Consider the following 913708-nt stretch of genomic DNA (forward strand, 5'->3'; position numbering starts at 1 on the left):
GCGGCGGCTCCGGTGACGGTGGTGGCGGCGATGGCGGCGGCTCCGGTGACGGTGGTGGCGGCGATGGCGGCGGCTCCGGTGACGGTGGTGGGTCCGGCGACGGCGGCACAACTGGTGGTCAAGGCGGCGCTGGCCTCGACTGATCAGGTTGCAGAACGATCAAAGGGCGCGATTATACGCGCCCTTTCCTATGTCGGTTTCTCGAAACCAGAATTCGATAAGCTGGTTGAACTCAGCTTCTTCCGTATACGCCAACCCATCTACGCGGCTGCTTGGGATCCTGCATACGCAGGAACAGATATTGTGTCGCAGACCAGGGTTTAATCTTATTGGTCAGGTTATCTAAGACAAGATCACCCTGGCCAGAACGATAAACCAAAACTGCATGAGCGTTCCGGCGCGTATCCAGTACGGTAGCGATAAGCAGTTTACTGGGATCTATACCTGCCCTGATCAAATCTCTCTTTTTAAGCAGTGCGAAGTCCTCGCAATCTCCGCCCAGAGATGTTGGCAGCGCCCAGCGTTCACGCGTTTTGTACTGCGATTGATCACTCACCGAACGTGTCGAAGCGTTGACCTGCCGGTTGATTTGTTTGACCAGACGCAATTCCTGATGACTGGGAAGCGAAATCGCCGCCTTTTTCGCACAAGCCCAAGTGTATTGTCGGCAAAGTTGCTGAGCTCCGGCCGGCGGCGGTGACGCTGCTACGCTTGGAATAAAGGCAGTTTCTGTCGCATTCGCGTTTGTTCCTGCGACGATCGATCCACAAACCAGCGCAACAAGCCCAATGGTCCGGGCTGAACCCGCAGCAGCGCGCGCAACTAAAGCGTCAAACTTGATGCCGAACGATTTCATGCCTGTTCCTCAATCCATGACCAACGATTGATTGCAGAAGGCCAAGACCATTATCAGTTTCGGGAGCTTATCCGTAAACAGCTAAGCCAGTGCAATCTTAGCTCAGGTTGGGAGGCAAAAGCGGCGGAAATTCGTCACTCAATATGGCCATTTCTGCTCAAGAAAGTGGCATCAAAGGACACAATCTGTGATAGAGCGACCGCTCAATCAGAGGTAATGCGCCCTACAAGCATTTGATTAAAAGTACATTTTTCAACTTAAGAACGACCCCGTGCATGGCAAGGGTGGCTCTATACGTCAATTAAGTGGCAGACGCCTCCACAATCTTGACGGCTTAGTGTTTTTACTCGGATTCGCCTGTTCGGGCCGAGGTGATTCTCACTCAGTGATCTCTACAACAACCAGTTCACGTTCACTTGCCCCGCGAGCGTGATCCAGCGCTTTCTGGTATTCAGGTGAGTGGTAGCAATCCACAGCAGCGTCAACCGACGGGAAACGAGCGACAACATTTCGAGGTCGCTCTTTTCCTTCCAACTGAACATAGCGGGCTGCGCGCGCGATGAATTCACCACCGTGTTTCGCGATCGCCGGACCAGCCAGCTCTGCGTATTTTCCATAAGCCTCGGTGTCAGTCACCGTGACATGTGCGATCCAGAGTGCTGCCAATTTATCCTCCCAATACCTGTTCTGCGGCTTTGATCGCTGCATCGGAATTGGATGCATCTTTGCCACCGCCCTGTGCCATGTCGGGTCGACCACCGCCGCCCTTGCCACCCAATTCAGCTACGGCAGCCTTGACCAGATCAACCGCGGAAACAGTGTCGGTCAGATCTGGGGTCACACCCGCAGCTACCGCTGCCTTGCCACCCGCGTCGGCGATCAGCAGGACTGCCCCCGAACCCAAACGCGCTTTGTGTTCGTCGATTAGTGCGGGCAGATCCTTGCCGGAAACACCGCTCAATGCCTGCGCAAGGAACTTTACACCATTCACATCCCGCGCTTCACTATTGCCACCGGAACCAGGCCCACCGGCCATGGCAAGGTCGCGGCGCAGCTGCGCAACTTCGTTTTGCAACGCTTTGCGCTCATCCAGAAGGGACTTCACGCGTCCGACAACATCATCGGGCTGTGCTTTAAGCTCCAGCGCAACCTGAGCAACCCGTTGATCCTGAGCGGACAGATATTTGAACGCTTCGTCACCGGTCAGAGCTTCGATCCGGCGTACGCCTGCACTGCTGGCACTGTCACCCAGCACAACGAAAGTGCCGATATCGCCCGTCTGGCGAACATGCGTTCCGCCACACAATTCGATCGACCAGGTCTCGCCATCGTGCCCTTTGCCCGTAGGCGCCTTGCCCATCGACACGACGCGAACTTCATCGCCGTACTTTTCGCCAAACAGGGCCTGAGCACCGAGTTCGCGTGCATCGTCCGGTGTCATAATACGTGTTTCAACAGTTGAGTTTTGGCGAATGAAGTCATTCACCTCCCGCTCAACCTTTTTGACTTCTTCAAGCGTCAATGCCTTGGAATGGCTGAAGTCAAATCGTAGACGATCCGCGGCATTCAGCGAACCACGCTGTGCTACATGATCTCCCAATGTCTCCCTCAACGCCTCATGCAGCAAGTGTGTGGCCGAGTGGTTTGCCCGAATGGCGGTCCGGCGTGCATGATCGACCTCAAGTTCCACTGCATCACCCTTACCGATGGTGCCGTGATCAACAGTGATTTTATGCGCGTAGACCTTGCCATCTGCAAATTTTCTGGTGTCATCGACGCGGGCGATATCATTGCGACCCTCCAGGCGACGAATTTCACCGGTGTCGCCGATCTGACCACCCGCTTCCCCATAGAATGGCGTCTGATTGACAATCAGCCAACCGCTGCCACCCTTTTCGATTTTGTCGACCAGCGCACCATCAACGACCAGCGCAGCCACCTGCCCTTCGGCTTTTTCGGTGTCGTAGCCAAGGAAGTCTGTTGCGCCTGCCGTATCCAGAACATCGAACCAGACGGCCTGATCTGCGGATTCACCCGAACCGGCCCATGCCGCACGAGCCTTGGCCTTTTGTTCGGCCATCGCAGCATCAAAACCATCTGTATCGACGGTGCGACCCTTTTCGCGCAAGGCATCCTGTGTCAGGTCCAGCGGAAATCCGTATGTGTCATATAGTTTGAATGCAGCATCCCCGGGCAGCGCCTCGCCTTCCGACAAACCGGAAACTTCATCGTCCAGCAGTTTCAGACCGCGATCAAGGGTCTGCTTAAAGCGGGTTTCTTCCAGCAGCAGTGTCTCTTCGATCAAAGCCTGCGCCTGGCCGAGTTCCGAGTATTGCGCACCCATCAACTGCACCAAGGTTGGCACCAACTGATACATCACCGGATCCTTAGCACCCAGAAGATGTGCGTGGCGCATGGCACGGCGCATGATCCGACGCAGAACATAGCCACGCCCGTCATTCGAAGGCATGACCCCATCAGCAATCAGGAAAGATGTCGACCGCAGGTGGTCTGCAATCACACGATGGTGCACGTTCTGATCCCCATAGGGATCGACATTAGTGACATCTGCCGAAGCCTCGATCAGTGTCTTGAACAGATCGGTGTCGTAGTTGTCGTGGCTACCCTGCAGCAAGGCACCGATCCGCTCGAGCCCCATACCGGTATCGATCGACTGCATGTCGAGTTCCACCATCGAGCCGTCTTCGAACTGCTCGTTCTGCATGAAAACGATGTTCCATATCTCGATGAAGCGGTCACCGTCTTCTTCGGCCGAACCCGGAGGGCCACCCCAGATGTGGTCGCCGTGGTCATAGAAAATCTCGGTGCATGGTCCGCAAGGCCCGGTTGGCCCCATCTGCCAGAAGTTGTCGCTGGTAGCGATACGAATGATCCGGTCCTCGGGGACGCCGACCTTTTTCCAGATTTCGAACGCTTCGTCGTCAGTATGATACACAGTGGTCAGCAGTCGGTTCTTGTCGATGCCAAATTCCTTGGTGATCAACTCCCAGGCAAATGGGATCGCCTCGGGCTTGAAGTAATCACCGAATGAGAAATTGCCGAGCATTTCAAAGAAGGTGTGGTGACGAGCCGTATAACCTACATTGTCCAGGTCATTGTGCTTGCCGCCTGCACGCACACATTTCTGCGCCGTCGTGGCACGCTGATAGTCGCGTGTTTCGACACCAGTGAACAGGTTCTTGAACTGCACCATGCCTGAGTTGACGAACATCAGGGTCGGGTCGTTGCGCGGCACAAGCGGGCTGGACGCGACCACTTCGTGCCCTTGCTTGGCAAAGTAGTTCAGAAAGGTTGAGCGGATATCGTTCAGCGTTGGCATAAGGCTCTCTCAGCGCGCATTCAAATTGTTCTGCGAAGGTTTATCCCCGTCCCCCCGGATAGTCCACAGCATTGGGACCACTAACGAAACAAGGCGGCCCGATTGGACCGCCTTGAGTAAATTGCAGTGGTTCTAATGTCCCCAAAAGGACAGTTAGGCCTCCAGGATATCATCTTCCTCAGCGCTCGGGGGCATGTCGAAATCAAGCCCGTGCGCAGCGCGAATCTTATCCTCGATCTCAAGTGCAGCGCGGCTGTTGTCGCGCAGGTATTGCTTGGCGTTCTCACGCCCCTGCCCGATCCGTTCATCGCCATAGCTGAACCACGAACCCGACTTTTCAACCACGCCTGCTTTTACACCAAGATCCAGCAGTTCGCCCATTTTCGAGATGCCTTCTCCATACATGATGTCGAATTCAACTTGTTTGAACGGCGGTGCAACCTTGTTTTTAACGACCTTCACTCGGGTCTGGTTGCCAACAACCTCATCGCGATCCTTGATCGCGCCAATCCGGCGAATGTCCAGACGAACCGAGCTGTAGAATTTCAGAGCATTACCACCGGTCGTCGTCTCCGGGCTGCCGAACATCACGCCGATCTTCATCCGAATTTGGTTGATGAAGATCACCATACAGTTTGAGCGACTGATCGAGCCGGTCAGCTTACGCATCGCCTGGCTCATCAGGCGGGCCTGAACGCCGACATTACTGTCACCCATGTCGCCTTCGAGTTCGGACTTGGGTGTCAGCGCCGCGACCGAGTCGACAACGACCATGTTGACCGCACCCGAACGTACCAGCGTATCGGTAATTTCAAGCGCCTGTTCGCCGGTATCAGGCTGAGAAATCAGAAGTTCATCCAGATCGACACCCAGCTTACGGGCATATTGAGGGTCTAGTGCATGTTCCGCATCCACGAAGGCACAGACCCCGCCGCGCTTTTGCTGCTCAGCAATACAATGCAGCGTCAGCGTCGTCTTGCCCGAGCTTTCCGGTCCGTAAATTTCAACGATCCGACCCATCGGCAGACCACCGATACCCAGGGCAATGTCCAGCCCCAGTGAACCTGTCGAGCTCGCGTCGATATCTTGCTTGGCATCTTCGCCAAGCTTCATGATCGAGCCTTTGCCAAACTGTCGTTCAATCTGTGCCAGCGCGCTGTCGAGCGCCTTTTGCTTGTCTGCGTTTTTCTTATCGCTCATCGTCAGAAGATCCGCCATTGTCCTGTCGCCTTCTCTTTTGTCACACCCTTGATCGGGCGGCAATCGCTGCTTTGTTCGCCTCTTGTTCCTTATGGGACCAAAAAGAGAACATTTCAATAAAAACTTTATGGACCCACTGTTCTTCAAAGGAGTTAAGGAGTCGTTTACAGCCACGCTTCTCTTGATTTCACGGCCAGCGCAAAGAGTAAGGCATAAGAATTAAGGGCTAATTTTCAGAACAATGCCCCCCGCCAGCAAACAGGTAGAGTGGCCACTTGGATTTACAGCGGGTTCTGCCAACACAAAGTCACAGGCACCCCATAAGCGACCCCATGCACTGGATATCGGACAACGTTTGAACGCCACTCATTGTTCACTCATGAGAAACATTACCTCAAAACACCCCCTATTTTCGATGCAGTCACCATGCAGATACGCATCCGAAAAATTTGGCCCTTGGCCATTCAAACCGAACAATAGTGATCAAATTCGCATACTTTCAGTCCTCGACACTTATGATGGAGGTATAAAACTGCGGCTTCATTGGGAAATAATCTACCGCGTTAAAGAAAGTGAGGATAAAACATCGTCACTATATTTTACTGGATTCTGATACCCATTTAGCGTCGTAATGATCGGGTTATTAAGGTTGGAGTACTATCGTGCATTCTTCGAATGGCGTTGTCGGCAGTCAGGATGAGACCGGCGACTTCATAAATATCTGGCTACTTCTGCGTCGTAACCTGAAGGCCATCGCAATATTGGTCGTTGTCACCGTTGCGCTTACAGCCATTTACATGTCGTCGATCCCGGATCGATATCAAACCAAAGCACAGATGGTGCTGGCCGTATCAGAGACACGTTTCAGTGAAGCGACCGGTCGTATGGAGACCTTTGAATTTGGCCGCGCAAGCGTCGAAACAGAACTGGCCAAGCTTCGTTCCAGAGACTTCGCGGAGCAGGTCGCCGAGCAACTAAGCCTATTTGACAACAGCAGCTTCGTTAACAACATCAGTAAAAGTACGGGCCTTCCGATCCCGGAAGAAATCCACCGCGAAGCCGTAATCGACAAAGTCCTTAGCTCCTACAGCGTGTCCCGTGCCGGAGAGAGCCACGCAGTTACCGTTGAAGGCCGTTCGACCGATCCGGTACTCGCCGCAAGCTTGGCGAACACTGTCATTTCCGTCTATATTGAGAACGAGTTGAGCGGACGCGTCGCTCGTTTGGAAAAGTTCATTTCTGACCTGAAGCGGCGCGTCGGACTACTTGGCGAAGAACTCACTCAAGCTGAAGCAGAACTCGCCGAGTTCATACGCAATGACAGTTTGGACGACGACCAGGTCATGGTGCGTCTCAGAAGCAACGTGGAGCGGGAGAAAGCGATTCTATCTGCCGGTATCGAACAGGGAATTTCGGTAGAAGAAGAGCAAGTTCTGCGGGCACGTGTCGCGGAAGCTGAAGAAAAACTCCAAGTGCGCACGCGCTCGGAACTTTCCCTCCTCCGCAAAGAGCGTGAGATCGAACTTCTGCGCTCGAGGTTTCAGACGGCAATAGACAACCTGAATCTGCTTGAGACACGCATCGGACAGGTTGAGGAAGGTACTGTGCAGGTCTCAGTCGCCCGTGTTCCCATTTCACCTTATGCGCCTAACCGGGTACTCGCATCGCTGCTGGCTGGCATGATGTCGATTATTCTGGGCTTTATTGTCGCCTTGGTTCGGGAAGGTTTGGATCGAACTATCAGAAATGAACAGCAGATACTCAAAGCTACCGGGCTGCGAAATCTCGGCTACTTCACTAAGCAAATTAGCTCAGATGCCAATTCTGAGCATGTAATCGAGGATCTGCTGAACAACCCGCGATCCCCTTTGGCCGAGGCCGCCCGCGGCGTGTTGACTAACTGTATCAAATTTCAGGATGCGAAGATCATCCTGATTACTTCCGGCCTCCCGAACGAGGGGAAATCCCTCGTCAGTTCGGTGCTTGCTGCGTCCGCTGCCGCAGATGGTATGGATACGCTGCTGATCGATCTCGACACACATCGACGAGGGTCTACCAAGCTGCTTTTTTCAAACCCTGATGACGTGCAACGATCAGACATCTACGGTGATAACCTGATTGTGCAACCGGTGCCGATCGCGGCTCAAGCAGCGGGTACTCTGGACCTGATTACTGTCGAGTCTCCAACCCGCGAACTCACAGATGCCGCCGACAACAAACTGAGAAAGCTTCGGGATGCGCTCACTGCGAGGTACGACCTGATTGTGATCGATACTCCTCCGGCGCTGATTTTGGATGAGGTTTATCGCAACGATGCTTTGGTAGATGCGGTATTGCTGGTCGCGCGTTGGGGAAAAACCAGACAAGACGCCTTTGGGACCGTCGCTCGACGCCTTTCTCTTGCCGGGTTCAACGTTTTGGGGACAATTCTAAATGATGTGGACCCCAAGAAATTCCGTTGGATCGGTTACGATGGATACTACGGGAGCTACGACGACTACTAATCCACCTTCAACGAGTGATCTTGTGGCTGTCCGGCCCAGGATCACTAGAACCCCAGCGGCTCGCGAGACCGCAAACCACAATTTCTCGCGCGATTTGTAAAAACATTGGTGATCAGTATCAGTATTCGGAGTGTCAATTGATGGAACGCAAAGCTGAACCACAGCTTCGACAAGGACTACTCATTGTTGTTATCGCTCTCGGCGCTGCGGTCATTCAGTCCGTTTTTCAGCTGTACGATGTGTTTTTGTCAAAAGACTCAATAGGCTACATAAATGCAGAAGCTTATCGAGGTGTCGTCTATCCAGCATTCCTCGACTTATTTGAGTCTCTGGCGCATCCGCTTCGTGCCGCGGTGATTGCCCAGACTTGGTTGTTTTCGATTGCTGCAGCTGTGCTTGCGGTCACATTTGCAAAGTTCTCAGGAAAGCCCAACCTGGGCTTGCTTCTGATCCTGTTGCTCATCGTCAACCCGATGACTTACTATTTTAACAACAGCATCTTAACGGAGTCCCTATTCCAAAGCTCACTCTGTCTGTTTTTAGCGGCCATCATACGCTTGTGCTATAAATTGGACTGGAAGTCTTGCGCGTTGCTGGGCCTGTCTGCTGGCCTGATGGTTATCAGCCGCCCCGTTGGATATGCTGCTTTGCCAGCACTGGTTGTGACACTGATTGCAAGCGGATTTCTGAACCACAAAAAAATCTGGAAAGCCGCTGTAGTTTCAATTGCCAGCGTGGTTCTCGTACTGGCAGCCGAAAAGTTCGCTTATGCTCTCTATCAGGATGCCGAGCGTGAAAGTGTTCTTGGAAACGTGCTGTTTTCCAAAAGTGGTGTCATTTCAGCGGGCGAAAGCCCCTATCCTGCCGAAGATCCGCGGACCGAGATCTGGAACTTTCTTGAATACGGCGAAGCACGGGCAGCGCGAGAGGCAATCGCCAAAGCTCCGCCTGGCCACATCTCGTTTTTCATCCTACATGGATACGAGGCTGACATGCTGTTCAGATACAAGAAAGACGAACTGGCTGCCTTGGCCGAACAAGCCGGTCGACCTCAGCGACAGTTGATGGGCGAAGTTGGGGCGGAAAGGCTTAAGCGGAACATTTCTGGCTTCTTGTCTCTACCGCTCAAGCACTACATCGCGCACTGGCAACCATTCTACTACGCGATTTCGCAAGAAGAGATCGACGACTACATTGCAGTCAACTCGCCGCTACCCATGGACAATGCCTCTGGCCGCTTTAACAGAGATGTCTATACGCCACCCTACGCAACAGCAATTCACATCGTACTGGCGATCGGCTGGGTGATTTCCGTAACAATACTTGTGCTGTCGGTGCTTTGTTTCGGAAAAAACTGGAATGGACGGCGAATGCTAACGTGTGCAGGCTTAGCTGTTCTTTTGCTGCACGGATTGCTGTTATTGTCTTCTATAGTATCGATCGCTGCGGTTCGCTATCTCGCGGTTCTTTGGCCTATCGTCGCTGTCGTCATGTGCGCTGGTATTGTTTTGATTTTAGAGCTGAAGGTGTCGGGGCGGCAGGCTGCGGAACCTGATCCTGAATTGAGCAGTTAGAACTAATTGTAAATTGCATGTGTCTGTCTCTGTCGAGAAGTCTGTTTCAGATGGCACCTGTGGTAAAAAGTGAAAGAGTTGAGGTATGAAAAAAGCTGGTTTTCGGGACTATGTCTCGCTTGCGCGAATAGACCATTGGTTCAAAAACATATTTATCCTCCCGGGCGCGATACTTGCATGGATCATGGGAGCGCAGGTCGACGCGGGTATTCTTGTAAATCTGCTGATCGGCATATTTTCGATATGCTTGATCGCGTCTGCCAACTACACGATCAATGAATGGCTGGACCGTGAGTTTGATCGCCATCATCCACTTAAGAAAGAAAGAGCCTCTGTTGTAACAGATGTGGACGGGCGCATTGTGTTTTTGCAATGGGCCGGTCTGAGCATCGTAGGGCTTGTTCTGGCTTTCTCGATCAATTTCCCCTTCTTTCTGACGGCCCTCGCCCTTTTGATCATGGGGGTCATTTACAACGTCAAACCTATTCGATCCAAAGACCGGGCATATCTTGATGTGCTGAGTGAGGCGATCAACAACCCAATCCGGTTCTTTGCCGGATGGTACATACTTGTCCCGCCAATCGTGGCGCCGTCCAGCGTCTTGATTTCATATTGGTTTGGCGGCGCATATCTTATGGCGATCAAGCGTTTTGCCGAGTATCGAACGATCGATGACCCCAGCCGCGCAGCGCTCTATCGTGCGTCCTTCAAGAACTATGATGAATCAAAGCTGCTAGTTTCCGCAGTAGTCTATGCGATCCTCTCGACTGCATTTCTCGGAGTGTTCCTGACGAAGTACAAGGTAGAATTGCTTCTATCGCTACCTTTCGTGGCTATGCTGTTCGGGCGTTACCTTTTTGTTGGGCTCGCGAAAGACTCCATCGCGCAAGCGCCCGAGAACCTGTATAAACAAAAGGGATTGGTTGCTCAGGTTCTGATACTGGTTGTCGTCATGTTCGTCCTTTTGCAGATAAAACTGCCCTTCCTTGAAGAGATGCTGGAAATCAAAGCTGTAGGCACTTGAATGACGCGTCAGAGGCCAACGTTCATTTTGCTTCCACTGAACTTTATCGGCGGGCTCATAGCTCTGGGTGTACATCTGGTCGTTATGTCCCTGCTGATCATGTTCACCGAGATAAATGCGGTGGTGGCCAGCGTGATTGGCTTCTTTTGCGCGATACCTGTGAATTATATATTTCAGCGAAAGATAGTGTTTCGATCGTCGGCCAGAGTCGGCCTTCAGTTTTTGACCTACACCAGCGTTACGATGATATCGGCTGTGTTGAATGCCATTTTATTTGCCGGGTTGTGGAAAATTCTGCAGCCGAACTATATCTTAACCCAGATAATCGTAACCGCGGTCATTTTCTTGCTGAATTTTTTTGTCAACAAGAACATCACATTCGCGCGGAGACGCTAACATGACTTCTGCGCATCTATCCTCTGTTCCAGCTACAGCGCCTGATCTGGTTGTTTTTGACCTCGACCAGACGATTACAACAAATGACACATACGTCTACTTTCTACTGAGCGTTCTGCGCAAAAGACCCTTGCGCCTGATCTATTGCATTCCCCTGCCCTTTGCCGTCGCGATGCATAAGATGGGTTTCCGGAACAACACGTGGCTCAAGAGAGTTTTTCTGCGTGCTATCTGTGGCGGATGTGAACGTGAGTTCGTTGAACAGCTTGGTAACGAGGTCGCCGGACGTGTGATCTCGAAAAAGCTCAGACCCGGCGCTATTCCGGTGTTGGAGAGACACAAAAATCGCGGTGATCGGATAGCCATCGCAACGGCGAGCATTGATATCTACGCCCTCGCAATTGCAGAGAAACTGGGCATTGATAAGGTAGACGTGCTTTGCACACAGGCACAGTGGAGCGGAAGTAAACTGACCGGTGATCTGGCCTCACAAAACCTTTATGGTTCGAACAAGACGCGAGCGGTACAGAATTGGGCAGAGTCTGCAGGTCGTTCCGACATTGATGTGGCTTACAGCGACCACCATTCGGATTTTTCATTACTTGAATCCGCCAGGCACGGTGTTGCTGTTAATCCGAATGATCGCCTGATGAAGCTGGCGTCCGAAGCCGATTTAGAAGTAGTTGATTGGAATGTGATTGGTTAAGAAATGGTTGATGTTGCTCAAAGTTTAGAACTCGGATCGTCTGCTACCTGTTGGTTATGCGGACAGCACACGTTGGTAACGGTGCGCGAAAGTAGTCTTCCCCAGGATATATCAAAGGATAATTTTAAGATCTCCAATTCAGACTATGGAGTTACAGCATCTATAGATCGCTGCTCCAATTGCGGGTTCCATCAGTGCACCGACATGATGGATGTTCTTCAGTTTTATGAAGACATGGACGATCCCGGATATGAAGAAACGCGCGAGCAACGCGCGTTGCAGGAACGTGCGCTTCTGAAATGCTTGCCGCAACCGACTGCAAGCAAACCACTGCGCTTGCTCGATGTGGGTGCCGGTTCAGGTATTCTTGTCGAAGAGGCTCTTGAAATGGGATTTGATGCGATTGGTGTTGAGCCATCGCAGAGCCTGCAGGAAACAGCAAATGACCTTGGTATTCCTGTTCTGAAGGGCGTACTTCCACATCCTGAAATCTCGGGGAAATTTGATCTTATTACCATCGTGGACGTGATCGAACACGTCCCCGATCCGGTAGGCCTCATAGCGACGGCCGCAGAGTTGTTGTCCGAGAATGGTACTTTGATCGTCGTTACGCCCGACCGCCTTTCATTGGTCGCAAGGCTGATGGGACGCCAGTGGTGGCATTACCGTGTCGCGCATATCGGCTATTTTGATCCTAAAACTCTTAACTTCGCACTCGAGAGAGCGAACTTAAGACAGACAGAATTCCGTCGACCGACCTGGTACTTTCCGATCAACTACTTGGTGGAAAGAACGCTTAGCTATTTTCCGAAATGGATGCGTTTCAAGTTCCCTGACTTTATCGGTCAGCTCGTTGTCCCGCTAAATCTTCGAGATTCAATGATCGTCGGAGCGCAGAAAATTTCAAAAGACTGAGCTTGCTCGCACAGGTGTTCAGTCACTAACATTTTCAGTCTGATGGGATGTCGCGCTCATGTATAGTTCATTGCGGTTCCTTAGAAACCCGCGCCCACGTTCGCAGGAACGGTCTGGGCTTCTCTTTCGTGGTTTGCTTCTCATTCTGCTTTACACCCCGGCCAACCTAGCTCTCGCCGAGGATAATGTCGGACAAAAAACCTTCCCTCCCCAGCTTCCGGATGGTCAACAACGGGCATTTCCTACTGCCGAAGGACACGGCGCAGCCGCCAAAGGGGGTCGTGGTGGCCGAGCTATCTATGTAACGAATACAGATGAGTTTGGCCCAGGATCTTTGCGGGACTGTATTCAAGATCGCGGACCAAGAACCTGTATCTTCAGGGTCAGCGGAACCATTGTTTTGGAAAGACAGTCACTGGTTGCTGTAAATCCATACCTGACGATAGCAGGTGAAACTGCTCCGGGCGGTGGCATCGCAATTCGCAACGGCCCCCTTCAATTGCGCCCGTCGTTGGAAATCCATACCCATGACGTAATCGTCCGGCACGTGCGTATCCGCCCCGGCCCCCATGAAGTAAAGTCATGCTGCTCGGGTGCAATCGGAGTATATACCCGAGCAAGCCGCGATATCATCTTCGACCATATCTCGGCCAGCTGGGGCAGCGACGAAACGATGGACTCCGAGTTTGCCGAACGGTTGACTGTACAATGGAGCATCTTCAGCGAACCGTTATTGAGTGGTGGTCCCGGCAAAAGCAATCGCGCTCGCAACATGCTCCTGACCAAAGGTGGCAACTTCAGCGTTCATCACAACCTGTTTTCTCATAGCATTTTCAGAAACCCACAGATTTCACCGCAGGAACCGGGAACGACCATCGAGATCGTGAACAACCTGATGTACTCGCCGCGATGGCAATACGTGGTCGCACTAGACAATCACTGGGTTGAAGTGGCGGCAAATATTATCGGAAACCTGAAGCTCACGGGCAAGAACATAGCTTCAGACCAGCTGGTGCATCTATTCGACGGTGGCGAACACGGCTATCGGCTGTTTCTGAAAGACAACATCGACGAAGACAATCGCGCGGACAGTAGCCTGCCCGAAGAGCTTGTTCTGGCTCCAGAACATCGAGAATACGTGGTCGATACACCAGTCGTAACACCGTTAGTCGAAGCTGATCCGGCGTCATCTGTGTACGAAACAGTCTTGCAAAACGCGGGAGCGACACGCCCTGAGAGAGACAGTGTTGACGAACGCGTTCTCGATGAAGTTCGGGCGCGTTCCGGTCGCATACTCAAAAGAAATCCTGAAAAAGTAGACGGATGGCCCGAGCTGATCAGCACCGTGCCATATGACGATCTAGATCAGGACGGCATCGCTGATGACTGGGAGCGGGACAAGGGACTGAACCCCGAAGATCAAAGTGATGGAGCACTCGATCGCGATGGTGACGGTTGGACAAATCTGGAAGAGTTTCTTCATGAATTGGCCGGCGACGGTGTAGGAATGTAAGTAACGGGTCAATCACGGTAAATTTGTTATGCTCCCGTGACCGAGACGCCGCCTGTATATGATTGAGAGTAGAAGAGATGATGAAAGGAGCACTTAGTCTAAACCGGCCCAAAACGTCGCTTGAACAAGCTGAGCTTTTTTGCGCCGTTCTGGGGGTTTTGTTTAGCACTTTCATCTCATTCCGCGCTCCATTCATACTCTTTACCGCCAGTGATTTCTTTTTGACCGTGTCCCTGATGCTGCGGTGTACGCGCAGCATTCCCAAATTCCCCATTCATTCGGCCACCTCAATGTGGATGCTGGGTGTTGGTATGGTCGTTGCGGGGTTGCTGATCGGAGGCATTGCCCACGGCAATCCTGAGAATGCCTTTGTTGTAATCGTGCAGTATTTCTTTTCACTGGTTTTGCTTCCGCTGGCGATTTTAGGCCGCCCCTATAAAGAGGCTGTATTGCTGGCAAAGGTCGGAGTCGTCTCAATTGGCCTCAATTGCCTGATCGGAATGATCGCCTATGCCGTCGGATATTCAACCAAGGAAGGTCGGCAGTTCATATTGGTAAGTGGAAACAGACGGGTTACGGGGCTTGTGGACAACCCCAACGGCTTGGCTGGCCTTATTGTGCTGTGGTTCCCAATTCTGTGGTATCTGGGCCTCGCACGAGCGTTCCGACCGGCTGTTTTTCTGGGCTTCTTCGCACTGACGTTCATAACATTGATCTTCACAAGCTCGAACTCCAGCCTTGCGGGCGCCTTCATCTGCGCCCTTATCTATTTGCTATTACTAGGTAAATTCAAAGTCTTCCTGATATGGACGACAGCTATCACTTGCATTGTTGCAATCGGTTTACGATGGGCTGAACTCATTCTTCCCCCTACTTTCAGGAGAAGAGTGCTGACACCGATCTTAGAAGGTGATCTGCAGGAAGCAGGTACATTCGACGACCGTGCAGACCTAATGGTCGAAGCATGGCGACTTCTCCCGGACTACATGCTAATCGGCATGGGCGGAGGTCGATATCGCGAGGTCAGCGCTGACAATATTTCCGTCCATAACCTGTACCTTCTGCTCGCAAACGAAGGTAGTTTGATGGCCTTGTTCGGCCTGGCGCTGATCTTTCTGGCCGCGATAGTCTCCGCTTTGCTGGTAAAGTCAGATACGCCACACAAAGCACTGGGCCGTGCCACCGTAATCACGATTACCCTGACATTTGCGGCATTGGCAATGAACTTCACCCATGTATATCAGAGAGGGATTCTGGTCCCTTGGATTGTGTCGATAGGTCTGCTTTCGGTCCATAGAATGGCGCATAGCCGACAATGACCTAACCCCTCACTGATGTTTCTGCACTTCTGAGTACAATACTGTCTGTAGTGGTCCACCTGACCCGCCCCTCATTCAGGTCCAACTAGCTGAGTTGCTGAAGCACCGCTTCGGTCAATTGGTTAAGGGAAAACGGTTTGGGCAGAAATGTCGAATTGGGAAGCTCGGGCCCTGAGTCACCAAATGCACCTTCAGTGTATCCAGACATGAACACCACTCGGACATCGGGTCGTGTTTCCATCGCCTTTTTGACCCAGGTCGGCCCGTCCATGCCCGGCATTACAACATCAGTAACAAACACATCCACGTTCAGCTCGGAATCTTCCAGCAACTTCAACGCATCTTCTGCGGATTCCGCCTCAAGCACAGTGAAACCCTTGAGGCGTAACGCCCGCGTGGCAAAGGCACGCACCGGTGCTTCGTCCTCGACCAAAAGAACCACCCCTTCGCCCTGACGCGATGAATGAACATCCGGAGTGTTTTGCTCGCTCGTTTCGGTGCTTTCTCTCGCTGCACAAACCGGCAGGAACACGGTAAATTCCGTTCCTTTGCCTGCGATACTGTCAACAAAAATGAAACCGCCGGTCTGTTTCACGATACCGTAGGCGGTCGACAAGCCCAGACCCGTGCCCTCTCCGGTCCTTTTTGTGGTGTAGAACGGTTCGAATACTTTTTGCAGCTTGTCGGCGGGAATACCGACGCCACTATCGATGACCTTAACGGTCACATATTCACCAACCGGTACTGTGGCACGATCCCTAGCAATGGCCTGATTGACGATCAAAACTTCGGTTTCAATTCGGATTTCCCCACCTTCCGGCATTGCGTCACGGGCATTGACGACGAGATTCATCAAAACCTGTTCCAGCTGTCGTTTATCAGCTCGGACTGGCTTGAGAACTGGATCGTGGCTGAGGGTCAGTCTGATCTTTTCCCCCACCAGACGGTTCAACAAATGGATTAGATCCGAAATCGTATCCCGTAGATCAAGCACTTCTGGCCGCAGCGTTTGCTTACGGGAAAACGCGAGCAGTTGGCTGACCAACGCAGCTGCTCGGTTGGCGTTTTGGTTGATCTGAACCAGATCACCATAATTCGGGTCACTCTGATCGTGTCGCAACAACAACAGATCACAATGCCCTGATATCGCGGTCAGTAAGTTGTTGAAATCATGGGCAACGCCGCCAGCAAGCTGCCCTACCGCCTGCATTTTCTGTCCTTGCACGAATTGCGCCTCGAGCGTTTTCAATTCAGTGGCATCATTTAGGACAGCTATGAGCCCTACTTGTCCGTCCACAATCGTACGAGCAAGCGTGACTTGTACGAAGACCTCTTTGTCCTTCCTGCTCAACCTCAGAAATTCCGATCTTGGTACAACGTCTTGCATTGCGGTCTGTGCCAACCATTCACGAACCGGATGGCCCAAACCGTGCATGATGCTTTCGATATTGGTCTCGCCGCAGCCTGTCTCTCCAACCAGCTTTGCGGCAAGCCGATTGGTCTCCAGTATCTCTCCGGTTGGTGACAGCCGCATCACCGGTACAGGTAGATCAGCGAACGGAGTGGAATACTGACCTTCCAGCGTCTCCTGAAACGGGATTAGGATTACATCCCTACCCGATCCATAGCGGCGCACCTCCGAAGCTATCACGCGTGTTTCTCCGCTTGGGGTCTGAATTCGAGTGACTTTTGCCTTGTCGGAAAGCGGTTCAGACAAGATCACATCCAATGCTGCAGGTGCAAACCCGATCAATTCCCGTGCTGCAATATTCATGTCCAGAATAACATCACTGCGCCCCAAAGTAAGCACGGGCAATGAGATCCTTGCCCATTGACCCTGTTCAGCGATCCTAAGGCGCCAGTAAATCAGTCCACCACCAAGAGAGTACGCGGACATCGGAACTGTGCGACCCTTGGTTACAATGTCTTCACGTGTTTGTCCCTGAACCTCCGCTAGAGATTGCAGTCGTGTCAGGATCGCGGATGGATTGGCGAAGAGGGATCTCAAACAGACATCCAGCCGTGTTCCAGCAACGGCGTTGAACCTGTTTTTTGCAGACCTGTTTGCCACAAGAATTTCACCCTGAGCATCAGCGATGAAACAAGGCTCATCCTCCTTTTCAACGAAGGTTGAGAGGAGTGCTTTGACCTGCTGCGATGAGCGAACTGCAATCCACTCTTTTAGGGTGACGGCCGCCGTTGCTACCAACACGGACACACCGATGATCAGAATTATCGGATTCCAATTGGCAGGAAGCACTTCAAAGACTGGAAGAGCGCACATCAGTACGGCGAGCACAGTTATCGGGACCAGGCGAGTAACATCGGGAAGATGACGGTCGGACAGATCGGGAAACGGTGCAGCGGTATCGGACATCAACAACCTAAATCAGAATTTGCACGCCGATAACGACCTGCAATTGGTTAACCGCCGCTTAACGGGATACCGGCGACGAAATCTTCTATAGGTTGTGTTGTAAAATCTACGCTCTCGTCAAGTGTGCTGAGAAGAAACCATCGGCCCCTTGTGTAACCAGCCACGTATTTTGAAACCCGACGCTCCAATCAGAGTTTTCCTTCAAAAACGTCGCTATGACAGCCTGGTTTTCAGCATTCAGCATTGAACACGTTGCATACGCCAATGTTCCATCCCGCTTTAGCAAGCCAGAAGCTGTCTCAAGGATCCTTGTTTGGATTGAGAACAACTCCTTCAGTTGCTCCGCAGTCAAAGACCACTTGCCCGCAGGTGCGCGACGCCACGACCCGCTTCCAGAACACGGCACGTCTGTAAGCACAAGATCAAAGGGGGCTTTCTTTTCAACGTCATCAGCGGTCAACACCGAGATATTTGCCCCTGCGCGCTGGGCGCGCGCAGGCAGATCGCGCATACGCCCTGGATTGGCATCATGCGCATAAACCTGAACGCCCTTATGTGCGGCCAGTGCCAGCGCTTTACCACCACCACCCGCGCAGTAGTCCAAGACACGCATGCCGGGTTGCAAGGGCAATGCGGCTACGACCGCCTGACTAGCCGCGTCCTGTAGTTCAACCAGCCCTTGTGTATAGGCACGGCATTGTGAGATTTTTCGTGCGCCCACTGTCACCTCAAGCGCGGTATCGCACGCTGGGTGTTCAACGGCGGTGATGCCATCGGCCTCAAGCAAACCTATTGCTTCCGCCACATCCGTTTTGGCAACATTTACACGCAAGTGAACAGGCGCTCTGTTCTGCAGTGCCATTGCGGCTGCCTCTACCTTTTCCCCTAGCGACTGCTTGAATTCCGGCCAGAGCCAGTCAGGGATGTCATAGCGCTCTGCATCGCTGATGAACTCACGCGCATTCTCGGTACCATCAACTGGCTCCGGCGCGTACCGTTCCCCCGAGAACAAGACACTCGGGTCGGTCCCTGCAGCACGTACCGAGCCAAGCATGAGCCCTCGGCCAGTCCCGGATCCACCCTGCGCGGCGAAGGATCGCTTGTGCCGTAGTGCATCGAAAACATGATCTCGGATGGCCGCCCGATCCTTGGACCCGGCAAACCGGCTGCGACGCGCCCAACCTGTCAACGCCTTCTCTACCGGCGCGCCGGCAAGAATATCGTCAAGAATTTCGATCGAGGCCTGAACACGCGCGGCAGGGGTCATTGCAATTCCCTAGTTTGATATAAACCGGAACCGGATGGATCCGACATTCATAACGCAAAACGGCGCCCCGGTAGGAGCGCCGCATTTACTTTCATATGGTTCACATTACCCGGTAGTTCGGGCTTTCACGCGTGATCTGAACGTCATGCACGTGGCTTTCTTTCAAGCCAGCACCAGTGATTTTGACAAAGTTACAGTTGCGGCGCATTTCATCCACTGTCGCGCATCCAGTGTATCCCATTGCAGCACGCAATCCACCGACGAGCTGATGAATAACTGCACTGGCTGAACCTTTGTAAGGCACCTGCCCCTCGATACCTTCAGGAACCAGTTTGTCGTTGGCCGCATCCTTTTGGAAATAACGGTCCGCAGATCCTCGGGCCATTGCCCCAAGGCTGCCCATACCGCGATAGGATTTGAACGAACGGCCTTGATAAAGGATCACCTCGCCCGGGCTTTCATCCGTTCCAGCAATCATCGAACCCACCATGGCACAGGACGCGCCCGCAGCGATGGCCTTGGCGAAATCGCCCGAGAACTTTATGCCGCCATCAGCGATGACCGGCACATCACCCGCGGCTGCCGCACAATCCATAATCGCGGTTAACTGAGGCACACCGACACCGGCAACCATTCGGGTTGTGCAGATCGAGCCAGGACCAATACCCACTTTGATCGCATCCGCACCTGCATCAATAAGCGCTTTCGCAGCATCTCCGGTTGCAACGTTGCCAGCAATGATCTGCACTTCGTTCGAAAGCGTTTTCACTCGTTTCACCGCATCCAGGACACCCTGCGAATGTCCATGAGCCGTATCGACGACAATGATGTCAGCGCCCGAGTCTACCAGCAGTTCCGAACGTTCAAATCCGGCATCACCTACCGAAGTTGCAGCTGCGACCCGCAGACGACCCAAACGGTCTTTGCAAGCGGTTGGGTTCAGAACAGCCTGTTCGGTGTCTTTCAAGGTCAGAAGACCGGTCAACTTGCCTTCGGCGTCGACCACCAGCAGCTTTTCAATACGGCGGGCCTTCATCAGGCTCTTGGCTTCTTCAAGATCCGCAGGTTCACGCAGCATCGCCAGATTATCAGTCGTCATCATGGCTTTGATCGGAGTGTCATCAGATGTCGCGAACCGCATGTCCCGGTTCGTGACGATGCCCAGAACCCGACCATCGTCTTCAACGACTGGGAAACCCGTGAAATTGTAGCGCTGAACCAACGCCTTGGCGTCAGCCAACGTCTGATCCGCCCGCAGTGTGACGGGGTTGTAAACGATGCCGGATTCAAAGCGTTTGACACGCCGTACTTCGCGCGATTGCTCTTCAGCGGACAGGTTCTTGTGGATGACCCCGATACCGCCAGCCTGCGCCATGGCAATCGCCATTCTCGCCTCGGTCACCGTATCCATTGCCGAGCTGAGCAAAGGGATATTCATGGTGATTTCACGCGTCACGCGCGTGGCGGTATCCGCCGTCGCCGGCAGCACCGACGAAGCCGCCGGAACCAATAGAACGTCGTCAAAGGTGAGTGCCTCACGAATCTGCATCTGATTACCCCATGCAAAAGCCCGTTTGGCGGTGACCCTATTACATGGATTCAGCCGAAGGAAAAGCCCCTGAACCCAAGTTGTTTCGGGCTGCGCGCCGATGCCATGCCGGAAAACGACGCAAGCTGCCTAAAACGTGCCGCTGAATGCCCTTTCCCTTTGCGCACAAACCCATATCTTGCGCGGCATACGCGCGAATACAAAAGGCAGGCCGATCATGACCACCGACCCCCTTGTCGTCTTTACTCCCTCGGGCAAACGCGGGCACTTTCCCGTCGGCACACCGATTCTGACTGCGGCCCGTCAATTGGGCGTTGATCTGGATTCGGTTTGTGGCGGGCGCGGCATTTGCTCGAAATGCCAGATCACGCCCAGCTTTGGTGAATTCCCCAAACACGGCGTCACCGTCGCCGAAGATGCCCTGAGTGAGTGGAACGCTGTCGAGCAGCGATATGATGACAAGCGTGGCCTGAAACCCGGGCGTCGGCTTGGCTGTCAGGCGACAGTTCAGGGTGATGTCGTCATCGACGTTCCGCCTGAAAGCCAGGTGCATCGTCAGGTCGTCCGCAAGGCAGCCGCAGCGCGCGCGATCACCATGGACCCGGCAACCCGTCTGTATTTTGTCGTGGTGGAAGAGCCCGACATGCACTCTCCCACTGGCGATCTGGAGCGTCTGGAGCGTGCCCTACGCGAGCAGTGGAAGATCGAGGCCGTAACCGCTGACCTTTCGCTGATGTCAAAGCTGCAGCCCGTTCTGCGTAAAGGCAAATGGGAAGTCACCGTCGCAGTCCATAAGGGCCACAAAGACGAAGTGGCCAAGGTCGTCGAAATCTGGCCCGGCCTGCATGAACATGGGCTCTACGGTCTGGCCATCGACCTCGGCTCGACCACCATCGCTGCTCACCTGACTGATCTGGAAACCGGAGAAGTTAAGGCATCCTCCGGTCTGATGAACCCGCAGATCCGCTTTGGCGAGGACCTCATGAGCCGCGTTTCGTACTCGATGATGAACCCCGGCGGCGACCAGGAGATGACGAAGGCCGTCCGCGAGGCCATCAACGACCTGACGTCTTCGATCGCTGACGAGGCGGGGATTGATGCGGAACTGATCGTCGAAACGGTTTTCGTCTGTAACCCGGTCATGCACCACCTCCTGCTGGGTCTGGACCCGGTAGAATTGGGTCAGGCGCCGTTTGCTCTGGCAACTTCGGAAAGCATGTCCCTGCCCGCGCGCGAGATGGACCTGACCAACATGAACCCGCGCGCGCAGGTCTACATCCTGCCCTGTATCGCGGGTCATGTAGGAGCTGACTGTGCCGCGGTTGCGTTGTCCGAGGAACCCGGCAAATCCGAAGATCTTGTCTTGATCGTAGATGTGGGCACAAACGCTGAAATTCTGCTTGGCAACACCAGCCGTGTTCTGGCCTGCTCTTCACCCACAGGCCCTGCGTTCGAAGGTGCCCAGATCAGTTCGGGTCAACGCGCCGCCCCCGGGTCGATTGAGCGGATCGAAATCGATCCGGTAACTAAAGAGCCGCGGTTCCGGATTATTGGCTCGGAAAGATGGTCGGACGAAGAAGGATTCGATCAGGATGTCGCGACAACTGGAATCACTGGCATTTGTGGCTCGGGCATCATCGAGGCCGTCGCCGAAATGCGTATCGCGGGCCTGTTGGACGAAAGCGGACTGATCGGATCGGCCGAGCAAACCGGTACGTCCCGCTCAGTTCCCGAAGGGCGCACCCATTCTTACCTGATCCACGACGCAAGCGCCGAAGGTGGTCCGCGCATTACCGTCACACAAGGTGACATTCGTGCAATTCAGCTCGCGAAATCAGCGCTTTATGCCGGTGCACGGCTTCTGATGGATGAGATGGAAGTGGACAAGGTGGACCGCGTGGTACTGGCGGGAGCCTTTGGCGCGCATATCTCGACCAAACATGCGATGGTGTTGGGAATGATCCCAGACGCCCCATTGGACAAGGTTTCCAGCGCAGGGAATGCGGCGGGAACGGGTGCGCGGATCGCGCTCTGCAACATCTCAGCTCGCGCTGAAATCGAGCGTGTCGTTCGGGAAATCACCAAAGTTGAAACCGCAATCGAGCCTAAGTTCCAGGATCATTTCGTGGCCGCCAACGCCATCCCGCACAAAACCGATCCGTTCCCGGAACTGGCACAGGTGGTTACCCTGCCAAATCCGAGCTTTAACACGGGCGGAGATCAGGAAAATTCTGGCCGTCGCCGTCGCAGAAGGTCATAGTCGGGCCAACCATAGGAGGCCCGTATGCAGACAGTGAACGAAGAACAAGCCGAGTACTGGGGCAAGTCGGCATCAGGCGCAAAATGGCTGACCTACGAAGATCAGCTTGATCACCTGATGTCCCCCGTACTTGAGCTGGTGCTTGATCGTGCCGGTCTGCAAACGGGCATGCGTATACTCGATATCGGCTGCGGTACCGGTGTAAGCTCTATTGCTGCAGCAAAGCAGGTCGGCGAAAGCGGACATGTGCTGGCCGCAGATATATCCGAGCCATTTCTTGATCGCGCCCGAACTCGTGCGTCAGATCAGGAATTGAACAATATCACTTTCCAGTATGCTGATGCGCAAACGCACGATTTTGCTGAAGACGATCGGGATGCCGCAATTTCACGCTTTGGTGTGATGTTCTTTGAAGACTCCGTAGCCGCCTTTTCAAATATGGCCCGCGCGCTGAAGCCCGGTGGCCAGATGACATTCGCGGCTTGGGGACCCTTGGCAGACAATCCGTGGTTTAAGATTCCACATATCGCGGCAACCTCTCGCCTCGGACACCCGCCTAAAGTTGACCGTTTTGCCCCCGGCCCTTTGGCGTTTCACGATATCGATCACGTGACGGGAATGATGACCGAAGCTGGACTTACTGACGTTCAGGCACAAGCCGTGCCACTTGGATTGCGGGGCATTGGCTCAGTTCGGGATTCGGCCATTCTTTGTACACGCGTTGGTCCCGCAGCGCGGGTTATCTCGCACTTTGATGGAACGTCAGCAGATGTGCATGCCATTCAGGAAGGCGTTGCAGACGCGTTCAGTTCCTTTGAAAATGGGCAAGATCTGAAAATACCTGCTGTGATCAACTTGTTTCAGGCGCGCAGATCAACCTGATCAAGTTGGAGCGGGTAGCGGGAATCGAACCCGCGCGTTCAGCTTGGGAAGCTGACAGGCTACCATTACATCATACCCGCTGCGCCGGACTGAATATCATCACTCTCAGAACGTGAGCAAGAGCTTTCAAACTTTGTGACCCACCCATGGAAACAAGAAAAAGGCCGGATCATTGATCCGGCCTTTTGTGTGATTTAGTTCAAAATTATCAGGCGCGACGACGACGTCCGCCACCACGGCGTCCACGTGCACCCTCACCTTCGGCACCAGCCGCTTCAGGCGCTTTGTTGAACCGGATCCACTCACCGCCATGCGGGTCGTTGTTGGTCAGCAGGTTGGCGGCGCGAATGGCCTCCATTTCCTTACCCGCACGCGGCTTGGTCGAACCCAGGCCAAACATCTGAACGAATGTTTCGTCGTCCATGCCTTCGGGCAGGATGATACCCGCTGCAGCAACGGCCTCTTTCTTCTCAGCGATCTTCTTCTGAGTGGTCGGCAATGCGACCGGGTTCATGATCGCAGACGTCATGCCAGCGCCCATTGCCATCGGCAGGAAGGCGTTGTTGATGCCATGACGGTTCGGCAGACCGAACGAGATGTTGGAGGCACCACAAGTGGTGTTTACACCCAGCTCTTCCCGCAGACGACGGACCAGCGCGAACACCTGCTGGCCAGCAGTTGCCATTGCGCCGATTGGCATGACCAGCGGGTCAACCACGATGTCATGGGCCGGAATACCGTAATCAGCGGCACGCTCAACGATAGTTTTCGCAACTGCAAAGCGCACATCCGGGTCTTCCGAGATGCCGGTGTCGTCGTTCGAGATCGCCACAACCGGTACGTTGTATTTCTTGACCAGTGGCAGAACCATCTCAAGGCGTTCTTCTTCACCGGTGACCGAGTTCAGCAGCGGACGGCCCTCTGCAGCGGCCAGACCGGCCTCCAGCGCACCCGGAACCGACGAGTCGATGCACAGCGGCACATCGACAAGACCCTGAACCAGCTCGACGATCTTGGTCATCAGCGGTGGCTCGGTCTCGTTCGGGTTGGGGTTCGAGTTGTAAACAACCCCTGCGTTGATATCCAGAACGGTCGCGCCTGCGGCTACTTGGGCCAACGCGTCTTTCTCAACGGTCGAGAAATCGCCCGCTTCCAGCTCTGCAGCCAGCTTTTTACGGCCGGTGGGGTTGATCCGCTCACCGATTACGCAAAACGGCTCATCAAAGCCCAGAACGGCGGTTTTTGTTTTTGATTCTACGACTGTACGGGTCATGTCCGTTCCTTAGGAGTTTACAGGCTTTGCCGAGGCGCCGCCGTTGTTGATTGCCCAGTTGGCGTTGGTCTTGATGCCGCCAAGCGGGAAGAAGTGTACATTGGTGATGTTAAAGTCCGGGTTGGCCGCTTTGTGGTTGGCCAGTTCGGTAATCACGTCGGTCGGCTCATACGGCAGCAACAGCTTGGAGACATCCATCGCGCGCTTCTGCAGAACCTTCAGCGACGGACCAACACCGCAAGCAATGGCGAACTTGATCAGGGTCTGCAGCTTGGCCGGACCCGCGATGCCGATATGCACCGGAATATCGATACCAGCCTCTTTCAGACTATCAGCCCATTCGATGATCGGTTTGGCGTCAAAGGCGAACTGAGTCGCCAGAGCCATCTCCGCATCGGTGGTCTCGTTGAATTTCTGCTTCCAGCGCAGCGCTTCGTCCACGTTCTTGGTCGAGCCATCTGGGTCAATGTCTTTGTTGCCCTCGGGGTGACCCGCAACGTGCAGGCGCTTGAATCCTGCTTTGTCGAACAGGCCACTTTCCAGCAACTGCATCGAGCTGTCGAAGTCACCATGCGGCTTGGCAACACCACCAGCCAGCAGCAGCGCCTGATCTACGCCCGCTTCGCCCTGATACATGGAAATCCAGTTTTCCAGGGTCGCAGCGTCCTTGATGATCCGCGCCGGGAAGTGCGGCATGACCGGATAACCTTCGTCCGCGATCCGCTTGGCAGTCTTAACCATGTCCTCGATGGGCGTGCCTTCGATATGGGCGATGTAGACGCGAGTTCCTTCAGGCAGCAGCGCGCGGAAGTCTTCGACCTTTTCGGCGGTGCGTGGCATCACCTCAATCGAGTAGCCCTGCAAAAAGGCTTCGACGGTCGGATTCACAGGGCCGTTTTCAACGGCATCACGTTTCTTGAAGTTCAGCAAAGCCATTGCGGCCTCCCATATAGATCTTGGGCTCATGCCCAACCGTCGTTGGCGATCAGGGTTTTGACACGTTCCTGATCATACTCCGTTTCCAAACGCACCGCTTCTGCCTCGGCAATCTCTGCCGGGTCGCCATCGACCACAAAGGGCTCGGCCTTGCGCCATTCGGCCAGGTAGGCATCACTGTCCTTGGCATTCACCTTCATGGCAGCCCGGTCGATCGCTTGCTCGAACCGTTCCTCCAATTGCCGCTTGGCCCCGCGCCGGCCTTTGCCGACGATGACCTGAGCGGGAATGTCGCGCCAATATACGATTGTGACGTCAGGCATCCTGTTTGATTCCTCCTAGCCAGATGAGCCGGTTCTAAACTTCTATGTGGGCTTCAGTCGGTCGAATTTCGACACCCGACATATTCACAGCGACGTTTTTAGCCCACGACGGGATACCGAGCTTTTACCTGACTGCTTTACAAAAGCGCACATCAAAATCCTCATGACTTTAATGAGCGTCTTGCGTGATCGAAATGCGCGACCTATGGTCAGGGTAACTCGAAAATCGGAGGGCGTTGAAGATGGCGCCCAAGCGTCCCAAAGGTGCGGGCGCGTTCCCGAAGGCGGTCGAAAGCCCCGCGCCGGCAAGACCCGATCCGGATGCATTATATGCGGCACTGGATCTGGGGACAAATAGCTGCCGCATGTTGATAGCCCAGCCCAAGGGCAGCGGGTTTCATGTGGTAGACAGTTTTTCCAAGTCCGTGCAATTGGGCGCTGGCTTGGAAAGGACCGGACGATTGTCACGGTCATCGATGTCGCGCACCATTCAGGCGCTTCGAATCTGCCAGCAAAAGCTCAAGCGGAATAAAGTCAGACGCATGCGACTGGTCGCAACCGAAGCCTGCCGCCGTGCCAAGAACTCGCGTGATTTCATTCGGCAGGTCAAACGCGAAACTGGTCTGACCTTAGAGATTATCCAACCCGAAGAAGAAGCCCGTCTGGCGGTGATTTCCTGCGCGCCGCTGGTTTCCACCAAAACCGAGCAGCTTCTGGTAGTCGATATCGGTGGTGGTTCAACCGAATTGGTCTGGATCGATATCTCTTCGGTACCCCGCCGGGATCGTCCAGCGGCGATCATGCGCCTGCATAACGGGTTTCATACTGCAGACAGCCCTTTCCCTGCGGCAAAGGTTGTCGATTGGATCAGCGTCCCCTTGGGCGTGGCAACACTGCGCGATCAGTTCAATGACGTCGAAGACGACTCAGCGCGTTTTGCCCTGATGAGCTGGTTCTTTGAGGAAAACCTCGCGGATTTTGCGCCTTACAAGGACGAACAGGCCCGCGAAGGGTTTCAGATTGTCGGAACCAGCGGCACCGTAACCACGGTTGCAGCCTCACATCTCGGCCTCAAACGCTACGACCGCACCAAAGTGGACGGTCTGCGCATGACCAGTGATCAGATCGACAAAGTCATACGAGGGTATCTGGAACTCGGCCCGCAGGGTCGGCGTCGTGATCCGCGTATCGGCGACGACAGGCAGGCCCTGATCATGTCTGGCTCTGCCATTCTACAGGCCTTGTTGCGCTGTTGGCCCACCGACCGTCTCTCTGTAGCGGACCGGGGCCTGCGCGAAGGTCTGCTCTATGCACAGATGAGCGCAGATGGTGTGCTGGAAGATGGACCGTTCTGATTGCCGAGAGCTGACTACACAATAGTAGCAATCGCCTATCGAACCAGCACAGCTGCCACCACGATCTGCTTCCTCGAAGCCGCAGGCTATGATGTTTTTTGCCCGGGATTTAACCTGGTCAATATGGTCCCGCACTGGGCATTGGCTATTGGTGGTATTCATATCGCTGTTCCGACTTCACAGGCTTCGGACGCACTTGAGTTGTTGCTCAGCTTCGAATCCACGTCTCAGGACCGGTCCACTTGTGTATCGCAGATCCTGAATGGTGCAGGCTGGTTGGCGTTCGGCGTTTCTTCTCCGTGGCCAGACCTGATAATAAGGGATTAAACCCTCCTTGTTACGCCTCCAATAAGGAGGTATGGACCGGTCAACTTTCAGGAGATCAATCGCATGGCAAAGACGCCGAGCGGAAAAAACACCTCAGGCCGTGGGCAGCGCGACCTGAAAGTAAAGGTCAAGACGGCGCGCGGGCGTAAGCTCAGCTCGACTCGCTGGCTCGAGAGGCAGCTGAATGACCCATATGTAAAGCGGGCACAGGTCGAAGGCTATCGCGGACGCGCAGCATTCAAGATACTGGAATTGGACGAAAAGTTTCGTTTCCTTGTTCCCGGCGCGCGGGTCGTTGATCTGGGCTGCGCCCCTGGTGGTTGGCTGCAAGTGGCCGTTAAGCGAGTCAATGCGCTGGGTGAAAAGAGCGGCAAGCGGATCGGAACGGTTCTGGGCGTCGATCTGCAAGAGGTTGAACCCGTCGCCGGTGCCGAAGTGCATCAGTTGGATTTCATGGAAGATGATGCCGACGTAAAGGTTAAAGACTGGCTTGGCGGTAAAGCTGATGTTGTGATGTCGGATATGGCCGCAGCCTCATCAGGTCACAAACAAACCGACCATTTGCGCATTATCGCACTGTGCGAAACAGCTGCCTATTTTGCATTTGATGTTCTTGAAGAAGGCGGAACCTTTGTTGCCAAGGTTCTGGCTGGTGGTGCCGAAGGCGATCTGCAAAAGCTGCTCAAACAGAAATTTGACAAGGTAGCCAACGTAAAACCCCCAGCCTCCCGCTCGGACAGTTCCGAGAAATTCGTGGTGGCAACAGGTTTTCGAGGCTAAATCAGTCCAGCTCTATCTGCTGATCCGTCAGGCGTTGCTCGCGCAGCGACGCAGATGCATTTCCGATCAGCAACAAAGCATCACCATGGCTGATGTAGACCGGAGCACGGTCTCGAAGCTCTGCAATCCGCCGGTCAAGCGGTGGTTTTCCAACCGGTTTCGCGTGTAAGGGCTGCTTTACCTTCGTATCCGATATATCTGACATGGATCACCTCTGGCATCACGGGGTTCTCCCCGTGATCTGATCCATAATCCTGAAGTTGGTCGGTAAAGTGGCGCAATCCGGCCAGTTCGGTGCCGTTTCAGGGGCTAAGCTGTAGCTCCAGCTGCAGTAACGCCGGATCGTCCGGCAGGATACTCAATCCTTCCTGCAGCACACGCCGCGCCTCTTGCGGGCCACGATTGATCTGCGCCAACTGAACCAGCATAGGCCAAGCTTCTGCCCGTTGCGGATCAAGCGTCACCACCTCGCGAAAAGCACGCTCTGCAGCAGGGGCATTGCGCAAGTTCAGCGCCATTCCACCCAGAACCAGATGCGTTTCGGGGAAATCTAGGCGGTTTGACATGGTCTGCTGCCACTCCGCCATTCCCTGCCCCGCAAGCGCACGCTGATCTTCCGTCAAAGCTTGTCCCGGAATGGTCAGGAACTCCTTGGCGGCTGAGATGCGGACATTCCGCAGCGGATCAGAGAGTAGCGGCTCAAGCCGGATGATCCTGTTGGGAAGTGTCGCGGTTCGCTGCAACGCGGCTGCGTTGGCCCGGACCAGAGGATCGGCATCAGACAAAAGTAGCGCGGTTTCATCAGCAATCGTAGGATTGGCAAAAGGCTGCAACAAATAAAGGGCTGTGGCACGAACGATACCTGCCTGCGACTTATTCAGGGCGATCTCAAGCAAGTCTGACGTGCTGTCAGGCTGACCGTTCAATGCAGCACTAAAGCTTGTTCCGTAGTGCGCACTGCGATGCGTCGAGTCAGGAAACCACTCTTCGATTTGCAATGCAGCCCAATCCTGATCCCGGTCCTCATGACAATCCGTGCAGGCATCAACGCCAAGCCCCAAATCTGGTCGCGGCACACGGAAGCTATGATCCCGCCGACCATCGACGCCCATGTAGACCCGCTCAATCATATGACAGCTCTTACACTGAGCCCCATCGCTACCAACCGGGTGATGGTGATGCTCAACGCTGTCATATTCGGCCTTTTTCAAGGTTGGAAACTCCGAGTTTCCGGCCAAAGAATGACATTGGGTGCAAATCCCGTTCCCTTCGGCAATCAGCTCACCACTGTGGGGATTGTGACAATTCATGCAACTGACGCCGCGATCATACATCTTGGACTGCAGGAATGAGCCGTAGACATAGACTTCGTCCAGTATCTGTCCGTCAGGATGATACAAACCCGGTCTCATCAGAGCTAAATTGTAGGCATCATGGTAAGGCGTTCCTGGCAGTGGATTACCATCCTGCAACGCTTCTCGCCGTGAGTGACAGCCGGCACATTGCTGTATCTCAGCTTCGACATTGCCCTTGCCCCAACTCATCGTGAAGCCGAACTCATCCAACCCATCTGCCGGTGCTTTTCCTGTAACCCAGTTCAGATGCTGAGACGCCGGGCCATGACAGGCCTCGCACCCCACCCCAATCTCGGACTGGCGTGATGCATATTGGCGTTCAACAGGATCATAGTTCTTTTCAAAACCAGTCGCATGGCATTCCGCACAGCGGGCGTTCCAGTTCTTATAGGGACCAGTCCAGTGCAGCCCATCGTCAGGAGGAAGATCCTGATCGGGATAGAGATGCAACCACCTCTGGTCTTCAGTATCCCAAACCACGTCAAAGCTCTGAAGGCGTCCCGGCTCGGTTTCAAACAAGTATTGCTGTAGCGGCTCAATCCCGACCACTGAATGCACAGTGTAATTTGTTGTATTGCCGTCTTTTTCGGTGACGTTGGCCACATACGCACCCTCAGGCCTTGTGAATGTGACCGTCATCCCATCATGGGTGAATGAAGTTCCGTTAAAGTTGGCACGAACAGAATCCTCTGATGTTTCGGTCCACGCCTTCGCATGGTGTGACCCTGACCAGGATTGGACCTGTTCATCATGACATTCGATGCAGGTGTCCGAGCCGACATATTCCTGCGCTGCGACCGGAAATGTGTACGCGGCGATTAAGAATACTGCCGGGCCGAAGATATCACCCAAACGGGGACATGCGACCTTGTTCAAAAAAGACCTCATTCAATGGCACCATCATTGCCACCTTTTTGCAGGTCCATCAGGGCGCCATTGTATTCGGCCCCCAAAATGAGCATGGCTGAGCAAAGATAGAGAAAAATCAAAGCTGCCATGGCGCCTGCAAGTCCGGCGTAGGTTGCACTGTAGGTTGCGAATTGAGCGATATAGATTGAAAAACCCCATCCCCCAGCAGTCCATAGGGCGAGCGTTAAGACTACACCGGGTAAAATCTGCAAAAGGCTGTGCCGTCGTGTAGGAAGGATCAAATGCGCCAGCAACACGGTTCCTGCCGGAACAGCCACGGTAAAGGTCCAACGCAACCGATCAACGGAAAACCACTCTGACACATCGACGGTTGTCTTTTCCGACACCAAACGTGTGTAAACCGGTAAGACAACTTCGATCGCGGCGATCGCCAAAATCGCTGCCCCGCCCAAGATGACTAAGACAAAACACAGCAAACGGGTTTTCCAGAACGGCCAACTATCCTTGTCGTGATAGGCTTGGTTCATGGCGAAGCGCACAGCTGCCACTCCGTTTGACGAGAAGTAGATCGCAAGCAGACCACCTAGAGTTATAACCCCTGACCCTGCTCCATCGAGAACGGCACGCAGCTCGGAAACGATCGGCTCCGCAACATCTTCCGGCCAGGCGCCGAAGATTAGTTCAATCAGTTCTTCGGTGACGTACCCTTGTGACAAAGCGCCTGCCAATGCCACCGTAAACAACACAAAGGGAAACAATGCCATCATCAGCGACATTGCGACATGACTGCTCATGACAAATCCGTTCTTGTCATTAAAGCGGCGAATTGCCAGCCATAGCGCTTTAACAAAGCGGCTTAATTTGGGAATCGTAGCGCGGGTCATAAACGGACCCTAGCCTGACTCGCCTGATGGTATAACCCGGCAAAGCGCGGCAACGGTCTAATTTTCGCTCATAACCACCTGAGCAGATTGCATAAACCAACCTGCCAGTGCAGGATTGAGGCGCAACAAGAACCGAGCTTACCACGTTTTTCGTGCGCAGCTCCGATGCCTAGGGCCACTTCATGACCTCTGATGCACAAGAAAACAAATCCCGGCCTCGTCTGAAACTGACAGTCGTCAGGGATGTCTCGATTGTTGCCACGTTGGTGGTTCTGGGTCTGTACGCCGGGGCCAGCTTTCTGATCCCGTTAACAATGGCTTTGCTGGTCAACGTCCTGATTATCGCCCTAAGCGACAGGGTAATTTCCCTGACCCATGCGCCTGTATGGTTGGCAAATATTGCCGCTGTCACAGTGGTTTTGGCCGGCTTGTTCATGATTATGTACGTGCTGGGAAGCCAGGCAACACAGTTCGCCCGTTCAATCGGAACCTATGAAAATCAGTTCGATGGTGCCGTTAACCGCATAACAGGTTTGGTCGGAAACGACGTGACCAGTTTCATTCGGGACAATCTGGTCAGTATCGACATGTCCTACGTCGCGCGGATCTTGCTGGGCAGCGCAACCTCGCTTTTGAACCAGTTCTTTCTGATCAGCCTTTACGTCGCCTTTCTAATGGCCGAACGCCTAGCATTTCGAAAAAAAATCCAACTGGCAGCTGGAAACCCACTTACAGGTGCTGAGCTGGCTACGGTGTTGGATGCGATCTCATACAGTCTGCAGCGTTATGTCGGCGTCAAAACATTCATCAGCCTGATCACTGCCGGGATCAGCTATTCTGTGTTTCGGGCTCTCGGTCTGGAATATGCCGAGACCTGGGCCGTCTTAACTTTTGCCCTGAACTTTATCCCCTCGATCGGCTCCATTATCGCGGTTGTCTTTCCTGCCATGATCGCTTTGGTTCAGTTCGACAGCGTTGGCCCCTTTCTGATCATCGTATTCGGATGCGGTACGATCCAGTTCCTGATCGGGAACTTTCTGGATCCTGCAATGCTGGGTCGTTCACTGAACATGTCGACTTTTCTTGTCATTCTGGCGCTGACATTCTGGACTACGGTCTGGGGGCTAATCGGAGCATTTCTTAGCGTCCCGCTCACAGTCTGTATCCTGATCATTTTCAGCCACATTCCGGCGCTGCGGCCAGTTGCCATCCTAATGTCTCTTGATGGCCGACTGGGCGAAGACGACAGTCGCAGCACAAAAACAACCTAAATCGATAAATGGCTTAGCAACCAGCAACGTTCAAGCATTCCAAGATCGTGTTTTGATGGTGGATCAAATACAACAACGCTGCTAACCTTCCATCATTACTGGAAAAACCCGGTTGCACTCATACCGAGGCCAAACCGGAAAATTTGAACCATTGACCTCGATTGGACCGAATAGATGGCGGCAATAGACCAGATAAGCGACCTGAAAAAACGTATGGGACAAGCCATTATCGGGCAGACCCAGGTCATTGATCGCTTGCTTATAGGCCTGTTGGCCAATGGCAATCTGCTAATCGAAGGCCTGCCCGGACTTGCAAAAACAAGGGCCGTCAAGGCAATGGCGCGCAACCTTGATGCGGACTTTAGCCGCATCCAGTTCACGCCTGATCTGTTACCTTCTGACGTGACAGGAACTGAGGTGTATCAGCAAACCGCAAAGGGGGGTGAGTTCCGCTTTGAACCTGGACCAATCTTTGCCAACATCGTTCTGGCCGACGAAATAAACCGAGCACCAGCGAAGGTCCAAGCTGCACTATTGGAGGCAATGGAAGAACGGCAGGTAACGATCTCGGGTACAACTCATAAGATGGAGCCGTTGTTCATAGTGATGGCGACGCAGAACCCGATCGAGCAGGAAGGCACCTATCCTTTGCCCGAAGCTCAGATGGACAGGTTTCTGATGCATGTCCAGATCACCTACCCGCCTGTCGAAGACGAAGTTGAAGTGATCCGTTTGGTGAGAGCGGAAGAGATTGCATCAGGTGAAAACACAGCCAAGGAAAGACCAGAACCCATCCCACAGGATGCGATATTCACAGCACGATCTGAAATCGGGCAGATACACGTTTCAGACGCCATGGACAGATATATGGCGGACTTGGTGCAAGCGACCCGCACACCCCGGGCGCTAAGTGAAGAACTGTCCAGTTGGGTAGAAATCGGCGCAAGCCCACGTGCCTCGCTCGCACTAGACAAATGCGGACGCGCACATGCCTGGATGAATGGTCGTGACTATGTTGATCCGGCTGACGTTCGGGCCATCGCTCATGATGTGTTTCGTCACCGCATCACGCTGAGCTTTGAGGCAGAAGGAAATGCAAAAACAGCAGACGACGTGGTAACTGAAATCCTAAAACTCGTCGCCCTGCCCTGATCGCAACAAAGGAAAGCCGCGTGTCAAAGACCGCCGCATATCCCAGCGACCCACGCATACACACCGACGCGAAACACCTGCTTGGCCTCGGTAGGCAGTCCCGTGCGCTCAGCCTGTTGCCGCGGCAGCCCGCCCGATCAATCCTGAACGGCCGCCACGCATCGCGTCTGCGTGGACGAGGACTGAATTTCGAAGAACTGCGCGATTACCTGCCGGGCGATGACATCCGGAGCATCGACTGGAAAGTTACGGCGCGTACTGGTGAACCACATGTCCGGGTCTATACCGAAGAGCGTGACCGTCCTGCACTATTGCTGGTTGATCAGCGCATTTCGATGTTTTTTGGCACTAAGGTCTACATGAAATCGGTCATTGCCGCCGAAGCAGCAGCTATTGCTGCCCATCGCGTTCTTGCACAAGGCGACAGGGTTGGTGGGATTGTGTTCGGTGATACTGATGTCGCCGAACATCGCCCTCAGCGTCGCGCTGCAGCTCTTACCCGGTTTTTGTCATCCGTCGGCGCCTTGAACTGCAGCCTTCACGCGGAATTGAGACCAGAACCCACCGTTGCCATAAACCAGATCCTGAAACAGGCAGCGCAGATAGCTCATACCAACGCACTGGTCTGCGTCTTTTCAGACTTTGATGGGTTAGATGAAGATTCAGAGACCATTCTGCGACGACTTTCACGTTCCAATGATCTGATTTTATTCAATATATCCGACCCAAGTTCTCATGGCATGCTGCCCAAAATCAAGTTTGCAGTTTCGGATGGCGAGAAGCAAATCGAGATCGACAGTACGAGCCCTAATCTATCTGATCGCATCAAAGATGCCCTAGACCGGCGACTTGAGCAGCTACAGATCTGGTCTCGTCGATATGGTTTTCCGGTCGTCCCGATGACCACTGAAAAACCTGCGCTTGACCAGTTACTTCGGTTATTCGGCCATCGCGGTGGCCATCGATGAGCGTGGATACCGAAGGCAAATCTCTGGTCGAACTGCTGGACATGCTAGAGCCCGCCCCGGAACCAGTTCCGATTTCAATGATGCCCCAAACATGGGGTTGGCTCGCCATTGCCATGTTGGTCACAGTTTTAATCGCGATCAGCCTTTACCTGTTCTGGCGACATCGGAAGGCGAACGCATACCGTCGTCTGGCCCTGGCCGAGCTTCGGCAATGCGACAATGATTGTGCCAAAGTGGCGGAGATCCTTAAACGCACCGCTCTGGTGGCATTCCCGCGTTCAGAAGTTGCCGGGCTGTGTGGCAAGGATTGGCTGAATTTCTTACAACAAACATCTGATAATAAACCAATTCCAGTCGAAACTAGCCACGCGCTTATTCAAGCTCCCTATCGCACAAATATCTCGGACCCAAGTGTCACGGAACTGGCCAGAAACTGGATTCTGACACACAAAGTCGGAAAGGATCGCTGATGTTCTCCTTTGCCGCGCCTTGGGTCTTTCTGATTTTGCCGCTGCCCTTGCCGGTCTACTTTTTCGCGCCGCCCCATCGCGAAAAGGCCAGTTCGATCCGCATTCCCTTTTTTCGGCACGTTGCAAAAGCGGTTGGTGCAGAACCAAGTTCGGGATCGGTAATTCCAGCGCGTGCACGTCTACAAACATTCATCGTCATCATCGTCTGGATACTGTTGGTATTCGCCATGGCCCGGCCCGAGCGACTGGGTGAACCCATTGTAACCGAGAAATCAGCGCGAGATGTGGTGTTGGCGTTGGATATATCAGGTTCCATGGATCAGCGCGATTTCAAGACTGCCGACGGCGCACCAAAGCAGAGGCTTGAAGCCGTGAAGGACGTCTTGCGCAGTTTCATTGCCGAGCGCGATGGAGACCGAATGGCGTTGATCATTTTCGGAACGCGCGCTTTCGTGCAGGCCCCTTTTACTGAAGACCTGCAGAGTCTCAATGGTTTCCTCGATCAGACTGCGGTGGGCATGGCTGGACCAAACACGGCTTTGGGGGACGCCATCGGACTGGGTATTCGCACCTTTGAATCCAGCCAGGTCGAACAGCGTTTGATGATCGTTCTCAGCGACGGTGCCGATACCTCCAGCCGAATGACACCCGTCAATGCATCAGCCATTGCGGCCGACAAAGGCGTTGTCATCTACACCATCGGTGTTGGCGATCCCAATGCGTCTGGCGAAGATCGGGTTGACCTGGACGCACTCCGGGACATTGCAGACCGAACTGGTGGAGAATACTTCTTTGCAGATGACGAAACGGCATTGACCGATGTCTATCAAAGCATCGATGAACAAAACCCCCGCGTAGTTGAGACACAAAGCTACCGACCCCGCGAAAGCCTAGCTCATTACCCGCTTGCTGCCGCACTCATACTGATCCTCTTGAGCTCTGCAGGTTTTCACATTCACCAACGGCGGAGGCTGGCCTGATGCTTGATGCTCTGTCGGAATTTCATTTTATCCGAGTAGCTTGGCTGGCTCTTCTCATTCCAATCGCCGCACTCTGGTGGATAATCCGACCAAAGCCGAAGGTTGATGGAAACCTCCCCTCGGGCATAGCGCCGCATCTCGCCAAAGCCTTGCAATTGGGTGACGAGGATAAACGCCGGTTCTACCCCATAGACATCCTGATGATCGCAGCGATGCTTGTGACTTTCGCGGTTGCCGGGCCAACGTGGTCAAGGGCACCCAATCCACTGATTTCGGATACAGCGCCACTTGTGATCGCGTTGAAGGTCACTGACAGTATGGAGGAGACGGACCTTGCCCCCTCACGCCTTGATCGGGCGAAGTTCAAGATTACAGACCTGATCAATGCGCGCGCAGGTGCTCCAACAGCCTTGGTTGCTTATGCGGGCACGTCACATCGCGTGGCTCCGCTCACCAAAGATGCTAATATTCTCCGCCCCTTGCTTGAAGGTCTGACGCCGGCAGTCATGCCGGAACAAGGTGATGCGGCAGGTGATGCATTGCAGCTGGCCGAGAGCATTCTGGATGGGTCGGAAACAAACGGAGCAATCCTCTTTGTACTGGATGATATCAATCCATCGCAGCTGCCCGCATTTGAAGATACAACATCGCCCATCTTCTTCCTGACTATGTTGCCTGCGGGTCAGAGTATTCCACAGCTGGATGGATTAAGAAGCGCCACCATCGTTCCTTTCACGGGCAGCGATCAGGATGTGTCACGTTTGGAGCGCCAGATCCAATCTGCATACAGCGAAGCGCTTGACGATAATGATCGACTGGACTGGCAGGATCGAGGCTGGTTGCTGGCTTGGCCTGCCGCGTTGCTGTGTCTCCTGTGGTTCAGGCAGGGTTGGGTTATCCGCTGGGCAGTTCTGGCGTTCCTCCTCTTTCCCGCTGCAGGGCCAGCACAGGCCGAAGGTTGGAAGGACTGGTTCCTTACGCCGGATCAGCAAGGTCAGATTGCCATGAACCAAAAGAACTTCGCCGAGGCTGGCGTGTTGTTCGAAGATCCGTATCACAAGGGATATGCAATGCTGAAGGCAGGCCAATACCCGGAAGCGGCAGAAATCTTCACCGCTCTGGACACACCCGAGGCTGCTTTTGCCGAAGGTATGGCCCGAATTCGCAATCGGGAATACCGCCCGGCAATTACCGCCTTTGAAACGGCGTTGGAACGTAGGCCTGACTGGCCCGAAGCTCAGCACAATCTGGAAGTATCGCGTGCCATCTTAGAAGAAGTTGAATCGACACGAGAACAATCTGACACGGGTGAAGAAGCGGGTATCGGGGCTGATGACGTGGTTTTCGATAACGAGTCTGGCCGAGGTGAGAATACAACCGTTCAGGACCAAACCGGTGAGGCGACACCACTATCCGCAGATCAATGGATTAGCGCGATAGATACCGATATGCAGGATTTCCTCCGCAGCCGGTTTGTTCTGGAAAATCAGGAGCGAAACCAATGAGGTACCTCTTGCTTCTTATCTTCATCATGCTGCCTGACTGGTCTTGGGCTCAAGAAGCACAAGTTGAAAACTCGATGGCACCGCAGGTCACAATCGAAGCCCCCGAAGATGATACCACTGTGGGGCAAGCCGCGATTGTCAGGATCAAGGTACTGGTCCCAACCTTTATGCCTTCACCACCTATTTTTCCTTCACTTGAGCAGGAAAACCTGCTGGTTCGTCTGCCTGAACGTGCCTCTGGTCCGATCAGTGAATCTGTGAATGGCGAAACGTGGTCAGGCGTCCAGCGCAGTTATCGACTGTACCCTTTGGCGTCGGGTGTATTCGACTTTGGTCCTCAGGAAGTGCTGGTCACATATGCAGACCCTGTAACGAATGAACCCAAGCAGGTATCAGTCCCTCTTCCTGCTACGACGCTGACTGCGACAGTTCCGGACGCAGCGCGAGGTCTTGATCCTCTGATCATTGCGAATGGGTTTGAACTGGCGCAAGAAATCGAGGGTGAGACCGATATGAATGCAGGTGGTGCGATCACGCGCCGTTTGACTGCAAAGATAACCGGAACGTCACCCATCATGATCCCCGCATTGTTGCCTGAGGCGTCGGACCCACTCCTCCAACCATATCCGAAAGAACCTCGTTTCACGGAAACCGAGGACCGGGGCATTCTGTCAGGCCAGCGTGTGGACGAAACTGTTTATGTAGCGCGTGAAGGTGGACAAACTCAGCTGCCCGCGATCTCGATCAACTGGTATAACCTGAAATCGGGTGAGATAGAGACCGCCGAGCTGGATGCTGTGCAGCTGACACTTGCAGCGCCGAAGTGGAAACCACCGACACCCGAAACACTTATATATGCGGTCTTTTTGCTTGGTGCATTTTCAGTCCTGTCTTGGGGGGCGGTTCATCTGACGCGGCCTCGCTATCAGGCTTGGAGAAACGATCGCCGGACAAGATACCTTGCATCATATGAATTTGCATTGAAGCAGCTACATGCATCGCTAAATAATCACGATTTGTCAGGATCTTACACAGCTCTTGAGATGTGTAAAACGCGAGGCCAGAAACCAAAAGACTTGGTTGGTCTGGAGGCTACACTGACGCAGATCGGGGCGAGCCGATATGCGCCTGAATATCACAAAACTCATGCGGATTGGACAAAAGCTCTGCTCGCATTCAAGGCGATCACGACGCGAAGGCCAGGAACTATGGCAATGTTACCTCCGCTTAACCCCTGACGTTAACTCACGCAGCTCTCGATCAGGGCGCGTCTGTCCTTAAGCCGCACACGACCGTAACCAAGCTCGATCAGATCCAAATCAGCCAGTCGGTGCAGGTTACGATGCAGCGTTGGTTGCGACACGGCGACCATCTCAGCCAGATCTTCCTGAGAAACGATGATCCAGCCGTCGGGCTCAGATGCACCTTCGTCGAGATGCAGCAACCTGAGCACCAGCCTCTTTTCTGTTCCGGTCACGGCTAAATTCGCCATGATACGCAGGGCAGTCTGCATGTTTTCATGCGTCAGGGCATAGAAATCACGGATGTACTCAGGGTTGCGGTAAACCAATCTTTCGACACGTGAACTGGGAAAGAACAAGGTTTGCGTTTCCTGTGTCGTCACCACGCTCACCAATCTGAGCGAACCGGAAAACAAGGCCAGATCACCGATCCAGTAACCTGCGCCTTCACGATGCACCACAAAATCCCGCCCATCATCAGATGGCGCAGTGATCTGAATGCCTCCTTTCAAAACGGCGTAGATGCCGTTGGCGGGATCACCATGATGGTAAAGTGTTTCTCCGACGCCGAAGATCTTCGATATTGCACACCCAAGCAGATCGCTCTGAAAAGACGTGCTGCGATCTGCGAACCAGCCGTCTTTCTGAAACAGATGCATGTAACTGAATTTATCAAACATTAGTATGTTTCAATCTCATCATATGATAGATTTCAAGAGCGTTTGCTCGATTAGAATAAGCGTGTCCGATTCCAAAGCCCATTCAATTAGTTAGGCAGGGAATTCGATGTAGCAGATGACCCTTAGACCACAACGTGTCGTCGCCAATACTCTATAACTTCCGGGTCGATTTGGCCCCCCATTGCAGGAGTAAATCATGTCACCACCCCGTTCTTTTGCAGATATTTGGCGCAGCAGGCTGCGCCGGTTCGCTGTGGCATCTATCGCTGTCGCACTGGCCGTTCCAGCCTGGGCACAGGATCAAAAGCCCAACATCTTGGTTATCTGGGGCGATGACATCGGACAGTCAAACATATCGGCTTATACGATGGGTTTGATGGGATACCGAACGCCAAACATCGACCGTGTTGCGAATGAAGGCATGATTTTTACCGATTATTATGGTGAGCAATCGTGCACTGCTGGCCGATCATCCTACATCATGGGCCAATCAGTTTTCCGTACCGGTTTGTCGAAAGTGGGACTGCCCGGTGCTGATCTCGGCATGCAGGTCGAAGACCCCACCATTGCGGGCCTGCTGAAAGACCACGGTTATGTCACGGGTCAGTTTGGCAAAAACCACCTGGGTGACAAAGATGAGCATCTGCCTACAAACCACGGATTTGATGAGTTTTTCGGAAACCTCTATCACCTGAACGCTGAGGAAGAACCGGAAAACGAAGATTATCCCGGTGACGCGGTGCTAGCAGATGGTCGCACATTCCGCGAGGCCTATGGTCCACGCGGTGTGATCAAGTCGAAAGCGGATGGCACAATCGAAGATACCGGCCCGCTGACCAAGAAGCGTATGGAAACTGTTGATGAGGAAACCGTTGCTGCGGCAATCGACTTCATCAAGCGCGCGCACGAGCAAGGTCAGCCCTTCTACGTCTGGTGGAACGGTACGCGCATGCACTTCCGGACGCACGTCAAAGACGACATGCGTGCACAAGCCAACGAAATCGTCGGTGGCGTGGCTGATGAGTACACTGCTGGCATGATCGAACACGACATGCACGTTGGCCAACTGCTTGATCTGCTGGATGAACTTGGCATCGCCGACAACACCATCGTGCATTATTCGACCGACAACGGTCCGCACTACAACACCTGGCCTGATGCTGCCGCTACTCCTTTCTGGGGTGAGAAAAACACCAATTGGGAAGGCGGATGGCGTGTGCCTTCGATGGTTCGCTGGCCGGGTCAAATCGAAGCGGGTTCTGTCACGAACGAGATCGTGCACCATATGGACTGGCTGCCGACATATCTGGCGGTTGCGGGGGATCCTGAAATCAAAGAAAAGCTGAAGGAAGGATACTCGTCATCAGGCATGGGCCGCGATTACAAAGTGCATCTGGATGGCTACAACATTCTGCCACTGCTGACAGGTGAAACTGCGGAAAGCCCACGCAGGGAGATCTTCTATTTCTCGGATGATGGCGATCTGACCGCCCTTCGCTTTGACGACTGGAAGCTGATCTTCCTCGAGCAGAAGGCATGGGCAACGCTGCGCGCGTGGATCGAACCTTGGACCGAGTTGCGGATTCCATTGATCATCAACCTGCGCCGCGACCCGTATGAGCGGGCTTATCGCACATCCAACACCTACTACGACTGGCTGCTGGATCGGGCGTACTTCCTTGTGCCCGCACAGCAGTACGTTGGTAATTTCCTCGCGACCTTCCAGGAATTCCCACCGCGTCAGAAAGCTGCCAGCTTCAATCTGGATCAGGTGATGGACAAGCTGACCACTCCGACGAACAACTAAGTCGAAGTTCATTAAGAATGGTCGAAGGGCTGCCGATAAACAGGCGGCCCTTCCCGATTGAATCAAAAGGGTATTCTCATGCGGCGTCTCATTGCTATCGTTGTTGCCACACTCATTCCATTCACACTGTCTGCCGACCCGCTACCAAGTTGGACCGATACCGAGGCCAGAAACCGGATCGTCGCTTTCGTTGATGGAGTCACGGATCCTGACAGCGATGATTACGTCACGCCCGCAGATCGTATTGCAGTGTTCGACAATGACGGCACGCTCTGGGCCGAGCAACCGGTCTATTTTCAACTGATCTTCGCCATGGACAAACTGGCTGAACTGGCTGAAAGCGATCCATCCATTCTGTCCAGCCCCACACTGGAAGCCGCAGCCAAAGGAGATGTCGAAGGAATTGCCGCAGGCGGCAAAGAAGCTCTGATCGAGGTCGTGAACGCCTCACATTCCGGCCTCAGTGTCGCTGACTTTCAGACATCGGTCGCTGAATGGCTGGATACGGCGCGGCATCCAAAGACGAATTTGCCATATGATCAAATGACTTACCAGCCGATGGTCGAGCTTCTCAGATATCTTCGCGACGAGGGGTTCACGACATATATCGTCTCAGGCGGCGGCATTCATTTCATGCGCGTTTTCGCTGAAAAAGCTTATGGGATTCCGCCCGAGCAAATCCTTGGAACCTACAACGACAGCACCTACGAAATCGTCGATGGCACACCGACCATCGTAAAAGCACCCGGCTTAGCCTTTATCGACGACAAGGAAGGCAAACCCATCAATATTGATCGCACGATCGGAAAGCGCCCGATCTTCGCAGCTGGCAACTCAGATGGCGACTTTGCGATGCTGGAATGGACGACTGCCGGAACTGGTCCGCGGATGGGTCTGTTAATCCATCATACAGATGGTGAACGGGAATGGGCGTATGACAGAGACAGTCATATCGGCCGTTTGGTTGATGGGTTGGACAAAGGCCCGGATTTGGGATGGGTGATTGTTGATATGGCGAATGATTGGTCACGCATCTACACTGGCAAAAACTGAATAGTCAGGACGCCAAAAATTCATGTGGACAGTGCTCGTTTCCCTGTTTCTATTTGCCCTCTTTTGCGTAGCCGTGGTTTTCTCGGTGCGCGCGGCCCAAACCGCGCGTACCCCTCAGGGCGCAGTGGGTTGGGTGGTATTCCTGCTTTCAGCCCCGATGCTGGCGGTTCCTCTTTATCTGTTTCTTGGTCACCACCGTTTTCGGGGATATCGCGTGGCACGCCGGGAAAGCGAAAGAGTCGTTGAGGGCATCAAGACCTTTGCGGACTATTCCAAACCCGATCCGGAAAAAATGAAGATCAACCCAAGACCATTCGAGGCTCTGGCACATCTGCCCGTCTCGCGTGGCAATGGCGCTCAGCTATTGATTGATGGCGACAGCACTTTCAAATCCATCTTTGAAGCAATTGATTCTGCGAAGAATTACGTCCTCGTGCAATTCTACATCGTGCGCCACGATGAACTGGGTATGGAGCTTCAGGACAAACTCATCTCAGCGGTTCAAAGGGGAGTACATGTCCGTTTCATGACCGACGCCGTTGGCAGTTACGGGTTAGCGTCGGATTACCTTGAGACGTTGCGCAAAGCCGGGGTCGACGTGGCGGACCCGCGCGAGCAACGCGGACCTAACTTTCGCTTCCAACTCAACTACCGCAATCATCGGAAAACAGTGATTATTGATGGTGAGGTCGGGTTTATTGGCGGTCACAATGTTGGTGTCGAGTATCTGGGCCAGGATCCGAAATTTGGTCACTGGCGTGACACCCATATCAAAATGCAGGGCCATATCGTCAGGCAGTTGCAGCTGATCTTTACCGAAGACTGGCATTGGGCCCGGAATGAGGATCTGATCGATGAACTCGACTGGGCCGGCAATGAATCCGATCAGGATATGAACGCCTTGCTCGTCGCGACCGGTCCCGGAGATGAAACCGAAACAGGCGCGATGATGTTCTTTTCCGCGATCGCAGAGGCCAAGGAACGGCTTTGGATTGCATCACCCTATTTTGTGCCTGACATCGACATTATGACTGCGTTGCAACATGCCGCTTTGCGCGGCGTTGATGTTCGTATCCTTCTTCCGGATGTCATTGATCACCGCCTTCCGTGGCTTGCCGCATTCGCGTTCTTTGATGAGATCCGAAAATGCGGGGTGCGTGTATTCCGCTACACTGATGGCTTCATGCATCAAAAGGTGTTCGTAGTGGATGATACTCTGGCTGCCGTGGGCACCACCAATCTTGACAACCGATCATTCCGTTTGAATTTTGAAGCAATGGCACTGTTTTTCGACAGTCGCGCAGCCGAGGCCGTAGACAACATGCTGCGCAAGGACTTTGAAACCAGCTATGAACTGACCCGCACTTTGTCGCAACAGCCCACTCATATCCGCTTTGGCGCACCGATCGCGAGGTTATTTGCCCCTATTCTTTAGTCAGTCGGGGAAACGTTCCTGAAAAACCTGGTTCATAAGAGCTACCATATATGCAGTCGACAATCCAAAGGCCAACAGGCCGGTGACAGATGCGAAAGCACCAAAAATTCTCAGGCCTTCTCCAAGCACAATGTCGCCGTAGCCCAGCGTGGTAAATGTAACCAACGAGAAATAGAGCGCAGAGTTCCAATCAGGCAGAACATCACCCAAAACCCAGATGATGGCCCATATCCAAACCTGAATTGTATGGGTGGCAATAATAAACGCCAACGCGATGGTGATTGGACCAGCGGTTGCCAATATCTTGCCCTGGCTTTCCCATTTTTCGACAATCCGGCGAATAACCAGGGTGCACCATGTCAGCAGCACGATTTCGACCAGGAAGCAAAGACCAAGATACATGCTGCCCCAAAGGATCTGTTGCGACAACGTCATGAAATGGTCCTGCTTTTTTTGTGATCGCGAATGCGACCTCAGAATGACCTCTCATTCGGGTATGAGCAACCCCGCCATCCTTTGTGCGTGGGTGCGGCGAATGGAACCCGAACAGTCTGCGCTATGGACAGTCGGGGATACGGTTGCACATTGTGGCTTACAGAAAGTGAGATGACATGCTGCTGACTATAGATCGCGTTCAAAAAACCTATCCCGGTGGACGCCCTGTGCTTCAAGACGTTTCTCTGTCGCTCGACATGGGTGAAACGCTTGCACTAACCGGAGAAAGCGGCAGCGGCAAAAGCACACTCCTGAATTTGGCAGCTGCGCTGGATGGGTTCGATGGTGGTGAGATTACGCTTGATGGTAAAGCCTTATCGTCACTGAATGATCCCGGACGCGCCGAACTGCGGCGCCAGAAAGTGTCCTTGGTTTTTCAGCAATTTAACCTGATCCCATCCCTAACCGTGGACCAGAACCTCTCATTTCATGCGCGGTTGGCAGGCAATTGCGACTCTGAGTGGATTTCACATCTGGCGCAAAGGTTGGGTCTTGGGGACCTGCTGGAGCGCTATCCAGAGAGCCTGTCTGGCGGTCAGCAGCAAAGGGTTGCGATTGGCCGAGCGATGGCAGCAAAGCCTAAGCTGTTATTGGCGGACGAACCCACCGGGAACTTGGATGAAACCGCCAGTTCAGTGGTACTGGACCTGATGTTGTCTCTGGTCGCCGATACGGGCGCCGCGTTGCTTTTGGTCACACATTCTCAGGATATCGCTGCCAGACTGGACCGCCGCGCGCATCTGGCAAACGGTCGTATCACATGACAGGTCCTGTGGTTCAGGCATTGCTGTCCCACTGGCGCAGGCACTGGCTGCAATTGGCCACATTGCTGATCGGCATTGCACTGGCGACCGGCCTTTGGTCAGCTGTTCAGGCCATCAATTCCGAGGCGCGTTCCAGCTATGCCCGGGCCAATGCCCAGCTTTCAGTTGGACAGTTGGATGAAATACGCGATCCAACAGGCTACATACCACTATCGCGCTACGTTGATCTGCGGCGCTCGGGCTGGCAGGTAGCGGCGGTGCTCGAGGGGCCGGTCCGCATCGGTGATCGCACGCTTCGCTTGATGGGGGTGGATATGGTTGCCTACCCCGCTCTGCCCGCCATGACAGAGTTGGAACAGAGCGATACGCCGCCAAACCCCTCTGAAATACTGACTGCTCCGGGACGGTTGTTGATTTCACCCGATCTCATTGATCTGTTCGATGGGCGCGATGATCTGCCACCTATCCTTGTCAGCAGCGCCCTGCCCCCGGATTTCATTCTGACTGATATCGGTGTCGCCGAAAGGCTCCTGAACCGGTCCGGACAAATTTCAAGACTGGTCGTGTTGCCTGACCAACCCGGGTCATTGCCACCGCTGTCGGAAATCGCCCCTGAACTGGAAAGACAAAGCCCGACCTCACAAATCGATACGGCACAACTGACCGACAGCTTTCATCTGAACCTGTCAGCATTCGGCCTTTTGTCATTTGCAGTTGGTCTTTTCATCGTGCATGGGACGGTCGGACTGGCATTTGCCCAGCGACGTGGAATGATCCGCACCTTGCGAGCGCTGGGTGTTTCGATGCGGCGGCTCGTATGGATCACGTTGGCCGAACTGATCATGTTCGCCCTGATCGGAGGCATTCTGGGCTTGGTGATTGGCCATCTGATTGCGGCGGCTTTGCTTCCTGATGTCGCCGTAACCTTGAGAGGGTTGTACGGCGCTCCAGTCGACGGGCAACTCTCTCTCAGACCACTTTGGATCGTATCGGGGCTGGCAATGGCAATCGGCGGCACGTTGCTCGCCAGCGGCCATGCGCTTTGGCGGCTGTCCCGGATGCCCTTGCTCGCGAGCCCCGGTCTGCAGGCATGGGGCGGCCAAACAAACGCTCGAAGACTTAGCGCGCTGTCGGGTCTGGCACTTATCATAGGCGGCATGATTGTATTCTTCAGTGCCAAAGGGCTGATCGCTGGTTTTGTGATGCTGGCGGGCATTCTAACCGGAACCGCCTTGTTGCTGCCTGCCATTCTATCCGTGCTATTGGCGAAGTTTGCGCGGCGTGCAAAAGGGCCAGTTACGCAGTGGGTTTGGGCCGATATGCGCGCGCAGCTTCCCGGACTGTCACTTGCACTGATGGCCCTGCTGTTGGCTCTTGCGGCCAATGTCGGTGTTGGAACGATGGTTTCCAGCTTCAGGCTGACGTTCATCGGCTGGCTTGATCAACGCCTGACATCCGAATTGTATGTCACCGCCTCAGATAACGAACAGGCGGAACAGATCATCGACTGGCTTGCACCCCAAGTTGACGCCGTGTTGCCAATTCGAAGTATTGAACTTGCTCATGAGACAGGCCCGCTGTTCCTGTATGGTATAATCGATGACGATACCTATCGTCAGAACTGGCCCCTGATCGCTTCAATTCCGAATGTTTGGGATAGTGTTCTGAAGGGCGGTGCTGTCCTCATTAATGAACAGTTGGCGCGCCGGGAAAACCTGTGGCCGGGTGACAGTCTGATGCTTGCCCCGCGTCACACCCTCGAAATCGCTGGCGTCTATTCTGATTATGGGAATCCGACCGGTCAGGCGATTGTTTCTATGGCAATGCTGGATCTCGTAGCGCCCGGCGCTGCTTCGCGTCGCTTTGGCATTCGCCTATCCCCTGATCGTGCAACTGAAATGGCCCAGACCTTACGGGATCGTTTTGATCTTCCAAATTCCAGCGTGGTGCATCAGGCCGCCATGAAAAAGCAGTCTCTGGCGATCTTTGAGAAGACATTCGTCGTCACTTCTGCCCTGAATGTGCTGACGCTTGGGGTCGCGGGCTTCGCAATCCTCACCAGTCTGCTGACCCTCTGGACCCAGCGACTGCCACAGATTGCGCCAGTATGGTCTCTCGGCATGACCAGATCGCGATTGGCTCAGTTGGAGCTGCTGCGGAGTATACTGCTGGCGGCACTCACTGCCTGTTTGGCCTTGCCATTGGGGTTAATCCTGGCGTGGATACTCTTGTCAGTGATCAATGTTCAGGCCTTTGGATGGCAATTGCCGATGCATCTGTTTCCAGCAGATTGGATTCGGCTGTTTTTGCTGACCCTGCTGGCTGCGGCAGTAGCAGCCGCCCTGCCCGCATGGCGCCTTCGGCGCATCCCACCCGCCGATCTTCTCAGGGTATTTGCCAATGAACGTTAGAGCGTTTTTGATGTTCCTGCTGTTCCCTCTGGCCGCAATGGCACAAGGTTACGCCGGTTTGGGGGGCAACGCCGATGGTTTCACCGCCCCAACGCCCGGAAATCAGTTCCAGTTTCCGCAGGACCACGGCCCGCATCCCGACTATCGGATTGAATGGTGGTACCTAACCGCAAATCTCAAAGGTGAGGATGGACGAGACTACGGCATCCAATGGACACTGTTTCGCTCGGCCTTGAAACCATCAGAAGAGGATGGTTGGCAAAGCCCGCAATTATGGCTGGGTCATGCAGCCGTCACTACGCCTGATGCTCACTACTTTGCCGAGAGGCTGTCGCGCGGAGGCATTGGTCAGGCAGGCGTGACTGCGCAACCTTTCGAAGCATGGATCGACGAATGGCAGATGAAAGCTGATCCCGACATCAATGCGCTGCGCCTGACGGCCAATGGGGCTGAGTTCAGCTATGACCTGTCTCTGGATGCCGCAGGACCATTGGTATTTCACGGCGAAGATGGGTATTCGGTCAAGTCTGCCGACGGTCAGGCAAGCTACTACTACTCGCAACCCGGCTACCGGGTCGAAGGTGTCCTACACCTGCCTCAGGGAGATGTCGCAGTCACAGGCCAGGGCTGGCTGGATCGGGAATGGTCATCTCAACCATTGGCGGCAGATCAAAGCGGTTGGGACTGGTTTTCGCTGAGCTTTGATGACGGACAAAAGCTGATGGCCTTCCGCCTGCGTGGCGATCGCGGAGACTACACCTCGGCCACATGGATTGATGCAAACGGTGTTGGAACTGCTTTGCCGGATGGCGCTGTCTCATTCACACCTCTGGAAACCCAAACCGTTGCTGACAGAAATGTCCCGGTACACTGGCGCGTGGTCCTGCCGGATCGCGAACTGGATGTGGAGGTGTCCGCCCTTACACCCAAATCATGGATGGGAACGCGCTTTGCCTATTGGGAAGGCCCGGTTTTCGTTTCAGGAAGTCACAGCGGTCAGGGCTATCTGGAAATGACCGGGTACTGACCCAAATGTCGCCAGACTGTCACAGCTGCCTTTTATGACGGTCCCAAATATAGAGGGACTGGAAATGACAAAACTCAAAGTGGGCGCTGCGCTGATGGTCGCCGATCTCAAGACCCATCGTGATTGGCTTGTAGATGGGCAGCGTGATCTGGAAATTCAGGATTTCTTTTATCCAAACAATTTGGGCGATGCAGCTGAAGACTTGATCGCCACCGCTAAGAACACTTTGCAAGGGTATTCGGGGCGATTGGGTATTCATGGCCCGTTCTATGATCTGCCGCTGGATTGCCATGATCCCGAAGTGCGCATCATTGTTCAGAAACGTATGCACCAGGCGCTGGATATCGCAGCTAAACTTGGTGCAACGCAAATGGTCCTGCACTCGCCTTATTCAACGTGGGACTACCACAACCTGGACAGCGACCTGACTTCCCGAGAAACGCAGATTTCGCGCGTTCACGAAACCCTTTCACCTGTTGTTGCAAGGGCTGAGGAATACGGTGTCGTACTGGTGATCGAGAACATCGAGGATAAGAACCCTCTTGATCGGGTGATCCTGGCCAATAGTTTCAATTCCGACTTCGTACGCGTGTCACTCGATACTGGCCATGCGCATTACGCGCATGGCGCTACGGGCGCACCGCCGATTGACTACTATGTCCGTGCTGCAGGAGACCGACTGGCGCATATCCACCTGCAAGATGCCGACGGTTATGCAGACCGACATTGGGCGCCGGGTCAAGGAAGCATAGACTGGCAGGCTGTCTTTGAGGCAATCGCCGAAGCCGCATCACAGGCCCGGCTGGTGCTGGAACTGCGACACAGCAACGACGTTATGTCGGGGTTTGAACATTTGGTTGCTCTGGGCCTGGCTGAATAGCAAGGCCCAGAACTGATTTATCTGACCACGTAGACAGAAACGGTCGAGTGCCGCACCACGCGCGCTGCATTCGGCCCAAGCAGATAGTCTTTGAAATCAGGCTTGTGTGCCCCGATCACAATCAGATCCGAGCCCGCACTCTCTGCCGTCTTCAGGATCTCCTGATAGGCTGTCCCCGTGGCGACCACATGGCGGATAGAAGCATTACGCTCTTCGCCCAAGGCCGAAACACAGAGATGGGTCAGTTTTTCATGGGCATCCGCAAGCGCCTGCTCGTGATGATGCGGCTCGAAAAAGCTGCTCACGAAGGACTCGCCATAGTCCGGCAGCACAGTCACGACATCAAGCTGCGCCCCTTCATGCCCCGCCAACTCGGCTGCTTGTTTCAGAACCTGAGCGTCAAGATCGCCGTTACTGATATCGACGGCACACAAAACAGAGTTTGTCATGCTGGCACCTCTTGTCTTGCGGCGCGACCGCGTTGAAGGAAAGCGATCAGACCCAGAAGGATCATCGCAGGGATATAGATCAGCTGCTTCGGAGGCTGGCTGGACGGCAGACTGACGGAGCTCAGGCGTACGGCCTCGTCACCGTAATAGTCAAAGTTCGCCAAATCATCGGCAACTGGTGATCCAAACATCGGTTCCTCAAGTTTGACAAGGCCATCTTCTTCGAACAGCAGCAGCCCCATCGCGTCTACGCGCGCTTCACCGCCCTCTTCAGAACCAACTGGCACGACAACCGTGGTGTCCACCATCTTGCCGGTGTCAAAATCAGGCCCACTGATAACCATCCGAACATCTGTTCCGGGTGGTGTCTGACCCATCGTCTCAACAAATGCAGCAGGCTCGACCGAAGTGAATGGAGGCGCGATGCGATCCATGAAGAAGTCTGGTCTGAACAGGGCAAACGCCACGAAGATCAGTGCGATGCTTTCATAGATGCGGCTATGGGTCAGGAAGTAACCCATGGTGCCCGCTGTGAAGACAAGGATCGCTATCGTCGCGAATATCGCCACGATAATCCCTTCAACCCATGTCACATCGATCAGCAGCAGATCCGTGTTAAAGATGAACACAAATGGCAGTGCAACGGTACGAAGCGAATAGAAGAAAGCCGTGAAGCCTGTCTTGATCGCGTCCCCGCCCGAAACGGCTGCTGCAGCAAAGCTTGCAAGACCTACCGGGGGTGTAACGTCCGCCATGATGCCAAAGTAGAAGACAAACAGGTGTACCGCGATCAACGGTACAATCAGTCCGCTCTGCGCCCCCAGTTCCACAACCACGCCAGCCATCAGTGAGCTAACAACAATGTAGTTCGCAGTGGTGGGCAGACCCATGCCAAGGATCAGGCTGAGAAGGCCGACCATCACGAGCATCAGGATCAGGTTACCGCCCGACAGGAACTCCACCAGATCAGCCATCACCTGTCCGACACCTGTCAGCGTCACGGTACCCACGATAACACCCGCTGTGGCCGTTGCCAGCGCGATACCGATCATGTTGCGCGCACCGTCGATCAGGCCCTGCCACAGGTCGGCAACACCATCGACAAAGAACGCCGGCAGGTTGCTTTCACCACGGAAGATCGCCTTGAGCGGCTTTTGCGTCAGCAGGATCACGAACAGCAATGCCGTCGCCCAGAAAGCTGACAAGCCAGGTGACTTCTGCTCGATCATCAGGAAGTACACCAGCACGATGATCGGCAGCAGATAGTGCAGACCCGCTTTGTAGATTTCACTGATCACCGGAAGCGTGACTTCTTTGGCGTTCGGATCATCAGGCTCCAGATCCGGAACCTGAGCCGCGAAGTACAGAAGGACCACATAGACGGCGCAGACAATAAGGCTAAGCACCAAGCCGGCCATGGTTGGCACCCATGCCGTTACCGCATCGACCGGGAATTGCGAGCCATAGCAAAGGCCTGCAAAGATCAGGAAGAACGACAACATGCCAACAACCGTCCGCGCCAGATGCACATCGCGATCACCAAGTGTCGGCATGTTCCGCTTAACCGCCTCGAGGTGAACGATATAGACCAGAGCGATGTACGAAATCGCCGCAGGCAAGAAGGCATGCGTAATTACCTCGACATAAGAGATGCCGACATATTCAACCATCAGGAAGGCTGCAGCCCCCATAACCGGCGGCATGATCTGACCGTTGACCGACGAGGCAACCTCGACCGATCCCGCCTGTTCGCTGGAAAAGCCAACGCGCTTCATCAGCGGAATGGTAAACGTACCAGTGGTCACAACGTTAGCGATCGACGAACCCGAGATCAGGCCAGTCGCAGCCGAACCAACAACGGCCGCTTTGGCCGGTCCACCGCGCAGGTGGCCTAGCGCACCAAACGCCATCTTGATGAAGTAATTCCCTGCCCCGGCTTTATCCAGCAAAGCTCCGAACAGGACGAACAGGAAGACGAACTTGGTGGAAACACCCAAGGCGATACCAAACACGCCCTCGGATGTGATCCACATGTGGCTCATAGCCTTTTTAAGGCTTGCACCTTTCCATCGGATAACCTCGGGGACCCATTCAGAAGACCCAAAGAATACGTAAGCCAGGAAGATCGTCGCGATGATCGCCATTGCCGGACCAAGCGCGCGACGCGCGGCCTCGAACAGCAATAGCAATCCAGCTAGAGCGACCCATTTGTCGGTATCATCCGCAAGACCGCCCGCATTCACGATTTTATCGTAGAAGAAATATCCATATAGCGCGATTGCCGCGCCCATGATTCCCATGATCCAATCCTGAATCGGGATATAGTTACGCGGGCTGGACTTCAGCGCAGGATAGGCCGCGAAAGCCAGGAACAATGCAAAAGCAAGGTGAAACTGACGGGCGTTGTTGACGACACTTCCGGGCAACAGGTAGTTGGATAAAGGCGACGCCAGAACCACCTGAAAAATAGACCAGATTGCGGCGACAATCGCCAGAAACAGCCCTACGTTTCCAGCAGGATCACGTGCACCCGCATCCGAGGATGCGACCAGTTCCTGCAGTTCTTCTTCGGATAACGGACGATTGCCCTGTTGATCAGCGCTCATCAAATCTCTCCCCGTCCTGCGGCCGGTTTCCGGCGCGGTTTTTTTGTTCCGGTGTTCTGCCGGTAAAAACGAGGCGCAAAACTGCGCCTCGTTCCAAAGTCACTGGTGGATTACTGAATCCAGCCTTTTTCTTTGTAGTACTTCTCAGCACCCGGATGCAGCGGAGCCGACAGGCCGTCTGCGATCATTTCTTCGGGCTTCAGGTTCGCAAACGCGGGGTGCAGCTTTTTGAAGTCATCAAAGTTTTCGAAGACCGAGCTTACAACTGCGTAAACCGCGTCATCCGACACGTCTGCCGAAGTTACGAAAGTCGCGCCAACACCAAAGGTCGAGGTGTCGCCGTCCGAACCACGATACATGCCACCGGGGATGGTTGCGGTACGGTAGAACGAGTTGTCGTTGACCAGCTTGTCGACAGCGTCACCGCTTACGTTCACCAGAACCGAGTCACACGCGGTGGTGGCTTCCTGGATCGAACCCGATGGGTGACCAACGGTGTAAACCATTGCGTCGATCTGGTTGTCGCACAGAGCCGCCGACTGTTCAGCCGCCTTCAGTTCCGTCGCCAGTTCGAAGTCGTCAGTGGTCCAGCCCATTTCGCCCAACAGGACTTCCATGGTGCCGCGCTGACCGGAGCCGGGGTTACCGATGTTGACGCGCTTGCCCTTCAGGTCTTCGAAGTTGGTGATGCCGGAATCGGCACGAGCAACAACTGTGAACGGCTCAGGGTGTACCGAGAATACGGCGCGCAGGTTTTCGAAGGGGCCAGCCTCTTCGAATTTCGAGCTGCCGTTATACGCATGGTACTGCCAGTCGGACTGAGCAACACCAAACTCCAGCTCGCCTTCGCGGATGGTGTTGATGTTGTAGACGGAACCACCGGTCGATTCGACCGAGCAGCGCACGCCATGCTCTTTACGTCCTTTGTTCACCAGACGGCAGATCGCGCCACCGGTCGGGTAGTAAACGCCTGTTACACCACCAGTACCAATGGTGATGAATTCTTCGGCATAAGCGGCCGGAGCCATGAAGGCAGCGGTGATGACCGCGCCGAGGCTGAGCTTGCTGCTGTTTTTCATTTATGAACTCCCAATTTTTATGTTTGGCAGACGGAAAAGGCGCATTGCCCCCGTCCGGGGACCGTGCCGATAAGTCAATCTTGCCCGTCTTGCAACGGGTACAACTCACTGAATTTTCCAAACTCTCCCAACATATTCGACGTTTCATTCAGACACATCGATTGTCAAGGCCAGCGCCCGGATCAAGGGCGCAAAGCCTCAGATATGACGATATTTGCGAGAGTTTCCCCGCCTGACGAACACATCCGCAAATCTCGTGACACCTATAGGTTGTTCATATCTAAGCGCATGTATGTGGTCGCAAGCAGCGCAAAGGAGAGACCTGCTGCTACGCTTACACAATTGGTTCTACATCGATGTAAGGGTTGTGGTGCCCAAGGAGAGACTCGAACTCTCACGCCCGTGAAGGCGGGGGATTTTGAATCCCCTGCGTCTACCATTCCGCCACTTGGGCCACGTGCAATGGATTAGCGTCCTCAAACGGGAAGGTCCAGAGGCAAAAACCATCCAATTTCCTGTTCGTTCAACCAAGAGCGGTTGACGCGTTGGCAGGTGCGTGGTTTGCCTAACCCCAACTGATCTTGGGACCATAGTATATAATGTTGCGATCGCTTTATGACTGGACAATTCGTCTGGCGGATCACCCTCATGCCCTCTGGGCGCTGGCAATCGTAGCATTTGTCGAAAGTTCGTTCTTTCCGATTCCACCTGACGTTCTGATGATTCCCATGATTCTTGCGCGCCCATCGCGTGCCTGGTTGATCGCCACCGTTGCATTGGTGGCTTCAGTACTTGGTGGCATGCTTGGATATGCGATCGGGGCATTCTTCTATGAAAGTCTGGGCCAGCCGATCCTTGAAGCGATGGGCAAAGGTCATGCCATGGAAGAATTCAACCAGCGATTCAATGATTTCGGGTTCTGGGCAGTGCTGACCGCGGGGATCACTCCGTTCCCCTACAAGGTCATCACTATCATGTCCGGCTGGACCGGAATGCCGCTTGGGACTTTCATCGCAACATCGATTCTGGCACGTGCGTTGCGATTCTATATCGTCGCCGGTCTGCTGTGGGGGTTCGGCGAACCTATCCGGGATTTCATTGAGAAACGTCTGGGTCTGGTCTTCACACTGTTCATCTTCCTCCTGATCGGAGGATTCCTGTTGGTGAAATACATATGACGAAACAACGCGCACTCATATTCCTCGCAGCCGGCGGATCAGCCGCTCTGCTGCTTGCAGCGTGGGGATTTCAACATCTTGGTGGCATGGCGCCATGCAAAATGTGCATCTGGCAACGCTATCCGCATGGCGCAGCCGTTCTGATTGGTGTTGTGGCGCTGGCCCTTCCCGGACAGCGCTTCCTGCCCCTGCTGGGTGCGCTCGCTGCATCGATCACTGCCGGGATCGGAGTATATCATGCAGGTGTCGAGCGAGGATTGTGGGAAGGTCCGACAAGCTGCACTTCGGGCGATATTGGAGGGTTGTCCGCGGAAGAGCTGATGGAACAGATCATGTCGGCACCGCTGGTTCGCTGTGACGACATCCCATGGGAGTTGTTTGGCCTGTCGATGGCCGGGTGGAACGCAGTACTATCAGCGTGCCTGGTACTGGTCTGGATTGCCGCGTGGCGTAGCCGGTAACTCTTAGATTTCGTCCAGTTCCGCATCCCAATACAGAAAGTCGATCCAACTGTCGTGCAGGTGGTTTGGCGGAAACTTACGGCCGATATTGCGTAAAGCCTCGGCATCCGGCTGCCGAGGCGGCTTGCGCAATGTCATACCCGCCTGCCGGAGCGATTTTGAGCCTTTGCGCAAATTGCAGGGGCTGCACGCAGCCACAACATTCTGCCAGCTTGTTACCCCGCCCGCGGCACGCGGTACGACGTGGTCAAAGGTCAGATCCCCACGGCTGCCACAGTACTGGCAACGGAACTCATCCCTCAAAAATAAATTAAAGCGCGTGAAGGCCACGCGCTTTCTGGGTTTTACATAATCTTTGAGGACAACCACCGAAGGTATTCGTATTTCGGTACTGGGACTGCGGACAACTTCGTCATATTCGGCGACGATATCGACCCTGTCCAACCAGGCCGCTTTGATCGCCTCCTGCCACGGCCACAACGAAAGCGGATAGTATGACAAGGGGCGGTAATCGGCGTTCAAAACCAATGCCGGATGATGCTTTAGTGCACCGGGTTCCCTGACAAATTCGGTCCTGAAGTCTCCGTCCATCACAGAATCGCTCCTCGCTCTCAGCTGCCCGTTTGTGACACCAGAGCGGGGAGCACCCGCCCCGGTCTTACTATGACTATATATCGTGTTAAAACTCTGACAAGCCCTGAGTTTCCACAATATGTCGAAGATTGGGTAAGCCGAATCCGTAACAGTGACATGACAGTTATCCACAGGTTGCGCACTGTGTGTCGCTCGGGCTATGGCGGGGCATGTCCTGGTTCATCCGATTCAACAAACCCTTTGATGTGCTGCCGCAGTTTACCGACCGTGCGAACGCGGAATCGCCGCGTAGCACGTTATCGGATTTTATCGACCTGCCTGGCGTCTACCCGGCTGGTCGGTTGGATCGGGACAGCGAAGGACTGATGCTGCTGACAGACCATGGCCGCCTGCAGGCCCAGATATCAGACCCAAAACACAAGATGGCCAAGACCTATTGGGTTCAGGTCGAAGGTGTGCCAGATGCTGCCGCCCTCAAGGCGTTGCGAGACGGTGTTGAACTCAAAGAAGGTCCAACACGCCCTGCCCGGGCCCGTGCGATAGATGAACCTGAAGATCTGTGGCCACGCACCCCGCCAATTCGTGAGCGAAAGACTGTTGCGGACAGCTGGATTGAACTGACGTTGCGCGAAGGTCGAAACCGTCAGGTTCGTCGAATGACGGCAGCGGTTGGACACCCTACCTTGCGTTTGATCCGTGCCCGCATCGGCGACTGGACTTTGGAGGGGTTGGAACCCGGCCAATGGGACAGCCTGCCCATGCCCACATTGAACTCGGCACCGCAGCGAAAAAGAGATCGCCGTCCCCGCCGGTGACAGAAGCCCTTATTTCCGCTAAACTAATTTTATGAAAGTGACGCCAGAGATACCTACCCCCTCCGCCATTCTGGAGGCTGCGTTGTATGTCGATGATCTGGATGCAGCTGAACGGTTTTATGGTGAGATACTGGGGCTGACACGCATTCAGCGTGTTGAGGATCGTCACGTATTTTACCGTGTCGGCGGCGCTGTCCTGTTATTGTTCAACCCGGAACAAACCGAGCAACCGCCAAACAACCCAGATCTGCCTGTTCCTCCGCATGGTGCTCGTGGAGCCGGACATGTTTGTCTGGTTCTGACTAGGGATGAAATTGATGCAATGCGTAAGCACCTGCTCAACTGGAACATCCCGGTCGATGCAGAGTTCGACTGGCCCGGCGGGGCGAAATCACTGTATATTCGTGACCCTGCAGGGAATTCAGTCGAGTTTGCCGAAGGCCATCTCTGGGATTAACGCAAGGTGAAACGCTTGGAAATCCGGTTTACCGGCGTTCCGTCGCGCAGCTGCACACCATACGCGACCGAGTAATCCTGAAATCCCATCTTATCGTAGTAGCTTAAGCCCGATACATTATCGGCCCGGATAGTGGCATTGATCGCGGAAAATCCTAGCGCTGAAGCCACTTTTGAGGTCTCGGAAAACAATGCACGACCCGCGCCTTTCAGAACCGGATCGCGTCGCGTGAAGGTTGCTATATCCGCGCAGTCATCAGGCAGCGCATCATGCGCCCCAAGCCATTGAAAACCAGCAACTTCACCCTGATCATCAAGGGCAACATGACAACAGATCTTATCTGTTCCATCAAGATAGCTCTGCGCGAACAATGGCTCAGAAAATGGGATTTCAATCGCGGTCGTACCGCCGATCGCGATGATCTGATTGAGAATGCGGCAGGTGTCCGCCACATCCTCTCGCATCATCGGGCGAACGGCGATCATCGTTACAGGCTCAATTTGTCGCGCATGAAGGCCAACGCCACGCTCAGACCGTCCGGTGCAATCCCATGGCCTGTGCCTTTCATGACGTGAGCGTAAACTTCCTGGAACCCTGCGCTTTGCAATGCCTCAGCGGCCTCAGGCAAAGACTGGGGCGGCACAACATCATCAGCGTCACCATGCACCAGCAGAACCGGCATCCTGCTGACAGTCTCGTCAGGCAGCAAGTCGGGCTCCAGCAGTCGGCCCGAGAAAGCGACGATACCTGCCACCGGGTCTTCCCGGCGCGGGGCAACATACAGGCTCATCATTGTGCCTTGCGAGAATCCGAACAGAACCACCTGCTCTGGCAAGACATCCTCGTCCACCATCAGGGCATCGAGGAAAGCGTTGAAATCCTCAACCGCCATTTCCATACCGCGGCGCGCTTCTTCCTCGGACGAACCATCGATCCAGGGGATCGGAAACCACTGGTACCCATTGGGCATACCGGGGATTTGTTCCGGAGCATCTGGTGCCACGAATAATGTGTCCGGCAGATGCTCGCCCAGCGGATCGGCCAGACCCAGCAAGTCGGCCCCGTTGGCACCATAGCCGTGTACGAACACCACGACCGAGCGTGTGTCGCCCGAAACCGGCTCTTTTCGGAGCGCATTCAAAACCCGTGTCATCTGATCCCTTCTCGTTCTTTAGCCACCCGGTAATAGGCCCACAAAACCCGCGCCGCAACCGAACGCCAGGGTGACCAGGCTTCGGCCATCAATCGTAATTCCTTGTCCGTCGGACGTTTCGATAGGTCATAGAGGATGCGTGCAGCCTCCTGCAGGGCCAAATCACCCGGCGCGATCACGTCCGCACGACCCAGAGAGAACATGGCGTAGATTTCGGCGGTCCATATACCGATGCCGGGCACTTCGGTCAGGACTGCAACGACTTCTTCATCGGACGCATCTCTCAGCGCTGTATAGTCAATACGGGCTTCGGCCAACGCACGGGCATACCGGATTTTCTGCCTGCTCAGACCCACGGCCCGCAAATCATCATCGGTTGACCACATGATCTTGCGCGGACCCGTCAGTTTCGCGTCCTTGAGGCGTTTCCAGATGGCATTGGCCGAGGCAACACTGACTTGCTGACTGACTATCGCACTCAGTAACTGAGAGAATCCGTCTGGTCGGCGCCGTAGAGGCAACGGCCCTGTTTTTTGCATCGCATAAGCCATACGCGGACAGGCCGTTGCCAGCCACTCAGCCCCCTCTTCCACGCATTCTGGCGTTTCGATAATGCGACCGACGGCCATGAGTTCTCCACCTTAGATACACGCTGCACGTTAGGCGGCTTTGCCGCATATGCAACCCGCTTGTAAGTAACGGCTTTCGCCGATACGCATATGCCCATGACAATGACCGCCACCACTCCGCCCAACAACCGACAGGCCAAACGCAACGTCGCCGTTTTGGTAGCTGCGCAATCTATCCTCGGCGCTCAGATGCCGATGATCTTTATCGTGGGTGGACTGGCAGGGCAGTCTCTGGCGTCAAATCCCTGCCTTGCAACCCTGCCAATCTCGCTCATCGTCCTGGGGTCGATGCTGGCAGCGACACCGATTTCGGCGATCATGCAACGATGGGGGCGGCGCGTCGGATTCCTAGTTGGTGCAACCGCTGGCGCATGTGGTGGTGTCGTAGGTGCTTATGGCCTGTACCTCGGATCATTTCCGATATTCCTGTTGGGAAGCCTGCTGACCGGCATCTACATGAGCGCCCATGGATTCTATCGTTTTGCAGCAGCCGACACCGCTTCGGACGAGTTCCGGCCCAAAGCGATTTCGTATGTCATGGCGGGTGGATTGGCAGCGGCAATCATCGGCCCGCAGATCGTCAAACTGACCGCTGAGTCCTACGTCATCCCGTTTCTCGGCACCTATATCGCCGTAATCGCCGTTAACGTCATAGGATCGGCGCTGTTCTTTTTCCTGGATATTCCAACGCCACCCCGCCCAACAGCGGATACGCCCAAAGGGCGAACACGGTTGGAACTGTTGAAAACACCACGCATCGCTGTTGCCATCACCTGCGCAATGGTCTCTTACGCTTTGATGAACCTTGTCATGACTTCGACGCCGCTGGCTGTTGTCGGTTGTGGCTATACAGCGAATGACGCCGCCGATGTTGTCACAAGTCATGTTCTGGCGATGTATGTGCCCAGCTTCTTCACCGGGCACTTAATCGCGCGTTTTGGTGTTGAAAAGATTGTAGCGCTTGGCCTCGCCATCCTGGCAGGCGCAGGTGTTGTGGCCTTGCAGGGTGTGGATCTCGGAAACTTCTTCGTCGCGCTGATCTTATTGGGCGTTGGATGGAACTTCGGTTTTATTGGCGCAACCAGCATGTTGGCGGCATCGCACGAAGTTCATGAACGTGGTCGGATGCAAGGCCTGAATGACCTTCTGGTGTTTGGCGGCGTGACACTTGCCTCACTCGCCTCGGGCGGATTGATGAACTGCTCTGGCGGTTCACCGATCGAAGGTTGGACGGCTGTAAATCTGGCAATGATTCCATTGCTCACCTTGGCAGGCGGCGCTCTTCTCTGGCTGACTATGCGCCCGCGAACAGTTTAATCACCAAGCTCGGTTATTGCTGTAAACGCATTGCTTTGTTCAGCTTCGGCAATGCCTTCGTCGATGTGTATCCGGTAGATTTCCCACATCTGTTGACGCAGCTCCCGGCCTTTCCCGGTTATCCGAAGAATGCGGCCACGACCGTCACCTGAGACAGCGTGGCGTGTCAGCAAGCCCTCTTCCGCCATACGCGCGACCTGTCTGGAAAAACTCGATTGATCAAATAGCAACTGCTCTTCCAGCTGTTTAGGTCTCAAACCTTCCGGCTCTCGCTCGAGCTCCCACAAGACGTCATACCAATGCAGGCGAGGATATCCCGCCGCCACCAGTGCCTGTTCTGCCCTTGCAAATATCCGCGTGCGTGTCCGGTTCAGTGCGATCCAGGCTGCTTCTCTCTTCTCAAATCCGCTCATCACGCCTCCGCGAGCTTTGTATTTTTGCTTTGCGCACCATTATAGATGCATTTACATCTTTATTTATCAACCACAGCAAATCTGAGAAACACCATGAACCTTTTGCGCGCAACCACTCTAACACTCGCAATGGCTTCACCCGCCGTTGCAGAAACCTACCACTTCGATCAAAGCCATACCGAAGTCCGCTTCTACTACAATCACGCCGGGCTGACCGAACAATCCGGCGAATGGACCGCCCTTTCTGGTACTGTAGAATTCGATCCAGAAAACGTTGCTGCAACCAGCGCCGACATCACCATTGATGCCTCAAGCCTCGAAACTGGCTGGGGGCCGCTTAACGATCACCTCAAAAGCAACGACTTCTTCGCGATCGAGGATTTTCCGGAGATTCGATTTGTCTCGACCTCAGCCGTGCAGACGGGTGCAGACACATTGCGCATGATCGGTGACCTGACGATCAAGGATCAGACCAAACCTGCAGCTTTGGATATCGAGCTCAAGTTCATGGGCACCCATCCGCTGGGCGGCTTTTTCGATTATTATCAAGGTGATTGGGTCGGTGTTGAAGCAACAGGGCTGTTGCTGCGCAGCGACTATGGTGTTGGTATGTTTGCCCCCGGCACTTCAGACTCGGTAAAGCTCAAGATCTCGGCCGAACTTCGTGAAGGTGGCTGGGAATAACTACCAGCGTCCCGTCGCCGCCTTTGTCATCAGAGACAAGCGGCGACGAATTTCTCCCTGCCCAAGCGCGCCTTGGGCAACCCGCTCCGGCTGTGCGATCACTTTTTTTAAAACCCATTCTGCCTGCCAGCCCGCGTAAAGTGCCGGGCATGCATCCCTTGAAACTGCCGCTCGGTTGGATTGAGCGTTCATCAATCGTTGCAATGCTTTTTGCGCCAACATGCGAACCCCATCCGGGGTGCCATCGAGCAAAGGTATACGACCTCGCGCCTCTAGATCGGGGATCGCTCGAAACCAGTTGGCGACACCAACACCGTATCCAAAGTCACGCAGAACCGTTTCATCGGCAGCACCAAGGGCTTGTGCCGAGACAACCATCAACGTTCCGGCACTGTGATCAATATAGCTTTCGAAATGCTCTTCGTCTTCGAACGGATCTCGATAAATATCCCAACGTCTTACGGCCACATATTCATCCAACTGCGCCGCCAAGTGGGGGGATAGCACACGTGACAGTGGTGTGACTACTTCGTGCCTGCGCACGGTCGGCCCCTCGGCAACTTCCTGCAGTGCATCGCGCCACCATTGCAGTCGCATTTCTGCAATCATGGGCTCCTGAGTGACCCAGGGCGCGCGCGCAACCTCGACATTCATCGCATACAAAGGAAACAAAACCGATCGCGTAGCAACCGGGGCAGCCATCGCAGCCAGAAAACGGTCGGGATCAGCGCGATGAACAAGCCCCGCGCAGGCCTTTACATCATCATCGAACTTCACAGTCACTCCGCAGCCGCCGACTGTGTTTTGCAGTCGCGCACCAACTTCCACTGAATCGCCTCAAGCAGTGCTTCAAACGAGGCATCCACTATGTTCGCACTGACGCCGACAGTCGACCAACGCCGGCCCTGCCCGTCTTCGCTGTCGATTATGACCCGCGTGACCGCCTCGGTCCCGCCCTGAGTTATGCGCACTTTGAAGTCGACCAGATGCATATCATCCAATATCGGAGAGTACTGCCCTAGGTCCTTGGCCAGCGCCTTAGACAGCGCGTTTACCGGACCACGGTCACCGCCGGAATCGTCAAGTGACTCGCTGACGGACAGTTTCTTTTCTCCGTCAACTTTGACCACAACAACAGCCTCGGACAGGCTGACCATCTTGTTGTACTTGTTCTTGCGCCGTTCGACGGTGACTTTGTAGCGTTTGACCTCGAAGAACTGCGGCAACTGCCCCAATTCATCGCGCGCCAGCAGCTCGAAACTGGCCTGAGCGGTATCGTAGGAATAGCCCTCAGCTTCGCGCTGCTTGATCCGTTCCAGAATACGACCCAACGCCGGATCACCCGCCTCGACAGTCAGGCCCGCTTCGCTCAGACGACGGCGCAGGTTGGACTGTCCCGCTTGATTGGACATCGGGATGATGCGCGAATTGCCGATAGTGGCCGGATCAACATGCTCATACGTCGTCGGATCCTTGAGGATCGCACTGGCATGCAGGCCCGCTTTGTGGGCAAATGCCGATGCTCCGACATAAGCAGATTGCTTACTGGGCACCCGGTTCAGAATATCATCCAGCATCCGGCTGGTCCGAGTCAGACCAACCAGCGCTTCACGGCTGACCCCGATGTCAAACTGTGATGCGTACGGTTCCTTGAGCAACAATGTCGGGATCAAAGCGGTCAGATTGGCATTACCGCAACGCTCGCCTAACCCGTTCAATGTTCCCTGAATCTGACGCGCCCCTGCATCAACGGCAGCCAAAGAGCAGGCGACCGCATTTTCGGTATCGTTGTGGGTGTGAATGCCCAACCGATCTCCTGGCAAACCTGCAGCGATCAGTTCAGAGACAATCTTGCCCACTTCTGCAGGTAGCGCACCGCCATTGGTATCGCACAGCACCACCCACCTTGCGCCAGCCTCCAATGCCGCCCGGCACACTTCGGTCGCATAGGTCGGATTGTCCTTGTAGCCATCAAAGAAATGCTCGGCATCGAACAGCGCCTCGCGCCCTTGCGCCACGATATGTGCGACCGATGCCCTAACGTTCTCCGTGTTTTCCTCAAGCGTAATGCCAAGCGCTTGGGTCACGTGGTAGTCGTGCGATTTGCCCACCAAACACACCGCCTGCGTTCCGGCATTCATCACCGCTGCCAGAACATCATCATTATCTGCAGACCGGCCTGATCGTTTGGTCATACCAAATGCGGTCAGCGTGGCCGAGGTTTTAGGGGCCGCATCGAAAAACGCACTATCCGTGGGGTTTGCGCCGGGCCAGCCGCCTTCGATGTAATCAACACCCAACTCATCCAAAGCCTGCGTAATCTGGACCTTTTCCGCAGTCGAGAACTGCACACCCTGCGTCTGTTGTCCGTCACGCAAGGTGGTGTCGTAGAGGTAGAGGCGTTCTTTTGTCATCGCTTGCTCCCGCTGGCCCTCAGTCATCGATTACGCCTGCTTGTCGCAACAGGAATGATTTGGATCAGCCATCAGACATTCTCCAACTTTGCCGCATCAAAGCCCGCTCCGGGCACCAATTCCACACCGTCTTTGCTCATGCGCACTTCCAGACCTGCAGCCAGATACGCGGCCTTTAGCCGGTCTACTTCCGAGAAGTCTTTGTTTTGCATAGCAACAGCGCGTGCGTCGGCAAGTTTGGTTGCGTGAGCAGACAAGTCCAATGACGCGGTATCCGCCCAGCTTCCGATTTCATCAGTCAGTAACCCCAACACCTGAGCGCTGGCCAACAAGCTCTCCGCATCTCCATCCGCTGCCAAACGGTGCAGTTCGGTCAAGGCGCCCGCAGTATTCAGGTCATCACTTAATGCGGCGACGACCGCGGGTGCCGCGTTGGCGGCGGGCTCGATGCCCGCTGTCAGCGCCCGCCACTTGCGCAGCGTCGCTTCGGCCTCGCGGGCCTTTTTCTCGGTCCAGTCCATCGGCTTGCGGTAATGGGTCTGCAGGAAAACAAAGCGGATCACCTCACCCGGCACGCCCTGTTCCAACAAGTCATGTACGGTGAAGAAGTTGCCCAGTGATTTGGACATCTTCTTGCCTTCTACCTGCAGCATCTCGTTATGTAGCCAGTACCGAGCGAACTCCCCTTCGGGGTGTGCGCAGCAGCTCTGAGCGATCTCGTTCTCATGATGTGGGAACATCAGGTCGTTGCCACCGCCATGGATGTCAAAGCTCGCCCCCAGCAGCTCATAACTCATGGCCGAGCATTCGATATGCCAACCCGGACGTCCACGACCCCACGGGCTGTCCCAACCCGGCAGATCGTCAGTCGAGGGCTTCCACAACACGAAGTCCATCGGGTTCTTCTTGTAAGGCGCTACCTCGACCCGAGCGCCTGCGATCATGTCATCAACAGAACGGCCTGACAGCTTGCCATAGTCTTTTTTCCATGTGTCTACGGCAAACAGGACATGGCCATCCGCAGCGTAAGCATGACCTTTCGCGATCAGATCTTCGATCATTGCAATCATCTGCGCGATGTATTCGGTCGCGCGTGGCATCTCATTGGGCTCCATCGCGCCCAGTGCACCCATATCATGCAGATACCAGCCGATGGTTTCATCCGAACGCTCCTGTACCAGCTGCTCCAGCGACCCTTCCGCACCGGCCTGTTTACGCGACAGCGCCGTGGCGTTGATTTTGTCGTCCACGTCCGTGAAATTGCGCACATAGGTCACGTGATCTGTGCCATATACGTGACGCAGCAGCCGATAGAGCACATCGAATACAACGACTGGTCGGGCATTTCCCAGATGTGCTCGGTCATAGACGGTAGGCCCACAGACATACATCCGCACATTTGCTGGATCGATCGGCACGAAATCCTCTTTCGTCCGCGTCCGTGTGTTGTGCAGTTTGATCGTCGTCATCGGTCGGCTCCTAAGAACAGCATAGCTTCTCGCGTTGGCGCGGGCTTAGCAACTTGTCTCAGGGATGAAAACGAAAGAAACCGGCCCGCTTGATTAATCAGCAGGTAATGCAGCAGTTAATGATGCAGGTCATCGGGTTCATGGTGTTCGGATATCACGTGATTTTGCCTGAGCCAAGCCTTGAGTTTCGTTGATTGCACCGGCAACCTGTCTTTCATGAGCCGAGAGTACGTGAATTCCATTTGCGAAGACCTGCCTGGGGCCGAACTGTCCGACCCCTGGGGTGGCGGGCATGATGCGTGGAAAGTGGGCGGCAAGATGTTTGCCTGCGTCGGATCAGTGGGGGATGGGGTTTCTGTAAAGACGCCGGATATCGAAACGGCTCAGATGCTGATCGACGCGGGCGTCGGCACCAAAGCCCCCTATTTTCATCGCAGCTGGATTCGGCTGCCATGGGATACCGAAGCCGAGGAGATGCGCCACCGGCTGACCGCGTCTTATGATATCGTACGCGCCTCGCTCACGAAAAAATTGCAGGCGACACTACCGGCGCGAAGTTGATTGACAAATCACCGGCGCTCTGTCCCATTCGGCCTGAATTGCTGCAAGGGAGACGCGCAATGAAACTGTCGCATCGTATCACGCATTTGACCGGCGGCGGATCTGACGGCTGGGATGTGTTTTATCGCGCGCGCCGGATGATCGCTGAAGGTCATGCCGTGACTGAATTGACGATTGGCGAACATGACATTCGCACCGATGCGACGATTCTGGCTGAAATGGACCGCTCTGCCCGCGACGGACACACCGGATATGCCATGGTTCCTGGCACCGATCTGCTGCGCGACACAGTCGCCGCTCGGATACAAAACCGTACCGGGGTAACCACGACGCGACACAACGTGCTGATCACGCCGGGTGGCCAGTCTGCACTGTTCGCAGCTCATACAGCAGTTTGTGATCCGGGTGATGTGGGCCTTTATCTTGACCCCTATTATGCGACCTACCCCGGCACCATTCGTGGAGCAGGCGCGATTGCAAAAGCGGTGCAAACCCGCGCTGAAGATGCATTTCAGCCACGTGCCGATTTGATTGAGCCACACGTTGAGGGCGCTGTTTCGCTGCTGATCAACACACCGAACAATCCAACAGGTGTTGTGTATTCCCGCGAAACGCTGAACGAAATCGCTGATCTCTGCCAGCGACGCGATCTCTGGCTTATCTCGGACGAGGTCTACGATACGCAGGTCTGGGAAGGTGAACATCTGTCCCCACGCGCCTTGCCCGGCATGGCCGAGCGTACGCTGGTTGTCGGATCCATGTCCAAATCCCATGCGATGACCGGCTCTCGTTGCGGCTGGATTGTGGGTCCGGAAGAAGTTGTTCAGCATCTGATCAACTTGGCCACACACACCACTTATGGGGTTCCGGGCTTTATCCAGGATGCCGCGAGCTATGCTTTGACAGCGGGTGATGGTCTGGAGGAAGAGGTCGCAGCGCCGTTCCGCCGCAGACGCTCTTTGGCCATGCAGGTTCTGAGTGGACAAAACATAGTAGGCCTCGTTCCTGCACAGGGTGCGATGTACCTGATGCTGGATATAAGAGCGACCGGAATGAGCGGCGAGGCGTTTGCAAATGCCCTACTCGATACCCACGCCATTGCTGTCATGCCAGGCGAGAGTTTTGGCACCGCCGCAGCGGGACATATTCGCGTTGCGATGACAATTGACGATGACAGGTTTGCTGCTGCGCTACAGACTGTGTGTGATTTTGCATCCGAGCTCGCAGGTCAGCACGCCGCCGAATAGACGTGGTCAGAACCGAAATGTCGTGCGCAAGTTAAAGGTGTTTGCGTCGAGATCACCATTTGAGCGGGTCACATCGCTGAAGTTCTGTCTCAGAGCTTCACCGCTGATCACAAAGTTCTCGCCAATGGGATATGCGACGCCGATACCATAGACAGCTGCGGTATCACTGTCATTCGATGTATCGGCACGAGCGGCACCAACCACGACATAACCGAGCGCAGGACCGAAATCATACCCGCCACGCAGCTTCAGGCGCGTGACGCCGTCCAAGCTGCCCTCAGAACCCAAGCTCAGGTTCAATGGATCATATTCAAGTTCGCCACCCAGAACGAAATCGCCAAAATCGTAATCGTAACCGATGTGAGGGCCAAAGGTGGTGTCGTTTCCGCTGGATCCATTCGGGCCATCGGCATCTGTGTAACCAAAGCTGAATCCCGCATAGGCGCCCGTCCAATCTTCGGCAAAAGCGGGTGCGGTGCCGGCAAGCAGCAACGCAGCAATCATGGCCGTCAATCGTTTCATACGCCTCTCCAAGTACTTCGCATCAGAACCGTCTGAGGCCCTAAGTGCGACTACCGCTTTGGCACGGATATGGGGGCTTAAACCCTCAATTCAATTCACAATTCACTTTCACTAAGTGAAGATAGTTTAACAGATTTCTCTCAAAACGGGAAAAAAACTTCAGGTATTCATTTTAGTTACGCAAGTTTGGTCGCTTTCGCTGATCCGATCTTAATTCAGGTTTCTCAAAAACAGGTCGTAAACAGGATAGATCGCGTCGGTATGCGGTGCCATACACAACCTGTGAATAACCGAGGGCCGGAATGCGCGGCGAGTATTGGAAAATCCGTCTGGTAAGCCGTACAATCGGCGCAGATCGCGGGCGTGCGGCGCGTGGTCGGCCGTAATCCTATTGAGATAGCCAATCCCAAACTAGCTCAATAACATTCGGAACACTCACATGAACGATCAATCCCGTAGCTCTTCTCGTAGCGGCGGACGCTCTGCCCGTCGTGCAGCGCGTGCCGCCGCCCTGCCCGACCACCTGCGCCCTGTGCGCCCAGGCATGGAAGGTGGCACATACAAACCTCTCAGCCAGCAGGATATGGAGCGTATACACAACGCCGCCCTGACAGCACTTGAGACGATCGGCCTTGCCGATGCACCGCAAAGCGGCATCGACTATCTGGTCGGCGCAGGCTGTATTCTCGGGGATGACGGACGTATCCGCTTCCCGCGCGCATTGGTCGAGGATATGCTGGCCAAAGCGAACCGTTCGGTCACGCTTTATAGCCGTGACGGCAAAACTGACCTCGAGCTTTCGGGCAACCGCGTCCACTATGGAACCGCTGGCGCTGCAGTACACATGGTCGATGTGCATGGTCGCGAGTATCGTGATTCAACGGTTCAGGACCTGCACGACGCATCCCGTATCTGCGATAGTCTGGACAATATCCATTTCGTTCAGCGTCCGATGGTTTGCCGTGACATTCTGGACAACCGCGAGATGGATCTGAACACCATCTATGCTTGCTGTTCGGGTACATTCAAACATATCGGTACATCGTTCACCGATCCCAGCTATGTCGCTCCGGCGGTGGAAATGCTGCACATGATCGCTGGCGGTGAAGACAAGTGGCGCGAACGTCCATTTGTGTCGAACTCCAACTGCTTTGTTGTTCCACCAATGAAATTCGCAACTGAAAGCTGCGAAGTTATGGAGGAATGCATCAAGGCCGGCATGCCTGTTCTGCTGCTTTCTGCAGGTATGGCAGGTGCTACCGCGCCGTCTACAATCGCCGGAGCAATCACTCAGGCAACCGCGGAATGCCTGGCCGGTTTGGTTTATGTAAATGCCGTAAAACCCGGTGCCCCCGCGATTTTTGGCACTTGGCCATTTGGTCTAGACCTGCGTACCGGGGCGATGTCGGTAGGTTCCGGTGAACAAGCGCTTTTGAGTGCAGGGTGTGCTCAGATGCATAAGTTCTACGGTCTTCCGGGCGGTGCAGCTGCAGGCGCATCCGATGCAAAACTCCCCGATATGCAGGCTGGCTGGGAACAGATGTGTTCGAACGTCATGGCCGGTCTGTCGGGGCTGAACATGGTGTATGAAGCGGCAGGTATGCATTCATCCCTGCTGGGATTCTGTTTCGAAAGCCTCATTCTCAGCGACGATCTGATTGGTCAGGCACTTCGTTGTGTTCGGGGGATCGAAGTAAACGACGACACTCTGGCGCTGGATCAAATCGCCGAAGTGTGCCTTGGCGGACCCGGTCACTATCTGGGCACTGATGCCACTCTTGGCCGTATGCAGGTGGATTATGTGTATCCGACACTCGGCGACCGGACATCGCCGAAAGAGTGGTCTGAACTGGGCAAACCGGATCTCATTGAAAAAGCAATTGCCCGCAAGGAAGAGATCCTTGCAACGCCGTCACAGGCGCGATTTGACCCGCTGCTGGATGCAGAACTTCGGAGCAAGTTCAACATTCACTTGCCGCAGTAACCCATTGAAAACAGGCGGCCCGAAAGAATCGGGCCGCCTTGCCTAAGCCTGTATTTAGCCGTTTGTTGCTGGCAGCAGACCTGCCTCCTGAGCGGCCGCTATCTCAGCCTGATCAAGCGCACCGTCGCCATTGGTATCCAATGTCGAGAAGCCATCAGCATCCATATCTGGCAGAACAGCTTGCACTTCTTCGATGGTCAGAACGCCGTCTCCGTTGGCGTCTGCACTCGACTGCGCCAGGGCAAGGGCCGGAAATCCAACTGCAACTGCGGCGAGTACGGCCAATTTCTGCGGTTTCATCGTGATATCTCCTCGTAGGGGTTTTGAGTGGTAGTCCATCCGGACAGGCACCAGAAACACCCTTTAAGAGACGGCTGTCATCGCTAGGTCGGTAAATCCTGTGATTCGCGCCAAAGCCCGCCCGTTTACTGCTGACTGCAGTGCGGCCTCTTGCTGGCCCAAATCGCAGAATCACGATTCGGCAAATCTCCCCCTACGACCAAAGCGCGATCTGGCAGGCCACCGCTCAATCAGGCGACTCACCGTGGCAAAAAGAAAGGGGGCCGAAGCCCCCTGTCAGTTTCGCCATCCAGGCTCATTTCGTTGACCGCCCGGTGTTTTTTTGCCTGCGGCCTGGACGTCGCCTGGGACGAGCGCACCCGTCCCGTGAGAGAGTGGGAAGGACTGATATTCCGCCCCACCCTGTTCCCGGCCAACACAGGCATGTCGGCCGAGTGGAACAAGGCGCCTTTGGTAAGTCTTAGGCTTTGCCTTGCTCCGTATTCGTCGGGACCGGTTACTGTGGCAGCTTCCGGCCCCTACACCCCGGTTTGCCGGGGTGCTTACTTTAGCCGAGATTATTGTTTTCTGACCCATCGGGGTTTGAAGCAATAATCCGACGACCATCAACGCGGCGAACGTGATACCCATCATGTTGTCCGGATTCGATCTGGTCAGCCAAGCGGCCGCGCGTGATCTCCCCCTGACCAGGCACATTAAAATGAGTGTTCAGTCCACTTTCGGTTTCGCGAGTTACTGTGATGTTTTTCTTTCTCACAGCTCTCTCCTCTTCAAGTTATTCACAGAGCAAGCAGAAATCTGTTGGTGACTCTGTGGGTAAGTAAGCGCGTAGTTGATCACCGGTTTCGACCGTGTTTTCCTCCTATGTTATCGACCCAGAGGGGCCGAAAAGGTTATTCCCCTGCCCACGCTATTCAAGCGGGGGAAAGCCGGGGATCAGTGTTGCCGCACTGGTCCCCAACCTCAATTTTTTAGCTACACCCGCTGGTTGCGCCGCAAGTGTTGCACTTCATGCAGGTTCCGTTGCGCACCAGTGTGTAGTTTCCGCATTCACCACATGGATCGCCCTCGTAACCCTGCATCTTGGCTTTGGTGCGGGCATCCATTCCTGTTGCGACCTCGGACACGACCGCAGTTTCGCTTTGAACTTCAAACTGCGCTGCAGTTTCAGCCATGCCATTCACTTCGGCCTGACCGCCGTTGAAGACCACCAAATCCTGAGGCAAGCGCTTGCGCAGATACCCAGTTGAGCTGATTTGTTTCAGTACTTCCAAAGACTTGGTCGCAGCACTATCGCTGATCTCCGAGACGTTCGAAACGCCCTCTTCCTCGCCTCGGCCCAGATCATCGAAGGTTGCGCCTTCAGGCTTCACATGCGCCAGATCGGTGCGGTCCAGATAAGACACGGCCAGCTCGCGGAAGATGTAGTCCAGAATCGACGTCGCATTCTTGATCGAGTCGTTGCCCTGCACCATCCCCGCCGGTTCGAACTTGGTGAAAGTGAAGGCGTCGACAAACTCTTCCAGCGGCACGCCATATTGCAGGCCAACCGACACGGCGATGGCAAAGTTGTTCATCATCGCCCGGAAGCCAGCGCCTTCCTTGTGCATGTCGATGAAGATCTCACCCAGCTTGCCGTCTTCGAACTCACCAGTCCGCAAGTAAACCTTGTGGCCGCCTACTATTGCCTTTTGGGTATAACCTTTGCGTCGATGGGGCAGTTTTTCGCGATGGCTGCGGATCATTTCCTTGACCACAACCTTTTCGATCACCTTCTCGGCCAGAACGACAGCTTTTTCCTGCGTCGATCCGCTTTCCAGCACTTCTGCCGCTTCGTCATCATCCTCGACCAGTGCCGCCGCTAGCGGCTGCGATAGTTTCGAGCCGTCGCGGTACAGCGCGTTCGCCTTCACACCCAGCGACCAGCTGAGTTCGTATGCTTTCTGGCAATCCTCGATGGTCGCGTCATTCGGCATGTTGATCGTTTTCGAGATCGCACCCGAGATGAAGCTTTGCGCCGCCGCCATCATGGTGATGTGGCTATCAACCCCAAGGAAACGCTTACCTTTTTTGCCACACGGGTTAGCGCAGTCGAAGATCGCGTAGTGTTCCTCCTTCAGGTGCGGCGCGCCTTCCAGCGTCATCGTCCCGCAGACATGGTCGTTGGCCGCGTCGATATCCGCCTTGGTAAAGCCCAGATGGCGCAGCAGGTCGAAGGTCGGATCGTTCAACTTGGTGGCGGGGATGCCCAGAACACCGGTGCAGAAATCCTCGCCCAGCGTCCACTGATTGAAGACGAAGCGGATGTCGAACGCGCTTTCCAGTGCGGCATCCACCTTGGCCAGTTCATTGGGGCCAAAGCCGTGACCGGTCAGCGAGGTATGGTTGATCCCCGGCGCGTTGCCGATGGTGCCGTGACCGACCGCGTAACCTACGATCTCTTCGATCTGAGACGAGGAATAGCCCAGCTTTTCCAGCGCCGAAGGCACCGAGCGATTGATGATCTTGAAGTAACCGCCACCGGCCAGTTTCTTGAACTTGACCAGAGCAAAGTCCGGCTCGATCCCGGTCGTGTCGCAATCCATGACCAGACCGATCGTACCGGTTGGTGCGATCACGGTGGCTTGCGCATTGCGGTAGCCGTTTTTCTCACCAAGGCTCAGCGCCTCATCCCAAGCGGACATGGCCAGATCGATCAGACGCTTGTCCGGGCAATTGTCGTGGTCCAGCGGCACCGGCTTAACAGCCAGTTTCTCATAACCCTCGGTCACTCCTTGTGACGCACGACGGTGGTTGCGGATGACGCGCAGCATGTGGTCTGCGTTGCGCTCATACCCTTTGAACGGGCCAAGTTCGCCTGCAATCTCCGCCGAGGTCGCATAGGCGACACCGGTCATAATCGCAGTCAGTGCGCCGCAGATCGAACGCCCTTCATCCGAGTCATAGCTGTAGCCCATGTTCATCAACAGGCCGCCAATATTGGCGTAGCCCAGACCCAATGTGCGGAAATCATAGGACAGCTGCGCGATTTCCTTCGACGGGAATTGCGCCATGGTCACCGAGATTTCCAATGTCAGAGTCCACAGACGCGAAGCGTGCATATAGTCCGCCGCCTGGAACTCACCATCCTTCAGGAAGGTCAGCAGGTTCATCGACGCCAGGTTACAGGCCGTATCATCGAGGAACATGTACTCCGAGCACGGGTTCGAGCCGCGAATCTCACCATCTTCAGGGCAAGTGTGCCATTCGTTGACAGTGTCATGGAACTGGATACCCGGATCGGCGCAAGCCCATGCGGCGTGGCCGACTTTTTCCCATAGATCACGCGCCTTAACTGTGCGAGCGACCTTGCCATCTGTCCGGTTGATCAGTTCCCAATCCGCGTCTTTTTCAACTGCGGTTAGGAACGCGTTGGTTACTCGGATCGAGTTGTTCGAGTTCTGCCCCGAAACCGAGCTATAGGCTTCCGAGTCCCAGTCCGTGTCATAGGTCGGGAATTCTATGCTGTCGTGACCCTGCCTGGCGTAATCCAGAACGCGCTTAATATAAGTCTCTGGGATCGCGACCTTTTTGGCTTCGCGAACTGCCTTCTTCAGGCTGTCATTCTTGTTGGGATCATACGCATTATCCTGCGCACCGTCCCAGCTGCGGATGGCCTCGAAAATGCCGTTCAGCATCTTCTCGTGCATCTTTGATCCGGCAACGATCGAGGCCACCTTCTGCTCTTCGATCACCTTCCATTCGATGAATTGCTCGATGTCCGGGTGATCTGCATCGACGATCACCATCTTTGCTGCTCGACGGGTTGTTCCGCCTGATTTGATCGCGCCAGCGGCGCGGTCGCCGATCTTGAGAAAGCCCATGAGGCCCGAGGACTTGCCGCCGCCTGACAGCGCCTCGCCTTCTGCACGCAGATGGCTGAAGTTGGTCCCGGTGCCAGAGCCGTATTTGAACAGGCGCGCCTCGCGCACCCACAGATCCATGATGCCGCCCTCGTTCACCAGATCATCATCAACGGACTGAATGAAGCACGCGTGCGGTTGCGGATGTTCGTAAGCGGATTTCGATTTGGTCAGTTTGCCGGTCTTATAGTCGACATAGTGGTGCCCCTGCGCCGGGCCATCGATTCCATATGCCCAATGCAGACCGGTATTGAACCATTGCGGCGAGTTCGGCGCGGCGCGCTGGGTCGCCAGCATATAGCGCATCTCGTCAAAATAGGCGCGCGCGTCATCTTCGGTCGAGAAATAACCACCCTTCCAGCCCCAGTAAGCCCAAGCGCCCGCCAAACGGTCGAACACTTGCTTGGAAGAGGTCTCACCATCGAACTCCGCGCCATCAGCCGGAACCGAACGCCACAGGAATTCGGGGACGTCTTTCTCTTTTACTTTTTTCAGCTTGGATGGAACGCCCGCTTTGCGGAAGTATTTCTGGGCGATGACGTCGCTGGCTACCTGACTCCAGCTGGAAGGTACCTCAATGTTGTCCAGCCGAAATACGATTGTCCCGTCGGGATTGCGGATTTCCGAGGTGGCTGACACAAAATCGAGCTCTGCATATGCATCCCGCCCCGGTTTGGTAAATTTTCTTTCAATCTTCATGTCCGCCGCCCTAGCTTCAATCAACCCAATTTCGGTTACTGGCACCAAATCACTTCAGGCAGGGTGCCGCCTGCCGCCAAAATTCTGGGCATAGGTGACCGGTCGCTGCTGCTCACAGCGCGGAACCGACCAAACGGTTGCACGTTAGTGTGGTGTGCTTTCCGACCCTCGCCCGCTGCCATCTCTGATTTTATACCAGATTTAGTGGCAATCTATTCGGCCTCCACAATTTGACGTATACACCCATAGTAGGTCAACGCCATTTTTTGGTCATTTTTGAAATCTTTTTAGTTGACCAAATCTGGCAGCCGCACACCCAAGGGTCTTCCACCGATTCCTCCACAGGCTGGCATCTGGCAAAAACCTGCCACTCACCGGAGGGCTCAGATTGATTTGCTGTTTTTCTCGGCACAGTTACCGGGAAATCATCATCCATCACCCTGTTAACGACCTTGTCAGAGAATCATCGTCGCGAAATGACTGAGTCTGGCATAAGGTGTTATGAGAGGCAGATTTTAGTGGAGTTCGTGTTGAGCATGTTGTCGTTGCGTCTACTTCCCATTCTAGCCATTTTCGTGGCCTGCTCACCACAGGAACAACCCTTTTCGTCGCGCAGCGCCCAGTTCGGAGAATATCCAAAACGATTGTTCGATACCTTCAAAGTCAGCTGCGATGGACCGGGAGAAAACTTCGCACAAGTCAGTGCTGGTGTATTCGAATGTCGGGAAACTTTGCCACCTGACGCCACAGCTTTTCTGATTCTCAATTACGATGGCTTCCCACAAAAATTGCCCCAGAGCGTTCGTCGCATGTCCTCAGAAAAGAACTCTCAGGGATATCGTGTCGACGCGGATTTGTACTTCCTGATCCCTCAGCAAAACGGATCGACAGTAAAGGTTCCGGTGGAAAGTGAGGCATTGGATCAGGAGCTGACCTCGCTGTTCCGATTCTTTGGTGGAACCCCTGTGGTGAAGGGCTGAATGGTAACGTTCGCGCTTGCGACTTATTATGACCCGCACTAAGACCCACACGCGCGGGTGATTAGCTCAGTGGTAGAGCGCTTCGTTCACATCGAAGATGTCAGGAGTTCAAATCTCTTATCACCCACCATACAACTTTTGAGTTCTACGATATCTGTCGCTCAATGCCGGAAAAGCTTGTCAGAAAGCAAATCGGCTGATTATCCTGATTCTAACAGACGTTAGCGAACCCGGATAGCAACAGAAGGTAGCGCATGGCCAAACTGAAAAGGGATATTGGCCTTGTTGGTCTGACCTTTATTTCCGTCGGCGGTATCATCGGTTCCGGTTGGCTGTTCGGGCCACTGCTGGCGGTTCAACACGCTGGTCCTGCTGCAATCCTGTCATGGATCATCGGCGCGGTAGCCATGTTTATACTGGCCATCACCTTTGCCGAAATCTCTGCCATGTTACCGATACCCGGCGGCATAGCCCGAGTGCCTCAGTTTTCGCACGGAAACATCGTTTCGATGGCAATGGGCTGGACCGCCTGGATCGGCTACAACACAACCGCGCCAATCGAAGTAGAGGCGATGCTCAAGTATCTCGCCCCCTATGCTCCTTGGCTGCACGCCGCAGATACAGGCGATCTGACAGGTGCAGGGATCGCCGTTGCATTATTCTTCATGCTCTTCTTCGTCGCAATCAACGCTCTGGGAGTTAAATTTTTTGCTCATGTTAATGCAGTGCTTACCTGGGCGAAGGTGGCCATTCCAATTCTTCTTTCAGCATTGCTAATCGCCAACCGTTTCAACGTTGAGAATTTTACAACACCCGGAGGGTTCGCCCCATACGGTGTAAAAGGGATCATGGCCGCGGTATCAACCGGGGGCGTGATCTTTTCATTCATCGGGTTTCGTCACGTAGTAGACATGGCTGGTGAAGTGAAGAACCCCAAATTCGCGATCCCTGCCGCCCTCATTCTGTCAATTATCCTATGTGCCGCAATCTATCTGGGTCTTCAGATCGCATTTATCGGGGCTCTCGACCCCTCGATGCTCAGCAATGGCTGGGCAAAGCTGGATTTTGGTGCTCAGGGACCCCTGGATGGAATAATAATGTCCGTCGGAATTCTCTGGTTTCTCAGCCTTCTCAACATTGGATCTGTGATAGGGCCGTTTGGCAACGGATTGGTTGCGACGGGTTCTAACGCACGCATTGCGTTGGCTTTGTCCCAGAATGGCTTCCTGCCAAAAAGGCTGCAGATGCTGTCATCCTTCGGCGTACCACTCTGGGCGTTGGCGCTGAATTTTTTGATCGGAATCCTCTTTCTGCTAACCGTACCCTTTACCACCGTCATTGCCCTAAACGGTGCAGCAATCGTTCTGTCCTTTGCGGTCGGGCCAATCGCTGTCGTTTGCCTGCGCGACCTGCTTCCCGATCACCCACGCTCGGTACGGGTGCCGGCGGTGAAACTGGTCGGTATGGCAGCTTTCGCAATCGCCACACTAATTGTCTACTGGAGCGGTTGGGACACGGTCTGGAGACTGGGAATTGCGCTGATCATCGGAATGGTGCTTCTGCTGATCAGGTTTCACGGTCGCCTTGATGAAATGGATGTAACCGAAGCGCTCTGGCTGGTGCCCTACTTCGCAGGCATCGGCCTGATTTCCTACTTAGGTCAGTTCGGTGAAGGCTCGCTGCAACAAATCCCATTTGGATGGGACATCGTGCTGTGCGTGATGTTCTCGATCGTTATCTTTACGCTGGCAGTTCGATCCGCGTTGTCTGCCCGTAAGTTCCAGAGATATATCGCAGAAGAAGAAGTACTGGATCCGACCAAACCTGTCATAGGGTTCTGATCACAACAAAAAAAGGCGGGGTCTATCCCCGCCTTTTCTGATTTGGCTTTCGCTATTAGTGCGCAGTCGCAGATGGCCCGGCGGATTCAGTGGCTTTGGCTGCAGCCGCAGCCGCTTCCTCAGCCGCTTCGTCCCATTCAACCGGCTCAGGCTTGCGGATCAACGCACGCTCCAGAACTTCTGAAACGTGTTTGACCGGAATAATCTCAAGCCCTTCTTTCACGTTGTCCGGAATATCCGCGAGGTCTTTCTCGTTCTCTTCCGGGATCAGAACAGTCTTGATGCCACCGCGCAGAGCCGCAAGCAGCTTTTCTTTCAAGCCACCGATCGGCATTGCATTACCACGCAGCGAAACCTCGCCCGTCATGGCGATATCCTTGCGCACCGGAATACCGGTCAGAACCGAAACGATCGATGTCACCATCGCAAGACCGGCCGAAGGCCCATCCTTGGGCGTCGCCCCATCCGGCACGTGAACGTGGATGTCCAGCGAGTCGAACTTCGGCGGCTTCACCCCGATCTGAGGCGAGATCGACCGCACATAGGACGAGGCCGCGTCGATGGATTCTTTCATCACATCGCCCAGCTTACCGGTGGTCTTCATCCGCCCTTTACCCGGCAGTTTCAGCGCCTCGATATGCAGCAGGTCACCACCCACCGAGGTCCACGCCAGACCCGTGACAACACCGACCTGATCGTCCTGCTCGGCAAGACCATAACGGAACTTCGGCACACCAAGGAAATCATCCAGATTGTCGGGCGTCACAGTGACCTCTTCCGCCTCTTTCTTGATAATCTTGGTCAGCGATTTCCGCGCCACCTTGGCGATTTCACGTTCGAGGTTCCGCACGCCCGCCTCGCGGGTATAGGTGCGGATGATCTTCTGCAGTGCCTCATCGGTCAGTTCAAATTCCTTGGCCTTCAGACCATGGTTTTTGACCTGCTTGTCGATCAGGTGCTGCTTGGCGATCTCGCTCTTTTCCTCTTCGGTGTAACCAGCCAGCGGGATGATCTCCATCCGGTCCAGCAGAGGCCCAGGCATGTTGTAGCTGTTCGACGTGGTCAGGAACATCACGTTGGACAAGTCATATTCGACCTCAAGATAGTGATCCATGAACGTGCTGTTCTGTTCCGGGTCCAACACCTCAAGCATTGCCGAGGCCGGATCACCACGGAAGTCCTGCCCCATCTTGTCGATCTCGTCGAGCAGGATGAGCGGGTTCGTGGTTTTCGCCTTTTTCAGCGCCTGAATGATCTTACCTGGCATCGAACCGATATAGGTCCGACGGTGACCGCGGATCTCGGATTCATCGCGTACACCACCCAGCGAGATGCGAATGAATTCGCGTCCCGTGGCCTTGGCAACGGATTTACCCAGCGAGGTCTTACCTACGCCCGGAGGGCCGACAAGGCACAGGATCGGGCCTTTCAGCTTTTTCGAACGCTGCTGTACCGCGAGGTACTCAACGATCCGCTCTTTGACCTTTTCAAGGCCATAGTGATCGGCGTCCAGAATGTCCTGCGCGCGACCCAGATCCTTTTTGACGCGGGATTTGGTGCCCCACGGCAGTGACAGTATCCAGTCCAGATAGTTGCGCACAACGGTCGCTTCGGCCGACATGGGTGACATGTTCTTGAGCTTCTTCAGCTCGCCTTCCGCTTTTTCGCGCGCTTCTTTCGACAGCTTGGTCTCGGCGATCTTGGCTTCGAGCTCGGCAACTTCATTGCTGCCATCCTCGCCATCGCCAAGTTCCTTCTGAATGGCCTTCATTTGCTCATTCAGATAGTACTCTCGCTGCGTCTTCTCCATCTGGGATTTGACGCGGGTCTTGATCTTTTTCTCAACTTGCAGAACCGACATTTCGCCCTGCATCAGGCCATAGACTTTCTCAAGCCGCTCACTGACGCTGAGGGTCTCCAACAGTTCCTGCTTTTGCTCGACCTCAATGCCCAAGTGACCCGACACCAAATCAGCCAGCTTGGCAGGCTCGGTGGTTTCGCCAACAGCGGTCAGCGCTTCTTCGGGGATGTTCTTACGCACTTTGGCATAGCGCTCGAACTCATCCGCGACAGTGCGCAACAGCGCCTGCGTCGTGGTTACGTCGCCGGGGATTTCTGTCAGGTACTCAGCGCGCGCTTCAAAGAAGTCGTCATTTTCGAGAAACTCGGTGATCTGCACACGAGCTTGCCCTTCGACCAGCACCTTTACGGTGCCATCGGGCAATTTCAGCAGTTGCAGTACATTGGCCAGTACGCCCGAACGATAGATGCCGTCGATTTCAGGGTCATCAACACCGGGGTCAATCTGACTGGACAACAGAATCTGCTTGTCATCCTGCATGACCTCTTCCAGCGCACGGACCGATTTATCGCGACCGACGAAAAGCGGCACGATCATATGCGGGAAAACCACGATATCGCGCAGCGGCAGTACTGGGTAAGAGGAATTCAGAGGCTCTTGCATGCTCAATCCTTATCATTGGCAAGACGGCACCGGTCCCTGATTCAGGCAACCTTTGGCCATCTCCTGTCTTGGACGATAAAGGTGGGGCACTTTGTGGCCCATTTCAACCTCACCGCCGTGTGTCGTGATTCAGAATGACCCGAGGTCTCAGGGACTGCAAGGCATGCAATGGATATATCCACCGAAATTAATGAAGCACCCGCCATATGCGCCTTAAATCGGCTCGATATCGCCCTGCTCTCGCTGCGCGTGGAAATCTGCCTGCCAGCTGTCAAATGTGCCCGCCGCAATCGCATCGCGCATTCCCTGCATTATCTCCTGGAAATAGTGCAGGTTGTGCCACGTCAGCAGCATGCCCGAAATCATCTCATTCGCCCGAAAGACGTGATGCAGATAGGCACGTGAGTAGTTTGAGCAGGCTGGGCAAGAACAAGCCTCATCCAAGGGGCGTGGGTCATCGGCGTGACGGGCGTTCTTGATATTGACCACTCCGCGGCGGGTAAAGACCTGTCCGGTACGGCCAGATCGGGACGGCAGCACACAATCCATCATATCGATACCGCGCGCGACAGCGCCCACGATGTCGTCGGGTTTACCGACCCCCATCAGATATCGTGGCTTATCTTCCGGCAGGAAACTGGGTGCATAATCGAGACACGAGAACATGGCTTCCTGCCCTTCGCCCACAGCCAAGCCGCCAACCGCGTATCCTTCAAAACCGATGCTTTTCAGGGCTTCAGCGCTTTCTTCGCGTAAATCGCTTTCAAGACCGCCCTGCATGATTCCAAACAGTGCATGACCCGGTCGATCACCAAATGCTTCGCGCGACCGCTCAGCCCACCGCATCGACAGACGCATGGATTCAGCGATGCGTTCGCGATCTGCGGGCAGCGCCGGACATTCGTCAAAACACATTACAATGTCCGAACCCAAAAGCCGCTGAATTTCCATTGAGCGTTCGGGCGTCAATTCATGCTTTGACCCATCGATATGAGATTTGAAGGTCACGCCCTTTTCGGTGAGTTTTCGCAAGCCGGCCAGCGACATGACCTGAAACCCGCCCGAGTCCGTCAGAATGGGACGTTCCCAATTCATGAACTTGTGCAGCCCGCCAAGACGGTCGATCCGTTCGGCCGTTGGGCGCAACATCAGGTGATAGGTGTTGCCCAGCAGGATGTCTGCCCCTGTGGCCCGCACGCTTTCAGGCATCATCGCCTTAACAGTGGCGGCAGTACCCACTGGCATAAAGGCCGGAGTGCGCACTTCGCCTCTTGGCGTTTGAATCACGCCTGTACGGGCCTTTCCGTCTGTGGCCTTCAGTTCGAATGAAAACTGCTGTGTCATATGCACGCCTCGGGTCGCTGAACCGGGCAGGCTTTGCCCGATCTATACAGCCATTGCAACCCGTCAGGGCAGCGAGGCCACTCTCTCGGTGAAAAGACGAACGACGCCTGCCCCATCCACGTCTTTACAGACTCGTACCGGCGGGCGTGATGGATGAGGTTGCGTTGCTCCAAACTCTTCCCCATCAAGAACGACCTGCAGGCCTGTTTCCACTGTATCGAACATGGGCTCGTGTGAGCAGGCGATGACGGCCGTTGAATCATGCAGGCCACAACCTTCGAGGCCACCGATATCCCTATAAAACTGAAGATAAAAACGCGATATATCTCGCAGAAAACTACCCATATCGGGCGAAGATTGAGCAAGCGCTTCAAAATCTGCGGTCTCGTAGAGGGTTTTGAGCGTTACATCCAAGCCTACCAGAACCGTTTCGGGTGGGTTGGAAAAGATCTCATCAGCCGCTTTCGCATCATGATAGATGTTCGCTTCGGCATGCGCCGTGATATTGCCAGGACAATAAACAGCACCCCCCATGATGACCAGTCGGCGGATGTTTCCGGCAAACCCGGGATCCAGCTGCATCGCATCAGCGATATTGGTCAGGGGGCCAACGGCGCAAACAACCAACTCGTCTTTGTGCCGCCGCGCCATCTCAACAAGGAATTCGGCGGCATTCAGGTGGTGGTTCTCACCTACTTGCGGAATATCGGTCAGATCGCCAAAGCCCTCGGGTCCGTGAACATGCTCGGACGGGCTATGGCTTTCGGCATGACGACCGGCGGACGCCCCTTCGGCCACGGGAATACTCAGCCCCAGTTTATCCGCCAGAAAACGGGCGTTTCTGCTGGATTGATGGACATGAGTGTTGCCGAACACAGTGGTCAGACCAATCAGGTCGATTTCTGGCGCTGCAGCAGCATAAGCAATGGCCATCGCATCGTCGATGCCGGGATCAGTGTCGATAATCAGTTTCATCCCGCCCCGATAGCGCAGCCAGATCGGGATGCAAAGCGGTCACAGACAACAAATTCCCCACTACTTTACCGATTTCACGCATATGATTCCGGTCGCATTCCATCCATACCAGAGTTGAAAATTCACGACTCAATCCCCAGATGTATACCGTCGTACACAATAAACGAGGACAGATATGACAGAAGACCAGATTATCGGACTGCTCACATCAAACATAATTTACCTTCTGGCGGCAGTGCTGATCATCATTGTCGTCCTGAAGGGCATCAAAATCGTTCCGCAATCCGAAAAATATGTGGTCGAACGGTTCGGGCGGCTGCATTCGGTGCTTGGCCCGGGCATTAACTTTATTGTTCCATTTCTGGATGTTGCGCGTCACAAGATATCCATTCTGGAACGCCAGTTGCCGAATGCTACACAGGACGCAATCACCAAGGACAACGTTCTGGTACAGATCGATACATCGGTCTTCTACCGCATTCTTGAGCCGGAAAAGACAGTTTACCGTATTCGCGACGTAGACGGCGCTATCGCGACCACCGTGGCAGGTATTGTACGTGCCGAAATTGGTAAGATGGACCTCGACGAAGTTCAGTCGAACCGTGCGCAGTTGATTACCCGCATTCAAGAAAGCGTCGAAACCGCCGTCGATGACTGGGGGATCGAAGTCACCCGTGCCGAGATTCTGGACGTGAACTTGGATCAGGCAACTCGTGACGCAATGCTACAGCAGCTGAATGCAGAACGTGCCCGTCGTGCGCAGGTTACCGAAGCCGAAGGTCAGAAACGCGCAGTCGAGCTTCATGCCGATGCCGAGCTTTATGCGGCCGAACAAACCGCCAAGGCCCGCCGTATTCAGGCCGAAGCCGAAGCCTACGCAACCGGTGTTGTGGCCAAGGCCATTCAGGATAATGGCATCGAGGCTGCGCAATATCAGGTAGCATTGAAACAGGTTGAATCGCTGAACGCATTGGGTAACGGCACCGGCAAACAAACCATTGTTGTTCCTGCGAACGCACTTGAAGCGTTTGGTGACGCCTTCAAAATGCTGAAAGGAGGCAAATGATGGCTGATCCCTTCTGGCTGACCTGGTGGCTCTGGCTGGCTGGAGCTCTTGCAGTCGGTATTCTTGAGGTCATTCTGCCCGGGTTCATCTTTTTGGGCTTTGCAATCGGGGCGGCCATCACAGGGATACTGCTGATCATCCCCGGGGTTACACCATCGCTCCCGATTTTGCTGTTGATCTTCGCAGTGCTTTCGCTGGTCGCGTGGTTGGTATTGCGCCGCATGTTCGCCTTACCGCATGGACAGGTGAGAACCTTCAACCACGACATAAACGACTAAATTGCTTTGGCGCCCGGTTTCGGGCGCCATTGCCCCTCTGGACGCTGCCTAAGGCTTTCCCTATATAAATTCTCAGGTAACAGACCCGAGGCTTCAATGACCCACCCAAGTGAACATCTTGAAGGTACGCCGCTGATTGCGCCTTCATCCGTGGAACACCCGCTGTATGATCCAGTGGTCGAGGCTTGCAGAACTGTGTTTGACCCGGAAATTCCGGTAAACATCTATGATCTGGGTTTGATCTATACGATTGATATTGCCGAAGATAATGCCGTCAAAGTCATCATGACGCTAACCGCTCCGGGTTGCCCGGTTGCGGGCGACATGCCCGGTTGGATCGTCGAGGCGATCGAGCCAGTGGCAGGTGTAAAGGAAGTCGACGTTGAACTGACCTGGGAACCACCCTGGGGAATGGAAATGATGTCTGACGAAGCCCGCCTCGAGCTTGGCTTCATGTAGGATACGCATTTATCCACAGAAAACAGGCCCTTGTCATAAAACGGTAATCTGTGCGTTACCGTTTCTTGGGATTTCTGTCACATAGAAATCGGACAACTTAACTGCACCGCCTGAGTAAGTATCTCGTCCGCGACGGGCAATCAGCCCTGACGCAGATGTCGTTGATACGTAAGCAGAGTTTATGTGGTGCGTGGGCTCAGTGACCGCTTGCTATCCCCCTGGAAGGCGAGCCCGGAATTCAGGACCGCTCTTGCCCGAGAGCGGTCCTTTTTTTGACCCTAACCAGCAGTCGCGCGAAATCACTTAATCCCGCAGGTCTCCTTGATTTCAGCAGAACGTTCGTCGAGCTTTTTGACGTAATCCCCTGATAACATTTCCAGTCTCTTGTTTTCAGTACCGGAAACCAGTCCCAGCAACGCCCCGGCTGGCGTAATCGCAAAAACGCTTTCAGCCTGCTGATCCTCAGCATGTTTCTTTTCCGCTGCGATCGCACGCAGGTCACCCTCTGCTGTGGCGCAGTTGACAGGATGGGTCTTCTCGGCACCTGCTGCCGATGCGGTGCTGGCCATTCCAATCAATGCCAGGCACGACAGTCCTGCCAATGCACTCGCCACCTGTGTCATTACTTTCTGTTCCATCTCTAAAACCGCCTCTTCTTCGACAAACAACCTTCAAAATATCGCCTCCAGGAAAGAGGCTAGAAGCAACGCTAATGTGATACATGACGTTGATGCAAGAAAAGGAATTCGATCACATACTAAGAAAGTTAAGCCAACTTGAATGCTCTCTCTTGAGCCCGACCGGTGTCAGACTTAGATTGGATATAACGCGCGACAACGGAGACCACTATGTTCGGCATTCCCGGCAAACAAGCCGTGACCATAACGCCAAAGGCTGCAGAGCAGATTGTTCGCCTGATGACATCAGGTGGGCATGCCGGGTTGCGCATTGGCGTCAAGAAGGGCGGATGCGCAGGCATGGAATACACCATGGACTACGTAGATGAGGCCGATCCGAACGACGAAGTGGTCGAACAGGATGGCGCAAAGGTCATGATTGCCCCGATGGCGCAAATGTTCCTGTTCGGAACCGAAATCGACTACGAGGTGTCCCTGTTGGAGTCCGGGTTCAAGTTCAAGAATCCGAATGTCGTCGACGCATGTGGCTGCGGTGAATCCATCAAATTCGACGAAAACCTGGCTGCTCAGCGCTAAGCGTTTTCCTGCAGATGGACATAGGTTTCATTGAACCGGCGGGTCAGATGTTCTCCGGCACCGATTACCTGATCGGATCCCGGTGGGGCGACGTTGGTGTCATATGACGGGTTAAAGAACAGCGGCACGGATATGCGTTCTTCTTGCCCTCCTCTGACCCGATGTAATGTCGCCTTGACCTGCCCAGCCGTCCAGAACTCAAGCATCTCACCAAAGTTGATCACAAAAGTTCCCGGCGCGGCATTCACACCTTCCCATGTGCCATTTGGCATTTGAACTTCGAGGCCTGAGTTTCCGTCGGTCGCCAACAAAGTCAGGCAGCCATAATCTGTATGTGCAGCAATCCCAAAGTCTTTTTCTCCTGCCCAATCAGGACGTTCCGGATAAAAGTTTCCACGCAATAGGGCCATCGGAGTGTCAAAAGCGGTATCAAAGCTTGCCGCGTCACGCCCAAGGGAAACAGCGATTGCCCTCAAAACACGCATCGCCACGCCACATGCATCGGCATAGTAGCTTTGAATAGTCTCCCGAAACTCTGGCAAGCTGTACGGCCAAAGGTTGGGTGCATAGACGCTCAATCCACTACCGGCATACCGATTGTTAGGGGGTACTTCGTATCCACAATCGAACACTTCTTTGTAGTCAGGGTTTGCATTTGGATCGACCTGTTCGGATTGTGGCGCACCCCACCCGCGGTTCGCGCCGGTGCGTGCCATATCAACGTTGCGTTTGAACGTTTCCGGCATGAGAAAAAAATTGTGATAGGCATCTATTACCTGACCGATCCTTTCGGCATCCAGCCCGGTATTTTCAATGGTCAGAAAACCAACTTCGCTTACCGCAGTTGCCAATCGGTTAAGTTCTACCGGATCGCGCAAATCCAGTTTGTTGAGGTCAAGATTGTCGATCATTCTGCTCTTACCTTTTGCGCGGGCAAACTGCCGTTTAGACATTCCTTTCGCAAGCGGAATTGTCAGCACCCGCGCACGATGTTAACTGGCTTAAAGACTTTAAAAAGATCAGGGAGATACCGACATGCGGCGCAAACTGGCGGCAGGCAACTGGAAGATGAACGGCACCGGACCTGCGCTGGCCGAGTTGGAATCACTGGCTCATACTTTTCCGGATCCGTCGGTAGACATCCTGATCTGCCCTCCGGCCACTTTGCTGCACCGGGCCTCTCAAACGGTTCACCATACCGGAATCGCTGTCGGCGGACAGGATTGTCACGCAGCCACCTCTGGCGCGCATACAGGCGATCTAAGTGCTGAAATGTTGAAAGATGCAGGTGCCAACTCGGTCATTCTGGGTCACTCGGAACGTCGTGAAGATCACGGTGAGCAAAACGAAGATGTTCGGGCCAAAGCACGCACGGCAATGGATGCAGGCCTGACTACAATTATTTGCGTTGGGGAAAGCCTTGAGCAACGTGAGGCGGCGAACACGCTGGATATTATCGGCGGTCAGATGTCCGGTTCAATTCCGGATCAGTCGACTGGCGAAAACCTCGTGGTGGCTTACGAGCCGATCTGGGCAATCGGCACCGGCAAAGTTCCTACGCTGGAAGAAATCGGTGAGGTTCACGATTTCATGCGTGCGCGATTGGAGCGCCGCTTTGGCGAGGGCGTGGGTCGTTCAGTCCGGCTCCTCTATGGTGGCTCGGTCAAACCCTCCAACGCAGCCGAAATCTTTGGTGTGTCAAATGTTGATGGCGCACTGGTCGGTGGCGCGAGCCTGAAGGCAGAGGATTTCTCGGGCATCATTCGCGCACTCGAAGGCGCTTAACCGCTTCAATGACCGAGCGGCCTTATTCAGCGATATCTTCTGCCCATAACTCGGGCTTCTCTTCGATGAAGCGCCGCATCAAGGCAATGCAATCAGGGTCTTCCGCCAGGATGACCTCGACCCCGCGCTGACGCAGAAACTCTTCATTGCCCCCGAAATTCACAGTGTCACCGATGACGACTCGCGGAATACCAAACTGAACGATGGTACCTGCGCACATCATGCAAGGTGACAGCGAAGTATAAAGCACGGTGTCGCGATAGCTTTTTTGCCGCCCGGCCTTGCGCAGGGCATCCATCTCACCATGTGCGATAGGATCGCCCTTCTGCACACGTTGATTGCGGCCCTGAGCAACCACCTGCCCTGCACGCGCAAGAACAGAACCGATCGGGCAACCACCTTCGTCAAAACCAGCTTTGGCTTCTTCATAGGCAATTCGCAGCATTTGTGCGTCAGTTTCGTTCAGCATAAGTGGTACGGCTCCAATGGCTTTCAGTGCAGCCTGCCGAATACCCGCTCAGCGGTCAACGGCAGGTTGCATCAGACATCAGGCCAGTTTCATCGTGATCAACCCCACTACGATCAAGACAGCCGCCAAAATGCGCATTGGCGTCAGCGCTTCGCCCAAAAGCATCACACCTACGAGGAATGCACCAACCGCGCCGATCCCGGTCCAGATCACATAGGCCGTTCCAAGCGGCAGTGTGCGCATCGACAGAGCCAATAGGCCGAATGATCCCACCATTGAAACACCCATGATAGCAGTGGGCCACAAACGAGCAAAACCCGCCGACTGCTTCATGGCTACAGCCCAGACGATTTCAAGCAGACCTGCAAAAAGAAGATAAATCCAAGGCATGAAGAGACCTCAATATCCGTTCGGGTCGTCCCGAATGATATCCCGTGATGGTGAGGTCGTCCTCTGCTCTTCAGTTATAAACAGAAACTGAAATTGCAAGGTCAACGAGCGACAAAGCTTTGTGAAAACCGAGACTATTACGTCCTGATACCAAAAGCCATTGGAGCTCCAAAGAAGTCGTCATCAATCAATCTTGGACGAACACAATATTTTGATGCTAGACACCCAAAAGTTTGAGTCTGAACTCCGCAAGGCGCGGAAAACAGGCCGTTTTGAAGAATGAGATTATAAGAGGCTCAGAGCATGTCGCGTCAGAAGTTCTGCGTTGTCTGCATGAAGTGGGGTACGATGTATGGCAACGAATATGTCAACATGCTCCATCGTGCGGTCAGCGATCATCTGCAGGTCGATCACGACTTCATTTGTATAACGGACAATTTCGAAGGTCTGGATTCGGGGATCAAATGCCGCCCCCTCGACTTCCCTCAGATGGCCCAGTCCAATTGGGAATATGGCAAGTTTCCAAAGGTCCTCATGTTCGACAGACGTATCGTCGAAGGATATGATGCAGCGCTGTTTCTGGATCTCGACATCATGGTGACAGGCGATCTAACACCATTGCTGAAAATAGTTCGGGATAAGGGCGGTCTGTACCTGATGCCCAAGTTCCGCGGTTTGCTCTGGCGCATGATCCCGGCTGCATTCTGGGATCTGGTTCCAGGGTTCATGAATCAGGTTACACGCGGGAATTCCTCGGTCGTTGGTTTCGTTCCAGCCGAGCAATTCCATTTGTACGATAATTTTGATGCAGCAAAACATCATGACGAATATGGGAATGATCAGAACTACGTGTCCAAACTGGCTTACAAGCGCAAGTGCTATCCCAAGAACTGGTGCATCGGGCTTGTCCATCTGGTGCCCTATTGGCCCTTCGGCCTGATTTTTAAGACCTATCGCAAACTTCCAGACCGGCCGAAGATCGTGATCTTTCATGGCCGGCCAAACCCCGATGAACTGGTGAACGATGATATCGGTTATTGGAGTATCGGGCGGCGGCACGCCTACGGTGGTATCGGCTGGGTCGCCGATTATCTGCAAAAATATGGCAGCTGATCTTTCGAACATTCAGGGCCAGTTTTTCAACCGGCCCTGAATGCGGAACATGATTTCCTAGTTTGTCACTATTTCCGGCCCCATGAACGTGTTCGGCAAGAATGTCGAAAGCCATGGGATGTAGGTGACCATGATCAGGAAGACGAACAGTACAGCCAGGAATGGCAGCGCGGCCTTGACGACGCGCATCATTGGCATCCCGGCAACGCCCGAGGTCACGAACAAGTTCAACCCGACCGGAGGCGTGATCATCCCGATCTCCATGTTCACCACCATGATGATGCCCAAATGGATCGGATCAATATTCAGTTCGATTGCTATCGGGAAAACCAACGGTGCGACGATGACCAACAGGCCTGAAGGCTCCATAAACTGACCACCGATCAACAGGATCACGTTGACCACGATCAGGAACGTGATCGGCCCAAGCCCGGCAGACAACATCGCCTCGGCGATATGTTGCGGCACCTGTTCATCCGTCAAAACGTGCTTGAGGATGAGCGCGTTGGCGATAACGAACAACAGCGTCACGGTCAGTTTTCCGGCTTCAAACAGCGTATGTTTGGTATCGGGATGGAAGAATGCGGTGATCAGCGCATAAGGTTTCTTCAGCAGCGAGAGGTTCTGTGTCCCTTCTGCCGTGCTGAGCGGCCCCATGTCCTTGTATACGAAGCTTGCAATGAAGAACGCATACACCGCTGCAACAGCAGCAGCCTCAGTTGGGGTAAAGATACCCCCATAGATCCCGCCAAGAATGATCACGATCAGGAATAGGCCCCAACCGGCCTCGCGTGCCGAAACAAAGATCTCACCCCAGCCCTTCCAATCTCCCTTTGGCAGGTCCTTGACCTTGGCCATGATGTAGATGGTGACCATCAACATAAGGCCAGCCAGCAATCCCGGAATGACACCAGCCAGGAACATCCGGCCAACCGAAACTTCGACAGCGGCGGCATAGACCACCATCACAATGGACGGAGGAATCAGAATCCCGAGTGTGCCCGCGTTACAGATCACGCCAGCAGCGAATTCCTTGGAATAACCTACCTGCCGCATCCCGGCGATCACGATGGATCCGATGGCAACAACTGTCGCCGGGGACGAACCGGACAGTGCAGCAAACAGCATACAGGCAAACACACCCGCAATTGCCAGACCGCCGGGCAAATGCCCCACGCAAGCAATCGAGAACCTGATGATCCGGCGAGCCACACCACCGGTCGTCATGAAAGACGACGCAAGGATAAAGAACGGGATAGCCAGCAGCGTAAAGTGTCCCTCAAACGCCTCAAACAGAGTACCGGCGACTGATGCCAGTGAACTGTCGGAATACATCAGCAAAAACAGGGTCGAGCTGAGACCAAGCGCAACCGCGATCGGAACACCGATCAGCAGCAGGCCGATGACCATGGAGAATAGAATTACAACGTCCATTAGTCATGCTCTCCTTGCTGAGCCCGGACCTCTTCGATCTCGTCTTCAACTTCGTGGCTTGCAACAAGGCGATCCGTCTCTCCGCGCCAGATCTGAACAGCGACCTGCGCAAAACGAATGACCAACAACAACATCGACAGGGGAAGAACGAGATAAGGCACCACTTTGGGCAGCTTCTCGTAGTATTCCCCATAATTAATGAGGTCTTCGAGAAAGCGCAGCGGAGCGATCATCGGAATGTCATCGACTTCATAAAAGCTCTGACTGCGCGCGCCGGTGTCGAACCCTGTCGGGAACCATCTGCCCGATGTGGGTGGCAGGTCGGCGAAAACCGCCCAATAATCATAAGTTCCTTTGAGCATCAGAAGCGAAAACGCCAAACAACATGCAACCGCCACCAGTGCCATAATCCGGCGAGGTGCAGGTGCCAGCATGTTCAGGATTGCGTCCACACCTAGATGGGCGTGCTTCTTGACCGCATAGGATGCCCCCAGCAGCACAAGCCACCCAAAGGTGAATACGGTCAGTTCCAGTGCCCAGAGAATGTTGGAATTAAAGACGAACCGCGCAATCACGTTGGCAAATGTGATGACCGTCATCAGGCCAAGTAGCAACGCGATCAGGGTTTCTTCGATTTGGTCGACCAGCCCCGATGGGCCGGATTTCGCACCAGACATCTCATTGTCCCCATATTTTTATGATGAGAGTGGAATGCGGCGGGCCTGTATCGGCCCGCCTGACCTGCGCGTCCACAACTCCCCAGTCCCTGGACGGCGCGGTCTTGAACCGGGATTAGAACCCGGCGTTGATTGCCTGTGCAGCGTCAATCTTGTCCTGACCTACATCATCGGCAAATTTGTCCCAGACAGGCTTCATCGCATCGACCCACGCCTGACGCTGTTCTGGGTTCAGCTCGCGGATGATGGCACCCGTGTCGGTGATCGATGCCTTGGCGGCTTCGTTCACGGCAAAGGCTTCTTTGTTCCGCTGTTCAGTGACTTCCGAAAGGATTGTCAGGAACTGATCACGCACTTCTGGATCCAGGCTGTCCAGCCAGTCCACAGACGTCACAACCAGATAATCGATGATGCCGTGGTTGGTTTCCGTGATGCCGTCCTGCACTTCGAAGAACTTTTTGCCGTAGATGTTCGACCAGGTGTTCTCCTGCCCGTCCACAACGCCCTGCTGCAGCGCGCCGTAAACTTCCGAGAACGCCATTTTCTGGGGGCTACCGCCGATGGCTTCCATCTGAGCAACCAGAACATCCGAAGACTGAACACGGAATTTCAGGCCATCCGCATCCGAAGGGTCAACCAGAGGCTTGTTGGCCGACATCTGCTTCATGCCGTTGTGCCAGAAAGCCAGACCTTGCAGGCCGCGGCGCTGCATGCTGTCTTTCATCGCCTGACCATCTGCCGATGCCTGGAACGCATCAACAGCTTCGATGTTCTTGAACATGAAGGGCAGATCGAACAGACGGAATTGCTTGGTGAATTTCTCGAACTTGGACAGCGAAGGCGCGGCCAGTTGTACGTCGCCCTGCAGCATCGCTTCGAGGACTTTGTCGTCGTTATAAAGTGTGGAGTTCGGATAGACCTCCATGCACATCACGCCGTTCATCTCATCGTTGACACGCTGTTCCAGCAGCGAAGCAGCGATACCTTTGGGGTGTTTGTCAGTGTTGGTAACATGCGCAAACTTGACGACAATCTCACCGTCATCGCAGGCAGCCATGCCCGCCGTTGCAGTTACGGACAGCGCAAGTGCGGTTGCAGCCGTTGTCAGGAACTTCATTCGTTTTTCCTCCCGGACTTCCTTGAAACTTCTTTTGGACACTGGATCAGCGTCGCATGACGCGAAGTGAAACGAATCGGGAGTTATCGCTCAACTTTTTGATTCATCTATGTCGAACTTGATTTAAGTTGTTATTTATCAATTCACTAGGAGATGCACCCGAACGGAAAAAACTGATAGCGCTGTAGGCATGTGCGAAATCCCGCACACCACAATCAAGATTTGTGCGGAATTTCGCACAACCTCGAATCACATCCGCGAATCGAACCGTGAATTTTTCATTGCTCCAAACGCAGGTCGGGTAGCTTACCCCACCTAACCTTATGAAAATATGTATTAAGGATATAGGAACAGCGGGGTCACCGGCGATAGTCCTCCGGCCGAATCTGGTAACGCGCCAATTTGTCGTAAAAAGTCTTACGAGGCAGTTTCAGCGCTTTGGCAGCCTCAGACGCCTTACCATTGTGACGCCCAAGCGCCGCAATCAGAAGAGAACGTTCAACCCGTGCCATCTGTTCGTTCAGCCCCAGATCAGCAGCTTGAGTAACCTCCTCAGGCATTCCTAGCACAAACCGCATTGCTGCCGACATCAGTGATCTTGCATTGCCCGGCCAATCACTCGCCATGAGGGATGCCATGTGTTCAGAACTGACTTCGGGTTCTGCGATGCCAGCTTGTTCGGCGGCCTGAGCTACGTAATGGCGAAAGATCACCGGTATGTCTTCGGGACGTTCCGCCAATGACGGGATGCGCACGCGCATGACATCAAGACGATAAAAGAGGTCGGCGAGGAACCCGCCCTGCGATGACAGTTCTGCCAGATCTGCGGTCGTACCGGCGACAATCCTTACGCCGGCATCCTGCTCTATCAATTCCAGCGCTGCATATTGCGTGGCTTCCGGCATTGCGGAAACTTCATCAAGAAACAAAGAGCCACCCGCTGCATCTTCGCAAACGCGCAGGAGGTCTTCGGCCAACAATCCTGCTGCTGGGCGTTTGACAAACGGGCCTTGTCCACGCGGAGACATCAGGTGCACCACTTCGGCAACCTTGGAAATGCCGCTGCCCGGTGGCCCTGTCACAAGAACCTCTGCGCCTGTTGGCGCGACGCTTCTAACTCGATCTCGAAGTGCTTCGGCCTGAGCAGACAGTCCAAATAGCAAACGCGCGGCAGGATCTCCGCGCTCCAGCTCACTTTTCAGCGCGCGCTGCTCCAGAACCGCGGTTCGGCTGGCAAACGCGCGTTCCAACACTGCCAAAAGATCTGCTGCGGCGCAGGGCTTTTCCAGAAAGTCAAAAGCACCCTGTCCCATTGCCTGAACTGCCATCGGGATATCCCCTTCACCCGTCAGAAGGATGACTGGCAGATCCGGATCTATTTCTCGGGTATAAGATAGCAGGTGAAACCCATCCCGCCCCGGCATCCTAATGTCCGAGACAACTACGCCGGCAAAATCCGGGCGGATGTGATCCTTGGCTGCTACGAATGAACCTGCTGCAACCGGGTGATAATCTGCAAGCTCCAGAGTTTGCGACAATGCTTCGCGAACTGCCGCATCATCGTCGACCAAAAGCACCTTTTTGATCATGCGGCTTTGTCCTCTTTGAAGTATTCAAGCTCGACCGTGAAAATCGCGCCCGATCTTGCATTCGTACCACGAATGTTTCCGCCAAAGCTTTGGACAAGGCCATAGGAAATCGACAAGCCAAGCCCCATTCCTTCGGAAGAACCCACCGCCTTGGTGGTATAGAATGGCTCAAAAAGCTTCTCTGGCTCTTCGATACCTGGACCAATATCCCGAACCGTGACCGCCAGCCGTTCTCCGTTGTCTATGGCGATACGAATAAGACGCTCTTCCTGATTACTCATCGCGTCAGCCGCATTGTTGATCAGGTTAACGAATACCTGCACCAGCCTCACCTCCCCGCCCCAGGCGTAGACGGGCTCGGTATTGGGGTGCCAGTCCAGTGTGACCCCATCAGCATGCAAACGGGGCTCGGTGAGCTCCACTGCCGTTCTGATAACCTGCACCAGATCCACCTTGCCCATTGGTTCGCTTTCATTGCGCGCAAATGCGCGAAGGTTTTTGATGATCCGCGCCATGCGGGCGGCCATTTCCGAAATTCGCCCCAGATTCTCGGTGGCCTTTTCACTCTTTCCTCGTGTTAGAAATGCAGCACCATTGTCAGCGAATTGCTGAATGGCCATAAGCGGTTGGTTTAGCTCGTGACTGATACCCGCCGACATCTGGCCCAGTGCATTTAGCTTACCTGCCTGCACAAGATCGGCCTGCGCCCGCTTCAGCGCGGCTTCCGCTTCCTGACGCTCAGCCACTTCGCGCCTGAGTGCGGCATTTGCTGCTGTCAAAGCTCGCGTTCTCTGCGCAACGCGGCTCTCCAAAACTGCATTGGCGTCCGCAAGAGTACGCCTCCGCTCGGTCGCAAGGAAAAGTAGCGCCCCGAATGCCAGAAAGATCGCTGCGACAGCAGCTGCCTGAAGTGCCGCCAATCGCCGTGCAGGCGCGATATCCATCAGCACTTCACCTGTCATCCCGATCACTGGCAGGTCACGGGTCAGGTGCAATGCGCGTACCGGCAGGTACGGTCCCCACCCAATGCTCCAAATCTCGTGCGGCCCAATCCTGCTCGAGGCGAAGCTCCCCGCTTCTGCATGTGGCGGCGTGATCCCTACTTGCCCATCAAATCTCTGCCAGAACAAAAGCTCGGATCGGTTGGAAATGAAAACCAGACCACTTCGGTCAATGAAGAACACAGCCTCGGTACTGCCGCGCCATGTACGTTCAACGTCCTCGATGTCTGCGATGATCATAACGGAACCGACGACCTGACCATCAGGACCAAAAGCAGGCGCAGCATATGAGAATATGCGGTTTCCAATACCCGAGAGTACACCATGCGAGCTTCCCAATGCCCCGTGCATTGCACGCTCGAATGCAGGTTGGCCCTTCACATTTCCCTGAACAACATCATGAGCGGCGGCCAGAACCTGCCCATCACGATCGGCGTAGATGACGTCGATGGCCGCGGTTTTGTCAGCCACCTCAAGCAACAACTCCCGTGCGGCGAATTTATCCGCTGGATTATCAAGCTGTTTAAGGGCCGGATGATCCGACATCAGGACCGCAAGTTCCTGATACACCTGCAGCTGCGAACTCAGCCCGTCCGATGCCAGCGCAAGATCCGCTTCAGCCTTTTCGCTGAGTTGAGTGAGCGCTTGACGGTAGCCATAAGACCAGACCATCGCTGATAACAGTGCGACGGCGAACAAGTACCCGACAATGATCCAAAACCTGTGCATGACATAGGGTCTTGCATTCGCTGCGCCCCATGGCAAGTCTGCGCAGCATGAAGACACTCTCCCAATCCCCGACTGATCCTGAATTTGTGCAGAACCCCTACCCGTTCTATGACCGGGCCCGCGGCTATGGCGATCTTGTCTATTGGGATGAATACAAAATGCCCGCGGCCATTTCTCACGTGGCGGTTCAGTCTCTGTTTCGGGATCGCAGGTTTGGACGTGAGATTCCAGAGGAACTGACGGTTGAAGGCCCCGCTCACCTCGCCCCTTGGTTACTGGTCGAAAAGCACTCCTTGCTGGAGGCTGAGCCGCCCCGCCATACAAGGTTGCGCTCATTGGTACTTCGGGCATTTACTTCACGGGCAATAGCGGCCCTTGCGCCCGGAATCGAAGATCTTTGCCACGAATTGATCGACACGTTCCCACAAGAACCATTCGACCTGCTGGACGCTTATTGCATACAAGTTCCGGTCATCACCATCTGTCGATTGCTGGGTGTGCCGGAAGAGATGTCTCCGCATCTGCTGCGGTGGTCGCATGACATGGTGGCAATGTATCAGGCCAGCAGAACGCGCCAGACCGAGGATGTAGCAGCGCAGTCCTCACAGGAATTCACGGATTTCCTTGATGAATACATCGGGAAACGTCGAACCGAACCGCGTGATGATCTGATTACTCGCCTGATTGCAGCCGAAGAAGATGGTGAGAAGCTCTCGCGTGATGAACTGATTGCAACCTGTATCCTGCTGCTCAATGCCGGACATGAGGCAACGGTCCACTCGTTGGGAAATGGTGTCAAAACGCTGCTGGAAACCGGGGCGGGTGCAGAGTCTTTGATGCCAGACACGATCGACAACACCATTGAGGAAATCCTGAGAATTGATCCACCGCTTCATATGTTCACGCGCTATGCATATGAGGATGTGGAACTTTATGGGCACCGGTTCTCTCGCGGTGATCAGGTCGCCTTGTTATTGGGCGCTGCAAATCGCGACCCCTCGATCTGGAACGATCCGGATAGATTTGATCCGACACGCTCGATAAAGACAAACACCAGTTTTGGCGGTGGTCTTCACTTTTGCGTCGGCGCACCACTCGCCCGTCTAGAGATGCGTATTGCGCTGCCAATCCTGTTTGAGCGTTGCCCTGGCCTTCGCTTGGCCGAGGCACCTGAGTATTCCAACAGCTATCACTTTCATGGGCTGACAAAACTGATGGTTCAGATCTGACTTCAGATATCCCCTGATGTTTTGATTGTCTGCGGATCGGGGTTCAGGATTCGGTCAACGCATTCAAGGGCAGCATCGTGGTGGATTTGATTTCCTCCATCGACAGCAATGCCGTCACATTGTGCACACGCACTTCTGAAATCAGTGTCTGGTAGAATGCGTCATAAGCACGGGCGTTCTTCACCCGTACTTTCAGGATGTAATCAATGTCCCCGGCAAGCCTGTGTGCCTCCTGAACTTCGGGTCGGTCACGCAGTGCTTTCAAGAAACGCCGTTGCCACTCCGCTTCGTGTTCAGAAGTTCTGATCAGGACAAAGAACGTCGCCTCAAAACCCAGCGCCTCTGCATCCAAAAGCACGGTTTGCTGACCAATGACACCGGCCCCCTTCAGCTTGCGAATTCGATTCCAGACCGGCGTCTTGGAACTGCCAACTCTGGCCGCAATCTCATCCAACGACTGACTGGCGTCGCGCTGCAACTCGGCCAGAATTTTCCGATCCGTGTCGTCTATTCGCACTGACATCCCAATTTTCCTTCCAATTCAAAACTCGCGTCCCGCTTTACACCGCAGACAGAACGTATGTCCTTATTTGCGCGGATATATGGCGTATGACCGGGAATATTTCCTATATTGCAGGTCAAGTCAAACAAACGCCAAGGCACTCTAATGCAGGTTACGCAGACACAAGGGCACGCAGGTCACGTCGATTTCGTCGGCGCAGGCCCCGGTGATCCCGAATTGCTGACCCTCAAAGCGCTGACCGCCTTCGAGGCGGCGGATGTTGTATTGCATGATCGCCTTATCAGCGATGAGATTCTGCTGTTGGCGGGCCAAACCGCTGAACTGATCGATGTAGGCAAAGCTGGTTTTGGCCCTTCCTGGAAACAGGAAGACATCGATGCGCTTCTGGTCGAATATGCACTTAAAGGTCTGCGTGTGGTTCGCCTGAAATCGGGTGACGCCACTATCTTTGGACGACTGGACGAAGAAATCGATGCGCTCGACGCAGCAGGCGTTTCGTGGAACATCGTGCCCGGCATTACTGCTGCATCAGCCGCAGTCGCCGGAATTGGTCAAAGCCTGACACGGCGCGGGCGCAACTCCTCGGTCCGGTTCCTGACTGGTCATGACATGAAGGGATTTGCAGATCACGACTGGACGGCGCTGGCGCGCCCCGGTTCTGTGGCCGCAATCTACATGGGTAAGAAATCCGCCCGTTTCATTCAGGGTCGCCTGATCATGCACGGCGCTGATCGTGCCACGCCTGTGACACTGGTCGAAAATGCCTCACGTCCGGACCAGCGCGTTGTGGCGACAACACTCGACCAATTGCCCACCGATCTGGCATCTGCCGAACTCGATGGCCCTGCCCTTACATTTTACGGCCTTGCCCCGCGCGACGCGGCCAAAGCCGCAACCAAATTCAACAAGGAACTTGCCTGATGGCCCGCGCTTTTACCCCCAAAGTCGTCACCGCAAATGACTTGCTGGAAGGCGACGTGATTTATCTGACCGAAGATGATCGCTGGTCTCGTGACCTGAGCGAAGCAGAGCTGATCACTGACGAGGCACATGCGCAGGTTCGCCTGCTGGATGCCGAGCGTCAGGTCAGCAAGATCGTGGGTGCCTATCTGGCTGACGCCGTAGCTGGTGAGAACGGCCCGGAACCCACCCATTTTCGGGAGGACTTCCGCCGAACTGGTCCGTCCAACTATGCCCACGGCAAACAGGAATCTTCCCAGCAGCCCCGGGTCTGACCTCAGGCCCCTCTCTCCCCTATATGGCCCCGGATCCGGGGCTGCAAAAAAGGACAGCTAGACATGTATCGCTACTCCGAGTTTGACAAAGATTTTCTGGCAGAGCGTAACGCCCAATTCCGTGCTCAGGTCGAGCGCCGCATTGACGGCTCGCTGACCGAAGACGAGTTCAAACCTCTGCGCCTGATGAATGGTCTGTACCTGCAGTTGCACGCCTACATGCTGCGCGTTGCGATCCCGTACGGCACCCTTTCCAGCGCACAGATGCGCCAATTGGCCCTGCTGGCCGAGAAGTGGGACAAAGGCTATGGCCACTTCACCACGCGCCAGAACATCCAGTACAACTGGCCGAAACTGAACGACGTGCCGGACATGCTCGACGCGCTGGCCGAGGTTGGCATGCACGCCATCCAGACCTCGGGCAACACAATCCGTAACGTGACCGCCGACCATTTTGCCGGTGCCGCCGCGGACGAAGTCGCTGACCCACGCCCATACGCTGAACTGCTGCGCCAGTGGTCCACCGACCACCCGGAATTCCAGTTCATGCCGCGCAAGTTCAAGATCGCCATCACCGGCTCGGAAAACGACCGTGCCGTGATCAAGGCACATGACATCGGCCTGCAACTGGTTGAGCGTGAGGGCGTGCTGGGCGCCCGCGTTATCGTGGGTGGTGGTCTTGGCCGTACCCCGATGATCGGTAAGGAACTGTCCGAATTCGTCGCCTTTGACGACCTGCTGGCTTATCTGGAAGCCACTGTTTCCGTATGGAACCAGATCGGCCGCCGCGACAACAAGTACAAGGCGCGCATCAAGATTACCGTGCACGAGCATGGCATCGACGCCATCCGCGCCAAAGTGAATGAGCGCTTCCTGCAGGTTCGCCCGCAGTTCAAGGGCGCCGATATGGCTCAGCTGGAAGAGATCAAGGGCCACTTTGCCCCGCCAACCTTCCGTGAAGCCTCGGTTGCGTCGTTCGAAAGTGCCTACACCAACGATCCGGTCTTCCGCTCTTGGGTCGATACCAACATCGCGCCGCACAAGAACGCGGACCACGCGATCGTCACGATCTCGATCAAGAAGCACGGCCAGACGCCGGGTGATGCGACTGCCGAACAGATGCGTGTAATGGCTGATCTGGCCGAAGAGTTCGCCTATGACGAACTGCGCATCAGCCATGAGCAGAACGTGATCCTGCCGCATGTCCACAAGTCAGACCTGCCTGCGATCCATGCCAAGCTGAAAGAGCACGAACTGGCCACCGCCAATATTGGCCTGATCAGCGACATCATCGCCTGCCCCGGCATGGATTACTGCGCGCTGGCAACTGCCCGTTCGATCCCGGTTGCGCAAGAGATTGCGACCCGCTTTGACGAGCTGAAGCTTGAGCATGACATCGGTCACCTGAAGATCAAGATTTCAGGCTGCATCAACGCATGTGGTCACCACCACGTGGGTCACATCGGCATCCTGGGCCTGGATCGCGCAGGCGTCGAGAACTACCAGATCACTCTGGGTGGTGACGCGACAGAGACCGCGGCTGTTGGTGATCGCACCGGTCCTGGCTTTGCTTACGACGAGATCGTGCCCGCCGTGGAACGTATCGTCGACGCCTATCTGAATCAGCGTGACAGCGCAGAGGAGACGTTCTTGCAGACCTACCGCCGCGTTGGCATGGCACCGTTCAAAGCGGCGCTTTACCCCGAGGCGCAGGCCAATGCCGCTTGACCTGATCCAAACGGAACTGGGTGCAGACCGCGCGGAACTGACCGAAAAGGTCGAAGCGCTGAACGCCCAGTTCCGCCACCACAGTGCCCATGACGTTATGCATGGCGCGTTGCAGGAAATCGAAGAGCTTGCTCTGGTCTCCAGCTTTGGTGCGGAATCGGTGGTGTTGCTGCATATGGCGGCAGTGGTCGACAAAGCTACGCCTGTCCTGTTCATCGACACGCAGATGCTGTTCACCGAAACATTGGAGTATCAGCAGGAAGTCAGTGAACGTTTGGGTCTAACCAATGTCAAAATTATCCGGGCGGATGACGAAGATGTTGAGCGTGACGATCCTTACGGTGCGCTGCACCTGCGCGATACAGACGCTTGCTGCAATTTGCGCAAGACGTTTCCTCTGCAACGGGCGCTGAGTGGATATTGCGGCTGGATCTCAGGACGCAAGCGATTTCAGTCCAGCACCCGTGCCGAGCTTGAGTTTTTTGAGGTCGAGGACGGCACCGGACGCATCAAGGTCAACCCGTTGGCCCATTGGGCGCCAGAAGATGTTCGCGCCTATATGGACGAAAACCGCCTGCCCCGGCACCCGCTGGTGGCCAAAGGATACCCTTCGATCGGCTGTGCCCCCTGCACTTCGCCAGTCAAAGAAGGTGAAGACCCCCGCGCCGGACGCTGGCGTGATCAGAACAAGGAAGAATGCGGCATCCATTTTGTCGACGGCAAGATGGTTCGCGCAGGAGAGATACAATGAACGTAATCGTAACTGATGAAGGCTTTTCGCCTGATGATTGGACCGATGGCTACGTCACGTTGGAAGACGCCGCAAACGACGTCGTTGCGCTGGACGTGGCATCGGACACCGACCCCGATGAGCTGATCGACCGACTGGGCAGCGCTAAGATGGTGCGTGTGGACTTTCCATCCTCGGCAGATGGACGAGGGTTCACAATCGCGCGCGTGTTGCGCCTGAAAGGCTACACAGGCCGTCTGCGCGCCAAAGGTCATGTCTTGGCTGACCAATATGCAATGGCGCGTCGCAGCGGATTCGATGAGGTAGAAATCGACAACGCACTGGCCACCCGCCAGCCCGAGGATCAGTGGCTTGCCCGTTCTGATTGGCAAAGCCATAACTATCAGGCCCGCCTGCGCGGATAATCCCGCCAATCGCCAGCTTGTGACGAAATGGGGGCAACTTGCCCCCTTTTCCTGACTTGGATCAAAGATTAAACGGAGATGTCGGTTAAGCAGACCGATAGTGAAACGATGACAGAGATGAAATCCGTGACCGAAGCAACCGCCGTAAAGGCCCCTGTCCTTCCGGACGCACAAACCGTACTTGATGTGAAGCACTGGACCGACAGCTTGTTCTCGTTCAAGGTCTCACGCCCTGCCTCGCTGCGGTTCCGCTCGGGCGAATTCGTGATGATCGGTCTGCTGGGCGACAACGGCAAGCCGTTGCTGCGAGCCTACTCCATAGCCTCGCCGTCCTGGGACGAAGAGCTGGAGTTCTACTCGATCAAGGTTCAGAATGGCCCGCTGACCTCGAAACTGCAGCACATCAAGCCGGGTGATCAGATCATCCTGCGGCCCAAGCCTGTTGGCACACTGGTGCACGACGCGCTTCTGCCAGGTAAGCGTCTGTGGTTCTTTGCGACCGGTACTGGATTTGCGCCGTTTGCTTCGCTTCTGCGCGAGCCGCAGACCTACGAGGACTACGACGAGATCATCATCACCCATACCTGCCGTGAGGTCGCTGAACTGGAATACGGTCGTCAGTTGATCGAAAACATCCGTCAGGACGAGATGCTGGCTGAACTGATGGGCGAAGGCTTTGCCGACAAGATCCGTTACTACCCGACCACAACACGGGAAGAGAGCCCCAAGATGGGCCGCATCACCAAATTGCTGAAAGACGGTACTGTCTTTGCAGATCTGGGCATCGAAGGTGGCATTCAAGCGGAAACGGATCGCGCAATGGTCTGTGGCAGCCTTGCGTTCAACCACGATATCAAGGCGATCCTTGAGGAATTCGGCCTGCGCGAAGGCGCAAATTCGGATCCCAAAGAGTTCGTTATCGAAAAAGCCTTTGTGGGTTAAATTGCTTACCGGTCAGAGAATTGATCTCTGACCGGTCTACTAACTATCGTGAAACCCGCGAAAATCAGCTATTTCCGCGTTTATGGCGCTTGAAACACCGCCCGGGGCAGTCTAAATTCCGGGCTCGAAATTCTGCAATCATCAAAGGAATGAACCCATAGCCCGCAGACCTCACAACGCGCCGCCGCAAAGAGACACCGGCCCTCGCGTCAATGACAAGATCCGTGCCCCCGAAATTCGACTGATTGGTGCCGAAGGCGAAAATGTCGGAGTGGTTCATCCCGCCAAAGCCATGCAGATGGCTGCAGATGCCGGACTTGATCTGGTCGAGATCTCGCCCAACGCGAACCCGCCGGTCTGCAAGATCATGGATTTCGGCAAGTTCAAGTATGAGCAGCAGAAGCGCGAAAGCGAAGCCCGTAAAAAGCAGAAAATCATCGAGGTGAAAGAGGTCAAGTTCCGGCCCAACACCGACACGCATGACTATGACGTCAAAATGCGCAACGTGGTTAAGTTTCTCGAAAACGGCGACAAGGTCAAAGTTACCCTGCGTTTCCGCGGACGAGAGATGGCACACCAGAATCTGGGCCGTGAGCTGCTGGAACGCGTAGCTGAAGATATCAAGGAAATCGGCAAGGTTGAAAACATGCCGAAGATGGAAGGCCGTCAAATGATTATGATGATTGGCCCTCTTCCGCAAAAGTAATTACTGCGGATATCCAATTTCGAACCCTGTCAGAGACACTCTGGCAGGGTTTTTTGTTCACTGGAAATTCAATTGGCGCGATTTGTAACGCCAGCAGCCAATCAACAAATTCAGAAGGTCTGAAACCGACGACGTGTCGATTTCAGGCACTCTGATTTCGACGATTGATTGGCGCAAAGTGAAAAGCTCAGAATCCTCTTTTGCCTCAATCTGGTGCGACCAGACAAAGGAGGCAGCTATGGGTGAGATGTCTTTTTCCGGCGGCGTGTACCAATCGCTTCCTGCCCGGGCGTATTGTGACGAAGGCATATTCACCCAAGAACGCGACCTGATCTTCAAGCGAGCGTGGCAATTGGTTGGGCACGCAACAGATATTCCGAACTTTGGAGACTATGTCGTCGAAGATATCAGCGGTGTTTCTGTGATTGTCATTCGCGGGCAGGATGGCAAAATCCGCGCCTTCTACAATGTCTGTGTGCATCGCGGCCATGAATTGCTGAACGGAAAGGGCTGCACCAAGAAGATGACTTGCCCCTATCACGCGTGGACCTACGACACGACGGGTCAACTGCGCGCCGCCCCAAACGCTACGGCCTTTCCGGGGTTCGACAAAAGCCAGTACAAGCTGCGACCGGTTCGGGTTGAAATGTTCTTTGGTTTGATTCTGGTAAACCTCGATCCCGAAGCGCGACCATTGGCAGATTTGGCCCATAGCGCCCTAAGCGAGATTTCGGACTATGCCCCCAATCTTGCCAGCTACAAACGCGCGGACCGGACGGAACGGCTTGCACAGGCCAACTGGAAGGTGGTCGCCGAGAATTTCAACGAATGCTACCACTGTGCGGTGGTTCATAAGACGCTGACTTCCGGCGTTGTCGACCCTGACCAATACCGAACCCGCGGTTTTGATTATGGGATTCGACACGCCAGCCCTGCCCGACCGGACTCGCAAAAATCCTACAGCTATGTCGCCGACCCCGAGGCGCGCACTGACAAGTTTCTAACCTGGTGGTTCTTTCCTCTATTCGCACTTCAGGTCTATCCCGGCGGCATCGTGAACACCTACCGCTGGAAACCGCTTGGCGTGAACAGGACAAAGATCGAGGTTGACTGGTGGCTGCCCGCCTCCAAACCAAACGACGTCGAGCGCGAGATCATTCTGCAGCATCGCACTACCACCTTTGCCGAAGACGGCCCTATCGTGGATTCGGTGCAGCGTGGGCTCGAAAGCGGTGCGTTAGGTTATGGTGCACTTGTGGTTGACGATGCATGCTCATCTCAGTCTGAGCATCCGATCATGGCATTCAATGAGCATTATCAGAGGGCCATGGGCGACATCGCCCTCTGACTTTGTCGTTTTTTTAAGCTGGCAGCGAAACGTCGATTGCCTTCGATAGCTTGCTGACAAGCTCGTCGATCTGCGCATCCTCGATGATGAATGGCGGCGCAAGCAAAACGTGGTCGCCGTTCTTACCGTCGCGCGTCCCGGACATCGGATAGCAAATCAAACCTTCTGCGAAGGCTGCCTTTTTGATCTTTCCGGCAATCCCTAGCGCGGGATCAAACGGAGCACGAGTTTCACGGTCGGATACTATCTCAACTCCACGGAACAACCCTCTGCCGCGAATATCGCCGATGTTGGGATGTTGGCCGAAAGCGACCTCCAGCGCGGATTGTAGCTTTTCGCCCATCACACCGGCGCGCGCAGGCAGTTCGCGCCCGGTCAGTTCGCGAACCACGGCCAGAGCGGCAGCTGTTGCAACCGGGTGACCGATATAGGTGTGCCCGTGCTGAAAAAAGCCCGAACCATCACGGATCGCATCATAGATCTTACCGGTGCACATCATCGCACCGATTGGCTGATAACCAGCCCCCAATCCCTTGGCAATACACAGGATATCCGGCGCCACCCCGTCGTGATCACAGGCAAACAGATGTCCTGTCCGACCCATACCACACATGACCTCATCAAGGATCAACAACACCCCGTACTGATCACAGATTTCGCGGATCCGCTTGAAATACCCATCCACCGCAGGGACAGCACCAAGAGTTGCTCCAACCACCGGCTCGGCCATAAAGGCCATCACGGTGTCCGGACCCAGATGCAGAATTTCAGCCTCCAGTTCATTGGCGATCCGCTGGCCATAGTCAAAGCTGCTCTCATCTTCAGGCTTCTCAGCATACTCGTAGCAAGCCGAGATATGGGTCATGTCGATCAGCATAGGCGCGAACTGTGCGCGGCGCCACGCATTGCCGCCAGCCGACAAAGCACCCAGTGTATTCCCGTGATAGCTCTGTCTCCGAGCGATAACATGACGGCGCTCAGGCTGACCGATCTCGAGATAGTACTGACGCGCCAGTTTGATCGCAGCTTCGGTTGCTTCTGACCCGCCCGAAACAAAATACACTCGGTCCAGATCACCCGGCGCATGTTCGATCAGCAAGTCCGCCAGCTCTTCGGCCGGTTCCGAGGTCATGAACCCGGTATGCGCAAAGGCAATTTGTTCAACCTGATCCTGAACCGCCTTGATCACCGCAGGGTTGGAGTGTCCAAGACAGGAAACTGCGGCATCACCACAATCCAGATACCGTTTGCCCTGATCGTCAATCAGGTAACATCCATCTCCATCCGCTGCGACAGGGAGCACCGATTTTGTATGGCGTGGAAATACGTGGCTCATTTCAAATTCCTTTCAAACGATTGACCAGCGCTGCGACCGATGCCGCGTTATCTGTCCAGGGCTTACCCTCTGGGTTGGTCAGGCTGTTCTCAAATCCAACTCTTACATCCGCACCGCGGAGCGCAGCCGCTTGCAAACAATCATGTTCCTGCGATCCAAACGCGCAGATCATCCATGGGTCTTGATGCGTCGGAAACCGATCGAGATCTTCAGGCGTTGATTCCTGATCTGTGGAATAACGTCCCAGCACCAACAGACGGTCGACCTGATCGGTACGAACAGTTCCGATGCGTTGCCACTCACTCAACAACTCTGCATCAGCAGCGTCATACAGAATATGCTGAACGCGCGTACCCTGATCCGCGCACAACGCGTAAACGCTTTCAGCCATTTCGGGCACTCGCGCAATCTCACGTATCGAGATTGAGGCCCAACTGGGTTGCACTCTCTTCAGGCATTCGAACTGAGCCGGAACATCAAAAACACCGGCAGCTTCGGTGGTGATCTGGATATCCATCGAGGGAACCGCCCGCTGCACTTCGGCGATTGTCTCGCGGTACCGCCCTGCATCCAGTGAATGTGCGCCCAGGTCATCGCGCACATGCAAATGCAATCCATTGGCCCCAACCTCGGAACACGCACGAGCTGTATCGACGATTTCATCCAGAGTTACCGGAAGACCAGCGTGATCATCATGGTCTCTTCGCGCTCCGTTCGGAGCAACCAGGATATACGGCAAAACCGCTCCGATGCTTGAATCTTGGTGTTGTTGCTTGGTGCCAGACATAGCTCCACCTCCATGGGTCAAAGCCGATGTATCCGTTGAGAGCACGTTTTCAACTTGCTTATTTCAAAACATATGTTTTTTTCATTTTATGACACAGACAACGACCCAACTGATCGACCGGCTACGCCGCGAAATCGACAAGATGCCTGCGCAACTTCAGGCGGCGACCAAGTACATCATAGATCACCCTGCTGATTTCGGGATCGATTCAATACGGGTTAGCGCAGACAAAATAGGCGTCAGCACAAATGTTATAGTGCGGCTGGCGCATTATCTGGGGTTTGAAGGATTCGAAGCCTTCCGCCACCCCTTTCGGCAGGATCTTGTAACCGACCGCGAGCTCCTGCTTGGACAAGACTGGCTATCCAGAATGCAGGGCGATGATTCATTTGCCGCATCTCAAGCAGTATTTGCCCGGAACGAACTGAATGTCGTCACGCGTTCACTTCGTCTGTCTGAACCCGACAGAGTAAAGCAGGCTGTGGAATTGATCACTTCCGCAGACCGATGCTTTGTAACCGCGACCCGTGCCAGCTATGCATTGGCCTATTACTTTCACTATGCCGGTCGCATGGCGCATCCAGGGCTTCAATTGATCCCGCGGCATATGGGGTCAGCGATCGACGATTTGCTTAAGGCAGATCAGAATGATTGCCTCTTTGCCATAACGGTCCATCCCTATTCCGCCGATACCATTCAATCGATGCGGTTCGCCCGTGATCGGAGTGCAAAGATTATAATGTTGTCCGATAGCGATGTAGTCGCACCTGGGCTTGAGCCTGACGTCGTTCTGAAAATCAGCACCCGCTCTCAACATCATTTCTCCAGCTTTTCCGGCGCTATGGCCGTTCTGGAGTGCCTGTTAGGGCATCTTTTCGAAGCCAACGGCGATGCGGCGCGTCAGCGTGTTGAAGAGTATCAGACGGCTCGGGAAGATACTGGTGCGTATTGGCGCGCAGCACCGCGCCCCAAGATCAGACGAAAATAAAAGCCCCGAAGAAAACTCCGGGGCTTTGGAACGATTTTTTCAACCGTTCAGATGCAGTCTTCAACAGCGCGTTTGGTCATGACGCCAACAAGATGCGCACGGTATTCCTTGCTGCCATGCAGATCACCGATCATGTTCATCGGATTGATTTTCAGATCCATCAGCGCATCAGGTCGAAACTCTTTGTTCAACGCCTCTTCTGCTTCTGACCAGCGGAACACACCATCTTCGCTGGCACCAGTCACCGCTACACGCACCCCATCAGCAAATCGAGCGAGGAAAACACCAACTAGTGCAAATCGGGACGCCGGTTGAAGGAACTTCTGATAGCTCGCTGCTTGCGGAATCGGGAAGTGGACGGTGGTGATGATCTCACCTTCATCCAGAGCAGTTGTGAACATGCCCTGAAAGAAATCATCTGCTGACACACTGCGGTTGTTGGTGATGATCGTTGCGCCCGACCCCAATGCCGCTGCCGGATAGCAGGCCGCCGGGTCGTTGTTGGCAAGTGAGCCGCCAATAGTGCCCCGATTACGTACAGCGGGATCACCGATGTGACCGGCAAGATCGGACAGCGCTGCATATTTGTCTGCTGTCTCTGCAGCGACCGTTGCATGTGTCGTTGCCCCGCCAATAGCAAGTGAGCCGTCATCTTCGACACAAACACCCTGCATCTCGGGGATACTGCTTAGGCTGACCAAAGTTGTTGGTGCGGCCAATCTTTGCTTCAGCGTTGGGATGAGTGTTTGTCCACCCCCCAATGCCTGAGCATCCTCGGATCCAAGCGCGGCCACGGCGTCCGAGATGGTCGAGGGTTTTTCGAACTCGAAACTATACATTTCGCTTTTCCTTTCCGAAGAACGCAGATCCGTTCTTCATCTGGCTATAGATATTTCGGAGGTCCGGGAGGCAATGCCCCCGGTCTACCCTCTCCATTCAACTGTTCATTGCTGCCCAGACACGCGACGGGCTGACAGGCATATCGATGTGATCGACAGCCTTTCCTCCCGAGTTCAACGCATCGATAACAGCATTGACCACTGCCGGCGGGGAACCGATGGCTCCTGCCTCACCACACCCTTTCACACCCAGCGGATTGTGGGTGCATGGGGTCTGGCTGGAATGATCAACCTCATAAAACGGCAGATCATCGGCACGCGGCATTGCATAGTCCATGAAGGATGCGCTCAGCAGCTGACCATTTTCATCATAGGCACAGTTTTCAAGCAGCGCCTGTCCAATGCCCTGACCGATACCGCCATGCACCTGACCGTCAACAATCATCGGGTTGATGATGTTGCCAAAGTCATCTGCGGCGGTGAAGGCCTCGATGGTCACCTGACCGGTCTCGGGGTCAACTTCGACCTCACAGGCATAAGCACCTGCCGGGAAGGTAAAGTTCGCCGGGTCGTAAAACGCGGTCTCCTCCAGCCCGGGTTCAACCTCCAGCGGATAGTTGTGCGGCACATAGGCTGTCAGGGTCACATCGCCCCAAGCCACCGATTTGTCGGTGCCTGCGACGCTGAACTGACCGTCCTTCAGTTCGATATCGGCCTCGGAGGCTTCCAACAGGTGGGCCGCGATCTTCTTGGCCTTCTCGATCACCTTTTCAGTCGCTTTGACCATTGCCGAGCCACAGACCGCCAGTGAACGCGAGCCATAGGTACCCATGCCAAACGGGATTTTCGAGGTATCGCCATGCACGATCTCGACCATCGACTCGTCGATGCCGATCATGTCAGCCACAACTTGCGGGAAGGCCGTCTCATGCCCCTGCCCGTGGCTGTGCGCACCGACCATGACGCTGATCGAACCGGTGGCATTTACCCGAACGGTTGCGGCATCATAGAGACCTGCGCGGGCCCCCAGCATACCGACGATGTTCGAAGGTGCGATGCCGCAGGCCTCGATATAGCAGTTGACGCCCAGACCGCGCAGCTTGCCGTTGGCTTCACTCGCTGCACGACGCGCAGCAAAGCCTGCCAGATCAGCAGCGGCCTCAAGCTTGTCCATCGTCCCGTTGTAATCCCCGGTGTCATAGGTCAGCGCCACCGGCGTGTCATAGGGGAACTGAGTGACAAAGTTCTGACGGCGTAGGGCAATCGGATCGACGCCCAACTCTCGTGCTGCTTTATCGACGACACGTTCCAGCTGATAAGTCGCTTCGGGACGGCCAGCGCCACGATAGGCGTCCACCGGTACCGTGTTGGTGAACATCGCCTTCACATTCACCTGAATGACCGGTGTTTTGTAGTTGCCCGCCATCAGCGTGCCATGCAGCCAAGTCGGAACCGAACTGGAGAAGGTCGACAGATACGCGCCCAAATTGGCATAGGTGTTAGTCCGCAGACCGATGAAATTGTTATCTGCATCCAGCGCCAGTTCGATCTTGCTGACATGGTCACGGCCATGGGCATCCGACATGAACGCCTCGGACCGGCTGGACGTCCATTTGACCGGGCGGCCACAGGCTTTGGCGGCAAAGGTACAAAACGCCTCTTCCGCATAGTGGAAGATCTTGGTGCCAAAGCCGCCGCCCACATCCGGGGCCACCACGCGGACCTTGTGCTCGGGCAGGCCTAGAACAAAGGCGCACATCAGCAGTCGGATCACATGCGGGTTTTGCGAGGTGGTATAGAGAGTATACTCATCCGTCCCGCGCTTGTACTCGCCCACCGCCACGCGCGGCTCCATCGGGTTGGCGACCAGGCGGTTGTTCACCAAATCCAGCGTCGTCACGTGCGCCGCGTTGGCAAAGACCTCATCGACCTTGGCGTCGTCGGTCTCGCCCAACTGCCAGTCATAGCAGATGTTGTTCTTTAGATCGTCGTGAACCAGCGTCGCGCCATCTTGCGCGGCTGCTTTCATGTTCATAACTGCCGGCAGTTCTTCGATATCAAGATCAATCGCCTCGGCCGCGTCACGGGCCTGTTCAAGACTGTCGGCCACAACGGCCGCAATCGGGTCGCCCACATGGCGCACCTTGCCCTGTGCCAAAATGGGGTGCGGCGGCTCCTGCATCGGCGCGCCGTGCTTGTCGGTCACTTCCCAACCGCAGGGCATCCCGCCCACACCTTCGAAATCCTTGCCAGTGAAAACCTTGACCACGCCCGGCATGCCTTCAGCTGCAGACGTGTCGATACTTTTGATCCGTCCATGCGCGATGTCGGACCGTAGGAAATGTACATAGGCCTGGCCATGTACGTTGATGTCGTCGGTATAATTGCCCGCTCCGGTCAGAAAGCGTACGTCTTCGCGCCGCTTGGAACTGGCTCCGATGCCACTGTCTTTGGGCATTGCTTGTTCTCCTCCCATAAACGGATGCTGGTGCACCCTATGTCATCCCACGGGCGTCCTCCTCACGCCCGCAGCGGCATCATTCCGCAGCGATGCTGCTGACGTCCTGACCGGATGCGGCCATGATCGCTTTGACGATGTTGTGGTATCCGGTACAGCGACACAGATTGCCCTCCAGATACTTACGTATTTCGGATTCTGTCGGGCGCGGATTCTCTTTCAGCAGGGCCGCTGCGCTCATCACCATTCCCGGTGTGCAAAAACCGCATTGCAAACCATGATGATCCTGAAACGCTTGTTGGATAACATTCAGCGAGCCATCCGCGTTGGCCTGCCCTTCAATCGTGCCCACATCCGCGCCGTCTGCTTCAAGCGCCAGCATGTTGCAGGATTTTACCGCCTCGCCATTCACATGCACCACGCATGCGCCGCATTGTGCAGTATCGCATCCGACATGCGTTCCGGTCAGCGACAGGTGTTCACGTAGAAAGCTGGACAGCAAAGTCCGGCCCTCGACATCACCGCTCACGGACTTTCCGTTCACGGTCATTGAGACCTGTGTCATAAGCTCCTCCCATTTGGTATTTTTTCCTCACGTCGAGTTAAACACGGGAAAATTTGTTTGAGAACAAAAATATTTGCCGTTTTTTGAGGCATTTCAGTCTCATGATCTCCACCAGCTATAGTGGCAGTCGCAGCGGTCAAATCTGCCGCTACGTCACTTTCCTTTGCCAGCCCTCGGCTGAGGTCTGGTGGGAATTTCCTTGAGCAGACCGCCGACGCCCATGCCAGCGATGTCTTCGCCTGTGGTCGCAATACCGCAGGCGACCCGGGACAGCACCCAGTCAGCACCATTCAGCGCAGGTGATCGCGCGCAGCCCGGCAGGCCGATGACTGGTTTGTCTTTCAGCGCCCCTATGAACAAAAGATTGCCGGGATCGACCGGCATCCCAAATCGGTCTACGAACCCTCCGGCTACCCTCACCGCGCTTGGTGCGACATCGTTCTCATCCGACGTTGCGGATCCAGTCAGGATCATTGCGACATCGCCCTGCAGGTCAGATACAGCAGCGGCCAATTCATCAACACGATGCGGAACGATCTTGATATCGCTGAGGTCCATACCCAGGGCCTCTATCCGCCCCCGTATCGCAGCGATGCCCTTTTCGTTCGGTGGTCCACCCGGAATGTCGGTGACGATCAGGCCTGCTGTTCTGTGAACGGGCGCTGCCAAACGGATCGAAGCCTGAGCCAAACGCGCGGCATGCATGACGTCCGAACCGGGTACCGCATAGGAAATAACCTTGATCGTCGCGACCATGCCGCCCGCACCCATCTGTTGATACTGCGGAACAGTAGCAACGGTGATCATCGGGTTAACCAGATTGAACCGTTGCAGTGCAGCGGTATCCAGTACAACAACCCCCGGTCCATCGGCCAAAAGGTTCACACGGCCGGTAAACGGCTCTGTCACGCGAAGGTTCACCTGCGCTGGTTCCGGTGCCAATGCAGCAGCAAGCATTCGGGCTGCTTCATCTTCGTGGCAATCACCTGGCTCCAGCCTCGCGACGATGACCTCAGAATGGCCTGCCTGCTCCAACATGCTGATATGCTGGTCTGTCAGTTCAAGCCCTTTGCGGAGCTTTTGGTCTCCGGCTTTGACGGAATGTGCAAGAATTGCGCCTGCAGCCTCAGAAACCGGTACCGGACCAAATTTCATGCTTTACCCCGAAGCACGGCTGTCATTTGTGCAAGAATAGCCACCGCGATTTCCGATGGTCCCGCTGCGCCAATATCCAAGCCAATCGGACCATGAATCTGGTCAATCTGTTCAGCTTTGAAGCCAGTTTCCTTCATACGCTCAACACGCTTGGCATGTGTGCGTGTCGAACCCAGCGCCCCAATGTAGAAAACGTTCGCCTCAAGAGCGGCCTCCAACGCAGGATCATCAAGCTTTGGATCGTGGGTCAGCAAAACCACTGCAGTGCGCGTGTCCAGACCCAGTTTGGCGACCGCTTCATCCGGCCAATCTGTCAGGATCGTCTCGCCCGGAAATCTCGAACTGGATGCAAATGTCTCGCGTGGATCCACGATCGCCGGATCATATCCGGCTATCCGGGCCATTGGTACAAGGGCCTGTGCGATGTGAACAGCACCCACTACGATCAGACGCAATGGCGGGTTGTGAACGGCCACAAATGTCTGACCATCCTCTTCAAAACCAGACCGGTCCATGCGCAGTCGGTCGGCATATGCATTTCGGCGCAATGCGCGTTGCCCGGTCTCCACGTTGACCTCGTACGCCAACGGCTCGCGCCGAGCGCGTGCTGCAACCAGTTCGGCCAACATCGGTTCAGGAAGGACCGACCCCACAGGTTCAACCAACACCCGGATCGTTCCACCACAGGCCAAACCGACCGCAAAGGCGTCTTCGTCACTGACCCCGAATTCGAGCAGACGCGCCTCGCCCTCTTCAATGGCCTCCAGTGCTTCGACAATAACTGCGCCTTCGACACAACCGCCAGAAACAGAACCTTCGATGCGGCCGTCGCCACCAATCACCAGCTGCGATCCCACACGTCGTGGCGCACTGCCCCAAGTCTGAACAACCGTGGCCAATGCGGCACCACTCCCATTGCGATACCAATCCAACGCTGTCTCGGGGCTGTTGTCGAATCGATCCATGAAAACCTCCGGGAATTTCATGGACCAACATAGGTAGGTTTGGCGCAATGAAAAGCGGCCCGGCAGTATCACGGGACGCCGGGCCGCGATGCGAGGGCGTGTCCATCTCACTGCGCCTCGCATGTTTCGTTGGGTTTAATCAGCAGGTTGCGCTTGTACCGTTTGTCCAATCAGCCTTTCTGGCAGAGCAAACGCGATCGCGACGAAGGCCAATCCCATCACGATGCCAACGATATCGCCGGGCAATGATGTCAGACCCTCGTATCCGGAACCCGGGACCGTCCCGAGGGTCACTTTGCCACCTGCGATCTTGTCGAGCAGGCCAGACGCTTTCCAGGCCGGGTAGGTCATCATGTACGCAGCAGCCCCCAGCAATCCTCCGGCAATAAAGAACAGTGCATCTTTGCGCCCTGACGCTGCAGCAACCACACCAGTCCCCGGACAATATCCGGAAACAGCCCAGCCTGCGCCCAGCAAGAGGCCACCGATAAACACGCCAATATAGGCTGTTTTCACAGACATGTGCCCCACATCGACCAGCCCGAGCATTTGTCCACCAAACATAAGTATGGAACCCGTGCCGATGGCCAGCAGGATAGACTTCGCAAGGTTGATGTTCGTTAGATTCAGCATCCGGTTGATGATTGTAGGGTTGGATGCCCCTACACGATCAAGCACTGCGCCGAAGGCTGTACCAATCACCAAAGCAAGAAAGATCGAGGTCATGGATCAGGCCTCCTTTTTGAACATGATCAGAGATACGGGGATCGCTGCGGCAAAGGCACCGGCAGCAAAGATGTAGCCGCTGACAGCTGTCTGCATCATTCCGGACATCATGTGGCCTGAGGTGCACCCGCCTGCCAACCGCGCACCATACAGGACGATAAAACCACCAAGAAACGCTGCTGCATATCTCTTCTTTGCACAGTCGCCGAAGTTAGCCCTCCAAAGCGCTGGAATGCTGCGATCGGAAGCTTCAATGCCGCCGCGAAACATTGCAGACAAAAACCCACCCAGCATCATGGCCACCACAAACACGAAGGAATAGTTCAACGGGTTTGAGACAGCCTTGGCATACTTGCCATCAGATTTGGCCAGATAGGCATTTGTCGAAGTGTATCCCTGGTCCGTTGCGGTCACGAGGCTCGGGTTGACGGCGTCAGCCACAATGCCATCGAGAATGACGAACTGCGTTGACACACCAATTGGCTTGACCAGCAGGACCGCCATAAAAAAGACAAGGCCCAGCAGAACGCCGCCTAGTTTCCAGTTGAGTGGCACGGTTTGATTCCTTCGCGCTATTACATTCTAAATACGGAATACATAATACATTCCACTTTGTGAATGATATAAATCAAGTCGCATTCAAATGTTCTGAGCATTGATTGTGACTTACGCAAACACTAGCTTGCGCTTGTACAGGGTGACTTTCGCCCTCGATACATCATCAAGAATTTTAAAATGGAGACAAAGAGTTGAAACGCATTCTTACACTGGGAACGGCAATTGGTCTTTTGGCATCGACTGCCGCTTGGGCTGATACATTTGTACGCTATGGTGAAGTCGAAGGCTGGAAGGTCTTCGTCGATAACGAAAAGAAATCCTGCCTGATTGAAGCCGTTGATGACGCTGAAAACGTGGTTCAGATGGGCTTGACCGAAGATCGCAGCGTTGGCTATGTCGGTGTCTTCACCAAGGCCAAAACCGATATCAAGCGCGGTGAAAAAGAGGCCGTGGCCATTCTGCTGGGCGACAATATCTATGTTGGCGAAGCTACTGGCATGAAAGGCAACATCACCAAGGGTTATTCAGGTGGATATGTCCTGTCAGACGATCCTCAATTCGCTGATGACATTGCAAAACAGAAAGTCATGGTCGTGTTCCCCGAAAAGGAATTCGCGTTTACCGTTGATCTGACCGGCACCTACAAAGCCATGGAAATGGCGCGTGAGTGCAACGAAAAGCAGCTTGGGTAATCCCTCAGGCAGAAAGCGCGGCCAGCAGTCGCGCTTTCTCTCCCTCATCATCAGGCTTTGAGATGACGTTCGCCAGATCCTCGAGTGAGGCGATGGAATGACCTGCACGGAAGCTGTCAACATGTGGCAGCATCGTCATGATCCCCTGAGCTTTGGGCGCAAATCCATCCCATCTGAGCAACGGATTGAGCCAGATCAGCCGGCGTGACGACAGATGTAGCCGCTCAATCTCTTTTTCCAGTTCCTCCGGTGCGCCGCGTTCCAAGCCATCGGTGATCAGCAGAACAACAGCACCCTGCCCCATGACACGGCGCGACCAGTCGCGATTGAATTGATGCAGGCAATCCCCAATACGTGTGCCCCCCTCCCAATCCTGTGCTTCTGCACCAGCGGCAGCAAGTGCAGCATCGACATCCCTTTGATGCAGATGACGGGTAATGTTGGTCAGACGCGTTCCAAAGGTAAAAGCGTGAACTTTGGCCCAACCCGCACCTTTGGCATTTGAAACCGTATGGAGGAAATGCAGGATGATCCTGCTGTACTGGCTCATTGACCCCGAGATATCGCACAAGGCAACCAGATTGGGCCAGCGGGGTTTGGGCTGCAGACGGGCTATACCCCGCAGCTCGCCCCCCTGACGCATTGCCGAACGGAGTGTTCGCGCACGATCAATTCGATGCCCCAGATGACTGGCCTGCCCGCGACGCGAGCTAATAGGTTTTACCGGCAGGTTGAGACGCGAAAGAATACGTTTGGCCTGAGCCACCTCTTCTGTACTCATTTGTTCGAAATCCAGATTGCGCAAGCGTTCTTCGCCAGACGCGGTTTGCGTCGCATCAATCTCGATTTCTGTTTCACCCTCTTGTTCAGCGATATCAGGAAGATCGCGATCCACCCCATCCAGCAAAGCCTCAGCCGCCCGTTTTTCTCCGGCATCCGCCGTGCGTTCTTCCTGAACACCCCGAATGGCCGGCAGCATCATCGACATCATATGCTCCAGATATCGAGGGTCACGCCAGTACAGACGAAACACCTGAGCAAAAACAGTTCGATGCTCGGGCCGGTTCACAAAACAGGCGTGAAGGGTCCAGTAAAAATCCTGCTTTTTTGTGAAACCTGCTGCCTCGACGGCGCGGATTGCATCGACAACCCTTCCTGTTCCGATCGGCAGTCCCGCCTTTCGCAATGCCCGCGCAAAATGAGTGATATTCTGCGCCAGCTTGGGATCGGAGGGGATATCCAGTGAGAGCTGTTCAGCCATCAGACCTTATGGAGGCTCCGCCGCCAACCCCATCAGCTTCTGAATAAAGAAGCATCATGCTGGTTCCAGCGAAGCTTTCGCCTGATCCAGAATACGCTTGGCTTCAGATCCTTGCAGCTTCTGAATGTCGTCCTGATATTTCAGGATTGCCCCCAGCGTGTCACCGATGACCTCGGGGCTAAGATTGATGACATCAAGCGCCAGGAGGCATTTCGCCCAATCGATAGTCTCAGCCACTCCGGGTTTTTTAAACAGGTCTTCTGTACGCAACCGCTGCACAAAGGCGACCACCTCTCGGCTGAGCGTCTCGGCAGATTCCGGTGCACGTGCATGCAGGATTTCGATCTCACGATCAAAATCTGGATAGTCGACCCAGTGATACAGACAACGACGTTTCAGGGCGTCGTGCACTTCGCGTGTACGGTTCGAGGTAACGATGACGATGGGCGGCTCGGGTGCCTGAACCGTTCCCAACTCGGGGATCGTCACCTGAAAATCACTCAAAGCTTCAAGCAAAAAGGCCTCGAACGGCTCGTCCGTGCGATCCAGTTCGTCAATCAGCAGGACAGGTGCACCATTTTCATCCGGCCGCATCGCCTGCAACAACGGACGTTCGATCAGGTATTCGTCCGAAAACAACTCTGACTGTAGCGATCCACGATCCGCACCACCTGACGCCTCGGCAGTGCGAATAGCCACCATTTGCGCCGGAAAGTTCCATTCGTAGACAGCCGAGGATGCATCCAGCCCTTCATAGCACTGCAACCGGATTAGTCGTCGGTTCAGCCGAGCAGCCAGCGCTTTGGCAATCTCGGTCTTCCCAACACCCGCTTCACCCTCAAGAAACAAGGGGCGCCCCAGTTTCAGAGACAAGAAAACCACCGTCGCCAGCGATCGCCCGCACACATAGCCCTGTTCGCCAAGCATGCTCTGAACCGCATCAATAGAATTCGCCTGCGTCATGACCTTGTCTCTCCTCCTCGCACAACAGGTCATGCCAGCGCCTGTGCGTCAAGACCGTGTTCCCCAATGGACTTACGGCGCGATGGTGCATTGGCAAGTATTTCAGTCGTATCAAGTTGCCAATCAATTGAGCCCCATGACATTGGTTTGCCTTTAATGCCCCCGGCGGCTGTGCTAGCGGAAGGGGCATGACCGATACCCTCACGATCCGCCGCCCCGACGACTGGCATCTGCATCTGCGCGATGGCGCCATGCTGCAGGCCGTCCTGCCCGAAACCGCTCGCCACTTTGGCCGCGCCATCATCATGCCAAACCTTGTGCCCCCGGTCGTAACCGGGGATCAGGCCTCTGCTTACCGCGACCGCATTATGGCTGTGCTACCCGATGATATGACGTTCGAACCGTTGATGACGCTGTATCTGACCGAGGATTCTGACGCTGAAGATGTCGCCGCAGCACATGCCACCGGATTGGTGAAGGCGGTCAAGCTCTACCCTGCGGGCGCCACGACCAACTCGGCCTCGGGTGTTCGCGATTTCGACAAGGTTCGTCCCGTACTCGAGAAGATGGCCGAAATCGGTCTGCCCCTTTGCGTTCATGGTGAGGTGACCGATCCAGAAATCGACATCTTCGATCGCGAAGCAGTGTTCATCGACCGAGTGCTTGATCCGATCCGAAAATCGACCCCCGGGTTGCGTGTGGTAATGGAACACATCACCACATCAAATGGCGTCGACTACGTTATGGCGAATGAGGCTGATCTGGGTGCCACAATCACCGCGCATCACCTGATCATCAACCGCAACCACATTCTGGTGGGCGGTATCAAACCGCACTACTACTGCCTGCCTGTTGCCAAACGGGAAGAGCACCGGCTGGCGTTGCTGGCTGCAGCAACCTCGGGCGATGCGAGGTTCTTCCTTGGCACTGACAGTGCACCGCACACCGATGCGAACAAGGAAATGGCGTGTGGCTGCGCCGGTTGCTTTACGGCAACAAACACGATGTCACTGGTGGCAGAAATGTTCGACCGGGCTGACGCGCTGGACAAGCTGGAAGGCTTCACCTCGCTGATCGGTCCCGCATTTTACCGTCTGCCCGTGAACGAGGGAAGCATCACTCTGACCAAAGGTGAACCCGTTGAGTATCCCTCAAAAATCGAAAGCGGTGATGGCCCGGTGACGGTATTCGATCCCGGCTTCCCTCTGCACTGGCGCGTGGTCTAACCCTCAAGCCTGTCAGACAGTTCTGCTGCGCGCCCTCCGGTGCGCAGCATTGACCAGATCGCGTCGGCCTCTTCGCCGCCAATCAGCTTCGACGCTTTTTCACGCACCCGATCCTCGCGATCTGACAGTGACATCGGCGCCAGCAAGTCATGCGTAGCCTCCCTACGAATACCGTCACGACGCAGCAATGACAGATGGGCCTGCGTTTCAGACAGCCCGTCATCAGCTTCGACCGTGATCCGATCTCGCAGGGAACGCAAACGTGGGTCGGCGCATGTTTTGTCAGAAAAGTTTTCTGGCAATGCGGTATCATACCCAATTGCGAGCATCGCGATCACCGTACGGTACGAGAACTTGGCCCCCAGACCTGTCGTTGGGGACAACTGGTTGCAAACACTCATCCAACGCGGATGGGTCTTGACCTTGATCTCGGCCACTTCGGGCTCAGCTATGTCGAGATCACGCGCTGCCTCCAGCGCTGCGTGAAGGCCGTGGCAACAAGCATGAAACTTATGGCTGACACTTTCAAACAACCACTCGTCCCCGATCCCTTCGAGAGCGGCTGAAAGGTCATCAGCACCCTTATGAGTCGCACCAAAGCCGTATTGCCCCTCCAGCGCGTTATCGTTCGGCTCGAAACCCCGGTGAATCAGCAATGCCGTTTCTACGCCTGCGGAAGAAGCAAGACCGGCATTGTATGGTTTGCCCATCGTTCCAAACTGCGCCTTCAGGCCGGCCGCACGTGTAGCGGTCAGCCCCAAAGCCTGTCGCATTTGCGAGGAATTGAAGCCCAAGACACGCCCTGCAGCTGCCGTTGCACCAAAAGCACCCGCCGTGGCGGTCTGGTGAAAACCGGCCTGATAATGATCCCGGCCCAGCCATAGCCCAAGGCGAATAGACAGCTCCATCCCCACAAGTGCTGCCTCGAGCAAATCTACGATTGGTTTATCTTCCCACGTGGCAACAGCCAGAGTAGCCGGAAACACCGCAACAGATGGATGACCGATATGTGCGAAATGGGTGTCGTCATAATCCAGCGCATGCGAGATGGTCCCGTTCGCCAAAGCCCCCGCACGCAATGGAGCCGCTCCGCCGCCGAAGATTCTGGCCTGTTCTGCACCGCCTTCAGCCAGAACCATTTCCCGGATGATCCGCGAAACCGGTTCTTCGGCCCCCGCCCTTCCCACGGCCAGCCAATCCAGCGCGGACAAAGAAGTGACAATGCGGGTCTGGAGCGTTGTCGAAACAGGCCCCGTCGCAAACTCGGCAAATGCAGTGGTCAGATCAGTCATGCGGCGCAGTCTAGCGCGCACGTAGCCGGGGTAAAGCCTCAGCCGTACAGGTCAGCAGCGCGTTGTTCAAACGCGCGGACAATCCGGTTCATGGCCTCGTTGAAAACGACCCCGATAATACCCTGCAAAACCGCATTCTTGAACTCGAAATCCACATGGAAGAACACATTGCAACCGCCATCCGGCGCGTCCTCAAAATGCCAGTCGGATTTCATGTATTTGAACGGGCCATCCAGATATTCCGTGTCGATTTTCTTTTGCTCCGGAAACAGCGTTACTCTGCTGCCAAAGCGCTCGCGAAACACTTTGAACGAGATGACCAGATCAGCCTCAAGCACCTTGGCCTCATCAACCGCATAGGTGCGTCGGATTCTGGCAGCTGCGCACCAGGGCAGAAATTCGGGATACTTGGCCACGTCCGCAACCAGATCATACATCTGCTGCGCGGTGTATTGCAGGTGGCGAGTTTCCGAATGTACTGGCATGGCGTATCAGGTATTTGCAGGTGACAATGGCGCGTCATGTCGTATGTTGCGCGCCAAAGATCAAGGGGGCAGCGATGAGCCAACGCGCATATGTGATAGATGAGATGATCTCGGCCAAGGCGATTGCCGCCCGAATAGAAGAGCTTTGCCGCAAAATCACCGAAGAGTTTGGCAACACAGACAAGCTGGTTGTTGTCGGTCTTCTACGAGGAAGCTTTGTATTCATCGCTGATCTGGTGCGCGAACTCGATCTGCCTATCGAGGTGGATTTCCTTGAGGCGTCGTCTTATGGCGACTCGATGGAAAGTAGCCGGGAAGTGCGCATTCTCAAAGACTTACGTGGTGCCATTGAAGGGCGAGACGTGCTGGTGGTCGAAGACATCGTAGATACCGGCCATACTCTGAATCACGTCACCAAGTTGCTAAAAAGCCGCAAGCCCACACGGTTGAAATCGATTGCCCTGCTGGACAAGCCAAGCCGCCGCGAGGTTGATTTCCGCTCTGACTGGATCGGGTTTGAAATTCCTGATGAATTTGTCGTGGGTTATGGGATCGACTATGCTCAAAGAAACCGAAACCTGCCGTTTATTGGCAAAGTCAGGTTCGTCGAGGACTGATTTTGCCACCCTTGCATCGGAGGCCGAATGAACCCGCGTCATCTACTGCGTATGTCAATGTTGGTGAGAAAACCACCCTCGGAACGGCGCGTACTGATGGTGTTCGGGATCATTGCCGTCTGCCTGATCGTCGGCGGAATTGAGTATCTGGGCTGGTGGCCTGAATGGGCGACCTCCCCTCCCCAAAAGCTCAGGCCCTGAGGTCTCCCCCCAACACCTGCTCAATTGCACTCAGAAAAATACCAGTTCCGATTGGGATCAGGGCATCCGGAAAATCGTAGTCTGGATTGTGCAGTTGAGGATGGTCCTTTCCAGAGCCTAACCAGAACATGGCTGACTTGGCACTTTTCCCGAATTGACCGAAATCTTCAGAGAACCTTTGAGGTTCTGAAACCAGTTGGCACGGAACACTCTGTGTGGCACAGGCTTGAGCTAAAACCTCGGTAGCATCGGCATTGTTGGTGCAGGCTTCGAAAATATCATCGTACGAGATGTCCACTGCCAATCCTTCAGATTTGGCAGCAGACTGCACCAGGTTTTCGGCATCCTGAATTAGCCGAGACATGCGGTTGTCAGTCACTGTTCTCAACGTCACCCAAAGCTCTGCTTGCCCCGGAGCAACGCCAAAGGTTGCTTCACCCAAACTGGCGTGAGTGACTGTCGTCAGCGCAAAATCCGCGTCAAGCGGCCCACCCTTACCGAGATCTGCCAAAACAGGAATGAGCTGGGACAATGCACCCGCAGGCGAAACACCATCCTGGGGTGCCGCAGCGTGAGAGGTCTTTCCCTTCAACACAATCCGCATCCCACGCGATGCACAGTTGGCTGGCCCCTGGCACAGCTCAACCTCACCTAGGTCGAGTCCTGGCAGGTTATGCAGTGAAAACATGTAATCAGGTGCGATCTCAGCGAACTTAGGATCAGCACGATAAGCAATCGCTCCCTGCCCGGTTTCCTCGGCTGGTTGGAAAATCAGCACCACTTTTCCGTTTGGTGGCCGTGATTTCCCCAAGGCCTCGGCAACACCCAGCACCATTGTCATGTGACCATCGTGACCACACAGATGCCCCTTCCCAGGAATGCGCGAGACATAGGGTGCATCAGAGATTTCCTGAATCGGCAAACCGTCAAGCTCGCAACGGATACCAACTGTTGGCCCCGCCTGTCCGCTGTCAAACACGGCAGCAATACCGTGACCACCGATATCCTTCAGGATCCGGTCGGGTGAATGTTGCTCCAACAACTCCGCAATCTGCGCAGCAGTATTTTTCTCTTCACCGGAGATTTCAGGTGATTGATGCAGCTTGTGGCGCAGCGATGTCAGCCGCGCCAGAGTTTCAGGGGTCACGCCTGACCCAGCTTCTTCTGCCGCGCCTCGCGCAAGCGCGCAAAGTCATCGCCCGCGTGATAGGAAGAGCGGGTTAGCGGTGTTGCCGAAACCATCAGGAAACCCTTGCCATAAGCAGCCTTTTCGTAGGACGCGAATTCCTCGGGCGTAACGAAACGATCCACTCCGTGGTGCTTGGGCGTCGGCTGCAAATACTGTCCGATGGTCAGAAAATCGATGTCCGCAGCCCGCATGTCATCCATGACCTGACGAACTTCCTGCTCTTGTTCGCCCAGTCCCACCATGATGCCGGACTTGGTAAAGATCGAAGGATCAAGCTCTTTGACGCGCTGCAACAGTCGCAAAGAATGGAAATAGCGCGCGCCTGGACGAACTTCGGGATACAACCCCGGAACCGTTTCAAGATTGTGGTTAAAGACATCTGGCTTTGCATCAACCACGATTTTCAGAACCGACGGGTCGCATTTCAGAAAATCTGGAGTGAGAATTTCAATCGTGGTTTTGGGCGAACGGTGCCGGACCGCGCGGATGGTCTGCGCAAAGTGTTCCGCCCCGCCATCCTTAAGGTCATCGCGGTCGACCGAAGTGATCACCACGTGATTCAGACCAAGCTTTTCAACCGCATGTGCAACGCGACCCGGCTCAAACGCATCCAGCGTATCCGGGCGACCGGTTGCGATATTGCAGAAAGTGCAGCCGCGCGTACAAATCTCGCCCATGATCATCATCGTGGCGTGGCCCTGGCTCCAGCACTCACCCACATTCGGGCAACCTGCCTCTTCGCAGACTGTCACCAGATTGTTTTCGCGCATGATTTTGCGCGTATCGGCATACCCTTTGCCACCCGGCGCCTTGACGCGAATCCAGTTTGGCTTTTTCGGCTGAGCATTGTCGGGCCGATGGGCTTTTTCCGGGTGCCTTTGCTCCGGGATTTTCAGATCACGCACTGAAGAACTTCCTGACTTTGGGTCAATTCGGTTTACCCATAACATAAACTGATCAGGCTGATTACGCTACCCGTGCATACCTGCTATGCACACCCACCTTGCAATCGCAGAAATCAAGTTAAAAACTATAGACATTTGCCCTGTAAACTCATTGCGTTCCAACGGTTATTGGGAAATTTGCACACGCGGCATATCAGTCATTGAAGCACTTTTAGAATCCTTTTAAATCGCAAATCAAACGCATGTGATTCACAGGAGTTTGAACATGAAGACTGGCGCGAAACTGCCCGAAGTGACCTTCCACACCCGCGTACGCGACGCATCGATCGAAGGTCCCAACCCATTCCGTTGGGAAGACAAAACCACAGCTGACTATTTTGCGGGCAAGCGGGTAGTCCTGTTCTCGCTGCCAGGCGCGTTTACACCGACCTGCTCGACCTATCAGCTTCCGGGTTTCGAGAAGGGTTTTGACGACTTCAAAGCTCAGGGCATCGATGAAATCTACTGCATGTCGGTCAATGACAGCTTTGTCATGAACAAATGGGCGCAAGATCAGGAACTGAGCAACGTCAAAGTCATCCCGGACGGTTCGGGCGAATTCACCCGTAAAATGGGCATGCTGGTCGACAAAGACAATCTGGGCTTTGGCATGCGTTCCTGGCGATATGCAGCCATCATTAAAGACGGTGTCGTCGAAGCCTGGTTTGAAGAGCCCGGCCTGATGGATAACTGCCCCGAAGATCCATATGGCGTTTCTTCGCCTGAAAACCTGAAGAAGTATCTGGACGAAGCCAAGGAACCGGCACTCGCCTGATCCAGTCGTTCAAATGTCACGAAGGCCCGCATGATTGCGGGCCTTTTCTATATCCGTGTGCCTCCGACAATATCCTCGCCAACCTGACGAATGACCTGAGCCAGCTTTTCAAACCAATCCTCATTCGCAGTCGATGCACGTCGCACAAGTCCAACCGTACGAGCGGGTTGCGGTGCGCCAAATCGCAACAAGCGCAAACCCGGAACTGCGTCGGATTCGGACTGCGCGGCAATCTCTGGCATGAGAGTCAGCCCAAACCCTTCAGCCACCAGACGCGACAGCGTGGCAAGCGACGATGCCCCCATGTTGATCTGCGCACTGGTGCGGTCCTGACCGCACACTTCCAGCGCCTGGTCGGTCAAACAATGGCCGTCTTCCAACAGCATTAACTGTGCAGAACCCAAGTCGATCGGTCGCAACGCTTCGGGGCTGACTGACAATCGGCTCAATCGAGCTTCGCTTCCGGCCAGCAAAAATCTGTCTTCGAACAAAGGGAGCTCTTCCAGCTCGTTTCCACCTACTGGCAACGCTAATACTGCGGCGTCAATCTCCCCCCTGCGTAGCATCGACAACAGACGTTCGGTGCGCGCTTCGCGTATCTGAACACGAAGCGAGACATCCGCGGCACGTAGACCAGCTAAAACTCCCGGCAACAAATATGGCGCGACGGTCGGAATGACACCAATAGAAAGAGATCGATGCCCACCCGAATGATCACGAGCGAACCGGTCCAGACGATCCGCTGCACCAAGAACACCCCGCGCGTGTTCAAGTACGTCACGCCCAAGTGGCGTGAGCAGAATATCTCGGGCCTGCCGCTCAAACAGCGGCCCGCCCATTGTTTGCTCTAACGCTTTGATCTGCACTGAAAGAGCGGGTTGTGAGACATGGCAAACTTGCGCAGCGCGCCCAAAGTTGCGCTGCTCGGCAACCGCTCTGAAGTACTGGAGTTGTCTGAGGGTAAAATTCATAACCCTTGATTATCACTCACCCACAAAACCGCAAGATCGGCAAATGATTGATTGGGCTAGATCAGCCGATCATTCGGTCTTTCTCAGCTTGATCCTCGTAATGCCGTTTTAGGCGTTGCAGTGCGATGCGCAGTACAATTTTCCCCGACCGGGCAGACCAACCCATTCGCTTTTCAGCTAGCTCCAGGCCTTCAAGGTAGCAGCAACAACGCAATGCCACATCGCTCAAACCCGGACCAAGATCCGAAAGTGCATTCGCGACCCGATCCCGAGCGTCGGAGGATCCGCGCCCCACATGCGCATCCGCCACGAAACTACCCCGACCGCCCCCGGTGAGAAACTTGTCCCAGTTTTGGGTAACCTGAGGCCCAATCTGCGCGAGTTCAAAATCTTCGCGCAACCGCTCACCCGCTGCGACTAGCGCCTCATCAAGGAATGGATTGCCATCTCGATCCCGGCGACGAGACAAAGCAATCAGAGGACTTTCTGCGGCACTGTAGCGGATACGCCTTTGCCGATTTGGTTGCGCGCTAGCCCCCACCTTTACCCTTTGATCTGACTGAAAGGGTGTCTGCGCTTCGGCCATGCCAAACTCATTGCGAGCCCGCGCCCGGTTTTCTGCCTCGGCAATCAGTCGACCCAGTGCAGATCGGCCCGCAGTCGAGATACGATAGCGAGAGATGCGCCCCGGGTTGTCGCAAGTAATCCAGTCTTGCAGCGCAAGCGCCTGCGCGATCTTGCAATCCACTACTGCTGTGCGAGTTGCGCCAGCATCCCCGCTATCGCGCACAACAACGGCTTTATCCATGTCCTCAGCAACGGCAAGTACCGAACCCGTTTCGCACAGCCTGCGCAGAACTCGTAAGGCTTCACGATCAAACTCATTGTCTTCGTTGCTCGGCTGCAGGGCAAAGTCTTTGGTGCCTTGCGATGCGAAAACCCTCCTCCCTTGGTGATCTTCGGAAGGAAAATGGGACTCGGCCAAGGATTGCAGCGCGGCATCAACCAGCGGGTCATCCCGACGCATTTCGATCCGCCTGATCTGTCTAAGAATTGTCGAAGCATGGCACCCGGCCGATCGCGCAAGGTCTCGGATCGACCTACCAGCCTCGGTGTGGGCCAGATACCTTTGCGCGCCCTCAGGAACCCATGCCGGAACGGTGAAAGCCAAGCTGTTTTCCATATTTATTTGCCCTCGTCGACAACAACAAACTGTCAAATTTCGCCGTCAGATTTTTCGTTAACCAAATCTAACTAGAGCCGCTTTCGTTACTTGTTCGTTAACCACAAACGGCGTGAACCAGAATTGATTCAAAAAGATAAACACTCGTGAAACCATCGTTCGGGGAGAACAGAAACAAGGCAACACCCGCAATGGTTGTGTGACAAATATCGTGTTCAATTCTGATAACAAGGAACGCTTTGATGCATGACCTGTCGACCATGATCGCCTCACTTCGTCGCCCTCGCTTGCTGACGCGAGCAGCCAGAATCGGGGCACAAGACTATGATCGGGAACGACATTTACAACGCATCCTTGGCTTTGGCGCTCTACCAAAACCAAGTGCGTCATTGATCCGCCTGATGGAGCTTGAGCGCGAGGTCAACGCCATGAGGAAAGACTCAGATGCCGCATACTCATTAGTGCGGCATCTGGATTTGTTAATCGCGGTGATCGGTGAGGCGCAGCTGTACCGGGCCAGCCGCGCTTCACAATATCAGTGATCAGGTGAAGGCGTCTGGAACGGACGCCTTCTTTTCCGCAACATATGCGTTCAGTGCTTCGTTGACAGCTGGGTCGAGCTGCGGCTGCTGGTAATTTGCCAACAGATGTTCGACCCGTGACGTGGCCAACTGACGCGTGTCGCGGCCGCCTTCGTCTTCCCAGGTCTCGAAGGGTTTGTAGTCGAGAACCTCAGATTTCCAGAATGCTTCCTTGAAATTCGCCTGGGTATGCGCGCAACCTAGGTAGTGACCACCCGGACCAACTTCGCGGATCGCATCCATCGCCTGCGCATTTTCGTCATACGCAACGCCTTTGGCCAGACCGTGCAGAACACCCAACTGATCGGCATCCATGACGAACTTCTCGAAGTCGGCAACCAGACCGCCCTCGAGCCAGCCACATGAGTGCAACATGAAGTTCACGCCTGACATCAGGCCCATATTCAGCGAGTTTGCGGTTTCATAGGCGGCTTGTGCGTCGGGCAGTTTCGAGCCGCAGAATGACCCGGCCGAACGGAACGGCAGGTTAAGGCGACGCGCCAGCTGACCCGCGCCATAGGTTACCATTGACGCTTCGGGCGTGCCAAAGGTCGGCGCTCCCGAGTTCATGTCGATCGAAGATACAAATGCACCAAAGATTGCAGGTGCACCCGGACGGATAATCTGGCTGTAGGCTACGCCTGCCAGAACCTCGGCCAGAACCTGAGTCAACGTCCCTGCCACCGAAACCGGTGCCATCGCGCCACCCACGATAAAGGGCGAGATGATGCATGCCTGATTGTTTGCAGCATATACTTCAAGCGAACCCATCATCACGTCGTCGAAAGTCATCGGCGAGTTGATGTTGGTCAGCGATGTCATGACAGTGTTTTCCTGCACGAACTCTTTGCCGAACAGGATCTCGCACATCTCAACCGAATCCTGCGCGCGGCTGGGATCGGTGACCGAGCCCATGAACGGCTTGTCCGACAGGGTCATGTGCGCCATCAGCATGTCCAGGTGACGCTTGTTCACCGGAATATCCGTCGGCTCACACACCGTACCGCCCGAGTGGTGCAGCCACTTGGACATATAGGCCAGTTTCACGAACTTGTTGAAATCATCCATAGTCGCATAGCGACGGCCGCCCTGCGCATCCCGCACGAACGGAGGGCCATAGACCGGTGCCAGCACCAGATTGCGACCACCGATGACAACAGATTTTTCGGGGTTGCGTGCATGCTGTGTGAACTGGCTGGGTGCTGTCTTGATCAGTTCGCGGGCCAAACCGCGAGGAATGCGCACACGCTCACCGTCGACATCGGCACCAGCATCTTTCCAGCGCTGCAACGCACCGGGATTGTCAACAAAGTTGACACCGACTTCTGCCAGCACGGTTTCTGCATTTGCCTCGATAATCTCCAACGCTTCTTCGTTGAGGATCTCGAAGTTAGGAATGTTGCGTTCGATGTATTTCGCCGTTTCGATGCGAACCGCGGTGCGCTCGGCCCGGCGGGCGGCGCCACCGCCACCTCGTGCTCTGCGCCGGGTGTTTGCCTCTGCCATGAGATAATCCCGTCTGGATGGTTAGATTTGCAAGTTTGTTACAGGAAGCTCGGACCTGACCAAATGTAGATTACGTCGCAATAGGGGTAAAAGCGACATGAATAGCCTGACGTGCGCCAGTTACCCCGCGTTCGGTCAGTTCAGCGATTTGAACATCCGAACTTTGTTGCCTTCAGCTTCTTCTTCGCACCACCCCAGATGACGATACACCGCCCGCGTATCCTGCATCTGTCTATGGGTCGCCAATCGAAGCACGTTGCACCCCTGCTCTCGCCCGGTTCGTTCTGCAATCTCCAATAGCTGCCGCGCCACACCCTGCCCTTGGGCCTCTGTAGACACAGCAATATTGAAGACCATGATCGCCTGGTCGATCCGGGCAAAGACTATGACACCAACAAGAGCGTCACCTATCTCTGCGACACTCACCCAATGATCTCGAATATCCTCTTCGATGCCCGCCGAAACATCGGGCAAATCCGGAATGTCACGCCGTGCCGCAGCATAAGCTTGATCGATACACTTCCTGATTGCTTGCGCATCACCCACACTTGCATTTCGGAAACGAATATCAGCCATTACGCCTCTTCCCTTCAATTCACAGGCCCACATCTCCACCAATTGGTGTCATTGCGCTTGCACATGCAAGGCTTGCAACCTAAGAGCCGGGTATGACCCAGACATCCCACGACCGCCTTCTGATCATCGACTTCGGCAGCCAGGTTACGCAGCTTATCGCCCGCCGCCTGCGCGAGCTGAATGTCTACTGTGAAATCCACCCTTACCAGAATGTCACGATGGACTTCGTGCGAGACATGGCACCCCGTGCCGTGATCTTTTCTGGCGGGCCCGATAGCGTGACGCGTGACGGATCCCCCCGCGCCCCGCAGGAGATCTTTGACTACGGTGTGCCCATACTGGGCATCTGCTACGGTCAACAGGTGATGATGCACCAGCTGGGCGGCAAGGTTGAAAGCGGCCACGGTACCGCCGAGTTCGGACGCGCTTTTGTCACGCCGAAAGGGCAACTGGATATTCTGAGCGGCTGGTTCACGGATGGCGACGAACAGGTCTGGATGAGTCACGGCGACCACGTCAGTGAGATTGCACCGGGTTTTGAGGTTTTCGGAACCTCCCCGAATGCACCTTTTGCTATCACTGCGGACACTGAGCGGCATTTCTACGCGGTCCAGTTCCACCCGGAAGTGCACCATACTCCCAAAGGCGCCAAGCTCTATGAGAACTTCGTCAGACTGGCGGGTTTCAAGGGCGACTGGACCATGGGTGCCTACCGTGAGCAGATGATCGAGAAAATCCGCGAACAGGTTGGCGACAAGAAAGTCATCTGTGGCCTGTCCGGAGGTGTCGACAGCTCAGTAGCGGCTATCCTGATTCACGAAGCCATCGGTGATCAGCTAACTTGTGTGTTTGTGGACCATGGCCTTCTTCGAAAGAACGAAGCGCAGGAAGTCGTCTCGATGTTCCGCGACAACTACAACATCCAGCTGATCCACGCAGATGAGAGCGAGTTGTTCCTCGGAGAACTGGATGGACAAAGCGATCCGGAAACCAAGCGCAAGATCATTGGCAAGCTGTTCATTGATGTGTTCCAGAAACATGCGGACACGATCGACGGTGCCGAATTCCTTGCTCAGGGTACTCTTTATCCCGACGTCATCGAATCCGTATCCTTCTCGGGCGGTCCTTCGGTAACGATCAAGTCGCACCACAATGTGGGTGGCCTGCCCGAAAAAATGGGCCTGAAGCTGGTCGAACCTCTTCGCGAGCTGTTCAAGGACGAGGTTCGCGCACTTGGTCGCGAGCTGGGATTGCCCCAGAGCTTTATTGGCCGCCATCCTTTCCCCGGACCAGGACTGGCGATCCGTTGCCCTGGCGAGATCACACGCGAAAAACTGGATATCCTGCGCGAAGCCGATGCGATTTACATCGATCAGATTCGCAAACACGGCCTGTATGACGAAATCTGGCAGGCCTTTGTGGCGATTCTTCCGGTTCGCACGGTCGGTGTAATGGGTGATGGCCGCACCTATGACTACGCTTGCGCACTTCGTGCCGTAACGTCAGTAGATGGCATGACCGCAGATTATTACCCCTTCAGCCATGAGTTCCTTGGTGAAACGGCAACCCGGATCATCAACGAAGTTAAAGGCATCAACCGGTGCACCTATGACATTACGTCAAAACCACCGGGAACGATCGAGTGGGAATAAGTTGAAAAGCCGGGCTTTGTCCCGGCTTTTTTGTTGTATGTTCGGGCCAAAAAGAGATTACTCATCAACGCTATAGAACGAGACTTCTTCGGAGTTCGGTGTGACCGAAAAGAAAGCTGAAATCGGTAAGGCCGCCCTCTGGATGACGGGTGCCATTGCATCATTCTCATCCATGGCGGTTGCCGGGCGTGAACTCAGCCTTTCACACGATACCTTTGAAATCATGATGTATCGCAGCGTGGTCGGGGTTTTCGTAGTGTCCCTGATCCTGTCATTCACCGGAAACTGGCACCAGGTATCGACGAATAGATTAGGCCTGCACGCAGTCAGAAACACGCTCCACTTCACGGGGCAAAATCTCTGGTTTTACGCCGTAGGCGTCATCCCTTTGGCTCAGGTTTTTGCGCTAGAATTCACTCAGCCGATTTGGGTCATCCTTCTCTCCCCACTCTTGCTAAAAGAGCGTCTGACAGCCCTGCGAATAACGTCGGCGATTATTGGATTTGCTGGAATTCTCATCGTCGCGCGCCCCGGGGTGACGGTGATTAGCCCGGGCGTGATCGCGGCAGCCGCATCTGCCATTTTCTTCGCTTTAACAACGATTTCCACAAAAACACTCACGCGTCATACCAGCATCGCCTGTATCGTTTTCTGGTTGACGGTGATGCAGGCCATTCTTGGACTTGCCGCAGCTGGACTGGATGGTCAGATTGCACTGCCGACAGTGGAAACTGCTCCGTTCCTGATCCTTGTTGGGCTGGCTGGTTTACTTGCACATTTCTGTATCACAAACGCTCTGGCCATCGCGCCTGCAACCGTTGTGATACCCTTCGATTTTGCCCGCCTGCCAACGATCGCGATCGTCGGAATGATCCTGTATCACGAGCCGCTGGATCAATGGACCCTGCTGGGGGCCGCTGTAATCTTTTCGGGAATTTTCCTGAACGTCTGGTCTGAAAATCGTATCAATTCCGCAACACAGCCGCAGAACACTCGCTGAAACTAACGTTCGGTCACTGGTTGACGTTTTTTAAATGTCTACGCGATTATCAGGAACCTATAAAAAATAGCAGGGGTATGTCGGTCACTCTGACGCACCCGAGGCTATCGGATAGTGAAAAGGGAGGACGAAATGAAAAAAGCGCTGCTACAAGCGTGCGCGGTATGTGTCGGGGCAACGGCAGTACAGGCGGGCGGCCTGGACCGAAGCGGTCAGGGCGTCAATATCTTGTTCGAAGAAGGGTCTGTTGTGCAGTTCCGCTTGGGGTATACCTCGCCAAGCGTAAGCGGAACCATGCCTGCGCTGAGTGGCCCAAACAGAGGTCAACCTGTAGATTCAGGCAGTGTTGCAAACAGCTTCTTCACACCGCACCTTGCCTACAAAACCGCGTTCACCGATAAACTGGATTTTGCGCTTGTCTATGACCAGCCCTTTGGTGCTGACATCGATTATTCTGCGAGTTACCCACTGTCACAAAATCCACTGGCTCCTTTCGGCGGCCGCACAGACGTGCTACGTGCTAAAGCCGATACCGATGCCGTCACCGCATTGCTGCGCTACAAATTTGAAGGAGGCTTCAGTGCGATTGGCGGTCTACGTGCGCAGCGCGTAAAAGCCAATGTAGCGGTTCCACTAGCGGCTGGATATCAGGTCGATACAGATGCCGATATCGCTCTTGGGTATGTAATCGGTGTCGCTTGGGAAAAGCCTGAAATCGCTGCTCGAATTGCGCTGACCTACAACTCGAAAATCTCTCACGATCTTTCGCAAACTGAATCGCTTAATCCGCCGTCTGCACCTAGTGTTGTGGCAAGTTTCGATACTTCAAGCACAATTGAAACCCCGCAATCCGTCAATCTGGATTTCCAAACTGGCGTTGCTCCCAAAACGCTGCTGTTTGGTTCTGTGCGCTGGGTAGACTGGCCGCAACTGGTTTATAATCCGCCAAACTATCCGCCAACGAGCAACCTTGTCGACTATGAAGACGCTACCTACACCTACTCGTTAGGTCTCGGTTATCAGTTTTCCGATGAGTTTTCTGGTGCTGTAACTTTGGGATATGAGTCGTCTGAAGGCACGACCGTTTCGAACCTTGGACCGACTGATGGCTTCTGGAGCATTGGTGTGGGCGGAACTTACTCGCTTGAGAAAGCAAAGATTTCTGGTGGTATCCGCTACACCGATATCGGCGATGCAACAGCAGACGGCGCAGCTGGACAAACCGCTACATTCACCGGCAACAGCGCCTGGAGTGTTGGCCTGCAGGTTACCTACGCCCTTAACTGAGCGTAACCTGATTTTAAAATCGGATTGCCCCGCCCCTTCGGCGGGGTTTTCTTTTCGCAAGAAACGGGTCGCATATCTGAGCCCAACGATGCGACACAGAGCCATGGCATCACAAAAAACCCTTTCCCCCCGCGCCTGGTTTGAACTCACTCTCTTAGGAGTTATCTGGGGCGCTTCGTTCCTGTCCATCCGCATTGCACTCGACACAATCCCGGTCATGACATCTGTGTTTCACCGCGTCTTCTGGGCGTCATTGGTATTGTGGACTGTAATTCTGATACGCGGTCAGAAAGTCCCCACGAGCCCACGAATATGGGGGGCGTTTCTGATCATGGGGTTGTTGAACAACGTACTACCGTTCTCACTGATGGCATGGGGGCAGCTTTATGTGGACACCGGCCTGACCTCGATCCTGAATGCCGCAACCGCGATATTCGGGGTTTTGCTTGCAGCCGTTTTCTTTCGGGACGAACGTCTTACCTGGCTCCGTTTGCTTGGTGTTGGGCTAGGGTTCTCAGGCGTCGCCACAACAATCGGAATTGAGAATTTCCTGAGCTTTGATTTGCGCAGCGTGGCGCAGATCGCCATCCTGGCCGGTACCGTGTCATATGCGTTGGCCGCTGTCTGGGCGCGGTTTCACCTATCTGATCTTTCACCTCAGGTTGCCGCAGCAGGGATGCTGACAGGATCGACCGTGATGATGCTCCCGATCATGCTGATCGTGGATGGGACCCCTTCCCTTTCATTACCGCTGGAGACCTGGTTAGCGATTGGATACTACGCGATCGTCGCAACCGCCGGTGCATATTTGCTCTACTACCGAGTGCTGGCCACTGCCGGCAGTGGAAACCTTCTGCTGGTGACTCTGGTCATCCCGCCGGTCGCCATACTGCTTGGCACTCTGTTACGTGGCGAGTCACTGCCTCCCAATGCCTATATCGGGTTCGCTATACTTGCAGTTGGCCTTGTTATCCTCAGCAGATCAGGACGGCGCAATTGACGCCGCCCTCGGGCCGATTTAGCTAGAGCAAAACAAGGGATAGCGGATCATGATCTACGGCTCGGCAAGGGATTGGCGCGATGCAGCGCGAAAAAAAGTGCTGTTTTTCGGCATGTCCGGGTTGGGCAAGACATATGTTTCAAATGTTCTGAGAGATTCCGGCGACTGGTTTCACTATTCCATCGATTACCGGATCGGCACCCGTTACATGGGCGAGTACATCACCGACAACGCCAAAGCCGAAGCGATGAAGGTACCCTTCCTGCGCGATCTGCTACTTTCGGATTCCATCTATATCGGATCGAACATCTCGTTCGAAAACCTCACACCTGTGTCCGCCTATTTGGGCAAGCCGGGCAACCCAGATCTGGGTGGTCTTGAGATTTCTGAGTACCGCAGGCGACAGGAGCAGTTTCGACTGGCGGAAATTCACGCCCTTCTGGACACAGAATACTTCATCGACCGGGCCAGACGTCTGTATGACTATCCTCACTTCATTTGTGACACCGGTGGGTCAATCTGTGAATGGGTCGACCCCGAGGACCCTGGTGATCAGGTCATGTCGGAATTGTCACGCCAGACACTCATGGTTTGGATCAAGGGCGACGAAGATCACACAGCCGAACTGATCCGCCGTTTCGACAAGGCCCCCAAGCCGATGTCTTATCAGGCCGAGTTTCTGACCAAAGTCTGGGACGAATACCTGACCGAGCACGACTGCTCGAGCGCCGAGGTTGACCCCGACTCGTTCATTCGTTGGACCTATGCGCGGGCATTGGCCCATCGCCAACCCAGATACGAAGCTATGGCCAGGAACTGGGGCATCACGATCACTGCTGACGATGTGAGCAAAGTACGTGATGCACGTGATTTCGATGAGTTGATCGAACGTACCCTTGAGACCACCCCAAAGCGCGCCTAAGTTCCAAACCTCCCTAGAAGCCTGAAAAGTCTGAACCAATGCCGATCAAGATTCCATCAAACCTGCCTGCCTTCGACGTCCTGACCCGGGAAGGCGTCATGGTCATGGCAGAGGATCACGCGGCCCGTCAGGATATTCGCCCTCTTCGGATCGGTCTCTTGAATCTAATGCCAAAAAAGATTCAGACCGAAAACCAGTTCGCGCGCCTCATTGGCGCAACGCCATTGCAGATTGAACTGACGTTGATCCGCATGACCGAGCATCGTACCAAGAACACGGCCGCCGAACACATGAGGGATTTCTACCGGCCGTTTCAGGAAGTGCGGGATCAGAAGTTTGATGGTCTGATCATCACTGGTGCGCCGATCGAGCATCTTGAATTTGATGACGTCACCTACTGGAATGAAATTTCAGAGGTGTTCGAGTGGACCCAAACCAACGTGCATTCCACATTTGGCGTATGCTGGGGTGGGATGGCGATGATCAATCACTTCCACGGCGTTAAAAAACACATGTTGGATGCGAAAGCCTTTGGGTGCTTTCGCCATCAGAACATGTCACCGGCCTCACCGTTTTTGCGCGGTTTTTCTGACGATTGCGTCATCCCAGTCAGCCGCTGGACGGAAATGAAACAAAGTGAGATCAGCGATGCTCATGGTCTGGTGACTTTGTTGGGCAGCGAAGATGTTGGACCTTGTCTGGTTGAAGATCCCGCGCACCGTGCGCTCTATATTTTCAATCACTTCGAGTATGACAGTGACACGCTGAAGCAGGAATATGACCGGGACATAGAAAATGGCACGTCTATCAATGTACCGATCAACTATTATCCTGACGACGATCCCTCTCAAACACCTCAGAACCGCTGGCGCAGCCATGCACACCTGCTTTACGGTAACTGGATAAACGAGATTTACCAGTCTACCCCATTCGACATGAGTAAAATTGGCGACTAAAATTCTGATATCCCTCGGCGTTGTTCTGGTTTGCCTTGCTTCGGTAACCGCATGGTTATCTGCAAGAAACGAGGCACGCGCCGAGACAGAATTTCCGCCCGAAGGACAAATACTCGATGTCGATGGGGTTCCCGTTCATGCAGTCGTCATGGGCGAAGGGCCTGACGTCGTCCTGATCCACGGGTCCAGCGGAAACACCCGCGATATGACCTTTGCCTTAGCCCCGATACTCGCTCAAAACTACCGGGTAATCGTTTTTGACCGTCCCGGACTTGGATATTCCGGCAGCTTCAATCCCGACGGTGAAACCATCACCGAACAGGCGGAAATCCTGCAGCGTGCAGCAGCTTTGCTTGGGGCTGACAAGCCAATCGTTGCCGGACAAAGCTATGGGGGATCTGTGTCGCTTGCCTGGGCAGTTACCCGCCCCGACAACATTTCGGCTCTGGTCCTGATTGCACCCGCCGCGGTGCCTTGGGAAACGCCCCTGGATTCATTCAATACGATCGCGTCCACATCGGCTGGGAACACGCTCGCCCTGCCCCTGATCACGGCATTCACACCTGATTGGTATGTCTCGCAGGCTTTGGACTCTGTGTTTGCCCCTCAAAAAGCGCCCGAGGGCTACGCGCAGCACTTTGGTCCCAGCTTAACCATGCGTCGTGCGTCGATGTATGCGAATGCCAAGCAACGTGCCAATCTGTTGGATGAGATCACGCAACTTCAGCCCCGCTACGGCGATATCTCAGTACCCACTGAAATCGTCCATGGAACTGCCGATACGACAGTGGAACTAGATCTTCATTCCGAGCGCTTGGTCGAGCAGATACCGGGCGCTGAGTTGATAGAGTTGGAAGGCGTAGGCCACATGCCCCAGGTTGTCGCCGCCGATGAAGTTGCTGCGGCGATAGATCGTGCAGCCCAAAGGGCAGGTTTGCGTTAGAGCCACGCGTAATCCATAGTAAGTTATGGATTTTATGGCGAGGCTCACATGACCCGATCAGAAAAAGGTTCCATCCAAAAGTACTTTAAGAACAGCGCCCCCAAAGAGGTTCGACAGGCCATCGAAAAGTCGAAGAAGGGTGACATTCTAAATCCCACTTATCCCTACCCTGAACGAATGAAGGGTAAGGATTATGATGAACAAATGGACGCCCTACAGATTGAGCTGGTCAAGATGCAGTCTTGGGTCAAGGAAACCGGACAGCGGATTGCCATCATATTTGAAGGTCGCGATGCCGCTGGCAAGGGTGGCACAATCAAACGGTTCAGGGAAAATCTGAACCCGCGCGGTGCCAGGAACGTAGCGCTCGGGAAACCCTCGGATTCAGAGCGCAGCCAATGGTACTTTCAACGCTATATCCCGCACCTGCCGTCTGCCGGAGAAATCGTGTTCTTCGACCGTAGCTGGTACAATCGCGGCGTTGTCGAAAACGTGTTCGGTTTCTGCACGAATGAAGAACGCGAGCGTTTTTTTCGCCAGGTCCGACCGCTGGAAACAGGCCTCGTGAATGACGGCATTCAACTTTTTAAATTCTGGCTGAACGTGGGACGTGCAGAACAGCTCAACCGCTTTTTGTCGCGCGAGACTGACCCTTTGAAACAGTGGAAACTCAGCCCCATTGATGTCGCTGGCCTGGATAAATGGGAAGAATACACACAGTCGATTTCTGAAACTCTGACGCGATCTCACGCTGAACACTGCCCCTGGACCATTGTGCGATCGGATGACAAGAAACGAGCCCGCCTGGAGGCAATCAAAACCGTTTTGAGCGCGCTGGACTATGACGAGAAGAAACCAAAGGCCATTGGCCCCATAGATTCAAAAATATGCGGCGGACCCGAGGTCTGGGACGCCTAGTGCACAGATTGTTCGCATTTCGTGGAACTGAGAAAACTGCTAGTTCACGGTGCAATTGTTGGACGATTGCACCGGGTTACTCTATGTATCTACTTCTAAAAACACTAAAACCAAGAGGCACCTGAAGCCGGGATGACCAAACGCGGCTATCACCACGGAAATCTCAAGCAAGCCCTGATCGAAGCGGCCTTGTCGTTGATCGAGGAAAAGGGGCCGACAGGCTTTACTCTGTCTGAGGCGGCGAAAACTGCTGGTGTTACCCCTGCGGCTGTGTACCGTCACTACCATGGTCGCGAAGACCTGATCGCTGAGGCTGCACGACAGGGCTTTGAAATGTTCGCGGACCTGATGCAATTTGCCTACGACAAAGGTCAGCCATCAGCCTTGGCCGCTTTCGAGGCAACGGGACGCGCTTATCTGGCTTTTGCCCGCAAACATCCCGGCCACTATATCGCGATGTTCGAAAGCGGTATTTCGGTAAATCGTACGTCCGAACTGGCGATGGCTGCCAACCGGGCCAAAGACGTTCTGGAAATGGCAGCCTCCGACCTGTCGCAACATATACCACCGGAGAAACGTCCACCCGCCTCGATGTTCAGTGCCCACATATGGGCCATGAGCCACGGCGTCGTGGAGCTGTACGCCCGCAACACCGGTGCAAGTTCTCCATTTTCACCTGAAGATTTGCTCGAGTCCGGGATTGGAATTTACCTCAGAGGGCTCGGTCTGGTGCCACCGGACGAATAGTACGTCTCAGAAATGTCTGCTTGGTTGTGGGACAGAAAGACCAGACGTAACGTTGATCAGGTTCATCTCACCCATGCCTTTGATGTCGACTGGCCCAAGGTCAGACACCTGAAACTCATCAATCAGAGCGTACTTCATCTCTTCTGGTGCAACGATGTTCATCGGGTTGGCAAACACCTGCAGGCGAGACGCGATGTTCACGGCTGGGCCAAAGACATCATAGACGTATTTCTGAATGCCCACGACGGACCCTACAGCGGCCCCCATACCCAAGCCGACCCTTGCCTGCCATTTATGTGGATGACTCTCGTTGCGCCGCTCGAGGTAACGCAGGAACCTGACCGCGCAGTGGGCTACCGCGGTCGCATGATCAGGAGTCGCGTCCGGCATTCCCGAAACCGCGAGGTAGGCGTCACCGATCGTCTTGATCCGCTCACAACCGAACTGCTCGACGATGCGATCAAATGCGGTGAAGATATCATTCAATTCGCTCAGCGTAACGGTTGGATCGGTTTGGGACGCAAAATCGGTGAAGCCGACAAAGTCCAGCATGACCACTGAAACCTGCTCGTAAAGCTGCGGTGTGACAACGCCGAATGTTTTGAACTCCTCATAGACTGCACGAGGCATCAGATTGAGCAACAACCGCTCGACCCGCTCCTTTTCCCGCTCCAACTCGCGCGTATTGCGCTCAACCATGGTCGAATAGCTGTCGATCATACTTTCGAGTTCACGGATGCGGGTAATGTTCTGACACTCGACAACCAGAACCTGCTCCTCAAGACCATTGGCAAGTGAGATTGTCGTGGCAAATATCAGCGTTCGTCGTTTGGGCTTGATCTGCAACTCGGCCGAGTATCGCAAACCGGATTGCTTAACATCGTCCAGTTCGCGCTGATCAAGATCGGGCAGTAGATCCAAGAGCGTCTGCCCTTCGGCCGGAGTTCCAAACCATTCTGCAAACGGCCCATTGTGAAAGACAAAGGTCAGGTCCGAAGCGCGCAAGACCGCGACGCCAACCCCAATCGCCCGCAGCAGATGCTCATTGATGGCAAGAATGCTCATGCGGCATCCCGGGCGACGATAATCGCACGCTTGCCCTCGATAGCAGACAATGCGATCTGAATATCGGCATCTGACATGCCATGCATGGCCAGAGCTTCGCCAAACAACTCAGCCATCTCATCAAAGTCGTCGTGGCTTATCTTCAGATGACGATGAACGGCTTCGATCCTTTCATCGCTGAACGATGCCGGTCCCCCCACCAGAGACGATACGAATTTTGTCTGATGGTCGATCAATCGAGGCATGTCGATGTCTTCGAAATGCACGCCGATCCCGTCCGAATCCAGTGCCATTTCGTAGAATGACATCACGATACGGCTGATGGTTTTGAACCCGCCGTACTTTTCATAGATCGTTTGACTCACAACACTAAACCAAATGCCGTTCAGCAATAACACTACAATGTTATATCAAATAGATAGTTTTGTTAATGTTTATGATGATTAAGATGTCGAGGTCGAAGTAGATGACTAATAACAATCGGCTCGTTCTTCACCAAGGCACACACTTGCCATCAAACACTTGGCTAAATCTGCATGTACTCAGATTTGTGTACTAACTTTGCGGTTTCCAGCAAAATGAGATGCCTGAGCATGATCTCATGAGCGGTGCATTTGTGTAGATACATCGCGACTTTGAAAAGCCTTAGGATACTATGCCAAATTTTGGGGATATGGCGGAGAGACAGGGATTCGAACCCTGGAGACGGTTTCCCGCCTACACACTTTCCAGGCGTGCGCCTTCGACCACTCGGCCACCTCTCCGTGCCGGCGATATGTGAACCATCGAAACCAGATTTGCAAGGCCCGAAATCAGCGAAATTGCTCTGTTGCTGCGCAAATCTATCTGATGAGTATGAAAGCTCGCCGGCGCTAGATTTGCGCTGACTGAAAGGTCTTCACCAACGTGCCTATCAGACCTCATCTCCGTTATCGGGAGACAGGTCAGTTTCGGTCATTTCGATCGGATCAGAGCTTTCTAAACTTGCTTTTGGCGACAGATTGTCGGCATCAGGCTTGGTTGATTTAGGCTTATCACAACCCGGTGCCTGCAACGTTTCAGGATTTCTCAACCACACGTCACGCTGAGCGAACGGGATCTCGATACCCTCTTCGACGAAACGGCGATTGATTTCATGGTTCATGTCAGATTTGACTGACAACACCCAATTCACATCCCGCAGGATGGCTCGGATTTCAAAATCCAGTGAATCAGCGCCAAAACCCTGGAACACCACGCTGGGCGCTGGGTTTGCCAAAACCATTGGATGTCCGTTTGCAATCTCACCCAGAATAGTCTCGACCTTGCGCGTGTCCGTACCATAGGCCACGCCGACGGGGACAATCACCCGCCCAACTGTGTTGCCACGTGTATAGTTCGTTACCACGCCGCTGATCAGATCTGAGTTCGGAACAATCACATCCGTTCGGTCAAACGTCTCAATCCGTGTTGAACGCACCGAGATATCACGGACATACCCCATCATCCCGTTCACATCGATCCAGTCACCTTTGGAAATCGGTCGTTCGACCAGCAGGATGATGCCCGAGACAAAGTTGGACACGATAGTCTGCAGACCAAAACCGATGCCGACCGACAGAGCGCCAGCAACAATCGCCAGTGAGGACAGATCGAACCCGGCCACAGTGATAGCAACCAGTGCGGCTAGGAAAATCCCAACATAGCCCGTACCAGCGGCGATCGCGTTCTGCCCGCCCGGATCAATGCTGGTCTTAGGAAGCAGCGAATTTCGAAGACCACTCTGCAACAAACGTGTCAGCATATAGCCGATTGCGAATATTGCGACGAATGTCAGGAAGTTGCTGGGAGAGATTGTAACTCCACCAATATCGAAGCCAAGCAAAAGCCTTGACCAAGCTTCGCTCAGATCAGATTCACGTGCACCCCAGTAAATTGCCAACACCGGCAAGGACAGGATCGCGAGAACGAACCCTACAAGAACCGAAAAGAGTGAGTCACGGGCGGCATCACCCTGCCCTGTAATCCATCCATAAATCAGGCTGATAAAACGCTGAACGATCACCAAAGCTGCGATCAGAACAAGTGTCTTTACTGCTGGAAAGACGATTGCTTCGGCTGCGTTTGTATACCCAAAGATCGCAAGGATCGGACTCGCGATGCCGAGAAAGAACAGAGCTTTACGCAGAACATCTATGAGTTGGCTAAAGCCCGCAGCACGCGTTGTGCTGGCTTCTGCCTTTTCCCCCTCGGGTTCTATGCGCCGGATCTGGCGAACTCGCAAAAGAAGGAGCGATGTTGCCACAATGACCGGGAAGCTCACCACAGCTTGCGTTGCGTCTGAGATGTTCTCTATCTGCTCGAACAAATTCGCCAGCTCGTGCAGGATTAGCATAACGGCCAGCAGATCAATGTAGACACGCAGTTCTTTGATCTTGTTCGATGAGATACTTGTGAAGTTCTGAGCCGCTCCCATCAGGAAAATCTGACGGCCAATCCAGTCATAGTAGAAGATAATCGCGGCCCAGTATGGAATCTCCTGAAACAGCAGAGCGCCGCGTAGCCCCAGAACTCCCGTCAGTACGACTGCCTGAACCAAAAGCGTAACGCCAAGCCAGGGAAGAATGATCCGAAACAGCGAGATTATAAAGGTCCATACTCCGCTGCCACTTCCTCCGAGGCTGCGCAGATAGTCTCCGCCCTTCTCGGACCATTGTCTGCCATAAATCAACAAGACCAGCGCGATGGCGACCAACACGAAGATGGCTAAGCCGCGATCGCGCAACTCTTCCCGAACAACATCCGATCGCAAATTCTGTAAAGTTTCGTTCGCAAGACTGCGCGCGGCCTCGGTCAAATCGACCCATGCTGGCGCCCAAAAGACCGGGTTTATGGGGGAAGGTCCGCGCTCTAGAAACTCTTTCTTCTGACGATCCCGGATAAGCTGATCGATTTCACTAATCAGACCATTTGCCCGGCTATACGCCTCTTGGGAAATGATACGAGGGACCCGTAAACTGTTCAGTTGGGTCTCCAGATGAGCGCGAAGATTAGCGATATCTTCAGGCTCGCTCGATCCTTCTTCGGGCTTTGGACCTAGCGCTTTGATCTGGGCTTCAAGGGTTTGGATCCGCTCAGTATTAGCGCCCCTGGCCTTATTGAAGTCCTCTCTGTAACCATTTATTTCTTCGCGTAAATTTTCCAGAGAAGCGTTCGAAGCACGGTTGGCTTCGATGACTGCTTCGGCGCGGTTCGCCGTGCTTACCCACCCTTTGTAGTATTCGCTTTGACGATCTGTCAGCTGAGCTGATGCGACGCCAGCAAAACCGATCACGAGAACCGCGATCAGGGTAAGGAACAGGCGAACCTGCTGCAGCATCATACGTCCTCGAATACGCCAGGAATGCTGCGCGGCGCTTCGGTCATCCAATCAGGAACCGGCAGCTCTTTTTCGCGCAGGAAATCGGGGTTGAACAGTTTAGACTGATAGCGGGTCCCGAAGTCACACAGAACGGTCACAATCGTGTGGCCTGGCCCCATTTCCTTGGCCAGTCGCACAGCACCAGCCATATTGATCGCCGTAGATCCACCCATAACCAGCCCCTCTTCGCGCAACAGGTTGAAGATGTATGGAAGCGCCTCGTTATCGGTAATCTGATACGAGTGATCGGGCGTGAATCCTTCGAGGTTCTTAGTAATCCGGACCTGGCCGATGCCTTCTGCTATCGAGCCACCTTCCATCGCGATTTCACCGGTGGTGTAGTAGGAAAACAGCCCGGCCCCCATTGGATCAGCCAGACCAATCTTCACACCTTTGGGCTGCAGTGCCTCGGCAACACCAGCAAGCGTCCCGCCAGAACCGACAGCACAAATGAAACCGTCGACCTTGCCATTGGTCTGTTCCCAGATTTCCGGGCCAGTTGTCTCAACATGGGCCTGACGGTTTGCAACGTTATCGAACTGGTTGGCCCAAATCGCACCGTTGGGTTCGCTCTGTGCGAGCTCCTCGGCCAGACGGCGAGAGTAGTGAACAAAGTTGTTGGGATTACGATAAGGCGCTGCGGGTACCTGAACCAGTTGTGCACCTGCGAGGCGCAGCATGTCCTTCTTTTCTTCGGACTGGGTTTCCGGAATGACGATGACAGTCTTGAAACCCATCGATGCACCAACCAGCGCCAGACCAATGCCTGTGTTGCCCGCTGTGCCCTCAACGATAGTGCCACCAGGCTTTAGATCGCCGCGCGCAATTGCATCACGAATTATGTACAGCGCCGCCCGATCCTTGACCGATTGGCCCGGGTTCATGAACTCGGCCTTGCCAAGAATTTCGCACCCTGTCTCTTCACTGATGCGGCGCAGCCGGATCAACGGTGTTTTACCTACTGCGTCGGCCAGATCTCGTGCAATGCGCATAGCACCCTCATCTCATTGGTATTATCGCAGATGTACAGGCGCTCAGCCCTGACCACAAGCCGGGATAGCTATCCTCGCAGGCGTTCGCGATGCCTTGCAAGCCAATGCGCCAGCGACAAAAGCGGCAAATCCTTGAAGGTGTGGTTATCCACCATCTCCATGAATGTCTCGTAAGGCAGGATTCTGCTGCGGATATCTTCGCCTTCGGATGCAAGTCCACCGTTTTCCGTTGTTTCAGTCAGATCGCCAAGCCCAACGTAGAGATAAACATATTCGGTCGAAGACCCACTCGATGAATATGCACCACCCGCGTACTCCAGTGCCGTCAGTTCGATCTGCGCCTCTTCCACTGCTTCGCGCCGGGCTGCCTGCTCGGGTGTCTCACCCGGATCAATCATGCCGGCTACGGGCTCCCACATCCACGGCTCGGGGTCATCTATCAGGTACACCGGGGTCCGGAACTGCTCGACCAGCAGGACACAATCGCGGACGGGATCATAGGGCAATACAATCACGGCGCTTCCTTGCAGAAGTGCACTGCGATTCAGCACCGGCCCCATTGAGCCATCATACTGCCGGTACTGCAGTTCGATCTCTTCCATGCCGAAGTAGTTGATGTAGGCCCGCCGGTGGCTTTCGACGATCACGTCTCGGCTCACGTCGTGCTGATCGCCGGTATGGCGCTGCTGCGCGGCCAGTTTAGCCCAAGCCCGTGTGCGGATCGCAGGAAAGCTCCGCTGAATGCGGCTCGCATCAACCCGACCGTAATAGGCCATCACTTCTGACGCCGCCTGTAGGGTCATCGCCCCCCAAGCATCTTCCCACTTCTGCAGTGACCAAAGCGTATCGGGAACCCATGCATCCGGTGCCGGAAAAAACACCTGCGCTTGCGCAGTAGTACCGTCTTGTAACGTCAGCATATGGACATGCAGGTCATAGTCGAACCCGCCTTCGTAAAACGTCAGGCGGTCAAGATCTTGCTCGCTCAAACCGCGCACAATGATGCCTTCGGCGGTACTTCCTGCTTCGTTGACGATCATGGGAAAAGCCTGGCCCTGGACCGCATAAACTGCGTGATCAGACAACACTGCCTGTGTGAACGATATATCCGCGCTGCTGCGTCCCAGAACCAACTCAAGCAGTGGCACGTACCGCAACGTGCCGTAGAAAAACAAATCTGACAAAGATTACGTCTCGCTTTTTAATCGAATGAGCTTAGCGCCAGCGCCGGGCAGCCTGTTCAGTAAACACCCCCGCCACCAGCGCGCCGATAGCCAAAGTGATCAGAATCTCGGGCACCATAAGCTGTTTCCCGAACTCGACTCCAAGCTCAAAGATGGCAAGAACCGCCTCGAACGGACCATCATAGCGGTGCCGCATTGCAAGGCGGAACATTTCGTAGGCTCCCTGCACGAACAAACCCCAGAACACCAAAGAGACCATCCCGGTCAATCCGTTGTTGAGGGCGGAAGTCCAGCCCCGGCCAGCCCGTTTGCCCATGATGCCCCAACCGCAGGCAAATCCGAGGGCCAGGTTCACAAACGTGAAGTAGCCATAGCTTTTGCCTTCTTCTCCGTTGTCGATGATCATGCCGGATACCAGAAAGGCCACCACCATCAGACAAATAGCGGCAACAAGCTTTGGAGCAGTAGGCATTCGTAGGATCCGTTCCTTAACTGGGTTTTGCTATAGTGATCTGTGTCACATCGCAATTACCCGTGTCAAAGGCTGCGCCACATGCGGTTAAATAATAATTCCACATGCGGCGAAAACGCTCATCAAACCCCATATCGGCAATCTGATCCCACTTGGAGTTGAACGTCTCATACCAGCGGCGCAGCGTCAGATCGTAGCTCTGCCCGAACTCTCGTGAATGCACGATATTCAGGCCAGCGCGAGCTATCTGTTCTTTGAGCACTTTCGGCGCGGGGAGCATACCACCCGGAAAGATGTATTTCTGAATGAAATCAACGCCGTTCTTGTACACGTCCCACCTGTGATCAGCCACTGTGATGATTTGCAGTGTTGCCTGACCACCCGGCTTCAAACGTTCACGGACCGTATCAAAGTATACAGGCCAATATTTTTGTCCGACGGCTTCGAACATCTCGATCGAGGCAATTCCGTCATATTGTCCCTGCTCATCGCGGTAGTCTTGCAGCTTGAACTCGACCTGATCGGAAAGACCTGCCTTTTCAATTCTTTGCCTGGCAAACTTCAACTGCTCCTGACTGATGGTCAGGCCCGTCACTTTCAATCCACGCTCTTTCGCAGCGTATTCGGCAAATCCACCCCAGCCACAGCCAATTTCCAGAATGTGGTCGCCGGGCTTGGCTCCCATTTCATCTACCATACTGGCGTATTTTGCGGTTTGGGCCTTCTCCAGGCTTTCCTGGCCCGTTTCAAAGATGGCACTGGAGTAGGTCATGGTGTCATCGAGCCAGAGACCGTAGAATTCATTCCCGAGATCATAGTGGTATGAGATATTCTTTTTGGCCTGCGCGCGATTGTTTCGGTGCAACCAGAACCGCAGTCGCTCATATGCACGCACCAGGAACTTACCGGTGAAATCGTCATAGACCGCTTCGGTCCCTCTGTGCACGAGGTCCATGAAGGACCGCAGATCTGGTGTGCTCCACTCGCCTTCCAGATAAGCGTCAGAAAAGCCTAACTCTCCCTCCCGGATCAGGCGGGCGAATACGTCCGGGTCATGAATGTCAACTTGCGCAACCGGACCAGACTTTGCTCCTTCGGCGCGAAACACGCGACCGTCCGGCAGCGCGATATCCAACCTGCCCGACTCCATTCGGGTCAGCATCTTGAAGACTTGCGAAAAATATCTCGGCAGGTTTTCCTGCCCTTCAGTGGTCGTCAGGATCATCCGCTCTCCCCTCTGCGGTCCTGAGTCAAAGCTAGGACGCGATTCTGTTTCTGGCAAGTTTTCAATTCCTTACTGGCGATTTTCGGGTTTCGTACGCTGTCAGAGCGCGGTTTCGGCCAGCCTGCAATCCGACGATGGGTTGAGGGTAAATATCGCTGGCGTCTAATACCCACGAGCGCGGCACTGCGTTGAAATACGCCAGAGAGGTCGCAGATGGGTCAGACTGACCTTCGGCGATCCACTGCCTGAGGTAGCTTGAATTAGGGTCAAACTTTTCTTGCTGTGTTTGAGGGTTGAATATCCGGAAAAACGGAGCCGCGTCCGGACCTGAGCCAGCCACCCATTGCCAACCCATCGCATTGGCAGCAGGATCCCAATCTATCAGGCAATCGGCAAACCAATCCATACCGATCTTCCAATGTGTCATAAGGTGCTTAGTCAAATAGCTGGCGACCACCATTCGCGCCCTGTTGTGCATTCGACCCGTCACGTACATCTCACGTAGTCCGGCATCGACGACCGGAATTCCGGTTCTTGCCTGCTTCCAGGCGACAATCTCAGGCAGTTCGGGGTCAGTGTTCCATGGAAAGCCATCCCATTCTTCCCGCCAGTTGCGTGTCAGAAGATGGGGAAAATGGAACATCAGATGATAAGCAAATTCGCGCCACACCAACTGTCGCAGGAATGCTTCGGTCCCCGATGCGCCGGTTTGGCCGGCATTCTGTACTACGTGCCAAATGGTTCGCGGACCAATCTCGCCCAATGACAGGTATTCCGACAGGTTCGAGGTGGCGTTTTCTGCCATCTGATCCCTTTGATCCGGGTAGTTTGCAACTCGATCCAAAAAACTAAAGAGATGGTCATGCGCCGCCTTCTCACCCGGCTGCACAAAGGGACGCACAACTTCCGCTCCGCGGTTCATTTCGCGCCCCAGCTTCCACGAAACCAGATCTTCGGATGCGGGCCAAATCGACGGTGGAATCAGCTGATTTGGCGCAGGCTCTGGCGTCGGCACGGCTCTGTTTTGAACTGCACGCCACATGGGTGTAAAAACGCGGAACGGCTGTCCCGATTTTGTTTCTACGGTCCAGGGCTCGAACAAGAGGTGTCCGGAAAATGACTTTGCCTCAACACCGCCAGCTGTAAGCCGCGCTTTGATGTGCTTGTCGCGTTTGATCGCCTCGGGATCATAAGCCCGAGACCAGAAAACCGACCCGGCCCCGGTTTCGGCAACAAGGTTCCGCAGTGTTTCCAGTGCTTGGCCCCTACGGAGAATTAACGAACTGCCAGTTTGTGACAACGCCTCTGAAAACGCATCAAGTCCCAGTGACAGCCTCCATTTAGGAGCCGCACCAAGCCCTTCAGCAAGTTCGTCCAGAATGAAAACCGGGATGATAGGCCTGCTGCTTTTAATGGCAGAACTCAAAGCCGGATGGTCCGACAGGCGCAAATCCCGTCGGAACCACAAAATGATCGGAGACCGCTCGTCTGTCATAATCGCCCTGTGTTTTCTTCCGTATACGATACAGAGCGAAAACTGGATTACAAAACGCGGTCAAGTGCATCCAGTAATTGATCAATTTCCTGTTGGGACGTGTAATGCGTAAAGCTGAGACGCAGCACACCCTGATCCGGCTTAACACCCATCGCCTGCAAGGCGCGCACAGCGTAGAAATCTCCGCCGCCCGCCATCACACCCATTTCGGCCAATTCCGACGCGACCGGACCTGCCTCTCGATTAAGCGCAAGCGCGACAGTGGGTGCACGACGAGTTGCATCTGAAGGTCCGATCAGACGCAAGGCATTCCGATCTTTCACCGCATCAAGCACTGGCTGCAGCAAAGCAACCTCGTGCGCCCGCATCAGATCATGCACGAATGCGCCGCGCTGAGACGCATCCCCATCAGGGCCACCGTGATGTTCGCACAGTTGATCGACATAGTCGGCCATACCGGCACTCGCAGCGATTTGCGCATGGTCGGGCCCGGCTGGTGTGAACCTTTTATACAGAACATCTGCGTTGAAATAATGTGCCTGATTGGGCAACAGCTCACCTATAGCGCGACGAATGATCATGCACCCTTGATGCGGACCATAGGTTTTGTAAGCCGAGAACAGATAAATGTCGGGCCCCAGATCACCCACATTCGGGAAACCATGCGGCGCATAGGACACGCCATCCACACAGACGAACGCGCCTGCCGCATGCGCAATCGCTGTGATCTCAGTTACAGGATTGATTTCACCAACAACATTCGAGCAGTGCGGAAAACAGACCAGCCGCGTTTTCTCATCCAGCAGGTTTTCAAGATCTTCCGGATTCAGCGAACCTGTATCCGGGTCAATCTGCCATTCCCGAACTTCTATCCCATCTTCTGCCAGCCGGCGCCACGGGCCGGAGTTTGCCTCGTGATCCTGATTGGTCACAACAATTGCCTCACCCGGCTTCATCCATTTGCGGAAAGCCTGAGCAAGGACGTAGGTATTTTGCGTTGTGGACGGACCAAAACTCAGCTCATCCGTGTCGACGCCCAGCAACGCGGCCATACGTACGCGCGCTTCATCCATTTCCTCACCAGCCAGACGGCTGGCGTCATATGGCGCATAAGGCTGCACCTTTCGCTGTGTGTAAAACCGGGTCAGCCTGTCGATGACGGGTTTGCAGGTATACGATCCGCCAGCGTTCTCAAAAAATGCCTGTCCCTGCAGGCTGGGTTCGGAAAACGCGGGGAATTGTGCCCGTACAAAATCAATGTCCAGCGTGCTCATCGGACATAGCTCCTCAATCAAGTCCCATACCGCGCCAAGGCCCAAACAAGGCTTTCACCTCGGATTTGTAGCCAACCGCGCGGCATCCTCGACAAAGGATTGAAGCATCACGGAAATTCCTTCAAGCGGAAACATCGATACTGACGCTTATGTAATATCCAGCATAGTCCGCTGCCGACCAACAACCTGATGACGTATCTTGTCATCAGTGCATGAGATCGTTGCCTCATCCACAAATAACGAGGTTTCTCATGGACTACTCTCCCAAGGATTTTCTTGTCTGGGGCGAACTGCCCGTCAGCGACATGGATAAGGCAATGGCGTTCTATTCATCGGTCACAGGTGGTGATCTGCAGCTTGACCCGAACTGCCCCAGTCCAATGGCGGTTTTCAAACCCGCAAATCCCGAGACCGGGGTCGCTCTGCACATCTACCCCGGCAAGCCAGCAACCAACAGCAATGGCCCTACCCTGCACCTGGCGGCCCAAGGTGTGTTGGAAGATGTCATGAAACGAGTGGAAAGCGCCGGAGGACAGATTGTGTCTGAACCCATCCAAATCCCAGCAGGGCGTTTTTTCTACGCCAAAGATCCGGACGGAAATTCGGTCGGTTTCTTTGAGAACCAAACCTGATGAAAAGGCCCCGGCAACCCGCCGGGGCCCCTTTTTTTACTTAGTGCATCACTTGCGACGCTTTTCGTTGGCCAGTCCGATGAAGATCGAAACGCACATCAGGACCAGAACGATCGCGAACGGGAAGCCCGTTGCGATTGCCGCAGCCTGCAGCGCACCCAAGCCACCACCCAGCAGCAGCACAACTGCGATTGCACCTTCCAGAATACACCAGAAGACACGTTGAGCTGTGGGGGCATCGGTTTTACCTCCAGCTGTGATGGTGTCGATCACCAACGAGCCCGAGTCCGAGCTGGTCACGAAGAACACTACCACCAGAATGATACCGATGAAGGAGAGCAGACCAGTCATTGGGAAGGCTTCGAACATCTTGAACATTTTCAGTTCAAGCGCAGCATCCGACAGACCCTGACCCGAACCGGACAGAACCTGATCCAGTGCCGCACCACCAAAGACGCTCATCCACAATGCACCAACGACGGTCGGGATCAGGATGACACAGATCACGAATTCACGAACTGTACGGCCACGCGAAATACGGGCGATGAACATACCGACAAAAGGTGACCAGGAAATCCACCAGGCCCAGTAGAAAGTGGTCCAGCCTTGCATGAAGTTGGTGTCTTCACGACCAACCCAGTTGGACAGTGCGGGCAATGCAATGACGTATTCGATCATGCTGTCGAAGAAACCCGTCAGGATCGCGACAGTCGGACCAACGATCAAAACCAGCAACAGCAGTGCCGCAGCAAGGATCATGTTTGCCTCGGACAGACGCTTCACACCCTTGTCCAGACCCGCGATGACCGAAACCAGTGCAAAGGCGGTGATCAAGCCGATCAACAGCACTTTCATCCCATCTGTAATCGGAACATCAAACAGATAGTTCAGACCCGCCAACGCCTGCGTAGCACCCAGACCCAGCGAAGTTGCCAGACCAAAGATGGTCGCAAACACTGCCAGAACATCGATGATATGTCCCAGTGGACCCCAGGTCGCCTCACCAAACAGAGGATAAAAGACCGAGCGCATGGTCAACGGCAAACCACGATTGAAGCTGAAGAAGGCCAACGCCAGCGCAACCACTGCATAGACCGCCCATGGGTGCATGCCCCAGTGGAAGATCGTCGCGGCCATTGCCAGCTTTTTGGAGGCTTCGGGATCTTCGAGACCCGCACCCAGCGGCGCCCAATCTGTGCGAACGCCGTCCTCACCTACAGCGACACCACCCAGCGATGAGCCATAGTGCGAGATTGGTTCCGCGACACCCCAAAAGACCAGACCGATACCCATGCCCGCGGCAAACAGCATCGAAAACCAGCCAGCATAGCTGTAGTCCGGTTTTGCATCGTCGCCGCCAAGACGGATCGAACCGTATGGTGTCACGATAAGAATCAGCGAAAACACAACAAAAATGTTTGCCGCAATCATGAACACCCAGTCGAATTTGCTGGTCAGTGCCGGACGAAGCCAACCAAAGAATTCGGCCGCCTGCTCGCGAAACACGAGCGAGAAGAACACGAAAGCAATGATGGTTAGACCCGAAACAGCGAAGACCGGATTGTGGACGTCCAGACCCATGATCTGGACATTGTCCTGACCGACCTCATAGTCGGTTTCCGAGTTATCGGACATTATCTCTTCCTCTCTGATTTAGTGCCTTTCTCATCAGGCAAGGAAGAAATATGCGTCACATCTGCAGAGACTGAGTAGGCGTCAAAAACGACATCCAGTTCGCTTTTCGTGCAAAAACGACACGCACTTTATCGACGTGAAATGCCGTTTTCGCTAACAGTTTTTACGCAGTGTGGGTGGTGGGTGTCCGGTTTCGGATGCAAAGAATCACCAATGGCGAAGCAGCCGGAATACCGGTCTTAGCCCTGGACTTTGGTATAGGTGCCCTCACCCGCCAGAATGCCGCGAAAGCCGCCGGGCTCATCCAAACCAAAGACAATCAGGGGCAAATTATTGTCCCGTGCCAATGCGATAGCTGATGCATCCATTACCCGCAAACGCTTGGCCAACACATCATCGTAGGTCACGGTGTCATATCTAACAGCGTCCGCGTGGGCCTTTGGATCTTTGTCATAGATGCCATCCACACCGTTTTTGCCCATAAAGATCGCCTCGCAAGCCATTTCATTGGCGCGCAGGGTGGCTGCAGTATCTGTAGTGAAATACGGATTACCGGTTCCGGCGGCAAAAATACAAACCCGCTTCTTCTCAAGGTGACGGACGGCGCGACGACGAATGTACGGCTCGCAAACTTCGTCCATACGGATCGCTGAGATCACCCGGGTGAAAACGCCGACGCCCTCAAGCGCGGACTGCATGGCCAGTGCGTTCATAACAGTGGCAAGCATTCCCATATAGTCGGCTGTTGTCCGTTCCATCCCCTGTGCCGAACCTGATAGACCGCGGAAGATATTGCCGCCGCCGATCACCATGCAGATTTCAACACCCAGATCATGAACCGATTTCACTTCCTGAGCAATGCGTTGAACCGTTGGTGGATGAAGCCCGAAACCCTGATCCCCCATCAGCGCCTCGCCCGAAATCTTCAGCATAACGCGATTGTACTTTGTTTTTGGGGCTTCGGTGGTTTCAGTGGTGGATGACAGGCTCATGTTGCGCTCCGGGCTGGCACGGGTTTATTTTCCGGCGCAAAATGAAGCAAAAGCCACGCAGGTTCAATGCGAATGGTACGAAACAAGGCAACCACAGATGCACGAAGATTCTGCGACCCGTATTTGTGACATGTTGCCATCTATTCCTGATGGCAAACCGGTGCTCATTGCCGGCCCTACCGCATCAGGAAAATCGGCGCTGGCCTTGCAGATTGCCGAGCAGCATGGCGGCGTGATCGTTAATGCGGATGCAAGCCAGGTCTATGATTGCTGGCGAGTAATCTCTGCCCGGCCCTCGCTTGAGGAAGAAGCACAGGCTCCACATAAGCTATACGGTCACATCACCTATGACCAAACTTACTCTACCGGCCACTGGTTGCGAGAGGTTACCCCGCTCCTTCAATCAGGTCAGCGGCCCATAATTGTAGGTGGTACGGGGCTGTACTTTACTGCCCTTACCGAAGGCATGGCAGATATACCCGCAACGCCTGCAGAAGTTCGATCAGAGGCTGACAGTTTGTCGTTGGACGTCCTGTTACAAGGCGTGGACCGAAAGACGCTTGATGGGATCGATGTGCAAAATCGGGCGCGGGTACAGCGCGCATGGGAGGTTCAGAAAGCGACTGGAAAATCTCTGCGCGACTGGCAGATGGACACCCCACCGCCGATACTACAGCTGAGCGACGCTGTTCCGATTGTTTTTGACGCAGACAAAGACTGGCTTCTGGATCGGATCAACCGCCGGTTTGACCTGATGCTGCAAACCGGTGCGCTGGAAGAAGTCGAGGCCATGCGCGGGCTGTATGATCCCGCGCTTCCTTCGTTTAAGGCAATCGGAGTGCCAGAGTTGATAGCCTATCTGGATGGGCAAGCTTCACTCGATCAGGCCATAGAAAAGGCGACAATCGCGACGCGGCAGTTCGCCAAGCGCCAAAGGACATGGTTCCGGGCGCGCATGAAATCCTGGAACTGGATCGTCGCCTCAGCTTGATACTTTAATCCAACGACATTACCTGCGACCGGGAAGTTACCGCAAACACACGACAAATTGAATGCCGTGGTATGCAGTATCTTGCGGTCAGAAACATGTTGCGAATCCGAACAGAAACACCGTCTGCGGTTTTATTGATTACCAGTCAACTTTCGCCATCAATGTCGTTTTTGTATCGTGGATGACGATTTCGAACATTGACCTTGTGTAAATTCTGGTGCCGAATGTCGTGCATGGGGATGTTTAGAATCCAAAAAAGAAAACCCAAGGAATTACCGATCGGCTGCATCCGATCAGAGTAGTTCGAACGATCTTCAAGATAAAACTGTGTCACAGGGAGACATTCATGGAAAACACTACAATGACCGGAACACCGATTCATTGGGCAGCCGAGATGCATGCCCAAGAGTATCGGGACGGCAAACTTAATCGCCGTGAGTTCCTGACGCGCGCGACCGGCCTTGGTGTGTCGGCGGTAGCTGCTTACGGAATGATCGGTTTACCAGCCCCTGCAATGGCAGCAGGCGAAGACGTCAAGAAAGAAGGCGGCACTCTGCGCGTTCAGATGAGCGTTCGAGCTCTGAAGGATCCACGCACTTATGACTGGTCCGAAATGGGCAACCAGAGCCGCGGTACCTTGGAATACCTGGTCGAGTACAACTCGGACGGTACATTCCGCGGCATGCTGCTGGAAGGCTGGGAAATCAACGAAGATGCAACCCAGTACACGCTAAAGCTTCGCCCGGGTGTAAAGTGGAACAATGGCGATGATTTCACTGCCGATGATGTGGCGCGCAATATTGCCCGTTGGTGCGATAAATCCTCGGAAACAAACTCCATGGCAGGCCGCTTTGCAACGCTGGTGGATGAAGGCACCGGTCAGGCCATCGACGGCGCAATCCAGGTTGTCGATCCGCAGACCGTTCAGCTCAACCTGCCTAAATCGGACATCTCTCTGATTGCGGGTATGTCGGACTATCCGGCGGCTATTGTGCACAGTTCGTTTAATGAGAACGACCTGACTAACAACGTAGGCACTGGTCCTTATGTGATCGAAGAGCTGGAAGTTGGTGTTAAATGCTCACTGGCCCGTAATGAAAACCACACCTGGTGGGGTGAAGAGGTATTCGGTCGTCCGGCTCTGGATCGGATCGAGTACACAGACTACGGCACCGACCCGTCTGCATGGCTGGCGGCGTTGGAATCCGACGAAGTCGACATGCTGCATGAATCCGTTGGTGAATTCATCGACGTGTTGGATGGTCTCGGATACGAAAAATCCGAAGTGATCACCATGGCAACCCTCGTGATCCGTCCGAACCAGCTGGCCGAAGTGGATGGCAAACAGCCTTATGCTGACAAACGCGTTCGCAAAGCGCTTCAGATGGCAGTCGACAACGAAGTCTGTCTGGAACTGGGCTATGGTAATCGCGGCTCGTCCGCTGAAAACCACCACATGGGACCGGTTCACCCGGAATATCCCGAACTGCCCAAGCAGCCTGTAGATGCCGCTGGCGCGAAAAAGCTGATGGAAGAAGCAGGCATGGCCGATTATGAGCATGAACTGCTCTCGATCGACGACGACTGGCGCCGCAATACAACCGATGCCGTCGCTGCGCAGCTGCGCGACGCGGGTATCAATGTTAAGCGGACGGTTCTGCCGGGCAACACCTTCTGGAACGACTGGGCGAAATATCCCTACAGCTCGACCAACTGGAACCACCGTCCTCTGGGCGTCCAAATTTGGGCACTGGCTTACAAATCGGGCGAAGCCTGGAACGAGTTTGGTTGGGCGAACCCTGAGTTCGACGCAATTCTCGACGAAGCTCTGGCCATCGCGGACGCGGACAAGCGTCGTGAGGTAGCAGCCCGTGGTGCCGCGTTGATCCAGGAAGAGGGTGTAACCGTTCAGCCGTATTGGCGCGCTCTGTACCGTCACATGAAAGACGGCCTGGTCGGAACGGATATGCACATTTCGTTCGAACACCACCAGTATAAGTGGGGTTGGGCCGCCTAAGCCCGATCAGTAATACAAGCTGGGGTGCCCTGAACGGGCACCCTTTCAAGCCGCAGACGCCCGGCAACCCTCCGGAAGTCCGAGGCCAGCGAATGGTCCAATGATCTGCGGAAACACCTGAACAACAGGGGCCATCATGGGACTCTTTATCCTCAGACGGTTCGGAGTGATGCTTCTAACAGCATTGTGCCTGACCTTTGTGGTCTTCTTTCTGACCAATCTCTATCCGAACCTCGAGAAGCTTGCCAAAACTCAAGGCAACCAACGTATGTCCGATGAGCAGGTGGAAACCTGGCTTGCGAACCGGGGATACCGAGAGCCCATGCTGCTCAAATACGGTCAATGGCTTGGCGTCGTACCGGGTTTCACCAATACCCTCGACGACGGTCAATTCGTTGGCACCTGTGTCCGCCCCGGCTCAACACCCGAAGACACCCCGCGTTATTGCGGCGTTCTTCAAGGTGAATGGGGATATTCGACTGTCTTCAAAGATGATGTTGGAACCATCGTGTCCAAGCGATTGGGGAACACAGGATATCTGATGTTCTGGGTTTTGGTACTGATGGTACCGTCGGCGTTGTTGGTCGGCGTACTGGCCGGTATGCGCGAAGGATCGGCACTTGACCGCTCACTATCTACATTCTCGATCATCACGACGGCGACGCCGGAATATGTATCGGGCGTGATCTTCATCGCTATCTTCACCTCGTCCACCGTTGGCCTGAAGTGGTTCAAAGGAACCGCGACACAGGCAATGGAGAACCCGACTTTCGAGAACTTCTTCCTGCCGGTTCTGACCATTGCCCTTTACGGGATGGGATATATCGCGCGGATGACACGTGCTTCGATGACCGAAGTTATGACCGCGCAGTACATCCGAACCGCCCGCCTCAAGGGCGTCTCGTTCTCGAACATCGTCATGAAGCACGCGCTGCGCAATGCGCTGATCGCGCCCTTCACAGTCATCATGCTGCAGTTCCCATGGCTGCTGAACGGCGTGGTGATCGTCGAGACCCTGTTTAACTACAAGGGTTTTGGCTGGGCGCTGGTTCAGGCTGCAGGGAACAACGATATCCAGCTCTTGCTGGCCATTTCGGTTGTCTCCGTATTCGTGGTTCTGGTCACGCAGCTGATTTCAGATATCGGCTACGTCTACCTCAACCCGCGCATTCGCATTTCGTAAGGGAGGATAGATCATGGAACCTCTTAGCTGGACCGGCTCTATCGCCTTTCTCAACCCAATCCTCATGATCGCGCTCGTGCTTCTGGCGCTGTCGATCGTGCTATGGATTTTGGCAAGTATCTTTCAGGCTGAAGCACCCGTATCAGTCAATGCCGATGGAACCCTGAGTTCCGGAGGTGGCTTCCGCGGGCTTGCACAAATGGCGCTACGCTATTCCTTCATGGCTACTGTCGCAGCCGCTGTCGCTTATCTGGTACTGGGAGTATTGCTGGGTACAAGCGCAGGCATCGTGGGCGCCATTTCCCAGCAGTTTCTGCCTGTATGGGTGTCTCTGATCATCCTGTTTGCCATGTCCGTCGCCTTCAAACGGCGTCTCGGTTTGTATGGTAAGCTGTTTGATAGCCCGATTGGCATGATTGGCTTTGGGTTGGTGATGTTCTGGGTTTTCACCGGAATCTTCGGTGCGCTCGACCTCATCGTGACCCATGATCCTCTGGATCAGGTCTCTGGTATGAAAAACAAAGTGCCCGGTACACCTCTGCCAAATGCGGAAGAGGGTGAGTTTGCCTGGTACCTTTTGGGCGGCGACAACCTTGCTCGTGACGTATTCAGCCGGATGGTCAAGGGCGCTTGGATTGTTGTGCAGATTGCCCCGCTTGCAACCCTGTTTGCATTTATGGTCGGTATCACCCTGGGCCTGCCCGCAGGTTACTATGGCGGGCGTCTGGATACCTTCCTGTCGTTCCTCGCCAACCTGATCCTCGCCTTCCCAGTCATCCTGTTGTTCTACCTGCTAGTGACACCAGAGATCGTTGCAACAGGCGTGCCGAACTATATGGCTGCGGTGCTGTTCATCTTCCCGATCCTGTTCATCGGGGTTTTGCTGAACTCGCGCTACTACACGCGTCCCAAATTCCGAACACCGCTTCTGATCGGAGTTCTCGGTATCGCGATCTGGCTCTATCTGTCGCTGATCTCGACCGGTGGATATATCGTCAACACGGAAACCTATCGCATCTGGGGGCTACCCATCTATCTCGACCTGTTCGACATTCCCGGTGGTATCCTTGTCGTGTTCGTGTCGGTGGTCTTTGTGAACTCGCCTACGGTGTTCCGTATCGTGCGTGGTCTCGCACTGGACATCAAAACACGCGACTATGTGGCGGCGGCACAAACCCGTGGTGAAGGACCATGGTACATCATGCTGTGGGAAATCCTGCCAAACGCACGTGGTCCGCTGATCGTCGATTTCTGCCTGCGTATCGGCTACACCACCATCCTGCTGGGAACCTTGGGTTTCTTCGGGCTGGGTCTTCCGCCGGAAAGCCCGGACTGGGGTTCAACGATCAACGAAGGGCGTAAACTGCTCTCGATCTACCTGCACCCTGCCCTTCCTCCTGCCCTCGCATTGCTGTCGCTGGTTCTGGGTCTGAACCTGCTGGCGGATGGCCTGCGTGAGGAAAGCTTGAAGGACTGATGTGATCAAGGCCGGGGGCTTTGCTCCCGGCCTCCAATGACATTTTAGCCAGATGACGGGATTTCCCTGACTCTCGCGAGGAGATGCAAAGATGAACAAACTGGCGGATTATGACGGCCCGATACTTGAGATCGACAAGCTGTCCATCTCATTCTTCACCCGCCTTCGGGAAATTCCGGCCGTGATGGATTTCTCGGTTAGCGTACAACCCGGCGAGGCCGTTGGGCTGGTGGGTGAATCCGGTTGCGGGAAATCCACCGTGGCACTGGGCGTTATGCAGGATTTGGGCAAAAACGGTCGCATTGTCGGCGGAAGCATCAAGTTCAAGGGCCGCGATCTGAGTGAGATGACGACCGAAGAGCTGCGCGATATTCGTGGCAACGAGATCGCTATGATCTATCAGGAACCTATGGCATCGCTGAACCCGGCGATGAAAATCGGCAAGCAGCTGATGGAAGTGCCGATGATCCATGAGGGCGTCGGCAAGGAAGAGGCTTACGCCCGAGCACTGGAGGTGGTCACCGACGTGCGCCTGCCTGACCCCGAGCGGATGCTGAACTCGTTCCCTCACCAATTGTCGGGCGGCCAACAGCAGCGGATCGTGATCGCGATGGCGTTGATGTCGAAACCGGCGCTGCTGATATTGGACGAACCAACAACAGCGCTGGACGTGACCGTTGAAGCCGCTGTGGTGGAACTGGTCAAGGATCTGGGTAAGAAATACGGCACCTCGATGCTGTTCATCAGTCACAACCTTGGTCTGGTGCTGGAAACCTGTGACCGGCTGTGCGTGATGTATTCGGGTGAAGCGGTCGAGCGCGGCTCAATCCATGATGTGTTCGATGAAATGCAGCACCCCTATACACAGGCGCTGTTCCGTTCGATCCCACTGCCCGGAGCAGACAAAAACTCGCGCCCACTGGTGGCGATTCCGGGTAACTTTCCCCTACCCCACGAACGGCCGCCGGGTTGCAACTTTGGCCCGCGCTGTGACTATTTCGAAGAAGGCCGCTGTGACGCTCAAGATATCGTCATGGAGGCTGTTCCCGGGAATGACCGACATCACACGCGCTGCCTGAAGTTCCAGGAGATCGACTGGAATGCGCCGATCACCGTTGGCGAGCAAAAGGAAAAAGGCGAAATTGGCCGCACCGTCCTGAAGATGGACAATCTCAAGAAGTACTATGAGGTTGCGGCAAACGCGCTGTTTGGCGGCGGTGAGAAGAAGGTCGTCAAGGCGAATGAAACCCTGAGTTTCGAGGCACACGAGTCTGAAACGCTGGCGATTGTGGGCGAATCCGGTTGCGGTAAGTCTACCTTTGCCAAGGTTCTGATGGGGCTTGAAACAGCGACCGACGGCCAAATCCTGTTGGACAACCGCAACATCGAAGACGTGCCGATTGAAGAGCGTGACGCCAAGACAGTTGGCGAAGTGCAAATGGTGTTCCAGAACCCGTTCGATACGCTGAACCCGTCCATGACAGTTGGTCGCCAGATCATTCGCGCGCTCGAGATCTTTGGCGTCGGCAATTCCGAGGCTGAGCGCAAGCAGCGTATGCTTGAACTTCTGGACCTCGTGAAACTGCCGAGGGCTTTTGCAGAACGCATGCCGCGCCAACTTTCAGGTGGCCAGAAACAACGCGTTGGTATCGCCCGTGCGTTTGCCGGGGACGCCCGCATTGTGGTCGCGGATGAACCAGTATCGGCGCTTGACGTGTCGGTTCAGGCAGCAGTGACCGATCTGTTGATGGAGATTCAGCGCGAACAGAAAACCACGCTACTGTTCATCAGCCACGACCTGTCCATTGTTCGTTATCTCAGCGACCGGGTCATGGTCATGTATCTGGGCCATGTTGTTGAGCTGGGAACAACCGATCAGGTCTTTGCACCGCCCTATCACCCCTATACCGAAGCCCTGCTAAGTGCTGTGCCGATCGCGGATACGTCGGTTGAAAAAGAGCATATCGTTTTGGAAGGCGACATTCCGTCGGCGATGAACCCACCTCCTGGATGCCCATTCCAAACACGGTGCCGCTGGAAATCGGAAGTGCCCGGTGGTTTGTGTGAAAAGGAAGTTCCTCCGGTACAAACTCTTGCCGGTGGCCATCAGGTCAAATGCCATCTGGCAGAAGACATCCTTGCCCGTATGGAACCGGTCATCAAGATCGCTGCAGAATAATTTACCTCGTCAGATCAGAAGGGGCCGGTCTGAACCGGCCCCTTTTTTGTGCTGAGTTCTTCCAATTGGGGGGAGGCTAAACTCATCCGCACAAACTGATCGTGAGTGGCGTTTGGGTGGGACTGTTTAAGCGGTCAGTACGTTGTTACCGAAATACATGTATTCTTCAGACATTCCCGAAATTTCCTCGGCATTCAGACTCAGACTGGCGCTATCAAGCATCTTGTAACTCGACTGCCCCTTCACCCATTCATCAGCAGATTGCAAAGTCGTCAGCGTGTAAGAAGTCACGTCATTAAGATAATGCGTTGGGATGATTATCTTCGGCTTCAGTTTCGCAACGATATCATTGCCTTGCTCATAGCTCAGGATGTGTTGCGAGCCATCTACAGGCAGGGTCAGAACATCCACCTGGCCAATCGCATCCCAGAATTCTTGTGGCGGGTTATGTCGATTGTCACCCCAGATCAGGGTTCGGATACCACCTGTCTCCACTAGGTAAACGACCATATCCATATGACCGACGTTGTTCGGCGGGCAGGCTTCAACTCCAAATTCGGCCAGCGCATTGGTCCAGTCATACCAGCCCGGTGCGACACAGGCGTGTTTGTCTGCAAATCCAGTGATTTTCAGATCCGCAAACTCAAAATTCCCTGCCATTCTATCCAGCACCATCGTCGAGCTGGGACGCTCGATAGCATCGTGATCAAAATGAGCGTGAGTGGACATCGTGATATCGACAGGGATCTGAGGGAACTCATTTCTGAACCACAGCCCCCAAGCCCCCGACGGATCATCCCTCCAGGGATCAAACAGAACCGTGGCGCCATTGGGTGACGTGATCTTGATAGCGCAGTGGCCGTAATAGTCGATTCCGACCGTTCCACTGCTTGCCTGACCGGTTGAGCCCTGCAGATCGATCACATGGTTGTTGTTACCGGGTTGCAGCCACGCTTGTGATTGCGCTCCTGCGGGCTTGCTGCCAAGCAAAGACGTCCCTGCCCCCACACCTGCTGCGCCAGCTGCCATAAAGAATGAGCGTCGCGAAAGACCCGGGGCCAGAGAATCGCGATTGCCGTTGAGAATTGTGGGCTTCAGATCGTTTCGATCCATTATTGTACCTCCGTATTGGACAAGCACGGGTTCGTTCCGTACCACCAATTTCAAGGTAGCAATCGTTGGTCGCCTGGCTCAGGCCAGAAAAATCAGGGGGAAATATGGGGGAAAACCCCATATTCCGTGTTCACGAAATCGAGAGCAGATGGCTGCGAAGATTCTGATCGCGCCCTTCCAGCCCCAATTTTCGCCGAATGTTGTTGCGGTGAAAATCGATGGTCGAAGTTTCCCGTGACATCGCCCGCGCGATGTCTTTCGTTGTTTTGCCAGACATAACCAGCTGCGCAATTTCGATCTCGGTTGGTGTCATCATCGCGAACGCATCGGACAGTTTGTCTGACATCATCGAGGTAATGTCCCTTAGATTGCTCTCGGCCAGATCCAGATAAGCATGAGATGCCTCCCCTTCGACCAACAGCCCGCGCAGTTTGTCGAGATAAGGCAGCACCATCGAGCGCACACGCTCTACGATATCCTGATCCCGGTCCTTCCGATCATCATCGAGACTGGATAGCAACACGCGAAGAGCCGTATTGGTTTCCTGCAACTCCCGCGTCCTGGCCTGAACACGATTTTCCAGATGCGTAAGCGTCTCGTTGAGTTTCTCTTCGAGCGCTCTGCGCAGGTAAACCTCTTGTATCAAAGCCAAATCTGACTCGACCATGCGTGCGAACTGGGCAAGCCCCTCACGGAACAAAAGAGCGCGCCGGTTACGGTGTCGATCCAGAACACAGATGGTTCCGAATACCGTGCCATCGGGCCATTTCAGGGGGAACCCGATGTAGAACGACATGCCATGCTCCAGATCCTCATTATCACTCCACACCGGATCGCATTGTGCATCTTCAACCACCAACTCGCCATTACGCTCCAACACACCCTGACAATATAGCTTGGGGTTCAAACGAAAGTTCATACCCACCGGGTACGGGTTTTCCGGATGATCGGAAGTAATCAATACCGCATGATCAGGTGCGTCCGTTTTCATGATCAGGCTGGCTGGCACATCAGCAAGCTGTGAGACCAGGTCAACCAGCTTTTGCCAATTGGCCATTGTATCCGGTGGAATCTCCGGGCGGTCGCGTGTCATCGGCAAAGTCACCGTCATCTGGGATTACCAAATCAGGTTAAAGCGCCGAATGGTGGCCAATCAAGAAACAGGCTCTCTGCAGTGCAGCGCGCAGAACTTAGCCGCCCCAGATCACTTTCACATAGTTCTGGGTTTCCGCGTATGGCGGGACGCCGCCATGCTTTTCTACGGCCTTTGGCCCTGCGTTATATGCAGCCAGCGCAAGACGCCAGGATTTGAACTTGCGATACTGCCAGGACAAATACCGCGCGCCACCTTCCAGGTTCTGCTTCGGGTCATGTGGGTTCACACCCAACAACTGCGCGGTCTGAGGCATAAGCTGCGCGAGACCCAGCGCGCCTTTGTGAGACTTGGCGTGAGGATTCCAGCCACTTTCCTGTTGAACCAGTCTGAGGAACAGTTCCTCAGGCACGCTGTGCAAACGGGCAGCTTGCCGGGCCATGGCCAGATATTCGCCACGGTACTTTCCGGTATAACGCTTGCTGAATTTGCCTTGCGCGGTTTTCGGCTTAAGCCTGTCGGAATCGCGATACTGAGTGGCCGCACGCGTATCCAGAATCTTGGCTTGCTTGAGGAAGATGTCCTTCCGATTCTTTGTGGACAGCACATCAGCCTGCACAGGTGCAGATGCCAAAGCGAGGCAAAAAATCGAGAAACCACCAACCAGAAAACGCATTAAAGCCAATCCCGCTCGTTCAGCAATCAGACGGATTATAGGTATTCCAGTCGGAAATGAAAGCTTGGTTAAAAGAACCACAAGAATTCTTGTCAAACCGCTGCATGATGAACTCTGTTTTAACCAAGACGCAGGCCGTATAGGGTCACGGATGAACACCGCCCAGATTCGGGCGCAACCAAATTACCAATGCACGGGGAAACATATGGCAGGTTCAGTCAACAAGGTCATTCTGGTCGGCAATCTCGGCCGTGATCCCGAGGTGAGGACATTTCAGAACGGCGGCAAGGTCTGCAACCTGCGTATTGCCACCTCGGAAACATGGAAAGACCGCAACACGGGTGAACGCCGTGAACGTACCGAATGGCACTCCGTCGCCATTTTCAATGAGGGTCTCGTACGCGTAGCTGAACAGTATCTGCGCAAAGGTTCCAAGGTTTATCTTGAAGGGCAGCTGCAGACCCGAAAGTGGCAGGATCAGTCTGGGCAGGATCGCTATTCGACTGAGGTTGTTCTGCAAGGGTTTGGCTCTACCCTCGTAATGCTGGATGCGCGCGGTGAAGGCGGTGGCGGAGGCTACGGTGGCGGCCAGGCAGGCGGCTACGGCGGTGGTCAGGCCGGCGGCGGATATGGAGATCCGTACGGTGCACCTTCCGGTTCACCGGCACCAGCATCAGGCGGGATCGACGACGACGAGATTCCGTTCTAAGCAAAACGGAGAACAAAGATGACATGGTCCTTCCCGGTTGGCCGCTTGCTCGGCTCAGAGCTGAGGGTCCATGTCACGTTCTTCCTACTGTTGGCTTGGGTCGGATTCGCGGCCTATTCCAATGGTGGATGGCCCGCAGCCATCGACAACCTACTGTTTGTTCTGGCGCTTTTTGCCTGTGTCGTTGCGCATGAATTCGGTCATGCACTCATGGCGCGGCGGTATGGCATTCGAACACCCGATATCACGCTGCTGCCAATTGGCGGTCTTGCCCGGCTGGAACGTATGCCGGAAAAACCGATGCAAGAGGTTCTGGTGGCGCTTGCCGGACCTGCTGTAAACATCGTGATCTGGGTGGTGTTTTTGATCCTCGGCGCCAGAATGCAGATCGAAACACTGACACAAATCGACTCGGCACAGTCCGATCTTCTCAGCCGATTGGCCTACGTCAATTTATTCCTTGCCGTGTTTAACATGATCCCTGCGTTTCCGATGGATGGTGGTCGCGTTTTTCGCGCTTTGCTGTGCCTGAAAATGGATCGGGTCAAAGCCACTCGCGTAGCGGCTCTGGGCGGCCAGATGGTTGCGGTTGGACTGGGCTTTCTGGGGCTGACCTCGGGCAATCCGATCCTTGTTTTGATTGCCGTATTTGTCTTCATCGCAGCCAATGCAGAAAGTCAGGATGTCGCCATGCGTTCGATCGCGCGGCGTGTATTGGCCCGCGATGCGATGATTACTGAATTTCAGTCACTGTCGCCAAACGATACACTCAACACCACGGCTCAAGCCGTAATTCACACGACGCAGCACGAGTTTCCAGTTCTGGAGACCGATGGCAGCTTGCTGGGTTTTGTAACGCGTGAGCGCCTGTTTGCTGCGCTGGCAAGCGATCACCCCCGATCTGATCCCGCAACTTCTGTCATGGACACAGATATCCCCCGCGTTTTGCTGACTAGCGGATTGGAAACAGTTCTGGACAAGCTACACCACGGGGCACCTGCCATAGCTGTATGTACCGAAGGCGGTCGAATGATCGGTTATATTACCCGCGAGAACATCGGCGAGTTGATGGTTATCAGAGGGCGCTGATTCCTCTATTTATCATCAGGTTGCCAGCGCATCCTCAAGCACAGACAAGACGGCATCGCGCGGGACATCAGAGGTTACAAAAGCGTTGCCAATTCCACGCGCCAGAATAAAGCGCAACTGACCGTCCACGACCTTTTTGTCCTGACCCATCAATTCAACCAAAGCCTCCGCCCCAGGTAGGTCACCCGGAATGTCCGCCAGATCGGTTTTCATACCCATCGCGCGCAAATGCGCACGCACACGGCTGGGATCTTCTTGCGAGCACAGGCCCAAACGAGCTGAGAGCTCAAAAGCTAACGCGCAGCCAATCGCGACCCCTTCTCCATGAAGCAGTCGATCCGAATAACCCGTCGCTGCCTCGAGCGCATGACAGAATGTATGTCCCAGATTTAGCAGGGCCCGATCTCCCTGCTCGGTCTCATCTCGGGATACGATATCCGATTTCATCTGTACTGAACGCGTTACGGCCTGGACGCGCGCCGCCATATCTCCGGATGACAATGCCGGTCCATTCTCTTCCAACCATTCAAAGAAGGATGCGTCACCCAGCAGACCATATTTGACGACCTCGCCGTAGCCCGCCAAAAAGTCCCGCGCCGTCAGCGTACCCAATACAGAGATGTCTGCCAAAACCAGTGAAGGTTGATGAAAAGCGCCAATCAGGTTCTTGCCTTGAGGTGCGTTTATTCCTGTCTTTCCGCCAACTGAACTGTCCACCTGCGCCAGCAACGAGGTCGGGATCTGAACAAACCTCACTCCGCGCCGCAGAACGGCTGCGGCGAAACCCGCCAGATCACCGATGACGCCGCCGCCAAAGGCCACCACTACATCACGACGTTCGATCTTTTCCGCCAACAACCACTCGACGGCGCGTTCAAAATGCGGCCAGCTTTTGGTTGCCTCCCCCGCAGGCAGGGCAAGCGCTGTCATTTCGATGCCAGATGCAGCCAAACCCGCCCGCAATCCCTCAAGATGAATGGACGCAACCGTTTCATCTGTCAGAACCGCAACCCTTGGGCGCGGCAGCAGCGGTGCGATCCGTGCGCCCGCCTGAGCCAGCAGATCAGGACCAATCTCAACATTGTAGGATCGATCACCCAGGTCTACGAAAACAGTCTGATGCATTTACTTCTGTTCCAAAACATCGGGACGCGTTGCCAGTTCGGCCAATACACGATCCACCATATCCTCAATCGCTGTATCAGCGTCCGAGTCCGCCACAAGATCAGCCTGCGCATAAATCGGAACACGCGCCTCGTACAACGCGCGCAAGGTCGCATGGGGGTCTGAGGTACGCAGCAGCGGCCGCGTATCCTTGTGCCTTACCCGGCCCCACAACACTTCCAGATCCGCACGCAACCAGACGGAAACACCTCGGTCTGAAATCATCTGGCGGTTTTCGCCGGATAAAAAGGCGCCACCTCCGGTGGATAGGATACCTTTTTCTTCATCCAACAACCTGCCAATGACCTGACTTTCCTTCGAGCGAAAAAACGGCTCGCCGTCGCGTTCAAATATCTCCGGGATCGTCATGTTGGCCGCCGATTCGATCTCGGCGTCGCTGTCCAGAAACGGAACCGACAGTCGCGCAGCCAAAGCACGCCCCACCGCTGTCTTACCAGCGCCCATCATACCAACCAAAACAACGGTTTTGTGCAGATCAAAGCTCTGCGCGTTGCCCGGATTTGACGTGTTATGCTTAATTTCGCTCATTTCACCGTGAATGACGTGATCTTGGGAAAAATGCCAGTTATAACTTGGGCAAAAGCGAAAATTGAGGCAGCGTTAAACCATGGGCCGTCTGATCAAGTTCCTGATATACCTTATTTGCCTCGGCTTCATCGGGCTGGTGGCGTATGCCTATGTCGGGCCATTCTTTGGCGCAGATTTCTCTGCGCCTCAAAGTGAAATCCGAGAACCGGTTATCCTGAATGTTGACTAGAACCGCGCTGCTTGCGCTTGTTCTGGCAGGAACAGCTCAGGCCCAGACGCAGGAACCACTTTCCGTCATCGACTGGCTGGACAACCCACCCGAGAACCTTCCGGGCACCGTCTTGCTGGAACCACCGGTGACCCAAACCGGATTGCAGCCGGATGTTCAGGTCACGCCTCTCGAGGCTCTTTCGCCGCCGCTTGGCCTTGTGTCTTCATCGGTAACCGGCCTTCCTGTCGATCTGTGGCAAGGCAGTGATCCGGAACGCCTCGCCGAGTTGATCAAGCGTGTCCCGGTCAAATCCAATCCAGCTATGCAAAAGCTGTTGTTCACACTGCTGCTTTCTGAAGCGCGCGCGCCCACTGGCACGGGAAAGCAAGACGTGCTTCTGATGGCGAGGCTCGATCGGCTCATGCAACTCGGGGCTTCGGATCCAGTCCAATCGCTTGTTCAATTGGCTGGACCAACCGACACGCCAGAACGCTTTAAACGCTGGTTCGATGCGACGCTGCTTACAGGTGACGAAGATCGCAGCTGTACGGCATTGATCGCCCAACCTCATCTGTCGCGCGACTACTCGGCCCAGATTTTCTGCAAGGCTCGTAGAGGTGACTGGTCCTCGGCTGCACTGACGCTCGAAGCTGCGCACGCATTGCAGGTGATGTCCCCGGAACAACTCGATCTTATGGATCGTTTTCTCAGCCCCGAGATGTTTGAAGGGGCCGCGTATCTTCCCCAACCTGATAACCCGGATCCCCTGACCTTTCGCCTTTTCGAAGCGATTGGTGAACGGTTGCCGAGCGCCCCGTTGCCTCGGGCCTTCGCAAACGCCGATCTGCGCGATGTCGCGGGCTGGAAAGCCCAGATCGAAGCTGCAGAGCGTTTGACGCGCATTGGGGCACTGACCCCTAATCAATTGCTGGGCCTCTACACCGAGCGGTCTCCGGCAGCATCGGGGGCAGTGTGGGATCGGGTCGCTGCAGTTCAGCGATTTGAAACCGCGCTGGAAACACGCAATTCCGAAGCCATCGCCAAATCACTCCCGGTCGTCTGGGAACAAATGCGAAGTGTCGGCCTTGAGGTGCCTTTCGCCGAACTGTTTGCAGCGCGTCTGGTTAACATAAAGCTACCAACGGCCTCAGCTGAAAATCTTCGTTGGAGAATTCTGCTGCTATCCGAGCTTTATGAGAATGCAGCGCTAAAGGTTCCGGACAATTCACAGGAAAATCAGTATCTGGCCGCGCTGGCACAAGGTGATCCGGGACGCGCGCCCTCCCCATCCCCACTCGCAGATGCCATTTCTGAAGGGTTTGTCTGGGCCGCGCCCGTTCCATCAGATATCAACGCAATGCTGGACAATGGTCAGCTTGGCGAGGCCATTCTAGAAGCGATGCACCTGTTTGCGCATGGCGCGCGTGGCAATTTGGTAGACCTGACAGCTGCCATCGCAGCATTCCGTCGCGTTGGGCTCGAGGATACAGCAAGACGGGCAGCGCTTCAGCTTATGATCCTGCAGGGTACATGAGTATGACTGCGCCAGCGACGCAAGACCTTTGGATTTCAACGTTTCTGGAGGCGCAGGCGGCAGAGCTTGGGGCTGCGACCAATACCCTGCTGGCCTATGGTCGCGACCTCAAGGATTTCTCATCTTGGCTGGAACGTCATAAATCAGGCTTTGCTGAGGCTGACCGCGATCAGATCGAAGGTTATCTGATTGATTGTGATGCGCAGGGGCTGTCACGGTCTACGCGTGCGCGGCGTCTTTCGGCCATCAAACAACTCTATCGCTTTGCCTTTGAAGAAGGTTGGCGCGACACCAATCCCGCAATCCAGATAAAAGGTCCAGGCCGCCAAAAGCGGCTACCCAAAACTCTGGATGTTGTTGAAGTAGATCGTTTGCTGGATGCAGCACGACAGACAGGCCGAAGCACGGCAGACAAGATACGCAACACGTGCCTGATGGAAGTCCTCTACGCGACCGGGATGCGCGTCACTGAACTGGTATCGCTGCCAGTTTCATCTGCGCGTGGTGACCCACGGATGTTGCTGGTTCTGGGCAAAGGTGGAAAAGAGCGGATGGTGCCGCTGTCCCCACCCGCTCGCGATGCGTTGGCGGCGTGGCTTACAGTCCGGGATGAGGCTGAGGAAGAAACTGTTTCCAAAGGCGGACAACGATCCCGTTTTCTATTTCCTTCGCGCGGCAAATCAGGTCATCTCACGCGGCACAGGTTCTTTCTTCTTGTGAAAGAGCTGGCGGTTCACGGCGGTGTTTCACCCGAAAAGGTCACCCCGCATACGCTGCGCCACGCATTTGCGACGCATCTGTTGGCAAATGGCGCTGATCTGCGCTCGATCCAGACGTTGCTTGGCCATGCCGACGTGGCAACAACCGAAATATATACGCATGTTCTGGATGAACGCCTGTCCGAACTGGTCCTTCAGCATCATCCGTTGGCTAAGGACGATGAGAAGAACAAGGGCTAACCCCTTGATTGGGCGGGGCCGCGGCCCCATAACGGATGCAACAACACTAATATTCAAGGAACGATGGAACCCAACCCTTCTCTGATTGATGGTGCCTTCTGGATTACGACCGGCTCTATCTTACTATTGCTCGTGCTGTCGGGCTTCTTCTCAGGCTCAGAAACTGCGCTTACCGCGTCTTCTCGCGGCAAGCTTCGGGCACAGGCAGACAAGGGATCGCGGGGGGCACAAAAAGCGCTCGACATCACCGACGACAACGAGCGCCTCATTGGGTCTGTCCTTCTGGGCAACAACCTCGTCAACATCCTGGCGGCGTCGCTGGCGACAGCTTTGTTTACGCGCTTGTTCGGCGAAAGCGGTGTGGCGCTTGCGACTTTGGTGATGACCCTGCTGGTTCTGATCTTCGCTGAAGTCCTGCCCAAGACATATGCCATTACGAACGCGGAAAAGGCTGCGGCGGCGGTTGCCCCGGTTATAAGCGTTGTCGTTACGGTGTTTTCCCCGGTTGTTGCGGCTGTACGGTTGTTGGTGCGTGGCGTACTGCGCCTGTTCGGGGTGAAAATCGACCCAGACAGCAATATCCTTGCGGTGCGTGAAGAAATCGCTGGCGCCCTGCAACTGGGCCACTCTGAAGGTGTCGTTGAAAAAGAGGACCGTGACCGTATCCTTGGTGCATTGGACCTTGGTGACCGCGCGGTCGAGGAAATCATGCTTCACCGCTCAAACATCGAAATGATCGACGCCGATGCCGAGCCTGAAGCGATCCTGAAACAATGCCTGGAAAGCCCGCATACGCGCCTTCCCGTCTTTCGAGATGAGCCCGAGAACATTGTCGGAGTGGTCCATGCCAAGGATTTGTTCCGAGCAATGTACGCTCAGGTCGGTGGCGCCGACGGCGATACAGAGAAGCTGCGGTCGTTCGACATCTCCAAAGTTGCGAATGACCCTTATTTTGTGCCTGAAACCACGACCCTCGACGATCAGATGCGAGAGTTCCTGCGCATGCACAGCCACTTCGCCCTTGTGGTCGATGAATACGGCTCGCTGCGCGGCTTGATCACGCTCGAGGACATTCTGGAAGAAATCGTGGGCGAAATTGCTGACGAATTCGACATCGACGAAGAGGTCCCGGTGACCCGCACCGAGGATGGTCAGTTTCTTGTTGAAGGCGCCATGACCATCCGAGACGCGAACCGCGCGCTGGACTGGTCACTGCCGGATGAAGAAGCAAATACCCTTGCGGGTCTCGTAATTCACGAAGCGCAGATGATCCCGATTGTCGGACAGGTGTTTTCGTTCCACGGCTTCCGTTTCGAGGTCACGGCCCGCGAAGGAAACCGTATCACGGGTTTGAAGGTCAGACCCCTCTGACTCAACTCCGAATGTTGAAAACGACACAGTCGGTCGTTTTTTCGACAGATAGATATCGCACTGCCACGCACCTTCGCTTCAAACAAGGAGGTGTGAATGAAAAGCTCGTGTCAGGTTGTTGTCATTGGCGGCGGTGTAGTCGGTTGTTCTGTACTATATCATCTGACCAAGCTGGGCTGGTCAGATGTGATGCTGCTCGAGCGTTCGGAGTTGACCAGTGGTTCAACCTGGCATGCTGCCGGTGGCTTTCATACGCTGAACGGCGACACCAACATGGCTGCGCTGCAGGGCTACACGATCCGTCTCTACAAAGAGCTGGAAGAAATCACCGGCATGTCGTGCGGGCTGCATCACGTGGGTGGCGTCACGCTGGCCGACAATCAGGATCGGTTCGACATGCTATTGGCGGAACGCGCCAAGCATCGCTTCATGGGGCTTGAGACAGAGATTGTTGGTCCGGAAGAAATCAAGAAGATCGCCCCAATCACCAACACCGACGGTATCATAGGGGCGCTGTACGACCCGCTTGACGGGCATCTCGACCCCTCGGGTACGACGCATGCCTATGCCAAAGCAGCGCGGATGGGCGGCGCGACGATCGAGACCCACTGCATGGTGCGCGAAACCAATCAGCGGCCAGATGGCACCTGGGATGTGGTTACCGACAAAGGTACGATCCATTCCGAGCATATCGTGAACGCAGGGGGCCTGTGGGCGCGTGAGGTCGGCGCAATGGCCGGTATCTATTTCCCACTGCACCCAATGGAGCACCAATACCTCGTCACGGATTCGATCCCTCAAATCGAGGCAATCATAGATGCCGGTGGTGAGCATCCGCACGTGATGGACCCGGCTGGCGAAAGCTATCTGCGTCAGGAGGGTCGCGGTCTGTGTATCGGGTTCTATGAGCAACCCTGTAAACCTTGGGCAGTCGACGGCACGCCATGGGATTTCGGGCACGAACTGTTGCCGGATGACTATGACAAGATCACTGACAGTATCGAGTTTGCATATAAACGGTTCCCCGTTCTGGCCGAGGCTGGCGTAAAATCGGTTATCCACGGACCCTTTACCTTTGCACCTGATGGAAACCCGCTGGTTGGCCCCGTTCCCGGCGTTCGAAACTACTGGTCCGCATGCGGTGTGATGGCAGGGTTCAGTCAGGGCGGTGGCGTTGGTCTGACGCTGGCACAGTGGATGATCGAAGGTGAACCCGAACGAGACGTCTTTGCCATGGACGTGGCGCGCTTTGGCGACTGGATCAGTCCCGGCTATACACGCCCCAAAGTGATCGAAAACTATCAGAAACGTTTCAGCGTGGCTTATCCGAACGAGGAACTGCCCGCCGCGCGGCCCAACCGCACAACGCCGATGTATGATATTTTCTCGGACCTTGGCGCTGTCTGGGGGCAGCAATATGGGCTTGAGGTTCCGAATTACTTCGCAAAAGGCGATGAGCCCACATATGAAACACCCTCATTCCGTCGCTCGGACGCATTTGACGCCACAGGGCGAGAGGTGCGCGCCGTGCGCGAGGGCGTTGGCATCAACGAAGTCCACAACTTTGGAAAATACCTCGTAACTGGCGCAGGCGCGCGCGCTTGGCTCGATCGGGTCATGGCAGGTCGCATCCCCAAACCCGGTCGCCTGACCCTGACACCCATGCTGTCACCCAAAGGAAAGCTCATCGGAGACTTCACCGTCTCATGCCTGAGCGAGACCGAGTTCCAACTGACCGCATCTTATGGCAGCCAAGCCTTCCACATGCGCTGGTTTCTGCAGCACCAGGAAGCCGGCGTGTCAGTCGAAAACATCAGCGACAGAAGGAACGGTTTCCAGATTGCAGGCCCGCTTGCCGCTAAGGTTCTGGCGGCATGTACACGGGATGATGTCTCGAGCCTCAAGTTTCTGGATGTACGCCGCATGACTGTCGGTATGAACGAGTGCATTGTCCAAAGGGTCAGCTACACCGGTGATCTGGGGTATGAAATCTACTGCGATCCGATGGCGCAGCGGCAACTCTGGCATACGCTTTGGCAAGCCGGTGAACCGCATGGCATGGTTCCCTTCGGCATGCGCGCGATGATGAGCCTGCGGCTCGACAGGTTCTTTGGTTCGTGGATGAGGGAGTTCTCTCCTGACTACACGGCCGCGGAAACCGGGCTGGACAGGTTCATCTCATTCTCCAAAAACACTGACTTTGTAGGCCGCTCAGCAGCCGAAGCTGAACGCGCCGAAGGCACCCAGCGCAAGCTGGTCGCATTTGAGGTCGACGCGGATGATGCCGATGTGAATGCCTATGAGCCGATCTGGCTGGACGGCGCCGTCGTTGGTTTCTGTACCTCGGGCGGGTATTCGCACTTTGCAGAGAAATCCATCGCAATGGGATTCTTGCCATCTGACCGGATTACGGACGGGTTGGAAGTGGAAATCGAGATACTGGGCCAAATGCGAAAGGCACATGTGATCTCCACCCCTTTGTTTGACCCGGACGGGGAACGTATGCGGGGGTGACACTGCTTGCCGGTGGCGGCAAGGTGGTGGGATGAAGAAGATACCCATCATTTTGTTGGCTGCCGGTCAATCCAGCCGTATGGGCGATACGGACAAGCTGATGCAGCTTGTTGAAGGCATCCCGCTATTGCGCCGCTCAGCAATGACGGCGCTGGCAGCTGCCCCAGTGTATGCAGCCCTGCCCCCGGCCCCACACCCGCGCTACAGGGCTCTTGATGGGTTAGATGTGCAAAAGGTTGAAATCCCTGACGCGGCTGAAGGGATGAATGCCAGCCTCCGAGGGGCATTGAAACACATTCCCGCAGATGCACGCGCGGTGATGGTTTTACTAGCCGATTTGCCTGAACTAACAACCAGCGACCTTCAATCCGTCTCGGCCTCGGTTGCGGCCAACCCAGACAATCTGGTCTGGCGTGGGGCCACTGAAACCGGAAAGCCTGGTCATCCAGTCATTTTCGACCGTTCCCTGTTCGACCAGCTATCGAACCTGATGGGAGACACCGGCGCACAATCTGTGGTTCGCCAGCACGCAGACAAGGTGCATTTGCATCGGCTTCCCGCCGATAATGCGTTGCTGGATCTTGATACGCCCGAAGACTGGGCAAGCTGGCGTACCCAAAGAAGGTCCCAAACGTAACGCGGCCCGGTCTTTGTCGACCGGGCCGGTTGCCCAAATTATAGGACTACCACTTTCACCAACACCGAAAGCGCAGTCTGGTCGTCATAAGACGCCGACTATTCCGCTGCCGAACCGAAACAAGACCCCCTCGTTAACATGCCGCTCAGCGCTTCCGGTGACTGAGATAAACCCTTCAGCACCCCCTTGTGCCTTTGGGTTCCCCCTCACTTGGGCAAGATCATCGTCACCGATCAGGTCGTTCCAAACAATGTAAAATTGGAAGAAACGGTTAATTTTGTGACATTTGGAATGGTTTTTGCGCAACAACGCAGAACGCGAATTTCAACCCTTGGTTGATCTTCACGTAACGGCAACTTGCACAGAAACAGAGGTTACAGCAGACATATTCTCAAATATGACAATTCAACAGAGACCTAAGGGCCATTTGACGGCCAATTTGTCACTCTGCCCGCAACCCAAGGAAGATCGAATTATCAAGCGAAAAGGTGACGGATTTTTTGTTAACAAAAATGATTCAATTCAACCCTTTTCACCCTTTGACCGCGATTCCGGCAACAATCCACCGATTCGTGGACGTCTTTCGCCAGCCGATTCCTTCGTTTCGACGGACGGTTCGGCGGCATACAACATCGGGAATAAGGCAAAATTAAGATTTATTAATTGATCAGTCAGAAAACGCTCAGGCTGATGCGCCATCTCTTGTTTCAACGCGCGTACGCAAGCGTGCCGTATACAGGAGACATAATCAGAATGAGCATTCGCAAATCCTCTCGCCTTTATCCTCGTACAACAAACTGGATCGGTGCCAGTGCACTGGGCGCAGCTTTGCTTGCCGGGACAGCAATACCTTCATTGGCAGACGAAGCTCTGGCCGACCTAGTCGAAACCGTATCGCCTTCGGTTGTGACCATCGTCGCAGTACAGGACGCTGCCCCCGTCCCGGCTCAGGGACAGGAATTCGATTTCGAAGGCCACCCGTTCGGTGAGTTCTTCAAACGCTTTGGTGGGCCAGAAGGCTTCAAGATGCCGGACCGTGGCCCAAGCCAAGGTCTGGGATCGGGCTTTGTTCTCGATGAAGACGGTTATATCGTCACCAACCACCACGTCGTAGATAACGCCAGCACCATCACGGTTCGCCTCAGCGACGATCGTTCGTTCGAGGCAGAAATCGTCGGCACCGACCCGCTGACTGATATCGCCGTGCTCAAGATTGACGCCGGCGAAGCACTGCAGCCAGTGAAACTTGGTGACAGCGACGTTATTCGCGTGGGCGAAGATGTTGTCGCAATCGGTAACCCCTTTGGCCTGAACGCTACAGTCACAACTGGTATTGTATCGGCCAAGGGTCGCAACATTTCCGAAGGCCCCTATGCCGAGTTTATCCAAACCGATGCCGCCATCAACAAAGGCAACTCGGGTGGCCCGCTTTTCAACATGGAAGGTGAGGTTGTTGGCGTAAACTCAGCGATCTACTCGCCAAGCGGCGGATCCGTGGGCCTCGGCTTTGCCGTAACCTCGAATATCGTCGATCACATCACCGCCGACTTGCGCGATGATGGTCAGGTCAGCCGAGGCTGGCTGGGTGTATCGATCCAGAACGTCAGCCCCGAACTGGCTGCGGCTATGGGTATCGATACTGCAACCGGCGCGCTCGTGTCAGACATTGTCAGCGGCAGCCCAGCGGACGGTGTTCTGCAGCAAGGTGACGTGATCCTGACATTCAACGACGAAGCCGTTGATTCCAGTAGCGATCTGCCAATCTTGGTCGGCACGACCAAAGTGGGCACCGATAGCGTGATCACCGTCCTGCGCAACGGCCAGGAAGAGCAGCTTGAACTGACCATCGGTCAGCATCAGGCGGCCTCAGCCGAGGCAGATGTCACTGTTGATGACAAGGTCGCCGGTACGTCGCTGGGCGTGACTGTCGCACCGTTGACTGAGACCGCGCGTGCCGAAATGGGCGTTGGTGAGAACGTTGATGGCGTCGTCGTGACTGGATTGAGACCGGATAGCCCTGCCGCCAAAGCAGGCCTGCAGCGTGGCGATGTGATCGTCAAACTGGGGGAACTGGAGACCGTGACCCCAGATGATCTGAAAGCTGCGCTGGAAAGCGAGAAAACGGACCCGGCTCTGGTGCTGATCAATCGTGGCGGAAATCAGATTTTCGTCGCGGTCGAGATCGCCTGATCTGAAACCCTGCGCGAGCCACATGATGGGGATATCTGGCACGCGCTATTCCTGGCTGACACGATTTGTCCACGTGCTGTCGGGACAGCCGGGTGCGTAAACCGCACCCGGCATGTTTTTTTAAATCTATATCCGTGCTTATATCGTGATTGAAAGGAAACCCTACAATGAGCAGACGCCTCCTGATCGTCGAAGATGATACCGACACACGCGACTTCATTGCCAAAGGGTTTGGCGAAGAAGGTTACGTTGTCGAAACCGCAGCCGATGGCCGCGAAGGTCTGTACCATGCGACGGATGGCGGTTTCGATGCAGTCGTGCTGGACCGGATGCTGCCCGGACTGGACGGCCTGTCGATGATCAAGTCCATGCGGGCCGCGGGTCTGAATACTCCTGTGCTGATGCTGACCGCGATGAGCGCGGTTGACGAACGGGTCAAAGGCCTGCGCGGGGGCGCAGATGACTATCTGGTCAAGCCCTTCTCGTTTCAGGAATTGCACGCGCGGATCGAGGCGCTGTTAAGACGGCCACAGGAATCGGAAGAGACCCCTACGCTGACCTGCAAGGACCTCGAAATGGATCTGCTGACCCGCAAAGTAACACGTGGCGGTCGCGACATTACGCTGACACCGCGCGAGTTTCAGATCCTTGAGTTTTTCCTGCGTCGCAAAAACCGGGTAATCTCACGCACCATGTTGCTTGAAGGCGTCTGGGACTACCATTTCGATCCCAATACCAATGTTGTCGATGTACATATTTCCAAGCTGCGCAGGCAGCTTGATGAAGGTGGCGCAGAACCCTTGATCGAAACCGTTCGCGGCGCCGGATACATGGTATCTGATGGCTAACCTGCGACTGTCGTTCAATAATTCTCGAACGCGGTTGGTTCTGGCAAGCATGGTACTCAGCACCATGCTGACTGCCGCTGTGCTAGCATTGGTTTATGTCACGGCCAACCGGACCATCGAAGGTGAAACGCGCTCAGTTGTGTCCGCTGAACTCACCGGCCTTGCAGATGAATACGAGAGACGCGGATTGCTTGGGCTTATGAATGCCATTGAGCGGCGCATTCCATCTGCGTCCGAACGTGATGCGCTTTATCTGCTGACGGATCGTTTCGGAACCAAACTGGCGGGCAATCTGCGTCAGTGGCCGGAAGGGATCGCTGCAGGTAGCGGCTGGGTCGATCTTGAGCTTCGAAAGGCCGAAGACGAACAATATGTCCCGATATCTGCCGCATCGATCAGATTGCCAGGTGGTGAGCGGCTGTTGGTTGGTCGCGATGCCCTCGCCCGTCAACAATTCGACCGGGTTCTATTCCACTCGGTCGCCCTGGCGCTGGCCATTGCATTAGCCTTAAGCATGTTGACCGGCTGGCTGCTGACACGGCTGGTTTTCTCGCGCCTCAAGGACATAGCGGATACTGCGGATCATATCGTGTCGGGCGATCTCACTCAGCGGATGCAACAACGCGGATCAGGCGACGAGTTCGATCAGGTCGCGGGCACTCTGAACAACATGCTGGATCGGATAGAGGAGTTGGTCAGCAACCTTCGGACGACCTCAAATTCGATTGCACATGACTTGCGCTCACCCCTGTCCAGATTGCGGCAACGAGTGGAAACACTGTGCGATCCCGAAAAGTCCGATCTGGACCGAGAAATCGACGTTGCCCGGGCAACCGGAGAAATCGACCATGTATTGAAAGTACTCAGCCAGTTGACTGATATTTCTCGTGCCGAAGCAGGCCTCGGGCGTGAGCAGTTCGAACAGGTTGATCTGCAGCAGCTCGTTGGTGATGTTGTTGAACTCTACGAGCCGGTCGCTGCTGATCAGGGTATTGAGCTTGAAGTCACAGGCACAGCGAAACCTATCCAGGGGCATCGACCTTTGCTGTCACAGGCGCTTTCAAACCTGTTGGAAAACGCCATGCGTTATGCCCCGCAAGGCACTGCGATTACAATTGAAATTGGTCAGGAAGGCCCATTTGCACTGCTTAGCGTACGTGATCGTGGCCCTGGTGTGCCAGAGGCTGATCTGGCCCGACTGCAGTTGCCCTTTGTCACGCTTGACCCCGCACGAACCGAGCGCAATTCAGGCCTTGGTCTGGCACTGGTCGCTGCGATTTCCCACATGCATGGAGGAACATTCCTTGCACGCAACCGGGATCCGGGCTTGGAAACAACTTTGAAGCTGGCACGGCGATCCTAGGAAGGGATACCATTGATCGCCATGTTTTTGTTCTTATAGCGTTTGTCTTCGGTGACATCCTCGCCGAACCACTCGGGCGGAACAAATTCATGCGCCTCAGTTTCCGAGGCAAACTCGACTTCAACCAAGCGCAGCGGTGACAGATCTCCCTGAAACACATCTAGTTCAAAGCTCAGACCACCGGGCAGTCTGCCCGTGAAACGCTCCTTCTCGACCCGACGCCCCTCAGTCTCGGGCCAAAACGTCCCAAATTGCTGTTCCGAGATTTCGGCTTCACGCTCGACACGAACCAAGCCACCACTGCCTTTGAGGGTTAGAAAAAAGCTGTCGTTCTTCTGGCGTAGGCGCAGCTCTGTCGAATCCTCGGGCGCAGTCAGGTAACCTTGCCTCACAACTGCCTTCTTGGCCTCGTTCAAATCCGGCAATTCAGATACGAGGAATTTACGTTCGATTTCCTTGCTCATTTGGCAGACACCAATCCATTCTCGAGTTCGTTGAACAGCGATCTGTAGGCCTTCGCTGCAGGGCTGCGCCCGGCAAATGTGCACACCGGAGCCCGGTATTGCCCCATCCGCTCAATATCTGCAGCAAACGGCACGCAGGTTTTCAGGAACCTCTTTCGATAGAGTTTTCGCATAGCCTTCATCGTGTCCAGATGCATGGTTTTGCGTCGTTGGACCATTGAGAAAAACGCGCGTAGCTTCTTTTTCTGCAACCGGTTTTCATCAAAGAATCCAACCAACTGTTCGAATGTACGCTCTGAAAGAGTACTGGGGATAACCGGCACAACGATCATATCCGCAGCCTTGAAAATGTTCTCAGACAGAGTCGAGAAGTTCGGAGGACAATCCAGAACGATCACATCATAATCGCCACCAACTGATTGCAGAGCCTTCTTCAACCGCGATCGTTTGTTCCGCATTCGGGACAGAAACACGTCGAAATCACGAAACGTTAGATTGGCTGGTAATACGTCCAAACCTTCGAAATCACTTGCCCGGATCGCTTTGGTAAAGCGTTTCACATCCTCGAAGAACCGCGCCTCAGTCAGCTTTTTCGATGGCTTAATCCGTAAGTAGAACCCCGAGGCCCCTTGCGGATCCAAATCGCACAACAACACGCGTTGCCCGGCTTGCGCATACTCGTAGGCCAAATTGACCGAAGTGGCGGTTTTGCCGACACCGCCCTTGTTGCTGTAGCAGGCAATGATCTTCATTCCTCAATCTCCCTGCGCATGAAACAAACTGCGGAACAGGTCTCGAATTTGCGGTCCATCAAAGTGTTCGAAATTCGAAATCACGCGGTCACGTTCAGCTTTTTGCCTTTGGTCCAACACTGCAATCAGCCCGCCAACAGCCATCCCCAATTCGGCATCTATCCGTGCGGTTGCGTTGCTTCTTTGATCGGCGAATTCCAACAAAGCTTCTTGCTGCACAGAATAGTCATTGAAGAGTCCGAGATTATCCTGAAGCTTTTTCAATGGCTTGATGATCGTTTTGAAAGCTCTCGCATCAAACAAAGGCGCAAAAAACTCCATCAGATAACGTAGCTTCTTACAATCGATGCGCAGTTCATGAACTGCTTCGTCCGGGGTATCGGCGGTAATGCTGCGGGCAAGTTTGCAAACCTTGCGATACCGTTTCCAGATCAGAGCACACGCATATTCGTAGGCACCACGATCTGCATTCGGACCAGCCTGCAGATTAGAAAGACCCTGAAACTGCTCAGCCAGCGCATCCATCGTTTCGACATAAGATTTGCTTCGAAACCTGCGGGATAAGCGCGACAGTTCCTGGGTTCGCTCTCGCTCAAACTGATCCATCATCTTCTGCACACCGACGTGAAGAGAGGGCGGCAACATGCTGAAATAAATCTCTTTATCCAGAAGATATACATCCAGATCGCGCAAGCGACCCGTAGGTGTCATCAGATCAGAAAACGTACGTTTCAACTCTGCGGTCTTCTCTTCTGAGAATACACCTTTGAACAAGCTGAGTACTGACCGAACTCGTCGTAGTGAGACGCGGTAATCATGCAGAAATTCAGTGTCGATATCCGCGATAACTCCTTCTTCGTTCTGCCGGGCAACGTGCAGGAAGGTCCGAATGATATCGCCAGCCGCTTCGATTGCACGTTCTTCGTGACCCAGCGGGATATGCGGTTTGGCCTGATATCGGCCAAGATCAGGGAAAAGTGCCTTGAACAATGGTTCAATACCGCCATCAGCGTGGCCAAGCTCTGACATCGCCGCACAGGTTTTGCTGTATGCCCGATCGTATCCGCGCAGATGGTGCAACCAAACGATCGTAGTGGCACCTTGTGCACTGTTGAGCGCCATAACGGATCCACGCACCTGCGTTTTTTGGAGTTCATCCAATACCGAGAGCGAGCTGGTTTCTACCCGACCATCCCCGAGAACTGTTAACGCTCGCAATTTGGGGAATTTAGCCAATGCACTGCGCACAGGACCTTCGGGTAATTCCTGAGCAAACTTACCATTCCCTTTGGCCTTTTGCGAAATAACGCCGACATCTCGTTGAACCAGATGCAGCAAGCCACTGGTTTCGATCAGAAGCCTTCCAGAGGTGCGCAGCGACTGATCATGGCAATCCAGAAGTTTGAAAGGCCTCTCTGAGGTTTTCGCCTCAAATTTGACGGATAGTTTTTCAAGGTTCCCCAGCTGACCAGCATCAAACGTCCCGGGAATAACAAAAACACTGTCCGACATGTTTGTCATGACCTGCCCTTCCCAAGAGTGCTCAGATGCTCATCCATCAACGGGTCTCTGCTCCTTTGAAAACCGGGCCCGTCTTCGATGGCGCGTCTCTGGATTGTCTTCAGAGTTTTCCATCCAGCACAAACGAGATTCCATTCTTGTCTGAGTTGGCTTCAGCTTCCTTGTCATGGTCATCCGACCCTCACAAAATCATGGAACCGCTTTTCCCAACACCCATCAAGGAAAACCCCGATTTACCCAGCGTCATCACCACTATGCCAGCAAGCCCGCACGGCCAACTCACACGATTGCTGGCAGCGATGAATAGCCTCGAAACCGGATCCGTCCTCCTCCCACGCGCTCATCCAGCAACCTGAAATCCGGATATCTTTGCAGGAACCGCCCCAGCGCAACGCGCCCTTCGAGCCGCGCCAGTGTCAGGCCGACGCAGACATGTGGCCCCCCAGCAAAGGCCAGATGGCGATTGGGCTTGCGCGATATGTCAAATTTCTTCGGATCATCGAAGACTGCTGGATCCCGGTTTGCTGCGCCGATACAGAGATGCAAGTTGGTTCCCTTCGGTATGTTCAAACCATCCAACTCGATATCGGCAGTGGCTTCCCGATTGCCGAACTGATTTGGCGAGCGAAAGCGAAGAATCTCTTCAACCGCTGGGTTGATCAGATCGGGATCATCCAACAGCCGCCGACGCTGCTCCGGGTAATCGTTAAGCAATGCCAAACCGTTACCAATCAGGTTTGTAGTCGTTTCGTGTCCGGCGTTCAGGATGAAGATACAGTTCTGTAGCAACTCGATTTCACTCAGTTGACCATCTGCCCCTTCCCCTCGGATCAGGCGGGTCAGAACATCTGTCTCCGGGTCACCAGGTTTCGTTCGCCTGCGGGTAACCAGATCACTGAGATATTCTTTGAACTCAGTAACAGCCGCATCGCCTGTGGCCATTTGCTGTTCGGTCAACGAAGGTTCGAGAGCGCCCAGAATTGCAAGCGACCAGTCGCGCAATGGGTCGCGCTCATCCATTGGTACATCAAGCAGATTACCAATGATCTGAATGGGAATGGTTGAGGCAAAATCCTCGATCAGATCCACCTGCTCTTTGCCCGCCATCCGATCCAACAATATATCGACGGTGTCGATCAGGCCGGGCTCCATCTTGGCGATCGCGCGCGGCGTAAGCGCAGATGTCATGATCTTTCGGACCCGGGTGTGTAAAGGCGGATCGGAGAAAACCAGAGAAGTGGTGTGATGTTCGAACAAAGGCGAACCGATACCGTATTTCGGACCAAACGCCGCCTTCTTGTCCGAAGAATACAGGGTGGTATCGCGATATATCCGGTCCAGATCCGAATGGCGTGACAACAGGACCGATCCATCTGGTTGCTGTAACACCGGCGCATCGGACAGCAGCGCATCATAAAATGGGAATGGATCGTCCACAAATCCGTCAGGAGGATTCATCAAATCCAAATGTCGAACGGATTGTGTGGCGCTGAAATCATCCATGGCTCTCTCCCTGACCCCAAGGCGTAGCGTAATGAAATTGCGCAAACAACTATTAGAATGAGACCATGGTGACATGTCGCAGCGGCCAAGCTAAGACGGGTTCATGTCTGATCCGGTTTCCTCAATCCGCAACCTTGGCCCAGCCTTTGAACAGGCTTGCACTCGTGCGGGCATTCACTCTGCCCAGCAATTGCGGGAACTGGGTGCGGACGAAGCCTATTCCCGACTGTTGGAAGCAGGGACGAAAGCCCATTTCATTGGTTATTATGTGCTGGTCATGGGATTACAGGGTCGCCCCTGGAATGACTGCAAAGGCGAAGAGAAAAAAGCCCTGCGTCAACGGTTCGACCAGATCAAAGCCGGAATAACCAAGGCACCGCAATCACAACTGGTCTCTGAACTGGATGCGATTGGCGTACGCGTGGCACCCAAGGATTTGAAACCTGTATAGAGCACAAAAAAAGGCCGCGCCTTGTTCAGGCACGGCCTTTGGAATTCAAATGATGGCGAATTAGCCGACCAGTTCAATACCCGAGAAGAAATATGCGATTTCAACCGCAGCAGTTTCAGGCGCGTCCGAACCGTGGACCGAGTTTTCGCCAACTGATTCAGCGAACTCGGCGCGGATGGTGCCAGCTGCTGCGTCTGCAGGGTTTGTTGCACCCATGACTTCACGGTTCTTGGCAATGGCGCCTTCGCCTTCCAGAACCTGAACAACGACCGGAGCCGACGACATGAATTCGCACAGTTCGTCATAGAACGGACGCTCGGCGTGTACTTCGTAGAACTTGCCCGCTTGTTCTTTGGTCATGTGGATGCGCTTTTGCGCAACGATGCGCAGGCCGGCTTCTTCGAACTTGGCGTTGATCTTGCCAGTCAGGTTGCGGCGGGTTGCATCGGGTTTGATGATCGAGAATGTGCGTTCCAGTGCCATGTCGGCCTCTCCTTACTATATGGCGCGCGGTCCGCGCCGAAATCCATCGCGCGCCGCCTAACACGGTATGTGCCTCATGAAAAGTGGAATGATTGCGACCAAGGGAATTGGCGATCAGATTGTGTCCGGCAAGGGCTCCAATGCGTCGATCCGGCGAACGTAAAGAACGGCGAGCAGGCCGATAAAGCTGCTGGCAAACATCATCCCAAGAACCAGGAACGGCCCGTTTTCGGGCGTGACGAAAGCGCCTGTCATTGATGTCAGCACAGCCCCCAATGCCACGATCATTGCCCCGGATAGACCTGCCGCGCTGCCAGCCAGCTTTGGGCGCACTGACATCACCCCAGCTGAGGCATTGGCGTTCGTCAAACCGTTGCCAAAGCCCACAAAAATAGCAGAGCCAAAGAATACCCAGACTGACCCTTGATCCGCCAGGAAAAGAAGCAGGCCACAAAGCGGACCAATCGAGGCAAATACCCGGCCGATCAGGATCATGGTCGTCAACTGCGTTCTTGCCGCGATCCGCCCGGTGATGAAGTTACCGACCATGAAGCCACCGGTGATGATACCAATCCCAAGACCCAGCATCGCCGGGCTTAGATCGAACCAAACGGCCGCCACCAAAGGGGCACCTGTAATAAAGCTGTAAAAGCCCCCAATCGAGAACGCTGCGCATAGCGCATAGCCCCAGAACCGGCGTGCGCGAAACAGATGCGGGTATTCCCTCAATTGGGCAGAGAACGTTGCGGATCGGTTCGTGTTGGTTTCGCCCATATCCGCCCACAACAACAGCAGCATTCCGGCACCAAGAGCGGAGTACAATACGAACCCCGCCCTCCAGCCAAACAGCATATCCAACGCACCGCCCAGCATCGGCCCCAGCATCGGAGCGAGAGCCATCGCCATAGCGACATAGCCGAGTTTGCTGGCCGCCTCGTTGGGGGTGTACAGGTCGCGGATCGAGGCGCTGGACAAAACTGGCCCGGCCACGACTGCCGCTTGCAGCAGACGGAAACCCAGGAAAACCCAGATTGACTCGGCCAATACGCAACCCAAAGAGGCGAGCGCGAAAATACTCATGGAAATCAAAAGGATTGGCCTGCGACCAAATCGGTCCGACAACGGACCCATGATCAACTGCAGTACAGCGGACACAGCCAGATATCCGGCAACCGAAAGGTTGATCAGGGCATAGTCGACCTGGAAGTCCTCTCCCATCCGCGCAAGCGACGGCAGAAACATGTTTAACGACAACACCGACAGCGCCGTGGCGAATATCAATGTGATCAGGGATGGGGGCGTCTGAGCCGCGCGCATGATGAAACCGTCAGAAAACCAATCGGACCAGCGCTAACACATCGTCTGTGCTTTGAACATGTCAAGCTGCTGGCGGCGGCATCGCCGCTCTGCTAAGAGCGCGTCATGCTACGGATCGAAGACATAACCTACGCGGTTGAAGGTCGCCCCCTGTTCGATGGGGCCAGTGCGACAATACCCGATGGCCACAAGGTTGGTCTTGTGGGACGGAACGGCACGGGAAAAACCACCCTCTTCCGGCTGATCCGGGGTGAGTTGGCCTTAGAATCAGGCAATATCGTGCTGCCAAAACGCGCCCGGATTGGTGGGGTTGCGCAAGAGGTGCCCTCCTCCGATGTTTCTCTGATCAACACGGTACTGGCAGCCGATGTAGAACGCAGCACGTTGATGGCCGAGGCCGACAGCGCCACGGACCCTGCCCGCATTGCCGAGATCCAAACCCGTCTGGCCGATATCGACGCATGGTCGGCCGAGGCCCGCGCTGCCTCGATCCTCAAAGGTCTGGGGTTCGATGACGAAGACCAGCTGCGCCCCTGCTCTGATTTCTCGGGCGGCTGGCGGATGCGCGTGGCGCTGGCAGCGGTGCTGTTCTCGCAGCCTGACCTGTTGCTGTTGGACGAACCGACCAACTATCTGGATCTAGAAGGTGCGCTTTGGCTGGAAAGCTATCTGGCCAAGTACCCCCACACAGTTATCATAATCAGTCACGACCGGGGCCTGTTGAACCGAGCCGTGGGGTCGATCCTGCATCTGGAAGACCGCAAGCTTACCTATTACGCCGTGCCTTACGACAAGTTTGCTGAACGGCGTGCCGAACGACTGGCACAGGCGGAAGCGGAAAACGCCAAGGCCAAGGCCCGTATCGCGCATCTGCAAAGTTTCGTGGATCGCTTCCGCTACAAGGCGTCCAAAGCGGTTCAGGCGCAGTCTCGCCTGAAGATGATCGAACGCATCCAACTGGTCTCGACCCCGCAAGAAGCCGCGCTGCGCGCATTCTCATTCCCTGAACCTGAGGAACTGTCCCCTCCGATCATCCAGATCGAAGGCGGTGTGACCGGCTATGGCGAGACCGAAGTGCTGCGCCGCCTGAACCTGCGTATCGATCAGGATGACCGCATCGCCCTGCTGGGGAAGAACGGTCAGGGCAAGTCGACCTTGTCCAAGCTGTTGTCCGACCGCCTGCCCCTGATGGCAGGCAAAATGACCCGCAGCAACAGGCTGCGCATCGGATATTTTGCACAGCATCAGGTGGACGAACTGCATATTGACGAGACGCCGCTGGACCACCTACGGCGCCTGCGGCCGGATGAGGCTCCGGGTAAGTGGCGCTCGCGCCTTGCTGGTTTCGGTTTGAATGCTGATCAGGCGGAAACTCTGGTCGGTCGCCTGTCGGGCGGTCAGAAAGCGCGGTTATCGCTGCTGATCGCGACCATCGACGCGCCGCACATGCTGATCCTCGACGAACCAACCAACCACCTGGACATCGAAAGCCGCGAGGCTTTGGTCGAGGCGCTTACCGCTTATTCCGGTGCAGTTGTTCTGGTCAGCCATGACATGCACTTGCTGTCACTGGTTGCTGATCGGCTGTGGCTGGTTTCGGACGGAACGGTCAAACCTTTCGACGGCGATCTTGAAACCTATCGCACTATGCTGCTGGCCCGCGACAAACCGGTCAAAGAAAAGCCGCAGACCACAAAACCAAAGCGTCCATCGCGCGAGGCGGTGCTGGCGCTGCGCGCGGACCTGCGAAAATGCGAAGACCGGCTCGAGAAGCTGACTGACATGCATGATAAACTGTCAGCCAAATTGGCGGACCCTGCGCTGTATGAGGACGACCGGATCAGCGATCTGGAGACCTGGAACCGCAAATTCTCAGAAGTGGTCGAGGCAATGCAACGCGCCGAAGCCTTGTGGGTCGCTGCCGCCGAGAAACTGGAACAGGCGGAGGGTGTCGCATGATCGATATGGCATTCTTCATCACGGCGTTCACTACCTTGTTCGTGGTGATTGACCCTTTCGGCACGGCTCCGATCTTTGTTGCATTGACGCAGGATATGGATGCCGCGACCCGGCGCCGTGTCGCGCTGCGTACTTGCCTGACAGCATCCGGCATCCTGATCGCCTTTGCCGCCTTTGGCGAAGCCGTATTGGGGTTTGTGGGAATTTCGATGGAGGCCTTCAAAGTGGCAGGCGGTGCATTGCTGTTCCTGACGGCTTTGGACATGCTGTTTGAACGCCGCACGAAACGACGTGAAGACCGGGTCGAAGAGGAAGAGCACCCTGACCCTTCGGTCTTTCCCCTTGCCATACCACTGGTCGCCGGTCCCGGCTCTATCGCGACTATTATCCTGCTTGCTGGTGAACATCCCGGCATTCAGGGCATCGCCGCCGCAAGCGCTGTCATGCTTGCGGTGATGGCTGTTGTTCTGTTGTTCTTCCTGTCCGGTGGTCTCATCGCGCGTTTTCTGGGCAAGACCGGCCTGAATGTTCTGACACGTTTGCTCGGCATGCTGCTGGCAGCACTGTCCGTTCAGTTCATCCTTGATGGTCTCAAAGCCTTTGGTTTTGCGTCATGAATCACCATATAGTGGCCAGGTTCGTAATTTCCGGGTGACGGTATGGATGGCTACGATTTCGGGCGTTTGACTTATCTGGTTCTGCTGGGTGCAGCCCTGCTGTTCTGGTTCATTACGCAAAATCGTCAGTCGTTGGGCAAGACGATGCAGCAGGTCATGGCCTGGGTCTTCATCTTCGTTGGTGTCATTGCCCTCGTTGGCCTGTGGGAGGATATTCGTTCCACCGTCAGCCCTGCTCCGCAAATGGCAGTGACAGGCAACACGATCGAGGTTCCCCGCTCCTTTGACGGACATTATTACCTTCCGATGCTGGTGAACGGTGAGCCCATTACTTTTCTTGTCGATACTGGCGCCAGCCAGATCGTGCTCAGCCCTCAGGACGCCAAGCGCATTGGTATCGATCTGGATCAGTTGAACTATTTCGGTCGCGCAGCAACTGCGAATGGTGTCGTTCGCACCGCTCCCGTGCGTCTGGACAGTCTGACGCTGGGTCCGATCACGGATAGCAACGTTTCTGCCTGGATTAACGAAGGTGACCTGAACCAGTCACTGCTGGGCATGGACTACCTGCACCGGTTTTCCAACATTCAGTTTGCTGACGGCCGATTGGTTCTGTCCCGATAAACAACTGACCTGTGCTTTCAGGCTCGATTTCCGATTGAGAACAAAAAGTGAACAGTGTATCATGACCACATGTCTGCACATCTTCTTGGCCGCAAACCCGCGCGTGAGGCGCCGGGGGTTAAACTGCATAATGAGATCACATTGCAACTGGGCCGCGTGCATGAGGCCTGCGGACCTGCAAGGCGCAGCTTTGCCATGTGGCTGGCCAGCCAGACACAGAGAGAAGTTTTGTGGATTTCGCCAGCATGGGAGGTGGAGAAGCTGAATCCCGAAGGTATGGCCCCCTTTGCTGATCCGGCACGCTTCTTGTTTGCACGCGCTCAAAACGCTACGGATTTATTGTGGTGTATGGAGGAGGCGCTGCGCAGCGGTGCAGTGCCTCTGATCATTTGCGATCTGCCAGAAGCCCCGGCCCTGACACCTGTTCGGCGGATGCATCTGGCAGCGGAACAGGGCGGAACGATGGGGCAAGCGCCGCTGGGCCTGTTGCTGACCCCCGGCGATGGTGGTGCGCAAGGGATCGAGACGCGCTGGCACATGGCCCCCACCTATCGAAACGATGCCACCAACTGGACTCTGACCCGTCGCCGCGCGCGTGCCCTGCCCCCCGCCACGTGGCTGGCCACCCAGACGGAACCTCGTGCCAGCCTGCAGGTCAAACAGATCACCACTGAAGATACGCCTGTATGACCGCATAAAGATCACAAAGATGAAGGAACTTGTGAATGGCCAAGACCTGCGCTGCGCCCTAGCGTTCCGGCATGGGCCAAACGATATCCACTCACCGCTATCCTAAGTCTCGCTCAACTGCCCAGCGAGGCCACGTACCCGAAAAAGAAGGCAGCACAATAGCACTGTCCCGCCGAAGCGTGATCGCGGGCATAGCCTTGTTGCCCGTTGCGCAAATCGCGCAGGCTGCTCTCAGCCCTTACGCTCTGGTTCCTTCCGGCACGACTGTTTCATTTTCATTCAATCTTTCCGGGGTCGCGCAGACCGGCACCATGCCAATTCAATCAGCAAACATCCGGATCGACACAAACCGCCTGCAAAACAGCCGGGTAGACGTCGTCATGAATGTTGCAAAGGCACGGACCAAATTACCCTTCGCACAGATGCCCATGCTGAGCCCGAGCGTTTTAGACGCGGCACGATTCCCAACAATCCGTTTTGTCTCGACTAAGATACAGCTGGGACCAGGGGGGCGTATCTCGAACGGGGCGAGCATCACCGGCAATGTCACCGTCCGCGGTGTCACCCGCCCCATTACCCTGCAGGCCAATCTGTACAGACAATCAGGTTCAGACGTGAAAGACCTTGATCAACTCTTCATTCACCTCAAAGGGGCGCTTAACCGGCATGATTTCGGCGCATCGGGCTATCCCGATCTGGTTCAGGATACCGTGGGGCTGAATATCCGTGCCGAGATCTTGCGCCAGACTTGACCCGTGATAGACAAAAAACGACGCGATAAAGTCGATTAGGTGCGCGCAACCCTGTGCGATACCGCCAAGCTGGGACCGTTATGCGCACGATCATTTCCTTTGCCGCCCTTTTTCTTTCTGTCATTTTGCTGCAGCTCTCAACGGGCGGCGTTGGACCACTGGATGCAATCTCGGGATTGACGCTTGAGTTTTCGACCGAACAGATCGGTCTGCTGGGGTCAGCACATTTTCTTGGCTTTTTCATCGGATGCTGGTGGGCACCGCGCCTGATGGGCAATGTCGGTCACTCGCGGGCGTTTGCGGTTTGCACGGCATTGGGTGCAATGGGGTTGATCGGACACACTCTGACCGACAACCCGTATATCTGGGCAGCGCTGCGTATCGCCTCGGGCACATGTGTGGCCGGCAGCTACACGGTGATTGAGGCGTGGCTGAACGCCAAAGTCACAAATGAAACACGCGGGCGTGCGATGGGCACCTATCGCATCGTCGATATGGGCGCATCTCTTGGGGCGCAGCTGATCATCGCCGTTCTGCCGCCTGCATCCTACGTTTCGTACAATCTGCTCGCCATATTGTGCTGCGCGTCACTCCTGCCTTTGACGCTGACCCGCGCCAGCCAGCCTGAGACACCTGATGCGCCACGTCTGCGTCCGAAACTGGCATGGCACAGCTCCCCACTGGCAGTTGCCGGAGTAATCGTCGCCGCGCTGAGTTCGGCCTCTTTCCGGATGGTTGGTCCGGTTTACGGACAAGAGGTCGGTCTGGGCGTGGATCAAATTGCCTTCTTCCTGGCATCCTTCGTTCTGGGCGGAGCCTTGGCCCAATATCCGATGGGCTGGCTTGCTGATAAATACGACCGTCGCTGGGTATTGATCTGGCTTTCAATTGCCGCAGTCCTGAGTTGCGGGATTACCATGGCCGCCAGCGGAACCGGTACACTGGGTGTTATGCTCGCAGCAGGTCTGTTCGGCTTTACAACATTCCCAATCTTCTCGGTGTCCTCGGCGCACGCAAACGACTTTGCAACGACAGAACAACGGGTCGAGTTATCAGCCGCCCTGATGTTCTGGTACGCTTTGGGTGCTATCGCATCACCCTACATCTCATCGACACTGATCCAGCAATTCGGCCCGGGCGCCTTGTTCGCTTTCGTAGCGCTGGGACATGTTTTCCTGATCATCTTTGGACTTGCGCGGATGCGATCACGTCCAACTCCGGAAGAGCGCACGAACTATGTCTACGCGCCCCGCACATCCTTCACGATCGGTCGATTGTTGAAACGCTCTCGTGAGGGCAGATAAGAAAAGGGCCGGGATAATCCCGGCCCTTTCATCTTAGTGTTCAGTCCGTGGTTTCTCTTCAACCACCTCGGCCTCTTCCACTTGTTCTACCGATGGTTCAAGCGCGCCGTTGACGATACCGCCGACGCCCTGCTCCATCGACAGACCCAGTTCTTCGCCCAACTTCTTGAGCGCTGGCATCTGAACCGCCATTCCCATGATCGAGTCCAATGCCTGGTTGACCACTGGCTTGTCGCCGTTTGACGCGGCACCACCGCCATTCGCCCCACCGATGCCACCAACCTGATGGATCTTGATCGAGTCGATCTTTTCGGCCGGTTTGACCATTTCCGCGATGATCGAAGGCATGGTTTCGATACGTGCCATATCAACCTTCATCCGGATCTGATCCACTGACAGCGCATTGTCTGCCTCAACGATCGCACGCTTACCCTCCGCTTCGGCCAGCATGTCGTTCTTCTTCGCCTCGGCGCGGATGTTAAGCGCATCCGCTTCAGCTTGCGCTTCCTCACGACGGGCTTCGGCACGGTCAGCAGCGGCCTCTTTCTCGGCCTGCGCAGACAGACGGATCGCTGTCGCCTGACGCTCGGCCTCACGGGTCGCTTCGATCAGAACGATCTGCTTCTGACGCTCGGCCTCAGCCACCTGACGCGCTGTTGCCACAGCTTCGGTCGCCTTTGTCGCCTCAGCACGGGCCAGATCAGCAGACGCACGAGCGCGGCTTTCCTCTTCGGATTTCTGCGCGATGATGATCTGACGCTCCTGCTCGGCGACTTCGATTTCGCGTTCTTTGGCGATCTCCGCATCGCGGATTTTACGCTCACGCTCGATTTCGGCAGCGCGAATGGCTTCTTCACGGGCGATCCGGGCACGCTCAGTCTCCCGCACCGAGTCTTCGGTCCGTGCAGCAATCTCAGCCTCTTGCGCCACACGCAGGGTTTCGACCTTCTGCGTCTGTTCGATCCGCGCCTGTGCCTCATCCTGTTCAATCAGCAGTTTCTGGCGTTCTGCTTCCATCGCTGCGCGACGCACCTCGACCTCAGCTTCGGCATCAATCTGCGCACGCTCTTTCTTGGACACGGCGATCACTTCGGCCAGCTTGCGCATACCCACGGCGTTAAAGGCGTTATTCTCGTCCAGAGCTTCAAACGGCGTCTGGTCCAGTGCGGTCAGTGAAACGGATTCCAGCGACAAACCGTTCTTCAGCAAGTCTTCGGACACTGCATTCTGCACTTCCTGAACAAAGTCAGCACGGTTTTCATGCAGACCGTCCATGGTCATCTGAGCAGCAACAGCGCGCAGACCGTCGATCAGCTTGCCTTCGATCATCTCACGCAGCTGCTCGACGTCGAATGTTCGGTCACCAAGAGTCTGTGCAGCTCGTGCAATACCCTCTTCAGTCGCCATGACCGAGACGTAGAACTCGACACCAACGTCGACACGCATACGGTCTTTGGTGATCAGAGCGGCCTCGCCACTGCGCTGAACTTCAAGACGCAGCGTCTTCATGTTGACTGGGCTGACTTCATGCAGCAGCGGTACGATGATAACGCCGCCATCCATGATGACTTTCTTTCCGCCCGCACCGGTTTTTACGAGACTGATCTCTCGGGTCGCGCGTTTATAAAGACGGCCAAGCACTAGGCCTATAAACAAGAGTACCGCTAAAATGGTCACAACTGTGACGGCAAGGAATGGAAGTTCCATGCAATATCCTCCGTGATGGGGTTAGAAATTTTGGTTATTCAGACAAGCCGACCAGAACGAACCGGTCGCGCCGTCGGTCGCGCAGCACAAGCACTTCGGTGCCCTGAGCCAGCGCATCCTTGTCCTGCAACGGCTCTGCGCGCAGGTAGTGCGAATTGCCAAATCGGTCAGTCACCCGAACTTCAGCCGGACGGCCCCTTGCGGCGGTGCCTTGGGTTACGACACCACGGCGGCGGGCCAGCATCCGTTCGGACAAAGCCTCGGTTTCAGTCTTGGGCAGCAAGCGAGCGAATACTCCGCCGAACCCTCGCGCAAACCAAAGGCCAAATGCACCTGCAGGAATTGCCGCTATCCAGGATGGCAGGTCGAAGCCCACCAGATCGCGCAGCGCCAGTTGCAGACCCATACCGCTCAGTCCGAATCCGGCCAATAGAACGACAAGCCAGATCATGAAGGGCATCTTTCCGATGCCCAACCAACCGAACGGACCAACCGAAGCGGCGTCTGGTGCTTCGACCTCAACCTCGGCCAATTCGAAATCGCCCAGATCGACATCAGCATCGATATCAAGGTCGAAATCACCGACATCCAAGTCAGGGGCGTCGACCATGTCCAGATCGGCTTCCGCCTCGCCTCCCAGCAGACTTCCACCCAGCAGTAATGCGATCAGTTCCAACGCAAGAAGGCCGAACAGAAGCGCAAGCGCCATTGTAAAGGGCACAAAAGCACCCTCTAGTAGAAAGTCGAACATCAGCAAGTTGTTCCTATTTTGGTATACATTGGTATACATTTTAAATGGGAAGTCATGACGAAAATTCAAGAGGTTGTGATTCTAAACTTCAACCTATGGGTATTGTGGGGGTCATTCAGGTTGCAATCTGTAATCCCGTATCCAGTGAATTTTTCGCTGTGTCGCTGCTTAAAGTAACATCTGTACCAAAGCCGGGCTTTTGCTGGCCGGTCACATAAGGTAGACGGGCGCGCAGACAGCTACGCGGATACGGAACATGGCTCGGATTCTCATCACCTCGGCGATCCCCTATATCAACGGGATCAAACACCTCGGCAACCTGATCGGCTCGCAGTTGCCTGCTGATCTGTACGCACGTTACCAACGTGGCCGGGGGAACGAGGTCATGTTCCTTTGTGCTACCGACGAACACGGCACCCCAGCTGAACTTGCGGCTGCGAAAGCGGGCAAGCCTGTCGCAGAATATTGTGCCGAGATGTATGGCATTCAGGCGGATATCGCCAATCGCTTTGGCCTGAGCTTCGATCACTTCGGTCGTTCATCCAGCGATCAGAACAAAAAGCTGACACAGCATTTCGCGGGCAAGCTGGACGACGCAGGACTGATCCGCGAAGTCACCGAGAAACAGGTCTATTCCAACGCCGACGGCCGCTTTCTGCCTGACCGTTATATCGAGGGCACCTGCCCCAATTGCGGTTATGACCGCGCACGCGGTGACCAGTGCGAGAACTGCACAAAGCAGCTGGACCCGACCGACCTGATCGAGCCGCGTTCAGCCATTTCAGGCTCGACCGATCTGGAAGTGCGCGAAACCAAACATCTGTATCTGCGCCAATCCGCGATGAAAGATCAGCTGGACGCGTGGATCGACAGCAAGAGCGACTGGCCGATCCTGACCACCTCGATTGCCAAGAAATGGCTGCATGACGGTGACGGCCTGCAGGATCGTGGGATTACCCGCGATCTGGACTGGGGTGTTCCAGTTAAGAAAGGCGATCAGGATTGGCCCGGAATGGAAGGCAAAGTCTTCTACGTCTGGTTCGACGCCCCCATAGAATACATCGCTTGCGCCAAGGAATGGGCCGACGCCAATGGCAAAACTGACGCCGATTGGGAACGCTGGTGGCGGACCGACAAAGGTGCAGATGACGTGCGCTATGTCCAGTTTATGGGCAAAGACAACGTGCCCTTCCACACTCTGAGCTTCCCGGCCACCATCTTGGGGTCGGGCGAGCCGTGGAAGTTGGTCGATCACCTCAAATCGTTCAACTACCTGAACTATGACGGCGGCCAGTTCTCGACCTCTCAGGGCCGTGGCGTTTTCATGGATCAGGCGCTGGAGATTCTGCCCGCCGATTACTGGCGCTGGTGGCTGCTGAGCCATGCCCCCGAGAGCAGCGACAGCGAGTTCAATTGGGAGAACTTCCAGCAGTCGGTGAACAAAGACCTTGCGGACGTTCTGGGCAACTTCGTCAGCCGGATCACCAAGTTCTGCCGGTCGAAGTTCGGTGAAGCTGTTCCCGAGGGTGGTGCTTATGGCGAGCGTGAGCAAGCCCTGATCGACGAACTGACCAAACGCGTCCGCACCTACGAGGGGCATATGGAAGCGATGGAAGTTCGTAAATCGGCGCAGGAACTGCGGGCGATCTGGGTTGCGGGCAATGAATACCTTCAGGCCGCGGCGCCCTGGTCGACCTTCAAGGAGGATCCTGAACAGGCCGCAGCGCAGGTGCGCCTGGGCCTGAACCTGATCCGCCTTTACGCAGTACTGAGCGCACCGTTCATTCCCGAAACCTCGGCCCGGATGCTAAGCGCGATGAATACCCTGGACACCAGCTGGCCGGACGATGTTGCCGCCGCACTGTCCGCCCTGCCCCCCGGCCACGAGTTTGCTGTGCCGGAAGTGCTGTTCGCCAAAATCACGGATGAGCAGCGTGAGGAATGGCAAAGCCGATTTGCCGGTCAGCGCAGCTAAGTTCGGACAAGAATAAAAGCAAATGTGGGGGTCGTTCAGACCCCCATTTTTTTGTTCAAGGGTATAGCACAGAGGTCAATGCCTCGTGTCGGCACGAGCTTAAGTCTGCCAACCTGCGGGGAAATCTGCGCAATCTCTTGTACAACTACAAATTCAAATGCTTGAGATATGACTGCAAAACAGCCATCCTGCCTAAGAATTCCGTCGACTCGGCTCTTCGATCTCTCCGCTTCGACGCAACGATTGTAGTTTGAACGAGGCAATTGCCATGTCCCTTGCATTGAAGCATACAACTTCCTCTAATAACGGCGCGATCATGACATTGTTCAGACGCGCCGCAGTACTTTCCTGCATCGGACTGGCGCAACCGGTTTTGGCGCAAGACCAAAGCGAGGCTCCTCCACCCAAAGTTTCAATTGCCGCAGCTTACTCTGAGGAGATTACCGACGAAGCCGTCTTCATCGGACGTGCAGAGGCTATCGACAAGGTCGACATCGTTGCCCGTGTGAGCGGCTTCTTGGAAAGCCAGAATGTTGATGACGGCGCTTTGGTCAAAGAAGGCGATCTGCTTTTTACGATCGAACCCGACCTGTACGAGGCCAACCTTGAGGCGCGCAAAGCAGATCTGGACCGCGCCGAAGCAAATCTGGAACTGGCCAAAGTCGATCTTGCTCGAAAAGAAGAACTCTACAAGCGCGACGCAACCCCGGAATCCGAGCGCGACATCGCGCGGGCAAACGAACTTGTTGCCGAAGCTGAAGTCAAAGCAGCAAACGCTGCCATCCAGCAAGCACAGCTGGATCTGAGCTATACGGAAATTCACGCGCCATTCGATGGACGCATCGGTCGGGTCGCTACCAGCGTTGGTGATGTGGTTGGCCCAACCAACCCGCCACTGGTTAACTTGGTCAGTGAAGCTCCCATTTATGTAAATTTCTCGCTGAACGAAAAGCAGTTCACGTCGGTTCTTGAGCAATACGGAGAGAGCGCGGCTTCGCTGGCGGAAAGCAACAAGAGTCCCAACGTTCATGTGACATTGCCCAACGGTACCGAACTGGACGAAACGGGCCGTATTGTTTTTGTCGACAACCGCATCGACCCGCTGACCGGCGCAATTACTGTGCGGGCTGAGTTTGACAACGCGCAGCGCTTGATCATCGACGGAGCTTTCCTGAGCGTTGGTATCGAAGCGCTGGAGCCGACACTGCAAGTCCTTATTCCTCAAGCCGCTCTGCAGCGTGATCAGCGGGGTGAATTCGTGCTGGTCGTCAATGATAAGCAGATGGTTGAACAGCGCTATATCACCACTGGCGACACAGTGGGCTCTGCCGTAATTGTTGCCGATGGCCTGCGTGAGGGCGAAAGCGTAATCGTCGAAGGGCTACAGCGCGTACGTCCAGGCGTAGCGGTGGACGCGGTCGTCGCTTCTGAGCAGCCGGGAGAGTAATTGATGTTCTCTGCCCTGTTTATCAGCCGGCCTAAGCTGGCGCTTGTTATCTCACTTGTTCTGACAATCATGGGCGGCATCGGCTATTTGGTACTGCCCGTCGCCCAATTCCCTGACATCACCCCGCCTGTGGTAAGTGTAACAACCACCTATACCGGGGCGAACGCTGAAACCGTTGAAAACACGGTCGCCGCGCCGATTGAGGCGCAGGTCAACGGTGTGGACGACATGATTTACATGACATCCACCTCGTCAGACAACGGTTCCTACTCTCTGAACATTACGTTCGAGGTCGGCACCGACCCTGATATCGCCTCGGTGAACGTGCAGAACCGTGTAGCGCAAGCCATGTCGTCCCTGCCTAGCGAAGTGACTGCTTCAGGCGTTGTGACGCAAAAGGCGTCGACCAACATGCTGTTGCTGGTCACACTGACATCGCCGAACGGTACATATGACAGTGTATTCCTGTCGAACTATGCGTCCATCAACCTGAAGGACGCGCTGGCGCGTGTTCAGGGCGTCGGTAAAGCGGACGTTCTGACCAATCTGGAATACGCCATGCGGATCTGGATGGACCCGGATAAGATGGCGGCCCTATCGATCACACCTGGGGACGTCATCAACGCTATTCGGGAGCAGAATATCGAAGTCTCGGCCGGTTCGATTGGCGCTCCTCCAGTACCTGAAGGACAAACATTCCAATACACCATCAAGACCAAAGGGCGTCTGACATCTGCGGCCGAGTTTGGTGACATCGTGATCAGGACAGGTGACGCTGGCTCAATCGTACGTGTCCGAGACATCGCCAGAGTCGAGCTTGGTGCCGAGTATTATGCAGCCTCTGGATATTTCGAAAGTGTTCCTGCCACAGTCATCGGCATTTATCAGGCACCCGGCGCTAATGCACTTGCAGTGTCCGACCGCGTTCAGGCCGAGTTGGAGCGTCTGTCTCGCGCCTTCCCAACTGACGTTGAGTACAAGGTCCCGTTCAATACCACGGATTTTGTCGAGCAATCATTGAATGACGTTGTCACAACCCTGATCCTGACGTTCATTCTGGTGATTTCGGTCGTGTTTGTGTTCTTGGGCAGTTGGCGCGCGACCATCATCCCCGCGGTTGCGATCCCGGTATCACTGATCGGTACATTTGCATTCCTGCTGCTGTTTGGAATGTCGCTCAATACGATCTCTTTGTTCGCTCTGGTTCTGGCCATTGGTATCGTGGTGGACGACGCCATTGTTGTGGTTGAAAACGTTGAACGCATCATTGCAGATGAAGGTCTGCCACCGGCCGAAGCAACTCGTAAGGCAATGGGCCAAATTACCGGGCCGGTGATCGCGACCACGCTGGTTTTGCTGGCTGTGTTCGTGCCGGTCACCTTCATGCCCGGCATTTCAGGACGGCTTTATTCGCAGTTCGCCGTCACGATTTCGACCGCGGTTGTGATCTCATCGATCAACGCTCTGACACTCTCTCCTGCCTTATGCGGACTGGTGCTGCAAGCACGGTCCGGCCCTCCCAAAGGGCTGTTGGCTGTGTTCGAAAGTTTCATCGGGTCAATGCGCAGCGGTTATGTGGCCATCGTCCGGAAATTGTTGATCATACCCGTCGTTTCGCTGGGGATCATTGCAGCCTTTGCATTCGGCGGCGTGACCATCATGTCCAATACATCCAGCGGCTTCCTCCCGCTTGAGGACAACGGTTATCTGTTCGTCGACATCCAGTTGCCGGATGCTGCCACACTGGAACGGACCGAGTTGGTTTCGGCACGGGTTGATGAACAGATCCAGCAGATACCAGGCGTTTCGAGTACCGTTTTGATCAACGGTTTCTCATTGCTGAACGGGACGATCACCAATGGTGCAGCGATCTTTGTTAACCTTGAAAACTGGGATGATCGGCAGGAGGAAGATCTAAGTGCCGATGCCATCCTTGGTAAGGTTCTGGCAATTGCCAACGGAGAGTCCGCAGCTTCCATAGTCGCGTTCAACCCGCCCCCAATTCAGGGTCTCGGTATGTCTGCTGGCGTTGAAATGGAGGTTCAGCAAACCGGTGGTGGTACGCCTCAGGATCTTGCCTCAGCGGTTGGTTCCTTCGTTTATGCGGCGAACCAGCGTCCAGAGATCGGTCAGGCCTATACGACCTTCCGCGCAAACGTTCCGCAGCTGTTCGTCGATCTGGATCGTGAGAAAGCAAAGACGCTTCAGGTGTCCGTGGCTGAGATCTTCCAGACAATGCAGGCGCAACTGGGTTCCTACTACGTCAACGACTTCAACCTGTTTGGCCGCGTCTATCGCGTGATGATCCAGGCGGAAGGCTCTTATCGCGACAATGTCGAGGATATCTCAAACCTCTATGTGCGTTCGACAAAAGGCGAGATGGTTCCTCTTGGGACGTTGATCGATGTTGAGAATGTACTGGGTCCGGTTCTGCTGAAACGGCACAACCTGTTCCGTTCTGCAACGGTAACCGCCGTCCCAGCAGAAGGGTTGTCGACAGGCGATGCGATCAGCGTAATGACGGAAGAGTCTGCAACCGCCCTGCCCCCCGGATATGCCTTTGAGTGGACCGGGACCGCTCAGCAGCAGCTGGCATCAGGTGGTCTGGTTGTTGTGATCCTCGGTCTGGCGATCCTGTTCGGGTATCTGTTCCTTGTCGGCCAATACGAAAGCTGGACCATGCCGGTGTCGATTCTGCTATCGGTGATCGTAGCCCTGTTCGGGGCTGTTTCAGCGGTTGCGATCGTCGGAAGTGACATCAACCTCTATACGCAGATCGGTATGATCATGCTTGTGGGACTGGCGTCCAAGAACGGGATCCTGATCGTCGAGTTCGCGATGGAGCAACGCGCGCACGGCCTCTCCATCAAAGACGCCGCGGCCGAGGCTGCTCATCAGCGTTTCCGTGCGGTAATGATGACGGCTCTGTCGTTCCTGCTGGGCGTTGTTCCGCTGCTGGCTGCCAGTGGCGCGGGTGCCGCCAGTCAAAAGGCCATCGGTGTGGCCGTATTCGGCGGCATGCTGGCTGCAACGTTGTTTGGCGTCATTCTTGTCCCCGTACTATATGCGGTAATGCAGGGGATGCGCGAATGGCTGAAAGGCAGCAACAAGGGCTCTGGTCCTTCCGAAGAAGCCGCTTAAAGCGCAGGAGTAGAACGCCAAACGCCCCGCGAAATTCGCGGGGCGTTTTCTTTTGTCTGGCTCAGCTTACTGGGCAGCTGCAACGGCATTGATGTGATGCTCGCCCATCCATGCCTGAATTCTTGCTATCTGTTCTTGGCTCAACCGCAAACCCAGCTTGTTGCGCCGCCAGACGACATCGTCTGCTGTCCGCGCATATTCCTTGTCCATAAGCCATTCCAGCTCGCGAGCGGTAAGCGTTGCGCCAAAATCTTCACCCAGATCCCCGGCAGTTTGCGCGTTACCCAAAATTGACCGCGCCTCAGTGCCATAAGCACGGATCAATCGGTTCGCCCAGAATTGGTCAAGAAAGCCGTAGTCCACTAGAAGATCGTTCGTTAGATGTGCGACACCATCAACGGGAAAGTCGCCGCCCGGCAAAGAAACGCCAGCCGTCCAAGGGCCGGGCAAGTTGGGGAAATGTTCGGCTATTTTCTCCAGCGCACTTTCAGCTAGGCGACGATAGGTCGTGATCTTGCCACCAAACACGTTTAGCACCGGCGCCCCACCAGCAGAATCTACCTTCAGCGTATAATCGCGGGTGGCCGCGGTCGCGCTATGTGCCCCGTCGTCATACAGCGGGCGAACACCAGAATAGGTCCACACGATATCTTCGCGTGTAACAGGGCGCTCAAAGTACTTTGTTGCAAAGGCACATAAATAGTCCTGTTCTGCTTCGGTACAAACCGGTGGTTCAGAAGGATTTTCGTGATCCTGATCGGTCGTGCCAATAAGGGTGAAATCCTGCTCATACGGGATTGCAAAGATTATGCGGCCATCCTCACCCTGAAAGAAATAGCACTTGTCGTGGTCGAACAGCTTATGGGTCACGATATGGCTGCCACGAACCAACCGAACTCCCTCGCGCGAATTCACGCGAATTTTGGACTGGATGATATCGCCGACCCAAGGGCCACCCGCGTTGATCAGCATGCGGGCACGAACCAGGCGTGTATCGCCGCTGTCCTTATCAAGAATGGTCACATGCCAAAGATCATCGACGCGCTCAGCGGATTGTACTTCGGTACGCACGAGGATCTCTGCGCCGCGAGCTTCTGCATCCCGTGCATTCAGGATGACCAATCGTGAATCCTCGATCCAGCAATCGGAGTATTCATAAGCCGTTTCAAACTTGTTCTGCAACGGAGCGCCTTCGGGTTCTTTCCGCAGATCAAGTGATTTGGTGCCTGGTAATATTTTTCTGCCGCCAAGATGGTCGTAAAGAAACAGTCCCAAACGGATCAACCAAGCCGGGCGCCGACCATGCATCCAAGGCATAACAGTGCTCAACAAACGCGAAGTCGGCGTATGCGAGTCAAACCGCATATCGTCATGGTAAGGCAGCACGAACCGCATTGGCCAGCTGATATGGGGCATCGCGCGCAACAGAGTTTCCCGCTCAATCAATGCCTCACGAACAAGCCGAAACTCGAAATATTCGAGGTAACGAAGACCACCATGAAACAACTTGGTCGATGCCGAAGACGTTGCTGACGCCAGATCGTTCATCTCGGCCAACGTGACTGACAATCCGCGACCAGCTGCATCGCGTGCGATCCCGCATCCGTTGATCCCACCGCCGATAATAAAAAGGTCGGTAATTCGGGTATCTGGCTGTTCCATGGAACTCGATTCTTCTGTTGAGAGAGGTCGAGGGCATTAACCCTACGCACATTCGTATCGTCAACTTGTATTTTCGTTTTTATTCGCTTTTATGAGTGCAAGCATCAGATCGAAAATACCTGAACGAGCCTTCAGATTAACAACTGGATTGATCAAGGCCATCAAATCGCTCGCTGTAGTGACGAAACAAATCATTGAATTCTTCTGAGAAAAGAACAAAAACGAACAGGTGAATGTTTCACCGGAGTCCTACATGTCCCTTTCCTTTCGCCAGTCCGACATTCTGGAAATCGCCAAGCAACACGGACGCGTCGCGGTCGAAGAGCTGGCGGATAAGTTTGGCGTAACTGTTCAGACCATCCGCCGTGATCTTTCAGAGCTTTCAGAGGCCGGCAAACTGGATCGGGTTCACGGAGGCGCGGTCCTGCGATCCGGTGTCTCGAATATTGGGTACGAAGATCGTCGCGAACTGAACGAAGATGCCAAATCGCGGATTGCAGCGAAATGTGCAGCCGATATCCCGGATGGCGCTTCGATCTTCATGAACATTGGCACGTCGACCGAAGCCGTCGCGAAGCAGTTGCTGAACCATAAAAACCTGATGGTCGTGACGAACAATATGAACGTCGCCAACATACTGGTCGCCAACCCTGATTGTCAGATCGTTGTAGCGGGCGGAGTGCTAAGAAGATCTGATGGAGGTTTGATCGGAAACCTAACCGTTTCCACAATCAAACAGTTCAAGTTCGACTATGCCATTATTGGTTGCTCAGCACTTGATGCTGAGGGGGATCTGCTGGATTTCGATTTTCAGGAGGTTCATGTCAGCCAAACCATCATTACCCAGGCGCGGCAGACCTGCCTTGTGGCGGACAACTCCAAATTTCACCGCGCCGCGCCCGCGCGCATTGGATCGCTTTCTGAAGTCAGCGCATTCTACACCGATCTTCCTCTATCACCCGAACTGACAAGCCAATGTGGTGAGTGGCAGACGCGTCTGGTTCTTTGCGAATAGCTCTTTGAAACTTCTCATTTAGCGCGAGTACCCGAACGCCTTTCTTGCCAGATGGCGGCGCACCTGACAGTATCAAACCATATTGCAATCGTTGCACGGGAGGGAGGGACCGGGCCATGATAGCGCTTTTGTTTGCGTTACTTACAGCCGTTATGGGGCTGAACTACTTTGGAAGAACCGGGATAGCCAATACCATTTTCTTTATCACGCTGGCGTTGAGTGTGTACTGGCTGAAGTACCACGCCACCAGCCAACTAACCATTCAGTTGTGAGCGAGGGACAAGACCATGACACCTGAACTGTCCCGCACTCTGAATGCGCTTGGAACACTAGCCGTCAGCCTGGTCCTGGTGCTGGCGTACTTCTATCAGCTCAAGCTCTATGAACTGCCCTGCCCTTTGTGCTTGCTACAGCGGGTTGGTTTTGTTGCGGTGGGCGTCGGCCTCGGCCTCAATCTGCTTTATGGTGCCCGGGCACGGCACTATGCACTCATGCTGCTGGGTGCACTGTTCGGAGTGAGCGTTGCCGTTCGCCAAATCCTTTTGCACATCGTCCCGGGAACCGGTCACTATGGATCTCCCGTTTTGGGGCTGCACTATTACACTTGGGCTGCAATCTGCTTTTTTCTGATCCTGCTCGGCACCTCGATCATGCTGATGTTCGAGAAGCAATATGAAAACGGATCAACAGAACAGCGCTTTGGCGGTAGCACACTGGCAAAAGTCGCATTCTTTATCATGCTAGGTTTAGCTGCTTTGAATGCGGTCTCCACACTGATCGAATGTGGCCCAACGGTTTGCGCTGACCCGCCAACCAGCTACAAACTCATTGACGAACTGGGCAACAACAATTGAGGATGGTTTCAACCTTCCCACAAGGAGGCATGTAGATGGGACTATTGGGGCAGCCGCTGGGCTACTATGACTACCTGACTTTCGTGGCGTTGATCCTGCTTCTGGCAGCCGTCATGGCGCTGTTTCTATTCCTCATGGGATTGCCGGGACGGATCGCCATCAAACGCAATCATCCTCATGCTGAGGCCGTTAAGATCATGGGATGGATGGGCTTTTTGGCCGTTGTTCCGTGGGTGCACGCCTTTATGTGGGCCTTCCATGACGGCGTCACCGTCGATCTGCGGCGTATGCCGGATGATGAGCGCGACGCAATTCGGGATGAAATCAAACGCTTAGGCGGCAAAGTAAAGCCTGAGTACCGGGATCGTCTCGATACCGACGACACAGAGCAGAGCTAAGGCCAGAGGAAGCAAAACAACATGTTCATGGCCCTCGGCATCACGCTGTTCTACATAATTTTTGTCTGGTTCATTTTCTTCAAGGCACAATGGCTGAAATTCAACATCACATGGGGTGTTGTGTCATTCTGGGTAGGCGCGCATCTGCTACTGATCTTTCTGGTGGCACTGCGCTTCTTTCAGCCCTTCTCTGCCGATAGCCACGTAGTTCGCTCGACCATCCAGATCGTCCCGAGACTGACGCAGCCAACCCTTTTGACCGAAGTTCTGGTTGAGCCAAACACATGGGTCACCAAGGGAGAGCCGCTGTATCGCTTTGACGATACCGTGTTCTCTTTGGCGGTAGACAATGCCAAAGCCCAGTTGGTAGCCGCCGAACAGAACGCCAAAATTCTGGAACAGGATGTGATTGCGGCGACTGAGTCTATCGAACGCGCCAATGCGCAGCTCGCCTATGCCCTGACTCAAAAGGCACGATATGAAAATTTGGTCCCCGCTGGAGGTGCGCGACAGGATGAGCTTGATCGTTGGAATGAGCAGGTCGCCGAGGATCAAGCACAGGTCAAAGAGGCCGAAGCCAATCTGGAAAAAGCGAACCTCGCTCTGGCTTCACAGATCGATGGTGTAAACACCGGGATCATTCAGGCACAGACCCAGCTGGAAGAAGCTGAGTATTTCCTAGAAAATACAACGATATACGCACCTGAAAACGGGATGATCGTATCGCAACAGGCCCGACCCGGTCTCGTTGTAGGCGAAATTCGTTTGGGTGCCATCGCTAGCTTCGTGACCGAAGACGAGCCCTATATTCTTGCCACCTTCCGTCAGCAAAACCTGAAGTTCGTGGAACCCGGCCAACCGGTTGAAGTCGCACTGGACCTTTATCCCGGCGAAATTCTGAACGGCAAGGTCGAGGCGATCTGGTGGGCCACCAGGCAGGGTCAATATCTGCCATCTGGCCGCCTGCCCGGCTTTGAACTCCCTAAACTACCCGGACGCATAGCGGTACAGATTACGGTCGACGTACCCGAGGGCCACACTTTCCCTGCAGGCGGTCACGCGGCAGTCGCAATCTACACCGGTCGCGGTCAAAGCTTTGAGTTTCTGCGCCGTATCAACATGCGGCTTTACTCATTCGCCAACTTCATCCGACCACTGGATATCTGAGGATGCGCATTATGAAATGGCCCAATTCCAAGAAGCATCTGTTTAGAAGGCTTATGGGAACGGCCCTATGTGCGTCGATCTTTGTTGCTTGTGCCCCTGTTGGCCCGAATTTTGTCCGCCCCAACTCACCTGTAGTAAAGCAGTGGATCGAAGTTAACAGCCCAAGTGCCAGCCAGAGCAGCGGCCTGACATCTCGCAGCGCGCCCGTTGTGAAGTGGTGGGAGACATTCAACGATCCGACACTGAATAAACTGATTGCGGAAGCTTACGCCCAGAACCTGACACTGCAAGTGGCAGGCGCTCGCGTGCTTCAGGCCCGCGCTCAATTGGGCATCGCGTTTGGAGAGCTATACCCTCAATCCCAAGCGATCGGCGGATCACTGCAGCGCCGCCAAATCAGTGACAACCTTGGGCCAGTCTCGGATATCAGGCAGATCATCCCGCTGGACACAGAATTCTCGACCTCGCAAGTCGGCTTTGATGCACAGTGGGAGCTTGATGTTTGGGGCGCACAGCGACGTGGCGTTCAGGCGGCCCGGTCCAATCTGGCCTTGCAAGTCGCCAACTATGACGATGCGCTCGTTACGCTTACCGGTGACGTCGCCGCGCTATACATCAATATCCGCGCTTTACAGGAGTCACTCGCGATCGCACGCGAGAACATAAAGTTGCAGCAGGAATCCGCAGATCTCACACAACTCCGTTTCAACAACGGTGTTACGACCGAACTGGACGTGCAGGAATCAACCGCCCTGCTGAACAACACCAAAGCCTTGGTGCCGACGATTGAAAGCGACCTGCAGCAAGCCAAGAACGCGCTTGCGGTGCTACTTGGCGCAACTCCGTCGCGCATGACGAACCTGCTGGGTAACTATGGTCGCATTCCAATCGCACGATCTAACGTCGCTGTAGGGGTTCCAGCTGAACTGCTGCGCAGGAGACCGGACGTCAGAGCGGCTGAGTTGGCCGCAGCGACCCAATCCGCACAGGTTGGCATTGCGATGGCAGATCTCTATCCGCAATTCATATTGTCTGGCTCAGTTGGACTTCAGGCTTCGGGCGGTCGCGATCTGTTCAGCTCGAACAGCAATACCGGCCTGGCAAGCGCCGGGGTGGTCTGGAACGTACTGAACTACGGGCGCATACAGAACAACGTGCGGGCACAGGACGCCGCCTATCAGGCGTTGATCGCAAACTACCAGAACACGGTTCTGACCGCCTACTCCGAGGTGGAAAGCGCGATGGTCGCCTATGCTGAGGCGCGCAAGCAGGTAACGTTCTATCAACGCAGTGTCGATGCATCCCGCAAGGCGGCCGCCATCGCCGTCGATCAGTATCGCGACGGCATCGCCAGCTATTCCAGAATTCTGAATACGCAAACTGCCCTGCTGCGTTCTCAGGCCAATCTGATTGAGGCAAGACAACAGGTTTCGGCCAACCTGGTTGCCGTTTACAAGGGGCTGGGTGGCGGCTGGCAAATCCGGCAAAATCAGGAGTTTCTGCCTGAGACCGTGCTTGCCGAAATGGCTTACCGTACGGATTGGGGCGATCTGCTTGAGGAAACGCCAACACGTGCCAGCCTGAACTGAAGGCTTACTTCGTCAGCCCCCGCAGACCACCCGAGATCAGGATGTTCACCTCATAAAGGATACGCGGTGCAGCCAGCCCCCCGGGGCTGGCTAGATAGTTCGGGCTCCACTCCGGTTCGAATTTCTGTTTGAATGAGCGCAATCCTTCAAAGTGATAGAATTGCTCGCCATGCTCATAGACGAACCCGCCAATCCGGTTCCAAAGTGACGCCAACTGCCGATTTTCAATGCCCGAAAAAGGCGCCGCGCCAAGCGAGAACCAGTGGAAACCCTGCTCGGACCCCCAGACCATCATTTCCGCAAACAGAGCATCCATAACAAAGCTCGGGCTGTCAGGCTCATACCGCATCAGATCCAGCGATAATTCGGACTTGTTTCCACCCTGAAAAAGATTGGCAAATGCAACGATCTTTCCCGTTTCACCATTCTTCAAAAACGCATGATCAAAGTAAGACAGGTATTCCTCGTCAAAACCGCCAAGGGCAAAGCCTTTTTCCTCACCAGATTTACCGGCAAGCCAGTCATCGGAAATCTGACGCAGTTCCGGAAGTATCGGGGCCAATTTCTCTTTCGGAACGATCTCGAATACATACCCCTCTCGCTCGGCACGGTTCTTGGCCTGCCGAAAACGCTTGCGCGGCTTTCCGTCCAGAGAGAAGTCCTCAAGAGGAACGCGGGCAACCTCTCCGATCTTCAGGATCGAAAGTCCCAAATCCAGAAAAGTGGGCAGATACTTGGTCGACACACTATAAAATGCGCAAAGCTTTCCTTCGCGATCCGCCATCTCGCGCAACTGCCAGATCAGTTGTTGACCAGCATGTTCTTCACCAACTGGTTCACCTTTACTGATCAGGGCGTTGCCCGTATCGGCGTAAGCGATGAATGCAGTTTCATCGGGGGAGATCAGGAATTGCTTGTCACCGGTCAGGGAAATCTGCGCCTCAGTGTCTTCGCTTTCCATCACAAGGCGTTCAACAACCTCGGGAATTTCGGTGCGCTTTACCTGAGGGATTTCGCGCCCGAACAACGAGTTCACGGCAACGACACCCAATATCACCGCAACAACGAGACTGGATCGCAGGAACCGTGACGCATCACCATTCCAGGCAAATTCCCACCACAAAGCGTTCTGGTACTCAACGTGTTTATAGGCAAACAAGCCGACCCAAAAGATCACAGCCAGCAATGCGATGACGCTGACAAGCCAGGGTATATTCAGACGAAAGATTGACGCTCCGCTGACCCTGTAGAAAGCCCCCTTGAACAACGCGAGGAGTGCGATTGTACCCAACATGCTGAGCGCTTCATGTGTGTCCAATCCCTTTGCAAGCGAAGCAAAGAAACCGGCCAGCATCAGGATCATGGCAACGATCCAAGCCCGGTACAGCTTGCGGAACAATCCTCGGGACACAAGGATCAACAGCACGCCGACCGCACTGCCCACCAAATGCGAGGCTTCGACAAAGGACAAAGGCAGAAACTCTCGCAACGCACCCAGACTCTGCGAACTGGCTGGCAAGGCGCCAGATACAAGCAGGATCACACCAGCAACTGCCGCAATACCTGCAGCTACCATCGGGACAATTGGCCGGATCACCCTGTAGACCCATGTTGCAGCCCCACCGATCCTATGGCGTTGGGTCAATGCTGATGCGACTGCGATGGATACGCTTGCGATACCAAATGGCAGAAACGTGTAAACCACCCGATAGAGCAGCAACGCAGCGATCACATCCGATCGCCCCGATGCGCCCAATCCGGCAATCAACGTTGCCTCGAATACCCCCAGGCCACCCGGTGCGTGGCTTAATATGCCGACCGCGATAGCCGCGATATAAATTGTAAAAAAGTACGGGTAGCCAACACCAAGATCATCGGGCATCAGCACATAAAGTGCCATGGATGCTCCGAACAGGTCACCAACGGCGGCGACAGTCAGCAAACCAGCCAGACGCCCTCCGGGAAGATTGAAACCAACCCCAGCGAAAGCAAGCCGGCGACCACCGCTCGAAAGCCAGATAAAGAGTGAGATCAGACCGATAAGCATGGCGACACCGATCGAGGTTTCGGTGATCTCACTTATCGGCATCACCTTCGAGATACCGTCTGGGTGAGTAGTCAACAGAATGCCCAGTATCAGAACCAATCCCATCCAGAATGCGACCCATGAAGTGGCGATCACTCCGGCTACGCGACCCAGATCCAGCCCCAGAGATGCGTATATGCGATACCGAATGGCTGTTCCTGTTATGTATGAGAAGCCGAGGCAGTTCGAAACCGCATAGCCGCTAGCCCCCGCCATTCCGGCGACCGGCAGCGGCACCTTTCCTTCAGCGACGCTCTGAACCGCGAAAACATCGTAAAATGAAAGTGACAAAAAGCTGAAAGCTGTCCAGCAAAAGGCAAAGAACAACAGACGCCATGAGGTGCCTGCAATGTCGGCTTTGACATCCGCCCACTTCACATGCGCAGACAGATCATGCAGCACCGTCAGTGCGATAAGCGTGATCAACAGTGGAATTGCCAGCCTGACCCAAGGTTTCTCCAGCAACTCGGTAATGCGTTCTACCCAACGCACCGCTCGCGATTCTTCGCCTGTCTCTTGTATGGACATATTGAGCTTCCCTGCCCTGCTGCCGCATTTGGACCAATGGATCTCGCAGCAGAAAATATGCCCTGAAATCAAATCGGCCGGTTACCGAACTTTGGCACAATTTCGTTGATCTTCAAAGCACTGCACGCCAGGAAGGACAGGAACTGAGAAGCAGAGGTCAATAACGGCCCTTGCGGGTCGACAGCAGCAGATTGGTTTCTGAACGCGTAATCCCTTCCATCCGGCGTATCTGGAACAGAACCTCATCCAGTTCAGCCAGCGTATCTGCCCAAATTTCCGCAATCAGGTCCCAGCTGCCATTGGTCGTGTGTACTGCCCGCACCTGCCGCATGGCTGCAATTCTGGCCATAATTCTCTCGGTCCCACGCCCTTCGATCTCAAGCATCATGAGACCGCGCACCGGGCTTTCCGCAACATCGCGGCGGGTCAGCACCGTAAAGCCAACGATCTCGCCCGATTGCTTCAATCGTTGAAGCCTGCTGCGCACCGTGGTCCGCGTTACACCCAGCAGTTCGGCCAGTTCAGATAACGAGGCACGGGCATCCCGATGCAGAGCGCTGAGCAAGCGACTATCCAAATCGTCCATATGTGCTTTCCAATTTGCATGAGAGGGTTTCATTTTGAACATTTTGCTATCTTCCTGCAACCCATGCTGAGCCGGTAAATGAACGTATGGATAAAAAGAACGTCATTCTGATCGGCGCTCCGATGGACGCCGGCAAACAGCGTCAAGGCTGCCGGATGGGTCCCGACGCCTATCGCGTCGCAGGTATCGAAGCAGCGTTGGCAACTTTGGGCCACACCGTCACAGATCTAGGCGATACACGACCTGATGTCGTCGATATGCCCGAGCATTCACATCTGTTTTCTCTGCCTGAGTGTGTGGGTTGGACGCAGGCCCTGAGTCGTGCCGCAGAGGAAGCAGCAACGCAAGGCCTCCCAATCTTCATGGGCGGGGATCATGCGCTGTCGATGGGCACCGTTACTGGTATGGCCGCTCATGCCCAGAAACTTGATCGCCCACTGTTCGTTCTGTGGCTGGATGCCCATAGTGACTTTCACACGCCGAACAGCACAGGCAGCGGAAACCTGCACGGAACGCCCGTCGCCTATTTCACGGGACAACCCGGCTTTGATGCGTTTCCCAAAGTTGCCGCGCCCGTCCCCACGGACCGCGTCGGCATGATTGGCCTGCGTTCGGTGGACCCGGAAGAGCGCGCAGCACTGGAAAAAGACAGTGCAATGCTGGCTGACATGCGCACCATCGACGAACACGGGATCAAGGCTCCGCTGCTGGCTTTCCTTGACAAGGTTCGAGCTGCCAACGGCATTTTGCATGTTTCGCTGGACGTGGACTTTCTGGATCCTGCCATCGCACCTGCCGTTGGAACAACGGTACCAGGCGGCGCAACCGAGCGCGAAGCACATCTGGTCATGGAATTGCTGCACGAAAGTGGGCTGGTCTGTTCGCTGGATCTGGTCGAGTTGAACCCATTTCTGGATGAGCGCGGCCGTACCGCCAAGCTGATGGTCGATCTGGCTGCCTCGTTGCTTGGCCGTCGCATCTTTGACCGCCCGACACGGAGTTTCTGATGCTATCACTTCAGGCACCCCCCGCTGTTGTGATGATCCGTCCACATGCGTTTACCTCGAATCCCGAAACGCATGGCGACAATGCCTTTCAAACACTTTCCAATCGCTCAGTCGAAGCGACCTCAATGGCTGCACGGGATGAACATGATCGCGCTGTTGAGCAATTGCGTTCGGCCGGCGTCACGGTTCACGTCTTTGATGACGAAGGTCAGGATAATACGCCGGACAGCGTGTTTCCGAATAACTGGTTTTCAACCCATCATGGCGGGCATGTAGCAATCTATCCGATGTTCGTCCCTTCACGCAGGCGCGAACGGCGGATGGATGTGATCGAGCTGCTCAAACAGGAATACCGCGTTCAGGACGTGATTGACTATTCGGGTTTGGAACAAGATGACCTTGCACTGGAAGGAACTGGTGCGATGGTGCTCGACCATGTGGGGCGTATCGCTTACACGGTCAAATCCAATCGCGCAGACCCGGTCCTGCTTGAACGCTTTTGCACGCATTTCAACTATGAACCGATCGCATTCGAAGCACGTGACGTTGATGGTCGTGACGTTTATCACACCAATGTTCTTATGGGCATTGGAACGCATTATGCCCTGATTTGTCTGGATATGATTGCAGACACCGAACGCCGCCAGACTGTTCGCAACCGGCTGGAGGAATCCGGGCGAACAGTGATCGATCTCAGCCACGAACAGATTGCGGAATTCGCAGGAAACGCAATCGAGCTCTCGGGACGCGATGGATTGGTCCTTGCGCTTTCCAGCCGCGCGCTTGCAGCGCTCAGACCCGAACAGATTCAAACAATCGAAGCGAGCGCGACACCGCTGCCGCTCTCGGTTCCCACAATTGAAACAGCAGGTGGATCGGTGCGATGTATGATCGCCGGCATCCACCTTTCGCGCCGATAGGAGTGCATGATGCAACCATCAGACAAGGCCCTTGTGCCCTTCGTTTCCGTCGACAACATGATGCAACTTGTGCACCACATCGGTGTCGAGCGGGTGATCACCGAAATTGCGGCTCAGATCGAATCCGATTTCAAACGTTGGGAGAGCTTTGACAAAACGCCCCGCATTCCGGCGCATTCACCCCATGGCGTGATCGAGCTGATGCCCACCTCGGATGGCGAGGCCTACGGGTTCAAATACGTCAACGGCCACCCCAAGAACACCTCGGAAGGGCTGCAAACCGTCACAGCGTTTGGACTTCTGGCGGATGTCTACACCGGCTACCCCACGCTGCTGACTGAAATGACCATCCTGACTGCTTTACGGACGGCGGCGACATCGGCACTTGTGGGCAGCTATCTCGCGCCGAAGGGCGCGACCACGATGGCGATGATCGGCAATGGGGCTCAGTCAGAGTTCCAGTGCCTCGCATTCAAGGCGATGTGCGGAATCGATACGGTTCGACTGTATGACATCGACACCAACGCCACAGCCAAATGCGCGGCCAATCTGCAAGGCAAAGGGCTGACGGTTGTCCCGTGCAAAACAGCTGAAGAGGCAATCGAGGGCGCCCAAATTATCACCACCTGCACCGCTGACAAGAAATATGCCACGATCCTGACGGACAACATGGTCGGACCCGGCGTCCACATCAATGCCATTGGTGGCGACTGCCCGGGCAAGACCGAGCTGCACAGTGACATTCTGCTGCGATCCGAAATCTTTGTAGAATATCCTGAACAAACACGGATTGAGGGTGAAATTCAGGCACTTGATGACGATCACCCGGTTACTGAAATGTGGCAAGTGATGACGGGTCAGGCCAAAGGGCGAACTGATGATCGACAGATCACATTGTTCGACAGTGTAGGCTTCGCGATCGAAGATTTTTCGGCTCTGCGCTATATCAAAACTGCCATTGAAGGGACTGAATTCTTTGAGCCTTTGGATATGCTTGCAGACCCTGACGATCCACGTGACCTGTATGGAATGTTGATGCGGGCAAAATAAGAACCCGCACATTCAGGCAACTCGCCCCGGCCATTGGCCGGGGCTTTTTTCTATCCTGCAAGGGATGGCAGATACAAAACGATACCCGGGAACGCGACCAGCAGCGCGATGGTAACTGCGTCAGCCACAAAGAACGGTGTGACACCCTTGAAGACATCCTGAACGCTCAGATCCGGACGTACACCTGCAACCACAAAACAGTTCAGGCCAATGGGCGGCGTGATCAGACAGAACTCTGCCATTTTGACCACCAAGATGCCGAACCAGATCGCACACATGGGGCCGGACATACCAAAGGTACTTTCGGCAGCACTCACAGCTTCACCACCGTTCAGAGCCATCACAGCCGGATACACCACAGGCAGCGTCAGCAGCAGCATACCGATGGCATCCATGAACATACCCAGCACCGCATAAGCCAGCAGGATGCAGATCAGGATCAGCATCGGTGACATTTCGAGCGAGGTTATCCAATCCGAGAATGCCCCCGGCAGGTCCGCAAACCCCAGAAACCGAACATAGATCAGAACGCCCCAGATGATGGCAAAGATCATCGCCGTCAGCTTTGCGGTCTCTAGCAGTGCTGATTTGAACTCGGCCCAACGCATGCCGTGAAACAGCGCAAAGCAGAACACGATAAAGGCTCCGATGGCTCCACCTTCCGTTGGTGTACCCCATGCGTCTTCACCGAACGGGTTATAGACAAAGCAGATGATGATCAGAACCACGGCAACGATTGGCAACGCACCTGGCAATGACGAGAATCGCTGTTTCCATGTGAACCCTCTGACTGGCGGACCCACGGATTTAAAGATCACTGCGATGCCAACGATCAGCAACCCATAGATCAACGCCGAGAATGCCCCGGGAATAAACCCTGCAAGCAGCAGCATACCTACGTTCTGTTCAACAATGATCGCATAGATCACAAGGATCGCCGACGGCGGTATGAGCGACGCCAACGTACCCCCGGCAGCCACCACGCCAGCCGCAAAGCGTTTGTTGTAACCGACGTCCAGCATTTCAGGGATTGCGATACGGGCGAACACCGCCGACGTAGCAACAGATGCGCCAGACACGGCTGCAAAACCTGCCGTCGCAAATACTGTCGAAACCGCAAGCCCCCCCGGGACCCAGGCAATCCAGCGCTTGGCCGCCTCGAACAAAGCCCGGGTCAGCCCTGCGTAATAAGCGAGGTATCCGATCAGGATGAATGTCGGGATCAGGCTGAGCGTATGTGATGCAACCTTAGAATGCGGCACCTGCCCTGCTGTCTTTACGGCAACGGTCAGCGCTTTTCCGAAGCGATCCGGATCATAGCCAAACTTGGCCCAGAAAATCCAGACAAGCCCGACGAGCCCAGCCAGCCCCGCAGCAAAGGCAACGCGCATTCCAGTAACGACAAGAACCAACAGGCCGCCTGTAACCCACAGGCCAATTTCGATCGTGTCCATGTGTTAGTCCTGCCCTTCAAACTGCTCGGCTTCGGCAGCTGCCTGCGCCGCCGCGTCTTGTATCAACGGCACCGCAACCGGAGTTTCCAACCCCAGCAGGAAAGCACGCCCATATCCCCACACTTGCAAAACCAAGCGAACACACAGCACCGAAAATGCTAGGGGTGCCAATAGTTTGGCAGGCCAGATCGGGATGCCGATATCGATCGAGCTGTCGCGGCTCCACATTGGGGCACCAAAATCAAAAGACCGGTCAAAATGCGCCCAACTGCCCCAGACCAGCGCCAGCATGAGAACGAGGATCAGCACGACTGACAACAGTTCGAACAACCACAGCGCCCGACCATGCAGCCGAGAGATTACGATATCCATGCGAATATGCCCGCCGTCACGCTGAACGTAAGATATGCCGAGAAATGCAATCAGCGGCATCATCTGCTCGATCCAGTCCACGTAACCCGGCAAGGGCACATTGACTGCGTTGCGCCCGCTGACAGAAATCACGGCCAGCAGCATCAATCCAAACACCGCCAGCCCGCTGACAAGGGCAAGAAACTTCTCAATCCCAAGCAAATGACGATCAAGACGGCTGAGCAGACTGCCGTCTTCCAATACCGTGGCCTGTCCTGCCATCCGGTAATCCCCTGTTTCTGAAAGTGACCGGGCGCCTTCTGGCGCCCGGGTTTTGTCGATCAGTTACCGCTGCGTTGCTGCTGCAACGTCGTCTGTACCAGATCATAGAGATCCTGCGCAGGCAGGCCCTGAGCGGACATGTCGGCAATCCACTGTTCGCGGATCGGGTCTGCTGCCTTGGCGCGGAAATCGGCAATTACAGCGTCGTCGATCATGACTTTCTGAACGCCTTTTTCATCAAGTACACCGTCCCATTTCTCGAGCAACGAGCCATAGTTTGCCAGATAATGGTCGATGGCTTCGTCAATCGAGCTGTCCAGCGCTTCACGATGTTCCGGCGACAGCGCTTCGTATGCTTCGATATTCACAACCACCGGGCAGTTCACCGTTCCGGGGTTCAGGTTGGCGGTCCACCAATCTGCTTCGTTGATGGTTCCGAACGACAAATGTGCGTGCTGTGCAAACGCTACGGTGTCAACAACACCGGATTCCATTGCGTTGTAGGCTTCGGTTGCGGGCACGGATGTGGGCACACCCCCTACTGCTTCGAACGCCTGACCCAGACCACCGGTTGCGCGGACACGCATACCATCGAACTCAGCCAGTTCATCCCGTGGATCACCGGTTCCAACCAGATTGTACTGCGGCATCGGCGAGGTCATGATGATGCGCGCGTTCCACTGCGCCATCTCATCCTTTACAGCCGGATGATCATATACTGCATGGCTAACAGCCACTTCTTCGTCCAGCGTGTTTACACCCAGGAACGGAAGCTCAAGCACGGTAATGGCACGGTTCTTGTCGCGGTGATATCCAGCACAGAACTGAGCCATCTCAAACGCACCGATTTCAATGCCGTCCAGATTCTCTTTCGGCTTTGAGAGGCCGCCATAGCTGACGTTGATCGTGAAATCGCCGCCGGTCTTTTCACTCACCAGTTCTGCAAGCTTTTCAACATGTTCGGTGAATGCGCGGCGCTTACCCCAGACTGAAGCGTTCCATTCTGTTGCGACGGCTTCTGACGCGAACGCAACACCCAAAGCGGCAACAGCAGCGCCGCTCAACATCTTTTTCATAGTGATTTCTCCCATTGCTGCACCCCCTTGCCGGGGCGCTTAGGCCCAAAGCTAGCGCCAACATCGGTATGTGCCAACCCCCGGGTGACATTCCTGATCAAGGTTGAACGGAACCGTCATGCGCTAACAACCAAAAGATGAGTCCAGAATGACTTTTACTGAATATCGAGAGGCCGATTGCGGCTTTAGAAATCCGTTACAGCCAAGTCGTTATTTTCAATACGTTTTCACAAATTATACGAAATTATATTTACAAATTTTCAAGGTTTGATGAAACTAATTTACAAACTAATCCTGAGATATCTGTAATTTATTTCATTGTTTTCAGCTCTCCGTATTATTGCCACCAGGGAGGATATGGGTCGACATTGCCGGTTCAGCAGGCAAAATCAGCCCAGTTCAATATAGTCCAGAGGGAGGAGCCTCAGAATGACAACCGCTGCCCAGGCAGATGCCACGACCTTTCCGCCGTCCGCCGACACTGTAGCCCGCGCGCATGTCAACGCTGAAAAATACAACGAGATGTATGCGGCCTCCATCAACGACCCTGTGGCGTTCTGGGATGAGCAAGGCAAGCGCGTGGACTGGATCAAGCCCTACACGCAGGTCAAGGATGTCAGCTATGACTTCGGCTCTGTTGGAATCAACTGGTATGCGGACGGGACGCTGAACGTTTCCGCCAACTGCCTGGATCGACATCTGAAAACCCGCGGTGATCAGACGGCCATCATCTGGGAACCGGATGATCCAAATGACGAAGCGCAGCACATCACATATGCCGAGCTGCACCGTCGCACCTGCCGGATGGCCAACATTCTGGAATCGATGGGCGTGCGCAAAGGCGACCGGGTCGTTATCTATCTGCCGATGATCCCCGAGGCGGCCTATGCCATGCTGGCATGCGCCCGGATCGGTGCAATCCATTCGATTGTTTTTGCTGGATTTTCCCCCGACGCTCTGGCTGCCCGGATCAATGGCTGTGACGCCAAGGTTGTCATCACCGCAGACGAAGCCCCTCGTGGTGGTCGTAAAACCCCGCTGAAATCCAACGCCGACGCTGCACTGCTGCACTGCAAGGACACCGTGAAGTGCCTGGTCGTAAAACGCACCGGTGGCCAGACCACCTGGATCGACGGTCGCGACTATGACTACAACGAAATGGCGCTTGAAGCTGATGACTACTGCGCGCCAGCTGAGATGAGCGCCGAAGACCCGCTGTTCATCCTTTACACCTCAGGCTCGACCGGTCAGCCCAAAGGTGTCGTCCACACGACCGGCGGATATCTGGTCTATGCGGCGATGACGCATGAGATCACGTTCGATTACCATGAAGGTGACATCTATTGGTGTACCGCGGATGTTGGCTGGGTCACGGGCCACAGCTATATCGTCTATGGCCCGCTGGCCAACGGTGCGACCACACTGATGTTCGAAGGTGTGCCCACCTATCCGGACGCCTCGCGCTTCTGGCAAGTTTGCGAAAAGCACAAGGTGAACCAGTTCTATACCGCTCCAACTGCGTTGCGCGCTCTTATGGGACAAGGCAACGAGTGGGTCGAGAAGTGCGACCTGAGCGACCTGCGCACGTTGGGCACAGTCGGCGAGCCGATCAATCCAGAGGCCTGGAACTGGTATAACGAAGTGGTTGGCGGTGGACGTTGCCCGATCGTTGACACATGGTGGCAAACGGAAACTGGCGGTCACCTGATGACCCCCCTGCCCGGTGCCCACGCGATGAAGCCCGGCTCGGCAATGAAACCGTTCTTTGGCATTCAGCCCGTGGTTCTGGACCCTCAGTCCGGCGTTGAGATCAACGGCAATGGCGTCGAAGGTGTTTTGTGTATCAAAGACAGCTGGCCCGGCCAGATGCGAACCGTTTGGGGCGATCACGAACGGTTCGAGAAGACATATTTCTCAGACTACAAAGGCTACTATTTCACCGGTGACGGCTGCCGCCGTGACGAGGATGGTGACTACTGGATCACCGGCCGTGTTGACGACGTGATCAACGTCTCAGGTCACCGCATGGGCACGGCCGAGGTCGAAAGCGCTCTGGTTGCACATGCCGCTGTGGCCGAGGCCGCTGTGGTTGGCTACCCACATGATATCAAGGGACAAGGTATCTACTGCTACGTCACATTGATGAACGACCGTGAACCTTCGGATGAGTTGCTGAAAGAGCTGCGCACCTGGGTCCGGACCGAGATCGGCCCGATTGCGTCGCCCGATGTAATCCAATGGGCCCCTGGCCTGCCCAAGACCCGCTCGGGCAAGATCATGCGCCGTATCCTGCGCAAGATTGCCGAGAACGACTTTGGCTCGCTGGGTGACACCTCGACCTTGGCCGATCCTTCGGTGGTCGAAGATCTGATTGAAAACCGTGCGAACAAGTGAGGATGTGATGGACGCTGCCACGATCACCACACCCGCTGTTCTGATCCTTCTCGGCCCTCCGGGCGCCGGGAAGGGTACACAGGCGCGGATGCTTGAAGACAAGTTTGGTCTGGTGCAACTCAGCACCGGGGACCTGCTGCGCGCTGCTGTTGCGGCCGGGACAGAGGCTGGCAAAGCTGCGAAGACGGTAATGGAGGCCGGTGATCTGGTCAGTGACGAGATCGTCATCGCTATTCTGCGGGATCGCCTGGCTGAACCGGACTGTGCCAAGGGCGTCATTCTGGACGGCTTCCCGCGCACCACGGTTCAGGCCGAGGCACTGGACGGGCTGCTTGCGGAAACAGGCCAGAAGATCAACGCAGCGATCAGCCTTGAAGTTGAAGACGCTGAAATGGTGATCCGCATCTCAGGTCGCTACACCTGTGCCGGATGCGGTGAAGGCTATCACGACATGTTCAAGGCTCCGGCGGTTGAAGGTGAATGTGACAAGTGTGGCAGCACAGAGTTCAAGCGCCGAGCCGATGACAACGCCGAGACAGTTGCATCGCGTCTGGCAGCCTATCACGCGCAGACCGCGCCGCTGATTACTTACTACCAAGATCATGGGGTTCTGAAAGGCCTGAACGCCATGGGCAATATCAACGACATCGCAGGCAATCTGGAAAGGATCGTCAACGACGCGATGAACTAAGGGAAGTCGGCCCGCCCTGAATAAGGGCCGAATTCCTAACGGAAAACTTCAAAGGAACCGCCTTGGCGGACCGGAGAAGTCTTGCCTGATGCCACCCGGGCATTCGGCATATCGAAAAGCGGCCCTGCGCGCTGGAGGAAATGGACAAAGGGTCGCCCAAGGAGGAAGCAAGGAGGAACCCGCAATGGCGGATCAATCAACAAACTCCGCGCAGACTGCCGAGTCCGATAAGGGCTATTGGCAGGCCAACCTGCGTCTTATCGTCATCAGCCTAATCATCTGGGCGCTGGTGTCATTTGGATTCGGCATCCTGCTGCGTCCGCTGCTGTCAGGTATCCCTGTAGGCGGCACCGATCTGGGCTTTTGGTTCGCCCAGCAGGGATCGATTTTGGTCTTTCTGGTGCTGATCTTCAACTACGCCTGGCGCATGAACAAGCTGGACGCTGAATACGGCGTGGACGAGGAGTAAGCGGAATGGACCAGTTTACAATCAACCTGCTGTTTGTGGGCGCGTCCTTTGCGCTATACATCGGCATCGCGATCTGGGCCCGCGCGGGTTCCACATCGGAATTCTACGCCGCCGGGCGCGGCGTTCACCCGGTCACCAACGGCATGGCGACAGCGGCGGACTGGATGTCTGCGGCTTCGTTCATCTCGATGGCTGGCCTCATCGCCTTTACCGGCTATGACAACAGCTCGTTCCTGATGGGCTGGACCGGTGGCTACGTTCTGCTGGCACTGCTACTTGCCCCTTACCTGCGTAAGTTTGGCAAATTCACGGTATCAGAGTTCATTGGCGACCGTTTCTACAGTCAGACCGCGCGCATCGTCGCGGTAATCTGCCTGATCGTAGCTTCCGTGACCTACGTGATCGGCCAGATGACCGGCGTTGGCGTGGCCTTTGGCCGCTTCCTCGAAGTGTCAAACACCACAGGGTTGTTGATTGGTGCAGGCGTTGTGTTTGCCTACGCGGTGTTTGGCGGGATGAAGGGCGTAACCTATACTCAGGTCGCTCAGTACTGCGTACTGATCACCGCCTATACTATCCCGGCCATTTTCATCTCGTTGCAGCTGACAGGTAATCCGATTCCCGCTCTGGGTCTGTTCGGCGATACTGCCGGCGGTGAGCCACTGCTGACCAAACTGGACGCCATTGTGACCGAGCTGGGCTTCAACGACTACACTGCCCATCATTCGAATACGCTGAACATGGTGTTGTTTACGCTGTCGCTGATGATCGGTACCGCCGGTCTGCCGCACGTAATCATGCGCTTCTTCACCGTACCGAAAGTATCTGACGCACGTTGGTCCGCTGGCTGGGCGCTGGTCTTCATCGCGCTGCTGTATCTGACCGCACCTGCCGTTGGCGCAATGGCTCGTCTGAACATCACCGACATGATGTGGCCCAATGGTGGCATTGATGGTGGTGCCGTGAAGGTCGAACAGATCGACAATGACGCGCGTTATGACTGGATGGCCACGTGGAAGAAAACCGGTCTGCTGGACTGGGAAGACAAGAACGGCGACGGCAAGATCCAGTACTACAACGACAAGAATGCCGACATGCAGGCGCTTGCCGAAGAAAAAGGCTGGGTCGGTAACGAGCTAACCAAGTTCAACCGCGACATCCTGGTTCTGGCCAACCCCGAAATTGCCAACCTGCCGGGTTGGGTGATCGGTCTGGTCGCTGCTGGTGGTCTTGCGGCCGCTCTGTCGACCGCCGCGGGCCTGCTGCTGGCGATTTCGTCGGCTGTGTCCCACGACCTGATCAAGGGTGCGATCAATCCGCAGATCTCGGAAAAAGGCGAGCTTCTGTCGGCACGTATCGCAATGGCTGTGGCCATCGTTGTGGCAACCTATCTGGGTCTGAACCCACCTGGTTTCGCGGCGCAGACGGTTGCCCTGGCCTTTGGTCTGGCGGCCGCCTCGATCTTCCCGGCGCTGATGATGGGGATCTTCTCGACCCGCATCAACAACACCGGCGCGGTTGCAGGTATGCTGGCCGGTCTGACCGTCACCCTGGTCTACATCTTCCTGCACAAGGGCTGGCTGTTCATTCCGGGCACCAACTCGTTCACCGATGCTGACCCGCTGCTGGGTCCGATCAAGTCGACCTCGTTCGGCGCAATCGGTGCAATGGTCAACTTCGGCGTCGCCTATGTGGTTTCCGGCATGACCAAGGAGACCCCGCAGGAGATCAAAGATATGGTCGAAAGCATCCGCATTCCCCGTGGTGCGGGCGCAGCTCAGGACCATTGAGCATGATGCGGCCTCTGGCTACTTTCCAAGGGCCGCGTCTTTCGACTGACTATTCCCGCCCGGCATTCCACCGGGCGGGATTTTTCCAGAATACCGGAGAAATCTGATGCCCCTGTCCCATGAACAGATCACCCGGTTCCTGAAATCCGTTCATCCCTATGACGCCCTGCCCGCCCCTGTGCTCGAGCAGGTCGCAAAACAGATCGAGGTCTGGGAGGTTGATGAGGATTCAGAAGTTTACGATCTGGGCCATACATTGCCCGGCGTATTCGTCATCTATGAAGGTCAGGTTGAAATCACGGATGAGAACGGTGCAATCGTGTCTCATCTCGGTCTTCGCAATTCTTTTGGTGAGCGAGGCCTGCTCAAAAACGGCAAGGCCGCCACCAAGGCGCGGGCGCATGCCCCATCCATTCTGATAGTCCTGCCTCCGGCTCTTGTGCGTGAGTTGATTGACGGGCATGACGTCGTTTCCAAATTCTTCAACCGCAGCCGGGGTGAGCGGGCTGGTCCACAAAGTCTGGCCACCAGCTCGGTCGACATTTTGATGGCTTCGGATCCGACGACCTGCCCCCCTTCCACCCCAGTTCAGCACGCTGCACGGACGATGCGGGACAAGGGGATATCCTCACTTTGCGTGACCGACGACGACAACCTGCTGGGTATCGCAACCCTGCGCGACATTTCGGGAAAGTACGTCGCAGATGCGATGGCGCCAGATACGCCAATCTCGGCGATCATGACGCGCAATCCGATCACGCTGTCCCCCACAGATATCGGCTCTGACGTGCTTCATGTCATGATGGAACGCGGCATCGGCCATATTCCCATCACCGACCATGGCCGGCTTGTGGGCATAGTGACTCAGACAGATCTTACACATTATCAGGCTGTAAGCTCGGCCGAATTGGTACGTAGGATAGCGCAGGCAAATTCAGCTGAGGAAATGGCATCGGTCACAGCCGAAATACCCCAGCTGCTGGTGCAATTGGTGGCTGGTGGAAACCGGCATGAGATTGTGACCCGTCTCATCACCGATATTGCCGACACGGTGACGCGCCGACTACTCGCCTTGGCGGAACAGAAGATGGGCCCACCGCCGGTGCCGTATCTATGGCTGGCCTGCGGCTCTCAGGGTCGGCAGGAACAGACGGGCGTATCGGACCAGGACAACTGCATGATACTGGACGACAGCGTGTCCGACACCGACATGGTCTACTTCCACGCTCTGGCAAAGTTTGTTTCTGATGGATTGGACGCGTGTGGGTATTTCTATTGCCCGGGGGACATGATGGCGACAAACCCACGCTGGTGTCAGCCTGCCCGTGTCTGGCGCGATTATTTTGGTGGTTGGATCAACAAGCCAAACCCCGAGGCGCAGATGCTGGCGTCCGTTATGTTCGACCTGCGCCCCATCGGAGGTGCGTTCGAGCTGTTCTCGGACCTGCAAGCAGATACGCTTGCCAAAGCCAACACCAATTCGATCTTTGTGGCCCATATGATCTCCAACTCACTAAAGCACACCCCACCGCTGAGCTTGTTGCGCGGGTTTGCGACAATACGTTCGGGCGAGCATCGCAATACTCTGGATCTGAAGCACAACGGCGTTGTGCCGGTGGTCGATCTCGCCCGTATCTACAGCTTGCAAGGGCAACTGACCCCAGCGAACACGCGCGCCCGCCTGAAAGCTGCCGAAAGCGCCGGTGTGCTCAGCGCATCGGGTGCTCGGGATTTGCTGGATGCGTATGATCTGATTGCTGAAACGCGGCTTGAACATCAGGTAAGGCTGGTCAAATCCGGTGAAAAGCCAGACAACTACATGCCGCCCTCAGCCTTGTCCGACTTTGAGCGAAGTCATCTACGCGATGCATTTGTCGTGGTAAAAACGATGCAATCAGCGGTTGGGCATGGCAAGGGTATGTTGGGCTGACCTGCGGGCGGCCAAATCGGGAAACTGAAGGCGCGGTTAGCCGGAAATACGGAGAAGCAGAATGTTTCTGGAATTGGTAGGCACAATCTTCGCAGGGCTCGCCTTTGCAGGTATCGTCATGGTATTGAACAAGATGACGGGTGGCCGCCTGCCCCGTTGGGCCGCGCCGGTTGCCGCCGGCGTGGGCATGATCAGCATGACGGTCGCCAGCGAATACTCCTGGTACAAACGCACAAAGGACACCCTGCCCGAAGGTTTGGCAGTAATCCAAGAGGTTGAAAGCCGCGCCTTTTATCGTCCCTGGACTTACGCTGTCCCCTTCATTGATCGCTTTGCGGCCATCGACACAGTATCGGTCCGCACCCATGAGCAAGTGCCTGACGAGCGGTTGGTTGACCTGTATCTTTTCGGTCGCTGGGCCCCCGTATCCAAAGTGCCTGTAGCTGTAGACTGCGCAGAAAACCGTCGGGCCAATCTGGCAGACGGAGCCGAGTTCGCCGATGATGGACGCCTTCTGAATGCCGACTGGATCAAAGTGCCATCCGATGATCCAATCGTTGAGGCCACCTGCGGGGTTTGATCATGCTGACCCGTCTGAGCCTACGTCTGAGGATATTTCTGTTCTTTTGCCTGCTGGCTTTTGGCGGTCTTGTCATCAGTTCCGTTGCTTTGTGGATCAGCTATGCACGTGCTGGTGACCCTGATCTTGCCAACGCCTATATCTTTGCGGAAATCCTGATCGCCTTCGGCCTGCTGGCGCTGATTGCAGGCGTCTGGCTGCTGTTTGACGACAATGTTGCCAAACCAATTGAGCGGCTATCAGCCGAGCTTCGTGCACGTGCCCATGCCGGGGTCAGCAGCGACCTGGATCTTCAGGCCGCTCGCTATCTGGGGGATCTGGCCCCTGCCGCTGCAGGGCTTGCCGAGCAATTGGCAGAAAACGCGATGCAAACAGCCGAAGCTGTCGCTGCTGAAACCGCGCATCTGGCCTTTGAAAAAAAGCGGCTGACTGACCTGTTGTCTGAAATCCCTGTCGCCATGCTGCTGGCCAGTCCGAAACATCAGATCGTGCTTTATGATGCACAGGCCGCCGGTGTTCTGGCTCAGATTGCGCACCCCCGCCTGAACGCATCCCTCTTTGACTACCTTGAACGAAAACCGCTTACGGATGCGTATGCCAAGCTCATCAAAACCGGGCTGGATGTTTACTGCACCCTGACCAGTGCGGATGGAATGCAGACCTATACCGTGCGCATGAAGTCCTTGGGCGAAGCACCAGGATACATGCTGATTTTCGAAGACAGCGTCGCGCGTATACCACCCGAAGCCGCGCGCCCACTGGTCTACGACTTTGATCTACTCGAAACGCCCAGTGATGAGGCGTCTGAAAACCGCGCCTTGTCAGATTTGTGCTTTGTGGTGTTCGACACTGAAACCACCGGATTGTTGCCCCATAAGGACGAAATTGTTCAGATCGGCGCAGTTCGTGTGGTCAAAGGAAAGATCGTCGAAGGCGAGCAATTGAATACTCTGGTTGACCCGGGGATTCCGATCCCCGCTGCCTCGACCAAAGTCCACAAAGTCAGTGACCAAATGGTTCAGGGCGCACCCGATATCGCGCAAGCTGGTCGCATGTTCCACCACTTTGCTCGCGATGCCGTTATCGTTGCCCACAACGCACCCTTTGACATGGCGTTTCTACACCGCCATTCGAAGAGGATGGATGTCGAGTGGTCTCATCCAATCCTGGATACTGTTTTGCTGTCGGCAGTGGTGTTCGGGGCCAGCGAAACACATACACTTGATGCGGTTTGTGAGCGGCTGGGTATCACGATTCCAGAGACCCTTCGGCATACGGCTTTGGGAGATGCGGTCGCCACCGCTGAAGCCTTGGTAAAGATGCTACCCATCCTGAATGCACGCGGAATGACCACGTTTGGCGATGTCATCAAGGAAACCCGCAAACATGGGCGATTGCTGGAAGATCTGAACTGATTGGAATTCCTTCAATCCGGATACAGCTTTTCATGGACAATCCCTGCGCAGCGTGGCACCTGAGGCGCGGCTACTGAATGAGCGCGCGATGACCGAGAAAACCTTTACCCCCGGCCCGGATGAAAGCCTTGCGTTTCGTGAGGCCCTGGGGTGTTTTGGCACCGGTGTGACGGTGGTCACAACCAATGCCTCCAACGGCCCTATCGCGATTACCGTGAACTCATTCGCTTCGGTGTCGCTTGATCCACCATTGGTGCTTTGGTGTTTGGCCAAAGATTCCAACCGGTTCGATGCGTTCAGTACGTGCCAGCATTATTCCATTCATGTCATGGCGCAAGAACAACAGGATCAGGCATTGAAATTCGCCCGCAACGGGCTGGATTTCTCACACGCTGATTGGGAAAGCGATCATGCCGGACGACCCCGGTTAGCTGATTGTCTCGCCCGTTTTGACTGTAGCCTGCACGATTGCCATGAAGCCGGCGATCATTTGATCCTTGTTGGCCGTGTCGAGACCGTAATGCATCGGTCGGGCAAAGGCCTGATCTTCAAGCGCGGGCAATTTGGCGGGTTTGCCGATCTGATCTGATTACTCGTCCAGCGAGCCGTGAATAGCCAACGCTTCCAGCTGAGTTTCCTGCGGCGTGATCACACGGAATGCTTCGTGAACCCCTGCCCCGGTCAGCTCGCGCGCGACAGTCAGCAGCGTGTTGGGCGCATGATCTTCGCACATCTCCGACATATGGTCGATTTCGACCTGTGCCACCTCGATAGCCGCTTCAAATGATGGAGCGCCGTAGAGACGAACAAAATGCTCAGCGAGGCTCTGTTTGAGCTGCTCTACTTCGGCAGGTTCTATCTGAGTGACCGCCACGAAAGTCACACGTCCAAATGTCTCAAGCCCCAACCACCCATTGGCAAAAGCCTGTCGTGACTTGCCCTCCAGATCGCCTTCGCCCCAGTTTGAAAACTCAAATCCCCCGGATATGCACCACTCACCGGTTCTTGCCGGAGAGTGAAAGACATTCATGTCGCTTTCATCGAAGTGAATAGCACGGGCCAGTTTCATTGGGTGGTCTCCAACAATTGCGTCAGCGGGCGCAGATGCGTTTCGGCACCATCACGGATCAACATTCCAAACCGCTCATCCGTTCCGAGAAACACACCCTGATCTCTTAACGGCTCACCTACCCCGCGCAGCAAACCCATCCATTCACTGTGTAAGGGGGCATTCCCCTCGTCCTGCCAGCGATTGAGCCATGTCAGCATATGGCGTGACCAGCTTTCGACAAGCTGTGTCGGCGAAACATCTGCACAGCCTTCGTCATAGAGCGCGGTAACATCCGGATTATCACCGGGTGCATCGCTGGTTTGCAGCAAGGCAAGTTCCCATCCGACCACCAGCCAATCCGGTATGGCACTTGTTTCAGTAGTCGAGGCAGCGGTTTGAAACTGACCGCATTTCGCACCGTTCACACAGATTAGTCCGTCCCACCCAAGATGCACCGCCACCTCAGGCGGGGCCAACGCGCCCAGCGCGTTCTGGAAACCAACCGCACATAGCGGAAGCATCGCCATTGCGACCTGCAGCGATACCTCGGGCGCGAAAACGATCGCCACGCGCAAACGGTCTGCCTGAATGTTATAGACTACGCTGCCGGCATCGCAGCCCAGCGCCGCCATGGCCTGAGCGCGTTCAAACGGGTCTTCCCCACCCTGCACAGGATGGCCCGTCAGCAAGGGGGGAAAGACCGGTTCGCTCATGCGTTGCCTTTGGCAATCAGGTCACGAGCGATACGCCGGAACGCCTCTGCCTGAGGACTGTCAGGTTTGCTGACCACGATGGGCGCACCCCCATCAGCCGCCACCCGGATATCAAGATGCAAAGGAATCTCACCAAGCAAAGGCACATCCAATGCTGCCGCTTCGTTAGCAACACCCCCGTGACCAAACACATGCTCCTCGTGTCCGCAGTTCGAGCAGATGTGGGTGGACATGTTTTCGATCATTCCAACAATCGGCGTCTTGAGCTGCCGGAACATGTCGATCCCCTTACGCGCGTCAATCAGCGCAACGTCCTGAGGTGTCGAAACGACGATGGCACCATCCACCTTGAACTTCTGGCTCAAGGTCAGCTGTACATCACCTGTTCCGGGTGGAAGGTCGACGATCAGCACATCCAGCGCGCCCCATTGCACCTGACTCATCATCTGCTGCAAGGCCCCCATCAGCATCGGGCCACGCCAGACAACCGCCTGCCCTTCGTTGGTCATCAACCCCATCGACATCATGGTGACGCCGTGATTACGCAGAGGCAGGATTGTCTTTCCGTCGGGGCTGGCAGGACGGCCAGAAACACCCAGCATTCGAGGTTGTGACGGGCCGTAAACATCCGCGTCCAGCAATCCAACCCGACGGCCTTCGGCAGCCAATGCACAGGCCAGGTTCGCCGACACAGTCGACTTACCCACGCCGCCTTTGCCCGAAGCGACAGCGATGATCCGGTCCACACCCGGTACGGCCTGAGGGCCGGTCTGCGAGGGTTTCGGTTTGGGTTTCAGATCTGGTGGCGCCTTATCCGAATGCGCTGTCAGCATTGCAGACACTTTGGACACGCCTTCGACCATCTGCGCAGCTTTTTCTGCGGTGGCCCGTACCGGTTCCATCTTGTCTGCCTGCTTCGGATCAATCTCCAGCACAAAACGCACAGTGTCGTTTTCAACATTCAGTGCACGTACGATACCGGCGCTGACAATGTCCTGACCGGAAACCGGGTCCGTGATCTTTTTCAGGTTCGCGAGAACCGCGTCGCGAATGCTCATGCGTCGCCGTCCTTGATCTGACCTGTCACCACATGCTCGACCTCCAGCCCATCGATGGTCAGAACCATCTTGGCCTCAAAGCTTTTGCCCGCGGGGCTTCCCGCCTTACGCAAGCCTTCCTCGATCGCCTGCTGGCTGGTCACACCAACCTGCTTGAGGAATTTGCGCATCGACATATTGTAATCGCCGCTCATCGCATGGGTCTCCGTCTCATTCAGTTCATTTGACGCATTTAGCCGATCACCGTTAGGTTAGGCCATGCGCTGTGTGTTGTTGTGCCTGAGCCTGACGCTCTACGCCAGTCCCTCTTGGTCGCAGGAGGAACTTGGCCTTGCAGCGCCGGATGAGGTACAGCAATCCGGTCTCCTCAAACATATTCTCCCACGCTTCTCACTCAAGACCGGGATCCGTGTTGTTGCGGTAGAAACCGGCGAAATGGAGCTGGCGGTCGGCCCCCCGGGTGATCCGGTGTTTGAACGCGACGCTATCATCTACCACCTGCGTATCGAAGACGACGCACGACAACTTAGGTTTCGCGACTGGCTGCTTTCGGACATCGGTAAACGGACCGTTGAGAGTTTTGCCCCAGCAGATGGGGGGGCCTTCAGTGCGAGTTTCGAGATTGCCGCCATGGAAGAGCAGATCGAGATCGACGGCGATGCCGCCCTTGGAGAGGAGCTGTCTCTGACCCATTGCGGGCGCTGTCACGTCATAGGCCCTCAAAACCGAATGAATGGATTGGGCTCGACCCCGTCCTTTGCGGTCTTGCGCGCGATGCCGGATTGGTCCGAACGGTTCGAGGCGTTCTATGTGCTGAACCCGCATCCCGCCTTTACTCAGATCGAAGGCATTACGCCTCCGTTTGATCCCCAGCGCCCATCGCCCATCTTCCCTTTGGCAATCACCCAAGAAGAGCTTGAAGCCATTCTTGCCTTTGTCGCCGTAGTATCTGCTGCTGATCTGGGCGCACCCCTTCAACTTCAGTGATCCCTGCGCTTACCGAAATAGTCGTCCGTGGTCACAACCTTTGGTTTGGGATTTGATGTGAACGGATTGTCCTGACTGTGGAATTGCGCCTGAACCCGGCAGTCATCGCACATCTGGATCATTCTAGCCTGCTCGGATGTCGCAAACCTTGGATGCGTACCCGAAAGCTTCTCCATGATCCGTTCGACCGTGGACTTTACGCCAAACAAAGCCCCGCATTCGACGCAGGCAAAGGGTTCTTCCTCGTTCAGCACCCTCTGAGATAGCGCGTCGTCGCTCAGGTTCAGTTGTGGCACCAGCGTGATCGCGTTTTCCGGACAGATGGTCCGACACAACCCGCATTGCAGACAAGCATCCTCCTGAAAATTGAGCTGTGGCATATCGGGATTATCGATCAGAGCCCCTGACGGGCAGAGCGAAACGCAACTAAGGCAAAGGGTACAGGCATCCGTATCTACTGCGATTGCGCCATACGGAGCGTTTTCAGGCAGTGTCAGCGGCTCCGCAGCTTCGGGGTTCAACGCCTGCGCCGCAAGGCGAGAGATTTGACGACGATTACCCAAAGGCAATACGGCGTCCTGCAACGGTGCTGGCACATTCTGCGTATAGAGAAGCTGCGTCAGGGCATCCGGATCCGCCTCATCAATCAGACCAAGACCTTCCTGCCCCCCTATAGCGTGTGCAAGAATAAGCTCGCGCTCCAAAGCATCTCGTTCCGTTTTGGGTGACATCAGTACATCGACCCGCGCAAAGCCATGGGCGAGCCCGGCCAGCATCTCGGCATGTCCAAACCCGGAAACCACTCCCAATTCCAGAGGAATGACATCAGCAGGCAGCCCGCGCCCAAAACGAGCAGCCATGCGGATCATCTGAGCGCCATGACCATCATGCACCAGAAGCCTAGGCGCCTGCCCACCGGCCCGGCGATAGGTTCGGGCCAGAATGTGCATCCTTGAGAGCAGAGCAGAAACTGGCGGATCTTCATACGTAATCGCTGTTGATGGACACAGCGCTGCACATTCCCCGCAGCCCGCACAGATCATCGGATCAATTTCAACATGCTCTCCTGCAGGTGTGATTGCTCCGGTTGGACAGATATCCAGACAATTCGAACATCCCACCTGTTCGGCTCGCGAATGGGCGCACAGAGACTCTTCGACACGAACATAGAGAGGCTTTTCAAAAGTCCCGACCAATTGGGTCGCATCGAATGCCAAGGCCGCGATCGCGACCGCATCTCGCGGATCAGCCCGCAGATATCCCTCTCGCTTGTCGGGCGCAGTAACCAGGGGCGTGCCACCTGTCAGATCAAGAACAATATCACAACGCGAAACGGCACCATCACGTGATCCGCTCCATCCAAATCCACCGCGACCGCCAGGCTCAAGCTGCTGCAGATTGTCTATACGCAGGCTAAACCCGCCCAGTGCACCACTGAGTGATTTGATCTGCCCACGCACAACATCATAATCCCGGCTCATTGGTTCGGCGTCATCTGTGGTAAGAACGGTTACTGCAAGCACAGCAGACAGGCGCTGAGCCAGATCAAACGCCACATCGCCAGATCCGATAATGCAACATGTGCCCTCACTGACAACATCCACACTGGGCGTTACCGGTTGGGGCAGCATTGCTTCGGCCGCCAGCGCTGCAATCTTTGGAGAGGCATCTTGCCCCTCTTCCGACCAACCAGCGCGATCTCTTAAATCGACGAACCCGGGCTGGTTCACCCCAAGTTCATCCGCAAGTTCAGAAAAGACCGAGGCCTCCTGCTGGCAAGCAACGACAATGCCATCCTCATGTTGCATGAACTCAGCAGCGGCTCTGATCTCACGCGTACAAAGCGCAGTGTGAACCTTCGAGCATTCCAAACCGCAGGTTGAAGATATCAGCTCAGAATTCAGTGCCTGAGTTCCTGCGCAATCGCAAAGCAAGAGTTTTGCGGCCATATCCTCCCCCGGGGTCTTCTTTCCGTCCTCTTGCACCTTAGGCTAAATCACGTCGGCGGCAATGCGAGGCAGTCCTCAAAACGAAAAAACATGCATTATTTTTCACAATTTGATTTCACCGCAACTTTTCATAGGAAAAAATACGAATAAACAGTTGGTGATTACGACATTTTCATATCACTCTGGGCTTGGCAGACGACTGAGTTATGTACCATAGTACATCACGGGGAAGGCAGGGGAGAGCCTTCCGGGGAGGAGCCAGTGGCGAAGGCCGCAAGCCAGATTGAAATGCCTGTTGGCGTCGTTGTGCGCAAAACACCCGGAGTGACCCGCTGGGCGCAATGGAGTTGGCGCGCCGTGGCGGCGTTGCCGGGCGCAGGCCCGGCGGATTGGGTCGAGCTGCGTCGCGAAGGTGATGCCGTCGAATACCACGCCGCCACCCTTCCACTTACCCTTTGGCCGGATGAGACCGAAGCCTATCTGACCAATCTGGCAGACGGACAGCCATCTATCTATCTCGTGCTACGCGACGAACTTGAAGGTGATCGACCCCTGAACGCAGTGCTGATCACCGCGTCTCCTTTCGAAGGACAAGACTACGCCGATACAGGCGAAGAAATTGTTGAGAAGATCCCCATGACTGACGGCCTGATCGCCTGGGTGCGCGACTTCGCCCAGTTGCACCGGCGGGATGAAGAGTTTGTCAAACGCCGCCGGGACAAGAAGCGCGTTGATCTTGTTGAAGACGGGCGCGGAGATGCCCGCATAAGGCAAGACTCGGATGTCTATCGCGCCCCGCGGAGGATCGTGCAATGACCGAAGCCCGCGATTTCTGGTCCCGCCGCAAGGCGGCCGTACTGGCAGAGGCCGATGAAGAACGCGAGGCGATCGAAGCCAAAGCCGTAGCTGATCAGCAGGCCGAATTGGAAGCCAAGCCCGATCATGAAATTCTCGCCGAATTCAACCTGCCCGAACCCGATCAATTGAAGCCCGGCGATGATGTGTCCGGCTTTATGGAACAGGCCATACCAGATCGCCTGCGCCGTCGCGCGTTGCGACGCCTTTGGCGGCTCAACCCCGTACTGGCCAACGTAGATGGCCTGGTGGACTACGGCGAGGACTACACGGACGCGGCCTGTGTGATCGAGAATATTCAGACCGCCTATCAGGTCGGCAAAGGGATGTTGGCGCACATCGAAGCGCTCGCTGCAGACGAGACCGAAGATGAGGCTTTGCCCGCCGAAGATTTGGAAGAAGCACCCGAAGCGATTGCTGTCGAAATCGAGGATGTCGCCGAGGTTGTAGCACTGGCACCTGAGACGGAAGAGCCGGAGGAGATGGAAATGCCCCCTGCTCCACGTCGCATGAAGTTCGAATTCGAAGGATGACTAAATGACCGCAGGCAATGCGCATAATCTGGATGTCTCAGCCGAGGATCGACTACGCGCGGATTTCTACAATTTTCTGGGGCTTCTTTTGGCTGCTCCACCCGATCAGATGCTGTTGGATCAAATGGCTGGCTTGTCCGGGGACGAAACTGATCTGGGCCAGGCCATTCAGGCCATGGCACGGGTCGCGAAAGTGACAAAACCGGCAGCTGCGGAGAGAGAGTTCAACACTCTGTTCATCGGATTGGGTCGCGGTGAACTTTTGCCCTATGCAAGTTTTTATCTGACGGGGTTCCTGAACGAAAAGCCGTTGGCGCAACTGCGAAATGACATGGCTGTACGCGGAATTACACGGGCGAAGAACGTCTTTGAGCCCGAGGATAACATCGCCTCTTTGATGGAGATGATGGCGGGTATGATCGTGGGCCGCTTTGGCGCGCCCGCCCCGCTGGATGAGCAAAAGAACTTCTGGAACAAGCATATCGGCCCTTGGGCCGCACATTTCTACTCGGATTTGGAAGCAGCCGAGAACTCGGTTCTCTACGCCTCGGTCGGTACTGCCGGACGGGTCTTTATGGAGATCGAGCGCGAGGCATTCCGAATGACGGCAGCGTGATCCGTTGCCACTCGCCAGCATCCTGACGGATGCTAGATCGCAAATGGGAAAGGAGGATCCCATGAGCAAGACCAAGGAAACCGGCGCAACCCGCCGAGACTTCCTGAAACTGGCCGGAACTGCAGCACCTGCTGCGGTGGCCGCAGCCAGCCTGAGCGGTGAAGCAGAGGCAGCCGAACTGCCTGTGGATGAAACCCGCATTCAGGACACTGCGCATACACGCGCCTACCTCGACAGCGCCCGGTTCTGAACCGGACGAGGTCACACCCGACTGACGGTTGCGATTGGCCCTGACGTCGGCACCAGCAGTACCAAGCCAGCCATGGCTTACATGGCCAGCAAGGGAGGAAAGAAATGCTTAGGAAAAAGACCAACGGGGTTGCGAGACGCCCCCAGCGGACAAGTATCCTGTCCCAGGTCGGCGAGAAAACCGTCGATCGCCGCGCATTCCTGCGTGGCTCGGGCCTGACGATCGGCGGACTTGCCGCGATCAGCGCCACGGGTGGAACCGTGACGCCAGCCAGCGCCCAAACAGCGGCCAACCAAGCCGTTGAGAATATCAAATCGATATGCACCCACTGCTCGGTCGGCTGTACGGTCGTTGCCGAAGTGCAGAACGGCGTCTGGATCGGGCAGGAACCCGGTTGGGACAGCCCGTTCAATCTGGGTGCACACTGCGCCAAGGGGGCCTCGGTTCGCGAGCACGCCCATGGCGAACGTCGCCTGAAATATCCGATGAAAAAGGAAGGCGGCGAGTGGAAGCGCATCAGCTGGGAAGAGGCGATCAACGAGATCGGCGACGGCATGATGAGCATCCGCGAAGAATCCGGACCGGACAGTGTGTACTGGCTGGGTTCTGCGAAACATAACAACGAACAGGCCTATCTGTTCCGCAAGTTCGCCGCCTACTGGGGCACGAACAACGTGGATCATCAGGCCCGTATCTGCCACTCGACCACTGTTGCGGGTGTTGCGAATACATGGGGCTACGGCGCCATGACCAATTCGTACAACGACATCCACAACTCCAAGGCCATCTTCATCATCGGCGGCAACCCGGCCGAGGCGCACCCCGTCTCGCTGTTGCACGTTCTGCGCGCGAAAGAGCAGAACAACGCGCCGTTGATCGTGTGCGACCCGCGCTTTACACGCACTGCGGCCCACGCAGATGAGTATGTCCGTTTCCGTCCCGGAACAGACGTCGCTCTGATCTGGGGTATGTTGTGGCACATCTTCGACAACGGATGGGAAGACAAAGAGTTCATCCGAACCCGTGTCTGGGGCATGGACCAGATCCGTGAAGAGGTCGCAAACTGGACACCTGAAGAAACTGAGCGTGTGACTGGTGTTCCGGGCTCTCAACTGAAGCGTGTTGCCCGCACCATGGTCAACAACCGTCCCGGCACCGTGATCTGGTGCATGGGTGGTACACAACACACCAATGGGAACAACAACACCCGCGCCTACTGCGTGCTTCAGCTTGCGCTTGGTAACATGGGCACTTCGGGTGGTGGCACCAACATCTTCCGCGGGCATGACAACGTGCAAGGCGCGACAGATCTTGGCGTTCTGTCCCACACCCTGCCCGGCTACTATGGCCTGTCCGCAGGCGCATGGGGCCACTGGGCACGTGTCTGGGGAGAAGAACCGGAATGGCTGGCCAGCCAATTTGCCACGATCAAGGACAAGGAAGGCAAGGACAAGCCGTTACAGAATGAACGCGGCATCCCGGTTTCCCGTTGGATCGACGGTGTTCTGGAAGACCCGGCGAACATGGATCAGGACAACAACGTCCGTGCCATGGTTTTGTGGGGGCATGCTCCGAACTCGCAGACTCGCGGGCCGGAAATGAAAACGGCGATGGAAAAGCTGGACATGCTGGTCGTGATCGACCCGTATCCCACCGTTTCCGCCGTTCTGCATGACCGCACCGATGGTGTCTATCTGTTGCCTGCCTGTACGCAGTTCGAAACCCGTGGTTCTGTCACGGCATCGAACCGCTCGCTGCAATGGCGGGACCGTGTTGTCGAGCCGCTGTTCGAAAGCCTGCCGGACGAGGTCATCATGGCCAAGTTCGCCAACAAGTTTGGCTGGGCAGATCGGTTCTTCCGCAATATCGAGATGGAAGACCCCGAGACCCCGAATGTTGAAAGCATCACGCGTGAGTTCAACTCGGGCCTCTGGACCATCGGCTATACCGGTCAGTCGCCGGAACGTCTGAAAAGCCATATGGCCAACCAGCACACGTTCGACAGAACCACGCTGCAAGCCATCGGTGGACCAAACGACGGCGAATATTATGGTTTGCCCTGGCCATGCTGGGGAACGCCGGAAATGGGTCATACGGGGACACCAAACCTCTATGACATGTCCAAACCGGTGGCCGAAGGCGGCCTGACCTTCCGCGCCCGTTTCGGTGTGGAACGTGAAGGCGACAACCTGCTGGCCGAAGGGGTCTACAGCGTTGGGTCGGAGATTCAGGATGGCTATCCCGAATTTACGATGCAGATGCTGATGGATCTTGGCTGGGATGGTGATCTGACGGCAGAAGAGCGCGCTGCGATCGATGGCGTCGCCGGACCCAAGACCAACTGGAAAACCGACCTGTCTGGCGGTATCCAGCGGGTCGCGATCGCCCATGGCTGTGCGCCCTTCGGGAACGCCAAAGCCCGTGCGGTTGTCTGGACCTTCCCGGATCCGATCCCACTGCATCGCGAGCCGCTCTATACGAACCGGCGCGATCTGGTGGAGGACTATCCTACCTACGAGGACCGGCACGCTTATCGCCTGCCCACCCTGTATGCATCGATCCAGAAGAACGACTTTTCAAAGGATTACCCGATAATCCTGACATCTGGTCGTCTGGTCGAGTATGAGGGCGGTGGCGAGGAAACCCGGTCCAATCCGTGGTTGGCTGAGCTTCAGCAGGACATGTTCGTCGAGATCAATCCGCGCGATGCCAACAACCTTGGTATTCGCGACGGAAGCCAGGTCTGGGTCGAAGGTCCCGAAGGCGGCAAGGTCAAAGTGATGGCGATGCTGACTGAGAGGGTCGGTGCCGGCGTGGCCTTTATGCCATTCCATTTCGGCGGCCATTTCCAGGGCGAAGACCTGAGGGAGAAATACCCGAAAGGCGCTGATCCCTATGTGCTGGGCGAAAGCTCCAACACCGCTCAGACCTATGGCTATGATTCAGTGACCCAGATGCAGGAGACCAAAGCGACTCTCTGCAAGATCTGGGCAGCGTAAGGAGGACAAAATGGCTAGAGCGAAGTTTCTCTGCGACGCTGAACGCTGCATCGAATGCAATGCCTGCGTAACCGCGTGCAAGAATGAGCACGAGGTACCCTGGGGCATCAACCGCCGCAGGGTGGTGACGATCAATGACGGCAAACCGGGCGAACGCTCGATCTCGGTGGCCTGCATGCATTGCTCGGATGCGCCTTGCATGGCGGTGTGCCCCGTCGACTGCTTCTATCAGAACGAAGAAGGCGTCGTCCTGCACTCCAAGGACCTGTGCATCGGTTGTGGCTATTGCTTCTATGCGTGCCCCTTTGGCGCGCCACAATACCCACAGGCAGGCAACTTCGGATCACGCGGCAAGATGGACAAATGTACCTTCTGTGCGGGCGGTCCCGAAGAAAACAACTCGACTGCAGAGTTTGCCAAATATGGACGCAACCGGATCGCCGAGGGCAAACTGCCCATCTGCGCCGAGATGTGTTCGACCAAGGCCCTGCTCGCCGGTGACGGCGATGTCGTCTCGGCCATCTACCGCGAGCGCGTTGTTGCGCGCGGGTTTGGCTCGGGCGCATGGGGTTGGGGCACAGCCTACGATCAGAAAGACGGCTGACACCCCCGTGACCAAATGAACATGGATGATCCGCGACAGCGGGTCATCCACTCAGGAATTTTGACCGAGGTTCAGATGTTCCGCTTACTTATTGTTTTTCTGTTCACAATCGGAATGACGCAGTTCGCTGCCGCGCAATCGGACACCACCGAAGAGAGCGCACAGACCACAGACGAACGCAGCGAAACCGGCGGTGCGACGACGCTTGAAGACATAATGGCACGTCAGCGTGGCGAGAGTGTTGATGACTCGTATCGCGCGGACAACACCGGCCAGGCCAACGCAGAAGGCCTGTTCGGGCAGTTGGGAACGCGCGGGGTTGCTTCTGACAGTGACGTTTATCGCGCGCTGCGCTACGGCTCAGCCGATGTGACCGTGTCATCCCGCGGCCCTGCGGCAAGCGTTCTCATTCAGGATGGAGGCATGTGGTGGCTGAATTTTAGAACCGGGCCGCTGCGCGAATACGGGACATATATTCTGGGCGGCATGCTTATCCTGCTGCTGCTGTTCTTCCTCATCCGCGGCAAGATCATGATAGACGGTGAAAAGACCGGTAGAACGGTTACCAGGTTCACAGGATTTGAACGGTTCGGGCATTGGTTGTTCGCCGGATCGTTCCTGATCCTCGGACTTACGGGCCTATTGACGTTGTACGGCCGCGATTTCCTCATTCCCCTGTTTGGAAAGGAAGGGTTTGCGACAATCGCCCAAGGGTGCAAGTGGCTGCACAACAACCTCGCTTGGGCCTTCATGCTGGGGCTGATCATCGTCACCGTGAATTGGATTTCGCATAACCTGCCCAGCCGAGTCGATCTGAAATGGCTCGCTGCTGGCGGTGGACTGTTTACCAAAGGCAGCCATCCCCCAGCCAAGAAATTCAATGCCGGACAAAAGATCATCTTCTGGCTCTGCATCCTGCTGGGCGTATCAATCAGCCTGTCCGGTCTGTCCCTGCTGTTCCCGTTTGAGATGCCGCTGTTTGCCAAGACCTTCTCGATCGCAAACGCGACGGGGATCCCGCAAATGCTGGGTTTGAACCTGCCGGTGCAAATGTCCCCGCAGGAGGAAATGCAATACGCGCAGGTTTGGCACGTCATGGTCGCCTATGCCTTCATCGCGATCATCCTGGCTCACATCTATCTGGGCTCGGTCGGCATGGAGGGGGCATTCGACGCCATGGGTACCGGCGAAGTAGAAGAACAATGGGCGCGCGAGCATCACTCGCTGTGGCTGGAAGAGGTACAGGCGAAAGAGGCCAGCGAGGGAGCGGCCTCTCCTGCAGAATAGATGCGTCGACTGGTTCTGGCGCTAAGCCTTCTGCCTCTGACCGCAGAGGCAGAGTTTTTTACGCTCAAAGGTCATGGTGGTCCCATAATGGGAATCGCAACCGCACCTGACGGGCGGATTGCAACGGCGAGTTTCGACAACTCCGTCGGATTGTGGTCCGAGGGTCAGCCGGTTTGGCTGGACGGGCATGAGGCGGCCGTAAACAGCGTCGCATTCAATGGCACGGCAATTTATTCAGCAGGCGACGATTTCACTTTGCGGCGCTGGCCCGGCGGAGAAATCGTGGGACAGCACAAAGGAAAGATCGTCGGGCTCGCTGCCTCGAAAACGCATGTGGCCACTGCAAGCTGGGACGGCACAATCGGCATCTGGCCGGTGAATGGCACAGACACAAAGATGCTTGGCCCAACTGGCAGCGGTGTGAATGCGGTCGCGTTTTCTGCAGATGGTAAAACCCTGTATTCGGCGGGAATGGACGGCTCTCTGCGCGTTTGGGATGTCGATACAGGTCAGGAAACGCTCCGTTTGATAGAACATGGGTTCGGAATCAACGAACTGGTCCTGAATGAGCATGACGGGTGGATCGCCTACGGCGCAGTCGATGGAGTGACACGCATTTACAACCTGACCACTGGTGAAGAGCGTGATTTTACGCTGGAGCGCCGCCCAATCCTTGCACTTACCCTCAGCCCGGACCGGCGGCTGCTGGCAGTTGGTGATGGTGAGGGTTACATCATGGTCATTGATACGAACGAATGGCGTATTGCCCACGATTTCAGGGCCACTTTACGCGGTCCGGTTTGGGCGCTGGCCTTCTCAACGGACGGTCAAAACATCCACGCCGGAGGCATTGACGAAGCCATGTATAGCTGGCCAGTTTCTTCGCTGGGCGATCATGAGCAGATGGCCGGGGTTGAACCGGCATTTTTGAAGAATCCCGAAAAAATGGACAATGGCGAACGCCAATTCGCGCGCAAATGTTCGATTTGTCACAGCCTGACGCCTGACAGCCAAAGACGCGCGGGACCAACCCTGCACGGGGTGTTTGGGCGCAAGGCAGGAACACTCGAAGGATATTTGTACTCGGAGACGCTGCAAGACTCTGATATCATTTGGAATGACGAGACCATAAATGCTCTTTTCGATCAGGGGCCGGACCATTACATTCCGGGGTCCAAGATGCCGATGCAACGGATTGCAGAGCCTCGGAACCGAACCGACCTGATCGCCTTTCTGCGCCGCGCAACGGCACCGAAAGACTGAGCCGGAGGAGAATATGAAAGCCTTTCTTGCCGCCGTCGCGACGATGGTTGTCATAACTGCTGCTGCGCCATTCACGCTGGATCGGCTGGGGCCATCTGCCGCCGAAGCTGGCAGCGGCTCGGCAGTGCGTCTAGACTGAATGTCCGAATATCTCACCACCAAAGAACTGGCCGATCTGCTGCGCATCGGTGAGCGCAAGGCCTATGACCTGGCCTCATCCGGTGAAATCCCCTGCGTTCGTGCCATGGGTAAACTGCTGTTCCCAAGGGCCGAGATCATTGCATGGCTCAACGCATCACGTTCTGGTCCTCAAGTCGCAGAGCCGCCCCTGCCCCCAATTGTCGCCGGCAGCCATGATCCGCTGCTCGATTGGGCCTTGCGTGAAAGCGGTTCTGGATTGGCCACGTATTATGACGGATCGTTCGACGGCCTCACACGTCTTGCTGACCGCAGTGCCCAGGCAGCCGTACTGCACATCCACGAGTCCGAGGGGTTCAATACCCGTTCGATCCGAGACAAGATGGGGGAAGCCCCTGTCATCCTGTATGAGATCGCCCAACGTCAGCGTGGATTATTGCTTTCTCCCGGTACCGAGGGCATTTCGAGCTTTTCAGATCTGAAGGGACGTCGGGTAGTCCTGCGGCAGAGCAGCGCCGCGAGCCAGAGACTATTCGAAACACAGCTGTCAACCCATGGCCTGGGACTGGATGATCTGATCACCCTGCCCGTCTGCGCCCGCACCGAAGAAGAGCTGGCTATCGCCTTACGTGAAAACAAAGCCGAAGCTGGCTTTGGTCTCGCCGCTCTGGCTGGCCTCTACAGTCTGGAAGTTGTACCTACGCATCCCGAACGCTTGGATCTCGCCATCTGGCGACGAGCGTACTTTGATCCCCCCATGCAAAACCTGCTGGCATTCCTGCAATCTGAAAGGTTCGCTGCACGAGCTTCTGAACTGGGCGGATATGACCTGTCACATCTGGGGCGAATTCATCACAATGGGGCCAGCGGGTAGCTCCGCTCAGACAACATGCCCAACGCCCTGGACATATGCTGTGTATTTACTTGGCGTTAGGGAAAAACAGCTGCTCTCCGTCAATCACATAGGAAGCGATCGCAGCCTGACCATCTGGCCCGACCAACCAATCGATAAATCGCTGAGCGGCATTTGCGCGGACACCAGCGTGTTTTTCGGGGTTCACAAGGATCACGCCGTACTGGTTGAACAGTCGGGGGTCACCTTCGACGAGAACCTCAAGATTACCGCGATTGCCAAAAGACAGCCACGTTGCCCGATCCGTGAGGGTATAAGCCCCCATCCCACTTGCAACATTCAGCGTCGCGCCCATGCCTGAACCGGTCTCACGGTACCACGTTCCTGACGCATCCGTTGGATCGACATCAGCAGCGCCCCAATGGGCCAACTCAGCCTTATGAGTACCACTGTCATCTCCACGGGATGCGAATGGCGCTTCAGCCTCGGCAATGGCCGTGAGTGCGGTCAATATGTCTGATCCGCCCTTGACCTTCGCCGGATCCGATTTCGGCCCAACCAGAATGAAATCGTTGTACATGACATCAAAACGTTCGACGCCCCAGCCGTCGGCGACGAACTGCTCCTCGTCAGGTTTCGAGTGAACCAACAGGACATCGCCATCACCGTTGATTGCATTCCGGATCGCCTGCCCTGTTCCAACTGCCACAATGCGAACATCGATCCCGGTTTCTGCCTCAAACCACGGTAGGATGTAGTCGAACAGCCCCGAATTCTGGGTCGAGGTTGTGGATTGTACCACTATGAACGGCTCTTCAGCCATCGCGGGGCCAGCCGCCACTCCAAGCGCTATTAATGCTGCCCGAATGAAGTTTCGGATCATCACACTCTCCGTTTGTCTTTTTTCAGACGACTAATCCACCTGCAAGATAGCGACGCGACGCGTCACTTTCAGGAGCATCCAGCACCTTTTTCGCAGCTCCGTGTTCGACAATCTGACCACCCTGCATCATCACGATATCGGCTGCAAGCCGACGTGCCTGCCCGATATCGTGCGTAACCATCACTATGCGAACACCTCGTGATGACGCCCTCAGGACCATACGCTCGATCATCTGGGTCGCACCGGGATCAAGCGCGCTGGTGGGTTCATCAAGGAACAGGGTTTCCGGTTCTGAGGCCAGAGCGCGCAGGATCGCAAGCCTTTGCGCCTCGCCCCCTGAAAGTGAACGTGCTGACTGACGCGCTTTGTCTTCCAACCCACCTTCATCCAGCAACTCAGTGATCCGCTGTTTACGCAGAACGCGGTTCAGCCCCTGTCTTTTCAGCACAAAATCCAGATTGGCCGATACCGACCGCCGCAACAAAACAGGGTTCTGAAACACCATGGCTTGGTTTGCCTTTTGCTCAGCACCCAAAGGCAGGCCATCTTGAGTAACCTCTCCTCTGTCAGGCGAAATCAGACCATGCAGGCATCTTAACAGCAGGCTCTTTCCTGATCCGTTTGGCCCAAGAATAAGCGTCGGCCCCGGCCCATCGAGCCTGAGACTAGACACGTCAAGCAGTACCTTGCCTTTGCGCGAGATATGCAAATCTCTGACATCCAGAGCAGAAGGTATCTCAGGCAACAAATCACGCATGACGCAATCCTTCCTGCTCTGCCCGTAGTGTAAGCGCACTCACCATAGCGTTTACCGCTATTGCGATACCAATCAGGATCGCACCCAGTGCCAGTGCCAGTGCCAGATTTCCCTTTGAGGTTTCGAGGGCAATCGTCGTCGTCATTACCCGTGTGACGTGATTGATATTGCCGCCAACGATGATTACTGCACCGACCTCGGCAATAGCGCGTCCAAAACCGGCCAGAAGCGCCGTCACCAGCGCCAAACGCGCATCCCACAAAAGAACCGGCACAGATGCAAGGCGCGACACGCCCAAGGACCGGAGCTGTTCCGAGTATTCCTCGGCCAGCATTTCGACAACTTGCCGCGTAAGGGCTGCAACGATCGGAATGACTAGCACCATTTGCGCCACTATCATTGCCGTCGGCGTATACAGCAATTCCAGAACGCCCAGCGGACCCGAACGCGACAGCATCAGATACACCAACAGGCCGACCACAACAGGAGGAAACCCCATAAGCGCATTCATCAGGATGATCATCATCCGCCGCCCGGGGAACCGGGCAACTGCCAGAGCCGCACCGACAGGCATGCCAATGAAGGCTGAAATCAGCACGGCCAGAACAGAAACCTTCAAAGACAGAAGCACAATCGCCCAGAGCTCTGAGTCTCCAGTGAAAATCAGAGAAAGCGCGTGACTGAATTCTGCTGCAAAGTTCTGCATATTCTACCAATTGACAGGTTGTGCCGCATGAAATGCGTTATATTACAGCAGAATACTAATCCTTTTACGGTACAAGTACAGACACAAACCCGACATCCGAAATTGAAAACGCGGCCCCTGTCGGGACCGCGCTCAAATTGTTGACTATGTCGCTGAAGTTTAGTTCAGCGCGGCATCGGTGATCTGATGCGTCCAGGCACCATCAGGCTGCTTGGTGATTACAGGGTCGGAACCACCTGCCAGCAACGTGCTTACCGTGCGCTCAAAATCCGCTGGGTCCAGCGCACCGTTCGATCCGGCGGTCAGTTTTGCGATTTCGCCCATCATCCGCTTTTGATGCTCTTCGGTCTGGGCACCGGTTGCATCATTTTCCAGAACGATCTCAGCCGCTTCATCCGGATGCTCTTCTGCGTATTTCCAGCCTTTCATCGAGGCGCGGACAAAGCGCTCCATCTTATCCACGAAAGCCGCATCGCTGAGGTTTTCCTCCAGCACATACAGACCATCCTCAAGCGTCGCCACGCCCTGATCCTCGTACTTGAATGTCACCAGTTCGTCTGGGCTGACACCCGAGTCGATAACCTGCCAGTATTCGTTGTAGGTCATCGTGCTGATGCAATCAGCCTGACGCTGAAGCAGCGGATCCACGTTAAAGCCCTGCTTCAGAACCTCCACACCGCTTTCGCTCTTGCCACCGGTGTCGATGCCCAGCTGGCTCATCCAGCTCATGAACGGGAATTCGTTGCCAAAGAACCAAACACCCAAGGTACGGTTTTTCAGATCTTCAGGAGATGAGATGCCCGCATCCTTCCAGCAGGTCAGCATCATGCCAGAGCTTTTGAAGGGTTGCGCGATATTGACAAGTGGCAGGCCCTTTTCACGTGCCGCCAGCGCCGCTGGCATCCATTCGACGGTCACATCAGCCCCACCGCCGGCAATCACCTGTGTCGGGGCGATATCCGGGCCACCTGGCAGAATGGTGACGTCCAGCCCCTCTTCTTCGTAGAAACCTTTGTCCTTGGCGACGTAATATCCTGCGAATTGCGCCTGAGTGACCCACTTCAATTGCAATGTCACGTCATCCGCAGCCAAAGCCGAACTGGCGGCCAGGCTAAAGGCAGCAATCGCCCCGCTGAGTAGCTTATTCATCTTCATTTCTCCTAGTTGCTATTGTTGTCCCGTTTTTGGGATCTGTTGAATTTTTCCTTTTCTTATCCCCGCTGCGACGGATGCCAGAAGGTCACCGCCTTTTCGATCATGGCCACCAGACCGTAAAATGCGGTCCCGGCCAACGCGGCCACAACGATTTCGGCCCACACCATATCCAGCGACAATTGCCCGACACTGGTCGAAATCCGAAAGCCCATGCCCAAGGTGGGTGAACCAAAGAACTCAGCCACGATAGCGCCGATCAGGGCAAGAGTGGTAGAAATCTTCAACCCGTTGAAAATAAAGGGCATCGCCGCTGGCAGGCGCAGTTTCAGAAAGCTCTGCCAATACGTTGCTGCATAGGTCTCCATCAGGTCGCGCTGCATGGCGGTGGCTTCGCGCAAACCAGCGACGGTGTTGACCAGCATAGGAAAGAAGACCATCACCACAACCACTGCGGCTTTGGAATGCCAGTCGAAACCGAACCACATCACCAGAATGGGGGCAGTCCCCACAATGGGCAGCGCAGCGACGAAATTGCCCACGGGCAACAAGCCTAGTCGCAGAAAATCCCACCGGTCGACGGCAATTGCCATCAGAAACGCAGCGCCGCATCCGATGATGTAACCGCTGAGCGCTCCCTTGATGATGGTTTGAACAAAGTCCGCCCAAAGCACCGGCAAGCTATCGGCGAAACGCACTGCGATCAGAGATGGGGCCGGAAGAATAACCAAAGGCACCTCCAATCCGCGCACCAGCAGCTCCCACACTCCGACTATGGTCAGGCCAAAGATCAACGGAGCAAGAAACTTCACCAAAGACGTGTCAGCCTGCGGGCCGCTTGCGAGGCGGCTGTTCAGCCACCAACCAAACAACCAAAGGACGATTGCAAACAGCACCAACATCATTGCGCCATCCCCATCCGTTTCAGAACTGTTCGCTCTATCAAGCCCAGCAAACCAACAAGGCAGGCTGCCAGAATGGCGGCTGCAAACAGAGCGGACCAGATTTGTACGGTTTGCCCATAGTAGCTGCCGGCGAGCAGTCGTGCACCCAATCCGGCGACCGCGCCTGTTGGCAGTTCGCCCACGATTGCACCGACCAGCGAGGCGGCAACACCAATCTTTAGCGACGTGAAGAGATACGGCATGGATGCCGGAAGCCGCAGCTTCCAGAACCCTTGAGACCGGCTGGCATTGTAGGTGCGCAGCAGGTCCAACTGCATAGCATCCGGGCTGCGCAATCCCTTAACCATGCCGACCACAACCGGAAAGAAGCTCAGATAGGCCGAGATCACAGCCTTGGGGATGATCCCCTGAACGCCAACCGAATAGAGCACCACGATAATCATCGGAGCCAGCGCGATAATAGGTATGGTCTGGCTGACGATAGCCCAGGGCATGACAGACAAGTCCATGACCCGGCTATGTACGATCCCGACGGCAAGCAGAATGCCCAGCCCCGTACCAATGGCAAACCCAAGCATTGTAGCACTCAGGGTCACCCAGGCGTGATAGATCAAAGACCGTTTGGACGTGATTTTCTTTTCTACCGTCGTCTCCCACAGCTCAATCGCAACCTGATGAGGGGCCGGAAGACGGGGACGTTCCTGTTCCCAGGTCGCGGGAATGGCAAAACTGTTGCTAAGGGCCAGACCGATTTCGCTCATGTCCCGACGGTCCTTCGCAGACGGCGGCTGTACTTCTGCACCAGCGCGTTCTTGTTCCGTCAGCACCCCTTTGATGTTCATCGGAATACAGGCGACGTACCAGAACACGACGATGGCGGCCAACACAGTGAGTACGGCGAGTATTTGTTTCATGCCCGCCACTCCATCCGGATAACCGGCAAGGTTTCGGGCGGTGTGGGCGGCTCGGTTCCCGTCGCGACGAACCCCTCGCGTCGATAGAATCTCTGCGCCGCGATATTCGGCTCATGTGCAGTCAGCCACAGGTAGTCCCGGCCCTTTTTAGCCTGATCCAACAACTGCTTACCGATACCCTCACCTGTTCGCAGGCAATAAAGCGCGCCAACTTTCAGTTCTTTGGGGTCAACTGACATGTAGCAATCGACGGGGTCACCAGAGACCCAGATTTCCCTTACCGGAAATGCTTCGCGGATCAGTTCTTCCAGTTTCTCCTCGGGCAATTCCTCTGGCATCCATTCGGTCTGAGCCATCCATGTCGCTATGATGCGCGCGCATGCCGGGACATCCCCGGATGTTGCCCGTCTGATGTCATTCACACCCATCAGACATCATCTCCATGCCCTGCCCGCAAACCTTCACGCACACGATGGGCGACCTCAATAAATTCAGGAGTGTCACGGATATCCAGCGGCCTCTCTTTCGGCAGCGGACTATCGATGACATCCGTTATACGGCCCGGACGAGGGCTCATGACGACGATCTTTGTGCTCAGATACACGGCCTCGGGGATCGAGTGCGTCACAAATCCAATGGTCTTTTCAGTGCGCGCCCAGAGCGCGAGGAGTTGCTCGTTCAGGTGGTCCCGAACGATTTCGTCCAGTGCGCCAAAAGGTTCGTCCATCAAAAGGATATCCGCATCAAACGCCAAAGCGCGCGCGATGCTGGCACGTTGCTGCATCCCGCCCGACAATTGCCACGGAAACTTTCCACCGAAACCTTTTAGATCAACAAGTTCCAAGACCTTGTTAACGCGATCCTCTTGTTCACTGGCCGAATATCCCATGATCTCGAGCGGCAGCTTTATGTTCCGCGCAATGGTTCGCCAGGGGTACAATCCTGCCGCCTGAAAAACATAGCCATACGCCCGGTTTCTGCGCGCTTCATCCGGCGTCATTCCGTTGACAGTCAGGCTGCCTCCGGTTGGTGTCTCAAGCGCGGCGATGCAGCGCAAAAAAGTGGTCTTGCCGCAGCCGGACGGACCGATAAAACTGACGAAGTCACCCTTGTCGATCGTCAGGTTTACGTCTTTAAGCGCATGAATCGGACCATCATTTGTCTGGAAGGTCAGATCCAGCTGCCTTGCCTCGATCACGGGCTGGGTAGTGCTTTCAGTGTTCATTCCATTGCCTTGAAAAGAGTTGGCTTTGGGCCGCCCTTCAGACGGCCCGCACGCATCAAACGCCGGTTGCCGGGATACCTGACCGTTCGACCGGCCGCGGCGCTGTCAGCTCTTTCCAGGTGCTCAGTGCCTTGTTTACATGGCTGTTTGGCTCACGCGCCACAAACTCACCATGACCTTCCTGAGTTCGGATGTCTCCATCGTGCACGGCCACCTGTCCGCGTGTCAGGGTAAAGCGAGGCAGGCCTTTGACCTCCTTGCCTTCGAACACGTTATAGTCAATCGCCGACTGCTGGCTCGACGCCTGGATCGTCTTCGACTTTTCAGGATCCCATACCACAAGGTCAGCGTCCGCACCCACGAGAACCGAACCCTTTTTCGGGTAACAATTCAATATCTTGGCGATATTTGTTGAAGTTACTGCCACGAACTCGTTTGGCGTCAGGCGCCCTGTTCCAACGCCATGTGTCCATAGCATTGGCATCCGGTCCTCCAAGCCACCTGTCCCATTCGGGATCTTGGTAAAATCACCCACACCATAGCGTTTCTGCTCGGTCGTAAAGGCGCAGTGGTCTGTGGCCACAACACTCAGTGAGCCAGATTGCAGACCAGCCCACAGGCTGTCCTGATGCTGTTTGTTACGGAACGGAGGGCTCATGACCCGGCGCGCGGCGTGGTCCCAATCGTGATGGAAGTATTCGCTATCATCCAACGTCAGGTGCTGGATCAGAGGTTCGCCCCAAACCCGCTTACCCTGCATTCTGGCGCGACGGATGGCTTCGTGTGCCTCCTCGCAAGACGTATGAACGACATAAAGCGGTACACCGGCCATATCAGCGATCATAATGGCGCGATTGGTGGCCTCACCTTCAACCTGCGGCGGTCGGGAATAAGCGTGCGCCTCAGGGCCAGTATTGCCTTCGGCCAGCAGCTTGGCACTGAGTTCCGCAACCACATCGCCGTTTTCGGCATGTACCATGGCAACACCGCCAAGCTCGGCAAGTCTTTGGAATGACGCATAAAGTTCATCATCATTCACCATCAACGCGCCTTTGTAGGCCATGAAGTGCTTGAAGGTGTTGATGCCGCGTTGCTCGATCACGGTCTTGATGTCATCGAACACCTGCTCACCCCACCAGGTCACCGCCATATGGAACGAATAATCGCAGTTTGCGCGGGTCGATTTGTTGTCCCAACGTTTAAGCGCGTCCAACAGGCTTTCACCAGGGTTGGGCAGAGCGAAATCCACAACCATAGTGGTACCACCCGCCAGCGCGGCGCGCGTTCCACTTTCGAAATCATCGCTGGAATAGGTTCCCATGAAAGGCATCTCGAGATGCGTATGTGGATCAATCCCACCCGGCATCACATAGCACCCGGTCGCATCGAGTTCCTTGTCACCCTTCGGACTGGGCCCGATCTCGGTGATGACACCACCTTCGACCTTAACATCAGCCTTATAGGTCAGATCAGCGGTTACGACGGTTCCGTTTTTGATCACAGTTGACATGCTATTCTCCCTGCGGGCGCTTTGCGCCTCTGTCTTGTTCGAATTCTGTTGGATAGGTCTCTGTTACACCTACCTTTTATTCTACGATCTCCGCTGTCTCGACGACCGCATGGAGCAGGACATCTGCACCAGCAGCGGCCCAATCCTTGCTGATCTCTTCGGCCTCGTTATGGCTCAGCCCGTCTACACATGGGCACATGACCATGGCTGTCGGCGCGACCCGGTTGATCCAGCAAGCATCATGGCCCGCGCCTGAGATGATGTTCGTGTGCGAGTAACCCAGACGTTCAGCCGCATCGCGCACAGCCGCCACACATTGCTCGTCGAATTTCACCGGATCAAATCCGCCAACTTTCTCAAACTCAATCTTCAGGCCCATCTCTTCGACAATATCTTCGGCTGCGACACGCAACCGGTTTTCCATGTCCTTGATGACCTCAAGTTCGGGCGAGCGGAAATCGACCGTAAATACGACCTTACCCGGGATCACATTGCGTGAGTTCGGATAAACATCGATATGCCCTGCTGCACCAACGGCATGCGGGGCGTGTGACCAGGCAATCTCGTCTACCTTTTCCAGAACCCGCGCCATGGCGAGCCCGGCGTTCTTGCGCATAGGCATCGGGGTTGAGCCGGTATGAGCATCCTTGCCGGTGATGGTGATCTGCGTCCAGCTCAGGCCCTGTCCATGCGTGACAACACCGATGTCCTTTTCTTCGGCCTCAAGGATCGGCCCCTGCTCAATGTGTAGCTCAAAGAATGCGTGCATTTTGCGCGCACCGACTTCTTCGTCACCGCGCCAACCGATACGCTTCAGTTCATCTCCGAATTTCTTGCCTTCGGCATCTTCGCGATCATAGGCCCATTCCTGTGTGTGCATGCCCGCAAACACACCTGAGGACAGCATCGCAGGGGCATAGCGCGTGCCTTCTTCATTCGTCCAATTGGTTGCGATGATCGGGTGTTTTGTTTTGATCCCCAGATCATTGAGCGTCCGAATGATCTCAAGACCACCAAGCACACCGAGAACACCGTCGTACTTTCCGCCAGTGGGCTGTGTATCGAGATGCGAACCGACGTAAACCGGCAGCGCTTCGGGATCGGTTCCCTCGCGGCGGGCAAACATGTTGCCCATCTGGTCCAGCCCCATGGTACAGCCCGCATCCTCGCACCATTTCTGGAACAATGCGCGCCCTTCGGCATCTTCGTCCGTCAGTGTCTGACGGTTGTTTCCCCCAGCAACTCCGGGACCGATTTTCGCCATCTCCATCAGGCTATCCCATAGCCTGTCGCCATTGATCCTGAGATTCTGCGCCGGAGCCGCCATCTTGTTTTCCCCTGTTGCTTGCGATTTAGCTCGCTTTTGGTGTCTTGATTTGACCATCTGGTCAAACTCACGCTATCACGGGTTCGACATCAGTCAAGAAATTGCATGGCGCCGCCGCAAATTTCGGCATATTTGGTGCCCGCTTGGCGGAAAAAGAGACGACCAGGAAACATGCCCAAAGACCGTGCCCCGACCAGAATTCAGAAAAAGAACCGCGCCGCGATTCTCGAAGCCGCTCTGAACGTGTTTTCAGCGCATGGTTTTCGAGGATCGACAGTTGACCAGATCGCAACCGAAGCCGGCCTCAGCAAACCAAATCTTCTGTACTATTTCCCGTCAAAAGAGGCGATCCATGCCGCCCTTCTATCGGGCTTGTTGGAGACTTGGCTTGCTCCTCTGCACGATCTAGATGAAAACGGCGACCCGCTGAAGGAAATCCTGTCCTACATTCATCGCAAGCTACAGATGAGCCGGGAACTGCCCCGCGAAAGTCGCCTGTTTGCCAACGAACTGGTGCAGGGTGCGCCCCGCATACATGACGCGCTGTCAAACGATCTGAAATCGCTTGTCGATGAAAAAACGCGAATTCTCACGCATTGGATGGATCAGGGCAAAATCGCACGTGTCCACCCTCATCACCTGATTTTTTCGATCTGGGCGTTGACGCAGCACTATGCGGATTTTGATGTTCAGGTGCGTGCTATTCTCGGAGATGAAGACCCGTTCGAAGGTGCAGAACCCTTTATCGATACGCTTTATCGGAAACTGCTTACACCATGAAAAAGGGCCGCAACGCGGCCCTCATCCAAATCCAATCATGACCTGTCAAAGCCACCGATTATTCTGCGGCTTTCGCCATCGGATTATTCGGGTGCGTGGTCCAGTTCGCATAGTCCGGCTGCACAACATTGCCGGTACGGGGATCAACTTCACCTGAATCCATCGGCACCATCGAAATACACCCCTCAACCGGACACACATCGACGCAGAGGTTACAAGCGACGCATTCCTCGTCCTTCACCTCGAACACGCGGTCTACGGACATTGAAATCGCCTGGTGGCTGGTGTCTTCACAAGCTGCATAGCAGCGACCGCATTTGATGCACTGATCCTGATCGATCTTGGCCTTGGCCACATAGTTCAGGTTCAGATACTGCCAATCCGTAACGTTGGGCACTGCACGTCCAACGACTTCGGATACATTGCTATAGCCTTTCTCATCCATCCATTCGGACAGGCCAGCTGTCAGTTCATCAATGATCTTGAAGCCGTAAGTCATTGCAGCTGTGCAGACCTGAACGGTTCCGCAGCCCAAAGACATGAACTCTGCCGCATCACGCCATGTGGTGACACCGCCGATGCCGGAAATCGGCAGACCATGCGTCGCTTCGGCCCGTGCGATCTCGGAAACCATAGAAAGTGCGATGGGCTTGACGGCCGGACCGCAATATCCGCCATGGCTACCTTTGCCATCAATCGACGGCTCAGGGCTGAAGGTGTCCAGATTGACGCTGGTGATCGAGTTGATCGTGTTGATCAGCGACACCGCATCCGCACCGCCATTTCTCGCGGCAGCAGCAGGTTTACGAACATCGGTGATATTCGGCGTCAGCTTTACGATCACTGGGCGATCATAGTATTTTTTGCACCACCGTGTGACCATTTCGATGTACTCGGGCACCTGCCCAACAGCCGAGCCCATGCCGCGCTCGCTCATCCCGTGCGGACACCCAAAGTTGAGCTCAATACCATCCGCGCCGGTCTCTTCAACACGCGGCAGGATCGCTTTCCAGGCTTCTTCTTCGCAAGGCACCATAATCGAAGCGATCAGTGCACGGTCGGGGTAATCCGCTTTGACCCGTGCCATTTCTTCGAGGTTCACTTCCAGAGGTCTGTCGGTGATCAACTCGATGTTGTTCAACCCCAGCAACCGCCGATCTGCACCATAGATCGCGCCATAGCGGGGTCCGTTCACATTCACGACCGGAGGCCCTTCGGACCCCAGCGTTTTCCAGACCACGCCGCCCCATCCAGCCTCGAATGCACGGCGCACGTTGTATTCCTTATCCGTCGGCGGCGCAGATGCCAGCCAGTACGGGTTCGGGCTTGAGATTCCCAGAAAGTTTGTTGTCAAATCAGCCATTTATCCGGCCTCCCTGATGCAGTTTTGCATCTTGAAAAATTGTGAGCATACTCAGCGGACGGCCACTACGCCGACAGGCTGGCATGTATATCCATCGCGGCATCCCGACCCTCGGCCACTGCCGTCACGGTCAGATCATCTCCGCCAGCTGCACAATCACCGCCGGCCCAGACACCCTCCAGCGACGTACGGCCTGTTTCGCTGACAGCGATCTTACTGCCATCAAGCGTCAGCCCTTCAGGTGCGCCCTCCAGCGTTTGTCCAATCGCTTTCAGAACCTGATCAGCCGGTACGCGAACAGTCTCACCTGTTCCGGTCAGGTTGCCATCATGGCTCGCAGTATACTCCAGTTCGATCTCGACCGCTGCACCATTTCCATGAACAGCCACGGGCTGCACGTTGCACATGATCCGAACCCCATGCGAAGCGGCCAGGTCCTGTTCATAGCGGCTGGCCCCCATGGCATCGCGGTCTCGGCGATAGGCAATGGTCACATGTTCAGCGCCCAGAAGCTTGGACTTCACCGCGGCATCCACCGCAGTCATGCCGCCGCCAATGACAACAACATTCCGCCCGACAGGCAGATTCGCCAGATCACCGGCTTGTCGTACATCCGAAATGAACTCGACCGCGTGACGCACGCCATCCTTTTCAGCCCCCTGCGCCCGAAGTGCATTCACACCCGCAAGACCAATAGACAGAAATACCGCATCATAGTTTTCAAGCAATCCATCCAGCGAAATGGTCTCACCCAGAACTGATCCGGTTTCGATCGCGATACCACCGATTTTCAGCAACCAGTCCACCTCGGCCTGGGCGAAATCGTTCGTCGATTTATATGCTGCAATGCCATATTCGTTGAGCCCGCCCGGCTTGGGCTTGGATTCGTGAATGACCACATCATGTCCAAACATCGCCAGCCTGTGTGCACAAGCCAGACCTGCTGGCCCTGCCCCAACCACAGCAACTGTCTTGCCTGTCGGTGCAGCACGCTCGAACGGATGTTCACCTGACGCCATTACATCATCGGTGGCAAAACGCTGCAGTCGCCCGATTTCGACCGGTTTGCCTTCAGCAGCTTCGCGCACACAGGCTTCTTCGCACAGTGTTTCCGTCGGACAAACCCGGGCACACATGCCGCCCAGAATATTCTGTTCGAGAATTGTGCGACCTGCCGCCTGCGGCTGCCCAGCCTGGATCTGACGAATGAACAGCGGGATATCGATGTCCGTCGGACAGGCTGTCACGCATGGCGCGTCATAGCAGAAATAGCAGCGATCTGCCGCGACGGCCGCTTCATGCGGCGCGAGAGGCGGATGCAGATCGGCAAAATTCGAGGTCAGCTCATCGCTGGAAAGCCGCCCGGATACGATACCGGGTGCCATCTGGCCCTGTGCCATCACTCTACTCCCTGTAGATATGTTTGTTATGCCCCCCAGCTTGCCACAAACAAATTTTTTATCAATTGGTAAAATTTGCCAAATGGTCAAAAAATGAAAAAACCGGGCTTTTCGACCCGGCTTTCTGGCTATTCTGCCTGTTTATGATGCAGCAAGAGATCTAAACCATGCCATTCAGGTGCCCGGATTTGACCCACACACGCGCACCTGCCACTCCGGCTACTGCTTTTGATTGCGTCCCGGGCGGCAATCGCAGCCAATCCCATCCGGAAAACTCTTCGCCACCTTCAGCAAAACTGCCTTCGACTACGAACACCTCCAACCCTTTGGTGGCATCCAAATCTATAGTCTCGCCCGCGGCCCAGTTCTGCACCTGTACGTCCTCGCGGTCATCCTTGAACAGACGAACAGTTCCCTGTCCATTTATCGTGCGGCGGATTTCAGTACGGTCATTCGGGTCAAACTGGTGCAGCTTGACCAGAATTGTCGCCCCTTCGCTTGCAGACGGGGTATGAGAGGTGGTTGGTGGATTGCGGACATAGCTGCCAACGGGGAAATCTCCGGTTTCGTCCTGAAAGACACCATCGAGTACAAGAAACTCTTCTCCCCCATCGTGGGTGTGCGCCGCAAAGGCACTGCCGGGTGCAAATCGCACGATCGTCGTCGCGCGCGCCACTTCATCCCCTATACGATCCAGCAACTTTCGTTCGACGCCTGCAGCCGGTGAAGCGACCCACTCATTGTCGTCGAAATGAACTGCCACTCGTTTGCTGAAATCCGCGTTGACCCGCATGGTCGACCTCCTGATCATTGGCTTGGTTAATACATGTCCCAAAATTTACGATTATCAATCCGTTTCGAAATACGGGTTTTGACGCCCCGGGCAGGTTGCTGTAGTCCCGTTTGAGCAATTAAGTGCAACAACAAGCACCCAATCGGAAAGCACGTGAATGCAGGCGCAACCCCCGAAGTTTAACATTATTATCGTCGGGCAAAACAACCGACTGCAATATGAGGCAGTCCTGTTTGCAGCCTCATTGCGTTATTCTTCGCCGAACTTCCAAGGTCGGCTGTTTGTCGCCGTTCCACAACCTGGGCCGCGCTGGCATCACGATCCAAGCATCCAGAATCCCGATGTCCTCAAAGCGCTGAAACAACTGGATGCCGAGATACTGCCATTTGAATCGCAAGTATTCGGGGAAAGCTATCCTTACGGAAACAAGATCGAAGCTCTCAGCGCGCTTCCCGAGGGCGAGCCATTTGTGTTCTTCGACACCGACACGTTGATCACGGGTGAATTGGCCGACGTACCCTTTGACTTTGATCGCCCTAGTGCGTCTCTGAAGGTCGAGGGGAGCTGGCCCAAGCCGACCCTGTATGGGCCAAGCTATGAGGGCATCTGGAGCGCGTTGTATCGCAGGTTCGGGCTGGATCTGGAAAGCTCGTTGGATACCGATCAGCCCGAGGATTACTGGCGGCGCTATTTGTATTTCAACGCAGGCTATTTCTTCTACAAATGCCCGCGCTTGTTCGGAGAGCGCTTTCTGGAATATGCCCGCGTCATTCGCGATGAGAACATTCCCGAATTGACCGGACAGAACCTAGACCCGTGGCTGGATCAGGCTGCATTGCCTTTAGTCATACATTCCTTTGGCGGCGGGCGAGACGCCCTGCCCCCCGGTTTTCTCGATGGCTCTGTAAGTTGCCACTATCGACTTTTCCCTTTGCTTTATGCTCGCGAAAACGATCACGTAATTGATGTGCTGGAAACCGTCGCCGCACCGAACAAGATCAAGAAGGTTCTAAAGAATTATGATCCGATGAAGCGGCTGGTGATACAGGGCAAGGGTTCAAAGATCAGAGATATGTTCGATCGCAACAATCTGCCTCAGCGAGAGCAGGTCATCCGAAAGGCGATCAAGGCCAAGGGGCTTTGGCTGCGCTGACGGGATCGTTGTGCGCGGACCAGCAATGCCCTAGAGATTCAGCAACGCGAAGAATCCAACGGGAGATTAAAATATGTCTGATGGCCCCACTTACGGCTTTGATACCCTGCAAATCCACGCCGGTGCCCGCCCTGATCCGGCGACCGGAGCGCGGCAGACACCCATCTATCAGACGACAGCGTATGTCTTCCGTGATGCCGAGCACGCAGCCGCGTTGTTCAATCTGCAGGAAGTTGGATACATCTACTCCCGTCTGACCAACCCGACCGTCGCAGTATTGCAGGAACGAGTGGCGACACTTGAAGGGGGCGTTGGTGCGGTTTGTTGTTCCTCAGGTCATGCTGCGCAAATCATGGCCCTGTTCCCGCTGATGGGTCCGGGATGCAATGTGGTCGCCTCGACCCGTCTATACGGGGGCACGGTCACGCAGTTCAGCCAGACCATCAAACGGTTCGGCTGGGAAGCCAAGTTTGTGGACACGGACGATCTGGATGCCGTGAAAGCCGCAATTGACGAAAACACGCGTGCAGTGTTCTGCGAATCCATCGCCAACCCGGGCGGGTATGTCACCGACATTCGCTCACTGGCAGAAGTGGCCGACGATGCCGGAATTCCGCTGATCGTCGACAACACCTCAGCCACACCATATCTGTGCCGCCCGATCGAACACGGCGCGACATTGGTAGTGCATTCGACCACAAAATACCTGACCGGCAATGGCACCGTTACCGGCGGCTGCATCGTGGATTCGGGCAAGTTCGACTGGTCGGCCAACGACAAGTTCCCATCCCTCAGCGAGCCTGAAACGGCCTATCACGGCCTCAAGTTTCACGAGACCTTTGGCCCGCTTGCATTCACCTTCCATGGTATTGCGATCGGATTGCGCGATCTTGGGATGACCATGAACCCGCAAGCGGCCCATTATACATTGATGGGCATCGAAACTCTCAGCCTGCGGATGAAGCGTCACGTAGAGAATGCTCAGAAAATCGCGGCCTGGCTCGAAGCAGATGATCGCGTCGATTATGTAACCTATGCGGGCCTGCCATCATCGCCCTATCATGACCGGGTCAAAAAGAATTACCCCAAAGGCGCGGGCGCTTTGTTCACCTTCGCCGTCAAAGGTGGTTACGACTCTTGCGTCAAACTGGTGAACGCGCTCGAAATCTTCAGCCATGTGGCCAATTTGGGTGATGCCCGGTCGCTGATCATACACTCTGCATCAACGACGCACCGCCAGCTGTCACCGGAACAGCAAGAGGCTGCAGGCGCAGGCCCGAACGTGGTTCGCGTTTCGATTGGCATCGAAGATGCAGATGATCTGATCGCCGATCTGGATCAGGCCCTGTCCAAAGCCAGCGCCTGATACGATGGCAAAGCACGACACCAACGAACTGGGTCAGCCTATTGGGTTGCCGGTATCGGACGATTTCCCGTGCCCGACGCCACCATACACACCGATGGAAGGACGGTTCTGCACCGTCGTGCCACTGGACATAAATCGGCATTCGCCCGGACTTTACCGGGCGTTTGCGCAAGACGCTGACGGTCACAATTGGACCTACCTGCCTTATGGGCCATTCGGTACTGAACTTGAGTTTGAAGACTGGGTCCGAGCCAATTGTGCCGATGCTGACCCGATGTTCCACACGGTACTGGATCGAGACGAGACGCCTGTTGGTCTTGCGTCGTTTCTCAGAATTGCACCGGCAGCTGGCTCAATCGAAGTTGGCCACATCCATTTCTCTCCCCTTCTCCAACGCACTCCTATGTCGACCGAAACCATGTATCTGATGATGCGCCGGGTTTTTGATGAACTGGGCTATCGTCGGTACGAGTGGAAATGTGATGCGTTGAATGCCCCGTCTCGCAACGCGGCAGAACGTTTGGGCTTTACCTTCGAGGGCACATTCCGTCAGGCGACACACTACAAAGGTCGGAACAGAGATACTGCCTGGTATTCGATCATCGATAGTGAATGGCCACGTGTCCGGGATGCGTTCGAAACATGGCTTGAGCCCGACAACTTTGATGTGTCGGGCCAACAACGTCAGTCATTGATGGCCCGCGCACAGACGTAAGTTTATTCGGATATCTCGAAGACCATCGAGATATTGACCGAAACCCCAACTTCGCCGCCCGCCACCGGAACTGATCCGGCATCGGCAAAGCTCATTTCGCGCATCTGCATCATTGGGCGCGCACCGCCGCCTTGGTCCGTGATCGATACAACAGACCCCAATGTGATCCCGGCGGCTTGCGCAAGCTGTTCTGCCTTGGCGGTTGCATCGGCTACCGCCTCGGCACGCGCTTTGGCCTCCAACGGTTTCGGCTCCTGCACATCAAAGCTGAGGCCGCCAAAATCGTTGGCACCGTCCCGAATCACGGCATCCATGATCTCACCCAGGTTGCTCAGATCCCGCACCCGGACAAAAACGCGATTGGACGCGACAAACCCAGAGATTTTCGGGGCCTCACCGTCTGGATTGTGACGCCCTGCCCAAACCGGCGACAATGACAGATCACGGGTTTGCACATCGCGCGCCTCGATCCCCATGTCGTTCAGCCGTGCCAAAATCTGAGCGACTGCATCAGACGTCGCCTTCATTGCATCAGATGCCTGCGCATTTTCATTCGTCACGCCCAGGGTGATGGTCGCCATATCTGGTTCCGCCAATGCAGTTCCCGTTCCGCTGACGGTGATGCGACGTTCTTCCGCATGCGCCATCCCAACCGAGGTCGCCGCCATCATCGCGGCCAGAAAAGCAAGTGTCTTCAAGGTGATCCCTCCTTTTGCCTTATCCTATACATGGGTTGGCAAGCCTTTGCCGGACAAGGGGAGATTTTGCCTTTTCCTTTCCCTCGGCGGGTTCCTGCTTTAATCTCAGAGGGCAGACGCAAGCGCGTTTGCGCGAATTCTGACAAATATGGTTCTGCCAGATTATGAAACCCGCCTTCGCGCTGTCTTTTGATGATACCGGGATTACCTTACACCATCACTCGGATGGCGAATGGTTTTGTGTGGGAACTGTTCCGGTTGATGCACCTGATCTGAATGACCGCATGCAGGCGCTGCGCGAACAGGGATTCGCACTGGAAAATGACCTAAGCTGCAAAGTGGTCATTCCTTCAGATCAGGTAAAGTATCTCACCTTGGATGCTGAGGGCTTAAGCCCTGAAGATCTGGATCAGAAGGTGGCAAAAACCCTGACGTCCGAGACACCATATTCGCTGGCTGAATTGGAGTTTGCGACACAGCAGCAGGGAGACTCGGTCCGTATTGCGGCGGTGGCCAAGGAAACCATCGAAGAAGCCCGTTCCTTCGCGTTGGGTCATGGATTTATCCCGACAACCTTCACCGCCAACGACCTGGAATCGAAAGAGGGTTCCATATCAGAGTATCTGCTTTCCGATGCTGCAGAGCTGGCGGAGGCAAGCGCGGAATCAATCGAGTCGGAAACCTCACCCGAACCAACTGAAACCGTGCCGGTCATTCCGCCCGAACCGACCGAAATCACAGAAGCATCGCCTGTGTTGGAAGTCGAAAGCACTTATACAGAAGATCCGGCTGCCCCAACTGCTCACCCAATCGCAGGAACTGCCGACCCGGACGTGTTTCGATCGCCAGAGATTACTTCTGATGTTCCTGCATCTGCCGGGACATCAACCAAACGTCCAAAGCGCCTGATCCCTTTGGCCGCTGCCGCCATCGCAGTTGGTGTGGTCGTGGGCGCATGGACTTTGACAGGCTCCGAAGGCGACGAAACCGAAGTGATTTCGGATTTATCGCAGGAAGAGACGCCTCAGGAAACGGTCATCACAACCGTCGAGCCTCAGGAAACCAATTCCCCCTCCATCTCCGAACCTGAAACGCAAATCACTCTGCCGACGGAAACAGAGCCAGAAAACGTCGCACCCGATGAAGAGCTTGAACTTACCGCGACTGACACCGCGATTTTGGAAGCGCTGAACATCGAACCTCAACCGGTCGAACAGGTCGCTCGGGATCCCGAGAGTGAAGAGGTCTTTTATGAAGTCACCGGGTTGGCTCCTACACCTCCGCAAGCACCGGCCGCGCCATCGCTGGAGGAACCCGAAGAGCTTTACCTGGCCTCGATTGATCGTTCGGACCTGTCCCAGGACGCTGTCGCCCTGCCTCCGGTTGAAAGCTTTGATACCGATCTTCCGTTCGAGCAAGCCGGGCAATCCAGCGTCGCAGGTACCCGTTTCGAATTTGATGACCGGGGCTTGGTGATACCTTCGTCCGAGGGCACGCTGAACCCGGATGGTATCGTGGTGTATCTTGGTCGCCCTTCCAAAGTCCCGCCAGAAGTTCCGGTGCGTTTCGAGACCGATCCTGACGTAATCGAGGAAGTCGACGTTTTGGCCGACACACGCCCCCGAGCCCGTCCTGGCGATTTGATTGAGCAATTTGAGCGGCAGCAACTTGGTGGGCGGTCTCTCGAAGAACTGGCCGTGCTACGTCCCAAGTTACGGCCTAAATCACTGCAAGATACGCCAAAGGTTGACCATACCCCAACAGCCTTGGCCGTTGTAAGAGTCCCTCGACCTAAGATCCGACCAGCCTCAATCGCAGTGATTGCCTCGCGGAAAGCAAGCACCGGTACGGCCCCGTTGGGTTCGACGGCTGCTGTTGCACAATCGAGTGAAGAAGCTGGAACATTTCAACCGAAATCCGTTGCACCCAAAATTCCGACAACAGCCTCTGTCGCCCGGCAAGCGACGCTGGACAATGCGCTTAACCTGCGAAAACTCAACCTGATCGGGGTGTATGGCACACCTGCAAATCGACGCGCATTGGTCCGGCTTCCCAGTGGACGCTACAAAAAGCTGAAAGTCGGGGACCGGGTCGATGGTGGCAAAGTAATCGCCATCGGTGACAGCGAACTGCGCTACCAGAAACGCGGGCGTAATGTGACGTTGAAAATGCCCCGTGGCTGATTACGCGGATAAGATCATCCATGGTTATGAGACTGAAACGCCTTACCTGATAGAGGCTTATGGGCAGCTATGTCCCGAAGATGTTCTGGCACCAGTCGCTGAGTTTCTACCTGACACAGGCAAAGTGCTTGATGTCGGTGCGGGTATCGGCACAAACGCCGCATGGTTGGCTTCGCGTGGATGTCAGGTGGCAGCGGTAGAACCTGCTAAGACATTCCGGGATCATGGGCAAAACGGCTATCCGAGCAGCAAGGTGTCATGGCACGATAGCCGACTACCGACGCTCAATGGCATAGGTTTCAGCAAAGGGGATTTCGATACCGTTCTTGCCATCGGGGTAATTCATCATTTGGCACCGACCGATCAAGCAGTTGCCATCGAAACGCTTGCAAGCCTACTGAAACCATCCGGACGAATGATCCTGTCTCTTCGACATGGTCCCTGCCCTGCATCTCGTCCCGGGTTCTCAGTATCGGCGGATCTGATCACAGAAATAGCGGTGCAGTGCGGCTTTGACACACACCATCGGTCTGAGACTGAATCTATACAGCCAGCAAACCGGCGCGCCGGGGTCACTTGGACCTGGCTGGTGTTGGACGCGCCAGAGTTTGATTTGCAGTCAGGCTGTTAAGCAGCCGAGATTTCACCCGATTCAATCTGCTCGCGCTCGATGGATTCGAAAAGGGCTTTGAAGTTACCTTCACCGAAACCGTCATCGCCCTTGCGCTGGATGAATTCAAAGAAGATCGGGCCAATCACGGTCTTCGAAAAGATCTGGAGCAGAATCTTGGTCTCGCCTCCATCAACGACACCTTCGCCATCGATCAGGATACCGTGCTTCATCATGCGATCTTTGGGTTCATCATGACCCGAAACCCGGTCGAACGACATGTCATAGTAGGCTTCGTTCGGACCGGGCATGAACTTCAGACCCTTCTCCGCAATCGCATCGGTGGATTCATAGATATCGTCGCTACCAACCGCGATATGCTGAATGCCCTCGCCGTTGTACTTTTTGAGATACGACACAATTTGCCCGGTTTCACCCCGATCCTCATTAATTGGAATGCGGATACGACCACACGGCGAGGTCAAGGCACGGCTGTATAGACCCGTGAATTTACCCTGAATGTCAAAGAACCGGATTTCGCGGAAGTTGAACAGATCGCCATAGAAACGGAACCACTTGTCCATGTTTCCTTTGTAGACGTTGTGTGTCAGGTGATCGAGATAGTAGAAACCGTCCCCGCGTGGCTTGGATTGCTTGAGCCACTCGAATTCCTGATTGTAGGGTGACGTTTCATAATACTGATCGATGAAGTAGATCAGCGAACCACCGATACCTTTGATAGCTGGAACATTGATGGTCTTATCCGCGCTATCATATGGTTCCGCCCCTTTTGAAATTGCATGCTCATAAGCCTTTTGTGCATCGACAACACGCCAGCCCATCGCCGGGGCGCAGGGACCATGGTCTGCGACGAACTTTGCGGCAAAGCTCTCGGGGTCGGCATTCAGGATGTAAGTCACATCACCCTGCTGCCACAGTTCAACAGCGGGTTTATCCTTGTGATGCGCAACCAGTTCGAATCCCATCTTTGCAAACAGGTCACGCAGTTCCTGCGGTTCCGGGTGCGCGAACTCGACAAATTCAAAGCCATCGGTGCCGGCTGGGTTTTCTTCACTGATCGTTGATTTCGGGGCGTTATGCGGGAAAGGACCCATGGCGCGTCTCCTCCAAAACAGGAATTTCTTTGCTGATTCAAAAATACGCTTTAACTGGTGCTGTTTCTGCGCATTGTTTTCGTGTAAATTATGATTGCGCGCGCGATTGCCGCACGCTTTGATCGAAAACCGGGAATTCTCCGCATATGCTGGATGCCACCGACACACGTCTGCTGTCAGCACTTCAAAAAGACGCTCACCTCACGGCACATCAACTGGGCGAATTACTGAATCTCTCGCCCAGTCAGGCGGGCCGCCGAAGACAAAGGCTTGAGGCCGATGGTTACATCACAGGCTATGCCGCCCGGCTGGACCCACTCAAGCTGGGCTTGCAGGTTCAGGGCTTCATTCAGGTACATCTCGGCACGCATGGCCCTGACCAATCCGCAAGTTTTGCCCGTATGGTCGACAGCCGCAGCGAGATTACCAGCGCTTGGACGATGACAGGTGAGGCAGATTATCTGCTGCACGTCTACTGCGACGACCTTTCCGCCCTCAACCGCTTGCTTCATGAGGTGATCCTGCCGCATCCTGCAGTGGCGCGTGTGCAAAGCCAGATCGTCATGGACCAACTCAAGCGCGACGCCCCGTTGCCGACCTGAAAATCAAGAAAGAACCACTATGGAAGAATTCCTCTACCAAGCCACGATTTACCTGGCAGCGGCAGTCATAGCCGTACCTTTGTCGGCGCGCTTGGGATTGGGCTCCGTGTTGGGGTATCTGGCGGCGGGTATCGCGATTGGACCTATTCTTGGTTTGGTGGGTGCAGAAACCGAAAGCCTGCAGCATGTTGCCGAATTCGGCGTCGTTATGATGCTGTTCCTGATTGGTCTGGAATTGGAACCGCGTGCCTTATGGGACATGCGTGACAAGCTGTTGGGCTTGGGCGGGCTGCAGGTGGCTATGTCAACCATCGTGATCGCAGCCGTTGCGATCTATACCGGACAACCCTGGTCTGTTGCGTTGGCGGTAGGCTTAACTCTGTCACTCTCATCAACTGCAATCGTTCTTCAAACCCTTTCAGAAAAGGGTCTGATGCAAACAAACGGCGGTCGAGCAACCTTTTCAGTGCTGCTGACACAGGACATTGCGGTCATTCCGATCCTTGCATTTCTGCCATTGCTGGCGCTGCCTGCCAGCATTCATATCGAGGATGATGGCTCGATCGACCGCGGGGGCGATGCGGCTCATGGCGCAGACGCACACCATGCCCTTTCGCTGGTCGAAGGTCTGCCCGGGTGGGCCGTTACTTTGGTCACGATCGGTGCCGTCGCTTTTGTTGTGCTCGCCGGCATCTATCTGACCCGGCCCCTTTTCCGTTTCATCCACGCCACCCACCTGCGCGAGATGTATACCGCACTCGCTCTGGTGATCGTGGTCGGCATCTCGTTCCTGATGACCCTAGTGGGACTCTCACCGGCTTTGGGCGCTTTTTTGGCGGGTGTCGTTCTGGCGAGTTCTGAATTCCGGCACGAAATGGAGAGTGACCTTGAGCCGTTCAAAGGCCTGCTGCTCGGGTTGTTTTTCATCACCGTCGGGGCTGGTATTGATGTCGGCTACTTCTTTGCCGACCCGTTCGACCTGATCGGTTTGGCCCTGTTGGTCATTCTGGCCAAGGGCATCATCCTGTTCATCGTTGGCCGTGCGTTCAAGCTGCGAGGGCGGGATCATTGGCTCTTTACGCTTGGGCTTGCGCAGGCTGGTGAATTTGGATTTGTGCTGCTCGCCTTCTCGACACAACAGAATGTCATTCCGCCTGGCCTGTCGCAAAAGCTGCTGATGATCATCGCGCTGACAATGCTCATCACGCCGCTGCTTTTCATCATCTACGATATGGTTTCTCGCTATATCGGAGACAGCAGCCCAAAGGTCGAGGCAGACACTATTGACGAAAAGGGACCCGTGATCATCGCAGGTATTGGTCGTTTCGGTCAGATCGTAAACCGGCTGGTACAGGCGAGTGGCTTCAAAACCGTTGTTCTCGACCACAACATCGAGACAATCCAGTTGATGCGGCGTTTTGGAGTCAAAGGGTTTCTGGGCGATCCCACACGCCCAGAACTATTGCGCGCAGCAGGCATTGAAAAGGCTGCGGTACTGGTTGCAGCGATGGATGATCGCAAGCAGGTCACCCGCCTTGTCGGCTATGCGCGGCGCCAACGGCCCGATCTGCATATCGTGGCACGCGCACATGATCGTAACCACGTCTATGAACTGTATCAGGCCGGCGCAAATGACATCGTTCGCGAGATGTTTGACAGCTCATTGCGTGCGGGGCGCTATGTTCTCGAGAATATTGGTCTGAGTGAATACGAGGCCGCGCAGGCCGAGCAGACCTTCTACCATCATGACCGGAAATCGATCCGTGATCTGGCGGAACTTTGGATTCCCGGAATGCCTACGGCTGAGAACAAGAAGTACATTGAGCGCGCCCAGAAACTTGAAAAGGATCTGGAAACCGCGTTGCTGGAACTGGCCGAAGAACACGCAAAGAAATCAGCCTGACCCAAGGCGTTCCTTGGATCAGGACTGGCGTTTATCCGTCTGAAACACCTGCTTCAGCGAACGTTGCCATGCCTGAATGGCAGGCGACCGCACTTTTGACGATGTTGGTGGCCAAGGCTCCACCCGATCCTTCGCCCAGACGCAAACCAAGGCTCAGAAGGGGTTCCTTACCTAGTTTGGCCAATACGGCACCATGGGCGCCCTCGGCACTCTGGTGGCCTGCTACAGTGTGATCCAGAGCGTTGTCTGAAACCTGCGCCAAACACGCCGCAGCCGAAGAACATATGAAGCCATCAAGAACAACTGGGATACGCAACACGCGTGCCGCGGCAATTGCTCCTGCCATGGCGGCAATCTCGCGCCCGCCAAGACAGCGCAGAACTTCCAGCCCATCAGAGCTGCCATGCAGCGCCACACCTTCGGCCACAACACGCGTTTTATTGGCAAGACCTGCATCATCGACACCAGTACCGCGCCCGGTCCAATCAGCAGCATCGCCGCCGAACAACGCACACGCGATTGCCGCCGCTGGGGTGGTATTGCCGATGCCCATTTCACCAACGACCAGAAGATCCGCCCCGGCGTCCACTGCGTTCCAACCGGTACGCAGCGCTTCGAGCAACTCCTGCTCGCTCATCGCCGCTTCTTTGGTGAAATCAGCAGTCGGGCGATCCAGTTCAAGCGCATGCACATCCATCTTGGCACCTGCGGCTTTCGCGAGTTGATTGATCGCCGCGCCACCGTGCTGGAAGTTCATGACCATCTGCACTGTCACTTCTGACGGAAACGCAGACACCCCTTGCGCCGTCACTCCGTGGTTTCCTGCAAACACGATGACTTGTGGCGACGAGATCTGCGGCCGGGCATCCCCACGCCAGCCTGCATACCAGATCGCCAGATCCTCAAGCCTGCCCAATGCTCCGGGTGGCTTGGTCAATTGACCATTACGGTCTGTTGCGCCCTGCAGGGCGGACTCGTCAGGTCCAGGCGCCCCTTTCAGGGCTTCCCGGAACGTATTCAGATCATTCAGTTCGGGCAGCATTCAAAGCCTCGTTGCATCAGAGTGGTCCTGCGTGTTTAACCGAAGCAAGCAAACCGACAAGACCCTGAAAGGCCTGGGAGTGCACAAAAACGACACCACCCCGTTTTCCGCGTGGGATATTCCTCTGGCGCTGGTTCTGCTGACGCGTTTGCCGCTGCCACGTTTGCCTGAGCAGGTTTTTACCCGTCAGGCACAAGCGGCATGGGCCTTTCCCCTAAGCGGCCTGGTCGTTGGTTTGATTGCCTGCGCCATCGGCTGGTTGGCGATGGCTTTGAACCTACCTGTTCTGGCATGCGCGACCCTTTTGGTCGCAGTGTTAATTGCTACAACCGGCGCCATGCATGAGGACGGGCTCGCAGACACCTTCGACGGGTTATGGGGCGGTTTCACTGCCGAACGCCGTCTTGAGATCATGAAAGACAGCCATATTGGTACGTATGGCGTGCTGGCTTTGGGTATCGCACAATTGCTGCGCATATCAGCGGTGATGGCTTTGCTGAATAATAGCGCTTTGACCGGCATACTGGCAGCTTGCGTTGTTTCCCGTGCCTCGATGCCCCTGCTGATGAGCGCGTTGCCAAACGCCCGGAAATCGGGACTGAGTCACAGCGTGGGTGCGCCCTCATCCCTTGCCGTTGTATCTGGTTTGGGGATAGCCGTAATTCTGGCATTGTTGCTGATTGGAACACTCGCATTGTTGCCAGCCATATGTGCGTTCTTGGCAGCCGGTTTTCTGGCAGTCATCGCTAAGGTTAAGATTGGCGGTCAGACTGGCGATATTCTCGGCGCATCCCAGCAGGTTAGTGAAATCACGTTTTTGCTTGCCCTGGCAGCACTGATCTAAGCCGCACCGCCGGTTTCAATACGCAAGGTCTCGCCACAGTGTTTGCAATGCACGGCGTCCGGATCATGCCGGTAAAGCCCGCAGCTGGGGCATTTGTGACGAACCTTTTGAGGCATGAAGATAGCCTGCGCGAGGCGCACGAATAGCGCAACGCCGACCACCATGATGAACACAGAGAACAGTTTACCCCCCGGGCTGGGCAGCGTGATGTCCCCGAACCCTGTTGTCGTCAGCGTCGCCATCGTAAAATACAGTGCGTCGATATAAGGCGTCTTGCTATCATCCGGAATGAAAAAAACCAGCACTGCTGTTGAAGTGGCAAATACAAAAACGAGCAGGTTTATCGCAGCTATCACAGCGTCTTCGTGAGTTCTGAAGAAACTGCTGTCCCTTCGAAGATCTCTGAGCAGATGATAGGAATGGATCAGCCGCAGGGCACGCAATATCCTGAGGAACGCCAAGCTTCCAGTAAGGAACGGATCCAGGATCAAGGAAACAATCACCACGATATCGGCAAGCGTATAAATCTGCCGCAGCAGTTTCCATCTGTCTTTGGCGATCCACATTCTTGCAGAAAAATCCAAAAGGATTACCAGCCCTACAGCCCAACTTGCTGCGATCAAGCCAGGGCCGTGCGGCACATGCGCGGTTGCAACAAAGAATACGATCGTCGCTGCGTCAAACAGGATCAGAAGGTATCGGAACCGGATCGAGATCGGTTCCTTGCCTATGTACAGGAATTTGACCGTTTGCTTCATCCAAGACCCGATTTCGGCTTCACCTTTCTGGAAAATAACGAAAAACCGTTTTCAGACCAAGCGACACGGTACAAAAAAGGCCGCCCCAAAACTGGAGCGGCCTCAAACTAAAGTGCAGTGATATCAGGCGGCAGCGCGCGACATCAGTACTTCGTCGACCTGCTTGGCAGCAGAGATTTCGTCGGCGCCGGAAACGGCAGCCACTTCACGCGTCAAACGCTCCAGAGCGGCTTCGTACAATTGACGCTCGGAATAGCTCTGTTCGCGCTGGTCATCGGTGCGGTGCAGATCACGGACCACTTCGGCAATCGAGATCAGATCGCCCGAGTTGATCTTCTGCTCATATTCCTGAGCACGACGCGACCACATTGCGCGTTTGACCTTGGCTTTACCCTTGAGCGTTTTCATCGCCTGGCTGATCACATCCGGTGAGCTCAGCGAGCGAAGGCCGGATTCGGTCACCTTGTTGGTCGGCACGCGCAACGTCATCTTGTCTTTCTCAAAAGAGATGACGAATAGCTCAAGCGAGAATCCCGCAACTTCTTGTTCTTCGATCGAGATGATCTGACCCACGCCATGTGCGGGGTAGACAACATAGTCGTTCGGGCGGAACTCAAGCTTTTTCGACTTTGTCATTCACGTGTATCCTTGGTTGAAGAGCGGGACAGAGGCGACAAAAAACCACACGCGGGACCGGTCAGGCCCCGTCAGGCGGCTATATTGTCAAAAATTTAGAACCCCAAAGCGAGCATACTTACGGAGCGCATCCCATCTCGGTCATCATGTAAGAGTTAAGTATATCACAAAAAAGCTACACCCGAAAGGTTACGCACCGGCAATTTTAGACAATCGCCACGTTTCCAACGGGTTACAGCACAATCGTGCCAGATTTAGGTCAATTTGACCTGGCGAATCGCTCAGCCGCCCTCGCCCGGCGCTTCGGAGAAGTACTTCTCCATCTTACCTTCTTCGCCATCACGTTCCTCAGCTTCTGGCAGAGGATCCTTTTTGGTAACGATGACAGGCCACTGTTCAGCGAATTTGCGGTTGAACTCGACCCACGTTTCCATCCCAGGCTCGGTATCGGGACGGATCGCATCCGCCGGGCATTCCGGTTCGCATACTCCGCAATCGATGCATTCATCGGGATGAATGACCAGTGTGTTTTCACCTTCGTAGAAACAGTCCACCGGGCAAACTTCGACGCAGTCGGTGTATTTGCAGGCGATGCAGTTTTCGGTGACAACATAAGTCATGGTTATTTCCAGTTTGCGGTTTGGCGTTTAGCTAATCCAGTCTGACCCTGTCTTCAAGATAGGATCAGCCTTCCTGGGTGCGAGAAAGATCAAGTGCCCGCCGATCTTTCTTGGTTGGACGACCTTTTCCCTCAAACCCCGGATTCTTGGGCGGCGTGTCCTTCTTTTCCGTCATATCGAAGTACAACGTTTGCGCTTCGGGCGCTGGACCTCGTCGTTCCCCTAGTTTTTCGACGCGCACGACCCGGACGATGCGCCCTTGCGGAAAGGTCAGAACGTCGCCGGGCGCCACAGCCTGAGCTGGCTTCAGCACCCGGTTTCCGTTTACACGCACATGACCGCCGCTAACCTGTTTGGCAGCCAGGCTGCGGGTCTTGAAGAACCGCGCCTGCCACAACCATTTGTCAATTCGCAGCTTGGCCTGTGCTTCGGCCATAGTAGGTTAGTTTCCTTCTTTCAAACCCATAAGCGCCGCGGCGAAGGGGTTGTCAGGGTCGATAGCCTTTTCCTTTTTGGGAGGCCGCGACGAGAAAGTCTTGGCGCCTTGAGGCTTGCCACCCTTCTTGCCCTGCGGTTTACCACGCCCTTCCTGAGGTTTGCCGCGCGGTTTGCCTTTACCCTGCCCCTGCCGCTGTTCGCGGCGCGGACCACGGTTGGCCTGACGCTGACGGCCCCAGGTAAAGGTGTAGAACACTTCGACCTCAGGCTCATCGGATGCGGGAGCCTCAGCTGGAGCTTCGACGCTTTCGGTAGTCTCGGCTGGCACCTCAGCGGGTGAAACGACTTCATCGCTCACGGATTCGGCTGCCGGTGTTTCCGCGACTGCGGGTTGCTCCACAGCTTCGTCTGCAGCGGGTTCGGCTGTCGCGGCCACTTCAGCCGGTACCGCTCTGGCCTTCTCACGCTCGCCCCGTTCGGCCTTGTAGCCAAGCCCCTGCATCAGGTCAGCGAACTGCTCCAAAGTCATACCGGTGATGGACAGCATGTCGGGCTTGGCTTCGAACCCTCCCCGGCTGTCTTCGGCGCGCAGCATGTCTGCCAGGCGTTCCAGCATGTCGATACGGATCGAACGTTCTCCCGCATCGCGGTAGCCGCACATTGTGTCGTAACCCTCGGGCGCACCTTTGGCGACCGGCACTGTGACCAGACCCGGAGGCGGTGCTTCGGGGAACTCCTGCAAACCGCCAGCCAGCGCCCACAGCACCAAACGCAGGCGCGTCGGAGCGGGTTTCAGCAGCAACGGCATGAAGATCGTGAATTGTCCAAACCGAATGCCATGCTTGCGCAGCGCACCCCGGGCATCCTGATCCAGATCTTTAACCTCTTGCGCGACACCTGCTCGTGGTAGCACGCCCAGCGCCTCGACCATCCGGAACGCAAATCCCTTGGCCAGACCGCTCAGCTCCTCATCACGCGACAGGTTCAACAGCGGCTCGAAAAGCGCTGCGATCTTGCGATCAATGAAATGTTGCAGGCGCCGCTGAACTTTCTGTTCAACTTCCGGGCCTGCAGCCTCATCCACAAATACTTCAACCACGGGCTTGAGCGGTTCGGCACCAGCAACCAGTTTCCCGACTGCGTATTCGCCCCACATCAGGCCGCCCTGATCAGTGAAATCAATTTCGGTATCGGGTGCATTGTAGAAGCGATCGGCACGCAGATGGAATTGCGGCGCGAGTGCTTGCAGGGATGCCGATTTGAGCGCTTTCGCCTCGGTTCCTTGCGCGCTTTTGTCCGGACTAAACCGGAACCCTTCCAGACGACCGACGAATTCACCTTCGACGGTCACTTCACCCTTGTCATTTACTTCGGCCAAAAGGGCCTCCTTCTGTTTGAGCCGGCGCAACAAAACGGACGTGCGCCGGTCCACAAATCTTTGAGTCAAACGTTCGTGAAGAGCGTCCGACAGCCTGTCTTCTACAGTGCGCGTTTCATCACGCCAATGAGATTCGTCACGCACCCAACCATTTCGTTGCGCAACATATGTCCAGGTGCGAATATATGCCAACCTTTTAGACAAAGCATCGATATCTCCGTCGGTTCTGTCGATTCGGCGGATTTGCCGCGCCATGAAATCATCGGGAATCGAGCCACGTTCGTGCAGGTGCCCATAGATCACCTCGAGCAAACCCGCGTGTTCGGCATGGCTGATGCCGCGAAAATCGGGGATTCGGCACACATCCCACAGCAAACGGATCGATGGGCCATCGCTGGCACGCGCAGCCACCTCGGTTATCTGCGATAGCGATTTAAGCGCATTCAGATCATCAGCGGGCCTCGCTTTGATCAAATGTTCATCATTCGGACTGATCTCAAGCGAGTCGATCAACACATCGATCGAACCAAATCGCAAAGCGGCATTCCGCCAGTTCAGCTTTTTCATCGGCGTGAACCGGCTGTCCATGATAGCCTGTGCAACACCTTCGTCCAGCGGAGGTGCCTCGCCCGTCACGCCAAAGGTTCCGTCAGACATGCCGCGCCCTGCCCGACCGGCGATCTGTGCCAACTCATTCGGGGCAAGCGGACGCATCCGTCGTCCGTCGAACTTGGTTAAAGACGAGAACGCCACATGATTCACATCGAGGTTAAGACCCATCCCGATGGCATCGGTGGCAACAAGATAGTCGACCTCGCCATTCTGATAGAGATCAACCTGTGCGTTCCGGGTCCGCGGGCTGAGCGCCCCCATGACGACTGCCGCCCCGCCTTTTTGGCGGCGCAGCAATTCAGCGATGGCATATACGTTTTCAACAGAGAAACCGACAATCGCGCTGCGCGGCGGAATACGGCTGATTTTTTTTGAACCAGCATAAACCAACTGAGACATGCGTTCGCGGCGAACAAACTGTGCCTCAGGCACCAGTGCTGCGATTGGGCCGCGCATCGTGTCAGACCCCAAAAACAGCGTCTCGTTTGTGCCGCGTGCACGCAACAGGCGGTCAGTAAAGACATGGCCGCGTTCAGGATCGGTACATAGCTGGATTTCGTCGATAGCTACAAAATCAGCGCCCATACCCTCGGGCATCGCTTCGACGGTACACACCCAATATTGGGTGCGAGGTGGAACGATCCGCTCTTCGCCCGTAACCAAAGCGACGACAGACGGCCCTCGGATGGCAACAATCTTGTCATATACCTCGCGCGCCAAAAGACGCAGCGGCAGGCCGATCACACCTGTTCGGTGCCCCAGCATCCGCTCAATCGCGTAATGGGTTTTACCTGTGTTTGTCGGGCCGAGAACGGCCACGATTCGGGATGACCCGTTCACCTTTGCCCCCTGCCCCGGACCTCTAGAGTGCTTTGCCTTCGATCTGAGGCTTCAGCCGATTCACGGCATTGGTTACTTCTTCGTGATGAGGATGTATAGACAATGCTCGCGAATAGGCTTCGTACGCCTCTTCAGGCTGGCCGATCACTTCGAAAATCAAACCGAGGCCATAGATAGCTTCGTAATTATTGGGGTTTAGCGTCAGAGCATACTCAAGATCAGCAACGGCCATACCGAACCGTTCCAAACCAAAGAATGCTGATGCCCTAACATGCCAACCTTCGGCAAACTCAGGGGCGTGGTCGGTAAGCGCGGTCAGATGGTCAAGCGCGGCGTCTATGTCCCCGTCATTCAGAGCCTCTCGCCCTCTTTCCAGCAACAGATCCGCTGATGCGGAACCGGATTGCGACCATAGGGCCTGTAACTGCCGGTCAATGCTGATAGCCTGTTCGGGCGTAGCTTGTGAGAGTTGTTCCAACAGCGCTGTGTCGTCTCGCGAATCCGCCTGTTGCGCAAAACAACTGGTGGAAAACGTGACTATGACGGCAAGTGCCGCAACGGTACCTTTGAGATTGGAGATTGCAATGCTCATAACAATGTTCAGTGTAGCGTTGCGACCGGGGATGTCCATTCACGGCGCACAAACAAAATGAGGAAGACCATGAGCGAGATTCTTGAAAAGGCGGCAGCCGCGCTGAACGAAAAACTGGCAGGCGGTGATTTCGACGCATCTGCCAAATTCGCCATCGCGGATCTGGGCGCTATCGTTCTGGATGCGAACGGCGCCCGCGTGAGCGACGAAGAAGCAGACGTAACCCTGAGCGCGGACGCGGATACATTCGAACAAATCCTCAGCGGTGACCTGAACCCGACTGGCGCGTTCATGTCCGGCAAGCTGAGCGTTGACGGAGACATGGGAATCGCCATGAAACTCGCCTCGGTGCTGGCCTGATGGAATTGTCGCCGGCCCCCTTTTTTGAAGATGTGGCCGGCGGTCCTGCCGGTGGCAAAGCCCATTGGCTGACGACATCGGACGGAAAGCGCATCCGTGTGGGCCATTGGATGCCCCAGGGTGAAGTCCAAGGCACGGTGATGATGTTCCCGGGCCGTACGGAATATGTCGAGAAATATGGCAACGCCGCTGGTGAGTTCACTGGTCGGGGATTTGCATTTCTATCGATAGACTGGCGCGGTCAGGGTCTTGCTGACCGACTTTTGAACGATCATCGTATCGGCCACGTTGAACATTTCCCCGACTATCAGAATGACGTTCAGGCTGTATTGGGTTTGGCACGCAATCTGGATTTGCCAAAGCCATGGTATGTCATCGGACATTCGATGGGTGGGGCCATCGGGATGCGCGCGATTCTCGAAAACGATTGCTTCTCGGCTTGTGCCTTTACTGGCCCGATGTGGGGTATCTTTTTTACCCCCATCATGAGGCCGCTCAGTCGGCTGACCGCCTATTGGGGGCCACGTTTTGGATTGGGTGAACGAACTCCACCGACGACTTCTTTGGAAAGCTATGTCGTTTCACAGCCTTTCGAAGGAAACGTACTGACCCGCGATCCGGAGATGTACAAAATGATGCAGGATCAGCTGGCCGCACACCCTGAGTTGGCCCTTGGTGCTCCATCTACCATCTGGTTGCGTGAGGCATTGGATGAATGCGCCTATCTGATGGCTCAGCCTGCCCCCAATATGTCTTGCCTGACCTATTTGGGCAGTCACGAACAGATCGTGGATCGAAAAGCGATCCGTGCGCGCATGGCAAACTGGCCTCTCGGCCGGTTGATCGAAATTCCAAATGGCGAGCATGAAGTCATGATGGAAGCCCCCGAGGTGCGCGGCCCCGTCTTTGAGGAGTTGGCGTCTCATTTCCTCTCCAGCCAGACTGAAAGTCAGCCTGAGGGGGCGGCGGCACGCTAACCCGGCTACAAGTCAGCACAAATCGACAGGCCGCTTGTGATCCTTGCGTCCTGTGCCTAGATGTTGCCCAAAGCAATTTTTCGAGGTGATCCATGCGCGACCTTCCCTTTCCCGTCCGTGACGCAAATGCCGCCGGGGGCGCCGACAATCTTGGTAACCTGCCGGAATGGGACCTGACAGATCTCTATACATCGGAAGACGCGCCCGAACTGTCTCGCGATCTGGATTGGCTGGAACAGGAATGCGCATCGTTTGCCGCAGACTATGAGGGCAAACTGGCCGATCTGGATGCCGAAGGTCTGCTGACCTGCGTTCAGCGCAATGAGAAAATCAATTCCATCGCCGGCCGCATCATGTCGTTCGCTGGTCTGCGCTATTACCAGATGACCACTGATGCCGAGCGTGCCAAGTTCCTGTCGGACATGCAGGAAAAGATCACGATCTTCACCACCCCGCTGGTGTTCTTCACGCTCGAGATCAACCGCATCGACGATGACGTTCTGAAGGCCAATTTCGAAACAAATTCAGACCTCGCACGCTATGAGCCTGTCTTCCGCCGCATCCGCGCGATGAAGCCCTACCAGCTCTCGGATGAGCTTGAGAAATTCCTGCACGACCTTGGCGTTGTTGGCGACGCATGGGAACGCCTGTTTGATGAGACAATCGCTGGCCTGACCTTCACAGTGGATGGCGAAGAATTGAATATCGAAGGCACCCTAAACCTGCTGACCGAGCAGGACCGCGCCAAACGCGAAGCCGCTTCGCGCGAACTGGCCAGCGTGTTTCAGGACAACATCAAGACCTTTGCCCGTGTCCACAACACGCAGGCTAAGGAAAAGGAAATCGTCGACCGCTGGCGCAATATGCCGACAGCGCAAACCGGTCGTCACTTGTCTAACGATGTAGAACCCGAGGTGGTTGAGGCCCTGCGCGAGGCCGTCGTTGCCGCCTATCCAAAGCTCAGCCACCGCTACTACGAACTTAAGCGTAAGTGGCTGGGTCTGGACGTCATGCAGGTCTGGGATCGCAACGCGCCACTTCCGATGGAAGACACCCGCATCGTGGGCTGGGACGAAGCCGAGAAAACCGTGATGGACGCCTATAACGCGTTCGACCCGCGCATGGGCGAAATCGCAGCACCGTTCTTTTCGAAAGGCTGGATCGACGCGGCTGTAAAACCTGGCAAGGCACCGGGCGCATTTGCGCATCCAACGGTCACCGAGGTGCACCCCTATGTGATGCTCAACTACCTGGGCAAACCTCGCGACGTGATGACACTGGCGCATGAACTGGGCCACGGTGTCCATCAGGTTCTGGCCGCTGATCAGGGCGAGATGCTGTCATCGACGCCGCTAACGCTGGCTGAAACAGCATCTGTGTTCGGCGAAATGCTGACTTTCCGCAAAATGCTAGATCAGGCTGAAACCCCGGAACAGCGCAAAGTGCTGTTGGCAGGCAAAGTCGAAGACATGATCAACACGGTTGTCCGCCAGATCGCTTTCTACGATTTCGAATGCAAGCTGCACGCAGCGCGTCGGGAGGGCGAACTGACGCCAGACGACATCAACGCATTGTGGATGAGCGTTCAAGCCGAAAGTCTTGGGCCCGCGTTCGAATTCATGGATGGGTACCAAACCTTCTGGGCCTACATCCCGCACTTCGTCCACTCGCCCTTCTACGTCTATGCATATGCGTTCGGCGACGGTCTGGTGAACGCGCTCTATTCCGTTTACGCCAGCGGCTCGGAAGGGTTCGAAGACAAGTATTTCGAAATGCTGCGCGCCGGTGGATCAAAGCACCACAAGGAACTGCTTGCCCCGTTTGGCCTTGATGCCAGTGACCCCAAGTTCTGGGATAAGGGCCTGTCCATGATCTCTGGCTTCATTGATGAGCTTGAGGCGATGGAGGGGTGAACACCCAATCCACAGGGCGTTGGGCCGCATTGAAGTCGCGCCTGCGTCCTGCCCTAAACCGAATTCGCCGAACCGTGCCTAGAGGATGGCGGATCGTTGTGGGTATTCTGTTGATGATCGGCGGTGTGTTCGGATTTCTCCCCATTTTGGGTTTCTGGATGATCCCATTGGGCATCATGGTGGCAGCCATGGACATCAACCTGTACCGGCGATGGCGTCGGCAATCTCGCTAAGATTTTCTAGTTTTTCTCTTTGGATTTGGTCGTGAGGAATATGGCCAAGACAATCAACACAGCACCTATTGCAGCCATTGGCGTGATGGATGCCCCCAGAAAAAGTGCTGAATTGATGAAGGTGAATACCACCGAAGCGGCGAACATCAAAGTTGCGGTCAGGGTCGATACCCGTGCTGCCGCTTCGTACCAAAGGTAATAGGCCAGCGCCGTCGGTAACACGCCAAGAAGCACCAGAAAAACAACATCGTTTGCCGTCGGCATCTGAAATCCGAACAGGGAAAGCGGCAACAGAATGACGCCTGAACAGATGAATATCCCAAACAGGAAATTCAAACGTTCAGGAGTGGTTTCAGAGGCTCTCATGGCCCGGCTGCTGGAAATCAGAAACACGGCCCAGCTCAATCCCGCACCGATCTCCATAAGGTCGCCCAACAAGGGCTCCCCCCCTCCCTGAAAATCGCGAAATACGGTCAGAAACACCCCGGTTATGGCCAACGCAGTCGCCAACACATCTGTCCTGCCAACTGGTGTGTCCGCAAAGAAATAGAGAAATACCAGAACGAAGAAGGGCGCTGTATTTTCCAGCACCATCGCGTTGGCGGCACCGGTATGCTCCAATCCGATGTGGAACAGAATATAATTCATCACCGTCGACAACACAGCCAGACGAAAATTCCAATCCCCAAACCGAATCGAAACTGACGCCCCCATCGCACGCAACATGCAGTAGATTGCAAGTGCAGCGATGAACAGCCGGGTCGTTGCGATCTGCATTCCACCCAAATCGCTGGTCAGGTAGCGAACGATGACGCTGTGAGTGCCCCACAGGAACGCAGCCAAAAAACCAAGAACCAAACCGTTTTGCAGGAAGGATACGTGCTTGGCAGGGTTATCTTGCAAGGAGCCGCTCCGCTGGAATTTACTTCAACTGGCTGTCTTTTGACCCGCGCCGATTGATGCCGCTGCGGGCTTTGAATGTTCCGTCGCGCTCCTGCTGACAGTCCAGACACAGTTTCACACCGGGGATCGCATTGCGCCGCTTCTCGGGAATTGGCTCTTCGCATTCAGCACAATGGGTAAGGCTTTCGCCCACAGGGCGTTTTTGCGCCTGCATCCGTGCAAGCTCATCGGAAATTGACGCCTCAATCTGTTCACTTACCGCGCCATCGCGCGCCCAACCGCCAGCCATAGGGCACCTCCTGAATAGGTACCCGACAGGCTAGCCGACCCTTGCCACCAAGCGCAAGTGAGTGGATCAGAGCGATACTGCCTGACTGAAAACCTGATCGATCATTTCTTGCGTTCCACGCGAGAACTCAAGTGGGCATGGATACTCCTCCCCCTCGCGAACCGACCTGCAAAACGCCTCGACCTGCAGTTTGTAGTGATCATCGCCGGGGAAGCGCGTCACCAGAACCTCCAAACCTGGGCGATGCAGTTCAACCCGCGCCTCTCCAAAGACACGTGCGTTGAAAGGTGCTGTAAGACGGATCAGCCCGCCTACACCATGAAACACCATTTCCTGATGTGGGTGCATTCTTATGGAGACATAGCTGGAATAGGTGAAATCGGGGAATTGCGCGCGGATTTCGGTGAAGATGTCGATGTCATCTTGCCAGCGGATTGTTGACTGCACCGAAACCGGTTCTTGCCCCGTAGCAAAACGTGTGCCGCCGATCACGTAAACACCAATGTCACGCAATCCGCCTCCACCCGTTTCAGCGCGGTTGCGGATGTTTCCGGTATCTGCCCGGTTATCGAAGCTAAAGGCTCCAGTAACGTGCACCAACTTGCCGATTGCGCCATCTGCAATCAGTTTTCTCACCAACTGCCACTGTGGATGGTGCACGATCATATATGCTTCTGCCGCGAGCAGACCGGTCTGGTTCCGCTTTGCGATCAGCGTGTCAAACTCCGGCGCCGTCATGGTCATTGGTTTTTCACATAGAACGTGTTTTCCGGCCTCAAGCGCCTTCTGGCTCCATTCAACATGCAGGTGATTTGGCAGCGGAATGTAGACAGCTTCGATTTCAGGGTCAGCCAACAAGGCTTCGTAGCTGTCATGCACCTGCAAATCAGGACAGAAGTCGAGGAATGGTTCGGCCTTTACGGGATCGGAAGTTGCCAGTCCTGCCAACCGTGCACCACTTGCGGCGTGGATTGCTGGTGCCATGAACTGACGGGCAAATTTAGCTGCGCCAAGAATGCCCCACTGAACCGGTTTTTGCATCATATTCTCCCACGTGCGCTGGCAAGTTTCTCACTGCTTCCTTTTTAAAAATCGCAAAAGGACGCTGCGTCGAAACCTCTCTATCAACCAACCGACGCCAAGTCAGGCTTTTCTCGAAAATCTTCAGCCGTAAGCTGCCTTTACTTGTTGGGAGGAATAACAGATGCGCAAATTTCTGAAATGGTTGGCAGCCATTGTCGTCCTGAGCTTGGTCGTCGGAGCAATCATATTCTTCGTGTTTCTGCCGCCTTACATCGAAGGCGCCCGAAACAATGTGATTGATCATGATCCCTATCCTGTATCGGATGATGCGAACGCGCTGCACGAAACACTGATTGTCGGCGATTTGCACGCAGATCCGCTCCTGTGGAGTCGCGATCTGACCGAGCGTGGAACACGGGGTCAGGTTGATATTCCGCGCCTGATCGAAGGCAATGTAGCGCTGCAGGTATTTACTGCAGTGACCAAATCTCCGGCTGGGCAAAACTACGAAGCAAACTCAGCAGAAGCATTCGACAACATTACCCTGTTGGCCATCGGCCAGCTTTGGCCCCTGCGCACTTGGGACAGCCTGAAAGAACGTGCGATTTATCAGGCGGAAAAGCTGCACAAATTCGAAGAAGCATCCGATGGTCACCTGAAAGTCATCAACACCCGCGCAGATCTGGAGGAAGTTCTGCAGGCGCGCGCCAACGGAGAACAGATTGTCGGAGGCATTCTGGGAATTGAAGGCGCCCATCCGCTTGAGGGCGATTTGAACAACCTCGACCCGATCTTCGACGCCGGTCATCGTGTATTCGGTCTGCAGCACTTTTTTGACAACGAACTCGGGGGATCCCTGCATGGGCAAGCGAATTCGGGTCTGACAGAATTCGGGCGCGAGGTCGTAGCTGAGCTTGCGCAACGGCCTGTTGTCATCGATCTTGCTCACTCAAGCCCGCAAGTGGCGCGTGATGTGTTGGATATGACTGATGTTCCGCTGATCGTAAGTCATGGCGGGTTGCATGGTTTCTGCCCAGTCAAACGCAACTATCCGGATGATCTGATGCAGGAAATTGCAGCAACCGGCGGTGTTATCGGCATGGGATACTGGGCGGATGTAACTTGCGGGGATATCGCCCCTGCTGGAATTGCAAAGATGATCAAAGCAGCCATCGAAACGGTTGGGGAAGATCACGTTTCACTCGGATCAGATTACGACGGATCGGTCGAGACCGCATTTGATACCTCTGAACTTGCTGCCCTGACTTCAGCCCTGCTGGACGAAGGTCTGACTGAAGATCAGGTTCGCAAAGTCATGGGGGCAAACATGGTTCGGGTCTTTCGCCAGCAACTCAACTGAACCCACCTTCCCCGTTACATTTGCGCATAAGAAAACCGGCCTGAAACATCAGGCCGGTTTCTCAATTTGGGAGATATCTCAGACAGTGCCGAGCATACCTTTTTCACGTGCAAGTTCGCGCATCTTTTTCTGAAGCTTTTCAAAAGCACGAACTTCGATCTGGCGTATCCGCTCGCGACTGACGTTGTACTGGTTGCTCAGCTCTTCCAGTGTGACAGGCTGATCCATCAGACGACGCTGAGTCAGAATGTCCTTTTCGCGGTCGTTCAGCACATCCAGCGCAGCAGTCAGCAACTCGCGACGTGCATCCAGTTCATCGCGCGCCTCGTAGTCACCAGCCTGATCAGCATCTTCATCTTCAAGCCAATCCTGCCACTGCATGGTGCCTTCGCCTTCGGACCCTACAGTCGCGTTCAGCGAAGCATCCCCACCGGACATACGGCGGTTCATGCTGATGACTTCATCCTCGGTCACGCCCAGATCATTCGCGATCTGCTTGACGTTCTCAGGACGCAGGTCACCCTCTTCCAAGGCACCGATGCGAGCCTTGGCTTTGCGCAGGTTGAAGAACAGCTTCTTCTGCGCCGACGTGGTACCAAGTTTGACCAATGACCACGACCGCAGGATGTATTCCTGAATCGAGGCGCGGATCCACCACATCGCATAGGTCGCCAGACGGAAACCCTTTTCCGGATCAAAACGTTTCACGGCCTGCATCAGGCCCACGTTGGCCTCGGAAATCACCTCGGCCTGTGGCAGGCCATAGCCGCGATAGCCCATGGCGATCTTTGCCGCCAGACGCAGGTGCGATGTCACCATTTTATGCGCGGATTCAGTGTCTTGCTCTTCGACCCAGCGCTTGGCCAGCATGTATTCTTCTTCCGGCTCCAGCAGGGGAAACTTGCGAATTTCCTGCATATAGCGGTTCAGGCCGCCCTCAGGCGTCGGCGCGGGGAGATTTGCGTAATTTGCCATGTTTCATGTCCCTCCGACAAATGTTTATAGCTTTAACATAGGATATGGGTGTCATACCCGGTCCGTTCAAGAGGTGCTGCTTAACAGTCTGAAATTAAGCTTTAGTAAAGGAAAGATAAGAAACTCTTACTCACGTCTGTTTGCGAATTATGACAATGGTTCGCGCAGCTGAGCAATCAGATTTTCCATATCCGCAGGAAGTTCGGCCTCAAATCGCAAAACCTCGCCAGTTACCGGATGCTCAAAACCCAAAACGGCTGCATGCAAGGCCTGACGAGGGAAACCGCGCACAGCCTCAGCAGTAGCGGTGCTGAAGGCACGGGCAGCCAACTTTCGCTTACCGCCATAGACGGGATCACCAACCAATCCATGACCGGCATGGGCCATGTGTACGCGTATTTGATGGGTGCGACCGGTCTCAAGCCAGCATTCGATCAGCGATATGGTACCTGGAGCACCAAATGTCTCGACCACGCGCGCTCGTGTGACGGCGTGGCGGCCACCATGGAACAATACCGCCTGTTTCTGTCTGTCGGTCTTGTGCCGCGCTAGTTGAGTGGTCAGACGCATGATGTTTCCGGGCTCGAAACTGACGCCTTTCACACCGCGCAAGCGAGGGTCATTGGCATCCGGCACACCATAACAAATGGCGCGATAATAGCGCTCGGCAGTGTGTGCCTCAAACTGAGCCGCCAGACCCTGATGGGCCGCGTCAGATTTGGCAACCACCAGCAACCCGCTGGTGTCTTTATCGATACGATGCACAATACCGGGCCGCTTTACGCCGCCCACACCGGAAAGATCCTCACCACAATGATGCAGCAGAGCGTTTACAAGTGTACCATTTGGTGAACCGGGCGCAGGATGCACCACCATACCAGCCGGTTTATTGACCACGATCAGGTCCGCGTCTTCGAACACGATGTCCAAAGGAATATTCTCGGGACCGATATGGCTATCTACTGCCTCGGCTACCGTGATTACCACCAAGGCCCCTTCGGCAATTTTGGCTTTGGGATCGCGGACCTCTGATCCGTCGATAAAAACCGCACCATCTTCGATCAAGCGAACCAACCGCGTCCTGGACAGGCTTTCCTCGGCTGGCACATCCCGCGAAAGCGCCTTATCAAGGCGGGGCGGCGGAGCGGCCGCGATATGAAATTCAATCTGGCGAGTGCCCATGACTGTCCCTTCCGATCCCCAAGAACCGCAGGAAACGCCTCAGCTTCGCCTGCTGAGACGCATGGTCATGTTATTGACCGCGGTGATGATTGGCGGCGTTCTAGTGACATTTGCCTTGATTGTCATCCGCCTATCGGACCGGACACCCGCCCTGCCTGATCAGATCGAATTGCCGGATGGGGCCAAGGCGCAGGCACTGACCATTGGCAACAACTGGTACGCGGTCGTGACAGATGACAATCGCATTCTCATATTTGATAAAACGACAGGTCGTCAGAGACAGGAAATCACGATCGAATAAAGCAGTGTCCCAAGGCCGATTGTTTCAGTTTTTCCAAAGCCAATTTCTGAAGCCGGCTGAAACGCCTCACACGCCGCGCGGAGAATAGCTTCGACACCTCCCCAGACAGCGGCCAAATCTCCGGCAAAACGGATACAGGTCAGCATCATGGGTGACTGCGCGCCCGTACGATCCTTTCGCACGTCGATAAATGCACCGCTATCTGATGTTACAAATGGTTCCCGTTCACAGCATTGTTCTGGTTTGGCAACAGCACCCGCCTCCTACTCGAAAAGTCAGAGTTTACTTCCGTATTTTTTTGCGAGCGCTCCTTCGCCCTCGACACGACGGTTTTCAGATCGTCCAGCTTTTCCAAGAGCTTTCAGAACCTTCAAACAAATCTACGCTGAAAGCGGCGAGAACAGAACTGGTCGGAAAGTAGTTCAAAGCAGGTTGATGCAATTCGCCATGTGTTCATGACGCAGAATGACCAATACCGTGGCTTCACGCGCTACCGCCATACCGGCACATCATCATTTCGACACTGCTGTCTATTGTCGCCTTCATCTCGGAATGGCTCAGAACTGATCCGCTGAAGACCATGGGCCAAAAAGCCTTGGCCTTGATAAGACCAATGAATTCCTTCCCGGCCTGCTCCGGATCATCGATACTCAGTTGGCCGTCTTCGGCCGCATCTTTCAGCATCGAAATGAAGATAGATGTTTTGTCCAGCTTGCCTTGTGCAGCCGCCGCCAGTTCAGGATTGCGCATGGTTTCGCTAATGATCATACGCGACATGGCCATCACGTCCGGAGACATCAAAACACGCCCTTCGGCCCAGGCCAGCTCGGTCAGTTGCTCGCGAACATCACGCCCTTTCTGATAGCGAATCTCCAGCACTTCCGAAAAACGATTAGAAAGCTCGATCACGATAGATCGAAACAGGTTTTCCTTGCTTTCAAAGTACTTATACAACGTACGCTTCGACACTTCGGCGCGAGCCGAAATGCGATCCATACTGGCTGCGACGAACCCCTTTTCCTGGAACTCTGCCACAGCCGCTTCGATGATCTGCGCGTGTTTCGACGCATTCGGAGCGTTGCATTCGTTCATGATCTCCACCTATAGACGCAATTCTCTTCGCTGGTCAAACCATGTGGTAAACTTATCAGTTTACAAACCCATATTCCGGGCTATTGTAAACGCGCCAGTTTACCGATTCAGGAAACCAGCGCGAACAGGAGAGTCCCCTCATGGCTTTGACTTTGAAACTGAATGGCGAGACCCACACGGTTGACGCCGAACCCGGCACGCCCCTGCTTTGGGTGATCCGGGATGAGCTTAAGCTGACCGGAACAAAATTTGGCTGCGGCGTAGCTTCGTGCGGCGCCTGCACCGTTCATATGGATGGCGAACCCATCAGATCCTGCCAGACCTACATCGAAGATGTCGAAGGTTCCGAAATCACGACCATTGAGGCTGTGGGCGAAGACAAGATCGGCGCTGCCGTTCAGCAGGCGTGGGTCGAACTGGACGTCGTCCAGTGTGGCTATTGCCAGTCTGGTCAGGTGATGTCAGCCGTTGGTCTCTTGTCCGAAAACCCGAAACCATCGGCTGAGGAAATCGACGAGTATATGTCCGGCAACGCCTGCCGTTGTGCCACCTATCAACGTATCCGCGCCGGCATTCAGCGCGCATCAGATATTCTGGAGGCCTGATCAATGACCATCAACACATCTCGCCGCGGTTTCCTGAAAAGCGCAGCTGCAGCGGGGGCTGTCCTGCTGATCGGTGCGCGCACTGACGGGGCATTGGCCGCCGCCTCTTCTGAGACCGCGCAGCTAAACCCATTCGTGAAAATCGATGCTGATGGCACTGTGACAGCGATCGTAAAGCACTTTGAAAAGGGTCAGGGACCGGCAACCGGCCTGCCTACACTGATCGCCGAAGAAATCGGCCTGCGTATGGACCAGATCGAATACGAATTCGCTCCGTCTAACCCCGAGGTCTACAACAACCTGCTATTCGGCCCCTTCCAGGGCACCGGCGGTTCAACCGCAATGGCAAATTCGTGGTTGCAATATCGCCAGGCGGGCGCTGCAGCGCGTGAAATGCTGATCGCTGCCGCTGCTGCCGATTGGGGCGTCGATGCATCCGGCATCACAATCGAGGAAGGCATCATCAAGGCAGGAGACAAGTCAGCCCCGATTGGTGACTTCGTTGCTGCGGCAGCTCAGTTGGAGCCACCGGCCGAACCTCGTCTGAAGGGCCCGGCAGAATTCAAACTGATCGGGAACGAAGCTGTGCGCCGCAAGGATTCAGCAATCAAAGGTAACGGTCAGGCGATGTATGCCATGGATGTTCATCTGCCAAATCAGATGGTCGCCATGATCAAACGTCCGGAATCGCGCGGTGGTCTTGTCACCGGCTTCGACGACAGCGCATCGAAAGGCGTTAAAGGCTACATCAGCGCTGCTGTGCTTCCCAATCAGGCCGGTGTCGCCGTCTACGCAGAAAACACCTGGGCCGCCATTCAGGCACGAGACGCGCTGGAAGTAGAGTGGGATTTATCCGCTGCCGAAACGCGCGACTCGGATCAGATTGAGGCCGAGATCATGTCGGCACTGGATGCCGAGCCAACCTACAACGTGAACAAGGCCGATGTAGCATCTGTTGCAGCCGCCATTGATGGCGCGGATACAGTTGTCGAAAAGACCTTCTACTTTCCGCTTCTGGCTCATGCACCGATGGAGCCGCTCAACTGCACGATCGAACAGACTGCAGATGGTAACATCGTACTGCATGACGGCAGCCAGATGCCGACAGGCCCTCATATGGCGTATCAGCAGATCTTTGGTCTGCCGCCGGAGAAAATCCAGATCAATACGATGCTGGCTGGCGGATCGTTCGGCCGGCGCGCGACGCCGGATGCGGACTACCAGGTCGAAGCGGCGCTGGCTTTCGTCGTCACCGACCGTTCTCGCCCGGTCAAGCTCGTCTGGACGCGTGAGGACGATATCCGGAGCGGGTACTATCGCCCAGCCTTCGGCCACAAGGTCCGCGTCGGCCTTGATGAAGGTGGGAACATCGTCGGATGGCAGCATCAGGTCGCTGGACAGTCCATCATGAAAGGAACCGCATTCGAGTCGTTCGCGGTACATGATGGCGTGGATCACAGCTCGATCGAGGGTATCGCAGACAGCCCGTATCAGATCCCCGGAATGGCGTTGGGATTGACCGACACCCCAAAGGCGACTTCGGTCCTTTGGTGGAGATCGGTGGGCCACACGCATACAGCTTATGTGATGGAGACCATGATGGATCTGGCAGCAAACGCGGCTGGCCGTGATCCGGTTGAATTCCGTCTGTCCCACTTGACGGATAGCGGTGATGCCGATCAGCAACGCAAAGCTGGTGTCCTGAAACTGGCAGCGGAAAAAGCCGATTGGGGCAACGTTCCCGAAGGGCGATCGCAGGGCATCGCCGTGCATAAGTCGTTTGGTTCTTATGTCGCCGAGGTGGTCGAGGTTTCTGGCGATGCGGAAGAAGGCATTCGCATCGAAAAAGTGACTTGTGCCGTCGATTGCGGAATCGCGGTAAATCCTGATGTCGTGCGTGCCCAGATGGAAGGTGGCATCGGATACGGAATCGGCCATGTCATGCGTGATCAAATCACCCTGACAGGTGGTTCTGTGGATCAGTTCAACTTCCCTGATTACGAGCCTCTGCGGATTGGTGATATTGCTGCAATTGACGTGCATATTATCCCATCAGCCGAAGCTCCTACTGGCGTAGGAGAACCGGGCACTCCACCTTCTGCACCAGCTCTGGCCAATGCCATCGCTAAACTGTCAGGCGTGCAGGTGACCAACCTGCCAATGGCAGAAAACGGCGTCAGTTTCGTCTGATGCATCATCAACCGCGTCGTATCCAAGGATGCGGCGCGGTAATTCGTTGCCTCGAAAATCAGGCAGCACCCACAAATCCCTCTAAAAGCAGAATTGTAGCGATCAAAGCCACGAAGCTTTGTGAGAGTGTTGATATATGTGAGATGGTACCGCCTCCCTGGCTTGAACAGGGGACCTCTGGATCCACAATCCAGCGCTCTAACCAACTGAGCTAAGGCGGCACTTGTGAGGGGCGATGTACCCAACGCGCACGGGGAATGCAAGAGGATTAAAGCTGAATTTTCCAGCTTTGTTCGACAAGATCGACACCAAAGGAATGGACCGGTTTGCTCTCCATCAGCTGCCAACCATTCGCCCTATATAATGCACAAGCTGCCCGGTGACTTTCATGTGTCCAAAGGGCCATTTCACGGTATCCCGCCTGTCGGGCAAATCTCATGCAGGTCTCCAGCAGGCACCTACCCAAACCCAATCCTCGCGCTTCGGGAACCAAAAGGAACAACCTCAATTTCGCGGTATTCTTACCGAGTGCGACGCAGAAAATGCTGCCCAGCCGCTCCCCTGCCCGCTCAGCGATCCATCCTTGTTCACGCCTGGGGTCATGATCTGCAATGAACTCATCCAGAATACGCGCAACAAGGGGACCGAAAGTGTGGTCAAATCCTTCATCCTGCGCATAAAGCGTGCCGTGCCTTTCGACCAGCCAAGGCGCATCATCGGCACGAAAAGGTCTGATTACGATGTCATCCATGTTCCCATCAGACCCCATAGGCCGCTTGATTCTCAACCCGTTGCGCGCTAGCAGGAACGCTCAGTCCCCGGAGGCGAACATGAGCATCAACACCGAACGCGACATCGAAGCAAACCTGCAGATTGGTCCAACTGACCATGGCATGGTGCGCCTGTTCATCGAAGCGGACAATCTTGAAATCCCCATGGATTTCGACCCCGAAGAGGCCGAAGAAATCGCCGAGGAAATTCGTGCGGCTGCTCAGGCAGCGCGGGCCGTTAAAGACTGACCTCTTAGACGCGGGGATCTCGCAGTGTTTGCAACCTGCGTGCCGCATCTGTTGCAAACTTCTGAATCATTTTCTTTCGGCGCGCCGGGGCCACTTTGGCCTCTGGTCCCATACGGATTATCTCTGCGTCATAGGCATCCGCAATGATCAGACCTGTTTCAGGCGGCAGCAGGTCCACCGGAAACTCGGTATCGACGGCCCAAAAGAATCGGTCACACCATTCCAGATAGCCCTGCCATTTGGAATCCGACTGATAATCAGCTCGACCGGATTTACATTCAATCACCCATAGCTCGCCTTTGGGACCCAGGCCCATTACGTCCACGCGCAAGCCGCGGGCAGGAACGAATTCTTCAATCGAAACATAACCATGGGTCGTCAGGTGTCGTGAAACACCTCGGGCCAGTTTTTGTCCGGGTTGCAGATCTAGCATCATCCCACGAATGTGAACAATTAGTGAACAAAAATCAAGTCTCGACACCCTCTTGACATGATACCATTTAGTATCTCATTAATATGATACCAAATGGTATCTCAATGAGGTTTACCATGAATACACAGACCCAAAACGCGTTCCGCGCTCTTGCCGATCCAACCCGTCGGGACATAGTTCAGATGCTTGCGGTCGAGGATATGACCATCGCGCAACTGACAGATCGTTTCGATATGACCCGTGCCGCTGTCAAAAAGCACCTGACGGTACTGTCGGACGGCGGGCTTATTTCGGTTGAAGCAAGAGGCCGGGAACGCATCAACCGACTTGAACCAAAGGGCATGGCCCCTGTTCTGGACTGGCTCAGCTACTTTGACCAGTTCTGGGATGAACGCCTGGCCGATCTCAAGAAAGCTATTGAAGGAACCCAGAAATGACCCAAGCAGTATTGCAGAAATCGATCTTTTTACGCGCCACTCCGGAAACGGTATGGGATTATCTGACAAAGCCCGAGCGGTTGGCCGAGTGGTTTCACAAACCAGAGCGCCCACTTGCGACAGGACAAAAGCTTGAGATGTACGGGACAACCAGCGGCGACCTTCTGATCTGGGGTGAAGTACGCGAGGCGCGGCCGCCCGAATATCTGGAATATACTTTCACAGTTAAACCGATGGGCGACGCCATTAGCACCGTCAAATGGACACTGGAGCCCGTGGCCGGAGGTACGCGCCTAGGATTGGTGCACGAGGGCCTGCCTCAGGGCGCAGACGCATTTGGTCTGATCCTGTCGCTGGATAGTGGCTGGGATGAGCATTTCGTCAAAATGCGCACTGCCTTACACGAAACCGTTGATGCGTGACCCCTTGTGCAAACCCGCCGCACACCCTACTTAGGCGCGTGGCGGGTTCTGCCCTTCTCGTGACAGGCAGCATTCCGGTGGCCTTAAGCAATTCCGAGGGAGCTGGCTCTGTTCAGGTCCTGGCCTGATTACCTGGCGCCCACCTGTATATACAGGTCCTCGGGAATCAAAGCCCCACGGTTGACTGGTGGTCCCGCCACATTTTCCTTGAAAATCAGCGCGCTGATTTCGCCTCTTGTTTGACGACAGCCGGTTCAAAGCTGTGCACAACAGGCGATCCACGACGCGGTCCGCCGGGCTTTTCGGCCATGCTCATGATCTTGTAGCCGAACTGAACGCCAGCAAAAACGATCCCGTTCATGAACCAGATCATCGCCAACGCGATCAGTCCGATTTCAGAACTGGTGATCAGGTGACGTAGATTTGCGACGTTCAGGGCCAGTAGCACCCCGACAAACACAGCCGAGATAACAAAACCCCAGGCGACTTGCGTGATGTACAGGCGGATCAGTTTGGGCATGATGAACCTCATTGCGCTATGACATTCAGGATAGCGCATATCTGGTTCGGGTAAAGGTGTCAGAATGCCTCGGGCTGCGCCTCACGCGCCATGTGATCCAGCACTGCGTTGACGAATTTCGGCTCTTTCCCTTCAGGGAAAAACGCGCGTGCGACGTCGACGAATTCGGTGATGACAACTTTGGGGGGCGTGTCGCTCTGTGTCAGCTCGGCCCCGGCTGCCCGGAACAGTGCGCGCAAAGTCGGGTCAATCCGGGAAATCGGCCATTTTGCCACCAGCGCTCGGTCGGTCATCTGATCGATCGGCGCCTGATAGTTCACAGCATCATCCACGAGCTTGCGGAAAACGCTGATGTCACCATCCAGCATTTCCTCACCCTCATAGACAGCGCCGAACCGGTGATCCAGAAACTCGTTTACAACCTGCTCGGTCGTTTGCCCGGACTGCTCCATCTGGAACAGAGCCTGCACGGCATAGAGCCGCGCGGCAGACTTCATAAGGCGTTTCTGATTGGCCGGCTTCGGCGCGTCTGTCTGGGTCATGCTGTCGTGGGTCCGTTGCTGTCGCCCGCCACAAGGATGGACTCGGACGGCGGCTTGAATCCGACGCCCTTTTTGGAAGAGCCCCACTTACGGCTGAGCGCGATCAGATGCAAGGCCGCAGCAGCGGCTCCGCCACCTTTATTCATCTTTTCGGGATTTGCGCGGACTTCGGCCTGATCGTCATTTTCAACGGTTAGGATACCGTTGCCGATACACAGCCCCTGAAGGCCCATCAACTGGATCGCACGACTGGAGTCGTTACAGACCGTCTCGTAATGCGTGGTCTCACCGCGAATGACGCAGCCCAGCGCAACATAACCGTCGAAGTTGCACTGGCGATCAGCCATTGCAACGGCAGTGGGGATTTCCAGCGCACCGGGCACCTCAACCACTTCGCAAGTGCCGCCTGCCGCTTCGATCTCGGCCTTGGCACCAGCTACCAGATTGTCCGCAACGGCACGATAGAACGGCGCCACAACGATCAGCAGTTTCACCGGCTTGTCGAATGTCGGTGTCGGCAGCACGCCATGTTTGTCTTGTTCAGCCACGATCAGTCATCCTTGAGAATTGAGCGGGTCCCCACAATCGACAGCCCGAAGGCATCGAGGCCCAGATATACGGTTTCCGGTGAGTCGGTCAGCAATACGAGTTCCTGAATGCCCATCTTCGACAGAATCTGCGCACCCAGACCGGTTTGTTTGATAGTGCGCGGTCCTTCGTCATCCGCTGCATAAAGCGAGTTGCGCGGTTGGCGGAAGAGGCACACGACACCACGCCCTTCGGCAGCAATCTTTTCCATTGCCCTCGGCAGTTCCTGCGGGGATTTCGGCCCGAGCCCCAGAATATCCGGTGCTTCATGCAGCGCGTGGGTCCGGGTCAGTACCGGCTCGGGCGTGGTGATATCACCTTTGATCATGACCACATGCTCAATGCCGTGTGTCTGATCGGTGAACAGCCGCATCTCCCACTCGCCGCCATATTCCGAGGTGACCATCTCACGCGATGTCTCAACCACGAGATTGTCGTTGCGGGACCGATAGCTGATCAGATCGCTAATCGTGCCGATCTTCATGTCGTGTTCTTTGGCAAAAGCAACCAGATCGGGCAAACGCGCCATGGTGCCGTCAGGCTTCATGATCTCGCAGATCACACCCGAGGGGTTCAGCCCCGCCAGCCGCGAGATATCTACCGCAGCTTCGGTATGTCCGGCCCGAACCAGTACCCCGCCCCGCTTGGCCCGCAGCGGGAAAACATGACCGGGCGTTGCGATTTGAGCCATGGTGTTCTGCTCATTGATGGCGGTCGCAACAGTCAGCGCCCGGTCGGCAGCCGAGATGCCTGTAGACACGCCCTCACGGGCCTCAATAGAAACGGTGAACGCTGTCTCATGGCGTGACGAATTGTTCACAGCCATCATCGGCAATCCAAGACTGTCAATCCGCTCCGCTGTCATGGGCAGACAGATGAGACCCCGGCCATGGGTTGCCATGAAGTTGATGGCATCCGCATCCGCAAACTCTGCTGCAATGACCAGATCGCCTTCGTTCTCACGATCCTCATGATCGACCAGAATGTACATCCGGCCTTTGCGCGCTTCTTCGATGATCTCTTCGATCGGGCTGATCGCATCACGCAGCTGGGCCTCGACCGGTCCGGGTGTTTCAAAGCTCATTGGGCAGCCTTTCGCAGAGCAGGTGTTGCTGCGCGGGATAGACCAGTACGGCGCCAAACACCAGACCACAGACGCAACGGCGGCATATGATCACTGTTTCCAACCGATGCCGTCGTCACCCGACCAGAGGCACGGGCATCTGAGTAGCACCCACCGGACAAGCCGAGTGCCCCACAAACGGAACAGTCCCGGCAAATAGCAACCGCGTGCTGAACCATCTCTCAACCCAGAATTGGCGACGCATGAAATACTCTGGGTACCATAGGTAGTGCCCGCAGTACTGTATTCCAAATGGAAACACAGCGTTCTCGCATGCCCCAGAATAGCCCAACTCTGGCCCTCGCCGGGCCAAAGTATGAACGCACCTTAGGCAGGCGTTCAAACTCGGTCGTCATGTGTGGGCAAAATAGATGAATAGTGCTGATGTCTTTAACCAGCCATCTCAGGCAAATGGTCTGTTCTCATCTATCCTGCGGAACAGGTTGCTATTGATCATAATAGCCCTCCACGTCATCGGAGGTGCCGTCATAAGCCACTTTGCAGGCCTGCCCTACTGGACCGTATTGGGCTTTAGTCTTGTCGAGATCGTGGGACGCCTGATCAAATATGCCATCGTTATTGGGGCCATATTCTTTGTCTTCAGGTTCGTATACGCCGCGATTTGGATCAGACCCGCAAAACCCATTCAATGGATGATGCGGGATACACGCAAGTACATCGCAAGGAACATAGCTCTGGTCGACGGCACCGTGTGTTTTTTGTCCATCGGCTTTTTGATTACCAGCTTCACCTGCCTGAAAAACATCATCGTCCTGATAAACCCGTTTTCGTGGGACCCATTCTTTGCTGAACTGGATCGAACCCTGCACGGTGGCTATGACGTTTGGCAGCTGTTGTGGCCGGTGTTCGGGAACACCACTCTGACGACGGTGCTGAATGTCGCCTATCATCTCTGGTTCGCGCTAATCTATCTGACCTTGTTTGCCGCCTGTTTTGACAAGCGCGACACGCAGCGCGGAATGACCTATCTGGTGGCCTTTGCTTTGGTGTTCATTGTTGGGGGCAACTTGCTGGCCACAGTCTTTGCATCAGTCGGTCCAGTCTACTACGAGCATTTCGGATTTGGGGACACCTACGTCCAGCAAATGCAAAACCTGTATGACCTTGATCGGATAAGCCCCGTCTGGGCCCTGCAGGTTCAGGAAAGGCTATTGGCCGAATTCAGCGGTGGGGGCGTGATTAAGGGCATATCTGCCATGCCCAGCATGCACGTGGCATCCAGCGTGCTCATGGCGCTTTTCGCCTTCCAATATTCTCGCTGGCTGGGCTGGGCATTTACGATTTTCGCCATCATGATCCAGATCGGATCGGTCCACCTAGCGTGGCACTATGCTGTCGATGGCTATCTCGGAGCGATAATCGCGTTGGCGTGCTGGTGGCTCGCCAACGCGTTGACCAAAAGGTATTATTCTGCGCCTGCGTTAGCACTTGCAAGCCGCGCGACATAACGAGCCAGAGTGTCAATCTCCAGATTGATCCGATCGCCGACCGCGACATCGCCCCAAGTTGTGACCTCTTTGGTGTGTGGAATAAAGTTGATGCCAAACTCACGGCCTTCCACGTCGTTCACAGTAAGGGATGTTCCGTTCAACGCCACAGATCCCTTGGAGGCGATAAAGCGGGCCAGATCAGCGGGGGCCCGCAGCACAACCCGTGTACTGTCCCCCTCGTCCTCTACCGACACCACATCAGCTACGCCGTCCACGTGACCTGAAACGATATGCCCCCCAAGTTCGTCGCCGACCTTCAGGGCGCGTTCGAGGTTTACCCGTTTTCCAACCTGCCACTTGTCGAGATTGGTTTTTGAAACCGTTTCGGCACTGATCTGCACGTCATACCAATCATCACCCAGAGCGATGACAGTCAAACAGACGCCATCGCTGGCAATTGACGCGCCGATATCAATCGTTGCCGTATCATAGTCGGTTCGGATCCGAGCCCGAAGATCGCCCTGCTGTTCCAGCTCGACGATTGTACCGATGTCGGTGACGATCCCTGTAAACATTCTGTTAACCCTCTGAGCCTAGCTTGTTCCCGATATCAACGCCGAGGTAAGGCCATGGCACGCACTGAGCAAGCCCCGGCTTGCCCGGAATGCCGTAAACAGGCATAATTTTATTAATAAACACGAAAACATCATAGTTCGAGCAGCAGAAATGCCCATTGCACAGATCAATCCGGACAGCCGCGTGTTTCTGTTTTTGCAGGGACCACATGGTCCGTTTTTCAGCAAGCTTGGACGATCGCTGCGCACCACCGGTGCAAAAGTGTTACGTGTCGGCTTCAACGCAGGTGACGAGGCATTCTGGTTTGATCGCGATACCTACATCCCATACCGGAACCCACCCGAAGACTGGCCCGCGACGTTGACAGATCTCATCATCGCGAATGACGTGACTGATATTGTTCTATATGGCGACATCCGTCCCATTCACGCACGCGCTATCGAAATTGCAAAGTCACGCGGCATAACCGTTCACGTTTTCGAAGAAGGTTACCTGCGCCCTTGGTGGATAACTTATGAGCGAGGTGGATCGAACGGCAATTCGCGCCTTATGGACCTCAGCGTCGAACAGATGCAGCTCGCTCTTGAACAATCCGACACGCAGACGCCCCCGCCGCCTTCTCATTGGGGAGACATGCGCCAGCACATCTTTTACGGTGCTTTGTACCATGGGTTTGTCATGTTCCTGAATCACAAGTACAGAAGCTTTCGCCCTCATCGTGAACTGCCTGTATCCAAAGAGTTCAGGTTATATTTCAAACGCCTGGCCCTGATGCCCATTCATCGCTTACAGCGCAGCTGGGCAACTGCCCGTGTCAGACGAGGCGGTTTTCCCTATCACCTCGTGTTGTTGCAACTGGGGCACGACAGCTCGGTTCAAGCGCATTCGGACTATCCTGGCATGTCTGATTTTCTTGAGCAGGTCATTTCCGGGTTCGCAGAAGGTGCCCCGCTTCACCACCACCTGGTCGTCAAAGAGCACCCTTTGGAAAACCACCGCGAACCGCTGAGAAAACGCGTTCGCGAAATGGCAACCGCACATGGCATATCCAACCGGGTGCATTATGTGCGGGGGGGCAAGCTCGCCAAGCTGCTTGATGACGCAAGTTCAGCAGTCACTGTCAACTCGACCGCCGGGCAACAGGTGTTATGGCGTGGCATTCCGTTACGCATCTCTGGCCGGTCCGTTTATGACAAGCCCGAGTTTGTATCTCAGCAGTCAGTGGCAGAGTTTTTTGCGGCCCCCTCAGCTCCTGACAGCGATGCATACAAGCGTTATCGACAGTTTCTTTTGGAAACCAGCCAGATGCCGGGTGGCTTCTACTCCCGGCGCGGTCGGCGACAGTTGCTGCGTCGCGCCACAGATATGATGCTGCGCGCAAACGACCCATATCAATCCATGATGAATGATACAGCGGCCATGACGCCACAGTTGAAAATCGTTGAGTGACATTGGCAACCTGTCGCTGGATGTTGTGGGCTGAAACAGTTAGCCTGCCCAAAACAGGCAACCAAAGACGTTTGAGGAATATCGGCAGTGCAGCGCTTTGCAATCCGTTGGGTACGGGGAGTATCCTTTGTCGCCGTATGTGGCTTGCTGGCGGCGTGCCAGCTTCCAAAGTCCGGTCCAAACAAGAATGAAATTCTGGCGGGCTCCACTGCAAATGGCGGAAATGCATTTGTTGTCGAAGTGGATGACAGGGTCGCGAAAGCAACATCTGCAATCCCGCAATTTGGTTTTTCTTCCACATTTACAAGCGCGCAAAGTCTTACCGCAGATACAGTTCGTCCCGGTGACGTGTTAGGGCTTTCAATCTGGGAAAACGTCGACGACGGTTTGCTGACCAGCGATCTGGGCGGGGCAACCATCCTCGATCAGGTTCAGGTGGACAGCGATGGGTACATTTTTGTCCCCTACGCAGGCCGTCTCCGTGCAGCGGGCAACACGCCCGAGCAGCTGCGTGCCCTGATTTCCAGCAAACTTGATGAACAAACACCCGATCCGCAGGTTCAGGTGCGCCGCATTGCAGGCGACGGATCAACGGTATCTTTGTCGGGAACAATCGGTGCGCCCGGCATCTACCCGATCGAGCGCCCGAGCCGCACTTTGTCGGGCATGTTAGCTCAGGCAGGCGGTGTGGCAGTTGCCTCAGACATTGCTTTGGTCACCGTGATCCGCGGCAATCAACGCGGTACCATCTGGTATAATGACCTGTTCCGAAACCCCAAGAGCGATATCGCCTTACGCGGCGGAGATCGTATTCTTGTTGAACAGGATACCCGTTCTTACATTGCCTTGGGTGCGACCGGCGGTCAGTCCCGCGTTGCCTTTGAAAGTCAGGATTTGTCCGCGCTGGAAGCTCTGGCACAAGTCGGCGGTCTGCAATCGTTGTCTTCTGACCCAACCGGTATCTTTGTCTTGCGAGACGAACGTCAGGATATCGCACGAAAAGTTATGGGACGACCCGACCTGCAGGGAGAGCAACGCATGATCTACCTGCTGAATCTGACAGCACCCAATGGTCTATTTGTTGCACGCGATTTCGTTATTCGCGACGACGACACCATCTATGTAACCGAAGCGCCTTATGCACAGTGGACCAAGTCCATCTCGCTCATTGCAGGTGGGTTGACGCCGCTGGCGAATGTTAAAACGCTGACAGGTAATTGATGGATGCACCCAGAGTTGGAACAGTCGACCGGGAGTGAACGCTCTCGGTTGTTTGTTTATAATGGCGGCTTTCTGAAGCAGCGCCGGGTTCGCCGAATCCTGGCACTGGCAGGATACGATGTTCGGCTGGGCCTGCCAAAAGACGGCGATATCGTAGGTGTTTGGGGCAACAGCCCTACCGCGTATCGCGGATTGAATGTCGCGCAAAAGTACACAAGCCCAATTCTCCGTGTTGAGGATGCCTTTCTGAGGTCACTACATCCGGGGCGAGACGGAGAAGCTCCACTTGGTTTGCTGCTTGACCGAAAAGGCGTGCACTTTGATCCAACCAGCCCGTCTCATCTCGAAAACCTGTTGTCAAAACACCCGCTTGATGACACGGCCCTGCTTAATCGTGCACGTGAGGCGATGGAGAGAATAGGTGAGCTTCATCTTAGCAAGTATTCAGCCTTTGACCTGAACCTCGCCCCTCCTGCCCCGGGTTATGTTCTGGTTGTGGACCAGACGCAGGGCGATGCAGCTGTCACTGCGAGCGGAGGTGATCACGCGAAGTTTCGCGAAATGCTGGTCATCGCTCAGGAGGAAAACCCCGGTGCGCGCGTGATCATCAAATCACACCCGGAAACACTTGCCGGACATCGCGCGGGGTATTTCTCGGATCAGGATCTGTCTGATCGCGTGTCGCTGTTACGTGATCCAATTAGTCCATGGTCACTGCTGGAAGGTGCTGTTGGGGTTTACACCCTTTCTTCTCAACTCGGTTTCGAAGCAATACTGGCCGGTCATAAGCCCCGCGTATTCGGACAGCCGTTTTACGCCGGTTGGGGACTGACACAGGATCAGGATACTTTACCGAACCGCCGACGCACTCTGACTCGAGCGCAGCTATTTGCGGCGGCCATGATTTTGTACCCGACCTGGTACGATCCCTATCGGGACCAGCTTTGCGAAATCGAAACCGTATTGAACACACTGGAGGCGCAAACAGGTGCCTGGCGGCAAGACCACAAGGGCTGGACCGCGTCCGGAATGAGACTGTGGAAGCGTAAACACCTCCAAAAGATGTTTGGACGGTACCAAAAGCTTCGCTTCACCAGCGGTCCAACTAGATCTTCCGAAAAGCCGCATATGGTTTGGGCCAGTCAGGATCGTGATGCGGAAGAAACCGTTCGCATCGAAGATGGCTTTCTGCGATCTCGCGGTCTGGGTGCCAGTCTTGTACCCCCCCTGTCTCTGGTCACAGATGACCTCGGCATCTACTACGACCCGACCCGGCCCAGCCGGCTTGAAGAATTGATATCCGCCCGGGAAACGCTTCGCCCGGATCAAGAACAGCGCGCTGAGCGCCTTATCACCCGCCTGACGTCATTGGGCTTAAGCAAATACAACATCGGCAGTTCAGTTCCTTCATTGCCTGAAGGGCATCGCATTCTTGTGGCGGGTCAAGTGGAGGATGACGCATCCATTCTGCTGGGCACCAGTGCAATACGCACAAATCTAGATCTGCTGCGTAGCACACGCCAAGCGAACCCTGATGCGGTCCTGATCTACAAACCCCATCCCGACGTCGAAGCTGGCCTGCGCGACGGAAAAGTCGAAGCCCATGAATTGGCGGATGTCATCGCGACCGATGTCGACCCGGCGGTATTGTTGCCCGAGGTTCACGAAGTGTGGACCATGACCTCGCTGTTGGGGTTCGAAGCGTTACTGCGCGGCGTCAAGGTGACAACCTTGGGCGCACCATTCTACGCTGGCTGGGGTCTGACAACTGATCTTGGATCTGTTCCCGCCCGACGAGGTGCTCGCCCCTCTTTAATGGGATTGGTTCATGCATCCCTGATCGACTATCCGCGCTACTATGATCCCGTTACCCGTCAACCGTGCCCCGTCGAAGTGGCTGTGGATCGTCTTGCAGAAAGAAATACACCTCAGGCAGGCCCACTGAACCGACTTCTATCTAAGCTGCAGGGTGCATTGGCCACACACGCGCATATCTGGCGTTAGTTGGGTGTTCAGCGCGATGCGCGCCGCCAGCGATGCAGGATATCACCACCGATTGCCTGTGTTTCAATCAACTCAAAGCGAGGGGCGCTTTCAAGCGTCTCCAGACCCAGCGATCCGACAGCAGGCAGACCCTCTGCGCCGATGGTTAAACCAGCGCTGAAACCGACCAACTCATCGACAAGGTCATCAGCCAGTAGAGACGCGGCCAACGCTGCTCCGCCCTCGCAGAACAACCGGGTCAACCCGGCCTGCCCGAGCTGTTGCAAGAGATCAGAGGCATCTATGTGATGATCGCTCAGAGCACAGGGTATCAGACGTGCGCCCAGCCCTTCCCATGCACGTGCGCGTTCGGCATCGGGTGCCGGCCCATGGCATAACCAGACCGGAGTTTCTGTGGCTGTGCGGGCGAGCTGCCCCATCAAAGGCAGATCCAGATGCCGTGAGACCACGACCCGCACGGGTTGCTGAGATACTCCGAGATCACGCACCGTCAGCGACGGATCGTCTGCGCGAGCAGTCCCCGCACCAACCATCACAGCATCATGCCGCGCACGCATCGCATGTACTGCACGCCTGGCCTCAGGTCCGGTGATCCATTGGCTATGACCAGTGGAGGTAGCGATCCTGCCGTCAAAGCTGCTTGCCAGTTTTAGCGTAACGAACGGACGCCCCTGTTCGGTCTTGAGGAAAAAGCCTGCAAGATCCCATGCGGCTTGCTCCATCAAAACGCCCGTTGTGACCTCGATGCCAGCATCGCGTAGCATCGTAAAGCCCTGCCCGGCTACACGCGGATCACTGTCCTCGATGGCGGAGACAACACGCGCCACGCCAGCATCAATCAGGGCCTGCGCACAGGGAGGTGTCTGTCCATGATGCGAGCAGGGCTCGAGTGAGACGTAGGCGGTTGCACCACGCGCAGCTTCTCCCGCCTGTGCCAAGGCCTCGGTCTCGGCATGTGGACGACCGCCTGGCTGCGTCCAACCACGTCCGATAATCCGACCATCGCGCACGAGAACGCACCCGACGGACGGGTTGGGCCAACACGTGCCTTGTCCTCGCCGCCCTAATGAAAGGGCCAACGCCATATATCGCTTATCAGTTTCGCTCACTCGTCCGTCGAAGGCTGCGGCGGGCGCAGTTCGTGGACAAACTCCTCGAAGTCATCGGCCGCCTGGAAATTCTTGTAGACACTCGCAAAGCGAACATAGGCTACGGTATCGATCCGCGCCAGCGCCTCCATGACGATTTCACCGATTTTGTTGGATGGAATATCCGTATCGCCCATGCTTTCAAGACGACGCACGATACCAGAGATCATCTGATCAATCCGGTCTGGCTCAACCGGGCGTTTCTGCATGGAAATGCGGATTGATCGTTCCAGCTTGTCGCGATCAAAATCTTCGCGCTTACCGTTTGTTTTTATCACAACCAGATCGCGCAGTTGAACGCGTTCATAGGTCGTGAAGCGGCCTCCGCAAGCGGGGCAGAACCGGCGCCTGCGGATCGCGACGTGATCCTCTGCCGGGCGTGAATCCTTGACCTGAGTATCGATATTTCCGCAAAACGGGCAGCGCATCCGCCGTCTCCTCGTCCCTTGTTCCGCCTCTTTTTGTAAGCACTACGGCTGACTTATCCACAACTATAGGCGACCCGCTAGGATTTGGGTAGTCGGAATTTTTCAACGCAAGATAAAGGGGTCAGGCGAAGTGCGCAGCCACCTTACGCGCATGAGGTGCGCTGCGGTGTTCAAACAGATAGATGCCTTGCCATGTGCCCAATACCGGCTGCCCTTTGACAACAGGAATCGACAACGAAACCGGCATCATTACCGCTTTGATATGGGCGGGCATATCATCAGGACCTTCATAGGTGTGCCGCAGATAAGACATCGAAGGATGATCCGAAGGCGGGACCAGACGCTCAAAAAATGCCTGCAAGTCCGACTGAACCTCAGGGTCAGCGTTTTCCTGTATCAGCAATGAACACGAAGTATGGCGGACGAACAGCGTCAACAGCCCGTCCCCACCGACCGAGTTCAGCCAAGCACGAATTTCCGCAGTAAACTCATAGAGTCTTGAACCGCGCGTTTGAACGATGAACTCGGTCTGCATTTCAGCCTTTTACCAATGATTTATCTGTCTATGAAGGGCCGGAGATTGCAACGCCCGTTTGCCCCTTGTACCGACATGCTGTCACCGGGTTGAAAACCGGCGGAGACGAAACTGCCCTGTTGAGGCGTGCCACCAGTTGGGGCCTTAAGCGTAAACTGAACAGCCGTGCGGCGGCCGGTGGTAACACTGGGGCCGTAACCTCTCAGTACGTATATCCTCTGCTGCCACCCAGCACCCAGAGTTCGCCGTGCAAAATCAGCGGCAGCACACCAATAGCCATCCACATCTCTTCGAGTTCTTGGAATAACTTCAAAATCGGTGCTGTTGATCGCCTCTGTCCGATAACCGTTCGGGGCTGCACTTACCTCGATAGCTGCGCTCAGCGCCACCGCTGTGAGAACTGAAACTCTAACAATCTGTTTCATCATTAACATCTTTCCTATGTTGACCTGAAACAAAGACTAGTATGTCGCAATTATCAGGACAGTGAAGTTCACAATCATTTCAAACGTCGGCCAGTTCCGCGTGAACCGGAGACAACCATCCCTGATATCGTATCAGCATTCCCAATCCGGGCACATCGGCTGAAACATCAAACCGAAATCGTCCCTCATCATCTTGCCATTCAACAGTATTGGATCGCGGCAGAAGAAATCGCGGACACGGCACCCCAAGAACGTGAAGACGAAGAATTTCTATACTTAGTTTCTCACCACGCATGACGGGCTTCAACCAGATAGACAAAGCCCCGATCCGCTCATTTACACAGTCAAGACGTGGGTCATAGGTCAGCCGAGATCGGGTTAAATGCGTGCCGAACTTCCGTTCCCAGATCCAGTTCTTTTCCTGGCTTACTACCTCGAGTGAGACTGGCGCGTCCTCTGATGCTGCCGGGAAACCGCCAAGTCTGAGCAATAGTGAGATCATCCCCCTCTCACCACGTTCAATCCGGCAACGCCCAACATAAGCGCCCGCCCCACTGTGCAATTGTCTGACGGCAGGTGGGACAGGTTCTCCTGTTGCAAGAGACACTAGAAACGGATCAGGCATTCTTCAGAACCCTTGCGGCAAAAATCGGGACCTGATCGCCTGATCGGGCACCATACAGGTGTCGTATCGACCGAAGAACTCATAACGATTTCGGGCAATTAAGTTGTACAATGGATCTTTGAGAATTGACGGCAAGAAGCGACAAATGGAAAGCACCGGCCAAGGGCCCGGCAGAACCCTCATGGCAACGGCAAATGCATCCAGCTTTTGATAAACAACGCCCCTCACGATCACGAGATTGGTTTCGAAATCATCCGTTGGCAAACCCAGCTTTGAATAGAGTTTCTGCCCAACTGGGGATTGCGCCGTAGCAAAGCTAAACCGTTGGTTCCGGTCATGTTTCAGCATGAAGTGGAAAAAGCGCGAACACAAAACGCATTCGCCATCGAATACGATGAGGTCGTCTTCATAACCCGTTATGTCAGATGAACTTTCCGGCAATCCTGATCTCTGCTGCACTACACACTCAGTCAAAACTGCCACGCCGGTCTGCACCCGGCAATGCGACATGTAGGGCTGCCAAGGCATTGTTTCTTTCAGAGTGTAGACGTGTCGGGGAGCTTCGGACCGGTGATGTCCAGAGCTCAGCCTAATCCCCAAAAGGCACCGACCCGACACATCCTGTCATTTAGGAACCTGCCCGTGGATTCTCTTTCTCTAAACTGACAATGATTTGTGAGTATCGGTCAAAATGGCGCAGACACATGATTACCGGGGCTGACGCTCTGCGGTTCAGAAGTAGAAAAAACTACCTCTAACAAAGCCATGTGTCCAAATTTCTCAAACTTGCTAATATGATATCTGGTTAAACAGGGTTCAGACTTCACGATGGATGTCGATGTTTCCAGAATCCACATGCTGATCAAGGCGCTGAATGATCAGGCGCAGGATCAGCCACTCGTTAGTCAGGTCATGAAAAACAGTGGCCTGAAGCAGGAAGACATTGCCCCACCCGCAACTGTCTACAGCGCCCATGGCGAAGCACTGTTTGTCCGATACGCATGCGATGCATTGGATGACATTACATTTGGCGCCAGGTCTGGTTTGTTGGTTTCCTCCTCCTCCAGCCTGACAGCCTATATCAGCAAATACTCACGCGATCTTCGCCAGGCCATGGAGAATGCAGGCCGGTTTCACAAGTTCATTGATCCGGCCATTGTTTTTAGCCTGCGTGTCTCAGGGAACTTCGCTTCACTGGAGGCTGACTGGAAAGACCCAAGCTTTGCCCGATATCATCGGAGAACTGAATTTCTGATGTTTGCTGCGCTGGCGCGCATGCGCACGCTCACACAATCTAAAATCTACCCGATTGAGATTCGCTTTCAGCACGAGATCGGACATCACGAAGCGATTTACCAAAAAATCGACGGCTTCCCGGTGGTGTTTGGTGCGGAGAAAATGGAAATTGTTTTACCGCTCTCTGCCCTCGACATTGGTATTCCCACATATGACCCCAGCCTGCGCGCGCATTTGTTGGACTACGGGGAACGCCTGCTTGCCGAAAGCCAATCGACCAAGAACATGGTACGTGCACAGGTCGAGGGACTGATTACACGTTCAATGCCGGGTCATGTCATTCCCGCCGAAGAAGCAGCAACCCGCCTGGGAATGAGCCCGAGAACACTGACACGCCGCCTGCAATCCGAGGGGACCGGCTATCGCGAGGTCGTGGAAGACCTACGATGCGATCTGGCTCAAACATTTATCAAAAACGGAATGACCCTGTCCGAGATCTCATACTCGCTTGGGTACGCTGATCAGGCAGCGTTTTCGAATGCCTTTAAACGGTGGACTGGACAAGCACCGAGCACATTCAAAAAACGGGTGAGCCACCCCATCAACGTGTCGAAACGGTAACCGGGGGTCATCAGCTAGAATGCCTCGCCCCGGCCAGCCCCATGAGTGGACAGGAGAGACATAAAACCGGGACAACTCAATGCCTTGTGAAATCTCGCCAAAGTTATGTCACAGATGGCCACATGTTGGTGTTTGGCCAACAAAAAAAAAGACGCCTCAGATGAGGCGCCTTTGTTTTTACTGATCCAGGAAAGATCGTAATTTGCGCGACCGACTGGGGTGCTTCAGCTTGCGGAGAGCCTTCGCCTCAATCTGACGGATACGTTCGCGGGTCACGCTGAACTGTTGACCAACTTCTTCCAGCGTATGGTCGGTGTTCATGCCGATGCCAAAGCGCATCCGCAGAACCCGTTCTTCACGCGGCGTGAGCGAGGCCAGAACCCGTGTGGTCGTTTCCTTGAGGTTTTCCTGAATAGCGCTGTCCAGTGGCAGCACGGCATTCTTGTCCTCGATGAAATCGCCCAGCTGGCTGTCTTCTTCGTCGCCAATTGGCGTTTCGAGCGAGATTGGCTCCTTGGCGATTTTCATCACCTTGCGAACCTTCTCCAGCGGCATCTGCAGCTTTTCGGCTAGTTCTTCCGGTGTCGGTTCGCGGCCGATTTCATGCAGCATCTGACGGCCGGTCCGGACCAACTTGTTGATCGTTTCGATCATGTGAACCGGAATACGGATCGTACGAGCCTGATCCGCGATTGAGCGCGTGATTGCCTGACGAATCCACCAGGTCGCATAGGTCGAGAACTTGTACCCGCGGCGGTATTCGAACTTGTCCACCGCCTTCATCAGGCCGATGTTACCTTCCTGAATAAGATCAAGGAATTGCAGGCCACGGTTCGTGTATTTTTTGGCGATCGAAATCACCAGGCGCAGGTTGGCCTCGACCATTTCTTTCTTGGCCTGACGCGCTTCTTTCTCACCCTTCTGAACCTGCTGCACGATGCGGCGGAATTCGGGGATATCCAGACCGACATACTGACCGACCTGAGCCATGTCGTTGCGCAGCTCTTCAACTTTGGCGGTCGAGCGTTCGATGAACATCTGCCAGCCCCGGCCCGGCTTCTCGGCCATGTCGGCCAGCCAGTTCGGGTCCAGTTCGCGCCCGCGATAGGCGTCGATGAATTCACGACGGTTGATGCGGGCTTGGTCGGCCAGCTTCACCATCGAGCTGTCCAACGACATGATCCGGCGATTGATGCCATAAAGCTGGTCAATCAGCGCTTCGATACGGTTGTTGTGCAGATGCAGGCCGTTCACCAGTTCTACGATCTCGGCGCGCAGCTTCTGGTAGGTCGCTTCGTCTTTCTCGCTGAACGAATTGTCTTCATTCAGTGTGGCCGAAATCCGGCTGTCCTGCATTTCAGACAACATCGAGAAGTCGGTCGAGATCCGCTCCAAAGTGGTCAGAACCTGATCTTTCAGTGCGGCTTCCATCGCGGCCAAAGACATATTGGCCTGTTCGTCGTCATCGTCGTCATCATCGTTGTTCAGCGGGTTGCCATCGGCATCCAACTCAGGACCCGTATCCTTGGCTGGCTTTGCCGCCTGCACTGCCGAGGTATCCACGACAGGTTCTTCAACATCGCCGTCTTCGTCCATCTGGTTGCCAAATGTGGCCTCCAGATCGATGACATCACGCAGAAGAATATCTTCGGACAGCAATTCGTCGTGCCAGATGGTGATCGCCTGGAAGGTAAGCGGGCTTTCGCACAGACCGGCGATCATGGTGTTCCGACCGGCCTCGATCCGCTTGGCGATGGCAATCTCGCCTTCGCGGCTCAACAGTTCGACCGAGCCCATTTCGCGCAAGTACATGCGCACTGGGTCATCGGTGCGATCCAACTTTTCGGTGGCGGCACCAGCAAGTGCAACCTCACGGTTGCTTTCGGTTGTGACGAGTTCGGTCGAGCCTTTATTCTCTTCCTCCTCGGCCTCTTCATCTTCGATGATGTTGATGCCCATCTCGGACAGCATCGACATTACGTCTTCGATCTGTTCCGAGCTGACCTGATCAGGCGGCAGAACCTGATTGAGCTGGTCGTAGGTGATGTAACCTTTCTCGCGAGCCTCGGCGATCATCTTTTTGACCTGGGCCTGGCTCATGTCCAGCGAGATTTCCTGTTCCTGCTCTTCGGATTTGCGATCCTCAGTCGTGTCCTTGGCGGCCATTCAGTGCTCCTGCAGGGATGGGTGATTCGTTTGAACCGAATCATTAGCGCGAAGAAGTGATTCGGCTACCCGTTTACCCGTTTTTCTTTTCCAGTGCCTTACGAAAACACCACTTTACCGGCGTTTCCGTTCAAAATTGATACCCGACATGATCGCCGCAAACGCGTCTTTCTCGTCTCGGTTGATTCGCGCGCCATTGTCAGCGACATCGAAAACCGCCCTGTCTTCGTTCTGGCTACGGCTTGTGCGGTTACGTTCTTCGGCGGCCTGAGCCAACCGGTACGTCAGCGCCTCATCAGCCAGATCGGACAGTTCTTCCGCAGCTTCGGCAATCTCGGCATCCAACCCCCGGAGCGCTTTGATCTTTGCGAGTTCCTCGGCCAGCGTCATCTCGGCCTTTTCAACGTCGCCTGGTTTGAACACACAGGGGATTACTGCCACATGGCGAAGGCTCAACAAGTTTTCAAGGGCATGCGGGCCCATTGCTGCAATAATGTGGTCTTGCAGGTTGTCCGGATCGTCAATCGCATGCCGCAATATGGCCTCGCGCAACGCAGCATGATCAGGGTCATGGCATTCCATTTCTTCCAGCTGATGTTCAAACTGAACAACTACCTTTGGGTTCAGGATTGCGATGGCCAGAATGGCTGCTTCACGCAGTTGAATGTCCGCATTCTCGGATGAGGCCAAGAATGAGGTCCTTGCCCCTGGCGACGCAGGTTGAGGTTGGGACTTCCAATTTCCGCGCGGCTGCCAGTTTCGGTTTTGCGATTGGCGCTGTGGCCGGAACAGCTGCCAGCGAAGGTCTTTTATCTCTTGTCCGTAGTGATTGCGGATAGATGGATCGCGGATCAGTTTGATCTTTTCCCTCAGGGACTTGTCGAGAGCGGCCTTGCGTTCAGGACTGTCAAAGACCTTTCCCTCAGTCTCTCGTTGCCACAGCAGCTTGACCATAGGAATCGCACCTTCCAGAACCGTTTGAACGGCCCCTGCCCCCTCTGCCCGCAGCAGATCGTCAGGGTCTTTACCCTCTGGCATCAGCGCAAAGCGCAGTGATTTTCCCGCTTCCAGCAACGGCAACGCCAGATCCACTGCCCGCATCGCTGCGCGCAAACCCGCCGTGTCACCGTCCAACGCGATGATCGGTTCGTCTGAGATGCGCCAAAGCAGTTGAAGCTGATGTTCGGTAATCGCAGTTCCCAGCGGCGCGACAGACGCACCAAACCCGGCCTCGGCCAGCGCAATCACATCCATATAGCCTTCGGCAACAATCAATGGCTGACCCTTGCCGGCAGACTGTCGCGCAGGCCCGTGATTATAAAGGCTGCGGCCTTTATCGAACAATTCAGTCTCGGGTGAGTTCAGGTACTTGGCATTGTCGTTGGGGTCCATCGCTCGCCCGCCAAACGCAATACACCGCCCGCGCGGATCCCGGATCGGGTACATGATCCGGTTGCGGAACGTATCGTAGGGCTTTTTGCCTTTATTCGAAGGCTTAGCCAGTCCGGCACCAAGGATCAGATCTTCTTCGATGCTCTTGCCACGCATGTGATCCCAAAGCCCCTGCCAACCGTCAGGCGCAAATCCGATCTCCCAGCGATCCAGCGCCTTTTCATCCAAACCCCGGCGCGAGAGATAATCCCGCGCATCTGCCCCTGCCGCTGTTTTGAGCTGCAGGCGGAAGAACTGCGCCGCCTGCTCCATCACATCGGCAAGCTGACTACGGCGATCCTGCTTTTCTTGCGCTTTTGGATCGCGCGCCGGCATAGGCATACCAGCCTCTCGGGCGAGGATTTCAACCGCTTCGATGAACGAAACGTTTTCCGTCTCTTTCACAAAGCTGATCGCGTCGCCTTTGGCGTGACAACCAAAGCAATAGTAGAACCCCTTTTGGTCATCCACGTGGAATGACGCCGTCTTTTCATGGTGAAAAGGACAAGGTGCCCACATATCCCCCTTGCCCTGATTGGACTTGCGGGCATCCCACGTGACTTTGCGCCCCACGACTTGAGACAGGCTCAGTCGGGTACGTAGTTCATCCAGAAATCCAGGGGGCAGTGACATGTATCAAACCTGACAGAAACAGAAACGCTCGCCAAGGGATTGACGAGCGTTTGTCCACAGCGAATTCGCAAACCTGTGGATTATTGCTGTAAACACAGCTCCAGCCAGGCAGCACCAAGGTCCTTTTTGCGCACATCGCGCATCTTTTGCTCATAGACCCAAGGCGTAATCAACGGAATTGCCGCGTTGTAGTTCTCGGGCCATGTAGGACCAGTTGCGGCGACCGCCTCGGCCACATCGCGCTCCTTGACCTTGTCGAGTCGTGCCTTTTGGACAGCAGCAACAACATCTGCCTGATACTGACAGCTTTGTTCCTTGGTCTCGGCAGCAGCCAGAGGTGTAGCCAGCAATGCAGCGGCAACGGCAATACGCAACATGGGGTTCTCCCGGAATCGTTTCTTTGCCGTAGCTTACCCTCGCGTGGCCACGCCTTCCATCGCCCTTTTCAAATCGTGAACCAATGTCTCAGCCATCGAGCGAAACACCATGATCTGAAATGCATTTTCACCGACACGCGTGATCGACGCCGCCATGTGAAACAACAGGCTGCGCACCGTATGACCGCGTTTGAAATGCCCGGACCTGAGATCAACCGGCACCAATCGCGCCAATACCTGCTCAGCCCGATCACCTTCCAGCCGGACAACCGCCCAGGCATCAGACTGATCCACCACAGCGGCATGTTTCTCAAGCGATGCATCCGGCTCTGGCCCCATAAGCATTGCGTGAGAATGCCCGAACCAGACCGCGCGCGCGCCAGACTTTCCGGTCGCACGATTGGCGGCGGGATATGCCATCCCGTGCGCAGCCTTCATCGCATCGGTCAGGGCCTTTTTCTGTCCCTTCAATGGCGAAACTGAAGAGATGGCACCTACATCCTCTTCGCTGACAGAAACCGATCCAACGGTCAGAGGCAAAAGACCGGCACAGGCTGTCTTGGCAATCAGCTTATCCACGAACGCGCCCTCCCTCGGGGTCAAAGAACACTGGATTTACCACCTCGCAAAGCGTGGTTACGCCACGCAGGTGATCCACCATTTTCACAACCTCGCCTTCGCGGTCTGGCCCATCCGCCAGAAACGCCAGCCCGATCATGGTTTCCAGCGTCGGAGAGTAACAAACAGATGTTATGTATCCCTGATCGCTGGTCCGCACGGGTTCGGCTTCTTCTTTGTAAAGATGTGCCCCGGCCAGCAGTTGCCTGCTTTCTCCGATTGGCTTGAGGCCGACCAGTCGTTCGCGCCCCACCTCTTCCAGACCCGGTCGCTCTGACATGGTTTTACCGATACAGTCTTTCTTCTGCGAAACCATCCGGCCCATGCCGATATCATAAGCGGTAGTGCGACCATGGATTTCCGCGTGCGTGATAAAACCTTTTTCGATCCGCAAAACGTTCAGGGCTTCCATACCGTACAAACCACCACCCAGCGCCTCGGCCCGTTCAATCAGAATATCGAACAGGCTGGCTCCGTAGCGGGCAGGAACCGCTATTTCATAGGCATGTTCACCCGAGAATGAGATGCGGAACAAACGTCCTTTGACACCCAGCAATTCAACTTTCCCACAAGCCATGAAAGGCCAGCTTTCATCGTCAAGTACTTGATCTAAAATGTCATTCAGCAATTCGCGTGATTTCGGTCCGGCAACAGCGAATTGTGCCCACTGCTCTGTTACTGACGTGAAGGACACATCCATATCTGGGCACAAACCCTGATGCACAAACTCGAGATGTTTCATCACCTCACCCGCCGCAGCGGTTGTCGTTGTCATCAGGTAGTGATTTTCACCCAATCGCGCAGTTGTGCCGTCATCCATCACATAGCCGTCTTCGCGCAGCATCAGGCCATAGCGCACACGCCCAACCTTCAGCGTCGAGAACATGTTGGTATAGACGAAATCCAGAAACTTTCCCGCATCCGGGCCCTGAATATCGATCTTGCCCAGCGTCGAGACATCGCAGACACCGACCGCATCACGCACCTGTTTGACCTCACGATCACAGGATTCCCGCCAAGTGGTTTCGCCCGTTCTGGGGAAGTAGCTCGGCCGATACCACAATCCTGCCTCGATCATCGGAGCATTTCGCGCGACGGAAGCTTTGTGTGAAGTTGTAAAACGCTGAGGCTTGAAACCCTCGCCTTCTGCACCAGCGCCATAGGCCCCGATAGCAATCGGTGAATATGGCGGGCGGAATGTGGTGGTTCCGGTTTCCGGAATGCCCCTCCCCGTCGCATCCGCCAAAATAGCCAGCGCTGCAACATTCGAGTTCTTACCCTGATCCGTCGCCATACCTTGTGTGGTGTAGCGCTTCATATGCTCTACCGAGCGGAAGTTCTCGGTTGCCGCCTGTTTGACGTCTTTGACAGTCACATCGTTCTGGAAATCCAGCCACGCACGCCCTTTGCCCGGAACCGCCCAAAGCTGCGTGATCTCGTAAGACGCATCTTCTGCTGCAGGCAATGCCATATCCGGTGCTGTCAGACCAAGCCCTTCCAGCGCTTCACCCGCCGCAGAAATTCCCTCGCGCAAACAGGCCGAAGTCGAGAATGAACCGTTGCAGGCCCCTGCAATCGACATTCCAGGGACTGATCCAGGTGTCGGCACAAACGCTTCGATATCGCGCCGCCACGTGGGTCGTCCATTCATGTGGCAGGTCAGGTGCACCGACGGGTTCCAGCCTCCGGTCATGGCAAGACAGTCTGTGTGAATACGTTCCTCGCCGCTTGGGCGCCGTACCGTAATGGATTCAAGCCCTTTTCGGCCCGAACTACCACAAACCTGAGCACCGCGCAGAACCTGATAGTCCTTCGACAGCGGAGCGTCATGACGGCTGTCGATCACGGCCGCGACATGAACACCAGCATCCAGCAAATCACGCGCTGTACGGTGAATGTCATCCGTATTGCCAAAGATCGTGACATTCCGACCCGCGCTGACTCCCCAACGGTTCAGATAGGCCCGCACCGCGCCAGCGGTCATGATCCCGGGGCGGTCGTTGTCGCGAAAGGCAACCGGGCGCTCCAACGCGCCAGCCGCCAGCACTGAACGTTTTGCTACGATACGCCAATAGGTCTCAAGCGGTGCACCATTCGGTCGACGCTCGGTATGATGCAGCACACGTTCAAGAGCCGCGAAAGTGCCCTGATCATAAGCGCCTGCAACCGTCGTCCGTGTCATCAGCCGAACGTTTTCCATCGACTTCAGTTCAGCCAAAACCTCGTCGGCCCAGACATATCCAGGCTTCCCATCGATTTCATAGGTTTCAGCCAGCAGACGCCCGCCCATCCGATTGCTTTCATCGGCTAGAATGACGTCAGCGCCAGCGCGCGCGGCGGTAAGTGCTGCAATCAGCCCTGCGGGTCCGGCACCGATAACAAGCAAGTCGCAGAAGGCATAAGAGCTTTCATACTTGTCCGTATTGTCCTGCCCAGACAATGCACCCAGCCCCGCAGCGCGCCGGATCGCGGGTTCATAGACCTTTTCCCAAAAGCTCTTGGGCCACATGAAGGTCTTGTAGTAGAACCCTGCCCCCAAGAACGGGGCCGCCAGATCGTTGAGCGACAAAAGATCAAAGTTCAGGCTGGGCCAGCGGTTCTGACTACGTGCCTCAAGACCAGGATAGACCTCCTGCATCGTGGCGCGCACATTAGGCTCCTGTGTCGGACCACTTCCAACCGTCATAAGCGCATTTGGTTCTTCGCTGCCCGCCGTCAAAACCCCACGTGGGCGATGATATTTGAAAGATCGCCCCATCAGTCGCTGCTCATTTGCAAGCAGAGCTGAGGCAAGTGTGTCGCCTTCAAACCCGGAATAGCTGATACCGTCAAAGACGAAAGGAACGGGCTTCGAACGATCAATCAGACCCTTACCATTGATCCTCATGATTTCGCCTCCGATGCCAGCTCAGTCTTCAGAACCTCATGCGTAACGGTGTCCCGGGTCACGACGACCCATGCCCCGCAGCCGCCTTCGTGGTACCAGAGGTCGCGCGTCACACCGGCTGGATTATCACGTAGATAAACGAAGTTATCCCATGCCTCTTCACCCGCGTCAGGCGCCGGGCGCTCAAGATCGACCGCTGCGCCGCGATAGTAAAACTCACGCCGGTCCCGTTCTCCGCAATGCGGACAGGTGATCCTCATGACCGCGCCCCTTGCTGTACTTTGTTATGAAACTGCATCTACCCAACCTCAGTGCAGGTTATGCTGAGAGCCTTTGCCCTCTTCATCTATGATCCCACGCCCGGTCCGGAATCGATCCAGTCGAAAGCCGGTTGCATTCTCATGGTACTGCCCGGTGGCAATCAGATGCGCGAACACGTTGCCCGACCCCGGAACGGCCTTGAAACCACCGTAGTTCCAGCCGCAATTCAGGTAGAGCCCCTCGATATGCGTTGTATCGATAATCGGAGAACCATCAGGCGACATGTCCATGATCCCACCCCAGGATCGCAGAACCTTGGCCTTTGAGATCATCGGCATAAGCGTGACACCGGCCTCCATAACGCTTTCGACCGTCGGCAGATTGCCGCGTGCGGCGTAGGACGCGTAGAAATCAAGATCACCACCGAAGACAAGGCCACCCTTGTCCGACTGGCTGATATAGAAATGCCCCATGCCGAAGGTGACGACGTGATCGATGCAGGGCTTCAGCCCTTCGGTGACAAAGGCCTGCAAAACATGGCTTTCGACCGGCAGTCTCATTCCCGCCATCGCGGCCACCTGCCCCGAACGCCCGGCCGCGACCATAGCGACTTTCTTAGCCCGGATCGGACCGCGAGAGGTCTGCACACCACGTACCACACCGTTTTCGATGTCAATTCCGGTAACCTCGCAGTTCTGAATCAGATCAACACCGCGTTGATCCGCCCCGCGCGCGTATCCCCATGCCACAGCATCGTGACGAGCGGTCCCACCACGCGCGTGATAGAGGCCGCCGTAAATCGGAAAGCGCAAATTGTCGTAATTGAGGTACGGCAGCATAGATTTCAGCTCGTCCCGCCCCAGTAATACTGCGTCGTCGCCCTGACTGATCATCATGTTTCCACGACGTGCAGCTGCGTCCCGCTGGCCGTCGGAATGGAACAGGTTGATGATGCCGCGCTGCGAATGCATGACGTTGTAGTTCAGATCTTCTTCCAGCCCTTCCCACAGCTTCAACGAATGTGAATAGAACTCGGAATTTCCCTGAAGGAAGTAGTTGGCGCGCACGATCGTCGTGTTTCGACCAACGTTGCCGCCACCAATGTAGCCTTTTTCGAGTACCGCAACATTTGTCAGGCCATGTTCCTTGGCCAGATAATACGCGGTGCTCAGACCATGGCCGCCGCCGCCGATGATGACGATGTCATACTCAGCTTTCGGCTCAGGATCGCGCCAATGCGGCGTCCACCCTTTGTTACCAGTCAAACCCTCTTTGAGGACGCGTAAGCCGGAAAAACGCATTCAGATCTCCCTGCGAGTTCGTCGGCATCAAACCAACTCCCGAAAGCAGTAGCAATGCGGTGAAACGGTTCCGCCTCTGTTTTCGACATGAACTTGTCTATCGGCGACCAAAAAAATGGGCATCACGACTTACGCTTTGCAAGTCAGCATCGAATGAAAGGTATATATATCTGATAGTTAACCACATCAGACAGTATTCTCTGCCTGATGTTGCGCATAGTTCAAGAAAAACGACAATCGGCTTACCAATTCCAAGCCGATTGTCGCTCGTTTTCAGTTACAGACCTTTTGCGCGGTAGCTTTTCGACACGCGGTCAATCGCCACGATATAGGCAGCAGTCCGCAAATCATCGACGTCGGCCCGGTCATGCCAAACCTCGCTCATCGACTGATAGGCGATCCGCATGGTGTCATCGAGGCCTGACCGCACCAGTTCAAGCTCATCCGCACCTTTCAGATACTTAGCCTTAAAGTCCGGAGACATAGACCATGCATCGCCGAGGTAGCGATCAAGCCGTTCCAGTTCGCTGACGATCAGCTCATGCCGCGCCTCTTCCTGGCGACGCTGCATGCGACCGAACCGGATATGGCTAAGGTTCTTGACCCATTCAAAGTAAGAGACCGTCACACCACCCGCGTTGGCGTACATATCGGGGATAATAACAGTGCCTTTCTTGCGAAGAATCTCATCTGCACCCGCCGTCACTGGTCCATTTGCAGCCTCGATGATCAACGGTGCCTTGATGTTCTCTGCATTGGACAAGTTGATCACACCTTCCAGTGCCGCCGGGATCAGGATGTCACATTCCTGCTCCAGAACTGCGCCACCTTCGGCGGTGTGGGTCGCATCCGGATAGTCTTTTACACCGCCATGTTTGACGATCCACTGGCGTACAGCCTCCACATCAATCCCGTCGGGATTATAGAGTGCCCCATCCCATTCGATGATACCCACGATGCGAGAGCCGTCTTCTTCGCTCAGGAACTTGGCGGCGTGGTAGCCCACATTGCCCAACCCCTGCACGATTACCCGCTTGCCATCAAGTTTCCCGGACATTCCCGCTTTCTTGACGTCCTCGGGGTGACGGAAAAACTCGCGCAAGGCGTATTGAATACCGCGACCGGTTGCTTCCACGCGCCCCGCGATACCGCCAGCATTCAACGGCTTACCGGTAACGCAGGCACGCGAGTTGATGTCCGTGGTGTTCATCCGAGCGTATTGGTCAGCGATCCATGCCATTTCACGCTCACCCGTTCCCATATCAGGAGCAGGCACGTTCTGAGACGGATTGATCAGGTCACGTTTTGCCAGCTCATAGGCGAAACGACGGGTGATCTGCTCCAGTTCATGTTCTTCATACTGACGCGGATCAATACACAATCCACCCTTTGATCCACCAAACGGCGCTTCGACCAACGCGCATTTATACGTCATCAGCGCTGCAAGGGCTTCAACCTCATCCTGATTCACCGCCGTGGCATAACGAATACCACCCTTTACCGGCTCCATATGTTCGGAATGAACCGATCGATAACCAGTGAAAGTGTGGATTTGCCCGCGCAGGCGAACGCCAAATCGCACGGTATAGGTGGCGTTGCACACCCGGATCTTTTCCTCCAGCCCCGGCGGCAGGTCCATCAGGGACGCAGCCCTGTTAAACATCAGATCAACACTTTCACGAAAGCTGGGTTCATTGATGGGCGTCATAAAATCCTCCGTGCAGGTAAATGACTTACATATTGACGTTTTGTCGCACCCCTAACGGATCACTGCAATCGCCAACTGCACTTTTTTTCATCAAAAAATAAACAACCCGTTTCGCCGCTTACCGGCGAGTCGCTGTGGTTAACAAATAGAAGCGCATTGTCCCTACCAACGAAACAAACCCGCGGAGAGCGCGCGAACTAAAGCCAATTTCCATTCAATAATAGCAACATAGTGTCGAATCCGCCCAAATCTCGCCACGTTCCACATCTAAATTATTAAAGTTGCGAAGGTCTGGTTTCAGCGTGCCGTATCCGTGTGCGTGGCCGCCAAGGGGACTCGTTATGAGAAATTTTGATTGGAAGTCTAGATTCAATAAGCCCAGCCTGAAGAGCGCTCGCCCAAAATGGCTGGAAGCATTCATGGCGTCGGAAAGCGGCGCGATGACCATACTTACACTGTTCCTCATAATGATCGTTTTTGTTGCAGCAGGATTTGCCGTGGATGTCATGCGATATGATCGCGAGCGCGCCAAACTGCAGTATGCCCTGGACCGGGCGGTTCTTGCCGCTGCCGACCTTGATCAGGATTTGTGCCCGAAAGACGTTGTAAAAGACTACCTCAAAAAGGAAGGTCTGGATCAGTATCTGGTGGGAGAACCCATAGTCGAACCGGAGACCTGCGGATCGCAAGCGGTGGTGCTTGAAGGCTATCGCCGCGTCGAAGCGAGCGCGAAGATGGACATCGAAATGCACTTCATGAAGTGGCGCGGTGTTGAAACAATCGCCAGCGTCGCGTCCAGCGTGGCTGAAGAGTCGATCGGCAACGTGGAAATTTCGCTGGTTCTGGACGTCTCGGGCTCGATGCGCGGCACCAAGCTGACCAACCTCAAGAAAGCAGCCAACAATTTTATCGACGAGATGATCAACAAGTCCGAGGACGGCAAATTGTCGATCTCGATCGTGCCCTATTCCGAACAGGTTGCGATACCCAGTTACCTGATGGATCTGCTTAAAACTGAAGGTGAAAACGAAATCGCCAACTGTATCGACTTTAACAGCGGTGACTTCACAACAACAACTTTTGACAATTTTGACGCCAAAGATCCAAACAGCGGCCAAGTCGTCCGCGTTGGTACGCCAATTCCCAAAACACTTCACTTTACCGATTCAGGAAATGCAGACTATCGGCCCTCTAACGGCGTGGTAACAAGCTACACATGCTTGCCAAACACAGCCACGAGCCATCGTGAAATCACGATCATGCAAAAGGACGCTCAAAAGCTAAAGGATGAGATTGCCTTGCTGCAGGCGGATGGCTGGACATCTATCGATGTAGGTCTGAAATGGGGTCTGACGCTGTTGGACGAGAGCTTCCGTTACCTGACCAATGAAATGTCCAAAGACGGTCATATACCGACAGAGTTCAAAGCGCGCCCTGCACCAAACAAAAGTGCGGATACGCTGAAAGTTGTTGTGCTGATGACTGACGGTGCAAATACCAAGCAGCATTTGGTCCTCCCGCCTTATCATCAGGGTACATCTGACGTCTGGTGGAATGCATCTGACGATATCTATTCCTTCTACGACCGCGATCAAAGCAACTATATTTGGCCTGATGTTGAGATGACGGAATACAACTCCAGCAGGGGTTGGTATTGGGCGAGAGACGAGCGTCAGGATCACGCCTATGGGGAAGGCAATAGGAAGTATATGCAATACCAATGCACATCTTACAGCAACGGTACCTGCTATTCGATGAACCGAAGCCGATCCAGAGAAAAGTCAGAAGGCACCGATGTCGTAGAGCTGTCGTGGCCAGACCTTTGGAAACGTACGACCAAGTATCGTATCTATCAGATGCTCTACGATGCTTACGGTTCAAGCTATGCCTATGACTGGTACTATGCTGCATCGGACGAACTCGATCAGCCGGACAAAGATCCGCGTGTCAGATCGCTGTGTGACAAAGCAAAGGAAGAGAAGGTCATCACTTTCTCAATCGCCTTTGACGCCCCAACAGCGGCTAAAAATCTGCTGAAATACTGCATCAGCGACGACGGTGCATATTACGAGGCATCCAATGAGGATATCGTTGACGTCTTTGCCTCGATCGGTTCGACAATTCAGAACCTGCGGTTGACCCAATGATCCGCCGCGCGACCATATGGCTGCGCCGGTTTCGGCGCCGCGAAGACGGCAGTGCCACGATTGAACTGTTGTTCTGGTTTCCCTTCTTTATCTGGGTAACCTACTCCGGCGTTGATCTGGGTTTGATGTCGTTCCATCACGCAAATCTCGAACGAGCGCTGGACGAAACCATCCGCGAAGTACGGCTGAACCGATTGCCTGCGGGCGAGACCGAGTGGAAGCATGACCTGCTAAAAGATATGATCTGTGACCGCGCTCGACTTCTTCCCGATTGCGGCGCAAACCTGTCTCTGGAAATGAAATCGCTCGACCCCTTCTCTTCTTTGGCAGCGCAGAATTTGAATCAAACTCCACTTTGCGCGGACACGCCCGAGGAAGTCCGTAAACCTGAGGATCGGGTCTTTGAAGCGGGTGCATCCAACGAGTTGATGATCATTCGTGCATGTATGGAGGTTGCTCCCGTTTGGATCAGCACAATCCTAGGCCAGGGCGTCAGGGAGAATGCCAGCGGTCAATTCGAACTACATTCCACAACGGTGTTCGTCCATGAGCCTGCTTAATAATTCAATCGTCAGAAAACTACGGATCCACCTCAAGCGTTTCAAACGTAGCGAGGATGGACTGATTACGATCGAAGCAGTGTTGATGGTGCCGGTCCTGTTCTGGTCTCTGACCGCATCCTACACATTCTTCAACAGCTATCACCAAAGCGCGAGAAATCTGAAGGCAGCCTACGCGGTAGCAGATATCATCTCTCGTGAACGCGGCACCATTACGTCCACTTATGTCGAAACGCTGTATTCTTTGATGCAGAATATGGTCGAAGAGCGGTCTGACATGAACATGCGCATCTCATTCCTGCGCTACGACAAACCTGACAAGCGCCACTATGTCTTGTGGTCCTGCGCCCGGGGTGCTGACTTTACCACCAAGTGGGACAACGGCAACATTCATCAGCTCGAAGACCGTCTGCCCACTATGCCGGACAATGGCAAGATGATCGTGGTCGAGACAAGCAACCTCTATCGCCCGCCTTTCAAGCTGCTTGTCACGCGCCCGCCCTACTACATGAATAACTTTGTTTTCACGCACCCGCGCGTGTTCGACAACATCAACGCTGAGAACAACTGCTAAGGGTCATCCCCTTTCGGCGAGTATCGCGGACAAAACCTCTGACATGAATTTGGTTTCGGCGGCGGCGGTCATCCCGCCAACGCCGACCCGATGCCCTAGTCGCCACCAAAGGCCGGGTTCCCATCGGGCACTCGTTGATGTCTTGGTACGGATCAGAAATCCATTGGACGGCTTGAACGCGAAAACCCCGCGATCTACGCTCTCGATATCCTGCACATCTGCAATCTTGTGGCCGGAACCTGTTCTGATTTCCGATTGCGTCAATTCGATCCGGTCTGCGGTCGCAAACCACATGCGGTAGGCCAACCAGAACGCAGCCCCTCCGACAGCAATCAGGAACAATTGCCACCCCGGTGCTGGGGGCGAGGCAAGCGCGACGTACAGAACCAACACCCCAACCGTTGTCAGCATCCCTACCCCAATCCAACGTCTGGGCGCGGATGCCTCCACTGTTGCCAGCACTTCGTCCTGCATAGTCGTCTCCATCTGATTTCCTTGTCGTTTAGCGACTTTCGCAGCCGGACAACAGACCTCGAAATGAAACGAACAAATTTGCACAGATGTAGTGCCCGGGTGCAAATTGATCGCACGATTGCACGATATACATAGTGCTCGTACAAGCAGGAGGTCGCTATGTCCCTCAGACCAACATTAGAAACACGCAAAGCCGTTCCAACCATGGAGGGTGCAGGCGTCAAACTACACCGAGCCTTTGGATTTCAGGACCCTTCCGAGCTGGATCCTTTTCTTCTGTTCGACGATTTCAGAAACGAGCGGTCAGAGGACTATCAGGCAGGATTCCCCTGGCATCCGCATCGCGGGATCGAGACGATAACTTACGTGCTGTCAGGCACGGTCGAACATAGCGACTCGCTGGGCAACAGCGGTTCTCTGGGCGCAGGTGATGTCCAGTGGATGACTGCCGGATCAGGAATCCTGCATCAGGAGATGCCTAGCGGAAACACAAATGGCCAGATGCACGGGTTTCAGCTTTGGGGCAATCTTCCCTCTGCACAGAAGATGACTGCTCCGCGGTACCAAGATGTTCAAAGCAAAGAAATCCCTGAGGTTACCGATGATGACGGTACTATAGTTCGGATCATCGTTGGGGAATTCTGGGGGCGAACCGGGCCAGTTGATGGGATTGCAGCTGATCCACAATATCTGGACATCTCAATTCCAGCAGGAGTGAAAAAGACTTTCCGCATAGACACTTACCGCCGGGCGTTTGCCTATGTTTTTGAAGGGCAGGCCGCGTTTGCCGATGCATCACAACCAACTGGTATCCTTCTCGAAAAAGAAGTCTCGGGACAAGAAGTCAACATTCGCGATATGTCCGGCGACCGTACTCTGGTCCGATTTGGAACAGGGGATGAAGTCACGGTTCAGGCCGGATCTGAAGGTGTTCGATTTCTGCTGATATCTGGTGCTCCGATCAATGAACCGGTGGCATGGCATGGTCCAATTGTCATGAACACGCGATCAGAACTGGAGCAGGCTTTTCGTGAATTGCGAAATGGAACTTTCATTCAGCCTGCGCACTGAAACCCAAATGCCCGGCCGTTTTTGGTCGGGCATTTTCACGATGTGACTGCTTTACGCACCATATCCCAATAGATCAGCTCAACTTCATCCAACGATAATCGCCCACCCGACCGATACCATGTCATGACGCCGTTCAGCATGGCGATCACCGCCAGAGTGGCGATCTTGGTATCTGCGATCGAGAACAGGCCTTCTTGCTGACCCTCTCGCAGAACATTCTCTAACGAGTCTTCGTAGCTGCGGCGCAGCGCTTCGATCTCGGTAAAGTTCTCAGGCGAGAGGTTCCGCAGCTCCATATAAGCGATGAAAACCTCGTCAGGCCGTTCAAGATGGAACCGGATATGAAAGCCCACAAACTGACGCAAAGCGCCAAGGGCATCTGGTTGTGTCTCCAGATCGTTGTAAGCCGCAAGCAGGTCCTGCATATGCTGCTGCATCAGGCGGAAGAGCAGGCTCTGCTTGTCTGGCGTGTAGTTGTACAACGCCCCCGCCTGTACACCGACTTCACCAGCGATCTGACGCATAGAAACCGCAGCATAGCCGTGCCGGGCAAAAAGCCTCAACGCTGCCTGCCGGATACGCGGGCCTGTTATGTCAGAATGAGAGCCTTGAGTACGTGCCATAAGGCCACCGTATATGAACAAATGTTCAGATAGAAGCCCGCTTGAACCAGCTTCATAAAAGATGCATCACAGAACCCAGACGCATCCCCGAAAGGCTGGTCATGAAACACATATCTCTGCTGACCCTGTTACTGGCATTCGCCGGATGTACGGATATTCCCGAGCTGGAAGGGAAAGAGGCCCCATCCATCCGCAATGCGGCCTATCCTAAGCTCGTTCCGCTTGAGGAAACACTTGGCACCCCTGTTGATCCCGTCAGCGAGGCATCTGAGGTCGAAGAGGAACTGACCTCCCGCAGTGAAGAGCTGGCCAAGAAAGCCGCAGCTCTGCAGGCCGCCGAAATCAACTGACACACCGATTCTGACACAGAAAATTCACCGGCTTTGCTGGTGCATGACGCATTGCACCCCTGCCCCGAACCCGCTAAGGCAGCCTGCAAAGGACGTTTCGTCTAATACGGCAGATCGAGCGGAAAGGACCCACGGAATGACAAAGGCGCTGCGGCTTGGAATTGCGGGTTTGGGAACCGTGGGCATTGGTGTCGTCAAGATTGTACGCCGTCATGGCGATCTGCTGCAGGCGCGTACGGGCCGCCCCATCGAAATCGTTGCTGTTTCGGCGCGCGACCCAAACAAGGATCGCGGCGTAAGCCTGTCTGAATATGCTTGGGAAACCGATCCTGTGGCGTTGGCCAAACGGGATGACATCGACGTTTTCGTAGAGCTCATGGGCGGTGAAAACGGGCCAGCCAAAGCCTCGGTCGAGGCCGCACTTGCCAGCGGCAAGGATGTCGTGACCGCAAACAAGGCGCTGCTGGCGATCCATGGTCAGGAACTGGCTGAAACCGCCGAAGATGCTGGACGAGTGATCAGGTTCGAGGCAGCCGTCGCAGGCGGCATCCCGATCATCAAGTCCCTAACCGAAGGTCTGGCTGGTAACGAAATCACGCGCGTCATGGGTGTGATGAACGGCACATGCAACTATATCCTGACCCGCATGCAATCGCAGGAGCTGGGCTACAACGCACTGTTCGAGGAATGTGCCGAACTGGGTTACCTCGAAGCCGATCCCAACCTTGATGTAGGTGGTATTGACGCGGCGCATAAGCTGGCTCTGTTGTCCTCAATTGCCTTCGGGACAAAGCCGAACTTCGACGGCATTGAGATCGAAGGCATCCAGCATATCAGCCTCGATGACATCCATCAGGCCGCCGATATGGGCTATCGCATCAAGCTGCTGGGTGTTGCGCAACGCTCTGCCCGCGGCCTGGAACAACGGATGCAGCCTTGCCTTGTACCAAGCGATTCACCTCTGGGTCAGCTCGAAGGCGGAACGAATATGGTCGTGATCGAAGGTGACGCTGTTGAACAGGTCGTTCTGCGCGGCCCCGGTGCCGGCGAAGGCCCGACCGCTAGCGCTGTCATGGGTGATGTCTGTGATCTGGCGCGCGGTCTGCAAATCTCGACCTTCGGCCGCCCGGCGAATACTCTGACAGAGGCGTTGCCAGCACGGACCGGCCTGCCCGCGCCTTACTATCTGCGCCTTGCACTGTTGGACAAACCCGGTGCACTCGCCAAGGTGGCGGCAATTCTGGGCAACGCAGGCGTTTCAATCGACCGTATGCGCCAATACGCACATTCCGAAGCCACCGCACCAGTTCTCATCGTTACACACAAGACCACCCGCGCCACGCTGGATCTGGCGCTTGATGATCTCAGAACTACGGACGTTGTCTCGGGCGAACCTGTCGCACTGCGCATTGAACAGGTCTGAACTCTTGCAGCCTGCACCATGGGCGGGCTATGCCGGACATAATGTCTTCGCTGACCAAAGGATTACATCGCATGAACGCTGCCAAAACCGACTTTAACGACCGCATGCTGTCTCTGGGCCTCGCGCGGGTTGCCGAACAGGCGGCGCTGGCCTCAGCCTCGCTGGTTGGCCGGGGTGATGAAAAGGCTGCCGATCAGGCCGCCGTAAACGCGATGCGCGAACAGCTGAACCTGTTGGATATCTCTGGCGTCGTCGTCATTGGTGAAGGTGAGCGGGACGAAGCACCGATGCTGTATATTGGCGAAGAGGTTGGAACCGGCAACGGACCCGGCGTTGATATCGCGCTGGATCCGCTGGAAGGCACCACGCTTACAGCCAAGGATATGCCAAATGCGCTGACTGTGATTGCGATGGGTCCGCGCGGCTCGATGCTGCATGCCCCTGACGTCTATATGGACAAATTGGCGATTGGTCCGGGCTTTACCGAAAACGTCGTAAATCTGGACATGAGCCCGCGTGAACGTGTCGAGGCGCTGGCCAAGGCGAAGGGGTGCGAGCCTGCGGACATCACCGTTTGCATTCTGGAACGTCCGCGCCACGAGGCAATGATCGCCGAGGTGCGCGAGACCGGAGCATCGATCCGCCTGATCACCGATGGTGACGTCGCGGGCGTCATGCACTGTGCTGAAAGTGAAGTGACCGGCATCGACATGTACATGGGTCAGGGCGGAGCGCCCGAGGGAGTTCTGGCCGCTGCCGCACTGAAATGCATGGGCGGGCAGATCTTTGGTCGCCTGCTATTCCGCAACGATGATGAACGCGGACGCGCAGCCAAGGCCGGGATCACCGATCTGGATCGCGTGTATTCGCGGGATGAAATGGTGACGGCGGACGTGATCTTTGCCGCAACCGGCGTAACTGGTGGTTCGCTGCTACCGCGCATCAAGCGCGAGCCGGGTTGGGTCGAGACAACTACCTTGCTGATGCGTTCGAAAACGGGTTCCGTGCGCCGCATGTCCTACCGCACTCCGATGTGGTCTCACGACTGAGGCTGATGGCTTGAACTCTCGCCTGTCGCGTGAGTATCTGTATTAGATCATAAGGCCGGGTCCGATTGGGTCCGGCCTTGTTTTATCGGGAGCAGACATTGAGCTTTCTTGGAGTTGAGCAGTCACTAACGGGACGACGCTGGGTCGGCCCTTCCGCAGACGTTGAGCGGGCGGCGGAGATGCTTGTTCAGCAAGCCGACCTTCCTCGTGCCGTAAGTCAGGTATTGGCCCGACGCGGTGTACCGCCGATGGAAGCGCGTGGGTTTCTGGAACCCAAACTCAAGGAACTGCTGCCTGATCCGCGCACCCTCAAGGATATGGAAAAAGCAGCCGAACGGTTTATCCAAGCTGTCCGCGGCAGGCAACGGATTGCGGTCTTCGCAGACTATGATGTGGATGGCGGCAGTTCCGCTGCACTGTTGATTGTCTGGCTGCGCCAGATGGGCCTGCAGGCCACTCTCTATGTTCCGGATCGTATCGATGAAGGGTACGGCCCCAATGTACCTGCGATGCAGGAGCTGGCGGCGTCTCACGACCTCATCATCTGTGTCGATTGCGGAACGCTGAGCCATGAACCCATTGCTGCTGCCAAAGGCGCGGATGTCATCGTCTTGGATCACCACCTTGGTGGAGAAACGCTGCCGGATTGCGTCGCGGTGGTGAATCCCAATCGACAGGATGAAAGCGGTGATCTGGGCTATTTCTGTGCAGCAGGCGTCGTGTTTCTGATGCTGGTCGAGGCCGGGCGCCAAATGCGAGAAGCCGGTATCAAAGGCCCAGACCTGATCTCGCTGTTGGATTTGGTGGCTCTGGCAACAGTCGCAGATGTTGCGCCACTGATAGGCGCAAACCGGGCGTTGGTGCAGCAGGGCCTCAAGATCATGGCGCGCCGTCAACGCCCCGGTTTGGTGGCCCTGTCGGACGTGTCACGTATGGATTCCGCCCCCAACAGCTATCACCTCGGCTTTCTTCTCGGACCGCGTGTAAACGCGGGTGGACGGATCGGTCAGGCGGATCTGGGCGCGCGGCTGCTCAGTACAGACTCGATGACTGAGGCCGAAGCCTTGTCGCAGCGGTTGGATGAACTGAACACCGAACGCCGGGACATTGAAAACGCCGTGCGCGCGGCCGCATTGGAACAGGCCGAAGAACGCGGGCTGGATGCACCTTTGGTCTGGGCGGCTGGTGAAGGCTGGCATCCCGGCGTTGTCGGAATTGTCGCCTCGCGTTTGAAAGAGGCAGCCAACCGACCCGCAATCGTCATTGGTTTCGATGGGGATGAGGGCAAGGGATCCGGCCGGTCTGTCTCTGGCGTGGATTTGGGCGCGTCGATCCAACGGCTGGCGGCCGAAGGGCTCTTGGTCAAGGGCGGTGGCCACAAGATGGCAGCGGGCCTGACAGTTATGCGTGACAAGCTGGAACCAGCCATGGAGCGTCTGAGCGAACTGCTGGCCAAACAAGGTGCTGGTCAAGGCGGCCCTGTCGATCTGAAACTGGATGGCGCCCTGATGCCTGGTGCTGCAACCGTCGATCTAATTGAGCAGATCGAACAGGCTGGCCCGTTTGGAGCAGGTGCCCCTGCCCCACGATACGCGCTGCCTGACCTGCAGGTACGTTTTGCCAAACGTGTGGGCGAATCTCACCTGAAACTCTCGCTATCCGATGGGATGAGCGGCGGAATAGACGCAATCGCCTTTGGCGCTTTCGACGGCCCGATGGGAGAACGCCTGTCAAATCACGGCGGAGCCCGGTTCCATTTTGCAGGTCGGCTCGAGATAAATTCATGGGGTGGACGCCAGAATGTCCAGCTCCGGCTTGAAGACGCCGCCGAGGTGAATTGAGAGCAATTCCAGACATAAATTCTATCTGGTAAAAAAGTTTCACATCCCTGCATTTTTCGGCTTGCGGGGGTTCGAGGTAAACCGTAAAAGGCCCTCCACAAGCCAGCGTGGCCCGTTCGTCTATCGGTTAGGACGCCAGGTTTTCAACCTGGAAAGAGGGGTTCGATTCCCCTACGGGCTACCACTTGTGCTTGTGATGGATACCAAATGGCCCGTTCGTCTATCGGTTAGGACGCCAGGTTTTCAACCTGGAAAGAGGGGTTCGATTCCCCTACGGGCTGCCATTTTCCCAAACAATCTCGCAGAGTACGGATTTCTCCGGCGATATTGCACGCCGGATAAACTGTTCCTCGCCTTAGCTATCGGCACCGTTCAGATCCTCGTCAGCCATCTGAGGCAACTCCTCGATCAGGCGGGTCTCCAGCAACTGACCGTGGCGATAAAGGATCGGGTACGCAACGGCCGAGATATGGCTGTTGAACTCGCGAAACGCCCGCAAGGTTTCCAGATGGATATCGCTGGTCTCAAAGCTCTCGGTCGTACCGTGCTGTAATCGCCGCAGGTGCCGCTTGCGGCTGTCTCTTTCAGCTCGCTTGATCTCGCTCTTTTCCAAGCTCAGAAGGCGAGCGCTTTCGAGGTCATCGGAAATCAGAACGTTCGAAGCCAGCTTCACATTGGCCAGAATGCTCTCATGCATCTGCACCAGTTCGGACCAGCCTTCTTTTGAGAACGTGGCCCCCTTCTTGCGCATTTCATCTGCCAACTGGGTAAGCCGCTTCGCCACAACGTCACCGGCTGTTTCAAGGCGGATGGCATATTCCATCATATCACGTGCAAGTTTGGCATTTTTCTTGCCAAAGCTATCGGTCGGGATCGTGGCCACAAATGCCCGAATTCCCGACAGGCATTCGTTCACATCGCCGTCCATCGCGCGCACAGCACGTATCTGATCCTTGTCACCCGACCGGTACAACTCGAGCGCTGGCCGGAACATGCCCTCAACCAGATCGCACATGCGCAGCAGCTCACGCTTGAGGCTGGAAACGGCCTGACTGGGGCTTCCGATGTTGCGAGGGTCCAACGCGCTTGCTGGGCGTGCCTGCTGAGCCAGATCAACACTGGTCTGCTGCTCTGGCAATAGACGCTCTGCCAGGGGCTGCAATCGTCCACAGATCGGCAAGGCGAGCAAAAGCAGCGATGCGTTGAACGCAAGATGCGCGCTGACCAGCATCTGCCCCCCACCGGGCATATCCACCAGCCCCGACCGTAAGGCAAAGTTGCAGGCAAATAGTACGACGATCGCCCACGTGCCGCGCAGAACGAGGTTTGTGTAGGGTATTCTTCTGGCTGGCATTTCCATACCACGGCTCAGCCAAACCGGAATGAAAGCCGACCCAAAGTTAGCGCCAAGGACAAGCGACAAACCTGCCTCGAACGGAATTGCTCCGATCTGGACAAGAGTGACACACATCAAGATCGCGGCCACCGAAGAGTGCATGACAAAAGCCAGCGCCCCGCCGACCAAAAAGGCAGTTATGTAGTCGCGGGCCAGATAGTCAGCAACGGCAGGCAGAAACGCGCTGTCGCGAATGGGATCCATCGCCTCGCGCAGAAAGCGCAACGATATCAGGATGAAGGCGATCCCCATCAGAATGCGCCCCAATTGACGGGCTTTCTTGGCTTCAGTTTTGACGAACAGATACCCACCCACAGCCAACAGAAGTGGAACCAGCCAGTCCATTCGGAATGACAATATCTGAATAACCAACGCCGAGCCGAGGTCGCCACCCAATACAATCGCCAGACCAACAGGAAAGCTCAGGAGTCCGCTCGCAGCAAAGCCAGACGTCAGCAACGCGACAGCGGCTGAGCTTTGAAGGACAACGGCCATTGCAATGCCCACGCCCGAAGCCTGCACAAAATTCTGCTGCCCTGTCATGACGCGTTGGAAGGACGCGCCATAGCTGCGCTCGATCCCCGTACGCACCATCCGTACCGCAAAAAGCAGCAGCATGGTGGCACCGGCCAGTTGAATCAAAAAACTTACTATTGCCATCTTCTTATCCGTGGACGAGCTGCAACATCTGAGTATGCAGTTCCGGCGTTGCTGCCGAAATGACCTTGCCGTCTGAACTCAGTTTCAAGGGCTTACCGTCCCAATCCGTCATTATACCACCTGCAGCTTGAACCAGGGCCGAAACCGGCAGGAAGTCATAGGGTTGAAGATCGTAATCGATCACAGCATCCACATGCCCGGCTGCCAGCAAGGCGTGCGGATAGCAATCATAGGCAAAGCGGCGCGTTTGCCCCGATTGCATCAGTCGATCAAACACGATCGGATGATCACGATGAAGCTTGTCGCCTTCATTTACATACAAAATCGCTTGTTCAAGCTGGGTCTTTTCCGAGACCGAGATACTCTCGCCGTTCAGTGTTGCGCCTTGCCCCTGCACGCCAAGAAACACTTCATTCAGTGCAGGCATCGCGACGACACCCAGATCGGCAATCCCATCAACCAGATGTCCGAGCAAGAAACCGAACAAAGGATGGCCCGACAGAAAAGAACGAGTCCCGTCGATCGGATCGATTATCCACATCTCGCGCCGGTCGCCACCCTGAACACCGTGTTCTTCGCCAACGATCCCGTGATCAGGGAAGTGCTCCTGCAGGTATTCGCGCACCTTGGCTTCGACTGCCTTGTCGGCCTGTGTCACCGGGCTTTCGTCCGCCTTGAACTCGATACCAAGGCGCCCGCGGAAATACTCGCGCGCGGTTTCTGATGCTATTTCCGACACACGCACCGCATGTGCCGCATGATCATTACGAACGAGCATCATTATGCTCCACTTGCTTTTTGAGCTTTCACACCCCAGCCTTCTAACGCGCTGGCCAGCGCGCCTTTGGGAAGTTTGTCGGATACGAGCAGGTCAACATCCCGGGGGTCCGGGCCGACATAAGGGGCTGTTTCACCAAACTTGAAATGCGCCGTTGCGACTACGACCTGATCGGCATTTTCCGCAATCATTGCAGACAGTTCAGCTTCTGCAGCGCTGCGATACATGAAACCTTTTTCTGCCGATACGGCATCGATACTCAGCAACACCATGTCAAAGGCATATCGCTGTGCTTGTCTATGGGCAACGTATCCAAAGGTTCCACGCTCATCGCTCTGTAATTCACCACCCAACAGATGCACACGATTTCCGTTGGTTCCCGCCAGCGTCTGACCAATACCGATGGAATTGCTGACGATTGTCAGATTTCCGATCTGCCTCAACTCCTCAGCCACAAAAGCCGTTGTCGAACCGACATCCAGAAAGATGGTCATTCCGCTTTGCACCAGCTTCGCAACATGAACCGCAATTTGCCGTTTTTCATCAGAATGTTGCGATATCCTGCTGAAGAAACTGGGATCCCCCTGTGTTCCCGCCAGATACGCACCACCATGGACGCGCTCGACAGCACCCGTTTTGGACAGGGATTTGATGGTTCGCCGGACCGTCTCTTCGGACACATCAAGGGTCTTTGCCAGCTCTGAATTTCGGGCTGTGCCGCCAAGTCGCCGCAGGACATCCAGCAACTCCAATTCTCGGTGTGTATGAGGTGCGCGATTTTTCACAGGCGGCTCCAAATTCCCAAATATCCCCACATAAGGGCACATAATATGGTCAACAACAACCCATATCCCGTGATTCAGGCATATCGCTGCCTGATCATCGCGCTGTTACCACATATTTGGTGAATTTTTGCTTCAGATGCCGAATTTTTCGCGGCAGAGTTCTTCGATCTGGGTCCAGATAGACTTGAACTCCGGCGTGTTTTCAGCGGCATAGTGGAAGTTCTTCATCAAACCTGTCAGCTGAGTAAAGACTTGACGCACCTCGGCCTTGTCCGCAAACTCAGCCTTTGACTGAGTAACGTCATAGACAAGCTTGAAAGTCTGTTTCTGTCTCTCAAGCGGGACAGTGGCATCCACTTTATCAAAGGCGTCTTGCTGCAGGTAAACCATATCCAAAAACAGCGCTTTTTGTTGCGTCACGAAATCCTCAATCGTGACACCCTCTTCGCCCGTGACCTGCATCATTTGGTCGACCTGCTCACCCTTTTCGATGAGTGACAGCAAGTCCCGCACCTTTCCGGTCCAGCCCGGTTCGGCATTTTTGTCATACCAGTCAGAAAGCTGATCCAGATAGCGCGACCAGCTGAGCATCGGGTCCACTGCCGGGTAGAAACGTTTGTAGGCGCGCTCGGATGACAATCCGAGGAAACACTTGACTGTGGACAACGTCGACTGGGTGACAGGTTCATCAAAGTTACCACCTGCAGGTGAAACTGTGCCGATCAGGGTCAGACTGCCCAGATCCCCATCATTTGTCTTCAACGCTCCGGCCCGCTCGTACAGTCCTTTGATCGAGCTCTCAAGATAGGCCGGAAACCCCTCCTCACCCGGGATCTCCTCAAGCTTGCCAGAAGTTTCCCGCATCGCCTGTGCCCACCGGCTGGTGCTATCGGCAATCAAAAGCACGTCATAACCCATCTGGCGGTAATACTCGCCAAGTGTAATCCCGGTGAAGATCGAAGCTTCACGTGCCGCCACAGGCATGGACGACGTGTTACAGATAATGATTGTCCGATCCATCAGGCTGCCACCAGATGTCGGGTCGGTCATCTTGGGAAACTCGGATATGGTTTCGACCACTTCGCCTGCACGTTCACCACAGGCCACTACGATCACGATATCCACTTTGGCATTTCGTGCGATCAGGTTCTGAAGAACGGTCTTCCCCGCCCCAAAAGGCCCGGGGATACAGGCCGTCCCGCCGCGTGCAATAGGGAAGAACGTATCAATCAGCCGCTGCGACGTCAGGACGGGCTCGGTTGGGTACAGCCTCTCTGACAAGGTACGTTTCAGGATGTTCTCTGGCAGCGCCCGCCGAACCGGCCACTTCTGCGAAAGGGTTAGCGTGTGTTCCCCGCCCTGCTCGTCCTCTAAGCGGGCGACGATGTCGTGGATCGTGGCCGCGCCCTTCTGTACCCAAACCACTTTGTACTCACCTGCCCAATTGAACGGCAGCATGATCTTGTGGTTGAAACGACCCTCGGGAACTGTCCCGATACTGTCTCCGGCATTAACCGTATCACCAACCTTCACGGATGGCGTAAACGACCATTTCACCTGATCATCCAGCGGGGCAACATCTGCACCACGCGGCAAGAAGGTTCCGAATTCGGCGGCAACTTTGGGTAAAGGAGACTGCAACCCATCGAACACCTGCCCCAGCAAGCCCGGCCCCAGCTCAACCGAAAGCAATTGACCAGACTGCTCGACCGGATCGCCGACCGCTACACCATCCGTACTCTCATAAACCTGCACATCCGCAGTATCGCCGCGCACCCGCAACACTTCGGCCTTGAGACGTTCCTGACGGCCACCGGGACCTGCACGTGTTGGAAGGATGAACACGACCTCGTTCTTGACCAACTGTCCTGGCTGGCCCGAAGCATCCTTGTTGGCTTGAATCTGCACAAGGCCTTCCTGCACAGAGACAACGCGCGCGGTTGCGGTCTGGGTCGATGAGGTTGGGGCTGTCATGCGCTTACTCCCTCAAAATCAATATCGGTGACATTGGCCATCGCCTGTTGTGCCAGGGCCTCAAATCTCTTCGCCGCGTCTTCGGCATTACTTTGGGACCAGCGATCAAATATATTCCAGATCAACACGTAGATCGCGACCGCTTCGAAATCGAAGAAATGGCGGGCGGCGTGCCGTTTGAGCTGTTTTTGACTGACCGACAGAAGCAGCCTTTCCAGACCAAGTGGATCATCGCTTTCCAACAACTGATGTGCCTCTTTCACCCAAGGCATGGGTGTTTCCAATCGAAACCCCGGATCGCTCCAGTTTGCAGGAATATGCCGACTCCAGCGGCCCATTCCGAATGCGCAGGAAGGTGCCCCCTCACCCCGTTTACGCAGGCGCATCGCAGCGATCACGGTACGCATTTCGATCCGTTCCATGAACAGCTTACGCAGTGTCGACTGCGGGACCTCTTTGAGCGCCTGCTTGCAACGCCCTATGGCCTGCGCATCCGTAACGTCCATGTCATAGGCGCTCCAGCTCAGCGCGTTTTCCAGCACCTGTAACACACGCGCATCTTCAGGCTTCAAAGCCTTCAGGCGACGATCCAGCCTAAGACGTGACAACGGCGGCTGTTTAGCAATGAACAAACGCTCGGAACCGGGCAGGCTGCAGATCAGCGAGATATAGGCGTCGGGGTTTGACATCTCAGCGGATCACGCCTTCCAGCACTGCACGGAACCTCGGCTGCAGATGCTCCATCAACAACGAGGCTACTGCTTTGTCCGTCAGATCGAGCACAACACCCTGATCTTCGGCCCGAACGCGTATTCCCTCCTGCGTATCATCAGAAGTGTGCAGTTCTACGTTTTCCCTTAACATTTTGGCGGTCAGACCCAACACGTACTTGGTCAATTTGCCCGACTGAATATCGTCTGCGTTTTGCTTGATATCTTCCTGTGTCGCGACCTTGGCTGGCAGAATGACCTGAACCTTGCCATCCAGATTTGCGCCCTCAGACGCTCGCCCAACGACTTCGAGGATCATCTGCTTCAGCAATTCCGGATCAGCCATGTCCTTGGTGACCAGCCGTTCGACATCTTCTTTGAAACGATCGGTCAATCCAGCTTTCATGGTCAGAACTGCATCTCGCATGGCGGTGTTCAGAGCTTCTTCGCCTGCCGCGCGATAATTGTCAGAATCTGATCGTGCCTTTTTCATGTAATCTTCGGCTTCGCGCTTGGCGTCCGCCACGATGCGGGCCGCCTCAGCCTTGGCGTCCGACCGCAGTTTTTCCGCCTCAGCCTGACCAGCCGCGACTCCATCGTTGCGCAACTTGTCAATCAGGGCGTCGACACCATGAGAGATTGTGCCATCCTGTGCCATCAGCTGATCCCCGCGCTGATCACCAGAGCGAAGACAAACGCAAACACTCCGAACCCTTCGATGATCGCTGCCGGAGCAAGTGCGAGACCAAAGATCTCGGGTTTCTCTTTGGTCGCATTGATCGCAGCCGCACAGGCGCGCCCCTGCCAGATGCCGCAATACATCAGTGCGATCCCCGACAGGATCCCAATCCCAAACAAACCGCCCGCGTTTTCGGGCGTTACGTCCCGGTTCAGCGTGAACATGATGACAATGCCATAGATCACCATCGTCGACGGAAAGGCCGAGACGCCAACAAACCGGCCATATCCCCCATCGGTTTCGGTCATCGCGCCAATACTGGCTTGTCCCGCGATGGCACAACCAATGGCACTTGCCGCAGCGCCCAGCGCCATCGGCGCGTAGATGCCCAGCCAACCCAATGTGACAACAAGCTCATTCATTCCTGAACCTCCTTGCGGGCAAACGGACGAAAGATAGTACCCTCATCCGGCAGACCCCATTTAAAGAATTCGATGTAATTGAGACGTAGCCCGTGAACGACGCCACTCATGATCGCGAGGGCGAAGTTGAGAACGTGGCCGATGATCAGGATCAGCAACCCGAACAAGATACCCGGCCCTTTGAGTGAATGCATCACCGATACGGCCAGATCGTTGAACGTGATCGCCAAAGAAGCCGACGCAAGGCCCAGCGCAAAGAGGCGCATGTAGCTCAGTACATCGCCAAATGCACCCATAGCACCTGCCAGGCTTTGCAAGCCTTCGATCAGACGCCACACCCAATCCGTTGGCTTTTTGATCTTGCGTTCGCTTGAGAACAAAACGATGGCAATCACACCCACGCACAGGATCGCTGCACCAGGATTTGGGGATTGGCCTTTCATATAGCTAAGCCAGAGGACGAAACCGCCAATCAAAGCAGCAATCCAACCCAGATTTGCAACCGCCTTGCGTTGCCCCCATGCCGCACGCGCCGCCAGCGCATTGGCCAGGATCAGATGCAAAACTCCAACGACGATCGAAACCATCATCATCGCACTGAAGTTATTGATATCCAGAACCTTTAGCTTGGCCCAGATCGAACCCGCATCCGGGGACGCCCCAAAGTAGCTGCCGACCATCACCCCATACAGAATGGTTGCACCTGAAATAATCAGCCCATAGCGACGCCAGGATCTCAGAGATACCGTTGAGCCCATCCGCTTCCAGAAGAACAGCAGGCCAAGCAGGATAACGACCCCATAGCCAGCATCAGCGATAATCATCGCAAAAAAGATGGCAAACGAGGCTGATACGATCACGCTCGGATCCCAATCCTGATAGCCCGGCACCTGATAAAACAGTGCCAGATCGACGGCAGCTGCGCGTTTGTCTGGTTGCTCCAGCAGTGTTGGCGGAGTGTCGTCCGAAGTCGGCTCTTCGATCAGAACTGCCGATTTGTTGGCACTTGCCATATCCAGAACGGCGTCAACGCGATCTTCGGGAACCCAGCCCTGCAACGCGAACATTGCCTCTTCATCGCGAACCTTTTGAGTGGCATGGGCCAGCTCAGCAGCACTCTCTGCCACCGAAAGATTGCGCCGCATCAATGTCAGGTATCGGGTCTGAGCAACTCGCTCAGCCTCCAGAGCTTCCAGAGCTATCTCTGCCTCTTCCAGTTGCGCTTCCAGTTCGTGGATAGGCAACGATCCAACATGCGTACGCGGTATGGGCAGGATGTCGTCATCGGGCTCATCCGGTGAGATCAGGACAGCGTAAAGAAACCTGTGATCCTCATGCAGAACAGCCCAGGGAAGTTCGACACCGGACAGTGCGTCACGGTGTTTCTGCGGCAACTGATAGAACCACAACCGGTTACCGGCCAACACATCCGTTGGCGGAAAATCCAAATCTCCCCAAGGACGCACCTGAGCGATACGATGCGCCAGAAAATCCCGACGATCCATCATATCGCGGCTTCGCTGCATCAGGTCTCGTACGTCCTTGACGAATGCATCCATTTCAAAGTCGGGATCACGTTGTATCTGACGCCTCGGATCTGAAACCTCGGCCAAGAAACGCAGCGCCTTGTAGGCTTCTCTTGCGCCGCGCTCACTGATCTTCTCGGGTTCGTTGGGGGGCGGTGCAAGGGGCAGCACATGCATGCAGCCAAGATCCTGCAGTGCCTCAAGCGTCGCTGTCTTGTGCGCAGCAGGTCCGACCAATGACAGCTTTTTGAGCCGGGCAACCGTCACGTCAAAGCCTCCTGCGCATGTTTGCGCTTGGAAATCTTGGACCGAACCACAGCCTGCATCTGTTCGTCGCTCAGATAGATGCGGATTTTCTTGATATTGGCCTTGGCGCGCGGGATCAGAACCTTTTCAAACAGATTGACCCGCTGTGTTATTGTCGCCACCGCCTTATCGAATATTCTAACTCGTTCCTCAGCCACTTTGACCCGCAACCGGGCCTCGATCATGTCGTGCAGCAGGCTTGCAGTCGTATCCACCCAATGCGGTTTGGCCAGCGTTGAATATGGGCGCACTACGACCTCGATCCGGTCGAGATCAGGCATTTTGACCCCTACTACGTTGACCTCTTTGACCTGGTAATCCTTGAGTTCAACCAACCCGTCCAGATCGATGCCGCGCTGAGCCAACATAGGCAGCTTTTCCCCGACCTGTCGGGCCAGTTCCTGAACTTCATCCTGTAACTTACGAACGTTTTCCCGTGCCTTTACACGTTCTGCCATCAACTGCTGGCGTTTCAGATCCAGCGACGGCAGGAACCGTTCATAGCTTTTTAGCTGCGTCTGCTCGCGGGCGAGTGACGATTTATTCAGCTGCAACCGCGCCATTGGCATCCTTCGGGAAATACTTGTCGATCAGGGACTGCTTCATCAGCAACTGTTCTGGTGCAAAACACTCGGCCAGAGTTTTCCAGCCCAGATCCAAGGCCTCCTCAAGTGGGATGGAAACGTTAATATCCATGAACCTGGTCCGAAACAGATCGCCGAATTTCAGCAACTGGTGGTCATAGTCAGACAGATCAAACGCCATTGCCTGCTTTTGCGCGGCATCACGACTCTCTGAGTAGAACCGGATCATCGTGTTCATGATCTGCCCGTGATCTTCACGTGTGGTCTTGCCAATCACATTCTGCTTTAGGCGCGAAAGGCTGCCAAAGGGATCAATCACGCCAGAGTGCAAATAAAACTGGCCCTCGGTTATATAGCCCGTGTTGTCAGGTACAGGATGGGTCACATCGTTTCCGGGCATCGTTGTAACCGTCAGCACAGTTACCGATCCACCCTTGGCATAATCGCAAGCCTTCTCGTAGCGACGCGCAAGTTGGGAATAAAGGTCACCCATGTAGCCACGCTGGGAAGGCACACGTTCCTGACTGATCCCGACTTCTTTCATCGCGTCGGCATAAGCGGTCATATCGGTCATCAGAACCAGAACACGCTTACCCTCTTCCACCGCGAATTTCTCGGCGACCGCCAGCGCCATATCGGGTACCAACAGACGTTCAACCAAGGGGTCCATTGCCTGATTCACGAACATCACGGTTCTGGAAAACACACCTGCATCCTCAAACGAGGTCCGGAACGTGTGGTAGTCGTCAAAGATCAAACCCAGCCCGCCAAACACAACGATATCCGCATCCGCCTGAATACCGATTCGGCTCAAAAACGCGTTGAACGGCTCGCCTGAGACCGAAAAAATCGGAATCTTCTGACTCTCGACCAATGTGTTGAACACGTCGATCATCGGCACATCGGTTCGGATCATCTTGTTGGGCACGGCCCGTTCGGCGGGGTTTACTGTCGGTCCACCGATATCGATCCGAGGCTCCGCAGAAAGATTAGGTCCGCCATCGATCGCAACGCCGGCGCCATCAAAAACACGCCCCAATATGTTTGCGGAATACGGTGTCTGCATGGGATGACCAAGAAACGATGCCGTCGCCTCGGTCGAGATCCCCTTGGTCCCCGAAAAGACCTGCAAGGTCACAACATCCCTATCAATGAAAATGACCTGAGCCAGAGTCTTTCGACCATCAATGGTCTCGATCACGGCCAGATCATTGAACCGAACTTCCGAGTCGGCCGAGCCGTCGACAGGTACGCGAACCTTGATGGTATCGCCGACAATTTCCAAAACGCGAGTGTACTTCAACAGACTTTGGGACATATCTTATCCTCATTAGTCCAAACGAATTTTTGCGAAATTAGCGCAGTGAAAACCCTTGATTATTCTGCTTAATTTCACGCTCAGCTTACAACGAATTCAATTATAAGCAAGCGAAGATGGTTTGCCATGTTCGGGGGCTTTCAAACCATGAGCAGGCTAGGCAAAGGCGCTCCAAAATTCATTTACTAAATTTTTAGTTTGACAGATGCGCAACAAATCGCTGATGCTGCCCGCCATCCGGTCCCCACCGGGTAACCATAATTTTTTGGGAGGAAACAGATGCGGAGACATCTACTTTCCGCAGTGGCGGCGGCTGCCGTCATTGCGGGGCACGGTTCTGCTTGGGCCGACGAAGCCGCAGCACAACGTTGGATCGACGACGAATTCCAGCCATCGACCCTGTCGAAAGACGAACAGATGTCGGAAATGCAGTGGTTCATCGAAGCTGCACAACCCTACGCTGGCATGGAAATCAACGTCCTGTCCGAGGGCATTCCGACCCACTCTTACGAATCCGAGGTTCTGACCAAGGCGTTCGAGGAAATCACCGGCATCAAGGTCAACCACCAGATCCTTGGCGAAGGCGAAGTGGTTCAGGCCGTACAGACTCAGATGCAAACCGGCCGGAACCTGTATGACGGTTACGTCAACGACAGCGACCTCATCGGCACCCACTCGCGTCTGCAGCTGGCTTACCCGCTGACCGACATGATGGAAGGCGACTGGGCGGCAACAACTTCGCCGACGCTGGACCTGAATGACTTCATGGGCATTCAGTTCACGACCGGTCCGGACGGTAAACTGTACCAGCTGCCCGATCAGCAATTCGCGAACCTCTACTGGTTCCGTAAAGACTGGTTTGACGACGAGGCCAACAAAGCCGCGTTCAAAGAGAAGTACGGCTATGATCTGGGTGTTCCGGTCAACTGGTCAGCCTACGAGGACATTGCTGAGTTCTTCACAAATGACGTGAAAGAAGTCGATGGCGTGGCGATCTACGGCCACATGGACTATGGCAAGCGCGCGCCTGACCTTGGCTGGCGTATGACCGATGCCTGGCTGTCAATGGCTGGTGCCGGCGACAAGGGTGAGCCGAATGGTGTACCCGTCGATGAATGGGGCATCCGCATGGAAGCGGGTACCTGTAACCCCGTTGGTGCGTCCGTTTCGCGCGGTGGTGCTGCAAACGGTCCGGCTGCGGTCTATGCGATCCGCAAGTGGGACGAATGGCTGCGCAACTATGCGCCTCCGGGTGCGGCGTCTTATGACTTCTACCAGTCGCTGCCGGCGCTCAGCCAGGGCAACGTGGCCCAGCAGATCTTCTGGTACACCGCCTTTACCGCCGACATGGTGAAGCCGAAGTCCGAAGGCAACAACACCGTGGATGACGAAGGCACGCCGCTTTGGCGGATGGCGCCTAGCCCGCATGGCCCCTATTGGGAAGAAGGCCAGAAGGTTGGGTATCAGGACGTGGGTTCCTGGACCTTCCTGAAGTCGACCCCCGAGGATCGTGCTCAGGCGGCTTGGCTCTATGCCCAGTTCGTGACCTCCAAAACTGTCGATGTGAAAAAGTCCCACGTGGGTCTGACCTTCATCCGAGACAGCTCGGTCAACCACGAGTCGTTCACCGAACGTGCACCCAAGCTGGGTGGTCTGGTCGAGTTCTACCGCTCGCCTGACCGTGTGGCATGGTCACCGACCGGCATCAACGTGCCGGACTACCCGAAGCTGGCCCAGATCTGGTGGCAGCAGATCGGTGACGTGAACTCAGGTGCCTTCACCCCGCAAGAGGCGATGGACCGTCTGGCCGAAGAGATGGACATCACCATGGCCCGTATGCAGGCCGCGGATGAAAGCGCCGGTGTCTACGGTGGCTGTGGTCCACGCCTGAACGAACCGCAGGATCCTGCCTTCTGGCTGGAAAAAGCGGGCTCACCCAAGGCCAAGCTTGAGAATGAAAAGCCGCAGGGCCAGACCGTCAACTATGACGAACTGGTTCAGCGCTGGCAGTCTCAATAAGCCAATGAAACCCGGGGGTGCCGCGTCAGGCACCCCCACCTCAAGACCAGTGCAGCGCACTGAAGGACCGGAACCCACGGACATGATCGAACTTCAAGACGCGACCAAAAGGGTCGGCAACGTCATCCATATCAAGCCCACAAACCTGACCCTTCAAACAGGCCACTTCAACGTGCTGCTGGGCGCGACGGGCTCGGGCAAGACCTCTCTGATCAAGATGATGGCCGGACTGGACCCGATCGCCTCGGGCAAGGTCCTGATGGATGGGCAGGACGTCACACGGCTGAATACGCAAAAGCGGAAAATCAGCCTCGTGCACCAGTTCTTCGTGAACTACCCGCATATGACTGTCTTCGACAATATCGCCTCTCCGCTGCGCGTGGCAGGTATGGCAAAGTCCGAGATCGAAGGCCGTGTCGAAGAGGCCGCCGACCTGCTTCAACTGCGCCCGATGCTGCACCGCCGCCCACATGAATTGTCGGGTGGACAACAGCAACGTACCGCTCTGGCGCGTGCCATTGCAAAAGAAAGCCGCGCCGTCTTCCTCGACGAACCGTTGGCCAACCTTGATTATAAATTGCGTGAAGAATTGCGCGAGCAGCTGCCCGATCTATTCGCGGGTCGTGGCGCTGTGGTGGTTTATGCCACGTCAGAGCCCGAAGAAGCACTGCTACTGGGCGGATACACGGCCCTGATGGAAGATGGCCGCGTGACCCAATTCGGGCCGACCGCTGACATCTATCGCAACCCTGAGAACATCGCCGCCGCGCGGGTCTTTTCGGATCCGCCGATCAATGTCGCGCGCATCACCGTTTCTGGTGCTCAGGCGCAATTGGCTGGTGGAGGTGGCTGGACTGTTACAGACATGGCCGACGGAGATTACATGGTCGCTGTACGACCCCATCGGGTGACCCCTTTTCGCTCTTCCGATGATGATGTGGAGCTTACCGGCCGCGTGATTGTGACCGAACTGTCCGGCTCGGATTCAAGCGCACATTTCCAACATGGCGATGATGCGTGGGTATCGCTCGCCACAGGTGTGCATCCGTATCAGGTTGGTGAAGATCACAGCTTCTACATGAACCCGGCCCACTGCCGGTATTTCGGCCAAGACGGCAAAAGGGTGGCCTGACATGGCACAGATCAAGCTTTCAAACCTGCGACACAGCTACATGCCGACGCCGAAAGGCCCGGAAGACTATGCGCTGAAGGAAATCGACGTGACTTGGCGCGATGGCGGGGCCTATGCTCTGCTGGGCCCTTCGGGCTGCGGCAAGTCCACGTTGCTGAACATTATCTCGGGTCTTTTGACGCCGTCCGAAGGACAGATTCTGTTTGACGATCGTGACGTGACCGCCCTGCCCCCCGACCAGCGCAACATCGCACAGGTGTTCCAGTTCCCGGTGATCTACGACACGATGACCGTGGGCGAAAACCTTGCTTTCCCGCTAAAAAACCGGGGTGTTGACCCAGCGACAATCAAGCGTCGCGTCGATGAGATCGCCGAGATGCTGGACGTCACGGATATGCTGGGCACACGCGCCTCCGGCCTAAGCCCGGACAACAAGCAGAAGATCTCAATGGGTCGCGGTCTGGTTCGCGATGACGTGAACGCGGTAATGTTCGATGAACCCCTGACAGTGATCGACCCGCATCTGAAGTGGAAACTGCGCTCCAAGCTGAAAGAGCTGCATCAGCGTGTGCAGGCCACGATGATCTACGTGACCCACGACCAGACTGAGGCCCTGACCTTCGCGGACGAAGTGGTTGTGATGCAGGAAGGCGAAGTAGTGCAGATCGGCACTCCGGTTGAACTGTTCGAGCGTCCTCAGCACACATTCGTCGGCCACTTCATCGGCTCGCCCGGCATGAACGTTCTGCCCTGCGAGCCCAAGGGCGACCGCGCCGTGTTCGAAGGTCACGAGGTTATGCTGGAGGGCCCCACCCGTGGCGACGGAGGTCGAACCGATCTGGGCATTCGACCAGAATACGTGGGCTTTGGCGACGCGGGCATCCCGGCACATGTAACGAAAGTTTCGGACATTGGCCGTCACTTCGTAGTTAGTGCCATGGTCGGTAACACCCCTCTCAAGGCTGTGACCGAACACAGCGTGCCCGAGCCCGGATCACAGGTCTTCCTTCAATTCAAACCTGAACAATCCCGCGTCTACCGTGACGGCTGGATCGCAACCGAGGAGCGGGCGCAATGAGAACGGAAAACCAAAGAGCATGGTTCTTTGTCCTACCGGTGCTGGCGCTGGTTGCGTTCAACGCGCTGGTGCCGATGATGACGGTGGTGAATTACTCGGTGCAGGAAACCTTCGGCAACAACCAGTTCTTCTGGGAAGGACTGGGCTGGTTCGAACAGATCCTGCGATCCGACCGCTTCCAAGCCGCGCTGGGTCGGCAATTCCTGTTCACCTTCCTGATCCTGATCATTGAGGTGCCACTTGGTATCATCGTGGCCCTCTCGATGCCGCGCAAAGGTTTCTGGGTGCCTGTCTGTCTGGTCCTGATGGCCCTGCCGATGCTGATCCCGTGGAACGTGGTCGGCTCGATGTGGAACATCTTCACCCTGCCCCAAATCGGTCTTCTGGGATACTTCCTGAATGACGTTCTGGGCATCAACTATGACATGACGCAACAGCCGCTGTCGGCCTGGATCACAGTCGTCGTGATGGATGTGTGGCACTGGACTTCGCTGGTGGTGCTGCTTTGCTACGCAGGTCTCGTCTCGATCCCTGACGCCTATTATCAGGCCGCCAAGATCGACGGTGCCAGCCCGTGGTCGGTGTTCCGCTACATCCAGCTGCCCAAGATGAAAACCGTCCTGACCATTGCCGTACTTCTGCGGTTCATGGACAGTTTCAACATCTATACCGAGCCCTTCGTTCTGACCGGCGGTGGCCCCGGCAACTCAACCACCCTGCTGTCGATTGACCTTGTGAAGATCGCGCTTGGACAGTTCGACCTTGGCCCTGCGGCCGCGATGAGCCTGATCTATTTCGCCATCACGCTGCTGGTCTCATGGCTCTTCTACACTCTGATGACAAAGGATGACGCGCAATGAAGAAGCGGTCCATCATCCCGATCCTCTATATCGCGTTCCTGATGCTGCCAATCTATTGGCTGGTTGCGATGTCCTTCAAGACAACGAACGAGATCCTGTCGGGCTTTTCCCTGTTTCCCCAAACTTTTACGCTGGAGAATTATATCACGATCTTCACTGATCCAACGTGGTACTGGGGCTACATCAACTCGATCACCTATGTGACTCTGAACACAGTACTTTCGGTCTGCGTTGCCTTACCTGCGGCCTATGCGTTTTCGCGCTACCGGTTCCTGGGTGACAAGCAGCTGTTCTTCTGGCTGCTGACCAACCGGATGGCCCCTGCCGCGGTCTTCGCCTTGCCGTTCTTCCAGCTCTATTCGTCGATCCACCTGTTCGACACCTATCTGGCCGTGGCACTGGCGCACACCCTGTTCAACGTGCCGCTGGCAGTGTGGATCCTGGAAGGTTTCATGCGCGGCATTCCGAAGGAGCTGGATGAGACTGCCTATGTCGACGGCTATTCCTTCCCGCGTTTCTTCGTGACCATCTTCCTGCCCAATATCAAAGCGGGCGTTGGGGTCGCGGCGTTCTTCTGCTTCATGTTCTCTTGGGTTGAAATGCTGCTGGCCAAGACCCTGACAGCGGTCGAGGCGAAACCCATCGCCGCAGTGATGACCCGTACAGCTTCCAGCGCGGGATACGAACTGGGTCTGCTGGCTGCCGCCGGAACCCTGACCATCATCCCCGGTGCCATCGTCATCTGGTTTGTCCGCAACTACATCGCGCGTGGTTTCGCGATGGGACGTGTGTGAGGTTCGATATGCGTAAACTTTTTCTCGCCCTCTCCTTTCTTGCCCCATCGACAGCTTTCGCTCAGGCCAAGGCCGGTTGGGGGAATGTCGGCCAACAAGAGGAAAAAGGGTTCTCGTGGACTGATCCGCTATGGCCTGATTTCTGGATGGCTTGGACACCCGCAACTCTGGCCGTCTTCGTGGGCATCTTTTCCGCCATCGCCCTGATCGGAGTGCTCGAGGTTGTAAAATTCCGGGACGGGCTGGAACGTCGTGGTGTTCTGGGCCTCACCACAACTCTGGGCGACCGGTTGTTCATCACACTGCTTGGCTCGGCCTATATCTTCCTTGCCTGGCTCGGGCTGGTGGGACAACCGGTCTGGACGCCGCTTTTCCTGTCGATTGGATGGGGCGTTTTCGTGTTCTGGAAAGTTTAGGCTTTGCGTAAAGGCAAAAGGATGCTTGTCTGGCAGGCACACTAGGTAAAATGGCGACACCGAGATCAATGCGAAAAAGAAAGACGGGAAATCTTCTGACCGAGGTTGAACTTGAGTTCATGAACGAACTCTGGGTCCTCGGGCAAGGCTCGGTACGTGATGTCCTGGATCGTCTGCCGCCGGAGCGCAATCTGGCCTATACATCCGGTGCAACCATCCTGCGGATTCTCGACGAAAAAGGTTTTGTCGAGAGCCGCAAGGACGGCAAGACGCTGATTTACACGCCGCTTCTGGAAAAAGACAGGTATCAGGCAAGATCGCTTCAGAACCTCTCTCGCACATTGTTTGACGACACACCCGCGACCTTGGTCGCGCGACTGGTCGATGATGCGGGGCTGAGTGAAGCCGATTTGGAGGAAATTCGGGCACTGGTAGAGAGGAGACTGCAAAATGACAGCGGTTAAACCGGTTCTCGATGCGTATCTCGAATTGAATATAGTTCTGGCTATGTCGGCTGTAATTTGGCTGGCTGCGCGGGCAGCTTTGTCACGCACTCCGCTGGGCCATAGCTACATTGTGCAACTACGCGCGCTCAAGGCGCTGTGTGTTTGCGTATTGCTCAGCCCACTGTTGGCATTGGGCGCCACTTTAGTTGCCGGCCAGATCTGGCCCGGCCAAGCGGTTGCCTTTGGGGACATCGCCGTAGCTGCCTATCTGCGCGGCGACATTGCGATGCCCGCAACACAGTTCGAAACACTGCTGAATACACGCCAGCGCTGGATTGAAATGATCTTATCCGGAGAGCACCGCCTGCTGACTGCGCTTATTGTAAGTGCCGTATTGCTCTCTGCCGTATTTGCCTTTCGGGCATTCCGTGATGCGCTGGCAATCCGGCACACTGTCCGAACCAGCTTTCTGTGGCGGCGTTCTGCCAAAGTAGACATCCGTCTTTCAGATCGCATCAGCGTGCCTTTTGCAGTTCGTGGATTGCGCCGACGCCATGTTGTTCTGCCAAGCCATCTTCTGGACACGCCACGCGACTTGCGGTTTGCCCTCGCTCACGAGTTGCAGCACGTTCGCGCGCATGACGTCGAATGGGAGTTGGGCTTTGAACTGCTGCGTCCGCTACTATTCTGGAACCCGGCCTACCTGATCCTGAAGTATCAGTTCAGCCGACTGCGTGAGTTGGCCTGCGATCAGTCAGTCGTCACCCGCAAGGGTATCGATTCACGCGACTACACTGCGTGTTTGCTGGATTACTGCGCTCGGACCGTGTCGCGTGGCAGCCCTCGTGTTTTGAATGTGGCACTGGTTTCGGGCGGAAAAGCAAAGCGCGTGCTGCGACAGCGAGTCATCGCATTGGCTGATGCACCGTCAGCCCAATCCCATCTGCCAATGGCCTTTCTTGGACTGACGCTGGTTTTTGCGTTGCTTCTTGCGTTGGGTTCAGCCTCGATCAGGCAAACGCATGACTGGAGCCATGATCGGCTCATGCTGTCAACCGTCGTCAATCTGGAACGGTTGGAAGCACGCAACCAGGGGAACTAATCGGCCAGACAGTTCAGGCTCACCAGCCGCGACGCCCGAACAACGAATGCAGTCGGTTCTGCTCGGTAAATGGCTCGACCTCGGTTGGCCGTGACAGGTTCGAGACTACGCGTCCCACCAGATACCAACCAATTCCGGCGAAGATCACGCCTCCAAAGGCCTGCCCCAACAAAACACCGGATGCCCCGCCCAGATACGAGCCGATGACGACAAAGATCCATGTTCCGATGGTGTGACGCCCCCAATTTATCCACGTGGAATAGATGGGGTGACCCAGATTATTGAAACTGGCGTTGGTGACAAAAATGACCCCATTAAAAAACGCAGCCAGCGCCAGCGGTCCGCAGAACAGATAGATCAGTGTCCGCGTTTCACCCTGAGCCTCGAACAAATCCGCGATTGGGGCGCGTAGCAGAAACAGAACCGCTGCCATGATCAACACATATATCCCGGTGAACTGAACCCCGGCGTAAAAGGCAGACCGGACCCGGTCATACCGTCCTGCGCCAAAGTTCTGCCCAATGATCGGGCCAATGGCCCCCGACAACGCAAAAATGACCGAAAATGCGACGGGCAGCAGCCTGCCGATCACTGCCATACCTGCAACCGCATCTGTCCCATAGCCGGCGATTTCCCGAACCACGATCGCATTCCCAATCGGTGTTGCGATATTTGTTAGGATCGCTGGGACGGCAATTGCACGAACCGCGCTAAAGTCGTCAAACACCTGACGAGGTGATGGTCGCGCAAAGCCATTGTGAACCTTCAAGGCAGGCAACAACGCTGCCCCCAGCATCGTGATTCTCGCCAATACCGACGCAATGGCAGCACCATCCAATCCAAGTCCAACCGCAAAAATTAACACCGGATCAAGAACGGCGTTTACAATGCCACCATATATCGTTGCCATCATGGATCGACGAGCGTCCCCATGCGCACGCAATACAGCCATGCTGGTCATGGCAGCGGCCATAACCCACATAGTTGGCAGAATGATCGAAACATAGCGGGACGCCAGTCTCAGAACCTCCCCCTCTGCACCAAGTAACGACAACAAGAATTCGACGTTCATCATCACCAGCGCTGAAATCACCAAGCCAACTACGATACCCAGGATCGCGACGCTGGACCCGTAGTTTCGCGCCTGTTCAGGCCGCCCTGCCCCCAGTTCGCGCGCAACTAACGCTCCGGCCGCGATGGACAAGCCGATATTGACCGCATTGGTAAAGAACAAAAGCGTACCGGCATAACCGACCGCCGCTGCAAGCGCGTCATTACCCAACATCGAGATGAAGACCATATCAACGAAGTCCACGGCAAAAATCGCCATCAGTCCGATGCTGGTGGTCAACGACATTCTTACGACATGCCGCATTAGGCTGCCGGTTAGAAATACAGCGTGGTTTTCAGATTGGGTTGCCATTCTTGAGATGATTCCTCACTGCCCTGCTCGCAAGCACTCTGCAGAGGTTACCTTACCAACAGCAAGAGGTGCGACAGCTTCTTAGGCGCTGTTTGCTATCCAGATCGGATTCAGTGCGACCACATTGCCTGCCGAAGAAAGCCATGTCAGGTCACATGTCTGGCCCAAAAAGTACAATCCGACGAAGTACATACCGATGACAGGAAATCTGTCTGAACAGATTGGCTCAGGCCTATTGGCGTCGGATCTATCTGATCTCAGCACCCTTATTTTGCTCATGCTATGATGGCATTTTCTGCTGCTTCGCAGTGACAGCAACCTATCTCAATGAGTTCCTGCAATGCTCACTCATGGGACGTTTTGGCACATGAACGGGCGCCTCTGCATACGGCCCAGATTCGACTTTTTGGCTAATTTGTGAGATGCTTACCCTGCCGTTTTTGTTTGGGGTGTGGGGGTATGTTCCAGCTTCGGCTGTATTGGGTATTAGTTTTTATTCTAGTGTTTGGCAATTGGGCGCCTGTTGTTTTTGCGCAAGGTACCGAAAAGCCTGCAATTAATTCTGAAGGCTCGAAGCAGACAGCCGCTTCGCTTCGACAAATCCTTGCGCTGCTAGAAGAAGAAATCGACCGGGCGCAGTCAACCAGAGATAACTTACTCGAAGACATCACCAAAGCCGAAGATGATCTGACCGCGCTGCACGCCCAGATTGCGGAAGTCGATTCTGAGAGGTTGAACCATGCCTCGCGGATCGCCGAGCTGGAAGAAGCCCGAACCCTGCTGACAACTGAGAACGAGGCAAGCGAGGCCGCAATCGTGGCTCAGCAGGCAGAGCTTGTGGATCTTGAGACCAGCAAACAAGAAGCCAGCGTCAGGCTGGCGGAACTCAACGTTCAAATCGAAACCGCTGCAGCAGAGATCGGTAACCTTGAGCAACTGAAACTGGAGATGCGCGACGTCAAGAGCAAGATGGAAGCGGACCAGATGCTGGCCGATCAATTGACAGCAGATGTTGACGAGTTGACGAGAAGCCAGCTTCAGGTCAGCGCCGAAGTGGATGCTCTGAACGAGACACTGATCGGGACCAAAGCCAGCCTGGAAACGGTCTCAACTGAACTTTCCCATGAACAAGGTAATCTGGAAACTCTGAAGGCAGCCGTAAGCGAAACGCAGGCTAAGCTTGAGGCGGACCGATCAGGCCTGTCAAAACTCCAGAAAGAAATTGTCGACGTCACGGCAGAACTCAAGCGCGTTCAGGACGCGGTTCAGTCGCGCAAACAAGAGAAAGAAGCGCTGGAGACACAGATCGTCAGTCGCAACAAAGAATATGAAAGCTTGGCTCAGCAAATCGAACAGACGCGCGCTGAAACAAATGATATCGAAGCAACCTCCCAAAAACTGACTCAACTGGCGCAACAGCGCCGCTCTGCTGAAGAAGACCTGAGCGATCTTAAGCAGGAACTGGCAGCGACACAGGCAGAGTTCGAACAAACTGATGCTGCGCTGACAGAGCTGGCCGATCGCCGTGACACGATGTCCATCGAGCTTGCAACGCTTTCTGCCGTACGTTCGCGCGCTGAACTGGCCGCCCGAGCAGCAGAAGAAGGAAAGGCAGCCGCAGAATCCGAGCTGACAAAGCTGCAAACCAAGCTTGTTTCTTTGCAGGTGGAAGTCACGAACCCTGGGCGGGAACGTGCTGATCAAAAAGCTGTCGCAGAGGAAATTGTGCAAGCACGCGCGACGCTTGAGGATCTGCAAGCTGAAATCGCGAATGGGCAGTCTCAGCATTCCAAAGCACAGTCAGCTCTTGCAGAGTTGCAATCTCAGGCTTCATCTTCGCGAAGTGAGCTTTCCGAGAACGAGGCAAGGCTTAGCGAACTGACCTCCGAATTGCAGACGCTAGCTGACCAACTGCAGGAAGACGAGAAAACGAAAGCAGATCTGACTGCATCACTGGATGATTTGCGTAAAGAGCGAGATCGACTGGATGATGATATCGCCAGTTCCGGCGAAGAACTGTCTCAGTCCCGGCAAACAATCACCCAAGCCAACACTACCCTTACAGAGTTGAAGACTGAAACAGAGGCTGTGACCAAAGAGCGTGACCAAATGGTCGCCTCACTTCAGCAGACCAGCGAAGGGATTACGGCGGCGAAAGAGGAGTTGGATTCGCTTTTGGTTGAACTTGAATCCCGGCGCACAGAGCTCAGCCAGCTAAATACGGAAGTAGCACAGGCAAATGAGCAAACCGCCGCGACCAACACCGCATCGCAATCTCTGGAAGATATCAACACTCAGCTTGCCGACGCCAAATCCGAACTGAGTGAGATACAGCAGGAACTCGCACTTGCCCGTGAGGAACTGAACCGGCTGATCGCAGAGGCGAGCGAAGCCGAAGCACGGCGCGATGCAGCGGCGACTCAAGTTTCCGAACTCGAGGAGGAACGAGCAAAAGCTACACAGGAAGTCGAGAATGCTCGGGCACAGCATTTGGACAATCAGGCTGTTCTTTCGGAATCGGAAACGAATGCAGCCAACGCTCGGGCAGAACTTGATTCATTGCGACAACAGGCTGCAGCCTATCGTGACGAGCTTGCAAATCTGGCCGCCAGTCTGGAAGAACTGGAACGTCGTGCTGTCGAAGCGGATTCCAGATTTTCGTCGCTGACCGATGAACCGCAGGAGGATTTGACCTCGCCAGCTGCAGTCGATGCAGCGACCGGCTCCCTGCCCGTTCCAAACATAGGACAATCTACTGATGCCATTCGCGCCATACTGATCGGCGCTCCTGGGCTGAGCGATCTGCCGATAGAAACACTTGATAACCTTATTGCCGATCTCGCCAGCGGAACATGTGCTGTTGATGCACTGGAAGCCGCTACCGGTGAGATCAACCGGCAAACCCTGTTGCATTTGGTCCGGTCCGGAGAGTTTTGCTGATTTTTTTGTTATTTTCGAGGGAGGGTAAGATGAATTTATTCAAACTGGTTAATGTCCTCACCAGAACGGTGTTTCCAATGGTGCTGGGGCTGGCCATACCGGTATCCGCGTCGGCATTTGAGCGGAACATTCTGACCGGTGGCCCCACCGGGACATATATTCAGATCGGCGGCGACATGAGTGACCTTGCTTCCGCTTGCGGTATCGAACTCAATGTCCGCGAAAGTGCGGGATCGCTGGAGAATTTTCTGGGGGTTCGCAAGCGCCGCCACACCCAGCTTGGGATCGTACAGAGTGACGTTCTGGAGTACCTGAAGACCTATTCAAGCGAAGACCCCGAGATCGCCCGCGCGATTTTCGGCGTCCGCATTGCCTTCCCGCTGTATAACGAGGAAGTTCATATTCTTGCTAAGCGTGACATTAACTCCTTGTCTGATCTTAACGGTCGCCGCGTGGCGGTTGGCGTAGAGGATAGCGGAACATTTCTGACCGCGTCACTCGTTCTGGATCTCGCTGGCGTGGTGCCTGCCGAGCGTCTCACCATCAATGCCGATACGTCACTGCAAATGCTGCTTGATGGTAGTATCGATGCGTTTTTCTACGTTGCCGGGGCGCCCACCAAGATTTTTCAAACCGATCAGATCGACCCTGAAAAGCTGCATCTTCTGTCGGTCACGGATCCTACTTTGGCAGCGGTTTACACTCCGTCAAAGATCGAGGCTGGTACCTACCCGTTCCAGACCGAAACAATCGACGTGGTCGCGGTAAAGGCCGTTTTGATGACATACGAATACGATCGTGCGCGCAACTCATACCATCAGGAAAGCTGCAAAGCGGTCGCGGATGTGGCCCATCTGATTGCAAAAGAGTTCCAGACACTGCAGCAATCCGGCCATCCGAAATGGAATGACGTGGACCTGAATGACATACCGCCGGGCTGGAACATTTCGGAATGCGTCAATCTGGGGCTTAGCGAAGACTACGAACTTGCCTGCGGTCCCGTCGTGTCGTCGGGGCAGCCCAGTATCGAAAGCGAGGCAAACACCGCTTATCGCAACAGAATTTGCGCCGTAATCGGCTGTTGATCAATCGAGAAAGGCTCGGCAAAGCGGTAACGCCTAGTTCGCACTGATGTCTACCCAAGGCGATACCGCTTCTTGCCCGCCATGTTCATCAATCGCGGCAACACGCCATTGCTGCGCATCCGTCGGTACCATCAATCGCACCGCTGATAGCTCTAAATCTGGCACGTCGAGGATCACGCTTCCTTCTGGCGAGGCGACCTCGATACGGTAGGCAGACGGATCCGGCCCCTCCCCACTTGTCCAGACAAATTCAGCAACTCCGTCGGCCGACAAGTTCGAAAAAAGCTGCGTTGGTTCTGTCAACGCTCCACTCTCGTAGTTTGAGTGCAGATCGTTGAGCCGGTCGACAGCGCCACCTATTTCCGGGGCAGCCATCTTGTACCAAGCCCTGGCCAACGCAAGATCCACAGGCACGCCTTCACCCGTTTCGTAAATCTGGCCAAGATAATAAGCGGACCTATCATGCCCGGCCAACGCCGCTCGGGCATAACTGGCGACCGCAGCATCGGCGTCAGTTCCCGCCAGCCGGAGCGCGGCTTGATACAGGCCGCTGGCGCTGGGATCGACCTCAGCTATTACATCCGACAGTCTTGTGACACGTGCTTGGGCCTCGATAGCCTTCTGAATATCTCCACCGACTTCAACACTATTGCCAGCCGAATTGATTCCCGGAAGATTCTGCGGGGTTGCTTCGCTCTCTCCGATCAATGACGACCGATACCCATCAAAGCCGCTTGCTGACATCAACAGATATGCTGCGGTCGTAACCGTCGCCAACCCCAGCAGACCGATCACAACTGCTGTTTTTTGGCCAAAAAAACGTGTGATCCCCTGAGTGTCATGAGGTTTGGAAAAACCTGCCTTAGGTGAGAACTGCGCATCAGTTCCAACATGGTGAGCAATGGCTTGTGCACCTAAGCCCGCGGACGCCAGTGGGCTTAACCCGTTCGATGGAGGTTCATCTTCGACCAGTTTTCCGGTCTTATTGCTTCTGATATCGGCAGCAATATTGCGAATGCTGTCGCGATCTATTTCGGTCAGATTGCTCTCATCCAAAAAATGGCGAATTCCATCGCAGATAATATTTATTTTGGCAGGGATTCCGTTCGTCTGCAGAAACATCTCTCTCACAGCGTCGTCCGTAAGGCCGAGATCGCTGAAACCAAGCGCAACCAGATTTGCCCGCGCATATCCTCCCACATCTTCTTCGCTCATCACCTCCAGCATAAATGCAGGACCGGTGAGATCTGGCTGTGTATTCGACAAAATATCAGCTAGATTGGTGCTCCCAACGAGTACGAGCTTCAACTTGGGTCGTGTGCCCGCGCTTTCGTCGCACATCGAGCACAAATTACCGAGATATGTGTCAGTTAACTGGTCTGCATCATCTACAACCAAAACCGGAAATCTCTGTGCTGCATGAAGCGAGCCCAAAAGACTCGTTAATTCGTTTTGATTGCTTTCAATATCATCGGAGCGAGTTCGCTTAGGGTCAAAAGCCGACAACACGTCCGAGTGCACGTCACCCGTGAGGTGTTGAGGGTCGAGAATTGCTGCGATTGTGAAGCCGGGGGTTTTTGCCGCGATCAATTCTTGAACCAGCCGGGTCCGCCCTGTTCCGGAGCGCCCCCCAAAAATCGTAAGCGGGGCGCGACTCGTCGCTGCAAAACGCAGTCGTTCGAACGCTAGTTTGTGAACCTGGCTCCAATAAATCTTCGCGGAGTTCTCTGGTCCGGACTTCGCGCCTAAAGATAGTTCCGGTTGCGCCTTGGTGCCTTCCATTTCCCCACTCGCTATAAATTCTTAAAAACTCACAAATCTGGCCCATTCTGAGTCGCGGACTTCGCCGCTCCCTAAAAACCGGGGGCGCATCCGTCGATACGGCAAAGATGCGGGTGTCTCACATCCTGCTCATTCTGAATCATCAGTTTATTATCATGGGTCGGCAGCACCGGTTATTTTGCCGGAAAACAGGAAAAAAATCTAGGATCGCGATGGTTGTGTTCCAGGCGCGCAAATCACAAACGAATCACAAAGCAAGTCCAGATCCTGAGAGCGCGAAAAAGGAACAGAGGTGGTCTTGGGACAATTTATCGGAAGAAACGCCAATATCGAGCGTCTTGGTGGCTAACTGTGGTCGTAAGCTTCGCCTAGTTTCTTATGGCGGGGAGACAGGGATTCGAACCCTGGGGACGCTCTCACGCCCAACGGTTTTCAAGGCTGGCGCTGATTTAAGCCCTTCAATGGGTTGGCTTAATTGTTTCCCATGACAAACCATGAACAAGGGGCGAACGTGGGAAACACGCTCATGCACCTCATCGTGAGCGAGGCAAACCTTGCAAGTAGACGGGGTAGGACTCGGTTTCTCCAATACGTTGAACACTTCACGATTGAAGAATGAGTGAAACTCGAAGGCAGCGCTCGACTATAAAGTGTTGAACAAAAGCCTGTTTTTCATGCTAACTTCTGTACAGAATCATATTTTAATGGTGTTTTTCATGCGGTTATTTGCCAAAGTAATGCTATTTCTTGTCGCTGCTGGATGTGCATTGTATCAGTCTGAGCCTACCAACTTTAGCGGTGAAGCGAGTGCAGATCTTCTGAGCGTCGTGGCGTCAAGATCGTTTGCCGGTCCGAATGAGTTTCCACCAAGCAAGTTTGCCGCATACGGAATTCTCGCGTTTCCGACAGATCCAAGTTTCAACGCTTCAAATCGAAAGAGGTTCTCTCGTTTCTGTGATGCCTATTCCAGCGCCATACCTTCAACTGAGGCATTTCTGGCCCGCGGCATACCAACCTCTAAGCAAATGGTGACTGTATTGCCTGTGGCAAACCAAGAAGTTGCCGAGCAAGCCAATCAAGCTTCAAAGAAAGAAGGATGTTTGCTTGCCAGTCAAAACTACGGCTTGATCCAAGCGCAATCAGCCATAGAAGAAGCCAATTATGCCGCCGAAAGAACCGATGGCGTCGGGAAGTTGACTGGGCGAGGCCCTTTTCTGATCGCTTGGTCACCAGGTTCAAAGAAAGGCTCCAGAGACACGATTGTTTTGGTTGCTGACCTTAGCAATTCAGCAACCAACGAACAGATTTCCGCAGACATGCGCTTGTGGGCCGAAACGATTCAACTTCGACCTGACCTGTGGCGGCGCGGATGGAATCTTGAGGGATTACGATTGTCAGCGCAGAGATGGGTCGATCGAAGAGCCACCGGTATACTTGAGGTATTGGGGGAGTATCTTCCAGGATGAGTAAGCTCGGTAAAGTTCTTTTTAGCGGAATCGGTGGGTTTGCAGTCGGACTAGCGATCGTAACTTGGATCGGGGTAAAGAATGATACGAACTACTATGCAGTTTTGAGTATCTTCACCATTTTGGGGACAGCCATAGGAGCCGTCGTATTCCCGAAGTAGACTAACAAAAAGTCGGTTGAAATTGAACTCAAGCAAGGCCGCCCACTACCTGAGGTAGGGTGCGCGCATTGGGTTTTGAATTCTATCGGCTTTGTTTTGTTGCAGTGACTTAGCTGATTTTGCTCACACAAACACAACAAGAACGTATAGTGAAGGTGTGAGTAAGCCTTATTGAGCGCAACAGGTGTTGTTTCTGTCAGTTCATCGAAACCTGTATGTACGTCTCGAGTGTGAAATTTGAGGATCTGAGTATTGGCCTTCACTGAAGACGACGCCCGCGCATTTATCGAGGCAAACAAACACCACATCGACCGATTAAGACGGGCAGCAGCAAATCTAGCGACGATCCAGCAGGTAGCTTATTATCATCAACGTTTTCTAGACATTATCAACGACAGTAAAGTGTTTGTTGAGAATGACTTAGCTCTAGAAGCCGAGGCCTACGTCACTACAGTTGTCATCTCATATGGCCGCCTGTTTTCAGAAAGCAAAGGTGTCTCCGTGTTCAAAAGGAAGACGGTGCCCAAACACCTTTTGCCATTTCACGATGAAATCATCTCGCTGCGAAACGAGAGATATGCGCACCACGGCGATCATACGACAACTGCTGCGGAGCTTGGTCTATGTGTGTTTGAAGAATACGTCGATGTGGAAATCCATTGGAAGTCGGCTCTTGTTGTAGAAGGTGCTAAGCAATGGACTGAGTTGTTCAATTGGTTCAAAGACTTTTTGAACGCATCGATAGCCAAACAGCTTAAGTTTCTGTCCGCTACATCTGGTAAGGATTGGCCGCCAACTTTATCTGAAATGACTTTGAATGAGATCGAGGTTGTTTGATGCGGTGACGATCAAATCTAGTCCTGCTCGATTATCCGTTTGACCTCTGCCTTCGGAGGGCAGCGCTAAAGGCTTTGTTCGCGCCAAAACCCCCGTTTGTTCTCGTTTTCGACCCGTCTCGAACGGTTTCGAGAACGGGAAACGGGGGCGAAACGTGGGCCACTCCCCATTTGTTCCACTTTCTAGTGTTGCACCCATCGCCCCAATGATCGCTCCAACGTCAAAATTGATTAAAGAGCCGGGGTAGCGACATATGCGCTCCCCCGGTTTGGTATTAGCCAATATCGTGCGAGCAACTTCCAACGCCAAAGCCGCGAAAGCGCACTTCTCCGACATTGATAGTCCCCGCCACCAATGGAAAACCCTCATTGGCACCTCCTATATGGAGGCCGAACCGGTTCGGCAGAAAATGAAGGCTCTAGAAGCCCGCTATTTGATGGGGGATTTTACGTGCCACCACACGAACAGCGGTTTACGTGGCGCAGGCACGAAACAAACAGCGGTTTACGTGACGCTGGCACGACAGAGACCAAAGCGTTTGTCAGTCCCTAAAGCCAAAGCTAGGCATCTATAACGAAGACTGCAAGATCAGATACAGTGGCAATCCAGCTATTTTTTCAAATGCGCTTCGGTCAGTTTTGCCGAATGATCCGCTCTAAGCGGCTGTCCATACGCTCGACCGCATTTAGAATGCCGTCGAGCTTTTCATCGAGCCGGGCTGCACCGTTTTCGATAACCCGGATTGCAGCCTCTTGCCTGCTGTTGACGGCGCGCTCGCGCTCGAAATCTCGCTCTAGGACGAGAACACGGTTGTTTACTGTTGCTGACCACCAAATAGCTGCGAAGCTCTGCAAGAGAATGGTGCATATGAGGGCAATCGGAACTTTGCGGTCTACACTCCAGTGCTTTTTTTCCGCCTCAACTTTGTCGGTCATGCTCACCCTCTGATTTCACGCGAAGCCTCGATTTCAACCACCCTGCCCGAGACGCTTTGCGGTTTCCTCTGGCGGTTCCCTAACTCGGACGCTCCGCTCGAACGGACGTTGAATAGCCACTTTCCGAAATAGAGTGCGACGCCGAGGTCACCAGCCATTCACCGACAGCGGCCGAGCTGAAATTGATCGGCAGCACCTTCCCCTCTGCCACGATCGAGGGATTGCCCGGCAGATCAATTTCCAGCGTCTCTCGCGCGCGGCTTGCCCGGCGGGCTTCCGATTCCGCGATCGCGCGGGCTTCTGCCTCGGATCTGAACCGCTGGCGCAACCGGCGCACCGGCTCTTTGTCGCCGTATCGCACTTCGAGATCCTCTTTCGCGCCGAGATCCCGATACGTGGCAATGACCGAACCCGCCGCCCCGCCCAGCGATCGGCGCATTGTCCAAGATGACACCTGCTTTTCAGCGAGCGTGATTGTCGGAGTGGTGCCACCCGAAGCCTTGCGACCATCCCCGCGACGGCCGACAAACAAAACACCCCCGGCCGGTTTCGCCACCAGATCATGAGCAATGGCGATACGGGTCAGAACTGACAGGTCGCTTTCGTCGATCTGATCGATATGACCAAGGACCAATTTGCCCGCCGCCTCGGTCACCCCGCTTTTCAGGTTGTTCTCGGATGCGATCGACTGCACGAGGGCTTTTAAGGTGGTCCCTGCAGCCCATGAGCGCGTTTTCTGCTGCTGTATCGGTGCGAGCCCGTTCGTTGTCTTTCCCTGAGCTTTAGCGCGACCAGTGACGCGGATCTTGCGGGGCGGGGTCGACTCTTCGATTTCATCAGCGATGAACAATCCCATCGACTTGAAGCTGCCAAGATAGCCGAGCGCGATTTCGATCTCTGCGCCTGGATCTGGCATCTGAAAGCGCGAGGCGGCCGAGACATTCGAAAACACGACCTCGGCCGCATCTGACACAAAGCCCGCTACATCGGTAACGGTGACCGATGAAATCTGTTTGAACGCTAGGCTCGATAGTGGCGCACCATCGATCACGACGCGCACCAACGGCTTGAAGTCTATCAGCCCCATAGCTGCTCGGTCTCTGAAGGTGTTTCGCTCGACAGATCCGGCAGAAGGATTTTCACCCCGGCCGAGAACTTAGCGCCACGCGCAGCAAGGCCCGGATTGGCTGTCAGAACGGCCTCAACCTTTCCGCCTGCCGTGTTGCCGTAGTGAGCGAACACGATCTCGTCGAGAACATCGCCGTCTTTAGAATGGTAGTAGTGATCTGAGACCGCCGTCATAGCGCGAGATCCTCATGCTGAAATCCTGCCTTTGCGGGATGCCTTGAGCCGCAAACACCGTTTGCCCTTCCGTGATCGATTCAGCGACCCACAAGCCGAGAATGCGACCCAGCCCCGAGACCAGCGGCAAAGGCACTCCGATGCTGCCCTGAGTGCGTAGTTTGTCGATCTGACCGATGCCGCCTTTGAAATGCGGATAAATTACCCCGGCAACCTCGATCGCATCCGGACCAAACCCGGTGAACTGCAACGCATCATGCGCGCCAATGCGAGGTTGGCGGGCCCAGCGATACTCGGTCGACCTGTCGAGCTGCTGATAGGTTGCTGTGTCGATTTCGAACTGAAACCGCCCGAATTGCATCATTACCTCGGCCATGCGTCACCTACCCATCGGCCCGATATCCGGAACCCGGTCATAAAGTGCATTTCCGGCTGCCTTTCGTTCACGCCGTTCAATCTCGCGAATGACATCGGCAGCGGTTGGGCCGGTCGGATAAATGTTGTGCGTGATGTGCTGCACCACGCCACCGCCACCACCGGCCCGACGCCCCTGCCCGCCGCTTGAAGGCTGGGAAAACAGTTGATTGATCCACGCAGTCCGTTCGGCAAGCTGGCGCGATGCCCGGTTATTGGCGATATACCCAGCCCGGTTTTCAAAGCGCAGCTCAGGCCCCTTTTCACCGACCATGATAGGCCCGGCAGAAAACGCACCACCCAAAGCAAAGCGCCGGTTAGGTCCCAGCCCGTTCGGTGCCTGGCTCGCATTGGTTGCCGAATTTGAGGCGTCACCACCGCCAAACCACGAGCCCACGGTATCAGCGACAGATCCACCGGCATTCTGCATCCACCGCAAGCCATCCATAACCGGTTGGATCTTTTCCAAGACCCATTCGAACTTTTCCCCGATCCAATCCAGAACAGTACCCAGAGAGGTTTGCAGGGTCCGCCAGGCATCGCCGATGCCTGCAACCCCGGTTTTCAAACCGTCGATCAGGGGCTCGGCCGCATTGTCCCAAAGCCAGAGAAACTTTTCACCCATCCACTCGATGACGGGTTTCAGATAAGGCTCGATCTTTTCCCAATTCTGATAGATCAGAGCTGCACCCCCGGCGATGACGGCAATCGTTGCCCCGATCGGATTTGCCACCATCGCCGCACCAATGGCCCGAACAACCCCCACGACAAGCGGGCCCGCTCCAACCAACGCCCACATGGCTCGCCCCAGACCAAACACCGCCGAGCCGAACTTTAGAACCGTGCCAATCGTTTTGCTCGCAAGAACTCCGCCGATCACGATTCCGAAGTTTTCCCAGCCCCCGACCATTTCGGCGGTCTTTCCGATCACCTTGCCGACAACAGAACTCACTTGCCCCATGCCCTTGAACACCTCGCCGATGATCGGCAAGGCGCGCTCGACCCCATCGGCGAAACTCTCGGCCCATTGCTGCACGTCACCGCGGTTATCGACCAGCGCGTCACCAACCCGGCGCATGGCTTTGGTCACAACCGGCATCAATTCCGCACCGACCGTGTTTTTGAGGCCCTTCATCACGAGCTGGGTGTCGAGCAAAGTATCCTGAAACACTTCGGCGTCACGCGCAGCCTGTTCCGACAACACATAGCCCGTGCGCCGGGCGTCTTCCTGCAGTTGACGCAAGCCCTTAGAGCCACCGCGCAGCATATTGATCATGCCCACGCCAGAACGGCCGAAAATGTCATTGGTGATCGCCGCACGTTCGGCCGCTGTCTCGACATTCCCCATGCGATCGGCAATCAGCCCAAGCGCCTCATCCGGCGACAATTCGATCAGATCTTTCGCCGACAGGCCCAGCTCTTTGAGTGCATCTTTGGCGGTGCCCTTGCCCCCAGCAGCTTCGCCAAGGTTCTTTTGCATCTTTTCGAGCGCGGTATCGAACGCGCCGGTCGCAACCCCCGATCGCTCGGCCGCATAGCGCAGCTCCTGCAATTGGGTAATGCCGATGCCCAGCTTGTCAGCCGTCTTTGCCACATCATCGCCCAGCGAGGCCGTAGACGCCGCCAGACCAAACACCGCGCCACCGGCCAAGGTCGCCCCCACCACGATACGATGAGACGTGCGGCCGATCTCGGTTCTCATGTCGCGGAATGTGGACCCAACCCGGGACGAGGCCTTGGCGGCATCGTTCCAGCGCTGTTGAGCCCGGCGCAGATCCTTTAGGCGGCGCTCTAACTGCTCATATTCTCGATCGAGATGTTCGACCGACTTGCCCTCGCGCTCCAAAACACGGCGCTGTTTGGCAAGCTCCTTTTGGCGGATCTCCACTGCCCGAATGGAATCGCCAACCTGATTAAGTCCGGATTTCAGAACGCCGATGTTCTTTTTCACCGACTGCTCAAGCACCGAGCCGATGGTGATCGAGGCGCTAAATTGTTTTTTACGGCTCATCTTTCGGCAGTCCTTCAATCCACCAGACAAGGCGGCTGGCCGGTAGTGCCAAGATTTCCGCCTTGCTCCAGCCGGTATAGCTGGCGAGTTTTAGCGCCCCGTCCCGTACCTGCTCGGGCGTTAGGACAAAAAATCCTGATAGGCCGCCTGCAGGCGCATGTACTGGCGCAACTTGAACGAATTGATCGCATCGGGCGACTGCTCGGTCAGGTTGGCAAACAGCATCACCTCGGCCTCTTCGGGGTCGGCGGCCTGTTTCTGCGCGAGGGCTTGATCCTGAACGCTCGGCTCGCGCATGACCAGTTTCTTGATTTCGGTCCCATCGATCTTGAGCGGCCGATCCTCGAAATCGATCAACATCGAGCCGTCGTCTTGTTCTGTGTGATAGGTCTTTTTGGTCAATGTTTTGCCCTCGGTTCTATTGTGGTGAGTGTGGCGGGCGAGTCTTTCGTCTCGCCCAGATCCGCTTAGAGGCCGATGTTGCGGCGATGTTCGGCGAGCTGGTCGACTCCGTTGACGATCCGCACCATGTTGATCTTGTCGATTTCGTTGATCACGCGGCCGTTGTGGATCTCTCGGTAATAGCGCAGCGAGATCGACGGCGTCAGAGCGGGTTTCTTACCCGATCCCCAAGTGCCTCGGGCGAGCTGAATCACCTTGCCTTGCATTTGGTGCTGAACCGGCTTTGTCGTGCCGTCCAGGCTTTCCAGCGAGCCGCGCGCGGTAAGCTGAACCGGAGCGCCCTTTTTCAGCCCCCACAAGGCCAATACGTCGGCATCGTATGAGGTCAGGACAAACGAACAGGTCAGCTTTTCGAGCCCCATGTCGATATCAATCGGGGCATCCATGCCACCGCCTCGGAACTCTTCGGTTGCAACAACCAGATCCGGTGGGCTGTATTCCTCGATCTTGCCCGCATAGCCACGGCCATCGACGATGAGGTTCAGATATTTAAGGATGTCTTCGGCAGCCATTAGTTGAACACCTCCTCGATATAGTCGTTGATCAGGTGCGAGCGGAACGTGATGTGCTCGGCCGGATAAACGGGAGTGAAGTCAAAGTTGAAAAAGATCTTGCCGAGCTGGATATTCGACGGCGAATTGAGATCCGGATCAGCCCAACATTTGCCGCCGAGAATTGCGCCCAATGCGACCATGTCCCGAAGGTAGTTGTTCACGCCCTCGGTCACGTCTTCGACATAGGTTTTGGTGATACCGCGATCGACTGCCCACAGGTGGTTGCGCAGCAATGAATCGTTGAGGATATCAGCAGTGCGGCGAACACAAAGGAAATGCCATTTCGTATCGGCCGTAAGCGAGCGGTTGCCCCAGAGGCGATAACCATTCTGACGAATGATCGTCGCGACCTTGTTCTCGTTCAGCAGATTGGCCCGCGCGCTCCGATCGCCAAGCTTGAAATCGATCGACCGCGATAGGCCGATAATGCCGTTCATGAGTTCATTTGACGGCGATTTCCAGAAACCGACCTCATTGTCGACGCGGGCGATAATGCCAGCAACGCGGGACGAGGCGGGCTGATCGACGATGTTCGCGCCGATCTGCACCTTGACCCACGGGTCGACCACAAGGACGCGATCAGACCCGAAATCACCAGCATAGGTGTAAGCGTCTGTATCCGTAGTGTTTGGACCATCTGCAATGATGACCGCGCGCAATTTGGTGGCGATGCCGATCAACTCAGAAACAACCGGGTTCGCGAGACTGCTTGGCCGCTGATGCGTGAAGCCAGGCGCGATTAGGATGCGAGGTGAGAAACCAACAACGCTTTCAGCGCCAACCAGCGCATGAACGCCCTCGAAATTGCCGTTGCCTGCATTTACCCCACCGATGACATTCGCAAGGGTCTCGGCTTCGTTTGCGCCTTCGTCAACACGAACCACAACCACCACGGCCCCGATCTGGTCAAAGATCCCGTCCATCGCGGCCGGTAGTGTGCCGTTGCTGTTGCCGGTGGTATCCAGCCCGGCCGCCTCACGGCGCGAACCAGCCACCAGAACGGGTTTGTTCAGAGGGAACTTGTCAGCATCGGCATCGGGGGCAGTCCCCACGATACCGATAACTGAGGATTTGACCGTCTGGATCGGTCGGGGGCCGGCGTCAATTTCAATGACCTCGACGCCGTGCAAAAACTGATTGGACATGCTGACCTCATGCTCGGGCGTTGCTCTTGGTCAGAGAGTTTCATGTCACGAACCGCCTTTCCTCTGGCGGTTCCCCCACCTAGTCGATTTCGATTCCGAGTTCGGCAGCCAGCGACAACGCTTGAGTTTTGCCCGCTTCGAGAATGGCCTCGAATTTGTGCGGATCCGGTTCAGCTTCCAATTGATCGTCCAGTTTGACGCGCAGACCCGTGGTTCGCGAGATCACCGCTTCATAAGCATCAGCCTTGGCAATGATCTTTGCCGTAACTTCCGCCTCGGTTCGGCCCGATGTCAGCGCTTCCCCTGCGATCATGGCTGCCTGATCCGGTCGGGCCGTACCTTCATCTACGGCGCGCGCAGCCTCGGCCTTGGCGGGCCAGCTCGCCCGCTCGAACTCGGGCACGTTTCCGGCGATCTTGTTCAGGAATCCATCGATCCAATTGACCATTGCCAAACGGGCCGCTGCCAGATCCGGAAAGAGTGGAATATCCGGTTTCTGCGTTAGCGCCTCATCTGGAATGGGCCCCAAAAACTCGACACGCTTCTCTTTGCCCTCAGCCGTCCAGTAAAGCGCGCCTCGATGGTCTTCAACTTGCGACCAGGCACCATCCTTGAACACTCGCGCACGGCCCGGCTTCGCTTCGGGCGGGGCGATCAAGGTCGCATATCCCGGTACCATCGGCGTTTTATCCTTGGGGTCGATACGCGCCTCTGTTTCAGCCTGAAACTCGCCGCTGATTGGGTGATAGTGATAGATGCTTGTCATGGGACTTAACCTCAGTATTTGATGCAGAACATCAGCGCGACGTTGCGAACACGCGCGGCTGAGTAGTAGTCATTCCCGACTTGCCCAACATCATTTCGATTGGCGATAGAGTGGAAGATTTGGGTTGTGATTTCTGCAGCTTCCCATCCGGACAGTCTGGCGGCTGCAACATCCGACCATTGGTGGAGCTGTAGCCCGTCAATATCATGCGCAACGTGGCTACCGTGCTGAGAACTGCCCAAAGCCCGCCCAGTATCAACGCCCCGTCCATTGTCGAAGCCGCGCAGATACTCGCCTCGCAGATCTGGCAGATTGAAGGTGTTAGACCCATCGCCTGCGCCAAAGGTCGTTCCGATCTTGCCAAACAGTGGCGCGTATGACGTCCGACTGATGGCGGCCCCGTCGCATTCATGCCAGCCTGTGGGCGGGGTCGAATATGCAAAGGGCATTACGATCCCAACCGGCGACGCGGTGTTGATCATCGCCAAAATTGTGGCTGCAAAGTTCGGATCATCGTTAAGCGCTGCGGCGAGTTCGTTCAGCGTATCGAGCGCCGGATCTGCACCGTTCAGAATGGCGTCCAGCCTATCTTTCAACCATTTGGTGCGATCGGCGAGCTGCTGGGCCTGCACGTTGGCAATCCCTTCGCCCAGCGGCAGATTGGGCGGCCCACCAACAACCGGATCTTGTGTCTCGATCTGGTAGATACCAGCGGGCCATTGGTTGGTTTCTGTTAGATTTGCCATCAAGCGACTCCGTGCGTGAATTGCCCGTCGTACTTGATGCGGGCGTTATAGGTGTTGAGTGCTTCGGTGAAGTCGAGCGCCTTCAAATGGCACCGGGCCGGTGCCACATTCTTTAGGATTGCCCGCACCTGAGCGGCTTGCTCGATCGTGATAGGCCGCGTCAGGCGCACCCTGTATTCTGCCCAGTGATCGGGCTCGGAATAGTTGATTGCGCCATCAAACTGGTGGATTCCATCGTATTTTTCCCAGCCGTGCCGCTCGATCACCTGCGCCTCACCATACCCAGCGGCCACCAGTGCATTTTTGACCGATGCAATGGTGCCTTTGCGCCGATGCACTTCAATAGAGTTTTCGATCGCCGCACGCTTGGCGTCCTCGGACCATTCGGCGTTCCAATCATCGACAGAGAATGCCCACGCCAGCCAAGGCAAAATGTTCGCCGGGCATGTCTGGGGGTTCCAAAGTCGGGTTATGGGGTCGGCAAAATCCTCATGTCGCGCGGAAAGCTGTTCCAGCTCCAATTCGATCGGCTGGGCATTTGGCGGCAAAATGGTCGGCAGATCAGACATTCGTACCACCATTTGTCACGGTAATCTCGGTGCAATAGGCGGCTTGCGCCGATGATACCGCGATATCAGCCGCCGGGCTGTTCAGCACAACGTTTTGAACCCCTGTTTGGTGCAGTGCTGCATGTAGTCCGGAAACCGTAATATCGCGGCCCAGCAGATGATTGCTTTGCACATAGTTATTTAACGCCTTCAAGGATGCCTGGCGCACAACCTCGGCGTCGGGGCCTTCATACATGATCAGCGTCGCGTCGACGGTGTAGGAAAGAATTTCGGCACTCTGGACGGTCACAAGATCCGTAAGCGGCCTGACCTTTTCCTCGTTCAGCTTGGCGGCGACAGTGGTCAGCAGCTCGGCGGCGCTGGTGCCGTCGCCATCCTTTGAAACAACCGTTACGACGACTTCACCCGGGACCGGAGATTCAACGCCGATATCTTTGACCAGCGGCGAGGCTGACAGACCCCAGAACACATAGGCACCTCTCGCCCCTGCGGTCGTAAAGCCCTCAAGCGCGAGCTGCACCCTTTGGCGCAACCGGCCGTCATCTTCGAGTATTTCAGGGACAGGTGGCACCGCATCCGGATCGGCCGCCTGCACAACCGCCCTCTCAACCCCAAAGAACGCCGCCAGATGATCGAGCTGCGCCCCGCTCGCAAAGGCAAGCATGTTCCCCCTACCCGCGTCGTCGACCTCAGCGCGCAACAGCGTTTCGCGATAGGCCCACGCTTCCAGAACCTTGACGATTGGCTCGCTTTCCAGATCCAGAACCGGCCCTAAACCCGGCTCACGCTCGATCAGCCACGCTTGGATTTCAGCCAAGATCGGCTCAAAGCCCTTGCGATCAATAATCGTAGGCGGTGCGAATTTTTCCAGATTGATGGCCGTGAACGCACTCATTCGATAACGATCCCTTCGAGCTGAAAATCGCAGCCGTCCGCAAGGTACTTGCCGACAAGATCAATGACGATTTTTCCGGGTTCAAACGAGCGGAGCGAAACACCCTCAACCAAAACCCGGGGTTCCCAAGTCATGATGGCCTCGGCCGTTGCCGCGATAATTTCCAGCTTTACCGACGAGGAAAACGGGGCATCGATCAGCTCGAACAGGCGCGAGCCATACTCACGCCGCATCACCCGCGACCCTAAAGGCGTGGTCAAAATATCTCGGATTGACTGGCGCAGATGCTCGATGCCGCCAAGTTTCCGACCAGAGGTGGCGCTGATCCCGTACATACGGCGAAACTGCCGCATATCTTTGACCCTTTCCTCTGGCGGTTCCCCCTGTCGTCAGCCGAGTGAAGGTGTTTCTAAGAAGTTTGCCCATCCCGTGTTTGGTGCCCCAGAGTTTCCCTCGGCATTCTATTTCGGATCAAGATCTTAGACTGAGTTGTTTAACACCAAGACGGGACGAAGCTTCTTAAGTTTCCAACTCTTTCGCACGAATGCGGACACTCAACGAACTATGGGCAATCAAGACACTATCAGCGTTTCAGTAAACAGATAAAGACCTCTGATGGCTGAGACCAATGCCAAGAGCGCGGAGTATGACACAATGCAGTATGCCCTCAACAAAGGTTGCGTGAAGGGTCGAAAAGACGCAGATATGAGGTTGATTTAACTCAACAATAAGAGAAACAGGATTCAAGGTGACGGATCTAATGAGTGTATTCACTTCAAGCACATCAGGTCTTCTTGCACTTTTGGCGATGCTGTGTGGTGCAGCAGCTGTTGTGCTAGGGGGCCTTGCGACCGCAATCAAGGGCAAAGAGAGTTCGATTGCCCAAGCCGCCTATCAAAACGAGCTTAGTGAAAAAACGAATGAAATTACGTCCCTCCAAGCTGAAATCAACAAGCTTCAAAATGAAACGATTAACATGATCACCGGAGGGGATTCATTTCCGGTGATAAATATGCTGCAAAGTGCCGCTGATAAAGAAGGATTATTTACGCCAGAGATTTGGGTTTCAGGCAAGTATCCTCTCAGAGGGTTTAGCGCGCAAATTACCCTAAAGTCTGATGGGGAAACCAAAAAACTCAATTTTAGGGAGGCGAGCCTACGCCCCTACACACCAACACCAATCGATCTAAGTATCAACGCTGCAGGTGAAGGTGCATCATTTTTGGTTGCCCGTTTTTTTGCAGAGAATGGCACTTGGCACCAGAAGATCGAGTTCAGGAGAACTGACGATGGTCAGTTTCAATTTAGCACAGTTATCACACGTCTTGATAACCCTCAAACAACCATTCTGAAGAAGGATTATGAGGAGAACCTTAGCTTTGGTTCTTTGGATGAAGTTCTAAAGTCTACAGATTCTGAAAAGTAAGGCATTTTTCATGAACCAGAACGATAGTTTAAAGCCGAGAATACTAATAGACGTCGAGGTACTCAGACCAATTTTGAAGAGGATACACGCAGGAAAACCTCAGAGCGAGATATCATCAGGTCAAAACGACCAAGATGCTGAAAGAATCCTGGACGTCTTAGTCGAGACTGGTTTGGTCGATCATCTGTCATTTGTTGCTGGTGCAGCAAAGCAGGTTAGGCCCGGAGCATACTTTTTAACCGAGAAAGGGCTACGGTGGCTGCGAACCTATGATTGGTGGGAACGACTAAAAAGCAAGCTGACTAAATGGCAGCTTGTTGGTGGTATAGTATTGGGTATTGCAATCAACACAATTTCTAGCGCTGTGTGGCCGTACCTATCGCCATTCTTGGTGTAAGTTAGAACTCAGCAATGGTTTTTTTTGGCGCTTCCAAATGTCCACATTGGGCCTCGCTAATAGAGTTCGATTGCACATGGTTTCGCTGACAATTTGCACCTAAGCGGTTGAATTTATTACTTACAGCTAAGGCTGGTTTGGCTGCCTTTTCCTGTTTTATTCGGATTGAAGAAGGACATCCCATCCGGCTATTTCTTCGGTGCGCCCGTGTCTGCTGGCCCTATTGCAACACCGCCATGAATATGGTTCCCAAGGCTTACCTCATCAGCGATCACGTCGCCGCCATCGACAGTGACGTCCCCGTTTGACACTGCAACGTTCCCTTTGCCCGACACATCACCCTCGAAATTGCCAGCCGGTGGCGCACTCGAAAACGGCCCGGGCAGGATAATGCCCCGGGTCGTATCACCGCCGGGTGACAGAACTATCACCTGAGTGCCTGGCTCTGGTGGTATCCAGAATTTCAGCGATTCCGATCCAAGCTGAGCAATTGGCAGCCAATCACTATGCGCGCCGTTGCCCCAATCCACTTTGGCACGGGCATTGCCACGATCGAGGGCGACCACTGTCGAAACCACGATCAGACGCTCGATCAACTGTAAAGCCTGCGATAACGCCAATTGTGACATCAGAGATCCTCTGGGCGATAGTCATCCTCGTTTCCCGCGCCGATATCCGGCGCCCACGAGGTCAGAACTTGTGCTGGGGTGACCCCATCGTCGACAAAGTAGCTGGCACCAATGCAGGCCTCATGCGCCCATTCAACGCGCCAAATATCGAACTGGTCGGCCTTCGGGGCAAACTCGTCAGGTTCAACGGCAAGGACGGTTGCAGCGCCCCACGCAACGCCCAGCCGGTTGTTGTGGATAGCGACGGACAATGCCCCGGCCGCCTTCACCACTTCTCGGCGTATTTTTGGGGTGCGATGCCCCATCACGATACGCGCCTCAAGGCGCACCAGACAGGGAAACTGTCCCGTGTGCGGATCTGCATCAGGCAGCGGTTCCAGCTCGGAGATCTGCACCAAGATTGCAGGAAGCTCCAGCCGGTCGCGTCGCTCATCCTCAGCGGCCACCGTTTTGAACGTATTGAATTTGCCCTTGATGGTCTCGACAACGGTGTCGAGGGCCTCGCCCAGATCTATCGCGTCAGGCATCACCTACCCCCAACAAGGTACGGGCCTTAATCTCGGCCACGAAATGTTTAAAAAAGATGTTGTCGACATCGATAAAAACCTCGTCTTCGAGATAGATCATCATCCTGTCAGACACCGGCAAAGTCGCCTCGATTATTGGATAGGCCCCGGTTCCGGTGCGCTGGTACACGCCACGCCGACCGTTGACCTTTGTCAGAAATGCACCGTGGATCATCGTGTCGCCGAACCTGATGCCCCCGGCCACTTTTCTGGGCCGCCCTTTGAAGGCAGATAACGGCAGATCATTCGCGCCGAACCAGATCTTGAGGCTGTTTCGCCCCTTGCCAACCCTGAACTCTTTGATCCGGCGGCGCAGCGCCTTGGCGTTTTTGAGCCCCAGCTCGGTTTGCAGCCCCTTGGATGACAGCCGGCGGATCGTTCCGGCCGTGCGTTTCACGGCGCGATTCCGCGACATGTCGAGCTGTTTCGGTGTCGCGTCATATTCGGCCGCAACCTCTTCAAGCCGATGATCATCGAAATCAAACCCCAGCATTGTAGAACACGTTCTGCTCGGCGAGGATCAGTTTTGCCAGCCCCGTGCCGTCGAGCTGGGGCGATTTCATAACGTCGTAGGTCTTACCCTCGATCTCGGCGACATCGTCCGCCCTGACCGGCTCTGCGCTAACCTCTGGGCATGTAAATACCGGCATCTGATGATCATGCTCATACTCGCCAAGCGATGCGATTTGGCTCGGTTCATCAAAAACGCCAAAGATCTTCCCGACTAATCCGCCGTCCCGGGTGATGATCGCCTTTGTCGCGAACTCGTCGGGGTCGAAAAAGTCGGAGAGATCTTCCCAATCGGGATGAGGCATGGCCTTACTCGTTCTCGACCGCCTCGATGGCAGCGATCAGGTCGTCTTTCGACAAGTTGGCTGCGCCCTTGATCTTGTAGTCTTTTGCGAGGGCTTTCAGATCGGGAACGGTATATTCGGACAGAGGTTTTTCGTCGTCATCATCCGAGGTAAGCAGTTCAGCCTTCCCCCGGTTCAACAAGTTCTTGGCTTCGGTTTCCAAGACTTCGACGATTGAATCTTCACCCTGTCCCGGGCGGATGATTTCACCGGCGACCACAACGGCCGAGGTGATCTTAACGTTAACTTTGTTTGCTGACATGTCAGGCCCCAAGTTTTTGTGAGAGGTTCAGGCAGCCGATTGGCTGCCTGCTGATAGGTGCGTTATGCGCCCGCTGGTGCGCCGTAGCAGAAGCTTTCGACGCGGCGGAAAACGATATCCACGTCTTGGAAAGCAACGATGCGCAAGCGGCCCTTGCGGCTATGGGTGTACGGATCGACCGTGAGATCCAGACCGCCCCAGGCACCGACAACGGCGTCGGCAAAGTTGCCATGGAACACGTCGCCCTGATCAACCTGATTGGTGATCTCGGCGCGGTAGCCATTGACCTGATTGCCTTTTTCCCAGATCGGCGCACCGTTGGAACCCGCGAACTTTTCGGTGGTCTTACAGTGGCCACGGAATTTCGCGTTCGCGCAGTAGGCCATGCTTTCGACATCGGCATTGTCCGAGGCAATCTCGCTTTCCATCTGCACCAACTCTTTGTACGTGGGCTGCGCGCCCGCAAAGACCACGGCGTTGAGACCGTTCAGGTTCTTCAGACCGCGAGGCTTTTTTACCCCATCGCCATAATACCCGGCCTTGTCGATCGTCAGGCCAAGAGCGGAAGCAAGATCACGACGTACCATGGCCTCGGTATCGATCGACGTTTGGCGTAGTGCCGAACGGGTGATTTCCGAGAAGGCACCCACGGTTTTCGGTGACATGTTGATGTCGCGCAGATCTTGGTTGCCCTCGCCCGCGTCTTCATCATCATCAAGCCAATAGCCGGATGCACCGCCCGCTTGCCCAATCAGGTCATAGTTGCCTTGCAGGCCACCCAACGGGGTTGCCAGAGCCAAGAACACCGAACGGTTGCGCAGCATTTCAATGAAGCTCTGTGCCATCAGGGTTGTGCCGATCGCCAGACCGCCGGTATTGCCCGGGGATGCGCCATCGGTGTTGATGTTCAACGCCCGCTGCAGAACGTCCATTGGCACCATGATACCTTGCGCGTCTCGACCCAGAGCCTGAGCAGCCGCGCGGCTGGCGTCGAACTCGAATGCAGCCGCTTCGCGCAGTGTCCGGTCAGTCGGGTTTGCCAAAGCGCGCAACGCCCGGGTGAACGAGAACCGATCGGCTTCGGCTGCTGTCAGGCCAATCTGCCCGCCATCATCATCAAGCGGCTGATTGCTGCGGCTGTTGTTGTCGTTACCGTTGCTGACATGGTCCAACAGCGAACGAGTAAACTCATCCACACTGGTGCCCCCGCGGATTGCTTCGGCGGCCAGCCGTTGTGCAGAGTACTGCTCGCCCAATTCCAGCAGATCAGCGGTGCGCTGTTGTTCGGCCTGCGCCCCTTCCTGAACCAGTACACGAGTGGCATCAGCACTTTCCAGCACTTCAAGCACCTCAAGTACATTTCCGTTTTCGTCAACGCGAGCGCGGACCAAGGCGCCGTTGTGCCGTAGAGTTCGTTCCATATTGCCCGATCCTTCTGTTTCGTTGGCATCTGTTTGAGCGTCAGTATTGCCCCGCTCGATTTCGGGTTCCTCTGGCGGTTCCCCCAACGACCGACCGACGCCGACGTTGGGGTCGGCCGGAATGCTGACGAGCGAGATCTCGTAGGGCTCCCATTCGGTAATGGTGACCTTGTCCGTCTCGCCTTCGCGCTCTTCGGTTTTGACGGCCTTGACGAAATAGCCGACAGAAACATGTCGGATCACGCCGTCGACGATGTCGTTCCAGATTTCCTCGGCCCGTGCCGAGCGACCAAAGCGCAGCACGGCGCGGCCAATGCGATCCCCGTCGATACGCGCGCTCTCAACCACCCCGATTTGAACGTTGTGGTCGTGGTTCCAGAGAACGGCCGCGCCATTTTCCAGCCGCTCGGTCAGCACTGCCCCGGATGAATGGTCGAGAATTTCGTCGCCAAACCACCGCGCGACGGGCGTCTCTGAACTGAACGCCACCTCGATCGTACGCGCCACTTCGTCGATGCTGCGCACTTCCGCCGTGCGGCGTAACGGGCCATGTTCGCGATTGCTGTTGATTTGCTCGGCTGTGATCGATCGCGTCAGAGGCTGCCCAATCAGCGCGGCCGCACTAATGGACCCCGCAACCAGCAGGGTCGTTGATTTACTCGTTCCCTTCATCGGGGGTCTCCTTTTTGGGTGTTGGTGTCTTTGCACCCAAGGCTTTACCCAGCGCGGCAAAAATAAACTCGTCAGGGATCTTGGCCGCCCGCATCGATGCAATGTCCGCTGCGACAGTTCGCCAGACGGTCTCGGGATCTCGGCCTTGTTTCCGGATGATCTCAGAGGGCGCGGTCAGCAAATTGTCTTTGGCTGTGACTTCGGCATTGATGTCTTTTTGAGGATCAACCCACGCCCAGCGCCGCGCCTGCCAGAACACATTTCGATATTTGGCAATGCGCTCGGGTTTCAGCCGGATGTTTTCCATTTTGACCAGCCCCAGCAAGAGCGCCCGTTCAAGCGCGCGCTGGTAGACGCGGTCAATCAGGATCTCGATCAGCCACTCTTGCAGATCCATCCAGTGTTCGCGCTCATCGATCACGCCTTGGCGGATTGAGCTGAAATTCACCCCTTCGAGATCGTTAGCCAGGCTGACATAGGCAACGCCCATGCCAGCGCCAGCACCGCGCAGCATGGCCTTATGGAATGGCCCGAACTCACCGCTGGGATAACGCGAGTCAAACGCCTTATGCTTCAATCCCGGGGGCAGCTCTTGGAACACCCCGCCCTCGGCCTCGATGATCAACTCTTCATCTTCGATATCGTCGTCGGGTTCCGGGCCTTCGTCTTTCTCCCACTCAAGAAACCCGCCGACACTTGCACCCGTTCGAGCATTGACCAATGCCGCTTTTTCGAACCCTGATAGCTGGTTCAACCGCCAGAGCGATGTTGCAGCCCAAGGAATGCCCCGTCGCTGGCCCTCGATCTCTTCGAGAAACCCGTGAATGATCTCATCGGCTGGCACAGGTTCCAGATTGCGGCCGTTGAACGTGTAGGCGTTGTTGCCCGGGTCATCTGTCATGAAGAAGTAGTTGAGAGCCCGACCCTCGCGCGAGAACTCGATACCTTGACGCACAAACCGGCCGTCCGGCAGGCGATCGATGTTGTAATCGACCGGGCAGCGCTGCGGATCTATCGTCTGCAGCGCATACCCCATCGGCGAAGCCTTGCCCCGGATCTCGCGAAACATGAACTCGCCATCTTTGGCCGCCGTGCGAACAGCCGACTTGCACAACATGCGGAAACTGCGACGGCCTTTGATGTCGCAATTCTCAGCGCGGCCCCATTGTTTCCACCACGTCTCAAGCGCCTCATTCGCCAACCGATCGAGACTGCCGTCTTGGTCTTTTGCCTGCGCCTGCAGAACAACGCCGCGATGACCTACAATGTTCTGCTCACAAAGGCGCAGGTAGTTTCTCAGATAGTCGTTCTTGGCCGCCTGCTCGCGGGACCGCGCAACAAGTATCCGTTGATTGCGGTCAATCACCTGATCCGCTGTTAGCGGCGTTGTGGTCCAACTCGCGGTCAGGCGATCGGTTTCGCCGGCATCATAGGATCGAGCCATGCGAATCGGCCGGGACATGGCGCGGCGGCTGACCTTTGGAATGGACGATTGAGAAACAACCACCTCTTTGGTGGGTTGTTCGACACTACGCTTTGGAAAGGGCCAGGCCATCAGAACGATACCCTTACTTTACGGCGCACAAGTTTCTTGTGGCGGCCGTTGCCTTTTAGCCTTGCAACCTCTGCCCTGTAGGTTTTGCGGAGTTCCATCAGATCGGCGATGCTTGTTCGGGTCAGCGACCGGCCGTTGATGGTGTAGGATTCCTGATCCTTGGTTGCGCGCTTTTCGAGAACAGCCTCGATCGCAGCCAACACCTTTTCAGCATGAGCGCGAGGATCGTGACCATCATCTAAGGCAGCGACATCAGCGGTGATTTGGATTTCACCGGCTTCAATCTCAAACACGTCATCGCCCTTGGTCGCGCGAATGGTCGCAACGTATCTGCCTGGCTGATAACTTGCGGTTGTTGCACCCGTTGCAGAAAACGTGTGTGCGTCACCGTCCCCTGTAGCTGTCAGGTTGATCGATGTCGCCCCGCGCAAATGCGCTTTGACTGTCCAATCTGGTGCCGGATAGTCGGCCGAGGTGATAATTGCCCGAAGGCTCAACCCCGCCCGAATGCAACTCGGAAATTGTTTCAGCAATGGTTTACCCGCCTGCAAGCCTTACGATCGTCGGGCTCGCCGCCGGTTCAATGCAGCGCGCGAGCTTCGACGCCTAGTCTTGCGGCGTTTGCTCTTTGGTTCCTCTGGCGGTTCCCCCTTATCCTTGGTTGGCGAGTGGGTCGGCTCTGATGTCGCTGCAGGCTTCAACCGCTTTAGCATCAGTTTGATGTTCGGTTTTTCGATTTTGAGGGCAGCATAGGCATAAACTCGGCAGTCGAGCGCCTCGTTTCGATCACGGGTTTTATGCCATTCGCGAACTGCAAAACCCCGGATAAGTTTCGTGACCAGCCGCTCGGCCGTCATCTGCTCGAAATACTCGACATCTCGCTCGTCGCTGAACAGGCAAGAACCCGGCCCGGTCTCAAGGGTTAGTCTACGCTGCACCAAGAGCTTTCCCTCATCCGTGCCGACCGTAAACAGCTTTACCGGCCGCCCCTTTTTCGGCGATTTGCGCACGGTTGGCGCGGATACAATCGGTCGATCCCATCCCCCCTTGCCTTTGATGGCAAAGATCCGGCCGCGATGTTTGCCCGCCAATTGCTCATAGGCGCTTTGCGTCAGGCCTTTGTTGCCGCCGGTATCGACACAAGTCGCGCGGATCCGCATCTCGGCTCCGCTTTCATGCGTGAATGTTTGGTTCAAATAGTCAAAGAGTTCGTCCCAAACTTCGGATTGGGTCGGATCTCCCCAGAACACCTGATAGTCAATGTTCCAACTGCATTCGCCCAAGCCCCAGCCAACGACCTCGACCTCAAGACGGTCGGTTTGCATGTCGACGCCAGCCGTCAAAACACCCACGTCAGCCGGAACCTGAGCCGGGTACTTGACCGCATGGGCAATCAGTGCGTCGGCCTCTACCTCGTCGGCCTCTTCGACCCAAACCTCTGCGAGCGAGACGTTAACAAACGTCTGCAGGTCATTGGCCGCCTTTTTGTCGAGGAAGGATTGAACAATGTCTTTCAGCTTCCGGAAACACGAATAGAGTTCGTTCAGATGGTATGACGCATGACCGCGAAACTGCTTTTCGGCCTTCCACCCTGCCCCGTCTGCCTCGGCCGATCGGATTGCTGCCTTGCGCTCTTCGTCGGTGATGACACAACCCGACGCCTCGCATTGGTAATATGCCGTCTCGGGTAAATGTTCGCCGTCGTCGTCCTTATCCCATCGAACACCGGACCATTTGAGGTGCTGGTGTTCCCCACAATGCGGACATGCCACATGAAAGCGACGCTGGTCACCCTCTTCAAACGAGGTATCGATACGGCTTGCGCCTTTGATCGTCGGTGTACTGATCTCGGCCACGAGGCGTTGATCGCCAAACGTGGCCGCGCGCTGGGATAGCAGCTCAACCGGGTGCCCCTCATTGGTTCGATCGTACCCGTCGACCTCATCACAAACGATCTTTGGTGCAGACCGGCCGCGCATCGTCTTCGGAGATCCCGACCAAGAGAACATCATGAAGCCGCCGGGATAAGATTTCATGCGCTGGTTATTGACCCCATCACGGCCGCGCGGTTTCGCGATGGCATCCCGCAAAGCCTCGTTGGCCTCGACCATGGGATTGAACTTGGTTTCAAGCCATGTCGACAGATCCCCTTGGCTGGGCTGCATCATGATTTGCGAGCAAGGATCGTGGGCGATGAAATACCCCTGCCCGCACAATGCCACCAAGGTTTTGCCAACCTGCGCGCCCCACTTGAGCGTGATCCGGTGGCACTCCGGATCCGCCATCATGTCCAGCGGCTCGCGCTGATACGGGGCATTCTCGAACCGGATCAGACCCGGGATCGCATTGCCAACAGGAATTTTGACGTTCTTCTCGGCCCACTCTGACGGTGAGAGTTTCGGCGGTGGCCTTAGAAAACGCTGGGCGCTGCGGGTTGCATGAACGATCGAGGCCGCGTTTGAAAAATCAGCGCGCGCATTCAATCGTCTTCCTCGCCGTATTCGTCGTCGTCGATATCGAGATCCGATTCAGAGATCAGATCTCCATCGGCCAGAGCTTCGAGGGCCAGGTCGATTTCTTCCAGCAACACCGTCTTGATTTTGGTTTCGCTCTTGACGCCGACTATTCGGCTGGCCGCTCGCGGTGGCAGTACGTTGCGCATGTTGGCACGAACCTCACCAAACGCCTTGGCCAGCGCGCGCTCCAGTTGTTCGATGGGTGCCACAAGTCCTTTAGCCTCGGCCAAAGCAAGCTCTACTGTTTCAATCTCGGCTAAGAGTTTTCGGCGACGAAGTTCTTTTTCGCTGGCAAACTCGATGCCATCGGCTTCGGATCTTATGTCACTCTCTCGCCAAGTCAGTACCTCAGCAGAATTGAAAACCCATTTCTTACCTCGCGAACCTCGTTCCACAAATGGGCACCCACGCCGTACCCAATCGTCGAGCGTGGTCATGGCGATTCCGCAGTAATCAGCCATTTCCGCTCGGTTCAGATTCCGCCCGCGACCGACATTGTTAGCCAAGCTGCTACCTCAAGTAATAGTAGTAGGACACGTTTCCCGGGCCCTCGCACAAATAGTTTTTTGCGCCGTTACCCACCCACAGGCCTTACCCCCGCCGGAAGGACCCGCTTTCATCGCCTCAGTGCCTTCCATGCCCCAACGCCCGACCCGACAAAGAACAGCCATTGGATCATGTTGCCTGCCCATTGCTGCATCTGAGGTGTAGGCAGGTCCGAAACTTGTTGATCACCAAACACGTCACGCAGGTAGGGAATGCTGTCGATAATGACTGCCGACCACCACAGCGCGAGCGGCACGAGAAACATACCAGCGAACACCCAGAACCATGGAAAGCGCAGCTTGCCCTTGTTGTAATCAGCCATGATCTTAGCCTCGGCCACTGCTTGTCGCGCGAGTTCGATCGTCGTCTGGGTCTTCAGGCGCTCTTTGTCGTTTTCCATATTGGCCCAGAGCTCCAAATGACCAATTGCTTTGTCGACAATGCCGCCAAAACCCAAACGCACTAGAAAGGCCAGAATGCCACTCATCGCGACGCCAACGGTTTATTCGTGACCACGCGCAGGATAGCGTTGCCCACCAGTATTGTGACCGTCAGCACCGTGCGCGCGATTGCCTCGTAATCAGCGGGCAAACCCAAAGCGACAAGGTGATCGAGCAAAGGCATCATTTCGACAGCAAACGTCACCAGCGCCATGATGAAATTGAACCAAAGGGTCTTAGACAAAAACCACGGTTTAGCCATTGGTCATTTCCTCCAACTTTTCACGATAAGCAGCGGCCCGGCGCGCGTGTTGCGCGGCATTCAGGGCAAGGATCAGAGTGCAGACGGCCAAAACACCGATGGCGGACCACAGCGCCCACTCAGGCAGATCCACCAATAGCGAGCCCCCGCCGCTCGCCGTTGTCGCGGTCGCGACCTTGGCTTGCGTCGAACGGACACTCTGAGCCTTGTCGGCCTCTGCCTTTACGCGATCGGGAGAATTGGTTGCCATTGCCACTGCCACGGCTTCAGTATCGGCGACACGACGCGCCCAGCCCCGCCCAAAGGTCGACCACGTGCGCAGCTTGCGCAGGAAGCCTATGCGAACTGCACAAGCCTTTTGGATTACCGACACAGTATCGAGGCTATTCAATGCGGCGGTTAGGGTCTTCGGGCCAATCTTACCATCAGCGGCAACGCCCAGCCCCTTCTGCAGCCACTTAGCACCGCGCGACGGCCCTGAGTTCACGCCGCCGTCAAGCGCGACGAGATCCAGCCCCTGCGGTAGCTCATCACCTTTGACCTTGTTCCAGTAGCGCAGCCGGTAGATCCGGCTCGCCTCTTTCTTAGTCAGCGCCTTTACATCAGCCTTGGTGACCGAACGGCTGCGAAAATCTGCAAGCGTTTTGTGCGTGATACCGTAGTTGGTGGCACCGCCGGGATCTTTGAGATGGTCAACATAGCCGCCTTCCCATTTCAGCACATTTGCAATGCAGGCGTCATAGTTCTTGCTGGTCATATTGAGGCCCATTGAGACTAGTTAATCTCAATAAATCTCGATCGAGAGCATCATTCCTCTGGCGTTTCCCGTAAATCTAGCTCCCCTAGGCAGCACGCACACTTCTCTGCAAATGCGACAACGTTTCCCTCTAAGGACAGCTTTGTACAGAAGCTGGATTTGTTAACTCTAGCAGCCAGCGCAATCTGAACATTGGAACATGTTTCTGACTGATACTGAATGCCGTCATCGGAGCTAAGCACAACATTTTTGCTTTTGAACTCAGCTTAACAGGCTCTTCTATACTTTCGCGGCAACAGAAGAGATTCTCCCCTGCAAAAATGCTCCTACGAAACCACAATCGCACTGGGATCAGAACCGCTAAAAAAGAAAACAAAACTAGTGGAACTGACTTCATCAACGTAACTTAAGCAACCAGTTGATAGCCGTTACTCACGCCTGATCATCCCAGTAATTGCTGCTGCGCCCACTGCGGTGACAATCCATCCGGCTATGATCAAGACCCAACGCAACCACCAAAGAAGCTGGCCCCAATAACCACGGTTAGTAGAGGGGGCCCAGGCAGCCTCCTGCCCTAAAGAAACAATAGGGATCACGACATCTACAGCGTAAGCAAAACTTTGAAACGTTTCATAGTCTCGCCCCTTACCGGTTGCCGATGACCAAACTTTAGCAGGGTTGACGTTGTTGCCCTCAGCTAACATCTGCCAATCTTCAGTCGATAAGATAACAGCAGAATTTGGAGCGAAATCACCTCGCTCGTAAGCCTGATACGCCACGAACCAACCAAGGCCAATCAAAAGAAACAACGCCCAGATAAAATTAAATGGACGATACCCGTAACCAACCAAATACCGCGCCAAGCGGTCCTTAATGTGTAGCCAGGCGATCGTGCTCCTTACCATCCCATTTTCCCAGAATATTTGCTCACGAAACCCGGTTTGGGCGCGAGCAATCTCACTGGGATGAACTTCTCTTTTATTCGTGTGGGTTGACCAAGACAAATGAAGTAGTTTGTGCCGTTCTAACAGAAGATGGGCATAGGCCTTATTTTTAACATCCATATTCTTGTGTTGTTGTTGGATCGTTTCAAGGTCGGCATCGTTTCGGAATTTGCTGAAGCGAGAAACTGCGCTGGCAAACCGGCGCCGACTACGCAAACTATTCCGCGCAGATCTGCGTTGTCGTCTTTCCTTTTCGACATGTATAATCAACCGTTGCTCACGCAGTCCCATCCGCTTCAAGACCCAAGCGAGCTGTTCATAGGGTTGCGGACTAAAGTCACCGTCGATAGTACAAGCGGATCTAAGCCATTCAAGCCTCATTTCCGCGTCAAGCGGACCGTGGATTGTTTGATAAGTGAAACCATCCAAAAATGAGCGGTGGACCAAATCCCAGCTATTGGCATCGTCCGTCAAGTTCCTTGCTATTGCGCCAGAGAGGGCAAGATTTCCGCTAAACTGCTTTACATTAATCCAAAAAAACTCCGACATTTGTGAGCCTTGAACCTCTAGAGCTTCGCCGCTTTTGTTTTCGAAACTACCTCCACTGCAAGCAAGCTGACCGCCGATCACTGCGTTAGAAAGGCTGACCCTGCCGTTCGCCGAAAATCCGTCGACAAGAAATACGCCACCTTTAACTTCGATGTTCTGCGCGTTGAGTGCGATCTTCTCGGCATTTTCAAACCTTCCGCCACTGCAGGAAAACTGACCACCGATCACCGCTCCAGAAAAACTCACCCCCCCGTTCGCTGAAAACCCCCTCACGAGAAACACGCTGCCCTTCACCTCAGCACCTTGTGCGTTTAGCGCGATCTGCTCATTATTCTCAAACCTACCTCCACTGCAGGAAAGCTGACCGCCGATCACTGCATCAGGAAAACCAACCTCACCGTTCGCCACAAATCCGTTAACGAGAAATACGTCCCCGCTCACAACGACATTCGCTGCGTCAAGCGCGATCTCCCGAGTATTCTCAAATCTCCCGCCATTACAGGAAAGTTGACCGCCGATCACCGCTCCAGAAAAACTGACCGAACCGTTCGCTGAGAATCCACCCACAAGAAAAACATCACGTTTTATTTCAGCACTACGTGCGCTGAGCGCAACCTGTTTAGGATTCTCAAATCTCCCACCTTTACAGAAAAGCTGACCGCCGATCACCGCTCCAGAGAGACTAACCTCTCCGATCGCCGAAAATCCCTCTGACAGAATTACGCTGCCCTTCAATTCAGCACCCTGGGCATTTAGTGCGATCTGCTTAGCATCCTCAAATCTCCCGCCTCTGCAGGAAAGCTGACCACCGATCACCGCTCCAGAAAAATTGACCGCACCGTTAGCAGAAAAGCCATTTGCAAGGATTACGTTGTCCTCTACTTCGACATTCTGCGCATTGAGCGCAATATCCTTAGTGTTCTCGAATCTACCACCTTCACAGTTAAGCTGACCGCCGATTACAGCACCGCAAAGATCGACCCCTCCATTCGCGACAAATCCATTTCCTAGAATTAAGCTGCCCTTCACTCCGACGTTCTGCGCATTGAAAGCTGTGTCCTTAGCGTTCTCAAATCTACCGCCCGAGCAAGAAAGCTGACCGCCAATCACCGCACCACAGAGATTGACCTCTGCGACCGACAAGAAACCGTTTCGGAGAAATACGTCGCCCGTTACTTCAGCTCCTTGTGCGTAAAGACCGGTGCAGCGGCTACCGTGCAAGTTCAACACTTCCAGCTTTGCATTCATGGCGTTGATTGAGTTCTCGAAATTGCAATAACGCAATCCAGTAACTCCAGCGGCTCTGATCAACCGAAGATCAAGCTGCCCTTTGACATAGGCGCCCGAAAGATTGATACCCCACTCGTGGAAGGCACAAGCATCGCACCCCCCCTTGATCAAGTACCGTAGTAGATCGGACCCGATCTGATTCTTAGGCGAGGGTGCATCGGGAATTGTACCATCTCCAACCGAGCAATCCTGCCCTGCGAGACAAGCGTCTACAAGTTTCTTTTCAGCCTCTGTACAAATCTCATTATCTTTAGCCGCTTCCCAATCTGCCCAAGTTCGGATATCGCGGTTTGACGATGCTTCAGCACTCATTTGACCCCCAGGGTTATACAGCCCAATTCTTATTTACGTGGCTGTTGAAACTCAAATAATGGTTGAGTTGTTATCATCAGACAACACCGACAGATATTCCTAAATAGCCAGATTTATCAAAGGGGATAGAATACTCATAGGATAAGTCCGCCTAGATCAGTTACGGTTTTATGCCTTTGCATCCATGACTAGTGTCCACTCACTATTTTCGGAAGCTTCCTAAGTGAGGGAGTTTTTAGGCAGCAGTCAAAGTTTGGATTGTAGTTACTTAGCTTAGCAATACCTTGCTCTCTTGATTCTAGATTTAGCGGCGGGGGTTTCCAAGCTCTTGTAGCGACCGCCCGAATATTTGGCACAGTCCAGCGCGTGGCCCGCGGCGATAACGGCGGCGCCGATATCCTGGCCATCAGCGTAGCAAACCCCGACCCAACGATCGTGAGTCCGATCTCCGTTCAAATCACAGGTTACGTTCTTGCCCCGCAGGTAGTTGACCATCCAGCGTTTGGCGCTCTGACCTGATTGGGTGCCAAGTTCGGGTGCATCGACTCCATGCAGGCGTACGGGCGTTCCATCAACTACAATCGTGTCGGCATCGCGCACATGAATGCTGCCGGCATACGCAGCTGAAGCAGAGACAAAAGCAATGAGGCAAACAGTGTATTTCAAGTCAAAATCGCTTCAATTGTAATTGGCCATATTCAAGTACGATGCCCAAATGTTCAGGAACGTTGTAGATAACCATTCGCACCAAAAGAGTATTCTTCTTTCTTTCCTATAATCACATGATCGTGGATGAGGACCCCCATAGTGTCGCAAGCTTCTCTAATGCGTTCAGTCATTACAATATCTGCTTGGCTCGGCGTAGGGTCACCTGACGGGTGATTGTGCACCAAGATGAGCGAGCTTGCATTGAGTTCCAGGCTCCTCTTAACAATTTCTCTTGGATACACTGGCACATGGTCGACAGTGCCTCGTGCCTGTTCTTCGTCAGCAATCAAAACGTTCTTCCGATCAAGATATAACACCCGAAACTGCTCGACCTCGCGATGTGCCATTGCTGTACGACAGTATGTCACTAGAGAATCCCAAGAGGAAACAACATCGCGCTCAACAAGTTTCGCTTGTGCCATACGGTGACCAAACGCCTCGATCACCTTTAGATGATAAAACACCCAGTCATTGGCACCATCAACTTGGAGCAACCGGTGCTTTGACGCCGCGACAACCCCATTCAGGTCACCAAACTCTGCCAGCAATCGTTTGGCCAGCGGTTTTACGTCAATTCTTGGGATGGCATTGAACAAAAGAAGCTCAAGAAGCTCATACTCAGGCATTGGTTCGTGACCGCCTTTTATGAAGCGCTGCCTCAGCCGTTCGCGGTGCCCCCAATAGTGCGGACGCTTTGCCCCATCGTCCCCCTTTACCAAGCCACCTCCAGCCGCATTCTTCGGTGAAAGGCGATCTCGATTAACATAGCCAGGTGAGTATGCCGGTTCGACTACTGCATTTGGAGGAGGTGTTCTCGCCTCCAGATCTCTTAGTCCCTTTAAAGCATCCTCTGAGAAGCCAGATGTCCTAGAGGTTCTACCCGATGTGTCATGCTTTCTCTTCTTCCCGCTTATCGCGCTCTTTAGTTGGCTCAGTATCTGGCTTGTCATGTCCGAACCCGTTGTTTGTCTATGCATCGAGCACAATGGCAAACTGATGGTTAACGGTTGGTAAATCACGTGGATCTACAATCAACCAATTGAAAAACTCACGCAGTTCGAATCTCGACACTCGGCAACGGTTCTAGAAACGTATGAAAACCGCTCTCGTAAAATCGGCTTAACACACTATTATTCAATAATAATATTGATTCTTGAGAACTCTTCAAAACCGACATTGTGATGACCGACAAAAGTAATCTCGATAATGCTCTAGCAGTCCTTCGAAAAGGAAGCGCGGAATGGCAGGAGTACCGACGCCAACAAGACCCAAACTTCATACCTGACTTCTCCGGCTCAGACTTAAGTGGACTGTTTTTAGCTGGGTGCGACTTAAGCCGCGGTATCTTTGACGGCGCAGATTTGTCGTACACTGACCTATCAAGTTCGGATTTACGCGGTGGCTCTTTTAGGAAAGCAAACCTAGAAAATGCGGTGCTTACCGCTGCAATGCTCGACAATTCGGACCTTACAGAAGCAATATTACGAAACTCAAATCTTGAAGAAGCTGAACTAGAGAACTCGCTCCTTGTAAACGCCAAGCTTCATAGTGCGAATCTGAGGGCTGCTGATCTATCAAATGCAGATTGTACCGGCGCCTCATTCACGGGTGCCTCGTTACAAGCAGCTTTGCTATTCAGTACTATACTCGGTGATTGCGAACTCACGGGAACGGATTTTTCAACCGACATTATCGATATCGACAGCGAATTACACATGCTAACAGACTTGAGCAGAGTGATTGGTTTGAAGCAATCAGACCTAATGTTCGCGTTTGGTGATTCAAGAACGATCTTACCGGAAGGCTGGCAGCGACCAATCCAATGGGCAAAGATATTCGATGACGAACCCGTAGATCCGAGAACGTCAGATAACAGCAAGACTAAGACGTTCGCGCCCCAGTTAACCGTAGTTACGAACGCAGTTGACCGTGAAATAGGTCAGAAGATCTCAAGTTATGTGTCGAACGCGGGCTACGATGTTACGCACTTAGTAATTTCCGATGTTAGTAGATCCGGTTTGATCGAGTCCAAGGATTTGGCTGACAGTCTAAAGATCATGGTAATGAACCCACGTGCATTAGAGACGGTTCCGTTGCTCTATGTCGCCTTGAATGCCAAGCAAAACGGCAAGCTAATTCCCGTTTCGATGGATCGCGCCTTTGTTGCTCAGGAGTTCGCTGATGTCTCGCATGTTGTGTTGAACCATTCCGATCTGGAAGAAGACTCGCTGGCAGCAAGAGCGCTCTTGAAAGCAGTTGACTCTAAATTGGGTCAGACAGATTACCAATCGATTGTCTCGCAGTTGGAGCAGTCTAATTCCACCGGGTTTCAATTTAAAGACGGTAAACTGACGGTAGGTGACAAACCGCTCGGTGCACTCCCGGAAAGGCCACATGCAGAAGATTTACATCAAAGAACAAGCGCTCAGCTAAGCCTCATAGCAAATACGATTGAGGAAGTCGTAACTCACGGCCGCAATTTCGATACAGATCAGCTTGTGCGTCGACTTCATCGATATGAGCTAACTTTAAGAAGAGGGCCAACCAGTTGGTACGAACCAGACGACGCCATCTCATCCATCGCGTCGATGATGGCTCGAGAAGATGCTAAGAACTCATGGAATGAAGGAGTAGTTGATGATCTGGATAGGATCTTAGCCAGGCATCGAGAGATGGAACCATTGCTTCGACCAGTTCAGGCCCCACCTACATCACACGAGGCCATTGGTCATACACCAGAGGCTCATCTACCTGAGGATGAAAATTTTGCCGAGAAGGTGAGTTCGGAGCTTGAACAAGTAGCAGATAGCTTTGAGTTTAAGGAAATCGCAGACATCAGCGTCACTCGCTCACTGAAAGAAATTGCTTCTGATATCCAAGAAGCCAATTCGCAAGACGACTTCCTGCCGGAGCAAAAGAAGAAGAAGAACTCTTGGCTTAAGAAGTCACTGACGCAGGCGGCAAAATGGGTAGCTGGGATTACTACGACAATTGCTGGCGGTGTTGGAACCGCAATGGCCGTAAGTGCCGAGACGACTACAGTTGTGCTATCGCGTTTGGAAAGCCTACTTCAGTTCCTATTGAAGCTATTTTAAGATCTCGCGAACCCGATCAATCGACAGATCCACGCCATGGGCGATCTCTCTGACCGAGTAGCCTTCAACAGCCATTTCTCGAATTCTTCGATTGCGAGCAGCACGAACGAGGAAACGACAATTCGAAGGCTGCAGGATCAGACCGGCAAAGGCGTCAACCAAACGGTTGGCATCCTTCCAACCCAGTATGCGAACTAAGGGGTGATCGACCGTCTGCAAACGTTTGGGCACGTAGACACACACCCGCCACGCTCTGGAACCTGATTGCGGCAACGAGCCGATCAGGTGCAGCGCCTGATCGCGCCCGATGACCTCAGCGATTTCGGAAACGCTTTCGGGCAGTGGCGGCGCAAGATCAGTCGACATGGTCACCCCTAGGGTCGTAGTCGCCCGGTCTTTCCAGATCTTTTCGGCAAGGCGCTATCCAATGAAATTTGGGTGGGCTGGGCTGAATCGAGGGAAGCAAAGCAGCGCCATCCCAGAAGAGCCAAGAATAAGCGGTCGCTGAGCTGCCATTATCAGTAACTTTTCCTTTGTGCATCACAACCCGCTCAGTGAATTGCAGTATGTCGCTGGGAGGTTGCTTCGAGAATAGATTAAGATAACGGTTTTGGCCTTCCAAGAAAGCCGACCGAACAATAGAGGCGACGCCAATTGACGAGGTTCTTAATGCCCGTTCGATAAACTGCTGAGCCAGCCGAAAAGGCGCGTTCTTAATTGTGAACTCGACTATTTTCGGCTCTGGTCCGAACAGGTAATCATTCACCGGGAACCCTGCCCCGTAATCATGCACATCTGAAGCTTCTACTTTGCCGAAATACTCACTCAAAGGCACAACCATATACCCGCGATTTGCGCAGGGTTCTCGCACCGTCATGGTATTTAGATTGTAGCGCTGGCTCAGCCACTCACACAGCGCCCTTGTCGCCCAAGGTGGTGTCGGAAAGTCATCCAGAGCGTCTCTTGCTTCTTGCCGCTGTTGCATCACGGCTGAAGAACGGTTTTGCTTCATCGGGTCACCAAAACATCGATACCCATCGCCGCTAGGATCGCCTTCTTCAGATTGAACACATCGGTCGCATGGCCTTTGCGGTCTTCGATCACCTGAGCGCCCAGCGCGTGGTCTACATAGACAAAGTCGGCAGTCCATATGCGTTGCCGCTTTCCGCCATCGGTCATGATTGGACCGTCTCGCCCTTCCAGGCCGATTTTCACCTGACGGCGTAGTCCCGAGATCTTGCCTGCCCTCTGCAGCAAATCCAGTTCGCGCCAGCGAGTGTATTCGGCCTTGCTGTCGAAGGTCATGCCATCGACGATCACGCGCTGGGCATTGCGCACCCTGCGCTTGTCTTCCTTAGGGGTATTGCTCTGTAGCAAGCGAAGCTGTTCAACGTTCATCCGCTCCATGAGCTCACGCATCTCCCCGATGTTCTTTGAGCCGTTGGCCGGCAAAGTTCAGGGCTGCGGCGATGTCTTTCGCCATCGGGTCGGTTGCGGCCAAACCGACCTGGACCCGATAGGCTCCCCGGATTTCGTCAAGGCTGTGAAAACGCCGAGTACGCGACACGGTGGTTACCGGCCCCGGCTGAGGTGCGCGGATAACACAATCTCCGGCATCAAGATCGACGGTGACGGTGACTTGGCCGAACCGTTGCGCATTGGCGAGGTGGTCACAGTGCGGCGAGGTCATAGCAGACGCCCCACTGCGCGGCATTCCTGCACGGTGACGAGTTCCGCCTGAACGCATTCCCACGCGGTCTGGTCGGTGATTTTGGTGCAGAGGAAAGGCTTGCCTTGTTTGATCGTCTTGGCGTGGGCTTCCAAGATCCGTTCCCGGCCACTAGCGGTCGTGGTCGTGGGCGTGTGCTGCGCCCAGCGCTTATCGCGTAGCCAATTTTCAGAATAGGCGATGTACTGTTTTCGATTGCCCTTCTGTTCCCCGGCATAAGCACGGGCACCGGCAAGGATGGTAGCGGGATCTGCCCCGTCATCGATCGCAGCTTTCAACGCCGCCTCAGTCGCGGGACCGTCGCCGAGGCGCGGATACGCTGTTTCGAACTGACCTACAAAATCCTCAAAAACGAATTTTTGTGTGTGTGACGCGTCTTGCGACACACAAGGTTCCTTTACAGGTTCTTTTACTGGTTCATCTATGTAGACTCCACCAGAGTGGAGACGGACCCCCTCCGAAAGTGGAGACGGAACTGGGTCAAAAGTGGAGACGGCTTTTTCAGAAGTGGAGACGGTTTTCCCTGTATTTCCGGCTCCACTGAGTGGAGACGGCTTTTGTTCCTCCTCAAGCTCGAAACCCAAGATGTAGTGAGTTGGCTTCTGCCGATTGGTGCGCTCGTCACGCTCCTGTTTTCGCAGGATTAGTCCTTTTTCCTCCAAGCAAGCCAAAGCCTTGTTTAACCCGCCATTGGATAGCCCCGTATGCTCACGCAGATAGGTCTGCTTGGGAAAACAGCCCATGCTGACGTTGTGGCAATCACACAGGTGGAACAGTACCCGAAATTCGCCGTGCGTCATGGTGTCTGGCGGTAGATCCGCCAACCAGTGGGTTGCTGCGTGGCTCATGTGCTCTGCCTCGATTTACAGCTCTTTGGATTGGCTTGCGGTAACCGATACAGGGACGTTGCCCCGCTCGATCTTGGGCCCCCGCACAGGCCCCGGTGATCACACTTGTCAGGTCTATGAAATCCCCAACGCAAGGGCGCCGGTCCTGACGTACAGCGTGATCTTGGTATCGCTGTCCGGTGATGGTCAGCGGAAAGGAGTTCCCGGCATTTTGGTGAGTTATTGCGCCCAGCGCGGATAGCGGGGGAACCGCCAGAGGAAATGCCCAACGAATCCCCGCAGCCTGTAACCACCTTTAACCGCGCCGGATGCGCGGCGGGTCTCGACCCCCGCCGCGCTAGACCATCCCGCCACTTGGAGAAACCGCCGGGATGGAATTCCTTGTCGAGCTTAGGCTCATCTTTCAGGCTATAGACAACATTCTGGACACTCTGTTCGGCGGCCCGTGGCTGGCTGTCGTATGCTGGGCCGCATGGGCTATAGCTTGCAGCAGCCGAGAAGGAGATTGACTGAGCGGCATTCATCCGTCGCCCTCTGTCGTCACCGAGAGAACCGCCTAAGAAAGAACATTGCGAATCTCTTTTCGCTACTGCAACCTGCGCGTGATAATCATTTAAAAACAGACATATCAGATGAGGTTTTTTGTGCGAAAAACCATAGTTGCGATACTCGTGGCCCTTCCGACCAGCGCCTTGGCATTCGATGTCGACGCGGTCAAACAACGCTGCGCAACCGAATGGCAAGGCGACTTTCAAATGCAGGCCTTTTGCGTGAAACAGCAAAAGGAAGGTTTCGATAAGGTCGAGGCGGTCCGCCCGACGCTGGATGAAACAATGCAAGGCGTTCTGGCGCGGTGTGAAGCCGATTGGTCGCCCGATCACCAAATGACTGCATTCTGCATTGACCAACAGATCGACGCCCGAGCTGCTGTGACCAGCGGCGCAACCGGAGTACCAGATGAGGTGGCTCAGGATATCCGCGCGGGATGTGAACGCGAATGGGGGGAAGACTTCCAGATGCTGAAGTTCTGCATAGACCAACAAGCCAAAGCCTGGCACGAACTCAACGGATAAGGATTTCTGATGAACGCTACACTTACCACTTGCCCTAGTTGCAATAACAGTATTTCGTCCAAAGCCTTTGATTGCCCAAGCTGCGGCCACCCGCTCAGGAAACCCAAGCGTGGTTTCTTCGGAAAAATTTTTAAATGGCTGCTGATAATATTTAACATTCTGATGATCGTCTGGCTCATTTCTTACTTCAACCAGATCGGTGAAGCTATCAACTCGACAACGGATGAAGCCTATCAGGCTGGCGCTGCTATTGGAGGCACCCTGGGAACCGGATTCATTCTGATAATCTGGGTCATAGGCGATATCATTCTTGGGCTTGCAACTCTGCTCACACGCCCCCGTAAGTGATTGACCAAGGGCGGCGTTCATTCGTCGCCCTCCCCATCCGACATCATCAATCCCCACAGGACAAAGAACCCGACTAGGTAACAGGCCAAGTCCCAAAGGCTGTCTACGATTACGACGACCGAGAACCCGCTATTCGGAATGTCGCCTGCAACTTCTTTCAGCAGAATTGCAGCGATGCCGACCCACAACCACGTGTGTGATAGCCCACGAAACAAGACAAACGAGCTGACGGCAATGCCTATCCCAAAGTGAGCCAGGCTAACGGTCAGCCACCAGACGATCGTTCCGGAAACAGCTTCGGCGCCAGCACAGGACAGATCACTGTGCAGAAGCGCTGAGAATTCTCTACCAATCACGCTCATTGCTGCCCTATCTGCTCGAGTATGTCGTTACGAGTACGGTCAGATGTGAGGATCTCCATGGTCTTCCAGACACCGAGAATGGCGCAGACGGCGTAAACGTCTTCGATCACCGGGCTGCTCAATCCTGACAGCCAGTTCTGAATTTGGCGTTCTGATCTACCAAGCACCGGGGCGGCCAAGCGAGCCACCTCATTGTCGGATGCTCCAGGGAATGCTTGACGCAAAGCCTCAGCAAATCGGTCTCGGGCCAGCTCTCGAGCTTCCACCCTGTTCATCACGAAAGACTTTTCGCGCCCATTCATCAGAAACTTAACGCCAGAAGACAAAACACGAGGAAACGATGACAATGACATCACCCTGCCCCTTCGTTCAGCTTGAGAAACGAGAACAGCTCTTTGCTCGGCTCAGTCACGCGAAGTTCCCGAGCCATCCGGCAAAGCGCGTCATACCAAGCAGCCGGAAGAACGCCGGACTGCATGTGGGTGTGCACCGTTGTAGGTTTTTTCTTGAGACGCTCAGCAACCTTTCGGTAGCCGCCGAGTTGATCAACAAGAGTTCGAACATCTGTAGTCATAAGTCACGATTAGTCCGAATTTTTCGAACTATCAAGGTCCGCAAGAAAAACAGTTCGCTTTTTTCGTACTGCGGATAAACCAAGCCCATGGATATCGAGCAAAAAGAACACCTAGCTAAAACTGGCGACATAAGCCCGGAGGCGATTAGAGAACGGCTGATCGCCGCCCGCTTAGTGACTGGCCTAAAACAGAATGAAATCGCAAAAGCTCTGGGCGTATCAAAGACTACATACCACTCTCAGGAATCGCGCGGAGCACCAAGTATTAAGGCGATGCGTTACTTTTATCGCCAGCATCGCATTGACTTCAACTTTCTCCTTCATGGCGACTTCGCTCAGCTTCCTTTAGACGTCCAAGGCCACCTCTTTGACGCCCTTTCAAAGCCATCCGAATAGCCCAGACCGGATCAAAAACTAGATTCAGATCCACTCTCATCCGGGTCAACAACACCACCCATACGCGCATCAACTTAAATCGAATCAACTTTGTTCCCTCTTTGTTCTTATTTAGGTCAACATAGCTGCAATCACCAATCACAAGTTGGTCCGATTTTTTCGGATTATTTGATTGACTGGTTCGATATTTTCGGACAGATTGCATTCCATCAACTCGATGGAGTCAGACCATGACTACGAACGACCCCTCAAGGAACGCGCCAAAGGGCCCAAGCGCCAAACAGGGCGACAATCAACATAATGCTGAAAAGCTGGTTGCTGTAGACAATTTCAAGGATCATGCGCAGTTCGCGCAAAGCTTCGACAACGGTTTTCATCCCGCTTCCACTCCTCAAGATTCAGGCGGGATGTGCCGGGCAGACGGTGCGTCAACACCTCTGCCCACCCCCGCGAGCGATTCATGTCACCATGATTCCTCGCGGGATTCAGGTTTTCCTCTGGCGGTTCCCCCAACGCCCAGCGCAGCAGAGGCATTTCGCATTCTGGCCGATGCCATCTCTCATCCTGGCAAAATCTATCACCCAACGCTTGCTGTCGCGGCATGGTGCCGGATCAAGTTTCTGCGCGGCCAGCCGATCAGCGATCAACGGCTCGAACGTCTGGGGGTTGAGGTGCAGACATTGGACCGTTCGGCAATCGAACAGGCCACGCGCGAGCAGCGCATTCGCGAGAAGGCCCGCTCTCATGCCGCCCAGCGCGGCTATGACGGCCCCTCGCCGCTGATCCTACCCGGCGCCACCGCATAACTGCCTTGTCGCGCCTGTCCCCATTGGCGCTTCGATAACTGGCCGGGGATTGTTCGAACCCTTTCCCGGCCCTTTTCCCTGCAGGAATTGCCACGATGAACGAATTGATCAACGACCGTTTTGCCCGGCTTCTGACGGATCTGGAAAACCTGCCCTACATGGGTCGCAGTGACAGGCTGGTGAATGAGATTCTGGAAACTAAGGGCGTTTACCTCATCCCCAACACGCTTAAACCAGGCGGGCGGTATGTTTGTGAAATCAATCTGCACGGCATTCGTGCGACGGGCAGCGATGAAGCCGACACAATCACCAACTGGATCGACGCAGCGCGTGACCTTAGGGCGGCGGCATGAGCGGGCGCTTGGATATTCCCAATATCAAGCTTGTCGTGGAAGCCTTGGAACAGTGCCATTCGACACGCAAGCTCGTGGCGTTGCAGCACATCGCCAACCACAATGGCGGGCGCTGCGACATACCCAGTGTGAGCGGTGAATATGTCCCGCTTATCAGTTCGATCGAACTGTTTGGCGTCTACGCGATGGCTGAGGATGTCGAAGAGCTACCCAAGAACTGGCTCAAGGCCGCAACCAACATCCTGCAAGCAGATGAACCCACAATTTTCTGATGCCACTCACGGCGACCAGCCCCCGCCTGCCCACGATACCAGGGTAATGGCGGGGGCATGCAAATCGCCTGCTGAGATTCCTGAAGCTTTAAGTGCCAAGACAAAAACGAGATGAGTTCTGTTACCCCGATAGCGGTGAACGAAAAGAATGCCGCCAGAATGCTAGATATTCCGGTTGCCAGTTTCCGATCGCTTGTTTCCGAGGGCATATTGCCAAGGCCTCGCAAAATTGGCCCGCATGAGCGATGGGATGCAGACGAGTTGAGGGCCACTCTCCGAGGTCAACTAATCGATGGCTACGAGGATGTTCAGTGGTGAGAAAGAAGTTCACGACAACGAAAGTCATTAAAGGCCACACATATCAGTACTTTCGGAAAGACGGTCGTTATGTCCGACTGCCCGATGATCCAAACAGCGAAGAGTATGATCGTGAGTACTGGCGCCTCATGCGTGGTGGCGGGGCACTTTCCAACCGCTTCACGTTCGAAAGGCTGATCGCTAGTTACAAGCAAAGTCCGAAATGGCAGAGGCTCGCGCCGCGCACCAAATCGGACTATTCGAAAATCCTCGAATACCTTTCTGATACGGTTGGGAGAAAAGACCCAACCAAGATGCGGCGATCTACAATCATCGACGCCCAGATGGCGAACCGGCATCGCGCCCGGTTCGCAAACTACATTCCCCACATGCTCTCAATCCTATTCGAACACGCGATCGATTTAGACTGGCAGCGGGACAATCCCGCAAAGGGAATCGAGAAGCTGAAAACGGGCGACGGGCATAAGCCTTGGCCCGCATCTGCAATCGATACTTACCGCAAAAAGGTTTCAGGCCTACCGTTGCTAATCTTCGAACTGGCCATTGGGACCGGCCAGCGCGCGACAGATCTAACGCTTATGGAATGGGGTCACATTGAAGATGATGGCATTTGGGTCACACAAGGAAAGACAGAAGCCCGTCTTTGGATTCCTTTCACCAATCGACTTCAGGACGTACTGGCAAGCACGACTCGGCGCAGTCTGCGTTACATCCTGTGCGACGAACACGGTCGTAAATTGAACTACGACCAAATCCAAAAGGCTACGATATCAGAGCGTAAGAAGCTGGGTCTCGACGCTTACAGTCTTCATGGCTTGCGATACAGCGCAGCGAGCGAACTGGCCGAGGCTGGATGTACTGACCACCAGATTGCGGCCATTACAGGTCACAAAAGCCTCTCCATGGTTCAAAAATACTCGAAGGGTGCCAGCCAAAAGCGACTCGCAAAGCAGGCTCAGACCAAGCGGGACCAGAACAGGAACCGAACATGAACGTGGGAAATTTTTTGGGAAACCGCAGATTCAGCAGATTCGAGAAGTGGTCAGTGTGTGGTCGGATTTGCCATGTTCTTATGGCGGGGAGACAGGGATTCGAACCCTGGGGACGCTCTCACGCCCAACGGTTTTCAAGACCGCCGCATTCGACCACTCTGCCACCTCCCCGCTGCGGGCAGGGTCTAAGGCCAAGTTGAAACGGTGGCAAGTCAAAAGAGGGAATTTTTGCCGAAGCCCGAGCAGCGGTCTTTCCATGCCACAGTACCCGCGTTATGATCCCGGCGAAAGGCCGCAAGAGACTGGCACAAGAACCAGTCGATCAGCGGTTGGGGCTGGGTGAACACAGCCCTTTCAGGCAAGGGATGACAAAATGAAGCGAGCGACAGGGACACGCTTTGGGCCGCATCGGCTAGCGGTTCTGGCAGTGACGTTGACGGCTTTAACTGCGTGTGACGAGGCGTTGATTCCTGGAAATACTTCAACCGATCCGGAATCCGATGAGGCGCAGGCAAACGACGGTACCGTCGAATTGCTACCGGTTCCGAGTGGACCACAACGCGATGTCGAAGCACCCGATGTCTTTCAAACAACCGAAGCAGGACTTTGGGATGGGCGCCCATCGCTGGGTGGTATCTGGGTAGCGCACCCCGATGCGAAACAGCCAGAACGTGTTCTGATCAAAAACACGGCCAACAACAAAAAGGTGACAGGTGCGTTGTTCCGCAGAGAACGGGATCTGCCCGGACCTGTGCTTCAGGTTTCATCTGCGGCCGCGAGTGAGTTGGGAATGCTGGCAGGGTCGCCGACACGCCTGCAAGTTGTGGCGCTGCGCCGTGAGGAAACCGAACCGACACCGCCGCCTGCACCCGCCGAAACTGAAGAGAAAGAGACCACAGGCGAGGAAACCGCGGCAACAGCTGCAGACGCGACTTCGGAAACACCAGTAGAAGCCGCCGAAAAACCGGCCAAACGGAAATGGTGGCAAAAGAAAGAGCCTGAAAACACGGGCGCCGTCGCTGCTGGTGCAGCAGCCGGAGCTGCTGCCGTGGCAGCTTCAGGGAATGCAGCTTCAGGGGATACTGCTGCCGAAGCGGCGGAAGCCATTGCAGAAACCGCATCTCCAACGGCCGCTCTGTCAGATGCCCCTGTTGCACCGCCGCCTGAAAAACCCGCAAAGCGGAAATGGTGGCAGAAAAAGAAACCAAACGAAATCACTGAAACCCCACTAGACCCGATCGCAGGCGCCGCAGCCGCGATTGAAGCATCCGAGCCAACTCCGGCTGCAGCCAGTACCTCGGGCACGTCAGCCCTGACCAAACCCTATATTCAGGTTGGCACCTTCGGAATCGAGGCCAATGCGAACAGTGCAGCCGACAAGATTCGCAGCAATGGTATGCTTGCCGAAGTGCGTGAGCTAAAATCGGGGGATAAACCCGTATGGCGTGTGCTGGTCGGCCCAGCCATGACAAGAGCCGAGCGAAAGGCGATCCTCGGCGATGTGAAAGATCTCGGTTTTGCCGATGCCTTCACGGTGAAAAACTAGGAAGGAGGCTCCATATGCTTTCCTCATTACGATCAACTGCTCTGGCTTTTGGGTTGGCCTTTATGGCCTTTCCGGCACAAGCGTTCGACACCACAGCGCGTGCTGCCTATGTAATGGACCAGAAGACTGGCACCGTACTGCTGTCCAAGGATGCGGATCAGCCCCTGCCCCCGGCGTCCATGTCAAAACTGATGACGCTATATGTGGCTTTCGAAGCGTTGCGTGATGGTCGTCTGACTCTGGATGAAACTCTGCCAGTGTCCGAGCACGCCATGAGCTATGGTGGCTCGACCATGTTCCTGAATACGCAAGATCGAGTCCGGGTCGAAGATCTTTTGCGCGGCATTATCGTTCTGTCCGGCAATGACGCCTGCGTTGTGATCGCCGAAGCGCTCAGCCCCGATGGAACCGAAGCAGGGTTTGCCCGCTATATGACCCAACGCGCCAAGCAAATGGGCATGGATAACTCCAACTTTGCTAACTCGAATGGATGGCCAGCGGCTGGGCACATGATGTCTGTGCATGATCTGGCTGTTCTCGCGGATCGACTGATTTCGGATTTCCCCGAATACTACCCGCTGTTTTCCGAAGAGATTTTTGAGTTCGACGGTCGGGCGCCATCGAACGCACGCAACCGAAACCCCCTGCTGAAGCTGGATATCGGCGCTGATGGCCTGAAAACCGGCCACACGCAGGAGGCAGGTTATGGCCTTGTCGGGTCTGCCAAACAAGGGGATCGCAGGGTAGTTTTCGTTCTCTCTGGCCTGGACAGCACAGCCCGCCGCGCAGAGGAGGCTGAGGCCGTGGTTAACTGGTCGTTTCGAAATTTTGTCGAGAGGACAGTTGCCCAAGCCGACACGCCCATAGCAGAGGCCAAGCTGTGGATGGGCGCTCAGAAAACCGTTGGTCTGGTTCCGGAAGAGGATCTGAGCGTATTGTTCCCTGTTCTGACCGATCAGAATGTAGAGGCCGAAGTTGTTTATGAAGGTCCCATCAACGCGCCTGTCGCCAAAGGGCAGCAATTGGCTGAGCTGGTGATCAAGCCCGAAGGTTTGCCAGAGATTCGCCGGCCACTGGTCGCAGCTCAGGACGTGCCGCAGGGTGGATTTGTCGTACGCCTGATGACGGTGGGTGGCATAGTACTCAAAGACGTTATCAATATCCCGCTGGAGTCGATGTGACGCGGCGGGGGGTGTTCCTGACATTCGAGGGAATCGACGGATCGGGCAAGTCTACTCAGGCACGTTTGCTGTCTGAGCACTTGCAGGAAGCAGGCCATGAAGTCGTTCTGACCCGTGAACCCGGTGGTTCGCCGGGGGCCGAAGAAATTCGCAGGCTGGTTCTTGAGGGAGATCCTGACCGTTGGTCGGCGGAAACAGAGATTCTGCTGTTCACCGCAGCCCGCCGCGATCATCTGGAACGCACGATTGAACCTGCCTTGGACGCGGGAAAGGTTGTGATCTGTGACCGGTTTGCGGACAGCACTCGCATGTATCAAGGCCTGTCACGCGGTGATCTGCGTGGATTGGTTGATCAATTGCACAGTCTGATGATCGGGCGGGAGCCGGATATGACACTATTGATCGACATGGACCCGGAAACCGGCCTGTCTCGCGCCAAGGGGCGGCAGGGTACCGAAGAACGGTTCGAGGATTTTGGTCCGGAACTACAACGGCAAATGCGCGCGGGTTTTCTGGCTCTGGCTGATGAATTCTCAGAACGTTTTCAGGTTGTGGATGGCAACCGGGACATGGACAGCGTTGCACAAGATGTGACAGAAATCGTCTTGCAAGCCTTGCGATAGACGACGGATGAGCGACGATATTCCAACCCCGGATCAGGCGCCCGGCGCCCCCCACCCGCGCGAAACCGAGCAGTTGTTCGGACAAGATGCGGCCGAACAGGCGTTTCTCGACGCCTTTAACTCAGAACGGTTACATCATGGCTGGCTTCTGACAGGTCCAAAGGGTGTGGGTAAAGCAACACTTGCATGGCGGATCGCACGTTTCCTTCTGGCGACACCTCCTACAGAAGAGAATGGGTTGTTTGGGGCCCCTCCCCCTGTGACGTCGTTGAATATCGGCTCAGAACATCCCGTTTCGCACCGCATTCTGGCGGGCGCAGAACCCGGTTTGGCTGCGATCACCCGATCCTTGAATGATCAGGGAAAGCTACGGAATGAGATCGTAGTGGATGACATTCGCAAACTGGGTCGGTTCTTTGGCCTGTCATCTGCGGATGGTGGTCGGCGGGTGGTCATCGTGGATTCGGCGGATGAAATGAACATCAGTGCTGCAAATGCGCTGCTGAAAATGCTCGAAGAGCCCCCGGCCCGAACAACGCTTTTGCTGATCTCGCACCAGCCATCGCGATTGCTGCCGACAATACGTTCGCGCTGCCGCACACTGCGCCTTTCGCCTCTTGGGCCAGAGGACATGCAAGCCGCCTTGACCCAGAGCGGTGCTGAAGCACCAGCGCAGACAGATCATCTGGCCGCGCTCGCGTCTGGTTCTGTTGGCGATGCTGTCCGCCTGATCAATCTGGGTGGATTGGAGATATACGCCGAACTGATAGCCATTCTGGGCACCCTGCCCCGGCTAGACCGACAGCGCGCTTTGCTGCTTGCAGAAAGTGCCGCCCAACGTGGTGCGGCAGAACGCTTCGAGCTGCTTCTGACCTTGATTGATATCGCCTTGTCCAGATTGGCACTGACCGGAGCCACCGGCAGCCCGCCTGTTCCCGAGGCAGCCCCAAACGAGGCAGAGACGCTGGCTCGCCTGTCCACCTCACCCCAAAAAGCCCGGCAATGGGCCGAAGCTGCGGCGCTGATCACGGCGCGGGCGCGACATGGTCAGGCGGTGAACCTTGACCCTGCCGCTCTGGTCCTAGATACGGTGTTCAAGATACAGGAAACCGCCGGTCAGAGCAGATGAGCGATACCACAATTCCCCCGGAGATCACCGATAGCCATTGCCATCTGGATTTCCCGGATTTTGACGGCCAATTGGACGAGATTGTTACCCGTGCAGCCGAGGCCGGAGTGACTCGCATGGTCACAATCTGCACCCGGCTGCGGAATGAGCCAACTGTTCGGGCCATTGCCGAAAACCACGCACCGGTTTTTTATGCGGCGGGTACGCATCCGATGAGTGCGGCTGAAGAGCCAATGGCATCAGTGGAAGAGCTGGTTAACCTGGCAAAACATCCCAAATTCGTGGGTATTGGGGAAACCGGACTGGATTACCACTACACCGCCGACAGTGCCGAGGTACAAAAAACATCGCTGCGCATCCACATTGAGGCAGCCCAACGCACAGGCTTACCGCTTATCATTCACGCCCGCGCTGCAGACGATGACATGGCGCGTATCCTGGCGGAAGAGCATCGCAACGCACCCTACACATGCGTCATGCATTGCTTTTCTTCCTCGACCGAGCTTGCAAAAACCGCGTTGGATCTGGGTTTTTATCTGTCGATGTCGGGCATAGCTGCCTTCCCCAAAAGTCAGGAACTACGCGACATATTTGCGATGGCTCCTGTTGACCGGGTTTTGGTTGAAACGGATGCGCCCTATCTTGCGCCCCCGCCATATCGCGGCAAGCGCAATGAACCTGCTTACACCGCTCATACTGCGCGCAAAGGCGCCGAGGTGTTTGGGATGGACTACCCCGAATTCGCTGCACAAACGCAGGCCAATTTTGACCGGCTCTTTGCAAAGGCCGCATCTTACAAGGTCGCTGCATGAGCGGTTTGCGCTTCACCATTCTGGGTTGCGGCTCGTCCGGTGGTGTCCCCCGTTTGGGTGGACATTGGGGCGATTGTGATCCGGACAATCCAAGGAACATTCGCCGCCGCTGCTCGATGTTGGTGGAGCGGGATGGGCCGGACGGTACGACCTCGGTCCTGATCGATACGACTCCGGATATGCGCAGCCAGCTGCTGGACACCGGTACCGGTCGACTGGATGGCGTCGTTTACACCCATTCGCATGCCGATCATGTCCATGGCATCGATGATCTGCGCATGATTGTCTTCAACATGCGGACCCGGGTTCCAGTCTGGGCCGATGGCGACACCCAAAACGCATTACTCGGGCGTTTCGGCTATGCCTTCATACAGCCAGAGGGCTCTCCGTACCCGCCGATCCTGGATCTCAAGTCCATCGACGGGCCGTTTGAAATTGATGGCCCCGGTGGCCCGATTCCATTTCGTCCATTCAAGGTCAATCACGGATCAATCGACTCACTGGGTTTCAGGATGAACGATCTGGTGTATCTTCCTGATGTTGCTGAGATTTACGATGACGCCTGGTCGGAATTAGAAGGGCTCGACTACCTTGTCATCGACGCGCTGCGCCGTACGCCGCATCCCACACATGCACATCTGGGTAAAACACTGGAATGGATCGAACGCCTGAATCCCAAACAGGCCGTTCTGACTAACATGCACATCGATCTCGACTATGCCACGGTCGATTCTGAAACCCCTGATCACATAACCCCTGCCTACGACGGGATGGTGATCCATCAGCCATTATAGGCGGACCGCTGCGCGCTCCCGTCATATCTCCGTCTGCGGCGGACAAGTCAGACTGGCAGGGACGATAAGATGCTCCAAAGCCTGATCAACGTCATTCTGCCGGTCTTCCTTGTGATCGGTGCAGGATATGCTTCCACCCGTTTGGGATATTTCAAGGAAATCCATATCGACGGGCTGATGAAGTTTACTCAGGGCTTTGCGATCCCATGCCTGTTGTTCCTCGCAATCGCTCACCTCGATCTGAGCGCCAGCTTTGATCCGCGACTTTTGGTCAGTTTCTACACAGCAGCCGCCCTCTGTTTCACGGCAGGCATGTTCGGTGCGCGTTTGATCTTTAAACGCGACTGGGAGGATTGCGTTGCCATTGGTTTTTGCTGCCTCTTCTCTAACTCTGTTCTGCTGGGGTTGCCCATCACAGAACGAGCCTACGGCCCGGATAGCCTGACCGGAAACTACGCCATCATCGCCTTCCACTCTCCGTTTTGCTACGGCGTCGGGATCACGATTATGGAGGTCATTCGAAATCGCGGTCATGGAAGTGCACGCATGGTCAAATCTGTGTTTTCAGCGATGTTCAAAAACGCCCTCATTCTGGGCATCGCACTGGGGTTTCTGGTCAACCTTTCCGGAATGATCATCCCGGCCGTTGTGGATGAGGCTTTGAATCTGATCACGCGGGCCGCATTACCCGGCGCGTTGTTCGCATTGGGCGGAGTATTGGTCAAATACAAGCCTGAGGGAGATCTTGTAGCAATCAGTTTTGTCTGCTGTATCTCGCTGATCCTGCACCCGGCTCTGGTATGGATGTTTGGCTCTCTGACTGCTTTGCCGCAGGATCTGTTTCGCTCTGGCGTTCTTACGGCTGCGATGGCGCCAGGATTCAATGGCTATATATTCGCAAGTATTTACGGCCGCGCTAAGCGCGTCGCGGCGTCATCTGTGCTTATCGGTACAGGGGTTTCAATCCTATCCGTATGGATGTGGCTAACTTTGCTGGGTTAGGGGAAAATCTCTGTTGACTAAGAGCCAAAGCGGTACACTTAACGCTAAATTGTCAGGAGCTTAGCGGATGTCGCACGCTGTTATTGTTGCCCATGGTCAGCCATCTGATCCGGAGCCAGCCGAGGCTGCGCTGGCTGAGTTTGCTTCCGATATCTCAACACTGGCGAAGCGGGTTTCCGTTCACTCGGCCACACTCGCTGCGCCGGACGCGCTGGAGGCCGTTCTCGACAGCTTGCCCGAAAACAGCGTGATATACCCGCTTTTCATGGCCAAGGGATGGTTCGTGACCAGTGCATTGCCCAAGCGCGTTGGGAATCGGATTATCAGGATACTTGATCCGCTGGGCATCGACCCGGATCTGCCTGATCTCGTTGCAAACAGCGTACGGGACGCAGTTTCAAAACTTGGCTGGCAGACAGAGTCTACAGATCTGGTGATCGCGGCCCATGGCTCTGGTCGCAGCCGAAACCCATCAGCTGTGGCCGGTGAATTTGTGGATCAATTGACCAAACGAATGTCATTTCAGAGCATGCGTCTGGGCTTTGTTGAGGAGCTCCCATCGATTGCCGAAGCCGCCGCAAATACCGGGGATCAGGCACTTTGCCTTCCTTTCTTCGCTTGTAGAGGTGGGCATGTTTTAGAGGATGTCCCGCAGGAACTGAATAAAGCGGGTTTCCGCGGACAAACGCTGCCGGTAATTGGTGAATTGCCCCCAATCAAGCAGCATATTGCGGGAATTCTGGATAAAGCCTTTGCAACCTGACAAGAAATACCAAACTGGCGCCGCCAGATCGCACCTGGGCCAGTATTGCTCTGACTGCAGAGCTGAATATCACAGCTGCGCGTTGCTAGGGACGGAGTAAAAGCAGCTGCAGGAGCGGCCGCTTCTTTTGGCTTCGTACAATGCAAGGTCAGCCGCATGCAGTACCTCCGACACTTTCGGCACCTGAAACTGTGTTGACAATGCTATACCGATACTAGCGGAGACTTCGCAGGATGCGCCCTCGAATGATATCGGTTCCTGTAACCGAGAGATCAGACGCTCGGCAATCCGCCCCAGTTTTTTGCGATCCATCAACCCCTTAAAAATCAGTACAAATTCATCTCCGCCTACCCTGGCAATAGTGTCCCCTCTGCGGGTTTCCTCCAGCATCATTTGTGAAGCCACCTTAAGAACCTGATCCCCTGCAGCATGACCAAACCTGTCATTGACCAATTTGAAGAAATCCAGATCCAGATGCATCAGCGCGAATGGCAATTTGGAAGCGATCAAATGCTCCAGAACATGATCCATTGCCCGTCTGTTTCTAAGACCTGTCAGCGTATCGGTAACTGCCTGTTCTTCAGCGGCTAACATAGCCCCCTGCAGTCGCAAATTCAGCGATCTAGACGCCTCCATAGCTGCTGATTTTGCTTCGACGAGGTATAGGAGCTCAATGGCCAGATCTGTGCCAGAGAAATCCGCACTGGTCAGAGCGTAGTCGCGAACAGCGTCCAGAATCGAAATCCCAAAAGACAGATTGATGACCGCACCGTTTCCGGTCGGCAATGGTGCAACCAACCCCTTGAGGGCAGTTCGTGGCTCATCATGAAATTTCAGGTGTACCTTTGTGCCCGCCATCGACATGAGTGCCGGAACCGTCGATACATTCCTTGGTCGCAGCAGCTCAAACAGATCAAGAAACCTCGTCCCTGTCATCTGCATATCAGGTCGTAACTTCTGCAACGTTGGCCCAACCTGTTGAATTTCCCCGTCCTTATTCAACAAAAGAAACATCGGGCACAGAGTTTCCAGGAGGGTTGCGAGATCGTTTTGCTCCATCATTGCTTGCGTGCCCCCAGATCAAACCGGCGTCCTTCGGAAAATGCACTTTCAAACAAAGACATCGAGATCACTTCGACGCCGTCCCTATCTCCGTCATGAGACAGCATAACCAATGCACCATAGTCATCCGCCATCGCCCGCAGGACCCCCACCATGACACTAGAGTAACCGGGCAACCCCGGATGGCATTTCAGTTCATATTCGGATGGTGAAAGCTCACACAATTCAAGCGCGGGCAAATCTAGATCAGACACCGCCAGCCTGACCCGATCCGAGAGATCGTCCAGCGAATGTAGAAACTCGACATAGGTCACACCGCCGAACCTCAATAATCGGCGCAATCCTTCCATATTTGGGTGTGAGACCAGGTACGTTCCCAAATCCTCAAGGAACTCTGATTTTGGGCGTTTCAAATCAGCACAAAGCGCATCAAGAACGCGGCTCGATAGACCCTCTTCATAGACCAGCATCGCCTCGAATTCAGCAAAGCCCAATCCTGCTGCCTCAGTCGCGCGCAGCCAGCACGCACGACCATATGTTGCACAAACAAACGACTGTATCGCGCTGTTGATCAACCCGTGCATGGAACGCCTCACTCGAACACATGCACCACTTCACCCGACAAAGCTTAACAAATACCGAAGACACGCCATGGATTGCAGCAAATGCCCTGCAATCTCAAATTGATACACCAATTGTTCCTGCGCTTGGCAAACAGATCAGAAGTCTGTGGGAGCCCCGCCTTCAGCCTTCCTTCGCGCAACAAAATCTGCCAGTTCCTCTCGCACAGCCTCGTCCATCGGCGGTGCTTCAAAGCTGCCTATGATTTCCTTGAACATGTAGTGCGCACGCTCAGCCGTCCAGATGCCACCAGCCACTTCCCAACCTTCGTAATTCTTCCAGTCACTCAGGAAGGGTTGATAGAACGCCGTGGTATAGCGATCCTGTGTGTGTTGGATTCCAAAGAAATGGCCATCATTGCCAACTGAGCGGATCGCATCGAGCGCAATTTCGTCAGGACCGGTGGCGTTGATCTGCGGATCCATATAGCGCTGAATTTGCTGCAGGATTTCACAGTCCATAATAAATTTCTCAGGGCTGGCAATCAGTCCGCCCTCAAGCCAGCCGGCGGCATGGTAAACCATGTTGGTCCCTGACTGGACAGCGGCCCACAGAGAATTGGACGTCTCCCACATCGCCTGTCCATCCGGCACATTGGCTGCGCAGACTCCTGAAGAACGCATTGGCAAGCCATAATACCGCGCCATTTGTCCTGTCATCTGAGTGGATCGCATATATTCAGGTGTACCAAATGCGGGTGCACCGGATTTCATGTCTACATTCGAGGTGAAAGTACCGATCGCACATGGGATTCCAGGCCGGACATACTGAAATAGAGCAATTGCGCACAGACCCTCAGCCAGCGACTGCGCCACCGCGCCGGCCATGGTTACAGGCGCCATCGCGCCGGCAAGCGTAAACGGCGTCACGACAACGGCCTGACCACGACGGGCAAGGCGCAAACAGCCATCGATCATCGGATGGTCATGCTTCAACGGCGAGGTTGAATTGATGTTGGAATACATCCGCGGAGTCGCCTCGAATTCCTCATGGCTCAGACCACCGGCGATGCGGACCATCTCCATCACGTCCTCGACCCGCTCTTTTCCAAGGCAATAGGCGTGCATCACCTTATCCGTCAGGGTCAGTTTGTCATAGAGAACGTCCAGATGGCGGACACTTGCATGAATATCGACCGGTTCAACCGGATAACCGCCGGCAAAGTGGATGCAATTGAAATACTGAGTCAGTTTCAGCAAGTTCCGGCACATTTCACGATTGCCCGGAACTTTCTTTCCAATCTCCATGTCCCAATAGTTCGGGGGTGAGGACACGTTCCCGAACACCATGGTTTTACCACCGATTTCGATTGTACGGTCCGGGTTTCGGGGCGTGATGGTAAATTTACTCGGGGCCTTGCCAACCATTTCCATAACGAATTCGCGCCCCATGCGAACGTTATCGCCATTCACGATGCACCCCGCCTCTCGCAGGATAGCTTTGGCTTCTTCGTTATAGAATTCGATCCCGATCTCTTCGAGGATGCGCATTGCCCCCTCGTGAATCGCTTCAACGCCTTCGGGACCCAATGGTTCGGTCGGCCGATCAATGTTCACTGGCGGGTTCCAGGGCATCTGCTCGATGACTTCGGCACCTCTGCGGGCTGCGGCTCCAGCACGGCCGCCGCCGCGGCGCCTGCGTGTCGTGTTGTCGGCCATTTGCTCCTCCGGCATTTGCTATTTTTCAAGCAAGCCCCGAAGCGACAGGTTATGGCCGCTCTGTCTGCGACAGGTTGTGTCGGTTTTAATAGATGAAGCGCCGAAACCTGCCCCAGATGGTCAGTTTTCTGCAAGCCATCCCGGAATATGCCCGATATCGGGCAGCACGACATCCGCCATTGGGGCGAGATCTTCAGCGGTCGCAAGACCGGTCAGCACTCCAATCGTTGTCATACCCGCAGCGCGCCCAGCCTCCAGATCATGCAGACTGTCACCCACCATCGCGATATTCGATGGATCGATACCTACATGTTCTGAAAATGCCAGCAATTGCCCTGGCCCCGGTTTGAATCCATGGCCGCTGTCATAGCCTGCGACAAAGTCGAAATGATCGCGAATGCCCACCGAGGCCAGATGCTCAAGCGCGGGCATTTCTCCATCATTTGTGGCCAGTCCCAGCTTTTTGCCGCTGTTTCGAAGTTCCTCGAAAAAATCAGTCAATGGCACAGCTGGAATTTGCGGAGCCTGAGCCGATTCCCTGTTCAGCATTCCTACGAGTTCATCCCGCGAAACATCTCCTAGATGCGGCAACAGCACCTCAGCAATCTCATCAACTGTACCTGCAATGACCACACTGTCCTCAGAGTACTGGCTATTGGCGAGATCGAAGCCGATGACCTGCCCCAGTTCAGCGGCTCGGGTCTCGTCACCGTCGGAAAGGCGCAACAGAACAGCGCGACCAAATGCTCCCCAAGTCGCAGCGAAATCAAACAGAGTGCCGTCCTTATCGAACAAGAGGGCGTCAATTGGCATTCCTGGTGCTCCTACAAATGCACTGGGTTCAGGTCCAATGGACGTCTGAACCGCCGGATAACTGCATACGGGCCTGACCGGGAAGATCATATGGCACCGCGTTGGCGTCACAAAAGTCCACGACCCACGAATCGTCAAGCATCAGAAAGTCCAAAACCGAAGACAAAAACTCGGGCTCGCCAGCCCTTTCGCGTAAATCATCGGTCGTCGCACCTGTTGCACCCAGAAAAACCGGAAGCAGTTCTTCGTTGCCGACAAGCCAGCCAAGTACTTTTAGCGCCAGTGTTTCCGCAGATTCGGCAGAGATCGCCATCAACAAGCCTCTGATTGGAGTTTGGAAAGGGTTTATTAACCAGAGTCATAAACACTTTGCTAACGCGTGCAATCAACGGTGAACAATTATGTCCGTGCAGGGAACCATCCTTGTCCTCGACGGGGTATCGACCAATCGTATCATGCTGAAAGTTCAGCTGACAGCAGCGTGGTATCACGTCGTGCAGGGTGAAAAGCTGAATGGTCTTGGACCATTGCTTCGGCGAACACGGCCAGACCTTGTACTGACATCGCAATCACTACCCGACGGTTCAGGCTCTGATGTCAAAAAACTTATGCTCACCGACCCCATGCTCAGGGATGTACCAGTGGTTGCAATCGCCCCACACAACGACAAGGCTGCGCGCCTTCGCGCCCTGTCTGACGGGCTGGATGATGTCCTGGCCTATCCTTTTAAGGACACTCTGCTGCTTGCACGAATTCGCAGCTTCTTGCGTATGCGGGCCGATATGCAGGACTTAAGGATCAAGGATGACCCACAAACTATGGGTCTCGCGGAACCCGCAGCTGCACTGATATCACCACCCTCTGTTGGTCAGATCGGCATAGTGACACAAAGCCACCGCACTAGCACACTTTGGCAACGTGCGTTGGCTACGAAAACACGTCACCAGTTGACCTGCCACACTCAATCAAACCTGAAAGGCATATTGTCAGGTCAGGTTCCTGATGCGATTGTCGTCGAGCTGGGTAACGATACCAACGGCCTGAATGTGCTGGCAGATTTGCGATCCCGCAGTGCGACTCGACACACCGCTTTGATCGGGGTCCTGCCTGAGGAAGATGGTCAATTGGCAGCCGAGGCACTGGACATGGGGGCTGATGCCGTCTGCATGGGCGAGTTCTGTCCCCACGAACTGTCTCTGAGGGTCGATACACTGGTTGCACGCAAGTCCCGGGATGATCAAATGCGCGCGTCGCTTCGAAAAGGACTAGCGGATTCATGGATCGATCCGTTGACCGGTCTGCACAATCGCCGATTTGCGATGTCTGCGATGGCGCAGATAGTTCGGCAATCGGTACAAGCCAAACAAGGGTTTGTGCTTATGTTGGCGGATCTTGATCACTTCAAGGCCATCAACGATCAACACGGTCATTCGGTAGGTGATCTGGTTCTGACCGAAACGGGCAAACGCATTCAGGATGCACTTGGCGAAACCGGATTTGTCGCACGTATCGGTGGCGAAGAGTTCATGATTGGAATTCCTGTCGTGACGAGGCAGGGCGCGATGCGCATGGCCGAAAGGATTTGTGATTGTATCTGTGAAAACCCTTTCCTGTTGCCGGGGCGCACGGCCCCGATCGAGGTTACAATCAGCATAGGCCTGAAGGTCGGCGAACCTCCGTTCCCAACTGTCGCTGAGGATATGGAAACTGTCGAAGACCTGATGCGAAGTGCCGACAAAGCGCTCTATACGGCCAAGAAAGCAGGCCGCAACCAAGTCCGTATGAGACAGAGCGCGGCCTGAACAGTTCATTCTTTCTTCTTATGCCGATGTGGCCCACGTTCTACCACTTCCTGCAGCCTTTCGGCATAAGCAATCCGCTCGTCGTCGCTCATTTCGACAACGCGCGACAACCATTGCTCTTGCAGGGCTTGCTGCAAATCTGCGGTCGATTGCGCCTGCTGCGCCAACAGGACTTGAACTGTATCAGGATCAAAGGGCACAGTGCGCAATGCCTCGCTCAACGCTTCAAAGTCCTGTTTACGAGTGTTGGACCCCTTTTTGTGCAGATATGACAACTCACCTCGCAAAGCCTTGCGATCAGCCCCTGGTAACGCCCTGTAGAGAGCAGGCCCGAATCCTGGAGGCGTTTTTGCATGATCTCCACCGCGGAACCTTAGTGCGGTTCCCAGCACGACGCCCACCACCAACAGATTGAGGGCAAGAGAAACCGTCAGCAAAATGGGCATCCAGCGGCGTTTTGGCTTGGAATTTTCGCTCATTCCGCATCCTCCAAATAGGCTGTATCCAGACCAAGATCAGCGACCAGATAAGCTGTTTCCTGCGAGATCAGGTAATTTGCAGGATCAGGCAGAAATGACGGTGCTGAAAAGCCGATCCAAACACCAGCAGCACAGGCTGCAACCAGTCCGCCCATCCCTTGCCATCCACCTACGTTGTCAAACAGGTGCCACCATGATCTGCGTTTCGCCTCGGTTGGCGGCGCAAGCCGGCCCAACCGTACGGACTCGGCGTCTGTCATCATCCGAACAGCCAAATCATCAGGCAGCTGCGAACGCTCCTGTCGCGCCTGGGCGAACAAACGATCCAGTTCTGTATCATCGTCAGTCATTGTCATACCCCAGTTCATCTCGACGCCCGGCCAGTATTGCAGCCAGAGACCGTTTTCCACGCGCGGTGAGGCTCTCGACCGCTTCTACGGAAATGTCCATGATCCCAGCAATTTCGGGGTTAGACAATTCCTCGATATGCCTGAGGACCACGGCTTCCCTCTGCCGTTCAGGCAATTGCGACAAGGCGGTCTGCAATGCATCTTTCCGCGCCTCATCCTGCATCTTTTCAACCACGCTTGCTGAGCCATCCTCTGGTTCAGCAACTTCATTCAAAGCGGCGTGGGTCTTTTTACGCCGAAGGTCCACACACAGGTTCAACGTAACCCGATACAGCCAGGTCGAGACCTTTGCCTGACCCGGAACCCAGTCTGGCGCCATCTGCCAAAGGCGCATCATTGCCTCTTGCGCCACATCCTCGGCCTCAGCCTGATTGCTCAGCATCCTTAGCGCGACCGAGAAACTGCGTGGTCCAAGCCGGTCCGTCAGCAAACGGGCAGCACCAGCATCACCATCAGCAAATTGCCTCAGCAACATATCGTCGCTGAGTTCGGTCGCGGCGAACTGGTCGCCGCGAACCTCGTGCGGTGAGGAAGTCAGATCCTCCATCCTGCATCAGTTGCTGTCTGAATCCGCATTATCACGCTTCTTCTTGTGCCGACCCATCTTGTCTTTTGCATCGGCGAATTCCTGTTCCGAGATCGATCCGTTGCCATCTGCGTCGATCCGGTCAAACATCTTGCCGGCGCGGCGCGGTTTCGGCAGCTCGTCTTCGCTCAGGTAACCATCGCTGTTGGCATCATGCTTTTCAAACATCTTTGTCACGCGGTCACTGGCTTTTTTCTGGGCAGCCGCCTGCATCTCCTCGACACTCAGCTGACCGTCACCGTTGGTGTCAGCATTGGTGAATCTCTGGGTGCGATGCGCCTGCATTTCTTCTTTGGTCACTTGACCATCACCGTTGGCATCAAGCTGCTGGAAAGTGACCGGCTCGCGATCGCCTTGTCCTTTCGCCAGGGCTGTTGTGCCCGTGATAGCAACTGCAGACAGAACGATAGCGGACATAAACGTTGCACTTTTCATAACATTCTTCCCTTTTTTGGCGGCCCAGTGCCGCTGCTCATACCTATTCAAACGCAGCATCAGTGAATTTCCGTCGCCACCAGAGAGAATTTTTTGTAGATTTGTGTGAGAGCGCGTGTTGCAGTCCGCCCGCCGCAAAGCGACGCACCCCCCTTTTATACAGCCCAAAACAATAGCAGTATCAGCCCAATTCGAATGCGCGAGTATCAAGATGACAGATCAGACTATCGAAACCATTACGGAAGACGAACGTCCGACATGGCCAGCTGTAGTTAAAGGCTTCAAATGCCGTTGCCCCAATTGCGGTAAGGGTAAGCTTTTGCACAGCTATCTGAAAGTAAACGACAATTGCTCTAACTGCGGTCAGGAATTGTTCCATCATCGCGCCGATGACGGACCGGCCTATTTGACCATCCTGATCGTGGGTCACTTGCTGGCGCCAGCGCTGCATGTCTCATATGTGCACTGGCGACCTGATCCTTTGACGATGGCCCTGATGTTCTCGGTTGGCTGCGTCGCACTGTCGCTGTACCTTCTGCCGAGGCTAAAGGGAGTCGTCGTTGCCTATCAGTGGGCACGCCGGATGCACGGTTTCGATAAAACCGACTGATCCCTTCCACCAGAGCGGAGGGGACATGACCATCGACAAAACCGCAATTCGCAATGCCGCGACTGTAATCGTTCTGCGCAACCGCCAGAGCGACCCAGCAATCCTGATGGGGCAGCGCGGCGCCTCTGCGGCCTTTATGCCGAACAAGTTTGTGTTCCCTGGCGGTGCCGTTGACCCTGCAGATGCCGAAGTTCCTTTGGCCACTGCCCTACCCGACATTTGTCATCAACGACTGGCTGAGAAATCACCGGAAGGATTGCAGAACGCTTTGGCAGCAGCTGCAATTCGCGAACTATGGGAGGAAACCGGATTGGTGCTGGGACAACCGGGCCAATGGTCAGGTGCCCTGCCGGCCGATTGGCAGTCTTTCGCAGACATGGGGTTTGTTCCTTCCGCTGAAGGTTTGCAATTCGTATTCCGTGCGGTCACACCACCGGGACGACCACGCCGCTTTGATGCGCGGTTCTTTCTAGTAGATGCCGAAGCCATTCAGGGCGATCTGGACGATTTCACCCATGCGTCGGACGAACTGTCCCATCTGCAATGGATCAAACTGCACGAGGCGCGCAACTTCGATCTGCCTTTCATCACCGAGGTTGTTCTGGCCGAAGTTGCCGCGCGTGCTGCAGATCGCACCCCGCCGGAGACGGTTCCGTTCTTTTTGAACAACGAAGAGGCGAGCCTGTTTCTACAGCTCAAAGGCTACCCGATGCCTGAGACCGGATAGCCGGGATGGTCGTTTAGCGCATCCTGCTGATAACGACGGTCACCTCGGGCTTTTTGCCGATTTCCACCTGCGCACTTTGGCGGGCAATTCGGCGCAAGCCTTCCTCCAGCTTATCGTCATCGCGCAGAGTTTTTGCCTCTGCCCGCATCAGGAACTGATTCAGATCTTCTTCCAGCACTTCGATCAACGCTGCGCGCGAGGTACCTGTTTCAGGCAGTCCCATCGTGTCGCACCACGGCTCGCCCAGTGGTTCGTCTTCTTCATCCAGAATGACAGTGATCGTCACATGCCCGTTCAGCGCCATCCGAATGCGGTCGCGCACGACACCATCCAGCGCACCAATTTTGACGGTGCCGTCCAAGTAGGTCCGACCCGTTTCAATATAATCAACGACTTGTGGCGCGTTGCCGGTCAGATCCAGCATCGTACCATTAACCGCCAAAATACCTGTTCGACCTGCAGCCTCGGCCAACTTGGCGTGTTCGCGCAGATGGCGATGTTCGCCATGCATCGGTATCACCATCTGAGGGTCTACAAGAGCATGAACCTTTTCTAGGTCCGGACGGTTGGCGTGACCGGAAACGTGATAGAGACCCGAACTGTCATCTACGACATCCACGCCCTTCTCGCTTAACTGGTTCATGATACGGATCACACCGCGTTCATTTCCGGGGATCGTTTTGGAAGAGAACAGGAAAAGGTCACCATCCTTGACCTCAAGCCCGCGATACTTTCCACGTGCCAACTGCGCGCTCGCGGCACGGCGTTCGCCCTGACTGCCGGTCACGATCAACATCAAGTTTTGACGCGGCAAATCCAGCGCCTCTTCCGCACTGATCACACGCGGAAAATCCGTCAGAATGCCTGTCTCAGTAGCTGCCTCAATCATACGACGCATAGCGCGCCCTAACAGCACCACCGAGCGGCCGGCCTTTGCCCCCGCCTCTGCCAGAGTTTTCACACGCGCGACGTTTGATGCAAAGGTGGTCGCAATGACCATGCCTTCGGCCTCTTCAACCAACCTTGTGATTTCGGGTCCGACATCGGATTCCGAGCGTCCCGGATGTTTTGAGAAGACGTTCGTGCTGTCGCAAACCAATGCCTTAACACCAGATTTTGCTACTTCGGACCACAGATCCGGGTCAATAGGCTCGCCCACAATCGGGTCAGCGTCCAGCTTGAAGTCCCCCGTGTGCACAACCCGGCCGCTTGGGGTGTCGATCACCAGCCCGGCACTTTCAGGGATCGAGTGCGAAACAGGCAGGAAACCAACTGTGAACGGCCCTGCCACGATCTGCTCTGGCCAAGATGATGCTGTACGAACGGCTTCGATCGGATGGCCATGTTCATCCATTTTTCGGCGTGCGATATTCGCCGTGAATGCGCGCGCGTAAATCGGTGCCCCAAGCGCCTCATAGCAATGCGCTACGGCACCAATATGATCCTCATGTGCGTGAGTGATAAAAATTGCCTCCAGACGATCGGCCCGCTCTTTCAGCCAGCTGATGTCCGCAAAGATGAGATCTACCCCCGGCGAGGTATCCATGTCGGGGAATGCCACCCCGAGATCCACAAGGATCAAACGCTCCTGCCCCGGTTTGCCATAGCCATAAACGTAGGCGTTCATGCCAATTTCGCCTGCGCCGCCCAGCGGCAGGTAGATCAGTCGTTCGCTGCTCATGTCGAGCCATTATCCTTGTTATAGCGATGTATCACGGTAAGACCGTGCATCGTCAGATCATCTTCGATTGCGTCGAACCCCACGTCGGCCTGATCGAACAAAGGCGCTAGCCCACCGGTTCCAACGACTTTCATCGGCATTCCATATTCAGCCTTGATGCGGGAAATCAGCCCCTCGATCAGCCCGGAATAGCCCCAATACACGCCGGACTGGATGCAGCCAACCGTATTTGTGCCAATCACTTTTTCCGGCCGGGTGATGTCGATATGGGGCAACGCAGCGGCCCCCTGGTGCAGCGCCTCAAGGCTCAGGTTCACACCCGGTGCGATGATGCCACCAACATACGCCCCATCCGCCGCAACAACGTCGAAATTCGTGGCGGTTCCAAAGTCAACCACGACGACATTGCCACCATGGCGATCAAACGCACCGGCGGCATTTGCCAAGCGATCCGGGCCGGGCACTGTCCCTTCGTCGATACGGGGATTCACGGGCAACAGACATTCAGGTTTACCGACCACCAGAGGTCGACAACCAAAGAAACGATCCGCGAAAACGCGCAGGTTGAACACAACACGCGGTACGGTCGAGGCAATGATCACATCAGTGATATCCGCTTCGATCCCATAGTGTTTGACCAGCGTCGAGTACCACGTGAAATAGGCATCGGCAGTACGCGCGTGGTGCGTCGAGGTACGCAGGGTGCACAGGAATGTCTCGCCGTCCCAGATCGAGAAAACGGTATTGGTGTTGCCGCAATCGATTGCCAGAAGCATCTGCGCCCCTTTCAGAAAAACACATCCGCCGCGGGAATGCTGACGCGGCCTTTGGCGGTGTTTAGGACAAGGTTGCCCCCTGCGTCCACCGTTTCAAAGGTCCCGACCGTTTCCGACGCTGCGGTACGCGCGGTGATGACCTCCCCCAACCGTGCCGCCCGCGAGAGCCAGGCAGTCCGTATTGGTTCGAAACCATAGGTGACAAACTGCGTCTCATACCGGGCATAAGCAGCCGCAAGTTCCGTCAAAAAGTCCTCGGGCGTGACATGCGCACCGGTTTCCGACAGTAGTGAGACCGGGCGGACAGCCCCAACCTCGACCATGTCCGCACCCGGGGCTTCGGCCAGATTAACCCCGATCCCGATCGACAAATGTGAGACGCCTCGCCCCTGCCCGGTGCTTTCCAGCAGAATTCCTGCCAGCTTGCCACCATTCAGCAGGACATCATTCGGCCATTTCAACGACAGACCACTAGCGCGACCTGTCACAGCGACGCATGCATCAAACAACGCAAGTGCAGCAACGAAGCTGCGAAGGGCAGCCTGCTCGGGGTTGCCCTGTGGACGTAGCAGCAATGTTGCAGCCAGGTTTCCCTTGGGGTTGGCCCAGGCCCGTCCCCGCCGACCACGCGCCGCCGTCTGGTGATGGGCCATGATCCAGACTGGCCCCTGCGCCGTGGGCGCAATGCGCGCAGCCTCGTTCAGGGTGCTGTCCACCTCCTGCACGACGTGCAGTCCATATCCACTTGGCCAGTCGTTCACGTCAAAAAGGCCCGGTCCATTGACCGAGCCCCCTTTTGCTTGAGTTGGGTCGTTTTAGTTGACAAGTGTGACCGCCGCAGCCGCAGCTGCCCCTTCGATACCGAACTGATAGAATACACCGATCAACATCAGCGCTGCTGATCCCATCAGAGCGACCCACAGGACCGGAGAAGGATTGGTCTCGATCGGGTCTTCGTTTTCAGCACCGAAGTACATGTAGAAAACGATCCGCAAATAGTAGAACGCACCGATGACCGAAGAAATTGCAGAAACGATAACCAATCCGGTCAGACCAGCATCGATACCCGCCTGCCAGACACCGAACTTGGCGAAAAAGCCCAGCATCGGCGGAACACCGGCGAGGCTGAACATCAGGATTAGAACCGCCAGAGCCTTGCCCGGATCGCGTTTCGCGAACTGGCGCAGCGCGTCGATATCCGTCACCGGCTTCCCGTCTCGTTCCATCATCAGGATGAAGGCAAACGTACCGATGTTCATCGTGACGTAAATCGCCAGATACATCAGCATGGCCTTGATCCCTAGCTCGGTTCCTGCAGCAAGACCGATCAGGGCGTATCCCATATGTGCAATCGACGAGAAAGCCATCAGCCGCTTGATGTCCCGCTGCCCAATCGCGGCAACGGCGCCAAGCAGCATCGACAACACAGACAACAGCACAATCACCTGCTGCCAGTCCTGCACCACGCCTCCAAAGGCGTCATGCAGCAAACGCGCAAACAGGGCCATTGCTGCCACTTTGGGTGCTGTCGCAAAGAAAGCGGTGATCGGCGTTGGCGATCCCTCATACACATCCGGTGTCCACATGTGGAACGGAACAGCCGAAACTTTGAAGGCCAAGCCCGAAATCAGGAAGATCAACCCGAACAGCAGCCCCAACGACACTTCGCCGTGATGAACCGTCTGGACGATGCCCGAAAACAGGGTGGTGCCGGTGAAACCATATACCAGCGACGCACCATACAGCAGCAGACCCGAGCTGAGTGCGCCCAGCACAAAATACTTCAGGCCCGCTTCGGTCGACTTCGCGCTATCGCGCCGCAATGCTGCCACAACGTAGAGCGACAGCGATTGCAGCTCCAGCCCCATGTAGAGCGACATCAGATCACCTGCGCTGACCATCATCATCATGCCAACGGCTGCAAGTGCCACAAGCAACGGATACTCAAAGCGCAGCAGATCGCGGCGGGTCATGTAGTCTTGGCTCATCACCAGAACCGCCGCAGCAGAGAGCAGGATCGCCACTTTCGCAAACCGGGCGAACCCATCATCGACGAACATGCCGTTGAAAGCTACACGTGTACCGGCACCATTTGTCACGATCCAGAAGGACAACAGCGCCATAAGGCCCGCCGTCGTCCAGACCAGCACAGGCGCCAGCGCATCCTTGGTTGTATAGACAGCCCCAAGCAGCGCCACCATCGCATAGATCGCCAGAACAATCTCCGGCAGGATTACATTCAGATCAGCTTGGATCATGTCTCCAAAGCTCCCTTAGTGCGAGGCGACCTGGGTCGCAGCCTCAGCCGCGGCCAGAGCCGTGTCATAGTTCGAAATCAGCGCTGCGGTAGAGTTCCCGATCACATCCGTAACCAGAGATGGATATACCCCAAGCAAAATGGTCATCAGGATCAGCGGCGCGAAGATCAGCCGCTCACGCGAACTCATATCGGTGATCGACTTGAGGCTTTCCTTGATCAGATCGCCAAAGACCACCCGCCGATAAAGCCACAGCGCATATGCTGCCGAGAAAATAACACCCGTTGCCGCGACTGCGGTCACCCAGGTGTTAACCTGGAACGTGCCCATCAACGTCAGGAATTCGCCAATGAACCCGCTGGTGCCCGGCAAGCCAACATTGGCCATGGTGAAAAGCATAAAGACCAGCGCATAGGCGGGCATCCGGATCACCAGACCGCCATAAGCCTCGATATCGCGCGTGTGCATCCGGTCATAGATCACACCGACACAAAGGAAGAGCGCGGCTGAGATGAAACCGTGGCTGAGCATCTGGAAGATTGCACCATCGATACCCTGCTGATTGGCTGCAAAAATACCCATGGTCACAAAACCCATATGCGCGACCGAGGAGTAGGCAATCAGCTTTTTCATATCCTCCTGCACCAGCGCGACAAGTGAGGTGTAGACCACGGCGATTGCCGACATCCACAGCACGACATCTGTCATGACCGCCGATCCCACCGGGAACATCGGCAGGCTGAACCGCAGGAAACCATAGCCCCCCATTTTCAGCAGGATTGCCGCCAGTACGACCGACCCGGCGGTTGGCGCCTGCACGTGGGCATCCGGCAACCAAGTGTGAACCGGCCACATCGGCATTTTCACCGCAAAGCTGGCAAAGAAGGCGAGGAACATCAGGGTTTGCAGGCCACCTACCACATAGATGCCCATCACACTGAAGCCTTCGGACGAGAACTGATGGTGCATCAACGCCTCGATATCCGTGGTACCCGCATCCGAGTACATCGCAACCATCGCCACCAGCATCAGTACCGAGCCGAGGAAGGTGTAGAGGAAGAACTTGAAGCTGGCATAGATACGATCTTTGCCACCCCAGATACCGATGATCAGGAACATCGGGATCAGACCTGCCTCGAAGAACAGGTAGAACAGCACCAGATCAAGCGCCATGAATACGCCCAGCATCAGCGTTTCAAGCAGCAGGAAGGCGATCATGTACTCTTTGACGCGATCGGTCACTTCCCAGCTGGCCAGAATGGTCAATGGCATGATGAAGGTGGTCAGCAGTACGAACAGGACGCTGATACCATCCACACCCATCTTGTATTTCAGCCCCATCAGCCACTGGCCTTCTTCCACCATCTGGAAGCCAGTGTTGGAGGGGTCAAAGTCCGTATAGATCCCAATCGAGACCAGGAAAGTCACTGTCGTCGCCAGCAACGCGATCCACTTGGCGTTTTTCTGCGCCGCCTCGTCATCCCCATGCAGGAACAACGCCATAAGAGCTGCCGCAATGGCGGGGATGAACGTAACAATGGAGAGGATGTTATCCATTAGTGTGCGCCTCCGCCGATCGACATCCAGGTGACAAGGGCTGCGATGCCCAGAACCATCCAGAAGGCGTAAGTAAAGATGTACCCGGTCTGCGCCTTGCCAGCGAGACGGGTAAAGAAGGGAACAACCCCCATTGCTACTCCATTCAGGAAGCCATCGATCACGTTGCCATCGCCGCGCTTCCACAGGAAACGGCCCAACGCAACGGTTGGTTTGACAAAGACCGCATCGTAGATTTCGTCAAAATACCACTTGTTCAGCAGGAACAGGTACAGCGGACGCTGGTTTGCAGCCAGACGCGCGGGCAACGCTGTATTCTTGATGTAGAACCAGTAAGCGATGACAAAGCCCAGCAGCATCGCGGCAAACGGCGAAACCTTTACCCATTTCGGGGCCGCATGCGCGTCGTCCAGCACATGGTTGTCAGGAGCGATATAGATCGCGCCCTCGCCCGGCTCACCAGCGAATACGTAGTGGTGATAGCCCTCTTTCGCATCCTTGTCGCCATGCGCAGCGTCAACGGCATGGCTATCATCTGCATGCGCGGTGTCGGCATGTGCCGCTTCGTCACCGTGCCCTTCGGCCTTGCCATGATCACCGGCTTCGGCATGTTCTGACGCTTCGGCAACCGGAATGCCGTAGAACTTACCAACCTTGTCTGCGTGACCAAAGAAGTTGCTGTACCAGATCATGCCGGCGAAAACCGCACCCAGAGACAGCACGCCCAAAGGCACCAGCATAACCATCGGGCTTTCATGCGCGTGGTCATGGGTGTGCTTGTCTCCACGCGGCTCACCATAAAACGTCAGGAAGATCAGACGCCAGCTGTAGAACGAGGTGAACGCAGCCGCGATCACCAACAGCCAGAAGCCATAAGCCGAACCACCTGCATATGCGCTCTCGATGATCGCATCTTTGGACAGGAACCCGGCAAACCCGATTGTCGTTAGCGGAATGCCGACGCCAGTGATCGCGAGTGTCCCGATCATCATGGCCCAGAAGGTATAAGGAATCTTTTTCCGCAACCCGCCATATTCGGTCATCTCCTGCTCGTGATGCATCGCGTGGATTACCGAACCGGCGCCAAGGAACAACAACGCCTTAAAGAAGGCGTGGGTGAACAGGTGGAACATGGCGGCCGAATACATGCCGACGCCAGCCGCAACAAACATGTAGCCCAACTGCGAACAGGTCGAGTAGGCAATCACGCGTTTGATGTCGGTCTGAACCAGCCCCACGGTTGCCGCAAAGAATGCGGTAGTCGCGCCCAGTACGGTCACGAAACCAGCCGCGCCCGGTGCGAACTCGAACAACGGAGACATCCGGCAAACAAGGAACACACCCGCAGTAACCATGGTCGCAGCGTGGATCAGCGCCGATACAGGCGTCGGGCCTTCCATCGCGTCCGGCAACCATGTGTGCAGGATCAACTGCGCAGATTTACCCATCGCGCCGATGAACAGCAGGACGCAGATCACCTCAATCGCGGTCCACTCTCCCCAAAGGAAGTGCAACTTCTCTTCTGCAAGTGCAGGCGCTGATGCAAAGATGTCCGAGAAGTTGATGCTGTCCGTCAGGAAGAACAGCGCGAAAATCCCCAGCGCAAAGCCAAAGTCGCCGACCCGGTTGACGACAAACGCCTTGATTGCGGCCGCGTTTGCAGATGGTTTGCGATAGTAGAACCCGATCAGCAGATAAGACGCGACGCCGACGCCTTCCCAGCCAAAGAACATCTGAACCAAATTATCCGCCGTCACCAGCATCAGCATCGCGAAGGTGAAGAAGGACAGATAGGCGAAGAAACGCGGCTTATAGCTCTCGCCCTCGCGCCATTGCGGGTCGTGATCCATGTAGCCGAAGGAGTAGAGGTGCACGAGCGCGGAAACGGTGGTCACCACGATCAGCATGATCGCGGTCAGGCGATCCAGACGAACGGCCCAGCTTGTCGACAGCGATCCACTCTCGATCCAGCGCATGATTTCGATCTGTTGGGTCACGCCGTCGAAGGTAAAGAACACGATCCACGACAGCAGACAAGCCAGAAACAGCAGACCTGTCGCGGTCCACATGGCGGCTTTCTCGCCAATGAACTTCCAGCCGAACCCGCAGAGCAGCGCGCCCACCAGCGGGGCAAAGAGGATGGTGGTTTCCATGTTCCCTTACCCCTTCATCATATTGACGTCTTCAACCGCGATGGTGCCGCGGTTGCGGAAGAAGCAGACCAGAATGGCCAGCCCGATCGCCGCCTCGGCCGCTGCGACGGTCAAAACGAACAGCGTAAACACCTGCCCGACCAGATCGCCGAGAAAGCTGGAAAACGCCACGAGGTTGATATTCACCGCCAGCAGCATCAGTTCGATGCTCATCAGCAGGATGATGACGTTCTTGCGGTTCAGGAAGAGACCGAAGATGCCGATGACGAACAGCGTCGCCGCGACCGTAAGATAGTGTTCAAGTCCGATCATCGTCTCAAAGTCCCTGCCCCGGTTTCACGTCCTTCAGCTCCATCGCCTTGGCCGGATCACGCATCATCTGGCCGACGATGTCCTGACGTTTGATGTCCTGACGGTGGCGTAGCGTCAGAACGATTGCGCCGATCATGGCCACCAGCAGGATCAGACCCGCAAGCTGAAACAGAAGGAAGTATTGATCGTAAAGAATGACACCCAGCGCCTCAGTGTTGTGGCGGTCAGCCGGGGTTGGCTGAGCCAGATTGGCCGCCGCGCCCTGCGCGCTGTCCCATGCGCCAAAGGCCATGACAAACTGCATCAGGATGACCAGACCGATCAGCAGGGCCAGCGGCATATAGCGCGCCATCTCAGCCTTTAGCTCGGCAAAGTCGACATCCAGCATCATCACAACGAAGAGGAACAGAACCGCGACCGCGCCCACGTAGACGATGATCAGCAGCATGGCCACGAACTCCGCCCCCAGCAGCACGAACAACCCCGCCGCGGACAGGAAGGCCAGGATCAGCCACAGCACCGAGTGCACCGGCTGACGGCTGATCACCGTAAACAGCCCGCCGGTGATGGCGCTGATGGCAAACAGATAGAAGGCAAAGACGGTCATTGATCCTCATCCTCGTTATCGCCCATGACCTCTTGCGCCAGATCCAGCGCACGGGTCATGGCCGGGATGCCGGCAAAGACCGACATCTGACCGATCGTTTCCACGATCTCTTGTTTCTTGGCGCCAGCTTCCAACGCGTGGCGCACAGTCTGACGCACTGCCGAGTCCGCTTGCGCGCCCTGACAAGTCAGCCCGGCCAGAGTCAGCAAAAGCCGGGTCTTGGCATCGAGTCCATCTTTGTTGACGGTGTTGCCAAACATCATCTCCATGACTTCTTTCGGCATGGTCGGCCACAGCGCCTCGAACCCTTTGGGCGAGAAATTCTCCATCGCCGGATTCATCGCCTTGGCCATATCCTGAGCCTGCTTCATCATCGCAGCGAAGGGGTTGTTGTCATCGGTCATCACAGCTTCTTCTCCAGACCGTCGATACGGTCAGTCAACGCCTCGAGGCTGTCGACAACAAAGTACCGCATATTCGTGATATCCTTGTGGATCAGGTTCATCTTGCGCACGAGATGGCGCAGAACTTCGACCTGAGCGTCCCCAGCGCCGCCGTCCGCGATACGCTCGATCTCGGACATCATGTCGTCGTAGACCTGCTCAACCTGGGTACGCAAAGCAATCTCAGGATCGGCATCAGGTCCATCTGGATCGAAATCCGGATTCAGATTGTTAGCCTCGGCAGCTGCATTCAGTCGCGATGTGAGATCGGCGATACTGTCCCGCCAAGTATCGGCTTCGTCAGTCTCGCCCCACAATTCCACCAGTTCAGACTCGTCCGCCGTCACCCGCCTGACTGCTGCAAGCGCCATACCAACGGTGTCTTCATAAAAATTAAACGAAGCAGCGAGATCAAAGGGTGCTGCCGTTCCATTCTTTGGATGCCCAAGCGCCGAGGCCACGATTTCGGCCCCCGCCACTGCTGCTGACGCCTCATCAGCGTCCAAGTATTCGTTACCCATCGCAAAGACGTTTCCAAAGAGCTCACGCACGGCCTCGGCCTGATCAGCAGGCTGGTCCAAACCACGGATCTGATCCAACAAGTCCGACGCGGTGTCGTTCTCAAAGCTATGTGGTCCCCAGGTTCCCATCAGCGATACGGCGCGTCCATTTCCAGATTGCGGGCGATCTCGGCTTCCCAGCGTTCGCCGTTGTCGAGCAGTTTTTCCTTGTCGTAGAACAGCTCTTCGCGGGTCTCGGTGGCGAATTCAAAATTCGGGCCTTCTACAATGGCATCGACCGGGCAAGCCTCCTGGCAGAAGCCGCAATAGATGCATTTGGTCATGTCGATGTCATAGCGCGTGGTGCGGCGAGAGCCGTCCTCGCGTGGTTCGGCGTCGATGGTGATGGCTTGTGCCGGGCAGACCGCCTCGCACAGTTTGCAGGCGATGCAGCGTTCTTCACCATTCGGATAGCGGCGCAGGGCGTGTTCCCCCCGGAAACGCGGCGACAGAGGGCCTTTTTCGTGCGGGTAGTTCACGGTGGCTTTGGGGGCAAAGAAATACTTCAGTCCCAGCTTCATGCCGACCCAGAAGTCCTGCAGCAGAAAGTACTTGGCAGCGCGGGTATAGTCGATTTGGGTCATATCAGCCTCCTACGCTCCAACGGGCGAACGCGCCCCAGAACCAGTCGAATTTCGCCGCAAAGGCCACGAAGACCACCCAGGCCAGCGAGAATGGCAGGAACACTTTCCAACCCAGTCGCATCAGCTGGTCATAGCGGTAGCGGGGTGTGATCGCCTTGACCATCGCGAAGAGGAAGAAGAAGAACGCCATCTTCGCAACCATCCACAGCACGCCATCAGGCAGGCCCGGGATCGGCGACAGCCAGCCGCCGAAGAACAGCAGCGTGGTGAGTGCGCACATCAGGAAGATCGCGATGTATTCACCGGCCATGAACAGCAGGAAGGGTGTGGCCGAATATTCAACCTGATAACCGGCAACCAATTCCGATTCCGCTTCCGGAAGGTCAAAAGGCGGTCGGTTGGTCTCGGCCAATGCCGAAATGAAGAACAGGAAGACCATCGGGAAGTGCGGCAGCCAATACCAGCTGAAGAAGCCAAAGCGGCCGTCTTGCGCTTCGACGATATGACCGAAATTCATCGATCCGGTCGAGATGATAACGCCGATGATGATCAGGCCAATCGAAACCTCGTAAGAGATCATCTGCGCGGCAGAGCGCAGTGAACCGAGGAACGGGTACTTTGAGTTCGACGCCCAACCACCCATAATCACGCCATAAACTTCCAGCGACGATACAGCGAAGACATAAAGAATGGCGACGTTGATATCTGACAGCACCCAGCCGTCATTGAATGGGATGACAGCCCAGGCAATCATCGCCAGAACGAAGGATGTCAGCGGTGCAAGGATGAAAACCGTTCGGTCAGCACCCGCAGGAATGACGACCTCTTTGACCACATATTTCAGCGCGTCAGCCACCGATTGAAGCAGGCCGTAGACGCCCACAACGTTCGGGCCCCGGCGCATCTGAACCGCCGCCCAGATCTTGCGGTCGCCGTAAACAAGGAACAACAGCGAGATCATCACGAACGCAACAACTGCAAGCACTTGCGCCAGAATGATGAGGGCTATTCCGCCCGGGGTGTTAAAGAAGTCAGCCATTGGTCCTCACACCGTGGGTCGTCGGGATTGCGCGGGCGCGCGATATTGAAACGGGTCGCATCATTCTGCTGCGATCCTGTCGGTTTTAAGTGCCTGAGCTTGCGCCGATAGTTCTGCCATCAATTGAGAGGCGCGTGCTATCGGGTTGGTCAGATAGAAGTCTTTGATCGCATTTCGGAACGTTGCCTTGCCCAGTGATCCGGCCTCGAGCGGTTGCACCTCGTTCTCGATCACTTCGTCGATACGCGCCAAATGGGGCACGGCCTCGATCAGAGCGCTACGCAGCTGCGCCAGCGAGTCGAAGGGTAATGTCGCCCCCAGTTCGGCGGACAAGGCCCGCAGGATAGCCCAGTTTTCCTTGGCCTCACCCGGTGCGAACCCAGCGCGCATAGCCAGCTGCGGACGCCCTTCGGTGTTCACGAAAAGACCGTTCTCTTCCGTATAGGCAGCAGCAGGCAGGATTACATCAGCGCGGTGCGCACCGCGATCACCGTGGCTGCCTTGATAGATCACAAAGGCACCGTCGCCGATTTCGACTTCGTCCGCGCCCAGGTTATAGATCACATCCGCAGAGCTGATCGCCTCCATACCGCTTGCATTGGTGGCATCAACATCCATCGCACCAACGCGAGCAGCGGCTGTATGCAGAACGATCAGGCCGCTTTCTGTATTTGCAGCGATGGTTTGCGCAGCAGCCAGAACAGCTGCGCCATCAGCTTCTTGCAATGCACCTTGACCCACAACGACCAGCGAGGATTTTCCCTTGATCTGGTCATCACCGTCCATGTCGACCACTTTCTGCAGGGCAGCGCGGTCATCGCCAACATGATGGTAATCGTAGGTCAGATCGACAGCCGGACCGACTAAAGCAATGTCAGCACCATGGGCCCATGCTTTGCGGATGCGTGCGTTCAGAACCGGTGCCTCATCTCTCGGGTTGGTCCCGATCAACAGGATACGCTCAGCAGTATCTATGTCTTCGATGGCGGCGGTGCCGGCATAGGCGCCCCGGTTGCTTGCGGGCAGTTTAGCTCCGTCAGTGCGGCATTCAACTACGCCACCCTGCCCTTCGATCATCTGTTTCAGCGCAAAGATAGCTTCGACCGGAGCCAGATCACCAACAATCCCCGCAGGCTTCTCAGCCCCTTTTAGTGCGTCAGCTGCTTTGTTCAACGCTTCGGGCCAAGTGGCCGGGCGCAACTTGCCGTTCTCTCGCACGTAAGGACGGTCCAACCGCTGACGCCGCAAACCATCCCAGACAAAACGGGTTTTATCGCTGATCCACTCTTCATTCACGCCGTCGTGGTTGCGCGGCAGAAAGCGCATCACTTCACGACCCTTGGTATCTACACGGATATTCGAGCCCAAAGCATCCATCACATCGATGGATTCGGTTTTGGTCAGCTCCCACGGACGTGCAGTGAAGGCATAGGGTTTCGACGTCAGTGCGCCAACTGGACACAGATCAATGATATTGCCCTGCAAATTCGATTGCAGCGTCTCGTTGAGATACGAGGTGATCTCAGCATCTTCTCCACGCCCGGTCTGACCCATCTGCGTGATCCCGGCCACCTCGGTCGTGAACCGTACACAGCGGGTACAACTGATGCAGCGGGTCATCGCGGTGCCAACAAGCGGTCCTAAATCCAGATCATCAACCGCGCGCTTTGCTTCTTTGAAACGCGACCCCGACACACCATAAGCCATGGCCTGATCCTGCAGGTCGCATTCGCCCCCTTGATCGCAGATCGGACAGTCGAGCGGGTGGTTGATGAGCAGAAACTCCATCACACCCTCACGAGCCTTTTTGACCATGGGAGAGTTTGTCTTGACCACCGGCGCCTGCCCCTCAGGCCCCGGACGCAAATCACGCACCTGCATCGCGCAAGACGCTGCAGGCTTGGGCGGGCCGCCAACGACCTCCACCAGACACATCCGGCAGTTACCGGCAATCGACAGGCGTTCGTGGTAGCAAAAGCGCGGCACTTCAACCCCGGCCTGTTCACAGGCCTGGATCAGGGTCATTGCGCCGTCGACTTCGATTTCCTGCCCGTCGATATTGATCTTGCGGAGGTCAGACATGGTCTAGTTCGCCCTCAAATAAACGCCAATGGCGCTGTTTCTTTCGATTTCCGCGCGTCCCAAAGTACAGAAGGTTTCGGGATTCTCGTAGGTCACACCATGCTGGGCCAGATACGCCTCGCCCATGGATCGCATACGCGCCTTCTCAGCATCCGAGTCCACATAGGCCCGGATTTCCTTGTCCGAGTATCCCAGCCTGTTGGCTTTGGATTTCAGTCCCCAGATCACACCGATTGCTTTCATCCTGCGCCCGCTGATTGATGGGCAGTACTCAGAAATCTCATTTGCGATCGCGATGTAATAGAGTTCATTGTCGATCTCTTTGACATCACGCAAAGGGGGTTTCGCTTCGGCCGCAACCGGTACCGCCATCAGAGTGGCGAGAGCAATCGTTTTCACAAAAGACATGGTATTTCCTTTCGTCTTGGGTCTTCCAAGACGAAGCACCGAGGCATTGCTATGCAATAACGCCACCAAGGCCATGCGCTGATATGCAATAACTTTGCTCATGGTCTTTGGCAGGTACCTGCAAATGTCAGCTTGTCATTGTCGATACGCAGGTTCTGGGGTTCAGTCTCCGGCCCCACTTTCCACACGATTTTGGACGTGCCAAAGTTCTGAATGCAGAACCGGGTGCCCTCATACCGCCCCGCCTCACGCGCTCCATCCAGAGACGCCGAAACGCCGTTGATCGTGACAGTAAAATCGGCGCGCGAGACTTTCTTATCTACATAGCTGGCTTTGGCGCGGAAGGCCTGCCCATCGAACAGAACCCGTTCGCTCTTCGATTTGCTGCACGAAGCGACCAGCGTTGTCGCCACTAACACCCCAATAACAAGAGTATTTTTATTCATTTCCGTATCCCCAGATACCCTTTAGTAACAGTCAGTCGTTTTGTCCGACCGGTGTTACAACGTATTCTGTCCCAATTCAAAACGAGGCCACCAGTGCCATCACCCCCAACACCATCATGCAAGCCCATCCAATGACATAGAGAACCGATCGTAGCCCGCTGTGCGGTTTGCCGACCCCACGAATATGGACGATCAACATCACCACTCGGGCAACCAACGCTATAGAAGCAAGCAGGTTCACCCAGAACGGGCTAGCCCCCAGTAAAATCGCGGCCACAGTGACGGTCAGAAACGCTGGCAGGGTTTCAGTTCCGTTAAGATAAGCGCGGTTTAGGCGATAAGCCTTTTCCGAATAGTCCTGATCAGGCGTCGCACCTGGGGCCAGACCTTTACTGGCCTTCGCAAGTGCCGAGAAAGGCGACAGAAACAACACGATCAGGGTAAAAATCACCAGCGAGGCGATTGCATGGGAATATTCGGCGAACAACTCCATTGGACTTACTCCGCTGCCATCGCACCCATGCGGCCCGATTTCTGAGCCTTGATGCGGTCCTCGATCTCTTCCCGGAAATTGCGGATCAGGCCTTGGATCGGCCAGGCCGCAGCATCGCCCAGGGCACAGATTGTGTGGCCTTCGACCTGCTTGGTCACATCGAACAACATGTCGATCTCTTCAAGTTCGGCCTCACCACGCACCAGGCGGTCCATCACGCGCATCATCCAACCAGTACCTTCGCGGCATGGCGTACACTGGCCACAGCTTTCGTGTTTGTAGAATTTCGACAGCCGCCAGATCGCTTTGATGATGTCGGTGGACTTGTCCATCACGATCACCGCAGCTGTTCCAAGACCCGATCCCAGGTCATTGCGCAGATGGTCGAAATCCATGATTGCGTCTCGCATATCTTCGCCACGCACGCATGGCACGGACGAGCCTCCGGGGATCACAGCCAGCAGGTTGTCCCAACCACCGCGAATGCCGCCGCAATGGGTTTCGATCAGCTGCTCGAACGGGATCGACATCGCCTCTTCCACCACGCACGGGTTATTCACGTGGCCTGAGATGGCAAACAGCTTAGTTCCCGCGTTGTTCTGACGACCAAAGCCTGCGAACCAGTCGGCGCCCCGGCGCAGGATGGTCGGTACAACCGCAATGGACTCCACATTGTTGACAGTGGTCGGACAGCCGTAAAGCCCCGCACCAGCCGGGAACGGAGGTTTCATCCTCGGCATACCCTTTTTGCCCTCAAGGCTTTCAATCAACGCGGTTTCCTCACCGCAGATGTAAGCCCCTGCGCCGTGATGCAGAAACAGATCGAAATCCCAGCCCGAACCAGCGGCATTCTTGCCGAGCAGACCGGCATCATAGGCCTCATCAATCGCGGCCTGCAGCGCTTCACGCTCGCGGATATATTCGCCGCGCAGGTAAATGTAGCAAGTATGCGCGTTCATCGCGAAAGACGCGATCAGGCAGCCCTCGATAAGCGTGTGCGGATCATGGCGCATGATCTCGCGGTCCTTGCAGGTGCCCGGTTCAGATTCGTCCGCGTTCACCACCAGATAAGCCGGACGCCCGTCGCTTTCTTTGGGCATGAATGACCATTTCAGACCGGTGGGGAAGCCCGCGCCGCCACGCCCGCGCAGGCCCGAGTCCTTCATCGTCTGGATAATCCAGTCACGCCCGTTGCCGATCAGGCCAGCCGTGCCGTCCCAATGCCCCCGGGCTTGCGCGCCTTTAAGCGTACGCTCATGCATCCCGTAGATGTTGGTAAAGATCCGGTCCTGATCCTTCAGCATCGTTAGCTTACCTTTGGCTATCCTGACGCATGCGCCAGAGTTGAAAAATGTTGACGCCCGCATAAACGAAACCACCCAGAGCGGCGAAATCGAACAGCAGCGCATATCGCCCCGGCAGTCCCAGTGCAGGGCCGATGAACAACGACATCGCAAGCCAGGCCAGCATGGTGATAGCGATCACCACCCCGATATGGCGCCCTTTGCGGGCCATGGCCTGTTCTTTGTCTTGGTCCATCTCGTCTGTGTGCCCCTTCAGGCGTACTCATTCCTGTTTGACCTACTCGTCGTAGGTACCGTCTTCCTTAGCGCGCTTGGCGAACTCGGTTTCTTCACCTGCCGCCAGTTTGGCGGCTTGTTCAATCCAGCCGTCTCGCTCAATACGACCCTTGAACTTCAGGCGCGCATCGACCCAAGCCACCTGCAATGGTGTCCAGGCAGCAACCTGATCAAAGTGGTAGAAACCCAACTCGTTGAGTGTCTGTTCCAGCTTGGGCCCGACACCTTTCAGCAGCTTTAGGTCATCAGGCTTGCCATCCCGCGCCCCTGACAACAGTTCGGGCGCATCTTCCTCGACCTTGGCTTCAGATTTGGCTTTCTTTGCCTCTTCGGCCTGTTTTACCGCAGGCTTCGGAGTTTCTGGCGCTTTCGGAGGTTTTGCCGCAGCACTCGCGCCGGCTTGTTTGCCATCTTTATCCAGCCAAGGGGTCAGGATCGGAACTTCCGTTCCGTCGATGCGCTTGACCGTGTCGTGCAAATCAGTCGCCAGCTCTACGCTTGCATTATAACGCGGTTTGCCAGCGTCATGTTCAACAAGGCTGGTCAGACCCTTCAGCGGCTCCGCTGCATATCGACCGTTTTGTGGCCCCGGAACCGGAACCTTCCCAGATGTCAGATCATCGAGGATTTTACCAAAACTCTCGGCAGTCAGGTCCTCGTAATAGTCCTTACCGATCTGTGCCATCGGTGCGTTGGTGCAGGAGCCCAGACATTCAACTTCTTCCCAGCTCAGCTTGCCATCAGCGGACAGTTCATGCGGTTTGGACGCGATCTTTTCCTTGCAGACCGCGATCAGATCCTCTGCCCCGCAAATCATGCAGGAGGTCGTGCCGCAGACCTGAATATGTGCCACCGAACCAACCGGTTGCAGCTGGAACATGAAGTAGAAAGACGCAACCTCAAGCACCCGGATGTAGGCCATTCCCAGCATGTCGGCGACAGATTCAATCGCCGGGCGGCTCAGCCAACCCTCTTGTTCCTGAGCACGCCAGAGCAACGGGATGACCGCACTGGCCTGACGACCTTCAGGATACTTGGTAATCTGCGCTTCGGCCCATTGCTGGTTGGCAGCGGTAAAGGCAAAGTTCTCAGGTTGTTCGGGATGCAGACGGCGGAGCATTAGCCTTTGTTCTCCTGCACTGGATTCGGCTGATATTGACCTTCCGGCACAACCCCATCGTACGTGCCATTTACCAAAGGCAGGCAAAGAAAGGAATTGTTCCAAGGCCCAGAAAGGTACACTGGATTGCTTGTTTCAGCTTCAGTTACGTTTAGAAGCCCAACCTGACAAAACGCTGCAGTTTGCTCTTTTTGTACGATAACCAGTAACTCGAAGCCGTTACTTCTCGGCGCACCCACAGTGGAGACAATCTGGAAACCGTTGGCCAGAAAATCGTTTAGGTTACCTTGTGGTGCAGGCTCAGCTGAAAGCCCCGCTCCACAAGCCGCAAAAACAGCTACAGACGAAAAAAATCGTAACCGTCTGCTCACCGATCAATCTCCCCAAACACGACATCCATCGTGCCAATAATGGCGGCGACGTCGGCCAGTTGGTGACCTTTCGCAACGTGGTCCATGGCTTGCAGGTGCAGGAACCCCGGCGCGCGCAGTTTGGCGCGGTAGGGTTTGTTCGTACCGTCGGCGACCAGATAAACGCCGAACTCGCCCTTGGGGGCTTCTACTGCGGCGTAGACTTCGCCCGCGGGGACGTGGAAGCCTTCGGTATAAAGCTTGAAGTGATGGATCAGGCTCTCCATCGAGGTCTTCATGTCCGAGCGTTTCGGCGGGGTGATCTTGCCACGAGCCAGAACGTCTCCGGGGCACTCGCGGATTTTGGCGATGGCCTGACGGATGATCAGCAACGACTGTCGCATCTCTTCCATCCGCACCAGATAGCGATCATAGCAGTCGCCATTCTTCCCGACGGGAATCTGGAACTCGAACTCATCATAGCATTCATAGGGCTGCGCACGACGCAAGTCCCAGGCCAAGCCCGAACCGCGAACCATGACGCCTGAGAAACCGTATTTCTGAATGTCATCCTCGGTCACGATGCCGATATCGGCGTTGCGCTGTTTGAAGATACGGTTTTCGGTCAGCAGCCCGTCGATGTCATCCATCACAGCGGGGAACTCGTGGCTCCATGCTTCGATATCGTCCAGCAATTCCGGCGGCAGGTCCTGATGCACGCCACCGGGGCGGAAGTAAGCTGCGTGCAGGCGGGCACCACATGCGCGCTCATAAAACACCATCAGCTTTTCGCGTTCTTCAAAGCCCCACAGAGGCGGCGTCAGTGCACCAACGTCCATCGCCTGCGTGGTCACGTTCAGCAAGTGGTTCAGAATGCGGCCGATCTCGGAATACAGAACCCGGATCAGCGAGGCGCGCCGGGGCACTTCCACGCCCGTCAGCTTTTCAATGGCCAGACACCAGGCATGTTCCTGATTCATCGGCGCAACGTAGTCGAGACGGTCGAAGTACGGCAGATTCTGCAGATACGTCCGGCTTTCCATCAGCTTTTCGGTGCCACGGTGCAGCAGACCGATATGCGGATCGCAGCGTTCGACGATCTCACCGTCCAGCTCAAGCACAAGACGCAGAACTCCGTGCGCCGCAGGGTGTTGCGGGCCGAAGTTGATGTTAAAATTGCGGATCTTCTGTTCTCCGCTCAGCGCATCCGTGCTGCCGTCATCGTATCTTGAGCCGTCCATCAACGCCCCCGTTTCTTTTTTGCTTCGGCCCGCACGCGAACCTTTTCGGCCTCAGCAGCCTTAGCTGCCGCCCCAGCCAACAGCACGCCCAGTGCGCCAATTACGATCAGTTCCCCCAGCATCAGCATCTCAGCGGCGCTCCAACTCTTGTAGCTTAAGCCCGACCCACCACAGCAACGCGATCGTGCCAAAGGGAACCAAACAGAGCAGACACCAGTATTTGTTGATCCCAAAGAAAGGCAAAATCTTCACCATCGGAATGATGGTCAGCGCAGACAGGATCAGCCACCAGATACCACCCATTACTCGGTCTCCTGCTTCTCATCCCCTGGTAAAATGTAGTTCGCACCTTCCCAAGGGCTCATGAAATCGAACTGACGGTATTCCTGCACCAGCGATACGGGTTCATAAACCACACGCTTCTGCGCTTCGTCATAGCGAACCTCGGTATAGCCGGTTGTCGGGAAGTCCTTGCGCAAAGGATAACCGCGGAAACCATAGTCCGTCAGGATACGCCGAAGATCCGGATGCCCCGAGAACAAGATGCCGAACATGTCATACACTTCGCGCTCAAACCAGTTGGCCGACGGGTGAACCTCAACAATCGAGGGCAGCATGTCCTCTTCGCGGATGGACACGCGTAGTCGAATCCGCTGGTTCTGGTACATCGACAGGAAGTGATAGACGACATCGAACCGCTTCGGACGCTCAGGGTAATCAACACCGGTGATGTCCACGAGGGTTGAAAACTGGCAGGTACGATCAGCCTTCAGATATTCGACGAATTCTACCAAGTTCGAAGGCGCCACATCAACGTTGAGTTCTCCGTGGGTGACGTCCCATGAAAGAACGCAATCGGCTCGTTTCAATTCCAGCTGCGCGCCAAGTTCTTTGAGTGCTTCACTCATCAGCTTTCTCCTCAGCGCACGATAGTGCCGGTACGGCGGATTTTGCGTTGCAGCTGCATCAGGCCGTACAGCAGCGCCTCGGCAGTTGGAGGACAGCCAGGAACGTAAATGTCGACGGGCACCACGCGATCACAACCGCGCACGACCGAATAGGAGTAGTGATAGTAACCACCGCCATTCGCACAGGATCCCATCGAGATCACATAGCGCGGCTCGGGCATCTGGTCGTAAACTTTGCGCAGCGCCGGTGCCATTTTGTTGGTCAGTGTTCCCGCCACGATCATCACGTCTGACTGACGAGGGGACGCACGTGGAGCGATGCCGAACCGTTCCGCATCATAACGCGGCATCGAGGTGTGCATCATCTCAACCGCGCAACAGGCCAAACCAAATGTCATCCAGTGAAGCGAACCGGTACGCGCCCAGTTGATGATGTCTTCGGACGAGGTCAGCAGAAACCCTTTGTCCTGCAACTCGGCATTCAGGGCCTGGGTGGCGACTTCTTTGTCGGCACCTGCGGTGTTTGCGCCTGTCATCACTCCCATTCCAGGGCCCCCTTCTTCCACTCATAGGCAAAGCCGATGGTCAGCACTGCCAGGAACACCATCATCGACCAGAACCCGACATCGCTGATGTCGCGGAAACCAACTGCCCAAGGGAACAGGAAGGCAATTTCCAGGTCGAAGATGATGAAAAGAATCGAGACCAGATAGAATCGGACGTCGAATTTCATACGCGCGTCATCAAACGCGTTGAAACCACATTCATAGGCGCTGACTTTTTCGGGGTCGGGATTGCGAACGGCAAGCACGACAGCAGCCAAAATAAGGACAAGGCCAAGGCCTACGGCAACGGCCAGAAACACCAGGATCGGGAGATATTCCCGCAACAGGTCTTCCACGAGTAGCTCCTTTCCTGCGCCCCCATCATCTGGATGCGCCGTCAATTGGCGTGTTGACTGGACATTCTGTATCCGTGTGGGGTCTGAGGGTCAACAGAACACAGGCGCAAAGAGGTGGAATAATCCGTTTGTGACAACCGCAAAATTCACCGCAGTTTCCAGTTCACCGTTAAATTAGGAGATACGGCTAAACCTTACTATTCCATACAGGTTTTCGTTTATCGAAGAATGCGCCGATTCCTTCCTTCGCCTCATCTGTTTTCCATCTGTCAACCAGTGCCTTGATGGTATGATCAATCAAGTCGTCGTCAATAGTGGGACCCAGTGTTCTGACCAATTCTTTCGCTGAAGCAACAGCCCCGGGCGCACAGGAAAGATAGGGTAAGACCTCTGCCTCAACTGCCTCTGCAAGAGCCTCGGCAGGCACGGCTTTTGCCAGCAGTCCCAAATCAACCGCTTCTGTCGCGTCAAACAGCCTGGCGGACATAAAGACGCGACGGGCGCGTGCTTCTCCCATTCGGGCGACAACATAGGGGCCGATTGTAGCCGGGATCAGGCCCAAGCGCGTTTCGGTCAGGCCCATTTTCAGGCCGTCCACGCCAATAGCCACATCACAAACCGAGGCCATCCCGACCCCGCCACCGAATGCGTTGCCCTGCAAAGCACCAATCAGAGGTTTCGGCAGTGTGTTCAACGCCTGTAACATCTCGGCCAACTTACGTGCTTCGACAAAGCGTGTCGCAGGATCCGCGGCCATCTGTGCCTGCATCCACCCCAGATCACCACCGGCACAGAAACTTTTGCCCGCACCGGTCAGGACAACTACCCTTACTGCCTCATCTTCGCCGAGCTGCCTTGCGGCCTGCGTCAGTTCTGCAATCATCTGCGCCGACATGGCGTTATGCTTGTCCGCGCGGTTCAGCGTCAGCGTTGCCACGCCGCGCGCGTCCGTTGCCAGGGTGATTGTTTCAAACATGCTTGCCTCTTAATTCGATCGCATGGCACGCGCCATTTCCGCGGCCTCTTCCAAAACCGCCATATCCAGACCGGTTTCGTAACCCAAACGCTCCAGATGTGCCGCAACCGCTTCGGTCGCCACATTGCCCGCAGCGCCCGGTGCGTAGGGGCATCCACCCAATCCGCCGACTGCCGCGTCAAATACACGAACGCCCAGCGCGAGGGATGCATCGATGTTATCGATGGCACGGCCATTGGTATCGTGGAAATGGCCAGCAAGCCGTGTCACAGGCACCCGTTCGCGAACCGCCAGCAGCATTCGGGCAATCGTGTCGGGCGTACCCTGTCCGATCGTGTCCCCCAACGAGATTTCGTAGCAACCGCGCGCAAAAAGCATATCAGCCACTTCGGCAACTTTCTCAGGCGGTGTTGGTCCGTCATAGGGGCAGTCCGTCACACAGGATACGTAGCCTCGCACCGGCAGATCAATATGACGCGCTGCTTCGAGTATGGGAACGAAACGCTCGATCGATTCAGCGATTGTGGCGTTGATGTTGGCCTTCGAGAATCCTTCGGATGCCGACGCAAAGATGGCGATCTCATCAGCCCCTGCCGCCAAAGCATCTTCGTAACCGCGCATGTTCGGGGTCAATGCCGCGTAACGCACCCCAGATGCACGGTTGATACCGGCCAGCACCTCGGCACTGCCCGCCATCTGCGGTACCCACTTTGGCGACACAAAGCTGGCCACCTCAATTCTGCTGAACCCGGCGCGGCTCAGGCAATCGACCAGCGCCACCTTTTCGGCCACCGGAATTTCACGTTTTTCGTTCTGCAGCCCATCTCGCGGACCAACTTCAAAAACCTCAACGCGTTCACCCATGGCCGTCCCTTTCCCGGATTTCAAATTCTATGCTTCACAGCACCACAAGCTGCTGCCAAGCGACAAGCAGAAAGATCATTCCTCTTCCAAACGAACCAGTGCCGCCCCGGCCTCAACCTGCGCGCCAGCTTCTGCGAGAACCTCGGCAACGACACCATCACGCGCAGCCAACAAAGAATGCTCCATCTTCATGGCTTCGAGAATGGCAAGACGATCACCCTCTTTCACCGCATCTCCGGCAGTGGCAAAGACCGCCTTCACCAAACCGGGCATCGGTGCCTCAACCACATTCGTATCGCCTGCCGCACTGGTGTCCCGATCCAGCGGATCAGCGAACCCAAACAGCTGACCGTAACTGTCGAACACCGTAATTTCAGAGCCGGACACAGCAACGTTTGGCATCGAAGTTCCGTCGAGGCTCCAACGCCCATTGGTTCTTTCTGCAACCACAGTCTCAGGACCAACCTGCCAGATCTGCCGTTCAGGGCTTTCAACCTGAACATCCAGATCGACGACCTCACTACCCTGCATCAATTGGACGGCACGATGCAGCGGGGCCCAAAGTGTGAAACCGCTTTCTTCATCTGGATCGTCCAGTTTCAGGGCAACCATGGCCGCAGCCACCAGCGAACATGGTGTCACTGATGCCTCCTGCACCAGATTGTCCAGGTCTCGTCCGATCAGACCCGTATCCACATCACCTGATGCAAATCCCTGATGCCGTGTCAAAGCGCCGAGGAAGGCAAGATTGGTCACCGTACCCGCAACCTCGGTATGCTTTAGCGCTCGATGCAGCGACTCCAGCGCGACTTCACGCGTGGGCCCGTGAACAATCACTTTGGCGATCATGGGGTCATACCAGGGACTAATCGTGTCTCCTGCCCTGACGCCGCTGTCAGCACGGCAATAGGATGGAAACTGCAGATGAGTCAGCGTACCCGTTGCAGGTAAAAACCCTTTGGGCACGTCTTCAGCATAAAGCCGAGCTTCGAAAGCATGGCCGTTGATCGACAGATCCTGCTGCTGCTTGGGCAGGCTTTCACCGGCTGAAACGCGCAATTGCCACTCGACCAGATCGACACCGGTGATGGCTTCGCTGACAGGATGCTCGACCTGCAGGCGTGTGTTCATCTCCATGAACCAGAACCGATCCGGGCGTAGTCCTTCCGAGGCATCTACGATGAACTCCACCGTACCTGCCCCCTTGTATCCAATGGCCTCAGCCGCGCGCACGCCTGCCAGTCCCATCGCCTCACGCATCTCAGGCGTCATTCCGGGTGCCGGCGCCTCTTCGATCACCTTCTGGTGTCGACGCTGTAGCGAGCAATCCCGTTCGAACAGATGTACGGCATGGGTGCCGTCGCCAAACACCTGCACCTCAATATGGCGCGGTTTGGCCACGAATTTTTCAACCAGAACCGCATCATTACCAAACGCGGTACGAGCCTCACCACGTGCGCTGTCCAGCGCAGCGGCAAAATCCTCGGGCTTTTCAACAAGCCGCATTCCTTTGCCGCCGCCGCCAGCGACGGCCTTGATGAGCACGGGATAGCCAATAGTGTCTGCTGCACCCGATAGATGTTCCGGGTCCTGATTATCGCCATGATATCCTGGTACGACGGGCACACCTGCCTGTTCCATCAGAACCTTGGCTGCATCCTTCAAACCCATCTTACGGATCGCGTCCGCCGAGGGGCCGATAAAAGTCAGCCCCGCAGCTTCGACGGCATCAACGAAATCAGGATTTTCAGACAGAAAGCCGTAGCCGGGGTGAATTGCACGTGCGCCGGTATCCAGTGCGGCCTGAATGATCACATCTCTACGAAGGTAACTGTCCGCCGGAGCAGCCCCTCCGATCTGAACGGCCTCGTCCGCCATCTGAACGTGCTTGGAGGATGCATCGGCATCCGAATACACAGCAACGCAAAAGACACCCATTTTCTGAGCGGTTTCCATAACCCGGCAAGCGATCTCGCCACGGTTGGCAATCAGGATTTTATTGAACATGGCCATTACCCTTCACTTGCCAAATCTTCGACGAGACGGAACCGCTCGCAAACCAGTTTCATTTGAGGATTAAACCCACCGTTTCGCTCGAAATATCTACGGTGCCCATCTCGCCACCCGTCCAGAGTTTCGTTCTCACCCTCGGCAAGTGCGAAGTCTTCAGTCACATCACAAAACCGGCGAATGGTGACTTCGATGGTTTCGATCACAAGTGCCGGACAGCCATCCCAATCCAAGGCTATGCCGTGACGCCTCGGCTCAGGCATCTCTTCGCCGCCCTCGGAAAAATCTGTCAGCGCACCGCATGTTGCAGTCTTTGCGCCAGACCTGACCAGGGCCAGCAATTCGTCACACAAAGCTCGATTATCGCCAAATTTGAATACTTGAGCGGAGGGATATTTCTTCTGAAGCTTTTTCAGATCAGAGCCAACTGCCATATCACATCCTGAACACGCCAAAGCGTGTCTCCTCGATTGGCGCATTCAAGGCTGCATTCAGTGATAGCGACAGCACATCCCGGCTTTTGCGAGGATCGATAATTCCATCGTCCCAAAGTCGGGCTGAGGCGTAGAGAGGATGCGATTGTTCCTCGAACATCTCCAGCGTGGGGCGTTTGAATTCAGCCTCTTCCTCGGCAGACCAGGAGCCTCCTTGCCGCTCGATCCCATCACGCTTGACTGTCGCCAGAACACCCGCCGCCTGTTCACCGCCCATAACCGAGATGCGTGAGTTGGGCCAGGTCCACAGGAACCGCGGCTGATACGCACGGCCGGCCATGCCATAATTCCCCGCACCAAACGATCCGCCGACCAGCATCGTGATCTTTGGCACATTCGTCGTGGCCACAGCTGTCACCATCTTGGCACCGTGGCGCGCGATGCCTTCGTTTTCGTATTTCCGCCCCACCATGAAACCGGTGATGTTCTGCAAGAACACCAGGGGGATTTTGCGCTGCGAGCAGAGTTCGACAAAATGCGCGCCCTTCTGTGCCGCTTCCGAGAATAGGACGCCATTATTGGCAATGATCCCAACCGGGCAGCCTTTGACATGGGCGAAGCCGGTCACCAGCGTTTCACCAAACCGGGGCTTGAATTCGTCAAAGCGCGAGCCATCGACCAGCCGTGCGATCACTTCGCGAATATCATACGGCGTGCGCAGATCAGCCGGAACGACGCCCAGAATTTCCTCGGGATCATAGGCCGGGTCTTCGGGGCTGGCCCAATCCACTGTTTGCGGTTTGCGCCGGTTCAGCGAACCAACCGCGCGACGCGCCAAGGCGAGCGCGTGGGCATCATCCTCGGCCAGATAATCCGCCACGCCGGACAGGCGGGTATGGACGTCACCACCTCCCAGATCTTCAGAGCTGACCACCTCTCCTGTAGCCGCCTTGACCAGAGGTGGCCCCGCCAAGAAGATCGTGCCCTGTTCTTTGACGATGATTGTCACATCCGACATTGCGGGAACATAGGCGCCGCCCGCAGTACACGACCCCATGACCACTGCTATCTGAGGGATGCCCTTCGCACTCATCCGTGCCTGATTGTAGAAGATGCGGCCAAAGTGGTCGCGATCCGGAAAGACCTCATCCTGATTGGGCAGGTTCGCGCCGCCGCTATCGACAAGATAAATACAGGGCAGGTTGTTTTCCTCGGCAATCTCCTGCGCGCGGAGGTGTTTCTTGACTGACATCGGGTAATAGGTGCCGCCTTTCACAGTAGCGTCATTGCACACCACCATGACCTCCTGCCCCTGCACGCGACCTATTCCTGCGATGACACCGGCAGAGGGTGCAGCGTCCCCATACATCCCATGCGCCGCCGTTGCGCCGATTTCGAGGAATGGAGAGCCCGGATCCAATAGGTTCGCCACCCTTCGACGAGGCAGCATCTTGCCCCGCGATTCATGCCTTGCGCGGGATTTCTCGCCCCCACCCATTCGCGCTGCGTCGGCTGCATCAGAGATTTGTGCCAGCGCGTCGAGATGAGCCGCGCGGTTTTGTTTGAAGCCCTCGGAGGCGGGCATTGCTTTGGAATTGAGTTTCATATCTGCTACCCGCTACTGATTAACTTCGCCAGCTGAACGTTGAAGAATGCGAAGGGTCTGCCATCCCGCCAGAGCATCCAAATACTCACAGATTTGTTGCTGAGTGGCCCCTTCGATTTGCATTGTTTCACAATTCGGCAGAGATCCTCCAATGACGGCCATTGTTCCATCACTGGCCATTTCTGCGGCTGTAGGAGGTTTGTCGTGATCCAGCCGAATATCTTCCGGTACAAGATGCCAGTTTGAATCAGTCTCTTCACGCATCCACGCAGTCACTTCTTCAAGGCACTTCTCAGTTCCAGCATTCAGAAGAGCCAGTTCACACATTTTTAGGCCCTGCGAGATACATTGAGCATCCATCGGAATGGCGAGCGGTACGTTTGGAACAAGATCTGAACAGGCTACCAAAAAGGATCTGGTGTCAAATATTTGACCTTTGTCTGTATCTGCGAGCAATGGCGCGCCCAATCCAAGAACACCCGCCGCAGCCAGAAAAGCCTTTTGCACCTTACGATTCATGATCGACCTCTACCGCTGATAACGGCCATTCGCGTGACTCCAGCGGGGACAGAGATTTGCGCCAGAGCATCGAGACGAGCGGTACGATTTGCTTTGAAGCCTTCGGAGGCGGGCATGGCTTTGGAGGTTAGTTTCATCGTTCAGCTACCCAGCGTGCTTCACAAATTTCCCGTATAATACTGCCTTGCTGCCAGCTACAGGTGCCAAGTATCTCTCGCTCCATTTTTAGAGCCTGTTCAGCGGTTCTGCGCATCCAACACGCGACTCTGGTCGGCCCAGCAGCGGTTCCCCTCCAATAATCACTGGCTCGAAATCGGCAAACAGCCTCAGAGTATACTCTCCATTCGGCTTGCATCTTTTTGAGGGTCTCAGGTGCGGTCCATTTGAAGGCATGATCATCAGGCGAAATATCACCATGCAGTTTCTCGGCCCATGCAGCCAAGTCAGTATAATTCTGGTCCAGCATTCTGTCCCAAAAAATAGTCTCCGCGTCGAGACACATGATCATTCCGTAGGTCGAATAGTCAGTCCGATCCATACAATCCCCGGCGGCAATTCCAATGCACTCATAAATCGCGTCTGGGATTGCTCTCTGAGGCTTTTTCTGTTCGATCCCCTCTCGGGCATCGCCCAAGCATTCCTCAATGATTTCAGTTTCTATCCAATAGTTGTCGTTTTGTTCGGAAGCGATCTCATACGCGTGAGAGGTTTGAGCCAGAACACTTACGCCGAACGCCAATATGACAAGATGAGATTTCAGTCTTGATGTCTCTTTCGATGTCATTTTCTTGTCTCCTCCGCCGCACGCATCTTCAATTCCTTTCGGATCACTTTACCCGTCACGGTCATCGGCAGTTCCTCCAAGAACGTCACTTCACGCGGATAAGAATACTGCGCCAGGCGGTCCTTGACCCAATCTTGCAACTCCGGCCCTGAAGCCTCGGCCCCAGGTTTCAATACCACGTAGGCTTTCACGATCTCGGTCCGCAGCGGATCAGGCTTCCCGACCACACCCACAGTCGCCACCGCCGGATGAGTCAGCAAGCAATCCTCAATCTCGGCAGGGCCGATGCGGTATCCGGCTGAGGTGATCACGTCATCATCGCGACCGACGAAGCGCAGGTAGTCATCCTCCCAAACACCGCGATCTCCGGTAATCAGCCAATCACCCCGGAATTTCTCAGCCGCCGCCTCGGGCCGGTTCCAGTATTCCAATAGCATCGAGGCCGAGCCGCGCCGGATGGCCACGTCGCCCTCTTCATCCGACGGCTTGCCGCTCTCATCAATCACCGCCACCTCGTGCCCCGGCACCGGTTTACCGATGCAACCGGGGCGTACGGGGAAATCCTCGGCGCAGGAGGACACGACCATGTTGCACTCGGTCTGGCCATAGAATTCGTTGATCGTCAGACCAAATGCTCTCTCGCCCCAGGCCAGCATCTCTGCCCCCAGTGGCTCACCGCCTGATGCAACCGAGCGCAGACCAGAGATCGACTGATCTGCAGCTTTGAGCATTCGAAGGGCAGTGGGAGGGAAGAACACATTCCGCACGCCACCACGCGCGATCACATCGGCGCAGGCATCGGGTGTGAATTTTTCCAATCGGGCCGCCACGACGGGAACGCCCAGCGCCAGTCCCGGCATCAACACATCAAACAGCCCGCCGATCCAGGCCCAGTCGGCCGGTGTCCAAAGGCAGTCACCCGCTTGCAAGTGGTTGTGGCTGATGGAAACGCCGGGCAGATGGCCTGCCAAAACCCGATGTCCGTGCAGGGCACCCTTTGGACTGCCAGTAGTACCGGAGGTGTAAATCAGAACCGCAGGATCTTCGGGACCTGTAACTGCGAAGTCTATCGCATCACCATCTTCACCGATCTCATCAACCATCAGTGGCTCGGCCAGAGCGCCAAGCAGAGCGGCTCCTTCCGGGTCGGTCAATACCAACCGAACTCCGGCATCACCCAGACGGGACGCCAGCGCGTCGTGTTTGAACAGCTTGAACAAGGGCACTGAAATTGCACCCATCTTCCAGATCGCCAGATGCGCCGCCGCACACCACGGCGACTGACTAAGCAACACACCAACGCGATCACCCCGCTGCACTTTACGCAATAAAGCCCTCGCGATCCCGTCGGTCATCTGGGCGAGTTCGCCATAAGTCACTCGTGCCTCATCAGAACCGGTCAGATCCACGATCGCTATCTGATCCGACGGGTGCGAAAGGCACTGCTGCGCCATGTTCAGCCGAGCTGGAATGTCCCAGCCACCCTCAGGGCGCAAACCCGGTATGACCTTAGCGGGACGCATAGCGTTTACCCTTTATTTTACAATCACTTGAGCGTCCTTGGATATATCGGTCAATCACTGAAACTTGATGCAGATCAGAGTGTGCAGGCACGCATCTACTCAAAAAGAAGTCATCAACAAATTCAAAGGCCAGATGATGACCAATAAACTCGCCGCTTTGACTCTTTCCACCGCGCTTGTTGCGCTTGCTGTGCCCGCTTTCGCTCAGAACCAGGGTGATTGGACCGTTGGTGTCGGTGTTGGATACCTCGACCCTAAATCCGACAATGGGACGCTGGCAGGCCTGAACGCTGACATCGACTCGGATACCCGTCCGATCTTCACCGCCGAGTATTTCATCCGTGACAACCTGGGTATCGAGCTGCTTGCTGCGACCCCGTTCAAGCACACCGTCACACTGGGTGGAAGCACTGAGGCTGGCACTGTCAAGCACCTGCCGCCCACCTTGTCGCTGAACTATCACTTCCCGACCAACAGCGCGTGGAAGCCCTACGTAGGTGCCGGTCTGAACTACACCGTCTTTTTCGACGAGCAGTCGCCGCTGGGTGATCTGAAGGTCGACAATTCTTTTGGCGTCTCGCTGCAGGCCGGTCTGGACTATATGGTCACTGACAAAGGCGCAGTCCGTCTGAACGTCCGCTGGTTCGACATCGACTCGGACGTCACGCTGAACGGCAACAATATCGGCAAGGCCGAAATTGATCCGTGGCTGGTCGGCGTATCCTACGTCCATCGCTTCTGATCCCTCGATACAAGCGCCTCGCAGTTCCCTCGTCTGCGAGGCGTTTTCTTTTCTCAGAGCATTTTGTTCATCAACTCGCGCCCGATCAGCATCCGGCGAATTTCGCTGGTACCGGCGCCGATCTCCATCAGCTTGGCATCCCGGAAAATCCGGCTGACCGCAGCGTCTGACAGGAATCCGGCCCCGCCCATAGCCTGAACAGCCTGATGTGCCTGCGACATGGCCTGTTCCGAAGCATACAGACAGCACGCTGCTGCATCCTGACGGGTTACATCACCCCGATCACAGGCTTTTGCCACTTCGTATACGTACGCCCGGGCCGAGTTCATCGCGGTATACATGTCCGCGATCTTGCCCTGCATCAGCTGGAAGGTTCCGATGGGTTTGCCGAACTGCTTGCGCTCGGCCAAATAGGGCATGATCTCATCAAGGCAGGCAGCCATGATCCCGGTTCCGATCCCGGCCAAAACGACGCGTTCATAGTCCAGCCCGGACATCAGAACGGCAACGCCCTTACCCTCTTCCCCCAGTACATTTTCGAACGGCACTTCGACGTCTTCGAAAATCAGTTCAGCCGTGTTGGAACCGCGCATCCCCAGCTTGTCGAAATGGGGTGACGTCGAAAACCCGGTCATTTCCTTTTCGATCAGAAATGCCGTGATTCCCTTCGAGCCCGCATCCGGATCGGTTTTGGCATAGACGACCAAAGTGTCCGCGTCGGGTCCGTTGGTAATCCAGTATTTGTTGCCATTGAGGCGGTAGTGATCATTGCGCTTTTCAGCACGCAGCTTCATCGACACGACATCGGATCCGGCCGAAGGTTCGGACATCGCCAATGCGCCCACGTGTTCGCCTGAGATCAGTCGCGGCAAGTACTTTTGCTTTTGCTCTTCGTTGCCGTTCAGTTTGATCTGATTCACGCAGAGATTCGAGTGAGCACCATATGACAGCGAAACCGAAGCAGATGCGCGAGCGACTTCCTCAACCGCAATGGTGTGAGCCAGATATGACATCCCTGCCCCGCCATACTCTTCAGGCACCGTGACGCCCAGCAACCCAAGATCGCCCATTTCTTTCCAAAGCTCATTGGGAAAGGCGTTCGTTTGATCGATCTCGGCCGCCATCGGCTTGACGCGTTCCTGCGCCCAACGGTGCACCATTTCACGCAGCGCGTTCACATCCTCACCTAGATCGAACTTCATCGTGTCCGTGAACATCTGCGCTCTCCTCTTCGCCTTTAATGAACACCTGTTCAAATAACCTGTCACAGAGTCCGGGACGGGTCAAGACAGACCGCGCAAACCGAGCGCTTACCACAAGCGAAGTTTCGGCTTGAACACATCTTATTTCTGACACATGACCTCTCTAACCGACTACGGCTGTTTGATTTTTTGAAAGTGAGTGAAGAGATGCCGCCAACCAATGTGATTATAAATGGCGACTTCAATAACGGCAGTGCAAATTGGTCCGGAACAGATATCGAGGCCAACTACACCGAAGGCGCGTATCTGGGAAATGGCTCATCGAACCGCGTGGCAGAGATTGACGGCAACTCTGGACAGACAACGGTTATGGAGCAAACCTTTACGATCACCGACCCGAGTTCGGGAAGGCTGACACTCGATACCGCACTACGCACAGCCTCGAACAGCAATGCGGGTCAGGAAGGGTTTGTTGTCGAGATTCTGGACAGCGGAGGTAATGTCATCGCTTCAATGACCGTTCTGCCCACGACGAACAGTTTCCAGAGTATTTCGTTGGACGTCAATTTCCCTAGCGCCGGTGACTACACGCTGCGTTTCACAGAGCTGGGGCTGGATGACAGCCTTGGCGCTATCGTTGACAACATCAAACTCATCGTCTGTTTTTGCCAGGGAACGCAGATCGAAACCGAATTCGGTGAACGTCCGGTCGAGACCCTGCGCATAGGTGACAAGGTCATGACGCAGAATGGCTTGAAGCCTCTGCAGTGGATTGGAAAACGATCACTAAACGCAACAGATCTGGCAATACACCCAAAACTTCATCCTGTCAGAATCGGTGTCGGGGCTTTGGGAAACGGGTTGCCTAACCGAGACCTTCTTGTATCGCGCCAACACCGGATGCAGACCTCGTCCGTTGTTGCCAACCGCATGTTCGGCACGCCGGATGTGCTGGTGTCAGCGATCAAACTTACCGAATTACCGGGGATCGAGATCGATCAAGTGCTTGAGAGTGTGACCTACTATCACCTGCTGTTCGACGCACATGAGATCATCTTTGCGAATGGCGCACCTAGCGAGAGTCTGCTGCTTACTGATGCGGCTTTGTCCTCGGTGACCGAGGAAGCAAGAGCCGAGATCGAATTGTTATTCCCCGACCGACCTAGAGTCGATGCACCGTATTCAAGACTGCGGATCCCACATGGAAAGCAGCAAAAACGCTTTGTGGAACGGCTGAGCAAAAACAATAAGCCGTTGATAGAGTTCGAAAGCGCCTAAAGGCTCAGGACTGGTAGACCGCGCCCACCTCTGCACGAATGATACGTGCAATCAGTCGGCAATCGTCCAGCGAGAATGTCAGCGGAACGCGCATGTCCATGATGCCTGCGAGAATGCGGTCGCTCTCAGGCATCTGCTCGGATTCGGCGTAGCGCCAGCTATCATAGCGTGAGGTAAATCCACTTGGTTCAGCTCCGCCAAACCACTTGAGCTCAACGCCGCGCTCTGCGCATCGACGAATAACATCAGCGATGCGCTCGGGCGACCAGCCAAGCAACAGGAATTGAATAGAGGATCCGACATAGGTTTCCTCTTCCGGTCGTTCGACGATCGTCAGACCCGGCGTTCCGCGCAGGCCCTTTTCAATCTCGACATACCGTTCATTCCAACGCTGAACCTGGCGATCCAGATCACGCAGTTGCGGCCGAAGGATCGCCGCGCGCAGGTTATCCATACGCCCAGACACGTTTGGCGTGGTGTATTTTATCCTCTCAAACACTTCAGGGCCCGGAGCTGCCAGATGACGTTCGTACAGCATGTACGACCCTGACAACATCGTTGCCTTAGCCGCCAGTTCTTCATCATCGGTGATGAGCAACCCGCCCTCGCCCGAATTCACGTGCTTATAGGTCTGGCAAGAATAACATCCGATGGCACCCTGACGACCCGACAACTGACCTCGCCACGCAGCACCCATGGTATGCGCGCAATCTTCGATCACGATTACACCGGCCGCATCGCACATCTGCATCAGGCGATCCATGTCACACAGATGACCGCGCATGTGGCTGAGCATCAGGACTTTGGCCTGCCCCAGCTTGGCCTCCAAATCATCCAAATCGATGGTCAGGTTTTCGGTCACGCCGACAAAGATCGGACGAGCCCCAACCGAGGCGATAGAACCCGGCACCGGCGCTAGAGTGAACGCGTTGGTCAGAACCGGATCGCCGGGCTGAACCCCCACCGCTCGCAGTGCCGTTGCCAGCGCGTATCCGCCAGAGGACACCGCCAGACAGTACTTGGCACCCATTTGGGCTGCGAACTCCTGCTCGAGCAGAGCTGTTTCGCCCAGCTCACCGGGCAGAACATTGTAGCGATGCAACCGCCCGTGGCGCAGCACGGCCATTGCGGCCTCGATAGCCTCTTCCGGGATGGGTTCTTGTTGGGTGAAGCTGCCAGAAAACGTTTCAGTCATAATGCTGTTGTGGGTCCGCGATAGGTTAGGGTCAAGGGATCACGCTGCCGCACCAATCAGGTCGGTCACAAGCTCTGGCAGGTCGTCGAAGTGATGTAGCAGCGCATCGGGCTCCAGCGCCGCCATATCGTCACCCGACGGGCCGAAGGTCACCAGAACGGATGGAACGCCGGCAGCTTTGGCAGTGTTTCGGTCGGTATCGGAATCTCCGATCAGGACGCACAGATCCGGATGCCCACCGGCACGTCGCGCTGCCTCACGCAGAGGTTCCGGGTCGGGTTTGCGGACAGGCAGAGTATCAGCACCCACCAGAGACGCGAATTGATCCCGCACCCCCAACCGCGTCAGCAGCAAATCGGCCAGCCCCTCGGGCTTGTTGGTGCAAATACCGACGCCATATCCCGCACCCCGAAGAATATCGACGGCTTCGAGTGCACCGGGATAGAACTGCGTGTGCGTATCTATCGCCTTCGAATAAGCCTCCAAAAGCATCGGATAGTACTCGAGAACCGTATCTTCAGAATACTCTCCAACACGCTTCAAACCATGTGTCAGCATCATTCGGCCACCGCGCAATGCGACTGCAGCGTCCTGCCCGTCGATCAGAACATCCCCATGCCCCATATGACGAAAACAGTGGTTTGCAGCAGCCAGCAAATCCCCGGATGTATCCGCCAAAGTGCCGTCCAGATCAAAGATGACCGTGCGCATTTTTTCTCCTTGCTCGGCAGGTTTCCGCCATGTCGTGTTGCAAACGGCAATCTTGTTTGATGCCCGAACCGCTTGCGCCTTTGCCCTCAGCGGATAAAACGGACGGCAACAAAACACAAAGAGAAAACGATTTCATGAGTATTGCCCTTGTCATCCTTGCAGCCGGAAAAGGCACCAGGATGAATTCGGATATTCCAAAAGTACTGCACCCGATCGCCCAGGTACCCATGCTGGTTCACGCGATGCGCGCAGGTGCAGTTCTGTCGCCCGAGCAAACTGTCATCGTAACAGGGCACGGTGCCGAAGCAGTCGCCAAGGTGGCAGCAGCCGAGGACGACATCGCTCAGATCGCAGTTCAGGAAGAGCAGTTGGGCACCGCGCATGCTGTCGCGCAGGCACGTGATGCACTGAAGGATTTTGAGGGCGATATCGTTGTTCTCTATGGCGACACACCATTCCTGCAGCCCGATACACTTGAGCGGATGGTTGCAGCACGGTCCGACAACGATCTGGTCATTCTGGGATTTCAGGCAGCAGATCCAGCCCGCTATGGCCGTTTGGTGATGCAGGGTGAAACGCTGGAACGGATTGTAGAATTCAAGGACGCTTCGGAAGAAGAACGCGCCATAACACTCTGCAATTCAGGTCTTTTGGCGTGTGACGCAAAAACGCTGTTTTCCTTGATCGATACGGTTGGCAACGACAATGCGTCGGGCGAATACTACTTGCCTGACGTTGTGGAGATCGCCCGCAACCGTGGCCTCAAGGTTACCGCTGTTGCCTGTGACGAAGCGCAAACACTCGGCGTGAATTCCCGCGCTGATCTGGCCGTTGCGGACTCGGTATTCCAGAGCCGCGCAAGGGCCGAGTTGCTGGATCTGGGTGTTACAATGATGGATCCGGAAACCGTCTATCTGGCTGCGGATACGGTAATTGGCCGTGATACTGTCATCGAGCCAAATGTTGTGTTTGGCCCGGGTGTCACCGTTGAAAGCGGTGCAACGATCCGGGCATTCTCGCATCTCGAAGGGTGCCACGTCAGCCGCGGCGCGGTCGTTGGCCCATATGCCCGCTTGCGTCCAGGTGCGGAACTGGCCGAGAACGCTCGCATCGGGAACTTTGTTGAGATCAAAAACGCCGAGATCGCCGAAGGGGCAAAGGTCAATCACCTTAGTTACATCGGTGATGCGACGGTTGGCGCGGCGACAAACATCGGCGCTGGCACAATCACCTGCAACTATGATGGCGTGATGAAACATCAGACCACCATTGGCGAGAACGTGTTTATCGGCTCGAACACAATGCTGGTCGCGCCTGTCACTGTTGGCGACGGTGCGATGACGGCGACCGGTACTGTGGTGACCCGTGACGTGGAACCGGACGCGCTGGCCGTAGCCCGTGCCAAGCAGGACAACAAACCCGGTTATGCACGTAAACTGTTTGATATGTTGAAGGCGAAGAAGGCTCGCCGCGACAAAGGAGCCTGATCCATGTGTGGTATCGTCGGAGTTCTTGGACAACACGAAGCAGCCCCAATTCTGGTTGAGGCACTGAAAAGGCTGGAATATCGCGGCTATGACAGCGCGGGTATTGCGACCGTAAATTCGGGCGTCCTGGGGCGTCGCCGGGCGGTTGGCAAGCTGGTCAATCTCAGCGACCTTCTGGTCCATGATCCCCTGCCCGGCAAATCCGGGATCGGTCACACCCGCTGGGCAACCCACGGCGCGCCCACCGTCAACAATGCGCATCCGCACAAGGCTGGCCCTGTAGCCGTTGTGCACAATGGCATTGTCGAAAACTACCGTGATCTGCGTGACGAGTTGTCCGAAAACGGTATAAATTTCGAAACCGATACCGACACTGAAACTGTCGCCCTCATGACTGCCCACTACCTGGATTCCGGGCTTTCGCCGGTTGAGGCCGCGTTCAAAACCATCGACAAATTGCAAGGTGCCTTTGCACTGGCGTTTCTGTTCGACGGAGAGGACGACCTGATCGTCGCGGCCCGCAAAGGTTCACCTCTGGCCATTGGCCATGGCGATGGTGAGATGTTTGTGGGCTCGGATGCCATCGCGCTGGCTCCGCTGACCAACCAGATCACCTATCTTGAAGAAGGTGACCGCGCTGTTCTGACCCGTACGTCTCTGGAAATCCGGAATGAGGCGGGTGAGCTTGCAAACCGCGAAAAGCGCAAGATCAAGCTGGACCATGCGCGTGCCGATAAGGGCGAGCATAAACACTTCATGGCCAAAGAGATCGCGGAACAACCAGTGGTGGTTGCCGAAGCGATCCGGTCCTACCTGCCAACCGGTGGCGATCAGGTTGTTCTGCCCGATACGGATTTGGATTTCACCAAACTCGACCGTCTTACTATGGTGGCCTGTGGTACCGCCTTCTATGCCTGTCTGACCGCGAAATACTGGTTCGAAAAACTGGCGCGGATGCCCGTCGAAGTCGATATCGCCAGCGAATTCCGCTATCGCGAACCTCCGATCCCTGAACGATCACTGGCTCTGTTCGTCAGCCAGTCGGGCGAGACTGCGGATACGCTTGCCGCTTTGCGGTATTGCGAAGGCAAAGCTGACAAGATCGTGTCGGTCGTCAACGTTCCTGAAAGTTCGATTGCGCGAGAAAGCGATATTGCCCTGCCAATCCACGCAGGTGTTGAGATCGGTGTGGCCTCGACCAAGGCCTTCACCTGCCAGCTGAGCGTGCTGCTTATGCTAGCACTCAAGGCAGCGGCAGATCGAGGCACACTGTCCGATGAGGAGTTGGCTGATCACGCGGCTGCCCTACGTGGGCTGCCTTCGGTGCTGAATACCGCGCTGGACCAAAACCGCGCCATTCGCAAATCCGCCCAACGCCTCAGTGAAGCGCGGGACGTTCTGTTCCTCGGTCGTGGTCTGATGTTTCCTCTGGCGATGGAAGGAGCGCTGAAACTCAAGGAAATCAGCTACATCCACGCCGAAGGTTATGCATCAGGTGAGTTGAAACACGGACCGATTGCCCTGATCGACAAACATATGCCGGTCGTTGTCATGGCCCCTCGGGATGAGGTCTTTGACAAGACCGTGTCAAACATGCAGGAGGTGATGGCGCGCAAAGGCAAAGTCATTCTTGTTTCCGATGACGATGGTATCGCAGAGGCCAAAGATGGCGTCTGGAGCACTATCAGAATGCCGCACGTTCATCCCAGCCTCGCCCCGATCCTGTATTCGGTTCCGGCTCAGTTGCTGGCCTATCACACAGCCGTCGCCAAAGGCACCGATGTGGACCAACCCCGCAACCTTGCAAAATCCGTTACGGTGGAGTGACCCATGGCTAAACAGTTCTCGCAGCTTGACCCGCCACATCAAAAGTTCATCGAAGAGCAGCACATGTTCTTCGTTGGCACTGCCGGAACGGACGGGCGCGTCAACATCTCGCCCAAGGGGATGGATTCATTGCGGGTATTAGGGCCCAACCGAGTTATCTGGATGAATCTGACTGGCAGCGGGAACGAAACCGCTGGTCATCTGCTTGAAGTCAATCGCATGACGCTCATGTGGTGTTCCTTCACCACACGGCCGTTGATTTTGCGTACCTATGGTACGGCACAAACAATCCACGAAGGTGATCGTGACTGGGAAGAACTCAAAGCGCTGTTTCCAGATCATCGCAGTGCCCGCCAAATATATGACCTGAGCATTGATATCGTTCAGACCTCATGCGGTTATGCCGTTCCGTTTATGGAATATCAGTCTGAACGGGATACGATGCAGAAATGGGTTGATAGCAAGTCGGATGACGACATTCGCGCCTACTGGGTAGAGAAAAACCATCAGACCATTGATGGCAAACCCACGCGCAGCCAGGTCTGATCAGACGATGCTCGACGCTTATCTCGATCAGATCAAAGCCCATGCCGACGCCGAACGCGCCGAGCAGTTGGCGGCGTATCATAAGGTGGAACGACCATATCTGGGTGTCACCAACCCCGTATTGAACGACCTGACCAAAGCCTGGCGACAGGAGTTGGACGTGCCTGCCCGTGTCGAATTGGCCAGTGCCCTGTGGCAGACCAACATTCATGAAGGGCGGCTTGCAGCGGCTAAACTGCTGACGCAGGCCAGAATTCGTCCGGATGAAGCGGTCTGGCAACTGTTGCAAAGCTGGGTACCGGATTTCGATGCATGGGCAGTGGCGGATCACGCCTGCATGGCGATGCAAAAACGTCTGAGCGCGGACCCGCAGCGCCTCGATCAGGTCGAAGACTGGACCAAATCGGATCACATGTGGACACGCCGCGCTGCATTGGTGGCCACCCTGCCCTGGACAAAACAGAACCACCCAAAACCCGATGACCTGCAACGGCGTGATCGCATCTTGGGCTGGGCCGCCGGATATGTGCCCGACCGGGATTGGTTCATCCAGAAATCCGTTGCCTGGTGGCTCCGGGATCTTTCAAAACACGATCCCGAACGCGTCCGTGCATTTCTGGCAAAGCACGGCGACGCGATGAAGCCATTCGCGCGGAAAGAAGCAGGCAAGTACCTGAAGGATTAGTTGGAATAGACTTCCAGCTCGACGAGTTCGTCAAAGGGTATCAACAAGGCCCGCATTGCATCCACCGACAAGCGGCTGCCGCCCCCTTCAGGGCCTGAAACGGGAACCAGAGTGATATAGGCCTGCGCACCGGTTTTGGGCACCACAACACGCGCAGTCACCTCTGTATCCACCAATGGGGTTTCCAACCACCGACCGCCCTTGTTGGGGTCCCCCAACCCGGCAATCGTCGTTTTGGCGCCTGTCCAGCCAACACTGGCAGCCGAAGCAGGCTGTGGCTCTACAGCGTCTTCAACTACCGTGGGTTCAGCTTCGGCTGGCTTGTCTGACCCGCCAAACACACGATCTGACGCCGACCGCACCGTATCGCATCCCGCAAGCAGAACGCATGTTACCAATAACGCATTTCTCATACCCGAAACCTATCGCTCTGCGCGCATCTGCACCAGCCAAAAGCGTAGTTCACACTTGCCGCTGACCAGTCGCCGCTTTACCTATGACGCATGACCGCTCCGCTTATCGACCCATTTGCACGTGCAATCACCTATCTCCGCGTCTCTGTAACGGACCGCTGCGACTTTCGCTGCGTCTATTGCATGTCGGAAAATATGACCTTTCTGCCCAAGAAAGAGCTGCTGACGCTGGAAGAGCTGGATCGCATGTGCTCGACCTTTGTGAAGATGGGAGTTGAAAAACTCCGCATTACTGGCGGTGAACCTCTGGTGCGCCGCAACATAATGACGTTCTTCAACTCCATGACCCGGCACCTGGAAAGCGGCGCTCTCAAAGAATTGACACTGACCACGAACGGATCGCAACTGTCACGTTTTGCCGACGATCTTTATGCTGCCGGTGTTCGGCGTGTGAATGTTTCGCTGGATACGCTTGACGAAGACAAGTTCGCCAAGGTCACGCGCTGGGGTCGGCTAAAGCAGGTGCTCAACGGTATCGATGCCGCTCAGAAAGCAGGGCTTCGGATCAAGATCAACGCCGTTGCCCTAAAGGGGTTCAACGAAGAAGAACTACCCCGCATCACCGAATGGTGCGCCGAGCGTGACATGGATCTGACATGGATCGAAGTCATGCCTATGGGGGACATTGGTAACGAAGACCGGCTGGACCAATACTGGTCCCTCAAGGATGTACGCGCCGAGTATGAAAACCATTATCAGGTCACGGATCTGGCAGAGCGCACCGGCGGTCCCGCGCGCTATGTCCGCCTTGAAGATACCGGGCAGAAGATCGGTTTCATTACCCCGCTCAGCCACAATTTCTGCGAAAGCTGCAATCGCGTTCGTCTGACTTGTACCGGTGAGCTTTATATGTGCCTTGGTCAGGAAGATATGGCAGATCTCCGCGGGCCTTTGCGTGATTATCCCGATACGGAAGAACCGCTCGAGAATGCGATCCGGGCTGCGATCAACCTCAAGCCCAAGGGGCATGACTTTGATTATTCCCGCCAGTCGGTCGACGGTCAGATGAGCCGTCATATGAGCCATACAGGCGGCTGAAATGTCACATCAGGATGGCCGACCCACGCTGCTGTACCAGCTGTACTGCGGCCTGACCTCTGTACTGGCACCCCTGGCATGGCGCACTGTACGCAGCAAGCTGGAAACGGCTGGCGTTTCAAATGATCGCCAAAGAGAGCGCCTTGGGTATGCCACCCTACCCCGCCCGGACCATACGCTGATCTGGTTTCACGCAGCCAGCGTCGGAGAGAGCCTGTCGGTCCTCAGCTTGATCAAACGCCTTGGTCAGCGCCTGCCAGATGCAGAATTCCTGATCACATCAGGCACACCAACCTCTGCGGCGTTGATCGAAAAGCGTATGCCGCCGCGTACGCGTCACCAATACCCGCCGCTGGATACGGGCGGCCCCGTTCATCGTTTTCTGGAGCATTGGAAACCTGACGCTGGCATCTTTGTTGAAAGCGAGATCTGGCCAAGACTCATTGTTGAAAGCGCCAATAGCGGCACACCGCTCGCGCTGCTTAATGCCCGACTTTCTGAGAAATCAGTGAAAGGTTGGAAAAAACGCCCCAAAACGGCGCGATACATATTGGATCATTTTCAGCTATTCCTGACGCAAAACGATAGAACCGCGACAAATCTGATCGCAATGGGTGCCCCGGCGGACCGGGTACATCCCGGCACCAACCTCAAGGCTATGTCAGACCCATTGCCGGTGGATGAGGCGACGCTGGCCGATATTCGTCGTCAGTTGGATGGACGACCCGTGTGGATCGCCAGCTCGACACATGCAGGCGAAGAAGAAACGGTTCTCGCGGCCCACAAGGAACTGCTAAAGCTCTGGCCCAATTTGTTGCTGCTGCTGATCCCACGCCACCCAGAACGGCGTGATGAAGTGACCGAGCTTGTAAGTTCCGCCGAATTATCTTTCGCGCTTCGCAGCAAGGGTGATGAGATCACCGCAAACACGCACGTCTATGTAGCGGATACGCTTGGAGAAACCGGCACATGGTACGCGTTGTGCCCTGTCGTGTTCCTTGGCGGATCGCTTAAGGATATCGGGGGCCACAACCCGTTCGAACCAGCGCAAGCAGGTGCCGCAGTCATCACCGGACCGGGCTATTACAACTTTGCTGAAACCTTCGCCCCGCTGGTTGAAGCCGGAGGAGCGGTCGAAGTTCAATCAAGCAAGGAACTGACAGATGCAGTGACCCATTGGCTATCGGATGACGCTGCTCTGATCGACGCCAGAAACGCTGCGGGCGCTTGTGTGAATACCCAAAAATCCGCACTCGATGGTGTCATTGATGCGTTATGCGAGAAACTCGACCTGAAATAGAAAGCCCGGCAACTTCATCAGTTACCGGGCCTGAGTACTGAGGTGAATCCCGCCCCAGATGGTTATGCAGCAGGCATCCGCTGTTCGACAATTTCAGCCCACCAGCTGCACCCGGCAGGGATCGCCTCGTCATTAAAGTTGTATTCCGGGTGGTGCACCATGGCTGTGTCGCCATTGCCCACCAGAATATAGGCACCCGGACGCTCCTCAAGCATGAATGCAAAATCCTCGCCCCCCATGACCAGAGGTGCCTCTTCACATTCGCCTGCGACCGAGCGGGCAACATCGGCTGCGAAGTCAGTCTGGTCTTCGCTGTTCACCATGACCGGATAGCCACGGATATAGGTGACGTCGGCTGTTCCGCCAAAGGTCGCTGCGATACCGTTGCAGATTTCGTTGATCCGCTGTTCGGCAAGATCGCGCATATCTTTGCTCATCGTACGCACAGTGCCTTTGATCTGCACTTTTTGCGGGATCACGTTGAACGCCTTCGAGGAGGTTTCAAACGAAGTAACCGAGACAACGACCTGATCGATCGGATCAGCATTACGCGATGCAATGGTCTGCAGCGCCAAAACAGCCTTGGCTGCGATAATTGTCGTATCCACCGTCTCGTGAGGTTTGGCTGCGTGACCACCGCGCCCTTCGAACGTGATATCGAACTGGTCAGTGGCAGCAAAGAACGCCCCCGGGCGGATCGAGAAGCTGCCAACCGGTTTACCCGGCCAGTTGTGCATTCCATAGACTTCCTGAATGTTCCAGCGGTCCATCATGCCGTCTTCGCACATCTCGCGACCACCGCCGCCACCTTCTTCGGCGGGCTGGAAGATCACAACCACAGTCCCGTCGAAATTACGGGTCTCGGCGAGATACTTTGCTGCCCCCAACAGCATCGCAGTATGTCCGTCATGGCCACATGCGTGCATTGCGCCTGGCGTCTTCGATGCATATTCAACACCGGTCGCCTCGTGGATCGGCAGGGCGTCCATATCCGCACGCAGACCAATCACCTTGCCTTTGCTATCGGATTTACCCTTGATGACGCCCACAACCCCTGTGCGACCAATTCCGGAAACAACCTCATCACAGCCAAATTCCTTCAGCTTTTCCTCAACCAATGCGCTGGTACGATGGGTTTCGAACAGGATTTCAGGGTTTTCGTGAATGTCTCGTCGCCATGCAGTGATTTCGTCCTGTAATTCGGCAAAACGGTTCTTAACTGGCATCTCTTCTCTCTCCTAATTCAGTTCAAGCCGCCGGCATGCGGCGCTCGACCATTTCTGCAAACCACGAGCATCCGATCGGGATGATTTCGTCGTTAAAATTGTATTCCGGATGGTGCAGCCCGGCGCTGTCTCCGTTACCCAAAACAATGAAGGCCCCTGGGCGTTCCTCGAGCATGAAAGAAAAATCCTCGCCCCCCATGACCATCGGCGCCTCGGCACAGCTGCCGCCCACAGAAATCGCTGCCTCTTCGGCATAGCCTGTCTGTTCCTCGGCGTTGATCGTGACTGGAACGCCGCGGGTATAGGTCACAGTCGCGGTTCCACCCATGGTGGCGGCAACACCTTCTGTGATCTCTGTCAGGCGCTTTTCGATCAGGTCGCGCATCTCATTGGAATGGGTGCGCACAGTACCCCGCACACGGGCAGATTGCGGGATCACGTTAAAAGCATTCGAGGACGTCTCTACAGAGGTGACCGACAATACACCTTGCTGGATCGGGTCAGAGTTGCGCGACACAACTGTCTGTAAAGCAACAACAAGTTGCGACAGCATCACAGTGGTATCCACGGTATCGTGTGGCTTGGCTGCGTGACCGCCATGACCTTCGAGATGAATATCAAACTCATCTGCCGCTGCAAGCAATGGGCCTGACCGAATGGCAAATTGGCCTGTCGGTACACCCGGCACGTTGTGCATGGCATAAACTTCCTGAATGCCGAACCGGTCCATCAGACCATCCTTGCACATCGCTTCGGCCCCGTTCCCGCCTTCTTCGGCGGGTTGGAAAATCACGATCGCCGTTCCGTCGAAGTTTCGCGTTTCAGCCAGATATTTTGCTGTACCCAGAACCATAGCTGTGTGACCATCATGACCACAGGCATGCATTGCATTCGGCGTCTGTGAGGCATAGTCCAGACCGGTCTGCTCCTGCATCGGCAGCGCGTCCATATCAGCACGCAACCCGATTACGCGGCCCTGAGTGTCTGCCTTACCCTTGATCACGCCGACCACGCCGGTGCGACCAATACCGGTGACTACCTCGTCACATCCAAATGCGCGGAGTTTATCGGCCACCAAAGCGCTGGTGCGGTGTGTGTCATATAGAATTTCGGGGTGTTGGTGAATGTCACGCCGCCAGCCGGTGATTTCATCGTGCATTTCAGCGAGACGGTTCTTGATCGGCATGTCATTCTCCCCTGTGATTATGCCACTGGCATTCGTCGTTCCACCAGTTCAGCAAACCAGCTGCACCCGGCGGGAATCGCGTCGTCATCAAAGTTGTATTCCGGGTGATGGCACATCGCCGTATCCCCGTTCCCAATGAAGATGTAGGCTCCTGGCCGTTCTTCAAGCATATAGGCGAAATCTTCAGACGGCATGATCGGATCAGTGTTGTCGTTGACTTTGCCTGCCACAGCCTCTGCCGCCTCGGCTGCAAACGCAGTCTCGGCATCGGAATTGACGGTAGCCGGATATCCCGGTGTCCAAGTCACCTTAGCTTCGGCGCCAAAGGCCGAGGCCGTATCCTCACCAATCCTGCGCACGCGCTCTTCTGCAATTTTGCGGTATTCGGGATCCAGTGTTCTGACAGTCCCCTGCAACCGGACCGTATGCGCAATCACATTTGATGCGACGCTGTCAGTGTCAAAAGTGCCGACCGTCAGAACAACACGTTTGATCGGGTCAACCGTACGCGACACAACCGACTGCAATGCCACCACGATGTGAGAGGCGACAAGCGTTGTATCCACGGCATCATGGGGGGCAGCGGCGTGCCCACCTTTCCCGGTCACGACGATCTCGAATTCATCCGAGGACGCAAGCAGAGCTCCGGGCCGGATAGCGAACTCACCAACCGGAAGACCCGGCATGTTGTGCATGCCGTAAACTTCCTGAATCCCCCAACGCTCCATAAGCCCGTCCTGACACATTGCCAGACCGCCGGCTCCACCCTCTTCTGCGGGTTGGAAAATCAGAACGACCGTGCCGTCAAAATTCCGGGTCTCAGCCAGATATTGCGCGGCCCCCAACAGCATCGAGGTATGGCCGTCATGACCACACGCATGCATCTTGCCTGAAACGGTTGAGGCGTAGTCCAATCCGGTGGCTTCTTCGATCGGCAGCGCATCCATATCCGCCCGCAGCCCGACCACACGTCCCTTAGTATCAGTCTTGCCCCGGATAACAGCCACAACCCCGGTCTTTCCGATCCCCGGAGTGATCTCATCGACACCGAAGTCTTTCAACCGATCAACCACGAATGCAGCTGTCTCTTGAACGTCATACATCAGCTCGGGATGGGCGTGCAGATGACGGCGCCACTTGGTGATCTCGCCATGCATATCGGCAAGCCTGTTCTTCACGGGCATTGTTCGTCCTCCCTCAAGCTATTGCCTGAATCGAATGCTCAGGCGCTACGTCCCGGTTCAGCCGGTAAGCTTCTCCAGCAGACGTTCCATGAATTTTTGACCTTCGTTAAATTGTGCAATCGTAATGAACTCGTTGGGCTGATGGGCCTGTGCAATGTCGCCCGGACCACAGATGACGGCAGAATACCCGGCCTCCTGAAACTGTCCGGCCTCTGTACCATAGCTCACGACATGGGTCGCGTTGTCACCGGTCAAAGACCGTACAAGCGCCTCAGCCTCGCCATCCTGTTCCGGGACCAAGGCAGGTACCGCAAAGTTCTGAGAAATCTCGATGCGGGCTTCGGGGTGTACTTTCTGCATACGCTCCTCGGCTTCCCGAACCTCGTGCAGATAAGCGCTTTCCCATTGCGAGGCTGCCTCTCCCGGCACCATGCGGAAATCCATCATGAACCGGCAGTCCTTGGCGGTGATGTTATGTGCCGTACCGCCTTGAATCATGCCCACGTGGCAGGTGGTCCATGGCGGGTCAAAGATTGCCGCGATGTCGCTGGGTTCAGCGGCCATGTTCTTAGCATTCTGATCATTGGCCCAGTCAATCAGAGGCGCGGCCTCCATGATCGCATTGACGCCGGTATGCATGATCGAGCTGTGAACCTCGAACCCAACGATATGGGTATCGAAACCGATACCTCCTTTATGACCGGTTACCGCCTGCATCATCGAAGGTTCGCCAACGACAACTGCTGAACCTTTGGGCAATACGTCCTGCATCGCCACGATCATCGGCGGTGCGCCGGTACATCCGATCTCTTCATCGAAGCTGAGCGCCAGCTGGAGCGGGCGTTTGACATCAGCATATTGCGCCTCGACCAAAGCCCAAATGGCCAATGCATCGAAACCCTTCATATCGCAGGTACCGCGACCAAAGTACTTTCCGTCTTTCTCGGTAACGACGAAAGGATCGGTGTCCCAGGGTTGACCATCGACCGGCACAACATCGGTATGCCCCGAAAGAACCACAGCGCCCTCTTCCCACGGGCCGACATGGACAAATATGGCGGCCTTGTGCGGTTGATCCGGATCAGGCCAGCGATGCGATTTGATCCCGTGGCTGTCCAGATACCCTTCGACCCACTCGACCAACGGCAGGTTGGTGTCGCGGCTCACCGTCGGGAACGAGATCAGCTTGGTCATGATCTCAAGCGGCGTCAGGCGGTTTGACATGGGTTTCAGTACCCGCTGTCTGTTGTCAGAATGAAATGACCCGGCTCCACTTCGTGATAGACCGAAGGCTCGGGCTCATATCCAATTGGATGAATTGGCGAAGGGATCGGCTTGAAATTCAGATCCTTTTCTGACTTTCGCTTATTGGGGTCTGCAATCGGAACTGCCTTCATCAAGGCCTGAGTGTACGGGTGTTGAGGATTCTCAAAGACGCGCGCACGCGGTCCCAATTCAACGATCCGGCCCAGATACATGACGCCTACATGGTGGCTGACACGTTCGACCACGGCCATATCGTGTGAAATGAACAGGTAACTTAGGCCAAGTTCGGACTGAAGCTCCATCATCAGGTTCAGAACCTGCGCCTGAACGGATACGTCCAGCGCCGAAACCGCCTCATCCGCGATGATCAGCTTGGGATTTAGTGCAAGTGCGCGCGCAATCGCGATTCTCTGCCGCTGACCACCGGACATCTCATGCGGAAAGCGTCGCATAAAGCTGCGCGGCAGGTGCACTTTGTCGAACAATTGCGCAACACAATCCTGAAGTTCCGTGCCCGAAGCGACGCCATAATTGCGCATCGGTTCTGCCACCTGATCCACCAGTTGCATCTGCGGGTTCAGCGAGGCGAACGGATCCTGAAAAATCATCTGCATGTCCAGACGGGCCTTACGCAGTCCGCCCTGATCCAGCTTCATGATATCGACGCCATCCAGATCGACCTCGCCAGACATCGGCTCCACGAGGCGCAGAATAGAACGGCCTGCTGATGACTTCCCGCAGCCGGATTCGCCGACCAAACTCAGCGTTTGTCCCTTGTTCAAAGTGAACGAGACATCTTCGACTGCGTGCACATTGGAAATCGTACGGCGCAGCAAACCGCCTTTGACCGGAAAGCGCGTCGTCAGGTTTTTGACCGTCAGCAGAACCTCTTCGGTGCCAGGGATTGGCGCGATATTCTGGCCTTCGACTCCCAACAGCTTCATTGGTTCAGGCGCGGCCTTGCCTTGCATTTCACCAAGCTTCGGAACCGCAGCCAGCAGCGCTTTGGTATAGTCATGCTGAGGGTTCTCAAAGATCTCTTTGACCGACCCCTCCTCGACCTTGTTGCCGCGGAACATGACGACGACCCGGTCAGCCATCTGGGCCACAACCGCCATATCATGGGTGATGAACATCACGGCCGTGCCGGTTTCCCGCTTGAGGCGATCCATCAGGGCCAGAATCTCGGCCTGAATGGTCACGTCGAGCGCTGTCGTCGGCTCATCCGCGATCAACAGGCGTGGCTCGCAAGCCATGGCCATGGCGATCACAACGCGCTGTCGCATGCCGCCCGACAATTCGTGCGGGTATTGCTTCATGCGGCGTTCGGGTTCGGGGATTCGGACCTGACGCAACAATTCCAGGGCTCGTGTTTCGGCCTCGGATTTGGACATGTTCTTGTGGATGCGCAGCCCTTCGGTCAGCTGGCGTCCGACGGTAAACACCGGGTTCAGGGCGGTCATCGGCTCCTGAAAGATCATTCCGATCTCGTTGCCGCGAATCTGTTTCATCAGATCCTGATCGGCTTTGGACAGGTCCATCTCTTCGCCATCACGCCGGTCGAACAGCAATTGGCCACCCGCGATTTCACCACCGCCAAACTCGACCAACCGCATCAGCGAAAGCGAGGACACCGATTTTCCGGATCCTGATTCGCCAACAATACAAACGGTTTCACCCGGATTTACTTCGAACGAGACGTCTTCGACCCCGACGACGGGTCCATCTTTGGTTTGAAATTCAACCCGCAGTTTTCTGATCTGGGCAATTGGCTGGTCCAGCACGCGCACGCTCCCCTTGGCGGCTTATATTTTTTTGATTGCCAAACGCTAAGGCCGCAAAGCGGGAAAAGTCAAACGCATTACCGAATTTCGCAGCGGCAAGGCTTGCAATTTTCAGAAACTCTGTTTCGATACGCCGCGTAACCGTTTTTGGGAGAGGGCGGAAAACACGAAACGTGAATTGCATTTATGTTTCATTTCAGCGCCTTGCACCCAGGTACGGCAACGCCAAATCCGCAGGCCTTGCGGAGATAATCGAGACACGCAAGTGTCCAACATGGAGTGTATGATGAAAATCAAGACCCTTTTGCTTGGTGCGATCGCCAGCACGGCTATGGCCCCGATGGCCTTTGCCGAGCGTGGATCGGACGGCAATGTCAGCATCATCTATTGGCAAGCACCCTCAATCCTGAACCCGTTCCTGTCGGGCGGTACCAAGGATGTGGAATCGGCCTCGCTGGTGATCGAGCCTCTGGCTCGTTACGACCAAGACGGCAACATGGTTCCCTTCCTGGCGTCCGAGATTCCTACAGTTGAAAATGGCGGCGTCAGCGAAGACCTGACCTCGATCACCTGGAAAATCGCACCCGGCATCAAGTGGTCGGATGGAACACCGTTCACCGCTGCAGACGTTGTATTCACTGCTGATTACTGCATGGACCCCGAAGGTGGCTGTGCGCAGGTAACCAAATTCGAAGGCGTTACCTCGGTAGAAGCTGTTGATGATATGACTGTCAAAGTCACATTCGACGCGCCTACCCCGTTCCCCTACGGACCGTTTGTTGGCGGCGAGAGCCCCATCATCCAGAAAGCTCAGTTTGAAAACTGCATGGGTGCAAAGGCCCCAGAATGCACCGAGCAGAACTTTAACCCGATCGGCACAGGCCCGTTTGTCGTCACCGAGTTCAAGCCGAACGACGTGATCACCTTCAAGGCCAACGACAACTATCGTGATCCTGCAAAACCAGCCTTTGCGACCGTGACCTTCAAAGGTGGCGGCGATGCAACCGCGGCTGGCCGTGCAGTCATGGAAACCGGCGAGTTTGACTACGCATGGAACCTGCAGCTGGCGCCCGAAGTGATCGCGCAAATGCAGGAAGGCGGCAAAGGTACCCCGGTCGCAGGCTTCGGCCCGCTGGTCGAGCGTATCATGATGAACCAGACCAATCCGTCGCCCGAACTGCCGGAAGGCGAGCGTTCGACAGCCAAGCATCCGCATCCGTTCCTGACGGACCCGGCTGTTTACAAAGCGATGTCGCTGGCGATCGACCGTCCGCTGCTGGTTGAAATCGGCTACGGTCAGGCCGGTAAGGTCACCTGTAACTGGGTTCCGGCTCCTGCTGCGTTCAACTCGACCTCAATGACCTGTGACAAGCAGGATATCGAAGGTGCGAAGAAACTGCTGGATGACGCAGGCATCGTAGATACTGACGGTGACGGCGTTCGTGAAAAGGACGGTGTTCCGCTGAAAATCGTCTACCAGACCTCGACCAACGCTGTTCGTCAGGACTTCCAGGCGCTGATCAAAGAGTGGTGGAGCCAGATCGGTATCGAATCCGAACTGCGCAACATCAACGCATCGGTATTCTTTGGTGGTGACCCGGGCTCGCCGGACACTTTCCAAAAGTTCTATGCTGACGTTGAAATGTATGCCAACACCTTCAACGGCACCGACCCGCAGTCCTATCTGGGCAACGGTCTGTGCGACAAAGCTCCGCGTCCTGACTCCCAGTGGCAGGGTGAAAACATCAGCCGCTTCTGCAACGAGGAATTCGACAAGCTGCATGGTCAGCTGGCCGAGACCGCAGGTCTGGAGCAGCGCGCTGAGATCGCGAAAAAGCTGAACGACATCATGGTTGAAAACGGCGGTATGATCCCGCTGGTACACCGTGGCCGTCTGTCGGCGCATTCGAACACGCTGGGTGGCGTTGTCCTGAACGTCTGGGACAGCGAACTGTGGAACATCGCTGACTGGTACCGCAAGACCGGTTCCTAAGCGTTAGCCTTGCAAAGCCGCGTCCCGATCTTTATCGGGGCGCGGTCTTTCGCATATTCCACCAACAAGAAGACGCATATAAAGGCGCCTTTTAATGCTCAACTTCACTATCAGACGACTGATACTGGCCGTTCCAACGCTTCTGTTCATCAGCCTCGTCATTTTCCTGCTCCTCGAGTTCGCACCAGGCGATCCAATGGCGCAGGTTCCGCTCACTGTTCCCCCCGAAGTCAAAGAAAAGATGCGCGAGGCACTTGGCCTCGGTCAGCCGATGCATATCCGGTTCTGGAAATGGATCGTGCAGTTTTTCTGGATTGAACCGCAGGTGCTGATCGACTCGATCTTTGGCACAACCTTCTCCGAAGGTGATCTGCGCGTGATTTCGTGGCAAACCCGTTCACCCGTCATGGACATCGTCGTTCAGCGTATCCCGCAGACCCTGTGGGTTGTTGGGACCGCCTATGTGGTCGCCATCCTGATCGCCCTGCCCATCGGTATCTATTCGGCCTATCGCCAGTATTCCTGGTTCGACCAGATGGGTACTTTCGTCTCAATGGTCGGATTCTCGGTCCCACCCTTCTTCTCGGGTGTTCTGGTGATTGTGATCTTCTCGGTTCAACTTGGCTGGTTCCCGTCTATCTATGACACCACCCATGTTGTCGACAGCTGGGACAGCTTTGTCGTTCAGCTGAAGCAAATGATCATGCCTGTCATGGTTCTGGCACTGCAGATCACGGCACAGCTCAGCCGCTTCATGCGCGCCTCGATGCTGGACAACCTCAATCAGGACTATGTGCGCACAGCGCGCGCCAAGGGCCTGAGTGAATATACGGTCGTCATGGTGCATGTCCTGCGCAACTCGATGATCCCGGTTGTCACGGTCATTGCCCTGGGTATTCCCGCCATCTTCGGCGGCGCAATCATCACCGAGCAGGTGTTCAAGGTAAACGGTATCGGTCAACTGCTGATCGGCGCCATTCAGGCCAACGACCTGCCGATGGTCCAAACCCTGACCTTCATCTTTGCCGTGCTGATCGTGCTGTTCAACCTGATCGCCGATGTACTTTACGGCATTCTGGACCCGAGGATTCGCTATGACTGATCATGATCGTACCGACACTCTGGTCCCCGACGAAGGTCTCGCGCCTGCATCAACGGCCTTGCCAACCACGGATGTGATGGAAGAGCTGGCTACCCCACCGCGCAGCCAATGGCGCGACGTTTGGGATCAGTTCAAAACACACAAGGGTGCAATGCTGGGGGCGATGTTGTTCATCTTCATCGTCGCGGCAGTCTATCTTGGCCCCTATATCTGGACGATTGATCCGACCCAGATTGACATCCGGGCGCGGAATCAAGGGCCCAGCCTTGCGCATCCCTTTGGCACAGATCAACTGGGCCGCGATATCATGGCGCGTATGATGGCAGGTGGTCAAACCTCGGTTTCGGTGGGCATCACTGCGATGCTGCTGGCACTGTTGCTGGGGTCATTGATCGGGGTTGTTGCCGGGTTCTTCAAACGCCTTGACGGGCCGCTGATGCGCCTGACCGACCTGTTCCTTGCCCTGCCCTTGCTGCCGCTGCTGCTGGTCATGATGTTGCTGTTCCGTGAACCTCTGTCTGCAGCATTCGGGCTTGAGCGTGGTATCTTTATCCTGATCGTAACAGCGATTGGCGTGACATCCTGGATGCCCACCGCACGGATTGTTCGTGGTGATGTTTTGGCGATCAAAGAGCGTGAATTCGTTCTGGCTGCACGTTCCATTGGCACGAGCAACACGCAGATCATCACGCGTCACATATTGCCCAACGTTCTGTCACCCATCATGGTGTCTGCAACACTGGGCATCGCAACGGCGATCATTACGGAAAGTGCCCTGTCGTTCCTCGGTCTCGGGTTCCCGCCCGATTTCCCGACATGGGGACGACTGCTGTTCGATGGGGTCGACTATCTGCAGCAATACCCCGAGCGTGTTTTTTGGCCCGGTCTGGCGATCTCGCTGACCGTGCTCAGCGTCAACTATCTGGGCGATGGCCTGCGCGACGCGCTTGATCCACGTATTCGCGGGCGCTGACAAAAACTGACCGGTGCGCACCTGCGCACCGGTCTATTCACTGTTCAACACACCAGTTGATGATTCTTGCAAATTCTAGTGACGACTTCGTTTAGCGGCTTTCTATTCTCAGCCGCCCATATGTCCGGACTTGTTGTGGATTTGACTGCAATCCCACGATCAAAACACTAAACAACCGAGACCAAAATGCCGCGGTCTGACATCGTGTGCAGTAGCAGTTTCCAAAGCCGCTAGACTTACCATAACAAAAAATTAATTTTGCGCGCAGCAGGCTTTCATCGCCACGAAAATGACAACTTGCGCGTGAATTGTACGCGCAATCAAAATCGCCGAATTTGAGGCAGACACATGGCTACGACGACATACATTCCAAGACCTTCTTCATCCTCGCCAGTCAGCGCTATTCAGGGTAATCGTGCATACGGAGATGGCAACCCAGCAACTGTCACCACCATCACCTATAACTTCGGAAAACTGTCCGACACGCAGAACTGGACCTCCGAATATAAGGCCGAATTCCGTGCCGCCCTTGCGGCTATCGAAGCCATAGCAAACATTCGGTTTGTCGAATCCTCATCATCTTCAGCCGATCTGGTCGAGTATATTGCACCTGCTTCGTCCTTTTCGTCTCCCAATGTCCTGGGTTTTCATTTTGGACCGTCAAGTAGACCTTCGACCGGAGCCTACAACACGAACTACTGGAATGCCGGTCCCGGCGGCAACGGCGATCCAGGCGGGTATTTCTTTACGACACTCATTCATGAGCTAGGTCACGCGCTGGGACTGGGGCATCCACATGACACCGGGTTTGGTACGACCGTGATGACTGGTGTTACCTCGCCCTTCAACTCATTTGGCGTTGGCTCGCTCAACCAGGGCGTCTACACCGTCATGTCGTACAATGATGGTTGGACTTCAGCGAGTGGAATTCTGCCTAGCAATTCGACATTTGGCGGATCCACCGGCTTCGGGGCTCTGGACATTGCCGCACTGCAAGCAATGTACGGCGCGAATACCACCACTAACTCCGGCAACAACGTTTATACCCTTCCGTCCGCAAACGTTGCGGGCACAGGGTATCAGGCGATCTGGGATACGGGTGGCAACGATACCATCCAGCATCTGGGCAGCTCGGACGCACGGATCGACCTGAGACCCGCAACTTTGGACTACACGGCTACCGGTGGCGGTGTCGTATCATCCGCAGCCGGGGTAAGGGGCGGATTTACAATCGCCCACGGCGTCACCATCGAAAACGCATCAGGCGGGTCCGGCAATGATACGATCTATGGCAACCATGCCCAGAACGTTTTGCGTGGCAACAACGGGAACGACACGATTTACTCGCTTTCCAACGGAAGCAACAACAACACAATCTATGGCGGGCACGGGAACGACACGGTCTATCTCGCGCACGGTACCGGCTCCGATCAGGTATTTGGCGATCAGGGCAACGATATAGCGATCGTGACAAGTAATGACGGCTCGTTTTACGGGGGATCCGGTACGGATACCATCAGGTTTACAACCGCGATCAGCAATTATCTGTTCCTGAGAAACGGAACCAGCTACGAGTTTTTGAACGTCATCACACGTATCACCTTCACCATCGCAAATGATGTTGAGCTGATCCAGTTCCTGAACGGCGTGCAACAGTTAACCTGGTCGAACATCGCAACTGCCATGCAACTGTCTGACGTCGATACAACGGGTACGACGCTGCAGCATGCGGACCACGGTATCTACGTACTGGACTCAGCCGGCTCGAACGTTGCGTTGACCTTGCGCGGTGAGGTGATCGGGGCAGGCTCGATCGCAGGCTGGCAAGCCATTCAGGCCGAAGCTTCAGGCGGCGGCTACCGCGTTCTGTGGATAAACGCAGACGGCAGATTTGGGGAGTGGACGGTCAACAGCCAGGGGCAACACACCTCTGACCGGATTATATCCAACGTTGTGGATGTCGAGACATTCTATAACGCCGACCTGAACGGTGACGGAACCATCGGGCACAAGACCACAAGCATCGAAAGCGATGGCTCCGTGGCGCTCTCCTCCTCGACCCGCAGCGGCTATTTGGTCAATGGCAACATCGAACTGACCCGAGACGGCGCCAATGCCGGACCGGGAAGCTTTCCGGGCTGGGAGGCTATCCACGCCGAAGCGATCACAGGTGGCTTCAAAGTTCTCTGGAAAAACGCCAACGGAAACTACGGCGAATGGATCACCAACGCGAGTGGTGCCTATATTAGTAGTACTGCGATCGACAACGTTGTGGATGTCGAAACGTTCTACAATGTCGACCTGAACGGGGACGGCACGATCGGCCACAAGACAACCAGCATCGAAACGGCCGGTTCCGTAACGCTCGCATCTTCTACCCGCGGCGTCTATCTGGTCAATGGCAGTGTCGAACTGACGCGTGATGGTGCCAAAGCCGGTCCCGACAGCTTCCCCGGCTGGGAGGCCATCCACGCCGAGGCATTCAATGGCGGCTTCAAGGTGCTCTGGAAAAACGCGGCTGGAGAATATGGCGAGTGGATCACCAATGCGGCCGGTGAATACCAGAGCAGCGCCAGCCTCGATAACTTTGTGGATGTCGAAACATTCTACAATGTCGACCTCAACGGGGACGGCACGATCGGGCACAAGACAACCAGCATCGAAACCGCCGGTTCCGTAACGCTCGCGTCTTCTACCCGCGGCGTCTATCTGGTCAATGGCAGCGTCGAACTGACGCGTGACGGTGCCAAAGCCGGTCCCGACAGCTTCCCCGGCTGGCAGGCCATCCAAGCCGAAGCGTTCAATGGCGGCTTCAAGGTACTCTGGAAAAACGCGGCTGGAGAATATGGCGAGTGGATCACCAATGCGGCCGGTGAATACCTGAGCAGCGCCAGCCTCGACAACTTTGTGGATGTCGAAACGTTCTACAATGTCGACCTGAACGGGGACGGCACGATCGGGCACAAGACAACCAGCATCGAAACCGCCGGTTCCGTGACGCTCGCGTCTTCCACCCGCGGTGTTTATGTGGTCAATGGCAGCGTCGAGTTGACGCGTGACGGCGCCAAAGCGGGCCCAGATAGCTTCCCCGGCTGGGAGGCCATCCACGCCGAGGCATTCAATGGCGGCTTTAAGGTACTCTGGAAAAACGCCAACGGAGACTATGGCGAGTGGATCACCGACGCTAGTGGTGCCTACATCAGTAGTGCGACGATCCCTGATGTCATCGATGTGGAAGCCTTCTATGGCTACGATATTAATGGCAGTGGTACTGTAGGGTACGAGCTTCCGAAAATTGCGCAGCAATCATCTCCTGCTCAGAAACTCGCACCAGAAGGCGAGAATTCGGGCGAGGCCGGATGGGCGGGTACAGTCGATGTTCTCGAATTTGTGCCGAATGTGACTGCGGAAATCGTTGATGAATTTCTATCCGTCGTGTTCGGTGCAGGTGAAACCAAGATCGCAGGCATTTCTGTTCCGACAAAACTGGTCGATGCGTCGTCGAACAGCGATTTGGCGAACGAGACAGATGCGGTAACAGATCTGATGATTGCGAACCTGCTGGAAGAGGATAGCTTCCTGCTCTGACACCCGCTTCAGATATGAAGTCATCGATGGGCGTGGTTGCGGGTGAATTCGCGACCGCGCCCATTTCACAATTTGAAACCCGATTTGTCGGTGAGTTCTGTTTTTTAGATCCTGCCGATGGCGCTCAATCGGGCCCAAGTTCTATAGTCAGACCAAGTTTATTTGCATTCCTGCAGATGCTTCTGCCAGCAGTCTCTGAGCTTACTCCAACCGGCGGCGTATGCGTCGAATTGCGAACCAGACTGCAAGTACCACCGGCACTGTCACGACTGCCGTCAACATCCCCTTGCTGATTCCAGTTTTGGTGATCGGATAAAGCAGATAGCTGGCCAGAGAGACTGCATAGTAACTGATGGCCACCACAGACAATCCTTCCACCGTATGCTGCAGTCTAAGGGCCAGATCGGCGCGGCGATCCATGCTTTCAAGTAATGCCTGGTTCTGCGCACTGCGCTGAACATCTACGCGTGTCCGCAGCAATTCACCCGCTCGGATCGCTCGGTCAGACAGGGCTTGCAGACGCCGCTCCGTGGATTTCACGGTGCGTATAGCAGGGTCATATCTGCGCATCATAAAGTCAGCAAAGGTTTGACGACCATAAAAGCGCTGCTCTCGCAGAACCTCGATCCTCTGGTTTACAATCGCTTCATAGGCTCCGGTTGCTCCAAAACGAAACGAGCAACGAGCTGAGAGTGTCTCAAGCTCGGTCGACGTTGACAGGAGTTGGGGCAGCAATTCGTCCGGTTGGGTGGCATCGTCCGTCATCTCGACCATCAGATCAGTAAGACGTTTGTCCAGTTCGCCGATGCGCCCCATGAGGCTTTTAACCCGGGCAAAGCCCAACATGGACATGGCCTTGTAGGTTTCGATCTCACACAGCCGCTGAATAATACGGCCAGTTCTGCGTCGCCCGGTTCCGTCCGAGACAAAGAGCGCGAAACGCATGTGCCCTGCCGGATCAATCCGAAAATCACTGGCACAAACTGCTGAGTTGTCCAATACGTTCGCCACGGCCAGACTTTCGGGTTCAAACCACTCCGACAATGCCGCCACAACTTCCTCATCATCCCGACGCTTGACCACTCGCAACATAGCCGAGGTAATCCTCTGCCCCGGGCTATTCATCAACCAATCCTGAGGGAACACTTCGAAATCAGCCGGGTTGAACGGGCGATCACTGACATTCTGCGTGATCGCTGTATAGGTGACGAACTCGGTATGTTGCTCCCACTTTAGCCAGTGGCGTCCGATCTGCCCTGCATAATGCGTGGCCCCAGGCTGGGGGTGTTGCGCGCCATGACGGTCCAGCAGATCTATCAGGTGCGCCATATCTTCGTTCCGATCTCGGGCAACTGCCTCGACCGGTTTCTTGATAGCAAGAAAGACGACAGTGCATGGCGCCTTGGCCACCGGAAAGGGGCGCGCGTGCAGTTCATTGGCCAGCGCATAGCGCAGAGGATGGTCGTCGATGGGTGTCATTTTGTATTCCCTGAGTTCCCGGGAACTATACGCAGCGTCACAAATACATCAATTATCTTTTTATTTCATATACTTACATGGATACCACAGTATACAAGCCTGCTATCTTATTGATTTGGTTGCCACAGCTCGATCGGGTTGCCTTCCGGATCGTGTATTCGAGCGAACTTGCCAACCTCACTATCCCACTCGGCACGGGTCTCTACGGCTATGCCAGCAGATTCTAACTGAGCAATCATGGCCTCCAGATCATCGACACGGAAGTTAATCATCCACTGCTGCTGGGGCCGGCCGAAATAGTCGGTGTCCTGTGCGAAAGGAGCAAAGACTGTGTAGCCTTCGCGCTGTTTCCACGGCACCGGTACATAGTGATTTACGCCTAGGTGCTTTTCGTACCACGCGCTTAACGCTTCCGGGTCACGGGCGCGGAAGAACAGCCCGCCTATACCGTTCACTTTCTCCATGGGGCACCTCCTATACGAGCAGAGTACACCAAAAACAGAAAAGGCGCCCATATGGGCGCCTTTCCGAGAGTTATCCGAACCGGATCAGTCGATCATCGGCAGCAGCTTGTCCAGCGACTCCTTGGCGTCGCCGTAGAACATCCGGGTGTTCTCTTTGAAGAACAGCGGGTTTTCGATGCCCGAATAGCCGGTGCCCTGACCGCGTTTGGACACAAAGACCTGCTTGGCCTTCCAGCATTCCAGAACCGGCATGCCGGCGATGGGGCTGTTAGGATCTTCCTGCGCCGCAGGGTTCACGATGTCGTTCGAGCCGATGACGATGGCCACATCCGTGTCCGGGAAATCGTCGTTGATCTCGTCCATTTCCAGAACGATGTCGTAGGGCACCTTCGCTTCGGCCAGCAGAACATTCATGTGACCCGGCAAACGACCCGCAACCGGGTGGATCGCAAAGCGCACCTCTTTGCCCTTGGCGCGCAGCTTACGGACCAACTCGGAGACAGACTGCTGCGCTTGCGCCACCGCCATGCCATAACCGGGGATGATGATCACACTGTCAGCATCGTTCAGAGCCGCTGCAACACCATCTGCGTCGATCGCTACCTGCTCGCCCTCAACGGCCATCTGCTCGCCCTGAGGACCTCCAAAGCCGCCGAGGATCACGCTGACAAAGTGACGGTTCATCGCCTTGCACATGATGTAGGACAGGATCGCACCGGACGAGCCCACCAGCGCACCGACCACGATCAGCAAGTCGTTGCCCAGCGAGAAACCAATCGCCGCGGCCGCCCAGCCCGAGTAGCTGTTCAGCATCGACACAACCACCGGCATATCGGCGCCACCAATACCCATGATCAGGTGATAGCCGATGAACAAAGCCGCCAGCGTCATCAGGATCAGCGGGAACAAACCACCCGAAGCTGTGTACCAAATCAGGCAGATCAGCGAGAGACCCGCCGCCGCCGCGTTCAGCGCGTGACCGCCGGGCAGTTTGGTCGCTGCCGAGGTCACCTTGCCCGCGAGCTTGCCATAGGCCACGACCGAACCTGTAAAGGTGATCGCACCGATGAAGATGCCCAGGAACAGCTCGACATGCAGGATCGCTAGTTCGGCCGAGGTTTTCTTGGCGATCAGCTTGGCAAATGCGCCCAGATCGGACAGATCCGCCTGAGACGCGCTGTCGGCGATTGCCATGACCTGAGCCACGTTGCCGATTTCAAAATGCGCGTTGAAGCCGACGAACACAGCCGCCAGACCAACCAGCGAGTGCATGGCGGCAACAAGCTGCGGCATCTCGGTCATCTGCACGCGCTGCGCGACGTACTGACCGATGAAACCGCCACCGGCGATCAGCAGCAACGACAGCAACCACAGGCCCGAACCAGGCCCGACCAGCGTGGCAAAGACCGCCAGTGCCATACCGACGATGCCATACCAGACCGCGCGCTTGGCGCTTTCCTGGTTAGACAGACCACCCAGCGAAAGGATGAAAAGGACAGCCGCAACGACGTAGGCGGCAGTAGTGAAGCCAAATTCCATGTGCCCGGCCTCCTTAAGATTTCTGGAACATGGCGAGCATGCGCCGGGTTACGAGGAAGCCACCGAAGATGTTGATCCCTGCCATAAAGACAGACAACGCCGCCAGCAGAATGACCAGGAAAGACCCCGATCCGATCTGCATCAAGGCCCCGACTATGATGATCGACGAGATCGCGTTGGTGATCGCCATCAGCGGTGTGTGCAGGCTGTGTGCAACGTTCCAGATCACCTGGAAGCCCACAAAGATGGCCAGCACGAAGACGATGAAGTGCTGCATGAAGCTTGCCGGAGCGATCAGACCCACCAGCAACATCAGCGCGCCGCCGACACCCAGCAGGGTGAACTGTTGCTTGGTCTGCGCCTTGAAGGCCGCGATTTCCTGCGCCTTCTTCTCCTCCGCGGTCAGTTCCTTGACCTCGGGCTTTTTCTGCGCCGCGATCGCCTGCACCTTGGGCGGAGGTGGCGGGAAGGTGATTTCGCCCTCATGGGTCACGGTCGAACCGCGGATCACGTCATCTTCCATGTCGTGATTGATCTGACCGTCTTTTTCCGGGGTCAGGTCAGTCATCATGTGACGAATGTTCGTCGCGTAAAGAGACGAAGATTGCGCGGCCATCCGGCTGGGGAAGTCAGTGTAACCGATGATAGTGACACCGTTGTCGGTCACAACCTTTTCATCCGGCACTGTGCCTTCGACGTTGCCGCCACGCTCTGCCGCCAGGTCAACGATGACCGAACCCGGTTTCATCGCCTTGACCATATCCTCTAGCCACAGCTTGGGCGCCGGACGGTTGGGGATCAGGGCGGTGGTGATGACAATGTCCATCTCAGGCGCAAGCTCACGGAACTTGGCCAGCTGCGCGTTGCGGAATTCTTCCGACTGAACCGAGGCATACCCGCCGCTGGCCGCACCGTCCTGCTGTTCTTCTTCGAAATCCAGATAGACAAATTCAGCGCCCATGGACTCGACCTGCTCGGCCACTTCGGGGCGCACGTCAAACGCATAGGTGATCGCACCTAGCGACGTGGATGTTCCGATGGCCGCCAGACCAGCGACACCCGCACCGACAATCAGAACCTTTGCAGGCGGAACCTTCCCCGCTGCCGTCACCTGGCCGGTGAAGAAGCGACCAAAGTTGTTGCCCGCCTCGATCACCGCACGGTAGCCCGCGATATTGGCCATCGACGAAAGTGCGTCCATCTTCTGCGCACGCGAAATACGCGGCACCATTTCCATGGCGATGACGTTCGCGCCCTTGGACTTGGCCAGCTCCATCCCTTCTTCGTTGCCCGCTGGGTTGAAGAAAGAGATCAGGGTTTTGCCCTTGGTCAGACGCTTGAGTTCTGTCTCGGTGGGCACCCGAACCTTGGCAATGATATCCGCTGTCTTCCACAGCGATGCCGCTGTTTTGATGATCTCAACGCCAACGGCCTCATAAGACGCGTCCGAAAAGCCGGCAGCCTCACCCGCTCCTTTTTCAATGACGCATTCATAGCCGAGTTTCTGCAGCTGCACAGCCGAATCCGGTGTCATTGCGACCCGGTTCTCACCATCCAGTATTTCTTTTGGTGTGCCTATTTTCACCGGCAGGTCCCCCTAATTGTCACTCTGATTGAGCGGGTGGTCGGTATTGTTTGTTAAGCAAAAGATACATCTTGCGCAACATTATTTCGCAGTCGCAGCAATTTTTACGTTGTGTCACGTTCTGATGTACCTCAAACCCAACGGCGTGTTTTCTGTTCGTATCGAGCAAAATCCGCTCGAAATGTCCGGCGCAACCGATCCTCTTCGGGCAGGATGAACCTGCGTTCGATGATCCAGACAAAGATTGGGATCAACACCAGTGAAGCGATTGCATCAAAACGCAAAATCAACCCGGCAAGGATCAAAACGTCGCCAACATAAATTGGATTTCGGCTACGTTTGTAGATACCGGACTGGACGAGTGCGGAAGGCGTTTCATGAGGTATGATCGTTGTGCGGTGTCGACGAAACTCGACCGCTGCCAAGACAACGACCAGTATGCCGCCACCAATCAATATTCCACTGAGAAGACCCGTAAATCCACCTTTCAGGGATAATCCCAAAGGCAGGTATTTGGCCTGTAGCCATGAAAGCAGCACAAAGCCCAGAAGCCAAACGGGCGGGACATCGATCCGGCGCATGAGCATTCCCTGTGAATGACGACATGCACCGACACATGTCGCTTCTGACAGACGTCCTACCGCTTTTGCGCTTATTTGGCAAAACATCAGGTTGTCGCATCGGGTTTTTTCTTTACCTGAAAGCGATAACAACCAAGGCAGAAGCTTTGATACTGTCAGAACGCGCCTGAAATTCGCGCTTAGCATTGCTTTCAACCATGCGATCTGCCCGTCAGCGCTGCGATAATGGACAGCTAAGGCCCAATCGGATACGTCAACCACAACAATAAATTCCGCCTAAAGCTTCAGGGAGCTTCCATGACAGATTTTGCCGCCACCAAGGCCATGTTCGAACTGCCCGAAGGGGTGCTGTATCTGGACGGTAACTCTTTAGGACCACTTCCAAAAGCCGCCGGAGAGCGCGTTCAGAATATGTTAAGCGCAGAATGGGGGCAGATGCTGATCACCGGCTGGAACAAGGCCGGATGGATGGGGCTGCCAACAGGCCTTGGCGACCGCATCGGTCGCCTTATCGGAGCAGAGGCAGGCGCTGTTGTGGTGGGCGACACTTTATCGATCAAAGTCTACCAGGCGGTCGCCTCAGCGCTCGAACTCAATCCACAGCGCAAGGTTGTACTATCAGACAACGGAAACTTTCCTTCAGATCTGTATATGGTTGATGGATTGTTACGCTCATTGGGGGCGGACTACGAACTGCGCGTTGTTGATCCCGAGCAGGTTGCTGAAAACATTACCGAAGATATCGCCGTTCTGATGTTGACCGAGGTGGACTATCGGACCGGACGCATGCACGACATGAAGGCGCTCACCGAACTGGCACATGCCAATGGCGTCGTTACGGTTTGGGATTTGGCGCATTCCGCTGGTGCGATCCCGGTTGATCTGTCAGGTTGCAACGCCGATTTCGCCGTTGGCTGTACCTACAAATATCTGAACGGCGGTCCCGGCGCGCCTGCATTTATCTACGTTGCACCGCGTCTTGCTCAATCCGTGCGCCCCGCCCTGTCCGGTTGGCTGGGCCATGAGGCACCGTTTGCATTCGATCTAGATTACCGCCCCGGGAGCGGTATCGAAAGAATGCGCGTTGGTACCCCACCGGTTATTCAGATGACCGCACTGGCGACAGCGATGGACATCTGGGACATGGCAGACATGGCCGATGTTCGTGCAAAATCCATTAAGCTGACCGAACTGTTCATCAAACGGGTCGAGGCAACCTGCCCCGAGCTGGAACTGGCCAGCCCACGCAACCCCGAGCTGCGGGGCAGTCAGGTGTCGTTCAAATTCACCGATGGATACGCCGCCATGCAAGCCCTAATCGCACGTGGTGTGATCGGAGACTTCCGGGCACCAGACATTATGCGATTTGGCTTCACACCGCTTTACGTTGATGAAAACGATGTTGAGCAAGCGGCTGAAATCGTTGCCGACATCATGCGCAACAGATTGTGGGATGTTCCGGAATACAAGGTCCGTCAGCGGGTTACCTGACTTCCAAACCAGCACCGATAAGCGCTGCCAGTTGAGCAGTGCGCTTTTCGAACTCGTCGGCGCTCGAAGCGGTCATCTTGATCCCTTTGAGCGTCGCAGTGATGGTTTTGGCCGTCTCATGCGCTTCATCAAGCAGCCTTACACGCCCGTCTGCATGTTCCCGGGTTAGCCAGTTTGCGAACAGATCCGTAAGTTCCGTTTCACCCTGCTCGACAATATCGATGGACATGGATTTGGTCGTATCGAGCATCTCAAGACCATGCGGTGACGCCAGAATAGCGGCCATGCCATCAATCTGCGCGTTGATCGCCTTCTCCAGAATCTGCGACACGGTACCTTCACCATTCAGTGCGTCTGCAACAGAAGCGGTCTTTTCGACGTAGTGCAGCTCGGTGAGCTTACGAACAATCGCCTCTTTGTTCTTGTAGTGCAGATAGACGGCAGGCCGCGACATTCCGGCCCCGCGCGCTATGTCATCCATCGAGGTTTTGCGAAATCCATAAGCTGAAAAGGCCTGAAAGGCCGACGTCAGAATGGCCTTTTGCCGCGTATCGTCGATCAAATCCGTCATAACCGAACCTCTGACATTTTTTGTATATTTTGTCAATTGACACACTGACATTTTTCACCAATTATGTCAGAAACCAGCCACAGCCAAGAGAGGTGCGCCATGGCGACGACCCTGAAGATCAACGGAACATCACATCAGGTCGACCTGCCCGATGATGTGCCCCTTCTCTGGGTACTGCGGGATGAAGTTGGCTTAACCGGAACGAAATTTGGCTGCGGAGTGGCCGCGTGCGGGGCCTGCACCGTCCACATCGATGGCGAGGCGGTACGTTCATGCCAGGTAGCACTGTCTGATGTCTGGGGTGACGTTACCACAATCGAAGGCATCGGCTCTCCGGATTCGATGGCGGCAATTCAGCAGGCCTGGGTTGACCACCAGGTGGCGCAATGTGGCTACTGCCAGTCGGGCCAGATCATGCAGGCGGCCGCGTTGCTTGCCGAGAACCCAAGCCCCTCAGACACTGACATAGACGACGCAATGCAGGGAAACCTCTGCCGCTGTGGCACCTATCCTCGTATTCGCGCGGCGATCCACGACGCCGCTGCAAAACTGAAGGAGGCCTAAGCAATGGCACGCATTGGAAAAATCCTTCGCCGTACATTCCTGATTGGTTCTGCCGCAATCGCCGGAGGCGTGGCCTTTGGCGTCTACTACGTCAATCGCCCTGCACCGAACCCGTTGAAACCAGGCGAAGGCGAGGCCGCACTGAATCCATTCGTTTTGATTGATCAGAACGGCGTCACCCTGTTCGCCCCACGCGCTGAAATGGGTCAGGGTGTCAAAACCACTTGGGCCGCATTGATTGCTGAGGAGCTGGATGTGGATCTTGACCAGGTCACCGTTCTGCACGGCCCGGCAGCAGCCGCCTACTACAACTCGGCTCTGATGGGTGAGAGCCTGCCAAACAAGGGCTACGATATCTCGGACTTCCAGCACAATCTGGGTGAGGCACTGGGTGTTGTCGGCCGGGCGCTTAGTTTGCAGGTCACCGGCGGCTCTACGTCGATGAAGGATGGCTATGAACGCATGCGCGAGGCAGGCGCATCGGCCCGCGAAACGCTGAAACTGGCGGCGGCAGAACGTCTGGGTGTTGATCCCACGCAGTTGAAAACCGCCTCAGGTCACGTGATTGCACCGAACGGAGACAAAATCGCCTATACCGAACTGGCGGCGGATGCGGCCACACTCGAGCCGGTTGAGGCACCACTGCGCGACCCGTCTGAATGGCGTTATCTGGGTCAATCCCAACCGCGTTTGGACATGGCCGAAAAAGCGACCGGTACCGCCGAGTTTGGTGTTGATGTTCGCCTTCCCGATATGAAGTTCGCCAGCGTTCGGATGAATCCAAAACTGGGTGGCACCATGAACGGCTTTGACGACAGCGCGGCAAAAACCATGCCTGGCGTCGAAAAGATCGTCGATCTTGGTAACGGAGTGGCCGTCATCGCCAACAACACGTGGCTTGCCAACCAGGCTGTCGAAGCGATTGACGTGGACTGGGGCGATGCGCCCTACCCGCCCGAAACCGACGCGATCTTTGCCAGCATTGCCAAGGCATTCGACGACTCTCCAAATTCGACCATGCGCGATGACGGAGACGTTGATACCTTGCCCGAAGGCGCAACGGAAATCACCGCCGAGTATCAACTGCCTTATCTGGCGCATGCCACGATGGAGCCAATGAATGCAACTGCGCTGTTCACCGGGACAAAGCTGGATCTGTGGTGCGGAAACCAGGCACCAACACTGATCCAAATGCGTGTGGCAAATGTCGCCAATCTGGACACCGAAGCGGTTGAGATACACACCACCTATCTTGGCGGTGGCTTTGGCCGGCGCGGTGAACTGGATTTCGGTGAAATCGCAACCAAGGTTGCCATGACGATGCCCGGAACGCCGGTGCAAACCACTTGGAGCCGCGAAGAAGACATGCGCCACGACTATTACCGCCCCGGAGCGCTGGCGCGGATGCGTGGTGCGGTTAAGGACGGAAAGGCTGTTCTGATTGATGGCAAGGTTGCGGCGCAGTCCTGTACGCAGCAAGCGGTCGGACGCTACACCGGCTTGCCAGCGGGTGGCCCAGACAAGGTGCTGGTCGAAGGATTCTTCAATCAGCCCTATGCGGTTCCGAACTACCGTATGAGCGGGCATATCGCTGCGCTTGATATCCCGGTAGGTTTCTGGCGTTCGGTCGGCAATAGCCACAATGGCTTCTTCCACGAGACCTTCATGGATGAGATGGCACATGCCGCGGGTCGTGATCCACTGGAATTCCGGCTGGAGCTTATGAAGAACGAGCACGCTCCCTCAGCCGGATGTCTGGAAGCTGTGCGTGAAATGTCAGGCTGGACCGGTAAGACACCCGATGGCGTTGGTCGCGGAGTGGCATTCACCTACAGCTTTGGCACACCTGTCGCGCAAGTGATCGAGGTCGTAGATGAGGATGGCACCATCCGCATCAACAAAGCCTGGATTGCCTGCGACATGGGTCTTGCGCTGGATCCGGAAAACGTCAAGGCGCAGATGTTCGGCGGCATGATGTATGGCCTGTCGGCGGCCTGTTTCGGTGAAATCACATTCTCGGAGGGTGAAGTCGAACAGTTCAACTTCCCTGATTATGAGGCCATCCGAATGCACACAGCACCACAAGTCGAAGTACGCGTGCTTGAAACCAATCGTCATATGGGCGGCGCAGGTGAACCCGGCACTCCACCATCGATGCCGGCTTTGGGCAACGCTCTGTTTGATCTGACAGGTGAGCGCGCACGCAGCCTGCCGCTCATCAATCAATTCGACATCTTGATCTAATCTGAACCGACTGCATCGGCTCTACCCTCATCGGGGCCGATGCAAAATGCTGCTGGTTGCTTGAGAGCTAGCTTACGCCATGCGCTTGATCAGCGGAGCTTTCGAGCCCGCTGACCATGCCTGAACAGCAGCGCCGAAGGCTTCGAACAGCGGTCGGGATACCGGGTCATTGGCAGCGTCCCATTCAGGATGCCACTGCACTGACAGAGTAAATCCGGGTGCATCCTTGATGTAAATCGCCTCTGGCGTTCCGTCAGGTGCATGACCGTCAATCACGACCCGTTGACCGACCGTCTTGATGCCCTGTCCATGCAACGTGTTGGTCATGACTTCGCACGCACCGAATATCTGCTGGAATACACCGCCCTCTTCCAACGTAACAACGTGGCGCAGAGCGAACTTTTCTTCCAGTGTACCGTCCGGCGGCATACGATGGTTCATGCGCCCGGGCAGGTCTCGAATTTCCGGGTACAACGTGCCGCCCATGGCGACGTTCACTTCCTGAAATCCGCGGCAGATTCCCAGAAACGGCTGGCCCCGTTCGACGCAGGCACGCACCAGGGGCAAGGTGATCGCGTCACGTGCGCGGTCGAACTCACCATGCGCTTCGGTCTCCGCTTCACCATATTCTTCGGGGTGCACATTTGGGCGCCCACCCGTCAGCAGAAATCCGTCACAAACTTCCAGCAACTCGTCCACTGAAACATAGCGCGGATCGGCAGGTATCAGCAGAGGAAGGCAATTCGATACATTTGCAACCGCGTCCGAATTCATAGTTCCGCCCGCATGTGTCGGATACTGATCGTTCATCAAGTAAGAATTTCCGATAATGCCGACGACCGGACGCACCATGCAAACCTCGCTAATCTTTGAAACTGCTCAAGCATTCATGCCAGTTTCACACAACTAATCAAAGTGCGTGGGCGCAGCTTGCACTGTGAATTTCTCAACAACTGTCGCCCAGCGCCCAAGATATGCCACAAATTTGGACAATTCAGGCAAAAAGCAAGTGATTGAGCGGAATACGATGACAACCAGCGTCCAAAATCGGAAAGCATCCGAACGGTTAGTGCTCAAAGGGTGCCTCAGTCGACCAGAGATCATTCTCGTCTCGATGCTGGTCTTGTCGGTGCTACTGTCGTTGTTGCTGTCTGTATTGAAAGCTCAACCGATTGCTTGGGGCGGTTTTGCGATGGGTCTGGCGCCGACGGTTGGGTTGCTTGCCGCTGGTCTTTACATTCGCCAATTCAAAAATCAGCCGCGCATCGCACAGCTTGCAATCGCTAACAGCCTGTTTCTCGGTTTCATGGGGATTACAACCCTGCTGATCTATCTGCGCTTTCCGATAGCCGAATTGTCGTTCGACAAGCTTTTGATGCAAGCGGATGCGGCTCTTGGGTATTCTTGGCCACAATTCCTTGAGGTGCTTGCAGCCTATCCCGATGTCGGTCGGGCGCTGAGCTATGTTTACCACAGTTCACTACCCCAACTGTTTATCATGGTTGGATATCTGGCGTTGACCGGACGGTCCGACGCATTGGACCAGGCCCTGATGGCGGGCACCTTCGGCCTGCTCTTCACAACACTGATCTGGTGGATTGTACCCAGCGTCGGGCCGTCGGTCTTTTACGACCTGCCTGTTGGGCTGGAAAAAAAGATCGATCTAGTGACCAACAGCACCTACGCACAAATCCTCCGCACGCTATCGGATCAGGGGCTTGCCGTAATTGCACCCTCAGACATCGTCGGGACGATTGCCTTCCCGTCCTATCACACGATCATGGCATTGCTGGTTGTGTGGTATCTGCGCGGTACGGCGCTGTTCATTCCGGCGTTGATCCTGAACGTGGCCATGGTTCCCGCCATCCTGTCACACGGAGGTCATCACCTTACGGACATGATCGGAGGAATAGTCGTTTTTGCTGTTTCAGCGTGGCTTGCGGCGCGTCCCATGTTGCGAGGCGCCGCAGACCAAGACTAAAGGGCGGATCAGATCTCGCCTGTAAGGCCAGCAGCCTCGATACCCGCCGTCGCAGCGGCGGCATCATTGTCCGAAGTATCCCCGGTCACACCAACGGCACCGATGATCGCACCCTTGCGATCACGCAACAAAACACCACCCGGGACGGGAATGACTTGCCCGCCATAGACGCCATTCACTGCAGCCATGAAATAGGCCTGACCCTCAGCACGCTGCATCTGCGCTGTACCCGCCATGCCCAGCATCACCGATCCATAGGCCTTACCATGTGCAATCGCGAAACGACCCGGCGCTGCGCCATCTTCACGCTCGAACGCGATCACGTGGCCACCCGAGTCCAGAACGACCACGGAAAGAGGCTTCAGCTCCATCTCGCGTCCTTGTTCCAGAGTTTTGCGAATGATCGTGCGCGCCTTGCGAAGTGAAACTGACATGTCCTGCCCTCTTGGATGAAAGTTCTGTTGGTGCTGCGGGGAACAACCCCGCAGCCGGGATTTAAGCGCTGGCCGCTTTCAGTTCCAGACGGCGTGCATGAAGTACCGGCTCGGTGTAACCCGACGGCTGCACGCGACCTTTGAAGACCAGATCGCAGGCGGCCTGAAAAGCGATACCGTCAAAGTTCGGCGCCATCGGGTTGTAGGCCGGATCATCTTCGTTCTGACGATCCACTACGGCAGCCATCTTCTGCATCGCCGCCATCACCTGCGCTTCGTCAACGACGTCATGATGCAACCAGTTGGCCAGCGCCTGGCTTGAGATACGGCAGGTCGCGCGATCCTCCATCAGACCGATATCGTTGATGTCCGGTACTTTCGAACATCCGACACCCTGATCAACCCAACGCACGACATATCCCAGAATGCCCTGAGCATTGTTCTCGATCTCGCGGGTGATTTCCTGATCGCTCAGATTACGGCCATCCAAAAGCGGAATGGTCAGCAGATCACCCAATGTGCGGCGAGCCCCGCCCGCAGCGATCTCATCCTGCCGCGTCAGTACATTTACCTTGTGGTAGTGGGTCGCATGCAAGGTCGCCGCTGTGGGGGACGGAACCCAGGCACAGGTCGCCCCAGACATCGGATGCCCGATCTTCTGCTCAAGCATATCACCCATACGGTCGGGCATCGCCCACATGCCCTTGCCGATCTGAGCCTTGCCCTTCAGCCCGCAGGCCAGACCGATATCCACATTGCGATCTTCATAGGAAGCGATCCATGGCGTATTCTTGATGTCCCCTTTGGGCAGCATCGGCCCCGCTTCCATCGAGGTGTGGATTTCATCGCCAGTCCGATCCAAAAAGCCGGTGTTGATGAAGGCTACACGCGATTTTGCGGCTCGGATGCATTCCCTGAGGTTCACCGAAGTCCGACGCTCTTCGTCCATGATGCCCAGCTTTACAGTGTTGCGCGGCAATCCCAGAATATCCTCGACCATGTCGAAGATCTGAACCGAGAACGCGACCTCTTCCGGGCCGTGCATCTTGGGTTTCACAACATAGACCGACCCGGCGACCGAGTTGCCACCTTCGCGCTGCAGGTCGTGCATCGCGATCAATGTGGTGCAGAGAGCGTCCATCAGCCCTTCGCCAATCTCGTTGCCGTCGGCATCCAGGACCGCGGGGTTGGTCATCAGATGCCCAACGTTACGCACCAGCATCAATGAACGCCCTTTCAGGGTATTCTGAGCTCCGTCAGCGGCGGTGAAGTCAAGATCGCCTGCCAGTTTTCGGGTAAAGGTGTTTCTACCTTTGGTTACTTCCTCGGTTAGGTCGCCTTTCATCAGGCCCAGCCAGTTTCCGTAGGCGACAACCTTATCGGCAGCATCAACACAGGCGACTGAATCTTCACAGTCCATGATCGTGGACAGAGCGGATTCCAGTCGTACGTCCGCGATACCAGCAGGATCAGAGGCGCCGATATTGCTGAAGGCGTCAATCGTGATCTGGATGTGCAGTCCGTTGTTCTTCAGCAGGACGAATTCGGGGGCACTTGCCGAACCTCCAAAGCCAACAAACTTGGCGGGGTCTGCCAACGCAGGTACCAGTGACCCGTCTACGACACTCAGGCCGCTGACATCGGCCCAGGATCCGGAAGCAAGCGGTACTGCATCATCCAGAAACGCTTTGGCCCATGCAATCACGCGCGCGCCACGTTCAGCATCGTAACCGCCACCCGATGGCAAATCGCCCATGGCGTCGGTTCCGTACAAGGCGTCATACAAGCTGCCCCAGCGGGCATTTGCAGCGTTCAGGGCAAAACGGGCATTGGTGATTGGCACAACCAACTGCGGACCCGGTGTGAGCGCGATTTCCGGATCTACACTCTCGGTTTCGATCTGGAATTCATCGCCTTCGTCTACGAGATATCCGATCTCACGCAGAAAAGACTGGTACTCTGCCGGATCAATGTTCTGCCCCTTGCGCGCGATGTGCCAGCCATCGACGCGGCCCTGAATGTCGGCGCGCTTGGCCAACAACTCTCGGTTTTTGGAGCCAAGTTCGGAGACCATCTTTGCAAGGCCAGCCCAGAACACATCCGGAGCTACACCTGTTCCCGGCAGCGCCTGTTGCTCGATAAAATCGGCCAATATCTGATCAACCTGCAGCCCGTTCCGGGTTTCTCTGCCGCTCATATTCCGAATCTCCCGCAATTGTGTGCCGTTGTATGCGCACATCAGTTAGGACGAAAGTTTCCGATAGGCAACTTGCGCCCTTACGTTTTGATTTTCAGACAGGATTGGAAACTGCTTCAAAAGCAGCAAGGCAATGCCGCACCCAAATCGCTCTGGTTGCAGCCACCGGACGAAGCTCATAACGTCGCGCCAGACATGAACCGATGCGAGGCCCCCGATGCGCGACGCCGCCCCCACCACGATCTATCTGAAAGATTACACGCCGTTCGGTTATTTGGTGGACAGCGTGCATCTGACATTCAACCTTGCTCAGCACGCAACCCGTGTCACCTCCCGCATCGCTTTCCGTCCCAATCCGGACGCAACCGATCGGACGTTTTTTCTGCATGGAGAAGAGCTGACGTTGATCCGGGCAGCCATCGACGGCGAGGTTATCTCTCCTGACATTTCCGACAAGGGCCTGACCGCTCAGGTTCCTGACGCTCCCTTTATCTGGGAGGCCGAAGTCGAAATCGATCCCGGCAACAACACAGCGCTCGAGGGGCTTTATATGTCCAACGGCATGTACTGCACCCAATGTGAAGCCGAGGGCTTTCGCAAGATCACATACTATCCGGATCGCCCCGATGTGATGTCCACCTTCACAGTCCGCATAAATGGCGATCTTCCGGTTCTGCTGTCCAACGGCAATCCAACCGGCAGCGGCGAAGGCTGGGCCGAGTGGACAGATCCCTGGCCCAAACCTGCATACCTGTTCGCCCTGGTTGCAGGGGAACTGGTTGCACATCCCGATCAATTCACAACGCGTTCCGGGCGCGACGTCGAACTGAACCTGTGGGTCCGCCCCGGTGATGAAGGCAAATGCGCCTTTGGAATGGAAGCGCTGAAACAGTCGATGAAGTGGGATGAGGATGTTTACGGTCGCGAATACGATCTGGACGTGTTCAACATCGTGGCAGTCGACGATTTCAACATGGGAGCGATGGAGAACAAAGGGTTGAATATCTTCAACTCTTCCGCCGTTCTGGCTAGCCCCGAGACCTCGACAGATACCAATTTCGAACGCATCGAAGCCATCATCGCGCATGAATACTTCCACAACTGGACTGGTAACCGCATCACCTGCAGGGACTGGTTCCAGCTTTGCCTGAAAGAGGGTCTGACCGTCTTTCGCGACGCCCAGTTTACGTCAGACATGCGCTCTGAGCCGGTCAAACGCATTCATGACGTGATCGACCTGCGTGCCCGTCAGTTCCCCGAGGATAGCGGCCCGCTGTCGCATCCCGTTCGCCCAGAGAGTTTTCAGGAAATCAATAACTTCTATACTTCGACGGTCTACGAAAAGGGTGCTGAGGTTATTGGCATGCTCAAGCGGCTGGTAGGTGATGACGCCTATGCCAAAGCGCTTGATCTGTATTTCGAACGCCATGACGGTCAGGCCTGCACCATCGAAGACTGGCTGCAGGTGTTCGAGGATACGACTGGTCGCGATCTGAGCCAGTTCAAACGCTGGTACAGCCAATCGGGCACCCCACGCGTGAAAGTGGCCGAAGATTGGGCCGATGGAACCTACACCCTGACACTCAGCCAATCGACGAACCCGACGCCCGGACAATCGGAGAAGCTGCCGCAGGTAATCCCGGTCGCTGTCGGCCTGCTTGGATCCAATGGTGACGAAGTCAGAGGTACCGAGTTTTTGGAACTGACGGAAGCAGAGCAGAGCTATAGTTTCACAGGCTTGGCTTCAAAACCCGTGGCTTCGATCCTGCGCGGCTTTTCAGCTCCAGTGATCCTGGAACATGACCACGGCAACGCCGAACGCGCGTTTCTGCTGGCGCATGACACGGATCCATTCAACAGGTGGGAAGCCGGGCGTTCACTTGCGCAGGATACGCTGCTGCGGATGATCACGGAAGATGCCGCGCCAAATGCCGATTATCTAGATGGGCTGTTAGCCGTTCTGCGCGACGGTGACCTCGACCCTGCCTATCGGGCGCTCATGTTGGGCTTGCCAACACAATCCGAACTGGCTGCAGCACTGCATGAGAGTGGCACTACACCAGACCCGATGGCGATCTGGGCAGCCGTAGAAACGCTGCGCCAGGCGACGGCGCAACATGTGCAAGACCTACTGCCTCGTCTGCATAGCGAGGCAGTTATCGACGCCCCTTATGACCCCGGCGTAGCACAATCCGGCAAACGCGCGTTGGGCGGTGCAGCTCTGGCGCTGACTTCACGATTGGATGGCGGAGCAAAAGCGGCCGAGGAATATGCCAAGGCCGATAACATGACGCTGCAGCTGACTGCGCTCTCTTGCCTGCTGCGCGCCCGTAAAGGTGAGGCTGAATTGGCAGCATTCTACGATCAGTGGCGACATGACCGTTTGGTCATGGACAAATGGTTTGCGCTACAGGTTTCAATGGCAGCGCCAGAAGCAACACCCAAAACTGCCCAATCGCTGACAGAACATGCCGATTTCAATTGGAAGAACCCAAACCGCTTCCGCGCACTGATGGGATCACTGGCCATGAACCACGCCGGCTTCCATCAGGCCGATGGGGCTGCCTATCAATTGCTTGCAGATTGGTTGATCCGGCTGGATCCGGTGAACCCGCAAACAACTGCGCGCATGTGCTCGGCTTTCCAGACATGGAAACGCTACGACGCCGACCGTCAGGATCTGATGCGCCACCAACTGACCCGCATCTCGGAAACACCCAACCTGTCGCGGGATACGACAGAAATGGTCACACGGATATTGGGGGCGTAAGCCCCCGTTCTCGGCGCAACTCAAGAAATGACTCCGTTTACCTTCACTCGCCAGAACCGCTCACCCAGAACCGTGGTGATCCTGATCTGCGTCTACGCGGCGCTCATCGGATTGGTGATCTTTTTCAATGCAGCACTTTGGCTGGTCGGATTGCTGGCGCTTGGCACGCTTCCAGCGGTCTGGGATCTCGTCCAAGACAGCAGCGCGGGCCTGAACCTGGATCAGCATAAGCTGAGTTGGCATTCAGGGCGAAGACAGGGCGATATCAGCTTGGATGAAATCGATTTTTTCCGCTTCGATACCCGCTGGGACTTTTCTGTGCGGGTATCCATGGTGCTGAAAACAGGTAAACGCCTGCGCCTGCCGGATGAAGCCTTGCCCCCTCATCGGGACTTCGAACAGATACTTCAGCAAGCTGGTTTCAAAGTTGAGCGGCATCATTTCACTGTATTTTGAAACGATCAGCCGCGAATCCCCAAGATTAACTCCAAACACGCAGATTTCCCCCCTAATGCCTTGAATTGGGCGCAAATTGCGGCCAGACTTCGAAGTCAGTTTACGAGTTTGTACAGTTTCGAGTTTCACCATGTTCTGGTCGTTCAGGGCAGCCACTGCCCGTATATCAGGTTCCCGAAAGCAGATTGCGCCGGAAAGACGCGCGCAAAATGCCGTTGCCGCAGCAACCCTTGCGGATACGGGGCAGCTCAATATTCCTGTGGCACAATTAGGTCCAAGTGACCTTATCGGTCGTGATGTAATAGAGCGCGGGCGCTATCTGGCCCGTCAGGATCTGTGGACACAATTGTCCGCCGAGATGCACGCAGCCGATGCTGCAAGAGAGGCAGCCCCCGGCGGCCTTCCGATTGCTGATCTGCTGGCCTTTGGCGCACGCTCTGATGTTGTACTTGCCGCCGAACACGCTCTGACAGATGGCAAAGCGATTTCAGACTATGATTTGCTGGGCGGCATCGCGGAACTTGAGAACGAACTGCGCGAGCATCCTGACGACCCGATGATTGGACTTGTGGTTGCTCTGGCTCACGTCGATTTGGCCTGGGCATGGCGGGGAACTGCATGGGAGACTACGCTGCCTCCGCTGCACAGGTCACGCTGCGCGGCGCATTTTGACCGGGCTGCCGCCATTTTGCCGAATTGCCGTCGTGCCGCGCCTAACAGCCCGGCAGTTGCAGCCGCCGATTGCGCCCTTCTTGCAGGTCAACGCAAAACTCAGGCGCGTGTTGCTGATCAATACGAGAAACTGATCGCGCTCGACCCACGCAATCATCGCCACATGCGGGCGATGGGCAGTCATTTGCTGCCGCGCTGGTTTGGCAGCTATCAGGAGCTGGAGCTGCAGGCCCTGCGTAACGCGGCGCAAACGCAGGATATCTGGGGCGCTGGCGGATACGCTTGGGTGCAATTCGATGCCATCGCTCTGGACGAAGAGGCCTGCGCGCGGGTGGATGTCGAATACTTCATTGAAGGCCTGCGCGACATCGTTCAACGGCAATCCGATCAGCAAACGATCAACCTTCTGGCCGCCTATTGCGCAATCACGTTGCAAAACGGGCTTGGACTGGATGAACGGGCAGATCTGGCCCGAACTCAGATCGGTGAGGCTGCCGACTGGCTGATCCGTGATCATCTGACTGAGTTGCACCCGCTCATCTGGGCCCACGCTGCGGACGGGTTCAACAACAGCGTCCGCATCAATTCGCCCGAGCGTTTTGCAGCACGCGGACAGCGCGATGCCCTGCGCGCCATCAGCAACCTGCTGCGTGATGAGTTGGGTAGCGGCAAGAGCGTGACGTTCACGCCAAACGGGTTGCAGTTCACGCACCAATAATTGGTGCGAGGGCCTTTCTGAAATCATCGTAACGCGGCGTCCAACCAAGATCTTTTAACCGGCGCCCCGAAACCCGTTGGCTGAGCATCGGCCCCTCTGAGGAGCCGTATTTCGCAAGCGCTTCCGACCGTGGAACAACATGCGTCCGGTATGGAACCTCACGCCGGCTCGACAAGGCCTGCACGATGTCTTTCACCGCAACCCCTACCTCGGTCACTGCATTGAAATGTCCCGACAGATCGCTGTTTTCGCAAAGCAAAACATAGGCCACCGCCAAATCCTCGACATGAACAAGTGGCCATAGCGTTTCAGCGCTCCCCCAGATTTCAATCGGTTGCCTGTGCTGAATTTGCGCGTCGAAACGATGGAACATTCCTTGGGCGTTGCTGTCATAAACCAGACCCGGATGCAAAACCGCCAAGTCCACCCAATCATCAGCTGCGAGCACATTTGCTGTTTCCAGCATCCACGAAAACTCGGGAACTGGTGAAAAGGGGCTGGTTTCATCGACAACGTCACCGCCCGTATCCCCATAAAGCCAGACACCGCCGGTATAGATGCAACGCGTAGCTTGACCCCGCCGCTTTGCCGCCCGTCGCAACGCCTGCATTGCCAGAAAATCAACCTGTGCCATTTCTTCATCGAACGTGGCTGCAATCTGCAAAACAACATCCGATGCGACCGCCCTATCAACCCAGCCCTCTGGTTGCCGCAGATCTCCACGACTAACCTGTGCTCCCACTTGCTGCAATTTTGCACAAGATGCAGAGGACCGGCACAAACCGGTCACGCTGTGCCCGCGTGCCAGAAGTTGCGCGGTGACCTGCGAACCAATCAATCCGGTTGCACCCAATACAAATATGTTCATCTGGTTCTCCGAGGGTTTGAATGACTGTGGCCTTCGGTTCTGGCGCCTCAAGTATGGTTGAGATCAAGCACAAAGATTCATTCCCCCTTGCCCCCTAGCGCGCACGGGCATAATACGCAGGCCTAGACTTCTGCGGATAAGAGGCGCGCCATGCTCGACCTGACCTATGAAATGCCCAAACCCAAGACCATTGCCGGTGCCAAGCACGACTGGGAGCTGGTGATCGGGATGGAGGTGCATGCGCAGGTCTCATCCAATGCCAAGCTGTTCTCGGGCGCATCGACCCAATTCGGGGCCGAGCCGAACTCGAACGTGGCCTTCGTGGACGCCGCGATGCCGGGGATGCTGCCGGTGATCAACGAATACTGCGTTGAGCAGGCGGTACGAACCGGTCTGGGCCTGAAGGCGGATATCAATCTGAAATCGGCCTTTGACCGTAAGAACTATTTCTACCCCGACCTGCCGCAGGGATATCAGATTTCCCAGCTTTATCATCCGATTGTGGGTGAAGGCGAAGTGCTGGTCGAGATGGGTGACGGCACCGCACGTATGGTGCGCATCGAACGCATCCACATGGAGCAGGACGCCGGTAAATCGATCCACGACATGGATCCGCATATGTCCTTCGTCGATCTTAACCGAACCGGTGTTTGCCTGATGGAGATCGTGTCGCGCCCCGATATCCGTGGCCCGGAAGAGGCAGCGGCCTACATCGCCAAGTTGCGTCAGATCATGCGTTATCTGGGCACCTGCGACGGCAACATGCAGAACGGCAACCTGCGGGCGGACGTGAACGTCTCGATCTGCTTGCCGGGCGCGTACGAGAAGTATCAGGAAACACAGGACTTTTCGCATCTGGGTACCCGCTGCGAAATCAAGAACATGAACTCGATGCGCTTTATCCAACAGGCGATCGAAGTCGAAGCGCGCCGCCAGATCGCCATTGTCGAAGCTGGTGGAAAAGTCGATCAGGAAACTCGCCTGTACGATCCGGACAAAGGTGAAACCCGTTCGATGCGGTCCAAGGAAGAGGCGCATGACTATCGCTACTTCCCCGATCCCGACCTGCTGCCGCTGGAGATCGAACAGGCATGGGTAGATGACATCGCCGCCAAGCTACCCGAACTGCCCGACGATAAAAAAGCACGCTTTATCAGTGAGTTCAGCCTGACAGACTATGACGCGTCGGTACTAACCGCCGAGGTAGAGTCAGCTGCTTACTTTGAAGAAGTCGCCAAGGGTCGTAACGGTAAACTGGCTGCGAACTGGGTGATCAACGAGCTGTTTGGCCGGTTGAAGAAAGAAGATCACGACATCACCGAGTCGCCGGTCTCGCCCGCCCAATTGGCCGGGATCATTGATCTGATTTCATCGGATGCGATCTCGGGCAAAATCGCCAAGGACCTGTTCGAGATCGTCTACACCGAAGGTGGTGACCCGGCACAGATCGTCGAAGAGCGCGGTATGAAACAGGTGACCGATACCGGTGCCATCGAAGCCGCTCTGGACGAGATCATTGCCGCCAACCCCGCACAGGTTGAGAAGGCCAAAGTGAACCCCAAACTGGCAGGCTGGTTCGTGGGTCAGGTCATGAAGGCGACCGGCGGCAAGGCGAACCCGAAGGCCGTTAACCAATTGGTCAGCGCCAAGCTGGGTCAGTAAATCTTGTATTTTGTACAAACCGGGCGACAGGGTTTGTTCGGTTTGTACAATTCTGATTTCCCATTTCTTAACGTTTCAAGGGGCTTGCCATGTGCTTGACTCCCCTTTGAATTGCGCTCTTTCTTCCGGATCAGAGAGGTAAGGTTTCATGCAGAAAAGATTTGATCAGGAACTCGAAGATCGCTTGGTTCGCTACGCGTCCATCGACAGCCAGAGCGATGAGAATTCGCCAACTACACCCAGTACGGAAATTCAGCTCAACATGCTGAACCTGCTCAAGCAGGAACTGACCGAAATCGGAGCGCAGGATGTTGAACTGACCGGAGACAGCGTCGTTGTGGCCACCATTCCCGGCACAGTTCCGGGACCAACCGTGGGATTTCTTGCCCATGTCGATACTGCACCGCAGTTCAATGCGACCGGCGTCAAACCGCGGGTGATCAAAGGCTACAATGGTGGAGACATCAGCTTTCCCGATGATCCGGAATTGGTTCTGTCGCCAGAAGAGCATCCCTATCTGGCCGAGAAAATCGGACATGACCTGATCACCGCCTCGGGTACCACACTGCTGGGTGCCGATGACAAAGCGGGTGTTTCAATCCTGATGACGCTGACCCGGCATCTGCTTGAGAACAAGGACATCCCGCATGGGCCGATCCGCATTGCCTTTACCCCGGATGAAGAGATCGGGCGCGGTGTTACCGAACAATTGCCCAAGGATCTGGGTGCTGATTTCGCATACACTCTGGACGGTCAGGAAGTCGGCGAAATCGAATATGAGAGCTTTTCTGCCGACCGTGCCGTGATCCGGATCGAGGGCGTCTCGATCCATCCCGGGCTGGCGAAGGGCAAAATGGTCAACGCAGCCCATCTGGCGGCCAAGATCGTGCAAACCCTTCCGCAGGCCACCATGACCCCCGAGGTCACTGACGGGCGCGAGGGGTTCATCCATATCACAGACATGAATGGCGGTTCCTCTGAGATGGAAATCAAGCTGATCCTGCGCGATTTCGAAATGGAAGCGCTGGAGGCGCAGGGCGATCTGGTCCGGCAGGTCTGTGCCACCGTTCAGGCCACAGAACCGCGTGCGGTGATCACCTGTGAGATTTACCATCAGTACCGAAACATGCGCTATTGGCTGGAAAAAGACATGACACCGGTCGATCTGGCGCGCGATGCTTGCCGTGAACTGAGGATCGAGCCGCTTTCCGTACCGATCCGTGGTGGTACCGATGGATCCCGATTGACCGAATTCGGCACACCCTGCCCTAACCTGTTCACCGGCATGCAGTGCATTCACGGGCCTCTGGAATGGGTATCGGTACAGGACATGGCCCTGGCCACCGAGCTGTGCCTGTCCGTCGTGCAAAAGGCGGCGGGGACTGACGGCAACAGTGCAGGCTGAATTCTGCTGTCCGGCCATGCTCTCTTTTACCCTGCGGCCAACGTGATAAGTTGGCCGCGACAGGCATTTTAGGAACTATTGATGCAGCGCTACGAATACAAAGTTGTCCCCGCCCCGCAGAAAGGCACCAAAGCCAAGGGCGTGAAGACACCCGAAGGACGATTTGCCAATTCGATCGAACAATTGCTGAATCAGATGGGCAAGGACGGCTGGGAATATCAACGCGCCGAATTGCTGCCGAGCGAAGAGCGGACGGGTCTGACCGGGTCGGCAACGAACTGGCGCAATGTTCTGGTGTTCCGCCGGGCTGTTGAGACCGACATCGATGCCGCATCAGTGGCGACCCCCGCTGCAGAGGATGAGGCGCCATTGGCGCAGCCGATTCCCGGGCCGGAAGAGGTCAAGGCACCCGCCCCGATTGCCGAAGAGGCAAAAGATCCGCCTTTGTCACTGAAAGGTGCCGAAGAAGAGACCGATCAGGCCGAGAAAAGCAAAGAGTGAAGATAGCCGGAACGAGTGTTCGGTTCCGACCCCGCGGCAGCTAAACGCCCTTGAGCGCTTTCAGTCAGGCTGTAACTGTCTGCTTAACCTGAATTATCCTCTGACAATACCACTATTTTGAAGCGCCAGATTGTCAACTCTATCCAATCTTTTTTATGGTGGTCAGATACCAGAAGGAGCCAGTCGCTGTTGATTCCCAAAGAGAGGACACCAATTACCTCGTCTTCGGGAAGCCCTGCGGGCAGATCGAAACCAGCAGGTTTTCCGCGGCTATACCATTTTTGAATATCAGGTATACCCGCGATTTGCGCACGGTACCACATCCTTGCAGGGGTATACTGTTCAAATGGATCGTTGAGAGCGAATTTAGTTGGCGTCATAACGGCAAATCCAAGATCACCTGACAGAGTTAGATACCCTGACCGAACCAGAAAATGCCTGCGGAAAACACATCCCTCAACTTCAAGTAAAGCCGATAGATTAGCATCTTCAGCATTGCGATCCTTTGCCATTTTGGTGGAGAGGAGGTGCTCAGAGCTCCTGGTCTTGGTCGAAAGAGTTCCATGTTCCCGAAGGTTGATTTCTTCTAAAATTCGTACGGGTCTGAACCGCTCTGGGCAGGGCTTGCTGCCAATTTCCAGCTGCATCGGTTGCAAATGCGCGAAGACCAGTTGTTCTTGCTCAAATTGCATCTCCCAAGCGCGTGCGGAGACACTGTTGCTGGATATAAAGACGAACATGCCAGACACCAATAAAACACAGAACAGATGCCAGAAAGCGCGAAGTAGCATTATGGAGTTGCCCCGATTATTGGAAATGTAATGTCGCTGGATAGTTTCAAATCAGCCAAGACTACACCTTTGCCCTGCTTCAATTCAAATGGCAGATCTTTGAGGCGCAAAGTCAAATCCAACACTCCGACAGCCTCAGAAGCCCCCTCATCAATATCTGTTTGGCTTGGTCGATACTCGTTCGAGTTATAGCTCAACGACAGAGCCTGATTGACGCCCGGACCCAACACATCTTTGTAACGAATGACTAAGTTTCCGATTTCACCTTCAAGCTTGTAAGTAAGCCCTACGAATTCGGGGTAGCCATTGTAGTCGCAAAAGAAAATTGTGGTCAAAATTTCGACACTGGACGTCGTCACTAGCTGATCAATAGAGTAGTTTCTCGCAACGAACCGCGCACCTGTTTCTTCGCCTTTGTCACCTTGTCCGATCTGACCACCACGTCGCACAGTAACCCGCTTTGTGGCCCTTTCCGCCTGAAAGAGCTTTGTCAACCCGGATCGGGTCGGATGCAATCGATGGCGCATCTCGACTTTGACGGGCTGTTCCGGCTGCTCGCAGGTATACGCCTCACCCGGGTCGACCGGTTTCATTTGTGAAGAAACAGACCCTGTCCGGACCCATATCTGGGGATTTGCAGAATCGGCGAGAAGCGTCGAACAACATGTACAAGCCGCAAATAGGCCGCCTAACACACGTTTCATTGAATGAGCGTTCATATTCCTAATGAGATAAAAGCTATTGCATTCAAAACAATAGCTTCGCTGTTGAAGTTTGTCGATCTGCCACCGTGCGCCCCTGACCTTCAACCGAGTGGAGCTGTTTTCTTGGCGCAGGCGATTTTCGCTGAGTGAAATCGGTCCAGGCAGATACGCTAAACTCCGATATCCAGCGCCAATGCGTGGATGCGCGGGACGATATCGCCCAGCGCTTTGTGCACTGCGCGGTGGCGGGCAACGCGGGATTGGCCTTCGAAGGCAGAGGCGCGGATGCGGACGTTGAAGTGGCTCTCACCCCCGTCCTGATATCCGGCATGGCCCCGGTGGCTCTCGCTGTCGTCGACCACTTCCAGCTCGCGTGGATCAAAGGCTGCCTGCAGGCGGTCGCGGATTTCGTCAGTCACGCTCATTTTTACGCTCAACGGCAAAATAAATGCCGCTCCCCTCTTCTACTTTCGGCTGCTTAGATTAAACTGCTGCCTCCGAGTCGAAAAGATGCGTTCGTGAGGATGAGCACATGGTGAAGTCAGACCCCTTCGGATTCGATATGTCCGTTTCCAGCGCTAAGAAAAAGAACCCGCGCGGGCGCCGGGGCATGTCGGGTGCGTCGGAAACTTCGGTCCGAATCTGTGATCATGAAGGTTGCAATGAACCGGGCAAGTTCCGCGCGCCCAAAGCGCCGGATGTTCTGGATGATTTCTACTGGTTCTGTCAGCAGCACGTGCGCGAATATAACCAGAAGTGGAATTTCTTCGACGGCACCACCGAGGCCGAACTGAACGCGCAGCGGTCCAAGGACAAGGTATGGGAGCGGGAGACCAAACCCATGGGTGATCCCGAGGCCCGCGCATGGGCCAGACTGGGCATCGAGGATCCGCATCAGGTGCTTGGCGCAAACAGCACCCAGAACAAGGGTCGCACCTCTGGCGGCGGTGGTCGTCGCCTGCCTCCCACCGAGCGTCGTGCTATCGAGATTCTGGAAGCCAACGACAGCTGGACCAAGGCCGAGGTGCGCAAGGCCTACAAGAAGCTGATCAAGGTGTTGCACCCGGATATGAACGGCGGCGACCGCTCGCAGGAAGAGCAGTTGCAAGAGGTTGTCTGGGCCTGGGACCAGATCAAGGACAGCCGGAACTTTAAATAAGTCAGCATGGCCCCTTCCCGCATTAAGATGTGGTTGGGGCCTGCGTTTCTTTGTTTGAGTGCCTCAGTTCGCCCAGTGCCTGCCGGATAACCGTGTCTGCACCTTGCAGGGCAAGCAGAGCCATAACACCCGCAACTAAGATATCAGGCCAGCCCGTGCCTGTGCCAAACACGCCCAGAGCTGCAGCGAGGACAGCGCAATTGGCGACCACGTCATTACGTGAGCAGATCCAGACCGAGCGCATGTTGGAATCGCCGTCGCGCCACGCAAAAAGCAGCGCCAGACAGACGGCGTTTGCGATCAGGGCTACCATTCCGACAAGGCTCATTGTGCCCCATGAAGGCACGGTTCCGTTCAGGGTATGCCAGATGACGGTGCCAATGACCCACAATCCGAACAGACCCATTGAAGCTCCCTTGATCAGCGCCGCGCTGGCGCGCCAACGCAGGGACATACCCAGAACGAACAGGCTGATGCCGTAGTTGGCAGCATCAGCAAAGAAATCCAACGCATCCGCCTGCAAAGCGGCCGAACCGGCGGCGAGGCCGGCAATGATTTCAACCAGAAACATGGTCGCGTTGATCACCAACACGATCCAGAGAACGGTGCGGTACTTACCCGCAGCCACCGCGCCCGAGGCGCAGGTATCATGTGAACAGCAAGGCAAATTGAGGTCCTTTAATCAGGGTTCACATGAGGTATAGTGTCTATAGCAACTATAGGGTCAAGCAATGAAAACCGAGGCCTTCAGAATTGGTGATCTGGCCCGTGACACGGGCACCAAGGTCGTCACCATCCGTTACTATGAGAAGATCGGCTTGCTGCAGAACTCTGGCCGCAGCGAAGGGAACTACCGGATTTATGGTGCCGCAGAACTGAACCGCTTACGCTTTATCCGGCGTTGCCGGGCGCTGGGGTTCTCGCTGGATCAGATCCGGGAATTGGCCGATCTGGCCGAGGATACTGAACGCTCGTGCGCTGAAGTCGATGCGTTGACAGAAAGGCATCTGCGGGACATTCAGACCAAGATCGCGGATCTGCAGGCACTGGAAGAAGAACTACAGAGCATTTCCAGCCAATGTCAGGGAAGCGGCACGATTTCCAGTTGTCGTATCGTTGAGGCGATCAGTCCGGCGGCGTGACTGATGCGCTATACTTCAAAAGGATTAGCGCCTAGAGAGACGCAATCCCTGTCAGTCACTTGTTGCGAGTTCCAGAATACTAAGCAGGTTATTGGCGCCTTCAACCAAAGTCAGTCCCGCATCTGCCTTTTCCATCGCGGTCAGGCTTGACCACGTACGACCGGTGTATTCACCTTTGAGCAGCACGGCATCCGCTTCTCCCGTCTCGACATCCATTGTCATGCTGAGATCTTCGGTTTCCATTTGAAGTGCGGCAGAGCCGTGCGTCAGCTGTTTGAGCGCTTGGGTTCTTTCTCGTTGAAGCTCGGCTATACGTTGTTGCCTTTCGACTTCGTTCAGCTCACGTGCATCGTTCATTTCGTTGCGCCATGCCCGCATCGCTGCAAGTACTGCGCCGCCTGCGGTGAGCGGCAACAGAGGTGGGCACAGAACCCCGACGATTACCCCCAAACCAACGCCAGCGCCTACACCATGCTCCAGAGCGCGACCACTCGCCTTCAATCGCATCGAAATCGGCTTTGAGATGTTGTCGGACAGGGTTCCGGACAGTGATTTCTGAAAATTTATGGCCAGTTTAGGGACAGAGGCCGCGCGCGACACGGTGTCGGACACCCCCTCTTGCAAATTCCCGACAATACCGGGAACGGCGGTCGCCCCTGACTTGGCACCGTCCCAAACGCTCTCTGAAACCGAAGCAATACTGTCGAAGGCACGCGTGAATCTCGAAGCCTTCTGAAAGGGTTTCGCAGGTTGTGGCGCATATTCAGCCAACACCTCGATTTCGACTTTGGCATCCGTCAGATTTGCCTGCTCGATACGCTGCCGAGCGTCCTTGGCCAGCGAAGCCGCGCGATTTACCGAAGCCAGAACCTGATGCACTTCATCTTCGGTGACCGACGACATCTGATCAATCTCGTCAAGCATCGACATGACCGCGATGAAGCTTGGCACATGAATAAGGTGGAACGCCCGGTTCATGCGCCACGATTCGGGATCATTACGCAACGCAATGGCGACGAAATCCAGATCTTCCGACAATGTGCCCACGGCCCTTTTGAAGTCACGGCTGGATGAAACACGTGCCGTGACAAGCCCGATCAGCGTGTCCAGATTCTCCAGTCTTTCTGGATTGGTAACAGTCTTATTCAATTGCGTTTGGTCCTTGAAAACACTTCGAACAAACAAGTCATATCGGCTGATATCGTGATATTCGAGCGGATAATCTATACCCGACGATTCCGGCGCATGTGAGAGCAACGTCACCTCATGGTCGGACCGACGCCAGAGTGCCTCAACTTGTTAAAAAGCCTTGTTACCGCCTGTCACATGGGTCGCAGACAGGGCCCATATCTGAACTGTACTGGATTGGCCCAAATGGAACGCGATATGGAGCATCTGATTTCGCCGATACATACGACTGCTCTTTTGGTCGTCCTAACCTCGGTTCATTTCTGCTGAGCTATTAAGGAAATCGGATCTCAAACACAGTGTTCTGCCGCTGAAGTTACTGAGACCAACACTCTGGCCTCATACGATCTGAGCGCCCGGCGCGCGAGAGACGGGAAACCCTGCTGCAGTCTGTCCAGCTTTGATCCGAATATCTCACCCAGTTCCTGCAGGCCCTCGGAGCTCATGGCAACAAGCGCCTCATCACCAAGATACAGGCTTTCAGACAGTGCGCCCTCGGCGAACAGTATTTCATGATCATCCAGCAAAACATGAACATATGTCACGCCGTCTTGCGGCTTAATCATGCGTATCCCAGGCAGCCCAACCAGATGACAAGCTGCGACCAGCGTTTCCGTTTCCCCGAACAACAGTTCGACAAGGGGACCATTCACCAGCATGCGATGCTGTGGTGATACGCGCAGGGTTCGGGAGGGTAAATTTGGACCCAAAGCTCCTTTCGCGATCTCAACCGGGCACAATTTCGGGTTCTCTGCCAAACGCTCCGGGCCGAGATGGGCGGATTCCACCCATCGGATCGGTTGCGCCCCTCGATCCATCGTCAGCACGAGGTCGTCCGGTTCGAGCCGCTCGACAGGTACAGGACCTATTGGTGTATCGATCAACGTTCCAGATGCGAAACACACAACCTCGATCTGAATCGTGATTGTTTGAAATGCTTCGCCTCCAATAAGATTGCCGCCTGGATTGAGCGCAACCCCTACGCCCCGAACAACAAAGGTATCGGTTACGATATCTCCGGGATCGAGACTATCGTAGTAGGCAGGATCAACCTCATAGGTCCATTCGCCTGTGAAGGGGTTAATCGAAGCTGTACCAAAATCCGGAGGATCCGATATTTCCCAGAATGTTCCGATTGGCGTCCAGTTTTGATTTGGAACACCGATAGTGCCATCGAGATCTCCGGTCGCAGGCAGCGGGGGGTCGCCGGTTACCGTCCCCGTTGTATCACCTGATATCGTGAGGATCACCGCGTCAAACGGATCAATAGGCGTCGAAACCATGACCAATACCCAACATTACCAGCACCAAATTTGGGTCGCCGGAAACAACAGCGTCAGGTCGAAGGCATATGTGCCACCGCCACAAAACCCAAAAGATTAATCTATTTGAATTTATGATATAGAATTTTGGGCTAATTGACAAATTTGCGCGCATTGTCCGGCGCATACCCGACCGGCTTCAGGTCGTCGCCGTGGTCGTCCTCAACTTGTTACAAAGCCTTGTTACGGCCTGTCACATGGGTCGCAGACAAGGCCCATATCCGAACTATACGTGACTGGTCCAAATGGAACGCGATATGGAACATCTGATTTCTCCGGTACATACGACTGCTCTTTTGGTTGCCCTTTGCTCGGCCGTTTTGCTGAGCGGATATCTTGCCCTCAATCTGCGTCTGCCTCGCCTTGGGCTTTGGCCCAGCGCCAGCGGATGGCGGCACCATACCGCCTTTGGTCTTTTCCGGCTGTTTTGCGGTGCAACCGTTGTGTTCGCGCTAAGCGAGGTCTGGATGAACGGCTGGGGTCATTGGATACGCTATGTGATCGGAGTTCCGATCATGGTGCTGTCCTTTGGGATCACCCTGTGGGGCTATCGATTTCTGGGGCTCGACAACACCTATTGCGAAAGCGAAGGGCTGGTGACCGGCGGTATGTATGCCTATTCGCGCAATCCCCAATACGTAACCTCGGTCTTGGCCACAGTTGGTTTAGGGATTGCCAGCGGGTCGTGGGTTACCCTGGCGTTGGCGCTGATCCTTTTTGTGATCTATTTCCTGTTCGTGCTGAACGAAGAGCGTTGGTTGCTGCAGGGCTATGGCCGCGCGTTTCAGGATTATATGCGGTCGACCCCACGATTTGTTGATGAGCGCAGTCTGGTTCGGGTGCGCGAAGCCATTCTTGAATGACCAATATCGCATGACGATAAGGCCAGTTTGAAAGAAACACCCTGCTAGGCCAATGCCTGCGCCGCTTTCCCTTGCCCTTGTCCGCAATATGTTGCACCACACACGGGTTCATACCCGGTGAACGGGCCAAAGGATAAGGACAAGGCATATGGCTGACGGATCGATCGATATCAACGCAAAACCCACCGAAGAAATCTCGGTCCGTGAAGTGTTCGGTATTGATACCGACATGGCAATCAAAGGCTTTGCCGAGCGCAGCGACCGCGTGCCTGCAATTGACCCGACCTACAAGTTCGACCCTGAAACCACACTGGCGATTCTGGCGGGCTTTTCGCACAATCGCCGCGTGATGATTCAGGGTTATCACGGCACAGGTAAATCGACCCATATCGAGCAGGTCGCTGCCCGCCTGAACTGGCCCGCCGTACGCGTGAACCTCGATAGCCACATCAGCCGGATCGACTTGATCGGTAAAGATGCGATCAAGCTGCGCGACGGCAAGCAAGTCACCGAATTCCACGAAGGCATCCTGCCCTGGGCGCTGCGCAACCCCGTTGCCATCGTGTTCGACGAATACGACGCGGGCCGTGCGGACGTGATGTTCGTTATCCAGCGCGTGTTGGAGCATGACGGCAAGCTAACCCTTCTGGACCAGAACGAAATCATCACGCCGAACCCCAACTTCCGCTTGTTCGCCACCGCGAACACCGTGGGTCTGGGTGACACAACCGGCCTGTATCACGGTACGCAGCAGATCAACCAGGCACAGATGGACCGCTGGTCGCTGGTTTCGACCCTGAACTACCTGAGCCATGATGCGGAAACGATGATCGTTCTGTCGAAGGCGCCGCTGTACAACACCGCCGAGGGCCGCAAGACCGTCAGCCAGATGGTTACCGTTGCCGACCTGACCCGGACCGCCTTCATGAACGGTGACCTGAGCACCGTTATGAGCCCGCGGACCGTGATCAACTGGGCCCAGAACGCCGAGATTTTCCGCGATGTAGGCTATGCCTTCCGCCTGTCCTTCCTGAACAAGTGTGATGAGCTGGAGCGTCAGACCGTTGCCGAGTTCTATCAGCGCTGCTTTGACGAAGAACTGCCGGAAAGCGCGGCGAGCGTGAGCTTGGGGTGATGGCAAAAAGAGCGATTAGTTCTGTATTCGCTCTTTTTTGTTGGTCGGCAACGGCTGTATCGGCCCAATTCCTTTTGCCTTGCGGCACCGAACGCGTAGAGTATTGGCGTGCGGAAAAACTCTGGGCCGAAGATCAGAGCATTTTTGCAATCTGCACCACACCACCAGGGCTTTCTGTAGAGTATCAAACCGCTGAAAACGAAATCGGTGAATTCATATCGGAAAGCTCTGAAGTCTATTTTGCCGACAGGATTGTACTCCAAGATGGTCAGCCATGGTTAAATCTAAAGATTCCCTCAGGAGCTAATTGCAATAAAACGCTCCTAGAAGGGCGTATCAAACTAGCTCAAATGAGCTGTATGTTCAGACATCAGGACGCCAAATGAGCAAACCAAACGACAACCCCGCCGATCCGTTCAAAAAAGCGCTGGCCGAAGCCACCAAGGTGATGGCTGACGATCCTGAGCTGTCGGTAAGCTATACGGTCGACCCGTCGGGCCTGTCGGGTGAATCGATGCGTCTGCCTCAGGTCAGCCGCCGGATGACCCGTGAAGAGGTATTGCTGGCGCGCGGTACGGCGGATGCTCTGGCGTTGCAGCGCAGATACCATGATGACGCGACCCATAACCGCTATGCGCCTCCGGGTGATATGGCGCGGGATCTCTATGAGGCGATGGAGACCGCCCGGTGCGAGGCGATGGGCGCCCGGGACATGCCCGGCACCGCGTCCAACATTGACGTCAAGATCGGGCATGAAGCGCTGCGGCGCGGGTATGACCAGTGCAAACAGCCTGCCGAGGCGCCTTTGTCCGTTGCTGCGGGCTATCTGATCCGTCATCTGGCGACTGGGCGCGACCTGCCCCCTGCGGCTGAGAATGTCATGAACCTGTGGCGTGGTTTCATCGAGGAACAGGCCGGTGGCGTGCTGGAGAACCTTGACGAGGTGCTCTCGGATCAGGCCGAATTCGCCAAATTCGCCCGCCAGATGATCAAGGATCTGGGATACGGCGATCAGCTGGGCGACGACCCGGATGAGCTGGATGAGGATCAGGAGGATCAGGCCGAGGACGACGCCGAAGAACAACCCGATCCAGACAGCACCGGTCAGGACGATCAGGACGAACAGGAAGCCGACGCCTCTCCTGAGCAGACTCAGGAAGAGCAGCAGGATCAATCTCAGGCACAGGTCTCGATGGACGAGATGGCCGAGGATGAGATGGGCGAAGAGGCTGAGATGCCCGAGGGTGAGGCCCCGCTGGAGCCACCTGCCCCGCCGCCAGCATCCGAGGCTGATCCGGACTACAAAGTCTATCTGAGCACCTACGATGAGGAAATTGCCGCTGAAGATCTGGCCGAACCGGCAGAGTTGGAGCGGTTGCGGGCCTATCTGGACCAGCAGCTTGAGCCGCTAAAGGGTGCGGTAAGCCGTTTGGCCAACAAACTGCAGCGCCGGTTGCAGGCGCAACAGAACCGCAGCTGGGAGTTCGACCGCGAGGAAGGCATTCTGGACGCAGGCCGTCTGGCACGTGTCGTGGCGAACCCGACCACGCCGCTAAGCTTCAAGGTCGAAAAAGACACCGAGTTCCGCGATACCGTGGTGACGCTTCTGCTGGATAACTCGGGCTCGATGCGAGGTCGTCCGATCTCAATCGCCGCCATCTGTGCCGATGTTCTGGCCCGGACGCTGGAGCGGTGCAATGTGAAGGTCGAGATTCTGGGCTTTACCACGCGGGCGTGGAAAGGCGGTCAGGCGCGTGAGGCCTGGCTGAACGATGGACGCCCACAGCAGCCCGGTCGTCTGAATGACCTGCGCCACATCATCTACAAAGGTGCGGACGCCCCTTGGCGTCGTGCGCGACCCAATCTGGGTCTGATGATGAAAGAAGGCCTGCTGAAGGAAAACATCGACGGCGAAGCCCTGGAATGGGCCCATCGCCGGATGCTGGCGCGGCGCGAGCAGCGCAAGATTCTGATGGTGATCTCAGACGGTGCGCCGGTCGATGATTCAACTCTGAGCGTTAACCCTGCGAATTATCTGGAAAAACACCTGCGTGACGTGATTGCGATGGTGGAAAAACGCAAGATGGTCGAACTGCTGGCGATTGGTATCGGTCACGACGTGACCCGCTATTACGACCGTGCGGTCACGATCACCGATGTCGAGCAACTGGCGGGTGCGATGACCGAGCAGCTGGCGGCTCTGTTCGACAGCGACCCGCGGGCGCGGGCTCGGGTCATGGGAATGAAGCGGGCCAGCTAGATCCGTTGACGTCGCCCTGCCGGGCGGGATAGCATCCCAAGTAACCAGCCCCAGATTGGCGATCCGGTTGTCGGAGCGTTTCGGGGCTGGGTATTATTGTGCCTGTGGCGAACGGCCTTGTGGTGCAATAACGCGATATCGAAGGGTGGCATCATCTGAAGCTCCTGTTTGTTGCCTCTAATTTGGCAACGGCGCTGCCCTCTCGCTTGAAGACAATCCTGAGAAACCCCCGAGAAACCTTTGGGAATGCCATTGAACCTTGTGGCCCCAATCGAAACGGAGTGTATTCAGCCCATGCGCTATGAGTTTGCAGATTGTGTTCTGGACGTTGACCGCCACGTGCTGTTGCGCGGGGGCGAAGCGGTTCCGGTTGAACCTCAGGTCTTTGATCTGTTGGAGTTGCTGGTTGAAAGCCCAGGCAAGCTGGTTGCACGCGAAGAGATCATCGAGCGGGTCTGGCATGGTCGCTTTGTCTCAGAATCAACCATAAGCGCCCGCATCGCTGCAGCACGCAAAGCGGTGGGTGATGATGGCAAGACGCAGCGGATCATCCGGACGATCGTGCGTCGTGGCCTGCAGATGGCGGCTGAAGTCAGCCGTGATTCAGAACCTGCACAACACAGCGAACATAAGACCCAGCAGCTGAAATACGCCCGGGGTCACGATGGTCAGGCAATTGCCTTTGCCGTTTCGGGAGAGGGCCCTCCGGTTCTGAGGGTTGGATCTATCGTCTATGATCTTGAGGCAGAATGGCGACTGGCTTCCGAGCGCACCTACATTAGTGCGATGGACGCAAAGTTCACGATATTGCGTTACAACAAAAGCCACCAATCTCATTGGGGCGACCCCTGCCGGGCCAATTACGAGGGGGTGGCAGAGGATATACTGGCCGTGACCCAGGCCGCAGGCTTTGATCGCTTTGCCATTGTTTCCGAGTTCGGCGGCATCTTCTCTGCTCTGCAGTTCGCCACGAAGTATCCCGAACATGTCAGCAGGCTGGCAATAGTTGGTGGCTGGGCCGAGGGGCGTGATCACCGCGAAGGCGTCGCTGGGCCAGATTCGATCCGCAATCTGATCATCGAGGGCTGGAAAAACCCCGGCAGCGGATATGCCGTGGGATCACTGCTGAGCTATTTCCCAGAAGGGCCTTTGGAGACCGTTCGCGAAATTGTGGGCGAAATGCAGGCGCTCTATTCTGTCGAGCAGAAACTATATCAGCGCGACAGCGGCAATACGGCCTCGGTTCTGCATCTGTTACCTCAGGTGCAATGCCCTACCCTGGTCCTGCATGGGCGCAACAGTGCGGTACATCCCCTGTCCGAGGCGCGAAAGCTGGCGGCAGGCATTCCCGATGCATCCTTGGTCATTCTGGAAACCGCAAATCACATCCCCCTGCCCGGCAATGACGTCTACGACACCTATATCGAGACGCTGCAAGGCTTCCTGAGCGCCGCAAATGAGTGATGGGCCGAGGTGCTGGACATTTGCCGTCGCAGGCCTCAGGTTCGCCGCATCAAGACAAGAATGAGGCCAGCATGTTCCAGTCCTTCGAAGTTACCGCACGCCCGGAACAGGGGCCGCCGCGTCTGGCTGCCCTGCGCGAAGAACTGGCGCGTGAGGGTCTGGACGGGTTCCTGATTCCCCGTGCGGATGCGCATCAGGGGGAATATGTGGCCCCCCGGGATGAACGGCTGGCCTGGCTGACTGGCTTTACAGGTTCTGCCGGGTTTTGTGCAGCGCTTACACATATCGCCGGGGTTTTCATCGACGGGCGCTATCGCACTCAAGTCAAGGCGCAGGTAGCCAGTGACTATACGCCCGTGCCATGGCCTGATGTCAGTCTGAGCGCATGGCTGAAAGAACAATTGCCGCAAGGTGGCAAGGTTGGATTTGATCCGTGGTTGCATTCTGCCGGGCAGATTTCCGGCGCGCAGAAAGAGCTGAATGGCACCGGCATCGAACTGGTCCGCTGTGACAATCTGGTGGACCGGGTGTGGGAGGATCAGCCTGCCCCGCCGATGAATCCGGTCAAGGCGCACCCAATCGAATTCGCCGGAGAAAGCGCTGACAGCAAGATCAGCAGACTGGCCACAGCCTTGAAAGAGGACGAGCATTCCGCAGCGGTCATTACGCTGCCTGATTCAATCATGTGGCTGCTGAACATCCGGGGCTCGGATATCCCGCGCAACCCGGTGGCACATGGGTTTGCGATCCTGCATGAGAATGGCCAGGTTGATCTATTCATGGCCGCGCAGAAACTGGCTGAGCTGGGGGATCATTTCGGCCCCGAAGTGAAGCAACACGAGCCGTGCGAGTTTCTGGATGCCGTCGACAATCTGGCAGGCAAGGTTCAGGTAGACCTCGGCACCGTACCTCAGATCGTTGCGGACGCACTGGGTGAGCGGATGGTCGATGGTGGCGATCCCTGCGCCCTGCCCAAGGCCTGCAAGAACAAGGCCGAAATTGCCGGCAGTGCCGAAGCGCATCTGCGGGATGCCGCTGCCGTGATCGAACTGCTGTGCTGGTTGGACAAGCAAGCGCCCGAAACCCTGACCGAGACACAGGTTGTCACGCGGCTGGAAGAAAGCCGCCGCAGAGACAATGCGCTTCAGGACATCTCATTCGAAACGATCGCTGGCACAGGGCCAAACGGGGCGATCATGCATTACCGTGTGACCGAAGAGACCGACTGCCGGCTGGAGAGCGGACATCTACTGGTGCTGGACAGCGGCGGTCAGTATCTGGACGGCACCACCGACATCACCCGGACCATCGCGATCGGTGATGTAGGAGTTGAGGAAAAGACCTGCTTCACACGCGTCCTCAAAGGCATGATCGCAATGTCCATGCTGCGCTGGCCTGTTGGTCTGGCGGGCCGGGATATCGAATGTGTCGCGCGACTGCCGCTGTGGCTGGCTGGACAGGATTTCAACCACGGTGTTGGCCACGGTGTCGGAGCCTATCTGAGCGTACATGAAGGACCACAGCGCCTGTCCAGGGTCAGTCACGTTCCGCTGGAACCCGGCATGATCCTGTCAAATGAACCCGGATATTATCGAGAAGGTGCGTTTGGCATCCGCATCGAAAACCTTGTGGTGGTCGAAGAGGCGCCGGCTCTGCCAGGCGGCGATGATGAGCGTGCGATGCTGAACTGGCGCACATTGACCTATGTGCCGATAGACCGGCGACTGATCGTGGTGGACATGCTGACACGTGAAGAACGGTCTTGGCTGAACGCCTACCATCAGGACGTTGCAGAAAAAATCAGGCCAAGGCTGGGCGATGACGCGCAACTGTGGTTGGATGCCGCAACCGCGCCGGTCTGACACCGGGCTGTTACATAGAAAGGGCAAAGGAGAGGCCCTGATACGACGAAGGAAGGAGCAGGAATGACTGATCACATCACGATACGCAAAGCGCCGGGTAAATGGAGTGTACGCTCGGGCGGTGCAATTCTGGGCGAGACGACCAATGCGCTGGAGTTGCTTGAAGGCGATCTAGAACCCGTGATCTATTTCCCGCGCTCGGACATCGCGATGGCCTTTCTGGATCGCACCGACAAGGTGACCCACTGCCCGCACAAGGGCGATGCCGCGCACTTTTCCATCGTGAACAAGTCGTCCGTGACTGAAAACGCCGTCTGGAGCTATGAAGCTCCGATCCCGGCAGTTGGTGAAATCAAGGATCATCTAGCCTTTTATGCCGGAGACTCGGTGAAGGTCGAACAGCTCTAAACCCGTTAACGGGACCACACGGAGCTGGAGATGTCTGCACCATCCTTCTCATTAACGATCTATTTCTACGCACAGACCGACGCATATTCGGAGTTTTCGAACTTCGCGCCTTTTGGCGTGTCAATTGAAGGCCAATGGTGGCGAACCGTGGAGCACTATTTTCAGGCGCAGAAGTTCCATAACGCGGAGTATCGGGAACGCATTCGGCTAAGCAACAAACCGAAAGATGCCAAGGCCCTCGGCATGACTCGTAAGATTCCTCTTAGGGATGACTGGGAGGAAGTTAAGGACCAGATCATGCTGGAGGCGGTGGGTATCAAGTTCAAAACCCACGTCGACCTGAAAGTCCTGTTACTTTCGACCGGTGACGCGCAGATTGTCGAGAATGCACCGATGGATGCATATTGGGGATGTGGTCCCGATGGGAACGGGCTGAACAAACTTGGCAAAATTCTAATGCATGTAAGGGATGAGCTAAGACAGAAAGAAAGTCAGGAAGATGCAGACAGTCAAAGGTGATTTGATCAAACTCGCGCTGGATGGCGAGTTCGACGTCATAATCCATGGCTGCAACTGCTTTCACACGATGGGTGCGGGGATTGCCAAGCCAATTGTGCAGAAGTTTCCCGAGGCCTTGGAGGCGGACAAAACGACCCCTTATGGCGACAGGGCAAAGCTGGGCACGATATCGACAGCTCAGATCCAGAGGGCAGATACCCGGTTCACCATTGTGAACGCCTATACCCAGTTCAATTGGAAAGGGCGCGGACTGAAGGCCGATTACGATGCAATCGATAACTGTTTTCGGCTTGTGGCACAGAGTTATACAGACGCGCGGATCGGATATCCCTTGATCGGAGCGGGGCTTGCAGGCGGTGACTGGTCGGTCATTGCACCGAGGATCGAAGACGCGCTTGCGGGGCTTGATCACACTCTGGTGGTGTTCTCAGCCTAGAGGTCCGCAAGGGACCTCGCTCATGTTCATCAGTTTTCTTAGGAATGCTCTTCCGCTGCGGTAGCGGCCAATGCGCGATTGTAAGCTTTGAGCGCGTCTACGTGATAGAGCGCGCCGACGGGGTCTTCGGCACCGTCTTCGTCAACGATGACAACCGGGATGCAGGGGATGTCATCGCGGTCGAAATAAGGCATCGCTGCTTCGAGTGTCGCGCTGGCCTGCACGCAGAGGCCCTGTTCGATCAGTTCCTGCGCCTCTTCCTTGCTGATTGAACGTGCATCACCAAGCGGGCGCATCACGGCACCGGCACGCATCATTGCCAGAAGATAGGCTTGCGGACCGGCCGCAAGGTGGACATTGCGGCGTTCAAGCTGCGTCAGGAAGAAGGACCGGTCCACAAGGCGCGAGGCCAGTGCCGTGGACATCGAAACCGACACCATAACGGCCAGACCAATCTGCCAGTCCCCTGTCAGTTCGAAGACGATCAGCGTGGTCGAGATTGGCGCCCCCAATACTGCCGCAGCAACTGCACCCATGCCAGCGAAGGCATAAAGCGTATGGGTGCCGGAAACATCAGGAAGCAACCCAGTTGCGATCAGGCCAAAGGCCAAGCCGGTCAGGGCCCCGATCATCAGCGAGGGTGAGAAGACGCCACCACCCATGCGCCCACCCATCGTGATCGCAACAGCTACGGTTTTTATGACGGCGAACAGGATTGCCGTGGTCAGCACAAGATCACCGGTCAGCGCGCGAATCGTGGTCTCGTACCCCACGCCGATAATGTGCGGGAACCAGACAGCAAGAACGCCGAGCATTGCACCGGACACCGCCGGGCGAAGCCATCGCGGCAGGGACAGGCGGTTTTGCACATGCGTTCCGATATCTTCGGCAAAGAAGATCGAGCGCATCAGCAGCAAAGATACCAACCCGCAGATTAGGCCGAGGATCAGGAAGGCGGGCAGTTCGACGTAGAATTGCAGCGATCCCGGCGTTTCCAGTGTGAATTCAGTGACATCACCATATTCGAGACGGTTGATGACCGTGCCTGCTACCGATGCGATCACGATCGGGGCAAATGCATGTACTGCAAAGTGGCGCAGCACCACCTCAAGCGCGAAAAGCGCGCCGGCAATGGGGGCGTTGAAGCTTGCCGAAACGGCAGCGGCGACCGCACAGCCCAACAGGTCACGACCGGTGATGCCGTCTGCGTGGATCCGGTTGCTGACCCAGGTGGAGATGACCCCTGCCATATGAACCACCGGCCCTTCCCGGCCCGTCGATCCACCCGAGCTGAGCGTGATGAGCGAGGCGAAGAAGGAGGCGATCCCCGCCTTGGTCTCGACCCTGCCGTCGGTGACGGCAGCCCCTTCGATCACATCGGCGACCGATCTTACGCGCCCGTCATCGGTAAACCGGTGCAGGATGATACCGACAATCAGCCCACCGATTACCGGCGTAATGAAGATCAGGAACCAAGGCAGCTTTTCGGCATGGCTGTGCAGCAGCAGGATATCTTCGGTCTGATAGACATAGGCCTGCAACGAGCGGATGGCTTTGCGGAAGCCGAGCGCCATGAACCCGGCGGCGATCCCGATGGCCAGAGCGATGAACCAGAACTGTATCTGACTGGGGCCGCGCCGCCGCATGACCCGCCAAGCGTCCTTGATCGCGGCCAGAGCCTGATTGAGCTGGTTGCGCAGAACGGTGCGGGTCGACTGGGTCATTGGCCCTCTGGGAATACCTTATGACCCTTAGTAAGCTACGGAGCACGCATATAAAAGACGGTTAACGACAGTCTGCGAACCAGGAAACGTCAGGCTTGCAATAATGCACGGGCTGCAGCGCGGGCCTCATCCGTGATGGTGTCCCCGGCGACCATGCGGGCGATCTCATCCACGCGATCCGGGTCGGCCAGAGGAATCACCGTTGATAGGGTCTGGCCGTCAGTCACTTGTTTCTGCACCCGCCAGTGGTGCGCGGCACGGGCGGCTACCTGCGGCGAATGCGTAACCACAAGCACCTGACCACCCTGAGCCAGTGATGCGAGGCGCCGCCCAACCGCATCCGCAGTCGCGCCGCCAACACCACGGTCAATCTCGTCAAAGATCATGGTTCGGGCGCTGTCGTCACCGCTGAGGCAAACTTTCAACGCCAGCAGGAAGCGGCTGAGCTCACCCCCTGATGCGATCTTGTTCAACGGACCTGAGGGGGCGCCGGGATTGGTGGCAACGGTGAATGCAACTGCGTCACACCCCTCGGGGCCGGGCTCTGCCGGGGTGATTTCGGTCTGAAACACTGCGCGTTCCATTTTCAGCGGCGCCAGTTCTGCCATTACAGCCGCGTCCAGCTGACCTGCAGCCGCCCGACGCGCATTGCTGAGACCTTCAGCAGCCGCGTCATAAGCAACCTGAGCTGCTTCGACTGCAGCCCGCTTGTCCACCAGATCGGCGTCACCCGCCTCAAGCCGGTTCAGCCGGTCACGCAGTGTGTCTGCAAATGGCCCCAATTCATCCGGGGCGACATCATGCTTGCGCGCCAATGCGCGGATCGCAAACAGGCGTTCTTCGGCGGCTTCAAGCTCGGCTGGATTGAAATCCAGTGCCTGCAGACAGGCATTTACGCCATCCTGTGCCTCGCCCAGCTCGATCATCGCACGCCCAAGGGCCGCGATGGGATCTTCCAACTGACCACCCGCATTATCGGATACGCCTTCCAGCCAGCGTATCGCGTCAGACATTGCCCCCTCGGCCCCATCACCGCCCAAGAGACCAAAGGCACGGGCAACGTCATCGCGAATACGTTCGGCCCCCTGCATCATGCGGCGGCGCGCATCAAGATCAGCGTCCTCACCCGGTTGCGGATCAAGCTGGTCGAGTTCTGCAACAGCGTGACGTAGGAATTCTTCTTCGCTGCGCACAGCCTCAAGCGCGGCTTCGGTTTCAGCCAGAGCCTTTCGGGTGCGCGACATCTGAGACCATGCAGCGCGAACAGCAGCGAGGTGATCTCCTGCCCCGGCATAATCGTCCAGCATCGCGCGGTGACCACGCGGATTGAGCAACCCGCGGTCGTCATGCTGGCCATGCAGCTCGATCAGCGTTTCTGACAAAGCGCGCAGCACCTCGCCCGAGCATCGACGGTCATTGACCCATGCGGTCTTGCGACCTTCGGCTGTGTTCACGCGGCGCAGGATCAATTCCTCGCCACCGGGCAAACCGGCCTCGGCCAAAATCTCATGTGCAGGATGATCTTTGGAGAGTTCGAACTCTGCCACGACCTCTCCCTGAGCAGCACCTTGCCGGACAAGTTCGGCTCGACCGCGCCAGCCCAGCACAAAGCCCAGCGAATCCAGAAGAATGGACTTGCCCGCGCCGGTTTCGCCGGTCAGTGCGTTCAGACCCGGCTGAAACGAGAGTTCCAGCCGGTCAATGATCAGCATGTCGCGGATATCAAGGGCGCGAAGCATCGGGTCTTTAGCGTCCCAAGCCTTTAGCCATAGCGACTACAACCACTCACCCTTGACCGTCTGGCGATAGATCTGGCTGAGCCAGTTGTTGCCACGGCTCTTGAGATCCAGACCACGGGAGGTCAGCAGTTTGTAGCCGGCATCGTACCATTCGGAAGACTGGTAGTTGTAACCCAGAATCGCACCTGCCGACTGTGCTTCATCCACCAGACCAAGGGACAGATAAGCCTCGATCAGTCGATAAAGTGCCTCAGCCGTATGCGAGGTGGTCTGGAAGTCCTCGACCACGACGCGGAATCGGTTGATTGCGGCGGTATAATGATCCTGACGCAGATAATAACGCCCGATCTCCATTTCCTTGCCCGCCAGGTGGTCGAAGGCCAGATCGAATTTCAGGACCGCCGAAGTGGCGTATTCGCTGTCAGGGTAAACTTCGATAACGGTACGCAGCGACTGCAGCGCCTGGAAGGTCAGGCCCTGATCGCGACCAACCTCGTCGATCTGGTCATAATAACTGAGCGCCAGCAGGTACTGGGCGTATGCAGCATCTTCGTCGGTAGGATAGAAATCGATGTAGCGTTGTGCTGATGCACGGCTCTCTTCGTAGTTCTTGTCCGAATGGAACGAGAACGCCTGCATGATCAGCGAGCGCTTGGCCCAATCCGAGTACGGATACAGACGCTCTACTTCGGAGAAATACCACGCGGCATCGTCCGGGCGACTTTGCGCCAATTCGTATTCGCCGCGGGTGTAAATCTGTTCGGGTGTATACCCTTCAAGATTCTGCGTACGATCTGCGCCTTTATTGCCAAACAGCCCGCCTGCATTACCGCATGCTGTCAAAGTAGCCGCCAGAAGAATCGCACTCGCAAGCCTGACTGCCGCTTTGCTGCCAACCATACCGCCCATCCTAGTCGTCTTGTCTCTTTGGGTAACCCCGGATTGGGCTTCGGTCTAGCACATAAAATTCCGGTGCAAAACGCCTTATCCGCGCTCTGGCATAATTGTCGCCAGAGTTGATCAGATCACGCTACTTCGGGGATTTCGCCCATAACAAGGCCTTGCCCGGGCAAACGGGCAGCCTGTTCCGGTGTGCAAAGAACCGGACGAACCGCGCCAGGCGTTTCGAACAGCTTACGCAGCAGCGTATTTGTCATGGAATGCCCAGATTTTTCACCGACGAAATGGCCGAGAATCGGTCCGCCCGCCAGATAGAGATCACCCAACGCATCGAGCATCTTGTGGCGCACCGCCTCATCCGCGTGGCGGAAGCCACCGGGGGTCAGTACTTCGTCACCCTGCACAACGACAGCGTTATCCAGCGTACCACCCAGAGCCAGGCCGTTGTCACGCATTGCTTCGACATCGGTGCGACGGCAGAAGGTCCGGCAATCGGACAATTCGCGTGCGAAAGCGCCGTTGCGCATATCCAGCGTCTTGGTCTGGCTTCCAATCGCGTCATCTTCGAATTCGATGTGGAATTCGATCTCAAGCCCATCGGCAGGGCGGATCGACGCACGCGCACCTTCACGCTCGACCGTAATCGGCTTGAGCACTTCGTAGGCCAGAACCGGGCTGGCCTGACGGCGGACGCCTTTCGACATGATGCCGCGCACAAACTCGATCGACGACCCGTCCATGATCGGAACTTCGGGTCCGTCGATTTCGATCAGCGCGTTGTGCACGCCGCAACCGGCCAGCGCGGCCATGATATGCTCGATTGTTGAAACAGACACACCGGCATCGTTCACGAGGCGGGTGCAGAGCGGGGTCCGCTCGACCACGTCATAAATCGCAGGGATCAGCGCATTGCCCAGTTCGATATCCGTCCGCTTGAACCAGATTCCATGCCCGGCGGCTGCCGGTTTCAGGACCATGGTCGCAGGCTTGCCGCTGTGCAGCCCGATGCCTTTGAACGTGACCGAAGATTTGAGCGTATGTTGCAAAATGAACCTCAGCGAGTGGTGTCCAGCCTGTACGACTGTGTTGGACCCTCAGTTAAGGAAGCGCGGATCAAGGCTCAACTCACTCTTTGTAACTGAATGAAACAGTTCTGCAACAGATCGGCAAAACCCTGCTTACCCCCCCTTACAAGCCTGTAAACAAACAAAAAAGAGCCGCCAAACGGCGGCCCTTTGTTAAGATTTTGTTACCGCGATCAGTTGGCCTGACGGCGTAGGAAAGCCGGGATTTCGATACGTTCCTGCTCGGGATCAGCTTCGTCTTGCGCAGGTGCCGTAGCGTCAGCCTGGCGCATCACGGGCTGCTGACGCACTGGCTGAGCCGGTGTATCAGCGGCATGACCTGTCATGCGATCGATCAGACGATTGAACCCGAAACGGGGGCGATCATGGCTTTCAGCCTCTGGCTGACGCGGCGCGGCATCAGCCACTGGCTGTTGCGCAACCCGCGGGCGATGCCCGTTTGACGGGGCGTTCTGAACCGCTGCCTGCAGACGCTGCAGAGCCTCTGGCGAAGGTGTACCAGGCGCTGGTGCGCGAGGGGCAACGTAGCTTTCCGGTTCAGGTTCAACTGCCTCGGGCTGCGGTTCGAATTCAGCCACGCGCGGTTGATAGGCTGGCGGCGGAAGTCCGTCGTCATCCTGCTGCTGAGCAGCAGGAGGCTCGAATTGCGATGTGGTCGGCGCTGGCTCTTCGCTCGCTTCAAACAAGGAAGGCTCACGGTTTACTTCGGGCTGCTGGACCGGATCGGCAACTTCGATGGTTACCTCGTCCTGTACCGGCTCTTCAGCAGAAACGGTACGGGTCAGCGGCGCAGACATCGAGCGACGCGCGACCGGAACTTCTGCCTGCGTTTCGCTTGCGTCGATACCGGTTGCAACAACCGAAACCCGCATCTTGCCTTCCATCTCGGTGTCGAGCGTAGAACCGACGATGATGTTTGCCTCAGGGTCCACTTCCTCGCGGATGCGGTTTGCGGCTTCGTCCAGCTCAAACAGGGTCAGGTCATGCGACCCGGTGATATTGATCAGCACGCCTTTGGCACCCTTGAGGCTGATCTCGTCCAGCAGCGGGTTGGCAATCGCCTTTTCCGCAGCCTGGATAGCGCGATCTTCGCCTTCGCCTTCGCCGGTTCCCATCATGGCCTTACCCATCTCGTCCATCACCGCGCGAACGTCGGCGAAGTCGAGGTTGATCAGCCCAGGGCGGACCATCAGGTCGGTTACACCTTTGACACCCTGATGCAGAACGTCGTCCGCCATCGAGAAGGCCTCGGTGAAGGTGGTCTTTTCGTTGGCAAGACGGAACAGGTTCTGGTTGGGGATGATGATCAGCGTATCGACAACCTTTTGCAGCGCCTCAACGCCGTCTTCGGCCTGACGCATGCGCTTTGCACCCTCAAACTGGAACGGCTTGGTTACCACACCAACGGTCAGGACACCCAGCTCACGCGCTGCCTGCGCGATGATCGGCGCAGCGCCGGTCCCGGTGCCACCGCCCATGCCGGCAGTGATGAAGCACATATGTGCGCCCGCCAGGTGATCCACGATCTGTTCGATGCTTTCTTCGGCCGCGCTTGCACCCACCGAAGGACGTGCACCTGCACCCAGACCTTCGGTAACTTTCACGCCCAGCTGCACCCGCGCTGACGAACGGCTTTGCTGCAGTGCCTGTGCGTCTGTGTTGGCGACCACAAAATCGACGCCGTCCAACTGTTTTTCAATCATGTTATTGACGGCGTTTCCGCCCGCACCGCCAACGCCAAATACTGTAATCCGAGGCTTCAGTTCGTCGTGCCCGGGCATCGAAAGATTCAATGTCATGCTCTGTCCGCCTGTATTTATGTTCCCGCCAAAGCGGTGTTTTTCTTACCTATCCGCCTTTGATTCTACCTTTCGAATCCACAAAGGTCACGCCAAAAATCGCGCGAACCCACAAAATATGGAAGAAATAAGGCCTGATCCGGCGTCATTTTGCTGTGATGCGCAAATGTTGCGGTTTTGCAACCGGACAACACAAAGCAACCGACCGGCGCAGCCTGCAAAACCACAGACATGCGACGCTTCGGAGCATCTGATCATATTGCGGAAAACTGCTCAGTCCTGCCGCCGGGCCTCTGACGGGCCCTGTGGATATCTTGAGGGATAAAATTCGATACCGCAACCCGAATCTTTAGCTGATTGGGGTACTTGGACAGTTCACACCATCCTCGGTGATGCTGCGCACCTCCTGCGTTTCGCTGTTCAGGAACGTGGCCAATCGAACCAACAGGCGATCTTCGTGCAGGAACGGCCACCAGCAAACCGGGATGCCGTCGGGATCGTCATCGTACAGAAAACAGATCTGACCATTGGGAGTGGTGATCTGACCATAGACACATCCCCGCCCCTCCATTCGCCAGACCGAAGTTGATCGGTTCAAAAACTGTTCGGTCCCAACAAGGAAACCGCTGCGAACCTCATAGAACTTGATGGTTTTACCCACGACCGCATCCAGAAACTCGTCCGGTGTTATAACGGTCTGCGCCGACGCATGAGCGGGCAGCAGGGCTGCCAGCAACCCCGCGATGGCCCGACGGAAGACCCTACCAGTTGTCACGGAACCAGCGCACGGCGCGCTTGAACGGGCGTGCCGCGTAGGTGTCGACCGGGATCTCGAAATCCCACCATTCATCCTGCGGATGCGCTGCAAACAGGCTGAGACCCACGGCAGACGAAAAACCCGGCCCCGTTGCAGACTGAGGAAGCCCATGAACCCTCAGCGGGCGGCCAAGGCGAACGCGCTGCCCCAGAATACGGCTGGCCAGACCGTCCAGCCCCATAATCTGGCTGCCGCCACCAGTCAGTACGATCTGCTGGCTGGGCATATGCTCGAATCCTGCGGCATCGAGGCGGACGCGTACTTCTTCGAGGATTTCCTCGACACGTGGACGCATGATACCGATCAGCTCGGCACGGCTTACGGTGCGGCGATCGTGCTCCCAATCACCAGTGTCACCACCGATATCAATCAGATCGCGGTCATCCGCGCCCGTGGCATGAACCCCACCATTAAAGGTTTTGATCCGCTCGGCCACCGATGCAGGAACGCCCAGACCCATCGAGATATCCGATGTGACGTGATCACCGCCCATGCGCACGCAATCGGCGTAGATCATGTGTTTCTTCATGAAGATCGACACGCTGGTCGTGCCGCCGCCCATGTCGATACAAGCTGCGCCCAGTTCCTGCTCATCCTCGACCAGCGCCGAGACACCCGAGACATAGGCCGAGTTCGCAATCCCCGCCAGTTCCAGATCGCAGCGTTTGATACAGCGGACGATGTTCTGGATCGCCACGGCGTCAACCGTGAGCATGTGCATGTCCACCGCCAGCGACTGGCCCAGCTGTCCGCGCGGATCAATCAGACCCGAACGGTTGTCGAGCGCGAAATTCACCGGTTGCGCGTGCAGCACCTCGCGCCCTGCCCCATAGTCCGGCACGTCGCAGGCGTTCAGCACCCGGCCGATCTCGGCCTCCGTGACCAGCTGACCTTCGAGATCAACTTGCGCATCCAGACCGTAGGAACGCGGGTTGGCGCCTGAGAAACATGCAATGACGTGGTCAACACGAATATCGGCCATCTTCTGTGCCGCCTGCAAAGCGGTACGGATTGCGCGTTCGGTTTCCTGCATGGCGGTGACTTCGCCAAATTGCACTCCGCGCGATCGGGTGGTTGCCGCGCCGATGACACGGAACCCCGTCTGACCGGCCATTGAGCCGATCGAATTGTCCTCACTCAGCCGACCGGTCCCATCGAAGCGCAGCACGAGACAGGCGATCTTGGAACTGCCCACATCCAGAATGGCAACGACCCCGCGTTGCATTGCCTGTCTGCGCATCTGCCGCATAGCCCGCTGGGACTGATAAAGATCGGTCATCATATTCGTTACTGCCCGTTACCCACTGTCACTTTTGTATTCCACCAGTCTTCGCTGGCGGCTTTGGTCATTCTGATCGTCGGTCGCTGTCCGAGGCGCATATCCACAACCGCCACGTCGCGCTCCAACAGGTCCTGCACCTCGTTCACAGCCAGCACCCGTTCGAGCGCGCGCACCGGGCGTTCAACCGGCAGCATGATGCGCTGCCCCCGGTCCAGAACCAGATCCCAGCGCCGCTCGCCAATGCGGACGAGACCGCGCACGCGATCCCCTAGGCCGCGCGAAGTCGCGAGGATTTCCATCGCTTCAGAAACGTGCTGATCCGCTCCCTTCCCTGCGATCAGCGGAAGGCCCGCATGATCGGCCCGGGACGTGACCGGCTTTACATGCGCACCGGTTTCGTCCAGCAGCTCGACCCCATTGCGGGTACGCCAGACGATAACCGGCTGACGTTCGACAACATCAACCTGCAGAACACCGCCCGGACGAATACGGACCGTAGCCGATTTCACAGGATCAAGACCGGTGATCACATCGCGGATCTGTTCGACATCCAGATCCCAGGAACTGATCGGGAAATCCAGTGGCACGACCTCACGAATATCCTCGGACAGGCCCGTGCCTGCGCCATCTATAGCCAACAGATTGACCATGAATTCCGGGCGTTCCTGAATTGAGGTGCGGATGTCCGCGATATAGGCGGTAACCGCCTCTCGCCGATCATTGGATGCGAAATACAGCCCCATAGCTGCGGCAATCGCGCAAAGTGGCAGGCCAACCTTCACACCAAGGCGAATGCCCGGCGTCAGCATCCACCGTTGAAAACGATAGCTGAAACGCGATGGAGCCGGATCAGAGCGACCGGAGTTGCGACCGAACAGACCCGCACCACGCAACCTTAGCTTCGGCGCGACATCACTGTCCGGCTGAGGGGCGTCATTGAAATCTGCGTCCGGCCCTGCCAGCTGTTTGGATCTGTGGATCACGGGGGCCCGGGTGGCGGTCAGCGGTCGCATGAGGCGTCCTCCACCATCCAGGCGCAGAGCTGACCAAAGGTCATACCAAGATGCGCTGCTTGCTCTGGCACCAGAGACGTTGGCGTCATGCCGGGTTGCGTGTTGGTTTCCAGCAGGAACAGCCCATCGGCGCCCATGCTGTCATCCCAGCGATAGTCGGTACGGCTGACCCCCTTGCATCCCAAAGCGTTATGGGCGCGCAGGGCATAGTCCATGCACCGATCAAAGATGTCTTGCGGGATCTCTGCTGGCAACACATGCCACGAGCCACCAGGCTTGTACTTGGCGTCGTAATCGTACCAACCGCCATCCGTCATGATTTCTGTCACGGTCAGCGCGCGGTCACCCATTACGGTTACGGTCAGTTCACGACCCGCAACGTATTTCTCGACCATCACCTGATCCGGCATATCCTCGGACAGTTGCGGAGGGCCATTCGACCCTTCGTGCACAATGTAGATGCCGACGCTCGAGCCCTCGTTGTTGGGCTTGGCCACATAGGGCGGCTCCATCACGTGAACTTCGATCACCTCAACCTTGGGAACGATCACGCTGGGCACAACAGGCAGACCTTCGGCCTCGTACACCTCTTTGCTGCGCTGCTTGTCCATGGCCAGAGCCGAGGCCAGAACACCCGAATGCGTGTATGGGATGCGCATCCACTCCAGCAGGCCCTGTACACAGCCATCTTCGCCCCATCGACCATGCAGGGCGTTGAAAACTACATCCGGTTTGATGTCCAAAAGGCGCGCATATAGGTCGGGACCTGCGTCCAGTTCGACCACTTCATAGCCTTCTCCCCTGAGGGCGGCTGCGCATTCGCGCCCGCTGCTGAGAGACACCTCGCGTTCCGCCGAGGGTCCACCCATCAATACCGCCACTTTGGGGTTTGTCCTGCTCGACATACCCAACGTGCGCCTCAATGTCCCTGGACCTTATGTGGTGGTCCATACTGCGTTTATGCCTTTGATCCGTCGCCTTAAATTGCCTGTTATTGGTCTGACGGCCAGGGCTTTATTCTTTCAGCGGTTCACCGACCCGCATGATTTCCCACTCTAGCGTGATGCCGCTTGTTTCGTAAACCTTTTTTCGCACCTCTTCACCCAGACCTTCGAGGTCGGCGGCGGTGGCTTCTCCGGTGTTGATCATGAAATTCGAGTGCTTCGGGCTCATCTGCGCCCCACCCTTGGTCGCACCCCGCATCCCCGCATCATCAATCACCTTCCACGCCTTGAGGTCGTGGACGTCATCAGCACGGCCCGTAGATGAGAAACCGGCCGGATTTCGGAATGTCGAACCAGCGCTGCGATCTTTGGTCGGTTGAGTCTCGTCACGTTTTTGCAGCTGTGCTGTCATACGTGCATGCAGTTCTTCCGCATCTTCCGACGGTCCTTCGAGCGTGGCAGAAACCAGAACCGCGCCTTCGGGCAGATCGGACTGACGATAGCGGAAGTTCAGATCTTCGGGGGAAAGATCCACAACCTCTCCCTTTCGGGTGACAATCGTGGCCTTACGCAGCACGTCCGCTGTGTAGCTGCCGTAACAGCCGGCATTCATCCGCACCGCTCCACCGATCGAGCCGGGTATGGTGCGCAGAAAGGTCAGGTCAACACCCGCATCCGCTGCCTTGCGCGCCACATGCGCATCCAATGCGGCGGCACCCGCCGTAACCGTATTACCCTCAACCGTGATCCCGTTGAAGCCACGACCAAGGCGGATCACAACGGCGCGCAACCCACCATCGCGAACGATGAGGTTCGAGCCAACACCCATGGGAAAGATCTGTATGCCCCCAGGCAGGTCGCGCAGGAAGTTTTGCAGGTCCTCAATATCCGCAGGCTGGAACAGATAGTCCGCAGGGCCGCCGACCCTGAGCCATGTCAAGCCGTTGAGAGGTTTGTTTTCCGTCAGTTTGCCACGGGTATTGGGTAAAGTGATCATGTCGGCTAGATCGCGGATTTGTTCAGACAAGGCAAGCCATAACGGCTTGGGGAGCTCAGATCCGCTTGCGCAACCACCGGCTTAGATAGATCACCGGCCAGCGCAGTACGGACATACCTGCAGCCAAAACAATCAGACCGATCCACGGACCATTCTCGTAGGTGACATAGCCAAGTATCGGGATGCCCACAGCGATCAGAACATAGGCGCGAGTCCAGTGGTTGTCCTTGCTAGGGATCATTGCCAATACGTTGGCCGCAATTCCCCACAGACCGGCTAGCGCGATAGACCAGCTCATTCCATCACCTCCCCGCGCACCCATTTGCGCCAGTAATAGCGAAGTGGATTGCGGAACATCGAGACAAAGGCCGCAAAGGCCAGCGCCGATATAATCCAGCCGAAATCATATCCCAGCCAGATGATCAGCATCGGCGCGCAAATCAGAAGAATGATGCCGGGCGGGAATTGCAACCGCATCGGCAGCATGGCCACAATTGTGGCGCAGATCACCCAAAGGGCGGAAAAGACGACAGATAATTGCATGCGCGCCTCTGAGACCGTACCGGATTTCGCGTGTACGAAACTACATCCTGAAGTTGTGCACCTAAATGGTATACAACGTCAAACGGCTTGTTTCCTTTGCAAACGCTCGGGCAAACCGTTGGCCCACGCACTGATCGTACCTGCCCCGAGGCACACAACCATATCGCCCGGGCCGGCCTGTTCGCGCACCAGACGCTCCAAATCATCTTCATTCAGGATCGCCCGCGCGTGGCGGTGGCCATGGCGGATGAGACCTTCGACCAGATCATCGCGGCTTGCGCCTTCGATCGGGTCTTCACCGGCCGCGAATACTTCGGCAATCGCCACGACGTCGGCGTCGTTAAAGCAGGTGCAGAAATCATCAAACAGGTTGGACAGGCGAGAATAGCGGTGCGGCTGATGCACTGCGATGACCCGGCCTTCGGTCGCCTGACGCGCGGCTTTCAGCACTGCCGCGATTTCAACCGGGTGATGACCATAGTCGTCGATGATTGTGACCCCATCGATCTCTCCGACCTTGGTGAAGCGACGATTAACGCCACCAAAGTTAGCAAGGGCATCGCGAATTTCAGAAGCCTTCATGCCCAGATGACGGGCAACGGCCACGGCACTCAGCGCATTCGAGACGTTATGATCACCGGGCATCGGCAAAGTGCAGCCCTCGATCACCTTATCCTCATGGCGCAGATGAATGTCGAAATGCGCCACCCCGCCCTTGTAGGTCAGGTTCACGGCCCGCACATCGGCCTGTGCATTGTACCCATAGGTCCGGACACGCCGGTCTGAGATGCGACCGACCAGCGTCTGAACTTCGGCATGGTCCGTGCAGCAGACCGCGAGGCCGTAGAACGGGAGGTTCGAGACAAACTCGTAAAAGCCGTCGCGCAGGGTGTCGAAGTCACCCCAATGCTCCATATGCTCAGGGTCGATATTGGTAACGATAGCGATGGTTGCGGGCAGTCGGTTGAACGAGCCGTCGGATTCGTCCGCTTCGACCACCATCCATTCACCCTGCCCCATCCGTGCGTTCGAGCCATAGGCATGGATGATGCCGCCGTTGATCACGGTGGGATCAAAGTCGCCCGCGACCATCAGTTCAGCCATCATCGTGGTAGTGGTGGTTTTGCCATGCGTCCCGGCGATGGCGATGTTCGATCGCAGGCGCATCAGTTCCGCCAGCATGTCGGCGCGGCGCACGACGGGCAAGCCTTGCGCCCGTGCCCCGTCCAGTTCCGGGTTTCCCGGTTTGATTGCAGTCGAAACAACAACTACGGCCGCATTCTTCAGATTTTCGGCCCGCTGACCAACAAAGATTTCAGCACCCAGTCCTGCCAGACGATCCGTAATCTTGGACGCCTTCAGGTCCGAACCCTGCACCTGGTACCCCAGATTGAGCAGCACTTCGGCAATACCAGACATCCCGATTCCACCGATCCCTACAAAATGGATCGGCCCTACGTCCTGTGGCAGTTTGGTTGCTGGATTCATGTGGTCTCCTTCTGCGCCAGTTGTTCGACAAGGGCGACCAGACGCTCGGTGGCATCGGGTGCCCCAACCGACAAGGCGGCATGGGCCATTTTCTGTGCGGCTTCGGGGTTCGTCAGAACCGTGGTCATTTGCTCGGTCAGCGAAGGAACGTCAAGCGCGTTTTCTGGAATCATGATCGCGCCACCGGCCTGAACCAGCCCGCGGGCATTGGCGGTCTGGTGGTCGCCTGCAGCAGCGGCAAACGGGATCAGGATCGACGGGCGCCCGATAACCGAAATGTCAGCGACACTTGACGCGCCTGAGCGTGAGATCACCAATTGCGCCTCGGACATGCGGCGTGGAACATCCTGAAAGAAGGGTTGCACGTCAGCCTTGATACCGTGTTCGGCGTAGAAGGCCGAGACCCGCTCACCATCCTCATCGCGTGCCTGATGGGAGACGCGGATATATGAGCGCAGAAACTCTGGCAGAGCGGCAATGGCACCCGGCACCATATCACTGAGAATGCGCGCGCCCTGCGAACCGCCCATCACAAGAACCGACATCGGATATTCGCCCGGCGGGATATAACCTGCCGCTGCACGCTCGAGCACAGCCGCACGAACGGGATTGCCCGTGTGAATCCCATTCGCACCTTCGGGCAGGTCCGTCGGCCAGACACCGCAGGCCACATGAGAGACACGCGTTGCAAACAGTTGGTTTACGCGGCCCAGAACGCCATTCTGTTCATGGATCATCCGGGGGATACCCAGCATCGTCGCAGCACTCAGCGCCGGGATCGAAGGATAACCACCAAAGCCCACGACTACATCCGGTTTGTCACGCAAGAGCTGAAACGCCATGCTGGTCACACCACCGGCAATCTTTGGCCCGGCCAATGCTTTGGCTGCCAGACCACCACGGGCGAAGGTCGCTGAAGAGGCCTCGACAATCTCGGTCGTGTGCGGGAAGCCGCTGGTATAACGCGCGCCGCGCGCATCGGTGGACAAGCGCACGCGCCAGCCCTTTTGCAGCATCGCCTCGGCCAGTGCCTGTGCCGGGAACATGTGGCCCCCGGTACCGCCAGCCGCAATCAACAGGTAAGGTTTCCCCATTATCCTCTTCCGCGCAAAATATCGCCAAGTTCGCCCTGTGGGCGTGTTCGGGTGAAGGCCAGCAGCATGCCGACCGCGATGCCGCCCGCGATGAGGGACGAACCGCCATAGCTGACAAATGGCAGCGTCATGCCTTTGGCGGGCAGCAGGCGCACAGCCACGCCCATGTTGATCATCGCCTGAACACCAAACATGCAAGCCAGACCGGTACCGGCCAGACGCACGAACATGTCGCGTTCCCGCATCAACCGCAGCAGCGAACGCACCACGATGATTGAATAAAGCGCGATGATGATCAGAACCAGGATCAAGCCGTATTCCTCTGCCGCAACAGCAATGATGAAATCGGTATGCGCATCAGGCAGCGACCATTTCACCTGCCCCTCGCCCACGCCCACGCCAAACAAACCGCCCTCGCGGATTGCGTTGGTGGCATAGCCAAGCTGGGTGGTCGGATCGACCTCCTGGTTTAGAAAGCCATCGATGCGGCGAGCGAAGTGTTCAGAATTCGAATACGCGAACATACCGCCCAGCACGACAAAGCCTGCCATACCAACCAGCAGCAGCATCGGCGCCCCGGCGACAAAGTACATCACGCCCCAGCCGAAAAGGATCAGACAGGCCTGACCAAAATCAGGCTGCATCACCAGCATACCTACGATGGCCATACACAGCGCGAAAGACCAGATCCGCCCCGGAGGGCCGTTGATCTCCTGCGATGCGGCCAGCAACCATGCGGCAACGACGACAAATCCGGGCTTGAGAAACTCGGATGGTTGCAATGATGCAAAGCCCAGCGAATACCACCGCACCGCGCCTTTGCCGAAATCGGTGCCGAAGATCGGCAAAAAGGCCAGCGCCACAAAGGCTGCCAGAAAGCCCAGCACAGCCAACCGCCGCACCAGCGTGGGCGACATCATCGAAGTCAGCAGCATGGCAATCAGCGCCAATCCGCCAAAGAATGCCTGACGTTCGACATAGTGGAACGGGTCGAACCCGTTGCGCCCGGCCAGTGGCGGCGATGAAGCCAGCCCCAGCAACAAACCGATGACAAACAGGATCAGAACGCAGGACATTGTCCAGCGATCAATCGTCCGCCACCACTTTGGTAGAATCGGTTCTCCGCGCTGGTCCTGGACCGCGCCATACACCATCTCAGTCATGAGATACCGCCACTCTCTGCCTCGCTCGTGCCCCGTTTTCGGGGTCTGATTGAGACTCTACAGCGATTTTTACGTTTGGGCTAGCGGAATGAGAGGTGATGGGTAAATCCGCTCAGCTGTGTAGCCGGTCGCGGATCAGCCATGCGGACATCAACTCACAAAGAGGTCCTCGTGCCTTTGTTTGATCCGGGGCCAGCTGTCGGCAATTGCCGGAATTTCGAGGCCAAAATCATACTTCAGGCAATCCACCAAGGCTTTTGGTGTCGCAAGTACTTCCTCGCGGGTTCCCGCAGAATCCAGAGTGCGCTTGACCAGACCACGAAGGACGACATGCCTGCTGGCGTAACGTCGTTGGGCCGTCAATGTGCGCAGAAACGGCGAGTCCGGGTCAGTTTGCAACTTCTTACTGGCGGGCAGAAATACGCTTGGGTCTACGTCATCCAGCGTAATCCAGTAGCCGGCTTCGCTGCCCCCTGCATTCTCTGAATATTGAATGAAGCCATCATGTTGGACTGCAATGCTAATAGCATAGGGTTGCTGCGTAACCGTATCGGGCTTGAGCGGTATCGGGGCAGACATCGCACCCCCGAAGCCGACATCGACAAGCAATGGCTCGTCACAATCTACCCTCAGTAACATATGATCGGGCGCCTGATCCAAGGTAGGTCGATCCGGGCCGACATAGCCGGCCAGAAAGGACACGTTGAATCCAACCTCCTGCAGCGCCCAACTGAAGAGAGTGTTCAGCTCAAAACACCACCCTCCGCGCTTTTGAAGGACAATCTTCTCATAGATGTCGCGCAGATCTCCCGACACTGGCACGCCCATCTGCTGATCGAGATTTTCAAAGGCAACCGTGGCCAATTGGGCTGCGAACAGATCGTCGAGCGTGGCGCGATCAGGTTTCGGAGCGCCCGAGTATGCGATGCGTTCGAGGTAGTTTTCCAGATTCATCTCTGCACCTTCCAGTTCTTTTGTGCCGAAACATCGTGACAAGTATCTTTGTAATTCCTCAAGTTGGGTTGAGCTCAAGCTAAAACTTCGGAGCCCTTGCCTCAGCTTTGCCCCCTTGCCTTCACCCCCAATCCACGCCATGCGCAGCATATGAGATTTGACACGATCATCCTTGGTGCCGGTGCAGCCGGTATGATGTGCGCCATGCATTGTGGCGGGCGTGTGTTGGTGATCGATCACGCCAAAGCGCCTGGCGAGAAAATCCGCATCTCGGGCGGCGGGCGCTGCAACTTTACCAACATGTATGCGGGACCTGCCAACTTCCTGTCGCAGAACCCACATTTCTGCAAATCAGCGCTTGCCCGCTATACGCAGTGGGATTTCATCGATCTGGTAAACCGCCACGACATCGCGTGGCATGAAAAGACGCTGGGACAGTTGTTCTGCGATGGGTCGTCGAAGCAGATCGTTTCGATGCTGGTCAACGAGATGGAGCGCGTAGGCGCCGAGCTTTGGTTGCAAACCTCACTGCGCGATCTGCGCAAGGCCGAGGATGGCTTTGCGCTGGATGTCGAAAGAGAGGGGCAGCGCATTGATCTGACCTGCACCAATCTGGTGCTGGCCTCGGGCGGCAAATCGATCCCCAAGATGGGGGCCACAGGGCTGGCTTATGACATCGCAGATCAATTCGGGCTTAGCATGACCGAGACGCGCGCGGCGCTGGTTCCGTTCACGTTTTCGAACGGTGAATTCAGGGATCTGTCCGGTGTTTCCCTTCCCGCGCGCCTGTCCAATGACCGTACCAGCTTTGACGAAGCACTGCTGTTCACGCATCGCGGCCTGAGCGGGCCATCAGTGCTGCAATTATCATCCTTTTGGCGCGAAGGCGAAACGATCCGGGTCAATCTGATCCCGGATTTACCGCTATTCGACCTGCTGAAGGAGCAACGGCAAAGCGGTGGTCGCAAGGCATTGACCACGGAACTGGCAAAACACCTACCCGGGCGACTGGTCGACTATCTGGGCCAGCACATTCCGATGTCAGGTAATCTAGCCGATCAGTCGGATGCAAAACTGACAGATCTGGTCACCGCCCTTTCCGGGTGGAGCCTGCTGCCTTCGGGAACGGAAGGGTATCGCACGGCCGAGGTGACCCTGGGCGGGATCGATACCGATAATCTGTCGTCAAAAACGATGGAGGCCAAGGAAATCCCTGGCCTCTATGCAATTGGTGAAGCGGTGGATGTCACCGGCTGGCTAGGCGGTTACAATTTCCAGTGGGCGTGGTCCTCGGGCCATGCTGCAGGAACTGCGATCGCCAGCAAAGCTTAGCCTACGACGTTGTAGCCACGTCCGCGCATGCAGTTGCGCACGATCACTTCGCGGTTCTGGTTCTTGGCATAGACGTCTGCACCGGCGCCAAGCAGAGCACCCGCGGCTGCCGCACGACCCAGATTATCACTGCTGTCCTGAATGATCGCAGTCGTTGCCGCCGCACCTGCCGCGCCAATTGCTGCATTGCCTGCAGTACTTCCGTCGACAGCTGCCTGAGATGCGGCCAGTTGCTGGCACTGTGCCAGATCATTGCTGTAGTTTGGTCCGACCGGGCCATCGATAACGGGCTGGTAGTTGGCGCCGGTGTTGGCGCAGGCACCGGCCAGCATGAGCACGGGAAGGATCAGAAAAGACTTACGGTTTGTCATAACGATGACCTCTTGTTGAATTACAGAGAAGCAAAACCAATTCGATTATGGCGTCAAGCTAATCACCTGAAACCTTGGCTGAAACGGCGGTCAATTGCAAACGGGGCTATTCCGCCAGCCGTTTTTTTACCTCAGCAACGAAATCATCGCCGCGCTGTTCAAAATTGTCATACTGATCGAAACTGGCTGCTGCTGGCGCAAGCAGGACCGTTTCTCCGGGCGCTGCGTCTTTCATCGCCTGCTCGACTGCTGCACCCATCGTGGTGCAAACCTCGGTCTCGGCCTCAAGCTGCATCGCGAAACCGGCGGCTTCACGACCAATGACATAGGCTTTGAGCACCGCATCCCCGGCACCGTTCAGTGCAGACAGGCCGCCTTCTTTCTCAAGCCCGCCACAAATCCAGCGGATGTTTCGGAACGCGCTGAGAGCTTTGAGCGCGCTGTCAACGTTGGTGGCTTTGGAGTCGTTCACATAGGTGACCCCATCTGCCTCAGCGATGATCTGGCTGCGATGCGGCAGCCCGGGATAGCTGTGCAGCGCCTGTTCGATCACACGCGGCGCCAGCCCCAGCGAACGGCAGGCCGCATAAGCTGAACAGGCGTTCTGATGGTTATGCGCACCCGGAAGCCCCTTGATTTCACGCAGGTCAATTGAACCTGCCTGACGACCTTTTCGGTATTCCGACAGGAACCCCTTACGCGCAAATACCTGCCAGCCCGGCCCTGTCAGCTTGCGGTCGACCGAGACACGGATGACTCGGTCATCTGCAGGTCCTTCGGCTAGTTGCCCAGCCAGAAACGCTCCTTCGGTTTCATCGATGCCGATGACGGCGCGGTCCGGCCCACCTTCGGCGAACAGCCGGCGCTTGGCGGCAAAGTAGCCGCCCATTCCGCCGTGACGGTCCAGATGATCCGGTGAGAGATTGGTGAAAACGGCGATATCCGGCGTCAATGACCGCGCCAGTTCGGTCTGATAACTGCTGAGTTCCAGCACTACCACCGATCCGTCACTACCGGGATCGATATCCAGAACTCCACGCCCGATATTGCCCGCAAGCTGAGAGTCGCGTCCGGCCTCGGTCAGGATATGATGGATCAGTGCGGCAGTGGTCGACTTGCCATTCGAACCCGTCACCGCAATGACCCGTGGCGGGGTTTCGAGATTGTTCCATTCGGGCCCCGCAAAGGATCGAAAAAACAGCCCTATGTCGTTGTCGACGGGAACCCCGGCTTCCAGCGCGGCGACCACGACCGGGTTAGGTTCGGGATACAGATGAGGAATGCCCGGCGAAACAATCAGTGACGCGATATCATCAAAGGCACCCTGGCGGCGCAGATCGGCGCAAGTAAAGCCTTCGGCCTCGGCGGCGTCGCGCGCAGCTGGGTTGTCGTCCCAGCAAATAGCCTCGGCCCCGCCCGCCCGCAGCGCCCGCGCTGCGGCCAGCCCTGACCGGCCCAGTCCCAGAACCGCAACCTTTTGTCCGGAAAACCCTTTGACCGGGATCATGCCGCTCACCCTTTTGACAGTTGCTCTTCCAACCAGCTCGCCCGAGGGATCACGGCCATTTTCGGGACCTCCACCGTAACAAACCCGTATTCAGGTAAGCGGTCGCATAACGCTTGGTATTCTGCAAGAGCCTGCTCGAAATCATGCTGCCGGTCCTGATCCTGCTCGAAAATCTCAGGCCATGGCGGAGTCAGATATACATGACGATCATAACCGACATCCAGTATTGCGCGACGAATATCAGCGTCTAATGGCGTTGCCGTTCGGTCAAACCAGATCAACGCGTCCAGAGCTGAACGGTCGAATATCACCTGATCCTGCTGAGCGTTATGAAAATCCGCCAACGCAGTTTCGATGACACGGAAGCAAAATGCCTTTGGGTCAGACCATGGAAATGCCTGACCATTGTTATGCCGTTCCAGCGCGATCACTCGCCGCCCGGGTTCAGAAACCGTGGCATAGCCGCGCTCTGACATCTCCTGCAGCAGGGTGGACTTACCACCCCCGGAACAGCCTGAGAGAACGACCCTGCGCGGTTTCACCGAACCTTCAACGTTGCCAGACCGATCATCGCGAGGATCAGGGAAATGATCCAGAAACGGATGACGATCGTGGGCTCCGCCCAGCCCTTTTTCTCATAGTGATGATGGATTGGAGCCATGAGGAACACGCGCTTGCCGGTCCGCTTGAAATAGAGGACCTGAATGATCACGCTCAGCGCCTCGACCACGAACAGGCCACCAACAACCGCAAGGACAAGCTCGTGCTTAGTCGCCACCGCAATCGCGCCCAATGCGCCACCCAGCGCCAGCGATCCGGTATCACCCATGAACACCGCAGCAGGCGGTGCGTTGTACCACAGGAAACCCAGCCCGGCGCCGAACAAGGCAGAGGTGAAGATGAATATCTCGCCCGTGCCCGGAACATAGTGCACGTCCAGATATTCGGTAAAGTCGACCCGACCAACCGCATAGGCAATGATGCCAAGTGTTGATGCGGCAATCATGGCCGGCATAATCGCAAGGCCGTCAAGACCATCGGTCAGATTCACCGCATTTGCGGCACCGACGATAACGATGATCGAAAACGGGATGTAGAAGATGCCGAGATTGATCAGAGTATCTTTGAAGATCGGCAAAGCGAGTTGATTTTGCAGTGCTTCGGGATGGTGCAGCGAGGCCCAGAGCGCCGCGAGCACGGCGATCAGAATCCCCAGCGCCAATCGCATCTTGCCCGAAACGCCCTTGGTATTCTGCTTGGACACCTTGGCATAGTCATCCGCGAACCCGATCGCCGCGTAGGCCAGTGTCACAAACAGCACCATCCACATGTATGGATTATCCCAGCGCGCCCAGATCAGCGTCGAGGTGACCAGCGCACCAACGATCAGCAAACCGCCCATGGTCGGTGTGCCGGCCTTCGAGAAATGCCCCTCGGGGCCGTCATCACGGATAGGCTGGCCCTTACCCTGTTTCTTGCGCAGAACGTTGATCAGCGGCTTGCCAAACAGAAAACCGAAGATCAGCGCAGTCAGAAAGGCACCGCCCGCGCGGAACGTGATATAGCGGAAGAGGTTAAAGAAATCCCCTCCGTCCGACAGCGCGGTCAACCAATAGAGCATTACAAAACCTTTCTCACACAGAGGTCGCGGGTGCGGTCATTGATCAAGCGCGCCCCCTTGCCCCATTTTACGCAAACCGTCAACAATCTGTGCCAGCGCCATGCTAAGCGATCCCTTGGCCAGCACCACATCCTGATCCTGAATCAGGTCAGGCAAATGCACCGCCATTTCGTCACTTGTTTCAAACCACAGCCCGCGCTTGCCCGCGGGCAAGACGTCATGCAGTGCCTTCATCAGCGGGCCAATGCAATGCACCTGATCGACGCGAGCCATCGCATCCACATCCGCCATTGCCGCGTGCATTGCCAGTTCTGCCGAGCCCAGCTCTTTCATGTCGCCCAGAAACGCGATGCGGCGCTTGCCCTCGGCCGCGGCCAGCACATCTAGAGCTGCAGCCATCGAGGTGGGGTTGGCGTTGTAGCTGTCGTCCAATAGTTCGATCTGCCCGCCACTGGCCAGAGACAGCGTCTCACGCACGCCCCGCCCCTTGACCGGGGACCACTGCCTTAGCCCAGCGATTGCCTGATCCAAATCCACACCCAACTCGACGCATGCTGCCAGGGCACCCAGTGCGTTCATAGCAAAATGTGTGCCAGCAGACTGAACGTCAAAGGTAATCGGTTTGTCATCTGCACTGGCCGTCGCGCGCACGGCATCGGCAGCTTGGACCACATCCTTCAGCGCGTAACCTTTTGCCTGGGTGCCGAAATCTACGATCTTTGCGCCGCGTTCACTGGCACAGTCACGCAGAATGTCAGCGTGTTCGATGTCGGCATTCACAATGGCTGAGCCGTCATCCGTAAGGCCCTCGAATATAGCTGCTTTTTCTTGAGCGATACCTGCGACGGACTCGAACGCCTCCAGGTGCACAGCGGCTACAGTCGTGACCAGCGCCACATGCGGTCTGGCCTGTCGGGCCAGCGGTCCGATTTCCCCGGGGTGGTTCATGCCGATCTCAATCACGGCATATTCCGTATCGCGCGGCATCCGCGCCAGAGTCAGCGGTACGCCCCAGTGGTTGTTGTAGCTGGCAACACTTGCGTGGGTTCGCCCCTGACCAGAAAGGATCGTGGCCAGCATCTCTTTGGTCGAGGTTTTGCCAACGCTGCCGGTCACGCCGACAACCCGGGCATCACTGCGCGCACGGGCAGCCTGCCCCAGCGCTTCGAGCCCGGTCTGAACGTCCTCAACAATCAGCAGCGGCGCGTCTTCGGACACACCTTCGGGAATACGGGACACCAGCGCTGCCCCGGCGCCCTTTTCAAGCGCCTGCGCCACAAAATCATGCCCATCACGAGCAGCTTTGAGGGCGACAAACAGATCTCCGGGCTGAATCGTCCGGGTGTCGATGGAAACGCCATTCACGCTCCAATCACCTGTCGTGCGTCCACCTGTTGCCTCGGCGGCCTCGGCTGCAGTCCAGAGTGTCATGCAACCCTCCCATCCAGAGCCGCAACAGCAATGCTGGCCTGTTCCACATCATCGAACGGAAGAACCTGATCACCAACGATCTGACCGGTTTCATGCCCTTTGCCCGCAATAAGCAGCGCATCGCCGGGTTGCAGCGCATCAATCCCATGAAGGATTGCTTCGGCGCGATCTCCGACCTCGGTCGCCTCAGGCGCGCCCGCCATCACCGCTGCGCGTATAGTGGCCGGGTCCTCGCTGCGCGGATTGTCGTCGGTGACAAATACGATATCGGCGTGATCTGCGGCTGCCTTGCCCATCAACGGACGCTTTGTGGCATCGCGATCCCCGCCAGCGCCGACAATAGCAACCAGCCGTCCCATGACGTGTGGGCGCATCGCTTTCAGTGCAGTGGCGACCGCATCCGGAGTGTGGGCGTAGTCGACAAAAACTGCTGCGCCATTGTCACGGGTCGAAGCCAGTTGCATTCGCCCACGTACAGTCGTCAGATGCGGAAGCGTTTCGAAGACACGCTCGGGATCTTCACCACCTGCGATGACCAGAGCACAAGCCAGCAGAACATTTTCAGCCTGAAACCCGCCAATCAGATTTAGCCGGGTCTGGAATGTCTTGCCTCGCCATGAAAAGCGCAAATCCTGACCGGTTGCATCAAACCGCTGATTCAGCAGGCACAGGTCCGCATCCTCTGAACCGACGGTGAGTACCGTCTGGCCCCGGGCTTCGGCGACCCGGCGCATCTCGGCACCTTTTGGGTCACTGAGGTTGATAACGGCGGTGCCATCCTGAGGCAGAACGCGGTCAAACAGCCCGGCCTTGGCGGCAAAATAAGCCTCAAACGTATCGTGATAATCCAGATGATCCTGCGTGAAGTTCGAAAATCCTGCCGCCGTGAGATGTACACCATCCAGGCGGCGTTGTTCGAGCCCATGAGACGATGCTTCCATCGCGGCATGGGTCACGCCATTGGCTGCCGCATCCGCCAGACACCGATGCAGTGTGATTGGTTCGGGTGTCGTGTGTGCCAACGGTGCAGTCCATGCCCCTTCAACACCGGTTGTTCCAAGGTTTATTGCAGCGTGGCCAAGCTCGGTCCAGATCTGGCGCACGAATGTCGCAACGGACGTTTTGCCATTGGTTCCGGTCACGGCGATTATGATCTTGGGCTGCGCCCCGAACCACAATGCTGCGGAATAGGCGAGTGCCTGACGCGGATCTTCGACAACGATTAATGCGGCATCCGAGGCCGCCAATTCTTCGGCCGCAATCTCGGCCCCTTTTGCATCTGTCAGGATCGCAGCTGCGCCCATACGCAAGGCAAACTGAATGAATTCGCCGCCATGCACGCGCGTTCCGGGAAGTGCTGCAAAAAGGAACCCGTCCTTGACCTCGCGGCTATCGACCGCCAGCCCGGTTATGTCGGGATTGCTTCCACCCCGCGCAGTCAGGGCCAGTTGGCTGAGTTTCTTTGACCTTGCGCCCATGCCCCACCTGCCTGGTTCTGCCTAGTTTGAGGTCAGCGTTATAGCAGCGCCCGCCTCAGGCTCAAGCCGTGGTCTGAGACCCAGAAGCGGTGCGATACGACCGATTAGTTCGGCAGCGACCGGCACCGCTGTCCAGCCTGCTGTACGGCGCTTTTCGCCATAGGCCACGATGGAAGGTTCGTCCAAAGTGACAATCAGCACATATTTAGGATCATAGGCCGGAAACAGAGTGGCGAATGTCGCGATGACCTTGTCATCATAATATCCACCGCGTGGTTTCGGCTTGTCCGCCGTGCCAGTTTTACCTGCCACATCATAGCCGGGAACATCGCCAAAGCTGGCGGTGCCATCGGTCACGACCTTGCGCAACATCTTCTGTGCCTGCGTTGCGGCATTCTCAGACAGGACGCGCGGGCCGTATTGCGGACCGTTGCGACGCAGAATCGTCGGGCTGACATAATGCCCCCCATTGGCAATCGCCGCATAGCCCGCCGCCAGATGCATCGGACTTGTCGAAAGGCCATGGCCATAGGAAATCGTCACTGTGCTGAGCTCGCCCCATTTCTTGGGTTTGAGCGGCTCACCACCAGCTGCCTCGACAATCTCGAACGGAGTTGGCTCAAACATGCCCAGCGTGCTCAGGAAATCCTGCTGCCGCTGCGCGCCGATCTGCAATGCCAGACGCCCGGTCCCCCGGTTCGAACTGTGAACGATCACGTCGGCAACACTGATCTTGCCGTAGTTTTTGCCGTTGAATTCACCGATCGGAAAGCGGCCGATTTTCATCGGGCCGGATGTGTCGATGATGGTATTCGAGTTCACCAGCCCGATCTCCACCGCCTGAGCGGCGGTGAAAATCTTGAACACAGAACCAAGCTCGTAAACGCCCTGAACATATCGGTTGAACAGTGGGCTGTCCGACGGATCAAAACCCGAGGTTGGCGGACGCGGACGGTCATTGGGATCAAACGATGGCAGCGATGCCGCTGAAATGACCTCGCCGGTGTGCACGTTCATAAGCACTGCCGAGGCACCCTTGGCATTCATGATCTTCATGCCGCCGTGCAGCACCTGCTCGACTGCGGCCTGAATAGTCAGGTCCAGCGACAGTTGCAGCGGTTTGTTGCCATTGGCGGGGTCGCGCAGATAGTCATCGAACTGTTTTTCAACGCCCGCAACGCCAATCACCTCGGCAGCGCTGACACCTTCGCGGCCGAAACCTGCTCCGCCGAGGATATGCGCCGCCAGTCGCCCATTAGGATAAAGACGCATTTCGCGCGGGCCAAACAAAATGCCCGGATCGCCGATATCGTGTACGGCTTGCTTCTGCTCGGGTGAGATACGTTTCTTGATCCAGAGGAACTTACGTTTGCCTGTGAAATCCTTGACCAGACGCTCTTTTTCAAGATCTGGGAAGATTTTGACCAGCTCATCCGCCGCCGCCTCCGGATCGATCATCAGAGGTGGTTGTGCGTATACCGAATAGGTGTCCAGGTTGGTCGCAAGAATGCGCCCTTCACGGTCCACGATGTTTGCGCGCTGCATGGCAATGGATGCGCCGGGAGCGCTTGCCAAAGGCTCCTGAGCCTCAGAAGTGGCGAGCATGCCCATGCGCACACCGACGACAGCGAACGCACAGAAGAAAAAGAGCCCAAGCACCAACAAGCGCCCCTCGGCTCGGGCCCGGGCGCGGTCTTTCATATCCTCGTGACGCTGGCGGATATTCTCACGCTCGATCGCCTTGGGGTTTTCGCCTCGGGCGCGGGCGTCCAGAATGCGGGCAAGCGGGCGGAGCGGTGTGCGGGTCATGGGATCTGTACCTCGCCCAGTGCCTGAATGTCTGTGATGGCCTGCAATTCGATCGGATCGACAATCGGCAGATCGGGATCTTCGGCATAAGCGATTTGATCAGCGCGACCAAACTGCTCGGCCCGCAATGGCAGCAGGCCTAGACGTTCAAAGTTAAGGTCCGCCAATTCGCGCAGGCGATCAGGCCGATTCAGGTAAGCCCATTCTGCATTCAGAACAGCCAGCCGCGCCTGAGCGGCGCCAATCTGACGCTGCAGCGACTGGGTTTCCTTCAATACCTGCTGCGTGCGGTAGTTTTCCTGATAGGCCCACAAAGCCAGCCCGAATACGGCCAGGGCGGTCAACACATACAATACACTCTTCATCTTGCCCTTCCCCCAAGTTGCGGCATTCCGATGGCGCGGGCATCAATTTCCCCCGCCGGGGCATCGGTACGAATGGCGACACGCAGCTTGGCTGAACGCGCGCGCGGATTTTCCTGCAGTTCCCGATCATCCGGGCCAACGGCCTTGCGGGTTTTCAAAGTGAACTGCGGCTGTTCCTGCTCAATCTCAGGTGCGTAGCGGTTTGCGCGACCGGTTTTGCCCGCGCGCGACTGGAAGAACCGCTTTACCATGCGATCTTCGATCGAGTGAAAGGTGACAACAGCCAACTGACCGCCGGGTTTCAACGCCCGCTCGGCCGCCATAAGTCCTTGGAAAAGCTCTTCATATTCAGCATTCACTGCGATGCGAATACCCTGAAAACTACGCGTCGCAGGATGAGATTGCCCCGGCTTGGGGCGCGGCAGACAGGATTCGATGATCTCGACCAGACGCAGAGTTGTCGTGATCGGCTCTTCCGCCCGCGCCTTGACGATAGCCTTGGCGATACGCCGGCTGGCGCGCTCCTCGCCATAGTGAAACAGGATATCAGCCAGTTGTGCTTCGGTCGCTGTATTCACCAGATCGGCGGCACTTTCGCCGTCCTGGCTCATCCGCATGTCCAGCGGACCGTCCTTCATGAAGGAAAAGCCACGCTCGGCCTGATCAAGCTGCATGGATGAGACACCAAGATCCAGCACAACACCATCAAGGTCTTGTGCGTATTCATCCATGCGTGAAAATACACCAGGCTGCATCACCAGCCGGTCACCATAGCCCTTTGCCCAATCCGCAGCCATTTCGAATGCCAGTGGGTCGCGGTCTACACCAATGACCTTGTCAGCCCCGGCCTCCAGTAGTCCCCGTGTATATCCGCCAGCGCCAAAAGTACCGTCCAGCCAGACACCAGAAACGGGTGCAACCGCCGCAAGCAACGGGCGAAGCAAGACAGGGATATGGGGCTTATCCGAAGGTGAATGATCCGCGCCGGCCATGCCGTCACGCATCCCCGGGACCGTCGAGGAACTCCATCGGATCGAAATCGTCAGGCAGGTCGTCCAGCCATTCTTCGGCTGCGGCCAGTTCTTCGGCCTCGTAGGTCTCGGGTTTCCAAATCTGAAAAGTATCACCAGCGGCGATAAAGAATGCCTCGCCTTCCAGTTCGATCTTGTTGCGCAGCTTTGCAGGCAGAACCAGACGACCAGTTTCGTCTACGTTGGTCGGGAATGACTGACCATGGAACATGCGCTGCAGCATCTTACGCTGCATCGAACCGCGGGGCAGTGCATCGATCTTGGCATCGACCTCGTCGATCGCCTCCATCGTGTAACATTCAAGATATTTGCGGCGGTGGTCACCGTAGACAATCACGAGCTCTGGATTGTCGCCTGGTTGCCAGTTGGGATCAGATGCCTCAAGCACACGGCGAAACGAGGCCGGGATCGACACCCTGCCCTTTGTATCCACCTTATGCTGGCTTTCGCCTCTGAACCTGCGCGCCAAGACGACTGTCCCTTTCGCTTGCGCCCCACCTAAATTTCACGTCCCCCGAAGTTAAAAACGGCGGGTTGATCTGCTGCCACTGATCAACCCGCCGCATTCGCCCGCTTTGCGGGATGTCCAGCTGCGCGCGCCACCTGGGGGGATGTCTGCTCGCCCGCGCGCCGGATCTCTTGAGTGATGAAAGCGAGATGCCTGTATGAAACCTGTTCTTGTATTTTTGGTTCGGGGTCGTTTGGTGCCCCTTCTGCCTCGTCCTCATCGGATGAATAAGGGATGCCATGGGAATTCATGGAAATCAATATAATTTTTGAGGCTCATTCTCAATTAAAACGATCACAAGAGATAAATTACTCACCCCAATCTTGTCAATTCCACACTATATGCAAAAATTTAGCAATATCACCACTATATATAGACAGCATTTCAGTGGGACATTTTTTCCCATAATTTCCCAAGTATTTCAAAGATTCGGATCACACGCCTTATTTGATCTTGTTTTGTTCTCAAAATCAGACCCGAATCACCCATAAACCCACCTTCGAGCCATGTTCATCTCAGTGCTGCTTCGAGTATCGAGATACTTACCCATGTATTCCCATAGAAGCGTCCCATGATTTCCCAGGCACATTTTTTAGGCAGAGTCTTCGCTAACAGAACGCACAGAATTTCACAGATTCCGTCCAAAATTCCGGCATCTAAAGTGTAGGCAAAAACCATCGGAAAACGGTGCCCTACGGTAAAGCAACCTCAAACCTGTATTTTTAAGGTGATTTTTGGGGTTCAAGCAAAAACACCATCCAATCTATGCACTTGCCGCATAGCAGCATTGACGTCGCACCCTATTGTGCAATCGCAGCATTCACCTATTTTCATCCTCAAGCAAACGCCGGAACACACCGGCAGCAACAATAGTAAATCGGGTTACGAAAATGGCTGTAGCAACCAATCACACAGCGCTGAAAAGCGCACCGACATTTGGATTTGCTTCACTGGTTGAGGCGGTAAAGGTCCGTTACGCCCGGCACCGCATGTACCGCCAGACCGTGAACGAACTGTCTTCGTTGTCGAACCGCGAGCTGGCCGATCTGGGCCTGCACCGTTCGATGATCCGCCGCATTGCGATGCAAGCGGCAGAAGAGCAATCCGCGCGCTAAGCGCAACAGAAACAACGAGATCAGACCCATTCTTCCTCCCTTAGGGTCTGTATTTCAGCGGCGGCATCTCTCCTCCTCCCTGATGCTGCCGCACTTTATACCGGCCTCAAATGCCGGAAGCCGATACATCAGGGCTCTCCTCCTCCCTGCCTTGATGTTGAAAGCGCGCGGCGACGCCTCCTCCTCCCTGACGTCGCCGCGTCTTCTCCATACCGGGATCAAACCCGGGTTCGAATACATCGGGGCTCTCCTCCTCCCTGTCCTGATGTAGAAAAGAACGGCGGTTCCCCTCCTCCTCCCTGGGAACCGCCGTTTTTCTTTTCCCTGAACAAAACAATGGCGCCACGGTCAGAACCGGGCGCCATACAATGGATCGAGTATTTGCCGTCAGGCAAATTCCGCTGGATCAGAACGGGACATCATCCTTGGCAGACAGGAATCTGGCCACAACCTTTTTGGTCCCGGCCTTGTCGAATTCGACTTCGACCTTGTCACCTTCGATTCCAATGACCCCGCCATAACCGAACTTCTGGTGGAACACCCGCTCGCCCAGCGTGAAACTGGCGACCGCAGTTGCGTCGATCACCGTATTCTTGCTCTCTTTCGGTTGCGACATGCCATATTGGCCCTGCCGCGCCTGCATGCGTTTCCAACCGGGCGAGTTGTAGACGTTGGCCTCAGCCGCGCGGGTTTCAATCCCGGCTGTGGGCTGACCGCCCCCATATAGCCCAGGAGGGGTCAGAACCTCTACGTGATCCTCGGGCAATTCATCTATGAAACGCGATGGCATCGAGTTCTGCCATTGCCCAAACACGCGCCGGTTGGCGGCGAATGAAATGGTGCAGACCTCCTCGGCACGCGTAATGCCGACATAAGCCAGTCGCCGTTCTTCCTCGAGGCCCTTTAGCCCCGATTCGTCCATAGAACGCTGAGAGGGGAACAACCCATCCTCCCACCCCGGCAGGAAAACAGCCGGGAATTCCAGCCCTTTGGCCGCGTGTAGGGTCATGATTGAGACCTTGGCACCGTCTGACTCCTGCTCATTATCCATGACCAGACTGACGTGTTCCAGAAACCCTTGCAGATTCTCGAAATTGTCCAGTTGGTTGACCAGTTCCTTGAGGTTTTCCAACCGCCCGGGTGCTTCGGGTGTCTTGTCGTTCTGCCAATGCGCGGTATAGCCGGACTCATCCAGTACGATCTGCGCCAACTCGATGTGACTATGTTCCGGCTCCCCATAGCGGATCGGAGCAGTACCATCATCAATCACCGAATCGTCATCGAACTCGATCCTTGGGCCTCGCGTCATGGCATTCCAGCGCGCCAGATCCTCGACCAGCTCGCGAAGCGCCTTGGCGCCCTTGCCTTTTATTAATCCGTTATCAACGGCTATCCGCGCCCCATCGACCAGAGACACGCCGTTTTCCCGCGCGGTCATCTGGATGGTCTGTTGCGCCTTGTCGCCCAGTCCGCGCTTTGGTGTGTTTACGATCCGCTCGAATGCCAGATCGTCTTCGGGGCTAACCACCAGCCGGAAATAGGCCATGGCATCGCGAATCTCCATCCTCTCATAGAATCGCGGACCACCGATAACCTTGTACGGCAAACCGATGGTCAGAAAGCGGTCTTCGAAAGCGCGCATCTGGTGCGAAGCACGGACAAGAATGGCGATCTCATCGAGGTTCATGGGCCGCACACCACGGGTGCCACCCTGCATCGCGTCGATCTCTTCCCCGATCCAGCGCGCCTCTTCCTCGCCATCCCAATGGCCAATCAGACGAACCTGTTCACCATCTTCGCGGTCAGTCCAAAGCTCTTTACCCAATCGGCTTTCGTTGCCGCGAATGACGTTGGACGCGGCTGCCAGAATATGTGGGGTCGAGCGGTAGTTCTGCTCTAACCGCACAACGAATGCGCCGGGAAAATCTTTCTCAAACCGCAGGATGTTGCCTACTTCGGCCCCACGCCAGCCATAGATCGACTGGTCATCATCACCGACACAACAGATGTTTTTGTGCCCTCCGGCCAACAGACGCAGCCAGAGATACTGGGCGACGTTGGTATCCTGATACTCGTCCACAAGGATGTAGCGGAACCAGCGCTGATACTGCTCGAGCACATCCTGATGGGTCTGGAAGATCGTGACCATGTGCAGCAGCAAATCCCCGAAATCCACCGCATTCAGTTCGCGCAGACGGGTCTGATACTGGGCGTAAAGCTCGATGCCTTTGTTGTTATAGGCTCCAGCGTCTGCAGTAGGGACTTTATCCGGTGTCAGTGCACGGTTCTTCCAGTCGTCAATGATCCCGGCCAGCATCCGTGCGGGCCAGCGTTTATCATCGATGTTGGCGGCCTGTACCAGTTGCTTGAGCAACCGCAATTGATCGTCGCTGTCCAGAATGGTGAAGTTCGATTTCAGATCGACCAGTTCAGCATGGCGTCGCAGCAGCTTGGCACTGATTGAGTGAAAGGTTCCCATCCACCTTACCGGCTCTTTCAATAGATAGGGATCGTCACGCAATCGATCCTGCATCTCGCGAGCCGCTTTGTTGGTGAAAGTAACTGCAAGTATTTGATCAGCATTGGATTTTCGCTTCGCCACCAGATGGGTCAAGCGCGACATCAGCGCTCTAGTTTTACCGGTTCCGGCACCAGCCAGCATGAGCACTGGCCCGTCCAATTGCTCTACCGCCTCTAGTTGGTTAGGGTTGAGAAACTTCAAGTAGTTCCCAAACGACGGCATCGCCATCGCCCGCGCCGATAGCGATGCGCCTTCGAAGGCATCCATTTCGTCAAAACTGCTCATGCTGCCAAACTACGCTGGTTGGACGCAAAGGGAAAGGGTTTGTTCACGGCTTGTTCACACGGATTTTCAAAATTCTTTCTGACGAATTCTAAACAACTCCACTGATCGCCCCACGCTGGCGTTAACCATCTGTCAAACCTTGACCCTGATGCTTGGCCCATTGTTGTGGGAGCGCGAGATCATGAAAAATCCGGATCGGGGGACTGTCAATCACCGGCTGAAATGGACCGGTATCACCTTTTTGCTGGTCGCTCTGACCATTGCCGCCGGGTGGGGCATTTACAAACTCCCGGCACCTCTGGTCGACCGGATGCTGCAGACGGACATCCTCAAACAGGCCGAACTGTGGAAACGCAGAGTGGTCCTGCATCTGGATGATCCCGAAATGGCACTGCGCACCGGTAACATTGATGATCATGACCTTGAGTTTCTGTCATCCATGCCCGAGGCCTCGGATGTCTATCGTTTCAAACTACTCGATACGGCGGGGCGGGTGGTCTGGTCTACGCGCGCGAATGAGATCGGCAGCATGGAAGAGCGCGCATTTTTTCGCAGCGACGTTGCCCGGGGAATGGTCCACTATATACAACAGGTCGTTCCGCTATCCGAGATCGACGGGCTGGACCTGCACACCGACAATATCCAGAACGCGACGCAGCACCACGTCGCCGAAGTGTTTATGCCGGTAACCAAGAACGGGCGATTTATCGGCGCCATCGAGTTTTTCACCGACTTTTCTGATCTGCGCACGACCTTCATCTCGCGCCTCAGAATCTCGCTGGCAATACTAAGCGGGATTGCCCTGTTTGCCCTTGGTGCAGTTTCTCTGGCGACCTATCGGACTAACCGGTTTCAGGTCCTGGCCCTGCAGAAACAGTCGGCGAAAGAAAGGGATCTGATGGATGAACAGCTGCGTCTGGCACGCGAGGTGCGACTGCTGGGGGAGTTGAATGAGTGGCTGCAATCCAGCAGATCACTGGACGAGCTGTTCGACATGGTCACCCGGTTCATGACCCATATCCTGCCCGAGGCTGAAGGCAGCGTTTATGTCTATTCCAACTCTCGCGATGTTCTGGATGGCTGTGCTAGCTGGAATGGCGGATCGCACAAGGCGCATATCCATCCCGAAGGATGCTGGGGCCTGCGCCGGGGACGAACATATGAATTCGGCGCGTCCGAGATCGACTTTGTCTGTGAACATGCCGAACCGCATGATGGTCGACCCTATTTCTGCTTTCCTATTCTGGCGCACGGGGAAACGGTTGGTTTGTTGCATCTGCGCGCGCATGAGGGAAGCGGCCAAGAGTTTCACAGCAGCAAGAAACTGGCGCAGCTTTGTGCGGAACAGATCAGCATGGCGATCGCCAATGTCCGCATGCGAGATCAGTTGCATGATCAGTCCGTGCGGGATCCGCTGACGGGATTGTTCAATCGCCGCCACATGACGGAAACCCTGCGCAAAGGCATCAGCCGCAGTCAGCAGACAGGTGCCCCGCTCAGCCTGATTGCAGTGGACGTGGACCATTTCAAGAAATTCAACGACACGCACGGGCACGACGCCGGTGACATGGTTCTGCGCGCCGTTGGTTCAGCGTTGGAGCAAGGCTGCGACCGGGACGAAGTTGCCTGCCGCATCGGGGGAGAGGAATTCATGTTGATCCTGCCGGACAACACGCCCGAAGACGCAATGACCCGAGCTGAGAAATTGCGACAGGCAGTCGAGGCGGTCTCGGTCAGGTATGGCGAGAAATCCCTGCCGCGCATTACCATTTCGGTGGGCGTGGCACACTATCCGGCACACGGGACGATGCCACAGGACCTGATGCGTGCAGCCGATGATGCGCTGTATGTGGCCAAGGACAAGGGACGCAATCAGGTACAGGTTGCACGCGCAGCGCATATCATTAATGCCTCCACCGATAAGGGGCCGACCGGGCCGGGCACAACACAGCCTTCGTCGTCAGCTGCTTGAATACCTTGCCGAATCGCGTTGCAGGTCCGATCAATCCTCATGGACCTGCACAGCACTTATCCGGGTATCGAAGATCTGAAGCGGCGCGCCCGGCGTCGCCTGCCTCACTTTGTATGGGAATATCTGGACAGCGGCACGGGGACAGAAGTGGCCCGTCGGCGCAATCGCGCAGCGTTGGATCGGATCGGCTTTATGCCATCGATCCTTCACGGACCGCTGGATTTCGATCTGAGCACTCGGTTTCTGGGGCAGGACTATCCCCTGCCCTTTGGTATAGCTCCAATCGGAATGTCCGGACTGGTCTGGCCTGACGCAGAGGGCATTCTTGCGCGCACCGCTGCTGAAACGGGAATTCCGTACACGCTTTCGACGGTCGCGAGTCAAAATCCCGAAGACATGGCGCCACATATCGGGCCGGATGCCTGGTTCCAACTTTACCCGCCGAAAGATCCGAAGATTCGGACGGATATCCTGAACCGTGTGAAGGATGCAGGTTTTTCAACTTTGGTCCTGACCGTTGATGTCCCTGTTGCATCACGCCGGGAACGGCAAACGCGATCTGGCCTGACGCATCCGCCCAAACTGACGCCGCGCCTGCTGGCGCAGATCGCCCAACGGCCCGCATGGGCGCTGGGGATGGCGCGAAATGGCGTTCCTCGGATGCGGACGCTCGACAAATATATCGACAACAATCTGCAACTACCGCCGACCGCGCACATTGGTTACTTGCTCAGAACGTCTCCGGGGATGGATTATGTTGAATGGCTGCGCGACCATTGGGATGGCCCTTTCATCATCAAAGGAGTCATGCGCCCAGAAGATGCCGAAAGGTTGGAAAGTGTGGGAATCGATGCGCTGTGGGTCTCGAATCACGGTGGGCGGCAGTTTGACGGTGCACCGGCCAGCATAGACGCCTTACCCGCCATGCGAGCCGCGACTGATCTGCCTCTGATCTTTGACAGCGGCATCGAAGGTGGGCTGGATATCCTCCGCGCTTTGTCCCGAGGAGCAGATTTCGTGATGCTGGGACGAGGATTTCTCTATGGTCTCGGGGCTTTGGGAATCGGTGGCCCGGCACATGTGATCGACATTCTGAGGCAGGATCTGCAAGCGAATATGGGGCAAATCGGGGCGGCAGACCTTGGTCATCTGCCCCCTTCGATCGATACATTTGATGCTGCAGCGCAGCGTGTGTATTAAGAATGCGCTAATAAGCGGCGTTTGCGAGCGATAACATGCCGGTTCTACCCAGAACTACAGATATCACTGCGCGTAATCTCCGCCTATTCATACGGCCACACCAATAAGACCGGGACCTGCCATGACCGACTTCAAGAAAATCCTGATCGCCAACCGCGGCGAAATTGCCATTCGCGTAATGCGCGCCGCGAACGAGATGGGGAAACGCACCGTTGCTGTCTTCGCCGAAGAAGACAAACTGGGGCTTCACCGTTTCAAGGCTGATGAGGCATATCGGATCGGCGAAGGTCTGGGACCAGTTGCCGCCTATCTGTCGATTGACGAAATCATCCGCGTCGCCAAGGAAAGCGGTGCGGATGCGATCCACCCCGGTTACGGCCTTCTCTCGGAGAATCCGGACTTTGTGGATGCCTGTGTTCAGAACGGCATTACATTCATCGGCCCCAAAGCCGAGACCATGCGCGCGCTGGGTGACAAGGCGAGCGCCCGCAAGGTCGCGATTGCGGCAGACGTACCCGTCATCCCCGCGACCGAAGTACTGGGCGATGATATGGATGCGATCCGCAAGGAAGCAGCTGAAATCGGTTATCCGCTGATGCTTAAGGCATCTTGGGGCGGCGGCGGTCGCGGGATGCGCCCGATTCTGTCCGAGGACGAACTGGAAGAGAAAGTGCTGGAGGGTCGCCGCGAGGCCGAAGCCGCCTTTGGCAACGGTGAGGGCTATCTGGAAAAGATGATCACCCGCGCGCGCCACGTTGAGGTTCAGATCCTCGGCGACAAGCACGGTGAGATCTACCATCTTTATGAGCGCGATTGCTCGGTTCAGCGTCGGAACCAAAAGGTTGTTGAACGCGCCCCTGCCCCGTATCTGAGTGAAGAACAGCGCGCTGAGATATGCGAACTGGGCCGCCGAATCTGCGCCCATGTGAACTACGAATGCGCGGGCACGGTCGAATTCCTGATGGATATGAACACCGGCAAATTCTACTTCATCGAAGTGAATCCGCGCGTTCAGGTAGAACACACCGTCACTGAAGAAGTCACCGGCATCGATATTGTGCAGGCTCAGATCTTGATTGCCGAGGGCAAGACGCTGGCCGAGGCCACCGGCAAGTCCAGCCAGGATGAGATTCGCCTGAACGGCCATGCACTGCAAACACGGGTCACGACTGAAGATCCGTTGAACAACTTCATCCCCGACTATGGCCGCATCACTGCCTATCGTTCAGCCACTGGTATGGGCATTCGTCTGGATGGCGGTACTGCCTATGCGGGTGGTGTGATCACCCGTTACTATGACTCGCTGCTGACCAAGGTGACCGCTTGGGCGCCGACCCCGGAAAAAGCCATCGCCCGGATGGACCGTGCCCTGCGTGAATTCCGTGTGCGTGGCGTGTCGACCAACATCGCTTTTGTCGAGAACCTGCTGAAGCACCCGATCTTCCTGTCGAACGAATACACCACCAAATTCATCGATGAGACGCCGGACCTGTTCCACTTCAAAAAGCGTCGTGACCGCGGCACCAAGGTTCTGAACTACATTGCTGACATCACGGTCAACGGGCACCCCGAGACCAAAGACCGTCCGATGCCCCGCGAAGATCTGAAAGAGGCCAAATCCCCTGCGCCGAAGGCTGAACCTCAGATGGGGACCCGCAACCTGCTGGAGCAAAAAGGTCCGCAGGCCGTGGCCGACTGGATGAAGGCCCAGCGTCAGCTGCTGATCACCGACACCACTATGCGTGATGGTCACCAGTCTCTGCTGGCCACCCGGATGCGTTCGATCGATATGATCAAGGTAGCACCAAGCTATGCCGCCAACCTGCCGCAATTGTTCTCGGTTGAATGCTGGGGCGGTGCGACGTTTGATGTTGCCTATCGCTTCTTGCAGGAATGCCCGTGGCAACGCCTGCGCGACCTGCGCGAGGCGATGCCGAACCTGATGACCCAGATGCTGCTGCGTGGGGCGAACGGAGTTGGTTATACCAACTATCCGGACAACGTGGTTCAGGAGTTCGTGCGTCAAGCCTCGAAGAATATTGATGTATTCCGTGTTTTCGATTCGCTGAACTGGGTTGAAAACATGCGTGTCGCCATGGATGCGGTCATCGAGAACAACAAGATCTGCGAAGGCACAGTTTGTTACACCGGAGACATTCTGGACCCGGATCGCGCCAAGTATGATCTGAAGTACTATGTCGGAATGGCGAAAGAGCTGCGCGACGCCGGTGCACATGTACTGGGCCTGAAGGACATGGCAGGCCTTCTGAAACCTGCTTCGGCCCGCATCCTGATCCGCGCGTTGAAGGAAGAGGTCGGCCTGCCCATCCACTTCCACACACACGACACCGCAGGTATCGCCAGCGCCACGATCCTTGCCGCCTCTGAAGCGGGTGTGGACGCGGTCGATTGTGCGATGGACAGCTTCTCGGGCAACACGTCGCAGGCAACCCTTGGTACAGTGGTCGAGGCGTTGCGCCATACGGATCGTGACACAGGTCTGGACATCAAGGCCGTACGCGAAATCAGCGACTATTTCGAAGCTGTGCGCGGTCAGTATGCGGCCTTTGAAACCGGACTTCAGGCGCCTGCTTCCGAGGTGTATCTGCACGAAATGCCCGGCGGCCAGTTCACCAACCTCAAGGCGCAAGCGCGTTCATTGGGTCTGGAGGAGCGCTGGCACGAAGTGGCGCAGATGTATGCGGATGTGAACCAGATGTTTGGTGATATCGTGAAGGTGACACCATCGTCCAAAGTGGTTGGGGACATGGCCCTGATGATGGTCAGCCAGAACCTGACACGTTCTGACGTCGAGGATCCGTCGACTGACGTGGCCTTCCCCGACTCGGTCATCGACATGATGCGCGGCAACCTTGGCCAGCCTCCCGGTGGTTTCCCGAACACCATCATCAGCAAGGTGCTGAAGGGCGAGACGCCGAATACCGAACGCCCCGGTAAAGGCGTCGATCCGGTCGATCTGGATGCCACGCGTGCCGATCTGTCCAAGCAGTTGGAAGGCATGGAAATCGATGACGAGGATCTGAACGGTTACCTGATGTATCCCAAGGTCTTCCTGGATTACATGGGCCGCCACCGGACCTATGGACCAGTGCGTACCCTGCCGACGCGCACCTTCTTCTACGGGATGGAGCCGGGCGAAGAAATCACCGCTGAGATCGATCCGGGCAAGACGCTGGAAATCCGCTGTCAAGCCATTGGTGAGACCGATGAAAACGGCGAGGTCAAAGTGTTCTTTGAACTCAACGGTCAACCGCGTGTGATCCGTGTACCGAACCGTCTGGTCAAATCCGCCACAGCCTCGCGCCCCAAAGCCGAAGCAGGCAATTCCAACCATGTCGGTGCACCCATGCCCGGCGTTGTGGCCATGGTTGCCGTAACTGCCGGTCAGGAGGTCAAGGAAGGCGACATGCTGTTGACCATCGAAGCGATGAAGATGGAAACCGGCATCCATGCCGAGCGTGACGCGACAATCAAAGCTGTCCATGTCCAACCCGGTGGCCAGATTGACGCAAAGGACCTTCTGGTAGAACTGGAATAACCGAAAAAACAGCGTAAGCTCAGTCGGGCCGCGTGGGAAACTGCGCGGCCTTTTCTATGACCTCGCGGAGACCTTTACATGCTTGCCATCACACCGATCTACGCCGCCCTGATTGCCATTCTCTATGTCGCACTCAGCGCCAATGTCATCCTGCATCGTCGCAGTGGTAAAATCTCGGTCGGGGATGGTGGTGACAAGGCCATGATTAAGGCCATGCGCACGCATGCCAACTGTGCCGAATACGCACCGTTTGCGTTGCTGCTGATCGCGATGGCCGAACTACAGGGCGCAGGCTGGCTGATTCTGAACCTGTTGGGGTTGATGCTGCTGGTCGGGCGCTTGCTGCATGCCTATGGCTTTGGCCGTTCTGCTCAGATCGTGATTCTGCGCCAGGTCGGCATGCTTCTGACATTCGCAGCCATTCTGATCGCAGCGTTGGCCAACCTGTTTCTGGCGCTCTGAGCCAAATCCGGCAGGTGCTTATCAGGTCAAAACCTGTACTTCGATTTCAGCGGCAGGCATCAGGATCGGCTCGACCTGGACCAGCCTGTCGCTGTCTGCCCGGGAAATTGCCGTTGCCAGCAAAATCATCGCGGCCAGTGCTGCCATCTTAACGTTTTCAACCCTCGCCATTTTTTCACCTCCACCATTATCTTTTCGTAATGCGCTGGTTCTTTAACGGGCGAGCGCAGCGGTTCCGTCGAAAAAAGATTTTTTCAGAATTCTGCATTTTTCCGCTTGCAGCCCTGCGTGGGAATTTATACATCCCTCCTCACTCAACGGCGCGGGCGTAGCTCAGGGGTAGAGCATAACCTTGCCAAGGTTAGGGTCGGGCGTTCGAATCGCCTCGCCCGCTCCATTGAGAGGTCTTAGGACCAAAACATATGTATCTGATGCGGGCGTAGCTCAGGGGTAGAGCATAACCTTGCCAAGGTTAGGGTCGGGCGTTCGAATCGCCTCGCCCGCTCCAGATACTAACCTTTCTCAACACGCTGGTTCTTTCGCTCCTGTTGCGGCATCCTCTGATTGCAAGCAATCACGACGGAGACCCGGCCATGCCAGAATACGTAATTCGCGCTTTGACAGCGGATGAGGTCCAGACAGCCGTCGACTGGGCCGGGCGGGAAGGCTGGAATCCCGGACTGCACGATGCCGTATGCTTCCGTAGCTCGGACCCCGAGGGGTTCAAGGGTGGGTTTCTGGATGGTCAGATGATCGCGTCGGCATCAGCCGTGAATTACGACGATGCCTATTCCTTCCTGGGCTTTTATATCGTGCACCCTGACTATCGCGGATCGGGATACGGGCTTCAGGTGGCTGAAGCTGTCAAGGCGCATTGCGAGCACCGAAACATGGGCATGGACGGCGTTGTTGAGCAGCAAGACAACTACCGTAAGTTCGGCTTTGATCTGGCCTATGACAACTACCGCTTCTCTGGCTCTGCCGGCAGCATACTGGATCAGCTGGGCCGATCAGAGCATGATCGTATCGCTGCGCTGGATAGCCTGACGGATGAACTGAGGTCCTATGACAGGGGCCTCTTCCCCGCATCGCGAGATACATTCCTTCACGCCTGGCTGGATGCGCCCAATCATGCCTCTCGGGTGTTTGAGGAAGACGGTCAAATCAAGGGCTACGCGACGCTGCGGCGATGCCTGACCGGGTACAAGGTCGGCCCGTTATTTGCGGACAGCTCCGAGATCGCCGAGGCCCTTCTGGTATCGCTTCTTATGACTCTTCCCGCTGACCAGTCGGATGCCGAGATATTCATCGACATGCCCAACCCCAACGCACAAGCCATGGCGATGGCGCAACAGTTGGGAATGACCAAAGTGTTTGAAACCGGCCGCATGTATTCCAGCCATGCGCCGGACATTGATCTGGATCGGATTTATGGAATCACGACGTTTGAGCTGGGGTGATCTCCACCCCGATACTCCAAGATAATGATCGATTGAGAGGGTTCGAAACCATGCCGGGAAACAACCAAAAGCGATTGCTGCTTGAGATGTTTGAGAACCTGCCGGGCGTGAGTTTCATGGTTCTGTTTCGCACGACCTATGATCTGCAACTGGCCGGATGGGTTGGCACGGTTCTGGCGGCAGCGGTCTGCGTTACATATGCCAGAAATGTCCTGCGGCCTCAGCCAATCCTGCTTGGGATCAACATTTTCATGATCACAATCACGCCGTTGATCGAAGGCCTGGTTCTTGCGGGATATCGAGATGCCGCGACGCTTTTGATCGGGAATATCGCAACGCTGGTTCTGATGAGCGTTTTTGTGACCGGTCTGATTTTGACCGCCTTCGCCCCAAATGGGTTTTTAAGCTATCAGCCCAGCAGCACTAATCAAAAGCGCACTCATTCCGTCGTGCTGCTGATTGTTTGCGCATTCGGGGTCGTGTGGTCTCAATTTGCGGGAGACAACTACCTTGTCTCACTTGCTGTCCCGTTGATGGTGCTGTTCGGCGTTCATCAGTTGCTCCGGGCAGGAACAACTGATCAGCAATCACGCAACGGCGCGGTTCTGGCATGCGCGCCGCAACAAGGTTCGATGTCTGAGGACTCGATCTAGTCAGAACGCCTTGAAGGTCATGGTGGTCAGCGAACGCTCGATATTCGGGATCACCAGCAGGTTTTCGTTGATGAAATGGCCCACATCATCGGTTTCCGGGATGTAGAGCTTGAGCAACAGATCGTATTCACCGCTGGTCGAATAGAGCTCGGAGTGAATTTCCCGCAAGGCGATATCCTCGGCGACCTTATAGGTGGTGCCAGGCTTGCAACGGATCTGAATGAATACGCAGGTGGACATGATATTGGCCCTGTTTGTTTTGTTGGCGGCAGGCTGACATGGTGGCACTGCGGGCGCAATCCCCTGATTGCGCCGCAACAGTTTGCCGCGAATGGTACGGGCGGTCTGGAAACCTCTGCCCTACCCCGTCTATAAGCGCGCCTGTAGCAAAAGGAATTCGCCCATGCGCAGCGCAAAGATCAGCCGTCAGACCGCCGAGACCGAGATCACGGTCGAGGTCAATCTTGACGGCACCGGTACCTATGACAACCAGACCGGCGTTGGATTCTTCGATCACATGCTGGATCAGCTTGCGCGTCATTCGCTGATCGACATGACGATCCGTGCCAAGGGCGATTACCACATCGACGACCACCATACGGTCGAGGATACCGGTATCGCGCTGGGTCAGGCGCTGACGCAGGCCCTGGGCGACAAGAAAGGTATCCGCCGCTATGGCGAGTGCCACCTGCCCATGGATGATGCACAGGTCCGCTGTGCGTTGGACCTGTCGGGCCGTCCTTTCCTGATCTGGAACGTGGATCTGCCTACGCCCAAGATCGGCAACTTCGATACCGAACTGGTGCGTGAATTCTTTCAGGCGCTTAGCACACATGCCGGTATCACGTTGCACATCGATCAGTTGCACGGGTTCAACAGCCACCACATCGCCGAAGCCGCGTTTAAGGCGGTCGCCCGTGCATTGCGTCTGGCGGTTGAGACCGATCCGCGTAAGGCCGATGCGATCCCGTCGACCAAGGGCGCGCTGTAAATGCGGACTGCCATTATCGATTACGAAAGCGGCAACTTGCACTCCGCCGAAAAGGCGTTTCAGCGCATGGCGCGTGAGATGGATGCGGGCGAAGTTGTTGTGACTTCGGATGCCGATGTGGTCGCAAGAGCTGATCGGCTGGTCCTGCCCGGCGATGGAGCTTTTCCGGCCTGCGCTGCCGAGCTGCGCGGGCACAAGGGCATCTACGACGCTATGGTCGAGGCCGTCGAACAGAAAGGCCGTCCGTTTCTGGGTATCTGCGTGGGCATGCAGCTCATGGCCTCGAAAGGTCACGAATATTCCGAGACCGATGGACTGGACTGGGTCGCAGGCGATGTTGTGCGGATTGAGCCGTCAGACAGCGCACTGAAGGTGCCGCATATGGGCTGGAATGATCTGGTTCTGGAAAATGCCCACCCTGTATTTGACGGCGTCAAATCCGGGGATCACGTCTATTTCGTCCACTCCTATCACTTCCGGGTCAATAACCCGGCGGAACGTCTGGCTTATGTGGAGTATGGGCAGGAGGTCACGGCCGTGATCGGCCGTGACACGATGGTTGGGATGCAGTTCCACCCTGAGAAAAGTCAGGATGTGGGGCTGCGTATGATCGGGAACTTTCTGACCTGGACCCCGTGACGGGTTATTGAACCCGCGTCCAGGTCTGACCGCGGCAGACCAGCCCACCAGCCACACAGCCTTTGACGGTCAGCTTGTTCTGACCGTCCAGCGACATTTTCGAGCTGTAGGTCTTGTTTCGGTCCGGCGCCCAGATCTTACCGTCGTCATAGCTGCCGTTACCTTCAGGAACCATATCCCAGATGATCTGCTTGCCGAGGTTTTCGTAGTTCAACTGCTCATTGCCATCGGCGTCAAAGGCGGTATCGATTGTACCGCAGATGGCGCTGCCACAAGGTGCAATCGAAACGTGCAGATAGCCGCCGGTGTCACCCGGTTGGGTTTTCCACAGCCCGTCAACCGGATCCGCAAAAGCGCCTGTTGCCATAGCAGCAAATGCAGCTGCGAGTGTAAGCTTCTTCATGATCTTCTCCCTGTTTTGACTTCAGTCTGACCCGCTGAATGCCTTCGGGCAAGATTGACTTAGCGTCGCGTTGCATCCCCTGCCCCGCTTGTGCGATATCCCGCGCGAACAACTGTCATATAGGGCCGCGTCACATGATCCTCTACCCCGCCATCGACCTCAAAGACGGCCAGGCCGTTCGCCTGCTGCGCGGCGAAATGGACAAAGCCACCGTATTCAACGACGACCCGGCAGCACAGGCACGCGCCTTTGTCGAGGCGGGATGCGAATGGCTGCACCTGGTCGATCTGAACGGAGCTTTTGCGGGTGAGCCGGTGAATGCTGCCCCGGTTGAGGCGATTTTGAAGGAATGCAATGTCCCTGCACAGCTGGGCGGCGGCATTCGGGATATGGCGACAATCGAGACATGGCTGGACAAAGGCCTGGCACGCGTGATTCTGGGAACCGTTGCCGTCGAAAACCCTGATCTGGTGCGTGAAGCAGCCAGAGCATTTCCCGGCAAGGTCGCCGTGGGCATCGATGCTCGCAACGGCATGGTCGCAACCAAAGGCTGGGCTGAAGAAACAGATGTACAGGTCACGGATCTGGCCCGCAGCTTTGAAGACGCAGGCGTTGCAGCCATCATCTACACCGACATTAACCGTGACGGCGCGATGCAGGGCCCGAATATCGAGGCGACTGCCGATCTGGCCCGCGCTGTATCGATCCCGGTCATCGCATCGGGTGGCGTTTCCTCAATTGCTGACCTCATCGCCCTGCGCGATTGTGGCGCAGGTCTGAACGGTGCCATCTCTGGCCGTGCGCTGTATGATGGCGCCATTGACCTGAAGGAGGCTCTGGCAACGCTCAGAGCGTAGCCGAATGTTCAAATCACTGGTAAGTCGATCAGCACTACCGACATCAAGCCTGCTGCATAACCGCCTGAAGTCGGGCGATTTCCTGGATTGCTTTAGTGTCCCATCTGACCTGCCGCCTCGTCAGGCGGCAGAGATCATCACGGCGTTTCCATCCTGGGCGATCGCGCTGGTTCGATTGAGGGGTCTCTTGGTTGCACCATTTGGGCTCAGCAACACCGGACCGGACGCGGCGGACAAGGTTGGTATCTTCCCGGTGGAACATGAAGATGAAACCGAGGTGATTGCTGGTTTCAACGACCGGCATCTCGATTTCCGAGTTTCAGTGCACTCCGAGGGTGGTCGGATTTCGCTTGCCACATGGGTCCACCGACACAATCTGGGTGGTCGGCTTTATCTGGCAGCGATTCTGCCCTTTCACATCCTGATCGCCCGAAACGCGCTTGCGCGCGTAAACCGGGCGACCAGATGGCCTGAGCCGGCGTAGATTAGCTGGCAGCAGCAGCCGTCAGCTTGGCAAGCGCGCCGCGCATCTTTTCGATGATCGGGGACTTCTCGACTTCATCGAGTTCGTCCATCGTTTCTTTGGGATCCTCATAGGCCAACCAAACCAGACCGTCCGCGTCCTGATATGCCTGTACCTTGAGCGGCAGGAACAGCCCCGCCCGGGGGTCGATTTGCATGGCAGGCGTACCCAGCGCGGGGTTTCCAAAGATCAAAACCTGATTGGCCGGAATGCTCAGCCCAACCTTTTCGGCACCGGCCGCGTGATCTACGCGGGCAAAGACGGTTGCACCCGCATTGCCAACCGCCGCCTCAAGCGCATCCATAACCTCCTGCACTGATTTGTCGGTGTTTACCTTGATAATATCGTCTGCCATTGCTGCGACAGTTCCCCCAAGAATGAATGTGGTCGCGAGAAAGAGTTTACGCATCTCATTGATCTCCTGATGAATTTAGGGACAGTTTTCACAGCTTTGAGGGATGTGACAATCACAAGTCTGGCATCGGCGGGGCTTTGCCGGTAGAGGTGCGCCAACAAAGGATGTCTTATGCTGAAAACCCGCATCATTCCCTGCCTCGATGTCGCCGATGGCCGCGTGGTCAAAGGTGTCAACTTTGTCGGCCTGCGCGACGCAGGTGATCCCGTGGAATCGGCCAAAGCCTATGATGAGGCCGGCGCTGACGAGATCTGTTTTCTGGACATCCACGCCACGCATGAGAACCGGGGTACCATGTTTGATGTGGTGCAACGCACGGCCGAGCAGTGCTTTGTGCCATTGACCGTGGGCGGTGGTGTGCGCACCAAAGACGATGTGCGTGCCCTTTTGCTGGCCGGAGCGGACAAGGTCAGCTTCAACTCGGCCGCCGTGGCAAACCCGGATGTCATCGCCGAAGCCGCCGACCAGTTTGGAAGCCAGTGCATTGTCTGTGCGATCGATGCAAAAACCGTTACCCCGGGGAAGTGGGAAATTTTCACCCATGGCGGGCGCAAGCCAACTGGCATTGACGCCGTTGAGTTCGCCAAAACCGTAGTCGCCAAAGGCGCAGGTGAAATCCTGCTGACCTCGATGGACCGCGACGGCACCAAGGCGGGCTTTAACCTGCCCCTGACACGCGCCATTTCCGATGCCGTGGACGTTCCCGTGATCGCATCAGGTGGCGTAGGCAATCTGGACCACCTGGTTGAGGGCGTTACCGAAGGCGGTGCTAGCGCCGTGCTCGCTGCCTCGATCTTTCATTTCGGCGAATACACAATCCGCGAAGCCAAGGAACATATGGCTGCCGCAGGCATTCCGATGAGGCTGACATGAATATCCTGCAAGAACTGGCTGACACCATTGCGGCCCGCAAGGATGCCGACCCCGAATCCAGCTGGACTTCCAAATTGCTGGCTAAGGGCCCTGAAAAATGCGCCGAGAAGTTCGGGGAAGAGGCCATTGAGGCCGTTATCGAAGCCGTCAAAGGTGATCAGGGCAAACTGACCTCAGAGGCCGCGGATGTGCTGTATCACCTTCTGGTTATGCTGGCCGCGCGGGATGTACCTCTGGATGATGTGCTGACTGAACTGGCAAAACGTCAGGGCATCAGCGGTATTGCTGAAAAGGCTGCGCGGCCCGACAGCTGATTGGACGGGTTCCGTCACGACATTCCACGCCTTATAGTCACAGATCGAGGCGCTCCGGCGCAGGACCGATCAGAGGACGCGTGAATGATCAGACCCTTTGCCTGTGTGCTGGCTGTGCTTGCGATGGTGACGCTTGGTGCGTGCTCTGCCCCACCACCCGCAACCGGAGACGAAGTCCAACGCCTCGCTGCAGAAATACAGAGCCTAGGACCTGATATCGACCCCGAAGAAGCCAACCGGGCGGCAAGCATCACATATGCCTACACCGCCCAACTGGTGCAGGAGTACGAGATCACCGATCCGCCCCTGATCCACAATGCCAAGGTCAACAAGGGGCTGCGTCCGCGCGGGCTGTGCTGGCACTGGGCCGAAGATATCGAGCGGCGCCTCAGGCAGGAGAATTTTCAGACCCTCGCGCTGCATCGCGCGATCGCAAACGCCGACAATCCGTTCCGAATCGATCACAGCACGGCGATAATCAGCCGAAAGGGTGAATCGATGTATGACGGGATTGTTCTGGATCCCTGGCGCTATGGCGGCGTTTTGTTCTGGTCACCGCTCGTTGAAGATACCCGGTACGAATGGGTCCCGCGTGAAGTTGTTCTGGAAAAGCGACGTCAGGAGCAGTTGACCGAACTTACACCGGCTTTCAACGAATAAAGGTCAGAGTTTCGACGAAATAATACCGGTCGCAAAACCGCCCATACGAAGCTCACCAAAAAGTCTCTGATACTCGATCTTGGGGCAGCGGTTCATCACCACCTCGACAGCACGCGCCTGTGCCGCTTCGGCGGCTTCCGGATTTTCGACACCGATCTGCATCCAGATGGTTTTCAGTTCCGGAAAGGCTTGCAGAGCTTCCTCGACAATCGGCGGGACCGCTTCAGATCTCCGGAATATATCCACCATATCAACTGGTTCCGAAATTTCGCTAAGCGTAGCGCGAACCGTTTGACCAAACAGCTCCTTTCCCGCGTGGCCCGGGTTGACCGGAATGACCGTATATCCCTTGAGCGACAGATATCGCGCCACATAGTAGCTGGGCCGCACCGGATTCATGGAGACGCCAACAACGGCGATCACCTTGGTACGCCGCAGGATCGTTTTGAGGAAATCATCTGAATAATCCGGCATAGCTGCACCCTATCCGGTGTCCCCAAAAGAAAAAAGCGCCCAAGAATCTCTTGGGCGCAAGTTTTGGAACGAGGGACAGTGAAATGACCCGCGGCAGTTCCATTCCGCGGTCACTGTGACATTTAAGCATGAGTTTCTTAAAAAAAAGAGGGAGCGCGCATTTTTGTGATGACAGACCGCAAAAAGCAGAAATCCGCCTAGTTCTTATATAGAACTGCCGGCCAGTATTCTTCGGCCATGCGAATATTCTGTGTCAGGTTCCTGTCCCACATCCGTTCGATTGCAGGAGAGTGGGTCAGGTATAGTCTGCCTTCCACGATCTTCCAGGCATTCGGATCAGTGCTGCTGAGCGAACCATACGTCATGGCATAAGCGCAGTACCCCCCGAACTGAGGCGCAAATGCACGTGGGTTACTTTCGAACCGCTCGCGATTTTCCTGTGAAGCGAAATGCCACTCGGCCCCTTTCCACATCACTGCGATTTCGGGTTGGCCACGCGTGGGCACACCTTCGTCAAAGTAGGACACGGCATCATAGCCTGCCATTGCAAGACCATCATCTGCGTAGAACACAGGCCTATCCTGCGCATGCAGCGCAGAAGCAAACAAGGCGGCAGCAAAACTGGCAATCAGGGAACGACGGGATAGCATTGAAACTTTGGATTCCGGATTCTTAGGGTCTCAAAATGCAATTTTTTAGCGCTGGCGGAACCCCCGATGACAAGCTTGTGATCACCCGTGTCGCTGCTGCCGCATCAGTCGAATATATCTTCGATCACGTCCCATGCTTCATCAAGCGCGCGAGAGAAGAGCCCCTTCTTCTTTTTCTTCTTCTTTTTCTTTTCGAACTGCGCCTTGCCCGCGCCGCTGCGCGCAGAGGAACTGTCTGAGACCTTGCTCTTGGGAATCATCTTCATATCTTGCAGCGGGGCGCCGCAGCTTGAACAGCTCAGTTCATGCCGCTGATTCCCTTTCAGAACCAGCGCGGCGCGCGTTCCGCAATAGCAGCAGGTGGCGATTTTGGACGGGCTGGAAATGGCGCTCTCCTGTCAATGGTGTCTGGAAGCATATAAGGCGATCGCAGCCGCATTTGAAACGTTCAACGAACCGAATCCGCCTGATGCGTCGATTTTAACCAATTGATCTACTGTCTCTTTGGTCTTTTGACGCAAACCCGGCCCCTCGGCACCTAGGACCAGCGCGACAGGAAGGTCGCGTTTGCCATCCAATGCAGTTTCGATGGTCTCGTGTGCTTCGCCGTCCAGACCCAGGACAAGAAATCCCATCCCCTGCAGTTCCACTATTGCATCTGCCAGATTGCGAACCCGCAAATAAGGCTGACGCTCCAAAGCACCGCTCGCCGTTTTTGCCAAAGCCCCGGTTTCGGGTGCTGAATGATGTCGGGTGCCTATCACAGCGGAGGCACCCAACACTTCGGCTGAACGCAGAATCGCACCAACGTTATGAGGATCAGTGACCCGGTCCAGCAGCAGCACCCTTGGATTTTCCTGACCAATGCAGTTTTCAGCCAGACCACCCCACTCCAGCGGCTTAACTTCAAGCACGGCGCCCTGATGGACAGAGCCGGGATCTATCGGAGCACTGAATTTGCGTGGATCGACCATCTCTGGCTCGATACCCGCAAAATCAATGGCTTCGGCCAGTTTATCTTTGGCATTTCGGGTCACGATCAGGCGTAGTTTCTGCCGGTTCGGGTTCATCAGCGCATCGCGAACCGCGTGCAAACCAAACAACCAGACGGTTTCGGATCCAGCCGCTTTTCGCGCCTGTTCCTTTTCAATCACCCACTTGGGTTTCTTCATTTTGCTGGCCTCCGGGCCGTGGAACATGTTTCCTGCGCCAAAGCGGAATTTTCCTGTTGACGCTCCTTTGGCGCGCTAGTAATCACGCCTCCACGTCAGGTGCAACGCCTGACAGTGGGCGACAGGCCGCAAGGTGTGGCAGGGGACTGTAACTCCCTCGCGGAGACGCACGCCTGGTTCGATTCCAGGGTCGCCCACCATTTTCTTCAGCATCAGATAGTTACTGCACGCTAAACGAAAGTGGTAGGCCTTACGCCTTGCTGCATATTCTCGAATCCTACCCGCTTATGCGTCGCCAATGCGCGACATATTCCAAATCAATGTCGCTATTGGCAAAAATGTTTGAGGATTCATCCTAGAATACGCTTATTGCCGGTCGTTAGGCTTCGGAATAACCGAAGAGATTCTGGCGCGGCATTTCACACAGCGAATCCGTGCACAGAGAACTAACCATCTGGGCCGACTAACAGACGCCCCAATTCGCGAGGTCTGCTGGTGAGCCTGTTTGTGATCTGCATCATCTTGTCGGCAGCACTATTGCATGCGGTTTGGAATGCGATTGTCAAAACGGCCGCCGACCGCACAACCACGTTGGGTTTGGTGGCGTTTGGCCATGTAATTCCGGCAAGTATCATGATTGCCGTGCTGCCTCTGCCAAGTATGGAGAGCTTTCCCTACATCCTGATCTCGACCGTTGTGCACTTTGGTTACTACTTCATGCTGGGCAAAGCCTATCAGCACGGCGATCTAAGCGTCGTCTATCCGATCGCCCGGGGAATTGTTCCGGCACTGGTTGCCCTCTGGGCGTTTCTGCTTGTGGGCGAAAGCTTGCCCTTGCAAGCCTGGATGGGAATTCTGCTGATTGCATTCGGCATTCAGCTAAGCAGTTGGAAAGCCTTGCGTTCCGGCGTTGATCGAGCTGCATTGTTCTTTGCTCTGTGCACCGGATTTTGTATCTCGATGTATTCAGTAGTGGATGGCATTGGGGTACGTCTGTCCAACAATACGCTCAGCTACTGGGCCTGGGGGGCATTCCTGCATCTGTTCATTGCCGGTTTTGTTGCTGTTCGGAAACGGGCCGTCCTGCGCGAGCTGCCGCTGAAGGTCTGGGGTATAGGTATCCTCGGAGGGCTCGTGTCGATGATCGCATACGGGTTGGTTCTGTATGCCAAGAACTTTGCCCCATTGGGTGCCGTATCTGCCCTGCGCGAGACCTCAGTTATATTTGCTGCGCTAATCGGCTTCATCTTCCTGCGCGAGGGTAACTGGATTCGCCGCCTTGGTGCGGCTGTTCTTATGGCTGCAGGCGTGGCACTGGTCGGGCTATCAGTCTAAACGGCACGCTCTTTTCGCTCGACCCCGCCTTAGTTTGGCAAACATCCCCATTCATGGACGACCTCATTGCCGCGAATGCTAAGTAGCAAGCCGAACTGATTAAGGACCGCTTCGCTCTGGCTTGGGCGCAGCAGTGCAATGTCACCCGGTTGCGCCTGCGTTGCTTTTGGTCCGGTCCAGACCTCCTGATTACTCGATCGGCCAAAGATGCCAGAATAGTTGAACTTTTCGGGATAGGCGGGTTCAGCCAAATAGTGTCCGCCGAACACCGCAATATCGGTGCGCCGACGAGGGCCCAGAAAATCCAATCCGGGCATCCGGTTGCCCGGCATTACTTTCAGAATTGGCGTCGCCAAAAACAGTGCCGGTGAAAACGCTTGTGTTGTGGCATGATCGAAGTCTGATGGCTTGACCAGTACAGAGCCAAAAGCGACCTCGGTCGCTGATCCACTGGCCATATAACTCTGAAATGTCAGGCTGCCGCCGGTGTTCAGGCAAAGATCACCTCTGCCCGACCCCAAGGCCTCAACCGAACGACGGTACGCTTCCGTGCAGGACCGGGCGGCCGCCCCGCGCAATACCGAAGGAAGCTTTGCCAGATGCGCCTCATACCCCATCACGCCGGATAGAACCGCGTGTGGGTGCGTGTCGATCATCTTACCAGCCTGCGCGACCTGATCGGGCGTCATACCCCCCCGATGCAGGCCGATGTCCAGTTCAAGCGACAGACGAAGTGTGGTTTCGATCCTCTCGGCCAAATCCAGATACTCTGCCAGGCGCGTGGGGGTATCAATCAGCCACTGCACATGACGGGCGGCATCTGGTTGCACCTGCAGAACGTGCGCCGCCGAAGTTACCAGCAACGGCTTTCCCAACAGGTGGTCGATCTCAGGCCCAGCCGCGAGCAGCGCCAGCAGCATCGGCTCGGAGAACGTCATGAGGCCCGATGTGGGTATCTTTGACCGGATGTGATCCAACAAGGGCAGGCAGGGCAGAGATTTTGCCACCAAGCGATAATCGAGCCCCTGATCTGCCCCCTTTGTAGCCGCCGCACAATTCTCATCAAGCCGATCCAGATCCACCACCGCGACCGGCTTGTCCACACCATGGCGTTTCAGCGTGTCCGAGAGCTGCCGAAGGTAATTGTCGCTCATGGCTGGAACAGCCGAGCCATCGCAGGTGAAAGGAATTTCCCGGTCGGGTCCAGTTTCTCTCGCAAAGCGCAGAACCGATCGAAATCGGGATAGAGTCTCGTGAGTTCCTTATAGGTCAGGCCGTGCATCTTACCCCAGTGCGGACGGCCACCCGCTTCGACGAACAGGGGTTCGATGGCGTTGAAATAGCACTCATGATCCTCATCCGCATCGCTGTGAATTGCGATCGAAATACGAGGGCCGTCCTGAAAAGGTGAAAGCGCCGCGTTGTCACCCGCTGTCTGCCGAACCTCAATCGGGAAATAGATATCCCTGTGGTCACGCTCGAGGCGCAGGATGACCTCTTTCAGGACGTCTCCTGCCGTTTCAGGTGGCAGATGGTACTCCATTTCCTTGAAACGGATACGCCGGTCACTGCAAAGCACCTGCCAGCTTTCGCCTACATAATCCTCATCCGACTGCGCCAGTGTCAGCAGGTGCAACAGCCCCTTCCGCAAACCGGCACTGAGATGACCCGCATTACGTGCCAGTTTCAGAACCTTGACGGCAATCATGTCGAGATCACGCGGGGCCTTGGTTTCGGGCGCGTCAGTCAATTCGTGGCGAATTTCAACGGCCTTGCCTGTGAAGGGGATGTAGAAGAACTCGAAATTCCGGTTCCCGGCCCAATTGTCGTGCATGGTATCCAGGCTGTCCTGTAAGGCAGACAGGCGTACCCGGCGGTGCAGATTGTATTTTGGCACGACGTTGATCTGCGCCTCGGTCAGCACACCAAGCAGGCCAAGCGTGACCTGTGCCATTTCCAGCGGAATATCGTCTGTCGACAGCATGTCGCCATTGGCTGCAACAAAGCGTGCGGCAGTGATTTCCGCCGCCAGGCACGGCAACTCACGTCCCGTTCCATGAGTCGCGGTCGAAACCGCACCCGCAAGCGATTGGGTGTTGATATCGCCAAGATTGCGAAAGGCGACCCCATGATTGGCCAGAGCCGGTGAAAGATCACGCAGACGCGCATTGGCGTTGACCCATGCCTTGTCGCCATCGACCTGCAAAACAGTCGGGACATCGAGATCCGAAAGATCAATGATCCGGTCAGCGCCGGATACGACCGCGGTAAAGGAATGCCCTGCCCCCACCGCGCGCATGGATTGAGGAGCAGCAACCGCCTGCTGCAATGCCGCGACCGATACCGGCCTTGCCGGCGTTATCTGTGCGGTTTCGTTTCCGGCCCAATTGCTCCACATGCTCGTTCTCCTCCCCAATTCCAAGGAGGATTGCAGCGGCGAGACCACGAAACAAGTCTGGTTTTCAGCGCATTACGCAGCGTGACTTGGGTTATTCAGCAGCCGGGCGCAGACCGGTGACACGGTCGAACCATGCCTCGATGCTGTCCAGGTCTGGATCCAAAGCCTGAGCCGCGTCATCGGTAAACAGCTGGAACTTGTCATGGTTCAGCCCGTTCACGCCAACCAGTACAGGAATATCCAGCGCCAGCGCTTCGCCGATCACAGGGCGGAAACCGCGCCCGTCAGCTTCGTGCTTGCCGAATTTATTGATGATCAGCAGTTGGGGGGCCTCAGCCAGTGACGCGGTGACATAGCCTACCGCTTGCTCAAGTGCCGCAGGGTCCAGTCTGCAGCCGCGCGACATCGTACCCAGCGACTGGGAAATACGAATGGTCTCTCCATCCGGCAGAACCCGAAGATCCATGTCGCACTTACTGTTGTCAGCGCATTCCGTATTCGTCTGCACCACACCGGACAGCTTTGCCCCACGGGCCAACAGGCGCTCGGCCACCGCACTCAGCAGGCGGTCGGTTGCACCCCGATCGGTGGTTGTGACATAGGCCAGATTCATTGAGAGACCCTCATAGTACCAGATGTGAGTTTCAGATAGCACGCATGACCGCTTGCGACCACTCCCCCGCCTTACGGCAACGGAGAGAGGCCGATCACAGGTGCGTGCAGGTGGAGAAGGACCGCATAGGCCGCAATTGCCGTCAGCCAGACCCATGGGCGCGGCAAGGGCTTTGGCATACGGAGCGACAGACGTGCAGTGTTGCGCGACAGGCGCTCCCAGTCTTGCCCCAACTGACGCTGTTTCCGTCGATCAATCAGGGCCATACCCATCCATGCAAATCCGGCAAATAGCCCGAACAGGATGACGTGGGACAGGCTGCCATTAGCCAGTATATGCGCGAACGCCCAGAGCATGAGCGCGACGAGGATCGGGTGGCGCGTCGTACGCAGGATACCGGGGTTGTCCGGATCAAACGGCTTGCGCCCAAGCCCACCGAACGAAAACGGGTTCTGGATTGCCAGACCTGCAACAGCCAACCAACACACCACCGGCATAACCAGCAAAGGAACCCAGCGAAAGACCGCAAGTGGCGGGATTACCTCGACATAGGGCGCCTGCGCCGCGGCTACGATCAACCATGCCAGCACGGCCAGAGAGAACATGGAATAGGCCGCAAAATACCCGGTTCTGCCCAGCGTATCTATCAGACGCTCACGCACAGCAGGACGCGCAGGGATGACGTGGCTGAGCAGAAATACAAGAAGTGCTGCAAGGAATGAGCCCCAACCGGCCATAGTGATCTCCGAACTCTTTTCGCCCGAATTACAGCCTGCTGAACACGTCGTCTTTGTTCAAAGTCAAACTCGGGCAAAAGGGGCGGCCGCGCCGCCCCTGCCCTTTTTCTACAGCCCCAGAGCTTTGCGCCGTTCCTCGGCAAAGCCCTGCACCATACGGTCGGCGATCAAAGCAAGGATCGCCATCGCTGCACCAGCTGAAATACCCAGCCCGACATCCGCCTGCCCCAGCGCCAGATAGATCGACTGGCCCAGACCGGTAGTGCCGATCAGCGCCGCGATTACCAGCATGGCGAAGGCGTAGAGGATAGTCTGGTTCAGACCCAACAGGATTGTTGGCGCTGCATAAGGCGCGCGCACATCACGCAGGATCTGCCATTCGGTTGCACCGCTGGAGATCGCTGCCTCCATCATCTCGTCCGGTGTGTTGACCAGCCCGTGCCGCGTATAGCGGATCATGGGGACGATCGCATAGGCGCAGATCGCCAGAAACGCCGAGAACTCACCGATCTGGAATACCATGAGAACCGGGATCAGGAAGACAAACAGCGGAATGGTCTGCAACATGTCACAGATCGGGCGAACGATCTTCCAGACGGAGCTCCAGACAGCGCTGGCCAGACCGATCAGGCCGCCAACTACGGCACAAGAGAATACCGCTGCACCGCTGAGGTAAAGTGACAACAATGCCCTTTCCCACAGACCAGAAACCAAGATTGTGCAGAGCAGCCCCACTGACAGCGCGGCCAGACGCCAGCCACCGGCAACCCAGCCCAGCGCCGCCGCGCCAGTCAGCACGAAGGGCCAGGGCAGGTTTGAGATGCCGGTTTCGAGGATGCCAATCAGAATGAGTACAACCAGCCCGCCAGTCAGGTGTCCGCGCCACGCCATAAGCAGCGCAATCACTGCACCGGCTGCGAACAGGCCATAGCTCATAGCAGGGGTCCACATGAAACCCCATGTGAATGGCAAGACAGCCTGATCTAGGCCGATGCGCAAGGGCAGCAACACATAGAACATTGAGTTGTTCTTAAGGCTATCGAGCCAGGGACCGTTATTCTGGGTAAAGGCCGTCAAGCCGCTGTCCACGGCTTCGGCCAACGGATCCAGCAGCGTCAGGTCGGACGGATTTGGCAGCCATGCCCAAAAGGCGACCGTAAACAGCACAGTGAACGCCAGCATCGCCCAGACAACGCGCCGGTCATAGCGCTTGCGCTCGGTCGCCAGGGTTCCGCTCATCCGGTCGATCACAACGGCAAACACCACAATGACGAGGCCCGCCAGCAGTGACTCGCCAAACTGCGCCTTGCGCATGGTCAGCAGAACTTCCCAGCCGATATCATTGAACCCGCCAATGACCGCCGCAATGATAACCATCGACAATGCAGCCATAAGGCACTGGTTAACCCCAACCATGATCTGCGTCGCGGCGGACGGGATTTCGACCTGAAACAATTGCTGCAGGCGCGAACCACCAGACATGATGGCGGCCTCTTTCACCTCGTGCTCGACCCGCTCGAGGCCCAGCATCACGTTCCGCGCCATCGGTGGTGCAGCGTAGATCGCCGAAGCGATTAGACCGACCACAGGACCAAAACCAAACAGAAGCAATAGCGGCGTCAGATAGGCAAAGGTTGGCACCGTCTGCATGATGTCGAGCACAGCCTGAACGATCGATTTTACCTTCGGCACCTCGTTCGCAAGGATACCGATTGCACCGCCCACGATCAGCGCCACGGGCACGGACACCGCAACCAGCGCGAGGGTATTCATGCTTTCTGCCCAATAGCCGGAAGCCAGAACAAAGCTCAGGCCCAGAAAACCCAGTGCAGCCATTGGCAAGCCACCCAGATACCAACCCAGCGCTGTGACCAATCCGATCAATATCGGCCACGGCGTGTTGCCAAGCACATAGTTTGCCGCATCCATCGGGTAAGTCATGACATCCGAAAACAACCGGGCAGCCGGTTTGATGCCATTCAGAAACCAGGCAAGGAATGATCCCACCCATTCTGTTGCAGGTAATTCCCAAGCCGTGGGCCATTTGATCAACCACGGCATCACGGATTCAAGCGCAAGACAGATTGCACCAACAATCAGCGTGATCAGTGCAGCCTGCGCGCCTGCCGTCAGACGGGCCGAACCAGACGTGTGCACATCGGTGACCGCGCTCATGTCTCTTCTACCTGTAGGGCCGCAGCCAGATCCGATGGATGCACCGTACCTACGATCTCACCCTTTTCATCACGTACCGGGACCGGTTCATACAGCTCCATGCAATGTGCAAGGGCTGCATCCAGTGTCATCGCGGTTGTTAGACCGGGATCATCAGGCCCACGCTCTGCATCGCCTTCGCGCATGACCGAAGCGACTTTGGCGTGCTGACCCTTGGCCACATCTTTCGAGAATTCACGCACATAATCGTCCACGGGCCGAAGAACGATGTCAGATGGTGTACCAATCTGGACAATCTTTCCATCGCGCATGATAGCAATGCGATCCGCAAGCTTCAGCGCTTCGGCGATATCGTGGGTGATAAAGACGATGGATTTCTTCAGTGTCGCCTGAATGCGCAGAAATTCATCCTGCAGCTGGCGGCGGATCAGTGGGTCAAGCGCTGAAAACGGCTCGTCCAGAAACCAGATATCGGGGTTTACTGCCAGTGAGCGCGCGATTCCCACACGCTGGCGCTGACCGCCGGAAAGCTGACGCGGGAAACTGTCTTCGCGCCCCTCAAGCCCAACAAGCGAGATCACTTCCTGCGCACGGGCACGGCGCTCTTTTCGGCCGACCCCCTGAACCTTGAGCGGATAGGCTACGTTCTCGGCAACGGTCATATGTGGAAACAGACCAAAATGCTGAAACACCATGCCCAGTTTTTTGCGGCGCAGTTCTGTCAGCTTTTTATTGGGTGCTCCGACGACGTTTTCGCCTTCGATCCGAATTTCACCGCCCGTACCGGGCAGCAATTGCGAAATGCAGCGGATCAACGTGGACTTGCCCGAGCCACTGAGGCCCATAATGACAAATAGCTCGCCATCGCGAACTTCGAAATTGGCATCCTGAACGGCCGGGATGAACCCCTGTTCGCGCAGCTCGGCTGCGGCTTTGTCTGCGTCGTTCCCTGACCGAGACAGCGCGTCGGTCAGGGCTTTGTCGGCGCCCGGGCCAAAGACCTGCCAGAGATTCTGGCAGGCAATGGCTGGCGTAGTCGTGTCAGTCACTTATGTGGCTCACTTGGTCGCCGCGTCGACAACGGGACGCCATTTGTCTTCGTTCTCAGCCATCCATGCGGCGACAACTTCTTCGACCTGACCGCCATCAACGTCGATCGCGCCCATCATCGGCTGTTGGTCTTCGACCGCCAGTTGATAGTTGGACAGGATCTCATAAGCTGCCGGCCACTTGTCTTCCATGCCGCTCCAGCTGGCCTTGAAGATGCGCGAAGGCGAGAAGTCACAATCGTTCACAGCGTTCGGGTTCGGGCCCCATGCCGGATCGTTGAAGCATGCCTCTTCACCTGCAGGCAGATCGACAAACTGAACATCATAAGCCGACATCGCCCAGTGCGGCTGCCAGAAGGTGATCAGCAGAGGCGACTTACGCTCGGTCGATGCGCGCAGCTCAGCGATCAGCGCACCTTCGGAACCTGCAGGAACCGCCTTGAACGGAAGCTCAAGACCAACCATGCGGTCCGCACCCGGAGTACCCCAGTCAGCCGGATAATCGACCAGACGACCTGATGGCAGGGTTTCAGCTGTTGCAAACAGCTGCGCACACTCGTTCAGTGCCTCCCATGCCGGCAGTCCTGGGCACAGTTCAGCCACATGCGCTGGATAGGCAATGCCCTCTTTCGCATCCAGACCCAGATCGCCGATTTCAACAACGGTGCCTTCATCGATCTTCTTGGCGTATTCATCGGAAACGTTGGAGGACCAGATTTCCAGCGTTGCGTCGATGTCACCATCCGCCAGTGCCTGGAACTGGTTCATCATTCCTGCGGTGACAAACTCAACATTGTAGCCAGCAGCCTTCAGCATTTCGCCTGCAACATGTGTCGTAACGTGCTGACCTGTCCATTCGTTGATGGCCAGTTTGATCGGCTCGTCCACTGCACCCATATCTGCCGCTTGCGCCGTACCCGCAACTGCAAGGGCCAAAAGGCTTACACTCAGTTTTTTCATGGAATTACTCCCTGTCTTCTTTGTTTTGCCCACCCCGGCGAGTGTTTGCCCGCCGGCTGACTTGTCTGTCGACAATACCATGTCGCAACATGCACAAATTTGGCCGGAAAAGGAAAGTGAACAGTTTGCTACAGGGCGGAATTATCATCGCCCTTTCGTACCGTTATGCCCCACCAGCACTGCAACTCAATTGTCCAAGCGCGCGAATATCGGGTGATTTTCGGCTCAAGACATTGATTGACGAGTCAATCACAAACCCGAATCCCCTCGTTTGTCGAGCTTTTCTTTTATTTTTTCTCGAAAAATCAGGATGAAGGGTGCTGCAGGACGTCTGAGCAGTTAGCAGTGACCATAAATTAGCCTCTTGTAACTGTGGCTCAAATTGGCAGCATCTATGGCGGAGGACATGACCCATGCGCAACTTCGACGAAATCTTTGACATCGCGGCAGAGCGCCATGGAGGGCCTGATGCATTGGAGGAAAAGCTGGGCAAACCCAAAAACCCGGCAGAGCTTGCAGACATGCCCGAGGACCGCTGGCTTTCGATCATTACGAAATGTGTGTTTCAGGCCGGTTTCAACTGGAAAGTCATCGAAGCCAAGTGGGAAGGGTTTGAGACCGCTTTCGATGGATTCGATGTAGGGCGATGTGCGTTCATGGATGATGAGAAATTCGATTCCCTGCTGCAGGACGCACGCATCGTGCGAAACGGCACCAAGATCGCCACAGTTCGGGACAATGCGGTTTTCCTGCTGGAATTGCGCGAAGAAGGCGGCGCCGGGCAAGTGCTAGGTGACTGGCCGTCAACCGATTATATCGGGTTGTTGGCGATGCTGGCCAAACGCGGCTCCCGATTGGGGGGCGCCTCGGCCCAATACGCCATGCGATTTGCAGGGCGGGACAGTTTTATCCTGTCGCGGGACGTGACCGCGCGCCTAATTGCAGAAGGTGTCGTCGACAAGGCGCCGACTTCAAAGAAAGCCATGACAGCGGTACAGCAAGCTTTCAACATCTGGATGGATCAATCGAACCGGTCGCTGACGGAAATCAGCCGGGTTCTGGCGATGAGCCTGTGAAAAGCACTTGCAGCGACGGTAAGGCGCATTAGGCTTTTAATTATGCGTCGTTTCTTGCTGTTTTTTTCCATCGTTATGTTCGCGTCATGTGGTCGTCCACTGACGCAGCAAGAACGGGATTTTGCACAGAATATTCATGGCGACACCCTGAATCTGAACCGGGTTCGCCTTGTCGAAGGCGCCCCCGTCACCGAGATTACCTATGAGCGCAAGGCGCGACCGCGTCTGGCCTGCCGCGAGCGTATTTTGCCGCCTGTCAAAGAGGGCATTGTCAGCGGCAAACCGGCGGCCGTTGCGTTGTTCAACCATGTCTATTTCACCAAGGACTGGTATCTGGACGACTACATGTCCAAGTATCCCGAACGCATGAATCTGGTCGCGGCCATGTTGCTGGCACACGAACTGACCCATGTCTGGCAATGGCAGAACCGCAAGACCACCGGGTATCATCCGTTGCGCGCGGCGGCCGAACATGGCGGGCGCAAAGACCCCTATCTGTTTGACCTCGACACCTCGCCTGATTTTCTAGCCTACGGTTACGAACAACAGGGCGCCATCGTCGAGGAGTATGTCTGCTGCCGTGCATTGGATCCCGACGCCCCCAGAACGAAACGCCTGCATGAAATGCTCGACAAACACTTTGATCTCTCAACATTGCCCGGAGCCAAACGCGAGCGCGATGTGGTGATCCCATGGAGCGGCGCCAAGATCGAAGGCATTTGCAGATAGGTTTTAGCCTGCCTGGAGAGTTTTCAGATAGGCCACCAGATCAGCGATGGGCTTGCTGGTCAGCACAGGTTGACCTGTCGGCGCTTTGATCGCTGTGTCATTGCCTTCAAAGAAGGGTCCATAGACAGGCATTGGGCTGCCATGGCTGACCAGTGGGTCCCGACCGTCGATGCGTTCGACAACTCGGATGGTCGGGAAAGCACCGCTTTGGTCAACCAGCTCCGTCAGATTGGTTGGTTGAATAATCAGGACACCCGCCATCGGACCATGCCCGGTCGCATCGATACCGTGGCAGGTGGCGCAGTAATGCTGGTATAGTTCAGCTCCGGCATCCACATCCTGTGCTAAGGCCGTGTAGGACGGCAGGATCAACGCAGTGGTGAGAGCGGTAAGTATCGATCGGATCATCGCATTCCTCCATTCAATCACGCAATTGCAGGGTTGCCCGACAAGGGTTCAGCCGCAATGATCCAGATCAACGAGATTGGCACAGAGGTTCCGAGCAATGACACAATATGCAGCCATCATGCTGGCCGCCGGGATTGGCGTGCCGATTCTTGCGGCGTTGAACGCAGCCCTGGGAAAACTGATCGGATCCCCAACAACAGCTGCGGTGATCCTCTTTGCAGTCGCATTTGGTGCGTCAGCGCTGGTAATGCTGCTTTTTCCGGGGGTCGAGGCGATCTCGAAGGTCGCTCAGGCCCCAAAGCACCTGTTTCTTGGCGGCGTGCTCATCGCTTTTTACGTTCTGACGATCACCCATGTGGCCCCGCATTTCGGGGTCGGAAACGCGGTGTTCTTTGTTCTGCTTGGGCAACTGATCAGCACCGCCGCGATCGATCATTTCGGCCTGTTCGGGGCTCAGGTCACGCCGCTAACCATGATGCGCGCAGGCGGCATCGCGGTCATGGCAATTGGCGTGGCCATCACTCAACTGGCTTGAGAACGCCCGCCTCAAGCCGCACCATCCGATCCATGCGCGCAGCCAGATCAAGGTTGTGCGTGGCGATCAATGCCGACAATCCGGCCTCGCGCACCAAAGACATGAGCGCTGCAAAGACCTGATCCGAAGTCTCCGGGTCCAGATTTCCGGTGGGTTCATCAGCAAGCAACACACGTGGATCATTCGCCAGTGCGCGGCAGAACGCTACGCGCTGCTGTTCTCCCCCGGACAAGGCCGCGGGCCGGTGATCTGCGCGGGGTGCGACGCCCACGCGATCCAGCAGGGACATGGCCCTGTCGCGCGCGGCTTTCTCAGACACGCCATTGGCCAGTTGCGGCAACGTGATGTTTTCGAGCGCCGTGAACTCTGGCAGCAGATGGTGGAATTGATAGACAAAGCCCACGTCCTGTCGACGCAGTGCAGTGCGTGTCCGGTCGCCCCTGCCCGCCACGTTCTGACCCGCAATCTTGACCGAGCCATTGTCCGGCGCATCCAGCAATCCCGCGATGTGCAGCAAGGTCGATTTACCTGCCCCCGATGGAGCGACCAAGGCAACGGCCTCACCCGCCCGCAGTTCCAGATCGACACCACGCAGCACCTGTACCTCTCCCGGCGTGCCTTTCAGATAGGTCTTGGTCAGGCCGTCCAGCCGCAATGTCACATCATTCATAGCGCAGCGCCTCAACCGGGTTCAGCCGTGCCGCACGGCGGGCTGGAAAGTAAGTGACAAAAAAGGATAGCCCCAGCGATAGTCCGACGGCTTTGAGCACATCCGACAGATGCAACTCTGCCGGCAGCGCATAGATCCCTCGAATAGCGGGGTCCCAGACACCGCCACCCATGACAAAGTTCACGAAGGAAAAGATCGGATCGATATAGAGCGCAAACAGGCATCCCAAAATCACACCCATCGCCGTACCGATAATGCCGGTGAACGCGCCGCAGATGAAAAAGACCCGCAGCACTGAACCTTCGCTCAGGCCAATTGTGCGCAGGATACCGATGTCACGCCCTTTGTTTTTGACCAGCATGATCAGGCCGGACACGATGTTCATTGCTGCGATCAGAACGAGGATCGACAGGATGATGAACATCACATTGTCTTCGACCTCAAGCGCCCGAAGAAATCCACCCGAGGAATCTTTCCATGTCCAGACCTGGGTCCGCTCACCGGCAGCCTCGAGAATGGGAAACAGCAGAGGATCAAGGTTTTCGGGATTGTCGACCATGATTTCGATTTCATCCGCGACGCCCTCACGGTTGAAGAAGCTCTGTGCTTCGGTGAAGGGCATGTAAACGCGGGTGCGGTCGATGTCATAACGCCCGGCAGAGAACACATAGACGACCTCGTAGGCATTCACGCGTGGCGAGGGGCCGAGTGGAGTTTTAACTCCATTTGGTGAAGTCATTTTGACCCTATCACCTACCGTTGCGCCGATGGCACGGGCCACGCCCGAGCCGATTGCGATCCCTTCGTCAAACCGGGACAGATCGCCATAGGCCTGTTTGCTTTCTGCGATACCGGGCAGACTGAACAGATCGCCGGGGCGGATACCGTAGACTTCAACGCCCGTGCTGCGGTCGCGATTGGTAAGCAGAACCTGCCCTTTCACCAACGGAGCAGCGCGCTGCACACCGGGAACCTGTGCAATACGGTCCGCCATGGCGTCAAAGTCAGCAATCTTTCGATCTATACGACCTTGTGCATCGACCTCGCCCGCTGAATAGACCGTGACATGAGCGTTGGCCCCCAGGATGGTGCCCACAAATTCGGACCGGAAACCTGAACGCACCGCCAAAGTGGCGATCAATGCGAAAACGGCAAGTGTAATTCCGATCAGCGAAATCCATGTCATTACGCTGACGCCACCTTCGGCGCGCCGAGCGCGCAGATAGCGCCATGCAATCTTCCATTCGAAAGGGGCAAAGGGCGGGGGTGTCTTGGCCATTCCTGCTCCGGCAATGTTTTGCGGGGACATTTTCGGCATTTCACCCAATGGTCAACCCGGTTCTGCGAACTCTCCTTCTGACGCAACCCGAACAAGCTGTCAAAACGGCAAGCCCTTGCGCAAATCTGTCCTCGCTATCCGAATCAATGAGTGCAGGTCTCGGATCGGGTTTCGGTTCAAGGGAGTGCCGATGATCGGAGCTACACCAGAAGTTGTGAAGTCAATCACAGACAAGACGGCATTGTTTCAGGTATGAAGTCAATGTGAGCTTTTGGTGAAAAACTGAACTCAATTTACAACATTTATTAAGCAATTTTATTTCGTGCTTTGCTTATTTTACGAAACTTTGTCACCCTAGCTATGGGGGAACACATTTTTAAAGAGCGGGGGTCGCTCATGGGTATTGTAAGGGAATTGGAAGGGGTTGGTCCGATCAGGACCACAAATGCATCTCAGGATTTGGACTGTGAAACGGCGGCTTTGCTGCGTGCAGCGATACGACCGTTATTCAGCAACGCCGCAAGTTGGGCGGGTCTGGCCGACATCCTGAAAGAGAAGGGCTATCGCCTGGCTTTTCAGAATGGTCGGCTTTGCATAACGGACCGCACCACGGGTGAGCGGGTCTGTGGCATCAGGTTTCTTGGATTTGAGCTCGACGATCTGGTTGAACGAATGGGACGCCCCATTGTCGTCGCCAGAGGAGGTCAGGCCGATGGCGATCTGCTGTTGACCCGGCCAGTTGCGGGTTCGGCCTAGCATCGACTGCAAAGTCAGACTGCGCTCTGAATAGCAGCTTGGCTCTAAAGTTTCGCCGCGCCATTCATATGATGACGCGGCGAAAAAACATCCAGACTTTTGAATGATCAACAGAGAACGCCAGATCAGGCGATGTTTTCGTAAATCTCTGCGATTTTTGTAACGGCCTCTTCCGGGCTCAGCTCTTCGCTTTCTCCGGTCCGACGGCTGGTCAGCTCTACCACACCGTTCTTCAGACCACGCGGGCCCACGGTGATGCGCCACGGCAGACCGATCAGGTCCATAGTAGCGAACTTGCCCCCTGCCCGCTCATTACGATCATCATAAAGCGGTTCGAGCCCCAGCGCCGTCAGCGCCTTATAGATCTTTTCACAAGCCGCATCCGCTTCTTCGTCACCCTGCTTGAGGTTTACGATACCGCAGTGGAACGGCGTGACGCCTTCGGGCCAGATGATGCCTTTGTCGTCATGGCTCGCCTCGATGATCGCACCGATCAGGCGGCTGACACCGATACCGTGGCTGCCCATGTGGACCGGAACCGGCTTACCATCAGGGCCTTGTACCGTTGCGCCCAGAGGTTCGGAGTATTTGGTGCCGAAATAGAAAATCTGGCCAACCTCGATCCCGCGCGCCACGCGGCGACGGTCTTCGGGGACCTTGTTGAACAGTGCCTCGTCATGGGTTTCATCCGTACGGGCATACTTTGAGGTGAACTCTTCGAGGATCGCCTGACACTGTTCACGATTGTCATAATCGATCTCACGGTCTCCAAAGGTCAGGTCGGTGACGGCGCTGTCATAGAAAACCTCGGACTCGCCGGTATCAGCCAACACCAGGAATTCGTGTGTATCATCGCCACCGATGGGGCCGGAGTCAGCGCGCATCGGGATTGCCTGCAGGCCCATACGCTCATAGGTGCGCAGGTAGCTGACGAGGTGGCGGTTATAGGCGTGCAGCGCGTCTTCTTTGGTCAGGTCGAAATTGTATCCGTCCTTCATATAGAATTCGCGGCCGCGCATGACACCGAAACGCGGACGGATCTCGTCGCGGAATTTCCATTGGATCTGGTACAGCGTCAGCGGCAGATCTTTGTAGCTGTTGACGTGACCGCGGAAGATGTCAGTCACCAGTTCTTCGGCGGTAGGTGTAAACAGCATGTCGCGATCGTGGCGATCCTTCATGCGCAGCATTTCCTGACCGTAGTCGTCGTAACGACCGGACTCGCGCCAAAGGTCCGCGGACTGAATGATCGGCATCTGAATTGCGATGTGACCTGCCCGCGCCTGCTCTTCGTGGATGATGTTCTCCAGCTTACGCAGTACTTTGAAGCCCAGTGGCAACCAGGAATAGATGCCTGCTGCGGCTTGCTTGATCATCCCGGCCCGCAGCATCAGCCGGTGGCTGACGATCTGGGCCTCGGAGGGGTTTTCCTTGAGAACGGGCAGAAAATAACGGCTGAGGCGCATTGTTTGACCTTCAAAGGTGAGAATTCGACTTCAAAGCTGCTTATGCCAAAGCCCTGCCGGGGGCAATCATGCAATGGTGTTTTTGCGACCTCAGGTCAGTCGGATTTTTGATTGACCCGCCAGTCAGGCACCCCGATGGTGGCGCAAACATGAATTTGCGAGGCGTAAATGCAAACAATTACAGAACCAGCACGCGAGGTTCCGGTCGTCCATAAGACAGATGTGCTGGTGGTAGGCTCAGGCCCCGCCGGATTGGCGGCTGCGCTGGCGGCTGCACGAGCTGGGGCCGAAGTCTCGCTGATGGATCGGTTCGGTTGCATGGGTGGAAACATCACTGCCGTCGGGGTCGAAGGCTTTGCGTGGTATCGGCATGAGCAGACTGTCGAAGCAGGCGGCATCGGGATGGAATTCGAGACCCGCGCCAAAGAGATGGGCGCGGCGGTACCGGAAAGCCAGTCACTAAGTTACGAGCTGGACAGCGAAGGCTTTAAGTTGGTGGCCGACAAGCTGGTTGAAGAAGCTGGCGTGCATCCGATGCTGCATCGCCAGTTCGTCGCTCCGATCATGGATGGGGATCGGATCACCGGCGTCATCACTGAATCCAAGGCCGGACGCGAGGCGATTCTGGCTCGGGTGGTGATCGACGCCACCGGGGATGCAGATGTAGCGCACCGTGCTGGCGCACCGACCCATAAAACACCACGAGAAGACATGATGGCAGCCTCGGTCATGTTCCATCTGGCCGGTGTGGACAAACACGCCTTCATGGAAGGCGTCAAGGCCGATCCGCAGACCTACAAGGACTGGGGCGGTGGTGGCGAATGGAACATCGAAACTTCGGGCAAGGAGGACGACATGTTCTCGCCCTTCGTACACAAGCCGTTCCAGCAGGCAATCGATCAGGGTCTGATCCCGCCGCATCTGAACACGATCGCGGGGACATGGGGCGCCATGCATGACACGGGTGAGCTGACCTATATGAACCTCATCCATCTGGCCGAGATCGACGGCACCGATCCTGATAGCCTGACAAAGGGTGAAATCGAAGGGCGGCGGCAATCGATGCTGGCCATCGAAGCTCTGCGTCGGTTCATGCCCGGTTGCGAAAATGCACGCCTGCGGAATTTTGGAATGACCATCGGCATCCGCGACACCCGCAAGATCGATGCTGTCTACAACATGACGGAAAACGATGCGCGACATCAGGGCCGTTTCGAAGACACGATCGGTATCTACCCGGAATTCATCGACGGCTACGGTATCCTGATCCTGCCCACAACAGGACGATATATGCAGGTGCCTTATCGTTCGATGTTGCCAAAAGGGATCAAAGGTCTGCTGGTGGCCGGACGTTCACACGGCGCAGACCGCGTAGCCCACGCCGCCACCCGCAATATGGCATGTTGTGCGGTCATGGGACAGGGCGCGGGAATTGCAGCTGCACTTGCCCTGAAAAGCAATCAGGACCTGCATAGTATGAACCTGGCGCCGGTACACTCCGAACTTGAACGACAGGGTGTAAGGATAAGCTAATGGATCATATTCCAACGATCGACATTTCTCCGCTAACCGATCGCGCGCACCCGTCGTACGACGCCACCGCGCAGCAAATCGTCGAGGCCTGCACCGGGATCGGCTTCCTTTCGATCACCGGTACAGGCATCTCTCAGGACACCGTTGATCAGGTCCGGTCGAGCGCCCGTGCAATCTTTGACATCGAAGAAAGCAGCAAATGGGATCAGGCAATCACCCGCGAAAACTACCGCGGCTATATCCCCATGGGTTTCTTCACGCCCAATGATGGCTCAGGCAAGGCCGACAAATATGAAGGCTACAAACTTCATTACGAAGTTTCCGAAGATGCACAGGTCCGTAAAGACTGCGCCTTATACGGTCCGAACCTGTGGCCGAAAGAAGTGTCCGGCGCACGGAACATCATTCTCGGCTATTGGGCACAGCTGGATCGTGTCGCAGATATGCTGCTTGGCGCACTCGAAGTTGGACTTGATCTTGAATCGGATGTTTTGCGCGATGCCTTCCGTGAGCCGATGACCAATATGACCCTATTGCACTATCCACCACAGGCGCCGGATGAGGGTGGGTACGGCATCCACCCCCACAAGGATACAGACGCACTGACCATCATTGCCCCAGATCCCGTTGGTGGCCTTGAGGTTCAGACCCGGGACGGAGGCTGGATTACTCCGGATTGTCCACCCGGCGGGTTCGTTGTGAATATCGGTGACATGTTGGAGCTATGGTCCGGTGGGCGGCTGAAATCGACACCGCATCGTGTGGTCAATCGTTCTGGCAAGGAACGTTACTCATTCCCTTACTTTGCTGTCCCTCGGCATGATGTGGTTGTTGAACCCTTGCTGTCGCCCCTGCCCGGATTTGACCGGCCCGCCGTTCATTGCGGTCACTGGTCGGCAGAAGTCTGGCGTACCAACTGGCCTGACGAAACGGCGACCGACGACACGCCCGAACTGGGAACACTGCACGACTGACCAACAAATCCTTTGGCCCATGAAGCGCTTGCATCACGCGGCAGCATGGGCCAAGAACACTGGCAAGAGCTGCAACAAGGGACTGCGCGATGGCTTTGCCGGTAAAAGATCAGCTCAGATATTGGGGCCTTGCAACCGCAATTTTCGTCCTGATTCTGTGGCTGCTAGGGGATGTACTTCTTCCTTTCGTGATCGGGGGCGCAGTTGCCTATTTCCTCGACCCGGTTGCCGACCGCCTTGAAAAACTGGGCCTTTCAAGGGTTGGTGCGACAGCTATCATTACCGTTTTTGGCGTGTTTCTGTTTGTCCTGATGATCTTGCTGGTTGTACCGGCACTGGTTACACAGCTGATCGATCTGATCGACGTTTTACCTAGCTTGTTCAAAGAACTGCGCGCCTTTATTGAACGACAATTCCCAGCAATTCTGGACGCTGAATCCAGCACGCATCAGTTTCTCGTCTCGTTGGGCGACACGTTGAAATCCAAATCCGGAGATGTGCTGCAAACGGTGGTTACATCCCTTGGGTCAGCCATCAACGTGGTGGTTCTTGTTGTGATCGTTCCCGTTGTTTCAGTCTATCTGCTATTGGACTGGGACCGGATGACCGCACGTATCGACGAACTTCTGCCCCGCGACCACGCTCCGACCATTCGCAAACTTGCGCATGATGTCGACAAGGTCCTTGCCTCATTCGTGCGCGGCATGGGCACGGTTTGTCTGATCCTCGGCACCTATTATGCTGTCGCACTCATGGCTGTTGGACTACAATTCGGACTGGTGGTCGGATTCATCGCCGGACTGGTGACCTTCATCCCTTACCTGGGCGCGCTGATTGGCGGCACCCTGGCGATTGGCCTGGCCTTATTCCAGTTCTGGGGTGACTGGGCCTCAATCGGCCTGGTGGCGGGTATCTTCATTCTGGGTCAAGTCACCGAAGGCAATTTCCTGACCCCGAAACTGGTTGGCAGTTCCGTCGGCTTACACCCCGTCTGGCTGTTGCTGGCATTGTCCGTTTTCGGTGCTCTGTTCGGCTTTGTGGGAATGCTGGTCGCGGTTCCCGTCGCTGCCGCGCTGGGTGTTTTCGCGCGCTTTGCCACATCACAATATCTGTCCAGCCGCCTCTATACCGGGCTTGAAGGGCTGAATCAGGAAAACGACTGAATGGCCAGACAACTGAGCTTTGATCTTCCAGCCAAGACCGCGCTGGGGCGAGAAGATTTTTTTGTATCCCCGGCGAATGCTCTGGCCGTCGCAATGATGTCCGCCAATTCCTGGCCCGGGAACAAACTGGTGCTCAGCGGACCTGCGGGGGCGGGCAAAACCCATCTGGCCCATGTATGGGCAGCGGAAACAGGCGGGCGTATCATTCAAGCTGCGGCCCTGCGCTATGACGATGTCCCCGAACTGTCCAGATCACCCGTCGCTGTCGAAGATGTTCCAATGATCGCAGGTGATCTGGAGCAGCAAAAAACGTTGTTCCATCTGCACAATCTTGCACTCGCCGAGGGACAGACTTTGCTGATGACCGGGAGGTTAGCCCCCAAATTCTGGCAATTGCCATTGGCAGATCTGCAGAGCCGCGTAGAAGGGGCACATCACGTGGCACTCGACCCCCCTGACGATGCGTTGCTGGGCGCTGTTCTCGCGAAGTTGTTCGTGGACCGACAATTGAACCCCGGCCCCGAAGTGATCGCCTATCTGGTCAAACACATGGACCGGCGTTTTGAAACAGCTGCGGAAGTTGTTGAACAGTTGGATCAGGTCGCCTTGTCCGAAAAGCGAGAGATTACGCGTGCTTTAGCAGTTCGCGTACTGAACAAAAGCATAGACGATTCCGAAACCGGCAATTGACCCATCACTGGTGATTTCGCATCCTGCCTTTGGAAGTATTGGACAGAACATGGAACAGACCGTCGATTCCAATATCCCGGACTGGGGGCCATTCGGAAAGCCGCTGTTTGACGATCCCGAAGCAAGGGCATTGTCTCGTGTGGGTGTAGTAGACGTCGGGTCAAACTCGGTCCGAATGGTAATTTTTGACGGGGCCGCCCGATCACCAGCTTATTTTTATAACGAAAAGGTCATGTGCGAGCTGGGCGCAGGTCTTTCGGAAACCGGACGCCTGAACCCACGAGGGCGTGACCGTGCATTGAAGGCCCTGCGACGGTTTCAATACCTTGCCGATGATCTCGGTCTGCCAGGTCTGCACGTCGTTGCGACCGCTGCGGTGCGAGAAGCCGAAGATGGCCCGGATTTCTGCGCAGAAGTCAAAGCCGAGACTGGTCTAACCATATCTGTAATCAATGGAGCGGAAGAAGCGCGACTGTCTGCACAAGGCGTACTACTGGGGTGGCCCGGAGCCTATGGTCTGATTTGCGATATTGGCGGTTCTTCGATGGAGCTGGCCGAGATCGGCGAGGGTGAAGTTGGCTTGCGCGTCACGTCACCACTTGGCCCGCTAAAGCTACGCGACATCAAGGGCGGACGCAGGGCCAGAAAGGCCCATATCAAGCAAACCATGGAAGAGTTGCGCGACCGCTTGGGACCACAGCGGGATCGTTTGTTTCTGGTCGGTGGCAGTTGGCGTGCCTTTGCCCGGTTGGACATGTTGCGTCGCGGATATCCCCTGAACGTGCTGCACGAATATCGCATGACCACCAAGCAGGTGCGTGAGACGATCAAGTTTATTGAAAAGAATGACCCGGACAAGCTGCGAAGTCAGGCCGGCGTATCCAATTCGCGCATGTCGCTGATCCCGTATGCCATGGATGTTCTGGCCCGGCTCATCCGCACGTTCAAACCCAAGGATATCGCGATCTCAAGCTATGGTATCCGCGAGGGATTACTTTACGAGCAGATGCCGCAAGCTCTGCGTGACCGGGATCCGCTGATCGAGGCCAGCCGCTTTTCCGAAGCCAAAGACGCGCGCCTGCCGGGTTTTGGTCGGCATTTGTACGATTTCGTGATGCCCCTATTCCGCTCAGCGCCCCCTGCCCGGGTTCGGTTGATCAAAGCAGCCTGCCTGCTGCATGACGTCAGCTGGCGCGCGCATCCTGATTACCGGGCCGAGGTCTGCTTTGACAACGTCACCCGTGCCAATCTGGGTGGATTGAAGCACTCGGAACGGGTGTTCATCGGGCTGGCGCTCCAACATCGGTATCGCAATAAGCGTGAGGGCAACAGGTTCACTCCGCTTTATGAACTGCTGGATGAGAAGGACCAGAAACAGGCCGAGATCCTGGGTAAGGCAATGCGGTTCGGTGCGATGCTGTGGATGCAGAGTGACGCGCCGATGGGCAAGTTGAAATTCTACCCAAAGAAACGCGAGCTCGAGTTGTTTCTACCCGCCGCAACCGAACCTTTGTTCAATGAAGTTGCAGAGTCGCGCTTGAATTCGCTGGCGAATGCACTGAAATCGGAAACGCGGGTGATCATGCAGCGCTAGGCGCTGATCAATCAGATATCCGTAGCGCCCTGTGGTTCTTCTTTTTGTTCTTCCTGATCTTCCGGCAGAATTTCTTCAGGCTGCGGCTGATCCGGCTTTTTACGGATAATGATATCGCCATTAGGCAGTATCTCGGGCGCTTCGTAGGCGCTCCAGTCCTTTACCTGTGCTGTGATTTCAGCCAGCGCTGGCCCCATTTCCTGTATGAACGACTGCATGGCGGGACCGAATTGCTCGGCCAATCCACGCAAATCCTCAAGCGCGGGTTCCATTTCCTGCCGGAGGCCTTCAAAGAACAGTTCGGCCCCTTGCTCCATCAGGGATTTCCCGTCATCCTCCTGCGCAGAGACAGGAGCAGTAGCGACGGTGAAAATGGCGGCTATCAAAGCAATGCGATGCATGGAGCAAATATAGGACAGGCTCAATGCGCTTGAAAGGTCACAAATCGATATCCAGAGTGACCGGGAAGTGATCTGACGCCGCCAGCAGCGCTTCTCGCAACTCGGGCAATGCCCAACACCCTGTGTCGTTGAATGGATGCCAGATACGCCATTTTGGTTGGCGGTCGCGCAGATCTTCGCTGATCATCACATAGTCAAGCAAGGCCTCCAGAAACCGGCCTTCTTTAGGTTTGGGAAAACGAGCCGTTGACGGAATGGATCCCGGCCGCAAGCTGTTCGCGCTGACGGCATGCGGATCATAGAGTCCGGCATCCAATAGTATCTCAACCGACGAGCGACCGAAGAGATGCTCAAACTCATCCAGCCCAGGCCCGTCGTTCAAATCACCCAGCAGGACCACCGGCTCCCCCTCGGCAACATGCGCTTTCACCCTTCGTGAAAGCCATACGGCCTGCGCAAGCTGCTTGCGTCGGTTGGCGATCGATATCCGAATAGCCTCATCGCGGTTGTCCGCCCCATGAGGGGCCTTGGATTTCAGATGTGCCCCGATCAGACGGAATTCGAAGCCTGACTTGCTTTTCACCGCCAGTTCCATAGGCGGTTTTGAAAAGCGGACAACATCCTCGGTGGCGTCGACGTCCAGATCTATTCTGAACTCGTGATCGAACCGTGGGGCTCGATTGTTAATGGTTTCCTTTGGGTCGTGGCGAACGCTCAGCTGTTCAGGATCATATAGCAGCGCAAGTTCCTGATGCGTGTCGTTGGGAAATCCCATGATCGACTGTGAGGTTCTGAGGTCGAAGGTTTCGGCAAACCCCTGAAGCGCGCGCACTGTGTTCTGACTTTTTCCGGTGTTCGGCGCTTCAACAATCAGGATTGCATCGGCATCAACCGCGCTCAGCACCTTGGCAATGGCTTCAATCTGCTGAATCTTAATGACATTGTGCCGGCCTGACCAGCTGTCATCGGCGATCAGAGTATCATTCTTATCGAACAGGTTGGCGAACCATTCGATATTGTAGGTCGCCAATCGCATTAGTTCAGACCCGGGCGCCGTTGATCTCGTCCCATGCTCGGTTGATATCAATCATCTTCTTTTCAGCCAGACGGATCGCTTCTTCGGGAACTCCACGCGCCATCATCGCGTCAGGGTGCGTGTCACGCACCAATTGTCGCCAGGTTTTACGAATCTCCGGCAATGGCGTTTCCCGGGTCACTCCAAGAACCGTGTAGGGATCATTCGGCGCATCCGGCACGAAACGCGCACGTAATGCCATGAACTGCGCTTCGTCCTGGCCGAAAATACGACTGACTTCCTCAAGGAATTCGTTTTCGTTGGGGTGGTAAAATCCATCCGCCATCGCGATGTGGAACAACCCTTCCATCAAATCGCACAACGTGGTGCTGTCTTCGGAAAACATGCGCGCGATCTTGCGGGCGTAATCCTGATAACCCGCGACATCGGTTCGGGCCATGTTGAAAACGCGTGCCGCGCCATCTTCGTCATCGCGAGCGATCTGGAATACCTCTCGAAAGGCTGTGACCTCATCGCGTGTCACCTGCCCGTCGGCCTTGGCCATTTTTGCGCCCAGCGCAATCACCGCGATTGCAAAGGCAACCGATCGTTCAGGCGGAGTGCGCAGCTTTTCAAAAACTGCGGTCAGGCTTTCGCCTTGGGCAAGCGCGCTCAGCGCATCGGATATGCGGGTCCAGATCGACATGCTTGCACCCTAGCGCGAGGAAACGTGACTGTCAGGTGCGACTAATCATTCCGTGGCAAGAATTTTCTGCATCAGAACAAGGTCCAACCAGCGATTCCATTTTCGGCCAACCTCGGGCATCCGGCCGACTTCGGTGAACCCAAGTGCTGAATGAAATGCGATTGCACCGGGGTTGTCGGATGAAACACCGGCGACCAGAACATGCACACCGTCCGCACGTGCGACGTCTTCAAGAGCAGCCATCAATGCCCGCCCCAACCCCTTACCCCGCGCAGCAGGAGACAGCTGAATGGAGTGCTCACGTGAATGTGCGTAGCCCGGGCCGCCCCGGAATGGGCCATAGGTTGCAAAACCCAGCACTTGACCGTCTGCTTCGGCCACCAGATACCGGTTTCCACGCGCTTCAACATCTGCAGCAATGCTTTCAATACTGCGTTCATCGGTGGTGAAGGTGATCAGCGTCTCGCGGATGATTGCATTTGTTATCTCAGCGATTGCCGGGGCATCCCCAACTTTGGCTGTTCGTACCATCATTCCAACACGCGCATCCCGCGCGGTGTTTCGAATTCTGCTCGCATGGCCACAGGTCCGGAATCAAACTCGACCAGTTCCAGTGGTCCCAGCAGTTTCGCCAGATCAAGCGCGTCAGGATGAAACACGACAAGGCGGCGCAACCTGCAGCCACTGGCCTGTAACATCTGCGCAGGGTGCAGATCGCCCTGCCACTGAATCAGCGCTGGAAACAGGTTATCAAATGGCAGGCGTCCCGAAGGTGGAACAGCCATACGCCACCTCAGCGCTCCGCGTTCCAGATCTATTGGCTGCCCGGCCCCTTCAGATAAAGAAACAAGGTCAGCTTCAATATCTTCCACACGGCAAATCCAGTTGGTCAGCCGTGGGGTGCCTGAAAACCGGTCCAGATCGAACCAACGGGGAAATTCTGGCGCGGGCGCATTCGGATCGACGGCAATGGCCTCAAGGTAAAGACCATCCGCCAGCCCCAACAGCCGGTTATAGGTTCCGAATCTGGCGTGCTTGCCGCCTTCCTGTAGCTTAACGCCCAACGCTTCTTCGACATGAGCGGCAGCTGCTTCAAGCGTTTCGCCCGCGACTGCCAAATGATCCAGAATCATACGCTCTCCCCTTCGGTATGACCTCAAAGAAAAAGCAGCGCGCGGGTGCACGCTGCTTTCAATGTCATCTTCGCCGAAAAATTCCGGATGGCAAGAGTGCCTTGGCGCGTTATCCGCGGGCTTCCCCAATCAGGCGCAGGATGTCCTGTGCCGCCTCGGGGATATTCGTGCCCGGCCCAAAGATCGCCTTGACGCCGTGATTATAGAGGAACTGGTAGTCCTGTTGAGGGATAACGCCACCACAGATCACGATGATATCTTCGGCTCCGGCTTTCTTCAGTTCCTCGACCAGTTGCGGTGCCAGCGTCTTGTGACCCGCTGCCTGCGAAGAGATGCCGATGACATGTACGTCGTTGTCCACAGCGTCCTGTGCCGCTTCGGCGGGTGTCTGGAACAGCGGTCCTACATCGACGTCAAAGCCGATATCAGCAAAGGCTGTTGCGATGACCTTGGCCCCCCGGTCATGACCGTCCTGTCCCATCTTGACCACCAACAGGCGGGGGCGGCGGCCTTCAGCTTCGGCGAAGTCTTCGATGGACTTCTGGATCGCGGCAAAGCCTTCATCACCTTCGTAGGCCGCGCCGTAAACACCGGCCAGGGTTTTCACCTCGGCACGGTGACGGCCGAACTCTTTTTCCATTGCCATGCTGATCTCTCCTACGGATGCGCGGGCGCGGGCGGCCTCGACCGCAGCAGCCAGCAGGTTTCCGCCCTCTTGGGCAGCCTTGGTCAAAGCGTCCAGCGCATGTTGGCAGGCAGCCTCGTCACGGGTCGCACGGATGCGTTCCAAACGCGCGACCTGCGCTTCGCGTACGGCCACGTTGTCGACGTCCAGAATGTCGATCGGGTCTTCCTGTTCCTTGCGGTACTTGTTGACGCCGACGATTACCTCTTCGCCTCGGTCGATCATCGCCTGACGACGGGCTGCGCTTTCTTCGATCCGCAGCTTGGGCATACCGCTGGCAACCGCCTTGGTCATACCGCCCATTTCCTCGACCTCTTCCATCAAGGCCCAGGCTTTCTCGATCAGCTCATTGGTCAGACTTTCGACGTAATACGAACCCGCCAGCGGATCGACCACATCGGTCACTCCGGTTTCCTCTTGCAGCACCAACTGCGTGTTCCGCGCGATGCGGGCCGAGAAATCGGTGGGCAGTGCAATTGCCTCGTCCAGAGCGTTTGTGTGCAGCGACTGGGTCCCGCCCAGAACCGCGCTCATCGCCTCATAAGCGGTGCGGATCACGTTGTTGTACGGGTCCTGTTCCTGCAAGCTGACGCCCGAGGTCTGGCAGTGAGTGCGCAGCATCTTGGACCGTTCAGATTTCGCACCAAAATCGGTCATCACTCGGTGCCAAAGCGTACGCGCAGCGCGCAGTTTGGCGATCTCCATGAAAAAGTTCATGCCGATGGCAAAGAAGAAGGACAGGCGGCCAGCGAACTTGTCCACATCCATCCCCGCCTGCGTCGCGGCACGGACATATTCGCGGCCGTCGGCCAGCGTATAGGCCAGCTCCTGCACAAGGTTCGCCCCAGCCTCTTGCATGTGATAGCCCGAGATCGAGATCGAGTTGAATTTCGGCATCTCGTTCGACGTGAATTCAATGATGTCCGAGATGATCTTCATCGAGGGTTCAGGCGGATAGATATAGGTGTTGCGCACCATGAACTCTTTCAGAATGTCATTCTGAATGGTGCCGGACAGAACCGATTTGTCATGCCCCTGCTCTTCGCCCGCTACGATGAAGCTTGCTAAAATCGGGATCACCGCGCCGTTCATGGTCATTGAGACCGAGACCTTGTCCAACGGAATGCCGTCGAACAGAATCTTCATGTCCTCGACACTGTCGATGGCCACGCCGGCTTTGCCGACATCGCCAACCACGCGCGGGTGATCACTATCATAGCCCCGGTGCGTCGCCAGATCGAAGGCCACCGAAACACCCTGCTGACCGGCGGCAAGATTGCGGCGATAGAAGGCGTTCGATTCTTCGGCGGTTGAGAAACCGGCATATTGACGAATAGTCCAGGGACGACCGGCATACATGGTTGCCTTCACCCCACGCGTAAACGGTCCGATCCCCGGCAGCGACCCCATATGCGGCAGTTCAGCCGTGTCTTCCTGCGTATACAGCGGCTTGACGTCGATGCCTTCCAGCGTCTCCTTGGTCAGGTCGTCCAACGGGCGACCGCGCAGCTCTTTCTCAGCCAGCGCCTGCCAGTCTTTCGTATCGGTCATTGCGATTTCCTTTTCTCAATTCGGTTCGCGCCAGGCCGCAGCCCGCGCGTGGTGGTGTTCGGTGGCACCCTTTCAAGGGTGGTTGAGCGCAACATTTTGATGGCTGCGCGCATTTCGCCGGTCGCATTCACCGCTGCAGGGGCTATATTCAAACGAACAGGAGGCCCCATGACACGAACGCTTGCCCTTGTTTTATCGGCACTATTCCCGCTGGCAGCCATGGCCGCCGACGGGGCTGCACCCGCTGAAGACGAATTCGTCCGCCCCGCAGGTGAGAGCGATTTGAGCGAATTTCTGTGGGTCAGTCGGCCCATCGTTGTCTTCGCCGACACGCCCGCAGACCCGCGATTCCAACAGCAGATCGACATGCTGCTTGATGGTGAAGACGCCATGCGCGACCGGGACGTCGTCGTGTTGACCGACACCGACCCATCCGCTCGTTCTCCGATCCGGTCGCAACTGCGCCCACGCGGATTCCAGATGGTGTTTGTTGACAAGGATGGTGTCGTCAAACTGCGCAAACCTTCACCTTGGAGCGTGCGCGAAATCGGCCGATCCATCGACAAAACACCATTGCGAGAACGCGAAATCCGCGAACGTCGCGAGGGTGGTTGAAACAATGGCAAAGAGGTGATGCTTGGAACAGGGATCATCTCACGCACCCCTCTAAAGTGTCAGCGTCCCGAGAACGCGGTTTCGGGGGTAACGAGCCCCAAAACCTTAACCAAAGGTAGCCGACCGTCAGAACAACGATCACCGCTGTTAGGATCGCCCACACACCATCAAGTTTCGTTGTCGCCGATAAACGGGCGAGCCACGATGCACCCAGAATGGCTATGACAACACCCGTCGCAAGTCCCATAAGTTCGGGCCAGTCGCCGTAAACCAAGCGAGTGAGCGCCGCGTAGGTTATTCCAGCAACAACACCAGAGGTTACAAGAGCCGCATTCACCGTCTCAATTGAGACGCTTTCGCACCGCAAAGGGCACTCCACATAGACGAGCATCAACCATGACAGCACAAATTGCACTGCCATCGTTAGCATGCTGATCCATATATGGTGGATGAAGCTCATGTTAGTTTGCGTCTACTCGAACTCGATGATCACATCGTCCACCGCAAGGCTGTCGCCGGGGCCAGCATTTACCTTGGCCACAACACCCTTTTTTTCGGCGCGCAGGATGTTTTCCATCTTCATCGCTTCAACGGTGCAGAGCGCCTGACCTTCCTGCACTTCCTGCCCCACTTCTACGTCGACTTTGACGATCAGTCCCGGCATCGGGCACAGCAGCATTTTCGACGTATCAGGCGGCAGCTTTTCTGGCATCAGCTTGGCCAGCTCTGCCGCGCGTGGGCGGCGGACATGCACCTTGAGATCCGCGCCACGGTTCCGAATGCGGAATCCACCGGACACTTTGCCAGCTTTTAGCACTAGCGGGCTGCCGTCGACGTCCAGGACGGCCAACTGGTCGCCGGGCGTCCAGTCGGATGCGACACGCAAGGTCGATCCATCCTCAAATTTGACAGTCGCGCCTTCTTTGTCCGCGTTGACCTGAACTGCGTATTCCTGTCCTTGCAGCGACACTACCCAGCGTTTGCCAACCTTGCGCTCGTGATTGTCCATCCGGCCCGAAACACGAGTACGACGGATTTCCGCAACCCGGTGCATGGCGGCACATGAGGCAGCAATGCGACGCAGATCGGTTTCAGACAGTTCAACGCCTTCAAAGCCGTCTGGATACTCTTCGGCGATGAAAGCCGTAGTCATATCGCCACTGATGAATTTGGGATGATCCATCACGGCCGACAGGAACGGCAGGTTGTGACCGATCCCCTCGACCTCGAAACTGTCGAGCGCGACCCGCATCGCCTCGATGGCTTGCTCACGGCTCGGTGCCCATGTGCACAGCTTGGCGATCATCGGATCGTAGTACATGCTGATCTCGCCGCCCTCGTAAACGCCGGTGTCGTTGCGCACGGCTGCGTCACCACTTGGGGCCTCACCCTGCCACTTGTCATTGACCAGCAACGGACCCGCCGCGATTTCCTGAGGCGGGCGATAGCGGGTCAGACGACCGATGGATGGCAAGAAGTTACGATACGGATCTTCCGCATACAGACGGTTTTCAATGGCCCAGCCCGTCAAGGTCACGTCGTCCTGCGTGATGGACAGCGGCTCACCCGCGGCTACACGGATCATCTGTTCAACCAGATCGACGCCTGTGATCAGTTCGGTCACCGGGTGTTCCACCTGAAGGCGGGTGTTCATTTCGAGGAAGTAGAAGTTCTTGTCGCCATCAACGATGAACTCCACCGTACCGGCGCTGGCATATCCTACGGCCTTGGCCAGCGCGACGGCCTGCTCACCCATCGCGCGGCGAGTATCCTCATCAAGGAAGGGCGACGGTGCTTCTTCCACAACCTTCTGGTTGCGGCGCTGGATCGAACACTCACGCTCACCCAGGTAGATGCCGTTGCCGTGACTGTCGCAAAGTACCTGAATCTCGATATGGCGCGGTTGGGTCACGAATTTCTCGATGAAAATCCGATCATCGCCAAAGGAATTCGCGGCCTCGTTCTTGGATGACTGGAAACCTTCGCGTGCCTCTTCATCATTCCACGCGATCCGCATGCCCTTGCCCCCGCCACCGGCACTGGCCTTGATCATCACCGGGTAACCGATCTGCTGGCTGATTTTGACGGCCTCATCCGCGTCTTCAATCAAACCCATATAACCAGGCACGGTGGAAACGTTGGCATCCTGCGCGATCTTCTTGGATGTGATCTTGTCGCCCATCGCCTCGATGGCGCCTTTCGGTGGGCCGACAAAAGCGACGCCCTCGGCCTCAAGCGCCTCGGCAAACTTGGCGTTTTCTGACAGGAAGCCATAGCCTGGGTGAACAGCCTGTGCACCGCTTTGACGAATGGCATCCATCACCTTGTCTATGACGATATAGGACTGGTTGGCCGGGGGTGGGCCGATATGCACGGCCTCGTCCGCCATTTCCACATGCAACGCCTGTTTGTCCGCATCCGAATAGATGGCAACCGTGCCGATTCCCATCTTGCGCGCGGTTTTAATGACCCGGCAGGCGATCTCGCCCCGGTTGGCGATCAGAATCTTGTTGAACATGGAACGTCCTTTGTCTTGGTGTTCTGGGAACGCAAAAACGCCGCTGCAGGGCGAAAGCCCCACAACGGCGTGATGCGTGATGGCGGTCGGGGCAACGGATGCCCCGCAATGTTCTTGTTAGCTGCAGTTCTTCTGTGTCTTGCAGTAGAGCACGTTTCCTGCGGCCCCGACTGCGGCTCCGAATATCGGATCTGCGTTGAGGACGGCCGCACCGACCGCACCGGCGCCGCCACCAAGCAGCGCTTGCTCGCCGGTTGTGTCTCCGCAGGCCGAAACGCCCGCACAGGCGGCCAGTACAAGGATAAGTCGTGAGATTCGCATGATATCTGCCCCTTAAGATTTTTTGTCGCGATCGGGTGCAGATGCCGGAATAACCCGCTGTTATTCAATATCAGATCCGAAGATCCCGACTTTTGCGCAGATATTTGCTGCTTTAAGACTGATATACGCGCAAAGAAAAACGCGGACAGGACTATGTGGGGAACACAAGCCTGCCCGCGGAAGGAAGGGGTACGGAATAGTAGGTGCATGTGCGGCGCAGGCAAAGTAGAGCCGCACGGCCCGCTCACCTTGCATGGCACAATTCCACCCGCCAACCGGTCATTGTTTCCATTTGAATTTCCGGCTGGTTTCTGCCCATCCGCAGAATTTCCGCGCAGAAATGCGCCGACAGCGGCCTTAGTCGTAAAGGGAAAATGCGCCACATCACCCAGATAAATAGCGCCTTTTTGTCCCTGAATACTGGACGTTGCGATATGTGCCGCCGTCTGGACCAACTTCAGCCAACCCCGTCAAAGATATCGGGAAAGGACTGCCGTGCTGCATCCAGATCAATGACCAGAAGTGCGTCATAACTTTCAGGATCAAACGGGTCTTCTGCCGCGATAACCTCACGCCCGAAAAGCCAGCTCAGACGACCGGCATCCAGATTGCCACGCTCAAATGGCTGATCACCAAAATGCTCCCACAGCGCTTCCATAAAAGCTGTATCCGCGCGCCGATCTGCCGGTTTGCGATCCCGGAACCGTTCACGTTGGGTTATTGGCGTCACGCCCTTCGGATTGGCGCGCCGGATTGTGAACTGAAAATCAGTGCCGGCTAAACGACCGGGAAATCCGCGATGTTTCAGCATACCTGCACCTCGCCGGTCAAACTGTTAGAATAAAAAAGAAAAAGGCTTCCGTTCCGGAACGGGTTCTTCATGCGCACCTCCAAAGCCGCATCGTTTCGCTGAAACGCGCCAACAACATGAGATGGTCCCCTCATGGTCAGAGCCCCTCCCAGATACACTGGGATTGTTCCAGCCGATAGGCTTCGAAAAACTGCGTGGCATCGGGCGAGGCATTGCCGAATTCGATCGCGCGGTCGGAGAAAGAGATGACCACAAGCGCTGGCTCCAACTGGTGCTTATTTACGTAAGGGACAGCCAGAGTTTCACACAGATGCGCCATGTCCGTCGAAGCCACGTCATAGCCGATCCGCCCTACAGTCGAGCCGATCTTTGGAGCGATGAAACGGAAGCGCAACCACAGCTCGCCCGGATTGTTATCGAGCAGCACATCGCTCAGTTCGACAGGCTGGCCTGAGGGAACGGGCAAAAGGGCATCGGTTAGCCCGGCAGTGGGTGCCATCAGGGCAAGAGCCAGAACAAGAGCACGGCCCCGGCCCTGCCAATGGCAGGCTCCTCCTTCCGGGGCCGCGTGCGCAGCACCTGTGGTGTGCACGATTCTATGTCTGGCAGAGCAATTCATGGCGCCGATTCGTCGCTAGTGTCAAATTGCGAGGGTGAAGTGATCTCGATCAGCTCCATATCGTCCGAATGTCGCACTTCGCGATGCACGATCCCGGGTGGTTGCAGAATGCAGGACCCTTCTCGCAAAAGATGCTCGCCCTGCCCTTCGTATTCGAAGACAACCCAGCCCTTGGTGACATAAACCATCTGAAAATCCAGTTCATGCGAATGCCAGGCGCCCGGGCTTTCCATCCCGGGAACGGCCCGGATCACATGAGCCCCGAACTTACCCTGTGTCGCCTCTTTGATCCCGAGGTCCCGGTATTCAAAAAAGGCGCGCAATCCCTCGCCGAAAAACGGGGACGTGTCGGCGTGGGATACGTTAAAGGCTTGGTTTTTCCAGATTTGAGACATCCGTCACCAATGGCTGTTGATCAGGCTTTCAGTTGGACTGCGTACATCACAAAGGAATGTTGTCGTGTTTTTTCCAGGGGTTCTTCAGCTGCTTGTTCCGCAGGCTGGCAAAGGCCTTGGAAACACGGCGGCGGGTTGATTGTGGCATGATCACCTCGTCGATAAAGCCACGCTCGGCCGCAACGAAAGGATTGGCGAACCGGTCTTCGTAGTCCTGCGTGTGCTGCGCGATCTTCTCAGCATCTCCCAGATCGGCACGGTGGATAATCTCGGTCGCGCCTTTTGCACCCATCACCGCGATCTCGGCCGTGGGCCACGCATAGTTGAAGTCTCCGCGCAGGTGCTTGGAGGCCATAACGTCATACGCACCGCCATAAGCCTTACGGGTGATCACGGTGACCTTTGGAACCGTGGCTTCGCCATAGGCAAACAGCAGCTTGGCACCGTGTTTGATGACACCGCCATATTCCTGCGAGGTTCCCGGCAGGAAGCCCGGCACATCTACAAAGGTCAGGATCGGGATTTCAAAGCAGTCACAGAAGCGTACAAACCGCGCCGCCTTGCGGCTGCTGTCGATATCCAGACAGCCCGCCAGAACCATAGGCTGGTTTGCTACGACACCTACAGTCTGCCCCTCGAGCCGGATGAAACCAGTGATGATATTCTTGGCGTAATCTTCCTGAATCTCATAGAAATCGCCCTCATCCGCCACTTTGGTGATGAGTTCTTTCATGTCGTAGGGCGTGTTCGGATTTTCCGGGATCAACGTATCCAGCGAAGTTTCAATCCGGTCGGGCTCATCAAAGAATGGGCGAACGGGTGGTTTTTCGCGGTTGTTGAGCGGCAGGAAGTCGACGAGGCGACGAACCTCGGCCAGTGCCTCGACATCGTTTTCAAAAGCACCGTCTGCGACGGACGATTTCTTGGTGTGGGTCGATGCGCCGCCGAGCTCCTCTGCAGTGACGACCTCATTCGTGACGGTTTTCACAACGTCGGGACCAGTCACGAACATATAAGAGGTGTCTTTAACCATAAAGATGAAGTCGGTCATCGCAGGGCTGTAGACCGCACCACCGGCACAGGGGCCCATGATGACGCTGATCTGCGGCACAACGCCCGAGGCCATGATGTTGCGCTGGAACACCTCGGCATAACCCGCGAGCGAGGCCACGCCTTCCTGGATTCGCGCACCACCCGAGTCGTTGATGCCGATCACCGGCGCGCCATTCTGCATCGCCATATCCATGATCTTGCAGATTTTCTGGGCGTGCGTTTCAGACAGCGATCCACCGAAGACGGTGAAATCCTGCGAAAAGACATAGACCATACGGCCGTTGATCGTGCCCCAGCCGGTCACAACGCCATCACCCGCAGGCTTTTGATTTTCCATTCCGAAATCGGTACAGCGGTGACTGACGAACATATCGAATTCTTCGAAACTGCCTTCGTCCACCAACAGCTCGATCCGCTCACGCGCGGTCAGTTTCCCGCGGGCATGCTGCGCATCGATACGCTTTTGCCCACCACCCAGTCGCGCGGCTTCGCGACGATCTTCGAGCTCGGAAAGGATGTCCTTCATCACGTTGTCCCCTGTGAAATTTTCCGGGACAATATAGGTTGCTGAAGGTGACCCAAAGGCTTTTTCCGCAAATTTGCAAAATTTTGGAAACCAGCCACGTGACAACTGCAAATTTGTTAATTAACGAATTAAGCCATCAATCTGATAGTAATTCCGAAATACAGGCTCTAAGTGTGAACCATGCAGTTCAGTTCGCGCTCGATCGGGCACACTCCACCAACGCTTGCCACGCTGGTCCTGTTGTCAGGATTGTCAGCGCTGAGCATGAATTTGTACCTGCCCAGCCTACCCTTCATGGCTGTCTATTTCGACACCGACTACAAGGTGATGCAGCTTTCGATCGCACTGTATTTACTTGTAAATGCGCTCATGCAGATCCTGATCGGCCCCATCGCGGACAAAGCCGGTCGCCGACCGGTGCTACTGTGGGGTCTTGGGCTCTTTCTGCTGGCGACGCTTGGTTGCATCTATGCCCCGAACGTCGAACTCTTTCTGTTTTTTAGAATGAGCCAGGCTGTCATCGTTGTTGGCCTTGTCCTGAGTCGGGCCGCGGTTCGCGACATGTTCGAACAGGATCAGGCGGCATCAATGATTGGCTATGTGACAATGGGCATGGCGGTTGTTCCGATGATAGGGCCAGCCATTGGCGGGGTGCTGGAAGAAAGCTTCGGATGGAAGGCTAATTTCTGGCTGCCATTCGGATTGGCCGTTTTGGCATTGGCGCTGACCTATATGGATTTCGGTGAGACGTCGGCCAAAAGCGGCAAGACATTGATGCAGCAGTTTCGGGAGTATCCCGAATTGCTGACCTCACCCCGGTTCTGGGGCTATTCGCTGTCCTCGGCTTTGTCCTCGGGCGCTTTCTTCGCCTATCTGGGTGGCGCACCCTTCATTGGAACCGAAGTGTTCGGACTGACGGCCGCCGAAGTGGGCATCTATTTTGGCGCTCCCGCTGTAGGGTACTTCTTTGGCAACTTCATAAGTGGGCGTTATTCGGTTCGCTTTGGCGTCAACAGAATGGTCCTGTGGGGATGCTGGTTGAATGCAATTGGCGTCGCGCTATCCGCTGCCCTGTTTCTTGTGGGTATGGGAACTGCATTCAGCTTTTTTGGCTTCATGACCTTTGTGGGCCTCGGAAACGGTATGTCCATCCCCAACGCAACTGCTGGTTCCTTATCCGTGCGCCCGCATCTTGCCGCCACGGCGTCAGGATTAAGCGGTGCAATCATGCTGGGTGGCGGCGCGGCTTTGAGCGCACTTGCCGGAGCTTTACTGACCCGTGAAACCGGCGCAATGCCCTTGCTATGGCTGATGCTCGCGACCTCGATCCTGGCCATTATTGCCATCAGCAGTGTCATTTGGCGTGAACGGCAACTGGGACTTTAGGTCGCTTGCACTGATAGGTTTGCAAAGTTAGCCTGCAGCTTCAGGAAAGCTGCAAAGATTCATCATGGCCACCCAAAAACTTTATGCCGGTGCAAAACTGCGCGAAATGCGTACACGGCTGTCGCTGACCCAAAAGGAATTCGCTGCCAAGCTTGGCGTTTCGCTTCCTTATCTCAATCAGATGGAGAACAATAATCGTCCGATTTCGACGACGGTTGTTTTGGCTCTGGCGCAAGAATTCGGGATGGATGTGACCGAGCTGAGCACAGGCGACAGTGAAAGGTTGGTCTCGGACATGCGCGAAGCACTGGCCGATCCGGTCTTTGCAGATTCGATGCCCCCTTTGGCTGATCTGCGTCTGACCGCATCAAACGCACCCGCCTTGGCACGAGCGTTCATCGATCTGCACAAGACCTATCGCCAAACTCATGAGAGGTTGGCGTCGCTTGATGAGGCACTCGGACGCGAAGACGCACGCACGCAGGCAAGCCCTTGGGAAGAAGTGCGCGACTTCTTCCACTATTGCGACAACTACATCGACGCGGTCGACCGCGCTGCTGAAAGGTTTGCCGAACGTGCGGAAGATCCTGGCGGCATTCGTCAGGCGGCCATCAACAGCCTTTCTGAAAGGGGCATTCAGGTCCGTTTTGCTGACATCGAAGACATGCGCAACTATGATTCCGACACCAGAACGTTGCGCCTGTCCTCACGTGCCGCGCCACAGACTCAGGTGTTTCAGCTGCTTCTGCAAGTGGCCCTGATCAGTCAGGACAAGCTGCTGGAAGCAACACTGGATTTCGCACGCTTTCAAAGCGAAGAGGCCCGTTCAATCGCCAAGATCGGCCTTGCGAACTATTTCGCGGGCGCGTCGCTGATGCCCTACGGGGCATTTCTGGCTGCCGCGCAGGAAGATCGCCACGATCTGGAATTGCTCAGCAACCGGTTCGGCGCATCAATTGAACAGGTCGCCCACCGCTTGTCGACACTGCAACGGCCCGGCGCCAAGGGCATTCCGTTCTTCTTTGTCCGGGTGGACCAAGCCGGAACCATCACCAAACGCCATTCTGCCACACGCCTGCAATTTGCGCGCTTTGGAGGGGCATGTCCTTTGTGGAACGTTCACCGCGCCTTTGAAACGCCCGGCCATTTTCTGCTGCAACTGGCGGAAACCCCGGATGGAGTAAGATACATCTCGCTGGCGCGGGATGTTTCCAAATCGGGGGGGTCTTTCGGCGCACCCGTACGCCGATACGCCATCGCATTGGGGTGTGAAGTCCGCCATGCCGAGGCTTTGGTCTATGCCGACAACCTCGACATCAATAATGCAAGCGCATACGAGCCTATTGGGATTTCCTGCAGAATTTGCGAGCGCCAGACCTGCCATCAAAGGTCTGTTCCACCGCTGGAGCGTCGCCTGACAATCGATGCTCATACCCGCGGCACGCTGCCCTATGAGGTGACCTAAGCGCTACAATACGTGGCGGGAGCGCTGCCCCCGCCCGTGTTTGTCGATCAGGATTTGGACAGGATCGCCCAAATCTCATCCTTGAGTGCTGCCCGTTTTTTGCGCAGCTCCACCTCAGCCAACTCTTCCATCGGTTCGATATTGGTTTCAGCCCGATGTACGGTTCGATTGATCTCGTGATATTCGTCAGACAGTCGGGCGAAATGGGCATCCGATTGCTTGAGCTGGCTCATCAACTCGACCTTGTCGGGAAACTCTTCGGCCAGTTCATGCGGGGTGTGAGACATTGCTGTTCGCTCCTTGATCTATCGTTACAAACTATTGGTAAAGGTGATCGTTCCATACCTCTTTGACCCGGATCAAATTTTGCCGGATTTCATTCAATATTCAACGCTTTGCCGGTCGCCATCCAGCAGATCGGGCTTCTGATGCCGAGCAAAACCATCGCTCACCCTTGCGGTGGCTGATTTTTGTCTTCGCATAGTATTTCTGTCCGGGGACATGGTAGATGCGTTCGCCGCTGGACGAGATGTTTCCTTTGATCTGACAGGGCTGTGAGTTCTGGTTGCGCCCTGATGCCCGGTGGACCCAAGGCACCTGCACCTGCCCCGCATGCAACCCCTGTTTTGAGGCGATCGCTTTGGTTTCGGCGGCAACATAATCGTTGGAGTACTTGCGATAGGCAAACGCGAGGCCCTCAAGAACCAATACCTGCGCGACATCTGTACCGCGCACGTTGCAACGCGCGACGACCCGATCGTATCGATCACGGTCACGTGGTACGCAAGCCGTGGTCTTTCCCTCAAAACGCTTTTTAACCTGTTGGGTAGCCCAAGCCCCGCAAGACCAGTTTTGGCCCTGCGCATCCTTGCAGGACTGATCCAGTTCCGGAGCGTCGATCCCATGCAGACGAACGCGGACGCCTCCCACATCCCATGTGTCGGCATCGACGACATGAACACGCCCTTCGATCCGATCCGCTGAATAGGCTGCGACCGGGAAAGCCAGAACAAATGCTAAACAAATCCTTAACATACCCCCGATATGCACCCGACCATGGGTGCTTTCAACGGGGGCTGTTAAGAAAGGTTAACGCTGTGCCACTGCCCAATTAGGATTGATCCAAGGCCGGTCATTTGCCTTGGGCAATGGATCCTTGCCCAGCAAATGATCCGAGACCTTCTCACCCACCATTATAGATGGCGCATTGAGGTTTCCGTTGGTGATCTGCGGGAAGACCGAGCTGTCGGCAACGCGCAGCCCATCTACGCCGATCACACGACCTTCGGGATCTACAACCGCGTTCTTGTCATCAGCACGTCCCATCCGGCAGGTCCCACAAGGGTGATAGGCGCTTTCAGCATGTTCCGCGATAAAGCTGTTCAACTCTTCATCTGTCTGCACGCCCGCCCCCGGCTGGATTTCCTTTCCGGCATAGGGCTTGAACGCGTCCTGCCCAAAGATCTCACGGGTCAGGCGAATGCAGGTGCGGAAATCTTCCCAGTCCTCTTCATGGCTCATATAGTTGAACCGGATGACCGGCGCGTCTTCGGCATTGGCCGAACGCAATGTGACCGCGCCACGCGACGGCGACCGCATCGGCCCCACATGCGCCTGGAAACCATGCCCTTCAGCTGCTGCCTGACCATCGTAACGCACAGCGATTGGCAAGAAATGGTACTGAATATCAGGATATTCCACGCCGGGCTTCGAGCGAATGAACGCCGCGCTTTCAAATTGGTTCGATGCACCCAGGCCGGTTTTGGTAAACAGCCACTGCGCCCCGATCAGACCTTTGCTGATCAGATTCCAGTGCTTGTAGAGCGTGATGGGCTGCAGTGATGCTTGCTGAATATACAGCTCCAAATGGTCCTGAAGGTTCGCACCAACACCCGGACGGTCAGCAACAACCTCGATCCCGTGCTCAACCAAATGCGCTGCGGGACCAATGCCCGATAACATCAGCAACTTGGGAGAGTTGATGGAGGACGCGGCCAGAACCACCTCGCGCCGTGCGCGGATGATTTCTTTCTTACCGCCTCGGACAAGTTCGACCCCGGTTGCGCGACCGTTTTCCATAACAACGCGCGAGGCCAGACCACGCACGACATCACAGTTTTCTCGTTTGAGGGCGGGTTTCAGATAGGCATTTGCCGCCGACCAGCGCCGTCCTTTCCAGACGGTCTGCTCCATCGGGCCAAAGCCTTCCTGCTTTTCACCGTTATAGTCACCGGTGACTTCGTAACCCGCCTGTTGACCCGCATCGACGAAGGCCTGGAACAGCGGATTCGCGCGCGGCCCACGCGAGACATGCAACGGGCCATCGGTTCCACGCCAGGTCGGATCTCCGCCATGGCCACCGTCATGCCATGTCTCCATGCGTTTATAATACGGAAGCACATCAGCATAGGACCAGCCATCTGCCCCCATCTCAGCCCAAGTATCGAAATCGCGCGCATGGCCACGCACATAGACCATGCCGTTGATCGAAGATGACCCACCGATCACCTTGCCACGCGGGCAGGCCAGTCTGCGGTTGTTCAGATGCGGTTCCGGCTCGGACTGATAACCCCAGTCATAGCGCGACATGTTCATCGGGTAGCTGAGCGCCGCCGGCATCTGGATGAACGGACCGGCATCTGTGCCGCCATGCTCGATCACCAGAACCGAGGCCCCTGCCTCACTCAGGCGATAAGCCATCGCACAGCCCGCGGATCCTGCGCCAACGATGACGAAATCTGCTTCCATATTCACGACTCCTTGTCCCGCCGGCCCTGATCAGAAGGTGTTCGGCGGGGGTATTTTCAAAACGGTGAAGAGGTCATTCCCCGCGCGGGAAGCGCGCGTTTTCCTCTACGACATTCAGATCCATGTGGTTGCGCATGTAGCGTTCGGACGCCTTCTGCAGCGGCTGATAATCCCACGGGTAGTATCCGCCCTGACGCAGTGCCTCGTACACGACCCAGCGGCGCGCTTGACTGGCGCGCACATCGGCATCGAACTGGTCCAGATCCCAGCGCGCTTCGGACTTTGCCTTCAGAGTTTCCAGCGTGCCTGCATGTTCAGGGGCGTCCGCAAGATTGTTCAATTCGTGAGGGTCGGCCTCAAGATCATACAATTGGTCCGGGTCCAGCGCGCACCGGTTGTATTTCCATTTGCCATAACGCAGCGAAACCAGAGGTGCATACGACGCCTCGGCCGCATATTCCATCTTCACCGGCGCCGTGCGTTCGGTGCCATTGGCAAGCGGCACGAGGTCTTCACCATCTGTCCACGGCGCAATCTCTGCCATGTCAACGCCGGCCAGCGCCCCGAGAGTCGGCGTGACGTCGATTGTCGAGACCGGCGTATCGATACGACCTGCAAGCATATCTGGTGCAGAAATCATCAGCGGCACACGGGCCGAACCCTCATAGAAGTTCATTTTGAACCACAATCCCCGCTCGCCCAGCATATCGCCGTGATCCGAGACGAACATGATGATGGCTTCCTGACGGGTGGTTTCCAGCACCTCTAAGATCTCACCGATCTTGTCGTCCAGATATGAGATATTGGCAAAATAGGCTTGTCGCGACTTGCGGATATCTTCTTCGGTGATGTCGAAGCTGCGCCAGTCATTGGCGTCAAAGATGCGCTTGGAATGCGGATCCTGATTGTCATAGCCGAGATCAGCGACCTCAGGCTGCAAATGCTCGCAATCTTCGTAGAGATCCCAGTATTTGCGGCGCGCTACATATGGGTCATGTGGATGAGTGAAACTTACGGTGACGCACCATGGGCGGTCATCCTTGCCACGGGCCAGATCATATAACTTGGCCTTGGCGTTATATGCGACCTCGTCGTCGTACTCCATCTGGTTCGAGATTTCAGCCACACCCGCGCCCGTCACCGAACCCATATTGTGATACCACCAGTCGATCCGCTCGCCGGGTTTGCGATAATCCGGGGTCCAGCCGAAATCTGCTGGATAGATGTCGGTCGTCAGACGATCCTCGAACCCGTGCAACTGATCGGGACCCACGAAGTGCATCTTGCCGGACAGGCAGGTGTAATATCCCGCGCGACGCAAATGGTGTGCATAGGTCGGAATGTCGCTGCGAAACTCGGCGGCGTTGTCATAAACGCCTGTACGGGATGGAAGCTGACCGGACATAAAGCTGGCCCGCCCCGGCGCGCACAGCGGCGAAGCCGTGTAGGCATTGACAAACCGGGTCGATTTGCTGGCCAGTTTCTTCAGGTTCGGAGCATGAAGCCAGTCTGCGGGACCATCGGGAAAGAGGGTTCCGTTAAGCTGATCCACCATCAGGATCAGAATGTTGGGTTTTGTCATTTTTCAGCCTCAAGCAGGGTATTCAGAACACGCATTGCATGGTTGACGGCCAGTTGCGGTTCTTCAGGTGCGCTGAGTGCAGCGCGGATATAAAGCCCATCGATCAGGGCAATCATGTTTTCAGCTGCTTCGACCGGATCGTTCATGACCGGGCGCAGGGCATCGGTCAGATTCGACCGGATACGTGCCTGATAGATCTGCCACAGGCGCAACGCATCATCATTGGTCTGCGCCAGTACATAAAAGGTCATCCAGGCGGCGATGACGTCGGGCGTAAAGCAAGAAGGTGCAAAACACGCCCGGATGATGGCATGTGCTCGTTCTTTCGGGTCGGCTGCTTTGAGCTCGTTCCGGGCTTCTGCTCCGAAATCCGATAGAATACGGCGCATTGCCGCCAGAAAGATCTGATCTTTACCGCCAAAATAGTGATGCGCCAGCGCACTGGACATCCCTGCGCGTTTGGCAATCTGGCTGACGGTTACATCAAGGGATTTTTTCGAGCCAAGTTCAGCGATCGTCGCTTTGACAATCGCATCACGCCGGATCGGCTCCATTCCGAGTTTTGGCATCGCTGCCCCCCTCAACACAACCTGATGGGAAAACGCTAAGGGGTTTTTATTGACTCGTCAATCAATAACGCACATCTGGCTACGCTCGCCTGTATCTAAAGCTTGGGCGCAATACTCGGAGGCGTCAAGTTTCCTCGCTTTAGGACTGCCTCACGCCAAGTGATGAATGTCACCGCCGCAAGGATCAAAGTCCCACCCGCGACCACCCACAGGTCAATGCCTTCATGGAAGACAAAGGCGCCCAGCAAAGTGGCCCAGATCAGTTGAAGAAAGGTAACCGGCTGCGTCACGGCCACCGGAGCAGCCTGCAACGCAAGCGTCATGAAATAGTGCCCTGCGGTGGCAAAGCTGGCGATGAGAAAGAGCACGCCGATATCGCGTAGGCTGGGCGGGGTCCAAACTGCGATCGCGAAAGGGATCAGGAAAATGGTTGTCCAGATAGACAGATGGGCCACCACCACGGATGGACGAACATCCTGTACCATCGCCTTGGCGAGCAGATAAGAGCCACCAAGCATCAAAGATGTGCCAAGCATGGCCAGATGTCCGGTCGATACCTCCCGAAAGCCCGGACGGAGGATGATCGCGGCTCCGATCAGAGCCACCAGTACCGCCGCGATCCGGCGAAACGCCATTTTCTCACCCAGAAAAAGTGCAGCGCCAAGCGTGACATAAACTGGAGTGAGATAGTTCATGGCTGTCACTTCAGCCAGTGGGATTTGCGTCATCGCATAGAACCACAGCATGACACCGACCGCGTGAATTATCCCACGTACACCAAACAGCGTTAGGTGCCGGTGCGTCAGATGGGTTGTCATGATTGCGCGCATTGCAGGCAACAGAAACACAAGCCCCAGAACATAGCGAAGAAAGGCTGCCTGAATAGGGTCCATCGATGTACCCAGAGACTTGACCAACGCCGTCATCGCCACAAAGGACAGCCCGGCGGAGAACATCCAGAACATGCCGGCAAGCGGGCGGGATTGAATGGCAACCGTTGTCATGGAAACGGTTGAACACCGAAACCCGACGAGGAACAACCCTTCACATCGCAACAAGTTTGTAGGCAATGCCCAGCATGACGATCCCGATGATCATATCCAGCACTTGCCACGCGCGCGGGCGGGCAAAGACAGGGGACAGAATTCCCGCCCCATACCCAAGCGAAAAGAAGAACACAAAGCTGGAGAACATAGCCCCAAGGGCAAAACCCATCCGATCATCATATTGTGCCGAGATCGAACCGATGAGAACGACGGTATCAAGATAGACATGCGGGTTAAGCCAGGTGAAGGCCAGCACCGTGAGCAGAGCAGTGCGCAGGCTGGTGCGTTGGCTCTCACCAACGTCCATGACTGCCCCACCCCGCCAGGCAGATTGCAGGCTACGCAGCCCATACCATGTCAGGAATATCGCGCCCCCATAGCGCATGACAGTTTCAAACCATGGGGCCGCCTCGGCCAGCGTTCCAAACCCGGCTACGCCCGCACCGATCAGAATGGCGTCTGAAACTGCGCAGGTCAGGCAAAGTGCAAACACATGCTCGCGCCGCAATCCTTGCCGCAGGACAAAGGCATTTTGTGCGCCGATAGCGAGGATAAGGCTAAAACCAAGGGCAAAACCGGCAATCATGGATGCGGACATGAGGACTCCTGTTCATTGCCAGTTTGACTAGACGCCTCGGATAGCTTTATCAAATTAAAGAAACTGAAGCCTATTAAGTTTTACTAATGCAACTGGATCCACATCATCTGTCCGCTCTTTCTGCGATCCTGCGACATGGCAGCTTTGAAATTGCAGCTGCCGAACTTTCGGTGACACCATCGGCAATTTCACAGCGTATCAAGGCGCTTGAGGATCGGGTGGGTGTGGCGCTGGTCCAGCGCGGCGTGCCCTGTACAGGTACGCCCGCAGGATTGCGGATTGCCCGACACGCTGAAGACATCGGACTGCTTGAGGCACAACTGGGTCAGGAACTGGCAATCGACCGGGCGACAGGGCCCGCCAGAGTTAAAATTGCTGTTCCTGCAGACAGCCTTGCGACATGGTTCATTGATGCCATGGCACAGGTTGACGACACGTTGTTCGACCTCGTCGTCGATGATCAGGATCATTCAGCGGAATGGCTGCGTCGTGGAGAAGTCAGCGCAGCAATCACCGTCGGCGGTCAATCCGTCACCGGGTGCGATGCCACAGCGTTGGGTACGTTGCGCTATCTGGCCACTGCAAGCCCCGGCTACATGCACAAATGGTTCGCCGACGGTGTCAATCACACTTCACTCGCACGCGCACCGTGTCTGACCTTCAACCAAAAGGACAATCTGCAGCGCTCGTGGATCGCGACACAGACAAGTCAACGCATATCGCCTCCTTCGCATTTCCTGCCGTCTACACAAGGGTTTGTCGAAGCCGCCGCCGCGGGGTTGGGTTGGGGTATGAACCCCGAAGTTCTCGCGCAGCCATTTATCGATGATGATCGATTGTGTGAGGTCGTGCCCAACTCGCATCTGGACGTGGCATTGACCTGGCAGGTCGGGCGTATTCTGGCCCCTGCCCTTGCGCCATTGACGCGCGCAGTCAAGGATGCAGCAACACAGGCCTTGATCCAGGCGTAAATCCACCCGATAAGGCATAAACCATTGGAGAATTAACATGTTTTCCCGCGACAGCCTCAGCTACGACCCGCTCCCCCTGCCCGATCGCAGCGACCTGACAGATGAACAGATGGCCGCAGCCGCTCAGGAATTCTATGAGGTCATGCGTAAGCGTCATACGGTACGGGACTATTGTGACCGACCAGTGTCGCGAGAAGTCATTGAAAGCTGCATCCGCACGGCGGGAACCGCGCCGTCCGGGGCAAACCACCAGCCCTGGCACTTTGTCGCGATTTCGGATCAGGCGCTGAAGCAACGCATTCGCGAAGAGGCCGAAGAAGAAGAACGTCGGTTCTATGCAGGTGGCGCTGGTGATGAGTGGATCAAGGCGCTGGAGCCAATTGGAACCAATGAGGTTAAAGAACATCTGACCGTGGCGCCCTGGCTGATCGTGGTCTTCGCACAGCGCTGGGGACAGTTCGAAGACGGTACACGTTACAAGAACTACTATGTACCCGAGAGCGTGAACATCGCCACCGGCTTTCTGCTTGCAGCGTTGCACCACGCAGGCCTTAGCACGCTGACACATACGCCCAATCCGATGCGCTTTCTGAACGATGCGCTGGATCGCCCGGCTTCGGAAAAACCGACGATGATCATAGCGGTCGGGCACCCGTCAGACGATGCAACCGTGCCCTCCGTTGCAAAGCTGAAGAAACCGCTTGACGAGGTTTCATCCTTCTACTGATCACACGTGTGCACCCGCCAATTCGGCTCGAAACTTGTCGAAACTTAAAATTCGAATATATTTATACACCTGTAGTAACTTGTACGCTGGTATAGGTGGGCGCGCGAATGGCCACCGATTATGTGGTTGCAGCATATTATCTCGGGAACACCGGCAGCGACGGTGGCAAAGCGGGTGAGCCCGCTATTGCGACCGTTGTGACTCTGACCGACGAGAACATGGATGACACAATCGCCGAAGGTGAAGACACGATCGACGGCTTCACCATCTCAGCCCTAAAGGACCAATCCACCATTGAGTTGGAAAATGGACTGACCGTAACGGGCTGGTACATCGAACACGAGGACGCCTCGGGTGACAAAGAGATTTACTTTGTCCCGACAGATGGAACTGTTCCGTCTGACAGCGTGCTCGCAGAAGACTCCGAGCAAAATGGTGATCAGGAGGGTGATCCAGGTGACCTGACACCTATCCCTCCACCGCCCTGCTTTGCAGCTGGGACAAGAATTACAACTGAAACCGGATCTTTACCCATCGAGTCTCTTGGAGTGGGAGATCGTGTCCAGACCAGAGATCACGGTGTTCAGAAAATCCGTTGGATCGGACGTGCTACGTTGGATCGCAAAATGCTGAGTAAGGCGAGTTTCACACGGCCGATACGAATTAAGCGGGGCGCATTGGGTCGGAATTTACCCAAACGGGATCTCTATCTTTCGCCTATGCACCGCGTGCTTTCATTTGGTCCCCAAATCAACCTGCTTTTCGCCGAAAACGAGGCCTTTGCTGCAGCAAAGTTCCTGACACCTCTTGAGGGGGTATCTCAACAAACCCCTGAAAGCGTGGCTTATTATCATCTGCTTTTTGACCGCCACGAAGTCATCCAATCAGAAGGCGTCTGGACCGAAAGCCTGTATCTGGGTGAAAACAGTGCGGGTGGTTTCGATCAGGACCAGTTGCAGGAACTATGCTGCCTCTTCCCTGAGCTCATTGATGACATCACGTCCCACTCGATGGTTCTGGCCAGAAGAGATCTCAGGAAATTCGAGATGCACGCAGCACTCTGAGATGACCGACCGGCTTGAGCGCACTATGTGCCAACAACGCTTATTCAGCTGCACCGGTCTGTTGCTCTGCTAATCGGTTCGTTGGCAAGACCACGCGATAGCAGGCATATGCGGCCCATAAACTGCAGATAACGATGAACACGATCGCCAGTGCGACTTCGTGCATATGGGCTACGGCCGCTAAAGCGGCAGAGATTATGACAGCAGATAGTCTGCAGATGCTTTTGATCGCTGCAGACCCATTGACGCGTTGTTCCTTTGGTGCGACGTCCAAGAAATAAAGCTTCCTTGCGCTGCTAATACCCGTCACCGCCACCGTCACGATGAACAAGGCCACCGCGTGCAAGTGTATATCGTGATCAATGCCGATGTAGTGGACAGAAACCAGTACCGCTCCGGTCGCGGCCACCATCAATGTTCCGGTGACCATTACCGCGCGATGCGACTTCATGTTTATGAATTGCCACAATGGCGCAGAGATCAGATACCCCGATGCCGATGAAATGATCAGGGCGGTTAAACCCTTGGCAGTCGCATGATGCGCCTCGGCCGCAATCAACGCAAAAAATGGCACGGCCAACGCAACCACAACCAACGGCAGCCGCATCACCAGATATTGCCGGAACCAGGCCTGATCAAACATTGCACGAATGTCGCCGATGTACTGACCTGCCGACCGGTGTTGCGGGCGTTCGGCCTGCATCCCGGTTTTGTCATCCCGGGCAAGCTCTGCCATCGCAAGAATGGACAGACCGGAAAGAACAAAAAAGGTAACGGCTGCAGCAATTACCGTCGAGTGGCGCGAAAACGGCGGATTTTCCTTGGTAATTTCGTGCAGTATCAAGGTCAGTGCGATTGCACCCAATCCCCCGGCGCCAAGCTGCAGATAATGCATCCACATCCTGGATTTCGACTTCAGATGATCACCCAGCAGATCAGTCAGCATGAGGCTTTGGATCTCTTCCACCAATCCGATGCAAAAAAACGCAGCCACAAACGCCACAGCAATCAGTGGTGTGCCTCCAACCGCAGCGACAACAATCGCCACCAACAAGCAAGCGCCTATGCCAATTTCAGTCAGCGCTATTGCGCGCTTTTTCTGTTGTTTTGCGGAAATCCGGCCAGCAAGAAAAACATCCGACAGCGTGCCACCAATTTTTCGAACCGACACCAGTGCTCCAGCCAAAAACATCGGCATTTCAAGGGAGACCGCCAGAAAAGGCAGAACAACTGACGGGCTGCCCATTGTCCACGCGACTTGCGACAGAATACTCTGCCCTGCCAATACAGGGACGTTTCGCCTTTCGAGATCGGTCGTGGACTTACCCGCCATTTCCCCGTCGTTTTGCCATCTGAACACAAGCCTATAGCCTCAAACAATTTCGGCCAAGCGGTAAGTTTAACGCGCAAAAAACGAAAAACCCGGCTCATTGAACCGGGTTTAAAACAGTCGTCAGGGTCGCAGAATTCAGAGTTGCGCCATGACCTCGTCCGATGCTTCGAAGTTCGTGGTAACGCGCTGAACGTCATCATCGTCTTCCAGCGCATCCACCAGCTTCATCAGCTTTTGCATGTCTTCCAGACCCAGCTCGGTTGTGGTGGTCGGCTTCCACACCAGCTTGGTGGACTCGGTCTCGCCCAGCGCCGCTTCTAGTGCATTGGACACGTCATTCAGATCTGTATCCGCGCACCAGATGATGTGGCCTTCGTCCGAGCTTTCGACATCTTCAGCGCCTGCTTCGATCGCCGCTTCGAACACGGTGTCAGCGTCACCAACTGATGCCGTATAAACAACTTCACCCTTGCGTTCGAACATGAACCCGACTGAACCAGTCTCGCCCAGGTTGCCGCCGTTTTTGGAGAAGGTCGAGCGCACTGTTGATGCAGTCCGGTTGCGGTTGTCGGTCATGGTCTCGACGATCACGGCCACACCGTTCGGGCCATAGCCCTCGTACCGGATTTCTTCGTAGTCGTCGCCTTCGCCTGCAACCGATTTCTTGATCGCGCGGTCGATCACGTCCTTGGGGACCGAGTTCGACTTGGCCTCTTTCACCGCCAGACGCAGGCGCGGGTTCTTGTCGGGATCAGGGTCGCCCATCTTTGCGGCAACGGTGATTTCTTTCGACAGTTTGGAAAACAATTTGGACCGCGCGGCGTCCTGACGCCCCTTGCGGTGCTGGATGTTGGCCCATTTGGAATGGCCTGCCATGTTGCGTCCTCGTGATAGTGATTGCGTATTTGGCGCACATATAGACGTTTGCGGGGGCGAGGATCAAGAGATCGGCTTGTTCGTCGCGAATGCGCGGGTATGGTGGCGGTATGACGCCAGATCAGATCATTCTTTTCACCCTTTTCATCACTGTATTCGCTTTACTGTTGTGGGGGCGGTTTCGATACGACCTTGTCGCCTTCGCCGCCCTGATGGTCGGTGTGGTTTTGGGCGTCGTACCCGTCGACAACGCGTTCTCGGGGTTTGGCCATCCCGCCACCATCATCGTTGCACTTGTTCTGGTCGTATCGGCCGGATTGGTCCGTTCGGGGGCGGTGTTTCTGATCACACGCACCCTGGTTGACGCGTCGCGTGGTCTGGGCGCGCACATCGCGCTGATGGGTGGAATCGGTGCCGTTCTGTCAGCATTCATGAACAACGTCGCTGCACTTGCCCTGCTGATGCCCGTGGATATTCAGACAGCGCGAAAAGCAGGGCGATCAGTCGGACTGACCCTGATGCCGCTGAGCTTTGCGACCATCCTTGGCGGCATGGCCACCCTGATCGGCACCCCACCCAACATCATCATCGCATCTATCCGGGCAGAGACGCTGGGCGAACCATTTCGCATGTTTGACTTCGCCCCTGTCGGCGGTCTGGCTGCGGTTGCCGGCCTCGCATTTGTGTCGCTGGTTGGGTGGAGGCTGATCCCGAACCGGGGACCTCAAACCGAAACTTCTGAGGCGCTGGCTGAATACATCGCTGAACTGACCATTCCTCCAGAATCCGCACATATCGGAAAACGTGTTAGCGAGCTCTATGAGGCATCGGAGAAGTCCGATGTTGCGATTATCGGACTGATCCGGGATGGCAAAAGGCGTTATGGCCGGTCTGCGCATACCAGCTTGCGTGAAGGCGATGCGCTGGTTCTTGAAGCGCGGCCCGAAGCACTGGATGAGTTCCGCGCGGCCCTGAATCTCGATTTCTCGGACACGCGCCGACAGGAGTTGCTGACAGCAGAAGGCGAAGGTCTGGAAGTGATTGAGGTTGTGGCACCCGAAAGTGCGCGTATCACTGGCCGGACGGCACAGGGGCTTGGGCTGGCGTGGCGGCAGAGCACGGTTCTGATGGGCATCTCCCGTCAGGGACGTAGGATTACGCAACAGGTTCGCAAAACCGAAGTTGAAGCGGGTGATATCCTGCTGCTGCTCTGCCCAAGGGATCGCAGCGCCGATGTGACCGAGTGGCTGGGGTGTTTGCCACTGGCTCAACGCGGTCTGAACGTAACCGCAAACGAGAAAGCGTGGCTTGCCATTGGCTTGTTTGCCGCCGCTGTTTTGGCCGCCAGCATTGGTCTGATTTACCTGCCGGTTGCCCTTGGTTTGGTCGTCATCGCTTATGTTTTGACCAAGATCCTGCCAATTGCCGACATCTACAATCACATTGAATGGCCAGTGGTCGTGCTGCTTGGGTCCATGATCCCGTTGGGCAGCGCGCTGGAAACTTCGGGAGGGACAGAACTGATTGCGAATGCTCTGGTTCAGCTCACCGATGGGCTGCCCGCTTGGGCCATTCTGACCGTCCTGATGGTCGTGACCATGACCCTGTCGGATGTTCTGAACAATACAGCGACGGCTATCGTTGCCGCTCCAGTCGGCATTCAGATGGCCCGCACGCTGGAGGTTTCTCCGGATCCGTTCCTAATGACCGTCGCAGTTGCGGCTTCGGCAGCGTTTCTCACTCCAATCGGGCATAAGAATAACACGCTGGTCCTTGGTCCGGGCGGTTATCGTTTTGGCGACTACTGGCGCATGGGACTGCCGTTGGAAATACTGATCATTGCTGTATCTGTGCCCGCGATCCTCGTGTTCTGGCCACTTTGAGCGACAGCTTGCATGGTGGGGCGAGACCACGGTAAGGGCAGACTATGAAACGTTTTCTGATCCTCCAACTGCGCCCCGAAGCTGATGCGTCCGATGCGGAATTTGCATCCATTCTGGATAAAACAGGTCTGCCCGTAGAACGCACTCATCGCATCCGGCTGGATTGCGAGGACTTGCCCGAGGGTCTGCAGGTGACTGACTATGCCGGTGTCATCGTTGGTGGCGGTCCCGGCTGCGTCAGCGATGATCCAGCCACCAAATCTGAAATGGACGCGCGCATTGAAAGTGCAATCATGGGCCTCATGCCTCAGATAACGGCGCATGATCACCCCTTCATGGGATGCTGCTACGGGCTGGGCATTCTGGCGGCACATCTGGGTGGAGAGGTCAGCAAGAAACAATACGGAGAGCCTGTCGGTCCATCGACATGCCAGCTGACCTCAGACGCAGCCGATGACCCCATGACCGCAGGGCTGCTGCCCGAGTTCGAAGCCTTTGTCGGGCACAAAGAAGCGGTGCAGGAATTGCCCGAAGGGTGTGTGCATCTGGTGTCGTCCGCCCGCTGCCCGTATCAGATGATCCGCTGGGGCAAGAACGTCTATGCGACGCAATTTCACCCCGAAGCCGACGCACGGGACTTTGAGCAGCGCATAAACATCTACAAAAACCACGGCTATTTCCCACCTGAAGATGCACAATCTCTGATCGATATGTGTCATGCAGCTGATGTGACACAGCCAGGCGAAATCCTGCGCCGGTTTGCCCAACGGTACGAGTGACCCAACGGCGCGGTTGCCTGTTCCAATCTCCCTCGCTTAGGCTGGTCCGAACGGCTTTGGGAGGAGTTGTTTCTTGGATCTGCTAATCAATGTCGGCCTGCCCGTATCGCTGGCCATAATCATGCTGTCTCTGGGTATCGGATTGGAGGTTGCCGATTTCAGGCGCGTCATAAGCAGGCGATACCCTTTCGCCATCGGCGCGATATGCCAGGTGATACTGTTGCCTGTCGCGGCGTTCATCACCGTCAAACTCTTTGCATTGCCACCGGAAATTGCTGTCGGCTTTATGCTGCTCAGTTTTTGTCCCGGTGGCGTTACCAGCAACATCCTGTCCAAACTTGCGAAAGCTGACGTGGCCCTGTCTGTCAGCCTGACCGCCGTGATCAGCCTGTTGTCCATCATCACCGTTCCTGTGCTGGCGGCGTGGTCGATCAACCACTTTATGGGCGATGACGCCCCAGAGGTTTCGATCAGCGGGCTTGCCATTGCGATGTTCCTGATCACCACGCTGCCAGTGGCAATCGGTGTCAGTCTTCGCCATTTTGCCACGGGATTTGCCAACAGGATCGATACGGGATTGTCCAAACTGGCGACCGTCCTGTTTGTCCTGATCGTTGTCGCTGCCTTGGCTGGAAACTGGCAACTTTTCGTCGACAATCTCGGGATCATGGGCGCCGGGTTGATTTCACTGAACGTAGCACTTTTACTGATCGGGCTTGGTCTGGCGCGCGCTGCAAATCTGTCGTGGAACGAAAGCAAGACGATCTCGATCGAAACCGGCATTCAAAATTCGACCCTGGGTATCACACTGGCTGCGCTCATCACCGGTACGGAAAGTGGCTTCAGCCCTTTGGCGCTGCCATCGGCCGTTTATGGGATCACGATGTATGCCGTCGCAATCCCGTTTCTTGTCTGGTTCCGTAACCGCTGAAAGGACATCCGATGACCAACAACACAGCAGATGCGATTGTCGTCGGGGGTGGTCTTGCAGGGCTTGCGGCAGCGGCTGAGCTTGGGGATCGCGGCAAGAAGGTGATTGTTGTCGATCAGGAGCCTGAGCATTTTCTGGGCGGGCAGGCATTCTGGAGCCTGGGCGGTTTGTTCATGGTCAACACACCGGAACAGCGCCGCATGGGCATTCGCGACAGTCAGGAACTGGCTTTGCGTGACTGGATGGGCAGCGCTCAGTTTGATCGCGAGGACGACCTGTGGCCTCGCAAATGGGCTGAGGCGTATGTTGAGTTCGCGGCCGGTGAGATGCGCCCATGGCTGCATGAGATGGGCCTGCGCTGGTTCCCGGTTGTGGGTTGGGCCGAACGTGGCGGATCGTACGCCGATGGCCATGGGAACTCGGTTCCGCGGTTTCACATCACATGGGGTACCGGGCCGGGCGTTCTGGAACATTTTATTCGACGCGTTCGCGAACATGTCAGTGCTGGCCTCATCGACTTGAAGTTCCGCCATCAGGTCAGTCACATCATTATGCAAAATGGATCCGCCAAAGGCATCTCGGGCGAAGTTCTGGCGGATGACATCGCGCAGCGCGGCGGCAAAACCAACCGGGATGAGGTAGGCGAATTCGAATTCTACGCACCATCCGTCATCGTAACCTCGGGCGGGATCGGAGGGAACTTTGAGATGGTGCGCAAGAACTGGCCTCAGGACCGGCTAGGCAAACCGCCAGAGAATATGGTGGCAGGTGTGCCCTTTCACGTCGATGGACGGATGATCCCAATCAGCGAAAAGGCGGGCGGGCATATCATCAATGGAGACCGCATGTGGCACTACACTGAAGGCGTCCGAAACTGGGATCCGATCTGGCCCGCACATGGCATCCGCATTCTGCCGGGCCCAAGTTCGATGTGGTTTGATGCCGAAGGCAACCGGCTGCAACCGCCCTGCTTGCCAGGATTTGACACACTAGGAACACTGCGCGAAATCCTGAAAACCGGATATGAATACAGCTGGTTCGTGCTGACCCAGAAAGTGATCAAGAAGGAGTTCGCCCTTTCGGGTTCAGAACAGAACCCGGATTTCACCTCGGGCAGTTGGAAAGAAGTCATTCGCCAGCGTGTCCTGTCAGGCTCCAAGGCAACTGGTCCGGTCGAGGCGTTCAAGGAGAAAGGCGAAGATTTTGTCGTCGCCAATACGCTGACCGAGCTGGTGAGCGGCATGAACCACCTTGGCGGCGGACTGATCGACGAAGCGCATCTGCGCGCTCAGATCGAGGCACGTGATTCACAGGTCGATAATCCGTTCTCGAAAGACGCACAGATGATGGCTATCCTTGCGGCGCGCAACTATCGGGGGGACAAACTGATCCGTACGGCGAAGCCACACAAGTTCCTTGATCCGGCGAATGGCCCTCTGATCGCGGTAAAACTGCATGTCCTCACCCGCAAAACGCTGGGCGGGTTGCAGACCAATCTGGACAGCCAGATGATCGGTGCCGACGGACAGGTCGTGCCGGGCCTGTTTGCTGCCGGCGAGGTCGCAGGCTTTGGCGGCGGCGGCTACCACGGATACAATGCGCTTGAAGGAACCTTCCTTGGTGGCTGTATCTTCTCGGGCCGGAATGCTGGTCGATCACGCGCGGTCGCGTGACCAATTGCCGTTCTACTGAGAGAGGGTGAACTGAACAACGGGTTCACCCGCTGCATTCAGGAAAGCGAGTCTTTCCCCCTTCAACGCATATGTTGTCGTGCTTTGCAGCGCCTTGAAGAATTGCCGTTCAACCTCATCAAGCGGAGGCGGGCAAGCCATCAGTGTCGCGGCCATGTTGTCAGGAAAGTCGATACTGCTGCCCGAGATATCGGCCTGACCGTTAAAGCGATTGCAACCGCTGGTCCCCGAAAAAGCACCACCCGCCGCAAACGATATTTCAGGACGTTTGTCAGTATTCAGTGCAGCGCCCTGCAAGACAGCCGCATTCCATGTAGTGTTTTCGAGCATAGCAACCCCTTGAGGTTGTACCTTTACCAAAACCAGATCAGCGGAGTCGCCTGCCCCGTCTGTCAGAACCGGATAGGCGGTATCCGTAGTGAATATCAGTTTCTGACCCTGATAAATCGATCCACGAACCACATAGCGCATATTGTCCTTGATCAGTGCATCATCATAAGTCAGCTCAAAATCCGCAGGCACACCAGTCAGTGCATATCGCTGAGCCGCCAGTATCTCGGCGGGTGCATCGGCCTTGGATACATCTTGAAGTTCAACATAAAGGGTTGCATCGGGTGGAACCGCAATCTTCTCACGATAGGTTGCGGAACCCTGAATTGTTCCAGCGATACCAGCCCCACACAAAGTGGCCCAAATCGCTGTGCTGGCTAGAACGGCCCGTCCGGTCTTGGGCATATCTCAATCCCCTTCTGAAAAGCTCTACTCTAAAAGATCGTGTAATCGCTTTGGTTTACAAGGCTCTTAAACCAGTCTCGGCGATTCCACGCCGGTTTCAGAGCGGCCAAATCAATGGAATTAAGAGCGAGGCCAACAGACCGCAGGTCAGATTAAGTGGGATGCCAACCTTCATGAAATCCAGGAACCGGTATCCACCGGGGCCATAGACCATCATGTTCGTCTGGTATCCGATCGGCGTGGCAAAAGACGCGGAGGCCGCCACCATGACCGCCACAACCAACGGACGCGGATCGATTCCGACCGCCTGCGCGAGGCCGATGGCGATCGGCGTTACCACAACCGCAACCGCGTTGTTCGAAACCATCTCTGTCAGTACCGATGTGAGCAGATACACCGCCCAAACAATCAGGAACGGTGGGAGCATGCTCAGACTCGGGGCAACAGCTTCGACAATCAACGACACCGCTCCGGAATGATCCAGAGCAGCACCGATAGCCAACATTGCAAAGATCAGCGCCAGCAGGCGACCTTCGACAAAGGAAAACGCTTCATCAGCGTCAATACAGCGGGTCAGCAGGACAACAGCGACCGCGAGAATTGACAGCAGAAGGATCGGTGCAACGCCAAGCGCGGCAAGCACGACGATGCCCGCCAGTGATCCAATAGCGATCGGAGCGTGGCTCCGACGGAAAGCACGCGCTGATGGCTGAGAAACATCAACCATGTCCATATCGGCAGCCAGTTTCTGAATATCGGCGGGCGCGCCCTCTAAAAGCAGTGTATCACCAACGCGGACGACCAAATCGTCCAGCTGGCGACCGATATTCTGGTTCCGGCGATGAACCGCAAGTACGTATACACCATACCGCCGACGCAAGCGCAGTGCACCCAGTGTACGCCCCACCATGCGACAACCCGGCGTAATAAGAACTTCGACCGTCTTGGTTTCCACAGCAGAAACCTGATCAACCCGCTTGAGTTCGGGATTGCGCTGAAGGCTCAGCAATTCTGTCATCTCAGTACGTAAAACGACCCGGTCGCCCACCTTCAAGGTAACGCCCTTCAGGTTCCGGCGCAGCGAGTCGTCACCCCTGATGACGTCGATCAGACGAACACCCGGGCGCTTGAACAAACGCACGCCTGTGACTTCGCGATCGATCAGATTACTGTCAGGCGGCACAACGGCTTCGGTAAAGAACTTCATCTTTGATCGGTCGCTGAGCATGCTGGCCATGCTATCGCGATCCGGCAACAGACGCGGTGCGATGAACCGCAGATAGAACATGCCGTAAATCACCAGCGCGATGCCAAGAGGTGTGACTTCGAAGATGGTGAAGGCAGGTAGTCCCTGCGCGCGCGCAACACCGTCAACCAACAGGTTGGTGGATGTCCCGATCAGGGTCAGAGTTCCACCCAGAATGGCCGCATAACTCAGCGGGATCAGCAGTTTCGAAGCCGGGACATTCAGCGTTCGCGCGATCTGTACGAAGACAGGGATCATCACCACAACGACGGGTGTATTCGATACCACCGCTGAGGCGAAAACCACAAATGCCATAAGTGTTGCGATTGCGATCTTAGGATTGACCTGCGCCTGTTTCTGCGCCGTCGATGTGAACGCATCCAGTGCCCCAGTGCGAACCAGCGCGCCCATTATGATGAACATTGCTGCAATCGTCCAAGGCGCCGGGTTTGACAGCACCGCCAATGCGCTTTGATAAGGCAGGATACCGGTGACCAGCATCAGGGCGACACCGCCAATGGCTACAACCTCGGTCGGGTAAACTTCGCGCAGGAACATGATGAACATGCCCGCAACAACCACCAGTGCGAGAATTGCACTGCCTGTATCTGTCAGTTGAAGGAATTGCATTCGTGGTATTCTGTCCGAACCCTAGTCTGGCAAAAGCGCCTAGTGGGCAGTTTCACGCATAGAACGCTGCAGGGCAAGCCTGACGTGTTACCTAAGGACCTGCTTGTTCCAGACGCCCACCGATCCGCACCATGCGCACTGACTTGGCCTGACCGTCGCGATCATCGGTTTCCACAAACACACCGCTTAAGGTGGCCTCGCCATTCGCGGGTGTAAATCGCGCCTTAGGCATACCGGTGATGAAGCGGCGCATGGGCTCGTGCTTGTCCATACCGATGACGGAGTCGTAGTCGCCGCACATTCCTGCGTCGGTCAAGTAAGCTGAACCCCCCGGTAGAATCTGAGCATCAGCCGTCGGCACATGGGTATGTGTACCCACCACGAGACTGGCGCGCTTGTCGCAATAGTGGCCCATCGCCATTTTTTCCGACGTGGCCTCGCAATGCATATCCACGATGATGGCCTGCGCCTGCCCTCCTCGAGGGTGTGATTTCAGGATTGGTTCAATCGCCGAGAAAGGATCGTCAAATGGCCGTTTCATGAAAACCTGCCCAAGAACCTGAACCACGAGCACTTTGCGGCCGCCGGGCGCGGCAAAGAGACGATGCCCCCGCCCCGGTGCCCCTTTGGCAAAGTTTACCGGCCGGACGATGCGCGGCTCTTTCTCGATGAATTGCAGCATATCTTTCTGGTCGAACGCATGATCGCCCAGCGTCACGCAATCTGCACCGGAATCCAGAAGCAGTTTGGCGTGATCCCCGGTCAGCCCCATTCCGTTCGAGGCATTCTCACCGTTCACTACCACGAAATCCAACCGCCATTCGTCACGCAGACGCGGCAGATGCTGCTGGATGGCAGCGCGACCGGCGCGCCCCATCACATCACCCAGAAACAAAATCCTCATAAAAGGCGTCCTAGGGGCTGGAGGCGGCAATAACAAGGCGGAACCGTGCCAATTACGCGCCGTCCTACGGGCTTGCATTCACATATAAATACACCAATCTGTTTCATGGAAATTGATATCGAAGGAGAATTTGATGAAACCTATTGCGATCGCGACCCTTGCAGCACTCACAGCCACAAGTGCATTAGCGCAAGCCACCACCAGAACAACAATGGCAAATCCGGCCGCCACATTCTGTATCGAGAACGAGGGCGAGTATCAAATCCGCAAGAATACCGATGGCAGCGAATACGGCGTTTGCATCCTAAAGGATGGTACCGAAGTGGATGCTTGGGACTATCTGCGCAGCCACTTCGAAAAATAGATCTCAGAAAGTCAGAACTCGGCTTTCCGTGATGACCATGTCCAGCGGCTGATCTGTCGGTTCAAGCGGCAAATCTTCGGCTTCCTGCGCGTCAAAGGCGAAACCGATGGCCAGCGTCGGGCGTTTGGCGCGCAGCCCTTCCAGAGTCCGGTCATAAAACCCGCCACCATATCCCAGCCGGCCACCTTTCGTATCAAAGGCGACGAGTGGAACGACCAAAATCTCGGGATCGAAATAATCATCAATTTCAGGCACCATTGCCCCGAATGGGCCATCTTTTAATGCTCCCTCCGGTGTCCAGCGGGAAAAGCGCAACGGCTGCCCTGCCGCCTGTATGACAGGCACGCCGACCGGGCCGTAAGCAGCGGCCTCGGCCATCGCCGGTAGCGGGTCAATCTCGGTGCGGATGGGCATGTAGCCCGAAATAGGAACACCGCGGTGACCGGCAAGAACCTCGGACAGGCGCCCAGCCACGCCCGGCTGGCGGCCGTCAAAGGCAGCCTTACGACGCGCAAATGCCGCCTTGCGTGCAGCGGCCTTTATTTCAGTCAGATCAGTTGTTTCGGTCACAATAGCACCACGCTGGCGAGCCCAAGGAATATGAAGAAACCCATGACATCCGTTGTAGTCGTCACAAAGGTTCCTGACGCCAGCGCCGGGTCAACACCCATACGGTCCAGCACCACCGGTACTACCGTACCTGCAAAGCCTGCGATGATCATATTCACGACCAGCGCCGATCCGATCACGACACCCAGCCACGGAGAGTCAAACCACATCATACCCACGGTGCCCAACACCACCGCAAAACACAGCCCGTTCAGCATACCGACCAACAACTCTCGCCGGATAACGCGCCCAACGTTCGAACCGGTCAGGTCGCGTGTCGCCAGCGCCCGAACAGCAACCGTAAGAGATTGAGTACCCGCATTCCCACCCATCGAAGCCACGATCGGCATCAGAATGGCCAGCGCCACCAGCTGATCGATGGCCCCTTCGAACTGCGAAATCACCAGTGATCCACAGATCGCCGTGCACAGGTTCACCGCCAGCCAGGGCAAACGCCGCTTACTGGTTGCCGCAACACTATCGGACAATGAGCTTTCGTCGCTGACACCCGCAAGACGCAGCATGTCCTCTTCGTATTCCTCGTCCAGAACGACCATTGCGTCATCAATGGTGATAACGCCAACCAGCCGCCCGTCGCCATCGACCACCGGGGCTGAAATCAGGTGGTACTGATTGAAGGCATAGGCCACATCCTCTTCATCCTGATCGACCGGGATGATGTGAAACTCTTCTTCGGCAATGTCGTGAAGCGGAACTTCGCGCCGGGCAGCCATAAGCTTGCCAAGGGTAACCTGGGCAACGGGTTTCAGCCGCGGATCAACAAGAATGACGTGATAGAATTGCTCGGGCAGATCATCATTGGCCCGCATGAAGTCAATCGCCTGTCCCACTGTCCAGTGCTCGGGTGACATGACGACCTCGCGCTGCATAAGACGACCAGCGGAGTTCTCTGGATAGGACAGTGCCTGCTCGGCGGCGATACGCTCGGAATCCTCAAGCGCATCAAGAATCGTCTCCTGCTGTGGCTCTTCGAGGTCTTCGAGCAAGTCGACAACATCGTCGCTTTCCATATCGCGCACAGCTTCGGCCAGCACGTCTGGCTTCAGGACGCCAATCACCTCTTCCCGAAGGGCTTCATCCAGTTCGGACAGGATATCGCCGTCAAATTCCTTGTCATACAGACGGATCAGGCGTGCACGATCATAGGGATTGATCTGTTCCAGAAGGTCAGCGATGTCAGCCGCGTGCAGCGGTTCCATCAGCTCGATCAGCTTCATACGGTCATCAACATCAACCGCATAAAGTATCGCCGCAACGGTCCGCCGATCCAGCGCATAGGCGTCGTCATCCCGGGACTGATCGGGTCTGACCTCATCAGTGCCTGTCGTCATGCGCTGCCCCCTTTGTTTGGTGATTGGCCCCTAAATAGAAGAAGCAGCTACCGGAAAACAATGACAATGGTCTAATTTACCCACATCTTTCCTCCGCCTATGCTGTAACGCGATCCCAAACAGGCGGAGAACAGGGCAAATGGCGCAAAAGACGCTTTTGAAAGGGCGCGTACTGAGTTTTGACGGCTCACCATTCGAGGGTGAACCAACCGACGCAGCCACAGTAAATGAAGCGGTTTTGATCGAAGCAGGGCGTGTCGTTGCCTTGGGCACAGCCAATGATCTGACCCGTGCCAATCCCGATGCCGACGTTAAGGATTATGGTGAGCAACTGATCATGGCGGGTTTTGTTGATCCGCATGTGCACTACCCGCAGACCGCGATGATCGCCAGCTGGGGCAAACGCCTGATCGATTGGTTGAATACCTACACCTTCCCCGAAGAGATGAAATTCGGCTCGCCTGAGTATGCTTCGGAAATTGCCAACCGCTATCTGGACCTGACCGCTGCACACGGGACCACAACGATGTGCAGCTTCTGCACCATCCATCCCGAAAGCGTTGATGCCTTCTTTACCGCAGCACAGGAGCGCGGACAGCGGGTCGTGGCAGGCAAGACCTGCATGGATCGGAACGCGCCCGAAGGTCTGCGAGACACTGCGCAATCGGGGTATGATCAGTCCAAGGCTCTGCTGGAAAAGTGGCACGGCACTGGCAGAATCTCTTATGCCATCACACCCCGCTTCTCGCCCACATCCACCCCGGACCAGCTGGAGGCGATGGGCGCGCTTTGGGCGGAACATCCCGACTGTCTGATGCAGACCCATCTCAGCGAACAAACGGATGAGATCGAGTGGGTCCGGTCGTTGTTCCCGAATGCGCGCGATTATCTCGATACTTACGAGCAATTCGGCCTTCTGGGTGGTCGCGGCCTTTATGGTCATGTCATTCATCTGGAGGATCGTGAACGTGATCGCCTGCGCGAGGTGGACGCAGCGCTGATTCACTGCCCGACCTCCAACACGTTTATTGGTTCGGGCTTGTTTGACATGAATGGCTTGATTTCCGATGGGCATCGCGTGGGCCTGGCCACGGATACAGGTGGCGGATCCAGCTTCTCGATGCTGCGCACCATGGCCGCTGCCTACGAGATCGGACAGCTGCGTGGTCGTCCGCTGCATCCGGCACAATTGCTGTGGCTGGGTACGGTCGGATCTGCACGTACGCTGCGCATGGGTGACAGCATTGGCAACATCGCACCCGGCATGGAGGCTGATCTGGTGGTTGTGAACCTCGCCTCAACGCCTGCGATCGCCCAGCGAGAAGCCAATGCGGACGATCTGTGGGAAGCCGTATTCCCGACAATCATGATGGGCGATGACCGCGCGATTGCCGATGTCTGGATCAGCGGTCGAGCGGTCACGCGCCAAATATAGTTTAATTCTGCAAGGCCATCGCCAGCCTGTTCTGGCGTTCGATGACACGAGGCAAATCGATGGTCGTGATATGACCGTCGCGCACAATCTGCCTTCCTTCGACAAACAGGTGTTTGATCCGCATTGGTCCCGCCAACAGAAGAGCGGCGGGATCCCAGCTGCCTGCGCTCTCGATGCTTCGCATGTCCCAAATGGCGATATCCGCGCGTTTCCCACGCTGCAGCCGCCCACAATCCGGACGGCCCAGAACATCAGCGCCACCACGGGTCGCGATCTCCAGCGCTTCGCGGGAAGACATCGCATCAGCCCCGTTCGCAACACGCTGCAACAACATGGCCTGTCGCGCCTCAAGCATCAGGTTGCCGTTGTCGTTGCTTGCCGAACCATCAGCGCCCAATCCAACATTTACTCCCTGATCCCGCATCGCACGGACAGGCGCGATACCTGAACCCAACCGACAGTTCGAACATGGGCAATGCGCAACCCCGGTCCCCGTTCTGGCGAACAGATCAATCTCGGCCCCGTCCAACTTGACGCAATGCGCATGCCAGACATCCGGACCGGTCCAGCCCAGCTCTTCGGCATATTGTCCGGGACGACATCCGAACTGCGCCTCGGAATAGGCGATGTCTTCGTCATTTTCGGCAAGGTGGGTGTGCAGCATCACACCCTTGTCACGCGCCAACAAAGCGGCGTCGCGCATCAGATCCCGGCTGACCGAGAACGGAGAACAGGGTGCAAGACCCACACGGCACATGGAACCCTCAGACGGATCATGAAAGGCGTCTACCACGCGGATCATGTCTTCGAGTATGTCCGCTTCTGCTTCGACCAAACTGTCCGGGGGCAAACCACCGTCACTTTCGCCAATGCTCATTGCGCCTCGCGTAGGCTGAAAACGCAGCCCCAATTCGGACGCGGCGGCGATTGTGTCGTCCAGTCTCGATCCATTCGGATAGAGATAGAGATGGTCTGAACTGAGGGTACAGCCGGACAAAGCCAGTTCTGCCAACCCGATTTGCGCCGAGGTGAACATCTCGGCCGGGCCAAAACGCGCCCAGATTGGATAGAGTGTTTTGAGCCACCCAAACAGCAACGCATCCTGTCCGCCGGGAACCGCGCGTGTCAGAGTTTGGTAAAGATGGTGGTGCGTGTTCACGAGGCCCGGTGTGACGACGCAACCGGATGCATCGTAAACCTCTCCCATTGTATTAAGCCCATGGCCGATCTGTGAAATTTGACCATCTCGGATCAAAATATCCGCGCCAGTCAATTCCTGGCGTGTGTCATCCATGGTGAGGATGGTGTCAGCGTTTTTAATGAGGATTTCGGACATTCTTCGCACTCCTGCATATGCCCGTCTCATGCCAAGAATGCGAAGGCCGGTGGAAAACGGGCTTAAGAACCGGCCAGAATATGTTTAGTCGAGCGGCCCCGATGCAGCAACAGAATTCAGAAGCTCCGCAAAATCTCTAAGGCAGCAGCGTGAATATCCGGATTTGCCGCCGCAAGCGCCCGCCCGCCATTATGTGCAGGCTCACCTTGCCAATCCGTCACGACCCCGCCTGCTGTCTGGATCAGACCAATCGGTGCCTGAATGTCATAGGAATTCAACCCGGCTTCGATCACAAGATCCACCTGCCCCGCGGCCAGCAGTGCGTAGGCGTAACAATCCATGCCATAGCGCGTCAGCTTAACGTGTTGGGCGACGGCCCTGAATGCCTCTGCTTCGGTTGGCGTGCCAACTTCGGGAAAGGTGGTGAACAGAATCGCGTCGTTCAGATCGCGGGTGGATCGGGTACCCAAGGGAGATTTACCTTGCGGACCGATCATGTGGGCAACATCGCCGCCACCCACAAACCGTTCTCCAATATATGGCTGATCAATGACCCCGAGTATTGGTCCGTTTGCTTCGCTAAGCGCTATCAGCACACCCCATGTGGGTGTGCCGCTGATAAATCCCCGCGTGCCATCGATTGGGTCGAGAACCCAGGTTCGACCGCTGGTTCCATCGTTGTGGCCAAACTCTTCGCCCAAAATCCCGTCATTCGGGCGAAATTCAGCCAAAACTGCACGCATTGCTTTTTCGGCTTCGCGATCCGCAACTGTGACCGGGTCGAAACCGGCAGAAAGTTTGTTGTCTGTTTCCAGATTCGATTGCCGAAAATAAGGGAGTATAGCCGCACGCGCTGCGTCGGCCATTTTGTCGGCAACCTCAAGATCGCTAAGCTGAGTATTCTGCATGCACTACCCGTGCGTTCAGATCACCCAAGTGTCAAGCGCTTGTCTCAGGCGACGTCGCTAAGCACGCGAGCGAGTTCGAACAGACGGCGGCGCTGGTTCTCAGGAATTGCGTAGTACGAACGCACCAGATCAAGCGCTTCTTTGTCGCCCATCAGGTCGGCAGGAACCGATTTCTTGTCGGCATCTTCCTTATGAACCTCTTCCAGGCCTTCAAAGAAAAAGCTAACCGGAACGTCCAATGCCTCGGCGATATCCCAAAGGCGTGATGCGCTGATCCGGTTGGCACCCGTCTCATACTTCTGGATTTGCTGAAACTTGATACCAACTTGCTGCGCCAACTGCTGCTGGGTCATGCCAATCAGCCAGCGGCGATGCCGGACACGCTTGCCCACATGGACATCGACGGGATGGGTCATTGGTATTCTCCTCTACTACACACACAACCGTCCGGGAAACGCGACATCAGTCATGACCGCTAAGCTAGCGAGTCAGCAATTAAGAACTCCCTAATTCGGATCGTGCCCCCCGAAACAGCACTATGCGCCAATATTGCCGCTTTTAGGATTTTTTTCAAGAAGGTTGAGTCCGTAACAAAGTACAAAGGTTTGTGGTTGTGCCGCGACCGAAATTGCTATCGTCGTTTCCACAAAGGAAACAAAGGGTTTCCTCAGACGCGCGCTGCGTGGCTTTCCTGAACGATTGACAATCCGACCATCTCACCGGCCTATGTCGCCAAGACGGAGAGCATTCATGTTGGCATATCGAATTCAATCCACCGGCGCTAAGGCCGAGCTTTGTGAGGTAGACCTTCCCACCCCGGGCCAAGGCCAGGTGCGCGTGGCCATTCGCGCCTGCGGCCTGAACTTTGCGGATCTGCTGATGCAGAAGGGAACTTATCAGGATACCCCGGCCGCTCCGTTTACGCAGGGCATGGAAATTGCCGGTATCGTTGATGAGGTCGGGCCTAATGTCTCTCATCTGAAAACAGGAGATCGCGTCGCGATCTATTCCGGGCAAGGCGGATTGGCAGAGTTTGGCGTGTTTGACGCAAACCGCGCAATTCCCCTGCCTGAATCCACAAGCTTTGAAGATGCTGCAGCCATTCAGATCGCATATGGGACCAGTCACATCGCGCTGGACCATCGCGCACATCTCAGACCGGGTGAAACGCTTTTGGTTACCGGGGCCGCAGGTGGTGTTGGCCTGACCGCCGTAGAAATCGGAAAGCTGATGGGCGCCACCGTCATCGCCCAGGCCCGGGGTGAAGATAAGCTGGCCGTTGCAAAAACCGCTGGCGCAGATCACCTGATTGATGCGAACGAAGATTTGCGTGAGCGGGTCAAGTCGCTTGGGGGCGCGGATGTGGTTTATGACGCCATCGGCGGCGATGTCTTCAAGGCGGCCTTTCGCGCCACGAATCCCGAGGGGCGCCTGCTGCCCATCGGTTTCGCCGGTGGAGACGTGCCGCAGATTCCGGCCAACCATCTGCTGGTCAAGAATCTGACCGTGATTGGTTTTTACATCGGCGGGTATCTGAATTTTCGCCCCGAAATTGTTCGGAACAGCTTTGACACTCTGTTCCGCTGGCACGCAGAAGGACGGATCAAACCGCATATCAGCCACACCCTTCCGCTGAAGGACGTGGCTGAAGGCATGACACTTCTGAAAGAGCGCAAATCTACCGGCAAAATCGTGATTACGCCCTGAGTTCCCTCAGCCGACAACAGCCTTAAGGGGCACTCCACCAAGCAACCGGAAATTCTGACGAACCAACGAGGCCAACGCCTCGACAACCGCGCCGCGCCCTACGTCACCGCCATAGAGGTTGATCACATGTGCAGGCAATTCCGGCAGCACACCTCCGGATTCGATTTTTTCCAGGTGTGCGGCCTCGGTTCCCTCGAGCATCGCGTGAACCGCAAGATCGGCACTCACAGTTGCCTCGATCGTGCGGTCATTTTCGGTCTCGACGGACAGCTCCCATGGAATACCAGCGGCATCCAGAGCCGAGATCACCTGAGGCCTGAACATGCAGCGACGACCCAGCGCGAGGGGTATCGGGCGACGACGCCATGCCGACCCGCCCGGCGCGCCAATCCAACGCAAAGGCAACTCTGCGACGGTTTCACCTCCATCCGGGGCCGATGCCTCGGTCGTCAGGATCACGTCACATTCACCGCGCCGGAACATCTCCTTAAGTTGCAGGGTATATGACGACACCAGCTGCACCCTGACGCGCGGAAAATCAGCGTTGAAGCGCTGTAGAACGCGAGGAATAGCCGGATATACGATGTCATGCGGCACACCCAGTACCACCTCACCCTCGAAAGCCTGATCGGTAAGCTTCGAAATCACCTCGTCATTCAAAGCCACCATACGCCGAGCGTAGGCAAGCAACTGTTCACCAGATGCAGTAAGTGCAATCGTCCGACCACTGCGATCCAGCAGCTCCAGCCCCAACAATTCCTCTAGCCGTTTGAGCTGCATTGATACGGCCGACTGTGTCAGGTGCAGAAACCCGGCAGCACGAGTCACGCCGCCATGGTCAGCGACAGCCACGAACGACCGCAGGGTTGTTATGTCCAAATTTCGCATGTTCAAGAATCCTTATGGTTCTCGTCATAAACATTCATTTTTAAAATGTGTCACGTTGCGCCATATAAATCAAGGAAGTTGATGAAAAGCAGAAAACACATCACAGAGCAAGGAAAGGACAAAGATTATGACCCAAGTTGCTGTTTCAAAGAAATGCGCACACCGGAGACCGTCCAAAGGCCTTGGATTGTGGACCCTTTTAGGCCTCGCCCGACAGCGTCGCAGCCTTGCCAAACTTGACGACCGCGCCCTTGAAGACATCGGAGTTTCCCGCGCCGAGGCGGACACCGAAGCCGCCCGTCCATTTTGGGATGCGCCTGATAACTGGCACAAACGACTGTATTAAATGACCTGAAAGCGCAATTTGGCGGCTGCGACACGTCAGCCGCCAAATTTGCTGACAGATTCAGCGGGTTTTAAGCGTAAAACTCTTGAAACATGTGCCTCACTCTCCGATATTTGCAGGGAAATCGGTTCGCAATTGCGAACTGAGTAAAGACTTTCGAAGGGAGACCCTTAATGGCACAATTCGATACGATCCGGACAGCGACCGGTGCGCGCGCTGCCGAGATTGACGAGGGCCTGCGCGCCCACATGAACAAAGTCTACGGCACAATGTCCGTAGGCATGCTGATCACATTTGCGGCGGCCTGGGCGATTTCCGGCCTGGCAACCACAACTGATCCCTCGGCGGCCGCAGCGCAGTTGAGCGAGACCAAGTATCTGACTTCGCTCGGATACGCACTGTTCGCCTCGCCCCTTAAATGGGTGATCATGTTCGCCCCGCTGGCCTTCATCTTTGGCTTCAGCGCCGGGATCAACCGCCTGTCCGCAGCCGGTGCACAGACGGTTTTCTATCTGTTTGCCGCTGTCATGGGTGTATCGATCAGCTGGATTTTCCTGGTCTTCACTGGCCAGTCAATCATTCAGGTGTTCCTGATCACAGCAATCGCCTTCGCAGGCCTTTCGCTGTACGGGTATACGACCAAAAAAGACCTGTCCGCGATGGGCACGTTCCTGATCATGGGTGTAATCGGCCTGATCGTTGCAATGGTTGTGAACATCTTTCTGGCCTCTTCGGCCGTCGCCTTTGCCATCTCGGTCCTAGGCGTGCTGATCTTCGCGGGCCTGACGGCGTACGACACTCAGAACATTAAGAACACCTACCTGCAGATGGCCCATTCGGGCGATCAGGAATGGTTGGGTAAAGCCGCGATCATGGGCGCGTTGAGCCTGTATCTGGACTTTATCAACATGTTCATGTTCCTGCTGCAGCTGTTCGGCAACCGCGAATAACGCGACACCAAATTCAAAGCGAAAGGGCGGGTCCAAAAGACCCGCCCTTTTTTGTTTGGAGCTTTCTCGATGACCATAGTCAAAATCCCGCCCTCGCAGTCTCATCGGCTTTTGCCCTTACTGCATCAGGTTCATGAATTGCACTTGACGCACCAACCTGATCGATATGCACCCCTGCCCGAAGATCGAGACATGATTACACATCTGCAAACCTGGCTTTCTCAACATGACATACATGCCTTGGGTTTTGAGAAGGGCGGCGCGTTGTTGGGATACACCATTATCGAAATCGAAAATCGCGATGCGACCCCGTTCCGTGCATCGGAAACGCGTGCAATGGTCCACCATATCTGCGTCGATTCTGAACAACGCAGACAGGGCATTGGCCTGGCACTGTTGGAGGCTGCCCGCGCCATGCTGCGTGAAGCTGGAGGGCAGGTTCTGGCGATCACCTATGCCGAGTTCAATTCGGCTTCGGCAGGATTGGTGGAACGTGCTGGTCTGCGTCCTGTCATGCATTTCGCAGAGTGGCGCACAGGTAATTGACCGCAAAGAAAAGCCCCTGTCAAAGCTGACAGGGGCCATGCAAGACTAATTTTGGATTCTGCTCAGCTGCAGTTCAGCGGAACAGCGAAACCCGAACTACGTGAGGAATTTCCTTTGCGATAGACATCGCCTGCAGGCAAGCAGCCTGTAAAGCGCTCGGTCTCGCTACCGAAGATTGAGCCGAGGGAGTTGTCTACATGACCGCTCTCTGTACGCAATACCCCAAACAAGGTACCGTTTACGCTGACCGTGCTGAGGAAAAGGTTGATTTGGTCGCCAGACAGCTGCACCGCATTGGATACGTTTTTTCCGCCATTCGTAATCGCCACACCCGCAACCTTGGACAGCTCGGTCTTATCAGTGGCGACCCTGATCGTCGGCAGCTCTGCCAGTTCGGCCGGTACATTCGTCTCGGGAGGCAGGAAGGCGACCGCCCCATTCACATCCGCAACATCTCGCGGTTCTCCATCAATTCCGGTGAAGCCGATGCCCTCACGGTTGAACGGATCCTCGCAGGCCGAAAGCGTCAGAACTGCAATAGCAGGCAATATGATTTTTTTCATGGCGGTCAACATTTTGTAGCGATTTGCTGAAGCGTAGCGGCAGGTGAACTGAAAATGCAAGCCACGCGCGAACAGATTGGCTTGCATGCTGATGCGCTGTTGCAACGGCTTACGGCAGAAGCGGCGACAGCACCAAAGATACCAACAAGTTCTCAGTCAATTAAAAAAGGGCTCTGCGATCACAGAGCCCTTTCCGAGAAATGTCTATGTAAGACGGCAGATTACTTGATCTTGCCTTCTTTGTACTCGACATGCTTGCGGACAACCGGGTCGTATTTACGAACGGTCATCTTTTCAGTCATGGTGCGCGCATTTTTCTTGGTCACGTAGAAGTGGCCCGTGCCCGCGGTCGAGTTCAGACGGATCTTGATTGTCGTCGGCTTCGCCATGGTTATCTCCTGCGTCCGAAAAGGCAGGGGCCTTTCGGTTGAATTCCTATGAGCGTGCGCTTTTACCCGCTGGCACGCCCGAGTCAACCAGAATCGGCGAACAAGTATCACAAATCATTTGATACGAACTGGCGCTTTCCCGCGCAGTGGTTTGGAGAGTTCACGGATCCGTGATAATCTCCGCCCACTCCACAATGCCAAGAAGCCAATTGCGGGCTCAATTTGCGAGGCATCAGAAACGGGCAACAAACTCTGTCAGCAGGGTTTTTAGGTTCGATTTTTCTTGGGGGGCTATCATGACTGAATGGACTATTCAGGGCGAAGAACTGGCCAATTGCAATTGCAACTTCGGTTGCCCATGCCAGTTCAGCGTTCTTCCAACCCATGGGAACTGTGAGGCTGTTGTGGTCTTTGACATTACGAGCGGGCGGTACGGGGACACGGATCTTGCCGGCGTTCGAGCAGCAGGCGTCTATTACTGGCCTGGCCCTATTCATGAGGGCAACGGCCAGATGCAGCTGATCATTGACGACAAGGCCAATGCTGATCAGAGGGCTGCCCTACAAGCCATAATGACGGGCGAAGACACCGATGAGATGGCAACCATGTGGTACGTTTACAGTGCGATGGCACCCACGAAGCATGAAACACTCTTTATCCCAATCGAACTTAACTGGGATCGCGAAGAGCGCAGGGGCTATGCCAGAGCTCCGGGAGTATTTGACGTCGAGGTCAACCCGATCCCGCATATTGTTTCGGGGGCACCGCATCGTGCCTCGATCCAGTTGCCAAACGGATTTGAGTATCGCCATGCCGAAGCTGCGTCGGGATCCGCCAAAACCAATGGCGGAGCAATCAGCCTGACATTCGACGCTACGCATGCACATCTGGCTCACCTGAATATCTCGGGCCACGGTGTGATCGGCGCGTAGCCGGAGCGTTCCTGTGTCAGTGAATTCCAAGCCGCCCCAAACCGGGGCGGTCGAAAGCTTGTTAAGGCATGATCGTACAATTGTTCTGTTCAGTGTCTGCCTGATTCTGTTGGGTGCATCCTGGTACACTATTGCGGGCGTTGGCATGGACATGTCCGCCATTCAGATGACACGCATGGCTGGCCCAATAGGCGAACCGATGTCGATGGGTGCTGCACCGCACTGGAGCGCCACCTATTGGGTGCTCATCTTTCTGATGTGGTGGGTGATGATGATCGCGATGATGACACCCAGCGCCGCGCCGACCGTCCTGCTCTATGTTGCGATCAAACGAATGGGGGCTGAAAAGGACCAGGTCTCCCTGCTCGGCCTCGTTTTCCTGTCGGGCTATCTCATAGCGTGGGCTGTCTTCAGCGCGCTTGCTACGGGCGCTCAATGGGGTTTGGAGCACATTGGGCTGTCGGATGGGCCGATGATGACAATCCGGTCCAAGACCTTTGCAGGATTCGTATTAGTTGCAGCCGGCGTCTATCAGCTTTCAAGCCTGAAAACGGCTTGTCTGCGCCACTGCCAAAGCCCCGCACAATTCCTCGCAAAGCATCATCGTTCTGGCGCGACAGGAGCGCTTCGCACCGGCACGCTGCACGGGCTTTATTGCCTTGGCTGCTGTTGGGCGTTGATGGCCCTTCTCTTTGTGGGTGGCATCATGAACCTGCTTTGGATCGTTGGGATAGCACTGTATGTGGCACTGGAAAAATTGCTTCCTCGCGCCCAGTGGATTGCTCCTGCGACAGGGATTGTCCTGATCGCTTTTGGTGTCTGGCTGATCTCTGCTCCGATCTTTTCAGCAAGCTGAACAAATTATCCGGCCAGGGGACCGGCCCAATCAATGGTCCCAAAACCCTCTCGTTAGGAGATCGATATGCCTATTTTCATTACCTACGCGTCATATTCACATGCGGGTGTCAAAGGGATGCTGAAGAAGCCGGAAAATCGCACTGGCCCCGTAAAGGCATTGTTGGAAAAAGTTGGCGGTAGACTGATTTCGTTTTATGTCACGACCGGCAGAAACGATGTGGTTGTCATCAGCGAGGCCCCGGATGGCACCGATGCTGTTGCTGTCGGAATGGCTGTCGCTGCTTCGGGCGCAGTCTCGGATGTAGAAACCGTACGCGCCTGGACCGCAGAGGATTTTGTGGCAATCACCGAAAAGGCTGCGGAACTGACCGGTGTCTACACCCCCCCGGGAGGTTGAGGAAAACTTGCGCGGAGGGCCTGTAAGCCGGATCCTGTTCCGGGGTTACCCCCTTCGATGACCATTCATCTAGGCCGTGCATTACTACACGGCTCCAGCTGCCAACCCGGTCCCTCTCGGCCAAGGCATGCCTAGCGGCGGTATCGGCTGACGCCGACCGGCCCGCGCGGGGACCCTATTCGGCATTGCTCCCGGTGGGGCTTGCCGTGCCATCCCTGTTGCCAGGGACGCGGTGGGCTCTTACCCCACCGTTTCATCCTTACCTCGGTTTTGCCGGAGGCGAACCTCTGAGTCACCAAGGCGGTTTGTTTTCTGTGGCGCTTTCCGTCGGGTTTCCCCGCCCGGGCGTTACCCGGCACCGTTACCTTGTGGAGTCCGGACTTTCCTCTCGGGTTTGCACCCCAGCGGCCATCCGGCCCTCCGCGCCGGGTGTGGGTATGCCTAAGGCATGATAACGTCAAGTGTAGACGGCGAAGAAGGGGACAGCCCCTTGTTTGCCAACAGCCAATTCAACCCCTTGGCATCTGCAGCTAAGTGAAGCGCAGTCAGGTCCGGCGAACAGTATTGCGAAGCGGAGAAAGATCAGTCGGCTCCAATGGCCCTTTCGCCCAGGGGCGGTATCTTAGCCGAACAGCGGCCAACAGAACCTCGTCATCGGCTTCGGCTGTGAACCCTGCATCATGCGCTAAAGCACGAAACGATTGCATCGCTGCAGCTTGCGGATTTTCACCAAAGCTGCGTTGTTGCGCCAGTTTCTTCCGTTCTAGTCTTTGCCAGTCAAAACGTGCTCCAGGATCGAACTTGCGACCGGGCGCCATGTCAGAATGACCAATCACCCCATCAGGAGCTATGCCCCACCTATCCATGATGTCCTGAAGCAGATTCTCCAGAGCTGCCATTTGGAGTTCGGAAAACGGGTGATCGCCACGATTGTCGAGCTCGATTCCGATTGAACGGGAGTTGATATCCTTTTGGCCTCGCCATTCCCCTGCGCCAGCGTGCCACGCGCGGTCTTCCTCACGAACCATCTGCCAAAGGCGCCCATCGCCAGCGATCAGGTAATGCGCCGACACCTCGGCGGCCGGGTCGCACAGGCGTTCAAGCGCCGCCTCGGCAGAATCCATGGCTGTATAGTGGATGACCACCAAAGACGGTTCGAGACCATCCCGGCGTGGTCCGAAATTAGGGGACGGGTGCCAGATCGGCACCAGCGACTCAGTTGTTGACCGCACTGCGGAACGGGCTTGGATCCCAGCTGCACGCAAATCCATCACCGTCGGGATCCAGACCTTTGCGATCCCGCTGCGGGCCACCATTGGACAGGAATGCGATCTGCGCCTGATCCGATGATGGGTACTGAGCACAGTTCCGTTCAGCTTTGGCCTGCAGGTTAAAACCCGCGCGGCTGTAAAGCTGCGTACCAACCGGGTTAGATGTGCTCAGCGCATATTGAACGATATTGGGCTGACCATCCTGGCTACGCTGAGGCACTGCTGTTGGCGCGACCACTTCATAGGTCTGGCGGTTCTGTTCAATCCGCGCGGCGTCGGATTCGATGCTACGCCGGTTGGATACAGCACCGAAATCCTGTTCGTCAGATATACCGGTGTTGCTCGAAGGAGCTACGGTTGTTGATGGAATCGTCTGCCCCGACGTGCTTGCCAGTGCGGCAGCCGTCTGGTTTGCGATATCATCAGCGCTGTCACCGGTGGTGGGCGGTATCGCTGTCGCCGCTCCTTGCGCCGACAGCGGCTGCTGTGAGACTTCGGACGGAGGCAGAAGCGGATTTCCCGCAACGCCCTGGCCTGCCAGCTGCGCTTCACGCTGCGCCTGATACTGGGGCGTGTTGAAACCTGTCCCGGCAACTGGTGCCACGGTCTCACATCCAGCGATTAACCCAATGGCCGGGATCAGAAGCAATTTGCGCATTTAGCTGCTCCGCTCTGCTTAGTTTTGTTGCCTTGAGGCTTACCACCATTTCCCGGGCTTGGCCACAAACCCTGCGGCCTCTTCAAGGGCGTAGGCGGTGTTAAGCAGGTCACCTTCTTCCCACGGACGACCGATCAACTGCAGCCCCAATGGCAGACCTTGTGTGTCCAGACCAGCAGGCACCGAAATACCGGGCAGACCAGCCAGGTTTACGGTCACCGTGAACACGTCGTTCAAATACATTTGAACAGGGTCAGCCTCGGTCATTTCACCCAGACCGAAAGAGGCCGAAGGCGTGGCCGGGGTCAGGATGGCGTCGATACCTGCGGCAAAGACATCTTCAAAGTCTTTCTTGATCAGGTTCCGCACCTTACGTGCACGGTTGTAGTAGGCATCATAGAAACCAGCCGACAGAACATAGGTTCCGACCATGACACGGCGCTGAACTTCGTGGCCAAAGCCCTCGGCGCGGGTCTTTTCGTACATCTCGGTGATGCCGTCGCCCTGCGCCAGCGTGGCACGGCGGCCATAGCGTACACCGTCATAGCGGGCGAGGTTCGACGAAGCCTCGGCCGGAGCGATCACATAATATGCAGGCAGCGCATATTTCGTGTGCGGCAGAGAAATATCGACGATCTCGGCACCTGCTGCTTTCAGCATTTCGGCACCATCGGCCCACAGCTTTTCAATCTCGGCGGGCATGCCCTCCATACGGTATTCTTTAGGGATACCGATTTTCTTGCCCTTGATGTCGCCGGTCAGCATCGCCTCAAAATTCGGGACGGCCAGTTCCGCGCTTGTGGAATCCTTCGGGTCATGACCGCACATCGCTTCGAGCATAATTGCCGCATCGCGCACGTTCTTGGTCATCGGACCGGCCTGATCCAGCGAAGATGCAAACGCGATGATGCCCCAGCGAGAGCAGCGTCCGTAGGTTGGCTTGATACCGGTGATGCCGGTAAAGGCAGCAGGCTGGCGGATCGAACCACCAGTATCTGTACCAGTGGCAGCAAGGCACAGATCTGCAGCCACAGCAGATGCCGACCCACCGGACGAGCCGCCCGGCGTAAGCTGCGCGTCGTCATTGCCACGACGCCACGGGCTGACCGCGTTGCCGTAGATCGATGTTTCGTTGGACGAACCCATGGCAAATTCGTCCATGTTAAGCTTACCCAACATTACCGCGCCTGAATCGGCCAGTTGCTGGGAGACAGTGGATTCGTATTCAGGCTTGAAACCTTCAAGAATTTTCGAAGCCGCCTGCGAGGGGACACCCTTAGTGCAGAACAGGTCCTTGATACCAATCGGCAAGCCACACATTGACGGGGCATCACCACCTTTGATCCGCTCATCCGCCGCCTTGGCGCGCTCGAGCGCGATCTCGGGCGTTTTGTGGACAAAAGCGTTCAGCGCATCTGCGTCATCAATCGCCTCCAGGCAGGATTCTGTCAGCTCGACAGAGGTTACGTCACCAGCGCGCAGCGCGTCACGAGCTTCGGCCAGGCCCAGTTTGTTCAGATCGCTCATGTCTTACTCCACAACCTTGGGAACGGCGAAAAAGCCTTCGCGTGCATCGGGGGCATTGGCCAGAATCTTGTCCTGCTGATTGCCATCGGTGACCACATCCTCACGACGTTTCAGGCGCATCGGCTCGACCGAAACCATCGGCTCAACGCCTTCGACGTCTACTTCATTCAATTGCTCAATGAACCCAAGAATGGTGTTGAATTCAGATGCCAGCGCCGGCAGCGCGTCATCCTCGACCTTGATCCGGGCCAGTTTGGCCACCTTGGCGGCGGTGCTTTGGTCAATCGACATGGGAACCCTCATATGCGTTACCCGGCATTTACCTGTCTGCCGCAGCAGTCGCAAGACCACTGGCAAACACTGTGCACAACGAACTCCCTGCCCTGTTCGAGTCGTTTTAGAAGTTGACCTAATCAGATTTGAATACCTGCTATGCACGGAAGTGAACCAGTTAGTTCACCTTCTCCATTGAAGACCAGCGACACCAACACTTAATGAAGTGAACGGAACAGTTCAGTTTGGAGAACGACCATGAAATCCCTGATGATCACCCTTTCACTGACACTTGCAACATTGTCTGCGCCAGCAATGGCTCTGGGTATCCCTGATACCAACTTGACCCCCCTGCTGACTTTCCCCGATCAGTCAGCCGATCAGGTAACCCAGGATAAGTCTGTCATTCGCAAATAACCGGATGATGATTGCAAGATGGCCGGGCCATTCCCTCCCCTATGGCCCGGCCCTGATACATTTCTATAAAACTCACCCCCCTACATCCGGCCTACTTATTTCCAGCATCGCTTCTTTTTGATTGAATGCTGCATTCCGCTCAGCCATTCATGAGCGTGAACAGATCAAGCTATCGCGGTTTCATGCGACACTACGCATGAAGCCAAGCAAGGACCGGAGCGAAAAATGAGCGCGCGGATGCAAAATGTGCTGGACGCCATTGATGCGGCCAACTCGGTCGATCCCAATATGGATGATAGCCAGCCTGAAACACTGCTCTATGGAAAGCGGATGACTGCAGAGCTGAATCGCCTGTTCCCCGGCGCCTCGGAACCCTTGCAGATCGCAGCACGTGGGCAACATGTCGAACGCTGGAAACTTGCACGATCTGAGTATCCGGAAGGTCGGACCGGGTATCTTACATGGCGGCGCGCGCAAGGCGAACATCATGCTCAGGTTGTCGCAGATTTGATGGCCCAGGCGGGATACGAACCGGATCAGATTGATGCAGTGGGACGCATGCTGCGCAAGCAAGGAATCAAAAGAGACGCCGAAGTGCAGGCCCTGGAAGATGTGATCTGCTTTGTCTTCCTGAAATGGTATTTTCAGCCCTTCGCCGCGAAGCATTCGGCTGAAAAGATTCAGAGCATTGTGGAAAAAACAGCACGCAAAATGTCTAATGAGGGTCGTGCGCGCGTTCTTGAAGAATTCGAATTACCCGAACAGCTTGCATCGGCTTTTCGAAACTGAATAAATCACAAGCATAGTATCATTTAGAGATTAACCTCGAATTTACCAATTGCCTGTCTTTTCGTTCAAAAGACATTTCCAAGAACTGAGTCTGCCATGTCCAAAAAACTGTTTCTGCTAATTGGCCTGATCAGCTTACTGATGGGATGCCAGGAAGTTCCGTCAAGCACGCCCGACGCAAAAGTAATTGCTGTTGGCGACTCGCTTATGGCGTGGAATTCCATGTCAGGTTCGGCCATTCCGGACGTCGTCGAAGAGAGGATCGGCGCACCGGTATTGGACCGATCAGCTTCGGCGGCATGGATGCAAACAAAATTCACCGATGATGGAAAGCCAACCTCCGGTGTTCAGGCTCAGTTCATCAAGGGTCAGTGGGACTGGGCCATTGTAAACGGTGGCGGCAACGACCTGATGCTTGGTTGCGGATGTTCAAGATGCGGACCCGTTCTGGACAAGATGATTTCAGTCGATGGTCAATCCGGGCAAGTTCCCAGCTTCTTGCGCGAAATCCGCAAGACCGGCACTAAAGTAATTTATGTAGGTTATCTGCGAAGCCCTGAGCTGATTACTCCGATTGAGCATTGCAAAAGCGAAGGTGACGAATTTGAAGAGCGCATCGCGAAACTTGCAGAGCATGATAATGGCATCATCTATGTCTCTGCACAGGATGTCGCAAAACCGGGCGATGCCTCATATTTCTCGTTCGATCTGATTCACCCGTCCCGCAAATCGAGCCGTATCATCGGTGAGCGTGTCGCGGAGGTTATCAAGAGCTCCAGCTTCTGACAGCGACTACATCGCAGCTATGTAAATCGGCTGCGAACCACGGCTCTGCGATACACCTCGATCATCCATCCCAGCATGATGGCATTGAGAATGTGCCACATAAAATGAGTACCCAGCGGCAAGCGGTTGCACATAGGTTCATCCAACGCACGGAAAGTGATAGAGGCGATCAGGATCACTGCACCGATAGCTAAACCGCGCGCGGTATGCGGATCTCTGCCGCGCAGCAAAGCAGCGTAGATTAGGATCAAAAGAGGCACGGGCGCATAGGCTGCCGATCCACCGATCCCCGGAATAAATTGGAAAAGCGGAATTGTCAGTGCTGCGTAGGGAAAGAACAATGCGGTCAATCCCAGAGCCTGCCACGTTTTCAGTTTCCAGATGTCCCGATTTACAGCGTAGATATAGACCAGAATGAACAATAAAATTGGGGTTGTATCTGCAATCGCGGCCCAAACCCGGGCATGCGTATGGAACAAATAACTGCCTACCCCAATGATCGCCAGCAACGCTACCAGCAGGTTTGCCAAAGGCATCCCCTGCCCGCGCACACGCAACCACATAATCAAGGCCGCAACCAGAAAAGCAGCATTTGTTACTGCGTTTACCGGCTCGGCCCAATAGGCGGGCGACAACCGTTCGCAATATCCATCTATTTCACGCATCCATTCCATAGATTTTTACATAGTGGATGCTAGGCTGCGGCTAAACCACTTTCAGGAGGACAATTATGAATATCGTTTGGCTGGGGCATGGCAGCTTTCGTATTGAGGTCGCGGGACAGGTTCTTTTGATCGATCCATGGCTGACCGGGAACCCTTCACTTTCTGAACAACATCATGACGAAGCAGTTCAGGATGCAACTCACATTCTCCTAACCCATGCCCATTTCGATCATGTCGTCGATGTGCTGCCTTTGGCCAAACACCTGAAGATTCCAGTGGTCGGACAATACGATCTGATGGGCTACTGGAGCGAGGCCGAAGGAATTGAGACCATTGGCTTCAACAAGGGGGGGACAGTGAACCTGAACGGCATCAAGGTCACCATGGTACCCGCTTCGCACAGCTCCACGTTTTCAACGCCCGACGGGGTGCGCACAGGCGGAACCGAAGTTGGTTTCATGATCGCCGCAGAGGGGCACATGCTCTATGTTTCAGGCGATACTGACATCATGGCAGACATGGATTGGATGGGTGATTATTATAAACCCGACATCGCAATCCTGTCTGCAGGCGGCCACTTTACGATGGACATGAAGGGCGCGGCTTATGCAGCAAAGCGATACTTTAATTTCAAGACCGTAATCCCCTGCCACTACAAGACATTTCCGATCCTGGAACAATCTGCTGAAGACCTGATCAATGGCCTCCCCGGCGTCAGTGTGATCGAACCTGAAGTGATGAAGGCCATCAAGATCTGAATTACTTGCGACTATGGTGCGCGGCGAGTTGATCGGGGCCAAATATCAGTCGCCGCCCCCTGCCTTTCTCTGCGCGAGAAAGAAAGTCCTCAGCATATCGGCGGCTTCATCTGCTGCAATGCCGTCATAGATCTCAGGGGTGTGGTGCGCCTGTGGGTGCGAAAACACCCGCGCCCCATGCGCAACGCCGCCAGACTTCGGATCAGACGCCCCATAGTAAATTCGGCGTATGCGTACGGCGGCCAACGCTGCCGCGCACATGGCACAAGGTTCAAGGGTCACGTAGAGATCATGATCCGGCAACCGTTCGGAACCAGTCGCGGCGCAGGCCGCGCGCAAGGCCAGAATTTCAGCGTGTGCGGTGGGGTCTTTCAATTCCCGGGTCCGATTGCCGGCAGATGCAACAACCTGACCATCCCTCGACACAATGACCGCACCAACCGGGACTTCCCCCCGGTCTGCCGCTGCGCGCGCTTCCCGCAGCGCAAGTTCCATATGCGATCTGAATGTCATGCCTTTGACTGCCCCAGAAACCTGGCTTTCGCAAGTCGCCGGGATGCGTTATGGCCTGAGGATGAGCAACACTCCTCCTCCCGGCGACCGGATCGCCAAAGTACTGGCCCGCGCAGGCATCGCCTCGCGCCGCGAGGCTGAACGCATGATCGAAGCCGGCCGTGTAACGGTGAATGGTAAGGCAATTGACAGCCCTGCCCTGAACGTCACAGCCCGGGACAAGATCACGGTCGATGGCAAACCCGTTTCCGAGCCCGAGCCCGCCCGGTTGTGGCTGTATCACAAGCCTGTGGGACTGGTGACAACAACACGAGATGAAAAAGGTCGAACAACGATCTTCGACGAGTTGCCCGAGGATATGCCCCGGGTGATGAGCGTCGGGCGACTGGACTTGAACTCCGAAGGTCTGTTGTTGCTGACAAATGATGGCGGCATCAAACGCAAACTGGAACTTCCGGCAACCGGCTGGCTCCGTAAATATCGGGTCCGGATCAATGGCCGCCCGAAAGATGAAGACTTCGCGCCACTTCGCAAGGGTCTTGTGATTGACGGGCAAAAGTTTCAGCCAATGACGGTTGCACTTGATCGGCAGCAAGGTGCAAACGCCTGGCTGACTATCGGGCTGCGCGAAGGCAAAAACCGCGAAATTCGTCGCGCCATGGAAGACATCGGCTATAGTGTAAACCGCCTGCTGCGCGTGTCCTACGGACCTTTCCAGTTGGGAGATCTGAAACCGGGTGAAGTTGAAGAGATTCGGCGCCGCGTGCTTCGTGACCAGCTGGGGTTAGAAGCAGAGCCCGATCAGAAACCCAAAGCCAAACGGCCACAGCGCCCGCAAAGGAAAAAGGCCCCCGGCGGCAAGAATCCTCGCAATTGACGATGGTTATGCAACCTTCCCCCTAGCGCCGGACCGGTGCTTCCACTAAATTTTCTATAAATGCGGCTACTAGGGGGCGCTATGTCCGGATCCGGAGTGCAAAAACTGGCCTACGCGGCGCTGCTTGTGTTGCTGTTCGGTGTATGTACCGGCTTGTTGGGGGGCTTATAGACGCATGGCTAAACGCTATGGCGGAAAATTCAGCCCTGACGGTGGAGGGTCGTCCGATAGTCAACCCGAGCGTGGACAATTCGACGGCGCCCGTGTGAATCCCGCAGGCGCCCGCGCAAATGTTTTGTTCTTACCCGCTATCCCTCTGATCTTCCTGTCATTGAACGATGGCGCGGTCGGAATGATAATCGGCCTGATCGCAGCCGGTCTGCTAACCGCTGCGGCACTACTGTTGAGAGAGGGACTGAAGGCTGAAGCAGAATACAATGCACGTCGAACGGCAAGACGTCCTGCCTTTCCCCGCAAGATATTCTCCAGCGTTCTGACCGGTTTGGGTGCCGCACTGGCGTCGTATCGGTCAGAATTTGTGGATGCTGAAACCGCTTCACAGGTCAGCGCACTGGCGCCTGTCCTCTATGGGGCCGCTGCGACTGCTCTGCATTCGGTCTCGTTCGGTCTTGATCCGATGAAGGACAAAGGAATGGAAGGCATCGATACCTTCCAGCAGGATCGTGTCGCTCGCGTGGTTGAAGACGCAGAAACTCATTTGACCGAGATGTCGGACGCGATCAAACGCGCAGGTGATCGCAAGATCGAAGCGCGCGTTGAGCGGTTTCAAACCACTGCGCGCGATCTGTTCAGAACCGTAGAGGAAGATCCCCGTGATCTGGCGGGTGCCCGAAAATACCTGACGGTTTATTTGCAGGGCGCGCGAGACGCCACTGTGAAATTTGCCGATGTTTATGCCCGAACCCGCGATGCGCAGGCTTTGGCGGATTACTCTTCTTTGCTGGACGATCTAGAACAGAATTTCGCTGCGCGTACCCGCAAAATGCTTTTGGATGACCGCAGTGATCTGACGGTCGAAATCGACGTGTTGCGCGAAAGACTGCAGCGCGAAGGCGTCCGGTTGGACTGACCGGCTATTATTTGAGCGAGGAACATCTTCATGTCAGATGAAATCAAAAATAAGGCGGTCGAAGCTGAAACACTGGTTCAGGAAATCACTTCTGTGACCCTGCCAGAACCCGCAGCCGAGGTAGTCCCGCTTGAAGAGGCCGACGAACCCGTCAGCGCCGAAATCCGGAAGCGGATGGATGAGATTGACATGGGCAACACGAACTCGATTGTTGCCTTCGGATCGTCTGCGCAATCAGAGTTGCAGGAAATCAGCCAGGCAATGCTGGCAGATGTGCGTAACAAGGATGTTGGTCCGGCGGGTGACAGCCTGCGCAACATCGTGACCACGATCCGCGGGTTCTCGGTCAGTGAACTGGATGTACGGCGCGAACGCAGCTGGTGGGAAAGACTGCTGGGCAGGGCCGCACCATTTGCTAAATTTACCGCTCAGTACGAAGCGGTTCAGGGTCAGATCGACAGGATCACGGATGACCTGCTGGGGCACGAGCATACTCTGCTCAAAGACATCAAATCTCTGGACCTGCTCTACGAAAAGACGCTGGGATTTTATGATGAACTGGCACTGTACATTGCAGCGGGCGAAGAAAAACTGACCGAGCTAGACAGCCAGGAAATTCCAGAAAAAGAGGCCGAGGTTCAGGCCGCACCGGAAGAAGATCAGGTGATGAAAGCGCAGGAATTGCGCGATCTGCGCGCTGCTCGTGATGATCTGGAACGTCGTGTACATGACCTGAAGCTGACCCGACAGGTGACAATGCAATCGCTTCCGTCGATCCGTCTGGTTCAGGAAAACGACAAGTCTCTGGTGACCAAGATCAATTCGACGCTGGTGAACACAGTCCCCCTGTGGGAGACACAGCTAGCGCAGGCCGTCACCATCCAGCGCAGCGCCGAGGCTGCAGCAGCGGTACGCGACGCCAATGATCTGACCAACGAGTTGCTGACTTCGAACGCGGCCAATCTGCGTCAGTCGAACAAGATGATCCGCGAAGAAATGGAGCGTGGAGTGTTCGACATCGAAGCCGTGAAGCAGGCCAACGCAGATCTGATCGGTACGATCAACGAAAGCCTTGCGATTGCAGACGAAGGCAAGGCCAAGCGAGCGGCTGCCGAAGTAGAACTTCAGAAGATGGAAACCGAATTGCGCGACACACTGGCCGCTGCAAAGGCACGCAAAGATGGTATCGGTGACAACGCCGGAACTGCGGTTCCGGGCTAAGGCGGGTTGATCGTGCGGCGGTACATTTCGGTGAGACGTGTTCTGGCGGGACTATCACTCTTGGCTCTGGCCAATTGTGATACAGCGCTGACCACATCGATACCGCCGCAACCCCGGCCTGTGCAGCCACAGGTCCCTGCGAATGCCTATGTTGCGCCTTCGGCCGCCAGTCTTGATCTGGCCCGCTACTATGAGCGGGTGCAAAGCAATCTTCTGACGCGCGGCTTGCTCAGAACAGATGGGGGTGGACCAGACACCCCGTATGACGCCGAAGATCTGGCCAAGAACTTTGAGGCCATCGCGTTTTATAGCGAATATCCGGGACAGTCGGTTGCAACCAGCCGGACCCGAACCAGCGGGCAGCTCAGCCGCTGGTCTGGCCCGGTTCGTATTGGGCCGGAATTTGGTCCATCCGTCCCACCTGAGCGCCGCAAAGAGGACACTGCGCGAATTGAATCCTATTCGGCCCGCCTTGCCCGTCTGACCGGGCATTCGGTATCAACCGTCAACAGAAATGCCAATTTCCACGTATTTGTGGCGGGCGAAGATGATACGGCTTACGTACAGGCGCGCCTTAAACAGCTGATCCCGGGCATCGGTCAAAAGCAGCTGGATCTGTTCGATAAGCTGCCCAAATCGTTCTATTGCTTTGTCTTCGCATCAGCCACCAACGGCTCGCCCCACACCTACACGCGCGCGGTTGCGCTGGTGCGTGCCGAACATCCGGATCTGGTTCGGCTCAGCTGTATTCACGAAGAAATCGCACAAGGTTTGGGGCTGCCGAACGACAGCCCCTCTGCACGGCCTTCAATATTCAACGATGATGACGAGTTCGCCCTGCTGACAAGTCACGACGAAAAACTACTGACACTGCTTTATGATCCACGCCTTAAACCCGGCATGACTGCTGATGAGGCGCGGCCTGTGGTGCGGATCATTGCACGCGAATTGATGGGTCAGTCGCTCTGACCCCAAGGACAGGAGAACCCAAATGGGAATTTTCGATTTTCTGACCGGAGAATTTATTGATGTCATCCATTGGGTTGATGACACCCGGGACACTATGGTCTGGCGGTTCGAGCGTGAAGGGCATGAGATCAAATACGGCGCCAAGCTAACCGTCCGCGAAGGTCAGGCCGCCGTTTTCGTGCATGAGGGGCAATTGGCAGACGTGTTCACGCCGGGCCTATACATGCTTGAAACCAACAACATGCCGATCCTGACCACGTTGCAACACTGGGATCACGGCTTCCAGTCGCCTTTCAAGTCCGAGATCTATTTCGTCAACACCACCCGTTTCAACGACCTGAAATGGGGAACCAAAAACCCGATCATGCTGCGGGACCCGGAATTCGGACCAACGCGCATTCGCGCATTCGGAACATATACCGTTCGCGTCAAGGACCCTGCCAAATTCCTTGTTGAAATCGTCGGGACCGATGGTGAATTCACCATGGACGAAATCAGCTATCAGATCCGCAATATCATCGTTCAGGAATTCAGCCGCGTTATTGCAGGATCGGGCATTCCGGTTCTGGACATGGCAGCGAACACTGCTGATCTTGGCAAACTGATTGCGGCCGAGGTCTCTCCGGTTCTTGAAGGCTATGGGCTGGAAATGCCTGAGTTCTATATCGAGAACATCTCGCTGCCCCCAGCGGTCGAGGCCGCCTTGGACAAGCGCACCTCGATGGGGCTGGCTGGTGATCTGGGTAAGTTCACACAGTATTCTGCGGCAGAAGCCATGACAGCTGCGGCCAACAACCCCGGCCAAGGCGGCGGCATGGGTGCAGGCCTTGGCATGGGAATGGGCATGGCAATGGCACAACAGATGTCGAACATGGCAGCGGGTCAGCCAAGCGGCCCGTGGGGATCGCCCGCCCCCGCTGCTCCGCAACCGGCAGCGCATGCGGCCCCGCCTCCTCCGCCACCGGTCGAGCATGTCTGGCATATCGCGGTCGACGGGCAAACCAGCGGGCCATTTTCCAAGGCCAAAATGGGACGCATGGCGACTGATGGGGAAATCACCCGGGACACACATGTCTGGACCGCCGGTCAGGACGGTTGGAAGAAAGCTGGCGATGTTCAGGAATTGGCACAATTGTTCACGATCCTGCCTCCACCCCCTCCGGGGGCGTGAAGCAGGTTTGGACTGACTTTACGGCATTATCGGCTCTGACCAACAAGGCGATCTGAGGATGAGCGAAAACGAGCACCGCTTTCCCTGCGACCAATGTGGCGCAGACTATCGGTTCAACCCCGGCGATGGCACATTGACCTGTGACCATTGCGGGCATTCAGAACCGATCTCGAGCGGTCCCTGGGGTGGTGCAAGTCTTCGAGAGCTGGATTTCGACGCTGCAATCGCAGATCGCCTGCCCGAGACAGAGATCGAGGAGACCCGAGTTCTGAGTTGCCCGAATTGCGCAGCTCAGGTCGAGTTTGATCCTAACACCCATGCAGCCGAATGCCCGTTTTGTGCCACGCCAGTCGTAACCGACACGGGAGTGAACCGACATATCAAGCCTCGGGGCGTTTTGCCTTTTGCACTTGATGAAAGATCGGCCCACAAGGCGATGGGCGATTGGTTGGGCCGTTTGTGGTTTGCACCAAATGGGTTGAAAGAATACGCGCGCAAGGGACGAAAAATGCAAGGCATTTACGTGCCTTACTGGACCTTTGATGCCGATACGAAATCCAGCTATCGCGGCGAACGGGGTGTTGTTTATTATGAAACACGAACCGTTATGCGCGACGGAAAACCAGTACAGCAGCAGGTTCCCAAGGTACGCTGGACACCAAAATCCGGACGTGTCGCCCGCTTCTTCGACGATGTTCTGGTGCTGGCCTCACGCTCGTTACCTAAAAGCTATACTGATGCCCTCGAGCCATGGGATCTTCCGGCATTGGAACCCTATCAACCAGAATACCTGGCCGGGTTCCGGGCCGAAGCCTACACTGTTGAGCTGCAGGAAGGATACAAGGAAGCCCGTCAATACATGGCGCGAGTCATTGAGCGGGATGTCCGGTTCGACATCGGTGGCGACAGACAAAGGATTCACGCGCTAGAGACCGAAGTGCGGGATGTCACCTTCAAGCACATCCTGCTGCCGGTATGGATGGCAGCGTACAAGTACCGGGGCCAAACATATCGATTTGTGGTGAACGGCCGTACCGGCCGGGTTCAGGGTGAACGCCCCTGGTCTGCGATTAAGATCACCATTGCAGTTGTTCTGGGTTTGCTTGTTGCAGCTGGCGTCGGTTACCTGCTGGCCACGGGCCAAAAATAACCACCGACGACCGAAACACATCAGCTAGGGTTTCGATCACTTAGCCTCTTGCACATCTCAAATGTCACCTCCATCCTGCCGCGCGTTGGATTGGGGGGAGGCCATCCGTGACATTCGCAGCCTTGAACTCGCTTCTTGATCAGCGCCATTCCTGTCGCGCTTTCCAGCGCGATCTGGTGCCCAAAGCCCAGATCGAACAAATCCTGTCCAGCGCGATGCGTGTTCCCAGTTGGTGTAACGCCCAGCCTTGGAAGGTCGTCGTTACCAGCGGTGAAGACACGGATACATTCCGTGAAGCACTTCAGATTGAGGCCGCGACAGGCACCCCTGCCCCGGACTTGCCATTCCCCAGCTCGTATTCCGGTGTTTATCAGGATCGCCGCCGCGCCTGTGGCTGGGCACTATATGAAGCCGTCGGGATCGAAAAAGGCGACCGCGCTGCATCGGCCAGGCAGATGATGGAGAATTTTTCTCTGTTTGGAGCACCGCATTGTGCAATCATCTCGAGCCCTGCCGAACTGGGCGCGTACGGCGCAATGGACTGTGGCGGGTTCGTAACAGCATTTTCGCTTGCCGCTCAGGCATTGGGAATCGCCACAATCCCACAGGCAGCTGTCGCAGCTTATGGCCCGTTTCTGCACCAATACTTTCAGATACCGGATGATCGCCTGGTCCTGTGCGCGATTTCCTTTGGCTACCCGAACAGAGAACACCCGGCCAACGCGTTTCGAACCGAGCGCGCATCAGTGGATGAGATTGTCGATTGGCGCGGTTAATCCGCCCGTCCAACCCCCGAAGTGAGGACAAGATATGCGGGCCTTGATTCAAAGAATCACTCAGGCATCAGTTTCAGTGGACAAGGCAGTCATCGGACGGTCAGGCCCCGGGCTGCTGATCCTTGTATGCGCGATGCAGGAAGACGATGAGACCAAGGCAGAACAGCTCGCCTCGAAAATTTCCAAGCTCCGCATTTTCAAGGACGACAACGGCAAAATGAACCGGTCGATACTTGATATCAACGGTTCCGCATTGGTGATCAGTCAATTCACCTTGGCGGCAGATACATCCCGGGGAAATCGACCGGGCTTCGCCACGGCCGCCCCGCCTGAAACCGGCAAACATCTTTACGAAACATTCGCACGGCAACTGGCCGCCCTGGGCGTGCCCGTCGAGACCGGGGAGTTTGGTGCCGATATGGCAGTAGAACTGGTCAATGACGGGCCAGTGACAATCTGGATGGAAAGTTAATGACACAAGCAACGCAAGCCGTAGAGATCTGGAAGGCCGGTGTCGCGGCTGTCGACGGATACAACGCGACCCAAAAGGCCTTGGGTTCAGTACCGAAGCCCGATCGCATTCTGGCTGTCGGCAAACCCGCTGCGGCAATGGCCAGCGCTGCATTGGATCACTTTGGACAGGTCCCAACCTTGGTCGTCACCAAAGATGGACATGCTGACGATCTGCCTTCGCACGTCCAGTTGATTGAAGCATCCCATCCTGTGCCCGACGCACGGAGCCTTACCGGAGGTCGTGCATTGCGCGAAGCCGTTGAGGCGATGGGTCAGGAAGAGCACTTGCTGTTACTCGTCTCAGGAGGGGCTTCGTCATTGGCCGAAGATCTGGTCCCGGGCAAAACCCTTGATGATCTTGCGGCGCTGAATAAGGATCTGTTGTCCAAAGGCTTAGACATTCACGCGATGAATGCTGAAAGGCGCAAAATATCGCAGATCAAGGGAAGCGGCCTGCTGTCACTTTTCTCTGGCAAACGGGTCACTGTTCTGGCGATATCTGATGTTCCGGGCGACGACTTGAATGTGATCGGCTCCGGGATCGGAGCCCTGCCCGATACATCTGCATTTCAGGCAACCGCATCCATTATCGCCTCAAACGCCCATGCTCGGGCCGATGCGGCAGAGGCTGCACAAAAAGCTGGCTACGCAGTTCATCTGAATGAAGAAGCACTACACGACGATTATTTGGCAATTGCCGCTAAGATTGGCGCGCAAATTCGCAATATGGAACCCGGTGCCATGATCTTTGGCGGCGAACCAACGGTCACGTTGCCAGACAAACCGGGTCGCGGTGGTCGCAATCAAGCGTTGGGGCTGGCGCTGGCCCGTGAGATTGCGAGCTGCGAGGACATTACTGTCGTAATCGGAGGAACGGATGGCACCGATGGCCCAACCTCTGCTGCAGGCGCAATTATCGATGGCACCACATGGGCTGAGGGTGCTGTGAGCGCCCTGAACCGAGCGGACAGCGGGAGCTTTCTGGATCAGGCTGGCGCCCTGTTGGTGACAGGTCCGACCGGCACCAATGTTATGGACCTCATTGTCGCTATAAGAGGTTAGATTGACGTTTTTACCCTTCAAGAACATGGCAAACAACCCGAGACTGAACAAATGACGCGCGCACCGAATTCGCTCTGCGACATAGAAGAAATCCCTGACTTAGGTATCCGGCTTTCCGATGGTTGCCGCATGTCGGCTCGTGTCTGGCGGCCAACCGATGCTGAACAGTCCCCTGTTCCTGCCATTCTTGAGTATCTGCCCTATCGAAAGCGTGATGGCACGACAGCGCGAGATGCGCTTACTCATCCCTGGTTTGCCAAACGTGGTTATGCCTGTATCCGCGTTGACATGCGTGGCAATGGCGACAGCGAAGGGCTGATGGAAGACGAGTACACCCAGCAGGAGCTGGATGATGCTGTCGAGGTCATCGAGTGGCTGTCACAACAACCCTGGTGCAGCGGATCCATCGGCATGATGGGAATCAGCTGGGGCGGCTTTAACGCCTTGCAAGTGGCCGCGATGCGCCCCGACCCGCTCAAGGCTATTATTACACTCTGCTCAACGGCAGATCGGTACGCTGATGACATTCACTACAAGGGTGGATGTCTTTTGAACGAAAACCTCGGCTGGGGGGCCACCATGTGGTCTTATTCCTCACGTGCACCCGATCCGGAGCTTCGGTCTAACTGGCGCGAACTGTGGCTGGACCGTCTTGAGAATGAACCGTTCCTGCCCTCCGTCTGGTTGCGGCATCAGGCACGTGATGAGTACTGGCAGCATGGATCAGTCTGCGAAGATTTTTCGGCGATCAAGGCGGCAACGCTTGCCGTTGGTGGCTGGGGTGATGCGTACAAGAACACTGTTCCGCTGCTGGTTGAGCAGCTGGAAGCCCCAGCAAAGGGGATCGTTGGCCCTTGGGTGCATAAATATCCACACTTTGCGGTACCCGAACCAAGGATTGGGTTCCTGCAGGAAGCACTTCGGTGGTGGGACCATTGGCTGAAAGGTTTGGACACCGGAGTGGCTGATGATCCGGATTATCGAGCCTACCTGATGTATGGCGTACGCCCTGCCCGCTGGTATGCAGAGCGCCCCGGCCGCTGGGTGGCTGAAACATCGGGTGCAACGTCTCATCTGCCGAAGGTGACCATGTCTCTGACAAATGCCGGGTTGGGCGATAGTGGTTCATTGAGTGCACGCATTCGCTCACCTCACCATTGCGGCATGGATGGCGGAGAGTATTGCGCCATCTGGCTGGGCCCGGATCTGCCGGGCGACCAGCGGGCTGATGATTCTTTGTCAGCCTGTTTTGACAGCTCGCCATTGGACAATGACATGGACATCGTCGGCGCGCCGCGTATCCGCCTAAAGGTCAGTTCAGACAAGGCGCAAGCGCAAATTGCGGTGCGGTTGAACCATGTCCATCCCGATGGGGCGTCGACAAGAATCACCTACGGTGTATTGAATCTGTCCCATCGTGACAGCCATTCCGACCCGGCCTCGCTCACCCCGGGCGAGATATATGAAATTGAACTGGATCTGGATCAGATCGCTTATCGAGTTCCAAAGGGACACCGTCTGCGCGTTGCCGTTTCAAGTGCCTACTGGCCACTGATATGGCCATCACCAGAGACAGCAGAGCTGCACCTGACCGAAGGCGAGATCACAATTCCGCGACGAGAAACGGCAATATCGGACGAATGTGCATTTCCGCCACCGGATGCCGAAGAGCCCTGGAAGATCAAAACACTTCGCGATTCTGCCAATTCACGCCGCGTGGAAACCGATATGAACACCGGAGAAGTCAAACTCATTATCGAGGATGACTTTGGACTGGTTGAAGATTGCGATCATGGCTTGGTCAGTGGTGGGTTTGCTCAAGAAATCTGGACGATTCACCCGGATGACCCTCTTTCCGCACGAGGTGCCTGTGATTGGACACAGGAACAGAAACGCGGCAATCTAAGCCTGAAAACCAATACCAGCTGCGAAATGTGGTCCGACACCGAGAATTTTCGTCTTCGTGCAACAATAAATGCCTTTGAAAATGATGTGTTGGTGTTTTCGACAACCAAGGAGGACACCGTAGCACGTAAGCTGATGTAATTTCCGGCGACCAAAAGGCAGGACATTAAACCTTGCCCGGTCGGCCGAAATACGCCAACGTTGACTCACGCGTCAATAAAAAGCCCACCAAGGGCATAAACACTATCAACTGGGAGATCCTTGGATGAAAGAACAACTCACTCACATGACTGGTCAGGTCACGGCAGGTAAAATGACCCGCCGCGAATTCATGGGTAAGGCCGCCGCGCTCGGCGTTTCCGCCGCCATGGCCAGCACAATGTTTGCCGACGCCGCGCGTGCGGCGGGCCCGAAAAAGGGCGGCGACCTGAAACTGGGTCTGCAAGGCGGTGAGTCGACCAACTCGCTGGACCCGGCGACTTATGCAAGCTCGGTTCCATACATGAACGGCCGCCACTTCGGCGACACGCTGGTCGAAGTTGCTCCGGACGGAACCATCGAAGCACGTCTGGCCGAAAGCGTAGAAGGCAGCGCCGACGCGAAGGTCTGGACCTTCAAGCTGCGTGACGGTGTCGAATTCCACAACGGCAAAACCATGACCAGCGAAGACGTGCTGAAAACCATGGAACGCCACTCGAACGAAGACTCCAAGTCCGGTGCCCTGGGCATCATGAAGGGCATCGAGTCGATGAAGGCAGATGGCAACAACTTCCAGGTCACATTGACCGAGCCGAACGCCGACCTGCCCTATCTGATGGCTGACTATCACCTGATCATTCAGCCTGATGGTGGCATGGACAACCCTGCTGCGGGTATCGGCACAGGACCATACAAGCTGGAAGTTGATGAGCCGGGTGTACGTCACCTGTTCAGCAAGTTCGAAAACCATTGGAGCGACTACGGTCACTTCGACAGTGTTGAGAACGTTGTGATCAACGACACCACGGCACGTACTGCAGCTCTGCAGTCCGGTCAGGTTCAGATGGCCAACCGTATTGAACCAAAAGTTGCCGATCTGCTTTCGCGCGCACCGACACTGACCGTGCAGTCCACACCGGGCCGTGGTCACTATGTGTTCATCATGCACTGCGATACCGCACCGTTCGACAACAATGAACTGCGTACCGCTCTGAAGTACGCCATCAACCGTGAAGAGATGGTTGAGAAGATTCTGCGCGGCTACGGCTCGGTAGGAAACGACATGCCCATCAACGCGGCCTACCCGCTGTTTGATGAGACGATCCCGCAGCGCGAGTTCAGCATCGAAAAAGCGGCAGAGCACTATAAAAAGTCCGGCCATGACGGATCGCCGATCATCCTGCGCACCGCAGACGGTGCATTCCCGGGTGCGGTGGATGCTGCAGCCCTGTTCCAGCAGACCGCTGCTCAGGCCGGCATTCCGCTGGAAATCGAGCGTGAGCCTAACGACGGTTACTGGTCCGAAGTCTGGAACGTTCAGCCGTTCTGTGCATCGTACTGGGGTGGCCGCCCGGTTCAGGACCAGATGTACGCAACTGCCTATCTGTCGACAGCCGACTGGAACGACACTCGTTTCAAAGTCAAAGAATTCGACGACATGCTGTTCGCTGCACGCGCCGAACTGGACTCCGACAAGCGCAAAGGCATCTACTCTCAGATGGGTATGATGTTGCGTGATAACGGTGGTCTGATCTGCCCGATGTTCAATGACTTCGTCGATGCCGTCAGCAACCAGCTGGACGGATGGGACACCGATCCCAACGGCGAACTGATGAACGGTCAGGTTTCGCGTAAGATGTGGTTCGTCTGATACGGATCCTGACATATGCATCCAATCATCAAACTGGTGTTCCAGCGCTTAGCGCTGGGACTCCTGCTCTTGTTTGGCGCTTCGGCCCTGATTTTTGGCCTGACCGAAGCCCTTCCCGGAGACGCAGCGCAAGCCGTCCTGGGCCAGTCCGCAACCCCCGAAGCCCTGGCGAACCTACGCGAAGAAATGGGCCTCAATCGTCCCGCTCTGACGCGCTATTTTGAATGGCTGGGCGGAATCGTCCAGGGTGATCTGGGCCAATCCCTCACCAACAGACTGGACATTGCCGAATCCGTTGGCAGCCGTCTGGGCAACACTCTTTTCCTGGCATTCTGGGCCGCTATCGTATCGGTTCCATTGGCCATTTTCCTTGGTCTGCTGGCCGTTCGCTATCGTAACCGCTGGCCTGACAAGCTGATCTCGGCAGTCACACTCACCACGATCTCGATCCCCGAATTTCTGATCGGCTATGTCCTGGTTTATTTCATCGCGGTGAAGCTGGGCATGTTCTCGCCTCTGGCTATGATCAACGACAGCATGTCGTTCGGACAGAAACTCAACGCGATCGCCCTGCCGGTGATCGTTCTGACCATGGTTGTTCTGGCGCATATGATGCGGATGACCCGCGCAGCGATCCTGAACGTGATGCAATCGGCTTATGTCGAAACTGCTGAACTCAAAGGTCTCAGTAATTTCAAGGTCATCTACCGTCACGCTTTCCCGAACGCGATTGCTCCGATCGTCAACGTCGTCATGCTGAACCTTGCCTATCTGGTGGTCGGCGTCGTCGTCGTCGAGGTGGTGTTCGTCTATCCCGGTATGGGACAGTACCTAGTGGACCACGTGACCAAACGTGATGTTCCGGTGGTTCTGGCCTGTGGTGTGATCTTTGCCGCCATCTATATCGGACTGAACATGATTGCAGACATCGTTGCCATTCTGGCCAACCCAAGGCTGAGGCATCCGAAATGAAGAACATACCTATCTCTGCAATGATCGGACTGGCTTTCACAGGCCTTTACTTCATCATCGCGGTATTTGCGCCTCTGCTGGCCCCTTACGGAATGGCCGAGGTCGTCGGCGATGTCTGGGAACCATCCAGTTCACAGTTCTGGCTGGGCACTGACAACATTGGACGCGATCTTCTCAGCCGTATGATCTACGGCGGACGCACAACGATCTTCATCGCCACGGCTGCAACGATCCTCAGCTTCGTTACAGGCTCGATCCTTGGCTTTCTGGCCGCGGTTCTGGGCGGTTGGGCCGATCAGGTCATGTCGCGGACGGTTGATCTGATCATGTCGATTCCATCGCTGATTACCGCGCTGGTGGTTCTGGCGATGGTGCCGGTGACCATCCCGGTACTGATCGTCGTCATGGGCCTTCTGGACGCCACGCGCGTCTATCGTTTGGCCCGCGCAGTCGCCGTGGATATCGCGGTAATGGACTATGTCGAAGCCGCTAAGCTGCGTGGTGAAGGTCAGACCTGGATCATCTTCCGTGAGATCCTGCCCAACGCACTGTCGCCTCTGGTGGCTGAGCTGGGCCTGCGGTTCATCTTCATGGTTCTGTTTGTCTCCACCCTGTCGTTCCTGGGTCTGGGCGTTCAGCCGCCGCTGGCCGACTGGGGCGGCATTGTGAAGGAGAACAAGGACGGCATCGTCTACGGTATCGGCGCGGCCCTCTACCCTGCTGTGGCCATCGCAACGTTGGCGATCTCGGTCAACCTTGTGGCTGACTGGATCCTGAACCGCACCACATCGCTGAAAGGAGGTCGGGGATGAGTGATACCCTTCTCAAGGTCCGTGACCTCAAAATCGGCGCGACCGTATATCCGCCGGGCGAAAAGCCCCATGACATCGAAATCGTGCACGGGGTCAGCTTTGACCTCGAGCGCGGCAAGGTGCTGGGACTGATCGGTGAATCCGGAGCTGGTAAATCCACCATCGGTCTGGCCTCAATGGCCTATGGCCGCGGTGGTGTGAAAATCACCGGCGGCGAAGTCTGGGTGAACGGCCGCGATATCATGAAGTCCTCTTTGGGGGATATTCGCAATCTGCGTGGCGGTGAGGTGACCTATGTCTCGCAATCCGCCGCGGCCTCGTTCAACCCGGCCAAGAAGATCATGGATCAGGTTGTCGAAGCGGCTGTAGAGCACAAGAAATTCTCGCGCAAAGAGGCTGAAGCCCGCGCGCGGGAACTCTTTGCCAAGCTGGGTCTGCCTGATCCGGATAATATCGGTGATCGCTACCCGCACCAGGTTTCGGGTGGTCAGCTGCAGCGTTGCATGACAGCGCTGGCTCTGTGTCCAGAGCCTGATCTGGTTGTGTTCGATGAACCCACCACAGCGCTGGACGTTACCACTCAGATCGACGTTCTGATGGCGATCAAAGAGGCTATCGCAGATACTGGTGTTGCCGCGCTCTATATCACGCACGACCTCGCGGTCGTTGCACAGGTGAGCGATGACATCATGGTTCTGCGGATGGGTAACACCGTCGAATACGGCCACACCGATCAGATCATCAACAACCCACAGGAAGAGTATACCAAGGCACTGGTCTCGGTCCGCTCGATCGAGCACGAAGAGAAGAAGCCCACGCCTGAACCGGTGTTGAGCGTTGACGGGATCACCGCGCGCTACAAAGGGCTGAACTTCGATGTGCTGCACAACGTCAATGTCGAGCTTCATCCGGGGCAGACGCTGGCGGTTGTGGGGGAATCCGGTTCGGGTAAGTCAACGCTTGCACGGGTGATCACAGGGCTGCTGCCTCCACGCGATGGTGAGATCACCTTCGCGGGCCGCAAACTCTCACCCGATCTGGCCGGACGTACCCGCGAGGACCTGCGAGAGCTGCAGATGATCTACCAGATGGCTGATGTGGCGATGAACCCGCGTCAGACGGTTGGCACGATCATCGGCCGCCCGCTGGAGTTCTATTTCGGTATGCGCGGCGCTGAGAAGCGTAAGCGGATCATCGAATTGCTGGATGAGATCGAACTGGGTGAAAAGTTCATGGACCGCTATCCAGCGGAACTGTCCGGTGGCCAGAAACAGCGTGTCTGTATTGCGCGATCACTGGCCGCCAAACCCAAGATGATCATCTGTGATGAAGTCACCTCGGCGCTCGATCCGCTGGTGGCGGACGGTATTCTCAAGCTGCTGCTGGATCTGCAGAAGATCGAGGATGTCGCCTATCTGTTCATCACTCACGATCTCGCAACGGTCAAAGCAATCTCTGACTCGATTGCCGTGATGTATCAGGGCCGTGTGGTTCGCTATGGTTCCAAATCTCAGGTTCTGAGCCCGCCGTTTGATGACTATACTGACCTGCTGCTCAGCTCGGTTCCCGAGATGCATCTGGGCTGGCTGGAAGAGGTTGTTGCACATCGTAAGATGGAGAGTGCGGGGAACTGATCCCTACCCTTTCTGTAACAACCCGATGGAACTTTGAAATCCCGGCGCTTGCACTACTGACAAGCGTCGGGATTTTGCTATTCGGGGCGCGAACGGGCGACCCTGAGCAAGCGAATCCGCTAGGATCACCTGAATACAAATATTGTCAAAAGGGTCATGAGATGGACCGTAAGCTGCTACTTATCATTCTGGACGGCGTACCATGGCGCAACTTTCGCCGTCTTTTCGGAAATCTCGAAGGCTGGGTCGACAGCGGTGAAGCACAGGTCTGGAAATTGCGGGCTGTTTTGCCGTCAATTTCAGCCAGTTGTTATGCCTCGATTCATACGGGCGTTACGCCGCAAGAACATGGTTGTACCGGCAACGGTAACGTCTTCCGACTGGATCATAAGGATATCTTCAGCCAGGTACGCGCAGCAGATGGCGTAACCGGTGCCGTGACCCACAGCTTCTGGTCGCAATTCTTTAACCGGCATCCGTTCGATTACGTCCGTGACATCGAATATGATGAGCCGGAAAGCAAAACCATCAATCACGGCCGGTTTCACAGCATGACCGGCTATGGGAAAGCCAATCAGATGACGCCGTCGGATGTCGATCTGTTCGGAACTCTCACCAATCTTTGCCTGCGGTTCGGTTTGGATTATGGCATCCTGCACACTTGTACGCTGGATAGCATGGGACACCGCTTCTACCACGACTGCGAAGAAATGGATCATGCCTGCTTTGTCATGGACGAAATGCTGGCCCCGTTCATTCCGCGCTGGCGGCAGCTGGGCTACGAAGTGATCGTGACAGCCGATCATGGGCAAGATGAACGCGGCCATCATGGCGGGCGTGGTGCGCTGCAGCAGGAAACAGCACTCTACTACTTTGGAGACGCCAAGGGGCCTGATGCTGACTACGTGATTGACCAACTGCAGCTTGCGCCGACCATCCTGCAGCGCTTGGGCGCACCGGTGGCCGACACAATGAAAGCCAAATCTTTCCTGAGCTAAACACGACTTGAGTCTATGATCAGGCTGCTTTTGACAGCCTGATCAGTCATAGTTCCAAAGCCCCTGCCCCAACGCTTCGATTGCGACCGAAATCCGCTCAAAGCTATCGGCAGCACGTTTCACGCTGGTCCGGGCCCTCAGGTAGCCATGGATCAGACCCGGCTCATTGATCCAATGAGCTTGACCACCAGCCTCAACAATCTTGTTGCAGTAATCAGGCCCGTCATCCCGAAGGGGATCGCAATCGGCGGTCACTACGACGGTAGGAGGTAATTCAGAAAAGTCCGTGTCGTGCAGAGGCGCAAAGGTCGGGTCATTCTCGGGCACATTCCCGTTGCAGCGCACCTTTTCGTAGAACAGGATTTCATCCCGCGTCAGTAGAGGCGCATGCGCGTGTTCTATATACGACCCCTTGCTTGGGTCTCCGCCAAGACCCGGATAGATCAGAACTTGCCCGATGATACCTTCCAGTCGTCCGCGCGCGTAATGTGCAACTGCTGCTGCAAGGTTTCCGCCTGCGCTGTCACCAGCCAGAACAATGGGATCACCAAATTCTCCCATCGCCCAGTTGACGGCTGCCCAGGCATCTTGAAACTGCGCAGGGTGCACATGCTCGGGGCATAGGCGATAATCAACGGCCACGACTCGGTAACCAGTCTGAGAACAGATTTCAGCGCAGACATCGTCATGGCTGTCTAATCCGCCGACTACAAAACCGCCGCCGTGAATATAGACGACGGTTCGCGTTGGTATCCCTGATGAATAGAGCCGAACCCCGACGCCATCAGCTGACAGATCCTGTGCTTCGACACCCGCGGGACGCGGTTGACGAAAATCCCGACACATCTCATCATAGACGCGGCGTTGATCTGTTATGGACCGATCAACAGCATCATCAGGATAGCTTTCAGCAGTGCGTCTTATGAACGCCCAAGTTTCCTCATCAATCAGACGTTCATAATCCATAGTCCCTCCCGGTCAGGCAGCCCACTCCCACGGCCGGGTGAACGATCCCAGCACTTTGCTGACATCGTCCTCGGACGAGCCGTTCGCGTCAAGCTGTGCGACGAGTCCACGCTTCTTATCGTCGATCACCGACACGACACGTGCAGATACACCTGCGGTCTCCAGTGCTCCGTTGTAGATACGCGTGATCGCCTGCTTACGCAGTTCGGGTTTGAACACCTTACCAACCGCCGTTTTAGGCAGTTCAGAAAGAATCGTCATGTGCTTAGGCTGCGCGGCACGTTCGTGGACATGCACTTTGCAATATTCCATCAGCTCTTCTTCGGTGGCCGAGGCTCCCTCGACCAATTCGACAAAGGCACAGGGCACCTCGCCCGAATGCGCGTCGGGCTGACCAATAGCACCGGCGAAGGCAACCGCATCGTGACCCAGCAAGGCCTCTTCGATCTCAGCGGGATCAATGTTGTGACCGCCACGGATGATCAGGTCCTTCGCACGTCCGGTAATCCAGAGGTATCCGTCTTCATCAAAACGGCCCAGATCGCCCGTCCGCAAGTATTTGTCGAAGTGGTAGAGATTCGTGTTTTTGTCGGTTTCGGTATAGGTGTTGCCAGCATACACCCCCGGGTTTGAAATGCAGATTTCGCCGATCTGGTCAGTGCTGCATTCGGTGGGTCCGTCAGGTCCATCCTGCAGGATTTTGACATCCGTATATGGGAATGGAATACCGATCGAGCCGATCTTTTTCTCGCCATCCACAGGGTTGCACGAAACCAGACAGGTTGCTTCGGTCAGGCCGTAACCTTCGACAATCGTGACACCCGTGGCTTCCTCAAAACGGCGGAACAGCTCAACAGGCAACGGAGCAGAGCCCGAAAAGGCCGTTTTCACGCTGGAGATGTCCGCATCGACCGGACGCTGCATCTTGGCCGAGATCGCGGTTGGAACGGTGATAATGAACGATACTTTCCAGCGTTCGATCAGCTTCCAGAAATTGTCGAACACGCCGTCACCGCGATAACCGGCCGGTGTCGGGAAGATGACATGCGCGCCGGACGAAACAGCCGCCATGACGATCACATGTACAGCGAAGACGTGGAACATGGGCAGTGGGCACATGATCACGTCATTCTCGTCAAACAGCAGCGTATTGCCGAGCCAGCCGTTGTAGATCAGGCCAGAATACTTGTGCTGTGCCACCTTCGGCATCCCGGTTGTCCCGCCGGTATGGAAGTAACACGCGACCCGGTCCTCTTTGCTGTCTTCGAACGTCAGGGTCGTGGGCTGCTTGGCCAGTTCCTGATTGAAGTTCTTGTAATCAGCATGGGCCAGATGTTCTTTATCGCCCATCTTGGGACGCAGGAACGGGACCAGCCAGGATTTCGGCGGCGTCAGGTATCGGTTCAGGTCAATCTCAAGGATGGTATTGACGTTTGGTGCGTGGCGCACCGCTTCCTCGACCTTTTGGGCCACATCGGTTTTGGGGAAAGACTTCAGCGTCACGACCACTTTGGCCTTGGTCTCACGCAGGATTGCCGCGATCTGCTCAGGCTCAAGCAGCGGGTTGATCGGATTCACGATGCCCGCGATCGCGCCACCCATCATGGTGACCAGCGTTTCATTACAGTTCGGCAGGACATAGGCCACGACATCCTTTTCCCCGACACCCAAGGAGCGGAACAGGTTGGCGGCCTGATTCACCTTGCCCAGCAGATCGGACCAGGTCAGCGTCTCAGCTTTGTCCTTCGGTCCCGATAGCAACTGGAAGGAGATCGCCTTGTGGTTTGGAAATTTCTCTGCCGTTCGCGACAACAACTGATGAAAGGTCACGGGGACGTCTCTGTCCTCCCATGCCATTTCCTGCTCGATCCGCGCCTTGTCGTCCAACCCCACAAATGCCATGTGGTTCCTCCCCTTTTTTCTCCCATGTCGTGCACAGGCTATTGATGGCCCCCAAGATGGAAGCAAATTCAAGCCTGCGCAAGCGACGGCTTAGCCGCCGGATGAGAGAAAATGTAGAATGACGCTGCGACGATTCGTGATTTGCCCGTACGTCACTTCATTCGGCAGCCACGCCATCGGTGAACTGAAGACGCGCCAGACGGGCATAAAGACCGTCCTGCGCCACCAGATCCTCATGGGTACCCTGCGCCACGATCTGTCCGGCTTCCATCACGACTATACGGTCAGCTTTCTTCACCGTGGCCAGACGATGCGCCACGATTAGGGTCGTCCGGCCGGCACGCATTTGATCCACCGCACCCTGCACAGCCCGCTCACTCTCGGCATCGAGCGCCGATGTTGCTTCGTCCAGCAAGAGAACAGGAGCATCCCGCAGAATCGCACGCGCGATTGCGATACGCTGTTTCTGTCCACCTGACAGCATCACACCGCGCTCACCTACGAAACTGTCATAGCCCTCCGGCAAGGCTGAAATGAAATCATGCGCCGCAGCAGCCTTTGCCGCTTCTTCAACTTCGGCATCGGTCGCGTCCAGACGACCAAACCGGATATTCTCTCGCGCCGAGGCCGCAAAGATCACCGGATCCTGAGGAACCAGCGCCATATGCTGGCGGAAATCGTCGCGTTCAAGATCACGCAGATTCACACCATCCAGACTGACCTGGCCCGCATCCGGATCATAGAACCGCTGGATCATCTGAATAACGGTGGTCTTACCGGCACCGGACGGGCCGACGAAGGCAACGGTTTCACCGGGCTTCACATGCAAAGTCAGATGATCAAGTGCCAGAACGTCAGGGCGGGCCGGATAACGGAATGTGACGTCATCGAACCGGATTTCACCGCGTACGGGCTGTGCGAGTTTCCGGGGCTGAGAAGGATCGGTTACAGTATCTTCCGAATTCAACAACTCGACCAAACGCTCGGTTGCACCTGCGGCGCGCTGCAGTTCGCTCCATATCTCAGAAAGCGCTGCCACTGAACCCGCCATAATGACCGAATAGATGACGAACTGAACCAGAACGCCTTCGGTCATAACACCGTTGCGGACATCATTGGCACCCATCCACAACACGCCAACAATCCCGGAGAAGACCAGAAAGATAACGATGACGGTCAGCACAGCTCGGGTCTGAATGCGTTTGAGGGAAACCACATAGGAGGTTTCCGTCATGTCTCCGAACTGTTTCCGGCTGGCCTCTTCATGCGTAAAGGCCTGTACGGTTTGTACCGCGCCCAGCGCTTCGCCTGCGTTACCGGAGGACGCCGCTATCCAATCCTGGTTTTCACGGCTGATGACGCGCAGGCGGCGCCCCAGCACCAGAATCGGCACAACCACAGCCGGGATCAACAACAGCACAAGACCGGTCAGCTTGGCCGAAGTCAGCAACATCAGCACCATTCCACCGACGAACATCAGCATATTGCGCAAGGCGATCGAGACTGAAGATCCGAGAACCGATTGGATCAGTGTCGTATCTGTGGTGATCCGGCTCAAAACTTCGCCCGTCATGATCCGTTCGTAGAACTCGGGGCTCATCCCAATGACACGATCGAACACGGCTTTCCGGATATCGGCGACAACCCGTTCGCCCAGACGCGTTACTAACGCGTAACGGATGCCAGTACCCACCGCCAGAACGGCGGCAATGCCCAGCGCCGCCATGAAGTACCAGTCCAGCAGTTCGCCATCTTCAATACGGAAATTGTCGATCACACGGCGAACCGCCAATGGCAACGTAAGCGACATCCCCGCGGTTACCGTCAGCGCCAGCGTCGCACCGATCATCAGCATCCGATAAGGCTTCATGAATGGCCAGAGCGACGACAACACGCCCAGTTTCTTTGAGCCAGCCCTTTCTTCGCTGGCACCGGGTGCCGGGGTAGTGTCTTGGCTCGCGGACTGAGAATTTGCCATGTCTGGCCCTTGTGTCGTGATCGGGTCTAAGTCAACGCTTCTTGGCGACAGAGGTGATCGGGGTCAAGCAATGCGCGCGATTTACTACCCTTAGCGGGCTATTTGACGCAATCGATATCGGGCTGAGCTGGAGCGGGTAGACGGAATCGAACCGACATAGCCTGCTTGGAAGGCAGGGGCTTTACCATTAAGCTATACCCGCTCAGGTCTGGGCTGAGTAGTCCATGCGTCAGCGGTCGTCAAGAACCGAAATTGCACAATACGGTCCTTTTGTGAAAGACCCATGAAAGTTGGTTTGGCAATAGAATGCCTGTTGTATGCGTGACTACCCTCGCCCAACATATCCGGGCCAACAGATACGTGGAAACGAGCAGTAACTCGCGTATCAAAAAGTGATGTGTTTACGGATGTCGGTCGCGACAGGGTTAATCGTGTTGTTATCAACCTGTCACAAACGCGCCCTAAATCCACTTTCAATCAAACCGATTCAGACAGCCAGGAGCCATCCATGAAAGACGTTGATCTTACCACTATCTCCGCCGATGACTGGGACGAACTGCACTTCCCCCGCCCCGAAGAAAACGACTTTGACCGCGTCGTCGAACGCGCCATATCCCGTCGGGGATTCCTGGGCGGTGTGTTGGCATTCGGCTCGGGTGCGGCTGCAATGGGCGCTGGCCTGCTAAACTCGACTTCAGCGCAGGCGCAATCCGCCTCACGTTTCGCCTTTACTCCGATCGCCGCACAAACCGACGGCACTGTCCATGTACCCGAAGGGTATGAATGGAAAATCATGACGCGCTGGGGTGATCCGCTGTTCTCGGACACCGACGGCTATGATATCACCGATGGTGGCCCGGTTGAGAAATCGGATCGCATCTTCGGCGAAAACACAGACGGGATGGAAACCTTCGCGTTTCAGGGTCACGAGCTGATCGCGATCAACCACGAATACCCGAACCGCAAAATCAACCTACCCGCCGCGCAGGAAGGTGTCCCAGCAAACGCCGACGATGTTCTGAAGCTTCAGAACATTCAGGGTGTGACCGTGATGGAAATCACCGAAGGTTCCGATGGCTGGTCGGTCGTCAAAGACAGCCCCTTTAACCGTCGTATCCACCACAACACCCCGATGAAGATCGTCGGACCCGCCGCAGGTCACGATCTGCTGAAAACCGAAGCCGATCCAACCGGCACATCCTCGCTGGGTACCATGAACAACTGTGGCGCGGGCAAAACGCCTTGGGGTACCTACCTAACCTGCGAGGAGAACTTTAACGGTTACTTCGGCTCCAGTGATGAAAACGCGACCTACGACCAAAAGGTTGCTGACGGGTTCAAGCGTTATGGCGTCAAGGCCGAAAGCTGGAACGGGTATGAGCTGTTCGATCCGCGGTTTGACACGTCGAAAAATCCGAACGAACCGCATCGCGCGGGCTGGATTGTTGAGATCGACCCGACAAAGCCGGACAGCACACCGGTCAAGCACACTGGTCTGGGGCGCTTCAAGCACGAAAACGCTGAAGTGACGCTAGCTGCTGATGGCCGCGTAGTTGTCTACATGGGCGACGATGAACGTGGTGAGTATCTGTACAAGTTTGTCTCGAACGGTACCTACCAGCCGGGTAGCGAGACCGAGAGCCTGCTGAATGACGGCACGCTCTATGTTGCAAAGTTCAACGACGACGCAACCGGTGAATGGCTGGCACTAACGCCGGAAACCACTGGCATGGGCGACGCTGAGATTGCGATCTTCACCCGTATGGCCGCGTCCAAAGCTGGCGGCACTACCATGGATCGCCCCGAATGGGTGGCATCCAGCCCGGTTGCAGTTGAAGCCTATTGCTGCCTCACCAACAACAAGAACCGTGGCGTGAAGCCGAACGCTGGTGGTGATGACACATCGGTCAACGGACCAAACCCACGTGAGGCAAACAAATACGGCCAGATTGTACGCTGGCGTCCGGCGAATGATGACCATGCGACCGAAGCGTTCGATTGGGATCTGTACGTGATGGCTGGTAACCCGACCGTGCATTCTGACGACCGTGCCGGATCTGCCAACGTGAACGAGGGCAACCTGTTCAATTCGCCCGACGGCATGGTTATCGACTCGACCGGCCTGATCTGGATCCAGACGGACGGCAATGACGACAACGAGGAAGATTTCGCGGGTAACGGCAACAACCAGATGCTGGTTGGCGATCCGGTCACTGGCGAGATCGCGCGCTTCATGACGGGACCAACCGGTTGTGAAGTCACCGGTCTGGCGTGGTCCAGCGACCTGCGCACCATGTTTGTCGGCATTCAACACCCGGGCAGCAACTGGCCGGATGGCGGTACACCGCGTTCGTCAGTGATTGCGATCAAGCGAGTCGATAACGGTTTGGTTGGCTAACCAGACTACTAAAAAACTACGCCTCCGGGATCATGTTCCGGAGGCGTTCCTAAAACCCGGCTTGCTAGATATCTTCCCCTGGCGGGGCCAGTAATCCACCCGGCGCCAGCAAATGCCGCTCTGGAAGCCATGGGTTGAGGACCAATGCTTCGGTTAGGGCCTCCCTCGCTTCGTCGGTGCGCCCCAAGCCAAGCAAGGTCAGAGCCCGGCCGCTCAACGCTGCCACGTGATTTGGCGACAAGGCAATCGCAGCATCCAAATCGACCAATGCAGCGCTGAAATTCTGCCTCAGGAAGTTTACAAAGGCTCGTTGATTGTAACCCTCCGCATATGCAGGGCAAAACTCGACAAGCGTGTTGAATGTTTCCAACGCACCAAGCAAATCCCATGCTTCGCGTCTGCGCATCCCCCGATCCAGAAGCGCCTGAGCTTGCTCTCCGGGGGCGTCAGTCCACAACTCCCACATTTGATTTGAAATTGCGCGCGCTTCCTGTTCAGTCTCGGCTTTCTGGATCTGAGCAACCAATGCATCCACTTCGGCTACGTGGTCTGCGGCTTCAGGACAGGTCTGGGCACTCAGAGGGTTGGACAGCGCGACTGCTGCGGAAAGGATGGCTGCAAATCTGAACATTCTTCAATGATGGCGCGATTATGCATTCCGTCAACTTCAGGTGCCGACTGGTCCCGGCAATCCCACCTCCTTCACCGCCTCCATAGCAACGAACGTTGAGGTATTCGCCACATGCGGCAAGGATGAAATCTTTTCGGCCAGAACAGCGCGATACTCTGACATCGATCCTGTCCTCACCTTAAGAAGGTAGTCAAAATTCGAAGCGATCATATGCGCCTGTTCAATCTCGGCGATCCGGCGAACGGCAGCATTGAATTCAGCCAGTGCTTTTTCGCGCGTGTCCGTCAAACGCACCTCGACAAAGGCGACATGATCCAGGCCCAGCCGGATCGGATCGAGCATGGCGCGATAGCCGGTGATGATGCCTTCAGCCTCAAGCCGCTTGAGGCGCGCCTGCGTCGGAGACTTTGAAAGCCCGATCTGCCGGGCAAGGTCTGCCACAGAAATCCGTCCATCCTCAGACAGAATCGACAGTATCGCCTGATCGAACCGATCAAGATCTGGAAAGCCCATTTGGATCGCCTTTTCTCAGTTATTAAGGTCTTTAGCCCACTAATTATCACACTTCAGTCCATTGTCCCGGGAAATCGCATGTATACTCGACAAAAGACCGGAGGATACATGTCTCACAGCCTACGTACTCATATCGACAGCCATACTTATGCGGACCAGTCTGCTTTACTGGAGAACCTTGTTTCTCAAGCCGCTCTCAACCAAGCGGATCGTCACGCCATCAGTGATGCAGCGGCGCAGTTGGTCCGGGATATTCGATCCAGCACCTCTCCGGGGTTGATGGAGGTCTTTCTGGCTGAGTACGGGTTATCAACCGACGAAGGTGTCGCACTGATGTGTCTGGCTGAGGCGTTGTTGCGCGTTCCGGATGCGGACACCATCGATGCACTGATCGAGGATAAGATCGCCCCTTCGGATTGGGGCAAGCATCTTGGGCATTCTTCATCTTCCCTTGTGAATGCCTCAACATGGGCCCTGATGCTGACCGGCAAGGTACTGGATGAAGGAAAAACCTCACCCGTCAGCGCATTGCGTGGCGCAATCAAACGGCTGGGCGAACCGGTGATCCGAACTGCCGTCGGCCGGGCAATGAAGGAAATGGGTCGCCAGTTCGTGCTGGGAGAGACCATTCAATCCGCCATGGACCGTGCCAGTGGTATGGAAGCCAAAGGCTACACCTATTCCTACGACATGCTGGGCGAAGCAGCGCGTACCGAGGCGGATGCGGCGCGCTATCATCTGTCTTACTCGCGGGCAATCGCTGCGATCGCCGAGGCCTGCACGCATGATGATATCCGCGCCAACCCCGGCATTTCCGTCAAGCTGTCCGCGTTGCATCCGCGCTATGAACTGGCCCAGGAACATCGGGTGATGGAGGAGCTTGTCCCCCGCCTGCGTGCTCTGGCCCTGCTGGCCAAGGCAGCTGGTATGGGGCTGAACGTGGATGCAGAAGAAGCAGATCGCCTGTCCCTGTCTTTGCAGGTGATCGAAGCCGTGATGTCAGAACCCGCACTCGCCGGATGGGACGGGTTCGGCATCGTTGTGCAGGCCTATGGCCCGCGCGCCGGTCTGGTATTGGATACGCTCTACCAAATGGCTGAAAAACATGACCGCAAGCTGATGGTGCGGCTGGTCAAAGGGGCCTATTGGGATACCGAAATCAAGCGTGCTCAGGTCGAGGGTGTGGCTGGCTTTCCGGTCTTCACTCAAAAAGCCGCCACCGATGTTTCCTACATCGCCAATGCACGCAAGTTACTGGGTATGACGGATCGGATTTATCCGCAGTTCGCCACTCATAACGCACATACCGTCAGCGCGATCCTTCATATGGCTGACAACCAACCGTTTGAGTTCCAGCGACTGCATGGCATGGGTGAGACGTTGCATCAGATCGTGAAGGACAAGCAAAATACGCGTTGCCGAATTTATGCTCCGGTAGGCGCGCATCGTGATCTGTTGGCCTATCTGGTGCGCCGCCTGCTTGAAAACGGGGCGAACTCCTCATTCGTAAATCAGATCGTCGACGAAAATGTTCCTCCTGAAGAAGTTGCATCCGACCCGTTTGAGGCCATTGCCGAACCCGCCAAACCGTTACCGACCGGACCGGAATTGTTCGAACCTGAACGTGTGAATTCCAAAGGCTTTGACCTTCAGCACACGCCAACACTGGACATGATTGATGCAGCGCGGGACCGGTTCAGAGCACATCATTGGTACGCACAGCCATTGCTGTCGGACAACGCACAGCCAGAAGCGGATCAGGCCGTGATAAACCCGGCCCATCCACAGGATAGGCCCGGTGCAGTAGCGCCCGCCAGCGCCGAGGATGTTGAACTGGCACTGGCCTCGGCCTCACCCTGGCAGGCAACGGCAGCTGATCGCAAGAGTATGCTGAACGCAGCCGCTGACCTGTACGAGGAGAACTTTGGAGAGCTGTTCGCACTGCTTTCGCGAGAAGCCGGAAAGTCGCTGCCCGACGCCATTGCAGAGCTCCGTGAAGCGGTTGATTTTCTGCGCTACTACGCGGCGAACATCCCGGATGCCAAACCATCGGGTATTTTCACCTGCATCAGTCCCTGGAACTTTCCTCTCGCGATTTTCACTGGTCAGATTTCTGCGGCCCTTGCGACCGGCAATGCCGTACTGGCAAAACCCGCCCCGCAAACTCCGCTGATCGGACACCGCGCTGTACAACTGATGCATGAAGCAGGTGTCCCCCGAGATGCACTGCAATTGCTGCCCGGAGGACCGGCAGTTGGCGCGGCGTTGACTTCGGATTCACGTGTCTCAGGTGTTGCATTCACCGGATCAACAGCGACAGCGCTGAAAATCCGTTCAGCGATGGCCGAGAATTTGCGGCCGGGCACACCGTTGATTGCCGAGACCGGTGGCCTCAACGCAATGATCGTCGACAGCACCGCCCTGCCCGAACAAGCCGTGCAATCCATCATCGAAAGCGCATTCCAATCGGCGGGCCAACGCTGTTCCGCACTGCGGTGCCTGTATCTGCAGGAAGATATCGCTGACGATGTCCTGACCATGCTGCAAGGTGCAATGGACGCGCTTAGCGTAGGGGATCCATGGCTGATTTCGACCGATTGTGGACCGGTGATTGATCAGACAGCATTGCAAGGTATCGCCGATCACGTGGCCAAAGCGCGTGCCGAAGGGCGTGTTCTGAAAGAACTCTCGACGCCACCCGAAGGCACATTCATTGCCCCAGCACTAATCGAGATTTCCGGGATCGCTGCGCTGGAACGTGAAATCTTTGGTCCTGTGCTGCATGTCGCCCGCTTCAAAGCACAGGATATCGACAAAGTGATCGGCGATATCAACGCTACGGGCTATGGCCTGACATTCGGCCTGCACACACGGATCGACGATCGGGTGCAGCATGTGACCGAAGCCATCCATGCCGGCAATATCTATGTGAATCGCAATCAGATCGGCGCCATTGTAGGCTCGCAGCCTTTTGGCGGTGAAGGGTTGTCCGGCACAGGCCCCAAGGCCGGCGGGCCCAACTATATGGCGCGCTTCTGCGCTCCTAACCGGCAGGTTGTGAGCGAGGATTGGACAGACAGTGCTGACCTTCCAGAGCCTGAAGGCCAACCTATCGGGATCACAACCCAGTCCTTGCCCGGCCCTACCGGCGAATCTAACCGGTTGAGTGAATACCCGCGTCCCCCGGTGCTATGTCTGGGTCCGGGTCCTGATGCCGCGCAAGCTCAGGCCGACGCGGTCAAGGCCCTCGGTGGATCAGCAATCCGGGCTACCGGTGCGCTCGATCTACACCGTCTGGAAAACCTGACGGGTTTCTCTGGTGTCATGTGGTGGGGTGACGAAACGACCGGACGAGAAATTGAACGGCACCTGTCGCGTCGTGATGGTCCGATTTTGCCGTTGATTCCGGGCATGCCGGATCGTGCGCGTGTGCTGGCCGAGCGCCATGTCTGCGTCGACACAACCGCTGCCGGTGGCAATGCTGCACTTTTGGGTGGTGCGGCATAAGCTTGACTTGACGCTGGGCTGCGAAAGGCCCAGCGTCGCGCCATGTTTCCAATTCGCGATCATAACCCCTCGGGTCGAACACCTTTTGTCGTCTATGCGTTGATGGCGGCAAACATCCTGATCTTTTTCAGCTATCTCGGAATCATGGACGACGCCCGGCTGCTTAATCGGTTCTATTTCGACTATGCGATCATACCGGCACGGATCTCGGATGGAGTTGCATTTGAAACCCTGCTGACGTCAATGTTTCTGCACGGCGGCTGGATGCATCTGGCTGGAAACATGCTGTTTTTATGGATTTTCGGCGACAATCTGGAAGATGAGATGGGGCACCTGCCCTTTCTGTTATTCTATCTGGCAGCGGGGATTGGCGCTGGGCTGATCCATGTAGTCACGGCACCAGATTCGGTCGTGCCCACCATTGGTGCTTCGGGTGCGATCGCAGGGGTTATGGGTGGTTATTTGCTGCTGTTCCCGAAGGCGCGCGTCGATATCCTGCTGATCCTGATCGTCTACTTCCGGGTCTTTACAATTCCGGCATTCATCATGCTTGGGCTGTGGCTTGCAATGCAGTTTCTGGGTAGCCTTGCAAGCAATCCGGATGAAGGTGGCGTTGCCTACTGGGCGCATACCGGAGGATTTGCCGTCGGGCTGGTCCTGTGTATCCCGCTTTGGCTGAGACGTGGTGGAATTGATTTCTGGGATCGCACCCATGGTCATCCACCGCACCCCGAACATAAGTACAAGCTGACCCAATCCCGCATTCCAAAGGTTCCGCGAAAATGACCAGAATGACCGCCTCCTGCCATTGTGGTGCCATCGAGATCGAAGCCGAGTTTCCTCAAGGCCTGGCTTCGGCTGCGCGATGCGATTGTTCGTTCTGCATTCGCCGCGGGGCCGCAGCAGTCACGGCCACAACCGAAAGTCTGCGTGTCCTCAAGGGGTCGGATAATCTGAGCCTTTACACTTGGGGAACTCAGACCGCCAAACACTACTTCTGCAAAACATGCGGCATCTACGTCTACCATCAGAGACGCTCAGACCCTGACGAGTGTGGAGTGAACCTTGGCTGTGTCGAAGGTGGAAACCCCAGAACGCATGGAACGATTCCCTGGAACGATGGCGTTAATCATCCGTCAGACAGATCTGATTGATCGGGCCCCTGCCCACCGCTCAGATAGGTGATCTCCTGCGCGGCCTGAACGACCAGTTCGGCCAGATCGGTCGCGCGCACATCATCAAACCTGACGGTTGGACCTGATACAGAGATACCCGCGCAGGGTTCGCCTTTGTCGTTGTAGATTGCGGCACCAATGCAGGACATTCCCTCATAGCGTTCTTCCCGGTCATGCGACCAGCCGCGCGCCCGGGTCTCAGACAGATCCCTGAGCAGCATTTCTTCGGATGCCAACGTACTATCCGTGAACTTCGTCAGATCCGCAGACTTCAACAGTTTACCAAGAGCAGCCTCTTTCATTGCCGCCAAAATGGCTTTGCCAGTTCCTGACGCATACATCGGTGTCCGCGCGCCGGGCGGGAAAAAAGCGCGGATCGGGTTTGAGGTTTCGACCTGACCGACAAACACAACTTCCCCGCCATCCGGAACAGCCAGATTGGCAGTTTCTCCGCTATCCTGCATCAGCCGCCTGAGTATCGGACGCCCGATCTCAAGAACGCTGTTCCGTCGCAAGAAGGATGCGCCGGTACGGTAGGCTTCGATCCCGATCATCCATTCCTGACGCTCGTCGTCAAATGTGACATACCCATGTTTCTGAAGCGTTGTCAGAATGCGATGAGTGGTGGCTGTGGGCACCCCGATTTCACGGGCAAGATCGCTGAGCGAAGCACGCTCGAACCGCGCCACCGATGTCAAAACACCCAGCGCCCTGTCCAGTGACTGCATGGTTCCGGCCGAGCTTTCCTTGAACAACGACTTTGGCCTGCCGCGTGGTCGTTTCTGAGTCTCCATACCGATCCTTTTTGCTTCTTTGACGGCCCGCTTAAAAACCTGGCCGTGGATTGCGATTTTCAGAATATGAAAATGAGAAACTAAAAACCTTTTAATTTCAGCTTATTGCTAATTTAATTCCATAAATGAAAATATTTTTCAAGAAAATTGCACCTAATGAGGAGTCCGGCGACACTTGTTTCCAAAGTGGAGGACAGAGTGATGTCAAACCAGAACCCGGTCTTTATTCCCGGCCCAACCAACATCCCGGATCGCCTGCGTCTTGCCATGCAAGTACAGACGCAGGACCACCGTGCACCCGATTTCGTGGACACATTCGCACCCGTTCTCGAGGACACCAAAAAGGTCTTTGGCACTGTACCAGGACAGATCGTAACCTTTCCAGCCAGTGGCACTGGCGGATGGGAGGCTGCGGTATCAAACACGCTCAGCCCCGGCGACAAGGTCCTTGTCGCGCGCTACGGCGTGTTCAGCCATCGCTGGATCGATTTGTGCCAACGGCATGGGCTGGACGTTCAGATCGTCGAATGCCCATGGGGTGAAGGTGCGCCCGCAGACCGTTTTCAGGCGATCCTGGCTGCGGATACTGCGCATCAAATCAAGGCTGTGCTGGTTACACACAACGAGACCGCCACAGGCGTACGATCGGATATCGGCGCAGTACGCCGAGGCATGGATGCAGCCTCGCATCCCGCCATGCTGTTTGTGGATTGTGTAAGCTCTCTGGCCTCGATGCCGTTCGAGTTTGATCGCTGGGGTGTCGACATCGCCGTCTCTGGTTCGCAAAAGGGGTTCATGCTGGCGACTGGCATGGCAATTCTCTGCGTCAGCCCTAAGGCGATTGCGGCCATGGAAACAGCCAAGCTGCCACGGACCTTCTTTGACTTCCGCGACATGATGGCGGCCAATGCCTCAGGCGGGTTTCCCTATACCCCTCCGCTGCAATTGATCTACGGCATGCGTGAAAGTCTTAAGATGCTGTTCGAAGAGGGGCTTGAGAATGTCTACGCACGCCACTTCAGGCTAGCCGAAGGTGTTCGCCGCGCAACCGATGCCTGGGGGCTGAAACTGGTTGCCCAATCCCCCGAACTCTATTCGGATACAGTCAGCGCCATTTATGTCCCCGAGGGTTTTGACAGCAACGCCCTGACCGATCACGCCTTTAATGCATATGGTGTCTCCTTCGGTATCGGGCTTGGTCAGCTGAACGGCAAGGCCTTCCGCATCGGCCATTTGGGAAGCCTGACGGATGTCATGGTGCTCTCCGGTCTGGCGACTGTCGAGATGGCGATGGCCGACCTGAATTACCCTATCAAACTCGGCAGCGGTGTGGCTGCGGCCCAGGAATACTACCGCAACACTGGCGCAAATCCCGCCAAGGCTGCGGCGTGAGGAGGCCCCACATGTTAGATCAAATCACAGCGTCCGATCTGACGATCGACGATGTGCGCGCAGCGCATGAACGCATCAAACCTCATATCCGACGCACTCCTGTAATGACGTCAGACTATCTGAACGACCTGACCGGTGCACAATTGTTCTTCAAATGTGAGAATTTTCAGGAGGCTGGCGCTTTCAAAGTTCGCGGGGCCAGCAATGCCGTGTTTGGTCTGAGTGATGAGATGGCTACCAAGGGCGTCTGCACGCATTCCAGCGGCAACCACGCGCTCTCACTGTCTTATGCGGCGGGGCGTCGCGGTATCCCCTGCAATGTGGTGATGCCACGTACGGCACCACAAGCAAAGAAAGATGCTGTTCGCCGGTTTGGCGGCACAATCACCGAATGCGAACCTTCCACGTCTTCGCGTGAGTCAACCTTTGCCGAAGTTCAGGCCCACACAGGTGGCGAATTTGTGCATCCGTATAATGATTTGCGCGTCATCACGGGTCAGGCAACCTGTTCGGCGGAACTACTTGAACAGACCAACGGTGTAGATGCCGTGATTGCGCCAATCGGCGGTGGTGGCATGGTTTCAGGTACCTGTCTTACCGTGTCGAACCTGTCTCCTGAGACAGCGATTTACGCGGCAGAACCAGAGCAGGCTGACGACGCTTACCGATCGTTCAAAGCGGGACACATTATCGCTGACGACGCACCCAAGACGGTAGCTGACGGGTTGCTGGTGCCTCTCAAGGAAAACACGTGGCACTTCGTATCGCACCACGTGACCGACATTTTCACGGCGTCGGAGGATGACATCGTCGAAGCGATGAAACTGACCTGGAAATACCTGCGCGTTGTGATGGAGCCGTCATCTGCCGTGCCATTGGCGACAATTCTCAAGAACCCCGACGTGTTCCGGGGCAAGCGCGTCGGGGTGATCATCACCGGCGGCAACGTGGATCTGGACAAGCTGCCCTGGCTCAAAGGGTAAGGAGAAACAGGATGAACAAACCCATAAATATCGATCAACTCGAAGTTGGCTATGACATCCCTGCCGCGATTGGCATGGATGAAACCGAAATTCAAACGCCTTGCCTGATCCTTGATCTGGATGCGCTAGAGCGGAACATAAAAAAGATGGGCGATTATGCCAAAGCCCACGGGATGCGTCACCGCGTGCACGGCAAGATGCACAAGTCTGTGGATGTCGCGAAACTACAGGAAAAGCTGGGCGATGCCGTTGGCGTGTGCTGTCAGAAGGTGTCTGAGGCAGAAGTATTCGCGCGCGGCGGCATCAAGGATATTCTGGTTTCAAATCAGGTTCGCGATCCTGCCAAGATCGATCGATTGGCCCAACTGCCCAAACTTGGTGCACGCACCATTGTCTGTGTCGATGACATCAACAACGTGGCCGATCTGTCTGCGGCTGCTCAAAAGCACGGCACCGAGCTGGAAGTGTTTGTAGAAATCGACTGTGGGGCGGGTCGTTGCGGCGTAACCAATACTTCGGACGTCGTTGCTATCGCCAAAGCTGTGCAAGCTGCACCCAACCTGAAATTCACCGGCATTCAGGCCTATCAGGGTGCGATGCAGCATCTGGATACCTATGAGGCGCGGCAAGAGAAACTCGATACCGCAATCGCCATGGTCAAGGACGCTGTGGATGGACTGAAAGCTGAGGGTATTGAATGTGGGTTGGTTTCCGGCGGCGGAACCGGTTCCTACTACTTCGAAAGTAACTCGGGCGTTTACAACGAGTTGCAATGCGGTTCTTACGCCTTCATGGATGCTGATTATGGTCGCATTCTTGATAAGGACGGCAAGCGGATCGATCAGGGGGAATGGGAAAACGCCCTGTTCATTCTGACGAGTGTCATGAGCCACGCCAAAGCCGACAAGGCCATCTGTGATGCGGGCCTCAAAGCGCAGTCAGTCGATAGTGGCCTGCCCTTCATCTATGGGCGGGACGACGTCGAGTATCTGAAATGCTCGGATGAACATGGGGTGATCGGCGATCCGGACGGTGTGTTGAAAGTCAACGACAAGCTGCGTCTGGTGCCCGGTCACTGTGATCCAACGTGCAATGTCCATGATTGGTATGTCGGTGTCCGCAACGGCAAGGTCGAAACCCTGTGGCCCGTGTCTGCGCGCGGGAAGGCATACTGACAATGAGGGATGGTATGACAACACAAACAGATGGCTTGCTGATCGTCGGTGAAGAGCTGTGCGAAAAACTGGTCGGTCGGCAACAGGCCTTTGACGCCGTTCAGGACGTATTCGCCGCGATGGCACGTGGTGGCGCATGGAACTTTCCCGTTATCCGTGAGGCGCTTGGCTACGCGGATGCGCTTTACGGTTTCAAATCCGGGTTTGACCGCGATGGTAAGGTTCTGGGCGTGAAGTCAGGTGGTTATTGGCCGGGAAACGCGGAACACGGTCTAACCAACCACCAGTCAACGGTGTTCCTATTTGACCCGGATACTGGACGACTGTCAGCGCTGGTTGGCGGTAACTATCTGACCGCAGTGCGCACTGCGGCGTCTTCGGCCATTTCCATCGCTCATCTGGCCCGAAAGGATGCAAAGGTGCTGGGCATGGTCGGAGCTGGTCATCAATCTGCCTTCCAATTGCGCGCGGCTGCGGAGCAACGCGATTTTGAAAAGGTTGTGGCCTGGAACCCGCACCCAGACATGCTGCCTCGGTTGGCGGCTGTCGCCGACGAGATCGGGCTGGAATTCGAAGCAGTTAGTCAACAGGAGTTGGGCGCGCAAGCGGATGTGATCATCACGATCACCTCTGCCTTTGAACCCCTGCTGCTGAAAGACTGGATCAAGCCTGGCACTCATCTGGCCTGTATGGGCACCGATACCAAGGGAAAGATGGAAGTGGATCCATCCCTGGTTGCCGCTGCCTCAGTGTTCACCGACGAGGTGGCGCAATCCGTCACGATTGGAGAGGCGCAGCACGCCGCGACAGACGGTTCGACTACCGCCGAAGCGATCACCCCGATTGGTGCGGTTATCAATGGCGACCATTCCGGGCGGACGAGTGACACCGAGATCACCTTGTTCGATGGGACCGGCGTCGGGTTGCAGGATCTGGCTGTCGCGTCGGTCGCCGCCAGATTGGCGGATGAAGCCGGATTGGCCCAGCGCGCAACTCTCTAGACAAAAAAAGCGCGCCTTGTTTCAGGGCGCGCTTTCAAAACTTCGAGTCAAAGGTCTCGCGTTAGCCGCGGATCACCTTGGCAAAGCTGTCAAAGATCGGCTCGTTGGCGCAAATCACTTCACCATCTTCCAGCACACTGCCTTCAGGGTTCAGAGCCTGAACAAAGCCGCCTGCTTCCTTGACGATGATGATGCCCGCAGCCAGATCCCAGGCGTTCAGGCGACGCTCCCAGAAACCTTCGTAGCGGCCGGCGGCGACATAGGCCATGTCCAGAGCAGCGGCGCCCCAGCGGCGAACACCTGCACATGCTGGCATCAGGCGCGCCAGATCCTGCAAAGTCGCAGGCAGGTCAGAACGACCACCAAAAGGCAAACCTGTAGAGAAGATCGACTCAATCATCCGATGGCGACCTGAAACACGGATGCGGGTGTCATTCATCCACGCGCCCTCGCCTTTTTCGGCAAAGAACATTTCATCCTTGGCAGCGTCGTAGATCACACCAGCAACGATCTTGCCTTTGTGTTCCAGTGCGATCGAAATCGCCCAGTGCGGCAGGCCGTGCAGGAAATTGGTGGTGCCATCCAGAGGGTCGACAATCCAGCGGCGCGTTGGGTCTTCGCCGTCAATCGCTCCGCCTTCTTCGGCCAGCCAGCCATAGGTCGGGCGAGCGCCCAGCAATTCTTCTTTCAGGATCGCCTCGGCAGCGATGTCAGCCTTCGATACGAAGTCACCAGCGCCCTTCATCGACACCTGCAGGTTTTCGACCTCACGAAAATCCTTGACCAAAGAACGCCCCGCTTTGCGCGCGGCCTTGATCATGATGTTGAGATTTGCACTGCCAACCATTGTTCTGACGCTCCTGTCCGGTCAAACCGCGCGTATACTGGGGCAAGTCGACCTTGCCAAGAGGCATGATGTGCATATCAGCCCCGCAACCGACGCCGTAACAGACACCTATTGGGTCTGCAACTTGCGCGCCTCGACCCTTGCGAGTTTAACCAGTTCCTGAACGAACGGTTTTTCAAGGTCTTCAGAGCGTACTGCAGCGTATAGCCTACGGGTGATCCCCTCTTTGGTCAGCGGACGTGTGACGTAATCAGAGTTGTATTTAACCTCTCGGACAACCCAGTCGGGCAACACTGAAATCCCCCGGTTTGACGCCACCAGCAGCAGGATCACAGCGGTCAGTTCAACCTGCCGGATCGTTGCCGGTTCAACCCTTGCTGGGATCAGCAACTGACTGAAAACATCCAGTCGCGTCCTCTCAACCGGATATGTGATCAGCGTTTGCCCGCGAAAGTCTTCGGCTTCGATATAGGGCTTGTCGGCCAACGGATGAGACGAGGCCGCGACAAACACAGCGTTGTAGTCAAACAATTCAACAAATTCGACACCCGGCAGGTTTTCGGGGTCGGAGGATACAACCAGATCCACCTCTTCTTTCTGCAATGCTGGCAGCGCATCAAATGCTAGGCCCGGTCGGATGTCGACGTCTACGTCTGGCCAGGATTTCCGGAAGGCCTCAAGCACCGGGAACAGCCATTCAAAACAGGCATGGCATTCAATAGCGATATGCATGCGGCCCGTCCGTCCGTCGCGGAGCGAAGAGAACTCATCCTGCATCGCCTCGACTTGAGGCAATATTTGCTCAGCAAGACGCAGCAAACGCAGACCCGCAGCAGAGAGTTTCATCGGCTTGGATCGCCGCAGGAACAACTCAACCCCAGCCTGATCTTCGAGCCCTTTGATTTGGTGGCTTAGCGCCGACTGCGTGATGTTCAGTTGATCCGCTGCACGCGCCAGCCCACCACATTCATGAATGGCCTTGATCGTGCGGAGATGTCGGAACTCGATATGCATATTTTACTGAGCTCATGTTGTTCTTGAATAATATGAGTTTGTCTCACAATGCTTCGCATGGCACAAGGGCCGGGAACAAAAGCTGTGAGGGCCCGATGACCAAGCCTGAAATTTCATTCGAGTTTTTTCCGCCCCAAACGCTGGAGGCCTCGTTTCGTCTTTGGGATACCGTCCAGACTCTGGCGCCGCTTGACCCTCGTTTCGTTTCGGTCACCTACGGTGCCGGCGGCACGACCCGTGAATTGACGCGGGATGCTGTGGCCACATTGCATAAATCTTCGGGCCTGCCCGTTGCGGCGCACCTGACATGTGTTGATGCATCGCGTCAGGAAACGCTGGAGATTGCGGATACCTTCGCACGTGCAGGCGTTCAGGATATCGTCGCGCTGCGGGGTGACCCACCTAAGGGTCAGGATCGGTTCGTACCGCATCCCGAAGGCTTTACCAGCTCGGTCGAACTGATCGAAGCGCTGGCCGAAACCGAGATGTTCAGCATCCGCGTCGGTGCCTATCCTGACAAACATCCCGAAGCCGGTGACATGGCAGCTGATGTCGAATGGCTGAAAGCCAAATTGGATGCCGGCGCAGATGAAGCACTGACCCAGTTTTTCTTTGAGGCCGAAACCTTCTTCCGCTTCCGCGATGCCTGCGCAAAGGCCGGAATTGATAAGCCGATCGTGCCGGGCATTCTGCCAATCGAGAACTGGAAAGGTGCACGCAAGTTTGCTCAACGCTGTGGTGCCAGCATCCCGACCTGGTTGGAGCAAGCGTTTGAAAAGGCAGTGCGTGATGGTCGCGAAGATTTGCTGGCCACTGCAGTCTGCACAGAATTGTGCTCGGACCTGATCGAAGGCGGTGTCGACAAGCTGCACTTCTATACACTGAACCGGCCCGAGTTAACGCGAGATGTCTGTTTTGCACTCGGGATTGTTCCGAAAGCTGAACTACAAAACGTCGCCTGATTTCAAACAAGGACCCCTGTGCTGCCGGGCTGCTTCGTCAGTCCGGCTCTTTTTTATCTGGTTTTGCAACAGTACATCACCCTTACCGTGCGAAGACAATCTCACGCGGCTCATCCTATTGTTCGCCCAATACACCTCAATTCTTTGAGAAATTTGACAAAAAAACGTTAGCCCTCAAACTGGGCTTGTGTAGTTTAAAGAGTGTTTTGAGTATGGAGCCAGTTAACAGGATCCAGGCCCGGGTAGATGCGCTCGAGGCTCTTGGCCTCGGCCAATCGGCGGACGCAGATGAAATTCGTGACGCTTGGCGTCGTATCGCATTTCATGCGCATCCGGATCACACCGATGGGGATTATTCCAATTTCTCCAACGCTAAAGCGGCGTATGACTATTTAAGAAAAGAAGGTTTCGCCAGCAAAGAAAGGCAGGGATCGGCGCAGCCGCGGCGGCCCAAGCTGCGCAAACGTGTTGTCGAACTGGATGAAGACCAAATCGAGGCCTGCCATATCTTGCTAAACCCTGATCTGGCCATTCCGTACCGTCCAGATGGAATGGTTCAAAGCAATGATACCGCTTCCGTTCGCGACAACGCTCGGGCTTCGGATCATGTACCGGATGCCATTGGATGTTACGGACGCGATCTGACATTTTTTGTAGCGACCCCTGTCTGCGAAGGCTCAAACAGGGTTGCTTTGCCAACATCTATTCTGTCCAGCTGTCGCCGGAAAGAAACCGAAATCCTTGCGTTTCAGTCAAAGAGTTCAGGCTCGGGTGAAGTGGTTATTCCGGATTCGATCCGTCAGAGTAAATTCCCCGGCGCGCGAAGCGTGAGAATTCGTTTCGAAGCTGACGAACAGATGCGGGATGAGTTCTGGATCGCAAGCTAACCAATGATCGGGTGAAGAGCCCGGCCGATTAAGCCGGGCTTTCGATACTGAACCGTCGGTTTAGTTGGACACAGGGCCTTCGGACGTGAATTTTGGAATGACGCTGGTCGAGGCATCCGATGTTTCGATACCGGGCCAGTTGCCTTCGGCCAGATTGATGTTGCCCGGAACGTCTTCTTCCCAGAAGCCAACCACAACATCAGTGATGTTCAGGTACAGTTTATCATCGACAATCCGCCACAGGTTCGGGTTGGCCGGAACCTTGCCGCCTTTTGAAACGCCATAGGCGCAGTGGCCATCATATTGCGGCGCGTAATAGGCCGGGTTCTCCAGGAACTTGTCGCGGTTTTCCTCTGTCGAGAACGCCCAAGTGGACCCATTGTATTCCGCAGTAATATCCGACTGACCACGCACCGCTTCTGGTTGCGACTGTCCGACCGGCACCTGAGCAAGATCGCGGTAGGCGACGACGTCGTAACCTGAGACGGCAAATCCGGTTCCGTCAACATATTGCGGGCCAGCAAATGCCGGAACGGCCAGCGTCACAGCCGCGGCAAAGGTCAGGGCAAAGCGTTTCATGTGGTCAATCCTCTTATTTCAACTGTTTCCGGGCGCCGTGGTGGCGGGACTGGCATGACAATATGCGATTCTGATGCACTTCGTAGTCCTGCTCGCGGCGGTGTGACATCCAACGAGGAAACGTGAGGAGATCGTCGCGGAATGTTACAAAGCCAGTGCAACATCGGGGCTTGGACTTTGACTTTTGCAACATTAGCTGTTGTTGCACCGGGTGCGCAGCCCGACAAAGGCATGAAAGGTAAGTGATGAGCGAGAACGCGACCTATACACCACCGAAAGTCTGGACCTGGGACAGCGAAAGCGGTGGACGCTTCGCAAATATCAACCGGCCCATTGCCGGCGCGACCCACGACAAGGATCTGCCAATCGGCAAACATCCTATGCAACTTTATTCACTGGCAACTCCCAATGGTGTCAAAGTGACTGTGATGCTGGAAGAACTGTTGGCGCTGGGTCATGAAGGTGCTGAGTACAATGCCTGGCTTATCAATATCGGTGAGGGCGACCAGTTCAGCTCGGGTTTTGTCGAGGCGAACCCTAACTCAAAAATCCCTGCCCTGTGGGACAGATCCGGCGATGATCCCATCCGTGTTTTTGAAAGTGCGTCGATCCTGTTTCATCTGGCCGAGAAGTTCGGTGAGTTTCTGCCAAAATCGGGAACCGAGCGCACCGAGGTTATGAACTGGCTGTTCTGGCAGATGGGCAGCGCGCCTTACCTGGGTGGCGGTTTCGGTCATTTCTACGCCTATGCCCCGGAAAAATGGGAATACCCGATTAACCGCTTTGCCATGGAAGCCAAACGTCAACTGGACGTGCTAGAGCGTGAACTGGCAACCAAGACCTACATCGCCGGCGAAGACTACAGCATCGCCGACATGGCAATCTGGCCGTGGTATGGCCAGCTTGTTCTGGGCCGTCTCTACGATGCAGCAGAGTTCCTGGACGTAGAATCCTACAAGAATGTTATGCGTTGGGCCAAGGCGATTGACGAACGGCCCGCTGTTGTGCGCGGTCGCATGGTGAACCGTCCTTTCGGTGAACCTCACATGCAGTTGCATGAACGCCATGACGCCAGCGACTTCGAGACACGCACGCAGGACAAGCTGGAACCTGCGGCCGAGTAAATAGCTTCAAGGGAAAGGCCACGTCGGAGCACTACTCCGCGTGGCCTTTTCATTTTTAGCAATCTCTATTTTAGGATTGGCGGCTTTTCCGGATCACTTCCCGGAATGGGCCTTGAGACTTGCCGGACTTCTGGCTGAGGCAACTCAAAACGCAATCCGACATTGGCCAGCGCTGCGGCCGTTGGCTCGTCTGCATTGAAGAAACCAACATCCAATGCACCGGCTTCAATGCCAGAAAAGGTAAGCGCTTCCGATACGGCTTTGGCGAGCGCGGCCTCGGCCTCATCCGAGGCGCCGACGAACCCAAGCAAATGCCCCTGCCCGCCAAGGTCGTTTTTTGTGCCCACCAGAAACGCAGCACTGGCAAGCCCCGCAGCGGTCGCCAATTTGGTGTCCAATGCTGTGAGCAGCCTGTCCGGCAATCCGGATGGAGACAGAAACTCCGCCAGTTTCTGTTGTACTTCTTCCGGCCCATGCTGAAGGGTGCTGGCAAGCCAGCCCAATGCCTCAGCTGGAATCAACATGGATGAAGGGGCCGTATCCAGATTCAGACCCAGTCCGATCCCCTGCCCGGACAACATCGCTGCCAGTACCCGGCCAGACAGTGCAACATAAGGTGCCGGTCGGCCCGCGAAACCAGCCAGTCGATCTTCACGATCAAATGCCAGTACAAAGCTGCCATCCGCCACCTCAAACAGTTCGGGCGATATGTTTTCGTCCCGTGCCTCTTCGGTCAACATCAGGAACAGTTCGCAATCAGCCAGCCGTTCGAAAAACCGCAGCCGCGCTGCATCGTCCTGTGGGTTTGCCTCCATCTCGGCATGGGCAGCATCCAGGGCCGTTGTGTCAGTCATTCAGCACCTCTTGTACCCGCGCACGCAAAACCGGCAACAGTTCAGCTTCGAACCACGGGTTCTTCTTCAACCATGCCGTATTGCGCCACGACGGGTGAGGCAAGGCAAAGACACGCGGCGCATGGTCTCGCCAGTTTCGAACAGTCTCCGTGACAGGCGTTCGGGCGCCCAGGTGATATTTATGCGCATGGCCGCCGACCAACACAGTCAGACGCACTTCACCCAACTCCTGCATCACCTTGTCATGCCACGTGTGACCACAGACGGGAGGTGGCGGCAAGTCGGCCTTGCGATCGTTATAGCCTGGAAAACAGAAAGCCATCGGCACAATGGAAACCTGCGCCCTGTCATAAAACACGTCCTCATCCAGGCCGAGCCATTCACGCAATCGATCACCCGACGGATCGGTAAACGGACGACCGGATTCGTGGACACGCGCACCGGGAGCCTGGCCTGCGATCAATATTCGTGATCCCGATTGAAACCAGACCACGGGGCGCGGTTTATGCGCCGTATAGGTTTGCGCAAATGTATCTGCGCATAGACGGCAGGACCGGATCTGATAGGCCAGCAAATTCATAGGATGATAAGGTTTCCTCAATCCAGCTTGTTCATTGCTTGTCATGAAGATAATGGTCCTGCGATTTCGATCCAGTGGTGGAGCCACAGGTCACACAATCCTGAACAACGACCGGAACGCATTGATCATTTGTTTCATATTTCGACATAATGTGGCCAACATGGATCGGTAGCAGAAACGCTGGTGATACGATCCGGCGAATGACAGACATAAAAGGAACGATCAGCAGGTCGTGAATGCTTGAATTTGAGAACGTCAGCAAATCCTTCTGGACCGGGACGCGCCGAAAGGTAATCCTGGACAATGTCTCTTTCCGGGTCGAGCTGGGTAAATCCCTCGGGGTTCTGGCGCCGAATGGGACAGGAAAGACTACTCTTATCAACATGATGGCTGGGCTTGAGCAACCCGATGAAGGCGTTATACGCCGCGAATGCCGGGTCTCGTTTCCGATGGGGTTCACCGGTGGCGTTTCCAAACGCATGTCCGCTTTGGAAAACGCACGATACATCGCCAAAATCTACGGTATGGATCCGGATTATGTCGAAGCCTACTGCCGTTGGCTGTGTGGCTTGGGTGAATATTTCAACCAGCCGCTGGCCACTTATTCGGCTGGCATGCGCGCGCGGTTCACATTTTCGCTGATGTTGGCGCTGGACTTCGATATGTACCTTATCGACGAAGGAATGCCCTCTACTACGGACGTGGAGTTCAACAAGAAGGCCGGTGAAATCCTGCAGGAGCGTTTGCGAACCACTACCCTGGTGATCGTTTCGCACAGCCCCAAGATACTTGAAAAATTCGCACGACAAGCGGCTGTGCTTGTCGATGGGCAGCTCTACATGTTTGAAACCTTGGAAGAGGCAAAGCAGCTATATGACTACCAAACCCAAGGCTAAGAAATTCAATTCAGGCGATGCGCCGCAAGGGGAAGGAACCGCTGAAGCACGCTCGGAAGCGATTTCCCGAATCCGGCGGGCAACCCAACCCCCCACCGCCACCGGCGAAAGTCAGCCGGGCATTGAATTGGATGCCATCAAACGCGAAGGGTTGACTGGCCGCCAGTTACGAGTAGCTCGTCGACTGGCGCAAAAAAATGGGTTGGCGGCCACATCCGATTACGATGCAGTTCGGTTACTGCGTCAGAAAGGCATTGATCCCTTCCAGCGCACCAATCTGCTGGAACTTGCGGCCTCATCGGGTTCTGAAGCAAATAGAGAAACTGACCCTAAAGACACTATAAATATCCAACTGCCCCAAACGGTTAAGAGGGCACAGGAAACCTTGCCAGGGCCAGAGTTGAGCCCCGCCCAACGTCGTGAATATGAGATTGGGCAAATCCAGAAAGACGTCGCCAAACGTCGTCGACGCAAACTCATCGGTCTATTCGCGCGTTTGGCTGTTTTTGTTTTGCTGCCCACGATAGTCGTCGGATATTACTTCTACCGCGTGGCAACGCCCATGTACGCAAGCGATTCCGCATTTTCCATTCTGCAGGCAGATGGTGGCGGAGCGATCGGAGGCTTGCTGTCCGGAACGCAATTCGCCACAGCACAGGATTCCGTTGCGACCCAGGAGTTCCTTGAATCCAAAGATGCGCTGCAAAGGCTCGATAAAGATGTCGGGTTTACCGAGATTTTCCAACAGGATTGGATTGATCCGATTCAGCGTCTGTCCCCCGATGCGAGCCTTGAAGAGGCCTATAAACTTTACAAAAAAATGATCACGATCGGGTATGACCCAACCGATGGTATCATTCGGATGGAAGTTGCCGCGCCGGATGCTGAAACTTCGGTCAATCTGTCTAACCTTCTGATTTCATACGCCGAAGAGAGAATAAACGGGCTGACCGAATTGAAGCGCGAAGATCAGATGCGGGACGCCTTGAGGGGCTTCGAAACTGCGCAAGAGGAACGCCGAAAAGCACAAGAGAACCTGATTGAGTTGCAGATGCAGGGCGCTGTGCTTGATCCGGAAAATGTCCTTGCAGGCATGCGCGGGCGCATCAACGAAATCGAAGTTCAGTTACAGGACAAAGAACTGCAACTTGCAGCGCTTCTGGACAATCTTCGACCAAACAAAGCCAAGGTTGACGGCGTCAGGGCAGACATCGAACGACTGGAAGCCGTTCTTGCCGAACTGAATGCCGAAATGCTGGACGCGTCTGCAGGCGAAAATTCGCTTGCCCGATTGAGCGTTCGCATTCAGATGGCTCAAGCCGATCTGGCGGCACGGGATATGATGCTCCAAACCGCTTTGCAGCAGATGGAAACAACACGCACCGAGGCCAACCGAAAGGTTCGGTATCTTACTGTGTCCGTAAACCCGGTGGCCAGTCAGGAACCCACCTATCCACGCAAGTTTGAAAATACGATTTTGGCTTTCCTGTTGTTTGCTGGTATCTACCTGTTGATTTCGCTTACAGCGTCAGTCCTTCGTGAACAGGTATCCTCGTAAGACTCATGAAACATGTAAAAATCGCCGATCTGACAGTTGGCAACGACCTTCCGCTTACCATCATCGCCGGTCCCTGCCAGCTTGAGACCGCGGACCACGCTCAGATGATCGCGGGCACAATGAAAGAAGCCTGCGAAGCCGCTGGCGCACAGTACGTCTTTAAGGCTTCGTATGACAAAGCCAACCGGACCTCGCTATCCGGCAAGCGCGGAATGGGTATTGATGCAGGGCTCAAGGTTCTGGACGATATCCGCAAAACAATGGGCATACCGGTTCTGACCGACGTTCATTCCGAAGCTCAATGCGCCATCGCTGCCGAGGCCGTGGATGTGCTGCAGATCCCGGCCTTCTTGTGCCGCCAGACAGACATGTTGCTGGCTGCGGGGAACACTGGCGCCGTGATCAACGTCAAAAAGGGTCAGTTTCTTGCCCCTTGGGAAATGCAGAACATCGTCACCAAGATCGAAAGCACCGGCAACCATAATCTCCTCCTGACCGAGCGTGGGGCTTCGTTTGGCTATAACACTCTGGTCGCGGACATGCGGTCGTTGCCGATCATGGCGCAGACTGGCTACCCAGTCGTCATGGATGCAACGCATTCGGTGCAGCAGCCTGGCGGCCGCGGCGGATCATCAGGCGGGCAGCGAGAATTTGCACCCGTTATGGCCCGTGCCGCAGTTGCGGTGGGTGCAGCAGCAGTATTCATGGAGACCCATCAGGATCCCGACAATGCACCCTGTGATGGGCCAAACATGATCTACCTGGATCAGATGCCCAAGCTCGTTGACACATTGATGCGCTTTGATGCGCTGGCCAAAGCCAACCCTATCCAAATTTAGCGATCGAGATATTTGATGACCAAGCCTATCCCCGAGGTGACCCCAAACACCTGGAGTTTTCTGCGCGACCCGATGATCACACCCACCGGGTTTCGCGAATATGACGCCCGCTGGAAATACCCTGAGGAGATCAACCTGCCCGGCATGACTGCCCTTGGTCTGGGACTGGGTACGCAGATGCACAAGCGCGGCATCGAGCCGGTAATCGCGGTTGGCAACGACTATCGTGACTATTCTCTGGCCATCAAGAATGCGCTAATCCTTGGGCTGATGCAGGCCGGTATTCAGGTCAAGGACATCGGCCCGGCTGTCAGCCCGATGGCCTATTTTGCACAGTTCCATCTGGACGTGCCTGCGGTGGCAATGGTCACTGCCAGCCATAACCCCAACGGCTGGACCGGCGTTAAGATGGGCTTTGACCGGCCTCTGACCCATGGTCCTGACGAGATGTCCGAGCTGCGCGATGTCGTGCTGAACGGAGAAGGCGTCGCCCGTGAAGGTGGCTCTTACGAATTCGTTGATGGCGTGAAAGAGGCTTACATCGACGATCTGGTGGGCGACTTCAAAATGTCACGTCCGCTCAAGGTGGTTTGCGCCACCGGGAACGGCACAGCTTCGGCCTTTGCCCCCGAGATATTTGAGCGGATCGGCGTCGAAATCGTACCCAGCCACAACGAGCTGGACTACACTTTCCCCAACTACAACCCGAACCCGGAAGCCATGGAAATGTTGCATGACATGGCCGACACCCTCAAAGCCAGCGGTGCCGATCTGGCGCTCGGCTTCGACGGGGATGGCGACCGTTGCGGCGTCGTTGATGATGAAGGCGAAGAGATTTTCGCCGATAAGGTCGGCGTGATCATGGCCCGCGATCTGGCCAAGCTACATCCCGGCTCGACCTTTGTGGCGGACGTCAAATCCACAGGCCTGTTCGCCAGTGACCCCGAGCTGCAGGCGCATGGCGTAAAAGCTGACTACTGGAAGACCGGTCACAGCCATATGAAGCGTCGCGTCAAGGAAATCGGCGCGCTGGCCGGGTTTGAAAAGTCAGGACACTACTTTTTGGCTGAACCTATCGGGCGAGGCTATGACTGCGGAATGCGCGTAGCCGTCGAGATCTGCAAACTGATGGACCGTAACCCGGATCAGAGCATGTCTGACCTGCGCAAGGCCCTGCCTAAAACATGGTCGACCCCGACCATGTCGCCCTATGCAGCCGATACCGAAAAGTATGACATCCTCAAACGGTTGGTCGACAAGCTGGTCGCCAAGGCGGATGCAGGCGAGACATTTGCCGGACGTCCGATCAAGGAGGTCGTGACCGTAAACGGTGCTCGGGTCATTCTGGACAATGGCAGCTGGGGTCTGGTGCGCGCGTCGTCGAACACCCCCAATCTGGTTGTCGTCTGTGAAAGCAGCGAAAGCGAAGACGAAATGCGCGCTATTTTTGCGGATATTGACGCCGTCATTCGCACCGAACCCAATGTCGGTGACTACGACCAGACAATCTGATCACTGAAACAATACGGGGCACCTTAGGTGCCCCGTATTCGTTTGGCTCGAAATATAGTTCAGTCGCCACCGAACAATTTCAGAAGACCTTTCTTGGCCTCTTCTTCAAGTTTGCTTTTGAGCGCATCCTCGATCTGATCGCTATCGGTGATAGTGGTATCCAGTTCATCCCCGACCTTCTTCAGGACCTTGTCCTTCGCATCCTGTTCAAGTTCCTTGACCTTACCTTCGGCCGCAGCTTCGATCACTTTGGTCAGGTCGGGCCGGATCGATGGATCGCTCCATGGTCCGACGATGCGAACGGGTACTGCGATACCCTCGCCAGAATTTGCCCTCAGTGCGACAGGTGTGAAGAGATAGTCAATGTCACGGGCACCCAGCCCGACACGCCCTTTGCCATCTGCCCTGTAATTCTTGAGGGTCATCAACAGATCTTCGTTGGTCAGGTTCCCACCATCCATGGTGAAGCTTGCGGTAAGGCTGTTGAAGACCGTCGTCCCTCCCGACACGTTGCCGCGCCCCATCAGGCGATCGAGATCAATACCCGAGATGACGCCGCTTTCAACATCAAGGCTACCGGATCCGCTGAGCGAGTTCATAATCTGATTTTCCGTTTGCCCCACACCAAGGAATTTAAGGGAACCTGATCCGGTGCCGGACAGACGTTCTATGCCACCCAGAGTACTCAGGGCCTGCTGGATGTTTATCCCGGTCGCTGTCAGATCTCCCCCGACCGACAATCCGTTTCTGTTGTTCGCTACGACCTGACCATTCAGTTGCCCCGAAAACAAAGTAGCCGGATGCATTTTCAGAACGGCCCGTGATCTATCAAGGCTCATGGTCAAATCACTCGCGCCAAAGGTCATGCCCGGTACGGCGATTGAGTTGGCTTGCAGCCGGATATTGCCATTTGCCAGCGACAAAGCAGACGCATCAATCGGGTCATTGGACCAACCCTCTGAAACAGGTGCTGCGGCACTGCTCCCGCCACCGGTTGAGGTGCTGGTCGCTTCGGTTCCGGCAATCTGTGAGAGATCAAGATCCCCGCCATTCAGTCGCGCGGTCAGTTGCGGGGGATCAGAAATGACAATGTCGGCCTCTCCATCGAACCGATTGTTATCCAGAACGGCGCTCATCCCGCGCAATGAGATGCGACCATCTTTGGTATAGGTCATTTGGCTCGAGACATTCGCAACCTGACCCAGCCCGTATGGGACAGAGACTCCGCCCTGACCAAACGCCGCCAACATCTGTTCGGTGCTGGATGTCTTGATCCGGGTCTTGCCATCCATTTCCCCGGCAATGTTCACTCGGCCCGAGAAACTGATGTCTCCTCCCGGGGCTGTCATAGTCAGCTCAAGCGGCGTTACCACGCCGGATGCGAATGCCGGCAGATCCGGGATCGTAAGGTCCACTTCAGCGCTCCCGCCGGGTACTGACATGCTTGCCTGCATCTCCATAGGGGCGTCGATTTCAGGCCATCTGGCTGCCAGATCAACATTGGCGAAATCCATCTTAATCTCGCCATTCTCGACATAGATCAGCCTTGCGTTGGTCAGTTCCAGACGATCAAGGGTAATTGCACCCTGTTCCGTTGCGGAGGGGGTACCCACCTCACTCGCCGGTACGGTCGCACCCGGCTGCGCCACTGTGAGTTCCCAGTTCCCGCGCCCTTCGGACAGCTCAAGCCGCAACACCGGATCCTCTGCCAACACGCGTTTGATTCGCAGATCGCCTGCCAACAATGCTGATGCGTCCACGCCCACAGCCAGACTATTGGCGCTCAGCATTGGTTGCGGACCAGCCCATGATGCGTTTCCAAAGGTGACCGGACCGGTTTCCATTCCCAGCACAGGCCAGAAGGACAGGCGCACATCGCCGGAAAGGGTCAGTTCACGTCCGGTCTGTGCCCGTACCTGTTCGGCCAGTATGGCGCCGAGTTTATCCCCCGGCATCAACAACAACGCGCCTATGACCAGCCCGAATGCTGCAACCAGTATGAATAGGATTCGCACCAACCATTTCATGTTTTGCCCTCTGCCTTTTCGGCTTGTCTGCTCGATGACAAGTCAGCCCTGTGCGCGCAACATTTGCAAGGGGAAGCGTTCCCCACTATATGCCGCGCCATGACCACGAACCCGCCAAACCTCCGCCCCGACCTGGCGCCTGCCGCCCGGATCACCGAGACGCCACGTTCGAACCAGCCTACCATCGGCATGGTCTCATTGGGCTGTCCCAAAGCACTGGTCGACAGTGAACGCATTCTGACCCGCCTTCGTGCCGAAGGATACGGAATTTCACCCGACTATTCAGGCGCGGATGCCGTGATCGTGAACACATGCGGGTTTCTCGACAGTGCCAAGGCGGAATCGCTGGATGCGATCGGCGAGGCGCTGGTGGAAAATGGAAAGGTCATCGTGACCGGCTGTCTGGGGGCCGAACCGGATTACATCCGCGAACATCACCCGCGCATCATGGCCGTCACCGGCCCGCACCAGTACGAACAGGTTCTGGATGCGGTACACTCGGCCGTGCCGCCGGACCCGGACCCGTTTGTGGATCTGTTGCCCACCAGCAGCGTGCAGCTCACCCCGCGTCATTACAGCTATCTGAAGATTTCCGAGGGCTGTAACCACAAATGCAAGTTCTGCATCATCCCGGACATGCGCGGCAAACTCGCCAGCCGGCCAGCACATGCAGTTCTGCGTGAGGCTGAAAAACTGGTAGATAATGGGGTGCGAGAGTTGTTGGTCATCTCGCAAGACACCTCAGCCTATGGCCTGGATCGCAAGTATGATGTGAACCCTTGGAAAGACGGTGAGGTGCGTACCCACATAACCGATCTGGCCCGCGAGCTTGGAAAGTTGGATGCTTGGGTCCGGCTTCACTACGTCTACCCGTATCCGCATGTGCGCGAACTGATCCCGCTCATGGCTGATGCGGGATGTAATGTGCTGCCATATCTGGACATTCCCTTCCAGCATGCCCACCCCGACGTCTTGAAACGCATGGCTCGCCCTGCAGCAGCGGCCAAAACCCTGGATGAGATTGCGGCCTGGCGCGCAACCTGCCCGGAAATCACCCTGCGGTCGACCTTCATCGTGGGGTATCCTGGTGAAACCGAGGCCGAGTTCCAGACGTTGCTGGACTGGTTGGACGAGGCACAACTGGATCGCGTCGGGTGTTTTCAGTACGAAAACGTGGACGGTGCAAGATCGAATGATTTGCCGGATCATGTCCCCGCCGAAGTCAAACAGGACCGGTGGGAACGTTTTATGGAAAAGGCTCAGGCGATCTCAGAAGCCAAGCTGGCCGCAAAAGTCGGACAAAGGATCGAAGTCATCGTGGACGAGGTCGATGGCGATGCGGCGACCTGCCGGACCAAATCTGACGCCCCCGAGATTGACGGCAACCTGTTCATTGATGAAGGCTTCGAGGCCTTGAAGCCGGGCGATATCGTGACGGTCGAAGTGGATGAGGCCGGCGAATATGATCTGTGGGGCAGAACTGTCTGATACTCTGATCAGACAAACTCACAGGTCTGCTGATGAAGTGCGATAGGCAAAGCGTGACCCAAGTTTATTGGCAAACAGCGCGCCCTTGACCGATCATAGACATGAAACCCTGTCCCAAACGGAGGTTCTCATGATTCGCGTGTTTCGACCTATCCCACGATGCGCTGCTGTCATCGTCGCAGTACATCTGCTCTCAGGCCCGGTTTCCGCGCAGAGCTATGACAATAGTGTTTCCGGCTTCATTACGGTTGGATCAGTCAAGCTGAGTATTCACCAGCGAAGTCAGCATCATGTTCGCAGATACTATTACGCTCCGACTATCCGGCACTACTCAACCAGACCACATGTTAGCTATGGCTCAACCTATAAAGCCAGACCACATAACGGGGTCAAACGTCACAAATACAAAGGCTACTACTATCCAGCGCCAAAGCGGTATGTGTTCAAGTATCGCAAACACCGGCTCGGGCTGCGGTTTCAGCACTAAGAATAGTGGAGCGCTGGCTAAATCAGGCTGAACAACACAACCAGCCAGGCAACCCCAGCTGCTATCGCGGTCAGGGCCACGGCTGCGCTGGCTGCATCTTTTGCCTGCCCTGCCAAAGTGTGATGTTCGGTTGAGGTGTGATCGACCGCACGTTCGACAGCTGTGTTGAACAACTCAGCCGCCAGAACCAGGATTCCCAAAGCGAGAATCATGACACGTTCGCCCGCAGTCAGCGGCAGCCAAAACGCCAATGCAGCCGAGACCACATTGAGCCATCCCCAGACACGGAACGAGTATTCCTCGCGCCAGGTCGTGATCACGCCCTGCCAGCTCCAGCGTGTTCTGTCACTCAGTCGTTGAAAGAAGTTCAGCATTTGGCCTTCCGGGCGCTTGGTTCAGTTATTGAACAAAACCAGTATTTTCACGTTATGGCCAGAAAAGAAAAAACCGCCAAACGGCGGCTCGAACTTTGATCGAATGTGCAGGCGGCCCCCAATAGGACCGCCTGCGGAATGCTTATTGTGTGACCGGGTTACATACGGTCTGACCTGCTTCGGTCGTGGCCAGCTGATAACCTGCCGAGCAGCTTGCGTTGCCTTGCTTGTCATAGCTAGGCTGTACGTAGATCGGGGTCGGTTCTTCCTGCTGCGAGCACGCGGCCAGAACAACTGCGGTTGCGCAGAGAGCAGCGAATTTGAGTTTCATGTCCATCAATCCTCTATTACTTTTCTGATATTGCCCAGTTTTTCGGGGCCGTCGTCAGAATACGGGCTTGTCACCAATCTGGCAACCGAATCGATAACGGCTTCGTGATTAGAAGCGAAACCACGCTTGCCCGGCAACCTGCAGGTGCATTGATCGGGCCTGCCGCTACCCTTTTTGCCTGATCAGGCTAAGCTGTGTCATCGACATAAGCCAAATCGGAGTAGCCAGATGTCAGATGCACCCATCATCGCACAGAAATCCCCCTTTCCCGTCGAGGTAACCGAGGGCAAGAGTTATTTCTGGTGCGCATGCGGCAGATCCAAACGACAGCCCTTCTGTGACGGATCACATAAAGGAACCGGAATCGAGCCGGTCAAATACACCGCAGAATCGAGCAAAAAGGTCTTTTTTTGTGGGTGCAAACAGACTTCCAAGCCCCCTCTGTGTGACGGATCACATCAACAGTTATGAAGGTGTCTATCTCAGCTCATTGAAGGTTTTAGCATTGGCGCAAAATTCCGGTGCGGCGATCGCCTGAGACTGCTGAATCGACAGCCAGATCGTGCAGATTTTGCTGCATTCTGCGGCGCGACAGCGCGTCACCATCTCGGCATAATCGTTGGCAGAAAGCCGCCCTTCAACCATCGCTTCGGTAAGGGAAACACCCATGCACCTGGCGACGGATCGGGTCAGCCAAAAATGTTTTTCGATGTCGCCAAGCGAAGTTCGAGCCATCAGTTCATCCGCCGCTGATTTGCCTTAAGTGCGGCGAATCGCTTTCGGTTTGGGCAGTTTTCGGGGGCATGCGGCGCATTTTCATTCTGATCCAACCATTCAGGACATGCGCAAGCCCATTCGCACCCCCTGCAGGATTGAATCATCTCGGCCCAGCCTTCCTGGCTCAGTCGACCGACCTTATGGGCTGCTACAAGATCAGTTCCCGTGGCCTGCCCCATCCTGAGGATCAGGCGAACGTGTGTCATAATTTGACCCAGATGCATCATCGAACAACCGCCTTACGGGATGAGATTTTGCAGTAACTCCCGATTTCTGCAGTATTCCGGAGTTTGCTGCGAAGACGCGCTTTTCTGAAGAAAGGACTCGCAGTGTTGCGGATTGGGGCAACTAGTGCATCTCAATACGGCGTCAGAAATTTCATCTACCGATACCTGCCCTTCGATAGCAGCAGTTTCCAGATCCACACCCAGCTTTGTGGCCATCTGATCCACGAGGCCGGCATGGTGTCGCAAAGTCTCACGGCTGGACATACGGTTTCCTTTCCCTGTCGCGCTTTAGGAAAAGGTATCAATCAAACCGATCTTTGCCCTTGATTCAGGTCAAGCACCGATACCGAGGTGATCCAGATAGAACCGCGTGGCATCCTGCACCCTGCGAAAACGATCGCCGCCAAGCTTCTTGCCGCCATACCAGCGTGTCACGATGATGACGTGGTTCTCCATTTCAGCACGCTCCATCATCCGCAGGATCACCATGGCAGCGCCACTTTCACCATCATCGGCTTTCAGCGCTCCGGTCGGCAAAACAGCGGCCCAGGTGTTGTGCGTAGCCTTGGCGTAACTCTTGTCGGATTTGAGTTCCGCCAGAACAGCGTCAACATCCGCCCGGCTGGATGCAGAGGCACCGGTGACAGCGTATTTTGATCCGCGATCGGTCAGCACCACGCCAAGGCGCGTCAGTTTTGTCATTGTGTCAGTCCCAATTGGGCCGCCGTTTCCAGAACGGCCTGCACGCGCTGAGCGTTGGGGGGGTGTGTCGCCAAAAAGCGGTCACCCGGATCAGGAATACGCTTGAAGTACTCCATTCCGACCAAGGGGTCATAACCCGCTGAATGTGTAATCACCGTACCCAGCCGGTCAGCCTCAAGCTCGAACCCCTTGATGTATACCTGCACCCCGACATCTGCACCCAGCTTCTGCGCAAGTTCAACACCCTCGTCATCAGCGCCATAATCCCGGGCCAAATTCCCAAAGATCTGCGCGCTTTCCTGCGAGTTTTTAGCCTGACGTGCAATGTGATCCAGAACATGGTGGGCTGCTTCGTGCCCCATGACGAATGCCATTTCGTCCGCATTTTGCGTCGATTCAATCATCGTCTGGGTAAAAATAATGTAGGGTCGCTTCTTGTCATCCAGTGTCTGAAACGCATTGACCTCTGCATTTGGATCAGGATCGACAAGGATTCCGAACTCGCAATTCAGGTTTTTGGCCTGACGTCGGCAGGTATCGGTGGCGGCGGCGCTGACGGCGCGGCTGACTTGCCGAAAATCGCTCGCTTTCTGCTGCAGCTCCGGCGTTGAGGGATTCCACTGTTCTGCAGTGATAAAACCAGACCCGCGCGGGCTAAGGCCACAGGCGGAAACCAGCATGACCAGCAACAAGACATAACGGAGCATTCCGGGTCCTTTCAAAATCATGCCGGAAGGAAACCTTAGCGCGACACCTTCGGGCTTACCACACCTTCTGTTCCGAACAACGGGTTGCATTACTGCATTCGGATCGGCACTCTGACATCATGTTTTCGATTGAACATGAATTCGACTCGACGATCATTACTCTGGTGGACGAAGGCCCCAAGCCTTTGCAAGAGGATATCGTAATCAACAGTTTTGCCGAATGCGTGACGCTTGAGCAGATAGACCCCCGTACGGAACAGGTCCAGAAGATCACGCTGTCACCGGAACAGGTCCGCGATCTGGCCGCTGCCCTCGATTTACCAGAGGGCGTCTATCAGATCCGGGAAACTCCACCTGATCAAAGTGAATAGCAATCGCCAGACACCGCCTGATGCCGTTTGATTCATCCTAAACACCTGTAGCGGTCTACAGCGTGGCAAGGCTTTGCATCGACTTGTGTTTTGTTCTTTGTGCCTCCATAGCCAATGTGATCTCCCGCCAAGCCGCCGCAAGGTATCAGAGATGTAGGACAGTTTTTTGCATTTGCCCTTGAAAAGGCCATGCACCTGTCCGAGATACACACTGCTGATGTAAAGGAAGTTAACATATGTCCTTGAAAAATCCGGCCGCACTGGAATTTCTGCTGTCGCGCCGATCCCGCCCGGCGAAAACCCTGATCGCACCTGCCCCAACACGGGAAGAACTGGAACCTTTGCTGACAGCCGCTGCTCGCAGCCCGGATCACGGCAAGCTTGAGCCCTGGCGCTTTATCGTTCTGCAAAAAGGCGCGATGCCGCGTCTAGCGGACCTGACCAAGAAACATGGGCGGGCATTGGGCAAAAGCCCCGAGGACATCGCCAAAGCCAGAAACCAATTCGATCTGGGACAACTGGCCGTCGCCGTCATCGAAGTGCAAAAGGAATCCCCCAAGATTCCTGCAATCGAACAAACCTATTCTGCCGGTGCAGTGTGTTTGGCGTTGCTGAATGCAGCTCTGGCTGCTGGTTGGGGGGCGAACTGGCTGTCAGGCTGGCAAACTCATGACCGTGATTTCTGCAAGGAAGCCTTTGGTCTCGCTGAAAATGAACGTGTCGCTGGCCTGATTCACATCGCAACCGAAGGCACCACACCGCCTGAACGTCCACGCCCGGACGTACCTGTACTGACCGAATGGGTTTCCGAATGATCGTTGTCCAGTCATTTCTCAAAGCCATCGGACAGATCGGGGATCCGCGGTTTCGCAAAGTTCTGCTGCTGGGCGTTGGCCTGACATTTGCCCTGCTTGTGGTGAGTTATGCAGGGTTCCTATGGCTGATCAACACGCTTGTCGGAGATCAGGTAACCCTGCCGATTTTGGGTGAAGTGACGTGGTTGAACGATCTTCTCAGTGTCTCATCTTTTCTGCTGATGATGGTGCTGTCGGTCTTTTTGATGGTGCCGGTGGCCTCAGCCATCACCTCGATGTTTCTGGACGAGGTTGCACAAGCGGTCGAGGACAAACACTATCCCTCTCTGCCCGCGGTCCCAGGCATACCTTTTGGCGACGCATTGATGGATACGCTCAGCTTCCTGGGCGTCCTTATCGTTGCCAACCTTCTGGCTCTGATCCTTTATGCGATTTTCACGCCCTTCGCTCCGTTCATCTTCTGGGCCATGAACGGCTTCCTGTTGGGGCGGGAATACTTCACATTGGCCGCGATGCGGCGGTTGGGCCGTGAAGGAGCGCGCAAACTGCGGGCAAAACATGTCGCAACGATCTGGATGGCCGGAACACTGATGGCCATTCCGCTATCCGTACCTCTGGTGAACCTCCTGATCCCGATCCTCGGGGCCGCGACGTTCACCCATATCTATCATGGGCTGTCAGGGACCAGACCCTGACTGTCAGCCCATCTGGTTCAGCCAGTCGAAATCCCGGACCGAGATCACGCCCGAGATGATAATCCCAGCAATGATCGCCCAGATCACTACCGAGATACCGGTGGTGATCCACATCTTTTTCTTCAGGTGATGCACTTCTGGCGCCCCTGCATGGGTACCCGGCACAATCTCACCCAGATCGCCCTGCGTTTTGATCCGCACGGGCAACACGATCAACAAGGTCAGGAACCAGATTACGGCAAACAGGACCAGAGCTGCTGTAATCGTCATAGTCGGCCCTCCGGCTTAGGGGTTACACCTGCTCCAGTTCGACAAGGCAACCATTGAAATCCTTGGGATGCAGGAACAGAACCGGTTTGCCATGCGCACCGATTTTGGGCTCTCCGGAACCAAGGACGCGCGCACCGGTTTCCTTAAGGTGATCGCGGGCGGCAATGATATCTTCAACTTCGTAGCAGACATGGTGAATGCCGCCAGCAGGGTTCTTTTCCAGAAATCCATTGATCGGGCTGTCATCGCCCAAAGGATACAGCAATTCAATCTTGGTGTTGGGCAGTTCGATAAAAACCACGGTTACACCATGATCGGGCTCGTCCTGAGGCGCGCCAACTTTTGCGCCCAGCGCGTTGCGATACTGCTCGGAAGCCGCTTCAAGATCCGGAACGGCAATCGCGACGTGGTTCAGGCGACCAATCATGGAACTCTCCTCTGTTCAGCGTTGCTGGGGTTATGGGGGTTGCCCCGACAAAGGGCAAGTGCGCCAAATTGCCCATTAACCCTGTGTTAGCCAGAAGTTCCTAGCGTGAGGCATCTGCTGAACAGGAGTTTTGCCATGGACGATTCGGGCCCATTCGCCACCTCTCCCGCCCTTCCCAACGCTACCCGGCCGTTGCTGGGGCAGACCATCCTTGTCGTTGAAGACAGCCGGTATGTCTGCGATGCAATGCGGCTGATGTGCATGCACAGCGGGGCGAGAATTCGTCGCGCGGACTGCCTGAAATCGGCACGCCGTCACCTTCAGATCTATCGCCCTTCCGTCATTGTCGTCGACATGGGGCTGCCCGATGGGTCTGGTGATGAGTTGATTGCCGAACTGGATCAGGCAGCACCCCGGATCAGTGTCATTCTGGGAATGTCGGGTGATGACGGTACCGAAGCAGCAGCGATGAAGGCTGGTGCGGATGGGTTCCTCGCCAAGCCGCTGACGTCGCTTGCCTATTTCCAGAAGAGTATTCTGGAACTTCTCCCCGAAGATCGCCGCCCGGGGGGCCTCCATGCTGTGCGCGACGAGGTGATCCACCCGGACCCGATGGCCTACCAGGACGACATGGCACATATCGCTGACGTACTGACAGGTCCGACCGACAATCGCACGCTGGACTATGTGGCACAGTTCCTCAGGGCGGTCGCACGGGATGCCGAAGATATGGTTCTGGCTGAAGCCGCACAGCAACTGGCGGCATCACAGTCACGGGGCGCACCCGTTACCGCGCAGACCGCACGAGTAGCAGGTTTGGTGCAAAACCGGCTCAAACACCGGGAGGCCATCTGAGATGACGATCGCTTATTTCATCACGGCCACCGTTCTGTGCCTGTGGCTTTACCGCCAGACCAGAAGCACGGCGCGGTCAATTCGCGACAACCGTCAAAGCGTGGACAACCCACTTGATTGAACCTCAAAGCAAAGGCTCTATCGATCTTGATCAGCAGGATTTGAGCTGCACAAAACAGAACCGCCCGCACAAGGCGGGCGGTCTGACTATCAGTCTTGTGGGATGATGCGAAGACCCAGCTCCATCAACTGATCCGAAGTCGGATCTGATGGCGCATCCATCATCAGGTCTTCGGCACGCTGGTTCATCGGGAACATCATGACTTCACGGATGTTGGCCTCATCAGCCAGCAGCATCACGATACGGTCGATACCTGCAGCACAGCCACCGTGTGGCGGCGCCCCATAGTGGAACGCGTTGAACAGGGCACCAAAGCGGCTCTTGACCTCTTCTTCGCCATAGCCCGCCAGTTCGAAGGCTTTCAGCATGATCTCAGGCTTGTGGTTCCGGATCGCGCCAGAAACCAGTTCGTACCCGTTACAGGCCAGATCGTACTGATACCCGCGCACATCCAGCGGATTGCCCTGCAGCGCTTCCATACCGCCTTGAGGCATCGAGAACGGGTTGTGCTCAAAATCAATCGCGCCGGTTTCTTCGTCCTGTTCATAGATCGGGAAGTCCACGATCCAGGCAAAGGCAAAACGATCTTTTTCGGTGAGGTTCAGTTCCTCACCAATCACGTCGCGTGCCTTACCAGCAACCTTTTCAAAGGCTTTCGGCTTGCCGCCCAAGAAGAACGCCGCATCACCAACGCCCAGACCCAGTTGCTGACGGATCGCTTCAGTCCGCTCGGGGCCAATGTTCTTAGCCAGCGGGCCTGCCGCTTCCATCCCTTCGCCCTGATCGCGCCAGAAAATGTAGCCCATACCGGGCAGACCCTCTTTCTGGGCGAAAGCGTTCATACGGTCACAGAATTTACGGCTGCCACCGGTCGGCGCCGGGATCGCGCGGATTTCGGTGCCTTCCTGCTCCAGCAGTTTGGCGAATATCGCAAAGCCAGAACCACGGAAATGCTCAGACACAACCTGCATCTTGATTGGGTTCCGCAGGTCGGGCTTGTCGGTGCCGTACCAGAGCGCTGCGTCCTTGTAGGAAATCTGCGGCCATTCCTGATCAACCTTTCGGCCACCGCCGAATTCCTCAAACACGCCGGTCAGAACCGGCTGGATCGTGTCGAACACGTCCTGCTGCTCAACAAACGACATCTCGAGGTCGAGCTGATAGAAATCGGTGGGCGAGCGGTCGGCACGCGGATCTTCGTCGCGGAAGCAAGGCGCAATCTGGAAGTACTTGTCGAAGCCCGACACCATGATCAGTTGTTTGAACTGCTGCGGAGCTTGCGGCAGCGCGTAGAACTTGCCCGGGTGCAAACGCGAGGGCACCAGGAAGTCACGCGCACCCTCGGGCGAGGATGCGGTGATGATCGGTGTCTGATACTCGCGAAAGCCCTGATCCCACATCCGTTTGCGCATGGATGCAACAACGTCCGAACGCAGAGTCATGTTCTGCTGCATCGCTTCACGGCGCAGGTCCAGATAGCGATAGCGCAGGCGAGTTTCCTCAGGGTATTCCTGATCGCCGAAAACCATCAGCGGGAGTTCGTCAGCAGCGCCCAGAACTTCCAGTTCACGCACATAAACTTCGATCTCGCCGGTGGGCAATTTCGGGTTTACCAGTTCGGGGTCGCGTGCCTTGACCGTGCCGTCGATGCGGATGCACCATTCGGAGCGGACCTTCTCCAGCTCTGCAAAGGCTGCGCTGTCGCCGTCGCACAGAACCTGTGTCACGCCAAAATGGTCGCGCAGGTCGATGAACAGCACGCCGCCGTGATCTCGTACCCGATGCACCCAACCGGACAGGCGAACGGTTTCACCAACATTGGCGGCGGTCAGAGCGGCGCAGGTGTGGCTGCGATAGGCGTGCATGGATCATATCCCTTCGGGCGCAAAATTCGTCGCGCCGATACACCGCGATCGCCCGTAGAAGTCAAGGGTCCGCCGCTCTATCGCATGCGATGTTAAGCAAAAGGCAGACAAATTCTTATTTTTTGGTATGTTTTCCGCATAGTGAACTTGAATAGTTTTTCCCGGTTTACGGGAGCCAGGCCATTTTGAAAGGAGATGTTGGGCAAATGTGGCAAGCTATTTTCGATCGCATTTTGAGCGACTTCATCACCCGTGGGACGCTGCGGATCAGATACCCCGACGGGAGCGAACGCGAATATGGTGACGGGACTTCACCCGCGGCACAAATCTCGCTGCATGAAGCGGCTCTGCTGCCGCGCATGGTTAAGAACCCCGAGATGGCCTTTGGTGAAGGCTATATGGATGGTTCGCTGTCTATAGACGAAGGCGGTCTGGAAAACGCGATGCGGATTGCGATTCGCTCGGCAGCCGCAAATCCATTACCCGTCGTTCAACGAATTCAGATGCGCGCCGAATACCTCATGCGCCCTCTGATCCAGCGCAATTCGGTGCCTCTGTCAAAACGCAATGTTGCACACCACTATGACCTGTCGGATGATTTCTATCGTCTGATGCTGGATCCGGACATGCAGTATAGCTGTGCGTATTTTCAGACGCCGGACATGACACTCGAACAAGCGCAGAAGGCCAAGAAGGACCATATCGCCCGCAAGCTGTGCCTTGAGCCGGGGATGAGGGTTCTGGACATCGGTTGTGGTTGGGGTGGCCTCGCTCTGACACTGGCACAGAAGCACGGCGTTCGAGTCACCGGCCTAACACTGTCCGAAAATCAACACAGAACCGCAAACCAGCGCATTCAGGCGGCAGGCCTGCACAAGCAAATTCAAATCCGGCTTATGGATTATCGAGAGGTTGAGGATCAGTTTGATCGCATCGTGTCCGTCGGCATGCTGGAACATGTGGGTGCACCCCAGTTTCAGACTTATTTCGACCGGATTTCCGATCTGCTGCATCCGGAAGGTGTTGCCCTGATCCATTCGATTGGGCGCAACGGTCCGGCCACCAATCAATCCCCGTGGCTGAGCAAATATATCTTCCCGGGTGGCTATGTCCCGTCGCTAACCGAACTTGTGGGCCCGGTATCGCGTACCGGGATGTGGTTTCTGGATATCGAGAGCCTTCGATTGCACTATGCAAAAACACTGCGGTGCTGGCGCGATCGGTTCGAGCACAATCTGGATCAGGTTCGTGCGATGTATGATGACCGGTTTATCCGGATGTGGCGGTTCTATCTGACGGCCTGCATTCTGGTTTTCGAGGAACGCGATCAGACTGTTTTCCAGTTGCAGCTTGGTCACAAACGAGATGCGGTGCCACTGACAAGAGATTACCTCTATCAGTCACCTCAGCCCATGCGTGATGCTGCGGAATAGCTGATCAACTCAGAATGGCCGTTGAACGTTGCCGGAATAAAAGAAAATGCCCAGACCGGCTGCAAAGATGATGTTGCCGGCGATAGCGTGCAACAGAACCGCGTAGAAGAATGACCCACGCTTGCGATAGGCCCAGGAGAACAGGATCCCGCCAGCAAACGTCATCACTGCAACGATCCAGCTCCAGTACATCAGATGTGCGAATGAAAAGATCGCTGCGTTCAGTACATCGGCTGCGCGCCCCGTTGGCAGAATCCCGTGATACCGGCGGTAGAACAGTGGTCTGAATAGCAGCTCTTGCGGTAAGGCAGACAGCAACGGATAGCCAACCCAAATGAAGGCCAGCATCTCCGGCCTGTGGATCAGCAGAAAGAATGCCGCGTCAGGACGGGTCGCTTTAACCAACACGGTGCAGACGGCAGCCATTGCCACCGTGAACAGGACTACCTCTCGCCAGGACCAGTTTCGCCATCCATAGCGCAGTTCAGCCCACGAAAATCCCGGAGTGTTATGCAGCAGAATGATCCCAAGACCGGTGAATGCAAACAATGCCGGGAACATCCAGTTGGGTGGAAACAGCACAGCGATCAACAGTGGCGCTGCGATGAAAAAAGCACCAAATTCCAGTCGCAACCGCATCTCAGGAACAGCGGCTCTGGTCAATTCCCCCTGTTCGCTCACTTTATTGCCAGCTCCACGCGGATCAGCCCCCTCAAGGAATTACCCATATGCACATTCTTCGCCTCATGCAGATCGGTCAAGGTCAGAGTCGCTTCGGTAACCTTTTCTGTTTCCAGCAATTCTTCGCGCAAAATACCGGGCAGCAGGCCTGACGAAAGTGGCGGTGTCAGCCAGCGCCCGTCTGGCATTTCCAGAAAGAGATTGGTGATCGAGCCTTCACAAAGCTCCTCCTTCTCGTTGAGGAACAGTAACTCATCCATATCATCAGGCAGAGACGCCCGGGCCGTATCATAAATCGCCCGTCGGGTTGTCTTGTACCGCAGCCACGGATCGGAAGAGTCCAACCGAATATCCGATATCCCAAGCCGCCAGACCGATGGGTTTTCAGCGAGGGGGCCGGTTGTGACTTCGTACTGTCCTGCCCTATCCAAAGTCAGCCTGCAGCGCAGGGGATCATTTCCGGATACCGTGTTCAACGCTTGGATCGCCAAATCGGAATCAAATGGAATGCCAAGTGCATCAGCTGACCGCGCCATACGCGCTAGATGCCGCTGCAGGCGTACGAAACCATGCTCAGGCCGAAAGGCCAAGGTTTCGATCAGGCGGAAATCAGGCTCAGTTGGTGGGCAAACCGGGCTTTCCATAGCGCTTCCTCATATTCGGACGGGGCTGTGCTGTCCCACACAACGCCGCCGCCCACATTCAGCGTGGCCTCGCCGTCTTCAACCATCAGCGTACGAATAGCGACGTTGAATTCGGACCTACCGTCTGGTGCGGCCCAACCAATCGTGCCGCAATAGATATCACGCGGCCAAGGCTCAAGATCCGAAAGAATCTCCATCGCACGAATTTTGGGAGCTCCGGTGATCGAACCGCAGGGAAACAGCGCGGTCAAAATGTCTGACAACCCGGCCCCTACCTGCAGTTGCGCCTGCACAAGTGACACCATCTGGTGCACGGTGGCATAAGTTTCGACCTTGAACAGCTCAGGCACTTTAACCGTTCCTGGCAACGCAACCCGACTGATATCGTTGCGCAGCAGGTCGACGATCATCAGATTCTCGGCGCGGTTCTTTTCATCCTGCGACAGAAACGCGCGACGCCGGGCATCCTCGGCCAAATCCTCGCTGCGTGGCTGCGTGCCCTTCATCGGGCGGGTTTCAATCCGCCCATCGGCGTCGGTTCTGAAAAATAACTCCGGCGACCGGCTGAGGAGGTCAGGCAATCCATCCTGCTGAACCAGCGCACCGTGACCAACGCGCTGACTGGATGTGAGCGCCGAATAGAGAGACGCGCTGTCACCCTCAAGTTTCAGATCGATCGGAAAGGTCAGGTTAGCCTGATAAATATCCCCGGCCCCAATCGCATCGTGAACTGATTGGAAGGCTTTGGTATAACGCGCTTCGTCCCATCGGGGCTGAAATTCCGTAACGCCGGATGATCCTGACGGCAAATCAAGCTTCGATGGCTGTTCGTAGACGCCAAAACACAACAACGGCAGGCGACGCCCTTCGGGCAGACGATCAGCAAGGCGGGTCTCAAGCACATATCCAAGCTCATAACTGGCATATCCTGCCAGCCATGCACCTTGCGCGCGTGCATCATCCAGCGCCGCCAAAGCCTGGGGCACGTCTTCCGCATTGTCTGCGCGGATCACCTGAACAGGCCGATCAAAACTGGTTCCCGGCCCGGTCGGTCCCTGATCGAAACGAATACGCAATTGCTTCCTCATTTACCGTGTTGCGCGATATAGAGAATACGGTGTCGAGGGAAAGGGGGGAAAGCGGCAAATTCGCTCCTGTTTCCGATACCCCTTGAACCTTTTCGCGCTGTCCCTATAACGCACGACAATTTGGGCGCTTGGGCGGCGCCCGTGACTCGTGCAAAATCGAAGGGGCCAGGCCATGCCGAAGAGAACCGACATTCAGTCGATCATGATCATCGGGGCGGGCCCCATTGTCATCGGACAAGCCTGCGAGTTCGACTACTCAGGCGCACAAGCGTGTAAGGCGCTGCGTGAGGAAGGGTACCGGGTTATCCTGGTGAACTCAAACCCGGCCACGATCATGACCGACCCCGGGCTGGCGGACGCCACCTATATTGAACCCATCACGCCCGAGGTTGTCGCCAAGATCATCGAGAAAGAACGTCCCGACGCCCTGCTGCCCACCATGGGCGGGCAGACCGGCCTGAACACCTCGCTGGCGCTGGAAGAGATGGGTGTGCTGGAAAAGTTCGGCGTCGAGATGATTGGCGCCAAGCGTGATGCCATCGAAATGGCCGAGGACCGCGCCCTGTTCCGCGAGGCGATGGATCGCCTGGGTATCGAAAACCCGAAAGCCGAGATCGTAACGGCCCCCAAGGACGAGAGCGGAAAGAAAGATCTCGACGCCGGTGTAGCGCTGGCGCTGGATACGCTTGAAACTGTGGGACTGCCCGCGATTATCCGACCTGCCTTTACGCTGGGCGGTACTGGTGGCGGCGTGGCTTATAACCGCGAGGATTACATCCATATTTGCCGTTCGGGTATGGATGCCTCACCCGTAGGCCAGATCCTGATCGACGAAAGCCTGCTGGGTTGGAAAGAATATGAGATGGAGGTGGTGCGCGACACCGCCGACAACGCCATCATCGTCTGTTCGATCGAGAACGTTGACCCGATGGGCGTGCATACAGGTGACTCGATCACCGTGGCCCCTGCCCTGACGCTCACTGACAAAGAATACCAGATCATGCGCAATCACTCGATTGCCGTGCTGCGCGAGATCGGCGTCGAAACCGGTGGTTCGAACGTGCAATGGGCGATCAACCCGGTCGACGGCCGGATGGTTGTGATCGAGATGAACCCGCGCGTCTCGCGGTCTTCGGCGCTGGCCTCAAAAGCAACCGGTTTCCCGATTGCCAAGATCGCGGCGAAGCTGGCTGTGGGCTACACGCTGGATGAGCTGGACAATGACATCACCAAGGTGACACCCGCGTCGTTCGAGCCGACCATCGACTATGTCGTGACCAAGATCCCGAAATTTGCATTCGAAAAGTTCCCTGGCTCGGAACCCTACCTGACCACCGCGATGAAGTCGGTGGGTGAGGCCATGTCGATCGGCCGCACCATCCACGAATCGATGCAGAAAGCTCTGGCCTCGATGGAATCAGGTCTGACCGGGTTTGATGAGATCGAAATCCCCGGACTGAACGTTGGCCTCTGGGAAGAGACCAGTGACAAAGCTGCCGTGATCAAGGCGATCAGCCAGCAAACGCCTGACCGTCTGCGCACCATTGCACAAGCCATGCGCCACGGCCTTACCGATGACGAGATTTTTGGCGTCACCAAGTTCGACCCGTGGTTCCTTGCCCGTATCCGCGAGATCATCGAGGCCGAGCGCACCGTCCGCAAAGACGGTCTGCCGGTGACCGACGACGGCATTCGCAAGCTGAAAATGCTGGGCTTCACTGACGCGCGTCTGGGCAATCTGACCGGCCGTGACGAAGACAACGTCCGCCGCGCCCGCCGCAATTTGGGCGTCAATGCCGTATTCAAACGCATCGACACCTGCGCGGCCGAGTTCGAGGCGCAGACGCCTTATATGTATTCAACCTATGAGGCCCCGATGATGGGTGAGGTTGAGTGTGAGGCACGACCAAGCGACCGCAAAAAGGTTGTCATCCTCGGCGGTGGCCCAAACCGAATCGGCCAAGGCATCGAGTTCGACTATTGCTGCTGCCACGCCTGTTTCGCGCTGACCGAAGCCGGGTACGAGACCATCATGGTCAACTGCAACCCCGAGACGGTTTCGACCGACTATGACACCTCGGATCGCCTGTATTTCGAGCCGCTGACTTTTGAACACGTCATGGAAATCCTGACGAAAGAGCAGGAAAACGGCACGCTGCACGGTGTGATTGTACAATTCGGTGGTCAGACGCCACTGAAACTGGCGAACGCGCTGGAAGAAGAAGGTATTCCGATCCTCGGTACCACCCCGGACGCCATCGACCTAGCCGAAGACCGGGAACGCTTCCAGGCACTGGTCAACGAACTGGGCCTGAAACAACCAAAGAACGGCATCGCCTCGACCGATGAGCAGGCGCTGGAGATTGCGGACGAGATCGGCTTCCCGCTGGTGATCCGCCCCTCATACGTTCTGGGCGGTCGTGCGATGGAAATCGTGCGCGATATGGACCAGCTGAAACGCTACATCAACGAGGCCGTGGTGGTTTCCGGTGACAGCCCCGTTCTGCTGGACAGCTATCTGGCCGGTGCGGTGGAACTGGACGTCGATGCGCTGTGCGATGGCACCGACGTTCACGTCGCAGGCATCATGCAGCACATCGAAGAAGCCGGTGTGCACTCGGGTGACTCGGCCTGTTCACTGCCGCCCTATTCGCTGTCGAAGGAGATTCTTGGCGAGATCAAGGATCAGGCATTCAAGTTGGCAAAGGCTCTCAACGTCGTTGGCCTGATGAACGTCCAGTTCGCGATCAAGGACGATGAGATCTTCCTGATCGAGGTAAACCCACGCGCTTCGCGGACTGTCCCATTCGTGGCCAAGGCCACCGACAGTGCGATTGCGTCGATTGCTGCACGTGTGATGGCGGGTGAGAAGCTTTCGAACTTCCCGATGCGCCCAGCGTACCAAGAAGGTCAGGATACCAAGATCGCCGATCAGATGACGCTGGCCGATCCGGACATGCCGTGGTTCTCGGTGAAAGAGGCCGTGCTGCCTTTTGCCCGGTTCCCTGGCGTCGACACGATCCTCGGTCCTGAAATGCGCTCGACTGGTGAGGTCATGGGCTGGGATCGCGATTTCCCACGCGCCTTCCTCAAGGCGCAAATGGGTGCCGGGATGGTACTGCCATCTTCGGGTCGCGCCTTCATCTCGATCAAAGACGCGGACAAGACACCCGCAATGCTCGAGGCCGCACAAGTGCTTGCCGCACAAGGTTTCTCGCTGGTGGCAACCCGTGGGACCCAGACCTGGCTGGAACAGCAGGGCGTCGCTTGTGACGTAGTCAATAAGGTCTACGAGGGTCGTCCGGACGTGGTCGACATGCTGAAAGATGGTCAGGTGCAGCTGGTGATGAACACCACCGAGGGTGCTCAGGCCGTTGAAGACAGCAAGGCAATCCGGTCCATCGCGCTTTATGACAAGATCCCCTACTACACCACAGCTGCAGCCAGCCATGCAGCGGCACTGGCGATCAAGGCACAGGCCGAAGGGGATGTCGCGGTGAAATCCCTGCAGGGATAAATCCTATCATTGTCAGATGATCAAAGCCCCGGTTCCGCCGGGGCTTTTTTTGTTCTTCCACGACCAACCAAGGCGCCGCATGATTGCTACTTCAGTCAGGGAGAAAACCCGTGAAACTTTTCACCACCTACGGATCGAACAACCTGCCGCGAGCTATCCGTTTCTATGACGCAATCTTCTCGGTCTTAGAACAACCGCGCCTGCCCGGGTGGTCAGAAGGCTGGGCAGGATGGGGTACGGAACCCGATGAAGGAGTCGGATTCTGGATATGTGCCCCGTATGACGGAGTTCAAGCAAGCAGCGGTAATGGTACAATGATCGCCTTTCCGGCAAAGGATGCGGGTCAGGTTCGCAGGTTCCACGAGGCCGGGCTGGCAAATGGTGGAACAGACGAAGGTGGACCGGGCGTCAGAGATCGGTATGAGCCTGATTTCTATGTGGCTTATCTGCGCGATCCGGATGGCAATAAGCTTTCTTGCTTTTGTTATCACTACGACCCGGAAAAAGATAAGGGCGGCTGAATCAGCCGCCCCTATTTGTTCAGGCTGCCGCCAGTCTTCGTTTTTCCTCTCGCGAGAAAAAGATCATGTAGAAGACCGGGGCCGCGACCATAGTGAGGATCGTGGCAAAGGCCAGACCACCCATGATCGTCACCGCCATCGAGACAAAGAACGCGTCTGTCAGCAATGGCGCCATGCCAAGGATCGTGGTGATGGCAGCCAGCATGACGGGGCGCAGACGCGAGACCGAGGCTTCAATAATGGATTCGCGCAGGGGTTTGCCCGTTTCGCGCACCAGATCGATTTCCTCGACCAGAACGATACCGTTCTTGATTAGCATACCCGACAGGCTGAGCAGCCCCAGCAGAGCGGTGAAGGTAAAGGGAAGTCCTGTACCCAGCAGACCAATCACAACACCATTCACCGACATCGGCACCAGCAGCCAGATAATGATTGGCTGACGTATCGCGTTGAAAAGCAAAACGGAAATCAACACCATGATCAGCAGGCTGAGTGGTAGCTGCTTACCCAGGCTTTCCTGCGCATCGCCCGAATCTTCGAACTCGCCACCCCACTCCATCTTGTAGCCAAGTGGCAGTTCCATATCCTCGACTGCACTGCGCACTTCGGAGTGAACCTGAGCCGCCGTCAATTCAGGCGGGATCTCTGCACCCACGGTGATCGTAAGCACCCGGTCACGACGATGAACCAGCGTATTGAGTGATTTGTACTCGAATCCATCCACCATTTGTTCGATTGGTACAAATTTCTGGGACTGGTCCGAATACACCACCTGATCGACGATCGAATAATCTCCATCCGCCGGACGGCGCAGGATGATCGGGATCAGGCGATCCCGTTCGCGCAGGACACCTCCGGTGATACCATCGGTTGAGAACTGCAGGGTGGCCGCGATATCTTCACGGGTCACACCGGCAGTCTGGGCGCGTTCAGTCGCGTAGATCGGCTGTACAGCCAGTTCCTGTTCGCGCCAGTCGTGGTGCACGTGCAGGGCATTCTCGGATGCCTCGGACATGCGCTGCACGGCCTCGTCAGCAAGCTGTCGCAACACAACCGGGTCGCTGCCAGAGAAACGCGCCTGAATCGGGTCACCACCACCGGGGCCGAAAATCAGCCGCTTGGTGCGGAACTCACCTTCGGGGAACTGCGCCGAACCGAATGCGGCGAGATCAGCCTGCAGCGCCGGAATGTCATCCAACGACTCTGTGCGGATGATCATGTGGCCGTAGCTGGGGTTGGGCTTTTCTGCTGCGTAGGTCAGCATGAAGCGTGTCGCCCCCTGCCCCACGAAGGTAGCGACGGAGACCACGTCATCACGCTCGGACAGCCATTCTTCGAACACGGCCATATCCTCGGCTGTACGCGCGATGGGCGTGCCCTGAGGCAGTTTGTAGTGAACAAAGAACAGCGGCGTATTCGAATTCGGGAAGAACTGCTGCTTCATCAGACCAAAACCTGCGAAACAGACAACCGTAACCCCGACGAGACCCACAACAACCAGCCAGCGGAAGCGCAAGGCCCAGCTCAGGATGCCCCCATACACACGGAACAGAATTCCGCCATAGGCATCTACCTCACCCTCTTTACCCTGCTTGAAGAAGTAGTGACCCAGAAGAGGTGTCACCGTGATCGCAAGCACCCAGCTGAGCAGCAGTGAGATGCCGATAACCGCAAAGAGCGAGAACAGAAATTCGCCTGTTGCATCCGGGCTGAGGCCGATGCCGGCAAAGGCCATGATGCCGATAACGGTCGCGCCTAACAGCGGGACTTGTGTTTTCGACGCAACCTCTTCTGCCGCATCACGCGAGGATTTGCCGCGCAGCATCGAGATTTGCATCCCCTCCGCCACAACAATGGCGTTGTCCACGAGCATACCCATGGCAATGATCAGAGCGCCGAGCGAAATACGCTCCATCTCGATCGAGAACAGGGACATGAAGAGCAGCGTGCCGACCACTGTCAGCAACAGGGTCGAGCCCACTACGACTGCCGCGCGCCAGCCCATGAATATAGCCAGCACCAGAACAACGATTGCCACCGACATGGCGAGGTTCACGAGAAAATCGTTCGAGGCTTGCTCGACCACGACGTGCTGCTGATAGATCGGCAGGATCTCGACGCCAAAGGGAATTTCATTGTCGAGCTCAGCGAACTTAGCATCTGCACGTTTGCCGACCTCTACAATGTTTTCAGTCGCAAGACCCGCAATCCCGAGGGTGAATGCCTCGGTCCCGTTGAACCGGATCATGATGTCCGGATCGTTCTGGCGACCGCGATAGACATCGGACATGTCGAACAGGTTGATGACCTGTCCCTGCGAACCAACCGACAATCCGGCAATGGCCGAAACACTGTCAGATCCTTCCGCAGTCAGAATTGTTGTCCGGTCACTGTCGGATCGCAGTGAGCCTGATGCATTCACTGAGTCGGCATTGGCAATCGCCTCATTGATCGCCTGCAGCGGAACGTTCTGGTTTACGGATATCGACAGGTCGGGTTCGACAAAAATCGCCTCATCCGGCAAGCCCTGGACTTCGACATCGGCAACGCCATCGACGGTCAGCAATTCCCGTCGCAGAAACGTTGCGAGCTCATGCTTTTCCGCATCCGAGAATCCTTCGGCTGTGACTGCGTAAAACAGGCCAAAGACGTCGCCGAAACCATCGTTTACATAAGGAGTGCCGACGCCAGAGGGCAAACCGCGTGCCGCATCGCGCACCTTGGCGCGCAGGCGGGTCCAGATGTCAGGCAGTTCAGAACCATCATATGTGGATTTGATTTCCACCTCGATCAGCGACTGGCCCGGCTGGTTGACCGAGGTGATGACATCCACCTCGCCCATTTGCTGGATGGCGGATTCCAGAGGCTCGGACACTTCCAGAGCCACTTGTTCTGCCGTTGCACCGGGATATTGAGTTGCAATGACCGCCTGTTTGATGGTGAAGGCCGGATCCTCGAGCCGCCCAAGCGACGAGAACCCCCAGATGCCTCCGAACAATGCGATTAGGATAACGAGCCAGGTGTAGATTGGCCGGTCTATAGACGCGCGCGCGATATTCATCTGTCCGCCCTTCAGTTCGCAAAGCCGCTAAAGCGGCGTACAGCCTGACCGTCGGTCAGAGTGCCACCACCGGCGACAACGATCTCATCCCCGTCGGACAAGCCCGACAGGACACGAACGTCGCCCGTTTGCGTCGGTTCGATCGTTACCGGAACGCGACGGATGGTGCCTTCCTCAGCGCCAACCGGGGAAAAGACCATCACGCCCAGCTCTCCGTCGGCGCCTGCAACGATTGCAGTGGCCGGGACGACGATGCCGGTGCGCTGATCCTGTACCTGTACATTCACTGTGACAGAGGACCCGGGAAGAATTTGCAGACCTTCCGGCGGGGTCAGGCCGAACTGGATGCGGAATGTCTGGCCAACGCTGGAGGTTTCAGCGTCGAACTCGCGAATCTCGAGCGGGAAGATTTGATCGCTGACAGGGAATTTCGCAGTGATCGTAATGTCATCCTGCTGGCCGGAGCGCTGGAACAGGATTTCAGGCACGTCCACCTCGATCCGCAGCTCGGACATGTCGTGGATCCGAACGATGGGGGTGCCGGCAGAGATGGTGGTGAATGCCTCGACAGCGCGGCTGGAGACCAGCGCATCAAATGGCGCGGTCAGAGTGGCATGTTCCAGCTCGTACTCCGCATCGCGCAAGGCAATCGCGGCCAGTTGAGCGTTGGTCTCGGCATCATCGACGGCGACCTGGCTGGCCGTTGTGCCACGCAGACGTGAAAGACGAGCGACGGTGCGGTCGGCCTGCTCTTTCTGCAGGCGGGCGCGGTCAAGCTGCAGCTCGAACGGTTCCTGATCCAGGCTGGCGATCAGATCGCCCTTTGCGATTACGAACCCTTCGGTCACCGGCATATCAACGATTTGCCCTGCGACCTGAAAGGCCAGGTCAACCGTCTGACGCGCGGCGACACGGCCGAAGAACTGGCGCGAGAAACCTGGGGCTGTTTCACGTACCAGCATCAGTTTTACCGGTTTGGGGGTATCTTGAGCGGCAATTGGTGATGCCAGAACGGCCAGAGCGAGGCCCAAAGAGGTCAGGAGTTTCATTTCTTCAATCCCTCGGGAATTCCCGTTTTCAGTATGTTGTCTCTGATTTTGCGCGCCAGACGCGCGAATTCTGCGGTTTCTTCGGCGTTCAGGCCGGAGGCGGTCTGAAACAGCTCTCCGGCGACTGTCACCAGCATGTTGCGGGCTTCTTCGCCCTGCTCGGTCAGGACCAGCAGCCAGGCACGGCGATCTTCGGGATCACGCTGACGCGCGAGATAACCGGCCTCTTCCAGCGCATCTGCAGTGGCAGTGATGGTGGACGGCACGGTCAGCATATCAGCCGCCAGAATGCCCATGCGCTTGGGCTGATCCAGCTTGATCAGCATGTGACATTCCTGATGGCTCAGGTCGGTTTCGATGCAGTCAAAGCTCTCTTCGAGTTTCCAGTATAGCGCATAGACGCCCATCATCGCCTGTATCTCAGGCGTGAGGCGTCCTAGTCGGCTACTGATGTCATCCGGCATGGTGGGGCTCCATGGAAGTTAGGCGCCATATACTTCGAAATCTGAACTATTCAAGATGTGAAGTTGAAATCGGCAAAATACCCCATATTCCGTTAGGTAAACATCTCTTGATCAAATCCTGCGGTGACTGCATTTTGGGCAAATCCGAAACATTCAGGACCCGCCATGTATACGCCCGCCATCACCGGTACCGGTGTTTTCACGCCAGAGAACGTCATCACGAATGCAGAGCTTGTTCAGGCGTTCAACGCATATGCGGACAAGAAGAACACTGAAAACGCCGAGGCAATTGCCGCCGGACGCATGGAACCGATGCAACATTCCTCGGAGGAGTTCATCCTCAAGGCCTCGGGCATCGAAAACCGCTATGTGATGGACAAAACCGGCGTCCTTAACCCGGACATCATGTACCCCTCGTTACGTCAGCGTAATGATGACGAACCCGGGATCATGACCGAGATGGCGGTGGACGCCTGCAAAAAGGCTCTGGCACAGGCCGGACGCACGGCAGAAGATGTCGATCTGGTGATCTGCGCGGCCTCGAACCACGAACGCGCCTATCCGGCAGTTGCGATCGAAATACAGCAGGCATTGGGCATCAACGGGTTTGGCTTTGACATGAATGTCGCCTGTTCATCCGCGACCTTTGGCATTCAGGCAGCTGCCGACATGGTCCGATCCGGCTCAGTTCGCTCGGCACTTGTTGTGAATCCCGAGATCTGCTCGGGCCATCTGGAATGGCGTGACCGCGATTGCCACTTTATCTTTGGGGATGTGGCGACGGCCACCCTGATCGAACGGATTGAAAATGCAGATGGTCCGCATTTCGAAATCCTGTCGACCCGCTGCGCCACTGAGTTTTCGAACAACATTCGCAACAACAACGGATTTCTGCGTCGCTCACGCCCGGACGGTATGATCGATCGCCGTGACATGCAGTTCATGCAGAACGGTCGCAAGGTGTTCAAAGAAGTGCTGCCGATGGTCAGCCGCCACATCAGTGATCACATGGACGCCGAAGGTGTCGAGAGCGGCGATCTGAAGCGGCTTTGGCTACATCAGGCGAACAAGACGATGAACGATTTCATCGGTAAAAAAGTTCTGGGCCGCGAACCCGAAGCAGGTGAGCAACCCAATATCCTACAGGATTATGCCAACACCTCTTCTGCCGGGTCGATCATTGCGTTTTCCAAACATTCAGATGATCTTCAGGAAGGTGATATCGGCCTGATCTGCTCGTTCGGAGCGGGTTATTCTGTGGGCTCTGTGATCGTCAAAAGGCACAAATAAGCCAAAGTTCTCAGACATTCTGAACCCACAAAAGGTACGGCGCGTACGTGTCGCGCCATACCTTTCTGCAACCTGATCTCAAGCTTTCTTCAGAAAATCCAAATCGTCTCTTAATTCCCAGTCGCCATGTGAACCCAATGCAATAACGCATATTGGTTCACGCTGCGTAAGGAGAGTTGCGCCATGCGAAAGAGTACGAGAGCTGGAATGGCCGCATTGGTTGCTGCACCGTTCCTTGGGTTAACAGCAGCCGGTAGCGCAATGGCCCAACCAGAGGTTTGCGATGCACGAACCGCACGCATCGCGGCAAACGCCGGTGACTACGCAGCGATGTGTGAGTGTACGCATGTCACGCCAAGCTTCCTGAAGCGCCTTCAAAAACGCTCGGATTTCGAAACCACCCTATTGAACACTGGGCAAATGTGCCCCGGACTCGCAGGATTGCTGAGCGACCTGCCGACGGCATCCATCAATAGCCCTTCGAGCTTTGAAGGGCGTGAGACCGATTTCGCGGAGTTTGGTTCGTCGACCGAATTTGATTCGGGGTCAGACAACAACGGAGGAAACCCCGGTAACGGCGGAGGTAGTGACGCCCCCGGTGGCGGGGGTGGAAATGACAACCCCGGCAATGGCGGTGGCAATGATGGTCCCGGTAACGGTGGTGGCAACGACGGCCCTGGTGGCGGCGGCGGAAACGATGGCCCCGGTGACGGTGGCGGTAACGATGGCCCCGGTGACGGTGGCGGCAATGACGGTCCCGGTGATGGCGGCGGAAACGACGGTCCCGGTGACGGTGGTGGAAACGACGGTCCCGGTGATGGCGGCGGAAACGACGGTCCCGGTGATGGCGGCGGAAAAGGTGGCGGCAAAGGCGGTGACGGCGGTGGCAAGGGTGGCCACGGCGGAGGCAAAGGCGGTCACGGCGGTGGAAAAGGTGGCGACGGCAAAGGTGGTCATGGTGGCGGTAAAGGCGGCCACGGTGGCGGCAAGGGCAATCGTTGATCGCAACCGCCACGATTGGGGGCACCAGATGTGCCCCCACTGCCCAATTCGGCAATGACGAACCGGAAACAAGTAATCGATAGCTTTTCTGGGCAAGCCCTGCCTGCAGCATGGCCGTTGATCAGGCGCCCGATCGATCGAGCACGAGAATTTCAACGTGGTCTGCCGCTGTTTTTGCCCCTGTACAAAAATGGTCAGGGAACCCAAATGGGTGTACGCGGATTCAGCCATACCCATTTGGGCAAGGCTGAATCGTCAGCTAACGCTTTCTTCCTCGAGATGCAGCTTCATCTCGATCAGGACCTGCTGCAACATGCTGGTTTCCTTCAGCAAGCGCTTGGCCTCGTTCACCGTGATGATACCGTCCTCAATCGCGGCCTGATACTCGGTCATCAGCATCGCGAACCTCTGACTGAGAGCGATGACATCAGAATTCACACCGCCTGTACGCGGTGCTTCCGTGTTTCTCCCGTCATATGACAGCGTGATATTTTTGAGATCAGCCAGCGCCGAAGTCACATGCGGATAGGTCGCTACCGCCTCGAGCCGGGCAACGGCATCAACTGGCATAAACCTGTCGGCATGTTCGGCATTGTCGGAATAGTATCTGCCTAGCGTTGCTTTGGATTTTCCGGTGATCTCGCACGCGGCTTCGATTCCGACATCCTTAACCAATGCTTCGGTATGTTTTTTCAGATAGGCCCCGATATCTGCCATGTTTGTACCTTTGTTTCCTGCAATGCCCTTTCCATCTGCTCTTGCGGGGGAAAGGGCGGGAAAATTTCCCATACTCGATTCATAATTGAAATGTCATACATTGGCTATCCCTCAGATAAACGAGGGCTTTTGTGAGTGAGTGGCGGCAGTTCATGCCGGTAACGAGTGATTGCAAGGCAGTATTTAAGCCTTGCGCTGTTTTGGCCATATGTTGGCCGACGGCGCCGCTGTTGTGGAAGCGGGGGTATCCATCCCCAAGAGCATCAGCTCGGCCTCTGCGACCGCGACGGCGGCGTCGCTTGGACCAGTTACATTGATCACTTGCCCGATTGGTTTCAGCAATTTAGACCCGCGCCATGGCAAAGCTTTACTTTAACTACTCGACCATGAATGCGGGCAAGTCGACCGTGTTGTTGCAGGCCTCGCATAACTATCGCGAGCGCGGCATGGATACTTACCTGATGACCGCCGCGATCGATGGGCGTGCGGGATCCGGTCGGATCGCATCCCGCATCGGAATCTCGGCCGAGGCAGATACGTTCCTGCCCGAAGATGACGTGTTTTCCATGATCGATTCCCGGCTGAAGCAGGGGCCCGTGGCTTGTGTATTTATCGACGAGGCCCAGTTTCTGTCCGAAGAACAGGTTTGGCAGCTGGCACGGGCCGTGGATGATCTGAAAGTGCCCGTACTGTCCTATGGGCTGCGCGTCGACTTTCAGGGCAAGCTGTTCCCCGGCTCTGCCGCGCTGCTTGCGCTGGCCGACGAGATGCGCGAAGTCCGGACCATCTGCAAATGCGGTCGTAAGGCAACCATGGTGATTCGTCAGGACGAGAACGGCAATGCCATCACCGAAGGGGCTCAGGTGCAGATCGGCGGGAACGAGACCTATGTCTCGCTCTGCCGCAAACACTGGCGCGAGGCGGTCGGGATTTAGACCGGATTGGGCAGCGGCCGCCCGGCGACAAAGGCCGCAACGTTGTCCAGCGCCATGTGGCCCATGTCGGTGCGCACCTCTTCGGTCGCGGTGCCCAGATGAGGCAGCAGCGTGACGTTCTCCATCTCGCGCAACACCTGTGGGACAGCGGGTTCGAATTCATAGACATCAAGTCCCGCCCCCGCGATCTCACGGGCCCGTAGTGCAGTGATCAGAGCGGATTCGTCCACAACTTCGCCCCGGGCAATATTGATTAGAATGCCCGAAGGTTTCATCGCCTCAAGCACGGGCGCGTTGATCAGATGCCGCGTGTCGGCACCGCCGGGAACAGCCAGAACAAGGAAATCGACCGCAGCGGCAAGCTCCAGCAGATCAGGCATGTAGTCTGCATTAAAGTCGAGCTCTTTCCGACTGCGCGCCAAGTAGGCGACTTGCATTTCGAAACCGAAATGGCAGCGCCGGGCAATGGCCTGCCCAATCCGACCCATGCCGACGATTCCGACCCGTTTGCCGGTCACGTGATGACCCAGCATCTGCGTCGGATGCCAGCCCTGCCATTCGCCAGAGCGAACCAACCGTTCCCCCTCGCCCGCGCGCCGCGCAGTGGACAACAACAGGGTCATGGCGATGTCGGCTGTGGCGTCGGTCACTGCTCCGGGCGTGTTGGTTACCTGCACACCGGTCTTATGCGCGGCATCGACATCAATGTGATTGTAGCCAACACCGAAATTGGCGAGCAGTTTGCAGCGCGGTGACGGAACCTCGGCAAACACCTGATCTGAAAACTGATCACCCAGAGTTGGAACCACGATGTCGAACTCGGACAAAGCGCGCAGCATCTCGTCATGGTTCAAAGGCGTTGTTGATTCGCGAATTTCCACATCGAAGTCCGCTCGTGCACGAGCTTCGACCGCAGGCGTCATCGGCCGGGAAATCCAGAGCTTCATCAGTGCATCCTTCCGCCTACAGGAACCTTGCCATCAGGTCCGATCAGAACGATTTCACCCTTCTCATCCGGCAGGCCCAGTACCAAAACCTCGGACATGAACTTACCGATCTGGCGCGGAGGGAAGTTCACCACGGCCATCACCTGCTTGCCCACCAATGTGGAGGGGTCGTAATGCGCGGTGATCTGCGCGGATGACTTGCGCTCACCAATGTCGCCACCGAAATCGATCCACATCTTGATCGCAGGCTTACGGGCCTCGGGATAGGGCTCGGCGCGGGTAACCTCGCCCACACGGATGTCGACCTTGAGAAAGTCGTCAAAGGAAATCTCACTCACGCGACAGCTCCTTGGATCGGTTTGTTGCGGCTTTGACAGCGCGATGCAGCAGATCGGGAAAGCCTTTTTCCTCATGCATCAGCACTTCGAGCGCAGCCTGAGTCGTCCCATTTGGCGAAGTTACATTGACCCGCAACTGAGACGGGTCCTCTTCTGTAGCCATGGCCAGCGCCCCCGCCCCGGCGACGGTGGATTTTGCCAGCTTCATCGCCAGCTCGTGTGGCAGGCCGTGCGCCTCACCCGCCTTGGCCAGAGATTCGATGAGGTGGAATACATAAGCCGGACCGGATCCGCTGAGACCCGTTACGGCATCCATCTGCGCTTCATCTGAAAGACGAACAGTTTCGCCGATGGCCGAAAGCAGGTTTTCCGCAAGCGTCAGGTCATCATCGGAGGCACTCTCGTTGCCAATTAGCGCCGTGATCCCCTGACGAATCGCAGCAGGTGTGTTCGGCATCGCCCGGACAATTGGCGTATCCTCACCCAGGACACTTTCAAATGTCGCCAGTGAGGTTCCAGCAGCGATGGATACGAACAGGCTGCCACCACCGCCCAGCGCCTGAATGGCTGGCAGCGCTTCGCCCATCATCTGCGGTTTGACCGCAACGAGGACGACAGCAGGCGCTTCGGGCAGTGGCGTGTTGATATTGACGCCCTGCTCTTTCAGCCATTCGGAAGGGAATGGGTCAATCACCCAAACGGATGCGGCGGGCAGACCGTGATCCAGCCAACCCGCCAACATTGCGGACCCCATCTTACCGCATCCCAGAAGCACAAGCCCCTGCTCGGCGACACGTGACATGTCCATGATTGCCCCTCCCCTAAAAGCGTGGTTCGGGGCAAAGCTTTACGCGCGGCCGTAGGCCTCTGCAATGGCGACTTGCATCGCTTCTTCGGGCGTACGGTTGCCCCAGGTCACCAGTTGGATCGCGGGGTAATACCGCTCGGCGCTCAGCACCGCAGCGCTGATCATGGTGTCGATCTGTTCAGGGCTAGCCATCTGGCCACCCGCCAGAACCAACCCGTACCGATAAACCATCAGCTTCTGGTTAGCCCAATAGGTAAATGCGCCTGCCCAGCATTGGTCATTCATCTTGTTGAGCAACTCATACAGCTCATTCTCACGCCCGGCCGGAGGCTCCATCTCGAAGGAGCAAACCATCCGGAGTGTTTCGTCATAGTGTGACCAGGCGAGCGTGATCGAGTAAGTGCGCCACTGTCCTTCGACGGCCATGGCGATCTGATCGTCGCCGATGCGGTCAAAATCCCAGTCGTGATGTTCGGCCAGATGTTCAACAATATCGATTGGATGAAGGTCTTCTTCGAGAAACTGCTCGGAAAGGGCCATAATGCCACCTCACTACTCTCTAGCATTTCGGGGCTGGCAGCGCCCCAGCGCTAGTTGCCTGCTCTACAAGCCGGGCTTCCCCCGTAGGCCTGTACTAAATATGGTGCGACGCGAGCCGGGTTCTGGCAACCCTATTTATTGGGGATAACAGCAATAAGTTGTGGACAGCTGACAACGGCAATCAAAATATTGGCACAAATTGCAGCTTTATCTTGATTAAATTCTGCGATGCGTCAAACTACACCGCACCGCACAACCCGACATTGGATTGCGCGGCGGTTAATTTTGTCCCGAAAATCTGGATTCTGATGAGGCGCGCTAGCGTTATTTGTCCAGCTTTGCCTCGAGCGCAGCAATACGCTCTTCGAGTTTGGCGTTTTCTTCGCGCGCTTTCTGCGCCATGGCGCGCACGGCGTCGAATTCTTCACGCGTGACGAAATCACGATCGGCAAGCCACCGGTCGATCATGGACTTCATCGCGTTTTCGGCTTCTTCCCGCGCACCCTGTGCCACGCCCATGGCGTTGGTCATCAGTTGGGAAACGTCATCAAGAATCTTGTTGCGGGTTTGCATGGCTTTACTCCGATATCGCGATTGGTCTCTATATGGGTAAAGAATGGCTCGGGCTCAAGGTTGACTTGCCCCTCTAACCCCGGGCAATGAGACGCACATGCAGGCTGTTCTGAATTTCCCCGATCTGTCGCCCGAACTCTTCTCGATCTCAGTATTCGGGATGGAGTTCGCCCTGAGGTGGTACGCACTGGCTTATATCGCAGGCATCCTGATTGCCTGGCGCATGGCGGTGATGGCGTTGCGGCGCCCGGCTTTGTGGCGGGACGACACGCCTCCGATGAAACCCGAACAGGTCGAGGATCTGATCACATGGATCATTCTGGGCGTGATTCTGGGTGGTCGGTTGGGCTTTGTGCTGTTTTACCAGCCCAGCTATTACCTGTCGCACCCGGCAGAGATCGTGAAGGTCTGGCAGGGTGGCATGGCCTTTCACGGTGGCCTGCTGGGCGTTGTGATCGCCTCTTACCTGTATGCGCGACGCCATAATATGCCGCTTCTGTCCCTGGGAGACCTGGTGGCTTACACGGTGCCGCCGGGCCTGCTGCTGGGCCGACTCTCAAATTTCGTGAATGCCGAATTATGGGGGCGACCCAGCGAACTGCCATGGGCGGTGATCTTTCCCGGCATGGCTGCGCAGGACTGCCCCGGCGTCGTGGCCGGAATGTGTGCAAGGCATCCGTCACAGCTGTATGAGGCGGCGCTGGAAGGTGTGTTACTGGGCGCGGCGTTGATCTGGCTGGCCTATCGCCGCGGGGCGTTTCACAAGCCCGGCCTGATCATGGGGCTGTTCCTTGCCGGGTATGGAGTCTCGCGCTTTATCGTCGAATTCTTCCGTCAGCCTGATGCGCAGTTTGTGTCACCGGGCAACCCGCTGGGACTGGCATGGCATGTTAGCGGATATGGCCTGACAATGGGTCAGTTGCTATCCCTGCCCATGATCGCACTTGGCCTGTGGTTCGTGCTGCGCGCCCGGCGGACTGCATGACACTGTTGGACCACCTGATCGCGCGCATCCGGCAGGATGGCCCGATGAGTGTGTCCGACTATATGGCAGAATGCCTGTTGCACCCCGAACTGGGTTACTACAGCACACGTGACCCGTTGGGCGCCAAAGGAGATTTCATCACAGCCCCGGAAATTAGCCAGATGTTTGGCGAGTTGATTGGATTGTGTCTGGCACAAAGCTGGATCGATCAGGGTCAGCCATCCCCCTTTTCGCTGGCCGAACTGGGACCCGGGCGCGGCACCCTAATGGCTGACATCATGCGCGCGACGCGAAACGTCGCGGGTTTTCATGAGGCAGCTCAGGTGCTGCTGCTGGAAGCATCTCCAGCGCTAAGGGATGTGCAGGCCAGGACGTTGAACGGGTTTGAGCTGCGCTGGATCGACACCATCTCTGACCTACCTGAACAGCCCTTGTTTCTTGTGGCCAACGAGTTCTTTGATGCCCTGCCCGTACGCCAGTTCATTCGTGACGGTGAGGGCTGGCGCGAAAGGTTGATCGGCGAAGATAGCGGAGCGCTGGCATTCGGACTTGGGCCAGATGCCGCACAAGCCGCTCTGCAGGACAGACTGACGGACACAAACGATGGTGATCTGGTCGAACTCTGTGCCGCGGCGATTCCCGTTTTGACCTGCATCGCCGAGCGCATTTCCAACAAAGGTGGAGCCGCTTTGATCGTGGATTATGGCGACTGGCGCTCGCTGGGCGATACGTTGCAGGCCCTGCAGGCCCACGAACGCTGCGACCCCTTGGGCGACCCGGGTCAGGCTGATCTGACGGCTCATGTGGACTTTGAACCACTGGCTCTTGCAGCCCGTGCCACAGGCTGCGCACATTCCCGTCTGACACCTCAGGGTGTGTTTCTTGAACGGCTGGGCATCACCGCGCGGGCGCAGGCTTTGGCAAAGTCCCTGAGCGGTTCGGAGCTGGAAGAGCTGATTGCCGCACATCGCCGGTTGACGCACCCTGCGGAAATGGGAAACCTGTTCAAAGTGCTGGGCCTTTTTCCGGCACATTCGGCGCCACCACCGGGATTGGAATCATGACACTGGAAATTCTTACCTCGGACATGCTGTCGCCCGTCAGGCATGGTTTCTTCAGCCGTCGCGGCGGCGCGTCATCAGGTATCTTTGCTGGTCTGAACTGCGGCTATGGTTCATCCGACCAAACCGAGGCCGTTGCGCTGAACCGAAAGCGGGTGGCAGATGCCATGGAAGTTGAACCCGAGGCACTGATCGGAGTGCATCAGGTGCATTCTCCAACAGTTGTGACTGTCGACGGCCCTATCAGTGCTGACAAACCAAAGGCTGATGCAGTTGTGACCGCAACGCCCGGGCTGGCCCTGACGATACTGACGGCTGATTGCCAGCCGGTCCTGTTTGCAGATCCTGATGCGAATGTGATTGGCGCTGCCCATGCAGGTTGGCGCGGAGCTTTGGATGGTGTTCTCGAAGCCACTCTGGATGCGATGGAAGCCCTGGGGGCACGCCGCGAAAACACACGTGCCGTGATTGGCCCGTCGATCTCGCAACGCGCCTATGAGGTTGGGCCTGAATTTATGGACGATTTCATGGCCGAATCTCAGGAAAACGCCCGTTTCTTTGCAAATGGGCAGGATGACCGGCTGCAATTTGACCTGCCGGCCTTTGGCCTGCACCGGCTCAGACAAGCCGGTGTCGGGCAAGCCGAATGGACAAGGCACTGCACATATTCCGACCCGGAAAGATTTTATTCTTACCGTCGTGCGACGCACGCAAGTGAAGCCGATTATGGCCGCCTGATTTCCGCCATAAGATTGTAGAATTTGCACCAAATAAGGCAGACCCGCCCCTTTTTTGCCACATTTGTTGTGTTTATCAGACTCAGAATCGTATGAAATTTTTGCCAGTGCTCAGATGGTTATCTGATTTTCGGACATTTGAATTCTGGCATCCGAAGTAAAGAGGTGCTGCCAACCTTCATTTCCGTCCTGAATTCTTCCCGGAACAGCCTTATCGCTGCCGTAAATCGGCGTCACGGTTGGTCCAGATGGGAAAAAGGGGCCTGAGACCCCAACAGAGCAGGATCAGTGAAATGAAGACTAAATCTCGCTTTCTCAGCGCCGTTGTCGCGGCCATCAGGGAACAGGAATTAGAGATGCCCTGGAAGCGAGTATCAAGTCACTCTGTCAGAGTTGCCCGCCGCCTAGCGGCGAAACGCTGACAAAGGACCCCCAAAAGGACCAAGCTGCCGGTCCCGATGGGTAAGACACATCAGACGTTGTTCCGGTCTGGTGTGATCAATGCCACAGAAGTTTGCTTGTGGCAGTGTTACGGAGCATGTGTGCGCAGGCAATTTAGGCTTGCGGGTTACGAGTTTGTCTGGGGGGTCAATGTGTTGACCAATGGAATGCGAAATTCATTCGCTGTGCACCGCCACATCGGCGGTCGCCCGGGGGTTACCCATTTATTTCAAGACAAAGAACTGAAGTCGTCAGGCGAGTTTGCACGGGGGGTGTCGCCGCCTGATCGAAATTTAGAGGGGTCGGAATACATATGACTATTCCAAATACGCTGGCGCGCGCCGCCAGAAATGCTGTTGAGACGTCGGCATTATTGCGGGAAGCCCCGCGGCCGGGAACAAAACAGAAGGCGCAGCTGCGACGCTATGAAGTCAGCACGTTGTTGAAAAACGGGGATGTTTCACAAACGCGCCACATCGCACCTGCTCTGCCAGTCTTTGAAGACGCGTTCTGCGCCTTTACACGCGGATCGCTGGTCGAAACCGAACAAGGGCCTATGGCGATCGAAGATTTGCTGCCTGGTGATACGGTTCTGACACAGGATGGCACGTCTGAAACCGTGTTGTGGAAGGGATCTGTCACTCTGATCCCGGGACGTGAGGATTCACGCGGTCGCACTCGGCCTCTGACCCGTTTCATGGCAGATACATTTGGCATGCAAAAACCGATGTCAGGTGTGATTGCGGGTCCGGCAGCGCGGCTACTGGGAACACCTTCGCATCTGCGTCATTTGAATGGCGGCGAACCGATGCTGACGCCTGTAGGCGAGTTTCAGGACGGGATGGGTGTTATCGAAACGCAGCCGCCAACGCCGGTCGAGCTGTTTCACATCTGTCTGAAACGGCATTCGGTGATCCGGGTTGATGGCCTTCAGTTCGAGACCTATCACCCCGGCGTAAACGCCATCAGGATGATGAGCCATTCGCTGCGCTCAATCTACATGAACCTGTTTGCGCATGTTGAATCGCTGCACGATTTTGGCCCATTGTTGATGCCACGTGCCGGAGATGGAGAGATTGACGCTATATCAGCGTGAGTAAGTTAACGATTACTGCAGTGTGGGGGCATTATGCAGATATTAATTGGTTGGGCCATTTCATTGGCCGTTGTAGCGATCCTGCCTGCGTGCAGGGCACCACTTAAACGCGTCGTGTTTACGCCGTCCGGTTCATTCGTTCTTCTAACACATCGAACGGAACCCCGGGCTCATCTTTTGCACCGCGGATAACAAGCGAAGTCTTGACGCTGGCCACGTTCGGCGTGGTCAGCAATTCGCCTGTCAGAAATTGCTGAAAGCTGCTGAGGTCAGGCGCGACGCATTTCAGGATAAAATCAACCTCGCCGTTCAGCATGTGACATTCACGGACCAGCGGCCATTCACGGCATCTTTCTTCGAAGGCGCTCAGTTCCGTTTCGGCCTGACTCTCAAGACCGACCATCGCGAAAACCTGAACCTCAAAACCCAGTTCGCGGGAGTTTACTTCGGCGTGGTAGCCGCGGATGTAGCCGGATTCTTCCAGGGTACGAACGCGTCTGAGACACGGAGGAGCCGAGATACCAACACGTTTCGCGAGCTCAACATTGGTCATGCGACCGTCTGCCTGCAACTCCGCCAGAATCTTGCGGTCAATCTCATCCAGCCGTGTCGTGACCATGAAATGCTCCTGAATTTTTCGGTTCTTATATCAGCACCCCGGCGATGCGCAATATTGTTTCGCATTTGCGCAATATTCTTTGTTTTCAATATGGTCGTTTTTGTCGTGGTATTCCGGTAGCGCATGACAGATGCGTGAGCGGAAGGGGCTTTAAGCAGCGCGCCCCGGTCGTTATATCCAAGCGCGGCGGACTAAGGGTCCGCAGAGGCAGATCGAGTGGGGGTACCATGGCCGAAACGAAACACACCAAGGTTCTGATTATCGGATCAGGGCCAGCCGGATACACCGCCGGCGTCTATGCCAGCCGTGCGATGTTGGAACCTGTCCTTGTACAGGGTATCGAGCCCGGTGGACAGTTGACGACAACAACGGATGTCGAAAACTATCCCGGTTTCACCGAGGTTCAGGGCCCCGACCTGATGATCAAGATGCAGGAACACGCCACGGCCATGGGGTGTGAGGTCATCGGCGACATCATCAGCGATCTGGATGTCAGCCAACGCCCGTTCACTGCAAAGGGTGATAACGGAACCACATATACTGCGGACGCCGTGATCCTTGCGACAGGCGCCCGCGCCAAATGGCTGGGCCTGCCTTCCGAGGACAAGTTCAAAGGCTTTGGCGTATCAGCTTGTGCAACCTGCGATGGTTTTTTCTACCGCGGGCAAGAGATCGTAGTGATCGGCGGCGGCAACACCGCCGTTGAAGAGGCACTGTTCCTGACGAATTTCGCCAGCAAGGTCACGCTGATCCATCGACGTGACGAGCTGCGGGCCGAGAAAATCCTGCAGGATCGCCTGTTCAAGAACGAAAAGATCGAACCGCTGTGGTTCCACGAACTGGACGAAGTGATCGGCACTGATGCTCCGCTGGGCGTCGAAGGTGTCCGCGTGAAAAATGTCAAAACAGGCGAAATCACTGAGATTCCCTGTAAGGGCGTCTTTGTTGCCATCGGCCATGCGCCTGCGAATGAGCTGGTTAAGGATACGCTCGAAACACATATGGGCGGTTATGTCGTGACCAAACCGGGCTCGACTGAAACCTCGGTTCCGGGTGTTTTTGCAGCCGGTGATCTGACCGATCATATTTACCGTCAGGCGGTGACATCAGCTGGCATGGGGTGCATGGCCGCCCTGGATGCCGAGCGTTTCCTGGCAGAGCAGGAATAAGCGCGTGATTGAATTCTCCGGCCCGGTCTGGAGAATTCTGTTCCAGTCTCAGGCAGGGTCCCCGCTCGACCCTGCCCGAGCACCCGAAGGCCGGTTTCACCATCATGGCCAATCCGCGCTCTATGCATCGCTCAGTGAAGAAGGGGCCGGAGTTGCAATCCGGCGCTACGTCTCGGCGGGTGATCCGGCACGGGTTATCCAGCGATGTCAGGTCACCGCATCGCTGCATGATTTGCGCGGCCGACCTGAAGTATCCTTGGTCTGGCAAGACATAACCGCCGCTGACCTCCCTTCGCCAACATGGGCCTATTCTGACAAGGCGCGCGCGTTGGGCGCTCAGGGGATGCTGTATAGCTCACGATCCCGCCCCGACCTGAGACATCTGGTGCTGTTCGACATAACACCGACAACCATCCGAACAGTGGGCCAGCCCCACCCCTGGCACCCTGACGCTTACCTCTCTCTTGACCCATGACCGCTGCCAAAGCAGACTTGATGCAAACATGGCAGTAAGCGGGTGGGATCATTGAAGAGTGCTCTTTGGCAGGGCAGCTGGGCAACCCGCATCCGGATCGCAAGCGGTCTGGCCCTTTTCGTCTTTGCCTTTTTTCATTTTATAAACATCGGCCTGGGCCTGTTTCATACCGATTATCTGCATGGAATGCAGGATGGTCGTGTCGCGGTGACGCGGCATCTTATCGTCAGCCTGATCCTGTACACCGCGCTTCTGTCCCATGCCGGGCTGGCATTGGCCTCGGTTGCCCAGCGCCGCACCCTGCGCATGCCATTCAGCACCGGCTTGCAGATTGTTTTGGGGTTGCTGATCCCACTGCAGCTTATCTCTCACATTATCCAGACCCGGTATGCCAATCTGGCTTACAATGTGAATGACGAGATGGGTTACATTATCATTCTGATGTGGCCCAATTCCGCCATCTGGATGCAGAGCATTCTGTTGCTGCTGGTCTGGATCCATGGCTGCATTGGCCTGCACATGTGGCTGCGCATTACAAGTTGGTGGGGAAAGCTGGCCCCCTATCTTATTGGCATTGCTGTGTTTGTTCCAAGTTTCGCTTTGACTGGCGTACTAACAGAAGGTCGGCGCATCTGGATGGACTTTGCCGACGAAGATCTGCGCGAGCAGTATATCGAGCACTATAACTGGCCCACGCCGGAACAGTTTCAAACGATGTTCAGCATCAAGGACAACGCCCTGATGGCGTTCTGGTTCTCGCTGGGTGTGACTGCACTGGTTTACATCGGGCGCAAGCTTTGGCGGCGCAGACATTCGGTTCGCATCCGGTATGTGCATGGCCCCGACATCGTGGCCGAAAAGGGTATGACTCTGCTGGAGATGTCTCAGGCCAACGGGATTCCGCATACAGCACTATGTGGTGGCAAGGGCCGCTGCACCACTTGCCGTGTCTTTGTCGAAGACGGTGCTGACAGCCTTCCCCCGCCCAGCGAGGTCGAAGCGCGAAGCCTGTCAGCCGTAGATGCCCCCGAAGGCACGCGTCTGGCCTGCCAGATACGCCCAACTGAACCTATTACGGTGTTCCGAGTGTTCCGCCCCGATGGCGGGCGCAATCGCGCACATGCCAGTCAGGGGCAGGAACGGCAACTGGCGGTTCTGTTCCTGGACATGCGGGGTTTCACGGCCCGAACAACGGGTCAGCTGCCCTATGACATCGTTTTTCTGCTGAATCGTTTCTTTGACGCAATTGTTCCGGCGATCACCGCAGACGGCGGCGTGGTTGACAAATACATGGGTGACGGCCTGCTTGCCGTATTCGAAACGTCAGATACTGAAAGCTCGGCCAAGGCGGGTTTGAAGGCAGCAATGGATGTCGGACGTGCACTGCAACGGTTCAATCAGCAACTGGAGGCCGAGGGCAGCCCCGAAATCCGTATCGGCATGGGATTGCATCTGGGCGATCTGGTTCTGGGGGAAATCGGCGCGGCCGGTCATGCATCGCGCACCATTATCGGCGACGCAGTCAACGTCGCCAGCCGTCTTGAAGCGGAAACCAAAGGGTTGGGTGCAGAGCTACTGGTCTCGGCCGAAGTTTTGCGCGCGGCCGGCATCGATTGTGATCGGCTGGATCTCAGCCTGTTCCAGCTGCGTGGCGTCGCTGATCCGGTTCCTGCGCTGCCCGTCACACGGGCCACAGAACTGGAAGGGAGTGTTGCCACACCGGAACAGACCATCTCGGCTTGACGAAATTGTCCGCATTCGGGGGGAAAATGATCGCCCTGAGACCATGAGACTGGAAAATCCTTCCAATCCTAAGAAAAACCGCGCATATCCTCCTTTGTTTCATGAACGCATATGGACTTTGAATAACCACCGGGGCAAATGCCCCAAAACACCCAAGATTCACTGGCAAAGACGCACCACGACAAGAGTATTCCCATGACGATGTTAAGTAATTTGGCCCCGATCCCCGAACTGTATGTGTCTTACGACTCGGCCCAGAAGCTGAAGGTCGAGGCCGCCGATCTGACCAGCTGGGATTTGAGCCCACGCCAGATCTGCGATCTGGAACTGCTGATGAATGGCGGGTTCAACCCGTTGAAAGGTTTCTTGAGCGAAGCGGATTACGACAACGTTGTCGAAAACATGCGTCTGGCAGACGGGACGCTTTGGCCGATGCCCATTACGCTGGATGTGAACGAAGACTTTGCGGATCAGATTGAGCTGGGTCAGGACATTGCTCTGCGCGATCAGGAAGGCGTCATTCTCGGCACCATGACGGTGACTGACCGTTGGACACCCGACAAATCGCGCGAAGCCGAGAAGGTCTTTGGCGCAGACGATCAGGCGCATCCGGCGGTGAACTATCTGCACAACGTCGCGGGCAAGGTTTATCTGGGTGGCCCAGTCACCGGTATTCAGCAACCCGTTCACTATGACTTCAAAGCGCGCCGTGACACACCAAACGAACTGCGCGCCTATTTCCGCAAGGTGGGCTGGCGCCGCATCGTCGCCTTCCAAACCCGCAACCCGCTGCACCGTGCGCATCAGGAACTGACTTTCCGCGCTGCGAAAGAAGCGCAGGCCAACCTGTTGATCCACCCGGTCGTCGGCATGACCAAGCCGGGCGATGTGGATCACTTCACCCGCGTGCGTTGCTACGAGGCGGTGCTGGACAAGTATCCGGCTTCGACCACCTCGATGTCGCTGCTGAATCTGGCCATGCGTATGGCAGGCCCGCGCGAGGCCGTCTGGCATGGCTTGATCCGTGCCAACCACGGTTGCACGCATTTCATCGTAGGCCGCGATCACGCCGGCCCGGGCAAGAACTCGGCTGGTGAGGATTTCTATGGCCCCTACGATGCGCAGGATCTGTTCCGCAAATACCAGGATGAAATCGGCGTCGAGATGGTCGATTTCAAGCACATGGTCTATGTGCAGGAACGCGCGCAGTACGAGCCGAACGACGAGATTCTGGACAAGGACAACGTCACGATCCTGAACATTTCGGGCACAGAACTGCGTCGCCGTCTGGCCGAAGGTCTGGAGATACCGGACTGGTTCAGCTTTCCCGAGGTTGTCGCCGAACTGCGCAAGACACGGCCGCCGCGCAGCCAGCAGGGCTTTACCGTGTTCTTCACCGGTTTTTCGGGTTCGGGCAAATCGACAATCGCAAACGCGCTTATGGTCAAGCTGATGGAAATGGGCGGGCGACCGGTCACACTGCTGGATGGTGACATCGTGCGTAAAAACCTGTCATCCGAGCTGGGCTTTTCGAAAGAGCACCGTGACCTGAACATCCGCCGCATCGGTTATGTTGCCAGCGAGATCACCAAGAACGGCGGCATCGCCATCTGCGCCCCGATCGCGCCCTATGCAACCACACGTCGCGCCGTTCGCGAAGACATCGAATCTTTCGGTGCCTTCTGTGAGGTCCATGTTGCCACCAGCATCGAAGAATGCGAACGCCGGGACCGGAAGGGCCTGTACAAACTGGCGCGTGAGGGCAAGATCAAGGAGTTCACCGGAATCTCAGACCCTTACGATGTGCCCGAGAGCCCGGAGTTGCGTGTCGAAACTGAGAATGTCGAAGTCGACAACTGCGCCCACCAGGTTCTTTTGAAACTGGAAAGCATGGGTCTGATCGCGGGCTAACGCCCTGTAAAACCATCAAGAATGCCTCCAGATTCTGGGGGCATTTTTGTTGCAAAACGGCGAGTTCGTGCCATAGAGACTCGCTCTGGCGATTGTCTCAGCCTACCGGCGCAAACAAGTGCTAAACCATTTGTGGCAGATCGACTTGCCCGCGCATCAGGACATGGCCCTTTCCGGCAACCTTGATGCCGGTCATGGCCTCAGTCGGACCCACGCGCGTGACCGTAGCCTGCCCGGGGCGCCCCATGTCGTGGCCCTGTTCCGCTGTAAAGCTGTCCTTTTGCATCAGGCCATATTTCCACAGATAGGCAGCCATCGCGCCAGTCGCTGATCCGGTGAACGGGTCTTCGGGCGGGCTGGGCGGGGCGAGCAACAGGCGTGAGAAGGTATCGCCTGCCTCGGTCGCACCCTGCAAAGTCACCAGAAAGGGTTCGGCCATGTCTGATCCCGAATAGCCGGCCGCCTCTGCCACCTTGCGCAGCGGCCCTTCGACCAGATGTGCGGCGCGCAGGGCCTGATGGTCACGCAGAACGGTGACGCAGAAGGGCAGCCCGGTCGAGACCAGTTGCGGCGGCGAGATGATCGCATCTACAGGCAGACTGATTGCCGAGGCCACCAGATCAATAGGCACATGGACCCCGAATTGCGGGGCAACCTGCGTCATTTCGATCTCATCTCCGATCAGACGGATTGCGACGATCCCTGCCCCGGTTTCAAGCGTCAGTTCATCCCCTTTGAACAGGCCGCGCGACCGCATGGCGGCCACCGTGGCAATCGTGGGATGACCAGCAAAGGGAATTTCGCGGCTGGCGAGGAAGTAGCGGACACGAATATCCGCGACATCCGATGGGCCGGTAAACGTGCACTCCACCAGCGATGTTTCGCGGACATAGGCGGTGCAGACATCCACCGTCAATATGGCCCCGCCGTGGACAACAGCGCAGCCGTTACCTCCGAATGCCCGGTCACTAAAGGCATCCACCCAGTCAAAGTCGAACCAGCTCATGCCGCATCTCCCATATGCACTTCGTCGCGTCAGGGGCGCGCCCTGCCGGTTCGCATGTTTCACCGCTGTAGCGGCGGATGTCACGTATTTTCAGAAAGTCTGGGGCCGTTCAGTGAACGGCCACCGGCGACAGATCGTGCTGTCGCGCCAGCACAAAGGCCAGCTTGCGGTCAGATACCAATGCAAGTTGCTGACCATCGGAGTCGTGGACAGCATAAAGCTGGTCCAGATCTCCGGCCTGATCCTGCAGATCCTGAGGCAGGTCGGCCACGTAGACAGCCTTCACATATACGATCCGGTCGCCTTCGGTGTTGATCTCAATCGGTGTATTCATGCCTTACCCCTTTCTTATGTTGATCGTTTGCACCACGGTTTCGGGCACGGCGCGGGTCAGGTCGACATGCAGCAGACCGTTTTCCATAATCGCCTCGCCCACTTCGACACCATCTGCCAGCACGAACATGCGCTGAAACTGGCGTGCGGCGATGCCCCGGTGAAGGAACACACGTCCCTCACTATCGTCGCGTTGACGGCCCCGGATTACCAGTTGGCGATCCTCGATCGTGATCGACAGGTCCTCTTCAGCAAAACCGGCCACGGCCAGTGTGATGCGGTAGGAAAAATCCGAGGTCTGTTCGATATTATAGGGCGGATACCCTTCATTTCCGGCCTTTGCAGACCGTTCAAGAAGGCGTTCCAACTGCTCGAACCCCAAAAGATGCGGGTATGAGCCAAGAGTAAGTTTCGACACGTTATTATCGTCCTTCATTGTCAAAGCGACGTGTTGTGCGGCCCCGTAGCGGCAACCGTACATAACAGAATATGGGAAGAAACCAGGATGTCCACAAGGTCTAGGCGGATTCACCGGAACACACTATTCTGTGTGGAACGCACCACCAGAATACTGAGTCGTCCATGAACGCACCCACCGACCTTTCGATGAAAACCGATGAAGTTCTGCGGGTTGAGCTGGAGGTTTTTCGTCGTCAGCACCGTGATCTCGATGAAGCCATCGAAGCGCTGCAGGCCAAGGGCACAGCCGATCAGCTGACCGTAAAACGTCTGAAAAAGCAGAAACTGCGCCTGAAGGACATCATACGTCTGATCGAAGACCGCCTGACCCCCGATATCATCGCCTGAGGCGCGCGTACCGCATTGCCTGACAGGCGGATTTGGCTATAGTGCGCGCTCTTTCCGAAGGCAGGGACGTAAGCGGATGAGCGATGTGAAGGTGGGGATCATCATGGGCAGCCAGTCGGACTGGCCCACGATGAAAGAAGCAGCAGATATTCTGGATGATCTGGGCGTGGCTTATGAGGCGCGGATTGTCTCGGCCCACAGAACACCTGACCGGCTTTGGGATTACGGAAAGACCGCTGTTGAGCGCGGATTACAGGTTATTATCGCCGGTGCGGGCGGTGCGGCGCACCTTCCCGGTATGATGGCGTCCAAAACGCGGGTTCCCGTGGTCGGTGTACCAGTGCAGACACGGGCGCTGTCGGGTGTCGACTCGCTGTATTCAATTGTTCAGATGCCCAAGGGCTTTCCTGTGGCGACCATGGCAATCGGTTCCGCAGGTGGTGCAAATGCGGGCCTGATGGCTGCGGGTATTCTTGCCCTGCAGGATGAGGCGCTGGCTGAACGGCTGGATGCATGGCGCGAGGCGCTCTCGGCCTCGATCCCCGAGGAGCCAAGCAATGACTGAGGCGCTCGCCCCCGGGGCAGTAATCGGAATTCTGGGCGGTGGTCAGTTAGGCCGGATGCTTTCAGTAGCAGCCTCACGTCTGGGGTTTACCACCCATATCTATGAACCCGGTGCAAACCCGCCCGCAGGTCAGGTTGCAGATCGCGTTACCACCGCCGCCTACGATGACGAAGCCGCTCTGACGGCTTTTGCGAAATCCGTGGACGTCATCACCTATGAATTCGAGAACATTCCGACCGAGGCTCTGGATCTGCTCGAGGCGCATTGCCCCATCCGACCGGGACGCGAAGCGCTGCGGGTCAGTCAGGACAGGTTGACCGAAAAGACGTTTCTGCAGGGGCTGGGTCTGAATACGGCGCCTTTCGCTGACATTACCGATCTGGATAGCCTGAACGCGGCGATCAAAGAAATCGGCACGCCTGCGATCCTCAAGACCCGTCGCTTTGGCTATGACGGCAAAGGACAGGCAAGGCTGCACGCGTCTGAAGACGCCGAGACGGCATTGGCTGATATGGCAGGGGCTCCGGCTATTCTTGAAGGGTTCGTGGATTTCTCGCATGAGGTGTCGATCATCGCTGCGCGCGGTCTGGATGGGCAGGTTGCCTGTTTCGATCCGGGCGAGAATGTGCACCGTGACGGTATCCTGCACACCACCACAGTCCCTGCCCGCCTGCCCCCTGCACAACGGACCGACGCGATCCTGTTGGCGGCAAATATCCTTAATGCGCTCGATTATGTCGGTGTGATGGGGGTTGAGCTGTTTGTAACGCCGCAGGGTCTGATCGTGAATGAAATCGCACCGCGGGTTCACAACTCGGGGCACTGGACCCAGAATGGCTGTGCCGTCGATCAGTTTGAACAGCATATCCGCGCTGTTGCAGGCTGGCCGCTCGGGGATGGGCAGCGTCATTCAGACGTGGTGATGGAAAACCTGATCGGACACGATATGGACCGGGTGCCGGAACTCGCTCGCGAGCGGGACGTGGCCCTGCATCTCTATGGCAAGGCCGAGGTCAAGGCTGGTCGCAAGATGGGGCATTTCAACCGGGTCGTTCGCTGAACGACCCCGGTTTCAGCCAATGAATCGCGTCGCGATGTCACCGGACATATGGCTGATACGACCCGCTGCAACAGTTGCCGCAACCCGATGGGTTTCGGCATCCAGGATCACCAGATCGGCGCGTTTACCGGGTACAAAAGTGCCACGATCATCCAGGCCCAGCACTCTTGCAGGGCCTTCAGACACCAAAGCCCAGGCCCCAGCCAGATCAAGCAACCCGGTTTTGGCCACCATCAGCGCGGCACGACGCGGGCTGGGATAGTGATAGTCCGAGGCCAGTGCATCACACAGCCCCATCGTGATCAGGTCCAACGCACTGACATTTCCCTTGTGCGAACCACCGCGAACCACGTTGGGTGACCCGAGAATGATGTGATCGCCGTTCGAACGCGCCGCCTCGGCCGCGTCGAGCGTTTCAGGGAATTCAGAGATCGAAACGCCCCGATCACGCCACCATGCCCTTGTTTCTGCGGTGGCATCGTCGTGACTGCCCAGCCGGATACCTTGTTGACGCAGTTCTGCGCACAAAGCGTCAAGCGCACCCGGGACCTCTTCTTTTCTCGCATGCATGTTCAGCAGCATATCAAAATGAGCGTCCGGATTGCGCCCCGCCTTGAGCGCCTGCCCCGTCAGGCGTGGCGGTTTGCGGCCTTCGGCCAGACGGTCATGCGGCAGATGGTCGTTGAAAACGACGTAGGGCACCTGCCATTCGGCGATGCGGCCTGGCAGATCTGCATAATCCTCGAGCATGTGGGTTTCGAACCGCAATTGCGGGATCAGATCGGTCACTGTGCTGCTTTTGACAGACGCGATGGCATCAAAAACCTGCGCCGCAAATTCTGGTCCCCGTACGCCGCCTTCCCAGCTATGAAACTGGGCCAGCACGGCTGTCGTAATTCCGTTTGCCGCCAGCTCGGCCTCGACCGAAAGGATGCCTTCGGCCATTTGCTTCATTGCTCCGCGGCGCGGCGCGATATGGCGCTCAAACCCGTCCCCGTGCAGATCGATGATTCCGGGCAGAACGATGTATCCCGACAGATCAACCTGACGCCCGGTTCGATCCTGTTGAACAAGCCCGTCGCCGATGCTGAGTTCTGCAGGCACAACGCCTTCAGCGGGCAGCAGGACATCCGCGCCCGTGAATGTCAGTTCAAGTGATGTCATCGCGTAGGTTCCGACTCTGGTTCCGAGCAATCCTGCCCGATGCAGATCTCGTCTATTATGTCCATGACCCCATCAAGCCAAGTGATCTGCGGGTCAAACTGACCGTACTCGATAAAGTGTAACGCCTGCGCCATGACACGCGGGTTGTTCATCATGAATGTATGGGTCACCGGCAGGACGATATGATCAGCCATGCCCTCGACCTTGGTTGTTGCGACCGACACCTTGCCGTCATCCGTGCCATCAATCAGGGATGACCAAATCGGGTTCAGGGAATTCTCGCCTGCAATAATGCCCAGCTCGAAATCTACCGGCGGCAGGCGGCGTGGCAGACCTTCTGGTCCTGTGCCTAACGCAAGACCCGCCGGTCCGTGCAACAGGCCAAACACCTCCCAGTCACCTAGTTCGTCGACCAGCTGACTGCCCTGGTTCGGCGGGCCCAACATGACGACGCGGCCGAGGTTCTCGGGGTGGTTGTCCTGCAGCCAATAGCGCAACAGGATACCCCCCATCGAGTGAGCCACGATATTGACCTTGTCATCACCACATGCGGCGAATGCATCCGGCAGGGTCTGATTGGCCAGATCCGGGATCGGCAGATCCGTCGAAGGGTACCCCGGCCGTACGACATTGTAGTCGTGAACCCGGAACAACTGCTCCATGACAGAGAACGAGGCTTCGGTGCGCGCAAGCCCATGCAAAAGCACAACGCATTTGGCGCTGGCAACAGCGGGTGTCAGGAACAGGAATATTGCGACCAGAAACCTCATGCCAGCCAGATAAGGCCTATCTTGCGCGGTTGGAACCCCTAGCGGCGCTTCAACCGCACCACGGCCAGTGCGATACCGCCCAGCACCAGCATTGCTCCGACCATCAGTTTCAGGCTTGCAGATTCGCCCAGCAGGATCACTCCGGCAATGATCGCAATGATCGGGACGCTGAGTTGAACAACCGCCGCTGCAGCCGGAGCAAGCTGCGGCAGAACCCGGTACCACAGGGCGTAACCCATCCCGGATGTGACCGCACCCGACAGGATTGCAAGCAGATACCCAACAGCGTTGATCTGCCATCCAGCACCAAACCATAGCAGAGCCAAAGCGGTAACCGGCAAAGCCACTACGAAGTTTGCAGCTGTCCCGGCCAAGGCATCCGGCTCGGAGCGTCCGGCCAGCGAATAAGCTGCCCAGCCAACTCCGGCGGCGGTCATCAAGGCGGCCCCTGTAAGGTCGACCTGCAGCGCACCCGATGGCCACAACACAAAGGCGAGGCCCGCAAGCGCTATGGCAGCACCAAGCATTTGCCGGGCGGTAGGGACCGCGCCGAATGCGGTATTCGCCGCAAACATGGTGATCTGGACCACACCAAACAGGATCAGCGCGCCAAGACCTGCATCCAGTGTCAGATAGGCCACCGAAAACCCGATCATATAGAGCGATAGCGCCCCTGCCCCGATGATCCTTCGCCTGTTCCGCAATGGCAGTTGCGTGCCACGCATAAGGACAAGAAGTGAAAGAACCAAGGCCCCGGACAATACCCGGACCACAGCAAAACTGGCCGGATCGCTGGCCGCGCTGTCGACCGCCAGACGGTTCAATATCGAATTTGCCGCAAAGGCGCACATGGTCAGGGTGGTCAGCAGGAATAGTCTCATATCAACCGGATAGCGGTTTAACAGAGTTTTGGACACTCACTTTCCTGCGGGCATAAGCTGCAAAAGGAAACGGGGCCGCCCAAAGGCGACCCCGTTCTTATTTCTCAGTGCGGCCCCTTTCGGCAGCTTGGCCTGCTGGCCAAGCGCCTGTCGGGTACGTCAGAATTCGCTGGTGTGTGAACTCGACGTGCTTACATCATGCCGCCCATGCCGCCCATGTCGGGCATGCCGCCTGCAGCAGGTGTGTCTTTCTGCGGCTTGTCAGCAACCATTGCTTCGGTGGTAACCAGCAGGCCAGCAACCGATGCCGCGTCTTCCAGAGCGGTACGGACAACTTTGGCCGGGTCGATCACGCCGAACGAGAACATGTCGCCATATTCTTCGGTCTGTGCGTTGAAGCCAAATGCAGCGTCAGTGGACTCACGGACCTTGCCTGCAACAACCGCACCGTCAACACCCGCGTTCTCGGCGATCTGGCGCAGCGGCGCTTCGATTGCCTTACGAACGATGTTGATGCCTGCGCTTTGATCAGCGTTTGCGCCTTCCAGCGATTCCAGTGCTTTACCGGCCTGAACCAGAGCAACACCACCGCCGACAACAACGCCTTCCTGAACAGCAGCGCGTGTTGCGTTCAGAGCATCGTCCACACGGTCCTTACGCTCTTTCACTTCAACTTCGGTCATGCCGCCGACGCGGATAACAGCAACACCGCCTGCCAGTTTGGCAACGCGCTCTTGCAGCTTCTCACGGTCGTAGTCCGACGAGGTTTCTTCGATCTGAGTGCGGATCTGAGCAACACGTGCCTCGATCTCGGCTTTCTCGCCAGCACCGTCGACGATGGTGGTTTCGTCTTTGGTGATTTCGATTTTCTTGGCGGTGCCCAGCATGTCCATGGTGACGGACTCGAGCTTCATGCCCAGATCTTCGCTGATGACCTGACCGCCGGTCAGGATTGCGATGTCCTGCAGCATGGCTTTACGGCGATCGCCGAAGCCCGGTGCTTTGACAGCAGCAATTTTCAGACCGCCGCGCAGTTTGTTGACAACCAGAGTTGCCAGCGCTTCGCCTTCAACGTCCTCAGCAATGATCAGCAGCGGCTTTTGCGACTGGATCACCTGCTCGAGCAGCGGAACCATCGGCTGCAGCGAGGACAGTTTCTTTTCGTGCAGCAGGATCATGCAGTCGTCGAGTTCTGCAATCATCTTGTCTGCGTTGGTGACGAAGTAAGGCGACAGGTACCCACGGTCGAACTGCATACCTTCGACAACATCGGTCTCGGTTTCCAGACCTTTGTTTTCTTCGACGGTGATAACGCCTTCGTTGCCAACCTTCTGCATCGCGTCTGCGATCTGCTGGCCGATTTCGGCTTCGCCGTTGGCCGAGATGGTGCCAACCTGAGCAACTTCTGCCGAGTCTTTGACTTCACGCGAGGCGTCTTTGATACCTTCAACAACCTTGGCAGTCGCCAGGTCGATGCCGCGCTTCAGGTCCATCGGGTTCAGGCCAGCTGCAACCTGCTTCAGACCTTCGCGAACGATGGCTTGAGCCAGAACGGTTGCGGTGGTGGTGCCGTCGCCGGCTTCGTCATTGGTGCGGCTGGCGACTTCTTTCACCATCTGCGCGCCCATGTTTTCGAACTTGTCTTCCAGTTCGATTTCCTTGGCAACCGAAACACCGTCTTTGGTGATGCGCGGTGCGCCGAAGGATTTGTCCAGAACCACGTTGCGGCCTTTGGGGCCCAGGGTCACTTTAACAGCATCGGCCAGGATGTTCACACCTGCCAGCATGCGGTTACGGGCATCGGTGTCGAACTTGACGTCCTTTGCAGCCATGTCGTTTCTCCTTGAGAAAATGTATTGGAATGAGGATCAGAGAAGCGCGTGGGCTTACTCGATGATCCCCATGATGTCGCTTTCTTTCATCATCAGCAGCTCTTCGCCGCCGACGTTGACCTCGGTGCCCGACCATTTGCCGAACAGGATCTTGTCGCCAGCTTTAACAGCCATTGCGATCAGTTCGCCGCTGTCCTTGCGTGCGCCTTCGCCGGTTGCAACGACTTCGCCTTCGCTGGGCTTTTCTTTTGCACTGTCAGGAATGATCAGGCCGCCTGCGGTTTTCTCTTCGCTTTCGGTACGGCGAACCAGCACACGGTCATGAAGCGGTTTCAATGCCATCTTTGCAGCTCCTTGGGCTCAAAGTTTATCTATCCTCCCCTCGCCGTCTGGCGAGGCGTTAGCACTCAAGGGTAGAGAGTGATAACGACGCATAGCTAGGGGGTCGGTCAGAGCGAGTCAACAATATCGGCTGAACTTTTTTGATCCGCCTGATGGCTTTGGCAGGATCAGTTGGTTTCTTCCCAACTGTAGGCCCAGTGTTTCAGGCCTTCGGTCCCGGTCTCTGACAAGGCATAGACACCTTTTTCGACCTTATCGAACCATCCGTAGTGATTGTCACGCATCAGGCGCGTCGCCGCTGCAACGCCAGTGGCCCTGGCCACGTCGGCCCCTTTGGCCGCACCGCATTCCGCCAGATGTGCCGCGCATTTCAGAGCATCCTGACGATAGGCTGTGACAATTCCGTGCCGGGTCGCACCACCAGAATTGGGATCGCCTTGCAGCCGGTCAAATTCGCGCAAGAGTCTGGCTTTGCGGATATTGGACTTACGCGGCGCATAAGGACCGGGGTCACATTGCACCTCAACCCTGCCATCTTGCCGAACCGTGATCAGCCCCAGACCCAGACGGCGACACAGGGCGAGATTGTCCCGCAGCGCGCGCCGTGCAGTTTTTCCCGTGGGCTTACACACCGCAATATACACCTGATCCGTCATCTTCAGCCGCGCTATGGCCTGATGAAAAAGGGCCAGCGAGAACCGCAGCTTCAGCTCAACGATCACGGGATCCTCCCCCTCACGCAGCGCGACGATGTCGGCTGCGCCCACTTCACCTTTCACGGCATAGCCCTGACGCTCCAGCAGCGCTTTGACGGGTGGGTAGAGATCCTGTTCGCGGTCCATTCAGCCATGCTAGGCAGTTTGGCCGGGAATGCCAGATGTCACGGGCAAAACTTCGAAATCAAATGGTTGCACCTGCTAACGCAGCAAGGCAACACTGTCCCTGAGCCAATAATCACACTGCCGGGATGGAACCGATGCGCCTGTTCAGCTTTTTCCTCTGCCTATTGCTGCCTCTGTCTGCACATGCAGCCTGCGAAGGGCGCGATCTTCGGCTGGATATGACAGCCGAACAACACCAGCAACTGGATGAAGCCGTGAGCCGAATCCTGTTTCCCGAAGGCAACCATTGGATCGCCCGCAAGGGGGATACGGTCCTGCATCTGATCGGCACCCTGCACACCAATGATGAGCGGATGGGAGAGGTGATCGAACGCCTGTCGCCCGCACTGAGCGAAGCTGACGCGTTCTATTTCGAGATCACGCAAGATCAGATGGAGGCGTTCCAGAAGGACCTTGAAAAGGACTTCAGCCCTGTGCTGATCACCTCCGGGCCAACTCTGATCGATCTGATGGGCGAAGAGGACTGGGCCGTATTTTCCGCAGCACTCGCTGAGCGCGGAATTCCGGACTGGATGGCAGCCAAGATGCGCCCATGGTTTTTGAGCATGATGCTGGGCTTGCCACCCTGCCTGATGACCACCCCCGACGCGGATCGCGGCATGGACAAGCGCCTCTCCGAACTGGCTGAGGCGAAAGGCATCCCCCAATACTCGCTGGAACGCGTTGAGGACGTGATGAACATGTTCGACAGCCACCCGATCGAAGAGCAGGTACAATCGCTGGTTCGGCTAGCCGGTGCGCTGCAGGCCGGGGACGATCATCTGATCACGATGGCCAACGCATATCTCGAAGAAAAGCACGCCGAAATCCTGCAGCTTGCCAAGCTTCAGGGGCTTGAGGCATCCGGCCTGACACCGGAGGAATTCGATGCCGAATGGAAAGGCTTTGAAGACCAGTTGCTGGTGCAGCGCAACGCTAACTGGATGGAGCAGATTCTGGACATCAAGGACCAGACCACCGTGATTGCGGTTGGCGCCGGGCATCTGAGCGATGAATACGGGCTGCTGAACCAGTTGCAGCAGGCCGGGTACACCCTGACGCGTGCTCCGTTCTAGCAGGAACCGGCAGGCCTCAGACCAACCGTCGCAGACGGGCTGCTGCAGGGTGACAAGCGGGATTGGCCGCCCTATAAGGCGCGCAAATTTCCAATCCTCAGGACGCTGATATGACAATCCAAGTATTTGGTCACAAATCCCCCGATACAGACTCGACCGGTTCGCCCATCCTGTGGGCCTGGTACCTGAACGAAGTCAAAGGTGAAAAGGCCGAGGCCGTGCTGTTGGGTGAGCCCAATACCGAAGCGGCGTTCATGCTGCAGCGGTGGGACCTGCCCAAGCCGCAAATCATCGAGGACGTATCCGAGGATGCACCGGTTGTCATCGTCGACACCAACAACCCGGCCGAGCTGCCCGCCAGCATCAACAGCGCCGATATCCGCGCCATCATCGACCACCACAAGCTGGTCGGCGGTCTGGAAACCAAAGGCCCGATCGACATCACCGTGCGCCCACTGGCCTGTACCGCAACCATCATGGTTGACCTGATGGGTGACGACGCCGCAAAGATGCCCGAAGCCATCAAAGGCGCTGCACTGACCTGCATCCTGTCCGACACGCTGGAGTTCCGCTCACCCACAACCACCGCGCATGACCGCGCCGTGGCCGAAAAGCTGGCAGCTGATCTGGGGCTGGACGTTTCGGCCTATGCAGCCGACATGTTCGCGGCGAAATCAGACGTGTCCTCGTTCTCGGACGCGGAACTGATCCGCATGGACAGCAAGGAATACGAAGTCGATGGCACCAAGTTCCGCGTCTCGGTTCTGGAAACCACCGCGCCGGGCGTTGTTCTGGACCGCAAAGCCAGCCTGGCGAGCTCGATGGTTGACGTTGCCAAGGAAGACGGCGTTGATCAGGTTCTGCTGTTTGTCGTCGATATCCTGAACGAAGAGGCCACCCTGCTGGTTCCGAACGATCTGGTCAAAGGCGTTGCTGAGAAGAGCTTTGGTGCGACCGTTGATGGTGACGCTGTGATCCTGCCCGGCGTCATGAGCCGCAAAAAGCAGATCATCCCGAACCTGAAGGTCTGATTGACTGCCAAACCAAACTAAGAGGCGTCCAATCGGGCGCCTTTTTTCATTGCGACTAAGGATTTGCGCGTTAGACATCCATTGCTAAGCTGATGTTGTAGGCCCTTCGATGAATTGGACCAGACAACAGCATGAGCGTACGAAGTTTCAGCACCACGCGGGATATCCTGCGATTTGAAGGCAAGGACAAAGCCGCCTATTGGCGCCGCTTTTCCATGCTTCTGACGCTGTCCGTTGTGATTGCCACGATGGGTATGCTGCGCAATTCCGGAGCCGTGGTGATTGCTGCGATGCTGGTTGCGCCCCTGATGACACCCATTCTGGGCGTTGCGGCTGCGATGGTGATGGGTTGGCTGAAACGCGCGTTGACCCTAGCGCTGATCGTGTGCTGCGCCGCGGTTCTGTGCGTTCTCATGGCGTGGTTCATGGTGTATGCGGCCGACGTTCCGCGGGGCGTTCTGATCCCTGATCAGGTTCTGGCGCGCACCGACCCGGGAACTGAGGACCTGATCGTTGCTTTGGCCGCGGGTGTCGCCGGGGCCTATGTTCAGATCAACCGGTCCGAGCTTAGCTTATTGCCCGGCGCGGCGATCGGTGTCTCGCTGGTTCCGCCGCTTTCGGCATCGGGAATTCTGCTGTATTTCCGCGAGCCGGCCGAGGCCTATGAGGCCGGTCTGCTGTTTGCAACAAACCTTGGTGCGATCATCCTGTCTGCCTGTGCCGTATACATCGTTTACGCTGCCCGATCGGTCGCGTTTGGCAAAGGCAGGCGCAAGCTCAACTTCACGGCAAGCGTATTCGTGACGCTTGCCTTTCTGGCCGTTGTGGTCATTCAGTTGGGGAAATCGACCTACAATCGCTATCTGGAAACCCGCACCGAAGCCGAAGTGGCGCAGGCCATTCGGGATTGGGCCGATCCGGTTTCGGTAGAGATCATCCGCATAGACGTCAACGCAAAGCGGAAGCAGGCCGAAGTCTGGCTGATCGTCGACCTTCCGGCCGAAGCTCAATTCAAAGTCTCGTCTGTCGCCGGTTTGTTACCCGAACAGCTGCGTGAAAACCCCTTGGTCGACGTGCTTCAGGCCGAGCTTGGCCCGGGTTACCTTGCAATCATCCGGTATCAGACACGCATCGGCGCTCAGATCATTCTGGGCACCGAGAACGTGCAACAGGCACCTGATGTAGAAGAGATCACTGAAGACAACTAGCAGCAGCTTATGTGCGATGCGGGATGGTCAAGGCGCAAAAGCTTTGCCATAGCTGTCGCAACTCCGATTTCTGACCCAGAGGCCCTCATGACCCAGATCGTCACCTCGCTTGCCGAGATCTCCGACCGCTACAAGGCACTGTTCGTCGATCTGTGGGGCTGCGTCCACAACGGCATCACCGCCTATCCCGAAGCTGTCGAAGCGCTGAAAGCCTATCGTGAGCGCGGTGGCAAAGTGGTTCTGGTTACCAACTCTCCCAAACCGCGGGCGGGTGTTGCCGAACAGTTGACGCATTTCAACGTCCCGGCAGATTCCTATGACACCATTGCCACCAGTGGAGATTCAGCCCGGTCTGCGATGTTCCGCGGTGAAGTGGGCGAAAAGGTCTATTTCATGGGGGAATGGGAACGCGACGCCGGTTTCTTTGAACCTCTGAAACTGCTGGATCACCCGCTGCACGTCGAACGTGTGCCACTGGATGAGGCCGAAGGCATTGTGTGCTGCGGCCCGTTCGATCCGATGGCTGACCCGTCAGTGAACCGTCCTGATTTTCTTTATGCCAAGCAAAAAGGTCTCAAGCTGCTCTGCGCGAACCCCGATATTGTGGTTGATCGCGGTGAAATTCGGGAATGGTGCGCGGGTGCGCTGGCCAAGCTCTATACTGAAATGGGCGGTGAGAGTCTGTATTTCGGGAAACCCCACCCGCCAATCTACGATCTGGCCCGGCGGCGGTTGCACGCCCTTGGGGTGGATGTCGCAGATTCCGACATTCTGGCCATTGGCGATGGCCCTCATACCGACATCGCAGGCGGCATGGGTGAGGGCATTGATTCCCTGTTTATCACCGGCGGTCTGGCTGCATCCGAGACAAAAACGTCGTACCAGCCTGACTCCGATGCTCTAAGCAGCTATATTGAAAAGGAAAAAATCAACCCAACCTACTCGATCGGCCGCTTGCGTTAGTCAAAAAGGGGCTTGATTTTCTGCGCCTGCAAAGTAATAAAGTTGCCAACCTGCGGCCATGGGTGATTTTTTGTTTCCGGGCCATCATTGAGTGAGGGCGACATGTTGGACAATCTTCCGCGCGGAACGATCTGCATCGAAGACATCGAAATGGGCATGACCCGGCACCTGCGCAAAGTGGTGACGGACGAAGACATTGAGATGTTTGCTCAGGTTTCAACCGACCGGAACCCTGTGCATCTGGATGATGACTATGCGCGCGACACGATTTTCGAGGGCCGTATCGCACACGGTATGCTGACGGCCGGTCTGATCTCGGCAGTTATCGGCGAACAGCTTCCCGGTCACGGAACTGTCTATATGGGCCAGTCCCTGAAGTTTCTGGCACCCGTTCGTCCCGGAGATATGGTCTACGCCGAGGTTAAAGTGATCGATATCGACTTTGCCAAGCGCCGGGTGAAACTGGACTGCCACTGCGCCGTTGACGGCAAAAAGGTCCTGATTGGTGAGGCAATGGTTCTGGCGCCGTCCAGAAAGTTCGACTGAACCTCTGCCTATCTTCCATGTTCAGAGGGCGCCGGTCACGGCGCCTTTTTTTGTTGGCAGGCTTTGCAATCGGTCGAATTGTCGTAGAACTTGCGCATCAAAATTCTTCATTCGAAACGATTTCCGTATCTGCCATGGCCGCCTACCGCTCTTACATGATCTGCAGCAGCCCGCGCAGCGGCAGTACTTTGCTGTGCAAACTGCTCGAGGCGACAGGCATTGCCGGCAAACCTGAATCCTACTTCCATTCGCCCAGCCTTGAAGACTGGCTGGAAAGTTATGAGCTTGAGATCGGCGACTATCCCAATGTTGATGCAGCGCGGGTTGCTGTCTTTCGGGCAGCGCATGCAAAAGGGCGGGCTGGCTCGGACGTGTTCGGATTGCGAATGCAGGGAAAGAGTTTGGAGTTCTTTCTGGAACAACTCGGGAAGTTGCATCCCGATCAATCAACCGATGTGGCGCGGTTTCAGGCCCAGTTTGGCAAGCCCATGTTCATTCACCTGACCCGCAGCGACAAGCTTGGTCAGGCAGTCTCATTCGTGAAGGCAAGCCAGACCGGGCTGTGGCACAAAAACTCGGATGGCAGTGAGATGGAGCGCCTCTCTCCTCCAGCTGAACCCGTCTACAACCGGGGTGAGCTTGAGCGATGTAAGCATGAGTTCGAGGTGTTAGACGCGAGATGGCTGGATTGGTTTGCACAAGAGGGCATTAATCCTGTGACCATTCATTATGATCAGCTTTCCCGAGATCCCAATGGCGAACTTGCAAGAGTGCTTACTGCTCTGGATCTTGATCCCAGCGTCGCGCATGCAGTGGCCACACCAACCGCAAAACTGGCGGACAGCACCAATCAGGACTGGGTCCGGCGGTTTCGGACAGAAGATGCTGCACCCAGAGCGCGTTATTGACTGAATCAGGTGCTTGAACCCGGCCCCCAGTCCCGCTAGGCAAACGGAATGCAGATCATTCGGGATTTCCAGTTTGTTGAGCCAGAAGACCGAGGCGCCAGTGTTGCGATCGGTAATTTTGATGGCGTTCATATCGGCCATCAATCGGTGATTGACCTTGCCCGCAATGAAGCACCGGATGCGCCGTTGGGCGTGCTCACATTCGAGCCTCACCCACGCGAATACTTCGCACCCGACGCCCCGCCATTTCGCCTGATGCGCGGCAATGCCCGCGCCCACCGGCTTGAGAAACTGGGCGTTCAGAAACTATACGAATTGCCGTTCAACGCTGCTCTGGCCGGGTTGTCGCCCGAGGACTTTGCCCGAAACGTCATCTGCGACGGTCTGGGGTTGGCACATGTCGTGGTCGGGGCCGATTTCTGTTTCGGCAAGGGTCGCAGTGGGACAGCCCAGGATATGGAACGGTTCGGGCGCGAAATGGGCTTTGATGTCACAATCGCCCCCTTGATGGAAAGATCGGAAAACATTGTGTCATCAACTGCTATTCGCACAGCACTGACCGAAGGTCGTCCACGCGACGCGGCTGCAATGCTGGGGCACTGGCACCGGATCGAAGGCGAAGTAATAGGAGGAGAGCAGCGCGGGCGAGAGTTGGGCTTTCCCACGGCCAACATGTCGATCGAAGGGCTGCACCCGCCAAAATTCGGGGTCTATGCCGTTCTGGTCGACGTTCTGGATGGACCGCACAAAGGCAGCTATCACGGTGCGGCCTCGGTCGGGACCCGGCCGATGTTTAATGGCGAAATCCCCAATATCGAAACATTTCTGTTCGATTTTTCCGGCGATCTTTATGGCTCTACCCTATCTGTTGGTCTCGTCGATTACTTGCGCCCCGAGATGAAATTTGATGGGCTGGATGGGCTGGTTGCCCAGATGGATTCGGATTGCAGTCAGGCGCGCGATATTCTGGCCGAACTATGAGCAAGGACCCGATTGAACGCGCAGGCCTGTCGCCGCGTTTCTGGGAACGCAAACCCATGCGCAAGCTGAACAAGCGCGAATGGGAAGCTTTGTGCGACGGTTGCGGCAAATGTTGCCTGAACAAGTTGGAGGATGAGGACAGCGGCGAGGTTGCCCTGACCTGCGTTGCCTGCCGCTTGCTGGATGATGAATCCTGCCGTTGCACGCAGTACGAAATCAGGCATCAGTTTGTTCCGGAATGCATCGTAATGACGCCGGACAATATTGATGAACACGCCTACTGGCTGCCCCAAACCTGCGCCTATCGGCTGCTTTGGGAAGGCAAACCCCTTTACGACTGGCACCCGTTGCTGTCTGGTACGCCGAACAGCGTCCATGCCGCCGGCGTATCGGTTCAGGGACGCACCGTCTCGGAGTTCGAAACTCCCGAGGACGAGTGGGAAGAATACATAATTGAGGAGCCTATCTGATGCATTTCGCCTCTGACAATTCCGGACCGGTTCATCCGGAAGTTCTGGCCGCGCTGACCGAGGCCAATCAAGGCTATCAGATGGCCTATGGCGCAGACACGTTGATGAACGAAGTGCGCGATCAGATCCGCGGTATTTTCGAAGCGCCGGGGGCAGCAGTCTATCTTGTCGCCACGGGAACTGCTGCAAACTCATTGGCTCTGGCCACGCTGACAAAGCCATGGGAAACCGTATTCTGCTCACCGGTTGCACATATCCACGAGGATGAATGCAACGCGCCGGAATTCTACAGCGGTGCCAAGCTGACGCTGGTTCCGGGTGAGGACAAGATGACGCCCGAAGCCCTGCGCGGGTCGATTCTTGCCGAAGAAACCCGTGGCGTTCACGGCCCTCAGCGTGGTCCGGTTTCGATCACGCAGGTGACCGAGCGTGGGTCGGTTTATTCGCTGGGCGAACTGCAGGCACTGTGCGGCGTCGCCAAGGAATATGGGCTGCCTGTGCATCTGGACGGTGCACGTTTCACCAATGCGATGGTCGCGCTGAATTGCTCACCTGCTGAAATGACGTGGAAGGCCGGTGTAGATGCCGTCAGCTTTGGCGGCACCAAGAACGGTCTGATGGGGGTCGAAGCGGTAGTCTTTTTTGACGAGAGCAAAGCCTGGGAGTTCGAGCTGCGCCGTAAACGCGGGGCACATCTGTTTTCCAAACACCGCTATCTGTCGGCGCAAATGGCGGCCTATCTGCAGGACGATCTGTGGCTGAGGTCAGCGCGTCAGGCCAATGCCAACTGCGCCCGCCTCGCCGATGGCCTGCGTGCAGCAGGTGCTGAGTTCTTGCACGAGCCCCAAGCCAACATGATTTTCGCCAGCTTCCCGCGCAGCAAACACCGCGCCTTGCACGACGCCGGTGCGGTCTATCATCTGTGGGGCGCTGAGCTGGAAGGCGAAGACGAAGATGAAATGCTGGCCTGCCGACTGGTGTGTGACTGGTCGATCGGCGAAGATCAGATCGACCAATTCATTTCGCTGCTCTGAGCCTATTCTGACCGGGTATTCTCTTTTGCACCCCAAAACCTGAGTATCTGTTCAGCCGTTTCGTGTGGATGGGATATGGGCAGCATGTGCCCTGCCCCATCTATCACTCGGTCTGATGCAGATGGCAGACGGTTCTGAAGTCCGGTGTTGATCACATGAATCGTGGGCTGTGTCCGTGATCCCCGCAAAAGCAGGACTGGCATCGTCGCGCGATCCAGTTGACCGGCTTTCAACAAACCAAGCCGGTCATCAAACAATACATCCTCAACCGGGGCGACCAGTTGGATACCCCGCTCCATCGCTGCCCGTGTTCGTTCGGGTAAATCCGGCCAACAGGGGCCGTCATCCAAAGTCCACATCCGATTGAACAACCGTGCAGCGAGCCTGTAGTCCTTTGCGGCCAGCGCAGTCAGATAGGGCTGAGCTTCGCGGTCATGATCCTGAACCAGATGTGGCGCATCGTGTTTCACGACGGCGAAAAACACGGGTTCGATTAGGACGGCACTGCGCACCAGCTCGGGATATTCGACAGCAAGCCGCAATGCGATCATCCCGCCGAACGAATGTCCGATGACATCCATGGGCTCGGTCAGTTGATCCAGAGCTTGTCTTGTCACAGCATCAAAGACATCGCCCTCACCATCCCAGTCCGGGCTTTGCCCGTGAAACAGCATGTCCGGTGCAATCAGTGTCGCCTCATCCTTCAGCGTGGCGGCCAATCCTGCCCAGGCCCTTGAATGGGCTATGGTGCAGTGCAGGGCGAGCACTTTGCGCTCCCCCTCTCCCAGTTGCCGGACGAAAGTCGCTTGCGACGATGAGGCTTCGTCCTTCACCCCTTGGTCTCCGCCAGATGCCGGTCCAGATCATCCAGCCGATCCTGCCCCCAGAACCGCTGACCATCCGGCGTGATATAGAACGGCGCACCAAACACACCGCGATCCACCGCCTCTTCAAGATTTGCTGCGTAGGTTTCGGCGCCCAGCAACAGGCCGCTGTCAGCCAGTTTGGGATCAAATCCCGCCTGCGTCAGGCAATCCCGGATGACATCATCCTGCGCGATGTCTTTATCCTCGGCCCAGCAGGCCCGCAGGATCGAGTGGCACAGCTTACCCACATCGCCTGAACCGTCCTGAATGGCGGCAATGATTGCATATGATGACGGCGCGGCATTTGTTGGCCAGTGCGCGGGCTGCAGATTGAAATCCATTCCCAGATTGCGGGATTGGCGCAGCAGTTCCTGCGCCCGGTATTCTATGCGGGAAATGTGCCTGTCTTTGGGCGGCGTTCCCCCGGTACGGCCGAACAGTGCGATAATATCCAAGGGTTTGTAGGCGATCGTTGCACCATGTTTCGCTGCAACTTCCTCGAGTCGCGTGCCTGCGAGATAAGAATAAGGCGACAGTGTCGCAAAAAAGTAGTCAATGTCGGCCATGTGCACTTTCTCCGCTACGTTATCTTTGCGGGACGGTAAGGCCATGCTAAGCGGTGTCAACATCACGAATCTGTCACATTGCCATTGCTGCCCGGGGATTTTCAGCCGATGCCGACACTTCACGAACCCAAGCTAATCGCTGGGAACGCCAATCTTCCTCTTGCCGAAACCATTGCCCGCCGAATGAGCCTGCATCGCGGCGTTGACCAGGGTCTGGTCGACGCACGTGTCGAACGCTTCAACGACGGTGAGATCTTTGTCGAGGTCTTCGAAAACGTTCGCGGCGAGGATATGTTCATCATCCAGCCGACCTCGAACCCGGCCAACGACAATCTGATGGAGCTGCTGATCATCGCTGACGCACTGCGCCGCTCATCAGCACAGCGTATCACCGCAGTCATTCCTTACTTTGGCTACGCCCGTCAGGACCGCCGCACCAAGGCCCGCACACCGATCAGCGCCAAGCTGGTCGCCAATATGCTGACCGGCGCGGGGATCGAACGCATCCTGACCATGGACCTGCACGCCGCCCAAATTCAGGGCTTCTTCGATATGCCCGTGGACAACCTCTATGCCTCGCCGATCTTTGCTCTGGACGTGAAAAACCAGTTCAAGGAACAGATGGATGAAATCATGGTGGTTTCGCCGGATGTAGGTGGCGTCGCCCGCGCCCGTGAGCTGGCCAAGCGGATCGGTGCACCTTTGTCCATCGTCGACAAACGCCGCGAAAAGGCGGGTGAAGTTGCTGAGATGACAGTAATCGGTGATGTGAAAGACAAGATCTGCCTGATCGTCGACGACATCTGCGACACCGCTGGAACACTCTGCAAAGCTGCGCAGGTTCTGATGGATAACGGTGCCAAGGAAGTTCACTCGTACATCACCCACGGTGTCATGAGCGGCCCTGCTGTTGAGCGAGTGACCAACTCGGTCATGAAGTCGCTCGTTCTGTCCGACACCATCCAACCGACGCCTGAAATCGCAAAGGCATCGAATATCCGCATCGTGCCAACAGCACCGATCTTCACACAGGCGATCCTGAATATCTGGAACGGCACAAGTGTTTCCTCGCTCTTCGAAGACAAGACGCTGACACCGATCTACGAGTCGCTGTATCACGCGAAGTAATCCAAAACGGGCGGCCTGCTGAGGCCGCCCGGTTTCCTTTCCGGTCAACTGCGCGACGATAACTGCAGATGGCCGCCTTCCCAACCTTCTTGACTGCGACCCGTTTAATGTTTGCAATGATCCAATGTCGTTGCATGCGTTTTGAATTTCGCTCCGTAGCCAAAAAGGACAGGTTGTTGCTGGAATACTCCACGTTTCGAGAACGTCCGATCCCCGTAACCACAAACCCTCCTACAGCTTTGGACTATCGAGAGTTCCCTGTGGATCAAAGTGATCGGCGCGCTCAGGAGCCTCTGGTCGATCTGGCTGACTACGAGATACCAAGTTTCAATTTCTACGCCCGCAGGGACGGCCTGAACACGCCCTACCGGCGTTGTTTTGCCACTTCGGACCCAAGTGTGCGAGTACGCAAATCTCTGGCTGAACGGCTTGCGGATATCAATGAAGAGCTCACCAATCTGGGCATTGAGATTTATGCGCTGAATGGATTTCGCCCGCTCTCGGTCCAGCAGGAACTTTGGGACTTTTTTGTTGCCCGGGCGCGCAGGTCATTGATCGCCCCGGCAGATGAGGAATGTATCGCCTTTGCGGGCCGGTATTGTTCGGACCCCCGCAGCTTTGATCCTGATGACGCACGCACTTGGCCAACGCACATCACCGGAGGCGCGATCGATCTGACGTTGCGAAACAAAGATACTAAGGAACACCTCTTCTTCGGCGGAATTTTCGATGATCCCTCGGACATTACGCACACCACCTATTTCGAAGAAATCCTTTGTTCGGTGGATGGCGATCCGGAACAATTGTCGCTCAGCGATCAGGAGGCTCTGCAAAATCGTCGACTGTTATACTGGGCGATGTGCAGTGCTGGATTCACGAATTATGCATATGAATGGTGGCATTTCGATCTGGGAACGCAGCTTTGGGCGGCAAATCGGTCACTCACTGGCGCGAGTGAACCAGAGCATGCGTGGTATGGCCCCGCGTCGACATAGCTTGCAGGCCAAAACAGGTACGTTCAGGAAATATCCCAGTCATCCTCGTGCGCCACTTCCCCGATCGCGGTCCATGCGGCACGAATGCGGGCGATGCGGGTGTCGGACCATGTACGGAATACAGCGTTGAAGCCCTCAGCCGTGATGTCCTCGGCTTTCACTTCGGCACGCAACGCCGACGAGGTATCCACATCCCAGAGGGAGACACCAATCTGTAAAACCGGAGGCGACCGGAACGGCTGACTGAACCTAACTGATTTGCGCCTTTCGCGCGGTCCCTGACCAGTCCACATGCTGCCACCATCGGAAAACTCCGAGAACAACAATACTTCGCCTTGGTCGATGCCGATTGGATGGGTCCGAAAAGTTTTCATTCTGTGATCTTTGTACTTGAATATAAAAGCCTTAGCCTGCCCCAGCAGGAAAATCACGAATAAAAAAACGGCCCCGCCTGGCGGAGCCGTTCATAATGATCAGAAAGTCACGGAGCCTTACAGGCTCATGTGCGTCCCAAGGGCTTCCATGTCGGCCAGCAGCTTGGCAGCATCGTCGACGATGGTTTGATCATCGCCAGTCTTTGCCGCCTCGTGCGAAGCGCGGGCCTCAGCGATCAGGTCGTCCAGATGCGACCGGGTCACTTCGGCTACCGGAATGGCCTTTTCGGCCAGAACCGACAGGCCATCGCCGTTGATCTGAGCAAACCCACCGGTGACCAGGTACTCGCTGGACCCTTCGGGTGCTTCGACCTTCAGGATGCCCGGTCGCAGCGTGGTAATTGTGGGGGCATGATCGGGCATTGCCGTCATGTCCCCGTCCGCGCCGGGAATCTGGACCGCGGTGACCGCGAGCGAAGCAAGGCTCCGCTCTGGGCTGACGAGGTCGAATTGCATCGTGTTTGCCATCAGATGTGCTCCTTAGGCGGCTTCTGCGGCCATCTTCTCCGCTTTGGCGATCACTTCTTCGATGCCGCCAACCATCAGGAAGGCCGCTTCGGGCAGGTGATCGTATTCGCCAGCGACAACTGCTTTAAACGACGCGATGGTCACATCCAGAGGAACCTGAACGCCCGGCGAACCGGTGAAGACTTCGGCCACGTCGAACGGCTGCGACAGGAAGCGCTCGATCTTACGGGCACGTGCCACTGTCAGTTTGTCCTCTTCCGACAGTTCGTCCATGCCGAGGATGGCGATGATGTCCTGCAGCGACTTGTAGCGCTGGAGGATCTGCTGAACGTCGGTCGCAACCTTGTAGTGCTCTTCACCAACGATGGCCGGGTCGAGCAGACGCGAAGTCGAGTCAAGCGGGTCAACCGCAGGGTAGATACCCTTTTCCGAGATCGCACGGTTTAGAACGGTGGTCGCGTCCAAGTGCGCGAACGAGGTTGCTGGCGCAGGGTCGGTAAGGTCGTCCGCAGGCACGTAGATCGCCTGAACCGAGGTGATCGAGCCCGACTTGGTCGAGGTGATGCGTTCCTGCAGGGCACCCATGTCGGTGGCCAGTGTCGGCTGGTAACCCACCGCCGAAGGAATACGACCCAGCAGAGCCGAAACTTCGGAACCCGCCTGCGTAAAGCGGAAGATGTTGTCGACGAAGAACAGAACGTCGGTACCGGACTGGTCGCGGAACTGCTCGGCCAGTGTCAGACCGGTCAGAGCTACACGTGCACGTGCTCCCGGAGGTTCGTTCATCTGACCGTAAACCAGGGCCACCTGCGATTCCGACAGGTTGTCCGGCTTAATAACGTTCGATTCGATCATCTCGTGGTACAGGTCGTTCCCTTCACGGGTACGTTCACCAACACCCGCGAACACCGAGAAGCCCGAGTGCACTTTTGCGATGTTGTTGATCAGTTCCATGATCAGAACGGTTTTACCAACGCCGGCGCCGCCGAACAGGCCGATCTTACCGCCTTTGGCGTAAGGGGCCAGCAAGTCAACAACCTTGATGCCGGTCACCAGGATTTCCGACTCGGTCGACTGTTCGTCGAACGCAGGTGCGGGCTGGTGGATTGCGCGGGTTTCAGATGCAACAACGTCGCCCTTTTCGTCGATCGGCTCGCCGACAACGTTCAGGATACGGCCCAGAGTAGCATTGCCAACCGGAACCGAAATCGGTGCGCCTGTGTCGGTTACTTCCTCGCCACGGACCAGACCTTCGGTCGCGTCCATCGCGATGGTGCGGACAGTGTTTTCACCCAGGTGCTGAGCAACTTCCAACACCAGACGTTTGCCGTTGTTGGTGGTTTCCAGCGCGTTCAGAATTTCAGGCAGCTGATCTTCGAAGTGCACGTCGACGACGGCCCCGATGATCTGTGTGACTTTGCCTTTTGCATTCGCCATGTTTCGTCTCCGGTTTTCTTACAGCGCTTCGGCGCCGGAAATAATTTCAATCAGCTCGTTGGTGATCACGGCCTGACGCGAACGGTTGAACTGGATCGTCAGCTTGTCGATCATCTCACCCGCGTTGCGCGTCGCGTTGTCCATTGCGGACATCCGTGCACCCTGTTCAGACGCTCCATTTTCGAGCAGAGCCGAGAAGATCGCGGTCGCAACCCCCTTAGGCAGCAGGTCGGCCAGAATGGCCTCTTCGCTGGGCTCGTAGTCGAATACCGCACCGCTGTCGTCACCCTCGGTTTCCTCAAACGAGGCTGGGATGACCTGCTGTGCCGTCGGAATCTGGGTCACAACGTTTACGAACTTCGAGTAGAAGATCGTGGCAACGTCGAACTCACCCCCGTCAAAGCGGGACAGGATGTCCTTCGCGATGTCCTGCGCGTTGGTGTAACCGATGCGCTTGACCTCACTCAGGTCGATATGTCCAACGAACAGATCGCCAAAATCACGCTTGAGCGCGTCGCGGCCCTTCTTGCCGACGGTCAAAACCTTGACTGTCTTGCCCTTCAGGCGCAGCTCTTCCGCTTTGACACGGGCCAGCTTGGCGATGTTCGAGTTGAAGCCGCCACAAAGGCCGCGTTCAGCTGTCATGACAACCAGCAGATGGACATCGTCACTGCCCGTACCACGGAGCAGCTTGGGGGCGCTGTCGCTGCCCCCGACCGAAGCCGCCAGCCCCGCCATCACGGCATTGAACCGCTCGGCATAGGGACGCGAGGCTTCGGCAGATTCCTGGGCGCGGCGAAGTTTTGCAGCCGCGACCATCTGCATGGCCTTGGTGATCTTGCGGGTCGATTTGACCGACTCGATCCTGTTTTTAAGGTCCTTAAGATTTGGCATATGCCCGCCTCTCCCTTAAGCGAAGGTTGCGGCGTATTCGTCCAGCGCAGCCTTGATCTTGTCGGAAGCGTCACCCTTGATCTTGGGATCTTCGTCCGTGATCCACTGAAGCAGATCCGCGTGCTTGCCACGCAGGTGCGCCAGCAGGCCAGCTTCGTAACGGCCAACATCGGACACGTCGATCTTGTCGAGGTAACCGTTGGTGCCGGCGAAGATGACGCAGACGATTTCAGCGTTGGTCAGCGGCGAGTACTGCGGCTGTTTCATCAGTTCGGTCAGACGCGCACCGCGGTTCAGCAGCTGCTGGGTTGCGGCGTCAAGGTCGGAACCGAACTGCGCAAACGCAGCCATTTCGCGGTACTGAGCCAGTTCCAGTTTAACCGGACCCGCAACCGACTTCATCGAGTTGGTCTGGGCCGAAGAGCCCACACGCGAAACCGACAGACCGGTGTTCACAGCAGGACGGATGCCCTGATAGAACAGTTCGGTTTCCAGGAAGATCTGACCGTCGGTGATCGAGATCACGTTAGTCGGAATAAACGCCGAAACGTCACCACCCTGAGTTTCGATAACCGGCAGAGCGGTCAGCGAGCCCGCACCGAAGTCTTCGTTCAGCTTCGCCGAACGCTCCAGCAGACGGGAGTGGAGGTAGAAAACGTCACCAGGATAGGCTTCACGTCCGGGCGGACGGCGCAGCAGCAGCGACATCTGACGATACGAAACAGCCTGTTTCGAAAGGTCATCATAGATGATCAGTGCGTGGCGGCCATTGTCACGGAAGTATTCGGCCATCGCGGTTGCGGCGTAGGGTGCCAGGAACTGCATCGGGGCCGGGTCGGACGCGGTTGCGGCCACAACGATCGAGTAATCAATCGCACCGGATTCTTCCAGTTTCTTCACCAGCTGAGCAACGGTCGAACGCTTTTGACCGATCGCAACGTACACGCAGTACAGCTTCTTCGACTCGTCGTCGCCTGCTGCTTCGTTGTAAACTTTCTGGTTCAGGATCGCGTCCAGAGCAACGGCGGTTTTACCGGTCTGACGGTCACCAATGATCAGCTCACGCTGGCCGCGGCCGATCGGGATCATCGCGTCAACCGATTTCAGGCCGGTTGCCATCGGCTCATGAACCGATTTACGCGGGATGATGCCCGGCGCTTTAACGTCTGCAACACCACGCTTGGTTGCGTTGATCGGGCCTTTGCCGTCCAGCGGGTTGCCCAGACCGTCTACAACGCGGCCCAGCAGCTCGTCACCGATCGGAACGTCCACGATCGAGTTGGTGCGCTTAACAGTGTCACCTTCTTTGATGTCACGGTCGGAACCGAAGATAACGACACCGACGTTGTCGCTTTCCAGGTTCAGCGCCATGCCCATGATGCCACCGGGGAATTCGACCATCTCACCGGCTTGCACGTTGTCCAGGCCGTATACACGGGCAATCCCGTCACCGACGCTCAGCACGCGGCCGATCTCGGCCACTTCGGCTTCCTGACCAAAATTCTTGATCTGGTCCTTCAGGATTGCAGAAATCTCTGCAGCTTGGATTCCCATTTATCCGACCTCTTTCATTGCATTCTGTAGGGAGTTCAGCTTCGAACGGATCGAACTGTCGATCATTTTCGAGCCCACTTTAACGACAAGACCGCCGATGAGGCTTTCATCAACGGTCGCATTGATTGTTACGGTCTTGCCCACACGCTCGGACAGCGTCTTGGACAGTTTTTCCATCTGAGTTTTGGTCAGCGCCTTGGCCGACGCAACATCCGCGGTCACTTCACCGCGCTCATCCGCCAGCATATCACGCAGGACCTGAATCAGTTGCGGAATAACAAACAGGCGGCGTTTCTCAGCCATCAGGCCCAGCGTGTTGCGCAGGATGGTGTGCAGACCCATCTTGTCGGCAATCGCGGTAATCGCTGCTTCCTGTTCGGAGCGTGAAACCAGCGGCGAGGCGATCAGGTCGCGCAAGTCGGCGCTTTCGCCCAGAGCTGCTGCCAGATCATTGATGCCGGTTTCCAGACCTGAAAGGTCATTATTCTCTTTTGCGATCTCAAAGATCGCAGTGGCATAGCGCTCGGCGATGCCTGTGGAAATCGAAGCTGGTTCGGACACGTCCACCCTTCCGATATTTTGGGCCCCGAATTCGCGTTGCGGCAGCTACCCCGGGGGCGTGAAGAAACCCCGGCCAGACGGTCGGGGATCAAAATCACCGGGGGTCTAGCAGAGCCGAACCCAGCTCGCAACATATTATAGTGGTGACGGATTTATCCACAATCTGTTTAAATTCATGCACTTAAGTTGAGTGCGACCCTTTTTATCAGCCGATCCGGTTGAAAAATGTTACCAACTTGCAGGTTTTTGCGATTCCTGTGACCTTTTTCCCGCATTTTTGGCCGCCGCAATACCGCTCCGGGGCACAAAGAGATCAGGCAGGCTTTAGCAACCCATCCAGCGCTTTGATCGGGCGTTTTTCGGTGTCCTTGGTCACGGTGCCACTGGGAGGCCGGATGAGTTTACTCACCTCGACCATCAACACGCCACCTGCCATCACAGACGGAATGCGCTGGCCTGTTCTCTCAATCAGGTTTCCGGATTTCAGCCAGAACCGGCGGAATGACGGCGGCATATAGAGCGCGGAACAATGGTTCTCGGGCACGAAGTGATGCGCTTTGAGCTGCTTCTCTAGCTGACTGGCAGTATAGGGATGACCAAAGCCAAAGGGTGTCCGGTCAGACCGGGACCAGAGGCCACCCCGGTTTGGCACGATGAACATAGCCTTGCCTCCCGGCCCCAGAACGCGCCAGCACTCATCAAGCAACTGGCTTGGTCTTTCTGAATTCTCCAGCCCGTGCATGACGACCAGCTTGTCTACATGCCCGGTTTCAATCGGCCACATCGTCTCTTCGGTCAGGACAGAAACGTTGGGCATACCTGCGGGCCAGGGCATTACCCCCTGCGGGCCGGGCATCAGGCCAATCACCCGACGGGCATCAGCCAGATATGGACGCAACAATGGGACCGCAAAACCAAAACCAGCGACCGTCTGACCTTTGGCTTCGGGCCACAAATCGATCAACCGACCGCGAATGGCAGCCTGCGCCGCACGCCCCAGCGTGCTGCGGTAGTAAAAGTTCCTCAGATCCTGCACATCAAGATGCATTGCGGACACCCGGTCAATCGGCTTAGCTGGGCGCAGTCTAGCAACGAAAGGGCAAAAGGCCATGCCTCTTGAGATCGTCACAATTCCTTGCCTCAGCGACAATTACGCCTTTCTGGCCCATGACGCCACCAGCGGCGAAACCGCACTAATTGATGCCCCCGAAGCCGGGCCGATTCTAGCGGCCCTTGCAGAGCGTGGTTGGCAACTGAGCCATGTTCTGCTGACGCATCACCATTGGGATCATGTCGATGGTCTAGCCCCCATACTGGAGAAACACCCTGCAAAAGTTGTCGGGGCGGCGGCAGACGCGCATCGTCTGCCTCCTTTAGACTTGCAAGTTTCCGAGGGCGATACATTCGAGGTTGGTGGTGAACCAGTCGAAGTGCTGGATGTTTCGGGCCACACTGTCGGTCACGTTGCATACTATATGCCCAAAAGCAGCGTCGTGTTTACGGCCGACAGCCTGATGGCGTTGGGATGCGGACGCTTGTTCGAAGGAGATGCCGCACAGATGTGGGCCTCGCTCAGCAAACTCGCTGCCCTGCCGGATGATACGCTAGTCTGTTCAGGTCACGAGTACACGCAATCCAACGCCAGATTTGCCGTCACGGTCGATCCCGACAACCCCGACCTTAAAAAACGTGTCGCCAATATCGATCGCGCACGCGCTGCCGGAGAAGCGACCGTGCCGTCATTACTGGCCCTGGAAAAGTCGACAAACCCGTTTTTGCGTGCCGCTGACCCGGCGATTCTGGCGTATTTGGGAATGGAGGGCGCGGACCCTGCAGACGTATTTGCAGAAATCCGGTCTAGAAAAGACCGGTTTTAGGGCTTATTTGACGCTCCTCACGGCCACGGTCACGGGAAATGTGACTGTCAAGTGAAAGAAAACCCTTGAAGCCGGGGCGCGATCAACCAAACTCTAATAGTATGAGGACATGGTTGGGATGGGGATCCTGCCGATACTCGACCCCCTTCCGGCCCAATACAGAGGAGCACCCGCGTGCCTTCATTCTCGAGCACATTAGAACAAGCCATTCACGCGGCCCTGGCGGCAGCGAATGAAAGGCGTCATGAATTCGCAACGCTTGAGCATCTGCTGCTTGCGCTGCTGGAAGAGCCGGATGCGATCCGCGTCATGAAAGCCTGCAGTGTCGACCTGGACGAACTACGCAGTACATTGGTTGAGTTCATCGATGAGGACCTGTCAAATCTGGTCACCGATATCGACGGCTCTGAAGCGGTTCCAACCGCTGCCTTCCAGCGGGTCATTCAGCGCGCAGCAATCCATGTTCAAAGCTCAGGTCGTACTGAAGTCACCGGCGCCAACGTTCTGGTGGCAATCTTTGCCGAGCGGGAAAGCAATGCGGCCTATTTCCTGCAGGAACAGGATATGACCCGCTATGACGCGGTGAATTTCATTGCGCATGGAGTGGCGAAAGATCCGGCCTATGGCGAAAACCGCCCTGTGACGGGTGCCGACCAGGTTGAGGACGAAGCGCAACCTGCCGCGAGCGAATCCGAACAGAAAGAGAGCGCCCTCGGTAAGTACTGCGTGGACCTGAACGCCAAGTCGCGCGCAGGTGACGTTGATCCGCTGATCGGTCGCGCCTCGGAAGTCGAGCGCTGCATCCAGGTTCTGTGCCGCCGCCGCAAGAACAACCCGCTGCTGGTGGGTGATCCCGGTGTTGGCAAGACTGCGATTGCCGAGGGTTTGGCCCACAAGATCGTGGCCGGTGAAGCACCCGATGTGCTGTCCAACACCACGATCTACTCGCTGGACATGGGCGCCTTGCTGGCTGGCACCCGCTATCGCGGTGACTTTGAAGAGCGCCTGAAAGCGGTGGTGACCGAACTTGAGGATCACCCGGATGCGGTGCTGTTCATCGACGAAATCCACACCGTAATCGGTGCAGGTGCCACTTCCGGTGGCGCAATGGATGCGTCGAACCTGCTGAAACCTGCCCTGCAGGGCGGTAAGCTGCGCACAATGGGTTCGACCACTTACAAAGAGTTCCGTCAGCACTTTGAGAAAGACCGCGCGCTCAGCCGCCGGTTCCAGAAGATCGACGTGAATGAGCCTTCGGTCGAGGACAGCGTGAAAATCCTGCGCGGTCTCAAACCGTATTTCGAAGAGCATCACGAGATCAAATACACTGCAGATGCGATCAAGACCGCCGTGGAGTTGGCCGCGCGCTATATCAACGACCGCAAGCTGCCGGACAAGGCGATCGACGTGATTGACGAGGCCGGTGCCGCACAGCATTTGGTCGCAGAAAGCAAGCGCCGCAAGACCATCGGTGTGAAAGAGATCGAGGCCGTCGTTGCCAAGATCGCGCGCATTCCACCCAAGAACGTCACCAAGGACGATGCCGAGGTTCTGAAAGATCTCGAAGCCTCACTTAAACGGGTGGTGTTTGGTCAGGATGAGGCCATTGAAGCGCTGTCCAGCGCGATCAAATTGGCCCGTGCCGGTCTGCGAGAGCCTGAAAAGCCAATCGGCAACTACCTGTTCGCCGGTCCGACCGGTGTGGGTAAAACCGAGGTGGCGAAACAGTTGGCGGATACGCTGGGTGTGGAACTGCTACGCTTTGATATGTCAGAGTACATGGAGAAGCACGCGGTTTCCCGTCTGATCGGTGCACCTCCGGGTTATGTCGGGTTTGATCAGGGCGGTCTGCTGACCGATGGTGTCGACCAGCACCCGCATTGTGTGCTGCTGCTGGATGAGATCGAGAAAGCGCACCCTGATGTGTTCAACATCCTCTTGCAGGTGATGGACCATGGTGAGCTGACCGATCACAACGGCCGCACGGTGAATTTCCGCAACGTGGTGCTGATCATGACCTCGAACGCAGGCGCACAGGAACAAGCCAAGGCCGCCATCGGCTTTGCCCGTGATCGCCGCGAAGGTGAGGATACCGCCGCCATCGAACGCATGTTCACGCCGGAATTCCGTAACCGTCTGGACGCCGTGATCTCGTTCGCGCCGCTACCGAAAGAGGTCATCCTGCAGGTGGTCGAGAAATTCGTACTGCAGCTTGAAGCACAATTGCTGGATCGTAATGTGACCATCGACCTGACGCCAAAGGCTGCCGAGTGGCTGGCTGACAAAGGCTATGACGACAAGATGGGCGCGCGTCCACTGGGGCGTGTCATTCAGGAACACATCAAGAAGCCTCTGGCCGAGGAGCTCCTGTTCGGCAAACTGGCCAAAGGCGGTGTGGTCCGCGTGTCTGTGCTGAAAGGCGAGTTGAACCTGGAAATTCTCGGCCCCGATCAGCCGCGTATTCCTGGCGACAAGCCGCCATTGCTTACCGCAGATTGATTGCGCAACGTTTCAAACGGAAAACCCGCCTATCAAGGCGGGTTTTTTTGTCTGAGGCCAACAGCATGATTGCATGGCGGAACTAAGGGCGGGTTTGGGCCAGAGAACCCGACGACATTAGCGGATGCGTGGCTGACTGTTTCGCACCGGGCAAGGCACCGGTAACTGCTGTGATTGGCTGCCCTGTGCCGCGATATAGGCCGACAGGATGCTGTGCGCATAGCGCGGCCCATTAACCCCCTGAGACAGGGCAGACAGGATCGCAATGCCGACATCACGTGCTTTGCGAAACCGCCCAGCCTTGGTGGGCACAAAATACTCAAAATCTATGAACCGAATCTGGCGCCCGCTCCAACACATATCTCGAAAGGCCGGGCGCCCATGTGCCAGATTTGCCGAATGTAAACGCGCCAAGGCCTGCCCAGCGGCGCGGCATGCTTTGAGTTTGTCCGCGGTCGTAACGTTTGCTTTCTTACAAAGCTTGGTCAGGCTGGTGCCGGCGTCTTCGACCGCCATAAAATCCGGGCCTTCCGCTAATATCCTCGGTACAGCCGCGCCGCGAGTCCAGAGAAAACGATGAGCCCGCCGATCTCGGTCAAACGCCTGTTCAGGCTTGCCCTTGACCAACCAGAGGTGCGGCGCAAAACGCTCAATGCGTTTTAGCCAAAACCGGGTACCTCGTTGGGACTGGCAAAAAGTCACACGTTGATATGGGGCGCGCAACGCCTCATCCACTGAATTGTGTATCTCTGCCTTCTTGTCCGTCACGTTCTGCTCCGATTAACCCCAGGTAATAGATAGGAATTCCGCGCGTACATTTCACCTTATGCGGGTCAACATTCCGGTCGGTTCCGATCATTTTTTCAAATTAGGATTTGGCATTTGTCAAAGCCGCTTAGTGTGGTTCAATTCGGTCCGAAGGTTTTGCGAGCAAGCCTTGTTTGGTCTGGTCCGAGCAGCCTTGAACTAAGCCGAGTTAATGCAGATACCCAAAGCCCTGGTCGGCACCAAAGTGCAGCCCCCCACCCTCCACTACTGGCAGAAGACTGACACAAATGATGTCCTTGCAAATCTGATCGTGCAGTTACTCTGTAACCGGGCAATTATGCATTTGCGCGAGCGCAGGACACTTATTTCGACGGAATCGTTCTCCCCTCGCGTTTCATAGATACGTTTGAAACGCGAAAGGGAATTTGATGACCAAGACCGTCGCTATTTGGAGTGCTGCTTTCACCCTGTCGACCATCGCAGCCATTGCCACCGCTCAACACAGATTTCGATATCACGACGAAACGAAAACCCGGCCCCTGAATTTAGTGGCTGCCACTGTCGATCCAGGCGCCAGTACTTCTGAGATTTCCGAGACCCGCAAAGCTCTCCGCGTCTCGGCAAATGGAATTCCCGACCACCTTGTCGGGCGCTTTCCCAACCGAGGTAACCCACACAGTATTTCCGCGCAGAATGTAAGCTTGAAGGTACCGGCCAACCCAAAGCCCAAGGGGACAGTCACGTCGCTTGAACTGGGCTGGAACTTTGGCGTGTCACTGAACGGTGTAGTGTTCGACCCGCTGGCAGCCGAGTTTTGGCACGGTGATCCCAGATCGGGTTGGTCCTACAACGCATTGGGCGGCGCAATCGCGCTGGGGCTTGATGAGAACCATGCGCATGTTCAACCAAACGGGAAGTACCATTACCACGGCATTCCGACGGGTTTCATTGAACTTCTGGACTATTCACCGGACAGGCACTCTCCACTGATCGGGTTTGCCGCAGACGGTTTCCCGATTTACGCAATGACAGGCGTTGTGAACGGTAAGGTGACGGAAATGACGTCGTCTTATCGTTTGAAAAGCGGCAACCGTCCAGGGGGTCGCGCACCCGACGGCAAGTACGATGGCACTTTCAACGAGGATTTTGCCTATGTTCCCGGGCTCGGAATTCTGGACGAGTGCAATGGCGCATTCACCACTTCTCCCGAGTATCCGGAGGGAACCTACGCCTACTTTCTGACCGAGGAATATCCGGTCATACCCCGGTGCTTTGCCGGTTCACCAGACAAGAGTTTTCGCTTCGGGCGGCGCTGACCGACCCACGCATTGGTTAGCGAGTTCTGACGTTATCTTTCGGTGAGTTTCAGCTCGATCCGCCGGTTTTGCGCCCGTGCCTCCGGCGTGTCCGCCGGGTTGACGGGCTGGAACTCACCAAAACCGTTCGCAGCAAGCCGATTTGGCGGGATTCCCAGCGCGTCGACCATATAGCGCACAACGGACAAGGCGCGGCCCTGGCTCAATTCCCAATTGTCGCGATAGCGGCCGGAACCGGCCAGAGGAACGTTGTCCGTATGACCATCGACCCGGATCACCCAGTTCAAACCCTCGGGGATTTCGGCAGCAACGCTGCGCAGGATTTCAGCGACCTTCGCGACCTCCTGCCGCCCTTCCGAGGACAAAACAGCCGAGCCTGTATCAAACAGGACCTCGGATGAAAACACGAACCGGTCGCCTTCGATACGGACACCTTCCTGATTGCCCAGAACATCCCGAAGTCGACCAAAGAACTCGGACCGATAACGTTGCAGATCTTCGGCCTGAGCAGTCAGTTCCAGATTCTGCCCCGCCAGTGCTTCGGCTTCCGCCTCCAGGCGAATACGTTCGGCCTCTTCCAACAGGCGGCGTCGGCGTTCCTCGGATGCAGCGCGAGCCAGCGCAGCATTCAGGTCCTGTCCAAGCGTCTGGATCTGAACCTCAGCCGCAGCATTGCGATCCTTGTAGTCATCCAACAGCGCTTGCAGCGATCCTAGTTGGCCACGCAATGCTGCGATCTGCTGGTTCAGCAGAGCCGTTTCGCGTTGCGCCTTTGCCGAGATTGCCTTTTCGGCAGAGATTGCCTCGCGTGCAACAGCCAGAAGCGCTTCGCGTTCTTCGGCCAGTGTTCTCTGAGATTGCGCCTCAAGCTGTGCCTGTGTCTGCGCTTCCAGCGCCGCCCTCAGCTGCGCCTGCAGCTCTTCGTTATCCAGCGCTCCAAACTGACGCTCAAGCTCGGCCCGGGCCGCTTGTGCAGCAGCCAGCAGGGTCAGGGTTTCCTCGGCCTCTTTACGCTGAGCTTCCAACGCCAGCGTCATAGCGGTCAACTCGGCATCGGCATCCTGCAATCTGTTGCGCAGGTTTTCGGCTGCGGCAGCCTCGGCCAGCCTTGCGGCCTCTTCATCGCTGAGCTGTTGTTCAAGTGCCGTAATCTGGGCTGCACGGTCTTCACCGCTTTGTTCAAGATCAGCAACCAGAGCCTCCAGTGCCTCGCGCCGAGCGGCAGCAAGGCGTGCGGCTTCGGCCTGAGCATCAATCTCATCCCGGCTTTGAGCCAAGGCAAGATTCAGAGCCTCTTGTTCGCTCAGAAGCTGCTCGCGCTGTGTTTCGAGGGCTGCGATATCGCCAAGTGCACGTTCCTGATCCGCCAGCAACGCGGCGACCTGCGCCTCAAAATCCGTAATGCGAAGCTGCGCCTCATCCAGCGCGACAGCCTGCCTGTCTCGCTCTGCTGTAAGTGACGAGATCAGAGCCTGCGCCTGCGTCAGATCGCTTTCAGCCTGAGAAAGCGTCGTGTTCAACGCCCCGAGCCGGGCTTGCAGCCGGCTGTTTTCGCGTTCTTCCAGACCGAGGGCCGCTGCAAGGGCCGAAACCTCGTCAGACAAGGCGGTCAGTTCATCCTCTTGTCCGGAAATCGTTTCGCGCAGCACGAACTGAACCACCATGAAGATGGTCAGCACAAAGGTCAGCACCATCAGAAGACCCGTCATCGCATCCACGAATCCGGGCCAGACAGAGCCCTGAAAACGTTGACCGGTACGCCGGGACAGTGCCATCCGTTACTCTCCCTCGGACGTCGTGCGAACGGCACCGCGTGGCAGGGTCAGCGCCTTGACCAGCAGTTCGAAATCCTTGCGCAATTCATTCATGCTGTCCTGTCGCCCTGCAGAAATCTCTTCGAGAATACGCAGCAGCTGAACGTCCATGGAACGCAGGCGCATCCGGCTTTCAGCATCGATCCCTTCGCCTGCACCATGTTCGCGCATGTGATCCAGCAGGGCGTCCTGACTCAGCGCTACCCTTTCGAGCGCCGCTGTCACGCCTTCGCCTTCTGACTGACGTTGGTTCATATCGCCAATAACGTTCACCAACTGTCCCAGCTTGGAAGAAACCTCCGCTCTTTCCTCCTCCTGCGCCGAGAACAGATCCTGCAGCGCATCCATCTGTTCGGACATCGCATCCAGAACCGGCGTCAAAACCGCCAGTTCAGCACCACCTTCATCGCCCGAAGAAAATCCGACGCGGGTGATCGTCGACAGCCATTCCTCAAGCTCGCGATAGAAGCGGTTCTGTCCATGTCCTGCAAACAGCTCGAGCAAACCAACAATCAGCGATCCGGCAAGACCCAGCAGTGACGATCCAAAGGCCACGCCCATACCTTGCAGCTGGGCTTCAAGCCCTGTCATCAGACGGTTGAATACCGCCAGCCCTTCCTCACCTTCCTGTGGGTTCAGGCTACGGATCGTGTCAACAATGGCTGGAACCGTTGTGGCCAGACCAAAGAAGGTGCCCAAAAGGCCAAGGTAGATCAGAACGTTCGTGATGTATCTCGTGATCTCACGCTCTTCCTCGATCCGTTCGGCGACCGAATCCAGAATCGATCGGGTAGAGGTCGAGCTGATTTGCGAACGCGCCCCGCGCGAGCGGAGCAGAGATGCGAGCGGTGCCAGCAACTGCGGCGGGCTAGTGTCATCTCTTTCAACACCGCCGACAAACGCTTCGATCCAGCGAACCGATCCGATCAGTTGGGTCACCTGATAGAAACATGCGAAGACGCCGATGACGAAGACCAGCAGGATGAAACCGTTCAGGTAGGGATTCGCGTAAAAGACGGGCAGCACATAAGGCAGCGCCATAAAGACCCCAAGGCCCGACAAGCCAATTGCGATCAACATCATCACGATCTGACGAATGGGATGCGAGAATTGCGGTCTCGCGCCCTGCTGTGCCTGCGCCATGCGCGTCATTCCTGGTATTGCCTGCTCTGAGGCAAACCTACCGAATTAACAGTCGCTAGGCCAAGGGTTTATGCAGTAAGACTGCGGACCCGTTGCGACAACCACTCAAGATCAGGATCGCGTAGTCCGATTTCGGCCAGATGTTCAGCCGTATTGTACAGATATTCGGTGTTCGGGCCGCGTCCACCCACCGCATGGGCGATGATATTTGCTTGCTCTTCCAAAGGCATACCGCCGCAATACTGAACGTGATGCGGATCAATCACGTAAGTCACGGCATTTACGACCTGTCCATTGTCCAGATCAACGTCCAGCATACGCTCGACATAGGCCGAAGAAATCAACTCTCGTTCGCGCAGCTCGTCCAGCGTACGCTCTTCATGTCCGGCTTCGACGGCCAAGGCCAAACCGGTACAATTCGCATCGCGTTGCTCATCCAGCGCCAACACAAGGCCTGGCTTGTCTTCGGTTCCGCGATGGTGGATCGAACTCATGCAGAATGAGCGGGCATATCCATGCAAAGTAGCGCGTTCGCTGCGCGCCACGGGAAATCCGGGATTCCACAGCAGCGATCCATATCCGAATACCCACATTGTCATTGCACTGGTCCTTGCCCGTTTGCGCCTATAAACATCAATTCCGAGGCAGGAAAAAGGGCCATTATTCTCATGCGCGGTCTCATACGAGTTCTTATCTTTTTGACGATTATCTGGAGCGCCTATTGGTTCGTCGCTGGTTACGGGCTGCGCAGCGCGGTCACCAGTTGGTTCGACAAGCAGCAGCAACTGGGCTGGCAGGCCGATTTCTCGGATGTGGGTACGGCAGGATATCCGACCCACCACATGACACGGCTGGATAATCCGGCACTGGCCGATCCTGTCAATGGCACAGCATGGAGCGCGGATTGGATCGAATTCCAAAGCCCTGCAATCTGGCCCGGGCGTCAGGTGTTGCGTTTTGCCGATACGCCGCAGCGCCTGTCTTACTTCGATGAAACGGCGACCATTCAGGCCAGCGAGCTACAGGCGGAGCTGCAATTGCAGCCGGGGGTCGCGTTGGAGTTGGAAAAGATGGCGCTTACCGCAGGACCATGGACCATTTCGCGGGAAAATGAGACCTCAGCAGCGGGTGACACACTTGGCCTGATCATGGCGCAAAGTGAAACGCCCGAGATTTATGCCGTCACGGCGACCATTGATGGGTTCACACCGGGTGAAGACCTTCGCGGCCTTATGCGGACCGCCACCTCGCTTCCACAATCCTTCGAGACGCTGGAATTGGACATGACGGTTACATTTGACAAGCCGTGGGATCGGAGTGCGCTGGAACAACGCCGCCCGCAGCCTGTCGCCATCGATCTCGGGCTTGCCGAAGTCAAATGGGGTGAACTGCGCCTGTTCGCTGCTGGAGAATTGAACGTTGACGAACAGGGAATTCCGACGGGTGAGATCGCCGTCAAAGCTGAGAACTGGCGTGACATGATCGCGATGGCCAATGCCGCAGGCGCCCTGCCCGATCAGGCAGTTGATCCGGTCACCCGCGCGCTGAAGCTGCTGGCAGGTCTGGGCGGCAATCCTAACTCACTGGATTTGCAGCTGAACTTCCGCGACGGGTTCGTGGCGTTGGGCCCGTTGCCATTGGGCCCTGCACCGCGGTTGATACTGCGCTAGCGGCAGTACGGGCCGCTGCGATAACGGGCTGTATCCAGATGGAAATGGTCCCGGTGGTAGCGGTCCGAGTTGGGCCCCAGCACAGTACCGAACGGCCCACATGCACCACGCCACACTTTGATCAATTGCTTTTGCGAGGGATTCTTGCGCCAGCCATTGAGGACTGTCACGACCTCGCCATCCGCCATTTTAAAGCCCGAGATATCAATGGCCCGACCCTTGCCGTGTTCAGAAACTCGCGCGCCCTTGCGATTGTTCCGGGTGCGGCAGGCATAATGGGCCGCAACCTGCAGCTCAACAATCGGGCCACGGCGTTTGAAGGTGGGTTTGACCGATTTGTCGACCCAGTTGTTCAACGCGATGGCGGTGCCGCAATCCATGGTCGACGGGCGGCTTAGCCTCACTCCGGATACCGATGTAATCTGCACGGCATCCTTGATGCCGCAGGCCTTGATCTTACCCGGCACTTTCCCGACAGGTTTGCCCTGAATTGCGATATCACCGCATACTGAGTTCTTGCGGAGCTTTCTTTTCTTGAAGAGTATCTCCTGCTCAAGCGACTCAGGGCGCAGATATGGTTTCAGAGATACATCAGGGCTGAGCAGAGGCAGATCCGCAGGTCGTGCCGCAGCGGCCATCACCTGAGGAGACTCAGGCCTCAGCTTAGGCTGTATTTTTGGAATCGCTGCAATCGGCGCTGCACTGGCCAGAAGTAGCGCCGGCATCGCAGTCACATTGTTCGTTTCAGCAATTGGACGCGCAACAGGAACCAAAGAGGTTTCGAGGGGTTTCGCACCAGCCGTGACTGGCGACAACGCTGCAAAACAGATCAGAAAACCGCCTCGAACAAGCCTCATGTCGTGGCCTTTCCTCGTCCAAAATCCGGGGCATCCGTATCCTGACCGGCATCAATGATGCCGCGCCGGATGGCCCGGGTACGGGTGAAGTAATCGAACAGCTGCTCTCCATCGCCGGTACGGATGGCGCGCTGCAGGGCAAAGAGCTCTTCAGTGAAACGGCCCAGAATCTCAAGCGTTGCGTCCTTGTTCGTCAGGAACACATCACGCCACATTGTCGGGTCCGAGGCCGCGATCCGAGTAAAATCACGGAAACCGGCGGCAGAATATTTAATCACCTCAGTATCTGTCACCCGCCGCAAATCATCCGCAACACCCACCATCGTATAAGCGATCAAGTGTGGTGCATGCGACGTCACCGCCAAAACCAAATCGTGGTGGTCAGCGTCCATCTCATCGACATTTGCGCCCATGCCTTCCCAAAGCGCTCGCAGTTGTGCGACGGCGTCGGGATCGGATCCCTTAACCGGAACCAACAGGCACCAGCGATTGTCAAAGAGCTCGGCAAATCCGGATTCCGGACCAGAATGCTCGGTTCCAGCCAGAGGGTGAGCGGGAACAAAATGCACGCCGTCGGGGATGTACGGCCCGACAGCTTCGATCACGTGACGCTTGACTGAGCCGACATCCGTGACAGTTGCGCCCGGTTTCAGCACCGGAGCAATATCCTGCGCCACCGGCCCCATCGCACCAACAGGCACACAAAGCACCACGAGGTCAGCGCCTTCGACCGCCTCTTGTGCAGTGTCACAGACGCGATCACACAGTCCGATGCGCCGCGCGGTTTCACGGGTGTCTTCGGAACGGGCATATCCCGTCACCTCGCCTGCAAGACCCGCGCGTTTGATGGCCCAAAACATCGACGAGGCAATCAGACCCAAGCCGATCAGCGCCACCCGGTCATAAATCTGGCTCATGCGGCGCCCCCTTTGAACGCGGTAATGGCCGCAAGCACGCGGCGGCAGGCTTCTTCGTCGCCTACGGTAATCCGCAGGGCGTTCGGCAGGTTGTAGCCCGCAACCTTGCGTACAATCAAACCCTGAGATTGCAGATAGGCATCACAGGCCTCGGCCTCGGCCAGATCCGAGAAGCGGGCAAGGATGAAATTTGTATTCGATACGTCAGATGGCACGCCGATCTCTGCCAGTTTTTCGGACAACCACGTGCGCAGACGCGCGTTTTCGGACCGGCAGAACTCAACATACTCCACGTCGCGTATCGCTGCTTCAGCCGCAGCCAACGCAGTCAAAGACAGGTTGAAGGGTTGGCGCACCCGGTTCAGCACATCGATAATCGACTGGTGCGCATAACCCCAGCCGACACGCATCCCGCCCAGCCCATAAATCTTGGAGAAGGTTCGGGTCATGATGACGTTCTCAAAACGATCCACCAGTGATGCCCCACCATCAAAACCATCCACGAATTCGGCATAGGCTCCGTCGATTACCATCAGGCAATCTTCAGGAAGCTTCTCTGCCAGACGTGTAAGCTCGGCATCCGAAATCATGGTTGAGGTCGGATTGCCCGGATTGGTGACAAAGACGATCTTCGTTTGCCCGGTCACGGCCGCAAGGATTGCATCGACATCAACCTTGCGATCCTTCTCATCGACCATGACAGGGGTCGCCCCCGCCATACGAGCGATGATCGGGTACATGGAAAACCCGTGCTCGGTATAGATCACCTCATCACCCGGACCGGCATAAGCCTGCGCCACGAATTGCAGAACCTCGTCGCTGCCCACGCCACAGATGATCCGGCCAGCATCCAGCCCGTGACGCTCACCAATGGCTGCGCGCAAAGAATAGTGATCGGTGCTTGGATAGCGATGCAGGGTGGTCGCGCTGTCACGCACGGCCTCGATCGCTTTGGGGCTGGGTCCGAACGGGTTTTCGTTCGAGCTGAGCTTGATGACATTCGCCACGCCTTCGACATGGGACTTGCCACCCTGATACAGAGCGATGTCCATGATGCCGGGTTGCGGAATGATCTGGTTCATAAGGGGCTCCTTGATTGCGCCCCTCATACATTTCTCAACGCCTTGAGAAAAGCGGCAATTCCCTCAGGCGGCTTTGAAGCGCGCTGTCGCCGGGTCGGCGTTGTAATAGGGTGCGAATTCCTCGGTCCGGTGCGACAGGTCATTAACGCTGTCGATGATGAACTGAACCGTCTCCTCGCTCATCAGATATGAGAAATTCAGACGCACCCAGCCGGGTTTCTTCATCTCTTCGCCTGCTGACAACGCCGCATGCAACTGCTCGGAAGTCTCGCGGTCAATATCCAGCAGACGATGGGCATAGGGGCCGGCGCAGGCACATCCGCCACGGGCCTGAATGCCGTAGATGTCGCTGAGCATGCGGGTAAACAGCTGCTGATGAACCGGCTGCCCCGAGTTATCCCGAACAAGGAATGAAAAGATCGGCAGACGATGCGGATTATCCGCCCCCAGCAGCGTCAGGTTCGGGTTGTCACGCCAACCATCCAGAGCCAGTTTGTTATACAGAACCTCTCGTCTTCCGATCTCATCAGTTCCGACAACATCCTTGATGATAAAGGCAAGCGCAGCCCGGATATCGCCAATTACATTGGGTGTACCGGCCTCTTCCCGCGTCGCCAGATCTTCGTTGTAGTCATGCCGCCACGGGGACACGAAACTTACGGTACCGCCACCCGGCCAGCTGGGACATGTACGCTGAACGGCGCGCTCATTGACCACCAATACACCTGATGCACCCGGACCGCCGGGAAACTTGTGGGGTGAGACGACAATGGCATCCTTGCGAGCATCTTCTGGACCCATATTCATCGGCAGGTAAGGGCCGCCGCCTGCATAGTCCCAAACGGCCAGCGCCCCATGTGCCTTCAGAAGACGCGTGACCGGATCGGGATCGGTGATGATACCCGTCACGTTCGACGCAGCCGAGAAAGAACCAATGATCAGATCAGACCCTGCATTGTCGGCCAGTGTTTGTTCCAACACTGCCAGATCAGGCCCGCCAGCGGGCGCTTCGGGAATTTCGATCACCTGCGCCTTGCTTTCCCGCCAGGGCAGAATGTTCGAGTGATGCTCGTATGGACCGATCAGGATAATCGGCCGGTCAGCCTCTTCCACTCCCAGTAAGCTGACCAGCCGATTAAGCCCAGCAGTGGCTCCGGACCCGGTAAAGATCACCGCGTCCTCTCCCCTCGCGCCAACAATGCGGGCTATTTCCGCACGCGCTTCGCGACGAAGCCGTGTCATGTAGGAACCGCAATAGGAGGCCTCGGTATGGCTGTTCGCATAGAACGGCAGCACATCTTGGGCGATAAAATCTTCGACCTGCCGCATAGCGCGGCCCGAAGCGACGTAATCCGCATAGACAAGCGGTACGTCCCTATGCAGACCAGGGATGAGGACACCCTCACCGATCAGCCCATCGCGCAGCGTGGAATTGTGAGTGGTGGATTGGATATCTGCACGAAACTTGGACAGGGTCATAACATAGGCTCCATATTGCATAACCAATGTGATTGATCCGGAATGCAGAAACTTCACCATTCTTTGCCTGTATTTCCCCAGATTTGTGTCATATGATTAGATATGGCCCATAAAATAGATCATATTGACACCCTCATCCTGAAAGAACTGCAAAAGGACGCGACCCTCTCGCAGCGCGAGCTGGCGGATCGGGTTGGCTTGTCCCAGAATGCTTGCTGGAGGCGCCTCAAGGTGTTGAACGACGACGGCGTTCTACAGGGGTCTTCCGCGCGGATTGCACGGGAAAAGCTGGGGCTTAATCTAGTTGTCTTTGTGATGCTGCGTACAAGGCATCATTCAGCGGAGTGGCTTCAGGCGTTTCGCAGCCATGTCCTGACCATCCCTGAGGTGGTCGATTTTCATCGCATTGGCGGAGACTACGACTATCAGCTGAAAGTCGTGACCGAAGACATGGCCTCTTACGACAAGGTCTATCAGAGACTTATCGAAAAGGTCGAACTGGACAGCGTGACCTCATACTTTGCCATGGAGGCAATTGCCGAAGGCCGGCCGCTGCCGATCTGATCAGGCCGTGAACAGCGGGCGCAGCTTACGAAAGTGCGGAACTGCGATGGAACGAAAGGCCTTCAATTTGGCCGACGGCCACACATCTGGATGGGCCACCACCCAGATATCCGCATAAGGTTGCGGTGAAAGTGTCGGGAGTTGAACGAGACTAGGCAGTGACCGCCCCAGAAACATCGGCATCCTTACAGCACCTAACCCCGCCTGCGCGGCGGACGACATGGCAACCATATCGTCAAATCGCATTCGAATACGCGAGCCGGGGTGTGTCTGCATCACCTCCTCAGGCAGGTCTGGCTGTTTTTCATAAACCAACCAATCCACCGGCCCATGCGGGGCGTCCGACACACGCTGCATAAGTTCTGGTGAAGCGTAGTAAGCCGAGAATTGTTCAGCCAAGCGCAGTCCCTTCAGGGTATCACCCGGATTGCGACTGATACGGATGGCTATGTCTGCTTCGCGCCTGTTCAGGTCCACAATCTCATTGTCAGCCCGTACTCTGAGCTTAACACCGGGATGTTGCGCCGAGAACGCGTCCAGAACCGGTGAAAGTACATGCGCAATCAAAAGCTGAGGTGCTGTCAGGGTCAGCTCCCCTTCCAGACGCGTATCCTGACCGGATAACCCCCTGAGCATGGCGTGCTCAGCACCTTCCATGCTTGCCGCATGCTGCGCCACCAGATGCCCGGCCTCGGTGGGGCGGTAACCATCTGGCAAACGTTCAAACAACACCTCCCCGGTGGCGGTTTCCACGCGTGCAATACGGCGGGCAACGGTGGTGTAGTTTACACCAAGCCGCTCTGATGCCGCGGTCAAGGTGCGCGCGCGCACCACGGCCAGCACGGTTCGATAGTCATCCCAGTTTATCGTCATGCATGCGTTTATGCACAAGCCAACTGCAATTGCACGCGTTTTCGCAAAATCCTTTCCAACTTAGGTTTTACCTGCACAACCAAGGAGTAGATTGATGATTTATGCCTACGCCAAATTGACAGTAAAAAACCCCGATGCTCTGGCCGCCTATCGTGAAAAAGCCGGGGATGCGCTGGCCCGCCATGGCGGTAAGGTCGAAACCGCGTCAGCAGAGCCTACCGCTTTGGATGGCGCGCCAGACCTGCCGGACGTTGCCGCCGTTCTTTCATTTCCAGATCGCGAGTCCGCCTTGGGATGGATCAATGACCCGGCGCTGAGTGATGTTCACGCTCTGCGCCGCAATATCGGGTCGTCCGACATAATCCTGCTTGGGTAAATAAAGAAAGAGCCGCGCTTTTGGGCGCGGCTCTGAAACTTGGATCGCTTCGGCGAAGATTAGTTCTTCGCGTAGAATTCGACGACCAGGTTCGGTTCCATCATGACCGGATAAGGCACATCGCTCAGGCCCGGTGCACGAACGAAAGTCGCGGTCATTTTCGAGTGGTCGGCGTCGATGTAGTCAGGAACATCACGCTCAGCCAGAGCAACAGCTTCCAGAACAACAGCCAGTTGCTTGGATTTGTCACGTACTTCGATGACGTCGCCTTCTTTGACGCGGTAGGACGGGATATTGACCCGCTTGCCGTTCACTTTGACGTGGCCGTGGTTCACGAACTGACGTGCAGCAAACACGGTTGGTACAAACTTGGCGCGGTAAACAACAGCGTCCAGGCGGCGCTCCAGCAGACCGATCAGGTTTTCACCGGTGTCGCCTTTTACACGCTCAGCTTCGGCGTAGATGCGGCGGAACTGCTTCTCGGTCAGGTCGCCGTAGTAGCCTTTCAGCTTCTGCTTGGCGCGCAGCTGCAAACCGAAGTCCGACAGTTTGCCCTTGCGGCGCTGACCGTGCTGGCCGGGGCCATATTCACGACGGTTGATCGGGGATTTCGGACGGCCCCAGATGTTTTCGCCCATCCGGCGGTCGATTTTGTACTTGGCAGACGTGCGTTTGGTCACGGCTGATCTCCTTCGTTTAGGTCGAGGCCCGGCGGGCCACTATGAAGGGCGTTGTCCTCTTGAGGTTTCCCCCATGACAGGCATCCCCTTGCGGGGGCCACCAACACCAATGAAGTCGCGCTTATATCTTGGGAATTGTCAGAGTCAACATACTGAGGCCACCCTGCAGGAAAAATCCCGCGATGGCCGCAGAGCCCTGCTTGCCACTTTATTCTGCTGCGTAAACAACGTGAGGAGTAGATGTCGACTCACGTTTCTCTTCTGAACGAGCGCCGGGAAACGCCACAACTGTCTGATCGACCTCCCGATCAAAATCAGCCAGGTCAGTTTGCGCGGAAACACTGCTCACCCAGAACTCCTGATCCCGTTCAGGACAACCGTTCTCAAAAATCAACACCGGGGAATCGCTTCCCTCAACTCTGATGAGTTCTGCCGAGAATTGCTGAGAGCCATTCGAAAACTCGATGGTCGCAACCGAACCGATTACGGGGCCAATCGCCGAAAGCATGTCGATGCCCGAGGTCAATAACGGTGCCACAGAGTGGGCCGTTTGCACCAAACCCATGGTCTCTGCGGCAGAAAGCTGTACAGCTTTACCACGCCATGACCAGGCGGATCCAACAGCTACGAGGGCAAGTGGCGCTGCCTCAAGCCCGTCAAGTTCTGTTTGATTCCAGGAAACTGCTATACGACCGTTTAAACCGGTACTCATCTGCCCACTCATACCTTTCAACACCCCACCAATTACAAGGCCTGTGTATCAACGATAAATTCGGCGGAAAAGAGACGTAATTGCAGCAATCACGAGATTGTTGCCTGTGTGTCAAATCAAAGTGATACTTAGATCAACCGCATGTCAACCTGAATCATGCATATTTCCCGATATGCGCTCTCAAAGATCTAACCTCCTCACATATCAATATTGGTATCAATACTTGGGAGTGCAAACACCCTTTGCGAAGTACCGAATTAAACCCAACAAAGCGAATCATTTACCCTTAGCGTCAACACCATAAGCTTACGCTTTTAAAACGATTATCTGCTTCTGCATCAGCAAGTGCGGATACGGGTGATATGCCTAAATCAGCACCGACTAGAGTTGCCATGACCCGACAAAACAAGTTTTTTGATGACTGGAAAGTACACTAAACTTCGGGAAGTGGTGCCCCCACACGGACTCGAACCGCGGACCTACTGATTACAAATCAGTTGCTCTACCAGCTGAGCTATAGGGGCGCTGGCGTCCGATTAATCACTATGGGAAGAGACCGCAAGCCCCAATTTAACCTGATCTTGCTGTAGACAGAATTTTCTGGTGTCAGCCGTGCAACCAGCTACCGGTCAGAAGGGCTACTTGCGCAACGAACCATCCAAAACCCGGCTTTATTATACGTAATGCGAGCGGGGAATTGCGCGCTCATGCGAGAGATGTGCCTAAGGCGCTATAGGCCGACTGCCCGACATCGCGTGAACATCCGCGGTTATAGCCTGAGCAACACAAGCGAATTGATTCGCCACCCCAGATCAACCGGCCTGGCAAGGTGAAGAAAGCCTGAAGTTGCGTCACAGGGCGTTCTGGCGTTGCAAGTCGATCTCGAGCAAGTATGGGGGAAATTGATCCCACCAATCGGAAACGGCGATGCAATGGCCGCCGTGTCCGAGTGGTGCTTGGTAAATCTGGCACATCACCAATGCGTGCCAACTGTTCTTTCGAAGCCCGAGGAGGCGCTTTGAGACCTCCTCGGCAAGGCTTACATGCCCAGCGCTTCCTTATACATTTCCAGAACCGCTTCTTCTTCGGCGATATCGTCTTTGTCGCGCTTTCTCAGAGCAACCACCTTACGCATCACCTTGGTGTCGTAACCGCGGGCTTTCGCCTCGGCCATCACTTCCTTTTGCTGTTCCGCGATGTCCTTCTTTTCGGCTTCCAGACGCTCGAACCGTTCGATGAACTGGCGCAGTTCGCCTGCTGTGACTCGATAGTTGGCGGCGGCCTGATCTTCGGTGATGTCTTCCATATGCGTCTCTCCCAAAGGCTAAAATAATCCGCAAGGTTTCGGGCAGTAAGCCGGATACATTGCTGCCGCTCTGGCCGCAAGCGCACTTTGGGCTGTCAGGCTTGTGCCAGCAGCGGTGATCCGCTAAGCGCGGTCGTGAAACAAGAGACATATGTGGAAAGCTATGTTCGACATCATCATCTGGGGCGGAGCTGCCCTGTCATTGGCCGGAATGCTTGGACTGGTATGGTGTATCCTGCGCGTGATGAAAGCGCGCAAGGCAGGCCTGTCGGATGATGAATTGCGCGCAGCGGTTCAGGCTGTACTGCCCTGGAACCTTGCATCACTGTTTTTATCCGTCATCGGACTGATGATGGTCATCCTCGGGATATCCTTTGGATGACCAACCGGTCAGACCGGCATGTTGTCAAAGCGCGCTTCAACCGCGTCTTCAAACAAAGCCGCGTCCAGCCTGCGCAAGCGTGACGGTATCTGCATACGTTTCGCCCGCATCTGATCGACTATTCTGCTGACATTCGGTTGAAGGGCCAACCGGGTGTCCAGACATGCGCCGTTAAGCTTTTTTTCAAGCCGCTCGACTTCTGTGTAGAGATCTTGTGCAGTCATTTTGCATCCTCCCACTTAGCACCAGTCTGCCAGATATAGGTAACGGCATTAAGACCAACTTGAGACTTAATGAATGCCTGCGGAAATCCGCTCAGCTATTTTGCGATTTCGGGCGAGGCTCTGCAGGATGCATACTTATTACGCGGATTTAACTTTGGCTGCCTTGACAGACATCAAGTCGTGAATTGGCAGTTGTGTCACATTCCGCTATCACTATATGAAAAGTAAGAAGCACAGGAGGAGCACGTGACACCAATCGTAAAGGCCTTTTTTGACGAGCAGACAAACACGGTGTCTTACGTGGTTCAGGAACCCGAAGGCGCGGCCTGCGCAATCATCGACAGCGTGTTGGATTTTGACCATGCCTCGGGTCGCACAGACACAGGATCTGCCGATCAGATCATCGAGTATGTGACCGCAAATAACCTTAAGGTCGAATGGATACTGGAAAGCCATGTGCATGCCGACCATTTGTCAGCAGCACCCTATCTTCAGCAAAAACTTGGCGGGAAAATCGGCATCGGTAAGAATATTGTCGTTGTGCAGGATACCTTTGGCAAAGTGTTCAACGAAGGTACGGAATTCCAGCGCGATGGCAGCCAGTTTGATGCGCTGTTCTCTGAAGGAGACAGCTTTCACATCGGCCAGATGCGGGGCGATGTCCTGCACACTCCGGGGCACACTCCGGCCTGTCTGACTTATGTTCTGGGTGATGCGGCCTTTGTAGGAGACACTCTCTTCATGCCAGACTTTGGAACTGCCAGATGTGACTTCCCGGGTGGTTCTTCGACAATGCTGTATGAATCGATCCAAAAAATCCTATCGCTGCCGGACGAAACCCGGATCTATGTCGGACATGACTACAAGGCACCGGGGCGGAATGAGTACGCGTGGGAAACCACCGTTGGTGAGCAGAAAGCATTGAATGTTCACATCGGCCAGGGACGCAGCATCGAAGAGTTTACCGAGATGCGCGATGCCCGCGATGCAACATTGGGCATGCCACGACTGATCCTGCCTTCGCTACAAGTCAACATGCGCGCTGGTCAAATGCCCCCTGCCGATGAGGAAGGCGATGTTTTCCTGAAGCTGCCCATCAACAAAATTTGATGCACCTACGGCCTTAGATAAGGAGACATCTCAGCATGAATCCGGAATGGATATGGGGTTTGATTGGCGGTCTGCTGATTGGACTTGGCGCAGCGGTTTATCTGCTGGGAAACGGACGAATTATGGGGGCAAGCGGCATTCTCGGCGGGCTGGTTGACGGCAGTGGCAAAAGCGAAGCGAAGGAACGACTGGCTTTCATTGCCGGTGTGATCGTCATGCCATTGCTATTGAAACCCTTGATCGCCCCTCAGGCAGCAACCCATTTGACCAGCGATCTGGCGGTTGTGATTATCGCCGGTTTGCTGGTCGGCGTTGGCACGCGTATCGCGAATGGATGCACCTCGGGGCATGGTGTCTGTGGCATATCAAGATTCTCGCTACGCGGTATGGTTGCTACCGTGTTTTACATTCTGGCCGGTGGGATCACGCTTGTCTTGTTCCGCCATGTCTGGGGGCTGATCTGATGCGTGTTCTGATCGCGCTTATTGCCGGATCGCTTTTTGGTACTGGCTTGTTGGTTTCAGGGATGACTGACACGACCAAGGTTCAGGGCTGGCTGGATGTGTTTGGCAACTGGGACCCAACACTCGCTTTTGTGATGGGTGGTGCAATCCTACCTATGCTGATTGCCTGGCGCCTAACGCAAAGCAGGAAACCACTGTCTGGCGGCAACTTTCCAGTGCCGCCAAAACCCGAGCTGGACAGGCGGTTGATCTTCGGATCCGTGCTGTTTGGCATGGGCTGGGGATTAGCAGGTTTGTGCCCCGGTCCGGCAATGGCCTCGCTCAGTTATGGCGGGTTTGGGGGGCTGGTCTTTCTCATTGCCATGATGGCAGGCATGTTTGCGGCTCCTAAAGTCGGCGCACAACTGGACAGGATTGCAAACGCGACCTAAGGATTTGCCATGGAGATTCGTCAGATTACCCCCCGCTATGCCGTCTCACCCCAGATCACGGTGGAAGACGTGCAAGCCATCGCCGAGGCAGGTTTTGCCAAGGTGATCTGCAACCGTCCCAATGTAGAGGTCCCTTCAGACATGCAATCCGATGCGATCGGCGATGCCGTTCGCGCAGCAGGCATGGAGTACGAAGTTCTGGAACTCACGCATCAGACCATGACTGCCGAAAACGTCGCCTTACAGCGCGATTTGGCTGAAAGCTGCACGGGACCGGTGTTGGCCTATTGCGCCTCGGGTACTCGCTGTTCCGTTGTCTGGGCTTTGGGGCAGTGCGACAGGATGAGCACCGACGATATTCTCGACGCGACCAGCAAGGCCGGATACGCGCTGGAAGGCCTGCGCCCTGCCCTTGATCAGATTCGCAATTCGAACACCTGATCAGAATTTCTGGTCCTGATCGCCCTGAAGACCGGTCAACCCAGCCAACTGCGAAATCTCAGCCGCGATCTCGTCCGGATTCGAGGAGAGCGGGTCGTGATCCATTGGTAGCAAAGCGCTTGCGTCCAACGGGTCTAGCACTGTCATCTTCGGCTGATCAGCCTCTCTCTCTTCGGGCTGTGCTTGTCTGGTTCTGCTTTCAATGAATTCAGGCGCATCTGGCCCGGCAATCACTGGAATGCCCAATTCCTCATTCACCCGAATTGCCCGCATCCCGCCGCATTGCCCAAGGCGCCCGACAGCTGCCCGTGTTCGCTCGATCGTCAAAACGTCGATGCGATCCAGCCTCGCTCCGGTCAGAGGAAGAACATTGCCCACGTCCAGATCTGAAAGATCAGACAGAGGCAATGACAAACGACACATAACTGCGTTCAGCTCAGCCCTCATCACGCCCGTTGCCATTTCCAGAACAGGCCCAGCCTCAGTAGCCTCTGCTTCTTCTTCGGGTACAATTGCTGGCTGTTCCGGTATGAACATACTTAGCTGGCCCTGACGAACTCCACCCCCGAGATCAACGGTCAGGTCGAAGACACGATACTCATCCTCGACAAGCGCAAGGGACAGCGATCGAACATCTTCAGCTCGGGACAAGAATTCGTATCCGTCGAAGCATTCACTATCGGCCGGGGCGTCAATTAGATCCGGAACCTGGGTCAACACACTTTCAATGAGTGGTGCAACCATGGCCGCATCCGTATCGGTGAATACACGATCCGGGGGCGAGCCTGATAGTATTTCGCCTATGGTCTGCATTTGCAGGATCGCTGAAACACAGCTGGTGTCCAGACAGACCGCAGCTGTCCGTCCATCTTTGTTGGTAAACGCGAGCAGCAACCAAGCATCGGTCAGAGACTGGCTTAGCGCGTCCGAGGGCTTGGTGGTTTGTTTGGCCCCGATGACGGACAGTGGCAGCTGAATGGTTTCAATTGCTGCCCGAGCCAATGCCAACCGCAGAGCTCGCAGGATAGGGCGAGGTTTATCCTCGGCATCAGCTTGCCCAACCACAAGTTTACGCGCCAAAGCTGCGCTGACATCATTTGCCATGGCACCGAACCGCTATCTATTTATCGCCTGATACCCGGTCTAACCCGGCGACGGTTACCAATACCTTTAAATCGCGATCACTGCGCGGCTTGCTTGTGCGCCAATGGCAGGCTGACCCGGAATGCGGCCCCCGCCTGCCCCGGTAAATAGCTGATTTCGCCGCCGAGGCGCTGCATGATCTCACGACAGATGGCCAGGCCCAGACCCGCGCCCCCGGCTTTGTCGAAGCCTACACGCGCGAATTTTTCGAACACCATCGATTGTGCCTCGGGTGGAATTCCACTGCCATTGTCGATGAAGTCGATCACGACCTGCCCCCCAACATCGTGCGCAGAAATTGTAAGAACAGGATCGGGCGCATCACAGTACTTCTGCGCGTTCGAAATCAGATTGATGAAAACCTGACCAAGGCGATCCAGATCGGTTTGCAGCGGTATGCGTTCAGAGGTCAGGCTGCGCCGTATCTCGAGCTTGCGATCTGTTCCGGCAAGCGCGGTAGAAATGGCGCGATCCAGAACAGACCGCAACGTACTGTCGCCCAAGTTCAAACTGACCTGCCCGCTTTCCAGAACACTGAGGTCCAGCAGATCATCCAGCAATCGTGTCAAACGCAAAGCCTCGTCATGGATGATCGCCGCATAGCGCGTCTTTTCCTCGGCACTCAGCTCTTCGGTATCGCGCATGATCTCCGAAAATGCCCGGATTGAGGTCATCGGGGTGCGCAATTCGTGGCTCACCTGACCAAGAAAGGCATCCTTTTGCATCGAGATTTGCGTGAGTTTTTCATTCGCCTCACGCAACTGACGCGCCGTGCGGCTAAGTTCGGCAGATTTTGCCTCCATCTGACCTGAGTATTCCAGCAGTTGCGCCGATTCATCAGCCACCGCCAGCAGATCTTCGACCGAAACCGAAGATCCCCCTACGATCTGCCCGACCATTGCATGAGCGGTGGCCGCTCCGACAGAACCGCTCAACTCACGTTCAAGACGCACCAGAAAACCCGGCGTAGGTTCGGGCAATCGCCCCCGACCGCCCTGTTTCAACGCCTCGGCCTGAAAGAACACCTGCGCGGGAATCGTGCCAAGAATTCGCTGTGTCATGATCATCAGATCTTCGCTTTGGCCAACGGACCCGGTCCATCCCTGAGGGGCAACCGAATGGTCAAAGACATTCACGAATTGAGCGCCTTGCAACCGCTCCAGCGGGCTGGGAAAGCTCAGCAGGGATGCCACGCAAAAGGCGATGGTGTTCAGGGTCAGCGACCACATGATCGTATGTACCATCGGGTCAATCCCATCGATCCCGAACAGCGCTTGCGGCCTGAGCCATCCCCAGCCAAATGGACCGTTTTCAAGGACCGAGGCAGGCATCACCCCCCCGCCCATTCCGGGCAACAGCAGCGTGTAAATCCAAAGAAAGAACCCGACACTTAATCCGATCAGAGCACCGGTTCGCGTCGCCCCACGCCAGAATAAACCACCTACAAGTGCTGGCAGAATCTGGGAAATCCCTGCAAAGGCAACAAGCCCGATGGAGGCTAGCGCTGCCCCCCCTCCGGAGAGGTGGAAATAGAAGTAGCCCAATCCCATGATGACAGCGATCGATACCCGGCGCGCCATCAGAACGATGTTGCGAACGTCACCGGAAACTGAACCCGATCCTTCCTGAGTACTCAGCCAGATCGGCATGACAACATGGTTGGAGACCATGGTTGAAAGCGCCATAGCCGTCACAATGACCATCGATGTAGCCGATGAAAAACCCCCGATGAACGAGAGCATGGCGAGCCATTCATTGCCCTGAGACAGCGGCACCGTCAGAACAAACAGATCCGGGTTTGATCCCTCGGGCATCAGGTCCAGCCCGATGACAGCAATAGGTACAACAAACAGGCTCATCAGCAGCAGATACAGCGGAAAGGCCCAGGCTGCCGTTCTCAGGTGCCCCTCATCATCGTTTTCGACAACCATCACCTGAAACATTCGCGGCAGGCAGACAAAGGCCGCTGCAGACAGGAAGGTTATTGTGGTCCAGCGGCCCGCATCAACGTTCCACTGACCGATCTCAGAGGCATCAATACGGTCCATCATCGGACCAACGCCGCCAGCTATCCCCCAGACGACAAATATGCCGACTGCCAGCAGCGCAAACAGCTTGACCACAGATTCCAGAGCAATGGCCGTCACAACGCCGTGGTGACGCTCATTTACGTCCAGATTTCGTGTACCGAACAGAATGGCAAAGACCGCCAGGCCGGCAGCCACCCAGAAAACACTCGATCCCTCTCGATAGAGACCAGACGAATCCGCTTCGGCAAATATCGAGAAAGAGAGCGTAATCGATTGCAATTGCAGCGCGATGTAAGGCGTACCGCCCAACACAGCCAGAATGGTCACACAAATCGCCAGAGTATTCGACTTACCATAACGGGACGAAATCAGGTCGGCGATTGAAGTCACGCGTTGGCTGCGCCCTACGCGAACAAGTTTACGTAGCCCCCACCACCAACTGATCATAACCAGCGTCGGTCCCAGATAGATGGTGACGAACTCCAGTCCCGAACGGGCGGCGTTGCCAACCGCGCCATAAAATGTCCAAGCTGTGCAATAGATCGACAGGGACAGAGTGTAGATCAATGGCGATCGCAGCCATTTCCCACGTCCAGCAACCGCCATCCGGTCGGCGGCGAATGCCACGCCGAACAACAGTACAACGTAGCCAAGGCAGACGAGTATCAGGACGTTTAATGTCGCCATTCGTCCGTCTCCGTATCCTCACGTGCTGCAAAACGCTTGGCCACGAAGCCGAAGAACATACTGATCAGGATGAGGGCACCCCAACAACCAAAGATGTAAAGGATGGCGGAGGAAAGCGGCACTGCGTCTTCTCCTGCGCTGCCATCTGGCCAGAGCAAGGGGAGCCCGATCAGAGCGGCACCCAGAAATGGCAGCAATCTCGCAGCATCAGACAATCTGCGTCGACGATAACTCTGACGTTCCAGGAAGAGCGACGGTCTTGTCGCCGTTGATTGATGTGCATTATCCTCCGACGTCATGACCGCGAGGCTTGTGCGTGCAGATCGCGCACAGCAGTCAGAACTTCGGTATTGGAAAATGGTTTGGTCATAAACCGGCTGACACCAGCCTGCTCCGCCATTTCCCGATCTCGGGATTGCCCCCTTGCCGTAAGCATCAACACAGGCAGGCCCTTCATCCCCTCAAGTTCCCGAAGGTCACGCAGGATGTCCATGCCACTCTTACCCGGCAGCATAACATCGAGAATAACAAGGTCCGGATTCTCAGCTACAATCACCTGAACAGCATCCACGCCTTCGGCATGGGTCTCGACCTGCCAACCCTCACGAGTCAGCAGAAATCGGATCGCCTCGGTAATGTTTGGCTCGTCCTCGATCAACAGAACCTTACGGCTCATATTTGCAGTTCCTCCCCATGGCCGATCAAACGCGCGGCCATCCATCGCTGTCAGATTAATCGTTCTGTCAGGAAACTGTCAAAAAACTTCGCTAAGAATCGACGGCTCACGCCGTGATTCACATGCGTTTCTGGGGCAGATGCGACAGCTGGTCCCAACCTGAGCCTTCGCTTCGACATCTGGCGACGGATCTTCGACCGACAGCACCAGCATTGCCGAGTGATAAACGGGGTCCTGATCAAATGACTGTGCAGGCTGAGGCCAGGCAATCGCATAGCAATCGAACTCGGCCGCGGTCCGGCCCAGCTGAACGATCCTTTTCCGGACAGGGACCAGCGGCCGATTGAGAGCAGTAAACAACGGCCATAATGGACAGCCTTCTCCATGCCGGGGTAATGCAAATCCAGGTACAGGTTTATAAAACAGGATACTGCCGGACGCATCACAAATTGCCAGACCCGCCGCCCGTGGCAGAAGGCTTTTCGGAACAAATGCCAACCGACGCAGCACTGTCGCAAGATCTACAGAAAATCGCGCCGCAAGCCCCATCGGATCCGGCTCAGCACCGCCCAACTCTTCCCGAAGTCTCTCCAGCGGAATTGCACGCGCGTCAGCGGCATAGGTCGCCAACAGGCTCTGCGCCACGGATTTAGCAGCGGATGTGTCCAGACCATCCAACGGAAACGAATCGGCTGCCGCACCTTCTTCGATTTCCGGGAAATGGTATTCTCGCTCGGCAAAGAACGCCTCGACCTCTTCCAGCGGCATCCCACGGCGGTCAGGCTCATCTTCGCTTTCATCCAGATAGGCAACCAGTGCCTTGGAGCTTTCGGCCAGACGTTCAGCATCTTGGTGAATGTTGCGGTGGAATCGATCCCGCCATTCTGCATCAATCTCTTCGGGCTCGGCCAGAATCGCAGCGGTCGATCGGATTGCGGCGGCGGTCGAAAGCACCTCGTGCATCGAGGCCGCCAGATGCGGGTCATGGGTCAATCGATCTGACAGGGTCTCAACCGTGCGCTCCAAAGACACGACACGGCGATGCATCTGCGACAAGACACCTGCCCAGCCGGGGAAACGCCCCGCAAACTCATCCAGCGCATCCAGTTCGGCCGTTTGTCCAACTGCATCTGCAGCCGCCTCGCGCAGCGCCGCGATCAAGGTGGCCTCGATCCCTTGTGTTAGCAACGAAGGTTCGACCGACAACGCCGAAGCGATATCGACCAGTAGCTTACCCCCAATCCGCCGACGATTATGTTCGATCAGGTTCAGGTATGACGCCGAAATACCAACCCGGCGCGCAAGTTCCGCCTGACGCAGACCGGAAATCTGTCGTCTTTCCCGTATTCGGCTTCCTGTCAGTGTGTCGCGCAAAGGCACAACTTTCCCTAAGGTGGCGTCGCCCGCTTTTCGGCCGGGCACACGATTTTTCAGAATAGTTGTTTAATTGTTATTGGTTGCAGTCCTATTTTCAAAGCACATTTACAGGATTTACTACTTTTCCGGTTTAATATCACTCAAGAGCCCATCATTCAGCCAAGTGATTGAGAGTTTCGCCCCTTCAATTCTGCCCCAATACGCGTCACCATAGGTATATGAGCGATCCAGCCTTTGAATACGCCCCGATCGGGCTCGTTGAGCTTGAGAACCGGATCATCCGGCGCTGCAATTTGCAGTTTGCCCGTACCTTTGGCGGCAGTGAGGAAGAGTATCGCAATATGCCATTGTTGCACCTCTATCCGTCAGTTGCGGATTGGGAACGCATCGGCGCGCGCAGCCTGCAGGTGATGCGAGACACGGGCTATTATACGGACGAGCGGGTCATGCGACGCCGGAATGGCGATCTGTTCTGGTGTCGGGCACGCGGACGGTCACTGACACCGGACGATCCTTTCCGCCACGGCATCTGGAGCTTTTCCGACATCTCCGAAGAGCGCCCGTTAGTAGAGCTTACACAGCGTGAGCGAGAAGTGGCGATCATGTCGTGCAGAGGGTTGTCCGCAAAGGAAATCGGGGCTGAACTTGGCCTGAGCTATCGCACAGTCGAGGCTTATCGGGCCCGATTGCTGGAGAAGTTTGGCGCCCGAAAACTGCCCGAACTGGTGGCGAAATTGTCGGGGATGCCACTCTGATCCCGCTTGCCTCTCGCAATGTACGCAAAAACCCCCATTTGACAGGCTGAGACTGCGCTTTTCATGGCCGACTGCATGGCTTATAACGCTGCGTAATTAGACCAAGCCCGCAAAAACAGACGGGCCAAAGGGGAACCGTCGAGGACACTCATGACAGATACCAAACACGAAGCGGATGTGGCGTTCATCAAGGCCTTGGCCGAACTGCTGCGCGAAAACGACCTGACCGAACTGCAGGTCAAACGTGAATATGGCGAAGAAGACAGCCTGAACGTTCGTGTCAGCCGGATGAACCAAGCCGTAGCTGCTCCGGTTCAGGTGGCCGTTCCAGCCGCTGCCGCACCTGCAGCCGCAGCACCCGCTGCAGCGCCCGCCCCGGCCGAAGCACCCGCTGCAGCGGAAGATCCGGCAAGCCATCCGGGCGCAGTAACCTCACCCATGGTTGGCACTGTCTACATGCAGCCCGAGCCGGGCGCACCCGCCTTTATCACAGTTGGCGCATCTGTATCCGAAGGCGACACGCTGTTGATCGTCGAAGCGATGAAGACCATGAACCATATCCACGCACCCAAATCGGGTACCATCAAGCGTATTCTGGTCAGCGATGGTGACGCCGTCGAATTCGGCACCCCTCTGGTTATCATCGAGTAAGGCGGGCCCATGTTCGACAAGATCCTGATTGCCAACCGAGGCGAGATCGCCCTGCGTGTGATCCGCGCCGCGCGCGAGATGGGTATTGCGACGGTTGCCGTGCATTCGACCGCCGACAGCGACGCGATGCATGTACGCATGGCCGACGAATCGGTCTGCATCGGCCCGGCACCCAGCCCGCAGAGCTATCTGTCGGTACCCGCGATCATTTCGGCCTGTGAGATCACAGGCGCGCAAGCGATCCACCCCGGTTATGGCTTTTTGTCTGAAAATGCCGAATTCGTGCAGATCGTCGAAGATCACGGCATCACCTTCATCGGCCCCACCGCAGAACATATCCGCGTCATGGGCGACAAGATCACAGCCAAGGACACGATGAAGGAACTGGGTGTTCCCTGTGTCCCGGGTTCGGACGGTGGTGTTCCAGATCTGGCTGCAGCCAAGAAAATCGGTGAAGAATTCGGTTATCCCGTCATCATCAAAGCCACCGCTGGTGGCGGCGGTCGCGGCATGAAAGTCGCGCAAAGCGCTGATGAAATGGAAAGTGCGTTCATGACCGCACGCGCCGAAGGCAAAGCCGCCTTTGGCAATGACGAGGTCTATATCGAGAAGTATCTGACCACACCGCGTCATATCGAGATTCAGGTCTTCGGTGATGGCAAAGGCAAGGCGGTCCACCTGGGCGAACGCGACTGCTCGTTGCAGCGTCGTCACCAGAAGGTGTTCGAAGAGGCCCCCGGCCCCAGCATCACCCCGGAAGAGCGCGCCAAGATCGGTAAGATCTGTGCCGACGCGGTTGCCAAGATCAACTATATCGGCGCAGGCACCATCGAATTCCTGTACGAAAACGGTGAGTTCTATTTCATCGAGATGAACACGCGTCTGCAGGTGGAACACCCGGTAACTGAAGGCATCTTTGGTGTCGATCTGGTGCGCGAGCAAATTCGCGTCGCAGCGGGCGAACCGATGTCGTTCGGTCAGGACGATCTGGAAATCAATGGGCACGCCATCGAAGTTCGGATCAATGCCGAGAAACTGCCAAACTTCTCGCCCTGCCCGGGCAAGATTTCTGCCTATCACGCACCTGGCGGTCTTGGCGTACGGATGGATTCAGCACTCTATGATGGCTATTCCATTCCACCCTACTATGACTCGCTGATTGCCAAACTGATCGTGCAGGGCCGCGACCGGGATGAGGCGCTGGCACGCCTGAACCGTGCTTTGGGTGAATTGATCGTGGATGGCATCGATACGACCGTGCCTTTGTTCCACGCTCTGCTGCAGGAACCAGACATCCACAGCGGGGATTACAACATCCACTGGCTGGAGCACTGGCTTGCGGAGAACATGGCCCAATAAATCTGTAAGGTCGAAGAGCGAACGCTCTTCGACCTTCGGGTATTCTGCATGAGCCTTTCACCCGAACTCCTTCTTCATGGGTATTCCATCGGCATTTTTCCGATGGCAGAACATCGTGACGACCCTGAGCTTTTCTGGGTCGATCCAAAATTTCGTGGTGTCTTCCCGCTGGATGGATTTCACATCTCACGCAGCCTTGCGCGCAGAATTCGCAACAGCGGGTTTGAGGTGTCAATCGACCAACACTTTGCAGGTGTCGTTGATGGCTGTGCAGATCGTACAGACACATGGATCAACGCCGAGTTACGCGGCTTGTATCTGGACCTTCATCAATCCGGCCACGCGCATTCTCTCGAAGTCTGGGAGGAAAATCAGCTAGTTGGTGGCGTCTATGGCGTTGTGCTGGGGGCGGCTTTCTTTGGGGAAAGCATGTTCTCACGCCGCACAGACGCATCGAAGGTTGCATTGGCCTATCTGGTGGACCGTCTGCGCCAAACCGGGTTCCGATTGTTTGACACACAGTTTCTGACTGCGCATCTGGCATCATTGGGCGCGATCGAAATCCCACGCAGCCAGTATCGCCGAGAGCTTGAAGAAGCGATTAACGCCAGCGCAGATTTTACTGCCGCAATCGCTCAGTCGGCGGATGGCGTGATACAGCGGATCACCCAGACGTCATAACGCGCGTGATCCAGTGCATTCAGCGCGGGAGAGGTCGCAATCATCCAGCCATCGAACAGCTGCTCTGATTTGCCACTTTCCCAGATTGTCAGATAGGCGAAGGCATCCCCAGTCGGGTTATCCGCGGGGTATCGACAATCCCCAAGGGCAACATCCAGCCCGAATATGGCCTCTGTCTGGCCGCTCTGCAGTTCGACATCAACGGTCTGCCCGCTGACCTTATCCAGCCCACGCAGCATCGCGCCCGGGCCGGATTCCACCTTTTGCTGAGCAGCAGCACCCGTACCGGCCAGCAGCAATGCAAAAATAGCAGCCCGCATCATTCGCTACTGTCCCCGGCAACAAACTTGACCAACAGCGAGATCAGGCTGACCGCACCTTGAGTATCCTCCACCTCGTCTCCGGGCTCAAAATAGAACGGCGATCCACCCGGCATGACCTCAACGAAGTTACCGCCCAGCAGACCTTCCGAGGAAATGACGATGGCGCTGTCATCTGGAATCTGGATACCGTCAGCGACCGAAAAGGTCGTATCAGCACGGTATGTCTCGGGATTGAGCGCAACGTTCGTAACGGTCCCGATCTTCACACCTGCCAACCGCACGTCGGTGCCGATCCCGACACCTTCCAGCGAACGGAACGATGCGCCCAGTTCATACCCGGCCCGGTTCTGAGACAGGCCCGTGGACTGGCTGGCATAGACGCCAAACGCAACGGCGCAAGCCAGCACGGCTCCGCCGACAAGAACTTCGGTCATGTTGTGGGTAGACATTGCTCGCCTCGCCTATTCAGGGCTCCAGGCCTCATAATCCTTGCGCTCAACCGGGTCCGGTCGGCGCAGAGAACCCGCCGGCGTATAGGCCAATGCGGTGCCGGTCAGGTTTTCCTGATGCGGCAGCTCCCAGGATTTGTGCTTTAACGGTTTTTCTGTCGGAGGTTCATCCCAGGTGCGATGCAGCCAACCGTGCCAGTCCGGATCAATCCGGCTTGCTTCGGCTTCGCCATTGAAAATGACCCAGCGCTTGCTGTCATCGGCGTTGTGGTAAAACACGTTGCCCTGATCATCTTCGCCAACCTTGATACCCTTGCGCGCGGTGAAAATCTGGGTGTTCAGGGTCGCCCCGTTCCACCAAGTCACAGCTCGTAAAAGAGTGTTCAGGATTCCCATTGGCGCCTCCGGCAGTTATGCTCCTGAAGATATGGACCAAAGGCCGACCAAGGTCCAGTGTCAGCAGGGCCGCAGCCCTTATTCCGGCAAGATTGCAGTCACTTCGATTTCGATCCGGTACTTTGGATCGATCAGACCACATTCGATCATCGTCGCCGCTGGCGGGTTCTCACCAAAGGTTTCAGCCAGAATGGGCCAGCAAGGCTCGAACTCGGCACGGTCCGGCAGCATGTAAGTGACGCGCACCACATCGGCAAAAGACGCGCCAGCATCCGTCAGGGCCTTTTCTATGACAGCCAACGCTGACCGACACTGCTCGGCCGCGCCGTCACCCTGACCGACGGTACCGGCAACGTGCACCCAGCCACCCGCGACGACAGCCCGGCAATATCCGACCTTCGCCTCAAACTCACCACCTGAAGAAATACGCTTGATTGTCATTGTGCCCTCATATGAAAACGGCGCGGATGATACCGCGCCGTGTAAATTCGGAAACTCTCTGAGTTCAGCCAGCAGACGCCGATTCGGGGCCGGCATCCGCATAAATGATGAGCGGTTGCGATTCCGAGGTCACCGCCTCTTCGTTCACCACCACCTCGGTCACGTTTTTCAGGCCCGGAAGTTCGAACATCGTGTCCAGCAGGATGTCTTCGAGGATTGAGCGCAACCCGCGTGCACCGGTTTTGCGCTCAATGGCCTTCTTCGCGATCGCCTTCAGCGCATCATCAGTAAAGGCCAGCTCGGCATCTTCAAGCTCGAACAGACGCTGGTATTGCTTAACCAGCGCGTTCTTGGGCTTGGTCAGGATGGTAACGAGTGCGTCCTCATCCAGATCCTCCAGCGTCGCCAGAACCGGCAGACGACCAACAAATTCCGGGATCAAACCAAACTTTAGCAGATCCTCGGGCTCGAGGTCCTTGAAGATCTCACCAACACCGCGGTCATCATTGTCACGAACGTCGGCACCAAAGCCCATGGCCGAGCCTTTGCCACGTTGTGCGATAATCTTATCCAGCCCGGCGAACGCACCACCACAGATGAACAGGATATTCGTTGTATCAACCTGCAGGAATTCCTGCTGCGGATGCTTGCGGCCACCCTGGGGTGGAACGCTGGCAACGGTGCCTTCCATCAGTTTCAGCAGCGCTTGCTGAACACCCTCACCCGAGACATCACGGGTGATCGAAGGGTTTTCGGACTTGCGCGTGATCTTGTCGACCTCGTCGATATAGACGATGCCGCGCTGCGCGCGCTCGACATTGTACTCGCTGGCCTGAAGCAGTTTGAGGATGATGTTCTCAACATCCTCGCCCACGTAACCGGCTTCGGTCAGTGTGGTCGCGTCCGCCATGGTAAACGGAACATCCAGAATGCGCGCCAAAGTCTGCGCAAGCAGCGTCTTACCGCAACCGGTCGGACCGATCAGCAGGATGTTGGACTTGGCCAACTCAATATCGCTGCCCGCTTTCTGAGCATGATTAAGGCGCTTGTAATGGTTGTGAACCGCAACCGACAGAACCCGCTTGGCAGTGGCCTGACCGATAACATAGTCATCCAGAACTTCGCAGATGTCTTTTGGTGTCGGCACACCATCCGAAGATTTAAGGCCACTGGCCTTGGTTTCTTCGCGAATGATGTCCATGCACAGTTCGACGCATTCGTCACAGATGAACACCGTCGGGCCCGCAATCAGTTTACGCACCTCATGCTGACTCTTGCCGCAGAAACTGCAGTAGAGCGTGTTCTTGCTGTCACCGCCTGAATTCGTCGCCATGATCTACCTTTCGGGCTCCATCCCTGCGCGCCGCTGCGTCGCGCTTGCGCCTGTTCATGCAGCTTAGGCCAGCACTGTGGCAGCTACAATCTCAAAATCACACCTCGCACTACACGCGCGAGGTTTTGATCTTAGCTTTCTTCAACATCCATCTTAGCGCGGTTCTCGACGATTTCGTCGATGTGACCCCACTCTTTCGCTTCTTCCGGGCTCATGAAATTGTCACGATCCAGAGCTTTTTCAACAGCCTTTTTGGTCTGTCCGGTATGACGCACATAGATATCATACAGGCGATCCTTGAGTTTCTGCGTTTCAGCAGCATGGATCATGATATCGCTGGCCTGACCCTGATACCCGCCGCTGGGCTGGTGCACCATGATACGGCTGTTGGGCAGTGAAAAGCGCATGCCCTTCTCGCCACCGGCCAGCAGAACTGATCCCATCGATGCCGCCTGACCGATCACTAACGTCGAACATTTCGGCTTGATGTACTGCATTGTGTCGTAAATCGACAAACCGCTGGTCACCACGCCGCCGGGCGAGTTGATGTAGATCGAGATTTCCTTGTTCGGGTTTTCCGCCTCAAGATGCAGCAACTGGGCAACAACCAGATGGCTCATTCCGTCGTGGATCGGGCCATTGATGAAAATGATCCGCTCCTTCAACAGGCGCGAGAAAATGTCGTAAGCCCGCTCACCCCGGCTGGTCTGCTCGACGACCATGGGAACGAGCGTATTCATATAGGTGTCAACTGGATCGAACATTCGGAACCTGCCTGCTTTGCAATGGATCGGGACACTACCCGAAGAATAGTTACATGAGTCTTAGTATCGGCACCGGGGGGCCGCAAGGGGTGCAGCAGACATCGCTTCGCTAATGTAGGATTCGTGGCGAATGGGGAGCACGGACAGCTGAACTACTGAGCGTCACTTCGACCGCTAAAATCCGCCAGCCGAATGCCGCATAGACGCACTAGGGAGTCATATTCCGGCATTTTCCCCGTTATCCATCACGCTATTTTGATCCATACATATAGAAATACATGTTCGAAACATGTACTGAAATGGCTCGCCTTCAGCGAAACTTACGTAAGGGAACAATAGCCCGCATGCCGGGCCCGAAAGGAAAACAATCTAGATGGCACTTCCCCAGCTGTCCCAGGACATGACTTCAGAAGACCTCGACCGAATGGTCGACAATGCGACGCGCGCATCGAATTTCCTCAAAGCGATCAGTCATGAAGGTCGTTTAATGATCCTGTGTCATTTGGTTTCGGGTGAGAAATCCGTGACTGAGCTGGAAGAGCTTCTGTCTGCCCGCCAGGCTGCAGTTTCCCAACAATTGTCCCGCCTCCGCCTTGAAGGGCTCGTGACACCGCGCCGCGAAGGCAAGGCTATCTACTATCGTCTGACCGATGATCGCCCCCGCCGCATGCTCGAAGTGGTTTACGAGCTGTTTTGCAGCGACGACAAATCCTGACGAGGACTGGTAGTGATTGGCGTTGTTAAGAACGCTGCAAACCGCTCTAGCTAAGCACAACCCTGAGGGCTGTTGATCAAACCAGCTGGCAGAGCCGTTCCGGATTGGCGTTCAGCAATCAAAGAGATCACTTGAAAACCCCCTGCATTCACACCTTTTGGGTGCGGTATCGATGAGGAGCGTGTCAGTTTGCAGCGCAATGGCACGTCTATTCGGTTCGAGTTTCCAACACCTTCTCAAGATACCAAGGGATCAAAAACGCTCAAAACGCTGGCCCGGGCCTCAGAAAGGTGCTACCGACAAAATGACTGAGTAGCCAAGGAGATACCTATGATCCGCACACTTCTGATTGGTCTGAGCCTGTTTGCCCTCACCGCTTGCGAAACCGCAAAAGGCGCTGGCAAAGATATCGAGAAAGCAGGCGATGCCATCCAGGGCGCAGCGACTGACGTTCAGGAAAATCTCTGACCACTTTCTGCATATTGTGAGAATGCCGCGCACAACCCCAATATATGGTTGATGCAAGGTCTGAGCCGAGCTACAATCAAAATTACAGGTGCATAGACGCGGCATTGCATCATCTGACGCTACTACGGGGTTCTTTTGCGCAAGCGAAAGAACCCCGTTCCCTTTTTCAGGGTGGTGAGTGGTAGCCTGTATGAAACCGGGGTCCGGCAAAAGGAAAAGGCGTCAGGTGCGCAGACGCGGTCTTTGCATGCACCCATACGGATGCCCCTGACGCCTTGCCGGGTCGACACGCCCGAGGGACGTCCCGATCCAGTTGCTCCGATCCCGGGAGGACCGCAGCCGCCACGTTGTACGCGAGGGTACTTCGCAGCACGCATTGACCTTCTGAGAAGTTGATCACCCGGCATGGGTACGAGACCCGACATCGGCTGATCACCCACCGGTAAGCCCTTGCAGTAAAACACAAATCCGTAGGACCTGCCCTCCCTGCTCTGGCCCCCTGGCCTTTGCGTCCCACCGTGGTTCCTAAGAACCTTGGCGGTGATCAGACTGTTGCACCCGCACCCCCGATCCGACAAGAAAATAGCACTGCAGCATGAAAATTAGACGGGGATAACCTGTTGGTATCCACAGGGAAAGCCATGTGGATAACTCCAGAACATGCGAAACTTCGCAGGGTTGAAGGCGGAAAAGTCCGGACATGAAGGATCGACCGGATTTCGGACGCTTTCTGCGCCTGCAAAGGCCCCCGCACGGTCGTTTAGGCAGAAATTGCAGGATTTGTACAAAGCTCAGACCCCAGATCTTTCGAATCGTACAAACGGAGATTCGCCGATGCGCTGCACAATTTCCCACGCCCGCGCCCATCTGGGAGAGCTGGTCACCCGCGCACAGGACCCGCGTCAGGTGATCATTCTGACCCGACATGGCAAACCAATGGCCGCGCTGGTCTCGGTAACCGAGGTCGAGCGGATCTGGCATCTGCAGGACGACGATGAGATCGGTTGGAAACATCCCCTGAGCGGCATTCGCGGAATGTGGTCGCGGGGACGAAACATTCCGGGAATGGAACCGGGGCCGGACGGCAGCTATGTCACCGCGCGCGAAGCCGCGCTGAAGGTCCGCGAAATCCAGATGACCCGTGCCGAGGAACGCCGCATGTTAGCACGTGGCGGTCTGGATCCTGTCGCGGGCGGCGAACTGGCCGCCCGGCCCGTCTCCTCCCTGTGGAGACGATGGTTCCGTTTTTGAGAAGCGTTCCGACCCGCGCGTGGCAACCTACTAACCTCCGCTGCATTCACAATCGCAGCAGCGGTACTTACCCCCTACAATCGCCCGGGCCGGAAACGCTTCAGTTCACCTGACGTTCCAGAACGGTGCTGTAGGTCGTTCCGTTACGCAGGCTACGGAAATCGGCAAAAATCTTGCCATCTTCGTACCGTGCATCGATCAACGCATTCGCGCCGATCACCAGCGGTGAGGTTTCAATGATGCCGATCGAACCCGAGCCATCGAGGCTGATGGTTCCGGTGGCCTCATATTCATTCCATTCGGTATCGCCATCCCGACGCCACTTGCTGGGCCCCCAGAAGACATTGTCTTCCTGCATCTGGACGTCGAGCATCCATTCGGCCTGATTGAAACGGGGCTGATCGCCCTTGTAGTAATGGCTGGGCTGGACGGTCGTGTAAGACCCGACCCATGTGCCGCGCAGGTCCGGTGTAGTATCGGCCAGTGCTGCGGTTCCGAGGGCGAGGGACGTGGCCAGAGCGGCTGCTCCGGCAGTCATGTATCTGGTCATGGGGATCTCCTCCTGAATACGACCCTTTGAGGTTCGAAAGCGAACATCTCTGCTGTGGCCTACAGATTGGGAGGAGGTTGGATGCTTACAAGTTACCTAAGGGAAACTTCATGATTGGTTTAGGTTGGGCTTAAGTAGAAACTCCCGATATTGGGTCAAAAGCCCGCCTACTTCTTTCGTTGCCATCTATAGTAGAAATAGCAAGCACCAATTCCTACAACGACAAATATGCTGTCTGCGAAGTACCAAGGTTCGTAATATGCCCACCGATAGGCAACGGTTGCAACTATCAGAAGGCAGGCGAGGATGAACTCAAATTTGGGATCAGAGGTAAACTTTCTCACAGTAGGTTCGATCCTTACGACTACATTGCGACTGGCTACCCAAAGGTTGAAAAATTGTGGGCTTCTTGGCCGTCTAGAAATTCCACGTCGGTAGATTTCTTCTGACTAGCGTAGTGCAGCGCCCTGACCATATAAGCCGTTTCAGGCAGCGAAGGGTTCGACACAAACTTGAAGATCAGCAAACCCAACCCAAAAAAGACCGCTTGGCCGAACAACACCTGCACTTAGAAAAGCGCGCGATTCAGAAAAATCATCTTAGTTCCAAGTTACTCGATTGGGGTAGTGGAGGGTATTCTGTTTGACGTCCAGAAATACCTTAAAAGCTTTATACAACATCAGACAATGCGCTCGGTTTGGCTTCCTAGCTTCTTAACTGAAGCGCCCAAAACTACCCTTAAGAAATGTTCATGTTGGCTTAATGCGAAGCTTGTGTGGCAAAACTTACGTAACCCTTTGTAACTGATCAAACTTGCCGTGCACAACGCATGTCTCAAACACAGACAGATCTTGCAATCGGTGAACAGACGGAGGTCTCTTATGGAGTTTACGAAAGCGAGCCAATCCTATTCCGGCACACATTCAAAGCCAGTTCTAATCAGTCACATTCGCGCCACCGCAATCGCGGCATCCTGCTTTGCCGCCAGCGCATCATGGGCGCAATCCGACGGGTCGCAAGGGGCCGCTTTGGACCATCTGCAAAGAAATCTGGAAAACGTAGAAGGTCTGGTCTGGACCGGGCATATCAATCCGGACACAGACTCGGTTGGTGCCAGTTTACTTGCAGCCCATATTTATGGAGGGCAACCGGGAGTTCCCGGCCCAGTTAACCCTGAATCCCAGTTCGCAATCGAACAGTGCGGTGCAATTGAACCGGTTGCTATCGATGATTTCTCGGGCATGAGCGTGGGGCTAGTGGACTTCAATCAAAGCACGCAGCTTCCGTCCAGCGTTGACCCTGAAAACATCGTCGCTCTAATCGACCACCACGCGCTTGGTGGATCGCCCGTCAACTTGTCAGAGGCCATCAGCATCGAGATACGACCTTGGGGATCAACAGCAACAATACTAGCCGATCAGGCGCAGATGCTTGGCGTTGAATTTCCCACCTCTCTATCCTGCATTGGGCTGGCCGCAATCCTTTCCGACACCGTCAACCTGACATTGCCAACCACCACGGATTATGATCGCCATTATGTGCAGGAACTGGCACGGCAGGCTGGGATTGATGATGTCGATGCCTTTGCTGAAGACATGCTGCTGGCGAAATCCGACCTGAGCGCGCTGTCGGCTAAAGATATCGTTCTGCTGGATTACAAGGATTTCGTGTATGGCGGTAAGAATGTCGGCATCGGGGTTGCTGAGACTTTAACAGCGCAGCAGTTGATCGACCGCCGGCAAGAACTAAAAACCGCAATCGAAATGCAAAAGAATTCAAGCGGTCTGGACCACCTGGTCTTTGCGATTGTCGATACCCGCGATCAGAAATCCTACATGCTTTGGGGAGATTCCACCGACAAGGACCTTGTTCTTGCCGCGTTCGGCGGAGAGGTCGCGAATGACATGCTAGAAGCAGAGGACGTAGTTTCCCGCAAACGCCAGATTGGGCCGGCGATACAACGTGTAGTCGAGAATTAATCAGGTCGCGAGTGACATTAGATTTCGTAGCCAACCACTTGAAGATGGACAGCCTTAGCTGTCCATCTTCAATGCAGAAATAAACGCCTCCTGCGGGATATCGACCTTCCCGAACTGGCGCATCTTTTTCTTACCCGCCTTCTGCTTGTCCAACAGTTTGCGCTTCCGCGTGGCGTCGCCTCCGTAGCATTTCGCGGTAACGTCCTTGCGCAGCGCCGAGAGGGTCTCGCGGGCGATGACCTTGCCTCCGATGGCGGCCTGGATCGGGATTTTGAACATGTGGCGCGGGATCAGATCCTTGAGCTTTTCGCACATCGCCCGGCCCCGCATCTCGGCCCGGTCGCGGTGAACCATGGTCGACAGCGCGTCGACCGGTTCGTCATTCACCAGCACCGACATCTTAACCAGATTATCCTCGGTATAGCCGGTCATTTGGTAGTCAAACGACGCATAGCCCTTGGTCACCGATTTCAGGCGGTCGTAGAAGTCAAAGACGACCTCGTTCAGCGGCAGGTCATAGACGACCATGGCGCGGCTACCCGCATAGGTCAGGTCCAGCTGAATGCCGCGGCGGTCCTGACACAGTTTCAGCACGTCACCGAGGTATTCGTCAGGCACAAGGATAGTCGCCTTGATGCGCGGCTCCTCGATATGGTCGACTTTGGACGGGTCGGGCATGTCGGCGGGGTTGTGCAGCTCGATCATCTCGCCGTCTTTCATGTAGACGTGATAGATCACCGACGGGGCGGTGGTGATGAGCTCGATATCATATTCGCGTTCGATGCGGTCTCGGATGACTTCTAGGTGCAGCAGGCCTAGGAAGCCGCAACGGAATCCAAAGCCCAGCGCGGCCGAGGTTTCCATTTCAAAGCTGAAGCTGGCGTCGTTGAGCGCCAGTTTATCGATCGCATCCCGCAGGTCTTCGAATTCGGCCGAGTCCACCGGGAAAAGACCACAGAAAACCACCGGCTGCGCGGGTTTGAAGCCGTCCAGCGCGTCTTCGGTCCCGTTGCGGTCATTGGTGATGGTGTCACCAACGCGGGTGTCGCGGACCTGTTTGATCGAAGCGGTCAGGAAGCCGATCTCACCGGGGCCGAGGCTGTCGACCATCTCCATCTCGGGGCGGAAAACGCCAACGCGGTCGACATGGTGCAGGGTGCCGTTCGACATGAACTTGACCCGCATGCCCTTTTTCAGCGTGCCGTCCATGATGCGGACCAGAACGATGACGCCGAGATAGGCGTCGTACCACGAGTCGACCAGCATCGCCTTGAGCGGCGCGTCCAGATTGCCCTGCGGCGCGGGCAGTTGCTGCACGATGGCCTCGAGCGTCTCGTGGATGCCCTGCCCCGTCTTGGCGCTGACCTGAATGGCTTCGGTTGCGTCGATACCGATCACATCCTCAATCTGTTCGGCCACGCGGTCACAATCCGACGCGGGGAGGTCGATCTTGTTCAACACCGGTACGATCTCATGATCAGCGTCGATGGCCTGATACACATTCGCCAGCGTCTGCGCCTCGACCCCTTGGGTGGAGTCGACGACCAGCAGCGAGCCCTCGACCGCGCGCATGGAGCGGCTGACCTCATAGGCAAAGTCCACGTGGCCGGGAGTGTCGATCAGGTTCAGCACGTATTTCTCGCCATTATCGGCGGTATAGTCGATGCGAACCGTGTTGGCCTTGATGGTGATGCCACGCTCGCGCTCGATATCCATGCTGTCGAGCAGCTGTTCCTTCATGTCGCGATCCTTGACCGTTCCGGTCTCCTGGATGAGCCGGTCAGCAAGGGTGGATTTGCCATGGTCGATATGCGCGACGATGGAGAAATTGCGGATATGAGCGAGGTCTGTCATAGCGTCGGGATATGGTTCGAAAACGGGCGCTGGTCAAGGTGGGACCGCACGATCCGAAACCCTTTATTTGTAGGGTTCACCGGACGGGCCAACAATCCGACTTCATGGCCGTTGACATTGAAAGTTACGGCTTAACTGTCAGCGCAGTCCATTCTTCACCAACTGGGCGTTCATCCAATGCGTTTCACTTTGCACGTGGCCCTCACGGACGTATTTGGCCAGATGGGTTGGCATAGCTTCTTCCGCGTACGCTGCGGTGGTTCTTACGACAAATCCTTCTTGTGTCGACATGTCCAGATTGCTGATTACATCAGTGACGGACTTCTCCGAAAACCGTCCCCGAAACAGAACCGGCACAGGTGTGATGCCGAGTTCAGCGAACCGCAACAAGGTTGCGTCCCAAGATTGCACCACATTCCCTTTTATATAGGCAAAACCCAGAAAATACGTTGGCAGCCGGGAATAGGCGATGGAATGCCGGGCAAACAAGTACTCTCCAACAATACGTTCATCCGGTGACAGCAGGGGCGAGATACCTGCTGCGAATGCTTTGATCCAATCACGAGATGGGTGATAACGCGCATCCAAACTCCGTGGGTGACAGCCATCGCAATGAATAGTTGTGTTTTCACCATCCATTTTTTCTGTAAAGACGACTTCTGCTGCGTTGAGCAGAGCAGCAACATCGGACATGATTTTATCATCACTAGTCGCGCCCGGTGACTGGGGCAGATGAAATGTACGACCGTATTTCCGGAGCATTGGTCTTTTCTCAATCAATTGAACCAAATTGTTCGCTGCACCAAACGCGACATTTCAGACTCGTACAATCACTTTTTCGAACCAAGTGATTGATCCGCATCGCAACTTGCACAATACTCTGCCGCAAGCCGAGAGGGGCATCAGACCCGTCCGGGCAGGCAAACACGAGGCTTGAGCATGAAACAGTTCCTCTTAATAGCATTTTGCGCAACGTCGTTGACGGCGGTGGCTACGGTACCAAGCGAGGCTGCACAGATCAAACGGGCGTGTCTGGCATCGGACCGGTCGGCAGCAACACGGTCTCGGTGCAGTTGCATTCAGCGCGTCGCGGACCAGGCCCTGACCCGCAGTGACCAAAGGACCGTGGCCAAGTGGTTCACCGACCCCCATCAGGCGCAAGAGCTTAAGATGTCAAAGACCGCGCGTGATGATGCATTGTGGGATCGGTATCAGGCCTTTGGCCAGATGGCACAGGCGATCTGCAGCTAACCCATTCTGAATACTTGACCTGACCCCCGCTGCGCCTCAGAAATGGCGCAGCGAAAGGGAAGTTGCATGGTTATGAAAGGGCTGACCCTGCGCGGGCTCGAGGTGTTCGAAGCCTTGGCGCGGACGGGATCGGTGGCGCAGGCCGCCGAGATCACGGGGCTCAGCCAGCCCTCGGTCAGCCAGCAATTGCGCAATCTGGAAAAGGCATTAGGCACCGATCTGGTGGATCACGGTCGGCGACCGATGCGGCTGACGCAGGCCGGGCGCAGCTTTCTGGCCCGGGCCGAGGCGGTTCTGGGCGAGTTGCAATTGGCGCAAAGCGAACTGACCGTCATGGATCTGGGCCATCTGACCACGCTTTCGATCGGCCTGATCGATGATTTCGACAATGACCTGACACCGCGGCTGGCGACTCTGTTGGCCGACAGTCTGACACGGTCGAAATTCAAGCTGATCACTCTGTCTAGTCTCGATCTGTTTCAGGCACTTGAAGAACAGCGTTTGCATCTGGCAGTTTCGGCCCATAGCGGCGAGGTGCTGGAAGGTGTGGTGGAGTACCCGCTGGTTCAGGACCCATTCATTCTGGTGGCCCCCAAAACAGCGGATGACGTTGACGATGCGCTGCAGAACCTGCCATTCCTGCGCTATGCAAGGGAACAGCTGATCAGCCGACAGATCGAAAGCCATCTGGCACGCAATCAGATGGAGTTCGAGGAGCGGTTCGAGATCGGCTCGCATCTGGCCCTGATGGCGATGGTGGCACGTGGTCTGGGCTGGGCCATTACGACGCCGTTGGGATATATGCGCGCGGCGCGCTTTCATGAGGGCCTGACGGCCTACCCTGCCCCGTTTGGCGAAAGCTCACGCATGATCTCACTCTTCACCCAGTCGGACTGGTCCGATCAGGTGCCGCGCGAGGTTGCCGGGATGATGAGGCGCCTGATGCAGAGCCAGATCATAGATCCGGCAGTCGCGCAATTGCCCTGGCTGAGCGGGCAGCTGAAGGTGATTGAGGACTAGCTCTGCAAATGGGCGTTCAGGCCCGCGACTGTCTCTTCGATCAGATCCAGCGCCCCGTCGAAATCCCGTGTGTAGTACGGGTCAGGCACGTGGTCGGCACCGGCCTGAGGTGCGAAATCAGTCAGCAGCCGCACAGGGGTTTCATTGCCGAACGGGCGCAGCGCCTCGATATCCGAGATATTGTTGGCATCCATCCCGATGATCAGATCAAACCGATCAAAGTCAGCGGCGGTGAACTGGCGGGCGCGCAAGTCCGAGATGTCCAGCCCGCGGGCACGCGCGGCCTCTTGCATCGGGCCATAGGGCGGATCCCCGATATGCCAGCCCGAGGTTCCCGCACTGTCAGTTTCGAATTGCGGTGCGCGGGCGCGAAAGACGCCCTCGGCAGCGGGTGAACGGCAGATATTGCCCAGACAGACAAAGAGGATACGGTGGGTCATGGGCATGGTTTATCGCGCGGAGGTGAAATGGAAAAGATCGTCATTCTGACCGGAGCCGGAATTTCGGCGGAAAGCGGTCTGGGTACTTTCCGCGATGAGGGTGGCCTGTGGGCGCAACACCGGATCGAGGATGTCGCCACGCCCGAGGGTTTTACGCGCGATCCGGCACTGGTGCACGCTTTTTACAATGCCCGTCGGGTACAGGCTGCAAAGGCAGAGCCAAACGCCGCTCATGTCGCGTTGGCACGCCTGCAACAGGACTGGCCGGGTGAGGTCATTATAGTCACCCAGAACGTGGATGGCCTGCACGAAGCCGGAGGTGCCAGTGATGTAATCCACATGCACGGTATTCTGGCCGGGGCGCTTTGTGCTGCGTGCGGACACCGATGGACTGCCCCTCCGGAAATGGCTGTAGGCGAGCCCTGCCCGGCTTGCGCCGCACCAACCGCCCGGCCGGACGTGGTGTGGTTTGGTGAGATGCCCTATCGCATGGACGAAATTTATGACCATCTGGCCGAAGCATCCATCTTTGCCGCGATCGGCACATCGGGTCAGGTTTACCCAGCGGCAGCCTTTGTGCATGAGGCAATCGCATCCGGCGCGCGCACCATCGAGCTGAATCTGGAACCGTCTGCAGGTGTGTCCAGCTTTGACGAAACCCGCTTTGGTCCGGCAACCGAAACTGTTCCACAATGGGTCGCCAAGCTGCTGGGTCGCCGATAGAAGCGGCCCCTCGCGAAGGTAGAAGACATTTCACCAATTTCTCGTTTATGCTGAGAACTCAACAAGCTGGGGGAGACCCATGACTGAAAACGAAACCCAAGACGGCGAAATCGTCGATGATGGCAGCATGGCGGGCCGGGATGCGCTCAGCGAAAATCTGGCCAATCTGTGGTGGACCTTCCTGTTGCGCGGGATATTGGCGGCTCTGGTCGGGATTGCGGCGCTGTTCTGGCCCACGGGCAGCATTTCGTTGCTGTTGCGTCTGGTTGGTGCCCTTCTGGTTCTGGACGGTGCGCTTACACTGATGGGCTTTGGTCGCCGGGGGCTTGTCGGGGGTATCGGGATCGGTGCAGTTCTGATCGGACTGGTGCTGCTGATCTGGCCGGAAGGTGTTGCCAGGATCACATTTTTCCTGCTGGGCGCCTGGGCGCTTATCATCGGGATCGGCTCACTTATCGCGATTGGACAAATGCATACCTCGGACCCGGAACGCGCGACCGTGCGGAATTCAGGCATCGTGGCGCTTATCATCGGGCTGGTACTGATGTTCTGGCCGGGAAGCGGGCTCGTCGCACTGGGTTGGGCGATTGCGTTCTCGGCGTTGGCCTTTGCTGCGGTCATGTTCTTCATGGCTGCGCGTTTCAAGTCAGCTGGAGACCGTGTTGGAATGCGCGTCATCAACCGCTAGACAGCCCCGATCTGACACCTACACATCCAGACGAAAACAGGCCGGGCATTGCCCGGCCTGACGCATGAATAGAGCCGCATTGCGGCCTGAAGACAGGCGTTGCCTCAGTTCGAATGCCCGCCGTGGGCACCGCTGTCCTGACGCTCGAGATCGACGGGGATCTCAACCTCGATTTCACCAGCGTTTTCAAAGACCAGAGTCACCGGAACCATCGCACCCTGTTCAAAAGGCTGCGACAGCCCCATGAACATGACGTGGTCACCGCCACGCTGCAGCATGTGCGTTTCACCTGCCGGAATGGCAAAGCCTTCTTCGACATGCATCATCTTCGCGACGCCGTTGTCGTCGATCATGTGAGTATGAAGCTCAACACGACCGGCAGCATCGGACGACACACCAATCAGACGATCATCGGTGTCGCCAGTGTTTTCGATCATCATGAAAGCTGCGCCCGCCTTGGCTGTTTTCCCCGAAGACCGGGCATAGGCGTCGCCGATTTTGATCGTTTCTTCAGCAAAAGCGGCGGTGGCAAGTGTTGCAGAGGCCAGCGCGGCGAGCAGAGTGGATTTGAAGGTCATTTGCCTTCTCCTTTTGAATTGTCTGACAGATTGAGAGGAGTTCAGACAGAAAAGGGAGGTGCCCGAGCAGGTTGTGAAGGCCGCGGCGCGGCGATCAGGCTTTCAACCCGATGCGCGGGAGAAGGCAGTACCCGATCCGGAGCCTCAGGTAGCCCGGGTTGTGCAACCGCAATAGCGCCCAGCAAAGTCAGAGCAAATTCAGGACAGAAATGAGGCGGTTTGGTCGGCTGGCCGTTTTCGTCCATGTAGACGACAACAGGGCCTTCGCCCGTGCACAGAACCATCTGCCCGACGGCAGCATCCACACCACGTGACGCTGCAACGCTCTGCCCGGTCAGAACCAAAAGCAAAGACAATACAAAAGGCAGTGATTTCCGAAGCATCGATACCATTTCGACCAATGGTATAGGCCCAGGCCAGACGGGGCTTCAAGTGCAATCGGCGTGCTGAGACAGTTTGGCCAACCGCGCCGTATTCCCCGTCTGGTTATTCAGTATCCGGCAGATTTTGTTACCGGTTATCAAGGCCCGATCTGTTGGTCGGATCTATCGTCATACTTGTATGCAGCCGATTTACCCTTCGCTGGATAACGGTGCAGGTTCTGACTGCCTCGACCAAAATTTTCGAGGGAATTGCCAGAATTTCAGTAAGTCTTACAGGCATGAATATGGCCTCCGATTCTGAATAAGATTAGACATAATTCAAATTCAGCATATCGTATGTGAACAATATCACTGTAGCACCCCTTATTATTCACAGTTTGGAATAATTCACCCTGATCCACCAACTTTGGATTTATGCCAGACTGGCTGGCAGTGACGCCGAAATCAGCTAAGTCATGGCCATGAAACCTATCGATTCAAGCGACATTCAATTTGTACGATTGCCTGAGATTTCCCAGGACAGAATCATGAAGCACATGTCTGATCCTCGCGTGGCGACACATCTGCCACTGATGACATCGCCCTGGGATTCAGCTCAGGTGCAGAGCTTTGTCACAGCCAAAGAAATGTACTGGAAACGCGACGGATTGGGGCACTGGGCTATCCTTCACAGGCGGGACTATGTCGGCTGGGGCGGATTCCAACGAGAAGGCAAAGACTGGGATTACGGGCTGGTTCTGACTGCAGATTCGTTTGGGCTGGGGAATGCCATCACACGAAAGGCACTGGAATTTGCCCGTAATGATCCGCGCATATCCTCGGTAACCTTTCTGCTGCCACCAACCCGGCGCAATCTGGGCGCCCTGCGGCGGCTTGGTGCCGTTTCCGAGGGTATGGTCACATATGATGATGCCGGGTTTCAGAAATTCAGGCTGCAGACCCCCTGAAGACCGATACGTACAAAGAAAAACCCCTGCTCCATCAGGAACAGGGGTTCGAAATTTCGCTGTGAAAAAGCGTTATGCCGAAGCTTGTGCTTTGGCGATTTCTTTTTTCACTTTCAGTGCGTTCGCGGACAGTTCATCATCCTTGGCTTTCGCCAGGAACGCGTCCAGACCACCACGGTGGTCAACCGAGCGCAGAGCAGCTGCCGAGATGCGCAGCTTGACGCCACGACCCAGTGTTTCCGACTGCAGTGTAACGTCGTTCAGGTTGGGCAGGAAACGACGACGAGTTCTGTTTTTGGCGTGGCTGACATTGTTGCCAGTCATCGGGCCTTTTCCGGTCAGTTCGCAACGGCGCGACATGGTTTCTTCCTTTGTTTCTGGTGGCCGGGCATAACGCCCTCGGCCAAATCACAAGGGGCGCAACCCGAAGTCGCGCCCGAAAACTGGTTGGATGCGTGTAGTGGGAATCGCACGGAGGGTCAAGACGGGCGGGGCGAAATCTTTTGCCGGGATTTCAGATTCCCTGCCGTCGGCTTAGTTCTACATAACCGAGAACACATGAAGCAAGGCTATGAGCGTACCAAATGCCCTCAGATCGCCTGCAACAGCGGCTTGTTGTTCTTCAGGTGCCGCGCGACCAGCTGCGCCTGCTGGCGATTCTTGGGAATATAGCTGGCCGGATTGGGCGCATAGTTCATCTCGGCCAGTTCCGGGAAGATATCAAAGATCTCACGCCGCGCTTCAGAGCTCAGGGATTTGAGCGCTTCCGGCCCGGTATAAAGGCTCTCGCTAGGGGCGCCTTCGGCAAAGACGATTTCGTGACGATCGAAAAGCAGGTGGAAGTACTCAACACTTTCGACCGTCTCATCGACAAAGATTCCTGGCAGCGCAATCAGCTTGATCGCCGGGATCAGCACATCGGACGCTCCGAACATACGTTCGGCAATCTTGGACTGCACCAGCATCCTGTGCTGGCGCGACACCAGCAAGTCACGTTCTGGCAAACCACCGCCCAGCGCCCCGGCAAGGATACGAACCGGGCGGCGCTTGGCATTATCTTCAAGCGAACCGGTGTCAAAGCGGCGGCGACCGATCCAACGGAGGGGTTGCATCCCATGACCTTTGGTCGGGACCATATCGCCGGTGCGCAGATCCTGCACGCGAACCGGACCGCGTTCTGATAAGATCAGAGTATCACGGGTAAAGCAGACAAAGCCGGTACCTGTTTCAAAGGTGCTGTAGGTAACGGTGATCCCTGATGGCAGGGTAAAGGTGCCCCCGGAAAGGGAATAGCTGGTTCCGGCGACAACCGTGAAGGTGCCAAATGTGCTGTCATTGACTACCGTGCCTTCGGGTAGGTTAAGTACATCGGTTCCATTACCACCCCGAACATCTCCGGACACGTTTGTGCTGCTGAAATTGAGGGTATCGTTGCCACGTCCCAACCGGATGTTGCCGATACTTGAGCCCTGAACATTGACTGTATCGTCATCCCGCCCCGCATTGAGTTGCCCGCCAATGGAACTGTCGGAAACAGTTATGTCATCATTTCCGGCATTGCCACGAACGCTGCCTGAAATGGTGCTGTTGGTCACATTGATCTGGTCGGCCCCGCCACGGGCCCGAATATCATCAATCGGCGTCCCCTGCGGGGTACCGTTCAGTGTCCCGTTGTCATCGGTGACATCAATATTGTCAGCGCCATTTGTCCCGGTGATGTTGGGCATTGTCGGCAGTTTCCGTTAGCATCGGCTGCGCTCAAACCACCCGAGCAAACGCAATTAACCGGGCAATCTGAGCAACCAAAAATTGAACACATATACAGAATACATGTTTCTGAGCGAACGAACTACCTCTGACAGTCGTGCGAATTCAATCTGTTGCGAGGATGCTCAGCATGTGATCCGCAGCGGCAGACGGGCTGAGGTTGCCTGAACCGACCTCGGTGCCAAGGCGATCCATCTCGGCACGGGCAGCTGGCGTTTCCAGTCTGGCTAGCAGGGCATGGCGCACCTCCTGATCAAACCAGAACCGAGCCTGAGTGGCGCGATTTGCATCCCAATGACCATTGTTGCGGCGCCACTCGATCAAGGCCTGCATCTCTTCCCACGCCTGTTCCAGCCCATGTTCCTCAACCGCTGAAACGGTCATGGCCTTGGGAAAACTCTCAGGATCCTGTGGCCGCTTGCGCAACAGACGCAGTGCCCCGGCATAGTCGGCGCAGGTGCGGGTCGCCGTGGCCTTCAGATCACCGTCGGCCTTGTTCACAAGGATCATGTCGGCCATTTCCATGATACCACGCTTGACCCCTTGCAGCTCATCCCCGCCCGCGGGTGCCAGTAGCAACAGGAACAGGTCGGACATTTCGGACACAACGGTTTCAGACTGCCCCACGCCCACAGTTTCTATCAGCACCACGTCAAATCCCGCGGCCTCGCACAGCGCGATGGCCTCGCGCGTGCGACGGGCGACGCCGCCCAGATGGCTTTGGCTGGGGGAAGGGCGGATAAAGGCGTTCTTCTCGCGGCTCAGACGCTCCATCCGGGTTTTGTCACCGAGGATCGAGCCGCCCGAGCGGGCCGAACTGGGATCGACAGCCAGAACCGCGACGCGCAGCCCCTGCCCTGTCAGCATCATGCCAAAGCTCTCGATAAACGTGGATTTACCCACGCCTGGGGTTCCTGAAAGACCAATCCGCAGCGACTGGCGGCCACTGCCCGCCAATTGGTCAAGTAACTGCGCAGCCTGTTCGCGGTGATCGGCGCGTTTACTTTCGACCAGCGTGATCGCTCGGGCCAGTGCCCGCCGATCCCCGTTCAAAATCCTGTCACCCTGGCTGTCTATGTGCATACTGCCCCCAATCTTAACGGCATGACTACTTGCCGCCCCCAGAACCGATTTGTCCAGCCCGGACCGACGAGGAATTTTATCCAATGTCATTTGTTTTAATACGTGTGTTTCCGTTGATACTCGCCATGCTTCCGATTGCCGGTCTTGCAGAGGTCAATCAGAGCCAGTTTGCGTTGCGCGCCCTTGGGGTAAAGGTGGGCGAAATGGCCTTGAGTTCCGATATCAACCAGACGCGCTACGCCGTGACAGGCCGGTTGGGAACAACGGGGCTTGCGGGCACAATCAAGCGGGTGCGCTTTATTCTGGAGGTCACCGGCCGACGCAAAGGCGCGCAGTTTCAGCCCAAAAGATATGTCGAGGACATGGACACCGGTCAGCGGGAATCGCGGGTACGGCTGGACTATTCCCGAGGGATTGCGCGCGCGAGTGGGCCGAAGGTTGGCGAAGTCAGCGATCATTCCGTGACCGATGCACAGCAACGCGGGGCTGTCGATCCTCTGACGGCGATCTTCATGGTTTTGCGTGATCAGCGCGAGGCCGAGCTGTGTACTTTGCGCCAGAAGATCTTTGACGGCGAACGGCTCACTGAAATCGCCCTGACACGGCGCAGCAATTCCGGTGATATGGTGCAGTGCAGCGGGTACTTCACGCGGGTTGCCGGATATCCACCCGGTGATCTGCGGCAGGGCAGCCGCTTTCCGGTTCTGGTAACCTACGCGCGTTCAGGTGACATCATGCGGGCAATGCGGGTCGAGGCGAAGACGATCTATGGCCCTGCCGTTGTCGTGCGAAAGTAGCCTTCGCTGGACGCCACAGGCGTGATCACCGATAAGGGCCGAATGACGACACGCCTGCCCATTGATGACGCCACTCCCGAATTGCTGGACGCCCTGCGCAGCCATGGCCGCGCGGTACTGCAGGCCCCGCCGGGCGCGGGCAAAACCACGCGGGTTCCGCTGGAAATGCTGCAGGCCGGTCTGTGCGAGGGCAAGATCGTGATGCTGGAGCCGCGCAGACTGGCGGCGCGCGCGGCGGCCGAACGGATGGCCGAAACCTTGGGAGAGCGCGCGGGCGAGACAGTCGGTTATCGCGTGAGGGGTGAGGCAAAGGTTTCCAAGTCCACGCGCATCGAGGTTGTGACCGAGGGAATTCTGACCCGAATGCTGCAGTCAGATCCGGACTTGCCGGGTGTCGGCGCAGTGATCTTTGATGAATTCCACGAACGATCGCTGAACGCGGATCTGGGTCTGGCCTTGTGCCTTGAGGTGGCCGGTGCGCTGCGGGACGATCTGATCCTGCTGGCGATGTCGGCCACACTGGATGCCGAACCGGTGGGGAAGTTGATGAATGCCCCTCTGGTGACCTCGGAAGGACGCAGCTATCCGGTTGAGACGCGCTGGCTTGACCGACCGCTGGGCATACAGGCGCGGCGGCTGGATGCGCTGGTTGATCTGGTGGTTCAGGCCGAGCGCGAGACGCGCAACATTGGCGGGGGCATACTGGTGTTTCTGCCCGGAGAGGGTGAGATACGGCGGGCTGAGACGGCCCTGACCGGGCGATTGCCCGATGGATGCGCGGTGCGCCCGCTATTCGGCGCCCTGCCCTTTGCCGCCCAGCGCGTAGCGATTGCGCCTGCCAAAGATGGGCGCAAGGTGGTGCTGGCGACTTCGATTGCCGAAACCTCGCTGACAATTCCTGACATCCGTGTGGTTGTGGATATGGGACAGGCCCGGCGCGCCAGGTTCGATCCGGGGTCCGGCATGTCGCGGCTAGTGACCGAACGGGTGACACGGGCCGAAGCAACCCAGCGCGCCGGACGCGCCGGGCGCGTGGCCGAGGGGCTGTGCTATCGGCTGTGGTCCAAGGGTGAGGAAGGCGCGATGGCGGCGTTTCCTCCGGCCGAGATCGAAGCCGCGGACCTGACCGGGCTGGCTCTGGAGTTGGCTCTGTGGGGTGCCGATGCGGGTGATCTGGCCTTTCTGACCGCCCCGCCCGAAGGCTCGATGGCCGAGGCGCGATCGCTGCTGGGCATGCTGGGGGCGCTGGATGACAAAGGTAGAATTTCGGATCATGGGCGGGCATTGGCTGCGCTGCCCTTGCACCCACGACTGGGCCATATGCTGGTTACAGCTGGCACGGATGCAGCGCAGCTGGCTGCCCTGATGGCCGAGCGGGATCCGCTAAAGGGCGCGCCTGTGGATCTGAACCTGAGGCTGGAAGCGGTTCGGGACATGCGCGCCTTTCGGAAAAACCGGCCATGGCAGGCCAACCCCGCAGTTGTGGATCGGATCAAGCAGGAATCCAAGCGACTGAAAGCACAAGCTGGACAGGTACGGAACGATCTCAGCCCGGCCTCCATGGCCGCGCTGGCTTATCCGGATCGCATTGGCCAGCGCCGCAAGGGGGATGTTCCGCGTTTCGTGTTGTCCGGTGGAAAAGGTGTCGTGATGGACAGCGGCGATACGTTGGCCGGAGCGCCCTATCTGGTGGCGCTCGACACTGATGGTAATCCGCGAGAGGCGAGATTGCGGATGGCCGTACAAATCCCGGAAAGTGAAATTCGTGACCTGTTCGCCGATCAGATCGAATGGGTCGAAAGCTGTGAATGGTCCAAACGCGAACGCAGGGTGATCGCGCGCAGGCAACAGCGGTTCGGAGCGATCACGCTGGATGATCGCATCTGGAAAGACGTGCCGGATGAAGCGATAGCGCGGGCCATGCTGGATGGTGTACGGGATTTGGGCCTGAGGCTGGACGGCGCTGCTGCGCGTCTGGCCGCGCGGGTCGAACTGATGCGAGCCGATGGGATAGAACTGCCCGATTTCTCGATTGAAGGCTTAACGTCAGAGCTTGAGGACTGGCTGCTGCCGATGCTGTCCGGTGTCCGCAATGCAGAGGACTGGAAACGGTTCGACCTGTTGCCAGCATTGCAGACTCGCTTGAGCTGGGAGCAGATGCAGGAGCTCGATCGTCGGGCTCCGGCCTCTTTCGTGACCCCGCTGGGGCGCAAGCTGCCGATTGATTACGGCAAGGCCGTGCCCGAAATCTCGGTTCGGTTGCAGGAGCTGTTTGGTGTGTCCAAACACCCTGTGGTCGGCGGTGAGCCTCTTAAAATCACCTTGCTTTCACCAGCGCAGCGGCCCATTCAGATAACCCGCGACCTGCCCGGTTTCTGGGCAGGTTCTTACGCGGATGTGCGCAAGGATATGCGGGCGCAGTACCCCAAACACCCCTGGCCCGAAGACCCAACTCAGGCAGACCCGACATTGCGGGCCAAACGCAGACGCGACTGACACGGGCTGAAAAGCCCACCCACAACACACTTTAGACGTGGGATTTTCCCACATATTTGAATATATGTAACAAAATTCGGGCGAAAAACTGCGATTTCCAACACGAAACTTGAGAAATACGTTGTTCATTGTTATGTGACATGAACTTTGGAACATACGCGTGAACTGACGACAGATTATGGCGAAAAAGCTGCGTAAAATATGGGATGAGGTCGCAAGACCGCTATTCCTGCGCCCCCGGCGGGTGCAGTTTGCAGCTTTGTGCACGCGAAAAGCCGGGGATCGTGACGATGTTCTGCTGATCACCAGCCGGGACACCGGGCGCTGGATCATCCCCAAAGGCTGGCCAATTGACGGTCTGGATGGATCGGAAACAGCCCTGCAAGAGGCCTGGGAAGAGGCCGGTGTTCGGGTCGCCGATGCGGAAAAAGAGCCGATGGGTCACTACACCTACGACAAAGTGCTCAAGGATGGGACGGCTGAACCGGTTCTGACCAGCGTCTATCACGTTCGTGTCGCCGAGTTGTCCGACAAATATCCCGAGGCGCATCAGCGCGAGCGGGTCTGGGTTTCTCCTGACGTTGCGGCCGAACGGGTTCAGGAGCCGGAGCTGCGTGATCTGCTGCTTCAGATGTAACAGCATCACTACAATTTTATGACATCGCACTTGCTCCCGGCCGCATAACCATATAGCGCGCTGGCGCCGAAACAACTGACCCGCAGACCGATGTCCGATACACAAACCAAATCCCGCTGGCAGGCTCTGGACCGCGATCTTCAGCGCATCACAAGCGTTGAACGCGCTAACGCCTATGTGGCACGTCCGATGCTAGCGCCTGGTATTGCGCTGGCCTTTATTGCTCTGGCTGGGTTGTCAGCCGCTGTGCTGTTCGGGCATGCCGACGGCAGCATGATCGTTATCGCCGCCGCCGCATTCGGCGCCTATATGGCGATCAATATCGGCGCAAATGATGTGGCCAACAACATGGGCCCGGCAGTGGGGGCGAATGCGCTGACCATGGCCGGAGCGATCGCGATTGCCGCCGTTGCGGAAAGCGCGGGCGCGTTGCTGGCAGGTGGAGACGTGGTTTCGACCATCTCAAAGGGCATTATCGACCCGATGTCGGTTCAGAACAGCGAAGTCTTCATCTGGGCGATGATGGCGGCACTGATCTCTTCTGCGATGTGGGTCAATCTGGCGACTTGGATCGGTGCACCGGTATCGACAACCCATTCGGTAGTCGGTGGAGTTATGGGCGCGGGTATCGCAGCAGCCGGCTTTAGCGCGGTCAGTTGGGGAACCATGAGCGCGATTGCGGCCAGCTGGGTCATATCACCGGTTTTGGGCGGCGTAATCGCAGCCCTGTTTCTGGCGTTGATCAAGGCCAAAATCCAGTATCAGGACGACAAGATCGCCGCTGCACGCCGCTGGGTTCCGATCCTTGTGGCCGTTATGGCAGGGGCGTTTGCCACCTATCTGGCGGTCAAGGGCCTGAAGCGGATCGTGAAAGTTGATCTGGAAATCGCGATCCTGATCGGTTTTGCATCGGGCGCATTGGCCTGGGCCATTACCGTGCCATGGGTTCGGCGCAAGTCAGAAGGGCTGGAGAACCGCACCCGATCCCTGAAAACCCTGTTTGGCCTGCCGCTGGTGATCTCGGCCACATTCCTGAGTTTTGCGCATGGCGCCAATGATGTGGCCAACGCGGTTGGTCCGCTTGCCGCCATCGTCCATGTGGCCGAATTCGGTGATTTCGCCGCCAAGGTGGCGATCCCGACATGGGTCATGATCATCGGCGCCTTCGGCATTTCCTTTGGCCTGTTCCTGTTCGGACCCAAGCTGATCCGGATGGTCGGCAGTCAGATCACCAAGCTGAACCCGATGCGAGCCTTCTGTGTGGCTTTGTCAGCAGCTATTACCGTGATCGTTGCCAGCTGGCTGGGGCTGCCCGTCAGCTCGACCCATATCGCTGTGGGTGCGGTCTTTGGCGTTGGTTTCTATCGCGAATGGCACGCCGATCAGCGTTGGAAAAAGTCGAACCGTCAGCGCCCGGCTGACCTGCGGCTGGCCCGCGAAGAACACCAGAGGCGCAAGCTGGTCCGGCGGTCTCACTTCATGACTATTGTCGCGGCCTGGGTGATCACAGTTCCGGCAGCGGCAGTCATGTCAGCTGCGATCTTCTGGTTGCTGACGGCATTCACCTAAACAATCGGTCGGTCTCAGCTGGCGACCTTCGACAGAATCTGATCTGGGGTCAGCGGCTGCTGAGGCGTCTTTTTGATCGATTCCGAAACGTGCGCGCAGATCGGGGTCGGTACATTCACTTCAGCACCGATCCGGGTGATTTCACCTTGCAGACTGTCGATTTCGGTCGGACGGCCTGCCATCAAGTCATAGGCCATCGACAAACGTGCATTTGGATCAATGGTCAGCATCCGGGCAGCGATACGACTAAACAGGGGCGTAGGCAGACGCAGGATATGTGGCGTCATCCATGCAGGCAGCGGCGTGGTTGAGGCGACAGGATGCCCTGCAGCCTTGAGAACCCCCAAAGCTTCGGTCATCTGATCCGCCATGAGACGACGCCAGTTGCGATGCATAAGCTGTTCGCGCAGGGTTAGACCGGACAGTGCATTGAGCGCATTGTTAAGGTTGATGACAAGCTTACCCCACTGCACCGCCTCGATATCGTTGCTTTCGGTAACTGGCAGGCTGGGGCTGTTCAGCTGATCAGCCAGCGCACCCGGCCCGTTCTGAATAACGATATCACCCGAGGTTGCGCGGTGGTAGGTCGCCGCATCGGTTGGCACCACGTTGAATGGCACCATGCCTGCAAGGACATCACGATCTGGCAACACCGAGCGCAATGTGCGGGCGTTCTCCATTCCATTCTGCCACGACAAGACAGGTGCCGACTTGGGCGCATGGTCAGAGATCAGCTTGGCCATCTCAGCCGTTGCGCCGGTTTTGACCGTCACGATGATAACATCGGCATCCGCCAGACAGGCGGGGTCTTCGGTCAGCACCAGACCATCGGCCGGAACTGTGGTTCTCAGACCCGAGAAATCGCTTACCGTCAGATCTTGCTCACGTATTGGATCGAGTACGCGGGCGCGACCCAGCAGCGTGACCCGATGCCCTGCATCCGCGAGCAGAGCACCGCAATAGCAGCCAATGCTGCCCGCACCCGCGATGACAAGTTTCATGGTCGCCCTCCCCTTTCGGAAGAGGATTGCCGGGACCGCTCATACAGGCAAGCTTACCGTGACGTCGCAGAGCTGACGTCAGCGCGCCAGTCGCGGGCGGGTACGCTCAAGTTCGGCCGAGATCGGGATGAATTCCTGATCGTCACCGGGGGGCAGATGAAACGCACCGTTGGCCCAGTCGGCGGTTTTCCATTCACGGGTCGCGTTTTCGATCTTTTCCTTCGAGGAAGATACGAAGTTCCACCAGATATACCGCTCTTCATTCAGTGTCGCGCCACCCAGCAGCATCAGGCGCGCGCCCTCAGGGCCAGCCTTGACTGACAGATGGTCACCGGGGCGGAAAATCATCATATGACCCGCATCAAAATTGTCGCCAGCAACCTCAACTGAACCCTGAGTGACGTAGACACCACGGTCCTCATGATCGTCGGGCAATGGGAACGAGGCACCGGGTTCAAGCTGCACATCCAGATAAAAAGTCTCGGACAGCATCGAAACCGGGCTGGTTTCTCCATACGCAGATCCAAGGATCAGACGCGCGCTGACGCCTGCATCCTGAATATGTGGCAAGGCCCCCTGTTTGTGATGCTCAAACTCAGGCGCCATGTCTTCGTGCGCCTCGGGCAGCGCAAGCCAGGTCTGGATGCCAAACAAGCTGTGGCGCTTGCTGCGGGTTTCGTCACTGGTGCGTTCGGAATGAGTCACGCCCCGGCCAGCCACCATCCAGTTGACCTCACCTGGATAGATCATCTGATGCGTGCCAAGGCTGTCACGATGCTCGAACTCGCCCTGATACAAATAGGTTACGGTGCCGAGGCCGATATGGGGGTGCGGACGAACGTCGATGCCGCCTTCGGTAATGAACTCGGCCGGCCCCATCTGATCGAAGAAGATGAAGGGACCGACAAGCTGACGCTGAAGAGAGGGCAGCGCACGTCGCACCTCGAAACCGCCGATATCGCGGGCTCGTGGGATGATTAGCGTGTCGAGGGCGCTGTTTTGACTCGGGTTCCAGCTCATGACTGATCTCTCCATCTCGATCCGGGGTTTGAATTCATGAATTCACAGATAATGCGAGCCGGGATCTCATAAAGTGCGCGCACGCACAGATCGGGTGCGGATCGCGATGACCTTCGCTGTACTGTCCTGACTGGCTTCAGTTGTAGCACGATGGGGTTATTGCCAGAACGTCCTTAAAATAAACATCTTATCAGAACGCAAAATCTCTTTCCCTGATTGCGCCTGCTGGCTAAGGTCGCCGGAAGCAAGACAACCAACCGGGCGTATTACCCTTGATCTTCAGCAGTATTCTCTTTGTCGGTGGCACATTCGCGCTGACCTTCGGCAGCTATTTTCTGATGCGCTACGTGCTTGGTGAACACCGGGTGTTGGAATCGCAGGATCTGGCATCATCCACCGCATTTCGCATGGCTGCACTGTTGGGCCTGATGCTGGCGCTGGTGTTTTCTCAGGAGTTGTCCAACCTGAACAAGCTGAACCAGACAATCGGACGTGAGGCAAACAAGCTTGAAAGCGTGTTTCACGACCTGAAGCAGTATGGCGGCCCGGAAGCAACCGAACTGCAGCGAGACATTGCATTGTATGTACATGAGGTGATTGAGGTCGAATGGCCCTTGCTGGATGTAAACAAACAGCTCAGCCCCAATGCGGATCAACTCTGGGCAAAGCTTTACGATTCCATCCTGAACCTGCCCGCCCCGGATGATAGGCAGAGGTGGTTGCGCAATCGGATGCTGACACAAATTTCCGAGGTTGGGGATGAGCGCAGTACGCGTGAGATCGTGGCCCTGACCGACGTCAATCCGGCATTCTGGGTCATCACTTTTGTCGGGATTTCCGCAATTGCCGCGTCATTTCTGGCTTTCCCGCCGGTGTTTGGCAACATGATCTTGCTGACGATCTATGCGGGTTATGTCGGCACCGTGCTGTTTTTCATCAACAGCTTTGATTACCCGTTTTCAGAGTTTGGCGGTGCCCAGCCTGTGGCCTTGCAAATCCTGTTTGATCATTACCTTCAGCCACTTGTTCCCCCGGGCAGCGCACAGGGATAACAGAAAGAACCTAGGTCGGCGGCAGAACCGGTCGTCAGCGTGACAGGCGCTTTGCGTAGGTGGTTCGATTCATTTGGACCTCTTGCACCGTGATGCTGCCGACCCCAGGCAAGGCCGAGGCCAGCGCATCGAGGATCAGAGCGTTGAGCGCGGCGCGCGTGGATTCGCTGCGGCCCTGCATCAACAGCAGCGTGGCGTGGACGAATGTCTGACGATCGGTCCCAATCCGGTAGAACGCGACAGGGGTGGCCCGAATTTTCAACGCGTCGGCGTCGAACTCTTCATGTGCAGCCAAAACGGTGAAGAGGTCATTGCAGATCGCCTGAAAGTCATGGGTCTGTTCAAGACCTTCGGAAAATTCAAGGGTCACGTGAGGCATGGATTGCTCCGGAAAGTGAGGGCGGACCACAAGGACCCGCCCGATGACAGTTTTACACGCCCAGACACCAGCGCATGACCGCCTTTTGGGCGTGCAGCCGGTTTTCAGCCTCATCAAAGATGACCGAATTCGGACCATCCATGACTTCAGAAGTAGCCTCTTCCTCGCGGTGCGCAGGCAGGCAGTGCATGAACAGCGCGTCAGGTTTGGCGTGAGACATCAGCTCGGCATTCACCTGATACGGACGCAGCAGGTTATGGCGGCGTTCCTTGGCCGACTGGGAATCGTGCATCGAGACCCAGGTATCGGCAACCACCAGATCAGCGCCTTCTACGGCTTTGTACGGGTCACGCTCGACCACGATTTTCGAACCTTTCTGCCGCGCCAGCCCCATGAACTCTTCTTCGGGATCGAACTGGGCCGGGCCGGTGAAGGTCAGGTCAAAGCCGAACTGGCCTGCCGCATGCAAGAATGAGGCGCAGACATTGTTGCCGTCGCCGGTCCAGACTACCTTTTTGCCCGCGATCGGACCGCGATGTTCTTCATAAGTCTGAACATCTGCCATGATCTGGCAGGGGTGGGTGCGATCAGTCAGGCCGTTGATGACGGGAACATCGGAGTATTCCGACATCTCGGTCAGGATGGTCTCGTCAAAGGTCCGGATCATGATCATGTCGACATAGCGCGACAGGACGCGCGCGGTATCCGCGATAGTCTCGCCATGGCCCAGCTGCATATCCTTGCCGGACAGAACCATGGTCTGACCGCCCATCTGACGCACGCCCACGTCGAAAGACACGCGGGTTCGGGTGGATGGTTTTTCAAAGATCAGGGCAACCATGCGACCTGCCAGCGGCTGTTCGTCATCAGGGGCTGCCTTGGGGCGACCAAGGCGCGCCTGCTTCATCGCCGCGGCCTGATCGATCATGCCCCGCAGATCGGCAGCATCGGTTTTGTGTATATCGAGGAAGTGGTTCATTTCACTGTCACTTTTAGCTGTCGAGAGCTGGGGGCGCCGCCCCCGGACCCCCGGAGTATTTTGGAAAGACTAGGATCAGGCGGTGGCGAGGTTGACCTCGACCTGTTTGGCCGCTTTTTCGAGGCGGATCATGGCCTGCGCGATGTCGTCTTCGGTCAGCGTGAGCGGAGGCAGCAGGCGGATCACGTTATCAGCGGCAGGAACGGTGATAACCTCGTTATCATAACCGGCATTTACGACGTCGATATTGGTGGCCTTGCACTTGATGCCCAGCATCAGGCCCGAGCCGCGAACCTCTTCGAACACTTCGGGATGATCGGCAACCAGTCCCTCGAGTTTCTGACGCAACAAGCCAGCCTTGCGGTTCACACCCTCAAGGAAGGCAGGGGTTGCCACCTGATCCAGCACGGCGCACCCCACCGCGCAGCCCAGCGGGTTGCCGCCATAGGTGGAGCCATGCGTGCCAGCTGTCATGCCAGAAGCTGCATCTTCGGTTGCAAGAACGGCACCCAGCGGGAAGCCACCACCGATGCCTTTGGCGACCATCATGATGTCAGGTGTGATACCTGCCCATTCATACGCAAACAGCTTGCCGGTCCGGCCGACACCACATTGTACTTCGTCCAGGATCAGCAGCAGGCCGTTGTCATCACAGATCTGACGCAGCGCCTTGAGCTCCGCATCAGGCACAGGGCGAATACCGCCCTCACCCTGAATGGGTTCGATCATGATGGCGGCGGTCTTGTCGGTGATCACATTGGTCACGCCGTCCAGATCACCGAACATCACATGCACGAAGCCGGGCAACAGTGGACCGAAGCCTTTGGTCATCTTCTCAGACCCGGCCGCCGCAATACCAGCAGAGGACCGGCCGTGGAACGAACCGTCGAAGGTGATGATTTCGACCCGCTCGGGCTGGCCTTTGTCATAGAAATACTTGCGGGCCATTTTTACGGCCAACTCGCATGCTTCGGTACCCGAGTTGGTAAAGAACACGGTGTCGGCGAAGGTATGTTCGACCAGCTTGTCGGCCAGCGCCTGTTGCTGCGGAATCTGGTAGAGGTTCGAGACATGCCACAGCGCATGCGCCTGTTCGGTCAGCGCGTTGACCAGTGCCGGATGTGCATGGCCCAGCGCGTTCACGGCGATGCCCGCTCCCAGATCGAGGAAACGTCGCCCGTCCGCCTCGGTCAGCCAGGCGCCTTCGCCCTTCACAAAGCTGAGGGGCGCACGATTATAGGTCGGCAAAACGGACGGGATCATCGGATCATCCTTTTCGATAGGTTGAGCCCAGTGACTGATACACTGAGGCCGGGTTCGTCAACTAATTTGGTGGGATTTGCGCTGATTTGGACAGCACAAAGGGATCAAACGGGCCGGTTACGCGAAAAAGCGTCGGCGTCGGAGGCGCAGGATATGTGCGTGTTTGATCATGGGACGCCGTATAGCGACAGGAATGCGATCTGAAAACCCAAAATCCTGTAGTACCGGAATTCTGATGCGGTTTTGCATTTCCGGCTTGCCATTTGGCATCGGCTGCCGCACCGCTTACGCATGTTCGTTCCCAAGAGCCATAATCCGGCGCTGGCCGCCATTCTGATCTTTGCGGCAAGCGCATTGATTGCAGGCACCACGCTGCTGGCCAAGGCGCTAGGCACGGATACGTTGGGTCCGGCGCTGCATCCGATGCAGATCAGCCATGGCCGGTTCATGTTTGCCTTTCTGGTAATCATCAGCGCCGTAGCCATCCTGCGACCGCCCCTGCGACGGCCGCATTGGGGCCTGCACATTGGGCGGACGACCTTTGGCTGGACCGGAATCACTCTGATGTTTGCCTCGGTCGCCTATATCCCTATCGCGGATGCGACCGCGATTTCGTTTCTGAACCCGGTGTTTGCCATGGTTCTGGCGATCCCGCTGCTGAAAGAAGGTGTTGGTCCGTGGCGCTGGCTGGCGGCGGCTGTTGCCTTGACAGGTGCACTTATCCTGTTGCGCCCAACACCTGAAAGCTTTCAGCCTGCTGCCCTGCTGGCGCTGTCGGCTGCTGCGGTGATCGGGATGGAGTTGATCTTTATCAAAAAGCTTTCGGGCAAGGAAATCCCCATCCAGATTCTGCTGGTTAACAACTCGATGGGACTGACGATAGCCACTGTCGCGGTGATGACCGTCTGGGAACCTCCGACGCCCGAACAATGGGCCGCATTGGCGGGGATCGGTGTCCTGATGGCCTGTGCGCAGGCCTGTTTTGTCAATGGCATGGCGCGGGCAGATGCTTCGTTTGTGGCACCGATCAGCTATGCCACGCTGATCTTCGCGGCATTCTATGACTTTGCAGTGTTCGAGGTTGTGCCCGATATCGTGAGCGTCATCGGATCAAGCATCATCCTGACCGGTGCGCTGATCCTGGTCTGGCGCGAGGCACGCGCCAGAAGCAGCTAACAAATAATTTCCTACGGAATGTCTGCGGGCGACCCCCATGTCGCAATCCCTCATGAATCAAAAATCGAAAGGCGCAATTTGGGCACAGTTGATTAGAGAGATTGCGCCATGCATGAACGTCGTATTCCCGAATGGGTTCGCCATGCCCCAGCCCCGTCTGTTCGTGATTTCGGCATCCTTGCCGGATTCGAAGCCATTGTCCGCGGCATCCTGATATCCGTCTTTCCACTGGTCATGTACCGGGCACTTGGCGACGCCTCATCCGTCTCATTCCTGTATTTTCTGGTTGGGATCGTTTCGCTGGCAGCCGGGCTGATGGTGCCTTTTCTAATCCGTTTCGTACCGCGCAGATGGGCCTATTCCGCCGGCTGCGTCATGTTCATTGCCGGTGCCCTGTTGGCGATCGAAGGCAGCCCCGAGGCGGTCGTCGGCGCGCTTGCGCTGAACACCGTGGCTGCGGTTGTGACTTTCATCTGCTTTAACGCTTATGTGCTGGACTACATCAGCAAAATCGAACTGGGCCGCTGCGAAACCAGCCGCATGTTCTACAGTGCCTTAGGTTGGACCGCAGGCCCGATGGCCGGTGTATTGCTGATGGAGGTCTGGGCCCCCGCCCCCTTTGTCATTAGCGCCGTTGCAGCAACAGCCATGCTGATCATGTTCTGGGCGATGCGGTTGGGCAACGGAAAGCTGATCACCAAGGCACGCGGGCAAGCCAAGAACCCGCTGGCGTTTCTGCCCCGTTTCTTTGCTCAGCCCCGGCTGGTTGCTGGTTACCTGTTTGCGATGATCCGGTCCTGCGGTTGGTGGATCTACGTGGTGTATCTGCCGATCTTCGCTATCGAGAACGGTCTGGGGGAACAGCTGGGCGGCATTCTGCTGTCGGTCACTAATGCGATGCTGTTCGTTGCCCCGCTGATCTTGCGGTGGGTGCAGGGGCGTTCGCTGCGTTCGGCTGTACGGGTCGGATTTGCGGCCTGTGCCGCGTGCTTCCTTGCCGCTGGTTTCATTTCCAGCTGGCCTGTAGCATCGGTCGCGGCGCTGGTCTTTGGATCGGTCTGGTTGATCGTATTGGATATCTGCGCGGGTCTGCCCTTCCTGATGGCGGTCAAACCGTCGGAACGGACTGAAATGTCAGCCATCTATTCCAGCTACCGCGATGTCTCGGGCATTCTGACCCCGGGAGTTGCCTCGCTGGTCTTGTTGGTCACTCCGGTTGCAGGTGTCTTTGCCGCGGGTGGGTTTGCCCTGTTTGGCGCATGGGCCGTAGCAGCGCGGCTGCACCCTCGTCTGGGTCGACCCCGGGTGCCACTGCAGCCGGGATCACTGGCAGAACCGGCCTAGGCCTTGAGACGGTACCCGGTCCGCAACATCTGCCAGGTCAGTGCGCAGATCAACAGGGTCGCTGCCGAGCAGACGACAAGGCCCAGATAGGGCGAGCTGTCGGATACGCCGATCATGCCATACCGCAGCCCGTCGATCAGGTAGAACACCGGATTGACGTGGCTGATCCGGTTCAACAGCGGCGGCAAAGCGTCAACCGAGTAGAAAGTGCCGGACAGGAAAGCCAGCGGCGTGACGATGAAGTTGGTGATCGCTGCCATCTGATCGAACTTGTTGGCAAAGATGCCGGCGAACAGGCCCAGCGCACCCATAAACGCCCCGCCAAGGATCACGAAGAGCAAGGCAATCAGCGGATTTACAGGCACCAACCCAAGCACCAAGGCCAGCGCCGCAGCAACGACAAACGCGATGAGCACTCCGCGAGCGACACCCCCCGCCAGATAGCCCAGCAGAATCTCCAGCGGCGACAACGGCGGCATCAGCGTATCCACGATATTGCCCTGTACCTTGGCAATCACCATCGAGGAAGAGGTGTTGGCAAAAGCGTTCTGGATCACCGTCATCATCATGATCCCGGGTGCCAGGAAGGTCAGAAAAGGCACGCCCATTACATCCGGTCTGCCCGGACCAACGGCGATATTGAAGATCAGCAGGAACAATCCGGCGGTCACAAGCGGCGCCAAAAGCGTCTGCGTCCACACAGTCAGAAACCGCAGAGTTTCTCGTTGCGCAAGCGTATACAGCCCCATCCAGTTGACCACACCAAAACGGCGCGTGTCCTGATCTGTAAGATTCTGCATGCTCTGCCCCCAACTGATTCGAAGATAGCTTGTAACTCGGGCCGCAGTGATTAGAATAGGGGGCTGAGACGAATTCCGAAGGCGGCCCGAATCCGGGGCCGCTTTCCCGCTTTTTGAAAGGCTGACGATGTCCTGGACTGACGAGCGCGTAGAACTGCTAAAGAAAATGTGGGGCGAAGGCCAGTCGGCAAGCCAGATCGCCAAGGAACTGGGCGGTGTGACCCGCAACGCGGTGATCGGCAAGGTGCACCGTCTGGGCCTGTCGAACCGCGCAACCGGCGCAAGTCCGGCCAAGGCGGAACCCAAAGAAAAACCGGCACCCGCACCAAAGGCCGAGGCCAAGCCCAAGCCCGCACCAAAAACCGAACCGGCCCGCCCGACCCCGGCACCGGCTGCCGAGGCGAAACCGGCAACACCGCCACGTCGCCAGATTATTCCGGCCGGTCAGCCCCTGCCGCCGCAGCCTTCGGCCAATGAAATCAGCCCCGAGGCGCTGGCCAAGGTGAATGAGGTCGAAAAGAAAGCCAAGAAGCTGACCTTGATGGAACTGACCGAGAAAACCTGCAAATGGCCCGTGGGCGACCCCGCGACCGAGGATTTCTGGTTCTGCGGCCTGCCCGTTGAACAGGGCAAGCCCTATTGCGAAGCGCATGTGGGCGTGGCTTTCCAGCCCATGAGCTCGCGCCGCGACCGGCGGCGGTAAGACCTGTGCGCCAGGATCCGACAGCGATGGAGGATACCTGGCTTGCCCGGGCGAAACGATTGCTGGCGCTGGCCGAAACCGGCCAGCACTTTACCAAAGACCCGTTTGATCGCGAACGATACGACGAGATCGCGGATATGGCCCGCGCCATGCTGGCCGATCTGGGGCAAGTTCCGCTGTCGCGTATCGACGGTCTGATTTCCAAACACGCGGCAGGATATGCCACGCCCAGCATCGATATTCGCGGTGCGATTATCCGTAATGAGCGGATCCTGCTGGTGCGCGAGCGCAGTGACGGGAAATGGGCAATGCCCGGTGGCTTTGCGGATATCGGCAGCTCTCCGGCAGAAAACATCGAGCGTGAAGTTCTGGAGGAGGCCGGGCTACGCGTACGGGCGCGGCATCTCTATGCACTTCGCCATAAGGCGCGGCATCCCTACCCGGCAGACGCACGGGATTTCTATAAGCTGTTTTTTCTGTGTGATGAGACCGGATCTGATGAACCGGTGGCTGGAGAGGAAACCAGCGAAGCCGATTTCTTTATGCTAGATACGTTGCCGGAACTGTCGCTGACCCGGTCCCTTAGGCAGGACATAGAAGCAGCGTTTGAAGCGTGCAGAAGCAGCCAAAATACAACCCGATTTGACTAGACTGAAAGCACGACAATGATCTGGATGTTAGCAACTGAGTCTACTGGCACCTACTCCGTTGACATCGACTTTCTGAATGGCGATTGGGACAAGAACACCTTGGAAGATATGTCGGTCGATATTGGCCGCAAGCCGCTTATGCGCGCAGATTACTATCAGTCCGGGCGACGGGTGAAGACAGACTTTTTACCTACCAGAGCCAAACGGAGTGGAGCAGGAACGCAACCAATCGAAGACTTTAAGGATGTTCGATTGGCTCAAATTTGCTCGGGCGCGTTTCGTGACTTGGTCGAGAAGTTTGATCCGGGGGTACATCAATTCGAACCTTTGAAGATACTCGATCGCGATGGCCAACCTGAGAAGCGCGATTTTTTCTGGTTTTTTCCCAGCGTTCGGCTTCATGCACTCGATCCAAACCGTGTGATTCCTCCTCTGAATGGCCTAGGATATTACGACCAGACAATCCCACCCGCTGAATGGCATTTTGTTTTTCAACAAGCCATTGTGGGTTCGCATGACGTATTTTGCACGGCAGAAGTTCACAACCTTATCTTTGTTTCCGACCGGATAAAGCAAGCGATTGAGACAGCGAGCTTTCCGGGAATAAGGTTCGTCGGCCCTTACGACCTGTCCTGACCCCTACTGCGCAGGATGCGAAGGTAGGTCCGGCATCGGCACCCAGCCCGGCAAATCGTCAGGTGAGACCGAGACATGCAGCCGTTCTGATCTGTCTCGCCCCACTTTCCGATGCTTGCGCAGTAGGAAAATCTTGCCCCAGCCGCGCCATGTTCCGACCGATGTTGCGTTGGGATCGGTGGGGAAACGGTCTCGCCAGCCTTCAGGCAGGGGCAGACCGTGCAATTCGGCTTTGTCCAGCATCCAGACCAGTGAAATGTTGCTGAGGGGCCGGGCCTCTTCATAGCCGTTCAACTGGCCGCCGACATCACCATGGGTGCCGCGGAACCAGACCTGATCGACATGGCCCTTGAATTCGGGCGTACATGTCCACAGCACGGGCTCGTACACTTCGCGCGTCTCGTCCAATGCCATGGCGTGGTAGCCGTGGCGGATCGATGGTCCCAAGCGGTGGTTATGGAATGCATGGCGTTCCTCGGCCCAGCGCCAGAGCAATGGCAGGCGCAGACCCAACGCTTTGACGGTGTCCCAGACACCCACCATTTCGATCGCCACTTCTTCGTGGCAGAAATTGCGACGAAAATCGCGTGCAGCCGCACCGCCTGGATTGCATTCGTAATGGCGGTAAGCTTGTTTGATATTACGTTCGGTCGCGTGTTCAGCTTTGAGAAGGCCGATCATGTCGAGTACGCCAGCAAGGCTGCGCACACCGTAAGCGCCCCGCGAATAGCCGATGAAATAAATCCGGTCTCCGGGTTTGTAGCGCGATGCGAGATAGCCATAGGCACGACGGATCTGGCGATTGATCCCGCGCCCCATCATCACATCCAGCGAGGATTTCCAGTTCTCCCACTGCACGCCCGCCTCGTAGAACACCGACACGCTGCTGCCCATTTCGCAGCAAAGGCGATAGGTCTGCCCGGCATGGGTTTCATAGCCCTGCTCCAGCGTGGACATGGTGCCATCAAGGATGATGACATGGCTGATCGGTTCGCGGTGGCGCGTCTCGGCAGAGTGCTCGGACCGTAAGGGACGTCCGAGCCATCCCAGAACCTTTTTACTCAGCCGCGACAGAACCATGCGTCAGCAATTCCCATACTTTGTGAGGTGTGAAAGGCATATCCGCCTGCCGCACCCCATGATCCCAGAGCGCATCCTGCACCGCATTTGCCACAGCGGCCAGCGCGCCCACGGTGCCTGCCTCGCCACAGCCTTTCATGCCCATCGGGTTGGCCGTTGACGGAACCGGCGCCGAGGTAAACTTAATCATGGGTACGTCTGCTGCGCGGGGCAAGGCGTAATCCATGAACGTTGCCGTGAGCAGTTGTCCTTCGGCATCGTGGACAACGTGTTCATTCAGCGCCTGCCCGATGCCCTGAACTACCCCGCCATGCACCTGCCCTTCGGCCAGCATCGGGTTGATAAGGTTGCCGAAATCATCAACCACAGTGTAGCGGTCAACGGTCACGACACCGGTGTAAGAATCGATCACGACCTCGGCAACATGGGCGCCATTCGGATAGCTGCGTGCCTCAAGCGTTGCTCGGGCTTCATGCTGCAAAAGGTCGGTACGGCCATCAGCACGCGCCATATCAGCCGCTTCGATTAGGGTCGGCGTCAGGTTGGAACCCGGCGCGCGAAAGGTTTCATGGTCGAAGATCACATCGCTTTCCTCGACCCCCATCTTATCAGCAAGATACGGCGTGAATGCGGCAACCATCGTATCGACCGTGACCAGCGTTGCATTGCTTTGCGTGGTGACCGAACGTGATCCGCCGGTTCCGCCCCCTTGCGCCAGCCGGTCGGAATCGCCCTGAACAACATTGATCCGATCCGCAGGAATCCCGGTCTGATCCGACAGAAACTGTGCATAGACAGTCTCATGCCCTTGCCCGTTTGATTGTGTCCCCACATAAAGGTTCACGGTCCCGTCCTCGCAAAACTCGACCTTTGCACCTTCGGAAGGATCACCCAAAATGCTTTCGATATAGTAACAAAGCCCCTGCCCGCGGATCAGGCCACGTTCGGCGTCCTTAGCTTTGCGTCCGGCAAAGCCCTGTGTCTGGTCGCCAGCACGCGAGAGGACCATATTGAAATCGCCCACATCATAGGTCTCACCGGTTGCTGTCGAATAAGGGAACGCGCCTGGGCGTATGAAGTTTCTGCGCCGCAGTTCCCATGGATCGACGCCCAGTTCGCGCGCCGCGCGGTCTATGACGCGTTCCAGCACATAGATTGCCTCGGGACGGCCCGCACCTCGATAGGCGTCGACCTGCGTGGTGTTGGTGTAAAACCCCTCAACCCGCAGATAGGTGGTTTGAACTTCGTAGACCCCCATCAGAACCTTGCTGAAAAGGTTGGTCTGGATCGCCTGCCCGAAGTGACTGTTGTAAGCCCCCAGATTGACCTTGCTGTGCACCCGGTAGGCGGTAATGCGATTGTTTTCGTCAAAGGCCAGCTCGGCCAGCGAGGTCAGATCGCGGCCATGGTGATCGGACAGCATCGCCTCGGTCCGGCCCGACATCCAGTGCACGGTTCGGTCCAGCTTCATCGCGGCCGCGGCAATCGAGAAGTATTCGGGATAGGGCATGGCCTTCATACCAAAACCACCACCGACATCCGGGGTGGTTACACGAATGGATTCCGCATCAAGCCTGAGCTTCTGGGCCAGCTGCGCCTTCATCCCCCAAACGCCCTGCCCCCCATATGAGAAGTGCAGGCGACCATCGCTCATACTGGCCTGACAGCCTCGTGGCTCAATCGAGTTCACGATGACCCGATTGTCATGAACGTTCAGGGAAATCGTGCGTGCAGCAGCTTGAAAGGCGGCTTCGGTTGCAGCCTCATCCCCCATGCCCCAGTCAAAGGCGCGATTATCCGGTGCCTCGGGATGCAGGGTTTCCCCCCCGGCTTGAAGATCCAGCTTGGCGGGCAGATCATCCGTGTCCATCCAGACCAGCTCAACTGCATCATGGGCTTGTTCCGGCGTGTCTGCGATCACCACCGCCACCGGTTCACCCACGAAACGCACGCGACCCTTGGCCAGCATGTGTCGCGCGGGTGCAGCACCCGAGGACCCATCGCGGTTGGGCACGACCGTTGCACTCATTTCTGTATCAAAGCCTGCATCGGTCAGATCATCGATTGTCAGGACCAGGTGCACTCCATCAGCCTCACGCGCGGCATCCAGATCAAGCGAGGTGATTTCGCCATGGGCAACCGGGCTGCGAAAAAACACTGCGTGCAGCGCATTCCCGGGGGTCGCGTCATCTATGTATTGTCCCTGCCCGGTCAGAAACCGCTGATCCTCGGTCCGTTTGACCGATTGGCTTTTGCCGAATTTTTCCATTGCCTGATCCTCTGTCTGCCCACCGTCGCGACACTAGCTTTCTGCCAATTGATGTCCAGAGCCCTGAACATGGACGTGAGGCGACCTGCGTGTCGCAAAAAGCAATGCCAGATCCGGAATGTGCTTCGTAGTCTGGAGATGTGGTTCAGCCTGATGGAGATATCATGACAAACCCAATTGCCCTGACGAACGGTCGCCTGACACCAGAGCAGATCGATGATTACTGGGAAAGCGGCTTTGTCTTTCCGATACCTGTGTTCAACAACTCGGAAGCAGCTGATCTGCGCTCCGAACTGGAAGAGATCGAGCGTGACTGGCGCGAGGCTGACCTGCCGCTGCCCCTGAACATGTACAAACGCGTGAACGCGCATGTGGTGATGCCGCTGGTGACACGCATAGCGCTGGATGCGCGGGTGCTGGATGTGGTTGAGGGGGTTCTGGGACCTGACCTGCTGTTGTGGTCGGCGGAACTGTTCATCAAAGAGCCGCACACCAAGCAGGTGGTCAGCATGCATCAGGATCTGACCTATTGGGGCATGGGTGAGACACCGGATCAGGTAACGGCGTGGATCGCACTGTCACCTGCGACGGTCGAGAGTGGATGCATGGATTTTGTCAGGGGCAGTCACAAGAACCCGATCCTGCCGCATACCGACACTTTCTCGGACAACAACCTTCTGTCACGTGGGCAAGAGATTGCGGTTGAGGTAGCCGAAAAGGACAAAACCCATATCGAACTGCAGCCGGGTCAGATGTCATTGCATCACGGCCTGACCATCCATGGCTCGGGGCCAAACGTGTCGGAAGACCGGCGCATAGGTCTGGCGATCCGATACCTAAATCCAAACGCACAGCAAAAGGTAGCTGATCGCGATTATGCCATTCTGGCGCGGGGTGAGGACCGGGTCGGGAACTTTGTTCACATCCCGGAGCCGACCGGGTTGTTCGCTGCCAACGCGTTGGATCTGCATGCGCGTATCCGGGCCGATCAGACCAAGGCACTGGCCCAGGGCGCGACCGAGACCCTGCATCTGTATGAACCTGCACCACCAAAGGCGGGTTAAACAGCCGCGCAGACCCTTCCCCTTCCCTTACGCATTCGCTATTGCAGGCGCTGACCCGAGATTGATGACGCAGGACGCACCCCATGGCGATGGAAAAGACATTCAACGCGGCCGAGGCCGAGGCCCGCATCTACAAGGCCTGGGAAGAGGCCGGAGCCTTTAAGGCAGGCGCGAACAAATCGCGCGACGAAAGCTTTACCATCATGATCCCGCCGCCGAACGTGACGGGCGCGCTGCATGTGGGCCATGCGTTCAACAACACGCTGCAGGACATCCTGACCCGCTGGCACCGTATGCGCGGGTTCGACACGCTTTGGCAGCCCGGTCAGGACCATGCCGGTATCGCCACGCAGATGCAGGTCGAGAAAATGCTGGCCGCCACCCAGCAGCCCGGCCGGCGCGAGTTGGGGCGTGAGGCGTTTCTGGACAAGGTCTGGGAATGGAAAGGCGAATACGGCGGTACGATTATCGAGCAGCTGAAACGTCTTGGCTCGTCCTGCGACTGGTCGCGCAATGCCTTCACCATGGCAGGTGCGCCGCGCGACCCGCGTACCGGCCATGAGAACTCGCCGAACTTCCACGACGCGGTCATCAAGGTCTTCGTCGACATGTACGAAAAGGGCCTGATCTATCGCGGCAAGCGTCTGGTCAACTGGGACCCGCATTTTGAAACCGCGATCTCGGACCTCGAAGTCGAGAATATCGAAGTTGCGGGTCACATGTGGCACTTCAAATACCCGCTGGCCGGTGGCGAGACCTATACCTACGTCGAAAAAGACGAAGACGGGAACGTCATCCTCGAGGAAGAGCGCGATTACATCTCGATCGCTACGACCCGCCCTGAAACCATGCTGGGCGACGGCGCGGTTGCGGTTCACCCCTCGGATGAGCGGTACGCTCCCATCGTTGGCAAGCTCTGCGAAATCCCGGTTGGCCCGAAAGAGCATCGCCGCCAGATTCCGATCATCACTGATGACTACCCTGATCCCGATTTCGGCTCGGGCGCAGTGAAGATCACCGGCGCGCACGACTTCAACGACAATATGGTCGCCAAGCGTGGTGGCATTCCGATGTACCGCCTGATGGATACCAAAGGTGCGATGCGGGCCGATGGTGCACCTTACGCGGAAGAAGCTGACAAGGCACAGGAATACGCGCGCGGCGAAGAATTTACCGAGAATGAGATCGACGCGATCAACCTGATCCCCGACCACCTGCGCGGGCTCGACCGGTTCGAGGCACGTGCGAAGGTGGTTGAAGAGATCACTGCTGACGGTCTGGCCGTGATGACCCGCGCGGATGATCCACGTCTGGGATCGACCGCTCTGAAGCCCGATCACGAAGGCGCGGACAAGCTGGTGCCGCTGGTTGAGAGCAAACCGATCATGCAGCCCTTCGGCGACCGCTCGAAAGTCGTCATTGAGCCGATGTTCACGGACCAGTGGTTTGTGGACGCCGAAAAGGTTGTCGGCCCCGCGCTGGACGCGGTCAAGGACGGCACGGTCAAGATCATCCCCGAGTCGGGCGAGAAAACCTATTACCACTGGCTGGAAAACATCGAGCCCTGGTGCATCTCGCGCCAGCTGTGGTGGGGGCATCAGATTCCGGTTTGGTATGGGCCGTCACTGAAGCCGGAAAACACGACGTTCGATGGGTTCGACTATGATGGCGAACTGGTTCCATTCTGCGCAGCGACGAAAGAGGAAGCGGCCAAGCTTGCTAGAGATTACTACGGCGTTGATGAAGTCCTCGATGTCGCTGAGAGTCATACCGATGCCTACAATTGGCACGCAGAGCTTAAGGACAACTTCGGAAAGACAAGTTTCGTAATCCTCGAGCGCGACCCCGACGTCCTCGACACTTGGTTCTCGTCTGGCCTCTGGCCCATCGGCACTCTGGGCTGGCCCGAGCAGACTGAGGAGCTGGAACGCTACTTCCCCACGGACGTTCTCATCACCGGCTTCGACATCCTGTTCTTCTGGGTCGCCCGGATGATGATGATGCAGCTGGCCGTGGTGAACGAAATCCCGTTCCACACCGTCTACCTGCACCAGCTCGTCCGCGACGAGAAGGGCAAGAAGATGTCCAAGACCACCGGCAACGTCATCGACCCGCTGGAGATCGTGGACGAGTTCGGCGCCGATGCGCTGCGCTTTACCAACGCCTCGATGGCGGCAATTGGTGGCGTGCTGAAACTGTCCAAGGAGCGTATCACCGGCTACCGCAACTTCGGCACCAAACTGTGGAACGCCGTGCGTTTTGCCGAGATGAATGAGGTCTTCACTGACGCCGTGCCGCAGCTGGACGTGGCCGACCTGAGGCCCAAAGCCGCCGTGAACCGCTGGATCATCGGTGAAACCGCCCGCGTGCGCGAAGAGGTCGACGCGGCGCTGGAGAGCTATCGCTTCAACGACGCGGCGAACGGGCTTTATGCCTTTGTCTGGGGCAAGGTCTGCGACTGGTACGTGGAACTGTCCAAGCCATTGCTGCAGGGTAATGACGCCGAGGCACAGGCCGAGACCCGAGCCACCATGCGCTGGGTTCTGGATCAGTGCATGGTCCTGCTGCACCCGATCATGCCCTTCATCACCGAAGAGCTGTGGGGCCTGACCGGTAGCCGCGCCAAGATGGTCGTCCACGCCGACTGGCCGACCTACGCCGCTGCTGACCTGATCGACGCGGATGCGGATCGTGAGATGAACTGGGTAATCTCGGTCATCGAAAACACCCGTTCGGCACGTGCTCAAATGCGCGTTCCTGCAGGCCTCTATGTGCCGATGCTGGTGACTGAGATCGACGCCAACGGCCAAGCCGCTTGGGACCGCAACGAAGCGCTGATCAAGCGCCTTGCACGGATCGATAGCCTGACCAAGGCGGATGAACTGCCTAAGGGCACCATCTCGATTGCCGCCCCCGGCGCGTCCTTCGGCCTGCCGCTAGCCGACATCATCGACATCGGCGCGGAAAAGGAACGGCTGGAAAAAGCCAAGGGCAAGCTGGCCAAGGAACTGGGCGGTCTGCGCGGGCGCCTGAACAACCCCAAATTTGTTGCCTCGGCTCCGGAAGAGGTGGTTGCCGAAGCCAAAGCCAACCTTGCAGCCCGCGAAGAAGAAGAAGCGAAACTGGACGAGGCGCTGGCCCGACTGGCGGAAATCGCCTGACCCTTCTTCAAAATCGAACGCTTTGAACCCCGCTGAGCCCAGCCCAGCGGGGTTTTCATTTACCCAACGGCTTTTCCCCTTGTTCCCAGCGGCTTGTGGTTGTTAGCAATTCCTCAAATGATCTTGAGGCAGTGATGGCACGTCCCCTTCCCCCAGTGCAGACGATTTCAACCGGCCTTGTGGTGGCCGTGGTCGGCTTTTTCAGCTCTTTCCCGATCGTGCTGCAAGGCCTCGCTGCCATGGGTGCCTCGGCAGCTGAATCCGCATCCGGGTTAATGATGGCTGCAGTGGCGATGGGGCTGGCGGCGATCTTTCTCAGCCTTTGGTACAAGCAGCCGATCAGCGTGGCCTGGTCCACGCCTGGGGCGGCGTTGCTTGCAGTTTCGGCGACACCAGCCACAGGATTCTCGGGTGCGGTAGGTGCCTTCCTGTGCGCCGGAGCGCTGACCGTTCTGGCAGGCCTTTGGCGACCGCTGGGACGGTTGGCGGCAGCAATACCAACCACACTGGCGCAAGCCATGCTGGGCGGGGTTCTGCTGCCGTTGTGTATCATTCCGTTCAAGGCGGCAGTTGAGCTGCCATGGCAGGCGCTGCCCGTCATCCTGACTTGGTTTGTTGCGGGGCGGATCAACCGGCTGATCGCAGTTCCTGCTGCGGTTATTGCGGCGGCAATCGTCGTTGTTCTGAATTCGGGCGACAGCTCGGTCCGGCCCGAGCATCTGGTGGCTGCTCCTGTCTGGACCATGCCAACCTTCTCGGTCGCTTCGGCAGTGGGGATCGGCATCCCACTGTTCATCGTCACTATGGCAACACAGAACATCCCCGGTATCGCGGTGATGCGCAGCTTTGGCTACTCGCCGCTCGCCGGCAGGCTGTTCTCGGCCGTTGGAAGTGCCAGCATCTTATCCGCGCCGTTCGGAGCACCCGCCACCTGTCTTGCCGCCATCACTGCAGCGATGTGCTCGAACGAAGACAGCCATCCAGACCCGAACCAGCGATATTGGTCGGCGGTCATGGCAGGTATGTTCTACTGCGTTTTCGGCGTCTTTGCGGTGGCGATTACCGGATTCGCAGCCCATGCCGATCCGATGTTGATGGGGACATTGACGGGTATTGCCCTGATCGGCGTCATGGCAAACGCGACCTTTGCCGCGCTCGAGGTTCCTGCCGAACGAGAGGCTGCAATCCTGACCTTTGCGATCACCGCCTCGGGCATCACCGTATTTGGCTTGGGCGCGGCGGTCTGGGGCTTGGCGGCAGGCGGAATTGCGTATCTGGTTACCAAGCGGGCGCGGTGAGCGCTTTCGCCTGCACCCGGGGTGGAGTATAGTTCGGCCATGCTTGGATCACTTGGAAAACTGGTAGAGCGCCAAATCAAAAAGGCGCAGGCCGAAGGACAGCTGGAGGGGCTGGATGGTGAAGGCCAACCCCTGCCAGACCGTTCAACCGAGGCGCAGACTGACCCGGCCCTTTCAGCCGGACACCGGATCATGGCGCAAGCCGGTGTTCTGCCCGAGGAGTTCGGGATTAAGAAAGAGCTGGACGCAGCACGAAAGGCCTATCCCACACTGACAGACCCGGTTGAACGCAAGGCCGCAATGGCGCGCATCGCGGACCTGGAGATGCAGTATAATATGGCCCGCGATGCCCGCAGGGCCTTTATGCGGTGATCATTTGAATTCCGGCTTTCGGCCTTGCATCTGGGCCGCGATGACCTCGATCTGATCCGGTTTGCCAATCAGTTCCACCTGTTCGGCGGATTCTTCCAACAAAACCTCGGCACGAGACTTGCTTTCGGCCACTTCAATCAGCCGTTTGGCTGCACGGATCGCTGATGGACTTTTGCCTGCGATGTCTTCAGCCAGCGCCAGTGCTTCGGTCAGAGGATCGTCCGACAGTTTCGTTACCAGCCCCCAGTCTGCCGCTTGTGGGGCACCAATCGGGCGAGCAGTGTAGGTCAGCAGGCGCAATACATCCGATCGGACGAGTTGCGGCAGCAGGGCCATGCCCCCCATATCCGGGATGATGCCCCATTTCATTTCCATAACCGCCAGCTTGGCCTCGGGATGTGCGATGCGGACATCCGCACCCAGGGCAATCTGCAGACCGCCACCATAGGCGACCCCCTGTATGGCGCAGATCACCGGCACCGGAACGCGACGCCAGACCATGGCAAGTTCCTGCATCTCATTGGCGTCTTCATGGCTGCGGGTCATAAGCCATTCGGTCGGATCCATATGAGCCATCTTGGCAAAGCTCCCCATGTCGAGACCGGCACAGAAGCTTTTGCCTTCACCTGACAGGACAACGGCGCGGGCATCCGAGGCCGCGACCTCCTGCCCGGCAGACAGGATCGCCTTGACCATCGCATCGTCCAGCGCATTCATCTTGTCGCCCCGGGTCAGCGTGACATGAGCAATGTGGTCTTTGTATTCGACAGATACGCGCGCCATACGAGCCTCCCAATCCTGCTTTTCAAGACAATGCCCCGAAAGGCCTACACAGTTCCACAGCGACGTCAGGGCATCTGTGATACTGGCATCCGGCCGAACCATGGTGAATCGAGCGTCATGACGTAAAACTGGTCATCTACGATTTTGCCACCGGTCGTGATCCCCAGTCGGCCATCCGGATCCTGCAGGGTCCGCAGGATGTTTCCCTGACCATCGAACTGCACGATCATCCCACGGTGGATTGGGGCTGGTCGCACCATCGGCCCCAGTCGCCAGATCACTTTGCGCAGGAACGGATAGGGCATGAGCGCTTCGGACGGCACACGCGGGCTGGCGAAGGCCACCCAGTAAGTGCCATCCCCCTGTGCCTCGAGATTGTCAGGATAGCCGGGCAGATTATCGAGCAGCACTTCGGTCTCACCCGCCCGGGGGCCTTTCAGCCAGAGCTTGTGGACTCTCGCCCGCCCCGTTTCGGCAATAAGCAGAAAGTCCTCATCCGGCGACAGTGCTACGCCGTTGGTATAGACGAAACCTTCGGCAATTTTCTCGGTCGTACCATTCGGTGCGTGTCTGGCAACATAACCGGTATCGGATTGCTCCCAGATCGTAAGAACCGAGGTCGGTTTGGTTCCGCCCATGGTTTCGGGATCAAAACGATCCGAGGAATTCGAAAAATAGACCGTCCCATCCTGCGCGACGTCCAGTTGGTTGGCATAGATCACCGGGGCACCGTCAATTTCCGATACGACGGCCTCCAAAGTACCCGGCCCGGTCCACCGCATCAGGCCTCGGAAACTGTCGGCGATGTAGAGCGCCCCGTCCGGTCCCGCCTTCAGACCTAATGGGCGACCGCCCAACCGGTCGACCTCAACCGGTTTATCCCCGTCGATGCGGTAGAGAATACCAGACAAGCTTGTGGTGTAGATCGCACCATCCGAGAGGACGGCCAGATCTTCGGGGCCGATCTCACCTTCTGGCAGAGTGATGAGCTCAAGCCCGTCCAGATGCCTGTTCTCTTCGAAATCACCTGTGAAACCCGGCGGTTCAGGTGGTTCATACGCAACTGGTGCGACCGGGACAGGCCAGAATATCAGATAGGCAAGCCCGACAAGAACCAGGATCAGAAAATAGCGCATGACACCTCCTGCAACGTTTAGGTGCACCCTGCAGGGGATGCTGCGCCAGAGCAAGGCTTGCCCCGACCGCAGGCTTACGATTATCTGCGCGCATGACTGGTCCCCGATACACCCCGCTTGCCCAATCCCTGCCCGCGACCGTGCCATTTGTAGGCCCCGAAACGCAGGAGCGTCAGCGCGGCGCGCCCTTTGCTGCACGTCTGGGGGCAAATGAAAGCATATTTGGCCCTTCCCCGCGCGCAATCGAGGCGATGCGACAGGCAGCGGGTGATCTTTGGATGTATGGCGACCCCGAGAACTTTGATCTGCGTCATGAATTGGCGGCTCATCATCGAGTAAACTCCGAGAATATCGTTGTTGGTGAGGGGATTGACGGTCTACTGGGCTATCTTGTGCGTCTGATAGTTGGCCCGGGCGATGCAGTCGTGACCTCGGACGGCGCCTACCCAACCTTCAACTACCACGTGGCCGGGTTTGGTGGGGTTTTGCACAAGGTGCCCTATACTGGTGATCACGAGGACCCTGCCGCCTTGTTCGCCAAGGCGGGTGAGGTAAATGCCAAACTGGTTTATTTGGCCAATCCTGACAATCCGATGGGCAGTTGGCATTCTGGCAAAGAAATCGTTGCGGCAATGGAGGCGCTACCCGAAGACTGCCTGCTGGTACTGGACGAAGCCTATGTGGAATGTGCGCCGGAAGGGACAGCCGCGCCTTTGGCGGCAGATGATCCGCGTGTGATCCGGATGCGGACGTTTTCCAAAGGGTATGGCATGGCTGGCGCACGGGTGGGATATGCCATTGGTGCCGCCAAACTGATCGCGTCCTTCAACAAGGTTCGCAACCATTTCGGTATGAACCGCGCGGCACAAGCCGGGGCATTGGCTGCCCTGCAAGACAACGAGTGGCTGACGCAAGTTCAGGAAAGGATCACTAAGGCACGCGAGACAATTGGGCAGATCGCACGCGATAACGGGCTGGTCCCCCTGCCCTCGGCCACCAACTTTGTCGCGATTGATTGTGGGCGCGACGGAGAATTTGCAAAGGCTGTGCTGAATGCGCTGGTGGATCAGGGCATTTTCGTCCGTATGCCATTCGCCGCCCCCCAAAACCGCTGTATCAGGGTAAGCTGCGGTGAGACCGCCGATCTGCAGGCCTTTGCCGCCGCACTGCCCAAGGCATTGTCGACGGCAAACAGCCAAATCTAATCTGTATCGGACAGTGCGGCTGCCGCGGCCTCCAGCGCTCCGGCTCCGCGCGGGATGTTCAGGGCAGCCATCGCCGTTTCGACACCCCCCAGCATACCCATCACCATCTGGCCGTTGAGATGACCCATGTGGCCCAAGCGGAAATAGGAATCCTCACACGCCATACCCAGACCGATGCCCAGCGTGAGGCCCAGGTTGGATTCCGTATAGTCGCGCAGTGGTGTGCCCCGTCCTTCGGTCAGGCGCAGCGCAGTGACCGCGCGGCTGCGATGCGCGCGATCTGAGACGTTGAGATGCAGCGCACCGCCTTCGGCCCATGTTTCACAGGCAGCCCAGACCGCCTCGGCCAGTCGCTCGTGACGCGCCCAGACATGTTCCAACCCTTCGGTATGGATCATGTCCAGCGCGGCGCGCAGACCATAGATATGGTGGGTCGGGGCAGTGCCGCCAAAATACTGATAGAACCAGTCCGGCTCAGCACGCGGTTGCCAGTCCCAATAACCCGAGACACGAGGCATCAAGGCACGTTTGGCCTTTGCCTTATCGTTGAAAAACACAAAAGAAACGCCCGCCGGGACCATCAGACCCTTCTGGCAGGCCGCGACCATGACATCCACGCCCCAGGCATCCATTTCGAACCGGTCGCAGCCCAGCGAAGCAATGCAATCCGCCATCAGCAAAGCCGGGTGGTCCAGTCCATCCAGCAAATCGCGCAGAGCTGGAATGTCGTTTCGGATCGAGCTTGAGGTATCGACATGCACTGCCAGAACACCCTTGATCCGATGGTCTGTGTCAGCCTTCAACGCCTCGGCAATCCGGTCGAAATCCCAAGGGGAAGATGTCCCGAAATCGATGAGTTCAACCTCGGCACCGATCGCACGGGCCATTTCGGCCCAGCCATGGGTAAAGCGGCCTGAAGCCGGAGCTAGAATGGTGTCACCCGGCGCAATGACGTTGGACAGCGCTCCTTCCCACGCACCATGGCCGTTGGCAATATAGATCGCCACATCATGACGTGTACCGGCCACCCGGCGCAGGTCTTCGGTCAGGGCGGGCATCATTTCGACCAGTTCACCCGCATAAATATTGGGGGATGGACGATGCATCGCCTGCAACACCGCATCGGGTATGACAGAAGGTCCGGGAATGGCGAGATAATCGCGCCCGTGCGCGAGAGAAATTTTGCTTGTCATGAGATCGACCTGTACGAATTCACGCCTACCCTAGCGTGGGCTTTCGCGACGTCAATCCATCAGAGAGGCAGCCTCGCGCGCAAGTGTTTCGATACCCGACCAATCTCCGCCAGAAACCATCTGTTTGGGCGCAACCCAGCTGCCGCCCGCGCAGACGACATTAGACAGAGACAGGTAATCATGGGCATTTGACGTAGATACGCCACCAGTCGGGCAGAATTTGATCTGCGGCAATGGTGCGCCGATGGCCTTCAAAGCGGATGCACCTCCCGAGGCCTCGGCCGGGAAGAACTTGAGCATGTCATAGCCCTTTTCGAGCAGCGCCATGGCTTCGCTTGCGGTGGCCGCACCGGGAAGCAGCGGCAAGCCTTCGGCCTCGCAGGCTGCGATCAGGGCATCTGTTGCGCCGGGGGATACGCCAAACTGTGCGCCAGCCTCTTTGGCGGCACGAACGTCTTCGGGTGTGACCAGAGTGCCGGCACCAACAACCCCGCCGGGCACTTCGGCCATGGCACGGATCGCGTCCAGCGCGGCCGGTGTACGCAACGTCACCTCAAGCGCAGGCAGGCCACCCGCGACCAGTGCCTCGGCCAGAGGACGCGCCTGCGCCGCGTCATCGACGACCAGAACCGGGACAATGGGCGCGAGCGCGCAGATTTCGCGGGTACGTTGGGACTTGGATGTCATGGCTCAGGCTCCGAATATGCTTGCACCGGCATCAGCCGGGCCGACAGTGTTGCGGAATGCGGCGAACAACTCACGCCCGACGCCGTGTTGATGAGCAGACAGATCAGCCGTGATGGGTGTCCGGTCCAGAACACCCTCCGTCAGGATTTCCAGCTCGCCGGTAACTGCATTGACCCGAAGCATGTCGCCATCCCGAAGGCAGGCAATCGGGCCACCCTCAAGCGCTTCGGGGCAGACATGAATCGCAGCAGGAACTTTGCCCGAAGCGCCAGACATGCGTCCATCGGTGACCAGCGCCACCTTTTGTCCCCTGCCCTGCAGTATCGACAGGATCGGAGTCAGAGAGTGCAGCTCGGGCATCCCGTTGGCCTTTGGCCCCTGAAACCGGACAACAACAATGACGTCATCCGTGAACTCTCCGGCCTTGAATGCTGTCTTGACCTCATCCTGATCGTGAAACACCCGCACGGGGGCCTCGACCACCTGATGTTCCGGGGCCACAGCAGAAACCTTCATAACCGCGGTACCCAGATTGCCGGTCAGACGCGACAAACCGCCTGTGGGCTGGAAGGGGTCATTGGCGGGGCGAACGATCTTTTCGTTCAGGCTGTGGCCCGCACCTTCTTGCCAGACCAGTTGCCCATCGATCAGCTTGGGTTCCTGAGTGTAGTGCTGAAGACCACGCCCCGCGACAGTCAGGGTATCGGGGTGCAGCAGACCATCTTCGAGCAACGTTCCGATGCAATAACCAAGGCCACCCGCCGCGTGGAAGTGGTTCACGTCGGCCAGACCATTCGGGTAGACCCGTGCCACTAGCGGAACCACAGCCGAGATGTCGGAAAAATCCTGCCAGTCCAGCACGATACCACCCGCGCGGGCCATTGCGATCAGGTGGATCAGCAGATTGGTTGAACCGCCTGTCGCCATCAAACCGACGATCCCGTTCACAAAGGCACGTTCATCGAGGATTTGGAAAACCGGGGTATAGTTATTCCCCAGCGCGCTGAGGGACAGGGCGCGGCGTGCGCCTTCCTCGGTCAGCGCATCACGCAGAGGCGTATTCGGGTTGATGAAGCTGGATCCCGGCAAGTGCAGCCCCATAAACTCCATCAGCATCTGGTTTGTGTTGGCAGTGCCATAAAAGGTGCAGGTCCCGGGGCCGTGGTATGCAGCCATTTCAGCGGCCATCAGTTCTTCGCGCCCGACTTCTCCGGCAGCGAATTGCTGGCGAACCTTGGCCTTTTCGTCGTTTGGCAATCCACTGGTCATCGGACCTGCGGGCAGAAAGACGGAAGGCAGATGCCCAAAGCTTTGTGCCGCGATGACCAGACCGGGAACGATTTTGTCACAGACGCCAAGGAAAACGGCGGCATCATAGGTGTTGTGGCTGAGTGAAACAGCCGCAGCCAGCGCGATCACATCACGCGAAAACAGCGACAATTCCATGCCTGCTGCGCCCTGTGTGACGCCGTCACACATTGCAGGAACTCCGCCCGCCACCTGTGCCGTGCCACCTGCGACACGCGCGGCCTGACGGATCAGTTCGGGGTAGCGCTCAAAAGGCTGATGCGCCGAAAGCATGTCGTTGTAGGCGGTGACAATGCCCAGATTTCCGGCGTGGCCCGTGGCCAATGATTGCTGGTCATCGCCTGCGCCTGCATAGGCATGGGCCTGACCGCTGCAGGACAGATGACCGCGCGCTGGCCCGGCTGAACGCGCCTGCTCCATCCGTTCAAGATGAACCGAGCGCAATGGCGCGCTGCGATCGATGATCCTTTGTGTGACATCGGTGATGACGTTGTGAACCATCTCAACCTCCGATCTGGCGCCAGCGGCGCCCGTCGCGATGCATCAGCATCAATGCTTCTTCGGGTCCGGAACTACCCTGATCATAGCGCGAAGGGCGATCGCCCCGCTCTTCCCAATCCTGAATGATGGGATCAACCCAGGCCCACGCCGCTTCGGCCTCATCCCCGCGCATGAACAGGGTCTGATCACCGCGGATCACGTCCATGACCAGACGCTCATAGGCGTCCGGCGATTTGGACTCGTCACCCAATGCATCAGCAAAGCTCATGTCCAAGGCCACGTCGGACAAGCGGAACCCACCTTGCCCCGGCTCTTTGATGGTTGTGCGCAGGGTGATGCCTTCGTCAGGCTGAAGCCGGATCACCAGCACGTTGCCGTGCAGAGGACCAACATTGGGAAAAATCGTATGTGGCGGATCGCGGAAGAACACCGCGATCTCGGATTCACGGGCGCGAAGGCGTTTTCCGGTACGTAGGTAAAACGGGACACCCGCCCAGCGCCAGTTCCCCAGATGAACCTTTAGCGCAATATAGCTTTCGGTGCGACTGGCAGGGTTGCCTACGTGATCCAGATAGCCGTCGCCACCCTTGTCCGTGCGATACTGACCGCGCGCGATATCGGTGGGTGCAACCGGCTCCAACGCTTCGATGACTTTGACCTTTTCATCCCGAACCGCATTTGGTGAGAACTTCGAGGGCGGCTCCATGGCCGTCAGACACAAAAGCTGGACAAGATGGTTCTGGATCATATCCCGCATCGCGCCGGATTGATCGTAATAGGCCCCGCGCCCCTCGACGCCCACAGTTTCGGCCACGGTTATCTGGACGTGGTCGATATGGGTGGAATTCCAGAGCGGCTCGAACAGTGAATTGGCAAAGCGCAACGCCATCAGGTTCTGAACTGTCTCTTTTCCCAGATAATGGTCGATCCGGTAAATCTGATGTTCATCGAAACACGCGCGCAGACCTTCGTTCAGCGCCTTTGCAGATGCAAGATCATGACCAAAGGGCTTTTCGACGACGATCCGGCTGTCAGATGTCGCAAGCCCCTCATCGTGCAAACGTTTCGCTATTCCGGGGAACAGGCTTGGGCCTACGGACAGGTAAAAGGCGCGAACAACATCGGGGCGGAGCGACTTTCCGAGTGCTTTCCATCCGCTATCGCCCAACGCATCGACCGGCACATATTCCACATGGGTCAGAAAGCGATCCAGAACCTCGGGTGAAAACTCTGGCGCGAACTCCTTCATTGAGGCACGAACCTGTTCGCGAAACCCGTCATCATCCATTTCAGACCGCGCTGTCGCGATGATGCGCGCGTCTTCCGGCATCTGCCCGACTTCGAACCGGTGATAGAGGCCTGGCAGGATCTTGCGTTGCGCCAGATCGCCGGTCGCACCGAACAACACAAGGTCGAACGGATGTACCGGAATTACGCGTGAGACCATTGCAAGGTTCCTTTCGAGTTCACCGCAATCAGCTTAACATGGCGTTTGGCGCAGAAGTGAGACGCGCGGATACAGATAATGTTATCGCTAACATTTGTCGTTTCAATAGAAAGACCCGTCCCAAAAATCAAGCATGGATTTGCCGGATGCGCCAGTTTCGGGCTTACAGCGCCTCATCCCTGATTACGGAGCCATTCCATAACAGACGGGCGTACCGATTGTTCCCCGCGATGGCGGGCATCTGCGATGATCTTGCGCACCTCCTGCAAATTCGATCGCAACAGCAGGCTTTTGACCGGGCCAATCGAGGCCGGGCGCATGGACAGGGTCCGGATACCCATCGCCGCAAGGCAGAGCGCCTCAACCGGGCGGCCCGCATCCTCGCCGCAGAAACTGAGCGGCGTGTCCGAGATATTGCAGCGTTCGACAATCCGTTCGATGAAGCTGAGGAAGCTGACGTTCAACGTATCATAGCGACGGCGCACCAGTTCATTCTCACGATCTGCCGCAAAGAAGAACTGTTTCAGGTCGTTGCCGCCGACCGAGATGAAATCCACCTCATCAAAGAATTTCTGCGGCGCAAAGGCCAGAGACGGGGTTTCCAGCATCGCGCCAACCTCAAGCGATTCCGGCAGAACATGGCCGAGCCGCTTTTCACGCTCGATAGTCTTGTTCACCTCCCAGCGGGCCTCGCGATATTCTTCAGCCTGCGCGACAAAAGGGAACATGATGGTCAGTGGGCGACCATCTGCGGCCCGCAGCAATGCCTGCAACTGCATCCGCATCACGCCACGCTTGTCCAGCCCAACCCGAATGGCGCGCCAGCCCAGCGCAGGGTTCGGCTCCTCCACATGTTTCATGTAGGGCAGAACCTTATCCGAACCGATATCCAAGGTACGGAATACCACACGCTTGCCGTGGGCAGCATCGAGGACACGCTTGTATTGAGCGACCAGCTCGGACCGTTTCGGCATTTGGTTGCGGATCAGGAATTGCAGTTCCGTTCTAAACAATCCAACCCCTTCGGCACCGGAATTCTCAAGCGACGGCAGGTCGGCCATCAGGCCCGCATTCATAACCAGATTGATCTGGCCACCGTCCTGCGTAATCGTTGGGGTTTCTCGGATCGACGCATAACGTTCCTGTGCCTTGGCCTGCATCGCGATCTTGTCGCGGAAGGCACCGACAACGGTTTCCTCGGGACGCAGATGAACGACACCCTGATCCCCATCGACCAGGATATGGTCGCCATTCAGAGCCTCAGTCGTGATCCGGCCCACATGTACCACCAGAGGGATTGCCAGAGCGCGGGCCACGATAGTGGCGTGGCTGCCAACTGAACCTTCCTCGAGCACGATACCCTTGAGAGAGCGGCCATATTCCAGCAGATCACCCGGACCGATATTACGCGCAATCAGGATCGGATCAGGTGGCAGATCCGCCCCGTTTGTTGCGCCCTGCCCGGTCAAAATACGCAACAGCCGATTGCTCAGGTCATCCAGATCAGCCAGCCGTTCCCGCAGGTAGGGATCGGTAACCTGGCTCATGCGCGCGCGGGCCTGCGATTGCTCTTTCTCGACGGCCGCCTCGGCGCTCAGACCGCGGGCAATGTCTTCTTCCATCCGCCGCATCCAGCCTTTGGAATTGGCAAACATCCGATAGGCTTCGAGAACCTGCAGCTGTTCCTTGTCACCGCCCTGAGAGATTTCCAGCATCTTATCGACGCCCACACGCAATTCATCAACCGCCTCGGTCAGGCGCTCCAGTTCGCGATGCGGATCGTCTGCGATGGGATTGGTAACAACCACGCGGGGTTCATGCAGCCAGACATGACCTTCGGCCGATCCTTCCTGTGCCGGACCACCACGCAGCAGAACCGATTGCTGGTGCAGGGGTGACAGGGCCGCACCTTCACCGACAAAGGCACCCAGCTCCGCCATTTCGGCCAGAACCATAGCGACCACTTCCAGTGCATAGACCTCATCAGCGGAAAATTCGCGCGCTTCACGGGACTGCACAACCAGAACGCCCAGCTTTTCGCCCAGACGCTGCACCGGTACACCGAGGAAAGAAGAAAACCGTTCTTCGCCCGTTTCAGGCATATATCGGAAGCCTTTGGCCGAGGGCGCATCGGCGGTGTTGACCACTTTGCCGCTGTTTGCGACGCGGCCCACTAGCCCCTCACCCATACGCATACGGGTTTTGTGCACCGCTTCGGGCGACAGACCTTCGGTTGCACAAAGCTCGAGCGTTTCTTCATCGCGGAACAGATATATCGAGCAGACTTCGGCCTGAATGCTGTCGGCAATCAGATGCGTGATCCGGTCAAGACGTTCCTGACCGGCGGCTTCGCTCGCCATCTCTTCGCGCAGCCGCCCCAGCAGCTTGCGGGATTCTGTTTCCGTACCGTCCGCCATCGCCCAATCGCTTTACGGTGTCAGGCGTGACCTTTGGCCGATCAGCTCAGGCCGCCTTGTCCAGTTCAAAGGCATCATGCAGTGCCTGAACAGCAAGTTCCATGTATTTCCGATCCACAAGTACGGAAATTTTTATCTCAGAGGTTGTAATGACCTTGATGTTGATCCCCTCATCCGAGAGCACCTTGAACATTTTAGCCGCAACACCCGACTGCGAACGCATGCCGATTCCGACCACCGAGACCTTGCAGACATCCTGATCCGCAACCAGTTCGGCGTAGTTCAGCTCGCCTTTTTCCTTGATCGCCAGCAGGGCCTGTTCGGCACGGGTCACCTGATTGGTGGGGCACGAGAAGGTCATATCGGTGCGACCCTCATCCGAGATATTCTGGACGATCATGTCGACATTCACGCCCTCATCGCTGAGCGCGGTGAAGATGATCGAGGCGATGCCGGGGCGGTCCGCAACCGAAACAACGGTCATCTTTGCCTCGTCCCGCGAATAGGCCACACCGGCCACTACATTGGATTCCATGATATCCTCCTCGTCGACAACCAGCGTACCGGCCTCGTCGGATTGTTCCTCAAAGCTTGAGAGAACGCGCAGTTTCACCTTGTAGCGCATCGCCAGCTCGACCGAGCGGGTCTGCAGCACCTTGGCCCCCAGCGAGGCCAGTTCGAGCATTTCCTCGAACGAAATTCTGTCCAGTTTGCGCGCCTTTTCACAGATACGCGGATCGGTGGTGTAAACACCATCGACGTCAGTATAGATGTCGCAACGCTCGGCCTCAAAGGCGGCGGCGAAGGCAACAGCGGTGGTATCAGATCCACCCCGGCCCAGCGTGGTGATACGGCCTTCGGGGCTGATACCCTGGAAACCGGCAACGACCGCTACGCGCATACCCTCGCCGAATTTCTGATTGATATTGTCGGTCGGAATTTCTTCGATCCGCGCCGCCGAGTGGGCACCGTTGGTGATCAGAGGCACCTGCCAGCCCTGCCAGCTGCGCGCAGGAATATCCATTTCCTGCAGGGTCAGAGACATCAGACCGGCGGTCACGTTTTCCCCGGACGACACAACCGCATCATATTCGCGGGCGTCATAAAGCGGCGAAATCTCGTCAACCCAGCCGACCAACTCATTCGTTTTGCCGGACATGGCCGATACGATGACAATGACATCATAGCCTTTTGCCACTTCGACACCGATGCGTTTTGCAGCACGGCGGATGCGGTCAAGATTGGCGACTGAAGTGCCGCCGAATTTCATCACGAGTACGGGCATGGGGGCAAGTGTCTCCGCGCCTTGGAATTCCGGTCCCGTGCCTCTTATGCGAGGGGGACCGCAAGAGCAAGTGGGCAAAGAACGCAAGGCTGCGCGAAAGGTGCGCTTTACATTGGAAGGTGGCAATGCCAGCGTGACGTCAACGACTTAGACCAAGAGGTTTCCCATGCTCCGTTTTGCTTTAGCCATTGCTTTAATGTCATCCCCTGCAGTCGCTCAGGTGGCGACCCAGGCCGGGACGGACGGTAAGAATGCACTGGGAACCGTTCCATGCGCTGCGCTGGCCGGTGAACCACTGCAGAGCTGTAACGCGGAATTGCGTCGCCGCGATGATGGTACAGCAACACTTGCAGTCGCCTTACCTACGGGCGAAGTCCGCAACATCTACTTTACCAATGGCGAACCGGATTCGAGCAGCTCAACGTCGCAACTCACCTCGGAAACCCGCGGCGATATTCTGGTGATTTTCATTGATCCCGGCGAGGTTTACGAGATCCCCAAGGCGGCGCTGAACACTCAGTAAGCGTGCGCGCGGCCGTCCCAGGTTTCAAAACAGCCCGAGTTATCTAGGCTGAGCGCTTCAAACCGGTCAGTCAGGCCTTCAACGGCCTGATCAGTCGTGATCTCGGCTGCGGGACCACCCATGTCCGTCTGAACCCAGCCGGGATGGTAAATACCAACGGCAATCCCATCAGCACGCAGGTCCGTTGCCAGATTGCGCCCCAGATTGAGCGCAGCCGCCTTTGACGCGCGATAGATGTAGCTGCCACCCGGCGCCCGTGTATGCGATGCCATCTGAGACGACATGATCGCGATCTTGCCCTTGCTGGCCTGCAAATTGGGCAACAGGGCCTGAACCGTCAGAAACACGCCCGTCACATTGGCCGCAAAACTCTGGGCCCACATCTCGGCCGGATAACCATCGATGTCGTGCCCTTTATCCAGATAGACGCCTGCGTTGCAGATCAACAGGTCAATGGGCCGGTCTTCAAGCAGCGACGCCACGGTCCTATGCTGTGCGGGATCCGTCACATCCAGTGCCAGATCACTGCTGCCATCCCGGGCGGTTCCGGTGACGTCATGCCCCTGAGTCCGATAGTGATCCGCAAGCGATCGGCCAATTCCACGATTGGCGCCCGTAATCACGATGTGCATGATTTAGTTGGTCTTTCTGCTGGGAACAAACGGCAGTGGCGCAACAGGGACACCATCTTCGATCAGGGCCTTCGCCTCTTCCGGCTTGGCCTCTCCATAGATCGGTCGGTCCGGCGACTCGCCCAGATGCATCTTGCGCGCTTCTTTCGCGAAATTCTTGCCAACGTAGTCAGAGTTTTCTTCGACTTTACGGCGCAGTTCGGTCAGCACCTTCTCGACATCTGCGGCAGTCGGCTCGACACTGATTTCTTTGGATTCCGGTGGCGCAACCTGTGTTTGAACTTTGGCATTTCGTGCAGGACGCACCCGAGGTGTCATGATTGCCTTTTCCACCTTCGCTGAACCGCAGATGGCACAGGTCACCATCCCGGCTGCCGCCAGCTTGTCAAAGGCTGAGGCAGACTGGAACCAACTGTCAAAGCTGTGGCCTTCACTGCATTTCAAGGCGTATTGAATCATTTGCCATCCAATATGTCGGTTGCCGAATAGATACCGACAGACATGGCAATATCAAGTCTTTCCGGCGGCAGTTCAGTGCGGATGGGGATCAAATCTGCGCAACATTTCTGCGAGATCGTGATCAGTAACCCGAAGCGCTGCTTTTTTAGGCAAAAACCACTTGAGCCGACGTTCGCCACACTCGGGATACGTTGTCTCCAACCGATGCACATGCAGCGGAAAGACATCCACAAGGCACAACACCGACCCTCGATCAGGATGGCGCTTCACATAAGAGAAACGGCCTAGACCTTCAGTGGAACAGGTACCGATAACGCCCGCTTCTTCCCATGCCTCCTGCCCTGCGGTTTCAGATGGGCTGAGGCCATCGATCAGCCACCCCTTGGGGATAATCCAGCGATTGGATCGACGTGTGGTGATCAGCAGAATCTCTGGCCGACCCTTGATGAGCCGGTAACACAACGCGGCAGACTGCGGCACAACGGGAAGTTTCCCGGCCTTGCAGAGTATATCTGGCGATAGCCTTGCGTTCATCACGCTGTCACGCCTTTCAACTGGGTATCTTTGCCTGTCTGCCGGATCGATTTTTACGTTATTTTGCGGTCCGATAGACAACAAATACCATATGAGGCGCTTATTGCCAAGTTGCAGGGGATAGGCTGATATCAGTGCAGCATACGCTGCGACAGGCGCTGAACAAGCTCTGGGTGCGGAATATCTGCGTCAATTGCCAGTCGGCGCAGGCCAAAATGAACCCGCGCAACCTGCTGATAATACCGGGTATAGACGTAGTTGGTGCCACCTCCGGCCAATGCCCCAAGCAAAGGCACAGACTGTGCAGCCAGTTTTTGCCCCAGTACAACGGACAAGCGTGGCGCAACCATCGCGATCAGTTTCTGCATTGCGGGGCCGGTCAGTGTCAGACGCACGGAATAGAACCCCAGATCCGAGCCATCATCCTCGGACATTGGTCCCGCTGCAGACAATACCCGAATGCAATCGAATTTCACGTTTTCCGCTGCAGGATCAAAGCCTTCCCGGGCAGCGGCCCCTTGAATTGAACGCAGCAGCATTGCGGTCGTCGCTGGCAGCTCGACAAGCGCGGTTGACATGCCACCCAATCCACCAGCGGCCCCCATAGCGGTTGTGATGGCGGTATTGACCCAGGGCTTTTGGTCCGGAACGGCCCGTCGTGTCCCCTCAGCCGCATGCATAGCGGCCCATAACGCATGTTCTGTTGCGTCGGTCAGACCCGACCGGACTGGCTCGGGGAGTTGATCCAGCAGCGATTCTGCAGATCCGCCAAGCCTGTTAAGCAGTTTGACCCCTGCCCCGCCGGCGGATCTATAATGTCCAGCAAGCCGGTCAAGTTCAGCCTCTGTATCAACTTTTTCGATCAGAACCACGTCCTGCATATGTGCCCTCCTGTGCATAAGACATTGGCACTTTGATGGGATGATTCAATAGGTCAGCGGCTCCATCGCGTGACCGAGCCGGTGATTCCAGCCCATGTACCGTCGATCAGTTCCATGCCCAGTATACGCTCGGGGTTGGTTGGTGGCGGCATTTCGACCCCTAGTAACCGGGTAAAGCCAAAGCGCGCGTAGTAAGGCGCGTCACCCACCAGCATCACGCGATGCCATCCCATGCGACGGCCCGCTTCGACGCCTTCATGAATGAGATAGCCGCCCAGCCCTTCGCCCTGATGGGTTGGGTGGACTGCGACAGGCCCAAGCAACAGCGCATCGTGATCGCCGACATGCACCGGCCAGAACCGGATTGCTCCGGCCAGTATCCCCTGACCGTCACGGGCCACCATGGACAGGCCCTGAACCGGTGGGACGTCATCGCGCAAACGATATGAGGAAAGCGCTTCGCGCCCCGGGGCAAAGCACAGGTCATAGAGGGCTTCGACCTCCCACCAATCGTCCGGCTCTTCCGGCCTTATCCCGAACTGCTGCACCCCGGCCCTCTTTTCATCTCTGGCATTCGCCCTAGCACTTCGTTACGCCTTGGGCAAACGCTTGGAGATAAGATGTTCTATCGCCCCGAAGACGGCCATGGTTTGCCGCACAATCCCTTTAACGCCATCATCACCCCTCGCCCCATCGGATGGATATCGACCCGGGATGCGAACGGGATCAACAATCTGGCGCCTTATTCCTTTTTCAACGGCGTCGCCTACACCCCGCCGCAGGTGATGTTTGCAACAACCGGCACCAAACATGATCAGGACGGCGGCAAGGACAGTATCGCCAATATCGAAGCCACGGGCGTGTTCTGCGTGAATGTCGTCGCCCATGCCCATCGTGATGCGATGAACGCAAGCTCAGCAGGATTGCCAAAAGACATCGATGAGTTCGAGCATGCCGGACTGACCCCAATTGAATGTGAGACCATCCCCTGCGCGCGGATCAAAGACGCACCGGCGGCGCTGGAGTGTAAGCTGACCCAAATCGTCACGCTGCCGGGCGAAGCGAACCGTGTTGTTTTCGGCGAAGTAACCGGTGTGCATCTGCACGACGATCATATTCGCGAAGGAAAGTTCGACGTCACCTCGTTCAAACCGCTGGCCCGCCTCGGGTATCGGGATTATTCGGTTGTCAGCGACCTGTTCAGTCTTTCAAGGCCGGATGATTGATGCCCCTACCCGATCCGTCACACCGATATCCGATTACCCTGCCCGATGGCTCTGACCATCGGGGAACCGTCTTTCTGTCTCAGGCTATTGATCACCCGCAGTTTCAGGCTGGCGCTTTCAGCTACGCGTCGGATTTCGATGCACCTGACGATTGGGCCTTCCGGCTGGCACCCTACCTGTTTCCCTTTTCCCGAGAGAAACTGGTGCTGGGCAAGTTCTGCCAGATCGCTCATGGCGTACGGTTTATCACCGCGTCCGCCAATCACGCCACAGACGGGCTGACCTGTTTTCCGTTTCCGGTTTTCGATCCGGACCGTATGGCAGGTTATCAACCTGATAGCCGGGATACTGTCATCGGGAACGATGTCTGGATCGGCTATGGCGCGATGATCCTGCCCGGTGCGCGGATCGGAAACGGGGCGATCATCGGCGCGGGATCGGTCGTTCGCGGCGAAATTCCCCCATACGCCATCGTCACAGGCAATCCGGCAGAGGTCAGGCGGTTCCGCTTTGATCCCGAAACTGTCGAACGATTGCAGGCGCTGAACTGGTGGGACTGGCCGGCCGAGAGCGTTGCCCACGCCGAAGAGGCATTGTTGTCCGGTGACATAGATGCGCTGGAACGGATGGCCCCAAAGTAAAAGGGCGGCCTGATCGGCCGCCCTTTTTCATTCAGTGTCCGCCCAGAATGCCGGTGCGGACCGAGTAATCCACGGCCAGGCCATAGTCCGGGTCATCATCACTATCGACCATCAGGTGACCCGCCTTGTTCAGCAGCTTGTGACAATCGCGGCTGAGGTGGCGCAACATGACGCGCTTACCGGCGGCCTCGTATTTGCCAGCTATGTTTTCGATAGCCTGCAGCGCCGATTGATCGACAACCCGACTGTCGGCGAAATCGACAATCACGGTTTCCGGATCATTTGCTACGTCGAACAGTTCTACAAACCCTTCAGACGACCCAAAGAACAACGGGCCCTGAATCTCGTAGACCTTAGCGCCTTTTTCAGTTTCGGACTCGCGCGTCACTGCATGAATACGCTTGGCGTTGTTCCAGGCATAGGCCAGCGCAGACACGATCACACCGACCACAACTGCAACTGCAAGGTCCTCCATCACGGTTACCACGGTCACCAGTACAATGACGAACGCATCCATCAGTGGGACCTTGCGCAGGATGTTGAACGAGTTCCAGGCAAAGGTTCCGATCACGACCATGAACATCACGCCAACCAGCGCGGCCAACGGAATTTGCTCGATCAGGGGGGCTGCGAACAGGATAAAGACCAGCAGGAACAGCGCCGCAGCGATACCTGCAACGCGCGTACGACCGCCCGATTTTACGTTGATCATCGACTGACCGATCATCGCGCAACCACCCATACCGCCGAAAAAGCCGGTAACAACGTTGGCTGCACCCTGCGCAATACACTCCTGCGAGGCACCGCCGCGCTTGCCTGTGATTTCACCCACAAGGTTCAGGGTAAGCAGGGATTCGATCAACCCGATCGCGGCCAGAATGACGGCGTAGGGCAGGATGATCTCAAACGTTTCCCATGTCAGCGGAACCATCGGGATATGAAAGGACGGCAGCCCACCTTCGATCGAGGCCAGATCGCCGACGCGTGGAACATCCAAACCGAGGCCAATGACCAGTGCGGCAACGACGACGATACCGGCCAACGGTGCAGGCACGATACGTGTGATGCGCGGCATGACCCAGATGACTGCCATGGTCAAAGCAACAAGGCCCAGCATGGTATAGAGCTGCATGCCCGATAGCCATTCGCCGCCACCCATGCCGTGCCCGGTGTTTTCCATGGTCCCCGGCACTTTGAACTGACCCAACTGCGCCAGGAAAATCACAATGGCCAGACCATTCACAAAGCCCAGCATCACCGGATGAGGCACAAGACGGATGAAGCGCCCCCAGTGCATCGCGCCTGCAATCACTTGCAGGATGCCCATCAATACCACTGTCGCGAACAGGTATTCCACGCCGTGCTGCGCAACCAAGGCCACCATGACCACGGCAAGGGCACCGGTTGCACCCGAAATCATACCAGGACGCCCACCAATCAGTGCAGTGATCAGACCCACAAGGAATGCCGCATAAAGGCCAACCAGCGGGTGAACCCCTGCGACAAAGGCAAATGCAACAGCTTCGGGCACAAGAGCCAGAGCAACGGTCAGGCCGGACAGCAATTCGATACGCAGACGCGACATGGTCAGCCCCTCGTCGGGCATCCAGCGCAGGTCAGGTATGGCTAGGCGATTGGCAAAGCTTGCCAGCAAGGCTCGGGGCATTAGACAGTCCTGTGGGTTAATTTGTTCGCGCGAAGGGGGCCTTTTATATGCAATCCCTTGTCAGAGCTACCGCGCTAGGTGGGACACTGCCATGCTTTAGTCGCATACCAACTCTCTCGCAATAACGTGAGTTGAAGATCACAGCAGTCACAAGCAACTCTGCAACATGCGCTGGATCATTCTACTTTTGCTATACCCGATTTCTGCAATTGCGCAGGACTTACAAGGCAATGACACGGCCGGGAACTGGCGTGTGACCCACTATGAAGCATACGGGATATGGAATTCGATCTGCGATGAGCGTGAGGAAAACGGTGAGTTGCGGCAACGATGCTATATTCGGCGCGCCGATGTTTTTTCGTTGCGTCCAAAGTTTGCCGCCCAGTTCGTATTCATCACACCGGCCCCCGAAGATTATATAATCGAGTTCGGAATTGAACCCGGCACACTGTTCAGCCCGTCCGGGTTCCGGATCGACCAAGGCAAAGACGTGATCTGGCGCACGCGCCGACCGGGCTGCCTGACGGGCCTCAGCTGTACCTTTGCCGGAGAAGGCGCTCAGGACATAATCGACGCCATGCTGACCGGTGAGGCCTATCGCTTTGTCTTTCGGGATCGGCACGGCCAATCACAGGATCTGACATGGTCGCTGGATGGTTTTGATGCGGCATGGCTGGACTTTAGGAGCCAATCCGACATTCGCGGATTGTTAACAGCGGAAGAATAGGTGCAAACCCTTGTCAAAGCGGGTCGCAAACCGCAGATATCCAAGACAAACAACCTGCGGGGAGAAGATCAGTGACCCAAACCAAAATTGCCGTCATTGGCGGATCAGGCATCTACGAAATCGACGGATTGGAAAATGCGGATTGGGTCAGTGTTAAAACACCATGGGGCGATCCATCGGATCAGATCCTGACCGGCTCTCTGGATGGCGTCGACATGGCCTTTCTGCCCCGCCACGGGCGCGGGCACGTCCATTCGCCGACCGAAGTCCCCTATCGCGCCAACATCGATGCGCTGAAACGGCTGGGGGTGACGGATGTAATCTCGGTCTCGGCCTGCGGATCATTCCGCGAGCATATGGCACCGGGCGATTTCGTGATCGTCGACCAGTTCATCGACCGGACCTTTGCGCGGGAAAAGAGCTTTTTTGGTACGGGCTGCGTCGCACATGTCAGTGTCGCGCATCCCACCTGCCCGCGCCTGAGCGATGCCTGTGAAACTGCGGGGAAGGCCGCTGGCATCACGATCCACCGCGGCGGGACCTATCTGGCAATGGAAGGGCCGCAATTCTCAACCCTGGCCGAGTCGAAGATGTATCGCGAGCAATGGGGTTGCGATGTGATCGGCATGACCAACATGCCCGAAGCGAAGCTCGCCCGCGAAGCGGAACTTTGTTATGCCTCAGTAGCGATGGTCACGGACTATGACAGCTGGCACCCCGATCACGGTGAAGTGGACGTAACCGCCATCATCGCCACGCTGACCGGGAATGCCGAGAAAGGCCGGGCACTGGTCAAGGGGCTGCCGAAACTGCTGGGGTCCGAACGCGAACTTTGCCCGCATGGCTGCGACCGCGCGCTGGAATTCGCGATCCTGACCGCACCCGAAAAACGCGACCCAGCCGTTCTGGCCAAGCTGGATGCGGTTGCCGGGCGGATCCTCTGACATCCGACAGGGTTGCCCTTAGTTGGCTGGCAGGTTCTGACGAACCTCCTGCCACAACCCGTGCGACCACAGGTCGTTGTGTGTGCCGCCCGGTATCATGAACAACTGGGCCTTCGCGCCGGAGAGTTCCGCCAGCTTCTTGCTGTGGTGGGCTGGAACCGTTTCATCGTCGGAACCGTGAAAGATCAGGATCGGAACCTCGACATCATCGATAAGGTCGCGGGTGGCGAAGTGGTCTTTCATCAGCGCTGACACCGGCAGCCAAGGGTATCTTTCGGCTGCCACGTCCACTGTCGCTGTAAAGGGTGCTTCGAGTACCAGGAGTTCAGCTTCCGGGCGCTGTTCGGCCACTGCGGTCGCGACGCCCGTGCCAAGGCTTTGTCCGTGCAGGATAACAGTCTCGCCCTGGGTTTCGAGCAGATCAAACAGCTCAACACCATCCGAGATCAGGGCCTGCTCAGACGGTTCACCGGGACTGCCGGGATATCCCCGATAGCTGGGGGCAAGCACCCCGAAACCGCTATCGACAATCTCTTCAAGCCGTTGAACTCGGTCTCCCAGATTACCGCTTTGACCATGAAAGAACAGGACCGTTGGTGCACCCTCTGCGCTGGCAGGAACGGACCAAGTGGTCAGCTCAACCCCATCAGACATCGGAACCTTTAGGACAGTCGCATCCGCCAAACCAACAGCTTCCGGTTCGGGCAGAACACCTGAGGGTTTGAACAGCAAAGACCGCTGATTGAGATACATGTATCCTGCGGCTGCCACATAAGCGACGCCGCCAACGGCCACCACAGAGATCAATGCACGTTTCAACCAACTGCGCGATGGTTGGGCGGTTTGGATCTGCTGTTCATTGTCAGTTGTATGCGGTTGTGTCACCCGAGCCTCCTGAGGCGAAATGATCCTCATAGTCTTGTGTCCGCATATGGGCGTTTCAAGACAGGTGTATCAACCTTAATCCGAGCTTTAAGGTTGCCCGCACAATGCGCCACATCCACTGTGCCGCCCGGAACTGTCCCATTTCTCAAATGAACACAGAACATCCTTGACCCGGCCACCGCATACGCAGCAGCGAAGTCATTACAAATCAGCGATTGCTAACACGAGCCCAGAGTTCGGGTACCCCAAACTCCGCTATGCCCCCTCTTATCGCCTGAGTGCGGCTATTCGATACGTACCAGTTGCCATTCAGCCTTGATCCGCGTCAGCCAACCGATCTTGAGAACCTCATGTTTAGGCATCGGCTGCATGCAACCTGCGCCACAGTCCATCGGTATGATGCTCGACCGGGACAGCTGAACCAGTTTCGGCATGTCGGGCTCATCCGGCGCATAGTAAACCATATCGACGATAAAGACCGACTGATCAGGCATACGTACGCGCTCGACCACACGCTCAAGGCAGTTCTGCTCAAGCTGGGTACTCAGCTCATCGCTGCGATAGATCTTGTTGAATTCCCACACGACATGCGCGCCTTCGAGGTTCATCTCATGAAGAATCTTCTCTCCGACGAACTGTCCCACCTGCGAGATCGCATCATTGAAGCCCTTTCCCCACTCATTGACGCCGGCAAACCTGACCGGTGCGGCCTGGAACGTATCAGCCATGTGCAAACGGCACAGTTTGATCGCCATGAAATCACCGGCCGAATGATCAAATGCATAGGCATCACCGGGTCGCGGACTATCCAGACGATGGGCCGGGATACTGTTTCGGTCATAGCGCAAATCGGCCTCATCCGCATCCAGCACCAGCGGTGCCGTGAACGCCAGAACAGCGATAACGATCGCCACCGCAATCAGGTATCCAGAGCGTTTGCGCAACTCGTCAAGTGCGCCTGACCAGGTCATTGCTGCACCTTAGGACAACACAGGTTGCCTCCGCATTCTGTGTACCCTTCTGGGCAGCTATTGGCGTTTCCCGTCTGAGCAACGACAGCAATAAAGAGCACAAACACTGCAGCTAACCACTTCATAACAAATACTCCTTCTTAAAAAATGCGAATATTAACATAAAACATCGCAAAAAGCGACTCGCGGCGGGAGTTTTCACCTTATTCACAGCTGCTTTGGACGCCTTGTCTGGTTGACTTTCCCGGCCCCGCGAGCCTAGCTGATCCGAGCTATTTTCAATCGCGGAACACGTGCATCATGTCCTTGGATATCTGGTTGGCTTTTGTTGCGGCTTCTACGGCACTTTTGTTGATACCGGGGCCCACGGTATTGCTTGTTCTCAGCTATGCCCTGTCCAAGGGACGTAGTGTTGCCGTTGCCTCGGCCTCGGGTGTAGCTGCGGGTGATTTGTTGGCCATGACCGCCTCTCTGCTTGGGTTGGGTGCGCTTGTTCTGGCATCGGCAACCCTGTTCACCGCGCTGAAATGGGTAGGTGCGGCCTATCTGGTCTGGATGGGCGTCAAACTGTTGCGCAGCGCCCCCTCAGGAGGCCTGGAGACCGTTTCGACCGGACGTGATGTGACGACTCAAAGTGTCTTTGGCCATGCGGCGGCCGTTACGGCGCTGAACCCGAAATCCATCGCCTTCTTTATCGCATTCGTGCCGCAGTTTCTGCGCCCTGCCGATCCGCTAGGGCCGCAGTTCCTTATCCTGATTGCAACGTTTGTGGGTCTGGCCTGGCTGAATGCGCTGGCCTACGCATTGCTGGCGGATCGCCTGCGTCAGATGATTGGGCGTCCGAGCGTGATCACCGGTTTGACGCGATTTGGAGGGTTAACCCTGATCGGAATGGGACTGGCCACTGCCCTTTTGCGTCGGCCAGCCTGAGTGCCTTCAACTCAAGAACAAGAAATGGCTGTCCGCTGCCAGCCACAACCTGTGCACTAGTTTTCGGCGTTCTCTTTCATGAAACCGCGGATGAAGCGCCGGATTTCCCGGGCTGCAGATGTGTCGAGTTCCTTGCAAAGCTCGACAAATGCGTCGCGTTCGTCCTTATCCAGCCGTAACACCAACTGACTGTTTTTCTTGGTAGATCCCTTACCGTCTTTCTTTCCCACGCGCCCTTACTCCGACGATCCCTTGATTCTTACCGCGATACATTGTATATACATCGCATAGAAGTTGTAGATATCGAGCACCTAACAATAAAAAAGGAATTAGGCAATGAACCTTCATGCTGCTCAGGCATTTCTGCTGCGCGACCAGCGCAACTGGCGCAAACCGCACCTGTCGTGGCTGCCAGCTGCGCTTTATCGCTATTACGGTCTGCCAAAGGCTGTACCAGACCGCCACAAATGATCGCAGCTAGGAAACTTTCCTTGCATGACCCCGTCTGATGGGCCAAACACCCGCGCGTAATTTGACGCAAGAGGGTTGACCCATGTCCAGAAACAAAACGGTCAAGGATTACATTCGGACCATTGTAGACTTCCCGCATGAAGGGATCATGTTCCGGGATGTGACAACCCTGTTCGCCGACCCGCGTGGGTTTCGCATGGCGATTGACCAGATGCTGCACCCCTATGCGGGTGAGCGGATCGACAAGGTGGTCGGTCTTGAGGCGCGCGGGTTTATCCTCGGCGGGGCAATTGCGCATCAGCTAAGCGTCGGGTTTGTGCCGATCCGCAAAAAAGGCAAACTACCCGGCACAACCATCAGTCAGGACTATAAGCTGGAATACGGCGAGGCGATCGTTGAAATCCACGATGACGCAATTCAACCGGGTGAGAAGATTCTGGTGGTTGACGATCTGTTGGCAACTGGCGGCACGGCTGCTGCGGGCATCAAGCTGATCGAACGGCTTGGCGGTGAAATCGTCTCTTGTGCCTTCGTGATTGATCTGCCCGAGTTGGGTGGTCGCAAAGTGCTGGAAGATATGGGCATGGATGTCCACGTCCTGTGCGAATTTGAAGGCCTTTGACCTACTTATTTTCACGATTTCGTGATTGGAAATCTACGAATTGGCGGGCTTAGCCCGCCATGACCCAGTTTCAAGCCGGAACATTCTTCACGCAAGGTGATCTTGTCGCGATGCGCCCCCGTACCCCTGATGATGCCACCTGAGGCATTCATTCAACAAGGGATATGAAGTCATGTTTCGCAAAATCGCTGTAGCTGGTGTCGCTAGTATTCTGTTCAGCACGTCTGCAATGGCAGACGGTCACGGAAAAGACATTGTGGACACTGCTGTCTCGGCAGGCAGCTTTACAACGCTCGTAGCTGCCGTTCAGGCCGCTGAATTGGTTGATACCCTGAAAGGTGAGGGTCCATTCACTGTTTTTGCCCCAACAGATGAAGCTTTTGCTGCATTGCCTGAAGGCACGGTAGAAACTCTGCTGAAGCCTGAAAACAAGGATCAACTGGTGGCCATCCTGACCTACCACGTGGTTCCGGGCAAAGTAATGTCGGGCGATCTGTCAGATGACATGACCGCTGCAACCGTGCAGGGCGGTGAGATCACCATCGATTTGGATTCGGGCGTGATGGTCAACGATGCCAATGTTGTTCAGGCCGATATCGAAACCAAGAACGGCGTGATCCATGTGATCGACAAAGTTATCATCCCTGCTTCGTAAGCGGATGTCAGGCACGGCTCGCATTTGTCGGGCCGTGTCTAAGCCTTCAGGATCGCACCGGGGTTCATAATCCCCTTGGGGTCAAGCGCTACCTTGATGGCGCGCATCGCCTGCAGCTTGGCAGGGTCCCCGTAGCGCTCAAGATCATCGACTTTGAGCCTACCGATCCCATGTTCTGCGCTGACCGACCCATGGAATTCATGGACTAGGTCATGAACCGCGTGTTTGACCGTCGCCCTTTTCTCATCAAAATCTGCTCTGTCATGCCCCTTAGGCGGGAAAACGTTGTAGTGCAGATTTCCATCGCCCAAGTGACCGAAGCAGTTGATGCGATAAGGTCCTAGCGAGGCGACCAGCTCTGCGCCCCGTTCAATGAATTCAGGTATCGACGAGATCGGGATCGAGATGTCATGGCTGGATACGGAGCCGACCAGGCGATTAGCCTCAGGTATACGCTCACGCACAGCCCAGAGTTCTGCACGTTGACCTTCGCTTTGGGCAATTACACCATCACTGACCAGATCTTGACCCAAAGCCGTCTGGAACAGGCTTTCGAGCGCCTCTGACGGGTCGTGGCCGGCTGCCAAACCCAACTCGATCAACACGCTCCATTCAGGTGGCTCGGCAAACGGTTGGCGTACGTCAGGCAGAACCTCGGTCAAGAAGTCCATCCCCTGTCGGTGGATCAGTTCAAATGTGCTGACACCCTCCCCCACCTGATCCCGCGCAAGGGCCAGCAGATGAATGGCAGCATCAGGAGAGGCCACCTGAAAGATCGCGGTGCTGATTTCGGTTGGTCTGGGAAACAGTTTGAGAGATGCAGCCGTGATGATGCCAAGCGTTCCCTCAGAACCGATCAGCAGATTGCGCAGATCATATCCAGTGTTGTCTTTCCTCAACCGGCTGAGCCCGTGCCAGATGTCCCCGTTTGGCAGAACAGCCTCGAGCCCCAGACACAGATCGCGGGAATTGCCATAGCGCAAAACGTTCACGCCCCCCGCGTTGGTGGCGAGGTTGCCGCCAATCCTGCAAGAACCCTGCGCTGCAAGCGCAAGAGGGAACAGTCGATCTGCAGCCGCGGCTGCGACCTGCACGTCCGCCAGAATGGCGCCAGCTTCGGCCACCAGAACATTCTCGGTCGGATAGACGCCCCGGATCGCTGTCATACGCTCTAGCGAGATCACCAAAGGGGCTGGTTCATCTGCCATGACCTGCCCGCCAACCAGCCCGGTGCCGCCACCATAAGGAACAACGGGCACATTCGCATCAGATGCCAGCCGAACCAGCGCGGCGACTTCTTCCACATTGCGCGGCAGGCATAGGACGCCAACATGCCCGGCAAATCTGCGACGGGGTTCTTCGAGATATCGCGGCTCAACCGGGCGCAATATGTCGTCACCCAGTTGGGTTCGGATCCGCTGGGCAAAGCACTCATCTGCAGGGTTCAAAGTCATACCCTCTCCATGCCCAAGGCAGAAAGTTTCGGCAAGTCTTATTCCAACTCAATCAGATAGCGCGGTTCAAGAACGACAACCGTGGGTCGATCCGGAAGTGTTCGCAACGATACTTCAATCTCGGATACGCCGTCCCGCTCAACCGGAAAATCGTTTCGTATCCCGCTCAGAAACCGCTCCAGTGAGTAATCCGAAAACCAGTGCATCGGAATGATGACCGAGCTTTTCAGGCGCCGCAGCACTGAAATCATTTCAGGCAGAGGCATGGTGGTTCCGCCATCTACCGCTGCCATGACAACATCCAGCCGGCCCAGCGCTGCGAATTGCTCATCCGACGGGATGTGATGCAAATGACCCAGATGGCCGATACACAGCCCCTCAACCTCGAAGACAAAGATGGAATTGCCGCGTTCCTCAACCCCACCATAGGCTGACCGGATGTCGGTGGAAACGTTCCGGATCAGCATTTCCCCCAGATCAAGATGATGGTCGATGCCTTGCCCGAACTCTCCCCAGCCTTCCAGAACATGAGGGATCGCAGGATCGGGATGCGCGGTCCAGTGGGTGCTGTGGGCGTGGTTCATGGTCACCACATCGGGAATCAGGGCGGCCCCACCGATGAACCCTGTGAAATCGGTGACAGCATTTAGTCCGCCATGTGTCTGAAGCAAAAACGAGGCATGGGAGATATAGCTGATCCGGACGGAGAACTCCGACACCGGATCCTGCCATGCAGCCTTATGAAGATACTGAATGCCGGGAGTTTCGTTGGCGATGGCAATACAGTGGCTGGGCCGCCGCTCCTGCGCTACGGCGCCTTCTGCAATCACCAACAATGCCAGAACAGCCCAGCGCATGACCAGAGTTTAGCGCAACATCGCCACAAGTCATGCTTCTTGTTTGATAGGTGTCAGTTTCCAGGCGCAGGCGTCAGCCTGCATCCGTCCGACCGCGCCGATCAGACCGCAAACTGGCATACAGAACATGGGTGCGCCAGCGGCCACCGATCTGCAGGTAAGACTGCGCGACGCCCTCGTATTTGAAGCCGGAGCTTTCGAGCAACCCGCGCGAAGCTTTGTTTTCCGGAAGGCAGGCGGCTTCGATCCGGCTAAGGTCCAGCCGGGTAAATGCATAATGCACCATCGCGCCAATCGCTTCGCGCATGTACCCCTGACGAGCAAAGGACTGCCCGGTCCAATACCCAAGCGTCCCCGCCTGAGCCGGGCCGCGACGTATGTTGTCCAAAGTAATTGCGCCTAACAGCACATTGTCGCTGCGCCTGAACAGAAACAGTGGAACGGCGGTACCGCTGGCCACCGAACGCTGTGCCCAATAGACCCGGTTGGTAAAGGATTTACGGCTCAGGTGATCCTTTGCCCAAACCGGCTCCCACGGGGTCAGGTATTCACGCGACGCTCGCCGGAGAGCAGACCAGTCATGAAAATCGGAATGAACGGGTGGTCGCAGACTCAACCGTTCAGTTTCGAGTTTCAGCTTGCGTCTGCCCAACAGCATCAAGCCGCGCGCCTCTCCTGCAATTCAGCCAGTGTCGGTGCGCCTGAGACCGGCCCGTAAAGCGCCAGAGCGGCAGGCGCTTTGATTGCCATCTGCTCAGCGAATACGCGCACATCCTCGGTGCTGACCGCATCAATCTTGGCCACCGTATCCTCAAGGGATGGGACACGGCCCCAGATCTGAACCAGTCGCGCCAACCGTTCGGCTCGGTTCGACGGGCTTTCCAGCCCCATCAGCATTCCGGCCTTCATCTGAGCACGGGCACGGGCAACCTCTTCGGAGGTCATGTCCTCAGCCGCGCGCTTCATCTCGTCAATGGTGATGGTGGCAAGCTCTGCGACCTGATCCGCTGATGTACCGGCGTAGATCGTGGTTGTCCCGGTGTCTGCATAGGCTCCGGTCTGCGCAAAGATCGTATAGCAGAGCCCGCGTGTCTCGCGCACCTCCTGAAACAGCCGCGAGGACATGCCGCCACCCAGTGCCGTCGAATATATCTGCGCGGTATAGATCGCATCATCACGGTAACCGGGGCTTTCCAGGGCCAGCGCAAAATGGGCCTGCTCCAACTCTTTCTCCTGCCGAGCTTCACCGCCGGTAAAGCGCGCAGGTTCGGCGATCAGCCCTGTACGTGGTTGCAGATGACCGAACATCTCTTCAGCCATTTTCATCAGCTGATCATGATCCACAGCACCGGCAGCAGACAGGATCATCTGATCGGGACCATAATGCTCAGCTACGAAGCCGGAGAGGTCCTCTCGCGAAAACGCACTGACCCGCTCGGTCGGGCCCAGAATTGTCCGGCCCAAGGGCTGATCGTGATAGCTCTGCTCCTGTAACCAATCAAAGATTACATCGTCCGGCGTGTCATAGGCCTGACCGATCTCCTGCAAGATCACACCGCGTTCGACCTCGATCTCGCGCGGGTCGAAAACCGGATTCAGAACGATGTCGCCGATCACATCCATGGCCAGCGCCACATCGTCTTTCAGGACACGCGCATAATAGGCTGTCACCTCGCGCGAGGTGTAGGCGTTGATATACCCGCCCACATCCTCAATCGCCTCGGCGATTTGCAGCGCGGAACGACGCTCGGTTCCCTTGAACGCCATATGCTCAAGGAAATGCGCGATACCGTTCTGCTCGATCCGCTCATGCCGCCCGCCGGCGGTCACCCAGATGCCGATGGCTGCAGATTGCAACCCCGGCATATGTTCACTGACGATACGAAACCCGTTCTTCAGTTGGTCTTGTCTGACAGTCACTCAGCGATATGCCTTCTGATATGATCCTCAAGGGCACCCAGATCGTTGGCAATGCGGGTCACCCGTTCCGGACGTTCATACAGATCAGACATGCGGGATGGAAGAGGCGGATGTACGTCGCTCGCCTTCTCGACCGCAGCCGGAAATTTCGCGGGGTGTGCCGTGGCCAGAGTGATCATCGGCACGTCCGCTGCGCGATGCTCTTCCGCGACCATGATACCAACGGCGGTGTGCGGGCAAACAAGCTCGGCGCTATGGGCGAGCGTGTGCTTGATCGTTTCCAGCGTTTCGTCCTCAGACACGCGACCCGAGTCGAAATTCTCACGCAGCGCTTCCATTGCGCCCTGGCTGACGTTGAAGCCACCATTCTTCAGTTCATCCATCAACTGAGCGACGGCGCTACCATCCTCGCCATAGGCATAATACAGCGCGCGTTCAAAGTTCGAGCTGACCTGAATATCCATCGACGGGCTGATCGAGGGGATGGTGTCGCCCTTGAAGTATCCCTCACCCGACAGGCAGCGGTGCAGAATGTCGTTCTGGTTGGTCGCGACCACAAGACGATCGATAGGCAGGCCCATTCGTTTGGCCAGATAGCCCGCGAAGATGTCACCGAAATTGCCGGTTGGCACTGTGAAGCTGACCTTGCGATGCGGCGCGCCAAGGCTAACAGCGGCTGAGAAGTAATAGACGATCTGCGCCAGCACACGGGCAAAGTTGATCGAGTTCACCCCTGCCAGCTTCACCCCGTCGCGGAAATCAAAATCGTTGAACATATCCTTCAGCGCAGCCTGACAATCGTCGAAATCGCCATCCACGGCCAAGGCATGCACGTTGCTGTCCGCTGGCGTTGTCATCTGGCGACGCTGCACTTCCGATACTCGGCCATGCGGATACAAGATGAATACATCCACGGCATCCAGACCCCGAAATGCCTCGATGGCGGCCGATCCGGTGTCACCACTGGTTGCGCCCACGATGGTCACACGGTCGCCACGGCGCTTGAGGGCCACCTGGAACAGCTGACCGATCAGCTGCATGGCGAAGTCCTTGAAGGCCAGAGTGGGCCCGTGGAACAGCTCCAGCAGGAAGTGGTTCTCGTTCAACTGCTTCAGCGGCGCGCGGGCGTCATGACCAAAACCCTCGTAGGCGCGCGCGATGATTTCCTTGAACTCGTCCTCATCAAACGATCCGCTGACATAAGGCCACATCACCCGAAAGGCGATTTCCTCGTACGGCAACCCGGCCAAAGCCGCGATCTCGTCCTGCGACATCACCGGGATTTCAGCGGGCAGATACAGGCCACCGTCGCGGGCCAACCCTGTCAGCATCGCCTCTTCAAAAGTCAGTTCGGGCGCCTGCCCACGGGTCGAGATGTATTTCATGGCTCGTCACTCTCAGAAGGGGCGCGGCTGCGCCACAGGAAGTACCCGGTCATCGCCGCCCAAACCAGGGCCAAACCAAACCAGGTGATTGCATATTGCAGATGGTCATTCGGGATGCCGGCCGTGTCGACAGGCAAAGGCTTAATGCCGGGGTCGGTTTGCGACCGCGCGATCAGCAGAACCGGCTCGGCCCCCAACGCCGTCGCCAGATTGGGCACGTCGCGGGCGAACCAGATGTTGGCGTCGATATCGGACTCAGGTGTGTAACCGTCGATCTCATCTGGCCAATGCAGGTTACCGGTGACCTCCATCGGACCAGTCCGGCGCTCGATCTGCTTCGCAGTCACAGGCACAAAACCCCGATCCACCAGGATTGTCCGGTCTTCGGTACTGAAAGACTGGATGATGCGATACCCTGCCCCGACCTGCTTGACCGAGACCAGAACGTGGATCTCACCCGGCTCCATCTCGCCCTTGATCGTAACTGGCAAATACTTGTCGGTATCGGGCGACACACTTACCGGCAAATCAACGGGGTTAGCGGATATCCGATTTTCAATCTCGGCCAATACGTCCTGTTTCCACGACAGACGCTGAACCTGCCAGACCCCCAGCGACACCAGGATCGCCAGACCGGCGATACCAAAAATCAGCAGGAAGAGAATGCGGCGCATGTCGAGTCCAGATTACATCATTTGAAGGCTCTGCATGAGCCGGCGTCTTGTTAAGGGCTACACCTGCGGAAAGGCAACCGTGCAATTGTATGGGGCGCAATATTGCGCCCCGGATAGAGAAAAAGCCGCCCCTAAGGGCGGCTTTTGCAATTGGATCGCCTGTCCGGCGTTACATCAGTGGAGCCTGACCCCAGATGTAGACGGCGAAGAACAGGAACAGCCATACGACGTCAACAAAGTGCCAGTACCATGCAGCCGCTTCGAAACCGACGTGTTTCTCGGGCGTAAAGTCACCGCGTAGCGCACGGATCAAACAGACGCTCAGGAAAATGGTCCCGATGATGACGTGTGCACCGTGGAAACCGGTTGCCATGAAGAAGTTCGAGTAGAACTGATCATCACCGAATTTCCAGCCCTCATGCGCCAGCAGTTCATAGTATTCAAACGCCTGCAGGAAGGTAAATGCGATACCCAGTACGATACCGATCGCCAGACCGTTGATCAGTGCCTTGCGGTCATTGTCGTGGACAAGCGCATGGTGTGCCCAGGTAATTGCACAGCCCGACAGCAGCAGGACCAGTGTGTTGATCAGCGGCAGGTGGAACGGGTCAACCGCGTGGATGTCCGGCTGGATGTACTCGGTGCCGGCATAGTCGTACATCGGATACATGCGGTGTTTGAAGAACGACCAGAACCACGCGAAGAAGAACATCACCTCGGACATCACGAAAAGGATGAAGCCGTAGCGCAGGCCGATGCGAACCACTGGTGTATGATCACCAGCACGGCTTTCGGCGACAACCTCTGACCACCATGCGAACATGGTATAAAGCACGGCCACCAGACCCGCCCAGAACATGAACGACGTGATACCGTGCATCCAGAGGACGGCTCCGAACAGCATCACAAAGCCGCCAATCGCGCCGATGAATGGCCAGATTGATGGGGCCAGAATGTGGTAGTCGTGGTTTTTAGCGTGTGCCATCAGCGTCCCTCACCTACAGGCGTTAGTTCGTGTTTGTATCTGCCTGCGCTTCAAGGGCGGCATAGCCCTCGGGCAGGTCAATTTCGTAGAATGTATACGACAGTGTGATCGTATGAACATACTGTGCTTCGGGGTCTTCGACGATTTCCGGATCGACGAAGAAGGTGACAGGCATTTCGACCCGTTCACCCGGTTGCAGAACCTGCTCGTCAAAGCAGAAGCAGGCAATTTTCTGGAAATATCCACCGGCCGAATAGGGCGTCACGTTGTAGGACGCCTGCCCCGCGATGGGTTTGTCTGTCGGGTTGTATGCCTCATAAAAGGCCAGCCCGGTTTCACCGATGCGCACTTTCATCTCGCGCTCGACCGGTTTGAACTCCCAGGGCATGTCCTTGGCTTTGGATGCATCAAAGCGAATGGTGACGATCTGGTCCAGAACATCATCCGGAGCCTGCTCGGCGACGCCAGTGGTGCCACCAAAACCTGTTACCCGACAAAACCAGTTGTAGAACGGCACGGACGCCCAAGCGAGGCCGCCCATCAGAACGACAACACCAACCAGCTGCACAACCGTTTTCTGTGGACCCGACATCGCCATCAGTTCTGCACCTCAGAAGTTGGAACCGTAAAGTCGGTACCGGAAACCTTGACGATGGTCAGACCAAAGATGATCACGATGAAGGCCGCCAACGTCAGTCCAACACCAAGATTGCGGCTGAACCGGCGCTGATGCAGTTCGTGGCTCTTGCGCAAGCTCATCACCAGCCTCCCAGACCGTAGTTCTTCAGAAGCGCTTCAACCAGAATAGCGCCAAAATGCAGGAAGAGGTAAAGCAGCGACAGCTTGAAGAAGCTGCGTTCGACTTTGAAGTTGTCGGCTTCCGCGTCCTCTTCTGTGCGCCGAGAGATTTTCCATGCTCCGCGCAGGAACAGCGCATTCAGGACGACAGCAACCACCAGATAAACCGGCCCGCCGATACCCGAGAATGCAGTCCCGATCGCCAGCAATGCCAGCAAAACGGTGTAGACTAGAATATGAGTGCGGGTCGCCTTGCGACCGTGGGTGACGGTCAGCATCGGTACACCGGCATCGTCGTAATCCGAGCGCATGAACAGCGCCAGTGCCCAGAAATGCGGCGGTGTCCACATAAAGGTCAGGGCAAACATCAGCCACGGCTCTATCGACATCGAGCCAGTTGCGGCAACCCATCCTATCACCGGAGGGAATGCACCCGCAGCGCCACCGATCACGATGTTCTGGGGCGTCGAGCGTTTCAGCCACATCGTGTAGATGACGACATAGAAAAAGATCGTGAAGGCGAGGAACGCGCCAGCAAAGATATTTGTTGCCAGCGCCAGCATCATCACGGACATGCCGGAGAGGGCCAGACCCAGGGCCAGCGCTTCGCCTTCCTCAACCTTGCCAGAGGGGATCGGCCGACCTTTGGTGCGCTTCATCACCTTGTCGATATCGGCATCCCACCACATGTTCAGCGCGCCCGAGGCACCGCCGCCAATGGCAATGAAAAGGATGGCACAGAATCCGACAAAGGGGTGCACCGGAACCGGCGCGGCCAGCAGCCCGACCAGAGCGGTGAACACAACCAGCGACATCACACGCGGCTTCAGCAGGGCGAAATAATCGCCAAAGCTGGCCTCGTCCGCGCGGGTCTGCGCGTTCACGGTGCTGGCATTGATGCTTGCGTCGCTCATTTCCGGTCCTTTTGGGGCGAAAGCTGCGCGTAAGACGCGCAGCCTGCTTTATTTGATGCGCGGGATGGGTACCCGCACGTGCTGTCAGTTCGATGCAACCTGATAGGCAGCCGGCTGACCCGCATATTCTTCAAGTGCGCCTTGCAGCCACTGCTCGTAAGCCTCTTCGCTGACCACTTTGACAGTGATCGGCATGTAGGCGTGGTCCTTACCGCACAGTTCCGAACACTGACCGAAGTAGATGCCTTCCTTGTCGGCCTGGAACCACAGCTCAGCCAAGCGGCCCGGTACACCATCCTGTTTCACGCCGAAGGAAGGGATGGTCCACGAGTGGATCACGTCTGACGCGGTAACCTGCATGACGACGATCTTGCCAACAGGCACAACAACTGCGGTGTCGGTGGCCAGCAGCCACTCATCTTCGCTGTAGCCTGCGTCTGTCAGTTTGGCGCGCATTGCATCATCCAGAACGAACGGTGTCACATCTGCGTCCGCAGGGCGTGCGCCTTCGTCCAGAGTTGCGGGATGGCCCAGCAGATAGCTGTCGAAAGCAAAGTCATGATCGACGTATTCGTAGGTCCAGTACCACTGGTTGCCGACGACTTTGATCACAACGTCACCTTCCGGGATTTCCTGCTGCTTGAACAGCACCGGCAGTGAGAAGGCGCCGATGAAAACCAGAATCAGGATTGGACCCAGGGTCCATGCAATCTCGACCGGAGTGTAGTGCGAGAATGCAGCGGGTTTCGGGTTTGCGCGCTGATTGTAGCGCACGATGCAATAAACCAGCAGTCCAGCAACGAGCACACAGATTGCGGTGATGATCACCAGAATCATATCGTCCAGACGCTGGATCCCATCCGCAAGGCTGGTGGCGGCGGGTTGGAAACCGATGCCGCCGTCGACCGGCTTGCCAATAATCTCAAGCTCCTGAGCCATGGCGGGAAGGCTGGAGAGGGCTGTGGCAAGCCCCGAAAGCATCAAAGCATTCTTCATGTTCTGTCCTGATCGTTTGATCTTTGCTTCTCTCGCGAAAAGGCGTGAATCGGTCACACCTCTCCCGTTGTCTTTGGCCGCGTTAAAAACCATATTCCGTCGGGTAGATAAAGCAAAATGCTTGCGTCAAACAGACGCTATTTTTGATCTGGATCAAACCCGAAAGGCAGCAACCGATGACTCAAGCCCCGTTTCGCCCTTTTGAAACCGCCCTTCCCCACGATGAAGCGCTGGCCGTTCTGCAGTCTGCCACAGCGGGTGCAGAGGACGGAGAGCTTTATGTTGAACGGCGTAAATCCGAGTCTCTGGTCTTCGATGACGGGCGTCTACGCACCGCTTCCTATGACTCTTCTGAGGGATTTGGACTGCGCACGGTTCAGGGTGATGTGGCAGGGTATGCGCATTCGACCGATGTCTCGATCCCTTCACTAAAGCGCGCGGCCGAAACCGCACGGCTGGCGGTTGGGGACGGTGGCGGAACACTTGCCGATGCACCGCGCGCCACAAATACACGGCTTTATACAGACGAAGATCCGATCGAATCCGCCAGCTTCCCGGTCAAGATTGATACGCTGCGCGAGATTGATGCGTTTGCGCGCGATCTCGATCCCCGTGTGGTTCAGGTCAGCGCAACTATCGCTGCTGCGGTGCAGGAAGTTGAGATCCTGCGCCCCGATGGTGTCCTTGTCCGCGACGTAAGACCGATGACCCGCCTGAATGTCTCGGTGATCGTCGAACAGAATGGTCGGCGCGAAAGCGGTTCCGCTGGCGGCGGTGGACGTGTGGGTCTTGATGGTCTGATTGATCCATCAGACTGGCAGGACAAGGCGTGCGAAGCGTTGCGCATCGCGTTGGTTAATCTTGATGCGATTCCCGCCCCTGCTGGCGTGATGGAAGTGGCGCTTGGCCCTGGTTGGCCCGGCATTCTTCTGCACGAGGCCATCGGTCATGGCCTCGAGGGTGACTTCAATCGCAAAGGAAGCTCAGCCTTCGCTGGGCTGATGGGGCAGCAAATTGCCTCGAAAGGCGTGACAGTAGTTGATGACGGCACGATCCCGGATCGTCGCGGATCGATCACCGTGGATGACGAGGGCACCCCAAGTTCGCGCACTGTACTGATCGAAAACGGCATCCTGACCGGTTACATGCAGGACCGCCAGAACGCGCGATTGATGGGTGTTTCGCCAACCGGCAATGGGCGGCGGCAGAGCTATGCCCACAAACCCATGCCACGTATGACCAACACTATCATGCTGGGTGGTGATTCCGATCCTGCTGAACTGGTGGCCGATATCAAGGATGGCATCTGGGCGGTCGGCTTCGGCGGTGGGCAGGTCGACATCACAAATGGCAAGTTCGTGTTTTCATGCACCGAGGCTTACCGGGTCGAGAACGGCAAGATCGGAGCCCCCGTCAAGGGCGCGACACTGATTGGCGACGGGCCATCGGCGTTGAAACGTATCCGCGGGCTGGGCAATGACATGGCGTTGGATCCCGGTATGGGCACTTGTGGCAAAGATGGTCAATGGGTGCCGGTGGGCGTTGGTCAGCCTACCGTTTTGATGGACGGCCTGACCGTTGGTGGATCGGCAGCCTGAGTCGCAGGTCTGATCAGGCATTAACAGCTCGAGGTTAACTCGGGTTGTTGCCGCACCGAATATTGAAATCGCTATGCGATTTTCTCTTAAAGATCCGCAGAAGCACTTATAATTAGATATCATATACTTACGAAAGTTCTGCGGAATATTCTTAGACAGACTTCTTAAAATTTTCGTCGATTCACAAGCTGTTAACCCCGCATCTCGTAAACCTGTTTTGCAATCAGGCGGAGCATCGGATGACCGAAGAGCAGCTATCTTCCCATCACCCCACACTCCCACCCACCACGGAAGAAGACCGGTTTTCCTGGCTTCGTCTGATGCGTTCGCGAAAGGTTGGTCCGGCGACATTCCGGCGCCTGCTGCGCGAACATGGCTCGGCGCAGAATGCGTTGGCCGCGCTGCCGGAAATGGCACGCGCTGCCGGAATCGAAGGGTATGAAATCTGCCCACCCGGCGTGATCGAGGCGGAACTCAAGGCCGCAAAGGCTGCGAATGCGCAGCTTTTGTGCCTTGGGGCCGCTGACTTTCCAAAGAATCTGATCAATCTGCCTGATGCCCCACCAATGCTTTGGGCGATTGGGAACCTGTCGGTTCTACAACGCCCGATGATCGCAATGGTTGGGGCACGCAACTGTTCCTCGCTTGGGTCACGCATGGCACGCGCATTGGCAGCGGAGTTGGCGGAGCATGGTTATGTAGTGGTTTCCGGCCTGGCGCGCGGAATCGACACCTCGGCTCATCTTGCAACTATGGTAACCGGAACCGTGGCGGTAATGGCTGGCGGTGTCGATGTGATCTACCCGGCCGAAAACGCCAAGTTGGCGGAGGATCTGCTTGAGACCGGATTGCGCCTTTCGGAACAGCCGATGGGGGTCACACCTCAGGCTCGGCATTTCCCACGCCGCAATCGCATCATTTCAGGACTGGCACAGGCGGTGGTCGTTGTGGAAGCCGCAGCAAAATCAGGCAGCCTGATTACTGCCCGGGATGCGTTGGATCAGGGGCGAGAGGTTCTTGCGGTACCCGGCCATCCTTTCGATGCGCGGGCGGCAGGGTGCAATCTGCTGATCCGGGATGGAGCCACATTGGTTCGCTCGGCGCAAGATGTGATTGAGGCCCTTCCACAGCAATCGACTGGTTCCGGCAATGAGCCATCTCTCTCCACACTTTGCCTGGATGTGACCCCCAATACTGCACAGAAAGGCAAGGATGGGCAGAGGTTGCATAACGAAATTCTGTCCCGACTTGGCCCTTCGCCCATCGCCGAGGATCAATTGATCCGCGATATCGCCGCTACAGCCGGAGAAATCGGTCCTGCGCTGGTCGATCTGGAACTTGACGGGCGAATCCAAAGGCAGGCAGGTGGATTGCTGTCTCTGGCAAGTTAGGTGCCTGATTTGGAGGGCACCCCAGTCGTTATTGAATTCAAACAGGCGATTATCCCCCTGAGATTTCGGTCGAAAACAGTCATTTTAAGGAACGCATTGACAATTCCTCCTTGCCCCACACATTTTGCACGGCCATAGAAGGCGCCAAATCCGTCGAGCGAGGTTTTTCACTAAATGCCTGTAGTTGTTGTAGAATCCCCGGCCAAAGCTAAAACAATCAATAAATACCTTGGCCCCGACTACACGGTTCTGGCCTCGTATGGTCACGTTCGGGACCTTCCACCGAAGGACGGATCTGTCGATCCAGACCACGAATTTTCGATGAAGTGGGAGGTCAGCAACGACAGCCGCAAACACGTAAAGGCGATCGCCGACGCCCTTAAGGAAGACAACGCACTGATCCTCGCGACCGACCCCGATCGCGAGGGAGAAGCGATTAGTTGGCACCTACAGGAAGCGCTGACCAAGCGCCGTTCCATCAAGAAGGATACTCCGGTAAGCCGGGTCACTTTCAACGCGATCACCAAAGAGGCGGTGACACAGGCCATGCAGAACCCTCGCGAGGTTGATATGCCTCTGGTCGAGGCTTATCTGGCCCGTCGCGCACTGGACTATCTTGTGGGCTTCAACCTGTCTCCGGTTCTGTGGCGCAAGCTGCCGGGCGCAAAATCGGCCGGACGCGTTCAATCGGTCTGTCTGCGCCTGATCGTCGAGCGAGAGATGGAGATCGAAGCCTTCAAACCGGTCGAGTACTGGTCGGTCAAAGCACTGTTCGAAACACCACGCGGTCAGACCTATGAGGCACGCCTGGTCACTCTGGCTGGTAAAAAGCTGGACAAACACGATCTGGCCAATGCCACACAGGCGGAACTGGCGGTTCAGGCTATCAGCAGCCGCGCGCTGAGCGTGACATCGGTTGAGGCTAAACCAGCGGCGCGCAATCCCAGCGCCCCATTCATGACTTCGACTCTGCAGCAAGAGGCCAGCCGCAAGTTCGGCATGGGCGCACGCCACGCCATGCAGGTGGCGCAGCGGCTGTATGAGGCGGGTTACATTACCTATATGCGGACCGACGGTATCGACATGGCGCCCGAGGCTGTTGCAGCGACGCGTGACGCCATCGCTGATCGGTATGGCGCGGAATATGTTCCAGACAGCCCGCGTATCTACAAGAACAAGGCCAAGAACGCCCAGGAAGCGCACGAGTGTATCCGCCCAACGGATATGACCCGTGATGCAAAGGCTCTGAAGGTTACGGATGAGGATCAGCGCAAACTGTATGACCTGATCTGGAAACGTACGATTGCTTGCCAGATGGCTGCAGCTCGGCTGGAGCGTACAACGGTCGAAATCGGCAGCGATGATGGTCAGGTTGGTCTGCGTGCCACGGGTCAGGTGGTGCTGTTTGACGGGTTCATGCGCGTTTACGAAGAAGGCCGAGATGACGTGGCCGACGAGGATGAAAAACGCCTGCCACAGATCATGCAAGGCGATCCGGCTCGCTTTGCCAAAGCCTCATTGCGGGATCAGTTCGCGAAGGCGACCAGTGAAACTGGTGACAAGGTCGCGAAAGAGGCCGTTCTGTCCGAGAACGAATCCGTTCTGGCGCTGCAGCACCACACGCAGCCACCACCGCGTTACACCGAGGCCACACTGGTCAAGCGGATGGAAGAGTTGGGAATCGGTCGCCCGTCAACTTACGCCTCGATCGTGACCACGATTCAGGACCGGGAATATGTGCGGAAGGACAAGAACCGGTTGATCCCTGAGGAGAAGGGCCGGATCGTTACGATCTTCCTGCTGAACTTCTTCCGGCAATATGTCGGGTACGAGTTTACCGCAAATCTGGAAGAACAGCTGGACGATGTCAGCGCAGGCGACCGGGATTACAAGGATCTGCTGGGCAAGTTCTGGCGCGATTTCTCAGCTGCAATTGGTGAGACGTCTGAACTGCGTATCTCGGAAGTGTTGGACAAGCTGGACGAGGCGCTGGCGCCGCAGTTGTATCCGCCAAGAGAAGATGGGTCCGATCCGCGTATCTGCCCGAAGTGTGGTGTGGGTCAGTTGCACCTCAAAACATCCCGGACCGGCGGTTTCGTGGGCTGCGGGAACTACCCGGAATGCACATACACCCGACCCATCGCAGGTGAGGGTGCTGAGGGTGATGAAAGACTGCTGGGCGAAGACGCGGGGGATGAGATCTGGCTGAAATCCGGGCGCTTTGGTCCCTATGTTCAGCGCGGTGAACCAACACCTGAAAACAAAAAACCACCTCGTGCCTCTCTGCCTCGTGGGTGGAGCAAGGACGACATGGATCTGGAGAAGGCAGTGACTCTGCTGAGCCTGCCACGTCAGATTGGTGAACATCCCGAAGGTGGTATGATCAGTTCTAATTTCGGGCGATTTGGGCCTTACCTGATGCATCAGCTGCCGGAAGAGGCAAAGCCGGTCTACGCCAACCTCAAAGACCCCAACGATGTATTTGAGATCGGCATGAACCGGGCTGTGGAATTGCTGGCTGAAAAGCGCGCCAACCCTGGGCGACGCGGTCAGGCGGCCGCGAAACCGCTCAAAGAGCTGGGAGAGCATCCGGATGGCGGCGCCATGCAGGTTCTGGACGGGCGCTATGGACCTTATGTGAAATGGGAAAAGGTCAATGCGACCATTCCCAAGGACATCAAGCCAGAAGATGTGACGCAGGAAATGGCCATCGAACTGGTCAACGAGCGCGCAGCAAAAAAGGGTACCAAGAAAAAAGCGGCCCCCAAGAAAAAGGCCGCTGCCAAGAAGACGACCAAAAAGGCGGCCACTTGACGGTCGGCTAGGTAGAAATACCACCTACCCCTTGGTTTCATTGACTTCCCCGTGACGCGGCGGCACAACCTGCGCCATCACCATGTCATTGGGGGAGTTTTCCATGAAGAAAGTCTATGCCAATGCCACCGAAGCGCTCGATGGAGTGATCTCGGACGGCATGATGATCGCGGCGGGCGGTTTTGGCCTGTGCGGTATTCCCGAGCTGCTGCTTGAGGCCATCAAGGACTCGGGTGCTCAGAACCTGACCTTTGCCTCGAACAACGCCGGCGTCGACGATTTCGGGATCGGCATTCTGCTGCAGACCAAGCAGGTCAAAAAGATGATCAGTTCGTATGTCGGCGAAAACGCCGAATTCATGCGTCAGTACCTGAGCGGTGAGCTGGAGCTGGAATTCAACCCCCAAGGCACTCTGGCCGAGCGTATGCGTGCCGGTGGCGCCGGCATCCCCGGCTTCTATACCAAGACCGGCGTGGGCACCGTGATCGCCGATGGTAAAGAGCACAAAGACTTCAATGGCGAGACTTACATTCTGGAAGAAGGCATCTTTGCCGATCTGGCCATCGTCAAAGCCTGGAAAGCCGACGACACTGGCAACCTGATTTTCCGCAAGACCGCGCGAAACTTCAACGTGCCTGCTGCGACCTGCGGTAAGATCTGTATCGCTGAAGTTGAAGAGATCGTGCCGCGCGGTTCACTGGATCCCGACTCGATCCACCTGCCCGGCATCTACGTGCATCGCATCATTCAGGGCCAGCACGAAAAGCGCATCGAACAACGCACCACCCGTAAGAAGGAGGAAGCATAATGCCCTGGGATCGCAATCAGATGGCCGCACGCGCGGCGCAAGAGCTTGAAGACGGCATGTATGTGAACCTCGGCATCGGTATTCCGACGCTGGTGGCGAACTATGTGGGTGACAAGGACATCACCCTTCAGTCCGAGAACGGCATGCTGGGCATGGGGCCCTTCCCTTTCGAGGGCGAAGAGGACGCAGACCTGATCAATGCCGGTAAGCAAACGATCACCGAACTGTCTCGCACGTCTTACTTCGACAGCGCGACCTCCTTTGCGATGATCCGGGGCGGTAAGATCGCTGCCGCTGTTCTGGGCGCGATGGAAGTCGATGAAGAGGGCGATCTGGCCAACTGGATGATTCCCGGCGTGCTGGTCAAAGGCATGGGCGGCGCAATGGATCTGGTTGCGGGCGTTGGCCGCGTGATCGTTGTGATGGATCACACCAACAAGCACGGCAAATCCAAACTGCTGAAGAAATGCACCCTGCCGCTGACCGGAAAGAAGGTGGTGAATCGCATCATCACCAATCTGGGCGTTCTGGACGTGGTTGAGGGCGGCCTGAAAATCATCGAGATCGCAGAGGGCGTGACCGAGGACGAGATTCGCGCTGCGACTGAGGCCAATATCGTCAACTGATCCTGTAGATATGGATAGGCCCGCCTGAGAGCGGGCCTTTTTCAATTCAGGGTCTGGAAAACGCACCCGTCAGAAATCAGTTCAGGTGGTGTGGCGCAAAGCGCTCGGGCGACCTGAAATGCCGCCAGAACCTTGGGAACGTAATCGCGGGTTTCGGCATAGGGTGGCACACCGCTGTGTTTCCGCACCGCACCTTCTCCGGCATTATATCCAGCCAGAACCAGGATCGGATCGTTCCCGAATTCCCCCATCAGCCAGTCCAGGTACTTTACACCACCGGCTATGTTCTGCTCGGGCTTCAGACTGTCCTTGACCCCGAAACGTTCAGCAGTCGCTGGCATCAGCTGCATCAACCCCTGCGCGCCTGCAGAGCTGACAGCATCCGAGCGCCCCGCTGATTCAACGGAAATCACAGCAAGCACCAGCGCCGGAGAGACCTCGGTGCCTATTGTTGAGCGCAGAATGTCGACCCCTCTTTGCTGTACGATATTCTGAAGGGTCTTCAACCGCGGTGAAGTAACACCCGTCGACGAAAGTGCCTGGAAAGCACTATCGAGTCGGCCAGCACCGGCTTTTGCCAATTCAGGTGAAATCGTTTCCCAGAATGCCTTGTATGATCCGACAGGTTTTTTTGGCGCATCTGGCAAAGGCAGATCGGCGGGTGGTTTTGCACGTGCAATGATTTCTGGCACCACCAACTCTGTTCCCGTGCTGGGAGCTGATGGCGATGACGCGTGCTCTTCCTCGGTGATCTGAACAGTCACGCGCGGTCGCGCGCCGGGCTTAGGAGCCTTGATTCTTTTGTATACGCCGCGTGGCTCTACATCAGCTGCGGGCACAGGCGCCGCCGTTGCGAATAGCAACGCCAAAACGCCGGCGCATGTAAGTGCGTCCCGGAGATACATTCTGCCTGCCTCATCTTTTCTTTTGGGTTGATTTGATACGCGAATCTTCCCGCAAGGCCAGAAAAACAAAGCGAAATGGGGCGATTTCGCCTCATTTGGCGTAAATTTGCATCGCCCCCCACGGTTCCGCCAAATGGCACAACACTTTTTTCCATTACTTTTCAACTAGTTATAAAATAAATGACTAAAAAGTTAAGCTTGAGGCGAAAAATTCGCTGTTTGGCCCAATTCCTGCCACGCACGAAGAGCAATCATAGTGCCATGCCGAGACGATCGGGGGCTGACTGAGAGAGAAAGCTCTGACAAGACGCCGAGGTTAATTAGAGTTAGATCCTTTAGGAGGGACGAAACATGATCAAGTTCATCAAGAACTTCCGTAAAGACGAAGACGGTGCCGTAACTGTAGACTGGGTCGTTCTGACCGCTGCCGTTGTTGCTCTGGCTGCTGTTGCATACAACCAGGTTCGTACTGGTGCCAGCGATCTGGCAGACAGCGTAGAAAGCGCGCTGACCGGTGTTACCGTAACCACGCCGAACTTCAACTAAGTTAATCTTAGTCACACCAACCTCCAGCACTATTCTATAGGCTGAATGGTTGACCAAGCTATCTGGGGGCCGCGCCTTTCGTCGAAGGCGTGGCCCCTGTTTATAAAATCGCTGCCAATCTGGTGAAACTATGCCGATCAATCTAGCCGAGTTTCTTTCGAACGAAGACGGTGCCGTCACTGTAGACTGGGTTGTCCTGACTGCTGCTGTCGTGGGCCTAGGAGCAATTGCTTATGCGAGTCTCTCGACATCTTTTCAGCACGTGGATTCGCAAACTGGTTCGGCCCTCGCAAATATCGAGATCAGACGGCCTAACTTTTAAAGAAGGGGCGTAAATCGCCCTTTCCCGAGACTATTTCGGTGTTGTAGTCCGTTTAATCGAGAACCCGAAGAAAATCTCCGATTGTCCCCCTTTTCGACACAATTCGTATCTATACCCAATCGAGATGAATCCGCACCTCGTGTGGAGATTTGCCTAGAGTAACAGTAATACAAGGGGACGCGAATGCGTGCTGTATTTGGACTTGTCCTGATCGTTGGGGTCGCATTGGCCGGTGGTGCCGTCTACATGGCCCGCAACTATATTTCTGAGTATCAGGCCCAGCTGGCGCGTGAACGGCAGGCCGCCCAGGAAGCCTTGGCCAATGCCAAGGTTGATGTCGTTCCGACCGTCGAGGTCGTCGTATCGAATCGCACACTTAAATACGGCGAACCGCTGACGAAAGAAGATGTCCGGTTGGTTGAGTGGCCTGAGACCGCTGTTCCCGAAGGCAGCTTTACCGATATGACGATTCTGTTCCCTGAAATCGCAAACGGCGACCGATTCGTCTTACGCACGATGGAGAAAGACGAAGCTTTGATGGAGGTTAAGGTCACCAAACCCGGTGAAGCAGCTGGCCTGACCTCTCGTCTTGAAAAGGGCATGCGCGCATTCGCCATCAGCGTTGACGTCGCATCGGGCGTTTCAGGCTTCCTACGTCCGGACGATATTGTCGATGTTTACTGGACCGGTTCTCTTCGCGGTGCTGTTCAAGGCGCTGACGGGGAAATAACCCGACTGATTCAGACCAACATTCAGCTGATTGCGGTAGACCAGACCGCCGGTTCCGACGTCACCGGCACAACGATCGCGCGTACGGTAACCGTTGCGGCGACGCCCGAACAGATCGCTGCTTTGGCGCAAGCCCAAAACACGGGACGCCTGTCTCTGGCGCTGGTTGGTGTGCAGGATGAAACCATCGCATCCGCGATCGAGGTTGACCAAAGAAAGCTGTTGGGAATCGAAGAAGAGGCTCCGAAAGTCCAGCCTGTTCAGGAAAAAGTCTGCACCATCCGCACACGCCGCGGCGGAGAGACAGTCACAACAGAGATTCCCTGCACAAACTGACATCAATTCAGTCTGTTAACAGGTAAAGGCCACACGTATCGTGTGGCCTTATCTATTGGAATGTTGCGCATTATCCACATAAGGAAAATTCCGGAAACCATTGATTATTGCAATAAATCCCGAATTCGCGCAGTGTTTGGCACCATAGGGCGCAAGACCCAAAAAATCGAGTGGTGATCGGAGAGGCAGGTCACATGACAATACGTTCCTGGATTAGTGCATCCCTGTTGGGGATGGCACTTGTTATGAGCCCAGTTGGCAATGCCGCCTGGGCAGAAAACATTCGCGTGGTTAAAAACGGAACAGCTGAAACGCTGGATGTTCCGATGAACCGCGCAATCGTGGTGGAAAGCGAACAGCCGTTCGCGGAACTCAGCATCGCCAACGCAGGCATCGCTGATATCTCCTCGCTTTCAGACCGCACAATCTATGTTCTTGGTAAAGCGCCCGGTCTGACCACGCTGACCCTGTTTGATGGCGCAGGTAACCTGATCACGAACGTCCGGGTGCGCGTTGCACCGGATGTCTCTGAATTTAAAGAGAGACTTCGCCAGATTCTTCCGAATGAGCGAATCGAAGTTCGGACCGCAAATGACGGCATCGTGCTTTCGGGTGTTGTGTCCAGCTCGGCTCGATTGGCACGAGCTCTGGAACTGGCAGAACGGTATGCACCTGAGCGCGTATCGAATCTAATGAGTGTCGGTGGCGTACAGCAGGTAATGATGAAAGTCCGCTTTGCTGAAATGAACCGGTCGGTTGCAAAGAGCTTAACAGCTTCGCTTGGCTTTAGAGGAGGCGACGTAACGGGCGGCTTCAATGGCCTGAACACTAATTTCGCTCTTAACAATGCACTGAACAACAATATTCCTCTGACACAGACGAATACCGGCGCCATTCTCTTTGGTTTCGGTGTAGGTTCGACGCAAGTTCGTTTGTTGCTTGAGGCGCTGGAGGCCAAAGGCTTGGCTCGCAGCTTGGCGGAACCGAATCTGTCAGCCTTGTCTGGGCAGGAAGCGGAGTTCCTTGCAGGTGGCGAGGTGCCAATTCCGGTTCCGCAGGATGACGGTGTTGTTGCCATCGAATACAAGACGTTTGGCGTGCAATTGCTGTTCGTGCCGCGGGTTACAGACAGCGATGTGATCAACCTGGAAATGGGTGCTGTGGTGTCGAGCATCGATCCTAACTCGGAATTCACTATCAACGGCGACCGTGTTCCAAGCTTCATCACCCGCACCACGAGAACAACCGTTGAATTGCGGGATGGTGAGAGTTTTGCCATTGCGGGCTTGATTCAGGACAACTTTACTGACTCGAACAACCAGGTCCCGTGGCTGGGTGACGTTCCGGTCCTTGGGTCGCTGTTCCGCAGCTCTCAATATCAGCGTCAGCAAAGTGAACTCATGATTATCGTAACCGCACATCTGGTATCTCCGACACGTGGCGAAGCGCTGGCGCTACCCACGGATCGGGTGAAACCGCCCAGCGAATTCGATCTGTTCGTGAATGGCAAAGTCTCACGGACGACGCGCGATGGCAGCGGCGCAGCCTCGGAAGTCGCCAAACAAGGCTTTGGCAATTCCTACGGCTACGTGCTGGATTGATTGAGAGGATAGGACCAATGCAGAAGTGGATCTTAACACTGGGTCTTACAGTCGCTGTCGCTGGTTGTACTCGCGAAGCTGGCTATGAAATCGATCAGGGTACTTTCGGTAACGCGGGTCATCACAACACTCTGGTGATGACCGGCCAACTGACATACGGACAGATTCTGGCGCGTCGCTTTGCGGCAGAGGTACCGAGCCAGATCAACTTTGCCTTTGACAGCGCCCAACTGGACGCATCAGCTCAGCGCATTCTGTTGCAGCAGGCGGACTGGATCAAACAGTTCCCCGAGGCGCGGTTCCGCGTATATGGGCATACCGACGCTGTTGGTTCGGCCGGCTACAACAAGAGCTTGGGCATGCGACGCGCCCAGGCGGTTGTATCGTTCTTTGCCCAGCAGGGGATTTCACGATCGCGGCTTGAGGCTGTCGTTTCCTTCGGAAAGACCAGACCTCTTGTTGCAACGCAGGATCGGGATCGCCGGAATCGCCGCACGGTTACCGAAGTCTCAGGCTTCTTCGACAAGCATCCGCTGGTGCTGGACGGCAAGTACGCCGAAGTCATCTATCGCGAGTACGTCGAAAGCGCGACCGCCATCAGCATCATCCAAGCGGATGATGGCGGCGACGGCGGCGGCGGCGGCGGCGGACAATAAGTCCAGATTGGGCGGCATCGTCGCCCAATTCCCTACAATTGGTTCTTTTGCGCCAAATTCTCGCCCAAGTTTCGAGTGAATTTGCGAACAATAGGGTGACCTGCGGCCAGAATTGACCGCTTTAGGGCGACAGCAGACCGAATAGCGATTTTCGACGTTCTCTCGTTTGCTGCGCTCTCACGACGAGGATTGTGTTTATGACGAGCGCCACGCCGCAAGACGAAAATACTGCCATCCTGGCCTGCACGATCAGCCGTGATGTCCAGAATTTTGATCTGTTGATCGAAGACATGGAAGCTGCGCTGGGGGAGCGTTGGGGGGATCTAGGTTTTGCCGAAGCGCTCGCCTTCTTCAGCCAGCCCGAAGCCGAATCGCTTCAGTTCGTTGCCCTCGCGATTGACGGCGAAGACGAAGACAACCTGACCCTGATGGGCGAGATCATCTCGCAGGCCAAGGAAAAGAAGATCAAGGTTGTCCTCATCGCCGAAGATGTGACCCCTGCGTCATTGCATCAGTTGCTGCGCAAAGGTGCTGACGAATTCGTCCCCTACCCTCTGCCGGAAAACGAGTTGCAGGAAGCAATAGACCGGATGAACAAGCCGGATCCGGTGCATGTACCGCAAGCTGACGCTGTGCATTTGTCGAATGGGGATTCCAAAGAAGGTGCGCTTTTTGTCGTTCAAGGTCTGGCCGGCGGTGTCGGTTCGACCACATTTGCAGTCAATCTGGCCTGGGAGTTGGCAACGGTGTCCGACAAGGATGCCCCCAAGGTATGCCTTATCGATCTGGACCTGCAATATGGCACCATCTCGACATATCTTGACCTGCCCCGTCGCGAGACGGTGTTCGAGATGCTGTCTGATACGGCCTCAATGGACGAGGAAGTATTCGGCACTGCATTGCAGACTTACGAAGAAAAGATGGAAGTGCTGACTGCACCGTCGGATATGGTGCCGCTGGATATCATCACCCCTGAAGATGTACAGCGTGTGATCGATACGGCCCGCGCCCACTTTGATTACGTGATTGTGGATATGCCCAAAACGCTGGTCCACTGGTCTGAAACCGTTTTGCAAGCTGCGCATGTGTATTTCGCTCTTATCGAGCTGGACATGCGCTCCGCTCAGAACGCTTTGCGCCTGAAACGCGCACTGCAAGCCGAAGAGCTGCCGTTCAACAAGCTTCGCTTTGCTTTGAACCGAGCCCCCAAATTCACCGACCTGAATGGCAAAAGTCGGGTCAAACGCATGGGCGAAAGCCTGGGCATTTCAATCGATCTGCAACTGCCTGATGGCGGAAAGCCAGTCATGCAAAGTGGCGATCACGGTCTGCCCTTGTCCAGTTCAGCAGCCAAAAACCCGCTACGTCGGGAAATCGCAAAACTTGCGAAATCGCTGCATAGCCTGGGCACAAGTGACGCCGAAGCAGCCTAACATCAGCCCGAGGGGGAGCCGCAGTGTTTTCACGATATAAGAAACAGCCCGCCGGACAGCCAGTTGAAACGGCGACCAACGCTCCGGCGCCAACCCCTGATGCCGCAGCTGCGCCAGCGGCAGCAAAATCTAACGCAATCGCTCGCAAACCGCTGCAAAAGAAGGCTGCCGAGGTGACGGGATCCGATCGGGAACGCAAACGCAAAGAGCGTTTGGGCGAGATCAAGATCGAGCTGCACCGGGAGCTTTTGGAAAACCTGAACCTCGCGGCTCTGGAAAATGCTGCTGAGGCGGAACTGCGGACCGAGATCAGCGCAATTGCCAGCGAAGTTCTCGAAACACGCAATATCGTTCTGAATCGAGAAGACCGGACGCAGCTCAACAAGGAACTCTATGACGAGGTGACCGGCCTTGGTCCGCTGGAGACATTGCTGCGCGACGACACAGTCAACGATATTCTTGTCAATGGCCCGCAACAGATCTTTGTCGAACGATTCGGCAAGCTGGAAGTCAGCGACATTACCTTTAAAGACGAAAAGCACCTGATGCGGATCATCGACAAGATCGTATCCGCTGTGGGTCGTCGCGTCGATGAATCAAACCCTTATGTTGACGCCCGTCTTGCAGATGGCTCGCGTTTCAACGCGATGGTGCCGCCGATTGCGGTTGATGGCTCGCTTGTTTCCATTCGTAAGTTCAAAAAAGACAAGCTTGGCATCGACGATCTGGTCAATTTTGGTGCGTTTACGGAAGAAATGGCCGCTTATTTGCAGGCAGCCGTCTCGACCCGTCTGAACGTTATCGTTTCGGGTGGTACGGGTTCTGGTAAAACGACCACTCTAAACGCTTTGTCCAGCTTTATCGATGATGCTGAACGTATCCTGACGATTGAGGATACGGCGGAACTTCAGCTGCAGCAGACCCATGTGGGTCGGATGGAAAGCCGTCCACCCAACGTCGAGGGCAAAGGTGAAGTCAGCCCGCGCGACTGTCTGAAAAACGCCCTTCGTATGCGTCCTGACCGCATTATCGTGGGTGAGACGCGTGGCGCTGAGGTTATCGACATGTTGCAGGCCATGAACACCGGCCACGACGGATCAATGACCACAATTCACGCCAACTCGGCCCGCGACGGTATCTCACGTCTGGAGAACATGATCGCGATGGCCGGTATCGAGATGCCAATCAAAGCGGTCCGCAGCCAGATCTCATCGGCTGTGAACCTGATCGTGCAGGCCAGCCGTTTGCAGGACGGCTCGCGTCGGATGACCTCGATCACCGAGATCACCGGTATGGAAGGCGATGTGATTTCCATGCAGGAAATCTTTCGTTTTCAACGCGTTGGCCTGACTCCAGACAACAAGATCATCGGTCACTTTACCGCGACAGGTGTACGCAGCCACTATTCCGAGCGGTTCCGGCTGTGGGGCTTTGATCTGCCCTCGTCGATCTACGAACCCACCACAGTGTAGGAGATCCGGATATGCAACTGCCCGTAGAGGCGCTTATCTATGTCGTGATCTTCGTCGGAGTTTTGCTCCTGGTCGAAGGTATCTACCTTGTGGCGTTTGGCAAATCGATCAGCTTGAACAGCCGGGTCAACCGGCGGCTGGATATGCTCGACAAGGGCGTCGGCCGTGAGCAGGTGCTGGAACAGCTACGCAAGGAAATGCAGCAGCACATGAAGTCGCAGAGCATCCCGCTCTATTCGTTGCTGGCTGACAAGGCCCAGAAAGCGGCTATCGCCTTCAGTCCCCGCCAACTGATCATGATCATGGCTTTGTTGTCTGGTCTGGCCTTCATGGGGCTGAGCATTGGCACAACCGCCGATACTGTTTTGCGGGGAGCTATCTCGGTCGCCATCGGCATCGGCGCTGTATATGCCTGGGTGAACAGTAAAGCCAAAAAGCGTATGGCGCTCATGGAAGAGCAATTGCCCGATGCCGTGGAACTCATGGTTCGGTCGTTGCGCGTTGGTAACCCGTTCATATCTTCGGTTCAGATTGTTGCCAACGAAGTACAGGATCCCTTGGGCACGGAATTCGGCGTCATTGCAGATGAATGTGCATATGGCCGGAGCGTGGGTGAAGCTCTCAAGGATATGGCCGAACGTCTGGGCATGCAGGATTTGCGATTTTTGGCCGTTGCCGTCGCGATCCAACAACAGTCCGGTGGTAACCTTGCCGATATTCTGGCCGGGCTTGCTCAGGTAATTCGTGCGCGCTTTCGTCTGTTCAGACGCGTCAAAGCGATCACCGCCGAGGCCCAATGGTCCGGTAAGTTTCTGTCCGGTTTCCCGCTGGTCTGTCTGGTATTCATCCTGGTGAAGGATCCGAACTACTATGACACGGTCATAGATGAACCATACTTCATTCCGGCCTGCTTCTTTGTCGGCATCATGCTGACACTGAACGTGATCGTTATGAAAATTCTGACCAACATTAAGGTCTGAGGAGTCACCGATGGAATTCTTGACCTATGTAAACGACATGCTGACAGATCAGCTGGGTGAATTCGGACCTCTTATCGTTGTCGGGGTTTTAGGTCTTTTCATGATCTTGGTGACTGTTCCGCTGATGCTGAATCAGCCCGAAGATCCACTGAAAAAGCTTCAGCGCTCGAATACAGCGCCGAAAAAAGAAAAAAAGAGTAAAAAGGATCAGCTCAGAAACTCTGGGCGGAACGAAAATCTCGAAAAATTCTCGAGTTTTCTTGAGCCGCAGAACGAAGACGATCTGTCTGCTATGCAACTCAAGCTGCGTCAGGCTGGCTATCAGTCCAAAGATGCGGTGCGGTTCTTCCACTTTGCCCAGTTCGCCCTGGCCATTGCCGGTCTGTTGATCGGCGTGCTGCTAATCACAGTGTTCTCCAGCGGAGAAGAAGAGCTTACTGGTCAACAGATGGCGATGCGCGTTCTGATCCCGGGCGGTATCGGCTACTTCATCCCGAAATACTGGATTACCCGGCGTGTCGCGGAGCGCCAGGAGGCGATTACGGCGGGCTTCCCGGATGCACTTGACCTGATGCTTGTCTGTGTCGAAGCGGGTCAGTCGATGGATCAGGCGATCGTTCGAGTGGCGGCGGAAATGCAAAGTTCTTACCCTGACATCGCGCAGGAATTCGAAGTAGTCGCATACGAAATGAAGGCCGGTAAGGACAAAGATACGGTTCTGCGTGATTTCGGAACCCGCTGCGGGGTGCAGGATGTCAGTGCATTTGTAACCGTGATGATCCAATCGGCAGCATTTGGTACATCGATTGCCGAAGCCCTGCGGGTCTATGCTGGCGAAATGCGTGACAAACGCGTGATGCGCGCCGAAGAAGCCGCGAACAAGTTGCCAACCAAAATGACACTTGCCACAATGATGCTGACGGTCCCCCCGCTTCTGATCATTCTGGTCGGTCCATCGGCAAAAGGCATCATGGAGTTCGGAAAAGGCGGCGGGGTGGACTCGGGACTCTAATCCCTTCGTTAGGCCTGCTACAGGAGTCTTTATCAGGGTGTTTCGCAACTTTCCAATCTTGGCCACCGTGGTTCTAACCATGGTGGCTTCTTGCACTGACACCGGTCTGAACAACGGCCCTTTCCCTCCCGGAGTCGACCCAAAGGGCGAAGCCGCGGACGAGCTAACCGTCGGAAACAGGCTGATGGCCGCAGGGGAATATGAGTTGGCGCTCGAGTCCTTTACCCGCGCTGCTTTGGATGAAGGGATGACTCCTCAAATCCTGACTTCGCTTGGGACAGCGAATCTGGGCCTCAGGCGTCTGGGCCAGGCGGAAACGCTTTTACGTCGCGCCGTGGAAGACGAGCCTGACTGGCCTGTGGCGTGGAATAATCTGGGCGTGTTGCTGATGGAAACCGGTCAGTATCCCGAGGCGTCGCAGGTCTTTCAAAGGGCCTACGCCCTGGACAATGGCGAAAGTGACGCAATCCGTGACAATCTGCGGTTAGCACTCGCAAAAATGGAAAATCCTGTTAATAATACCCCTCAAGAACAAGAATATACGCTGGAACAGCGGGGCAACGGTGCGTTCGTGCTTCGCAAAACCCAGTAACAGAGGCGAGAGCAGTAAAAGGACGCAAAAAATGCGCCAACTATTCCTGATTCCGACAGCAGTCGCGTGTGGGCTGGTTCTTTCCGCCTGCGCGAAAGAAACCGAAGAAGAAAAAGTTGAACGCACTTTCCAGGAAGTGAACGTCATCGACGAAACCAACCTGAACGATGTGATGCTGAGCGCAGCCGACCCCAACGAGGCGGTCACCTATTTTCTTGGCGCTGCCAGTAAAAACCCGGACCGTATCGACCTTCAGCGTGGTCTGGCCATTTCGTTGACACGTGCCAAGCGCAACACCGAAGCGGCGGTTGCGTGGAAACGTGTTCTGGATATGAAGGGTGCGACCAACGCCGACAAAGTCGAATACGCAGATGCGTTGGTTCGCGGCGGCGAGTGGAAGCGCGCCAAGGCCGCTCTGGATGCGGTCCCCCCCACTTATGAGACGTTCCAGCGCTATCGACTGGAGGCACTGGTTGCGGACTCCAGCAAAGACTGGAAACGCGCCGATCACTTCTATGAAACGGCCGTCGGCCTGACAACGCGCCCGGCGGGCGTTATGAACAACTGGGGCTATTCAAAGCTGAGCCGCGGCCAGTATGCCGAAGCCGAGCGTCTGTTCACCGAAGCAATCCGCCAGGACAAGTCGCTGTTCACGGCCAAGAACAATCTGGTTCTGGCCCGCAGCGCGCAGGGCAACTATTCAATGCCTGTGGTTCCGATGTCGCAAGCCGAACGCGCACAGCTGTTGAATACAATGGGAATTTCGGCCGTAAAGCAGGGCGACCTGACGACCGCCAAAAACCTGTTCCGCGAAGCAATTGCAACTCATCCACAGCATTTCGACGAAGCTGTTCGCTCGCTCCGCGCGCTCGAGGAAGCATAAATCATGCAAATACCCGCAACGGCCGCGATGTGGTTTTTGCCGTTTGTTCTGCCGATCTGCTTTTACGTGATATTCACGGATATGCGGGAGATGCGGATTAAAAACCATGCGGTCAAAGCGCTGACCTTGGTATTTGTCATTGTTGGTTTGTTTGCACTTCCTCCATGGTCAGGACCGTGGCTTGAGGGAGAGATTGGTCCATTGTCCTTTTCGCTGCCCATCTATCTGTGGCAGCTATTCCATCTGGCCGTGGTTATGTTCTTTGCCATTCTCCTGACTGCTGCGGGAGCGATGGGAGCCGGTGACGCAAAATTCTGTGCATCAGCTGCGCCCTTTATCTGGCTGGGAGATCTGATGGTTCTGATGGCCATCGTTACGGCGTCAATTCTTGGCGCTGTGACCACCCATCGGCTGGTAAAATACACCGCTTTGCGCCGTATCGCGCCGGATTGGAAAAGCTGGGACACGGGTAATCGCTTCCCAATGGGGTTTGTCCTGGCCGGAAGCCTGTCCATCTATTTGATTTTAGGTATATTTTACGGCTCCTAAACCATCATCAGTACGCCTTGCCCGCGCCTTGGTCCTGCCACAAAGCTGCGCCAAATTTTCCGCAAGCGACCCCTGTTCGGGGCATTTGACGTGACAACCTGATAGACGAGCAACGCTCATGAACATGCAGACGACCTCCGTTGTAGCCCCCCCTGCCCCCAAGGGCTTGGGTGAAATGCGGCTTCCACTGGTGATGATGCGGGACATTCTTCTGAAAACAATCTTTCGCAAGAATGTGGATACTGTATCTGACATCGCCTCAGCCATTTGCTTGCCGGGCGCGGTTACCCAGGAACTGGTGGACATGGCGCGCGAACAGAAACTCCTGCAGGCGACAGGTACGCTGAACGCCAACAGCGGTAACGAGATGGGCTATCAACTCACCGACGCCGGAAAAGCGCGTGCTTTGGACGCGCTCAGCCAGTCCGAATATTTCGGCGCAATGCCGGTACCGCTGGATGTCTATCGCGAACAGGTCAAACGCCAGTCGATCCGCAACATTCAGGTCACGCGTGACCAGTTGACAGGCGCGATGGGACATCTGGTTTTGCCCGACAGTCTGCTGGACCATCTGGGTCCCGCGGTCAGTGCGGGTCGCTCGATCCTGATGTATGGCCCTCCGGGCAACGGTAAGTCTTCGATTTCAAACGGTATTCGGGATGCGCTGGGAGATAACGTTTATGTCCCGCGCGCCATCGAATATGCCGGTCAGGTGATTACGGTCTATGACCCGATCGTTCACACCGCGATCGAACAGGAAGCCGATGACCCCAACAGCATTCGCCGCCGCAAACGCTTTGACACGCGCTATGTACAATGTGAGCGCCCCACGGTGGTCACCGGTGGTGAACTGTCGCTCAGCATGCTGGATCTGGTCTACAACCCTACAGCGCGTACCTATCAGGCGCCACTACAGCTGAAATCCACCGGCGGCATCTTTATCGTGGACGACCTTGGTCGTCAGGCAGAACCGCCACAGGCACTGATCAACCGTTGGATTGTTCCGCTTGAGGAAAGCAAAGATATTCTTGGCCTTCAGTCGGGTGAAAAGTTCGAAGTTCCGTTCGATACGCTGGTTATCTTTTCGACCAACTTCCACCCGAATGAGATTTTCGACCAAGCGGCTCTGCGCCGGATCTTCTTCAAGATCAAGATCGATGGCCCGAATCAGGAAAACTTCCTAAAGATCTTTGCCATGGTTGCCCGTAAACGCGGCATGCCACTGGATGAGTCGGCGCTGGTTCATCTGCTGAAAGTCAAATACCCGACGATCAACAACATCTATGCGAACTATCAGCCGATCTTCCTCATCGATCAGATGATCTCGATCTGCGAGTTCGAGGGCATCCCCTATCAAATGAACCCGGACCTGATCGATCGCGCATGGGCCAACATGTTCGTCAAAGAAGAACATATCGTCCACTAGGAACACCTTCCCCCCTGCCATTCTGATCACGGGCGGGTAATCTGCAGTCATGACGCAGATTCCCGCCCGGATTGACAATTGGTTTGCCGCCAAAGGCTGGTCCGTTCACCCCCATCAGCAAGACATGTTCGACCGGGCGCAAAATCCGGCAACGGTGCTGATCGCCCCCACCGGCGGGGGCAAAACCATGGCTGGATTCCTCCCGTCACTTGCCGAACTCGCTGATGGCAAACACAATGGCCTGCATACGATTTATGTCTCTCCTTTAAAGGCGCTGGCTGCAGATATCCGACGTAATCTGCGCGTGCCGGTAGAAGAGATTGGCTTACCCATTCGCATCGAGGATCGAACAGGCGACACCTCGGCCACCCAAAAGAAACGCCAACGCGCCGACCCACCGCATATCCTGCTGACCACGCCCGAGAGTCTGGCTCTGCTGACCTCATACGAGGATGCGGCCCGTATGTTCAGCGGCGTTGAAAGGGTGATCGTGGATGAAATCCACGCTCTGGCCGAAAGCAAACGTGGTGATCAGCTGATGTTGGCGTTGGCAAGGTTACAATCACTTAACCCTGCGCTGCGACGCGTAGGACTGTCGGCAACAGTAGAGGATCCAGATGCAATCGCGCGCTTTCTGGCACGCCATCCCGACCCTTGTGAAATTGTGCAAGCCGACCCCGGCCCGGACCCAGATATCTCAATGCTGGAAACCGAGGAGATGCCACCATGGTCAGGTGGTGGTGCCGCTTATTCGATCCCCGCAGTGTTGGACCAAATCAAGAAACACAAGACGACACTGATATTTCACAACACCCGCGCACAGGCCGAAATTTTCTTTCACAATCTCTGGCTAGCCAACGACGACGCTCTGCCTATTGGCATCCACCACGGCAGTCTTGACCGGCAACAGCGCGAGCGCGTCGAAGCCGCTATGGTTCGCGGAGACTTGCGCGCCATAGTTTGCACCGGCAGCCTGGACCTGGGGATCGATTGGGGCGACGTGGATCTGGTGATCCAGATTGGAGCACCAAAGAATGTCAAACGGCTGGTTCAACGCATTGGACGAGCCAACCATCGTTATAATGCGCCATCCAAAGCCTTGCTGGTCCCGGCCAACCGTTTCGAAGTGGTGGAATGTATCGCGGCGCTAGAGGCTGCAAAGGCGCATGAGCTGGATGGAGAAGCGCGCGGCCCCGGCCCGCGCGATGTCCTGTGCCAACACATCCTGATCGCTGCAGCCTCAGGGCCATTTGATGCGGATACTCTGTTTACCGAGATGACGTCCGCAGGACCCTATGCGCAACTGGATCGCCCCCAGTTTGATGCCTGTCTCGATTTCTGTGCGACCGGTGGCTACGCGCTGCGTGCCTATGATCGCTGGCAGCGCCTTCTGCAACGTCCGGATGGACTGTGGCAACTTCGCGACCCCAGAGCTGCGCAGCGTATCCGCATGAATATGGGCACCATTCAGGACACTGACACGCTGAAAGTGCGCCTGAAAAAAAATCGCGGGGGCAAGCCACTGGGTGAAGTGGAAGAAGCCTTTGCCGCGTCTCTGACGCCCGGAGATACGTTTCTGATTGGGGGGCAGATCGTACGATACGAAGGGTTGCGTGAAATGACGGTCGAGGTGAGCCGACGCGCTGAACGGAAACCCAAGATCGCCACCTTTTCGGGTACGAAATTTGCCACCTCCACACAATTGAGCGATCGCATCCTTCGTATGTTCACACAGTCAGACTGGCCTCAACTGCCACCACATACAGCGCAATGGCTGTCCTTGCAGCGTGACCTCTCACAGCTGCCGCAGCGTGACAGGCTGCTGATCGAGAGCTTTCCCAGCGATGGGCGAGAACATTTGTGTGTCTACGGTTTCGCTGGTCGCAATGCCCAGCAGACACTGGGCTTGCTGGTCACCAAACGGATGGAAGAAACAGGATTGGCCCCATTAGGGTTTGTGGCAACTGATTATGCCACTCTGATCTGGGGGCTGGATGCTGTGACCGACCCGCGCCCGCTGTTTCAGATTGATGCCTTGCGCGATGGTCTGGAGAACTGGCTCGCAGGAAATGCGGTGATGAAACGTACCTTTCGCGCCTCGGCCACGATTGCGGGTTTGATCGAGCGAAATACGGGTGGGCAACGCAAAAGCGGACGGCAGGCAACGTTTTCCTCAGACATCCTGTACGACACTTTGCTCAAATACGATCCGGATCACCTGCTGATGCAAATCACGCGCGAAGAGGCGATGCGCGGGCTGGTCGATTTCGGGCGGATTGAGGCCATGATCGACCGTATCGGTGATCGGATCGATCTGCTGCGCCTGGATCGAGTTTCACCGCTGGCCGCACCTCTGTTCCTTGAAGTCGGTAAAGTCCCTGTCAAAGGCGCCGCTGAGGAACGCCTATTGGCAGAAGAGAGCGCCCGTCTGTTGCAAACTGCAGGTTTGGCGGAAGTGTAACGCTGCCTCTTGCAAACACTGCTCAAACGGGCAAAGAACGGATCATGAACAGTCTAGAGTTTTCCTTTGCAGGTCAGCGCCTGCGCGCGCTGGGTTCAGGGGCTTTGTGGTGGCCGGAACAGGATTTGCTCTGTGTGTCAGACCTGCATCTTGGAAAATCCGAAAGGGTGGTCCGGCGCGGAGGCCCCGCCCTGCCCCCTTACGATAACCGCGAGACACTTGCGCGGCTGGCGACAGATCTTGAGTACACTGCAGCAGGAACAGTGATTTGTCTTGGCGACAGCTTTGACGATCTGGATGCGTCTCTTTCGCTGACTGATGACGAACGGCTACAGATTTCAACGCTTCAGGCTGGGCGTCATTGGATATGGATTGAGGGCAATCATGATCCGGGACCAGTTGAGCTGGGTGGAACGCATCTGTCCGAATGGTCCTGCGATTCTTTGGTGTTCCGGCATATCACGCAATCCCACGATCGCGGTGAGGTTTCCGGTCACTACCACCCCAAAGCGCGCATTCTTGTCAAAGGACGCTCGATCACGCGCCCTGCCTTCCTGCTGGACAGCGATCGCATGATCTTACCCGCCTATGGGACATATACAGGTGGGTTGCGCAGCTCTGAAAAGGTTCTGAGCGAGATCATGGCACCCGACGCCAAAGCGATACTGACAGGACTGCAGCCTCTGATCGTGCCAATGCCAAGATGACAGCTCAGAGCAAACCATCCTCAACCAATTTCGGTTTGTACTTTCTGCTCACGGGGACCAGATCACCGTTCTGAAGTCGCAAGAAAATCTTCCCGTCCATCCGCTCGGTGCCGGTGATAGAAGCATCCGTCACCCAATGTGATCGATGCGTACAATGCCCCGGGACAGGCTCCATCTCATTGATGGCGTCAGTAAATCGAGACCTGATGGTGAATGTCCCATCCGAAGTCACAACATCCACATTGTGGTCACGCACGGTCAGCCGATAGATCTGGCCGGAAAATCCACTTGGCAAACGGTTCGTCAGTCGCGGTTTGATCGATTCTTCCGGCTGAGATGTCGAGTCGGCGACATCGCTACTGCTCACCAGAACCAATCCAGCGCTAAACAATATCCCATAGGTGCCGACCGACAACAGGTCCGGCGCATCCTGACCGCTGAACGTATATAGCATCCAAGCAAGCAGCCAAAGCGACGGTGTGAAGAGCGCAAGGATCAGGATCGTGAAGGTCACGTTTGGCATGGATCGGCCTAACTGATCAAAGTGGCCATTTACCAGTGTTTTTGAGGTCCAAGTAGCTGCCACCGCCAGCATCATCACGCCGATCCAAAAAACGAGGCGTTGGGAAAATGGCAGATCCATTTCGCGGAAGGGTGGAAAAGAGTAGGCAAGCAGAGGGATAAATACGAGACCGGCGATCACCCTCTGGGGGCTACACGCGGCAAGTATCTTGCGTAGCTTTGACGTCATACCAAACTAACAAGCGGTCTTCCGAAACCCAGCCCAGATGCCTCGGGCGACCTGCACTTATACTTCGTAACTGGCTGGAATAACGTGTTTATCACGATATGTCAGACATTCAAACCCGTTTATGGGATAAAGTCACATTCGTGATCAACCGCAATAAATTTGGATAATTTTGGTAACAATCAGCCAAATTTAAAGGGGGCCGGGCAGAATTACTCTGCCCGGCGAAATGTCTTAGGCAGTCAGGCCTTCAGGCTCTGGCAGGCTATTTGCACGGCAGCATGCGGTCAGAGTATTTGCCAGAAGGCAGGCAATGGTCATTGGGCCAACGCCGCCGGGTACAGGTGTAATGGCGCCTGCACGCTCAGCCGCGCTGGCATAGTCCACATCGCCGACCAGCTTGTTCTTACCATCACGCTCAATGCGGTTGATGCCCACGTCGATGACAGTGGCGCCTTCTTTGATCCAGTCACCAGGCACCATTTCCGGGCGGCCAACTGCAGCGACGACAATGTCGGCACGGCGTACAACGTCCGGCAGGTCCTTGGTGCGCGAATGCGCGATGGTCACGGTGCAGCTGTCACCCAGCAGCAGTTGCGCCATCGGCTTGCCCACAATGTTCGAACGGCCGATCACGACTGCGTCCATGCCGGACAGCGAGCCGTGGTGGTCACGCAGCATCATCAGGCAGCCCAATGGGGTACAAGGTACCATCGACTTCTGCCCGGTGCCCAACAGACCAACGTTCGAGATGTGGAAGCCATCAACATCTTTGGAGGGGTCGATCGAGTTGATGACCAGATCTTCGTTCAGGTGCTTGGGCAGAGGCAACTGCACCAGAATGCCATGCACAGCCGGATCGTTGTTAAGCTTGTCGATCAGGGCCAGCAGATCTTCTTCCGATGTATCGACGTCCAGCTTGTGCTCGTAAGAGTTCATGCCGACTTCAACGGTCATCTTGCCCTTCGAGCGGACATAAACCTGGCTGGCCGGGTCTTCCCCCACCAGAACCACGGCGAGACCGGGGGTGATGCCATTTTCTTCTTTCAGCTTTGCGACCTGATCGGCCACCTGCGCGCGAACCTTGGCCGCAAAGGCCTTACCGTCGATAACCTGCGCTACCATCCTTTGATCCCTTCTTTCAAAAAACGGATCGGGCGCGGAAAGCGCCCGGTTCTTCAGTCGGGGCCGAGCACGCGTTCTTCGCGGGCAATCGACCAGTCAATAAGGATGCGCCAGAGCTTTTCGGCAAGATCGGGGTCCATGCCCAACTCATCCGAGCTCTTGCGCACACGCTGCACCACTTCTTCGACACGATCCGGGATGCGGGCTGGAAGCCCCTCGCCGGGTTTCAGCTGAGACGCGCGGTCGATGTAGCCTGCGCGCGTTACCAACAATTCGATCAATTGGCGGTCCAGCTTGTCGATCTGAGGCCGCAATTCCTGCATCGAGTGACAGTCTTGCGGTGGTATCAGAGTGGGCATTTTAATCTCCTGTGGCCCGGGGATATCCCCGGACCACGAGATGTCTTATTTGGGAGCTTAGAACAAGCCCTCGATCTCACCTGCGTCGTTAAGACAGATGGTTTCCGCAGCCGGTTTGCGAGGCAGACCAGGCATGGTCATGATCTCACCGCAGACGACCACGATGAAGCCGGCACCTGCGGACAGACGCACTTCGCGAACCGGAACCGAGTGGCCGGTCGGCGCACCGCGCAGGGTCGGATCGGTCGAGAACGAGTACTGGGTTTTCGCCATGCAGACCGGCAGGTTGCCATAGCCAGCTTCTTCCCACTCACGCAGCTGGTTGCGGATCTTGTTGTCAGCCAGAACCTCGTCGGCGCGGTAGATGCGCTTGGCGATGGTTTCGATTTTCTCGAACAGCGGCATGTCGTCCGGGTAGATCGGCGAGAAGTTCGCGCTGCCACCTTCGACAATTTCGACGACTTTCTCAGCCAGCGGTGCGGACCCTTCCGAGCCCAGCTCCCAGTGACGCGACAGAATTGCCTCAACGCCATGCTCACCGCAATAGTCGCTGACCGCCTGCACTTCGGCATCGGTGTCGGTGACAAAGTGGTTGATGGCGACAACAACTGGCACACCGAACGATTTCACGTTCTCGATGTGGCGGCCCAGGTTGGCGCAACCATTAACAACCGCTTCCACGTTCTCCGCACCCAGATCGGCTTTGGCAACGCCGCCGTTCATCTTCATCGCGCGCACGGTTGCAACCAGCACCACTGCAGACGGAGCAATGCCCGCCTTACGGCACTTGATGTTCATGAACTTCTCGGCACCCAGGTCAGCACCGAAACCGGCTTCGGTCACGACATAGTCAGCAACTTTCAGTGCGGTCTTGGTCGCGATGACCGAGTTACAGCCATGTGCGATGTTCGCGAACGGGCCGCCGTGGACGAATGCCGGGTTGTTTTCCAGCGTCTGCACCAGGTTCGGTTGCATCGCGTCCTTCAGCAGAACGGTCATCGCGCCTTCGGCCTTGATGTCCCGGCAGTAAACCGGTGTCTTATCGCGGCGGTAAGCAACGATGATGTCGCCCAAACGCTTTTCCAGGTCTTTCAGGTCGTTTGCCAGGCAAAGGATCGCCATGACTTCGGACGCCACAGTGATGTCAAAACCTGCCTCACGCGGGAAGCCGTTCGATACACCACCCAGAGAAGCTGTGATCTGACGCAGGGCGCGGTCGTTCATGTCGACCACACGACGCCATGCGACGCGGCGGGTGTCGATCTCGCACTCATTGCCCCAGTAGATGTGGTTGTCGATCATTGCCGACAGCAGCGAGTGAGCTGAGGTGATGGCGTGGAAGTCACCGGTGAAATGCAGGTTCATCTCTTCCATCGGAACAACCTGCGCGTAACCGCCACCTGCAGCGCCGCCCTTCATGCCGAAATTCGGACCCAGCGATGCTTCGCGGATACAGATCATCGCGTTTTTACCGATGCGGTTCAGGCCGTCACCCAGACCAACGGTGGTGGTGGTCTTACCTTCACCCGCCGGGGTCGGGTTGATCGCGGTCACGAGGATCAGCTTGCCGTCTTCGCGGTCCTGAACCGAGTTGATGAAGTCCTGGCTGACCTTCGCCTTGTCGTGGCCATAGGGCAGCAGGTCTGCAGAATCGATGCCGATTTTTGCGCCGATTTCCTGGATCGGCTTTTTGTTCGCCTCACGGGCGATTTCGATGTCGGATTTGTAGCTCATTGGGCAGGGTCCCTGATTGAATGCCGTGCGAAACCGACGCTGAACGTCGGCGCTGGACAACCCATACCGTTGTGTACAATTGCGATGGATAGAGATTCCGACATAATCATGCCGTGAAACGTCGTAGACGCCATTCAGCAGTTTCAAATCGGAAACGACGGCGCCTTATGGTGCCCAGCTACGCTGATCCGGCACAAACAGGGACAATGTATCACCAACCCGCAGATTTCCGGGACATTCAACCCATGCGGTGACGCCACGACGGCCCTGTGCAGCAGGCTTGAATGCTGCGCCATGCCCCGGTGCTTCGTTTTCGATTTCACGGCCGGGTATAACGCAAGGGCGGTTTTCCATATCAATTGTGACAGTAAGTCCCCCCGAAGCCTGCAGCCGCGACGACGGAGGCACATAGGTAAAATCAGGTATCCCTCTTACGACGATGCTCACACCCAGCAATGCAGGATCAAGCGTTTCAAGCCCCATGTCAGCTGCGATTGCATCCATTTCTTCCGCGGACAGAATCGATAATTGGCGCACATTGCGGATTTCGGTTCCCTGCGGGTAGAGGTTCTTTACCCGAACGCATGAGGCACGGTTGATCCCTTCGTGGCGCGCACCCTGTTCTCCGGCAAATCCGAGCTGCAATTCTTCGACGGATCTGGCGCGAATGTTACTGCCCGATGGAACGTGACCAAGCCAGACGACTTCGCCTGAAAACTCCGTTTTTCGCAAAACCGGCATGCTGCTCCCTCGCTTTCTTATTGCTCAAGGTCGCACCCTAAACTCATCCATTGCAAATTGAAGGGCCAAACAAAAAAAGACCCGGGTCCAGGCCCGGGTCTTTTCGAATTATGTGGTTGGTTCAGGCTCCATCCCACCGTCCGGCGGCGATTTCTTGGCCTTGGTTTTGGGAATCGCCGTGACACTTGGTGCGCTGCCCTCATCCGAGCTGTCGCTTTCATCATCGCCTTCGTTTGGCGAGTCACCGTTCATCACGCGCTTGATCTCATCACCGGTCAGAGTCTCATATTCCAAAAGGCCCTGAGCCAGACGTTCCCACTCTTCATTGTGGTCGGTCAGGATTTTGTGCGCTTGCTCATACCCTTGCTGGATCAGGCGTTTCACCTCTTCCTCAATCAGCTCTTTGGTATGTGCTGAGACCGAGAAACCAGCAGTGTTACCCGAGTAGCCTTCATGGGCTTCGGCATAGTCGATGTTACCGACCTTGTCGGACATGCCCCAGCGCATCACCATGGCGCGCGCCAGTTGGCTGGCCTGCATGATGTCACCGGCCGGACCGTTCGACACATGGTCTTCACCGTATTTGATCACCTCAGCCGCCTTGCCTGCCATGGTCATGGCCAGCTTCTGCTCACACTCATCTCGGTGATAGTTCAGCTGATCCATCTCAGGCAGACTGACAACCATACCCAATGCACCACCGCGCGGAATGATCGTCGCTTTGTAGACCGGATCACACAGCGGCAGAGTCATACCAACAACGGCGTGGCCGGATTCGTGATAGGCTGTCTTTTCCTTCTGGTCCTGCGTCAGCACCATCGAGCGGCGCTCGGCCCCCATCATCACCTTGTCTTTCGCGTTTTCGAAATCTTCCATGGTGACAAAGCGGCGTCCCACACGGGCGGCCATCAGCGCCGCCTCGTTCACGAGGTTGGCCAGATCGGCACCCGAGAAGCCCGGAGTACCGCGCGCAATGATGCGCAGGTCGACATCGGGGCCCAGAGGCGTCTTACGCGCGTGCACGCCCAGAATTTTCTCTCGGCCTTTGATGTCGGGGTTGCCAACGGTCACGTTGCGGTCAAAACGGCCCGGACGCAGCAGCGCGGGGTCCAGAACGTCTTTACGGTTGGTGGCCGCCAGAATGATCACGCCTTCGTTGGCCTCGAACCCGTCCATCTCGACCAGCAACTGGTTGAGGGTCTGCTCCCGTTCATCGTTACCGCCGCCATAACCGGCACCACGATGACGACCCACGGCGTCGATCTCGTCGATGAAAACGATACAAGGCGCGTTCTTTTTGGCCTGTTCGAACATGTCGCGCACACGGGATGCACCAACACCAACGAACATTTCAACAAAGTCGGAACCCGAAATGGTGAAAAACGGTACACCCGCCTCACCCGCAATCGCGCGAGCCAAAAGCGTTTTACCAGTACCCGGAGGGCCAACCAGCAGCGCACCTTTGGGAATCTTGCCACCGAGGCGCGAGAATTTCTGCGGGTTGCGCAGGAATTCCACGATCTCTTCCAGCTCTTCCTTGGCTTCATCGATGCCGGCAACGTCATCAAAGGTCACGCGGCCATGCTTTTCGGTCAGCATCTTGGCTTTGGACTTGCCAAAGCCCATCGCGCCGCCTTTGCCACCACCCTGCATCCGGTTCATGAAGTAGACCCAGACACCGATCAGCAGCAGGAAGGGCAACAGTGTGATCAGGAACGACTGGAAGCCCGATTGCTGCTGCTTTTCTGCGCGTACAGGGATGTTCTTTTCGATCAGCAGCTTGGTCACTTCTGCATCTACAGGTTTGATCGTGACATAGTTGCCGCCGGTATCAGTGGAGTAGCGAATTTGTTCACCGTCGAGTGTGACGTTCTTGACGTCACCGGCCTCGACCGAGCTGACAAACTCGGAATAAGTTTTTTCATTGCTCTGGAGCGTTCCACCCGGTCCACTGAACAGATTGAACAGTGCAAGGATCAGCAGGAACAGAACAACCCAGAAGGCGATGTTACGAGCGTTGCCCAAGGAAAATCTCCCAACAGATTTCGGCAGATGGGGATCTGCCGGGTTGCTCCTTAAAATAGAGATGATTGTGGCAGGTTCAATGCGATAAAAACGATGCGTAAAAGTCTGGCACATGCGGGGCCAGTTCTGCGCTCCAGCCATTGATGTATCCGGCAAGCGGTGCAGACAGCAATTCATCCCCTCGCCAAACCGCAGGTGAGGATAGAATCGCCGCTCGGGGGCGCCCCAGCAAACGCCAGTCATCAAGGCGTGAGATTCCGCATTCGCCAAGCGGCCGCACCCTTGTTTCAGCTGCGCTCGGCCCATTTAGAACCCAGCGCCTATCCCACGGGGCTCCCGGATGCGCTGTCTGATCCTTCACCGCGTTTAGTTCCCTGCAAATCCAAGCATTATTGCCTTTGGGGATCACCAGGCACCCCCCGACAGACACCGTCTGCCTTGTCGAAAGCGTATCAACCACCTGATCAACCGCGCTCTGACGTGGGGGATATCCGCCCTGTGCAATCCAGCCGATGGCTCCCACCAGAATCCTGCGCTGGATTTCTTGAGGCAGTGCTTCAAACCCATTCAGGTCGATACACACATCACCGGATTCAACCACGGCGATCTTGCGGGCGGATTCCTGCGCAAACAGCTCCAGCGCATCACGCGCTTGTGCAAGGTTGCCAGCTACCCTGGATAAGGTTTCAGCAGTAATTCCGATGTTGCCAAGACCTGTCAGAGCCTCACGGGTCTTGATCCGGTCAAAGCGCGTGTCCCGATTCGAAGGGTCTTCGATCCATGTCACACCAGCCGCGTTCAGATAGTCGCGCAACCGGGCGCGGGTGATCGAGAGCAGCGGACGCAGCAGGTCGATGCCGTCTTGTTGACGAACCGTGGCCATGGCCGATAAGCCCGTGACCCCGGCAGAACGCCCCAGACGCATCAGGAGGGTTTCGGCCTGATCATCCGCTGTGTGGCCCAGCGCAATAGTTGCGATACCATGGCTTTGCGCCCATTCGGTGAGCAATCGGTATCGAGCACGCCGGGCCTGATCCTGCAAGTTGCCGGAACCATCCCAACCTTTCCATTTCAAAGTCTCGTGAGGCACGCCCAAATCTGCTGACAGTCTTGAAACAGCAGCGGCCTCAGCCGCAGCCTCGGCACGTAAACCGTGATCGACTGTTGCGGCATATAGTTCGAAACCTTCCGTTCGGGCGATCCCAGCAAGCAGATGCAACAGTGCGATGGAATCGCTACCGCCGGAAACCGCCACGCCGATGCGATGCGGCAGTGGGTCCGGCAGATGTCGCAGGATTTCGGCCCTCAGCGTGTCGGTTTCAGAGGTCAAGAACAGCCCAGCGATGCCATTTCCTGAGTGGCAGACGCAACCGATGGAGAAGCGGGGAAGCGCACACCGACCTCACCCAGTGTAATACATGCCTGATCGGTTTGCCCCAGACGACCAAGCGCTGCGCCGAGCTCATAAAGCGCTTCGGGTGCGACGGGCCCTTCGGAATCCCCGGTAAAGCTTGCCAGAAACGCCTTGGCTGCTTCGCGGGTGTCACCCAGACCTTCTAATGCCTGTCCACGCTTCAGATTGGCCTGAGGTGCAAGCGGGCTGCCCGGATAGGATGTGTCAAACTGCGCAAACATATTGACTGCAGTTTGGAAATCACCATCCGATAATGCCTGCGAGGCCGTATCAAAATCGGCCTGTTCACCAACCGCAAGCTCGGTCTGGCTAACCTCAGAAGATTCGGATGTTATTGGCGCAACAACAGTCGTAGTCTGTTCTTCACCACCCAATGTTGAAGTTTCACCCAAGGTGCTCAGATCGCCGCCTTCCAACTCAACCAAACGAAACTCCAGATCACCAATCCGGTTGGTTCCGTCGGTGACAACATTTTGAATACGCTGATTCAGCTGTTCAGTCTGCCGGGTCAGGCGTTGCAACTCGGCCTCAATGGCGTCAACCCGTTCCAGTACTGAACTGCCAGACAGGTTTGGGGCGGGAGAGCCGGTCGTCGAAAACTCGCGCTTCAGGCGTTGGATTTCAACGTGCAGCACCGTCAATTCCTGCCGGATGTCCGCTAAAGTTTGCTGGTCCTGCGCCTGCGCTACACCTGCGGCGGTTACCACCGCCGCCAGAACCCATCCTGCAAGTCTCATTATCTTACCCCAAGGTTGATCCGGTCAGCACCGTCACCGCACGACGGTTCTTGGAATAGCATTCCTCGGTGCTGCAAATTTCGATCGGACGCTCTTTGCCATAGCTGATTGTCTGAATGCGATTGCCCGCAACGCCACGCGAAATCAGGTACTCCCTTGCCGCATTCGCGCGGCGGGCGCCCAATGCAAGGTTGTACTCGCGCGTGCCTTGCTCGTCCGCGTGGCCTTCGATCGTCGCGGTGTAGTCGGTGTTGGCAAGCAGCCACTCGGCTTGGCCCTGCAGAATTGTCTGCGCCTGAGGCGACAATGTGGACTGATCGACCGCAAACAACACGCGATCGCCGACGGTCTGTTGGAAATATGCAGGTGAACGCGGGTCACTTGGTGAACCCGGCTGGATTGCACCGCTGCCACCAGAACCACCGCCCAGAGCCGAAGGATCATTGTTGCTACAGGCGGCGATCAACATCAGCGCGCCTAACGCCGCGAATTTGCTCAATACGTTCATTACAATTGCCTCTTGTCCCGTTTGTTTATTGACGACTGTCTACCATAGCGCGGTTGCGTTGTGAACTTTGCCTGTCTGCCGGTTCGATCAATTCTGCAATGGTCCCCATGCCGGATCGCTGCCCCCGTCGGGTGTACGAACCGGGCGAAGATTTCGACCCGAGATATCCACGGAGTAAAGCGAAGACCGTCCGCTTGCCCCCTGCGTTTCCCGCGAGAACATGATGACCCGACCATTAGGCGACCAGGTTGGACCTTCATCCAGGAATGAGGCGGTCAACAGGCGTTCCTCACTGCCATCTGTGCGCATTACGCCGATGTGGAAACGACCTTTGTTCTGTTTGGTGAACGCAATCAGGTCACCGCGCGGAGACCAGACCGGCGTACCATAGCGCCCCTGACCAAAACTGATCCGTGTAGCCTCACCGCCATTGGCGGGCATGATGTACAGTTGTGGGGTGCCGGACCGATCGCTTTCGAACACGATCTGAGTACCGTCCGGTGAATAGCTGGGTGCTGTCTCAATCGCAGGCGTATTGGTCAGACGTACGCTCTGACCCGAAGCCAGATCCATCTTCCAGAGGTCGGTATTGCCCCCTTGAATCAACGAATAGACGATCGATCTGCCATCAGGCGAGAAGCGCGGTGAAAAGCTCATTGTGCCGTCCTGCGTCTTCAATTCCTGCCGCTTCACACGACCGACATCCAATGCGTAGATACGCGGCCTGCCGCTTTCATAACTGGTGTACAGCAGCCGATCACCCGTGGGTGAAAACCGTGGCGCAAGAACGATTGCGGCGCTGTCGGTAAGGTATTGAACATTGGCGCCATCATAATCCATGATCGCCAACCGCTTGCGCCGCTGATCTTTGGGTCCGCTTTCCGAGACAAAGGCAACCCGGCTGTCGAAATATCCACCTTCACCCGTGATACGGCTATAAACCTGGTCAGCCACCTTATGTGCCATGCGACGCCAGCCATCAGTGGTGCCAGCGAACTGTAGGCCATTGCCCAGCTCTTGCCCCGAAAACACATCCCAAATCCGGAACCGCACCGTAAGACGTTTGCCCGAAACATTGACCGCACCAGTAACCAGCGCCTGCGCATTGATCGCCTTCCAATCCGCGAATTGAACAGGGGCTTCGAAACTGCTGACCCGACTGATGAAAGCATCGGATGAGATTTCACGGAACAACCCCGTGCCGGTCAGGTCGGCGGCAACGACGCGCGAGATATCGGTCGCATACTGCGCTGCTGCAGGACTGTCCGGCACGAAACTGGGCACCGCAAAGGGCATGGGTTCGATGATGCCCTCAGTGAGCTCAAGGCGTAGCGGTCCGCTTTGCGCATATACCGGCGCCGACAACAGAGTCAGACCGACAAAGAGGCTGGTCAGAAGTTTCATCATTTGATCCGCATCCTCTCGGGATTGAATGTAATCTCAATATCCTGCCAATGTTCATATTTGTCAGCAGGCAGGTCATAACCTCTGGCACCACAGCGCAGGATCGCGCGGCGCGCCGCATCAAAGGCTTGTTTTTCTGCACCGGCGGAACCGCCGGAACTGTCCAGCAGGCGCAAACTGCCGCCCACGACCGTTCCGTCACGGTTCAGGGAGAAGCCGACTACCACCACAGTACTCAATGCGTCGGTCGACAGCGATCCGACATTCCAGCATCGTGATACGGCCAGACGCATCGCGTCCTTTTCGCCGCTGGTCAACGGTGGACCTGAAGGTTCAGAATCGCGCAGAGCCTCGGAAAGCGCATCCTCAATCGCGTCCTGTTCACTGGACGACGTCGCCTCTGCCGGGGCGGCAGGCTCAGATGTTTCCGCAACTTCAGGCTCAACGGGCGATGCAGGACGGTTGGGTCGAACGCGCGGTCGGGGAGAGGTTGTCGGCGCCGTCTCATCGGATTCCTCAGCCTCGGTCACGATCTGATCCGTGGCTTCCTCGGGTGCGGTCTGGTCCTGTTGTTCTTGCTGCGTCTCAGCGCCTTCGTCCAGAGAAACCGGTGGCGATTCCACGTCATCAATCTGGGCCTCGGGTGGTGGCGGGGCTATTGGTTCGGGTGCTACGCGATCAGCTGGCCTGGGCTGGGCCTCGGGTCCGGGAGGTGTGGGAAGGACTACCGCTTCTGGCTCTGGCTGTTCCAGAACCGGCGGCTCTTCAACCACTTCGGGCTCGGGTGGCACTTCGACTGTTTCCAGCACCGGTTCCGGTTCGGGTTCAGATGGTGTCACCGGCTCGGGCCGCGGTTGTTCTTCCTGAGTGGGCTCAGGCGCGTTCACCTCTTCAACGGGTTCAGGCGGCTGCTCCAGCGATTCAGGTGTCGAAGGAACCTCAGGCGCTTCGCGCTGCGCGGTCATTGCCGCGAATTGCTCAGCAGAGATCACGGACACATCCTGCACAGCCATAGGCAGCGGTTCCGACCGGAACGTACCGCCGAACAACGCCCATCCGATCAGACTCACATGGGCAATCGCTGAGATCTTGGTGCCGGTTTCCACCCCGCGGCCTCACTCTCCACCTTCGTCCAGCGTTGGCCCGCCCGTATCGGTAACAAGGCCCACATTCGAAAATCCGCCCGCATTCAGGGCACCCATGATCTGCATCACCTGCGCATAGGGAATAGCGCCGTCCGCCCGCAGGAATACACGGTCACTGCTGCGCTCAGCCGCGATGGCGCGCAACTTGCCAATCAGTTCTTCGCGCAGAACGTCCGTCGTCTGGATCTGAACCCGACCATCCGCAGTGAGGGTGACAGTCAAGGGTTCTTCATTGTCCCCGGGCAATGCGCTGGCGGCGGTTTTGGGCAGGTCAACCGGAACACCCACAGTCAGCAAGGGGGCTGCCACCATGAAAATGATCAGCAACACCAACATGACATCAACAAATGGCGTAACGTTGATTTCCGCCATCGGCTGTGCGCGACCGCGGCGACGACCGCGCCTGCGCCCGTTTCCGTTTGACGATTGCTGAACCGCAGCGCCCATATCAGCTGTCCAACTGACGAGAAAGGATAGTGGCGAACTCGTCGGCAAAAGCTTCATAGCCACCGACGATCCGGTCACTGTCGGCGCTCAGCTTGTTGTAGAAGATCACGGCCGGGATCGCGGCCAACAGGCCGAGGCCGGTTGCCAGCAACGCCTCGGCGATGCCAGGCGCCACAACTGCAAGGTTCGTGTTCTGCTGCTCGGCAATCTCGATGAATGCATTCATGATGCCCCAGACAGTACCAAACAGGCCGATAAACGGCGCGGTGGAGCCGACGGTCGCCAGAATGGGCAGACCTTTTTGCAGGGTTTCAGCCTCTTTCGCGATGGCCACATCCATTGATCTGTCGATCCGGGCCGTTGCGCCTGCGATCAGTCCACCGTCAGTTCGATGGGACCTTCGCCACTCGATCATCCCAGCCGCAAAGATCTTTTCCGAACTTCCATCCGGGCGTGAACCAATCTCTTCGAACAACTCATCCAGAGGATTGCCCGACCAGAAGGATTCATCAAAAACCTGTGCCTCACGGCGTGCCGCGCGATAGTTGATGAGTTTCTGTATGATGATCGCCCAGGACCAGAAGGATGCGATCACTAGGATCAGCATGACCACCTTGACGATGAATGTCGCGCGGGCGAACAGCCCCCACATGGAGAAATCGATCTCCTGCGCCAGCACCAGCGTTTCAGCTTCCATGAACCTGCTCTTTGTTTTGCCTGACGGCCGTTCGTTTGGCCTTGTTTTGCCAGACGCTAACGCAGATCGGTATGAAATGCCAACATAACCACCCCTGGGCTACGTTTTGTTACATTAATGCGCGAATCTCTGCCGGAAGGCGGATTGGCTTGCCTTCGCTGTTGATGCAGACAGCCGTGACTGTGGCGCGAAATATTTCCGTCTCCCCCCGCAAAACCAACTGTGCCATCGTCAGTCGAACACCCGAGATTGCGACAACGTCGGTCTCAACAGTCAATTCGTCATCGAATTTGGCTGAGGCAAGATAGTCCGCTTCCAGCTTGCGCACGACCCAGACGACACCGTCATCCCGCATCGCGTTCTGATCATTCCCCAGCTTACGAACCCAGTCAGACCGGGCGCGTTCGATGTAGCGCAAGTAATTTGCATGATAGACGACACCACCCATGTCGGTGTCTTCGTAGTAGACCCGGATCGGAAAGATATGTTTCTGTTTCTCTAGTGACTTATCTTGCGGCATCGCAAATCCGGCTATCCAGTTTCATCAATCTGTCCTTTGGGACCTAAGCCCCGCCCCCACAGACATGCCCGCGCAGTGGCAATCCCGCAATCCCTGATTGATCAGAAAATTCACTGAGGCCGTACTCAGTATCGAAATCTGCTCATTTGCATTCTAGTGTTCCAAGTTATGCAGAGGCATTGAACAGGGAACCTAATGACTAAAGCGACAAGAAATGGGATCACATTTCCGCTTCCTGTTCTGCAGGGCATCTTACCTTTCGATCGATCTAAGCTGCCGACCGAGATCCTTGCGGGCCTCACCTTCGCCTGCCTCGCGATCCCCGAAGTCATGGGTTACACCAAAATTGCCGGTACTCCGGTAATTACCGGCCTCTACACAATCCTCATACCGATGGCACTGTTCGCCATCTTCGGATCTTCCCGTCATCTGGTTGTCGGAGCGGATTCCGCGACTGCGGCCATAACCGCCTCAGCCTTGGCGGGAATGGCGGTGTCGGGCTCATCCGAATATCTCGCGCTGGCTTCACTTCTGGCACTGATGGCTGCGATACTCCTGATCGCCGCTCGGATCATTGGTCTTGGTTTTTTGGCCGATTTTCTGTCCAGAACTGTCCTAGTCGGCTTTTTGACAGGCGTTGGTATTCAAGTCGCCAGTGGAGAGGTTCCCGGAATGCTGGGTATTGAAGTCTCAGCGCACGGAACCATAGCCAAGCTGCAGGGGGTCGCCGAACAATTCGAACAATTCAGTTGGCCAACATTGGCTGTCGCAGTGGCCGTGCTGACCGTGGTGACCGGCTGCCGACGCCTGTCCCGCAAGTTTCCGGGCCCACTGATCGCAATACTGGGCGTGATCCTGTGCAGCTGGGCCTTTCAATTCAGCGGAGCAGGCATCGCAGTTCTGGGGGCTGTTCCCAGCGGCCTGCCCTCGCTTTCTATCCCGGCTGTGGACTGGAGTTGGTCTCTGTTCAAACAACTGCTGCCAACTGCACTGTCGATCTTTGTGGTGATCCTTGCACAAAGCGCCGCGACTTCCCGCGCCTATGCGGCACGCTACGAAGAGAAATTTGATGAGAATTCGGACCTCGTCGGGCTTGGTCTTGCAAACCTTGGCGCTGCATTTACCGGAACTTTCGTCGTCAATGGCAGCCCTACTAAAACCGAAATGGTGGCAAGCGCAGGTGGGCGTAGCCAGTTCGCTCAACTTACCACAGTCGCGATCGTTCTGGTCCTGATCCTGTTTCTGACCGGTCCGCTTGCTTATCTGCCAAACGCAGCACTGTCTGCCATCGTGTTTTTGATAGGCGTGAAGCTGATCGATGTACGGGGGCTGGCCAATATTTACAGGCAGGCCCGATCCGAATTCTGGATCGCCATCGCAACTGCTGCCGTTGTCGTTTTCGTTGGCGTTGAACAGGGTATCATTTTTGCGATGGTGCTATCGCTCATTGATCACACGCGCCGGGGGTATCACCCCAAGAACTCTGTCATCGTGGAGAACAAGGTCACTGGATGGCATTCAAAATCGATTGACCACCCCAACCAGTTTGAACCGGGTCTGGTCATCTATCGTTTTTCCCACAGTCTATACTACGCAAATACTCAGCGCCTGTCTGACGAAGTTGCCACTATTACCCAAGGTGCTGACCACAAGCTGTCTTGGTTTTGCATCGAAGCTTCGGCAATTGATGATGTAGATTTCACGGCAGGCTACACTTTGCGCAACGTTCACCAATACCTGCAGTCAAAGGGCATCAAACTGGTCTTTTTACTTGTCGAACCCGATGTCCGAGCGGAACTGGACAGATATGGCGTCACCGGCCTTGTCGGAAAAGATGCCTATTTTGAATCCGGTAGCGAATTGCTTGAGGCCTTTCACCATCGCACAGGCCGCGAACACGGCACCCAAAGTGCGTCGGGAAAACCATAAACGAGACTGTCGCTTACTACGGCTGCTGCAAGCGCGCAAACAACCGCAACGCATGAGTTGCATCATGTGCCACACCGGGCAGAACCGGATCATAGGCCGCACGGATCAATGCAGCGATATCCGGGCGCAGTATGGTCGCGTCGCCTGCCACCGCCAGTGGTGATTGCGTTCTGAACGCAGTGTCCGACCACAGCAAGACGGTCTGAACCACCTGACTTAGCGCCAGTGTCTCTGCCGGAACCTTGGACAGTTCCTTGTCCATCCTCAGAAAGACAAAAGCTGCGCGGATGGCACCGTCTTCTTCGAACCGGAATATGCGATATTGATTGGCGTCTGCAGCTTCAAGGCGGTCAACCAATGGCGCCAGATCCGGGATCAGTCGATCAAGATCGGGAACCTCAAGCAACTCTTGCCAGTCCCGAAAAAAGAAGACCATACAGTTAGCGCCCAGCTCCGGGTCCGTCTCGGCCATTTTGTGACCGGCCAAGGTGACAACTGCTTCAAAGGCCCCTTTCACGGTTGCCAGAGTCTCATCCTCGACACCAAAAACGATTGGCACGATTGGCCGACCCCAGCGCGCGAACAGGAATTCTCCGTTTTCGCGGGTGAACAGCGCTTCGATCTCTTCTGGTGTCACGCTCAAACCTTCATCTGCATTAGATCACTATCGCTGAACGCATAGTTTCTCTGGCTGTGGTCTTCAACCAAACAGATCGCTTTGCCGCTTGGGCGCGGTCATGCCCAAATGCGTCCACGCCTTCTGTGCCAGCATCCGTCCGCGCGGAGTGCGTTGTATGAGGCCCTGTTGCAGCAAATAGGGTTCGATAACTTCTTCCAGCGAGTCTCGGCTTTCCGACAATGCAGCCGAAAGAGTTTCAATCCCAACAGGGCCGCCCGAGTAGTTTTCGGCAATCAGCGTCAGGTAACGTCGGTCCGCGCCATCCAACCCAAGATTATCCACACCCAACCGCGTCAAAGCACCATCTGCCAGTTCGCGCGTAATCCGCCCATCACCTTCGACGATAGCGAAATCCACGACACGTCGCAGCAGCCGTCCGGCAATTCGGGGCGTGCCACGAGACCGGCGGGCGATTTCGCGCGCTCCGTCGTTGTCCGCAGGCGCGCCCAACTTACGTGCATTGCGCGTGACGATCTCGTGCAGCTCGTCGACCGTATAGAACTGAAGCCGGGTCGGAATACCAAATCGGTCACGCAAGGGTGTGGTCAGCAAGCCCATTCGCGTTGTTGCCCCAACAAGCGTAAAGGGTTGCAACTCGATCCGTACAGTCCGCGCGGCAGGTCCCTCACCAATCACCAGATCGAGCTCAAAATCTTCCATCGCGGGGTAAAGCACCTCTTCCACCGCCGGGTTCAGACGGTGGATTTCGTCGATAAACAGAACATCACGTGCTTCGAGATTGGTCAGGATCGCAGCCAGATCACCCGCTTTCGCCAGAACCGGCCCGGAGGTCATGCGAAAATTCACCCCCAGCTCGCGCGCCATGATCTGCGCCAAAGTGGTTTTACCCAATCCGGGGGGGCCATGAAACAACGTGTGATCCATTGCTTCGCCCCGTTGGCGTGCGGATTGGATAAAGATGCGCAGATTGGCGCGGGCTTCGGCCTGACCGATAAATTCATCCAACCCCTGAGGGCGCAATGCGCGGTCGTTATCCTCCGGCAGCGGCTCGGGGCGCAGAGCGGGATCAGCGTCTACCATTCATTCACCCTTTCGGAGCCAGCAATTGCAGGGCGGCACGGATCAAACCTGCTTCGTCTGCATCCGGGTTGTTGGCGGCAGCCTCGGCAACCGCTGCTGCTGCGTCCGACGGACCATAACCGAGATTGGACAGGGCAGACAGCGCACCCGCTGATGCAGCAGCAGCCCCGGAGGCTGGTTTGGGCGTTCGCTTCGGTACAGGCGCTGCCTCGACAGGCTCTACAACTTCGATCGCGGGGCCATCCATCGCATCCGTTACGGTGCCACCCATGGCCATTACGCCTGGCGCTTTGTCTTTGAGATCAAGCACGATCCGCTGCGCAGTTTTAGGTCCGACACCTTTCGCCGCCTTCACCGAGCCCCAGTCGCCCAGTGCAATGGCGCGACTGACACCATCCGGACCCAAAGCGCTCAGGATCGCCAGAGAGACCTTGGCTCCGACGCCCTGCACGGAGCACAGCAACCGATGCCATTCCTTTTCGACCAGCGACAGGAAACCGTAAAGCTGCATCAGATCTTCGCGCACAACCATATCGGTATAAAGCGAGATGCCTTCTCCCGCACCCGGCAGTGCCGCCATTGTCCGGTCAGAGCAATAGACGATGTATCCCACACCCCGGACATCAATCAGCACGTGATCTGCTGCGCGATAGTCCAGCCTTCCGGTGAGTTTTCCGATCATGCCCGTACCTCTTTCAAACGCGTCTGTTGCGTCTTTCCGTAATAGGCGTGACAGATCGCAATCGCCAGAGCGTCTGCGGCATCTGCCCCTTTGGGCTCACATCCGGGCAATTGCAGTTTGACCATGTGCAGAACCTGCTCCTTTTCCGCGTGCCCGACACCCACGACCGTTTTCTTGACCCGGTTCGGGGCATATTCCCCGACCGGCAGTCCGGCCTGCGCCAGCGTCAGCAACGCCACGCCACGCGCCTGACCCAGTTTGAGCGTTCCCGCCCCATCCTTGTTCACGAAAGTCTGTTCGATGGCTGCCTGATCGGGTGAATGTTCGGCAATAACCTCGACGATCTGATTGTGCAGCGACAGCAACCGCTCACCCAAATCATCCCCGTCCGATTTGCACAAACCGTTTGAGACGTGGCTCAGACGGCTGCCATTCGATTCGATGACGCCCCATCCCAGGGTTCTCAACCCCGGATCAATGCCCAGAATCCGCATGTTTTGCCTCGGCCTGCTCGGGTTTTCTTGATCTTTTTCACCGATTAGCACGAAACATGAACATTTTCCAAGCGAATTGACCTCACGCCAAAAAACGACACAACTATCCCAGGCGCGACAGAGTGGCCTGTTTTCGACCTCGAATAGTCAGGAATCGACCTGTTTCATGAAGGCATTTTCACCAATTATTTAAGGGGATTACAGGCCCATAGAGCATTGCAGAAACTGCATAGGACACATGCAAAAACTGCTCTTGTGCGGGAAATCCGACATCACTAGATGCCCGGCAGATCACAAGATCAGAAGTTAACACAAACCAGAAGGAAACAGGATATGGCTGCACTGGACACCACCCGCACCACCACTGGCTCATTCGGCCTCGTTGGCCGTATCGGCGCAACGTTCGCATCGGTAGTAAACGCCGCAGTTGAATGGAATGACGCTCGCGTAACTCGCAACGCGCTGAACGGTCTGACCGACCGCGAGCTGGAAGATATCGGCCTGAGCCGCGGCGACATTGAGATCGTTGCTGAGGGTCGTCGCTAAGACTACCACTCACTCGCCCCGTTCTCCCTCGGGGGCAAATAAGAACACCGCGCGCCATGGGCCGCGGTGTTTCTTGTTTAACTGCTGTAATGACAATGCGGTTAGAAGCCCCTGATCGCATGCCCCTTGGACAACAGAGGCGTCACCGCTTTCAGGTCGCTTTAGTACATCACCTTACTCAACTGAGCTGAAACAGCTTCGGTCACCGGATCGATTTGCATGATCCAGGCCCCGGCCTGTTCAACCGACGTTCCCTCGTTCAGGCTGTTCACCCGAAACTGATAGGCAGATGGCCCCAAGCTTGATAGGAGAAACGCCTTGAAAGCGAAAAACCCAACCAGGCACAGCAAAAGAACCTTTGCCGGAACCGCGGATCTTACGCGTTGTGGCTTCATCACGACCAAGCCGTCTTTGCGCATCGACGCACGATACCCACGGCTCATCTTTTGATGCTTCTTGCTCAGGCGATGAACGCGCTGATCAAATTCCAGTTGTTTACCCGTCATGGCAGCCTCCGAAAACCGCCCCCCTCGACTTCATCAGGTGACGGTAGATAGAGAATGCGTCAAAAGAGTGGCAAAAATCCACAAAACTCCTGCAAATGGTCTAAGTAACGCCCTGTTTCGTTAAGATTAGCGTCGTCCACTCACCAATCTCACTCCTATCAGTAAGATTGAACCCATTTTGAGAATAAACAGACGCAACTTCGTCAGCCTGCTCGTTAAGGATTCCCGACAGGATCGCATGCCCACCATCTCGCAGATTCTCTGCTATTTCGGGCGACAGAGCCACCAAGGGCCCCTTCAGGATATTAGCAAAAATCAGGTCGTACGGCGCTGATGACTGCAACTCCCGGTGATCAAACCCTGCTGCTTCGACACACCGAACTGCGCCAGACATTCCGTTGGCCTTCAGGTTTGCCTCAGCCACATCAACGGCAACTTCGTCAATATCGCTGGCCAGTATCTCGCCATCCCAAACCCGTGCAGCCGCCATGGCCAGCACAGCAGTCCCGCAACCGATGTCCGCGACTTTGTCCGCGCTGAACCCGTCCTCGATCAACCGATCCAATGCCTTGAGGCAGCCAAGCGTCGTGCCGTGATGCCCCGTGCCAAAGGCCATCGCTGCCTCGATGAGCAATGGAATGCGATCTTCGGGGATCTTGTCGGCGTCATGGCTGCCATACACAAAAAAACGGCCTGCTTCGACCGGAGCCAACTCTCGACGCACATGCGCGACCCAGTCGGTCTCGGGCAGCTCGGAAACCACAAATGGTTTGGCCTCAAAGGCCACAGCCAAGACAGCCAGCGCAGTCTCATCAGGCGCCTCGGTGAAATAGCCGCCGACTTCCCAGAGGCCGGATCCGTCCTCGACCTCGAACACACCTACACCGGTTGGTTCCGGCTCCAGACGCTCCATCGCTTCGCCCAGGCCTTCGGCTGCGGCTTTCCCGTTCAGAGTGGTGAGCGCTGTGAATGTCGGCATGGATGCCTCCTGTTTAAGTTGTCACAGCGCCTATGGCGACAGGCGGCCAAGGTCAAGCACTGGCGCTTATTCTGCAGGCGCGGGCGCGTATTTCGACAGGATTGTTTCGTTGCCGGGTTCAGGGTGGCGGGGGATCAGCAGAGACAACGCCAGAGACACCAGAGCCATTGCAGCAGCCAATGCGAACACCGCACCGGGTGACACGACCCACAGCAACCCCAAAAGCGCAGGCAGGAATACCGCCGCGATGTGATTGATGGTGAAGGCCACAGCTGCTGTCGGCGCGATATCCGCCGGATCAGCGATCTTTTGGAAGTAGGTTTTCAGCGCCAGCGCCAGCGCAAACAGAACATGGTCAATCACATAGAGGATAGCCGCCAGCAGCACGCCCCAGCCAAACCAGTAGATACCGCCATAAGCTGCGAACACGATAGCCAGACCGGTATACTCGAAGATCAGTGTCCGGCGTTCGCCAAAAACGGAAACTGCCTTTCCCAGCATCGGCGCTGCTGCCATGTTGATCACCAAATTGATCAGGTAGAGGCTGGTCAGTTCATGGACTTCGAAACCAAACTTCTCGACCATCATGAAACCGGCAAAGACAACAAAGATCTGTCGCCGGGCGCCGGCCATGAATTGTAGTGCGTAATACAACCAGTAACGTTTACGCAGGACCAGTTTCTTGGTCTGCGGCGTCGGTGAATCGAATTGCGGATAAGCGAGCAGACAGAACAGCGCCAGCAGGGCTGTTACTCCGCCCGCAGCCATGAAGACCGTATTATAGGACAGATCAAACCGGTCCCAGGTAAGTACGATCAAACCATAGACCACAGCTGTCGCTGCCGATCCCATGGCGACCAGCCAGCCCAGCACCTGGGGCGCGCGGTCCTTGGGCAACCACTGCAGCTGAAGCGACTGGTTCACCGTCTCATAATAGTGAAAACCGATCGAGCTGAAGAGGGTCACAAACAACAGGCCACCAAGGCTTGGGAACCATGCCGTTACTGCTGTGGCGACGCCGAGCATCATCAGCGAGATCATCGCCAGCACCTGCTCGCGCACGAATATGATGACTGCGATCACACCAACAGCCAGAAAACCGGGGATTTCCCGCACTGTGTGAAGCAGGCCGATATCCGCGCCATCGAAATTTGCCACTTCGATTACGAAGTTGTTCAGCAGCGCGCTCCATCCGTTGAATGCAATCGGCATAGTCAGCGCCATCATGAACAGGAGCGTGACGGGTCGGCGCCAGAACGGAAGGCTCTGCGCCTCGGATAGGGGCATTGGTTTCAGCATGAGAGTCCTCTACGCCCATTTCTATGTTTTGGCGAGAGGAAAGCAGTCGCCGCACATTGCCTCTGCACTGGTGCAGAAGTCAGTAGAAACTTTGTGGATCGATATCGACCGTCAGACGAATATCGCCCTTCAACCGCAAAGGCGCGATCCAGCGCGCGATAGCATCCTGAATGGGCGCGCCTTTCGGGGCTTTGACCAGCAGTCGCACCCGGTGCCTCCCGCGAATTCGGGCAATCGGTGCGGGCGCCGGGCCAAAGACCTGTGCGCCGATATCGCGCAACGGGCCATCATTGCGCGCCATGGCGTTTCCGATGTCGAACACAGGGCCAACCTCTGGCCCCGAGAGCACTATCCCGGCCATACGACCATAAGGGGGAACGCCTGCAGCCTGTCGCCCGGCAGCTTCTGCCTTCCAGAATCCTTCTTCATCCCCGGATAAAATCGCCCGGATCACGGGATGTTCCGGCTGGAATGTCTGTAACAGCGCCAGCCCCGGTTTATCCGCCCGCCCAGCGCGGCCAGCAACCTGGCGCATCAGTTGGAATGTCCTCTCAGCCGCGCGCAAATCGGCGCCATGCAGGCTAAGATCGGCGTCGATCACGCCAACCAGTGTCAGTTTCGGAAAGTTGTGCCCTTTGGCCACCAGCTGCGTACCGATGATGATATCTGCCTCACCTTCGGCGATCTCTTCGATCTTGGCTTTCAGGGCCCGGGCCGATCCGAACAGATCAGAGCTGAGCATCGCAATATTGGCTTCAGGAAAGGTCGCCTCAGCCTCTTCGGCCAAACGTTCAATCCCTGGCCCGACCGGAGCCAGCTTGCCCTCGACCCCGCAGGATGGGCACACCTCGGGCATCAGCTTCGTCTCACCGCATTGGTGGCACATCAAGCGTTTCAAAAACCGGTGTTCGACCATCCGCGCATCACAGTGATCACAGGCAATCTGCTCACCACAAGCCCGACACAAGGTAACGGGCGCATAGCCGCGACGATTGATAAACAGCAGCGACTGCTCGCCTTTCTCAATCCGCTGCCGCACTGCCTGACGCAGAGACGGGGAAATCCATGTTCCCGGCTGCATCTGTTCCGCCCGCATGTCGATTGGCTTCATCTCGGGCAGAACGGCGGCTCCAAACCGTGACGTCAGATCGATCCGATCATACTTTCCCGCCTCGGCATTGGCCCAGCTTTCCAGCGAAGGCGTGGCACTGGCCAGTACCACCCGCCCCCCACAGATGGCTGAACGCAACACGGCCATGTCGCGCGCGCTGTACTGGACACCATCCTCTTGTTTGTAAGAAGTGTCGTGCTCCTCATCGACCACGACCAAGCCCAGATTGCGAAACGGAAGGAACAGGGCCGATCTTGCTCCGACGACCAGTTGCGCATCCCCCTGCCCGACCATTCGCCAGACCCGGCGGCGTTCAGTCATCGTCGCGCCCGAGTGCCATTCAGCCGGGCGCGCGCCAAACCGCGCCTCGACGCGGGTGAGGAATTCCGCGGTCAGCGCGATCTCAGGCAACAGAACCAGCGCCTGTCGCTCCATGCGCAGCGCCTCGGCCACGGCCTCCAGATATACTTCGGTCTTACCTGAGCCTGTCACGCCCTTGAGGAGTGTGGTTCCGTAACTCCCTGACTGCTGGCCTTCCTGCAGCTTCGCAACTGCGGCCGCCTGATCTTCGGTCAGCTCTTTTCCTGGCAGATCCGGATCCAGATGCGGATACGGCAGATCACGGGGACTGTCTTCCTCCCGTACTGCACCCAGCTTGACCAGCCCTTTGACGACAGATGAGGTCACGCCGGCCTGCTCGGCCAATTCTTTCAGCGTAAAGGCAAGACCGCCATAATCGCGCAGAACCTCAAGCACGCGGGTGCGCGCGTCGGTCATCCGGTCTGGTTCGATATTACCAAGGCGATAGATCTTACGCATCGACGGCGGATCACCCAAACCGGGTGCGCGTGTTGCCAGCCGCAGCATCGCGGGCATCGGCGTCAGCGTGTAATCCGCCACTTTGCCCAGAAACACGCGCATTTCTTCGCGCATCGGTGCGACTTCCAACACCCGGATCACCGACCGGGCCTTGTTAAGATCAAATCCCCCTTGCCCCGGTCCCCAGACAACACCCAGAACCTTACGCGGCCCCAACGGGACCTCAACGAATGCACCCAGAAAACACCCACCCTCGGGCGCTTTGTAGTCCAGCGTCCGGTCCAGAGGCTGTGTGGTCAGAACCGCCACCAGTTCGCCTTCGTCAAAATACTCCTGAGTGCTCAACGCATATCCTCGGGCCGGGGGGTTTCAGCAAGTCTCTCTTTGGGGTAAAGCCATCCGCGACCAAGGCCAACCCATCAAAGGACTGCCCTCATGAAATTCTTCGTAGACACAGCCGAGATCGATGCCATCGCCGAACTTAACGATTTGGGCATGGTAGACGGTGTCACCACCAACCCTTCGCTGATCCTGAAATCGGGTCGCGACATTCTGGAAGTGACTAAAGAGATCTGTGATCTGGTCGATGGCCCCGTATCCGCCGAAGTTGTCGCCACCGAAGCCGACGACATGATCGCCGAAGGCCGCAAACTGGCCAAGATCGCTCCGAACATCGCCGTGAAGGTGCCGCTGACCTGGGCCGGTCTTAAAACCTGCAAGACGCTTTCGGACGAAGGTCAGATGGTCAACGTAACCCTGTGCTTTTCTACCAATCAGGCCATTTTGGCGGCAAAGGCAGGCGCGACTTTCATCTCACCCTTCATCGGACGTCTCGACGACATCAACCTCGATGGCATGGACCTGATCGCCGATATCCGTCAGGTCTATGACAATTATGGGTTCGAAACTGAAATCCTGGCGGCCTCGATCCGCACCGTGAACCACGTGACCGACAGCGCCCGTATCGGCGCCGACGTGATCACCGCACCGCCCGCCGTCATCAAGAAGCTGGCCGATCACCCCTTGACTGACAAGGGTCTGGAAACCTTCCTCGCCGACTGGGCCAAGACCGGTCAGAAAATTCTCTGATCCCGACAGTTTCTGCGAAACCGCGTGGCGCCCTGGGCGCCGCGCTAGGCCCGACTGCAAAATCTGATCTCTGATCAGAGAGTTGCAGGCGGGAGCACCTTACCACCACATTGCTGCACTAATTCGAGCTTCAGGTGCATTTTTTCCAAGTCAAATCCGGTGTCCCGTGCTATAAACCGCGCAACAAAAAAAGACCGGACAGGAAATGAGCAGCAACCCGAAACTCGAGGATAATCTCCGCGCCGCGATTCTGGCTGAGCCTGACGCAGTGCTGGATGACAAGGACCTGATGCAGGCGCTTGTAACTGCGAATGAGCGCGCACGTGGTGACAACATCATCGATCTGCGCGGGATCGCCATGCAGCGGCTCGAAGCCCGGCTGGATCGGCTGGAGGATACCCATCGTTCGGTGATCGCAGCTGCCTACGAAAATCTGGCAGGCACCAATCAGGTTCATCGCGCCATTCTTCGTCTGCTTGAACCCGTCGAGTTCGAAGATTTCCTTCGCACGCTGGGTAATGACGTCGCCGAAATACTGCGCGTCGATAAAGTCACTCTGGTTCTGGAAACCACACTTATTCAGGACGACCCCGCAGTCGACAAACTGGGCGGTGTTCTTACAGTCGCAGAGCCCGGCTTCATCGACAGCTATCTGACCTATGATCGCAGCGGGCAACCCCGGGATGTCACCTTGCGCGAAATACACCACTCCAATCGCAGAATCTATGGCGACAAGGCCGACCAGCTGCGCTCCGAGGCGTGCCTGAAGCTTGATCTTGGCGAAGGTCGCCTGCCCGGCATGATCGTCATGGGCGCCAAGGATCCCAGACATTTCTCACCCCAGCTGGGAACCGATCTTCTGGCCTTTTTTGCTGGCGTGTTCGAACGCTCGATGCGCCACTGGCTGTCGTGAGCCTGATCTCTCCGGCGTGCCGCGATGCACTCCAGCACTGGCTAGATAGTCTGGGGGCGCTTTCGGGGCGATCGGAAAACACGTTGACGGCCTATCGTGGTGATGTCAGCGAATTCCTGTCGTTCATGACACTCCATAATAGTGCGCGGCAGGGGCTGGCTGCGCTGGAGCAGATCACAGTCTCAGACATGCGGGCCTGGATGGCGCAACAGCGCGAAACAGGTGTAGGCGCGCGTTCGCTGGCACGCAAACTCTCCGCTGTCAAATCATTCTACCGCTGGCTGGCAGAGCGTGAGGGTTTTGAACCAACAGCCGTTCTGTCAACGCGCGCACCGAAATACACCAAGAAACTCCCGCGCCCGCTGGCTGAAGATGCCGCCCGCGCGATGATCGAAACTGTCGAATTGCAATCGACTTCTGACTGGGTCGCTGCACGTGACGTCGCCGTTGTGACATTGCTGTACGGATGTGGCCTTCGCATTTCCGAAGCCCTGTCCCTAAAGGGGGCAGACGCACCACTGCCATCCACCTTGCGCATTCTTGGAAAAGGCGGGAAGGAACGGATTGTTCCGGTAATCCAAGCCGCGAAAGACAGTGTCGAGCATTACCTGCAACTGTGCCCTCATTCACAATCACCGGATGCGCCATTGTTTCGGGGCGTGCGCGGTGGACAGTTAAACCCCCGAGCCATTCAGGGCGTCATGGCCAAGGCACGTATGCAACTGGGTCTGCCGTCAACGGCAACGCCACATGCAATGCGCCACAGCTTTGCCACGCATCTCCTGTCGGCTGGTGGGGATCTACGGGCGATCCAAGAGTTGCTGGGCCACGCATCGCTGTCAACTACGCAAACCTATACAGCAGTCGATACCGCGCGGCTGATGGAAGTCTACAACCGCGCGCATCCGAAGGCGTAAGACCCACACTACCTAAACAATTTTCGAGCGCATCGGCAGCCACTGGCTTTTTGCTTTGCATCTCTGGCTTGCATCGTTCATGACACCTGCATGACACTCAGATTTAAAGCTCTTTCCGTTCATCTTTTCACCGCAACCGGCGCTGTTTTTGCAATGTTGGCCATGCTGGCTGCCGTCGAAGAAAAATGGAGCCTGATGTACCTCTGGCTCGTAGTATCTTTCATCGTAGACGGGATCGATGGCCCCCTGGCCCGGCATTATGACGTCAAGAAGAACGCGCCTGAATTTGACGGGGTGCTCATGGATCTGATCATCGACTATCTGACCTATGTGTTCATCCCGGCCTATGCATTGTTCAAATCCGGGTTGATGGACGGCTGGACTGGCTGGTTCGCAATCATAGTCATCACTTTTGCAAGCGCGATGTATTTTGCCGACACACGGATGAAGACCAAGGATAACTCTTTCTCAGGCTTCCCCGGATGCTGGAACATGTTTGTCGTTGTGATCTTTGCACTCGAGCCAAACTTCGGGTTCATCCTCATTCTGGTCACCTTACTGGCAATCGCTATGTTCCTGCCGCTCAAGTTCATTCATCCGGTGCGCACCGAGCGTTGGCGCACCCTGTCACTGCCAATGGCACTGGCATGGACATTCTTTGCGGGTTGGGCGGCCTGGGTCGATTTCCATCCGGAAAGCTGGGCACATTGGGGTCTGGTAATCACCAGCCTGTATCTGGTGTCTGCGGGCATTGCTCAGCAACTGATCCCGCAGCGAAACGCGTGACAAATCTCAATGGGCGCTGGACCATGACAGCGCCCGAGAGCCTTTCTACAGGACTTCTTCGACTTCGAATTCAGTCCCGTTATGCGTAAAGTAGTCACCTTCTTTCAAACCAACCATAGCCAGATAAATCGGGCTTTGTGTTGAAATTCCCATGTAGGTTTTGCCGTCCACCTCAAACCGGGTGGTCGATACGCATACCACAAAACGCCGGTTGTTGAATTTGATCACCGCACCGGGCTGCACCGTGTCGGTCACGCTGAAATCCGTGTTTTCAATCACGTCGATCTTGGCGTGATGGGCATGAACCGGCGCATCAAATGCTGCAGCCAGATCCGCATTCTCGCGTGATGCAGCAATGTCGTCCTTGTCATGCCCTTCCCGGTCATCAAGCTGAGCATCTTTCAAGAATGCATCATAATGCGCCTGAGCAGTTGCCAGTTCTTGCTCTTCAAGCGACATAAGCCGGTCAATGATCGCCTTTTTCCGGGCGGCACGGTCTGTCTGGGCAGTCATACAATGCGGTCCTTTAAATTCAGCATCTGATATAAGTTGGGCCGCAAACAAGTGGATTGCAACAGGATTCAACCGATCAGATCAGCAGGCCCGCTGCGCGTTCGTGCCGTAAAAGAGCTACTTTGGTCTCAATACCGCCCTGCCCTGAAAAGCCACCAAGACTGTTCGCAGCCAGAATCCGATGGCATGGAATGATGACCGGGATCGGGTTGGCACCACACGCCTGCCCCACAGGCTGGGCAGGCTGGCCTAGCTCTTTCGCAATATCGCCATAGGTTCGGGTCTCTCCGAACGGGATCGCGAACATAAGATCGCAAACCTGGCGCTGAAATTCGGAGCCATCGACGTGATACGGCAGATCGAACTGCTCTAGCCGGCCTTCGTCATATGCCGTCAGCTGCGCAGCAGCCTCTTTCAACAAAGGGGTGTCCGGCTCTTTGTTCGTGCCGTTCCAAACCAGACGCGTGATTGCGCCGTTGGTTTCTTCGACCCCAAGACATCCGAACTGTGTTTCAACTGCGATCATTGGCATAAGCCCAGACTCGCAGATTGACAGAATTGACGCAACCAACGAAAAGCCCCGCCCTTTGGTAAAAGGGCGGGGCTTGTTTGCTTTAGCTCAGCGCTTCGTCACAGCGCCCAC

Annotated in this window: 908 protein-coding genes, 13 tRNA genes and 1 other RNA gene (1 of these 922 cut by a window edge); 416 read left to right on the top strand and 506 right to left on the bottom strand. The window is 56.1% G+C overall.

Annotated elements, in window-relative coordinates; translation table 11 throughout:
• Positions 1-232 precede the first annotated feature (232 nt).
• From ACR0IO_RS00005 to recA, 4 genes are all read right to left on the bottom strand, one after another.
• Positions 233-856: a transglutaminase-like cysteine peptidase gene (locus tag ACR0IO_RS00005; protein ID WP_480738364.1), complete on the bottom strand. Its 624-nt coding sequence runs from the start codon at positions 854-856 to the stop codon at positions 233-235.
• 378 nt (positions 857-1234) lie between these two features.
• Complete coding sequence (locus ACR0IO_RS00010; protein WP_155141852.1) at positions 1235-1522, bottom strand: DUF1330 domain-containing protein; 288 nt, start codon at positions 1520-1522, stop codon at positions 1235-1237.
• 1 nt (position 1523) lies between these two features.
• Complete coding sequence (gene alaS, locus ACR0IO_RS00015) at positions 1524-4196, bottom strand: alanine--tRNA ligase (protein ID WP_480738367.1); 2673 nt, start codon at positions 4194-4196, stop codon at positions 1524-1526.
• 153 nt (positions 4197-4349) lie between these two features.
• Positions 4350-5414 (bottom strand): recombinase RecA, encoded by a 1065-nt coding sequence (gene recA / locus ACR0IO_RS00020; RefSeq protein ID WP_170333218.1) that lies wholly within the window; start codon positions 5412-5414, stop codon positions 4350-4352.
• A 644-nt stretch (positions 5415-6058) separates the two neighbouring features.
• Between recA and ACR0IO_RS00025 the strand changes: the two genes are divergently transcribed.
• The 8 genes from ACR0IO_RS00025 to ACR0IO_RS00060 all read left to right on the top strand — a co-directional run bounded on the left by ACR0IO_RS00025 (position 6059) and on the right by ACR0IO_RS00060 (position 15347).
• Positions 6059-7900, top strand: coding sequence for a GumC family protein (locus ACR0IO_RS00025; protein WP_480738369.1), 1842 nt, complete (start codon positions 6059-6061; stop codon positions 7898-7900).
• A 140-nt stretch (positions 7901-8040) separates the two neighbouring features.
• The gene (locus ACR0IO_RS00030) at positions 8041-9474 is read left to right on the top strand and encodes a hypothetical protein (RefSeq protein ID WP_480738371.1); all 1434 of its coding nucleotides are present in this window, start codon (positions 8041-8043) and stop codon (positions 9472-9474) included.
• 85 nt (positions 9475-9559) lie between these two features.
• Positions 9560-10498, top strand: coding sequence for a UbiA prenyltransferase family protein (locus tag ACR0IO_RS00035; RefSeq protein ID WP_480738373.1), 939 nt, complete (start codon positions 9560-9562; stop codon positions 10496-10498).
• Positions 10495-10899, top strand: coding sequence for a hypothetical protein (locus ACR0IO_RS00040; RefSeq protein ID WP_480738375.1), 405 nt, complete (start codon positions 10495-10497; stop codon positions 10897-10899). The genes ACR0IO_RS00035 and ACR0IO_RS00040 overlap by 4 nt, the downstream gene beginning before the upstream one ends.
• Positions 10896-11600 (top strand): HAD-IB family hydrolase, encoded by a 705-nt coding sequence (locus ACR0IO_RS00045; RefSeq protein ID WP_480738377.1) that lies wholly within the window; start codon positions 10896-10898, stop codon positions 11598-11600. Before ACR0IO_RS00040 ends, ACR0IO_RS00045 begins: the two co-directional genes overlap by 4 nt.
• Before the next feature lie 3 nt (positions 11601-11603).
• Complete coding sequence (locus tag ACR0IO_RS00050; protein ID WP_480738379.1) at positions 11604-12515, top strand: class I SAM-dependent methyltransferase; 912 nt, start codon at positions 11604-11606, stop codon at positions 12513-12515.
• A 400-nt stretch (positions 12516-12915) separates the two neighbouring features.
• A complete protein-coding gene (locus ACR0IO_RS00055) occupies positions 12916-14028 on the top strand; it encodes a hypothetical protein (RefSeq protein ID WP_480738381.1) in 1113 nt (370 codons plus the stop codon).
• Between the two features lie 236 nt (positions 14029-14264).
• Positions 14265-15347, top strand: coding sequence for an O-antigen ligase family protein (locus tag ACR0IO_RS00060; protein WP_480738383.1), 1083 nt, complete (start codon positions 14265-14267; stop codon positions 15345-15347).
• An 85-nt stretch (positions 15348-15432) separates the two neighbouring features.
• Here ACR0IO_RS00060 and ACR0IO_RS00065 read toward each other — a convergent pair whose 3' ends face one another.
• The 3 genes from ACR0IO_RS00065 to guaB all read right to left on the bottom strand — a co-directional run bounded on the left by ACR0IO_RS00065 (position 15433) and on the right by guaB (position 20540).
• Positions 15433-17724, bottom strand: a complete 2292-nt coding sequence (locus tag ACR0IO_RS00065; protein WP_480738385.1) for a hybrid sensor histidine kinase/response regulator — start codon at positions 17722-17724, stop codon at positions 15433-15435.
• Between the two features lie 106 nt (positions 17725-17830).
• Positions 17831-18991, bottom strand: coding sequence for an RsmB/NOP family class I SAM-dependent RNA methyltransferase (locus ACR0IO_RS00070; RefSeq protein ID WP_480738388.1), 1161 nt, complete (start codon positions 18989-18991; stop codon positions 17831-17833).
• 100 nt (positions 18992-19091) lie between these two features.
• Positions 19092-20540 (bottom strand): IMP dehydrogenase, encoded by a 1449-nt coding sequence (gene guaB / locus ACR0IO_RS00075; RefSeq protein WP_480738390.1) that lies wholly within the window; start codon positions 20538-20540, stop codon positions 19092-19094.
• Positions 20541-20757: 217 nt separating this feature from the next.
• On the opposite strand from guaB, the gene ACR0IO_RS00080 reads away from it, so the two are divergent.
• Positions 20758-22800 (top strand): ASKHA domain-containing protein, encoded by a 2043-nt coding sequence (locus ACR0IO_RS00080; RefSeq protein WP_480738392.1) that lies wholly within the window; start codon positions 20758-20760, stop codon positions 22798-22800.
• A gap of 24 nt (positions 22801-22824) precedes the next feature.
• Positions 22825-23682: a class I SAM-dependent methyltransferase gene (locus ACR0IO_RS00085; protein WP_480738394.1), complete on the top strand. Its 858-nt coding sequence runs from the start codon at positions 22825-22827 to the stop codon at positions 23680-23682.
• Positions 23683-23688: 6 nt separating this feature from the next.
• Here the strand turns inward: ACR0IO_RS00085 and ACR0IO_RS00090 are convergent.
• The 4 genes from ACR0IO_RS00090 to ACR0IO_RS00105 form a co-directional block, all read right to left on the bottom strand.
• A tRNA-Gly gene (locus tag ACR0IO_RS00090) sits at positions 23689-23762 on the bottom strand.
• 128 nt (positions 23763-23890) lie between these two features.
• Positions 23891-24955 carry a methyltetrahydrofolate cobalamin methyltransferase gene (locus tag ACR0IO_RS00095; protein ID WP_155141881.1) on the bottom strand — a complete coding sequence of 355 codons (1065 nt, stop codon included), beginning with the start codon at positions 24953-24955 and terminating at the stop codon, positions 23891-23893.
• Between the two features lie 9 nt (positions 24956-24964).
• Positions 24965-25891, bottom strand: a complete 927-nt coding sequence (locus ACR0IO_RS00100; protein ID WP_480738397.1) for a methylenetetrahydrofolate reductase — start codon at positions 25889-25891, stop codon at positions 24965-24967.
• 26 nt (positions 25892-25917) lie between these two features.
• A complete protein-coding gene (locus ACR0IO_RS00105; protein WP_155141885.1) occupies positions 25918-26214 on the bottom strand; it encodes a virulence factor in 297 nt (98 codons plus the stop codon).
• 242 nt (positions 26215-26456) lie between these two features.
• Between ACR0IO_RS00105 and ACR0IO_RS00110 the strand changes: the two genes are divergently transcribed.
• The 3 genes from ACR0IO_RS00110 (at position 26457) to ACR0IO_RS00120 (ending at position 28676) form a co-directional block, all read left to right on the top strand.
• Complete coding sequence (locus tag ACR0IO_RS00110) at positions 26457-27569, top strand: Ppx/GppA phosphatase family protein (protein WP_480738400.1); 1113 nt, start codon at positions 26457-26459, stop codon at positions 27567-27569.
• On the top strand, positions 27570-27896 hold the full coding sequence (locus ACR0IO_RS00115; RefSeq protein ID WP_480738403.1) for a hypothetical protein: 327 nt from the start codon (positions 27570-27572) through the stop codon (positions 27894-27896).
• A gap of 63 nt (positions 27897-27959) precedes the next feature.
• Positions 27960-28676, top strand: a complete 717-nt coding sequence (locus ACR0IO_RS00120; protein ID WP_155141889.1) for an RlmE family RNA methyltransferase — start codon at positions 27960-27962, stop codon at positions 28674-28676.
• Position 28677: 1 nt separating this feature from the next.
• Here the strand turns inward: ACR0IO_RS00120 and ACR0IO_RS00125 are convergent, their stop codons facing one another.
• From ACR0IO_RS00125 to ACR0IO_RS00135, 3 genes are all read right to left on the bottom strand, one after another.
• A complete protein-coding gene (locus ACR0IO_RS00125) occupies positions 28678-28881 on the bottom strand; it encodes a hypothetical protein (protein WP_155141891.1) in 204 nt (67 codons plus the stop codon).
• Positions 28882-28978: 97 nt separating this feature from the next.
• Positions 28979-30919, bottom strand: coding sequence for a multiheme c-type cytochrome (locus ACR0IO_RS00130; protein WP_480738406.1), 1941 nt, complete (start codon positions 30917-30919; stop codon positions 28979-28981).
• Entirely contained in the window at positions 30916-31785 is an 870-nt protein-coding gene (locus tag ACR0IO_RS00135; protein ID WP_480738408.1) for a YihY/virulence factor BrkB family protein, read from the bottom strand. The genes ACR0IO_RS00130 and ACR0IO_RS00135 overlap by 4 nt, the downstream gene beginning before the upstream one ends.
• Positions 31786-31967: 182 nt before the next feature.
• On the opposite strand from ACR0IO_RS00135, the gene ACR0IO_RS00140 reads away from it, so the two are divergent.
• From ACR0IO_RS00140 to ACR0IO_RS00170, 7 genes are all read left to right on the top strand, one after another.
• Complete coding sequence (locus tag ACR0IO_RS00140) at positions 31968-33056, top strand: AI-2E family transporter (protein ID WP_480738410.1); 1089 nt, start codon at positions 31968-31970, stop codon at positions 33054-33056.
• Between the two features lie 174 nt (positions 33057-33230).
• Complete coding sequence (locus tag ACR0IO_RS00145) at positions 33231-34208, top strand: AAA family ATPase (RefSeq protein ID WP_480738412.1); 978 nt, start codon at positions 33231-33233, stop codon at positions 34206-34208.
• 20 nt (positions 34209-34228) lie between these two features.
• Positions 34229-35176 carry a DUF58 domain-containing protein gene (locus tag ACR0IO_RS00150; protein WP_480738414.1) on the top strand — a complete coding sequence of 316 codons (948 nt, stop codon included), beginning with the start codon at positions 34229-34231 and terminating at the stop codon, positions 35174-35176.
• Positions 35173-35646, top strand: a complete 474-nt coding sequence (locus tag ACR0IO_RS00155; protein WP_480738417.1) for a DUF4381 domain-containing protein — start codon at positions 35173-35175, stop codon at positions 35644-35646. Before ACR0IO_RS00150 ends, ACR0IO_RS00155 begins: the two co-directional genes overlap by 4 nt.
• A complete protein-coding gene (locus tag ACR0IO_RS00160) occupies positions 35646-36626 on the top strand; it encodes a vWA domain-containing protein (protein WP_480738419.1) in 981 nt (326 codons plus the stop codon). Before ACR0IO_RS00155 ends, ACR0IO_RS00160 begins: the two co-directional genes overlap by 1 nt.
• Positions 36626-38131 carry a VWA domain-containing protein gene (locus ACR0IO_RS00165; protein WP_480738421.1) on the top strand — a complete coding sequence of 502 codons (1506 nt, stop codon included), beginning with the start codon at positions 36626-36628 and terminating at the stop codon, positions 38129-38131. Before ACR0IO_RS00160 ends, ACR0IO_RS00165 begins: the two co-directional genes overlap by 1 nt.
• Positions 38128-39369 carry a hypothetical protein gene (locus ACR0IO_RS00170; protein WP_480738423.1) on the top strand — a complete coding sequence of 414 codons (1242 nt, stop codon included), beginning with the start codon at positions 38128-38130 and terminating at the stop codon, positions 39367-39369. The genes ACR0IO_RS00165 and ACR0IO_RS00170 overlap by 4 nt, the downstream gene beginning before the upstream one ends.
• A 2-nt stretch (positions 39370-39371) precedes the next feature.
• On the opposite strand, the gene ACR0IO_RS00175 is transcribed toward ACR0IO_RS00170, so the two are convergent.
• A complete protein-coding gene (locus ACR0IO_RS00175) occupies positions 39372-40052 on the bottom strand; it encodes a Crp/Fnr family transcriptional regulator (protein ID WP_480738425.1) in 681 nt (226 codons plus the stop codon).
• A gap of 196 nt (positions 40053-40248) precedes the next feature.
• On the opposite strand from ACR0IO_RS00175, the gene ACR0IO_RS00180 reads away from it, so the two are divergent.
• The 3 genes from ACR0IO_RS00180 (at position 40249) to cls (ending at position 44347) form a co-directional block, all read left to right on the top strand.
• On the top strand, positions 40249-41859 hold the full coding sequence (locus ACR0IO_RS00180; RefSeq protein ID WP_155141913.1) for an arylsulfatase: 1611 nt from the start codon (positions 40249-40251) through the stop codon (positions 41857-41859).
• 78 nt (positions 41860-41937) lie between these two features.
• Entirely contained in the window at positions 41938-42912 is a 975-nt protein-coding gene (locus tag ACR0IO_RS00185) for an HAD family hydrolase (RefSeq protein ID WP_480738428.1), read from the top strand.
• Between the two features lie 22 nt (positions 42913-42934).
• The gene (gene cls, locus ACR0IO_RS00190) at positions 42935-44347 is read left to right on the top strand and encodes a cardiolipin synthase (RefSeq protein ID WP_480738430.1); all 1413 of its coding nucleotides are present in this window, start codon (positions 42935-42937) and stop codon (positions 44345-44347) included.
• Here the strand turns inward: cls and ACR0IO_RS00195 are convergent, their stop codons facing one another.
• On the bottom strand, positions 44348-44782 hold the full coding sequence (locus tag ACR0IO_RS00195; protein ID WP_155141919.1) for a potassium channel family protein: 435 nt from the start codon (positions 44780-44782) through the stop codon (positions 44348-44350).
• 176 nt (positions 44783-44958) lie between these two features.
• On the opposite strand from ACR0IO_RS00195, the gene ACR0IO_RS00200 reads away from it, so the two are divergent.
• The 4 genes from ACR0IO_RS00200 (at position 44959) to ACR0IO_RS00215 (ending at position 49924) form a co-directional block, all read left to right on the top strand.
• Positions 44959-45606 carry an ABC transporter ATP-binding protein gene (locus ACR0IO_RS00200; protein WP_480738433.1) on the top strand — a complete coding sequence of 216 codons (648 nt, stop codon included), beginning with the start codon at positions 44959-44961 and terminating at the stop codon, positions 45604-45606.
• Positions 45603-48017 carry an ABC transporter permease gene (locus tag ACR0IO_RS00205; protein ID WP_480738435.1) on the top strand — a complete coding sequence of 805 codons (2415 nt, stop codon included), beginning with the start codon at positions 45603-45605 and terminating at the stop codon, positions 48015-48017. The genes ACR0IO_RS00200 and ACR0IO_RS00205 overlap by 4 nt, the downstream gene beginning before the upstream one ends.
• Positions 48007-49044, top strand: a complete 1038-nt coding sequence (locus ACR0IO_RS00210) for a lipocalin-like domain-containing protein (RefSeq protein WP_480738437.1) — start codon at positions 48007-48009, stop codon at positions 49042-49044. The genes ACR0IO_RS00205 and ACR0IO_RS00210 overlap by 11 nt, the downstream gene beginning before the upstream one ends.
• Positions 49045-49108: 64 nt before the next feature.
• Positions 49109-49924, top strand: coding sequence for a sugar phosphate isomerase/epimerase family protein (locus ACR0IO_RS00215; RefSeq protein ID WP_480738440.1), 816 nt, complete (start codon positions 49109-49111; stop codon positions 49922-49924).
• Positions 49925-49941: 17 nt separating this feature from the next.
• Here the strand turns inward: ACR0IO_RS00215 and ACR0IO_RS00220 are convergent, their stop codons facing one another.
• The 4 genes from ACR0IO_RS00220 to ACR0IO_RS00235 form a co-directional block, all read right to left on the bottom strand.
• A complete protein-coding gene (locus ACR0IO_RS00220) occupies positions 49942-50373 on the bottom strand; it encodes a universal stress protein (protein ID WP_155141929.1) in 432 nt (143 codons plus the stop codon).
• On the bottom strand, positions 50370-52979 hold the full coding sequence (locus ACR0IO_RS00225; RefSeq protein ID WP_480738443.1) for a TRAP transporter permease: 2610 nt from the start codon (positions 52977-52979) through the stop codon (positions 50370-50372). The genes ACR0IO_RS00220 and ACR0IO_RS00225 overlap by 4 nt, the downstream gene beginning before the upstream one ends.
• Before the next feature lie 110 nt (positions 52980-53089).
• Complete coding sequence (locus ACR0IO_RS00230; RefSeq protein ID WP_155141932.1) at positions 53090-54058, bottom strand: TAXI family TRAP transporter solute-binding subunit; 969 nt, start codon at positions 54056-54058, stop codon at positions 53090-53092.
• 368 nt (positions 54059-54426) lie between these two features.
• A tRNA-Leu gene (locus ACR0IO_RS00235) sits at positions 54427-54512 on the bottom strand.
• A gap of 145 nt (positions 54513-54657) precedes the next feature.
• Between ACR0IO_RS00235 and ACR0IO_RS00240 the strand changes: the two genes are divergently transcribed.
• Together ACR0IO_RS00240 and ACR0IO_RS00245 are read left to right on the top strand one after the other, a co-directional pair.
• Positions 54658-55236, top strand: a complete 579-nt coding sequence (locus ACR0IO_RS00240) for a YqaA family protein (protein ID WP_155141934.1) — start codon at positions 54658-54660, stop codon at positions 55234-55236.
• Positions 55233-55697, top strand: a complete 465-nt coding sequence (locus ACR0IO_RS00245; RefSeq protein WP_155141936.1) for a disulfide bond formation protein B — start codon at positions 55233-55235, stop codon at positions 55695-55697. Before ACR0IO_RS00240 ends, ACR0IO_RS00245 begins: the two co-directional genes overlap by 4 nt.
• A 3-nt stretch (positions 55698-55700) precedes the next feature.
• On the opposite strand, the gene ACR0IO_RS00250 is transcribed toward ACR0IO_RS00245, so the two are convergent.
• Positions 55701-56288 carry an HNH endonuclease gene (locus ACR0IO_RS00250; protein ID WP_155141950.1) on the bottom strand — a complete coding sequence of 196 codons (588 nt, stop codon included), beginning with the start codon at positions 56286-56288 and terminating at the stop codon, positions 55701-55703.
• Positions 56289-56500: 212 nt separating this feature from the next.
• Here ACR0IO_RS00250 and ACR0IO_RS00255 point away from each other — a divergent pair, with 212 nt between their 5' ends.
• Together ACR0IO_RS00255 and ACR0IO_RS00260 are read left to right on the top strand one after the other, a co-directional pair.
• Positions 56501-57106: a pseudouridine synthase gene (locus tag ACR0IO_RS00255; RefSeq protein ID WP_480738449.1), complete on the top strand. Its 606-nt coding sequence runs from the start codon at positions 56501-56503 to the stop codon at positions 57104-57106.
• Positions 57107-57137: 31 nt separating this feature from the next.
• The gene (locus ACR0IO_RS00260; protein ID WP_480738450.1) at positions 57138-57563 is read left to right on the top strand and encodes a VOC family protein; all 426 of its coding nucleotides are present in this window, start codon (positions 57138-57140) and stop codon (positions 57561-57563) included.
• Here ACR0IO_RS00260 and ACR0IO_RS00265 read toward each other — a convergent pair.
• Genes ACR0IO_RS00265 through ACR0IO_RS00275 form a run of 3 tightly spaced genes read right to left on the bottom strand, consistent with a single transcriptional unit; the run spans position 57560 to position 59345 of the window.
• The gene (locus tag ACR0IO_RS00265; protein ID WP_480738452.1) at positions 57560-58048 is read right to left on the bottom strand and encodes an N-acetyltransferase family protein; all 489 of its coding nucleotides are present in this window, start codon (positions 58046-58048) and stop codon (positions 57560-57562) included. The two genes, ACR0IO_RS00260 and ACR0IO_RS00265, sit on opposite strands and share 4 nt — an antisense overlap.
• A gap of 2 nt (positions 58049-58050) precedes the next feature.
• Positions 58051-58716, bottom strand: coding sequence for an alpha/beta hydrolase (locus ACR0IO_RS00270; protein WP_480738455.1), 666 nt, complete (start codon positions 58714-58716; stop codon positions 58051-58053).
• Complete coding sequence (locus tag ACR0IO_RS00275; protein ID WP_480738458.1) at positions 58713-59345, bottom strand: DNA-3-methyladenine glycosylase family protein; 633 nt, start codon at positions 59343-59345, stop codon at positions 58713-58715. The genes ACR0IO_RS00270 and ACR0IO_RS00275 overlap by 4 nt, the downstream gene beginning before the upstream one ends.
• 96 nt (positions 59346-59441) lie before the next feature.
• Here ACR0IO_RS00275 and ACR0IO_RS00280 point away from each other — a divergent pair, with 96 nt between their 5' ends.
• Complete coding sequence (locus ACR0IO_RS00280) at positions 59442-60662, top strand: MFS transporter (protein ID WP_480738460.1); 1221 nt, start codon at positions 59442-59444, stop codon at positions 60660-60662.
• Here the strand turns inward: ACR0IO_RS00280 and ACR0IO_RS00285 are convergent.
• Entirely contained in the window at positions 60659-61075 is a 417-nt protein-coding gene (locus ACR0IO_RS00285; protein ID WP_480738462.1) for a MarR family winged helix-turn-helix transcriptional regulator, read from the bottom strand. The genes ACR0IO_RS00280 and ACR0IO_RS00285 overlap by 4 nt on opposite strands.
• A gap of 129 nt (positions 61076-61204) precedes the next feature.
• Between ACR0IO_RS00285 and ACR0IO_RS00290 the strand changes: the two genes are divergently transcribed.
• Positions 61205-61759: a YceI family protein gene (locus ACR0IO_RS00290; RefSeq protein ID WP_480738464.1), complete on the top strand. Its 555-nt coding sequence runs from the start codon at positions 61205-61207 to the stop codon at positions 61757-61759.
• Here ACR0IO_RS00290 and ACR0IO_RS00295 read toward each other — a convergent pair whose 3' ends face one another.
• From ACR0IO_RS00295 to cysS, 3 genes are all read right to left on the bottom strand, one after another.
• On the bottom strand, positions 61760-62536 hold the full coding sequence (locus ACR0IO_RS00295) for a squalene/phytoene synthase family protein (RefSeq protein ID WP_480739775.1): 777 nt from the start codon (positions 62534-62536) through the stop codon (positions 61760-61762).
• 2 nt (positions 62537-62538) lie between these two features.
• On the bottom strand, positions 62539-64173 hold the full coding sequence (gene cimA / locus ACR0IO_RS00300) for a citramalate synthase (protein ID WP_480738466.1): 1635 nt from the start codon (positions 64171-64173) through the stop codon (positions 62539-62541).
• Between the two features lie 71 nt (positions 64174-64244).
• Entirely contained in the window at positions 64245-65642 is a 1398-nt protein-coding gene (gene cysS, locus ACR0IO_RS00305) for a cysteine--tRNA ligase (RefSeq protein WP_480738469.1), read from the bottom strand.
• A gap of 216 nt (positions 65643-65858) precedes the next feature.
• Between cysS and ACR0IO_RS00310 the strand changes: the two genes are divergently transcribed.
• Both ACR0IO_RS00310 and ACR0IO_RS00315 read left to right on the top strand, forming a co-directional pair.
• Complete coding sequence (locus ACR0IO_RS00310) at positions 65859-66203, top strand: MmcQ/YjbR family DNA-binding protein (protein WP_170333114.1); 345 nt, start codon at positions 65859-65861, stop codon at positions 66201-66203.
• A 59-nt stretch (positions 66204-66262) separates the two neighbouring features.
• The gene (locus ACR0IO_RS00315) at positions 66263-67450 is read left to right on the top strand and encodes a pyridoxal phosphate-dependent aminotransferase (protein ID WP_480738470.1); all 1188 of its coding nucleotides are present in this window, start codon (positions 66263-66265) and stop codon (positions 67448-67450) included.
• Positions 67451-67456: 6 nt separating this feature from the next.
• Here ACR0IO_RS00315 and ACR0IO_RS00320 read toward each other — a convergent pair whose 3' ends face one another.
• A complete protein-coding gene (locus ACR0IO_RS00320) occupies positions 67457-67972 on the bottom strand; it encodes an outer membrane protein (protein ID WP_480738472.1) in 516 nt (171 codons plus the stop codon).
• Between the two features lie 439 nt (positions 67973-68411).
• Here ACR0IO_RS00320 and ACR0IO_RS00325 point away from each other — a divergent pair, with 439 nt between their 5' ends.
• Complete coding sequence (locus ACR0IO_RS00325; RefSeq protein WP_170333109.1) at positions 68412-69956, top strand: trimethylamine methyltransferase family protein; 1545 nt, start codon at positions 68412-68414, stop codon at positions 69954-69956.
• Between the two features lie 54 nt (positions 69957-70010).
• On the opposite strand, the gene ACR0IO_RS00330 is transcribed toward ACR0IO_RS00325, so the two are convergent.
• From ACR0IO_RS00330 to ACR0IO_RS00345, 4 genes are all read right to left on the bottom strand, one after another.
• Entirely contained in the window at positions 70011-70256 is a 246-nt protein-coding gene (locus tag ACR0IO_RS00330; RefSeq protein ID WP_155141966.1) for an EF-hand domain-containing protein, read from the bottom strand.
• 547 nt (positions 70257-70803) lie between these two features.
• Complete coding sequence (locus ACR0IO_RS00335; RefSeq protein WP_480738474.1) at positions 70804-71013, bottom strand: DUF3892 domain-containing protein; 210 nt, start codon at positions 71011-71013, stop codon at positions 70804-70806.
• A gap of 214 nt (positions 71014-71227) precedes the next feature.
• Positions 71228-74857: a vitamin B12-dependent ribonucleotide reductase gene (locus ACR0IO_RS00340; protein WP_480738476.1), complete on the bottom strand. Its 3630-nt coding sequence runs from the start codon at positions 74855-74857 to the stop codon at positions 71228-71230.
• Positions 74858-75110: 253 nt separating this feature from the next.
• Positions 75111-75293 carry a hypothetical protein gene (locus ACR0IO_RS00345; protein WP_155141970.1) on the bottom strand — a complete coding sequence of 61 codons (183 nt, stop codon included), beginning with the start codon at positions 75291-75293 and terminating at the stop codon, positions 75111-75113.
• 40 nt (positions 75294-75333) lie between these two features.
• Here ACR0IO_RS00345 and ACR0IO_RS00350 point away from each other — a divergent pair, with 40 nt between their 5' ends.
• The 3 genes from ACR0IO_RS00350 (at position 75334) to ACR0IO_RS00360 (ending at position 77678) form a co-directional block, all read left to right on the top strand.
• The gene (locus ACR0IO_RS00350) at positions 75334-75837 is read left to right on the top strand and encodes a hypothetical protein (protein WP_480738480.1); all 504 of its coding nucleotides are present in this window, start codon (positions 75334-75336) and stop codon (positions 75835-75837) included.
• A gap of 55 nt (positions 75838-75892) precedes the next feature.
• Positions 75893-75967, top strand: a tRNA-Val gene (locus ACR0IO_RS00355).
• 124 nt (positions 75968-76091) lie between these two features.
• Positions 76092-77678, top strand: coding sequence for an APC family permease (locus ACR0IO_RS00360; protein WP_480738481.1), 1587 nt, complete (start codon positions 76092-76094; stop codon positions 77676-77678).
• Positions 77679-77733: 55 nt separating this feature from the next.
• On the opposite strand, the gene lon is transcribed toward ACR0IO_RS00360, so the two are convergent.
• The 3 genes from lon to ACR0IO_RS00375 form a co-directional block, all read right to left on the bottom strand.
• Positions 77734-80142 (bottom strand): endopeptidase La, encoded by a 2409-nt coding sequence (gene lon / locus ACR0IO_RS00365; RefSeq protein WP_155141974.1) that lies wholly within the window; start codon positions 80140-80142, stop codon positions 77734-77736.
• A 213-nt stretch (positions 80143-80355) separates the two neighbouring features.
• Positions 80356-81486, bottom strand: coding sequence for a tRNA guanosine(34) transglycosylase Tgt (tgt, locus tag ACR0IO_RS00370; RefSeq protein WP_480738484.1), 1131 nt, complete (start codon positions 81484-81486; stop codon positions 80356-80358).
• Positions 81487-81549: 63 nt separating this feature from the next.
• Positions 81550-82461 (bottom strand): nucleoside hydrolase, encoded by a 912-nt coding sequence (locus ACR0IO_RS00375; RefSeq protein WP_480738486.1) that lies wholly within the window; start codon positions 82459-82461, stop codon positions 81550-81552.
• A gap of 175 nt (positions 82462-82636) precedes the next feature.
• On the opposite strand from ACR0IO_RS00375, the gene ACR0IO_RS00380 reads away from it, so the two are divergent.
• The 3 genes from ACR0IO_RS00380 to ACR0IO_RS00390 all read left to right on the top strand — a co-directional run bounded on the left by ACR0IO_RS00380 (position 82637) and on the right by ACR0IO_RS00390 (position 84264).
• Positions 82637-83527: an SPFH domain-containing protein gene (locus ACR0IO_RS00380; protein WP_155141979.1), complete on the top strand. Its 891-nt coding sequence runs from the start codon at positions 82637-82639 to the stop codon at positions 83525-83527.
• Entirely contained in the window at positions 83527-83805 is a 279-nt protein-coding gene (locus ACR0IO_RS00385) for an NfeD family protein (RefSeq protein WP_480738489.1), read from the top strand. The genes ACR0IO_RS00380 and ACR0IO_RS00385 overlap by 1 nt, the downstream gene beginning before the upstream one ends.
• A gap of 96 nt (positions 83806-83901) precedes the next feature.
• Positions 83902-84264 carry an SUF system Fe-S cluster assembly protein gene (locus ACR0IO_RS00390; RefSeq protein WP_155141983.1) on the top strand — a complete coding sequence of 121 codons (363 nt, stop codon included), beginning with the start codon at positions 83902-83904 and terminating at the stop codon, positions 84262-84264.
• A gap of 299 nt (positions 84265-84563) precedes the next feature.
• On the opposite strand, the gene ACR0IO_RS00395 is transcribed toward ACR0IO_RS00390, so the two are convergent.
• Positions 84564-84902 (bottom strand): hypothetical protein, encoded by a 339-nt coding sequence (locus tag ACR0IO_RS00395; RefSeq protein ID WP_480738491.1) that lies wholly within the window; start codon positions 84900-84902, stop codon positions 84564-84566.
• A gap of 210 nt (positions 84903-85112) precedes the next feature.
• Here ACR0IO_RS00395 and ACR0IO_RS00400 point away from each other — a divergent pair, with 210 nt between their 5' ends.
• Positions 85113-85478, top strand: coding sequence for a HesB/IscA family protein (locus ACR0IO_RS00400; protein WP_480738493.1), 366 nt, complete (start codon positions 85113-85115; stop codon positions 85476-85478).
• Here ACR0IO_RS00400 and ACR0IO_RS00405 read toward each other — a convergent pair.
• The gene (locus ACR0IO_RS00405; RefSeq protein WP_480738495.1) at positions 85475-86389 is read right to left on the bottom strand and encodes an isopenicillin N synthase family dioxygenase; all 915 of its coding nucleotides are present in this window, start codon (positions 86387-86389) and stop codon (positions 85475-85477) included. The genes ACR0IO_RS00400 and ACR0IO_RS00405 overlap by 4 nt on opposite strands.
• A 124-nt stretch (positions 86390-86513) precedes the next feature.
• Between ACR0IO_RS00405 and tpiA the strand changes: the two genes are divergently transcribed.
• The gene (gene tpiA / locus ACR0IO_RS00410; protein ID WP_480738497.1) at positions 86514-87263 is read left to right on the top strand and encodes a triose-phosphate isomerase; all 750 of its coding nucleotides are present in this window, start codon (positions 86514-86516) and stop codon (positions 87261-87263) included.
• Between the two features lie 22 nt (positions 87264-87285).
• Here tpiA and ACR0IO_RS00415 read toward each other — a convergent pair whose 3' ends face one another.
• Both ACR0IO_RS00415 and ACR0IO_RS00420 read right to left on the bottom strand, forming a co-directional pair.
• Complete coding sequence (locus ACR0IO_RS00415) at positions 87286-87732, bottom strand: nucleoside deaminase (protein WP_480738499.1); 447 nt, start codon at positions 87730-87732, stop codon at positions 87286-87288.
• 78 nt (positions 87733-87810) lie between these two features.
• Positions 87811-88122 (bottom strand): DMT family transporter, encoded by a 312-nt coding sequence (locus ACR0IO_RS00420; RefSeq protein WP_480738501.1) that lies wholly within the window; start codon positions 88120-88122, stop codon positions 87811-87813.
• Positions 88123-88425: 303 nt separating this feature from the next.
• Between ACR0IO_RS00420 and ACR0IO_RS00425 the strand changes: the two genes are divergently transcribed.
• Entirely contained in the window at positions 88426-89235 is an 810-nt protein-coding gene (locus tag ACR0IO_RS00425) for a hypothetical protein (RefSeq protein WP_155141996.1), read from the top strand.
• Positions 89236-89292: 57 nt separating this feature from the next.
• Here the strand turns inward: ACR0IO_RS00425 and ACR0IO_RS00430 are convergent, their stop codons facing one another.
• The 5 genes from ACR0IO_RS00430 to ACR0IO_RS00450 form a co-directional block, all read right to left on the bottom strand.
• On the bottom strand, positions 89293-90669 hold the full coding sequence (locus ACR0IO_RS00430) for a TRAP transporter large permease (RefSeq protein ID WP_480738503.1): 1377 nt from the start codon (positions 90667-90669) through the stop codon (positions 89293-89295).
• Positions 90669-91346: a TRAP transporter small permease gene (locus tag ACR0IO_RS00435; RefSeq protein ID WP_480738504.1), complete on the bottom strand. Its 678-nt coding sequence runs from the start codon at positions 91344-91346 to the stop codon at positions 90669-90671. Before ACR0IO_RS00435 ends, ACR0IO_RS00430 begins: the two co-directional genes overlap by 1 nt.
• A gap of 115 nt (positions 91347-91461) precedes the next feature.
• The gene (locus tag ACR0IO_RS00440) at positions 91462-92463 is read right to left on the bottom strand and encodes a DctP family TRAP transporter solute-binding subunit (protein ID WP_170333083.1); all 1002 of its coding nucleotides are present in this window, start codon (positions 92461-92463) and stop codon (positions 91462-91464) included.
• A gap of 359 nt (positions 92464-92822) precedes the next feature.
• Positions 92823-94052, bottom strand: coding sequence for a sigma-54-dependent transcriptional regulator (locus ACR0IO_RS00445; RefSeq protein WP_480738506.1), 1230 nt, complete (start codon positions 94050-94052; stop codon positions 92823-92825).
• On the bottom strand, positions 94049-95782 hold the full coding sequence (locus ACR0IO_RS00450) for a sensor histidine kinase (protein WP_480738509.1): 1734 nt from the start codon (positions 95780-95782) through the stop codon (positions 94049-94051). Before ACR0IO_RS00450 ends, ACR0IO_RS00445 begins: the two co-directional genes overlap by 4 nt.
• A 47-nt stretch (positions 95783-95829) precedes the next feature.
• Between ACR0IO_RS00450 and ACR0IO_RS00455 the strand changes: the two genes are divergently transcribed.
• A complete protein-coding gene (locus tag ACR0IO_RS00455) occupies positions 95830-97011 on the top strand; it encodes a cytochrome P450 (protein ID WP_480738511.1) in 1182 nt (393 codons plus the stop codon).
• Positions 97012-97054: 43 nt separating this feature from the next.
• On the opposite strand, the gene ACR0IO_RS00460 is transcribed toward ACR0IO_RS00455, so the two are convergent.
• Positions 97055-97534: an Lrp/AsnC family transcriptional regulator gene (locus ACR0IO_RS00460; RefSeq protein ID WP_155142006.1), complete on the bottom strand. Its 480-nt coding sequence runs from the start codon at positions 97532-97534 to the stop codon at positions 97055-97057.
• 144 nt (positions 97535-97678) lie between these two features.
• Between ACR0IO_RS00460 and cobA the strand changes: the two genes are divergently transcribed.
• The 8 genes from cobA to ACR0IO_RS00500 all read left to right on the top strand — a co-directional run bounded on the left by cobA (position 97679) and on the right by ACR0IO_RS00500 (position 104648).
• Positions 97679-98455, top strand: a complete 777-nt coding sequence (cobA, locus tag ACR0IO_RS00465; RefSeq protein WP_480738514.1) for a uroporphyrinogen-III C-methyltransferase — start codon at positions 97679-97681, stop codon at positions 98453-98455.
• Positions 98455-98769, top strand: a complete 315-nt coding sequence (locus ACR0IO_RS00470; RefSeq protein WP_155142010.1) for a DUF2849 domain-containing protein — start codon at positions 98455-98457, stop codon at positions 98767-98769. Before cobA ends, ACR0IO_RS00470 begins: the two co-directional genes overlap by 1 nt.
• Before the next feature lie 63 nt (positions 98770-98832).
• Entirely contained in the window at positions 98833-100497 is a 1665-nt protein-coding gene (locus ACR0IO_RS00475; RefSeq protein ID WP_480738517.1) for a nitrite/sulfite reductase, read from the top strand.
• A complete protein-coding gene (locus tag ACR0IO_RS00480; protein WP_480738520.1) occupies positions 100487-101248 on the top strand; it encodes a phosphoadenylyl-sulfate reductase in 762 nt (253 codons plus the stop codon). The genes ACR0IO_RS00475 and ACR0IO_RS00480 overlap by 11 nt, the downstream gene beginning before the upstream one ends.
• A complete protein-coding gene (locus ACR0IO_RS00485; protein ID WP_155142017.1) occupies positions 101245-101652 on the top strand; it encodes a DUF934 domain-containing protein in 408 nt (135 codons plus the stop codon). Before ACR0IO_RS00480 ends, ACR0IO_RS00485 begins: the two co-directional genes overlap by 4 nt.
• A gap of 108 nt (positions 101653-101760) precedes the next feature.
• Positions 101761-102594: a ferredoxin--NADP reductase gene (locus tag ACR0IO_RS00490; RefSeq protein WP_480739776.1), complete on the top strand. Its 834-nt coding sequence runs from the start codon at positions 101761-101763 to the stop codon at positions 102592-102594.
• Between the two features lie 244 nt (positions 102595-102838).
• Complete coding sequence (infC, locus tag ACR0IO_RS00495; RefSeq protein WP_480739777.1) at positions 102839-103300, top strand: translation initiation factor IF-3; 462 nt, start codon at positions 102839-102841, stop codon at positions 103298-103300.
• Positions 103301-103538: 238 nt separating this feature from the next.
• Positions 103539-104648, top strand: coding sequence for an aromatic ring-hydroxylating oxygenase subunit alpha (locus ACR0IO_RS00500; protein WP_480738524.1), 1110 nt, complete (start codon positions 103539-103541; stop codon positions 104646-104648).
• Positions 104649-104661: 13 nt separating this feature from the next.
• Here the strand turns inward: ACR0IO_RS00500 and ACR0IO_RS00505 are convergent, their stop codons facing one another.
• Positions 104662-105984 (bottom strand): aspartate aminotransferase family protein, encoded by a 1323-nt coding sequence (locus ACR0IO_RS00505; RefSeq protein WP_480738526.1) that lies wholly within the window; start codon positions 105982-105984, stop codon positions 104662-104664.
• Between the two features lies 1 nt (position 105985).
• The gene (locus ACR0IO_RS00510; protein ID WP_480738530.1) at positions 105986-106771 is read right to left on the bottom strand and encodes a beta-keto acid cleavage family enzyme; all 786 of its coding nucleotides are present in this window, start codon (positions 106769-106771) and stop codon (positions 105986-105988) included.
• An 88-nt stretch (positions 106772-106859) separates the two neighbouring features.
• On the opposite strand from ACR0IO_RS00510, the gene ACR0IO_RS00515 reads away from it, so the two are divergent.
• Positions 106860-107759, top strand: coding sequence for a MurR/RpiR family transcriptional regulator (locus ACR0IO_RS00515; RefSeq protein WP_480738533.1), 900 nt, complete (start codon positions 106860-106862; stop codon positions 107757-107759).
• Between the two features lie 47 nt (positions 107760-107806).
• Here ACR0IO_RS00515 and ACR0IO_RS00520 read toward each other — a convergent pair whose 3' ends face one another.
• The 7 genes from ACR0IO_RS00520 to ACR0IO_RS00550 all read right to left on the bottom strand — a co-directional run bounded on the left by ACR0IO_RS00520 (position 107807) and on the right by ACR0IO_RS00550 (position 115022).
• Positions 107807-108598 (bottom strand): FAD binding domain-containing protein, encoded by a 792-nt coding sequence (locus ACR0IO_RS00520; protein WP_480738536.1) that lies wholly within the window; start codon positions 108596-108598, stop codon positions 107807-107809.
• A 97-nt stretch (positions 108599-108695) separates the two neighbouring features.
• Positions 108696-111056 (bottom strand): xanthine dehydrogenase family protein molybdopterin-binding subunit, encoded by a 2361-nt coding sequence (locus ACR0IO_RS00525; RefSeq protein ID WP_480738538.1) that lies wholly within the window; start codon positions 111054-111056, stop codon positions 108696-108698.
• Positions 111057-111135: 79 nt separating this feature from the next.
• Positions 111136-111621, bottom strand: a complete 486-nt coding sequence (locus ACR0IO_RS00530; protein WP_155142029.1) for a (2Fe-2S)-binding protein — start codon at positions 111619-111621, stop codon at positions 111136-111138.
• A gap of 153 nt (positions 111622-111774) precedes the next feature.
• A complete protein-coding gene (locus ACR0IO_RS00535; RefSeq protein WP_480738541.1) occupies positions 111775-112776 on the bottom strand; it encodes a molybdopterin-binding protein in 1002 nt (333 codons plus the stop codon).
• Entirely contained in the window at positions 112773-113741 is a 969-nt protein-coding gene (locus ACR0IO_RS00540) for an XdhC family protein (RefSeq protein ID WP_480738545.1), read from the bottom strand. The genes ACR0IO_RS00535 and ACR0IO_RS00540 overlap by 4 nt, the downstream gene beginning before the upstream one ends.
• Positions 113742-113876: 135 nt before the next feature.
• The gene (locus ACR0IO_RS00545; protein ID WP_480738546.1) at positions 113877-114467 is read right to left on the bottom strand and encodes a YeeE/YedE thiosulfate transporter family protein; all 591 of its coding nucleotides are present in this window, start codon (positions 114465-114467) and stop codon (positions 113877-113879) included.
• A gap of 3 nt (positions 114468-114470) precedes the next feature.
• On the bottom strand, positions 114471-115022 hold the full coding sequence (locus ACR0IO_RS00550) for a YeeE/YedE thiosulfate transporter family protein (RefSeq protein WP_480738548.1): 552 nt from the start codon (positions 115020-115022) through the stop codon (positions 114471-114473).
• Positions 115023-115216: 194 nt separating this feature from the next.
• On the opposite strand from ACR0IO_RS00550, the gene ACR0IO_RS00555 reads away from it, so the two are divergent.
• Positions 115217-115717, top strand: coding sequence for a hypothetical protein (locus tag ACR0IO_RS00555; protein ID WP_155142036.1), 501 nt, complete (start codon positions 115217-115219; stop codon positions 115715-115717).
• Between the two features lie 4 nt (positions 115718-115721).
• Here ACR0IO_RS00555 and ACR0IO_RS00560 read toward each other — a convergent pair whose 3' ends face one another.
• On the bottom strand, positions 115722-116978 hold the full coding sequence (locus tag ACR0IO_RS00560; RefSeq protein ID WP_480738553.1) for a vWA domain-containing protein: 1257 nt from the start codon (positions 116976-116978) through the stop codon (positions 115722-115724).
• A 54-nt stretch (positions 116979-117032) separates the two neighbouring features.
• Positions 117033-117941 (bottom strand): AAA family ATPase, encoded by a 909-nt coding sequence (locus ACR0IO_RS00565; protein WP_480738555.1) that lies wholly within the window; start codon positions 117939-117941, stop codon positions 117033-117035.
• 188 nt (positions 117942-118129) lie between these two features.
• Here ACR0IO_RS00565 and pyrC point away from each other — a divergent pair, with 188 nt between their 5' ends.
• Positions 118130-119167: a dihydroorotase gene (gene pyrC, locus ACR0IO_RS00570; RefSeq protein WP_480738557.1), complete on the top strand. Its 1038-nt coding sequence runs from the start codon at positions 118130-118132 to the stop codon at positions 119165-119167.
• Here the strand turns inward: pyrC and ACR0IO_RS00575 are convergent.
• Complete coding sequence (locus ACR0IO_RS00575; RefSeq protein WP_480738559.1) at positions 119164-120459, bottom strand: MmgE/PrpD family protein; 1296 nt, start codon at positions 120457-120459, stop codon at positions 119164-119166. The two genes, pyrC and ACR0IO_RS00575, sit on opposite strands and share 4 nt — an antisense overlap.
• A 38-nt stretch (positions 120460-120497) precedes the next feature.
• A complete protein-coding gene (locus ACR0IO_RS00580) occupies positions 120498-120944 on the bottom strand; it encodes a type II toxin-antitoxin system RatA family toxin (RefSeq protein WP_155142047.1) in 447 nt (148 codons plus the stop codon).
• A 74-nt stretch (positions 120945-121018) separates the two neighbouring features.
• Between ACR0IO_RS00580 and hpt the strand changes: the two genes are divergently transcribed.
• Together hpt and ACR0IO_RS00590 are read left to right on the top strand one after the other, a co-directional pair.
• Positions 121019-121561: a hypoxanthine phosphoribosyltransferase gene (hpt, locus tag ACR0IO_RS00585; RefSeq protein ID WP_155142049.1), complete on the top strand. Its 543-nt coding sequence runs from the start codon at positions 121019-121021 to the stop codon at positions 121559-121561.
• A 27-nt stretch (positions 121562-121588) separates the two neighbouring features.
• Entirely contained in the window at positions 121589-121762 is a 174-nt protein-coding gene (locus ACR0IO_RS00590; RefSeq protein WP_170333042.1) for a hypothetical protein, read from the top strand.
• On the opposite strand, the gene ACR0IO_RS00595 is transcribed toward ACR0IO_RS00590, so the two are convergent.
• A complete protein-coding gene (locus ACR0IO_RS00595) occupies positions 121752-122909 on the bottom strand; it encodes an amidohydrolase (protein ID WP_480738562.1) in 1158 nt (385 codons plus the stop codon). The two genes, ACR0IO_RS00590 and ACR0IO_RS00595, sit on opposite strands and share 11 nt — an antisense overlap.
• Positions 122906-123856, bottom strand: coding sequence for a lipoyl synthase (lipA, locus tag ACR0IO_RS00600; RefSeq protein WP_170333038.1), 951 nt, complete (start codon positions 123854-123856; stop codon positions 122906-122908). Before lipA ends, ACR0IO_RS00595 begins: the two co-directional genes overlap by 4 nt.
• Positions 123857-124121: 265 nt before the next feature.
• On the opposite strand from lipA, the gene ACR0IO_RS00605 reads away from it, so the two are divergent.
• The gene (locus tag ACR0IO_RS00605) at positions 124122-124670 is read left to right on the top strand and encodes a peroxiredoxin (RefSeq protein WP_170333036.1); all 549 of its coding nucleotides are present in this window, start codon (positions 124122-124124) and stop codon (positions 124668-124670) included.
• Between the two features lie 47 nt (positions 124671-124717).
• Here ACR0IO_RS00605 and ACR0IO_RS00610 read toward each other — a convergent pair whose 3' ends face one another.
• Together ACR0IO_RS00610 and ACR0IO_RS00615 are read right to left on the bottom strand one after the other, a co-directional pair.
• The gene (locus tag ACR0IO_RS00610; protein ID WP_480738565.1) at positions 124718-125641 is read right to left on the bottom strand and encodes a LysR substrate-binding domain-containing protein; all 924 of its coding nucleotides are present in this window, start codon (positions 125639-125641) and stop codon (positions 124718-124720) included.
• Positions 125642-125702: 61 nt separating this feature from the next.
• Entirely contained in the window at positions 125703-126824 is a 1122-nt protein-coding gene (locus ACR0IO_RS00615; protein WP_480738567.1) for a DUF6456 domain-containing protein, read from the bottom strand.
• A 242-nt stretch (positions 126825-127066) separates the two neighbouring features.
• Between ACR0IO_RS00615 and ACR0IO_RS00620 the strand changes: the two genes are divergently transcribed.
• Positions 127067-127366, top strand: coding sequence for a DUF6477 family protein (locus tag ACR0IO_RS00620; RefSeq protein ID WP_480738569.1), 300 nt, complete (start codon positions 127067-127069; stop codon positions 127364-127366).
• Here the strand turns inward: ACR0IO_RS00620 and ACR0IO_RS00625 are convergent, their stop codons facing one another.
• Both ACR0IO_RS00625 and ACR0IO_RS00630 read right to left on the bottom strand, forming a co-directional pair.
• Complete coding sequence (locus ACR0IO_RS00625; RefSeq protein ID WP_155143706.1) at positions 127367-128911, bottom strand: trimethylamine methyltransferase family protein; 1545 nt, start codon at positions 128909-128911, stop codon at positions 127367-127369.
• 135 nt (positions 128912-129046) lie between these two features.
• Positions 129047-129487: a GNAT family N-acetyltransferase gene (locus ACR0IO_RS00630; protein WP_480738571.1), complete on the bottom strand. Its 441-nt coding sequence runs from the start codon at positions 129485-129487 to the stop codon at positions 129047-129049.
• A gap of 92 nt (positions 129488-129579) precedes the next feature.
• Between ACR0IO_RS00630 and guaA the strand changes: the two genes are divergently transcribed.
• From guaA to ACR0IO_RS00675, 9 genes are all read left to right on the top strand, one after another.
• Complete coding sequence (gene guaA, locus ACR0IO_RS00635; protein WP_480738574.1) at positions 129580-131139, top strand: glutamine-hydrolyzing GMP synthase; 1560 nt, start codon at positions 129580-129582, stop codon at positions 131137-131139.
• A gap of 100 nt (positions 131140-131239) precedes the next feature.
• A complete protein-coding gene (locus ACR0IO_RS00640; protein WP_480738576.1) occupies positions 131240-132139 on the top strand; it encodes a DMT family transporter in 900 nt (299 codons plus the stop codon).
• A gap of 228 nt (positions 132140-132367) precedes the next feature.
• Entirely contained in the window at positions 132368-133426 is a 1059-nt protein-coding gene (locus ACR0IO_RS00645; protein ID WP_480738578.1) for an OmpP1/FadL family transporter, read from the top strand.
• A gap of 103 nt (positions 133427-133529) precedes the next feature.
• The gene (locus ACR0IO_RS00650; RefSeq protein ID WP_480738580.1) at positions 133530-134426 is read left to right on the top strand and encodes a DMT family transporter; all 897 of its coding nucleotides are present in this window, start codon (positions 133530-133532) and stop codon (positions 134424-134426) included.
• Between the two features lie 49 nt (positions 134427-134475).
• Positions 134476-135348 (top strand): ATPase, encoded by an 873-nt coding sequence (locus tag ACR0IO_RS00655; protein WP_480738582.1) that lies wholly within the window; start codon positions 134476-134478, stop codon positions 135346-135348.
• 38 nt (positions 135349-135386) lie between these two features.
• A complete protein-coding gene (gene metA / locus ACR0IO_RS00660; RefSeq protein ID WP_480738584.1) occupies positions 135387-136304 on the top strand; it encodes a homoserine O-acetyltransferase MetA in 918 nt (305 codons plus the stop codon).
• Positions 136294-137247 (top strand): alpha/beta fold hydrolase, encoded by a 954-nt coding sequence (locus ACR0IO_RS00665; protein WP_480738586.1) that lies wholly within the window; start codon positions 136294-136296, stop codon positions 137245-137247. The genes metA and ACR0IO_RS00665 overlap by 11 nt, the downstream gene beginning before the upstream one ends.
• A gap of 48 nt (positions 137248-137295) precedes the next feature.
• Positions 137296-138165, top strand: a complete 870-nt coding sequence (ppk2, locus tag ACR0IO_RS00670) for a polyphosphate kinase 2 (protein WP_480738588.1) — start codon at positions 137296-137298, stop codon at positions 138163-138165.
• A gap of 132 nt (positions 138166-138297) precedes the next feature.
• Positions 138298-138912, top strand: coding sequence for a TetR/AcrR family transcriptional regulator (locus ACR0IO_RS00675; RefSeq protein WP_480738590.1), 615 nt, complete (start codon positions 138298-138300; stop codon positions 138910-138912).
• Positions 138913-138918: 6 nt separating this feature from the next.
• Here the strand turns inward: ACR0IO_RS00675 and ACR0IO_RS00680 are convergent, their stop codons facing one another.
• From ACR0IO_RS00680 to ACR0IO_RS00725, 10 genes are all read right to left on the bottom strand, one after another.
• The gene (locus tag ACR0IO_RS00680) at positions 138919-139977 is read right to left on the bottom strand and encodes an adenylate/guanylate cyclase domain-containing protein (RefSeq protein ID WP_155143726.1); all 1059 of its coding nucleotides are present in this window, start codon (positions 139975-139977) and stop codon (positions 138919-138921) included.
• Positions 139974-140342 (bottom strand): group I truncated hemoglobin, encoded by a 369-nt coding sequence (locus ACR0IO_RS00685; protein ID WP_209016014.1) that lies wholly within the window; start codon positions 140340-140342, stop codon positions 139974-139976. The genes ACR0IO_RS00680 and ACR0IO_RS00685 overlap by 4 nt, the downstream gene beginning before the upstream one ends.
• A gap of 309 nt (positions 140343-140651) precedes the next feature.
• A tRNA-Ser gene (locus ACR0IO_RS00690) sits at positions 140652-140741 on the bottom strand.
• Positions 140742-140890: 149 nt separating this feature from the next.
• Entirely contained in the window at positions 140891-143335 is a 2445-nt protein-coding gene (locus ACR0IO_RS00695) for a DUF3772 domain-containing protein (RefSeq protein ID WP_480738593.1), read from the bottom strand.
• The gene (locus ACR0IO_RS00700; protein WP_480738595.1) at positions 143335-144369 is read right to left on the bottom strand and encodes a cysteine synthase A; all 1035 of its coding nucleotides are present in this window, start codon (positions 144367-144369) and stop codon (positions 143335-143337) included. Before ACR0IO_RS00700 ends, ACR0IO_RS00695 begins: the two co-directional genes overlap by 1 nt.
• Before the next feature lie 68 nt (positions 144370-144437).
• The gene (locus ACR0IO_RS00705) at positions 144438-145553 is read right to left on the bottom strand and encodes an NUDIX domain-containing protein (RefSeq protein ID WP_480738597.1); all 1116 of its coding nucleotides are present in this window, start codon (positions 145551-145553) and stop codon (positions 144438-144440) included.
• Positions 145554-145584: 31 nt separating this feature from the next.
• Positions 145585-146025, bottom strand: coding sequence for a TrgA family protein (locus ACR0IO_RS00710; protein ID WP_155143730.1), 441 nt, complete (start codon positions 146023-146025; stop codon positions 145585-145587).
• 16 nt (positions 146026-146041) lie between these two features.
• The gene (locus ACR0IO_RS00715; protein WP_480738599.1) at positions 146042-147250 is read right to left on the bottom strand and encodes a class I SAM-dependent methyltransferase; all 1209 of its coding nucleotides are present in this window, start codon (positions 147248-147250) and stop codon (positions 146042-146044) included.
• Between the two features lie 61 nt (positions 147251-147311).
• The gene (locus ACR0IO_RS00720) at positions 147312-148745 is read right to left on the bottom strand and encodes a cryptochrome/photolyase family protein (RefSeq protein WP_480738601.1); all 1434 of its coding nucleotides are present in this window, start codon (positions 148743-148745) and stop codon (positions 147312-147314) included.
• A 47-nt stretch (positions 148746-148792) separates the two neighbouring features.
• Positions 148793-150019: an aminotransferase class V-fold PLP-dependent enzyme gene (locus tag ACR0IO_RS00725; RefSeq protein ID WP_480738603.1), complete on the bottom strand. Its 1227-nt coding sequence runs from the start codon at positions 150017-150019 to the stop codon at positions 148793-148795.
• A 251-nt stretch (positions 150020-150270) separates the two neighbouring features.
• Here ACR0IO_RS00725 and ACR0IO_RS00730 point away from each other — a divergent pair, with 251 nt between their 5' ends.
• The gene (locus tag ACR0IO_RS00730; protein ID WP_480738605.1) at positions 150271-150651 is read left to right on the top strand and encodes a VOC family protein; all 381 of its coding nucleotides are present in this window, start codon (positions 150271-150273) and stop codon (positions 150649-150651) included.
• Between the two features lie 48 nt (positions 150652-150699).
• On the opposite strand, the gene ACR0IO_RS00735 is transcribed toward ACR0IO_RS00730, so the two are convergent.
• Together ACR0IO_RS00735 and pyrH are read right to left on the bottom strand one after the other, a co-directional pair.
• The gene (locus ACR0IO_RS00735; protein WP_480738607.1) at positions 150700-152286 is read right to left on the bottom strand and encodes a BCCT family transporter; all 1587 of its coding nucleotides are present in this window, start codon (positions 152284-152286) and stop codon (positions 150700-150702) included.
• Between the two features lie 239 nt (positions 152287-152525).
• Positions 152526-153278, bottom strand: a complete 753-nt coding sequence (pyrH, locus tag ACR0IO_RS00740) for a UMP kinase (protein ID WP_480738609.1) — start codon at positions 153276-153278, stop codon at positions 152526-152528.
• Positions 153279-153375: 97 nt separating this feature from the next.
• On the opposite strand from pyrH, the gene miaA reads away from it, so the two are divergent.
• The 5 genes from miaA to ACR0IO_RS00765 all read left to right on the top strand — a co-directional run bounded on the left by miaA (position 153376) and on the right by ACR0IO_RS00765 (position 161125).
• Positions 153376-154269: a tRNA (adenosine(37)-N6)-dimethylallyltransferase MiaA gene (miaA, locus tag ACR0IO_RS00745; protein WP_480738611.1), complete on the top strand. Its 894-nt coding sequence runs from the start codon at positions 153376-153378 to the stop codon at positions 154267-154269.
• A gap of 346 nt (positions 154270-154615) precedes the next feature.
• A complete protein-coding gene (locus ACR0IO_RS00750) occupies positions 154616-156286 on the top strand; it encodes an ABC transporter substrate-binding protein (protein ID WP_155143744.1) in 1671 nt (556 codons plus the stop codon).
• A gap of 136 nt (positions 156287-156422) precedes the next feature.
• Positions 156423-157469, top strand: coding sequence for an ABC transporter permease (locus tag ACR0IO_RS00755; RefSeq protein WP_155143745.1), 1047 nt, complete (start codon positions 156423-156425; stop codon positions 157467-157469).
• A 13-nt stretch (positions 157470-157482) separates the two neighbouring features.
• Positions 157483-158946, top strand: a complete 1464-nt coding sequence (locus ACR0IO_RS00760; protein WP_170332989.1) for an ABC transporter permease — start codon at positions 157483-157485, stop codon at positions 158944-158946.
• A gap of 91 nt (positions 158947-159037) precedes the next feature.
• Entirely contained in the window at positions 159038-161125 is a 2088-nt protein-coding gene (locus tag ACR0IO_RS00765) for a dipeptide ABC transporter ATP-binding protein (protein ID WP_155143749.1), read from the top strand.
• Between the two features lie 126 nt (positions 161126-161251).
• Here ACR0IO_RS00765 and ACR0IO_RS00770 read toward each other — a convergent pair whose 3' ends face one another.
• The 3 genes from ACR0IO_RS00770 to ACR0IO_RS00780 form a co-directional block, all read right to left on the bottom strand.
• Positions 161252-162238 carry an MBL fold metallo-hydrolase gene (locus ACR0IO_RS00770; RefSeq protein WP_480738614.1) on the bottom strand — a complete coding sequence of 329 codons (987 nt, stop codon included), beginning with the start codon at positions 162236-162238 and terminating at the stop codon, positions 161252-161254.
• Positions 162239-162368: 130 nt separating this feature from the next.
• On the bottom strand, positions 162369-163331 hold the full coding sequence (locus tag ACR0IO_RS00775) for a LuxR C-terminal-related transcriptional regulator (RefSeq protein WP_480738616.1): 963 nt from the start codon (positions 163329-163331) through the stop codon (positions 162369-162371).
• A gap of 97 nt (positions 163332-163428) precedes the next feature.
• Entirely contained in the window at positions 163429-164007 is a 579-nt protein-coding gene (locus ACR0IO_RS00780) for a lytic transglycosylase domain-containing protein (protein WP_155143754.1), read from the bottom strand.
• 205 nt (positions 164008-164212) lie between these two features.
• Here ACR0IO_RS00780 and ssb point away from each other — a divergent pair, with 205 nt between their 5' ends.
• Entirely contained in the window at positions 164213-164716 is a 504-nt protein-coding gene (gene ssb, locus ACR0IO_RS00785) for a single-stranded DNA-binding protein (protein ID WP_155143756.1), read from the top strand.
• Between the two features lie 18 nt (positions 164717-164734).
• A complete protein-coding gene (locus ACR0IO_RS00790; RefSeq protein WP_480738618.1) occupies positions 164735-165805 on the top strand; it encodes a site-2 protease family protein in 1071 nt (356 codons plus the stop codon).
• 15 nt (positions 165806-165820) lie between these two features.
• Here the strand turns inward: ACR0IO_RS00790 and aroB are convergent, their stop codons facing one another.
• Together aroB and ACR0IO_RS00800 are read right to left on the bottom strand one after the other, a co-directional pair.
• Positions 165821-166930 (bottom strand): 3-dehydroquinate synthase, encoded by a 1110-nt coding sequence (aroB, locus tag ACR0IO_RS00795; protein ID WP_480738621.1) that lies wholly within the window; start codon positions 166928-166930, stop codon positions 165821-165823.
• Entirely contained in the window at positions 166931-167518 is a 588-nt protein-coding gene (locus tag ACR0IO_RS00800; RefSeq protein ID WP_480738623.1) for a shikimate kinase, read from the bottom strand.
• 79 nt (positions 167519-167597) lie between these two features.
• On the opposite strand from ACR0IO_RS00800, the gene ACR0IO_RS00805 reads away from it, so the two are divergent.
• The 10 genes from ACR0IO_RS00805 to ACR0IO_RS00850 all read left to right on the top strand — a co-directional run bounded on the left by ACR0IO_RS00805 (position 167598) and on the right by ACR0IO_RS00850 (position 179145).
• The gene (locus ACR0IO_RS00805; protein ID WP_170332981.1) at positions 167598-167747 is read left to right on the top strand and encodes a hypothetical protein; all 150 of its coding nucleotides are present in this window, start codon (positions 167598-167600) and stop codon (positions 167745-167747) included.
• Positions 167737-169263 carry a hypothetical protein gene (locus ACR0IO_RS00810; RefSeq protein ID WP_480738625.1) on the top strand — a complete coding sequence of 509 codons (1527 nt, stop codon included), beginning with the start codon at positions 167737-167739 and terminating at the stop codon, positions 169261-169263. The genes ACR0IO_RS00805 and ACR0IO_RS00810 overlap by 11 nt, the downstream gene beginning before the upstream one ends.
• Before the next feature lie 2 nt (positions 169264-169265).
• Positions 169266-170222 (top strand): site-specific tyrosine recombinase XerD, encoded by a 957-nt coding sequence (locus tag ACR0IO_RS00815; protein ID WP_480738630.1) that lies wholly within the window; start codon positions 169266-169268, stop codon positions 170220-170222.
• Positions 170223-170285: 63 nt separating this feature from the next.
• A complete protein-coding gene (locus ACR0IO_RS00820) occupies positions 170286-171593 on the top strand; it encodes an HlyC/CorC family transporter (RefSeq protein WP_155143763.1) in 1308 nt (435 codons plus the stop codon).
• A 96-nt stretch (positions 171594-171689) separates the two neighbouring features.
• Complete coding sequence (locus tag ACR0IO_RS00825) at positions 171690-174107, top strand: GcvT family protein (RefSeq protein WP_480738633.1); 2418 nt, start codon at positions 171690-171692, stop codon at positions 174105-174107.
• Between the two features lie 31 nt (positions 174108-174138).
• On the top strand, positions 174139-174744 hold the full coding sequence (locus tag ACR0IO_RS00830) for a nucleotidyltransferase family protein (protein WP_480738635.1): 606 nt from the start codon (positions 174139-174141) through the stop codon (positions 174742-174744).
• Between the two features lie 286 nt (positions 174745-175030).
• A complete protein-coding gene (locus ACR0IO_RS00835) occupies positions 175031-175411 on the top strand; it encodes a hypothetical protein (RefSeq protein ID WP_480738636.1) in 381 nt (126 codons plus the stop codon).
• An 86-nt stretch (positions 175412-175497) separates the two neighbouring features.
• Entirely contained in the window at positions 175498-176934 is a 1437-nt protein-coding gene (locus ACR0IO_RS00840) for a Do family serine endopeptidase (protein WP_480738638.1), read from the top strand.
• Between the two features lie 167 nt (positions 176935-177101).
• Positions 177102-177782: a response regulator transcription factor gene (locus ACR0IO_RS00845; protein WP_155143768.1), complete on the top strand. Its 681-nt coding sequence runs from the start codon at positions 177102-177104 to the stop codon at positions 177780-177782.
• Positions 177775-179145, top strand: a complete 1371-nt coding sequence (locus tag ACR0IO_RS00850; protein WP_170332967.1) for a sensor histidine kinase — start codon at positions 177775-177777, stop codon at positions 179143-179145. The genes ACR0IO_RS00845 and ACR0IO_RS00850 overlap by 8 nt, the downstream gene beginning before the upstream one ends.
• Here the strand turns inward: ACR0IO_RS00850 and ACR0IO_RS00855 are convergent.
• From ACR0IO_RS00855 to ACR0IO_RS00870, 4 genes are all read right to left on the bottom strand, one after another.
• Entirely contained in the window at positions 179142-179609 is a 468-nt protein-coding gene (locus ACR0IO_RS00855; protein WP_170332964.1) for a CYTH domain-containing protein, read from the bottom strand. The two genes, ACR0IO_RS00850 and ACR0IO_RS00855, sit on opposite strands and share 4 nt — an antisense overlap.
• Entirely contained in the window at positions 179606-180361 is a 756-nt protein-coding gene (locus ACR0IO_RS00860; protein WP_480738639.1) for a ParA family protein, read from the bottom strand. Before ACR0IO_RS00860 ends, ACR0IO_RS00855 begins: the two co-directional genes overlap by 4 nt.
• 3 nt (positions 180362-180364) lie before the next feature.
• A complete protein-coding gene (locus tag ACR0IO_RS00865; protein WP_480738642.1) occupies positions 180365-181873 on the bottom strand; it encodes a CHAD domain-containing protein in 1509 nt (502 codons plus the stop codon).
• 288 nt (positions 181874-182161) lie between these two features.
• Positions 182162-183385, bottom strand: coding sequence for a cytochrome P450 (locus tag ACR0IO_RS00870; RefSeq protein ID WP_480738644.1), 1224 nt, complete (start codon positions 183383-183385; stop codon positions 182162-182164).
• A gap of 103 nt (positions 183386-183488) precedes the next feature.
• On the opposite strand from ACR0IO_RS00870, the gene ACR0IO_RS00875 reads away from it, so the two are divergent.
• The gene (locus tag ACR0IO_RS00875; RefSeq protein ID WP_480738646.1) at positions 183489-183836 is read left to right on the top strand and encodes a TfoX/Sxy family protein; all 348 of its coding nucleotides are present in this window, start codon (positions 183489-183491) and stop codon (positions 183834-183836) included.
• 60 nt (positions 183837-183896) lie between these two features.
• Here ACR0IO_RS00875 and ndk read toward each other — a convergent pair whose 3' ends face one another.
• Positions 183897-184319, bottom strand: coding sequence for a nucleoside-diphosphate kinase (gene ndk, locus ACR0IO_RS00880; RefSeq protein WP_155143779.1), 423 nt, complete (start codon positions 184317-184319; stop codon positions 183897-183899).
• A gap of 114 nt (positions 184320-184433) precedes the next feature.
• Positions 184434-185636: a multidrug effflux MFS transporter gene (locus tag ACR0IO_RS00885; RefSeq protein ID WP_480738648.1), complete on the bottom strand. Its 1203-nt coding sequence runs from the start codon at positions 185634-185636 to the stop codon at positions 184434-184436.
• 105 nt (positions 185637-185741) lie between these two features.
• Here ACR0IO_RS00885 and ACR0IO_RS00890 point away from each other — a divergent pair, with 105 nt between their 5' ends.
• From ACR0IO_RS00890 to ACR0IO_RS00915, 6 genes are all read left to right on the top strand, one after another.
• The gene (locus tag ACR0IO_RS00890; protein WP_480738650.1) at positions 185742-187595 is read left to right on the top strand and encodes an ABC-F family ATP-binding cassette domain-containing protein; all 1854 of its coding nucleotides are present in this window, start codon (positions 185742-185744) and stop codon (positions 187593-187595) included.
• Positions 187592-188212, top strand: a complete 621-nt coding sequence (locus ACR0IO_RS00895) for a MarC family protein (RefSeq protein ID WP_155143782.1) — start codon at positions 187592-187594, stop codon at positions 188210-188212. Before ACR0IO_RS00890 ends, ACR0IO_RS00895 begins: the two co-directional genes overlap by 4 nt.
• Before the next feature lie 42 nt (positions 188213-188254).
• Positions 188255-188836, top strand: coding sequence for a retropepsin-like aspartic protease family protein (locus tag ACR0IO_RS00900; RefSeq protein WP_170332949.1), 582 nt, complete (start codon positions 188255-188257; stop codon positions 188834-188836).
• Between the two features lie 69 nt (positions 188837-188905).
• Complete coding sequence (locus ACR0IO_RS00905) at positions 188906-189526, top strand: ImuA family protein (protein ID WP_480738652.1); 621 nt, start codon at positions 188906-188908, stop codon at positions 189524-189526.
• Between the two features lie 71 nt (positions 189527-189597).
• Positions 189598-190278: a YceI family protein gene (locus ACR0IO_RS00910; RefSeq protein ID WP_480738654.1), complete on the top strand. Its 681-nt coding sequence runs from the start codon at positions 189598-189600 to the stop codon at positions 190276-190278.
• An 80-nt stretch (positions 190279-190358) separates the two neighbouring features.
• A complete protein-coding gene (locus ACR0IO_RS00915; protein WP_155143787.1) occupies positions 190359-191582 on the top strand; it encodes an MFS transporter in 1224 nt (407 codons plus the stop codon).
• A 33-nt stretch (positions 191583-191615) separates the two neighbouring features.
• Here the strand turns inward: ACR0IO_RS00915 and ACR0IO_RS00920 are convergent, their stop codons facing one another.
• Positions 191616-193289: a flotillin family protein gene (locus ACR0IO_RS00920; protein ID WP_155143789.1), complete on the bottom strand. Its 1674-nt coding sequence runs from the start codon at positions 193287-193289 to the stop codon at positions 191616-191618.
• 34 nt (positions 193290-193323) lie between these two features.
• Positions 193324-194040: an OB-fold-containig protein gene (locus ACR0IO_RS00925; protein WP_480738657.1), complete on the bottom strand. Its 717-nt coding sequence runs from the start codon at positions 194038-194040 to the stop codon at positions 193324-193326.
• 256 nt (positions 194041-194296) lie between these two features.
• On the opposite strand from ACR0IO_RS00925, the gene metG reads away from it, so the two are divergent.
• From metG to ACR0IO_RS00940, 3 genes are all read left to right on the top strand, one after another.
• The gene (gene metG / locus ACR0IO_RS00930; protein ID WP_480738659.1) at positions 194297-196015 is read left to right on the top strand and encodes a methionine--tRNA ligase; all 1719 of its coding nucleotides are present in this window, start codon (positions 194297-194299) and stop codon (positions 196013-196015) included.
• A 316-nt stretch (positions 196016-196331) separates the two neighbouring features.
• Positions 196332-197462 (top strand): efflux RND transporter periplasmic adaptor subunit, encoded by a 1131-nt coding sequence (locus tag ACR0IO_RS00935; RefSeq protein WP_480738661.1) that lies wholly within the window; start codon positions 196332-196334, stop codon positions 197460-197462.
• A gap of 3 nt (positions 197463-197465) precedes the next feature.
• The gene (locus ACR0IO_RS00940; protein WP_480738663.1) at positions 197466-200603 is read left to right on the top strand and encodes an efflux RND transporter permease subunit; all 3138 of its coding nucleotides are present in this window, start codon (positions 197466-197468) and stop codon (positions 200601-200603) included.
• Positions 200604-200669: 66 nt separating this feature from the next.
• Here ACR0IO_RS00940 and glpD read toward each other — a convergent pair whose 3' ends face one another.
• On the bottom strand, positions 200670-202265 hold the full coding sequence (gene glpD, locus ACR0IO_RS00945; RefSeq protein WP_480738666.1) for a glycerol-3-phosphate dehydrogenase: 1596 nt from the start codon (positions 202263-202265) through the stop codon (positions 200670-200672).
• 253 nt (positions 202266-202518) lie between these two features.
• Between glpD and ACR0IO_RS00950 the strand changes: the two genes are divergently transcribed.
• The 6 genes from ACR0IO_RS00950 (at position 202519) to ACR0IO_RS00975 (ending at position 207288) form a co-directional block, all read left to right on the top strand.
• Positions 202519-203280, top strand: coding sequence for a DeoR/GlpR family DNA-binding transcription regulator (locus ACR0IO_RS00950; protein ID WP_480738669.1), 762 nt, complete (start codon positions 202519-202521; stop codon positions 203278-203280).
• Positions 203281-203396: 116 nt separating this feature from the next.
• Positions 203397-203552, top strand: a complete 156-nt coding sequence (locus tag ACR0IO_RS00955) for a DUF5993 family protein (RefSeq protein WP_302478280.1) — start codon at positions 203397-203399, stop codon at positions 203550-203552.
• A 15-nt stretch (positions 203553-203567) separates the two neighbouring features.
• Positions 203568-204134: a disulfide bond formation protein B gene (locus tag ACR0IO_RS00960; RefSeq protein ID WP_480738672.1), complete on the top strand. Its 567-nt coding sequence runs from the start codon at positions 203568-203570 to the stop codon at positions 204132-204134.
• A gap of 35 nt (positions 204135-204169) precedes the next feature.
• Positions 204170-204532 carry a DUF3302 domain-containing protein gene (locus ACR0IO_RS00965; protein WP_155138602.1) on the top strand — a complete coding sequence of 121 codons (363 nt, stop codon included), beginning with the start codon at positions 204170-204172 and terminating at the stop codon, positions 204530-204532.
• 21 nt (positions 204533-204553) lie between these two features.
• Positions 204554-205699: an HlyD family secretion protein gene (locus ACR0IO_RS00970; RefSeq protein WP_170332928.1), complete on the top strand. Its 1146-nt coding sequence runs from the start codon at positions 204554-204556 to the stop codon at positions 205697-205699.
• An 11-nt stretch (positions 205700-205710) separates the two neighbouring features.
• Positions 205711-207288 carry an efflux transporter outer membrane subunit gene (locus tag ACR0IO_RS00975; RefSeq protein WP_480738676.1) on the top strand — a complete coding sequence of 526 codons (1578 nt, stop codon included), beginning with the start codon at positions 205711-205713 and terminating at the stop codon, positions 207286-207288.
• 4 nt (positions 207289-207292) lie between these two features.
• On the opposite strand, the gene mprF is transcribed toward ACR0IO_RS00975, so the two are convergent.
• Both mprF and ACR0IO_RS00985 read right to left on the bottom strand, forming a co-directional pair.
• Entirely contained in the window at positions 207293-209902 is a 2610-nt protein-coding gene (gene mprF / locus ACR0IO_RS00980; RefSeq protein WP_480738679.1) for a bifunctional lysylphosphatidylglycerol flippase/synthetase MprF, read from the bottom strand.
• Between the two features lie 157 nt (positions 209903-210059).
• A complete protein-coding gene (locus ACR0IO_RS00985; RefSeq protein WP_155138610.1) occupies positions 210060-210488 on the bottom strand; it encodes an Lrp/AsnC family transcriptional regulator in 429 nt (142 codons plus the stop codon).
• An 86-nt stretch (positions 210489-210574) separates the two neighbouring features.
• Between ACR0IO_RS00985 and rocF the strand changes: the two genes are divergently transcribed.
• The 3 genes from rocF to ACR0IO_RS01000 are packed head-to-tail and all read left to right on the top strand — an operon-like array spanning position 210575 to position 213465.
• Positions 210575-211495, top strand: a complete 921-nt coding sequence (gene rocF / locus ACR0IO_RS00990) for an arginase (protein WP_480738682.1) — start codon at positions 210575-210577, stop codon at positions 211493-211495.
• On the top strand, positions 211495-212415 hold the full coding sequence (ctlX, locus tag ACR0IO_RS00995) for a citrulline utilization hydrolase CtlX (RefSeq protein ID WP_155138614.1): 921 nt from the start codon (positions 211495-211497) through the stop codon (positions 212413-212415). The genes rocF and ctlX overlap by 1 nt, the downstream gene beginning before the upstream one ends.
• A gap of 6 nt (positions 212416-212421) precedes the next feature.
• Positions 212422-213465: an ornithine cyclodeaminase gene (locus tag ACR0IO_RS01000; protein WP_480738687.1), complete on the top strand. Its 1044-nt coding sequence runs from the start codon at positions 212422-212424 to the stop codon at positions 213463-213465.
• A gap of 50 nt (positions 213466-213515) precedes the next feature.
• On the opposite strand, the gene ACR0IO_RS01005 is transcribed toward ACR0IO_RS01000, so the two are convergent.
• Genes ACR0IO_RS01005 through dctP form a run of 3 tightly spaced genes read right to left on the bottom strand, consistent with a single transcriptional unit; the run spans position 213516 to position 216628 of the window.
• Entirely contained in the window at positions 213516-214919 is a 1404-nt protein-coding gene (locus ACR0IO_RS01005) for a TRAP transporter large permease (protein WP_480738689.1), read from the bottom strand.
• Positions 214920-214922: 3 nt separating this feature from the next.
• Positions 214923-215552, bottom strand: a complete 630-nt coding sequence (locus ACR0IO_RS01010) for a TRAP transporter small permease (RefSeq protein WP_480738692.1) — start codon at positions 215550-215552, stop codon at positions 214923-214925.
• Positions 215553-215611: 59 nt separating this feature from the next.
• A complete protein-coding gene (gene dctP / locus ACR0IO_RS01015) occupies positions 215612-216628 on the bottom strand; it encodes a TRAP transporter substrate-binding protein DctP (RefSeq protein ID WP_155138622.1) in 1017 nt (338 codons plus the stop codon).
• 429 nt (positions 216629-217057) lie between these two features.
• On the opposite strand from dctP, the gene acs reads away from it, so the two are divergent.
• The 8 genes from acs (at position 217058) to ACR0IO_RS01055 (ending at position 226486) form a co-directional block, all read left to right on the top strand.
• Positions 217058-219022, top strand: a complete 1965-nt coding sequence (gene acs / locus ACR0IO_RS01020) for an acetate--CoA ligase (protein WP_480738695.1) — start codon at positions 217058-217060, stop codon at positions 219020-219022.
• Positions 219023-219029: 7 nt separating this feature from the next.
• A complete protein-coding gene (locus ACR0IO_RS01025) occupies positions 219030-219713 on the top strand; it encodes an adenylate kinase (RefSeq protein WP_480738698.1) in 684 nt (227 codons plus the stop codon).
• 184 nt (positions 219714-219897) lie between these two features.
• A complete protein-coding gene (locus tag ACR0IO_RS01030) occupies positions 219898-220182 on the top strand; it encodes a DUF4212 domain-containing protein (protein WP_155138626.1) in 285 nt (94 codons plus the stop codon).
• A gap of 5 nt (positions 220183-220187) precedes the next feature.
• The gene (locus ACR0IO_RS01035; RefSeq protein ID WP_480738700.1) at positions 220188-221972 is read left to right on the top strand and encodes a sodium:solute symporter family protein; all 1785 of its coding nucleotides are present in this window, start codon (positions 220188-220190) and stop codon (positions 221970-221972) included.
• A gap of 106 nt (positions 221973-222078) precedes the next feature.
• On the top strand, positions 222079-223902 hold the full coding sequence (locus tag ACR0IO_RS01040; RefSeq protein ID WP_480738703.1) for a DUF294 nucleotidyltransferase-like domain-containing protein: 1824 nt from the start codon (positions 222079-222081) through the stop codon (positions 223900-223902).
• A 61-nt stretch (positions 223903-223963) separates the two neighbouring features.
• Positions 223964-224482: a hypothetical protein gene (locus ACR0IO_RS01045; protein WP_480738707.1), complete on the top strand. Its 519-nt coding sequence runs from the start codon at positions 223964-223966 to the stop codon at positions 224480-224482.
• A gap of 2 nt (positions 224483-224484) precedes the next feature.
• Positions 224485-225897 carry a 3'-5' exonuclease gene (locus ACR0IO_RS01050; protein ID WP_480738709.1) on the top strand — a complete coding sequence of 471 codons (1413 nt, stop codon included), beginning with the start codon at positions 224485-224487 and terminating at the stop codon, positions 225895-225897.
• 88 nt (positions 225898-225985) lie between these two features.
• The gene (locus ACR0IO_RS01055) at positions 225986-226486 is read left to right on the top strand and encodes a flavin reductase family protein (protein WP_480738711.1); all 501 of its coding nucleotides are present in this window, start codon (positions 225986-225988) and stop codon (positions 226484-226486) included.
• On the opposite strand, the gene ACR0IO_RS01060 is transcribed toward ACR0IO_RS01055, so the two are convergent.
• From ACR0IO_RS01060 to ACR0IO_RS01075, 4 genes are read right to left on the bottom strand one after another with little or no spacing between them, the layout of a single operon-like run.
• Positions 226487-226966 (bottom strand): DUF6505 family protein, encoded by a 480-nt coding sequence (locus ACR0IO_RS01060; protein ID WP_480738713.1) that lies wholly within the window; start codon positions 226964-226966, stop codon positions 226487-226489.
• Complete coding sequence (locus tag ACR0IO_RS01065; RefSeq protein ID WP_480738717.1) at positions 226963-227661, bottom strand: biotin/lipoate--protein ligase family protein; 699 nt, start codon at positions 227659-227661, stop codon at positions 226963-226965. Before ACR0IO_RS01065 ends, ACR0IO_RS01060 begins: the two co-directional genes overlap by 4 nt.
• Positions 227658-228719: an Mrp/NBP35 family ATP-binding protein gene (locus ACR0IO_RS01070; RefSeq protein ID WP_155143548.1), complete on the bottom strand. Its 1062-nt coding sequence runs from the start codon at positions 228717-228719 to the stop codon at positions 227658-227660. Before ACR0IO_RS01070 ends, ACR0IO_RS01065 begins: the two co-directional genes overlap by 4 nt.
• Positions 228716-228913, bottom strand: coding sequence for a DUF6494 family protein (locus ACR0IO_RS01075; RefSeq protein ID WP_155143546.1), 198 nt, complete (start codon positions 228911-228913; stop codon positions 228716-228718). The genes ACR0IO_RS01070 and ACR0IO_RS01075 overlap by 4 nt, the downstream gene beginning before the upstream one ends.
• A 64-nt stretch (positions 228914-228977) precedes the next feature.
• Here ACR0IO_RS01075 and ACR0IO_RS01080 point away from each other — a divergent pair, with 64 nt between their 5' ends.
• Positions 228978-229706 carry a c-type cytochrome gene (locus tag ACR0IO_RS01080; protein ID WP_480738722.1) on the top strand — a complete coding sequence of 243 codons (729 nt, stop codon included), beginning with the start codon at positions 228978-228980 and terminating at the stop codon, positions 229704-229706.
• Here the strand turns inward: ACR0IO_RS01080 and ACR0IO_RS01085 are convergent.
• Positions 229700-231655, bottom strand: coding sequence for a 4Fe-4S binding protein (locus tag ACR0IO_RS01085; protein WP_480738725.1), 1956 nt, complete (start codon positions 231653-231655; stop codon positions 229700-229702). The two genes, ACR0IO_RS01080 and ACR0IO_RS01085, sit on opposite strands and share 7 nt — an antisense overlap.
• Before the next feature lie 261 nt (positions 231656-231916).
• On the opposite strand from ACR0IO_RS01085, the gene ACR0IO_RS01090 reads away from it, so the two are divergent.
• From ACR0IO_RS01090 to ACR0IO_RS01135, 10 genes are all read left to right on the top strand, one after another.
• Positions 231917-232471: a DUF3305 domain-containing protein gene (locus ACR0IO_RS01090; RefSeq protein WP_480738727.1), complete on the top strand. Its 555-nt coding sequence runs from the start codon at positions 231917-231919 to the stop codon at positions 232469-232471.
• The gene (locus tag ACR0IO_RS01095) at positions 232468-233043 is read left to right on the top strand and encodes a DUF3306 domain-containing protein (protein WP_480738729.1); all 576 of its coding nucleotides are present in this window, start codon (positions 232468-232470) and stop codon (positions 233041-233043) included. Before ACR0IO_RS01090 ends, ACR0IO_RS01095 begins: the two co-directional genes overlap by 4 nt.
• 4 nt (positions 233044-233047) lie before the next feature.
• Complete coding sequence (locus tag ACR0IO_RS01100; protein ID WP_155143540.1) at positions 233048-233659, top strand: TorD/DmsD family molecular chaperone; 612 nt, start codon at positions 233048-233050, stop codon at positions 233657-233659.
• 61 nt (positions 233660-233720) lie between these two features.
• A complete protein-coding gene (locus ACR0IO_RS01105; RefSeq protein ID WP_155143538.1) occupies positions 233721-233909 on the top strand; it encodes a twin-arginine translocation signal domain-containing protein in 189 nt (62 codons plus the stop codon).
• A 104-nt stretch (positions 233910-234013) separates the two neighbouring features.
• Positions 234014-236908, top strand: a complete 2895-nt coding sequence (locus tag ACR0IO_RS01110) for a formate dehydrogenase subunit alpha (RefSeq protein ID WP_480738732.1) — start codon at positions 234014-234016, stop codon at positions 236906-236908.
• A gap of 10 nt (positions 236909-236918) precedes the next feature.
• Positions 236919-237512, top strand: coding sequence for a formate dehydrogenase FDH3 subunit beta (fdh3B, locus tag ACR0IO_RS01115; RefSeq protein WP_155143534.1), 594 nt, complete (start codon positions 236919-236921; stop codon positions 237510-237512).
• Between the two features lie 75 nt (positions 237513-237587).
• Positions 237588-238799: a formate dehydrogenase subunit gamma gene (locus tag ACR0IO_RS01120; protein ID WP_480738734.1), complete on the top strand. Its 1212-nt coding sequence runs from the start codon at positions 237588-237590 to the stop codon at positions 238797-238799.
• On the top strand, positions 238800-240062 hold the full coding sequence (locus ACR0IO_RS01125) for a c-type cytochrome (protein WP_480738737.1): 1263 nt from the start codon (positions 238800-238802) through the stop codon (positions 240060-240062).
• Positions 240063-240075: 13 nt separating this feature from the next.
• The gene (locus tag ACR0IO_RS01130) at positions 240076-240201 is read left to right on the top strand and encodes a hypothetical protein (protein ID WP_302478279.1); all 126 of its coding nucleotides are present in this window, start codon (positions 240076-240078) and stop codon (positions 240199-240201) included.
• Positions 240202-241074, top strand: coding sequence for a substrate-binding domain-containing protein (locus tag ACR0IO_RS01135; protein ID WP_480738740.1), 873 nt, complete (start codon positions 240202-240204; stop codon positions 241072-241074). It begins immediately after the preceding gene.
• Between the two features lie 46 nt (positions 241075-241120).
• Here ACR0IO_RS01135 and ACR0IO_RS01140 read toward each other — a convergent pair whose 3' ends face one another.
• The 10 genes from ACR0IO_RS01140 to ACR0IO_RS01185 all read right to left on the bottom strand — a co-directional run bounded on the left by ACR0IO_RS01140 (position 241121) and on the right by ACR0IO_RS01185 (position 250432).
• Positions 241121-241936: an ABC transporter substrate-binding protein gene (locus tag ACR0IO_RS01140; RefSeq protein WP_155143526.1), complete on the bottom strand. Its 816-nt coding sequence runs from the start codon at positions 241934-241936 to the stop codon at positions 241121-241123.
• 22 nt (positions 241937-241958) lie between these two features.
• A complete protein-coding gene (locus tag ACR0IO_RS01145) occupies positions 241959-242693 on the bottom strand; it encodes an ATP-binding cassette domain-containing protein (RefSeq protein ID WP_480738743.1) in 735 nt (244 codons plus the stop codon).
• Positions 242686-243399 (bottom strand): ABC transporter permease, encoded by a 714-nt coding sequence (locus ACR0IO_RS01150; RefSeq protein ID WP_480738746.1) that lies wholly within the window; start codon positions 243397-243399, stop codon positions 242686-242688. Before ACR0IO_RS01150 ends, ACR0IO_RS01145 begins: the two co-directional genes overlap by 8 nt.
• A gap of 159 nt (positions 243400-243558) precedes the next feature.
• Positions 243559-244548 (bottom strand): ABC transporter substrate-binding protein, encoded by a 990-nt coding sequence (locus ACR0IO_RS01155; RefSeq protein WP_155143520.1) that lies wholly within the window; start codon positions 244546-244548, stop codon positions 243559-243561.
• Positions 244549-244610: 62 nt separating this feature from the next.
• Positions 244611-245456, bottom strand: a complete 846-nt coding sequence (locus ACR0IO_RS01160; RefSeq protein WP_480738749.1) for an ABC transporter permease — start codon at positions 245454-245456, stop codon at positions 244611-244613.
• Positions 245453-246370 carry an ABC transporter permease gene (locus tag ACR0IO_RS01165; protein WP_155143516.1) on the bottom strand — a complete coding sequence of 306 codons (918 nt, stop codon included), beginning with the start codon at positions 246368-246370 and terminating at the stop codon, positions 245453-245455. The genes ACR0IO_RS01160 and ACR0IO_RS01165 overlap by 4 nt, the downstream gene beginning before the upstream one ends.
• Positions 246367-246798 (bottom strand): GNAT family N-acetyltransferase, encoded by a 432-nt coding sequence (locus ACR0IO_RS01170; protein ID WP_480738753.1) that lies wholly within the window; start codon positions 246796-246798, stop codon positions 246367-246369. The genes ACR0IO_RS01165 and ACR0IO_RS01170 overlap by 4 nt, the downstream gene beginning before the upstream one ends.
• Entirely contained in the window at positions 246798-247595 is a 798-nt protein-coding gene (locus tag ACR0IO_RS01175; RefSeq protein ID WP_155143511.1) for an ABC transporter ATP-binding protein, read from the bottom strand. The genes ACR0IO_RS01170 and ACR0IO_RS01175 overlap by 1 nt, the downstream gene beginning before the upstream one ends.
• A 55-nt stretch (positions 247596-247650) precedes the next feature.
• Complete coding sequence (gene hydA / locus ACR0IO_RS01180; protein ID WP_480738756.1) at positions 247651-249105, bottom strand: dihydropyrimidinase; 1455 nt, start codon at positions 249103-249105, stop codon at positions 247651-247653.
• 76 nt (positions 249106-249181) lie between these two features.
• Positions 249182-250432, bottom strand: a complete 1251-nt coding sequence (locus ACR0IO_RS01185; protein WP_155143507.1) for a Zn-dependent hydrolase — start codon at positions 250430-250432, stop codon at positions 249182-249184.
• A gap of 171 nt (positions 250433-250603) precedes the next feature.
• Here ACR0IO_RS01185 and ACR0IO_RS01190 point away from each other — a divergent pair, with 171 nt between their 5' ends.
• Positions 250604-251212, top strand: a complete 609-nt coding sequence (locus ACR0IO_RS01190) for a TetR family transcriptional regulator C-terminal domain-containing protein (protein WP_480738761.1) — start codon at positions 250604-250606, stop codon at positions 251210-251212.
• 58 nt (positions 251213-251270) lie between these two features.
• Here ACR0IO_RS01190 and preA read toward each other — a convergent pair whose 3' ends face one another.
• The 3 genes from preA to ACR0IO_RS01205 all read right to left on the bottom strand — a co-directional run bounded on the left by preA (position 251271) and on the right by ACR0IO_RS01205 (position 254768).
• Positions 251271-252575, bottom strand: a complete 1305-nt coding sequence (preA, locus tag ACR0IO_RS01195; RefSeq protein WP_480738764.1) for an NAD-dependent dihydropyrimidine dehydrogenase subunit PreA — start codon at positions 252573-252575, stop codon at positions 251271-251273.
• A 65-nt stretch (positions 252576-252640) separates the two neighbouring features.
• Complete coding sequence (locus tag ACR0IO_RS01200) at positions 252641-253975, bottom strand: NAD(P)-dependent oxidoreductase (protein WP_480738767.1); 1335 nt, start codon at positions 253973-253975, stop codon at positions 252641-252643.
• Between the two features lie 160 nt (positions 253976-254135).
• The gene (locus ACR0IO_RS01205) at positions 254136-254768 is read right to left on the bottom strand and encodes a cupin domain-containing protein (protein WP_480738771.1); all 633 of its coding nucleotides are present in this window, start codon (positions 254766-254768) and stop codon (positions 254136-254138) included.
• Between the two features lie 157 nt (positions 254769-254925).
• Here ACR0IO_RS01205 and ACR0IO_RS01210 point away from each other — a divergent pair, with 157 nt between their 5' ends.
• From ACR0IO_RS01210 to ACR0IO_RS01220, 3 genes are all read left to right on the top strand, one after another.
• On the top strand, positions 254926-255921 hold the full coding sequence (locus ACR0IO_RS01210) for a hypothetical protein (protein WP_480738774.1): 996 nt from the start codon (positions 254926-254928) through the stop codon (positions 255919-255921).
• A gap of 73 nt (positions 255922-255994) precedes the next feature.
• Positions 255995-257287, top strand: coding sequence for an O-acetylhomoserine aminocarboxypropyltransferase/cysteine synthase family protein (locus ACR0IO_RS01215; protein ID WP_480738777.1), 1293 nt, complete (start codon positions 255995-255997; stop codon positions 257285-257287).
• Between the two features lie 4 nt (positions 257288-257291).
• Complete coding sequence (locus ACR0IO_RS01220; protein ID WP_480738779.1) at positions 257292-258002, top strand: GNAT family N-acetyltransferase; 711 nt, start codon at positions 257292-257294, stop codon at positions 258000-258002.
• A gap of 2 nt (positions 258003-258004) precedes the next feature.
• On the opposite strand, the gene ACR0IO_RS01225 is transcribed toward ACR0IO_RS01220, so the two are convergent.
• Positions 258005-258700 carry an SIMPL domain-containing protein gene (locus ACR0IO_RS01225; protein ID WP_155143495.1) on the bottom strand — a complete coding sequence of 232 codons (696 nt, stop codon included), beginning with the start codon at positions 258698-258700 and terminating at the stop codon, positions 258005-258007.
• Between the two features lie 164 nt (positions 258701-258864).
• Here ACR0IO_RS01225 and ACR0IO_RS01230 point away from each other — a divergent pair, with 164 nt between their 5' ends.
• Together ACR0IO_RS01230 and ACR0IO_RS01235 are read left to right on the top strand one after the other, a co-directional pair.
• Complete coding sequence (locus tag ACR0IO_RS01230; RefSeq protein WP_480738782.1) at positions 258865-260883, top strand: hypothetical protein; 2019 nt, start codon at positions 258865-258867, stop codon at positions 260881-260883.
• Positions 260876-261514 (top strand): class I SAM-dependent methyltransferase, encoded by a 639-nt coding sequence (locus tag ACR0IO_RS01235; protein ID WP_480738785.1) that lies wholly within the window; start codon positions 260876-260878, stop codon positions 261512-261514. The genes ACR0IO_RS01230 and ACR0IO_RS01235 overlap by 8 nt, the downstream gene beginning before the upstream one ends.
• Here the strand turns inward: ACR0IO_RS01235 and hppD are convergent.
• Entirely contained in the window at positions 261511-262608 is a 1098-nt protein-coding gene (hppD, locus tag ACR0IO_RS01240; RefSeq protein WP_480738787.1) for a 4-hydroxyphenylpyruvate dioxygenase, read from the bottom strand. The two genes, ACR0IO_RS01235 and hppD, sit on opposite strands and share 4 nt — an antisense overlap.
• A 146-nt stretch (positions 262609-262754) precedes the next feature.
• Here hppD and ACR0IO_RS01245 point away from each other — a divergent pair, with 146 nt between their 5' ends.
• Entirely contained in the window at positions 262755-263210 is a 456-nt protein-coding gene (locus ACR0IO_RS01245) for an Lrp/AsnC family transcriptional regulator (RefSeq protein WP_155143488.1), read from the top strand.
• 19 nt (positions 263211-263229) lie between these two features.
• Positions 263230-265113 (top strand): monovalent cation:proton antiporter-2 (CPA2) family protein, encoded by a 1884-nt coding sequence (locus tag ACR0IO_RS01250; protein ID WP_155143486.1) that lies wholly within the window; start codon positions 263230-263232, stop codon positions 265111-265113.
• A 31-nt stretch (positions 265114-265144) separates the two neighbouring features.
• Here the strand turns inward: ACR0IO_RS01250 and cobT (ACR0IO_RS01255) are convergent, their stop codons facing one another.
• Positions 265145-266155: a nicotinate-nucleotide--dimethylbenzimidazole phosphoribosyltransferase gene (gene cobT / locus ACR0IO_RS01255; protein WP_480738790.1), complete on the bottom strand. Its 1011-nt coding sequence runs from the start codon at positions 266153-266155 to the stop codon at positions 265145-265147.
• Positions 266156-266234: 79 nt separating this feature from the next.
• On the opposite strand from cobT (ACR0IO_RS01255), the gene cobS (ACR0IO_RS01260) reads away from it, so the two are divergent.
• Complete coding sequence (cobS, locus tag ACR0IO_RS01260) at positions 266235-266999, top strand: adenosylcobinamide-GDP ribazoletransferase (RefSeq protein ID WP_480738792.1); 765 nt, start codon at positions 266235-266237, stop codon at positions 266997-266999.
• Here the strand turns inward: cobS (ACR0IO_RS01260) and ACR0IO_RS01265 are convergent.
• From ACR0IO_RS01265 to ACR0IO_RS01290, 6 genes are all read right to left on the bottom strand, one after another.
• Positions 266996-267757, bottom strand: coding sequence for an ion channel (locus ACR0IO_RS01265; RefSeq protein ID WP_480738795.1), 762 nt, complete (start codon positions 267755-267757; stop codon positions 266996-266998). The genes cobS (ACR0IO_RS01260) and ACR0IO_RS01265 overlap by 4 nt on opposite strands.
• Before the next feature lie 123 nt (positions 267758-267880).
• Positions 267881-268393, bottom strand: a complete 513-nt coding sequence (locus ACR0IO_RS01270; protein ID WP_155143480.1) for a CarD family transcriptional regulator — start codon at positions 268391-268393, stop codon at positions 267881-267883.
• A gap of 281 nt (positions 268394-268674) precedes the next feature.
• Positions 268675-269013 (bottom strand): ferredoxin FdxA, encoded by a 339-nt coding sequence (gene fdxA, locus ACR0IO_RS01275; protein ID WP_155143479.1) that lies wholly within the window; start codon positions 269011-269013, stop codon positions 268675-268677.
• 64 nt (positions 269014-269077) lie between these two features.
• Positions 269078-269449: an RNA-binding S4 domain-containing protein gene (locus ACR0IO_RS01280; RefSeq protein WP_170332844.1), complete on the bottom strand. Its 372-nt coding sequence runs from the start codon at positions 269447-269449 to the stop codon at positions 269078-269080.
• 6 nt (positions 269450-269455) lie between these two features.
• Positions 269456-272281 (bottom strand): helicase-related protein, encoded by a 2826-nt coding sequence (locus tag ACR0IO_RS01285; protein WP_480738799.1) that lies wholly within the window; start codon positions 272279-272281, stop codon positions 269456-269458.
• A 22-nt stretch (positions 272282-272303) separates the two neighbouring features.
• The gene (locus ACR0IO_RS01290) at positions 272304-272873 is read right to left on the bottom strand and encodes a tetratricopeptide repeat protein (RefSeq protein WP_480738801.1); all 570 of its coding nucleotides are present in this window, start codon (positions 272871-272873) and stop codon (positions 272304-272306) included.
• Positions 272874-272942: 69 nt separating this feature from the next.
• Between ACR0IO_RS01290 and ACR0IO_RS01295 the strand changes: the two genes are divergently transcribed.
• The 4 genes from ACR0IO_RS01295 (at position 272943) to ACR0IO_RS01310 (ending at position 276356) form a co-directional block, all read left to right on the top strand.
• Positions 272943-273233 carry an SCP2 sterol-binding domain-containing protein gene (locus ACR0IO_RS01295; protein ID WP_155143473.1) on the top strand — a complete coding sequence of 97 codons (291 nt, stop codon included), beginning with the start codon at positions 272943-272945 and terminating at the stop codon, positions 273231-273233.
• Positions 273233-274210, top strand: coding sequence for an alpha/beta fold hydrolase (locus ACR0IO_RS01300; protein ID WP_480738804.1), 978 nt, complete (start codon positions 273233-273235; stop codon positions 274208-274210). Before ACR0IO_RS01295 ends, ACR0IO_RS01300 begins: the two co-directional genes overlap by 1 nt.
• 92 nt (positions 274211-274302) lie before the next feature.
• Positions 274303-276123 carry a M3 family oligoendopeptidase gene (locus ACR0IO_RS01305; protein ID WP_480738806.1) on the top strand — a complete coding sequence of 607 codons (1821 nt, stop codon included), beginning with the start codon at positions 274303-274305 and terminating at the stop codon, positions 276121-276123.
• Positions 276120-276356, top strand: coding sequence for a hypothetical protein (locus ACR0IO_RS01310; protein WP_170332837.1), 237 nt, complete (start codon positions 276120-276122; stop codon positions 276354-276356). The genes ACR0IO_RS01305 and ACR0IO_RS01310 overlap by 4 nt, the downstream gene beginning before the upstream one ends.
• Positions 276357-276362: 6 nt before the next feature.
• Here ACR0IO_RS01310 and ACR0IO_RS01315 read toward each other — a convergent pair whose 3' ends face one another.
• The 3 genes from ACR0IO_RS01315 to ACR0IO_RS01325 all read right to left on the bottom strand — a co-directional run bounded on the left by ACR0IO_RS01315 (position 276363) and on the right by ACR0IO_RS01325 (position 278589).
• Entirely contained in the window at positions 276363-277259 is an 897-nt protein-coding gene (locus ACR0IO_RS01315; RefSeq protein WP_480738808.1) for a DMT family transporter, read from the bottom strand.
• A gap of 19 nt (positions 277260-277278) precedes the next feature.
• Entirely contained in the window at positions 277279-277548 is a 270-nt protein-coding gene (locus tag ACR0IO_RS01320; RefSeq protein ID WP_155143466.1) for a DksA/TraR family C4-type zinc finger protein, read from the bottom strand.
• A 66-nt stretch (positions 277549-277614) separates the two neighbouring features.
• Positions 277615-278589 carry a Gfo/Idh/MocA family protein gene (locus ACR0IO_RS01325; RefSeq protein ID WP_480738809.1) on the bottom strand — a complete coding sequence of 325 codons (975 nt, stop codon included), beginning with the start codon at positions 278587-278589 and terminating at the stop codon, positions 277615-277617.
• A 163-nt stretch (positions 278590-278752) separates the two neighbouring features.
• Here ACR0IO_RS01325 and ACR0IO_RS01330 point away from each other — a divergent pair, with 163 nt between their 5' ends.
• Positions 278753-279931, top strand: a complete 1179-nt coding sequence (locus tag ACR0IO_RS01330) for a dipeptidase (protein ID WP_480738811.1) — start codon at positions 278753-278755, stop codon at positions 279929-279931.
• Between the two features lie 78 nt (positions 279932-280009).
• Here ACR0IO_RS01330 and rpoH read toward each other — a convergent pair whose 3' ends face one another.
• Positions 280010-280906: an RNA polymerase sigma factor RpoH gene (rpoH, locus tag ACR0IO_RS01335; protein ID WP_480738813.1), complete on the bottom strand. Its 897-nt coding sequence runs from the start codon at positions 280904-280906 to the stop codon at positions 280010-280012.
• Positions 280907-281053: 147 nt separating this feature from the next.
• Positions 281054-282088, bottom strand: a complete 1035-nt coding sequence (locus tag ACR0IO_RS01340; RefSeq protein ID WP_480738815.1) for an RluA family pseudouridine synthase — start codon at positions 282086-282088, stop codon at positions 281054-281056.
• On the opposite strand from ACR0IO_RS01340, the gene ACR0IO_RS01345 reads away from it, so the two are divergent.
• Positions 282087-282389, top strand: coding sequence for a DUF6476 family protein (locus ACR0IO_RS01345; protein WP_155143457.1), 303 nt, complete (start codon positions 282087-282089; stop codon positions 282387-282389). The two genes, ACR0IO_RS01340 and ACR0IO_RS01345, sit on opposite strands and share 2 nt — an antisense overlap.
• Here the strand turns inward: ACR0IO_RS01345 and ACR0IO_RS01350 are convergent.
• Both ACR0IO_RS01350 and ACR0IO_RS01355 read right to left on the bottom strand, forming a co-directional pair.
• A complete protein-coding gene (locus ACR0IO_RS01350) occupies positions 282362-282571 on the bottom strand; it encodes a hypothetical protein (protein ID WP_480738818.1) in 210 nt (69 codons plus the stop codon). The genes ACR0IO_RS01345 and ACR0IO_RS01350 overlap by 28 nt on opposite strands.
• A gap of 301 nt (positions 282572-282872) precedes the next feature.
• Positions 282873-283481 carry a TetR/AcrR family transcriptional regulator gene (locus ACR0IO_RS01355; protein WP_480738820.1) on the bottom strand — a complete coding sequence of 203 codons (609 nt, stop codon included), beginning with the start codon at positions 283479-283481 and terminating at the stop codon, positions 282873-282875.
• A gap of 140 nt (positions 283482-283621) precedes the next feature.
• Between ACR0IO_RS01355 and ACR0IO_RS01360 the strand changes: the two genes are divergently transcribed.
• Together ACR0IO_RS01360 and ACR0IO_RS01365 are read left to right on the top strand one after the other, a co-directional pair.
• Positions 283622-284086: a (2Fe-2S)-binding protein gene (locus ACR0IO_RS01360; protein ID WP_155143453.1), complete on the top strand. Its 465-nt coding sequence runs from the start codon at positions 283622-283624 to the stop codon at positions 284084-284086.
• Between the two features lie 3 nt (positions 284087-284089).
• The gene (locus tag ACR0IO_RS01365) at positions 284090-286276 is read left to right on the top strand and encodes a xanthine dehydrogenase family protein molybdopterin-binding subunit (protein WP_480738824.1); all 2187 of its coding nucleotides are present in this window, start codon (positions 284090-284092) and stop codon (positions 286274-286276) included.
• 144 nt (positions 286277-286420) lie between these two features.
• On the opposite strand, the gene ACR0IO_RS01370 is transcribed toward ACR0IO_RS01365, so the two are convergent.
• Positions 286421-286497 (bottom strand) — tRNA-His (locus tag ACR0IO_RS01370).
• Between the two features lie 47 nt (positions 286498-286544).
• Positions 286545-287027: an N-acetyltransferase family protein gene (locus ACR0IO_RS01375; RefSeq protein ID WP_480738828.1), complete on the bottom strand. Its 483-nt coding sequence runs from the start codon at positions 287025-287027 to the stop codon at positions 286545-286547.
• A 79-nt stretch (positions 287028-287106) separates the two neighbouring features.
• Here ACR0IO_RS01375 and ACR0IO_RS01380 point away from each other — a divergent pair, with 79 nt between their 5' ends.
• Positions 287107-287295, top strand: coding sequence for a DUF6324 family protein (locus tag ACR0IO_RS01380; protein ID WP_155143447.1), 189 nt, complete (start codon positions 287107-287109; stop codon positions 287293-287295).
• 4 nt (positions 287296-287299) lie between these two features.
• Here ACR0IO_RS01380 and ACR0IO_RS01385 read toward each other — a convergent pair whose 3' ends face one another.
• A complete protein-coding gene (locus tag ACR0IO_RS01385) occupies positions 287300-287731 on the bottom strand; it encodes an MmcB family DNA repair protein (RefSeq protein WP_155143445.1) in 432 nt (143 codons plus the stop codon).
• A 113-nt stretch (positions 287732-287844) separates the two neighbouring features.
• Here ACR0IO_RS01385 and ACR0IO_RS01390 point away from each other — a divergent pair, with 113 nt between their 5' ends.
• On the top strand, positions 287845-288165 hold the full coding sequence (locus ACR0IO_RS01390; RefSeq protein ID WP_155143443.1) for an ArsR/SmtB family transcription factor: 321 nt from the start codon (positions 287845-287847) through the stop codon (positions 288163-288165).
• Entirely contained in the window at positions 288162-288587 is a 426-nt protein-coding gene (locus tag ACR0IO_RS01395; protein ID WP_480738833.1) for an SRPBCC family protein, read from the top strand. Before ACR0IO_RS01390 ends, ACR0IO_RS01395 begins: the two co-directional genes overlap by 4 nt.
• A gap of 214 nt (positions 288588-288801) precedes the next feature.
• On the opposite strand, the gene ACR0IO_RS01400 is transcribed toward ACR0IO_RS01395, so the two are convergent.
• Genes ACR0IO_RS01400 through ribB form a run of 4 tightly spaced genes read right to left on the bottom strand, consistent with a single transcriptional unit; the run spans position 288802 to position 291321 of the window.
• Complete coding sequence (locus ACR0IO_RS01400; RefSeq protein WP_155143439.1) at positions 288802-289107, bottom strand: hypothetical protein; 306 nt, start codon at positions 289105-289107, stop codon at positions 288802-288804.
• A gap of 59 nt (positions 289108-289166) precedes the next feature.
• On the bottom strand, positions 289167-289649 hold the full coding sequence (gene nusB, locus ACR0IO_RS01405; RefSeq protein ID WP_170332813.1) for a transcription antitermination factor NusB: 483 nt from the start codon (positions 289647-289649) through the stop codon (positions 289167-289169).
• The gene (locus ACR0IO_RS01410; protein ID WP_480738836.1) at positions 289646-290197 is read right to left on the bottom strand and encodes a 6,7-dimethyl-8-ribityllumazine synthase; all 552 of its coding nucleotides are present in this window, start codon (positions 290195-290197) and stop codon (positions 289646-289648) included. The genes nusB and ACR0IO_RS01410 overlap by 4 nt, the downstream gene beginning before the upstream one ends.
• A gap of 2 nt (positions 290198-290199) precedes the next feature.
• Complete coding sequence (ribB, locus tag ACR0IO_RS01415; RefSeq protein ID WP_480738838.1) at positions 290200-291321, bottom strand: 3,4-dihydroxy-2-butanone-4-phosphate synthase; 1122 nt, start codon at positions 291319-291321, stop codon at positions 290200-290202.
• A 410-nt stretch (positions 291322-291731) separates the two neighbouring features.
• On the opposite strand from ribB, the gene ACR0IO_RS01420 reads away from it, so the two are divergent.
• Entirely contained in the window at positions 291732-292829 is a 1098-nt protein-coding gene (locus tag ACR0IO_RS01420) for a phosphatase PAP2 family protein (RefSeq protein ID WP_480738840.1), read from the top strand.
• On the opposite strand, the gene ACR0IO_RS01425 is transcribed toward ACR0IO_RS01420, so the two are convergent.
• On the bottom strand, positions 292787-293386 hold the full coding sequence (locus ACR0IO_RS01425) for a riboflavin synthase (protein ID WP_480738844.1): 600 nt from the start codon (positions 293384-293386) through the stop codon (positions 292787-292789). The genes ACR0IO_RS01420 and ACR0IO_RS01425 overlap by 43 nt on opposite strands.
• A 151-nt stretch (positions 293387-293537) precedes the next feature.
• Here ACR0IO_RS01425 and ACR0IO_RS01430 point away from each other — a divergent pair, with 151 nt between their 5' ends.
• The 3 genes from ACR0IO_RS01430 (at position 293538) to ACR0IO_RS01440 (ending at position 298061) form a co-directional block, all read left to right on the top strand.
• Complete coding sequence (locus tag ACR0IO_RS01430; protein WP_480738848.1) at positions 293538-294836, top strand: capsule biosynthesis protein; 1299 nt, start codon at positions 293538-293540, stop codon at positions 294834-294836.
• An 87-nt stretch (positions 294837-294923) separates the two neighbouring features.
• Entirely contained in the window at positions 294924-296057 is a 1134-nt protein-coding gene (locus ACR0IO_RS01435; protein ID WP_170332805.1) for a polysaccharide biosynthesis/export family protein, read from the top strand.
• A gap of 3 nt (positions 296058-296060) precedes the next feature.
• On the top strand, positions 296061-298061 hold the full coding sequence (locus tag ACR0IO_RS01440) for a capsular polysaccharide biosynthesis protein (RefSeq protein ID WP_480738853.1): 2001 nt from the start codon (positions 296061-296063) through the stop codon (positions 298059-298061).
• An 8-nt stretch (positions 298062-298069) separates the two neighbouring features.
• Here ACR0IO_RS01440 and ribD read toward each other — a convergent pair whose 3' ends face one another.
• From ribD to ACR0IO_RS01465, 5 genes are all read right to left on the bottom strand, one after another.
• A complete protein-coding gene (ribD, locus tag ACR0IO_RS01445; RefSeq protein ID WP_480738854.1) occupies positions 298070-299170 on the bottom strand; it encodes a bifunctional diaminohydroxyphosphoribosylaminopyrimidine deaminase/5-amino-6-(5-phosphoribosylamino)uracil reductase RibD in 1101 nt (366 codons plus the stop codon).
• Positions 299167-299637 carry a transcriptional regulator NrdR gene (gene nrdR, locus ACR0IO_RS01450; protein WP_155143426.1) on the bottom strand — a complete coding sequence of 157 codons (471 nt, stop codon included), beginning with the start codon at positions 299635-299637 and terminating at the stop codon, positions 299167-299169. Before nrdR ends, ribD begins: the two co-directional genes overlap by 4 nt.
• A 121-nt stretch (positions 299638-299758) precedes the next feature.
• Complete coding sequence (locus tag ACR0IO_RS01455) at positions 299759-300172, bottom strand: secondary thiamine-phosphate synthase enzyme YjbQ (protein ID WP_480738859.1); 414 nt, start codon at positions 300170-300172, stop codon at positions 299759-299761.
• A 504-nt stretch (positions 300173-300676) separates the two neighbouring features.
• A complete protein-coding gene (locus tag ACR0IO_RS01460) occupies positions 300677-301222 on the bottom strand; it encodes a DUF4166 domain-containing protein (protein ID WP_480738861.1) in 546 nt (181 codons plus the stop codon).
• A 3-nt stretch (positions 301223-301225) separates the two neighbouring features.
• The gene (locus ACR0IO_RS01465) at positions 301226-301681 is read right to left on the bottom strand and encodes a thiol-disulfide oxidoreductase DCC family protein (RefSeq protein ID WP_480738864.1); all 456 of its coding nucleotides are present in this window, start codon (positions 301679-301681) and stop codon (positions 301226-301228) included.
• A gap of 369 nt (positions 301682-302050) precedes the next feature.
• On the opposite strand from ACR0IO_RS01465, the gene ACR0IO_RS01470 reads away from it, so the two are divergent.
• Positions 302051-303079, top strand: coding sequence for a helix-turn-helix domain-containing protein (locus ACR0IO_RS01470; RefSeq protein ID WP_480738866.1), 1029 nt, complete (start codon positions 302051-302053; stop codon positions 303077-303079).
• 177 nt (positions 303080-303256) lie between these two features.
• On the opposite strand, the gene rpoD is transcribed toward ACR0IO_RS01470, so the two are convergent.
• The 8 genes from rpoD to ACR0IO_RS01510 form a co-directional block, all read right to left on the bottom strand.
• Positions 303257-305245 carry an RNA polymerase sigma factor RpoD gene (gene rpoD / locus ACR0IO_RS01475; protein ID WP_170332793.1) on the bottom strand — a complete coding sequence of 663 codons (1989 nt, stop codon included), beginning with the start codon at positions 305243-305245 and terminating at the stop codon, positions 303257-303259.
• A gap of 114 nt (positions 305246-305359) precedes the next feature.
• Complete coding sequence (dnaG, locus tag ACR0IO_RS01480) at positions 305360-307309, bottom strand: DNA primase (protein WP_480738871.1); 1950 nt, start codon at positions 307307-307309, stop codon at positions 305360-305362.
• Positions 307310-307389: 80 nt separating this feature from the next.
• Positions 307390-307686, bottom strand: a complete 297-nt coding sequence (locus ACR0IO_RS01485) for a hypothetical protein (protein ID WP_155136102.1) — start codon at positions 307684-307686, stop codon at positions 307390-307392.
• 33 nt (positions 307687-307719) lie between these two features.
• Positions 307720-308265 carry a sarcosine oxidase subunit gamma gene (locus tag ACR0IO_RS01490; protein ID WP_480738875.1) on the bottom strand — a complete coding sequence of 182 codons (546 nt, stop codon included), beginning with the start codon at positions 308263-308265 and terminating at the stop codon, positions 307720-307722.
• The gene (locus ACR0IO_RS01495; protein ID WP_480738877.1) at positions 308258-311191 is read right to left on the bottom strand and encodes a sarcosine oxidase subunit alpha family protein; all 2934 of its coding nucleotides are present in this window, start codon (positions 311189-311191) and stop codon (positions 308258-308260) included. Before ACR0IO_RS01495 ends, ACR0IO_RS01490 begins: the two co-directional genes overlap by 8 nt.
• The gene (locus ACR0IO_RS01500; protein ID WP_480738880.1) at positions 311188-311451 is read right to left on the bottom strand and encodes a sarcosine oxidase subunit delta; all 264 of its coding nucleotides are present in this window, start codon (positions 311449-311451) and stop codon (positions 311188-311190) included. The genes ACR0IO_RS01495 and ACR0IO_RS01500 overlap by 4 nt, the downstream gene beginning before the upstream one ends.
• A gap of 48 nt (positions 311452-311499) precedes the next feature.
• Positions 311500-312753 (bottom strand): sarcosine oxidase subunit beta family protein, encoded by a 1254-nt coding sequence (locus ACR0IO_RS01505; protein WP_480738882.1) that lies wholly within the window; start codon positions 312751-312753, stop codon positions 311500-311502.
• Positions 312754-313030: 277 nt separating this feature from the next.
• On the bottom strand, positions 313031-314461 hold the full coding sequence (locus ACR0IO_RS01510; RefSeq protein WP_170332783.1) for a Glu/Leu/Phe/Val family dehydrogenase: 1431 nt from the start codon (positions 314459-314461) through the stop codon (positions 313031-313033).
• 419 nt (positions 314462-314880) lie between these two features.
• Here ACR0IO_RS01510 and ACR0IO_RS01515 point away from each other — a divergent pair, with 419 nt between their 5' ends.
• Genes ACR0IO_RS01515 through ACR0IO_RS01525 form a run of 3 tightly spaced genes read left to right on the top strand, consistent with a single transcriptional unit; the run spans position 314881 to position 317742 of the window.
• The gene (locus ACR0IO_RS01515) at positions 314881-316608 is read left to right on the top strand and encodes a pilus assembly protein TadG-related protein (RefSeq protein ID WP_480738885.1); all 1728 of its coding nucleotides are present in this window, start codon (positions 314881-314883) and stop codon (positions 316606-316608) included.
• Positions 316605-317168 carry a TadE/TadG family type IV pilus assembly protein gene (locus ACR0IO_RS01520; RefSeq protein WP_155135486.1) on the top strand — a complete coding sequence of 188 codons (564 nt, stop codon included), beginning with the start codon at positions 316605-316607 and terminating at the stop codon, positions 317166-317168. The genes ACR0IO_RS01515 and ACR0IO_RS01520 overlap by 4 nt, the downstream gene beginning before the upstream one ends.
• Positions 317155-317742: a TadE/TadG family type IV pilus assembly protein gene (locus tag ACR0IO_RS01525; RefSeq protein WP_480738889.1), complete on the top strand. Its 588-nt coding sequence runs from the start codon at positions 317155-317157 to the stop codon at positions 317740-317742. Before ACR0IO_RS01520 ends, ACR0IO_RS01525 begins: the two co-directional genes overlap by 14 nt.
• 3 nt (positions 317743-317745) lie before the next feature.
• Here ACR0IO_RS01525 and ACR0IO_RS01530 read toward each other — a convergent pair whose 3' ends face one another.
• The gene (locus tag ACR0IO_RS01530) at positions 317746-318228 is read right to left on the bottom strand and encodes a hypothetical protein (protein ID WP_480738892.1); all 483 of its coding nucleotides are present in this window, start codon (positions 318226-318228) and stop codon (positions 317746-317748) included.
• Between the two features lie 147 nt (positions 318229-318375).
• On the opposite strand from ACR0IO_RS01530, the gene ACR0IO_RS01535 reads away from it, so the two are divergent.
• Entirely contained in the window at positions 318376-319287 is a 912-nt protein-coding gene (locus tag ACR0IO_RS01535) for a pirin family protein (protein WP_480738894.1), read from the top strand.
• Positions 319288-319322: 35 nt separating this feature from the next.
• Here the strand turns inward: ACR0IO_RS01535 and ACR0IO_RS01540 are convergent, their stop codons facing one another.
• Positions 319323-319910 carry a TetR/AcrR family transcriptional regulator gene (locus tag ACR0IO_RS01540; RefSeq protein ID WP_155135492.1) on the bottom strand — a complete coding sequence of 196 codons (588 nt, stop codon included), beginning with the start codon at positions 319908-319910 and terminating at the stop codon, positions 319323-319325.
• Positions 319911-320011: 101 nt separating this feature from the next.
• On the opposite strand from ACR0IO_RS01540, the gene ACR0IO_RS01545 reads away from it, so the two are divergent.
• The 6 genes from ACR0IO_RS01545 to ACR0IO_RS01570 all read left to right on the top strand — a co-directional run bounded on the left by ACR0IO_RS01545 (position 320012) and on the right by ACR0IO_RS01570 (position 324857).
• Positions 320012-320260, top strand: coding sequence for a hypothetical protein (locus ACR0IO_RS01545; RefSeq protein WP_170332775.1), 249 nt, complete (start codon positions 320012-320014; stop codon positions 320258-320260).
• Between the two features lie 136 nt (positions 320261-320396).
• Positions 320397-321683 (top strand): homoserine dehydrogenase, encoded by a 1287-nt coding sequence (locus tag ACR0IO_RS01550; RefSeq protein WP_480738898.1) that lies wholly within the window; start codon positions 320397-320399, stop codon positions 321681-321683.
• Between the two features lie 71 nt (positions 321684-321754).
• Positions 321755-322732, top strand: coding sequence for a class II fructose-bisphosphatase (glpX, locus tag ACR0IO_RS01555; RefSeq protein ID WP_480738900.1), 978 nt, complete (start codon positions 321755-321757; stop codon positions 322730-322732).
• 98 nt (positions 322733-322830) lie between these two features.
• Positions 322831-324573 (top strand): single-stranded-DNA-specific exonuclease RecJ, encoded by a 1743-nt coding sequence (gene recJ, locus ACR0IO_RS01560; RefSeq protein WP_480738902.1) that lies wholly within the window; start codon positions 322831-322833, stop codon positions 324571-324573.
• A gap of 109 nt (positions 324574-324682) precedes the next feature.
• Positions 324683-324757 (top strand) — tRNA-Glu (locus ACR0IO_RS01565).
• A gap of 25 nt (positions 324758-324782) precedes the next feature.
• Positions 324783-324857, top strand: a tRNA-Glu gene (locus ACR0IO_RS01570).
• 71 nt (positions 324858-324928) lie between these two features.
• Here ACR0IO_RS01570 and ACR0IO_RS01575 read toward each other — a convergent pair.
• From ACR0IO_RS01575 to ACR0IO_RS01620, 10 genes are all read right to left on the bottom strand, one after another.
• Complete coding sequence (locus tag ACR0IO_RS01575; protein ID WP_480738904.1) at positions 324929-326629, bottom strand: Na/Pi cotransporter family protein; 1701 nt, start codon at positions 326627-326629, stop codon at positions 324929-324931.
• Between the two features lie 4 nt (positions 326630-326633).
• On the bottom strand, positions 326634-327407 hold the full coding sequence (locus tag ACR0IO_RS01580; protein ID WP_480738907.1) for an inositol monophosphatase family protein: 774 nt from the start codon (positions 327405-327407) through the stop codon (positions 326634-326636).
• A 2-nt stretch (positions 327408-327409) separates the two neighbouring features.
• Positions 327410-328192 carry a DeoR/GlpR family DNA-binding transcription regulator gene (locus ACR0IO_RS01585; RefSeq protein WP_367646950.1) on the bottom strand — a complete coding sequence of 261 codons (783 nt, stop codon included), beginning with the start codon at positions 328190-328192 and terminating at the stop codon, positions 327410-327412.
• A 132-nt stretch (positions 328193-328324) separates the two neighbouring features.
• Complete coding sequence (locus tag ACR0IO_RS01590; protein ID WP_480738909.1) at positions 328325-330166, bottom strand: V-type ATP synthase subunit A; 1842 nt, start codon at positions 330164-330166, stop codon at positions 328325-328327.
• A complete protein-coding gene (locus ACR0IO_RS01595; RefSeq protein WP_480738912.1) occupies positions 330163-330855 on the bottom strand; it encodes a hypothetical protein in 693 nt (230 codons plus the stop codon). The genes ACR0IO_RS01590 and ACR0IO_RS01595 overlap by 4 nt, the downstream gene beginning before the upstream one ends.
• A gap of 1 nt (position 330856) precedes the next feature.
• Positions 330857-331534, bottom strand: coding sequence for a hypothetical protein (locus ACR0IO_RS01600; RefSeq protein ID WP_480738914.1), 678 nt, complete (start codon positions 331532-331534; stop codon positions 330857-330859).
• Positions 331534-331977: an ATP synthase subunit C gene (locus ACR0IO_RS01605; RefSeq protein ID WP_155139174.1), complete on the bottom strand. Its 444-nt coding sequence runs from the start codon at positions 331975-331977 to the stop codon at positions 331534-331536. Before ACR0IO_RS01605 ends, ACR0IO_RS01600 begins: the two co-directional genes overlap by 1 nt.
• A complete protein-coding gene (locus ACR0IO_RS01610; protein WP_480738919.1) occupies positions 331974-333770 on the bottom strand; it encodes a V-type ATP synthase subunit I in 1797 nt (598 codons plus the stop codon). Before ACR0IO_RS01610 ends, ACR0IO_RS01605 begins: the two co-directional genes overlap by 4 nt.
• Positions 333767-334372 (bottom strand): V-type ATP synthase subunit D, encoded by a 606-nt coding sequence (locus ACR0IO_RS01615; RefSeq protein ID WP_170332756.1) that lies wholly within the window; start codon positions 334370-334372, stop codon positions 333767-333769. Before ACR0IO_RS01615 ends, ACR0IO_RS01610 begins: the two co-directional genes overlap by 4 nt.
• Entirely contained in the window at positions 334350-335711 is a 1362-nt protein-coding gene (locus tag ACR0IO_RS01620; RefSeq protein ID WP_480738922.1) for a V-type ATP synthase subunit B, read from the bottom strand. The genes ACR0IO_RS01615 and ACR0IO_RS01620 overlap by 23 nt, the downstream gene beginning before the upstream one ends.
• A 279-nt stretch (positions 335712-335990) precedes the next feature.
• On the opposite strand from ACR0IO_RS01620, the gene ACR0IO_RS01625 reads away from it, so the two are divergent.
• The 8 genes from ACR0IO_RS01625 to ACR0IO_RS01660 all read left to right on the top strand — a co-directional run bounded on the left by ACR0IO_RS01625 (position 335991) and on the right by ACR0IO_RS01660 (position 343558).
• Complete coding sequence (locus ACR0IO_RS01625; protein ID WP_480738924.1) at positions 335991-337730, top strand: ABC transporter substrate-binding protein; 1740 nt, start codon at positions 335991-335993, stop codon at positions 337728-337730.
• A gap of 82 nt (positions 337731-337812) precedes the next feature.
• Positions 337813-338862, top strand: a complete 1050-nt coding sequence (locus ACR0IO_RS01630; RefSeq protein ID WP_480738926.1) for an ABC transporter ATP-binding protein — start codon at positions 337813-337815, stop codon at positions 338860-338862.
• A 1-nt stretch (position 338863) separates the two neighbouring features.
• A complete protein-coding gene (locus tag ACR0IO_RS01635; RefSeq protein ID WP_480738929.1) occupies positions 338864-339940 on the top strand; it encodes an ABC transporter ATP-binding protein in 1077 nt (358 codons plus the stop codon).
• Positions 339937-340800, top strand: a complete 864-nt coding sequence (locus tag ACR0IO_RS01640; RefSeq protein ID WP_480738931.1) for a carbohydrate ABC transporter permease — start codon at positions 339937-339939, stop codon at positions 340798-340800. The genes ACR0IO_RS01635 and ACR0IO_RS01640 overlap by 4 nt, the downstream gene beginning before the upstream one ends.
• Complete coding sequence (locus tag ACR0IO_RS01645) at positions 340797-341594, top strand: carbohydrate ABC transporter permease (protein ID WP_155139158.1); 798 nt, start codon at positions 340797-340799, stop codon at positions 341592-341594. The genes ACR0IO_RS01640 and ACR0IO_RS01645 overlap by 4 nt, the downstream gene beginning before the upstream one ends.
• A gap of 8 nt (positions 341595-341602) precedes the next feature.
• Positions 341603-342010, top strand: coding sequence for a DUF2160 domain-containing protein (locus ACR0IO_RS01650; protein WP_480738934.1), 408 nt, complete (start codon positions 341603-341605; stop codon positions 342008-342010).
• Between the two features lie 68 nt (positions 342011-342078).
• Positions 342079-342474: a BlaI/MecI/CopY family transcriptional regulator gene (locus tag ACR0IO_RS01655; RefSeq protein WP_480738936.1), complete on the top strand. Its 396-nt coding sequence runs from the start codon at positions 342079-342081 to the stop codon at positions 342472-342474.
• On the top strand, positions 342461-343558 hold the full coding sequence (locus ACR0IO_RS01660; RefSeq protein WP_480738938.1) for a M56 family metallopeptidase: 1098 nt from the start codon (positions 342461-342463) through the stop codon (positions 343556-343558). The genes ACR0IO_RS01655 and ACR0IO_RS01660 overlap by 14 nt, the downstream gene beginning before the upstream one ends.
• Before the next feature lie 19 nt (positions 343559-343577).
• On the opposite strand, the gene ACR0IO_RS01665 is transcribed toward ACR0IO_RS01660, so the two are convergent.
• Positions 343578-344981 carry an MATE family efflux transporter gene (locus tag ACR0IO_RS01665; RefSeq protein WP_480738940.1) on the bottom strand — a complete coding sequence of 468 codons (1404 nt, stop codon included), beginning with the start codon at positions 344979-344981 and terminating at the stop codon, positions 343578-343580.
• 459 nt (positions 344982-345440) lie between these two features.
• Between ACR0IO_RS01665 and ACR0IO_RS01670 the strand changes: the two genes are divergently transcribed.
• Positions 345441-347921 (top strand): coiled-coil domain-containing protein, encoded by a 2481-nt coding sequence (locus ACR0IO_RS01670; protein ID WP_480738942.1) that lies wholly within the window; start codon positions 345441-345443, stop codon positions 347919-347921.
• 29 nt (positions 347922-347950) lie between these two features.
• Positions 347951-349006, top strand: coding sequence for a TAXI family TRAP transporter solute-binding subunit (locus tag ACR0IO_RS01675; protein WP_254436798.1), 1056 nt, complete (start codon positions 347951-347953; stop codon positions 349004-349006).
• Positions 349007-349039: 33 nt separating this feature from the next.
• Here the strand turns inward: ACR0IO_RS01675 and ACR0IO_RS01680 are convergent, their stop codons facing one another.
• Positions 349040-350788 (bottom strand): AAA family ATPase, encoded by a 1749-nt coding sequence (locus ACR0IO_RS01680; protein ID WP_480738944.1) that lies wholly within the window; start codon positions 350786-350788, stop codon positions 349040-349042.
• A gap of 653 nt (positions 350789-351441) precedes the next feature.
• Here ACR0IO_RS01680 and ACR0IO_RS01685 point away from each other — a divergent pair.
• A complete protein-coding gene (locus ACR0IO_RS01685; RefSeq protein WP_480738946.1) occupies positions 351442-352254 on the top strand; it encodes a hypothetical protein in 813 nt (270 codons plus the stop codon).
• A gap of 413 nt (positions 352255-352667) precedes the next feature.
• Complete coding sequence (locus tag ACR0IO_RS01690; protein WP_480738947.1) at positions 352668-353252, top strand: hypothetical protein; 585 nt, start codon at positions 352668-352670, stop codon at positions 353250-353252.
• A gap of 632 nt (positions 353253-353884) precedes the next feature.
• Here ACR0IO_RS01690 and ACR0IO_RS01695 read toward each other — a convergent pair.
• The 13 genes from ACR0IO_RS01695 to ACR0IO_RS01755 form a co-directional block, all read right to left on the bottom strand.
• Positions 353885-354187 (bottom strand): hypothetical protein, encoded by a 303-nt coding sequence (locus tag ACR0IO_RS01695; protein WP_480738950.1) that lies wholly within the window; start codon positions 354185-354187, stop codon positions 353885-353887.
• Positions 354188-354266: 79 nt separating this feature from the next.
• On the bottom strand, positions 354267-355274 hold the full coding sequence (locus ACR0IO_RS01700) for a phage late control D family protein (RefSeq protein ID WP_480738952.1): 1008 nt from the start codon (positions 355272-355274) through the stop codon (positions 354267-354269).
• On the bottom strand, positions 355265-355489 hold the full coding sequence (locus ACR0IO_RS01705) for a tail protein X (RefSeq protein ID WP_480738955.1): 225 nt from the start codon (positions 355487-355489) through the stop codon (positions 355265-355267). Before ACR0IO_RS01705 ends, ACR0IO_RS01700 begins: the two co-directional genes overlap by 10 nt.
• Positions 355455-355865, bottom strand: a complete 411-nt coding sequence (locus tag ACR0IO_RS01710) for a phage tail protein (RefSeq protein ID WP_480738957.1) — start codon at positions 355863-355865, stop codon at positions 355455-355457. The genes ACR0IO_RS01705 and ACR0IO_RS01710 overlap by 35 nt, the downstream gene beginning before the upstream one ends.
• Before the next feature lie 3 nt (positions 355866-355868).
• A complete protein-coding gene (locus ACR0IO_RS01715) occupies positions 355869-357914 on the bottom strand; it encodes a phage tail tape measure protein (RefSeq protein WP_480738960.1) in 2046 nt (681 codons plus the stop codon).
• 120 nt (positions 357915-358034) lie between these two features.
• The gene (locus tag ACR0IO_RS01720) at positions 358035-358316 is read right to left on the bottom strand and encodes a phage tail assembly protein (RefSeq protein WP_480738962.1); all 282 of its coding nucleotides are present in this window, start codon (positions 358314-358316) and stop codon (positions 358035-358037) included.
• Positions 358317-358381: 65 nt separating this feature from the next.
• The gene (locus ACR0IO_RS01725; protein ID WP_480738964.1) at positions 358382-358888 is read right to left on the bottom strand and encodes a phage major tail tube protein; all 507 of its coding nucleotides are present in this window, start codon (positions 358886-358888) and stop codon (positions 358382-358384) included.
• Positions 358888-360075: a phage tail sheath C-terminal domain-containing protein gene (locus ACR0IO_RS01730; RefSeq protein ID WP_480738966.1), complete on the bottom strand. Its 1188-nt coding sequence runs from the start codon at positions 360073-360075 to the stop codon at positions 358888-358890. Before ACR0IO_RS01730 ends, ACR0IO_RS01725 begins: the two co-directional genes overlap by 1 nt.
• A gap of 79 nt (positions 360076-360154) precedes the next feature.
• Positions 360155-360841: a hypothetical protein gene (locus ACR0IO_RS01735; RefSeq protein WP_480738968.1), complete on the bottom strand. Its 687-nt coding sequence runs from the start codon at positions 360839-360841 to the stop codon at positions 360155-360157.
• 11 nt (positions 360842-360852) lie between these two features.
• The gene (locus ACR0IO_RS01740) at positions 360853-361587 is read right to left on the bottom strand and encodes a phage tail protein (protein ID WP_480738971.1); all 735 of its coding nucleotides are present in this window, start codon (positions 361585-361587) and stop codon (positions 360853-360855) included.
• Positions 361587-362156 carry a phage tail protein I gene (locus tag ACR0IO_RS01745; protein ID WP_480738973.1) on the bottom strand — a complete coding sequence of 190 codons (570 nt, stop codon included), beginning with the start codon at positions 362154-362156 and terminating at the stop codon, positions 361587-361589. The genes ACR0IO_RS01740 and ACR0IO_RS01745 overlap by 1 nt, the downstream gene beginning before the upstream one ends.
• A complete protein-coding gene (locus tag ACR0IO_RS01750) occupies positions 362149-363051 on the bottom strand; it encodes a baseplate assembly protein (protein ID WP_480738976.1) in 903 nt (300 codons plus the stop codon). The genes ACR0IO_RS01745 and ACR0IO_RS01750 overlap by 8 nt, the downstream gene beginning before the upstream one ends.
• Complete coding sequence (locus ACR0IO_RS01755; protein ID WP_480738979.1) at positions 363048-363404, bottom strand: GPW/gp25 family protein; 357 nt, start codon at positions 363402-363404, stop codon at positions 363048-363050. Before ACR0IO_RS01755 ends, ACR0IO_RS01750 begins: the two co-directional genes overlap by 4 nt.
• A 407-nt stretch (positions 363405-363811) precedes the next feature.
• Here ACR0IO_RS01755 and ACR0IO_RS01760 point away from each other — a divergent pair, with 407 nt between their 5' ends.
• Together ACR0IO_RS01760 and ACR0IO_RS01765 are read left to right on the top strand one after the other, a co-directional pair.
• Complete coding sequence (locus tag ACR0IO_RS01760) at positions 363812-364477, top strand: hypothetical protein (RefSeq protein ID WP_480738982.1); 666 nt, start codon at positions 363812-363814, stop codon at positions 364475-364477.
• A gap of 10 nt (positions 364478-364487) precedes the next feature.
• Entirely contained in the window at positions 364488-364874 is a 387-nt protein-coding gene (locus ACR0IO_RS01765; protein WP_480738984.1) for a hypothetical protein, read from the top strand.
• 188 nt (positions 364875-365062) lie between these two features.
• On the opposite strand, the gene ACR0IO_RS01770 is transcribed toward ACR0IO_RS01765, so the two are convergent.
• From ACR0IO_RS01770 to radC, 16 genes are all read right to left on the bottom strand, one after another.
• The gene (locus ACR0IO_RS01770; protein ID WP_480738987.1) at positions 365063-365503 is read right to left on the bottom strand and encodes a phage baseplate assembly protein V; all 441 of its coding nucleotides are present in this window, start codon (positions 365501-365503) and stop codon (positions 365063-365065) included.
• A complete protein-coding gene (locus ACR0IO_RS01775) occupies positions 365503-366030 on the bottom strand; it encodes a hypothetical protein (protein WP_480738989.1) in 528 nt (175 codons plus the stop codon). Before ACR0IO_RS01775 ends, ACR0IO_RS01770 begins: the two co-directional genes overlap by 1 nt.
• Positions 366023-366562, bottom strand: a complete 540-nt coding sequence (locus ACR0IO_RS01780; RefSeq protein WP_480738992.1) for a phage tail protein — start codon at positions 366560-366562, stop codon at positions 366023-366025. The genes ACR0IO_RS01775 and ACR0IO_RS01780 overlap by 8 nt, the downstream gene beginning before the upstream one ends.
• Positions 366549-366884 carry a head-tail joining protein gene (locus tag ACR0IO_RS01785; RefSeq protein ID WP_480738995.1) on the bottom strand — a complete coding sequence of 112 codons (336 nt, stop codon included), beginning with the start codon at positions 366882-366884 and terminating at the stop codon, positions 366549-366551. Before ACR0IO_RS01785 ends, ACR0IO_RS01780 begins: the two co-directional genes overlap by 14 nt.
• Positions 366885-366888: 4 nt before the next feature.
• Positions 366889-367185: a Rho termination factor N-terminal domain-containing protein gene (locus tag ACR0IO_RS01790; RefSeq protein ID WP_480738997.1), complete on the bottom strand. Its 297-nt coding sequence runs from the start codon at positions 367183-367185 to the stop codon at positions 366889-366891.
• A 62-nt stretch (positions 367186-367247) separates the two neighbouring features.
• The gene (locus ACR0IO_RS01795) at positions 367248-369278 is read right to left on the bottom strand and encodes a phage major capsid protein (protein WP_480738999.1); all 2031 of its coding nucleotides are present in this window, start codon (positions 369276-369278) and stop codon (positions 367248-367250) included.
• Positions 369262-370833, bottom strand: a complete 1572-nt coding sequence (locus tag ACR0IO_RS01800) for a phage portal protein (RefSeq protein WP_480739001.1) — start codon at positions 370831-370833, stop codon at positions 369262-369264. Before ACR0IO_RS01800 ends, ACR0IO_RS01795 begins: the two co-directional genes overlap by 17 nt.
• Complete coding sequence (locus ACR0IO_RS01805; protein ID WP_480739004.1) at positions 370833-371330, bottom strand: hypothetical protein; 498 nt, start codon at positions 371328-371330, stop codon at positions 370833-370835. The genes ACR0IO_RS01800 and ACR0IO_RS01805 overlap by 1 nt, the downstream gene beginning before the upstream one ends.
• Before the next feature lie 57 nt (positions 371331-371387).
• Complete coding sequence (locus tag ACR0IO_RS01810; protein ID WP_480739006.1) at positions 371388-373316, bottom strand: phage terminase large subunit family protein; 1929 nt, start codon at positions 373314-373316, stop codon at positions 371388-371390.
• Positions 373313-373810, bottom strand: coding sequence for a terminase small subunit (locus ACR0IO_RS01815; protein WP_480739008.1), 498 nt, complete (start codon positions 373808-373810; stop codon positions 373313-373315). The genes ACR0IO_RS01810 and ACR0IO_RS01815 overlap by 4 nt, the downstream gene beginning before the upstream one ends.
• 155 nt (positions 373811-373965) lie before the next feature.
• Positions 373966-374382 carry a hypothetical protein gene (locus tag ACR0IO_RS01820; protein ID WP_480739010.1) on the bottom strand — a complete coding sequence of 139 codons (417 nt, stop codon included), beginning with the start codon at positions 374380-374382 and terminating at the stop codon, positions 373966-373968.
• Complete coding sequence (locus ACR0IO_RS01825; RefSeq protein ID WP_480739012.1) at positions 374379-374597, bottom strand: hypothetical protein; 219 nt, start codon at positions 374595-374597, stop codon at positions 374379-374381. Before ACR0IO_RS01825 ends, ACR0IO_RS01820 begins: the two co-directional genes overlap by 4 nt.
• Entirely contained in the window at positions 374590-375354 is a 765-nt protein-coding gene (locus ACR0IO_RS01830; RefSeq protein WP_480739015.1) for a glycoside hydrolase family 108 protein, read from the bottom strand. The genes ACR0IO_RS01825 and ACR0IO_RS01830 overlap by 8 nt, the downstream gene beginning before the upstream one ends.
• A 428-nt stretch (positions 375355-375782) precedes the next feature.
• Positions 375783-378449, bottom strand: a complete 2667-nt coding sequence (locus ACR0IO_RS01835; protein ID WP_480739017.1) for a hypothetical protein — start codon at positions 378447-378449, stop codon at positions 375783-375785.
• Between the two features lie 273 nt (positions 378450-378722).
• The gene (locus tag ACR0IO_RS01840) at positions 378723-379115 is read right to left on the bottom strand and encodes a thermonuclease family protein (protein WP_480739019.1); all 393 of its coding nucleotides are present in this window, start codon (positions 379113-379115) and stop codon (positions 378723-378725) included.
• Between the two features lie 53 nt (positions 379116-379168).
• Positions 379169-380107 carry a RadC family protein gene (radC, locus tag ACR0IO_RS01845; protein WP_480739780.1) on the bottom strand — a complete coding sequence of 313 codons (939 nt, stop codon included), beginning with the start codon at positions 380105-380107 and terminating at the stop codon, positions 379169-379171.
• Positions 380108-380338: 231 nt separating this feature from the next.
• On the opposite strand from radC, the gene ACR0IO_RS01850 reads away from it, so the two are divergent.
• Positions 380339-382252, top strand: coding sequence for a pentapeptide repeat-containing protein (locus ACR0IO_RS01850; protein ID WP_480739022.1), 1914 nt, complete (start codon positions 380339-380341; stop codon positions 382250-382252).
• Here ACR0IO_RS01850 and ACR0IO_RS01855 read toward each other — a convergent pair.
• Genes ACR0IO_RS01855 through ACR0IO_RS01875 form a run of 5 tightly spaced genes read right to left on the bottom strand, consistent with a single transcriptional unit; the run spans position 382244 to position 384829 of the window.
• Positions 382244-382618: a hypothetical protein gene (locus ACR0IO_RS01855; RefSeq protein WP_480739024.1), complete on the bottom strand. Its 375-nt coding sequence runs from the start codon at positions 382616-382618 to the stop codon at positions 382244-382246. The two genes, ACR0IO_RS01850 and ACR0IO_RS01855, sit on opposite strands and share 9 nt — an antisense overlap.
• Positions 382608-383264, bottom strand: a complete 657-nt coding sequence (locus ACR0IO_RS01860) for a hypothetical protein (protein WP_480739026.1) — start codon at positions 383262-383264, stop codon at positions 382608-382610. The genes ACR0IO_RS01855 and ACR0IO_RS01860 overlap by 11 nt, the downstream gene beginning before the upstream one ends.
• A complete protein-coding gene (locus ACR0IO_RS01865) occupies positions 383261-383671 on the bottom strand; it encodes a DUF1064 domain-containing protein (protein WP_480739029.1) in 411 nt (136 codons plus the stop codon). The genes ACR0IO_RS01860 and ACR0IO_RS01865 overlap by 4 nt, the downstream gene beginning before the upstream one ends.
• Positions 383664-383942, bottom strand: a complete 279-nt coding sequence (locus ACR0IO_RS01870; protein ID WP_480739032.1) for a hypothetical protein — start codon at positions 383940-383942, stop codon at positions 383664-383666. Before ACR0IO_RS01870 ends, ACR0IO_RS01865 begins: the two co-directional genes overlap by 8 nt.
• Positions 383939-384829, bottom strand: a complete 891-nt coding sequence (locus ACR0IO_RS01875; protein WP_480739034.1) for a helix-turn-helix domain-containing protein — start codon at positions 384827-384829, stop codon at positions 383939-383941. The genes ACR0IO_RS01870 and ACR0IO_RS01875 overlap by 4 nt, the downstream gene beginning before the upstream one ends.
• 644 nt (positions 384830-385473) lie before the next feature.
• Here ACR0IO_RS01875 and ACR0IO_RS01880 point away from each other — a divergent pair.
• Together ACR0IO_RS01880 and ACR0IO_RS01885 are read left to right on the top strand one after the other, a co-directional pair.
• Positions 385474-385902: a hypothetical protein gene (locus tag ACR0IO_RS01880; RefSeq protein WP_480739036.1), complete on the top strand. Its 429-nt coding sequence runs from the start codon at positions 385474-385476 to the stop codon at positions 385900-385902.
• A gap of 162 nt (positions 385903-386064) precedes the next feature.
• Positions 386065-386250, top strand: a complete 186-nt coding sequence (locus tag ACR0IO_RS01885) for a hypothetical protein (protein WP_480739040.1) — start codon at positions 386065-386067, stop codon at positions 386248-386250.
• Between the two features lie 17 nt (positions 386251-386267).
• On the opposite strand, the gene ACR0IO_RS01890 is transcribed toward ACR0IO_RS01885, so the two are convergent.
• The 3 genes from ACR0IO_RS01890 to ACR0IO_RS01900 are packed head-to-tail and all read right to left on the bottom strand — an operon-like array spanning position 386268 to position 387186.
• Positions 386268-386612 carry a hypothetical protein gene (locus ACR0IO_RS01890; RefSeq protein ID WP_480739042.1) on the bottom strand — a complete coding sequence of 115 codons (345 nt, stop codon included), beginning with the start codon at positions 386610-386612 and terminating at the stop codon, positions 386268-386270.
• A complete protein-coding gene (locus ACR0IO_RS01895; protein ID WP_480739044.1) occupies positions 386609-386965 on the bottom strand; it encodes a hypothetical protein in 357 nt (118 codons plus the stop codon). The genes ACR0IO_RS01890 and ACR0IO_RS01895 overlap by 4 nt, the downstream gene beginning before the upstream one ends.
• Positions 386965-387186 (bottom strand): hypothetical protein, encoded by a 222-nt coding sequence (locus ACR0IO_RS01900; protein ID WP_480739047.1) that lies wholly within the window; start codon positions 387184-387186, stop codon positions 386965-386967. The genes ACR0IO_RS01895 and ACR0IO_RS01900 overlap by 1 nt, the downstream gene beginning before the upstream one ends.
• Positions 387187-387273: 87 nt before the next feature.
• On the opposite strand from ACR0IO_RS01900, the gene ACR0IO_RS01905 reads away from it, so the two are divergent.
• From ACR0IO_RS01905 to ACR0IO_RS01925, 5 genes are all read left to right on the top strand, one after another.
• Positions 387274-387582, top strand: coding sequence for a helix-turn-helix transcriptional regulator (locus ACR0IO_RS01905; RefSeq protein ID WP_480739049.1), 309 nt, complete (start codon positions 387274-387276; stop codon positions 387580-387582).
• Between the two features lie 230 nt (positions 387583-387812).
• Positions 387813-388388 carry a hypothetical protein gene (locus tag ACR0IO_RS01910; protein WP_480739051.1) on the top strand — a complete coding sequence of 192 codons (576 nt, stop codon included), beginning with the start codon at positions 387813-387815 and terminating at the stop codon, positions 388386-388388.
• 95 nt (positions 388389-388483) lie between these two features.
• Positions 388484-388741: a hypothetical protein gene (locus tag ACR0IO_RS01915; protein WP_480739053.1), complete on the top strand. Its 258-nt coding sequence runs from the start codon at positions 388484-388486 to the stop codon at positions 388739-388741.
• Positions 388738-389013, top strand: a complete 276-nt coding sequence (locus ACR0IO_RS01920) for a hypothetical protein (protein WP_480739055.1) — start codon at positions 388738-388740, stop codon at positions 389011-389013. The genes ACR0IO_RS01915 and ACR0IO_RS01920 overlap by 4 nt, the downstream gene beginning before the upstream one ends.
• Positions 389014-389327: 314 nt before the next feature.
• Complete coding sequence (locus ACR0IO_RS01925) at positions 389328-390323, top strand: tyrosine-type recombinase/integrase (protein WP_480739057.1); 996 nt, start codon at positions 389328-389330, stop codon at positions 390321-390323.
• Between the two features lie 81 nt (positions 390324-390404).
• On the opposite strand, the gene ACR0IO_RS01930 is transcribed toward ACR0IO_RS01925, so the two are convergent.
• Positions 390405-390494: transfer RNA gene (locus tag ACR0IO_RS01930), tRNA-Ser, on the bottom strand.
• Between the two features lie 202 nt (positions 390495-390696).
• Here ACR0IO_RS01930 and ACR0IO_RS01935 point away from each other — a divergent pair.
• The 8 genes from ACR0IO_RS01935 to ACR0IO_RS01970 all read left to right on the top strand — a co-directional run bounded on the left by ACR0IO_RS01935 (position 390697) and on the right by ACR0IO_RS01970 (position 398173).
• On the top strand, positions 390697-391869 hold the full coding sequence (locus tag ACR0IO_RS01935) for an SPOR domain-containing protein (RefSeq protein ID WP_170332743.1): 1173 nt from the start codon (positions 390697-390699) through the stop codon (positions 391867-391869).
• A gap of 14 nt (positions 391870-391883) precedes the next feature.
• On the top strand, positions 391884-393050 hold the full coding sequence (locus ACR0IO_RS01940; protein WP_480739060.1) for a D-alanyl-D-alanine carboxypeptidase family protein: 1167 nt from the start codon (positions 391884-391886) through the stop codon (positions 393048-393050).
• A complete protein-coding gene (gene tmk / locus ACR0IO_RS01945; RefSeq protein ID WP_480739062.1) occupies positions 393047-393673 on the top strand; it encodes a dTMP kinase in 627 nt (208 codons plus the stop codon). Before ACR0IO_RS01940 ends, tmk begins: the two co-directional genes overlap by 4 nt.
• Before the next feature lie 7 nt (positions 393674-393680).
• A complete protein-coding gene (locus ACR0IO_RS01950) occupies positions 393681-394802 on the top strand; it encodes a DNA polymerase III subunit delta' (protein ID WP_480739064.1) in 1122 nt (373 codons plus the stop codon).
• The gene (locus ACR0IO_RS01955) at positions 394799-395614 is read left to right on the top strand and encodes a TatD family hydrolase (protein WP_480739066.1); all 816 of its coding nucleotides are present in this window, start codon (positions 394799-394801) and stop codon (positions 395612-395614) included. Before ACR0IO_RS01950 ends, ACR0IO_RS01955 begins: the two co-directional genes overlap by 4 nt.
• A complete protein-coding gene (locus ACR0IO_RS01960) occupies positions 395611-396408 on the top strand; it encodes an MBL fold metallo-hydrolase (RefSeq protein ID WP_480739068.1) in 798 nt (265 codons plus the stop codon). Before ACR0IO_RS01955 ends, ACR0IO_RS01960 begins: the two co-directional genes overlap by 4 nt.
• Positions 396409-396477: 69 nt before the next feature.
• Entirely contained in the window at positions 396478-397410 is a 933-nt protein-coding gene (locus ACR0IO_RS01965; RefSeq protein ID WP_480739071.1) for an AEC family transporter, read from the top strand.
• Between the two features lie 67 nt (positions 397411-397477).
• Entirely contained in the window at positions 397478-398173 is a 696-nt protein-coding gene (locus tag ACR0IO_RS01970; RefSeq protein WP_480739073.1) for a CbiX/SirB N-terminal domain-containing protein, read from the top strand.
• 69 nt (positions 398174-398242) lie between these two features.
• On the opposite strand, the gene ACR0IO_RS01975 is transcribed toward ACR0IO_RS01970, so the two are convergent.
• The 5 genes from ACR0IO_RS01975 to ACR0IO_RS01995 form a co-directional block, all read right to left on the bottom strand.
• Positions 398243-399235, bottom strand: a complete 993-nt coding sequence (locus ACR0IO_RS01975; RefSeq protein ID WP_480739075.1) for a GGDEF domain-containing protein — start codon at positions 399233-399235, stop codon at positions 398243-398245.
• Positions 399232-399819 carry a heme NO-binding domain-containing protein gene (locus ACR0IO_RS01980; RefSeq protein ID WP_170332723.1) on the bottom strand — a complete coding sequence of 196 codons (588 nt, stop codon included), beginning with the start codon at positions 399817-399819 and terminating at the stop codon, positions 399232-399234. Before ACR0IO_RS01980 ends, ACR0IO_RS01975 begins: the two co-directional genes overlap by 4 nt.
• A gap of 135 nt (positions 399820-399954) precedes the next feature.
• Positions 399955-401514 (bottom strand): trimethylamine methyltransferase family protein, encoded by a 1560-nt coding sequence (locus ACR0IO_RS01985; protein WP_480739077.1) that lies wholly within the window; start codon positions 401512-401514, stop codon positions 399955-399957.
• Between the two features lie 120 nt (positions 401515-401634).
• Complete coding sequence (locus ACR0IO_RS01990; protein ID WP_480739079.1) at positions 401635-402327, bottom strand: HAD family hydrolase; 693 nt, start codon at positions 402325-402327, stop codon at positions 401635-401637.
• 28 nt (positions 402328-402355) lie between these two features.
• Positions 402356-402640, bottom strand: a complete 285-nt coding sequence (locus ACR0IO_RS01995) for a DUF3572 domain-containing protein (RefSeq protein ID WP_170332717.1) — start codon at positions 402638-402640, stop codon at positions 402356-402358.
• Between the two features lie 88 nt (positions 402641-402728).
• Between ACR0IO_RS01995 and ACR0IO_RS02000 the strand changes: the two genes are divergently transcribed.
• Complete coding sequence (locus tag ACR0IO_RS02000) at positions 402729-404129, top strand: diguanylate cyclase domain-containing protein (RefSeq protein WP_480739081.1); 1401 nt, start codon at positions 402729-402731, stop codon at positions 404127-404129.
• A gap of 5 nt (positions 404130-404134) precedes the next feature.
• Here the strand turns inward: ACR0IO_RS02000 and ACR0IO_RS02005 are convergent, their stop codons facing one another.
• From ACR0IO_RS02005 to ACR0IO_RS02020, 4 genes are read right to left on the bottom strand one after another with little or no spacing between them, the layout of a single operon-like run.
• Positions 404135-404608 (bottom strand): periplasmic heavy metal sensor, encoded by a 474-nt coding sequence (locus tag ACR0IO_RS02005; RefSeq protein ID WP_480739083.1) that lies wholly within the window; start codon positions 404606-404608, stop codon positions 404135-404137.
• Positions 404605-404958, bottom strand: coding sequence for a hypothetical protein (locus ACR0IO_RS02010; RefSeq protein ID WP_480739085.1), 354 nt, complete (start codon positions 404956-404958; stop codon positions 404605-404607). The genes ACR0IO_RS02005 and ACR0IO_RS02010 overlap by 4 nt, the downstream gene beginning before the upstream one ends.
• Entirely contained in the window at positions 404951-405565 is a 615-nt protein-coding gene (locus ACR0IO_RS02015; RefSeq protein WP_155147545.1) for an RNA polymerase sigma factor, read from the bottom strand. The genes ACR0IO_RS02010 and ACR0IO_RS02015 overlap by 8 nt, the downstream gene beginning before the upstream one ends.
• Before the next feature lie 6 nt (positions 405566-405571).
• Positions 405572-406249, bottom strand: coding sequence for an EF-hand domain-containing protein (locus ACR0IO_RS02020; RefSeq protein ID WP_480739087.1), 678 nt, complete (start codon positions 406247-406249; stop codon positions 405572-405574).
• Position 406250: 1 nt separating this feature from the next.
• Between ACR0IO_RS02020 and ACR0IO_RS02025 the strand changes: the two genes are divergently transcribed.
• Both ACR0IO_RS02025 and ACR0IO_RS02030 read left to right on the top strand, forming a co-directional pair.
• Positions 406251-406649 (top strand): DUF983 domain-containing protein, encoded by a 399-nt coding sequence (locus ACR0IO_RS02025; protein WP_155147542.1) that lies wholly within the window; start codon positions 406251-406253, stop codon positions 406647-406649.
• A 25-nt stretch (positions 406650-406674) separates the two neighbouring features.
• On the top strand, positions 406675-407376 hold the full coding sequence (locus ACR0IO_RS02030) for an NUDIX hydrolase (protein WP_155147540.1): 702 nt from the start codon (positions 406675-406677) through the stop codon (positions 407374-407376).
• Between the two features lie 13 nt (positions 407377-407389).
• Here the strand turns inward: ACR0IO_RS02030 and ACR0IO_RS02035 are convergent, their stop codons facing one another.
• The 34 genes from ACR0IO_RS02035 to ACR0IO_RS02200 form a co-directional block, all read right to left on the bottom strand.
• Positions 407390-409057 carry a ribonuclease J gene (locus ACR0IO_RS02035; RefSeq protein WP_480739092.1) on the bottom strand — a complete coding sequence of 556 codons (1668 nt, stop codon included), beginning with the start codon at positions 409055-409057 and terminating at the stop codon, positions 407390-407392.
• Positions 409054-409833 carry a type III pantothenate kinase gene (locus ACR0IO_RS02040; RefSeq protein ID WP_155147537.1) on the bottom strand — a complete coding sequence of 260 codons (780 nt, stop codon included), beginning with the start codon at positions 409831-409833 and terminating at the stop codon, positions 409054-409056. The genes ACR0IO_RS02035 and ACR0IO_RS02040 overlap by 4 nt, the downstream gene beginning before the upstream one ends.
• Before the next feature lie 11 nt (positions 409834-409844).
• Positions 409845-410594, bottom strand: coding sequence for a biotin--[acetyl-CoA-carboxylase] ligase (locus ACR0IO_RS02045; RefSeq protein WP_480739094.1), 750 nt, complete (start codon positions 410592-410594; stop codon positions 409845-409847).
• Positions 410595-410648: 54 nt separating this feature from the next.
• Complete coding sequence (gene nuoN / locus ACR0IO_RS02050) at positions 410649-412091, bottom strand: NADH-quinone oxidoreductase subunit NuoN (RefSeq protein WP_155147535.1); 1443 nt, start codon at positions 412089-412091, stop codon at positions 410649-410651.
• Positions 412092-412106: 15 nt separating this feature from the next.
• Entirely contained in the window at positions 412107-413648 is a 1542-nt protein-coding gene (locus ACR0IO_RS02055; protein ID WP_480739097.1) for an NADH-quinone oxidoreductase subunit M, read from the bottom strand.
• On the bottom strand, positions 413648-415801 hold the full coding sequence (gene nuoL / locus ACR0IO_RS02060; protein WP_480739099.1) for an NADH-quinone oxidoreductase subunit L: 2154 nt from the start codon (positions 415799-415801) through the stop codon (positions 413648-413650). The genes ACR0IO_RS02055 and nuoL overlap by 1 nt, the downstream gene beginning before the upstream one ends.
• A 6-nt stretch (positions 415802-415807) precedes the next feature.
• Positions 415808-416113, bottom strand: coding sequence for an NADH-quinone oxidoreductase subunit NuoK (gene nuoK / locus ACR0IO_RS02065; protein WP_005984024.1), 306 nt, complete (start codon positions 416111-416113; stop codon positions 415808-415810).
• A gap of 4 nt (positions 416114-416117) precedes the next feature.
• Positions 416118-416720, bottom strand: coding sequence for an NADH-quinone oxidoreductase subunit J (locus ACR0IO_RS02070; RefSeq protein ID WP_480739101.1), 603 nt, complete (start codon positions 416718-416720; stop codon positions 416118-416120).
• Positions 416717-417124, bottom strand: coding sequence for a carboxymuconolactone decarboxylase family protein (locus ACR0IO_RS02075; protein WP_155147527.1), 408 nt, complete (start codon positions 417122-417124; stop codon positions 416717-416719). Before ACR0IO_RS02075 ends, ACR0IO_RS02070 begins: the two co-directional genes overlap by 4 nt.
• Positions 417124-417813 (bottom strand): DUF4259 domain-containing protein, encoded by a 690-nt coding sequence (locus tag ACR0IO_RS02080; RefSeq protein ID WP_480739104.1) that lies wholly within the window; start codon positions 417811-417813, stop codon positions 417124-417126. Before ACR0IO_RS02080 ends, ACR0IO_RS02075 begins: the two co-directional genes overlap by 1 nt.
• The gene (gene nuoI, locus ACR0IO_RS02085) at positions 417813-418307 is read right to left on the bottom strand and encodes an NADH-quinone oxidoreductase subunit NuoI (protein ID WP_170331439.1); all 495 of its coding nucleotides are present in this window, start codon (positions 418305-418307) and stop codon (positions 417813-417815) included. The genes ACR0IO_RS02080 and nuoI overlap by 1 nt, the downstream gene beginning before the upstream one ends.
• Before the next feature lies 1 nt (position 418308).
• A complete protein-coding gene (nuoH, locus tag ACR0IO_RS02090) occupies positions 418309-419346 on the bottom strand; it encodes an NADH-quinone oxidoreductase subunit NuoH (RefSeq protein ID WP_170332697.1) in 1038 nt (345 codons plus the stop codon).
• A 60-nt stretch (positions 419347-419406) separates the two neighbouring features.
• Positions 419407-421428 (bottom strand): NADH-quinone oxidoreductase subunit NuoG, encoded by a 2022-nt coding sequence (gene nuoG / locus ACR0IO_RS02095; protein WP_480739107.1) that lies wholly within the window; start codon positions 421426-421428, stop codon positions 419407-419409.
• Positions 421429-421431: 3 nt separating this feature from the next.
• Complete coding sequence (locus tag ACR0IO_RS02100; RefSeq protein WP_480739109.1) at positions 421432-421836, bottom strand: DUF5333 domain-containing protein; 405 nt, start codon at positions 421834-421836, stop codon at positions 421432-421434.
• 98 nt (positions 421837-421934) lie between these two features.
• Complete coding sequence (locus ACR0IO_RS02105) at positions 421935-422282, bottom strand: hypothetical protein (protein WP_480739111.1); 348 nt, start codon at positions 422280-422282, stop codon at positions 421935-421937.
• Between the two features lie 76 nt (positions 422283-422358).
• The gene (locus ACR0IO_RS02110) at positions 422359-422775 is read right to left on the bottom strand and encodes an MAPEG family protein (RefSeq protein ID WP_480739114.1); all 417 of its coding nucleotides are present in this window, start codon (positions 422773-422775) and stop codon (positions 422359-422361) included.
• Positions 422776-422780: 5 nt separating this feature from the next.
• The gene (nuoF, locus tag ACR0IO_RS02115) at positions 422781-424079 is read right to left on the bottom strand and encodes an NADH-quinone oxidoreductase subunit NuoF (protein WP_058279630.1); all 1299 of its coding nucleotides are present in this window, start codon (positions 424077-424079) and stop codon (positions 422781-422783) included.
• Positions 424080-424086: 7 nt separating this feature from the next.
• Positions 424087-424314: a DUF5337 domain-containing protein gene (locus ACR0IO_RS02120; RefSeq protein ID WP_480739117.1), complete on the bottom strand. Its 228-nt coding sequence runs from the start codon at positions 424312-424314 to the stop codon at positions 424087-424089.
• Between the two features lie 42 nt (positions 424315-424356).
• Positions 424357-425475 (bottom strand): NADH-quinone oxidoreductase subunit NuoE, encoded by a 1119-nt coding sequence (nuoE, locus tag ACR0IO_RS02125; RefSeq protein WP_480739120.1) that lies wholly within the window; start codon positions 425473-425475, stop codon positions 424357-424359.
• Positions 425475-425846, bottom strand: coding sequence for a hypothetical protein (locus ACR0IO_RS02130; RefSeq protein WP_480739122.1), 372 nt, complete (start codon positions 425844-425846; stop codon positions 425475-425477). Before ACR0IO_RS02130 ends, nuoE begins: the two co-directional genes overlap by 1 nt.
• A complete protein-coding gene (locus ACR0IO_RS02135; protein ID WP_480739124.1) occupies positions 425843-427066 on the bottom strand; it encodes an NADH-quinone oxidoreductase subunit D in 1224 nt (407 codons plus the stop codon). The genes ACR0IO_RS02130 and ACR0IO_RS02135 overlap by 4 nt, the downstream gene beginning before the upstream one ends.
• Positions 427066-427188, bottom strand: coding sequence for a hypothetical protein (locus ACR0IO_RS02140; RefSeq protein WP_256372809.1), 123 nt, complete (start codon positions 427186-427188; stop codon positions 427066-427068). Before ACR0IO_RS02140 ends, ACR0IO_RS02135 begins: the two co-directional genes overlap by 1 nt.
• A gap of 7 nt (positions 427189-427195) precedes the next feature.
• Positions 427196-427369 (bottom strand): hypothetical protein, encoded by a 174-nt coding sequence (locus ACR0IO_RS02145; RefSeq protein ID WP_010442775.1) that lies wholly within the window; start codon positions 427367-427369, stop codon positions 427196-427198.
• Positions 427369-427974: an NADH-quinone oxidoreductase subunit C gene (locus ACR0IO_RS02150; protein WP_155147502.1), complete on the bottom strand. Its 606-nt coding sequence runs from the start codon at positions 427972-427974 to the stop codon at positions 427369-427371. Before ACR0IO_RS02150 ends, ACR0IO_RS02145 begins: the two co-directional genes overlap by 1 nt.
• Positions 427975-427985: 11 nt before the next feature.
• Entirely contained in the window at positions 427986-428519 is a 534-nt protein-coding gene (locus tag ACR0IO_RS02155; RefSeq protein WP_113824919.1) for a NuoB/complex I 20 kDa subunit family protein, read from the bottom strand.
• Positions 428510-428875, bottom strand: coding sequence for an NADH-quinone oxidoreductase subunit A (locus ACR0IO_RS02160; RefSeq protein ID WP_170332684.1), 366 nt, complete (start codon positions 428873-428875; stop codon positions 428510-428512). Before ACR0IO_RS02160 ends, ACR0IO_RS02155 begins: the two co-directional genes overlap by 10 nt.
• 187 nt (positions 428876-429062) lie before the next feature.
• Positions 429063-429851, bottom strand: a complete 789-nt coding sequence (locus ACR0IO_RS02165) for a crotonase/enoyl-CoA hydratase family protein (RefSeq protein WP_480739132.1) — start codon at positions 429849-429851, stop codon at positions 429063-429065.
• Positions 429852-429860: 9 nt separating this feature from the next.
• Positions 429861-430715: a hydroxymethylglutaryl-CoA lyase gene (locus ACR0IO_RS02170; RefSeq protein ID WP_480739134.1), complete on the bottom strand. Its 855-nt coding sequence runs from the start codon at positions 430713-430715 to the stop codon at positions 429861-429863.
• A gap of 75 nt (positions 430716-430790) precedes the next feature.
• Entirely contained in the window at positions 430791-432722 is a 1932-nt protein-coding gene (locus tag ACR0IO_RS02175; protein ID WP_480739136.1) for an acetyl/propionyl/methylcrotonyl-CoA carboxylase subunit alpha, read from the bottom strand.
• A gap of 5 nt (positions 432723-432727) precedes the next feature.
• Positions 432728-433159, bottom strand: a complete 432-nt coding sequence (locus ACR0IO_RS02180) for an ASCH domain-containing protein (RefSeq protein WP_480739139.1) — start codon at positions 433157-433159, stop codon at positions 432728-432730.
• 1 nt (position 433160) lies between these two features.
• The gene (locus tag ACR0IO_RS02185; protein WP_480739141.1) at positions 433161-434765 is read right to left on the bottom strand and encodes a carboxyl transferase domain-containing protein; all 1605 of its coding nucleotides are present in this window, start codon (positions 434763-434765) and stop codon (positions 433161-433163) included.
• Between the two features lie 12 nt (positions 434766-434777).
• Positions 434778-435284 (bottom strand): hypothetical protein, encoded by a 507-nt coding sequence (locus tag ACR0IO_RS02190; protein WP_480739144.1) that lies wholly within the window; start codon positions 435282-435284, stop codon positions 434778-434780.
• Between the two features lie 133 nt (positions 435285-435417).
• Positions 435418-436068 carry a lysozyme inhibitor LprI family protein gene (locus ACR0IO_RS02195; RefSeq protein WP_480739146.1) on the bottom strand — a complete coding sequence of 217 codons (651 nt, stop codon included), beginning with the start codon at positions 436066-436068 and terminating at the stop codon, positions 435418-435420.
• Positions 436065-437591: an AMP-binding protein gene (locus ACR0IO_RS02200; RefSeq protein ID WP_480739148.1), complete on the bottom strand. Its 1527-nt coding sequence runs from the start codon at positions 437589-437591 to the stop codon at positions 436065-436067. The genes ACR0IO_RS02195 and ACR0IO_RS02200 overlap by 4 nt, the downstream gene beginning before the upstream one ends.
• A gap of 136 nt (positions 437592-437727) precedes the next feature.
• Between ACR0IO_RS02200 and ACR0IO_RS02205 the strand changes: the two genes are divergently transcribed.
• Complete coding sequence (locus ACR0IO_RS02205) at positions 437728-438333, top strand: OmpW/AlkL family protein (RefSeq protein WP_155147490.1); 606 nt, start codon at positions 437728-437730, stop codon at positions 438331-438333.
• Positions 438334-438386: 53 nt separating this feature from the next.
• On the opposite strand, the gene ACR0IO_RS02210 is transcribed toward ACR0IO_RS02205, so the two are convergent.
• Positions 438387-439550 carry an isovaleryl-CoA dehydrogenase gene (locus ACR0IO_RS02210; RefSeq protein WP_480739151.1) on the bottom strand — a complete coding sequence of 388 codons (1164 nt, stop codon included), beginning with the start codon at positions 439548-439550 and terminating at the stop codon, positions 438387-438389.
• Positions 439551-439742: 192 nt separating this feature from the next.
• On the opposite strand from ACR0IO_RS02210, the gene ACR0IO_RS02215 reads away from it, so the two are divergent.
• The gene (locus ACR0IO_RS02215) at positions 439743-440813 is read left to right on the top strand and encodes a Hint domain-containing protein (protein ID WP_480739153.1); all 1071 of its coding nucleotides are present in this window, start codon (positions 439743-439745) and stop codon (positions 440811-440813) included.
• A 4-nt stretch (positions 440814-440817) separates the two neighbouring features.
• On the opposite strand, the gene ACR0IO_RS02220 is transcribed toward ACR0IO_RS02215, so the two are convergent.
• A complete protein-coding gene (locus ACR0IO_RS02220; protein ID WP_480739155.1) occupies positions 440818-442008 on the bottom strand; it encodes a DegT/DnrJ/EryC1/StrS family aminotransferase in 1191 nt (396 codons plus the stop codon).
• A gap of 39 nt (positions 442009-442047) precedes the next feature.
• Complete coding sequence (locus tag ACR0IO_RS02225) at positions 442048-442719, bottom strand: HAD-IA family hydrolase (protein WP_480739157.1); 672 nt, start codon at positions 442717-442719, stop codon at positions 442048-442050.
• Positions 442720-442853: 134 nt separating this feature from the next.
• Between ACR0IO_RS02225 and glmU the strand changes: the two genes are divergently transcribed.
• Genes glmU through ACR0IO_RS02245 form a run of 4 tightly spaced genes read left to right on the top strand, consistent with a single transcriptional unit; the run spans position 442854 to position 447264 of the window.
• A complete protein-coding gene (gene glmU / locus ACR0IO_RS02230; protein WP_480739159.1) occupies positions 442854-444206 on the top strand; it encodes a bifunctional UDP-N-acetylglucosamine diphosphorylase/glucosamine-1-phosphate N-acetyltransferase GlmU in 1353 nt (450 codons plus the stop codon).
• A 3-nt stretch (positions 444207-444209) separates the two neighbouring features.
• Positions 444210-446033: a glutamine--fructose-6-phosphate transaminase (isomerizing) gene (gene glmS, locus ACR0IO_RS02235; RefSeq protein ID WP_480739161.1), complete on the top strand. Its 1824-nt coding sequence runs from the start codon at positions 444210-444212 to the stop codon at positions 446031-446033.
• A gap of 3 nt (positions 446034-446036) precedes the next feature.
• Positions 446037-446579 (top strand): pyridoxamine 5'-phosphate oxidase family protein, encoded by a 543-nt coding sequence (locus ACR0IO_RS02240; protein ID WP_480739163.1) that lies wholly within the window; start codon positions 446037-446039, stop codon positions 446577-446579.
• Between the two features lie 7 nt (positions 446580-446586).
• Positions 446587-447264 (top strand): DNA alkylation repair protein, encoded by a 678-nt coding sequence (locus ACR0IO_RS02245; RefSeq protein ID WP_480739165.1) that lies wholly within the window; start codon positions 446587-446589, stop codon positions 447262-447264.
• On the opposite strand, the gene ACR0IO_RS02250 is transcribed toward ACR0IO_RS02245, so the two are convergent.
• The gene (locus ACR0IO_RS02250) at positions 447261-447626 is read right to left on the bottom strand and encodes a hypothetical protein (RefSeq protein ID WP_480739166.1); all 366 of its coding nucleotides are present in this window, start codon (positions 447624-447626) and stop codon (positions 447261-447263) included. The two genes, ACR0IO_RS02245 and ACR0IO_RS02250, sit on opposite strands and share 4 nt — an antisense overlap.
• Positions 447627-447767: 141 nt before the next feature.
• Here ACR0IO_RS02250 and moaA point away from each other — a divergent pair, with 141 nt between their 5' ends.
• The gene (gene moaA, locus ACR0IO_RS02255) at positions 447768-448775 is read left to right on the top strand and encodes a GTP 3',8-cyclase MoaA (protein ID WP_480739168.1); all 1008 of its coding nucleotides are present in this window, start codon (positions 447768-447770) and stop codon (positions 448773-448775) included.
• Between the two features lies 1 nt (position 448776).
• A complete protein-coding gene (locus ACR0IO_RS02260) occupies positions 448777-450075 on the top strand; it encodes a 3-deoxy-D-manno-octulosonic acid transferase (protein ID WP_480739170.1) in 1299 nt (432 codons plus the stop codon).
• Between the two features lie 62 nt (positions 450076-450137).
• Here the strand turns inward: ACR0IO_RS02260 and ACR0IO_RS02265 are convergent, their stop codons facing one another.
• From ACR0IO_RS02265 to ACR0IO_RS02285, 5 genes are read right to left on the bottom strand one after another with little or no spacing between them, the layout of a single operon-like run.
• Positions 450138-451301: a M20 aminoacylase family protein gene (locus tag ACR0IO_RS02265; RefSeq protein WP_155147465.1), complete on the bottom strand. Its 1164-nt coding sequence runs from the start codon at positions 451299-451301 to the stop codon at positions 450138-450140.
• 22 nt (positions 451302-451323) lie between these two features.
• On the bottom strand, positions 451324-452487 hold the full coding sequence (locus ACR0IO_RS02270) for a M20 aminoacylase family protein (protein WP_480739173.1): 1164 nt from the start codon (positions 452485-452487) through the stop codon (positions 451324-451326).
• A 17-nt stretch (positions 452488-452504) separates the two neighbouring features.
• Positions 452505-453671: a M20 aminoacylase family protein gene (locus ACR0IO_RS02275; protein ID WP_480739175.1), complete on the bottom strand. Its 1167-nt coding sequence runs from the start codon at positions 453669-453671 to the stop codon at positions 452505-452507.
• Between the two features lie 57 nt (positions 453672-453728).
• On the bottom strand, positions 453729-454895 hold the full coding sequence (gene argE, locus ACR0IO_RS02280; protein WP_480739177.1) for an acetylornithine deacetylase: 1167 nt from the start codon (positions 454893-454895) through the stop codon (positions 453729-453731).
• Between the two features lie 5 nt (positions 454896-454900).
• The gene (locus ACR0IO_RS02285) at positions 454901-456721 is read right to left on the bottom strand and encodes an ABC transporter ATP-binding protein (RefSeq protein ID WP_480739179.1); all 1821 of its coding nucleotides are present in this window, start codon (positions 456719-456721) and stop codon (positions 454901-454903) included.
• Positions 456722-457007: 286 nt separating this feature from the next.
• Between ACR0IO_RS02285 and ACR0IO_RS02290 the strand changes: the two genes are divergently transcribed.
• The 4 genes from ACR0IO_RS02290 to ACR0IO_RS02305 all read left to right on the top strand — a co-directional run bounded on the left by ACR0IO_RS02290 (position 457008) and on the right by ACR0IO_RS02305 (position 464377).
• Complete coding sequence (locus tag ACR0IO_RS02290; protein WP_170332638.1) at positions 457008-458714, top strand: peptide ABC transporter substrate-binding protein; 1707 nt, start codon at positions 457008-457010, stop codon at positions 458712-458714.
• Between the two features lie 94 nt (positions 458715-458808).
• On the top strand, positions 458809-459816 hold the full coding sequence (locus ACR0IO_RS02295; RefSeq protein ID WP_155147457.1) for an ABC transporter permease: 1008 nt from the start codon (positions 458809-458811) through the stop codon (positions 459814-459816).
• Positions 459809-460789, top strand: a complete 981-nt coding sequence (locus tag ACR0IO_RS02300) for an ABC transporter permease (protein WP_155147455.1) — start codon at positions 459809-459811, stop codon at positions 460787-460789. The genes ACR0IO_RS02295 and ACR0IO_RS02300 overlap by 8 nt, the downstream gene beginning before the upstream one ends.
• Positions 460790-461137: 348 nt before the next feature.
• On the top strand, positions 461138-464377 hold the full coding sequence (locus ACR0IO_RS02305; protein ID WP_480739184.1) for a M10 family metallopeptidase C-terminal domain-containing protein: 3240 nt from the start codon (positions 461138-461140) through the stop codon (positions 464375-464377).
• 201 nt (positions 464378-464578) lie between these two features.
• On the opposite strand, the gene ACR0IO_RS02310 is transcribed toward ACR0IO_RS02305, so the two are convergent.
• From ACR0IO_RS02310 to ACR0IO_RS02330, 5 genes are all read right to left on the bottom strand, one after another.
• The gene (locus ACR0IO_RS02310) at positions 464579-465856 is read right to left on the bottom strand and encodes a DUF3422 family protein (RefSeq protein ID WP_480739186.1); all 1278 of its coding nucleotides are present in this window, start codon (positions 465854-465856) and stop codon (positions 464579-464581) included.
• Positions 465857-465963: 107 nt separating this feature from the next.
• Positions 465964-466320, bottom strand: coding sequence for a VOC family protein (locus ACR0IO_RS02315; RefSeq protein WP_480739189.1), 357 nt, complete (start codon positions 466318-466320; stop codon positions 465964-465966).
• Positions 466321-466404: 84 nt separating this feature from the next.
• Positions 466405-467859 carry an NAD(P)(+) transhydrogenase (Re/Si-specific) subunit beta gene (locus ACR0IO_RS02320; RefSeq protein ID WP_155147445.1) on the bottom strand — a complete coding sequence of 485 codons (1455 nt, stop codon included), beginning with the start codon at positions 467857-467859 and terminating at the stop codon, positions 466405-466407.
• A 13-nt stretch (positions 467860-467872) separates the two neighbouring features.
• Positions 467873-469444 (bottom strand): Re/Si-specific NAD(P)(+) transhydrogenase subunit alpha, encoded by a 1572-nt coding sequence (locus tag ACR0IO_RS02325; RefSeq protein ID WP_480739191.1) that lies wholly within the window; start codon positions 469442-469444, stop codon positions 467873-467875.
• A 131-nt stretch (positions 469445-469575) separates the two neighbouring features.
• Complete coding sequence (locus ACR0IO_RS02330) at positions 469576-470025, bottom strand: methyltransferase family protein (RefSeq protein ID WP_155147441.1); 450 nt, start codon at positions 470023-470025, stop codon at positions 469576-469578.
• Positions 470026-470322: 297 nt separating this feature from the next.
• Here ACR0IO_RS02330 and kynU point away from each other — a divergent pair, with 297 nt between their 5' ends.
• Entirely contained in the window at positions 470323-471516 is a 1194-nt protein-coding gene (gene kynU, locus ACR0IO_RS02335; RefSeq protein WP_480739194.1) for a kynureninase, read from the top strand.
• On the opposite strand, the gene ACR0IO_RS02340 is transcribed toward kynU, so the two are convergent.
• Entirely contained in the window at positions 471509-472087 is a 579-nt protein-coding gene (locus ACR0IO_RS02340; RefSeq protein ID WP_155147437.1) for a TetR/AcrR family transcriptional regulator, read from the bottom strand. The two genes, kynU and ACR0IO_RS02340, sit on opposite strands and share 8 nt — an antisense overlap.
• Positions 472088-472186: 99 nt before the next feature.
• On the opposite strand from ACR0IO_RS02340, the gene ACR0IO_RS02345 reads away from it, so the two are divergent.
• Positions 472187-472651, top strand: coding sequence for a (2Fe-2S)-binding protein (locus ACR0IO_RS02345; RefSeq protein ID WP_155147435.1), 465 nt, complete (start codon positions 472187-472189; stop codon positions 472649-472651).
• 3 nt (positions 472652-472654) lie between these two features.
• The gene (locus tag ACR0IO_RS02350) at positions 472655-474895 is read left to right on the top strand and encodes a xanthine dehydrogenase family protein molybdopterin-binding subunit (RefSeq protein WP_480739197.1); all 2241 of its coding nucleotides are present in this window, start codon (positions 472655-472657) and stop codon (positions 474893-474895) included.
• Between the two features lie 72 nt (positions 474896-474967).
• Here the strand turns inward: ACR0IO_RS02350 and ACR0IO_RS02355 are convergent, their stop codons facing one another.
• Positions 474968-475747, bottom strand: a complete 780-nt coding sequence (locus ACR0IO_RS02355) for a gamma-glutamyl-gamma-aminobutyrate hydrolase family protein (RefSeq protein ID WP_155147431.1) — start codon at positions 475745-475747, stop codon at positions 474968-474970.
• A gap of 175 nt (positions 475748-475922) precedes the next feature.
• On the opposite strand from ACR0IO_RS02355, the gene ACR0IO_RS02360 reads away from it, so the two are divergent.
• Complete coding sequence (locus tag ACR0IO_RS02360; RefSeq protein WP_480739200.1) at positions 475923-476876, top strand: phosphatase PAP2 family protein; 954 nt, start codon at positions 475923-475925, stop codon at positions 476874-476876.
• Between the two features lie 8 nt (positions 476877-476884).
• Here ACR0IO_RS02360 and ACR0IO_RS02365 read toward each other — a convergent pair whose 3' ends face one another.
• The gene (locus ACR0IO_RS02365; RefSeq protein WP_480739202.1) at positions 476885-477310 is read right to left on the bottom strand and encodes a GlcG/HbpS family heme-binding protein; all 426 of its coding nucleotides are present in this window, start codon (positions 477308-477310) and stop codon (positions 476885-476887) included.
• Between the two features lie 61 nt (positions 477311-477371).
• On the bottom strand, positions 477372-479507 hold the full coding sequence (locus ACR0IO_RS02370) for a malate synthase G (protein ID WP_480739204.1): 2136 nt from the start codon (positions 479505-479507) through the stop codon (positions 477372-477374).
• 217 nt (positions 479508-479724) lie between these two features.
• Between ACR0IO_RS02370 and pepN the strand changes: the two genes are divergently transcribed.
• The 3 genes from pepN (at position 479725) to ACR0IO_RS02385 (ending at position 484123) form a co-directional block, all read left to right on the top strand.
• Positions 479725-482277 carry an aminopeptidase N gene (pepN, locus tag ACR0IO_RS02375; protein WP_480739206.1) on the top strand — a complete coding sequence of 851 codons (2553 nt, stop codon included), beginning with the start codon at positions 479725-479727 and terminating at the stop codon, positions 482275-482277.
• A gap of 72 nt (positions 482278-482349) precedes the next feature.
• The gene (locus ACR0IO_RS02380) at positions 482350-482733 is read left to right on the top strand and encodes a hypothetical protein (RefSeq protein WP_480739208.1); all 384 of its coding nucleotides are present in this window, start codon (positions 482350-482352) and stop codon (positions 482731-482733) included.
• A gap of 130 nt (positions 482734-482863) precedes the next feature.
• Complete coding sequence (locus ACR0IO_RS02385; protein ID WP_480739210.1) at positions 482864-484123, top strand: hypothetical protein; 1260 nt, start codon at positions 482864-482866, stop codon at positions 484121-484123.
• Here the strand turns inward: ACR0IO_RS02385 and ACR0IO_RS02390 are convergent.
• Positions 484110-484991, bottom strand: a complete 882-nt coding sequence (locus ACR0IO_RS02390; protein WP_480739213.1) for an NAD-dependent epimerase/dehydratase family protein — start codon at positions 484989-484991, stop codon at positions 484110-484112. The two genes, ACR0IO_RS02385 and ACR0IO_RS02390, sit on opposite strands and share 14 nt — an antisense overlap.
• Positions 484992-485141: 150 nt before the next feature.
• Here ACR0IO_RS02390 and gatB point away from each other — a divergent pair, with 150 nt between their 5' ends.
• The 3 genes from gatB (at position 485142) to ACR0IO_RS02405 (ending at position 488559) form a co-directional block, all read left to right on the top strand.
• Entirely contained in the window at positions 485142-486653 is a 1512-nt protein-coding gene (gene gatB / locus ACR0IO_RS02395; RefSeq protein ID WP_480739217.1) for an Asp-tRNA(Asn)/Glu-tRNA(Gln) amidotransferase subunit GatB, read from the top strand.
• Positions 486654-486801: 148 nt separating this feature from the next.
• Positions 486802-488058: a peptidase T gene (gene pepT / locus ACR0IO_RS02400; protein WP_480739221.1), complete on the top strand. Its 1257-nt coding sequence runs from the start codon at positions 486802-486804 to the stop codon at positions 488056-488058.
• An 81-nt stretch (positions 488059-488139) separates the two neighbouring features.
• Positions 488140-488559 carry a DUF4177 domain-containing protein gene (locus ACR0IO_RS02405; RefSeq protein WP_155147412.1) on the top strand — a complete coding sequence of 140 codons (420 nt, stop codon included), beginning with the start codon at positions 488140-488142 and terminating at the stop codon, positions 488557-488559.
• Positions 488560-488642: 83 nt separating this feature from the next.
• On the opposite strand, the gene ACR0IO_RS02410 is transcribed toward ACR0IO_RS02405, so the two are convergent.
• From ACR0IO_RS02410 to ACR0IO_RS02420, 3 genes are all read right to left on the bottom strand, one after another.
• Positions 488643-489299 carry a hypothetical protein gene (locus ACR0IO_RS02410; RefSeq protein WP_480739224.1) on the bottom strand — a complete coding sequence of 219 codons (657 nt, stop codon included), beginning with the start codon at positions 489297-489299 and terminating at the stop codon, positions 488643-488645.
• A 50-nt stretch (positions 489300-489349) separates the two neighbouring features.
• Complete coding sequence (locus ACR0IO_RS02415) at positions 489350-489943, bottom strand: hypothetical protein (RefSeq protein ID WP_480739226.1); 594 nt, start codon at positions 489941-489943, stop codon at positions 489350-489352.
• Between the two features lie 281 nt (positions 489944-490224).
• Positions 490225-490479: a BolA family protein gene (locus ACR0IO_RS02420; RefSeq protein WP_480739230.1), complete on the bottom strand. Its 255-nt coding sequence runs from the start codon at positions 490477-490479 to the stop codon at positions 490225-490227.
• 107 nt (positions 490480-490586) lie between these two features.
• On the opposite strand from ACR0IO_RS02420, the gene ACR0IO_RS02425 reads away from it, so the two are divergent.
• Positions 490587-491213: a J domain-containing protein gene (locus ACR0IO_RS02425; RefSeq protein WP_155147403.1), complete on the top strand. Its 627-nt coding sequence runs from the start codon at positions 490587-490589 to the stop codon at positions 491211-491213.
• A gap of 22 nt (positions 491214-491235) precedes the next feature.
• Here ACR0IO_RS02425 and ACR0IO_RS02430 read toward each other — a convergent pair whose 3' ends face one another.
• Positions 491236-491880, bottom strand: a complete 645-nt coding sequence (locus ACR0IO_RS02430; protein ID WP_480739234.1) for a cation efflux transmembrane domain-containing protein — start codon at positions 491878-491880, stop codon at positions 491236-491238.
• 64 nt (positions 491881-491944) lie between these two features.
• Between ACR0IO_RS02430 and ACR0IO_RS02435 the strand changes: the two genes are divergently transcribed.
• The gene (locus ACR0IO_RS02435; protein ID WP_155147399.1) at positions 491945-492355 is read left to right on the top strand and encodes a MerR family transcriptional regulator; all 411 of its coding nucleotides are present in this window, start codon (positions 491945-491947) and stop codon (positions 492353-492355) included.
• Positions 492356-492406: 51 nt separating this feature from the next.
• Here ACR0IO_RS02435 and ACR0IO_RS02440 read toward each other — a convergent pair whose 3' ends face one another.
• Together ACR0IO_RS02440 and ACR0IO_RS02445 are read right to left on the bottom strand one after the other, a co-directional pair.
• A complete protein-coding gene (locus tag ACR0IO_RS02440; RefSeq protein WP_480739239.1) occupies positions 492407-493504 on the bottom strand; it encodes a hypothetical protein in 1098 nt (365 codons plus the stop codon).
• Positions 493505-493833: 329 nt separating this feature from the next.
• Positions 493834-494826 carry a Hint domain-containing protein gene (locus ACR0IO_RS02445; protein ID WP_480739241.1) on the bottom strand — a complete coding sequence of 331 codons (993 nt, stop codon included), beginning with the start codon at positions 494824-494826 and terminating at the stop codon, positions 493834-493836.
• 296 nt (positions 494827-495122) lie between these two features.
• Here ACR0IO_RS02445 and ACR0IO_RS02450 point away from each other — a divergent pair, with 296 nt between their 5' ends.
• From ACR0IO_RS02450 to ACR0IO_RS02490, 9 genes are all read left to right on the top strand, one after another.
• Positions 495123-495728 (top strand): methyltransferase family protein, encoded by a 606-nt coding sequence (locus ACR0IO_RS02450; protein ID WP_170331771.1) that lies wholly within the window; start codon positions 495123-495125, stop codon positions 495726-495728.
• 148 nt (positions 495729-495876) lie between these two features.
• Positions 495877-496863 carry a cobaltochelatase subunit CobS gene (gene cobS, locus ACR0IO_RS02455; protein ID WP_155147392.1) on the top strand — a complete coding sequence of 329 codons (987 nt, stop codon included), beginning with the start codon at positions 495877-495879 and terminating at the stop codon, positions 496861-496863.
• Positions 496863-497249 (top strand): hypothetical protein, encoded by a 387-nt coding sequence (locus ACR0IO_RS02460; RefSeq protein ID WP_480739246.1) that lies wholly within the window; start codon positions 496863-496865, stop codon positions 497247-497249. The genes cobS (ACR0IO_RS02455) and ACR0IO_RS02460 overlap by 1 nt, the downstream gene beginning before the upstream one ends.
• Positions 497246-499123, top strand: a complete 1878-nt coding sequence (cobT, locus tag ACR0IO_RS02465) for a cobaltochelatase subunit CobT (RefSeq protein WP_155147388.1) — start codon at positions 497246-497248, stop codon at positions 499121-499123. The genes ACR0IO_RS02460 and cobT (ACR0IO_RS02465) overlap by 4 nt, the downstream gene beginning before the upstream one ends.
• A gap of 246 nt (positions 499124-499369) precedes the next feature.
• Complete coding sequence (locus ACR0IO_RS02470) at positions 499370-500587, top strand: alpha/beta hydrolase (protein WP_480739249.1); 1218 nt, start codon at positions 499370-499372, stop codon at positions 500585-500587.
• A 71-nt stretch (positions 500588-500658) separates the two neighbouring features.
• Entirely contained in the window at positions 500659-502449 is a 1791-nt protein-coding gene (locus ACR0IO_RS02475; RefSeq protein WP_480739253.1) for an aminopeptidase P family protein, read from the top strand.
• A gap of 63 nt (positions 502450-502512) precedes the next feature.
• The gene (locus tag ACR0IO_RS02480; protein WP_480739256.1) at positions 502513-502857 is read left to right on the top strand and encodes a DUF427 domain-containing protein; all 345 of its coding nucleotides are present in this window, start codon (positions 502513-502515) and stop codon (positions 502855-502857) included.
• A 30-nt stretch (positions 502858-502887) separates the two neighbouring features.
• Positions 502888-503376 (top strand): NADAR family protein, encoded by a 489-nt coding sequence (locus ACR0IO_RS02485; RefSeq protein WP_480739259.1) that lies wholly within the window; start codon positions 502888-502890, stop codon positions 503374-503376.
• Positions 503357-503812 carry a macro domain-containing protein gene (locus ACR0IO_RS02490; RefSeq protein WP_480739261.1) on the top strand — a complete coding sequence of 152 codons (456 nt, stop codon included), beginning with the start codon at positions 503357-503359 and terminating at the stop codon, positions 503810-503812. Before ACR0IO_RS02485 ends, ACR0IO_RS02490 begins: the two co-directional genes overlap by 20 nt.
• 38 nt (positions 503813-503850) lie before the next feature.
• On the opposite strand, the gene ACR0IO_RS02495 is transcribed toward ACR0IO_RS02490, so the two are convergent.
• The 16 genes from ACR0IO_RS02495 to ACR0IO_RS02570 form a co-directional block, all read right to left on the bottom strand.
• The gene (locus tag ACR0IO_RS02495; RefSeq protein ID WP_480739263.1) at positions 503851-505536 is read right to left on the bottom strand and encodes a chloride channel protein; all 1686 of its coding nucleotides are present in this window, start codon (positions 505534-505536) and stop codon (positions 503851-503853) included.
• An 89-nt stretch (positions 505537-505625) separates the two neighbouring features.
• Positions 505626-507275, bottom strand: coding sequence for a DNA repair protein RecN (recN, locus tag ACR0IO_RS02500; protein WP_480739267.1), 1650 nt, complete (start codon positions 507273-507275; stop codon positions 505626-505628).
• 36 nt (positions 507276-507311) lie between these two features.
• Positions 507312-508175 (bottom strand): outer membrane protein assembly factor BamD, encoded by an 864-nt coding sequence (locus ACR0IO_RS02505; protein WP_155147370.1) that lies wholly within the window; start codon positions 508173-508175, stop codon positions 507312-507314.
• Positions 508176-508300: 125 nt separating this feature from the next.
• Positions 508301-509221 (bottom strand): UDP-3-O-acyl-N-acetylglucosamine deacetylase, encoded by a 921-nt coding sequence (gene lpxC, locus ACR0IO_RS02510; RefSeq protein WP_155147368.1) that lies wholly within the window; start codon positions 509219-509221, stop codon positions 508301-508303.
• A 212-nt stretch (positions 509222-509433) separates the two neighbouring features.
• Positions 509434-511059 (bottom strand): cell division protein FtsZ, encoded by a 1626-nt coding sequence (gene ftsZ, locus ACR0IO_RS02515; protein WP_480739274.1) that lies wholly within the window; start codon positions 511057-511059, stop codon positions 509434-509436.
• A 349-nt stretch (positions 511060-511408) separates the two neighbouring features.
• A complete protein-coding gene (locus ACR0IO_RS02520; protein ID WP_480739278.1) occupies positions 511409-511834 on the bottom strand; it encodes a hypothetical protein in 426 nt (141 codons plus the stop codon).
• Positions 511821-513155, bottom strand: coding sequence for a cell division protein FtsA (gene ftsA, locus ACR0IO_RS02525; RefSeq protein ID WP_155147583.1), 1335 nt, complete (start codon positions 513153-513155; stop codon positions 511821-511823). The genes ACR0IO_RS02520 and ftsA overlap by 14 nt, the downstream gene beginning before the upstream one ends.
• Positions 513156-513163: 8 nt before the next feature.
• The gene (locus ACR0IO_RS02530; RefSeq protein ID WP_480739282.1) at positions 513164-514171 is read right to left on the bottom strand and encodes a cell division protein FtsQ/DivIB; all 1008 of its coding nucleotides are present in this window, start codon (positions 514169-514171) and stop codon (positions 513164-513166) included.
• Complete coding sequence (locus ACR0IO_RS02535; RefSeq protein ID WP_480739285.1) at positions 514159-515076, bottom strand: D-alanine--D-alanine ligase; 918 nt, start codon at positions 515074-515076, stop codon at positions 514159-514161. The genes ACR0IO_RS02530 and ACR0IO_RS02535 overlap by 13 nt, the downstream gene beginning before the upstream one ends.
• A gap of 109 nt (positions 515077-515185) precedes the next feature.
• Entirely contained in the window at positions 515186-516112 is a 927-nt protein-coding gene (gene murB / locus ACR0IO_RS02540) for a UDP-N-acetylmuramate dehydrogenase (protein ID WP_480739287.1), read from the bottom strand.
• Between the two features lie 55 nt (positions 516113-516167).
• A complete protein-coding gene (locus ACR0IO_RS02545; RefSeq protein WP_480739289.1) occupies positions 516168-516410 on the bottom strand; it encodes a DUF2484 family protein in 243 nt (80 codons plus the stop codon).
• Positions 516407-516655 (bottom strand): DUF2484 family protein, encoded by a 249-nt coding sequence (locus ACR0IO_RS02550; RefSeq protein WP_480739292.1) that lies wholly within the window; start codon positions 516653-516655, stop codon positions 516407-516409. The genes ACR0IO_RS02545 and ACR0IO_RS02550 overlap by 4 nt, the downstream gene beginning before the upstream one ends.
• Positions 516656-516733: 78 nt before the next feature.
• Positions 516734-518143: a UDP-N-acetylmuramate--L-alanine ligase gene (gene murC, locus ACR0IO_RS02555; protein ID WP_480739295.1), complete on the bottom strand. Its 1410-nt coding sequence runs from the start codon at positions 518141-518143 to the stop codon at positions 516734-516736.
• A complete protein-coding gene (locus ACR0IO_RS02560; RefSeq protein WP_480739297.1) occupies positions 518140-519237 on the bottom strand; it encodes a UDP-N-acetylglucosamine--N-acetylmuramyl-(pentapeptide) pyrophosphoryl-undecaprenol N-acetylglucosamine transferase in 1098 nt (365 codons plus the stop codon). The genes murC and ACR0IO_RS02560 overlap by 4 nt, the downstream gene beginning before the upstream one ends.
• Positions 519237-520400, bottom strand: coding sequence for a putative lipid II flippase FtsW (ftsW, locus tag ACR0IO_RS02565; RefSeq protein ID WP_155147354.1), 1164 nt, complete (start codon positions 520398-520400; stop codon positions 519237-519239). Before ftsW ends, ACR0IO_RS02560 begins: the two co-directional genes overlap by 1 nt.
• Positions 520401-520550: 150 nt before the next feature.
• Positions 520551-521396: an arylamine N-acetyltransferase family protein gene (locus ACR0IO_RS02570; RefSeq protein ID WP_480739301.1), complete on the bottom strand. Its 846-nt coding sequence runs from the start codon at positions 521394-521396 to the stop codon at positions 520551-520553.
• A gap of 108 nt (positions 521397-521504) precedes the next feature.
• Here ACR0IO_RS02570 and ACR0IO_RS02575 point away from each other — a divergent pair, with 108 nt between their 5' ends.
• Positions 521505-522686 (top strand): BaiN/RdsA family NAD(P)/FAD-dependent oxidoreductase, encoded by a 1182-nt coding sequence (locus tag ACR0IO_RS02575; protein WP_480739305.1) that lies wholly within the window; start codon positions 521505-521507, stop codon positions 522684-522686.
• On the opposite strand, the gene ACR0IO_RS02580 is transcribed toward ACR0IO_RS02575, so the two are convergent.
• The 10 genes from ACR0IO_RS02580 to mraZ all read right to left on the bottom strand — a co-directional run bounded on the left by ACR0IO_RS02580 (position 522683) and on the right by mraZ (position 532732).
• On the bottom strand, positions 522683-523057 hold the full coding sequence (locus ACR0IO_RS02580) for a glycine zipper family protein (RefSeq protein ID WP_155147350.1): 375 nt from the start codon (positions 523055-523057) through the stop codon (positions 522683-522685). The genes ACR0IO_RS02575 and ACR0IO_RS02580 overlap by 4 nt on opposite strands.
• A gap of 106 nt (positions 523058-523163) precedes the next feature.
• Entirely contained in the window at positions 523164-524564 is a 1401-nt protein-coding gene (murD, locus tag ACR0IO_RS02585; RefSeq protein ID WP_480739309.1) for a UDP-N-acetylmuramoyl-L-alanine--D-glutamate ligase, read from the bottom strand.
• A 5-nt stretch (positions 524565-524569) separates the two neighbouring features.
• Positions 524570-525106: an AAA family ATPase gene (locus tag ACR0IO_RS02590; protein WP_480739312.1), complete on the bottom strand. Its 537-nt coding sequence runs from the start codon at positions 525104-525106 to the stop codon at positions 524570-524572.
• Positions 525103-526185, bottom strand: a complete 1083-nt coding sequence (gene mraY, locus ACR0IO_RS02595; RefSeq protein WP_155147344.1) for a phospho-N-acetylmuramoyl-pentapeptide-transferase — start codon at positions 526183-526185, stop codon at positions 525103-525105. The genes ACR0IO_RS02590 and mraY overlap by 4 nt, the downstream gene beginning before the upstream one ends.
• A 36-nt stretch (positions 526186-526221) precedes the next feature.
• Positions 526222-527616, bottom strand: a complete 1395-nt coding sequence (locus tag ACR0IO_RS02600) for a UDP-N-acetylmuramoyl-tripeptide--D-alanyl-D-alanine ligase (RefSeq protein ID WP_480739317.1) — start codon at positions 527614-527616, stop codon at positions 526222-526224.
• On the bottom strand, positions 527613-529094 hold the full coding sequence (locus ACR0IO_RS02605) for a UDP-N-acetylmuramoyl-L-alanyl-D-glutamate--2,6-diaminopimelate ligase (RefSeq protein ID WP_480739320.1): 1482 nt from the start codon (positions 529092-529094) through the stop codon (positions 527613-527615). The genes ACR0IO_RS02600 and ACR0IO_RS02605 overlap by 4 nt, the downstream gene beginning before the upstream one ends.
• Positions 529095-529115: 21 nt before the next feature.
• Entirely contained in the window at positions 529116-530903 is a 1788-nt protein-coding gene (locus ACR0IO_RS02610) for a peptidoglycan D,D-transpeptidase FtsI family protein (RefSeq protein ID WP_480739324.1), read from the bottom strand.
• Positions 530900-531268, bottom strand: coding sequence for a cell division protein FtsL (ftsL, locus tag ACR0IO_RS02615; RefSeq protein ID WP_170331727.1), 369 nt, complete (start codon positions 531266-531268; stop codon positions 530900-530902). Before ftsL ends, ACR0IO_RS02610 begins: the two co-directional genes overlap by 4 nt.
• A complete protein-coding gene (gene rsmH / locus ACR0IO_RS02620) occupies positions 531265-532260 on the bottom strand; it encodes a 16S rRNA (cytosine(1402)-N(4))-methyltransferase RsmH (RefSeq protein ID WP_170331839.1) in 996 nt (331 codons plus the stop codon). The genes ftsL and rsmH overlap by 4 nt, the downstream gene beginning before the upstream one ends.
• A 4-nt stretch (positions 532261-532264) precedes the next feature.
• Positions 532265-532732 (bottom strand): division/cell wall cluster transcriptional repressor MraZ, encoded by a 468-nt coding sequence (mraZ, locus tag ACR0IO_RS02625; RefSeq protein ID WP_367646937.1) that lies wholly within the window; start codon positions 532730-532732, stop codon positions 532265-532267.
• 965 nt (positions 532733-533697) lie between these two features.
• Here mraZ and ACR0IO_RS02630 point away from each other — a divergent pair.
• A complete protein-coding gene (locus ACR0IO_RS02630) occupies positions 533698-533922 on the top strand; it encodes a DUF1127 domain-containing protein (protein WP_155147336.1) in 225 nt (74 codons plus the stop codon).
• Between the two features lie 406 nt (positions 533923-534328).
• On the opposite strand, the gene ACR0IO_RS02635 is transcribed toward ACR0IO_RS02630, so the two are convergent.
• The gene (locus tag ACR0IO_RS02635; protein ID WP_480739331.1) at positions 534329-536728 is read right to left on the bottom strand and encodes an ATP-dependent helicase; all 2400 of its coding nucleotides are present in this window, start codon (positions 536726-536728) and stop codon (positions 534329-534331) included.
• A gap of 181 nt (positions 536729-536909) precedes the next feature.
• Here ACR0IO_RS02635 and ACR0IO_RS02640 point away from each other — a divergent pair, with 181 nt between their 5' ends.
• From ACR0IO_RS02640 to ACR0IO_RS02655, 4 genes are all read left to right on the top strand, one after another.
• Positions 536910-538700: a sensor domain-containing diguanylate cyclase gene (locus ACR0IO_RS02640; protein WP_480739333.1), complete on the top strand. Its 1791-nt coding sequence runs from the start codon at positions 536910-536912 to the stop codon at positions 538698-538700.
• A 39-nt stretch (positions 538701-538739) separates the two neighbouring features.
• Positions 538740-539900 carry an alpha-hydroxy acid oxidase gene (locus ACR0IO_RS02645; RefSeq protein WP_480739335.1) on the top strand — a complete coding sequence of 387 codons (1161 nt, stop codon included), beginning with the start codon at positions 538740-538742 and terminating at the stop codon, positions 539898-539900.
• Positions 539901-540021: 121 nt separating this feature from the next.
• A complete protein-coding gene (locus ACR0IO_RS02650; protein WP_480739339.1) occupies positions 540022-543459 on the top strand; it encodes a pyruvate carboxylase in 3438 nt (1145 codons plus the stop codon).
• Positions 543460-543537: 78 nt separating this feature from the next.
• Positions 543538-543921, top strand: coding sequence for an MAPEG family protein (locus ACR0IO_RS02655; protein WP_480739342.1), 384 nt, complete (start codon positions 543538-543540; stop codon positions 543919-543921).
• Positions 543922-543942: 21 nt separating this feature from the next.
• On the opposite strand, the gene ACR0IO_RS02660 is transcribed toward ACR0IO_RS02655, so the two are convergent.
• Complete coding sequence (locus tag ACR0IO_RS02660; RefSeq protein WP_480739345.1) at positions 543943-544092, bottom strand: hypothetical protein; 150 nt, start codon at positions 544090-544092, stop codon at positions 543943-543945.
• Positions 544093-544243: 151 nt separating this feature from the next.
• Between ACR0IO_RS02660 and ACR0IO_RS02665 the strand changes: the two genes are divergently transcribed.
• The 4 genes from ACR0IO_RS02665 to ACR0IO_RS02680 all read left to right on the top strand — a co-directional run bounded on the left by ACR0IO_RS02665 (position 544244) and on the right by ACR0IO_RS02680 (position 546034).
• Positions 544244-544318: transfer RNA gene (locus ACR0IO_RS02665), tRNA-Gly, on the top strand.
• A gap of 36 nt (positions 544319-544354) precedes the next feature.
• Positions 544355-544429, top strand: a tRNA-Gly gene (locus ACR0IO_RS02670).
• An 85-nt stretch (positions 544430-544514) separates the two neighbouring features.
• The gene (locus ACR0IO_RS02675; protein WP_480739347.1) at positions 544515-545381 is read left to right on the top strand and encodes a GNAT family N-acetyltransferase; all 867 of its coding nucleotides are present in this window, start codon (positions 544515-544517) and stop codon (positions 545379-545381) included.
• A gap of 50 nt (positions 545382-545431) precedes the next feature.
• Positions 545432-546034, top strand: coding sequence for a hypothetical protein (locus tag ACR0IO_RS02680; RefSeq protein WP_480739349.1), 603 nt, complete (start codon positions 545432-545434; stop codon positions 546032-546034).
• On the opposite strand, the gene ACR0IO_RS02685 is transcribed toward ACR0IO_RS02680, so the two are convergent.
• Entirely contained in the window at positions 546035-546274 is a 240-nt protein-coding gene (locus ACR0IO_RS02685) for an Lrp/AsnC family transcriptional regulator (protein ID WP_155147317.1), read from the bottom strand. It lies immediately after the preceding gene.
• A gap of 163 nt (positions 546275-546437) precedes the next feature.
• Here ACR0IO_RS02685 and hisB point away from each other — a divergent pair, with 163 nt between their 5' ends.
• Positions 546438-547025: an imidazoleglycerol-phosphate dehydratase HisB gene (gene hisB / locus ACR0IO_RS02690; protein ID WP_480739354.1), complete on the top strand. Its 588-nt coding sequence runs from the start codon at positions 546438-546440 to the stop codon at positions 547023-547025.
• Positions 547026-547664, top strand: coding sequence for an imidazole glycerol phosphate synthase subunit HisH (gene hisH, locus ACR0IO_RS02695; protein WP_480739358.1), 639 nt, complete (start codon positions 547026-547028; stop codon positions 547662-547664).
• 4 nt (positions 547665-547668) lie between these two features.
• On the opposite strand, the gene ACR0IO_RS02700 is transcribed toward hisH, so the two are convergent.
• Positions 547669-548067 carry a DUF2147 domain-containing protein gene (locus ACR0IO_RS02700; RefSeq protein ID WP_170331709.1) on the bottom strand — a complete coding sequence of 133 codons (399 nt, stop codon included), beginning with the start codon at positions 548065-548067 and terminating at the stop codon, positions 547669-547671.
• 134 nt (positions 548068-548201) lie between these two features.
• Between ACR0IO_RS02700 and hisA the strand changes: the two genes are divergently transcribed.
• Positions 548202-548924 carry a 1-(5-phosphoribosyl)-5-[(5-phosphoribosylamino)methylideneamino]imidazole-4-carboxamide isomerase gene (gene hisA, locus ACR0IO_RS02705; RefSeq protein WP_480739362.1) on the top strand — a complete coding sequence of 241 codons (723 nt, stop codon included), beginning with the start codon at positions 548202-548204 and terminating at the stop codon, positions 548922-548924.
• Between the two features lie 4 nt (positions 548925-548928).
• Positions 548929-549408, top strand: a complete 480-nt coding sequence (locus ACR0IO_RS02710) for a DUF2867 domain-containing protein (protein WP_480739364.1) — start codon at positions 548929-548931, stop codon at positions 549406-549408.
• A 1-nt stretch (position 549409) separates the two neighbouring features.
• Here ACR0IO_RS02710 and ACR0IO_RS02715 read toward each other — a convergent pair whose 3' ends face one another.
• A complete protein-coding gene (locus ACR0IO_RS02715; protein WP_480739367.1) occupies positions 549410-549856 on the bottom strand; it encodes a DUF302 domain-containing protein in 447 nt (148 codons plus the stop codon).
• Positions 549857-549973: 117 nt separating this feature from the next.
• Here ACR0IO_RS02715 and hisF point away from each other — a divergent pair, with 117 nt between their 5' ends.
• From hisF to ACR0IO_RS02730, 3 genes are all read left to right on the top strand, one after another.
• The gene (hisF, locus tag ACR0IO_RS02720) at positions 549974-550735 is read left to right on the top strand and encodes an imidazole glycerol phosphate synthase subunit HisF (RefSeq protein WP_480739369.1); all 762 of its coding nucleotides are present in this window, start codon (positions 549974-549976) and stop codon (positions 550733-550735) included.
• The gene (locus tag ACR0IO_RS02725; protein ID WP_480739371.1) at positions 550732-551049 is read left to right on the top strand and encodes a phosphoribosyl-ATP diphosphatase; all 318 of its coding nucleotides are present in this window, start codon (positions 550732-550734) and stop codon (positions 551047-551049) included. Before hisF ends, ACR0IO_RS02725 begins: the two co-directional genes overlap by 4 nt.
• An 84-nt stretch (positions 551050-551133) precedes the next feature.
• On the top strand, positions 551134-551709 hold the full coding sequence (locus ACR0IO_RS02730) for a hypothetical protein (RefSeq protein ID WP_480739373.1): 576 nt from the start codon (positions 551134-551136) through the stop codon (positions 551707-551709).
• 3 nt (positions 551710-551712) lie between these two features.
• Here the strand turns inward: ACR0IO_RS02730 and ACR0IO_RS02735 are convergent, their stop codons facing one another.
• The 4 genes from ACR0IO_RS02735 to rlmB all read right to left on the bottom strand — a co-directional run bounded on the left by ACR0IO_RS02735 (position 551713) and on the right by rlmB (position 554005).
• Complete coding sequence (locus ACR0IO_RS02735) at positions 551713-552183, bottom strand: CoA-binding protein (protein WP_480739376.1); 471 nt, start codon at positions 552181-552183, stop codon at positions 551713-551715.
• Positions 552184-552380: 197 nt separating this feature from the next.
• Positions 552381-552833 carry a YHS domain-containing (seleno)protein gene (locus tag ACR0IO_RS02740; RefSeq protein ID WP_155147298.1) on the bottom strand — a complete coding sequence of 151 codons (453 nt, stop codon included), beginning with the start codon at positions 552831-552833 and terminating at the stop codon, positions 552381-552383.
• 104 nt (positions 552834-552937) lie between these two features.
• Positions 552938-553099 carry a hypothetical protein gene (locus ACR0IO_RS02745; protein ID WP_367646936.1) on the bottom strand — a complete coding sequence of 54 codons (162 nt, stop codon included), beginning with the start codon at positions 553097-553099 and terminating at the stop codon, positions 552938-552940.
• A gap of 132 nt (positions 553100-553231) precedes the next feature.
• On the bottom strand, positions 553232-554005 hold the full coding sequence (rlmB, locus tag ACR0IO_RS02750) for a 23S rRNA (guanosine(2251)-2'-O)-methyltransferase RlmB (RefSeq protein ID WP_170331697.1): 774 nt from the start codon (positions 554003-554005) through the stop codon (positions 553232-553234).
• Between the two features lie 116 nt (positions 554006-554121).
• Here rlmB and ACR0IO_RS02755 point away from each other — a divergent pair.
• A tRNA-Tyr gene (locus tag ACR0IO_RS02755) sits at positions 554122-554205 on the top strand.
• A gap of 295 nt (positions 554206-554500) precedes the next feature.
• Positions 554501-555340, top strand: coding sequence for an EamA family transporter (locus tag ACR0IO_RS02760; protein WP_209016239.1), 840 nt, complete (start codon positions 554501-554503; stop codon positions 555338-555340).
• A gap of 29 nt (positions 555341-555369) precedes the next feature.
• Here the strand turns inward: ACR0IO_RS02760 and ACR0IO_RS02765 are convergent, their stop codons facing one another.
• The 7 genes from ACR0IO_RS02765 to ACR0IO_RS02795 form a co-directional block, all read right to left on the bottom strand.
• Complete coding sequence (locus ACR0IO_RS02765; protein ID WP_480739378.1) at positions 555370-556494, bottom strand: alanine racemase; 1125 nt, start codon at positions 556492-556494, stop codon at positions 555370-555372.
• Positions 556491-557738, bottom strand: a complete 1248-nt coding sequence (locus ACR0IO_RS02770) for a D-arabinono-1,4-lactone oxidase (protein ID WP_480739380.1) — start codon at positions 557736-557738, stop codon at positions 556491-556493. Before ACR0IO_RS02770 ends, ACR0IO_RS02765 begins: the two co-directional genes overlap by 4 nt.
• A gap of 91 nt (positions 557739-557829) precedes the next feature.
• Entirely contained in the window at positions 557830-558351 is a 522-nt protein-coding gene (locus tag ACR0IO_RS02775; RefSeq protein ID WP_155147289.1) for a DUF2478 domain-containing protein, read from the bottom strand.
• 71 nt (positions 558352-558422) lie between these two features.
• A complete protein-coding gene (locus tag ACR0IO_RS02780; protein WP_480739383.1) occupies positions 558423-559088 on the bottom strand; it encodes an NnrU family protein in 666 nt (221 codons plus the stop codon).
• A gap of 108 nt (positions 559089-559196) precedes the next feature.
• Entirely contained in the window at positions 559197-561263 is a 2067-nt protein-coding gene (locus ACR0IO_RS02785; protein ID WP_480739386.1) for an ABC transporter permease, read from the bottom strand.
• On the bottom strand, positions 561260-562312 hold the full coding sequence (locus ACR0IO_RS02790) for a quaternary amine ABC transporter ATP-binding protein (protein WP_480739389.1): 1053 nt from the start codon (positions 562310-562312) through the stop codon (positions 561260-561262). The genes ACR0IO_RS02785 and ACR0IO_RS02790 overlap by 4 nt, the downstream gene beginning before the upstream one ends.
• 9 nt (positions 562313-562321) lie before the next feature.
• Positions 562322-563272, bottom strand: a complete 951-nt coding sequence (locus ACR0IO_RS02795; RefSeq protein ID WP_155147283.1) for an ABC transporter substrate-binding protein — start codon at positions 563270-563272, stop codon at positions 562322-562324.
• Positions 563273-563685: 413 nt separating this feature from the next.
• Here ACR0IO_RS02795 and ACR0IO_RS02800 point away from each other — a divergent pair, with 413 nt between their 5' ends.
• Entirely contained in the window at positions 563686-564348 is a 663-nt protein-coding gene (locus ACR0IO_RS02800; RefSeq protein ID WP_480739391.1) for a DNA-3-methyladenine glycosylase I, read from the top strand.
• A 42-nt stretch (positions 564349-564390) separates the two neighbouring features.
• Positions 564391-565077 carry a hypothetical protein gene (locus ACR0IO_RS02805; RefSeq protein WP_480739393.1) on the top strand — a complete coding sequence of 229 codons (687 nt, stop codon included), beginning with the start codon at positions 564391-564393 and terminating at the stop codon, positions 565075-565077.
• 3 nt (positions 565078-565080) lie between these two features.
• Here ACR0IO_RS02805 and ACR0IO_RS02810 read toward each other — a convergent pair whose 3' ends face one another.
• Positions 565081-565485 (bottom strand): c-type cytochrome, encoded by a 405-nt coding sequence (locus tag ACR0IO_RS02810; RefSeq protein WP_480739395.1) that lies wholly within the window; start codon positions 565483-565485, stop codon positions 565081-565083.
• Between the two features lie 97 nt (positions 565486-565582).
• Here ACR0IO_RS02810 and ACR0IO_RS02815 point away from each other — a divergent pair, with 97 nt between their 5' ends.
• A complete protein-coding gene (locus ACR0IO_RS02815) occupies positions 565583-566020 on the top strand; it encodes a DMT family transporter (RefSeq protein ID WP_155147275.1) in 438 nt (145 codons plus the stop codon).
• Here ACR0IO_RS02815 and ACR0IO_RS02820 read toward each other — a convergent pair.
• Positions 566004-566690: an ABC transporter ATP-binding protein gene (locus ACR0IO_RS02820; protein WP_480739397.1), complete on the bottom strand. Its 687-nt coding sequence runs from the start codon at positions 566688-566690 to the stop codon at positions 566004-566006. The two genes, ACR0IO_RS02815 and ACR0IO_RS02820, sit on opposite strands and share 17 nt — an antisense overlap.
• The gene (locus tag ACR0IO_RS02825; protein WP_480739400.1) at positions 566683-567969 is read right to left on the bottom strand and encodes a lipoprotein-releasing ABC transporter permease subunit; all 1287 of its coding nucleotides are present in this window, start codon (positions 567967-567969) and stop codon (positions 566683-566685) included. Before ACR0IO_RS02825 ends, ACR0IO_RS02820 begins: the two co-directional genes overlap by 8 nt.
• Before the next feature lie 396 nt (positions 567970-568365).
• Here ACR0IO_RS02825 and ACR0IO_RS02830 point away from each other — a divergent pair, with 396 nt between their 5' ends.
• On the top strand, positions 568366-568725 hold the full coding sequence (locus ACR0IO_RS02830; RefSeq protein WP_480739402.1) for a hypothetical protein: 360 nt from the start codon (positions 568366-568368) through the stop codon (positions 568723-568725).
• A gap of 125 nt (positions 568726-568850) precedes the next feature.
• Here the strand turns inward: ACR0IO_RS02830 and proS are convergent, their stop codons facing one another.
• Positions 568851-570191, bottom strand: coding sequence for a proline--tRNA ligase (proS, locus tag ACR0IO_RS02835; protein ID WP_155147267.1), 1341 nt, complete (start codon positions 570189-570191; stop codon positions 568851-568853).
• 168 nt (positions 570192-570359) lie between these two features.
• On the opposite strand from proS, the gene ACR0IO_RS02840 reads away from it, so the two are divergent.
• The 5 genes from ACR0IO_RS02840 (at position 570360) to ACR0IO_RS02860 (ending at position 576145) form a co-directional block, all read left to right on the top strand.
• On the top strand, positions 570360-571724 hold the full coding sequence (locus ACR0IO_RS02840; protein WP_480739406.1) for an FAD-dependent oxidoreductase: 1365 nt from the start codon (positions 570360-570362) through the stop codon (positions 571722-571724).
• The gene (locus tag ACR0IO_RS02845; protein WP_170331669.1) at positions 571724-572698 is read left to right on the top strand and encodes an isopenicillin N synthase family dioxygenase; all 975 of its coding nucleotides are present in this window, start codon (positions 571724-571726) and stop codon (positions 572696-572698) included. The genes ACR0IO_RS02840 and ACR0IO_RS02845 overlap by 1 nt, the downstream gene beginning before the upstream one ends.
• A gap of 89 nt (positions 572699-572787) precedes the next feature.
• Positions 572788-573861: an AI-2E family transporter gene (locus tag ACR0IO_RS02850; RefSeq protein ID WP_155147262.1), complete on the top strand. Its 1074-nt coding sequence runs from the start codon at positions 572788-572790 to the stop codon at positions 573859-573861.
• Positions 573862-574551: an HdaA/DnaA family protein gene (locus ACR0IO_RS02855; RefSeq protein WP_155147260.1), complete on the top strand. Its 690-nt coding sequence runs from the start codon at positions 573862-573864 to the stop codon at positions 574549-574551.
• Positions 574552-574600: 49 nt separating this feature from the next.
• A complete protein-coding gene (locus ACR0IO_RS02860) occupies positions 574601-576145 on the top strand; it encodes a Ppx/GppA family phosphatase (protein WP_170331667.1) in 1545 nt (514 codons plus the stop codon).
• Positions 576146-576156: 11 nt separating this feature from the next.
• On the opposite strand, the gene ACR0IO_RS02865 is transcribed toward ACR0IO_RS02860, so the two are convergent.
• From ACR0IO_RS02865 to scpA, 6 genes are all read right to left on the bottom strand, one after another.
• Complete coding sequence (locus ACR0IO_RS02865) at positions 576157-576546, bottom strand: hypothetical protein (protein ID WP_480739409.1); 390 nt, start codon at positions 576544-576546, stop codon at positions 576157-576159.
• A 37-nt stretch (positions 576547-576583) separates the two neighbouring features.
• The gene (locus ACR0IO_RS02870; RefSeq protein ID WP_480739411.1) at positions 576584-577582 is read right to left on the bottom strand and encodes an endonuclease/exonuclease/phosphatase family protein; all 999 of its coding nucleotides are present in this window, start codon (positions 577580-577582) and stop codon (positions 576584-576586) included.
• Between the two features lie 4 nt (positions 577583-577586).
• Positions 577587-578267: a molecular chaperone DjiA gene (locus ACR0IO_RS02875; protein ID WP_155145277.1), complete on the bottom strand. Its 681-nt coding sequence runs from the start codon at positions 578265-578267 to the stop codon at positions 577587-577589.
• A gap of 45 nt (positions 578268-578312) precedes the next feature.
• Entirely contained in the window at positions 578313-578801 is a 489-nt protein-coding gene (locus ACR0IO_RS02880) for an N-acetyltransferase family protein (RefSeq protein WP_480739415.1), read from the bottom strand.
• Positions 578798-579400 carry a VOC family protein gene (locus ACR0IO_RS02885; protein ID WP_155145281.1) on the bottom strand — a complete coding sequence of 201 codons (603 nt, stop codon included), beginning with the start codon at positions 579398-579400 and terminating at the stop codon, positions 578798-578800. Before ACR0IO_RS02885 ends, ACR0IO_RS02880 begins: the two co-directional genes overlap by 4 nt.
• A gap of 109 nt (positions 579401-579509) precedes the next feature.
• Positions 579510-581636, bottom strand: a complete 2127-nt coding sequence (gene scpA, locus ACR0IO_RS02890; protein WP_480739419.1) for a methylmalonyl-CoA mutase — start codon at positions 581634-581636, stop codon at positions 579510-579512.
• Between the two features lie 168 nt (positions 581637-581804).
• Here scpA and ACR0IO_RS02895 point away from each other — a divergent pair, with 168 nt between their 5' ends.
• Positions 581805-582251 (top strand): DUF4174 domain-containing protein, encoded by a 447-nt coding sequence (locus ACR0IO_RS02895; protein ID WP_170331654.1) that lies wholly within the window; start codon positions 581805-581807, stop codon positions 582249-582251.
• Between the two features lie 472 nt (positions 582252-582723).
• Here ACR0IO_RS02895 and ACR0IO_RS02900 read toward each other — a convergent pair whose 3' ends face one another.
• From ACR0IO_RS02900 to ACR0IO_RS02925, 6 genes are all read right to left on the bottom strand, one after another.
• Positions 582724-584769: an ATP-binding protein gene (locus ACR0IO_RS02900; RefSeq protein ID WP_480739422.1), complete on the bottom strand. Its 2046-nt coding sequence runs from the start codon at positions 584767-584769 to the stop codon at positions 582724-582726.
• A 117-nt stretch (positions 584770-584886) separates the two neighbouring features.
• Positions 584887-585090, bottom strand: coding sequence for a hypothetical protein (locus ACR0IO_RS02905; protein ID WP_155145288.1), 204 nt, complete (start codon positions 585088-585090; stop codon positions 584887-584889).
• A gap of 457 nt (positions 585091-585547) precedes the next feature.
• Positions 585548-585901, bottom strand: a complete 354-nt coding sequence (locus ACR0IO_RS02910; protein ID WP_155145290.1) for a hypothetical protein — start codon at positions 585899-585901, stop codon at positions 585548-585550.
• A gap of 136 nt (positions 585902-586037) precedes the next feature.
• Positions 586038-586493, bottom strand: coding sequence for a DUF6497 family protein (locus ACR0IO_RS02915; protein ID WP_480739424.1), 456 nt, complete (start codon positions 586491-586493; stop codon positions 586038-586040).
• A 23-nt stretch (positions 586494-586516) separates the two neighbouring features.
• The gene (locus ACR0IO_RS02920; RefSeq protein ID WP_480739427.1) at positions 586517-586915 is read right to left on the bottom strand and encodes a cupin domain-containing protein; all 399 of its coding nucleotides are present in this window, start codon (positions 586913-586915) and stop codon (positions 586517-586519) included.
• Between the two features lie 46 nt (positions 586916-586961).
• Positions 586962-588494, bottom strand: coding sequence for an acyl-CoA carboxylase subunit beta (locus ACR0IO_RS02925; RefSeq protein WP_155145296.1), 1533 nt, complete (start codon positions 588492-588494; stop codon positions 586962-586964).
• 180 nt (positions 588495-588674) lie between these two features.
• Between ACR0IO_RS02925 and ACR0IO_RS02930 the strand changes: the two genes are divergently transcribed.
• Both ACR0IO_RS02930 and ACR0IO_RS02935 read left to right on the top strand, forming a co-directional pair.
• A complete protein-coding gene (locus tag ACR0IO_RS02930) occupies positions 588675-589880 on the top strand; it encodes a multidrug effflux MFS transporter (RefSeq protein WP_480739430.1) in 1206 nt (401 codons plus the stop codon).
• Positions 589881-589944: 64 nt separating this feature from the next.
• Positions 589945-591345, top strand: a complete 1401-nt coding sequence (locus ACR0IO_RS02935) for a helix-turn-helix domain-containing protein (RefSeq protein ID WP_155145300.1) — start codon at positions 589945-589947, stop codon at positions 591343-591345.
• Positions 591346-591392: 47 nt separating this feature from the next.
• Here the strand turns inward: ACR0IO_RS02935 and ACR0IO_RS02940 are convergent, their stop codons facing one another.
• The 7 genes from ACR0IO_RS02940 to ACR0IO_RS02970 form a co-directional block, all read right to left on the bottom strand.
• Positions 591393-591632, bottom strand: a complete 240-nt coding sequence (locus ACR0IO_RS02940; protein ID WP_155145303.1) for an HP1242/YdcH family protein — start codon at positions 591630-591632, stop codon at positions 591393-591395.
• A gap of 100 nt (positions 591633-591732) precedes the next feature.
• Positions 591733-592380, bottom strand: coding sequence for a thermonuclease family protein (locus ACR0IO_RS02945; protein WP_480739434.1), 648 nt, complete (start codon positions 592378-592380; stop codon positions 591733-591735).
• Positions 592381-592434: 54 nt separating this feature from the next.
• Positions 592435-594093 carry a choline dehydrogenase gene (gene betA / locus ACR0IO_RS02950; protein WP_480739436.1) on the bottom strand — a complete coding sequence of 553 codons (1659 nt, stop codon included), beginning with the start codon at positions 594091-594093 and terminating at the stop codon, positions 592435-592437.
• A gap of 73 nt (positions 594094-594166) precedes the next feature.
• Positions 594167-595675 (bottom strand): choline-sulfatase, encoded by a 1509-nt coding sequence (gene betC, locus ACR0IO_RS02955; protein WP_480739438.1) that lies wholly within the window; start codon positions 595673-595675, stop codon positions 594167-594169.
• Positions 595672-596244 (bottom strand): choline-binding transcriptional repressor BetI, encoded by a 573-nt coding sequence (gene betI / locus ACR0IO_RS02960; RefSeq protein WP_480739441.1) that lies wholly within the window; start codon positions 596242-596244, stop codon positions 595672-595674. The genes betC and betI overlap by 4 nt, the downstream gene beginning before the upstream one ends.
• Positions 596245-596339: 95 nt before the next feature.
• Complete coding sequence (locus tag ACR0IO_RS02965; protein ID WP_480739443.1) at positions 596340-597248, bottom strand: DMT family transporter; 909 nt, start codon at positions 597246-597248, stop codon at positions 596340-596342.
• A 40-nt stretch (positions 597249-597288) separates the two neighbouring features.
• Positions 597289-597888 carry a LysE/ArgO family amino acid transporter gene (locus ACR0IO_RS02970; protein WP_170331630.1) on the bottom strand — a complete coding sequence of 200 codons (600 nt, stop codon included), beginning with the start codon at positions 597886-597888 and terminating at the stop codon, positions 597289-597291.
• A gap of 86 nt (positions 597889-597974) precedes the next feature.
• Between ACR0IO_RS02970 and ACR0IO_RS02975 the strand changes: the two genes are divergently transcribed.
• The 3 genes from ACR0IO_RS02975 to ACR0IO_RS02985 all read left to right on the top strand — a co-directional run bounded on the left by ACR0IO_RS02975 (position 597975) and on the right by ACR0IO_RS02985 (position 600650).
• Positions 597975-598859, top strand: coding sequence for a LysR family transcriptional regulator ArgP (locus tag ACR0IO_RS02975; RefSeq protein ID WP_480739446.1), 885 nt, complete (start codon positions 597975-597977; stop codon positions 598857-598859).
• Between the two features lie 37 nt (positions 598860-598896).
• Positions 598897-599586, top strand: a complete 690-nt coding sequence (locus ACR0IO_RS02980; protein WP_480739451.1) for a nitroreductase family protein — start codon at positions 598897-598899, stop codon at positions 599584-599586.
• Between the two features lie 107 nt (positions 599587-599693).
• Positions 599694-600650, top strand: a complete 957-nt coding sequence (locus ACR0IO_RS02985; RefSeq protein ID WP_480739453.1) for a Hint domain-containing protein — start codon at positions 599694-599696, stop codon at positions 600648-600650.
• A 40-nt stretch (positions 600651-600690) separates the two neighbouring features.
• Here the strand turns inward: ACR0IO_RS02985 and ACR0IO_RS02990 are convergent, their stop codons facing one another.
• Entirely contained in the window at positions 600691-602010 is a 1320-nt protein-coding gene (locus tag ACR0IO_RS02990; RefSeq protein WP_480739455.1) for an MFS transporter, read from the bottom strand.
• A 108-nt stretch (positions 602011-602118) separates the two neighbouring features.
• Positions 602119-602859 carry a YebC/PmpR family DNA-binding transcriptional regulator gene (locus ACR0IO_RS02995; protein ID WP_155145326.1) on the bottom strand — a complete coding sequence of 247 codons (741 nt, stop codon included), beginning with the start codon at positions 602857-602859 and terminating at the stop codon, positions 602119-602121.
• A gap of 110 nt (positions 602860-602969) precedes the next feature.
• On the opposite strand from ACR0IO_RS02995, the gene ACR0IO_RS03000 reads away from it, so the two are divergent.
• The 4 genes from ACR0IO_RS03000 (at position 602970) to ACR0IO_RS03015 (ending at position 608125) form a co-directional block, all read left to right on the top strand.
• Positions 602970-604742, top strand: coding sequence for an SLC13 family permease (locus ACR0IO_RS03000; protein WP_480739781.1), 1773 nt, complete (start codon positions 602970-602972; stop codon positions 604740-604742).
• Positions 604743-604786: 44 nt separating this feature from the next.
• Positions 604787-605521, top strand: coding sequence for a glutamine amidotransferase (locus tag ACR0IO_RS03005; RefSeq protein WP_480739457.1), 735 nt, complete (start codon positions 604787-604789; stop codon positions 605519-605521).
• Positions 605522-605594: 73 nt separating this feature from the next.
• Complete coding sequence (locus tag ACR0IO_RS03010) at positions 605595-606452, top strand: bile acid:sodium symporter family protein (RefSeq protein WP_480739459.1); 858 nt, start codon at positions 605595-605597, stop codon at positions 606450-606452.
• An 11-nt stretch (positions 606453-606463) separates the two neighbouring features.
• Positions 606464-608125: an FAD-binding dehydrogenase gene (locus ACR0IO_RS03015; RefSeq protein WP_480739461.1), complete on the top strand. Its 1662-nt coding sequence runs from the start codon at positions 606464-606466 to the stop codon at positions 608123-608125.
• Between the two features lie 12 nt (positions 608126-608137).
• Here the strand turns inward: ACR0IO_RS03015 and ACR0IO_RS03020 are convergent, their stop codons facing one another.
• The 3 genes from ACR0IO_RS03020 to ACR0IO_RS03030 all read right to left on the bottom strand — a co-directional run bounded on the left by ACR0IO_RS03020 (position 608138) and on the right by ACR0IO_RS03030 (position 611658).
• Positions 608138-608878: a YbaY family lipoprotein gene (locus ACR0IO_RS03020; RefSeq protein WP_480739463.1), complete on the bottom strand. Its 741-nt coding sequence runs from the start codon at positions 608876-608878 to the stop codon at positions 608138-608140.
• Between the two features lie 97 nt (positions 608879-608975).
• Positions 608976-610754 (bottom strand): SLC13 family permease, encoded by a 1779-nt coding sequence (locus ACR0IO_RS03025; RefSeq protein ID WP_170331611.1) that lies wholly within the window; start codon positions 610752-610754, stop codon positions 608976-608978.
• 91 nt (positions 610755-610845) lie between these two features.
• Positions 610846-611658: a TIGR00282 family metallophosphoesterase gene (locus ACR0IO_RS03030; RefSeq protein ID WP_480739465.1), complete on the bottom strand. Its 813-nt coding sequence runs from the start codon at positions 611656-611658 to the stop codon at positions 610846-610848.
• 133 nt (positions 611659-611791) lie between these two features.
• On the opposite strand from ACR0IO_RS03030, the gene ACR0IO_RS03035 reads away from it, so the two are divergent.
• Positions 611792-612022, top strand: coding sequence for a putative hemolysin (locus tag ACR0IO_RS03035; protein ID WP_170331607.1), 231 nt, complete (start codon positions 611792-611794; stop codon positions 612020-612022).
• 3 nt (positions 612023-612025) lie between these two features.
• Here ACR0IO_RS03035 and ACR0IO_RS03040 read toward each other — a convergent pair whose 3' ends face one another.
• Both ACR0IO_RS03040 and mgtE read right to left on the bottom strand, forming a co-directional pair.
• Positions 612026-612592 carry a 5-formyltetrahydrofolate cyclo-ligase gene (locus ACR0IO_RS03040; RefSeq protein ID WP_480739468.1) on the bottom strand — a complete coding sequence of 189 codons (567 nt, stop codon included), beginning with the start codon at positions 612590-612592 and terminating at the stop codon, positions 612026-612028.
• The gene (gene mgtE / locus ACR0IO_RS03045) at positions 612589-613983 is read right to left on the bottom strand and encodes a magnesium transporter (RefSeq protein WP_170331591.1); all 1395 of its coding nucleotides are present in this window, start codon (positions 613981-613983) and stop codon (positions 612589-612591) included. Before mgtE ends, ACR0IO_RS03040 begins: the two co-directional genes overlap by 4 nt.
• A 139-nt stretch (positions 613984-614122) precedes the next feature.
• Between mgtE and guaD the strand changes: the two genes are divergently transcribed.
• Complete coding sequence (gene guaD / locus ACR0IO_RS03050; RefSeq protein WP_480739470.1) at positions 614123-615418, top strand: guanine deaminase; 1296 nt, start codon at positions 614123-614125, stop codon at positions 615416-615418.
• Position 615419: 1 nt separating this feature from the next.
• On the opposite strand, the gene ACR0IO_RS03055 is transcribed toward guaD, so the two are convergent.
• From ACR0IO_RS03055 to ACR0IO_RS03065, 3 genes are all read right to left on the bottom strand, one after another.
• Positions 615420-616754: an 8-oxoguanine deaminase gene (locus ACR0IO_RS03055; RefSeq protein ID WP_480739472.1), complete on the bottom strand. Its 1335-nt coding sequence runs from the start codon at positions 616752-616754 to the stop codon at positions 615420-615422.
• Between the two features lie 116 nt (positions 616755-616870).
• Positions 616871-617662, bottom strand: coding sequence for a histidinol-phosphatase (gene hisN, locus ACR0IO_RS03060; RefSeq protein WP_480739475.1), 792 nt, complete (start codon positions 617660-617662; stop codon positions 616871-616873).
• A 44-nt stretch (positions 617663-617706) separates the two neighbouring features.
• Complete coding sequence (locus ACR0IO_RS03065; protein ID WP_480739477.1) at positions 617707-618078, bottom strand: helix-turn-helix domain-containing protein; 372 nt, start codon at positions 618076-618078, stop codon at positions 617707-617709.
• Positions 618079-618412: 334 nt separating this feature from the next.
• On the opposite strand from ACR0IO_RS03065, the gene ACR0IO_RS03070 reads away from it, so the two are divergent.
• Positions 618413-619369: an NADPH:quinone oxidoreductase family protein gene (locus ACR0IO_RS03070; protein ID WP_480739479.1), complete on the top strand. Its 957-nt coding sequence runs from the start codon at positions 618413-618415 to the stop codon at positions 619367-619369.
• Between the two features lie 6 nt (positions 619370-619375).
• Here the strand turns inward: ACR0IO_RS03070 and ACR0IO_RS03075 are convergent, their stop codons facing one another.
• Positions 619376-620257: a LysR family transcriptional regulator gene (locus ACR0IO_RS03075; RefSeq protein ID WP_480739481.1), complete on the bottom strand. Its 882-nt coding sequence runs from the start codon at positions 620255-620257 to the stop codon at positions 619376-619378.
• 127 nt (positions 620258-620384) lie between these two features.
• On the opposite strand from ACR0IO_RS03075, the gene ACR0IO_RS03080 reads away from it, so the two are divergent.
• The 3 genes from ACR0IO_RS03080 to ACR0IO_RS03090 all read left to right on the top strand — a co-directional run bounded on the left by ACR0IO_RS03080 (position 620385) and on the right by ACR0IO_RS03090 (position 622099).
• Positions 620385-620603, top strand: coding sequence for a DUF1127 domain-containing protein (locus tag ACR0IO_RS03080; RefSeq protein WP_155145359.1), 219 nt, complete (start codon positions 620385-620387; stop codon positions 620601-620603).
• A 173-nt stretch (positions 620604-620776) separates the two neighbouring features.
• A complete protein-coding gene (locus ACR0IO_RS03085; protein WP_170331578.1) occupies positions 620777-621553 on the top strand; it encodes a Bax inhibitor-1/YccA family protein in 777 nt (258 codons plus the stop codon).
• A gap of 69 nt (positions 621554-621622) precedes the next feature.
• On the top strand, positions 621623-622099 hold the full coding sequence (locus tag ACR0IO_RS03090) for an N-acetyltransferase family protein (RefSeq protein WP_480739488.1): 477 nt from the start codon (positions 621623-621625) through the stop codon (positions 622097-622099).
• A 62-nt stretch (positions 622100-622161) separates the two neighbouring features.
• On the opposite strand, the gene ACR0IO_RS03095 is transcribed toward ACR0IO_RS03090, so the two are convergent.
• Together ACR0IO_RS03095 and rpmG are read right to left on the bottom strand one after the other, a co-directional pair.
• Positions 622162-622767, bottom strand: coding sequence for a hypothetical protein (locus ACR0IO_RS03095; protein ID WP_480739490.1), 606 nt, complete (start codon positions 622765-622767; stop codon positions 622162-622164).
• A 116-nt stretch (positions 622768-622883) separates the two neighbouring features.
• Positions 622884-623051, bottom strand: a complete 168-nt coding sequence (gene rpmG / locus ACR0IO_RS03100; protein WP_007799108.1) for a 50S ribosomal protein L33 — start codon at positions 623049-623051, stop codon at positions 622884-622886.
• A gap of 296 nt (positions 623052-623347) precedes the next feature.
• Between rpmG and ACR0IO_RS03105 the strand changes: the two genes are divergently transcribed.
• The 3 genes from ACR0IO_RS03105 to ACR0IO_RS03115 all read left to right on the top strand — a co-directional run bounded on the left by ACR0IO_RS03105 (position 623348) and on the right by ACR0IO_RS03115 (position 625238).
• Positions 623348-623983, top strand: a complete 636-nt coding sequence (locus tag ACR0IO_RS03105) for a DUF1326 domain-containing protein (RefSeq protein ID WP_480739492.1) — start codon at positions 623348-623350, stop codon at positions 623981-623983.
• Positions 623984-623996: 13 nt separating this feature from the next.
• Positions 623997-624839, top strand: a complete 843-nt coding sequence (locus ACR0IO_RS03110; RefSeq protein ID WP_480739494.1) for a DUF2182 domain-containing protein — start codon at positions 623997-623999, stop codon at positions 624837-624839.
• Between the two features lie 66 nt (positions 624840-624905).
• Positions 624906-625238, top strand: a complete 333-nt coding sequence (locus tag ACR0IO_RS03115) for a GYD domain-containing protein (RefSeq protein ID WP_155145366.1) — start codon at positions 624906-624908, stop codon at positions 625236-625238.
• Positions 625239-625245: 7 nt separating this feature from the next.
• Here the strand turns inward: ACR0IO_RS03115 and rnpB are convergent.
• From rnpB to gatC, 5 genes are all read right to left on the bottom strand, one after another.
• An RNA gene (gene rnpB / locus ACR0IO_RS03120) (RNase P RNA component class A) lies at positions 625246-625662 on the bottom strand.
• Positions 625663-625783: 121 nt separating this feature from the next.
• A complete protein-coding gene (locus tag ACR0IO_RS03125) occupies positions 625784-626470 on the bottom strand; it encodes an N-acetylmuramoyl-L-alanine amidase (RefSeq protein ID WP_480739496.1) in 687 nt (228 codons plus the stop codon).
• On the bottom strand, positions 626454-627167 hold the full coding sequence (locus ACR0IO_RS03130) for a hypothetical protein (protein WP_480739498.1): 714 nt from the start codon (positions 627165-627167) through the stop codon (positions 626454-626456). Before ACR0IO_RS03130 ends, ACR0IO_RS03125 begins: the two co-directional genes overlap by 17 nt.
• Positions 627168-627206: 39 nt before the next feature.
• Complete coding sequence (gene gatA / locus ACR0IO_RS03135) at positions 627207-628694, bottom strand: Asp-tRNA(Asn)/Glu-tRNA(Gln) amidotransferase subunit GatA (protein ID WP_480739500.1); 1488 nt, start codon at positions 628692-628694, stop codon at positions 627207-627209.
• A 3-nt stretch (positions 628695-628697) separates the two neighbouring features.
• Positions 628698-628985, bottom strand: coding sequence for an Asp-tRNA(Asn)/Glu-tRNA(Gln) amidotransferase subunit GatC (gatC, locus tag ACR0IO_RS03140; protein ID WP_155145374.1), 288 nt, complete (start codon positions 628983-628985; stop codon positions 628698-628700).
• A 240-nt stretch (positions 628986-629225) separates the two neighbouring features.
• On the opposite strand from gatC, the gene ACR0IO_RS03145 reads away from it, so the two are divergent.
• From ACR0IO_RS03145 to ACR0IO_RS03155, 3 genes are all read left to right on the top strand, one after another.
• Positions 629226-629384 carry a hypothetical protein gene (locus ACR0IO_RS03145; RefSeq protein WP_480739503.1) on the top strand — a complete coding sequence of 53 codons (159 nt, stop codon included), beginning with the start codon at positions 629226-629228 and terminating at the stop codon, positions 629382-629384.
• Positions 629385-629609: 225 nt separating this feature from the next.
• Complete coding sequence (locus ACR0IO_RS03150) at positions 629610-630173, top strand: DUF4202 domain-containing protein (RefSeq protein WP_480739505.1); 564 nt, start codon at positions 629610-629612, stop codon at positions 630171-630173.
• Positions 630174-630269: 96 nt separating this feature from the next.
• Positions 630270-630959, top strand: coding sequence for an SGNH/GDSL hydrolase family protein (locus ACR0IO_RS03155; RefSeq protein ID WP_480739507.1), 690 nt, complete (start codon positions 630270-630272; stop codon positions 630957-630959).
• A gap of 17 nt (positions 630960-630976) precedes the next feature.
• Here ACR0IO_RS03155 and ACR0IO_RS03160 read toward each other — a convergent pair whose 3' ends face one another.
• On the bottom strand, positions 630977-631633 hold the full coding sequence (locus tag ACR0IO_RS03160) for a ceramidase domain-containing protein (RefSeq protein ID WP_480739509.1): 657 nt from the start codon (positions 631631-631633) through the stop codon (positions 630977-630979).
• Between the two features lie 56 nt (positions 631634-631689).
• Between ACR0IO_RS03160 and ACR0IO_RS03165 the strand changes: the two genes are divergently transcribed.
• Entirely contained in the window at positions 631690-632382 is a 693-nt protein-coding gene (locus ACR0IO_RS03165; RefSeq protein WP_480739512.1) for a metal-dependent hydrolase, read from the top strand.
• Positions 632383-632427: 45 nt separating this feature from the next.
• On the opposite strand, the gene ACR0IO_RS03170 is transcribed toward ACR0IO_RS03165, so the two are convergent.
• The gene (locus ACR0IO_RS03170; RefSeq protein ID WP_480739515.1) at positions 632428-632895 is read right to left on the bottom strand and encodes a nucleoside deaminase; all 468 of its coding nucleotides are present in this window, start codon (positions 632893-632895) and stop codon (positions 632428-632430) included.
• Positions 632896-632956: 61 nt separating this feature from the next.
• On the opposite strand from ACR0IO_RS03170, the gene ACR0IO_RS03175 reads away from it, so the two are divergent.
• The 15 genes from ACR0IO_RS03175 to ACR0IO_RS03245 all read left to right on the top strand — a co-directional run bounded on the left by ACR0IO_RS03175 (position 632957) and on the right by ACR0IO_RS03245 (position 649894).
• Positions 632957-633772: a pseudouridine synthase gene (locus ACR0IO_RS03175; protein WP_480739517.1), complete on the top strand. Its 816-nt coding sequence runs from the start codon at positions 632957-632959 to the stop codon at positions 633770-633772.
• Positions 633773-633947: 175 nt separating this feature from the next.
• Positions 633948-634862, top strand: coding sequence for a 5-bromo-4-chloroindolyl phosphate hydrolysis family protein (locus ACR0IO_RS03180; RefSeq protein ID WP_480739519.1), 915 nt, complete (start codon positions 633948-633950; stop codon positions 634860-634862).
• A gap of 30 nt (positions 634863-634892) precedes the next feature.
• Positions 634893-636083, top strand: a complete 1191-nt coding sequence (locus ACR0IO_RS03185; RefSeq protein ID WP_480739522.1) for a toxic anion resistance protein — start codon at positions 634893-634895, stop codon at positions 636081-636083.
• Positions 636084-636089: 6 nt separating this feature from the next.
• Positions 636090-637052: a DUF2927 domain-containing protein gene (locus ACR0IO_RS03190; RefSeq protein WP_480739524.1), complete on the top strand. Its 963-nt coding sequence runs from the start codon at positions 636090-636092 to the stop codon at positions 637050-637052.
• Positions 637053-637074: 22 nt separating this feature from the next.
• A complete protein-coding gene (locus tag ACR0IO_RS03195) occupies positions 637075-638223 on the top strand; it encodes an SPFH domain-containing protein (RefSeq protein WP_155145394.1) in 1149 nt (382 codons plus the stop codon).
• Positions 638224-638281: 58 nt separating this feature from the next.
• Positions 638282-639373, top strand: a complete 1092-nt coding sequence (locus ACR0IO_RS03200; RefSeq protein WP_480739526.1) for a TFIIB-type zinc finger domain-containing protein — start codon at positions 638282-638284, stop codon at positions 639371-639373.
• 107 nt (positions 639374-639480) lie between these two features.
• Positions 639481-640149, top strand: coding sequence for a nitroreductase (locus ACR0IO_RS03205; protein WP_480739528.1), 669 nt, complete (start codon positions 639481-639483; stop codon positions 640147-640149).
• Positions 640150-640183: 34 nt separating this feature from the next.
• Entirely contained in the window at positions 640184-640621 is a 438-nt protein-coding gene (gene dtd, locus ACR0IO_RS03210; RefSeq protein ID WP_480739530.1) for a D-aminoacyl-tRNA deacylase, read from the top strand.
• Positions 640621-641724 (top strand): glycerate kinase type-2 family protein, encoded by a 1104-nt coding sequence (locus ACR0IO_RS03215; protein ID WP_480739532.1) that lies wholly within the window; start codon positions 640621-640623, stop codon positions 641722-641724. Before dtd ends, ACR0IO_RS03215 begins: the two co-directional genes overlap by 1 nt.
• 51 nt (positions 641725-641775) lie before the next feature.
• Entirely contained in the window at positions 641776-643770 is a 1995-nt protein-coding gene (locus ACR0IO_RS03220) for a CocE/NonD family hydrolase (protein WP_480739534.1), read from the top strand.
• Positions 643771-643894: 124 nt separating this feature from the next.
• Positions 643895-645478 (top strand): ABC transporter substrate-binding protein, encoded by a 1584-nt coding sequence (locus ACR0IO_RS03225; protein ID WP_155145404.1) that lies wholly within the window; start codon positions 643895-643897, stop codon positions 645476-645478.
• A 15-nt stretch (positions 645479-645493) separates the two neighbouring features.
• On the top strand, positions 645494-646450 hold the full coding sequence (locus ACR0IO_RS03230) for an ABC transporter permease (RefSeq protein WP_155145406.1): 957 nt from the start codon (positions 645494-645496) through the stop codon (positions 646448-646450).
• On the top strand, positions 646447-647262 hold the full coding sequence (locus ACR0IO_RS03235; RefSeq protein ID WP_155145408.1) for an ABC transporter permease: 816 nt from the start codon (positions 646447-646449) through the stop codon (positions 647260-647262). The genes ACR0IO_RS03230 and ACR0IO_RS03235 overlap by 4 nt, the downstream gene beginning before the upstream one ends.
• A complete protein-coding gene (locus ACR0IO_RS03240) occupies positions 647259-648896 on the top strand; it encodes an ABC transporter ATP-binding protein (protein WP_155145409.1) in 1638 nt (545 codons plus the stop codon). Before ACR0IO_RS03235 ends, ACR0IO_RS03240 begins: the two co-directional genes overlap by 4 nt.
• A gap of 161 nt (positions 648897-649057) precedes the next feature.
• Complete coding sequence (locus tag ACR0IO_RS03245) at positions 649058-649894, top strand: alkaline phosphatase family protein (protein ID WP_480739538.1); 837 nt, start codon at positions 649058-649060, stop codon at positions 649892-649894.
• A gap of 42 nt (positions 649895-649936) precedes the next feature.
• On the opposite strand, the gene ACR0IO_RS03250 is transcribed toward ACR0IO_RS03245, so the two are convergent.
• From ACR0IO_RS03250 to ACR0IO_RS03265, 4 genes are all read right to left on the bottom strand, one after another.
• Positions 649937-650860: an alpha/beta hydrolase gene (locus tag ACR0IO_RS03250; protein WP_480739541.1), complete on the bottom strand. Its 924-nt coding sequence runs from the start codon at positions 650858-650860 to the stop codon at positions 649937-649939.
• Positions 650861-650872: 12 nt separating this feature from the next.
• Entirely contained in the window at positions 650873-652762 is a 1890-nt protein-coding gene (locus tag ACR0IO_RS03255) for an acyl-CoA synthetase (RefSeq protein WP_480739543.1), read from the bottom strand.
• A gap of 157 nt (positions 652763-652919) precedes the next feature.
• Positions 652920-654740, bottom strand: a complete 1821-nt coding sequence (locus ACR0IO_RS03260) for an ABC transporter transmembrane domain-containing protein (RefSeq protein WP_480739545.1) — start codon at positions 654738-654740, stop codon at positions 652920-652922.
• 128 nt (positions 654741-654868) lie between these two features.
• Positions 654869-654942 (bottom strand) — tRNA-Gly (locus ACR0IO_RS03265).
• Positions 654943-655248: 306 nt separating this feature from the next.
• On the opposite strand from ACR0IO_RS03265, the gene ACR0IO_RS03270 reads away from it, so the two are divergent.
• Complete coding sequence (locus ACR0IO_RS03270; RefSeq protein WP_480739547.1) at positions 655249-657138, top strand: PhoX family protein; 1890 nt, start codon at positions 655249-655251, stop codon at positions 657136-657138.
• A 64-nt stretch (positions 657139-657202) separates the two neighbouring features.
• On the opposite strand, the gene ACR0IO_RS03275 is transcribed toward ACR0IO_RS03270, so the two are convergent.
• Together ACR0IO_RS03275 and ACR0IO_RS03280 are read right to left on the bottom strand one after the other, a co-directional pair.
• A complete protein-coding gene (locus ACR0IO_RS03275) occupies positions 657203-657769 on the bottom strand; it encodes a tetratricopeptide repeat protein (protein WP_480739549.1) in 567 nt (188 codons plus the stop codon).
• Positions 657770-657805: 36 nt separating this feature from the next.
• Complete coding sequence (locus ACR0IO_RS03280) at positions 657806-658282, bottom strand: Lrp/AsnC family transcriptional regulator (protein ID WP_217353757.1); 477 nt, start codon at positions 658280-658282, stop codon at positions 657806-657808.
• Positions 658283-658390: 108 nt separating this feature from the next.
• Between ACR0IO_RS03280 and putA the strand changes: the two genes are divergently transcribed.
• Genes putA through ACR0IO_RS03295 form a run of 3 tightly spaced genes read left to right on the top strand, consistent with a single transcriptional unit; the run spans position 658391 to position 662943 of the window.
• A complete protein-coding gene (putA, locus tag ACR0IO_RS03285) occupies positions 658391-661789 on the top strand; it encodes a bifunctional proline dehydrogenase/L-glutamate gamma-semialdehyde dehydrogenase PutA (RefSeq protein WP_480739551.1) in 3399 nt (1132 codons plus the stop codon).
• Positions 661790-661831: 42 nt separating this feature from the next.
• A complete protein-coding gene (locus ACR0IO_RS03290) occupies positions 661832-662575 on the top strand; it encodes a rhomboid family intramembrane serine protease (RefSeq protein WP_170331518.1) in 744 nt (247 codons plus the stop codon).
• Complete coding sequence (locus tag ACR0IO_RS03295; protein WP_480739554.1) at positions 662572-662943, top strand: GFA family protein; 372 nt, start codon at positions 662572-662574, stop codon at positions 662941-662943. The genes ACR0IO_RS03290 and ACR0IO_RS03295 overlap by 4 nt, the downstream gene beginning before the upstream one ends.
• Here ACR0IO_RS03295 and ACR0IO_RS03300 read toward each other — a convergent pair.
• Positions 662919-663758 carry an IclR family transcriptional regulator gene (locus tag ACR0IO_RS03300; RefSeq protein WP_480739557.1) on the bottom strand — a complete coding sequence of 280 codons (840 nt, stop codon included), beginning with the start codon at positions 663756-663758 and terminating at the stop codon, positions 662919-662921. The two genes, ACR0IO_RS03295 and ACR0IO_RS03300, sit on opposite strands and share 25 nt — an antisense overlap.
• Before the next feature lie 201 nt (positions 663759-663959).
• Between ACR0IO_RS03300 and bhcA the strand changes: the two genes are divergently transcribed.
• Genes bhcA through bhcD form a run of 4 tightly spaced genes read left to right on the top strand, consistent with a single transcriptional unit; the run spans position 663960 to position 668309 of the window.
• Positions 663960-665150, top strand: coding sequence for an L-aspartate--glyoxylate aminotransferase BhcA (gene bhcA, locus ACR0IO_RS03305; protein ID WP_480739560.1), 1191 nt, complete (start codon positions 663960-663962; stop codon positions 665148-665150).
• Between the two features lie 11 nt (positions 665151-665161).
• Positions 665162-666133 (top strand): beta-hydroxyaspartate dehydratase BhcB, encoded by a 972-nt coding sequence (gene bhcB, locus ACR0IO_RS03310; RefSeq protein WP_480739563.1) that lies wholly within the window; start codon positions 665162-665164, stop codon positions 666131-666133.
• An 11-nt stretch (positions 666134-666144) separates the two neighbouring features.
• Positions 666145-667308, top strand: coding sequence for a 3-hydroxy-D-aspartate aldolase BhcC (gene bhcC, locus ACR0IO_RS03315; protein WP_480739565.1), 1164 nt, complete (start codon positions 666145-666147; stop codon positions 667306-667308).
• A 14-nt stretch (positions 667309-667322) separates the two neighbouring features.
• Positions 667323-668309, top strand: a complete 987-nt coding sequence (gene bhcD, locus ACR0IO_RS03320; protein WP_480739567.1) for an iminosuccinate reductase BhcD — start codon at positions 667323-667325, stop codon at positions 668307-668309.
• A 61-nt stretch (positions 668310-668370) separates the two neighbouring features.
• Here bhcD and ACR0IO_RS03325 read toward each other — a convergent pair whose 3' ends face one another.
• Positions 668371-669156: an inositol monophosphatase family protein gene (locus ACR0IO_RS03325; RefSeq protein ID WP_155145437.1), complete on the bottom strand. Its 786-nt coding sequence runs from the start codon at positions 669154-669156 to the stop codon at positions 668371-668373.
• Between the two features lie 108 nt (positions 669157-669264).
• Positions 669265-670170 carry a LysR family transcriptional regulator gene (locus ACR0IO_RS03330; protein ID WP_480739570.1) on the bottom strand — a complete coding sequence of 302 codons (906 nt, stop codon included), beginning with the start codon at positions 670168-670170 and terminating at the stop codon, positions 669265-669267.
• Between the two features lie 95 nt (positions 670171-670265).
• On the opposite strand from ACR0IO_RS03330, the gene metF reads away from it, so the two are divergent.
• Positions 670266-671132, top strand: a complete 867-nt coding sequence (metF, locus tag ACR0IO_RS03335) for a methylenetetrahydrofolate reductase [NAD(P)H] (RefSeq protein ID WP_480739572.1) — start codon at positions 670266-670268, stop codon at positions 671130-671132.
• Positions 671133-671344: 212 nt separating this feature from the next.
• Entirely contained in the window at positions 671345-672019 is a 675-nt protein-coding gene (locus ACR0IO_RS03340) for a DnaJ domain-containing protein (protein WP_480739576.1), read from the top strand.
• A 60-nt stretch (positions 672020-672079) separates the two neighbouring features.
• Here the strand turns inward: ACR0IO_RS03340 and ACR0IO_RS03345 are convergent, their stop codons facing one another.
• Positions 672080-672598 carry a YHS domain-containing (seleno)protein gene (locus ACR0IO_RS03345; protein ID WP_155145444.1) on the bottom strand — a complete coding sequence of 173 codons (519 nt, stop codon included), beginning with the start codon at positions 672596-672598 and terminating at the stop codon, positions 672080-672082.
• Between the two features lie 245 nt (positions 672599-672843).
• Here ACR0IO_RS03345 and yghU point away from each other — a divergent pair, with 245 nt between their 5' ends.
• Positions 672844-673722 carry a glutathione-dependent disulfide-bond oxidoreductase gene (gene yghU, locus ACR0IO_RS03350; protein WP_480739578.1) on the top strand — a complete coding sequence of 293 codons (879 nt, stop codon included), beginning with the start codon at positions 672844-672846 and terminating at the stop codon, positions 673720-673722.
• Between the two features lie 65 nt (positions 673723-673787).
• Here yghU and ACR0IO_RS03355 read toward each other — a convergent pair whose 3' ends face one another.
• Positions 673788-674576, bottom strand: coding sequence for an SseB family protein (locus ACR0IO_RS03355; protein ID WP_480739581.1), 789 nt, complete (start codon positions 674574-674576; stop codon positions 673788-673790).
• Positions 674569-675156, bottom strand: coding sequence for a uracil-DNA glycosylase family protein (locus ACR0IO_RS03360; RefSeq protein ID WP_480739782.1), 588 nt, complete (start codon positions 675154-675156; stop codon positions 674569-674571). The genes ACR0IO_RS03355 and ACR0IO_RS03360 overlap by 8 nt, the downstream gene beginning before the upstream one ends.
• Positions 675157-675392: 236 nt before the next feature.
• Here ACR0IO_RS03360 and ACR0IO_RS03365 point away from each other — a divergent pair, with 236 nt between their 5' ends.
• The 4 genes from ACR0IO_RS03365 to ACR0IO_RS03380 are packed head-to-tail and all read left to right on the top strand — an operon-like array spanning position 675393 to position 679961.
• Positions 675393-676052, top strand: coding sequence for an ABC transporter ATP-binding protein (locus tag ACR0IO_RS03365; protein WP_155145450.1), 660 nt, complete (start codon positions 675393-675395; stop codon positions 676050-676052).
• On the top strand, positions 676030-677610 hold the full coding sequence (locus tag ACR0IO_RS03370) for a KpsE/RkpR family capsule polysaccharide export protein (RefSeq protein WP_480739584.1): 1581 nt from the start codon (positions 676030-676032) through the stop codon (positions 677608-677610). The genes ACR0IO_RS03365 and ACR0IO_RS03370 overlap by 23 nt, the downstream gene beginning before the upstream one ends.
• A gap of 5 nt (positions 677611-677615) precedes the next feature.
• On the top strand, positions 677616-678449 hold the full coding sequence (gene kdsA, locus ACR0IO_RS03375) for a 3-deoxy-8-phosphooctulonate synthase (protein WP_155145454.1): 834 nt from the start codon (positions 677616-677618) through the stop codon (positions 678447-678449).
• A 15-nt stretch (positions 678450-678464) separates the two neighbouring features.
• Positions 678465-679961: a phosphomannomutase/phosphoglucomutase gene (locus ACR0IO_RS03380; RefSeq protein WP_480739587.1), complete on the top strand. Its 1497-nt coding sequence runs from the start codon at positions 678465-678467 to the stop codon at positions 679959-679961.
• A gap of 59 nt (positions 679962-680020) precedes the next feature.
• Here the strand turns inward: ACR0IO_RS03380 and ACR0IO_RS03385 are convergent, their stop codons facing one another.
• A complete protein-coding gene (locus tag ACR0IO_RS03385) occupies positions 680021-681988 on the bottom strand; it encodes an AsmA family protein (RefSeq protein ID WP_480739589.1) in 1968 nt (655 codons plus the stop codon).
• A 99-nt stretch (positions 681989-682087) separates the two neighbouring features.
• On the opposite strand from ACR0IO_RS03385, the gene rimO reads away from it, so the two are divergent.
• Positions 682088-683476 (top strand): 30S ribosomal protein S12 methylthiotransferase RimO, encoded by a 1389-nt coding sequence (gene rimO / locus ACR0IO_RS03390; RefSeq protein WP_480739591.1) that lies wholly within the window; start codon positions 682088-682090, stop codon positions 683474-683476.
• A 130-nt stretch (positions 683477-683606) separates the two neighbouring features.
• Complete coding sequence (locus ACR0IO_RS03395; protein WP_480739594.1) at positions 683607-683963, top strand: hypothetical protein; 357 nt, start codon at positions 683607-683609, stop codon at positions 683961-683963.
• A 17-nt stretch (positions 683964-683980) separates the two neighbouring features.
• On the opposite strand, the gene ACR0IO_RS03400 is transcribed toward ACR0IO_RS03395, so the two are convergent.
• Positions 683981-684337 (bottom strand): diacylglycerol kinase, encoded by a 357-nt coding sequence (locus tag ACR0IO_RS03400; protein ID WP_480739596.1) that lies wholly within the window; start codon positions 684335-684337, stop codon positions 683981-683983.
• Between the two features lie 142 nt (positions 684338-684479).
• Complete coding sequence (locus ACR0IO_RS03405) at positions 684480-684668, bottom strand: hypothetical protein (RefSeq protein WP_209016144.1); 189 nt, start codon at positions 684666-684668, stop codon at positions 684480-684482.
• Positions 684669-684896: 228 nt separating this feature from the next.
• Here ACR0IO_RS03405 and ACR0IO_RS03410 point away from each other — a divergent pair, with 228 nt between their 5' ends.
• Positions 684897-685139: a CDGSH iron-sulfur domain-containing protein gene (locus tag ACR0IO_RS03410; RefSeq protein ID WP_155145466.1), complete on the top strand. Its 243-nt coding sequence runs from the start codon at positions 684897-684899 to the stop codon at positions 685137-685139.
• A gap of 6 nt (positions 685140-685145) precedes the next feature.
• Here ACR0IO_RS03410 and ACR0IO_RS03415 read toward each other — a convergent pair whose 3' ends face one another.
• From ACR0IO_RS03415 to ACR0IO_RS03435, 5 genes are all read right to left on the bottom strand, one after another.
• The gene (locus tag ACR0IO_RS03415) at positions 685146-685403 is read right to left on the bottom strand and encodes a DUF6455 family protein (protein ID WP_480739601.1); all 258 of its coding nucleotides are present in this window, start codon (positions 685401-685403) and stop codon (positions 685146-685148) included.
• Positions 685403-685672 (bottom strand): DUF6455 family protein, encoded by a 270-nt coding sequence (locus tag ACR0IO_RS03420; RefSeq protein WP_170331481.1) that lies wholly within the window; start codon positions 685670-685672, stop codon positions 685403-685405. The genes ACR0IO_RS03415 and ACR0IO_RS03420 overlap by 1 nt, the downstream gene beginning before the upstream one ends.
• 12 nt (positions 685673-685684) lie before the next feature.
• The gene (locus ACR0IO_RS03425) at positions 685685-685936 is read right to left on the bottom strand and encodes a DUF6455 family protein (RefSeq protein ID WP_480739604.1); all 252 of its coding nucleotides are present in this window, start codon (positions 685934-685936) and stop codon (positions 685685-685687) included.
• A gap of 69 nt (positions 685937-686005) precedes the next feature.
• Complete coding sequence (locus ACR0IO_RS03430; protein WP_480739606.1) at positions 686006-686374, bottom strand: YigZ family protein; 369 nt, start codon at positions 686372-686374, stop codon at positions 686006-686008.
• Positions 686371-687081: a M48 family metallopeptidase gene (locus ACR0IO_RS03435; protein ID WP_480739608.1), complete on the bottom strand. Its 711-nt coding sequence runs from the start codon at positions 687079-687081 to the stop codon at positions 686371-686373. The genes ACR0IO_RS03430 and ACR0IO_RS03435 overlap by 4 nt, the downstream gene beginning before the upstream one ends.
• A 119-nt stretch (positions 687082-687200) precedes the next feature.
• On the opposite strand from ACR0IO_RS03435, the gene ACR0IO_RS03440 reads away from it, so the two are divergent.
• The 3 genes from ACR0IO_RS03440 (at position 687201) to ACR0IO_RS03450 (ending at position 688962) form a co-directional block, all read left to right on the top strand.
• Positions 687201-687452 carry a hypothetical protein gene (locus ACR0IO_RS03440; protein ID WP_155145476.1) on the top strand — a complete coding sequence of 84 codons (252 nt, stop codon included), beginning with the start codon at positions 687201-687203 and terminating at the stop codon, positions 687450-687452.
• Between the two features lie 236 nt (positions 687453-687688).
• A complete protein-coding gene (locus tag ACR0IO_RS03445; RefSeq protein ID WP_480739610.1) occupies positions 687689-688267 on the top strand; it encodes a nitroreductase family protein in 579 nt (192 codons plus the stop codon).
• On the top strand, positions 688264-688962 hold the full coding sequence (locus tag ACR0IO_RS03450; RefSeq protein WP_480739611.1) for an EI24 domain-containing protein: 699 nt from the start codon (positions 688264-688266) through the stop codon (positions 688960-688962). The genes ACR0IO_RS03445 and ACR0IO_RS03450 overlap by 4 nt, the downstream gene beginning before the upstream one ends.
• Before the next feature lie 3 nt (positions 688963-688965).
• Here ACR0IO_RS03450 and ACR0IO_RS03455 read toward each other — a convergent pair whose 3' ends face one another.
• Entirely contained in the window at positions 688966-689232 is a 267-nt protein-coding gene (locus ACR0IO_RS03455) for a DUF1467 family protein (protein WP_155145482.1), read from the bottom strand.
• Between the two features lie 22 nt (positions 689233-689254).
• Positions 689255-689659, bottom strand: coding sequence for a methylmalonyl-CoA epimerase (gene mce / locus ACR0IO_RS03460; RefSeq protein WP_109313240.1), 405 nt, complete (start codon positions 689657-689659; stop codon positions 689255-689257).
• 135 nt (positions 689660-689794) lie between these two features.
• On the opposite strand from mce, the gene ACR0IO_RS03465 reads away from it, so the two are divergent.
• On the top strand, positions 689795-690514 hold the full coding sequence (locus ACR0IO_RS03465) for a response regulator (RefSeq protein ID WP_155145484.1): 720 nt from the start codon (positions 689795-689797) through the stop codon (positions 690512-690514).
• A gap of 210 nt (positions 690515-690724) precedes the next feature.
• Here ACR0IO_RS03465 and aspS read toward each other — a convergent pair whose 3' ends face one another.
• Positions 690725-692500 (bottom strand): aspartate--tRNA ligase, encoded by a 1776-nt coding sequence (gene aspS, locus ACR0IO_RS03470; RefSeq protein ID WP_480739612.1) that lies wholly within the window; start codon positions 692498-692500, stop codon positions 690725-690727.
• Positions 692501-692706: 206 nt separating this feature from the next.
• On the opposite strand from aspS, the gene ACR0IO_RS03475 reads away from it, so the two are divergent.
• Complete coding sequence (locus tag ACR0IO_RS03475) at positions 692707-693933, top strand: class I SAM-dependent methyltransferase (RefSeq protein ID WP_480739613.1); 1227 nt, start codon at positions 692707-692709, stop codon at positions 693931-693933.
• 9 nt (positions 693934-693942) lie between these two features.
• On the opposite strand, the gene ACR0IO_RS03480 is transcribed toward ACR0IO_RS03475, so the two are convergent.
• The 3 genes from ACR0IO_RS03480 to ACR0IO_RS03490 are packed head-to-tail and all read right to left on the bottom strand — an operon-like array spanning position 693943 to position 696346.
• Positions 693943-694614: a CPBP family intramembrane glutamic endopeptidase gene (locus tag ACR0IO_RS03480; RefSeq protein WP_209016145.1), complete on the bottom strand. Its 672-nt coding sequence runs from the start codon at positions 694612-694614 to the stop codon at positions 693943-693945.
• Entirely contained in the window at positions 694611-695258 is a 648-nt protein-coding gene (locus ACR0IO_RS03485) for an aminotransferase class IV family protein (protein ID WP_480739614.1), read from the bottom strand. Before ACR0IO_RS03485 ends, ACR0IO_RS03480 begins: the two co-directional genes overlap by 4 nt.
• The gene (locus ACR0IO_RS03490) at positions 695213-696346 is read right to left on the bottom strand and encodes an aminodeoxychorismate synthase component I (protein ID WP_480739615.1); all 1134 of its coding nucleotides are present in this window, start codon (positions 696344-696346) and stop codon (positions 695213-695215) included. Before ACR0IO_RS03490 ends, ACR0IO_RS03485 begins: the two co-directional genes overlap by 46 nt.
• Positions 696347-696518: 172 nt before the next feature.
• Between ACR0IO_RS03490 and carB the strand changes: the two genes are divergently transcribed.
• Both carB and ACR0IO_RS03500 read left to right on the top strand, forming a co-directional pair.
• On the top strand, positions 696519-699863 hold the full coding sequence (gene carB, locus ACR0IO_RS03495) for a carbamoyl-phosphate synthase large subunit (protein ID WP_480739616.1): 3345 nt from the start codon (positions 696519-696521) through the stop codon (positions 699861-699863).
• A 110-nt stretch (positions 699864-699973) separates the two neighbouring features.
• Complete coding sequence (locus ACR0IO_RS03500) at positions 699974-700384, top strand: VOC family protein (RefSeq protein WP_480739617.1); 411 nt, start codon at positions 699974-699976, stop codon at positions 700382-700384.
• 19 nt (positions 700385-700403) lie between these two features.
• Here the strand turns inward: ACR0IO_RS03500 and ACR0IO_RS03505 are convergent, their stop codons facing one another.
• The 3 genes from ACR0IO_RS03505 to ACR0IO_RS03515 are packed head-to-tail and all read right to left on the bottom strand — an operon-like array spanning position 700404 to position 704958.
• The gene (locus tag ACR0IO_RS03505; RefSeq protein WP_480739618.1) at positions 700404-703445 is read right to left on the bottom strand and encodes an efflux RND transporter permease subunit; all 3042 of its coding nucleotides are present in this window, start codon (positions 703443-703445) and stop codon (positions 700404-700406) included.
• 11 nt (positions 703446-703456) lie between these two features.
• On the bottom strand, positions 703457-704494 hold the full coding sequence (locus ACR0IO_RS03510; protein ID WP_155145501.1) for an efflux RND transporter periplasmic adaptor subunit: 1038 nt from the start codon (positions 704492-704494) through the stop codon (positions 703457-703459).
• The gene (locus ACR0IO_RS03515; protein WP_155145503.1) at positions 704491-704958 is read right to left on the bottom strand and encodes a MarR family winged helix-turn-helix transcriptional regulator; all 468 of its coding nucleotides are present in this window, start codon (positions 704956-704958) and stop codon (positions 704491-704493) included. The genes ACR0IO_RS03510 and ACR0IO_RS03515 overlap by 4 nt, the downstream gene beginning before the upstream one ends.
• A 165-nt stretch (positions 704959-705123) precedes the next feature.
• Between ACR0IO_RS03515 and ACR0IO_RS03520 the strand changes: the two genes are divergently transcribed.
• Positions 705124-706248: a beta-ketoacyl-ACP synthase III gene (locus tag ACR0IO_RS03520; RefSeq protein ID WP_480739619.1), complete on the top strand. Its 1125-nt coding sequence runs from the start codon at positions 705124-705126 to the stop codon at positions 706246-706248.
• A 183-nt stretch (positions 706249-706431) separates the two neighbouring features.
• Positions 706432-707250, top strand: a complete 819-nt coding sequence (locus ACR0IO_RS03525) for a hypothetical protein (RefSeq protein ID WP_480739620.1) — start codon at positions 706432-706434, stop codon at positions 707248-707250.
• Between the two features lie 255 nt (positions 707251-707505).
• On the opposite strand, the gene ACR0IO_RS03530 is transcribed toward ACR0IO_RS03525, so the two are convergent.
• A complete protein-coding gene (locus ACR0IO_RS03530; RefSeq protein WP_155137288.1) occupies positions 707506-707967 on the bottom strand; it encodes a hypothetical protein in 462 nt (153 codons plus the stop codon).
• Positions 707968-708323: 356 nt separating this feature from the next.
• Between ACR0IO_RS03530 and ACR0IO_RS03535 the strand changes: the two genes are divergently transcribed.
• On the top strand, positions 708324-708902 hold the full coding sequence (locus ACR0IO_RS03535) for a thymidine kinase (RefSeq protein ID WP_480739621.1): 579 nt from the start codon (positions 708324-708326) through the stop codon (positions 708900-708902).
• Here the strand turns inward: ACR0IO_RS03535 and ACR0IO_RS03540 are convergent.
• The 5 genes from ACR0IO_RS03540 to ACR0IO_RS03560 form a co-directional block, all read right to left on the bottom strand.
• Entirely contained in the window at positions 708899-709849 is a 951-nt protein-coding gene (locus ACR0IO_RS03540; protein WP_480739622.1) for a 2-hydroxyacid dehydrogenase, read from the bottom strand. The genes ACR0IO_RS03535 and ACR0IO_RS03540 overlap by 4 nt on opposite strands.
• A complete protein-coding gene (locus tag ACR0IO_RS03545; protein ID WP_480739623.1) occupies positions 709849-710187 on the bottom strand; it encodes a tRNA-binding protein in 339 nt (112 codons plus the stop codon). Before ACR0IO_RS03545 ends, ACR0IO_RS03540 begins: the two co-directional genes overlap by 1 nt.
• Positions 710180-710995 carry a pyrroline-5-carboxylate reductase gene (proC, locus tag ACR0IO_RS03550; protein WP_480739624.1) on the bottom strand — a complete coding sequence of 272 codons (816 nt, stop codon included), beginning with the start codon at positions 710993-710995 and terminating at the stop codon, positions 710180-710182. The genes ACR0IO_RS03545 and proC overlap by 8 nt, the downstream gene beginning before the upstream one ends.
• A 39-nt stretch (positions 710996-711034) precedes the next feature.
• A complete protein-coding gene (locus ACR0IO_RS03555; RefSeq protein WP_155137255.1) occupies positions 711035-711535 on the bottom strand; it encodes a type III secretion system chaperone family protein in 501 nt (166 codons plus the stop codon).
• 324 nt (positions 711536-711859) lie between these two features.
• Positions 711860-712108, bottom strand: a complete 249-nt coding sequence (locus ACR0IO_RS03560) for an accessory factor UbiK family protein (protein ID WP_155137258.1) — start codon at positions 712106-712108, stop codon at positions 711860-711862.
• 97 nt (positions 712109-712205) lie between these two features.
• Between ACR0IO_RS03560 and lgt the strand changes: the two genes are divergently transcribed.
• From lgt to ACR0IO_RS03580, 4 genes are all read left to right on the top strand, one after another.
• Entirely contained in the window at positions 712206-713093 is an 888-nt protein-coding gene (lgt, locus tag ACR0IO_RS03565; RefSeq protein ID WP_480739625.1) for a prolipoprotein diacylglyceryl transferase, read from the top strand.
• Complete coding sequence (locus ACR0IO_RS03570) at positions 713090-714157, top strand: class I SAM-dependent methyltransferase (protein WP_480739626.1); 1068 nt, start codon at positions 713090-713092, stop codon at positions 714155-714157. The genes lgt and ACR0IO_RS03570 overlap by 4 nt, the downstream gene beginning before the upstream one ends.
• Complete coding sequence (gene pgeF, locus ACR0IO_RS03575; RefSeq protein ID WP_480739627.1) at positions 714154-714912, top strand: peptidoglycan editing factor PgeF; 759 nt, start codon at positions 714154-714156, stop codon at positions 714910-714912. Before ACR0IO_RS03570 ends, pgeF begins: the two co-directional genes overlap by 4 nt.
• A gap of 733 nt (positions 714913-715645) precedes the next feature.
• A complete protein-coding gene (locus ACR0IO_RS03580; protein ID WP_155137270.1) occupies positions 715646-716428 on the top strand; it encodes a Hint domain-containing protein in 783 nt (260 codons plus the stop codon).
• Positions 716429-716546: 118 nt separating this feature from the next.
• On the opposite strand, the gene ACR0IO_RS03585 is transcribed toward ACR0IO_RS03580, so the two are convergent.
• Complete coding sequence (locus ACR0IO_RS03585) at positions 716547-717047, bottom strand: Lrp/AsnC family transcriptional regulator (protein WP_155137273.1); 501 nt, start codon at positions 717045-717047, stop codon at positions 716547-716549.
• A 227-nt stretch (positions 717048-717274) separates the two neighbouring features.
• Here ACR0IO_RS03585 and trxB point away from each other — a divergent pair, with 227 nt between their 5' ends.
• The 4 genes from trxB to ACR0IO_RS03605 all read left to right on the top strand — a co-directional run bounded on the left by trxB (position 717275) and on the right by ACR0IO_RS03605 (position 722345).
• The gene (gene trxB / locus ACR0IO_RS03590; protein ID WP_170331436.1) at positions 717275-718216 is read left to right on the top strand and encodes a thioredoxin-disulfide reductase; all 942 of its coding nucleotides are present in this window, start codon (positions 717275-717277) and stop codon (positions 718214-718216) included.
• Between the two features lie 4 nt (positions 718217-718220).
• A complete protein-coding gene (locus tag ACR0IO_RS03595) occupies positions 718221-718691 on the top strand; it encodes an RES family NAD+ phosphorylase (RefSeq protein ID WP_480739628.1) in 471 nt (156 codons plus the stop codon).
• Positions 718692-718742: 51 nt separating this feature from the next.
• Positions 718743-720434, top strand: a complete 1692-nt coding sequence (locus tag ACR0IO_RS03600; RefSeq protein WP_480739629.1) for an adenylate/guanylate cyclase domain-containing protein — start codon at positions 718743-718745, stop codon at positions 720432-720434.
• A gap of 195 nt (positions 720435-720629) precedes the next feature.
• On the top strand, positions 720630-722345 hold the full coding sequence (locus tag ACR0IO_RS03605) for a bifunctional sulfate adenylyltransferase/adenylylsulfate kinase (RefSeq protein ID WP_480739630.1): 1716 nt from the start codon (positions 720630-720632) through the stop codon (positions 722343-722345).
• Positions 722346-722466: 121 nt separating this feature from the next.
• Here the strand turns inward: ACR0IO_RS03605 and ACR0IO_RS03610 are convergent, their stop codons facing one another.
• The 3 genes from ACR0IO_RS03610 to ACR0IO_RS03620 form a co-directional block, all read right to left on the bottom strand.
• Positions 722467-723351: a PhzF family phenazine biosynthesis protein gene (locus ACR0IO_RS03610; protein ID WP_480739631.1), complete on the bottom strand. Its 885-nt coding sequence runs from the start codon at positions 723349-723351 to the stop codon at positions 722467-722469.
• Positions 723352-723460: 109 nt separating this feature from the next.
• A complete protein-coding gene (locus ACR0IO_RS03615; RefSeq protein ID WP_480739632.1) occupies positions 723461-723685 on the bottom strand; it encodes a DUF1150 family protein in 225 nt (74 codons plus the stop codon).
• A 3-nt stretch (positions 723686-723688) separates the two neighbouring features.
• Positions 723689-724102 carry an Hsp20 family protein gene (locus tag ACR0IO_RS03620; RefSeq protein ID WP_085821398.1) on the bottom strand — a complete coding sequence of 138 codons (414 nt, stop codon included), beginning with the start codon at positions 724100-724102 and terminating at the stop codon, positions 723689-723691.
• A 164-nt stretch (positions 724103-724266) separates the two neighbouring features.
• On the opposite strand from ACR0IO_RS03620, the gene ACR0IO_RS03625 reads away from it, so the two are divergent.
• The 3 genes from ACR0IO_RS03625 to ACR0IO_RS03635 all read left to right on the top strand — a co-directional run bounded on the left by ACR0IO_RS03625 (position 724267) and on the right by ACR0IO_RS03635 (position 726116).
• On the top strand, positions 724267-724491 hold the full coding sequence (locus ACR0IO_RS03625) for a YdcH family protein (RefSeq protein ID WP_155144859.1): 225 nt from the start codon (positions 724267-724269) through the stop codon (positions 724489-724491).
• 76 nt (positions 724492-724567) lie between these two features.
• Positions 724568-725056, top strand: a complete 489-nt coding sequence (gene purE, locus ACR0IO_RS03630) for a 5-(carboxyamino)imidazole ribonucleotide mutase (protein ID WP_480739633.1) — start codon at positions 724568-724570, stop codon at positions 725054-725056.
• Positions 725049-726116: a 5-(carboxyamino)imidazole ribonucleotide synthase gene (locus ACR0IO_RS03635; RefSeq protein ID WP_480739634.1), complete on the top strand. Its 1068-nt coding sequence runs from the start codon at positions 725049-725051 to the stop codon at positions 726114-726116. The genes purE and ACR0IO_RS03635 overlap by 8 nt, the downstream gene beginning before the upstream one ends.
• 12 nt (positions 726117-726128) lie before the next feature.
• On the opposite strand, the gene ACR0IO_RS03640 is transcribed toward ACR0IO_RS03635, so the two are convergent.
• The 6 genes from ACR0IO_RS03640 to ACR0IO_RS03665 all read right to left on the bottom strand — a co-directional run bounded on the left by ACR0IO_RS03640 (position 726129) and on the right by ACR0IO_RS03665 (position 731947).
• Entirely contained in the window at positions 726129-727280 is a 1152-nt protein-coding gene (locus tag ACR0IO_RS03640) for an alpha-D-ribose 1-methylphosphonate 5-triphosphate diphosphatase (protein WP_480739635.1), read from the bottom strand.
• Complete coding sequence (locus ACR0IO_RS03645; protein WP_480739636.1) at positions 727277-728050, bottom strand: alpha/beta fold hydrolase; 774 nt, start codon at positions 728048-728050, stop codon at positions 727277-727279. Before ACR0IO_RS03645 ends, ACR0IO_RS03640 begins: the two co-directional genes overlap by 4 nt.
• Positions 728051-728088: 38 nt before the next feature.
• The gene (locus ACR0IO_RS03650; RefSeq protein ID WP_480739783.1) at positions 728089-728931 is read right to left on the bottom strand and encodes a DMT family transporter; all 843 of its coding nucleotides are present in this window, start codon (positions 728929-728931) and stop codon (positions 728089-728091) included.
• A gap of 191 nt (positions 728932-729122) precedes the next feature.
• Positions 729123-730763 carry a chaperonin GroEL gene (gene groL, locus ACR0IO_RS03655; RefSeq protein ID WP_480739637.1) on the bottom strand — a complete coding sequence of 547 codons (1641 nt, stop codon included), beginning with the start codon at positions 730761-730763 and terminating at the stop codon, positions 729123-729125.
• A gap of 54 nt (positions 730764-730817) precedes the next feature.
• On the bottom strand, positions 730818-731105 hold the full coding sequence (locus ACR0IO_RS03660) for a co-chaperone GroES (RefSeq protein ID WP_155144864.1): 288 nt from the start codon (positions 731103-731105) through the stop codon (positions 730818-730820).
• A gap of 167 nt (positions 731106-731272) precedes the next feature.
• Complete coding sequence (locus ACR0IO_RS03665) at positions 731273-731947, bottom strand: DUF2161 domain-containing phosphodiesterase (RefSeq protein WP_480739638.1); 675 nt, start codon at positions 731945-731947, stop codon at positions 731273-731275.
• Positions 731948-732081: 134 nt separating this feature from the next.
• On the opposite strand from ACR0IO_RS03665, the gene ACR0IO_RS03670 reads away from it, so the two are divergent.
• From ACR0IO_RS03670 to ACR0IO_RS03710, 9 genes are all read left to right on the top strand, one after another.
• The gene (locus tag ACR0IO_RS03670) at positions 732082-733062 is read left to right on the top strand and encodes a TraB/GumN family protein (RefSeq protein WP_480739639.1); all 981 of its coding nucleotides are present in this window, start codon (positions 732082-732084) and stop codon (positions 733060-733062) included.
• A 110-nt stretch (positions 733063-733172) separates the two neighbouring features.
• Positions 733173-734093, top strand: a complete 921-nt coding sequence (locus tag ACR0IO_RS03675) for a manganese-dependent inorganic pyrophosphatase (RefSeq protein ID WP_480739640.1) — start codon at positions 733173-733175, stop codon at positions 734091-734093.
• 131 nt (positions 734094-734224) lie between these two features.
• Complete coding sequence (locus tag ACR0IO_RS03680; RefSeq protein WP_480739641.1) at positions 734225-735301, top strand: DUF389 domain-containing protein; 1077 nt, start codon at positions 734225-734227, stop codon at positions 735299-735301.
• A gap of 87 nt (positions 735302-735388) precedes the next feature.
• Entirely contained in the window at positions 735389-736264 is an 876-nt protein-coding gene (locus tag ACR0IO_RS03685) for a TIGR01459 family HAD-type hydrolase (protein WP_480739642.1), read from the top strand.
• A 102-nt stretch (positions 736265-736366) separates the two neighbouring features.
• Positions 736367-736810, top strand: a complete 444-nt coding sequence (locus tag ACR0IO_RS03690) for a MaoC family dehydratase (RefSeq protein ID WP_058275518.1) — start codon at positions 736367-736369, stop codon at positions 736808-736810.
• 134 nt (positions 736811-736944) lie between these two features.
• Complete coding sequence (locus ACR0IO_RS03695) at positions 736945-737718, top strand: Stf0 family sulfotransferase (RefSeq protein ID WP_480739643.1); 774 nt, start codon at positions 736945-736947, stop codon at positions 737716-737718.
• Positions 737719-737766: 48 nt separating this feature from the next.
• Positions 737767-738699 (top strand): bifunctional riboflavin kinase/FAD synthetase, encoded by a 933-nt coding sequence (locus ACR0IO_RS03700; RefSeq protein ID WP_170331403.1) that lies wholly within the window; start codon positions 737767-737769, stop codon positions 738697-738699.
• Positions 738696-739169 (top strand): YcgN family cysteine cluster protein, encoded by a 474-nt coding sequence (locus ACR0IO_RS03705; protein WP_480739644.1) that lies wholly within the window; start codon positions 738696-738698, stop codon positions 739167-739169. The genes ACR0IO_RS03700 and ACR0IO_RS03705 overlap by 4 nt, the downstream gene beginning before the upstream one ends.
• Positions 739169-740203: a threonine aldolase family protein gene (locus ACR0IO_RS03710; RefSeq protein ID WP_480739645.1), complete on the top strand. Its 1035-nt coding sequence runs from the start codon at positions 739169-739171 to the stop codon at positions 740201-740203. Before ACR0IO_RS03705 ends, ACR0IO_RS03710 begins: the two co-directional genes overlap by 1 nt.
• 2 nt (positions 740204-740205) lie before the next feature.
• Here the strand turns inward: ACR0IO_RS03710 and ACR0IO_RS03715 are convergent, their stop codons facing one another.
• Positions 740206-741036: an alpha/beta fold hydrolase gene (locus ACR0IO_RS03715; RefSeq protein WP_480739646.1), complete on the bottom strand. Its 831-nt coding sequence runs from the start codon at positions 741034-741036 to the stop codon at positions 740206-740208.
• A complete protein-coding gene (locus ACR0IO_RS03720; RefSeq protein WP_480739647.1) occupies positions 741033-741635 on the bottom strand; it encodes a DsbA family protein in 603 nt (200 codons plus the stop codon). Before ACR0IO_RS03720 ends, ACR0IO_RS03715 begins: the two co-directional genes overlap by 4 nt.
• Positions 741636-741743: 108 nt before the next feature.
• Between ACR0IO_RS03720 and ACR0IO_RS03725 the strand changes: the two genes are divergently transcribed.
• Entirely contained in the window at positions 741744-742763 is a 1020-nt protein-coding gene (locus ACR0IO_RS03725; protein WP_155144874.1) for a ribose-phosphate pyrophosphokinase, read from the top strand.
• A gap of 134 nt (positions 742764-742897) precedes the next feature.
• Entirely contained in the window at positions 742898-743758 is an 861-nt protein-coding gene (locus tag ACR0IO_RS03730; protein ID WP_480739648.1) for a M15 family metallopeptidase, read from the top strand.
• A gap of 23 nt (positions 743759-743781) precedes the next feature.
• On the opposite strand, the gene ACR0IO_RS03735 is transcribed toward ACR0IO_RS03730, so the two are convergent.
• From ACR0IO_RS03735 to ACR0IO_RS03765, 7 genes are all read right to left on the bottom strand, one after another.
• On the bottom strand, positions 743782-744132 hold the full coding sequence (locus tag ACR0IO_RS03735) for an H-type lectin domain-containing protein (RefSeq protein WP_155144876.1): 351 nt from the start codon (positions 744130-744132) through the stop codon (positions 743782-743784).
• 117 nt (positions 744133-744249) lie between these two features.
• Positions 744250-744660: a F0F1 ATP synthase subunit epsilon gene (locus ACR0IO_RS03740; protein WP_170331393.1), complete on the bottom strand. Its 411-nt coding sequence runs from the start codon at positions 744658-744660 to the stop codon at positions 744250-744252.
• Positions 744661-744672: 12 nt separating this feature from the next.
• Complete coding sequence (atpD, locus tag ACR0IO_RS03745) at positions 744673-746097, bottom strand: F0F1 ATP synthase subunit beta (protein WP_155144878.1); 1425 nt, start codon at positions 746095-746097, stop codon at positions 744673-744675.
• Positions 746098-746115: 18 nt separating this feature from the next.
• A complete protein-coding gene (locus tag ACR0IO_RS03750; RefSeq protein ID WP_155144879.1) occupies positions 746116-746991 on the bottom strand; it encodes a F0F1 ATP synthase subunit gamma in 876 nt (291 codons plus the stop codon).
• A gap of 15 nt (positions 746992-747006) precedes the next feature.
• A complete protein-coding gene (atpA, locus tag ACR0IO_RS03755; RefSeq protein ID WP_155144880.1) occupies positions 747007-748545 on the bottom strand; it encodes a F0F1 ATP synthase subunit alpha in 1539 nt (512 codons plus the stop codon).
• Positions 748546-749106 (bottom strand): F0F1 ATP synthase subunit delta, encoded by a 561-nt coding sequence (locus tag ACR0IO_RS03760; protein WP_209016103.1) that lies wholly within the window; start codon positions 749104-749106, stop codon positions 748546-748548.
• A gap of 313 nt (positions 749107-749419) precedes the next feature.
• Entirely contained in the window at positions 749420-750154 is a 735-nt protein-coding gene (locus ACR0IO_RS03765) for a class I SAM-dependent methyltransferase (RefSeq protein WP_480739649.1), read from the bottom strand.
• 61 nt (positions 750155-750215) lie between these two features.
• Between ACR0IO_RS03765 and gloB the strand changes: the two genes are divergently transcribed.
• Both gloB and clpA read left to right on the top strand, forming a co-directional pair.
• The gene (gene gloB, locus ACR0IO_RS03770) at positions 750216-750983 is read left to right on the top strand and encodes a hydroxyacylglutathione hydrolase (protein ID WP_480739650.1); all 768 of its coding nucleotides are present in this window, start codon (positions 750216-750218) and stop codon (positions 750981-750983) included.
• A gap of 174 nt (positions 750984-751157) precedes the next feature.
• The gene (gene clpA, locus ACR0IO_RS03775) at positions 751158-753482 is read left to right on the top strand and encodes an ATP-dependent Clp protease ATP-binding subunit ClpA (protein WP_480739651.1); all 2325 of its coding nucleotides are present in this window, start codon (positions 751158-751160) and stop codon (positions 753480-753482) included.
• Positions 753483-753599: 117 nt separating this feature from the next.
• Here clpA and ACR0IO_RS03780 read toward each other — a convergent pair whose 3' ends face one another.
• Positions 753600-754250, bottom strand: a complete 651-nt coding sequence (locus ACR0IO_RS03780; RefSeq protein ID WP_480739652.1) for a phosphotransferase — start codon at positions 754248-754250, stop codon at positions 753600-753602.
• Between the two features lie 428 nt (positions 754251-754678).
• Between ACR0IO_RS03780 and ACR0IO_RS03785 the strand changes: the two genes are divergently transcribed.
• Positions 754679-755566, top strand: a complete 888-nt coding sequence (locus tag ACR0IO_RS03785) for a YHYH protein (RefSeq protein WP_480739653.1) — start codon at positions 754679-754681, stop codon at positions 755564-755566.
• Between the two features lie 32 nt (positions 755567-755598).
• On the opposite strand, the gene ACR0IO_RS03790 is transcribed toward ACR0IO_RS03785, so the two are convergent.
• The 3 genes from ACR0IO_RS03790 to ACR0IO_RS03800 all read right to left on the bottom strand — a co-directional run bounded on the left by ACR0IO_RS03790 (position 755599) and on the right by ACR0IO_RS03800 (position 759122).
• A complete protein-coding gene (locus ACR0IO_RS03790) occupies positions 755599-757341 on the bottom strand; it encodes a peptidoglycan -binding protein (protein ID WP_480739654.1) in 1743 nt (580 codons plus the stop codon).
• Positions 757342-757344: 3 nt separating this feature from the next.
• Positions 757345-758523 (bottom strand): biopolymer transporter ExbB, encoded by a 1179-nt coding sequence (locus tag ACR0IO_RS03795; RefSeq protein ID WP_480739655.1) that lies wholly within the window; start codon positions 758521-758523, stop codon positions 757345-757347.
• A gap of 68 nt (positions 758524-758591) precedes the next feature.
• Entirely contained in the window at positions 758592-759122 is a 531-nt protein-coding gene (locus tag ACR0IO_RS03800; protein ID WP_155144888.1) for a gamma-glutamylcyclotransferase, read from the bottom strand.
• A 69-nt stretch (positions 759123-759191) separates the two neighbouring features.
• Between ACR0IO_RS03800 and ACR0IO_RS03805 the strand changes: the two genes are divergently transcribed.
• On the top strand, positions 759192-760193 hold the full coding sequence (locus ACR0IO_RS03805) for a DUF2125 domain-containing protein (protein ID WP_480739656.1): 1002 nt from the start codon (positions 759192-759194) through the stop codon (positions 760191-760193).
• Here ACR0IO_RS03805 and ACR0IO_RS03810 read toward each other — a convergent pair.
• The 4 genes from ACR0IO_RS03810 to ACR0IO_RS03825 all read right to left on the bottom strand — a co-directional run bounded on the left by ACR0IO_RS03810 (position 760190) and on the right by ACR0IO_RS03825 (position 764528).
• On the bottom strand, positions 760190-761050 hold the full coding sequence (locus tag ACR0IO_RS03810; protein WP_480739657.1) for an extensin-like domain-containing protein: 861 nt from the start codon (positions 761048-761050) through the stop codon (positions 760190-760192). The two genes, ACR0IO_RS03805 and ACR0IO_RS03810, sit on opposite strands and share 4 nt — an antisense overlap.
• Positions 761047-761967 (bottom strand): prephenate/arogenate dehydrogenase family protein, encoded by a 921-nt coding sequence (locus tag ACR0IO_RS03815; protein WP_480739658.1) that lies wholly within the window; start codon positions 761965-761967, stop codon positions 761047-761049. Before ACR0IO_RS03815 ends, ACR0IO_RS03810 begins: the two co-directional genes overlap by 4 nt.
• Positions 761964-763049: a histidinol-phosphate transaminase gene (gene hisC, locus ACR0IO_RS03820; protein ID WP_480739659.1), complete on the bottom strand. Its 1086-nt coding sequence runs from the start codon at positions 763047-763049 to the stop codon at positions 761964-761966. Before hisC ends, ACR0IO_RS03815 begins: the two co-directional genes overlap by 4 nt.
• Before the next feature lie 63 nt (positions 763050-763112).
• Positions 763113-764528: an aminotransferase class V-fold PLP-dependent enzyme gene (locus tag ACR0IO_RS03825; protein WP_480739784.1), complete on the bottom strand. Its 1416-nt coding sequence runs from the start codon at positions 764526-764528 to the stop codon at positions 763113-763115.
• Positions 764529-764630: 102 nt separating this feature from the next.
• On the opposite strand from ACR0IO_RS03825, the gene ACR0IO_RS03830 reads away from it, so the two are divergent.
• Positions 764631-765092, top strand: coding sequence for an Lrp/AsnC family transcriptional regulator (locus ACR0IO_RS03830; protein ID WP_155144896.1), 462 nt, complete (start codon positions 764631-764633; stop codon positions 765090-765092).
• Here ACR0IO_RS03830 and ACR0IO_RS03835 read toward each other — a convergent pair whose 3' ends face one another.
• The gene (locus ACR0IO_RS03835) at positions 765093-765965 is read right to left on the bottom strand and encodes a LysR family transcriptional regulator (RefSeq protein WP_480739660.1); all 873 of its coding nucleotides are present in this window, start codon (positions 765963-765965) and stop codon (positions 765093-765095) included. It abuts the gene before it with no gap.
• Between the two features lie 94 nt (positions 765966-766059).
• On the opposite strand from ACR0IO_RS03835, the gene ACR0IO_RS03840 reads away from it, so the two are divergent.
• Positions 766060-766341, top strand: a complete 282-nt coding sequence (locus tag ACR0IO_RS03840) for a DUF1330 domain-containing protein (protein ID WP_170331364.1) — start codon at positions 766060-766062, stop codon at positions 766339-766341.
• Between the two features lie 59 nt (positions 766342-766400).
• Here the strand turns inward: ACR0IO_RS03840 and rpsD are convergent, their stop codons facing one another.
• The 4 genes from rpsD to ACR0IO_RS03860 all read right to left on the bottom strand — a co-directional run bounded on the left by rpsD (position 766401) and on the right by ACR0IO_RS03860 (position 769039).
• On the bottom strand, positions 766401-767021 hold the full coding sequence (gene rpsD, locus ACR0IO_RS03845) for a 30S ribosomal protein S4 (protein ID WP_170325974.1): 621 nt from the start codon (positions 767019-767021) through the stop codon (positions 766401-766403).
• Between the two features lie 208 nt (positions 767022-767229).
• On the bottom strand, positions 767230-767745 hold the full coding sequence (locus tag ACR0IO_RS03850) for a hypothetical protein (RefSeq protein WP_480739661.1): 516 nt from the start codon (positions 767743-767745) through the stop codon (positions 767230-767232).
• A gap of 436 nt (positions 767746-768181) precedes the next feature.
• Positions 768182-768257, bottom strand: a tRNA-Thr gene (locus ACR0IO_RS03855).
• A gap of 515 nt (positions 768258-768772) precedes the next feature.
• Complete coding sequence (locus tag ACR0IO_RS03860) at positions 768773-769039, bottom strand: DUF2312 domain-containing protein (protein ID WP_155144903.1); 267 nt, start codon at positions 769037-769039, stop codon at positions 768773-768775.
• A gap of 163 nt (positions 769040-769202) precedes the next feature.
• Here ACR0IO_RS03860 and ACR0IO_RS03865 point away from each other — a divergent pair, with 163 nt between their 5' ends.
• Complete coding sequence (locus ACR0IO_RS03865) at positions 769203-769421, top strand: hypothetical protein (protein ID WP_155144905.1); 219 nt, start codon at positions 769203-769205, stop codon at positions 769419-769421.
• An 8-nt stretch (positions 769422-769429) separates the two neighbouring features.
• On the opposite strand, the gene ACR0IO_RS03870 is transcribed toward ACR0IO_RS03865, so the two are convergent.
• Positions 769430-769645: a hypothetical protein gene (locus ACR0IO_RS03870; protein ID WP_155144906.1), complete on the bottom strand. Its 216-nt coding sequence runs from the start codon at positions 769643-769645 to the stop codon at positions 769430-769432.
• A 246-nt stretch (positions 769646-769891) separates the two neighbouring features.
• Between ACR0IO_RS03870 and ACR0IO_RS03875 the strand changes: the two genes are divergently transcribed.
• The 4 genes from ACR0IO_RS03875 to ACR0IO_RS03890 are packed head-to-tail and all read left to right on the top strand — an operon-like array spanning position 769892 to position 772091.
• Positions 769892-770755 (top strand): MBL fold metallo-hydrolase, encoded by an 864-nt coding sequence (locus ACR0IO_RS03875; protein ID WP_480739662.1) that lies wholly within the window; start codon positions 769892-769894, stop codon positions 770753-770755.
• A gap of 35 nt (positions 770756-770790) precedes the next feature.
• Positions 770791-771219, top strand: a complete 429-nt coding sequence (locus ACR0IO_RS03880; RefSeq protein WP_480739663.1) for a YeeE/YedE family protein — start codon at positions 770791-770793, stop codon at positions 771217-771219.
• Positions 771219-771650 carry a DUF6691 family protein gene (locus ACR0IO_RS03885; protein ID WP_480739664.1) on the top strand — a complete coding sequence of 144 codons (432 nt, stop codon included), beginning with the start codon at positions 771219-771221 and terminating at the stop codon, positions 771648-771650. The genes ACR0IO_RS03880 and ACR0IO_RS03885 overlap by 1 nt, the downstream gene beginning before the upstream one ends.
• Positions 771651-771659: 9 nt before the next feature.
• Positions 771660-772091: a protein tyrosine phosphatase family protein gene (locus ACR0IO_RS03890; protein WP_480739665.1), complete on the top strand. Its 432-nt coding sequence runs from the start codon at positions 771660-771662 to the stop codon at positions 772089-772091.
• Here ACR0IO_RS03890 and ACR0IO_RS03895 read toward each other — a convergent pair whose 3' ends face one another.
• The 5 genes from ACR0IO_RS03895 to ACR0IO_RS03915 form a co-directional block, all read right to left on the bottom strand.
• Complete coding sequence (locus ACR0IO_RS03895; protein WP_480739666.1) at positions 772092-773195, bottom strand: FliM/FliN family flagellar motor switch protein; 1104 nt, start codon at positions 773193-773195, stop codon at positions 772092-772094. It abuts the gene before it with no gap.
• Positions 773196-773272: 77 nt separating this feature from the next.
• A complete protein-coding gene (locus ACR0IO_RS03900; RefSeq protein WP_480739667.1) occupies positions 773273-775951 on the bottom strand; it encodes an ATP-binding protein in 2679 nt (892 codons plus the stop codon).
• Positions 775939-776250 (bottom strand): hypothetical protein, encoded by a 312-nt coding sequence (locus ACR0IO_RS03905; protein ID WP_480739668.1) that lies wholly within the window; start codon positions 776248-776250, stop codon positions 775939-775941. The genes ACR0IO_RS03900 and ACR0IO_RS03905 overlap by 13 nt, the downstream gene beginning before the upstream one ends.
• Positions 776247-776627, bottom strand: coding sequence for a response regulator transcription factor (locus ACR0IO_RS03910; RefSeq protein WP_155144919.1), 381 nt, complete (start codon positions 776625-776627; stop codon positions 776247-776249). Before ACR0IO_RS03910 ends, ACR0IO_RS03905 begins: the two co-directional genes overlap by 4 nt.
• A gap of 78 nt (positions 776628-776705) precedes the next feature.
• Positions 776706-778001 (bottom strand): helix-turn-helix domain-containing protein, encoded by a 1296-nt coding sequence (locus tag ACR0IO_RS03915; protein WP_480739669.1) that lies wholly within the window; start codon positions 777999-778001, stop codon positions 776706-776708.
• Between the two features lie 221 nt (positions 778002-778222).
• Between ACR0IO_RS03915 and ACR0IO_RS03920 the strand changes: the two genes are divergently transcribed.
• The 4 genes from ACR0IO_RS03920 (at position 778223) to aat (ending at position 781450) form a co-directional block, all read left to right on the top strand.
• Entirely contained in the window at positions 778223-778759 is a 537-nt protein-coding gene (locus ACR0IO_RS03920; RefSeq protein WP_155144923.1) for a LuxR C-terminal-related transcriptional regulator, read from the top strand.
• Between the two features lie 150 nt (positions 778760-778909).
• A complete protein-coding gene (gene accB, locus ACR0IO_RS03925; RefSeq protein WP_170331345.1) occupies positions 778910-779410 on the top strand; it encodes an acetyl-CoA carboxylase biotin carboxyl carrier protein in 501 nt (166 codons plus the stop codon).
• 9 nt (positions 779411-779419) lie between these two features.
• Complete coding sequence (gene accC, locus ACR0IO_RS03930; protein WP_155144928.1) at positions 779420-780769, top strand: acetyl-CoA carboxylase biotin carboxylase subunit; 1350 nt, start codon at positions 779420-779422, stop codon at positions 780767-780769.
• A 48-nt stretch (positions 780770-780817) separates the two neighbouring features.
• Entirely contained in the window at positions 780818-781450 is a 633-nt protein-coding gene (gene aat, locus ACR0IO_RS03935) for a leucyl/phenylalanyl-tRNA--protein transferase (RefSeq protein WP_480739670.1), read from the top strand.
• Here aat and ACR0IO_RS03940 read toward each other — a convergent pair.
• The 6 genes from ACR0IO_RS03940 to ACR0IO_RS03965 form a co-directional block, all read right to left on the bottom strand.
• Positions 781405-781773 carry a DUF2155 domain-containing protein gene (locus ACR0IO_RS03940; protein ID WP_170331341.1) on the bottom strand — a complete coding sequence of 123 codons (369 nt, stop codon included), beginning with the start codon at positions 781771-781773 and terminating at the stop codon, positions 781405-781407. The genes aat and ACR0IO_RS03940 overlap by 46 nt on opposite strands.
• Positions 781770-782222: an outer membrane lipid asymmetry maintenance protein MlaD gene (gene mlaD, locus ACR0IO_RS03945; RefSeq protein ID WP_170331339.1), complete on the bottom strand. Its 453-nt coding sequence runs from the start codon at positions 782220-782222 to the stop codon at positions 781770-781772. The genes ACR0IO_RS03940 and mlaD overlap by 4 nt, the downstream gene beginning before the upstream one ends.
• A 12-nt stretch (positions 782223-782234) precedes the next feature.
• Complete coding sequence (locus tag ACR0IO_RS03950; RefSeq protein ID WP_155144935.1) at positions 782235-782618, bottom strand: NADH:ubiquinone oxidoreductase subunit NDUFA12; 384 nt, start codon at positions 782616-782618, stop codon at positions 782235-782237.
• Between the two features lie 78 nt (positions 782619-782696).
• Entirely contained in the window at positions 782697-783059 is a 363-nt protein-coding gene (locus ACR0IO_RS03955; RefSeq protein ID WP_155144937.1) for a RidA family protein, read from the bottom strand.
• Between the two features lie 64 nt (positions 783060-783123).
• Positions 783124-784392: an ATP-dependent Clp protease ATP-binding subunit ClpX gene (gene clpX, locus ACR0IO_RS03960; RefSeq protein ID WP_155144939.1), complete on the bottom strand. Its 1269-nt coding sequence runs from the start codon at positions 784390-784392 to the stop codon at positions 783124-783126.
• A 131-nt stretch (positions 784393-784523) separates the two neighbouring features.
• Entirely contained in the window at positions 784524-785156 is a 633-nt protein-coding gene (locus tag ACR0IO_RS03965; RefSeq protein ID WP_155144941.1) for an ATP-dependent Clp protease proteolytic subunit, read from the bottom strand.
• A gap of 373 nt (positions 785157-785529) precedes the next feature.
• On the opposite strand from ACR0IO_RS03965, the gene ACR0IO_RS03970 reads away from it, so the two are divergent.
• The 3 genes from ACR0IO_RS03970 (at position 785530) to ACR0IO_RS03980 (ending at position 787590) form a co-directional block, all read left to right on the top strand.
• Positions 785530-785871: an ArsR/SmtB family transcription factor gene (locus ACR0IO_RS03970; protein ID WP_155144943.1), complete on the top strand. Its 342-nt coding sequence runs from the start codon at positions 785530-785532 to the stop codon at positions 785869-785871.
• A gap of 330 nt (positions 785872-786201) precedes the next feature.
• Complete coding sequence (locus tag ACR0IO_RS03975; RefSeq protein ID WP_155144945.1) at positions 786202-786339, top strand: entericidin A/B family lipoprotein; 138 nt, start codon at positions 786202-786204, stop codon at positions 786337-786339.
• 834 nt (positions 786340-787173) lie between these two features.
• Entirely contained in the window at positions 787174-787590 is a 417-nt protein-coding gene (locus ACR0IO_RS03980; RefSeq protein WP_480739671.1) for a type II toxin-antitoxin system Phd/YefM family antitoxin, read from the top strand.
• Between the two features lie 100 nt (positions 787591-787690).
• Here ACR0IO_RS03980 and ACR0IO_RS03985 read toward each other — a convergent pair whose 3' ends face one another.
• Complete coding sequence (locus tag ACR0IO_RS03985; protein WP_155144949.1) at positions 787691-788140, bottom strand: hypothetical protein; 450 nt, start codon at positions 788138-788140, stop codon at positions 787691-787693.
• An 881-nt stretch (positions 788141-789021) separates the two neighbouring features.
• On the opposite strand from ACR0IO_RS03985, the gene ACR0IO_RS03990 reads away from it, so the two are divergent.
• A complete protein-coding gene (locus tag ACR0IO_RS03990; RefSeq protein ID WP_480739672.1) occupies positions 789022-790119 on the top strand; it encodes a manganese-dependent inorganic pyrophosphatase in 1098 nt (365 codons plus the stop codon).
• Between the two features lie 54 nt (positions 790120-790173).
• Here ACR0IO_RS03990 and lepA read toward each other — a convergent pair whose 3' ends face one another.
• Both lepA and ACR0IO_RS04000 read right to left on the bottom strand, forming a co-directional pair.
• The gene (gene lepA / locus ACR0IO_RS03995; RefSeq protein WP_480739673.1) at positions 790174-791973 is read right to left on the bottom strand and encodes a translation elongation factor 4; all 1800 of its coding nucleotides are present in this window, start codon (positions 791971-791973) and stop codon (positions 790174-790176) included.
• Positions 791974-792111: 138 nt separating this feature from the next.
• Positions 792112-792762 (bottom strand): RNA ligase family protein, encoded by a 651-nt coding sequence (locus tag ACR0IO_RS04000; RefSeq protein WP_480739674.1) that lies wholly within the window; start codon positions 792760-792762, stop codon positions 792112-792114.
• Positions 792763-792912: 150 nt separating this feature from the next.
• Between ACR0IO_RS04000 and ACR0IO_RS04005 the strand changes: the two genes are divergently transcribed.
• Together ACR0IO_RS04005 and ACR0IO_RS04010 are read left to right on the top strand one after the other, a co-directional pair.
• Positions 792913-793224 carry a hypothetical protein gene (locus ACR0IO_RS04005; RefSeq protein ID WP_480739675.1) on the top strand — a complete coding sequence of 104 codons (312 nt, stop codon included), beginning with the start codon at positions 792913-792915 and terminating at the stop codon, positions 793222-793224.
• A 66-nt stretch (positions 793225-793290) separates the two neighbouring features.
• Entirely contained in the window at positions 793291-794244 is a 954-nt protein-coding gene (locus tag ACR0IO_RS04010; RefSeq protein ID WP_480739676.1) for a LysR family transcriptional regulator, read from the top strand.
• Here ACR0IO_RS04010 and ACR0IO_RS04015 read toward each other — a convergent pair.
• Positions 794241-794684: a low molecular weight protein-tyrosine-phosphatase gene (locus ACR0IO_RS04015; RefSeq protein ID WP_480739677.1), complete on the bottom strand. Its 444-nt coding sequence runs from the start codon at positions 794682-794684 to the stop codon at positions 794241-794243. The two genes, ACR0IO_RS04010 and ACR0IO_RS04015, sit on opposite strands and share 4 nt — an antisense overlap.
• 27 nt (positions 794685-794711) lie before the next feature.
• On the opposite strand from ACR0IO_RS04015, the gene ACR0IO_RS04020 reads away from it, so the two are divergent.
• Both ACR0IO_RS04020 and ACR0IO_RS04025 read left to right on the top strand, forming a co-directional pair.
• Positions 794712-795407: an NAD-dependent deacylase gene (locus tag ACR0IO_RS04020; RefSeq protein WP_480739678.1), complete on the top strand. Its 696-nt coding sequence runs from the start codon at positions 794712-794714 to the stop codon at positions 795405-795407.
• Positions 795408-795486: 79 nt separating this feature from the next.
• Positions 795487-796095: an HdeD family acid-resistance protein gene (locus ACR0IO_RS04025; protein ID WP_480739679.1), complete on the top strand. Its 609-nt coding sequence runs from the start codon at positions 795487-795489 to the stop codon at positions 796093-796095.
• A 104-nt stretch (positions 796096-796199) separates the two neighbouring features.
• On the opposite strand, the gene ACR0IO_RS04030 is transcribed toward ACR0IO_RS04025, so the two are convergent.
• Entirely contained in the window at positions 796200-796673 is a 474-nt protein-coding gene (locus ACR0IO_RS04030; protein WP_155144969.1) for a copper chaperone PCu(A)C, read from the bottom strand.
• A 41-nt stretch (positions 796674-796714) separates the two neighbouring features.
• The gene (locus ACR0IO_RS04035; protein WP_209016108.1) at positions 796715-797056 is read right to left on the bottom strand and encodes a hypothetical protein; all 342 of its coding nucleotides are present in this window, start codon (positions 797054-797056) and stop codon (positions 796715-796717) included.
• A gap of 536 nt (positions 797057-797592) precedes the next feature.
• Here ACR0IO_RS04035 and ACR0IO_RS04040 point away from each other — a divergent pair.
• On the top strand, positions 797593-798003 hold the full coding sequence (locus tag ACR0IO_RS04040; protein ID WP_480739680.1) for a hypothetical protein: 411 nt from the start codon (positions 797593-797595) through the stop codon (positions 798001-798003).
• 72 nt (positions 798004-798075) lie between these two features.
• On the opposite strand, the gene rpmB is transcribed toward ACR0IO_RS04040, so the two are convergent.
• The 3 genes from rpmB to meaB form a co-directional block, all read right to left on the bottom strand.
• Positions 798076-798363 carry a 50S ribosomal protein L28 gene (gene rpmB / locus ACR0IO_RS04045; protein ID WP_008756960.1) on the bottom strand — a complete coding sequence of 96 codons (288 nt, stop codon included), beginning with the start codon at positions 798361-798363 and terminating at the stop codon, positions 798076-798078.
• Positions 798364-798593: 230 nt separating this feature from the next.
• The gene (locus tag ACR0IO_RS04050) at positions 798594-799730 is read right to left on the bottom strand and encodes a Hint domain-containing protein (RefSeq protein ID WP_480739681.1); all 1137 of its coding nucleotides are present in this window, start codon (positions 799728-799730) and stop codon (positions 798594-798596) included.
• Positions 799731-799875: 145 nt separating this feature from the next.
• A complete protein-coding gene (meaB, locus tag ACR0IO_RS04055) occupies positions 799876-800853 on the bottom strand; it encodes a methylmalonyl Co-A mutase-associated GTPase MeaB (RefSeq protein ID WP_480739785.1) in 978 nt (325 codons plus the stop codon).
• Positions 800854-800936: 83 nt separating this feature from the next.
• On the opposite strand from meaB, the gene ACR0IO_RS04060 reads away from it, so the two are divergent.
• The 4 genes from ACR0IO_RS04060 to ACR0IO_RS04075 all read left to right on the top strand — a co-directional run bounded on the left by ACR0IO_RS04060 (position 800937) and on the right by ACR0IO_RS04075 (position 806352).
• On the top strand, positions 800937-801650 hold the full coding sequence (locus ACR0IO_RS04060; RefSeq protein ID WP_480739682.1) for a DUF3108 domain-containing protein: 714 nt from the start codon (positions 800937-800939) through the stop codon (positions 801648-801650).
• A gap of 42 nt (positions 801651-801692) precedes the next feature.
• Positions 801693-804146 carry an ATP-dependent helicase HrpB gene (gene hrpB, locus ACR0IO_RS04065; RefSeq protein ID WP_480739683.1) on the top strand — a complete coding sequence of 818 codons (2454 nt, stop codon included), beginning with the start codon at positions 801693-801695 and terminating at the stop codon, positions 804144-804146.
• 178 nt (positions 804147-804324) lie between these two features.
• The gene (locus tag ACR0IO_RS04070; protein ID WP_155144979.1) at positions 804325-804783 is read left to right on the top strand and encodes an NUDIX hydrolase; all 459 of its coding nucleotides are present in this window, start codon (positions 804325-804327) and stop codon (positions 804781-804783) included.
• Between the two features lie 90 nt (positions 804784-804873).
• Positions 804874-806352: an inorganic phosphate transporter gene (locus tag ACR0IO_RS04075; protein WP_480739684.1), complete on the top strand. Its 1479-nt coding sequence runs from the start codon at positions 804874-804876 to the stop codon at positions 806350-806352.
• A gap of 14 nt (positions 806353-806366) precedes the next feature.
• Here the strand turns inward: ACR0IO_RS04075 and ACR0IO_RS04080 are convergent, their stop codons facing one another.
• Entirely contained in the window at positions 806367-807353 is a 987-nt protein-coding gene (locus ACR0IO_RS04080) for a 2-dehydropantoate 2-reductase (RefSeq protein WP_480739685.1), read from the bottom strand.
• Positions 807354-807431: 78 nt separating this feature from the next.
• The gene (locus tag ACR0IO_RS04085) at positions 807432-808373 is read right to left on the bottom strand and encodes a pirin family protein (protein ID WP_480739686.1); all 942 of its coding nucleotides are present in this window, start codon (positions 808371-808373) and stop codon (positions 807432-807434) included.
• 272 nt (positions 808374-808645) lie between these two features.
• Here ACR0IO_RS04085 and ACR0IO_RS04090 point away from each other — a divergent pair, with 272 nt between their 5' ends.
• On the top strand, positions 808646-809425 hold the full coding sequence (locus tag ACR0IO_RS04090) for a bestrophin-like domain (protein WP_480739687.1): 780 nt from the start codon (positions 808646-808648) through the stop codon (positions 809423-809425).
• A 34-nt stretch (positions 809426-809459) separates the two neighbouring features.
• Here the strand turns inward: ACR0IO_RS04090 and ACR0IO_RS04095 are convergent, their stop codons facing one another.
• The 3 genes from ACR0IO_RS04095 to ACR0IO_RS04105 all read right to left on the bottom strand — a co-directional run bounded on the left by ACR0IO_RS04095 (position 809460) and on the right by ACR0IO_RS04105 (position 812046).
• Positions 809460-809804 carry a 5-carboxymethyl-2-hydroxymuconate Delta-isomerase gene (locus ACR0IO_RS04095; RefSeq protein WP_480739688.1) on the bottom strand — a complete coding sequence of 115 codons (345 nt, stop codon included), beginning with the start codon at positions 809802-809804 and terminating at the stop codon, positions 809460-809462.
• Positions 809805-809856: 52 nt separating this feature from the next.
• Positions 809857-810783 carry an ornithine carbamoyltransferase gene (argF, locus tag ACR0IO_RS04100; protein ID WP_155144992.1) on the bottom strand — a complete coding sequence of 309 codons (927 nt, stop codon included), beginning with the start codon at positions 810781-810783 and terminating at the stop codon, positions 809857-809859.
• 75 nt (positions 810784-810858) lie between these two features.
• Complete coding sequence (locus ACR0IO_RS04105) at positions 810859-812046, bottom strand: acetylornithine transaminase (RefSeq protein WP_480739689.1); 1188 nt, start codon at positions 812044-812046, stop codon at positions 810859-810861.
• A gap of 291 nt (positions 812047-812337) precedes the next feature.
• Here ACR0IO_RS04105 and ACR0IO_RS04110 point away from each other — a divergent pair, with 291 nt between their 5' ends.
• Both ACR0IO_RS04110 and ACR0IO_RS04115 read left to right on the top strand, forming a co-directional pair.
• Positions 812338-813222, top strand: a complete 885-nt coding sequence (locus tag ACR0IO_RS04110) for a DMT family transporter (RefSeq protein WP_480739690.1) — start codon at positions 812338-812340, stop codon at positions 813220-813222.
• A 108-nt stretch (positions 813223-813330) separates the two neighbouring features.
• A complete protein-coding gene (locus tag ACR0IO_RS04115; RefSeq protein WP_480739691.1) occupies positions 813331-814566 on the top strand; it encodes an MFS transporter in 1236 nt (411 codons plus the stop codon).
• Here the strand turns inward: ACR0IO_RS04115 and ACR0IO_RS04120 are convergent.
• Complete coding sequence (locus ACR0IO_RS04120) at positions 814563-815366, bottom strand: ABC transporter permease (RefSeq protein ID WP_480739692.1); 804 nt, start codon at positions 815364-815366, stop codon at positions 814563-814565. The two genes, ACR0IO_RS04115 and ACR0IO_RS04120, sit on opposite strands and share 4 nt — an antisense overlap.
• Positions 815367-815493: 127 nt before the next feature.
• Here ACR0IO_RS04120 and ACR0IO_RS04125 point away from each other — a divergent pair, with 127 nt between their 5' ends.
• Genes ACR0IO_RS04125 through ACR0IO_RS04135 form a run of 3 tightly spaced genes read left to right on the top strand, consistent with a single transcriptional unit; the run spans position 815494 to position 817355 of the window.
• Positions 815494-816069, top strand: coding sequence for a GcrA family cell cycle regulator (locus ACR0IO_RS04125; RefSeq protein ID WP_480739693.1), 576 nt, complete (start codon positions 815494-815496; stop codon positions 816067-816069).
• A 26-nt stretch (positions 816070-816095) separates the two neighbouring features.
• Positions 816096-816719 (top strand): NUDIX hydrolase, encoded by a 624-nt coding sequence (locus ACR0IO_RS04130; RefSeq protein WP_170331295.1) that lies wholly within the window; start codon positions 816096-816098, stop codon positions 816717-816719.
• Positions 816720-816734: 15 nt separating this feature from the next.
• The gene (locus ACR0IO_RS04135) at positions 816735-817355 is read left to right on the top strand and encodes an imm11 family protein (RefSeq protein ID WP_480739694.1); all 621 of its coding nucleotides are present in this window, start codon (positions 816735-816737) and stop codon (positions 817353-817355) included.
• Positions 817356-817358: 3 nt separating this feature from the next.
• On the opposite strand, the gene ACR0IO_RS04140 is transcribed toward ACR0IO_RS04135, so the two are convergent.
• The gene (locus ACR0IO_RS04140) at positions 817359-818435 is read right to left on the bottom strand and encodes a DUF2235 domain-containing protein (protein ID WP_170331291.1); all 1077 of its coding nucleotides are present in this window, start codon (positions 818433-818435) and stop codon (positions 817359-817361) included.
• On the bottom strand, positions 818413-820704 hold the full coding sequence (locus ACR0IO_RS04145; protein ID WP_480739695.1) for a xanthine dehydrogenase family protein molybdopterin-binding subunit: 2292 nt from the start codon (positions 820702-820704) through the stop codon (positions 818413-818415). Before ACR0IO_RS04145 ends, ACR0IO_RS04140 begins: the two co-directional genes overlap by 23 nt.
• A 164-nt stretch (positions 820705-820868) precedes the next feature.
• Here ACR0IO_RS04145 and ACR0IO_RS04150 point away from each other — a divergent pair, with 164 nt between their 5' ends.
• The 4 genes from ACR0IO_RS04150 (at position 820869) to ACR0IO_RS04165 (ending at position 826599) form a co-directional block, all read left to right on the top strand.
• Entirely contained in the window at positions 820869-821768 is a 900-nt protein-coding gene (locus tag ACR0IO_RS04150) for a phytanoyl-CoA dioxygenase family protein (RefSeq protein WP_480739696.1), read from the top strand.
• Positions 821769-821851: 83 nt separating this feature from the next.
• A complete protein-coding gene (locus tag ACR0IO_RS04155; protein ID WP_480739697.1) occupies positions 821852-824929 on the top strand; it encodes a valine--tRNA ligase in 3078 nt (1025 codons plus the stop codon).
• Positions 824930-825063: 134 nt separating this feature from the next.
• Positions 825064-826227: a benzoate/H(+) symporter BenE family transporter gene (locus ACR0IO_RS04160; protein WP_480739698.1), complete on the top strand. Its 1164-nt coding sequence runs from the start codon at positions 825064-825066 to the stop codon at positions 826225-826227.
• 39 nt (positions 826228-826266) lie between these two features.
• Complete coding sequence (locus tag ACR0IO_RS04165; RefSeq protein WP_480739699.1) at positions 826267-826599, top strand: DnaJ family domain-containing protein; 333 nt, start codon at positions 826267-826269, stop codon at positions 826597-826599.
• Here the strand turns inward: ACR0IO_RS04165 and ACR0IO_RS04170 are convergent, their stop codons facing one another.
• On the bottom strand, positions 826600-827382 hold the full coding sequence (locus ACR0IO_RS04170; RefSeq protein ID WP_480739700.1) for a crotonase/enoyl-CoA hydratase family protein: 783 nt from the start codon (positions 827380-827382) through the stop codon (positions 826600-826602).
• Between the two features lie 65 nt (positions 827383-827447).
• The gene (locus ACR0IO_RS04175) at positions 827448-828518 is read right to left on the bottom strand and encodes an SMP-30/gluconolactonase/LRE family protein (protein WP_480739701.1); all 1071 of its coding nucleotides are present in this window, start codon (positions 828516-828518) and stop codon (positions 827448-827450) included.
• A gap of 92 nt (positions 828519-828610) precedes the next feature.
• Between ACR0IO_RS04175 and ACR0IO_RS04180 the strand changes: the two genes are divergently transcribed.
• Entirely contained in the window at positions 828611-829723 is a 1113-nt protein-coding gene (locus ACR0IO_RS04180) for a pyridoxal phosphate-dependent aminotransferase (RefSeq protein WP_480739702.1), read from the top strand.
• Here the strand turns inward: ACR0IO_RS04180 and ACR0IO_RS04185 are convergent.
• From ACR0IO_RS04185 to ACR0IO_RS04210, 6 genes are all read right to left on the bottom strand, one after another.
• Positions 829720-830916 (bottom strand): pyridoxal-phosphate-dependent aminotransferase family protein, encoded by a 1197-nt coding sequence (locus ACR0IO_RS04185; RefSeq protein WP_480739703.1) that lies wholly within the window; start codon positions 830914-830916, stop codon positions 829720-829722. The genes ACR0IO_RS04180 and ACR0IO_RS04185 overlap by 4 nt on opposite strands.
• 51 nt (positions 830917-830967) lie before the next feature.
• On the bottom strand, positions 830968-831603 hold the full coding sequence (locus ACR0IO_RS04190) for a bifunctional 4-hydroxy-2-oxoglutarate aldolase/2-dehydro-3-deoxy-phosphogluconate aldolase (RefSeq protein WP_480739704.1): 636 nt from the start codon (positions 831601-831603) through the stop codon (positions 830968-830970).
• A gap of 3 nt (positions 831604-831606) precedes the next feature.
• A complete protein-coding gene (gene edd, locus ACR0IO_RS04195) occupies positions 831607-833412 on the bottom strand; it encodes a phosphogluconate dehydratase (RefSeq protein ID WP_480739705.1) in 1806 nt (601 codons plus the stop codon).
• Position 833413: 1 nt separating this feature from the next.
• The gene (zwf, locus tag ACR0IO_RS04200; RefSeq protein WP_480739706.1) at positions 833414-834859 is read right to left on the bottom strand and encodes a glucose-6-phosphate dehydrogenase; all 1446 of its coding nucleotides are present in this window, start codon (positions 834857-834859) and stop codon (positions 833414-833416) included.
• Between the two features lie 173 nt (positions 834860-835032).
• Positions 835033-837276 carry a phosphoenolpyruvate--protein phosphotransferase gene (gene ptsP / locus ACR0IO_RS04205; protein WP_480739707.1) on the bottom strand — a complete coding sequence of 748 codons (2244 nt, stop codon included), beginning with the start codon at positions 837274-837276 and terminating at the stop codon, positions 835033-835035.
• Between the two features lie 46 nt (positions 837277-837322).
• Positions 837323-838561 (bottom strand): aspartate kinase, encoded by a 1239-nt coding sequence (locus tag ACR0IO_RS04210; RefSeq protein WP_155145037.1) that lies wholly within the window; start codon positions 838559-838561, stop codon positions 837323-837325.
• Between the two features lie 166 nt (positions 838562-838727).
• On the opposite strand from ACR0IO_RS04210, the gene ACR0IO_RS04215 reads away from it, so the two are divergent.
• The gene (locus ACR0IO_RS04215) at positions 838728-839084 is read left to right on the top strand and encodes a hypothetical protein (protein ID WP_480739708.1); all 357 of its coding nucleotides are present in this window, start codon (positions 838728-838730) and stop codon (positions 839082-839084) included.
• Here ACR0IO_RS04215 and ACR0IO_RS04220 read toward each other — a convergent pair.
• The 5 genes from ACR0IO_RS04220 to ACR0IO_RS04240 all read right to left on the bottom strand — a co-directional run bounded on the left by ACR0IO_RS04220 (position 839078) and on the right by ACR0IO_RS04240 (position 842138).
• A complete protein-coding gene (locus ACR0IO_RS04220; protein ID WP_480739709.1) occupies positions 839078-839716 on the bottom strand; it encodes an SDR family NAD(P)-dependent oxidoreductase in 639 nt (212 codons plus the stop codon). The genes ACR0IO_RS04215 and ACR0IO_RS04220 overlap by 7 nt on opposite strands.
• A 3-nt stretch (positions 839717-839719) precedes the next feature.
• Positions 839720-840175: a DUF1178 family protein gene (locus ACR0IO_RS04225; RefSeq protein ID WP_480739710.1), complete on the bottom strand. Its 456-nt coding sequence runs from the start codon at positions 840173-840175 to the stop codon at positions 839720-839722.
• Positions 840176-840247: 72 nt separating this feature from the next.
• Complete coding sequence (locus tag ACR0IO_RS04230) at positions 840248-840709, bottom strand: NUDIX hydrolase (RefSeq protein ID WP_480739711.1); 462 nt, start codon at positions 840707-840709, stop codon at positions 840248-840250.
• Positions 840710-840840: 131 nt separating this feature from the next.
• Positions 840841-841590, bottom strand: coding sequence for an EcsC family protein (locus ACR0IO_RS04235; RefSeq protein ID WP_480739712.1), 750 nt, complete (start codon positions 841588-841590; stop codon positions 840841-840843).
• Between the two features lie 53 nt (positions 841591-841643).
• Positions 841644-842138 (bottom strand): GNAT family N-acetyltransferase, encoded by a 495-nt coding sequence (locus tag ACR0IO_RS04240; RefSeq protein ID WP_480739713.1) that lies wholly within the window; start codon positions 842136-842138, stop codon positions 841644-841646.
• 72 nt (positions 842139-842210) lie between these two features.
• Here ACR0IO_RS04240 and ACR0IO_RS04245 point away from each other — a divergent pair, with 72 nt between their 5' ends.
• Both ACR0IO_RS04245 and ACR0IO_RS04250 read left to right on the top strand, forming a co-directional pair.
• The gene (locus ACR0IO_RS04245) at positions 842211-842816 is read left to right on the top strand and encodes a flavin reductase family protein (RefSeq protein ID WP_155139623.1); all 606 of its coding nucleotides are present in this window, start codon (positions 842211-842213) and stop codon (positions 842814-842816) included.
• Complete coding sequence (locus ACR0IO_RS04250) at positions 842816-843457, top strand: CatB-related O-acetyltransferase (RefSeq protein ID WP_480739714.1); 642 nt, start codon at positions 842816-842818, stop codon at positions 843455-843457. The genes ACR0IO_RS04245 and ACR0IO_RS04250 overlap by 1 nt, the downstream gene beginning before the upstream one ends.
• 31 nt (positions 843458-843488) lie before the next feature.
• Here the strand turns inward: ACR0IO_RS04250 and ACR0IO_RS04255 are convergent, their stop codons facing one another.
• The gene (locus ACR0IO_RS04255; RefSeq protein WP_480739715.1) at positions 843489-845123 is read right to left on the bottom strand and encodes a SulP family inorganic anion transporter; all 1635 of its coding nucleotides are present in this window, start codon (positions 845121-845123) and stop codon (positions 843489-843491) included.
• A gap of 166 nt (positions 845124-845289) precedes the next feature.
• On the opposite strand from ACR0IO_RS04255, the gene ACR0IO_RS04260 reads away from it, so the two are divergent.
• Positions 845290-845850, top strand: a complete 561-nt coding sequence (locus tag ACR0IO_RS04260) for an invasion associated locus B family protein (RefSeq protein ID WP_480739716.1) — start codon at positions 845290-845292, stop codon at positions 845848-845850.
• A gap of 71 nt (positions 845851-845921) precedes the next feature.
• Complete coding sequence (locus ACR0IO_RS04265; protein WP_480739717.1) at positions 845922-846794, top strand: S-methyl-5'-thioadenosine phosphorylase; 873 nt, start codon at positions 845922-845924, stop codon at positions 846792-846794.
• An 18-nt stretch (positions 846795-846812) separates the two neighbouring features.
• Here ACR0IO_RS04265 and ACR0IO_RS04270 read toward each other — a convergent pair whose 3' ends face one another.
• Both ACR0IO_RS04270 and ACR0IO_RS04275 read right to left on the bottom strand, forming a co-directional pair.
• Entirely contained in the window at positions 846813-847679 is an 867-nt protein-coding gene (locus ACR0IO_RS04270) for an alpha/beta hydrolase (protein WP_480739718.1), read from the bottom strand.
• A gap of 284 nt (positions 847680-847963) precedes the next feature.
• Entirely contained in the window at positions 847964-848650 is a 687-nt protein-coding gene (locus tag ACR0IO_RS04275) for a hypothetical protein (protein ID WP_170331244.1), read from the bottom strand.
• A 300-nt stretch (positions 848651-848950) separates the two neighbouring features.
• Between ACR0IO_RS04275 and ACR0IO_RS04280 the strand changes: the two genes are divergently transcribed.
• On the top strand, positions 848951-849580 hold the full coding sequence (locus ACR0IO_RS04280; RefSeq protein ID WP_170331242.1) for a LysE family translocator: 630 nt from the start codon (positions 848951-848953) through the stop codon (positions 849578-849580).
• 56 nt (positions 849581-849636) lie between these two features.
• Here the strand turns inward: ACR0IO_RS04280 and ACR0IO_RS04285 are convergent, their stop codons facing one another.
• The gene (locus tag ACR0IO_RS04285) at positions 849637-849810 is read right to left on the bottom strand and encodes a hypothetical protein (RefSeq protein WP_155139608.1); all 174 of its coding nucleotides are present in this window, start codon (positions 849808-849810) and stop codon (positions 849637-849639) included.
• A 106-nt stretch (positions 849811-849916) separates the two neighbouring features.
• On the opposite strand from ACR0IO_RS04285, the gene ACR0IO_RS04290 reads away from it, so the two are divergent.
• The 3 genes from ACR0IO_RS04290 to ACR0IO_RS04300 all read left to right on the top strand — a co-directional run bounded on the left by ACR0IO_RS04290 (position 849917) and on the right by ACR0IO_RS04300 (position 851328).
• On the top strand, positions 849917-850051 hold the full coding sequence (locus ACR0IO_RS04290; protein ID WP_256372725.1) for a hypothetical protein: 135 nt from the start codon (positions 849917-849919) through the stop codon (positions 850049-850051).
• Positions 850052-850133: 82 nt separating this feature from the next.
• Positions 850134-850673, top strand: a complete 540-nt coding sequence (locus tag ACR0IO_RS04295) for an adenine phosphoribosyltransferase (RefSeq protein WP_155139606.1) — start codon at positions 850134-850136, stop codon at positions 850671-850673.
• A gap of 172 nt (positions 850674-850845) precedes the next feature.
• Complete coding sequence (locus tag ACR0IO_RS04300; protein ID WP_170331238.1) at positions 850846-851328, top strand: fasciclin domain-containing protein; 483 nt, start codon at positions 850846-850848, stop codon at positions 851326-851328.
• Between the two features lie 38 nt (positions 851329-851366).
• Here ACR0IO_RS04300 and ACR0IO_RS04305 read toward each other — a convergent pair whose 3' ends face one another.
• The 11 genes from ACR0IO_RS04305 to coxB form a co-directional block, all read right to left on the bottom strand.
• Positions 851367-852782 (bottom strand): FAD-binding oxidoreductase, encoded by a 1416-nt coding sequence (locus ACR0IO_RS04305; protein WP_480739719.1) that lies wholly within the window; start codon positions 852780-852782, stop codon positions 851367-851369.
• 38 nt (positions 852783-852820) lie between these two features.
• Positions 852821-853639: an MBL fold metallo-hydrolase gene (locus ACR0IO_RS04310; protein ID WP_480739720.1), complete on the bottom strand. Its 819-nt coding sequence runs from the start codon at positions 853637-853639 to the stop codon at positions 852821-852823.
• 73 nt (positions 853640-853712) lie between these two features.
• Positions 853713-854297, bottom strand: a complete 585-nt coding sequence (locus tag ACR0IO_RS04315; protein WP_155139599.1) for a GNAT family N-acetyltransferase — start codon at positions 854295-854297, stop codon at positions 853713-853715.
• Positions 854297-855559 (bottom strand): M16 family metallopeptidase, encoded by a 1263-nt coding sequence (locus ACR0IO_RS04320; RefSeq protein WP_170331232.1) that lies wholly within the window; start codon positions 855557-855559, stop codon positions 854297-854299. Before ACR0IO_RS04320 ends, ACR0IO_RS04315 begins: the two co-directional genes overlap by 1 nt.
• A complete protein-coding gene (gene thrC / locus ACR0IO_RS04325) occupies positions 855556-856944 on the bottom strand; it encodes a threonine synthase (RefSeq protein WP_480739721.1) in 1389 nt (462 codons plus the stop codon). The genes ACR0IO_RS04320 and thrC overlap by 4 nt, the downstream gene beginning before the upstream one ends.
• Positions 856941-857618 (bottom strand): SURF1 family protein, encoded by a 678-nt coding sequence (locus ACR0IO_RS04330; protein ID WP_155139596.1) that lies wholly within the window; start codon positions 857616-857618, stop codon positions 856941-856943. Before ACR0IO_RS04330 ends, thrC begins: the two co-directional genes overlap by 4 nt.
• A 169-nt stretch (positions 857619-857787) precedes the next feature.
• Complete coding sequence (locus ACR0IO_RS04335) at positions 857788-858603, bottom strand: cytochrome c oxidase subunit 3 (RefSeq protein WP_155139594.1); 816 nt, start codon at positions 858601-858603, stop codon at positions 857788-857790.
• 22 nt (positions 858604-858625) lie between these two features.
• The gene (locus ACR0IO_RS04340) at positions 858626-859201 is read right to left on the bottom strand and encodes a cytochrome c oxidase assembly protein (protein WP_155139592.1); all 576 of its coding nucleotides are present in this window, start codon (positions 859199-859201) and stop codon (positions 858626-858628) included.
• A complete protein-coding gene (locus ACR0IO_RS04345; RefSeq protein WP_170331225.1) occupies positions 859201-859362 on the bottom strand; it encodes a hypothetical protein in 162 nt (53 codons plus the stop codon). Before ACR0IO_RS04345 ends, ACR0IO_RS04340 begins: the two co-directional genes overlap by 1 nt.
• Positions 859362-860315 carry a heme o synthase gene (gene cyoE, locus ACR0IO_RS04350; protein ID WP_170331223.1) on the bottom strand — a complete coding sequence of 318 codons (954 nt, stop codon included), beginning with the start codon at positions 860313-860315 and terminating at the stop codon, positions 859362-859364. Before cyoE ends, ACR0IO_RS04345 begins: the two co-directional genes overlap by 1 nt.
• 84 nt (positions 860316-860399) lie before the next feature.
• The gene (coxB, locus tag ACR0IO_RS04355; RefSeq protein ID WP_155139588.1) at positions 860400-861311 is read right to left on the bottom strand and encodes a cytochrome c oxidase subunit II; all 912 of its coding nucleotides are present in this window, start codon (positions 861309-861311) and stop codon (positions 860400-860402) included.
• A 176-nt stretch (positions 861312-861487) separates the two neighbouring features.
• On the opposite strand from coxB, the gene tldD reads away from it, so the two are divergent.
• The 5 genes from tldD (at position 861488) to ACR0IO_RS04380 (ending at position 868548) form a co-directional block, all read left to right on the top strand.
• Complete coding sequence (gene tldD / locus ACR0IO_RS04360; protein WP_480739722.1) at positions 861488-862909, top strand: metalloprotease TldD; 1422 nt, start codon at positions 861488-861490, stop codon at positions 862907-862909.
• A 239-nt stretch (positions 862910-863148) separates the two neighbouring features.
• Entirely contained in the window at positions 863149-864300 is a 1152-nt protein-coding gene (gene dprA, locus ACR0IO_RS04365) for a DNA-processing protein DprA (protein WP_480739723.1), read from the top strand.
• Between the two features lie 174 nt (positions 864301-864474).
• Entirely contained in the window at positions 864475-867114 is a 2640-nt protein-coding gene (topA, locus tag ACR0IO_RS04370; protein WP_480739724.1) for a type I DNA topoisomerase, read from the top strand.
• Positions 867115-867217: 103 nt separating this feature from the next.
• Positions 867218-867922, top strand: a complete 705-nt coding sequence (locus ACR0IO_RS04375) for a CoA transferase subunit A (protein WP_480739725.1) — start codon at positions 867218-867220, stop codon at positions 867920-867922.
• Positions 867922-868548 carry a CoA transferase subunit B gene (locus ACR0IO_RS04380; protein WP_155139579.1) on the top strand — a complete coding sequence of 209 codons (627 nt, stop codon included), beginning with the start codon at positions 867922-867924 and terminating at the stop codon, positions 868546-868548. The genes ACR0IO_RS04375 and ACR0IO_RS04380 overlap by 1 nt, the downstream gene beginning before the upstream one ends.
• Before the next feature lie 41 nt (positions 868549-868589).
• Here the strand turns inward: ACR0IO_RS04380 and ACR0IO_RS04385 are convergent, their stop codons facing one another.
• Positions 868590-869453: a lytic transglycosylase domain-containing protein gene (locus tag ACR0IO_RS04385; RefSeq protein WP_170331213.1), complete on the bottom strand. Its 864-nt coding sequence runs from the start codon at positions 869451-869453 to the stop codon at positions 868590-868592.
• A 351-nt stretch (positions 869454-869804) separates the two neighbouring features.
• Between ACR0IO_RS04385 and ACR0IO_RS04390 the strand changes: the two genes are divergently transcribed.
• From ACR0IO_RS04390 to pdeM, 14 genes are all read left to right on the top strand, one after another.
• The gene (locus tag ACR0IO_RS04390) at positions 869805-869999 is read left to right on the top strand and encodes a hypothetical protein (protein ID WP_155139560.1); all 195 of its coding nucleotides are present in this window, start codon (positions 869805-869807) and stop codon (positions 869997-869999) included.
• Positions 870000-870504: 505 nt separating this feature from the next.
• Entirely contained in the window at positions 870505-871386 is an 882-nt protein-coding gene (gene cpaB / locus ACR0IO_RS04395) for a Flp pilus assembly protein CpaB (RefSeq protein WP_155139558.1), read from the top strand.
• 194 nt (positions 871387-871580) lie between these two features.
• Entirely contained in the window at positions 871581-872987 is a 1407-nt protein-coding gene (locus tag ACR0IO_RS04400; protein WP_155139557.1) for a type II and III secretion system protein family protein, read from the top strand.
• 17 nt (positions 872988-873004) lie between these two features.
• Positions 873005-873643, top strand: a complete 639-nt coding sequence (locus ACR0IO_RS04405; RefSeq protein ID WP_155139555.1) for an OmpA family protein — start codon at positions 873005-873007, stop codon at positions 873641-873643.
• A gap of 197 nt (positions 873644-873840) precedes the next feature.
• Positions 873841-875076: a CpaE/TadZ family protein gene (locus ACR0IO_RS04410; RefSeq protein WP_155139553.1), complete on the top strand. Its 1236-nt coding sequence runs from the start codon at positions 873841-873843 to the stop codon at positions 875074-875076.
• Positions 875077-875099: 23 nt separating this feature from the next.
• Positions 875100-876548: a TadA family conjugal transfer-associated ATPase gene (locus ACR0IO_RS04415; RefSeq protein ID WP_170331212.1), complete on the top strand. Its 1449-nt coding sequence runs from the start codon at positions 875100-875102 to the stop codon at positions 876546-876548.
• A gap of 11 nt (positions 876549-876559) precedes the next feature.
• Positions 876560-877528, top strand: coding sequence for a type II secretion system F family protein (locus ACR0IO_RS04420; protein WP_480739726.1), 969 nt, complete (start codon positions 876560-876562; stop codon positions 877526-877528).
• Positions 877529-877538: 10 nt separating this feature from the next.
• Positions 877539-878540: a type II secretion system F family protein gene (locus tag ACR0IO_RS04425; protein WP_155143335.1), complete on the top strand. Its 1002-nt coding sequence runs from the start codon at positions 877539-877541 to the stop codon at positions 878538-878540.
• Between the two features lie 79 nt (positions 878541-878619).
• Positions 878620-879132, top strand: coding sequence for a tetratricopeptide repeat protein (locus ACR0IO_RS04430; protein ID WP_155143343.1), 513 nt, complete (start codon positions 878620-878622; stop codon positions 879130-879132).
• A gap of 31 nt (positions 879133-879163) precedes the next feature.
• Complete coding sequence (locus tag ACR0IO_RS04435) at positions 879164-880015, top strand: tetratricopeptide repeat protein (RefSeq protein WP_155143334.1); 852 nt, start codon at positions 879164-879166, stop codon at positions 880013-880015.
• Positions 880016-880018: 3 nt separating this feature from the next.
• Complete coding sequence (locus ACR0IO_RS04440; protein WP_480739727.1) at positions 880019-880564, top strand: prepilin peptidase; 546 nt, start codon at positions 880019-880021, stop codon at positions 880562-880564.
• 118 nt (positions 880565-880682) lie between these two features.
• Complete coding sequence (locus ACR0IO_RS04445) at positions 880683-881990, top strand: ATPase (protein WP_155143332.1); 1308 nt, start codon at positions 880683-880685, stop codon at positions 881988-881990.
• Between the two features lie 49 nt (positions 881991-882039).
• Positions 882040-884451 carry a ligase-associated DNA damage response DEXH box helicase gene (locus ACR0IO_RS04450; protein WP_480739728.1) on the top strand — a complete coding sequence of 804 codons (2412 nt, stop codon included), beginning with the start codon at positions 882040-882042 and terminating at the stop codon, positions 884449-884451.
• A 44-nt stretch (positions 884452-884495) separates the two neighbouring features.
• Complete coding sequence (gene pdeM / locus ACR0IO_RS04455; RefSeq protein ID WP_480739729.1) at positions 884496-885158, top strand: ligase-associated DNA damage response endonuclease PdeM; 663 nt, start codon at positions 884496-884498, stop codon at positions 885156-885158.
• A gap of 4 nt (positions 885159-885162) precedes the next feature.
• Here pdeM and ACR0IO_RS04460 read toward each other — a convergent pair whose 3' ends face one another.
• The 14 genes from ACR0IO_RS04460 to ybgC all read right to left on the bottom strand — a co-directional run bounded on the left by ACR0IO_RS04460 (position 885163) and on the right by ybgC (position 898762).
• The gene (locus tag ACR0IO_RS04460) at positions 885163-885801 is read right to left on the bottom strand and encodes a LytTR family DNA-binding domain-containing protein (RefSeq protein WP_254436737.1); all 639 of its coding nucleotides are present in this window, start codon (positions 885799-885801) and stop codon (positions 885163-885165) included.
• 339 nt (positions 885802-886140) lie between these two features.
• Positions 886141-887031, bottom strand: a complete 891-nt coding sequence (folD, locus tag ACR0IO_RS04465; protein ID WP_155143328.1) for a bifunctional methylenetetrahydrofolate dehydrogenase/methenyltetrahydrofolate cyclohydrolase FolD — start codon at positions 887029-887031, stop codon at positions 886141-886143.
• A gap of 53 nt (positions 887032-887084) precedes the next feature.
• The gene (locus ACR0IO_RS04470; protein ID WP_155143327.1) at positions 887085-887390 is read right to left on the bottom strand and encodes a chorismate mutase; all 306 of its coding nucleotides are present in this window, start codon (positions 887388-887390) and stop codon (positions 887085-887087) included.
• Between the two features lie 57 nt (positions 887391-887447).
• Positions 887448-889124, bottom strand: a complete 1677-nt coding sequence (locus ACR0IO_RS04475; protein ID WP_155143326.1) for a formate--tetrahydrofolate ligase — start codon at positions 889122-889124, stop codon at positions 887448-887450.
• A 165-nt stretch (positions 889125-889289) separates the two neighbouring features.
• Positions 889290-889865, bottom strand: a complete 576-nt coding sequence (locus ACR0IO_RS04480; RefSeq protein ID WP_480739730.1) for an MOSC domain-containing protein — start codon at positions 889863-889865, stop codon at positions 889290-889292.
• A gap of 108 nt (positions 889866-889973) precedes the next feature.
• Positions 889974-891890 (bottom strand): ATP-dependent zinc metalloprotease FtsH, encoded by a 1917-nt coding sequence (ftsH, locus tag ACR0IO_RS04485; protein ID WP_480739731.1) that lies wholly within the window; start codon positions 891888-891890, stop codon positions 889974-889976.
• 76 nt (positions 891891-891966) lie between these two features.
• Positions 891967-893220, bottom strand: coding sequence for a tRNA lysidine(34) synthetase TilS (tilS, locus tag ACR0IO_RS04490; protein ID WP_480739732.1), 1254 nt, complete (start codon positions 893218-893220; stop codon positions 891967-891969).
• Positions 893217-894041, bottom strand: a complete 825-nt coding sequence (gene ybgF / locus ACR0IO_RS04495; RefSeq protein ID WP_480739733.1) for a tol-pal system protein YbgF — start codon at positions 894039-894041, stop codon at positions 893217-893219. The genes tilS and ybgF overlap by 4 nt, the downstream gene beginning before the upstream one ends.
• Positions 894042-894045: 4 nt before the next feature.
• The gene (pal, locus tag ACR0IO_RS04500; RefSeq protein WP_480739734.1) at positions 894046-894549 is read right to left on the bottom strand and encodes a peptidoglycan-associated lipoprotein Pal; all 504 of its coding nucleotides are present in this window, start codon (positions 894547-894549) and stop codon (positions 894046-894048) included.
• Positions 894550-894636: 87 nt separating this feature from the next.
• Complete coding sequence (tolB, locus tag ACR0IO_RS04505; RefSeq protein WP_480739735.1) at positions 894637-895956, bottom strand: Tol-Pal system beta propeller repeat protein TolB; 1320 nt, start codon at positions 895954-895956, stop codon at positions 894637-894639.
• Complete coding sequence (locus ACR0IO_RS04510; RefSeq protein WP_480739736.1) at positions 895953-897059, bottom strand: energy transducer TonB; 1107 nt, start codon at positions 897057-897059, stop codon at positions 895953-895955. The genes tolB and ACR0IO_RS04510 overlap by 4 nt, the downstream gene beginning before the upstream one ends.
• Positions 897060-897068: 9 nt before the next feature.
• Positions 897069-897545, bottom strand: a complete 477-nt coding sequence (gene tolR, locus ACR0IO_RS04515) for a protein TolR (RefSeq protein WP_155143319.1) — start codon at positions 897543-897545, stop codon at positions 897069-897071.
• Between the two features lies 1 nt (position 897546).
• Entirely contained in the window at positions 897547-898242 is a 696-nt protein-coding gene (gene tolQ, locus ACR0IO_RS04520) for a protein TolQ (protein ID WP_155143318.1), read from the bottom strand.
• Between the two features lie 109 nt (positions 898243-898351).
• The gene (gene ybgC / locus ACR0IO_RS04525; protein ID WP_480739737.1) at positions 898352-898762 is read right to left on the bottom strand and encodes a tol-pal system-associated acyl-CoA thioesterase; all 411 of its coding nucleotides are present in this window, start codon (positions 898760-898762) and stop codon (positions 898352-898354) included.
• Between the two features lie 195 nt (positions 898763-898957).
• Between ybgC and ACR0IO_RS04530 the strand changes: the two genes are divergently transcribed.
• Positions 898958-900691: a SulP family inorganic anion transporter gene (locus tag ACR0IO_RS04530; RefSeq protein ID WP_480739738.1), complete on the top strand. Its 1734-nt coding sequence runs from the start codon at positions 898958-898960 to the stop codon at positions 900689-900691.
• A 16-nt stretch (positions 900692-900707) separates the two neighbouring features.
• On the opposite strand, the gene ACR0IO_RS04535 is transcribed toward ACR0IO_RS04530, so the two are convergent.
• The 4 genes from ACR0IO_RS04535 to ruvC form a co-directional block, all read right to left on the bottom strand.
• Positions 900708-901328: a hypothetical protein gene (locus ACR0IO_RS04535; RefSeq protein WP_480739786.1), complete on the bottom strand. Its 621-nt coding sequence runs from the start codon at positions 901326-901328 to the stop codon at positions 900708-900710.
• Positions 901329-901391: 63 nt separating this feature from the next.
• On the bottom strand, positions 901392-902411 hold the full coding sequence (gene ruvB, locus ACR0IO_RS04540; RefSeq protein WP_170331180.1) for a Holliday junction branch migration DNA helicase RuvB: 1020 nt from the start codon (positions 902409-902411) through the stop codon (positions 901392-901394).
• A 4-nt stretch (positions 902412-902415) separates the two neighbouring features.
• Entirely contained in the window at positions 902416-903093 is a 678-nt protein-coding gene (ruvA, locus tag ACR0IO_RS04545; protein WP_480739739.1) for a Holliday junction branch migration protein RuvA, read from the bottom strand.
• Positions 903090-903587 carry a crossover junction endodeoxyribonuclease RuvC gene (gene ruvC / locus ACR0IO_RS04550; protein WP_480739740.1) on the bottom strand — a complete coding sequence of 166 codons (498 nt, stop codon included), beginning with the start codon at positions 903585-903587 and terminating at the stop codon, positions 903090-903092. Before ruvC ends, ruvA begins: the two co-directional genes overlap by 4 nt.
• 333 nt (positions 903588-903920) lie before the next feature.
• Here ruvC and ACR0IO_RS04555 point away from each other — a divergent pair, with 333 nt between their 5' ends.
• Positions 903921-904133, top strand: a complete 213-nt coding sequence (locus tag ACR0IO_RS04555) for a DUF1127 domain-containing protein (RefSeq protein ID WP_155143311.1) — start codon at positions 903921-903923, stop codon at positions 904131-904133.
• 161 nt (positions 904134-904294) lie between these two features.
• On the opposite strand, the gene ACR0IO_RS04560 is transcribed toward ACR0IO_RS04555, so the two are convergent.
• From ACR0IO_RS04560 to ACR0IO_RS04575, 4 genes are all read right to left on the bottom strand, one after another.
• Complete coding sequence (locus ACR0IO_RS04560) at positions 904295-904639, bottom strand: hypothetical protein (protein WP_155143310.1); 345 nt, start codon at positions 904637-904639, stop codon at positions 904295-904297.
• Between the two features lie 100 nt (positions 904640-904739).
• Entirely contained in the window at positions 904740-905618 is an 879-nt protein-coding gene (locus ACR0IO_RS04565) for a 50S ribosomal protein L11 methyltransferase (RefSeq protein ID WP_480739741.1), read from the bottom strand.
• A 66-nt stretch (positions 905619-905684) separates the two neighbouring features.
• Positions 905685-906917 (bottom strand): MFS transporter, encoded by a 1233-nt coding sequence (locus ACR0IO_RS04570; protein ID WP_155143308.1) that lies wholly within the window; start codon positions 906915-906917, stop codon positions 905685-905687.
• Positions 906918-906996: 79 nt separating this feature from the next.
• Entirely contained in the window at positions 906997-909192 is a 2196-nt protein-coding gene (locus tag ACR0IO_RS04575; RefSeq protein WP_480739742.1) for a primosomal protein N', read from the bottom strand.
• 90 nt (positions 909193-909282) lie between these two features.
• On the opposite strand from ACR0IO_RS04575, the gene fsa reads away from it, so the two are divergent.
• From fsa to ACR0IO_RS04595, 4 genes are all read left to right on the top strand, one after another.
• A complete protein-coding gene (fsa, locus tag ACR0IO_RS04580; protein ID WP_152457215.1) occupies positions 909283-909936 on the top strand; it encodes a fructose-6-phosphate aldolase in 654 nt (217 codons plus the stop codon).
• A 205-nt stretch (positions 909937-910141) separates the two neighbouring features.
• Entirely contained in the window at positions 910142-910849 is a 708-nt protein-coding gene (locus ACR0IO_RS04585) for a DUF484 family protein (protein ID WP_170331171.1), read from the top strand.
• Positions 910846-911766, top strand: coding sequence for a tyrosine recombinase XerC (locus tag ACR0IO_RS04590; protein WP_480739743.1), 921 nt, complete (start codon positions 910846-910848; stop codon positions 911764-911766). Before ACR0IO_RS04585 ends, ACR0IO_RS04590 begins: the two co-directional genes overlap by 4 nt.
• A 90-nt stretch (positions 911767-911856) precedes the next feature.
• The gene (locus ACR0IO_RS04595) at positions 911857-912552 is read left to right on the top strand and encodes a CDP-alcohol phosphatidyltransferase family protein (protein ID WP_170331166.1); all 696 of its coding nucleotides are present in this window, start codon (positions 911857-911859) and stop codon (positions 912550-912552) included.
• Positions 912553-912597: 45 nt separating this feature from the next.
• Here ACR0IO_RS04595 and ACR0IO_RS04600 read toward each other — a convergent pair whose 3' ends face one another.
• From ACR0IO_RS04600 to ileS, 3 genes are all read right to left on the bottom strand, one after another.
• The gene (locus tag ACR0IO_RS04600; protein WP_155143303.1) at positions 912598-913065 is read right to left on the bottom strand and encodes a hypothetical protein; all 468 of its coding nucleotides are present in this window, start codon (positions 913063-913065) and stop codon (positions 912598-912600) included.
• 76 nt (positions 913066-913141) lie between these two features.
• On the bottom strand, positions 913142-913597 hold the full coding sequence (locus ACR0IO_RS04605) for a methylated-DNA--[protein]-cysteine S-methyltransferase (RefSeq protein WP_480739744.1): 456 nt from the start codon (positions 913595-913597) through the stop codon (positions 913142-913144).
• 82 nt (positions 913598-913679) lie between these two features.
• Positions 913680-913708, bottom strand: the end of a protein-coding gene (gene ileS, locus ACR0IO_RS04610; protein ID WP_480739745.1) for an isoleucine--tRNA ligase. Its footprint extends 2884 nt past the window's final position; only the last 29 of its 2913 coding nucleotides appear in the window; the start codon falls outside the window, past its right edge; the stop codon is at positions 913680-913682.

It is taken from the genome of Ruegeria sp. CE12 (assembly GCF_056537525.1).

Bases quoted from the DNA above. Each gene is read 5' to 3' on its own strand.
- ACR0IO_RS00005 (WP_480738364.1), bottom strand. From the start codon at position 856: ATGAAATCGTTCGGCATCAAGTTTGACGCTTTAGTTGCGCGCGCTGCT.
- alaS (WP_480738367.1), bottom strand. From the start codon at position 4,196: ATGCCAACGCTGAACGATATCCGCTCAACCTTTCTGAACTACTTTGCC.
- recA (WP_170333218.1), bottom strand. From the start codon at position 5,414: ATGGCGGATCTTCTGACGATGAGCGATAAGAAAAACGCAGACAAGCAA.
- ACR0IO_RS00030 (WP_480738371.1), top strand. From the start codon at position 8,041: ATGGAACGCAAAGCTGAACCACAGCTTCGACAAGGACTACTCATTGTT.
- ACR0IO_RS00035 (WP_480738373.1), top strand. From the start codon at position 9,560: ATGAAAAAAGCTGGTTTTCGGGACTATGTCTCGCTTGCGCGAATAGAC.
- ACR0IO_RS00045 (WP_480738377.1), top strand. From the start codon at position 10,896: ATGACTTCTGCGCATCTATCCTCTGTTCCAGCTACAGCGCCTGATCTG.
- ACR0IO_RS00050 (WP_480738379.1), top strand. From the start codon at position 11,604: ATGGTTGATGTTGCTCAAAGTTTAGAACTCGGATCGTCTGCTACCTGT.
- ACR0IO_RS00060 (WP_480738383.1), top strand. From the start codon at position 14,265: ATGCTGCGGTGTACGCGCAGCATTCCCAAATTCCCCATTCATTCGGCC.
- ACR0IO_RS00065 (WP_480738385.1), bottom strand. From the start codon at position 17,724: ATGTCCGATACCGCTGCACCGTTTCCCGATCTGTCCGACCGTCATCTT.
- ACR0IO_RS00070 (WP_480738388.1), bottom strand. From the start codon at position 18,991: ATGACCCCTGCCGCGCGTGTTCAGGCCTCGATCGAAATTCTTGACGAT.
- guaB (WP_480738390.1), bottom strand. From the start codon at position 20,540: ATGCAGATTCGTGAGGCACTCACCTTTGACGACGTTCTATTGGTTCCG.
- ACR0IO_RS00080 (WP_480738392.1), top strand. From the start codon at position 20,758: ATGACCACCGACCCCCTTGTCGTCTTTACTCCCTCGGGCAAACGCGGG.
- ACR0IO_RS00085 (WP_480738394.1), top strand. From the start codon at position 22,825: ATGCAGACAGTGAACGAAGAACAAGCCGAGTACTGGGGCAAGTCGGCA.
- ACR0IO_RS00095 (WP_155141881.1), bottom strand. From the start codon at position 24,955: ATGACCCGTACAGTCGTAGAATCAAAAACAAAAACCGCCGTTCTGGGC.
- ACR0IO_RS00100 (WP_480738397.1), bottom strand. From the start codon at position 25,891: ATGGCTTTGCTGAACTTCAAGAAACGTGATGCCGTTGAAAACGGCCCT.
- ACR0IO_RS00105 (WP_155141885.1), bottom strand. From the start codon at position 26,214: ATGCCTGACGTCACAATCGTATATTGGCGCGACATTCCCGCTCAGGTC.
- ACR0IO_RS00110 (WP_480738400.1), top strand. From the start codon at position 26,457: ATGGCGCCCAAGCGTCCCAAAGGTGCGGGCGCGTTCCCGAAGGCGGTC.
- ACR0IO_RS00120 (WP_155141889.1), top strand. From the start codon at position 27,960: ATGGCAAAGACGCCGAGCGGAAAAAACACCTCAGGCCGTGGGCAGCGC.
- ACR0IO_RS00125 (WP_155141891.1), bottom strand. From the start codon at position 28,881: ATGTCAGATATATCGGATACGAAGGTAAAGCAGCCCTTACACGCGAAA.
- ACR0IO_RS00130 (WP_480738406.1), bottom strand. From the start codon at position 30,919: ATGAGGTCTTTTTTGAACAAGGTCGCATGTCCCCGTTTGGGTGATATC.
- ACR0IO_RS00135 (WP_480738408.1), bottom strand. From the start codon at position 31,785: ATGACCCGCGCTACGATTCCCAAATTAAGCCGCTTTGTTAAAGCGCTA.
- ACR0IO_RS00140 (WP_480738410.1), top strand. From the start codon at position 31,968: ATGACCTCTGATGCACAAGAAAACAAATCCCGGCCTCGTCTGAAACTG.
- ACR0IO_RS00145 (WP_480738412.1), top strand. From the start codon at position 33,231: ATGGCGGCAATAGACCAGATAAGCGACCTGAAAAAACGTATGGGACAA.
- ACR0IO_RS00155 (WP_480738417.1), top strand. From the start codon at position 35,173: ATGAGCGTGGATACCGAAGGCAAATCTCTGGTCGAACTGCTGGACATG.
- ACR0IO_RS00160 (WP_480738419.1), top strand. From the start codon at position 35,646: ATGTTCTCCTTTGCCGCGCCTTGGGTCTTTCTGATTTTGCCGCTGCCC.
- ACR0IO_RS00165 (WP_480738421.1), top strand. From the start codon at position 36,626: ATGCTTGATGCTCTGTCGGAATTTCATTTTATCCGAGTAGCTTGGCTG.
- ACR0IO_RS00170 (WP_480738423.1), top strand. From the start codon at position 38,128: ATGAGGTACCTCTTGCTTCTTATCTTCATCATGCTGCCTGACTGGTCT.
- ACR0IO_RS00175 (WP_480738425.1), bottom strand. From the start codon at position 40,052: ATGTTTGATAAATTCAGTTACATGCATCTGTTTCAGAAAGACGGCTGG.
- ACR0IO_RS00180 (WP_155141913.1), top strand. From the start codon at position 40,249: ATGTCACCACCCCGTTCTTTTGCAGATATTTGGCGCAGCAGGCTGCGC.
- ACR0IO_RS00185 (WP_480738428.1), top strand. From the start codon at position 41,938: ATGCGGCGTCTCATTGCTATCGTTGTTGCCACACTCATTCCATTCACA.
- cls (WP_480738430.1), top strand. From the start codon at position 42,935: ATGTGGACAGTGCTCGTTTCCCTGTTTCTATTTGCCCTCTTTTGCGTA.
- ACR0IO_RS00195 (WP_155141919.1), bottom strand. From the start codon at position 44,782: ATGACGTTGTCGCAACAGATCCTTTGGGGCAGCATGTATCTTGGTCTT.
- ACR0IO_RS00200 (WP_480738433.1), top strand. From the start codon at position 44,959: ATGCTGCTGACTATAGATCGCGTTCAAAAAACCTATCCCGGTGGACGC.
- ACR0IO_RS00205 (WP_480738435.1), top strand. From the start codon at position 45,603: ATGACAGGTCCTGTGGTTCAGGCATTGCTGTCCCACTGGCGCAGGCAC.
- ACR0IO_RS00210 (WP_480738437.1), top strand. From the start codon at position 48,007: ATGAACGTTAGAGCGTTTTTGATGTTCCTGCTGTTCCCTCTGGCCGCA.
- ACR0IO_RS00215 (WP_480738440.1), top strand. From the start codon at position 49,109: ATGACAAAACTCAAAGTGGGCGCTGCGCTGATGGTCGCCGATCTCAAG.
- ACR0IO_RS00220 (WP_155141929.1), bottom strand. From the start codon at position 50,373: ATGACAAACTCTGTTTTGTGTGCCGTCGATATCAGTAACGGCGATCTT.
- ACR0IO_RS00225 (WP_480738443.1), bottom strand. From the start codon at position 52,979: ATGAGCGCTGATCAACAGGGCAATCGTCCGTTATCCGAAGAAGAACTG.
- ACR0IO_RS00230 (WP_155141932.1), bottom strand. From the start codon at position 54,058: ATGAAAAACAGCAGCAAGCTCAGCCTCGGCGCGGTCATCACCGCTGCC.
- ACR0IO_RS00240 (WP_155141934.1), top strand. From the start codon at position 54,658: ATGTTGCGATCGCTTTATGACTGGACAATTCGTCTGGCGGATCACCCT.
- ACR0IO_RS00245 (WP_155141936.1), top strand. From the start codon at position 55,233: ATGACGAAACAACGCGCACTCATATTCCTCGCAGCCGGCGGATCAGCC.
- ACR0IO_RS00250 (WP_155141950.1), bottom strand. From the start codon at position 56,288: ATGGACGGAGACTTCAGGACCGAATTTGTCAGGGAACCCGGTGCACTA.
- ACR0IO_RS00255 (WP_480738449.1), top strand. From the start codon at position 56,501: ATGTCCTGGTTCATCCGATTCAACAAACCCTTTGATGTGCTGCCGCAG.
- ACR0IO_RS00260 (WP_480738450.1), top strand. From the start codon at position 57,138: ATGAAAGTGACGCCAGAGATACCTACCCCCTCCGCCATTCTGGAGGCT.
- ACR0IO_RS00265 (WP_480738452.1), bottom strand. From the start codon at position 58,048: ATGATCGCCGTTCGCCCGATGATGCGAGAGGATGTGGCGGACACCTGC.
- ACR0IO_RS00270 (WP_480738455.1), bottom strand. From the start codon at position 58,716: ATGACACGGGTTTTGAATGCGCTCCGAAAAGAGCCGGTTTCGGGCGAC.
- ACR0IO_RS00275 (WP_480738458.1), bottom strand. From the start codon at position 59,345: ATGGCCGTCGGTCGCATTATCGAAACGCCAGAATGCGTGGAAGAGGGG.
- ACR0IO_RS00280 (WP_480738460.1), top strand. From the start codon at position 59,442: ATGACAATGACCGCCACCACTCCGCCCAACAACCGACAGGCCAAACGC.
- ACR0IO_RS00285 (WP_480738462.1), bottom strand. From the start codon at position 61,075: ATGAGCGGATTTGAGAAGAGAGAAGCAGCCTGGATCGCACTGAACCGG.
- ACR0IO_RS00290 (WP_480738464.1), top strand. From the start codon at position 61,205: ATGGCTTCACCCGCCGTTGCAGAAACCTACCACTTCGATCAAAGCCAT.
- cimA (WP_480738466.1), bottom strand. From the start codon at position 64,173: ATGACAAAAGAACGCCTCTACCTCTACGACACCACCTTGCGTGACGGA.
- cysS (WP_480738469.1), bottom strand. From the start codon at position 65,642: ATGACGACGATCAAACTGCACAACACACGGACGCGGACGAAAGAGGAT.
- ACR0IO_RS00310 (WP_170333114.1), top strand. From the start codon at position 65,859: ATGAGCCGAGAGTACGTGAATTCCATTTGCGAAGACCTGCCTGGGGCC.
- ACR0IO_RS00315 (WP_480738470.1), top strand. From the start codon at position 66,263: ATGAAACTGTCGCATCGTATCACGCATTTGACCGGCGGCGGATCTGAC.
- ACR0IO_RS00320 (WP_480738472.1), bottom strand. From the start codon at position 67,972: ATGAAACGATTGACGGCCATGATTGCTGCGTTGCTGCTTGCCGGCACC.
- ACR0IO_RS00325 (WP_170333109.1), top strand. From the start codon at position 68,412: ATGAACGATCAATCCCGTAGCTCTTCTCGTAGCGGCGGACGCTCTGCC.
- ACR0IO_RS00330 (WP_155141966.1), bottom strand. From the start codon at position 70,256: ATGAAACCGCAGAAATTGGCCGTACTCGCCGCAGTTGCAGTTGGATTT.
- ACR0IO_RS00340 (WP_480738476.1), bottom strand. From the start codon at position 74,857: ATGAAGATTGAAAGAAAATTTACCAAACCGGGGCGGGATGCATATGCA.
- ACR0IO_RS00345 (WP_155141970.1), bottom strand. From the start codon at position 75,293: ATGGATGATGATTTCCCGGTAACTGTGCCGAGAAAAACAGCAAATCAA.
- ACR0IO_RS00350 (WP_480738480.1), top strand. From the start codon at position 75,334: ATGACTGAGTCTGGCATAAGGTGTTATGAGAGGCAGATTTTAGTGGAG.
- ACR0IO_RS00360 (WP_480738481.1), top strand. From the start codon at position 76,092: ATGGCCAAACTGAAAAGGGATATTGGCCTTGTTGGTCTGACCTTTATT.
- lon (WP_155141974.1), bottom strand. From the start codon at position 80,142: ATGCAAGAGCCTCTGAATTCCTCTTACCCAGTACTGCCGCTGCGCGAT.
- tgt (WP_480738484.1), bottom strand. From the start codon at position 81,486: ATGACACAGCAGTTTTCATTCGAACTGAAGGCCACAGACGGAAAGGCC.
- ACR0IO_RS00375 (WP_480738486.1), bottom strand. From the start codon at position 82,461: ATGAAACTGATTATCGACACTGATCCCGGCATCGACGATGCGATGGCC.
- ACR0IO_RS00380 (WP_155141979.1), top strand. From the start codon at position 82,637: ATGACAGAAGACCAGATTATCGGACTGCTCACATCAAACATAATTTAC.
- ACR0IO_RS00385 (WP_480738489.1), top strand. From the start codon at position 83,527: ATGGCTGATCCCTTCTGGCTGACCTGGTGGCTCTGGCTGGCTGGAGCT.
- ACR0IO_RS00390 (WP_155141983.1), top strand. From the start codon at position 83,902: ATGACCCACCCAAGTGAACATCTTGAAGGTACGCCGCTGATTGCGCCT.
- ACR0IO_RS00395 (WP_480738491.1), bottom strand. From the start codon at position 84,902: ATGGAACAGAAAGTAATGACACAGGTGGCGAGTGCATTGGCAGGACTG.
- ACR0IO_RS00400 (WP_480738493.1), top strand. From the start codon at position 85,113: ATGTTCGGCATTCCCGGCAAACAAGCCGTGACCATAACGCCAAAGGCT.
- ACR0IO_RS00405 (WP_480738495.1), bottom strand. From the start codon at position 86,389: ATGATCGACAATCTTGACCTCAACAAACTGGATTTGCGCGATCCGGTA.
- tpiA (WP_480738497.1), top strand. From the start codon at position 86,514: ATGCGGCGCAAACTGGCGGCAGGCAACTGGAAGATGAACGGCACCGGA.
- ACR0IO_RS00415 (WP_480738499.1), bottom strand. From the start codon at position 87,732: ATGCTGAACGAAACTGACGCACAAATGCTGCGAATTGCCTATGAAGAA.
- ACR0IO_RS00420 (WP_480738501.1), bottom strand. From the start codon at position 88,122: ATGCCTTGGATTTATCTTCTTTTTGCAGGTCTGCTTGAAATCGTCTGG.
- ACR0IO_RS00425 (WP_155141996.1), top strand. From the start codon at position 88,426: ATGTCGCGTCAGAAGTTCTGCGTTGTCTGCATGAAGTGGGGTACGATG.
- ACR0IO_RS00430 (WP_480738503.1), bottom strand. From the start codon at position 90,669: ATGGACGTTGTAATTCTATTCTCCATGGTCATCGGCCTGCTGCTGATC.
- ACR0IO_RS00435 (WP_480738504.1), bottom strand. From the start codon at position 91,346: ATGTCTGGTGCGAAATCCGGCCCATCGGGGCTGGTCGACCAAATCGAA.
- ACR0IO_RS00440 (WP_170333083.1), bottom strand. From the start codon at position 92,463: ATGAAGTTCCTGACAACGGCTGCAACCGCACTTGCGCTGTCCGTAACT.
- ACR0IO_RS00445 (WP_480738506.1), bottom strand. From the start codon at position 94,052: ATGATCAAAAAGGTGCTTTTGGTCGACGATGATGCGGCAGTTCGCGAA.
- ACR0IO_RS00450 (WP_480738509.1), bottom strand. From the start codon at position 95,782: ATGCACAGGTTTTGGATCATTGTCGGGTACTTGTTCGCCGTCGCACTG.
- ACR0IO_RS00455 (WP_480738511.1), top strand. From the start codon at position 95,830: ATGAAGACACTCTCCCAATCCCCGACTGATCCTGAATTTGTGCAGAAC.
- ACR0IO_RS00460 (WP_155142006.1), bottom strand. From the start codon at position 97,534: ATGTCAGTGCGAATAGACGACACGGATCGGAAAATTCTGGCCGAGTTG.
- cobA (WP_480738514.1), top strand. From the start codon at position 97,679: ATGCAGGTTACGCAGACACAAGGGCACGCAGGTCACGTCGATTTCGTC.
- ACR0IO_RS00470 (WP_155142010.1), top strand. From the start codon at position 98,455: ATGGCCCGCGCTTTTACCCCCAAAGTCGTCACCGCAAATGACTTGCTG.
- ACR0IO_RS00475 (WP_480738517.1), top strand. From the start codon at position 98,833: ATGTATCGCTACTCCGAGTTTGACAAAGATTTTCTGGCAGAGCGTAAC.
- ACR0IO_RS00480 (WP_480738520.1), top strand. From the start codon at position 100,487: ATGCCGCTTGACCTGATCCAAACGGAACTGGGTGCAGACCGCGCGGAA.
- ACR0IO_RS00485 (WP_155142017.1), top strand. From the start codon at position 101,245: ATGAACGTAATCGTAACTGATGAAGGCTTTTCGCCTGATGATTGGACC.
- ACR0IO_RS00490 (WP_480739776.1), top strand. From the start codon at position 101,761: ATGACAGAGATGAAATCCGTGACCGAAGCAACCGCCGTAAAGGCCCCT.
- ACR0IO_RS00500 (WP_480738524.1), top strand. From the start codon at position 103,539: ATGGGTGAGATGTCTTTTTCCGGCGGCGTGTACCAATCGCTTCCTGCC.
- ACR0IO_RS00505 (WP_480738526.1), bottom strand. From the start codon at position 105,984: ATGAGCCACGTATTTCCACGCCATACAAAATCGGTGCTCCCTGTCGCA.
- ACR0IO_RS00510 (WP_480738530.1), bottom strand. From the start codon at position 106,771: ATGTCTGGCACCAAGCAACAACACCAAGATTCAAGCATCGGAGCGGTT.
- ACR0IO_RS00515 (WP_480738533.1), top strand. From the start codon at position 106,860: ATGACACAGACAACGACCCAACTGATCGACCGGCTACGCCGCGAAATC.
- ACR0IO_RS00520 (WP_480738536.1), bottom strand. From the start codon at position 108,598: ATGTATAGTTTCGAGTTCGAAAAACCCTCGACCATCTCGGACGCCGTG.
- ACR0IO_RS00525 (WP_480738538.1), bottom strand. From the start codon at position 111,056: ATGCCCAAAGACAGTGGCATCGGAGCCAGTTCCAAGCGGCGCGAAGAC.
- ACR0IO_RS00530 (WP_155142029.1), bottom strand. From the start codon at position 111,621: ATGACACAGGTCTCAATGACCGTGAACGGAAAGTCCGTGAGCGGTGAT.
- ACR0IO_RS00535 (WP_480738541.1), bottom strand. From the start codon at position 112,776: ATGAAATTTGGTCCGGTACCGGTTTCTGAGGCTGCAGGCGCAATTCTT.
- ACR0IO_RS00540 (WP_480738545.1), bottom strand. From the start codon at position 113,741: ATGGATCGATTCGACAACAGCCCCGAGACAGCGTTGGATTGGTATCGC.
- ACR0IO_RS00545 (WP_480738546.1), bottom strand. From the start codon at position 114,467: ATGACCTCGATCTTTCTTGCTTTGGTGATTGGTACAGCCTTCGGCGCA.
- ACR0IO_RS00560 (WP_480738553.1), bottom strand. From the start codon at position 116,978: ATGGCTGAACAGCTCTCACTGGATATCCCCTCCGATCCCAAGCTGGCG.
- ACR0IO_RS00565 (WP_480738555.1), bottom strand. From the start codon at position 117,941: ATGACGCAGGCGAATTCTATTGATGCGGTTCAGAGCATGCTTGGCGAA.
- pyrC (WP_480738557.1), top strand. From the start codon at position 118,130: ATGACCGATACCCTCACGATCCGCCGCCCCGACGACTGGCATCTGCAT.
- ACR0IO_RS00575 (WP_480738559.1), bottom strand. From the start codon at position 120,459: ATGACTGATCTGACCACTGCATTTGCCGAGTTTGCGACGGGGCCTGTT.
- ACR0IO_RS00580 (WP_155142047.1), bottom strand. From the start codon at position 120,944: ATGCCAGTACATTCGGAAACTCGCCACCTGCAATACACCGCGCAGCAG.
- hpt (WP_155142049.1), top strand. From the start codon at position 121,019: ATGAGCCAACGCGCATATGTGATAGATGAGATGATCTCGGCCAAGGCG.
- ACR0IO_RS00590 (WP_170333042.1), top strand. From the start codon at position 121,589: ATGAACCCGCGTCATCTACTGCGTATGTCAATGTTGGTGAGAAAACCA.
- ACR0IO_RS00605 (WP_170333036.1), top strand. From the start codon at position 124,122: ATGAAGACTGGCGCGAAACTGCCCGAAGTGACCTTCCACACCCGCGTA.
- ACR0IO_RS00610 (WP_480738565.1), bottom strand. From the start codon at position 125,641: ATGAATTTTACCCTCAGACAACTCCAGTACTTCAGAGCGGTTGCCGAG.
- ACR0IO_RS00615 (WP_480738567.1), bottom strand. From the start codon at position 126,824: ATGGAAAACAGCTTGGCTTTCACCGTTCCGGCATGGGTTCCTGAGGGC.
- ACR0IO_RS00620 (WP_480738569.1), top strand. From the start codon at position 127,067: ATGCATGACCTGTCGACCATGATCGCCTCACTTCGTCGCCCTCGCTTG.
- ACR0IO_RS00625 (WP_155143706.1), bottom strand. From the start codon at position 128,911: ATGGCAGAGGCAAACACCCGGCGCAGAGCACGAGGTGGCGGTGGCGCC.
- ACR0IO_RS00630 (WP_480738571.1), bottom strand. From the start codon at position 129,487: ATGGCTGATATTCGTTTCCGAAATGCAAGTGTGGGTGATGCGCAAGCA.
- guaA (WP_480738574.1), top strand. From the start codon at position 129,580: ATGACCCAGACATCCCACGACCGCCTTCTGATCATCGACTTCGGCAGC.
- ACR0IO_RS00650 (WP_480738580.1), top strand. From the start codon at position 133,530: ATGGCATCACAAAAAACCCTTTCCCCCCGCGCCTGGTTTGAACTCACT.
- ACR0IO_RS00655 (WP_480738582.1), top strand. From the start codon at position 134,476: ATGATCTACGGCTCGGCAAGGGATTGGCGCGATGCAGCGCGAAAAAAA.
- metA (WP_480738584.1), top strand. From the start codon at position 135,387: ATGCCGATCAAGATTCCATCAAACCTGCCTGCCTTCGACGTCCTGACC.
- ppk2 (WP_480738588.1), top strand. From the start codon at position 137,296: ATGACCCGATCAGAAAAAGGTTCCATCCAAAAGTACTTTAAGAACAGC.
- ACR0IO_RS00675 (WP_480738590.1), top strand. From the start codon at position 138,298: ATGACCAAACGCGGCTATCACCACGGAAATCTCAAGCAAGCCCTGATC.
- ACR0IO_RS00680 (WP_155143726.1), bottom strand. From the start codon at position 139,977: ATGAGCATTCTTGCCATCAATGAGCATCTGCTGCGGGCGATTGGGGTT.
- ACR0IO_RS00695 (WP_480738593.1), bottom strand. From the start codon at position 143,335: ATGCTGCAGCAGGTTCGCCTGTTCCTTACCCTGATCGCGGTTCTCGTG.
- ACR0IO_RS00700 (WP_480738595.1), bottom strand. From the start codon at position 144,369: ATGCGCATTGCACGAGATCTGGCCGACGCAGTAGGTAAAACACCGTTG.
- ACR0IO_RS00710 (WP_155143730.1), bottom strand. From the start codon at position 146,025: ATGCCTACTGCTCCAAAGCTTGTTGCCGCTATTTGTCTGATGGTGGTG.
- ACR0IO_RS00715 (WP_480738599.1), bottom strand. From the start codon at position 147,250: ATGATCCTGACGACCACTGAAGGGCAGGAAAACCTGCCGAGATATTTT.
- ACR0IO_RS00720 (WP_480738601.1), bottom strand. From the start codon at position 148,745: ATGACAGACGAGCGGTCTCCGATCATTTTGTGGTTCCGACGGGATTTG.
- ACR0IO_RS00725 (WP_480738603.1), bottom strand. From the start codon at position 150,019: ATGAGCACGCTGGACATTGATTTTGTACGGGCACAATTCCCCGCGTTT.
- ACR0IO_RS00730 (WP_480738605.1), top strand. From the start codon at position 150,271: ATGGACTACTCTCCCAAGGATTTTCTTGTCTGGGGCGAACTGCCCGTC.
- ACR0IO_RS00735 (WP_480738607.1), bottom strand. From the start codon at position 152,286: ATGTCCGATAACTCGGAAACCGACTATGAGGTCGGTCAGGACAATGTC.
- pyrH (WP_480738609.1), bottom strand. From the start codon at position 153,278: ATGAGCCTGTCATCCACCACTGAAACCACCGAAGCCCCAAAAACAAAG.
- miaA (WP_480738611.1), top strand. From the start codon at position 153,376: ATGCACGAAGATTCTGCGACCCGTATTTGTGACATGTTGCCATCTATT.
- ACR0IO_RS00750 (WP_155143744.1), top strand. From the start codon at position 154,616: ATGGAAAACACTACAATGACCGGAACACCGATTCATTGGGCAGCCGAG.
- ACR0IO_RS00755 (WP_155143745.1), top strand. From the start codon at position 156,423: ATGGGACTCTTTATCCTCAGACGGTTCGGAGTGATGCTTCTAACAGCA.
- ACR0IO_RS00760 (WP_170332989.1), top strand. From the start codon at position 157,483: ATGGAACCTCTTAGCTGGACCGGCTCTATCGCCTTTCTCAACCCAATC.
- ACR0IO_RS00765 (WP_155143749.1), top strand. From the start codon at position 159,038: ATGAACAAACTGGCGGATTATGACGGCCCGATACTTGAGATCGACAAG.
- ACR0IO_RS00770 (WP_480738614.1), bottom strand. From the start codon at position 162,238: ATGGATCGAAACGATCTGAAGCCCACAATTCTCAACGGCAATCGCGAT.
- ACR0IO_RS00775 (WP_480738616.1), bottom strand. From the start codon at position 163,331: ATGACACGCGACCGCCCGGAGATTCCACCGGATACAATGGCCAATTGG.
- ACR0IO_RS00780 (WP_155143754.1), bottom strand. From the start codon at position 164,007: ATGCGTTTTCTGGTTGGTGGTTTCTCGATTTTTTGCCTCGCTTTGGCA.
- ssb (WP_155143756.1), top strand. From the start codon at position 164,213: ATGGCAGGTTCAGTCAACAAGGTCATTCTGGTCGGCAATCTCGGCCGT.
- ACR0IO_RS00790 (WP_480738618.1), top strand. From the start codon at position 164,735: ATGACATGGTCCTTCCCGGTTGGCCGCTTGCTCGGCTCAGAGCTGAGG.
- aroB (WP_480738621.1), bottom strand. From the start codon at position 166,930: ATGCATCAGACTGTTTTCGTAGACCTGGGTGATCGATCCTACAATGTT.
- ACR0IO_RS00800 (WP_480738623.1), bottom strand. From the start codon at position 167,518: ATGAGCGAAATTAAGCATAACACGTCAAATCCGGGCAACGCGCAGAGC.
- ACR0IO_RS00805 (WP_170332981.1), top strand. From the start codon at position 167,598: ATGGGCCGTCTGATCAAGTTCCTGATATACCTTATTTGCCTCGGCTTC.
- ACR0IO_RS00810 (WP_480738625.1), top strand. From the start codon at position 167,737: ATGTTGACTAGAACCGCGCTGCTTGCGCTTGTTCTGGCAGGAACAGCT.
- ACR0IO_RS00815 (WP_480738630.1), top strand. From the start codon at position 169,266: ATGACTGCGCCAGCGACGCAAGACCTTTGGATTTCAACGTTTCTGGAG.
- ACR0IO_RS00820 (WP_155143763.1), top strand. From the start codon at position 170,286: ATGGAACCCAACCCTTCTCTGATTGATGGTGCCTTCTGGATTACGACC.
- ACR0IO_RS00825 (WP_480738633.1), top strand. From the start codon at position 171,690: ATGAAAAGCTCGTGTCAGGTTGTTGTCATTGGCGGCGGTGTAGTCGGT.
- ACR0IO_RS00830 (WP_480738635.1), top strand. From the start codon at position 174,139: ATGAAGAAGATACCCATCATTTTGTTGGCTGCCGGTCAATCCAGCCGT.
- ACR0IO_RS00840 (WP_480738638.1), top strand. From the start codon at position 175,498: ATGAGCATTCGCAAATCCTCTCGCCTTTATCCTCGTACAACAAACTGG.
- ACR0IO_RS00845 (WP_155143768.1), top strand. From the start codon at position 177,102: ATGAGCAGACGCCTCCTGATCGTCGAAGATGATACCGACACACGCGAC.
- ACR0IO_RS00850 (WP_170332967.1), top strand. From the start codon at position 177,775: ATGGCTAACCTGCGACTGTCGTTCAATAATTCTCGAACGCGGTTGGTT.
- ACR0IO_RS00855 (WP_170332964.1), bottom strand. From the start codon at position 179,609: ATGAGCAAGGAAATCGAACGTAAATTCCTCGTATCTGAATTGCCGGAT.
- ACR0IO_RS00860 (WP_480738639.1), bottom strand. From the start codon at position 180,361: ATGAAGATCATTGCCTGCTACAGCAACAAGGGCGGTGTCGGCAAAACC.
- ACR0IO_RS00865 (WP_480738642.1), bottom strand. From the start codon at position 181,873: ATGTCGGACAGTGTTTTTGTTATTCCCGGGACGTTTGATGCTGGTCAG.
- ACR0IO_RS00870 (WP_480738644.1), bottom strand. From the start codon at position 183,385: ATGGATGATTTCAGCGCCACACAATCCGTTCGACATTTGGATTTGATG.
- ACR0IO_RS00875 (WP_480738646.1), top strand. From the start codon at position 183,489: ATGTCTGATCCGGTTTCCTCAATCCGCAACCTTGGCCCAGCCTTTGAA.
- ndk (WP_155143779.1), bottom strand. From the start codon at position 184,319: ATGGCACTGGAACGCACATTCTCGATCATCAAACCCGATGCAACCCGC.
- ACR0IO_RS00885 (WP_480738648.1), bottom strand. From the start codon at position 185,636: ATGCGCGCGGCTCAGACGCCCCCATCCCTGATCACATTGATATTCGCC.
- ACR0IO_RS00890 (WP_480738650.1), top strand. From the start codon at position 185,742: ATGCTACGGATCGAAGACATAACCTACGCGGTTGAAGGTCGCCCCCTG.
- ACR0IO_RS00895 (WP_155143782.1), top strand. From the start codon at position 187,592: ATGATCGATATGGCATTCTTCATCACGGCGTTCACTACCTTGTTCGTG.
- ACR0IO_RS00900 (WP_170332949.1), top strand. From the start codon at position 188,255: ATGGATGGCTACGATTTCGGGCGTTTGACTTATCTGGTTCTGCTGGGT.
- ACR0IO_RS00905 (WP_480738652.1), top strand. From the start codon at position 188,906: ATGTCTGCACATCTTCTTGGCCGCAAACCCGCGCGTGAGGCGCCGGGG.
- ACR0IO_RS00910 (WP_480738654.1), top strand. From the start codon at position 189,598: ATGGGCCAAACGATATCCACTCACCGCTATCCTAAGTCTCGCTCAACT.
- ACR0IO_RS00915 (WP_155143787.1), top strand. From the start codon at position 190,359: ATGCGCACGATCATTTCCTTTGCCGCCCTTTTTCTTTCTGTCATTTTG.
- ACR0IO_RS00920 (WP_155143789.1), bottom strand. From the start codon at position 193,289: ATGGAACTTCCATTCCTTGCCGTCACAGTTGTGACCATTTTAGCGGTA.
- ACR0IO_RS00925 (WP_480738657.1), bottom strand. From the start codon at position 194,040: ATGTTCGACTTTCTACTAGAGGGTGCTTTTGTGCCCTTTACAATGGCG.
- metG (WP_480738659.1), top strand. From the start codon at position 194,297: ATGGCTCGGATTCTCATCACCTCGGCGATCCCCTATATCAACGGGATC.
- ACR0IO_RS00935 (WP_480738661.1), top strand. From the start codon at position 196,332: ATGACATTGTTCAGACGCGCCGCAGTACTTTCCTGCATCGGACTGGCG.
- ACR0IO_RS00940 (WP_480738663.1), top strand. From the start codon at position 197,466: ATGTTCTCTGCCCTGTTTATCAGCCGGCCTAAGCTGGCGCTTGTTATC.
- glpD (WP_480738666.1), bottom strand. From the start codon at position 202,265: ATGGAACAGCCAGATACCCGAATTACCGACCTTTTTATTATCGGCGGT.
- ACR0IO_RS00950 (WP_480738669.1), top strand. From the start codon at position 202,519: ATGTCCCTTTCCTTTCGCCAGTCCGACATTCTGGAAATCGCCAAGCAA.
- ACR0IO_RS00955 (WP_302478280.1), top strand. From the start codon at position 203,397: ATGATAGCGCTTTTGTTTGCGTTACTTACAGCCGTTATGGGGCTGAAC.
- ACR0IO_RS00960 (WP_480738672.1), top strand. From the start codon at position 203,568: ATGACACCTGAACTGTCCCGCACTCTGAATGCGCTTGGAACACTAGCC.
- ACR0IO_RS00965 (WP_155138602.1), top strand. From the start codon at position 204,170: ATGGGACTATTGGGGCAGCCGCTGGGCTACTATGACTACCTGACTTTC.
- ACR0IO_RS00970 (WP_170332928.1), top strand. From the start codon at position 204,554: ATGTTCATGGCCCTCGGCATCACGCTGTTCTACATAATTTTTGTCTGG.
- ACR0IO_RS00975 (WP_480738676.1), top strand. From the start codon at position 205,711: ATGAAATGGCCCAATTCCAAGAAGCATCTGTTTAGAAGGCTTATGGGA.
- mprF (WP_480738679.1), bottom strand. From the start codon at position 209,902: ATGTCCATACAAGAGACAGGCGAAGAATCGCGAGCGGTGCGTTGGGTA.
- ACR0IO_RS00985 (WP_155138610.1), bottom strand. From the start codon at position 210,488: ATGGACGATTTGGATAGTCGCTTGCTCAGCGCTCTGCATCGGGATGCC.
- rocF (WP_480738682.1), top strand. From the start codon at position 210,575: ATGGATAAAAAGAACGTCATTCTGATCGGCGCTCCGATGGACGCCGGC.
- ctlX (WP_155138614.1), top strand. From the start codon at position 211,495: ATGCTATCACTTCAGGCACCCCCCGCTGTTGTGATGATCCGTCCACAT.
- ACR0IO_RS01000 (WP_480738687.1), top strand. From the start codon at position 212,422: ATGATGCAACCATCAGACAAGGCCCTTGTGCCCTTCGTTTCCGTCGAC.
- ACR0IO_RS01005 (WP_480738689.1), bottom strand. From the start codon at position 214,919: ATGGACACGATCGAAATTGGCCTGTGGGTTACAGGCGGCCTGTTGGTT.
- ACR0IO_RS01010 (WP_480738692.1), bottom strand. From the start codon at position 215,552: ATGGCAGGACAGGCCACGGTATTGGAAGACGGCAGTCTGCTCAGCCGT.
- dctP (WP_155138622.1), bottom strand. From the start codon at position 216,628: ATGAAAAAGATGTTGAGCGGCGCTGCTGTTGCCGCTTTGGGTGTTGCG.
- acs (WP_480738695.1), top strand. From the start codon at position 217,058: ATGACAACCGCTGCCCAGGCAGATGCCACGACCTTTCCGCCGTCCGCC.
- ACR0IO_RS01025 (WP_480738698.1), top strand. From the start codon at position 219,030: ATGGACGCTGCCACGATCACCACACCCGCTGTTCTGATCCTTCTCGGC.
- ACR0IO_RS01030 (WP_155138626.1), top strand. From the start codon at position 219,898: ATGGCGGATCAATCAACAAACTCCGCGCAGACTGCCGAGTCCGATAAG.
- ACR0IO_RS01035 (WP_480738700.1), top strand. From the start codon at position 220,188: ATGGACCAGTTTACAATCAACCTGCTGTTTGTGGGCGCGTCCTTTGCG.
- ACR0IO_RS01040 (WP_480738703.1), top strand. From the start codon at position 222,079: ATGCCCCTGTCCCATGAACAGATCACCCGGTTCCTGAAATCCGTTCAT.
- ACR0IO_RS01045 (WP_480738707.1), top strand. From the start codon at position 223,964: ATGTTTCTGGAATTGGTAGGCACAATCTTCGCAGGGCTCGCCTTTGCA.
- ACR0IO_RS01050 (WP_480738709.1), top strand. From the start codon at position 224,485: ATGCTGACCCGTCTGAGCCTACGTCTGAGGATATTTCTGTTCTTTTGC.
- ACR0IO_RS01055 (WP_480738711.1), top strand. From the start codon at position 225,986: ATGACCGAGAAAACCTTTACCCCCGGCCCGGATGAAAGCCTTGCGTTT.
- ACR0IO_RS01060 (WP_480738713.1), bottom strand. From the start codon at position 226,966: ATGAAACTGGCCCGTGCTATTCACTTCGATGAAAGCGACATGAATGTC.
- ACR0IO_RS01065 (WP_480738717.1), bottom strand. From the start codon at position 227,661: ATGAGCGAACCGGTCTTTCCCCCCTTGCTGACGGGCCATCCTGTGCAG.
- ACR0IO_RS01070 (WP_155143548.1), bottom strand. From the start codon at position 228,719: ATGAGCATTCGCGACGCGGTTCTCGCGAACCTGAAAAAGATCACGGAC.
- ACR0IO_RS01075 (WP_155143546.1), bottom strand. From the start codon at position 228,913: ATGAGCGGCGATTACAATATGTCGATGCGCAAATTCCTCAAGCAGGTT.
- ACR0IO_RS01080 (WP_480738722.1), top strand. From the start codon at position 228,978: ATGCGCTGTGTGTTGTTGTGCCTGAGCCTGACGCTCTACGCCAGTCCC.
- ACR0IO_RS01085 (WP_480738725.1), bottom strand. From the start codon at position 231,655: ATGGCCGCAAAACTCTTGCTTTGCGATTGCGCAGGAACTCAGGCACTG.
- ACR0IO_RS01095 (WP_480738729.1), top strand. From the start codon at position 232,468: ATGACCGAAGCCCGCGATTTCTGGTCCCGCCGCAAGGCGGCCGTACTG.
- ACR0IO_RS01100 (WP_155143540.1), top strand. From the start codon at position 233,048: ATGACCGCAGGCAATGCGCATAATCTGGATGTCTCAGCCGAGGATCGA.
- ACR0IO_RS01105 (WP_155143538.1), top strand. From the start codon at position 233,721: ATGAGCAAGACCAAGGAAACCGGCGCAACCCGCCGAGACTTCCTGAAA.
- ACR0IO_RS01110 (WP_480738732.1), top strand. From the start codon at position 234,014: ATGCTTAGGAAAAAGACCAACGGGGTTGCGAGACGCCCCCAGCGGACA.
- fdh3B (WP_155143534.1), top strand. From the start codon at position 236,919: ATGGCTAGAGCGAAGTTTCTCTGCGACGCTGAACGCTGCATCGAATGC.
- ACR0IO_RS01120 (WP_480738734.1), top strand. From the start codon at position 237,588: ATGTTCCGCTTACTTATTGTTTTTCTGTTCACAATCGGAATGACGCAG.
- ACR0IO_RS01125 (WP_480738737.1), top strand. From the start codon at position 238,800: ATGCGTCGACTGGTTCTGGCGCTAAGCCTTCTGCCTCTGACCGCAGAG.
- ACR0IO_RS01130 (WP_302478279.1), top strand. From the start codon at position 240,076: ATGAAAGCCTTTCTTGCCGCCGTCGCGACGATGGTTGTCATAACTGCT.
- ACR0IO_RS01135 (WP_480738740.1), top strand. From the start codon at position 240,202: ATGTCCGAATATCTCACCACCAAAGAACTGGCCGATCTGCTGCGCATC.
- ACR0IO_RS01140 (WP_155143526.1), bottom strand. From the start codon at position 241,936: ATGATCCGAAACTTCATTCGGGCAGCATTAATAGCGCTTGGAGTGGCG.
- ACR0IO_RS01145 (WP_480738743.1), bottom strand. From the start codon at position 242,693: ATGCGTGATTTGTTGCCTGAGATACCTTCTGCTCTGGATGTCAGAGAT.
- ACR0IO_RS01150 (WP_480738746.1), bottom strand. From the start codon at position 243,399: ATGCAGAACTTTGCAGCAGAATTCAGTCACGCGCTTTCTCTGATTTTC.
- ACR0IO_RS01155 (WP_155143520.1), bottom strand. From the start codon at position 244,548: ATGAATAAGCTACTCAGCGGGGCGATTGCTGCCTTTAGCCTGGCCGCC.
- ACR0IO_RS01160 (WP_480738749.1), bottom strand. From the start codon at position 245,456: ATGATGTTGGTGCTGTTTGCAATCGTCCTTTGGTTGTTTGGTTGGTGG.
- ACR0IO_RS01165 (WP_155143516.1), bottom strand. From the start codon at position 246,370: ATGAAACAAATACTCGCCGTACTCACTGTGTTGGCCGCCATCGTCGTG.
- ACR0IO_RS01170 (WP_480738753.1), bottom strand. From the start codon at position 246,798: ATGGGTGTGAATGACATCAGACGGGCAACATCCGGGGATGTCCCGGCA.
- ACR0IO_RS01175 (WP_155143511.1), bottom strand. From the start codon at position 247,595: ATGAACACTGAAAGCACTACCCAGCCCGTGATCGAGGCAAGGCAGCTG.
- hydA (WP_480738756.1), bottom strand. From the start codon at position 249,105: ATGTCAACTGTGATCAAAAACGGAACCGTCGTAACCGCTGATCTGACC.
- ACR0IO_RS01185 (WP_155143507.1), bottom strand. From the start codon at position 250,432: ATGGCGGCTCCGGCGCAGAATCTCAGGATCAATGGCGACAGGCTATGG.
- ACR0IO_RS01190 (WP_480738761.1), top strand. From the start codon at position 250,604: ATGCCCAAAGACCGTGCCCCGACCAGAATTCAGAAAAAGAACCGCGCC.
- preA (WP_480738764.1), bottom strand. From the start codon at position 252,575: ATGGCTGATTTGACAACAAACTTTCTGGGAATCTCAAGCCCGAACCCG.
- ACR0IO_RS01200 (WP_480738767.1), bottom strand. From the start codon at position 253,975: ATGGCACAGGGCCAGATGGCACCCGGTATCGTATCCGGGCGGCTTTCC.
- ACR0IO_RS01205 (WP_480738771.1), bottom strand. From the start codon at position 254,768: ATGCGGGTCAACGCGGATTTCAGCAAACGAGTGGCAGTTCATTTCGAC.
- ACR0IO_RS01210 (WP_480738774.1), top strand. From the start codon at position 254,926: ATGCAGGCGCAACCCCCGAAGTTTAACATTATTATCGTCGGGCAAAAC.
- ACR0IO_RS01215 (WP_480738777.1), top strand. From the start codon at position 255,995: ATGTCTGATGGCCCCACTTACGGCTTTGATACCCTGCAAATCCACGCC.
- ACR0IO_RS01220 (WP_480738779.1), top strand. From the start codon at position 257,292: ATGGCAAAGCACGACACCAACGAACTGGGTCAGCCTATTGGGTTGCCG.
- ACR0IO_RS01230 (WP_480738782.1), top strand. From the start codon at position 258,865: ATGAAACCCGCCTTCGCGCTGTCTTTTGATGATACCGGGATTACCTTA.
- hppD (WP_480738787.1), bottom strand. From the start codon at position 262,608: ATGGGTCCTTTCCCGCATAACGCCCCGAAATCAACGATCAGTGAAGAA.
- ACR0IO_RS01245 (WP_155143488.1), top strand. From the start codon at position 262,755: ATGCTGGATGCCACCGACACACGTCTGCTGTCAGCACTTCAAAAAGAC.
- ACR0IO_RS01250 (WP_155143486.1), top strand. From the start codon at position 263,230: ATGGAAGAATTCCTCTACCAAGCCACGATTTACCTGGCAGCGGCAGTC.
- cobT (WP_480738790.1), bottom strand. From the start codon at position 266,155: ATGCTGCCCGAACTGAATGATCTGAATACGTTCCGGGAAGCCCTGAAA.
- ACR0IO_RS01265 (WP_480738795.1), bottom strand. From the start codon at position 267,757: ATGAAGCAAACGGTCAAATTCCTGTACATAGGCAAGGAACCGATCTCG.
- ACR0IO_RS01270 (WP_155143480.1), bottom strand. From the start codon at position 268,393: ATGACAAAGTCGAAAAAGCTTGAGTTCCGCCCGAACGACTATGTTGTC.
- fdxA (WP_155143479.1), bottom strand. From the start codon at position 269,013: ATGACTTATGTTGTCACCGAAAACTGCATCGCCTGCAAATACACCGAC.
- ACR0IO_RS01280 (WP_170332844.1), bottom strand. From the start codon at position 269,449: ATGGCCGAAGCACAGGCCAAGCTGCGAATTGACAAATGGTTGTGGCAG.
- ACR0IO_RS01290 (WP_480738801.1), bottom strand. From the start codon at position 272,873: ATGAGCATTGCAATCTCCAATCTCAAAGGTACCGTTGCGGCACTTGCC.
- ACR0IO_RS01295 (WP_155143473.1), top strand. From the start codon at position 272,943: ATGAGCGAGATTCTTGAAAAGGCGGCAGCCGCGCTGAACGAAAAACTG.
- ACR0IO_RS01300 (WP_480738804.1), top strand. From the start codon at position 273,233: ATGGAATTGTCGCCGGCCCCCTTTTTTGAAGATGTGGCCGGCGGTCCT.
- ACR0IO_RS01305 (WP_480738806.1), top strand. From the start codon at position 274,303: ATGCGCGACCTTCCCTTTCCCGTCCGTGACGCAAATGCCGCCGGGGGC.
- ACR0IO_RS01320 (WP_155143466.1), bottom strand. From the start codon at position 277,548: ATGGCTGGCGGTTGGGCGCGCGATGGCGCGGTAAGTGAACAGATTGAG.
- ACR0IO_RS01325 (WP_480738809.1), bottom strand. From the start codon at position 278,589: ATGCAAAAACCGGTTCAGTGGGGCATTCTTGGCGCAGCTAAATTTGCC.
- ACR0IO_RS01330 (WP_480738811.1), top strand. From the start codon at position 278,753: ATGCGCAAATTTCTGAAATGGTTGGCAGCCATTGTCGTCCTGAGCTTG.
- rpoH (WP_480738813.1), bottom strand. From the start codon at position 280,906: ATGGCAAATTACGCAAATCTCCCCGCGCCGACGCCTGAGGGCGGCCTG.
- ACR0IO_RS01345 (WP_155143457.1), top strand. From the start codon at position 282,087: ATGACTGTCCCTTCCGATCCCCAAGAACCGCAGGAAACGCCTCAGCTT.
- ACR0IO_RS01340 (WP_480738815.1), bottom strand. From the start codon at position 282,088: ATGGGCACTCGCCAGATTGAATTTCATATCGCGGCCGCTCCGCCGCCC.
- ACR0IO_RS01355 (WP_480738820.1), bottom strand. From the start codon at position 283,481: ATGAACGAATGCAACGCTCCGAATGCGTCGAAACACGCGCAGATCATC.
- ACR0IO_RS01360 (WP_155143453.1), top strand. From the start codon at position 283,622: ATGGCTTTGACTTTGAAACTGAATGGCGAGACCCACACGGTTGACGCC.
- ACR0IO_RS01365 (WP_480738824.1), top strand. From the start codon at position 284,090: ATGACCATCAACACATCTCGCCGCGGTTTCCTGAAAAGCGCAGCTGCA.
- ACR0IO_RS01375 (WP_480738828.1), bottom strand. From the start codon at position 287,027: ATGGATGACATCGTAATCAGACCTTTTCGTGCCGATGATGCGCCTTGG.
- ACR0IO_RS01380 (WP_155143447.1), top strand. From the start codon at position 287,107: ATGAGCATCAACACCGAACGCGACATCGAAGCAAACCTGCAGATTGGT.
- ACR0IO_RS01385 (WP_155143445.1), bottom strand. From the start codon at position 287,731: ATGATGCTAGATCTGCAACCCGGACAAAAACTGGCCCGAGGTGTTTCA.
- ACR0IO_RS01390 (WP_155143443.1), top strand. From the start codon at position 287,845: ATGAATACACAGACCCAAAACGCGTTCCGCGCTCTTGCCGATCCAACC.
- ACR0IO_RS01395 (WP_480738833.1), top strand. From the start codon at position 288,162: ATGACCCAAGCAGTATTGCAGAAATCGATCTTTTTACGCGCCACTCCG.
- ACR0IO_RS01400 (WP_155143439.1), bottom strand. From the start codon at position 289,107: ATGCCCAAACTGATCCGCCTGTACATCACGCAAGTCGCCTGGGGTTTT.
- nusB (WP_170332813.1), bottom strand. From the start codon at position 289,649: ATGACCCAGACAGACGCGCCGAAGCCGGCCAATCAGAAACGCCTTATG.
- ribB (WP_480738838.1), bottom strand. From the start codon at position 291,321: ATGAGCTTTGAAACACCCGGACCGGTCGAGGCCCAGCTGCGTGATGCG.
- ACR0IO_RS01420 (WP_480738840.1), top strand. From the start codon at position 291,732: ATGAATAGTGCTGATGTCTTTAACCAGCCATCTCAGGCAAATGGTCTG.
- ACR0IO_RS01425 (WP_480738844.1), bottom strand. From the start codon at position 293,386: ATGTTTACAGGGATCGTCACCGACATCGGTACAATCGTCGAGCTGGAA.
- ACR0IO_RS01430 (WP_480738848.1), top strand. From the start codon at position 293,538: ATGCCCATTGCACAGATCAATCCGGACAGCCGCGTGTTTCTGTTTTTG.
- ACR0IO_RS01440 (WP_480738853.1), top strand. From the start codon at position 296,061: ATGCACCCAGAGTTGGAACAGTCGACCGGGAGTGAACGCTCTCGGTTG.
- nrdR (WP_155143426.1), bottom strand. From the start codon at position 299,637: ATGCGCTGCCCGTTTTGCGGAAATATCGATACTCAGGTCAAGGATTCA.
- ACR0IO_RS01455 (WP_480738859.1), bottom strand. From the start codon at position 300,172: ATGCAGACCGAGTTCATCGTTCAAACGCGCGGTTCAAGACTCTATGAG.
- ACR0IO_RS01460 (WP_480738861.1), bottom strand. From the start codon at position 301,222: ATGCCTGATCCGTTTCTAGTGTCTCTTGCAACAGGAGAACCTGTCCCA.
- ACR0IO_RS01470 (WP_480738866.1), top strand. From the start codon at position 302,051: ATGGATGTCGATGTTTCCAGAATCCACATGCTGATCAAGGCGCTGAAT.
- rpoD (WP_170332793.1), bottom strand. From the start codon at position 305,245: ATGGCCGCCAAGGACACGACTGAGGATCGCAAATCCGAAGAGCAGGAA.
- dnaG (WP_480738871.1), bottom strand. From the start codon at position 307,309: ATGTCACTGCCCCCTGGATTTCTGGATGAACTACGTACCCGACTGAGC.
- ACR0IO_RS01485 (WP_155136102.1), bottom strand. From the start codon at position 307,686: ATGTTGCGTATTGCCGTTGCCGCTGCATTGCTGGCTACACCTCTGGCT.
- ACR0IO_RS01495 (WP_480738877.1), bottom strand. From the start codon at position 311,191: ATGAGGATCAATGGTAAGGGTCTGATTGATCGTTCGAAGCCCGTTCCT.
- ACR0IO_RS01500 (WP_480738880.1), bottom strand. From the start codon at position 311,451: ATGAGGATCACCTGTCCGCATTGCGGAGAACGGGACCGGCGTGAGTTT.
- ACR0IO_RS01505 (WP_480738882.1), bottom strand. From the start codon at position 312,753: ATGCGTTTTTCCGGCTTACGCGTCCTCAAAGAGGGTTTGACTGGTAAC.
- ACR0IO_RS01510 (WP_170332783.1), bottom strand. From the start codon at position 314,461: ATGACGCCCATCAATGAACCCAGCTTTCGTGAAAGTGTTGATCTGATG.
- ACR0IO_RS01515 (WP_480738885.1), top strand. From the start codon at position 314,881: ATGGCGTCGGAAAGCGGCGCGATGACCATACTTACACTGTTCCTCATA.
- ACR0IO_RS01520 (WP_155135486.1), top strand. From the start codon at position 316,605: ATGATCCGCCGCGCGACCATATGGCTGCGCCGGTTTCGGCGCCGCGAA.
- ACR0IO_RS01525 (WP_480738889.1), top strand. From the start codon at position 317,155: ATGAGCCTGCTTAATAATTCAATCGTCAGAAAACTACGGATCCACCTC.
- ACR0IO_RS01530 (WP_480738892.1), bottom strand. From the start codon at position 318,228: ATGGAGACGACTATGCAGGACGAAGTGCTGGCAACAGTGGAGGCATCC.
- ACR0IO_RS01535 (WP_480738894.1), top strand. From the start codon at position 318,376: ATGTCCCTCAGACCAACATTAGAAACACGCAAAGCCGTTCCAACCATG.
- ACR0IO_RS01540 (WP_155135492.1), bottom strand. From the start codon at position 319,910: ATGGCACGTACTCAAGGCTCTCATTCTGACATAACAGGCCCGCGTATC.
- ACR0IO_RS01545 (WP_170332775.1), top strand. From the start codon at position 320,012: ATGAAACACATATCTCTGCTGACCCTGTTACTGGCATTCGCCGGATGT.
- ACR0IO_RS01550 (WP_480738898.1), top strand. From the start codon at position 320,397: ATGACAAAGGCGCTGCGGCTTGGAATTGCGGGTTTGGGAACCGTGGGC.
- glpX (WP_480738900.1), top strand. From the start codon at position 321,755: ATGAACGCTGCCAAAACCGACTTTAACGACCGCATGCTGTCTCTGGGC.
- ACR0IO_RS01575 (WP_480738904.1), bottom strand. From the start codon at position 326,629: ATGGCAATAGTAAGTTTTTTGATTCAACTGGCCGGTGCCACCATGCTG.
- ACR0IO_RS01580 (WP_480738907.1), bottom strand. From the start codon at position 327,407: ATGCTCGTTCGTAATGATCATGCGGCACATGCGGTGCGTGTGTCGGAA.
- ACR0IO_RS01590 (WP_480738909.1), bottom strand. From the start codon at position 330,166: ATGACAGCCCCAACCTCATCGACCCAGACCGCAACCGCGCGCGTTGTC.
- ACR0IO_RS01595 (WP_480738912.1), bottom strand. From the start codon at position 330,855: ATGTCAAACCCCGACGCCTATATCTCGCTGATCTGCAGCCTGCCCGGT.
- ACR0IO_RS01600 (WP_480738914.1), bottom strand. From the start codon at position 331,534: ATGGCACAGGATGGCACAATCTCTCATGGTGTCGACGCCCTGATTGAC.
- ACR0IO_RS01605 (WP_155139174.1), bottom strand. From the start codon at position 331,977: ATGAATGAGCTTGTTGTCACATTGGGTTGGCTGGGCATCTACGCGCCG.
- ACR0IO_RS01615 (WP_170332756.1), bottom strand. From the start codon at position 334,372: ATGGCGCGGTTGCAGCTGAATAAATCGTCACTCGCCCGCGAGCAGACG.
- ACR0IO_RS01620 (WP_480738922.1), bottom strand. From the start codon at position 335,711: ATGTCCCAAAGTCTGTTGAAGTACACTCGCGTTTTGGAAATTGTCGGC.
- ACR0IO_RS01625 (WP_480738924.1), top strand. From the start codon at position 335,991: ATGCGGAGACATCTACTTTCCGCAGTGGCGGCGGCTGCCGTCATTGCG.
- ACR0IO_RS01630 (WP_480738926.1), top strand. From the start codon at position 337,813: ATGATCGAACTTCAAGACGCGACCAAAAGGGTCGGCAACGTCATCCAT.
- ACR0IO_RS01635 (WP_480738929.1), top strand. From the start codon at position 338,864: ATGGCACAGATCAAGCTTTCAAACCTGCGACACAGCTACATGCCGACG.
- ACR0IO_RS01640 (WP_480738931.1), top strand. From the start codon at position 339,937: ATGAGAACGGAAAACCAAAGAGCATGGTTCTTTGTCCTACCGGTGCTG.
- ACR0IO_RS01645 (WP_155139158.1), top strand. From the start codon at position 340,797: ATGAAGAAGCGGTCCATCATCCCGATCCTCTATATCGCGTTCCTGATG.
- ACR0IO_RS01650 (WP_480738934.1), top strand. From the start codon at position 341,603: ATGCGTAAACTTTTTCTCGCCCTCTCCTTTCTTGCCCCATCGACAGCT.
- ACR0IO_RS01655 (WP_480738936.1), top strand. From the start codon at position 342,079: ATGCGAAAAAGAAAGACGGGAAATCTTCTGACCGAGGTTGAACTTGAG.
- ACR0IO_RS01660 (WP_480738938.1), top strand. From the start codon at position 342,461: ATGACAGCGGTTAAACCGGTTCTCGATGCGTATCTCGAATTGAATATA.
- ACR0IO_RS01665 (WP_480738940.1), bottom strand. From the start codon at position 344,981: ATGGCAACCCAATCTGAAAACCACGCTGTATTTCTAACCGGCAGCCTA.
- ACR0IO_RS01670 (WP_480738942.1), top strand. From the start codon at position 345,441: ATGTTCCAGCTTCGGCTGTATTGGGTATTAGTTTTTATTCTAGTGTTT.
- ACR0IO_RS01675 (WP_254436798.1), top strand. From the start codon at position 347,951: ATGAATTTATTCAAACTGGTTAATGTCCTCACCAGAACGGTGTTTCCA.
- ACR0IO_RS01680 (WP_480738944.1), bottom strand. From the start codon at position 350,788: ATGGAAGGCACCAAGGCGCAACCGGAACTATCTTTAGGCGCGAAGTCC.
- ACR0IO_RS01695 (WP_480738950.1), bottom strand. From the start codon at position 354,187: ATGACCGACAAAGTTGAGGCGGAAAAAAAGCACTGGAGTGTAGACCGC.
- ACR0IO_RS01700 (WP_480738952.1), bottom strand. From the start codon at position 355,274: ATGGGGCTGATAGACTTCAAGCCGTTGGTGCGCGTCGTGATCGATGGT.
- ACR0IO_RS01705 (WP_480738955.1), bottom strand. From the start codon at position 355,489: ATGACGGCGGTCTCAGATCACTACTACCATTCTAAAGACGGCGATGTT.
- ACR0IO_RS01710 (WP_480738957.1), bottom strand. From the start codon at position 355,865: ATGGCCGAGGTAATGATGCAATTCGGGCGGTTTCAGTTCGAAATCGAC.
- ACR0IO_RS01715 (WP_480738960.1), bottom strand. From the start codon at position 357,914: ATGAGCCGTAAAAAACAATTTAGCGCCTCGATCACCATCGGCTCGGTG.
- ACR0IO_RS01725 (WP_480738964.1), bottom strand. From the start codon at position 358,888: ATGGCTGCCGAAGACATCCTTAAATATCTGAACCTCATCGTCGATGGC.
- ACR0IO_RS01730 (WP_480738966.1), bottom strand. From the start codon at position 360,075: ATGTCCAATCAGTTTTTGCACGGCGTCGAGGTCATTGAAATTGACGCC.
- ACR0IO_RS01735 (WP_480738968.1), bottom strand. From the start codon at position 360,841: ATGACAAGCATCTATCACTATCACCCAATCAGCGGCGAGTTTCAGGCT.
- ACR0IO_RS01740 (WP_480738971.1), bottom strand. From the start codon at position 361,587: ATGGCAAATCTAACAGAAACCAACCAATGGCCCGCTGGTATCTACCAG.
- ACR0IO_RS01745 (WP_480738973.1), bottom strand. From the start codon at position 362,156: ATGTCTGATCTGCCGACCATTTTGCCGCCAAATGCCCAGCCGATCGAA.
- ACR0IO_RS01750 (WP_480738976.1), bottom strand. From the start codon at position 363,051: ATGAGTGCGTTCACGGCCATCAATCTGGAAAAATTCGCACCGCCTACG.
- ACR0IO_RS01755 (WP_480738979.1), bottom strand. From the start codon at position 363,404: ATGCGGCAGTTTCGCCGTATGTACGGGATCAGCGCCACCTCTGGTCGG.
- ACR0IO_RS01760 (WP_480738982.1), top strand. From the start codon at position 363,812: ATGAGTGTATTCACTTCAAGCACATCAGGTCTTCTTGCACTTTTGGCG.
- ACR0IO_RS01765 (WP_480738984.1), top strand. From the start codon at position 364,488: ATGAACCAGAACGATAGTTTAAAGCCGAGAATACTAATAGACGTCGAG.
- ACR0IO_RS01770 (WP_480738987.1), bottom strand. From the start codon at position 365,503: ATGTCACAATTGGCGTTATCGCAGGCTTTACAGTTGATCGAGCGTCTG.
- ACR0IO_RS01775 (WP_480738989.1), bottom strand. From the start codon at position 366,030: ATGCCTGACGCGATAGATCTGGGCGAGGCCCTCGACACCGTTGTCGAG.
- ACR0IO_RS01780 (WP_480738992.1), bottom strand. From the start codon at position 366,562: ATGCTGGGGTTTGATTTCGATGATCATCGGCTTGAAGAGGTTGCGGCC.
- ACR0IO_RS01785 (WP_480738995.1), bottom strand. From the start codon at position 366,884: ATGCCTCATCCCGATTGGGAAGATCTCTCCGACTTTTTCGACCCCGAC.
- ACR0IO_RS01790 (WP_480738997.1), bottom strand. From the start codon at position 367,185: ATGTCAGCAAACAAAGTTAACGTTAAGATCACCTCGGCCGTTGTGGTC.
- ACR0IO_RS01795 (WP_480738999.1), bottom strand. From the start codon at position 369,278: ATGAAGGGAACGAGTAAATCAACGACCCTGCTGGTTGCGGGGTCCATT.
- ACR0IO_RS01800 (WP_480739001.1), bottom strand. From the start codon at position 370,833: ATGGCCTGGCCCTTTCCAAAGCGTAGTGTCGAACAACCCACCAAAGAG.
- ACR0IO_RS01815 (WP_480739008.1), bottom strand. From the start codon at position 373,810: ATGGCTGATTACTGCGGAATCGCCATGACCACGCTCGACGATTGGGTA.
- ACR0IO_RS01820 (WP_480739010.1), bottom strand. From the start codon at position 374,382: ATGAGTGGCATTCTGGCCTTTCTAGTGCGTTTGGGTTTTGGCGGCATT.
- ACR0IO_RS01825 (WP_480739012.1), bottom strand. From the start codon at position 374,597: ATGGCTAAACCGTGGTTTTTGTCTAAGACCCTTTGGTTCAATTTCATC.
- ACR0IO_RS01830 (WP_480739015.1), bottom strand. From the start codon at position 375,354: ATGACCAGCAAGAACTATGACGCCTGCATTGCAAATGTGCTGAAATGG.
- ACR0IO_RS01835 (WP_480739017.1), bottom strand. From the start codon at position 378,449: ATGAGTGCTGAAGCATCGTCAAACCGCGATATCCGAACTTGGGCAGAT.
- radC (WP_480739780.1), bottom strand. From the start codon at position 380,107: ATGACAAGCCAGATACTGAGCCAACTAAAGAGCGCGATAAGCGGGAAG.
- ACR0IO_RS01850 (WP_480739022.1), top strand. From the start codon at position 380,339: ATGACCGACAAAAGTAATCTCGATAATGCTCTAGCAGTCCTTCGAAAA.
- ACR0IO_RS01855 (WP_480739024.1), bottom strand. From the start codon at position 382,618: ATGTCGACTGATCTTGCGCCGCCACTGCCCGAAAGCGTTTCCGAAATC.
- ACR0IO_RS01860 (WP_480739026.1), bottom strand. From the start codon at position 383,264: ATGAAGCAAAACCGTTCTTCAGCCGTGATGCAACAGCGGCAAGAAGCA.
- ACR0IO_RS01865 (WP_480739029.1), bottom strand. From the start codon at position 383,671: ATGCGTGAGCTCATGGAGCGGATGAACGTTGAACAGCTTCGCTTGCTA.
- ACR0IO_RS01870 (WP_480739032.1), bottom strand. From the start codon at position 383,942: ATGACCTCGCCGCACTGTGACCACCTCGCCAATGCGCAACGGTTCGGC.
- ACR0IO_RS01875 (WP_480739034.1), bottom strand. From the start codon at position 384,829: ATGAGCCACGCAGCAACCCACTGGTTGGCGGATCTACCGCCAGACACC.
- ACR0IO_RS01885 (WP_480739040.1), top strand. From the start codon at position 386,065: ATGATCGTCTGGCTCATTTCTTACTTCAACCAGATCGGTGAAGCTATC.
- ACR0IO_RS01890 (WP_480739042.1), bottom strand. From the start codon at position 386,612: ATGAGCGTGATTGGTAGAGAATTCTCAGCGCTTCTGCACAGTGATCTG.
- ACR0IO_RS01895 (WP_480739044.1), bottom strand. From the start codon at position 386,965: ATGTCATTGTCATCGTTTCCTCGTGTTTTGTCTTCTGGCGTTAAGTTT.
- ACR0IO_RS01900 (WP_480739047.1), bottom strand. From the start codon at position 387,186: ATGACTACAGATGTTCGAACTCTTGTTGATCAACTCGGCGGCTACCGA.
- ACR0IO_RS01905 (WP_480739049.1), top strand. From the start codon at position 387,274: ATGGATATCGAGCAAAAAGAACACCTAGCTAAAACTGGCGACATAAGC.
- ACR0IO_RS01910 (WP_480739051.1), top strand. From the start codon at position 387,813: ATGACTACGAACGACCCCTCAAGGAACGCGCCAAAGGGCCCAAGCGCC.
- ACR0IO_RS01915 (WP_480739053.1), top strand. From the start codon at position 388,484: ATGAACGAATTGATCAACGACCGTTTTGCCCGGCTTCTGACGGATCTG.
- ACR0IO_RS01920 (WP_480739055.1), top strand. From the start codon at position 388,738: ATGAGCGGGCGCTTGGATATTCCCAATATCAAGCTTGTCGTGGAAGCC.
- ACR0IO_RS01935 (WP_170332743.1), top strand. From the start codon at position 390,697: ATGAAGCGAGCGACAGGGACACGCTTTGGGCCGCATCGGCTAGCGGTT.
- ACR0IO_RS01940 (WP_480739060.1), top strand. From the start codon at position 391,884: ATGCTTTCCTCATTACGATCAACTGCTCTGGCTTTTGGGTTGGCCTTT.
- ACR0IO_RS01950 (WP_480739064.1), top strand. From the start codon at position 393,681: ATGAGCGACGATATTCCAACCCCGGATCAGGCGCCCGGCGCCCCCCAC.
- ACR0IO_RS01955 (WP_480739066.1), top strand. From the start codon at position 394,799: ATGAGCGATACCACAATTCCCCCGGAGATCACCGATAGCCATTGCCAT.
- ACR0IO_RS01960 (WP_480739068.1), top strand. From the start codon at position 395,611: ATGAGCGGTTTGCGCTTCACCATTCTGGGTTGCGGCTCGTCCGGTGGT.
- ACR0IO_RS01965 (WP_480739071.1), top strand. From the start codon at position 396,478: ATGCTCCAAAGCCTGATCAACGTCATTCTGCCGGTCTTCCTTGTGATC.
- ACR0IO_RS01970 (WP_480739073.1), top strand. From the start codon at position 397,478: ATGTCGCACGCTGTTATTGTTGCCCATGGTCAGCCATCTGATCCGGAG.
- ACR0IO_RS01975 (WP_480739075.1), bottom strand. From the start codon at position 399,235: ATGATGGAGCAAAACGATCTCGCAACCCTCCTGGAAACTCTGTGCCCG.
- ACR0IO_RS01980 (WP_170332723.1), bottom strand. From the start codon at position 399,819: ATGCACGGGTTGATCAACAGCGCGATACAGTCGTTTGTTTGTGCAACA.
- ACR0IO_RS01985 (WP_480739077.1), bottom strand. From the start codon at position 401,514: ATGGCCGACAACACGACACGCAGGCGCCGCGGCGGCGGCCGTGCTGGA.
- ACR0IO_RS01990 (WP_480739079.1), bottom strand. From the start codon at position 402,327: ATGCCAATTGACGCCCTCTTGTTCGATAAGGACGGCACTCTGTTTGAT.
- ACR0IO_RS01995 (WP_170332717.1), bottom strand. From the start codon at position 402,640: ATGGCGATCTCTGCCGAATCTGCGGAAACACTGGCGCTAAAAGTACTT.
- ACR0IO_RS02000 (WP_480739081.1), top strand. From the start codon at position 402,729: ATGTCCGTGCAGGGAACCATCCTTGTCCTCGACGGGGTATCGACCAAT.
- ACR0IO_RS02005 (WP_480739083.1), bottom strand. From the start codon at position 404,608: ATGAGCGAAAATTCCAAGCCAAAACGCCGCTGGATGCCCATTTTGCTG.
- ACR0IO_RS02010 (WP_480739085.1), bottom strand. From the start codon at position 404,958: ATGACTGACGATGATACAGAACTGGATCGTTTGTTCGCCCAGGCGCGA.
- ACR0IO_RS02015 (WP_155147545.1), bottom strand. From the start codon at position 405,565: ATGGAGGATCTGACTTCCTCACCGCACGAGGTTCGCGGCGACCAGTTC.
- ACR0IO_RS02025 (WP_155147542.1), top strand. From the start codon at position 406,251: ATGACAGATCAGACTATCGAAACCATTACGGAAGACGAACGTCCGACA.
- ACR0IO_RS02030 (WP_155147540.1), top strand. From the start codon at position 406,675: ATGACCATCGACAAAACCGCAATTCGCAATGCCGCGACTGTAATCGTT.
- ACR0IO_RS02035 (WP_480739092.1), bottom strand. From the start codon at position 409,057: ATGAGCAGCGAACGACTGATCTACCTGCCGCTGGGCGGCGCAGGCGAA.
- ACR0IO_RS02040 (WP_155147537.1), bottom strand. From the start codon at position 409,833: ATGCTTCTGGCAATCGATTGCGGCAACACCAATACCGTTTTCTCGATC.
- nuoN (WP_155147535.1), bottom strand. From the start codon at position 412,091: ATGATCCAAGCTGATCTGAATGTAATCCTGCCGGAGATTGTTCTGGCG.
- ACR0IO_RS02055 (WP_480739097.1), bottom strand. From the start codon at position 413,648: ATGGATAACATCCTCTCCATTGTTACGTTCATCCCCGCCATTGCGGCA.
- nuoL (WP_480739099.1), bottom strand. From the start codon at position 415,801: ATGGAAACCACCATCCTCTTTGCCCCGCTGGTGGGCGCGCTGCTCTGC.
- nuoK (WP_005984024.1), bottom strand. From the start codon at position 416,113: ATGATCGGACTTGAACACTATCTTACGGTCGCGGCGACGCTGTTCGTC.
- ACR0IO_RS02070 (WP_480739101.1), bottom strand. From the start codon at position 416,720: ATGACCGTCTTTGCCTTCTATCTGTTTGCCATCAGCGCCATCACCGGC.
- ACR0IO_RS02075 (WP_155147527.1), bottom strand. From the start codon at position 417,124: ATGACCGATGACAACAACCCCTTCGCTGCGATGATGAAGCAGGCTCAG.
- ACR0IO_RS02080 (WP_480739104.1), bottom strand. From the start codon at position 417,813: ATGGGAACCTGGGGACCACATAGCTTTGAGAACGACACCGCGTCGGAC.
- nuoI (WP_170331439.1), bottom strand. From the start codon at position 418,307: ATGACCCAAATCGACTATACCCGCGCTGCCAAGTACTTTCTGCTGCAG.
- nuoH (WP_170332697.1), bottom strand. From the start codon at position 419,346: ATGGCTGACTTCTTTAACACCCCGGGCGGAATAGCCCTCATCATTCTG.
- nuoG (WP_480739107.1), bottom strand. From the start codon at position 421,428: ATGTCTGACCTCCGCAAGATCAATATCGACGGGCAGGAAATCGAAGTC.
- ACR0IO_RS02100 (WP_480739109.1), bottom strand. From the start codon at position 421,836: ATGTCTTTTGTGAAAACGATTGCTCTCGCCACTCTGATGGCGGTACCG.
- ACR0IO_RS02105 (WP_480739111.1), bottom strand. From the start codon at position 422,282: ATGAATAAAAATACTCTTGTTATTGGGGTGTTAGTGGCGACAACGCTG.
- ACR0IO_RS02110 (WP_480739114.1), bottom strand. From the start codon at position 422,775: ATGGAGTTGTTCGCCGAATATTCCCATGCAATCGCCTCGCTGGTGATT.
- nuoF (WP_058279630.1), bottom strand. From the start codon at position 424,079: ATGCTGAAGGATCAGGACCGGATCTTTACCAACATCTACGGGATGCAT.
- ACR0IO_RS02120 (WP_480739117.1), bottom strand. From the start codon at position 424,314: ATGGACCAAGACAAAGAACAGGCCATGGCCCGCAAAGGGCGCCATATC.
- nuoE (WP_480739120.1), bottom strand. From the start codon at position 425,475: ATGCTCCGCCGTCTGCATCCCGAACAACCTGAGAACTTTGCCTTTACC.
- ACR0IO_RS02135 (WP_480739124.1), bottom strand. From the start codon at position 427,066: ATGGACGGCTCAAGATACGATGACGGCAGCACGGATGCGCTGAGCGGA.
- ACR0IO_RS02140 (WP_256372809.1), bottom strand. From the start codon at position 427,188: ATGCTGGGGGAACTGATCGTAATTGGCGCACTGGGCGTGCTGTTGGCT.
- ACR0IO_RS02145 (WP_010442775.1), bottom strand. From the start codon at position 427,369: ATGGGTGGTATCTGGTGGCTGATCCTGTCTGCGCTGACCATCATTCCG.
- ACR0IO_RS02150 (WP_155147502.1), bottom strand. From the start codon at position 427,974: ATGAGTGAAGCACTCAAAGAACTTGGCGCGCAGCTGGAATTGAAACGA.
- ACR0IO_RS02155 (WP_113824919.1), bottom strand. From the start codon at position 428,519: ATGGGAGTGATGACAGGCGCAAACACCGCAGGTGCCGACAAAGAAGTC.
- ACR0IO_RS02165 (WP_480739132.1), bottom strand. From the start codon at position 429,851: ATGTTTGAAACAATCACCCTGGCAACGGACGCGCGCGGCGTGGCAACG.
- ACR0IO_RS02170 (WP_480739134.1), bottom strand. From the start codon at position 430,715: ATGGGTGAACGCGTTGAGGTTTTTGAAGTTGGTCCGCGAGATGGGCTG.
- ACR0IO_RS02175 (WP_480739136.1), bottom strand. From the start codon at position 432,722: ATGTTCAATAAAATCCTGATTGCCAACCGTGGCGAGATCGCTTGCCGG.
- ACR0IO_RS02180 (WP_480739139.1), bottom strand. From the start codon at position 433,159: ATGGCAGTTGGCTCTGATCTGAAAAAGCTTCAGAAGAAATATCCCTCC.
- ACR0IO_RS02185 (WP_480739141.1), bottom strand. From the start codon at position 434,765: ATGAAACTCAATTCCAAAGCAATGCCCGCCTCCGAGGGCTTCAAACAA.
- ACR0IO_RS02190 (WP_480739144.1), bottom strand. From the start codon at position 435,284: ATGAATCGTAAGGTGCAAAAGGCTTTTCTGGCTGCGGCGGGTGTTCTT.
- ACR0IO_RS02195 (WP_480739146.1), bottom strand. From the start codon at position 436,068: ATGACATCGAAAGAGACATCAAGACTGAAATCTCATCTTGTCATATTG.
- ACR0IO_RS02200 (WP_480739148.1), bottom strand. From the start codon at position 437,591: ATGCGTCCCGCTAAGGTCATACCGGGTTTGCGCCCTGAGGGTGGCTGG.
- ACR0IO_RS02205 (WP_155147490.1), top strand. From the start codon at position 437,728: ATGACCAATAAACTCGCCGCTTTGACTCTTTCCACCGCGCTTGTTGCG.
- ACR0IO_RS02210 (WP_480739151.1), bottom strand. From the start codon at position 439,550: ATGTTCACGGACACGATGAAGTTCGATCTAGGTGAGGATGTGAACGCG.
- ACR0IO_RS02215 (WP_480739153.1), top strand. From the start codon at position 439,743: ATGCCGCCAACCAATGTGATTATAAATGGCGACTTCAATAACGGCAGT.
- ACR0IO_RS02220 (WP_480739155.1), bottom strand. From the start codon at position 442,008: ATGACTGAAACGTTTTCTGGCAGCTTCACCCAACAAGAACCCATCCCG.
- ACR0IO_RS02225 (WP_480739157.1), bottom strand. From the start codon at position 442,719: ATGCGCACGGTCATCTTTGATCTGGACGGCACTTTGGCGGATACATCC.
- glmU (WP_480739159.1), top strand. From the start codon at position 442,854: ATGAGTATTGCCCTTGTCATCCTTGCAGCCGGAAAAGGCACCAGGATG.
- glmS (WP_480739161.1), top strand. From the start codon at position 444,210: ATGTGTGGTATCGTCGGAGTTCTTGGACAACACGAAGCAGCCCCAATT.
- ACR0IO_RS02240 (WP_480739163.1), top strand. From the start codon at position 446,037: ATGGCTAAACAGTTCTCGCAGCTTGACCCGCCACATCAAAAGTTCATC.
- ACR0IO_RS02245 (WP_480739165.1), top strand. From the start codon at position 446,587: ATGCTCGACGCTTATCTCGATCAGATCAAAGCCCATGCCGACGCCGAA.
- moaA (WP_480739168.1), top strand. From the start codon at position 447,768: ATGACCGCTCCGCTTATCGACCCATTTGCACGTGCAATCACCTATCTC.
- ACR0IO_RS02260 (WP_480739170.1), top strand. From the start codon at position 448,777: ATGTCACATCAGGATGGCCGACCCACGCTGCTGTACCAGCTGTACTGC.
- ACR0IO_RS02265 (WP_155147465.1), bottom strand. From the start codon at position 451,301: ATGCCAGTTAAGAACCGTTTTGCCGAATTACAGGACGAAATCACTGCA.
- ACR0IO_RS02270 (WP_480739173.1), bottom strand. From the start codon at position 452,487: ATGCCGATCAAGAACCGTCTCGCTGAAATGCACGATGAAATCACCGGC.
- ACR0IO_RS02275 (WP_480739175.1), bottom strand. From the start codon at position 453,671: ATGCCCGTGAAGAACAGGCTTGCCGATATGCATGGCGAGATCACCAAG.
- argE (WP_480739177.1), bottom strand. From the start codon at position 454,895: ATGTCAAACCGCCTGACGCCGCTTGAGATCATGACCAAGCTGATCTCG.
- ACR0IO_RS02290 (WP_170332638.1), top strand. From the start codon at position 457,008: ATGAAAATCAAGACCCTTTTGCTTGGTGCGATCGCCAGCACGGCTATG.
- ACR0IO_RS02295 (WP_155147457.1), top strand. From the start codon at position 458,809: ATGCTCAACTTCACTATCAGACGACTGATACTGGCCGTTCCAACGCTT.
- ACR0IO_RS02300 (WP_155147455.1), top strand. From the start codon at position 459,809: ATGACTGATCATGATCGTACCGACACTCTGGTCCCCGACGAAGGTCTC.
- ACR0IO_RS02305 (WP_480739184.1), top strand. From the start codon at position 461,138: ATGGCTACGACGACATACATTCCAAGACCTTCTTCATCCTCGCCAGTC.
- ACR0IO_RS02310 (WP_480739186.1), bottom strand. From the start codon at position 465,856: ATGACACCCATCGACGACCATCCTCTGCGCTATGCGCTGGCCAATGAA.
- ACR0IO_RS02315 (WP_480739189.1), bottom strand. From the start codon at position 466,320: ATGGAGAAAGTGAACGGTATAGGCGGGCTGTTCTTCCGCGCCCGTGAC.
- ACR0IO_RS02320 (WP_155147445.1), bottom strand. From the start codon at position 467,859: ATGGAATTTGGCTTCACTACTGCCGCCTACGTCGTTGCGGCTGTCCTT.
- ACR0IO_RS02330 (WP_155147441.1), bottom strand. From the start codon at position 470,025: ATGCGCCGGATCGATGTCCCGCCCGTTTGGCTTCTGGGCTTTGTGCTG.
- kynU (WP_480739194.1), top strand. From the start codon at position 470,323: ATGACAGATTTTGCCGCCACCAAGGCCATGTTCGAACTGCCCGAAGGG.
- ACR0IO_RS02340 (WP_155147437.1), bottom strand. From the start codon at position 472,087: ATGACGGATTTGATCGACGATACGCGGCAAAAGGCCATTCTGACGTCG.
- ACR0IO_RS02345 (WP_155147435.1), top strand. From the start codon at position 472,187: ATGGCGACGACCCTGAAGATCAACGGAACATCACATCAGGTCGACCTG.
- ACR0IO_RS02350 (WP_480739197.1), top strand. From the start codon at position 472,655: ATGGCACGCATTGGAAAAATCCTTCGCCGTACATTCCTGATTGGTTCT.
- ACR0IO_RS02355 (WP_155147431.1), bottom strand. From the start codon at position 475,747: ATGGTGCGTCCGGTCGTCGGCATTATCGGAAATTCTTACTTGATGAAC.
- ACR0IO_RS02360 (WP_480739200.1), top strand. From the start codon at position 475,923: ATGACAACCAGCGTCCAAAATCGGAAAGCATCCGAACGGTTAGTGCTC.
- ACR0IO_RS02365 (WP_480739202.1), bottom strand. From the start codon at position 477,310: ATGTCAGTTTCACTTCGCAAGGCGCGCACGATCATTCGCAAAACTCTG.
- ACR0IO_RS02370 (WP_480739204.1), bottom strand. From the start codon at position 479,507: ATGAGCGGCAGAGAAACCCGGAACGGGCTGCAGGTTGATCAGATATTG.
- pepN (WP_480739206.1), top strand. From the start codon at position 479,725: ATGCGCGACGCCGCCCCCACCACGATCTATCTGAAAGATTACACGCCG.
- ACR0IO_RS02385 (WP_480739210.1), top strand. From the start codon at position 482,864: ATGTTCTGGTCGTTCAGGGCAGCCACTGCCCGTATATCAGGTTCCCGA.
- ACR0IO_RS02390 (WP_480739213.1), bottom strand. From the start codon at position 484,991: ATGAACATATTTGTATTGGGTGCAACCGGATTGATTGGTTCGCAGGTC.
- gatB (WP_480739217.1), top strand. From the start codon at position 485,142: ATGCTCGACCTGACCTATGAAATGCCCAAACCCAAGACCATTGCCGGT.
- pepT (WP_480739221.1), top strand. From the start codon at position 486,802: ATGCAGAAAAGATTTGATCAGGAACTCGAAGATCGCTTGGTTCGCTAC.
- ACR0IO_RS02405 (WP_155147412.1), top strand. From the start codon at position 488,140: ATGCAGCGCTACGAATACAAAGTTGTCCCCGCCCCGCAGAAAGGCACC.
- ACR0IO_RS02410 (WP_480739224.1), bottom strand. From the start codon at position 489,299: ATGTTCGTCTTTATATCCAGCAACAGTGTCTCCGCACGCGCTTGGGAG.
- ACR0IO_RS02415 (WP_480739226.1), bottom strand. From the start codon at position 489,943: ATGAAACCGGTCGACCCGGGTGAGGCGTATACCTGCGAGCAGCCGGAA.
- ACR0IO_RS02420 (WP_480739230.1), bottom strand. From the start codon at position 490,479: ATGAGCGTGACTGACGAAATCCGCGACCGCCTGCAGGCAGCCTTTGAT.
- ACR0IO_RS02425 (WP_155147403.1), top strand. From the start codon at position 490,587: ATGGTGAAGTCAGACCCCTTCGGATTCGATATGTCCGTTTCCAGCGCT.
- ACR0IO_RS02435 (WP_155147399.1), top strand. From the start codon at position 491,945: ATGAAAACCGAGGCCTTCAGAATTGGTGATCTGGCCCGTGACACGGGC.
- ACR0IO_RS02445 (WP_480739241.1), bottom strand. From the start codon at position 494,826: ATGGTTTCGACGCCTATTGATCCGTTTGACGCGGTGATCCTCACGATA.
- ACR0IO_RS02450 (WP_170331771.1), top strand. From the start codon at position 495,123: ATGGAACATCTGATTTCTCCGGTACATACGACTGCTCTTTTGGTTGCC.
- cobS (WP_155147392.1), top strand. From the start codon at position 495,877: ATGGCTGACGGATCGATCGATATCAACGCAAAACCCACCGAAGAAATC.
- ACR0IO_RS02460 (WP_480739246.1), top strand. From the start codon at position 496,863: ATGGCAAAAAGAGCGATTAGTTCTGTATTCGCTCTTTTTTGTTGGTCG.
- cobT (WP_155147388.1), top strand. From the start codon at position 497,246: ATGAGCAAACCAAACGACAACCCCGCCGATCCGTTCAAAAAAGCGCTG.
- ACR0IO_RS02470 (WP_480739249.1), top strand. From the start codon at position 499,370: ATGCCATTGAACCTTGTGGCCCCAATCGAAACGGAGTGTATTCAGCCC.
- ACR0IO_RS02475 (WP_480739253.1), top strand. From the start codon at position 500,659: ATGTTCCAGTCCTTCGAAGTTACCGCACGCCCGGAACAGGGGCCGCCG.
- ACR0IO_RS02480 (WP_480739256.1), top strand. From the start codon at position 502,513: ATGACTGATCACATCACGATACGCAAAGCGCCGGGTAAATGGAGTGTA.
- ACR0IO_RS02485 (WP_480739259.1), top strand. From the start codon at position 502,888: ATGTCTGCACCATCCTTCTCATTAACGATCTATTTCTACGCACAGACC.
- ACR0IO_RS02490 (WP_480739261.1), top strand. From the start codon at position 503,357: ATGCAGACAGTCAAAGGTGATTTGATCAAACTCGCGCTGGATGGCGAG.
- ACR0IO_RS02495 (WP_480739263.1), bottom strand. From the start codon at position 505,536: ATGACCCAGTCGACCCGCACCGTTCTGCGCAACCAGCTCAATCAGGCT.
- recN (WP_480739267.1), bottom strand. From the start codon at position 507,275: ATGCTTCGCGCCCTTGATATCCGCGACATGCTGATCATTGACCGGCTG.
- ACR0IO_RS02505 (WP_155147370.1), bottom strand. From the start codon at position 508,175: ATGGTTGGCAGCAAAGCGGCAGTCAGGCTTGCGAGTGCGATTCTTCTG.
- ftsZ (WP_480739274.1), bottom strand. From the start codon at position 511,059: ATGACATTGAATCTTTCGATGCCCGGGCACGACGAACTGAAGCCTCGG.
- ftsA (WP_155147583.1), bottom strand. From the start codon at position 513,155: ATGACCGATCTTTATCAGTCCCAGCGGGCTATGCGGCAGATGCGCAGA.
- ACR0IO_RS02530 (WP_480739282.1), bottom strand. From the start codon at position 514,171: ATGCGACCGCTGACCGCCACCCGGGCCCCCGTGATCCACAGATCCAAA.
- ACR0IO_RS02535 (WP_480739285.1), bottom strand. From the start codon at position 515,076: ATGTCGAGCAGGACAAACCCCAAAGTGGCGGTATTGATGGGTGGACCC.
- murB (WP_480739287.1), bottom strand. From the start codon at position 516,112: ATGATCACTTTACCCAATACCCGTGGCAAACTGACGGAAAACAAACCT.
- ACR0IO_RS02545 (WP_480739289.1), bottom strand. From the start codon at position 516,410: ATGAGCTGGTCTATCGCGCTAGCCGGTCTGTGGGGAATTGCGGCCAAC.
- ACR0IO_RS02550 (WP_480739292.1), bottom strand. From the start codon at position 516,655: ATGCAATTATCTGTCGTCTTTTCCGCCCTTTGGGTGATCTGCGCCACA.
- murC (WP_480739295.1), bottom strand. From the start codon at position 518,143: ATGAATCCAGCAACCAAACTGCCACAGGACGTAGGGCCGATCCATTTT.
- ACR0IO_RS02560 (WP_480739297.1), bottom strand. From the start codon at position 519,237: ATGGGGAAACCTTACCTGTTGATTGCGGCTGGCGGTACCGGGGGCCAC.
- ftsW (WP_155147354.1), bottom strand. From the start codon at position 520,400: ATGACTGAGATGGTGTATGGCGCGGTCCAGGACCAGCGCGGAGAACCG.
- ACR0IO_RS02575 (WP_480739305.1), top strand. From the start codon at position 521,505: ATGAGATTTGACACGATCATCCTTGGTGCCGGTGCAGCCGGTATGATG.
- ACR0IO_RS02580 (WP_155147350.1), bottom strand. From the start codon at position 523,057: ATGACAAACCGTAAGTCTTTTCTGATCCTTCCCGTGCTCATGCTGGCC.
- murD (WP_480739309.1), bottom strand. From the start codon at position 524,564: ATGATCCCGGTCAAAGGGTTTTCCGGACAAAAGGTTGCGGTTCTGGGA.
- mraY (WP_155147344.1), bottom strand. From the start codon at position 526,185: ATGCTCTATTGGTTGACCGCGCTGTCGGACGGAGGGGATTTCTTTAAC.
- ACR0IO_RS02600 (WP_480739317.1), bottom strand. From the start codon at position 527,616: ATGACACTCTGGACTGCAGCCGAGGCCGCCGAGGCAACAGGTGGACGC.
- ACR0IO_RS02605 (WP_480739320.1), bottom strand. From the start codon at position 529,094: ATGGGCGCAAGGTCAAAGAAACTCAGCCAACTGGCCCTGACTGCGCGG.
- ACR0IO_RS02610 (WP_480739324.1), bottom strand. From the start codon at position 530,903: ATGACCCGCACACCGCTCCGCCCGCTTGCCCGCATTCTGGACGCCCGC.
- ftsL (WP_170331727.1), bottom strand. From the start codon at position 531,268: ATGAAGAGTGTATTGTATGTGTTGACCGCCCTGGCCGTATTCGGGCTG.
- rsmH (WP_170331839.1), bottom strand. From the start codon at position 532,260: ATGGCCGGCGCGGATCATTCACCTTCGGATAAGCCCCATATCCCTGTC.
- ACR0IO_RS02630 (WP_155147336.1), top strand. From the start codon at position 533,698: ATGGCTGTAGCAACCAATCACACAGCGCTGAAAAGCGCACCGACATTT.
- ACR0IO_RS02635 (WP_480739331.1), bottom strand. From the start codon at position 536,728: ATGAGCAGTTTTGACGAAATGGATGCCTTCGAAGGCGCATCGCTATCG.
- ACR0IO_RS02640 (WP_480739333.1), top strand. From the start codon at position 536,910: ATGAAAAATCCGGATCGGGGGACTGTCAATCACCGGCTGAAATGGACC.
- ACR0IO_RS02645 (WP_480739335.1), top strand. From the start codon at position 538,740: ATGGACCTGCACAGCACTTATCCGGGTATCGAAGATCTGAAGCGGCGC.
- ACR0IO_RS02650 (WP_480739339.1), top strand. From the start codon at position 540,022: ATGACCGACTTCAAGAAAATCCTGATCGCCAACCGCGGCGAAATTGCC.
- ACR0IO_RS02655 (WP_480739342.1), top strand. From the start codon at position 543,538: ATGCTTGCCATCACACCGATCTACGCCGCCCTGATTGCCATTCTCTAT.
- ACR0IO_RS02660 (WP_480739345.1), bottom strand. From the start codon at position 544,092: ATGGCGAGGGTTGAAAACGTTAAGATGGCAGCACTGGCCGCGATGATT.
- ACR0IO_RS02675 (WP_480739347.1), top strand. From the start codon at position 544,515: ATGCCAGAATACGTAATTCGCGCTTTGACAGCGGATGAGGTCCAGACA.
- ACR0IO_RS02680 (WP_480739349.1), top strand. From the start codon at position 545,432: ATGCCGGGAAACAACCAAAAGCGATTGCTGCTTGAGATGTTTGAGAAC.
- ACR0IO_RS02685 (WP_155147317.1), bottom strand. From the start codon at position 546,274: ATGTCCACCTGCGTATTCATTCAGATCCGTTGCAAGCCTGGCACCACC.
- hisB (WP_480739354.1), top strand. From the start codon at position 546,438: ATGCGCAGCGCAAAGATCAGCCGTCAGACCGCCGAGACCGAGATCACG.
- hisH (WP_480739358.1), top strand. From the start codon at position 547,026: ATGCGGACTGCCATTATCGATTACGAAAGCGGCAACTTGCACTCCGCC.
- ACR0IO_RS02700 (WP_170331709.1), bottom strand. From the start codon at position 548,067: ATGAAGAAGCTTACACTCGCAGCTGCATTTGCTGCTATGGCAACAGGC.
- hisA (WP_480739362.1), top strand. From the start codon at position 548,202: ATGATCCTCTACCCCGCCATCGACCTCAAAGACGGCCAGGCCGTTCGC.
- ACR0IO_RS02710 (WP_480739364.1), top strand. From the start codon at position 548,929: ATGTTCAAATCACTGGTAAGTCGATCAGCACTACCGACATCAAGCCTG.
- ACR0IO_RS02715 (WP_480739367.1), bottom strand. From the start codon at position 549,856: ATGCGTAAACTCTTTCTCGCGACCACATTCATTCTTGGGGGAACTGTC.
- hisF (WP_480739369.1), top strand. From the start codon at position 549,974: ATGCTGAAAACCCGCATCATTCCCTGCCTCGATGTCGCCGATGGCCGC.
- ACR0IO_RS02725 (WP_480739371.1), top strand. From the start codon at position 550,732: ATGAATATCCTGCAAGAACTGGCTGACACCATTGCGGCCCGCAAGGAT.
- ACR0IO_RS02730 (WP_480739373.1), top strand. From the start codon at position 551,134: ATGATCAGACCCTTTGCCTGTGTGCTGGCTGTGCTTGCGATGGTGACG.
- ACR0IO_RS02735 (WP_480739376.1), bottom strand. From the start codon at position 552,183: ATGCCGGATTATTCAGATGATTTCCTCAAAACGATCCTGCGGCGTACC.
- ACR0IO_RS02740 (WP_155147298.1), bottom strand. From the start codon at position 552,833: ATGCTATCCCGTCGTTCCCTGATTGCCAGTTTTGCTGCCGCCTTGTTT.
- ACR0IO_RS02745 (WP_367646936.1), bottom strand. From the start codon at position 553,099: ATGAAGATGATTCCCAAGAGCAAGGTCTCAGACAGTTCCTCTGCGCGC.
- rlmB (WP_170331697.1), bottom strand. From the start codon at position 554,005: ATGAAGAAACCCAAGTGGGTGATTGAAAAGGAACAGGCGCGAAAAGCG.
- ACR0IO_RS02765 (WP_480739378.1), bottom strand. From the start codon at position 556,494: ATGAGCGACAATTACCTTCGGCAGCTCTCGGACACGCTGAAACGCCAT.
- ACR0IO_RS02770 (WP_480739380.1), bottom strand. From the start codon at position 557,738: ATGTGGAGCAATTGGGCCGGAAACGAAACCGCACAGATAACGCCGGCA.
- ACR0IO_RS02775 (WP_155147289.1), bottom strand. From the start codon at position 558,351: ATGAATCTGGCCTATGTCACAACCACCGATCGGGGTGCAACCGACCGC.
- ACR0IO_RS02780 (WP_480739383.1), bottom strand. From the start codon at position 559,088: ATGGCCGGTTGGGGCTCATTCCTTGCAGCACTTCTTGTATTTCTGCTC.
- ACR0IO_RS02785 (WP_480739386.1), bottom strand. From the start codon at position 561,263: ATGAGCGCGGTCACCGATGTGCACACGTCTGGTTCGGCCCGTCTGACG.
- ACR0IO_RS02795 (WP_155147283.1), bottom strand. From the start codon at position 563,272: ATGAAAAAACTGAGTGTAAGCCTTTTGGCCCTTGCAGTTGCGGGTACG.
- ACR0IO_RS02800 (WP_480739391.1), top strand. From the start codon at position 563,686: ATGCGCAACTTCGACGAAATCTTTGACATCGCGGCAGAGCGCCATGGA.
- ACR0IO_RS02805 (WP_480739393.1), top strand. From the start codon at position 564,391: ATGCGTCGTTTCTTGCTGTTTTTTTCCATCGTTATGTTCGCGTCATGT.
- ACR0IO_RS02810 (WP_480739395.1), bottom strand. From the start codon at position 565,485: ATGATCCGATCGATACTTACCGCTCTCACCACTGCGTTGATCCTGCCG.
- ACR0IO_RS02815 (WP_155147275.1), top strand. From the start codon at position 565,583: ATGACACAATATGCAGCCATCATGCTGGCCGCCGGGATTGGCGTGCCG.
- ACR0IO_RS02820 (WP_480739397.1), bottom strand. From the start codon at position 566,690: ATGAATGATGTGACATTGCGGCTGGACGGCCTGACCAAGACCTATCTG.
- ACR0IO_RS02825 (WP_480739400.1), bottom strand. From the start codon at position 567,969: ATGGCCAAGACACCCCCGCCCTTTGCCCCTTTCGAATGGAAGATTGCA.
- ACR0IO_RS02830 (WP_480739402.1), top strand. From the start codon at position 568,366: ATGGGTATTGTAAGGGAATTGGAAGGGGTTGGTCCGATCAGGACCACA.
- proS (WP_155147267.1), bottom strand. From the start codon at position 570,191: ATGCGCCTCAGCCGTTATTTTCTGCCCGTTCTCAAGGAAAACCCCTCC.
- ACR0IO_RS02840 (WP_480739406.1), top strand. From the start codon at position 570,360: ATGCAAACAATTACAGAACCAGCACGCGAGGTTCCGGTCGTCCATAAG.
- ACR0IO_RS02845 (WP_170331669.1), top strand. From the start codon at position 571,724: ATGGATCATATTCCAACGATCGACATTTCTCCGCTAACCGATCGCGCG.
- ACR0IO_RS02850 (WP_155147262.1), top strand. From the start codon at position 572,788: ATGGCTTTGCCGGTAAAAGATCAGCTCAGATATTGGGGCCTTGCAACC.
- ACR0IO_RS02855 (WP_155147260.1), top strand. From the start codon at position 573,862: ATGGCCAGACAACTGAGCTTTGATCTTCCAGCCAAGACCGCGCTGGGG.
- ACR0IO_RS02860 (WP_170331667.1), top strand. From the start codon at position 574,601: ATGGAACAGACCGTCGATTCCAATATCCCGGACTGGGGGCCATTCGGA.
- ACR0IO_RS02865 (WP_480739409.1), bottom strand. From the start codon at position 576,546: ATGCATCGCATTGCTTTGATAGCCGCCATTTTCACCGTCGCTACTGCT.
- ACR0IO_RS02870 (WP_480739411.1), bottom strand. From the start codon at position 577,582: ATGCGATTGGCGACCTACAATATCGAATGGTTCGCCAACCTGTTCGAT.
- ACR0IO_RS02875 (WP_155145277.1), bottom strand. From the start codon at position 578,267: ATGTCGATCTGGACCCGCATATCCGATGCGCTGAGCGCGCTTGCCCAA.
- ACR0IO_RS02880 (WP_480739415.1), bottom strand. From the start codon at position 578,801: ATGATGGTACGAACAGCCAAAGTTGGGGATGCCCCGGCAATCGCTGAG.
- ACR0IO_RS02885 (WP_155145281.1), bottom strand. From the start codon at position 579,400: ATGATTCTGGATCATTTGGCAGTCGCGGGCGAAACGCTTGAAGCAGCT.
- scpA (WP_480739419.1), bottom strand. From the start codon at position 581,636: ATGACCGATACGAAAGACTGGCAGGCGCTGGCTGAGAAAGAGCTGCGC.
- ACR0IO_RS02895 (WP_170331654.1), top strand. From the start codon at position 581,805: ATGACACGAACGCTTGCCCTTGTTTTATCGGCACTATTCCCGCTGGCA.
- ACR0IO_RS02900 (WP_480739422.1), bottom strand. From the start codon at position 584,769: ATGTTCAACAAGATTCTGATCGCCAACCGGGGCGAGATCGCCTGCCGG.
- ACR0IO_RS02905 (WP_155145288.1), bottom strand. From the start codon at position 585,090: ATGCGAATCTCACGACTTATCCTTGTACTGGCCGCCTGTGCGGGCGTT.
- ACR0IO_RS02910 (WP_155145290.1), bottom strand. From the start codon at position 585,901: ATGCTGAAACATCGCGGATTTCCCGGTCGTTTAGCCGGCACTGATTTT.
- ACR0IO_RS02920 (WP_480739427.1), bottom strand. From the start codon at position 586,915: ATGTCTCAAATCTGGAAAAACCAAGCCTTTAACGTATCCCACGCCGAC.
- ACR0IO_RS02925 (WP_155145296.1), bottom strand. From the start codon at position 588,494: ATGAAGGACATCCTTTCCGAGCTCGAAGATCGTCGCGAAGCCGCGCGA.
- ACR0IO_RS02930 (WP_480739430.1), top strand. From the start codon at position 588,675: ATGCAGTTCAGTTCGCGCTCGATCGGGCACACTCCACCAACGCTTGCC.
- ACR0IO_RS02935 (WP_155145300.1), top strand. From the start codon at position 589,945: ATGGCCACCCAAAAACTTTATGCCGGTGCAAAACTGCGCGAAATGCGT.
- ACR0IO_RS02940 (WP_155145303.1), bottom strand. From the start codon at position 591,632: ATGTCTCACACCCCGCATGAACTGGCCGAAGAGTTTCCCGACAAGGTC.
- ACR0IO_RS02945 (WP_480739434.1), bottom strand. From the start codon at position 592,380: ATGTTAAGGATTTGTTTAGCATTTGTTCTGGCTTTCCCGGTCGCAGCC.
- betA (WP_480739436.1), bottom strand. From the start codon at position 594,093: ATGGAAGCAGATTTCGTCATCGTTGGCGCAGGATCCGCGGGCTGTGCG.
- betC (WP_480739438.1), bottom strand. From the start codon at position 595,675: ATGACAAAACCCAACATTCTGATCCTGATGGTGGATCAGCTTAACGGA.
- betI (WP_480739441.1), bottom strand. From the start codon at position 596,244: ATGCCAAAACTCGGAATGGAGCCGATCCGGCGTGATGCGATTGTCAAA.
- ACR0IO_RS02965 (WP_480739443.1), bottom strand. From the start codon at position 597,248: ATGACAACGGTTGCCATTCAATCCCGCCCGCTTGCCGGCATGTTCTGG.
- ACR0IO_RS02970 (WP_170331630.1), bottom strand. From the start codon at position 597,888: ATGTCCGCATCCATGATTGCCGGTTTTGCCCTTGGTTTTAGCCTTATC.
- ACR0IO_RS02975 (WP_480739446.1), top strand. From the start codon at position 597,975: ATGCAACTGGATCCACATCATCTGTCCGCTCTTTCTGCGATCCTGCGA.
- ACR0IO_RS02980 (WP_480739451.1), top strand. From the start codon at position 598,897: ATGTTTTCCCGCGACAGCCTCAGCTACGACCCGCTCCCCCTGCCCGAT.
- ACR0IO_RS02985 (WP_480739453.1), top strand. From the start codon at position 599,694: ATGGCCACCGATTATGTGGTTGCAGCATATTATCTCGGGAACACCGGC.
- ACR0IO_RS02995 (WP_155145326.1), bottom strand. From the start codon at position 602,859: ATGGCAGGCCATTCCAAATGGGCCAACATCCAGCACCGCAAGGGGCGT.
- ACR0IO_RS03000 (WP_480739781.1), top strand. From the start codon at position 602,970: ATGACGCCAGATCAGATCATTCTTTTCACCCTTTTCATCACTGTATTC.
- ACR0IO_RS03005 (WP_480739457.1), top strand. From the start codon at position 604,787: ATGAAACGTTTTCTGATCCTCCAACTGCGCCCCGAAGCTGATGCGTCC.
- ACR0IO_RS03015 (WP_480739461.1), top strand. From the start codon at position 606,464: ATGACCAACAACACAGCAGATGCGATTGTCGTCGGGGGTGGTCTTGCA.
- ACR0IO_RS03020 (WP_480739463.1), bottom strand. From the start codon at position 608,878: ATGCCCAAGACCGGACGGGCCGTTCTAGCCAGCACAGCGATTTGGGCC.
- ACR0IO_RS03025 (WP_170331611.1), bottom strand. From the start codon at position 610,754: ATGCAATTCCTTCAACTGACAGATACAGGCAGTGCAATTCTCGCACTG.
- ACR0IO_RS03030 (WP_480739465.1), bottom strand. From the start codon at position 611,658: ATGAGGATTTTGTTTCTGGGTGATGTGATGGGGCGCGCCGGTCGCGCT.
- ACR0IO_RS03035 (WP_170331607.1), top strand. From the start codon at position 611,792: ATGAAACCTATTGCGATCGCGACCCTTGCAGCACTCACAGCCACAAGT.
- mgtE (WP_170331591.1), bottom strand. From the start codon at position 613,983: ATGACGACAGGCACTGATGAGGTCAGACCCGATCAGTCCCGGGATGAC.
- guaD (WP_480739470.1), top strand. From the start codon at position 614,123: ATGGCGCAAAAGACGCTTTTGAAAGGGCGCGTACTGAGTTTTGACGGC.
- ACR0IO_RS03055 (WP_480739472.1), bottom strand. From the start codon at position 616,754: ATGTCCGAAATCCTCATTAAAAACGCTGACACCATCCTCACCATGGAT.
- hisN (WP_480739475.1), bottom strand. From the start codon at position 617,662: ATGCAGAATACTCAGCTTAGCGATCTTGAGGTTGCCGACAAAATGGCC.
- ACR0IO_RS03065 (WP_480739477.1), bottom strand. From the start codon at position 618,078: ATGACCCATCCCGTCGATGTCCATGTGGGCAAGCGTGTCCGGCATCGC.
- ACR0IO_RS03070 (WP_480739479.1), top strand. From the start codon at position 618,413: ATGTTGGCATATCGAATTCAATCCACCGGCGCTAAGGCCGAGCTTTGT.
- ACR0IO_RS03075 (WP_480739481.1), bottom strand. From the start codon at position 620,257: ATGCGAAATTTGGACATAACAACCCTGCGGTCGTTCGTGGCTGTCGCT.
- ACR0IO_RS03080 (WP_155145359.1), top strand. From the start codon at position 620,385: ATGACCCAAGTTGCTGTTTCAAAGAAATGCGCACACCGGAGACCGTCC.
- ACR0IO_RS03085 (WP_170331578.1), top strand. From the start codon at position 620,777: ATGGCACAATTCGATACGATCCGGACAGCGACCGGTGCGCGCGCTGCC.
- ACR0IO_RS03090 (WP_480739488.1), top strand. From the start codon at position 621,623: ATGACCATAGTCAAAATCCCGCCCTCGCAGTCTCATCGGCTTTTGCCC.
- rpmG (WP_007799108.1), bottom strand. From the start codon at position 623,051: ATGGCGAAGCCGACGACAATCAAGATCCGTCTGAACTCGACCGCGGGC.
- ACR0IO_RS03105 (WP_480739492.1), top strand. From the start codon at position 623,348: ATGACTGAATGGACTATTCAGGGCGAAGAACTGGCCAATTGCAATTGC.
- ACR0IO_RS03115 (WP_155145366.1), top strand. From the start codon at position 624,906: ATGCCTATTTTCATTACCTACGCGTCATATTCACATGCGGGTGTCAAA.
- ACR0IO_RS03130 (WP_480739498.1), bottom strand. From the start codon at position 627,167: ATGCGCAAATTGCTTCTGATCCCGGCCATTGGGTTAATCGCTGGATGT.
- gatA (WP_480739500.1), bottom strand. From the start codon at position 628,694: ATGAGCGATCTGAACAAACTGGGCCTGGCCGAAGCTCGTGACGCGCTG.
- gatC (WP_155145374.1), bottom strand. From the start codon at position 628,985: ATGTCGATTGACCAAAGCACCGCCGCCAAGGTGGCCAAACTGGCCCGG.
- ACR0IO_RS03145 (WP_480739503.1), top strand. From the start codon at position 629,226: ATGAAATCCCTGATGATCACCCTTTCACTGACACTTGCAACATTGTCT.
- ACR0IO_RS03150 (WP_480739505.1), top strand. From the start codon at position 629,610: ATGAGCGCGCGGATGCAAAATGTGCTGGACGCCATTGATGCGGCCAAC.
- ACR0IO_RS03155 (WP_480739507.1), top strand. From the start codon at position 630,270: ATGTCCAAAAAACTGTTTCTGCTAATTGGCCTGATCAGCTTACTGATG.
- ACR0IO_RS03160 (WP_480739509.1), bottom strand. From the start codon at position 631,633: ATGGAATGGATGCGTGAAATAGATGGATATTGCGAACGGTTGTCGCCC.
- ACR0IO_RS03165 (WP_480739512.1), top strand. From the start codon at position 631,690: ATGAATATCGTTTGGCTGGGGCATGGCAGCTTTCGTATTGAGGTCGCG.
- ACR0IO_RS03170 (WP_480739515.1), bottom strand. From the start codon at position 632,895: ATGACATTCAGATCGCATATGGAACTTGCGCTGCGGGAAGCGCGCGCA.
- ACR0IO_RS03175 (WP_480739517.1), top strand. From the start codon at position 632,957: ATGAGCAACACTCCTCCTCCCGGCGACCGGATCGCCAAAGTACTGGCC.
- ACR0IO_RS03180 (WP_480739519.1), top strand. From the start codon at position 633,948: ATGGCTAAACGCTATGGCGGAAAATTCAGCCCTGACGGTGGAGGGTCG.
- ACR0IO_RS03185 (WP_480739522.1), top strand. From the start codon at position 634,893: ATGTCAGATGAAATCAAAAATAAGGCGGTCGAAGCTGAAACACTGGTT.
- ACR0IO_RS03195 (WP_155145394.1), top strand. From the start codon at position 637,075: ATGGGAATTTTCGATTTTCTGACCGGAGAATTTATTGATGTCATCCAT.
- ACR0IO_RS03200 (WP_480739526.1), top strand. From the start codon at position 638,282: ATGAGCGAAAACGAGCACCGCTTTCCCTGCGACCAATGTGGCGCAGAC.
- dtd (WP_480739530.1), top strand. From the start codon at position 640,184: ATGCGGGCCTTGATTCAAAGAATCACTCAGGCATCAGTTTCAGTGGAC.
- ACR0IO_RS03215 (WP_480739532.1), top strand. From the start codon at position 640,621: ATGACACAAGCAACGCAAGCCGTAGAGATCTGGAAGGCCGGTGTCGCG.
- ACR0IO_RS03220 (WP_480739534.1), top strand. From the start codon at position 641,776: ATGACGCGCGCACCGAATTCGCTCTGCGACATAGAAGAAATCCCTGAC.
- ACR0IO_RS03225 (WP_155145404.1), top strand. From the start codon at position 643,895: ATGAAAGAACAACTCACTCACATGACTGGTCAGGTCACGGCAGGTAAA.
- ACR0IO_RS03230 (WP_155145406.1), top strand. From the start codon at position 645,494: ATGCATCCAATCATCAAACTGGTGTTCCAGCGCTTAGCGCTGGGACTC.
- ACR0IO_RS03235 (WP_155145408.1), top strand. From the start codon at position 646,447: ATGAAGAACATACCTATCTCTGCAATGATCGGACTGGCTTTCACAGGC.
- ACR0IO_RS03240 (WP_155145409.1), top strand. From the start codon at position 647,259: ATGAGTGATACCCTTCTCAAGGTCCGTGACCTCAAAATCGGCGCGACC.
- ACR0IO_RS03245 (WP_480739538.1), top strand. From the start codon at position 649,058: ATGGACCGTAAGCTGCTACTTATCATTCTGGACGGCGTACCATGGCGC.
- ACR0IO_RS03250 (WP_480739541.1), bottom strand. From the start codon at position 650,860: ATGGATTATGAACGTCTGATTGATGAGGAAACTTGGGCGTTCATAAGA.
- ACR0IO_RS03255 (WP_480739543.1), bottom strand. From the start codon at position 652,762: ATGGCATTTGTGGGGTTGGACGACAAGGCGCGGATCGAGCAGGAAATG.
- ACR0IO_RS03260 (WP_480739545.1), bottom strand. From the start codon at position 654,740: ATGGCAAATTCTCAGTCCGCGAGCCAAGACACTACCCCGGCACCCGGT.
- ACR0IO_RS03270 (WP_480739547.1), top strand. From the start codon at position 655,249: ATGAAAGACGTTGATCTTACCACTATCTCCGCCGATGACTGGGACGAA.
- ACR0IO_RS03275 (WP_480739549.1), bottom strand. From the start codon at position 657,769: ATGTTCAGATTTGCAGCCATCCTTTCCGCAGCAGTCGCGCTGTCCAAC.
- ACR0IO_RS03280 (WP_217353757.1), bottom strand. From the start codon at position 658,282: ATGGGCTTTCCAGATCTTGATCGGTTCGATCAGGCGATACTGTCGATT.
- putA (WP_480739551.1), top strand. From the start codon at position 658,391: ATGTCTCACAGCCTACGTACTCATATCGACAGCCATACTTATGCGGAC.
- ACR0IO_RS03290 (WP_170331518.1), top strand. From the start codon at position 661,832: ATGTTTCCAATTCGCGATCATAACCCCTCGGGTCGAACACCTTTTGTC.
- ACR0IO_RS03295 (WP_480739554.1), top strand. From the start codon at position 662,572: ATGACCAGAATGACCGCCTCCTGCCATTGTGGTGCCATCGAGATCGAA.
- ACR0IO_RS03300 (WP_480739557.1), bottom strand. From the start codon at position 663,758: ATGGAGACTCAGAAACGACCACGCGGCAGGCCAAAGTCGTTGTTCAAG.
- bhcA (WP_480739560.1), top strand. From the start codon at position 663,960: ATGTCAAACCAGAACCCGGTCTTTATTCCCGGCCCAACCAACATCCCG.
- bhcB (WP_480739563.1), top strand. From the start codon at position 665,162: ATGTTAGATCAAATCACAGCGTCCGATCTGACGATCGACGATGTGCGC.
- bhcC (WP_480739565.1), top strand. From the start codon at position 666,145: ATGAACAAACCCATAAATATCGATCAACTCGAAGTTGGCTATGACATC.
- bhcD (WP_480739567.1), top strand. From the start codon at position 667,323: ATGACAACACAAACAGATGGCTTGCTGATCGTCGGTGAAGAGCTGTGC.
- ACR0IO_RS03325 (WP_155145437.1), bottom strand. From the start codon at position 669,156: ATGGTTGGCAGTGCAAATCTCAACATCATGATCAAGGCCGCGCGCAAA.
- ACR0IO_RS03330 (WP_480739570.1), bottom strand. From the start codon at position 670,170: ATGCATATCGAGTTCCGACATCTCCGCACGATCAAGGCCATTCATGAA.
- metF (WP_480739572.1), top strand. From the start codon at position 670,266: ATGACCAAGCCTGAAATTTCATTCGAGTTTTTTCCGCCCCAAACGCTG.
- ACR0IO_RS03340 (WP_480739576.1), top strand. From the start codon at position 671,345: ATGGAGCCAGTTAACAGGATCCAGGCCCGGGTAGATGCGCTCGAGGCT.
- ACR0IO_RS03345 (WP_155145444.1), bottom strand. From the start codon at position 672,598: ATGAAACGCTTTGCCCTGACCTTTGCCGCGGCTGTGACGCTGGCCGTT.
- yghU (WP_480739578.1), top strand. From the start codon at position 672,844: ATGAGCGAGAACGCGACCTATACACCACCGAAAGTCTGGACCTGGGAC.
- ACR0IO_RS03355 (WP_480739581.1), bottom strand. From the start codon at position 674,576: ATGACTGACACAACGGCCCTGGATGCTGCCCATGCCGAGATGGAGGCA.
- ACR0IO_RS03360 (WP_480739782.1), bottom strand. From the start codon at position 675,156: ATGAATTTGCTGGCCTATCAGATCCGGTCCTGCCGTCTATGCGCAGAT.
- ACR0IO_RS03365 (WP_155145450.1), top strand. From the start codon at position 675,393: ATGCTTGAATTTGAGAACGTCAGCAAATCCTTCTGGACCGGGACGCGC.
- ACR0IO_RS03370 (WP_480739584.1), top strand. From the start codon at position 676,030: ATGACTACCAAACCCAAGGCTAAGAAATTCAATTCAGGCGATGCGCCG.
- kdsA (WP_155145454.1), top strand. From the start codon at position 677,616: ATGAAACATGTAAAAATCGCCGATCTGACAGTTGGCAACGACCTTCCG.
- ACR0IO_RS03380 (WP_480739587.1), top strand. From the start codon at position 678,465: ATGACCAAGCCTATCCCCGAGGTGACCCCAAACACCTGGAGTTTTCTG.
- ACR0IO_RS03385 (WP_480739589.1), bottom strand. From the start codon at position 681,988: ATGAAATGGTTGGTGCGAATCCTATTCATACTGGTTGCAGCATTCGGG.
- rimO (WP_480739591.1), top strand. From the start codon at position 682,088: ATGACCACGAACCCGCCAAACCTCCGCCCCGACCTGGCGCCTGCCGCC.
- ACR0IO_RS03395 (WP_480739594.1), top strand. From the start codon at position 683,607: ATGATTCGCGTGTTTCGACCTATCCCACGATGCGCTGCTGTCATCGTC.
- ACR0IO_RS03400 (WP_480739596.1), bottom strand. From the start codon at position 684,337: ATGCTGAACTTCTTTCAACGACTGAGTGACAGAACACGCTGGAGCTGG.
- ACR0IO_RS03405 (WP_209016144.1), bottom strand. From the start codon at position 684,668: ATGAAACTCAAATTCGCTGCTCTCTGCGCAACCGCAGTTGTTCTGGCC.
- ACR0IO_RS03410 (WP_155145466.1), top strand. From the start codon at position 684,897: ATGTCAGATGCACCCATCATCGCACAGAAATCCCCCTTTCCCGTCGAG.
- ACR0IO_RS03415 (WP_480739601.1), bottom strand. From the start codon at position 685,403: ATGGCTCGAACTTCGCTTGGCGACATCGAAAAACATTTTTGGCTGACC.
- ACR0IO_RS03420 (WP_170331481.1), bottom strand. From the start codon at position 685,672: ATGATGCATCTGGGTCAAATTATGACACACGTTCGCCTGATCCTCAGG.
- ACR0IO_RS03425 (WP_480739604.1), bottom strand. From the start codon at position 685,936: ATGTCCAGCCGTGAGACTTTGCGACACCATGCCGGCCTCGTGGATCAG.
- ACR0IO_RS03430 (WP_480739606.1), bottom strand. From the start codon at position 686,374: ATGACAAAACTGACGCGCCTTGGCGTGGTGCTGACCGATCGCGGATCA.
- ACR0IO_RS03435 (WP_480739608.1), bottom strand. From the start codon at position 687,081: ATGCTCCGTTATGTCTTGTTGCTGGTCATGCTGGTTTCCGCCTGTGGC.
- ACR0IO_RS03440 (WP_155145476.1), top strand. From the start codon at position 687,201: ATGTTTTCGATTGAACATGAATTCGACTCGACGATCATTACTCTGGTG.
- ACR0IO_RS03445 (WP_480739610.1), top strand. From the start codon at position 687,689: ATGTCCTTGAAAAATCCGGCCGCACTGGAATTTCTGCTGTCGCGCCGA.
- ACR0IO_RS03450 (WP_480739611.1), top strand. From the start codon at position 688,264: ATGATCGTTGTCCAGTCATTTCTCAAAGCCATCGGACAGATCGGGGAT.
- ACR0IO_RS03455 (WP_155145482.1), bottom strand. From the start codon at position 689,232: ATGACGATTACAGCAGCTCTGGTCCTGTTTGCCGTAATCTGGTTCCTG.
- mce (WP_109313240.1), bottom strand. From the start codon at position 689,659: ATGATTGGTCGCCTGAACCACGTCGCGATTGCCGTTCCGGATCTTGAA.
- ACR0IO_RS03465 (WP_155145484.1), top strand. From the start codon at position 689,795: ATGGACGATTCGGGCCCATTCGCCACCTCTCCCGCCCTTCCCAACGCT.
- aspS (WP_480739612.1), bottom strand. From the start codon at position 692,500: ATGCACGCCTATCGCAGCCACACCTGCGCCGCTCTGACCGCCGCCAAT.
- ACR0IO_RS03475 (WP_480739613.1), top strand. From the start codon at position 692,707: ATGTGGCAAGCTATTTTCGATCGCATTTTGAGCGACTTCATCACCCGT.
- ACR0IO_RS03485 (WP_480739614.1), bottom strand. From the start codon at position 695,258: ATGGAAAGCCCGGTTTGCCCACCAACTGAGCCTGATTTCCGCCTGATC.
- ACR0IO_RS03490 (WP_480739615.1), bottom strand. From the start codon at position 696,346: ATGAGGAAGCAATTGCGTATTCGTTTCGATCAGGGACCGACCGGGCCG.
- carB (WP_480739616.1), top strand. From the start codon at position 696,519: ATGCCGAAGAGAACCGACATTCAGTCGATCATGATCATCGGGGCGGGC.
- ACR0IO_RS03505 (WP_480739618.1), bottom strand. From the start codon at position 703,445: ATGAATATCGCGCGCGCGTCTATAGACCGGCCAATCTACACCTGGCTC.
- ACR0IO_RS03510 (WP_155145501.1), bottom strand. From the start codon at position 704,494: ATGAAACTCCTGACCTCTTTGGGCCTCGCTCTGGCCGTTCTGGCATCA.
- ACR0IO_RS03515 (WP_155145503.1), bottom strand. From the start codon at position 704,958: ATGCCGGATGACATCAGTAGCCGACTAGGACGCCTCACGCCTGAGATA.
- ACR0IO_RS03520 (WP_480739619.1), top strand. From the start codon at position 705,124: ATGTATACGCCCGCCATCACCGGTACCGGTGTTTTCACGCCAGAGAAC.
- ACR0IO_RS03525 (WP_480739620.1), top strand. From the start codon at position 706,432: ATGCGAAAGAGTACGAGAGCTGGAATGGCCGCATTGGTTGCTGCACCG.
- ACR0IO_RS03530 (WP_155137288.1), bottom strand. From the start codon at position 707,967: ATGGCAGATATCGGGGCCTATCTGAAAAAACATACCGAAGCATTGGTT.
- ACR0IO_RS03535 (WP_480739621.1), top strand. From the start codon at position 708,324: ATGGCAAAGCTTTACTTTAACTACTCGACCATGAATGCGGGCAAGTCG.
- ACR0IO_RS03540 (WP_480739622.1), bottom strand. From the start codon at position 709,849: ATGAAGCTCTGGATTTCCCGGCCGATGACGCCTGCGGTCGAAGCTCGT.
- proC (WP_480739624.1), bottom strand. From the start codon at position 710,995: ATGGACATGTCACGTGTCGCCGAGCAGGGGCTTGTGCTTCTGGGATGC.
- ACR0IO_RS03555 (WP_155137255.1), bottom strand. From the start codon at position 711,535: ATGGCCCTTTCCGAGCAGTTTCTCGAAGAAGACCTTCATCCAATCGAT.
- ACR0IO_RS03560 (WP_155137258.1), bottom strand. From the start codon at position 712,108: ATGCAAACCCGCAACAAGATTCTTGATGACGTTTCCCAACTGATGACC.
- lgt (WP_480739625.1), top strand. From the start codon at position 712,206: ATGCAGGCTGTTCTGAATTTCCCCGATCTGTCGCCCGAACTCTTCTCG.
- ACR0IO_RS03570 (WP_480739626.1), top strand. From the start codon at position 713,090: ATGACACTGTTGGACCACCTGATCGCGCGCATCCGGCAGGATGGCCCG.
- pgeF (WP_480739627.1), top strand. From the start codon at position 714,154: ATGACACTGGAAATTCTTACCTCGGACATGCTGTCGCCCGTCAGGCAT.
- ACR0IO_RS03580 (WP_155137270.1), top strand. From the start codon at position 715,646: ATGACTATTCCAAATACGCTGGCGCGCGCCGCCAGAAATGCTGTTGAG.
- ACR0IO_RS03585 (WP_155137273.1), bottom strand. From the start codon at position 717,047: ATGGTCACGACACGGCTGGATGAGATTGACCGCAAGATTCTGGCGGAG.
- trxB (WP_170331436.1), top strand. From the start codon at position 717,275: ATGGCCGAAACGAAACACACCAAGGTTCTGATTATCGGATCAGGGCCA.
- ACR0IO_RS03605 (WP_480739630.1), top strand. From the start codon at position 720,630: ATGACGATGTTAAGTAATTTGGCCCCGATCCCCGAACTGTATGTGTCT.
- ACR0IO_RS03610 (WP_480739631.1), bottom strand. From the start codon at position 723,351: ATGAGCTGGTTCGACTTTGACTGGGTGGATGCCTTTAGTGACCGGGCA.
- ACR0IO_RS03615 (WP_480739632.1), bottom strand. From the start codon at position 723,685: ATGAATACACCGATTGAGATCAACACCGAAGGCGACCGGATCGTATAT.
- ACR0IO_RS03625 (WP_155144859.1), top strand. From the start codon at position 724,267: ATGAACGCACCCACCGACCTTTCGATGAAAACCGATGAAGTTCTGCGG.
- purE (WP_480739633.1), top strand. From the start codon at position 724,568: ATGAGCGATGTGAAGGTGGGGATCATCATGGGCAGCCAGTCGGACTGG.
- ACR0IO_RS03635 (WP_480739634.1), top strand. From the start codon at position 725,049: ATGACTGAGGCGCTCGCCCCCGGGGCAGTAATCGGAATTCTGGGCGGT.
- ACR0IO_RS03640 (WP_480739635.1), bottom strand. From the start codon at position 727,280: ATGACATCACTTGAACTGACATTCACGGGCGCGGATGTCCTGCTGCCC.
- ACR0IO_RS03645 (WP_480739636.1), bottom strand. From the start codon at position 728,050: ATGAGGTTTCTGGTCGCAATATTCCTGTTCCTGACACCCGCTGTTGCC.
- ACR0IO_RS03650 (WP_480739783.1), bottom strand. From the start codon at position 728,931: ATGAGACTATTCCTGCTGACCACCCTGACCATGTGCGCCTTTGCGGCA.
- groL (WP_480739637.1), bottom strand. From the start codon at position 730,763: ATGGCTGCAAAGGACGTCAAGTTCGACACCGATGCCCGTAACCGCATG.
- ACR0IO_RS03660 (WP_155144864.1), bottom strand. From the start codon at position 731,105: ATGGCATTGAAACCGCTTCATGACCGTGTGCTGGTTCGCCGTACCGAA.
- ACR0IO_RS03665 (WP_480739638.1), bottom strand. From the start codon at position 731,947: ATGGACCGCGAACAGGATCTCTACCCACCCGTCAAAGCGCTGCTGGAG.
- ACR0IO_RS03670 (WP_480739639.1), top strand. From the start codon at position 732,082: ATGCGCCTGTTCAGCTTTTTCCTCTGCCTATTGCTGCCTCTGTCTGCA.
- ACR0IO_RS03675 (WP_480739640.1), top strand. From the start codon at position 733,173: ATGACAATCCAAGTATTTGGTCACAAATCCCCCGATACAGACTCGACC.
- ACR0IO_RS03680 (WP_480739641.1), top strand. From the start codon at position 734,225: ATGAGCGTACGAAGTTTCAGCACCACGCGGGATATCCTGCGATTTGAA.
- ACR0IO_RS03685 (WP_480739642.1), top strand. From the start codon at position 735,389: ATGACCCAGATCGTCACCTCGCTTGCCGAGATCTCCGACCGCTACAAG.
- ACR0IO_RS03690 (WP_058275518.1), top strand. From the start codon at position 736,367: ATGTTGGACAATCTTCCGCGCGGAACGATCTGCATCGAAGACATCGAA.
- ACR0IO_RS03695 (WP_480739643.1), top strand. From the start codon at position 736,945: ATGGCCGCCTACCGCTCTTACATGATCTGCAGCAGCCCGCGCAGCGGC.
- ACR0IO_RS03700 (WP_170331403.1), top strand. From the start codon at position 737,767: ATGCAGATCATTCGGGATTTCCAGTTTGTTGAGCCAGAAGACCGAGGC.
- ACR0IO_RS03705 (WP_480739644.1), top strand. From the start codon at position 738,696: ATGAGCAAGGACCCGATTGAACGCGCAGGCCTGTCGCCGCGTTTCTGG.
- ACR0IO_RS03710 (WP_480739645.1), top strand. From the start codon at position 739,169: ATGCATTTCGCCTCTGACAATTCCGGACCGGTTCATCCGGAAGTTCTG.
- ACR0IO_RS03720 (WP_480739647.1), bottom strand. From the start codon at position 741,635: ATGGCCGACATTGACTACTTTTTTGCGACACTGTCGCCTTATTCTTAT.
- ACR0IO_RS03725 (WP_155144874.1), top strand. From the start codon at position 741,744: ATGCCGACACTTCACGAACCCAAGCTAATCGCTGGGAACGCCAATCTT.
- ACR0IO_RS03730 (WP_480739648.1), top strand. From the start codon at position 742,898: ATGCGTTTTGAATTTCGCTCCGTAGCCAAAAAGGACAGGTTGTTGCTG.
- ACR0IO_RS03735 (WP_155144876.1), bottom strand. From the start codon at position 744,132: ATGAAAACTTTTCGGACCCATCCAATCGGCATCGACCAAGGCGAAGTA.
- ACR0IO_RS03740 (WP_170331393.1), bottom strand. From the start codon at position 744,660: ATGGCAAACACGATGCAATTCGACCTCGTCAGCCCAGAGCGGAGCCTT.
- atpD (WP_155144878.1), bottom strand. From the start codon at position 746,097: ATGGCGAATGCAAAAGGCAAAGTCACACAGATCATCGGGGCCGTCGTC.
- ACR0IO_RS03750 (WP_155144879.1), bottom strand. From the start codon at position 746,991: ATGCCAAATCTTAAGGACCTTAAAAACAGGATCGAGTCGGTCAAATCG.
- atpA (WP_155144880.1), bottom strand. From the start codon at position 748,545: ATGGGAATCCAAGCTGCAGAGATTTCTGCAATCCTGAAGGACCAGATC.
- ACR0IO_RS03765 (WP_480739649.1), bottom strand. From the start codon at position 750,154: ATGCATCTTGATGTGCAGGATCTGAGGAACTTTTACTACCGCAGCACG.
- gloB (WP_480739650.1), top strand. From the start codon at position 750,216: ATGCCTCTTGAGATCGTCACAATTCCTTGCCTCAGCGACAATTACGCC.
- ACR0IO_RS03785 (WP_480739653.1), top strand. From the start codon at position 754,679: ATGACCAAGACCGTCGCTATTTGGAGTGCTGCTTTCACCCTGTCGACC.
- ACR0IO_RS03790 (WP_480739654.1), bottom strand. From the start codon at position 757,341: ATGGCACTGTCCCGGCGTACCGGTCAACGTTTTCAGGGCTCTGTCTGG.
- ACR0IO_RS03795 (WP_480739655.1), bottom strand. From the start codon at position 758,523: ATGGCGCAGGCACAGCAGGGCGCGAGACCGCAATTCTCGCATCCCATT.
- ACR0IO_RS03800 (WP_155144888.1), bottom strand. From the start codon at position 759,122: ATGACAATGTGGGTATTCGGATATGGATCGCTGCTGTGGAATCCCGGA.
- ACR0IO_RS03805 (WP_480739656.1), top strand. From the start codon at position 759,192: ATGCGCGGTCTCATACGAGTTCTTATCTTTTTGACGATTATCTGGAGC.
- ACR0IO_RS03810 (WP_480739657.1), bottom strand. From the start codon at position 761,050: ATGAGGCTTGTTCGAGGCGGTTTTCTGATCTGTTTTGCAGCGTTGTCG.
- ACR0IO_RS03815 (WP_480739658.1), bottom strand. From the start codon at position 761,967: ATGAGCCAGATTTATGACCGGGTGGCGCTGATCGGCTTGGGTCTGATT.
- hisC (WP_480739659.1), bottom strand. From the start codon at position 763,049: ATGAACCAGATCATTCCGCAACCCGGCATCATGGACATCGCTCTGTAT.
- ACR0IO_RS03825 (WP_480739784.1), bottom strand. From the start codon at position 764,528: ATGACCCTGTCCAAGTTTCGTGCAGATATCCAATCCACCACTCACAAT.
- ACR0IO_RS03830 (WP_155144896.1), top strand. From the start codon at position 764,631: ATGGCCCATAAAATAGATCATATTGACACCCTCATCCTGAAAGAACTG.
- ACR0IO_RS03835 (WP_480739660.1), bottom strand. From the start codon at position 765,965: ATGACGATAAACTGGGATGACTATCGAACCGTGCTGGCCGTGGTGCGC.
- ACR0IO_RS03840 (WP_170331364.1), top strand. From the start codon at position 766,060: ATGATTTATGCCTACGCCAAATTGACAGTAAAAAACCCCGATGCTCTG.
- ACR0IO_RS03850 (WP_480739661.1), bottom strand. From the start codon at position 767,745: ATGAGTGGGCAGATGAGTACCGGTTTAAACGGTCGTATAGCAGTTTCC.
- ACR0IO_RS03860 (WP_155144903.1), bottom strand. From the start codon at position 769,039: ATGGAAGACATCACCGAAGATCAGGCCGCCGCCAACTATCGAGTCACA.
- ACR0IO_RS03865 (WP_155144905.1), top strand. From the start codon at position 769,203: ATGTTCGACATCATCATCTGGGGCGGAGCTGCCCTGTCATTGGCCGGA.
- ACR0IO_RS03870 (WP_155144906.1), bottom strand. From the start codon at position 769,645: ATGACTGCACAAGATCTCTACACAGAAGTCGAGCGGCTTGAAAAAAAG.
- ACR0IO_RS03880 (WP_480739663.1), top strand. From the start codon at position 770,791: ATGAATCCGGAATGGATATGGGGTTTGATTGGCGGTCTGCTGATTGGA.
- ACR0IO_RS03885 (WP_480739664.1), top strand. From the start codon at position 771,219: ATGCGTGTTCTGATCGCGCTTATTGCCGGATCGCTTTTTGGTACTGGC.
- ACR0IO_RS03890 (WP_480739665.1), top strand. From the start codon at position 771,660: ATGGAGATTCGTCAGATTACCCCCCGCTATGCCGTCTCACCCCAGATC.
- ACR0IO_RS03895 (WP_480739666.1), bottom strand. From the start codon at position 773,195: ATGGCAAATGATGTCAGCGCAGCTTTGGCGCGTAAACTTGTGGTTGGG.
- ACR0IO_RS03900 (WP_480739667.1), bottom strand. From the start codon at position 775,951: ATGGCGACATTAAACGTCCTGATACTCGTCTGCCTTGGCTACGTTGTA.
- ACR0IO_RS03905 (WP_480739668.1), bottom strand. From the start codon at position 776,250: ATGACGTCGGAGGATAATGCACATCAATCAACGGCGACAAGACCGTCG.
- ACR0IO_RS03910 (WP_155144919.1), bottom strand. From the start codon at position 776,627: ATGAGCCGTAAGGTTCTGTTGATCGAGGACGAGCCAAACATTACCGAG.
- ACR0IO_RS03920 (WP_155144923.1), top strand. From the start codon at position 778,223: ATGAGCGATCCAGCCTTTGAATACGCCCCGATCGGGCTCGTTGAGCTT.
- accB (WP_170331345.1), top strand. From the start codon at position 778,910: ATGACAGATACCAAACACGAAGCGGATGTGGCGTTCATCAAGGCCTTG.
- accC (WP_155144928.1), top strand. From the start codon at position 779,420: ATGTTCGACAAGATCCTGATTGCCAACCGAGGCGAGATCGCCCTGCGT.
- aat (WP_480739670.1), top strand. From the start codon at position 780,818: ATGAGCCTTTCACCCGAACTCCTTCTTCATGGGTATTCCATCGGCATT.
- ACR0IO_RS03940 (WP_170331341.1), bottom strand. From the start codon at position 781,773: ATGATGCGGGCTGCTATTTTTGCATTGCTGCTGGCCGGTACGGGTGCT.
- mlaD (WP_170331339.1), bottom strand. From the start codon at position 782,222: ATGTCTACCCACAACATGACCGAAGTTCTTGTCGGCGGAGCCGTGCTG.
- ACR0IO_RS03950 (WP_155144935.1), bottom strand. From the start codon at position 782,618: ATGGGAATCCTGAACACTCTTTTACGAGCTGTGACTTGGTGGAACGGG.
- ACR0IO_RS03955 (WP_155144937.1), bottom strand. From the start codon at position 783,059: ATGACAATCAAGCGTATTTCTTCAGGTGGTGAGTTTGAGGCGAAGGTC.
- clpX (WP_155144939.1), bottom strand. From the start codon at position 784,392: ATGGCGACGAATTCAGGCGGTGACAGCAAGAACACGCTCTACTGCAGT.
- ACR0IO_RS03965 (WP_155144941.1), bottom strand. From the start codon at position 785,156: ATGTTCGATCCAGTTGACACCTATATGAATACGCTCGTTCCCATGGTC.
- ACR0IO_RS03970 (WP_155144943.1), top strand. From the start codon at position 785,530: ATGGCACTTCCCCAGCTGTCCCAGGACATGACTTCAGAAGACCTCGAC.
- ACR0IO_RS03975 (WP_155144945.1), top strand. From the start codon at position 786,202: ATGATCCGCACACTTCTGATTGGTCTGAGCCTGTTTGCCCTCACCGCT.
- ACR0IO_RS03980 (WP_480739671.1), top strand. From the start codon at position 787,174: ATGCGCTGCACAATTTCCCACGCCCGCGCCCATCTGGGAGAGCTGGTC.
- ACR0IO_RS03985 (WP_155144949.1), bottom strand. From the start codon at position 788,140: ATGACCAGATACATGACTGCCGGAGCAGCCGCTCTGGCCACGTCCCTC.
- ACR0IO_RS03990 (WP_480739672.1), top strand. From the start codon at position 789,022: ATGGAGTTTACGAAAGCGAGCCAATCCTATTCCGGCACACATTCAAAG.
- lepA (WP_480739673.1), bottom strand. From the start codon at position 791,973: ATGACAGACCTCGCTCATATCCGCAATTTCTCCATCGTCGCGCATATC.
- ACR0IO_RS04005 (WP_480739675.1), top strand. From the start codon at position 792,913: ATGAAACAGTTCCTCTTAATAGCATTTTGCGCAACGTCGTTGACGGCG.
- ACR0IO_RS04010 (WP_480739676.1), top strand. From the start codon at position 793,291: ATGGTTATGAAAGGGCTGACCCTGCGCGGGCTCGAGGTGTTCGAAGCC.
- ACR0IO_RS04015 (WP_480739677.1), bottom strand. From the start codon at position 794,684: ATGACCCACCGTATCCTCTTTGTCTGTCTGGGCAATATCTGCCGTTCA.
- ACR0IO_RS04020 (WP_480739678.1), top strand. From the start codon at position 794,712: ATGGAAAAGATCGTCATTCTGACCGGAGCCGGAATTTCGGCGGAAAGC.
- ACR0IO_RS04025 (WP_480739679.1), top strand. From the start codon at position 795,487: ATGACTGAAAACGAAACCCAAGACGGCGAAATCGTCGATGATGGCAGC.
- ACR0IO_RS04030 (WP_155144969.1), bottom strand. From the start codon at position 796,673: ATGACCTTCAAATCCACTCTGCTCGCCGCGCTGGCCTCTGCAACACTT.
- ACR0IO_RS04035 (WP_209016108.1), bottom strand. From the start codon at position 797,056: ATGCTTCGGAAATCACTGCCTTTTGTATTGTCTTTGCTTTTGGTTCTG.
- ACR0IO_RS04040 (WP_480739680.1), top strand. From the start codon at position 797,593: ATGTCTGATCCTCGCGTGGCGACACATCTGCCACTGATGACATCGCCC.
- rpmB (WP_008756960.1), bottom strand. From the start codon at position 798,363: ATGTCGCGCCGTTGCGAACTGACCGGAAAAGGCCCGATGACTGGCAAC.
- ACR0IO_RS04050 (WP_480739681.1), bottom strand. From the start codon at position 799,730: ATGCCCAACATCACCGGGACAAATGGCGCTGACAATATTGATGTCACC.
- meaB (WP_480739785.1), bottom strand. From the start codon at position 800,853: ATGCACATAGACAGCCAGGGTGACAGGATTTTGAACGGGGATCGGCGG.
- ACR0IO_RS04060 (WP_480739682.1), top strand. From the start codon at position 800,937: ATGTCATTTGTTTTAATACGTGTGTTTCCGTTGATACTCGCCATGCTT.
- hrpB (WP_480739683.1), top strand. From the start codon at position 801,693: ATGACGACACGCCTGCCCATTGATGACGCCACTCCCGAATTGCTGGAC.
- ACR0IO_RS04070 (WP_155144979.1), top strand. From the start codon at position 804,325: ATGGCGAAAAAGCTGCGTAAAATATGGGATGAGGTCGCAAGACCGCTA.
- ACR0IO_RS04075 (WP_480739684.1), top strand. From the start codon at position 804,874: ATGTCCGATACACAAACCAAATCCCGCTGGCAGGCTCTGGACCGCGAT.
- ACR0IO_RS04080 (WP_480739685.1), bottom strand. From the start codon at position 807,353: ATGAAACTTGTCATCGCGGGTGCGGGCAGCATTGGCTGCTATTGCGGT.
- ACR0IO_RS04085 (WP_480739686.1), bottom strand. From the start codon at position 808,373: ATGAGCTGGAACCCGAGTCAAAACAGCGCCCTCGACACGCTAATCATC.
- ACR0IO_RS04095 (WP_480739688.1), bottom strand. From the start codon at position 809,804: ATGCCTCACGTGACCCTTGAATTTTCCGAAGGTCTTGAACAGACCCAT.
- argF (WP_155144992.1), bottom strand. From the start codon at position 810,783: ATGAACCACTTCCTCGATATACACAAAACCGATGCTGCCGATCTGCGG.
- ACR0IO_RS04105 (WP_480739689.1), bottom strand. From the start codon at position 812,046: ATGATCCCGTCCGTTTTGCCGACCTATAATCGTGCGCCCCTCAGCTTT.
- ACR0IO_RS04110 (WP_480739690.1), top strand. From the start codon at position 812,338: ATGTTCGTTCCCAAGAGCCATAATCCGGCGCTGGCCGCCATTCTGATC.
- ACR0IO_RS04115 (WP_480739691.1), top strand. From the start codon at position 813,331: ATGCATGAACGTCGTATTCCCGAATGGGTTCGCCATGCCCCAGCCCCG.
- ACR0IO_RS04120 (WP_480739692.1), bottom strand. From the start codon at position 815,366: ATGCAGAATCTTACAGATCAGGACACGCGCCGTTTTGGTGTGGTCAAC.
- ACR0IO_RS04125 (WP_480739693.1), top strand. From the start codon at position 815,494: ATGTCCTGGACTGACGAGCGCGTAGAACTGCTAAAGAAAATGTGGGGC.
- ACR0IO_RS04130 (WP_170331295.1), top strand. From the start codon at position 816,096: ATGGAGGATACCTGGCTTGCCCGGGCGAAACGATTGCTGGCGCTGGCC.
- ACR0IO_RS04135 (WP_480739694.1), top strand. From the start codon at position 816,735: ATGATCTGGATGTTAGCAACTGAGTCTACTGGCACCTACTCCGTTGAC.
- ACR0IO_RS04140 (WP_170331291.1), bottom strand. From the start codon at position 818,435: ATGGTTCTGTCGCGGCTGAGTAAAAAGGTTCTGGGATGGCTCGGACGT.
- ACR0IO_RS04145 (WP_480739695.1), bottom strand. From the start codon at position 820,704: ATGGAAAAATTCGGCAAAAGCCAATCGGTCAAACGGACCGAGGATCAG.
- ACR0IO_RS04150 (WP_480739696.1), top strand. From the start codon at position 820,869: ATGACAAACCCAATTGCCCTGACGAACGGTCGCCTGACACCAGAGCAG.
- ACR0IO_RS04155 (WP_480739697.1), top strand. From the start codon at position 821,852: ATGGCGATGGAAAAGACATTCAACGCGGCCGAGGCCGAGGCCCGCATC.
- ACR0IO_RS04160 (WP_480739698.1), top strand. From the start codon at position 825,064: ATGGCACGTCCCCTTCCCCCAGTGCAGACGATTTCAACCGGCCTTGTG.
- ACR0IO_RS04165 (WP_480739699.1), top strand. From the start codon at position 826,267: ATGCTTGGATCACTTGGAAAACTGGTAGAGCGCCAAATCAAAAAGGCG.
- ACR0IO_RS04170 (WP_480739700.1), bottom strand. From the start codon at position 827,382: ATGGCGCGCGTATCTGTCGAATACAAAGACCACATTGCTCATGTCACG.
- ACR0IO_RS04175 (WP_480739701.1), bottom strand. From the start codon at position 828,518: ATGCGCTATTTTCTGATCCTGGTTCTTGTCGGGCTTGCCTATCTGATA.
- ACR0IO_RS04180 (WP_480739702.1), top strand. From the start codon at position 828,611: ATGACTGGTCCCCGATACACCCCGCTTGCCCAATCCCTGCCCGCGACC.
- ACR0IO_RS04185 (WP_480739703.1), bottom strand. From the start codon at position 830,916: ATGACAAGCAAAATTTCTCTCGCGCACGGGCGCGATTATCTCGCCATT.
- ACR0IO_RS04190 (WP_480739704.1), bottom strand. From the start codon at position 831,603: ATGACATCCAAGTCCCAACGTACCCGCGAAATCTGCGCGCTCGCGCCC.
- edd (WP_480739705.1), bottom strand. From the start codon at position 833,412: ATGGTTCACAACGTCATCACCGATGTCACACAAAGGATCATCGATCGC.
- zwf (WP_480739706.1), bottom strand. From the start codon at position 834,859: ATGGTCTCACGCGTAATTCCGGTACATCCGTTCGACCTTGTGTTGTTC.
- ptsP (WP_480739707.1), bottom strand. From the start codon at position 837,276: ATGGCGGACGGTACGGAAACAGAATCCCGCAAGCTGCTGGGGCGGCTG.
- ACR0IO_RS04210 (WP_155145037.1), bottom strand. From the start codon at position 838,561: ATGCCCGTACTCGTGATGAAATTCGGCGGCACTTCAGTCGCCAATCTT.
- ACR0IO_RS04215 (WP_480739708.1), top strand. From the start codon at position 838,728: ATGCTCCGTTTTGCTTTAGCCATTGCTTTAATGTCATCCCCTGCAGTC.
- ACR0IO_RS04220 (WP_480739709.1), bottom strand. From the start codon at position 839,716: ATGCACATCGTGATTACGGGCGCCAATCGTGGAATTGGCCGATCGCTT.
- ACR0IO_RS04225 (WP_480739710.1), bottom strand. From the start codon at position 840,175: ATGATTCAATACGCCTTGAAATGCAGTGAAGGCCACAGCTTTGACAGT.
- ACR0IO_RS04230 (WP_480739711.1), bottom strand. From the start codon at position 840,709: ATGAACGCAAGGCTATCGCCAGATATACTCTGCAAGGCCGGGAAACTT.
- ACR0IO_RS04235 (WP_480739712.1), bottom strand. From the start codon at position 841,590: ATGCAGGACGTGGTTCTGATCGAAAAAGTTGATACAGAGGCTGAACTT.
- ACR0IO_RS04245 (WP_155139623.1), top strand. From the start codon at position 842,211: ATGTTCTATCGCCCCGAAGACGGCCATGGTTTGCCGCACAATCCCTTT.
- ACR0IO_RS04250 (WP_480739714.1), top strand. From the start codon at position 842,816: ATGCCCCTACCCGATCCGTCACACCGATATCCGATTACCCTGCCCGAT.
- ACR0IO_RS04255 (WP_480739715.1), bottom strand. From the start codon at position 845,123: ATGCCCCGAGCCTTGCTGGCAAGCTTTGCCAATCGCCTAGCCATACCT.
- ACR0IO_RS04260 (WP_480739716.1), top strand. From the start codon at position 845,290: ATGCGCTGGATCATTCTACTTTTGCTATACCCGATTTCTGCAATTGCG.
- ACR0IO_RS04275 (WP_170331244.1), bottom strand. From the start codon at position 848,650: ATGACCTGGTCAGGCGCACTTGACGAGTTGCGCAAACGCTCTGGATAC.
- ACR0IO_RS04280 (WP_170331242.1), top strand. From the start codon at position 848,951: ATGTCCTTGGATATCTGGTTGGCTTTTGTTGCGGCTTCTACGGCACTT.
- ACR0IO_RS04290 (WP_256372725.1), top strand. From the start codon at position 849,917: ATGAACCTTCATGCTGCTCAGGCATTTCTGCTGCGCGACCAGCGCAAC.
- ACR0IO_RS04295 (WP_155139606.1), top strand. From the start codon at position 850,134: ATGTCCAGAAACAAAACGGTCAAGGATTACATTCGGACCATTGTAGAC.
- ACR0IO_RS04300 (WP_170331238.1), top strand. From the start codon at position 850,846: ATGTTTCGCAAAATCGCTGTAGCTGGTGTCGCTAGTATTCTGTTCAGC.
- ACR0IO_RS04305 (WP_480739719.1), bottom strand. From the start codon at position 852,782: ATGACTTTGAACCCTGCAGATGAGTGCTTTGCCCAGCGGATCCGAACC.
- ACR0IO_RS04310 (WP_480739720.1), bottom strand. From the start codon at position 853,639: ATGCGCTGGGCTGTTCTGGCATTGTTGGTGATTGCAGAAGGCGCCGTA.
- ACR0IO_RS04315 (WP_155139599.1), bottom strand. From the start codon at position 854,297: ATGCTGTTGGGCAGACGCAAGCTGAAACTCGAAACTGAACGGTTGAGT.
- thrC (WP_480739721.1), bottom strand. From the start codon at position 856,944: ATGAAATACATCTCGACCCGTGGGCAGGCGCCCGAACTGACTTTTGAA.
- ACR0IO_RS04330 (WP_155139596.1), bottom strand. From the start codon at position 857,618: ATGCGCCGCATTCTCTTCCTGCTGATTTTTGGTATCGCCGGTCTGGCG.
- ACR0IO_RS04335 (WP_155139594.1), bottom strand. From the start codon at position 858,603: ATGGCACACGCTAAAAACCACGACTACCACATTCTGGCCCCATCAATC.
- ACR0IO_RS04340 (WP_155139592.1), bottom strand. From the start codon at position 859,201: ATGGCGATGTCGGGTCCACAGAAAACGGTTGTGCAGCTGGTTGGTGTT.
- ACR0IO_RS04345 (WP_170331225.1), bottom strand. From the start codon at position 859,362: ATGAGCTTGCGCAAGAGCCACGAACTGCATCAGCGCCGGTTCAGCCGC.
- cyoE (WP_170331223.1), bottom strand. From the start codon at position 860,315: ATGAGCGACGCAAGCATCAATGCCAGCACCGTGAACGCGCAGACCCGC.
- coxB (WP_155139588.1), bottom strand. From the start codon at position 861,311: ATGAAGAATGCTTTGATGCTTTCGGGGCTTGCCACAGCCCTCTCCAGC.
- tldD (WP_480739722.1), top strand. From the start codon at position 861,488: ATGACTCAAGCCCCGTTTCGCCCTTTTGAAACCGCCCTTCCCCACGAT.
- dprA (WP_480739723.1), top strand. From the start codon at position 863,149: ATGACCGAAGAGCAGCTATCTTCCCATCACCCCACACTCCCACCCACC.
- topA (WP_480739724.1), top strand. From the start codon at position 864,475: ATGCCTGTAGTTGTTGTAGAATCCCCGGCCAAAGCTAAAACAATCAAT.
- ACR0IO_RS04375 (WP_480739725.1), top strand. From the start codon at position 867,218: ATGAAGAAAGTCTATGCCAATGCCACCGAAGCGCTCGATGGAGTGATC.
- ACR0IO_RS04380 (WP_155139579.1), top strand. From the start codon at position 867,922: ATGCCCTGGGATCGCAATCAGATGGCCGCACGCGCGGCGCAAGAGCTT.
- ACR0IO_RS04385 (WP_170331213.1), bottom strand. From the start codon at position 869,453: ATGTATCTCCGGGACGCACTTACATGCGCCGGCGTTTTGGCGTTGCTA.
- ACR0IO_RS04390 (WP_155139560.1), top strand. From the start codon at position 869,805: ATGATCAAGTTCATCAAGAACTTCCGTAAAGACGAAGACGGTGCCGTA.
- cpaB (WP_155139558.1), top strand. From the start codon at position 870,505: ATGCGTGCTGTATTTGGACTTGTCCTGATCGTTGGGGTCGCATTGGCC.
- ACR0IO_RS04400 (WP_155139557.1), top strand. From the start codon at position 871,581: ATGACAATACGTTCCTGGATTAGTGCATCCCTGTTGGGGATGGCACTT.
- ACR0IO_RS04405 (WP_155139555.1), top strand. From the start codon at position 873,005: ATGCAGAAGTGGATCTTAACACTGGGTCTTACAGTCGCTGTCGCTGGT.
- ACR0IO_RS04410 (WP_155139553.1), top strand. From the start codon at position 873,841: ATGACGAGCGCCACGCCGCAAGACGAAAATACTGCCATCCTGGCCTGC.
- ACR0IO_RS04420 (WP_480739726.1), top strand. From the start codon at position 876,560: ATGCAACTGCCCGTAGAGGCGCTTATCTATGTCGTGATCTTCGTCGGA.
- ACR0IO_RS04425 (WP_155143335.1), top strand. From the start codon at position 877,539: ATGGAATTCTTGACCTATGTAAACGACATGCTGACAGATCAGCTGGGT.
- ACR0IO_RS04430 (WP_155143343.1), top strand. From the start codon at position 878,620: ATGGTGGCTTCTTGCACTGACACCGGTCTGAACAACGGCCCTTTCCCT.
- ACR0IO_RS04435 (WP_155143334.1), top strand. From the start codon at position 879,164: ATGCGCCAACTATTCCTGATTCCGACAGCAGTCGCGTGTGGGCTGGTT.
- ACR0IO_RS04440 (WP_480739727.1), top strand. From the start codon at position 880,019: ATGCAAATACCCGCAACGGCCGCGATGTGGTTTTTGCCGTTTGTTCTG.
- ACR0IO_RS04445 (WP_155143332.1), top strand. From the start codon at position 880,683: ATGAACATGCAGACGACCTCCGTTGTAGCCCCCCCTGCCCCCAAGGGC.
- ACR0IO_RS04450 (WP_480739728.1), top strand. From the start codon at position 882,040: ATGACGCAGATTCCCGCCCGGATTGACAATTGGTTTGCCGCCAAAGGC.
- pdeM (WP_480739729.1), top strand. From the start codon at position 884,496: ATGAACAGTCTAGAGTTTTCCTTTGCAGGTCAGCGCCTGCGCGCGCTG.
- ACR0IO_RS04460 (WP_254436737.1), bottom strand. From the start codon at position 885,801: ATGGATCTGCCATTTTCCCAACGCCTCGTTTTTTGGATCGGCGTGATG.
- folD (WP_155143328.1), bottom strand. From the start codon at position 887,031: ATGGTAGCGCAGGTTATCGACGGTAAGGCCTTTGCGGCCAAGGTTCGC.
- ACR0IO_RS04470 (WP_155143327.1), bottom strand. From the start codon at position 887,390: ATGCCCACTCTGATACCACCGCAAGACTGTCACTCGATGCAGGAATTG.
- ACR0IO_RS04475 (WP_155143326.1), bottom strand. From the start codon at position 889,124: ATGAGCTACAAATCCGACATCGAAATCGCCCGTGAGGCGAACAAAAAG.
- ACR0IO_RS04480 (WP_480739730.1), bottom strand. From the start codon at position 889,865: ATGCCGGTTTTGCGAAAAACGGAGTTTTCAGGCGAAGTCGTCTGGCTT.
- ybgF (WP_480739733.1), bottom strand. From the start codon at position 894,041: ATGAGACTTGCAGGATGGGTTCTGGCGGCGGTGGTAACCGCCGCAGGT.
- pal (WP_480739734.1), bottom strand. From the start codon at position 894,549: ATGAACGTATTGAGCAAATTCGCGGCGTTAGGCGCGCTGATGTTGATC.
- tolB (WP_480739735.1), bottom strand. From the start codon at position 895,956: ATGATGAAACTTCTGACCAGCCTCTTTGTCGGTCTGACTCTGTTGTCG.
- tolR (WP_155143319.1), bottom strand. From the start codon at position 897,545: ATGGGCGCTGCGGTTCAGCAATCGTCAAACGGAAACGGGCGCAGGCGC.
- tolQ (WP_155143318.1), bottom strand. From the start codon at position 898,242: ATGGAAGCTGAAACGCTGGTGCTGGCGCAGGAGATCGATTTCTCCATG.
- ybgC (WP_480739737.1), bottom strand. From the start codon at position 898,762: ATGCCGCAAGATAAGTCACTAGAGAAACAGAAACATATCTTTCCGATC.
- ACR0IO_RS04530 (WP_480739738.1), top strand. From the start codon at position 898,958: ATGACTAAAGCGACAAGAAATGGGATCACATTTCCGCTTCCTGTTCTG.
- ruvB (WP_170331180.1), bottom strand. From the start codon at position 902,411: ATGGTAGACGCTGATCCCGCTCTGCGCCCCGAGCCGCTGCCGGAGGAT.
- ruvA (WP_480739739.1), bottom strand. From the start codon at position 903,093: ATGATCGGAAAACTCACCGGAAGGCTGGACTATCGCGCAGCAGATCAC.
- ruvC (WP_480739740.1), bottom strand. From the start codon at position 903,587: ATGCGGATTCTGGGCATTGATCCGGGGTTGAGAACCCTGGGATGGGGC.
- ACR0IO_RS04555 (WP_155143311.1), top strand. From the start codon at position 903,921: ATGGCTGCACTGGACACCACCCGCACCACCACTGGCTCATTCGGCCTC.
- ACR0IO_RS04560 (WP_155143310.1), bottom strand. From the start codon at position 904,639: ATGACGGGTAAACAACTGGAATTTGATCAGCGCGTTCATCGCCTGAGC.
- ACR0IO_RS04565 (WP_480739741.1), bottom strand. From the start codon at position 905,618: ATGCCGACATTCACAGCGCTCACCACTCTGAACGGGAAAGCCGCAGCC.
- ACR0IO_RS04570 (WP_155143308.1), bottom strand. From the start codon at position 906,917: ATGCTGAAACCAATGCCCCTATCCGAGGCGCAGAGCCTTCCGTTCTGG.
- fsa (WP_152457215.1), top strand. From the start codon at position 909,283: ATGAAATTCTTCGTAGACACAGCCGAGATCGATGCCATCGCCGAACTT.
- ACR0IO_RS04585 (WP_170331171.1), top strand. From the start codon at position 910,142: ATGAGCAGCAACCCGAAACTCGAGGATAATCTCCGCGCCGCGATTCTG.
- ACR0IO_RS04595 (WP_170331166.1), top strand. From the start codon at position 911,857: ATGACACTCAGATTTAAAGCTCTTTCCGTTCATCTTTTCACCGCAACC.
- ACR0IO_RS04600 (WP_155143303.1), bottom strand. From the start codon at position 913,065: ATGACTGCCCAGACAGACCGTGCCGCCCGGAAAAAGGCGATCATTGAC.
- ACR0IO_RS04605 (WP_480739744.1), bottom strand. From the start codon at position 913,597: ATGCCAATGATCGCAGTTGAAACACAGTTCGGATGTCTTGGGGTCGAA.